Source organism: Chromobacterium sp. CV08, from assembly GCF_051129845.1.
Taxonomy (GTDB): domain Bacteria; phylum Pseudomonadota; class Gammaproteobacteria; order Burkholderiales; family Chromobacteriaceae; genus Chromobacterium.
On the sequence record NZ_CP150453.1, the window covers coordinates 2,698,515 to 3,621,260 of the forward strand.

A 922,746-nucleotide genomic window follows, 5' to 3' on the forward strand; every position below is an offset into this window, starting at 1 on the left:
CGCGCACCTGCGCCTGGTTGCCCATGCACAGCGAGCAGCCCGGCATTTCCATGCGGGCGCCGGCGCGGCCCAGCACGCCGTAATGGCCTTCCTCGGTCAGTTGCTTGGCATCCATCTTGGTCGGCGGCGCCACCCACAGCTTCACCGGGATGTCGGCCTTGCCTTCCAAGAGCTTGGACGCGGCGCGGAAGTGGCCGATATTGGTCATGCAGGAGCCGATGAACACTTCGTCGATCTTGGTGCCGGCCACTTCGGACATGAACTTCACGTCGTCCGGGTCGTTCGGGCAGGCGACGATCGGTTCCTTGACGTCGGCCAGGTCGATGTCGATCACGGCGGCGTATTCGGCGTCGGCGTCGGCCTTCAGCAACTGGCCGTTGGCGATCCAATCCTCCATCGACTTGATGCGGCGCTCCAGCGTGCGGGCGTCCTGGTAACCGTCGGCGATCATCGCCTTCATCAGAGTGATGTTGGAGCGCATGTACTCGACGATCGGCTCCTTGTTCAGGTGCACGGTGCAGCCGGCGGCGGAGCGCTCGGCCGAGGCGTCGGTCAGCTCGAACGCCTGCTCGACCTTCAGGTCCGGCAAGCCTTCGATTTCCAGGATGCGGCCGGAGAAGATGTTCTTCTTGCCGGCCTTGGCCACGGTCAGCAGGCCTTGCTTGATCGCGTACAAGGGGATGGCGTTGACCAGGTCGCGCAGCGTCACGCCCGGCTGCAGCTTGCCCTTGAAGCGCACCAGCACCGATTCGGGCATGTCCAGCGGCATCACGCCGGTGGCGGCGGCGAAAGCCACCAGGCCGGAGCCGGCCGGGAAGGAAATGCCGATCGGGAAGCGGGTGTGGCTGTCGCCGCCGGTGCCGACGGTGTCCGGCAGCAAGAGGCGGTTCAGCCAGCTGTGGATCACGCCGTCGCCCGGACGCAGCGAGACGCCGCCGCGGGTGGAGATGAAGGCCGGCAGTTCCTTGTGCATCTTGACGTCAACCGGCTTCGGATACGCGGCGGTGTGGCAGAACGACTGCATCACCAGGTCGGCGGAGAAGCCCAGGCAAGCCAGGTCCTTCAACTCGTCGCGGGTCATCGGGCCGGTGGTGTCCTGCGAGCCGACGGTGGTCATCTTCGGTTCGCAGTAAGTGCCCGGACGCACGCCCTTGCCTTCCGGCAGGCCACAGGCGCGGCCGACCATCTTCTGGCCCAGCGAGAAGCCCTTGCCGGAATCGACCGGCGCCTTCGGCAGGCGGAATTCGGTGGAGGCCGGCAGGCCCAGCGCTTCGCGCGCCTTGGCGGTCAGGCCGCGACCGATGATCAGGTTGATGCGGCCGCCGGCGCGCACTTCGTCCAGGATCACTTCGGACTTCAGCTTGAACTCGGCGACGACGGCGCCGTTCTTCTCGATCTTGCCGGCATACGGGTAGACGTCGATCACGTCGCCCATCTCCAGCTTGGACACGTCCACTTCGATCGGCAGCGAGCCGGAATCTTCCTGGGTGTTGAAGAAGATCGGCGCGATCTTGCCGCCCAGCGTGACGCCGCCGAAGCGCTTGTTCGGCACGAAGGGGATGTCCTGGCCGGTCGCCCACACCACCGAGTTGGTGGCGGATTTGCGCGAGGAGCCGGTGCCGACCACGTCGCCGACGTAGGCGACCAGATGGCCCTTCTTCTTCAGATCGTCGATGAACTGCATCGGGCCGCGCTTGCCGTCTTCTTCCGGCTTGAACGCCGCGTCGGCGCGGGTGTTCTTCAGCATCGCCAGGTAGTGCAGCGGGATGTCCGGACGGCTCCAGGCGTCGGGGGCCGGCGACAGGTCGTCGGTATTGGTCTCGCCCGGCACCTTGAACACGGTGACGGTGATCTTCTCGGCCACTTCGGGACGGCTGGTGAACCACTCGGCCTTGGCCCAGGACTCGACCACTTCCTTGGCGATGGCGTTGCCCTTGTCCATTTTTTCCTTCACGTCGTGGAAGGAATCGAACATCAGCAGCGTCTTTTTCAGGCCGGCGGCGGCGATCTTGGCGACGGCGGCGTCGTCCAGCAGGTCGACCAGCGGTTTGATGTTGTAGCCGCCCAGCATCGTGCCGAGCAGCTCGGTGGCCAGTTCGCGCGAAACCAGCGGCGACTTCACGCTGCCTTCGGCGACGGCGGCCAGGAAGGAGGCCTTGACCTTGGCGGCGTCGTCCACGCCGGGCGGCACGCGGTGGGTGATCAGCTCGACCAGCGTGGTTTCCTCGCCCTTCGGCGGGTTCTTCAGCAGTTCGACCAGTTCTTCGACCTGCTTCGCCGACAGCGGCAGGGGCGGAATGCCCAGCGCGGCGCGCTCGGCAACGTGCTGACGATAAGCTTCTAGCATGACTCGGGACCTTCTTGGCTTTGGTTGTCGGCAAGCCTGGCGGCGCGCGGGCGCCGGCAGTCTCCACTCGTTAAGTTTGCATCATTGCCGGGCGTTTGGCGCCGGAATATGCTCTTTGTAGTGATTGAAGGTTACGCTGTTAGGCGCTTGCATACAAACGAGTAATAGCAACATCGATTGTGAGTTAAAATCACAGCATGAGCACTTACCCTCCGCTGAACTCGCTGCGCATTTTCGAGGCCGCCGCCCGACTGGAAAGCTTTTCCGCCGCAGCCGGCGAATTATTCGTCACGCATGGCGCTGTGAGCAAACAGATTAAGCAATTGGAAGATTGGCTGGGCCTGCCGCTGTTCGAGCGCAGCGGCGGCAGGGTGCGGCTGACCGACGCCGGCTGGCGCTACCTGGTGCAGGTGCAGGACGGCCTGGACCTGATCGCCAACGCCACCGCCCAGCTGCTGCAGCCCAACAACCAGCGCCGCCTCAGCATCAACTCCACCCCCACCTTCGCCACTTATTGGCTGCTGCCGCGGCTGCCGGGCTTCCGCGCCCGCTTTCCGGAGCTGGAGCTGCATCTGGTCACCTCGGACCGCGACCTGTCGCGACTGGACGCGCCGTTCGACATCGCCATCCGCCGCGGCCCCGGCGACTGGCCCGGCCATATCGCCAAGCCCTTCCTGAAGGAATGGGAGCTGCCGCTGGCCAGTCCGGCGCTGCTGGCCAGGCTGCCGCTGGCCTGTCCGGCCGACCTGGTATCGCATACGCTGCTGCATGCCGACACCCGCCCCACCGCCTGGCCGCGCTGGCTGACGCTGGCCGGAGTGCCCGAGCTGAAGCCGGCCAGCAGCATGCATTTCGACAAGTTCTCCCTGGCCTTGCAGGCCGCCGCCGACGGCCTGGGCGTGGTACTGGGGCCGATGCCGATGGCGCAGGCGCTGATAGACGCCGGCAAGCTGGTATCGCCGTTGCCGGCGCCGGTGGTCACCGTGCGCGACTATTGCTGGGTGGCGCCGCGCATCGCCGCCGAGGATCCGACGGTGACGGCCTTCTGCCGCTGGCTGGAGAGCCAGGCCGCCGACACCGGCGCCTTCGGCCCGTGAGCGGACTCAATGCCCCGGCGGCACGCCTATCAGCCGCAGCTCCATCGGCGGCGTGTCGCGAGGCAGCCATTTGTTGTAGATGCGCTTGAAGCTGCCGTCCCTCTTCACGGCCGCGAAAGCGTCCTGCCAGCGGCGGATCTCGTCGCCCGGCGTGCCTCGCGAGAACGCCAGATACAGCTCCAGCGACTCCAGCACCCGCACGACTTCCACCGCGTCCGGCGGCTGATGGATGTCCTTGAGCACCGAGGCGACGACGAAACCGCCCTCCACCCACATATCGTAACGGCCATGCAGCAGTTTCTGGGCCGTCACCTGCGGCGTCGGCGCCAGGTCAACCTCGACGAAGCCGGCCGCCGAGGCCGCGTCGGCGAAGATGCTGCCGCGGTAGGCGCCGACCGGCCGCTGGTAGATGCCGGAACCGAGCGCCAGCAATTTCGCCGCCTCGCCCTTGCGCGCCAGCAATACCGTTTGCGACACCGCGATCGGTCCCAGCAGCGACATCTGCTTCTCGCGCGCCTCGCTGCGCCCGACGGTGAACAGCATCACGCCGGGACTGGTCAGCAGCTCCTTGTAGCCGCGCGCCCACGGCACGACTTCGACGGGACTGTTGTCGTGGAGGCGGGTCTGGATCTCTCGCACCACCTCCACCGCCATGCCGTCGGCGACGCCGTTGTGCTGATAGGTGATCGGCGGCCAATCCTCGGTGTAGAGGATCAGGGCCGCGGCCGGGGCCGACCAGGTGGCGCAGCCGAACAACAGCAGAAAGAGGATGCGGATCAGCATGGCCACTCCCAGAACGAAACACTCGTCTTCTTTTGATAGCCGCTTCCGCCCGCCTGCGCCGGCTTATTCGTTATAATGCCGCGTTGTGTCGGCACCCCGCCGGCATTATCATTCGCGCACCCACACCCCCATCCCGAGGAAAGTCATGAGCCGCATCACCCTCTCCCGCTTTTTGATCGAACAGCAGCGCAAGGCCGGCACGCTGCCGCCGGAACTGCGTCTGCTGATCGAGACCGTAGGCCGAGCCTGCAAGGCCATCAGCTACTCGGTGAACAAGGGCGCGCTGGCCGGCGTGCTCGGCGAGGCCGGCACCGGCAACGTGCAGGGCGAAGCGCAGAAGAAGCTGGACGTGATCGCCAACGACTTCCTGCTGGACGCCAACGAATGGGGCGGCAGCCTGGCGGCGATGGCGTCGGAAGAGATGGAACTGCCCTACCACATCCCCGGCGAATACCCGAAGGGCGAATACCTGCTGATGTTCGACCCGCTGGACGGCTCGTCCAATATCGACGTCAACATCTCGGTGGGCACCATCTTCTCCATACTGCGCAGCCCGCAGGGCGTGACGCAACCGTCGGAGCAGGACTTCCTGCAGCCGGGCACCCAGCAGGTCGCCGCCGGCTACACCGTTTACGGCCCGCAGACGATGCTGGTGCTGACTTTCGGCAGCGGCGTGCACGGCTTCACGCTGGACCGAGAGCACGGCTCCTTCGTGCTGACGCACCCGGACATGAAGGTGCCGGAACGCACTGCCGAGTTCGCCATCAATATGTCGAATATGCGCCACTGGGAAGCGCCGGTGCGCCGCTATGTCGAAGAATTGCTGGCCGGCAAGACCGGCCCGCGCGGCCGCGACTTCAATATGCGCTGGGTCGCGTCGATGGTGGCCGAAGTGCATCGCATCATCACCCGCGGCGGCATCTTCATGTATCCGAAGGATGCCCGAGACCCGTCCAAGGCAGGCAAGCTGCGCTTGATGTACGAAGGCAATCCGATGGCCTTCATCATCGAGCAGGCCGGCGGCGCCGCCACCAACGGCCACCAGCGCATCATGGACATCGTGCCCAGCAAGCTGCACGAGCGTGTGGCGGTATTCCTGGGCTCCAAGGAAGAAGTGGAACAGGTCACCCGCTACCACGCCGAACAGCAGTAATCCCGGCAGTCGGCGGCTTGCCGGGCGCGTCCATGCCCTCGGCAAGCGCCGGATCGCCGTCGCACAGCGCATCGACCGCACGCGCGGTCTTGTCCAGGGTTTCGGCCAGCGCCTGCCGCTGGGCGCCGCTCAGCCCCAAAGGCGTCAGTGACCGTTCGAGTTCCTCGCACATCGCGCCGAACAGCGCGCGGACCTCATGCCGATGGCGCTGCGCGACGGCATCCCGGCTGTCGAGCGCCAATGAATGCAAGCGTTCCGCCGCCCCTTCCGCCATCAGTGCCAGATAGTCCTTCAACTTGCCGTAGCGATCCGGATCGTCGACAGGCATGTTATTGATCAGGATCGATACCGGGCCGTAGTGGAAAGCGGTGCGGCTGCCGCTGGAAACGATGTGCCGGCGATCCGCCGACAAGTCCTCCAGCAGCAGCGACTCCATCGGATTGCTGCACCGCTCCGAGTTCAACGTCCTGGCTTCGCCGCCGACGCGCAGCTGAACCGCGCCGTTCAGACCGAATTCCCCGACGGCCTCCAGCGACGCCTCCATCAGCGCCTCGGGACCGGACACACTGAACAGACGGCGGAAATAGTGCAGACAGGCGCCCAGCGCGCTGCTGTCGGTCATCGCCGACATCGCCACCGACATCGCGCCCTGGGTCTGCTTGCGCAGCTCGTTGATTTCATTGCGGACGCGCAAGGCCTGCTCCACCTTGCGCGTCAACTCCTCCGCTTGCAGCGGCTTGCCGACGAAGTCCTCGCCGCCGGCGTTGTAGGCCGCCAGCCTGCGCACCGGATCGCCATCGGCGGAAACGAAGATCACATAGGGCTGGTTCTCCAGCTCCAGCAGCCTCATGCGCCGACAGGTCTCGTAGCCGTCCATGCCGTCCATCTGTATGTCCAGCAGCACGATGTCCGGGCCTTGCTCCGCCACCGCTCGCAGTCCCTCCTCGCCATCGCCGGCGCACGTGACGCAGAGTTTGTCGTCAAACAGCACCTGCACGATCCGGACCACGATGGGATCGTCGTCTATCACCAGTATCCGGTGCTTTTCCATTTCGTCGCCCCTCCCGACCTCCCAGGCTTTCGGGTATTACAGCTATAGCCCGTCGCCGACGGCAAAACCGGCCAAAATCACCAGCGTCCCGCCAGGGCCGCCATGCGATGACCGCGCGGCCAGGCGGGCGGAAGATAAGCAAGCGCACTGGCTTGAGTGCCGGCTATCTGGTGTAGAATGGAGGAATACCAATCATTAGCAGCCAGCGCGGGCTTGCGAATCGCGGGAGGATTGCCGGAACAAACGGAATCCAAGCAGGCTTGCGCTGGCAATCAACTGAATATAATAGGTTATTAGAATTACATGGCAATCCAACTGAAAGACGCGCAAGACATCGAAAAAATGCGCATCGCCGGCCGGCTGGCCTCCGAAGTCCTGGACTTCATCACGCCGCACATCAAGCCGGGCGTCACCACGGAAGCGATCGACAAGCTGTGCCACGACTATATGGTCAACGTCCAGGGCACGATACCGGCGCCGCTGAACTACGCGCCGGACGGCCACGTGCCCTATCCGAAGTCGGTCTGCACCTCGGTCAACCATGTGATCTGCCACGGCATTCCGAACGACAAGCCGCTGAAGAACGGGGACATCGTCAATCTCGACATCACCGTGATCAAGGACGGCTACCACGGCGATACCAGCCGCATGTTCTACGTCGGCGATGTCAATCCGCACGCGCGCCGCCTGTGCAAGATCACCTACGAGGCGATGTGGAAGGGCATAGAGAAGGTGAAGCCCGGCGCCAAGCTCGGCGACATCGGCTACGCGATCCAGAGTTTCGCCGAGGCGGCCGGCTACAGCGTGGTGCAGGAATTCTGCGGCCACGGCATAGGCAAGAAATTCCACGAGGAACCGCAGATCCTGCATTACGGCCGCCCCGGAACCGGGCTGGAAATCCAGGCCGGCATGATCTTCACCATCGAGCCGATGATCAACCAGGGCAAGCGCCATCTGCGCATGCTGGCCGACGGCTGGACCGTGGTCACCAAGGACCGCAGCCTGTCCGCTCAATGGGAACACACCGTGCTGGTCACCGAAACCGGCTACGAAATCCTGACCCAGTCCGCCGGCACGCCGGAAAAGCCCAGCTTCAAGTAAGCCGGCCACCCGATCGCCCCCAGCCCCGCCCGGCTTGCCGCGCGGGGCTTTTCACATCCGGCGGCGCAATCAATTGTTGCCAAATATTGCATGCTTTAAATAGCCCTTGTGCGCGCAAGCGTTTGTTTCTAAACTGAAACCGAGTTATTGCCCTCGTCGGGCGAAGCGTTCGCGGGAGAAACATCATGGCGCTGACCGTCAATAGCAATCTGGCTTCGCTGTCCGGCCAATACCAGCTGAACAAGACCCAGCAAGCCACCAAGCAGGTCCTGGCCCAACTGGCCTCCGGCTCCAAGCTGAACAGCGCGGCCGACAACGCCGCCAACCTGGCCATCGCCCAGCAGCTGCAGGCGCAGATCAACGGCAACAACCAGGCGATCAACAACGCCAGCGACGGCGCCTCGCTGGTGCAGACCGCCGACGGCGCGCTCAGCCAGCTGCAAAGCAATACCCAGCAGATCCAGACGCTGGCGATCCAGGCCGGCAACGGCGCGCTCAGCAGCAGCAACCGCCAGGCGCTGCAGCAGCAGGTTGACCAGCTGACCCAGGCCAACTCGCAGATCGTGCAGAGCACCCAGTTCAACGGCACGCCGCTGCTGACCGGCGGCAACGCCGCCACTTTCCAGGTCGGCCCCAACGGCACTTCGTCCAACCAGGTGACGGTGCCGGGCATCGATCTGTCCGGCGCGCCGGCATCCGGCGGGCTGAACAGCTACAACGCCAATCTGGGCGCGACCAAAACGATAGACATCACCACCCAGGCCAATGCGCTGACGGCGCAGCAAAGCACGCAGAGCGACCTCGGCACCATCAGTTCGCAGCGCGCGACGCTGGGCTCGGTCAGCAACAGCTTCGACGCGGTGATCAACAATCTGCAGTCGAGCAATATCAGCACCCAGGCCGCCAACAGCCGCATCAACGACACCGACTTCGCCGCCGCCAGCGCCCAGCTGGCGTCGCAGCAGATTCTCGGACGGTCGGCCGCGCTGACCCAGGCGCAGGCCAATATCGCGCCGCAGGCCGCGCTGTCGCTGCTTGGGTGAGCAATTTTATTTGAAAGTTCCAATAAGAATTAAAAAATAATTTCAATTACAGGCTTGTTTCAAGCGCAAGCCATCCCTTATGATCGGCATATGAATCGATTTGATCAACGGGCACCCGTCGCGGTGCCCTTTGTCCATCCGTAAGGAGTTTCCTATGCCCGCCACTCCGGCCATCACTCTTTCCTCGCTCGACTACGAACGCCTGACGGCCCTGCTGGAGACCTGCGCCCACGACCATCCGGTGGCGGGTCGGCTGGAAGCGGAGCTGGACCGCGCCGAGGTCGTCGAGCCGCAGGCGATGCCGGCCGGCGTGGTGACGATGAACAGCACCGCGCGCATCCTGCTGGACGGCGGAGAGAAACTGCTGACCCTGGTCTATCCGCGCGACGCCGACAGCGAACAAGGGCGGATATCGGTATTGGCCCCGATAGGCGCCGCGCTGCTGGGCCTGTCCGCCGGCCAGACCATTCAATGGCCGACGCCGTCAGGCAGCGCGCAGCTGACGGTGCTGGAAATCGCCTATCAGCCGGAAGCCGCCGGAGAATTCCACCGCTAGCCCTACTCGTCGGCGTAGCGCAGCGCGATCGCGTGGAACTCGTCGGCGATCCGTAGAAAGACCGCGACGATTTCCGGGTCGAAATGACAGCCGCTGCCGACCCGTATCATTTCGACCGCAGACTCGTGCGGCAGCGGCGGCTTGTAGACGCGGCGCGAAATCAGCGCGTCGTAGACGTCGGCCACCGCCATCAGCCGGGCCGACAGCGGAATCGCCTCGCCGGCCAGGCCTTCCGGATAGCCGCTGCCATCCCACTTCTCCTGGTGGCAATGCGCGATTTCGCGTGCCAGGCGCAAGAAATTGCTGGGCGCGTCCAGCATCCTTTCCGCCGCCGCGATGGTGTCGCGGCCGAGCACCGTGTGCGTCTTCATGATGTCGAACTCTTCCGGCGTCAGCGGACCGGGCTTCAGCAGGATGCAGTCCGGAATGCCGACCTTGCCGATGTCGTGCAGCGGCGCCGACTTGTACAGCAGCGCTATGGTCTCGTCGTCCAGCTGCTCCCGGTAGGCCGGGTTCTTACGCAACGCTATGGCCAGCGCGCGCACATAATTCTGCGTGCGGCGCAGATGATTGCCGGTCTCGTGATCCCGGGTCTCGGCCAGCGAGGCCAACATCATGATGGTCGCATCCTGTATCACCTGCACCTCCCGGGTACGGCGCTCCACCTCGCGCTGCAGGAACAGCGCCTTGTCTTCCAGGAAGTCCGATGACGCCTTCAGCCGAAGATGGGTTTGGACCCTGGCCTGCAGTATCGGCGGCGAGATCGGCTTGATGATGTAGTCGACGGCGCCGGCGTCGAAGCCGGCCTGCTCGTCCTCGTACTCCCCCATCGCGGTCAGGAAGATCACCGGAATGCCCGCGGTGCGCGGATCGTCCCGCAGCCGGCGGCACACTTCCAGCCCGCCGATGCCCGGCATCATCACATCCAGCAGCACCAGGTCGGGCAGCGTCTCGCCGGCGGCGATCTGCAGCGCCCGCTCGCCGCCGTTGGCGATCAAGGTCCGGTAGCGGTCCTTCAGCAATCCGTACAACTGGGTCAGATTCTCCGGGGTGTCGTCGACGATCAGGATGACCGGCTTGCTCGAATCGGACGCATCGTTCATTGTTCCTGCCCCGGAAAGCGCAGGCCGCCGGCGGCCATCGCCGCGCGCAGCTCGGTCAGCGCCGCAGCGAAGTCGAAACGCGCCAGCGCCTGCTCGAATGCTTCGCCGCCGCCGGGAAAGACGGCCCTCACTTCGGCAGCGTGCGCGAGAAAATAGCCCAGCGCCTCGCCGTCGCTGGCGGCCAGCAAGGCCGCCAGCCGCGACAACAAGGCGGCGCCCTGAGGCTCGCCGCTGTCGGCGGCCGGCGCCGTCCGCTCCAGCGCAGACTGCAGTCGCTCCACCATCGCCGCCAGATCGCGCTGCAGCGCCTGCAGCAGCGGCGCGCAGTCGGCGCGTCGCTTGATCGCCTGCTCCAGCCGCAACGCGGCCTCCTGCAGCTCGATCAGCCCCAGGCCGCCGGCGGCGCCTTTCAGCGAGTGGGCGATGCGGGCCGCAGTTTCGCGGTCGTCGGCCGCCAGCGCCGCCTCGGCCCGTCCGGCCGCGCCCGACTCGGTATCGATGAACTGTCGCAGCAGATACCGGTAGAGTTCGCGGTTGCCGGCCACCCGCCGCAAGCCGGCGATCTGGTCCAGCCCCTGGACCGCCGGCAGCACCAGCGAGTCCAAGGCCTGCCGCTCCGAGGCGACGCCGGCGGTCCGGGTCCAGCGCGCCAGCGTGTCGTACAGCATGCGCGGGTCCACCGGCTTGGCGATATGGTCGACCATGCCGGCCGCCAGACAGCGCTCGCGCTCCTCGGCCAGCGCATCCGCCGTCATCGCGATGATAGGCAGCTCGGCGAAGCGCGGGTCGGACTTCAGTTGCCGCGTCGCCTCCGTGCCGTCCAGCACCGGCATCTGCACATCCATCAGCACCGCGTCGAATCCCTTGGGCCCATAGGCGCGCAGCTTGTCCAGCGCGGCCTGGCCGTTGCCGACCACGGTGACGGTGGCGCCGGCGCCCTCCAGTAGCTCGACCGCGATCTGCTGATTGATCAGATTGTCCTCGACCAGCAGCAGGTGGATCCCGTCCAGGTCCACGCCGGCGCCGGGCGTCTCCGCCGCAGGCTCGCCGGGCGAAACCGGACCGAACACTTCCAGCACCACGTTCAACAGCGCGCTCTGGCTGACCGGCTTGACCAGAAAGGCGTCGCAACCGGCGGTCCTGGCCTCGGCCCGGACGTCCTCGCGGCCGAAGGCCGTCACCAGCACGATGCGCACGCTGCGGCTGATCTCCCGGATCCGTCGTATGGTCTCGATGCCGTTCATGCCCGGCATCATCCAGTCGACGAAGGCCGCGTCGAACGGCTGGACGAGATTGGCCTGCCGCACCAGCGGCACCGCCTCGCTGCCCAGGCCGCAGGCGGTCACCTCGAAGTCGAGCGCCCGTAGCTGCTCGGACAGCACGTCGCGCGCGGCATCGTTGTCGTCCACCACCAGGATGCGCAAGCCCTTGGCCTCCTTCGGCAAGGACTTTCGACGCGGATCGACGGCATCGGTGACGTCCAGCCAGCAGTTGAAGATGAAGGAACTGCCCCAGCCCGGCGCCGACTCCACCCGCATCGTTCCGCCCATCAGCTCGACCAGCCTGCGGGCGATGCTGAGGCCCAGCCCGGTGCCGCCGAATCGGCGCGTGGTGGAGCCGTCAGCCTGGCTGAAGGCCTGGAACAGCTTCGCGATCTGCTCCTCGCTCATGCCTATGCCGGTATCGTGCACGCAGAAGCGCAGCTGGGCCTTGCCGCCTATGCGGTCGTCGACCCCGATGATGATGGCGACCTGGCCCTTGTCGGTGAACTTGATCGCGTTGCTCACCAGATTGGTCAATACCTGGCTCAGCCTCAGCGCATCGCCGACCAGGCCCTGGGGCACGTCGCGCTCCATCTCGAACAGCAGTTCCAGCCCCTTGGCGGCGGCGTCCTGCGCCACCAGCGCCGATACGCCGTCCAGCACATCGTCCAGCCAGAACGGCCTGGCCTCCAGTTCCAGCCTGCCCGCCTCCACCTTGGAAAAATCGAGGATGTCGTTGATGATGCCCAACAGCGAGGTGCCGGCATTGTGGATCTTGCCGATGTAATTGCGCTGCTGGTCGCTCAGATCGGTCTTCAGCGCCAGATAGGACATGCCGATGATGGCGTTCATCGGCGTGCGGATCTCGTGGCTCATATTGGCCAGAAACATCGACTTGGCCTGGGTGGCGCTTTCCGCCGCCACCTTGGCGGCGTGCAGCTCGCCGGAGGCGACCGCCAGCTGCGCGTACAGCTTGCCGTTCTCCAGCAGCAGCACCGCCAGCACCACGCTGGCCGCCAGCAGGCCGTAGACGCGGCCGGCGTAGAAACCCAGGTCGAAGCGGCCGGCATTGAAGACGACGGACAGCGCGATGTCGAGTATCCAGCTGCTCATCACCACCATCAGCCACAGATCCAGCAGGCTGCGCGGCTGACGCAGCCCGACCGCGGCCAAGGCCAGCATGCACAGGCCCCAGACGCAGGAGACGACACCCCACATCAGCGGCGAGTAGCGGCTGCCTTGCATGATGACCGGCAGCAGTTCGTGGCCGCGGGTGGCCAGCACGCCCAGCGCGACGACCGCCAGCGCAGACGACAGCACAGACAGCGCGATCGCGCGGCCGGTGCGGGCGCCGGAGACCTTGCCGCCCATCTGGCTGTAGACGATGACCAGCAAGGGGAAGCCCCCGTGCCACAGCATGTACAGCCAGGCAGTGGTCTGCGGGCCGGAACCGAACATGCCGTGCTCGGCGAACAGGCCGGGAAAGCTCAGCGCGTGCAGCATCGCCATCAAGGCGGTGAACAGATAGGCCGTCGCCAGCACCTGCAGCGCGCGCCGCCGCAATATGGCGAACTGGCCGAACAACAGCACGGCGGTGACCAGGTCGTTGACCGCCATCGCCGACTGGTACACCGGGATGAAGGCCCATACCTTGGCCAGCTGCAATTTGGCGAAGGGCAAGATCGCCAGGAAGACCAGCACCGAGACGGCGACGACGCCGAACGCGAGCCGGCTTTGCCCCCGGGTGGGCGGCAAGGTCGACAGGAAGGCGGAACTCGGGCGGGTTTCGGGACCGGATGGCTGCATCGGCGTCGCTCTTTGCTGGGGTGGAAAGTTCGCGCTAACACCTTCCTATACAGCATAGCCATCAGCCCCCCCGGCCGCACCACCGATCGGCGCGCGCCGGAACGAAAACGGACGCCTGCCGGCGTCCGTGTCGGATGTCCGCCTCGACGCCGCCGGCTAGGCCAGCCAGCCCCGCGACCTGGCGTCCAGCAGCCGGCCTTCCAGATACGCCCACAGCGCCGGACAGCCGCTCCGGATCGGCGGACCGATGCGGTCCAGCACCTGCTGGTGGCGGATGCCGTTCTCGCGCCAGCTCTGGCCGTTGTTGGCGAGGTTAAGCAGCACCGGCATCGCGCGGTCGGCGGCATTGGCGAAGCGCGCGTCGGCGGTTTCGCCGGCCTCGAACTCCTTCCACAGCGCGAGGAAGCGCGGCCCCTGCTCCGGCAGCATGCCGAAGAGGCGGGTGACGCAGGCCAGCTCCTGCGCCTTGCGCTCCTCCCAGCCTCCCTCGGCGTAGACTATGGTGTCGCCTGTCTCGATTTCGCCGATGTCGTGCACCAGCAGCATCGCCACCACGCGGTCGATGTCGACCGGCTCGACGGCGTAAGCCTGCAGCGACGCCGCCAGCAGCGCGATCTGCCAACTATGCTCGGCGGAGTTCTCGTAACGGTCGCTGTTCAGCACGCGGGTCTTGCGCGTCACCTGCTTCAGCTTGTCGATTTCCAGCACGAAATCCACGATGTTCTGCATATTGCTTTCTTTCCGTCGATACAGCAGACCGGAGTCCGCTTGCGCCGGCGCCTACCAGCACCGTTGAATCATCTGCGCCAGCTGCACCAGCCGGCCGTGGAAGAAGTGGCCGGCGCCCGGAAACACCAACACCGGCAGGTTCTGCGGCCGCGCCCAGTCCATCACCGCGGCCAGCGGGATCACCTCGTCCTCTTCGCCGTGTATCACCAGCGTGTCGGCCGGCACCTCCGGCGTCGGGATCGGATACTTGCCGACCGCGACGCCCATCAGCAGCAGCTTGTCCGCTTCGATGCGGGCGCGGGCGCGGGCGGCGACGAAGCCGCCGAAGGAGAAGCCGGCCAGCGCCAGCGGCAGGCCCGGATGCTGAGATTTCGCGTATTCGACCACCGCGATCGCGTCATCCACCTCGCCGTTGCCGTAGTCGTGCTCGCCCTCGCTGTCGCCGACGCCGCGCAGGTTCGGGCAGTAGCAGGCGTAACCCAGCTGCGACAAGGCCTTGGCGGCGGTCTGCACCACCTTGTTGGTGTGGGTACCGCCCTGCAGCGGATTCGGATGGCAGATGACGGCGACGCCGGCGGCCTCGCCCTGGGCGGGCACGTAGATGGTGTCCAGCATGCCGACCGGGCCGGCGACTCCGACTTTGTTCATCGCCTTCAGCATCAGATCTTCAGCCTTTCCACGACCCGGCCGTGCACCATGTGTTCGTTGACGATCTCGTCGATGTCGTCCTTGTCGACGAAGGTGTACCAGGTCTCCTGCGGATAGACCACCATCACCGGACCGTCGTCGCAACGGCCCAGGCAGCCGGCCTTGTTGACCCGGATCCTGCCCTCGCCGGCCAGGCCCAGGGCCTTGACCTTGTCCTTCATATAGCCGAGCAGCTCGCTGGAGCCGAAGTTGTTGCAGCAGCTCTCGCCGGCGGCGCGCTGGTTGCAGCAGATGAATACGTGCTTGTCGAAAAAGCTCATGGAATGTCTCGCTTAGCTGTCGCTGTCCGCCCAGCCGGCCGCGCCGACGGAGGCGGCGTTGTCGAACTTGGCGTAATGGCCGATGAAGGCCAGCCGCACCGCGCCGGTCGGACCGTTACGGTGCTTGCCTATGATGGCCTCGGCCAGGCCCTTGTCCGGGGAGTCCGGGTTGTAGTAGTCGTCGCGGTACATGAAGATGATCAAGTCGGCGTCCTGCTCGATGGCGCCCGATTCGCGAAGGTCGGACATCATCGGCCGCTTGTTCGGACGCTGCTCCACCGCCCGCGACAGCTGCGACAGCGCGATCACCGGCACCTGCAACTCCTTGGCCAGGCCCTTCAGGCCGCGGGAGATTTCGCCGAGCTCGGCGGTACGGTTGTCGCCGCGGCCGGAACCCGACATCAGCTGCAGGTAGTCGATGACGATCAGGCCGAGCTTGCCGCCGTGCTGGCGGGCCAGGCGTCGGGCGCGGGCGCGCAGTTCCAGCGCGGTCAGCGCCGGCGTCTCGTCGATATACATCGGCGCGTCGGACAGCTTGCCGATCGCGTAGGTCAGTTTCTGCCAATCGTCGTCGCCCAGCTTGCCGGTGCGCAACACGTGCTGGTCCAGCCGGCCGACCGAGCCCAGCATACGCATCACCAGTTGCGCGCCGCCCATTTCCATCGAGAACACCGCCACCGGCAGATGGGTTTCCACCGCCACGTGCTCGGCGATGTTCATCGAGAAGGCGGTCTTGCCCATCGACGGACGGCCGGCGACGATGATCAGGTCGCCCGGCTGCAGGCCGGAGGTCTTGGCATCCAGGTCGATGAAGCCGGTCGGCACGCCGGTCACCTCGTCCGGATTGTCGCGGCTGTACAGCATGTCGATGCGCTCGACCACCTCTTTCAGCAGACCCGGCATTTCCAGGAAGCCCTGCTTGGACTTGGCGGTCGATTCGGCGATGTGGAAGACCTTGCCCTCGGCCTCGTCCAGCAACTGGGCCGCGTCCCGGCCCATCGGGGCGTAGGCTGCCTCGGCGATTTCGGTACCGACCTGGGCCAGCTGGCGCATCACCGAGCGCTCGCGGACGATTTCGGCGTAGCGGCGGATATTGGCCGCGGACGGCGTGTTCTGCGCCAGCGTCGCCAGATAGGCCAGGCCGCCGATCTCGGCCAGCTCGGCGTTCTTGTCCAGCGCCTCGGACACCGTCACCACGTCGGCCGGACGCGCCATCTCCACCAGCTTGGCGATATGCTTGTACACCAGTCTGTGGTCGTGGCGGTAGAAGTCTGCCTCGGACACCACGTCGGCGATCTTGTCCCAGGCGCTGTTGTCCAGCAGCAGGCCGCCCAGCACCGATTGCTCGGCCTCGACCGAATGCGGCGGCGTGCGGATGGCGACCATCTCGCTGTCGAAATTATCGTACTGTTCTGTCATGTAGACCCGGAATGCGCGCGCGGAATGGCGCGCGTAAGGCAAAACGCAATTCTAACCGAAACGCCGCCGCTTTGGCGCGGCGGCCCAAGCGCCTGCTCACGATCTTTTGCGGGAGCCTCGGGGACGCAGCCGCAAAAAGGCCATAAACAGGCTCTAGCAGTTCAGCCCCGCGACATAGCCCGACGACCACGCCCACTGGAAGTTATAGCCGCCCAGCCAGCCGGTGACGTCGACGACTTCGCCGATGAAGAACAGGCCGGGCACGTCGGCCGCCATCAGGGTCTTCGACGACAGCGCCTTGGTGGAGACGCCGCCCAGCGTCACCTCGGCCTTCTTGTAGCCCTGGGTGCCGTTGGGCTTCACGCACCAGCGGTGCAATTGCTCGGCCAGCTGGCGCCGCTGCTTGGGCCCCAGGTCCTTGACGCGCTTGTTCAAGCCTATGCGGTCCAGCCAGGCGTCGGCGAAACGGCGCGACCAGCCGAGCTCGCTCAAGGCGTTGGCGATCAGCTGTTCGCTGTCACCCTTCTCCGCCAGCCAGGCCTCGGCGTCGCCGCCCGGCATCAGGTCCAGCAGCAGCTCCATTCCCGGCTGCCAATACGAGGACACCTGCAGGATGGCCGGGCCGGACACGCCCTTGTGGGTGAACAGCACGTTTTCGCGGAAACGTCCCTTGCCCGCCCTCGCCTCCACGTCCACAGACACGCCGGCCAGCGGCGCGAAAGTCTCGGCGTCGTCGACGTGGAAGGTCAGCGGCACCAGGGCCGGACTCAGCTCGGTCACCGGCAGGCCGAACTGCTCGGCCAGCCGGTAGCCGAACGGCGTCGCGCCGATCTGCGGTATCGACAGGCCGCCGCTGGCGACGACCAGCGACTGCGACAGGAAGCGGCCGCCGGAGGTCTCGACGGCGAAGCCGCCGTCGTCGGCGCGGGACACCGACTGGATGCTCGTCTCCATCCTGCGGTCGACGCCGCCGGCGCGGCACTCCTCGTCCAGCATCGCGATGATGCGCTCGCTGCCGTCGTCGCAGAACAGCTGGCCCAGTTTTTTCTCGTGATAGCCGATGCCGTGGCGCTCCACCATGGCGATGAAGTCCTGCGGCGTGTATTGCGCCAGCGCCGAGCGGCAGAAGTTCGGATTGGCCGACAGATAGCAGTCGAAGCGGGCATTGACGTTGGTGAAGTTGCAGCGCCCGCCGCCGGAGATGCGGATCTTCTCCGCCAGCTTGGCCGCGTGGTCCAGCAGCAGCACGCTGCGGCCGCGCTGGCCGGCCGTCGCCGCACACATCAGACCGGCCGCGCCGGCTCCGATGACGATTACATCGAATTGCAAAAACTTATCCTTATCATTTTAGTCAACTATTGGCCACGCAGAACATATTCCAGTAAACTGCGGTTAACGCCACCGCTTATGCGGATTACTCTACTCAACAAGGAGAGCATAATGGAACACAAACTGCCCGAACTGCCGTACGCGCTGGACGCCCTGGCCCCGCACATCTCCAAGGAAACCCTGGAATTCCACTACGGCAAGCACCATCAGACCTATATCACCAATCTGAACAACCTGATCAAGGGCACCGAGTTCGAGAACGCCTCCCTGGAAGAAATCGTCAAGAAATCGTCCGGCGGCATCTTCAACAACGCCGCCCAGGTCTGGAACCACACCTTCTACTGGTTCGGCCTGGCCCCGAACGCCGGCGGCGAGCCGACCGGCGCGCTGGCCGACGCGATCAAGGCCAAGTGGGGCTCGTTCGACGAGTTCAAGAAGGCCTTCACCCAGACCGCCATCGGCACCTTCGGCTCCGGCTGGGCCTGGCTGGTCAAGAACAGCGACGGCAGCCTGGACCTGGTGTCCACCAGCAACGCCGCCACCCCGCTGACCACCGATAAGAAGCCGCTGCTGACCTGTGATGTGTGGGAACACGCGTATTATATCGACTACCGCAACAGCCGCCCGAACTATCTGGAACACTTCTGGGCGCTGGTGAACTGGAACTTCGTGGCGAAGAACTTCGCCTGATTCCCGTCGCACGCGAACAAGGGGCCTTGCGGCCCCTTTTTTCATGCCTTCGACAGCGGCGCCCCTCGAATCCCGGCGATCAGCCTGTCGCCGTTTTTCGCCTCCTCCCCCCGACACAGGCCGTTCAGCCAGTCCGCGAACGAGGCGGTGAATTTTTCCGGCATGTGCGGCACCACGGCGACGCCGGGACAGGTGGCGGGCAGCTTAAATTCAGGGCGGAACCCCCGCAAGCAGGCGGGCGTAGCTGCCGTCCAGCCTCATCGACGCCAGCGCGGCGTCGAAGCGGTCGCGCAGCCCGGCCAGCTCGGGCTTGCGCGCGAAGGCGATATAGCTGGGAATCTGCTCGATGGGCGGCTGCAACTCGCGCACCCGCCCCTCGGCGTGCTGCCGCCGGATGATGACCCAGGCGCCGAGGCGGTTGCTGACCAGGATGTCGAAACGACGCGCCAGCAATTTGTCCATATTCTGCTCGCCGCTGGCGGCGGTCTCGGCGATGCGTATGCCGCCCCGCCTGACCGCCTCGTCGAAAACCGCGCCGTAGTTGACGGATCTGACCACGCCGAAACGGTAGCCGGCCAACTGCTCGAGCCGCCCGTCGAAACGAATCGCGGCATCCTTGAGCACGAACAGCGACACCGCCTGCGGCACCAGTACCTGGCGGGAATAATCCAGCCTGGCCTCGCGCTCCGGCGTCCTGTACAAGGTGAAAATGGCGTCCGCCTGCCCGGCCTCCACCATCGCCAGCGAACGCCCCCACGGATAGATGGAGACGTGAATGGGCCGCCCCACCCTGCGGAAGGCCTCGCGCACGATGCCGACCGCGACGCCGCCGACCTCGCCGCCGTCCTGGTACTGGTACGGCGGATATTGCAGCGTGACCAACTGCAAGGGCTGCTCGCCGGCGCGGGCAAGCGCCGGCAACAACAGCGACAGCAGGACGAGCAGCCTGGTCAAGATTCGCGCGCTCCAAAGGCAACGGGGCGTCCCGCTGCCGGAACGCCCCCGTTGGCGCCTGGGCTGCCGGAACTTCTTAACGATAGTTCAGGCCGCCGGGCGGATCAGATCAGATTCTGCTCGGCCACGTTCAGATTCAGATCGATCATGTGCTCGCTGCCGCCGTCGCCGCTCTTCAGGTCCAGTCGCGCGCACTCGATGGCGTCCAGATAGGCCTCGGTGATGTCGCCGGTGATGTACTCGCCGTCGAAGCAGGAGCTTTCGAAGGCGTGCAGTTCGCGGTTGACGCTGCGCACCGCGTCCTGCAGCGCGCCCAGGTCCTGGTAGATCACCGCGTCGGCGCCGATCTCGCGCGCGATCTCGGCCTCGTCGCGGCCGGTGGCCAGCAATTCCGCGCGGGTCGGCATGTCGATGCCGTAGACATTGGGGAAGCGCACCGCCGGGGCCGCGGAGGCGAAATAGACGTTCTTGGCGCCGGAGTCGCGCGCCATCTGCACGATTTCCTTGGACGTGGTGCCGCGGACGATGGAATCGTCGACCAGCAGCACATTGCGGCCGGCGAACTCCAGCGGCACCGGATTCAGCTTCTGACGCACCGACTTCTTGCGCACCGCCTGGCCCGGCATGATGAAGGTGCGGCCGATGTAGCGGTTCTTGATGAAGCCCTCGCGGTACGGCAGGCCCAGCGCGTTGGCCAGCTGCAACGCGCTCTGGCGGCTGGAGTCGGGAATCGGGATCACCACGTCGATGTCCAGGCCCGGCAGGTCGCGGCGGATCTTGTCGGCCAGCGCCTCGCCCATGTTCAGCCGCGACTGATAGACCGAAACGCCGTCTATCACCGAATCCGGCCGGGCGAAATAGACGTATTCGAACAGGCAGGGGGCCAGCCGGGTGTTCTCCGCGCAGATCTGGCTGTGCATGTCGCCGTCGAAGGTGACGTAGACGCATTCGCCCGGCTGCACGTCGCGCAGCAGCGTGAAGCCGGAGCAATCCAGCGCCACCGACTCGGACGCGAACATGTATTCGGTCTTGCCGCCGGAATCGGTGCAGCCCATCACCAGCGGCCGGATGCCGTTCGGATCGCGGAAGGCCACCAGGCCGAAGCCGGCTATCATCGCCACCACGGCATAGGCGCCGCGCACGCGGCGATGCACCGCTTCCACCGCGCCGAACACCGCGTCCACCGTCAGTTCGTGGCCCGTCACCCGCTGGGCCACTTCGTGGGCGAACACGTTCAGCAGCACCTCGGAGTCCGAGTTGGTGTTGATGTGCCTGAGGTCGTGGCGGAACATGCTCGCCTTCAGCTCATCGGTATTGGTCAGATTGCCGTTATGCGCCAGCACGATGCCGAACGGCGAATTGACGTAGAACGGCTGCGCCTCGGCCAGGCAGGATGCGGAGCCGGCGGTCGGATAACGCACGTGGGCGATGCCGGCATTGCCCAGCAGCGAGCGCATATTGCGGGTGCGGAACACGTCGCGCACCATGCCGCTGCCCTTGTGCATGTGAAAGGTCTTGCCATTGGCGGTAACGATGCCGGCCGCGTCCTGCCCGCGGTGCTGCAGCACCTGCAAGCCGTCGTACAGCAGCTGATTGACCGGCGACTGGCCGACCACGCCTAGAATTCCACACATCTTGAAAGCCCTCTATCCAACTACCTGAAAACGGAATGACAAAAGAAAAAGGCGGAATCTCGAAGTGAAGATATCAAGAGATTCCGCCTTTCTCACCTAACTGTCCGGCGCCTGGCCGGGAGAGTCGTAGTGCAAATTGTCCGCCAGTGTCGGCGGCAGCCATGGCCTTAATGACAAGGCCAGCGATTCGAACGGCGCCGCCAGCACGGCGTTCCTCCACATCGGTTTCTGCGGCAGGCTGCTCAAGCCGCCCAGCAGCACCAGCACGGTGACCAGCACCACGCCGCGCGCCAGGCCGAACACCGCGCCGAACAAGCGGTTGACCGCGCCCAGGCCTATGCTGTCCACCAGTCCGGTCAGCGTCACCCGCAACAGCGCAGTGGCCAGCCAGACCAGGAAAAAGACCAGCACGAAGCCGGCGACCGTGCGCACGCCCTCGCCCGGCAGGCTGGCCGGCAGGAATTCCGTGACCAGCGGCGAAAACTGCTTGGCGCACCAGAAGGCGATCAGCCACGAGCCCAGCGACAGCACTTCGGCGATCAGGCCGCGCATCAAGGCCATCAGCACCGAACCGGCGACGACGGCAATAGCGATATAGTCGAATGCGGTCATGACGGCTACTTATTGATGATGATGCCGCTGACGCCGGCGCGGGAAAGCTTCTGCAGCGCATGCTGCGCCTCGGCCTGGCTGGCGAACGGACCGACGCGGACGCGGGTGACCTCGCCCTTGCTGGTCTCGACCTTGGAGAAGTGCGCGGTCACGCCGATGCCGGCGAGCTTGGCGCGCAGCGCCTCCACCTTGGCCGGATCGGACAGCGCCGCCAGCTGGATGATGGACTTGCCATGGGCCTGCTCGCCGCCGGAGGCGTGGCTGTCCGGGTCGACGCGGCCTTCGAGTATCGCCGCCGGGTCGGCCTTGCGCGGCTTGGGCGCGGGCTTGGCCTCCTCGGTCTTGCGCCGCGGCTCGGGCTTGGCTTCCGGTTTGGGTTCCGGCTTCGGCCGCGCCTCGACGACGGCGGGCGCCGGGGCCGGCTTCTCGACCGGTTTGGCGGCTTCGCGCTCGGCCGGCGGCGGCGCGGTGATCGTGGACAGATTGGCCGGCAGGTCGGTGGCCGGCGCCTGCGGCGCCTCGGCCACGGCCTGCGAGGCGGCGCGCTTGGCGGCCGGTGCCGAGGCGGCGGGCGCCGAGGTCTCGCCCATGATCTCGATGGACTCGGGCTTCATCTGCTGCTCCGGCAGATGGCCGACGACGTTCCACAGGACGACGGTGGCAATCGAAACCAGCACAATCGCGCCGACCAGACGGCGGCGGGCGCGCTTTCTCAGCAATATCAGTTCATCGTGGCTGGACAGTGCCATGCATTCCTCAAACCGGGTGACGCCGGGCTTCCAGTACTTCGGCTACGGTGTGGAAAGACCCGAAAACGACGATTCTATCATTGTCGCCGGCCTGCGATAAGGCGGCCGACCATGCGTCGGCGACGCGATCGAAAGCCTGGACGTCGGCGATGCCCGCCGCGGCCAGCGCGGCGGCGATGGTTTCACCGCTCTGGCCGCGCGGCATCTCCAGGCCGGCGACCAGCCAGCGGTCGAATTCGCCGCGCGCCAATTCGACCACCGCCTCCATGTCCTTGTCGGCCAGCATGGAAAACACCGCGTAACGGGTCTCGGCATACGGCAGCTGCTTCAACGCCGCCGTCATCGCCTTCACCGCGTGCGGATTGTGGCCGACGTCCAGCACCACCGTCGGCCGGCCCGGCAGCACCTGGAAGCGGCCCGGCCACTCGACCTGCACCAGGCCCTGCTTGACGGCGCCAATGCCGACCGGCAGCTTGTCCTTGATCGCCTCCAGCGCCGCCAGCGCGCCGCAGGCGTTCATCATCTGGTAGCCGCCGCGCAGCGCCGGAATCGGCAGCGCGTGGCGCTGATGGTCGCCATAGCGGAACGACCACTGGTTGTCCATCCGGGAATAGCCGAAATCGCGTCCGTACAGCTTCAGATCGGCGCCGATGGCCAAGGCGTGATCCAGCAGCCTTTGCGGCGGCTCCGGATCGACGCAGATCGCCGGCTTGCCCGCGCGGTAGATGCCGGCCTTCTCGAAGCCGATGTCCTCGCGGTCGTTGCCGAGTATCGCCTGGTGGTCCAGATCGACGCTGACCACCACCGACACGTCGGGCTCGAAGATGTTGACGGCGTCCAGCCGGCCGCCCAGGCCCACTTCCAGCACGATGACGTCGACCTTCTCGGCGACGAAGCTGTGCACCGCGGCCAGCGTGCCGAACTCGAAATAGGTCAGCGAGATGTCGCCGCGGGCGGCGTCTATCGCCTCGAAGCTGGCGATGATGCGCGCATCGGACGCCGGCTTCAGATCGATGGCGATGCGCTCGTTGTAGCGCAGGATGTGCGGCGAGGTGTAGGTGCCGACCTTGAAGCCGGCGGCGTGCAGCATGCTGGACAGCATCGCGCAGGTGGAGCCCTTGCCGTTGGTGCCGGCCACCATGATGACCGGGCAATGCGGCCTCAGGCCCATCGCGTCGCGCACCCTGGCCACGCGCTCCAACCCCATGTCTATCGCGCTGACATGCAGCCCTTCCTGCCAGCGCAGCCAGTCGTCCAGTGTCTTTCTCAAGGTCATCGTGGGGTTTCCGTATCATCGGTGGGCTGCGGCGGATGGAACCACAGCAGATAGGCCCGCAGCAGCCGGCGCGATTCGGCGCCGGACGAGTCCGGCCACAGCATCACGCTGAGCCGCCGTCCGTCGGCGCTGGCGTTCAGCACGGTCAGCAGCGGCGTGACGAAACAGTCGTCCAGCGGTTCCGCCGCCTGCCGCTCACCGCCGCGGCACAGGAACAAACGGCCCTGCGGATCGACCTCCAGCCGGTCCGGCGCGTCGCGCCGCCACCAGCCATCGGCCCGCAGCGCGCGCCAGCCGAACCAGGCCGCCGCCGGCAGGCTGATCGCGTACGCCGGCGGCAGACAGGCCAGCAGCGCCGCCGCGTAGCCCGCATATGCGGCCAGAACCAGGGCCAGCCATGCCCGCGACGGCCTCAAGGGCACGGCGAACGGCTGCAGCAGGGCCCGGTCCCGGCTCATGTCCGCCTACAGCTCGGCGGCGGGCAGGTTGGAGATGTCGGCGTCGACGCTGTCGATCACCGTCGAATGGATTTCCACGTCGAACCATTCCCAGAACGCCTTCAGCGACAAATCCGCCGGCCACAGGCCTTCGTCCTCGTCCCAGGAGGCAAGTTCCATCTTGAACAGCTGCTCGCTGATTTCGTCGATGTGGGCGACGCCCTCCTCCGGTTCGACGAACTCGGGCAGCAGGATGGCGGTGCAGTCGCTGCGCAGGCTGTCCAGCGTCAGATCGACCATATCGGTGTCCGGCAGCTGGTTCAGCCAATCGAGGAACGGTTGTTTCGGCTTGATGACGGCGACGGCGCGGTCGACGAAATACATGGCGGGGCCTTTCGCAAAGGAAGATTCGGCGCGCATTGTAGCAGCCCGTCCGCGGCTAGGCGACCCGTCCGGCAGCAAGGCCTCCGTGGTAAACTGGCCGCCGTTTTCCTCATTTAGCAAGACACACAGAACATGGCCCTGATTACCGTCGAGAAAGCCTGCCTCGCCTTCGGACACCACGCCCTGCTGGACAACGTCGATTTCGCCCTGGAACCGGGCGAGGCGGTCGGACTGATAGGCCGCAACGGCGCAGGCAAATCGTCGCTGCTGAAGAGCATAGCCGGCGCGGTGCAGCTGGACGACGGCCGCATCAACGTCAAGGGCGACGTCAAGGTGGCCTATGTGCCGCAGGAGCCGGAATTCGATCCCGGCCACAGCGTGTTCGAAGCCGTGGCCGAAGGCCTGGGCGACTTGAAAGCGCTGCTGACCGACTATCACAAGGTCACCCAGCAGCTGACCCAGCCGGACGCCGACCACGAGCGGGCGCTGGCGCGGATGGAAGACATCCAGCACCAGTTGGAGGCGCGCGGCGGCTGGCAGTTCGACGCGCTGATCTCGTCGACGCTGAGCCACCTTGGCCTGGACGCCGAGGTGCTCGTCGGCGAACTGTCGGGCGGCTGGAAAAAACGGGTGGCGCTGGCGCGCGCGCTGGCGTCCAAGCCCGACGTGCTGCTGCTGGACGAGCCGACCAACCACCTCGACGTCGCCGCCATCGAATGGCTGGAAGGCCTGATCAAGAATTTCGCCGGCAGCGTGCTCCTGATCACCCACGACCGCCGCTTCCTGGACAATGTCGCCAGCCGCATCGTCGAGCTCGATCGCGGCGTACTGCGCAGCTATCCGGGTAGTTTCTCCGCCTACCAGGTCCGCAAGGCCGAGGAGTTGGCGATAGAGGAGGAGCAGAACCGCGTGTTCGACAAGTTCCACGCCCAGGAAGAGGTGTGGATACGCAAGGGCATAGAGGCGCGCCGCACCCGCAACGAGGGCCGCGTGCGCCGGCTGGAGGCGATACGCCGCGAACGCGCCTCCCGACGCGAGCGCGTCGGCCAGGTGAATTTCCAGCTGGATGCCGGCGAGCGCTCCGGCAAGCTGGTCGCGGAACTCGAGCACGTCGACAAGGGCTTCGACGGCAAGACGCTGATCCGCGACTTCACCACCCGCATCCTGCGCGGCGACAAGATAGGCCTGATCGGGCCCAACGGCGCCGGGAAGACCACGCTGCTGAAGCTGATCCTGGGCGAGCTGCAGCCGGACGCCGGCGCCGTCAAACAGGGCACCAAGCTGGAAATCGCCTATTTCGACCAGTTCCGCGAACAACTGGACGAGGAGACCAGCGTCGCCGACATCATCAGCCAGGGCAACGACTTCGTCGAGATCGGCGGCGTCAGAAAGCACGTGATGAGCTACCTGGAGGATTTCCTCTTCTCGCCGCAGCGCGCCCGCAGCCCGGTGCGCTCGCTGTCGGGCGGGGAACGCAACCGGCTGCTGCTGGCCCGGCTGTTCACCCGCCCGGCCAATGTGCTGGTGCTGGACGAGCCGACCAACGACCTCGACATCGACACGCTGGAACTATTGGAGGAAGTGATCGCCCAATACTCCGGCACCGTGTTCCTGGTCAGTCACGACCGGGCCTTCCTCGACAATGTGGTGACCCAGGTCATCGCCTTCGAGGGAGACGGCAGGCTGGAGGAATATCCGGGCGGCTACCAGGACTGGCAGGACACCCGGAAACGGATGGCCGCGCTGGGCGGCGCCGACAACAAGCCCAGGGAGGCGGCCCCGGTCCAGCCGGCAGCACGGCAGGATAAACCGAAGGCGGCCCGTAACAAGCTGTCCTACAATGAGGGGCGCGAGCTGGCCGCGCTGCCGGACCAGATCTCCGCCCTGGAAGCGGAGCAGGCCGAGCTGAACCAGCGCCTGCTCGATCCCAATTGCTACCGCGACGCGCCCAAGGAGGCCATCGCCTGGCAGCAGCGCATCGACCAGATCGACGAATTGCTGCTGGAGAAGCTGGCCCGCTGGGAAGAACTGGAGTCCAAGCAACAATGAGCGAAACCAAGCTGAGCGAAGGCGGCGCCGTCCGCCGCCAGCTGCTGCAAGGCGCGGCGATGGCCGGCCTCGCCGCCCTGCTGGCGGCCTGCGGCACCACGCCGGTGAAGACCAGCCAACGCCCCCGGCCCGGCAGGCCGTCCGGCGACACCTCGCTGTCGGGCATCAGCGCCGACGGCAACGGCCGCGAAATCCTGCTGTACACGATAGGCCTGCTGGACGGCGGCTATCAGTTCGGCGGCAGCAATCCGGAGGCCGGACTCGATTGCAGCGGCATGGTCAGCTACATCTACCAGAACGCGGTCGGCATCAAGCTGCCGCACAACGCCGCCCGCATCGCCGCGCTGGCCAGGCCGATTCCGGACAGCCAGATGCAGGTCGGCGACCTGGTCTTCTTCAACACGATGAACCGGCCGTTCTCGCACATGGGCCTGTTCATCGGCGACGGCAAATTCGTCCACGCGCCGCGCACCAACAGCACGATACGCGTCGCCCGGCTGGACAACGTCTACTTCGCGCCGCGCTACGAGGGCGCGCGCACCGTGCTGCGCGCCTGAGCGCGCGCGGGGCGCCCCGCTCCCCGCCCTGCCCGCCGGCCTTCGTCCGGCGGGCGGCCCCTCCCGCAAAAAATCTTCCCGCCTCGGGAATATTTCCCCTCGCCGCCTCGTATACCCTGGTGGGAGCGAGATTCGACATGCCGCTCCTTCTCCAGCCCGGTCAGCGGTCCCGCCCTGATCGACACCCCGAATCACCAGTGGAAGCGAATATGCAAAAAATCCTCTTATTGGCCGCCTCGCTATTGTGGACCGTCGCCCGGTCGGCTGCGGCCCAGCCCTTCGACGCCGACATCCACAACAATACGCTGGCGGTCAGCCCGGACGAGAGCGTCGCGATCGCCGGCAACAGCCGGACCGCCGAGCTAAAGGTATACGATCTGGTCAGCGGCAGGCTCACGGCCACGCTCCCCGGCTTCGTCACGCCGCGCAACATCGTGTTTTCGCCGGACGGGCAGCGCATTTACGTGACGGACAGCAGCAAGGGCGTGCTCGAGCGCTGGAATGCCGGCACGCTGAAGCTGGAAGCCAGCCTGGCGCTGGGACCGGGCGCGTTCGGCAGCGCCATCGACCGCGCGGGCGCCCGCCTGTACGTGAACAACCAGGCCGCCAACACCGTCAGCGTGGTGGATCTGGCCGAATGGCGGGTGCTCAAGGTGATCACCGGCTTCTCCGGCCCGCGCCAAGGCGTCAAACTGTCCCCCGACGGCGCCGATCTCTATGTCACCAACTTCCGCAGCGACAAACTGAGCGTGGTGGACACCGCGACGCTGACCCTGCGCCGGGAGATAGGCGGTTTCGACAAGATACGCGCGATATCGGTGTCCGCCGACGGCGGCACCCTGTACGCGGCCAACAGCGGCGCGGACACGCTGGCCCGGGTGGACACGAAAACGGGTCGCATCACGGCCACCGTTCCCGTCGGCCGCGAACCGTACGGCGCTGCGCTGCGACCCGACGGCAAGGCCTTGTACGCCGGCAATCTGAAAAGCGGATCCCTGACCGAGGTCACGCTGCCGGACTTCAGGCCCGCCGCCGAGATCGGCGGCCTGTCCGGCCCCCGCCAGGCCATCAGTTTCAGCCGCGACAGCCGAAAGGCCTGGGTGCTGAACGAGGATCTGAGCTTGGCGGAGCTGAATCTGGCCACGCGCGGCATCGTCCGGGAGATCAAGCCATCGGCCAACTGACCCCGGAGCGCCGGTTTCACCAACTGCTGCTGGACAATCTGGACCGGCTGCGCCGCTACGCGCGGGTCTTGGAGCGAAATCCGGCGGCCGCGGACGACCTGGTGCAGGACGCGCTGGAATCGGCCTGGCGCAACTGGCGGCAATGGCGGCCCGGATCGGACATCCGTCCCTGGTTGTTCAGCATCCTGCACAACCGGCATGTCGATCACGTCCGGCGCGCCAGGCCGCCGACCGAGCTGTCCGACGCGGAATGGGAAAGGCTGGCCGTGCCGCCCTGCCATGAGCGCGAATCGCGGATGCGCGATCTCGGCCGCGTCCTGAACCGGCTGCCGGACGAGCAAAGAGAAGTACTGCTGCTGGTGGTGGTCGAGGAAATGCGCTACCAGGACGTGGCCGGCATGCTCGGCGTGCCGGCGGGAACCGTGATGTCGCGCTTGCACCGCGGCCGGGAACGGCTGCGCCAATTGATGATGGAACAGGGAGGCATGGAGCCATGACCGAGCCGAACGCGGATAAGCTGCAAGCCTATCTGGATGGAGAGTTGAGCCCGAGCGAGGCCGAAGCGCTGGAAGCCTGGCTTGAGCGGCATCCGGACGCCGCGCGGCAACTGGAGCAATGGCGACGCCAGGACGAGGCGCTGCGCGAACTCTGGGCGTTGCCCGGACGCGAACCGGTGCCGGCTCGCCTGCTGGACGCGGCCAGGCCGCTCGCGCGCCGCGCCGCGCCGGCCTGGTGGGGCCAGGGCCTGGCAGCCGGCCTGGTGTTCGCGCTGGGCCTGGGAGGCGGCTGGTACGGGCGGCTGGCCTATCAGGCCGACCGCCCCGCCGTGGCGGCAAGCGCGCCGACGGACAGTCTCCCAAGGCAAGCCGCGATGGCGCACGTGGTCTACAGCCCGGATATCCAGCGCCCGGTCGAGATCGGCGCGGACCAGGAAGCGCAGATGGTGTCCTGGCTTTCGCAGCGCATGCGCAGCCAGATCAAGCCGCCGCGCCTGGCCGCGGCCGGCTACGAGCTGATAGGCGGGCGCCTGCTGCCAGGCGATCAGGGGCCCGTCGCGCAGTTCATGTACCACGACGCGTCCGGATTGCGCGTGACGCTGTACGTGGCGAACGGCGTCAGTCCGCGGGCGGAAAGGGGCTTTCATTTCGCCAGCCAGGGCCCGGTGAATGTTTACTACTGGTGGGACCAGGGCCAGGGGTACGCGCTATCCGCCGGTCTGCCGCGCGAGCGGCTGGCCGACCTGGCGCAGCTCGCCCAGCGCCAGCTGGCCGCCGGCTGAGCGGCGCGCCCGCTCCGCCGGCCCGCGGAGTGGGCGCGCTCCGGCAGATGTATCGCTCGAAAGGCTGTGCTAAGCTGCCCCATCCACAAAGCATCGCCACGCGACACCGATGAAACTGAAATTCAGCAAGATGCACGGTCTGGGCAACGACTTCATGGTCGTCGACGGCGTGCGCCAGACCGTATCCCTCAGCCAGGAACAGATACGGCTGCTCGGCAACCGCCAGTTGGGCATAGGCTTCGACCAGCTGCTGCTGGTGGAGCCCGCCCGCGAGGCCGGCCATGATTTCCGCTACCGCATCTTCAACAACGACGGCGGCGAGGTCGAGCAATGCGGCAACGGCGCGCGCTGCTTCGCCCGCTTCGTCCGGGACGAGGCGCTGACCGGCAAGGACCGCATCCTGGTGGAAACCGCCCGCGGCGTGATCGCGCCGGAATACCTCGGCGACGGCCAGGTCAGGGTCGACATGGGCGTGCCGCGCTTCGCGCCGGCCGACCTGCCCTTCCTGGCCGACGCCGAAGCCCTCAGCTACCCGCTGCCGCTGGGCGGACGCGCCGTCACGATCAGCATCGCCTCGATGGGCAATCCACACGCGGTGCAACTGGTCGACGACGTCGACGACGCGCCGGTCGCCGAGACCGGACCCGAGATCGAGAGCCATCCGGCCTTCCCGCAGCGGGTCAATGCCGGCTTCATGCAGATCGTCAACCGCGGCGAGATCCGACTGCGCGTCTACGAGCGCGGCGCCGGCGAAACGCTGGCCTGCGGCACCGGCGCCTGCGCGGCGGCGGTGTGCGGCATCCGCCTGGGCCTGCTGGACGCGCGCGTCACCGTGCACGCCCGCGGCGGCGACATCGTCATCGAGTGGGCCGGCGAAGGCAGTCCGGTGATCATGACCGGCCCGGCGGTCACCGTTTTCCGCGGCGAAATCGAACTTTAGGCCCGTCGGCGACACCAACGGGTTTCTGCATCACAATTGGAAAGGGCGCGGCACATGCACAGCGAACAGGTCCTGGCTTTTCTCGACGAACATCCCGAACTGCTGCAGCAGGTGGCGGCGCGCTACGGCCTGCAGCCCTCCCCGCAGAACGGCGAGCGCGTGGTGGTGTCCTTCGTCGAAAGGCAGATGCTGGAATTGAAGGACCAGAACCGTCAGCTCGAGGCGCAACTGCAACAGTGGGTGGAACGCGGCCAGGACAACGACCGCATCCTGGCCAAGCTGCACCGGCTGACGCTGGCACAGTTGGCCGCCCGCGGCCTGGAATCCCGCATCGCCGCGCTGCGGGGCAGCCTGCGCCAGGAATTCCAGCTGGAGCGCATGGCGCTGAGGCTGTGGCACCCGGCGGCCGACGGCGCCGGCGAGCACTACAACGCGCAAAGCGAGGTGCAGGGGCTGGCGCGCAATCTGGCGGCCCCGTATTGCGGCCCCTATGTCAACGACGAGGTGCTGAGCTGGTTCCCGCCGACACCGGTGCTCCAATCGTTCGCCCAGGTGGCGCTGCGCGGCTCCGACGGTCAGGCCTTCGGCATCCTGGTGCTGGCCAGCGACGACGCCCAGCGCTTCACCTTCGACATGCACACCCAGTATCTGAGCCAGATAGGCGAACTGGTCTCCGCCGCGCTGCTGTCCGCGCTGGAGGCGCAATGACGGCGACGCCGGGAGGCTTCCTGCTGCTGCTGATCATCGTCCTGTTTTTTCTGCACCTGTGCTGGCGGCTGGCGCACAGCCGCGACGGCAGCGCCATCGCCTGCTTCGCAGCCGCCTATCTGGTGCTGGCCCTGCTGCTGGACCGCCACCCTGAACCGGTCTCCATCGCGCCGCTGCTGCTCCCCTTCCTCTACCCCTATGCCTGGCTCGGCCTGGCCGCCTCGATGTGGGTGCCGGCCAATATGCGGGTGGAACGGCGCGCGCTGGCCTTTCCGGGCCGGGATCCGCGCCTGGCGGCGCTGTTCTGCAGCCAGCTGGCCCTGCACATCGGCGTAATCGGGCTGTCGCCGTGGCTGGAATGGCGGCCGCTGGCCGTCTATGTGCTGGCGCCGCCGCTGACCGCGGCGATAGGCTACGCGGCCTATCTTCTGCAGCTGCTGGCGATCCGCCGCGCGCAGGACTGCCGCGCGCCGTGGGCGAGCTGGGCCGCGCTGTGCCTGTTGCTGCCGCTGCTGCTGGCCGGCGTGGAGCGCTGGCTGATGCCGCTGCTGCTGGACTTCACCTGAAACGGAAAACGGGACCGGCAAGCCGGTCCCGTTTCTTTATCAGCCCCGCTCCACCGCCGGCGACGGCCGCGGAACGCTCTCCGCCGCGGGCCGCGCGCGCATCAGCGAGCTGAGCGCGATGCCGCCGAAAATCGCGGCCAGCCCGGCCGCGTGATACCAGCGCAGTTCCTCCCCCAGCAACAGGATCGATTGCAAGGCGCCGAAAGCCGGCATCAGGTACAGGAAGCCGGCCGCCTTGGCGGTGCCGACCGCCGCCACCGCGCGGTTGTACATCAGATAGGCCAGCACCGACGGCAGCAGGCCCAGATAGATCAGGCTGGCCCAGGCGCCGCCGCCCAGCGACGGCCACCCCGAGCGGCCGGCCTCCCAGGCGAACGGTCCCAGCAGCAGCAACTCTCCGACCAGCAGCAGCGTCGCCATCAAGACCAGCGGATCGATTCCGGGCTTCAGCTTGCGCAGGCCCAGCGTATACGCCGCCCAGCTCAGGCCGCCGGCCAGCACCAGGAGATCGCCGCCGCCGAAATGGAAACCGGCCAACGCGCGCGGATCGCCCTTGAGCACGATCAGCAGGGCCCCGCACAAGGCCAGTGCCATGCCTCCCCACTGCCGCCGGCTGAGACGCTGGCGGAAATACAGCGAGCCCAGCAGCAAGACCATCACCGGCGTGGCGCTGTTCAGGATGACGGCGTTGGTCGCGGTAGTGGTGCGCACCGCCCAGTACAGGAAGCTATTGGTCAGGCCTATGCCGAACAGGCCGAGCAGCACCAGCAGGCGCCATTGCCGACGCAGGCCAGGCCACTCGCGGCGCAGCCGCGGCAACGCGACCGGCAGCAGGCAGCACAGCGCGATGCCCCAGCGGGCGAAGGCCAGCGTGAACGGGCCTATCAGGCCGTGCAGCGCGCGGGCGATGACGAAATTGGTGGACCACATCAGCATGGTCAGCGTCAGCAGGATGTAGGCGTTTCGGTGGGATATTGCGGGCTTCATGGCGACTCTTGAAACAATTTGCGCCATTTTAGCGATTTACCGAAAAACAATTGTCCAAATATCGCCAATATTTGGCATATTAAATCCACAAAATACGGCAATTAAAGAACTAAATTTCAACTATCAAACATTTCCGGCAACGACCACCCCAATATCGTTTAAGGCGCGCGGCCAACAGCGCCGGCCAGCCAGCCGGCGATGAAGTCCGCCACCGCTTCCGGATCGTTCAGGTCCAGCACCGGCACGCCGGCCTGCAGCGGCGCGTCGCAGGCCACCGCGATCACATCGGGATCGACATCGTGGAGCGCCGGTTTGCCCAGCGCCGGCCGATAGACTTCCAGCTTGGCCAGCGGCAGCGTCTTCTGCCCTTCCAGCAGCACCAGATCGCAAGGCGCCAGCCGAGCCAGCTGCTCGTCCAGCGTCAACTCGCGCGCGGTTTCGGCAAACAGGCCGAAACGACGCGGCGACACCACCATCACCTCGCGGGCGCCGGCCTGTCGGTGGCGGAAGCTGTCCTTGCCCGGCGTGTCCAGTTCGATATCGTGATGGCTGTGCTTGATCACCGATACCGCGACGCCCCTCGCGGCCAACGCCGGCAACAGCGCCTCCAGCAAGGTGGTCTTGCCGCTGCCTGAGTAACCGCAGATGCCCAGAACTGTTGGCATTTTCTCTCCCGCCCATCGGTGGCCGCCGGACTCGCCGGCCACTATTTTGTGATTTTCATATTGTTAAAACTAGAATCAACTAAGGCCGCCCTCGCCTGCCGCATTGTGCCGCGTCCGCTCATCGCTGGCCATCCGTCGAAAGGATAAAGCATGCCGCCGTTCGAACCGTCCTCCAGCCCCGGCCGTTTCCACAGCCTGGCCGGCAAGCTGCTGGCCGTGTCCCTGCTGGCGCTGGCGACGGTTCTGGCCTTCACCGTCTACGCGCTGATACTGTCCTGGAGACTGGAGGGCGGCGCCGCGGCGATCAACGACGTCGGCAGCCTGCGCATGCGCAGCTACCGGCTCAGTTATCTGCAAACGGACCAGGCGGCCGCCCAGCAAGTGGAAAACGAGATCGACATCTTCGACCAGATCCTGCTGCGCCTGCGCCACGGCGATCCGGCGCGACCGCTGTTCCTGCCCGACAATCCGACCGTGCGCAACCAGGAAGGACTGATAGAGCGGCAATGGAGCCAACAGATTCGGCCATTGCTGCAACCCGGCTCCGACGGTCCTCAGCTGCGGCAAGTGCAGGCTTTCGTCGTGGAAATAGACCGGCTGGTCAGTCTGGTAGAGCGCGACAACCAAAACACCACCCGTCTGCTACGCCTATGCCTGACAAGCTTGATCGCGGCGGCGGTGGCCGGCACGGCGGCCATCGTCTATCTGCAACAGCGGCAAGTGATCGGTCCGCTGAAGCGGTTGAACCAGGCCGTCGGCCGGCTCGGCGACGGTCAGCTGGAAACGCGGGTGAAGCTCGACAAGCTCGACGAATTCGGCTCGCTGGCCGCCGGTGTCAATCTGATGGCCGGCCGGCTGCAGGACCTTTACCATGATCTGGAAACCCAGGTACGCGACAAGACCCGCGCGATGGAGGAAAAGAACCTGCACCTTCAAGCGCTTTACGACATGGTCCCCTTCCTGTACCAGCCGCGTCCGCCGGAGGAGACCGGCCAGGGCTTCATCCGCCACCTGATGGAAAAAACCGGCGCCGACGCCGCCAGCCTGCGGCTGCTCGACGCCAAGCGCGGCACGCTGGAAGCAATCGCCCAGTTCGGCCTGCCCGACCCGCCGGCCGAGCACGCGGCCGGCGACGAAAACTCGTCTCAGCGCCTTGTGCAGGACGACGAAGTCGAACGCGCGCACTGCCAGCGCGCCGGCCTCGCCTCCTTTGCGCGCTTCCCCATCGACGGCGGCCACGGCGACATCGGCGTCCTCGCCCTGTATTTCCGCCAACCGCGCACCCTGTCCGAAGCGGAGCAGACGCTGATACAGACCTTGAGCCACCATGTCGGCATGGCGATGGAAAGCCAGCGGCCGACAGCGCGGAGAGCCGGCCATCTGCAGGATTGAAGGCTGCGGCGAGCCGCCGCCGTCTCCGGAGAGGCATTGGAGCCTGCTCGAACACCGCTGGCCGGCATTCTCCTTTTGGCGGATTGTCTCGACCGTCGATAAAAGCTATGTTAAGACAGTCAATATCAAAATAGAAGTCGCGGCCGATACGCCGCGCCCCGCCGCCTCCGTCCGTCATTCCACCATGCCCATGCCCGACATCCGCTCCTCGCTTCCCCGCTTCCGGACCCTGGCCAGCAAGCTGCTGGTGCTGTCGCTGCTGGTCCTTTGCGTCGCGCTGGTTTCGATAGGCTACACGCTGGCGCTGTCCTGGCGGCTGGAAGGCGGCGCCGCGGCGATCAATGATGTCGGCAGCCTGCGGATGCGCACTTTCCGCGCCGCCTACCTGCTGTCCGTCGGGGCGCCGGAGGCGCGGCTGCGCGACGAGATAAGCGGTTTCGACCAGACGCTGGCCCGGCTGAGGCACGGCGATCCGGCACGACCGCTGTTCCTGCCTGACAACCGCGACATCCGCGAGCAGGAAAGACTGTTGGAGGCGCGATGGCGGAACGACATCCGCCCGCTGCTGCTGACGGCCGACACCCGGCCTTCGGCACAGCAGCTGCATGCCTTCGTCGCCGAGATAGACAGCCTGGTCGGCCTGTTGGAACACGACAACGAAAAGCACACCAATCTGCTGCGGATGTTCCAGATGGTGCTGATCGCGATGGCGCTGGCCGGCGCGGTGACCATGGCTTACATGCTGTTCCTGATGGTGATCAACCCTGTAAGCGCGCTGAGCGACGCGATACGCCGGCTGCGCGAAGGCGAGCTGGACACCCGGATCAAGGTGGACCGGCAGGACGAGTTCGGCATGCTGGCCGCGGGTTTCAACCAGATGGCCTGCCGCATGCAGGATCTGTACCAGAATCTGGAAAGCAAGGTCAGACAGAAGACATTCGAGGTCGAGGAGCAGAATCTTCGCCTGAAGACCTTGTACGACATGAGCTCCTTCCTGCACCAGCAGCGCGCGCTGGATGAAACCTGCCGCGGCTTCCTCGACAGGCTGATGCGGCTGACCGGCGCCGACGCGGCCAACGCCAGGCTGGTGGACCCGGAGCGCGGCAAGCTGGATCAGATCGTCCAGAAGGGGCTGCCCGAAGACATGGCGCAGAGCGAGGAGTGCATCCCCGACGACGCCTGCCACTGCGGCGAAGCGATGCAGCAGCCCTTCGCCGTGCTGCGCCACATCGGCGAACTGGAAGGCGAGGAAATCCGCCACTGCCGCAAGGCCGGATTCGCCTCCATCGCCGTGTTCCACATCCGCAACCAGCGAGAGGATGTCGGCATCTTCACGCTGTATTTCCGTCAGAAGCGCGTGCTGTCCATGGCCGAGCAGATGCTGATCGAGACCCTGGGCCAGCATCTCGGCGTCGCCATCGAAAACCAGCGGCTGGGCGCGGTGGAGCGGCAGTTCGCCGTATCGGAGGAGCGCAACCTGATGGCCCAGGGCCTGCACGACAGCATCGCCCAGTCGCTGTCCTTCCTCAACCTGCAGGCGCAAATGCTGGAAGAAGCGATGAATTCGCGCGAAGAGGAACTGGCGCGGGAGAACCTGGCCTTCATCCGCGCCGGCGTGCAGGAATGCTACGAGGACGTGCGCGAGCTGCTGCTCAACTTCCGCACCCGCATCAGCCAGCAGGAGTTTCCCGAAGCGGTGCGCACGCTGCTGCAGCGCTTCGAACAGCAGACCCGGGTGCCGGCGCGGCTCCAGATGCGCGGCGAAGGCAAGCCGCTGGACCCGCAACAGCAGTTGCAGGTGTTCTTCATCCTGCAGGAGGCGCTGTCCAATATCCGCAAGCATGCCGAAGCCAGCGAGGTGGAAGTGGAAATCGACAACACCGCCAGTTTCAGCATGCGCATCCGCGACAACGGCCGCGGCTTCGATTCCGGCCAGCTCGCCGCCAAGGCCCCGCGCCATGTCGGCGTGTCCATCATGCAAGAGCGGGCCAACCGCATACACAGTCGGATCCAGATCCGTTCGGCGCCGCAACAAGGCACCACGGTGGAACTGACCCTGCCCAAAGAGGAGCGCACCAGCGCATGACACAAGCGATACGCATTCTGTTGATCGACGACCACACGCTGTTCCGCAGCGGCCTGAAGGCGCTGCTGCAGCGGCAGGACGATTTTCTGGTGGTCGGCGAGGCCGCCGACGGGCTGGACGGCGTCAAGCAGGCCGAGCTGCTGAAACCCGACGTGGTGCTGCTGGACCTGGACATGCCGGTGATGAACGGCCGCGAAGCGCTGTTGCAGATATTGAGCGGCTGTCCCGATATCGCGGTGCTGATGCTGACCGTGTCCGAGGACGGCGACGATCTGGCCGAATGCATGCGCGGCGGCGCCCGCGGCTACCTGCTGAAGAACATCAACGCCGACTTCCTGCTGGACAGCGTGCGCCGCGCGGTCGACGGCGACAGCGTGCTGTCGCCGGAAATGACCGCCAAGCTGCTGGCCCGCCTGCGCCAGCCGCAAGCGGCCAAGGCCAGCGAGGCCGACGCGCTGACGCCGCGCGAGCGCGAAACGCTGGGCTGGCTGGCCCGAGGCGCCAGCAACAAGGAAATCGCCCGCGCGCTGGACCTGGCCGAGAGCACGGTCAAGGTCCACGTGCAGAACATCCTGCGCAAGCTGTCGCTGAGCAGCCGGGTGCAGGCGGCGGTTTATGCGGTCGAGCATGGGCTGGACAAGGTCTGAGGGTGCCTCGGGTGGGGTATTTGCTGCGATGGCGCGCCCCATTCCCATACCAGAGCATGCGCCGACCGCAGCAGAGCTGGCCAAAGGCCATGCCCGCGAGCAATGCAACAACAGACCTCAACGCAAAACCGACGACGAGTAGCAGGTATTGCCAGCCCCACCAAGCCCCGCTACTTGGCTACCCGCCGCACATGAGTTCGGCGTTGAATGGCCATGCCTGGCAGGTGGCATGTTTCTTCCAACGTTAGGCCCCACAAGAAACACACCATCATCATTCTGATTTAAATAAAATAATGTTGACAGCATATTTTTTATGCTTCAAGATTTTCCGATCCTCACTCGACATTTCGGGTGGATAATTACAAATTAGGTATCGAAAAAGCAGATACTCAGCATGGCAAACCCACAGATTCATCCGCATAAGGTAACCAAACCCATCCAGCTAGTCGCAGCTTGGCTAGCTGGCTTGGTAGTCGTCAATGGGATGTTTCTTGCCACAGCCGCGACCATCGGCGGCAATGGGTGGATACAAAATGCGCTCGTTACGGCGGCGATTGCGAATGTTCCTATCTTCCTACTTGCGATCTTTCTCCTGCAGACGCGTTTTCGAGCTGAGCTACAGGAGGACTCCTACTATTCGGAGTACCTCAGCAAGAGCAGCAGCCAGGTGATTAGAATCGACAAAAACACCGAACAAGATGCCCGAATTGAATCGATTAGCGCGAGTGTGCAGGAACTTCAGCGGTCATTCCAGGCTGGAGGGTTCAATGGGGAAAAACTCGTCCTACCGGTGACAAATATCCCTTCACCTTTGGACAATTGGCGTATAGCAGTAAACCGTCTGCATCCGCAGTTCAAGGAAATCGTGGCCGCTCTTAATTCAGCCGGAATTACTGTTGCAGAGACCTTCGCAGCGGAAAAGAACGCAGAAACCCCAAAACGCTGGGTCATTTCAATAAGTCACCATCTTCCGGTAACACTCCAAGTAAGACTGCTCGCACTACTGTGTACTTTTGAGTTCGAAGGCTTCCATCGTTGGGAACCACTATACGAAGCAGAGGAGTACGAGGATGTCTACATCGGCAGTTACGGCAATGAATCAATCGTTCCGTTCACAGAGAGGCTAAAGAGCATCCTTGCATCTCCGTCCGCCACCAGAGTGCTCAATGCCTACTATCGCAATCACAGTTACAACGATGATGCCTAACATGGCACTGCAATCGCCCCGTTACTCGCTTCTAAGGACCATATGATCCACGAATCCAGCTACTGGAAAGACGATCTTCTCAAGCTTGCAAATAGGCTTGAACTTAGACTTATACAAACGCGCTGGGGCGAAAAGAATCTTTACACCGTAGAGAAAGAAATATTCATTGGATTCTATTCAATCAGAAAATTAATTGAGTCAAAGAAAGTCTCCGACAGCATCTCTAGAAAAAAATACTCAGTTCATGAATTTCCTTATCGTGGAAACCCCATCTCTTTCGCAACTCACTTCAAAGATTCAGAGTACGACTTAAGAAAATCAAAAATCACTGAAATGCCAGTATCGGCACTGTGCAATCAGTTTATTCATAGCCATCACTTCCTTCCCTTCCTTCCGAACAGTAAAAATCTAATAGGTTTTTTCTTCTGCTCAGACCGCCAAAGAACTGCAGGACTTTACCTGATAACCCTATTTGACATAGTTGACATTTATCGCTCAGTAGGCAACAACCACCCACATACCATACAAATAAAGCGATTGCCTAATGGCAAACCCACCACAACCATCGAATAAGCACATAATAATGCGCTACAATTCCGGCAGCAGGTCACTCCCAACATTATAGCGCAATCCAATGGATTACCTGTCACTATTCAGAATGCCAACCCCGGTGAAAATCACGGGGCGTAGCTCAAGCATCACGAATGCTTTCATCAATTCGATAATTCCGGTCGTACCCCCCAGCGAAGAAGAAGTAAAGCAAGCGTTGGAGATACTCGGGATGACTCCTGACACTTTTCAATGCGCATACTGTGGCGGCGTTGCTTCGGAATGGGACCACCTCCGCCCGCTTGTCAAAGACAAGAAGCCAACAGGTTACATCTCGGAAATCCACAACCTTGTGCCATCTTGTGGAAAGTGCAATCAATCGAAGGGAAACAAAGAATGGAAAACTTGGATGCTCAGCACCGCGAAACTATCTCCAACAGCACGCGGTATCAAAGACATTCCTGAACGGGTCCAGCGGCTGGAGGCTTACGAAAACTCCAAGGCTCCGACAAGAATGGATTTTTCAGCCATCGTAGGGCAAGAGGTTTGGGCACGCCACCAAGACAATCTGGAACGGGTGCAGTCCCTCATGCGCGAGTCGCAAGAACTCGCATCAAAGATCAACGCTGAAGTTGCCAATGCATACAAAGCACTCTAACCCGGTGCTCAACCTCGCTCCCTCTTCGGTCGCTGTGCGATAAAGTCGCACAGCACCGGTTAGCTCCACGTTAGACCCTGGGCCAGCCGCAACCGAGTGCCAAAGAACCGCGGCATGGCCTGAATAAACCAAGCCGCGCTCCCTCTCCGGATGCGCGGCGTTTTCATGCCCAGGCGTTCAACCGCGCGGGCGTACCAGCTGCCAGGCGCGTCCCAGGTAGGTCACCGCGCCGAAGCCGCTCCACACATGTACCAGCCGGGTGAACGGGAAGATCACGAACAGGCTCATGCCCATGAACAGGTGCAGCTTGAACACCGGCGAGGCGGAGACGATGAAATCCGCCGCGTCGCCGCGAAAGGTGACGATGTGCTGCGCCCAGCTCATCAGCAGCACCATTTCGTGACCGTCCAGGTGCTGGGCCGACACGAAGATGGTGGACAGGCCCAGCAACAGCGTGGCCAGTATCCACAGCAACACCAGCTTGTCGCGCCAGGTGGTGTTGGCCGCCAGGCGGTCGCACAGGAAGCGGCGGTGCAGCAGCAGCGCGATGCCGATCAGGCACAGGCCGCCCATCAGGCCGCCGGCGCTCATCGCGAATAGCTGCTTGAAGCTGTGGGTCACGCCCAGCGCCTCCCACACCGCCAGCGGCGTCAACAGGCCAACCAGGTGGCCGAAGAACAGGCCGATGATGCCGAGGTGGAACAGAATATTGCCCAGACGCAGCTGGCCGCGGTACAAGAGTTGCGACGACTCGCTCTTCCAGCTGTACTGCTCACGCTCGAAGCGGATCAGGCTGCCCAGCAGGAAGATGGCCAGCGCGATATAGGGATAGATGCCGAATACGAATCTATGCAGGTAATCCATGTTTGTCTCCCGATGGCGGGCGTCAACGCCGCCCGCCGCCCCTCTCCCGCGCCGGGGAGAAGGGGTAAGGTTTCAGGCGCGCGCGCCGCGCGGATAGAAATTGACCGGGGCGATGGCCGGCATGGTCGGCTTCAGCAGCGGCTCCACGCCGTCCGCGCCGGGGCCGAAGGTTTCCAGCATTTCGTCCATGTCGCGGATAGGCGGCGCCTGCAGCGGCTCAGGCCGGACCGGCGACAGCGTCAGCAGCGCGTCGAACAGGCCAGCATAGGCCGACCCCGCCTCGTTCAGCCTGCCGGCGATATGGCCGATCACATGCACCGCGTCGCCCAGCAGCCGCTCGGACTCTTCCTTGCCGCACTGCCCCAGAAACTCAAGGAACAACGGCAGATAGTCCGGCAGCTCGCTGCACGTCGGCTCGAAACCGTGCCGGCGGTATTCCTCCAGCAGGTCCACCATGGCCTGGCCGCGGGCGCGGTCCTCGCCGTGGATGTGCTCGAACAGGTGCAGCGAGTGCGACGGGTTGCGGTCGAAGGTGAGCACGTAACGCTGCTGCAGCTCGATCAGGTCCTCGTTCTGCAGCGCCTGCAGCAGCGGTTCCAGCAGGCTGGCGGTCTGCAGGTGCTCGGCCGCCTCGGCGCGGATTTCGTCCACCGCGGCGACCAGCTCAGCCTCCGGGTAGCACAAGAGCGCGGACAGAATGGCGTGGATGCGCATATCGGTCTCCCTCAGTTGCCGGCATTGGACTTGCGGTCGCGCCGCATGTCGTGGAACACGATGGGCGTGGCCTTCTTCTTGCCGAACAGGCTGGCCTCGGACTCGCCGCCGGAGCAGCCGTTACCGAAGCTGAAGCCGCAGCTGGCCTTGTCCTCGAAGGCGTTCTCCACCATTTCCTTGTGGCTGGACGGAATCACGAAGCGGTCCTCGTAATTGGCGATGGCCATCACCTGGTACATTTCCTCCACCTGGGTCGCGCTCAGATGGGTGCCGGCCAGCGTGGCGGCGTCGCTGACCTTCTCCACGCTCTTCTTGCGCATGTAGCGGCGCATCGCCACCATGGTCTCCAGCGCCTTGAGCACCGGCTCTTCCTGGCCGGCTGTCAGCAGGTTGGCCAGGTAACGGATCGGTATCCGCAGGCTCTTCACGTCGGGGATGATGCCGCCCTCGCCTATCAGGCCGTTTTCCATCGCGCTCTGGATAGGCGACAGCGGGGGGATGTACCACACCATAGGCAGGGTCCGGTATTCCGGATGCAGCGGGAAAGCCACCTTCCACTCCATCGCCATCTTGTACACCGGAGAGCGCTTCGCGGCGTCCAGCCAGCTTTGCGGGATGCCCTGCTTCAGCGCCTCGGCCGCGATGGCCGGGTCGTTCGGATCCAGGAACAGGTCGAGCTGAGACTGGTACAGGTCCTGCGTATCCTCCACCGCCGCCGCCTGTTCGATCTGGTCGGCGTCATACAGCAGCACGCCCAGGTAGCGGATGCGACCGACACAGGTTTCCGAGCACACGGTGGGTTGGCCGGATTCGATGCGGGGGTAGCAGAAGATGCACTTCTCGGCCTTGCCTGACGTCCAGTTGTAATAGATCTTCTTGTACGGGCAGCCGGACACGCACATCCGCCAGCCGCGGCACTTGTCCTGGTCGATCAGCACGATGCCGTCGTCTTCGCGCTTGTAGATGGAGCCGGACGGACAGGACGCGACGCAGGCCGGGTTCAGACAGTGCTCGCACAGCCGCGGCAGATACATCATGAAGGTGTTCTCGAAGGCCGAGTACATCTCCTTCTGGATGCCTTCGAACAAGGCGTCCTTGGCGCGCTTGGAGAATTCGCCGCCCAGGTCGTCCTCCCAGTTCGGCCCCCACTCGATCTTGTCCATCTTCTTGCCGGTCAGCACCGACACCGGACGCGCGGTCGGCGGCGTCTGCATCTTCGGCGCGTTCTGCAGATGCTCGTAGTCGTAGGTGAACGGCTCGTAGTAGTCGTCGATGGCCGGCAGATTGGGATTGGCGAAGAGATTGGCCAGAATCTTCAACTTGCCACCCTGGCGCGGCTCCAGCTTGCCGTCGGCGCGGCGTTTCCAGCCGCCCTGCCACTTGTCCTGGTTTTCCCAGTCCTTGGGGTAGCCGATGCCGGGCTTGGTCTCCACATTGTTGAACCAGGCGTACTCGATGCCGTCGCGGCTGGTCCACACGTTCTTGCAGGTGACCGAACAGGTGTGGCAGCCGATGCACTTGTCCAGATTCAGCACCATGCCGATTTGCGCGCGTATCTTCATTGCTTCTCTCCCGCGGACTGAGCCGTCTCGTCCATCCAGTCGACTTTGTCCATCTTGCGCACCACGACGAACTCGTCGCGGTTGGCGCCCACCGTGCCGTAGTAGTTGAAGCCCCAGGACAGCTGGGCGTAGCCGCCTATCATGTGGGTGGGCTTGGTCACCGCGCGGGTCACCGAGTTGTGGATGCCGCCGCGCTTGCCGGACACCTCGGCGCCCGGCACGTTCACGATCTTCTCCTGGGCGTGGTACATCAGCGTCATGCCTTCCGGCACCCGCTGCGACACCACCGCGCGGGCGGTCAGCGTGCCGTTGACGTTGAACACCTCGATCCAGTCGTTGTCGGCGATGCCGGCCTTCTTGGCATCGGTCTCGGACAGCCAGACGTGGGGGCCGCCGCGGCTCAGCGTCAGCATGCGCAGATTGTCGGAATAAGTGCTGTGTATGCCCCATTTCTGGTGCGGGGTGATGAAGTTGAGCACCAGCTCGCGGTTGCCGTTGCCGTGCTTGCCCAGCACCGCCTGCGTGGTCTTCAGATCGACCGCCGGCTTATACACACATAATCCCTCGCCGAAGGCCCGCATCCACTGATGGTCCTGGTAGAACTGCTGGCGGCCGGTCAGCGTGCGCCACGGGATCAACTCGTGGACATTGGTGTAACCGGCGTTGTAGCTGACTTCCTCGCTCTCCAGGCCGGACCAGGTCGGCGAGGAAATGATCTTGCGCGGCTGCGCCTGCACGTCGCGGAAACGGATGCTGTCGTGCTCGCGCGGACGGGCAAGGTGTGTATGGTCGCGGCCGGTCACCTTGGACAGCGCGTCCCAGGCTTTCACCGCCACATGGCCGTTGGTTTCCGGCGCCAGCGTCAGAATCATCTCCGCGGCGTCGATGGCGGTCTCCAACTTGGGCTGGCCCTTGCCGGCGCCGGACTGGGCCACCTGGTTCAGGCCGCGCAGGATGTCCACCTCGTGCGCCGTCTTCCAGCCTATGCCCTTGCCGCCGTTGCCGGCTTTTTCCAGCAGCGGGCCGATGGTGGTGAACTTGTCGTAGATCGCGCCGTAGTCGCGCTCCACCACCGTCATCGCCGGCATGGTCTTGCCCGGCACCGGCTCGCACTCGCCCTTCTTCCAGTCCTTGGGATCGAAAGGCTGGCCCAGCTCCTGCGGGCTGTCGTGCATCAGCGGGGTCAGCACCAGGTCCTTTTGCACGCCCAGGTAGTCCTTGCCGATCTCGGACAGGCTCTTGGCGAAGCCCTTGTAGATTTCCCAGTCGCTCCTGGCCTGCCACAAGGGCTGCACCGCCTCGGACAAGGGGTGGATGAAGGGGTGCATGTCGGAGGTGTTGAGGTCGTCCTTCTCGTACCAGGTGGCGGTGGGCAACACGATGTCGCCGTACAGGCAGGTGGTGGACATGCGGAAGTCCAGCACCACCATCAGGTCCAGCTTGCCCTCCGCCGCCGGACGCACGGTGATCTCGGACGGCTTGATGCAGTCGTCTTCCGAACCCAGCACCGCGTTCTGGGTGCCCAGCAGATACTTGAGGAAGTACTCGTGGCCCTTGCCCGAGCTGCCCAGGATGTTGGAGCGCCAGACGAACATGTTTCGCGGGAAGTTCCGCGGGTTGTCCGGGTCGTTGCAGGCCATGTCCAGCCGGCCGCTCTTCAGGCCCTGCACGGTGTAGTCCACCGGGTCCTGCCCCGCCTCGGCGGCGGCGCGGACAACGTCCAGCGGATTGGCGGACAGCTGCGGCGCGGACGGCAGCCAGCCCATGCGCTCGGCCTTGGCGTTGTAATCGATCAGCGCCATGTCGCCCATCTTGCCGTCGGCGGTCGGGCACAGGATTTCGCCGACGCCCAGCTTTTCATGCCGCCACTGGCTGGTGTGGGCGTAGAAGAAGCTGGTGCCGTTCATCTGCCGCGACGTTGCCGCCGCCGAGGCCGCGGTCCAGGCCGTAGTTGGCGGCCATCAGGTCGAACACCGTGGCCACCAGCGCCTCGCCGCCGTCGGCGAGCTTGATCTTCTTCACCGGAACGTTGCGGGTCAGCAGCTCGTCGTGCTCGGCGCCGAAATACGGGAAGCCGACGCCGACCACCTCGTCGCGATCTTCGATCAGCGACAAGCGCCCCGACACCTCGCGCGCGCCCTCGGCCTTCTGCTCCAGATTCCACTTGCCGGTCTGGCCCTCGGCCTGGCCCCAGCGGAAGCCGATCGATCCATTGGGCGCGACGATGTCGCCGCTGGCCTCGTCGATCAGCAGGGTTTTCCAGTCCGGGTTGTTGTCTTCGCCGAGCTGGCCGTCGAGGTGCGAGGCGCGCAGGAAGTAGTCCGGCAGCCAGCGCTCGCCGTCGCGGCGCAGCGTCACCAGCATCGGCATGTCGGTGTAGCGGCGGATGTAGTCGGTGAAATAGGCGGACGGCTGGTCGAGATGGAATTCCTTGAAGATCACGTGACCCATCGCCATCGCCAGCGCGGCGTCGGTGCCCTGTTTGGGCGCCAGCCAGATATCGCCGAACTTGGCCATTTCGCCGAAGTCGGACGACACCGCCACCGTCTTGGTGCCCTTGTAGCGCACCTCGGTGTAGAAGTGGGCGTCCGGAGTGCGGGTCATCGGCACGTTGGAGCCCCACACCATCAGGTAGCTGGAGTTGTACCAATCGGCGGATTCGGCCACGTCGGTCTGCTCGCCCCAAGTCTGCGGGCTGGCCGGCGGCAGGTCGCAATACCAGTCGTAGAACGACAGCGGCACGCCGCCGATCAGGCTGAGGTAGCGGCTGCCGGCGGCGTAGGACACCATGGACATCGCCGGAATCGGCGAGAAGCCGACCACGCGGTCCGGGCCGAATTTCTTGATGGTGAAGGCGTTGGCGGCCGCGACGATCTCGTTGGCCTCGTCCCAGCTGGCGCGGACGAAACCGCCCTGGCCCCGCGCGGACTTGTATTGCCTGGCGAGCTCCGGCGTCTGGCTGATCTTCTCCCAGGCCTCGACCGGACCCAGGCTCTTGCGGGCGTCGCGCCACAGCCTGGCCAGCTCGCCGCGCAGCATCGGGTATTTGACGCGCTGGGCGGAGTACACATACCAGCTGTATGACGCGCCGCGCGGACAGCCGCGCGGCTCGTGGTTGGGCAGATCGGGCCGGGTGCGGGGGTAGTCGGTCTGCTGGGTTTCCCAGGTGATCAGGCCGTTCTTCACATACACCTTCCAGCTGCAGGAGCCGGTGCAGTTCACGCCGTGGGTGGAGCGGACGATCTTGTCGTGCTGCCAGCGCTGGCGGTATGCGTCCTCCCAGCCGCGGTCCTCGTTCACCACCGCGCCGTGGCCGTCGGCGAAGGTGCTCTTCACCTTGCCCAGGAAATTCAGTCTGTCGAGAAAATGGCTCATCTTGCCTCCATGCACGCCGGGAACCCAGCCCCGCGTCGCCGCCGTCCGGCAACCGATACTGGTTGCGATAATCCTTAGCCTACAGTCCGCCCCCTCGCTGCCCAATCGGCCAGTAGGGGTGAGCGGCACAGGCATAGGAAGGGGTCCGGCTAAGCCTTAAGGAGTAGTCCGGGATAGAACGAAAGCCGGACAGGAAAAAAGCGCCCGCGGGCGCTTTTCATTCCGTCCAACCGTAGGGTGCAATACCCAGCTAGCACGCTCTGCCGGGCATTGCGCCGGCCAATCAGCAACGCACTTCCGCCTTCTTGCGGGCGTAGTACCAGCCGTTGATCGCCAGACAACTCAGGTAGAAGGCGATGAACACGTACAGCGCCGCCTCCACGCCGCCGGTCATCGCAATCGAGGTGCCGTAGCTCTTCGGGATGAAGAAACCGCCGTAGGCGCCGATCGCGCTGGTGAAGCCCAGCACCGCCGCCGCCTCGCGGGTGGCGTCCTGCGTCGCCTGCCGCTGCGCCGCCTCGCCCGGAGCCGCCATGCGCTGGTGCAGCGTCAGGAAGATGGCCGGCACCTGCATGAAGGTGGAACCGTTGCCGATGCCGGTCAGCGCGAACAGGCACAGGAACATAGCGAAGAAGCCGGCGAAGCTGCCGCCGTGCCCGCCGTGCGGCAGGAAGAAGATCACGCCGAGCACGCCCAGCACCATCAGCGAGAATGCTGCCTGCGTCACCTTGGCGCCGCCCATCCTGTCAGCCAGCCAGCCGCCCAGCGGGCGTGTCAGCGCGCCGACCAAGGGGCCGACGAAGGCATAGCGGGTGGGGTCGATTTCCGGGAACTGGCCTTTCACCAGCAGCGGAAAGCCGGCGGAGAAACCGATGAAAGAGCCGAAAGTCCCGACGTAGAGCCAGCACATCAGCCAGTTATGCTTGCGGGTGAAGATCACCGCCTGCTCGGAGAACGAGGACTTGGCCGAGGCCAGGTCGTTCATGCCGAACCAGGCCGCCAGCGTGGACAGGATGATGAACGGCACCCAGACGAAACCGGCGTTCTGCAGCCACATCTGTTTGGCTGCCGCGCCCTTCACCCAGTGCTGCGGATCGCCGCCCAACTGGCCGAACAGGCCCATGGTGATGACGATGGGAACGACGAACTGAACGATGGACACGCCCAGATTGCCGAGACCGGCGTTCAGGCCCAGCGCCGTGCCCTTCTCCGCCTTCGGGAAGAAGAAGCTGATATTGGCCATGCTGGAGCTGAAATTGCCGCCGCCGAAGCCGCACAGCAGCGCCAGCACCACCATGGTCACATAGCTGGTGTCCGGATTCTGCACCGCGAAACCGATGCCGACGGCCGGAATCAGCAGACTGGCGGTGGAGATCGCCGTCCACTTGCGGCCGCCGAACACCGGCACCATGAAGGAGTAGAAGATGCGCAGCGTCGCGCCGGACAAGGCCGGCAGCGCCGCCAGCCAGAACAACTGGTTCTGGCTGTAGCCGAAGCCGATATTCGGCATATTGAGCACGGCCACGCTCCACACCTGCCAGATCGCGAAGGCCAGCGTCAGCGCCGGGATCGAGATCCACAGATTGCGCCGCGCCACCGAGCGGCCCTGCTGCCGCCAGAACGGAGCCGATTCCGGCTCCCAGTGTTTGATCAGATAAGTCATCGATGTCTCCCGCGCCGCGTTCAGCCGCGCGCCTTGGTCAAGGGGATGGAATCGGCGGATCCTGCCGCCGGCTTGAAGGAAAAGTGCATCCACACCAGGCTGACGCACACGGTGCCGTACAGCAGCATGAAGGCGCTGGAACGTATGCCGGTCAGGTCCAGCAGCACGCCGAACAGCACGGGCAGCAGGAAGCCACCCAGGCCGCCGGACAGGCCCACCACGCCGGACACCGCGCCGATGGAATCGGGGAATTCGTCGGCGACGAACTTGAACACCGAGGCCTTGCCTATCGCCATCGCCACGCCGACGACGAACAAGAGGCCGGTGAACAGATAGACGTTCAGACCGATATGCAGGCTCATCGGCCCGTTCGCGGTGGCGACGCGCATCTCGGTCTGCGGATAGGACAACAGGAAGAAGGCCACCCAGCACACCCACATCACCGCCCAGGTGACCGCGCGGGGACCGAAGCGGTCGGACAGATAGCCTCCGGCCGCGCGCAACACCCCGCCCGGCAAGGAGAAGCAGGCCGCCAGCAGCGCCGCGTGCTTCAAATCCAGCCCGTATTCGCCGACGTAGTACTTGGTCATCCACAGCGCCAGCGCCACATAGCCGCCGAACACCACCGAGTAGTACTGGCAGTAGCGCAGCACCGCCGGGTGCTTCATCAGCGCCAGCTGCTGGCGCAGCGTCACCGTGGACGGCGCCTTGTGCGCCGGATCGCTGAACGAGAACAGCCAGAACAGGACGGCGGCGGCCAGCATGATCAGCGCATAGGCGGTGGGCACGCTCTGCCAGCCCCAGGCGACGATCAGGGCCGGAGCCACCAGCTTGGTCAGCGCCGATCCGGCGTTGCCGGCGCCGAAAATGCCCATGGCCAGCCCCTGCTGTTCCTGGCGGAACCAGCGCGCCACATAGGGCGTGCCGACCGAGAACGAGCCGCCGGCCAGGCCGACGAAAAGCCCGGCCAGCAGGAACTGCCAGTAGGCGTCGGCGAACTGCATCAGGAAGATGGGGATCACGCAGCCGAGCATCAGCGCGAACATCACCGGCCGGCCGCCGTAGCGGTCGGTCCAGATGCCCAGCGGCACGCGGATCAGCGAACCGGTCAGCACCGGCGTCGCCGCCAGGATGCCGAACTCGGTTTCGTTGAGGCCCAGCTGCTGCTTGATCGGGATGCCCAGCACCGCGAACATCATCCAGACCATGAAGCAGACGGTGAAGGCCAGCGTGCTGCTCGCGAGCACGCTATAGCGTTGGAATGCGGGAGAACTCATGGCGCCATACCGATAAAGTGGTCATGGCTGCCACGATAAGCGGCTGCGGCGCGCGCCGGAATTGATCCGTCGCAGGACTATCCGCCGGCAGAATGACGAGCCCGTCTAGCTCTTACGGCCGGGACCGGCTACTTCCAATGGCGGAGGCTCAGCCGGCGCGCCACCATTCCGGATGCTGGATCAGCGGCGCGGCGATGTCGGCGGCCAGGCCGTCGAGCAGCGTCTGCAAGCCGGCCACCAGCGCGCCGGGCTCGCTGGACGCCACCGGCTGGCTTCGGCTGAACGCGCCGCGGGCCAGTATCCTGCCGTCGACCGCGCTCTGCAGCTGCCACGCCGCCTCCAGCGCCGCGCCCTGTCCCGGCCGCAGGCTGAGGCTGCGCACATCGACGGCGACGCGCAGCTCTCCGCCGTCCATGCCCGGCTGCGGGTAGGCGTAGACGCTGGCCACGCCGCTGGCGCGCGCGACGCCCAGGCTGAGCCGCTGCGCCATCAGCCGGTCCAGCGGCGCGCTCCAGCGATCAAACTCCTGCAGTTTCAACTGGCCGCCGCCGATGTCCAGCACCAGCTGCGGCCGCTCCAGCGCCGCCGGCAGGCTGATCGGCCCAAGCAGCACGCGCTTGCCGAACTGCGCCGGCGCCGGCGCTGCCGCCGTCGCATCCAGACCGTAGAAGCGGGACTGCGGCGACGCGCAGCCCGTCAGCGCGGCCGCCAGCGACACGGCCGCTATCAAGTGTCTGATCATCATGGCTGCGCCTCCTTGCCGCGCACCAGCGCCTCCGGGTGGCGGTCCAGATAATCGGCCAGCGCGCGGAAGCTGCGCGCGGTTTCCTTCACCTCCTGCGCGGCGGAACGCACATCCTGCTGCAGCGGCGAGTCGGCCCGCATCGTCTGCTGGGTGGTTTCCAGCGTCCGCTGCAGCTGCTCCAGCGTCTTCAGCATCTGCGGCAGCGCGTCGCCGTTCAGGCCGTCTGACAGTTTCTTCACGCTGTCCAGCGTCTGATGCAGCGACTTCAGCGAGGCGTCGGCCTCCTTGCCTATGCTGTCGAACGGCACCGCGTCCAGCTTCTTGGCGATCCGTTGCAGCACGCGCTGCAGCTCCTCCAGATCGCCCGGTATCGTCGGCAGCTCGGGCACGCCGCCCTTGACCACCAGCTTGGCCGGCGGCGCATCGCGGAAGAAGTCCAGCGCCACGTAGAGCTGGCCGGTGATCAGGTTGCCGGAACGCAGCTGGGCGCGCATGCCGTTGGCCACCAGCGTCTGCGGCGACAGCTTGCCTGAGATGCGGCCGCCCCGCGACAGGCTGTCCAGCCGGCTGGGATAGGTGCGGATGTCCACCGTCATGTCGAAATCCTTGCGTTCCGGCACGTATTCGACGCCGATGGCGCCGACCTCGCCGATGACGATGCCGCGGAAGTCCACCGGCGCGCCGACGGCCAGGCCGCGCAGCGACTGGCGGAAGCGCAGCCGGAATGCCTGCATCTCGCGGTCCGGATTCTGCAGCGCCTTGTCCCGGCTGTCGTGCAGGATGAAGTTTCGGTCCGACAGCGGGATGCCGGCATTGTCGGCCAGCGGCGTCTCGAAGGCGATGCCGCCCAGCGCGATCGCCGCCAGCGACTGCGTGCTGATGTTGAGTCCGCTGGCGCCCAGCGACACGTCTACGCCGCTGGCGTGCCAGAAGCGGCTGTTGGCGGACACGAAACGGTCGTAGGGCGCGTTGATGAAGATGCTGACGCGGACGAAGCCGCCTTTCGGGTCGAGCTCGTAGCCGACCACCTGCCCGACCGGCACCCGGCGGAAATACACCGGCGAACCGGTGTTCAGCGAACCCAGGTTATCGGCGCGCAGGAAGAAGGTCTGCCCCGGCAGGTCGGCGTTGATGATGGGCGGCGTCTCCAGGCCGACGAAATCGGTCTTGCGCGCCTCGCTCTTGCCTATGTCCATGCCGATGTAGGAGCCCGACAGCACCGTGCCCAGGCCGGACACGCCGCCGCCGGACACCCGCGGCCTGACCACCCAGAAGCGGCTGTCGGCGACCAGATAGTTGTCCGCCTCCTTGCTCAGCTGGGCCGTGGCGATGATGGCGTGCCGGTCCGGGCTGAGCTTGACCGAAGTCACCTCGCCGATTTCCACGTCCTTGTACTTGATCCGGGTCTTGCCGGCTTCTATGCCCTCGGCGTTCTGGAAGGAGATGGTGACGGTGGGCCCGCGCGACAACACGGCGTGCACCGCGAGCCAGCCGCCTATCAGCGCCGCCACCGCCGGAATCAGCCAGACCAGCGACGGCGCCCAGCGGTGGCGGCGCACCGGCACCGCCTGCGGCAGCTCGTCCTGTTCCGGCTTTTGTCGATTGTCACTACTCATCGTGTACCTCTACGGGGTCCCAGATCATCCTGGGATCGAAACTCATCGCGGCCAGCATCGTCAACACCACCACCGCGCCGAAAGCCACCGCCCCCGGTCCGGCCTTGATGCTGGCCAACGATTGCCATTGCACCAGCGCCACCATCAGCGCCACCACGAAAATGTCCAGCATAGACCACGGGCCGATCACCTCTATCATCCGGTACAGCCGCGTGCGCTGGCGCGGCGCCCAGCTCCAGCGCCACTGCACGCTGCATAGCAGCAAGAGCAGCGCCAGTATCTTCAACAGCGGCACCAGCACGCTGGCGGTGAACACCACCAGCGCCAGCGGCCAGGAATCGTTGTTCCACAAATAGACCACGCCGCTCATGATGGTGTCGCGCTGAACGCCTGTCAGCGCGGTGGTTTCCATGATGGGGAGCAGATTGGCCGGCAGGTAGCTGATCATCGCGGCCAGCAGCAGCGCCCAGCAGCGCTGCAGCGCCGCCGGCCGCCGCAGATGCAGCGGAGCGGCGCAACGCGGACAGACGCCTGCCTCGCGCGGCGACAGCCGCACCAGCAGCCCGCAGCCATGGCACAGGCAGAGATTGCGCGAGGCCGCGCTGTTCAAGGGGTAGCGCGGCATGCCTGATAACGCTCCCACAGTTCATGCGGCCGGAACCGGCTGGCGCTGGCCGCCATCAGCACGATCAGGCCGAAAAACGCCCACAGGCCGATGCCCGGTTCCACGCTGGCCAGATGGACCAGCTTGACCAGCGAAACCAGCACGCCCAACAGGAAGACCTCCACCATGCACCATGGCCGCGCCAGGCCGCGCACGCGCATCATCGCCGGGAAACCGGGCAGCGCGCGGCCCAGCAACAACGGCAGCTGCAGATACAGCATGCTGGCCAGCTCCAGCGCCGGCATCACGATGCCGGTGAACAGCACCAGCAAGGCCACTTCCGGCATGCCCTGCCCATAGAGCGCCAGCCCGGTCTGCCACAGCGTGGCGGAATTGCGGTTGCCGGCGATCTCCAGCGTCAGCACCGGATAGGCATTGGCGAGCGCGAACATCACCGCGCCGGCCGCCAGCAGCGCCACGCCGGCCTGCGGGCCGCTGTCCGAACACTCATACAGCTGGGCGCCGCAGCGCGGGCAGCTCACGCGCACGCGCCCGGCCTGCGCGCCGGGCAGGCGCAGCAACAGGTCGCAATCGTGGCAGGCCGTCAGCCCCCCTTGCCGGCTCACACCGTCCATTTGCGCTTGCGCTCCGCGGTGAAGCTCCACCAGCTTCGGGCCTCGCCTGTGTCTGCGTAATGGCAGACAGACATCAGCACGTCGAGCACGCAGGGATCGTGGCGCTCGCCGGTGGCGTCGCACAGCTGCAGATAGAGCTGGAGGGGATCGCGGCCGCGCAGATCGGCGGGACAGCTCAAGCCGAGCAGCCGCAAGTCGGCCGCGGCGCGGGGGCCGACATTGGGCAACTGCAGCAAATCGGTGGCGGCGTCCGGCGGCGGACAGCGGGATGGGTGCATGAAAGGCGGCCGTGGCGTAGTCATTCAGGCTATATGATAAAGGAGCGGCCGCCGCAGTTCAAAGCGGCCGCTCCCAGCCTGTCCGCTCAGCCTAGCAGGATGTCCCAGCCCAGCTTGCAGATCAGCACGCTGGTCAGCAGCAGGAACAGCACGCGGACGAAGCCGGCGCCCTTCTTCATCGCGACGCGGGTGCCGACCATGGCGCCGGCCATATTGGCGACCGCCATCGGCAAGGCATAGGCCAGCAGCACGTGACCGCCCAGCGAGAACGACAGCAGCGCGGCCACATTGGTGGTCAGATTGACCACCTTGGCCGCCGCCGACGCGTGCAGGAAGTCGAAGGCGAAGAAGCGGATGAACAGAAACATCAGGAAGCTGCCGGTGCCGGGACCGAACAGGCCGTCGTAGAAGCCGATCGCGCAGCCTATCGCCAGGCCGACGGCCATTTCGCGGCGTCCTATCTCCACCGGCTTGTGCAGCTTGCCGAAATCCTTCTTCCACAAGGTGTAGGCGGCCATGATCACCAGCAGCGCCAATACCGTCGGCCGGATCACGTCCTTCGGGATCAGCGACACCACCTGGGCGCCGACGAAGGAGAACACGAAGGCCGCCACCGCCGTCGGCAGCACCAGCCGCCACGGCAGGCGCACCCGGCGCAGATAGGAACGCGCGGCCGACAGCGTGCCGACGGCCGACGCCAGCTTGTTGGTACCGAAGACGGTGGCGGGCGCCACATTCGGCAAGGCGCTGAACAGGCCGGGGATCTGGATCAGGCCGCCGCCGCCGACGGCGGCGTCGACCAGGCCGGCAAAGAAAGCGATCACGCACAGGAAACTCAAACTCAACAACATCGTCATTTCTCCTTCCTGGCGCATTGTACGTTCTGGCTGGAACGATTGCTTGCAATGTAATATTGCATTATTTGCAATGCTGGAGTCGTCATGAAGCCGCTATGGGGGATACGGGTGTTCTGCGCGGTGGTGGAACAGAAAAGCTTCGTCGCCGCCGCCCGCCTGCTGGGCACCTCGCCGAGCAGCGCCACCCGCGCCTTGCAGGCGCTGGAGGAGGAGCTGGGGACGATGCTGCTGGCCCGTTCCAGCAAACAGGTGGAGCTGACGATGGCCGGCGAGGCCTATTATCCGGCCGCCCGTCAGATGCTGGACCTGCAGCGGCAGGCCGAGGAGGAGCTGAGCCAGCAGGCCGGCGCGCCGCGCGGCCTGCTGCGCTTCTCGGCGCCTGAAACGCTTGGCCGCCGCCTGTTGCCCGAGTTGCTGGCGCGGTTGGCCGACGACAATCCCGGCCTGCGCTTCGAAGTGCTGTACAGCGACTCGATACTGGAGCCGATACGCGAGAAACTGGATTTCGCGATACGCGGCGCCTTCCCGGCCTCCAGCGAGCTGATAGGCCTGCCGCTGTGGGACTACCGCCGCCACCTGTACGCCAGCCCGGCCTATGTCGCCCGCCACGGCGCGCCGGCCCACCCGCGCGAGCTGCCGCAGCACCGGGTGGTGATACATACGGCGCCTCGGGTACTGAAGGCGTGGAACTTCGTCGCAGGCGGCGAAACCGTCAGCCTGAACCTCGGCGCCTGGCACCGCAGCAACTCCGGCAACGGCGTGCTGGAAGCGATGCTGGCCGGCATGGGCGTGGGCCGGCTCGGCGACTGGCTGGCCGAGCCGCTAGTCGCACGGGGGGAGCTGGTGCGGCTTTGCCCGGACTACCGCATCGTCTCCAGCCACGGCGACGATCCGCAGATGCACGCGGTGTTCGCCGGCCGCGCGATACCGCGCAAGGCCAGGCTGCTGCTGGACGCGCTGCGCCAGGAAGCCGGCTCGCGCGGCTTCGGCCGCTATCCGTCGCGCTGAAAGCAAAAAGCCCCGCATGGCGGGGCTTGGCATCCGGACCGGCCGGATCAGTTGGCGTCGTTCAGCGACTGCTTGCCGGCGCTGACCGGGTACTTCTCTCGCAGCGCCTTCAGATAGCCGGTCAGCTGCGCGTTGGCGCTGATCTCGCCGAGCAGGCCGCCCAGCTGCGCGCGGTCGGCGTCGCTGACCGCCGGCGCCGGGATCACCTTGTTGACGCGATAGACCGCGTACTCGCCGGTATCGTGGCGCACGCCGGCGAAACCGGGCAGCTTGCCGGCGGGCACGGCGAACACGGCGCGCACATCGGCGGCCGGCATGCCGGCGGCGGCGCGGCGGGAAACGGTCGCGGAAGCGCCCCAATGCTGCGCGTCCACACCCTTGCCGGCCTTCAGCTCGGCCAACAGCGCCTGGCCCTTCTTCTCGGCCAGCTTCGCGCCTTCCCGGGCGATCAGCTCGCTCTTGATCTGCTCGCGCACCTCGGCGATGGCCTGCTGGTGCTCCGGCTGGTGCTCGGCGACGCGCGCCACCACCAGACGGCCGCCGCCGACGTCGACCGGCTCGCTATTGTGCTTCTTCTTCAGCACATCGTCGCCGAATGCCGCGGCCAGCAGCTTGGCATTGCCCAGCACCTCGTCCTGCGACGGCTGGTTGCGCTGGATCCAGCCGGAATGCTTGACCTCAAGCTTCAGCGCGTCGACAACGCCCTTCAGCGAATCGGCCTGCTGGTAGGACACCTCGTTCAGCTTGTCGGCCTGTTCGCGGAACAGCGCCGCGGACTTCTGCTTCTGCAGCTTGTCGACGATGGCGGACTTCAGTTCGGCGAAATCCTGCGCCTTGATCTCGTCCAGGCGGATGATGTGGAAGCCGTACTCGGTCTCGACCAGGTCGCTGATCTGGCCCGGCTTCATCTTGAACACCGCGTCGTCGAACGGCTTGACCATCACGCCGCGGGCGTTGAAGCCCAGGTCGCCGCCCTTCTCCGCCGAGCCCGGATCCTGAGACTTGGCCTTGGCCAGCTCGGCGAAGCTGGCCGGATTGGCACGGACGTCCTTCAGGATGGCCTCGGCCTCGGCCTTGATCTTGGCCTTCTGCTCCGGCTTGGCGCCCTTCGGCACCGTCAGCAGGATGTGGGAGGCGCGGCGCTGCTCGCCGGCCAGATCGCCCTTGTGCTGCTCGTAGTACTTCTGCGCGTCGGCATCGCTGATCTTGATGCCCTGGGCCAGCGCGTCCTGCGACAGCACCACGTAGTCCAGCTTGATCTGCTCCGGCGTGACGAAACGCTTGGCGTTGGCGTCGTAATAGGCCTTGACCGCGGCATCGTCGGTCTTGACCTCGGCGGCGAAGTCGGACGGCTTCAGCAGCAGCGTCTGCAGCTCGCGGCCCTCGCCCATCAGCGCGGCGACACGGCTGACCACGGTGTTGGAGACGAACTGGGTGCCGGCGACGCCGGTCAGCTGGCTCTGCACCAACAGGTCGCGGCTGACCTCGGCCTCGAAGGCCTCTGCAGACGGATAGCGGTTGTTCAGGAATTCGCGATACCGCTCCTGGCTGAACTTGCCGTCCTGCTGGAACAGCGGAATCGCGGAGATGAATTTGTGCAGCTGGGCCGGGCTGATCACGGCGCCGTGGGCGCGGGCGTCGGCCAGCAGCAGTTCGCGCCGGATCATGTTTTCCAGCATGGACTGGCGGGTGGCCGGATCGCTGGGCTGCCCTTCCAGCGCGCGATCGAGGTCGCGCTTGTAGATCTTGGAATCGCCCACCTTGACCAGATAGGGATCGTCGCTGGCGCTGGTATAGCTGCTGACGCCGAAGCCGACGAAGGTCAGGGCCACGGCGCCCAGGATCACTTGGATAACGGTTTTGTTGTTCTGGACAAACTCGAACATGACGATTGGCTAAAGCCACCCCTGTAAAAAAAAAGGTGAACGCGTTGAACCGGTTCACCTTCTCTCGTGTATTTGGCGGAGTGGACGGGGCTCGAACCCGCGACCCCCGGCGTGACAGGCCGGTATTCTGACCAACTGAACTACCACTCCGTACCGTGGTGGGCGTTGACGGAGTCGAACCGCCGACATTCTGCTTGTAAGGCAGACGCTCTACCAACTGAGCTAAACGCCCCTCTGCCTTGCCGGCCCGACCGAAATCAGGCTCCGACAAGGCCGCCGATTATAGCGCGTCTTTCAGTGCCTTGCCAGCACGGAACTTCGGAGAACGTGCCGCCGGGATCTTGATGGTGGCGCCGGTCTTCGGGTTGCGGCCGCTGCGCTCGGCGCGCTCGCCCACATAGAAGGTGCCGAAACCCACCAGAGTCACGGTATCGCCTTTTTTCAGGGCATCGGTAACGGCAGCAACCATGCCGTCCAGTGCCTTGGCGGCAGCAGCCTTGGAGATGTCGGCTTCAGCCGCGATGGCGTCAATCAGTTCAGACTTGTTCACGTAAGTCCCCTTTCGTCGTTCTCGGTCTACGTAATTCGGATAAAAACGCTTGCTTTATAGCAAGGCGGAAATCCTTGTGTCAAGCGGCTTCCACGGGTGTTTTGCTAATTTGCAAGCACGATTGGAAGCCGCGAAAACACAAGATATTCACAGCTTCGGTAAGGCCATGATTCTTAATGCTTCAAAACCGACACGCCACTGCCCGCGTCCTGCGACGGCGGAATATCGCCAGACTGTTCTTCTTGCGACAATTCCTCCGGTTGGCGCTCCAGCGCCAGCGCCAGCACCTCGTCAATCCACTTGACGGGGTGGATTTCAAGCTTCTGCTTGATGTTGGCCGGGATCTCCGTCAGGTCCTTTTCGTTCCCTTTGGGGATCAGCACATGGCGGATACCGCCCCGATGCGCAGCCAGCAATTTCTCTTTCAGCCCGCCGATCGGCAGCACCTCGCCGCGCAGCGTGATCTCGCCGGTCATCGCCACGTCGGCACGCACCGGGATGCCGGTCAGCACCGACACGATGGCCGTGGTCATCGCGATACCGGCGCTGGGGCCGTCCTTCGGCGTCGCGCCCTCCGGCACGTGGATGTGCATGTCGCTCTTCTCGTAGAAGTCCGGCTTGACGCCTAGGCTTCTCGCCCTGCTGCGAACCACGCTCATCGCCGCCGTGATCGATTCCTGCATCACTTCGCCGAGCTGGCCGGTGCGAACGATATTGCCCTTGCCCGGCAACGATACCGCCTCTATCGTCAGCAACTCGCCGCCGACCTCGGTCCACGCCAGACCGGTGACCTGGCCGATGCGGTTCTCTTCCTCGGCCAGGCCGTAGTCGAAGCGCCGCACGCCCAGATACTTGTCCAGATTCTTGGCCGATACCGTCACCTTGCCCGTCTTGGCCGGCTTTAGCAAGGCGCCGGTCACCACCTTGCGGCAGATCTTGGCCACTTCGCGGTCCAGGCTGCGCACGCCGGCCTCGCGGGTGTAGTAGCGGACGATGTCGCGTATCGCCGATTCCTGCACCACCAGCTCGCCGTCGCGGACGCCGTTGGCCTCCATCTGCTTCGGCAGCAGGTACTTCAGCGCGATATTGACCTTTTCGTCCTCGGTATAGCCGGAAAGACGAATGATTTCCATCCGGTCGAGCAAGGCCGGCGGAATATTCAGCGAATTGGCGGTCGCGACGAACATCACGTCGGACAGGTCGTACTCGACTTCGGCGTAATGGTCGATGAAGGCGTGGTTCTGCTCCGGATCCAGCACCTCCAGCAGCGCGGACGACGGGTCGCCGCGGAAATCGGCGCCCATCTTGTCGACCTCGTCCAGCAGGAACAGCGGATTCTTGACGCCGACCTTGGACATGTTCTGCAGCACCTTGCCCGGCATCGAGCCGATATAGGTGCGACGGTGGCCGCGGATCTCGGATTCGTCGCGCACGCCGCCCAGCGCCATCCGCACGAACTTGCGGTTGGTCGCGCGGGCCAGGGACTGGCCCAGCGAGGTCTTGCCGACGCCCGGAGGACCGACCAGGCACAGTATCGGCGCCTTCAGGCGATCGACGCGCTGCTGGACCGCCAGATACTCCAGAATGCGTTCCTTGACCTTCTCCAGGCCGAAGTGATCCTCGTCCAGCACGGCCTCGGCGGCGGCCACGTCCTTGCTGATCTTGGTCTTCTTCTTCCACGGCAGCTCGAGCAGGATGTCGATGTAGTTGCGCACGACGGTGGCCTCGGCCGACATCGGCGACATCATCCGCAGCTTCTTCAGCTCGGACTGCGCCTTCTCGCGCCCTTCCTTGCTCATGCCGGCGACCTTGATGCGGCGCTCCAGCTCGTCGAGATCGCTGGCCTCGTCCATCTCGCCCAGCTCTTTCTGGATGGCCTTGACCTGCTCGTTCAGGTAGTACTCGCGCTGGCTCTTCTCCATCTGGCGCTTGACGCGGCCGCGGATGCGCTTTTCCACCTGCAGGATGTCGATCTCGCCCTCCAGCTGAGACATCAGGTGCTCGAGACGGGTGGCCACGTCGAACATCTCCAGCACTTCCTGCTTCTGCTCGAGCTTCAGCGGCAGGTGGGCGATGATGCTGTCGGCCATGCGGCCGGCGCGGTCTATGCCGGCCAGCGAGTTCAGCACCTCGGGCGGGATCTTCTTGTTCAGCTTGACGTACTGCTCGAACTGGGCGAGCAGCGCGCGCCGCATCGCCTCGGTCTCGTTGGACTCCTCCAGCTCGCTGGACAGCGGCGCGAATTCGGCGACGAAGCAGCCGTCCTCCTCGCCGACCTCGTTGATGGTGGCGCGCTGGCGGCCCTCGACCAGCACCTTGACGGTGCCGTCGGGCAGCTTGAGCATCTGCAGCACCGTCGCGATGGTGCCGACGCCGTACAGATCCTCTGCGGACGGCTCGTCCTTGGAGGCCGAACGCTGCGCCACCAGCAGGATCTGCTTGCCTTCGTCCATCGCCAGTTCCAGCGCACGGATCGATTTGGCCCGCCCGACGAACAGCGGGATGACCATGTGCGGGAAGACCACCACATCGCGCAGCGGCAACAGCGGCAGCGTGGTCTCTTCTCTGATTTCTGCGGGTTGCGGCATATCACCTAACCTTAGCTTGGGGAAACAATGCTTGGAAAATGGGGTGCAAGGCCAGAATATCAACACCCCATACTAAAACAGATTACATCGGTGACAAATAAAAAACCGCCCTGCCGGGCGGTTCAGACATTCAGGCCAGGCCGTCAGGCGGATTGTGCCACACCGCCTTCTTCACGGTAGATGAAAAGCGGCTTGTCGCCCTTCTCGATCACTTTCTCGTCGACGACGACCTTTTCCACGTCCTGCATCGACGGCAGCTCGTACATGGTGTCGAGCAGCGCGCGCTCCAGGATGGACCGCAGGCCGCGGGCGCCGGTCTTGCGGGCCAGCGCCTGCTTGGCGATGACGCGCAGCGCCGACGGACGCACCTCCAGGTCCACCGACTCCAGCGAGAACAGCTTCTGGTACTGCTTGATCAGCGCGTTCTTCGGCTGGGTCAGGATGGAGACCAACGCCTCCTCGTCCAGCTCCTCCAGCGTCGCGACCACCGGCAGGCGGCCGATCAGCTCGGGGATCAGGCCGAAGCGGATGATGTCCTGCGGCTCCACTTCCTGGAACAGCTTGGTCAGGCTCTTGCCGTCGTCCTTCGAGGAGACTTCGGCGCCGAAGCCGATGCCGCCCTTCTCGGAACGCTGGCGGACGATCTTGTCCAGGCCGTCGAAGGCGCCGCCGCAAATGAACAGGATGTTGGTGGTGTCCACCTGGATGAATTCCTGGTTCGGATGCTTGCGACCGCCCTGCGGCGGCACCGAGGCGACCGTGCCCTCGATCAGCTTCAGCAGCGCCTGCTGCACGCCCTCGCCCGACACGTCGCGGGTGATGGACGGGTTTTCCGACTTGCGCGAGATCTTGTCGATCTCGTCGATGTAGACGATGCCGCGCTGGGCCTTGTCCACATCGTAGTCGCACTTCTGCAGCAGTTTCTGGATGATGTGCTCGACATCCTCGCCGACGTAGCCCGCCTCGGTCAGCGTGGTGGCGTCGGCGATGACGAAGGGCACATCCAGCAGGCGCGCCAGCGACTGGGCCAGCAAGGTCTTGCCGGAGCCGGTCGGGCCGATCAGGAGGATGTTGCTCTTGGCCAGCTCGACGTCGTCCTTGCCGCCCTTGTTGTACAAGCGCTTGTAGTGGTTGTACACCGCCACCGACAGGGTCTTCTTCGCGAAGTCCTGGCCGATGATGTACTGGTCCAGATCCGCCCGGATCTCCTGCGGCGTCGGCAGCGGATGCTCGGCGGACGCGCTGCCCACCACTTCACTGCCGCTGCCCTTTTCCAGCTCCTCGCGGATGATGTCGTTGCACAGCTCGACGCATTCATTGCAAATGAACACCTGCGGGCCGGCGATCAAGCGCTGCACCTCGTGCTGGCTCTTTCCGCAGAAAGAGCAATAGAGAAGCTTCTCGTTGCTGTTTTTGTCAGCCATTAGCCTGTTCCACTACTTAGGCCGTCACATCCCGGCGGGAAGACAGCACTTTGTCGATCATGCCGTACGCGCGAGCCTCTTCCGCCGACATGAAGTTGTCACGCTCGGTGTCGGACTGCACGCGCTCCAGCGTCTGGCCGGAGTGCTTGGCCAGCAGCTCGTTCATCTTGGCCTTCACCTTGACCAGCTCGCGGGCATGGATCTCGATGTCGGTCACCTGGCCGGACAGACCGCCGCCGTACAGCAGCGGCTGGTGAATCATCACCCGGCTGTTCTCCAGCGCGAAACGCTTGCCGTGGGTGCCCGCCGCCAGCAGGAAGGCGCCCATGCTGGCCGCCTGCCCGATGCACAGCGTGGAAACGTCCGGCTTGATGAAGTTCATCGTATCGTAGATCGACATGCCGGCGGTGATGGAACCGCCCGGCGAGTTGATATAGAAATGGATGTCCTTGTCCGGATTCTCCGACTCCAGGAACAGCATCTGCGCCACAACCAGGTTGGCCGATTCGTCGGTGACGGGGCCGACCAGGAAGACGATGCGCTCCTTCAGCAGGCGAGAGTAGATGTCATAGGCGCGCTCGCCCCGACCGCTCTGTTCCACCACCATGGGCACCAGGCCCAGTCCTTGCGGTTCCATCATAGATTTCATCGGCCACTCCGAAAGTTGTTATCAGGCTTGGCTGCCCATCAGTTCGTCGAAGGACAGCTCCTTGGCTACTACATTGGCCTGGGACAGCACAAATTCAACCACATTATCTTCCAGGACCATCGAGGTCGGGCCTTCCAGGCGGTCGGCGCTCTCGTAGTACCAGGCCAGCACGTCTTCCGGCTGCTCGTAGCTGTCGGCGAATTCGGCGATCATCGCGCGAACCTGCTCCGGCTTGGCTTCCAGCTTGTTGGCCTCGACGATCTCGGACAGGATCAGACCCAGCTTCACGCGGCGTTCGGCCTGGGCGGTGAACAGTTCCGGCGGGAAGGGCATGTCCTTGACGTTCATGCCGCGCTGTTGCATGTCGCGGCGGGCCTGCTCGACCAGACGGCCGACTTCCAGGCCGATCAGCGCCTTGGGCAGCTCCAGCTCGGTGGCGTCGATCAGCGCCTGCATCACGTTTTCCTTGATGCGGGCCTGCAGGCGGCGCTTCACTTCGCGCTCGACGTTCTTGCGGATTTCGCCGCGCATCTTTTCCACGTCGCCTTCGGCGATGCCCAGCATCTTCGCGAACTCTTCGTTCACTTCCGGCAGCGTCGCTTCGGCCACGTTCTTCACCAGGATCTCGAACACGGCCTTCTTGCCGGCTACGTCCTTGCCATGGTAGTCCTCGGGGAAGTTCACTTCCACGCTCTTGATGTCGCCTTCCTTGGCGCCGACGATGCCGGCTTCGAACTCGGCCAGCATCTGGCCCTGGCCCAGCACGAACGGGAAGTTCTCGGACGAGCCGCCGTCGAAGGCCACGCCGTCGATGGTGCCCTTGAAGTCGATGATCACGCGGTCGCCTTCGGCGGCTTCGCGCTCAACGCGGTTGTAGCGGGTGCGCTGCTTGCGCAGGATGTCGATGGTCTTCTCGATTTCGGCGTCGCCGACCGTGGTGTTCGGCTTTTCGATTTCCTTGCCGGCCAGCTCGCCGACCTTCACTTCCGGGTAGACTTCGAAAGTGGCGGCGAACTTGAAGTTTTCCTTGTCGTCGCCGGCGGCCACCGGCTCGAAGCTCGGGTAGCCCGCCACGCGCAGCTTCTGCTCGCTCACGGCCTTGTAGAAGCCTTGCTGAACCTGTTCACCCATCACTTCTTCACGCACCTGGGCGCCGTAGTTCATTTCCACGATCTTCAGCGGAGCCTTGCCCGGGCGGAAACCTTGGATCTTGGCGCCACGGGCCACGCGCTTCAGGCGCTCGGCGATTTGCGCGTCGATGCCGGCCATCGGCAGGGCGATATTGATGCGGCGCTCAAGATTGCTCAGAGTTTCCAGCTGTACTTGCATGTTAAATCCTTCGAATGTGACAGGTTGTAGTCATCTGGGACGGTACGACGCCTCGCTCGCCGGGACCCGGCACATGCCGAATCCCGCGCGCCAGGCGCTGCGCGGAGTTACACCGCGCACCCAACGAAACGCACAGTATATCACGCGGTCCGCGCTTGTCTGCACCTGGCGGCGACGGGCTGAGCGCCGCGCCAGGCCTGGCGCGCGGACCATTTCGGCTAGAACGGAATCATCCCGCCGGCCTTGCCGTTTGATATTGCTCAGGAATTTCGCCGCCCTCGCGCGGGCGCCGCCCGCCTCTGCTATCATGGCCTGTCATGCAATTTGCCATTTCCGCCCGGAAAAATATCCTTACAGAATGACGATGCCGCCCCAATTCGCCATGGTGAAGCCATGAAAACACCGTTCCGCCACAGCCTGTTTATCGCCGCGCTCGCCGTTCCGGCCGTCGCCTCCGCCGCCGGCGTCGTCACCTTCAGTCCGCAAGGCGAGGTCAAGGAAGTGCGCCAGGTGCGCGCCACCTTCTCCAGCAGCATGATCGCGCTGGGCAACAGCGCGGCGCCGGCGCCGTTCAGCTGGAGCTGCCGCCTGAAGGGCAAGAGCCATTGGGTGGACGACAAGACCTGGGCGCTGGACCTGCCCGACACGCCGTCGGCCAATACCGACTGCCGCTTCAGCCCCAGACCGGGCCTGAAGGACCTGCAGGGCGACGCCGTCGGCGCCGCGAGCTTCCGCTTCTTCACCGGCCAGCCCATCGTCGAGCGCAGCTGGCCGTCGGACGGCCGCATAGAGGAAGACCAGGCCTTCGTGCTGCGCTTCAACGCGACCGGCGTTTCGCCGTCGTCGCTGTACTGTCAGTCGTCCAGCCTGGCCGAGCGCATCCCGGTGCAGCCGCTGGTCGCCGCCGACCGCGCCGCGCTGCTCAAGCATCTGGATCTGCAGAAGGACGCCGCACGGGTGCTGACGGTGCGCTGCGCGCAGCGGCTGGCGCCGGACAGCAAGCTGGCCCTGGTCCATCTGCGCGGCGCCGGCCAGCCGGACAAGCAGGATTACCAGGTACGCCCGGCCTTCAGCGCCGCGATGAGCTGCCAGCGCGAGAACGCCAGGGGCGCCTGCATCCCGTTCAAGCCGATCACGTTGAACTTCAGCTCGCCGGTGCCGGAGAAACAGGCGCTGGCGATACGGCTGGCAGGCGGCGGGGCCGAACGCGCCCCCGAAGCCCCGCAGCACAGCAAGGGAGAACCGCTGGACAGCGTCAGCTTCGCGCCGCCGTTTCCGGCGCTGGCCGCGCTGACGCTTAAGCTGCCCGAGGAGCTGCGCGACGAGGTCGGCCGGCCGCTGAGCAATGCCGGCCGCTTCCCGCTGGCGATCAAGACCGCCGACTACCCGCCGCTGGCCAAATTCTCCGCCGCGCCGTTCGGCATCATAGAGGCCGGTCCGGACGCGGCGCTGCCTATCACGCTGCGCGGCGTCGAGGGCAATCTGAAGATCAAATCGGTGCAGTTGGGCGGCCAGGCGCTGCGCCTCAGCGGCGACGCCGACATCATGCAATGGCTGGCCAAAGTCCAGCGCTACCATGAGAGCAATCTGCCGGCCGGCAAGGACAAGACCGTCGAGAGCCGGCGCGTGTCGCTGCTGGCCAAGAACCGTGACGCCGTGCCGCTGAAGCTGCCGACGCAGCCGGACAAGAACGGCCAGTGGCCGTTCGAGGTCGTCGGCATCCCGCTGCCCAAACCCGGCCTCTACGTGGTGGAGGTGTCCTCGCGCCTGCTGGGCAAATCGCTGCTGGGCGCGGACAAGCCCATGTATGTGCGCACCGCCGCCCTGGTCACCAATATGGCGGTGCACCTGAAGCGCTCCGGCGAGAACGCCGCCGTCTGGGTCACCACGCTGGACAAGGGCAAACCGGTGCCCGGCGCCCGCGTCGCCGTCTACGACTGCAAGGGCCAGGCGCTGTGGAGCGGCAAGACCGGCGACAACGGCGTCGCGCCGATCAAGGCCCCGCTGTCCGCCGGAGGCGATTGCGGCGACGAGGAATTGTCCGGCTTGTTCGTCACCGCCCGCGCCAAGGACGCGCAGGGCAACGAGGACGTGTCCTTCGTCCGCTCCGGCTGGAACCGCGGCATCGAGTCGTGGCGCTTCCCCTTCCCCACCCAGGGATTGTCCGACGGTCCGTCCATCGTGGCCCACACGATACTGGACCGCGCGCTGTTCCGCGCCGGCGAGACGGTGTCGATGAAGCATCTGCTGCGCGTGCAATCCGGCAAGGGGCTGGCGCAGCTGAAGCCCGGCCAGCTGCCGCAGCAGCTGCGCCTCGTCCACGACGGCAGCGGCGACGAAGTCAGCCTGCCGCTGAGCTGGCGGGCCGGCCGCTACGCCGAAAGCAGCTACGCGCTGCCCAAGGAGGCCAAGCTAGGCGAATACACGCTGTATCTGGAGCGCAAGGGCACGCGCGGGCCGGCCGACCAGGGCAAGCCGTCCAGCCCGGAACTGGACGGCTATTCGCTGCGCAGCGGCGGCTTCCGCGTCGAGGAATTCCGCCTGCCGGTGATGACAGGCCGCATTTTCACCGCCAAGGGCGCCAATATCGGCGCCCAGACGATGCCGTTGAACGTGTCGATGTCCTGGGGCAACGGCGGCCCGGCCAAGGACTGGCCGGTCGAGGTCAGCGCGATGCTGGCCGACGCCTACACCCGCATCAAGGGCTATGACGACTTCAGCTTCTCGCCGCCGCAGCGCGGCCGCGAGAACAGCGAGGCCTCGCTGGACGGCAAGGTGCTGCTGGACAAGGCCGCGCTGAAACTGGACGCCAACGGCAACGGCAAGGCCGTCGTCGACAAGCTGCCTAAGCTGGACCGCCGCTACGACCTGGTGACCGAGGCCGCCTACCGGGACCCGAACGGCGAGACCCAGACCATCACCCGCCGCCTGCCTCTGTGGCCGGCCGCGCTGCAGGTCGGCGTCAGCGTCGACAGCTGGATCACCGCCGGCCGCGCGCTGCGGCTGAAGGCCGTGGTGCTGGACACCGCCGGCAAGCCGATCTCCGGCAAGGACGTCAAGGTCACGCTGCGCGAGCACCGCTACCTGTCCAGCCGCAAGCGGCTGGTCGGCGGCTTCTACGCCTGGGACCACAACGAGGAGACCGACGAGCGCGGCAAGGTGTGCAGCGGCACCACCGACGGCCGCGGCCTGGTGTTCTGCGACATCAATCTGAAGGACCCCGGCGATATGGAACTGATCGCCGAGGCCGCCGACGACAAGGGCAACGTCGCCCGTGCGGCGCAGTCGGTATGGGTCAGCCGCCAGGACGAGCTGTGGTTCGACGTCGACAACAACGACCGCATCGACGTGCTGCCGGAGAAAACCGGCTACCTGCCCGGCGAGACCGCGCGCTTCCAGGTGCGGATGCCGTTCCGCAAGGCCACCGCCTGGCTGGCGATAGAGCGCGAGGGCATTCTGGAAACCCGCGTCGTCGAACTGGAGGGCAAGAACCCGACGATAGAGCTGAAGGTCGGCCCCGACTGGACGCCCAATGTCTATGTGTCGGTGCTGGCCGTGCGCGGCCGGGTCCGCGACGTGCCGTGGTACTCCTTCTTCACCTGGGGCTGGAAGAGCCCGTCCGAATGGTGGGACGCCTATTGGAACGAGGGCGGCGACTACGCGCCGCCGACCGCGCTGGTCGACCTGTCTCGGCCGGCCTTCAAGTACGGCATCGCCGAGATCCAGGTCGGCGACGCCGCCAAGCGGCTGGACGTGACGGTGACGCCGGCGAAGAAGAGCTACGGCATACGCGAGACCGCCGACGTCGCCATCCAGGTGAAGCTGCCGGGCGGCAAGCCGGCGCCCGCCGGCACCGAAGTGGCCTTCGCCGCCGTCGACGAGGCGCTGTTGGAGCTGCAGCCCAATCACAGCTGGGAGCTGATGCAGGCGATGTACCAGCGCCACAGCTACGGCGTCGAGACCGCCACCGCCCAGCTTGAGGTCGTCGGCAAGCGCCACTACGGCCGCAAATCGCTGCCGCCGGGCGGCGGCGGCGGCAAGGCGCCGACGCGCGAACTGCTGGACACCCTGCTGGTCTGGCTGCCCCGCGTGACGCTGGACGCCAACGGCAGCGCCCGCGTCAAGGTGCCGATCAACGACGCGCTGACCCGCTTCCGACTGGTGGCGGTGGCCGATGTCGGCAATGACATGTTCGGCACAGGCGAGGCCGGCTTCAACGTGACGCAGGACCTGCAGCTGACGTCCGGCATTCCGCCGCTGGCGCGCGAGGGCGACCAGTTCCAGGCCGGCGTCACCGTGCGCAACGGCGCGGAGAAGCCGCTGAAGGTCAAGGTATCCGCCGCCGCGTCCGGCCTCACGGCGATGCCGGCCAGGGAAATCAGCCTGCCGGTCGGCGAGGCGCGGCTGGTCAGCTGGAACGTGACAGTGCCGGAAGGCCTGAAGGAGGTCCAATGGACCTTCGCCGCCCAGCAGGTGGACGGCAAGGCCGCCGACAAGCTGGCGGTCAAACAACAGATAGACCCGGCGGTGCCGGTGACGGTCGAGCAGGCCACGCTGCAGCGCGTGTCGCCCGAGCTGACCCTCCCCGTCGCGCCGCCGCCGGGCGCGCTGCCGGGCCGCGGCGGCATACGCGTCAGCCTGCAGGCCAGGCTGGGCAACAGCCTGCCCGGCGTGCGCCGCTGGTTCGAGGACTATCCGTACGCCTGCCTGGAACAGCGCAGCTCCATCGCCATCGGCCTGTCCGACGCCAAGCGCTGGAACCAGCTGATGGGCGAGCTGCCGCTGTATCTGGACGGCAACGGCCTGGCCGCCTACTTCCCGCTCGCCGAAGGCGCGCCGGACCGCGGCAGCGACGTGCTGACCAGCTATCTGCTGGCGGCCGCCAACGAGGCCGGCGTCGAGATCCCGGAGGGCCCGCGCGGCAAGATGCTGGACGGCCTGTCGGCCTTCGTCGAAGGCCGGCTTAAGCGCGAGCTGCCCACCGGCCGCCAGGACGCCGACGCGCGCCGCCTGGCCGCGATGGACGCGCTGTCGCGCTACGGCCGCTTCCGCCCGGCCATGCTGGACGTGCTGGAGCTGAATCCGAAGAAGATGGGCACCGCGATGCTGGTGGACTGGCTGTCGCTGCTGAACCGCGCGGCGGACATCCCGCAACGCGCCGGCCGCATCACCGAGGCCTCCAATCTGCTGCGCGCCCGCCTGAGCTACCAGGGCACGAAGATGGGCTTCAGCACCGAGGCCGACGACTACGCCTGGTGGCTGATGGGATCGGCCGACGTCAACGCCGCCAAGCTGCTCCTGGCCGTGCGCAAGCTGCCGGACTGGCAGGCCGACATGCCGCGGCTGCTGAGCGGCCTCTTGGCCCGCCAGCAAAAGGGACACTGGGGCACGACCACCGCCAATCTGTGGGGATCGCTGGCGACGGCGCAGTTCTCGCGCCAGTTCGAGACCGTGCCGGTGACGGGCCGGACCGGCGCCATTCTCGGCAAATCCAGCCTGAGCCTGTCCTGGCCGCAGGAAGGCGTCAAGCTGCTGGGCCTGCTGCCGTGGCCGGCCGGCGCCGGCAGCCTGCAGTTGAAGCACGCCGGCGCCGGCTCGCCGTGGGCCACCATCCAGGCCGAGGCCGCCATCCCGCTAAAGGCGGCGCGCTACGCAGGCTACAGCGTCAAGAAGACGCTGACGCCGGTCAGCCAGAAGGTGGACGGCCGATACCAGCCCGGCGACGTGGTCAAAGTGACGCTGAGCATCCAGGCCCAGAGCGATATGAGCTGGGTGGTGGTGGACGACCCGATCCCGGCCGGCGCGACGATACAGGGCGGCGGCCTGGGCCGCGACTCGGCGATAGACGCCAAGTCCGGCAGCGGCGGCGACTACGCCGATTACATCGAACGCCGCTTCGCCGGCTACCGCGCCTACTACAGCTACGTGCCGCGCGGCGAGCTGAAGGTCGAGTACACGATGCGGCTGAACAACCCCGGCACCTTCAAGCTGCCGCCGACCCGCGTCGAGGCGATGTACGCGCCGGACGTGTTCGGCATGCTGCCGAACGCGGCGTTCAAGGTGACGGACGGCAAGTGAGCACGCGGCCTCTTCCGGGAGGCCGCTTTTTATCGAAACGGGAGCGAAAGATGGCGTGTCTGGGGTGCCGGCTGGCGAACGGCGGCGAAGCGGTGCACATGGTCTACGAAGACGAGCATGTGGCGTGCTTCCTCGATCACGAGCCCTTCGAGGAAGGACATACCTTGATCGTCCCCAAGCGGCACGTCGTCGAGCTGGAGGAGCTGGACGAAGAGCAGACGGCGGCCGTCATGGCCGCGGCCAGGCTGGTCTCGCTGGCCATCAAGCGGCTGTACCGCCCGGACGGCATCACCGTCTGCCAGAACGGCGGCGTCTTCAACGAGCTCGCCCATTTCCACCTGCACGTCGTGCCCAGGCGCGCGGACCGTCCGTTCGCGGAATTCTACTCGGAGGCGCCCGCCGAGCCGCGGAATCACGGGCTGGACGGCACGGCAAGGGCGTTGAGAGCAGCGATGGGGTCAAAAAACCTTAGTCTTAAGAGCCGCTAACAAAACCGCGCAGCGTACCTGAGCCAAGGCGCGCCGACGCAGGCAGTACAAGTAGTGCGACAAGGAGGCGCAACGCAGGATCAGGGGCTTTGTTAGCGGGTCTAAGTCGCCGGCTGTTCGACGCCGCGCGACCTTGGCGCGCGACTAGTTCCGGCGACGCCCTGCCCGGCGCTGTCGGGGTTTCGCGGGCCGAGGGGCGGCCCGGGGCTGCAAGCGTGCGAATCGTTGATTCGCTCAGCGTAGGGGCTGGCCGTACAGCCCCTGTCTGCCCGCCGGGCGGAACCGGCACCTAGATATTTGGCCGCGAAGCGGACTCCATAAAGCCTTAAACTACGGCCTACGCCCAAGGCAGCAACCATTAGCATCAGACCAGACCGCCCCTCACCCACAATGAAAAAGCAAAAGCCGTGATCCAAGCCAGCACCGTCATCGTCGTCCTCGCCGCCCTGTCCGCCCCCGCCTGGAGCCAGCCCAGCTTCCAGGAAGTGAAAGCCGGCTGGAGGCCGTCGGACGCGGTGCTGCTGGACCGGCACGACCAGGTTTTGCAGCGCATCCGCGTCGACAGGCAGGCGCGGCGGATGGACTGGGTGGCGCTGACCGACACCTCGCCGGCCTTTCGCCATGCGCTGGTGCTGTCCGAGGACAGACGCTTCTACCAGCACAGCGGCGTCGACTGGTCCGGCGTCGCGGCGGCGGCCTGGGGCAATCTGTGGAACAGCCGCACCCGCGGCGCGTCGACGCTGACGATGCAGCTGGCCGGCCTCCTGGACGACGATCTGAAGGCGGCCAAGGGCGGGCGCAGCCTGTGGCAGAAGATGGGCCAGAGCTGGTCCGCCGGCTGGCTGGAGAAACACTGGACCAAGGCGCAGATACTGGAGGCCTATCTGAACCTGGTCGGTTTCCGCGGCGAGCTGGTCGGCCTGTCGGCGCTGTCGGCCACGCTGTTCGGCAAGCTGCCGGCCGGCTTGAACCTGGAGGAATCGGCGATCGCGGTGGCCTTGGTGCGCGCGCCCAACGCCTCGCCGGACCGGGTGGCCGCCCGCGCCTGCCGCATCCTGCAGGACATGGGCCGCAAGCCCGACTGCGGCGTGGTCGGCGTCCATACCGCCCAGGCGCTGGCCCGCAGCCGCGCCGCCAACCCGCTGGCCGAGCAGGACGCGCCTCACTTCGCGCAGAAGCTGCTGCAGAGCCGCCGCCTGGCGGCCGGCGACAGGATACGCACCACGCTGGACCTGCCGCTGCAGCGCTTCGCCGCCGCCGCGCTGCGCCGCCATCTGGCGGCCTTGTCGCAGCGCAATGTGCAGGACGGCGCGCTGGTGGTGCTGGACAACCAGAGCGGCGACATCCTGGCCTGGGTAGGCTCCAGCGGCCGCGGCCTGTCCAACGCCGCCCAGGTCGACGGCGTCACCGCGCTGCGCCAGGCCGGCTCGACGCTGAAGCCGTTCCTGTACCAGCTGGCGCTGGAGAAGCGCTATCTGACCGCGGCCTCGCTGCTGGACGACAGTCCGCTGGACCTGCAGACCGGCGCCGGCCTGTACGCGCCGCAGAATTACTCGAAGGACTTCAAGGGCCTGGTGCCGGCGCGCACCGCGCTGGCCTCGTCGCTGAACATCCCGGCGGTGCGGACGATAGAGATGGTCGGCCCCAACGCGCTGCGCGACCGTCTGGTCAAGCTGGGCTTTTCCAGCCTGACCGAGGACGGCGACTACTACGGCTACAGCCTGGCGCTGGGCGCCGCCGACATCCGTCTGCTGGACCTGGCCAACGCCTACCGCACGCTGGCCAATCAGGGCCTGTCCACGCCGCCCCGCTGGACGCTGGCCGACGCCAAGCCGAAAGCGGCGCGGCTGCTGGACGCCGCCAGCAGCTTCATCATCGCCGACATCCTGTCCGACCGCACCGCCCGCGCGCTGACCTTCGGCCTCGAAAGCGCCCTGTCCACCCGCTACTGGAGCGCGGTCAAGACCGGCACCAGCAAGGATATGCGCGACAACTGGGCGGTGGGCTTCTCGCGCCGCTTCACGGTGGCGAGCTGGGTCGGCAACGCCGGCGGCGAGCCGATGTGGGACGTGTCCGGCATGCACGGCGCGGCACCGGTATGGCAGACGGTGCTGGACCGCGCCCAACAGTCGGCGCCGGCCTCGGCGCCGCCGGCGCCTCCGCCCGGCCTGGTTCATCGGCCGGTGCGCTATCAGGGCGAGGTGGCCGCCCCGCGGACCGAATGGTTCCTGGCCGGCACCGAGCGCACACTGATCGTGCCGCAGAAGGGCGGCGCCGCCGGCCTGGCGCCGGGCATCGCCGCGCCGGTGGACGGCAGCGTGTTCGCGCTCGATCCGGACATTCCGCCGGCCAATCAGCGCCTGGTGCTGCGCGCGCGCGGCGTCGCCAGGCCGCAATGGTGGCTGGACGGGAAAAAGCTGGGAAGCGGCGTCGCGCTGGCGTGGTTTCCGTGGCCGGGCCGGCACAGGCTGGAACTGCGCGGCGGCGACGGCAAGGTGGTGGAGGCGGTGAAGTTCGAGGTGCGCGGCGCCTCCTTGCGGCCGAAGCCGCGCCAAGGCGCCGCGCGATGAGCGCTAGCGGGGCTTGCGCTGCTGCAGGGTTTTCCAGAGCTGATCGGCGCGCTGGGCGGCGGCGGCCTTCTGCTGATCGCCCATCGCCTGGTAGTCCTTGGTCTTCAGGAACCAGTCGGCGCTGAGCGTATCGCCGGCGCGGCGCGCCACCAGATTCCAGGCGGCGGCTTCGTCCACCTGCTTGTCCAGCAGATAGCTTTCCGAGATCATCGCCGCCGCGTGCGCATTGCCTTGCGCGTACGCCTGCTGCAAGGCCTCGCGCGCCTCGTCCCGGTAGCGGAAGCCCGGCTCGTAGTCGGGCTCGCGCGGATGGCCGTCCAGCTGGAACAGATAGCGCTCAGCCAGATGCGTCAGCGCCTGCGGATTGCCGAGCCGGGCCTGCTCGCGCAGCTCGGCCAGCGACATCCGGTAGTAGCGCGCCTCGATCTGGTAGCCGAGCTTGCGCATCTGCTGCTTGCGCGCCTTCTCGGCCGCCGTCTCCGGCGGAGGCGCCGCCGCGCCCTGGCCGAGCTGGCCCGGATCGCCGCCGACGGCGAAGCTGAGGCCGTCGGCGCCGCGTCCGGCCGCGGCGGTCTTGCCGGCCGCCGCCGCATCGGCTACGGCCACCGGCGCGCGGGCCGAGGCGGCGGCCGCGCCGGACCGCCCCGGCTGCCACAAGCAGGCCGCCGCGACCGCCGTCCCGACGGCCGCGACGATCAACCACGGTGCCCCCTTCATGGTCAGATCCGGTTCATGCAGGAGGAGAAGCCGTTGGCGTAGCCGTAGCGGGAGTAGTAGTCGCGCTGGGACGGCGTGCCGTGCTCGCCGTAATCGGCGGCGTCGCGCGCCGAGGCGACGGCGTTCTCGATGAAGCTCGGATAGCGCAGACTGGTCTCGGCGTACTTGGCGAAGGTGCCGCCGACGCAATCGGCCTGCAGCTCCTGCATCGGCGGCTGGCGGTTGATGCCGCGGGTGAACTGGATGGTGTGGCCCCATTCATGCGCCAGGATGAACTTGGCCACATAGTTGCCGTAGCTGTTCTCCTGCTGCTGCAGGAAGCCGGTGCCGACGCTGATGGTGTAAGGACCGCAGGCCATCGCGCTCAGTTGCGGCTCGCCGCAGGCGTACTGGTCCAGGTAGACCGTCGGTCGCGAGTAGCCGCCGAGGAAGCCTCGGATTTCGCCGGCGCTGGCCTGGACATAGCTGTTGTTGACCGGCATCGCCAAGGCGGCCTGGCCCGCCAAGGCCGCGCCGAGAACCAGCAAGCTGATGATTTTCCTTGTCATGATCTCTTTCTCCTTTGAGTTTTAACGTCACGGAGATTTAGTTATGCGATATGGATATTGAAATTTGAAAGAACTATTTTTGCTAAAAGATAAACTCAATATGCATATTTCATGATTTGATTTTGACGGAAAAATCCTCGAATCATGCCGGCGAAAAGCAGGCGTCCTCGCGGACGCCCGCTATTTCAGGCGCCCTGACCGGTCGCCGCCAGCACGATCTCGCGTATGCAGACCCGCTGCGGCTGCCGGTAGGCGTAGGCTATGGCCTCGGCCACATCGTCCGCCTCCAGCACGCCGCCCATCTGCCGCTTCCAGTCCTGGTAGCCGGCCTTGATCGCCTCGTCGGTGGTGTGGCCCAACAGCTCGGTCTCCACCGCGCCCGGCGCGATGGTGATCACCCTGACGCCGCTGCCGGCCACTTCCTCCCTCAGGTTTTCCGAGATCGCGTGCACGGCGAACTTGGTGCCGCAGTAGACCGCGTGGCTGGGGAAGGTCTTGCGCCCGGCGACGGAACTGACGTTGATGATGGTGCCGCGCCCCCGCGCCACCATGCCCGGCAGCACCGCGTGTATGCCGTTCAGCAGCCCCTTGACGTTGACGTCCAGCATCCGCTGCCACTCGTCGGGATCCTGCTTCGCCATCGCGCCCAGCAGCATCACGCCGGCATTGTTGACGATGGCGTCGGCCGGGCCGAAGCGGGTCTCGGCCTCCTCCACCGCGGCCAGCATCGCGGCGCGGTCGACGACGTCGACCCGGCGGGACAGCGTGTCGGGCAGTTGCAGCGCCTCCAGACGCTCCAGACGCCGCCCCAGCAGCAACAAGGGGTGTCCGGCCCGCGAAAACAGCTGGGCGGTGGCGGCGCCTATGCCGGAGCCGGCGCCGGTGATCACGATCAAGGGTTTACTCATACCATCATCCTTCCATAAAATTTATCGATGAGAGAAGATGCCAACGAGTATATTGGCCGCACAAACTGCTGAAAAATGATAAAAATCTCTAACTGACATAGGCTGGATCTATGGATATTCGACAATTGAAGGCCTTTGTCGCCGTTTTCGAAGAACGCAGCATCACGCTGGCCGCGCAGCGGCTGTTCGTCACCCAGCCGACGCTGTCGGTGACGATACGCCAGTTGGAGGAGACACTGGGCGCCACCCTGTTCGAACGGCTGCCGCGCGGCGTGGCGGTCAGCGAAGACGCGCGGCTGCTGTATCCGCAGGCCCGCCGCCTGCTGACGCAGGCCGAGGCGCTGTCGCGGATGTTCCGCCAGCGGCGCGACTGTCCGCCGCTGACGCTGGGCGTCGACGCCGACATAGGCAGAAGCCAGCTGGAAGCGCTGCTGACGCGGGCCGGGCGGGCGAGCCCCGCCATCCTGCTGGACGTGCGCGAGGGGTGCTGCGGCGACGCCAGACTGGCCGCCGAGGATCTGCGTTGCGAGGACGAGCTGTTCCTGCCGCTATGGGAAGAGGATTTCGTGCTGGCGGTGCCGGCGGGCCACCGGCTGGCCTCGCTCGAACGGGCGGACCCGGCCTTGCTGGACGAGACGGACTGGATCGTCTGCCAGGACCATCCCAGCCATCAGCGGCTGCTGGACCTGCACGGCGCGGCCGCGCCGGCGCTGGCGGTGGCCGCGCGGGCCGGCAGCCTGCGGCTGGCCGCCCATATGGCGGCCGCCGGCCTCGGGGTGGCGCTGCTGCCGGCCTCGCTGGCCGGCGACCACCCGGGCCTGAGAGTCGTCCTGCTGGCCGGCGCGACGCCCAGCCGACGGGTCGGACTGTGCCACGCGGCCCAGGCGCTGGAGTTGCCGGCCCTGCAGGCGCTGAAGGAAGCGCTGGGAGACTACAGCGGCAGTGGCGCCGACAGGCCGTAGTTGTAGATCAGCATGGACGCGGTGAACAGCATGACGAAGCCTATCAGGCAGTCCAGCACCCGCCAGCTGGACGGCTTGGTGAACAACGGCGCCAGCTTGCCGGCGAACAGGCCGATGGCGCCGAACCACAGCACCGAGGCGCTGAGGCTGCCGATCAGGAAGGACGGCGCGCCATGCTCGCCGTACACCGAGGACACGCTGCCTATCAGCACCACGGTGTCCAGCCAGACATAGGGATTGAGCAGCGTCACCACCAGGATGGTGCGGATGGCGCTGTTCCGGTCGCGCTCGACGCCGCCGTCAAGCGCCATGCCGCCGGCGCGGAAGGCGGAACGGAACGATTTGAAGCCCAGCCACAGGATGAAGGCGGCGCCGGCCCAGGTGACCACGCCGACGAAGCCGGGGATGCCGGCTACCAGCTTGCCGACGCCGAGCACGCCGGCGGCGATCAGCAGGATGTCGGCGACGATGCAGATGGCGACGATGGGCAGCACGTGGCTGCGCCCTATGCCCTGCCGCAGCACATAGGCGTTCTGCGGGCCGATGCCGACGATCTGGCTGAAGGAAATCCCCAGCGCCGAAAGAAATACACTGAAATTGAACACTGCCTGCTCCTGAAAAGTCTGCAGGCAGATTAGCCGCGTCAATGTATTAAGTAAAACTAATAAAAATTATGGCGCATAAGAAGAATTAATAATGTCGGCATCCTCGCCGGCCCTGCTCCATTCGTGCACCCATTCCGGCAGCTCGTGCGCCGCCAGCGGCGGCGAAATGCCGTAGCCCTGGCCGTCGTGGCAGCCGATTTCCAGCAGGCGCTGCCAGATCGCCCGGCTTTCCACGCCCTCCACCACCAGCTTGCGGCCGGTGTAGTGGGCGAAGGCCAGCATGCTGCGGATGATGGCCTCGTTGCCGGGCATTTCCAGCAGCAGGCGCACGAAGCGCTGGTCGATCTTGATGGTGTCGAACGGCAGTTGCTGCAGATGCACCAGCGACGAGGCCCCGGTGCCGAAATCGTCGAGCGCGATGGACAGGCCCAGGTCGCGACAGCGCTCCAGCCTGGGCGTGATCTGCTCGGCCTCCTGCTGGGTGACGCTCTCCAGCACCTCCAGCTCGAGAAAGCCGGCCGGCAGCGGATGGGCCTCCAGCAGCGCCTCCAGCGTCAGCAGGAAATCCTCGTGCTTCAGCGTGGCGGCGGACAGGTTGACGCTGACCGGAATGGCCTGCCCGCGCCGTCTCCACTCCCCGGTCTGACGCACCGCCTCCCGAAGCACCCACCAATCCAGCTCGCGGATCAGCCCGCTGTGCTCGATCGCCGGGAAGAACTCTCCCGGCGCGATATTCCGTCCGTCGCGCACCCAGCGCACCAGTGCCTCGGCGCCCTCGACCCGCCGGGTCTGCAAATTGATCTTGGGCTGATAGTACAGCGCCAGCTCGCCGCGCGGAATCGCCAGCGCGAACGCGCCGCGCAGCGCGTGCAGCTTGCGGATTTCCTCGTCCATCGCCGCGTCGTAATGGCGGTAGTGGCCGCCGCCCTGCTCCTTGGCTCGGCTCAGCGCCAGGTCGGCGCGGCGCAACAGGCTGGCGGCATCGCCCGGCCCGGACGAACTGACCGCGACGCCGACGCTGCAACGCAGCTCCACTGTCGTCCCCATCGCCTCCGCCGGCAGCGGCAACTGCCTCAGCAGGCGCTCCACCAGGCCCGCCAACTGGTCCATCCGCTCCGAGCAGGCGATGAAGCGCGACGCGCCGACCCGGCCGACGTAGCCGAACGGATAGATGGCCTCGCGCAGGCGGCGCGCCGTCTCGCACAGCACCAGGTCGCCGCCGTCGTAGCCCAGACGGGCGTTGACTTCGTGAAAGCCCTCGACCGCGATCGCCAGCACCGCCACCTGGCCGCCGCCGAAACGCGCCGCCAGCAGGCGGTCTATCAGCTGCTGCATCTGGCCGCGGTTCGGCAGGCCGGTCAGCGCGTCGTGCTGGGCCAGGAAGGCGAGCTCGGTCTCGGCGCGGTGGCTGCGCTCCAGCGCCTCCTGCCGCTCCAGCGCGCGGCCGGTCTCGCGGACCATCGCGTCGAACAACGCCAGCCGGGTCTGATCGAAGAAACCGGCCTCGGCGGCGTGCAGCGCCAGCACGCCGACCACCTGCTGGCGGACCTGCAGCGGCGCCACCAGCAGGCTGCCGTCGCCGGCGATGCCCAGGGCCTCGTTCCACGGCCTCAACGCCGGCTCCGACCGCAGATCGTTGATCACCTGGGTGCTGCGGCTGCGCATCGCGCGCGCGGCCGGATTGCCGCCCTGCTCGCCGCCGCCGCGGATCAGCGCGTCCATCGGCCCGCCGACCGCGTCGTGGCTGTGCGCCAGTGCGGCCAGCCGCAGACCGTCGTCGTCCGGCAGCGCGGCCCAGGCGGCGGCGCAGCCGGCTTCGCGCGCGCAGATCTCGCACACGGCCTGCAGCAAGGCGCGCCTGTCGGCGCCGTCGGCCAGCGCCAGGCTGAGGCCGCTGAGCGCGGCGTACAGGCCGGACATCGAGTGCAGGCGATTCTGGCGCGCGGCGGCCTCGCTGCGCAGATTGCCCTGATAGCCGTCCAGGGTCAGCATCTGCTCCAGCAACACGCGCTTGCGCAACAAACGGGAGAATTCATGTTCGGACTCGACTGGCAGGCCGGCCTCGGCCAGGCTGCCGGCCAGATTGGCCAGCCCGCGTTCATACAGGCCAGACAGCCAGTCGACGCCTATGCCGAGGCGGCAATAGCGTTCGCCCTGACGCTGCAGCCGCCGCGCGGCCGCGGCGTCCAACGGCTCGAACAGCAGGCGCCGCCACTCCCGCAACAGCCGGTCGGCCACCGCCTCCAGGCCGGCGGCGTGATGGCGCTGCAACAGCTCCGCCTCGCGCGGGCTTTTCAGCAGATACCAATACAATTCCTTGGCCAGCAATTCGCGCCGCGCGAAACAGGCGTCGGCGCATAAGGCCAGCCGCGCCAGCTGCTCGGCGCGGATTCCGGTAAAGCGGCGCATCCCCGCCAGGAGCGCCATATCGTCCGTCTGCATCTTAGTCTTCTGCGCCTGTCGTGGCCGGGGCGCCGCCGGCGCCCCTACAATCGAGCCCACCTGCCCAGGAGCAGGTATTTCTTGTATCTTGTGGTCTGTCGGCGGCGGCGGCGAAGCCCCCTGCCAGGGCCTGCCGCGCCGCAGCCTGCAACATGCCACGGCGCCGGCTTTTAAGCAAGCCGAACGGCATTATTAATCGAACAATTGTTTCACCAGCTGCGGCGACCTCAAACGTGATCGATCCCCGACAATTGCAAACGCTGGCCGCCGTGGCCGAAACCGGCGGTTTCGACAAGGCGGCGAAGAAGCTGTTCCTGACCCAGTCCGCCGTTTCCCAACGGATACGCCAGCTGGAGGAGCAGCTGGGCCAGCCGGTGCTGACCCGCACCTCCCCGGCGGAGGCCACCGAGGCCGGCCGCCAGCTGCTGCAGCACTACCAGCAGCTGCTGCTGATGGAAAATCAGCTGCTGCAACAGCTGAGCCCCGGCGCACGGCCGCGCGAATTCACCACGCTGGCGGTGGGCGTCAACGCCGACAGCCTGGCCACCTGGTATCTGGACGCGGTGGCCCCGGCGCTGGCGGAACACAATCTGCTGCTGGACATCGTCGTCGACGACCAGGACCACACCCACGAGCTGATGCGCACCGGTCATGTGATAGGCTGCGTCGGCACCCGGCCGGCGCCGATACAGGGCGGCATCCAGCATTATCTCGGTGCGATGCGCTATCTGTGCCTGGCCACGCCGGACTTCGCCGCCCGCCACTTCGGCGGCGGCGTCGACCACGCCGCGCTGGCGCGCGCGCCCAGCATCATCTTCAGCCGCAAGGACGCGGTGCACGGCCAGTTCCTGCGCCAGGCGGCCGCTTACGACGGTGGCTTCCCCGGCTTCACCGTGCCGTCGGCCCAGGGCTTCGTCGAGCTGACCCGCCAGGGGCTGGCCTACAGCCTGCTGCCGGAGCTGATGCTGGACGACGATCTGAGCAGCGGCAGGCTGGTCGACCTGTTCCCCGGCCGCTACATAGACATCCCGCTGTACTGGCACCACTGGCGCGTGGAATCGCGGCTGTCCCAGGCGCTGACCGAGTCCATGCTGGCCTATTGCCGCCGCCGTTTGCGCCAGGACAAGGACGCAGGCGCGGCCGTGGCCGGACAATAGCGCCGGACCGCATTGACAAGGTCCCGCACCCTGACGCATCATCCGTCGCCGACCTGGTTTTATGGAGAAAGCATGACCAGTCATCAACACGAACCCAGCAACGAGCAATGGGCCGAACTGGAAATGGCCGCCCAACTGGCCGCGCGCCAGGCCTACGCGCCCTATAGCAAGTTCTCCGTCGGCGCCGCCATCCTGGACGGCAGCGGCAAGATCCACATCGGCTGCAACGTCGAAAACGCCTCGTACAGCCTGGGCAACTGCGCCGAGCGCACCGCCGTCTACGCCGCGCGCGCCAACCACGGCATGCAGGAGGTCCTGGCCGTCTGCATCTACACCCCCACCGCCTCCGCCACCCCGCCCTGCGGCGCCTGCCGCCAGGTGCTGAACGAGTTCGGCCCCGGCATGCGGGTGCGCGCGATCTGCGACAGCGACGAGGTGATAGACACGACGCTGGACGCGCTGTTGCCCGGCGCCTTCGGCCCGAAGAATCTGCAGGACGCCGCCGGCTGAGACCGCCGCGCGCCGGACAAGAAAAAACGGGAACCGGAAGGTTCCCGTTTTCATTCGCGCAGGCGCGCCCCGTCAGCGGCCGGCGACGATGGCCTGGGCCACCGCCTCCGCAATCTTGATGCCGTCGACGCCGGCGGACAGGATGCCTCCGGCGTAGCCGGCGCCCTCTCCGGCCGGGAACAGGCCCTTGATGTTCAGGCTCTGGCCGTCGTCGCCGCGGGTGATGCGCAGCGGCGAGCTGGTGCGGGTTTCCAGACCGGTCAATACCGCATCGTGCAGGTCGTAGCCGCGGATCTGGCGGGCGAAATGCGGAATCGCCTCGCGCATGGCCTCGACGCAGAAGTCCGGCAGGATGCGCGCGAGATCGGTCATCGTCACGCCCGGCTTGTACGACGGCTCCACGTCGCCGAGCCTGGTCGACGCCTTGCCTGCCATGAAATCGCCCAATAGCTGCGCCGGCGCGAAATAGTCGCCGCCGCCCAGCTCGTAGGCCTTGCTTTCCAGCTCGCGCTGAAAATCGAGACCGGCCAGCGGGCCGCCCGGATAATCGACCTCGGGCGAGATGCTGACCACGAAACCGGAATTGGCGTTGCGCTCATTGCGCGAATACTGGCTCATGCCGTTGGTGACGACGCGCTTCTCCTCCGAAGTCGCCGCGACCACGGTGCCGCCCGGGCACATGCAGAAACTGTATACCGCGCGGCCGTTGCCGGCGTGGTGAACCAGCTTGTAGTCGGCCGCGCCCAACAGCGGATGGCCGGCGTACTTGCCCCAGCGCGCCTGGTCGATCAGCGATTGCGGATGCTCGATGCGCACGCCGATCGAGAACGGCTTCGCCTCCATGTACACGCCGCGCCGCTCCAGCATCTGGAAGGTGTCGCGCGCGCTGTGGCCCAGCGCCAGCACCACGTGGTCGCTCAGCACCTCGCCGCCGTCGGCCAGCCTGACGCCGCGGATGCGGTCGCCGTCGAGGATCAGGTCGTCGACGCGTTGCTCGAAGCGGATCTCGCCGCCCAGCGCGATGATTTCGGCGCGCATGTTCTCCACCATGCTGACCAGGCGGAAAGTGCCGATGTGCGGGCGGGCGAGGTAGAGGATCTCCTCCGGCGCCCCGGCCTTGACGAACTCGACCAGCACTTTGCGGCCCAGGTGGCGCGGATCCTTGATCTGGCTGTACAGCTTGCCGTCGGAGAAGGTGCCGGCGCCGCCCTCGCCGTATTGCACATTGGACTCGGTGTTCAGCTGGCTCTTGCGCCACAGGCCCCAGGTGTCCTTGGTCCGCTGGCGCACTTCCTTGCCGCGCTCCAGCACGATGGGCTTGAAGCCCATCTGCGCCAGGATCAGCGCGGCGAAGATGCCGCAGGGGCCGAAACCGACCACCACCGGGCGCTGCTTCAGATCGGCCGGCGCCTGCGCGACCGGATAATAATTGGTGTCCGGCGTCGGCATCACCCGACGGTCGCCGCCAAAGCGGGCGAGCAGCCTGTCCTCGTCGGCCACGTCGACATCGACGATGTAGACCAGGCTCATCACGCCCTTGCGCGCGTCGTAGCTGCGCTTGAACACGGTGAAGCCGCGAACGTCGCCCGCCGCCACTTTCAGGAAGCCGGCGACCGCCTCGGCCAGCGCCTCCTCGCTATGGTCCAGCGGCAGTTTCAGTTCGGAAATACGCAACATAACAATCCAGTCCAGGTTGGTGTCTATTCAACGAGGCGCCATTGTAGCGGCAATCGGCGCCGCCGGCACGCCCGGCCGCGCCGATTGCATTCGTCCGGCAGCTCGGCTATAGCGTACTGTGGCTCTCGTCGCGGTCGGCCCCTCGGGTCCGTTCCTGTCCACCACCTCCAGGATGACGAGACATGCCGCCCTGCCGCCCGTTCCAGACTGTCCGGCAAGGAACTAAAAGCTGCAAGTTATCGGGACCGTTTCTGAAGCACCGCTTCCGCTTGCCACGACAAGGCGGCCATCGCCGCACGCGTCCGCAATCGGAGCGGTGTCAGGAGACGAAAGGCATTTGCATCAAGGAGAACCATCATGAATCTGGAAATGCTTACCCAGCCGGTGGTGCGGCTGGCGATCGAGGCCTTGCAACAAGGCGACCATGCCGGCTGGATTTCCCTGTTCAGTACCGACGCCACCCTCACAGACGACGGCCTGCCGGCCAACTTCCGCAAATTCAGCGAACATGCGATGGGCCACGAGCGCTTCACCCGGATAGACCGGGTGGAAAACCAGGGCCTGGACATCTACGGCGGCTTCCACAGCGATCGCTGGGGCGAATTCGATACCTATTTCAAATTCCACCTGGACGCCAGCGGCAAGATCAGCCAACTGGACATCGGCCAGGCCGGCTGAGCCCAGCGGCGCCCGGGTCCCGCTCGGGCCCGTCCTTACACTCCGAAACGCCCGGCTATAATGCAAGACATGCCAGCCGTGCGATAGGAGTGCCCATGCAGCAAATCCTGGTCGTGGACGATGACGCCGTCACCCGGCAGTTCCTGGTGATGGTGTTGCTGCGCCTGGGTTACGACAATGTCGCGATCGCTTGCGACGGCATGGACGCGCTGATGCAGCTTGACGCCGGCGACCGCCACTTCGACGCCATTTTCTGCGACCTCGACATGCCCCGGATGGACGGCGTCGAATTCGTCCGCCACCTGGGCGAGCGCGGCTATCCGGGCAAGGTGCTGATTTCCAGCGGCTTCGACGAAAGGGTGCTGGACTCCGTCGCCGAACTGGCCAGACTATACGATTTGTGGCTGGGCGGCGTGCTCCCCAAGCCGGTCCAGCACGCGACGCTGCAGGCGCTGCTCGATCAGCCGCAGCCGGCGCGGCGCCGCGCCTCCCACCCGACCAACGCGCCCAGCGCCGAGGAATTGCGGGTCGGCCTGGCCCGCGGCGAGTTGGAACCGTTCTTCCAGCCCCAGGTGGACATGCGCTCCGGCAAGGTGTTGTCGGTGGAGGTGCTGGCCCGCTGGCAACATCCGCGCTTCGGACTCACCGGCCCGCTGCAATTCATCGAACTGGCGGAAGACAGCGGTCAGATCACCGAATTGAGCCGCGTGCTGCTGCGCGACGCCGCCCGCATCGTCGCCCGCCTCCCCGGTCCGCCGCTGGACATGTCCATCAATCTGTCCATGTCCTCGCTGAACCAGACCGGACTGGTCGCCGAGTTCGCCGCCATACTGGAAAACGCCGGCCTGGCCATGAACCGCCTGACGGTCGAAGTCACCGAGAGCGGACTGATGGCGGATCCGACCCGCGCGCTGGAGGTCCTGTCCCGGCTGCGGCTGAAAGGGGCGAAGCTGGCGATAGACGATTTCGGCACCGGCTTCGCCAGCATGGACAGGCTGTCCCGCATCCCGTTCACCGAGCTGAAAATCGACAAGAGCTTCGTCATCAACGCCGCGTGCAACCCGACCAATCTGTCGATTCTGCGCGCCAGCGCCGAACTCGGCCGCCAGCTCGGCATGACGGTGGTGGCGGAAGGCGTCGCGACGCTGACGGAGTGGCGGCTATGCCGCCGTCTGGGCATAGAAAAGGCCCAGGGCTCGTATATCTCCCCGCCGATAGACGTCGAGAGCTTCCAGCATTGGCTGCTGAAATACCAAGACGGCTTCCCATTGCCGGCAGACGAGGACGATGCCGCCCCCTCCGAAAGCCAAGGAGTGTCCCCATGCTGAAAACCGCCCGCCTCCTGTGGCTGCCGTTGCTGCTGCTGGCGCCGCCGCCCGGCCGCGCCGAACCGGCGCTGGAAATGCCCGTCGGCAAGGTCGTGCTGGTGATATCGGGACAGATCAGCAACAAGAACCGCGACAACGAGGCGGTCTTCGACATGGCGATGCTGAGCAAGCTGCCGCAGCACACCATCGTCACCCACACGCCGTGGATGCCGGGCGTCAGTCGCTTCAGCGGTCCCTACCTGCGCGACGTGCTGAACCTGGTCGGGGCCAAGGGGCAGACGCTGAAAGCGGTGGCGCTGAACGACTACAAGACCGACATCCCGATCGACGACGCCGCGCGCTTCGGCCTGGTGCTGGCGCGGTTGCTGAACGACAAGCCGATGTCGGTCCGCGACAAGGGCCCGCTGTTCATCATCTACCCCTTCGACAGCCAGCCGGAACTGAGGGCCGAAATCTACTACAACCGCTCCGCCTGGCAGCTGAAATCGCTGCAAGTGGAGTGACGCGGATGGTCGACGCCAAGCGACAACACCCATCGTGGCTGATGTTGATCATGATAGGCGTCACGCTGACGGCGGCATTCGCCGGCGTCGCCTATCTGCAGTTCCGTCAATCGCAAATACTGAGCGGCGCGCTGCAATACCAGGACGACAATATCGCCTGGTCCTACTTCCAGCTGGAAACGGAGCAGATGCGGCTGCAGTCCGCCCTGCACGACGCCCAGCACGGCTTGCAGACACCGGATCAGCTTCAGCAGCGTTACGACATCTTCGTCAGCCGCATCGGCATCATACGCGGCGGCCTGTACCGCAGCCTGCTGCAGGCGCTGCCGGAATACCAGCGCTTGCAGGCGCCGCTGGACGCCTTCATCCGCCAGGGCGACGCCAGCCTCGAAAACCGCGACACCCTGCCGGACAAGGCCACGCTTGCCCGGCTGGAGCGCCAGCTTGGGCAGTTGAACGACGGCCTGCACGACCTCTCGCTGCAAGCCAACCGGGCCGTCGCCGAGCGGGTGGACAGCCGCAATCGCACGATGCTGCAGCAAATCGCCATCGGCAATTGGCTGATGGGCTTCGAATGGGTGCTGATCCTGGGCTTCGGCTTCACCGTCATCCGCCAGCTGCGCCAGCTCGAAGGACGGCGGCTGGCGCTGGAGTCGCTGACCGTCAGCCTCGAGGAGGCGCGCAGCCAGGCCGAGGCCGGCAGCCAGGCGAAGAGCGCCTTCCTCGCCAATATGAGCCACGAAATCCGCACGCCGCTGAACGGCGTGCTGGGCATGCTTTCGCTGCTGGCCGACGACGCGCCCCGCCCCAGCCAGGCCAGCTACATCGCCACCGCCGACGCCTCGGCCCGCCACCTGCTGCTGCTGCTGAACGATGTGCTGGACGCCAGCAAGCTGGAATCGGGCAAGCTGGAGCTGGCGCCGGTCACCTGCAACCTCGGCTACCTGCTGCGGCAGATCGTCAGCCTGATGACGGCGCAGGCGCAGGCCAAGCAATTGATGCTGAATCTGGAGCTGGCGTCGGAAATTCCGGAATGGGTGGAGCTGGACCCGACGCGGTTGCGCCAGATCCTGCTCAATCTGCTGAGCAACGCCATCAAGTTCACCGAACGCGGCGGCGTCACCGTCAGCGCCTCCAGCTCGCCCGGCGCCGTCGACGGCGAAGCCACGCTGCTGCTGATGATAGCCGACACCGGCATAGGCATGGACCCGGCGACGATGGCCCGGCTGTTCAAACGCTTCTCGCAGGGCGACGGCTCCATCGCCCGCCACTTCGGCGGCAGCGGCCTGGGCCTGGAAATCTCCCAGAGCCTGGCGCTGCTGATGGGAGGCCGCATCACCGCCACCAGCGTGCAAGGCCAGGGCAGCTGCTTCCAGCTGGCGCTGCCGCTGAAGCTGATCGACGCGCCCGAAATGCCGGCGGCGGGCCAGACCCCGACGCTATTCCCCGATCTGTGCCAGCCGCTGCGCATCCTGGTGGTCGACGACAACGCGGTCAATCGCAAATACATGCAGGCGCTGCTGGAAAGAATGAACCAGATGCCGGTGCTGGCCGAAGACGGGCCGCAGGCGCTGGAGGCCGCCGCCGCCCAGCCGTTCGATCTGGTGCTGATGGACCTTCACATGCCCGGCATGGACGGCCTGGAGGCCGCGCGGCAGTTGCGGCGGCGGAGCAAGACGGGCCAGCTGCGCATCATCGCGCTGACCGCCGACGCTTTCCCGGAGACCCGCCAAAAAGTGCTGGACAACGGACTGGACGATTTTCTCGCCAAGCCGCTGAGCCGCGAACAGCTGCTGGCGACGCTGCAGCGCCATTTCCCGCCGCGGCCGGATTCCCCGCCGCTGCCGCTGGAACCGCCGCTGCTGGACGCCCAGGCCATCGCCGACTTCATCTCCCTGCTGTCCGAAGGCACGTATCGAGAATTGGCAGAGCAGTATTTCTCCGATCACGAAGCCACGATACGGAGGCTGAGCGGCGAGCTTCCGTCGGAGCCGGAAGCGCTGTTCCACCTTGCCCACAGCCTGAAGGGCGGCGCGGTGACGCTGGGCTTCACCACGCTGGCCCAGCGCTGCCTGCGGCTGGAACAGGAGGCGATCCGCTCAGACGGCCCGCCGCTGCAGGCCGCCGCAGAGACGGTGGCGGCGTTCAAGCAGACGCGCGCGGCCTGCGTGGGCCAGGGCTATCTGTTCCCGGCCACCAGCTAGGCCAGGCGGGAGACCGCCGGGCTCAGGCCACCCGCACCAGCCTGCCGCCGTCCTGCTCGGGCGTCTCGAAACGCTTCCAATCGACTATCATCACCTGGCTCAGCCCGCAATCCAGCGCCAGCCGGGATTCGATCTCCTCCAGGACTTCATGGCCATGGATCACGCCGTTGATGGACACTTCGGCGCGACGCATGACGCTATCGTCGACCGTGACAAACCAGATGCAGTAGCGGCTCATCGACAACCCTCCGGCTGGGTGATGGGCGAGACGGATGCTCAGAACTGTAAATATCGTCCGAATCGGCGTCGGACTGCAAGTTTTCGCGACGCGATCAGCGCCTGTCGGCGGCGGCGAGCGCGTCGCCGAGCGACGACCAGACCCGCTGCTTGTCCGCCAGGGCCAGCGTGTGCGCGGGGCTGGACGAAGGCAGATCGATCAATTGCAGCCTGTCGGCGACGGCCTTCAACTGGCGCCTGCCTATCCGCGCGGCGGTGCCGCCATTGAAGGCCACCGCGCGCAGCGCGGGCAGCGAGGCCGCCAGCTCCGCCAGCGCGTTGCCGGTCTGATTGCGTATCGCCGCGTCGAGGCTGCCCTTGCGCTCGGCCTCGGCGATCACGTCCCACAGGCCGACGCCGCGCGCGAGCAAGGCCTCCAGCCGTCGCGGATAGTCGAGCGCGCGCAATTCGACGCCTATGGCCTGGCCCAGCAGCTCCCAGAAGCGGTTGCGCGGATGGGCGTAATACTGGCCGGCGGCCAGCGAGGCGTCCCCGGGCAGCGAGCCGAGGATCAGCAAGCGGGTCCGCTCGTCCGCCACCGGCAAAAAGCAGCGCTTGCTGACTGCGATGTCGGCCGCCATCTAGAACAACATGCCCTGCTGGCGCGCCAGCCAGGACTTGACCGGGCCGAAGCTCTTGCGATGCGCGTCCAGCACGCCGTGGGCCTCTATCGCGGCCAGGTGCTCGGCGGTCGGATAGCCCTTGTGGCGGGCGAAACCGTATTGCGGATGCAGGGCGTCCAGCGCCACCAGTTCGGCGTCGCGCGCCGTCTTGGCCAGGATGGACGCGGCGGAGATCGCCGCCACCTTGGCGTCGCCCTTGACGATGGCCTCGCCGGGCACCGACAACTGCCTGGGCACGCGGTTGCCGTCTATCTGGACCAGGCCCGGACGCACCGACAGTCCGTCGACCGCCCGGCTCATCGCCAGCATCGTCGCATGCAGGATGTTGAGCCTGTCTATCTCGTCGACGCTGGCGCTGGCGATGCACCAGGCCAGCGCGTCGCGCCGGATCAGCGCGGCCAGTTCCTCGCGCCGCGCCTCGCTCAGGACTTTGGAATCGGCCAGACCGGCGATCGGCTTGTCCGGATCCAGGATGACGGCGGCGGCGAACACCGCGCCGGCCAGCGGTCCGCGGCCGGCCTCGTCGACGCCGGCCGTCAGCGCGCTCAATGGCATCGCGCCACCTCCAGCACCGCCCGCGCGGCGCGGGTCGCGGTGTCCTGGCGCAGCGCCAGATGCAACTCGGTGAAGGTCTTCACCATGTCGGCCCTCGCCGCGGTGTCGGTGTACAGCCGCTGCATCTCCTCGGCCAGCTTTTGCGGCGTGGCCTGTTTCTGCAGCAGCTCCGGCACCACGAAGCGCCCGCACAGGATGTTGGGCAGGCCGACGTAGGGCAGCTTGATCTTGCGCTTGACCAGCCGGTAGGTGAAGGCGGACAGCTTGTAGCTGATCACCATCGGCCGCTTGGTCAGCGCCACCTCCAGCGTGGCGGTGCCGCTGGTGACCAGCACCACGTCGCTGGCGATGGTCGCCATCTGCGCGTGGCCGAACAGCTTGCGTATCGGCAGATCCCGCGCCTTGTAGCGGTACAGCATCTGCTCGAACAGATCCATCGTCGCGCGGGTGGCCAGCGGCACCAGGAACTGCGCGTCCGGATACTGGCGCAGCAGCAGGCGCGCCGTGTCCAGATAGATGGGGACCATGAACTCCAGCTCGCTCTTGCGGCTGCCCGGCATCAAGGTGAACACCGGCACGTTCTGCGGCAGGCCCAGCTGCTCCCGCATCGCCTCCATGTCCGGCTCCAGCGGGATCTCGCTGGCCAGCGGATGGCCGACATAGGTGACCGGCACGCCGGCCTGGCGGTACAGCGGCGGTTCCATCGGGAACAGGCACAGCACGTGGTTGACGGCGCGGCCTATCTTCTGCACCCGCTCCGGCCGCCACGCCCACACCGACGGACTGACGTAATGGACGGTGGGGACGCCGGCCTTCTTCAGGCCGGCCTCCAGGCCCAGATTGAAGTCCGGCGCGTCGACGCCGATGAAGACGTCCGGCCGTTCCGCCAGCAGCCGCTCCCGCAGCCGGCGGCGGATCTTCAGCAGTTCCGGCAGGCTTTTCAGCACCTCGGAATAGCCGCGCACCGCCAGCTTCTCCTGCGGCACCATGCTGTGGAAGCCCCTGGCCTCCATCCGCGGGCCGCCGATGCCCGCGAACTCGATGTCGCTGCGGTGCGCCCGCAACGCATCCATCAGATGGGCGGCCAGCAGGTCGCCGGAAGCCTCGCCGGCCACCATCGCAACCTTCAGCGCGCCCTTGCGCTTGAACAGGTGGTCGCTCATAGTCTCAGCGGATGATCCCCCGCGCCGACGCCTCGAAGAATCGCACGAACGGCTCCAGTTCGCCGTGGCCTTCGGCGGCTTCGGCCAGGATCGCCGCCTTGGCCTCGTCGTAGCCCAGTCCCTGACGGTACAAGGTCTTGTAGGCGTTGCGGATGCGACGGATCTGCTCCGGCGTGAAGCCGCGGCGCTTCAGGCCCTCGGCGTTGATGCCGGACGGCACCGCGCGGTTGCCGTGGGCCATCACGAACGGCGGCACATCCTGCGCCACCGCGCTGGCGAAGGCCGTCATCGCGTGCTCGCCGACGATGGCGAACTGATGCACGCTGGTGAAGCCGCCGAGGATCACCCAGTCGCCGATGTGGACATGGCCGGCCAGCGTCGCGTTGTTGGCGAAGATGGTATGGTCGCCCACCTGGCAGTCGTGCGCGATGTGGACATAGGCCATCACCCAGTTGTCGTTGCCGATGCGGGTGACGCCGACGTCCTGGGCGGTGCCGGTGTTGAAGGTGCAGAACTCGCGTATCGTGTTGTTGTCGCCGATCTCCAGACGGGTCGGCTCGCCGGCGTATTTCTTGTCCTGCGGCTGAGCGCCCAGCGAGCAGAACTGGAACACGCGGTTGTTCCTGCCTATCGAGGTGTGGCCGTCTATCACCACGTGCGGGCCTATCCAGCTGCCGGCGCCTATGCTGACGTTCGGTCCGATGATGGAATAGGCGCCGATTTCGACGTCGTCGGCGATCTGCGCCTTCGGATCCACGATTGCGGTCGGATGGATGGCCATGCTCACACCTCGCGACGCGCGCACATGATCTCGGCCTCGCAGGCCACCTGGCCGTCCACCAGCGCGCGCGCGGCGTACTTGCCTATGCCGCGCTTCAGCGTCAGTTCGCTCACTTCGAAGACCAGCTGGTCGCCCGGCACCACCTGGCGCTTGAAGCGGGCGTTGTCGATGCCGACGAAGAAGTAGAGCTCGTTCTCCTTGCGCTCGCCGGCGCTCTTGATCGCGAGGATGCCGGCCGCCTGGGCCAGCGCCTCGATGATCAACACGCCCGGCATCACCGGGTATTGCTCGAAGTGCCCGACGAAGAACGGCTCGTTGATCGTCACGTTCTTCAGCGCCTTGATGCGCGCGTGGGGCTCGAACTCGGTGACGCGATCGACCAGCAGGAACGGGTAGCGGTGCGGCAGGCAGCGCATGATCTCGCGGACGTCGATCGATACGGCATGTTCACTCATGAGGTTCTTCCTTCGATTTTTTCAATGTTTCCAGTTCCCGCTCAAGCTGCTTGACGCGCTTGGCGAAATCATCGAGATGGCGCACGTGGACGGCGTTGGACAGCCAGTCCTTCATGCTTTGCAACGGGTAGGAGGACGCGTAGGTGCCCGCCTCCCGGATAGTCTTGGACACCAGGGTGCCGCCGCCGATATGGGTGCGGTCGGCCACCTCGATATGACCGACGAACATCGCCGCGCCGCCGACGGTGCAGCGCGCGCCTATCTTGGTGCTGCCGGCGATGCCGACACAGCCGGCGATGGCGGTATGCTCGCCGATTTCGACGTTGTGGGCAATCTGCACCAGGTTGTCGATCTTGGCGCCCTTGCGGATCACGGTGTCGACCAGCGCGCCGCGATCCACTGTGGTGTTCGCGCCGATTTCGACGTCGTCCTCCAGCACCACGCGGCCGGTCTGAGGAATCTTGAACCAGTGGTCCTTGTCCCAGGCCAAGCCGAAGCCGTCGGCGCCGATCACGCTGCCGGAGTGCACGCCGACGCGATTGCCGATCACGCAGCCATGGTAGACGGTGACATTGGGGTAAAGCGTGACGTCGTCGCCGATCACGCAGCCGTCGCCGACGACGACGCCCGGCATCAGCCGGCAACGCTCGCCTATCCGCACATTATCGCCCAGCGTGACGTTGGCGGCGATCTCGCTGCCCTCGCCCACCAGGCAGCCGTCGCCGAGCACCGCGCGCGGATGGATGCCGGCGCGCGGCGCCCTGGGCGGATGGAACAACGTGGCCAGCCGCGCGAAATACAGATAGGGATCGGCGGCGACGATCAGCGGGCGCCCCGGCAGCTCGGCCGCCAGCGCCTCGGTGACGATCAGCGCGCCTGCCGCGCTGTCCAGCATCTGGCGGCGGAACTTGGCGCTGGCGACGAAGGCGATCTCGTCGGCGCCGGCGCTCTCCAGCGGCGCCAGCCGCGTCACGGCCGGATTGCCGCCCCGCCTCTCGCCGCCCAGCTGCTCAACGATATATTCGAGTGTGTAGGACATCAAAAACAAAGCCGACTCGGGGTCGGCTTCTCCGGTAACGGGTTGAACGGCTACTTGTCCAGCTCTTTCAGCACCTGGGGCGTCAGATCGAACTTGGGATTGATGTATACCGCTTCCTGCAGGATCAGATCGTACTGCTCGCGCTGGGCGATATCCTTGACCACGCGGTTGGCCCGCTCGGTGACGCTGGCGAATTCCTCGTTGCGGCGCTGATTGTAGTCCTCGGCCAGCTCGCGCGATTTCGCGCGATAGTCGCGGTCCAGGCCGGCGAACTCGCGCTCGTAGCGCTTGCGGTCGTCGGCCGACAGGCTGCTCTTGCCCAACATGGACTCCAGCTCCTTCGCGCGCGATTCCATCTTCTTCAACTCGTCGCGGCGGCCGGCGAACTCCTTGTCCAGCTTTTTATAGATGGCGACGGAGGCGCCGGCCTCCCGATAAACGCGTTCGATATTGATGAAGCCCAGCTTGAAGTCGGCAGCATGAACCGGCAGGGCCGCAACGCTGAGTACCGCAAGCCACCATTTCAATGCTTTCATGATTCCATCCTGAATATCGGTTTAGAACGACGCGCCCATCTGGAACTGGAAGCGCTGGATCTTGTCATTCGGCTCTTTCTTCAGCGGATTGGCGATACTGAACTTCATCGGCCCCATCGGCGACAACCAGGTCAGCGCCAGGCCGGCGGAGTAACGGAAGCCGTCGCTGGCCGAGCTGACGATGCCGCTGGCGTTCTGCTGAGCCGTCAGATTGGTGTTCCACAGCGTGCCGGCGTCGAAGAACACGCTGGCCCGCAGCGATTTATTATCCTTCATGCCCGGGAAGGGGAACAGGATTTCCGCATTGGCCACCGCCTTGCGGTTACCGCCCAGATAGGAGTTGGACGCCGCGTCGTACGGGCCAATGCTGCTGGTATCGTAGCCGCGCACCGAGCCCAGGCCGCCCATGTAGAAGTTCTGGAAGAACGGCAGCACGCGGGTCTTGCCGTAGCCGTCGGCGTAGCCCAGCTCGCCGTTCAGCATCAAGGTGAAGTCCTTGGACAGCGGGAAGTACCAGGTCTGCTGGTGCGTCAGGCGGTAGTACTGCAGCGAGCCGCCCGGCAGGCCGGCGTCGGCGTTCACCTTGATCGAGGCGCCGCGGGTCGGCCACAGCGCGCTGTCGCGGGTGTCGCGGCCCCAGCCGACGGTGCCGAGCACGGTGTAGTTGCTGCTGCCGTACTTGTTGACGAAATCTATGTACTGCTGAGGGCTGTTCGCATAGGTGGTGATGTCGGTCTTTTCCGCGCCCAAGGTGAAGTTGATGCGGTCGTACTCGGTGATCGGCACCCCGAAGCGCACGTCGGCGCCTATGGTGCTGGTCTTGTACGCGGAAATCGACGTGGCGTCCGGGTTGTAGACGCGGTCGTACAGGTCGTAGCCCAGGCTGACGCCGTCCGGCGTGAAATACGGGTCGGTGAACGACAGCGCGTAGTTCTTGTTGACCTGGCCGGTCGACATGCTCAGCGACATATACTTGCCGGAGCCGAAGATATTGCTCTGCGAGATGCTGGCGCCCAGCACCAGGCCCTCGCCCTGGACATAGCCCAGGCTGCCCGAGATGCTGCCGGTCGAGCGCTCCTTCAGGCTGATGTTCATGTCGACCTGGTCCGGCGCGTCGGCGACGGCCGGCGTCTCGACGTTGACGTCCTCGAAATAGCCGAGCAGCTCCAGGCGCTCCTTGCTTCGCTTGACGTCGGCGGCGTTGTACGGCGCGCCCTCCATCTGGCGCAGCTCGCGGCGGATAACCTCGTCGCGGGTCTTGCTGTTGCCGGCGACATTGACGCGGCGGACATAGGTCTTGCGGCCCGGATCGACGAAGAAGGTGAACGAGGCGGTCTGCTTGTCGTGGTCGATGTCCGGCAGCACGTTGACGTTGGCGAAGGCGTAGCCGGCGACGCCCAGCCTGTCGCTGATCGCCTTGACCGACTCGGTCACCCGTTCGTTATTGAAGGTGTCGCCGTTCTTGATCAGGATCAGCTTGCGCAGTTCCGGCTCCGGCACCTTCAGGTCGCCGGCCAGGCGCACGTCGGACACGGTGAACTTCTTGCCCTCGTGCACGTTGATGACCAGATACATGCTTTCCTTGTCCGGACTGATCGACACTTGCGACGAATCGATGCCGAACTCCATATAGCCCTGGTTCTGGTAGAAGGCCTTCAGCTTCTCCAGGTCGCCGGTCAGCTTCTGCTTCGAGTACTGGTCGTCCTTGGTCATCCAGGACAGCCAGCCGCCGGTGGTCAGGCTGAACTCGTCGAGCAGCTTGGACTGGGCGAAGGCGTTGGCACCGACGATGCGGATTTCCTTGATGCGTGCGGTCACGCCCTCGTTGATGTCCAGCGTCACCGCCACGCGGTTGCGTTCCAGCTTGGTGACGGTCGGCGTGATCTCCACCGAATACTTGCCGCGGCTGTAGTACTGCCGCTTCAGCTCCTGCACCGCGCTGTCCAGCAGCGCCTGGTCGAAGATCAGCGATTCGGAGAAGCCGTTGTCCTTCAGCGCCTTCTTCAGCTGGTCCTTGCTGAACTCCTTGGCGCCGTTGATGTTGAGCTGGGTGATCACCGGCCGTTCGGCGACGGTGACGATCAGCGTGGCGCCGCGGCTCTCGACGCGCACGTCGTTGAAAAATCCGGTATTGAACAGCGCCTTGATCGATTCCTGCGCCTTGGCGTCGGTAAAGGTGTCCCCGACCTTCACCGGCAGGTAGTTGAAGACCGTGCCCGGCTCGGTACGCTGCAGGCCCTCAACGCGGATATCCTTGATCACAAACGGGTCGGCAGCCATGGCGACGGCGGCCATCGACAGGCCGGCTACGGCCGCTGCGAGTAGCTTCAATTTCATAGGTTTGTTTTAACCCCCAAATAGGCGGCTGAAATCATTCAGCATGGCAAACGCCATCAAAGACGCCAGCAATATGAAACCAATTCTTTGTCCGAGCACTTGCGCCCGTTCGCTGACGGGCTTTCCTCTAACCAGCTCCGCGACATAATACATTAAGTGGCCGCCATCCAGAACTGGTATGGGCAGCAGATTGAGCACGCCTATGCTGATGCTGATCAGCGCCAGGAATTCCAGATAGGCCGTCAAACCCTCGCGGGCGGTCTGCCCGGCGACGCTGGCAATGGTCAGCGGCCCCGAGAGATTGTCCAGCGAGGCGCGGCCTATCAGCATATTCCCGAGGAATTTCAAGCTCATCCAGGCGGTGTCGCCGGTCTTGCGCCAGGCGGCGCCCAGCGCGCCGACGGCATCGTAGTGCCGGGTGAAGCCCAGACTGTCGTTCCAGGCGCGGTCCGGCATCGGGCCGACGCCTATCCGGCCCACCACCTCGTCGTCCTGCGTCACCGCCTGCGGACGCAGGCGGATTTCCATCGTTTTGCCGTCGCGGCCTATGCTCAGCGACAGATCCTTGCCCGGACTGTTGCGGACCACCTGCACCCACTGCTCCCAGCTCGCGACCGGCCGGCCGCCCACGGCGAGCAGCTTGTCGCCGGTCTTGAGCCCGGCGCGCGCGGCCACGCCGCCCTCTTCCAGCGCGCCCAACACCGGCAGGAAGCGGCCCGGGGACAGGCCGGGATCGCCCTGCTGCAGCGCCAGCACCGCCTTGGCGCCGAAATGGCCGGCGTCGATGCGGCGTTCGCGCTCCGCGCCCGAGGCTTCCCTGACCCTGACCGTCACCGCGTCGCCGGCCATCGCCGCGTCGACCAGGGCCAGCCGGACATCCTGCCAGCTGGAGACCGGCGCGCCGGCGACGGCCAGCACCCGGTCGCCCTCCTTGAAGCCGGCCGCCGCCGCCGGCGTCTGCGCGATCACGGTGCCGACCAGCGGCCTCAGCTGCGGCACGCCCTGGGCGGTCACGCCCCAGTACAGGAACAGCGCCAGCAGCAGATTGGCGAACGGGCCGGCCACCACGATGGCCATGCGCTTCAGCACGTGCTGATTATTGAACGCCCGGCCGCGCTCGGCCGGCTCGACGAAGCCTTCGCGCTCGTCCAGCATCTTGACGTAGCCGCCGAGCGGAATCGGGCAGACCACCCACTCGGTCTCCCGCGGGCGGAAACGGAACAGCGGCGAACCGAAGCCGATGGAGAAGCGCAGCACTCTCACGCCGCAGAGCTTGGCCACCCAGTAGTGGCCCAGCTCGTGAAAAGTCACCAGCAGGCCGATCGCCGCCAGGAAGGCCAGCAGCGTCAGCATGCCGCCACCTCGGCCTCGGCGAAGCGGCGCGCCTCACGATCGCGGGCCAGCAGCCCGTCCAGGCTGTCGCTGGCGGTGCAGGACACGCCCGACAGCGTGGCGGCCACCACGCGCGGAATGTCGACGAAACGCAGTCCGCCGGCCAGGAAGGCCGCCACCGCCACCTCGTTGGCGGCGTTCAACACCGCCGGGGCATCGCCGCCGGCCGCCAGCGCGTCGAAGGCCAGCCGCAGACAGGGGAAGCGCTGCAGGTCCGGCTTTTCAAACGTCAGATCGGACAAGGAGAAGAAATCCAGCGACTCGACGCCGGCCTCGATGCGCTCGGGCCAGGCCAGCGCGCAGGCGATGGGCGTGCGCATGTCCGGCGAGCCAAGCTGGGCCATCACCGAACCATCGCGGTACTGCACCATCGAATGGATCACGCTCTGCGGATGGACCACCACCTCGATCCGCTGCGGCGCCACGCCGAACAGCCAGTGCGCCTCTATCACTTCCAGGCCCTTGTTCATCAGCGTGGCGGAATCGACGGAGATCTTGCGCCCCATGCTCCAGTTCGGATGGCGGCAGGCATCGTCCGGACCGACGCCGGCCAGCTCGGCCATCGTCTTGTTGCGGAACGGGCCGCCGGAAGCGGTCAGGATGATCTTGCGGATGCCGGAGGCTTCCGGGTCGCCGGCGTAATCGGCCGGCAAGGACTGGAAGATGGCGCTGTGCTCGCTGTCCACCGGCAGCAGGCTGGCGCCGCTGGCGCGCACCGCGTCGATGAACAGGCGGCCGGCCACCACCAGTGACTCCTTGTTGGCGAGCAGGATGCGCTTGCCGGCACGCGCGGCGGCCAGCGCCGACGGCAGGCCGGCCGCGCCGACGATGGCGGCCATCACCGCGTCCACCTCGGGCAGCGACGCGACCTGCTCCAGCGCGCCGGCGCCATGCAGCACCTCGCCGGACACGCCGGCATCGGCCAGTCGCTCGCGCAGGCTGGCCGCGGCATCGGCGTCGGCCACCACCAGGTAATCGGGACGGAAGCGGCAGGCCTGCTCGAACAGCTTGTCGAGCTGGCGGTGGGCGGTCAGCGCCACCACGCGGTAGCGCTCGGGGTGACGGGCGACCACGTCCAGCGTGTTGCAGCCGACGCTGCCGGTCGCCCCCAGTACGGCAATACCCTGAGGTTTGGTCATATTGATTCCAGAATTACATGCCGCCCAATACGCGCAGGGCGTTGCCGACCGCCAGCACGGCGATCAGGCTGTCGATGCGGTCGTAGACGCCGCCATGGCCCGGCAGCAGGCGGCTGCTGTCCTTGATGCCGGCCGAGCGCTTGAACCAGGATTCCAGCAAGTCGCCGCAGACACTGACGGCGGTCAGCGGCAACGCCAGCAGCAGCAGGCCCCACAAGGGCAGCTTGATGTCCAGCCAGCCGAAATGGTCGACCAGCGCCACATACAGCGCCACGCACACCACGGCGCCGTAGACGCCCTCCCAGCTCTTGCCCGGGCTGATGGCCGGAGCCAGCTTGCGGCGGCCGAAGGCCTTGCCGGAAAAATAGGCGGCCACGTCGGCCACCCATACCAGGCCCATCACCGCCAGCAGCGCCAGCGCGTCATGCGCCGTCGGGTGCGGACGCCATTCGACGAAGGCGAACCAGGCCGGCAGCATCAGCGCCCAGCCCAGCCCCCAGGCCAGCGGGCCGCTCGGGATGCGCCAGCGCTTGAACAGCCAGGCCGGCACCAGCAGCAGCCACAAGGCCAGCACCGCGCCGTGCGCGGCCGCGCCCATATGCCAGTGCCCCTGCCAGGCCGCGGCGGCGAACAGCGTGGACAGCGCGAGATAGCCCACCTGCTGCGGCAGGCGCATGCCGACCATGCGGGAATATTCCCACAGGGCCAGCACGACGATCAGCCAGGAAAAACCGGTCCAGGCGTCGGCGGGAAACAGGAACAGCGCCGCCAGCATCAGCGGCAGCAGCACCAGCGCGGTCAGAATTCGCGTTATCAGCATCGATCAGGGCTTGTCGCGGCGCAGATGTTCCGGCAATTGCTCGCTGGTGCGACCAAAGCGGCGTTCACGTTGCCAGTATGAGGAAACGGCCTGCTCCAGCGCGGCGCGGTCGAAATCGGGCCACAGCAGGTCGGTGAAATACAGTTCGGAATAGGCCAGCTGCCACAGCAGGAAGTTGCTGATGCGCTGCTCGCCGCCGGTGCGGATGAAGAGATCGGGCTCGGGCGCCCACGACATGGCCAGCTTCTCGGTCAGCTCGGCCTCGCTGACCCGCTGCTTGCCTTCCGCGATCAGCTCGTTGACCGCGTTGACGATGTCCCAGCGGCCGCCGTAATCGGCGGCGATGGTCAGCACCAGGCCGTCGTTGCCGGCGGTCTTGGCCTCGGCGCGGGCGATACGGTCCGACAGCTCCTCGCTGAAGCGCTCGCGCGACCCCAGCACCTGCAGGCGGATATTATTGCTGTGCAGCTTGCTGACCTCGTGCTCCAACGCGCGCAGGAACAAGTCCATCAGGAAGCTCACTTCCTCCTGCGGGCGCCGCCAGTTCTCGGTTGAAAAGGCGAACAGCGTCAGATAGCCGACGCCCATTTCCTTGCACGCGCTCACCACTTCGCGCACCGCGTCCAGGCCGCGCTTGTGGCCGGCGACCCGGGGCAGGAAGCGTTTCTTGGCCCAGCGGCCGTTGCCATCCATGATGATGGCGATATGCCGGGGAGGCTCGCGCCCCTCCGGCGTCTGCGTGATAGAACCAGCAAACAAGATGCGCGCCCCTTGATTACACTGCGAGCAGGTCGGCTTCTTTGGCTGCCAGCGTCTTGTCGATTTCCGCGGTGTACTTGTCGGTCAGCTTCTGGATGTCGTCCTGGCCGCGGCGCTCGTCGTCCTCGGTGATGGCCTTGTCCTTCAGCAGGTTCTTGAATTCGGTATTGGAGTCGCGGCGGATGTTGCGCACGGCCACGCGAGCGCCTTCGGCCTCGCTGCGCACCACCTTGATCAGGTCGCGGCGACGCTCTTCGGTCAGCATCGGCATCGGCACGCGGATGATTTCGCCCATCGAAGCCGGATTCAGGCCCAGATCGGAATCGCGGATGGCTTTTTCGATCTTCGCCAGCATCGGCTTTTCCCACGGCTGCACGCCTATGGTGCGGGCGTCGATCAGGGTCACGTTGGCAACCTGGTTGACCGGCACGTCGCTGCCGTAATAGTCAACCATGACATGATCCAGAATACCGGTGTGGGCGCGACCGGTACGGACCTTGGCCAGGTCGTTCTTGAACGCTTCCAGCGATTTCTGCATTTTTTGTTCGGCCGATTTCTTGACGTCGTTAATCATGTCGCACTCCCAAAGCGAAACTTCAAATGACAAGGCGAAAACGGCGATTGCCGTTTTCGCCTTCAGCAATTTTCAAACTCAGCAGTGTACCAGCGTGCCTTCGTCTTCGCCAAGCACGACGCGGCGCAGCGCGCCGTTCTTGAAGATGCTGAACACCTTGATATTCAGGTGCTGGTCGCGGCACAGCGCGAAGGCGGTGGCGTCCATCACCTTCAGGTTGCGCGAGATGGCCTCGTCGAAGGTGACGCTTTGGTAGCGCACCGCGTCCGGGTTCTTTTTCGGATCATCGGTATACACGCCGTCCACCTTGGTGGCCTTCAGCATGATGTCGACATTCATTTCCATGCCGCGCAGCGCGGCGGCGGTGTCGGTGGTGAAGAAGGGGTTGCCGGTGCCGGCGGCGAAGATCACCACCTTGCCCTCTTCCAGGTACTGCATCGCCTTGCCGCGCACATAGGGCTCGGCGATCTGCTGCATCGTCAGCGCCGACTGCACGCGGGCGATCAGACCGACCTTGGTCATCGCGTCCTTCAAGGCCAGCGCGTTCATCACCGTCGCCATCATGCCCATATAGTCCGCGGTGGCCCGGTCCATGCCCGCCGCCGCCGGGGCCACGCCGCGGAAGATATTGCCGCCGCCGATCACGATACCGACCTCCACACCCAGCTCGACCACTTCCTTGATCTGGCCGACGATCTGTTCGATGGTGGTGCGGTTGATGCCATAGCTGTCATCCCCCATCAGGGCTTCGCCGGAAAGTTTCAACAGAATGCGTTTGTAGGCGGGAACTTGGCTCATGATGTCCTCGGATTGGCTGTGGTGTTTTCAGTTTGCAAAACGGCACCCTGCAGGCAGGGTGCCGTCGATAAAGCGGTAAGGTCCGGCCTTACAGCTTGGCAGCAGCGGCGACTTCGGCTGCGTAATCTACTACCTTCTTCTCGATGCCTTCGCCGACCACGAACATGGCGAACGCCTTGACGGAAGCCTTTTGCTCGGCGAGCAGCTTCTCGACGGTCACATCCGGGTTCTTGACGAAGGGCTGGCCCAGCAGGGTCACTTCGGCCAGGTACTTGCTCACGCGGCCTTCAACCATCTTGGCGACGATGTCGGCCGGCTTGCCGGATTCGGCTGCCTGGGCGGAGTAGATCTTGCGTTCCTGCTCCAGCGTCTCGGCCGGAACCTGGTCCTTGGACACGCAGATCGGCTTGGAGGCGGCGATGTGCATGGCCACGTCCTTGCCCACGCTCTCGGCGCCGGCGTAGTCGACGATCACGCCGATCTTCGCGCCGTGCAGATAGGTGGCGATCGCGCCTTCGGTCTGGTAGCGCACGAAGCGGCGAATGGTCATGTTCTCGCCCAGCTTGGCGATAGCGGCCTTGCGGATGTCTTCAACGGTCTGGCCGTCGACTTCAACCGCGGACAGCGCTTCGACGTCGGCCGGATTGGCGATCGCGGCGGCCTTGGCGGCGGCGTTGGCCAGCGCGATGAAGGTCGGATCCTTGGCGACGAAGTCGGTTTCGCAGTTCACTTCCACCAGGGCGCCGACACCGGCTTCCACGTGGGAGCCGATGATGCCTTCGGCGGCCAGACGGCCGGCCATCTTGGACGCCTTGTTGCCGGACTTGATGCGCAGGATTTCCTCGGCCTTGGCCGCGTCGCCGTCGGCTTCGACCAGGGCCTTCTTGCATTCCATCATGCCCAGGCCGGTGGCCACGCGCAGATCCGAAACCATTTTTGCGGTGATTTCCGCCATGCTTCACTCCTAAAAATATGGGATTACGTAATCGATCGGGTCCAAAAAAAGGGGCTTGCGCCCCCTTTCGTCTGCTTACTCGGCCTGGGCCGTTTCAGCAGCTGCGACGATCTCTTGCAGCGAGTGCGCGCGGCCTTCCAGCACCGCGTCGGCGATGCCGCGGGCGTACAGGCGGATCGCGCGGGAGGAGTCGTCGTTACCCGGCACTACGTAATCGATGCCGTCCGGGGAGTTGTTGGTATCAACAACGCCGATAACCGGAATGCCCAGCTTCTTGGCTTCGACGACGGTACCCTTCTGGTAGCCGGTGTCGATAACGAAGATAGCGTCCGGCAGGCCCTTCATATCCTTGATGCCGCCCAGCGAGCGCTCGAGCTTCTCGACTTCGCGCTGCAGGTCCAGCAGTTCCTTCTTGTTGTAACCGGTGTCGCCGGCGGATTCCAGGATGGCGCGCTTCTCTTCAAGACGCTTGATCGACTGCTTCACGGTCTTGTAGTTGGTCAGCATGCCGCCCAGCCAGCGGTGGTCGACAAACGGCATGCCGCAACGGGCAGCTTCTTCACGGACGATCTCACGCGCCTGGCGCTTGGTGCCCACGAACATCACGGAACCCTTGTTGGCGGCCAGACGACGCACATACTCCTGGGCCTCTACGAACAGCGGCAGGGTCTTTTCCAGGTTGATGATGTGGATCTTGTTGCGGCTGCCGAAGATGTACTTGGCCATCTTCGGGTTCCAGAAGCGGGTTTGGTGGCCGAAGTGAACGCCGGCCTCAAGCATTTGACGCATGGTAACGTTGGTGGACATGCAAAAACTCCTAAAAGGGTTAAGCCTCCATCCGCGCAGACAACCCGACCGGAAACAAGTTTCGTCGCGGGCACCCTTTGGCGCGGATGTGCGTAGTTTGGTTGATATCCCCCACCGGAATGGCAGGGAACACGAGATTGTAGCACCCGAAAGCCCTGCCGCTCAAGCCTGGCCGCCGTTTTCCCGTTCGGCGCGGCGGCGGCGCAGCCGATTGCGTGCCGCCCACGCGACAAACCAGGTCGGCAGCACGCCCAACAGCAGAAAAACGACGGCGCCCGCCGCCACGCTGCGCTGCCCGACGGCGAACATCAATACCGTGTACAGCCAGCCCATCAGCACAATGATGCGGATCATATTAAAACATTCGTTTGAATTTCAGGACGAATACATCAACAATAGAAGGTCATTGTAACCCGCCCGCGCCCGCCCCATGCATACCGCCCTCACCCGCCTGTTCGGCATAGAACGCCCGCTGCTCTGCCCCGGCATGAGCTATATCGCCACGCCGGAACTGGTGGCCGCCGTCGGCAACGCCGGCGGACTCGGCATCCTAGCGACCGGCCCGCTGAGCGCCGACGCCACCCGCGCCGCCATCCGCCGCATACGCGAGCTCAGCGACAAGCCGTTCGGCGTCGGCTGCACGCTGATGATGCCCGGCGCCGCCGACAACGCCAGGGTGGCGCTGGAGGAAAAGGTACCGGTGATCAACTACTCGCTGGGCAAGGGCGACTGGATCGCCGAGGCGGCGCACCGCTACGGCGGCAAGGTGCTGGCCACGGTGACGACGGAGAAACACGCGATATCGGCCGAGAAGTGCGGCGCCGACGCGCTGCTGGTGACCGGCCACGAGGCGGCCGCCCACGGCGGCAGCGTCACCTCGCTGGTGCTGATTCCGGCGATACGCAAGGCCTCGACGCTGCCCATCGTCGCCGCCGGAGGCTTCGCCGACGGCGACGGCCTGGTCGCGGCGCTGGCGCTGGGCGCCGACGCCGTGGCGATGGGCACGCGGCTGGCGATGACGCGGGAAAGCCCGGTGCACGCCGCCACCAAGGACATGGTGCTGCAGCGCGGCGTCGCCGACACGCTGTACTCGAAGAATTTCGACGGCTTGTGGTGCCGGATGATGGACACCCCGACGGCGCGACGCGCCTGCCGCAAGCCGCTGGGCCTGATCCCGGCCGCCTTCCGCGCCAGCCGCATGGCCAGCAGAATGGGCATGCCGGTGATCAAGGTCGCCCTGGGCGGCATGATCAGCCAGCCGCAGGCGTTGCGGCAGCTGGCGCTGTTCGGCGCCGCCACCGAATCGATACGGCTGGCGATACAGGAAGGCGACCACCAAAGAGGCGTGCAGCTGATCGGCCAGGCCCAGGGCCTGATCGACGACGTGCCGACGGTGGCGGCGCTGTTCGAGCGCGTCATCGCCGAGGCCGAGCGCTGCCGCGCCAGGCTGGCCGGCTGCTGACGGGCGGCGCTCAGCGCGGCGCCGGCTCCACCACCTCCATCGACTCGCCGCGGCGCTCGACGCTGAAGCGGATCAGCACCGCGATGGCGACGGCGACGATGCCGGCCACGATGGCCATCGCCATGCCGTAGTCGCCGCCATTGCCCTTGGCGATGTGCGCCTGCAACGGACTGTTGACCGAGGCCAGCAGATTGCCCAGCTGGTAGATCAGGCCCGGAAAGGTCGCGCGCACCGCCATCGGCGAGATCTCGTTCAGATGGACCGGAATCACGCCCCAGGCGCCCTGTACGGCGATCTGCATCAGGAAGGCGCCGGCGGCCAGCATCAGCGGCGTTTCGGAGAAGGCCCACAGCGGCAGCACCGGCAGCGCGATCAGCGCCGCCAGCGTGATGGCGTTGCGGCGGCCTATTCTCTCCGACAGGGCCCCGACGGTGAGGCCGCCGACGATGGCGCCGACATTCAGGCAGATGCCTATCATCTGCACCGTGTGCGGATCGAACTTGTGCTGGACGCGCAGGAAGGTCGGATACATGTCCTGGGTGCCGTGCGAGAAGAAGTTGAAGCAGGTCATCAGCACGATGGCGTACAGCGACAGCCGCCACTGCGCGCCTATGGCCTGCAGCAGCCCCGGCTTGTCGCGATGGCGGGCCGCCTCCCAGGTCGGACTCTCGGGCACGTTGCGGCGGATGTACAGCGTCAGCAGCGCCGGCAGCAGGCTCAGCATGAACATGCCGCGCCAGCCTATATGCTCGAACAACTGGCCGAAGGCCAGCGTCGCCAGCAGATAGCCGCTGGGATAGCCGGCCTGCAGCAGGCCGGAGACGAAGCCGCGCGACGCCTTCGGAATGGTCTCCATCGTCAGCGAGGAGCCGACGCCCCACTCGCCGCCCATCGCCACGCCGAACAGCGTGCGCAGCACCAGCAGCACGATCAGATTGGGCGCGAAGGCCGACGAGAAGCCCAGCAGCGAATACAGCACGATATTGGCCATCAGCACCGGGCGCCGTCCGAAGCGGTCGGCCAGACGGCCGAAAATCAGCGCGCCGACCGGCCGCGCCGCCAACGTCAGCATCGTGGCCCAGCTGACCGCCTCGATGTCAGTGCCGAAATCGCGCGCGATGTCTTTCAGCACGAAGACCATCAGGAAAAAATCGAACGCGTCCAGCGTCCAGCCCAGATAACAGGCCAGCACCGTCTGTTTCTGCTCCTTCGTCCAAGCCATGGCCTTCTCCTCGGCATCATTGTTTTTACGTCTCATTTGATGATAAGCAAGTTTATGAAAGGCGGGACCGGAATACAGAATTCGCAACAACTTTCCCGTCGTCAGGGCGCCGGCACCCCGTCGTAGCCGCCGGACAGGAAATCCCGCTCCATCCGGCGGTACTCGCCACTGGCGCGCAGCCGCGCCAAGCCCAGGTTGAAACGGGCCAGCAGCGCATCGGCGTCGGGCTGGCGACGGCTGATCATCAGGCAGTAGTCGAAACGGGAAAAGGCATGGGGCTCGGCGACGATGGCGGCCCGCTCGGCGGCGGTGAAATGCCGGCGCAGTTCGCTCAGGCCGACGGCGCGGACCACGGGAAAGAAGTCTATCCGTCCCAGCAACAGCTGGTGCATGCCGGACTGCACATCCTTGGTGACGTAATGATGGATGCGGCCGGCATCCACCGCCCGCCGCCAGGCGCCCAGCCTCGAACCGTTGGGCGTAGCCATGTCCAGGCCGTAGAAATCTTCCACCCGCCTCGCCCGCATCGGCCGCGACGCCAGATGGAACACCACCTCCTCGTCCGACACCACCGGATCGCTGAACAGCGCGAACTGCCGCCGCTCCGGCGTGACCGACCACACCACCGAGCCGGCGATCTCGCCGCCGCGCACCATGGCCTCGGCCCGGCTCCACGGATAAAAACGGTAGACGACGCGGATGCCGGCCAGCCGAAACGCCTCGCTGACGATATGCGAGGCGAAGCCGCGCTGCGGCAGGCTCTCGGACAGATACGGCGCCCACTCGCCATTGGCCAGTTCGAGCTGGCCGGGCGTCAGCGCCCCGGCCGCGCCGACGCGCCAGGCCAAGCCCAGACAAAGCATACCCAGCCAGAAACCGCGCATCCCTCTCTCCGCCATCCGCCGCCTATCCAGCCTAGCTCGCGGCGGCGCGCCCCGCCAGCGCGGCGAACTCAGCGGCGCAGACGGATCAGCCGCTGATTGTCGGAGCCGCGCCAGGGCTTGCTGGTCGGCAGGTCCCGGCGGTAGCGACCGTCCACCAATACGTCGACGAAGCGCAGGACCTCGAGATCGGCCACCTCCTCATGCCGATAGCCGGTCCACAGCCAGATGTCCTTGTCCGGATAGCGCACCCTGAACTGCCGGCACAGCTCCTCCACCGCCTTCCGGTTGGCCGGATGCAGCGGATCGCCGCCGGACAGGCTCAGGCCGTCGTGCGTGGCGCACAGCTCCAGCAACCGCTCGCGCACCTCGGCCGTGAACGGCCGGCCGGCCTTGCGGTCCCAGGTCGACGGATTGTGGCAGCCCGGGCAGGCGTGCGGGCAGCCGGTCACGAACAGCGTCACCCTCACCCCCTCGCCGTTCAACAGATCGCAAACATAATAGCGCTCGTAGTTCATCGCCGGTTCAATCCCCGCCGCCGTAATGCTTGACCCGGCGCATCACTTCCTTCTGCTTGCCGGCGTTGAACGGCCGCGCATTGGGGCTGCCGAGATAGCCGCACACCCGCCGCGTCACCGACAGCGAGGCGCTGTCGCGGTTGCCACATTGCGGACAATGGAAACCGTCGGCGTCGGCCGTCGCCTCGCCCATGAAGCCGCAGGCGCCGCAGGAATCCACCGGCGTATTGCTGCCGAAGTAAGGCACCCGCTGCAGCGCATAATCCCAGATCGCCTCCAGCGCCTTCAGGTTGTGCCGCATATTGGGTAGCTCGACATAGCTGATGTGGCCGCCGCTGGCCAGCTCGGCGTAACCGGCCTCGAAATCGATCTTCTCGAACGGATTGACCTTGCGGAACACGTCCAGATGGAAGGAATTGGTGTAATACCCCTTGTCGGTGACCTCGGCGATGACGCCGAAGCGCTCGCGGTCCAGCTTGCAGAAGCGGTGACACAGCGACTCGCTCGGCGTCGAGTACAGCGAGAAGCCCAGGCCGGTCTCCCGCCGCCAGCCGGCCGCAGCCTCCGCCATCCGCGCCACCACCCGGCGCAGAAAATCCTGCGTCGTCGCGCTGTCGGCCGGATGGCCGCCGAACAGCAGCACGCCGACCTCGTGCAGGCCGATATAGCCGACGGAGATCGAGGCGCGGCCGCCTTCGAACAGCCTCATGATGTCGTCGTCCGGATCCAGCCTCGCGCCGAAGGCGCCCTCGGTGTACAGAATCGGCGCGACATTGGCCTTGACGCCGCGCAGCCGCTCCACCCTCAGCATCAGCGCGCGGAAGCACAGGTCCAGGCGTGTCTCGAGCAGGCGCCAGAACGCCTGCTCGTCGCCCTCGGCCTCGATGGCGATGCGCGGCAGATTCAGGCTGACCACGCCCAGATTGTTGCGGCCGTCCAGCACCTCCCGTCCGTCCGCGTCGCGCCACACCGGCAGGAAGCTGCGGCAGCCCATAGGCGACACCGGCACCGAGGAGCCGGTGATGCGGCGATTGAGCCCGGCCGAGATGATATCCGGATACATGCGCTTGGACGCGCACTCCAGCGCCAGCCGCTTGATGTCGTAATTGGGGTCGCCCGGCTTCAGATTGACGCCGTCGTCGATGAACATCACCAGCTTGGGGAACACCGGCGTGATGCCGTCCTTGCCCAGACCCTTGATCCTCACCTGCAGGATGGCCTGCTGGATGATGCGCGCCTCCCAGGCCGTGCCCATGCCGAAGGAAAAGGTGACGAAGGGCTGCTGGCCGTTGGAGCTGAACAGCGTGTTGATCTCGTATTCGCAGGCCTGGATGCCGTCGTAGCACTCCTTCTCCGTCCGTTCGCGCGCATAGCGCTCCGGCTCGCCTATGCCGTAGCGCGCCGCCAGTTCCAGATTCTTGCGGTAGCTTTTCATCACATACGGCGCCAGCGCCTGGTCGATATTGGGTATCGTCGTGCCGCCGTACTGGTGGCTGGCCACCTGGGCGATGATCTGCGCGGTGACGGCGCAGGCGACGCCTATCGATTTCGGGCTCTCTATCCTGGCGTTGCCGAGACGGAAGCCCTGCTCCAGCATGCCCCTCAGATCGACCAGGCAGCAGTTGGTGAACGGCAGGAACGGCGAGTAGTCCAGATCGTGGAAATGGATGTCGCCGCCGTCGTGCGCGGCCAGGATGTCCTTGGGCAGGAAATTGCCGGCGAATTGCCGGGACACGATGCCGGCCATCAGGTCGCGCATCACAGGAAAGACATTGGCGTCCTTGTTGGCGTTCTCGGTGGCGGCCTCCCTGTCGGTCTTGTGCACCAGGCCCATCAGCTTGGCGTGCAGCTCGGATCCGCGGGCGCGCACCGTGTCCCGGTCGTGGCGGTATTCGATGTAGGCGCGCGCCACCTCCGGGTAGCGGCGCATCAGCGCGTCCTCCACCCGGTTCTGGATGGCCGGGATATCCAGCCGGCCGTCGCGGGCCAGTCCGCGGCACTCGCGCTCCACCTCGGCGGCGATTTCCAATGCCAGCCTGGCCGGCTCCGCATGCCCGACCGCCATGGCCGCCCGCTGGCAGGCGTTGGCAATCTTGCCGATATCGAATCCCACTACCGCGCCATCGCGCTTGCTCACTTGCAGCATCGCCTGTCTCTCTCCCGACTCCCGGCCGTTTTCGACCACCTGAAACACGCCTGCACCAGGCAGGCCCGAACCGTCGATACTGTAGGCGATTTGTCCGCACTGCGGGCGGGCTTTTCTTCAAAATATGGATGCCAAGCTTGAGTACGATCAAGATATTGTGTTCATCGTCTAAAAATGAGGCAACGAAGGCCAGGGTTGCAATCGTCATTGAATTGCGATCCAATGTCATGTCATTAGATTTTGGGAAACCGCCAATGGGACGCCTGCTCCGCCGAAGCAAAGCCGCCGACACCGAACACATTCAAGGCCAGGGCGGCCGCATCCTGCGCTATAGCTCCACCCAGATGCGGGTGAAGCCATCGGACGACGAATTGAGCAATTATCTGCAGGCGCGGGACGCGCGGCTGGAGGACGCCAGCGCGCCGATGGCGCTGCAGGCCGGCCGCGAGGCGCTGGAGCGGCTGGGATACAAGCAGGTCGACGTCGACGCCGACTATGGCGTCATCCGCGCGGAAAAAGACGAGGTGCTGATCAGCGGGACGCGCCAGATGCTGCGCGGGCTGCTGAGGTGGAAGCTTCCGCTGCCGGGCAAGCCGGATCACCAGACCACCGAGGTGCTGCTGACGCTGAAGCCCGGCGGCCAGCCCCGGCAGGTGCTGCTGCGCGCCAACGTCCGCCAGATCGTCTGGGACAGCAACGGCAACTCGCGCACGCTGCTGTGCAGCGACCCGGCCGTCTATCGCCAGCTGTTCGACACGCTGAACGACGCCCTCTCCCGGCCGGCCTAGCGCGCAAAAACAAAAAGCCCCGCTTTCGCGGGGCTTCGTTGATGCCGGACCGGGTCCGATCAGAGGCTTTCGACCTTGGCCATCTTGCGGCGCTCGTGCTCCTGCAGGTAGCGCTTGCGGATGCGGATCGATTTCGGCGTGATTTCCACCAGCTCGTCGTCGTCGATGAACTCGACGGCCGATTCCAGCGTCAGCTTGATCGGCGTGGTCAGGCGCACCGCCTCGTCGGTGCCGGAGGCGCGGACGTTGGTCAGCTGCTTGCCCTTGACCGGGTTCACCACCAGGTCGTTGTCGCGGCTGTGGATGCCGATGATCATGCCTTCATACAGCTTGTCGCCCGGCGACACGAACATGCGGCCGCGGTCTTCCAGCTTCCACAGCGCATAGGCGACGGCTTCGCCGTTTTCCTGCGAAATCAGCACGCCGTTGTGACGACCCGGCAGATCCGGCTTCACCGGCGCGTAGTCGTCGAACACGTGGCTCATCAGGCCGGTGCCGCGGGTCATCGTCATGAAGTCGGACTGGAAGCCGATCAGGCCGCGCGCCGGAATGTGGTATTCCAGGCGGGTCCGGCCCATGCCGTCCGATTCCATATTGGTCAGCTCGCCGCGACGGCGGCCGATTTCTTCCATCACGCCGCCCTGGTGGTCGTCTTCCAGGTCGATGGTCAGGTTCTCGTACGGCTCGCACTTCTGGCCGTTGATTTCCTTGAACACGACGCGCGGCTTGGCCACGGCCATTTCGAAGCCTTCACGACGCATGCTTTCCAGCAGGATGGTCAGGTGCAGCTCGCCGCGGCCCGACACGCGGAACACGTCGGCGTCATTGGTGTCCTCGACGCGCAGCGCCACGTTGGTCAGCAGTTCCTTGTTCAGGCGGTCGCGGATCTGGCGGCTGGTGACGAACTTGCCCTCGGTGCCGGCCAGCGGCGAGGTGTTCACCATGAAGTCCATCGTCAGCGTCGGCTCGTCCACCGACAGCACCGGCAGACCGACCGGCTGCTCCTTGTCGCAGATGGTCACGCCGATGCCGATATCCTCGATGCCGGAGATGATCACGATGTCGCCGGCTTCGGCTTCCGGCACTTCCACGCGCTCCAGGCCCTTGAAGCCCAGCACCTGGTTGATGCGGCCGGTGGCCACCTGGTCTTCATGGTTCATCACCACGACCTGCTGACCGGACTTGATGCGGCCGTTCAGGATGCGGCCCAGGCCCAGGCGGCCGGTGTAGGTCGAGTAGTCCAGCGCGGAAATCTGCAGCTGCAGCGGCGCGTTCGCGTCGCCGGCCGGCGTCGGCACGTGCTTCAGCACGGTCTCGAACAGCGGACGCATGTCCTTGGATTCCTCTTCCAGCTCATGCTTGGCGAAACCGGACAGGCCGGATGCGTAGATGATGGGGAAGTCCAGTTGCTCGTCGGTGGCGCCCAGCTTGTCGAACAGGTCGAAAGTCTGGTCGACCACCCAGTCCGGACGCGAGCCCGGACGGTCGATCTTGTTGATCACCACGATGGGACGCAGGCCCAGGGCCAGCGCCTTCTTGGTGACGAAACGGGTCTGCGGCATCGGGCCTTCGACCGCGTCGACCAGCAGCACCACGCCGTCCACCATGCCCAGCACGCGCTCCACTTCGCCGCCGAAGTCGGCGTGGCCCGGGGTGTCGACGATGTTGATGTGCACGCCTTCGTAGTTGATGGCGGTGTTCTTGGCGAGAATGGTGATGCCGCGCTCTTTTTCAAGATCGTTGCTGTCCATTACGCGTTCGTCGACCTGCTGGTTTTCGCGGAAGGTGCCGCTTTGCTTCAGCAGTTGGTCGACCAGGGTGGTCTTGCCATGGTCGACGTGGGCGATGATGGCGATGTTGCGGATTTGTCGGGTCATGTTTAGCGTGTTTCGGCTGGGAATTCTGAAAACAGAAAAATCGAAAGATTATAGCATGCTAAGCGACCCTCGAGAAAATTTCGCTAAAAACGGATGACAGTCCCATAGTTTTTCCGTGAACGCGCGCCGGATTCGTCTCCGTCGGCGTTTGGCGCTACACTGCCGGCCATCCGGCAACACGAGGACATGGAATATGTATGACTGGAACGCCCTGTGGCACCAGCGAGAAGCCTGCCGCGCCGGCTTCGACGCCGGCCACCACGACGCCAACGAGCTGGCCGACGCGCTGCAGGCCCGGCTGATCCACCCGGCCGCCTCCATTGGCGACGTCGCGGTATACGAGGACGCCGAACGCTACCTGCTGGCCGGCCACTCCGACGGCCTGCAGCTGCTGGAAGTGATGAAGCACGGCCTGTTCGACATCACGCTGCGCTTCGTCAGCGAGGACGAGGGCCAGGACCTGCCGCTGCCCTATGTCGAAATCCACGTCGACAATCTGGCCACCGAGGAGCAGGCGGTATGGCGCGGCGAGGCGCGGCTGGACGACGACGGCCATATCTGGATAGGCAAACGCACGCTGGACGAGGATGTCCTGCCGGCGCTGCCGTTCGACGAGCTGTCGTTCACCGACAACGCCGAATTCCGCGAGGCCCTGGCGCGGGTCTGGCACGAGGATCTGCCGCAATTGCGGCCGTTGATCGAAGCCTGGTTCCGTCACGGCGACGCCGGCATCGCCGACGAAGAGCCGGCCGCCCACTACGGCGACGCCGCGCGCGTGCAACAGATCTGCGACCGCTACGCCGAAATCGTTCGCCGCGAGCAGGCCGTCCTGTCGCGACTGTTCAGCGACGACGAGCTCAGGCTGATCGCCGGCGTCATCGGCAGCGTGGAGTTCGACAGCGCCGCCTCCTGCCGCGGCGTGTGGCTGGCCGTGGAGGCCCGCATCATCGAGGACGAGCTGGACCAACACCACCAGGTCGACGGCGAGGCGCTGCTGGCCAGGATGAAGACGCTGAGCTACGCGCAGGAAGTCGCGCTGATCGAGGCGCTGTCGCCGCTGCCTGAGTAAGCGCCGACGGCCGGCCCCGCCGCGGGCGGGCCCGACTAGCCCGCCTGCGGCGCGAACATCGTCAACGCCACCTTGCCCAGGTTGCGGTTCTCCGCCACGTACTGGTGGGCGTCCTGCACCTGGGTCCACGGAAAACTGCAGTCGACGGGCGCGCTCAGCCGGCCGGCCTCGATGGCCGGCACGATGCGCTCGCGCAACGCCGCCGCCAGCCCGGCCTTGACCGTCAGCGGCTGCGGCCTCAGCGTCGAGCCCATCAGGCTGATCCGCTTCATCAGCAGACGGCCGAAATCCAGTTCGGCACGATTGCCGCCCAGCAGGCCGATATTGACCAGCCGCCCGTCCGGATTCAAGGCCTGCAGATTCTCCGCCAGATACGCTGCGCCGACAGGATCCAGCACCACGTCGGCGCCGCCCCAGTCTTTCACCAGCGCGCCGAAGGCCGGCGCCTCGCGGTAATTGAATACCCGTTCCGCGCCCAGCTCGCGGCAGAAGGCCAGCTTTTCCTCGCCCCCGGCGCTGGCGAAGGCCCGCGCGCCCATGAGGCCCGCCAGCTGGATCGCCGCCGCGCCGACGCCGCTGGCGCCGGCATGGACCAGCACCGCCTCGCCGCCCTTGATCCCGGCCTTTTCCACCAGATTGAACCAGGCCGTCATCCAGGCCTCAGGCAGGCTGGCCGCCATCAGCCACGACCATTCGTCCGGCTTGGCGATGGCCAGCGCCTCGTCCAGCAGCGCGTACTCTGCGTAGCCGCCGCCGTCCACCAGGCCGAACACCGCGTCGCCGGGCCGGAACGCCGACTCGCCGACCACCTCCTCCACCCAGCCGGCCACCTCCAGCCCCAGCAGCGGGCTGGCGCCCGGCGGCGGCGGATAGCGTCCCTCGCGCTGCATCAGGTCGGCGCGGTTGACGCCGGCCGCCATTACCCGCACCAGCAGCTTGCCCGGCGCCGCGCGCGGCTTCTCCCACTCGCCGATCTCCATCGTCTCGACGCCGCCCGGCGTCCGCTGCACGACCGCCAGCATCTTTTCCATCATTCCTCCTCGTCGACTGAGAGCCTGTCCATGATCTTTTTCCTAGCGTCTCGGGGCCGTTCATGCCGCTGCCGGAACAAGATCGCGAACAGGCTCTGATATCCGGCAAATGCGGACGGATGCCCGGGCCGCAAGCCCCGCACCGAAATAATCCTCATTGAAAAACGCCGCCATGAGCTGGATCAAGCAAGGCGCGCGCGCTTTGATTACAATCCTCCGTCATGAGCGAGAACTGTTTCCATTGCGGCTTGCCGGTCCCGCCCGGCGTCCGCTTCCCCATCCATTATCGCCAGCGCGAAGAGGCGGCCTGCTGCGCCGGCTGCCAGGCGGTGGCGACCACCATCATCGACGCCGGCCTGTCCGACTACTACCAGCACCGCACCGAGGGCGCCGCCCGCGCCGAAGCCTTGCCTCAGGCGCTGCTGGAACAGATCCGCCTGTACGATTCCGACGAATTGCAGCAAAGCTTCGTCCACCATGCCGACGGCCAGACGCGCGAAGCCGCGCTGATGCTGGAGGGCATCAGCTGCGCCGCCTGCATCTGGCTCAACGAGCAGCAGTTGCGCCGACTGCCCGGCGTGCTCGCCGTCGACATCAATTACAGCACCCAGCGCGCGCGGGTGCGCTGGGACAACGATCGCATCCGCCTGTCCGCCATCCTGGAGGCCGTCGCCGCCATCGGCTACCGCGCCCATCCGTACGACGCCGAGCGCCAGGAGAGACTGCTGCAGAAGGAGCGCAAGCAGGCGCTGACCCGGCTGTGGGTGGCCGGCCTGTCGATGATGCAGGTGATGATGTACGCGGTGCCGGTCTATCTGGCGCCCGACGGCGACATCGCGCCGGACATGCTGTGGCTGCTGCACTGGGCCGGCCTGATCCTGACCTTGCCGGTGCTGCTGTACTCGGCCTTGCCGTTCTACCGCAATACCTGGCGCGACCTGAAGACCGGCCGCGTCGGCATGGACACGCCGGTCGCCATCGGCATCGTCACCGCCTTCGGCGCCAGTTTCTGGGCGCTGATCAATCAATACCAGCACGGAATCTACTTCGACTCGGTGTCGATGTTCGTCTTCCTGCTGCTGGGCGGCCGCTACCTGGAGGGCGTGGCCCGCCGCAAGGCCGGCGCCGCCAGCGAGAGCCTGGTCAAGCTGGTGCCGGCCTTCGCCCACAAGCTGGACGGCTGGCCGGACAGCCGCGACAGCCGCGAAGCCACCGTCGCCAGCCTGCGCGCCGGCGACGTGATCCTGCTGAAGCCCGGCGAAACCGTTCCCGCCGACGGCGTCGTGCTGGACGGCGCCAGCGCCGGCGACGAATCGCTGCTGACCGGCGAGAGCCGCCCGGTGCCGAAACGCGCCGGCGACGCGCTGATCGCCGGCAGCGTCAACACCGCCAGCCCGCTGGTGATGCGGGTGGAGCGCGTCGGTCAGGCGACGCGGCTGGCCGGCATCATCCGGCTGCTGGACCAGGCGCTGGCGGAAAAACCGAGGCTGGCCCGGCTGGCCGACCGCTTCGCCAGCTGGTTCGTCGCGCTGCTGCTGGCCGCCGCCGCCGCCAGCTACCTGGCCTGGCACTTCATGGATCCGGACCGCGCCTTGTGGATCATGGTGGCGGTGCTGGTCATCTCCTGCCCCTGCGCGCTGTCGCTGGCGACGCCGGCGGCGCTGACCGCCGCCTCGGGCCGCCTGGCCTCGCTGGGCATGCTGACCGCCCGCGGCCACGCGCTGGAAACGCTGGCACGCGCGACCGACGCGGTCTTCGACAAGACCGGCACGCTGACCGACGGCCGGATGCGGATCCTGGACGTCCGCGGCGAGCTGGGGCGCGAAGCGGCGCTGGCGATCGCCGCCGCGCTGGAAAGGGGCTCGGAACACCCGCTGGCGCGGGCCATCTCCGCCGCCGCGGCCGGCCTGGCGCTGCCGCCGACCGAGGCCCCGATCAACCAGCCCGGTCACGGCGTCGCCGCCCGCATAAACGGCCGCGAATGGCGGCTCGGCTCGGCGCCGTTCATTTCGGCCTGGCTGGGCAGTCCGCAACAGGACGACGCCGACTGGCATCCGGGCGGCACCCAGGTGCTGCTGGCCGACGCCGGCGGCGTGAGGGCGCGATTCGCCATCGGCGACGCCGGACGCGACGACGCGGCCGAGCTGGTCGGCCGGCTGCGCGCCCAGGGGCTGACGGTGCGCCTGCTCAGCGGCGACGGCGAGCAGGCCGTCTCCGCGCTGGCAGGCCGGCTGGGCATCGAACACTGGCGCGCCCGCGCGACGCCGGAAGACAAGCTGGACTTCGTCCGCGCGCTGCAGGCCGACGGCCGGCGCGTGCTGATGGTGGGCGACGGCGTCAACGACGCGCCGGTGCTGGCGCGGGCCGACGTGTCGATCGCGATGGGCGGCGGCACCGATCTGGCCCGCGCCAACGGCGACATGGTGCTGATAGGCGAAAGGCTGGGTCCGATCGGCGACGCCGTCGACGTCAGCCGCCTCGCGCTGACCGTCATTCGCCAGAATCTGTCGTGGGCGGCGGGATATAATGTAGTGGCGCTGCCGCTGGCGATAAGCGGCCACGTCACGCCCTGGCTGGCCAGCCTGGGCATGGCGCTCAGCTCGCTGCTGGTGGTGGGCAATGCGCTGCGTCTGACCAAACGGGACCGTTGATGGAAAGCCTCTACCTGCTCATTCCGCTCAGCCTGGCGCTGGCCTTCGTCATCGGCGCCATATTCTGGTGGGCCACCCGCTCCGGCCAGTTCGACGATATGGAGGGCCCGGCCCACCGCATCCTGATGGACGACGACACGCCGGGGCGGGAGGCGTCGGGCAAGGCGCCCCTGGACTAGCCGGAAGCGAGGCCGGCAGAGGCCGGCAACAGGACCCTGGACATCTTGCAGCGGAAAAATCCTTCATCCTATAACTAAGCCACCTGTCACTCACCCGGCGATCGGCGATGCACCTGCGCACCCTCCTGCTCACCCTACCGCTATGCCTGCTGCTGCCGCTGGCCTTCGCCGCCGCCCAGGCCTCGTCCACGCTGGTTTTCCTCAGCGGCTGCGTCAGCAGCGTGCTGGCGGTGCTGCTGCACCAATGGCTGCGCCAGCGCTTTCTGCTCGGCCCGATGCTGGAGATGGAGGGCCTGCTGGACGAATTGCTGAAAGAACCCATCCATCTGGGCAAACCGCTGTCGCCGCTGCAGGCCGACCACCCGCTGCACGGCGTCGTCGCCAAGATCAACCGGCTGCTGGACCGCGCCGACATCTCCTTCCGCGACGTCGCCAGCACCACGGCGCGGCTGATGCCGATGGCGCAGGAACTGACCGACACCTACAGCACCATGCTGCAGAAAAGCCTGTTGCAGGCGAATCACGGCAAGGTGCTGCTGGAGGCGATAGATACGATGATGGAACAGGCGCAGCGGCTGCGCGCCAGCCTGGAAGAGATCACCCGAGCCACCGGCGACGCCGACTCCGACATGCAGCAAAGCCGCCTGACCACGCTGGAGGTGATAGACGGCGTCACCGAGGTGGCGCAGCTGCTGGAGAAATCGGCGCAGGAAGTCGGCGCGCTGCAGCAGGCTTCGGGCCAGGTCGGCAGCATTCTGGGGACGATACAGGACATCGCCGACCAGACCAATCTGCTGGCCTTGAACGCGGCGATAGAGGCGGCTCGGGCCGGCGAGATGGGACGCGGCTTCGCCGTCGTCGCCGACGAGGTCCGCAAACTGGCCCACCACACCCAGGAGGCCACCCGCCACATCCAGACCATCATGCAGCAGGTGCAGCAAGGCACCGCCAAGGTCGCCGAGGTGATGCAGGCCTCGCACCGCCGCGCCGACGCCGCCGCCGCGCACGCCGGCAATTCCCGCGAACAGCTGGACAAGATCACCGCCTCCATCGCCAATATCGCCCAGGCCTCGCAGGCGATAGGCCAGGCGGTGATGGAGCAGAACAGCTCGGTCCAGGCCTCCAAATCGTCCGGAGACATCCTGATCCAGTTGAACCAGGACGCGCTGGACTCCAGCCGCATCCTGTCGGTGTCGCCGGACGACCTGCGCAAGCTGGCCAAGAAGCTCAGCCAGGGCCTGGAGGCGTTCGACACCGGCGACGCGATGCAGAACGACCGCCGCCGCGGCACCGCCCGCAGCCAGGAGTTGGCGCTGAACGCGGCCAAGGGCGGCGACGCCGGCGGCGTCGAATTATTTTGATGCGGAAGCGCTTGTCGACAAACGACAAATTGACAAATTACCGTCCGCTTATATAATCGCCCTCTTTTTCTCCGACGGCGGCCCGTCAGCGCGCCATCCGCCTTGCCCGCCGTCGCATACTAAGGGCGTCCGTGAATACCATCCAAGCACTCGCCGGCATGCTGCTGCTGGTCGGCGTGGCCTATCTCTGCTCCACCAACCGCCGCGCCATCAACTGGCGCACCGCGCTGACCGGTCTGGCCATCCAGAGCGGCTTGTTCCTGCTGATCAATTTCGTGCCCGCCATCCACCACGGCGTCGACGCCTTCGGCGCCGGCTTCGCCAAGGTGCTGAGCTTCGCCGGCGACGGCGCGCGCTTCATCTTCGGCGACCTGGCCAATCCCGGCGGCAAGCTCGGCTTCCTGTTCGCCTTCACCGTCTTGCCGGTGATCATCTTCTTCTCCGCCTTCAGCGCCCTGCTCTACCATTTCGGCGTCCTGCAGCGAGTGGTGGCCGGCCTGGCGTGGGCGATGCGCCGCAGCATGCGCATCTCCGGCCCGGAGAGCGTGGTCGCGGCGGCCAATATCTTCCTCGGCCAGACCGAGGCGCCGCTGCTGGCCCGCCCATATATCCGCCACATGACGCGATCCGAGCTCGCCTGCATCATGATCGCCGGCATGTCCACGCTGTCCGGCGGCGTGCTGGCCGCCTACGTCGCCTTCCTCGGCGGCAACGACATGGCCGAGCAGGCCCGTTTCGCCACCTATCTGCTGACGGCCTCCTGCATGAACGCCGCCGGCGCGGTGGTGTTCTGCAAGATCGTGTTTCCGGAAACCGAGCCGCACGCGATGTCGTGCAGCAAGCTGGCCGCCGGCGCCGAAAAGAGCGAGGGCAATTTCGTCAGCGCGGTGGTGACCGGCGCGCTGGACGGCATGAAGATGGCGGCCGCCGTCGCCACCATCCTGCTCGCCATCGTCGCGCTGATCGCGCTGGCCAACTATCTGCTCCGGGACGGCCTCGGCGGCCTGCTGGGCGTCAACGGCGCCATCCGCGCCGCCACCGGCGGCCTGTTCGACGGCCTGACGCTGCAGTACCTGACCGGCCAGGCCTTCCGCGTGTTCGCCTTCCTGATGGGCGTGGGCTGGCAGGAAACGCTGAGCGTAGGCAGCCTGCTCGGACAGAAGATCGTGCTGAACGAGTTCATCGCCTACCTCGACCTCGCCAAGATGAAGGCCGCCGGCGCGCTGTCGGCGCCGACGGTGATGATCGCCACTTTCGCGCTGGCCAGCTTCTCCAACCTGTCGTCGGTGGGCATCTGCGTCGCCGGCATCGGCGCGCTGGCGCCGGAGCGGCGCGACGAGCTGGCGGCCATCGGCATGCGCGCGCTGCTGGCCTCGGTGCTGACCGGCTTCATGACCGCCTCCTGCGCCGGGCTGTGGATGTCGCTGTTCTGAGAGCCTGACAGAGGGACGTGAATCCGCTAGCATGCGGTCCACGTCCCTTTTGATGACCCGCCAACGTGAAATCCGACTTTTCCTTCTTCGCCAGCCGGCGCTTCCTGCCGCTGTTCGGCACCCAGTTCCTCGGCGCCTTCAACGACAATATGCTGAAGACCGCCATCGTGGTGCTGATCAGCTTCCACGGGCTGTCCGCCGCCGGCCTGCCGCCGCAGCAGCTGGTCAATCTTGCCGCCGGCATCTTCATCCTGCCGTTCTTCCTGTTTTCCGCCAGCGCCGGCAAGCTGTCCGAGCGCTACGACAAGGCGCGCGTGGCCCGGCTGATCAAGCTGGCCGAAATCGCCATCATGCTGCTGGCCGGCGCCGGCTTCCTGACGCACTCCGCCGCGCTGCTGCTGGCCGCGCTGTTCCTGATGGGCACCCACTCGGCCTTCTTCGGCCCGATGAAGTACTCGGTGCTGCCGCAGTACCTGAAGCCCCACGAGCTGGTCGGCGGCACCGGCCTGATCGAGATGGGCACCTTTCTCGCCATCCTGCTGGGCCAGCTGCTAGGCAGCGTGCTGACCCACAGCGGCGCGGCGCTGATCGTCGGCGCGCTGCTGCTCACCGCCGTGCTGGGCCTGTTCAGCAGCATGGCCATGCCGTCGGTGCCGCCGGGCGCGCCGCATCTGAAGCTGTCGTGGAACTTCCTCGGCGACTCGGTGCGGCTGATCCGCGAGGCCTGGCGCATCGACGACGTCCGCTGCGCCATCATCGGCATTTCCTGGTTCTGGCTGATGGGCGCGATCTACACCACCCAGCTGCCCACCTTCACCCGTCTGCACCTGGGCGGCGACGCCGACGTCTACACGCTGCTGCTGGCGCTGTTCTCGATAGGCATAGGCGCCGGCTCCATGGCCTGCGCCAAATTGTCGCGCGGCCGGCTGCAACTGGGCATCGTACTGGTCGGCAGCGCCGGCATGACGCTGTTCGGCGGCGATCTGGCGCTGAGCGCTATGGCGTCCTACCACGGCCCGCTGGCCACGCTGGCCGAATACCTGGCCCGCCCCGGCAGCTGGCGCGCCATCGTCGACGTGACCCTCTTGGGCTTCTTCGGCGGCTTCTTCACCGTGCCGCTGTACACCTGGCTGCAGACCGGCAGCCCGGACGAATTCCGCTCGCAGGCGGTCGCCGCCAACAACATCATCAACGGCTTCTACATGGTGGCGGCCGCCATCGGCAGCGCGCTGATGCTGAAATGGTACGACAGCATCGCCATGCTGCTGCTGGCCGCGGCGCTGCTGAACGTACTGGCCACCGCCCACCTCGCCTGGTGCGCGCCGGCGATCTGGCGCCAGCGCTTCGACTGGCTGCGGGCGCTGCGCAACGGATAGGCGTCGCCGCCAGCCGCCGAAAAAAAACCGTCCCGGACCGGGACGGTTTTTTCTTGCGGCCGGCTTCCCCGCGCTAGGCGAGCAAGGCGTCCAGATCGTCCCGGTGCGATTCGGACAACAGGTTCCGGTCGGCCCCGTGCTTGATCAGCGCCGCCACCATTTCCCGACTGTCGTATTTGACCGCATTGTCCAGCATCGTCTCGCCGCGGTTCACATGCTCGAACGGCGCGTTCACCGCCGCCCAGCCGCGGGACAGGAACTGGTCCAGGATATACAGGCTGGCGCCGCCCTTGCTCAGCGCGTAGTTAAGCTCATAGTAAAAACCGGGCGGCGCGCTGGAAAAATCTTTGGCCTCGAACTGCCAGTTGTCCAGCAGATGGGCCGCCACCTCGTCCTTGCCCTTGTCGATGGCGTGCCACATCGCGGTCACCGCGTCGCCCTTGTTCGAGACCAGGCCGGACAAGACCGGCAGATTGACCGAATCCACCGCCTCCTTCAGCAGCATCGGCCGCAGCGGGTGCTTGGCGTAGTCCGTCGTCGCCATCAGCCGCGGGATGTGGAACTCGGCCTGGAAGACGCTGTTCAGCACCCGGTCCAGCGCCGGACCGGATTGCATGGCCTGATCGAACACATAGGCCTTGAAAGCCTCGTCCTGGCTGCTGCGCAGAAATTCGATCAGATGCAGCGCCACCGCGGCCTTCATGTCGCCGTAGCTGAATACCGGGGCGTTCTGGCGGTATTTGCCCTCGTGAATCCAGCGGCCCGACTCCCGCCCCATCTGCGGAAAGCGTTTGATGAAGTCCTGATGCTCGGCCTCGTGCCCGCCGGGCACCAGGTTGAAAAAATGATCGGTCAGGGTCAGGTAGCCGTTGCGGCACACGGGCAGCGTGTCGGAAACGACGTAGGCGTTCGCGCCGAAATCCATCGTGCTGTGCTTGTGGTTCAACGGTTTGTCGCTGCGGTCCCGCCCGGAGAACTCGACGCCGAAAAACACGAAATCATGATTGCTCAACCGCTCCTTGTCGGCAGCGAAGGTATTGCTGCCCGAAGACCGCGATTGCCGGGACAGCAAGTGATTGGACGCGATCGTCGCCTTCTCGCCGTCGTCCAGCGCCGCATTGGACTGGTGGCGGAAATGCCAGGCGCCGGCCATGATGCGCTCCTTCAGGCCGAGCTCGGCGGCATCCAGCGCACCCAGCCTGGCCTCTACCGCGTCCAGATTGCGCCGGGACAGGCCGTCCAATCGCTTCAAGGCGCTGAAGCCGTATTGCTCGCGCTTTTCCAGCGCATCGCCGGTCGCCTCGAACAGCTTGCCGTTCGCGAACATCAGGCCATAGGACTGCGCCGCCACCGCCTTGCGCAGGAACGCGCCGATCTTGCCGACGGCAACGGCCTCCCCGTCCCGGCCGGCCGCCGCATGCTGCAACGGCGCCCGGCTGACACCGCACAGGCTCCTTCCGATCGCGGTCGGATCGCCGACGCTGGCCTCCGGCGGATTCAGCTTCGCTAAAGACGGGGAATGGTTTTCTACTCGCATCTGGCCTCGGCTCCAATATCATTGAGCGTGCATTTTTATCAAATGCCCGGGCAGTCGCTTGCAAAAACCAGCCACTGGGGCGCCGGCGGCCAAAGCTTCGCGGCTTGCGCAGTGAGAGCCGCTAACAAAACCGCGCAGCGTACCTGAGCCAAGGCGCGCCGACGCAGGCAGTACAAGTAGTACGACAAGGAGGCGCAACGCAGGATCAGGGGTTTTGTTAGCGGGTCGAAAAGCCCGCGATGGCAAAACCATCGCGGGCCGGAGACTTCCATTGAAGAGGCGGACGCCCGGCTCAGTCCCGGGCCAGCTTCGCCGCTGCATCGCGCAAGGCGGTGCGCAGGCCTTCCTCTATCACCGGATGGTAGAACGGCATGTCCAGCATCTGCTCGACGGTCAGCCGCTGCTGATGGCTCCAGGCCAGCAGATGGGCCAGGTTCTCGGCCCTCGGCCCTATCATCTCGGCGCCGAGGAAGCGGCCGTCGGCCTTGTCCGCGTAGACATGCAACAGGCCGGTATTGACACCCATCACCCGGCTGCGCCCCTGGTCCTCGAAGCTGACCGCGCCGATGACGAACTCGCCGTCGGCGAGATCGGCGAAGCGGCTGCCGACCATCATCATCTGCGGATCGGAAAACACCACGGCGATGCCGGAGCGGCGCAGACCGGCGCCGACGTCCGGGTAGGCGGCGGCGTTGGCCCCGGCTGTCTTGCCCTCGTCGGCCGCCTCGTGCAGCAGCGGCAGGATGTTGTTGGCGTCGCCGGCGATGAAGACCGGGGAGTCGCCGCACTGCATCGTCTTGGCGTTGAACAAGGGCACGCCGCGGGCGTCCAGCTTCAGACTGGTGTTCTCCAGCCCCAGGCCGCGGACGTTGGGCGTGCGGCCGGTGGCGGCCAGCACGTAGTCGAAGCTCTCCGCCGTCTCCTCGCCGTCCAGCGCGACGAAGCGTATCGCGGCCCGGCCGTCGACGACGCCCATCTCCAGCACCTTGGCTTCCGGATCCAGATAGAACTGCGCGGACAGCGCCTCGCGGGCATAGGCCTTCACCGCCGGATCGCTCAGCGGACCGACGCCGCCGCCGACGCCGAACACGCGCACCCTGACGCCGAGGCGCGACAACGCCTGACCCAGCTCCAGGCCGATCACGCCGGGACCGAAGACCGCTACGCTTTCCGGCAGCGTCTCCCAGTCGAACACGTCGTCGTTGACGATCAGGCGGTCGCCGAAGGCGGTGAACGGCGCCGGCAGCGACGGCGACGAACCGGTGGCGATCACGACGCGGCGGGCCTGGACGATGGTGTGGTTGTCCACCTGCAGCGTGGTGTTGTCGACGAAACGGGCGTAGCCGGCCAGCTTGTCCTCGGCCGGGATGCCGTCGACGCCGCGGACGACGAAGCCGACGAAGCGGTCGCGCTCGCCCCGGACCCTGGCCATCACCTCGCGGCCGTCGACGCGAATGTCGCCGTCGACATGGACGCCGAACATATCGGTGTGGCCGGCATGGTGGGCGGCCTCGGCGGCGGCGATCAACAGCTTGGACGGCATGCAGCCGACGCGGGCGCAGGTGGTGCCGTACGGACCGCCCTCTATGATCAGCGCGGAGGCGCCGCCGGCCTTGGCGGCGCGGTAGGCGGCGAGACCGGCGGTGCCGGCGCCGATGACGGCTACGTCGATATGAACGGTTTTCATCGTTATTGTCCTCTATCTGGCGGGGATGCGGCACGGCACGCGGCCGATGATGGACATGTCGTCCCGCATCCCGGCTGGAAAAAACGGCCGGCAGGAGTACCGGCCCAAAGATTGCCGATGGCGTCAGGGCCCGAAGCCATCGGCACGAACGTCTTACTTGGCGAAGCGCTTTTCCACTTCGTCGGCCGAGCCGATCAGCTCGCCGTTGATGAACACCTGCGGCGCGGTCATCTTGCCGGACACGGCGCCCAGCACCTTGCCGCGCACCTTGTTGTCCAGCGGCACCTCGACGAATTCATAGCCGTTTTCGCTCAGCACGGCCTTGGCGCGCGCGCAGTGCGGGCAACCGACCTTGGTGAACACCACGACCTGGTCGGGCTTCTTCGCGCTCGGGTTGATGTAGTCCAGCATCGTGTCGGCGTCGGACACCTTGAACGGATCGCCCGGCTCCTGCGGTTCGATGAACATCTTTTCCACCACGCCGTCCTTGACCAGCATCGAATAGCGCCAGCTGCGCTTGCCGAAGCCCAGGTCGGCCTTGTCGACCAGCATGCCCATGCCTTCGGTGAACTCGCCGTTGCCGTCCGGGATCATCACGATGTTGGCGGCTTCCTGGTCGCTGGCCCATTCGTTCATCACGAAGGTGTCATTGACCGACACGCACAGGATGGCGTCGACGCCGTTGGCGCGGAATGCCGGCGCCAGTTCGTTGTAGCGCGGCAGGTGGGTGGACGAGCAGGTCGGCGTGAACGCGCCCGGCAGCGAGAACAAGGCGATGGTCTTGCCGGCGAACAGCTCGGCGGTGCTGACGTTCTTCCACTCGTTGTTTTCGCGGATGCGGAAAGTGACGTTCGGTACGCGTTGGCCTTCACGGTTTTGCAGCATGCTTATCTCCTGGGTTGACTTCGGTTAAATTCAATCGATGGGTGGATTCTGATAGCCAAGGGCAAATTCGTCTAATTGATTGTCCAAAGAGACTTGATTGTCTTTATCAATAGGCACCGCCGCGACTGGGCAGCCCGCCCGCCGCGACGCTAAAATGGCGGCATCCGGCAACACCCAGCCTCAACAGCCATGCATATCACCGGCCTGCACCATATCGCCATCATCGCCTCCGACTACGCCCGCTCGCGCGACTTCTACCACCGCGTCCTCGGCCTGGAGGTGATCGCCGAGAACTGGCGCGAGGAAAAACAGTCCTGGAAACTGGACCTGGCCCTGCCCGGAGGCGGCCGGATAGAGCTGTTCAGCTTCCCCGCCCCGCCGCCGAGGCCGACCCGGCCGGAAGCCTGCGGCCTGCGCCACCTGGCGCTGGCCTGCGACGACGCGGCGGCGATGCGCGAGCGATTGCGGGCCGACGGCGTCGCCGTCGAGCCATTGCGGATAGACGAATACACCGGCGCGCGTTTTTTCTTCTGCGCCGACCCCGACCAGCTGCCGATCGAGTTCTACCAGGCCGAGGCCGGAAATTGAGCGGCGGCGGACCGGCGCGAAAGCCAGCGCGACGCGCCGCCGCCTGTCATAGTGAAAAATATCGATGCGCGCGGACGGCCTCCGTCCGCAGCGGCCGCGACGCGGCCACCACCCACCACACGGAATGCACATGAAAGTCCTGACCTCCACCTTCCGCCTGGCCGCCATGGGCCTGGCCCTCGGTGCCGCGCTGCCGGCCCTCGCCGGCCCCGACGACACGCTGCTCGCCGCCCGCGACGCCTACCGCGCCAACGACCTTGCGCGGCTGGCCCAGCTCGGCGACAGCCTGCCGGCCTCCTACCCGCTGAAGGACTATCCGGCCTACTGGCTCGCCTGGAAGGCGCTGGACCGCAACGACGACGTCGAGGTGATGCGCTTCCTGGCGCGGGCCCCGGGCGGCCTGATGGCCGAACGCATACGCAATGAATGGGTGAAGAAACTGGGCCAGCGCGAAAACTGGACGAGCTTCGCCGAGGAGTGGAAGAAGCTGCCGGAGGAAGGCCGCGACGAGGAGTCCGGCTGCTACGGCCAACTGATGCTGCTGCGCCAGGGCCAGAAGCCGGACAATCTGGACCGCTTCCTCGAAGGCAAGTCGGCGCCGGACGGCTGCAACCGGCTGATAGAGGGCGCCTATGCCCGCAGCCTGATCGACCAGGACTGGCTGTGGCGCCGCACCCGGCTGCTCTTGGCCGGCAACTTCGTCAGCCAGGCGCGTCAACTCGCCGCCGACACCCAGCTGCCGCTGGACAACGCCGCGCTGAACAAGCCGGCCTATGCCAACCTGGCGACGCCGGGCGGCCAGGAAGCCGTGCTGTACGACATCGTCCGCAAGGGCAAGACCGACCTGGACGGCGCCGCCTCCGCGCTGCTGCGCGCCGCGCCGGAGATGACGCCGGACCGCCGCGGCTTCGGCTGGGGCCAGCTGGCGCTGTTGTCGGCGCGCAAGCAACTGGCCGGCCAGGCCCTGCAATGGTTCGACAAGGCCGATCCGCGCCAGCTGACCACCGAACAATGGGAATGGTGGGCGCGATCGGCGCTGCGGCTCGAGCAATGGACGCAGCTGGACGGCATCATCCGCCGCATGCCGCAGGCGGTATCGTCCCGCCCGGCCTGGCGCTACTGGCTGGCCCGCTCGCTGAAGCAGCAGGGACGGCCGGTCGAGGCGGCGCCGCTGTTCAGCCTGGCCAGCGTCGGCCACAGCTATTACGCGCTGTTGTCGCTGGAGGAATTGGGCAACAGCCTGTCCGCCTCCGCCAGCAAGGGCACGCCGGGCCCGGACGAGGTAAGCCAGATGCGGGCGGACCCGGCGATACGCCGCTCGCTGGCGCTGCTGGCCGTCGCCGAGGTCTACACCAAGCCCGAATTCCGCACCGACGCGCAGCGCGAGTGGCGCTGGGCGATGCGCGGCCGCGACGACATGGAATTGCTGGCCGCCGCCGAGATCGCGCGCAAGGAAGGCTTTTACGACATGGCCATCTACAGCGCGGAGCGCACCAAGGAAGAGCACGATTTCTCGCTGCGCTACCTGACGCCGTATCGCGAGATCACGCGTAAATACGCCGGCCAGCTCGACATCGACGACGCCTGGGTCTATGGCCTGATCCGCCAGGAAAGCCGCTTCATCACGATGGCGCGCTCCGGCGTCGGCGCCTCCGGCCTGATGCAGCTGATGCCTGCCACCGCCAAATGGGCGGCCAAGAAGATAGGGCTGACCCATTTCGCCGTCAACGACATCGACACCAACGTCCAGCTCGGCACCTGGTATCTGCGCTACGTGCTGGACAATCTGTCCGGCAATATGGTGATGGCCACCGCCGCCTACAACGCCGGCCCGGGCCGCGCCCGCAACTGGCAGGCCGACCGGCCGCTGGACGGCACCATCTACGCCGAAACCATCCCGTTCAGCGAGACCCGCGACTACGTGCAGAAAGTGATGGCCAACGCCGCCTACTACTCCAGCACCTTCGGCCACGCCAATATCTCGCTGAAGAACCGCATGGGCGTGGTGCCGGCCCGCTGAGGAAAATCGAATGAGCACGCAAAAGATTTGCCTGATAGGCGGCAGCGGCTTCATCGGCCGCCACCTGGCCGCCCGGCTGGCCGGCCTCGGCCACCGGCTGACCGTCGCCAGCCGCCGGACCGACCTGCCCGGCTTTCGCGTACTGCCGTCGGCCGAGCTGGTTCGCGCCGACATCCACGACCCGGCGGAACTCGCGCGGCTGGTCGCCGGCCACGACGCCGTGATCAGCATGGTCGGCATCCTGCACGGCAGCCGGGCCCAGTTCGAAAAGGCGCACGCCGAACTGCCGGAGAAGATCGCCGCCGCCTGCCGCCGGCAGGGCGTGCGCCGGCTGCTGCACATCAGCGCGCTGGGCGCGGCCCAGGACGCGCCCAGCGACTACCAGCAGACCAAGGCGCTCGGCGAGCTGGCCGTCGAGTCCAGCGGCCTGGACTGGACCATACTGCGCCCGTCGGTGGTCTTCGGACAGGACGACGCCTTCCTCAATATGTTCGCCGATTTGCAAAGACTGCTGCCAGTGCTGCCGCTGGCCGGCGCCGGCTGCAGAATGGCGCCGGTCTGGGTCGACGACGTCGCCCGCGCCGCCTGCGAAAGCCTGGCACGCGGCGAAACCGTCGGCCGCAAGCTCGACCTGGCCGGCCCGGAAATCTACACGCTGGCGGCGCTGGCCCGGCTGGCCGGACGCGCCAGCGGCCACCCGCGGCCGGTGCTGGGCCTGCCCGACGGCCTGGCGATGCTGCAGGCCGCGCTGATGGAATGGCTGCCGGGCCCGACGCTGATGAGCCGCGACAATGTGCGCTCGCTGCGCCGGGACAACGTCAGCGACCGGCCCTTCCCTTCCGAACTGCTGGGCTTCGAGCCCGCCGCGCTGTCGGCGCTGGCCCCGGACTGGCTGGCCGGCCGCGACCGCAACGACACCATGTCCGGCTACCGGACGAAGGCGGCGCGCTGAGATGGAGATTTACATCGTCGGCGGCGCCGTGCGCGACCGCCTGCTGAATCTGCCGGTCAAGGACAGGGACTGGGTCGTCGTCGGCGCCAGCCCGGACGAGATGCTCGCGCGCGGTTACCGCCCGGTCGGCAAGGATTTTCCGGTCTTCCTGCACCCTGAGACGCATGAGGAATACGCGCTGGCCCGCACCGAGCGCAAGATCGGCAGAGGCTACCACGGCTTCACTTTCCACACCTCGCCCGACGTGACGCTGGAGGAGGACCTGGCCCGGCGCGACCTGACCATCAACGCGATCGCCGAAGCGGCCGACGGCAGCCTGACCGACCCGTACGGCGGACAGGAGGACCTGAAGGCGCGCCTGCTGCGCCACGTCAGCCCGGCCTTCGCCGAAGACCCGGTGCGCATCCTGCGGCTGGCGCGCTTCGCCGCCCGCTTCGACTTCGCGGTGGCGCCGGAGACGATGGCGCTGATGCGGCGCATGGTCGACGACGGCGAGGTGGACGCGCTGGTGGCCGAACGGGTATGGCAGGAACTGGCCAAGGGCCTGATGGAGGACAAGCCGTCCCGGATGCTGCTGACGCTGCGCGAATGCGGCGCGCTGGCGCGCGTGCTCCCGGAGGTGGACGCGCTGTTCGGCGTGCCGCAGCGCGCCGACTACCATCCGGAAATCGACTGCGGCGACCACACGATGCGGGTGCTGGACTATGCCGCCGCCGCCGGCTACCCGCTGGCGGTCCGCTTCGCCGCGCTGGGCCACGACCTCGGCAAGGCGCTGACGCCGGACGAGGTGCTGCCGCGCCATATCGGCCACGAGGAACGCGGCATCGCGCCGCTGTCCGAGCTGTGCCGCCGGCTGCGCGTGCCCAGCGACTGCCGCGACCTGGCCCACATCACCCTGGTCCACCACACCAAGGTACACCAGGCCCTGCAACTGCGGCCCGCCACCGTGCTGCGGCTGTTCAAGGACTGCGACGCGCTGCGGCGCCCCGAGCGTTTCCTGCTGATGCTGGACGCCTGCCTGGCCGATGCGCGCGGCCGGCTGCATTTCGAAAACGCCCCGTATCCGCAGAAAGACTATCTCGCCGAGCTGCTGGCTGCTACGCTGAAAATTGATGCCGGCGCCATAGCCGCCGCCTGCGTCGACAAGGCCGCGATTCCCGCCACGCTGGACGCGGCCCGGACCGAAGTCATCGCCAACTGCAAGGAGCAATGGGAGAGACGCTGATGGACAACGTCTACCGCCTGCCCGCCATGCTGATGCGAGGCGGCACCAGCAAGGGATTGTTCATTCGCGCCGACGCGCTGCCCGACGACACCGAATGCTGGGAGCCGATGCTGCTGCGCGCGCTCGGCAGCCCCGACCCGCACGGGCTGCAGCTCGACGGACTGGGGGCTGGCCTGTCCAGCACCAGCAAGGTGGTCGTCCTGAGCCCGTCGCGCCGCGACGATTGCGACGTCGACTGCCTGTTCGGCCACGTCGCCCTGCGCGAGGCGCGGATAGACTGGTCCGGCAATTGCGGCAATCTGGCGTCGGCGGTGCCGCTGTTCGCTGTGATGGAGGGGCTGGCGCGGCCGGGAGACGGCGTCGCCACCCTGTCGATCTGGCAGGCCAATGTCGGCAAGCGCATCCTGGCCGAACTGGAGATCTTCCACGGCCAGCCGGTATGGCAGGGCGACTTCCGCATAGACGGCATCGCCACGCCGGGCGCGCCGATCCGGCTGCGCTTCCTGGACCCGGTGGGCGGCTGCTCCGGCGAACTCTTTCCGACCGGCAGGCTGATAGACGAGCTCAAGCTGCCGGACGGCAGTCATGTAGAAGCGACGCTGGTCGATGCCGGCAACCCGACCCTGTTCGTCCGCGCGCGCGATTTCGGCCTGCAAGGCCACGAGCGCAACGGCGAGATCGAACTGGCCGCGCTGCGCCGGCTGGAGTTGGCGCGGGCGACCGCGTCGGTGGCGATGGGCCTGGCCTCCGATATTTTCGAGGCCGAGCGCGAACGGCCCGGCACGCCCCGGATCAGCTTCCTGGCGCCCAGCCGAGAACCGGATCGCCAGATCGAGGCCCGCGTGCTGTCGGGCCGGCGGCTGCACCACGCCTACTCCGGCACCGGCGCCATCGCGCTGGCCTGCGCCTGCGCCGTCGAAGGCACGCTGGCGGCGGAACTGGCCGGCGGCGCGGTGCGCGGCATGCCGCTGACCTTCGGCCACGCCAGCGGCCAGCAGACGCTGGAGGCGGTCCTGGGGCTGGGAGAGCTGGGCTGGACCATAGACGAGGTGGTGATGACCCGCACCGCGCGGCCGCTGATGCGCGGCGAAGCCTTCATTCCGATGGAATAACACCCTCCAACTCCGCCACGCCCTCGCGTCCACAGGACGCGAGATGAGACACCGTGGGCGCGAAATCGTTCCTGGATTTCATTTTTTTTATTTATAAATGTAAAATCGCAGACCATTTGTTTGCGTACCGATATTACAAGTTTTTGCAATTCCATTTAGAAGCATGAAGCCACGATGTCATCCAGTCTGCATTTCTCCATCGACAAGCTGATCAGCTGGCCCAGCCACGCCGAGGTCGATAGTCAGACAAGCCAGCCGCCCCTGCCCCAAGTGCCCCCTATGCAGCGCCGCCGCATGAGTCCCTTGTGCAAGGCTTCGCTGCATGCCGCATTCGGTCTGCAGGAGCACGGCGACGCGCCGCTGGTTTACGCATCGCGCTATGGCGACATCGCCCGCTCCATCGAGCTGCTGACCCAGCTCAGCGAAGGCGAAGGCCTCTCGCCGACCCAGTTCAGCCTGTCGGTGCACAATGCGATCGCGGCGCTGCACGGCATCCTCACGAATCACCGCGGCCAGTACACCGCGATCGCGGCCGGCCCGGAAACCGTCGAGGCGGCCTTCTGCGAAGCGCTGGGCATGCTGGCCGACGGCGCCGAGTCCGTGCGCCTGATCGCTTGCGACGCCCCGCTGCCGGAGCCTTACGCCGGCTACGAAGCAGACGCCCCGTCATTGCAGGCCTGGGGCTGCGTGGTCCGGCTCTCCGACCAAGGCCCCCGCATCAGCCTGGACATCGCCCCAAATGAACAACAAGACCAGGGCCATCCCTGGCCTTTTCTGCGCGGCGACGCCGCCTCCCACTATCATCAATGCGGCAAGCACGCCTGGCTCTGGCAACGACATGGCTGAGCGCTGCAACTACTTATGGCGCCTGCTCGCCACGGCCATCGCCTTTTCCGTGTTCGGGCTGGGCGGCGCGCTGTTTTCGCTGAGCGTCTTTCCGCTGCTCTTCCTGCTGGTCCGCGACGCCGGGAAACGCGCCCGGCTGTCCCGCCGCGTCGTGCAAGTCAGTTTCGCGACTTTCGTTCGCCTGATGCGCGCGCTGGGCCTGCTCAGCTACCGCATCGTCGGCGCGGAAAAGCTGGACCGCTCCGGCCTGCTGATACTGGCCAACCATCCGACGCTGATCGACGTGGTCTTCCTGATTTCCCTGCTGCCCAACGCCGATTGCGTGGTGAAATCCTCGCTGGCGCGAAACCCGTTCACCCGGGGCCCCGTCCGCGCGTCCGGCTATATTTGCAACGACTCCAGCGAAGGGCTGATCCAGGATTGCATACACTCGCTGCGGGCCGGCAACAATCTGGTGATCTTCCCAGAGGGAACCCGCACGCCGCTCGACGGCTCTATCAGACTGCAGCGCGGAGCGGCCAATATCGCCGTTCGCGGCCAGCGCAGCATCACGCCGGTCACGATACACTGCGAACCCCGCGGACTCGCCAAGGGGCAGCCGTGGTGGCGCATTCCCGCGAGGCCGATACGCTTCACGATAGAAGTCAGGGACGATCTGCCGATCGAGCCCTTCACCCGGGACTGCGGCGAGGCGATCGCCGCCCGCAGCCTGACCCATTATTTGCACGATTTTTTCCTGAGCCAATCAAAACCGCATGCAAAACCTGGAACTTGAGATCAAGACGCTATTGATCGACGCGCTGAACCTCGAAGACATCACCGTCGACGATATCGCAAGCGATGCACCGCTATTCGGAGAAGGCCTCGGGCTGGACTCCATCGACGCGCTGGAACTCGGCCTGGCCCTGCAGAAACGCTACGGCGTGACGCTGTCCCCGGACGCCGAGGAAACCCGCCGCCACTTCGCCAGCATCGCCGCGCTGGCGAGCTTCGTCGCCGGCGCCCGCAAACTGTAACAAGCCACTCACCCCGGAGACTGCCATGACCAAAGACGAACTCTTCGAGCGCCTGAGCAAGGTGTTGCAGGAAACTTTCGAGATAGAGGCCGACGCCATCCGTCCCGACGCGCGCTTGCGCGAGGACCTGGACATCGACAGCATCGATGCGGTCGATCTGATCGTGCAATTCCGCCCGCTGATCGGCAAGCGCCTGCAGCCGGACGTGTTCAAGTCGGTGCGCACGCTGCAGGACGTTGTCGACGCGCTGCACGGCCTGATGCAGGAAAACGGCTGAACGATGTCGACTGCGCTGGCCGGCCTGCTGACCCTCTGCTACCCGTTCCTGATCTATTTCGGCCAGGGACGCGTCGATCCGCGCCTGCTCGCCGGCGCGCTGGTCTGCATCGCCTTGCTGCGCGCGCTGAGCACGCGGCAACGGGCATGGTACTGGGCCTGCGCCGCTACGCTGCTGCTGGCCGCGTTCAGCATGCTGGGCAACGGCCTGCTGCCATTGAAACTCTATCCATTGCTGGTCAACGCCGTCCTGTTCTCCGTCTTCGCCGCCAGCCTGCGCTTCGGCCCTCCGGTGGTCGAACGGCTGGCCCGCCTGACCGAACCGGAACTGGATGCCGCCGGCGTCCGTTACACCCGCACCGTCACCCAAATATGGTGCGGCTTCTTCATCGTCAACGGCAGCCTGTCGCTGGCTACCGCGCTATGGGCGGACAATGCCGCATGGGCCGCCTACAACGGCTGCGTGTCCTATCTGCTAATGGGCGCGCTGTTCGCCGGCGAGTGGCTGGTGCGCCGACGCATCCGATCCCGCAATACTCTTCATGGCTGATTTCCTCCCCTTGCAGCGGCTGCTGAGCGCAGGCCGCGCCGACGCCCATCCCGTTGCCTATTCCGGACAGCGGAGCCACGCCTTCGCCGATTTGCGGCGCCTGGCCGCCCGCTGGCGCGCCGCGCTGGCCCGTCTGCCGGAAACCGCCGTTTCCCTCCACATGGAAGACGGCTTCGAATTCGCCGCCGCGCTGCTGGGCGCCTGGCATGCAGGCAAGACCGTCTGCCTGCCTGCCGACGACCTGCCGGCCACGCGCGAACGCATCGCCCGGCTGGGCATGCCCAGACTGGACCAGCTGCGGCCGGCTGCGGACGGCGACGAAGCCTTCGCCCCGCTTGCCGACGACTGCGGCCTGCTATTGTTCACCTCCGGCTCCACCGGCGAACCTCAGACCATAGCCAAGACCTTGCGCCAGCTGGCCGCCGAAACGCTCACGCTGTCGCAGCGCTGGGACGGTTCTCTTCCGGCGGGCTGTCGGATCGAAGCCACCGTTTCGCACCAGCACATCTACGGCCTGCTGTTCCGAGTGCTGTGGCCGCTGGCCGCCGGCAGACCGTTCGCCTGCGGCCGCCACGCCTTTCCGGAAAGCCTGCTCGCGGCGCTTGGCGGACAGCCCTGCATGCTGATCGCCAGCCCGGCCCATCTGAAGCGTCTCCCCCGCCATCTAGACTGGCTGGCGGCCAGGCCGGCGGCGGTCTTCTCGTCGGGCGGCCCTCTGGACGAGGCCGGGCTGCAAAACTGCCGGGAAACGCTGGGCCAGGCGCCTTACGAGGTATTCGGCAGCACCGAAACCGGCGGCATCGCCTGGCGACGCCGCGAGCCGGGCGCCGTCGACGCCTGGCAAGCGCTGCCAGGCATTGAGATCAGGATAGCCGGCGAGAGTCTGGCCCTGCGCTCCCCGCATCTGGCCGATGACGGCTGGCACGCGACCAGCGACCGGGTGCGAGGCCAGGACGGCGGTTTCGCGCTGCTGGGCCGGGCCGACCGCATCGTCAAGCTGGAAGAGAAGCGCGTGTCGCTGGACGCGGTGGAAGACGCCCTGCTTGCCGGCGGCCTGTTCGAGGCGCTGCGCGCGTTGCCGCTGCCCGGCGCGCGCGATCTGCTCGGCGTCGCCGCGGTGCCCAACGCCGCCGGCTGGGCCGAACTGGCGCGCGTCGGCCGCCGCGCCTTCGCCGCCGCGCTGCTGGACCGCATCAAGGACAGCGTGATCGCCGAGGCCCTGCCGCGCCATTGGCGCTACGGTTTCCGCCTGCCGGTCAACGCCCAGGGCAAGATCACCCAGGCGACGCTGCTGTCGTGGTTCGAACCGAGCCGCCCGCACGCCACGCTGCTGGAGCGCTCCGCCGAGCACGCGGTGCTGCTGGTGGAGGCCGCGGCCTCGCTGCCGGACTTCGCCGGCCACTTCCCCGGCTTCCCGCTGTTGCCCGGCGTGACCCAGCTGGACTGGAGCGTGCGTTTCGCCCGCGAACTGTTCGAGCTGCCGCCGGCCTTCTGCGGCGTAGACAATCTGAAATTCCAGCGCATCATCGATCCGGGCGCCGTCGTGCGACTGGAGCTGCGCCACGACCGCGAGCGCGGCTGCGTCAGCTTCGGCTACGCCAGCGACGGGCATGCGCACGCCAGCGGCAAATTGCGTTTCTCGGAGCCGGCATGCTGATCTGCGCGGTCGTCCCCGTCTACAACCATGGCGATGCGGTCGGCCGCGTCGTTGCCGCGCTGCGCGCCCAGGACCTTTCCTGCGTGCTGGTAGACGACGGCAGCGACGCCTATTGCGCCGGCGTGCTGGACGCGCTGGCCGCCGGCGACGAGCGCGTCCATCTGGTCCGCCTTCCGCTCAACAGCGGCAAGGGCGGCGCGATGATAGCCGGGCTGCGCGCGGCGCAGGCACTCGGTTTCAGCCACGCGCTGCAGATCGACGCCGACGGCCAGCACGACAGCGCCGACGTCCCGCGCTTCCTCGACCTGGCCCGGCGCCATCCGGAGGCGTTGATCTGCGGTTGCCCGCTATACGATGCCGACGCGCCGAAGAGCCGCCGCTACGGCCGCTACGCCACCCATGTCTGGGTCTGGATCAACACGCTGTCGCTGGACATCGCCGATGCGATGTGCGGCTTCCGCGTCTACCCGCTGGCCGCCACCGTGCCGCTGTTCGATCAGGCCAGGCTGGGCCTGCGCATGGATTTCGACGTCGAAGTGCTGGTGCGCCTGAGCTGGCGCGGCATGCGCTTCGTCAACCAGCCCACCCGCGTCAGCTACCCGCTGGACGGCGTGTCCCACTTTCAATTGTGGCGCGACAATCTGCGCATCGGCCGCATGCACGCCAAGCTGTTCTTCGGCATGCTGCCGCGCATGCCGATGCTGCTGGCCCGCAAGGTGGGGCGATGAAGCGGCCCCGTCACTGGGCCGGCATAGGCGAAAACACCTTCGTCGCCGGCATCGCACTGCTGTACTGGATCCACCGCCTGCTGGGACGGCGGCTGTTCCGCGCCTGCCTGCTTCCGGTCGTCGCCTGCTACTGGCTGGCCTGCGCCCCTGCCCGGGCAGCCTCGCTGCAATATCTGCAAAGGCTGCAGGCATACAGCGGCGCGCTGGGCCGGGCGCCGGGCAGGCTGGACACCTTCCGCCACCTGATGCGCTTCGCCGACACCATGCTGGACAAGCTCTTGTCCACCGCCGGCCATTATCCGATGGACAAGGTGGCGATAGACGGCGCGGATGAGATCATCGCCGGCCTGCGGCAACGGCGCGGCGCGCTGATCGTCACCGCCCACATCGGCTGCCTGGAGCTGTGCCGCGCGCTGGCCGATCGCTCGCCCGAGGTGACGGTGAACGTGCTGGTGCACACCCGCCACGCCCGCCGCTTCAACGATCTGCTGGACAGGCTCAATCCGCAGCAGTCGGTACGGCTGATCGAGGTCACCGACGTCAATGCCGCCACCGCGGTGCTGCTACAGGAGAAGATCGCCGCCGGCGAGATCGTGGCCATCGCCGGCGACCGCGTGCCGGTCCGGGGGGACCGCACCGTCAGCGCGCCCTTTCTCGGCGTCGATGCGCCCTTTCCCTGCGGCCCCTATCTGCTGGCCCACTTGCTGCGCTGTCCGCTGTATCTGATGGCCTGCGTGCGCGGCGGACCGGGCTACAGGCTGAGCTTCCTGCCGCTGGCCGGGGAAGTCCGCCTGCCGCGCCTCGGCCGCGAGACCGAGATGGCCCGCCACGCCGCCCGCTACGCCGACGAGCTGGGCCGGCTGCTGGCCGCCTCGCCTTACGACTGGTTCAACTTTTTCCCGTTCTGGGACCAGAAATCGACATCATGAGCAATACGCAAACCGACGCAGTCGTCTTCGACGGCTCCTGGCTCGGCCTGGCCGACATCGACGCCATCGCCCGCGGCGACAAGCGCGCCCGCCTGTCCGCCGACGAGGCCTTCCGCCAGCGCATAGACAGCGGCAGCCGATTCATCGACCGCCTGCTGGCCGAGGACGGCGTGGTCTACGGCGTCACCACCGGCTACGGCGACTCCTGCACCGTGGAGATTCCGGCCGAGCTGGTGGGCGAACTGCCCCATCATCTGTACACCTACCACGGCTGCGGCGCCGGCCGCTTCCTCGACGCCGAGGAGACCCGCGCGGTGCTGGCCGTGCGGCTGGCCTCGCTGTGCCGCGGCGTATCCGGCGTCAGCTACGCGCTGCTGGCCCAGCTGGCGGCGCTGCTGGAACACGATATCCTGCCGCTGATCCCGGCCGAGGGCTCGGTCGGCGCCAGCGGCGACCTGACCCCGCTGTCCTACGTCGCCGCCGCGCTGTGCGGCGAGCGCGAGGTGATGTTCGGCGGCCAGCGCCGCCCGGCCGCCGACGCGCTCCGAGCCGTCGGCCTGGCGCCGCTCAGGCTGCGTCCGAAGGAGGGCCTGGCCATCATGAACGGCACCGCGGTGATGACCGCGCTGGCCTGCCTGGCCTGGCAGCGGGCCGACTACGCCTCGCGGCTCGCCGCCCGGCTGACCGCGATGAACGTGGTGGCCTCGGCCGGCAACGCCCATCACTTCGACGAGGCGCTGTTCGCGGTCAAGCCGCATCCGGGCCAGCAGCGCGCCGCCGCCCGCATCCGCGCCGACCTGGACGCCCCCCGCCCCAGCCGCAACGACAGCCGGCTGCAGGACCGTTATTCGCTGCGCTGCGCGCCGCACGTGATCGGCGTGCTGGAAGACGCGCTGCCCTTCATGCGCGGGCTGATCGAAAACGAGCTGAACAGCGCCAACGACAATCCCATCATCGACGCCGACGAAGAGCGTGTGCTGCATGGCGGCCATTTCTACGGCGGCCATATCGCCTTCGCGATGGACGGCCTGAAAAACGCCGTGGCCAATCTGGCCGACCTGATGGATCGCCAGATGGCGCTGCTGGTCGACACCCGCTACAACCACGGCCTGCCGAGCAACCTCAGCGGCGCGCCGGCCGGCCGCGCGCCGATCAACCACGGCCTGAAAGCGTTGCAGATCAGCGTGTCGGCCTGGACCGCCGAGGCCTTGAAACAGACCATGCCGGCCTCGGTGTTCTCCCGCTCGACCGAATGCCACAACCAGGACAAGGTCAGCATGGGCACCATCGCCGCCCGCGACGCGCTGCGGGTGCTGGAACTGAGCGAACAGGTGCTGGCGGCACTGCTGATCACCGCCCGCCAGGGCGTGGAGCTGCGCGGCGAGATCGCCGAACTGTCGCTGAGCCCGGCGCTGGTCCGGATGCAACAGGATCTGGCCGACCGTATCCCGCGCATCGCCGAGGACCGCGCGCTGGACAAGGAACTGGTCGCGCTGATCGCGGCCATCCGCGCCCGCGCCTGGAGCCTGTATGACTGAACTGTCGCACTCGATAGAGCTGGAGCCGGCCTTCCACGACCTGGACCCGATGGACGTGGTCTGGCACGGCAATTACGTCAAATACCTGGAAATCGCCCGTTGCGCGCTGCTGGAACGCTTCGATTACAACTATCCGCAGATGCGCGACTCCGGCTACGCCTGGCCCGTCGTCGACATGCGGCTGAAGTATGTGCAGCCGATCCGCTTCGGCCAGAAAGTGACGATCGAGGCGACCATAGTCGAGTGGGAAAACCGGCTGAAGATAGCGTATCTGATCCGCGACGCCGCCACCGGCCGCAAGATCAATACCGCCTACACCATCCAGGTGGCCGTCGACATCGCCAGCCAGGAGATGCTCTACGTCTGCCCGCCTGTATTGTGGGAAAAGCTGGGAGTGCCTGCGCCGTGAAAAAACTGATCGTATCCGCCTGCCTCGCGCTGCTGCCGCCGGCCGCCGGCGCCGCCGACCTCGCCTCGTCCATAGGCAAGACGCTGGCCCGTCCCGCGGTGTTGCGCGGCGCATTCGAACAGAGCAAGCAGGTGAACGGCTTCGCCAAGCCGCTGCGCTCGCGCGGCGTCTTCCTGGTCTCCCGCGACAAGGGCGTGCTGTGGGACACCCAGAAGCCGTTCGCCAGCAAACTCCGGCTCACCCACGGCGAAATCGTCGCGACCCAGAACGGCGCCGTGTCCTTCCAGCTGTCCGCCGCCAAGGAGCCCACCGTGCGGGTCATCAACGAACTGATGTTCTCGCTGCTGGGCGGCAATCTGCAAACGCTGGACAACTACTTCGCCATCGCCGGCGGACAGGACGGCAAGTCTTGGCGGCTGACGCTGACGCCGAAACAGGCCGCGCTGGGCAAGGTCATGAAACGGATCGAGCTGTCCGGCGACCAGTATGTCCGCTCCATCGCCATCGATGAAAGCAACGGCGACTCCACCCGCATCGCATTCAGCGGCCAGAGCGCCGTTCCCGCGGCGCTGAGCCGCGACGAAGAGGCCCGCTTTGACTGAGTCCGGCGGCCCGTCCCGCGCCCACCGTTGGCTGGCCGCCGCCTGGCTGGCCCTGCTGCTCGTCGTCGCCGGCCACAACGGCTGGCTGTGGCTGGGCGGCGGCGCCCGGCTGGAAACCGACATCCTGGCGATGCTGCCGCAAAACCGCCAGGACGCGGCGGCGCAGGACGCCACGCGCCAGCTGGCCGACGCCGGCGCGCGCCGCGTGGTGGCGCTGCTGGGCGCGTCCGACTGGAGCGACGCGCGATGCGCCGCCGACGCCTACGCCGCGGCCATACGCGCCTCCGGCCTGCCGCTGGCGCTGCGCTACCGGATAGGCGCGCGCGAAAGCGGCGACTGGCTGGGCTTCTATGCCGGCTACCGCGCCCAGCTGCTCGGCGACGACGCGCGGCGCCGGCTGGAAGACACGCCGGTCCCGATGCTAGCCGAGCAGGCCGCGGCCGCGCTGTTCCAGCCTGTGGGCATGCCCAGACAGGGCCGCTGGCAGGACGATCCGCTGAATCTGTACGGGCAATGGCTGGGCGAGCGGGCGTCGCAGAGCAAGGTGCGCGTCCGCGACGACCGGCTGTCGCTGTCCGACGGCGACGATCACTATGCATTGGTGATGCTGGAACAACAGGGACCGGCGTTTTCGGTGTCGGCCCAGCAAGCGATGCTGCCGGCGCTGGCCAAAGCCCGCCGGGCGGCGCTTGCCGCCGCGCCGAAAGCGCGGGTGATCGAAGCCGGCGTGCCGCTGTTCGCCGCCGCGGCCTCGACTCAGGCCGAGCGGGAAGTCCACACGATAGGCGCGGGCTCCCTGCTGGGCATCCTGCTGCTGACGGTGCTGGCCTTCAGCGGCGTGCGGCCGCGCATCCTGGTGACGCTGTCCATCGCCGCCGGCCTCGCTTGCGCCATATCGCTGACCATGCTGCTGTTCGGCAAGCTGCATCTGATCACCCTGGTGTTCGGCGCCAGCCTGATAGGCGTGGCCGAGAACTACGGCAACAATTACTACGCCTATCGCCTGGGCCGGCCCGCGCACGACCGCTGGGCCATGTTGCGCGGTCAGCGTTCGACAATGTGGCTGGCCTTCGCCACCACCTCGATCGGCTACGGGCTGCTGGCGCTGGCGCCGTTCCCCGGCCTGAGGCAGATGGCGGTATTTTCCGTGACCGGCCTGTTCGCGGCCTTTGTCACCGTGCTGTGCTGCCTGCCGTTCGCCGATCGCGGCGAGATGCCGTTCAATCGTTTTTCCCGGACCGTCGGCAACTGGCGACACGCCTGGCCGCGCTGGGGCCGCAACCGCTTCACCGCGCTATCCGCCCTCGTTGCCGCCGCCCTCTGCCTGGCCGGCCTGGCCAGGCTGCACGCCAACGACGACGTGCGCGCGCTGCAGAACGCGCCGCGGCAGCTGCTGGAAGACCAGCGCAGAGTCGGCGAACTGATGCAGATGGCCGGACCCGGACAGTTCTTCGTGGTCAGCGGCGCCAGTCCGGAGCAGGTTCTTCAGCGCGAAGAGGCGCTGAAGGCGCGCCTGGCGCCGCTGATCGCGGCGGGGAAGCTCGCCGGCGTGCAGGCGATATCCGACTGGGTGCCGTCCGCATCGCGCCAGTCCGCCGACCGGGCGCTGCTTCAACGCGTGGTCTTTGCTTCCGGCGGCGTGCTGGAGAGGGCCGCCGGCCTGCTCGGGCAGGCGACGCCCGAGGCGTCCCTGCCGCCGTTGCGGCCGCTGACCATCGATGCCTGGCTGGCCGCGCCAGTGTCCGAGCCGCTGCGTCCGCAATGGCTGGGCCGCTTCGGAACGGGCTACGCCAGCGTCGTGATGCTGCGCGGCCTGGCCGGCCCGGCCGCCTTGCCGGCGCTGGCCGCCGCCGCGTCGGCCTCGGCCGGCGTGCGCTTCATCGACAAGGTCGGGGAAATCTCCGGCCTGATGCGGCACTACCGCCAGCTGATGACGTGGGTGATCGCCGCCAGCTATCTGCTGGTGCTGGCCATGCTGTGGCGCCGTTTCGGCCGCCGCGCCTGGCGCGCGCTGCTGCCGACCTTGCTGGCCAGCGTCTTGACGGTGGCGCTGCTGGCGCTGCTCGGCCAGCCGCTGCAGCTGTTCACCATTCTCGCGCTGCTGCTGATCCTCGGCATGGGCGTCGATTACGGCGTATTCCTGCTCGCCGACGCCGATTCGCGCGCCTTCCTGTCGGTCACGCTGGCCGCGGCCGGCACGCTGCTCGCCTTCGGCCTCTTGGCCTTGTCGTCGACGCCGGCGCTGGCCGCCTTCGGCCTGACCATGCTGCTGGGCATCAGCCTGTGCTGGCTGCTCAACCCCCTGTTCATCCCCAGAATCTAAAACAAGAAACGAAGAAACAATGGAAACCGGCTCTCAAACCTTGCAAGACAAACGTTTCGCCCCGGCGCGCCAATCGGTGATGGACGCGCGTTTCGACGCGCAGAAAATCGCCTTCGGCCCCGTGGTCTTCCAGTGCGTGCGCCTCGCATGGAAGCGCGGCATCCTGCAAAACCTGGCCGAAGCCGGCGAGCGCGGCCGGAGCGTGGAGGAGCTGGCCGCCGACGGCAAGCTCAGCCGTTATGCGCTGAACCTGCTGCTGGAAACCTGTCTGTCGGCAGGCGTCGTCGAATTGCGTGCAGGCCGTTACGCGCTGGACAAGACCGGCTATTGCCTGCTGTCCGACCCCATCACCCAGATCAACCTCGATTTCATACACGATGTCTGCTATCAGGGCCTGTTCGAACTGGAGCGGTCGCTGGACGAGGAAAAACCGCACGGCCTGGCCGCGCTGGGCTCATGGGACACGCTGTACCAGGGACTGGCGACGATGCCCGAGCCGGCCCGCAGCAGCTGGCTGCGTTTCGACCACCATTATTCCGACACCTCGTTTCCGGAAATCCTGCCCGACGTCTTCGCGCGGCGCCCGCGCAAGCTGATGGACATCGGCGCCAATACCGGCAAGTTCACGCTGGCCGCGCTGGCATACGATCCCGAGGTGGAAATGCATCTGCTGGACCTGCCCGGCCAGCTGGCGGTGATAGAAAAGACGCTGGAAGAAAACGGTCTGTCGCAGCGTGCCAGTCTGCACCCCACCGACATGCTGGATTCCACACAGGACTTCCCGTCCGGCATGGACGTGGTATGGATGAGCCAGTTTCTGTCCTGCTTCAGCGAAGAAGTCATCGGCGGCATCCTGCGCCGGGCGGCCGCCGCGCTGGCCGCCGGCGGCCGGGTGATGATTCTGGACACGCTGTGGGACAGGCAGAAATACGATATCGCCGCCTACTGCCTGATCAACACCTCGCCGTACTTCACGGCGATGGCCAGCGGCAACAGCAAGGTATACCGCGCCGACGACTACATCCGCCTGTGCCGACAGGCCGGCCTGCGCCTGGTCGCGGAGCGCGACGGCATCGGCTACTGCCACACGCTGCTGCAGTTCGAACGGGCCGACTGACATGCGCCGCCTGCCGCTGCTCGTCCTCGCCCTGCTGCTGGTCGCCTGCCAGAGCGCGCCGCCGCGCCCGGCCATGCCGGCGCTCGCGCTCTCACCGGCCAGTCTCGGCGCCGAGCTGAGTCTGGCCCAGCGGCTGCGCGCCGGCCCGCTGAACCCGCGCGACGGCCAGGCGTCGCCGTCGCTGGACGTGCAGCTGGAAATCGACGCCGCGCAGCTGAGGCTGGCCGGCCTGGCGCTGGGGCAGCGGATACTGACGCTGAGCTGGGACGGCAAGGCGCTGCATAGCCAGCGCAGCCCGCTGTTGCCCGCCAGCGTCGACGAGGCCCGCATCGTCCGCGACGTCCAGCTGGCCTACTGGCCGCTGCCGGCCCTGCGCGCCGCCCTGCCCGCCGGCTGGACGCTGGGCGAGGAAAACGGCGCGCGCGTGCTGCGGCAAGACGGCGAAGAGGCCCTGCGCATCGAGAGCCAGGCATCGCCGGCCTGGCTGGGGCATAGCGAATTGACCAACCGGCGCGAAGGCTACCACCTGAGCATAGACTCCGCGCCATTGCAGTGAAAACACCATGACGACCGACGTCTACCTGAACCATCTCGGCGTGCTGTGCAGCGCCGGCCGCGGCCACCGGGCGCTGCGCGAGGCGCTGTTCGCCCCGCCAAGCGACGCCGCCCGCCCCCGCCTCGCGCTGCCGGACGGCCGCGACTGGCCGTCGGCGCCGTTCGACGGCCCGCTACCGCCGACCGGCCATTTGCCGCTGCCGCTGCGCAGCCGCAACAACGCGCTGCTGCTGGCCGCGCTGGAAGACATCCGTCCGCAAATCGACGAAGCCGTCGCCCGCTTCGGCGCGAACCGCGTCGGCATCGTTCTGGGCACCAGCACATCCGGCGTCGGGGAAAGCGAGAATGCCTTCCTCGCCCGCCGCGCAAACGGAACGCTGCCGGCAGACTTCCACCCCGGCCAGCAGGAGCTCGGTTCCCCGGCGATGCTGTTGCGCGAGGTTCTGGGCGCCGGCGGCCCGGCGCTGGTGATCTCGACCGCCTGCTCATCCAGCGCCAAGGCGCTGGCCAGCGCCGCGCGGCTGCTGAAAAGCGGCCAGTGCGACGCGGTGATAGCCGGCGGCGCCGATTCGCTGTGCAGATTCACCGTGGCCGGCTTCGCCGCCTTGGACTCCGTCGGCGCAAACGGCTGCAATCCTATGAGCCGGAACCGCGACGGCATCCATATAGGCGAGGCCGCGGCCTTGTTCCTGATGAGCCGGGAGCCAGGCCCGATCCGACTGGCCGGCTGGGGGGAAACCGCCGACGCCCACCACATTTCCGCGCCGGACCCGAGCGGCGGCGGCGCGCTGTCGGCGATGCGGGAAGCGCTGGAAAGAGCGGCGCTCGCGCCTTCCGACATCGACTACATCAATCTGCACGGCACCGCCACCCGACAGAACGACGCGATGGAAAGCCTGGCCGTCAGCCAGCTGTTCGGCGCCGACGTGCCGGCCAGCTCCACCAAGGGATTGACCGGCCACACGCTGGGCGCGGCCGGCGCGCTGGAGGCCGCCATCTGCTGGCTGACGCTGCGGGACAACGCCGAAGGCCTGCTGCCGGTCCATCAATGGGACGGCGAGGCCGATCCCGAGCTCCCGCCCTTGCGTTTGGTGCGGCCCGGCCAAAGCCTGTCGCGCCAGCCGCGGCGCGCGCTGAGCAACTCTTTCGCTTTCGGCGGCAGCAATGCCTGCCTGATTCTGGAGGCCGCCCCATGAGCGACGCGATTCCCGCCATCGAACACCTGGTGCCCCACTCCGGCGACATGTCCCTGCTGGATCGGGTGCTCTTTGCCGACGACAGCAGCCTGGTCGCCGAAGTGACGCCGAAGCCGGGTCAGCTCTTCTGCCGAGACGGCGAGATAGGAAGCTGGGTCGGCATCGAATACATGGCCCAGGCCATCGCCGCCTGGGCCGGCCTGCAGGCCAGGGCCCGCGGCGAGGCGCCCAAGGTGGGCTTCCTGCTGGGCTGCCGCCGCTATCAGGCCCTGGTGCCGGCTTTCGCATTCGATGCGCCGCTGCGAGTTCGCATCGAACTGCAATTCCTGGCCGACAACGGCCTAGGGCAGTTCGAATGCGGCATAGACAGCGCCGGCCAGCGGCTCGCCACCGCGCAGCTGAAGGTTTTCGAGCCTTCGGACACAGAACAATTCATCAAGGAATCGATGCAATGAACGACCAAACCGTACTGGTAACCGGCTCCAGCCGGGGCATAGGACGTGCAATCGCCCTGCGACTGGCCCGCGACGGCTACGACGTGGTGGTGCATTGCCGCAGCCGCCGCGACGAAGCCGATGCCGTCGCCGCCGAAATCGCCGCGATGGGCCGCCAGGCCCGGGTGCTGCAGTTCGACGTCACCGACCGCGAGGCGGCCTCGGCGGCCCTGCTCGCCGACATCGCAAGCCACGGCTGCTATTACGGCGTGGTTTGCAATGCCGGCCTGGCGCGAGACAACGCCTTCCCGGCGATGCCCCCCGAGGATTGGGACCTGGTGGTCAATACCGATCTGGGCAGCTTCTACAATGTGCTGCAGCCGCTGACCATGCCGCTGGTTCGCCGCCGCAAACCGGGCCGCATCGTCACGCTGGCATCGGTGTCCGGCCTGATAGGCAACCGCGGCCAGGTCAACTACAGCGCCGCCAAGGCCGGCGTGATCGGCGCCACCAAGGCGCTGGCGGTCGAGCTTGCCAGCCGGGCCATCACCGTAAACTGCGTGGCGCCCGGCCTGATAGACACCGAAATGATGGAAGCGCACGTGCTCGAAGAGGCGATGAAGATGATTCCGAGCCGCCGCGTCGGCAAACCGGAAGAAGTCGCCGCCGCCGTAAGCTTTCTGATCAGCGAGGATGCCGCCTATATCACGCGCCAGGTGATTTCGGTCAATGGAGGGATGATAGGATGAAGCGCGTCGTGATTACCGGCGTCGGCGCCATCAGCCCTCTGGGCCATGACTGGGCATCGGTGAAATCGTGGCTGCAGTCCGGCCGCAACGCCGTGCGGACCATGGCGCCCTGGGCCGAATACGATGGCCTGGGCACCCAGGTCGGCGCGCCGGCCGCACCATTCGAATTGCCCGCGCACTACAACCGCAAGACCACGCGCAGCATGGGCCGCGTCGCGCTGATGGCCACCCGCGCGACGGAAATGGCGCTGGAACAGTCCGGCCTCTTGAACGATCCGCTGCTGCGAAGCGGCAAGATGGGCGTCTCCTACGGCTCATCGTCCGGCTGTCCGGCCAATATCGGCGATTTCGGCCGCATGCTGATGTGCAAGAGCACCGAGGGCATCAACGCCAACACCTATATCCGCATGATGTCGCACACCGCGCCGGTGAACATAGGCGTATTCTTCGGCGTGACCGGCCGGGTGATCACGACCTCCAGCGCCTGCACCTCGGGCAGCCAGGGCATAGGCTACGCCTTCGAGGCCATACAGAGCGGCCGCCAGGTGGCGATGATAGCCGGCGGCGCGGAGGAGCTGGATCCGACCCAGGCGGCCGTGTTCGACACCCTGTTCGCCACCAGCACCGAACACAACGACACGCCCGCGCTGACCCCGCGCCCGTTCGACGCCAAGCGGGACGGTCTGGTGCTGGGCGAAGGCGCCTGCACGCTGATTCTGGAAGAGCTGGAGCATGCCCGCGCCCGCGGCGCCGACATCCTGGCCGAGATTCTCGCCTTCGGCACCAATAGCGACGGCCAGCACGTCACCCATCCGCAGGCGGAGACGATGGCCGGCGCGATACGGCTGGCGCTGGACGGCGCTGGCCTGGCCCCGTCGGACATCCCCTACGTCAACGCCCACGGCACCGCCACCGATCAGGGCGACGTGGCCGAATCCCAGGCGACCCACAGCGTCTTCGGCGAAAAGGTCGCCATCTCCTCGCTGAAAAGCTATATGGGCCACACGCTGGGCGCCTGCGGCGCGCTGGAAGCCTGGATGACGATAGAGATGATGCGCGACGGCTGGTTCGCTCCGACGCTGAACCTGACCGAAGTCGACCCGCGCTGCGCGCCGCTGGACTACCTCGCGGCGGAGGGCCGCCGCCTCGAAACCGAACTGGCGATGAGCAACAACTTCGCCTTCGGCGGCATCAACACTTCGTTGATCTTCCGTCGCTGGCGCGACTGATTTTTCACCGTGCCGGCCCTGGCCGGCACCGACCGTCAATCAAGGAGACATAAACATGCGTTTCGTCATTCCCCTGCTGGCCCTGTGCCTGGCCTCCGGCCACGCGATGGCCCGCGACACCGTGGTCAAGGTCCCGCTGTCCGACGTGCTGGCCATGCCGGAAGCCAAGGAAAAGCTCGACGGTTCCGTCCGTTTCTTCCTCGCGGGCCAGCACACGCCGGCCCTACACCAGAAGCTGGGCAGCGACGTGTCCAACCAGAAGACCAACGCCTTCAACAAGACCGATGTGGAGGCCTGCCGCTGGGCCATCCTGTCGACGCTGATCTCGTTCCAGAACTCCGCCAAGCGGCGTGACGCCAATGCCGTGGTCGACATCGTCAGCTACTACAAGAAAGACGAGGTCCGCGACAGCCAGACCATCGAATGCCATGCCGGGGCGGTGATAGCCGGCGCGGCGATCAAGGGCGAATACGCCAAGATAGGCAAGTGACGATGTGGGTCGACAGCTGCCGGCTGAGCGCACTGTGCCAGCGCGACTGGGACGATGCAGAAGCCTGGCTGGGGCAGGCCGAGCGTCTGCGGCTGTCGACCATGGGCCGGCCGTCGCGGCGGCTGCAATTCCTGGCCAGCCGCTGGCTGCTGCGCAAGCTGGCCGGCGACCAGCTGGGCACGGCGCCCGAACGACTGGCCCTTGGCGCCACCGAAGCCGGCGCTCCGTGCTTTCCGGACCACCCCGACTGGTTTCCCGCGATCAGCCACAGCGGTGAAAACGTCGCCTGCGCGCTGGCGCGCCGGCCCGTCGGCCTGGATCTGGAAACGCCCAGCCCCAGGCGCTCCATCGAGCAAATCGCCGACTGGCTTTTCTCTCCGGACGAACGGCGCGCCCTCCGCCTGGACGCGGCGAAGGCGCCCGAGCTGTTTCTGCAAATGTGGACCCTGCGCGAAGCCTGGCTGAAACAGCGCGGCCTGGGCCTGGACGGCGACGCGATGCGCGCCTTGCGCTGGCTGCGCGCGCCGCCGGGCGACGCCGACGCGCTGACGGTCGCGCTGAGCGATGGCGCCATGCTGGCCCTCAGCGGCGCAAGCGGCCAGTTCGCCTGCCCGGCGCTTCCCGCCGATACCGTCGGCGAGCCCCTTCACTGGCGGTCGCAAACCGTCTGATCACCCCTCCAGCTGCCGCACCCGCTCGAACAGGCACACCGTGGCCGCCATCGCCACGTTCAGCGACTCGGCGTGGCCCGGCATCGGGATGCGGATGCGGGCGTCGGCCAGCGCCAGCAGCGCGTCGCCGACCCCGGCGCCCTCGTTGCCGAACACGAAGGCCACCGCGCCGGACAGGTCGTGGCCGTACAAGGAGCTGGAGCCCTCCAGATGCGTGACCAGCTTGCGGCCGGCGAAACCGCGCAACTCGGCCTCCAGATCGGCGTGCTCGTGTATGCGCAACGCGAAGTGGGCGCCCATGCCGGCGCGCAGCACCTTGGGCGAGAACACGTCGACGCAGCCCTTGGACAGGAAGACGTCCCAGACGCCGGCCGCCGCCGCGCAACGCAAGATCGTGCCCAGATTGCCGGGGTCCTGGATGTCCTCCAGCAGCACCCGCGCCGCCGCCGCGTCCGGTGCCCGCGGCCTGGGCCGCGGCGACAGCGCCAGCAGCTCGCCGGCGCTGGCCAGCGCGGTCGCCTTGGCCATCACGGCCTCCGGCAGCGTCACCACGACGCTGTCGGCCGGCAGCCTGGCCAGCAGCGCCCGGACTTCGGGCTTGCCGGCCGCCGCCTCGTTCAGATACAGCCGCGGCAGCGCGCCGCCGGCCTGCAGGCAGGACTCGGCCAGATGTATGCCTTCCAGCACCATCACGCCCTCCTTGCGGCGGTCGCGGCTGTGCTGGACCAGTCGGGCCAGCGCCTTGACTTCGTCGTTGTGCGGTGAGGTGATGGTCTTGGCGATGTAATGCATGATGGATTCCGCTGAAAGCCGGACAGAAGGGGCTAGAGTGTACCCGCCCCCGCGCCTTCTTGCATTACTGCGGCAACAGCGTCAGCCGGGTGACCAGATCCTTGAAGCGATGATAGGTGCCGTCGTCTATCGCCCTGCCGCTGCGGGCGTTGTCGACGTAGAACACACCGCTGAGCTTGTGGCCGCCGAACAGCGTCATCAGCGCGAACTCGCCGTCGCCGACATGCTGGAAGAAGGCGTCGTCGTAGCGTCTGGCCAGTTGCTGGCGCACCGCCGCCGGCGCGTGGAAGCTCTGCGGCTTGCTGGCGAACACGCCGAAGAAGCTGCCCGGTTCCAGCTCCAGCTGCAATTTGCGCAGCGGGCTGTCGGCCGCCACGCCGACCTGGTAGCGCAGTTTCAACGCGTGCTGCTCGTGCTCGTAGTGGTAGTAAAGCACCCGCTCGAACTTCAGATCGTTGGCCAGGAAGCGTATCGACTCGCGTATCGCGTTCTCCAGCTGGCCGCCGTCGGCCAGCGCCTCCGCCTTCTTCATCTCGGCCTTCGGCGCGTCGCTGGGCAGCATCAACAGCGCGCGCGCCGGAAAGGTGTAGCCTATCTCGTGCGGCCGCCGCGCCACGCTGAGCACCGAGTGCACCACCGCCATATAGGCCTGCTCCGGGTGGCCGTTGATCATCTTGGCGGCCGCGTCGACGCCGACCAGCCAGGTGCTGCGCTCGACGCCGTGCTCCAGCGAATTGGCGGTGGCGATGGCCAGCTTCAGCAACTGGCGCCGCTTGTTCGGCTTGCCCGGACCGATCAATCCGTTGAAGCCTGCCGGCAGCGGCATGTGCTTGATGAAGGCCTCCAGTATCTTGGCGTAATCGGTGTCGAAGGCCTCCGACATCTCCTGCAGCAGCGGCTTGTCCGGCAGCCGGTTGCGCTGGATCATGTAGAGGCAGCCTGGCAGGTTGTACAGCAAGGCGGCGACGAAGCAGTCCTCGACCTTCAGGTCGCCCATGATGGACAGCCATTCCTTGACCAGCAGCGCCGCCACCCGGCTGCGCCCCATCCAGTCGCCGACCGCCTCGTAGACCTCGGGGTCCAGCCGGCCCGGCGCAGGCTCCATGCCCTCGACCCGGTTGAAGCGGCCGACCACCGCCTCAAGCCCCATCAGCATCAGCGTCTGCTCGACCGACGGAATGCTCTCGTTGCGCTGCAAGGCGCGCGAATTGCCGACGACCCGCAACAGATCCAGCAGCAGGAAGGGATCGGACAGGCAGAGATTTGACAGGTCAGAGAAATTGACCAGATCGCTGTGGCGGGCGCAGGCGTCGCGCAGTTCGGCCAGCGTGTCCGGCAGTATCGGCCAGCGCTTTTCCGCGACGGCCTTGCTCCAGTTATTCAGATCCATGTGGGTGACGCCAGATCAATAGTTCTTTTTGCAAGGGGCCGCCCAAGGGCAGCCGTTCATCGGGTTCGACATCGGGCACGACGAAAGTGTTGCTGATCAGCAGGCTGCCCGGCGCGCCTTCGGCGACGAATTTGCGCCACACCCGCGGCATCGGCTCCGGCGACAGAAACACATAGATCGCGTCGTACGCCCCCCAGTCCTCCCCCCAGAAGCTGCGGCAGCCTATCGCCAGCCGCGCCGGCCTGCCGGCCCCGAGCCAGCGCAAGCGGGCCAACAGCCAGCTGCCCGGCGCGTTTTCCAACGCCGACAGGTTCAGATCGGGTCGCAGCCGGCACAGTTGCAGCGCCAGGCGGCCGTCGCCGCAACCGGCCTCGAGCACGCGCCAGCCGCTCCCCAGCCTCTCGCCCAGCCGCTCGGCCACCCGCCGCGCCGAACGGTACAACGGCACCCGTTCGACCAGGGCGTTCCGCCCCAGCGCCAGCGTCGCCAGCAAGGCCAGCAGATAACACCACGGCGGGATGCCCGCCTGCCTGAGCAATACCGCCGCCGGCACGAACAGGCCGTGCGCCGCCCGCTGCCAGCCGGGCAGACGCGACAGCGTCGCCAGCAGCGCCGCCATCCCGCCCTGCAGCGCCGCCCAGACGGCCGGATCCTGCCCCGGCGCGACGAATACCCAGGCACCGACGCAGGCCAGCAATTGCAGCAGCGGATGGCGCAGGCGGCCCATCGCTACGGCGAGCCGGCCGCCGGCGCTTCGCCGCTATTGGCCGGCCCGCCTATCACTTCCTGGTTCATCTGCGGCTTGAAGCCGTCGTTCAGGATGGACGACTCGGCGTCCTTGTTCAGCACCACGATGGTGATGCGGCGGTTTTCCGGACTGAACACGTCGCTCTTGATCAGCGGATTGGCCGAGGACAGGCCGACCACGCGCAGAACCTTGCTCTCGCTGAGGCCGCCGGCGATCAGCTCGCGCCGCGCGGTGTTGGCGCGGTCGGCCGACAATTCCCAGTTGCTGTAGCCGCCCTGCCCGCCGGCGAACGGCTTGGCGTCGGTATGGCCGGAGATGCTGATCTTGTTCGACATCTGGTTCAGGTCCTGCGCCAGCTGCTGCAGCAGCACCCGGGTATGCGGCAGCATGCGCGAGCTGCCGGAATCGAACATCGGCCGGTTCTGCTCGTCGACGATCTGGATTTTCAGCCCTTCCGGCGTCATTTCCAGCTTCAGCTGGTTCTTGTACTCCTTCAAGAGCTCGCTGTGCTCGATGTTCTGCTGGATCTTCTGCTGCAGCTGGTTCAGGCTGGCCTGTTCCTTCTGCTTCTGCATGATTTCTTCCTGCTTGGCGCCCGCCTTGTTGACCTGGCCGGCCTGCTTGGTCAGGTCGTTGCCGCCCCCCTTGACCACCGAGGTGGCGTCGCCGGCGCCGGCACCGCCGGACAGCGCCACCTTGAGCGGCGTCTTGAAATATTCGGCGATGCCGTTCAGCGTGCCCTGCGAGGCCGAGCCCAGCAGCCACATCAGCAGGAAGAAGGCCATCATCGCCGTCACGAAGTCGGCATAGGCGATCTTCCAGGCGCCGCCGTGATGGCCGTGCCCGCCCTTCTTGATCTTCTTGACTATGATTGGCCGTTGCGATTCGTCTGCCATATCGGTGCCGCTCCCGCTTATTTCTTCTGCTTGACGTGATCTTCCAGTTCCTTGAAGGACGGACGATCAATCGAAGTCAGGGCCTTGCGGCCGAACTCCACCGCCACCTGCGGCGCATAGCCGTTCAGGCTGGCCAGCAGCGTCACCTTGATGGTCTGGTAGACGCGGGTGCCGTCGCCGAGCTTGTGCTCCAGAATGGTCGCCAACGGGCCGACGAAGCCGTAGGCCAGCAGAATACCGAGGAAGGTGCCGACCAGCGCGTGGGCGATCAGCATGCCCAGCTCGGACGGCGGCGCGCCCACCGACGCCATCGTGTGCACCACGCCCATCACCGCGGCGACGATACCGAAGGCCGGCATGCCGTCGGCCAGGCCCTTGACCGCGTTGACCGGCACCTCGCCCTCGTGGTGGTGGGTCTCGATCTCGACGTCCATCAGGTTCTCGATCTCGAAGGCGTTCAGATTGCCGCCGACCATCAAACGCAGATAGTCGCAGATGAACTCGACCACGTGATGGTCATGCATGACCGTGGGGTACTTGGAGAATACAGGACTGGCCTCGGGATTCTCGACGTCGGCCTCGATGGACATCAGGCCCTCCTTGCGCACCTTGGTCAGTATCTCGAACAGCAGGGAGAACAGATCCATATAGAAGGCCTTGCTGTAGGGACTGCCCTTGAATACCGTGGGCATGGCCTTGATGGTGGCCTTCAGCGGCGCGCCGCCGTTGGCGACGACAAAGGCGCCGATGGCGGCGCCTGCGATCATCACCACCTCCAGCGGCTGCATCAGCGCGGCCAGTTCCCCCCCTGCCGCGACAAAGCCCCCAAGCACCGATGCGAGGATAAGGATGTACCCGATTGCGACGAACATGCGTCAAGTCCTGTTGTGTGCGTTACTCGTGCCGGCGTCCGTATTACCGCCAACCTGTTTGCAATTCATTATAGAAATAATAGAAAAAGCGGGTGGAATTGTACCAACCCGCCTCATCCGCTGCAAAACCGGGGCGGGAACAAAATTACCGTTCCCACACCAGCATAGTCGCCGTCACACCAGTCCGCGCTCCTTCAGCGTCCGTTCGAACTCCTCCAGGCAGCGCGCCGCCACCGCCAGCATTTCGTCGACTTCGGCCCGCGTCATCACCAGAGGCGGCGCCGACACGATATGGTCGCCGCAGGCGCGCATGATCAGATTGTTGCGGAAGAAGATGTCGCGGCACAGCGTGCCGGCATCGCCGAAATCGTCGAACAGCTCGCGCGTCGCCTTGTTCTTGACCAGCGTGAAGGCCTGCACCATGCCGACGCCGCGGACGTCGTCGACATGCTCGAAGCGGCTGAAGGTCTCGCGCCAGCGCTGCTGCATGTACGGACCGATGTCGTCCTTGACGCGCTGGACGATGCCCTCGTCGCGCAGCGCCACCACATTGGCGTGCGCGACGGCGGCGCAGACCGGGTGGCCGGAATAGGTGAAGCCGTGGTTGAAGTCGCCGCCGGCGGCCAGACCTTCGGCCACGCGCTTGCCGACGAAGACCGCGCCTATCGGCAGGTAGCCGGAGGACAGGCCCTTGGCCGCGGTGAACAGGTCCGGCTGGAAGCCGAAATGCTGGTGGCCGAACCACTCGCCGGTGCGTCCGAAACCGCATATCACTTCGTCGGCCACCAGCAGCACGTCGTACTTGCGGCAGATGCGCGCTATCTCCGGCCAGTAGGTGGCCGGCGGCACGATGACGCCGCCGGCGCCCTGTATCGGCTCGCCGACGAAGGCGGCCACCTTGTCGGCGCCGATCTCCAGTATCTTCTCCTCCAGCCAGCGCGCGGCCACGACGCCGAACTCGTCCTGCGTCATGTCCTTGCCGTGCTTGTACCACCACGGCTGCTCGATGTGGGCCATGCCGGGGATGGGCAGGTCGCCCTGCTCGTGCATGTATTTCATGCCGCCGAGGCTGGCGCCGCCTATCGTCGAGCCGTGATAGCCGTTCCAGCGGCCGATCAGCGTCTTCTTCTGCGGCTTGCCCTGCACGTCCCAGTAGCGGCGCACCATCCGTATCATCGTGTCCACAGACTCGGAGCCGGAGTTGGTGTAGAACACATGGTCGAAGCCGGCCGGCGTCACCTCGGCCAGCAGACTGGACAGCTCGACCACCGCCGGGTGGGTGGTCTTGAAAAAGGTGTTGTAGAACGGCAGCTCGTCCATCTGGCGGCGCGCCGCCTCGGCGAAGTCCTTGCGGCCGTAGCCGACATTGACACACCACAGGCCGGCCATGCCGTCTATGATCTTGTTCCCCTCTGAATCCCACAGATAGACGCCGTCTCCGTGCGTCATCACTCGGGCGCCCTGCTGGTTCAGCGATGCGGTATCGGTGAACGGATGCAGGTGGTGGGCGGCGTCCAGTTCGCGCCATTGGCTGGTGGTACGTTGCTTCTGCATAACAATCCTTCCAGTTTTCTCCGACGGGGCGGACAGATGTCCGCCCCTGCTGCGCCTGCGGCGTCGTTCTATTTCGTTGTCCTGTCTGTTCGGTGATTCTAACCGCGAGACTATGATGCGCGCATCAAACGTGCAGCAGCAGGAACTTGCGCTCCCACGGGCTGATCACGCGGAAATACTCGGCGAACTCCTTTTCCTTCATCGCCACATACATGCTGACGAAGCGCGGCCCCAGCACCTCGGCGATCTCGTGGCAGCCGGCCAGCCGCTGCAACGACTCCTCCGAGCTGTTCGGAAACTGGTAGGGCAGCTCGTAGGCGTCGGTCTGCCTGGGCTCGGACGGCTGCAGCTTGTTCACCATGCCCAGGTAGCCGCAGGCCAGCGTGGCGGCGATCGCGATATAGGGATTGACGTCGACGCCGGGCACCCGGTTCTCGATCCGGCGCGCCGCCGGCGAAGAATGCGGCACGCGCAGGCCGACGGTACGGTTGTCGTAACCCCATTCGACATTGGTCGGCGCCGCGGTGTAGCGAGACAAACGACGGAATGAGTTCACGTAGGGGGCGAACAGCGGCATGGTCTGCGGAATGTACTTCTGCAGACCGGCGATGAAGTGGAAGAAGATGTCGGACGGACTGCCGTCCTCGTTGGTGAACACGTTGCGGCCGGTGTTCTTGTCGACCAGGCTCTGATGGATGTGCATCGCGCTGCCCGGCTCGTTCTCCATCGGCTTGGCCATGAAGGTGGCGTACATATTGTGGCGGAACGCGGCCTCGCGCACGGTGCGCTTGAACAGGAAGACCTGGTCGGCCAGCTCCAGCGGATTGCCGTGCAGGAAATTGATCTCCATCTGCGCGGTGCCGATCTCGTGGATCAGCGTGTCCACCTCCAGGTTCTGCGCGTGGCAATAGTCGTAGATGTCCTCGAACAGCGGGTCGAACTCGTTGACCGCGTCTATCGAGTACGAGCGGCGGCCGAACTCCGCCCTGCCGGTGCGCCCTATCGGCGCCGCCAGCGGGATGTCCGGATCCGGATTCGGCGACAGCAGGTAGAACTCCATCTCCGGCGCCAGCACCGGCTCCAGCCCCATCTCGTCGAACAGGCCCAGCACCCGCTTCAACACATTGCGCGGCGCCACGTCCACCGGGCTGCCGTCGGCTCGGCAGCAGTCGTAGATCAGCTGCGCCGTCGGATCGACCGCCCACGGCACATAGCGCAGCGTGTTCGGATCGGGCTCCAGCACCATGTCCGGATCGGTCAGGTCGAGCAGGCTGTCGTCCGGATAGTCGCCGGTGACCGTCTGGATCAGCACCGCCTCCGGCAGGCGCATTTCCGGGTCGGACACGAACTTGTCCTTCGGCACGATCTTCCCGCGCGCCACGCCGGTCATGTCCGGCACGATGCATTCGACCTCGGTGATTCGGTGCTCTCGCAGCCATTCGTTGATCTGGTGATTCATAACGCTTCCTCTGTTGACTCCCCGGCCGCTGGCTGCGGCTCTGGATCGGGAGGTGTGTAGAGCCTGTCCGCGACGTCCCTGACTGCGCCGCCGAGACGACCGCGGCAAGAAAATCGCGGACGGGCTCTCTATTGAGTCATCGCAATGCGCGCCGGGTTCACCGGCCGGCGCGCAGACACCGATCTAGCCGACCCGCTCCGCGTGGCGGGCGCGGCAGGCGTCGCCGAAAGCCTGGAAGATCGCCTGCGACACCGGATTGTCCCAATAGCACCATTCCGGATGCCACTGCACGGCGAAGCCGAAGCGCTTGGCGTCGCGGACGCGATAGGCCTCGATCAGGCCGTCCTCGGCGTAGGCCTCGGCGTCCAGTCCCGGCGCCAGCCGCTTGATGCCCTGCTGGTGCAGCGAGTTGACCATGTCCTCGCCGCGGCCCGACCATCGCGCCAGCAAGCCGCCGTCGACGAAGCTGACCCGGTGCGCCGGCGCGTACATCGCGCCGATGTCCTCACCCTCGATCTCGCGGTGGTCGCGCAGGCCCGGCTGCTCCTGCACATGCTGATGCAACTCGCCGCCGAGCGCGACATTGATCTCCTGGAAACCCCGGCAGATGCCGAGCAAGGGCACGCCGGCCTCCAGCACCATGCGGATCAGCGGCAGCGTCGTGGCGTCGCGGCGCGGATCGTGCAGCGTGCCCTGGCGGCTGGACACGCCGCCGTAATGGTAGGGCTCGACATTGGACGGCGAACCCGGCAGCAGCAGGCCGTCCAGCGTCGCCAGCGTCGCCCGCAGGATGTCGGTGTCGCCCAGCGCGGGGATCAGCAGCGGCAGGCCGCCGGCGCCGCCTGCCGCCGCCGCGATGTATTTGTCGCCCACCGCGTGGAACGGCAGCAGGCCTATCATTTTCATGTCACACGGAATGCCGATGATTGCTTGCGACATAGAATGCAAAGCTCCTCTTTCAGCTGGCGGCCTTGATGGCCTCGATGGGGTCGACGTAGGGATGGCCCAGATCGTCAGCGACGGCGCGATAGGTGACGCGGCCGCGGCAGATGTTCAGGCCGTTGCGCAGATGGGCGTTGTCCAGCAGCGCCTGGCGCCAGCCCTTGTTGGCCAGCTCCAGCGTATACGGAAGCGTGGCGTTGGTCAGCGCCTGCGTGGACGTGCGCGCGACGCCGCCCGGCATATTGGCCACGCAGTAGTGGACGATGCCGTCGACGGTGTAGATCGGGTCCTGGTGGGTGGTGGCGCGGCTGGTCTCGAAACAGCCGCCCTGGTCTATCGCCACGTCGACCAGCACCGCGCCCGGCTTCATCGTCTTCAACATCGCCCGCGTCACCAGTTTCGGCGCCGCGGCGCCGGGGATCAGCACCGCGCCTATCACCAGGTCGGCGTCGCGGATGCTGTCGTCGATATTGGCGCTGTTCGACATCAGCGTCTTGATGCGGCCGCCGAACACCATGTCGATTTCCTTCAGGCGCGACAGCGACTTGTCCAGTATCGTGACGTCGGCGCCGGCGCCCATCGCCATGCGGGCGGCGTTCAGGCCGACGACGCCGCCGCCGATGACGACGACCCTGGCCGGCGCCACGCCGGGCACGCCGCCCAGCAGCACGCCGCGGCCGCCCTGCGCCTTCTCCAGCGCATGGGCGCCGGCCTGTATCGCCATCCGGCCGGCCACCTCCGACATCGGCGCCAACAGCGGCAGGCCGCCGCGCTCGTCGGTGACGGTTTCGTAGGCGATGGCGATCGCGTCGGATTCGGCCAGCAGCTTCGCCTGCTCCGGATCCGGCGCCAGGTGCAGATAGGTGAACAGCACCTGGCCCGGCCGCAGCAGCCGGCATTCCACCGGCTGCGGCTCCTTGACCTTGACTATCATGTCGGCGCGCTCGAACACCTCCTCGGCATTCGACGCGATGGACGCGCCGGCCTGGATGTACTGCTCGTCGGTAAAACCAATGGCCAGTCCTGCGTGGGTCTGCACCAGCACCTTGTGTCCGTTCGCCACCAGCTCGCGGACGCCGGACGGGGTCAGACCCACCCGGTACTCATGGTTTTTGATTTCCTTCGGAACGCCGATCAGCATAGTCGTCTCCAAACTGGTTCTGTCCATGGGCAGGCAAACAACAGCCGTTTAAGAAAATTCACATTGCGCTTGCCCGTTCAAGCTGATTCTGACTATAAACCCTCATCCATGCAAAGATATTCGTTTTTGCGACGCAGCAAGCACATCGCCGCCGGCACGAGGTACAATACCGCATTTGTCTAAAATTATTAACATATTGATGGAGCAGCAAGAATGGACGTCGGCGCACGGTTGAGAATGGTCAGGACACGCTTCGGCCTGTCGCAGCGGGAGCTCGCCAAACGGGCCGGCGTCACCAACGGCACCATCTCGCTGATCGAGCAGAACCGGGTCAGCCCGTCGGTCAGCTCGCTGAAGAAGGTGCTGGAAGGCCTGCCGATCACGCTGGCGGAGTTCTTCACCTTCGACGCCGCGCCGGAACAGCCGCGCGTGTTCTACCAGGCCGACGAGCTGCCCAATCTCGGCAACGAGGACATCAAGCTGATGCTGGTCGGCACCGCCCACGACAAACGCGACATCGCCATCCTGCGCGAGCACTACCAGCCGGGCGCCGACACCGGGCCCGACATGCTGGTGCACGACGGCCAGGAAGGCGGCGTCATCATACGCGGCAGCATAGAAGTGACGGTGGGCAACGACAGCCGGGTGCTGGGTCCGGGCGATGCCTATTACTTCGACAGCAAGCTGCCTCACCGCTTCCGCAATGTCGGCGACGATATCTGCGAGGTGGTCAGCGCCAGCTCGCCGCCCACTTTCTGACAGGGGGGAAACATCTTGAAGCTGGCCTACACCATTATCTATGTGCCGGACGTCCCGGCTTCGCTGCGCTTCTTCGAGGCCGCCTTCGGCTTCCAGCGGAAATTCCTGCACGAATCCGAAACCTACGGCGAACTGGACACCGGCGAAACCACGCTGTCCTTCGCCCAGCACGAACTGGCCGCCGGCAGCCTGCCCGACGGCCATGTCCGCGCCGACCAGTCCGCCAGGCCGCTGGGCATGGAGATAGGCCTCGTCACCGACGATGTGGAAGCCGCCCACGCGAAGGCGCTGGCGCACGGCGCGGCCGAGCTGTCGGCGCCGAAGCGAAAACCCTGGGGGCAGACCGTGTCCTATGTGCGCGCGCCCGACGGCGCGCTGATCGAACTTTGCAGTCCCATACCCGCTTGAAAGCCTGATTCCGCCAAACAACACCATATGACGAGGAGAGCCGCATGTCCCGCAGTCACGCCGAATGGAAACAATTTGCCGCAGAACTGAAGATTGAAGGCCGCGCCTTCATCGACGGCGCCTACCGCGCCGCCGCCGACGGCCGACGCTTCGATTGCGTCAACCCGGCCGACGGCGCCAAGCTGGCCGACATCGCCCATTGCGGCGAGGCCGAAGTGGAAGCGGCGGTCAAGGCTGCCCGGCGCGCCTTCGACTCCGGCGCCTGGTCCGGCCTGGCGCCGCGCCAGCGCGCCGACATCCTGAAACGCTTCGCCGCGCTGATCCGCGAGCACGGCGACGAACTGGCCTTGCTGGAAACGCTGGACGCCGGCAAGCCCATCGGCGACACCACCTCGGTCGACGTGCCGGCCGCCGCCTATTGCGTGGACTGGTACGCCGAGGCGATAGACAAGGTCGGCGGCGAAGTGGTGCCGGTCGATCCGAAGCTGGTCGGCCTGGTCACGCGCGAGCCGGTCGGCGTCGTCGCGGCCGTGGTGCCGTGGAACTTCCCGATACTGATGGCCAGCTGGAAATTCGGCCCGGCGCTGGCCGCCGGCAACGCCGTCATCGTCAAGCCGTCCGAGAAATCGCCGCTGACCGCCATCCGCGTCGCCGCGCTGGCCAAAGAGGCCGGCATCCCCGACGGCATCTTCCAGGTGCTGCCCGGCGCCGGCGACGTCGGGCGCCTGCTGGCGCTGCACATCGACGTCGACTGCGTCGCCTTCACCGGCTCCACCGCCGTCGGCAAGCTGATCGCCGGCTACGCCGCCCAGTCCAATCTGAAGCGGGCCTGGCTGGAGCTCGGCGGCAAGTCGCCCAACATCATCCTGCCGGACTGCCCGGACCTGGCCCGCGCCGCGCGCGCCGCAGCCAGCGGCATCTTCTACAATATGGGCGAGGTCTGCACCGCCGGTTCCCGCGTGCTGGTGCACAAGGACATCAAGGAGCGCTTCATCGAGGAGTTCAAGAAGGCCGCCTCCGGCTTCTTCCCCGGCGACCCGCTCGATCCGGCCACCGGCATGGGCGCCATCGTCGACGAAATCCAGTACCGCAAGGTGCTGAACTACATCGACAAGGGCCTGAGCGAGGGCGCCACGCTGCTGTTTGGCGGCAAGGCCGCGCATACCGACAAGGGCCTGTTCATCGAGCCGACCGCCTTCGATTGCCCCAGCGACGATCTGACCATCTGCCGCGAGGAGATCTTCGGCCCGGTGCTGTCGGTGATCACCTTCAGCGAGCTGGACGACGCCATCCGCATCGCCAACGACACCGCCTACGGCCTGGCGGCAGCCGTGTGGACCTCCAACGTCAGCACCGCCCACCAGGTATCGCGCCGCCTGCGCGCCGGCACCGTGTGGGTCAACTGCTACGACGAGGGCGGCGACATGAACTTCCCCTTCGGCGGCTACAAGCAGTCAGGCAACGGCCGCGACAAGTCGCTGCACGCGCTGGACAAGTACAGCGAGCTGAAGAGCACGCTGATCAAGCTGTAATCGTCCACGCCGGCCAGGCCCGTCCGGGCCGGCGTCTTCCCGCCTCCCGCTCCCGGCATCCGCCCGCCCCCCCCAAACCCCGCCGTCGCGTCGCTGCCTCCCCCGGGGCGAATGGCTCGTCCACAAGCGGGGTAGCAGCCGCCGACAGCGCAGCTATGATTGAAATCAAAGACTTCCGGGGTGGCGCGCCAGCATGCAGCAAATCTACAGACTCACCGTTGTCGGCTTCTTATGGCCAAGCCCCTTCGTCCACGCAGCAGAAAACCATCGCGCCTGCCCTTACGGACCACTGAAAGTGGGCTTTTACGAATATGGCCTGGCCTATCGAGGGTGACAGACGAAATGCGGCGACACATCCGGCTCTTGCTTGCCCTGCTTCTCTCCTCGGCCTGCCAGGCCGCGCCCGGCCCTGCCTGTCCGCAGGGGGCGCTCAAGATCGGCTTCTACAAGATAGGAGCCGCCTATCGAGACAAGCATGGCTATGACGTGGATCTGGTCCGCGAGCTGGCGCAACGGCTGCGCTGTCCGATCGCCAGCGAAACGGAGCTGCCGCGCCTGCGGACGCTGAAGATGCTGGAAACCGGACAACTGGATATCGGCACCTCCACCATCCCTACGCCCGAGCGGCTGGCCTATGCCTGGATTTATCCCTACAACCACAGCAAGAACATGGTGTTGCTGCATCCGAGCGTCAAGGCCCGCTCGCTGGCGGAACTGCTGCAGGACCCGAAACTGCGCTGGGGCGCCGTCCGCGGCTATCACCATGGACCGGAACAGGACAAGCTGCTGGCCGAGCTCGCCGCGCGGCGCCAATTGCTGATGGCCGAGGACGAGGACGATCTGTACAAGATGCTGGCCAACGGCATCGTCACCGCCGCCTTCGCCCAGCCGTTCAGCTATGGCCGCTGGCTGCGGGACCCGCTGATGGCCCGGCAGGTCGTCATTCTGGATCTGTATCCGCAGACCGACAGGGTCGCCAGCGGCCTGGTGCTGAGCAAGGCGCGCTTCAGCCAGGGCGCGGCCGAGCGCTGGCATCGAGAACTGGTGAAAATGTATAAGGACGGCACCCTATACGACATTCTGCGCCGCCATTTGAACGATGGCGCCGCCAAGCAGATGCTGCAGGTACCGATAGAATGACGCCGGCACAGCCGGTACCGCGGGAGAAAACGATGAGATGGCTGGCAATCTGCGCCTTGCTGTTGTTCCTGCCCCTGGCCCGGGCCGCGCCGAACCCGGCCTGCCCAAACAGTCCGCTGGTGGTCGCCTATTACGACTTCGGCGTCGCCTACCACCAGGGCAAGGGCTATGACCCCGACATCATCCGCGAGCTCGCGCGGCGGCTGGGCTGCCCGATACAAAGCGAGGCCGACTTCCCGAGGCCCCGGGTATTGAAGCTGCTGGAAATCGGCCAGGCAGACATCGGCGCGTCCACCACCATCACGCCGGAGCGCCAGCGCTATCTGTGGCTGCTGCCCTACCACCACAGCAAGAACCTGGTGCTGCTGCACCGCGGCGTGCAGGCGAACACGCTGCAGGACTTGCTGAAGCTGCCGCAGTTGCGCTGGGGCGTGATCCGCGGCTATCGCCACAGTCCGGCCGAGGACAAGCTGCTGGACGAGCTGACCCAGCAGCGGAAGATCGTGGTCGCGTCCAACGAGGACGATCTGTACCACATGGTGTGCACCGGGGTGGTCACGGCGGTATTCGGCCATCCGATCAGCTTCGACCCGTGGCTGCAAAGCCACCAGGCGAGCCAGCAAGTGACGGTGCGGGACTTCTTCCCGGACAGCGAGATCATCGCCGCCGGCATCGCGCTGAGCAAAGCCCGCTTCAGCCAGGAAAGCGCCGCGCTGTGGAACGCCGAGCTGCAGCGGATGTACCGCGACGGCAGCCTGCGCGCGATCATGCGCCGCTACCTTAGCGAGCCCAGCGTCGAACAATCGTTGAAACAGCCGCTGGATTGAACGACAAAGGCCCGGCGATGCCGGGCCTTCTTGCGGATTACAGCGCCAGCTTGGCGATGGCCTCCTTGGCCAGGTGGATGGACGTGGCGCGCTTGTCCGGGCCCATGCCTATGGCCTCGGCGCGGATGATCTCCACATCGGTCACGCCGAGGAAGCCCAGCACCTTGACCAGGAAGTCCTCCTGGAAATCCATCAGGCTGCCCTGCTCGGTGCTGTGCACGCCGCCTCGGCCGGACACCACCACCACCTTCTTGTTCGGCACCAGGCCCACCGGGCCGTTCTCGGTGTACTTGAACGTGCGCCCGGCGGCGGCCACGCGGTCTATCCAGCTCTTCAACTGCGTCGGGATGGAGAAGTTGTACATCGGCGCGCCGATCACCAGCACGTCGGCCGCGAAGAATTCCGCTATCAGCTGGTCGCTCAGCGCCGCCTCGCTGCGCTGCGTCGGGGTCCAGTCGGACTCCGGCGAGAAACGGGCGCCGACGATCTCGCCGGACAGGTGGGCGATCGGGTTGGCGGCCAGATCGCGGTAAACGGTTTCCACATTGGCGTGGCGCTGGCGCAGCGTATCGGCGACGACGGCGGACAGTTCGCGGGTGACGGAGTTGTCGGCCAGGATGCTGGAGTCCAGATGCAGCAGTTTCATATCAGTTCCTTCCATTGTTCGGCTGTGATGGAGCAATGATAGGCATGCGCGACAATCCGGACTAGACTGCTAAAATTGGAAACATTGTTCCATCAGCGAGACAATCATGCAGGACCTGAACGATCTGTTGTACTTCGCCAAGGTCGTCGAACACGGCGGCTTCATGGCCGCCGGCCGGGTGCTCGGCATCCCGAAGTCGCGGCTGTCCCGGCGCGTGGCCGAACTGGAGGCCCGCCTGGGGGTGCGCCTGCTGCAACGGACCACGCGCCGGCTGGCGCTGACCGAGATCGGCGGCCAGTACTACCGGCACTGCCAGGCGATGCTGGCCGAAGCCGACGCCGCCGACGAGGCCATTCTGCAAAGTAGCGCAGAACCGCGCGGACTGATACGGGTCAGCTGCCCGGAACTGTTGTCCAAGACCATGCTCAGCGCGCTGCTGCCGCGCTTCCTGGCCCGGCACCCCCAGGTGCGCGTCGCGCTGGACTCCACCAACCGCCGGGTGGACCTGATAGAGGAAGGCGTCGACGTCGCGCTCAGGGTCCGCAACGTGATAGAGGACAGCGCCAGCCTGGTGGTGCGCCGGCTCGGCAAAAGCCGGGTGATCCTGGTGGCCAGCCCGGCCTTTCTGGACAGCCGCGGCGAGCCGCAGACCCCGGAGAGGCTGGCGGCGCTGCCTGCGCTGACGATGAGTCGGCCCGACGGCCGCGGCCAGTGGCTGCTGCTGGACAACGTCGGCCAGAGCTACACCATCCACCTGGACGCCCCGCGCCTGATGACCGACGACATGATCGTGCTGCTGGAGGCGGCGATCGCCGGCGTCGGCATCGCCGCGCTGCCCGCCAACGTCTGCCACCAGGCCCTGGCCGACGGCCGCCTGCGCCGCATCCTGCCCGAGTACGACTTCCCCTGGGGCATACTGCACGCCGCCTTTCCGACCCGGCGCGGCCTGTCTCCGGCGGTGCGCGCCTTCCTGGACTTCGTCGCCGAGGAGTTGATCAGCGAGGAAATGGCCGGCGACTGGCAGCGCGCCGACATCCGCCCGGCATGACATCGGCCTTCCCCCGCCGACAGGCCTGAGCCGGCGTGGAGATGGTCAAGGAACTGCAAACGGCCGCCGCGACTCGAAGCCCGGCAGGCGCCGGGACCGGTTGATGGCTTCGCGCCACACATCGTCGCCGGACCGTCGGCATTTATTGCGTTGCAGCAAATAACGAGTACAGTGACGGCCATGGCCTGTCGTCGGCCGCGGCCCGTTCACGGTCCCTTTTCGGCGGCGTTCGTTTTCCGAGGGTCGTCAACAGGCTGCACGCGTCTTTTCCTACCGTTCAAGAACAAGGGGTTGCAATGTGGTCGACTGCTGCGGTTCAAGGCGGGAAGTTCCCGTTCCCTCAAGCGCTGTTTGATTACTGGCTGGACGCCTGCCAGCGCGGCATCCTGTACTGGGACACGCAGTACCGTCGCGGCGCCACCTATCTGGAGCACTGCGAAAGCGGCAAGCCGCCGGTGCTGGTCTTCGAGTACCGGATCATCGTCGACGGCCGCGAGCTGCCGGATCCGGCCAACTACGCGCTGGCCGCGATCAAGCCTCCCGCCGGCTGCCCGGCCACCGATCCGGCCAAACGCCCCTTCGTCGTCATCGATCCGCGCGCCGGCCACGGCCCCGGCATCGGCGGCTTCAAGATGGACAGCGAGATCGGCGTCGCGCTGCAGCAGGGCCATCCCTGCTATTTCGTGATGTTCTTCCCGCAACCGGTCGACGGCCAGACCATAGAAAGCGTGACCAAGGCCGAAGGGCACTTCCTCGCGCGCGTCAACGAGCTGCATCCGGACAGCGACGGCAAGCCCTTCGTGATCGGCAACTGCCAGGGCGGCTGGGCGCTGGCGATGCTGGCGGCGGTGGCGCCGGATCTGGTCGGCCCGATACTGCTGGCCGGATCGCCGCTGTCGTACTGGGCCGGCGTGCGCGGCAAGAATCCGATGCGCTACGCCGGCGGCCTCGCCGGCGGCACCTGGACCGCCTCGCTGGCCGGCGACCTGGGCAACGGCCATTTCGACGGCGCCCATCTGGTCGAGAATTTCGAGAAGCTGGACCCGGCGAACACGCTGTGGAAGAAGTCCTACAATCTGTACGCCAAGATCGACACCGAGCCGCAGCGCTACCTGGATTTCGAGCGCTGGTGGGGCGGCCACTACCTGCTGAACAAGGTGGAAATGGAGTGGATCACCCAGAAGCTGTTCGTCGGCAACGAGCTGGTGCACGGCAGGATAGCCAGCCACGACGGCAAGGTCCGGGTGGACATGCGCAACATCCGCTCCCCCATCATCGTGTTCGCCTCCTGGGGCGACAACATCACGCCGCCGCAGCAGGCGCTTAACTGGATCGCCGATCTGTACGACAGCGTCGACGACATCCGCGACAACGAGCAGACCATCGTCTACTGTCTGCACAACAAGGTCGGCCACCTCGGCATCTTCGTATCTGCCGGCGTCGCCAACAAGGAACACAGCGAATTCGCCAGCGCGCTGGACCTGATAGACGTGCTGGCGCCGGGCCTGTACGAGGCCGTCATCGACGACATCGCCCCGGACGCGCCGGGCCTGGAATACATCGAGGGGCGCTACATCATCCGTTTCGAGGCGCGCGACGTGCAGGACATCCTGGCGCTGGACGACGGCCGCGACGACGAACGCGCCTTCGAAGTCGTCAAGCGGGTGTCCGAGATCAACCAGGGCGTGTACGACCGTTACCTGTCTCCGGCGGTGCGCGCGCTCAGCAACGAGACCAGCGCCCGCCTGCTGCGCGAGCTGCATCCGGCCCGGCTGGAGCGGACGCTGATCTCGCCGAAGAACCCGTGGCTGTGGTGGCTGCCGGACCTGGCCGCCAAGGTGCGCGAACAACGCCGGCCGGTGGCAGAAGACAATCCGCTGTGGCGCTGGCAGCAGCAGCTGTCCGACTTCGTCGTCCGATCGCTGGACCACTACCGCGATCTGCGCGACGCCGCCCAGGAGCAACTGTTCCGCGCCGTCTACGAATCGCCGCAGCTGGCGACCCTGGTCGGCGTCACGCCCGCCAGCGAGCCGCGCAGCCGGGCGCTGGCCTGGGAAAGCCGCGAGCTGGCCCGGCTGAAGCGCGAGGCCCTGGACCCGGGTTTCGAGCAGGGCACGCTGGCCGACGGTTTCGTGCGGCTGCTGCTCTATGTCAGCAACGGCAGCGGCGTCGTCGACGAACGGCCGTTCAACGCGATCCGCCGCGTGATGCGCGACGTCCGCCACGAGTATCCGCTGACGCTGATGCAATTGAAGGACATCGTGCGGCGCCAGGTGGCGCTGGTGCGGCTGGACGCGCCGCGCGCGCTGCGCGGCCTCGCCCTGCTGCTGCCCGACGCACACCGCCGCCATCAGGCCTGGCTGCTGGCCCGCGACCTGCTGGCGCTGCGCGGCGCCATCGAGCCCGTCCATCAGGCGCGACTGGACGAAGTCGCCGCGGCGCTGGCGTTGCAGGTCCCCCCGCAGACGGCCGCCGCCGAAGCGACGCCGGCCGCCTCGGGCAAGCCGCCGGCCAGGGCCGCCAAGCCGGCCGCCGCCGCAGCCAAACCTGCGGGCGGGCGCAAGACCGCGCCCAAGACGGGCGCGGCCAAGACGACCACAGCCAAGACCGCCGCATCCGGCAAGGCGCCGACGGCAACCGTCGGACCCGCGGCCAAGGCCGTCAAGCCGGCAATCGGGCGCAAGGAGGCGGGGAAGACTGCCGGCGGCGCCGAGCCGAAAACGGCGGCGCCCCGGAAGGGGCCGGCCAAGGCCAATGGCCGCACGCCCGGCGGCGCGGCCCAGCCCGTCTCCGGCGAGCCCGACAAGCACTGAGAGCCTGTTTACGATCTTTTGCGGCATCGGCCATCTCTGTCGGGGCAGAAACGGCCCCGAAGGGCCGCCGGGCCGGGGCGCATCGTCGCGCCGGCCCGGCATTGACGACTTCAATAGCGAAAGCTAATATAGCCGGCTAACTGCGGGAGAGAGGGGCATGGCCCCCGCCGAAGACGCAAGCTCCCATAATCGCTCAGGCAAGCCGTACCGCAGTGTTTCATTGAATCAAGCCGATTGGAGAGAGGCTGCCCCGAGCAGCCCACCGAAGGGGCAAGTGGCCGCCGGCCATGCAACTCTCAGGTAAAAGGACAAGGGGAGAGGCTGTTCCGTAGCCCGGAATCCACCCAGGAGTCTGCCTTGTCCCGCGCACCCGCCCCGCGGCGCGCCCGGCTTTTGCCCGCGCCCTGCCCTCACCCGATGTCCCGCTCCGCCAAGCCGGCGGCGCCGGCAACCGCCATCCGCAAGGACGCCACGCCATGCTGACCCTGATCTATCTGATCGCCATCACCGCCGAAGCGATGACCGGCGCGCTGGCGGCCGGCCGCCGCCACATGGACATCTTCGGCGTCACCGTCATCGCCTTCCTGACCGCGCTGGGCGGCGGCACCGTGCGCGACATCGTGCTGGGCCGCTACCCGATAGGCTGGACCCAGCACCCGGAATATGTGCTGCTGGTGGTGGCCGGCGGCATCGCCGCCGTGCTGATCTCGCGCTATATGCGCCATCTGAACCGGCTGTTCCTGATCCTGGACGCGCTCGGCCTGGTCGCGTTCACCATCATAGGCTGCGATGTCGCGCTCGGCATGCACTACCACCCGGTCATCGTCGTGATGGCCGGCATGATCACCGGCATCGCCGGCGGCATCCTGCGCGACGTGCTGTGCAACCGCGTGCCCATCGTGTTCCGGCGCGAACTGTACGCCAGCGTGTCCTTGCTGGTGGCCGGGCTGTATCTGGGCCTGAACTGGCTGGGCGCCCAGCACGAATGGAACGTCGTCGCCAGCTTCGCCTTCGGCCTGGCCTTGCGGATGACCGCGCTGTGGCGCGAATGGCGGCTGCCGGTGTTCGCCTACCGCCACGACAGCCACTGAGCCCGTCTTGCCGACGCGCGCACGGCGCTGCGGGCGCCGTTCGGCCAGCCGCTGTTCCGGCATCTCGGCCGCTGACTCCCACCGTCCCGTGACACCCCACCGACACAAATAATGCTAATATCATACAAAAGAAAGCGATAACAATCCGCCCGCATGGCGGCCCATCCCAAAACAGGAGTCGCCATGAACAAGCCGCTGGTCGCCCCCGTCCCCTCGTCCGCCGCCCGCCCGGCCTCGCCGCGCCGCACCCTGATCGCCATCGCGCTGGGCAACTGGCTGGAATTGTACGACTTCACCGTGTTCAGCTTCTTCGCCGTATTGATAGGCAAGCTGTACTTTCCGTCCGACAGCGAATACGGCTCGCTGCTGATGGCGCTGGCCACTTTCGGCATCGGTTTCGTGATGCGCCCGCTGGGCGGCCTGGCGATAGGCCGCATCGCCGATCGCTCTGGACGCAAGCCGGCGCTGACGCTGACCATCTGGCTGATGGCCGCCGGCACCGCCTTGATCGGCTTGGCCCCCACCCATGCCGACATCGGCACGGCGGCGCCGCTGCTGATCGTCGCAGGGCGCCTGCTGCAGGGCTTCGCCGCCGGCGGCGAAATCGGCGCGTCGACCAGCTATCTGATGGAGTTCGGTCCGGCCAAGCGCCGCGGCTTCATGGTCAGCTGGCAGACCGCCACCCAAGGCGCCGCGGTGCTGGTCGGCGCCGCCAGCGGCGCCTTGCTGACCGCGCTGCTGCCCGTCGACGCGCTGGAAAGCTGGGGCTGGCGGTTGCCCTTCCTGTTCGGCCTGCTGATCGGTCCGCTCGGGCTGTACATCCGCGGCCAGCTTGGCGAGACCCACCATCCGGAAACGCGGCGGCCTGTCGGCCTGCTGCGGCTGGCCGGTGAACACCGGCGCACGCTGCTGCTGGGCAGCATGCTGGTGATGGGCATGTCCGCCAATACCTATGTGGTGGCCAACTACATGCCGTCCTATCTGAACAAGGTGCTGCACCTGCCGGCATCCTCCGCCCTGCTCAGCGGCTGCGCCGCCGGCCTGATGATGATGCTGGCGTCGCCGCCCGCCGGCTGGCTGGCCGACCGCCTGAACCGCCGCAAACCGCTGCTGCTGGCCGTCAACTCGCTGTTGATGCTGCTGACGCTGCCCTGTTTCGCCCTGCTTCTGGGCGAACCGAGCCTGGGCAACGCCCTGGTGCTGGCTACGCTGCTGACCACCGTCCTCGCGCTGGGCTGTCCGGCCGGCTTCCTGCTGGTGATGGAGGCCCTGCCCCGCGACGGCCGGGCCACAGGCCTGGCCGTGGTCTACGCCTGCGGCGTCACCCTGTTCGGCGGCTTCGCCCAATTCATCGTCACCTGGCTGATCAGCGTCAGCGGCGATCCGCTGGCTCCGGCCTGGTACGCGATGAGCTGCACCGGCCTCAGCCTGCTGGCCTTGATGCTGTTCCGCGAACGCCCCGCCGCCGAAGCCGATTGAATCCGGCCGAAGCCAAACGGCCGCCGACGGAGAGCGGCCGTCTGGTCAACCGCGCGCGTCATTTCGGCAGCTGGCTCCACGGCACGGTGACGTTCTGCCCGGCCTGGCCGTAGAAGGTCACCGTCTGCGCGACGTCGTCGACGGTGACGTTCCACAGATAGCGGCCGCCCTTCAACTCCTTCTCGACGTATTTGCCGGTCGTCCCCTCGTAGCCGACCAGGCCGAAGGAATAGCGGTTGTCGATATAGGAGTAGGCCCAGTAGCTCAGGCCGTTGTAGCGGACGATTTTGCAGGTGCTGCTCTCCCCGTCCGGCGTCGGCGAGTTGGGCCCGGTCATGAAGGCCACCTTCAGGCCGGACGGAATCGGCGGATGGGAGCTGACCTGCACCGTCTCGACCACCGGGGCCGACTGCCCGACCGTGATCGGAATGCCGGCGCCGGATCCGGCGCCCTCGGTATACCAGACCACGCCGTTGCCGGCGCTTCCGCTGCCGGCATGCTGGGCGCCGCCATTGACGTTGAACGCGAAGCTCCACGGCCCGCCCCAGTTGATGCCGACGGCCATCACCTCGTAGTCGCCGGCCGGCAGATTGACCGTATAGCTGCTGTTCAGCGGCCCGTTGACGCCGTTCTGCACCGGCGGCTCGGTGTAGCTGCCGGTGCCGATGTTGACATTGACGCTGACCGCATTGCTGTTGCCGCTCTGGATATGGGCCAGCTGGTAGCTGGCGCCCCACTGGTAGGCGACGATATACAGTTCATTGTCGCTGGCTGTGATGCGCAGGGTATTCGAAGACATGAGTTTCTCCGATGCCGGGACCGGCCTCAGCCGGATCCGGGCAAATCAAGTGAAAGTCGGAACGAGACTGCCGGGGACGGAAAGCCGCTGCGGCGCGCCAACGCCGGGCGGCTCCGCTCGGGGAAGTATTCGGGCATGCGTGCATGCCAAGCTGTTTTATATGCCGCCGGCGCGGAAAATCATTCCGAACAAATACCTAGAGCGGACAATATGCATGAAAATCGACAAAAGGTTCCCTCGCGCAACTCCCTCTTAAGACCAGCTGAAATCCCTCCCCGCTCCCGATATGGTCCCAATGCCGGTCGCAGTCCGGCCAAGACGAAAACCAGAAAGGAGTCCGTGATGATCAAAGTCCCGATGCATTCGCTGTGCGTCGCGCTGCTCGCCTTCGGCGCCTCCGCGGCCCAGGCCGCCGTCGAAACACAGGACCCGGCGCTGCGCCGGGCCGCCGCGGCCGCGCTCGCGCCGCTGGCGCCGCTGGCCAAGGGCGTTCAGCCGGCCCCGCTGGTCGAGACGAATCGGGAAAGCCGGGACGGCCAGTGGGTATTGGGCTCGGCGACGCAGCCGCTGCCGGCGCTGGCCGGCGCCGAAGACCGCGTGCCGCTGTCGCGGCTGTTCCTGGCACGCAGGAGCGCCGACGGCTGGCGGCTGGCGCTGGAGGACGACGCCGGCTTCGCCGAACTGCTGGCCGCCGCGCCGGCGGACTGGCTCAGCGCCGACGAGCGCCGTGCCTGGCTCAGCCAGGCGCGGAAACAGAAGCGGCTGGCGCCGGAGGCCACCGGCCTCGGGCTGCCGTGGCAGGAGGGCGCGGCCTGGAGCCTGACCGGCGGCGCGCACGGCTACAGCGGAGAAAGCCAGCCCTACGACTCGATAGACTTCGCCGGCGGCGACGGCCGCGTGCTGGCACCGCGCGACGGCGTGATCTACAAGAGCTGCATGCGCGGGGGCAGCGCGCTGGTGAAGCTGGTGCACGACAACGGCTATTCGTCCACCTATTACCACATGATCAAGCTGAACACGGTGGCCGACGGCCAGCGCGTCGCCAAAGGCGCCTATCTCGGCACCATAGGCAACGGCCTGCCCTGCGGCGGCAGCACCACCGGTCCGCACGTGCACTTCTCCCTGGTCCACCAGGGCCAGGCCGAGCCGGTGAACCGCAAATGGCTGGGCGGCTGGCAGTTCTTTGCCGGCAGCCGGGCCTACCAGGGCTACGCGGCGCGCAACGGCAGCCGCGTCAATGTCGGCGGCAGGCTGGTCAACTACGGCGGCGGCGACTCCGCCCCGGGGCCGGGCGGCGCCAGCGGCACCGCGACGCCGGGCGGCGGCGACAATCGCGTCAATCTGCGCAGCGCCCCCAGCCTGTCCGCCGCCATCGCCGGCAGCGTGTCCCGAGGCGAACAGGTGGCCTTGCAATGCCATGTCCGCGGCGAGGCGGTGAACGGCGTCTGGGGCCGCACCGACATCTGGAACCGCACCGACAGCGGACAATGGATCAGCGACGGCTTCCTGGACACCGGCAGCAACGCGCCGGTCGTGCCCTTGTGCGCATCGGCCGGCAGGCTGTGGTGAGCTAGCCGGAATGGCGCGCGGCGGCCATCCGCCCCGCGCCGGCGCGCCGGCGGAGCAGCCAGTACAGCGCCGCCGGCGCCAGCCAGCCGACCAGCCAGGACAGGTCGACGCCCAGCAGCCGCGCCGCCGGTCCGGTGAAGAAGGCGCAATCGATGAAGGGCAGTTGCAGCAGCACGCCGGCCAGATAGGCGGCCAGGCCTGGCCAGGCGTAAGCGGGGCAATCGCCGCCGCCGGCCAGCGTCGCCGCGTCCGCCTTGCCGCCGGACAGCAGGTAGAAATCGACCAGGTTCACCGCGCTCCACGGCGTGAAGAAGGCCAGCAGCAACAGCAGGAACGATTTGAACAGCGGCAGGAAGCTGTGCTGGGCCCAGACGGCGAGCGCCACCGAGGCCAGCACCATCGCCGCCACCGTCAGCCAGCGCCGCAACGGACCTATCGCGGCGGGCCGGCCGCCGAAGGAGGCCGCGATGGTGCTGACGCACATGAAGCCGCCGTACGCGTTCAACGTCGAAATGGTGATCTTGCCGAAGGCGACGCAGAAGAACAGCGCCGCCGCGACGGCCCCGGCGGCGCCCAGGCCGACGAAGTAGGCGACCTCGTGCCCGCGGAAGGCCGCGCCGCCGACGGCGGCCACCAGCACGCCGAGCGACATCGCGATCTGCGCGCCCAGCGCCGACCCCAGCCCTATCGCCAGCGCCACCCGGGCCGGCGGCGTCGCAGACGGCAGATAGCGCGAGTAGTCCGACACATACGGCGCGAAAGCGATCTGCCACGAGGCGGACAGCGAAACCGCGGTGCAGAAGGCCGCCGCATCGAAATGCTGCCTGGCCAGCGCCAATTGCAGCAGGTCCGCCCTGCCGGCCAGGCGGACGAACAGGTAGAGGAAGGCCAGCAAGCCGAGCGCGCTGGCCACCCGTCCCAGCCGGTGTATCGCGCGGTAGCCGAGCGCGGCGGCGGCCATCACCGCCAGCGCGAACAAGACAATGCCGGCGCGGTCGTCGACGCCCAGCAGCTGCCCCAGCGCCTGGCCGGACAGGATCATGCCGGTGGCGTTGAAACCCAGGTACATCGCGCAGGCCAGCGCCAGCGGCAGCACCGCGCCCCGGACGCCGAACTGCGCCCGGCTGGCCAGCATCTGCGGCAGTCCCAGCCTCGGCCCCTGCGCGCCGTGCAGCGCCATCACCAGGCCGCCGACGGCCTGTCCCAGGCCCAGGCCGACGATGGACCACAGCACATCGCCGCCCAGCACCACCGCCAGCGCGCCGGTGACGACGGCGGTGATCTGCAGATTGGCCGCCAGCCACAATGTGAACTGGCTGAAGACGCGCCCATGGCGCTCGGTCTCGGGAATGAAATCTATCGAGCGGCGCTCGGTCAGCGCCGGACGGGACGATGCTTGCGTTTGCATGACGGTTTCTCCTTGCGCGGCCGGGCGCAGCGGTCTCAGCGCGTCCGCAGGCTGCGCCGGACAATCTATACCGTCAGCATGACGGCGGGCAAATCAAAGTCATGCGGCATTGCGGCATTCAAGCGGCGGCGCGGTTTATTCCCGCCCAGGCAGAGGCCGGATGATATTTGTCCTAATATTTCGTATGAGAATCTTATAGCCGGCTCGCGGAATGGAATGCAGTGCATAGACTCACCCTGTTCCTAACGGAATTCAAACGCCGCTTGCTGCACGAGCGATATCGATTGCTGACCGCTGCGGCCGGACTGTTTCTGATGCTGCTCGGCGCCGGCGTCATCGGCGGCTGGCTCTCCCGCTCCCCCGCCCTGGTCCCGCAAAACATCCACATGGTGATCTCCACGGCGTTCTGCCTAGCGCTGTACGGCCTCGCGCTGACGCTGGCGCTGTGGCGGCCCCGGTGGCGGGCGCACCGTCCGCTGGCCGCGGCCGTGCTGGCGCTGGCGACGCTGGCGCTGCTGGAGCTCGCCAGCGGCCAGACCTGGTGGCTGGACCTGCCCCAGCTGCACGCCTGGCGCCACGACATGGTGCCCCATCCGGGCCGGATGGCGCCGCCGACCGCCGTGGCGCTGGTCGCGCTCGCTTGCGGCCTGCTGCTGCAGCCCGGCTCGACGCCGGGCCGGCACCGGGCGGTCAAGGCCTGCCTGCTGTCGCCGCTGCTGCTCGGCGTACTGGGCATGGTGGCCAGTCTGGTCGACCTGGAATTGCTGTACAACTGGGGCGCCTCGGTACGGATGGCGCTACCGACCGCGCTCGGCATCATCATCGCCAGTCTGGGCCTGTATGCGCTGACGCGGATGACGCCGCGCCCCTATCCGCGTTCCCAGGACATGGCCGATTCGATTTCGGTGACCGCCACCGTACTGCTGGTCTCCATCGCGCTGACCACCGGCCTGCTGATCTACCGCGTCTCAAGCGAAGCGCACGAGAACAGCCTGCGGACCGTGATGTCCGGCAATGTGCGGCAGCGCGCCGCGCTGCTGACGGCCCAGTTCGCCATCGGCGACAGCATCGCCCACCGCATCTACCAGCGCCCGGCGGTGCAGAAGCTGCTGGAGGATGCCAGCCGCGGCAAGCTGGACGCCAGCGCCGCCGCCGCCGAGCTGGCGGCCCGCAACCACATGACCGTGAACGGCATCGCCATCGAGGACGGCAAAGGCCGCACCCTGGTCCAGGTCGGCTATTTCGAGACCCGCCCGCGCCAGGCGCAGGCGCTGCGCTCGCCCATCGGCGCCCGGCTGCTGTGGAAAGGCCACTACCTGTACCGCACCGTCGACGTCTACCATACCTCGGCCGGCGCATCGCGGCTGCTGATCGAGCAGCGGCTGGACATGTTCGACCGCATCGTCATGGACACCGCTCCGCGCGACAGCCTGAGCGGTCTTTATTCGCTGTGCGGCCACGATGAGCACGATCTGCGCTGCTTCTCGCAATCGCCGCAGGATGCCGGCACCACGATACCGATAGCCGGCAACCTCCACCATTTCACCATGTGGCCGGCCTTCTCCGGCAAAAGCGGCTCGCTGCACACCGTGGACTTCTCCGGCCGCAACGTGATCGCCGCCTATGCGCCGGTCGGCAACAGCGGACTCGCCTTCAGCTACAAGATCCGGGTGGCGGACCTGCTGGCGCCGATCCGCCGCGGCCTGGAAATCGACGTGCTGATCATGCTGGCCATGGTCACCATAGGCACGCTGATCCTGCGCTGGCGAACCTCGCCGCTGCTGCGCGAAGTGCTGAGCTCGAATCTGATGGCGGAACTGGCGGCCGAGCGTTTCCGCAACGCCGCCGAGGCCAATATGGACGCCTTCATCATCATGGAGGCGCTGCGCGACGCCTCCGGCGCGGTGACGGACTTCCGCGTCGTCTACATCAACTCCGAGGCCGAGCGGATGTGGCATCTGCGCCGCGACGAGGCGATAGGCCGCAAGCTCAAATCGCTGACCGAGCAGCATCACATACTCAATCATTTCGACAGCTACCGCAGCGTGATCGAAACCGGCCGCGCCATTTCGGAGGAAATGCCCAAGGCTTACGACGCCACCCACCCGACCTGGATACACCACGAGATCGTCCGCGCCGGCGACGGCGTCAGCGTCAGCGTCCGCGACATCACGCAAAGAAAGCTGGCCGAGCTGGATCTGGTCTTGCGCGAGGCCCTGCTGAAGACCGTCACCGACTCGATCCCGGCACTGGTGGCCTTCATAGACAACGAGCAACGCTACCGCTATTGCAACAAGGCCTATATGAGGCTGTTCGGCATCTCGCCCGGGCAGATCATCGGTTCGCGGATGCGCGACTTCCTCGGCGACGAGGCCTACGACACGGTGCGGCCCTATGTCGAGCAGGCGCTGGCGGGCCAGGCCGTATCGTTCGAGCGGGAAATGATGGTGCGCGGCGAGAGCCGCTATGTCGAAGGCCGCTACATTCCGCAGCAACACGCCGACGGCGCGATATCGGGCTTCTACGTGATGATCTGGGACATCACCCAGGCCCGCGCCCGCGAAATCGAGCTGCGCAGCAAGGTGACCCAGGACGCGATGACCGGCTTGCTGAATCGGACCGCCTTCATGGAACTGCTGCAAGACGAGATCAAGCACCACTACATCAAGCGCCTGGCGCTGGCCTTGCTGTTCCTGGACATCGACCGCTTCAAACAGGTCAACGACACGCTGGGCCACGCCGCCGGCGACGAGCTGATCCGCGAATTCGCGCGCCGGCTGCGCGGCAATGTGCGCGCCACCGATCACGTGGCGCGGCTGGGCGGCGACGAGTTCGTCATCCTGCTGATAGGACTGGATTCCGAGCAGACCGCCGTCGCCGTCGTCGAGAAGCTGCTGACGGTGGCGCGGGAGGATATCGAGCTGCACGGCCTAAGGCGCCGGATGACCACCAGCATAGGCGTCGCCTACGCCTCCCGGCCCGACGTCACGCCGGAGAGGCTGCTGGAGATCGCCGACGAAAGCCTGTACCGGGCCAAGGAGGCAGGTCGCGACACCTTCCGGCTGCAATGGGTGGGCTGAAGCCGCGCGGCCGGCTATGCTGTATGCAGGATCGGACGCATCGCGATCCGGTCTGACGCAACGCGCATCGCTCCCTCCCAAGCCACGAGGAGTCGCCGTGCAACAGCTGCAAAGGATTCTGCTGATCGCCGTGCTGTTTCTCGCTGTCGCCGCCGTTTCGAAGTCTCTGGCCAGCGCGGCGACCGAAACGATACCGGTCTGGCTCGGCAGCGGCGTCACCTTCTCCGCCCTGCTGATCTCCGCCCGCTGGTGGTGGCCGGCCACGCTGGCCGGCGCCGCGCTGGCGGCCGCCGCCTGGGGCGTCGCGGCCCACGGCCTCGGTCCGCTGGGCGCCGTCGCCTTCGCCGGCGTCGAGGTGAGCAGCGTGGCCGTCGGTGCCTGGATCGCCACGTTGGGCGGCCGCGATCCCGACAGCCCGGCCGGCGCCGCGCTGTTCATCATAGGCGCGCTGGCCGGCTCCGTCCTCGGCGGCGCGCTGGCCGTTGCCTTGTGGCAATGGCAGCGTCCCGACCTCAATCTCTTGCTGGAGGGCGGCACCTGGACCCTGTCCACCGCCGTCGGCACCCTGTTGCTGACACCGGTGGTGACGGCCTTCCGCGGCTTCCGCCTGCGCCGTTCCGGCGGCATGCCGATGAACCAGTTTCTCGGCGGCGCCGCCGCCTTCGCCGTCTTCCTGGTCGCGGTGGCGCTGGTCTTCATCGACCACGGCCAACAACGCTACGGCCATGTCGCCGCCACGCTGGCCTATCTGCCCATGCCCTTTCTGCTGATCACCGCCGCGCTGTGGGGACCGCGCGGCGGCGCGCTGGCGCTGCTGGCGGGCGGGCTGCTGATCATAGGCCGCACCGCCGCCGGCGGCGGGCCGTTCGCCGTAGACGAGGGCTTCCACGGCGAGGCGGTGATCGAGGTCCAGGGCTTCGTCACCATCTGGGCCGCGGTGATGATAGCGGTGCGCGCGCTGTCCGGCGAACGGCGCCAGGCGCGGGACGACGCCCAGGCCTGGCGGCTGCGCTACGAACGCATCATGCAGGCGGTCGGCGTGGCCAGCGTCGAATACGACGCCGTCACCGGCCACGCCACCTGGAGCGAGGGCGCCGACCGCGTGCTGGGCGCCGACGCCGCCGCCATCGCCAGCCTCGACGAGTGGCTGGAGCGGATAGACCCGGCCGAGCGCGATCTGGTCCAGGCCACCTGGCTGCAGGTGGCCCAGGGCGGCGCGCGCGCCAGCGAACAGAGCTACACGCTGCGGCTGGAGGGCGGCCGCAGCGTGCGCGTGCGCGAGAGGCTGGCCGGCATACGCGGCGCCGACGACGCCGTCGAGCAGGTCGTCGGCCTGCTGCGGCTGGACAACGGCGATGGCTGAGCCCGGCATCCTGCTGATCCACGGCCTGGGCGGCACCCAGTACGATCTGGGCTCGATGCACAAGCGGCTGAAAAACGCCGGCTTCGCCACCCACGCGCTGACCTTGCCGGGCCACGGCGGCCGTCCCGAGGACTTGAACGGCGTACGCATGGAGGACTGGCTGGAAGCGGTGCGGGCCAAATACCGGGAAGTGGCCGCCCGGCATGAGACGCTGCACCTGATGGGCATGTGCATGGGCGCGCTGCTGGCGGTGGAAACCGCCAAAAGGGAACGGCACGACAAGGGCCGTCTGGTGGTCTTGGCGCCGCCGGTCTACATCGACGGGTGGGCCACGCCGTGGTACCGCGGCCTGCGCCCGTTGCTGTACCGGGTGCCCGGCCTGCCGGAACGGATGAAGGTGGCCGAAGAGGAACCCTACGGCATCAAGAACGAGCAGCTGCGCGCCATCGTCAAGGCCAAGTTCGAGCGCGGCGAGAATTTCCATTACGGCTGGGTTCCGCTGGCCTGCATACGCGAGGTGGACCGGCTGCGCGCCGCGGTGATGCGCGGCCTGGACCGCATCGCCTGCCCGACCCTGGTCGTCCACGCCCGCGAGGACGAACTGACCAGCCTGCGCTCCGCCCACTACCTGGTCGAGCGCATCGGCGGCGGCAAGCGCGCCGGCCAGGCCCGGATGGTGGTGCTGGAAGACAGCTACCACATGGTCTGCGTCGACAACGACCGGGAGATCGTCGGCAAGAACGTGCTGGAATTCCTAGAGGCCAGCGCCGCCGGCTCGCTGGGCATGGCCGCGACCGATCCGCGGATGACCTCGGCCGAGATCGCCGAACTGCTGGCGGCCGCGCGCGCCGAGCTGGAACGCGGCGACTTCGCCGCGCTGTACCGGCTGGGCATCCCCGATTTCGCCTGGCTGCAACCGGGCGCCAACCGCAGCAGCGGCGCCTTCTCCGGCCGCAAGGGCCTGCAGCGGCTGCTCGCCTGGGCCGGCGACGGCGCGGCCTTCACCGCCTTCGGCGCCGCCGTGGTCAACGCCGGCATGGTGGTCTTGCCGGCCACGCTGCGCCACGGCGAGCTGGCCTCGTCCGGCGTGCTGGCGCTGCAGATGCGGCAACGGCGGCTGCTGGAGGTGCGCTGGTTCCCCGACGACGTCGCGGCCGAGGATCGCCATTTCGGCGGCCGGCCGCTGCCGGACGGACCCAGCGAGGCGGAACAGGCTTTCGAGGCGGCCGCCGCGCAGTCGCGCACGCTGCGCAAGGCGCCGGACAAGGACACGCTGCTGGCGCTGTACTCGCTGTACAAGCAGGGCTCGGCGGGCGACGTCGCCGGCGAGCGGCCCAGCATCATGGACATGGTCGGCCGGGCCAAATACGACGCCTGGGCCGCAAGACGCGGCCAGGCGCGCGAACAGGCGATGGCCGACTACGTGGCGCTGGTCAAGCGGCTGAAGGCCGCCGACGCCGAAAGCGCCTGAACCGTCCCTCAATCGAACAGCGAACCCTGCGGCGACGGCGGCGGCATCTCGGCCTCCGCCGTCAGGCCATCCCCGGACCAGGCAGCCAGCAGGGCCCGCGCGCGCTCCGGCTCGCGGCAATCGAGCCAGGCCTCGTACAAGGCCGGCGGCACGACGACCAGCGCGCGCTTTTCGTCGCCCGGCTTGTGCATGCGCCGCATCAGCGGATGATGGTCGGCGTTGACGGTGATCTGCGCGAAGGCCGCGCTGATCGAACCGTCGGCCTCGCGCCACTCCCGCCACAGGCCGGCCACCGCGAACGGCGCGCCGTCGGCCAGGCCTATCCGGGTGCGCACCGCCCTGCCGCTTTCGTAGCACGGCTCGTAGAAGGCCCGCATCGGCACCAGGCACAGCTGGCAACGGCGCCAGGCGTCGCGGAAGCTGCGCAGCTGGCCTATCGTCTCCGCGCGGGCGTTCATCGTCGACAGCCGCAGGCCGGTCGGTTGGTGGCGTTTCGGCACGAAGCCGTACGAGGCCAGCCGCGGACCGTCCCGCGTCAGGATCGGCGCCGGGTAGTCCTGCCAGGCTTCGTCCGGCCACTGCCAGTCCGCGGCGGCCTCGATGCCGAAATGCCGCAGCAACTGGCCGGCCGACGGCGGAATGAAATTGACACACATCGCGCCATTATCGCCCAGCCGGACCGCCTGTCGCCAGGGCCCCTCTTTTGAAAACGCGCGGCCGCCCCCATGTCATCGTCTCCATCACCGACAGCAGGAAGGCCATCATGATCGACCTGTATTACTGGACCACGCCCAACGGCCACAAGATCACCCTGTTTCTAGAGGAAGCCGGGCTTCCCTACCGCATCGTCCCGGTCAATATCGGCCAGGGCGAGCAATTCCGGCCCGATTTCCTGCGCATCGCGCCCAACAACCGCATCCCGGCCATCGTAGACACGGCGCCGGCCGACGGCGGCCAGCCCGTCAGCCTGTTCGAATCCGGCGCCATCCTGCTGTATCTGGCGGACAAGACCGGGCGCTTCCTGCCCAAGGACCTGCGCGGCCGCAACGAGGCTCTGCAATGGCTGTTCTGGCAGATGGGCGGGCTGGGGCCGATGGCCGGACAGAACCACCATTTCACCCAGTACGCGCCGGAGCCGATTCCCTACGCGGTCGACCGCTACGTCCGCGAGACCGCGCGCCTGTACCGGGTGCTGGACACCCTGCTGTCCGACGGACGCGACTACATCGCCGGCGAATACTCGATCGCCGACATGGCCTGCTACCCGTGGATCGTTCCGCACGAGAAGCAGCGGCAGGACCTGAGCGACTTCCCGGCGCTGCAACGCTGGTTCGAGCGCATCCGGGCGCGGCCGGCGACGCGGCGCGCCTACGATCTCGCCGCCGGAATCAACACAGCGCCGACCGTGGACGAGAAATCGCGCGCGATACTGTTCGGCCAGGACGGCCGCCCTCACGGCTGAGCGGCGCGCATAAAAAAACCCCGGCCAGGAGGTCGGGGCAGATTCAACCGACCGCCCTGAGGCCGATTGAAACTCTCGTTAATTCAGCATAGTCCGTCGCCGGGACGCTGCATGCCTTTCTCAAGGCCAGCCCGCCATCAGCCGTCGCCGAACTGGCGGCGCAGCTCGGCGATGTCGTCGCGGCGGACGCGCACCGGCAGCAGCGCGCGGCGGACCGTCGGCTCCCGCCCCAGCGCCACCTCCTTCAAGCCGAGTTCGGCGACGCCTTCGCCGCCCGGCTCCGACTTGATCCCCATGCGGTTCAGATGCAGCGTGACGGTCTGCAGGCTGAAATGATCGGCCGGCCGCTCCAGCATGCGCCTGACCACGCGCAAGGTTCCTTCCAGGCCGGCGTCGTCGCGCAAGGCCTCCAGCCGCGTCTCCAGCTCGGCCAGGCGGGCGTCGACGCCGGACAGCGTGTCCGGCAGATCGTCGCCGTCGGCGTCGCCGTCGGCGCCGCAGTCTATCACCGTGCAATCGTCGGCCCGCAATGCGCGCCGGCGCAGCTGCAGCCGGGTCTGCTCGGCCTCCGCCTGCAGGCGCGCGCGCTCCAGCTCGCCCAGCTGCCGGGCGATCACCGCGCACAGCACATCGAGCGCGTAGGCGCCGGATTGCCGCAACAAGGCCTCGCGGCTGGCGCTCGGCATCATCAGCCGGTGGCCGTCGAAGCTGACCACCACCTGCGCCACGTCGCTACGCAGCTCGCCGCCCTCCAGCGCGGCGCCGAAACGGCGGGTCTCGCTGCGCTGCATGCTCAGCAGCGCCCAGGCCTCGTCGCCGTTGGAGGCGGACAGGAAGAATTCGCGCAGTTCGCCGCTGCCGTCCAGCAGTTGCAGCAGGCTGGCGGGGCCGGAAAACAGCAGCCCCAGCCGCGGATCGCGCGAAAACGGCAGCGACAGCTCCAACAGCGGCGGCAGCTGCTCCAGCAGGCCGGACAGATAATCCTGGGAAACGCGCAGGCCCGGCGCCAGCGCCCGCTGGTAGTCCGGCAGCAGCCGCAGCCGGCGGTCGCAGCCGTCGATCAGCTGTTCGACCTGAGCGGCCAGCGCCTTCGCCCGTCGCCGGCTGCCGGCGTCCAGGCCCAGCTTGCGCAGCACGGTCTCGAACATCGTCCTCCCCTCGCGCTCAGAACCGGCGCGGAATCAGAATTGCTCGTCGTCGCGCAGATAGCGCCATTGTCCGGTCGGCAGATTGCCCAGCTTGACCTTGCCGATGGCGATGCGCTTCAGCCCCACCACCCGCAGGCCCACCAGCTCGCACATCCGGCGGATCTGCCGCTTCTTGCCTTCCTGCAGCACGAAACGCAGCTGATCGTCGTTCTGCCAGCCGACCTTGGCCGGCCGCAGCGGCTTGCCGTCCAGCGACAGGCCGTGGTTCAGCAGGGCCAGGCCGCCCGGAATCATCTCGCCCTCGACCCGCACCAGGTATTCTTTCTCGACCGACGAGTTCTCGCCTATCAGATGCTTGGCGACGCGGCCGTCCTGCGTCAGCACCAGCAGGCCGACCGAGTCGATGTCCAGCCGGCCGGCCGGCGCCAGTCCGCGCAGGTGCGAAGGCTGGAAGCGCTTGCGGCTGCCGTCCTCGGCCCAGTGGTTTTCCGACTTGATCAGCACGACCGCCGGCTCATAGCCGTCCTCGGCCTGGCCGGACACATAGCCGACCGGCTTGTTCAGCAGGATGGTGACGCGGGCGGATTGGGCGTCCTGCGCCTTGCGGTCCACCTCGATCAGGTTGTGCGGCAGCACTTTCTGGCCCAGCACCGCGACTTCGCCGTCCACCTTGACCCAGCCTTGCTCGATATAGCTGTCAGCCTCCCGGCGCGAGCACAAGCCCAGTTCGGCCATGCGTTTTGACAGGCGTACAGGTTCCATTTGGTCTTTCCGTAATGAAAAAGCGGACTCCGGTCACACGGAGGCCGCCATTGAATCGATCGATATTGTAGGGGATTGCGCCCCGGCTGACCATGGCGGCCGGCGCGGCGAAAAGAAAAGGGCCGCCTCGGCGGCCCCTGCCCACGACAGGCTAGACCGTCAAGGCCGGCGGCGCGCCGCCCGGATTGACCGGCTGCGGCGGCGCCACGGACGGCGCGGCGGCCGGCGCGGCGACCCCGCCGCCCTCGCGCGACTTGATGCCGACGTAGAGCGCGCTGCTGACGCCGAGGACGCCCAGCCACATCGGATCGATCTCGTAGAAGCGGTCCAGCGCTATCGACTTGTAGATGAAGACCAGGCCCAGGCCCAGATTGGCCAGCACGGCCTGGTAGCGGTGGACGGAGACGCCCTGGCCGTCGTCCAGGACATCCTGCAGCCAGCCGCGGGAGGCACCCAGCGGCGCCGGCGCGCCGTCCTGCCGGTCCACCAGGCCGGCCACGCCGGAGGTGACGGCGCTGATGCCGAGCAAGAGCAGCACCTGCGGCGTCGGCGACAGCAGATTGCCGGTCAGGATCAGCTGCCATCCGGCCACCAGGGCGATCGCCAGCGTCCACCACAGCAGCTGGCTGCGCGCCAGGCTGAAAGTCTGCGCGCCGGCCGCGACGCCGGGCGCCAGCGGACCGCGGTCGCGCAGTATCGCGGTTTTCCAGGCCACCGCGGCAAACAGCAGCAGGACCAGCACCACATAGAGTACGGCGTATCCTTGCACAGTCATTGTCGGCTCCTTGAACGAGTGGAACTCATTCAGCATAGCCGGCCGGCGACGGCGCTCAAGCCGTCCAGGCAGTCGGGACAGGTGGCCTAGGTCCGCGGCTCCAGCAAGGCTTCCAGCCAGGCCCGGCGCGCCTCGGGCTCGGCCGGCGCCTCGGTCGAGGCCAGCGCGGCTTCGACGCGCTCCAGCCAATGCTCCCGCTGCAGGCGCTGCCGCTCCTGCAACCGCGCCAGTTCGGCCGCCTGCTCCAGCACCCGCGCCGCGGCCGCCTCGCCGGCGCCGCGCTGCCGGTCCAGCTCCTCGCGCGCCGCGTCCGCCTGCTGCTGCTGCAACTCCAGCCGCGCCAGCAGCCCGCCGTTGTCGCGCTCGCGCTCCAGCATGCGCTCGCGCCACAGGGCCTCCACCTTGGCGGCGTCCTGCCGCGCCTGCTGCAAGGCGGTTTCCAGCTTCTGCAGCTGTCCCTTCATGTCCTTGCGCTCGTCCTCCACCTGCTGGTACAGGCGGACGCGCAGGCCCTCAAGACGCTCGTAGGCCAGCGCCTCCTTGCGTTCGGACTCCGCCCTCGCCTCGCGCAGCGCCTGCTCGTGCCGCTGCTCCTGCTCCGCCTGGCGCGCGTCGGACGCCTGGCGCGCCTCTGCCAGCTCGCCGCGCAGCGCTTCCGCCGCCGCCGACAGCGCCTCGCGTTCCCGCTGCAGCGCCTCCGTCTGCAGCCGTTCGCGCCGCAGCGCGTCGTCCAGCTCGACCTGGCGGGCGGCGCTCAACTCCAGCTGATGCCGCAGCGACTGCGCCTCGGCCTCGGCGCGCTGCCCGGCCGCCGCCAGTTCCGCCGACTCGGCGCGCAGGCCGGCGGCCTCGGCCTCCATTTCCTGCCTTAGCGATTCCAGCTGCCGCTCCGACTCGTCGCAGGCCTTCTGCCACACCTGCTCGAAGGCCTCGACCAGGCTGGGCGGCCAGTCCGGCCGCCGCGACGAGACCGCCACGCGCGCCAGGAACTCCTGGCGCCACGCCTTCAGCGTGTTGTTGATCGTGGTGTTGGAGCCGCTGCCCAGGCGGGCGCGCACCTCGACCACCGTCGGCCACACGCCCTCGCCGACCAGTTCGAACGCCGTCTGCCGGATGCGCGCGTAGATGTCAGCCGCCATCGTCTTCCCCGTCAATGATTGTTGCCGGCAGTGTAGCAAAAGCCTTGAAATAAATATATTACGTATAACGTTATTTATTTATCTTTTTCCGATAAATTTTCCGATAATTATACTTATCGGAAGTTTATCAATGAAAAAGCCCGCCTTCCCCGGCCCGCGCGGTGCCTTCCCCGGCGCCAGGCACGCCCCCCGCTCCGCAGCCCGGCCTCCGGCGCAGGCCCAAGAAGCTGTCCCCCTTTCCGACGGCGCTTCCCGGCACGGGCGCCCCGCCGCCAGCACGCTGCCGCCGGCCGCTTGCCGCGCTCGGCATCCGCGAGAACCTCGTCTATGCCGTAAAAAGACCTTGAGCAGGCTGGAAGCACCTGCTCAAGGTCCGAATGGCGGCCGGCCCCTGCGGACCGCCCGCCTCGCGCGCCGCTCCCCTTCGGGCTCAATAGCTGTAGAAGCCCCTGCCGGCCTTGCGGCCCAGATGGCCGGCGTCGACCATGCTGCGCATCAGCGGACACACCCGGTATTTCGAGTCCTGAAATACCTGGTAGAGCACATCGAGGGAATTGACCACGGTATCGACGCCGATCAGGTCGGCCGTTTCCAGCGGTCCCATCTTATGGCCAAAACACTCCTTGAAAATGGCGTCCACGTCTTCGGGCCTGGCGATGCCGTCCTGGATCGCGAACGCCGCCTCGTTCATGAACAGGTGGGAGATCCGGTTGGACACGAAACCCGGGCCGTCCTTCACCACCACCGCCTTCTTGCCCAGCGTCGCCAGCATTTCCAGGCAGCGCGCCCGGGTCTGCTCCGAGGTGTTCAGGCCGACGATGACCTCGACGGTATGCTTCATGTAGACCGGATTCATGAAGTGCACCCCTATCACCTGGGACGGCGTCTTGTGGAAGGAGCCCAGCTTGGTGATCGGGATGCAGGAGGTATTGGCCGCCAGCACCGCGTCGGGCGCGATGTACTCGGCCATCCGCGCATACAGGGCCTGCTTCAGCTCGATGTTCTCCGGGATGTTCTCCACGACCAGGCCGCAATCGGACACCGACTGCAATTCCGTCGACCAGACGACCTTGCCCAGTATGTCCCCGGCCTTTTTCCCCCTGGCCAGCGGGCTGAACAGCGGCGCGTAGGCCGCGGTCTCCAGCATCCTCTCCCGGCTCTGCTCGCAGGACGGCTCGTCCTTTTCCACCACCACCACGCTCTGCCCGCGCAGCGCGCAATCGAAAGCCAGGCTGGAACCGATATTGCCCCCGCCGACCACTGCCACTTTGAGTTCCGACATCACGATTTCTTCCTTGTCTTAGAGTCTGCCGCCGTTCACTCGGCGGAATCGGGCGAGATCACTTCCCATTTGCCGAACCATGTCAGGCCGGCGGCCCTGGCCAGCGCCGCCGAGGCCAGGTTGTCGAACTGGCAACGGTATTGCGGCTCGTGGCCCTGTTCGCAGGCATGCCCGCTCAGCGCGCGCACCACCCTGGCGGCGTGCCCCCGGCCGCGGAACGGCGGCAGCGTCAGCACGCCCATGTCGGCGATGGCCGCGTCGCCCCAGCGATACATGCTGGCGGCGCTGACCAGACGCTCGCCGTCCAGCGCGCCGAACACCGCCCAGTGGTCCAGCTCCACATAGGCGTCGTCGAGGTCCTGCTCGGACGCGGACGCCTGAAACTCGGCGAAGATCGCCTGATCCCGCTCCGTCAGCAGGCGCGGCTCGCCCGCCCCCCCCTGCCTCGGCAAGGCGCGCTGCTCGGTTTCCGTGAAATAGAAGACATGGTCTGCGCCGTGCAGCGCCACGCCGCCGTCGCCCAGCCTCTGCCGCAGCGCCGGCTCGGACAGGTCCCGCTGCCCGTAGAGGCCCAGCCTGTCGGCCAGCGCCGGCGTCAGCGTCGCCATGAGCCGCCCGTCGGCGGTCTGCAGCAGCATCGCGCGGCGATCCTCGCTCAGTCCCGGATTCGCCGACAGCGTCAGCTTGTCGTTGCGGAACAGGATCTCGCCGCCGAGGAAGGTTTCCTGCCAAAAATCGGTAATCGTTTGTGAAAACATGTCTTTACTCAGTCAGGTGAAAGTCACGCTCAAGCGAGCGCCTCGCTCAAACGCTCGGAAACAGGATGGACCTGCGCGGCCAGCGCCGCGGCCCTCTCCTCTATCCAGGGAATCAGCCGCGGCTCGGAAAACAGGTAGAAGTGCCCGCCGGCGAAGATCCGCGGCGCCGCCGGAACCGACAAGGCCCGTCCCCAGCGCGCCAGGCCGGCGGGCGGAACGCGGTGGTCCAGATCGCCGCCGACGACGTCGGCGCGGACGTCCAGCGCCGGCTTGGGCAGGCCGCACAACGATTGCAGCAGGCGCAGGTCGTTGCGCATCGCGTCTATCACATGCCGCCTGAGCTCGGGCTGCGCCAGCACCTCCGGCGGCGTGCCCCCGTACTGCTCCAGCAGCCGCAGGATCTCCGCGTCCGACATCGTCGCGTCCGGCCCTTCCGCCGATTCGCCCGGCTCGACGAAACCGCGCCCGGAGAGGATCAGGCCCAGGCGCATCGCCGGCGACTCCCGCCGCAGACGGCGGGCGAGCTGGTAGGCCAGCTCCGCGCCCAAGCTGTGCCCGAACAGCAGCAGCGGCTTCGCCCGGCCCAGGCCCCGTCGCCGGATCGCCGCCAGTATCTCGGCCAGCGTCGCCTCGGCGTCTTCCTGGAACGGTTCGAGGAAGCGCGAACCTCTGCCGGCCAGATCGAGGCAGAACGGTTCGATCGCCGCGGACAGGCCATGGGCCAGTTGCATATAGGCAAAGCTGGAACCGCCGGCGTGGTGCAGGAACAGCATCTGCACCGCCGCGTCCGGCCGGTTCTTCATCGCGGACAAGACGGAATCAGGCAAGGCGCAGCTCCTTGTCGGCGGGACCGCGGACCGGCTCGCCGCGGCAGCGGTCGGCGAAGGCCGGCGCCGCGGCGATGGGCGCGTCGGCGATCCAGCCGGCGCCGCGCTCGGTCTTGAAACGGAAATAATCCCGGCTCTCCGGATTGGTGACGAAGTTGTAGGTCAGCGAGATGCTCGGGGACAGCGTGTGGACCTCGTGGGCCAGCCCCTTCGGGATCAGCATGATTTCACCGGGCGCCAGATCGAAGCGCCAGATCCTGTCGGCCTCGCCGTCCGGACGGACGACGCCGGTTCCGACGGATCCGCGCCCCTCGGCGACGCGCCGGGCGGCGTCCTCCAGCGAGGCGGAGAAAATCCAGCCCGCCTTCGTGCCCGCCACCTGGCACAAGACCGCATTGCTGCGCATGCCGTCCACGTGCAGCCGGGTGCAGGCGCCCGGCGCGGAAAAGTAGAGCCCCCAGTCCTGGCACATCCGCTCATTCGGATGCAGCTCGCCCAGCTGCACCCACGGGATGCGGTAGCCGCCCGCCGGCAGGAAATAAGGACGCCGCCAATGCTCCCGCAGCCGCTGGAAGGCCAGGAAGCTGAACGAGCGGGTCTTTACCCGGTGGCCAAAGCCCCAGGTGAACAGCAGGTGCTTGAAGAAGGAGTCGTAGGTGTAGCGCAGATAATCGAGATCGGCGCCGATCTGCCCCAGCTCCACCGGCGGCAGCGAGGCGATACGGCGCAGATAGGCGCCCAGTTCGACGCTGTCGCGCGGCTTGAAGCCGGCGTCCTGCAGCCGCACCGTCATGTCGCCGAATTCGCGGCGAAAATAATCGAAGCTCCAGATCTGCCGCGCCTGCCAGTCCCGCATCCCGTCGGCGACGATGACCGGCTCGCTGCGCATCAGATAGCGTTCGCCGAATTCGGCGACCGAGATGCCGCTGACGCGCTCGACCGTGCGGTAGTCGGCCGCCCGCAGCCGCGCCGCCGCGTCGCCGTCGTCGCCCGGCGCCGTCCGCGCGCCGCGCCTGCGCCGATAGATGCTCATTTCCTCGTATGCCCACAGCCCGACATCGCCGAGCGCGTTCCATGCATTGCCAACAAAGCTCATCGTTTGCCCCGTGCTAGAAATCGAATTCCAAATCGGCGTCCTGATCGGCCGCCGGCGAAGAAGCCGGCGGCTGCGGCCGGAAGTTCAGGCCGGGCAGCAGGCTGCCCAGATCGGCGCCGGGGTCGGCGAGCACTTCGTCTATCAGGGCGAAGTAGTAGCCGAACAGCGCCTCGATCGCGGCGGCGCCGAACATGCTCTCGCGGTACTGCATCGTGCAGTCGAAACCGTCACCGGTCTCGGACACCTCCATCACCAGGTCGAACTTGGCGGTGTCGGCCGCCAGCTCCAGCCGGGAGAAGCCGCCGTCCGGCTGCCGCGTCCCGGCGCCGTTCAGGCTCAACGGCAGATAGCCGAACACCACGTCGAACAGCGGATGCCGGCCCTGCCGCCCCTGGCAATGCGGCTCGGCGCTCAGGTCCTCCAGCAGCGCGCTCATCGGATAGCCCTGGTAGGGCACGCTTTCCAGCCATTGCGCGTTCAGGTCCAGCAGATAGTCGGCCGCCGGGAAGTCGGCGTCCGGCTCCAGCCTCAGCGCCAGCATATTGACCAGATAGCCGACCAGGGCCAGTTCCTCGGGCTGGGTGCGGCCGGTGACCGGCACGCCGAGCAGCAGCGAATCGGCGCGCGCCACCCGGCCGATCAGCACGCCGAAGAGGCCGAGGAAGAAGGTGAAGGCGGGCAGGCCCAGTTCGCCGCACAGCCGTTGCACCGCCGCGCCGGTTTCCGGGGCGAGGCGCTCGACCCGCGTCGCGCCGCGGTGTCCGCCCCTCCCTTCGCCGCCGTCCGCGGCCGGCAGCGCCAGCGGCGCCGGCAGCGGCAGCAGGTTGGCCAGCCAGTAGGCCCTGTCCTTGCGCGCCTGTTCCGCGCTCTGGGACGCCTGCCGGTGGCGGCGGTAGGCGGCGAAGCTGTATTCGGCCGGCGGCAGCGCCCCGCCGCCCAGCGCGCGCTGGAAATCGCCGCCCAGTATGCCCAGCGACACCGCGTCGCAGACGATGTGGTGGACCACGATCAGGACCCGCTGCGGCTGGCCCGCGGCCGCAGCCTTGATCATCATCGCCCGTATCGGCAGCTCGCGGTGCAGATCGAAGGGCTGGCCGGCGAAACGCTCCAGCCGGGCCAGGTCGTCGGCCGGTTCCGCCGAGGCCTCGCACACCGTCAGGCCGACCTCGGCATCCAGCCGCGGCAGCATCATCAGCTCGGCGCCCTGCCTCTCGAACACGCATTTCAGCACCGGGTGCCGGTTCGCGGTCCGCTCGATGGCGGCGGCGATCGCCGCCTCGTCGAAGTCGCCGGGACACTGGAACGCCACCGGCATGTTGTAGCTGGCGTCGCCGAAGGCGGTCTGGTGTATGTACAGCAATTCCTGGTCGGCGCTGGCCGCGATGGGCTCGGCCGGATCGACCTCGGGCGGCGCCGCGGCGGCGTCCCGGTCCAGCAGGCACTGGCGCTCGATCTCGCGTATGGTCGGCAGCGCGAAGAACTCCGGTATCGCGATGCGCTTGCCCAGCGTCTTGTACACTTTCTCCGCCATCACGATGGTCTTCAGGCTGTCGCCGCCCAGCTCGGTGAAGCGGTCGTCGACGCCGATGCCGTCGACGCCGACGATCCCGCTCCAGATCGCGGCGATCTGCCGCTGCAGCGCGTTGTCCGGCGCCCGGTAGACGGCGCCCAGCGTCGCCGGCCTCGGTTTCAATCGGACGCCGGCGGCGGACGGCTGCGCGGCGGCGCCGGCGCCGGCGACGGCGCGCCTGCCGCCCCAGGCGTACAGGCGGTCGACGAACTGGCCGGCCGAGAATATCTTCTGATTCTCGCGGTCGTGCTCTCGCAGGCTGCGCTCGAACAGCGCCGGGAACGCCGCGCCGGACAGCGCCACCTCCCCGCTGCCCCAGGCATGCGGCTCGCCATGGCGCTCCGCGTCGAAATGAACGGTCTCCCAGTTCACCACCACCCAGCGCGTCGCGCCCGGCCGACGGTTCTGCAGCCGGCCCCAGCCGTCGAGGAAGAGATTGGCGGCGGCGTACGGCGCATGCGCGATGCCGCCGAAGAAGGCCGACATCGACGAGGTCGCGAAGCAGTATTCGACCGGAACGCTGTCGAATACCCGCGCCAGCACCTCGGACGCGCGCGCCTTAGGCGCCAGCTGCGCCAGATAGCGCTCGGCGTCGAGCCGGGCCAGCGGGGCGAAGGAGTCGCCGTCGGTGACGCCGGCGGCGTGGATGACGACGCAGATCTCGCCCAGGCGGCCGCGTATCGCTTCGAACAGCGCCAGCGCCTCGGACTCCGATTCCAGCGCGTACGGGAACACTTCCACCGCCGCCGCGCCGGCCGCCTCCAGCTCGCGCCCGAGGTCCCGCATCGCCGGGGCGTCCGCGGCCTGCCGGCTGATCAAGGCCAGCCGCGCGCCGAAGCGCCGCGCGGCGGTCAGCGCCATCGCCCTGGCCATGCGGCCGCCGGCGCCGGTGATGACAAAGGTCTTGCCGGCGAAGCGCGCCTCGTCGAGCACCTCGTTTTCCTCGGCGTCCGGGCAGCGGAAGTCCTCGACGAACAGGCCCTCGTCGCTCAGCTTCAGCGGGCCGTGCATCGCCGTTCCCAGCAAGCCGGCCAGCGCCGCCGGCGCCGATTCGCCGTCCGGATCGGCCATGCCGACGAAGGCGCAGCCGATGCCGGGAATTTCCTGGGGCGCGACCAGCGCCAGCGCCTTCAGCGCGGCCACCGTCAGCACGTCCCCGGCCGCGCGCTCGCCGCCGGCCGCGACCAGGTAGACATGCGTCGCGGCGAAGCCGGAGAAGTCGGCTTCCGCCAGCGTCCGCCCCAGCTCGGCCAGGACCCGGAGGTCGTCGGCGGCCAGCGAGAAGCTGTCCGCCGGAAAGGCCAGCGCCAGCGTCAGCGACTGCTGGCGGTCCGCGCCGGCCGCCAGCTCGGCCAGCGCGGCGCGGAAGCTCGACGGGCACAGCATGTCCAGGCCGGCGGTCTCTATCCCGAAGCGCTCGACCCCGCCGCGCAGCGCGTCCAGCGACGCGTCCGCCAACAGCACCGCCCGATTGTCCGCCCTTGCCGCCGGCGCCGGCGTGCGCAGCGGCCGCCAGAACGGCGTCAGCAGCCCGGCCGCGTTTTTCGACGCGTCGCCGTCCGCGCCGGCGACGATGCCGGCGATGCGCGCCCAGGTCTTGTCGCCGATATGCGCGATGCCGTGCTCGTCGCGGGCGAAGGCATAGCCGGGCACGTCCAGCAGCGGCCGACCGCCGAATCCTGCGACCGGCAGCGCGCCGGCGGCGCCGGACAGCCAGGCGGCGATCGCGTCCAGCCGTTCCGCCGGCATCGCCGGCGAGCGGCCCTCCAGCGCGCGGCGCAGGCGCGCGGCCTCGTCGGCGTCGTCCTCCAGCGACAGATGGCGCTCGATTTCCCGCATCAGTTCGAGCTTGCTGTCGGCCGCAAACAGCGCGCGGCAGCCGAAGGCGCGGCGCCGGCACAGCGTGTCGGACAGCGCGGCCAGGTCGGGGCCCGCCTGCGACGCCAGCCAGCGGGACACCGATTCCAGCTGCCGCGCCAGCGCCTCCCGGCTGACGGCGGAGAACGGAAACAGCCGCAGCGCCGCGTCCCCGCCTTCGGCCCCCTCCTGCGCGGCCTCGGCCACGGGCAGGTATTGCTGCAGCACCATATGCGCATTGGTGCCGCCTATGCCGAAACTGCTGACGCCGCCGGTGCGCGGACGGCCCGCCGTCTGCGGCCACGGCTCGGCGCCGCCGTTGATGTAGAACGGGCTGCTCTCGAATTCCAGCTGCGGATTGGGCCGCTGGAAATGCAGCGTCGGCGGGATCACCCCGTGCTTCAGCGCCATCACCGTCTTGATGAAGCCGGCGACGCCGGCGGCGGAATCCAGGTGGCCGATATTGCCCTTCACCGCGCCCAGCGCGCAGCGGTTCGGCGTCGTGCCGGCGCCGAAGACGTCACGCAGCGCCATGAACTCTATGCTGTCGCCGAGCGCGGTCGCGGTGCCGTGACACTCGATGAAGTCCAGATCGGCGGCGTCGACCTCGGCCAGTTCCAGCGCCGCGCGTATCGCCTCCGCCTGCCCCTTGACGCTGGGCGCGGTGTAGCCGACCTTGCGCGCGCCGTCGTTATTGATCGCCGAGCCTTTCAGGATGGCCCAGATCGGATCGTTGTCGGCGATGGCGTCCCCTGCCCGCCGCAGCACCACCGCGCCGAGGCCGCTGCCGAAGACGCTGCCGCTGGCCTCGGCGTCGAAGGCGCGGGTCTTGCCGTCCCGTGAGAACAGCATGCCGTCCTGGTAGGTATGCCCGTTCTGCTGCGGTAGCAACAGGCTGACGCCGCCGGCGACGGCGAAGTCGCATTCGCCGCTCAGCAGGCTCTGCGCCGCCTGGTGGATGCTGACCAGGCTGGTGGAGCAGGCGGTCTGCAGCGTGAAGCTGGGGCCTTCCAGGCCGAGCTTCCAGGAGATCAGCGTGCTCATCGCGTCCTTGTTGGCCAGCTGGGACGCGAGGAAGCCGCCGACATTCTCCACCTGCTCGGACAACATCGCCTGCATCGTCCACTGCACGCTGCTGCGCGCGCCGAGGAACAGGCCGATATTCCGGCCCCGCCTGTCGGGGTCGACGCCGGCGTTCTCCAGCGCGTGCCAAACGCACTCCAGCATCAGCCGCGTCTGCGGGTCCAGCAGGGCCGCCTCGGCCTGGCTGTAGCCGAAGAATTCGGCGTCGAAGCACTGCGCGCCCGCCAGCACGCCGTTGACCGGCACGAAGTCCTTGTTGCGTATCTTGGCCGCGTCATGGCCCGCCGCCAGCAGCTCTTCCTCGCTGAAGCGGGAAGTCCCGTCCACGCCCATCAGCAGGTTGCGCCAGAACTGGCCGCAATCGTCCGCTCCCGGAAAGCGGCCCGCCAGGCCGATGACGGCGATATCCAGGTCTTCTCTTATTTCCACGCTCATATTTCCGTACCTTGCTCAAGTTTCCAGGCTATCGTTCTCTGAAATTCCCGCCCGACGCCGGCCTCAGGCCGGCTCGGACAATCTTGCCGACGGCGTCCGCGCCGGCCCGGCCAGCTCGTCGATGCCGAGCCGCTTGACGAATTCGGCATGGCCGCCCGGCATCCGCCGGACCGCGCCGCGCCCTTGCAGCGCCAGGGCCAGCGCCGCGACGCCCGCCTCGTCGGCGTCGTCTGAAAACAGCAGCGTGGCCGCCACGCCGTCCAACGGCAGCGCCCGCTCGGCGAAGGTCCGCCGTTGCAGGAAGCCATGCTGCAGCCGGTAATGGCACCATTCCCGATGCAGCGCCGGGAAGGTGTCGCGCAGCGCCTCCTCGTCGAGGTCGGCGAGCGCGTCTCCGGCGCCGGCCAGGCGGTCCAGGTCGCCGAAGAAGTCGAGGAACTCGGCGTACAGCGCCGGACCGTCGAAGACGCCGGTGCGCAGATTGGGGTCGAGGAAGACCAGCCGGTCTACGCCCTGCAGCGCTTCCGGCCGCCTCTCCAGCAGCGCCGCCAGCATCTCCGCTCCCAGCGAATAGCCGCCCAGCCACAGCGGACGGGTCCGATCGCCGGCATGCGGCCGCAGCGCGTCCAGCAGCGCCCGTTCCAGGTCAAGCGGCGACAGATGCCTGGCGGCGTCCTGCTCCAGCGTCAGCGCAGACACCGCCACCAGCCCGTCCAGCCGCTCGGCCAGCGCCTGCAGCTCGACCAGTCCGCCCAGGACAGGCGGCAACATCAGCAAGCGGGGCGTGCCCGGCACGTCGGCGTTCAGGCGGCGTTCCCGTATCGCGTCGGCGGTCGCGGCGACGCCGCCGCGGCGCGCCTCGATCAAGTCCCGCTGCGCGCCGACGGTGGCGTTGCGGAACACGTCGGCCGGGCTGAAATCGACGCCGAACTCCGCCTCCAGCCGGCTGGCCAGCCTGACCGCGCTCAGCGAGGAGCCCGACACCAGGAAGAAGTCGGAATCCGGCGCCAGCGCGCCCTGGTAGCCGAGGCACTGGCGCCAGCAGGCGATCAGCCGCCGCAGCGCCGGCTCCAGCGCCTCCTCCCCGTCGCCGCCGGCCGGCTGGGCATGCGCGCGCCACGCCAGGAAACGCGCCACGATGCCGGCCCGGTCCAGCTTGCCGGTGTCGGTGCGCGGCAGGCTGTCCACCGGGAAGATCGCCGACGGCAGGTGCGAGCGGGTGTAATGGCGCGCCAGATGCTGCTGCAGGCCGGCCAGCGTCCGAGGCGAGCCCTCGACCGCCAGCACCAGGCAGGCCTCAGGCGTGCCGGCGAAGGCCACCGCCGCGCCGGCCGCGGCCACGCCCGGATACTGGCCGGCCTTGCCTTCCAGCTCGCCCAGCCCGATCAGGTTGCCGCGCACCTTGCAGCTGTCGTCCATCCGCCCCTTCAGGTGGAACAGGCCGTCGCGGTCCGCCATCGCGAGATCGCCGGTGCGGAAAAAGGTCCCGGCCTCGTCGCGGCCGAACCTGGCCGCGGTCTGCGCCTCGTCGTTCAAATAGCCGTGCCGCTCGAAATCCCCGTAGATCGCCAGCTCGCCCCACTGGCCGGGCCGCAGCCGGCGGCCCGCCGGATCGAGCACCGCGAAGGCGACGTGGGCGAACGGCGCGCCTATGGTCAGCGTCGGCCCGGACGCCGCCGCGCAATCGGCCATCGAGGCGGCGATGCAGGTTTCCGTCGGGCCGTAGCTGTTCCAGATCCGCATGCGCTCGAGCAGGCGGTTGATGTCGCCGGGCGCGAGAAAGTCGCCGCCGCTGATGCCGACGCCGGGCAGCGCTTGCAGCTCCGGCATCCGGTTCCAGGCGGAGAACAGGGCCGGGGCGGCCGAAATCACGTCGGGGCGGCGGCTGGACAGGAAGGCCTGCGCCCGGCGCGGGTCCAGCAGGCTGTAGCGGTCGGCCACCACGCTGACGCCTTGCAGCGCCCAGGCCAGCAACACCTCTTCGAGATAGCCGTCGAAGCTGGGCGAGAATTGCTGGACCACCCGCAGGCCCTGCCCCAGCCCCAGCGTCCTGACCAGAGAATCGACATACTGGGCCGCCGTCTGCGCGGCGACGCAAATGCCCTTGGGCCGGCCGGTGGTGCCGGAGCTGTACAATATCCAGGCGATAGGATTGTCGGCGCGGGACTTGACGCTGTCGAAGGCGCGCCAGTCCATCGCGGCCGGCTCCGCCTCCTCCTCGTCGGCCCGGATCACCAGATCGGGCTCGGCGTGCCGCAGCACCTCGTCGACGCGCGCCTCCGGCGTGCCGCTCTCCAGCGCCAGATAGGTGGTGCGCGTCAGGAAGCAGGCCGCCAGAAAGGCCTGCAGCCGGCGACCGGTCCGCCCCAGGATCAGCGCGCGCCGGACGGCGCCGTGGTTCAGCCGCCGCGCATAGTGGGCGGTCAGCGCGGCGAAGGCCTCCCAGTCGAGCTCGCCGTCGTCGTCGATCACCGCGGCCTGGCTGCCCAGCGTCAGGAAACCGTTCCTCAGCATGTCGTCGATCTGCCGATACTCGGCCAGCCGCTGCGGCGGACGGAAAGCGGCGGCGCCGGACGGCCGCAGCAGCGCCGCCAGCGGCAGTTCGGCGGACGCGGCCGACAAGACCTGCCGCAGGATGTCGCGGCAGGTGTCGGCGATCGCCGCGATCCGCTCCGGCGCGAAGACCGTCTGCTGGTACTCCAGCGCCAGGCTGCAGCCGGACGCGGCGTCGACGACGGCGAGATTCAGCGGCCCGTGTGCCTCCGTCTCGCCGCCCACGGCCTCCTCCCGTCCGTCGCCGCCGTCGATATAGGAATAGGCGACGTTGAGCAGCGGATTGCTGCCGAAGCGTCGGGGGTCGTTCGTCAGCAGCGGGAACACTTCCTCCACCGGGAAGAAGCGCTGCTCGGCCTGCCGCCACTGCGCGTCGGCCAGCGCCCGGACGTAGTCGGCGAGACTGCCGTCGGCCTCGCCGAAGCGGAAGGCGCACGGCAGCAGCGTCACGAACATGCCGACCGTCTCCTGCGCCTGCCGCGGACGCAGCGCGTTCGCCACCGAGACGGAAAACGCGTCGCAGCCGGACTCCCGCGCGACGGCGAGGCCCCACAGCGCCAGAAAGCATGCGGCCGGCGTCACCGCCAGCTCCGCGCACAGGCGCCGCACGCCGTCCCTCTGCTGCGCCGACAGCCGCCAGGCCACGGTCCGCGCCGGCGCGCCGGCGTCGGCCGCGCCATGGCCGAAGGGGTCGAATTCCAGTCCCTGCAACTGGCTTTGCCAGAACGCCCGCGCCGATTCCCACAGCGGGCCGCCGCGCGCTTCGGCCAGCGCCGCCGCGTAGCGCCGGTAGGCCGGCGCGGCCGGCGGCGGGGTTTCGCCGCGCAGCAGCGAGCCGAACTCCCGGTCGAGCACCTCCAGCGCCGGCTTGTCCACCAGGATGTGGTGAAGCTGCAGCCTCAGGCGGGCGGCGCCGCCGCCCGCGTCCATCAGGCAGCCGCGCAAAGGCGGTGCCTGCTCCAGCGCGAACGGCCGCCCGCTCGCCTCCGCCCAGTCGCGCTCGTCCAGCAACACCCGTTCCGCTTCCAGCGACGGCAGTATCTCGGCGAAGGGCGTCCCGTCGGCGGCGGCGCGATAGCGGGTGCGCAGGATGTCGTGGCGATCGATCAGGGCCTGCAAGGCCCGCCTCGCCTCGGCCTCGGCCGTCCGCTCCGGCAACTCGATGTCCAGCGTCAGCACATAGGCCGTCGAGTCCGGATACAGCCGGTACTGCGCATACAGGCGGGCCTCCTGCGCCGACAGCGGCCCGCCGTCCCGCCCGGCAGCGTCGTCGCTCGCGTCCAGCAGGCTGGAGAAGGCGTCGTCGGCCGCGCCGCCGCGACTGTCGTCGACCAGCCGCGCCAAGGCGGCGATGGTGTCGTTGCGGAAGAAGGCCGGCAACGACACGTCGCATCCCAGCGCCTGGCGCAGTTCCGCCAGCATTCTCGCCGCGCGCAGCGAATGGCCGCCCAACGAGAAAAAGCTCCGGTCCGTCGACAAGGCCTCGGGCGCCAGCTCCAGATGGCGCGCCCAGCATGCGGCCAGCCATTGCTCGGTCTCGCCGCGCGGGCGGACCACGGCCCCGCCGGCGGTCGCCTGGTCCAGCGCCTGCTTCAGCGCGCGCCGGTCCAGCTTGCCGTTGCGGGTCAGCGGCAGCGCGGCAGACAGGATGATCTGGCCGGGCACCATATAGGCCGGCACCCGGCCGGCCAGCCCGGCGCGTATCTGCTGCTCGTCGACGCCGTCGTCGGCGACGACGAAGGCGCCCAGCCGGGCGTGGCCCAGCTTGTCGGCCACGCCTATCACCACGGCCTCGGCGACGCCCGGCAGCGCCAGCAACTTCTGCTCTATCGCGTCCAGCTCGACGCGGAAGCCGTTCACCTTCAGCTGGCGGTCGCGCCGGCCCAGCACCTCGATTTCGCCGCGGACGTCCCAGCAGCCGAGATCGCCGGTGCGGTAATAGCGGCCGCTAGGCAGACCGGCGTCCAGTTGCAGGAAGGCCCGCTCCGTCAGGTCCGGACGGTTCAGATAACCGGTGCCGACGCCGGCGCCGCCTATCAGCAGCTCGCCGGCGACGCCTATCGGGCAAGGCTCCAGCGTGCCCGGGAAGACCACCACGCACTGGCAGCCGCCGACCGGCTTGCCGACCGTGATCTTCCCATGGTCGCGGCCTATCGCCGCGTAGCTGGCGAAGACGCCGGTCTCGCTGGGACCGTACACATTGAACAGCTCGTAGTTGTTCTTGTGGTAGCTGCGCAGGCTTTCGCCGCCGAAATACAGTTGCGACAGCCCCGGAACGTCGCCGAGCGCCATGATGTCCTCGGCCAGCACCGTCGTCGCGAACAGCATGTCGATGCGCTGCCGGCGCAGGAATTCGACGCACTTCCCGGCGTCGACGCGGGCCTCGTCCGGCACCATCACGATCACCATGTCCTGGCTCAGCGCCTCCACGCACTCCAGCACGAAGTAGTCGAACATGTGGTTGGCCGTCGACGCCGCCCGCGGCCGGGCGACGCGATACAGCGCGCGCTTCTCCTGGCTCAGGTTCAGCAAGGCCCGGTGCGTGTTGACGCTGCCCTTGGGCTGGCCCTCGCTGCCCGAGGTCATCAGCACGCACAGCGCGTCGTCGGCCTCCGCCGCCTCGCCCAAGCGCAGCCATTCGGCCAGGAACGGCGCCGGCGCCGGGCTTGCCGCGCCATGCCGCGGCAAGTCGATCACCCGGCAGCCGCGTTCGGCGAAGAAGGCCGCCAGCCCGCCATGGTCCTCGCAGTCCCGGTCCAGCAGCACCACCCTGGTGCGCTGCAGCGCGACGATGTCGGACAGCTGCTGCCGCGGAACGCCGTCCGACTGCAGGCAGAACGGCTTGCCGATGCGGATGCAGACCATGGCGGCCAGCGTGGTTTCGACGCCCTTGGGCCCGACGATCAGCACGCAGTCGCCGACGGATTCGCGCTCCGGCCAGCCCGGCTCGCCCAACAGCAGCTCGGTGTAGCGCGCCAGCTGGGCGAAATCGACGCTACGCCCGTCGCATTCGAGAAAGATCGCCTCCGGCCGGTCCCGCAGCGAGGCCGCGATGGCATGCGCGACATTGCGGTGCGCCAGCGGCCGCGACGGGGCCGGCGCCGACAGCGCGTCGACGCGCTCGCGCTCCGCCTGCGGCATCCAGGGCATCGCGCCGAGCTCGCCTCCCGGCTCGAACGCCATCGCGTGCAGCAGCAGGGCCAGCCGCGCCATCAGCAGCGACGCCAGCTCCGCCTCAACCTGTCCGCCGTCGAAGCGCATGTGCAGCCGCGTTCCGGCCGGCGCGGCCTGAATCCAGATCGCCAGCGCGTATGCCGACGCGTCGACGCCGTCGAAGGGCTCTCCGGCCTCCGAATAGCCCGCCAGCACCTGCGGCGCCGGCGCCAGCGCCGCCGTTTCCGGCGGCAGGCCGGCCCCCAGCGCGTCCACCTGCCGCCACTGCGCCAGCTCGGCGCCTATCAGCCGCTTCGCCGGCTGGGCCAACGCCTCGGCCGTCAGCCGCCACGCGGCGGGAACGAGGTGGACGCCGCCGTCTGCCGGCATCGCCCAGGCCAGCACGCCCTCCTCTTCGCGGCAATGCCGGTAGGCCAGCAGCTTGAGGCAGGCCGAGAACAAGGACTGCCGGTGCAGCGGGGACGCCGACGCCATCGCGAAAATGCGGGCGTTGAGCGCGTCCTCCAGCGCGAACGAGGCCGTCGCCGCCGCGCCGGCGTCCGCGGCCGGCCGGGCCGTCGCGAAGAACGGACACTCGCGGTACTCCGCGGCCGCGTGTTGGCGAATGTAATCTTTGAACGCCTGTTTTCTCGCGTTCAGGACAATCGGATCAGTCATCTGCGTTCCCGCCGTTTTCCACTTCGCTTTCCCCGCGCCGCGCATCCAGCGCGCGCTCCACCACCGCCTCGAACCGCTCAGCCCAATCGCCGTCCCCGTCGGAGACCGGATGCGCCAAGGCTTCCAGCCGCACATCGAAACCGGCGTCGTGCTCGGCGATTTCGCAAACCAGGCTCCAGTGCGGCTGGCCGCCGGCGATGCCGGACGCTTCCAGCTGCCGGCAGTCGACGCCGGCGATGCGACCGGCGAAGCCACGCCGCTCGAAATAGCCGAAGAAGGCGTCGGGGAACAGCGCCTGCCGGGGCAGCCCGGCTTGCCGCTGCGCCAGCGTCTCCGCGTCGAACAGATAATGGCTGCAGGCCTCTCGCACCGCTGCGCTGACGCCGCGCAGCGCCTCCCCCGACAGGCCGGCCTCGGCCCTGACCGGCAACACCGTCATCAGCGGCGCGACGACGGCCTGCTGCTCCAGCCGGTCCCGCCCGTGGAAGATCATCGAGGCCAGCTGCTCGGGCCGCCGCTCCAGCTCCGCCTTGAAGCCGAGGAAGGCCGCCATGAAGAACTCCGGGACGCTGATCCGCAGATGCGCCGCCAGCGCCTCGATCCGCGCCTTGCGCGCCGCATCCAGCCGCAGCAGCCAGACGCCGGTGCGCGGCCGGGCGCCGTCCGGCTGCGGGGCCGGGCGCCAGTCCCGCAGCCGCTCGAGCCAGAAGTCGGCGTGCGCCTGCCGCATGGCGGCGAAATCGGCGCCGTGGAAGCGCTCCGCGTACTCGGCCAGGCTGGAGCCGGCCGGGGCCTGCGCGCCGTCGTCGGCCAGTTCGTCCAGTATCTGCCGCAGGCCTGAGCCGTCGATGCAGGCGTGGGAAAAGTCCAGCAGCAGCCAGCGCCGGTCCGCCACCCAGCGGCCGCGCGCGTTGACGCCGTCCTCCAGCGAGAACGGCCGGACGAAGTCGCCGAGGTCCTCTTCCAGCGACCCCAGGCTCTGGCGCTTTTCGAGCCGGAACAGGAAATGGCCGGCCGGCCGCAGCGTCAGCTCGCCGTCGTCCAGCACGAACTTCGCGCCCATGCCCTGGTGCCGGCCCAGCACCGTCTGCAGCAATGCGCGCAGCCGCTTCAGGTCCGGTTCCGCGTCGAAGGCCAGCGCGACGAAGCTGTTGTTGCCCAGGTCCGCCGGATCGAGCTTGACCGCCTTGTAGATGGCTTTCTGCGCCGGCAGCGCGCGTATGGCCCCGGCGGCGGCCGGCCGCGGCGATTCGGCGGGCCGGGCCGCGCCCCGTTCCAGTTCGGCGTCGATCAGCGCCGCCTGCCGCGCCAGTTCCAGATGCGCGACGATGGCGCTCAGCGGCAGCGACAGGCCGAAAACCTCGCGTATCCGCGCCATCAGCGACACCGCCAGCAGCGAATGGCCGCCGGCCGCGAAAAAGTGGCTTTGCCGGCCTATCGCGCCGACATTGAGCAGGTCGCACCACAGCCGCGCCAGCCTGGCCTCGGTGCCGTCGCGCGGCGGCTCGTCCGCCTGGCCGGCCGGCGCGCCCGACGGCGCCGGCAGCGCCTTGCGGTCCAGCTTGCCGTTGCCGGTCAGCGGCAAGGCGTCCAGCATCACGATATGGGACGGAATCATGAAGGCCGGCAGCCGCGTCTGCAGATGCCGGCGCAGCGCCGCGTCCAGCGCCGGACCTGCGTCGGCGTCGGCCGGCATGACATAGGCCACCAGCCGGGCGTCGCCGGCGACGTCCTCGCGCACCAGCGCCACGCACTCCTTGACGCCGTCGTGCGACTGCAGCGCCGCCTCCACCTCGCCGAGCTCGATGCGGAAACCGCGCAGCTTGACCTGGAAGTCGTTGCGGCCCAGGTATTCGATGTCGCCGCCGGGCAGATGGCGCGCCAGATCGCCGGTGCGGTACATCCGGCCGTCGGGGCGGAACGGATCGTCGACGAATTTCTGCGCGCTCAGCTCCGGCTGGTTCAGATAGCCGCGCGCCACGCCGACTCCGGCGATGTGCAGCTCGCCGGCGACGCCGGCCGGGCACGGCAGGCCGTAGGCGTCGAGGATATAGAGCCGGATATTGTCTATCGGCCGGCCGATCGGAATCACGCCGTCGTCGCCGGCCTGGCGGCAGTCCCAGGCGCTGACGTCTATCGCCGCCTCGGTCGGGCCGTACAGATTGTGCAACTCCACCTCGGGGAAACGTTCGAGGAAACGGCGGACGCTGTGCGCCGGCAGCGCCTCGCCGCTGCAGAACACCCGCCGCAGGCCGGCGCCGGCGCCGTCGTCGGCCTGGTCGAGGAAGACCGACAGCATAGACGGCACGAAATGCAGCGTGGTGACCCCGCTCGTCCGGATCAGCTCGCCCAGATAGGCCGGGTCCTTGTGCCCGTCGGGCTTCGCCACCACCAGGCGGGCGCCCTGCATCAGCGGCCAGAAGAACTCCCAGACCGACACATCGAAGCTGTACGGCGTTTTCTGCAGCACCGCGTCGCTCGCGTCCAGCCGGTAGGCCTTCTGCATCCACAGCAGGCGGTTGACGACGCCGCGGTGCTCGTTCATCACGCCTTTCGGCCGTCCGGTCGAGCCGGAGGTGTAGATGACATAGGCCAGATTGGCGGCGCCCAGCCCGATGCCGGCCGGCGGCAGATCGGCGTCGGCCTCTCCGGCCCAGCCTGCCGCGTCGCGGTCCACGTCTATCAGCGCGGCGCCGGCGTCGCAGGCGTAGCCGGCCAGCAGCGCGCGCGCGCCGGCCGGAATCGCCGCGTGCGTCAGCACCGCCGCCGGCGCCGCGTCGCGCAGCATATAGTCCAGCCTGTCGGCCGGATAGCCCGGATCCAGCGGCGCGTAGGCGCCGCCGGCCTTCAGCGTCGCCAGCAGCGCCACCACCATTTCCAGGCTGCGCTCCATGCACACGCCGACCAGCGCGTCCGGCCCGACGCCCAGCGCCGTTCTCAGGTGGCGGGCCAGGCGGTTCGCGTCTCCGTTCAATTGCGCATAGCTCAGCGTCCGCCCGTCGAATTCCACGGCGACGGCGTCCGGCGTCCGTCGCGCCTGCGCCTCTATCAGCTCGTGCAGGCAGGCCTCGTCGGCGAAGTCGGCGTCGGTCAGGTTCCATTGCCGCACGACCAGGTCCCGCTCCGGCTCGGGCAGGACGCCGATGCGGCCTATCCGTTTTTCCGGCGTACGCTCCAGCGCCTCGGCCAGCGCGCCCAGCGCCGTCTCGAAATGGTCGCAGACCCGTTCCGGGTCCAGCGCCTGTCCGACCTGGGCGTTGACGACAAAGTCGTCGCCGAAATCGTCGACATTGACCGCCACCGGATAGCTGGTGCGTTCCATGATGCCGGAATAGCCCACGCCGGCCACCGCCGAACGGTTGACGGCGCCGAACGGATCAGCCGACGGCACATTGCGCACCTCGCTGTGGCGGTAGTTCAACAAGGTGGTGAACAGCGGCGCCGCGCCCGGCGCCGACTGCTGCGCCTCGGCCAGCGAGGCCTGCTCGTGCCGGAGCAGGCCGGTCAGCGCGTCCTGCGCCCCCTGCAGGCACTCGGCCACCGGCGCATTGTCCAGCCGCAGCCGGATCGGCAGCGTATTGATGAACTGCCCCATCGCGTCGTCGGCGCCGTCGCTCATCCGCCCCAGCAGCACCGTGCCGAAAGCCACGTCGGCGCGGCCGGACAGACTGCCGACCGTCCTGGCCCAGGCCAGATGGAAGACGGCGGCGACGCTGACGCCGTGGTCCCTGGCCTGCCGGCGTATCTGCCGGCACAGCGGCGGGGGCAGCGTCCGCCAGGCCTCGATGACGACGGCGTCGCCGGCCAGCGGCTCGGCCGCGCCGAACGGCGCCGGACCCGGCTCGAAATCCCGCAGCATCTCGTCGAAGAAGGCCTTGCGCCCGGCCGCGTCGGCGGCGGCGAACAGGCCGGCCCTGGCCCGCTCGAAGGAGACCGGCGACAGCGGCGCCAGCGGCTCGCCGAGCAGCCTCGCCTCGATTTCGCGCTGCATCGCCTCCACCGTTGCGTGGTCCACCGCCAGGTGGTGCAGCAGATGCAGCAGCACCCATTGCCCCCGCCGTTCATCGCGGCAATAGAAGCAGCGCTGCATCGGCGCCCTGGCGATATCGAAACGCTGCGCCGCCGGATCGCAATGCCGCCGCAGCGCGGCCAGGGCGTCCTCGCCGTCGCTTCCCGGCCCCACCTCCTCGACGCTCAGCTCGACCTTGCGCCAGACGACCTGCAACGGTTGCGACAGGCCCTGGTACAGCACGCCGGCGCGCAAGGCGTCGTGGCGGTCTATCGTGCGGCGCAAGGCGTCCAGATAGGCCCGCAGCTTGTCCTCGTCGTCGAAGCGGACGACTTGCCACAGCACATAGGGGTCGCCGGAAACGCTGGCCAGCGCGTGGTAGAGCATGCCCTGCTGGAGCGGCCCCAGCGGGCAGACCGCCTGGACATTGTCGGCGCCTCCGGGCACGGCGGCGGCGACGATGTCCCGCTCCTCCGGACTCAGCCGCGTCCAGCAGGACGTCTCCTCGCCGGCCGGCCCCGGCGTCCTCAGCAGCGGCGCCAGTTCGGACAGCGCCGGATGCTGGTACACCTCGTGCGCGTCGACGGCGAAGCCGCGGCGGCGCAAGGCCAGCATCATCTTCACCACCGACAGCGAGTGGCCGCCCAGATTGAAGAAATGGGCGTTCCTGCCGATGTCGGGCACGCCCAGCAGCTCGCTCCACACCTCGGCCAGCGCCTGCTCCCGCGGGTTGCGCGGCGGCGCGAACTCGCCCGCCGCCAGCGGCTGGACGGCGACGACCGGAAAGGCCTTGCGGTCTATCTTGCCGCTGGCGGACAACGGAAAGCGGTCGACGATGGCCACGGCGGCCGGCCGCATGTATTCGGGCGCGGCGTCCCGCATATGGCGCTGCACGCTCTCGCGCACGCCGTCCTCGCCCTGGCGCGCCAGCGCCCGCTCCGCGGCGATGACGAAGGCCGCCAGCCGCTTGTCGTCGCCGCCCTGCGCCACGACGACGGCGTCTCTGACCGCCGGATGCCGCATCAACAGCGCCTCGACCTCGCCCGGTTCCACCCGGTGTCCGCGTATCTTGACCTGGAAATCCATGCGCCCGAGGATTTCCAGCTGACCGTCGGCACGCCGCCGCGCCAGATCGCCGGTCCGGTACCAGCGCCGGACGCCGCCGCCGTCTACGTCGATATCGACGAAACGGGACGCGTTCTCCTGCGGACGCCGGTGGTAGCCATAGGCCAGCTGGACCCCGGCGATGCAGAGCTCGGCCGGCTCGCCGTCGGCCGCCTCCCGCATGTCGCCGTCCAGCAGACGGATCTCGACATTGTCTATCGCCGCGCCGACAGGCGGCAGCTCCGGCCATTGCCCGGCCGGCCCCGACAGCGTGCAGGCGGTCACCACATGGCTTTCCGACGGGCCGTAGTGATTGTGCAGCCGGCAGCCGGGCAGGCTCTTGAAGAATTGCCGGATGGCGGCGGTGACGACCAGCTGTTCCCCGGCCGTCACCACGTCGATCAGGCTGCTCGGATACCGGTCGCCGGCCGCCGCGGCCGCCGCCAGACTGTTCAAGGCCACATAGGGCAGGAAGATGCGCTCGACGCGGCGCTCGTCGATGAAGGACAGCAGCGCCAGCGGATCCAGCCGCAGGCGGTTCGATATCAACACCAGCTCGCCGCCGCCGGCCAGCGTGGCGAAGATTTCCTGGAAGGACACGTCGAAGCTCAGCGGCGAGAACTGCAGCGTCCTCCGGCCGGCTTGCTCGCCCTGCTCGCGCAGCTGCCAGGCCAGCAGGTTCGCCAGCGCCCGGTGCGGCATGCACACGCCCTTGGGCATGCCGGTCGAGCCGGAGGTGTAGATCAGATAGGCCAGGTCCTCCGGCGTGCACGAGGCCGGCAGATTCCCCGACTCGCCGAGGCCGTCGTCGGAGAAGTCGTGCCGCGCCATGTCGATGACGGCGCAGCCCTCGGGCAGCGGGTCGGCGAGCCCGCCGCTGACGATGAGCACCGAGACTTCTGCGTCGTTCAGGATGTAGGACCGGCGCTCGGCGGGATAGCCGAGATCGATCGGAGCGTAGGCCGCCCCGGCCTTCAGCGCGCCGATGACGGCGACGATGGCGTCTATGCCCCGGTCCAGGCAGATGCCGACGACGGCGGTCTCGCCAAATCCGCGGATATGGCGGGCCAGGCGGTTCGCCCGGCGGTTAAGCTGGGCGTACGACAGCGATTCCTCGTCGAAGCTGACCGCGACGGCGTCGGGCGTCCGCGCCGCCTGCCGCTCGAACAATTCGTGAACGCCGCGCGGCGCCGCCGGCGCGACCTGGTCCGGACTGCGTCCCGGCAATGATTTAGCAAGCATGGCTGTCTTCTTTTGATTCGACCAGTCGGCCGTTTTTCATGGCGATCAAGGCGTCGGCCTCGGCGAAATACTCGTCGTCGTGGGTCACGACGAACACGATGCGGCCCTGGGCCTTCAGCAGCGGCAGCCACTCCTGGTAGAAGCGCGCCTTCGACCGGGGGTCCTGGTCGGCCGCCCATTCATCCAGCACCACCAGCGGGCTGGGGTCGGCCAGCAGCATGGCCAGCGACAGCCGCTTGCGCTGGCCGGTCGACAGCCTGATGTTGTCGAAGGCCCCGTCGTCCTGCAGCGTGGCCTTGCCGGCCAGGCCCAGCTGCGCGATGCGCTGGTTGACCGCCTGCGGCGACTGCGCCAGGGCCGGGTCGTAGACCCGCTTGAACAGCCAGTTGTCGCTGAAGATGGCCCGCGTCAGCTCCGGCAGCTGGCCCGGCGCGGCCTCGACGCCGTCGATCAGCAGCGCGCCCTGGGCCGGCGCGTACAGGCCGGCCAGTATCATCGCCAGCGTGCTCTTGCCCGAACCGTTGCCGCCGGTCAGGAAATAGGTCTTGCCGCTTTCGGCCCGCAGCGAGATCGGCCCGATGCCGAAGCGCTCGCCTTCGGCCCCGGCCGCCGGGTACTGGAAGCGGACCCCGCGCAGCTCCAGCGTCCGCACCCGCTGTTGCGGCGCTTCGGCGCCCGGCGCGCCGGCCGGAATCGACTGGCCGAAGGCCGCCATATTGCGCATCAGGCTGCGCAGCCGGGTCAGTTCCGGCATCGCCGACATCACCGCGTTCAGCGGGCCGATCAGGTAGAGCAGGATGATCAGGTATTCCTTGGACGTGTCGCCGCCGAAGTGCGGGATCAGCACCGGGAACAGCAGCGCCACCGCCACCAGCAGCACGGTCAGCAGCGACTCGCCGACGAAGAAGGCGCTCAGGAATCCCCGGTCGTACTGGATCCTCAGGGCCTTGAAGCGGTCGGACACCGCCTGCGCGTGGCGCAGGAAGCTGCGCCGCACCGCCTCGCGCCGCAAGCCCTTGTAGCCCTTCTGCAGATCCTCCACCACGTCCATGAACTCGCTGCGGGTGCTCAGCGCCTGCGGCATGATGCGGTTGGCGCGCTCGGACACGTAGTAGAACAGGCCTATCATCGGCAGCGCGCAGGCCAGCAGCGCCGAGGTGGCCAGCGCCGACTGGAAGGCCATCAGGTAGGCGAACAGGAAGACGATGGTCAGCAGATTGGCGAAGAAGGGCACGAAGGCCAGCACGCTCTTCGCCAGCTCCTGGGAGTCCTCCCCGACCACCGACTGTATCTTGCCAGGCGACAGCTGCTCTATGCTGCGGTAGTCCGACGCCAGCAGCTTGCGGATGATCTCCATCCGCCAGCCCTGCACGAAGGCGTGGCCGAAGCGCATGATCTGCTGCTCGGCCGCCTTGCGGGACGAGATGTAGAAGTAGATGCAGTTGAACAGCAGCACCGCGCTGTGCCACCACGTCCCGGACGGGCTGTCGACGGCCTTGACGATGCACAGGACCAGGGCCGAGTTGAGCAGCCCGGAAATCACCGTCAGGCCGACGACCTTGGCGACCATCAGCCGGGAAAACGCCTGGCTGGAAAACTCGTCGCCTCGACGCGCCGCGACGAAGAAGAACAGGCTGACGGCGTTGGCGAAGAACATCAGTCCCAGCGCCGCCGCCGGCAGGCTGAGCGGCCCCCATACCAGCAGATTGGGCCAGCCCATGCCCAGCAGCAGCGCCGGCGCGACGGCCAGCGCCGACGCCAGCGCCGCGTTCATCACCAGGAGCCGCGCGCCGAATGCCGCCCAGCCGGTCTTCTCGGCCGACTGCGCGAAGCTCTGCTGCGCGATCTCGGCCTCGACGCCGCCGGCGCCGTCCGGCTCGCCCCGCCGCCGCTTCCTTCGCACCCACGCCAGCCAGGGCAGGATGCCGCCGAGCCAGGCCAGCGCCGCCACGGCCATCGCGCCCCGGTCGCCGCCGTCGGCGGCGAAGCGCGCCGGCAGCGGCTGCGGATCGACGCCGCGCAAATGCGCGAAGATCGCCTTGCCCAGCTGCATCACCTGCGGACTGTTGCTGTTGCCCAGCAGCGAAACGCCGACGCCGCTCTCCGGATCGAAGGCGACATAGGACGCCGCGTCGGGGTTCTGGCCCGGATGGCTCCAGCTGGTGGTGGCGCCGGCCTCGACATCCCAGCCGTAGGCATAGCCCGAGGCGCCGTCGCCGCCGTAAGGACGCTTGGCCAGCGTCAGCGCCGCGTTCAGCGTGGCCAGGCCAGGCCCGCCGTCGCGCGGCGGCCGCTGCAGCAGGAAACGCAGCCAGGCCGCCATATCATCCGGCGTGCTGAGCACATAGCCGGCCGGCGCGTTCTGCAGATAGCGCGGCGCCTGATCCGGCCGGGCGGCGGCGAAGCTGATCCGATAGCCCGGCACCCTCGTGGCGGCCGCGGCGGCCGGATCGCCGTCGACGAAGGTGTGCCGCATGCCCAGCGGCAGAAACACCTTTTCGCGCAACAGGGTCGCGAACGGCTTGCCGGCGGCCCTTTCGGCCACCAGGCCGAGCAGGCTGTAATTCAGCGTCGCATACTCCTCCTTCGTCCCGACCGGATAAGCCAGCGGCACGTCGCCCAGCAGCGCCGGCAGCCGTTCCAGCGCGCCGGGGCCGCCGTCCGGCCTCAGCAGGTCCAGCGTGTCCTCGGACAGGCCGCTGGTGTGGAACAGCAGGTTCTTCAGGCGGACGGCGGCATAGCCGGCCTGCCGGTTCTTAGCCAGTTCCGGCACCCATTTGGTCAGCGCGTCCTCCCGGCTCAGCGCGCCCTCGCGCTCCAGCACGGCGATCAGCATCCCGGTGAAGGCCTTGGAGCAGGAGGCCAGCTCGAAAGCGCCGGCCTCCGCCTTGCCCAGGCGCAGCGTGCGCACCCGGTCGCCGACGACGATGCTCAGACTGCCGCTGGGCACCTGGTCCGCCTCCCAACGCCGGCTCAATTCGGCGACCACCTTGTCCAGATCGTCGCCCGCCCTCGCGCGGACCGCGTCGGCACCGGCGCTGCCGGCCAGCGCCAGGCAAAGGCCCAGCGACAGCAGGGCGCAGCCGAGTCTCCATCCCGCTTTAACCATTGACTTCGTCCTCCTGCCGCGAGGCGCCGCCGCGCAATTTCCGGCGGGCCTGCAATGCGCGCCGCTTGTCGTCCACCGCCGCCTGCGGCGCCGTCTCCACGATCGCCGCGGCCGGCTCCGGCGCCAGTTCCCTGCTCAGCTCGCGCAGCGAGGCGGCCTTGAACAGCAGCGCCACCGGCACGTCCCGCTCCAGCCGCTGCCCCAGCCGCTTGGCGAACTGGATCAGGTCCAGCGAGGTGGCGCCCAGCGCGAAGAAACTGGCGTCGACGTCCAGCCTGTCCAATCCCAGAAAGCCCTCCAGCATCTCGCGCATCGCCGGCAACAGCGTCTCCGCGTCCGCCCCGGCCAGCGAATCGCCGGCGCCGCCGGCCTCGGCGGCAGGCCCGGCGCCGGCGGCGCCGAACAGCATCTGCTGCGTGCCGGCCTGCTTCTCCAGCACCGCGCCTATCGGCAGCTTGGAAACCGCGACATAGGGCAGCCGGACCTGGCGGACCAGCGCCGCCATCGCCATCGCGATCCGCTGGCCCTCGTCGTTCGACAGGCCTTCTTCGCGCAGCTTGGCGACGAAGCCGCCGTCCCGGGCGGGCGCGTCCTCCATCGCGATGACGATCTTGCCGATATGGCGGCCCTGGGCCATGAAGCGGAAGGCGTCGCCGAGCTCGCCGGCCGGATAGGCCTTGGTCGGCAGCGGCTTCAGCGCCTCGCTGCCCAGCAGCGCCGCGACTTCGGCCCAGGCTTCCCGGTAGGCCGGATGCTCGGCCCCGGCCTGCACCGCGTGGAAGCTGCCGCCGTCGGCGAACAGGGACAGGCCCAGCCTCCAGTTCTGCAGGATGTCGCGCAAGCCCAGTTCCAGGAAACGCCCCTGCGGCGCCAGCAGCGACAGACTCTCCTCCAGCAGCTCGCCGGCCAGGGCGTTCAGGATCACGTCGAATGGCCGATCGCCGAGCTCGCTGCGGAAAACGTCGCCGAATTCGCGCGTCCGGGAATGGGCCGCCCCGCGGGCGCCCATGCGCATCAGCAACGCGCGCTTCTCCTCGCTGCCGGCGGTGACCCAGACCTCGGCGCCCAGATGCAGCGCGATCTGCAACGCCGCCATGCCGACGCCGCCGGCCGCCGAGTGGATCAGTATCCGTTCGCCCGGCCGCAGATTGGCGGCGTGCCGCAAGGCGATCCAGGCGGTGGTGAAGGCGACCGGCACGCCGGCGGCCTGCTGGAAGCCGAGCGTGCGCGGAATCGGCGCGACCACGCGCTGCGGCATCAGGACATGCTCGGCCAGGCAGCTGTGCCCGGCGCACATCACGCGGTCGCCGACGCGGATGTCGACGACGTCGCGGCCGACCCGGGTGACGACGCCGGCCGCCTCCTGGCCGAAGGTCATGCTCGGATCCGTCGGGGCCGGCAGCACGCCCAGCGCGATCAGCACGTCCTTGAAGTTCAGACCGGCCGCCCTGACGCGGATTTCCACTTCCTGCGGACCCGGCGCCCTGCGCGGCTCCTGCCGCGTGACGAAGACGAAGTCCGCCGCGTCGGCGCCGCCGTCCAGCCGCATCACGCCGTGGCGTGCGGCGCCGCCGTCACGCAAGGCCGACGAGGCGTCGGCCAGCAGCAGATCGTCTATCTCGACCAGCGGCTCGCCCCGCTCCGAATCTATCCTCACCTGCAGCAGCTTGCCGGCCGCCAGGTCCCGGACGCGGACATGGCTGCGCACGGCGTCCTGCATCGGCGCGAACTGGGCGAAGCGGCCTATCGACACCGGGGCGAACTGCCCGCCCTCGGCCTCGGGCGACGCGATCAGCGTCGCGGTGTCCAGCAGCGCGACATGCAGGCCGCAGGCCTCGGCCTCGCCGCGATAGGCGTCGGCCAGCCGCAGCCGGTTGACGACGGCGTCGTCGCCGACGCGGTCGACGGCGACGACATTGCGCCAGCGCGGGCCGAAGGCCAGCGCCCCGCTGGGACTGACCCCGGCGCCGTCCGCCGCGCGGAACAGCGGCTCGCCGGCCATGTCGGCGGACGCGGCCGGCGCGTCGCCGCGCGGGGCTATCGTGCCGCCGGCGTGCCGCGCCCAATCCAGGCGGGAGAATTCGCCGCGGCCGGAAAAGATCTCGAAGGCGCCGAAATCGGCGGAGAACGCCACGGCGACCTCCAGGCCGTCGCCGTCGGCCACCACCAGCGGCCGCTCGATCGCGATGCCGGCCAGGGAGAACGGCTCGCCGGCCGGCCGGCTTTCCGACAGCGCGCGATGCACCAGGGCCACCATGCCCATCGCCGGCATCACCGAGGTCGCCGCGTCGATGCGATGCTCGTCCAGCCACCAGTCCCGCCCGGCGTCCAGCGGGCGCCGCCAGACGGCGGCGTCCGCCGCGCCCGGCCTGAGCGCCTCGTCCAGCTGCCGCGCCGAACGCGTCGCCATGCCGGACTCCGCCCAATCGTCCCAGGCGATGGCCAGCGCCTTGCCGCCGTCGGCGCGCACTTGCTCCGCATAGGCTTCGAGGCAGGCATTGGCGGCGACATAGGCGACCTGGCCCACTTTTTCCTTCGGCAGCAGATTGCCCAGGCTGGAGAACAGCAGCAGCGCCGGATTGCCCAGCCGCCGCAGATTGGCGCAGAGGAAGCGCGTGCCGGTCACCTTGGGCGCCAGCGTGGCGATGGACTCCGCCTCGGAGCGCATCTGCATCATCGCCCCCTCGCCGCGGCCGGCGGTATGGAAGACGAAATCGATGCCGTCGCCCTGCTCGGCCAGCCGGAATACCGGCGCGAACGCCGTCGCCAGCGCCGCCTCGTCCCCCAGGTCCGCCTGCAGCAGCTCCACCCGGCCGCCGGCCGCCTCCAGGCCCTGCACCCAGCGCAGAAACTCGGCATCCGGTCCCTGCCTGGCTATCTCCGCCGCCCAGTCGCGCCGCCGCGGCAGCGATTTGCGCACCAGCAGCAGCAGGTGGCAGTGATAGACCCGCGCCAGATGGCCGGCGATCGCCGCGCCCATGCCGCCGTTGGCGCCGGTGATCAGCACGCGGCTGTTGCGGCCGATCTCCGGCAGCGCGTTGCCCAGCGGCAGCTGCTGCACCCGCGAGCTGACGCGCCGCCCCCAGTAGGCGCCGCGGCGGAAGCAGTGGAATCGGCCGCCGTCCCAGCGCAGCGCCAGCCACGGCTTCAGCCCGCGGGCGATGTTTTCCGGCCCGGCGTCGTCCAGGTCCAGGCACAGCGCCGAGACGTCCGGATACTCTTCCGGCGCGATCAGCAACGGCCCCAGCAGCTGGCTCTTTTCGGCGTCCGGCCCCGGACCGCCGTCCCAGGCCGCCATCCGCGTCGCCGGGAAGAGCAGCCGCAGCTTCGGCGCCGGCGCCTGCGCCGCGCTCCAGCGCGCCAGCGCCAACGGCAGCCAGAACGCCCAGAACTGCGTCTGGCGCGCGTCCAGCTCGTCCAGCAGCCCGGTCACGACGATGTCCATCGCCGCCGATGCCCGCAGGCCCTGCCGCGACAGCCAGTCATGCAGCTCGGTCTGGATGGCCGCGAAATCGCCGTCCCAGGACGGACACTCGATGAAGGCGCAGCGGCCGTCGCCCCAGCCCAGGGCCTCGGCCAGGCCGCGTTCCCGTTCTCCGGCGCGGCGGCACAGCATCCAGGCGGCCGGCTCGACGTCGCCGCCGTCGCCGTCGGCCTGCGGCTCGCCGACCTCCTCCCACTCCATGCCGTGATAGCGGCTGCCGAAGAACAGCGAGGACACGGTCCCGCCCTGCCCGCGCGCCGGCGGCGCGCAGACGCGGCGCTCGAAGGCGTGGCCCGGCAGATGCGCGCGCGGCGCCTCGCCGTCGCCGTCCGGACGCAGCCGCGCCCAGTCCATGTCGCCGCCATGCCGCCAGCTCGTGGCGACGAAGCGCAGCGCGGCGTCCGCCTCGCCGTCGGCGCCGTCGGCGCCCAGCGTGGGCGCCAGCCGGCCGGCCGCCAGGCCCAGCCATTTTCGGGCGTGCAGCAGCAGGTCGGTTCCCGGACCGATCTGCGCGTACAGCGCCGCCGGATGCGCCCGCTCCGCCTGCTGCAGGGCGGCGCCCAGCTTGACCGGCTCCAGCATCTGCTCGACCCAGTATTGCGGATCGCGCATCTCGTCGGCCGCGATCGCCCGGCCCAGCGCGGTCGAATAGATCGTGCATTGCGCCGCTTGCAGCGCGTGGCCCCGCAACAGCTCGCCGAAGGCGCGCGCCGCCGGTTCGACCAACGGGGTGTGGAAGGCGTGCGATACCGCCACGCGCTTGAAGGCGAAGCCGTTCCGCGTCAGCCAGTCCTCTGCGTCGGCCGCCAGCGCGTCCGGCGTCGCCAGCGTCCAGGTGCCGGGGCTGAGCTCCGACACCCGCCACAGCGTCGCCGGCAACTCGCCGTCGAAACCTTTCTTGCGGCTGGCGGCGAACACGGCGCCCCTGGGCATCGCGTCCATCAGCCGCGCGCGGGCGACCACCAGCTCCATGCCCAGCTCGGCGCTGAACACGCCGGCGACCGCCGCCGCCGCGAACTCGCCCAGGCTGAAGCCGAGCAACGCCGCCGGTTGGCAGCCGACATCGCGCAGCCACAGGCCCAGCGCCGCCTGCAGCGCGTACAGCGTAGGCTGCAGATGCAGCGTGGACAGCCGTTCCGGCCGCTCCAGGCCGTCTATCAGCACGGCGCGCTCGACGCCCAGCAGCGCCGCCGCCGAATCCAGCAGTCCCAGATAGCGGGCGCCGAACGCCGGCTGGCTCTCGGCCAGGCGCAAGCCCATCCGCGGCGATTGCGCCCCTTGTCCCGGAAACAGCCAGACCTGCCGGTCCATGGCCGGGCCGGCGCCGTCCATCAGCGTCCAGTCGTCCAGCTGCCGCTTCCAGTCGGCGGCGTCGGCGGCGACGAAGGCGGCGCGGCAGCGGTATGCCGTCCGCCCGTCCTGCAGCTGGCGCGCGATGCCCGCCAGATCGGCCGCCGCGCCCCGCTCGACGTCGAGATGGGTCGCGTAGGCTTGCGCCAGCCGCGCCAGCGCCTGCGGGGAGCCGGCCGACAGCGGCAGCAGCTGCGAACGGGCCGGGCCCGCGGCGCCGGGCCGGCCGGCGGCGGACGACGGCGCCTCTTCCAGCAATACGTGCACATTGGTGCCGCCTATGCCGAAGGAACTGACGCCGGCGCGCCGCACCGGCTGCTGCGCCGGCCAATCCGTCGCCTGCGTCGGCACCCAGAACGGCGTCTTGTCGAGCTCCAGGTGCGGATTGGGCCGGCTGAAATGCAGCGATGGCGGAATCCTGCCGAAGCGGACGCTCAGCGCCGCCTTGATCAGCCCGGCGATGCCGGCCGCGGCGTCCAGATGGCCCATATTGGATTTGACGCTGCCGATCGCGCAGCGGAAGCCATCCCTTTCCTCCGGCGCCAGCGATTCGGCGGCGACCCGGTTCAACGCCTGGATCTCGATCGGATCGCCGAGCACGGTGGCGGTGCCGTGGGCCTCTATCATGCCCAGGCTGGAAAACGGAACGTCGGCCATCCGGTACACGCGGGAGATCACTTCGGCCTGGCCCTGCACGCTGGGCGCCTCGAAGCTGACCTTCCTGTCGCCGTCGTTGTTGATGCCGGACTCGACGATGACGGCGTGGATGGGATCGCCGTCCGCCAGCGCGTCCTCCAGCAGCTTCAACAACACCACCGCCGCGCCGTTGCCGTTGACGGTGCCCTGGCCTTCGTCGGAGAAGGTCCGGCAATGGCCGTCCGGCGACAGGATCATGCCGCTCTGGTGCTGATAGCCGCCGACGGCCGGATCGGTGATGCACGCGCCGCCGGCCAGCGCCGTGTCGCACTCGCCGGCCAGCAACGCGCGGCAGGCGAGGTGGACGGCCGACAAGGAGGTCGAGCAGGCGGTCTGCACATGCACCGCCGGCCCGCTCAGCTTCATCCGGTAGGCGATCTGCGTGGCGAACGAGGCCGGATCGTTGTAATTGCCGACATCGAACATCTCGGAGATGTCCCGGCTGGCGCCGGCGAACTGCTCCAGCCGCTCCAGGTTCAGCGTGGAGCCGATGAAGACGCCGGTGTTGCGCTCCGCCTCGCCCGGAACGAGTCCGGCGTCGACGAAGGCGTTGTAGCCTAGCTCGTGCAGCACCCGCAGTTGCGGGTCCATTTTTTGCGCTTCGCGCTGCGTATAGCCGAAGAAGCCGTAATCGAAGCATTCGGCGTCCTCCAGCACGGCCTTGGCCGGGACGTAGCCGGGCTGGTCCATCGCCTCCTCCGGCACGCCGGCGGCCAGCAGCTCGTCGCGGGAAAAGAAGGACACCAGCTCGCGTCCCTCGAGCAGATTGCGCCAGAAGCTCTGCCAGTCTGGACTCTGGGGAAATCTGCAGGCGATGCCGATGATGGCGACTTCGTTGCCGGTATATTCACGTTTCATGACGCTGAACTTCCTTTTGCTTTGCGCCGCCGTTCCGCCAGCCTGTTCTTGCCGGACAGCGCCGCTGTGTGTTCTTGCGATGCCGGCGCCCCGGCGCCGGCGGTCCTCGCGGCCGGTGCGTCGCCGCGCCGTATCCAGTCCGCGAAGGAGAGAATGGTCGGATGCTCGAACAGGACCGCGACGCCGACATCCCGGTCGAAGGCCTGCTGCATCCGCGACTGCAGCGCGATGATCTTGATGGAGTCGCCGCCGGCGTCGAAGAAGTTGACATCGGTGGCCGCGACCGGGCTTTGCAGCACCTCGCTCCAGACCGCCTGCACCTTCGCCTCGACGGCGTCGGCCGCCGGCATCGACTCGACCGCCGCCTGCGGCTGCCGCGCCGCGTCCTCCTGCAGGCGCTTGCGGTCTATCTTGCCGGTGATGGTGCGGGCGAAGCCGTCCACCGCGACGATGCGCGCCGGCATCCAAGACTCCGGCAGATCCCGCCGCATGCGCGCCCTGAGCAGCGGCTCCAGCCTGTCCTGCGGCACGGCGCTGTCGACGAAGAGCCGCCATTGCCGCCTGCCGCCCGGTTCGGTCGCCGGCAGCAGGCAGCAGGCCCTGACCTCGTCCAGCGATTCGACGACCCGTTCCAGCTCCCTGGGCTCGATGCGCACGCCGTTGACCTTGGCCTGGTCGTCCAGCCGGCCCAGATAATGGAAGCCGCTGGCCGGATCAAACACGACCGCGTCCCCGGTGCGGTAGAAAACCTGCTCCCCGTGCCGGACGAAGGATCGGGCCGATTCGAGCGGACTGGTGGCGTAGCCGCGCGCGACCGGCCGCCCGCCCACCCGCAATTCGCCGCGCACGCCGGCCGGCAGCGGCTGGCCGAAGACGTCGGCGCAATAGGCGACGGCGTTCTGGATCGGCCAGCCTATCGCGACGCCGCTGCCCGGCGACTGCCTGGCGCTGAGGCAATCGACCGTGGTTTCGCTCGGACCGTAGTGGTTGCTGACGGCGTAGCCCTGCGCCAGCAGCGCGTCGCGCAGCCTCGGCGGCAGCGCTTCGCCGCCGAATATCCACAAGCGCATCGCCGGCAGCCTGGGCGCGCCCTCCAGCAGCTGCGCGATGGCGCCGGGTATGAAGTTGACGATGGATACCGCCTCGTCCCGCATCCGCTCGATGAAGGTCTGCCGCTGCAGCAGGACCTCGGGCTCCGGATAGATCAGCGTGGCGCCGGCGACGAGGCTGCCGAACAGGTCCTCGACGCTGGGGTCGAAATTCAGGTCGGTCAGCCCCAGCACCCTGTCGTCGCCGGCCAAGCCGGTCTCGCGGACGAACCAGTCCAGCAGGTTCGCCACCGACTCGCTGCGTATGGAAATGCCCTTGGGCGTGCCTGTCGTGCCCGAGGTGAAGATGAAATAGAACTCGTCTTCCGGCCGTCGGCCGCGCGGCGGCTCCGCCTCGCCGGCGTCGGCCGGCGCCGCGCCGACGTCCAGCAGCAGGCCGGCGCCGGCGCCCAGCTCGGCCTCGTCTCCGGCGCCGCACAGCACGATGCCGCAGCCGGCCAGCGCCAGCAGCGTCCGCTTGCGCTGCGGCGGGTCCTTGGGGTTGACATAGAAGTAGCTGCCGCCGCTGAACGCTATCGCCAGTATCGCCTGCGCCGACAACCGCCCCTTGGGCAGATGGACGGCCACGCGGTCGCCGGCGACGAAGCCGGATCGCCGCAGCATGCGCTGCACCGCGCCTATGCCGCGCGACAGCTCGAGATTGCTGACGCGCCTGCCGCCGTCGACCAGGCGCTCCGCCTGCGGCGAGGCCGCCAGGCCCTGCCACATGCGCAGCAGCAGCGCGTCGATGTCCGGCACCTCGGCGTTCTCCTCGCCGCGGACCAGCGAAGTCGTCCCGGCGCCGTCCCGGCCCAGCCTCAGCGGCAGTCCGGAAACCGGCGCCCCCGGCGCGGCGTCGACCAGGTCGGCGGCCAGCGCCTCGAAGGCGGCGAACGCCGCCTCCACCGCGGCCGGATCGCCGTCGTAGCCGGCACCGGCGCTGAGTCCGACCCGCCATTGCTCGATGCCGGAAACGGTCAGCGTCAGGCCGAAGTGCGTGGACTCCTCGCTGTGCAGCGCCGCCAGATGCGCGCCCTGCGCCGCGTCCTGCAGATCGGCGTCGATCGGATAATTGTCGAAGACGACCAGCGTGTCGTACAGTTCGCCGCGTACGCCGGCGGCCTCCCTGACCATCAGCGGCGGCGTCTTTTCGTGCGCCTGGGTCCGCTGCAACACGCGGAAGACGGCCTGCAGCGCCTGCTCGACGGTCCAGCCGCCGTCCAGCGTCAAGACCAGCGGCACCGTATTGGTGAACAGGCCCAGCGGCTGGCGATCGGCGCTCTGCGCCAGCGCGGCCTCCCGCCCGGAGAAGGCGCAGCCGAAGGCGACGCTTCGCTGAAAGGTCAGCTTGGCGAGGACCAGCGCCCAGCACAGGTAGACGAAGCTGGCCGGCGTGACGCCGGCGCGTCGGCAGAGCGCCTCGATCGCCGACTTGCGCGCCGCGTCCCACAGGCCGTCGGCCGCGGCGGCGCCGGCAGGACCGCTTCCGGCGCGGAACAGCGGCTCCGCCAGCAAATGCGTCGCGGCGGCCGCCTCGGGCTCGGGCAGTTCCTGGAAAACGGCATCCCAGTGCTCGCGGCTGAGCCGCAGCGCCTCCCGGTCCAGCCCCTTCCAGAGCTGGCGCGCGTACAGCCCGGCGTCCAGCGACGCGATCATCCGGCCGCGCAGGCCCTGCAGCCAGGCGGAGATCAGCAGCGAACTGCTCCAGCCGTCCATCAGGATATGGTGGAAGGAGAAGGCGATATTCAGCACGCCGGCGCCCACGTCGTGGAAGCAGGCGATGCGGAACACTTCGGCGTCCAGTTCGAACGGCCGCTGCTTAGACCGCGCCAGCCACTCCAGGCTGCACTCGGCGATCGCGTCCCCCGGCAGCTCGGCGCCGGCGTATTCCAGCGCGATGCGCGGCTCGGCGTGGATCAGCTGGTGCGGCACGCGTATGCCCCGCCAGGCGAAGACCGAGCGCAGCGCCGGCTGCGCCTGCTGGATGCGGCGCCAGACCTCGCGGACCGCCTCCTCGCCGGCGCGGGTCCGCACGCTGAAGGCGACGCCGATGTGGTAGGCGCTGTTGCCGTCCTTCAGCGCGTGGAACAACAGCCCGTTCGCCTGCGGCGTCAGCTGCAGCAATTCCTCGATATGGTTTGCCGGTTTCATCGTCAACGCCCCGCCGCTTCGTACATGCGCTGCAGTTTCAGCCTTTCCATCGCCAGCGACGCCTCGCCGCCGTCCTCGGCGATGTCCAGCCACTGCCGGACGCGCTGCAGCAGGAAATCGCACTCGGCCATCGTCGGCGGCGCGCCCGTCGCGCGCGGCCTGAGTTCCTCCCGGATCCGACGCAGCTGCTGCGCCGCGGCCGCGTCGACGGCCGGCAACCTGAGGCCGTACAAACGGGAATGGCAGTGCCGGACGAAGCGTTCGCGTCGGCGCGCCGGATCGCTGGCCTGCTCGACGAAGCCGAACAGCTGCTGCGGCTCGCACAGCGGACGCATCGGCAGTCCGGCGCGCTGGGTCAGGTAGTCCAGCACCGACTTCGGCGAGATCTCCAGATAGCGGGTGACGCCCTGGTCCGCCACGTACTGCAGGCTGCGCAGCCATTGCACCGGCGAGGTCAGGTGCCGGAGTATCGACGACTTCAGCTCCGCCGCCGGCAGCTCGGCGGCGCTGACGTTGCAGACCAGCCGCGACAGCAGCGGCCGCGGCTGGTCCGCCGGCGGCAGGAAGTCCAGCGCCTGCTCGAGCTGCGCCCGCGCCCCGGCCATCAGCGGGGAGTGGAAGGGACCGCCTATCTTCAACGGATACAGCAGGCCGCCCAGCGCTTCGATGCGCGGGGCGAAGCGCCGGATCTCGGCCATTTCGCCGGACACCGTCGCCTGATCGAAGGCGTCGACGGCCGAGACGTGGATGGCCGCGCCGTCGTCGGCACGGGCCCGCTCGACCTCCTGCGCCACCACCTCGGCCGGCACGTGCAGCACCCAGCACATCTCGCCGCGCTCGAACCGGCCGGCGCAGGCTTCGGCCGCCTCGGCGCGCAGGCTGACCACCCTGGCCAGCGTGCCCAGGTCCAGATAGCCGGCGGCGCACAGCGCCGGGTATTGCCCCAGGCTGTGCCCCATCATGAAATCGGGCACCAGGCCGCAGCGCTCGCGCAGGATCGCGGCGATGGCGACCGTGGTCGCGGTCAGCGCCAGCTGGGCGACGCGCACCTGTTTCAGCGCATCGCGGCGCTCGCCGTGTATCGCCTGGTGCAAATCGATTCCGGACTGTTCGGACACTTCGTCCAGGCAGGCCCGGTACTCGGGATAGGTCCGGAATTCGGCGAACATGTCCGGCTGCTGCGCGCCGACGCCGGGGAACAGGAATACGGTTTTGGCCGAATCGATGGCGGCTGTCATGCTGCGACTCCATTGACGATGAGATCCAGCTCCGCCTGGGAGAGCTGGCCAAGTGGGAAATCCGAGGGAATCAGCGCCGCCTGCGTCGGCCGGGCCAGCAGCGACGCCAGTTCGGCGTCCAGCCGCATCAGGCGGTCGCGGGCGCCGTCGGTGTCGCCGCCGCTCAAGCGCAGCTCGACCAGCACGGCGCCGGAGTCGCGGCAGTCGCGGATCAGCAGATCGAAATCGGCGGTACCGGCCTCGTCCGGATGGCGGAAGCCGCCGGACAACGACGGGATCAGCTCGAAACGGCCCCAGTTGCCGCCGTCCAGGCCGAAGCCGATATCGTTGACGCTCAGCAGCGGCCGCTCGCGGCCCCCGCCCAGGCCCAGCCGGCCGCGCCAGTCGGCCACGCGCTCGTGGGTTTGCGCCTTCATGTCGCGCAGCCAGGCCTCGAAGCCGTCGGCGGACGGCTCCAGCCGCAGGCGCTTGAAGCCGGTGAACCAGCCGACGGCGCCGGCCAGTTCGGCGCTCCAGCCGTCCGGCGCGCCGGCCTCGGCGAAGACCCGTCCGTCGTTTTCGAACAGCACCACGGGCTGCGGCGGCAGCAGGCCGTCCCGCCTCAGCAGCGCCAGCAGCGCGGCGGCGATCAGCTGTCCGCGCTCCGCCTTCAGACGCCGCGCCATCCGTCCGAGCTCGGCGCCGGACGCCGTCAGCGCCACGGTTGCGGCGGCGCCCGCCGCCGGAGCAGGCTCGCCGTCCGTCGCCGGCATCGCCGCCTCCTCGTCGTCGCCCAGCCACCGCCCCCACAGGAAGGCCCCGCGCTCGGCCTCGCCGGCCGGCGGCGCGGCGCCCTCCAGCGCCTGGTCCAGCTCGTCGAGCAGGAAAATCCAGGAATGCACGTCGCAAAGCAGGTGGTGGCACAGCCAGATCAGATGGAGCCGGCCCGAGGCGGCGTCGCGGACGATCTGGTGGACGCTGGGCCGCTCGGCCAGGCTGACCTCTTGCTGCAGCGCGAGCAGCCTGTCCTCCAGGCGCTCGCCCGCCGCCAGCTCCCGCACGCCGCCGCGCCGGGGCGCGCCGGCATCGAAGCGGCCGGCGCCGAGGCCGGCGTCGGTTCGCAGCGCGAATATCGCGTGCCTGGCCTGGACCGCCGCCACCGCGGCGTCGATTCGCTCGGGATCCAGTTCCGGCGCCATCCGCAGCACGACGCCCTGCTGCAGCCGGTCGCCGTGCCGGAAACGCTGCTCGCGGAACCAGCGGGCGCTGGGCAGGCGCGCGATCCAGCCGGCCTCGACCGGTTCAGGCGCCGCCCGATCGGAGGCGGCATCCGGCGCCGCGGCGGCGCACGCCTTCTCCAGCGCGGCGCCCAGCGAGCCCGAAGCCAGCAGCTCGGCCGCGCCGACGGCGACGCCCCGCTTGGCCAGCAGTGCCGCCAGGCGGATCGCCTTGATCGAGTCGCCGCCCAGCTCCAGGAAGGACAGGGCCAGATCGACCGGCTGCGGCCAGATCGGCTGCAGGAAGGACGCGTCCAGCCAGTCGGGCAAGACATGCGACGGCGCCGTCCGCCCGAGCGCTTCCCCGCCGGTCCGGAGCGGAGCGGCGTCCGCCTCCAGCCGGCTCCTGGCGGCGGCGGCCAGCGCCGCCATGTCCACCTTGCCGTTGGCGTTGACCGGCCAGGGATTGACGGTGCAGTACAGCGCCGGCAGCCAGGCCTCGGGCAGCCGCTCCCCCAGCAGGCGGCGGAATGCCGCGTCGCCGCCGGGCACGGCCTCGCTGCTGCACAGCGCGACGATTTCGCGCGGTGCCGACGGATCGGTCCCGACCGCCAGCTTCAGCGCCTTCAGCTCCCAGCGCTGGCTGCCGCTGCCGAGCGCCGCCAGCACGCCGGCCACCGCGCTCTCGATTTCGGCCGGATGGATGCGGTGGCCGCGCACCTTGAACTCGTCGTCGATGCGCCCCAGGCAATGCCACACGCCGCGCGCGTCCACCATGCCGAGGTCGCCGGTGCGATACCAGCGGCCGCCGCCGTCGGCGACGAATTTCGCCGCGGTCTGCTCGGGCCTGTTGACATAGCCGTCCGCCAGCACCGGCCCGCCTATCCAGATCTCGCCGTTGAATCCCTGCGGCATCGCCTGGCCCCAGCCGTCGCGGACCGACATCCTGGCGGCGCCCAACGGCGCGCCTATCGGTGTGATTCCGTCGGCCGTCCCGCCCGCGTCGGCGCCGCCGACCGAATGGACGCAGCACCCGACCGTCGCCTCGGTCGGGCCGTATTCGTTGACCACCCGGCTGCCCGGCGGGAAGCAGGCCAGCGCCCTGCCGACCAGCGCGGCGGACAGGTTCTCGCCGCCGACGACGAAGGTCAGCGGATTCCGCCTCGGCGGACTGTGCTCCATCAGCAGCGACAGATGAGACGGCGTGCATTTGACCCCGCTCAGCGCCTCGTCGGCGAGCAGGGTCCGCAGCAGCGCCGGATCGTCGCGCAGATCCTGCTCCCAGGTTTCGATGAAGCCGCCGGACAGCACCGGAACCAGGATGCTGGTCTGCGTCAGGTCGAAGCCGAAGGACGTGAACAGCGGCGCGCTGAACGGCCTGTCGGCGGCGTAGTCCGCGGCGGCGGCCAGCGCGTAGTGCGCCAGCGCCGTCGGCGAGATCGCCACGCCCTTCGGTTCCCCGGTCGAACCGGAGGTGTACAGGATGTAGGCCGGCCGGCCATGGTCGACCGCCGGCCTCGCGGCCTGCCGCCCCGCCGCCGGCAAGCGCGGCGACACCGGCAGCAAGGGCAGGCCCAGCGTTTGCGCCAGCGTTTCGTCGGCGTCCGCGTGGACGCACAAGGCGGCGCCGGAGTCGCGCACTATCGTCGCCAGCCTGGCCGCCGGCGTCGTCGGGCAGACCGGGACCACCGTCACGTTCGCCATCAGGCAGGCCAGGTAGGCCAGCGTCGTTTCCGGCGCGCGCCGGCCCAGGATCAGCACCGGTCCCGCGTCCGGGCCCAGCCGGGCATCCAGTTGCGCGCCGAAGGCGTCCATCCACGCCAGACCCTGGTCGTAGCCGAGCTCGGCCCCGTCCCGCCCGGTCTTGAACAGGCGCTTGCCGGCATGGCGCTCGAACGCTTGCCGCAGATGGACGCCGATAGGCGCGACCGCGGCCTCCTCCGTCTCGCCGTCGGCGCCGCGCGCCTCTCCCAGTTCCTCGGCGGCGGCCTCCATCGCATAGCCGACCACCGCCCGCAGGAACGAGGCGCACTGCCCGTCCGACCACTGTCTGCGGAAGTCCGCCTCCAGCTTGAATTGCCCGCCGTCGAAGCGGTCGTGGATGTGGATGGTGGCGAACAGGGCCTCGACCGCCTGCAGATGGTCGATTTCGACGCCGGCGCCGGAGACGGTCCGCTGGAACTGGCCGGTCTGATAGGAGACGCCGAAGGCCGGCACCGCTCGCTTCCACTCCGGCGACGCGAACTCGCCCCATCTGGCGCCGGGCGCGTAGCGCGAATGCGCCACCGCCTTCTGCAGCGGCCGCTTCAACGCCCGGTAGCAATCGGCCACGGTCTCGCCGGCCGAGCGCGACACCGCGACCAGCACCGGCGCCACCGCCATCGCGACCGCGCGCTTGTCGTCTTCGCTCCAGCGGTTCAGCATCGGCGCCTGCAGCAAGACGCCGTCGCCGTCCTCGACCACCATCTGCGCGTAGGCGACGGCGGCGAAGAACAGCCGGAACACCGAACCGCCGCCGTCCCTGAAGCGGTTCAGCCGCGCGTTGTCCTCGTCGTCCAGCGCGACCCTGACCCGCCGGGACCGCGCCTCGGCGCCGCGATAATCGCCTATCGGCGCGCGGCAGGCCAGGCCAGGCGCGCCGCCGAAGGCCTGGCGCCAATGCGCCGCGTCGCGTTCCATGCGCCGGGAGCCTTCGTATTCCCGCTCGCCGTCGGCGATGGCGGAGAAAGGCACGGATTCCGTCCGGGCCGCCGGACCGCCGTCCGCCTCCAGCGCGGCGGCCAGATGCTCCATCAGCAGCGCCATCGCCGCGCCGTCGGCCGCCGCGTGATGCGCCTTGACGAACCATCCGGACTGTTCGCCGGCAAAACGCACGGCGAATATCCGTATCGGCGCCAGCGCCAGGTCCTCGTCCAGCAGCAGCTGCCGTTCCGCCCAGCCGGAAAACGCCTGCGCCGGATCCGGGTGCCGGCTGAAATCGACCGATTCCACGACGCTGTGCGGCCGCTCGTGGCGGATGCCGCGCCACCGGTCGCCGGCCTCGTCGGCGACGAAGCCGATGCGGAAGGCGTCCTGCGCGTCGCGCACCGCCGCGGCGGCCCGCGCCAGCGCGTCCAGCGAGACCGATCCGTTCAAGCGGGCGACGCCGCCGAGGTAGAAGCGGCGGCCGGCCAGCTGGAAGGCTTCCATCGTGAAAACGGCCTGTTGCGACCGGGACAATTCGAAAGTCGGCTTATTCATCGCTCAGGCCACCGTGTCTGCGAAAAACCGTTCCCGGACCGCGCCGGCGATCGCCGCCCGGTCCAGCTTGCCGGAGCCGGTGCGCGGCAGCGTGCCGGTCTGCCAATACCGGGCCGGCAGCATATAGGCCGGCACCTGCTCGGCGAGAAAACGGCGCAGCGCCTGCGGATCGATCTCGTCGGCGCCGGCGACGACGGCGGCGACCAGCCATTGTTCGCCGTTGCCGTCGGTCACCACGCAGGCCGCGGCCTCGATGACGGCCTCGTGATTGAGCAGGTGGTGTTCGATCTCCCCCAGCTCGATGCGCAGCCCGCGCAGCTTCACCTGGGTGTCCTTGCGGCCCTGGCAGAAAAAGAGCTCCCCGTCCTCGCGCCAGCCCAGGTCGCCGCTCAGATAGACGCGCTCGCCCAGGTCCGGATGGAAGACGAAGGCCTTGTCCGTCAGGTCGCGGCGATTGTAGTAGCCGTCGGCCAGGCAGATGCCGCTGATGGCGATCTCGCCGACCTCCGAGTCGGCCTTCAGCGCCAGCGTGTCCGGATCGACGATATGCAGCCGGCAGCCGCTGAGCGCCCGGCCTATCGGCACCGCGGCCGGCGCCGCCTCGTCGCAGTCGTAGAAGCTGACGTCGATGGCCGCCTCGGTCGGACCGTACAGATTGGTCAACAGGCAGCGCGAGCCGAACTGCCGCCGGAAGCGGTCCACCAGGCTGGCCGGCAGCGGCTCGCCGCTGACATAGACCTGGCGCAAGGCCGGCAGCGACAGGCCGCTGTCCTGCAATTCCTGCAATACCGGTTTCAGCAGGCTGGGGACGAAATGCACCACCGTGACCCCCTCCGCGTCCAGCGCCGCCGTCACGCCCCTGGCGAACGACTCCAGGCCCGGCTGCAACAGGTAGTGGCTGGCGCCGTTCAGCGCCGGCAGGAACAGCTCCCACAACGAAACATCGAAAGTCAGCGCAGTCCGCTGCAGGATGATGTCGGCGGCCGTCATCCGGCTATGCAGCTGATGCCACTGCAGCCGGTTGATCAAGGCGCCGTGATTGACCAGCACGCCCTTGGGCGCGCCGGTGCTGCCGGAGGTGAAGATCAGGTAGGCGGGATCGTCGGCCCGCAGGCGGGGCGCGTCGTAACCGGCATCGCCGCCGGCGCGGCAGATCGTATCCAGCTGTTCGCGCGGGATCAGGGCCAGCCCGGCGGCCGCCTCGGCGAAGCGGCCGGCCTGCGCCTCGGCGCAGAACGCGAGACGGCACTGCGCGGTCTCCAGCATGGCCGCCATCCGGGCGGCCGGGGTCTTGGCGTCCAACGGAAAATACACGCCGCCGGCAAGCAGCACCGCATAGGCCGCGACCAGAAAATCGGGACTGCGCTCCAGGCCGATGGCGACGCAGTCGCCGCGCCGCAGGCCGCGCTCGACGGCCAGATGGCGGGCCAGCCGCCGCGCCCTCGCGTACAGCTCGAGCCAGGACAGGGTCATGCCCTTGCCCCACCGTATTGCCGGGTCCGGGTTGTCCCGCGCCGTGTCGGCGAAATAATCGGTAATCAGTCGATTGGTTTGCATGACGCCGAAATCCTCCTGCTTGCTGACGGTGTCGCCGTGGCGAGCCACGGCGCTGGACGCGCGCCGCCCCATCCGCGCGCGTCAGCGCCCGGGGCGGAACGGATGCGCGCGGCGGCGCCGCCCGGCGGCGGCTGGGCGTGCGCATCCTTGTCGATTCGGGAAAGTTTTAGTCGCGGGCCGCGCTCATCCGGGCAGCTCCGCCGCGAGATAGCGGTTGCACACCGCCTTGCCGATCAGCATTTTCTGCAGCTCGTTGCTGCCTTCGACAACCTGCAGAATCTTGGCGTCGCGATAGAGCCGGCTGACGCCGTTGCCCTCGTCGCAGCCGTGGCCGCCGTGTATCTGCACGGCCTTTGCCGCCGCGGCGCCGGCCTCGTGCGACGCGAACAGCTTGGCCTGGAGGATTTGCTCGAGCGCGTCTTCGTCCCTGGCATCCTTGGCCCTGGCCGCCGACAGACACAGCAGCTGCGAGGCGAGCAGGCTGCCCGACATTTCCGCCAGATAGCCGCGGATGATGCCCTGATCGGCCAGCAGGGAGCCGAATGTGGAGCGAGTGCCGGCCCTGCGGGCGGATGCCGCCAGCGCCGCCTGCTGGATGCCGAGCGCGGCCCAGGCCACGCTGATGCGGCCGTAGTCCAGCGCGCCGCTGGAGATCAGGCTTTGCCCGAAACCCGGCTTGCCGACGATGTTCGCCTTCGGAATCCGGCAATCGGCGAAATCCAGCACCGCCAGGTGGGCGCTCTTGAAGCCCAGCATATTGCGCTTGGCGCTCACCGTCAGGCCCGGCGTGTCGCCGGGCACCAGGACGGCGGTGTCCAGGCCCTGGAATTTCCCGAACACCAGGAACAGGCCGGCGGTCTGGGCGAAGGTGATCCAGGTCTTCTGTCCGTTGACGATCAGATCGTCGCCTGCGTCCTCGAAGCGGGTCGACAGATTCCCGGAGTCGCCGCCGGCGGCCACCTCGGTCTGCGCGAACGCGCCTATGACCTCCCCGCTGACCAGCGGCGCCAGGAAGCGCCGCTTCTGCTCCGGCGTTCCCCAGCTCTCTATGGTCTTCAACACCATGGAGTGGACGTTCAGCAGGCCGGTCAGCGAGCCGCTTCCGGCCCCGATCGCCATGTTCAGCAAGCCGAAGGTGACGGCGTCGAAGCCCAGCCCGCCGTTCTCCGGCTTCGCCAGGCCGCCCAGCCAGCCGTTGCGCGCCAGCTTTTGCACCACCGCCGGCGGCGTCGCTTCCCGCAGATCCCATTCGTCAGCGTGCGGCGCGACCTCCTCCGCCGAAAACTGCTCGAACGCCTGCAGCCACTCGTTCTGCTCGGGCGACAGGAAGCGCTTAAACATTTGCCTCGGCCTTTCCTGCCAGGAAACCGCAGATCGCCTGGATGCTGGAGAAGTTGGCCAGATCCAGATCGTCTATCTCGACCTTGATCCTGAAGTTCTTTTCGAGGAAGGAAATCAGCTGGATAACGGCCAGGGAGTTCACCAGGCCGGTTTCGAAGATGTTGACCGACTCATCCAGATCCTGCTGTCCCGCCAATTTGCACAGGTATTCAGATACAAGCTTCTTGCGCGCGGATACGTCCATTGCGATTCACCACTTCCTTTGCAAACTCGAATTCGACGGGTCCCCGGCCGTTTCAACAGCGCTCGGGGGCACAAAAGCGATTAAGCACTTCAATGTCAAAAATTCATGACATTTGGAAATTATACTACCTCGACATAACTTCATAAGCAATACATGACGAGTAGATATCAGCCTGAATCACTAGTTCCCCGCGGCGGTAATAATCACGATGCCGGCAGCGCTTCCGCCGTCGGGAAAATCCGCGTCCGCCCGTCCCGCGCGCCGATGCGAAAAGCCCCTGGCGGAAACTTCCTCCAGGGGCTTTTCTCAAGGCCAGCTCACGATATTCTCCGGGCAACGCGACCCGGACGGCCCGCCTGGCAAGACGGCGGCCGCGGGTCCGACGGCGCAGGAACCGCCAAACCATTTCCATGGCATTTTAAGTAATAAACATTATTGCCATTCGCTTGTCGGATTGCGTACAACACAATGGCCCCAGAGTCTGTTCAAAGTCTTTCTGCGAGCAGCCCGGCCGGCAGACCACAGCTTTCCACATGACGACTCGACGATTGGAGCAGCTATGAAAACCCGTCTTTATCCGGCGTTGGCCATCCTCTCGGCCATGGCCGCGTCCCCGCTGGCCCATGCCGACGCGATCGGCGACCAGTTGGCCGATTCGGTCTGCCTGTCGCTGAGCTCGCCGGCGCTGCCGCCCACCTATGTGGCCGGCAACGACGTCGACGTCAGCAGGCCCGGCCTGGCCGACACCGGGCTGATTTTCGAAGAACACGGCAGGAAATGGTATCGCTGGACCAAGCTTGCGGAAACCGGCGCGACCGAGGCGAGAAACCACTTCTACGCCCAATGCCAGGTATACGCCCAGACGGAGCGGCCGTCTCCGGCCACGCCCCCGTCCATCGCCTTCGTGCTCCGGGCCGACAAGGCCGTCGGACCGGGCACGGCGCACTGGTTCGCCTACCACAAGAACCCGTGACCGCGCGGGCCCGGCGCCGGACTCAGTCGTCGGCCCCGCCGCCCAGCGCGCGGTACAGCGCCACCATATTGCCGGCCTCGGCCAGGCGCGCGGCGATAGACAGCTGGCGCGCCGCCTGCGCCGCGCGCTGCGCCTCCAGCAGGCTCAGATAACCGTCCAGGCCCAGCCGGTAACGCGACTGGGCCAGGCTCAGGGCGGACTCGGCGCTGGAGAGCGCGGCCTGCCGCGCCTGCCGCTCGTCGGCGATGGCGACGCGCCTCTCCAGCGCCTCGGCCGTTTCGCGGAATCCCGTCTGCAACGCTTTTTCATAGGCCGCCAGCGCCGCCAGCCGCTGCGCGTCGGCCGCATCGACGCCGGCCCGGGCGGCGCCGCCGTCCAGCCAGGGCATGCCGACGTTCAGCGCCGCCGCGAAGGTCCGCGCCGGCGTCGCCAGCAGCCCGCCCAGCGTCAGACCGCCGAGACCGCCGCTGGCATCCAGGCCGAACCGCGGCAGCAAGGCCGCGCGCGCCGCGGCGACATCGGCGTCGGCGGCGCGCAGCAGGCGCTCGGCCTGACGCACGTCGGGCCGCCGCAGCAAGACGCCGGCCGGCGTGTCCAGCGGCGGCACCGTCAGCGTATAGTCGCCCTCGTCCAGACCGGCCGGCAGCCTCGCCTCGTCCAGCGCGTCGCCGACCAAGAGCTGCAAGGCCAGCCGGTCCGCCTCCGCCTGTCCCTGGTAGCGGGCGACATCGGCCCGCGCCTGATGGCGCAGCGCCTCCATCGCGTTCAGATCCAGCCGCGACGAGGCCCCCAGCCGCAGCCGCTCGCGCGTCAGCGCCAGCGATCGCTCGGCGCTGTCCAGCGTGGCCCTGGCCGCCGCCAGCTGGCTGCGGTCTGCGGCCAGCGTCAGATAGGCGTCGGCGGTTTCGGCGATCAGGCTGACCCGCGCCGCCTGCGCGCCGGCCTCGCTGGCCAGGTAGCGTTGCCACTGCGCTTCGCCCAGCTTCCGCACGCGGCCGAACAGGTCCAGCTCGAAGGCGCTGACGCCGAGGCCGGCGCCGACGCTGCGGCTGTCGGCATCGAGCGCCGCCGCGCCGCCGCGCGTCAGCTGCCGATTGGCGTTGCCCTGCAGTTGCACGGCCGGCAACCGCGCCGCGTCCTGTATCCGGTACTGCGCCCGCGCCGCCAGCACATTGGCCGCGGCCGCGCGCAGATCGCGGTTGTTGGCCAACGCGGCCGCTATCGTCTCGCGCAGGCCGGCGTCGATGAAGAAACGCCGCCATGCCGCCGGCGCCTGCGCGGCCCCCGCCTCCACCGCCGGCCAGCTGTCCGGCACCGGCGCGGCCGGCGGCCGATAGGCCGGCTCCAGCGTCGCGCAGCCGGCCAGCGCCAGCGCCCAGCACCATGCCGCCGGCCTCATGGCCGCGCCTCCGCGACGACCGGCCTGCGCCCGGCGACCCGCCGCGCCAGGCCGCGTATCGACAGATGCGCCAGCGGCACGAAGAACAGCGTCAACAGCGTCGCCGACAACACGCCGCCGAGCACCGCGGCGCCTATCGCGTTCTGGCTGCCGGCCCCCGGCCCGCCGGCCCAGACCAGCGGCGCGACGCCGACGCCGAAGGCCAGCGAGGTCATCAGTATCGGCCGCAGCCGTTGCCGGGCGGCGGCCAACGCCGCGCTCAAGGCACCGTCGCCGCGCCGCATCGCCGCCTCGGCGAATTCTATGATCAGGATGGCGTTCTTCGCCGACAGGCCCATCGTCGTCAGCAGGCCCACCTGGAAATAGATGTCGTTGGCGAGACCGCGCGCCATCACCGCCAGCACCGCGCCCAGCACGCCGAGCGGAATCGCCGTCATCGCGGCGCAGGGCACCAGCCAGCTTTCGTACAGCGCCGCCAGACACAGGAAGACGAACAAGATCGACACCGCGTACAGCAGCGGCGTCTGGCCGCTGGACAGCCGGTCCTGGTAGGACAGGCCGCTCCACTCGTACTGGGTGCCCGGCAGCTTGCCGGCGATGGCCTCCACCGCCCGCATCGCCTCGCCGGAACTGACGCCGGCGGCGGCCGAGCCGGACAGCGGCAGCGCCGGCAGGCCGTTGTAGCGATTCAGCTGCGCCGGGCCGTATTCCCAGCGCGCGCGCGCGAAGGCGGAGAACGGCGTCATCGTGCCGTCGGCGCCGCGGACGAACCACAGGCCCAGGTCCTCCGGCTTGGCGCGGTACGGCGCGTCGGCCTGCATCATCACCTTCTTCACCCGGCCGCGGTCGACGAAGTCGTTGACGTAGCGCCCGCCCCAGGCCGCGCCCAGCGTGTCGGCGACATTCGCCGGGTCCAGCCCCAGCGCGGCGGCCTTGCCCTGGTCGACGTCCAGCCTCAGCTGCGGCTTGTCGTCGGCGGCGCCGGAGCGCACCGCGCTCAGTCTGTCGTCGCCCTGGGCGGCCTTCAGCAGCCGGTCGCGCGCCTTGGCCAGGCCCTCGCGCCCGATGCCTGACGCGTCCTGCAGCCAGAATTCGAAGCCGTTGGTCTGCCCCAGGCCGCCGATGGGCGGCAGCACCATGCCGAAGACCTCGGCGTCGCGCTGAGAGGCCAGCGCAGCGGTGGCGCGGTCGGCGATCGCCTGCGCGCTGTTCTCCGCCCCCCGCCGCTGCGACCAGTCCTTCAGCGCGACGAAGGCCATGCCGGCATTCTGGCCGGAGCCGCCGAAGCTGAAGCCGGACAGCATGTAGACCGACTCGACATTGGCCTTCTCGGTCTCCAGGAAATGCTTCTCCACCGCGCGCGCCACCTTGTCGGCCCGCTCGTGGGTGGCGCCGGTCGGCAGCGTGAACTGCACCATCACCGTGCCCTGGTCCTCGTCCGGGATGAAGGCCGTCGGCAGCCGCGGATACAGCGCCGCCAGACCGGCCACCAGCGCCAGGTAGACCAGGCCGCCGCACAGCGGGCGATCAAGCCAGGCCGGCAGCCAGTGGCCGGCATAGGCCGACTGCAGGCGCAGGAAGCGACGCTCGAACGCCGCCAACGGACCGCTGTCCGATGGTTTTTCCGGCCGCAGCAGCGTCGCGCACAGCGCAGGCGTCAAGGTCAGCGCCGTCAGCACCGACAGCGCCATCGCCGCGACGATGGTGATGGAGAACTGGCGATAGATGACGCCGACCGAGCCGCCGAAGAAAGCCATGGGCAGGAACACCGCGCCCAGCACCAGGCCGATGCCGACCAGCGCGCCGCCTATCTCGCCCATCGAGCGGACGGTGGCCGCGCGCGCGTCCACCCCCTCCTCGCTCATCACCCGCTCGACGTTCTCGACGACGACGATGGCGTCGTCCACCAGCAGGCCGATGGCCAGCACCATGCCGAACAAGGTCAGCGTGTTGATGCCGAAGCCGGCGACCGACAGCACGCCGAAAGTGCCCAGCAGCACCACCGGCACCGTCAGCGCCGGAATCAGCGTCGCGCGCCAGTTGCGCAGGAAGACGTACATCACCAGCACCACCAGGGCCACCGCCTCCAGCAAGGTCTCCATCACCGCGCGTATCGACAGCCTGACGAAATGGGTGGTGTCCTCCGGATAGGCGACGCGGATGCCGGGCGGGAAATTGCGCTCCAGCTCGGAGACGCGGGCCTTCACCGCCTCGGCCGTGGCCAGCGCGTTGGCGCCCGGCGCCAGCATCACCGCCAGGCCCGAGGCCGGATGGCCGTTCAGCCGCGAACTGCTGCCGTAGTCCTCCTGCCCCAGCTCCACCCGCGCCACGTCGCCCAGCCGCACCGCGCCGCCGTCCGGCAGCGCCTTGACGACGATGTCGCGGAACTGCTCCGGCGTCGACAGGCGCGACCAGGCGGTGACCATCGCGTTCAGCTGCTGGCCCGGCGGCGACGGCAAGGCGCCCAGCTCGCCGACCGAGACCTCGGTGTTCTGCTTGGAGATGGCGGCGCCGACGTCGGACGGGATCAGCCCGTAGCTGTTCAACTTGTGCGGGTCCAGCCACACCCGCATCGCGTACGGCGCGCCGAAGGCCCGCACCGAGCCGACGCCGTCGACCCGGCTCAGCGGGTCCTGCACATGGCTGGCCAGCCAGTCGGCGATGTCGGTGTCGCCGCGCTGGCCGCTGACGTCGTAGAAGGAGGCGATCAGCAGGAAGTCGCCCTGCATCTTCTGCACCGACAGGCCGTTCTGCTGCACCTGCTGCGGCAGCCGCGCCAGCATCTGGCTGACCTTGTTCTGCACCTGGACCTGGGCGGTGTCGGGATTCGCGCCCTGGCGGAAGGTCAGCATGATCTCGGCCTGGCCGGACGAGGAGCTGGTCGAGCTGAAATACATCAGATTGTCCAGGCCCTTCAACTCCTGCTCCAGCACCTGGATCACGCTGGTCTCCACCACCTGGGCCGAGGCGCCGGGGTAGCTGGCGCTGACCATCACCGTCGGCGGCGCGATGTCCGGGTATTGCGACACCGGCAGCGCGCGCAGCGCGAACAGGCCGGCCAGCATGATGACGATGGCCAGCACCCAGGCGAAGACCGGGCGGTCTATGAAGAAACGCGCCAGCATCGTCTAGCCCCTCCCCGCCTGGACCGGAAGCGCCGCCTCGCCCGGACGGGCGCGCTGCAGGCCGTCGACGATCAGGCGGTCGCCCGCCTTCAGTCCCTTCGTCACCAGCCAATAGGCGCCGTGGGTGCCCTCGGTCGTCAGCAGGCGCTGCTCGACCTTGTCGCCGGCGGCCAGCACCAGCGCGGTGGCGCGGCCCTTGTCGTCGCGCGCCACGCCCTGCTGCGGCGCCAGCACCGCCTGTCGGCGCACGCCCTGCTCCAGCTCGGCGCGCACATACATGCCGGGCAGCAGCAGGCCTTCGGGATTGGGGAATTCGGCGCGCAGCGTCACCGCGCCGGAGACGCGGTCCACGTTCAATTCGGCGAAGCGCAGCTTGCCGGCATGCCGGTACGGCGCGCCGTCCTCCAGCTTCAGCCTGGCGGCCGCGCCACCAGGCGCCAGCTCGCCGTCGGCCTGGCGGCGCTTGAAGGCCAGCAGGTCCTGGCTGGACTGGACGATGTCGACATACATCGGGTCCAGCTGCTGGATGGTGGCCAGCGGCGCGCTCTGGCCCGAAGTCACCAGCGCGCCCTCGCTGACGGCTGAGCGGCCGATGCGGCCGGAAATCGGCGCCAGCACGCGGGTGCGCGACAGATCCACCATGGCCGCCGCCACCGCCGCCTCGCCGGCCCTCACCGCGGCCAGCCCCTTGCGGTAGTCGGCGTCGGCCTCCTCGCGCTCCTGACGACTGACGCCGTCTATCGCGGCCAGTTCGGCATAGCGCTCGGCGCGCCCCTTCAAACTGCCCAGCGCCGCGTGGGCCGAGGCCAGCGTCGCCTCCGCCTGCCGCAGGGCCGCTCGATAGCCGGCCGGGTCTATCTGATAAAGAAGCTCGCCGGCCTTGACCGGGCCGCCCTCGATGAAATGCCGTTTCAGCACGATGCCGTTCACCTGCGGCCTGACTTCTGCGCTGCGATAGGCCACGGTGCGGCCGGCCAATTCGGTCCTGACCGTCACGTCCTTCGCCTCCAGCCTCACCACGCCGACCTCGGGCGGCTTGCCCGCCTCCGGCGCTTGTTCCTTCCCCCCGCAGCCGGCCAGGCCCGCCGCCATCGCAACAACCGTCAATATCCGCATCATTCCGTGCATTCCGGCCCGACGCACTGCGCGGGCGCATTCCGTATCCAGAGTCAAAGCCGCGGGCAGCCGCCGTCCCAGCCGGCGCGCCGAAGACGCCGCGCTTGGCCTGGGCGGAAATGTTAATGATAATACTTATCAATTGCAATAAAATAGCATGACAACACTGTAGAACAACGAGGACTATCAATGCCTGATGCTCACGCAAGCCGCCGCGACGCCCTGCGGCTGACTCTCGCCGCCGGCCTGACCCTGCTGCTGGCCGCCTGTGACGCGCCGGCCCCGCAACAGGCCGACGCCGCGCCCCAGACCGGTTGGCCGCGCACGCTGGACACGCCGAAAGGCAAGCTGACCTTGCAAGGCGTGCCGCAGCGCATCGTCTCCACCAGCGTGACGCTGACCGGCACGCTGCTCGCCATCAACGCGCCGGTCGTCGCCAGCGGCGGCAGCGCCGCCCATTCCAAGGCCACCGACGACCAGGGCTTCTTCACCCAGTGGGGCGAGGTCGCCAGGCAGCGCGGCGTGACGCCGCTATACCAGGGCGAGCCGAACGCCGAGGCCATCATCGCCGCCCAGCCGGACCTGATCGTGATGGCCGGCACCGGCGGCGACTCAGCGCTGAAGCTGTACGAGCAATTGAGCCAGATGGCCCCGACCCTGGTGATCAACTACGACGACAAGAGCTGGCAGGAACTGGCGACGCTGCTGGGCCGGGCCACCGGCCACGAGGCCGACGCCCGCGCCGCCATCGCCGGCTTCGACGCCGAGGCCGCCCGGGTGAAGGCGGCGCTGAAACTGCCGCCGCAGCCGACGGCGGCGCTGGTCTATTACGAAGACGGCGCCGGCGCCAATCTGTGGACGCCGCAGTCGGCGCAGGGCAAGCTGCTGCAGTCGCTGGGCTTTCAATTGGCCACCGCGCCGGACAGCGTCAAAGGCAATACCAGCATGGGCGTGCGCCACGACATCATCCAGCTGTCCGGCGAGAAGTTCGCCGACGGCCTGCGCGGCCAATCGATGATCCTGTTCAACGCCGACCAGTCCCAGGTGCCGAGCGTGCTGGCCAACCCCTTCCTGGCCGGCAACGCCGCGGTGAGGAACAAGCAGGTCTACGCCGCCGGCCTGGACACCTTCCGTCTCGACTACTACAGCGCCCGCAATCTGCTGGAGCGGCTGCGCAAGCAGTTCGGCTGAGTCCCTCCCGAACAGCGGAAATGAAAAAAGCGGACCGAAGTCCGCTTTTTTCATTTCCAACGCATCAAGCTCAAGACCCGGCAGCCTGCTCGGCCGGCTCGCCCGCCGCCTCGTCTTGCCCATGCCCGCCGGCCAAGCGGCGCAGCGAACCGAAGCCGGCGCTCATCAGCAGGCCGGCCGCCGCCGCCGCCATGCCGAAGCAGCCGACCGCCGTCAGCGGCGCCAAGGCCCGCGCCAGCGCGCCCAGGCCCAATGCGCCCAGACTGTCGCCGACGACGTCCTGCGCGTTCCACAGACTGTTGACGCGGCCCAGCAGGTGGTCCGGCGTCTGCCCCTGCACCAGCGTGAACTGCAGCAGCGAGGCGATGGACCCGAGATAGCCGAGCACCGCCAGCGCCGCCAGGCCGTAGGCCAAGTGGGTGAAGGCGCCCAGCGACGCAATGACCAGCGAGGAGACGGTCACGCAGGCCAGCATCATCGCGCCGGGACGAGCGAGGCCGCCGACCCAGCCGCTGGTGAAGGCACCCAGCATCGCCCCCAGCGGCACCGCCGAATACATCAGGCCGACCTCGAAGGCGCCTCCGCCGTAGCCGTCCTCGGCCAGCGACGGGTAGAGCACCCGCACCGCGCTCAGCAATGTCTGCAGCGTGCCCACCGCCACCACCGCGCCGACCACCTTGTTCTGCCACAGGAACTCGAAGCCCTCCAGCAGCGAGCGCAGCGGGTGCGACGGCTCGACGTCCTGCGGCTTCAGCGAAGGCAGCCGGGTCAGCGGGATCAGCGTCGCCAGCGTGCCGATGCCGGCCAGCAGGTAGTTCCAGTTGACGCCGGCGGCGGTGATGATCAGGCCGCCCAGCAGCGGCGACAGCACGGCGCCGAAGCGCACCGTCAGCATGCTCAGTGCGCCGGCGGCCGGCAGGTTCTCGCGGCCGACGATGACCGGGATGGACGCCATCAGCGAGGTGATGCCTATGCCGGTGAAGAAGCCGTCCCAGGCCGACACCGCGTACAGCGCCGTCACCGACGGATGGGTCATGAAGCCGTTCAGCGCCAGCGCCAGGAAGCCCAGGCCGCAAGAGCTGCGGCCGAGCAGGATCAGCCGGCGGCGGTCCATGCGGTCGGCCAGCACGCCGCCGCACATCAGGCCGGCGAACATGCCTATGCCGTCCAGCGCCATCGCCATGCCGACCTGCAGCGTGGAGCCGGTGAGCTGGTGGATCTGCACCGGCACCGCCACCATCAGGAGGCCGAAGGCGAACACCGAGATCATCCGGGCGATGAAGATGGAACGGAAATGCGGATTCAGCCTTAGCAGGCTGAAATCGACGAAGATAGGCGATTTTTTCATATTATCAGCGCAGTGATTCGACAATGGTGGCGGGCGCGCCGCACGGACGGCGCAACGACGGGAATGACAGGCCGTTTCGCGGGCCTGTCCCTGCATGTGACAGGCATGGTAACATTGGCAATTGTTATTAGGAATCATTTTCATTATGCCGACAAGCCCCGCCTCCTCGCCCGGACGCCGCGCCGCCCTGCTGCTGGCCTGCCTGGCGCTGCTGGCCGTCGTCGCCGCGCTGAGCCTGGCGCTGGGCGCCAAGCCGATACCGCTGTCCATCGTCCGCGACAGCCTGCTGGGCCGCGCCATCGGGCCGGACAGCGTGATCGTGCTGCAGGGGCGGCTGCCGCGCACGCTGCTGGGCCTGTTGGCCGGCGCGGCGCTGGGGCTGTCCGGCGCGCTGATCCAGGCGCTGAGCCGCAACCCGCTTGCCGATCCCGGCATACTCGGCGTCAACGCCGGCGCCAGCTTCGCGATGGTACTGGGCGTCGCCGTCTTCGCCGTCGACAGCCCGCTCGGCTATATGGGCTGCGCGGCCGCCGGCGCGCTCTGCGCCACGCTGCTGGTCTACACCGTCGGCGCGCGGGGCCGCCGCGCCGATCCGCTACGCATCGTGCTGGCCGGCGTCGCCGTCGGCGCGGTGCTGATGGGCCTGTCGGCCGCGATCACCCTGCTCGATCCGGTCGCCTTCAACCGCCTGCGCTACTGGAACGCCGGCACGCTGGACGTGCGCGACCTGGCCGTCGTCGGCATGGCCGCGCCGGTCATCGTCGCCGGCGGCCTGCTCTCGCTGCTGCTGGCGCGGCCGCTTAACGCGATGAGCCTCGGCAACGATCTGGCGCTCAGCCTGGGCAGCCGCCCGCTGCTGACCCAGGCCGGCACCGTCGCCGCCGTCACGCTGCTGTGCGGGGCCAGCACCGCCGCCGCCGGACCGATAGGCTTCGTCGGCCTGATGATCCCGCACGTCGCGCGGCGCCTCGGCGGCGTCGACCTGCGCTGGAGCCTGCCGTTCACCGCGTTGCTGGCGCCGATACTGCTGCTGGCCTCCGACATCGTCGGCCGGCTGCTGACGCCGGGGGAGTTGCGCGTGTCCATCGTCACCGCCTTCATCGGCGCGCCGGCGCTGATCTGGCTGGCGCGCGCCCACGGCGGCGCGGGGGGCAAGGCATGAAGACGGCCGAACTCAGGCTCGGCCATCCGGACGGCCGATTCAATCTGCGCATCCGTCCGGGCCGGCTGTGGCCGGCGCTGCTGCTGATGGCCGCCTGCGCCGCGCTGGCGCTGCTCAGCCTGCGCGCAGGCGCCCTGCACCTGAGCGTCGAACAGGTCTGGGCGGCCTTGCAGGGCCGCGGAAGCCGGCTGGAAGTGGCCGTGGTCCAGCAATGGCGGCTGCCCCGCGTGGCGATGGCGCTGGTCATAGGCGCGGCGCTGGGCGTCAGCGGCGCGATCTTCCAGTCCCTGCTGCGCAATCCGCTGGGCAGCCCGGACGTCGTCGGCTTCAACACCGGCGCCTACACCGGCGCGCTGCTGGTGATCACGACGATGGGCGGCAGCCACTTCGAAGTCGCCGGCGGCGCGCTGGCCGGCGGCCTGGCATCCGCCGCGCTGGTCTATCTGCTGGCCTGGCGGCGCGGCGTGCACGGTCTCAGGCTGATCATCGTCGGCATCGCCGTCAGCGCGATGCTGAGCGCGCTGAACAGCTGGTTGATGATCAACGCCAGCCTGGAATCGGCGATGAGCGCCGCGATCTGGGGCGCAGGCACGCTGAACGGCATGACCTGGGACAAGGGCCTGCCGTCGGCGTTGTTCTGCCTGCTGGCGATGCTGGCGGCGCTGGCCTTGAAGCCGCGGATGCGGTTGCTGGAAATGGGCGACGACTGCGCCAGCGCGCTGGGCGTGCCGGCCGAGCGCACGCGGCTGTGGCTGATGGCCATAGGCGTCGCGCTGATCGCCTCCGCCACCGCGGCGGCCGGGCCGATCGCCTTCATCGCGCTGGCCGCGCCGCAGATCGCCCAGCGGCTGCAGCGCGCGCGCGCCACCAGCCCGATGACCGCCGCCTGGACCGGCGCGCTCTTGCTGCTGGCGGCCGATTACGCCGCCCAGCATCTGTTCTATCCGCGCCAGCTGCCGGTTGGCGTCGTCACCATCTGCATCGGCGGCCTCTACCTGCTGTGGCTGCTGCTGCGCCAAACCGGAGGCGCGAAATCGTGACCACCCTGTCCCTGAAGCTGAACCCCGCCGCGGCCGCCGACGCCGCCACTCCGGCCGCCGGCCTGCCGCGACTGTCCGGCGACGGCCTGAGGCTGGGCTACCGCCAGCGGACGATCTGCGAACGGCTGGACCTGCGGATTCCCGACGGCGCCTTCACCGTCGTCATCGGCCCCAACGGCTGCGGCAAATCGACGCTGCTACGCAGCCTCAGCCGCCTGTTGAAGCCGCTGCACGGCCAGGTGAGGCTGGACGGACGCGACATCCACAGCCAGCCGGCCAAGGCGGTGGCGCGCCAGCTGGGCCTGCTGCCGCAAAGCGCCGTCGCGCCGGACGGCATCACCGTCGCCGACCTGGTCGCCCGCGGCCGCTACCCGCACCAGGGCCTGCTGCGGCAATGGAGCCGCGACGACGAGGACGCGGTCAACGAGGCCCTGGCGGCCACCGGCACCGCCGAGCTGGCCGACCGGCTGGTCGACGAATTGTCCGGCGGCCAGCGCCAGCGCGCCTGGGTGGCGATGGCGCTGGCCCAGCAGACGCCGCTGCTCTTGCTGGACGAGCCGACCACCTATCTGGACATCGCCCACCAGATCGAGCTGTTGGAGCTGTTCCGCCGGCTGAACCGGGACGGCGGCCGCACGCTGGTGGCGGTATTGCACGACATCAACCACGCCTGCCGCTACGCCACCCACCTGATCGCGATGAAGGACGGCCGCATCGTCGCCGAGGGCCCGCCGTCCCGCATCGTCAGCGCCGAGCTGATCGAGCAGGTGTTCGGCCTGCCCTGCCTGATCATCGAAGACCCGGTCAGCCGTACGCCGATGGTGATTCCGCGCTGATCTCGTTTTCGTCCCCCCATGAAAATGGCCCCTTTCGGGGCCATTTCCATTTGCCGTGAGCGATCACCCCAGGCTGTCCACCTCCTTCAGCATGCTGTCAAGCAACGGCCCCAGCGTCTCCAAGGACTGCGGCGATACGATGTCCTCGTGCGCGCAGTCCAGCTCATGGACAGTCAGCCCGGCCAGGTGCGGCCGCCACGTCGCGCGCACGTCCATGCCATCGGGCAAGGTGCGGCGGGCGACGAACAGCGTGGCCTCGCCGTCGTAGCGCGGCGTGCGGGCCTGCGACAGCAGACGCACCGCGTCCTGGTAGTTGGCGACGATATGGCCGAACATCTCGGTCTTCTCGCGCAGCATGAAGGCGTCGGCGGCGTCCTCGGTGGCGGACATGAACTGCTCCTGCTCGCGCGCCACCTCGGCCTTGGCCTCCTCCTCGGTCGGGCCGTTCCAGTCCTGGCCCTCCGGCGGGTAGGTGTCGAGCAGGCCCAGGAAGGCCACCTCCTCGCCCAGCCGCCGCAGTCTGGCCGCCAGCGCCTGCGCCACCGTGCCGCCCAGCGAATAGCCGATCAGGTGGTACGGGCCTTGCGGCTGGATGCGGCGCAGATTGGCCAGATGGCGTTCGCACACCTCGTCCATGTCGGCGCAACGGGCGATGGCGCCGTCCGGGCGCGGCGACTGCAGGCCCACCAGCGCGAGGCCCGGCCGCAGATAACGCGACAGGCCGCTGTACTGCCAGGCGAAGCCGGAGGCCGGGTGGATGCAGAACAGCGGCCGTCCCTTGCCGGCGCGCAGCGGCAGCACCTCGCCGAAGCCGGCCAGCGCCGGGTCGGACGCCAGACCGGCGTCGGACAGCACCGCCGCCAGCTTGGCCACCGTCGGCGAGCTCATGATCTGGCCGACCGAGACCGGCAGCTTCAGTTCGCGGCGCAGCGTCGCCGCCAGCCGCATCGCCAGCAGCGAGTGGCCGCCCAGCGCGAAGAAGTCGTCGTCGGCGCGCACCGCGTCGCATTCCAGTATCTCGGCGAATTGCGCGGCGATCCGGCTTTCCAGGCCCGGCCGCGGCTCTCGGCCCTCGGCCGCCGCCGTAGCCGACGGCTCCGGCAGCGCCTTGCGGTCCAGCTTGCCGTTGGCGCTGAGCGGGAAGTCGGCCAGGCGCATCACCGCCACCGGCACCATGTGCGCCGGCAAAACCTTGGCCAGCGCCGCGCGCAGCGCGTCGGCCTCGGGCGGGTTGTCCGGATCGGAGGCGATCACATAACCGACCAGCTGGCGGTTGTCGGCGCCGGCGGCATGGGCCGCCTGGCCGCCCAGCGCGCGGGCGTGGACCACGGCGCGGGCGACGCCCGGCTGCGAGAGCAGCGCCGCCTCGATCTCGCCCAGCTCGACGCGCTGGCCGCGTATCTTCAGCTGGTCGTCGCTGCGGCCCAGGTACTCGACGGCGCCGTCCGGCAGCCAGCGCGCGATGTCGCCGGTACGGTACATCCGTTCGCCGTCGGCGTACGGGTCGGCGACGAAGCGGGCGGCGGTCAGGTCCGGCCGGCCCAGATAGCCGTGGGCCAGTTGCACGCCGCACAGATAGAGCTCGCCCGGCGCACCGACCGGCACCGGCCGCAACGCGGCGTCCAGAATGCGCAGCGCGGTGTTCCACACCGGCAGGCCGATCGGCACGCTGGCCGACTCCGGGGCCGGCTTGGCCGCCGGCTGGTAGCTGACGTCGACCGCCGCCTCGGTCGGGCCGTACAGATTGTGCAGCGGCGCGTCTATCAGGCCGGCGTAGCCGTCGGCCAACTCGCGCGACAAGGCCTCGCCGCTGCAGAACACCCGACGCAGACCGGCCGCCTGGGCCGAACGCGCCGCCGGGTCGCCCCGCATGTGGGCCAGCAGCGCCGCCAGCATCGACGGGACGAAGTGCAAGGTGGTGACGCCGCGCGCGGCGATCAGTTCCAGCAGCGCCTCCGGGTCGCGGTGGGCGTCCGGCGGCGCCATGAACAGCTTGGCGCCGACGATCAACGGCCAGAAGAACTCCCACACCGACACGTCGAAGCTGCAAGGCGTCTTCTGCAGCACCACGTCGTCGGCGCCCAGGCCGTACTCGTGCTGCATCCACAGCAGGCGGTTGACGATGGCCCGGTGCGAGACCAGCACGCCCTTGGGCCGGCCGGTGGAGCCGGAGGTGTACAGCAGATACGCTGCGTGGTCCGGCGTCAGCGCCGGCGCGTCGAAGGCCTGCGGCTCGGCCGCCAGCTCGTCCTGCAGCAGCAGCGTGCCCATCGCGGCGAAGCGCGGCGCCAGCTCGGCGCAGGTGACGATCAGCGCCGGCTTGGCATCGGCCACCATATAGGCCAGCCGCTCGTCCGGGTAGCCGGTGTCCAGCGGCAGATAGGCGGCGCCGGCCTCTTGCGCCGCCATCAAGGCCAGACTCAGATGCACCGAGCGCGGCAAGGCCACGGCGACGATGTCGCCCGGCTTCACGCCGGCGTGCGCCAAGCGGCCGGCCAGATGGGCCACCTGGGCGCGGGTCTCGGCGTAGCCTAGCGCGTGCGCCTCGTCCAGCAGCGCCGGCGCGTCCGGCGTCTTGGCGGCCTGAGCCGCCAGCAGCGACGGCAGCGTGGTTTCGGGAATGACGGCGGCGGTGGCGTTGACCTGCTCGATCAGCTCGCGCTCGGCGCCAGTCAGCGGGTCGAAGGCCGACCACGGCAGCGCCGGCCGATAAGCCAGATGCTCGAGCAGCGCCAGCATCCGTTCGGCCAGCTGTTCCGGATCTTTGACCAGATCGCGGTACTCGATCAGCAGGCGCAGCCGATCACCCGGCAGCGCCAGCACCGTCAGCGGATAGTGGGTATGGCCGCGGTTGCGCAGTGCGGCGATGCGCGCGCCGTGGTAGTCGCGCGACTGCATGTCCTGGTCCGGGTAGTTCTCCACCACCAGCAGCGTGTCGAACAGCGTCGTCGCGCCGGCCAGGCGCTGGATTTCGGCCAGGCCCAGTCCGTCATGCTCCAGCAAGCGGATCTGCCGCGCCTGCAAATCGGCCAGTTGCTCCCACAGCGGCGCGTCCGGCCGCAGGACCACCCGCACCGGAATGGTGTTGCTGAACAGACCGATATGCTCGTCGATGCCGTCCACCGGGCTGAAGCGGCCCGACACCGGCGAGCCGAACACCACGTCGCTCCTGCCGGTCAGCACCGACAGCAGCGCGCCCCACATGCCCTGCATCGCGGTGTTCAGCGTCAGGCCGCGTTCGCGACAGCGCTCGGTCAGCGCGTCTTCCAGCGCGCGCGGCAGGACCAGTTCGAATTCCCGCACTTCCGGCGCGGCCGTCTGCTGGCCGAACAACAACGTCGGCTTGACGCCGTCCAGCGTCCGCAGCCACAACTGGCGCGCCGGCGTCAGATCGCGCGCCGCCAGGGCGCGGACCACGCTGGAGTAGTCGACGCCGATGACCGGCAGCGTGTCCGGCCCGTCGCCGTAGGCGGCGAGCAGATCGCGCAGCATGATGGGCGTGGACCAGCCATCGACAATCAAATGATGCGCGGTCAGGAACAGCGTGGACTGACTCCCGTGGCGCGCCAGCGTCGCCTGCAGCAGCGGGCCGTCGCCCGGACCGCCGACCGCAAAGTCGCGGTCCAGTTCCTCGCGCTCCAGCGCCTGCAGCGCCTCGGCCTCGTCGGCCGACGCGGCCAGTTGCAGCTCGCGCCACGGCCATTGCGGCAGAACAAGCGGCAGCAGTTGCAGCGGCTCGGCCTGGGCCTCGCTGTCGAAGCCGGCGGCCAGCTGCGGGTGGCGGCGCAATACCGCCGCCAGCGCCGCGCGCAGCCTGTCGGCATCCAGCGGTCCTTCGAAGGTGACGCGGGTGATCGAGTTGTACTTGCCGGACGCCTCGCCCAGCTGGGCGTGGAACAGCAGGCCCTGCTGCAACGGCAGCACCGGCAACGCGGCGGCCAGACTGCCGTGCCGGGCCCTGAGCGCCTCCAGCTCGTCGTCGGACAACGGCGCGCCGCCGACGCCCAGCGTCTCGGCGGCCACCAGCGTATCGGCGGCGGCCAGCGGGTCGCGCTCGGCCAGACGGGCCAGCGCGGCGATGGCGCTGTCCATCCGCTGCCCCAGCCTTTCGATGGCGTCGGCGCCGAACAAGGCGTCGGCCCAGGTCCAGTTGACCGCCACACGCGGCGCGGCGCCGGACTCGTCGACGAAGACATTGGCCTCCAGCCCGTATTGCAGCGGCAAGGCCGGATCGATGTCGACGGCGAAGGCGTCGGCGAAGCGGCCGCCGGCGGCCAGCGGCGTCCATTCGCCGTCGCCGGCCTGGAAGCGGCCCAGGTAGTTGAACAGCAGCGCCGGACGGTTCTGCGCTTCCAGCGCGCCCAGCGCCGGACCGTGCTCGCCGTCCAGCTGGCGCAGCACGCCGTAGCCGAGGCCGTGGTCCGGTATCGCCCGCATCACGCGCTTGACCGCGCGCAGCGCCGCCAGCGCGGCGGCGTCGCCGACCACCTGGGTCGACAGGTCGAACAATGCCGGATATTCGGCGGTCAGCCAGCCTACGGTGCGGGCAAGATCGATGCCGTCGTCCGACGCATGGCGGCCGTGCGACTCCAGGCCGACGCGCAGACGCGGCGCGTCGAATTCGCCGCGGCAGGCCATCAGCAGCGCCGCCAGCAGGATTTCCTCGGTGGTCGCACGGCAGGCGTTCGGCAAGCGTTGCAGCAGCGCCGCGCTGGCCGCCTCGCCGAGCAGCGCGCGGCTGTGACGGGCCGTCTCGTGGCGGTCGCGGGAAACATCGAGCGCCTTGGCGCTCAACGGGTCGGCCTGTCCGGCCAGCATGCCGCGCCACATCGCCAGCTCGCCGCGGCGGGCCGGCACCTGGGCCGCCAGCGTTTTCGCCCATTCGCGCAGGCCGAACTCCTCGCGCGGCAACTGGACGGCCTGGCCGGCCATCGCCGCCTCGCAGGCGGACTGCAGCGCCGGCAGCAGCACGCGCCAAGACACGCCGTCGACCGCCAGGTGATGGATGGCCAGCAGCACATGCTTGCCGTCGGCGCCGTTACGCAGCGCGGCCTGCAGCATCCGTCCGTTTTCCGGGTCCAGGCGCGCGCAGGCGGTTTCGAACAGACTGTCCGGCGTCGCGTCCGCCGCCGCCTCGATCAGAATCCGCGCGTCCAGCGCGGCCGGGGCGGCGTCCAGGCTCAGCTGGCCGTCGACGGCGCGGCTGCGCAATGCCGGGTGGGCGCGCTGCAAGGCCAAGAGGCCGGCGGCCAGGTGCTCGGCGTTCAGCGCCGCCGGCGCCTTCAGCCACACGCCCTGCACGAAGCGGCTGGCCATGCCGTATTGCTCGGCGAACCAGGCGACGATGGGCAGCCTGCCCACCGGCCCCGCCTTGTCGTCGGCGGCCGGGTTGGCGGCGCTCAAGGGCTGCAGCGCCGCGGCCATGCCGGCCGGCGTGCGCTTGGCGAACACGTCGCGCGGACGCAGCAGGAAGCCGGCGCGGCGCAGCTCGGTGCCCAGGCTCATCGCCGAGATGCTGTCGCCGCCCAGCTGGAAGAAGTCGTCGTCGGGGCCGGCCTGCTCCAGATTCAAGACTTTGGCCACCGCCGCGCACAGCAGGCGCTCGGCCTCGTTGGCCGGCTCGCGTCCGGCGACGGCGTTCTGCGGCCGGATCGCCGGCAGCGCCTTGCGGTCTATCTTGCCGTTGATGTTGACCGGCCATTCCGGCAGCACCGCCAGCGCCGACGGCACCATGTAGTCGGGCAGCGTCTCGGCCACTTGCGCCAGCAGAGCGGCGGACAGGCCGGCCTCCTCGTGGCGGCCGGCCTCGGCCATCGTGCAATAGGCGATCAGGCGGTGGCTGCCGCCCACCGCCTCGGCCAGCACCACGGCGGCGTTGACGCCGGGCAGGCTGGCCAGCGCGTGTTCGACCTCGCCCATCTCGATGCGGAAGCCGCGCACCTTGATCTGGTGGTCGACGCGGCCGATGAAGTCCATCTGGCCACGGGCGTTCCAGCGCACCAGGTCACCGGTGCGGTACATCAGCTCGCCGTCGCCGAAGGGGCTGGCGACGAAGCGGGCCGCCGTCAGCGACGGGCGGTTCAGATAGCCCAGGCCCAGGCCGGCGCCGGCCAGGTAGAGCTCGCCGGCCACGCCTATCGGCGCCGGCCGCAGCGCGGCGTCCAGCACCAGCGCGCGGGTATTGGCCACCGGCCGCCCCACCACCGGCTCCTCGGCTATCGTCCCCGGCGCGCCCAGCGCCGAGATCGTGTATTCGGTCGGCCCGTAGAAATTATGGAAGTGCAGCTGCTTGTAGCCGCGCATCTCCTTCCACAGCGCCGGCGGCACCGCCTCGCCGCCGACCATCACCATGCCGGGCTGCCAATGGCCGTCGTCCATCAGGCCGCAGTCCAGCATCTGCCGCAGCAGCGACGGCGGCACGTCCATCTCGTCTATGCGCTCGCGGCGCACCAGTTCGACCAGTTGCTGCGCGTCGCGGCGCAGCTCCTCGTCGCACAGATGCACTTCCTGGCCCATGAAGAGCCAGAACAGTTGCTCCAGCGCGCCGTCGAAGGACAGCGAGGCGGTCTGCATCGTCCGCACGCGGCGGCCGCGGGAACGGACGAAGTCGCCGAACAGTCCGCTCTGCTGGCTCAGCAGCAGATTGAGGAAGCTGGCGTGGGCGATCATCACGCCCTTCGGTTTCCCGGTGGAGCCGGAGGTGTAGATCATGTAGGCCAGCCGGTCGCCGTCCAGCGGCCGCAGCCGTTCCGCGTCGCCCAGCGTATCGGCGGCATGGGCCGCCAGGCGCGCGCGAGTTTCGGCGTCGTCCAGGCACAGCGCCGGCAGGTCCGGCAGCCGCTCGCGCACGTCGGAGCGGGTCAGCAGCAAGGCCGGCGCCGCGTCCTCGCACATCAGCGCCAGCCGTTCGGGCGGATAGTCGAGGTCCAGCGGCAGGAAGGCGGCGCCGGCCGCCAGCGTGCCCAGGATCGACACCACGGTGTCGACGCTGCGCGGCACGGCGACGCCGACGACGCTGCCGTCGCCGATGCCGCGCGAGAGCAGCCCGCGCGCCAGCTGCGCGACGCGGACCGACAGCTGGCCGTAGCTCAAGCGCTCGCTCCCGCACGCCAGCGCGGTTTCTTTTTCGTATTGCGCGGCGCTGGCGAGGAACACGTCCAGCGACGTGCGCACGCCGGCCGGCGCGTTGACGCGCGGGCCCTGCGACCATTCGTCCAGCGCCGCCTTCTCGGCGGCGCTCAGCAGCGGCGCCTCGTCCACCGTCGCGCCGCCGGCCAGCGCGGCGATGAAGCCGCGCAGCCGCCAGGCGTGCCATTCCAGCTCCGCCTCGTCGTAGCGCGCCGGATTGGCGCTCAGTTCGACCATCAGCGCCTCGCCCTGCTGCCAGATGCCGAATTCGATGTCCTCTATCGGCCCGACCGCCAGCGGCAGCGTGACGCCGTCCACCTCGTCCAGCCGCAGCGACTGATCGTAGATCTTCAGATTCAGCGTCGCGCCGTACAGCGCGCGGCGCGAGCCGACCATGCCGCTGTCGCGCTGGATCTGCTCGGCGTCGTAGCGCTCATGGCGGCGCACCCACTTCAACTCGTCGGCCAGCCGACGCGCCAGCGCCGGCAGATCGTCGCCGCCGGCCACGTCCAGCGCCACCGGCAGCACATTGACCACCGGCCCGGTCGCATGCAGCGCCGCCGACCCCATCCGCCGCATGAAGGGCAGGCCCATCGCCACCCTGCCCTTGCCGCTGATCCGCGACAGATAGGCGAAAGCGGCCGCCATCGCCCGCTGCGGCGCCGCCGCGCCGCCCAGCGCGCGCGTGGCCTCGCCGCGCAGCTCGAAACGCCGACGCAGCACATCGATGTTGGCCGCCTCGTCGCCGGCCAGCGCGTCGCGCGACGACAAGGTCGACGGCGCCGGCAGCGCCGCCGCGTAGTCCAGCCAGAACGCGCGGTCTTCGGCGCAGCGCGGGCTGGCCAGGTAGGCCTCGCGCTCGGCCGCCACTTCGGCGTAGCAGACGAACGGCGACGGCGGCGGCGTCTCGCCGCGCCCCAGCGCCCGGTAGATGTCGGCGATGCGCCGACTCAGCGCGGCGAAGCTGTAGCCGTCGACGCAGACATGATGGTAGCGCTGGTACCAGAACCAGCGCTCGCCGGCGCCGCCCGCCAGCTTGAACAGGGTATGCAGATACAGCGGGCGCTCGCCGTCGGCGGCCAGATCGGCGGCCAGGTCGGCGCGCATCCAGTCGCGCGCCAGCGCTTCCGGATCGGCCTCGGCGCTGAGATCCCGGCAGTCGGGCAAGGCGGCGGCGCCGCCGGCCCGCAGCACCGGCCCCGTCGGCGTCTCGGCATAGGCGGCGACGACGGTGTCGGCCTCGGCCAGCCCCTGCCGTATCGCCCGCCGCAGCCGCTCGGCGTCAATCGCGCCGTTCAATTCGACGCAGTGGGCGACGGTATAGGTATTCCTCTGCTCGGCGATCTGGTCGGCGAGCCAGATGCCCAGCTGCGAGCCGAACAGCGGCAGTTCCCGCTCGATGGCGGATGGTCTTGTTTCAATGCTCAACACGATGTTTTCCTGAATGCGGATGATTCGGAACGGCGGCGACGCCGCGGCCTAGGCGCCGCGCAGCGCCCGCGGCCGGATGTCGGTCCATTGGCGGTCGAGATAGTCGACGCAGGCGGCGCGGCCGTCCGGCCCGAAGACCGTCCGCCAGCCGGACGGCACCGACAGCTGCGACGGCCACAGGCTGTGCTGCTCCTGGCTGTTGACCAGTACCAGAAAGCTCAGGCTCTCATCATCGAAAGGATTGGTTTGTTCGGTGCTCATCGCGAATGCTCCGGCAAGCGAGCCGTCCCTCCGGCGGGACGATTCAATGTTGTTCTCAAGGCGCAGCCAACGGCTGCCACAAACAGCCCAGGCCCTGCAGCAGGCCGCCGCGCCAGCACAGCCAGTCATGCCCGCCCTCGAACACCTGGTAATGCACCCGGTGGCCGGCGCGCAGCAGCGCCGCATGCAGGCTGTCGTTGACGTCGACCATCACGTCCTCGCGGCTGCCGACCTCCTGGAAGACCCGCAGCCGTCCGGCCGGCATCCCGCCGGCCTCCAGCTTCTCGGTCAGCAGGCCCTTGCTGCCGGGCAGCCGCCCTCCCGGCGCGGCCCGCGCCTGCTGATGCAGTTCGACATAGGGCCACCAGAACGAGCCGGACTGGCTGAGCACGCAGCCGAAACGCTCCGGCCAGTTGAGGCCGGCGAACATCGCCGCCAGGCCGCCATAGCTTTGTCCGGCCACCACGGTGCGCTCGGCCAGCCCGCTGAACGGCGCGACCAGCGCCGCCTGCGGCAGCAGCTCCCGCTGCAAGGCCAGCCAGAACTCGGCGTTGCACGGCAGGTCTTCTTCGCGGTGCCTGCCGTCTATGCTGTCGATCAGCAGGTAGACAGCCGGCGGCAGCCGACCGCGGGCGGTATCCTCGTCCAGCGCGGCGAACACCGGCAGCCGCTCGGCCCAGCTCTGGCCGTCCAACAGCACGGCCAGCGGCCGCTCGGCCCAGCGCTCGCGCGGCGCGTCGCCGGTCTGGTAGATCCAGACCCGGCGCGCCTTGCCCAGCCGCGGGCTGTCCCAACGGATCTCGCTCAGCCGGCGCGGATCGGCGCCGCGGCGCTCGCTGTCCCACGCCTGCCAGGCGGACTGGTCCGGCGCCTCGCACAAGTGCAGCGCCGACAGCGGCGCGCCCCAGCCGCTGCGGTAGCCGGCGTCGCGGTTCAAGGGGTCGGCCACCGAGCGGCCGATGACGTCCACCCACCATTCGCGATGGCGCTGGCGGTTCCGCTCCTCGTCGGCGCCCCGCTCCGGCGGCGTCCGACCGGCGTCGACCGGAATGTAGGCGTAGCTGCCGCGCCAGTCGGCCGGCAGCACCGCCTGCCACCACCAGACGTCGGTGTCGCCGAGCCGGGCCAGCGTCTGCGGCTGCGGACTGTGATGGTCGGTGACGGAGTTGACGTCGGCGTAGACCCGGACCGTCGAAGAGGTTTCGCCCCCCCCGGCCGGATCGCGCCACAGAAAGGTGACGCAGACCGATCCGTCGGCCAGCCGCTCGCAGAGCGGAGCGCCCTCCGCCGCCAGCCGCGCCCACCAGCCGGACGATCCCGCCTCCGGGTGTTGCAGCCAGGCGGCACTGCGCGCAGCCATTTGATTCAACTCCATTTTTCCCTCCAAACCGACATGCCAGAAGATTATTTAAAGCGTTGTTTCCCGCACGAAACGACTTGTTTGTTGCATATTGTTAATGATAAATATTATCATTCGCATCAACTGATCGCAATCACCACGCGGATCGGTACCGGTCCTGACAGTTTCCACCCGCCGCAGCAGCCAACGATTCCTCGCCAGCCAGACGACGCCATAGAACTGCCATGGGCCGGGCTGAAACACTTTCCAATAATGGGGAACATGAAACGATGGGAACAATCCCGCGCCGCAAACTCTCGCACCTCGCCCAGGCCACCCGGCTGGCCCTCGCCTGCCTCGGCAGCGTGGGCGCCGTCCAGTCGGCATGGGCCGACGCCGCCCGACAGGATGATCAGACCGCCCTGCCCACCGTCACCGTCACCGGCGAGAAGGTCAATCGTTCGCTGAAGGACACCACCACCGCCGTTTCGGTGCTGCGCGACGTCGACACCGGCGACAGCAAATCCGTCTACGACTCGGCGGCGGCCACGCCCAACGCCACGCTGAACGGCGCCGGCATCGTCAACATCCGCGGCATCGAGGGCACCGGCCCCGGCACCGGCTACAACACGCTGGTCTCCGGCTCCCGCCCGCGCGTCAGCACCACGGTGGACGGCATGGCGGAAAGCTGGACCGGCCAGCGCTACGTCGACGCCAGCCCGTGGGACGTCGAACAGATCGAAGTGCTGCGCGGCCCGCAATCGACGACCCAGGGCCGCAACACGATGGCCGGCGCCATCGTCGTCAACACCAAGGACCCGACATTCGACTGGGAAGGCGCGCTGCGCGCCGGCTACGAGAACCAGGGCGGCCGCGCCACGCTGGCCGGCATGGTCTCCGGCCCGATCACCGACGAACTGGCCTTCCGCCTGACCGCCGAGGGCCTGAACGGGCACGGCTACATCGACTATCCCGGCCAGTTGCCGTGGGACGCGTCCCAGATCAATCACAGCAGCTATCGCGGCAAGCTGCTGTGGAAGCCCGGCGCGCTGCCCGGCTTCAGCGCCAAGCTGACGGTGTCGCACCGCAAGGACAAGGGCGAGTACCTGAACTACGTCGACGGCAACTACTTCGACTACCAGTACCGCCGGCTGTCGACCCAGGCCCGCTACCAGGACTCGTTCAACAATACCGTCAGCACCGATCTGCAATACCAGTTCAACGACGCCTGGAGCGCCCACCTGCTGCTGGGCCACGCCGACAACGTCAGCGCGTTCAAGGACACCGACACGCCGCCGTTCAATATGCGGCTGGACGAGAAGAGCAACACCGTCGAAGCCCGGCTGGCCTACGCGCCGCAGAACGGCTGGTTGAGCGGCATGATCGGCGTCTACTACTACGACCGCGACCAGGATCTGCGGACCATGCTGTATCCCAATCTCGCGGCGAAGGACCGCCTGAAGACCGAGGCCTTCTACGGCGAGGCCACGCTGGCGCTCAACGACAAGTGGAGCCTGAACCTGGGCGGACGCGCGGAACGCGAAATGCAACGCCGCAACACCACCTTCAATCCGGCGACCAGCAAGGAAAGCCAGGCCAGCTACAACGTAGGCGAAACCCTGTTCCTGCCGAAGGCAGGCCTCAGCTACCGCTACAGCCCGGACACCACGCTGGGCCTGACAGCGCGCAAGGGCTACAACGCCGGCGGCTCCGGCCTGGACAACGACTACGTCTACTACACCTACAACAAGGAACAGGTCACCGCCTACGAACTGAGCAGCCGCTCGACCTTCATGAACAACCGGGTCAGCCTGAACGCCAACGCCTTCTTCAACCAGTACACCGGCTACCAGGCGATCCTGAACTCGCGCTTCACCAATATCCCGAAAGGGGAAAGCTACGGCCTGGAAGTGGAGACCCAGGCCAGGGTGACGCCGACGCTGACCGTCAGCGCCGGCATCGGCCTGCTGAACACCAAGGTGACCGGCACCGACGCCGCCAACCCCGGCATCGAGGGCAATCAGTTCAACTACGCGCCGCACACGACGGTCAACCTGGGCTTCAAGCAACGGCTGCCGCGCAACTTCTACGTCGGCGGCAGCCTGAACCGGGTCGGCTCCTACTATTCCGACATCGTCAACAATCCCAATCTCAAGGCCGGCGACTACACCGTGGTCAATCTGAACACCGGCTACGAGGACGCCCGCTGGGGGGTTCGCGCCTACGTCAACAACCTGACCAACCGGGGCGTGCTGTATTCGCAGATCTCATCCCGCAGCAACAATCTGGGCGTGGTCGGCGCGCCGCGCACCGTGGGCCTGACCGTGGACTACCGCTTCTTCTGACAGCCGCCTCCCCGGTCCGACCGGGGCGGAACGCCATCCCGCCGAATGCCGGCCAACAACTGTTGGCCGGCATTTTTCTTGCCGCCGCGGAGCATGACAAAGACAGGCATGGGACACTTTCTTGCAGCTGGGTGCATAATTCACAATGGAACGACAGGGCGGCGCCCCGCCCTGCAGCCATTGCGGAAACCGAAAACATGCCTGATAGCCAAGCAGTTCCCCGTCCGGTGCACGTCGCGCTGCTGGACGACCATCTGATGATTCTGCACGGACTGGCCAGCCACCTCGCCGGAGAGAACGGGCTGCGGATCTGCGGCAGCTTCAGCGCCAGCGCCGATCTGATGCGCGCGCTGAACGACGGGCTGGACGAGACCGCCGACGTGCTGGTGCTCGACTATTCGCTGCGCCCCGACGACATCGACGGGCTGAACCTGATCCGGGCATTGCGGATACGCCATCCGCAGCTGCGCATCCTGGTGATGTCGGCGCTATACACGCCGGCCACGGTGGCGCTGGCCTTGCGCGGCGGCGCCCACGGCTTCATCGGCAAGGAACAGGGGCTGGACGAGCTCACCGCCGCCATCCGCCGGCTGGCCGCAGGCCAGGGCTATCTGAGCGAACAGATGGAACTGGCGCTCAGCCAGCGCAGCACCGAACCGGCAGCCGAGTCCGCCCCGCCGCCGACGCTGCTGGACCATCCGGAGTTGTCGCCACGCGAGCGCGAGGTGCTGCGCTGCTGCCTGCTCGGCCTGTCGGTCAGCGACATCGCCGGCAAGTTCTCTCGCAGCATCAAGACCATCAGCAATCAGAAGCAGTCGGCGCTGAAGAAGCTTGGGCTACGCGGAGACCACGAATTGTTTCAGCTGCAGCAGCGGCTGGAGGACAAATGACGCCCCGATGGCGGCCGGCCGCGCTGCTGGCGCTGTGCCTGCTGCTGGGACAGGGCCGCAGCTGGGCCGCCGGTCCGTACAATGCGGCCGAGCGCGCCTGGCTGGCCCATCACCCGGTGGTCCGCTACGCGATAGACCCGCACGGCTGGCCGATCGAATACCTGGAGGACGGCCAGCACAAGGGACTGACCCAGGAGTATCTGCAGCGCATCGGCGACATCAGCGGCATCCGCTTCCAGCTGGTGCCGGTCGAAAACCGCCAGCAGGCGATGACCATGATGCTGGCCGGGCGGCTGGACCTGCTGACCGCCACCTCGCCGAAGCTGATTCCGGCGCCGTTCAACCGCCAGCTGCTGTTCAGCGACCCCTATTTTTCCGGCAGCACGCTGCTGGTGACGCGGCCGGACAAGCCGATAGTCTTCGATCCGGCCAAGCTCGCCGGCAAGACGGTGGCGGTCGAACAGGGCGACCCGTACGAGTACTTCCTCCGCCAGTACTATCCGGAAATCCGCGTCGTGCCCGTCGCCACGCCGCTGGCTGCGCTGGACGCGGTGGCCGACGGCAGCGCCTACGCCGCCGTCGGACTGGACGCGATACTGCAGGCGGTGATCCAGCGGCGCTATTACGGCGCGCTGCACATCGCCGGCAGCGTCAGCGAAATGCCGCGGCTGGTATCGATGGCGGTCAATCAGAACCAGCCGATGCTGCGCGACATCATAGACAAGTCGCTGGCCCAGCTGACGGCCGAAGACACCGACACCATACTCTACAACTGGCTGCACACCACCGACTACGGCATGCCGTCCTGGGGCTCCATCGCCCGCTACTACGCCTTCGAGCTGTCGGCGCTGGGGCTGGGCCTGCTCTTGCTGCTGCTGTTCGCCCGCAACGCCCATCTGGCGCAACGCGCCGCCCAGCGCAGCGAGGCGGAGAAGTCCTTGTTCCTGGCGATGATGAGCCACGAGATACGCACGCCGATGAACGCCATCCTTGCCTCGGTCGAACTGCTGCGCCGCGCCGCGCTGCCGCCGCGCGAACAGGAGCTGGCGGCGCTGGCCAACGCCTCGGCCGTCAATCTGCTGGAGCTGCTCGACAATGTGCTGGACATCTCCAAGCTGGACGCCCGCAAGCTGGCGCTGGAACCGGTGGCCACCGACATGGCCGCGCTGGCCAGCGGCGTGGCCGCGATCTACCGGCCCTGCGCCGAGAAGAAGGGGCTGACGCTGACCGTGCAGCTGGCCGGACTGTGCGCCCAGCGCCTGCAGATAGACCCGGTGCGGATGCGGCAGATACTCAGCAATCTGCTGAGCAATGCGGTGAAGTTCACCCACCAGGGCGAGATCCTGCTGAGAGTGGAATTGCAGCCGGGCGACGCCGGACGCGGTCTGCTGCTGCTGACGGTGAAAGACACCGGCATCGGCATCGCGCCCGAGCAGCAGGGCAAGCTGTTCGACGCCTTCAGCCAGGCCGAGGATACCGCGCGCCGCTATGGCGGCTCCGGCCTGGGCCTCACCATCTGCCGCCAACTGGTGGACATGATGGGTGGCGGCATAGAGCTGGCCAGCCTCCAGGGCGAGGGCACCACGATGACGCTGAGGCTGCCGGTGGCCTGCGAGGCTGCGCCGATGCTGGAGCCGACGCACGACGCGCCGGCCGCCGCCATCGCGCAACGGCCGCATGATCCGATACTGGTCGTCGAAGACCAGCCGGCGAACCGCTTCGTCATCGAACAGCAATTGCGGGAGCTGGGCTACCGTACCGAGATGGCGGAGGACGGCGACGCCGCGCTGGCGCTGCTGGACCAGGGCCGCCGCTTCGCCATGGTGCTGCTGGACTGCAATCTGCCCGGCGCCAGCGGCTATGAGCTGGCGCTCAGGATGCGCCAGCATCCGGCGCTGAAATGGCAGCCCTACCTGCCCATCGTCGCGATCTCGGCCACCACCGGCATCGAGCACCAGCAACGCTGCCTGGAAAGCGGCATGGACAGCTGCCTCTCCAAACCGCTGCGGCTGGAACAGCTGGAGCAGATGCTGGCACTGTGGCTGGACCATCGGCCGCGCACCGGGCCGGCGGCCTCCTCCGCCTCAAGCGGCGCCCAGGAGGACCTCTACCTCAGCAGCTGCGCCGACGACGCCGACCGGCTGCGCCGGGCAATGGACGACCGGGACTGGCCACTGGCCGCCCATCATGCCCACCGCCTGCGCGGCGCGGCGCTCAGCGTCGGCCACGGGGAACTCGCCGATATCGCGGCGTCGATGCAGCAGGGGCTGCAGCAGCCGCAGCCGGACCAGCGGCGGCTGCTTGGCCACCTTGACGCGGCGCGCGACGCGCTGGCCCGCCGCCGGGCGGCACCGTGACGCCGGCCTCTCAACGCGGCGGAAACCACCATTGGTCGCGGAAGGCGTCGCGGATGCGGGATCGGCTCAGATCGCCGGTCTCCATCTGCCGGGCGATCAGCGCGTAGCGCAGGGCCAGCACCACGCCGATGGCCGAAGCCATCATCAGATTGTAGGCCAGCAGATACGGCAGGCCGTAGCACAGCGCCAGCGCCGCCAGCAGCGGCCCCGCGGCCGTGCAGTACCAGATCAGCCGCGAGGTTTTCGCCGCCACGGCGCGAATCGCCTGATGATTGTCTGGCCGAAGCCAATCCTGGCCGCCCCCGCCCATCGGCCGGCGCTGCAACAGGCGCCTCAGCGTCGTGAAGGCCCGGAACGGCGCCAGCAGCGGCGCCAGGAAAAATCCAAAGAAACGCATATCGATTCCCGCTGTAGTCGAACGATAGCCTCAGTCGGCCGCCTCGCCCTCGGATATGAACAAATGATTGCCGCTGACGCCGAACAGGCCGGCGATCTCCTCCGGCGCGAACTGGCCGTCCCGGACGCCGGCCCGGAACGCGGCCTGCGGAATATGGCCGGAGGCGCCGCCGGCGGCGTGCGCCGCATGGTTCAGCGAACGGAAAAACTGCCTCAGATCGCTCTGGCTCAATTCGTCCACCACCACCTCGCCGGCCGCCGGGCGCCGGGCGGAACCGCCGCCCGCCCGCGCGCGCAGACGAAAGCTCGCGTAAGCCCGCATCGCCGAGCGCTTGCGCAGCACGCGCAACTGCGAATGGGCGCGCTCCTCGCGCTCGAACAGCCATCGCGCCCTGCCCTCGTCCCGGATTTCGGTCCGGCGCCGCGCGTCGTCGACGAAGGACTGCCAGGCGCAATAAGCGGCCCCCAGCGCCGCCAGCGCGCATGGAATGGCGAAAGGGACGGACAGCACGGCCAGCATCGCGGCGAAACCGAGCGCCCCGCCGGCCAGCAGCGCTGTCTGCAGCGGTCGCTCGGGCCCGCCCGCCGGCTGCGGCGGCATCGCTTCGGATGCCGGCTCCCCCAGCGCGGACTGCAATTCGGCCAAACGGCTGCTCGCCCGTCCCGGGCGCATCGTCTCGATCGCGCTTTCCATTACGGTACCTAAATTAATTTACTAAGATTGGTATTTTAATAAACTTTTTCTAGCCTTGCCAATAACGAAGCCGCCCCGTGTCGATATGAACGAAGCCTTTGCCCGGATAGTAGCCGACCCCGCCGGCGCGCAGCGCGGCGGACATCTGCCACAGCTGCGCCGTCGTCAAGCCGCGCACCCGCATATCGACAGCCTTGCCGTAGGTGTGCATGGAATTCCTGGCCGCGCCCTCTATGCCGCGGTTGCGCACCGGATTGCGATAGCCCGAGGTGACCACCAGCGGTTCGTAAACGCCGTTGGCCAGATACCAGCTCTGTATCGCGTACAACATATTGAGCAGTCCGAGATCGATCTGCCTGACCTCTCCGGCGACTACGTCGCGCAGCATACGGCAAGCCTCGACATAGCCGTCGCGCAGCCAGCCTTCGCGCGGGTCCCACAACAACAGACGGCGGCGCTCGCCGGTCGCCTGCCTGTGGATCACCACCTCGCGCGGCCGCTGCCAGATCGCGGCGAAGGGATTGCCGGCCTGGGAGGCGGCGGCCAACTCCTCCGCGGCGGAACGCTCGGCCAGCGCCGGCAGTCCCGCCAGCGCCAGGAAGGCGCCGCCGGCCTGCCTCAGAAAAACACGCCGGGACAGATCGCCCGGCACCTCGACAGGACCAGCCACGCTACATCGCCAACGAAGAGGGAGCGGGCTTGGGATTGCGCGCGTCCTTCATCACGTCGGCCGGGGACTCGCCGTTCAACAGGCGCTTCACCAGCGCCTGCTCGGTCTCGCCCAGCGCGCCCATCCGCCGCTCCACCCGCTCGGCCAGGCCCTTGGCGCCGTGCGCCTCCTCCAGCGCCACATTGATCATCAGATCCTTGCGGTACTTCGCATTGCCGCGCATCTGGAAGAAATCCAGCAGATTGCGGTCGACATTGACGCCTTCCGGCTTGGCCTGGGCCGCCTGCTGCATCGCGGCCATCTTCTGCACTTCCCGCGGCGCCAGCGGCGTGACGTCGGTCGGCCGGATCGCCTGATCCACCAACTCCCGCGTCAGATTGGCATGGCCGGAAACCGCGGCGCGGCGCACGGCGGAGGCGTCCAGCGCCGTGATCGGCGCGCTGCTCATCGGAAACAGCGCCGACAGGGGCATGTCGCCCAAGGCGTTCTGCCGGCTCAGCGCCTCGGAGCGCAGGAAAAACTTGGCGACATTGCTGTCGGTCATCGACGCCGGCGGCGCGCCGTCCAGGAAGGCTTCCCGTTTCCACTCGTCGAAACGCTCGCGCAAGGCTTCCGGCACCTCGCCCTTGAAATAGCTCGACCTCAACTCTTCCGGCAGAACGGCGGCAAGCTGACGCTCATACACAGGTATGTTCACCGTAGACATCCATCACACCCTTTTGCGTTAGACCCGGTCATTACCGAATGATACCTTGCTCTTTCAGGGCCGGCGTTTCGCCGGCGGCCACCCGCTCCATCCCAGCCTGCAATCCCAGCAGCTTTGCCAGGCTCACCACGCCGGATACCGACAGGCTGGCCATCGCGCTTTGCTGCAGCATCGACGCCTCGGCCTCGCTCTTGGCCGCCACGAAGTTGACCACCGGATCGCGATCCGGCGAATGATTCTTGGAAAAGCCCACCACCACGAAAATCTGCTCGTCGGGCAGCCTGCCGTCCGGACGGCGCTTGACGCCGTCCTGCATCAGGCAGATTTCATCGCCGGATGCGATACGCTGCATATAAGCCACATACCGGCGCACCTCGGCCAGACTCATCACGCCGGCCGGCTGAAACTGGGGCATGCAGCGCTTGGCCAGGCTGGAAGCGACGGTCGCCGTATCCGCGATGACATACACCGAGGCGGCGGCGAAAGCTTTCTTGAGCTTGGCCCAATAGCCCGCCACCATGAAAATGCGTCCGTCATCGTACATATTGATTCCCTTCACTCAGTCGCCGCGAGCGAACAAGACTCTTGGCGCCAAGACCAGGAGATTTAGCGTTTCTTTTAGTTCCATTACTACTAGAGTGTACCACAAGGTCACAAAAAATCATTTCCCAGGAGTGCAAGCAGTTATTAAGCCAAATGAAGCGTTATTCGCGAGAGTTTGCGCCCGCCACGACAAAATACCGCCGCGCCCGCACGGCGAACAGGCAAAAAATGCCGCCATGCGGCCACCGGCCCGCAACGGCGCCCAAGCAGCCGCAGCCCCGCGGCCATGATAGACAGGATAACTTCCGGATTGTTTCATCCGCGACGAAAATCGCCGCGCAAGACGGATTCCGGGACGCCGGTCTCACGCCACCTCTTCACCGCTCAGGGCATGCCTGAGCTTGGCCGCCGTGCCATCGACCCACAGCAGGAAATCGCGGATGCTGACCACCAGCTCCTGGAACTCCTCGGCCAGGGCCGGATCGTTGAGATCCTTGGCTGTCCAGTACGCCATCGTCTCCAGGCTGTTGGCCAAGTGCCCCCGGATGCTGACGCCGTGGGCCAGCTCGTTCGCCTGTTCCTGAGTCAGCACGCCCGCCTTCACCGCCTCGTCGATCAGGCTGGCCAGCGACAGGGTCTTCTGCGCAATCTCCTTGAGCACCGCTTGGATTTTTTTCATATGCAACCTTTCAAGCCCTTCCCGCCTCGTCAAGAGTCGTCGACAAAACCTCGCAGCGCATCCAGACCGGGGCGCCGGCGCAAACGCACGCCCAAGCGGCACAAGGCAGGACGACCCGGCCGACAAGCCCGCGTCCGCGCCGTCCGCACCATCCTCCGATGCAAGCGAAGTGGGGCGAGAATATCACAGAAAAGAAAAATGTTATAGTAAGATATATACTTTAATACAACTGAAAATGAACAAGCAGCGACTCGCCAAGCAGACGGCCGGCATCCAGAGCAAGAATTCGCATTCGATATCATCGACATGCCTGCCGCCCCGCCCGCCCGTGACGCCGCATCACATGACCTCGACGACAGCGTCGGCGCAACAGGGCCTTATTGCCAGCGTCAAAAGATAAAGATATAGTATGATTAGTATCTTGATTAACATTTTTAAAGCACATCCAGGCCGCGCAAGCGCCTCCTCGCAAGGAGAGCAGGATGCCCAAGCAAGACCATGCCGGCGACGCTTCCGTCGCCCCGAAAGAAGTGGAAGTGGAACTGAGCCAGGAAGACCGCAACAACTTTCTGCGCATCGCCGAAGCCGCGCAAAGGCGGCAGGCGGCCGAACTGCGGACGGACCGGCCTAGCGCGCCCTCCCCGCAGACCAAGGCCCCGATGTAAGGCTGATCGCCACGAGGCCGACATGCTTTCCCACAACGTACTTGAGAACTACCGATTGCAATGCCTCGCGGTGCGCATGCTGGAACAGGCCGCGCTGGATCTGGCTTCCCAGGCGCGCAGCCCGGCGGAGGCCGGCCTGAGCAAGCAGGAGCGCTACATCAGGAATCAGGCCGCCGCCAATCGCCGCGAGGCCGAGCGCTGGCTCAGCGACGACGACGAAGCCAGGCGCGGCTTCAATTTCCGGCTGTGCTCCGCCGTCATCGGCGACCATCTGCGGCTGGACCACGTCCCGACAGAGGAAATCGCCTCCCATCTGCGCAAGGCGGTCATGCGGGCCCCGGCGGAAATGGCCCTGATCCTGAGCAATCTGCGCAGAAACATGATGAACGAAGCTTCGCCGACGGCGGAGCCCGCCCCCAGAGCAAGCCCATGAACGTCAAAAAGCTGAATATTTTCGACTACAACCCGTTTCTGCTCGACGAGGACCGGCGCAACCACGCCGATCCGCTGCGGGCGGCGAAACCGATCCTGGCCGGCGGCGCCGTGCTGTCGCACGGCTCCTTCGTGCTGATCGCGCGGCTGGGCGGCTTCGCCCAGCTCGGTCGGCTGGTGGTTCGCGCCTTTCTGCGTCAGGACGGACGGCGGCTCACCGCCCGCGCGCTGGTCAGCGAACACCATGAGCACCAGGACGAAAAATGGCATAACGGCATCATCGAGCAGCAGGATGTGCTGCAGGACTTCGGCTGCTACTCCAGCTACATCGCCCGGCCGGAAAACATCCAGTGGCATGAGACGGTGCTGCGGCACCAGTCCCGCTGGCACGGCTCGCTGGACATGATACGGCTGGTCGAATTCCTCAAGGCCGGCAATCCGGCCATGCACGCCGGCGCCGTCCAGGAAGCGGAGCGCGATCTGCGCGACTGGTACCGGCATGCCGCCGGCGCCTCGCGGCCGGAAACAGACGACAAGCGCCTGCTGCATGTCTGAGCCCCGGCGCGAAACCCTGGCGTTCGAACTCGCCAGGCCCTTCCTGAGGTCCACGTCGGCGCGCGTCGTCGTCGAACTGCTTGCCCCGGCGAATGCCCGCGGCACCGTGAATCTGACGATGGAGCGCTTCGACGCCCGCGGCGTCTTCCTGTCCGCGACCGAATGCCGCATCGCCTTCGACGGGCTCGACGCCGCCTTCATGATCGACCACGGCAGCAACGAGGATCTGCACATCCTGCTGCAGCAATGCCGCCGGCAACTGCGCCGCGCACTCCGGGACGACGCGGCCGCCGACTGCCCCGACCGGGCCGAGCTGGGCCGCATCCTGTCGCTGCCCTGGACCCTGGCCGTCTGAGCCGGAAACAAAAAAACCCTCCGCGTCGCCGCGGAGGGTTTTTCATTGCCTGGGCCGCGTCAGTCGCGGTTGCCGGCGAAGGCCAGCAGCAGCTGCAGCAGGCTGGTGAACAGATTGTAGATGCTGATGTAGATAGACAGCGCGGCCGAGATATAGCTGTTCTCACCGCCATCCACCACCATCTTCACCTGCCACAGGATCATCAGCGAGCTGAACAGCGCGAAAGCCGCGGAAATCATCAGCTGGAAAGCCGGCATGCGCAGGAACAGATTGGCCACCACCGCCACCATCAGCACGATGGCGCCGACGGTCAGGAAGTTGCCGAGACCGGACAGGTCGCGCTTGGTGGTGCTGGCAATGCCGGCCATCACGAAGAACACCGCCGAAGTGGCCGCGCCGGCGGTCATGATCAGCTGGCCGCCGTTGGAGAACTTCAGCGCGAACTGCAGCAACGGTCCGAGCAGCACGCCCATCATGAAGGTGAAGCCCAGCATCAGGAACACGCCCAGCGAGCTGTAGCGGTTCTTCTCGATGGCGAAGACCAGGCCGTAGAACACCGCCATGATCAGCAGCATGCCGATGATGGGGCTGCCCGCCAGAAAGGCGAAACTCATATGGGTGCCCACGATGGCGCCCATCACGGTCGGTATCATCGACAGGCCCAGCAGGCCGTAGGTGTTGCGCAATACCTTGTTGCGCGCATCGGCCATCGGGGTCGATTGATAGGCCGTCTGAAAATCCGGGTGCATGTGACGCTCTCCTGAGTTGTGTTGTGCCGGAATCGCTTGGAATTGTAAGCAACAGACCATGATAAAGGGAATAAGTTTCCGTTTCCCGCCCAGACTTGTCATCCGGCATCGCCTGCGCTATGATTCCGCCTCTTCCGCGCTTTAAGGCAGATGCGGCCATCAGGCCGTTTTTGCAAGCGCCGGGATTGCGAGAGTGGCGGAATTGGTAGACGCACTGGATTTAGGTTCCAGCGCCGCAAGGCGTGAGAGTTCGAGTCTCTCCTTTCGCACCATCTAGGTTTTTGCATCCCTCCTCAAAAACCCATAACACCCCTCAAAGCCACGTCATTAAAGGGTTTAGCCCTTTCTCGCCCTCCACCATCCACCACCAAAATACCCCAAATTTCCGATATAGTTGTCCCATATGTGTCCCACTGAGTGTCCCATGTATGGCAACGATAGAACCGCGCGGCGACAAGTGGCGGGCCAAGGTCCGCAAAGGAAAAATCTACCGCTCCCAGACGTTCAAGCGGAAGGCCGACGCCCTCGCCTGGGCGACAAAGCTTGAGGCAGACATAGACGCGGGACGCGTAGGCAGTGTCCCAGACAAATCTTTTGGTGAGCTGCTGAAGCGCTACGGCCAGGAAGTCAGCGTAAACAAGCGAGGTGCACGCTGGGAACAGCTCCGCATAGAACTATTCATTCGCGAGTACCCGTCCCTATGCGAAACGCGCTTGCCCGATATCGGGCCGGAGACATTCTCCGCCTGGCGCGATGAACGCCTGAAGGCGGTTAGCCAGCTAACCGTTCGCCGCGAATGGGCCATTCTGATGCATGCCTGCAATATCGCGATCAAGGAATGGCGCTGGCTCACAACGAATCCGATCAGCACCGTAAAAAAACCAGACACGGCCAGGGCGAGATCCCGGCGCCCGGAGGATGAGGAGACAGAGGCCATCTTGCTGGCCTGCGGATACAGGCATGACGACCCGCCGTCGATGCAGATGAATCGCGTTGGTGCTGCGTGGCTTTTTGCTATTGAAACCGCTATGCGTGCTGGGGAGATTTGCCGGGTGCGGCCGGAGGAAGTGAGTTTCGATAAGAGACTGCTGCACATCCCTACCAGCAAGAACGGCCACTCCCGCGATGTTCCATTATCGCGGGAGGCCGTGAGATTGCTAAAGCAGGTCATGCTGGCTACAGAGGGGAAGGAGACGGTATTCGAATTGACGGCGGCCAACCTTGATGCGCTGTTCAGGCGTGCCAAGGAAAAGGCGCTGATTGAAGACTTGCATTTCCACGACTCGCGCCGGGAGGCGCTGACGAGAATGGCAAGGAAGCTGGACGTGATGACGCTGGCCAAAGTGAGCGGCCACCGGGACTTGCGGATACTTCAAAACACCTACTACGCGCCCAATATGGAGGGCGTCGCCAGCCTCCTCGACTAAGCGACGCGGCGCACTCGCTGGCGCTCCACCCAGGCAATTATGTCCTTTGCCCGATATCGGGCGACAAGGTTCCGTTCCCCGGCCGATATGTTGAACGGCTCGGGGAATCCAGGCTTGAGCGCCAGGCGTTCAGCAAAGTGGCGCTCAGACACACCCAGGTATTGGGCGCACGTCGCCGGGCTCCATATCGCCTTATCAACCGGCACATGCGCGCCAAGGGACTCTATCTTTTTCGATAGCTCCGAAAGTACCTCAATCAGCTTTTCGTCCATACATCCTCCAAATAATCAGGGCCACCCTCTGGCAGCCCTCAAAACACAATCTCCGGTTCGGCCCACTGGCCGCCCCACTCTCCCGACCCGCTCAGCCACTCCATGCGGGTGCAGCTGCTGCCGGGTTCCGGCTCCGGCGGCTCCGGGCCGACGTAGACGACAGCGCCGCGGCGGCGCAGTGTGTAGCGGTAGACCGGCGCCGCCGGCAACGCGGCGGTCACGCTACCTCCGGCGGATGTCGTGGGCACGGCCAGCGGAGGGAACCGTCACCAGACGGGCAAGTGCAGACGGTGTTCCCGATGGCGCCGATCATCTCCGGGTCGAGCTCGTTGTAAATCTCGACCAGTTTCGCGCGCGGCTTGCGCAGCAGGACAGAGGCGGCGCCGCCGAATGGCTCGGTGTAGACCCGGTGCTCGGGAAAGTGCCGGCAGATCCACGGCGCCAGCATCCATTTGCCGCCGTGGTATCGCAGTGCGGGGCGGATGACTTTCATGATCGCGCCTCCACTCGCTTGAACTCGATTACCCACACCCACGGGTTGGCATTCCACCCGTCGTCGCCCCAGCCGTAGATTTTCGTCCAGAGCATTGAGTACAGTTCTTCTGGCGCATAGTAGTAGCCGTCGGTCTCGAGCTCGTCCTCGCACGACTTCACGCCCTCGGCCAGGGCGTCCGCTTCTCTGATTTCCTGCAGCTGCTCGATGCGGACGTTGGTGATCTCCAGCAGGATACGGCTGGCCCAGCGTGGCATGGTATTGGCGGGGCGAGGTTGGCCGTTGGCGTTGCCATGGAATGCGCCGCAGGCGTGTGCTTTGCCGTCAGCCAGGTAGCGGACAGGCCATTTGGCAAACGACGCAGGGTCTTTGCCGTCCTGGGTGCAGTCAGTAGACCAGTCCTCTTGAACCCACAGCCGGTCGCCGGGTTCGCCATAATGGCATTGGGCGTCGATGAATCCGTGTTGCCACGCCCCGTCGACTTGCTGGCTCAGCGTAAATCCATCGATCCATGCGTCCAGCTCGCGCAACTGCGCCTCTTTTACCGTCGGTTGCGGCTTCACGATGCGCCGCGTCTGCGTTTTGGTGCCGGCCAGCAGCGCTCGGACCATTTCGCCGCTGAACAGGATTGGCCTCTCTTTGATGGTGGACATGCCTACTCCTCGCTCATGTCGATGATCCTGGCCACGTGGGCCGCGTTGACTGCGGCAATCGCCGCGCCGGTGTCGGGGGTGTCGTGCAGGTGCGTCGGATTCATGCGGCGGCCCTCCCGCGCTGTTTCAGCTCGGCGCCGCTCCAGGCCATCATGTCCGCGCAGTTGGCGCGCACCAGGGCTTCCGCCAGGGGCGGGCAGACGCTGTTGCCAGCCATCCGTACCTGCGCGTGTTTCGGCAGGCGCCGGCCGTTGATGACGGGGTCAATGACGTAGGACTTCGGGAAGCCCTGCGCGGCGTAGAGTTCGCGCGGCTCCAGCATCCGCATGCCGATGTCGGCGATCTGGTAATCCACGCCGGAGACGGTCACCAGGCCAATGCGGTCCTTGGTAGTCACGGTGTGCAGCGAGTCGCGCAGGCTCTGTCCCTGCGTGGCATCCCCGTAGTACTTCACCAGGAAGGCGCGCACCTCGGCGATGTGGTTGCCGCCGGCGGTCACCGTGGGCATCGGCTGGCTGGCGGCCTGTCCGTCCTGGCTGGTGCCGTACAGCTTCAGCAGGTTGGCGGCCACCAGCTGGGTCTTGCCTCCGCCTCCAGCGGTGACGGTCCCGACTGGCGCGTCAGCCGGCGCTGCGTCGCTGTTGCCGAATTGGCGGACCAGATGGGCGGCGACCACGCCCATTGCATGCGGCGCACCGGCGGGGTTTTCTTTGGGGCCAGCCGTTACCGTGTGCAGAGGTTCGTCGGCTCCAAATCCGGTCGATCCAGAGCGGAACTTGGTGATGTGGGCGGCGACCAGCGCGTGATGATCTACAGTGGTGGCAGTATGCATCGGGCCGGACAGGTCCACGCCGGCGCCCTTGTAGTTGCCGCCGTAGTGCTTGATCAGGGTAGCGGCCGCCACGGCATGATGCGATTCTGTCGTGAGGGTGGCCATTGGCTGGTCCGCGCCCCGCGGCTTGCCTTGGTATGTAGGGCCGCCTGCACCGACAAGCGTGGCACCGATCAATGCGTGATGGCCGCCCTTTACCTCCGCGCAGACCGTGCGCAGCGGCTCATCGGCCGGCATGCAGCGCTGGCTGCTGGCATTGGCGCATTCGGTCATCACCGGCGCCACCAAGCCATAGCCATGTGTGGCGGTAACGGTCTGCATGGGATCATCGATCGCCTGGCCGCGGAAATAGTCGTACCCGTGGTTCACCTTCACGATGAACGGCTTCGCCGTGTTCAGGACATAGCGGTTGATGCCGCGGGCAATGCGGCGCAGCGTGTTCTCAGCCAGCGGCCTCGTGCGCTCGAAAATGCTCGGGCATGGGATGCTCCAGTCGATCACGTCATTGCCCGCCGTAGGCCACGGCTTGAGCTTGCCCGCTTTGACATCCGCGCTTTCCGGGTCTCCATGGGTCGGTGCCGGCCAGACGATAGCCTGACCATCGCTGCGGGCGATGAGGAACAGGCGCTTACGGATGGTCGGCGCGCCGTAATCCATGCCGCGCAGTTCCCGGTGCTCGACCGTGTAGCCGTGGCGAGCAAGGGCGTTCAGAAAGCTATTGAAGGTGCGGCCCTTTTTCTTCGGGCACGGCTTTCCATCGGTCAGCAGCGGCCCCCACGTGCGGAACTCCTCCACGTTTTCAAGGAAGATCACGCGGGGCTTGCTGGGATACGGCAGCGACGCCCAGCGCAGCGTCACCCAAGCCAGGCCGCGGATGCGCTTGTTCCGCGGCTTTCCGCCTTTAGCCTTGCTGAAGTGCTTGCAGTCCGGGCTGAACCAGATCAGACCGATCGGACGCCCTTTCGTCACCTCACGCGGGTCCACATCCCAAACACTTTCGCAGTAGTGCTCGGTCTGTGGGTGGTTGATGCTGTGGAGCGCCACGGCTTCCGGGTCGTGGTTGATCGCGATGTCGACGTGCCGCCCCAGCGCCAGTTCGATGCCGGTGGATGCGCCGCCGCCGCCGGCGAAGTTGTCGATGATGAGCTCGCGGTTTAGATCGAGCGTGAATTGGTCGCGGATCATCGCGCCTCCTCAAAAAGAAAGAGGCCCGCGCGGGGCCTCGTGTTTTGGTGCTGGCGGTAATCACGCTGCGCGCAATTCCCGGCGCCGGTCATCGGCCACCGCCTCGCGATCGACAGCAGCCTCAGCAGCAAACAGCCGCTGCGTCGGCACGGTCTCGACCCAGCTCTGCAGGTCTGCCACAGTGCGTCGCAGCACCGCCCACTCGTCGCCGGTGACGCCATAGTGCCCATGCTCCCGGCGGCGCCGCTTCACCTCGCTCAGCACGGCCACCAGCTCATTCCCGGCGGCCAGGCGCGCCGGCGTGCTGTACTGCGGCCAGCGGCGCAGCAACTCGCTGCAGGTGTTGGCCAGGTAGATCAGCTCGTTGACGTCGTGAGCGGTCCACTCCGTAGCCGGCCGCGCCGCGGTGAGCAGCCGCTTGATGGATTTGGACTGACAGCGCTCCGCTATCGGGCTGAATGCGGCGCCGGCCGGCAGGCCGGGAATGCCCTGCGGCAGCTGCCAGTGGCGCCGCGGAGTGCGCTTTTTCATAGCTCGCCCCCGTCGCTCTCGACGCCGTCGTCGGGATAGCGCGGCGCGGTGTCCTGGCCGGCGGGCGCCGGCGGCGGTTCATGGCGCGGCGTGACGTGGAAATCCTCGCCGTATTCCCGGTAGGTCACGCTGCCTCCCGGTGCCGCAGGATGCCGAAATACACCGCGCGGCAGCCGGCCACGTCGACCATCGCGTTGTGCGCGCCCTCCAGCCGCTGGCCGGTAAAGAACTCGTAAGCCTCGGCCAAGGTCGGCGGCTTGGCGTTCTTCTTGCCGGCGGCGAGCATCTTCTCGGTCGGCGGCAGGTTGACCAGCTTGGTGCTGTTCGAGCAAGTGCAGAACGACGCCCCCGCCTTCCATTCGTCGGCGCGCTCGTCGCCATACAGCCGCATCAGCTCGATGCGGATCATGCGCGCGTCGAACGTTTCGTTATGCCCGACGCGCCGCTCCACCTGCGCCCACAGCTTCAGGAACGCTTCCATCGCCTGCGCCAGCGGCACGCCGAATTCTGCGGCGCGCTCGGTGGTGATGCCGGTCAGCTCGGCCACGTCGTCGGGGATCGTCCAGCCATCCGGCTGGATCAGCATGTCCATGCTGTCCAGCACTTCGCCGCTGTCCTCGTCGACCAGTTCGGCGGCCAGCTGGGTGACATGCGGCTGCGACGGGTCGTCAGAGGGTGCGCTCCAGTTCGGCAGGCCGGTGGTTTCGGTGTCGTAAAACAAAATGGGTTTCATGGGTTGGTCCTTGGGATATGAGGGGATGGTCAGGCGGCTTGCGGCAGGTCTTCGGTTGCGACTTCGCCGGCTTCGATCCAGCAGACTTGCATGATCTCGTCGCTGGCCGGGCGGTCTTTCAAGGTGCCGAATACCAACGCGCTGTCCAGCTCGTCGTCGAGCGCTTCCAGCATTGCCAACAACTCGCCCCGCCCGCGTTTGCTCAGCACATCAAACCGGTCCAGCAGCACCAACCGCAGGCCGCTCATGAGCGACAGTGCCAGGGCGATGACGCAGTCCACGCGCCATTTCTCGGACTCGGACAGCAGGCCGTAGGCGCGGCTGTCGGCGCTGATCGCCATATCGTTGGCGATGATCGGCCGCGCCCAGCCGGCCAGGCGCGCCAGCTCGAACAGGCGATCATTCACCGGGCGCAGCGCGTCGGCCAGGATCTCCCCGGGGATACCGTCCGGCGCCATGGCGTCGGCGATCAGCGTCCAGGCCTGCACGTCGGCGTGGTGCTGGGCGGCCAGCTGGGTGCGCTGGACGGCGCCGACCGCCTCGCGGTGCTGGTCCTGCAGGGCGGCCAGGTCGGCGACCAGCTGCTTATGGCTGGCCTGCAGCGTGTTGATGCGCTCGATCAGCGCAGCCGCTTCCGCCTCCGAAACCGGCGCCGGCGGCTCGCTACCCTGCAACGCCTGCAGCTGGGCGGCGGCGTCCGCGGCGATCTTCAGGTCGCGTTCACCGTTGGCGACCGTGCGGCTCATCATGTCCAGCGAGTGCTGGAGCTGCGGCAGGCGCGCCAGATCCTCGGCGCTCGGCGGCACGCCGTCGTCTGCCAGGCTGCCATGCTCGGCGGCGTACTGGTCCAGCGCCGCGCCGGCTGCCTTCAGGTGCTGGCGCTGCTCCGCGCTCATATTCCCGAACGGGATGGCCATCGTCAGCGACAGATTCAGCGCGCGCGCCAGGTCGTGGACGAGCCCGACGCGCAGCGCCGGGCCGGCCGTGATCGCCTCCACTTCATCGCGAACGCGAGCCAGTTCCACTTGATCCACATTCAGGCGCGTCTGGATGCGTTCCAGCGGGGCGGCAATCTCGGTCAGCTTGACCACTTGGCGCTGCCGGTCATCCTGCTGTTGCCGGCGCGCGCGCAGCTCGCCCAGCTGCTGCTGGCATTGGGCGATCTCGTCCTGCACCGCCTGCGCGTCCTGCTGGGCCTGCTGGATGGCGCCGTCCTGCACCGCCTGCGCGTCCACGCTCCAGTCCACGGCCTTCTTGTCGCCGTATACCTCGCCGGTGATGCCCTTCCACGCGCCGCGCGCCTCGGCGGCGCGGGCCTGGGCGTCCTTCAGCGCCGCCGGGAAACCGCTAAGCACCAGCGGCAGGATGGCGTCGATGTGGACCTGATCCGCGCCGCGCTTCTTCAGCCGCTTTTCTACCTCGTCGGTGTTGGCGTTGCAGCCCGTCAGCGCGAACAGCAGCGCGCGCCGCGCATCCGCTGGCGCAGCAGCAAACAGCGCCGGGTCCAGCACATAGGGCAGCGTGGCCAGCGCTGTGTCGTTGTCGATGGACACGCCGGCCAGCTTGCCGTCGGGCAGTGACACCGCAGCGTGGCGGCCGTCCTCGAAATCAACCCTGACGCCGCTGTTTTTGGCGCCCTCGCTCACGAGCTGGCCGTAGTCCTTCTTGCGCTCCACGCGGGTGGCCGTGCCGGTCAGCGCCATGGCGATGGCGTCGCGCAGGCTGCTCTTGCCGGCGCCGTTGTCGCCGGCGATCAGCGCGATGCGGCTGGAAAAGGAAAGGGCCGCGTTACGCAGCCCCTGGAAATTCTTGATGGTGATGGATGAGATTTTCATGCTGCAGTCTCCCGAAGCAGTTGGATAACGTTGTTGCGGGACTCCGGCGGCAGACGCGCGACGCCCAAGGCGTGGCGCAGCTCCTCGCATTCGCGGTCGCGCGCCTCCAGCTGGTCCTGCAGCTGCTCGGCCTGCTCCGCCTCGGCGCGCAGCGCGGTGATGGTCTGGCCCTGATCCGCCAACTGCTGGCGCAGCATGCGGACCTCAATTTCCAGCCCCTGGCGCTGCTGGTAGTGGAACTCCACTGCGCAGCGCTCTCTGCGCAGCTGCTGCTCCAGCGCGCTGTTGCGCGCCTTCAGGTCAGCTTGCACCTTGCGCAGGCGCTCGTGATAGCCGGCGTCCTGGCCGGCGGCAGGGGTAACGATGGCGATGATGGTCATGGTGTGGTCCTCGGCGGGCGGCCACGGCCGCCCTGGTGATGTTGGTTATGCGGCATCGGGCTCGTCGTTGACGGCCAACTCCTCCAGCGTGCCGCCGGCGTCCAGCCACGCCTGCACCCATGCCGGCCGGCGGCCGCGACCGGTCCAGGTCAGCATTTCGCTGGTCGGGTGGCGGTAGCGGATAGCCGAGACTGCCGGTGTGGCCGGCCTCTCCACCTCGGCCTCAGCCTCGGGCTGCTCCCCGAACAGTTCCGGTTCTGCGGTGGGGCCGCCGGCTGCGTCGTCCGCTTCGTCCTTGGCAGCTTTCCACCCCTTCACCCACTCGATGCAGAGCTCGCCGCGCATCACCGGGCACGCGCTCTCCGGCTCGCCGGCCTCGTAGGCGTCATAGCCGGCGTCGAACGCCGCATCGAGCTCCGCCTCCGTCGGCGTGGTATCGCCCGGCGCCGGCAACTGCGGCACCTCCTCGAACTCGGCATCGACCACGTCACCACCCTGGATGTCGTCCATGCCGCCGCCGTCGTTGTCGTGGTACTCATGGCCCAGGTCCATCGCGCGCTGGTCCGGCTCGCCCTGGATGTCGTCCATGCCGGCCAGGTTCTCGCCGGCGTCCGCGATAATGATCAGGCACGCCTTGCGCTCGCTGTCGAACAGCTCGTGCCGGCCTTCGGCGTTGCTGTTGATTTTGAACACCGCTTTGATGCCGTCCTTGCGGACCACCTGATCCAGTTCGCCGACCACCGTCGTGCGGCCTTGGCTGGCCAGCACATGCACCGCCATGCGGATATTGGTTTCTACCCGGTTGCGCAGCCGGTCGATCACATCATCCTGCTTGTCCTTCGGCAGCTTCTGCCAGACGTCCGGCAGCAGCTTGAACTCTTGCAACAGCGCGCCCAGCAGGTCTTTACCAATGCTGTCGGCGGTCATATTGCGGAAATCGATCGGTGCATTCATGGTCTGTCCTTTTCAGAAATTTGAAGCGATGCGCTCCAGGTGATGGCGTTGCAACGTGCTGATGTGCATGCCCATGCCGTACTGCTGCAGCCGGGCCTGCATGGTGTCGATGAAATCGCGGTCCCAATCGCTGCTAGCGTTGTTCTCCGCGTCTTTGAGTAGTTCGCGCAGCCGGTCGGGCGTGTAGAGCGAGCTGGCCGGCCGCGTGGCGATGACGCGGCCCATGGACTATTCCAAATCGCGCTGGCGGCGCGGTCGGCTGGTAGCCGCGTCCCGCTGCTGGTTGGAGATCGTCTGCTCGACGATGGCCTGGTCTTTCTCGGACAGGCTGCGCGCCATGTCGCGGGCGTCGTCCAGGTTTCCGGCGCGCACGGCGGCCAACGCGTCCTGCAGGCCAAACATCTGCGCGGCCTCGGCCGTCTCATCGCCTCCGGCGTCCTGCGGCATCTCGACAGGCTGGCGCCGCTCGCGTATCACGGTGCGTAGCGGCTGGCCGCCGCGGATCTCGCCGGTGTCGGTGTCGACGTTCTCGGGCGCGGACAAGGCGGCCGGCGGTGCCTCGTCGTCCTGGCCGGCATCTACCAGCGGCGCCCCATCATCAACCACGCTGTATTCGCCCTGCAGCACGTTGTCCAGCCCCTGGCTGGTCCCATCGCTGGCGCGCCCATCCAGCGCCGCGGCGGTGGCCAGCTCGATGGAGACCGGCAAGTAGTTGAACAGCCGGCGCAGCACCGTTTTGCGGCCCATCTGGACGAAATGCTGGCCCCACACGCTGTCACCTTCCTTGTTCTTGCGCTTGGCCGACTGCCAGCCCTGCGAGGCGTTGCGGATCTCCTCGATCTGCTCGCGGCTCATCACCTCGAAGGCATGGCCGCCTCCGACCAGCTTGGCGACCGCGTAGAAGGCGATCACCTCACCGCGGTTGCTCATCGCCGGCCGGTGCACCAGCTTTTCGTCGAGGCCGTAGCTGTACTCGAAGAAATCGCTCTGGCAAACCTCATGCGCGGAAATGCTGATGATCTGGCCGGAGCGCCGCGCCAGGTCGATCAGCCCCTTGTAACCGAAAACGATCTGCACCTCGGTCTTCTCCACCACCCACTGGCCGTCCACCTTCTTGTTCTTGTCGAACGGGATCAGGTAGGCGTGGCCCAGGGGGGTATTCGGCTCCAGGCCCAACTGCGAACACTGCACCACGGCGCCCATCAGGCTTTCCACGGTGGCGTTCATCAGCTTGGGCGTGGTGCGCAGCGCGCCCAGGGCGATCTTCAGCATCCGATCGGCGTTGACGTGCTTGGGCAGCACCGCGACCAGCGTGGCTTTCTGGCTCTCGAAAAAGGTTTTGACGCTGCCGATGCCGGCCTGCGCGGCCTGCATTTTCGAAACCCGCTTCAGCTCGGCGAGGTTGGTGTTTGCTGCTGTAGTCATGGCTGGTCGTCCTTGAATTTGCACACGCGCCACCGCGCGCAATAGCGCGGGTTGCACAGGTGGCTGGTTGGGTTGGGGGGAAACAGGCCGCTACGGAACATGTCCGCCGCGTAGTCCATCAGGCCGGGTTCATCGTCCGTGCCGATCAGCTGCTCGCGGGCGTTGTGGATCTGGCCGACGGCCACCGCCGGCACGCCGCTGGTTTTGAGGCCGATGATGTCGGCCGGCTCGGTTACGGGCGTCCCGGTGGTGGCCTCGTACAGCAGCTCATAGGTGCCGATCTGCGGCGCGTGGCCCTTGGTCTTGGCGCGGCCATCGATCACCGCGTTGACGCCGCTTTTCAGGTCGCAGATACCGACGCCGGCGGCGTCCTGGCGCGCTCGGCTCCGGTCAAGCGTGCCGCGGATCTCGATCACCGTCCCGCCGCCGCAATCGATCTGCCACGGCCGCACCTCCAGCTCGACGGCGACATACTGGTAGCGCGGCGCGATCTCCAGGCAGTACCGCGTCACCAGCTGCAGGCCGATGCGCTCGGCGTCGCGCCTGGTCAGCTCGTCGGCGTGCCAGTCGACATCGCGCTCGGGGTTCCGCAGCTCGTCGACCAGCACCGGCGAGACGTCGACGGGCCGCAGCGTCTGGCCGGCCAGCGCCGCCTGATCAAATGCCGCCGTGGCGGCGTGGATGGCGGTGCCCAGTTGGGCGCGCGGGCTGCTGGGCATGTGCATGCCGAGAATGTGCGTCCCCTCCCAGCGGTGGGCGCAGTCGAACAGGCTGGCCCAGCTGCTGGCGCGCACGCGGAAGGCGTCACCCATGACGACTCTCCTCCACTGCGGCAACGGCGGCGCGGGCCTGCCTTGCGGCGGCGACCTTCTCGGGCTCCTGGTGATATTCGAAGACCTCCATAACTGCGCTTAGCGCCGCCAGCAGCTGGTTGCGCTGATGCACCACCGTAGAATGCTGACTGGCGGGCACGAGTCCGTGCGACACCACGGCGTCGGACAGGCCGGCGCAGGCGTTCACGCAGGCCACGATGCGGCGGGCGTTGGCCAAAGGCATATGCTTCGAGCGATCGCTATATCCGAGCGTCTGGAACAGGTCTCGGCCGGTAGCATCAATCACCACTACGCACGCTCCGCCATGCGACGTCAGATACTTCCACGGCTCTTTCGTGTGCTGGTCCATCACGCGGCCTCCCTCTGCTCGCCAACCCGCTCATCCAGGACGGCGGCCGCCGAAGCATCGACGAACGTGCGCGCGGCGCGCGCCAGCTGCGCATAGCTCGGCCCCATCGGATTGCCGTCGTAGACCCGGCGCAGCAGCTGCTGGCCAACGTAGAGATGCAGCTCGGCCATCAGGTCGGCCGGCGCGCCGGAGATCAGCAGGTCGACGAACGACTCGCCCATGGCGCGGGCACAATCGATGTCGGCCAGCATCAGGTCGGCCTCGTGTTCGACTGCGAGCGCCAGGCGCTCATCGCGGTCGCCGGCGGCGACGTTGCGGTCCAGGTCATTCAGGACCGCGCAGGACAGGTTATGCAGGCTCATTTCATCTGCTCCAAAGCTTGGGCCGCCGCGACGACGGCAAAATAAAGGGCCACCACCAGCAGGCCGCCCAGCGTGTTCTTGATGGAGGGTCTCATCGGCTCCTTCCCCACCCCGACAGGATGTAGCCCGGCAGCAGGGCATCAGCGCGATCCAGGGCCTCGCCCATGCTGCGGGCCAGGACGATCAGGCCGGCGCGCTGCCGCGTCCGCGGCTGCTGGAAGTTGACCCGAAATCCCGCCAAAGACCGGGTGGCGTAGCTGGCCGAGTTGGCGGCCTGCATGCCGTTGCAGTTGATGGCGATCTGGGCAGCGGCCGGCGCCGCGGTAGCGTGGGCAATCATGGGGGCCTCCTGGTGCTGGGCAAAAAAGAAGCCCGGCGCGTGGCCGGGCAAGGGGGGTAGAACAGTCGCACTCCACAGCAGTCTGAAAACAAACCGCTCGGGGATGGGGCTGCCAAAAAAAGGCCCGACGCGAGCCGGGCCAAAACAATCAGAGAAGAGTGGTATGTCGCTACCACGTGCGCAGAATGAGCCTAGCGGAGCCTGGCATCAACGCCGCCCCGAAAACAATCAGAACAATCCGATTTCGTCTCATTCCTCAGCAGCCGGTGGCCAGCTGCTCAGGGATGCCGCCGGCAGGCGCCGGCGAGTAGATCAGGCCGCGTGTCGCAGCTGGCTGGCTCGAACGAAGGTGAGCGTTTTCTTGCCCTCCTCGCGAACTCCGAAGAAATCGCCTTTGGCGCTCGGCCGGATTTCCTCGATGTGGCCCTTGCCGGATCGACCGGCACCACGGCCGCCGCTGGTGGTGAAGGCGACGTGGTGCTTGACCTCGAATTTCTTCGCTTCCTGTTTGCTCATCTCGATTCCTTGTGGGGTTGTGGGGTGGCCGCTTACGACCGGCCAGTCGTCTCAGCGATTGGATCAGGCCCGCCGCTTGCCTGTTTGTTGCTGCGGTCTCTCCCGCCGTCACGAATCTTTCGCCCATCGTCGCGCCGCTATCGGCAGTGCGGTATGCCGTTCAGGTAAAATGGAGATTCCACTCGCCATCAACCTGAAAGGAATTTCATGAAGGACGCCTACATTTCTGCCGCAGCTCATATTGTTCCCCTGGTAATAGACCTCCCCACCTTCCTGGGTCGCAATCAGACCGACATGAGCGCCCTGGCAGACGAAGTCGTTAATTTCGCCACCTTGCTGGAAGAAAAGTTCGAGGCTGCTGCCAAGGAGAAGGCTGCTTCCGCAAAGGCCGAGCAGGACACACGTTTTATGGAGACTATGGAGAAGCTAGCCCCGTAGGGGTTTTCTTCCAGTCTCGCAGCCGTTGATAGGCTTGTAGCAGACTGCCCATTAGCTCATGCGGCGGCAGTGTGGTGTTTCCCCCTGCCGCCTGCATCACGGTTGAGAATGCCCGCTCTCGAGCACTCACCAACTCCTGAAACTCCAGTACCCTGATCACGTCCTCCGCGGACATGGTGACTCGCAGTACAACTTCGCTTTTCACTGTCCCCGTCTGGCCAACCGTCAATTCGCTCATCTCTCAGTTCTTTCCATTCACATTTCCCCGGCGCCGCTCCAGCGCCCGATCTACCCAGGCGAAGAACTTTTCGCCGAGCCAAAAGCTACCCATCAGCAAAACGAATACGCAGTAGTGGACTGCACAGATGAATATTGCGGAGTGGCCCTTGTAAAAGGCCATCCCGTAATCGGCCAGAAGACCAAGACACAAAAACCCAAGAGGCGCCGTAACAAACAGCGCAGACCTTGCAAGCGGCGACATGCTCACCTCCTTCGTTGATCACCCAAACTCTCTGTCACAGGTCTTGGGTGATGGCCCTCTTGCGAAGGCTCACTCTCCATGTTTCGCACATGGCAGCGGCTTACTGTGTAAGCCAGCCCGTTAACGATGCTCCCCGCAGTCTCCCTTAGGGCTACACCGACCGGTTATGGCTCTCGCCACCATCCTCCTGGGATGCGTCCCTAGTTCCCCGGCTTGTCTCAGCTGGGTCAGCTACAGATTTCGTGTCCGTCGTGCTGGTTCTCTAGTTTTACGAGTTGGTTGCCTAGTCCTCGGCCGGGGCCGCTTCGCTTCCTCGCGCCCCGTAAGCCGGGCGGTTTCTGGTTGTTAAGGATCGTTGCAGTTGTGGCTGCTGTTGATCCAAGTATCACAAACGTGTTATCAGCAGTCAACACAATTGTGTTTTTTGTGTTGAGGACTCCCGCCAGGAGTGTTGCGCGCAACGCACACATTTGTGTTGGGAGTGAATGACATGTAGATGCGGCAAGGCTTTCAGCGGGGTAAAATGCCAATGTCACACTCCTGTCGGAAGCACCTTCCCCGCGTACGCGGGGATGAACCGTGGCGGTCTTGGCGGCGGCAATGGCGCTGGTCACGTTCCCCACGAGCGTGGGGATGAACCGACCTGCCGGTATGTCTCTATCTGGTACGTGTCGATATCCAACCTCTGCTCCACCACCTGAGTGGTGATAAACCGGCCGAGGCCTGACGCAGTTGCTCGTTCCCCGCATGGTGGGGATGGACCGTCCATGATGAACACGTCGTCCGGTTGCGGCATGTGTTCCCCACGGACGTGGGGCTGAACCTCGGCAGATACAGGGCCGATTCCTGTCGGAAGTACGTTCCCCACATGCGTGGGGATGAACCGCATGGGCATTGCCGCTGCTATGCAGAGGTGGTGATCCTGAGATGACCGCCGCCAACAACCCACTCTGCAACGTCGGCGCCGTCGCGGCGCTGGACCCGGCCGGGTGCCGGCTGGTGACGATGCTGGTGGTGCTGGTGGTGCTGGTGGTGCTGGGCGAGTGGGTGCTTTGGTGAGTGGGTGCTTTGGTGAGTGGGATGCTGACAAAAAAGCGAACCAATGAAGTCCTACGTTCTCGCTACCACAGGCGGAAAAGTGAAATAGCACGTCTACAAGCGGGGCAAATCGGAGGCCGGCTACGCGCTTGCCGACGAGCTGTATCTTAGCAGTACGCCGTGCTGGTTCCTGAGCATGTATATCGCATTCACAATGATTGTCGCTGTGGTTGGCTGGTCGATCTAAGTTGGGGTGTGGTGGCTATGGAGCTCGATTTAGTAGAAATACCTCTACGAGCTTATCGGCAGTGGCGCATATAAACAACTAATGAACAATCTAACTGGTGGGGCTATGGCTCAAAAAGAATATAAAGTTCGCTTCTATGCTGCATCCTTTCTTCAAGACAACATCCCGACATCCCTAATTGACTACTTTACACAATTGCATGCGACATACGGAGAAACGCTAAGAGCGATTACCATTGGTGAAAATCAATATCAAATAAAAAATCTCACTCCCTCTGCCGATGGAAGATACATTTCAGGAGCATTTGCCAAGTACAGAAAAGATTCACCCCTAATTGGCTCCCCAACGGGTGATGAAGAGGTTTTCAAACTAACCGATGGCAAAAGCTTTTTAGAAAAAAATAATTTCATCCTACACAGAGAGCAAAACGACTGCGAATCATTGATCTATCAAATGAGCTTGGAGGGAGGGCATCCAGCTTCATTTTCCAGGTACATAAACTTAACCAATCCAGATAGGCTATGTTCATTTGACGACATATTAACTTCAAAGTCACTGGAAGAGTTATTTCGCGGACGGCTTATTCGCGCCGTGGCATTTAGAATTGCCAAACCACAAAACAAAACTTATCAACCGGACCCAGAAGACACCTGGACAAAAGATGCTCTAGAGTTCCTAGATTCAACAGGAGGAACATTCATTACAAGCAAAGTTAGCATCAAAGCTCCCCACAAGGGTCTAAAAGATGGAATCATAGAAAAAATCAAAAACTTGCTAAATTCAAGCCAAACTAGAGCATTGCGTATAAAAGTTGAAGATGCGGATGAGCCGATTGACTTGATGGCAGAAAGAGTAATGGACAAAATTAGAATTGAGTTGAATGATAATGGCCACCCAGCTATAATCGACATTATAGCAGCTCTCATCACGTCCAGAGCAAGACAGCTACACCATCTGGATCATCTATTTGGCGGATAGTATGAAATACTGGTTTTCTTTAACCTTAGTATTCGCGGTGACAATCACTTTCTTTGCGTACCATTGCCGAGGATTTATTGATCTCGAGGTTTCTGAGATTAGGAGTTCCAATGGTATTGCTGCGCAAATTGGAGGCACGATGCTAGGGTTTATGATTGCAGCCTTATCTATTCTGGCATCAATTTCAGGCGCTAGAATTATAAAGAAAATGCATACGCACGGACACTATGCAGTTCTTTTAAAGCGACTGTACACCAATTCAATATTTTACGGACTAACACTAATATTTGGATGCATAGGCGTTATTGCTCCGAAAGCATACTGCCCAGAGGTATCTCTAGTTGTATTGTTCGTATTTATTGCAGCCAATCTACTACTTATTGATGTAGGTTATCGATTCTGGTTAGTATTAATGTTTATTGCGAACAATCCTTAAGGAAACTCTCGCTGGGCTTGGTCGTCAAACTGGGGCTCGGTTTTATACCTGAAATGTCTTGCCCCAGCCCTACGCCCTTCCAGGCTAAACAAGCAGCTATGACTAACCCTCCACAGTTCGGATAAAAACCTGGCGCCCGCAGATCAGCCCGCCCCCCGCGGGCTTTTTTGCATCAGAAATATCCGATTTCAGGTATCCAATACCATCTTTGTGTTTGAGTGGTGCGGCACCATGCCGCGATGGATAGCTTCTCCGATCGACTACGGAATGCCCGCGAGAAGCGCGGCATGTCTCAAGAGGCGCTGGCCACCCGTGCGGGTGTGTCCCAGAGCACAATCTCGGCCCTCGAGCTTGATCCGACCAGAAAGCCACGGGACTTACTGAAACTCGCCAAGGTACTCATGGTCTCGCCAGACTGGTTGCAAAGCGGGAAAGGGCCGCGAGAGCCCGCCGTTCGGGGCGAAAAGCTCTACGTCGCAGCCGAATCTCTGGATGAGCTGGCTGAAAGGCTGCTGGATCTCGGCCCTGAAGAGGTCGGCCGGCTGATGGCTCTCCTCCTGCGGAAGCAGGCTGAGCGCCGATAATGCTGTCAACTGGCATACCGAACACTGTCTCATCCATGCCAATCGGTTCTGTTGCATTTTGCAACATCATGGCGCGGAGCAGCTGCTATTGTGGATAATACGTATAAATGCGTAATATCCGCACGTGTCAGAAAATTCGTTCCACACCCGCCTGCGGGCCCTCTTGAAGGCCCGTGGCATCAAACAAGACGCCGTCGCAAACACACTTGATGTCAGCCGGTATACCGTAGGACGCTGGTGCAAATCCAAAATGCCAGACCGCAATCAATTGGCAACCCTCGCAGCATACCTGGATGTCTCTGTCCCCTACCTCGTACACGGCACTCCCGTGGACTCTGACCATGCCGCGCGCTGCAGGCATCTGCACGATCTCGCAACTGCCCTTCATGCCAGTGATGTCGAGGCCATGATCCAGCTGGCGAGCTCGATTCTTGCAACAAAAATGTTGCAAAAGTAGACAGATGAAATTCTGTGCATCTACCCGCCCCGAGATCTCTGGCGTACGCTCCTCCCTCAGCCCGACGAGGGCGAATGAGATAACAGAGAAAACGGAATGGAGTAGGAAATGGCTTGCACCAGCAGCACAGCAGAACCCTGCATACACTCGGGAAATTGCCACCACTATCGGCCGGCCAGTGCCTACGAATGCCGGGAGCAGCCGCCCATTGGGCAATTGCTGATCAGCCTATTGCAAAGCGGGGAGTTTGTGGTTGAAAAGAAGGGTGACGTGGAGTCGATACTGCAGATGTTTGGTAGGTAGGTGAAAAAGGCGTCTGCTCAGGACGCCTTTTTGTTTGCTGCATACTCCAAGGCCTTCGCAATGAAGGCATGCAGCTGGTCGGTATCCATGCCGCCGACCGCCTGGGCGAGCTCGTCCAGGTTCTTGGCAATGGTGGTATCAACGGTGCCAATCGACGGAGCCAACTGCAAAGGCGGCTCTTTCTCACCCTCGCCCGTCTCCAGCCACTCGTAATTCACGCGCAGGGCCCTCGACAGCTCCAGCGTGTATCTGGAAGAGCCGTTTCTATTCTCAATGTTGCCGATGGTCGATTGATTCTTCGCGCCGATCAGCTTTGCCAGCTCACCCTGGCTCATGCCGAGCTCGACCCTGCGGGCCCGGACACGCTCACCGTATGTGTTCATATACAACATCGTAGCCACTTCACCGAACACGATGGTGTTCACTTGCCTTGCCGATGTGTTGAATCCATAAACACATTTGTGTTGTAATGCCTGCATGGACTGGACATTCATTATCTCATCCCTCGTGGAGTCTGGCGTTGACCGCGAGACGATCGCTAAAGAAGTGGGGTGCTCTCGCTCTCTCGTGAACGCCCTTGCCCAGGGGAAGAGAGGGAAGCGCATCTCCTTCGAAATTGGTAACAAGCTGCTCACCCTGCAGAGGCGGACCGTCGCATCTGCTACTGAGCGGTTGAGTGAAGTATGACAAGCCCCTCAAGCCGGGCAAACGTGAAACTCCGACAAAAGTGATCATTATGACAACGTCATTGAATGTTGCCTTAATCCAAACAGTGCGCCGCGCTGGCGGCGAAGACGTCGTCGCTAAGTGGCTCGGCAAATCTGCCGGCCACGTCCGCGCCTGCTGCAATCGGGACGGCGACCGCTCGTTCACCCTGCGAGACCTCCAGCTGATTTTTGACAACTCGGGGGACCTCGAAATCATTCGGCAGCTGGCCGCGCTCTACGGGATCAACATCCCCGGCGAGTCGGATGCGCGCCTGCCTACGGACACGCTCCTGCTGAAGAAGCTGCTCGGCGACAAGATGACGACGCGCGTGAAGGCCTCGGACGAGCGCCGGATGCTGCTGGACGTGGAGGACCACGATTCCGCTATCGATCAGCTCGTCGAGCTGGTTGCCTCGATAACCGACTGGATCAAGGTGCTGAATGAACAACGCTCGCGCGCACTTCAGTACCGGTGATGACGAGTGGCCGACGCCGCAGCTGCTGTTCGATGAGCTGCATGCCGAGTTCACGTTCACCGTCGACGTGTGCGCCACGCCCGGCAACGCCAAGTGCCGGCGCTACTACACGCGCGCTGACAATGGCCTGGCCCAGTCCTGGGCCGGCGAAACGGTGTGGATGAATCCGCCGTTCGGTCACGGCATCAAGTTCTGGATGGAAAAGGCGCTGAAGAGCGCGCGCGCCGGCGCCACGGTGGTCTGTCTGGTCCCGGCCAGGACGGATACCCGCTGGTGGCACCGCTACGCAATGTGGGCGGCGGAGATCCGCTGTCTCGACAAGCGGCTGCAGTTCGACGGTGGTAGCGCCAAGGCGCCATTCCCGGCAGTTGTGGTCGTGTTCCGCCCGGACCATCTGGGCGCGGCCCGCCTGGTGGCTCTGAAAGTGCCGGGCGCGCAGAAGGTGCGGGAAGCAAGCGTAGAAACGATGGCCGGCCAACGCCGGCTGAAACAGGGACAGTAGCCGCCCGCAGCGTCGCGGGCAAAACAAAACCCCCGGTCATCGCCGTTGGCGCGGCTCGCGGGGGTTGTTCGGAGGACTGCGAGGACCAGTATGCACAAGCACAGCGAACAGATCAACAAAAACATCAGGGCATAGCAATGAACATCCGCCCTCTTACCCCGCCTGATTGCGACCTGCGCGATTTTGCGTTCATCCCCCTGGATGTCGTGCGTCTGCGTGATAGCGACTTTGCGGCAGTCACCAGCGGCGAGGAGTTCCGCGCCGGCCTCCTCCTGTGGTGCACCAGCTGGCACCAAGTGCCGGCCGCCAGCCTGCCCGACGACGACGTCGTACTGGCGCGCCTAGCCGGCTATGGCCGCGTCGTCAGCGAGTGGCAGAAGGTCCGCGGCGGCGCCCTGCATGGCTGGCTCAAGTGCAGCGATGGCCGCCTGTACCACCCCGTCGTTGCCGAGAAGGCGAACGAGGCCTGGCGCGCCAAGCTGACGCAGCGCTGGAAGACCGAATGCGCGCGCATCAAAAAGCAAAACCAGCGGCAAAGGACGAATCTGCAGCCCCCAGAACTGGACGATTTCCTTGACGCGCATTGTCCCCAGGGACAGGCCCTCGTTGTCCCCAGGGACAACCAGGGGCAGAAAAATGGCCAGCCGACTGAAAACCGGGTACAGGCTAGCGAAATCGCAGGCTCAACCGAAGATTTTCAGTGTCCCCAGGGACAGACGGGGGATGTCCCCGAGGACACTGGCAGTTTGTCCCCTTCAATTTGCGATTTGTCCCATGAATTACCCATCTCGTCCCCGGTTTGTCCCTCGGGAAATGGCATCCAAGGGACAGGGATAGGGACAGAGACAGGGATAAATAAAAGCAGCAGCAGTAGCAACGTCTCTACTCACTCGCGAGGCCAAGGTACATCCAACCCGCTGCCGCCGCTGCCTGAACCGTCAGGCACGGTGGAACGGATCGGCCTCGTCTGCCGCTTGCTGCGCGACAAGGGCGTCCAGTGCAGTCCCTCGCAGTTCGCTGCCGGCGGCAAGTTCGCGGGTCTGGAGCAGCACAGCGACGACGACTTCCACCTGGCGGTGCAGACGCTGCAGATCCGCGGGGAGACGCGGATCGGGATCGGCCTGCTGGCCGCGGTGCTGGGGGACATGGCCGGCGCCAGGAACAGTAAGACGGGGGGGCAGCAATCGAGAGCTCCCCGTGCCAAGCCCTGGTTCCTGTCGTCCTCCGGGATCGAGAGCAAGGCCGAGGAGCTCGGCTACACCCCGCCGGCTGACGCCCCTCTCGGGGAATGGAAGTACGAGCTGTTCAAACTGGCTGGCGTGACTCAGCAGGATTACAGGGCCGCCACGGCCGACTTCGCATGAAAACTTCGAAAACCAACCCCATGGAGGACGCGGCGTGAACCCGATCCGCTTCACAGTCCCCGGCGCCCCCGTCGGCAAAGGCCGGCCCAAGGTTTCCACCCGCGGCGGCAAGTTCGCTCGCATGTACACGCCGGAGAAGACCGCCAGCTACGAGAACCTGATCGCCCTCGCCGCCCAGGCCGCCATGGCCGGCCGCGAGCCGTTGACCGGGCCCGCAGACGTCACCATCCACATGCTGCTGCCGATCCCCACCAGTTGGAGCAAACGCAAGCAGGCAGCAGCCCTTGCCGGCCAGGTCTACCCGACCAAGAAACCCGACGGTGACAACGTGCTGAAGGCCATCTTCGACGGGATGAACGGCGTCGTATGGGTTGACGACGTTCAGGCCTGCGACTTCGCGGTGCGCAAACGCTACGGTGCCACGCCAGGGGTGATGGTGGTGGTCCAGGAAATCCAGGGCGCGCTGTTCGCGGCCTGAGCAGCAGATTCAACGAAACAAGGGGGTGGTATGCAGTTTTCGACGATTGGCGCGCTTGTCGGCTGGGCTTTCCAGATCGAGACCGTCAGCATGGTCAAGGTGCAGAAGTTCGGCGAGGCCTTGGCGCCGGCGTTCGAAGGCCTGTCACCTCACGACCTCAAGGCCCAGTCGGCGATGATCATGGCCAAGATCAACCGGTTGCCGTTCGAGCAACGCGCGGTACTGTGGGCGCTGCACGTCCAGCGCGACACCGAGATGGTCTACCTGACCACGCACACGCCCTGCAAATACGGGTTCAAGACCGACCTGGACATCATCCGCAAGTGGGCTACAGGCAAGGGGCCGGGTTGCCGCGACCTGGGTGACCGGCACAACGTCCACCACACCACCGCCCACCGCTACGAGAAGGCTGTGATCCGCCAGCTCGAGCGGATGATGCATCAGGCCTACGCTGCACTGGAGGTGCCGATGGCTGAGGTGTTGGACCGGATGAGCTATGCGGCCGCGGCGTGATGAGATTACCCCTCAGGCTGTGGCTTCACCTTGAAGGTCGGATAACTGACGGTTCGGCCATTGATAACATACGACCTCGGTATCTGTATTTCAACAAGACCACGCTCTTGCATGTCCGCCAAGTTAGCATCAAAAAAATCTTGACCAACCCTCTCAATTTCGGCCCTAGAGTCCAACACAGAGCCAATAGATTCAAGATCTTTCATTCGAATAATCAATTCGCGCTGGTATGTTTGACTGAGCAGCATGTATCAACCTTTCTGTGAAATTTGACCCCGTCTCTTGACAGCCAAGTGCAACAAAACTACGATAATTGCAGCAGCCCGAACTACGTCCAGAGTTCGGGCTTTCTTCATTTCAGGTGTTCAACATCTCCGTAGTCAGTAGCTCGAAACGACTGCCGTGTCGATGGAGCACCGTTTCGATTGCAGGCTTGAATTCCTCCCAGTGCCTGTGTAACGCCCCTGCGGGTGACAGCTCCCCCACTTGTCGCCCATCCAGTTGTCGCCTCTCCATGAAATCAAAAACCGCCTCATGCGACATGATGAAGTGGAAATTGTGCTGGCCGTTGATCTGCACGGATACCTGAGCATCGCCACCTGCATTAACTGCATTTACGAACGTGATCATGTGTAACTCCAATTTGTCACTGGAGATTACATTTCCCGACAGACCGACCCAGTAGTCAATAGCGCAGCTCTCGAACTGAGGTATCACCATGCACATGGAACACGCCCGCGCCGTTCTCGACGCCTGCCACCTGCGCGAAGGCCAGCACGTGCTGATGGCCACCGGACGCGCCGCCCAGGTGCACAACCTGAAGCAGACCACCATCGTGTTCAGGTACTTCGGGCTCGGCCCGGACGACTACGTCGAGATCCCCCGCCACCGCGTTCCGGAGATGGTGCGCGTCTGATGGCTACCCCATTCATCTCGGTTAGCTCTAATGTGCAGCAGCTGCGTCGTAAGCTGACAATGGTTCAACGCGATCAGCTGCCATTCGCTGTAGCGCAAGCCCTGACGGCAGTGGGCAAGCTCGTCCAGCGTGGCGAAACGGAGCAAATCGGCAACAAGTTCAAGAATCCGACACCGTTCACCCGAAACAGTGTGGGAATGCGTGCGGCTCGCAAGAGCAGCCAGGAGGCAATGGTCTTCATAAAAACCCAGGCAGCGCGTTATCTGGCGCCGTATGAGTCTGGCGGCGAGCACGTGCTGAATGGCAAGGCGTTGCTCAATCCGAAGGACATCAGGAAAAACGCCTACGGGCAGCTATCCCGCGGCACGCTGGCCCGGCTCAAGGCGCGGCCGGACGTGTTTATCGGCAAAGTGCGCTTCAAAGACGGTCGCGAAGTGAATGGCGTCTGGCAGCGGCCGCCTCATGGCGAGCGCAGGCGCGGCCGGAACGGGTCCAGGGGTAATACCTGGAACAAGGTGGATGGCAAGCGGACGGGCGGTTTGAAGCTACTGATCCGTTTTGGTGATGCGCTGCCGGTGGACATCCATCTGGGCTATCACGACCTGGCCGGTCGGCTGGTTCATCGGAACTTCAACCGCGAGATGGGGCGCGCGCTGGCGAAGGCACTGGTGACATCCCGGTAGCCATCGGGCGGGTCCTTCCGTAGGGGTGGAGTTCCACGGGCATTGCGCGCCGCGATCCCTCCCCAGCTATAGGTCCTGAAAGGTGTTCGCACCCATGTCTGAACTGATCTCGCTCAGAGAATTTGCGCGCCGCGAAAATTGCTCCGACACACTGGTACGCCGCGCCGTAAAACAAGGCCGGCTGGTGCTTTCGGACGGTGGGAAGCTTGATTCAAGATTGGTCGGCACGGCATGGCGCGAGGCCAATGCAAAGGGTGCGAACACTGCGAACACAAGTGCGAACAGTTCGCAGGGTGTTCGCAGTTCGCAGTTCGCACCGGATGACGACGCGAACCGATCTCTAGAGGACACCGCGCGCAGCATGATAGCCAGTGGCGCGGTGCCAGATCGCGACTATGCCGAGGCATTGCGCATCAAGGAAAACTATCTCGCCCTGCTCCGCCAGTTGGAATACGAACAGAAGTCTGGACAGTTGATTGAACTGGGTCTGGCCAAAGGGGTGCTTTTTGAATGCGCCAGGGCGGCGCGCGACGCCTGGCTTAACTGGCCGGCCCGCGTCGGGCCTCTTGTTGCCGCCGACCTCGGACTGGAGGCCGACCGCGTAACAGAGGTATTGACCGAGCATGTCCACAAGCACATTCAACAGCTCGGCGAACCCGAGGGGGACTTCAGCGCAGAAAGCTGACGCACTGCGTGTGTCCTTTCTGCATGGCTGGACCCCTCCTCCGCGGATCAGCGTTCCTGAGTGGGCGGACAGATACCGCAAACTGGCAAAAGAAGCCGGCAGCACATCAGGTAACTGGGAAACCGCGACTGTAGAGGTCGCCCGCGGCCCCATGCTGGCGGTCACAGAACCAGGCGTCCACGTCATCACAACGATGTGCTGCACGCAGTTGATGAAAACGGCGCTAATCGAGAACGTGTTTGGCTACTTCGCCCACCTCGATCCCTGCCCTATTTTGCTGCTGCAGCCGAAGGAGGATGCTGCTGAGCAGTTCTCCAAGGAACGCATCAGTCCGATGATCCGTGTCACACCGGTACTACGCGATTTGATCGGCTCCAGCAAAACCAGAAATGCGGACGAGACCCTGCTGTATAAGTCGTTCCCTGGCGGATTCTTGGCCCTGGCCGGCGCCGGCAGTCCCGACAACCTGGCTCGACGTCCCATTCGCGTTCTGCTGTCCGACGAAGTGGACAAATACCCGGTCACACGCGAAGGCGATCCAATCACGCTTGCCGAAGAGCGGACAGCAACGTTCGGCGTCAATTGGCTTTCAGTTCGAGCCTGCTCCCCCACTCTGGAGGATGAAAGCCGGATCGCCGACAGCTATAGCGAATCCGACCAACGGCGGGCATCTGTTGAGTGCCCGCACTGCGGCGAGCGCGTTTTTCTCGACTTCTTCAAGCACGTCAACTGGGACAAGCCTGACGGCCGGCACGAGCCAAAGACTGCGCGAATCTACTGCGACTGCTGCGGATCCGGCTGGTCTGAAGGCGAGCGTCTACGCGCGCTACGCACCACTCGCTGGCATCAAACACGGCCCTTTGACTGCTGCGGGCATCGGCACGCCCCTCTGGACTTGTACGAGCAGGCCAAGCAGACCGGCGGAGACTCGGTCTCAGCAGTCTGGGACTGGTGGGATGGTGACCGGCACGCGGTATACCGCGCCAAATGTCCGGACTGCGGTGAATGGAGAGTGGACAACTCCCATGCGGGATACCAGGCCAGCAAGCTTTTCAGCCCCTGGCAAAAGGATAAGCCGTCCGATATCGCCAGGAAATTCTTGGCAGCCAAAGGCGATGCCGACAAAGAGCAGGCATGGTGGAACACCCAAATGGGGTTGCCGCATCGACCACACTCGGGCAAGGAACTGCGTCTAGAGTCGCTGGTAGCGCGCTGCGAAGTTTGGCCAGGCGAGGTACCAGAGGGAGTGGCTGTCCTCACGGTTGGCATTGACGTTCAGGACTATCGATTGGAGATGGAAGTCGTGGGTTGGGGGCGAAATGAAGAGTCCTGGTCCATCGACTACCACGTGATCGACGGGGAAATGAGCGAGCCCGAAACCCAGAAACAACTGGACGAGTACCTGAAGCGGATATGGAGGCGAAACGATGGCCGTGGCTTTAGCGCAATGGCCGCGTGTATCGACTCGGGTGGCCACCACACCCAGGCGGTATACGAGTTCGCCAAGGCACGCCTCGGTCGGAAGGTTTGGGCCATCAAGGGCGAGTCGGCAAGAAGTGGACAACGAAACCCCGTTTGGCCAACCAAGCGCCCACGATCGAGGACCAAGGCCACCTTCCGCCCCATTATCTTGGGGGTCAATGCTGCCAAGGACACTGTCAGAAATCGGCTGCATTTGGAGACGCCAGGCCCTGGCTACATGCATTTCCCCATCGATCGCGACATCAACTATTTCGCTCAGATAACAGCTGAGCGAATTGTGGTGAAAGAAGCCGGCGGAGTTCGCTACCGGGTCTGGGAGCAACCATCAGGCAAGGCCAATGAGGCGAGCGATTGCCGCATCTATGCCTATGGAGCTCTGTGTGGATTGCTGCACTTCGGATTGAAACTAAACCAACTTTCGATATCGACCGCGGCGAGAGCCGAACAGGCCGCCCAGCCCAGTGCTTTGCTGGACGAAGCAAAGCCCCAAGCCAAATCTCGTTCACTCGTCCGCCGCATGGCATAGGAGCTCATGTGTTCACGCCACAAACCAGCAACTTCACGGGTATCCCCCAGGCCACGCTGCAGCAATGGCTGGTCGAGGCTCAGTCGGCTCTCCACCGCCTGAGCACCGGCGGTCTGGGGGAGTCGTACTCGTACACCCAAGGCGACGGCACCAAATCTGTAACCTACACCCGCGCCAACCTGGCCCAGCTGCAGCAGCACATCAACGATCTGATGTATGCGCTGGGGATGCGGAGGCGCAGGCCTATCCGACCGGTGTTCTGATGGCAAACGAAATCTCGCTGCTGGGCGCCGATGGGCGCCCGTTGCCGCCGGCGCGCGCCTCGTTCGGCGATTCGACCGTCAGGACCGAGGGGCTGCCGCTGGCGGGCTCGTCGGTTTTCCCGTACGAGGCCTCCAGCTGGTCGACACAGGAGATGGGCGGCTGGCTGCCCTGGATCCGCTCGCCGGATGCGGAAATCAACCAGTTTCGCGATCGGATGGTGGCACGGAGCCGCGATCTGGTCCGCAACGATGGCCTGGCCCAGGGCGCGGTCACCCGGATTCTGGACAACACCGTCGGCGTGTCGATGCGCCTGTCGGCCATGCCGGATTACCGCGCGCTGGCCACGATTACCGGGATGGATGCGTTTGATGCAGTCTGGGCTGACGAATTTCAACAAGCCGCAGAGGCACTGTGGCGGGGCTTCGCCGACGACATCGGCCGCTACAACGACCTGTCGCGCCAACTGACGGTATCGCAGCAGCTTCGCCTGGGGCTGCGCCACAAGTTGGTGGACGGCGACAGCCTGATCGTCAACTACTGGAAGCCGGATCGGGTTTACCCCGGCGGTGCACGCTATGCCACTTGCTATCTGGTCGTGGACCCAGATCGGCTATCAAACCCCTGGCAGATGGTAGATACCAAGTACTTGCGCAACGGGGTGGAGATAGACGACGACGGCGTGCCCATCGCCTACCACATCCGGAAAGCTCACCAGAACGACTGGTACAACGCCATCGAATCCAACGAATGGGAGCGGGTCGAGCGCGAGGATGGCGACGGCTGGATGCGCGTCATCCACGATTTCGAGCGTGATCGCGCCGGGCAGAACCGTGGCATCGGCATTTTCACGTCGGTTCTCAGCCGGTTCAAGATGCTGGCTCGCTATTACGGCGTGGAGTTGCAGGCGGCCACCATCGCCTCGTCGTTCGGCACCTACATCACCAGCCCATTTGACGCGGCTCAGGTGGAGGAAGCAATCAACGGCACTGATGAGCTTTCCGCTTACCAAAACCTGCGCGCCGATTTTCATGAAGCACGGCCGGTCATGCTCAACGGCGCACGTATCCCAACGCTGGCACCGGGTGAGTCCATCGAAACAGTTGCTGCCGCACACCCGCACAGCGGATTCGGCGAGTTCGTCAGAGCCATGCAGCTGACGTTTGCAGCCGCCTCCGGCGTGTCGGCGGAGCAGATCACGCAAGACTGGTCGCGCACCAACTACTCGTCGGCGCGCGCCGCGCTGTTGGAGAGCTGGAAAACGTTGGAGCGCCGCCGCACCGAATTCAAGATCGGTACCGCCTCGCCCATGTACGCCACCTGGCTGCATGAAGCGATTGATAACGGCGATCTGCCGCTGCCGCGCAACGCGCCGGATTTTCTGGAGTTCCGCACGCAGTATGCGCGGTGCGATTGGCTCAGCGTCGGCCGCGGCTGGGTAGACCCCGTCAAAGAGCCGCAGGGCTCAGTCCTGAAAATGGACGCAGCCCTGTCCTCGCTGAAGCGTGAGTGCGCGGAGCAGGGCCTCGACTATGAGGAGGTCATCGCTCAGCGCGCTCTGGAAGCCCAGAAGTTCAAGGCCGCCGGGCTGCCGCCGCCTGTCTGGTACGGCGCTGGCGCGACGGATGCTGCAACCCCTCAAGAAAGCCCAACCCCGCAATGATCAACTACCCACATCTGGCGCAGCGGCTGTTCAACGTGCCGCTGGCCATCACCCCGCAAAAAGCGGAGGTGGTGATGGCGGCGCTGGCCGATCGCTTTGGCCTGGCCCGGCTGTTCCACGCGGATGGCCGCGTGGTGGCGCTGGACAGCTGGGATGGCGACGTTGGCGCGCCAGCCGAGACCAAACCCTACCAGGTGGTGGCCGGCGTGGCCGTCATCCCGGTCAGCGGCACGCTGGTGCAGAAGCTGGGCACCATGCAGCCGTACTCAGGCATGACGGGGTACGACGGCATCCGCGCCAACCTCAGCCTGGCGCTGGCCGATGATTCGGTGCATGGCATCGTGTTCGACATCGATTCGCCGGGCGGCGAGGTGGCTGGCTGTTTTGACCTGGCCGACGCCGTCTACGCCGCCCGCGGCGAAAAGCCCATCTGGTCCATTCTCACCGAAAACGCCTACAGCGCCGCCTACGCGCTGGCCAGCGCCACCGACCGCATCATCGTGCCGCGCACGGGCGGAACCGGCAGCGTGGGCGTGATTTGCATGCACGTCGATATGTCCAAGGCGCTCGGCGCCGCGGGCGTCAACGTCACCATCATCCACTACGGCGACAAGAAAGCGAACGGCAGCGATGTGCGGCCGCTCTCCTCCGAGGCGCTGGCCGATTTTCAGGCCGATGTGGATGAGATGGGCGAGCTGTTCGTCGACACTGTCGCCCGCAACCGGGGCCTCTCTGCCCGCGCAGTTCGCAGCACTCAGGCCGGCACCTTCATGGGGGCCGCTGGCGTCAAAAACGGCTTTGCTGACGCCGTGATGGCGCCAGATGCCGCATTCCGTGCCCTGCTGGCCAAGCTGGGCTAATTCCCTGGAGATATCTATGTCTTTGATTTCCCGCCTGACGGGCAGCCTTTCCTTTGCTCATCTCTCCGGCGTGTCCGCAGCCCGAGGGCGGCGTGCCGAGGACGACGACAGCGACTGCGATGATCGCAAGAGCAGTCGTCGCGCCGAGGACGACGATCGCGACGATGATGATGACGATCGCAAAGAAAGCCGCCGCGCTGAAGGCGACGACCCGGACGACGAGGATGACCGCGACAGCGGCAAAGGCAAGCGCGGCAAAAAGGCCAAGCGCGCCGAAGAGCCCGACGCGGACGACGATGACGACAGCGACCCGGATGCAGAGGATGACGAGGACGAGATGCGGGGCAAGAGCGCCGCTGCTCGTGCCCGGCGCCGCGAGCGCGCGCGCTGCGCTGCCATCTTCGGTAGCAAAGCGGCTGCCCGCAACCCGGTGCTCGCCGCCAACCTGGCGTTCAACAGTTCGATGACTCGCCATGAGGCGCTGGCAGTGCTGCGCGATACCCCGGCGGCAGCGCCGGCCGGAAATTCCAGCCGCGCCGCGCGCAATCCGTCGCTGGGTGCATCCGATGGCGCGCCGCCGAGCCGCAAGGCCTCGCTCGCCTCTTCGTGGGATCGTGCGTTCAAGAAAGCCAGCCGCTAACCCCAGCCTAGAAAGGACTTTCCATGGGTAACCCTACTGTCGCACCGCTGCAGGAGTGGTGGCATAACGGCGGATTCCTGGTTTCGGAAGCCCCCGGCCACCAATCCCGCGATCAAATCCTGCTCACCGGCGGCCAGCTCGTGCTGGCCGGCACGGTGCTGGGCCAGATCACCACCAGCAATGCCGCTCCCGTTGCCACCTCTGCCGCCAGCGCGGCCAACGTAGGCAATGGCACGCTCGCCATTGGCACGCCGCCGCAGGCTGGTTTCACGCCGGCGGGCGTGTTCACCATCACGCTGACGGCGCCGACGGTGTATAGCATCAGCGGCCCCAACAATTTCAACGAAGTGGATCTGCCCGTTGGCGCGGCCTTTGACGCCGATGGCATGGTGTTCACGGTGTCCGCGGGCAGCACGCCGTTTTCCGCCGGCGACACGTTCGCTATTACCGTCACGTCGCCGGGTACCGCCGGCCAGTGGAGGCCGTTGAATCCGGCAGCCACGGATGGCTCGCAAGTGGCCGCCGGCGTGCTGTTCGCCACCAAGGACGTGACCAGTGGTCCGAAACCGGCGCTGGGCATCACTCGCCTGGCGGAGGTGAATGGTTCCGAACTGCTGTGGCCGACCGGCATCACGCCGACCCAACAGGCTGCTGCCGTTTCCCAACTGGCTCAGGCCCACATCCTCGTCCGCTGACTCTCCAGCACACATCCAGAAAAGCCGCCCTCCGGGGCGGTTTTTTTATTCCCGAAAGGCTGAACCATGTCCGGCAATATCCTCGATGTCTTTCACCAGGATGCGTTCTCGGCGATCACGCTGACCGAAGCCGTCCAACGCAACCCCTTCCAGCCCTCCGGTCTGGGTGAACTCGACATCTTCACTCCCGATCCGATCCGCACCAAGGCGCTGGCCGTCGAAGAGCGGCAAGGCAAACTGACGCTGATTCCGTTCTCCGAGCGCGGCGCCGAGGGCACTCAGCGCACCACCGAGAAGCGCAAAATGCGCTATTTCGAAGTGCCGCGACTGATGCACGACGACACGATTTACGCCGAGGAGCTGCAGGGCATTCGCGAATTCGGCGAGGAATCGGTCTTGATGCAGGTGGAAACCGAGGTGGCTCGCCGGCTGCGCGGTCCCACCGGCCTGTTGGCCAACGTCGACTACACCAAGGAATTCCTCCGGCTGGGCGCAGTGCAAGGGCTGTGTCTGAATCCCGGCGACGGCAGCGTGCTGTACAACTGGTTCGACGAGTTCGGCATCAAGCAGGCACCTGAAGTAGCGTTCAACCTCGCCGCCGGCACCGCCAATACCTTGCGCCCAATCTGCAATGCCATCACCCGCGCGATGGCGCGCGCCGCGCAAGGCTCGTTCACCTCCAACACGCGCGTCCATGCGCTGTGCGGCGACAGTTTCTACGACCAGTTCTCCAACCACCCGGACGTGATCCGGACCTTCCTGAACTGGAGCGATGCGGCCGAGCTGCGTAATAACGGCCAGGGCGGTGCCTTTGACTCGTTCGAGTTCGGCGGCATCCGCTGGTGGAACTACCGCGGCTCGGACGACAACGCCACGATCAAGATCCCGGACGACAAGGTCAAGTTTTTCCCGGTGGGCGCCCCCGGCATCTTCCGCGAGGCCAATGCGCCGGGCGAGACCGTGGACTGGGTGAACACCCCGGGCAAACCGGTGTACGTGCTGCCCATCTTCGACCTGCAGCGCCGCATGTGGTGGAAGATGGAGACCTACTCCTACCCGCTGTTCATCTGCACGCGCCCTGAGGTGCTCATGTCCGGCCGCGCCGAGGGCTGACCGTGATCAACTGGGACGAAGCAGTTCTCGCGCCGCTGCAGGAGGTGTTCGGCGAGCCGGTGACGTACACCACGACCACCGGTCAGTCGATCGCCATTTCCGGCGTGTTCGATGAGGCATACCACCCGGTCGATGGGTTGGGCGGGTCGACTTACACCTCCACCGCCCAGCCGGTGCTGGGCATTCGTGCGGCCGCGCTGCCGTTTCCGCCGCTGGCGGGCGATGTCGTCGCCATCCAGCGGACGGGCATCGTCTACTCGGTGGCGGATGTTCACCCTGACGGCCACGGCGCCATCAAGTTGATGCTCAACTACGTGTCCGGAGGCTGACATGCTGTACCGCACCCAACTCCGAAACGCGGTGGTGGCGGCGCTGCAGGCGGCCAACACGTTGGCCGGCCAGAAAGTCTATGCACCGCGCGACCTCCCCGTAACGCCGCCCGGCATGCCGCTGATCCTGGTGCAGACCCCGCTGGAGCGCAAACAGGGCCGCGGCCCGCTGGGCGCTCCCCAGTTCTTGACCACGGCTACGGTGGCAATCAATGCCAGGGTGTCCGGCTCCAGCGCTGGTCAGGTCGAGTCGCTGCTGGACACCATCTGCGATCAGATCGAAAGCGCCGTACTCACCGACTACACCGTGCTGCGCATGGTGCAGCAGGTGCTGGCGGTGGAGACCGAGATCGAAGTGACTGGCCAGCAGCGTGAGCACCTGGGCGAGGCCTGGCTGCGCTTTGACTTCGAATACCCCGAGGTTTTCGAGCCTCCCATCAACCAGCAGCTCATCGATGTCCACGGTGCGGTGTCGGTTACCGTCGGCACGGCAACTGCCCAGCCGGTCGAGTTCGATATCCCCATCCCTCAGGAGTGATCCATGTACGTCAAACCCAAGGCCGGGTTCGCTATCCGCGACCCCGACCTGCTCGACCTATTGCCCGCCGCTGGCCGCGAGGTGCCCGACACCGAGTACTGGCTGCGCCGGCTGCGCGATGGCGATGTTGAGCAGGTGGCGCAGGTGGTGGTCGTGGATGCCACCGACACGGCCAAGAAAGGCGGTGATAAATGACCATCCCCTTCAAAACCATTCCGCAGGCGCTGCGTGTCGGGCTGTTCTACGCCGAGATGGACAACAGCCGCGCCAACACCGCGCAGGCCAGCCAGCGCGCGCTGATCATCGGCCAGGCCACCTCTGCCGCCATCGTAATGGGAACGGTGCCGAATGTTCCCGTCATCAGCCAGGGCGTCGCGGATGCTCAGACCGTGGGCGGCCCCAACTCCATGCTGGCGCTGCTGACCGCGTGGTATCGCAAAAACGACCAGTTCGGCGAGGTGTGGTATCTGCCGTTGGCTGATGACCCGGCCGCCACCGCGGCCGCCGGCAGCATCACCATATCCAGCGCGCCGACGGCGGCAGGGACGTTCTATCTATACGTGGCTGGCATCCGCTATGCCATCCCAGTGCTGCCGACGCAGCAGCCGGCGCAGATCGCCGCGTTCATCGCCGGTGTTCTGGCTGCCGATTCCGGCTGCCCGGTGATCGCTACCAATGCGGCGAACAGCCAGACGGTGACGCTGACGGCGGTCAACAAAGGGCCCTGCGGCAACGACATCGACCTGAAGCTGAACTATCTGGGTCCGACTGGCGGGGAAACTATGCCGGCTGGCCTGGGCGTGCAGATTGCGGCCATGTCCGGCGGCGCTACGGCGCCCAGCCTGGCGGCGGCGCTGGCGAACCTGGGAGATCAGCCGTTCGACTTCATCGTCTGCCCGTTCAACGACACCACCAGCCTCAACGCGCTGCAGCAGTTCATGAACGACCAGACCGGCCGCTGGAGCTACGCCAAGCAGTTATATGGCCACGTGTTCACCGCGCTGCGCGGCACGCTTGGTGCCCTGACCACCTTCGGCGTCACGCGCAACAACCAGCACGAAACGGTGATGGGGTTCTACGACAGCCCGACGCCGGCTTGGCTGTGGGCTGCGGCGACTGCCGGCGCCACGGCCGTCAGCGTGCGCGCCGACCCGGCCCAGCCGCTGCAGACCGTGCCGCTGATCGGCGTGCTAGCGCCTCCGGTGCAGAGCCGTTTCCAGCTGACCGATCGCAACACCCTGCTGTACGACGGCATCAGCACGTTCACCGTGGCGCAGGATGGCACGGTGGCGATCGAGAACCTGATCACCACCTACCAGAAAAACGCGTTCGGCAACGCTGACAACAGCTACCTGGAGGTGGAGACGATGTTCACCCTGGCCTATGTGATGCGGTTCCTGCGCACCCGGGTCACCAGCAAGTTCGCGCGCGTGAAGCTGGCCGCCGACGGCACCAAGTTCGCTCCAGGCTCCAACATCGTCACCCCCTCGACAATCCGCGGAGAGTTGGTGGCGGCGTATGGCGAGCTGGAGCATGCCGGCATCGTGCAGAAAAGCGCCGCATTCAAAGCGGCGCTGATCGTCGAACTGGATGCCAATAACCCCGGCCGCGTCAATGTGCTGTTCGCGCCGACGCTGGTCAATCAGCTCCGCATTTTCGCGCTGCTCAACCAATTCCGGCTGATGTAAGCCATCACCCACAGAAACGCCGCCTTCGGGCGGCGTTTTGCATTTCTGGGAGCCAACATGGCAGTAGACAACACTTACCTGCTCGCCGGCACCTGCCAGCTGAGCGTCAATGGCACCTCGTACATGGTGGCGGGCGATTTCGGTTACAGCCCGGCCAAAGTGAAGCGCGAGACCAAGGCCGGCCGCGACGGCGTGCACGGCTATTCGGAGACGCCGATCCCCGGGTTCATCAAGGCCAAGCTGCGCGACAGCGGCAACCTGACCGTGGCCGAGCTGAACACGATGACCAACGTTACCGTCACGCTGCAACTGGCCAATGGCAAAACCGTGGTCGGCCGCAACATGTGGACGGTGGAATCCCCGGAAGTTGACTCGGTCGAGGCCGAGATCGACGTCCGCTGGGAGGGCATGAGCGTGGAGGAGGCATGATGAGCGAAACCCAAAAAACGGAAGTCGCCGATGAGCTTACCCTGGCGCTGCGCAAGCCAATTGCGTTGGGCGATGAGAAGTACCACGTTCTTGAATTGCGGGAGCCGCTGGTGGACGAGTTGGAAAAATTCCACGAGCAGCTGGAGAAGAAGACGCCGATCTTCGCCACGAAATTCCTGATTTCCCTGGTCAGCGACGTGCCAGTTGCGGCGATCGGCCGCCTGGGCGCCCGCGACTTCAAGGCCGCTGAGGCATACCTGGCCAATTTTTTCTGACCCAGCCAGCCGGCCAGCTGCCGGCCGACTGGCAGGACATCGTGGCAGACGTGACCAAGTTTTACAGCTGGGGGCCTCATGACGCCGGCAGCCTGACCTGGGCACGGCTGGCGCGATGGCACCGGCAAATGCTGAGGATGTGCAATGGCGGCAGCTGACAATCAATTCCGGATCCGGATCACGGCGCAAGACCAGGCCGGCCCAATCGTCCAGAAGCTGGAGGCGCGGCTGGGCAAGTTCGCCACCCGGCTGGCGCTGGGCAAGAAAGTCGACGACCTTTCCAAGTCGCAATTGGAGCAGCGCGTCACCCAGCGTTTCGACGGGCTGGCCAAGAAAATCCAGGGCATCGGCAGCGCGCTGGGCAGTACCGCCAGCAACCTGTCCGCCCCGGTGTCCGCCATTGCTGGCGGCGCCATCATCGCCGGCATCACCGCTTCCGCCACCAGTTGGGCCAGCTATGGCAATTCCGTGCTGCGCACGGCGCAGATGACGGGCGTAGGCACCGACGAGTTGCAGAAGCTGCGGGGCGCCGCGAAGCTGGCGGGCGTCGAGGCGGAACAACTCGATGGCGGCATCAGCGCGCTGGGCAGCACCCTCAACGATGCCGCGAACGGCCGCAACATGGCGGCGCTGGCCATGCTCAACCGGCTGGGCATCAGCATCCACCGCACCAAGGACGGCGCAGTGGACACGTCTGCAGCGCTGAAGGACCTGGCGCAGGTGATGGCCAGCCCGAAGATGTCGGCGCAGACCAAGTCCATGATCGCCGGCCAGTTTGGCGTTCAGGGCTTGATGCCCATGCTGATGGATGGCCGCAAGAAGCTGGAAGACGACATGGCCAAAACCAAGGCCATGGGCGCCGTGCAAACCCCGGCGCAGTTGAAAGAGGCCGACCAGGCCAAGCGGCATGAGCGTGAAGCCGGACTGGGCCACCAGCGCGCCAGCAACTGGCTGGGGGACTTCGTCGGCCCGATCTACAGCAAGCTGATGGAAGGCGCCGCCAAGATGCTATCCGAGCATCCCGGCGCGACGCTGGCCGGCGGCGCGGCTGTCGGCTTGGGCGGTTCGTGGCTGCTGCGGAAGGGGTTGTCCTCGATCGGCAATCGGATGATTGAGTCCGTGGTCAAGCAGGTCAGCCAGGAATTGGCAGGCGGCGCGGCGAAGGTCGCCGGGCAGGCGGCATCCGAGGCAGCGGCCGCCGCCAGCGCCGGCGTCAAGCAGATCAGCCGCGTCACGTTGCCATTTTTTGGCGAGTTGGCCAGCCGCCTGTCGCTGGGGCTGGGCCTGCTGCTGGAGTCGCCGGAACTGAACCGCGGTGAAAACGAGTTCGTTCGCGCGCAGCAGCAGCGAAACGGAACCGCATCGAGCCGCTGGCATGGCCTGGACATGAACGGCAAGGCGTTCGCGGACCTGAAGAACAGGGCCAAGTCGGCTTACCAGCCCTGGTACGAGTTCGGCGACGAGAACGCTCTGCAGTACATGAGCCGCTATATCAAGGAAAATCCGCAGGCCAAGCCGGCCGGCTGGACCGATGCGGCGCAGGCCGCGCCGGCGCCTGGCCAGCGGCTGGCCCAGGCGGCTCAGTCGGAGTTGCCGCAAAAGGCGCAGTCTGCCAAGGCGCTGCCCCGCGGCGTCCGGAACAACAACCCGGGCAATCTGCAGTTCGTGGGCCAAGCCGGCGCGGTGAAAGAGGCTGGCGCCGGCGGGCGGTTCGCCGTTTTCGAGACGCCGGAAGCGGGGCTGAATGCCATGGCCAAGCAGCTCGTGCGGTATGGCAACTCAGGCCTGACATCGGTTCAGTCCATCATACGCAAATGGGCACCCAGCTCGGAGAACAACACCGCCGCGTATGCGGCGGCTGTGGCCAAACGCATGGGGGTGGGTGCCAACCAGTCGCTAGACATGGGGCGGCCGGAGGTGATCCGGTCGCTGATGGACGCGATGATTGTGCGCGAGAACGGCTACAACCCATATGCCCGTCAGATGCTCGATGCGTCAGCTGCGGCTGGGGTCAGCCCCAAGGGCGCAGCTAGGTCGGTGGTGGGGGCTGCGGTGGCGTTGACTGCGGGTAACCCGGCTGTCACATCGCCGGCGGCGGCGGTGACGGATCCGGCTCAGAAAATGCTGATTGACCAACTGCGCTCCCTGCAAGATGCGGTGGCCAAACTGGCGGATGCGAAGATCCAGATAGCAGTGAGTGGCTTGCCTGCCGGGGCGCGCGCTACTGCCACAGGAGGCCCGGCGGCCATGAGCAGCGCATCAAAGTACAACTACTCAATGCCGGAGATAATCTCGCCATGAGCTTTCAGGACGTATTGAACACGGCCACCCGCGCCGCGGGCGCGCTGGATGGCGTGGCTTCCGCTGCCGGCCAGCTGACCAATACGCTGGGGCTGGGTGGCCCTACCTTCTGGGACCAGTTGCGGCCGGCGAGCTACCGCGGCATTCCATTTGCGGTGCTGGCATCAGATGGTGAGTTCGGCCGGCGACTGGCTGAACACGAGTACCCGAACCGGGATGTGCTGTGGGTGGAGGATATGGGCCGGCGTGGACGCCGCATCAATATGATCGGCTTCCTGGTTGGCGACGTCGTCATCAGCCAGATGCAGCAGATGATCGCCGCGGCGGAGCAAGAGGGGCGCGGCGAACTGGTGCACCCGACGCTGGGCACGCTCTACGTCAGCCTGGGGCCGATGCGCGTGTCCGAGCGCTGGGACCAGGGGCGCTATGTCGAGCTGTCCATGCAGTTTGTGGAGTCCGGCGACCGCGAGTTCCCGGACGAGCAGCAAGACACTGCCAGCTGGTTGTCCAATCTGGCAGACGAAGCAGGACTTTCCGTTGAGGCGGATTTTGTCGCCGACCTGATCGGCCAGGTGAAGCACGGCGCGGCGGTGGTGCAATCCGTCGTCAACACGGCCGCCCAATGGGCCGGTCGCATCAACCTGGTGATCAATGCCGCCAAGGGGATTTACAACTCGGTGGCCGGTATCGCTGGCCAGTTGCAGGCGTTGGACAGTTTTGCCAATCGCTATGGCGACCCGCGCGGCGTGGCTGCGCCCAGCACTCCTACGCCGTCGCCCACGCGCCGCGCCGTCGCCGCCAGCGCCGTTCAGCGCCAGGCGGTGACGGCATTGGCGGCGGCGGTGCCGACGGCTGCAGGTCAGCTAGGCGCCCAAGCGGCAGCCATTCAGCCACTGCCAGCGGCGGTGACGCAATCGGTGGCGGCGCTGGTTGCGGCCTGCGCCAGCCCTATGGACGCCATCAACGCGTTGACGGCGCTCAGCCAGCTGCCCATGCCTCACGGCGTGGACACCTCGCCCATGGGCGTAGCCATGACCACGGCGCAGCAGCTGACGGTAATGATGATGCGGCGCGCAGCGGTGATCGGCGTGTGCCGCTCGGTGTCGTCGTACCAGCCTGCCAGCTATGACGACGCCGCGTCATTGCGCAGCCGGGTGTCGCAGTTGGTCGAAAGGGAGGCAGTTGCGGCAGCGGATGCTGGGAATATGGCGAGCTATCAGGCGCTGCGCGACCTGCGCACCGCGGCGGTGGCGGACCTGACAGCCCGAGGCGGGTCGCTGGCGCGCATGATGCCAGTTTCCATTCCGCAACCGATGCCGTCCATGGTGCTGGCGCAGCGGCTCTATCGCGATCCGTCGCGTGCTGGCGAGTTGGCGCAGCAGGCCGGCGCCATCCACCCGCTATTCATGCCGACGCAGTTCAAGGCGCTGTCTCAGTAGCCGGCGCTTGTGAGGCGGCTGGTTCGGTCGAGTCCGAATAGGGGTTCACCGGCATCTGGTACTGGATGTTCTTGTACTTCTCGGCTTGCTGTTTGGCCCACTTCTCTCGCATTTGCGGGGTGATGCCCGCCTCGCTCCATTGCTGGTTTTTCGGCACGACTTTCCGTTGGCAGTAGAACGTGGATGGGTGCCCGATGTTGTTGTTTCGGATGACCCACCGCGGGCCGGCCTGCTGGCACTCCGTCTCTGTTTTGTAGATGGCCTGCGGCACCACGCCGCCTTGCCAGCCATCCGACATCACCATCACAAGCAAAAAACCAATCATTGCCCACCCCTCATGACATTGAGCTGACATTATGGATGACCTTACCCTTCTCACCAACAGCCAGCGCATATCGGGGTGGACCACGATCAATATCGTGCGTGGCATCGAACGATTCCCATCCGGCTTCCAGATCGGCATGACAGAGCTTTTCCCTGGCCAGTTCGGCGACATACTGCTTCATCCCGGCGACCCGGTGCAGGTGCTGCTGGGCAGCGATATTGTGGTGACTGGCTACGTGGATGACTTCTCCTCCACTCTCACCGCAACCACGCATGCGATCACCGTGAGCGGCCGCGGCAAATGCCAGGACCTGGTCGACTGCAGCCACTTTTTCAACGGCTGCCAGATGACCAACATCACTCCGCTGGCCATGGCCATCCAGCTGGCCACGCCATATGGCATTGATGTGGTGTCGGATGTTGGCGCTGGCGAGGTGGTGCCGGTATGGCAGTTGCCATGGGGGGAGACCCCTTACAACATCCTGGAGCCGGTAGCGCGTAACAGCCAGATGCTGGTCTACGAAAACCCGGATGGATCATTGAGGCTGTCGCAGGCGATGCGGGCTTCTGCCGGCGTTCGCTACCCGGTGGTGGCGGAGGGGGTCAACATCGAGTCCATCACCATGCGCTGGTCCATGGCACAGCGCTTCAGCCAGTACATTGGCCGCAGTCTGCCGATGGACATTATGAGCGACATGGGCGTCGGCCCAGACGTAGTGGCGGTGGTGAACGATCCTGGCGTGCCGCGACTGCGCGTGCGCAGCATCATCGCCGAGACCGGAGATACGTCTGATTTCCAGATCACCAAGGCGCGCGCCAACTGGGAGGCGGTGCGGCGCGCCGGCCGCAGCATGCAGGCCACGGTAACGGTGGATAGCTGGCGAGATGAGGCTGGCAACCTGTGGCGGCCCAACACGCTGGTGACACTGGTGGCGCCGACGGTACATGTACCGCGCGTCAACTGGCTGATTTCTGAAGTGGCCTACCGGCGCGACGAAACCGGCACGCATGCGGACCTGACGCTGATGCCCCCAGAAGCGTTCGCCGTGCAACCCGTCAACCTGTTTCCGACCATGCGCGACGTTGTCGCCGGCGCCGCCAAGGGAGGCAACGGATGATTCAACAAATAGAGCGACTGGCACGCCGGGTCTGGATGCTGCTGGGCCGGGGCCGGATTACGGCGCCGGCTAGCGATGGCGGCCCGGTGCAGGTACTGCAGGTCCAGCTGGGCCGAGATGAAACCCGCGACCGGCTGCGCCGCCTTGCGGAGTACGGGTTCACCAGTCATCCGCCGGTGGGCGCCGACGCCGTCGTGCTGTTCCCGTTGGGCGACCGCAATAACGGCGTGGTGATCGCCACCAACCACCAGGGCAGCCGGATGACCGGGCTGGCGCCCGGCGAAGTAGCGATTTTCGATAACCGCGGCCAGTCGGTGTATCTCACCGCCGCCGGCATCATCATCAATGGCGCGGGCTTGCCGCTCACGGTCAACAACACGCCCACGGTAACGATCAACGCCAGCGCCAGCGTGAAGCTCAATACGCCGGAGTTGGACGTGACCGGCTTGATCAAGGCCGGCGGCGACATCATCGACAATGCCGGCAGCAATGCCCACTCCATGGCGCAAATGCGCGCCATCTACAACGGCCATGACCACGCGGTGCACGGCATCCAGAGCGGCAATGCCACCGTTACCACGCAGCACCCCAACCAACAGGAATAGCGAATGGACATCTCCACCGTTTGGGTGGCCGGCACGCACGGCGACTGGGTGCAGGCGGGCTCAACGCTGTTGTCCGGCAATGACCTGCAATCTGCCATTCTGCTCAGCCTGGGTACTGACCGCGTGGCCGGCCCGGATGACGTCATCCTTGACGGCAGCGGCGACCCGCGCGGCTGGTGCCTGGATGATCCGGTGCGGCCTATCGGTAGTCGGTTGTGGCTGCTGGTGCGCGCCAAGCAGACTCGGGAAACCGCCAACCGCGCGCGCGACTACATCGCGGAGGCACTGCAGTGGCTGATCGATGATGGCGTGGTGGCCAAATTCGACATCACGACGCAGTGGGTGGCGCCCTCCACGCTGGGTGCGCAGGTTGTGTCATACAGCACGGCCGGCGCACGCAGTGCCGTGCAATTCAAGTGGGCCTGGAACGGAGTCAACTGATGCCCTATGCAACACCAACCCTCTCCGCGCTACGCCAGCAGGTGGCACAGGATATCGCGGCCAACTTGCCAGGCGGCGACGGTATGCTGCGATTCAGCAACCTCGGCGTCATGGCCGCTGCTCAGGCCGCGATGGCTTATGGCCATTACGACTACATCAGTTTCGTCGCGCGGCAGGCTACGCCATACACAGCCACGGGTGAGTTCCTACAGGGATGGGGCGCGCTCAAGGGCGTGTTCATCAAACCGGCGACGGCGGCCAGCGGCAGCGCCACGTTTCCAGGGCAAATCGGCCAGCCATTGCCGGCTGGTACCCTGGTCAATCGCGGCGATGGTCAGCAATATACGGTCACCGGCGGTGGCGTGGTCAGCTTGGCCGGTACGGTCACCGTGCCGATTACCGCTATCGCGGATCCGGCAGGACTGGTCGGCGCGGCGGGGAACTCCCCGGCCGGCACGCTCCTTTCGCTGGCCCAGTCTGTGCCAGGGATTCAAGCGGCTGGCAGTGCCGCCACGGCCCTGACGGGCGGCGCCGATCTGGAAGGCGACGAGCCCTACCGCGCGCGAGTGCTATCCGCATTTCAGTCCACGCCGCAGGGTGGCGCGCAGAACGACTACATCACCTGGGCCACAGCGGTGCCCGGCGTCTCCCGTGCTTGGTGCGCGCCCAGCGGATTCGGCCCAGGGACGGTGGTGGTGTATGTGATGCTGGATGGCGCCGAGTCTGCCAATGGCGGCTTCCCTGTCGGTAGTAATGGCGTGTCCCAGTTCGATCTGGGTCCGGGCGGCGTGCCTCGCGGAGTAGTGGCGACGGGGGACCAACTGATCGTTGCCAACGCCATCGCCCCCCTGCAGCCGGTAACGGCGCTGGTCTACGTGGTCGCCCCCATCAGCAATTCCGTGCCATTCACCATCAAGGGCGTGCCGGTGGCCAGCCAGGCTGCGGTCTCCCTGGCCATTGCCGGTGTGTTTTTCCAGTATGGCCAGCCGGGTGGCAGTATTCCCTTGCAGCTGATCTGGTCTGCCATCGCTACGGTCTCCGGCGTGAGCGACTTCATCGTGGTTTCCCCATCGGGTGCCGACATTACCAGCCCCACCGGCTATCTGCCGGTGCTGGGCCCTATCACCTGGCAGTGAGGTTCTATGCCGCTCCCCAACTACACCGCCCTGGACTACCAGGGCGCGTTGCAGCGCTTGCTGCCGCGCGGACGTGTGTGGCCGCGCGAGCCTGACGCCGTCCAGTCCCAGGTAGCGCTGGCGCTGGCGCAGGTTTATAGCCGCACGCATGCCCGGGCCAACAACTTGCTGGTGGACGCATTTCCGCCAACTGCATATGAGCTACTGCCCGAGTGGGAGGCCACGCTGGGTTTGCCTGACCCGGTGTTGGGGCCGGCAACGACGTTGCAGGGTCGGCGCGGTCAGGTCGTCGCGCAGTTGACCGCGGTTGGCGGCCAATCTGCCGCGTATTTTGTGCAGGTGGCTGCCAACCTCGGTTACACCATCAGCATCACAAATTTTGCTCCGTTCCGGATGGGGCAATCTGGAATGGGAAGCGCGCTTGGCGGCCCAGAGTGGGCGCACACCTGGGCGGTACACGCCCCGCTGAACACAGTGATCTCGTTCCGAATGGGGCAGTCTGCCATGGGAGAGCCGCTTAACAGCTGGGGAAATGCTGCGCTCCAGGAGCTGCTTCGCCGACTTGCGCCGGCGCACGCCATCCTTCAGTTCCATTACACCTGAGGTTTTCATGTACCAATACGATGATCCGTCTGCCGTCTCGCAGATGCCGGTACCCGGCGGTGCCGGCAAGGCCGGTTACTTCACCGATGGAAACCCGGCGACGGGTACGCCCGCGACGATGCTTCGAGCCGACTTCATGAACGCCATCATGATGGAATTGCTGAACGCCATCCAGGCTGGCGGCTTGGTGCCAACGAAGGGCGCAAACAATCAACTCGCCCAGGTGCTGCGGGGGTTCGCCCCTGTTGGCGTCAATGTTCAGTTCGTGCAGAAGAGTGGCGCGATCAGCCTCCCGGCCCATGGCATCGTCGAATTCAACGGCACCGTTGATGGCACGATTACCCTGCCGGATCCCACCCAGAGCACTCCAGTGTTCACCTACTTCTGGAACGGCTCCAGCGCCAACCAATTGACGCTGTCGACGGCGACCGGCGCCTTCTTCGGGCCTGGAGTGCCTGCGAATGGCGCCACATTCAGCATTGCGCCCGGCTACGGCGCTCTGATCGGCAGTGACAGCCGAAACTACATCGTGCTGCTCAGCGGCTACACCAAGTCGCCGGCGCCCGGCGACAGCTCAGGACTCATCGCCAATACCGCCTGGACACAGGCAGCGATCACTGCCGCAATCAATGCCGCAGTCGCACCACTCGACGCGCGCTATGGCCTCAACACCGGCGGCGCGAGTGGTGCCAACCTGCTGGCCAACGGCAGTGCCGAGTTGGGGACCAGCGGCTGGCCGACAGTCTGCGCGACGCCGATTAGCAACACGGGTTACCTGGAGGGCTCGTTCTGGCAAATGCCCATTACCACGACACCGAGCAATAACGTCCAGTGGTCGGCTCAGATCGCTGTCCGGCCGGGCCAGGTGGTCTGGCTGCAGGCAGAGATGGCCGCCGTCGGCGTCACTGCCGGGCAGTTCTGCTGCGACATCGTTTTCTACGACTCTACCAATAACGTCATCAGCCAGAACAATGCCAAACTCGTCGCAGCAAACGGCCAGCCGTGGACCTGGTTCAACAACAGCGCGACGGCGCCGGCGGCGGCGGTGGCGATGGCTGTCCGCTTCTACTACTTCAACGCGATCAGCGGCAGCGCGGCGATTCGCAGAATCAAGTTGAGCCAGGCGCTGACCCCGTATTCCCAGGAGGCCTCGATCGCGCGACCGTTGACAGTCGTGCGCCGGGTGATCAGCTCCAGCGGCGCGTACACGCCGAGCCCGGGAATGGTGTACTGCGACGTCGAGGTGCTCGGTGCCGGCGGTGGTGGTGGTGGTGGCCTGGGCGGCCAATCGTCCGCTAGCGTCGGTGGTGGCGGCGGTGCCGGCGGCTACGTGCGCGGGATTCTCACGGCCGCCCAGGTCGGGGCCAGCCAGACGATCACGATCGGCGGCGCGGGTGCCGGTGGCGCCGGTGCGAATGCTGGCGCTGCGGGTGGCTCTACGTCATTCGGTTCGCTGCTGACCGCCGGTGGTGGTGGCGGCGGGGTGGCCAGCATTGCCCAGCCTCAGGGCGCCAACGGCGGCGGCGGGGGCGGCGCGGCATCGGGCAGCGTGCCCGCCACTCCCGGCACGGTCGGCGGAATGGGATGGTGGGCGAACTACAGCATCGGCACGGCTGGTGCGGGGGCCGGAACACCCTACGGCGCCGGGGGCGCGCCGGCCGTGATAGCCGTCACGACGGCGGCCAACGGCGGGAGCGCCAGCGGATTCGGCGCCGGCGGCGGTGGCGCGGCGGCGAGCGGGATGAACTGCGTGGGTACTGGCGGCAGCGGAACGGCCGGTGTTGTTGTGATAACGGAATACGTGAGGTAGCAATATGGAAACGTCGAACTGGGCACTGGTCAACACGAAAACCGGGATCGTCGACAACGTGATCGTCGCGGACAGCAACTTTGCGGCGCCGGCCGGCTATCAGCTTGTCGCCGCTGCTGGCGCAGCTGTTGGAGTCGGGTGGGCATATAGCAATGGGGCGTTCTCGCCACCGGCCGCACCGGCCGACACTACGCCGATAGTCACCCTGCGCGCGCTGCGCACCGCAGCGCTCACGGACGCGATCGCCGCGCTTGAAGCTGAGCAACACCGCGCGACGCGCGAGGCGCTGGTGGCGCTGATGGCGGGCACTGCGCCGACCGATATCGCGAAGACGGCAGCCGGCCAGCGGCTGGCAGCCGTGGACAGTCAGGCCGCAACCCTGCGCGCGCTGCTGCCGAAAATCGCCGCCGCGGCGACAGCTGCGGATCTGGCCGCCATCACCTGGAGCTGATCCACCGCCACCTGCTGCACCTGAACGACAACAACAACCCGCCGAGAGCGGGCATTTTTTTGCCCAAGGGAGGGCACATGCCGGATGAAAAAGAAGTGCTGCAGCAGGAACGCACGCTGACCGATGCCGACGTCGACGCGGTCATCGACCGCATGTTCCAGCGGCTGCGCCTGAATGTCGGCGATGGCGTGCTGAGTCTGGCCTGGAAGGCGCTGCTGCTGGGCATTGTCGGACTCGCGTACTACGGACTGAAAAAGGGCTGACCGCCCTGCGCCACCCTCACCCACTGACACCCGCCACCCGGCGGGTGTTTTCGTTTCTGGAGACAATATGACTGACCCGAAACACCTGACCGCCGTCGGCGCCGCCGCGCCGGCGCGCGAGCACGCCCACCACGACACCCTGGCCGAGGACGTGTTTTACCCCGATCACCCGCCGCGCACCGAGTCGGCCACGTTCCGCCACACCAAAGCCGCCGGCCACGCCGCCCGGCTGCCTTGCGCCATCAGCGGCCACACCGAGGGCACCGAGTACCACCACCTTTTTTGCGAGTGGGCATTCAGCGGCGCCGTCGACTGGCGCGTCGTGCGCGGCGTGGCGCTGGGCGAGATCACCCTGCTGCCGGTGCTGGACCTGCAGACCGACTTGCCGATCGCTGGCCAGTTCTTCCCAGCCGAGCACTCGCTGCTGTGGGCGCTGTGCAAGCTGGCCGAGGCCAAGGGATTCGACTGGCGCGCCTTCGATCCGGACAGGCCCGAGCTGTTCGTCGACAGCATGGCCAACATGCTGGTCCTGCACAGCAAATTCCACCGCCACCGGGACCACGGTATCCACGAGATGAGTCTGCCCGAGTGGATTTTCCAGGCGTTCCCGCGCGTGCCCGGCTTCGTTTTCACCCCCGACGAGGTGCCCGCGCCGCCGGCGTTTCCCTACGACCTCAAGGCTGCATAAGGACCACGCATGACCACGCCGCTGAATGCCCTGCTCGCCCCGGCGCGAGCACTCTGCAAGATCGCCAAAGACTGCACGACCGACGAGTACGGGGTCGACTACGACACCGTTTGCACGATTGCCGTGCTGATGGTGCTGGTCGGCCTGGCGCTGGAAGTTGCCAGCTTCGTAACTGGCAAACCGTTCGACATGGTGGTCTACGCCACTGGCTGCAGCGGCCTGCTGGCCGTCATCACCGGTGCGCTGCGCTGGAAGCCCGCAGCAGTCCCCCCGACCGACCAGAAAGGAACCACCCCATGAAAACCAGCCCCAAGGGCATTGCCCTGATCCAGCAATTCGAGGGCCTGCGCCTCGCCGCCTACCAGGACGTCGTCGGCGTCTGGACCATCGGCTACGGCCACACCGGTGCCGACGTACGCCCCGGCCTGGCGATCACCCAAGCCCAGGCCGTCCAGCTGCTGGCGGCCGACCTGGCCCGGTTCGAGGCCGGCGTCGGCCGGCTGGTGACCGTGGCCGTCAACCAGAACCAGTTCGATGCACTGGTCAGCTTCAGTTACAACCTGGGATTGGGCAGTCTGCAGCAGTCGACATTGCTGCGGCTGCTGAACCAGGGCGATTACGCCGGCGCCGCCGGCCAGTTCCCGCGCTGGGACAAAGCTGGCGGCCAGGCGCTGCCGGGCCTGCTCAAACGCCGGCAGGCCGAACAGGCGTTGTTCCTGGAGCGCGCGTAATGCTGGCCCTGCTGAAGTACTGGCGAGAAGTGCTGATCGCGCTGACGGCCGCGGCGCTGATCACGCTGGGCTGGGAGATGCGGGCGGTGGTTGCCCAGCGCGACACCGCGGTGGCGCGAGCCAGCCAGGCCCAGCAGCAGGCAGCAGCCACCCAGGCCGCCCGGGTACGCGAGCGCCAGGCGACAGCAGATGACGCGGCCACCGCCGCGGCCTACGAGAAGGAATTGGAAGATGGGAAATTGGAACTTCAGGCGGCCCTTGCTCGCCATGCTGCTGCTCTCCGGCTGCGCCAGCAGCAACCCGCCGCCCAGCGCGTCGATCTGCCCGCAGTTGCCGCCGGTTCCGACCCGAGGATGGCCTGGCCTGGCGTCGGACTTCTCTCAAACCAGTTGACTTGAATTCCACTGATTATATGCGAGGAATATTTTTGGCTTTTACCTGATGGAAGAGAGCCATGAAGATCTTTGCCAAACCCGTCATCTGCATTGCCATGGTGATGGGGATTTCCGCTGTCCACGCCGCTGCAATTTGCGACGGCAAGTGGGCCTTCATCATGACATATACCTGCGATGCTCCCCCAACTGACGGGGAAACCAAATGCCTCCTGATCGGGCGCGACAAGAATCAGGATGGGAAGTGGGACGAGGGAGACGAGTTCAAGATCAAATTCGAGGACGAGGCCTGGAAGGACGTCAGCTACGAACAGGCCTGCACGGGCGGCAATGCCCATCATTTTTACAAAACCGAGATGGCCCAGTGCATCAAGTGATGCACTCCATATCGGCGAGATTCTTTCACCTGGAGCCCTCATCATAATGAAGAAAATGCTGTTATTTCCCACGATTCTGGCTATGTTGCCGGCTGGCGCAGCGGAAAACACCCCTTCTCCGCCCCCGTCTATCACCGTGCAATTCGGCAAACCAACCATCGAGCAGAAAGTGTTCTATGAAAAGATGTACGAGAAAAAGCCTTATCCCGACGCGACTTTGTATTACTACGATAACGGCGTCTACAAGATCATTTCGCCAGGCGAAGAGCATTACGGCGTCTATGTCGTGCGCGGCCACCTGACAGACGACGAATACGCGGTCCACTATATTTCGCTGCCGTCATCGGACTGGGGTGGAAAAACGGCCCACCATTATCTGAAATTCAACCGGAAAACCAGCACGTTCACGCAGCAGGCCACGTGGGAAGACGATCCAAACATCGCGCCTCAGCACGGACGCTTTTCTCAACGCGACAACACGATTGCCAATCCGCGCTCGATCACGTGGCAGACACACGCAGACCCAGAGCAGAAAAGCCGGTGAGCCAGTGTTGCAGATAATGTGAGTGACGTGGCCTTGTTTCGGGCAGGTAACAGCGTCGCCGATCAACGCGACCGATTGTTGGTCATCACCGGGTTAAGATTCCGTCGAGACTCCCCGACACATTCTCAAGTGATCGTTGCAGCTCCGGATCCAGAAACGGAATATCACCCAGTCGCGCGTCCAGAGGCATGCCCTGGGCGTGTGCTCGATCAAAAGCGCGGTCGAGCTCCTGGATCACGGCCAACTTGGCCGCGACGTCTTGCGCAAAGCCGGTGTCGTTGGGGAATAGATCGGAGACGATGAAGGCATCGCGGAACTGCTCGGTCAGCTGCTGAGCTTCCTGTAGCGTTGGCTGGCCGCGCTTGATCGCACGAAGGACGATGCCCAACTCGTCGGCCAGGATGTCGAGGGTGTAGGGTTTCATGATTGGTCCGCCATTTGAATTTGTACAAATTCAAAATACAGCCAGGGGCGCGCCGCCGGCAAGCGGCATCTGACGAGTGGTGAAAATATGCCACAATAGCGATAGACGCTCGCATTGGCCTGCGACTGGTGAGCGGTCGGCACATGTGTATGAAAAATCGCCGTCCCAAAGATGTCCCAAACACCGTCAATAGCCAGTATTAACAGCCTTGTTCGAGTCTCTCCTTTCGCACCATCTGGGCTTTTCTTCCTTAGCCCCATCTTCTGCAAAAACCACGCTAGAACACCATCGGCAAAGGCTTCCGGTCTTGCCGACAAAGCCGGCGACGCGCTAGTCCGCATTCGCGTCCAGCCAGGCGCGCGCGGCGTCCAGCACCCGCTGCAACTCCCGTTCCGCGCCATCGAGCTGGGCCGCCAATTCCCGGCTCCGGCCATGCCTGGCCGCATCCTCCAGTTCCCGCAGCCTCTCGACCAGGGCCTGCGCGCCGAAGGAGCCGACGCTGCCGCGCATCGTATGCAAACGGCGCGCGCCGTCGACCAGCTCGCCCGCCTCCAAGGCCTCCCGTATCTGGCCCAGCTGCCGCCCGCCGGTGTCGATCAGCAGCTGCATCAAGGCGCGAACCCGTCCGCGCGCGGCATCGCTGCCGCCGGCCAGGCGCATCAGTTCGGCCGAGAAGATCGGCGGCGGTCCCGCCGGCGGCGCCGGCTCCGCTACGCCCAAGTGCCTGGCCAGCACCGCGAACAATTGCCCGGCCTGCATCGGCTTGGCGACGAAATCGTTCATGCCGGCGTCCCGGCATTGCAATTGCTCCGACGGCGACACGGCCGCGCTCATCGCGATGATGGGCAGCGTCAGGCCGAGCTCCCGACGGATCAGCCCGGCGGCGGCGTCGCCGTCCATCTCCGGCATCTGCCTGTCCATCAACACCAGCGCATAATCCCGGCCGTTCTTGCGCAGCATGTCCACCGCCTGACGGCCGTTCTCCGCCACATCCACCCGCAAGCCGGCCAATTCCAGCATGCCGCAGGCGACCTCCCGGTTGATCTCGTTGTCCTCGGCCAGCAGGATGCGGGCGCCCCCGAAGTCCGGCGGCGCCAGCGCGTCCGCCCCGGCCGGGCTCCCGCGCCGCAAACCGGCCAGCCGCAACGACTCGGCCAGCGCGCCGGTGGTGGCCGGCTTGGCCAGCACGCCATCGGCCAGCGCGATGTCGACCGCGTGCTCCAGGCCGTTCCTGTCGTCAGCGCCCACCATCACCACCAGGCGCAGCTCGCTGCCGGGCCAGCGCCGCCGTATGGCCTGGCACAAGGCCAGTCCGTCCTGCTCCGGCATGCGCCAATCGACCAGCACGGCGTCCCACGCCTCCACGCCCTCGGCCTCCAGCAAGGCCAGCGCTTCGGCGGCGCCGGCCGCCTCGCTCGCCTGGCAATCCAGCCGTCGCGCATGGTTCAACAGGGCCCGGCGGCTGTCGGCATTGTCGTCCACCACCAGCAACTTGCGCACCTCGCCGCAATCCGGCCGCAAGCCCTGCGGCTCCGCCGGCCGCAACGGCAGGCTGAACCAGAAGCGGCTGCCCTGTCCCGGCCGGCTCTCCGCCTCCAGCCGGCCGCCCATCAAGCGCACCAGGTCGCGCGAGATCGCCAGACCCAGTCCGGCGCCGCCGAAACGCCGCGTCGTCGACGAGTCCGCCTGGGCGAAGGCGGTGAAAGCCCGTTCCAGCTGCGCCTCGCTCATGCCGATGCCGGTATCCCGCACCGAGCAGCGCAATCGCGCTCCGTCCGCGTCATCCTCGCGCTCCAGCGCCACCGCCACCTCGCCGCGCTCGGTGAACTTGATCGCGTTGCCGGCCAGATTCACCAGCACCTGCTGCAGACGCAAGCCGTCGCCGTCCAACAGCGCCGGCACGTCCGGACTCACGTCCAGCACCAGCTCCAGCGGCTTGCGCGCCGCGTTCATCGACATGATGGCCGCCAGCGTGCCCAGCACCTCGTCCAATTCATAGCGGGCGTTGCCGACATCCAGCCGTCCGGCCTCGATCTTGGAGAAATCCAGGACATCGCTCAGAACGGACATCAACGCGCGGCAGGATGCCTGTATCATGTCCAGATATTTGCGCTGGGTGATATTGAGCGAAGTGCTGGACAACAGTTGCAGCATGCCCATCATCCCGTTCATCGGCGTGCGGATCTCGTGACTCATATTGGCGACGAAGCCGCTCTTGGCGCGGCTGCTGCTCTCAGCCTGCTCCTTGGCCAGCTCCAGCATGCGCTTGGCCTCGCGTTCGACGCCGATGTCGCGGGCGATGCCGACAAAGCCGGACAGCCAGCCGTCCTGCCAGATGCCGGCGAACACCAGGCTGACCGGCACGCCGCTGCCGTCCTTGCGGCGATAAGTCCACTCGCGGGAGAAACTGCCGCCGGAACGGGTCTTCTCGACGAAGATGTCGAAGTCCTCGACCGGCCTGCCCAGCTCTTCGGACAAGGCCTGGCCGTACGCGTCCGTCTCTTCCCGCATATGCAGCGTCATCTGCGTGGACAGTCCCAGCAGCTCGTCCGCCCGGTAGCCCAGCATCTGCTCGGCGCCGGCGTTGAACACCGTGATCACGCCGCGCAGATCGGTGGCGACGATGGCGAACTCCACGGCGGAATCGATGATGCCGCGCAGTCTCGCCTGCATGGCCTCCCGCTCCCGCTCCGCCTGTTTCAACGGCGTGATGTCGGTGACGAACAGATAGAAGCCGTCCACCCGGTCGCCATCGCCATGCGGCACATACTGGGCCAGCAGATGGTGCTCGCGACCGTTCAAGTCTATGATGCAGCGCTCGGCCAGACTGGCCTGCCCCAGCAGTGCCCCCTGGATATAGGGCTGATTCAGACGGAAGCGCTCCTCCCCGGTCACCTGTCTCAGATGCTTGCCCCGCACATCTTCTTCGCTCAGCCCCATCCAGTCCAGATAGGCGCGGTTGGCGAACACATTGCGCAGCCCCTTGTCCCAGTAGCTGACCATGGCAGGCATCGAGTCCAGCACTCGCGGCAGTTCCGACTCGATATCGCCGCCGCCGTCCCAACCCGGCTCCGGGCTGCCGACGTCCCAGCACAGGCCGACCACCCGCGCCGGCCGCCCGCCCGCGTCCGGCTTGATTTCCGCCATCAGGCGCAAGCGGCGCTCGCCGCCGGCGCCGTCCACGACGCGGCAGTCCCAGCCCGGCGCCACCGCGGCCCGAAAATCCCCACCGGACAACAAGGCCCAGCGCGCCATCTCGTCCGGATGCAGGCAGGCCCGCCAGCGCTCCGGCGACACCGCCTCCGACGCGCCGACGCCGTGCAATTCGCGCATCCGGCCATCCCACGACAGCTTGCGGCCGGCGATCTCCCATTCCCACGTGCCCAGGCCGACGGCGGCCGCGGCCAGTTCCAGCCTCTCCTCCAGCGCCGCCGCGCGTTCCCGCTGTCGCCGGAACTCATCCGCCTCCTCGACCAGCAGCGAAAATGCGCCGTCATCCAGCCTGGCAAGACGCAGGCGACGCCATTGCGGTTCGCCGCCCCTGGGCAGCAGCCGCGCCTCCAAGCGGCATTCGGCCGACTCTCCGCGCCTCAGCCCCGCCAGCGCCTCGCCGGCGGCCTTCCAGTCGCCGGCGTCGCACAGCAGGCCGAACGGCCGCCCCAGCAGTTCCCGGCGCGAATACCCCAGCCATTGGCACAGCCGCTCGTTGGCCTCGATCAACCGCCACCTGCCGTCCAGCGCGCCGAGACCGACGGCCGCCTGCCCCAGCATGGCGCTCAGGCGCCGGCATTGCCGCGAGCCGCGCCATCGCGCCAGCCAGACGATCAACAAGGCCGCCAGCGCGAATCCCCATGGCCAGCCGGAGGCCACGCCCGGAACGCCGCCGGCACTGGCGAAGGCCGGCTCGGCGGCCAATGCCGCGGCCGCCGTCCACAACGACGGCGAAGGAACACAAGGACGCGGCGACAAATGATCGGGCACGACTACGTCTCCAGAAAGACGTCGGCGGCGCCGACGGGGACCACTCACAACAACAGGAATTCCGCTTCCACCTCGTTGCCGTGGCCGCGATACACCAGCCGCGAGCACAGCGCGCTCACCAATCCCACACCTCGCCGATGCCGGCTCTCGCCGGCGCGCTGGCCGAGCCGCTCCATCAGGGAATGATGATCGAAACCGTCGCCGCTGTCGCGCAGCCGGATGCGGATGCAATCCCCCGCCTCCTCGCGGCATCGCTCCAGTTGCAATTCGATCCCGGCCTCCTCCAGCGCCGCGAGTTTCTCGCGTCGCAACGTGAAATAACGCTCGTAGCCGTCCGGCTGTTCCTTGAGGCAGGAGTCGAGCCGAAGCACGCCGTGGTCCAAGGCGTTATTGAACAGCTCGGACACCACCAACAGCACTTGCTTGAACTGCCGGCCGCGCAGACCCAGCTGGTTCAACCAGCCTATCAGCAAGGGGATGGCCTGATCCCGCCGCAATTCGGCCGCATTGAATTCCAGCCGCACCAGCCAGTTGCACAGCTGGCCTCCATCCTCCCGGCCCGGATGATCGGCCGCCTGCTCCCGCGCCGCCTTGTCCCCGGCCTCCAGGCTCACCACGCCAAGCGAGATGTCGTCGCGGTTGGCGGCGCCCGCCAAATGCGCCATCACCGCCAATCGTATCGCATCCAGCGGCGATGGCCGCCCGCCGCCGGCCACCGCCTGCAGAATGCCCGAATTGCCGAACTGCTCTCCGGCGACGTTTTCCGCCTCGGTCAGGCCGTCGGAGCATACGACCAGCCGGCCGTTGACATTCCAGAAATACGATTCGCCGTCCCCGCGGAATTCACCGGCATCGAGAATGCCGAGCGGCGGATACCGCGACCGCCATTCCTTCAACAGTCCGCCCCGCTCCGACACGAACATCACGCAGGGAATGCCCCCGTTCCAGACCTCGATGCAGCCGATCTCCCAATCGATGGTGATCAGCGCCGCCGCGACGAAACGACCGACCGGCAGCAGCCGATTGAGCTTGGCGTTGATCTCGCGCGCCATCGCCGACAGCGGGAAGCCGCGTCGCGCCATCGCGTAGAAGATGTCCACCGCCGGCAGGCAGGCCAGCGCCGCCGACAGGCCGTGGCCGGTGCTGTCGGCCAGCATCAGGCACAGCTGGCCGGTCGGCGACAACGCCCGCGCCAGCACGTCGCCGCTGAACTGCTCGGCCGACAGCTGCCAGCTGGATACCTCCGACAGGTCCTGCTCCTCGCTGCCGACGATGCTGTCCATTACATGCTTGGCGAACAGCTGCTCCCGCTCGTTGCTGTTGAAATAGCTGAGCAGTTTCTGCGAGTCGGCGGAGATCCGGTTCTGCATTTCGCTGATGCGCTGCATCACGCGGATCTTGGCCGCCAGCACGGTCAGATTGATGGGCTTGTGCAGATAATCGTCGGCGCCGATGTCCAGACTGCGGATATAGGCCTCCTCGTCGCCGCTGGCGCTGAGGAAGATGATGGGCAGCCAGCGGCTGCCGCAGAGCTGGCGTATCTGCCGCGTGGCCTCGTGGCCGTCCATCACCGGCATCATCATGTCCATCAGGATCAGGTCGGGCAGCTGCAGGCGGCACCGCTCCACCGCCTGCAAACCGTTCTCGGCATATACGACGGCATGGCCCATCTCCTCGATCACCAGGCCCATCAACAGCCGCGTCGGTTCGGCGTCCTCCGCCACCAGCACGGTAAACCTATGCTCCATCGCCGCTCCCGCTCAAACGGTGTCCCGCCCCGTCCGCCGCCACGTCCGAACGCATTTTCCGCCCCCGGCAGCCCGGCGGCGGACTTGAAAAATGAATCCCCGCCGCGGCCGCAAAAATACATGCGATTGCTAATGCGATATGGCGCATAAGGCCGGCGCTGTCAAACCGGGGGACGACGGCAAGACCGCGGCCCAAGCCGGATGCCTCATTGTCGGAACGCTCCGACTTTTAAACGACAAAGGGAACGGGGGCGCCCGATCGGAATAGTTTTATCGGGCGGCGCGTCATTCTCAATGCGCTTATCTTGAAAATAGTTCCATTTATGATGATATCCACAATTACAAATTTAAAATTCTTGCGACATACCCCGTCCAGTCGATCCCATACGAAAATGTGCATGTTTTCCCTGGTATTGAGCCTTGCCGCCGCAGAGGGGGACGGGGCGCGACCAGCAAGATCAATAGCATGGTGGATAAAGATGAAGCTGCGGCGCCCGCAATTGGCCGATTTCGATTCGGACCGGCAATACACACCGTTCAGCGAAAATGCAGCGATCCGGGGAGGCCCGTCGGCCTGCGAACGACACGCCGCCCGGATTTCAGCCTGGCCGACTCATGGGATCATGCTTCGTTTCATTTCATTCGATTGCAGTACTACCCCACCTGATTTTGAACATGCACTCGGCCGCGGAAATAGACGATGACGAAGGCGCTCGACTGGAAAAGAGGGTCACAGACAATCATGTCGCCGCTTTTTTACGGCCACACCCATATCGTCGACGACAGGAACGGCACGCCGGGGAAAACGGAAACGATAGCGCGCACGATTTCTTTCCACTGAGCCCCGGACCGCATCCCGGGGTGGACAATCACGGTTCAGGAGAAGAGATGGACGACAGCGTGCTCGGATGGAACGGGGAGCGTCGCGACCCGGTCAGCGGCGCAAGCCACCTCGGCAACGGCTACCGGGCTTACAGCCCGGCGCTGATGCGCTTTCACTGTCCGGACAGCCTGAGTCCGTTCGGCGCCGGCGGCGTCAACCCGTATGCCTACTGCGCCGGCGATCCAGTCGATCGCGCCGATCCGTCCGGCCACCTGAGCTGGCAGGCCTGGACCATGATGGGCCTGGGCGTCGCCGGCCTGGGTTTGGCGGCCATCACCAAGGGAATTTCCATTGTCGCCTCCGGCGGAATCATCGCCGCGCTGGAAAGCGCTTCGGCCGCATCGCTGGCGATAGGCGGGGCCGCCGTGGTGGCTGACGCGGCGGCGATAGCCAGCGGAATCACCGAACGGAGCGATCCGAAGGCGTCGGCGGTGCTGGGCTGGGTATCGCTCTCGGCGGGCATCCTATCGCTGGGCGCCGGGCTGGCTTCCTCGGGATACCGGCTGCTGGCCCAGGCAAGGAGGGCCGGCGACACGATGACGATGAGTCTGGATGACGAGTTCCTGTTCATAGCCGCCCTCGGTCGCACGACGCGCAGAGGCGCCCTCCCCGATGCGATCATGTCGGTGGTATTTGAAGACCGGTTTGCAGATGCCTCGGAAACAGTCTATCGGAGGCTGAATATCTGGGCACACGGGCGACGCCCGGACCGCATCTTCATCAACGGAAGGGCATTGACCGTCGACCAGCTGCTTGACCAGTTGATCGCTTCCGGCATTGACGTGACGGATTATGGCGTCGTCAGGTTCCTCACCTGCGACTCGGTCAATCTAGCGCGGGCATTCACAAGAGCGACATCCCTGACGGCAACCGGCTTCCGCGGAGAGGTGACCGTGCAAGGCCATACCGTCACGGCATTGAGGCAGATATCCCGGGAGATATGGGAGCGTCCGGTCGATATCGGCACGGCACGCGTGCGCTTTGCGCAAGCCGCGCATCAATACCCTGACAACGCAAGGCTTTCCGGTGTCAATATTTTCGAAGACCATGAGTTCTTCCGTGTGGCCAGAGGGCATCCCGTCTCCTTCAGAAGCTTGCCGGAACAAGAAGAGCTCATAGAGCAAACGGAAGGATATCCGTTGCCTGGATGGTCCATAGACACCTGAGTCCGCCATGGCTACCCCGTCTTTTCGGCACTCGCCTCATGCCAACGACAAGCCCCGGACCATGCGGGGAACAAACCGTCCCGAAGACCGTAGCCGACAGCCGGCAAGCATGACGGAACCCCATCCACGACAAAGAAAGCTGCATGCCGGTTTCGGGGGAACTCCCGGTACCGGATGTGATCGGGTATAGTAAGTCGGATGACTACAGGCGCAGCTGGCAGCAAAATAAAAACCGGGTATAAAACCGGGTATGAAATAGCACGAATGCCAATACTGCCCAGCAAATACAAGGACTTGCGCTCAATATGCTATTGATGATCGACAACTACGACTCCTTCACCTACAACCTGGTCCAGTACTTCGGCGAACTGGGCCAGCAGGTGAAGGTGTTCCGCAACGACGAAATCACGCTGCAGCAGATAGAAGAGCTGCAGCCGAAATACCTGGTGGTCTCCCCTGGCCCGTGCACGCCGAACGAGGCCGGCGTGTCGGTGCCCGCCATCCTGCACTTCGCCGGCAAGCTGCCCATCATGGGCGTCTGCCTGGGCCACCAGGGCATAGGCCAGGCTTTCGGCGGCAAGGTCGTGCACGCCAAGCAGCTGATGCACGGCAAGGTGTCGCCGGTCAGCCACAACGACGTCGGCATGTTTCGCGGCCTGCCGAACCCGGTCACCTGCACCCGCTACCACTCGCTGGTGATCGAGCGCGAGACGCTGCCGGACTGCCTGGAGGTCACCGCCTGGACCGACGACGGCGAAATCATGGGCGTGCGCCACAAGACGCTGCCGATAGAAGGCGTGCAATTCCACCCGGAATCCATCCTGACCGAGCACGGCCACCGCATGCTGGACAACTTCCTGAAGGAATTCGCCTGATGCGGCCGCCGGCGATGTTGCTGGCCGCGCTGCTGGCCGCGCCGGCCTGGGCAGGCGCGCTCGACGATTGCACGCAGAAGCAGGCCGACACGCCGGCCGTCGCTGCCTGCCTGAAACAGCGCCACGACGACGCGCACCGGCAGCTGGCCGCCCAGGAAGACAAGGCGATGGCCGCGATGCGCCAGCTGGACGCCACCACCGACAACCGCTACCACGCGGCGCGCGCGCTCCGACGCGCCCAGCAGGCCTACGAGTCCTATCGCCGCCAGCAGTGCGACTGGGTGGAAGCCGGCTACGCCAGCGGCAACGGCGCCGCGCGCGCCCGCCTGGCCTGCGAAATCGACCTGGATACGCAAAGGCTGGCCGAGCTCGGCCGGCAAAGCTCATAGGAATACCGCACGATGATCAGTCCGCAAGCGGCACTGAACCGTCTGATCGACGGCAATGAACTGTTTTACGACGAGATGCTGGCGCTGATGCGCCAGATCATGCGCGGCGAGCTGACGCCGGCGCAGACGGCGGCCATCCTGATCGGCCTCCGGGTCAAGGTGGAATCGGTGTCCGAAATCGCCGCCGCCGCCACCGTGATGCGCGAATTCGCCACCCATGTGCCGGTGGCTGACCGCGGCCACCTGGTGGACACCTGCGGCACCGGCGGCGACAAGTCGCACACCTTCAACATCTCCACCACCGCGGCCTTCGTCGCGGCGGCGGCCGGCGCCCGCGTCGCCAAGCACGGCGGCCGCTCGGTGTCGTCCAGCTCGGGCAGCGCCGACGTACTGGAGCTGCTGGGCGTCAATCTGCAACTGACGCCGGACCAGGTCGGCCGCTGCATCGACGAGATCGGCCTCGGCTTCATGTTCGCGCCCAATCACCACAGCGCGATGAAACATGTGGCGCCGATCCGCAAGGAGTTGGGCGCGCGCACCATCTTCAACATCCTGGGACCGCTGACCAATCCCGCCGACGCCGACAATCAGCTGATGGGCGTCTTCCATCCCGACCTGGTCGGCATCCAGTCTCGCGTGCTGAAGCAGCTCGGCAGCCGCCACGTGATGATCGTCCACGGCTGCGACGGCCTGGACGAACTTACGCTGTCCGGACCGAGCCGGGTCGCGGAATTGAAGGACGGCGAAATCCTGGAATACCAGCTGGAACCGGGCGAGTTCGGCCTGGCGACATGCGAGCTCAAGGCCTTGCGCGCCGAGACCGCCGAGCAGTCGCGCGACCGCCTGCTGTCGGTGCTGGACGGCGAATCCGGCCCGGCGCGCGACATCGTGCTGTTCAATGCCGGCGCCGCGATTTATACCGCCGATATCGCCCCAAGCCTGGCCGACGGTGTTACCATGGCGCGCGAAGCGCTGGACAGCGGCCATGCCCGCCGGAAGCTGGATCAGCTGGTTGCCCTGAGCCACAAGCTCGCCCGCTGAATTCAAGACAAGGACAGCGGCGCGCCATACGCCGCCGCTCTTCTCCAACCGCATCGAAACCGTGCTGAAACCATCATGACCAAAATATCCAAAGACATCTTCAAGGCCTACGACATCCGCGGCATCGTCGGCAAGACGCTGACCGCCGCCGTCGCCCGCCAGATCGGCCAGGCTGTGGGCTCGGAAGCCCGCGCCCGCAAGGTGCAGGCTATCGTGGTCGGCCGCGACGGCCGCTTGTCCGGCCCGGAATTGTGCGAAGCGCTGGCCGACGGCATCCGCGCCGCCGGCGTCGACGTCATCGACATCGGCCGCGTGGCGACGCCGGTGCTGTATTTCGCCGCCCACCAGCTGGGCACGCTGTCCGGCGTGATGGTCACCGGCAGCCACAACCCGCCCGACTACAACGGCTTCAAGATGATGCTGGCCGGCGACACGCTGGCCGGCGACGACATCCAGCGGCTGTACCAGCGCATCGTCGACGCCGAGCTCGACGACGGCGAAGGCGGCTACAGCACCGCCGACGTGGCCGAGGACTATTTCGAGCGCATCACCTCCGACATCAAGCTGGAGCGCCCGCTGAACATCGTCGTGGACAGCGGCAACGGCGTGGCCGGCGCCTTCGGCCCGCTGCTGTACCGCCGCCTGGGCTGCAAGGTGCGCGAGCTGTTCTGCGACGTCGACGGCACCTTCCCCAACCACCACCCGGACCCGGCCAAGCCGGAAAACCTGAAGGATCTGATCGAGGCGCTGCAGAAGACCGACGCCGAGATCGGTCTGGCCTTCGACGGCGACGGCGACCGCCTGGGCGTGGTCACCAAGGAAGGCAACATCATCTGGCCGGACCGCCAGCTGATGCTGTACGCCGCCGACGTGCTGGAACGCAATCCGAAGGCCAAGGTGATCTTCGACGTCAAGTCCACCCGCCTGCTGAAGCCGTGGATCAAGCAGAACGGCGGCGTGCCGGTGATGGCGCGCACCGGCCACAGCTTCATCAAGGCCAAGATCAAGGAAACCGGCGCGCTCTTGGCCGGCGAGATGAGCGGCCACGTGTTCTTCAAGGAGCGCTGGTACGGCTTCGACGACGGCATCTATACCGGCGCCCGGCTGCTGGAAGTGCTGTCGCGCGTAGAGGACCCGAGCGAGCTGCTGAACGCGCTGCCCAACGCCGTCTCGACGCCGGAATTGAACCTGAAGATGGCCAAGGAAGGCGAGAACCACGCGCTGATCGCCAAACTGCAGGAATCGGCCAAGTTCGACGGCGCCGAGGAAGTCAACACGCTGGACGGCCTGCGCGTCGAATACAAGGACGGCTTCGGCCTGGCGCGGGCCTCCAACACCACACCGGTGATCGTGCTGCGCTTCGAAGCCGACGACGAGGCGGCGCTGGAGCGCATCAAGGGCGATTTCCGCCGCGTGCTGGCCACCGCCACCGACGCCAAACTGCCGTTCTGACGCCGTCGCGGCCCGCGCGGCCGCCGAGACATATTGCCAGGGGACATGGTCCAGCCATGTCCCCGTTGTATTGAAAGGAATCCCATGTACCAATTGGCCGCCAGCCACTTCACCACCGCGCGCGACCTGCTGCGCTTCGCCGTGTCGCGCTTCAACGAAGCCGAACTGACCTATGGCCACGGCACCCACAACGCCCACGACGAGGCGGCATATCTGATCTTGTCGGCGCTGCAATTGCCGATAGACACGCTGGACCCTTACCTGGACGCCAGACTGCTGCCGGAGGAGGTGGAGCGCGTGATCGAACTGATCCGCCGCCGCGCCGAGGAAAAGGTGCCGGTCGCCTATCTGACCAACGAAGCCTGGCAGGGCGAGTTCAACTTCTACGTCGACGAGCGCGTGCTGGTGCCGCGCTCCTTCATCTACGAGCTGCTGGGCGAACCGCTGGAGCCGTGGATAGAGCACCCGGAGCTGGTCCACCGCGCGCTGGACCTGTGCACCGGCTCCGGCTGCCTGGCCATTCAAATGGCCCACCACTATCCGGACGCCGAGATCGACGCCGTCGACATCTCGCTGGACGCGCTGGAGGTGGCGGCGGTCAACGTCGAGCACTACGGCCTGCAGGACCGGATCAATCTGATCCACACCGATATGTTCGAGGGGATAGAGGAAAAGTACGATCTGATCATCTCCAACCCGCCCTACGTCGACGCCGAGTCGGTGGAGGAGCTGCCGGAAGAGTATCTGCACGAACCGGAAATCGCGCTCGGCTCCGGCGAGGACGGCCTGGACGCGACCCGCGAGATCCTGCGCCGCGCGCCGGAATTCCTGAACGAACGCGGCGTGCTGCTGGTGGAGATCGGCCACAACCGCGACATGCTGGAAGAATGCTTCCCCTCCCTGCCCTTCATGTGGATGGAGACGCAGAGCGGCGACGGCTTCGTCTTCCTGCTGACCCGCGAAGACATCGTCAACGCCGGCATCTGATCGGAGCGCAAAGCCGCCAAGCCAACGGACTGGCGGCTTTTACCCCCTCCCCGCCGCCCGGCGGAGATTACCAGGCGCTTTTCCCTCCCGCGCCTGGCCGGTACGGCTCGAAATGCTTGTCCAGATGATTGACGAAGGCGCTCACTTTCGCCGACAGATGGCTCTTCATCGGATAGACCGCGTGAATGTCGGCGGGCGGAAACCGCCAGTCGCCGAGGACTTCGCGCAATCTGCCCGAACGAAGATAGGGCGCGACATTCCATTCCGAGCGCAGCAATATCCCCAAACCCCGCAGCGCCCAGCCGAGCGCCGCCTCGCCGTCGTTGGTCGATACCGCCCCGCGAACCTTCACATTGGCTTGCGCGGTCCCGGAATGAAGATGCCAGGCGCCATAGGTCTCATCGCTTTCCCGGATCACGATGCAGCGGTGGCGCTGCAGATCCATCGGGGAGGCGGGGAGGCCGAAACGCTCCAGATAGGCCGGCGACGCGCACAAGAGACGGCGGTTGCCGGCGATCCTCCTGGAGACGATGCGGGCATCGGGCAGTTCGCCGAAGCGGATGCAGACATCGAAGCCCTCCTCGATCAGATTGACCGGCCGGTCGGACAGATATAGCTGAACTTCGACCTCGGGATGCCGTTCGGCGAAATCGGCGATGGCGGGAGCGATGAACTGCCGGCCGAAGCCGAAAGTCGCATTGACGCGCAGCAGTCCCTTCGGAACGGCCTGGGCGCTGGCCAGCCTTTGCTCCAGTTCCTCCAGCTCGCCGAGGATCTTCTTCCCCTCCGCCAGATACAGCTCGCCTTCATAGGTCACGGCGGCCCGTCTCGTCGTGCGGTTCAGCAGCCGGATGCCGAGCCGCGCCTCGAGATTGGCCAGGCGCCGGCTGACGGCGGCTGTCGATACGCCAAGCTCCTGCGCCGCGCCGGACAGCGTGCCCGCCTTGACCACTTCCATGAAAAAAGCCACATCGGATACCGAGCTCATTTTTGCATTCAAGTTAAAAACAGTTTGATATTTCCATTATTGTACAAAAATCTGCAATCCAATAACTTGCCTCCCAAGGAAGCCCCCGCGCTTTCAGGCTCATCGGGAGACAGGAATGACCGCATTGCAAACCGCGCCCAGAACGCTTTACCGGAAACTGGTCGAAACCCATACGGTGGCGCGTCTGGATTCGCAGAACGTGCTGCTCTACGCCGACCTGCACATCATGAACGAGTACACCAGCCCGCAAGCCTTCGCCGCGCTGGCCAAGGCCGGCCGCGGCGTGATGCGGCCCGGCCAGAACGTGGCCGTGGTCGACCACATCATCCCCACCCACCCGGCGGCGATCCGCATCATCGAAGAAGCGGACTCGGCTTTGCAGGCTTCGAATCTGCGGAAGAATTGCGACTTCCACGGCATCCCGCTGCTCGATGCCAACGACCGTTTTCAAGGCATAGAGCATGTCATCGCGCCGGAGCTGGGCATGATACGCCCCGGCATGGTCGTCCTCTGCGGCGACAGCCACACGACGACCCATGGCGCGCTGGGCGCCCTGGGTTTCGGCATCGGCACCTCTGAAGTCGAGCATGTATTGGCGACCCAGACCCTGGTGTATCGCCTGGCGCGGACGATGCGCATCCACGTTGCCGGCCAGCTGCCGCCCGGCACCACCGCCAAGGACCTGATCCTGCTGATCATCAAGCGGATAGGCGCGCACGGCGCGCGCGGCTACGTGGTCGAGTTCTGCGGCGAAGCCATTGAATCGCTGACCATCGAGGCGCGGATGACGCTGTGCAATATGGCGGTCGAGGCCGGCGCGCGCGGCGCGCTCATCGAGCCCGATGCGCTGACGCTGGAATACGTCGCGCGTCATTGCCCGGATCTGGCCGGCGCGATGCTGGATGCCGCGAAGGCGGACTGGCGCGCCCTGCGCAGCGATGACGGCGCCCGCTTCGACCTGGAGCTGGAATTCCAGGCCGGCGACGTCGAGCCCTATGTGACCTGGGGCACCAGCCCGGAACAATCGATTCCGATCAGCGGCCGCGTCCCGGTCCTGGCGTCCGTGCCGGAAGGCACCGAGCGACTGACGATGGCGCGGGCGCTGCGCTATACCGGCCTGGCCGAGGGCGCCAGCCTGGAAGGTTTGCCCGTTCAGCGGGTCTTCATCGGCTCCTGCACCAATGCCCGCATCGAAGACTTGCGCGCCGTCGCGCAAGTCGTGCGGGGGCGGCGCGTCGCGCCTGCGGTGCGCGCCATGATCGTGCCGGGCTCCGGCGAGGTGCGCCGCCAGGCCGAAAAAGAGGGCCTGGCCCAGCTCTTCGTCGACGCCGGCTTTGAATGGCGCCAGCCCGGCTGCTCGATGTGCCTGGCCATGAACGACGACGTCCTCGCCCCCGGCGAGCGCTGCGCCTCCACCACCAATCGCAATTTCGAAGGCCGGCAGGGCCGGGATGCGATCACCCACCTGATGAGCCCGGCGATGGCCGCCGCGGCCGCCGTTGCCGGCCATATCACCGACGTTCGCAAACTGGGAGTGCAAGCATGACGGCTCAAACCCGCATCGAAGGCATGGCCGCGCCGTTGCCGGTCGGCAATCTGGACACCGATCAGATCATGCCCAAGCAATTCTTGCGGCGCATCGACAAGGCGGGCCTGGCCGAAGGCCTGCTGTACGATATGCGCTTCGACCCGGATGGAAAGCCCCGTTCCGATTTCGTCCTCAACCGGCCGGAATACGCGGCGGCCGAGATCCTGGTCGCCGGTCCCAACTTCGGTTGCGGCTCCAGCCGCGAGCATGCGGTCTGGGGCCTGATGCAATACGGCATCCGAGCGGTGATCGCGCCAAGCTTCGGCGAAATTTTCTATTCGAACGCGATGAACAACGGCCTGATGCTGGCTGCGCTGGCCGAGGCCGATGTCGAAATCATCCTGGCCGATGTCTCCAAGCCGGAACACAGCCGGCTGGTGATCGATGTCGCGTCGATGAGCGTGCGCAGCAGGAGCCTGACGGCGCCATTCTCCCTGTCCGAGCGCCATCGCCGGATGTTCGTCGAAGGCCTGGACATGGTAGGCGCGACCTTGGCCATGCGGGACCGGATCGACGCCTTCGCCGCCGGGCACTGGCGGCAGCGGCCCTGGCTGAAAGACATCGCCTCGATGACGAAGAAACGATTGGCGTAAAGGTCTTTTTGTGGCGGCGGCCGTTTTCTACCGGGTGCCGGGCGCGAAAAGCGGCCCGGCGCCGCCATCACACCCTATCCGACGAAACGAAAATGCAGGCCGGTCGAAGATGTGAAAACCGCGGCGGATGGCCGGGTGCTCGCCGCCGTTCGGCCGTCCGGCTCAGGACTCGACGGCCGCCGCCTATCCCGCGGCCTCGGCCAACAACAGCGCCAGAAACTCGCCGGCGTGCTCGCTGGCCAGCAAGCTGCCGGCCTCTGCGTCCATCTCGTCCTCGCCGCCGTCCGTCATGACTCCGGCCAGGCACTCGGCGACCAGATCGGCGACACGCGCCATCGCTTCCAAGGACTCCGCCTCCGCCACCAGTTCGTCGCAGGCTTCCCGCAGCGGATGCGGCTCGCCGCTCCCCTCTTCCGATCCGGTCTCGGGCTCGGCGCCGAAGAAGCCAGCCAGGTCGGCCAGGCCCCATTCGCCGTCATCCTCCTCCAGCTCACTCGCCTCCGCTTCGCCCGGATGCTCCAGCGACCTCCCCTCCTCGGTGGTCGCCTGGAAAAAGGCGGCGGCGGAAAATCCGGTCAACGGCAAGGCGTCGTCCGAAGCCTCGGCCTCCGCTTCGACCGCCCCACCGGCCCCGCTCTCCAGCAGCGCCTGCTCCAGCAGGCTGCCGGCGTAGTCGGCCAGTTCCGCCGCCGACATCCGCGCGCCCAGCGCCGCCTCGTCGCGCGCCGCCATCCTGTCGGCCATCGCCACGTCGGCGCCGACCTCGGAAACCAGTTGCGCCACCAGCGCCGCGCGCGACAGCTGGCGGTGCTCTGCCTGCAGCAGCGAGATCTGGCCGAAGGGATCGTCGACGGCCTCCGCCGGCGGCGCGTCCGCCTCGCCTCCGACGGGAATCTCCCGCAGCTCGGCCAGCCGCAGCCAGGCCTCGACATCGTCGAAGACGCGGCGCTGGAAGCGCATCACGCCATCGGACGCCGCGGGCTCGGCGCCCATCACCTGCTGCATGATCTTGCTGGCGGCCAGCTCCCGCGACAGGTCGGTACCCAGCGGGAACAACGTGTTGTGCTTGGCCTCCTTGGTGACCGCGCCGTCCAGCTGCACATAGAAGGTGTTCATCTTGATCAGGTGGTTGCGGTTCATGAACCAGGCCTGGCCCTCGGCCAGGTCCACCAGATCGAGATAGGTCAGCCGGTTTTCCTCGCGATAGCTGGCGTCGCCGGTATCGACCAACCGGTCCGAGCCCTCGGACAGGCGTTTGCCCCCGGCCCAGGCGTACACCCCCTGGCCGGCGCGCTTGATCGCGATGTCGGCGGTTTCCTGATCCTCTGTCTTCAGGAAGATCTTCATGCCGGTGTTGGCCAGGATGCGCGAGGCCTCGATTTCCGAACCCTTCTTGAACGAGGGATAGTCCTGGCCGGCGAAGATGACGCTAACGCCGAGCGAGCGCGCCTGCGCCGCCACGTCGCCGAAGCCCTCGACCGCGTAGGAGCCGTATTCGTCCATGATGGCCAGCAAGGCGGTGTCGGAATTGGTCGGGCGGGAATCGACGATGTCCTGCTTGCTGCCGGTCAGTTGCGCCTTCAGCGACACCGACAGCGCGTTCTTGATGCCGGCCACCGTCAGCCGGCCCAGATTGGCCAGCGACGACGGCGCCTTCTCCAGTGCCGGCAGCATCACGTACAGGATGCGGCGGTTGTACACCACGTCCTGAAAATCGACGTCACCCCATTCGACGTTGCAGATATGGCCATAGGTACCCGACAGCAGGCCCAACAGCTCGGTGAACTGCATCGTCAGGAAGCCGTGCTGCTTGCTGGCCTGTTCCCAGTAAGTGTCGAAGGCCGACGGGTCGTCCTGCTTGGCCTTCATCGCCTCGCGGAAGCCCGGCAGCTCGTCCAGATAGCCGGTCAGCTGCTCGCGGGCGTAAGCCGGGATGCTGTCGTCGCCCTCCAGCTCGCCCAGCTTGTCCAGCCGCATGTAGTCGCGCAGCACCTGCACCGACAAAGTCACCTTGCCGGCGTCGCGCAGCGCCACCAGGCCGCGCATCAGCGAACGTATCATCGCCTCGGCGCGGCCGCGCCACATCGCGCCGTCGCCGCCGCCGTCCGGCCGCATCAGGCCGGTCACCAGCTCGGTCAGCGTGTCGGCCGAGCCGTAGGTGAAGGGATTGAAGGTGTTGGAGTGGATCTGGCCCAGCAGATCCATCTTGCCGCGCGCGCCGTCGGCGTCGTCCTCGTCCAGCACCGCCAGCTTCTCGTAGCCGGTCGACGAAATGAAGTTCAGCACCAGCAGATCGTCCTCGCGGCCGTACATCTTGGCCATGGTGACGATGTCGAACCAGGTTTTCGGGTCGGACTTGCCATCCACCATGATGACGCCGGAACCGTGGCCTATGGCCTGGCAGATCAATCCCTCCAGCGCCACGGTCTTGCCGCCGCCTGTGGTGCCGAACAGCGTGGCGTGCACCCGCATGGTATCGTCGCTGACCCAGATCTCCTCCTTGGTGTCCATCGCGTTGCCCATGCACCACACGCCCTTGCCGCCCTTGTCCGGCGGTCCCTCCATCCGCGTCCACGCCAGCTTCTTGTCGCCGCCGGCCACCGGCCGCCAGAACGGCCCCTTCGGATGGTCGACCACCTTGTTGCGCGCCATCAGCAAGGCCGCGCCGACCGCGGCTGCGGTGGCCAGCGGAAAGATAGGGCACAGCAGGTAGGCGATGCCGGCGGCGGCCAGGAAGCCGGGCTCGTTGCGGCGTATCCAGCCGAAAATCTTGTGCGAAAGCGGAACGACGTCGCGTTCCACCTGACTTCTGCGCATTGCTGTCGCCATCAATCCCTCTTGTCCGAAAACGTTTCCCGCGCCGGCCTCAGCGCTCGGCCGCGGCCTCCCTGGCCGCGCCTTCCATGCGCTGGCGCAGTCCCGCCTCCGCCGACTGGTACAGGCGGTCGAAGGCGCCGGCCTTCAAGGCGTTGTCGCGCGCCTGCTGCTGCCACTGCCTGACCTTGCCCTCCTGCGCGTACCAGGCGGCGGCGCCGACCGGCAGCACCACCAGCGCCGCCAGGATGGCGGCGCACATGCCGAACTGCGGCAGGAAGCGCCGCACCGTCATGTCGCTGGCGGCGAGCTTGCGCTGATGTTGCTCGCTCAGATTGATCAAGCGCGCCAGCGAGTCCTCCACCGCCATGAAGCGGTCGTCCACCATCGCGATCAGATCGCTTTCCAGTTTTTTGAATTCTTCTTCCATCGCTGCATCCCCCTGGCTTCCCGTCCAGCCTAGAACTCCATCGCCGGCGCGGCCGGCGTCGGTCCCGCCTCGCGGGCCGGCGCCGCGGCCGCCGGCCGGCCGACGAAATCGCCCTCTATCACCGATTCGATGAAGTCGTAAAAACGGCCGCTGCTCAAGGCGCGCTGCTTGTTGCCGTCGTCGAAGCTGACCACCCAGCCGCCGCTGCCGGACTTGGAGCTGATGCTGGCCACGCCCTCCACCAGCTTCAGGCGGTCGCCGACCTTGGGCATATAGCCGACCAAGGGCGCGAAATAGCTGGCATAGCTGCGGATCTGCGAATCGCGCGACTCCACATACTGCAGGAAGCTGACCTTCCAGCCGGCGGCGTCCACCGCGTCCATCAGCCTTTGCGCGTCGCAACGCGGCGCCTTTTCGTCGAAGGCCAGGTAGACGGCGCTGGGCGTCATCCGCGAATCCTCGTCCGCGACCTGGTCCACCAGCCCCAGCTCGATGATGTCCTGGTGCCCCACCTTCAACCAGCCGCCCTTGTCGTCGCGGAACGGCTGGATGGCGATCAGTCGTTCGGCCGAGCCCGCCGATGCCGGCAAGGCCTCGGCAACCGGCTCGATGGCGCCATCCATCCGTTGTCGGCGCTGCTGCGCCTCGTCCCGCCGCAGCAGTTCGCCCACATCGGCCTCCCTCTGCTCGAGGAAATGGCCGAACAAAGCCCGCGCATCGGCGGGCAGGGCATCGAAGCGGCCGGTCTCGATCTCGGCGCGCGCCCAGCGCTGGAAACGCTCGTGGATGGCCGAATCGGTTTCCGGCAGCACCTCACCGACGCCGAAACGGCCGGCCAGCAGATGCGCCAGCTCCGGCGCGGCCAGCAGCGCCACCTCGGTCAGCAGCGCGTGGCGGCCGGCCTCGCGCCTCTGCGCCTCCCGCTCGTCGGCTGCCGGTTCCGCGACGGCCTGCGACGGCGCCGGCTGCTCGCCGACCGGGAGCAGATTGTCACGGATGAACTGCGTCTCTTCCCGCTGCAAGGCGGCCAGCGTCGGCGACAGCTGCCCCAGCCAGGTCAACGCCAACTCCACCCGCTGCGCGCCCAGCAACAATTCGGTGAAGTCGGCGGCCCGCAGCCGCTGCAGCATCGGCACGGCCAGGCCGGACGGCCGGAACGGCGCCGACAAGTCGGCGCCCACGCCCAGCAAGCCCATCAGCAAGGAGGCCGTCAGCTGCGACCACAAGTCCTCCAACGGATCGTCCGGCGCGTGGCGGCGCGGCCGGCGCAAGGCGCGCGGCCGGTCTTCCCGCTGCTCCGCCCACTGCGCGGCCAGCCGCAGCCGCGCGGCGACCAGTTCCCGCAGACTGCGGAAATAGCCGGCCTGCGGCACGCGTATGCACTGGGCAACCGGATCGAACAGCGGCGTTGCGCCCTCCTCCTCGCGCACGCCCAGTTCGGCCAGAATGGCGTTGCCAAGCCGCTTGAGCCCGTCCTCGCCGGGAGCCTGCCGCGGCGGCCGCAGCGGCGCCAGCCCCCGCAACTGGGCGCCATTGAAGACCGAGCAGCCCTTGAGCGCGCCCATCGGCCCCGGAAACAGCAGCAGGCCCGCCTGCGCCCCCGGCTGCAGGCTCAGCGCCGTATGCCCTCGCTGCAACTGCTGGACCTGCTTATAGGTGAACCAGCGCGGATCGGACGAGCCGGCGGGCAACGCCGCCTGCAGCAGCAGGTGGTTGATGCCCCGATACACCGTGCCGCTGACCGGATTGAAATGGCGCGCGCCCCCCAGCGGCAGCCGCAAGACCGTCTCCGGATCCGACGCCGCCAGCGCGTCGTGCAGACGACGCGCCGCCTCCGCCGCGTAATGCCGACCTCCGGCCGGATTCGCCTGCATCATTGCTCCCTCCCCAGGTAGAGACCCGCCACCGAGCCATGCCATTCCTCTTCGGCGCGGCCGCTCATCGAAGCCAGTGTCGCCAACGCCGCCAGATAATCGTCGGCGGCCCGGACGAATACCGGATCGCCCTCGAAGCCCGCATGCCGGCGCAGCGCCGGCAAGGCGCCGGCCCCCAGCTCCGTCGCGCGGTCCTCGGCCAACAAGGTCATCACGCACATGCGCTCGACCGCCAGTTGCAGAAACGGCAGATAGGACCAGCGCGCGTCCTCCTCCTCGTCCAGCGCCTCCGGCGGCCACTCGCCGGCCAAGCCGCGCTCCGCCAGCGCAACCTCGAACGCCGCGTCCAGCGGCTCCGGCTGAACGTCGAAGCCGGTCGCCATCATGTCTCGCCCATTCATAATAGTTATATTTTAGTTACTATTTTAATATAATAATTAAAAATTCAGCCAAATCAGGACAGCCAAATCAGGACAGCCACTATCAGGCACTGGCGGCCAGCACGCGCACGCCCGCCGGACGGCTCTCGCTCTCCATGTTCAGGCCCTTGTAGAGATTCTCGATCTCGGCCGTCTCCTGCGCGTGGGCCAGCGGCACCGCGCGCACCACCGCGGACGGTATGGCCTCGGGCTCCACCGGCAGCACCGGAATGGCGTCCTCGTCGGCGCTCCGCCCCGGCAGCGCCCCCCTGGCGACCTCGGCCGGCAGCGGGGGCTGATCCAGCAAGGCGATGCGCTCGACGCGCCGCACCATGCCGGACAAGGCGGAACCGATGTCCTGCCGCAGCGTATGGCGGTAGTTGACAGTGCCGTTGACCCTGGCCGTCGGCATCAGCAGCACGTGGTCGGCATGGATGTCGCCGGACAGCGTGCCCGCCACCACCACCACCCGGGCGTGCAGATCGCCGCTGACGTCGCCGCCCTGGCTGATGATGACGATGGGGTCGCAGTCCGCCACCGATCCGTTGGGGATCAGGCTGCCCAGCACCTTGCCGGATACTTTGACGCCGCGGCCGATGAAGATGTCGCCATGGATTTCCATGTCTATCTCGATCAGCGAGCGAATCTGCTCGCGGGTAATGGTCGGCGTGCTGGGCTTGGGCGCCTCGGCCGCGTCGGCCCCGGCCAGCTTCTTTCCGGCCTCCTGCTCCAGCGCCTCCGCCTGGCGGATGGACTGCAGCTTGCTGACGGTGTCGCTGCCCAGCAGCATCTTCGCGAAAAACTTGCGCATATCGATAATCCTTTGCCTTGTCGACTCAGAAGCTGACCTTGTAGCGGCCGCGATCGGTTTCCACCACCTGGGCCTGCTGATCGATGCTCTGAATCACCTCGCCGTTCTTGAAATGATCGCCGACCCGCAATTCCGCGGCGCTGCCGTTGGCCTTGCGCACCCATACCGAAGTGGCCGACATGCCCAGCACCTTGCTGGCGCCGTCGCCGCCGCGCGTCTTTTGCTGCGCGCGCTCGGCATGGCCGGAACGGGAGGATTTGGCGGCGCTCAGCTGGCGGTTGCGCGCGGTCAGCGTCTTCACCTCCTTCTCCAGCCGGGCCACCTTGGCCTCCATCGTCTCTTCCGGCGCGGCGGCCTTGGGCTGCGAAGCGTCGCCATCGGCCGCACGTTCGGCCGCAACGGCCTTGCCGCCCAATGCGGACTTGCCGGCGGACGGCGCCAGCAGCGCCGGCTCCTTCTCCGGCGCGGAAGCCTCGGCGGCCAGCGGCGATGCCGCCGCCGGCGTCGTCGCCGGGCTCAGGGTCACCGGCGCCGCCTGCGGCGGCGGCTGGACGACGGCCGGTGCGGCGACCGCCGGCTGGAGTTGCTGCTGCGCGGACGGCAAGGGCCTGGCCGCTTCCATCGACTGCATCGGCGCGGCCTGTCCGGTATCGGGGATCGGCTGCGGCATGAAGAATTTCTGCACGATGGGCTTGCCCAGCATCACCAGCACCACGCCGCCGATCAGCACCAGCAGCGCGATGCGCTGGGCATTGCGCTTAGGTGCCTCCGCCGCGGGCGGCTCGTCGGACTCGTCCTCGAACTTGAGTTCCTGGTGGGAAGCGGCGGCCGCCGGCTTCGCGGCGCTGCGCGCCACAGGCGGCTCGTCCTCGAAGCCCAGCCTATCATCGTCCAGCGCCAGGCTTTCCGCATCGCCAAAATCGTGCACTCCGTTCATTCTGACACCTCGTCGAAGATTTAGATTAATCCGTTCGCTGAAAACTATGTTATATTGAAGTACATATTAAATCAAACTTTTTGGAGAACGCGATGCCCGCTTTGGACATGCCGACGCTGCCCGCTGCCGATCCGCTGACCATTCCCTACCGCAGCCCGGCGCCTCGCGACTACGCCCAGGCGCGCGACATCCTGGTTAAAGCGGGCCTGCGCGCGGCGGACATCGCCAAAAACCGGCTGAATCACCCGCCCGGCGACAAATCGCTCACCACGCGGCGCAGCAATTTCATCGTCAACCAAGGCCGGCTGCAAGCGGCTCTGGGCTTCGTCAAACTTGCCCTGCTGGCCGATGGCGGACCGCACGCGCCGATAAGCCTGTACTGGAAGATAGGCGAGCAGGCAGTCTTCCAGGCCAAGGCCGCGCCCAGCGCCGATGTCTGCGACGGCGTGCGCCGCATCTGGATGTCGGCCATCTGGCAGGACGTATGGGACAAGGGCGTCTCCAAGCAGCAGATCGATCTCAGCAAACTGCCCGCCGCGATGTTCCGCAGCGGATCCGAGTTGTTCCGCGACCCCGCCCTCGGCAGCGCGCGCTATAGCGCGCAGACGAGCGCGACGCTGGCCAGCGGCGGCGAGATCCTGGTCAATGGCAAACCGACCCGGCCATTTCGCAGCTTCAGCCTGGACGGCACGCTGTCACGGACCTGCCTGAACGGAGCGATGAGCTACACCGGCAACGGCGCCGCCCTGCCCTTGTACCAGGCGCCCTACCCCGGCCTGTTCCGCCCCTGAGCCTCGCCATGCCCGATAAAAAAGACCTGCTGATCATAGGCGGCCTCGCCTCGCTGCTGACCGCCGGCTTCGGCTGGCTGGGCGTCGCCGCCGCCGAACCGGCCCGAGCCGCCGCGAGCCTGATGGCGATAGGCCTGCTGCTCGGAAGCTTCCTGAATGTCCTGGTATACCGGCTTCCCCGGATGCTGCAGGCGGATTGGGAGCGGGAGTGCGCGGAATACGCCGGCCTGCCCCCGCCGCCGGCAGGGATCGGCCTCGCGCGGCCGCACTCGCACTGCCCGGGCTGCGGCAACACCTTGCGCCCCTGGCAGCTGGTGCCGCTGCTCGGCTATGCGCTGCTGCGCGGGCGCTGCGGCTTCTGCGGCGAAGCGATAAGCATGCGCTACCCGCTGGTCGAGCTGCTGACCGGCTGCGCTTTCGCGGCCATAGGCTGGCGCCTGGGCTTCCAGCCGGCCGCCGCCGCCCAGCTGGCGCTGTGTTATCTGCTGCTGGCGCTGGCCTTGATCGACTTCGACAGCCGGCTGTTGCCGGACTGCCTGACCCAGGCGTTGCTGTGGCTGGGCTTGCTGGCCAATCTGTTCCACCTGGTGACGCCGCTGCCGGACGCGGTGGCCGGCGCGATGGCCGGCTATCTGTCGATGTGGGGCATCGCCGCCCTTTTCCGCTCGATCACCGGCAAGGACGGACTGGGACAAGGGGACTTCAAGCTGGTGGCGGCGCTCGGCGCCTGGCTGGGCTGGTCCGCCGTGCCGCTGATCATCGGACTCGGCGCGACGATGAGCGCGCTGTCCGGTCTGCTGCTGCTCCGCCTCGGCCGCATCGACGCGGACCAGGCCCAGCCGTTCGGCCCCTGCTTGATAGCGGCCGGCGTCGTCGCATGGCTGTGGGGCGGCGAAATCACCGCCTGGTATCTCGCAACTGCAGGCTGGTGATGCGGCGACAGGACAAAACAAATGCTTAAAAAAACAAATAGCAAATGCCAATAAAATTTTTAGGCATTTTAAGTATATCTACGCATACAAGCTTGTTTAAAATATCAGTATCATCTGTTAGGTTCAAATAGTAAATTCAGAACAAAAACAAATGACCTGGCATATTGAAGACGATGTGGGCGTAATCATCAAAGGTTCCGAGGCGAGTTGCGCCCACTGGATGCGTCAGACGCGCCAGAAGCGCATGCAAGGCCATCCTTCCTCCACGCGCGGCACGCTGCGCATGGTCGACCATCGCGGTCTGGTTGTCGCCTGCCTGCTCGATTTCTCCGCGGCCAGGCCAGACAACGCGATCCATCCGTCGATACGCGCCGAGGCCGACGAGCCCCGCGCCTGGCTCGATCAGGACAGCGGCTGACGCGCCGGCGCCGCCGGCACCCCGCCGTCGGTCAGCATATCCCTCAGCGCCTGCTCCGACACCGCGGGCGAATACAGATATCCCTGCCAGTAGTCGGCGCCCATCTCGCGGATGGCATCGAGCTGTTCCAGCGTCTCCACCCCCTCGCACACCGTCTGCATGCCCAGGTCGCGCACCATGCGGATCAGGTTTCGCATGATGATGTGGTCGCGCTCGACCTGGAGCATCCTCCGGGTGAAGCTGCAATCGATCTTGATCGTCGTGGCCGGCAGGTGGCGCAAGTGCTCCAGCACCGAGAAACCGGTGCCGAAATCGTCGATCGCCACCCTGACGCCGATGGCGCGCAACTCCCGCACCACGCCGACCATGGTCGGCAGATCGTGGAACAGATAGGACTCGGTGATCTCGAGCTCCAGCGCCGACGGATCGACGTCGGCTCGCCTCAGCAGGCGCTCCGTCTTGCCCGGCAGAGAATCGGTGATCTGCCGCCCCGACAGATTGACGGCGACGGTGAAGCCGGACCGCCGCCACGATGCCAGCGCGCGCACTGCGCTCTCCATTCCCCAATCGCCCAACTCCACGATGAAGCCGCTCTCCTCCGCCTGCGGAATGAAGCCGGCCGGCCCCTCCAGGCCCGGATGTCCGGGTCGCGCCCATCGCATCAGCGCCTCCGCGCCGGCTATTCTCGACGTTCGGCAGCAAAGCTGAGGCTGGTAGTGCATCCGGAATTCGCGGTTGCGCAAAGCCGCGGCCAGGTTTTCCCGGCTTGGCGTCTCAAACGAATGATCATGCATCGTCACACTCTTCCGAAATCTTCATTTGCCCAAATCGCCGCCGATGGCCGACGAGCGGAACCCGCCCGCCGGCGCCGGCCTATTTGCCGACGCGCTTGTGGCCCCACACGGCGTTGCCGACCGTGGACGCGCCGCCGGACATATCGGTCAGCCGCGGCGTATTGACCACGCCCAGCTGGTTCTTGCCGTCCTGCAGCGAATCGGACTGCGGGTTGATATTCAGCCAGTTGGCGATCCGGTGCGGCAGCGAAACCATCAGGCCCATCGTCATGAAGGTGACGCCTATCACCACCGCGGCCATCAGCATCGGCTTGACCAGGAAATCCAGCGCGGCGCCGATGGCGGTCGAACCGGTCACCGACATCATCATTTCAAAGGCGAACGGCACCGCCACGTTGAATAGCGTCATCGACGCGCAGAAGCCCAGCACCACCAGCAAGGGGAATAGCGTGACGTAGGCCAGCAGCCCCCAGCCGGTCTCGGCGCGGCTGTGCACCAGCGAATCGCCGTCCGGCAGCATGTGGAAGATCATCCACAGCGGCGAGGCCAGCACCGCCACCACCAGCCAGATCACCCACTCCAGCGTCATCAGTACGAAGTAGATGGTCGGCAGCGACGGCAGCAGCATCGTCAGCACCATGCTGGCCATGATCGCGGACTTGGCCATCATCGTCGCCACATCGGCCATGCCGGCGCCGGAGATCGACTTCACGGCGTCCGAGATCATCGCGTTGTCGCCGGACGACTTCGCGGCCTCGCACTTGGCCGGCGCGCCGGCAGGACCGGCCACGGTGTCGCGGCTGTCGCAGACCAGCATGTCCAGCGTGGTGGTGCCGAACATGTTCAGCAGGCCGCCCAGCCGCTGCACCGCGTCGAAGGCGCCGACGTCGTAGGCGCTGTTGCCGAAGCCGAACAGCAGATTGCGCAGCACCCGGTTCTCCACCTGTATCTGCAGCTCGGTCAGCACCGACACCGCGCTGGCGTTGGCCGCCGAGGCCAGGTTGCCGAAGAAGCCGCCCAGAATGCCCTGCACCGAGAAGTTGACCGTCTTGAACGCGTTCTTGAACGCCATCCTGGCCTGGTCGTTCAGCGCCATGCCGGCGCGGGTCTCGTCGCCGATATCCTTGAACGTGAAGCTGGGCTCTCCGGAATAGTAGATGTAGTTGTCGATTTCGCCGCTGAACGACGAGTACTTCTGGTAGAAGTTGCCCAGTCCCGGCCAGCCCAGCTTCTGCACCGCCTTGACGTTCTCCTTGATCACATCGCTCATGTCCATGTCTATGGCGCTGTTCATCTGCGTCAAGTAGGAGCCCGCCAGCAGCGACAACGAATTCTCGTCCAGCACGCCGCCGGTCTTGCGCAGCAAATTCTCCACGGCCTGCCGCAGCCAGGCCGCCGCGCGCTGGATGGCGCCGCACTGACTGGACAAGGGCGCCCGCGAACAATCGACCTTGCTGCTGTCGTAGTTGGCCGGCGTGCCGGCCGCCGCCGTGCCCTGTCCGGACGAGGCCGGCGTACTGGCGCCGCTGCAGATGTCCGACACCGACTGGGTGATGGCCTGGGTCGAACCCGATATCGCACCCCACAGCGTCGTTGCGCTGCTCGCGCCGCCGCTGGCATCGCGCTTGCCGCCGCCGGACGCGCCCGGCGTCGAACCGGCCAGCCCCAGGTTCTTCGCCGAATCGACGCACACCACGCTGGCCGTGATCGCAGCGAAGGCGGTCGCCGCCATCGCGGTGTTGTTGAACAAGGAAACCGGCCGGTTGTGGACGTAGCCGTTGCCGGGCAGAAACACGCGGGACGCCAGCACATTGGCGGCCTCGTTGCCTATGTAATTGCCCAGCAGCGCCAGGCCCACCACCATCACCTGGATCGCGGACAGCCCGCCCGGCACCACAGGCGCCGAGAACATCAGGCCGCCGACGCCGCGCAGCGGCACGATCACCGCCGACCAGCGCTTGCCCAGCACCACCCCCTCCTGTGACGAATAGATCAGGCCCATCGCCATGATGTAAAACGTGATCAGCGGCGTGAACCACAAGGCCACATCGGCCGCCAGCGCCATGCCGGTTGTCATCGGCGCCGAATTCACCCCGGTGGCGTGGATGCCGTAATAGGACAAGGCGTCGCTGCCCAGCACCCGCTCCAGAAAAACGAAGCCAATGCCCTTGGCCCCTTCGCTCAATACGCTCATACCTTCCCCCTATCGCCCATTGATCGCGCCCGCCGGCGCGCCCTGGCCCAATCCGGCCAGCTGTCGCTCGCGCTCGGCATTGCCCTGCATGCCGGACGAGGCGGCGAACAGCCGCTCGAAGCGCAACTGCGATTGCGCGGTTTGCAACTGGATCTCCGTCGACAACTGCTTCAGCATCACCTTGCAGCCATTGGCCTGCCCGACGCTCAGCTGGTCTATCACCTTGGGCGTGAACATCTGCACCGTGCTCATCAGCTGGTTGATGCGATCCTGCGCCATCCAGCCCTCCAGATAGCTGTCGTAACTCTGGCTGAACACCGAGGCCTGCTGCGCCCGGATCGCCAACTCCTCCTGGTACGCCGGCGAACCCGGCGGACTGGTGAACGGCAGCGTCGGCTCCAATCCCAGCGTCAGCCAGGCATTGCGGCGCACCAGTTCCCTGTCGGCCGCGCCGGCCGGCTGCAGCCGGCCATCGGCGCCCAGCCTCGGCCCTATCGCATACGGCCGCATCACCGCCGCGCGGCGCTCGGCCGGGTAATTGCCCACCCAGGCGTAGAACGACACAGGCTGGTCGCCGGCCTGCAGCCAGCCGGCCAGCTCGCCGCGCTCCTGCCGCGCATGGCGCTCGATCACCTGCTGGTTGGCGCGCACGCCGCCCGAGGTGCCGAAGTCGGACGCGCCGTCGGCGTTCGGATAGGACGGCAGTTTCTGCTTGCCCCAGGTGGCATCTTGCTGCTGGCGGCCGATATTGCTTTCGAAACCCAGTTTTTTCAGATACAGCTCGAATTCCTTGCGCATCTCCTCGATGCGGTGTTTCCAGTTGTCCAGCTTCTGCTTCTGCGTCAGGTACCAACTGATGAACGGGCCGATATAAGGCACGTTCCTGATGGTTTCCGCCGAGATCCTGGTGGTGATGTTGTCGCGTATCACCTGCTTGATCCAGGCCTTGAAATAGTCCTCGACCTGTTGCTTGACATAGTCGGCCGCGGCATTGACCAGCGACTGCACGATCTGGTCGCCGTTCAGGCTTCCAAGGTACTGCACCGTCGGATTGCGCGACGCCCACACCACCGCGTCGGCGACCTGGCCGGCCAGGCCGGGCAAGGCCTTGGCCATATCCTGGGCGATCGCCTGGTTGCTCATATTGGCCAGCACCTGCGGCGGATACTTGCCCTGGACATACTGGATCAGCGCCGCCTGCATCTTGGCCACCAGCTCGTTTGCCAGCGCGTCGGGCATGCCGTAGTAGTCCAGGCTGGAAGCTTCCAGCAACTGCGGCCGCAGCCAGCCGTAGTCGCCGACCGCATCGCGGTAGGTCTGGCTGCCACCGCCGGCCGGCATCGCCTGGGCATCCTGGCGCAGCTTGGCCAGCTGCCGCTCGACATAGGCCTGCTGCAACGGCGGATAGCCGCTCAGCGTCTGGCTCTGCGCCAGCGCCTGCAGCCGCTGAGCCAGTTCCGCGCCGCCCCGGCCGGCCCCGTAGCCGGCCGCCGCCGCTTCCGCCCGCGCGGTGGCGATGGTGCCGGTCAGGCCGGGAACCATCTGCATGCCCAGCAGGCAGGCCAAGACCATCCCCGACACGCCCTGGACCCAGCGCTTGCCTGCCGCGGCCTTCAGGCGTCCCTTATTTGGCATAGCTCTGCACGGTCTGGCTTTGCCGGAGCTTGCGCAGGCGGTCGCCCATCGCCAGCCTGGCGTTGTTGGCCGCCATCACCGCCAACAGACGCTCCTGCCGCAGCGACGACTGGTACTGGCTGAGCAGCAGGCCGGACTGCACCGCCAGCAACTGCACCTGCGCCTTCATCGCGGTGCCGGGATTCATGTTCTCTATCGTCTGCTGCGACATCGACAGCAGCACGTCGGACACCGTCTTCACCTCCTCGGCCGACAGGTCGTACTGACGGTAACTGTCATAGGCTACCAGCTGCGCCGAGTTGTAGCCGATGCGGCGCGCCTCGTACTCCTGGGCCGCAGGATTGTCCTTGATCAGACCGGAGGCCGCCGGCGGCACCGGTTCCAGGCCTATGGTCAGTTTGGCGTTGTAGTCGGCCAGCTTGCGCTCATCGGCGCTGGGCACATCGCCCGGCGCGAACGACAACGGTTGCTGCACCTGCTGCTTCTGCTGCGGCGTGGCGCTCTGGAACCAGTTGGCCAGCGCGCCGTAATAACCCTGGATGGCCGTGCTCTGATCCATATTGCCGGCCATATTGCCGGTGACCGCCTGCAGCTGGGCGGTCATGCCGCGGCGCGCCGTCATCGCCGCGCCGGGCGAACCGGTGTTGTTGGCGTCCTCCGGCACCGAGCCCGGCTTCGGCAATGCGTTGCCGCACCAGATATCGCATTGCTGCTGGCGGGTCTTGTCGCCCTCCTGCCCCATCTTGTCGCGCATCGCCTCGGCCTGCTGGCGCAACTCCAGCATCTGCTGCACCTGCTGCGCCAGCTGCTGTATCTGCTGCTGGAGAATCTGCACCACCTGGCCCAGGATCTTGTTGAGGATATCGGTGGGCCAGTCGGCCAGCGCCGCCGTCGGCGCCAGCGCCAGGCCGCCGCCCAAGGCCAGGATCAGCACCCGCCGCTTCAGCGGCAGCAAACGGAATTTCGTCTTGATATGCATTGCATCAAACCTTTACTCAATACGGATTGGACGAACGGCCCGGCTCGTCCAGGCGCCAGCCCTGACTGGCGACCGGCGGCGGCTGGATAGGGCAGGCATCCCAGACCGGATCGGGCGCGTCGCTGTCCTTCGGCCATTCGACCGTGTTGTCCGGCTCGCCGGTCTCCTTGGCCTCGCCCTGGCCCTTGTCCGGCACCGATGCCTTGCCGTCGCACAACATCGTGGTCGGGCCCTTGGGCGGAAACGGGTTCTTGTAGACCTGCTCATGCGCCTCCCAATGCAGATTGGGACCGGTGTTGTTGCCGCCGCTGATGCCGGAATAGCCGAGCAGATCGCCGCTACGGACGCGCTGGCCGCTTTTCACCGCGATGCTGCCCAGATGCAGATAGCGGGTCAGATAGCCGTTGGGATGCTTCAGATTGATGAAATTGCCGGCGTTGCTGACGTTGTAGGCCACCCGCTCCACCACCCCGTCGGCCGGCGCGTAGATCGGCGTGTTCGACGGCAGGCCGATATCGTCGCCGTAATGCGGCCTAGTCTTACCCAGCACCGGGTTTCTGCGCGCAGCCGAAGCCGGACTGGTGACGCGCACCGACCCCTGGAACGGCATGGCGAAACAGAAACCGCCGTTGCCGCCGCCGACGACCGCCGAGTCCGCGCCGGCGCGGCCGGAAGTCAGCAATACGCCGGCGCTGCCGGCGGCGATTGCCGCCAGCGTGGCGGCGAAACAGGCCAGGAAAGTCTTCATTTGTCGAGCTCGTCCATTTTCAGCCAGACCGCGCGCGCGGCCGCGATCGCCCGGCGATGCCCGGCGTAGTAGGCATCGTCGCCGCCATCGTGCCGAAGACGGGAAAACAGGCTGCGGCTCAGATTGTCGGCCAGGATGGCGCAAGCCGCGTTGTCCGGCCGCTGCATCGCCGGGTCGTACAGGTCCAGCGCCGGCGAGGTGACGGCCGCGACGTAGTCGTAGCGATTGAAGCGGATGGTGGAAAGGTAGGCATTGCGGCCGGCGCGGGCGATCTCGGCCTGGCGCGCCAACTTGTCCAGGCGGGCCTGACGCGCCTGCGGCAGCGTCGCCGGCCGCTTGCAGCGCGGGGGACCCGGCTCGTCGCCGGTCAGCTCGACGCACCATGCCGACGCCGGTCCGGACAAGCGGTCGAAACGGGCGCGCGCGCTGCCGGGCTCGGCATCGCCGAGCGCCGAGAACTGATAGTTGTAGCGGAAATAATCGCCGGCCATCTTCCGGCATCCGGCTTCGAACAGCACCCCCGCCAGCGCCAGCGTCGCCTTGTCGCGACGGTCGCGGATGGCCGTCATCATCCCATCGGCGCCATTTTCGGCCAGGAAGGCGCTGAATGCCTTGTGCGGCCGGACGCGCGCCAGCCCGTCGATGGCCGCGGCCTCGACCGCCCGCGTGACCACGGCATCGGCGCGCACGGCGGAAACCGCCTCGGCAGCCGCGGTCTGCGCCAGCGTCAACAATAGCATCACAACGGGGATATCCCTCATTTCCTCACCAAAATGTTTATTAAAATGTATACTAAATCAAACTTTATCAGAAGCCGGGCAAAAAAAACACTGTTTTGTGACACCGCCGCACCATCCGTCATCGGACATGTACTTTATGCCAGGGGAACGGAACGCGTCCGCCCCACCCGGCGCGGCCGCTCACTCGTCGGCGACAGTCTGCTTTTTCTGCCTCACGCCCTTCCGGCGCGGCGGCGGCGCCGGAATCAGCGACGAATTCAGCGCGGCGATGTCCATGAACTCGTGCAGCATGTCCAAGCTGCGCGTCGTCGCCTCTTGCTTGACCACGATGTTCTTCTCCTCCATCAGCAGCGTCTCGCGGATGGCTGCGACGATTTCCGCCTTGCCGCGCAGCTCCTTGTCCGCCTCGATGTCGTCCAGCTTGGCCAACAGCCTCTGCAGCACCACCCGGGCGCCGTCGCGCTCCTGCTCGGCCTGATGTTCGTACGACTTCAGCAGATCGTCCATCTCGCGCGCGATGATCTGCACCTGCGGCTCCGGCTTCACCTGCTTGCGCTCCCAATGGGAGACCGCCACCTTGCGCCGGCCGAACAACTGGGCGAAGGAATCCTGGTTGATCGACAAGCGCAGTCGCAGCGTCGGCATGTCCACCTGCCCGAACGGAAAGCGCTCCGGATGCGCGGCGTACCAGCGCACCAGATTGGCGATCGCGCCGTCCACCGGCGTATCGGCGTTCTTCTTGACGATGGTGGACCAGCGGCCGTGGGTCTGGATACCGAGCGCCGCCAAGGCCTGAGCGACCGTGGCGCCGAAATACTCCTTGAACGCGTCCAGATCCCGCCCGACGATGGGCCTGTCCTCCGGAAACGCCAGCACCGCAGGCCGTCTGGCCGAGACGTCCATGACATCCTCTTTGCCTCCGCCGGGAAGCAGGGATTGTTGTTGGTTCATTCTGTACCCCAATACATTATGCAAAACATACACGCGGAATCGATGCAGTATACCTTACACCTTCCGCCACCACCGTCGGCCGATGGCGCGCCCATTGCCGTCCGGGCCGCGCTCCTCCGCCATCCGGCTCATCCCCAACCGGGATATTCCTGGCGCAGCGTGGCCCAGATCTTCAGCACATGCGCGGCATACGACCGCGCCCGCGCCGGATTCGGACTGTGATAGGCGCCGATGCCGGCCTCCCAACTGCCTCGCCTGCCGACTTCCGTCGACAACAGCCAGGCAGCGACATGCGCATTGACGCAAGGATCGTACAGACGCGCCCGGTCTATGCCGTAGCGCGCCAGCTTGGGCAGCCAGTAGTCGTTGATCTGCCAGTAGCTGATATCGACGCTGCCGTTGCGATTGCGTCCGGTGACATACGGATTGTCGAACTGCACGCCGGACTCCTTCACTTTCAAGGCCATCAACAGCAGATACGGCACGCCGAAGCGGCTGGACGCATCCAGCGCGCAGTTGGCCGTGCGGCGGACATCGAAGTGCTCCGGCGGGGCCGCGGCGAGCGCCGGCAAGGCAAGCACCGGCATCATGACAAGCATCCCCGCAATGAAAAGTTTTTTCATAATTACTATTATATTGAACTTTTATCTAAAAAAAAGCGACTCAGGATCCAGAATATCTCCGATCACGCCACAACAATTCTCTCGATGCGGGATGCCGCTCGGCCTTCCGGACAGCCTCCGCACGGTCCTCCGCACAGGCCAAAAACAAAATACAGACAATTCCCATTATAATTAGAACAACTGGCAGTCCGATACGACACTGCGCCCCGAACTCGATGCCGGAGCCTTCCTCGGCAATTCCCCCGACTGCGCCGCAAGCGTTTTGCGCGTCTACTGGGCCAAAATCGCAACGGCCAGACCCGCGCGCGGCAGCGGCCGTTCCGCGTAAAACAGGACGAGAATTACCCCCGGCATGCTCGCCCCAAGCAGAAAGCCGTTTATCGGCCCTCGACGCGCCGACTCAAGTGAAGACAATCGAAGCACATGGACCCGAATCAAAAACTCAAAGAAACGCTGGGCATCTACCGTGACAGAATCTCCATCCTGAAAAAGGGATACGCCCAAGAACGCTACCGCATAGAACAGATCAGCCGCTCGTTTCTGGGCGACCTGACCACCCGGGAGATCACCAGCGTCGATATCGCCAGCTACCGCGACCAAAGGCTGGCGCAAAACAATCCCAAAACCGGCAAACCGCTGTCCACCGCCACGGTACGTCTGGAAATGTCGCTGCTCAGCAACTGCTTCGACATCGCCCGCATCGAATGGGGCCTATGCGACAGCAATCCGGTTTCCAACGTCAGAAAACCCAAGATCCCGCCAGGCCGGGACCGTCGCATCACTCCGCGGGAAGAACGGCTGATCTTGCGCTACGCTCACGCGCACTCGAACCCCCAGCTCTACTCCATCGTCGTCATTGCGCTGCAAACCGCCATGCGCCAGGGCGAGATCCTCAATATGCGCTGGGAATACATCAACCTGAAAACCCGCGTCGTGCATCTGCCGGAGACCAAGAACGGGACCAAGCGCGACGTGCCGCTGAGCCTGAAGGCGCGGGATGCGCTGATCAGGCTGGGCGTGCAAACCAAGGGCCGGGTCTTCGGCTATAGCTCCGCCGGCTTCAAATCCACCTGGCGCGTGATGATGCAGGCCCTGGACATCCAGGACCTGCACTTCCACGATGCTCGCCACGAAGCCATCTCGCGGCTGTTCGAACTCAACAGCCTGGACATGATGGAGATCTCGGCCATCTCCGGCCACAAATCGCTGAGCATGCTCAAACGCTACACCCACCTGAAAGCGCACAAGCTGGTAAGAAAGCTGGAGGGAAACAAGAGCAAGGGTAAGCAAGTGGTATTGGATCACATGATCCCCTACCCGGCCGTCGTCATGCATCGGCAAAACACCGTCACCGTCCGTCTGCTGGATTTCGACGATCTGCAGGAAAGCGCGGCCGACGAGTTGCTGGCCATCCGCTTGGCGAGGGACGCCTTGCTGCGCCGCCTGATGACCAATATGCGGGACGCCATTCCAATTCCGCCGGCAGACCATTATCTGGATCGGGTCGATGAGCACAAAGTCATCATGATCGACCCATTGGCGGCCCATCATGTGGCATGAGACAAATTTTTCGAGAAAGTATCAATGAAAATACAGAAAAATCATAATTAAAACATAATGATACAAATCACATGATGTGTCAGAGACGGGAGATGCTCTTGCCAATCCGGTCGGTGGGATCGATACAAATCTTTCACATCGATTAACACTACAGTTTCAGCCGTGAATCAAGCATGTACAATTTTTGGCGACCCCAACCCTCCAAAATACAATGCACTCCAGTATCAGCTTACATGCGGATCTCGATATTGTTCTATCATGCTTGGTTACGGATTTGGAATGATTAATGAGAATGGCCCCGGCTATGATAACGAGAAGCCATTTTATTCCGATAAAGACGCTAGTGTGTCAATCGCATGTGCGAAATAGCTTTTTGCCAATCCGGTCGGTGGAAAAAACAACTGTCACCATCCGGTGGGCAGTATCAATTGAGAAGGTTTTACCACGGAGGTGGAATTATCTCTTCCGTAGGAAATCCCATGAATGATTGGTTAACAGCTTGCCCTGCTGGGTATTCAGACATTACATATTGGACAGGACAAAGCTATCAATACTCAGAATGGGATGCCTATTATGAAATGCATTTTTGCACTCCATCTAGCTAACATGCCTTGAGCATCTTGCCAATCCGGTCGGTGGACAAAGCAACTATCAAGCAAACCATATGTAACATACAGTCCCGTCATTGGGTCTGGACAAGTCTATCTTGGAATTCAAGACTATTGCAGCTTATCTATATACGCTCAGGACTATAGCAACTGGCGGCAATGTCAGGTTTCTTCTAACGGGCCAGGTTGGTATCTGACAGCAACTTCAAATTCCTCCTGGGTCCAATGCCAAGCCGTTTGTATTACTTATAAATAAAAAATAATTCAAGCTAATCAATCAAAAATCGACAGTTGCAAATTGGATTACATTGCCAATCCGGTCGCTGGCATTCCACATCTCAATCCCTATATGTTGCATGTGGAGCAATTGGAAGAAGTAGCTCTTTTTCAAACAGATACGGGGGGTCAACTTTCGCCACATGTGCTGCTGATGGAAACTGGCACACATTTGCAACCTGCGGAGGCGATAATCACTGTGGTGGCATTGGGGATTATATTGGAATTTGGCAGTAGCACTCTAACTTATGAGACCAACTAGTTACTGAAAACAATCGATTGACTGGTTACTTGCAAATAAATCTCTGTTCGTTATATATTTTATTAATTAAAGTATGCACAAGTAGCTCGCCTTGGCGGGCTATTTTATTTTAATTTTTCCCAAGTAAGATTGAAGAATTTTATTTTCTATCGAATGCATGAAGCTGGTCACTAACCCACAAAATGCAAAAGGCATAAAATTTATCATCCCGTAATTTACCTGCATATTTTAAAGTGGATTAAAATAAAATAAAAGGCCGAAGTGCCGGCCTTTTCATGTATCCGATAGCCTTCTAGGCTATGCTGCGCATATTGCCCATACTTTTGCGGTTTCCCCACCACTGCTGAGTGCTATCACAATTAAATTACCAAGCATTTCAACTGGCACAGAAAAGCAATCCAAAAAAACCACCATCCGTATCACATGCACCGCCACCGGAAATGACTTTCTCATTAGAATTGCATTGGATATTTTCAGACGGCCATTTTCATGCCCTTCCGGTTCCGACCACAATGCATACTGTGTGGTAGAGGTAGTCCTTTCCCACCAAATGGGTGGCAGGCTACTCAAAAAAACGAAAGAACTGGTTTCTAAATACGTTTCAGCGTCAATGACAACAATAAGCGTTTGTCCCGCAAGCGCCACCTGAACAACTGTAGTGAGTCACTACCCCCGTCATGGTCCACCCTGCAGGGCAAAATCCCGTTCTTCCCCAGTAGCCATCAGATGCCTGGCCAAACTCTGAGCAGGAGCTGAAGCTATTATCTTTTGACGCACTTTTCCAGCGACCGGATTGGCAAGAAAGTATTAACCCATTGGCATCTCTTGCAATCGTTCCGTCAGGACTACAACCATTCCCCTCCACGACCTGCTGCATCGGATACAGATACTGCCCCTTCACGAACCCATTATTCGAAATGACATCGCCGTTTGCCGTCATGCCGCCTCCAGCCGTCACACTCCCCCCAGCGGCCACGCTGCCTCCTGCGCTAACATTCCCATTCGCAGCTTTGATATCACCGTTGTTACTGGTAATCCCCCCGTTGCTCGTGATACTGCCCCCACTGGTGATGCTGCCGCCAGACGTCATCGTCCCGCCCATCGCCAGATTTCCTCCACCGGTGATGTTGGCCGCCGCCGCGATATCCTTCCCCCCCATATTGAGCGTGCCCAGCATCTGCTTGCTGCCATCCAGCCTCAAGAACACATTCATGTCCGAGCGGTTGTAGCCGCCGCGCACCGCGACGATGCCGCCGGGCGTGCCGCTCACCGGGTTGGCGATAGGCAGTGTGGTGTTGTTTCCGGTCTGGAAAGTGAATTGCGCGGTATTAGGCGGCATCGACGCTCCGCCGTCGGTGCCGATCTGCTGCACCGCCGCCCCTGCCGCCACATAGTCGACGGCGTTGGCCGCGCCCGGGAACGGCGTGCGCAGCGGCGTATCGACATAGGTCAGCGAGATGACGTTGCAGGTGCCGGGCGTGCTGGCACTGCATTGCCGACCGGCTTGGCTGGGATCGTCGCCGCTGATCACGATGCGGTAGCTGGCGCCGGCCAGCGGCGGGACAGTGCCCAGCCCGCGCATGCCGGTCACGGCGGCGATCTCGGCCGCGCTGGGACTCAATGGATTGGCGACGTTGGCGATGGTGCCGCCCTGGCCGACGATGATGCTGACCAGTTTGTCGTGGTTCTGCACCACATAGCTCTGCACGCCTTTGCCCAGGTCGGACAGCGCATTGCCCAGTATCTGCCCGCGGCTCACCCGCCATTCGTTGACCTGCCGGATGCCCAGATAGGCCAGCCCCATGCCTATCATGGCCACCGCGATGGCCAGGCCGATCAACATTTCGCCCGCTTGCTTCCTGCGCATCACGCCCCCCTGCCTTGTATGTTCTTGCGTCGCTGAATGTCGATCTCCCCCTCCAGCCGGGCGTACTCCCCCTTGTTGAGGAATTGGGACAGATCCTTGCGGTCGCGCAGGTCCAGCGAGGTGACCTGCGGAATGCCGTTGTCTAAGCGCTGGTGGAACACCATGCGCAGCGAGTCGGCGATGAATTCGTCCGCCTGCGCCTCGCCGCCGGCGCGAGCCAGCGAGGCCAGCCGGCGCAGCGCGGACGGGATGTCGCGCGAGTGGATGGTGGACAGTACCAGGTGCCCGTCCACCGCGATGCGCAGCAGTTCGGCGGCGCTGTGAGCATCACGCACCTCGCCTATCATCAGCATCGAGCGGTCGCGCGCCGGGAAGGAGCGCAGCGCGGTGGTGATGGCCTCGGCGTAGCGGCGGTCGAAATTGAATTCCTGCCCCGACGGCGAGTCGGCCACGTCTATCTGCGTGCAATAGCCGTCGCCGTGCCAGCCCTCGATGACGATTTCGACCGGATCCTCCACCGTTTGCGCGAAACCGCCGAACTTCTCCAGTCGCGACACCACCATCGCGTTCATCGTGGTGGTCTTGCCGGATCCGGTCAGTCCGGAGAACAGCACCAGGCCGCCGCTTTTCTTCAATTCGTCGGACAGCATCATCGAAGTGTGGAAGTCCAGCAGGCGCAGATCGCCGAGCCGAGGCGCCTTGTTCATCACCAGACGGCAGGCATAGCGGTACTGCTGCATGCGCTGCACCCGCCAACGCAAGCCGCCTATGGTGATGGTGAAGCCGGTACGGCGGCCCACTTCCTGCTGCTCGGTGAGCACAACCTCGGTCAGCTTCATCAGGAAATTCTTGTACTCCTCGCCGGGTTTGACCTGCCCGGGGAAAAGCACGCTGGATTTCCAGTCGCGCACATGCAGCTGGACATCGGTAATGATCTGTTGCGCCATGGACTTTCCACTGCTCCCTTGCATGCCCGTCAAAGCCTTGCCCTGCTTAACGGGCGAAGGTGAATTCCAATGTGGCCGGTGTTGTCGCGGTGGCCGTCGCGCAGTTCGTCGCCAACAGACCCATATTGATGTTGGTGCCGGCAGGAAGATCTTTCACTGCCACCGTCCCGACTCGAATGCGTCCAAACAGGGCCTGCACGTTCGGCACCAACTTGGCGCAGGCTTCAGCCGTGTAACCGCTGGAAGTGATCACGATGCCGTCGTTATTGCCAAACAGCGTGCCTGCCGTCCAATTCACCTGCCCGCCGAAGCGGTTCAGAATGGTGGTGCCATTGACTCGATCCGGCGGCGACAGCCGCAAATTGATTGCGGTCGCGGTATTCAATCCGGTCGAGTCCATGCCGGTGCCGAACACGCGCAAGGCGTTGGAAACCGATTGCTGGACATCCGAAGTCTCGGAGTTGACCTTGATATTGGTCATCACCGTCGGCACCACCAGGAAGCCCACCGACAGGATGAAGGCGATGATGCCGACCGCCACCGACAGCTGAATCAGGTCAATACCCGCCTGGCGCTTCAGCGAGCTGCTTCTGCCAGTAGCTACGCGCCGTTTCAAAGCATGCATGGAATCTCCAATGTGCTCATTAGTTGTTAAATAGAATACATACTATATCAAACTTTAAAAAAGCATGGCAAACGATAAATCAGATCCCGCCGCCGGTCATCTGCTGGATTTGGTTGCCGGCCTCCAGCGCCGTCATCATCATGCCGGCTATCGTCAGCAGGATGAACAGGCCCACCACCACGATCAGGATGTTCCGCATCACCGCCGACCTCTCGCCGATCTTCTCCGAGATCTCCTCAATCGTCGTCAGACCGATCTTGCGGATGCCGCTCTCGAAGTTGCTGCGCTCGGCGTATTCGGATATCCGGTCGAAAATCTCCTCCGAGAACAGGCCGGTATCGATCGCGTTCAGGATGCTGCGGTTGCTGGTCAGCGCCAGCCGGATGCGTGCCAGATGCCAGCGCATCCATGGCGTCGCGCCCTGCTCCAACAGCACCACCGCGTCATAGATGGCGGTATTGGCCTGCGACAGCGCGGCCAGCGACACCAGGAACTCGCTGGCCTTCAGGTCGCGGTACACCGAATACGGCAGATGCCGGTCCAGCCGACTGCGCAGGGGACTGGCCCAGCGCGGCAAGGACCAGAAGTACAGAACGGCCAGCAAGATGGGAACACCGTAGATCAAGTACCAGAAGTGGCGTATCGCCTGCGACAGGTAGTACAGCACCTTGCCGATCAGCGGAAACTTATCGGCCGGCATGATCTGCTCCATGATGGGCATCATGCCCAGCGCGACGCCCAGTTGCACGCCGGTCATCAGCAACAACAGGAAGATCGGCAGCGCGATGGCCATCTTGATCGCCTTGGCGTTGCCCTCGCGTATCTTCACCACCTTGGCCAGGAAGCGCAGCGCCTCCGGCAGATCGCCGCGTTCACCGGAGCCGATCACCATCAGGTCGTCGGCCGGAACCGTCCCTTCCCAGGCGCCGCGCAGATTCATCGACGCCGCGCGGTCGCGCCAGTAGGCGAACAGCGGAGCCATCGGATTGCCGCGCTCGCGCGCCAGCATGTATTTGTGCGAGAACAGCTCGTACGGGTTGGCGCCGTCCTCGATCGAGTCGGCCAGGTCGCCGTAGAATTTGGTGCGCAACGCCAGAAACTTGCGTCGCGCGCGCGGCAGACCGGCGTATTTCTGCTGCCCGGCCGGCCCCAGACCGAAAAAGCGCTTGAGCCAATCCAGCATCACGCGCCCTCCACACTGCGGTAATCAACCCGGCCGGCCTGGATCTCCTGCAGCAAGCGGGCGCTGATGCGCTGGTCCGGCCGCAGGCCCTTGTCCACCAGGTCGGCCGGCATGACCGCGCCGAAGTCGCGCTGGCACAGCTTGCCGTCCCACACCTCGCTGAGCCAGATCTCGCCGGCATAGCCGCTGCCGCAGCACGGCTGGCGGACATTGCGGGTCCGGATATGGCCGAAGTCGACGTTGCGGAAGTTGCTGACCACCTCGGTCAGTTCGCGGGCCGCCTGATCGGCGTCCACCGGTTCGGCGCACGAGGGACACAAGCCCGGCACCCGCATCGTGTTGACGCCCATCGTCACCCGCCCCCTGGCCCAGCCCGGCTGGTCTCCCAGCATGGCCAACAGGGCCGACTGTGCCGAGGCGTGACGCCCCGGATACACCGCCAGCACCGGCGCCAGGCTGTTTTGCAGCTGACGCGCATCGGGCTCGAGCAGGCGTTGCGGCAAGCCGGCGGCCCCCCCGCCCAGCGCCAGGCCCTGGCTCCAGGCCTCGGCCGCCAGCGCGGCGGCCAGCGGTTCGGCCATTTCGCCTGCGACGAAGACGATGGCGCCGGGGCGCGACAATTCCTTTACCAGCCTGTTGATCGCCATGCGGTCGTCCAGCCCGAAGGCGGCCAGACCGGCCGGCTTGCCATGACCGCCAAGGCTTAGCGCGGCGCTCCAGATGCCGTCGTCGTCCGACGCATCCGGCCTCGCCAGCCATTGGGCGGCGACATCGGACGGCAGCGGCGCCACCGCCTCCATGCCGAAGGCGGTCTCAAGCAGCAGCAGGCGCTTGCCGTCCGGCAGCGGCGCCGCGTGCGCGCGGCTGGCGCCGGCCACGTCCAGCGCCCTCCCGACATCGCCGCCGGCGACGATTTCGGCCCACAAAAAACGCCGCAGCGCCCAGCGGTAGGCGTAGGCGGGCAACAGCGCCACCCTGCAAGACTGGCCGCGACTTTCCAGCTCGCGATGGCAGGCGGCGACGTCGTCCACCGCACGCGGGTCTCCGCCGTCGACGACGATCAGCGCGCGCGCACCCACACTGTCGCCCTTCAGGTAGAAATAGCCGTTGCGGCCCAGATCGTCGCGTTCGCGCGTGGCCGGCGGCAGATCGGCGCGCGCGGCGACCGGCACCCGCGCCAGTTCGTCGAAAGCCATGGCCGCGGCCGCCACCGGCCAATGCGCGGCGATCTGCGCCACATAGCGCTCGTCATTGACCAGGCCCAGCGCGTCCAGGCTGGCCAGCACCTGCTCGGCGCTATGCCCCAGCATGCCCTGCTCGGCGGCGACCCTGGCCCAGGCCGGCACCGGCAGCGCGTCGTCGACTTCGCGCTCGTGCACCTCGATCGCCGGCTGGCGCACCGACTCAACCAGCGGCGCGTGGTAACCCATGTCGAAATCGTCGGCACCGTGCGCGCTCTCGCCGCGCGCCTCCTGCGCCAGGCGCTGCAACAGCGCCAACCGCTCCTCGCTGAGTCCTTCTCCCCGCCGCGCCGGCGGCGGGCTGGGCGGCAGCGGCGCCAGGATTTCCTCGACGGACGGCTGCGCGAAAAAATCGCGCGGTCCGGCGGCCGCCTCCGGCGCCGGGTCCTCGGACTCGACCGCCTTCGCTTCGGCCGGTCCGGCCACCGCCTGCAGCGGCAGACCGAAACCGCCGTCGCGGAACACCGGTTCCGGATGCTCCGGGAGCAGGTCGGGATCCACCGCCAGCGGCAGCACTTCTTCATCGTCCTCCGCCGGCATCGCGGCGGCGGCCCTGTCTCCGCCATGCTTGCCATAGCCGAATCTGCCCAGCAGACTCTTGAAGGCGTCGTCGCCATTGGCCATCTGTTTTCCTCGCATCAATCAATTGGCCAGGTTCAAAGGCCGGTATTTCTTCAGTTTGCGGAACGCCGATTCCACATCGCGCGGATCGAGCAAGCCCAGCGACATCTTGTAGATCGCATGCTCCATCGCGGTCTTGCCCAGCATGCGCGGATCGTGCAGCCTGCCGTTGCTCTTGGCGCGCCAGTATTTCTCCGCTTCCCAGAAACGGCCGTCGCGTATCATCGGCAGCATTTCCTCGGTCACCTCGCACACCTCGGCCACCACGGTCTGTCCCTTGGTGCCCAGGTGGCGGCATTGCGGGCAGCCGGGCCCCTCCACCTTGATCGCGCCGACGTCCAGGCCCAGCGAGGCGATGGTCATCAGGTAGTCGTCGTCCAGCACTTCCGCCGCCGGCAGGCAGCAGGCCGGGCACAGCACCGGCACCAGCTTCTGGTAGACCAGCGCGGTGAGGAAGTCCGGCGCCGCCAACGAATCGATGGGGATGCCGATCTCCTCGTCCGACAGACGCGGGATGATGCCGAAGCCGCTGGACGCGTGAACGGTGGACAGCACCTGGTGGCCGGTCTGGGTCATCGCCTTGGCGAAGGAGCCGGTTTCGGCGTCGCGGATTTCGCCGCCCATCACCTTGTCCGGATCGCCGCGAAGCAGCACCTTGGCCGCCGCGCCGAACGGCGTCTCGCCGCCGTCCTTTTCCTCCTCCTTTGCGCTGGATCGGAATCTGGGTGACGTGCGGCTGGATGTATTCGACCGGATCCTCGATCGAATAGAATTTCTTGCCGGAGTCCCGCTCGTAGGTCATCAGCGTGCGCAAGGTGGTGGTCTTGCCGGAGCCGGTTTCGCCGGCGATGATGGTCAGACCCGGCGAGCGGTAGACCGCATCCTCCAGCACCTCCACCTGGTCGTCGGAATAGCCCAGCTGCGCCAGCGTCAGGATGTCCTTTTCCACCGCCTCGTTCAGCAACACCCGCAGCACGATGTCCACGCCGCGGTTCTCCTTGACGCTCTGGAAGCGCAGCTGATAGCTGCGGCCGCGTATGCTCAGGTTGATCGAGCAGCTCTGGTGCTTGTTCTCGTCGAAGTGGTTGTGGCTGCGGCTGCTGGAGTCGGCGCGCGAGTTGTAGGCGGTGGATACCGCGTCCATCATCGCGTTGAAGTCGCGCAGCAGGCGGTCTTTCGGATCGCTGTCCCGCAACTTGCCGTGGATGCGGTAGCGCACCAGCACCTGGCTGCCGTCGCGGAACTCGAAGTGGATATCGGTGGCCTTCAGGTCCACCGCCTTCTCCACCACCAGATCGAAGTTTCGCTGGCCGCCGGTCTTGGCGTCGCCGTCTCGCTGGGCCGATTCGGCGCCGTGCTGCTGCAGCTGCGAGTGCACCAGCAGGATTTCCTCCATGGTGCCGACATAGATGCCGAAGCAGCTCCATTTGGTGCGCGAGCGCACGCCGACGTCGAAACGCTGCAGCAGGTCGGTGCCGTGCAGCTGTCGATAGGCGACGTCCTCAAGCAGCAGGATGTACTGCCTGGCCTTGGCCGATCCCAGCAGCAAGGCGCTGTTTTCATAGCCGGGCAGCGCGAGGTCGCCCTCCTGGCGCCAGCCGTGGTGGCGTATGGTTTCGGACTTCAGCCCGCCTATCCGGCGAACCGGGAGGCCCTGCGCCGCGAGCGCGCGCGCGCGTCGGGCCGGGCGGCCGCCTGAGCGCCGCCCTTGGCGTCGCCGCGTCCCATCACCTCAGAAAGCCAATTCCGCATGGCTCAACCTGCCTCTCGACTTCGCCTTCAACGCGGTTCCGGAACCGAGGGAACACCGGCATCCATCAACAGCCGCTTGCGCTTGCCGCCGTGGGCGATGTCGACATAATCGTCGCCGATCGCCACCACCTTCCACGACTGCACGGTGTCGCCGTCGCGCACCATCTTGCCGTATTTGTTGTCCACCACCAGATAGGCCTTGCGCAGCTTGCCGTTGCTCTGGATGAACACCACGTCGAACAGCTGCGACGAGCCGTCCTTGCCGCTATCGGCGTGCCGCTTTGCAAGACCGGCGGCGTAGCCGCCTGCGACGGCAGCGGCGGCAGGCCGCCCGCCGGCACCACCGGCGCCGGCGTCAGCGCGTTCTTGGCGAAGCTGTCTATGTTTTCCGCCGAGGCGCACAAAGGCAGCAGCAGCAACAGCGCGATCCATTTATTGGACATAGAAATTACCCTTCGCGGTGAATTCAGGTTTTTTGTCATTGATCGTCACCGCCATTTCGTCGATCGTCATATTACCCACCCGCCTCATCAGTCCCGGCACCGAGTCGATGAAGGCCAGGTGCCCCTGCATCGCCCAACTGCCCTTGATGATCTGCCGCGCCGCGGCGGACCGGTTTTTCAATGCCGGCGGCAGCGGCGCCAGCGGCTCCATCTTGCCCAGCGCCACCGCCATCAGCTTCTCCGCCTTGTCCCCGAGCTGCACCGTGCCCAGGTCTTCCAGTTCCTGCATCCGCACGCCGGCGGCCAGGTAGAAGTCACGCGACGGAATCGGCTTTACTTCTCGCGATGGCTTGCCTGCCAGAAAGGACACCCTCTCGATGGCGCTGCCCATGTCCTGGAATTCGATGCGCGGCCGCGCTTCCATCAAGGACTTGAAAGTGCCGCCGTCGTGCCGTTTCCAGTACAGTTCGCAGACGCCGTCCTTGCACATCGCCTTGTCCAACTGCCAGCTGCCCGCCTCGCGCGGCAACTGCGCTATCGTCTGTTGCATCGCCTGCGCATAGGCCGCGCCATGATCCAGCGGAGCGCTCTGCATCGCTTGCTCCTGCCGGCCGCGGAATTCCTGCAGCGGATCCGGCTGTGCCGCCGCCATCTGCGCCATCTCCCGAGCCTGCCGCTCCTGATCGGCCATCCACCACCAGGCGCCGCCGCCTGTCGCGCCCATGATCGCCAGCAACACCACCAGGCCCAGCAACTGCTTGCCCGGCAGCGGCAGCACGCGGCAGCCCGCCTTCTCCTCGTCGGTCAGCGAGGTGACGATGTCTTCCAGATTGACGTGGCGGGTCACCGCCAACAGGTCGTCGTCGATGTCGCCGAGAATGGTGACCCCGGTGCCGACCTCCTGGATGAACTGGCGCGCCGCGTCCAGCGCCGCCTCGCGGGCGATCACGCGGTCCTGCGCCGGCTTGCCGTCGTGTATCGCGATGAACAGCACGCGGCCGGGGTCTTCCGGGTCGCTGTGCAGGAACAGCAGATTGGGATCGTCCGACACCACCCGCAGCAGGCCGGCCAAGGCGAATACCTGGCTCTTGCGCACATTGGCGTTCAGGCTGGCCAGGCCGGCCACCCTGATGCCCAGCGAGTTCTGCAGCACCAGATACTGCTTGGCGCCGCGCCTGCCCGCCAGCTCGCGAACCTCGTCGGCCTCCTTGCTCAGTCCCAGCAGCGGTTCCCACTGCAGTTCCACCGCCAGGTTGCCGAACAGCAATCTGGCCATGTCACACTCCCTCGGTCAGTTGCGGCGAGATCACCACGATGACTTCCTCGTCGTCCTGCATCGACGACTTGGTGCCGCCCTCGTAAGCCACCACCCCCTTGCGCGCGGTATTGCTCTTGGCGCGGCGGAAGCCGCTCAGAATCAGCGTTTGCCCGGACTTCAGCGAGGCGCGCTGCATGGTCTGCACCGACGAGGTGTTCGGCGTCTGGATGGTGTTGTCGCCGGAAGTGACCTTGGTGATGTCTATCAGCTCGGACAGATCGATCTGCACCTGCAGCATCACGCTGCGGTTGTCCAGCAGCGTCGGCATCAGATTCATCACGAAGCCGGTGGTGATCAGGCCCGGCGTCAGGCCGGTGCTCGGCGCCGAGCCGTTGGTGCCGGCCGTCGACGTGATGCTGGCCAGATAACCCTGGTTATTGGTCACCGCCACCGGTGCCGGCTGATTGTTCAGCGTCACCACATTGGTGTTCACCACGGTGCTGACGCGCCCCTGCTGGCTCAAGGCCTGCAACAATATCTTGCTGCCGTTGAACTGGCCGGAGTTCATCGTGATGCCGAACACGCCGGCGCCGTCGGTCGCGCCGGCCGGCATCGCGAAGGTGCTGCCCCAGCCGCTGGAGGCCGAACGATAGACCAGGTTCCAGTCGACGCCGGAAGCGCTGTTCTCGTTCAGCTTGATCGAGAACACCTGCACAGACAGGTTGACCTGGCGGCCCAGCACGGCGTTTTCGCCGTCGATGTAGCGCCGCACCCGGTCCACCACGTCGGCGGAGTCGGTCACGGTGATCGAGCTGGTCATTTCCGACGGCATCGCCTTGCCCAGCGGCGACAGCATGCTGTTGACGGTATCGGCCAGCTTGTCCCAGTAGCGCAGCTCCGAGGTCATGCTGACCGAGGAATCGGAACCGAAGCTGAGCGTGGCGCCGCCGGTCGAGCCACCGCCGCCGCCGCTGCCACCGCCGCTGCCGCCCGAGGTGCTCTGCGAGCTCTTGCCCACCTTGGCCGTGTAACTGGACACGCCCGGCATGGTCTTGATCTGGAAGGTGCGCGTCATCAGCCGCGAAAACTCCACCACGCCGTTGCGATAGCTCCAATTGGTCCCGGTACGGTTGGCCACCGCGTCGAGCAGGCCCCGCAGCGTGCCGGAGTAGTTGATCTGGGTACGCGGCTCGGCGTCCATCGCCACCGAGGCCAGCGGCGAGTTCATGCCCGGCATCCCGCCGCCCATGCCTCCCGGCAGCGGCGGCATGCCGGTCGGCGGCATCGGCATGCCGCCCGGACCGGCGTTGTTGCCGCCGGCGCCCTGCTGCTTGGACTGGCTGATGCCGAAGATATCGCGCGCCAGCCGTATGGTGACGCCCTGCTCCTTGGAAATCTGCTCGGCGATCATCGACAGCGGCAGGGCGCGGCCCGAGGAGAAGCCTGCGGACTGCGAGAATCGCGCCGGCAGCGCGTCGATCTCGTCCATCACCACCGAACGCTGGGCGAACCAGGCGCCGCTGTCGTGCTCCATCAGTTGCGGCTGACGATAGGACAGATTCTCCTGCGCGCTGCGCAGCACGGTTTGCGCCGCCGTCACCCTGTCGTCGGTCTTCTGCAGCATGCCGGGCGTGCCGCAAGCGGACAGCACCGAGACGCCGCACACCGCGGCTACGATCTTCTTCATGCGTCTTTCCTTAGCGCGTCGCGTTGATCACGCGAATGACCTTGTTGGCGTCGTACACCTTGATGCGGATCGGGGTGTCGGAGTTCTGCAGCGATTTGGCCACCTGCTCCATCACCTCCAGAAAGGTGCCGTTGAACGTCGCCGGATAATCGATGGGGAAATCCCGTTCCAGCTCCCAGGCCAGCTCCCAGCCATTGGCCTTGGCATAGTCGCGCAGGGCGGCGGAGATCCTCCCCTGCCCGGGCGTCAGCCGCAGCGGCACGCGCGACTGGCCGAATTCGATCTGCCGGCCGTCGGCGCCACCGCCGCCCGCTCCGCCCGCCGCGGCGTCCTGCGCCGCCGGATTGTCCAGGTAGAGGAAACCGGCTTGGGCGTGCGCCGCGCACGCCAGCAGCAATGCCGCAATCAATGTCTTCTGCTTCATGGCCGAACCTTATAGATTCACTTCAATAGGTATGATATCAAACTTTATTACACAAGGGTCAAATAAAACCGCCGCGTCCGCCATCGGGTAGCGGCATGCCTTTCTGCTGCATGATCTGCTGAATGGTCAGATTCAGATAGCGACGCATGATCACCAGGCAACCGTAGAGCCGGATGTCGCGCAGCGGCTTGCGCTCGGCCAGTTCCATATAGTAGTGGGCCATCACGCCGGCCCCCTCCATGAACACCGTCTTGCGGCCGACGCTGGCCAGCGCCGCCCACAGCTCGGGGTGGCCGTGGCGGAACAGGATGGGCCGCGCCCAGTCGCAGCGCACCACGCCGTTCTTCTCGCGGTGATGGTGCAGGAGCCTGACCATCGCGGTGGAGCGGTAGGCATGCTTGTCGCAGGCCAGCCTGACCAGCTTGGCGCTGACGCCCAGCTTGCGGGCGAAGCCGACCAGCAGCGGATCGTCCGGATTGGACGGCACGCCGACCTGCTTCTCCAGCCGGGTCAGGAATTTCTCGTCGAAATCGGCCGCCTCGTGGTCCAGGCCGTTCAGCGTCATCCACTCCGACACCTGGTACAGCTGCCTCTCCTTCGGCTCCAGCCCGCGCGCCCGTATCACCCGATCGAACATCTTGCGGTTGGCCGGCCGGTTCGACCACACCCGGCGCACCGCGCGCTCCCTGCGGATGTGCCGCAGCAGCAAGGGCGCCGCCGGCAGGGCCGCCAGCCAGCCCAGCGCGTAATCGAGCGCGATGGTCCTGGCCATCGTCGGCTGCTCTCGCAGCCACTCGGCCCCATGCGCGAACGGCACGCCCAGCAGCGGAATCTTCGCCAGCAGCAGGTAGCGGCCGTAAGTGCTCTGCATCCATTTCAGCCACAGATGCGGCGCGAAATACACCGCGGCCGCCGCCAGGGCCAGCACGCCGATGACCAGGAACAGTCTGTCGTCGCCGCCGCCGCTGCCGCCCCCTCCGTTGCGCGCCGCCATCAGACCGGCCTCCTATAGCGCGGCCTCGCATGATAGAAGCGGCCGGACAGCTTGGCCCTGCCGTAGCGGAAGGCCTGTTCTATCGGCACGCCCTTGTATTCGAACAGGATCAGCACGCCGAAGATCAGCAGCATCGCCAGCACCGTATACCATTTGAACTTGAGGATCAGCACCGGCAGGATGTAGAAGGCCCGCGAATCCAGCCAGGGCGTGAAGCGCGGCGACTGCGCGGCGAATACCCACAATTGTCCGTCCATGCCTCACCTCACCACAGCGAATCTTTGTTGACGACATAGCGCGGGCGGCCGCGCTCGTCCTTGCCCTTGTACACCACGGCGGCGTCGCCGCCGGCGGCCGCCGGCGCGGCGCATGACGCCGGCGCCGAAGCGGTGCCGGAACCGACCGTGACGCCGGCCAGGAAAATCAGTATGCCCAGGCCGGCCAACAGCGCCTCGTACGGCAGGCGCTCGAAGGCCGTCCGCAGCAGCGCCGCCGGACCCGCCGCCTTGTTGTCTCGTTTGCTCATCGTCGCCTCATCCGGTCATCAGATAGGTAATCACGTCTTCCTGCCGCACCCGCCCCTGCTCGATCAGCTCCAGCGCGCTCTGCCGCATCGGTCGCCCGTACAGGTTCACCTTCTCCCGCATCAGCTGAAACACCCGCTCCGAGTTGGCGGCGATTTCCTGCGCCACCGAGCCGGCGCTGCCCAGACGGGTGAAGTCCAGGCACTCGCGCACGGCGACGCGCTTGCCGTCCACCGTCGGCACCAGATGCTGACACACCACGTATTTCAGCGTGGTGGCGAGGTTGTAGATCATGACGGCCCGCATCGCCTGCGGGAAAAACTTGGACCAGTAGTCGAACAGCTCCGGAATGGTGTTCGGGTGCATGGTGGCGTACACCAGGTGGCCGGATTGCGCCGCCCAGATCGCCGCCTGCGCCGTTTCCGCGTCGCGGACCTCGCCGACCAGCATATGGGTCGGCGCCATCCGCAGGTGGGCGCGGATGCCGTCGGAGAAGCTCTCGACCGAGCTGCCGACCTGCATCTGGTCGATGACCGCGGTCGGCGCCGCCACCCTGCCGTAGACGAACTCGACCGGGTCCTCGATGGTGCGCAGGATGCACGACGAATCCGGCCGCTCGACATGGTCGCGCAGCAGCGAGGACAAGGTGGCCGACTTGCCGGAACCGGTCGGCCCGGTCACCAGGATCAGGCCGGAACGCTGGGTGCGGCTGACATAGACCAGGTCCTCCGGCGCGTCGGCCTCGGCCAGCGTCCACGGCTCCGGCTTGATGCGGCGGAAGGTGGCCGACGGCCCGGCGGTCTCGCTCTGCATGTCCCGCGCCACCGCGACGCGGAAGCGCTGGCCGTCCAGGCCCTCGTAGACGAAGTCCAGCGAACGGGCCTTGCCCATCACCATGTCGTAGCCGTTGACGTTGTCCTTGTACGCCGCGGTCAGCAACTGGCGCATCTCGTTCTGCTGCAGCCGTCGGTTCATCACCAGCCGGTTGCGGCCGAAGACCTTGGCCACCGGATAGGTGTCCTGCTTCAGAAATATGTCGCTGGCGTCCGGAAAGCGGTTCAAAAGGCTTTCCAGATCGCCGCGGCTGACCTTGGAGCCGGCGTCGAAATCGTCGTCACGCGCGGACATCATTTGCCTCCATCGAAAAACTCGGCGGCGCCCAATTCGTCTATCGCCTTCCAGCGTGGCAGATCCTTGACGAAGACCACCGGCTGCGACACCACCTTGCGCACCACCTTGACGTCTATGCCGCCGTCGGCGTCCACCACCCGCTGCTCCTGCCTCACCACCTTGGGCGGATCCACCATCTTCTTCAGCCACAACATCTTGTAGAGCAGCATGCCGTTGAAGCTTTCCTTCAACTGCGCCAGCTTGCTGCCGTAGGCGACCTTGGCCGCCTGCACGCCGGCGGCCCAGCCCTGGCGCACGCCGTCGTCCCAGGCCGCCTTTTCCTCAGGCGTCAGCGGTTTCAGCGCGGCGTCCGGCTCGCGCACCTCGGGCACCGGCTGCTGCATGTAATCCCACCAGCTGGGCGGCGTGGTGACGAAGCGCGCGTCCTCGCGCACCCGGTACGAGGCCTCGACCGACACCATGCTGGTCGGGCTTTCCAGCCTGACCGTGTTCTTGGACGAGCTGAGCACCGGCGGCAGCAGCGAATCCGGCAGCAGCAGCCGCGAGAAGTCGAACACCTGGGACAAGGTGGCGTCCTGGGCCTGCAGCATCGCGTTCAGCCGCTCGCATTCGCGCGCCTGGCCGAGCTGGGCGCCGTAGGACAGGCCGGCGTTGAACACCGCCTTGACCTTCAGCGCCGCCTGTTCGGACAGATAGCTCTTAGGCTGCCAGTTCAGGGCGTCCCGCAGCGCGGCGCCGTCCTCCCCCGGAATCGGCGCCGCCGCCGCGCCGCCGGCCAGCCCGAACGACAACACCCACCACCACAAGCGCCTCATCTATGCCTCACTCCACCCGCTGGTGCAGTCCCAGCGTCTCGCGCACCCGGCGTTCGCCGGCGCCGTCGTCGACGAAGGGGCCGACCTCGATCTGGAACTTGCGCCCGACCGGCCGGATCTGGGACTCGAAGCCCTTGCTCTTGTAATCGCCGGCCACCCGGACCGCCAGCTTGCGGTCGGCGAAGATGCCGCCGTTCATCGCGTACTTCTGGATCAGCGGCTTGGACGCCGATGCCTGGAAGGCGGTCTTGGGATCGCGCGCGTCGTTGATCGAGCGCGTGTAGTCCAGCACGATGGTCCGCGACTTCTCGTCCACTGCCAGCACATAGGGGAACTGGTCGCCGATCGAGCGCAGCACCGCGATCGCCGGCTGCGACACGCTCTTGATCCGCACGATGCTGTCGACGTCGGCCGAACCGCGCTCTTCGAAGCGCCAGCCTATGGCGTCGGCGATGTTCTTGACGATGCCGTGCGGGACGCCGACGTATTCGGTGGAATACAGCCGATTCAGGTCGTTGCTGGGCGTGGCGGCCAGGCTGGCCTTCAGCTCCTGCATCGCCTTGTCGCCGCTGTTGACCACCGTCATCCGCGCCAGCAGCTGCTGGCTGCGGGCGGCGTCCTCGGCGGCCTTGGCCAGCATCGCCAACTCGGGACTGGCCGCCGGCTCCCTGGCGGCCGGCGCGGCGCAGCCGGCCAGCGCCAGCACGGCTCCGGCCATCACTAATGGCATTGCGGATCTCATCGCTCGATGCTCCATTTGTATATTTTGATAGTAATCATATCAAACTTTTTATTGCGCAGTTGAATTATTTCCGCTGCGCCGGCGGCAAGAGTTGCTCGGCCAGTTCCTCATCGCCCAGCTCCTCGGCCAGCGCCGCGCGGCGGCGGTCGAAATCGGCCTGCCAGCGCGCCACGCCCTGCGGCAGCCGCTCCAGCTTGCGGAACAGCATGCTGCGCGGATTGCGCCGCGCCCATTCGCACAAGGCCAGCAGGCCGCCATGCGGCATCGCCGCCAGCCGCTCCATCAGCACCGGCGACGGCAGCAGGCCGTGCAAGCGATACCAGATGCCGTCCTCGGCATCGTCCGGCGGCGCGGCGTAGCCTATCTCGTCGCCATGGGTCAGCGCCCACTCCTCCGGCGCCGACACGTCGCCCTCCTCGTCGGCAAACCAGCGCGCCATCGCGGCGCGGTCCATTCCGTCTTCCATCAACGCCCTCCCGCGATTTCCGCCACGATTTCCTTGATGATGTCCGCCTCGCGCTTGGCGCCGCCCCAGGCATCGATGCGCTTGTCGACCTCGGACACCGCGTCCCCGCCCGGAAAACGGCGCGCCAGCCGGCTCAGCGCCTCGCGATAGCCGACGAATTTCGCCACCTGGCCGCGGATCTCAACATTGGCCGGCGTGGTGGCGTAGGCCCACAGCTCGACGCCGCCCGGCTTGAAATACAGCACCCGCTCGACGATGGCGCCCTTGATCTTGCTGTACAGCAGCATCGGCGCGCCCAGCGGCGTCAAGCCCTGGATGCGGTTGGCCAGGGCCTCTTCGGCGTATTCGCTCAAATCCATGCTCTTCTTCAAATCCTCGCGCACCTCCTTGGAGTCGGCGCGCAGCACCCAGATATTGGTGGCCAGGTTCATGATGGATTTCGGGAAGTCGGTGTGCTCCTGCGATGCCAGCGCGATGTGCACCTTGTACTTCCGCCCCACCCGCACCAGGGTCTCGATCAGGCCGAGCACCATGGGCGAGCTGATGTTGTGCAGCTCGTCGTAGACGATGCGCTTGACCTCGTTGCGGTTCTTGCGCAGCTCGCGGCGGTGGTACTCCATGTACTGGCCGGGGCAATCCATCGTCGGCACCACGTCGTCGTCCATGTAGTAGCCGCGCGCCAGGAAGGCGCTGGTGGCCAGATACATCACCTCGCCCTGCTTCTGCGAGGCCGCGCCCTGACCGCCGGTGACGTCGGCCAGGTCCACCGCGACGATCTTGGCGTTGGCGAAGTCCAGCGCGGTCTCGTAGGCCAGCAGCGGGAAGCGGCTGCTGATCGAACCCAGCATCCGGTTGCAGAAATCCAGCATGGACGAGCCGCCGGGAATCACCGCGTCGGTATAGTTGTCCTTGATGCTGGGCGTGGCCTGCATCACCTGGCTGAGATCCGGGATGATGGGCACGGCGTAGCGCTGCGCCACGGTGGCGCAGCGGATCTCGCCACGCTCGAACAGCATGTCGACGACGCTCCACCAGGTCGCGCCCTCGTCCGGATGCAGGTTGTTGCGCTGCAACGCCTCGTCGACCTCCTGATTGCGGCGCGGCTGGTATTTCTTCGGCTTCTCTATCGAGAAGTAGCGGTAGGCCGCGGCGACCAGCGTGTCCACCAGCTCGGCGATCTCGGGCACCGGCCTGTCCTGGCCGACCGGCGTCAGCAGCAAGGTGACGAAATCGACCAGGAAGGCCTTCTCGTCCGGCACCGCCGAGCGGCAGCCCAGCATGGTGTCGAACGGATTCATCGCATTGCGCTTGTCTATGGACAGCCGGTAGTGCTGGGCCAGGTATTCCCGGTCCGGCGGCAGCGAGGCCTTGACGGTGTCGATCAGGCCCTTGGACGAGTAGCCGACGTCCAGGATGGCCATGCGCGGAATGTCGTCCTTGCCCGGCTGCAGGATGGAGCCCAGGTTCAAGGCCTGCAGCAGCACCGACTTGCCCGAGCCCATCGTGGCGAACATCACGTCGACCCAGGCCTGCTGCAGCTGCGAGCCCACCTGGTAGACGAAGAGCTTGCCGTCCTCGGTCAGCATCATCATATTGCCGTAGTTCCACGGCGAGGCCGGCCGCTCGATGGGCAGGATGGCCGCCAGCATCTGCGCCGGCAGGATCAGTTCCGGCGCCAGGTTGCGGAAGCCCGGCAGCGTGCCCATCGCCATCTCGCAGGGATTGCCGAATTCCTGTATCACCTGGCCGCCGCCCCAGCCGTTCAGCGCCGCCGCCAGCTCGGTGAAGCGGTCGGTGGCCTCCTGCTTGCTGGCGCCCCAGGTCGCCACCGATATCCGCACGCCGACGAAGGTGGTCGCGCCGCTCTTCTCCAGCTCCTTCACCTCGTTGATCGCGTCGACGATCTTGGAGTTCTGCCCCCCGAAAGTGGAGAACTTCAGGAACTGCGCCACCGACTTCTTGGTGGAGAAGCGGCCGGACGCGCTGCCGGACAGCAGCTGGAACGCCATCCGGAACGGGATTTCCGCATGGATGCGGGCCGTCGGCAGAATGCGCAGCAGATTGTTGAAGGCCTCCGGCTGCGAGATCGGAAACTCGAAATAGCCGCTCGAGTAGTAACGGTTGCCTGTCCGGGCGACGCCCTCTTCCGGGATGTTTTCCGCCTGGCGGCGGAAGATCTGCAAGCCGGGCAGCGGCGGCACGATATCGTCGCGCTGGCCGGCGATGAGCGGCTCGGCGCGCGCCGGCGGCGCGCCGTTCTGCTTGACCGAGTCCGGCGTGATCGGCTGCAGGCCTTCGCCGCCGCCGTCCCACAGATTGGCGTCCATCACGATGGCCTCTTCCAGCGTCAGCGCGCGCGCCTTCAGGCTGAAGATATTGACCAGGCCCTCAACGTATTCCTTGCACACCCCCTGGTGGCGGTTGCGCATCGCCGGGATGAAGGTTTCGCTCTGCGCCATCTCGCCGCCGGACCAGTTGGCGGCGACCTTGCGCATCTCCTTCGGCAGGATGGACGGCGAAGTGGTGACCACGATCAGCGCGATCTCCGACGCCACGGTGCGCGACAGGATGTCCTCGCGCTCGTCCAGGATGAAGTTGACGTCCATGCCGATGCGCGCGGTGGCCGAGCGTATGCTGTTGGCCTGCTTCTTCACCTCCTTGCGCGAGGTCTCCTTGTCGCGCTGGAAAACGATGTCCACCACGATGCCGTTGCGACGCGGCAGGCTGGCCAACATCGCGGCCAGCTTGGCCAGCCGCTCCTGGTAGGCCTCGCCGTCGAACGATTGCAGCGCGCCGTCCAGCTTGTAGACCGTCATCAGGCTGCCGCCGCGCAGCGTGATCACCGGCCCGGAACCGGTGGTCCAGGCGCACTTGTCCCACAGCGCCGCCCCGCGGATCTTGGGCAAGCGCTTCATGAAGTTGTCAAACGCGTCAAATATCGTCGTCACTGCGCATCTCCAAACGCTTCACATCGCCGCCTGGCGTCGTCATTGTTCCGCCCTCGCCCTGTCGTGGCGGCGCAACTCGTCTATGCCGAGCGGCCGGTACGACGGCGGGAAGATCAGCCGCAGGCCGTTACGGGTCAGCAGCTTGACGGTGTCCTCGTACGAGTCCTCCCGGCTCTTCGCCAGCACCCTCAGGAAGGTGGCCAGGTTGTCCACCGTGCCGCGGCCGCCCATATAGCTCTCCATCAGGCGCGCCGACTGCTCGAAATGCTGCTCGAGGTGGCAATCCGGCCCGCCCGAGCCCAGCCAGGGCCAGGCGCGGCACAGCCGGTTCAGGGCCTCTTGCGAGCGCCCCTTCTCCACGCCCCAGAACGCGCCGGCGCGCAGCGCGGCCCCGACATGCTGGGTGGCGCGGCAGTAGTGGCACAACACCAGCCAGTTGTCCGGCGCCTCGTTACCATAGTCGTCGTCGAGCGGCTCGGCCTCCATGAACTCGCGGCTCCGGTAGCCGCAGAACTTGCAGCAATGGCGGTTGTACTCGAACAGCGAGCTGAGGAAGCCATGTGGCGGATGGCGGCTGACGGCATGCACTCCGTCCACGCCGCCCGGATAGTCGCGGTTGCGGTAGATCTGAGGCTGTAGCATTTAAATGTTTTATAAAATATATACTATAACAAACATTATACACGGAAGAACGGCAGTGAAAACATAAAAAAACCCGCCGATGGCGGGTTGCTTCCGTGCCGATGGACTCACATCAGCGTCTTGCCGCCCATGCCGATCCAGTCCGGCGCGAAGTAGGCGATCACGCCGCCCAGACCCGCAAACAGCGCGGTCTTCATATGGCCGCGGTCCTCGCGTCCCGGCTTGCCGGACACATAGATGTTCCAGCCGGAGAAGCCCATGCACATCACGCCGACCAGTTGCAGGCCCATCGCCACCACATCCTTGAACGTGGTGATCAGGTCCTTGGCCTGATTGGCGGTATCGGTCAGACTCTTGCCCGAGCTGTTGATGGCGGCGGTCGCCGAGCCGCCGGTGCCGCTGGCGGCCAGCGCCGCCTCCGCGGCGAACAGCGCCAGCATGCCCACCATCAGCATCATTCCGCGATTCTTGCTTTTGAACATCGTTCCACTCCCTGATTTTTTTAAAGACAGACAGATTCAGGACATGCCCGGAAAGGTATTCCTGACCAGATCCCAGACATCTTCCATGTAGTAAAGAAATATCCCCGACAGAAACAGCACGAAGATCTTCCAGCCGTCGCCGGCCTGGGTGAAGCGGGCGTCGCCGCTCTTGTACATCGTCCAGCCCGCCCGTCCCATCGCCGCCAGGCCGAGCAACTGGCTGAGCGCGTACACCACCTGCCGTATCGCATTGCCGGCGGTCATCGCATCGCCCGACAACAAGGTCTGATCAAACATCACGACCCTCCCGCAAACGCATCGTCCAGAAACAGCACGCCCACCAGTTCGCTCCTGTTCAGAATCACCTCCGATTTGTTGAACCGCGCGGCGCCGGCCGCCGCCACCTGGGAAACCGCCTCCACCGTCTTGCCCAGCGCGAACTTGGCCGGCTGGTCTATCTTGGGCACCGTGGTGACGGCGCCGCCGTTCACCACCGTGGTCTCGCCGCCACTGGTCAGCGCGGTGGCGTAGCTGCCGAGAAAGGCACCGGCCGCGATCATGCCGAAGCGGTCCAGATAATGGCCCTTGACCGCGCTGGCCACCGCCTGGGAATTGGTGTCCTTGTCCACCAGCACCGCGTCGACCGGCACCACCCTGCCGTCCGCCAGCCGCATCTTGCTCAGCTTCACCACCAGGGCGTCGTAGCCCTCGCTATAGGTGCCGAACAACTGGGCGTCGCGCTTGCCGCCGTCCTCGACGATGCGGACCATCACCGTCGTGCCCTGCTGATAGGACGAAGTTTCGTTCAAGGTCACCGCGGCGACCCGCTCGCCCATGAAGGCGACCTTGCCGCCCTTGTACTGGCCGCGACCGCCGTCGCCTCCGCCGTCGGTCGCGCGCAGGGCGACCGGCTGAGCCGCGCCGGCGCCGTACCAGTTGATCAGCTTTCTATCCTGCGCCGGTGCGTCGCCGCGGCCGGCCATGCGCTGGAACTTCTGCAGCCAGGCGCCCTGCTTCTGCACCGAGGCGGCGTCCAATGCCGAGGCCAGCGCGCCGCCCTGCGGCACCGGGGGCAGACCGCCGCCCTGACCCTGCGGCTGCGACGCCGGATCGGGACTGCGCTCGTTCAGCGCCCCGACCTCGGCGACATAGGCGCCGCCGCTGGCGATGGCGTTCTTCTCGCGCCCTGCCTGCTGGGTGTTCAGCAGCGCGTCGGCGGTGCCGTACAGCGCCGGCTGGTTGTGATTGTCCGCCTGGGCCAGCGTGCCGGCGTCCACCGAACCGGTGTCCTTCATCTTCTCCGGCGTGCTGGCCAGCGCCATCTGGTCCTGCGGCGCCTCCTTAGGCGCGGTGACTTTCTTGTAGATCAGCATCGCCGCGAAAAAGGCGATGGCCGCGACGCCGAAAACCGCAAGGCGCTTCTTGCTGGCGTCGACGCCGGCGCCCTTGGGCTGTTTGCCGAAATCGACCATATCGGGTTTATTGCTCATAGTTTCCCCACCGGATCACGATCGCGCGGGCGCCGCCGCCCATGCCCGCCACCATAGACGACGGACGGTAGTCGAACTCATACGCCGAGCCGCCGTCGTCGTCCCGGGTGCTGGTCCGGAAATTGCGCGGCGACAGCAAGGTCACGCCGGGCCGCACCTTGACGAAGACCCGGCTGTCCGACAGCCGGCGCCACACCTTGATCGCGTCGCCGCCGTTGTGCGGCACCGTCTGCATCTCCTCGCCGACGGTCTCCTTCAGCACCGCCATCAACGGACCGGACAACGGGGACTGGTACTCGTCGCCGCGGTTCAGCGCGTCGCCGCCCATCCAGGTCAGCCGCAGGTCGGCGGCGAAGTCGGCCTTCTCGCCGCCCTTCGGATAGATGGACTTCACCCGCACCACGATGGGGCGGAAGGAACCGGCGGCGAACACCGTCAGCGACGTGGTGCCGGAGCCGGAGGAGTCGATGACGATCGCGTCCTTCGCCTCTCCGCCCGAAGGCGCCGTCGCGGCCGGCGCGCCAACTCCGGCCAGTGCGGCCGCCTGGGACGCGCCGCCGCCGCCGCCGCCTCCGTCGCCTGGAATCGGATGCACGGTCAGGAAGGACATGCCGGGCACGCTGCCCGATATCTTCAATGGCTGGCCGGCGACGTCGGTCAGACGCACGGTCAGCGGATAGCCGACCGCCACCGTCAGATCGACGGTGCGGCCCGGCCGCACCGGTATCGTCCGTTGTTCGCCGGACACCGGCGGCGAATCCTTCAGCCGCTCCACCTTGTCCACCTGGCGGCGATACATGCGGATCTGGCCCGGATCGAACGGCACCGCCTCCTTCATCACCGAGCCGAACACCGGATCGGCCTCCATGGCCCGCTGCAACGGGTCGCGGGCGGGCGCCCGAGAGGCTGCCTGCGGCGCGGCCGACTGCATCGCCAGCCTCGGATCGCCGGCGCTGCCGGTATAGAACTGCCCGTCGGCGGCCTGCCCGGCCGCCGCCGCCGTGACCCATGCGCCGGCCAGCAGCAGGCCGGCCGCCATGCCTGTCTTCATCGCGCTCACACCCTATCCTTCGACATGTAAAGGGCCAGGATGCGGAAATCCCGGGTTCCGCCCACCTGCACCAGGCCCACGACGACGCGGAACTTCATCTGATTGTCCGAGCGCTGCGTGCGGTTCAGATAGCTCAGCGTGCCCTTGGCCTCGAACTCCCACGCGTCGACGCCGGCCTGCTGGCCCTTGTGGACCAGGATCGGAGAGCTGGTCAGCTTCATATTGCTGATCAGCTCGTTGTTCTGCACCGACTGGAAGGTCCCGGCCTCGTTCAGCTCGTTCTTGAAATTGAGCCAGGAGTCCTCGGTGAAATACTTGCTGGCGGCGTCGGCGAAGTGCGGATCGAGCTCGGTCCAGTTGTAATTCAGGATCTGCGACAGCGCGTAGCTGAGCCACTGCCCTGCCTGCTGCTCGTTCATCACCGGCGTGCCGCTCGATATCAGCTGGTACTGCCGGCCGTCCGGCGTCACCGCGAAGAAATGCGGCGGCGGCGCCTCCTTGCGCGCCAGCGCCGCCAAGGCCACCGCTTCCAGCAGGCAGGCCGCCGCCAGGCCGAGAATGATCAGCGTCTTGCGGCGCGAGTCGTAGCGCAGATTGCCCGACTCGCCCATGGTGTCGCGCAGCGCGCGGTCCACCTCGTGATCGTTCAACTTCATCAGTGACATTGGCGGATCTCAGATTTAATTAGTTCGATAAAATATACATCTTATCAAACATTTTAACCATGATCTCGCCGACTTGCCAACAAAAAAAACAGCCGCCCCCTCGGGGACGGCCTCGAATGCGACAGGCGCCGCTCAGTGCCGTTCGTCCGCCAGCGCCGCGTTCGCTTCGGCGGCGCGGGCCGCAGCGTCCCTCTGCAGCCTTTGCCTCAGGCCGGCCAGGTAGTCGGCGCGATGCCGGCGCAGGATGTAGTCGCGATAATTGCGCTGCCTCAAATCGTCCCAGGCCTGCGCGCGCGCGCGTTCCGAACGCTTTTCGGCCTGCTCCGCCAGCTCGTCGCCCAACGGCAGCCGGGCCGGCGTCAACAGCGTGTAGCCATAGCGCTGCATATAGTCGCGGCAGGCGGTCTCGATGATCTCGATCTCGCGCAGCGACAGCTGCTGCTTGAATTTGTCGGCATTGGCGACGATGGGCGGGAAATGGTTGGACGACCACAACGCCGACAGCTGCGAAATCTGCGCCGCCTCGGGCGAGTTGCGGATGTCCAGCATCTGCGGCAGGAAATCTATGCCGAAGAAATCGCAGATCTGCCGCAACACGGTCTGTTGATCGGCCAGGAAATCCTCGTAGCGTATCGTCAGCACCTTGTCCGGATGCTTGGCCAGCAGACGGTCGGCGGCCTGGTAGGCGGCCAGCCAGGTGCGGACGTTGAGCACGGTGTCGAAGTCGTGGATGATGGCGCGGTTGATCGACGACACCTGGGCCCGCGGATCGCGCACCACATTGAGGAAGCGCATACGCGGCAGCAGGCCCAGCAGCTCTTCGGCGTAGTGGACACAGTCCAGCGACTTGTCCATCGCCACCGCGGCGCCCTGCCGCTCGGCGCCGCGCAGCAGCATCTCCCACACCACCCGGTGCGGGCTGCGCGGCTGGTCGGCCAGCGCCTCGAACAACTCCACCGGATCGAAGGCGAGGTCCGGCCACTTCACCATGCTGGCCGCCTGCAGGCCCACCAGGTCCACCACCAACTGGAAGTAGTTGCGATCGTCGGCCAGATCGCCGTACAAGGGTAGCAGCGGCATGAAGTCGACGATGTGCAGCGGGTACGGCGAATAGAACTGCCGGCTGAAGTTCAGCCTCAGCCTCAGCGCGTGGCTGCCGCAGCGGCGCAGCGGAATCATCAGCACCGGCAGCGGCCGGTCGGCGTCAGATCTGATACTCATAGTCGTCCCTTTCCGCTGTCGCCGCGGGGCTGCAACAGTGCAGCACCATGTGGAACAGCCTGTCGACGGATTCGTCCAGCCGCAGCGCGCCGGTATCCAGCGCCAGCGCCGGGTGCGACGGCGCCTCGTACGGCGCGGAGACGCCGGTGAAATGATTGATCTCGCCGGCCCTGGCCTTGGCGTACAGTCCCTTGCAGTCGCGCTGCTCGCACACCGCAAGCGAGGTGCTGACGTAGACTTCGGCGAAACGGCGTTCGCCGACTATGGTCCGCGCCATCTCGCGGTCGCTGCGAAGCGGCGAGATGCAGGCGCAGACGACGATCAGGCCGGCGTCGTTCATCAGCCGCGCCACTTCGGCCACGCGGCGGATGTTCTCCTGACGCTCGGCGGCGGAAAAGCCGAGGTTGCGGTTCAGGCCGTGGCGCAGATTGTCGCCGTCCAGCACCACGGCGGAGAAGCCGCCGCCGACCAGCCTGGACTCCAGCTCGTAGGCGATGGTGGACTTGCCGGCGCCGCTCAGGCCGGTCAGCCAGATGGTCAGCGCGCCATGACCGAACAGCCGCTCGCGGTCTATCAGCCGTATCCGGCCGCCGGTCTTGAAGATATTGGCGGGAAGGCCCGCCTGGCCTGGCCTGCTGTCCATTGCCGCGCTCCTCCGGTGATTGGATGCCGCCGGCCGGAAGCGACAAGCGATTTGCAGCAATCACGCACTAGATATCTTGGTAATAGTGCGGAATATCCGGTCGATAATTGCTAAATGCCCACGCTAGTATTTGTACTGAGCCTTCGCCCGGAACGGCAACGCCATGCCATCGGCCTGTCTCGCCGCTGCGTCAGAACTTCATCCCGGCGCTGATCATCGCCAGGCTGCGGTCGGCCAGCGTGTTGTAGGCGCCGCCGCGGGTGTCCAGGTACAGCAGCTCGAACACATAGCGCTTGCGGTACTCGCCCTGCAGCCGCCACAGCAGGCTGCGCCTCCCCTCCATGAACTGACCGTCGTGGGAATAGCCGCTGATGTCGTAGCCGAAGGCCAGCGACGGCATCAGGTCCAGACCCGGCTGCGCCGCCGCGTAACGCACCTCCAGCTTGGTCCGCGCGCCCCAGGACAAGGGCGTGATGAAACCGTCCAGCGCGCAGCTCGGCCCGGTGCTGCTACAGGACGGCGTGGCCTGGCTGGGCGCCGGTCCGTAGCCGACCCGGCCGTAGCGCATCCGGTACGGGTCCGGCAAGCCGGCCAGATACTTGGCGCCGACCTCGCCCGACAATTTGGCGTCGCCGCCGAACATCCGCCCCAGCGGCCGGGCGGCGCCCAGCGTCAGCTGGCTGCTACGGAAGGTGTCGTAGCCGCTCGCCAGATAGCCTGTCGGCGTATGCGCCAGATAGCCCAGCGGCCCGGTGCCGGTCAGCACGCCGTACAGGAAGTCGGCGCCGTTCCAGGCCACCGGCTGATCGGGCCGGTAGCTGAATTCGCTGTAGATGCCGGTACCGCCCGGCAGCCTGGTCCGGAAATTGACGCCGAACATATGGATATGGTCCGGATAACTGCGCCGGAACTGGCCGGCGACGCCGGTCGGCTGCGCCAGCCCCAGATTGGCGGCGGCCGGCAGCAACACGCCGGGACCGGTGCGCAGCATCTGATTGAAGCTCAGCTGGCTGGTCTGATTGGAATAGAACAAGCCGAACTGGCCGATGCCGTCGAACAGATAGCTGGCGCTGAAACCGAATTCGCCGCCGTAGGGTTTGTCGTCCGGCGCACGCCGGATAAAGTCGAGCGGGTTGGCGATGGACTGCCCATCGCCGGTGACGATGTTGCGGCGGCCCAGGATGCTCAGCAGGCTGCCGTTCAGCGTCAGCTTGTCGCAGCCGGGCTGGGCGTAGTCGCTGCCGGAATAGAAGGTGCCGCAGGACGGATAGGCGTTGGGCTCGAACTGGAACTGGTAATAGCCGTCCAGCGTCAGCTTAGCCGTGGCCTCCAGCCTGGCGTAGAAGGCCGGCGCCGGCACGCTGGCCATGTCCGGTATCGCGCCGGCGCGGCCCAGCACGTTGAAGTCCATCGCGTTGACCTGCTGGATGCCGCCGAGAATGGTGGTCGGCGTCACCCACGGTATCACCTGCTGCCCCAGTCTCAGCAGCAAGGACGACTGCCCCAGGCGATAGCGGCCGTACAGATAGGCGTCGTCCACCACCGCGCCGCTGAAGCGGTCCAGCCGGGTGAAGCGCGCGTCGTTCAGCGGCGCGCCCGGCGCGTAGCCGTTCGGAGAATGGCCATGCTCCACCGAGCCGTGGATCAGGCCGTAGTCGTACCAGGCCTTGGCGCTGACGAACACGCCGGCGTCGCGGTAGCGGAAATCGCCCTGCAGATAGCCCTGCCACGCCTCCGACACCAGCGCGCCGCGCCGGTAATTCAGATCGCCGTCGTTCAAGGTGTCCATCTGATTGGCGTGACCGGTCAGCGCCGGATCGGGACTGCCGGTCCGGTAGACGCCGCCGATCGCCATCGCCCCCTTGGCCTCCAGCCGCACCGCGCCCAAATCGAACTGGCTGCCCTCGCCCAGACCGGACGGCAGCGTGCCGACCGTGATCTCGCTGGCCTGCCCGTTGCCGGCCAGCAATAGCAGCAGCAGCGGCCCACACGACGGTATCCGCTTCATCGGCATGTCTCTCCATTGTTCATTGTTCTGGTCGCGGCGCCGCCAACCGCCGCCATGCGCGCCGCGAGCGGGCGGCTATTTCAGATAGGCTTCGGCCAGCCTCGCCCAGTAACTGGCGCCGACGCTCAGGATCTCGTCGTTGAAGTCGTAAGCGGGGTTGTGGATCATGCAGCCGCCCCGGCTGCCGACGCCGTTGCCCAGCACCACGTAGCAGCCCGGCACCTTCTCCAGCATCCAGGAGAAGTCGTCCCCGCCCATCGCGCCGGCCGGCAACGACACGATGCCCTGCGGCCCGACCATGGCCTCGGCCACCTCGCGCGCGATCCTCGTCTCCTCCGGCGTGTTCACCAGCACCCGCGACACCGGCTGCCAGTCGATCTCGGCCGTCACGCCGTAGCTTTGCGCCTGCAGACCGACCAGCTCGCGCAGCCGGCCCTCTATCTGCCGCTGCACCGCCGGGCTGTAGGCGCGTACCGTCAGCTCCAGCCGCGCGCGGTCCGGAATCACATTGCAGGCCTCGCCGGCATGCGCCGCCCCCACCGTCACCACCGCAGGCTGGTCCGGCGAAAGATTGCGCGAGACTATGGTCTGCAGGGCCATGATGATGGACGCCATCGCCACCACCGGATCGACGCAGGTATGCGGCATGCCGCCGTGGCCGCCCTTGCCGGTCAGCGTGATGGAAACGACGTCGACCGAGGCCGCCAGCACGCCCGGCTGCACGACGAAGCTGCCGGCCGGCAGCGTCGGGCCGTTGTGCAGCGCGAACACCGCGTCGCACGGAAAGCGTTCGAACAAGCCGTCGGCCATCATCCCCGCGGCGCCGCCCTGCCCCTCCTCGGCCGGCTGGAAAATCAGGTTCAGCGTGCCGTCGAAGCGACGGGTCTCGGCCAGATGGCGCGCGGCCGCCAGCAGGATGGCGGTATGGCCGTCATGGCCGCAAGCGTGCATCTTGCCCGGCAGCTTGCTGGCGTAAGGCAGACCGGTCTCCTCCTGTATCGGCAACGCGTCCATGTCGGCGCGTATGCCCAGTCGGCGCGCGCCGCTGCCGCAACGCAGCTGTCCGACCACGCCGGTGCCGCCCAGGCCGGTGGCGACCTGATAGCCCCAGCCGCTGAGCGATTCGGCGACCAGCCGGCTGGTGGCCTCCTCCTCGAAGCCCAGTTCGGGATGGCTGTGGATGGCGTGGCGGATCGCGATGAACTCCGCCTCGTGCCTTTCGATAGCGGGAATGATGCCTGGCAGCTGGGCCATGTCTGGTCTCCGTTTCCATAGGGTGTGATGGGCGTCGGGATTGGGCCGACGGAGTCGACCCCGCCCTGATCCCAGTCTAGGAACGGACAGTCGCTGCGCAGAGGGGGGAGGACGGCCATTCGGCGGGCCGTTTTCGCCAATGGAAATCCGCTGCCGGCCAGACGGAGGTCAAGACAGCCGAATCAATATTGTCATGATATTGAAATACATAAAATGCCATTGAACTTGCATTTGTCGGCCGGTTTCGCCAAGGTTAAAGCGGATATCGCCAAGGCAGACCCCTGATGAACGCCTGCATAGACCTGCTTTACCTGCCCGATTGCCTCGGCGGCACGCTGTTTTCGGCCATAGACGTGCTGCGCGCCGCCAACAAACTGTGGCATCTGCGCCACCCCCGGCAGAAAACGCCGCTGTTCGGCTGGCGCCTGCTTGGCGCCGACGGCGCCCCGCTGCCTCAGCCGCCGTGGCTGCCGCCGTCCGACGGCCGCGACATGCCGGCCGGCCGCTCGGCGCTGCTGGTCCCCGGCCTGGACATGCACAGCGTGCCCCACTTGAAGCAGCAGTTGGACCGCCATGCCCAGGCGCAGCGGCTGATTGCCCGCCGCCATGAAGCCGGCGACCTGATCGCCACCAATTACAACGGCGCCGCGCTCTTGGCGCGCGCCGGCGTGCTGGACGGCCGCAACGCCACCATCACCTGGCTGATCGCCGGCTGGTTCTCGCAGAACCATCCGAAGACGCGGCTGCTGATGGACAGGCCGGTGACGGTGGACGGCAATGTGTTCTGCAGCGGCGCGCCGGCCTCGGCCGCCGAGCTGACGCTGGAACTGGTGCGCCATTTCGCCGGGGACGAACTGGCCGACAGCTGCACCAGCGGCCTGCTGTATCGGCCGGCGCGCTTCGAGCAATCGGCCCAGACGCTGGAACTGCTGAGCACGCCGACCCGCGACAGCGCGGTGTTCAAGGCACGCCGCTGGCTGGAAGGGCATGTGACCGAGCCGTACAGTCTGGAAAAAGTGGCCGAGGCCGCCGCGGTCAGCACCCGCACGCTGCTGCGCCATTTCCGCGAGGTGGCGGACATGACGCCGCTGGACTACCTGCACCGCTTGCGCATCGAGCGCGCCAAGCTGTTGCTGGAGATCACCACGATGGACCTGCCCGCCATCGTCGAGCAATGCGGCTACGAGGATGCCGGATCGTTCCGTCGGCTGTTCCGCCGCCAGACAGGCCTGACGCCGACCGCCTATCGGCGCGCCTATACGCTGCGCGCCTCCCGGCGCTGGTGGCGGGCCGAAGACGATATCGCGCCCGGCGGCGCGCCGCCGGGCGGCTGAGCGCGACGCCGCTCAGGGCGTCACATGCATATACGGCGTGGTGGTCAGATTGGCCGAGATCGAGCAGCCCCCGGCCAGCGGCGCGCCGGCCAGGCCGATGACGGTGGCGTCGACGCCGTTGTCGCTGATCTGTCCCGCCACCTGACTGGGCCCGCACTGACCGCCGAGGATGGGCGTGTTGACGTTGACCGTCACGCCGGTTATCGCCAATTGATTGAGCGCGGTCACGCGTCCGACCCACGGCGCCGCCACGGTGGCGCTGGCCTTGATCATACGGCACACCGGTATGCCCTTGAACGAGGCGCTGGTGATCAGGATGTTGCCGGCGCCGTCGACGGTGCCGCTGAACACCGCGTTGCAGTCTACGTCGACGCCGCCCTTGCTGACGGTGGCCGGCCCCACCGCCGAAAACGGGATGGGCGCGCCGCCGGCGCCCGGCGGCGTGATCGTGGCCGCGCCGGCAAACGAGGTCCAGGCCAATGCCAGCACGCTGGCGACGCGGATTTTGCTGATCTTGTTCATTTTCCAATTCCAGTCTGTTGTTTTGATGTGCACAGCTCCGGTCCGCCTGCTGCCGGACCGCGGATCAAAGTAAAATGACATGATCATTGCGGAATTGATCAGGATCAGATTCTGCGGGGCCCTGCCCGCCCCGCCTGGCTTTAAGAACAGCCCGTGCCGCCTTCTTCCGCGTCGCGCGCGGCTGGGCTGCCAACGATCGCGGACGGCGCGGCGCGGGCCAGGCTGCTATCTGGGCGGAGGGGGATTCGAGATGCGCGTCCCGGAACCGGGCGCGCAGAAAGCGCCGGCGGCGGCGCCTACCGCGGGGCGCCGGCTTCGGCATGGGCATGGCGCGGGAGGCGCAGCGCATCCGGCGATGGCGGCATGAAAAAGGCCGGGCGCATGCCCGGCCTTGTTGGACGAATGATCAGGCGCCGGTGCCGCCGACGGTCAGGCCGCCGTCTATCCGCAGCGTCGGCTGGCCGACGCCCACCGGCACGCTCTGCCCTTCCTTGCCGCAGACGCCGACGCCCTGGTCCAGCGCCAGGTCGTTGCCGACCATGGACACGTAGTTCAGCACTTCCGGGCCGCTGCCTATCAGCGTGGCGCCCTTGACCGGATAGCTGAGCTTGCCGTTTTCGATCCGCCAGGCCTCGGAGGCCGAGAACACGAACTTGCCGCTGGTGATGTCGACCTGGCCGCCGCCGAAATTGACCGCGTACAGGCCGTCCTTGACCGAGGCGATGATTTCCTGCGGATCGCGCTCGCCGGCCAGCATATAGGTGTTGGTCATCCGCGGCATCGGGATGCTGGCGTACGATTCGCGCCGGCCGTTGCCGGTGGACTCGACGCCCATCAGCCTCGAATTCATCGCGTCCTGCATATAGCCCTTGAGAATGCCGTCCTCGATCAGCACCGTGCGCTGCGTCGGATTGCCCTCGTCGTCTATCGCCAGCGCGCCGCGGCGGCCGCCCATCACGCCGTCGTCGACGACGGTGACGCCACTGGCCGCCACCCGCTCGCCGACGCGGCCGGAGAAGGCCGAGGTGCCCTTGCGGTTGAAATCGCCCTCCAGGCCGTGGCCTATCGCCTCGTGCAGCAGCACGCCGGGCCAGCCCGGCGCCAGCACCACCGTCATCTGGCCGGCCGGCGCCGGACGCGATTCCAGATTCACCAGCGCCTGCTTCACCGCCTCGCGCACATAACGCTCCACCACCGCCTCGTCGAAATAGGCGAGGTCGAAGCGGCCGCCGCCGCCGGACGAGCCCTGCTCGCGCCGGCCGTTCTGCTCGGCGATCACCATCACCGACATCCGCACCAGCGGCCGCACGTCGGCGGCGCGCACGCCGTCATGGCGCGCCACGTAGACCACGTCGTATTCCGAGGCGAGGCCGGCCATCACCTGGATCACGCGCGGATCCATCGCCTTGGCCAGCTTTTCCACCTTTTCCAGCAGCGCCACCTTGGCGGCCGCCTCCAGGCTGTGGCACGGGTCTATCGACGGATACAAGGATTTCGCCTTGCGCCGCTCGACCGCGCCGACCGAGCCGTCGCCGCCGGCCCGGCCTATCGCGCGCACCGCCTCGGCGGCGCGGGTCAGCGCCTCGGCGTTGATCGCGTCGGAGTAGGCGAAGGCGGTCTTCTCGCCCGAGACGGCGCGCACGCCGACGCCCTGGTCGATGCTGAAGCTGCCGGACTTGACGATGCCCTCTTCCAGATGCCAGCCCTCGTTGCGGGTGTACTGGAAATACAGATCGGCATAGTCGACGGCGTGGCTGCGCATGTGCGCCAGCGTGCGCTCCAGCGCGGCCTCGTCGAGTCCGTAGGGCTTGAGCAACAAATCCTGCGCGGTGGTGAAGGCATCTTGCATCGTGGTTCTTTCAGCGTATGACCCGGTGCGCCAGCGCCGGCAGGCGGTCGCGTACCGAGTGTATCAATTCGTGGTCGATCTCGGCGGTGATCACGCCCTCGCCTTCCGGCAGCTCGGCGAGGATGCGCCCCCAAGGATCGATGATCATCGAGTGGCCGTGGGTGCGGCGGCCGTTCTCGTGCGTGCCGCCCTGGGCCGGCGCGATCAGATAGCACTGGTTTTCTATCGCCCTGGCCCTCAGCAACGTTTCCCAGTGCGCCTGCCCCGTGGTGGCGGTGAACGCCGCCGGTAGCACCAGCAGGTCGAACGGCGCCATCAGCCGGAACAGCTCCGGGAAACGCAGGTCGTAGCAGATGCCGAAGGCGATGTCGGCCAGCGGCGTCTCGGCCTTCACCGGCGCCTGTCCGGGACGGATGGTGTTGGACTCGCAATAACTCTCGCCCTGGCCGGTGAAGCCGAACAGGTGGATCTTGTCGTAGCGCGCCGCCACCTCTCCCTGCGGATTGTAGAGCAGGCTGGTGTTCAACACCTTCTCGGCGTCGCCGCAGGCCAGCGGCACCGTGCCGCCGAGGAGCCACAGGCCGTGGCGGCGCGCCATGTCGGACAAGGCTTGCTGGATGGGGCCGGCGCCGAAGGCCTCCCGCAGCGCCACCTTGTCGGTCTCGTGCCTGCCCATCAGGCAGAAATACTCCGGCAGCGCGGCGAATTGCGCGCCGCGCGCCGCGGCCTCGCCCAGCAGCCTATCGGCGCGCGCCAGGTTGGATTCCCAATCGCAGCCGGACACCATCTGCACCGCTGCGGCAACAAACTTCTGTTTCATGGCTGTTTCCTCTTGAGCTTGACCGGATCGCCGACATTGACCCGCACCACCTGCGGATCCTTCAGCGAGCCGCTTACCGTGTAATCGAGAGATAGTATTTTACCTACGGGATCCTGCAACACTTTTTGCGCCGCCAGCGTGGCGATGCCGACCACCGGATTCAGCAGCGCCGCGCCGGCGGCCAGCGCCACGCTTTCCGCCACGTGCGGCACCACGTGCACCTTCAGCGCCTGGGTTTCGCGCGGCAGGTCGACGCTGCCGGAAATGCCCACCTCGGCGGCCGGGCTCTTCATCTCCACCCTGTCGGAATGGAACACGCCGTTGCGCACGCTGGCGTCCCCGCTCAGCGAATCGAAGGCGAAGCCCTCGCTGAACACGTCGGTGAAATCTAGACGGATGCGGCGCGGCAGCGACTGCAGGCTGAGCACGCCCAGCAGCCTGGCCACGCCCGGGTCCACCTTGGCGAAGCGGCCGTTCTTGAAATCGAGGGCAATGCTGCCGGACAGGCGGGCGGCTTCCAGATCGGACAGCCCGCCCGGCCAGCTCAACTCGCCGGACAGCCGGCCCTCGCCGTTGCGGAACACGTCGCCCTGACCGAAGCGTGCCAACAGCTTGCCGGCGTTGGACACGTCCAGCGTGAAACGGCTGTTGACGCTGCCCACCCCCTCGTCGTCCACCTTCATGCTGCCGGTCAGCACGCCGTCCGGCGTCGCCAGCCGCAGCGGCTCCATCTGCCAGACGCCGCCGGCGCGCCGCGCCGTCATGTCGAGCTGGCCGAGACTGCGCCCCTGCAGCGACAGCTCGCCGATATGCACTTTCATCGCCGGCAGCTGCCGCTTCAGCGCCGACGGCTGGGCCCCGGCCGAATCGGCGCGCAGCGGCCAGTTCAACGCCAGCCGCTGCAGATTGGCCTGCAGCAGCGGCCCGCCGTCCGCCTGCTGGTAGGCGAGCTCGCCGACCGCCTCGCGCGAGCGCAACTGGGCCGACCACAAGCCGGACTGGCCGCGCTTGGACAGCCTGGCGTTGACCTGGTGCAAGGCGAAGCCGGCGGCGGCCAACTCAGGCGTATCCAGCTCCAGCGTCAACGGCGGCGCGGCGGCCGACGCGCCGGCGTCGAGCCGGGACAGCTGCGGCCACCAATCGTCCAGATTGACGCGGGGCTGCTGCGCCCGCAGCGCGAGGCCGCCGGGAGGCCATTCGCCGGCATTGCGGCCCAGGCCGATCGCGCCGGCCTGCAACTCGCCGCCGTCGCCCAGCCTCAGTTTGCCGTTCAGCGCGTCGCCCAGCTCGAACTCCAGCCTCATCGCCTGACCGAAACGCGGCGGCGCCGGCTGCAATTGCAGTTGCAGCGGCATCGCCGCGCCGGCGGCCTTGCCCAACGGCGCCGGCGCGTCCAGCGCGACGCCCTGCAGGCTGGAATCGAGTTTCAGGCTCTCCAGGCCGTCATGGACGGTGAACTGGCCGTCGAAACGGCTGCGTCCGGACACCAGCGGCGCCAGCGCCGGCAGATACTGCCGGACCACGGCCTGGCCATCGGCCTCGCCGCCGATCTCGAAACGCATGCGTTTGTCTGCGCCGGTATGGGCCGCCAGACGAAACGGTCCGCCGAAGGCCTGCAGCGCGATGCCTCGGCTGTCCACGCCGCGCTCGGTAAAGGTCAGACGCCCCTGCACCGCGTCCAGCCGGGGCAGCGGCAAAGCGCCCAGCGTCAGCGCGTTGCGCTTGAAATCGAGGTCGCCGCGCACCCGGGTGGCGGCGTCGCCGGCCAGCGGCACCTCCAGGTGCAGCTTCAACGCGGCCGGCCCGACGGCCCGTATCCGGCCGGTGAAGCCGCCCAGCCAGCCGTCGACCGGGCTCTTGGTGGTGAAGGCCAGCATCCGGTCCAGCCTGTCGTCGACGTCGCCGTCTATCTTCAGCCACGGCTTCTCGGCCCCCAGCTGGTCTATCGCCGCCCGGACATTGCGCAGCGGCACGCCCACGGTGCCGGCGCGCCGGGCCTCGACCAGCATCGCCTCGTTGCGGAAACTCAGCCTGGCGTCGATATCGTCTATCGTCGGCCAGCCCGGCTGGTACAACAGCTTCGCCTTTTCCACATCGGCCTGCACCAGGAACTCGCCGCCCTGCCCGCCGGCGAAGGGGAAACGGTCCAGATCGCCCTTCAGCCACAGCGTCACATTGCGCAGCATGCCGTCCAGCAGCGATTTGCGCAGCCAGGCGGCGGTATGCTCGCCGACCTGGTGCGGCAGATAGGCGGCGACCCGCGCCGCCTTCACCTGATCGATCGCGCCGGTCAGCTCGATGTTGCCGGCGCCGGTCCCGGCGTAATGGTAGCTGCCGTTCAGCCGGCCGTTCAGATCGGCGTTGGCGAAAGCCAGCTGCTTGAAATCGATGTCCAGCAGCCTGCCCCGCTGCCGCCACGACACGTCGGCGGCGAGCCGGTCGAACGGCAGGCTCAGGGCGAACAGCGCCGGATAGCTGACCTCCGCCTTGCCGGTGTCCAGTTGCAGCCGGCCTCCGGTCTCGTCGAACTCGATGCGGCCGGTCACGCCGGACACGCCGGGCAGATCGGCGAAGGGCTGCCAGCCCAGCGCCAGGAAGCGGGTCTTGACCTTGAAGCTGCGCGGCGCCTCCACCGGCCCCTTCCAGCCGACGGTCAGATCGCGCAGCGCGCCGCTGGGCGAGAAACGGGCGAACAACGGATTGGCGTCGACGCCGAAGGCGTGGATGAAGGGCTCCAGATTGCCGACGTCGACATTGTCCAGCGTCAGCTCGCCGCCGCCCTGATCGCCGGGCCGCCATTCGCCCTTGATCGACGACTTGTCGAAGGCCAGGCCGTTGACGCTGGCCAGGGTCAGATCGCTGGCCAGTATCCGGTAGCTGCCGTCGGACTGGCGGTCCAGCTGCAGCTTGCCCTGCAGTTGCGGCAACACCAGTTCGCGCGCGCTCGGCGGCGTATAGGCCGCGTTCCGCACGCGCACGTCGGCGCGCAGGCTGCCGACGCTGCCGTCGGAAAACGACAGGTCCAGCGTGCCGTCGCCCTCGCCGCTGCGCAGCACGCCCAGTTCGCGCATATAGCGCGACCAGACGTCGGCGCGCGCGCCGTTCAGCGCCACCCGCACCGAGCCGGACCATTGCTGCCAATGGCCGATGTCGTCTCCGCGCCAGCCGGCGTTCAACTCGAAACCCTTGCCCAGCGTGGCGGCCGGCAGGCCGGACAACTGCAGCCTGTGGCCGAGCAGGCTTTGCTCCAGCAGCAGCCGGCCCTGCTTCAGATCCAGCCTCGGCAGCCCCAGCCGCTCGTCCTGCCAGCTGAGGCGGGCGTCGCGGATGTCCAGCGACGGCTGGCGCAGCAGCCAGTTGCCCAGCGCGTTGTCGGCGCCCGGACCGCCGGTCAGATCGAAGCCGTTCAGATAGATGGCGCCGTCGGCGGCGCGGCGCAGTTCCACCGCCGGCCCGCTGACCTGCACCGCGAGGCGCGGCTCCCAGGCCAGCAGCGAGGTCCAGGACGGCTGCACCGTCACCACGCTCAGCGTCAGCGCCTGGCCGGACACCGGATTGGCGATGGAGACGCCGTTGAGTTCGAACTGCGGCGCCAGCCCCAGCCAGCGGCCGGACAGCCGGGCGATGGTGGCGTGGTGGCCGAGCGCGGCCGACAGGCTGCTCTCCAGCCTCGGACGGTATTGATCGAGATTGGGCAGGATCCAGAAGGTGAAGGCCGCGAACGCGGCCGCCACCAGCGCGCACGACAGCAGCAGCGATGCGGCCAGCACCAGCAGGCTGCGCTTCAGCGTGCGCAGCACGCGGATATGGGAAAGCGGCGACGAGGGGTTTTTCAACTATGGCAAACCGTTACAATGGCGTTGTAGAAAAGCGCGGCGCGAAACCGGCCGCATCCGTCCCCAGCGCGGCGCCTGATAAGCCTGTTCAATTCCATTGCGCAGGCTCCAAACCGTCCGGAGTCATTATGCCAGCAAACACGAGCGCTGCCATTGCCCGCAGTTGCGAGTTTTCCCATTATCTGAGCCGGCTGCTGGCCGCGCGCCCCGAGGAGAGGCAGCGGCTGGAGGCCAGGCTGGATTCGCCGTTCGGCCCGGAGGAGATGCGGGACTTCGCCGACTGGCCCGCCCTGGCCGAGCCCGAACGACTGGCGCCGGCGCTGCGCCGGCTGCGCCAGGCGACGATGGCCAGGCTGATCTGTCGCGATCTCGCCGGCCTGGCGACGCTGGACGAGGTGGTGTCGACGATCAGCGCGCTGGCCGAATTCGCCGTGCGCCAGGCGCTGGCTTCCGCCTCCGCCTCGCTGCCGCAATACGGCCGGCCGATAGGCGAGGACAGCGGCGAGGCCCAGCAGCTGATCGTCATCGGCATGGGCAAGCTGGGCGGCGGCGAGCTGAACGTCAGCTCCGACATCGACCTGATCTTCATCTATCCGGAAGGCGGCGAAACCGACGGCGCGCGCAAGATCAGCAACCACGAGTACTTCACCCAGGTCGGCAAGCGGCTGATCGCGCTGCTGAACGACATCACCGCCGACGGCCAGGTCTTCCGCGTCGACATGCGGCTGCGCCCGTACGGCGACGCCGGCCCGCTGGTGATGAGCTTCGCCGCGCTGGAGAACTACCTGCTGTCGCAGGGCCGCGAATGGGAGCGCTACGCCTGGATCAAGGCCAAGGCCATCACCGGCGACGCCGATGGCCTGGAACAGCTGGTCCGCCCCTTCGTCTATCGCAAATACCTGGACTACAACGCCTATGGCGCGATGCGCGAACTGCACGCGCAGATCCGCCGCGAGGTGGCGCGGCGCGACATGGCCGACAACATCAAGCTCGGCCCGGGCGGCATACGCGAGGCCGAATTCATCGCCCAGGTCTTCCAGCTGATACGCGGCGGCCGCGACCGCACGCTGCAGCTGCGAGGCACCCGCGCCACGCTGGACAGGCTGGCGGCGCTGCGGCTGCTGGAACCGGACGCGGTGCGCGAACTGCAGGACGGCTACGCCTTCCTGCGCAATCTCGAACACCGGCTGCAATACCAGGACGACCAGCAGACCCAGACGCTGCCGACCTCGCCCGAGGCCCGCGGCCAGATCGCCGCCAGCATGGGCTTCGCCGACTGGCCGGCCTTCGACGAGGCGCTGTCGGCGGTGCGGGCCAGGATCAGCCGCCACTTCGAGCAGGTCTTCCTGCTGCCCAGCGAGGACGGCCCCGGCCACCCGCTGGCCGAGCTGTGGCGCGACGTCGCCGAGCAGAGCCCCGAGGCGAAGCTGGCCGAGCTCGGCTATGCCGATCCGGCGGCGACGGCGCGCCAGCTGAAGGGCCTGGCGCAAGGCCAGCGCTATCTGCAGATGCCGCTGGCCGGCCGAAAGAAGCTGGACGCGCTGATGCCGGCGCTGATCGAGGTGGCCGCCCGCTTCCCCAACGCCGACGACACGCTGTCCCGCATCATAGGACTGATGGAGGCGATCAGCCGCCGCGCCGCCTACCTGGCGCTGCTGACCGAATATCCGCAGACACTGCAGCGGCTGGCCTCGCTGTACTCGTCCAGCGCCTGGGTGTCGGCCTATCTGAGCCGCCATCCGATACTGCTGGACGAGCTGCTGGACGCGCGCGTGCTGTACGCCGCCCCGGACTGGCCGCAACTGGCCGCCCAGCTGGAAAGCCAGCTGCAGCAGGCCGGCGGCGACGTCGAGGCCCAGATGGACGCGCTGCGCCACTTCCAGCACGCCCAGACCTTCCGCCTGGTCGCCCAGGACCTGGCCGGCATGTGGACGCTGGAGGCGCTATCCGACGAACTTTCCCGGCTCGCCGACCTGGTGCTGGACGCGGCGGTGCGCCACGCCTGGCTAGACATCCCGGCCCGCCACCTCGACGTGCCGCGCTTCGCCGTCGTCGGCTACGGCAAGCTCGGCGGCAAGGAGCTCGGCTACGCCTCCGACCTCGACATCATCTTCCTTTACGACGACGACCATCCGGACGCGCCGGAGCTGTACTCGCGGCTGGCGCGCAAGCTGTCGACCTGGCTGACCAGCGCCACCGCCGCCGGCGTGCTGTACGACATCGACCTCAGGCTGAGGCCGAACGGCGCCAGCGGCCTCCTGGTCAGCTCGATCGCCGCCTTCCGCCAATACCAGGAGAAACAGGCCTGGGCCTGGGAGCACCAGGCGCTGACGCGCGCCCGCTTCGTCGCCGGCGACGAGGCCGTCGGCGCCCTGTTCGAGGCCGAGCGCCGCGACATCCTGACGCTGGCGCGCGACCCGGCCGCGTTGCGCGGCGAAGTGCTGGCGATGCGGCAGCGGATGCTGGACAGCCACCCGGCCCGCGACGACGACGTCAAGAACGCGCGCGGCGGCATCATAGACATCGAGTTCATCGTCCAGTACCTGATCCTGGCCCACGCCAGGACCCTGCCCGCGCTGACCGGCAACACCGGCAACATCGCGCTGCTGGCGGTGGCCGCCGACGCCGGCCTGATAGACCGCCAGCTGGCCGACGACGCCCGCGCCGCCTACCGGCAATACCGCCGGCTGCAACACGCCGCCCGCCTGAACGAGCGGCCGGCGGTCGAGGTCGACGCGGCGCTGCTGGCGGCCTACCGCTGCGGGCGGAGGCTCTGGCAACAGGTTTTCGAGCAAGCGCTCGATTTTTCCTGATCCCGGGTTCACAAGCCGGCGCGCGGCGGTATACACTGGTCCATCCACAGCGGCGGCGGCAGCGTCGCCGCCAGCAACGGGCGCCGGCCCGGACAAGGCAAATAAAACAGGAGAAGACCGAGATGTCGATGGCTGATCGTGACGGATATATCTGGTTTGACGGCAAGCTGGTGGAATGGCGCGACGCCACCACCCACGTCCTCACCCACACCCTGCACTACGGCATGGGCGTGTTCGAGGGCGTGCGTGCCTACGAAACCGCGCGGGGCCCGGCCATTTTCCGCCTGCAGGACCATACCGAGCGCCTGTTCCGCTCCGCCAAGATCCTGGGCATGACGCTGCCGTTCACCCCGGAACAGATCAACCAGGCCCACCTCGACGTGGTCAAGGCCAACGGCCTGAAGTCCTGCTATTTCCGCCCGATGGCCTTCTACGGCTCCGGCAAGCTGGGCGTCGCGCCGAAGAAGGACGACGTGCAGGTCATCGTCGCCGCCTGGCCCTGGGGCGCCTATCTCGGCGAAGACGGCCTGGAGAAGGGCATACGCGTCAAGACCAGCTCCTTCACCCGCCACCACGTCAACATCACGATGTGCAAGGCGAAGGCCAACGGCAACTACATGAACTCCATCCTGGCCAATAACGAGGCCACCGCCGACGGCTACGACGAGGCGCTGCTCTTGGACGTCGACGGCTTCGTCGCCGAGGGTTCCGGCGAAAACATCTTCATCGTTCGCAAGGGCAAGCTATATACTCCGGACCTGACCAGCGCGCTGGAAGGCATCACCCGCGACTCCGTGGTGCAGATCGCCAAGGAAATGGGGCTGGAGCTGATCGAGAAACGCATCACCCGCGACGAGGTGTACAGCGCCGACGAGGCCTTCTTCACCGGCACCGCGGCCGAAGTGACCCCGATCCGCGAACTGGACCGCCGCCCGATAGGCGCCGGCGGTCGCGGCCCCATCACCGCCGAGATCCAGAAGCGTTATTTCAGCATCGTCAAAGGCCAGGACGCCGAACACCAGCACTGGCTCACTTACGTAAAATAAGCGGTAGAATCCGCGACTCGCGCGCCAGCAGCGAACGGCCCACCGCCGTCCTGCTGGCGGCGTCTTGTCGGAGACCCGCTTGCCGCAACAAGGAACGACCATGGCAGAACTGAAAGAAAACACCGAACGCTATATCGAAGTCACCCAGCACGACCTGCCGCTGCACTGCCCGATGCCGGACATGAAGGCGTGGAATTCGCACCCGCGCGTCTTCCTGCCGGTGCACAAGACCGGCGAGGCCCTCTGTCCGTACTGCGGCACCAAGTACAAGCTGGTCGGCCCGGTCGGTCATCATCACTGAGCCTTTCGGTCCGCGCCGTCGGCAAAGGGTGTGGCGCGAGCCGCACCTTTTTTGCTTGCCGCCGCCAAGCGCAAGCCGGTTGCCGCAGCCGGCTTGCGCTTGACACCGGAAGCACCCGAATGAAGAAGAAGATCCTGGTCATCGGCCCGTCCTGGGTCGGTGACAGCGTAATGGCCCAGCCGCTGTACCGCCGCCTGCACCAGCTCCACCCCGAACTGGAGCTGCACGTGTTCGCGCCGGCCTGGACCCTGCCGCTACTGGCGCGGATGCCGGAAGTGGCCCGCTCCCATCTGAATCCGTTCGGCCACGGCGCGCTGCGCCTGGTCGAACGCTGGAAAGTGGCGCGCCAACTGGCGAAGGAAGGTTTCGACCAGGTGGTCGTGCTGCCGAATTCGCTGAAATCGGCGCTGATCCCGCTGTTCGCCGGCATCCCGCTGCGCACCGGCTTCCTCGGCGAATCCCGCTACGGCCTGCTGAACGACGCCCGCGAGCTGGACGAGCAGGAACTGCCGATGATGGTGGAGCGCTTCTGCGCGCTGGCCGAACCGCGCAAGAAGCCGCTGCCGCGCCCGATACCCTACCCGCGCCTCAGCGCCGACCCCGCCGCCCAGCGCCAGACCGCAACCCGGCTGGGCCTGGACCTGTCGCGGCCGGTCGTCGCCTTCTGTCCCGGCGCCGAATACGGCCCGGCCAAGCGCTGGCCGGCCCGCCACTTCGCCGAGCTGGCGCGCCGCTTCGACGCCGCCGGCTACGCGGTCTGGCTGTTCGGCTCCGGCAAGGACAAGGAGATCGGCGACGAGATCGCCCGGCTGGCCGACGGCAGCGCCGTCAATCTGTGCGGCGCCACCGGCCTGGACGAGGCGATAGACCTGATCGGCCTGTGCGCGCTGGCGGTATGCAACGACTCCGGCCTGATGCACGTGGCCGCCGCGCTGGACAAGCCGCTGGTGGCGCTGTACGGCTCGTCCAGCCCGGACTTCACGCCGCCGCTGTCCGAGCGCGCGGCCATCGTGTCGCTGAACCTGGACTGCAGTCCCTGTTTCGAGCGCCGCTGCCCGTACGGCCACACCGACTGCCTGGAAAAGCTGCAGCCGGACATGGCATGGCAGGCGGCGCAAAACCTGCTTCCCCCGACACCCGACCTCAGCCAGGACTGAAATGAGCGCAGCGGAAACCACCAGGCCCCCCGAAGAGAACAGCCGCCGCATGGAGCTGGTGCGCGCCGCCGCCGTGCTGTTCCGCGATCAGGGCTACGAACGCACGACGGTGCGCGATCTGGGCAGCGCCGTCGGCATGCAGTCGGGCAGCCTGTTCTACCATTTCCGCACCAAGGAGGAGATCCTGGTGGCGGTGATGGCGCTGGGCATCTCCAGCACCACCGAGCAGCTGGCCGCCGCGCTGGCCGCCGCCGACAACCTGGCCGACAAGCTGGCCGCGCTGTTCCGCGTCCACCTGCATTCGCTGCTCGGCGACAACCAGGCGGCGCTGGAAGTGATGCTGTACGAATGGCGCAGCGTATCGGAAGGCGCCAAGCCCGGACTGGTGGTGCTGCGCGACCGCTACGAGGCGCTGTGGCAGCAGGTGCTGGACGAGGCCGCCGCCGCCGGGCTGGTCAAGCGCGACACCAGGCTGCTGCGCCGCACGCTGCTGGGCAGCCTGCACTGGACCGTGCAATGGTACCGCCGCGACGGCGAACTGGATGTCGATGCGCTGGCGCAACACATGTTGCAGCTGGTCCTGCTCGAACAGCCGGGAAAAACTTGGACAGAAAATGAAAAAATGTTCTAATATCAGCGATATAGGAACATTGGGACTGTAGCAATGGCAAACATCGCCAGCGTAGGCAGCGCTACGACGCAACCGCTCTATGCCGCATTGAACACGCGGCAGGTGCAGTCGTCGCTGGACAACGCCCAGCCCGCCGTCCAGCAAGCCACCTCACAACCGCAAACGCAGGCCGCCGTCCGGCAGAATCCGGACTCCGCCCGCGTCGAGCAGCAGCTGCAGCAGCAACTGACCAGCAGCCAGAGCCAGCAGGCCCAGCAGCAGGCCGTCGCCGCCCAGCAGCAGCAAACGCAACAGACGCAGGCGGCCGCGCAACAGCAGGCGCCGGCCATCGTCAACAATTCCGCCGCCGTGCTGGCCACCGGCCCGCAGCCGGCGGCAGCCGCGGCCGTGGCGCCTGCCGTCAACGGCAACGCCGCGCCGGCCCAAAGCGGCAATGCAGGCAACGCCGCCAACAATGTGACGGCCCAGGCGGCGAACGCGCCGCAAGCGTCGCAGACGGCGTCCAAGCAGGCATCGCAATCGACGAACAATGGCGGCCAGCAACAGCTGAACGCGCCGTCCCAGCCGGCCACGCCGGCTCAGAGCGCCACCGCGCCGGCCACGCAGGCGACGCAGGGCGTCGAACAGGCGCAGCGCCGCAACCGCGGCGGCCAGCTGGCGGTATCGCAATACCAGGCCAACCAGTCGCTGCTGCAACCGAGCGTGTCCAGCACCAGCCTGTCGACGACGGCCTGAGCCCTCGCTCCGCCGTCATCGAACCCCGCCCGAGGCGGGGTTTCGCTTTTTGAGCGCCCGCCTCGCGGCCGATGGGCCGGTCAGCGCCGCCGGCTAGCCGACGGCTTGCCCCGCCCGCCCCTGTCCGGTCGCCCCCTGCGCTTCTGCGCGTTCTGCACCTGCAGCAGCCCGTCTATGCGCTCCGATGTCGACAGCATCAGCATCTGGGCCATTTCGCCGTCGGGGAAGGTTTCCGGCATCCGGTAGCCCAGCCAGGCGTAGGCGGCGTACAGCTTGCAGCTGTCCTCCAGGTATTGCAGCTCGTTGCGACCGCCTGTGCCCATCATCCTGAGCAGCGGCGCGGTCTTGCCGCGGGCGCGCTGCTCGGCCCAATCGTGCAGCGCGTTGTCCAGCATGGCGATCTTGGTCGACACCGGGCACAGGCTGAAAGTGAAGCGGTCCGCCAGGCTCAGCTGCAGGCCGTCCAGCCATTCGGCCTTCTCCATCTGATCGGACAGATTGGCCGGCAGGAAGAATTCGTCGTGCACATTGATATGCTTGGCGAACAGGCCCAGCAGCGGCTTCAGCTTGCCCTCGCCTGTGGCCTCGGCGATGGCTTCCAGATACTTCAGGCTGGGCGCGACGAAGAAGCCGTTGTTCGGCAGCGGCTCCGGCTTCTGCCTGAGCAGCGCGCCTATGGTCTTGTGGGTGAGACCGTCGAAACCGGCGACATAGCCGGTCTCGTGCTTGCCGAAACGGCCGGCGCGGCCGGCGATCTGCTTGGCCAGCGGCGCGGCGATGATGCCCTCGGCGTAGCCGTCCCATTTGCTGGCGGTGGTGAAGATGATGCGCCGCGCCGGCGTGTTCAAGCCCATGCCTATCGCGTCGGTGGCCACCACCACCTGGGTCTCGCCGGCGACGAAGCGCTCGGCCTGGGCCTGCCTCACCTCCGGCGACAGATTGCCGTAGATCGCCGAAACGGTCAGACCCTGTTCTATCGCCTTGTCGCGCCAGTTCAGCACCTCGCGCCGCGAGAAGGCGATCAACACGTCGCCCGGCCGCAGATTCTTCAGCGACAGCAGCGGCGCCTTGTCCATCTGCAGTGCGGTCTTGCGTTCCAGCGTGCGCACCTCCAGCGTGCCGCCGACGCGCGCCACCAGCGACTCTATCGCTTCGCGCGCCTCCGGCGCGCCGACCAGGTAGATGGTCTGCGCCGGCACGCCGCAGACGGCGGCGGTCCAGGCCGCGCCGCGGTCCGGATCGTCCAGCAGCTGGATCTCGTCTATCACCGCCACTTCGACCTGCCGCTCCGGATTCAGCATCTCGACAGTGCTGGCGACGTGGGTGGCATCCGGGTGCAGCTTGCGCTGCTCGCCGGTGATCAGGCTGACGGCGACGCCGGCCTGCTGCAACCGGGTGTAGTTCTCCAGCGCCAGCAGGCGCAGCGGCGCCAGGTAGACGCCGCTCTTCGCCTGCTGCAGATGTTCCATCGCCGCGTGGGTCTTGCCGGAGTTGGTCGGTCCCAGCACCGCGATGAAGTGGCGCTGCATCGCGTAGGCGGTGGCGAACGATTCCGGATAGCGCGACAGATTGACCGCGTCGCGGGTCTTGGCGGCTGCCTTGTCGGCGCTCTGTCGGCTGCGCGCGGCGGCCACCCGGTCCAGCGCGATATTGCAGCGCACCTTGGCGCGTTCGTACTTGGCCATGAAGGCGCTGAGCGCGCGCAGCGGATCGATGCCGCCGACGGCGAACACTTCGCGCGCGCAGGCGGCGAGCTGGCTTTCCAGCTTTTGCCGCGCGGCCTCGTTCCAGCGCTCCCTGACCAGCGCCAGCTTGGCCTCTGCGTCCAGCTTGCGCCACTTGCCGCTCTTGCCGAGAAAGCCCTCGTCCGGCACCAGGTGATACGGTATCCGGTGGCCGTCCAGCTCCAGCTCGCCGTGCACCGACACCGCATGACTGCCCTCGGTGGTGACGATGGTGGCGTTGTGTTCGGCCAGGTAATCGTCCATCTGGATTTCGGGCGGCAATGCGTCAATGGCGTCGGTCATGGCGGCTTTCGTTACGGTGCTAAAGGCGGGCGATGATAAAGCAGCGGGCGGCTATGCGCCAGCGCCGCGCGACTCTATCAAAATCCGCCATCGCCGCCGACAAGGCAAGCGACAAAAACAAACAGGCCGCCGGATATGCCGGCGGCCTGCGATGCGGAAGGACGCGACTAGATCAGTTCGACCGCCAGCGCGGTGGCCTCGCCGCCGCCTATGCAGAGGCTGGCCACGCCGCGCTTGCCGCCGCGCTGCTTCAGCGCCGACAGCAGCGAAATCACGATGCGGGCCCCGGACGCGCCTATCGGGTGGCCCAGCGCGCAGGCGCCGCCATGGACGTTGACCTTGTCGTGCGGCAGCTTCAGGTCGTGCATCGCCGCCATCGTCACGACGGCGAAGGCCTCGTTGATCTCATAGAGGTCGACGTCCTCGGCCTTCCAGCCGGTCTTGGACAGCAGCTTTTGCATCGCGCCGACCGGCGCCGTCGTGAACCAGCCCGGCTCGTGGGCGTGGCTGCTGTGGCCGACGATGCGAGCGATCGGCGTCAGGCCGCGCTTGGCGGCCTCGGCCGCCGTCATCAGCACCAGCGCGGCGCCGCCGTCGGAGATCGAGCTGGAGTTGGCCGGCGTGACGGTGCCGTCCTTCTTGAACGCCGGCTTCAAGGTCGGGATCTTGTCGAGATTGGCCTTCAGCGGCTGCTCGTCGGTGTCGACCACGGTGTCGCCGCCGCGGCCCGGCACCGTCACCGCCGCGATCTCGTCCTTGAACTGGCCGCCGTTGATCGCCCGCTGCGCGCGGGTCAGCGAGGCGATGGCGAATTCGTCCTGGTCCTGGCGGCTGAAGCCGTACTTCTCGGCGCACTGCTCGGCGAACACGCCCATCAGCGTGCCTTTCTGGTAGGCGTCCTCCAGGCCGTCCAGGAACATGTGGTCCTTGATCTCGCCATGGCCCAGGCGCAGGCCGCCGCGCGCCTTGGGCATCAGATACGGCGCATTGCTCATGCTCTCCATGCCGCCGGCCACCACCACGTCGCCGTTGCCGGCCAAGAGCTGGTCGTGCGCCATCATCAGCGCCTTCATGCCGGAGCCGCACATCTTGTTGATGGTGGTGCACGGCGTCGCCAGCGGCAGGCCACCGCCCAAGGCCGCCTGGCGCGCCGGCGCCTGGCCCTGGCCGGCCGGCAGCACGCAGCCCATGATCACCTCGTCGACGTCGCCGGCGGCGACGCCGGCCCGTTCCACCGCGGCGCGGATCGCCGCCGCGCCCAGCTGGCCGGCGGTCAGCCCGGACAGCGCGCCCTGGAAGCCGCCCATGGCGGTGCGCGCCATGCCCACGATCACGATTTCCTGTTGTTGCATCACAGCTCCTTTGCTTGGTTGTGGCCGTTGGCGCGCCGGTCCAGCGATTTCTCGCACTGAACGCGCAACTGGCCGATTTCGGTCAGCACCACCTTGATGTCCTCCATCTGCGCCAGAAGCTGCTGCTCCTTGCGCGCCAGGATGCGTATGAATTCCTGCAACTGCGGCGCGTCGTCGTGCGTCGCATCGTACAGCGCGAACAGCTCGCGTATCTCCTGCAAGGACAGGCCGATGCGCTTGCCGCGCAGAATCAGCATCAGCCGCACCCGGTCTCGCCGGCTGTAGATGCGCCGCTGCCCCGCCCGCTCCGGCTCCAGCAAACCCTGGTCCTCGTAGAAGCGGATCGCCCGGGTGGTGATGTCGAACTCCTGCGCGAGTTCGGTGATATTGAAAACCTGCTCGCCCATGCGTTTGTCCCTTTATCTTCCGACAGCGGCCACGCGCGCCACAGTCGGGTGCTTTTGTGATCATTGTCTGTTGACGTTGACGTAAACGTCAAGTTATCGTGGCCGCAATAGAGCAAATAATCCAGGAGAAAAGAAATGGGCCAGAAAATCGGTGTGGTCGGCGCGGGCACGATGGGCAACGGCATCGCCCAGGCATTCGCGATGAAGGGCTTCGAAGTGTTGCTGGCCGACGTCAGCGACGCGGCGCTGGTCAAGGGCATGGCCAATATCCAGACCAGCCTGCAGCGGATGGCCAAGAAGGAGCTGATCGCCGAGGGCAATATAGACGGCATCGTCGCCCACATCCGCACGACGACCGCGCTGTCCGAACTGGCCGGCTGCGACGTGGTGGTGGAAGCCGCCACCGAGAACGCCGAGATCAAGGAGAAGATCTTCCGCGAGCTGGACGCCGTCGTCGGCGAAACCTGCGTGCTGGCGTCCAACACCTCGTCGATCTCGCTGACCCGCATCGCCAGCTGGGTCAGCCATCCGGAACGCGTCGTCGGCATGCACTTCATGAACCCGGTGCCGGTGATGCAGCTGGTGGAGATCATCCGCGCGCTGCAGACCGGCGACGAGGCCTACAACACCGTGTTCCACCTGTCCGAGGCGCTGGGCAAGACGCCGGTGACCGTCAAGGACGGCGCCGGCTTCGTGTCCAACCGCGTGCTGATGCCGATGATCAACGAGGCGGCCTTCGCGCTGTACGAGAACCTCGCCACCGCCGAGGACATCGACACCGTGATGAAGCTGGGCATGAACCACCCGATAGGACCGCTGGCGCTGGCCGATCTGATAGGCCTGGACACCTGCCTGTCCGTCATGGACATCCTGTACCGCGAATTCCGCGACAGCAAATACCGCGCCTGCCCGCTGCTGGTCCAGCTGGTAGAGGCCGGCCGCCTGGGCCGCAAGAGCGGCCACGGCTTCTACAGCTACAACTGAGCAGCGCCATCAGCCCGCAGACAAATAGAGGAGGCAGTGCCATGAGCCAGTCGGTACCGAACATCAAGCTGTTGATAGGCGGCGAATTCGTCGAATCCAAGACCGCCGAATGGCGCGACATCGTCAATCCGGCCACCGGCGAAGTGCTGGCGCGCGTGCCGCTGGCCACCGCCGACGAGGTCGACGCCGCCGTCGCCGCCGCCAAGGAAGCGTTCAAGACCTGGAAGAAGACGCCGATCGGCGCCCGCGCCCGCGTCTTCCTGAAATACCAGCAGCTGATCCGCGAAAACATGAAGGAATTGGCCGCCATCCTGACCGCCGAACAGGGCAAGACCCTGGCCGACGCCGAGGGCGACATCTTCCGCGGCCTCGAGGTCGTCGAGCACGCCGCCAACATCGGCACGCTGCAGATGGGCGAATACGCCGAGAACGTCGCCGGCGGCGTCGACACCTACACCGTGCAGCAGCCGCTGGGCGTGTGCGCCGGCATCACCCCGTTCAACTTCCCGGCGATGATCCCGCTGTGGATGTTCCCGATGGCCATCGCCACCGGCAACACCTTCGTGCTGAAGCCGTCCGAGCAGGACCCGATGGTGACGATGCGCCTGGTGGAGCTGGCGCTGCAGGCCGGCCTGCCCAAAGGCGTGCTGAACGTCGTGCACGGCGCCGCCGACGTGGTCAACGCGATCTGCGACCACGCCGACATCAAGGCGGTGTCCTTCGTCGGCTCCACCCGCGTCGGCACCCACGTCTACCAGCGCGCCACGCTGAGCGGCAAGCGCGCCCAGTGCATGATGGGCGCGAAGAACCACGCCATCGTGCTGGCGGACGCCAACAAGGAGCAGGCGCTGAACCAGCTGACCGGCGCGGCCTTCGGCGCCGCCGGCCAGCGCTGCATGGCGCTGTCGGTCGCCGTGCTGGTCGGCGAGGCGCAGCAATGGATTCCGGACCTGGTGGCCAAGGCTCGCGGCCTGACCGTCGGCGCCGGCAAGGACAATCCGGACCTCGGTCCGCTGATCTCCTGCGCCGCCCGCGAGCGGGTCGAGGGTCTGATCGCCTCCGGCGTCGAGCAAGGCGCGAAGCTGGAGCTGGACGGCCGCGGCGTCAAGGTGGCGGGCCACGAGGCCGGCCATTTCGTCGGCCCGACGATCTTCTCAGGCGTCCAGCCGTCGATGGCGATCTACCAGCAGGAAGTGTTCGGGCCGGTGCTGTGCCTGATGGCCGCCGATACGCTGGACGAAGCCATCGCCATCATCAACGCCAACCCCAACGGCAACGGCACCGCGGTGTTCACCCAGAGCGGCGCGGCGGCGCGCAAGTTCCAGGAGGAGATCGACGTCGGCCAGGTCGGCATCAATGTGCCGATCCCGGTGCCGGTGCCGCTGTTCAGCTTCACCGGCAGCCGCGCGTCCAAGCTCGGCGACCTCGGCCCGTACGGCAAGCAGGTGGTGGCCTTCTACACGCAGACCAAGACCGTCACCAGCCGCTGGTTCGACGACGAGGCCAGCAGCGGCAAGGTGCACACCACCATCTCGCTGCGCTGATTCTCCTCGGGCGGGCAACCCGCTGCCCGCCCGGACACCGATTGGGAATGGAATATGAATTTCGAACTGACCGAAGACCAGATCGCCTTCCAACAGAGCGCCCGCGACTTCGCCGAGCACGAGCTGGCGCCGCGCGCCGCCGAATGGGACGCCGAGTCCGTCTTTCCGCTGGACGTGATCCGCAAGAGCGGCGACATGGGCTTCCTCGGCCTGTACACGCCGGAAGCCTACGGCGGCCTGGGCCTGTCGCGGCTGGACTCCGCCATCGTCTTTGAAGAGCTGGCCGCCGGCTGCACCTCCACCGCCGCCTATCTGACCATACACAATATGGTCAGCTGGATGATAGCCAGCTTCGGCAGCCGGGAGCTGGCCGAGCGGTGGGTGCCGAAAATGGTCAGCGGCGAAGTGCTGGGCAGCTACTGCCTGACCGAGCCGGGCGCCGGCTCCGACGCCGCCTCGCTGAAGACCCGCGCCGAGAAAAAGGGCGAGGTCTACGTGCTGAACGGCGGCAAGATGTTCATCTCCGGCGCCGGCAGCACCGAGGTGCTGGTGGTGATGGCCCGCACCGGCGGTCCGGGCCCCAAGGGCATCTCCGCCTTCGTCGTGCCGGCCGACGCGCCGGGGATAGGCTACGGCAAGAAGGAAAGGAAGATGGGCTGGAACAGCCAGCCCACCCGCGCGATCACCTTCGACAACGTCGAGATCCCGGTGGAAAACCGCCTCGGGGACGAAGGCCAGGGCTTCGCCTTCGCGATGAAGGGCCTGGACGGCGGCCGCATCAACATCGCCACCTGCGCCGTCGGCACCGCGCAGGCCGCGCTGAACGCCGCGCAGCGCTACGTGCAGGAACGCCAGCAGTTCGGCCAGCCGCTGGCCGAACTGCAGACCGTGCAATTCCGTCTGGCCGACATGCTGACCGAGCTGGTCGCCGCGCGCCAGATGGTGCGCCTGGCCGCCTGGAAGCTGGACCAGGCCAGCCCCGACGCCTCCGCTTATTGCGCGATGGCAAAGCGCCTGGCCACCGATCTGAGTTTCAATATCGCCAACAACGCGCTGCAGCTGTTCGGCGGCTACGGCTATCTGCAGGACTTCCCGCTGGAACGCCATGTGCGCGACCTGCGCGTGCACCAGATACTGGAAGGCACCAACGAGGTGATGCGGATGATCGTCGCCCGCAAGATGCTGCAGGACGGCGCGCTGGAAACGCTGCGCTAGGCAAGGCCGGCAAAATCCCTGATGCTGCGTTGCGCCGGCTGGCCGTACTCATATGTACTGTCTGCGCCGGCGCGCCTTGCCTCAGCCGCTGCGCTGGATTTTTCCAGCCTTGCCAGTTCAAAACAGAATTCATAAAGGTATGAATATGAATAGCTACGCCCACCTGAACGTGGAAAAACGCGGCCACACCGCCGTGGTGACGATAGACAATCCGCCGGCCAACACCTGGAACCGCGACAGTCTCGCCGCGCTGAGGCAGCTGGTGGCCGACCTCAACGCCGACCGCGACATCTACGCGCTGGTGATCACCGGCCAGGGCGGCAAGTTCTTCTCCGCCGGCGCCGACCTGAACATGTTCGCCGATGGCGACAAGAAGGTGGCCACCGAGATGAGCATGCTGTTCGGCGAGGCCTTCGAGGCGCTGTCGGCTTTTCGCGGCGTCAGCATCGCCGCCATCAACGGCTACGCGATGGGCGGCGGCCTGGAGTGCGCGCTGGCCTGCGACATCCGCATCGCCGAGGAACAGGCGCAGATGGCGCTGCCGGAGGCCGGCGTCGGCCTCCTGCCCTGCGCCGGCGGCACCCAGAACCTGCCGTGGCTGGTCGGCGAAGGCTGGGCCAAGCGGATGATCCTGTGCGGCGAGCGCGTCAACGCCGCCACCGCCGAACGCATCGGCCTGGTCGAACAGGTCGTGGCCACCGGCCAGGCGCTGGACGCCGCGCTGAAGCTGGCCGACGGCGTCGCCAAGCAGTCGCCGTCGTCGGTCGGCGTATGCAAGCAGCTGGTCCAGGCCGCCCGCCTGCAGCCGCCTGCCTGGAATCTGATCAAGGAACGCGAGGCCTTCATCAAGCTGTTCGACACCCAGGACCAGGCCGAAGGCACCCGCGCCTTCCTGGAAAAGCGCGCGCCGAACTGGAAAAACGCCTGATCCCGACCACTCCGGCCGGACCGCGTCCGGCCATCGCCCGCCAGAGGTCCGCCATGCAAGACGTGGTACTGTTTGACGAACTGCCCACCGGCGACGGCCGCCGCATCGCCATCGCCACCCTGAACGCCGAAAAATCGCTGAACGCGCTGACGCTGGACATGATACGGCGGCTGGACGCCCGCCTGACCATCTGGGAACGCGACGCCGGCATCGTCGCCGTGGTGCTGCGCGGCGCCGGCGAGCGCGCCTTCTGCGCCGGCGGCGACGTGCGCAGCCTGCGCGAGCAACTGATCGCCGAACCGCACTACCCGCATCCGCACGCGGTGGCCTTCTTCGCCGAGGAATACACGCTGGACTACCGGATACACCGTTATCCGAAGCCGCTGATCGTCTGGGGCGGCGGCATCGTCATGGGCGGCGGCCTGGGCCTGATGGCCGGCGCCGGCCACCGCGTGGTGACGCCGGCCACCCGCATCGCGATGCCGGAAATCACCATAGGCCTGTATCCGGATGTCGGCGGCAGCTGGTTCCTGCAGCGGATGCCGGCCCATCTTGGCCTGTTCCTGGCGCTGACCGGCGCGCCGCTGAACGCCCACGACGCGCTGATCGCCAATCTGGCCGACCACGTGCTGGCCGCCGATGCCTACCCGGCGCTGCTGGAGACGCTGCAAAAGGCGGACTGGAGCGGCGACGCGCACCGGCATCCGGCCCAGGTCAGCGCCCTGCTGAACCAGCTGGAAGGCCAGCTCGGCGACGCTCTGCCGGCGTCCAACGTCGAGCGCAATCTGCTGGCGGTGCACCGGCTGATGAACCGCGGCGACCTCGCCGCCGTCGCCGCCGCGCTGAACGAGACCGCCTTCGAGGACCCGTGGCTGGCCGACGCCGCCAGAAACTTCCGCCACGGCTGCCCGACCTCGGCCGCCGTCAGCTGGGAAATCCTGCGCCGATCCAAGCATATGTCGCTGGCCGAGGCGCTGCGGATGGAGCTGATCCTGTCGGTCAACTTCTGCGCCCGCTCCGACTTCCCGGAAGGCGTGCGCGCGCTCTTGGTCGACAAGGACCGCAATCCGCGCTGGAGCCGGCAGCTGGCCGACATCGACCAGGCCTGGGTGGACGGCCATTTCGATTCGCCGTGGCGCGGCGGCGACCATCCGCTGGCCGGATTGAAATAACGACAACAAGACACAGAGGAGAACAGCATGGAAAACATCGCCTTCATCGGCCTGGGCAATATGGGCGGACCGATGGCCGTCAATCTGCTGAACAAGGGCTTCAAGGTCAGCGCCTTCGACCTGTCGGCCGACGCGCTGGCCAAGGTGGCGGCCGCCGGCGGCCGCGCCGCCTCCAGCGCCGTAGACGCGGCCGACGGCGCAAGCGTGGTGATCTCGATGCTGCCGGCCGGCAAGCACGTGGCCGGCCTCTACCTCGGCGACGACGGCCTGTTCGCCAAGCTGCCCAAGGGCGCGCTGATCATAGACTGCAGCACGATAGACGCCGGCACCGCCCGCCAAGTCGCCGAAGGCGCGCAGGCAAAGGGCCTGTCCATGCTGGACGCGCCGGTCTCCGGCGGCACCGCCGGCGCCGCCGCCGGCACGCTGACCTTCATCGTCGGCGGCGCGAAGGAAGACCTGGCCCGCGCCCGCCCGGTGCTGGAGGCGATGGGCAAGAACATCTTCCATGCCGGCGGTCCCGGCGCCGGCCAGACCGCCAAGATCTGCAATAACATGCTGCTGGGCATCCTGATGGCCGGCACCGCCGAGGCGCTGGCGCTGGGCGTCAAGAACGGCCTGGACCCGAAAGTGCTGTCCGAGATCATCGCCAAGAGCTCCGGCCGCAACTGGGCGACCGAGCTGTACAACCCCTGGCCCGGCGTGATGGACAACGCGCCGGCCAGCCGCGGCTACGCCGGCGGCTTCATGTCCGAACTGATGCTGAAGGACCTGGGTCTGGCCGAGGAGACCGCGCTGCAGAGCCACGCCGCGAATCCGCTGGGCGCGCTGGCGCGCAATCTGTACGAGGAACACGTGCACCAGGGCAACGGCAAGCTGGACTTCTCCAGCATCGTCAAGCACTTCCACCGGCTGGACTGAATCGGCGTCGGCCTGGCCGACACAGCCGATATGACATGTGCTACATTAATTGTCCATGTCATTGACTCTTCGCGTCAAACCAACGGGAGCCGGCATACGCCGGCTCCCGTTGCGCATGAGATGAACACCGGGCTCCGCCCGGAAGAAAAACAGAACAGGAACACCATGTCTACATCCCGCATTCTGGCCGGCCACGTGCTGGCCGCGCTGGCAGCCTGCACGCTGCCGACGTCGCAGGCGCTGGCCGCCGGCTATCAGCAGCCGCCGGCCAATATACTGAAGGCGATGCGCGCGCCGGCGCTGCCCGGCCCCAGCGTCAGCCCGAGCAAGGACAAGATGCTGCTGGTGGCTTGGCAGGAATACCCGGCCATCGCGCGCGTGGCCGCGCCCTTCCTTCGCCTGGCCGGCACCCGCGTCGAGCCGGCCAACCGCAGCAAACACGATACGCCGGGCGGCTACGGCATCGCGCCATGCGCCGAGAGCTTCAAGCTGGTCGGCATTCCCGACGGCCGGGAAACGCCGATCGCGCTGCCGGCCGGCGCCTGCCCGGATGCGCCGATCTGGTCGGCGGACGGCAAACGCTTCGCCTTCGCCAACACCACCGGCGACGCGGTGGAGCTGTGGGTCGGCGACGCCGCCAGCGGCAAGATACGCAAAGTGCCCGGCATACGGCTGAACCCGATGCTGAACGACGAGCTGCAATGGATGCCGGACCAGAAGACGCTGCTGGTCAAGGCGGTGCCGGCCAAGCTCGGTCCGCCGCCGGCCAGGCAAGGCGGCCCGGACGGCCCTAACGTGCAGGAGGCCGACGGCGAGAAAGGCCAGAGCAGCACCTATGAAACCCGCGACACGCTGTCCAGCCCGCACGACGAGGCGCTGTTCGACTACTACGCGGCCTCGCAGCTGACGCAGGTGGACGCTGCCAGCGGCAAGGCGACGACGCTGGGCCGGCCGGCGCTGTACGACGGCGTCGGTCCGGCGCCGGACGGCAAGCACATCCTGGTTTCCAGCGTGCGCAGGCCCTATTCCTACGTCACCACCTACGAGCGCTTCCCGCACCAGGTCGAAGTATGGGACATCTCGCGTCCGACCCGCATCGGCGTCCACACCGTCGCCTCGCTGCCGCTGGCCGACCGCGTGCCGGTGCATGGCGAGCCGCTGGGCCCGCGCGACTTCTTCTGGCGCGCCACCGAGCCGGCCACGCTGCTCTGGGCCGAGGCGCTGGACGGCGGCGACTGGCAGAACACCGTGCAGGCGCGCGACAAGGTGATGATGCAGAAGGCGCCGTTCACCGCGGCGCCGGTCGAAGTCCTGCGCACCGCGCAGCGCTTCGCCGGCCTGGACTGGAGCGAGCGCGCCGATACCGCGCTGCTCAGCGAAGTCGACCTGAACAAGCACTGGCGCCAGACCCGCATCGTCAACATCGACGACGCCAGGCAGCCGGCCAAGCTGCTGTGGGATCTGTCCTTCGACAATAAATACGCCGATCCGGGCAGCCCGGTGCACCGCACGCTGGCCAACGGCGAGCGGGTGATCCAGCTGGACGGCGACGCCATCTACCTGGCCGGCGGCGGCGCCTCGCCCCAGGGCAACCGCCCCTTCCTCGACAAGCTGGACCTGAAGACGCGACAAAGCCAGCGCCTGTTCCGCAGCGACAAGTCGGCCTACGAACGCTTCATCGGACTGGCCGGCGGCAACGGCGGCTTCCTGACCTGGCGCCAGACGCCGACCGAGGCGCCGAACGCCTTCCTGCGCACGCTGGGGCAGCCGATCGCCGCCGCCCCGGGCGAGGCGTCCTTCTCGTCGACGCCGACCGCCGTCACCCGCATCGTCGATCCGACGCCGGAACTGCGGCAGATCAAGAAGCGGCTGGTCAAGTACAAACGCGCCGACGGCCTGGACCTGTCGTTCACACTGTACACGCCGCCGGGCTATAAGGAAGGCACCCGCGTGCCGGCCATCCTGAACGCCTATCCGCTGGACTACGCCGACGCCGCCAGCGCCGGCCAGGTCAGCGGCTCGCAGCAGACCTTCACCCGGCTCTACCAGTACAAATACCTGCTGCTGGCCGGCTACGCCATCATCGACCAGGCCTCGTTCCCGGTGGTCGGCGACCCCAAGGCCGCCTACGACAGCTATCTGGACCAGCTGAAGATGGACGCCGAGGCCGCGGTCGGCGAGGCGGTGAAGCTCGGCGTCGTCGATCCGGACCGCGTCGCCGTCACCGGCCACAGCCACGGCGCGCTGATGACGGCCAATCTGCTGGCCCACACCGACCTGTTCCGCGCCGGCGCGGCCACCAGCGGCTCGTACAACAAGACGCTGACGCCGTTCGGCTTCCAGAGCGAGCGCCGCTCGGTGTGGGAGGCGCCCGACGTCTACCGCAAGGTCTCCACCTTCTTCTACGCCGACAAGCTGAAGACGCCGATCCTGATCGTCCACGGCAGCGACGACGCCAATCCCGGCACCACGCCGCTGCAGGCCAGCAAGTTCTACGAGGCGATACGCGGCAACGGCGGCACCGCCCGCCTGGTGATGCTGCCGCATGAGCCGCACTGGTACGCCGCGCGCGAATCGAACGAGCAGCTGGTCTACGAAATGCTGAACTGGTTCGACAAATACGTGAAGAACGCGCCGCCGCGCGCGGTGAAGACCGCGCAAAGCCAGCCGACGCCGGCCCAGCCCTGACCGCCGGCCCCGCCTGATCGAACGCCCCGCCCCGCGGGGCGTTTTTGTTGAGCCTAGGCCGGCACGCTGATGCCGCGCCTGACATGCTGCAGATGGGCGACGATGGTGAAGCTCATCAGCGCCAGCAACGACCAGGAGCTCCATTTGCCGACATGCACGACCGACCAGGCGCCCAGCTGGTTCGGATAGCGCCACACGCCGTAGAAGGTGCTGACGTTCTCCGCCAGCCAGATGAAGAAACCGATCAGCACGAAGCCCAGCAGCAGCGGCATCCGGCGCTCGCGGTCCAGCGGCTGGAAGATCACGGTAGCGCGCGCGTAAAGGCCCAGCGCGCAGGCGGCGAGATACCAGCGGTAGTCGCCGATGTAATGGTGGGTGAAGAAGTTGGCGTAGATCAGCGCGGCCATCGCCGCCGCCATCCAGTAAGGCGGGTGGTGCTCGACCCGCAGCCTCAGCAGCCGCCAGGCCTGGACGATATAGCTGCCGACCGCCGCATACATGAAGCCGGAAAACAGCGGCACGCCGAACAGCTTGCTGTAGGCGAAGTCAGGATAGGACCAGGACTGGATGCCGCCGGAGGTCTTGAACGCCTCCAGCGCGAATCCGAGCAGATGGAACAAGGTGATCGCCTTCAATTCGTCCCGGCTCTCCAGCCCGGTCCACAGCATCCAGCCCTGGATGGCCAGCGCGATCAGCAGCAGCAGGTCGTAGCGCGGCACGCCGAACAAGCCGGCGCGCGGCGTCAGGAACACCGCGGCGAAGAACAGGCCGGCGAACAGGCAGGCGCGCGCCTCCTTCAAGCCGAAGAACCAGAACTCGCGGACGAAGCGCCGCCAGCCGCCCGGCCCGCCGCCCCTCGACATCAAATACGCGTCCAGCTCACGCAGATGGCGGCGCTCCGCCTTTCCGACAAACATGGCACTCCGTTCTCATTGGACGTTTCGGAACCGAAGCCGTCATTCTAACGCGACCTGGCCGCCTTGTTTCGCGCCTTCCATTCGCGCCGCTGCTGCTGCCGCTGCAGCGGGGTGCGCTCGTGGCGCTCCATTTCGCGCCGCAGCTTGTGGTAGTTGCGCAGCCGGTCTTCATCGACGCCGGCCCTGACCGCGCAGCCCGGCTCCTCGCGATGGCCGCAGTCGCGGAACTGGCAATGGCCTGCCAGCGCCTCGATGTCGGCGAAGCTGCCGGCCAGCGCGCCGGCGTCCGGCGGCGCCTGCAGCGTGCGCACGCCCGGCGTGTCTATGATGCAGCCGCCGTCCGGACAAGTCAGCAGCGTGCGCGCCGTCGTGGTGTGGCGGCCCCGGCTGTCGTCGGCCCTGACCCCGCCCGTCGCCTGCGCGTCCTCGCCCAGCAGCGTGTTGCTGAGCGTGGACTTGCCGGCGCCGGACGAGCCCAGCAGCACCAGCGTCTGCCCCGCGCCCAGCCAGGGCCGCAAGACGTCGCGGCAGGCCGGGTCGGTGCCGTTCAACAACAGTATCGGCGGCAGCGGACGCAGCCGCCCCTCCAGTTCGGCCAGCCTGGCCTCGGCATCCGCGCACAGGTCGGCCTTGCTCAGCACCACCACCGGCGCCACGCCGGCCGCCGCCGCCAGACCCAGATAGCGCTCCAGCCGCCGCGGATTGTAATCGCCGTCCAGCCCCATCACCAGCAAGGCGGTGTCGACATTGCTGGCGTAGGTCTGGCGCACACCCTCGTCGTTGACGCGGACCAGCTGGTTGAACGGTTCCAGACGCTCGAGCAGACGCCAAGGCTCATGCGCCCGCGGCTGGCACAGCACCCAGTCGCCGACCGCCAGCTCGGCGTGGACGCCGGGCAAGGCGTGAGCCAGGCGCTCTCCGTCGCCGTCGTGCACCGACGCGCAGTCGCGCTGCACGCGGCACACGCGCGCCAGTTGCAGATCGTCTTCGCCGGCCAGCGCCAGCGCCTGTTGCAACAATACCGGCGTCAGGCCTATGGCGGCCAGACGCGGAAAATCGAAATTCAGCATTGAAACTCCCGCGAACGCTCGCAAGCCGACGCCGCCGGGCGTAGCCGGACGCTATCGAGCATTCGGAAATGAATAGGGGAAACGCGCCTGTCGGGCAGGCTGATCACCGCGCGGATGCGGTGGAGGGAATGCCGGGGAACGGTCGCCGAACGGCGCCGCTTACAACGGGAAAACTTTCAGGAAATGAAACGACCGGGGCAACGGTTCAGCCGGCACGCCCTGCGAATGAAATATCTCGGCTCATTGGCTTCTCCTTTGCGCTGACTGAAAGATTTTCAGATTATGCTGATTGAAAATCGCGCGCGCAAGCGGAATCATCTCGATGTGCCATCCGGGCTTGGGAAAAAAATCCGTCGGTTCTATAGATAGAAAACACGCTCGGAGAAGCGCGCATGCCGGCACCCCGCCGTCCACCTGGAGAGTGAAACGATGAAACCCCTGCCGCTATTGATCGCCGCCGCCATCGGCGCCGCCGCCCTGACCGCCTGCGCCAGCCCCGAGGAGATCCGCGCGATGGATCAACGGACCTGCACCGGCTACGGCTTCCAGCCGGGCACCGACAACTACGCCAACTGCATGATGAAGCAGTCCGACAAGCGGGACCAGGAGAGCCGCGATGCGCGCGCGCGGATGGCGCAACCGGCTCAAGCCGCGCCGAACGCGCCGTCCACCACCGTCATCGTCATTCCCACCGACGGCAAGCCCAAGCTGCCGGACTGCCGGATGCAGGACCCCGGCGTGACGCTTAACATGGACGGGATGTGGGCCGGGCCGAACTGTACGCCGGCGCGCTGACGCCTTCCCGCCCGATCTTTCGACAGGCCGGCGCAACGCCGGCCCGTGTCGTTCAAGCTAGGGCAGCAACTTGCCGGCCGGCTGCGCCCAGAAGGCCGCGTCCAGCGCGTAGTCCCGCTCCCGCAACGGCTGGCCCGGATTGGCCAGCAGCAGATGCAGCCTGGGCGCCGCCCCCGCCGGCAGCGCCATCTGCCAGCCGGCCAGCGTGTGCTCGCGGCCGTCGCGCCACAGACTGTCGTCGGGACCGTCGTGGCGGTCCCGGCTCAGCGTCTCGAACTCGGAAAGGGTGTGCGCCGGATGCCGGGCCAGCAGCGCGCCGATGCGGGCGAGCCGCGCCCGGCTGCTCGGGCCGATTTTCTGCTCGCCGTCGAGCAGCGACGTGTCGGCGTAATGATTGGTGTGCGCCAGCACGCCGTTTTGCTGGCGCGTCAGCCGGTAGCGCCCGTGCTGGCCGACTTCCACCTGCATCAGGCCGCCGGCGTCGGCCAGCAGCAGAAACACCGGGCGCGCCCGCGGGAACAGCTGGTCCGCGGCGGCTGCCACCTGATCCAGCGAACCGTAATCGCGCAACAGACGCGTCATGACGCCGCGGCTATCGCCGTCGCCCTGCCGCAATTCGCGCGACAGGCTGCTGGCCTCGGCGCCGACCACGGCCAGGCCTTTTTCATTGACGCCGGCCTTGATGCCCGGCTCGCGGCCGTTGTCGGCGTACAGGCCCAGATAGGCGTAGCCGTGGGCCGGATGGCGCAGGCTCAGCGACTGGACGTGGTCGGGTTTCCAGTCGCGGTTCTTGGCCAGCAGCGTGCCGTCGGCGCTGGCCGCGCCGGCCGCGCCCCACAGCGTGCAGGCATGAGCCGGCAGCAAAGCCAGCATGCCGGCGACGCCGGCCACGACCAAGCATGAATGACGCATCGCCTTCTCCTGCGCATCGAGAGAGGAGCCGATTTTCACATGGCGCGGAAAGCGGCGAGCGCCTGGCTTGCAAACAAATGTTGGAATGAGCCCGAAGCCGCGTCAGACAGGCTCCGATGAAAACCGGTATTCCAGCACCTCGTCGCCATACGCATCGACTTCGCCGGTGGATTTCCAGCCCAGATGGCGATAGAAGCCGTACGAACGCACGGCCGGATCGCTGTTGCAACCAAGAAACAGACGCTCGTGGCCCAGCCCTCGCAGGATATCGATCACCCACGCCAGCAGCGCCTTGCCCACGCCCAATCGTTCGAACGCCGGCAGCAGGGCCAATACGACGATCTCCCCGCTGTCTGCGTCGCCGAAACCATAGCCGACGATGCAGCCGTCGGACTCCGCCACCACGCCGGGCAGCTCGCCGTCGGCGACGCCCTGCGCCCAGTTTTCCCGCGTGATGCCCAATTCGTTCAGGCGGGTCTCCGAAATGGCGTTCTCGCGGGTCTGGCCGCGGATGACGATGCAGGCCGCCACGTCGTCGGGACGGGCGCTTCGATAGCTGACGCTGCTCATTGGCTTTTCTCTTTAAAGAACGATGGACGTCCCCCTCAGACCCGGCCGCGGCGGAAATGGTTCGCGAGCCGGCGTCGACAACCGCCGGCTATCGACTTCCGCCCGCGCTACTTCGCGGCCCGCGTGCCCTGCCTCACCTCATAACCCAGCTGCTGCAACGCTTTCACCCACTCGGCGATGGCGATCTCGACCAGGGCCGGCTGGCCGCTGAAGCCGAACTCGATGTGCATCTCCGGAATCGCCTCGTTGCCGAAATTGGGCAGGCTGGACAGTTTCAAGGCCGGGTAGCGTGCGGTGAAATCCTGCATCAGGCCGATCAGATCGCCTTCGCGGGCCTGGATCGCGACGCAGGATTGCTCGATGTCCGCCTGCGCCTGGAACAGCTGCCGGTAATGGCTGTCCAGCACCCACTCCGCCATCGGCCAGGCCATGCTGGGAAAGCCCGGCAGGAAATGAACGTCGCCGTGGGAAAAGCCGGCGATCTGGTTGACCGGATTCGGAATGATGGCGGCGCCTTGCGGGAAATGGCCCATCTGGATCCGGTGCGGATAAGCCTCGGCGCCGAAACGTCCCTCGATCAGCGCCCGGGCCTCCGGATGCAGTTCCAGCGGCACGCCCAGCGCGCGGGCCGCGCAGCCGCGGGTATGGTCGTCCGGCGTCGCGCCGATGCCGCCGAAGCTGAACACCAGATCGCCGCCGGCGAAGGCGCGGCGCAAGGCCGCCTCGATGCGGGCCGGATCGTCGCCCAGATACTCGGCCCAGGCCAGCTTCATGCCGCGCGCGGCCAGCATGCGGATCAAGGCCTGCATATGCTTGTCCTGACGTTTGCCGGACAACAACTCGTCGCCGATGATCAGCGCACCTACCTGCATGGTTCTACTCCTTGCCCTCTTCCAGCATGCGCCGGCAGACGGCGTAGCAATCGTCGATATGGCTGTTGCCGATGTGGCGCATCGCCGCGAAGCCTATCGCCGCGTTCGCGGCCCAGCCCAGCACCGGCACCAGCTTCAGCGCCTGCCTGCCCGCCCAGCGCCCGGCGACCCGCCTGAGCAGCGCGCTCAGCAGCGTGCGGGTGATTTCCATCCCCAGCAGCGCGCTGCCGGCACGGCGGATCAGCTGGTACAGCATCTGCTTGCGCGCCGCGTCGTAGCCGTCCATCTGTTCCGGCGCCACGCCGAAGCGCTGGTTGATCGCCGGGATCAGCTGCAGCAGGATGGCCACGTCGGCGGCGACGTCGACGCCGGGCGCCGGCAAGACCGACGCGCCGGCCGACAGCGCCGCCCTGCCGTTGACCATCGCCCGGCACGCATCGCGGACCGCGTCCAGTTCGGCCAGGCTGGCCGGCAGCATCTCAGTGCGCCTCGCCGACCTGCGGGCCGGCCAGCGCGTCCTTCGGCATCGCCAGCTGCCGCACCACCGCCTGGGCGGCGGCGAAATCCGGCGTCGCGATCAGCCGCTGCCAATCGTCGGCGCCGCTCTTGGCCGCCATCCGCTGCAGCCGTTCGGCCAGCCTGGGCTGCGGCGGCGGAACCAGCGCCGCCAGCATCGTGTCGGCCTCTTCCGGCTGATTGCAGACCAGCACCATGTCGCAGCCGGCCGCCAGCGCCGCGTCGGCGCGCTGCACATAGGTGCCCGCTCCGGCCGCCCCGGCCATGTCCAGCGCGTCGGAGAAGATCACGCCGTCGAAGCCCAGCTTGCCGCGCAGGATGTCGGTCAGCCAAACCTTGGAGAAACCTGCCGGCTGGCCGTCCACCGCCGGGTACAGCACGTGGGCCGGCATCACCGCGCCCATGCCGGCGTCGGCCAGGCGGGCGAACGGCACCAGGTCGTCGCGCTCGATCTGGGCCAGGCTGCGCTCGTCCCGCGGCATCAGATGGTGGCTGTCGCCCTCGACATAGCCGTGGCCGGGATAGTGCTTGCCGCAGCTCATCATGCCGCCGCGGCCCAGGCCCTGCTGCAGCGCCTCGGCCAGCGCCGACACCGCTTCCGGATCGCGGTGGAAGGCGCGGTTGCCGATGACGGCGCAACGCTCCCAATCCAGGTCCAGCACCGGGGTGAAAGACAGGTCGATGCCGCAGGCGGACAGCTCGGCCGCCAGCACATAGCCGACGGTCTCGGCCAGCTTCAGCGCCTGCTCGCGGTCGGCGTCCCAGGCCTCGCCCAGCACGTTCATCGGCGGCAGCCGGGTGAAGCCGTCGAGGAAGCGCTGCACGCGGCCGCCCTCGTGATCGACGGCGATCAACAGATGCGGCGAACGCAAGGCGCGGATTTCGGCGGTCAGCGCCCGCAGCTGTTCGATGTCCCGGAAGTTGCGGCGAAACAGGATGACGCCGCCGACCAGCGGATGGGACAGGCGGGCGCGCTCCTGCTCGCTGAGCGTCAGGCCGGCGATGTCGACCATCACCGGGCCGCGCGGGAGGTTCAAAGTCGTTTGAGTCATGGTTTCATCCTCGACCATGGCGGGACGCGCGTATAGCCGACCCGGATATTGCACAGACAATGGCGGAGCGCCGACCGTTCCCGCGCCCGTCGCGCGGACGGCCTCGACCCGCCCTACGATTCAAGCACGACGAAGGCCAGGGCGTGGCCGCGTTCGTCGCTGATGGACAGATGCATGCGCGTGACGCCGCGCGCGGCGGCGAAGGCGGCCAGCTCGTCGGACAGGACCAGCAAGGGCTTGCCGAGCGCATCATGGCTGACGCCTATCGCCGTCAGCAGCGCCGGCGCCACCACGCCGGTGCCCAGCGCCTTGGCGAAGGCTTCCTTGACCGCGAAGCGCTTGGCGAGGAAGCGGGCCGGCTCGCCATGGGCCTCGAACTCGGTCAGCTCCGACGGCGTCAGGATGCGGCGGCCGGCCTTGGCGCCCCAGCGGCGGACCAGCTCGTCCATCCTGGCGATCTCGACCAGATCGGTGCCTATGCCGTGGATCATGTCCCCCTCCTCAGCCACCATCCCCTGCCCAGCCATAATGCGGCGCAGGGCAGCCAGACGTAGAGAAACTCGGTATCTACCACGCGCAGGCCCTTGGGACCGAACCAGCGTTTCAGGCCGATAGGCGCGCCCTCTATCGGCTTCCAATCGCTCAGATAGCGGTGATCCGACCACGGCATGAACAAAGCCGGACCGAAGCTGGCGTCGCAGATCATGTCCAGCGCAGCGTGGGAGACCACCGACAGCAACAGCAGCGCGGTCGCCGCCGCGGCGCTCAGGCCGACTCTGGCCCAGACCGGACGGCAGAGCCAGGCCAGCAGCGCCGCGAACAGGCCGGCGGCGGCCAGCGAATGGGAAAAGCCCCGGTGCCCCCATGGGCTGGCGTAAGGAATGCCCAGCTTGAAGGTGACCACGTCCAGGTCCGGCACCATCGCGGCCGCGCCGCACAGCGCCAGCCACGGCAGCACGCCGGGCTCGGACAACGGCTTGCGGCAGGCCAGGCCGACCAGCGTCGCGCCGGCCAGCGCGTGGGTGACGACGGTAGGCATCAGCGGGCGCGCGCGCTTTCCATCAAGGCCTTCATCTCGCGCACCGCCTGCGGGAAGCCGACGAACAGCGCGTGGGCGACGATGGCATGGCCGATGTTCAGTTCGGCGATCTGCGGGATCGCGGCGATCGGCTTGACGTTATGGTAGTTCAGACCGTGGCCGGCGTTGACCACCATGCCGAGGCCGGCGCCGAACTCGGCGGCCTCGCGGATGCGGGCCAGCTCGGCGTCGCGCTCCTTCGCGTGCGGCGCGTCGGCGTAGGCGCCGGTATGCAGCTCGATCACGCGCGCGCCGGCGTCGAAAGCCTTCTGGATCTGCTCGCGGTCCGGATCGATGAAGATGGACACGCGGATGCCGGCATCGGCCAGCTTGCCGGTGTAGTGCCTGACGTCGGCGTAGTGGCCTCGCACGTCCAGGCCGCCCTCGGTGGTGACCTCCTCGCGCTTCTCCGGCACCAGGCAGACGTCTTCCGGAGCCACTTCCAGCGCGTGCGCCAGCATTTCCGGCGTCATCGCCATTTCCAGATTCATCCGGGTCTTCAACACCGGACGCATCGCCTTGACGTCGGCGTCCTGGATGTGACGGCGGTCTTCGCGCAGATGCAGCGTGATCAGGTCGGCGCCGCTGCTCTCGGCCACCAGCGCGGCCTCGACCGGGCTCGGATAGCGGGTGCCGCGCGCCTGGCGCAACGTGGCGACGTGATCGATGTTTACGCCCAACAGAATCATTCGTTTCTCCTCAGCTTTTATGCCATCTAGTCCGACAGGGACTGGATGACCTGCAACAGTTCGCGCGAAGCCAGCGGCGTGTCGCCCAGCAAGGCGGCCAGCCACACCCGGCTCAGCTGGCGGGCCTGGCCGCGCACCGCCGGATCGCCGTAGTCGTCGGCGTCCAGCGCCAGCAGCGCCGCGCCCGACAGGCGCGCCGCGCCGCCGGACAGCGCCAGGTCCGGATAGTCGTCCGGCTCCGGCAGCGCCGCATTGCGGCACAGATAATGCCGGTCGGCGACGATGGCGTCGCCGCGGCTGTCGCGCGCCAGCGAAGGCGCGTAGCCCAGCACCTGCGCCAGCCGGATCTCGTAGCGGCGCAGCACCGGGGCCAGCGGCGGCCGCCCGGCCAGGTCGCGCACCGCCGCGTCGTAAACGGCGAAAGCCCGCGGTTCGGGGTCGTCCCTCGCCGTGAGCTTCAGCATCAATTCATTCAGATAAAAGCCGCATACCAGCGGCAGGCCGGACAAGGGCCGGACCCCGCCCTCCCAGTCGGCGCCGTGCAGCGTCCGCAACTCGTTCTTGCCGAACCACGACAGCGTCAGCGGCTGGAACGGCAACAGCACGCCGCGCAGATCGGAACGCGGCCGCCGCGCGCCTCGCGCCACCAGGCTGAAACGGCCGTGGTCGCGGGTCAGCACCTCCAGCAGCAGGCTGGTCTCGCGGTATGGCTGGGTATGCAGGATATACGCCGGCTGCTTGTCCACCCGTCCCGGCTGGCTCATGCGCCTGCGCCTTTCGGCAGGCTGCGGCTGACCTCGAAGCCGAACTCGCCGCTTCCCCGCCCCAGCCGCTGCTGTACCAGTTGCTCGACGCGGCCGCGCCAGGCGGCAATCGCGTCGACGCTGTCCCAATAGGTCAGCTGCGCCACCGCGTCGCCGCCCAGACAGCCCGGCTGCGCGGTGGCCAGGCGCAACGCGCAGATCGCCAGGCCGTTCAAGGCCGGCGTGTCGGCCGATAGCCGCACCGCCCAGCATGGCTGGGCCGGCGCCGTCTCCAGCGGCCTCATCAATCCAGACCGAACTCGCGCAGGAAGCGGACGTCGTCGGCCCAGCCGGACTTCACCTTCACCCATACCTGGAGGAAGACCTTGCCGTCGAACAGCTTTTCCATGTCCAGCCGCGCCTCGGTGGAGATCTTCTTCAGCTTCTCGCCTGCCCTGCCGATGACAATGGGCTTCTGGTGTTCCTTGTCCACCAGCACCGCGATGTGGATGCGGCGCAGCGCGCCGTCCATCTCGAACATTTCCACTTCGACGTTCATCTCGTACGGCAGCTCTTCGCCGAGGTAGCGGAACAGCTTCTCGCGGACGATCTCGGCGGCCAGGAAGCGCTCGTTCTTGTCGGTGATCATGTCCTCGGGGTACAAGGGCATCGACTCCGGCAGATGCGGACGGACCTGGTCCAAGAGCTCGGCCAGCCGCTGGCCGTGCTTGGCGCTGACGACCTCGACGCCGGCGAACTCGAACTCGGCCGTCACCTCGTCGATGAAGGCCTGCAAGGTCAGCTTGTCCTTGGCCTTGTCCAGCTTGTTCACCACCAGGATGACCGGGGTCTTCTTCGGCAGCAGCGCCATCACCTCGCGGTCGGCGGCGGTGAAGCGCATCGCCTCCAGCAGGAAGAGCACGCAATCGACGCTGCCCAGCGAGTCCTTGACGCTCTTGTTCAGCGCCTCGTTCAGCGCGCCCTTGTGATAGGTCTGGAAGCCCGGGGTGTCGACGAAGACGAACTGCGCCGCGTCCTCGGTGTGGATGCCGGTGACGCGGTGGCGCGTGGTCTGCGATTTCTTCGAGGTGATGCTGATCTTCTGGCCGATCAGGTGGTTCATCAACGTGGACTTGCCTACGTTGGGACGGCCGACGATGGCGACGAAGCCGCAGTGGAATGGGGTATCGGTCATGATTTTTTCTTGATTGCTGCGAGTTTCTGTTCCAGCAGGACGATGGCCGCTTCGGCGGCCTGCTGTTCGGCGGCGCGGCGGCTGCCGCCGTCGCCGGTCGCGATCAGGGCCATCTCGCCCAGGTCGCACTCCACCTTGAACCATTGTTCGTGCGCCTCGCCGCTCTGCGACAGGATGCGGTACTTCGGCAGCGCCAGCTTGCGCGCCTGCAGCGCCTCCTGCAAGCGGGTCTTGGCGTCCTTGGCCTGCCGGGTCGTGTCTATCGTCGCCACGCGCTGGCCGTACAGCTTGCGCACCACCTGCTCGGCGGCGGCGAAGTCGGCGTCGAAGCTGACGGCGGCGAACGTCGCCTCCAGCGCGTCGGCCAGGATGGACGGCCGGTTGAAGCCGCCGCTCTTCAGTTCGCCCTCGCCCAGGTACAGATAGTCGCCCAGCTTCAGCTCATGGGCGATCTCGGCCAATGTGTTCTGATTGACCAGGTTGGCGCGCAGCCGGGACAGTTCGCCCTCGGTCAGCTGCGGAAAGCGGTCGAACAGCATCCGCGCGACCGTGTAGTTGAGAATGCTGTCGCCGACGAATTCGAAGCGCTCGTTGTTGACGCTGCTGTAGCTGCGGTGCGTCAGCGCCTGCCGCAGCAGTTCCGGCTTCTGAAATGCATAATCCAGCGCCTGGGACAGGCGCCGGAATCGGTTGTCGATTTGAGTCACGATGTGATTATTGGGCGGGCGGCTGGCCCGCCTGGGTGTCGAAATGGAAAAGCAGGCCCACGTTGCCGAACAACGGCACTTCCCGCTGGTACTGCGCGCGCAGGTAATTGCTGCTGTTGCCGGCCACCACCGTCAGCTGGCCGCCCTTGATGGAAACGATGCCTGCCACCGACGCCTTCTGGTCGAACTCCTGCCGCAGCGTCTGCTCGCCGACATTGGTTTCGCCGGCCAGCGTGCCCAGCGCGGTCTTGACGTCGCCGTATTCGGTGTACACAGGCACCACCTTGAATACCAGCAGCAGGGCGGCCCCGGCCAGCAGCAACACCACCAAAACCGCAATTACCGACATGCCTCTTTGCTGTTTCATGCGCTTCTCCCGGTCATGGCCGCCCGTGGCCTGAGGATGGTTATTGCACCTTGGTGCCGATGCGCGACAAGTCGCCGAAGTTCATCCAGATCATGAAGGCCTTGCCGACCATCAGATCGTCTTTGACGAAGCCCCAGTAGCGGCCGTCGGAGCTGTTGTCGCGATTGTCGCCCATCATGAAGTAATGGCCTTGCGGCACCTTGCACACGAAGCCGTCGTCGTCATAGCGGCAGTTGTCGCGGTACTGGAAATCCTGCACCTGGCTCAGCGCCACCACCGGCGTGCCCGGGTTGTTCAGCACCTTGTAATTCTTGCCGCCCTGGCTCTCGCGGAACTGGTTGGCGCTGATCTGCTGCAGGCCCAGCTCTTTTTCCAGGTAGTCGTAGCTGCCGTCGGCGGCATCCGGCAATGGCTTGCCATTCACCGTCAGCCGCTTGTTGCGGTACTCGACCGTATCGCCGGGCAGGCCGATCACCCGCTTGATGTAGTTGATCTTGGGATTCGGCGGGTAGTTGAAGACCACCACGTCGCCGTGCTGCACCTGACCGACCGGGATCAATACATTATTGAGCACAGGCACGCGAATACCATAGGCGAACTTGTTGACCAGGATGAAGTCGCCGACCACCAGGCCCGGCCGCATCGAACTGGACGGGATCTGGAACGGCTCGACCAGGAAGGAACGCAGCAGGAAGACGACGAAGATCACCGGGAAGAAGCCGCGCGAATAATCGACGAAATGGCCGGCCTCGGCGCCGGCCGCGGCGCGCTTCCGCGCCAGCAGCCACTTGTCCAGCAGCCACACCGCGCCGGTGATCAGCACGAAGACCAGCATCACCGCGGTGAAGCTCATGTAGTTGGACAGGAAGCCGAAGCCGCCTATCACCACCGCCAGATAGCCCCATTGCACCGACTGAGGCCAATCGCTGGCGCCCTCCTTCTTGGCGCCGCCCAGCAGGATCAGCAGCACGCCGACGACGGCGAGCGCCACGAACACCCAGTACAAGTTTGCACCCACTTATTTGTCCCCTACTTGAAGAATGGCGAGGAAAGCCTCTTGCGGGATTTCCACGTTGCCGACCTGCTTCATCCGCTTCTTGCCGGCCTTTTGCTTTTCCAGCAGCTTCTTCTTACGGGTGATGTCGCCGCCGTAGCACTTGGCCAGCACGTTCTTGCGCAGCGCCTTCACCGTCTCGCGGGCGATGATGTGGCCGCCGATGGCGGCCTGCACCGCGATGTCGAACATCTGGCGCGGAATCAGTTCGCGCATCTTGGACACCAGCTCACGGCCGCGGTACACGCTGGAGGCGCGGTGCACGATCAGGCTCAAGGCGTCGACCTTCTCGCCGTTGACCAGCACGTCCAGCTTGACCAGGTCGGCGCTCTGGAATTCCTTGAATTCGTAGTCCAGCGAGGCGTAGCCGCGGCTGGTGGACTTCAGCTTGTCGAAGAAATCCATCACCACTTCGTTCATCGGCAGATCGTAGGTCAGCATCACCTGCCGGCCCATATACTGCATATTGCGCTGCACGCCGCGCTTCTGGTTGCACAGCGTCATCACCGCGCCGACATAGTCCTGCGGCACCAGGATGGTGGAGGTGATGATGGGTTCGCGCAAGTCGTCGTACTTGCCGGCGTCCGGCATCCGCGACGGATTGGACACCACCTCGACCGTGCCGTCCCGCATCACCACTTCGTAATTCACCGTCGGCGCGGTGGTGATCAGGTCCATGTCGAACTCGCGCTCCAGCCGCTCCTGGACGATCTCCAGGTGCAAGAGGCCGAGGAAGCCGCAACGGAAGCCGAAGCCCAGCGCCTGCGACACTTCGGGCTCGTACTTCAGCGAGGCGTCGTTCAGCTGCAGCTTCTCCAGCGCGTCGCGCAGCGCTTCGTAATCGTGGCTTTCCACCGGATACAGGCCGGCGAACACCTGGGACTGCACGTCCTTGAAGCCCGGCAGCGCCTCGGCGGCCGGCTTGGACATCAGCGTGATGGTGTCGCCGACCTTGGCCGATTTCAATTCCTTGATGCCGGCGATGACGAAACCCACCTCGCCGGCATTCAGGCTTGGACGCTGGACCGACTTCGGCGTGAACACGCCGACCTGCTCGCACAGGTGCTCGGCGCCGGTGGCCATGAACTTGATCTTGTCCTTGGGCTTCAAGGAACCGTCGATCACGCGCACCAGCATCACCACGCCGACATAGTTGTCGAACCAGGAGTCGACGATCAGAGCCTTCAGCGGGCCATCGGGATTCCCCTTCGGCGCCGGGATCTTGTTGACCACCTCTTCCAGGATGTCTTCGATGCCGATGCCGGACTTGGCAGACGCGCGCACCGCCTCGACGGCCTCGATGCCGATGATGTCCTCGATTTCCTGCGAAATGCGCTCCGGATCGGCGGCCGGCAGGTCGATCTTGTTCAGCACCGGCACCACTTCGACGCCCAGCTCGATCGCGGTGTAGCAGTTGGCCACGGTCTGGGCTTCCACGCCCTGCGACGCGTCGACGACCAGCAGCGCGCCCTCGCAGGCGGACAGCGAGCGCGACACCTCATAGCTGAAGTCCACGTGTCCCGGCGTGTCGATCAGGTTCAGGTGGTATACCTGGCCGTCGCGGGCCTTGTACTGCAAGGCGGCGGTCTGCGCCTTGATGGTGATGCCGCGCTCCTTCTCGATATCCATCGAGTCGAGCACCTGGGCGCTCATTTCGCGTAATTCCAGACCCCCGCAGAACTGAATGAAGCGGTCGGCCAGGGTGGATTTGCCATGGTCGATATGGGCAATGATCGAAAAATTTCGGATGTTCTTCATCGGTTTCCAGCAAAAGATAAGGGCACGCTAGCGTGCCCGGGGCTGCTGACGGATGGCCCTGCCGGGCCCATCGGGGTCCGGCGGCTGCCGGAAGCCGGTCAGCAAGCGGGGGCGCGGTCTGCGCGCCCCCGGTTTGACTCACACTGGCGCGGATTTTAGCCGATTTCGCCCAAGTGTGCAGCCAATCTCGCGGCATCCAGATGCCAGTGGCAGATTTCCGCCTCGCCATCCATCAGCACCGGCACCAGTTCATTGAAGCGCGCCTCAAGCAGAGGATCGGCGTCGACGTCGACGACCTCGAGCTCGAAGCCGTGGCGCTGGCGCCAGGGCTGCAGCTCGGCCAGCATCTGATGGCACAGGCTGCAGTACTCGCGGAAATACAGCGTCAGCTTCATTGCGCGTCGCCGACGGTCAGCGGCACGAACTGCACCTGCCCCTGGCGCATCACCTGCAACGCCACCGTTCCGCCCTTCTTCACCTGGTCAAGCGCCTTCTTCAGCTGGGCGAAGCTCTGCAGCGGATCGCCGCCTATGCCGACGATGATGTCGCCCGGCTGGATGCCGGCCCGCATCGCCACGCCGTTGGCCGCGCGCACCAAGAGGCCGTAGCCTATGCCGGCGCGCTGCAATTGCGCCGGGCCCAGCTCCTGCAGGCGCAGGCCGATCTGGGCCAGGCTCTGCTCGTTCTCGCTCCCCGGCTTGCGGTATTCGCGCTTCGCGACGCGGGCGTCCTCTTCCACCAGCTCTTCAGGCACCACGCGGATGCCGGTCTGGGCGCGGCTGCGCCAGACGTCCAGCGTGATCGCCTTGCCCGGCAGCATCTCGCTGATCAGGCGCTGCATATCGCCGCCGTTCTCCACCGGCTGGCCGTTGATGCGCAGCACGATGTCGCCCGCCTTCAAGCCGGCCTTCTGCGCCGGCCCCTTAGGATCGAGGGCGTTGATCAGCACGCCGCTGGGCTTGGCCAGACCGAACGAAGCCGCCAGCTCCTTGCTCAGCTCCTGAACCACGACGCCGATGCGGCTGCGGGTCACCTTGCCCTTGGTCTTCAGCTGGTCGGCCACATTCATCGCGGTATCGATCGGGATCGCGAAGGAGATGCCCATGAAACCGCCGGAACGGCTGTAGATCTGCGAATTGATGCCGACCACCTCGCCCTTCAGATTGAACAGCGGACCGCCGGAGTTGCCGGGATTGACCGCCGCGTCGGTCTGGATGAACTGCACGGCGCTTTCGTCGGGCAGCATGCGGTTCTTGCCGGACACGATGCCGGAAGTGGCGGTGTTCTCGAAGCCGAACGGCGAGCCTATCGCCAGCACCCACTGCCCCACCTTCAGGTTTTTCGGGTCGCCCATCCGCACCGTAGGCAGGCCCTGGGCGTCGATCTTCAGCAGCGCGACGTCGGAGCGGGCGTCGGACCCGATCACACGCGCCTGGAATTCCCGCTTGTCGTTCAGCTTGACGGTGATCTTGTCCGCGCGGGCCACCACGTGGGCATTGGTCAGCACATAGCCGTCCTGAGAAATGATGAATCCCGAACCCAGCGAACTTTCCTGGTGCTCGCGCTGCTGCGGCGGCGCGAAGCGGCGGAAGAATTCGAAGAACGGATCCCCCTCCATGCCCTCGGGCAGGCCGGAAGTCGACTCCTTGACCGTGGAAGTGGTGCTGACGTTGACCACCGCCTTGCCCTCGGCCTCGACGATCTGGGCGAAGTCAGGCAGATCCGCCGCCATGGCGGCGGGAAGCTCCGCCGCGAACACGGATGCCGCCAGCATTGCGGAAACGATCAGTTTTTTGACCGACATGTGCGCTCCATCTTTGAAATATTGTGGATTAATGCCCCGGAGATCACCGGTGATTGTCATTGCGGAATGGCGCGCCGACAGGCGCCCCCTCCATCTCCCCAGGCGCGCCCGACGGCGCGCCATGCGAAACTGGCCGTCTTCCGACGGAAAACGGCCAGTCCTGACACTGCAGGCGGGAGCGCCGCCGCACGGCGGCCGCTCCCGCGCCGACATCGCTGGCTCAATCGCCCTTGCCGTTGACGTGCATCGCCTTCAGCAGGGCCATCATCGCGGTCTGCGGCATATCGCCGACCGCCGTCAGCTGCATATCGTTCTGATAGCTGGTGGCCATATTGATCGCGCCGTGCAGATTGCCTATCCGTTCCAGCCTGGCGTTTTCCGGCGGCGGCGGCTCGACGAAGACCGACAGCATCACCAGCCCGTCCGACAAGACCAGATGACGCACCGGCTTGCCGCCCTGACCGGGCAGGACCCGCTGAACCGAGCGCAGCAGGCGGAAGCCCTGCGGCAGGCCGCTGACCTCGTTCTGCGACACCGACGGATCGGCGCCTGTCGGCGCCTTCGCCGGCCGCAGCAGGAACTTCTGCGGCAGCTTCGGCCGGTAGGCCTTCTTGTCCCGGGCGCCGGCCAACTCCACGTCGGTGAAGGTGAACTGCTCGACGCTGTCGCCGCGCGGCGACAACGTGATCATCTTCAACGGCAGATAGGTGGTCGGATCGACGCACATCCGCATCGAGTAGCGTTGCGGGTCGCGCGGCTGCAGATCCAGCCACTGGCAATCGCGCTTGGCCACCCGGTCGAAGCCGGTGCGCTTCAGCACATAGGAACGGGTGATGTCTTCCAGATCGTCCGGCAACAAGGCCGGAAACAGCCGCATCGCACTGATCTTGCACGCCATCAGCGCGCGCTTGTCCGACGCGTAGCAGGTCAGTTCGCCGCCGTTGCGCACGACTTCCCGCGACGGGCCGTCGAGCGAGCTGCGCTTCTCGCGCACCCCGTCTCCCTGGCCCTGGCGGACGATACGGAAGGTTTCCAGCATGCCGTTCATCTGATGCAGATAGGTGCCATCCAGCGCCTGCTGCCTGCCGGCGTTGCCGACATTCCGCAACAGCTGCATGTCATCTTCCGCGTGGGCCGCACAGGCGGCCCCGAACATCAAAACACCAATCAGTGGAACGACACGCATCAGTGGCGAGCTCCGTTCCCGTAGGAAACCCGCATCACGCCCTGATCCGCCGTCACCTCCTGGTGCGCCAGCACATAGGGATCGTCCTGCTCGGCCGCGGCCGGCTGGGCGATCTGGACCGGCACACCGCGGTCGGCGATCACCGACGGCGCGGACGCGCGATGGCCCAGCTGTTGCCAGCCCACCACCGCCGCGAAGCTAACGCTGGCGGCCAGCGCCACTGCACTGGCGGCGCGGGCGCGGCGCGGGCGCATCCAGCGGCGCGGCGCCAGCACCGTAGGCTCCTCCGCCAGCCGCTCGGCCACCCTGGCGCGTACGTCCAGCCCGGCCATGCGGCCGGAACGCATCGCGTCCCCGATCAGGTGATATTGTTCCCAGGCCGCATCCAGGTCCTGATCACCGGCGATGGCGGAGATGGCCTTGTCGGCCGCCGCTCCGTCCAGTTCGCCATCCACCAACGCGGATATCGTTTCTTTCATAACTTACCACCTTCTGTTCTTGGCCGTGTCCAGCAGAGGCCTGAGCTCAGCAGCAATCGCCTCGCGAGCGCGGAATATCCGCGAACGCACCGTACCTATTGGACAATCCATCACCCTGGCAATTTCATCGTAGGACAGGCCCTCCATCTCCCTGAGGGATATGGCGGTGCGCAATTCCTCCGGCAAAGCTTCCACGGCGGCATTGACCGTCGCAAGAATCTCCTTGTTCATCAGCTCGGTTTCGGGCGTATTCATGTCCGGGATCTGCGACGCCATGTCGAAGCTCTCCCCGTCCTCGTCCTCTATCTCGCTGTTGACCACCGGACGACGTCCGCTGGCGCTGAGGAAATTCTTGGCCGTGTTGATGCCTATCCTGTACAGCCATGTGTAAAACGCGCTCTCGCCCCGAAAGGACGGCAAGGCACGATACGCTTTGATAAACGCCTCCTGCGTCACATCTTCGATGTCCGAACCGTCGCGTATGAAACGCGACAACAACCTAGCGAGACGTCGCTGATACTTGGCAACAAGCAGATCGAAAGCTCTTTTTTCACCTCGCTGGGCACGTTCCACCAACTGTTGATCGATATCCCGATCACTCATGTCGTTGTTATGCTCCCTGGTTTGCCCACTGTTTTATGTGGTCGTTACGTGGACTGTGATCTAGACCACAGCCTTTGCCTTGAGTTCCCACTGGCGAGGACGATGCGAAACATATCATTCCCACGGCAAAACTTGAACATCCTAATGACAACTATTGCCAGCATTTTGTAGAGCCTTTACACTCCGACCAAGCACTTGCTTGAATGACAGGCAACTAACCCAACCTACCATCAGGAGCACCAGATGAGCACTCCCGGGCAACGCTTCCGCCAGGCCGTGGCCGCCGAAAAACCGTTGCAAGTGGTAGGGGCGATCAACGCCTATGCTGCACGTTTGGCCGAACATTCGGGTTTCAAGGCCCTTTATCTGTCCGGCGGCGGCGTCGCCGCCTCATCCTGCGGCATCCCCGACCTCGGCATCACCACGCTGGAAGACGTGCTGATCGACGCCCGCCGCATCACCGACGTCACCGATCTGCCGCTGCTGGTCGACATCGACACCGGCTGGGGCGGCGCCTTCAACATCGCCCGCGCGGTGCGCAGCCTGGAAAAGGCCGGCGTCGCCGCCGTTCACATCGAGGACCAGGTACAGCAGAAGCGCTGCGGCCACCGGCCGAACAAGGCCATCGTCCCCCAGGATGAAATGGTGGACCGGATCAAGTCCGCCGTCGACGCCCGCCGCGACGACAGCTTCGTCATCATGGCGCGCACCGACGCGCTGGCGGTGGAAGGCCTGGACGCCGCCATCGCGCGCGCCGTCGCCTGCGTCGAAGCCGGCGCCGACATGATCTTCCCCGAAGCGATGACCGATCTCGCGATGTACCAGCGCTTCGCCGACGCGGTGAAGGTGCCGGTGCTGGCCAATATTACAGAGTTCGGCGCCACGCCGCTGTACAGCGCGGAACAATTGGGCGCGCACGGCGTCGGCCTGGTGCTGTACCCGCTGTCCGCCTTCCGCGCGATGAGCAAGGCCGCGCTGGAAGTATACGGCGCGATCCGCCGCGACGGCGGCCAGCAGGCGGTGCTGGACAAGATGCAGACCCGGATGGAGCTGTACGAGCACCTGGACTACCACGCCTACGAACAGAAGCTGGACGCGCTGTTTCAGCAGACGCGCTGACATGCCGGACAATCTGTTCGACGGCATCCCGGCCGACCTGCCGCAGGAGTGGCTGCAGACGCTGTTCAGCGGCGACCGCGGCTTCCGCGTCGAACGCATCGTGTCGCGCGGCCATGTCTCGCCGGAAGGCTTCTGGTACCAGCAGGACGAAGAGGAGTGGGTCTTGCTGCTGTCCGGCTCGGCCGAGCTGGAATACCAGTCGCCGCCCCGCCGCGTCGCGCTTCGGCCCGGCGACGCCGTCGCCATCCCGTCCGGCTGCCGCCACCGCGTGTCGTGGACGGCGCCGGACCGCGACAGCGTGTGGCTGGCCGTTTTCTACAAGAAATAACCAGGTCCGCAGGACTGCAATCAGGAGAAAGCAATGAGCGAAACCGTATTGACGAGCAAGCCCAAGAAATCCGTGGCGCTGTCCGGCGTGGCCGCCGGCAACACCGCGCTGTGCACCGTCGGCCGCAGCGGCAACGACCTGCACTACCGCGGCTACGACATCCTGGACCTGGCCGACAAGGCGGAATTCGAGGAGGTGGCCTATCTGCTGGTGCACGGCAAGCTGCCGAACCAGGCGGAACTGGCCGGCTACAAGAAAAAACTGAAATCGCTGCGCGGCCTGCCGGCCCCGGTCAAGACGGTGCTGGAGGCGCTGCCCGCCGGCGCCCATCCGATGGATGTGATGCGCAGCGGCGCCTCGGCGCTCGGCTGCGCGCTGCCGGAGAAGGACGACCACAACCTGGCCGGCGCCCGCGACATCGCCGACCGGCTGATGGCCTCCTTCGGCTCGATGCTGCTCTACTGGTACCACTACAGCCATAACGGCAAGCGCATCGACGTCGAAACCGACGACGACAGCATAGGCGGCCACTTCCTGCACCTGCTGCACGGGACCAAGCCGCCGGCCGAATGGGTGCGCGCGATGCACACCTCGCTGAACCTGTACGCCGAGCACGAGTTCAACGCCTCCACCTTCACCGCGCGCGTCATCGCCGGCACCGGCTCCGACATGCACAGCGCCATCACCGGCGCCATCGGCGCCTTGCGCGGCCCCAAGCACGGCGGCGCCAACGAAGTCGCCTTCGAGATCCAGCAACGCTACGAGAGCCCGGACGAGGCCGAGGCAGACATCCGCGCCCGCGTCGAGCGCAAGGAGGTGGTGATAGGCTTCGGCCACCCGGTGTACACCCTCTCCGACCCGCGCAACAAGGTGATCAAGGAAGTGGCGCGCGAACTGTCGAAGAGCAACAGGGACATGAAGATGTTCGACATCGCCGAGCGGCTGGAATCGGTGATGTGGGACGTCAAGAAGATGTTCCCCAACCTCGACTGGTTCTCCGCCGTCAGCTACCACGCGATGGGCGTGCCGACCGCGATGTTCACGCCGCTGTTCGTGATCTCGCGCACCAGCGGCTGGAGCGCGCATGTGATCGAGCAGCGCCAGGACGGCAAGATCATCCGCCCGTCGGCCAACTACATCGGACCGGAAGACCAGGCCTACGTGCCGCTGGAAAAACGCTGAGCGAGCAGCAAGCGGCGCGGCCGTCCGGCCGCGTCGGCAATACTGGAGCAGTAGATGAAACAAGCCTTGTTCTGGCAGCGCCTGGACAGCCCGGGGCTGGAGCAGGTGGAAATCGAAACCGGTACCGGCCTCGCCCTCTCCGCCAGCGGCAGCCTGCTGCACGCCGACTGCGGCGCCAGCCTGCGCTACCGGATGCAGTTGGACCATCACGGCCGGCTCAGCCACGCCCATATCGACGTTTCCGCGCCCGAGCCGCGCCAACTGACGCTGCAACACACCGAAAGCGGCCGCTGGCTGCTCAACGGCCAGGCGGACCCGGCCTGGGACGACTGCCGGGAGCTGGACCTGCAGGCGTGTGGTTTGACCAATGCCTTCCCCATCCGCCGCTTGAAACTGGGCATAGGCGACAGCGTCGAGCTGGCCATGCTGTTCGTGCGCTTGCCGGCATTGACGCCGACCCGCTGCCCGCAGCGCTACACCCGGCTGCCGGACCGCGACGGCCTGCCCTGCTACCGCTACGAATCCCCGGGCTTCGCCGCCGACATCGTAGTCGACGAGCAAGGCTTCACCCTGCATTACAGCGACTTTCTGCAACGGCTGCCCGACGGCGGCCGCGACTGAGCGAAAGACAGACATGAACCGCCAATACCGCACCGCCCTGCCCGGCACCGGGCTCGACTACTACGACGCCCGCGCCGCCGTCGAGGCGATACAGCCCGGCGCCTGGGACAGGCTGCCCTACACCGCCCGCGTCCACGCCGAAAACCTGGTCCGCCGCTGCGAGCCGGCCGTTCTGGCCGAATGCCTGGAGCAGATCGTATACCGCAAACGGGAACGCGACTTCCCGTGGTTCCCGGCGCGCGTGGTCTGCCACGACATCCTGGGCCAGACCGCGCTGGTGGACCTGGCCGGCCTGCGCGACGCCATCGCCGACCAGGGCGGCGACCCCGCCCAGGTCAATCCGGTGGTGCCGGTGCAACTGATCGTCGACCATTCGCTGGCGGTCGAGTGCGGCGGCTTCGACCCGCAGGCCTTCGAGAAGAACCGCGCAATCGAGGACAGGCGCAACGAGGACCGCTTCCACTTCATCGAGTGGACCAAGACCGCCTTCGACAATGTCGACGTGATTCCGGCCGGCAACGGCATCATGCACCAGATCAATCTGGAGCGGATGAGCCCGGTGATCCATGCCGACGGCGGCGTCGCCTACCCCGACACCTGCGTCGGCACCGACAGCCATACGCCGCACGTCGACGCGCTGGGCGTGATCGCCGTCGGCGTCGGCGGCCTGGAGGCCGAGAACGTGATGCTGGGCCGCGCCTCGTGGATGCGGCTGCCGGACATCGTCGGCGTCGAGCTGTCAGGCAGGCCGGCGGCCGGCATCACCGCCACCGACGTGGTGCTGGCGCTGACCGAGTTCCTGCGCCAGCAAAAGGTCGTCGGCGCCTACCTGGAGTTTTATGGCGAAGGCGCCGCGGCGCTGACGCTGGGCGACCGCGCCACCATCTCCAATATGGCGCCGGAATACGGCGCGACCGCCGCGCTGTTCTTCATCGACGCGCAGACCCTCTCGTACCTGAGGCTGACCGGCCGCAGCGACGAGCAGGTCAAGCTGGTGGAGACTTACGCGAAGACCGCCGGCCTGTGGGCGGACAGCCTGAAGACGGCCGAGTACGAGCGGGTGCTGCGTTTCGATCTGGCCACCGTCACCCGCAACCTCGCCGGCCCGTCCAATCCGCACAAGCGGCTGCCGGTGTCCCTGCTTGCCGAACGCGGCATCGCGGCCAATCTGGCCCAGGCGCGCGAACAGGAAGCCCAAGGCCTGATGCCGGACGGCGCCGTCATCATCGCCGCCATCACCAGCTGCACCAACACCTCGAATCCGCGCAACGTCATCGCCGCCGGCCTGTTGGCGCGCAACGCCAACCGGCTGGGCCTCGTTCGCAAGCCGTGGGTGAAATCGTCGCTGGCGCCGGGCTCCAAGGCCGTCGAGCTGTATCTGAAGGAAGCCGGCCTGCTGTCCGAGCTGGAACGGCTGGGCTTCGGCATCGTCGCCTTCGCCTGCACCACCTGCAACGGCATGTCCGGCGCGCTGGACCCGAAAATCCAGCAAGAAATCGTCGACCGCGACTTGTACGCGACGGCCGTGCTGTCCGGCAACCGCAACTTCGACGGCCGCATCCATCCGTACGCCAAGCAGGCCTTCCTCGCCTCGCCGCCGCTGGTGATCGCCTATGCGATAGCCGGCACGATGCGCTTCGACATCGAAAAGGACGTGCTGGCCGTGGTCGACGGCAAGGAAATCCGCTTGCAGGACATCTGGCCGTCCGACGAGGAAATAGACGCGGTGCTGAAGCAGGCCGTGAAGCCCGAGCATTTCCGCCGCGTCTACGAGCCGATGTTCGCGATCCGCCAGAGCAGCGGCGAGAAAGCCAACCCGCTGTACGCCTGGCGGCCGCGGTCGACCTATATCCGCCGCCCCCCTTACTGGGAAGGCGCGCTGGCCGGCGAACGCACGCTCAAGGGCATGCGCCCGCTCGCCATCCTGCCGGACAACATCACCACCGACCACCTGTCGCCGTCCAACGCCATCCTGCCGGACTCCGCCGCCGGCGAATACCTGGCCAGGATGGGCCTGCCCGAGGAGGACTTCAACTCCTACGCCACCCACCGCGGCGACCACCTGACCGCGCAGCGCGCGACCTTCGCCAACCCCAAGCTGTTCAACGAGATGGTGCTGAACGATGACGGCTCGGTGAGACAGGGTTCGCTGGCCCGCGTCGAACCGGAAGGCACGACGATGCGGATGTGGGAGGCCATCGAGACCTATATGGACCGCAAGCAGCCGCTGATCATCGTCGCCGGCGCCGACTACGGCCAGGGCAGCTCGCGCGACTGGGCGGCCAAGGGCGTGCGTCTGGCCGGCGTCGAGGCCATCGTCGCCGAGGGCTTCGAGCGCATCCACCGGACCAATTTGATCGGCATGGGCGTGCTGCCGCTGGAATTCAAGCCCGGCGTCAACCGCAAGACGCTGCGGCTGGACGGCACAGAGACCTACGACGTGATCGGCGAACGCCGGCCGCGCGCCGAGCTGACGCTGGTGATACACCGCCGCGACGGCGAAACGGTGCGCGTGCCGGTGACCTGTAGGCTGGACACCGCCGAGGAAGTGTCGATCTACGAGGCCGGCGGCGTATTGCAGCGCTTCGCGCAGGACTTCCTGGCAGCGGCGCAAGCCTGATCACGCAACGCGGCCGGCAGCAGCCGGCCGTTCAACAAAGAAACAGGACGGACCGCATGACTCACCCAGCCCAGATCCGCATCCCCGCCGCTTATATGCGCGGCGGCACCAGCAAGGGCGTGTTCTTCCGGCTGCAGGACCTGCCGGAGTCCGCGCGGCAGCCCGGCGCGGCGCGCGACGCGCTGCTGCTGCGCGTCATCGGCAGCCCGGACCCGTACGGCAAGCAGATAGACGGCATGGGCGGCGCGACGTCCAGCACCAGCAAGACCGTCATCGTATCGAAATCATCGCAGCCGGATCATGACGTCGACTACCTGTTCGGCCAGGTCGCCATAGACAAGGCCTTCGTCGACTGGAGCGGCAACTGCGGCAACCTGTCCGCCGCCGTCGGCCCGTTCGCCATCGCCGGCGGACTGATAGACGCGGCGCGCATTCCGGACAACGGCGTCTGCACCGTGCGCATCTGGCAGGCCAATATCGCCAAGACCATCATCGCCCATGTGCCGATCCGCGACGGCCAGGTGCAGGAGACCGGCGACTTCGAGCTGGATGGCGTCACCTTCCCCGCCGCCGAGGTGCAGCTGGAATTCCTGGACCCGGCCGACGACGGCGAAGGCGACGGCGGCGCGATGTTCCCGACCGGCAATCTGGTCGACACGCTGGAGGTGCCCGGCGTCGGCGCCTTCCCCGCCACGCTGATCAATGCCGGCATCCCCACCATCTTCGTCAACGCCGCCGACATCGGCTACACCGGCGCCGAGCTGCAGGACGCGATCAACGGCGACCCGGCTGCGCTGGCGCGCTTCGAGACGATACGCGCCCACGGCGCGCTGAGGATGGGGCTGATCAACAGTCTGGACGAGATCGCCAGCCGCCAGCACACGCCGAAGATCGCCTTCGTCGCGCCGCCGGCCGACTACCTCGCCTCCAGCGGCAAGCCGGTGCACGCCGCCGACATCGACCTGCTGGCGCGGGCGATGTCGATGGGCAAGCTTCATCACGCGATGATGGGCACGGCGGCAGTGGCGATCGGCACCGCCGCCGCGGTGCCCGGCACGCTGGTCAATCTGGCGGCCGGCGGCGAGGCGCGCCAGGCGGTGCGTTTCGGCCATCCGTCCGGCACGCTGCGCGTCGGCGCCGAGGCGCGGCTCATCGATGGCGAGTGGACGGTGGCCAAGGCCATCATGAGCCGCAGCGCCCGCGTGCTGATGGAAGGCTGGGTGCGGGTGCCCGGCGACGCGTTCTGACATTCCGCCTTGCGATGAAAAAGGATGCCGCGGCATCCTTTTTTTTCATTGCCCCTCCCCTTTTTCGCCTCCGCGCCGGCCACTTCGACACCGGCTGTGGGATAATGACGGCAGGCATTCACGCAGGCCGCGCGCATCCCGGAATCATCCGGCCCCGCGCCGCGTCATGCCGACCGTCCATCCCCGGAAAGCCCAAGCCATGAACAGCCCCGCCCCGATACTGACCGCCTCCGACGACTGGCACTGGAGCCCGACGCCCTACCCCGGCGTGGACTTCACCTGGTTGCGCCGCAACCCGGACGGCGGCGGCTCGGCGCTGCTGAAGCTGGCCAAGGGCGCGAAGCTGCCGCTGCATCGCCATCCCGGCTCCGAACAGGTCTTCGTCACCGCCGGCCGGCTGAGGATAGGCGAGCACGTGCTGGGCAAGGGCGACCACCTGTTCATCGACGCCGAAGTGCCGCACGCGGTCGAGGCGCTGCAGTCCGCCGTCTACCTGACGCTGTCGGAAAGCGGCGGCGTGGAGCTGCTGGAGCCGGATCAGGCAGGCTGAACCGGCCGCGCATCGAGCGCTCAGAACGGCTTGACGGCCACCTTCAGCACGCCGTCTCGCTGGTGCGAAAACAGATCGTAGGCTTCGACGATGCGGCCCAGCGGATAGCTGTGGGTCACCAGCGGCGCCAGGTCCAGCCGTTCGCTCTCCAGCACGTTCATCAGCCGCCGCATCCTCTCCTTGCCGCCCGGGCACAGCGAGGACACGATCTTCTTGTCGCCGAGGCCGGCGTTGAACGCGTCCAGCGGAATTCTCAGATCGCTGGAATACACGCCCAGGCTGGACAAGGTGCCGCCGGGCTTCAGTATCCGCAGCGCGGATTCGAAGGTGCCCTGGGTGCCCAGCGCCTCGATCGCGGAATCGACGCCGCGGCCGCCGGTCAGCTTCAGGATTTCCGAGACGACGTCCACCTGGCGGAAATTCAGCGTCACGTCAGCGCCCAGCCGCCGCGAGATGTCCAGACGCTCGTTCAGGCCGTCGACCGCGATGATGCAGGACGCGCCGCGCAACCTGGCGCCGGCCACCGCGCACAGGCCTATCGGCCCCTGGGCGAACACCGCCACCACGTCGCCTATCTTGATATTGGCCGCCTCGGCGCCGGAAAAGCCGGTCGACATGATGTCGGGGCACATCAGCACCTGCTCGTCGCTGAGTCCGTCAGGAATCGGCGCCAGATTGGCCTGGGCATCCGGCACCAGCAGGTATTCGGCCTGGGCGCCGTCTATGGTGTTGCCGAAGCGCCAGCCGCCCATCGGCTTGTAGCCGTGGCACTCGCAGCCGCCGTCCTGCGACGGATAGCCGTCCTGGCAGCCATAGGAGGTGAAGCTGGGGCAGATCGCGCCGGCGATCACCCGCTGGCCCTCGCGGTATCCGCGGACCCCGGCGCCCAGCTTCTCGATCACCCCGACCGGCTCGTGGCCTATCGTCAGGCCGGAGGCCACCGGATACTCGCCTTTCAAGATGTGCACGTCGGTGCCGCAGATGGTCGTCGTGGTGACGCGCAGCAGCGCGTCGCCGGGTCCGACCGCCGGAATCGGCTTTTCCCTGAGTTCTATCCTGCCGGGCGCGACGAATACCGCCGCCTGCATGCTGTTCATGGCTGCCTCCTGTCGTGACGGAACCCGCCCGGCCATGGCCGGCGGCCGGCTCCGGGATGAAAACCAGACCCGTCTCCCACTAGGCCGCAATATCGCGGCGCCGGCAACTGCCCGGTCGGTCGATGGCGGCCGCGCATGACCTGGATCAAATGATGTGTGGCCGGACGGCCATGCGCGCCCCGCCGCGGACCGTCGAAACCGCGCCGTTGATGTAACAACTGGTTTACAATCATCGGCCTCACGTAAAATATCTTCATATAGAACAAAAGAGAGACATCGATGAATCCAGCGATGCTTTACGCGCTCGCCGCGATCGCCATGTGGGCATCCGTCGCCACCCTCAGCGCCCTCACCCACACGCTGCCGCCGTTCTTCGTCGCCGGCGTCGGCCTGATCCTGGGCAGCCTGCCGACGCTGCGCCGCATACGCGAATGGAAGGTCCCGCCCAAGGTCTTCGCCAACGGGGTCTACGGCATCTTCGGCTTCTACTTCTTCCTGTTCAACGCCTACCGCCTGGCGCCGGTGATGGAAGCCACCGTGCTCAGCTATGTCTGGCCGCTGTTGATGGTGCTGCTGTCGCCGCTGCTGCTGCCGGGCACCCGGCTCGGCGCCAACCACATCGTCGGCAGCCTGCTCGGCTTCGCCGGCGCCGCGCTGATCGTCACTGGCGGCCAGCTGTCGCTGTCGCTGTCGCTGTCGGCCCTGCCCGGCTACCTGATGGCGCTCGGCGCCGCCGTGGTCTGGGCCAGCTACAGCCTGTTCACCCGCCGCCTGCCGGCCTGCCCGGACAACGCCGTTGGCGGCTTCTGCCTGGCATCCGGCATGCTGGCGATGGCGCTGCACTTCGCCGCCGAGCCGGCGGCCCACCCGTCCGCCCCGCAATGGCTGATCATCGCCGTGCTCGGCCTGCTGCCGATGGGCGCGGCCTTCCTGTGCTGGAACCGGGCGGTGACGCTGGGCGATCCGCGCCGGATCGGCGCGCTGGGCAACGCCACTCCGCTGCTGTCGACGCTGATGCTGGCGGCCTCCGGCCAGGCCAGCCTGAACGGCGCGGCGGCGCTGGCCATCGCGATGATAGTCGGCGGCGCCGCGCTCGGCAGCGTCCCGCCGGAGCGACTGCGCTTGCTGCTTCGCCCCTTGCGCCGCGCCTGAGCGGAACGACGGCGCCGGGTTATAATCGCCGCATCCCCAACCGGAGATCACGCGATGAAGACCCGCTTTGCCGTTCTGCTGGCGCTGCTTGCGGCCAGCCATGCCGCGCAGGCCGAAGACGACCCCTGCAAGGACGCGAAAAACACCCAGGAAACCAATGAGTGCATGCAGCGGCAGTTCGACGGCCAGGACAAGTTGCTGAACCAGCGTTACCGATTGCTGCTGCAGAAACTGCGCGACAGCGAGGAGGCCGCCTCCGGCAAGGACAAGCCGTCGACGATGCTGATCCAGGCGCAGCGCAAATGGATCGCCTACCGCGACGCGGACTGCGACACCAAGTACCGCATCTACCAGGACGGGACGATACGCAACGCCGTCTACCTCGGCTGCAAGATCGAGCGCACCGAACAGCGCATCAAGGAACTGGACCCGCAGAACTGGTGAGCGGATCGGTTCCCCCTCCCCGGCGCCGGGGAGTATCATGGCCCCCTAATCTTTAAATAGAACTAAAAAAGGGGCCGACATGGCAAAACACTGGGGCAAGGTGCTGACCGCGATGGTCACGCCGTTCGACGGCGACGGCCGGCTGAATCTGGACATGGCCTGCTCGCTGGCGCGCCGCCTGGCGGACGACGGCAGCGACGGCCTGGTGCTGGCCGCCACCACCGGCGAGGCGCCGGCCCTGGCCGACGACGAGCGCTTCGAGCTGATACGCGCCGTCAGCGAGGCCGTCACCATTCCGGTGCTGGCCGGCACCGGCAGCAACGACACCCGCCACGCGCTGGCGATGACGGCCAGGGCCGAGGCGGCCGGCGCCGCCGGCGTCCTGCTGGTCTCCCCGTATTACAACCGTCCGCCGCAGGCCGGCATCGAGGCCCACTTCCGCGCGCTGGCCGCCGCCACCCGGCTGCCGGTGATGCTGTACGACGTGCCCGGCCGCACCGGCCGCCGCGTCGCCCACGACGTATTGCTGCGGCTGTTCCGCGAGGTGGACAATATCGTCGCCTTCAAGGACGCCACCGGCGACGTCGCCGCCGCCGCCCGGCTGGTGGCCGAGGCCGGCGCGCATTTCGAGCTCTATTCCGGCGACGACGCGCTGACGCTGCCGTTGCTGGCCGTCGGCGCCGTCGGCGTCGTCGGCACCTCCACGCACTGGACCGGCCCGGAGTTCGCCGCGATGATCGCCGCCTTCGAAACCGGCGACGTCGCCCGCGCCCGCGCGATCAACGCCGCGCTGCAAGCGTCCTTCGCCTTCTCCAACACCGACGAATCGGTGTATTCGATGTCGGTGAAGGCGATGCTGCGCAGCCAGGGACTGGCCGTCGGCGAGTGCCGGCTGCCTCTGCCGACGGCGCCGGCCGGCGTCGAAACCCGGGCCGCCGAGACATGGCGCGCGCTGCTGGCCTGGCGCACCGGTCGGCGCTGAGCGGCCGCAGGCGATGAAAAAAGGAGACCCGGGGTCTCCTTTTTCATGACCGCGGCGCCTCGCGGCGGGCGTCAGTCGCGGAAGTTGTTGAACTGCAGCGGCGCGCCGTTTTCCAGATCGTTGGCGATATCCTTCTTCAGCAGCGCGATCGCCTCCTGCAGCACGTCGCGCTTGGCGCCGGACACCCGTACCGCCTCGCCCTGTATGCTGGCCTGTACCTTCATCTTGGAGTCCTTCAGCAGCTTGACGATTTTCTTCGCCAGATCGCCGTCCAGGCCCTCCTTGATCTTCAGCACCTTCTTCACCTTGTTGCCGGACACTTTTTCCAGCTTGCCGTAATCCATGCTGCGCACGTCGACGCTGCGCTTGGACAGCTTGTTCACCAGGATGTCGTTGACCTGGTCCAGCTGGAATTCGGTGTCGGCGAACAGCGTCACTTCCTTGTCGTTGAATTCGATCCGGGCGTCGCTGCCCTTGAAATCGTAGCGGGTGGAGACCTCCTTGTTGGCCTGATCCAGCGCATTGCGCACTTCCACTTTATTCACTTCGGAAACGACATCAAAAGACGGCATAAAACTATCCTCGAAAATAAACAGCCGAATTCTAGTTGCGCCCTCGCCGCTTGTCACCCGGCAAGCCATTGCCAAAACCGCCGCGGCTATGGTGTGATCGAGGACAATCGCATCCCAAGGACCCGTGCAATGCTCGTCACCCTGCCCCAAATGGCCGCCTTCCTCGCCGCCGCCATGCTGATCACGCTGTCCCCCGGACCGGACAATCTGATGGTGTTGAGCCAGGGCATCTCGCGCGGCCGGCGCCAGGGCATGGCCTTCGGCCTGGGTTGCGCGCTGGGTTGCCTGAATCACACGCTGCTGGCGGCGCTGGGCGTCAGCGCGCTGATCGCCGCCTCGCCGCCGGCCTTCGCCGCGTTGAAGCTGGCCGGCGGCGCCTACCTGGTCTACCTGGGCTGGGGCGCGATCCGCAGTCCGGGCGCCAGTTTCCAGGCCGACGGCGCCGCCGGCCACCAAGGCTCGCTGGCGGCCACCTTCCGCCGCGGCCTGATCGCCAACGCGATCAATCCCAAGGTGGTGCTGTTCTTCCTGGCCTTCCTGCCGCAATTCGTCAATCCGGCCCAGGGCCCGGTCGGCCTGCAGACCGCCGTCCTGGGCACGCTGTTCACGCTGCAGGGCGCGGCCATCTTCGGCGCGCTCGGCTATTTCTCCGGCCACGTCGGCCAATGGCTGGCCAGAAGCCGCAAGGCCAGCCAGTGGCTGGACCGCGCCGCCGGGGCCATCTTCATCTCGCTGGGCCTGCGGCTGATCCTGGCGCGCTGAGCGGATGACAGTGCCGGCAATCGGCGCTATAAGTGACGATACCACTCAAATCGAACGACAGGAGCCATCGATGAGCGCCACCCTCTATCCGATGTCGTTGCCGGTGCTGGAGCGCGGCCTGAACAATCTGGCCGCCATACTGCGCAAGGCCGAGACCGACGCCGAGGCGCGAAAGATCGCGCCGGAAGTCCTGCTGAACGCCAGGCTGGCGCCGGACATGTTCCCGCTGCTGCGCCAGGTGCAGATCGTCAGCGACACCGCCAAGGGCTGCGCCGCCCGCCTGGCCGGCGTCGAGGTGCCGAGCTTCGCCGACGACGAGCAAAGCTTCGGCGAGCTGCTGCAACGGATTGCCAAGACGCTCGATTTCATCGGCGCGATACGGCCGGAGCAATTGGCCGACGCGGCGGACCGCGAGGTGGTGCTGAAGCTGCGCGGCGAGGAAGTCCGCTTCGACGGCCAGAGTTATCTTAGCCTGTTCGTGCTGCCCAATTTCTATTTCCACCTGACCGCAGCCTACGGCATTCTGCGCCACAACGGCGTGCCGCTGGGCAAGACCGACTACCTGGGCGGCCTGCCTGCGAAGCGCTGACAAGGCCGACGATCCGGCGTTGCGCCTCCTTGTCCGGCGATTCGGCCAGCGTTTCCCGAGCGCCAAAGACCAAGCCCCGCATCCGCGGGGCTTTTGACGATCGCGCCGGTTATTTGCGCAGCAGGAACTCGGCCAGGATGTTCTTGAACACAAAGCCGCTGACGCCGAAACCCAGCACCAGGAACAACACGATCATGCCGGTCTTGCCGGCCTTGGACTTCTTGCCCAGATCCCAGATGATGAAACCCATGAACAGGATCAGGCCGGTCAGACAGACCACCAGCGAAACATCGGTGAATTGCTCTTCGGACACGCTATCAACCCCCGCCTGCCCCGCTCCCGGCGCGAGGCTTGTTTGATCAACGGGAGCGGCCGCCGCGCAATACCAGGGCGACGCCCGCCGCAGCCAGTACGATACCCCCCATCGCCAGCGGGCTCAAGCGCTCGTCGAACAGCCACCAGGCCTGCAGCGCGGTCAGGCCCGGCACCAGATACAGATAGGCCGCCACCCGCCCTACCTCGCCGTCGCGCAGCATGCGCAGCAACAACAGGATGGCCAGCACCGACAGCATCAGCACGCTCCAGCCCAGCGCGAAGACGAAGCGTCCGCTCCACTCCACCGCCTGATGCCGCTCGAAGACCAGCGCCAGCGCGCCGGTGATGACAAAAGCCGACAGGTATTGATGGAAGGCGCCGGTCAGCGGATGCCCGCCCTGGCCGCGGCGCTTCTGATACAGCGTGCCCGCGGTGATCAGCAGCAGCGCGGCCACGACGAAGGCGACGCCAGCGCCGCCGGCCAGCGCCAGGCCCTTGCCGCCGGCGATCACCAGCGTGGTGCCGGCCAGCCCCAGCAGCAAGCCCAGCCATTGCGGCGGCGCGAAGCGCTGCTCGCCCATCCGCCACGCCAGCAAGGCGGTCAACAACGGCTGCAGGCCGACGATCAGCGCCGCCAGGCCGGCCGGCACGCCCAGCTTGATCGCGGCGAACAGGCCGCCCAGATAGCCGGCGTGCAGCATGCCGCCGCTCGCCCACTGCCGCCGCGCCTGCGCCAGCGTCGGCCAGCCGGGCCGCAGCACGGCGATCAGCCCGGCGAAGCACAGCAGCGTCAGCGCCATGCGGATGGCGAGGAAGGTGAACGGCCCGCAATACGGCAGGCCCAGCTTGGCGCCGATGAAACCGGTGCTCCATAGCAGCACAAACACCCAGGGAATCAACAGACTGACGCGCACACCGCCCTCCCAAACAATGAAAAATGGCGGCCAGCGGCCGCCATCTCGGCTCAAGATCGATCGCGTCAGCCGCGCTTGGCCCGCGCGTTCGCGGCGATGCGCATCCGCAGCGCGTTCAGGCGGATGAAGCCGGCCGCGTCGGCGTGGTTGTAGGCGCCGCCGTCCTCGTCGAAAGTGGCGATGGTCGGGTCGAACAGCGAGTCGGTCTTCGACTCGCGGCCGACAACGATCACATTGCCCTTGTACAGCTTCAGCCGCACCCAGCCGTTCACCGTCTGCTGCGACGCGTCTATCGTCTGCTGCAGCAGCTTGCGCTCCGGGCTCCACCAGTAGCCGGTATAGATCAGCTGCGCGTATTTCGGCATCAGCTCGTCCTTCAGGTGGGCGACCTCGCGGTCCAGCGTGATCGATTCGATCGCGCGGTGCGCCTTCAGCATGATGGTGCCGCCCGGCGTCTCGTAGCAGCCGCGCGACTTCATGCCCACATAGCGGTTCTCTACGATGTCCAGCCGGCCGATGCCGTGCTTGTTGCCCAGGCGGTTCAGCTCGGTCAGCACGCCGGCCGGACTCAGGGCCTGGCCGTTGACGGCGATGATGTCGCCGTTGCGGTATTCCAGCTCGACGTATTCGGCCTGGTCCGGCGCGTTCTCCGGGCTGACGCTCCACAGCCACATGTCCTCTTCCGGCTCCCGCGCCGGATCTTCCAGCACCGTACCCTCGTAGGAGATGTGCAGCAGATTGGCGTCCATCGAGTACGGGCTGCCGCCGTTCTTCTTCTTGCTGATATCGATGCCGTGGGCCTCGGCGTAGGCCAGCAGCTTCTCGCGGGACAGCAGGTCCCACTCGCGCCACGGCGCGATCACCTTGACGTCGGGCTTCAACGCGTAATAGCCGAGCTCGAAACGCACCTGGTCGTTGCCCTTGCCGGTCGCGCCGTGCGATACGGCATCGGCGCCGACCTGCTTGGCGATCTCGATCTGGCGCTTGGCGATCAGCGGGCGCGCGATCGAGGTGCCCAGCAGGTATTCGCCTTCATAGATGGTGTTGGCGCGGAACATCGGGAACACGTAATCGCGAACGAACTCCTCGCGCAGGTCTTCGATGAAGATGTTCTCCGGCTTGATGCCGAGCGACACCGCCTTCTGGCGCGCCGGCTCGACCTCCTCGCCCTGGCCGATGTCGGCGGTGAAGGTCACCACCTCGCAACGGTACTCGTCCTGCAGCCACTTCAGGATCACCGAGGTGTCCAGCCCGCCGGAATACGCCAAAACCACTTTTTTGATGTCAGACATTGCTTCTCTTCCCACTGAATTAGTTTGCCAATCGCCTGCCGGGCCGGACCTCAGTCCTCGCGGTGTCCCAGCAGCAGATATTCGATCAGGGCCTTCTGCACGTGCATGCGGTTTTCGGCCTCGTCCCAGACCACGCTCTGCGGGCCGTCCATCACCTCGGCCGAGACCTCCTCGCCGCGGTGCGCCGGCAGACAGTGCATGAACAGCGCTTCCGGCTTGGCGTGGCGCATCAGCTCGGCCGTCACCTGGTAGCCGTCGAAGGCTTCCAGCCGCGCCTTCTGCTCGGCCTCGTAACCCATGCTGGTGAAGACGTCGGTGACGATGATGTCGGCGCCGTGCGCCGCCCGCGCCGGATCCTGGGTCAGCTCCAACACATCCGAACCATAATGGTGGCCATCCAGCGCCTTGAGCTCATAGCCTATCGGCGAGGCCACCCTCAGCTTGAAGCCGAGCACGGCTGCCGCCTGCAGCCAGGTCCGGCACACATTGTTGCCGTCGCCTATCCAGGCCACGGTCCTGCCCTTGATCGAACCGTGCCGCTCGACATAGGTGAAGATGTCGGCCAGCACCTGGCACGGGTGGTATTCGTTGGTCAGGCCATTGATCACCGGCACCCGCGAATGCGCGGCAAGCCGCTCGACCTGGCGCTGTTCGAAGGTGCGGATCATGATGATGTCGCTCATCCGGGACAGCACGCGCGCGGTGTCCTCTATCGGCTCGCCACGGCCGATCTGCGAGCTCTTGGTGTCCAGGAACATCGCGTGGCCGCCCAGTTGCGCCATACCGGCCTCGAAGGAGGCCCGGGTGCGGGTGGAGTTCTTTTCGAACACCATGGACATCACCTTGCCGACCAGCGGCCGGTGCAGCTCTCCGGCGCCTTGTCGTCGCTTCAGGACCCGGCTTCGCTCGAAGAGATGGTGGTACTCGTCGGGAGTGAGGTCGCTGAACTGCAGGTAATGCCTAACGGACGTCATGATGCTCCAATCAAAAAAAGAAGCCGTTGCGCGTGTAACACCGGAAGGTGGTTTCATGCGCAACGGCACATTACTACACGCTGGTCTCAAGTCACTTTACAGATGTCGCAGCTCGTAAAAGACATGGGCATGATTTACAGAAATGCGACATTTGTTATATTTATCGGAAATCGCCGGCGCTGACAAGCACTCAATTGCATAAAGCGCGACCGGGCAGTTCCGCCAGTTCCTGCGGCCTCAGCACGCGCAGGAAGAATTCGCCGCCGTCCTCGGCCAGACCATGCATTTCTATCGTCTTCTGCGTCTTCTGCAGCCGGGCGAGATAGGCCAGGATGGTGTCGTCGACCACCTGTCCCGGCACCAGCACCGGGATGCCGGGCGGATACGGCACGATCTGGTCGCAGCTGATGCGTCCGGCCAGCGCGGCGTTCGGACGGCCGTCGTCGTCCAGCAGCGGCAGTCGTTCGCCGGCCTCGTAGAAGGCGTCGCGCGGCAGGCAGGCCAGCCGGCTGAAATGCGGAATCTCCGGCATCCGGCCCAACGGCCGCGCCGGCCTCCCCTCCTTGGCCAGCCTCAGCATCGCGTCGTGCAACCTCGACAGCTTGCTGCGGGTCGTGCCTATCGTCAGCAGCAGCGTGATGGTGTTGAACGTCGATTTCTCCACCTGGATGTTGTAGCGCTCGAACAGCGCCTGCTGCAATTCGTCGGCGGTGAAGCCCGAGCCGCTGAAGTCGACGGTCAGCTTGGTCGGGTCGAGCCGGATGCCGTCCTCCCGGACCTCCTCCGGCAGCAGATCCTCCAGTTCCAGCACGCGGAAGGCGCCGGTGGAGTTGATCTTGTCGCGCAACTCCTGCGCCAGCTTCAAGGTGCGGTCCAGCAGGCGGTAGCCCTCGGTCACCGCCTGCTTGCGCGCCACGTCCAGGCTGGCGATCAGGCTGTACTGCGGGCTGGTCGACGCGTGCATATTGAAGTTTTCGCGGAACAGGTGCTCGTCGAAGCGCGGGTCGTTGACGTGGATCATGCTGGCCTGCGAGAACGCCGACAGCACCTTGTGCGTGCTTTGCGTCACGTAGTCGGCGCCGGACTCCAGCGCCGTCGGCCGGAAGGCCGGATGAAAACGGGCGAAGCCGTACCAGGCCTCGTCGACGATCACCTTGATGCCCTTCGCCCGCGCCGCCTCGACGATGGGCTTCAGATCGTAGCGCAGGCCGTCGTAGGTACATGAAGTCAGGATCAGCACCCTGGCGTCGGGGTTGGCCTCGATCGCGTCGAAGATGGTGGTCTTGGGCACCGGGCCGAAGATGCCGTAGCGGCGGTTGACCGACGAATCCAGATATACCGGCAACGCGCCGGACAGGATGACGCCGTGATGGACCGATTTATGGCAGTTGCGGTCCAGCAGCAGCTTGTCGCCGGGCGCCAGCAGCGTCTGGAAGATCACCTTGTTCGACGTCGACGTGCCGTTGGTGGCGAAATAGGTCTTGCGCGCGCCGAAGGCCTTGGCCGCCAGCATCTGCGCCTCGGCGATGACGCCGGTCGGATGCAGCAGCGAGTCCAGCATCGGCACCGACACCGACAGATCGGCGCGCAACAGGTGCTCGCCGACGAAGTCGTGGAAGTCGCCGACCCACGGGCTGCCCTTCAGCGAGTCGCCGCCGGAATGGCCCGGCGTATGCCAGGAATCCTTGGCCATCCGCACATACTGCTTCAACCTGTCGTAGAACGGCGTCGCCGACTTTTCCGCCAGTTCCGCCACCAGGATGCGGAACCAGCCGTTGAAATCGGCCTCGTCGCGGTAGAAATAGCCGTCGACCGCGTGGCTGGCCAACTGCTCGACCAAGGCCCGCTCGTCGTCGTCCCGCAGGAAGACGTAGAGCGAAATTTCCGGGCGGAAATCGCTGATGCGGTTCGCCAGCTGGCCGGCGGCCTCGCCGCTGGCGGTGCCCTTCAGTTGCCTGTCGACCAGGACCACCTGCACTTCGCCGTCTCGGGCGATCAGGTCCATCGTTTCCGCCGTGGCGCCGGCCGGAACGAAAGTCAGGCCAAACGGATTCTCCAGCCGCACCGCGGCGGCTCCCAGGCCGGCCAGCACTTCGGCCTGCCATGTCACATCGTCGCTGACCACGACAACGCGGCTAACGGGTTTCATGACGGTTTCTCCTCTTGCTGTTTGCGGCGCACTTGTTTTTAGCGTCTGTCCGGACGTACGCGCTGTTTCTTGTTTGACGCCTATCCTATCCACATCTGGTGGGCGCCGTCATTATGCAGGCGCACATCGGTCGCATACGGTACAATCGCGGCCATGCTGACCGATGCCGAAAAAGACGCCATTCGCGACCATTACCGCGCCATTTCCGACCGACTGCCGGGCTTCCGCCCGCGCGCCGCGCAGCGGCGCATGCTGGCCGAAATCGCCAACGCGCTGTCGCGCGCCCAGGAAAAGGTCGGCGACGACTGGCCCGAGCGTCACGGCGAAAGCATCGTCGTCATCGAGGGACCGACCGGCGTCGGCAAGAGCCTGGCCTATCTGCTGGCCGGCGGCGTGATGGCGCGCGCGCGCGGCAAGAAGCTGGTGGTCACCAGCGCCACCGTCGCGCTGCAGGAACAGCTGGTCAACCGCGACCTGCCCTTCGTCGTCGAGAACAGCGGCCTGCCGCTGAGCTTCGCGCTGGCCAAAGGCCGCGGCCGCTATCTGTGCCCTTACCGCCTGTACGGCCTGACCGCCCAGCATGCGCAGCAAAGCCTGCTGCAGCCGGACCCGATGATGGCGCTGTGGGACCACAAGCCGGAACAGGCGGAGCTGGACGCGCTGAACGCGATGGCCGACGCCTTCCACCAGCGCAAGTGGAACGGCGACCGCGACAGCTGGGACGTCGTGCTCGAGGACGGCCTGTGGTCGCGCGTCACCAACGACAGGCACGGCTGCCTGAAGACCGCCTGTCCGAACCGCGTCGAATGCCCGTTCTACCTGGCTCGCGACACGCTGGAAAATGTCGACGTGGTGGTGGCCAACCACGACCTGATGCTGGCCGACGTCTCCATGGGCGGCGGCGTCATCCTGCCGTCGCCCGAGGAAAGCTTCTACTGCATAGACGAGGCGCACCACCTGGCGAAGAAGGCGATCAACCAGTTCGCCGCCGAGCATTCGCTGGCCCAGGCGCTGGGCTGGCTGGACAAGGTCGGCGCGGTGGTCGTCCACGCCGAGGCGCATACCGGCAAGGCCGAGCTGGCCAGCAATGCGATAGACTCGGCCGCCGCCTGCGTCGAAACGCTGACCGAATGGCAATGGCTGCTCGGCAGCGAGGACGCGCTGGCCGCCAGCAGCGACAACCTGGAACCGTCCTGGCTGATAGAGGACGGCGTGCTGCCGGAACGGCTGAAGGCCTCGGCCGCCAATATGGCCATCTCCGCCCGCGCGCTGTCGAAGCAGCTCGACGATATGGGCAATGCGCTGTCCGAGGCCCGCAAGGACAAGAGCGACGGCGACCTGGACAAGACCGCCACCGAACTGGGCTTCCTGATCGGCCGAGCCGAGCAACTGAGCGCGGTCTGGGATTTGTTCGATACCGAAACCCCTGAAAACGCGCCGCCTATCGCCAAATGGATCACCCGCCGCGCCGAGGGCAAGGGCGACTACCTGTTCTCGGCCTCGCCGGTCAGCGCCGCCGCCAGCCTGGCCGCGACGCTGTGGCGCCGCGCCGCCGGCGCCATCCTGACTTCGGCCACGCTGCGCTCGCTCGGCGACTTCGAACTCTTGCTGTCGCAGACCGGCTTGAAGTGGCTGCCCCAGGTCAACTGCCTGGCGCTGGATTCGCCGTTCAATTTCGACGAGCAGGGCGAACTCTACCTGCCGCCGCTGCTGGCCAGTCCGAAGGACCCCGGCGGCCATACCCGCGAGATCATAGAATGGCTGCCCAAGCTGATCGACCTGTCCGAGCCCGTCGGCACCCTGGTGCTGTTCTCGTCTCGCAAGCAGATGCAGGAAGTGGCGGCCGGCCTGCCGGCGACGCTGAGGGAAAGGCTGCTGATCCAGGGCGAAATCCCGAAACGGACGCTGCTGGACAGCCACCACCAACGATTGAAGGAGCAGCAGGCCAGCGTGATTTTCGGCCTCGATTCGTTTTCGGAAGGGCTGGACCTGCCCGGCGAGAGCTGCGTCCACGTCATCATCGCCAAGCTGCCGTTCGCGATGCCCGACGACCCGGTCGGCAAGACGCTGTCGCGCTGGATAGAGAAACGCGGCGGCAACCCCTTCATCGAACTGACGGTGCCGGAGGCGTCGATCAAGCTGGTCCAGGCCGTCGGCCGGCTGATCCGCACCGAGCGCGACTACGGCCGCGTCACCATACTGGACAACCGCCTGACCCGGCAGAGTTACGGCAAAAAGCTGCTGGCTTCGCTGCCGCCATTCAAGCGCATATGATTTTCAGGTATGATCACAAAACTTTCGCATTAGCAAAAAACGCCGGCCCACAAAAAACGCCTTAGCAGCGACTACAAAACAGGCTACACCAAAAGCAAACACACTGGTTCCACCGCCATGATCTGCAATCCGTACGAAATCGTGATCCAGGGACTCACCTCCGAGGGTCGCACCTTCCGCCCCAGCGACTGGGCAGAACGCCTGGCCGGCATTCTGGCCTCCTTCGACACCAATCAACGCCTGTCCTACCACGCCTTCGTCCGTCCGATGCTGCTGGAAGGCGTGCGTTGCGTCGCCGTAGACAAGAAGCTGGAAAAGATTCACCCGCAGATCTTCCAGTTCCTGATGGCCTTCGCCAAGGACAATGACTTGCGCGTTGTCGATTGTCGGACACTAATAGACGAAATCTACCCGAACAAGTTTTCGGCATAATTGCAACAGGCGTCGCATTATTGCCACGCCCAACGGCCAGTTTGGAAACACTCCCGTCATATTCTGTGGTTAAACTAAGACAAGTTGTGAAGCAGCCGTGCGTAAGTCGTTAAGTTGACACGGAACTTCACTGCTTCGCCACAGAACCTCGACTTGACTGGAGTTCCATCATGCAAAAGAAGAATCTGGCAGCCATCGTTGCATCGCTGTTCATCGTCCCGGTCGCGGCCCACGCCGACGTCACCATCTACGGCTTCATCAGCGGCGGCATCGAGTCCGCCAAGGCCACCGGCTCCACCACCAGCCAATACAGCTCCCGCACCCGCGTGGTCGATGAGAACTCCCGCATCGGCTTCAAGGGCTGGGAAAGCCTGGGCGGCGGTACCAAGGCGATCTGGCAGGTTGAAAGCAGCCTGCGCAACTTCGAGCAGGGCGGCACCAACGACAAAGCCCAAAGCGCCACCTTCGCGACCCGCAACACCTTCGTCGGCATCGACAACACCGATGTCGGCCGCTTTCTGATCGGCCAGAACGACTCCGCCTACAAAGTATTCACCGGCAGCAGCAACTCCGCGCTGGGCACCGACGTCTTCGTCAACACCACCGCCGACAACTTCAGCTCCAGCTCGGTCAACAGCCGCGGCGAAGCGCGTCTGGCCAACTCCATCCACTGGTTCTCGCCGAACTGGGCCGGCTTCACGCTGGGCGGCTCCTGGGGCGTCGACGAAGCTCGCGTATCCGGCAATGACTCCAAGCGCATCTCGCTGGGTCTGGGCTACAACTGGGGCGGCCTGAATGTTGCGACCGCCTGGGATCGTCAATACGACTTGGCAGTCAAAGCCAACACCAACAGCTACAACACGTCCAGCACCAATGACCCGGCCGTACTCAGCCTGAACTCCGGCAAGAATGTCAGCTTCTACAGCATCGCCGCCAGCTACAAGTTCGACTTCGGCACCTTCATCGGCGGCAACTACGAATGGGGCACCTTCGACCAGGTCGGCGGCGGCCAGGTCAAGCAGGATGACTGGCTGATCGCGCTGGGCCAGGACTTCGGTCCCGCCTCGGTCAAGCTGTCCTACGGCCAGCTGGGCGCGCTGAAGAACGTCGGCGCCGGTGTCAACGGCGACGACTACAAGGCCAAGCAATGGGCGCTGGGCGGCTACTACAATCTGTCCAAGTCCACCCAGCTGCTGGCCTACTACACGAAGATCACCAACAACCGTCTGGCCAAGGCGAACTTCGCCAACAACCCGATCTACGATACCGGCCTGGGCACCAAAGATGCCAGCCTGACCGCCGGCAACAGCCCGCAAGCCTTCGGCGTCGGCATGAAGGTCTCCTTCTAAGCCAGCCCTTGGCTCAAGCAAAACGCCACGGCATGCCGTGGCGTTTTTTTCATCCGGCGCAAGCTCAGCCGCAGAGCTGCCCCAACGCCTCCGGCCGCGACACCAGGAAATTCCCCTCCCCCTGCCACTGCACGATGCGCCGGTCGCGCTGGCGCTCCCATTCGTCGACCGGATATTGCCGTGCCCATGCGCACATCAGCTTGCGGTCCTGCTCGCTGATGCGCAGACCGTAGCGCTGGTGCATGTACAGCGTGATCCTCGCCGCGGCGCCGCGGACTTCCTCGCGCGGCTGGAAACGTTTCCGCTGGAAATCGACCAGTGAACGGCACTGGCCGTAAATCGGACGCGGATGGGCCGTCCAGGCGCCATAGGAGAAATTGGCGCGATCGCCGTTGACTTCGCCGACCGCCGGCACCAGATTGTTCAGATCGCCCTCCGCCATCCGGAACAGCGCGTCGCGGTCCCCGCAGGCCTTGCGGCCGCCCTGTTGCCAGCACTGCCGCTGATGGCCGAGCACCCAGGCCGGCACCACGTGCTCCCACTCGATCCGGCTGGCACGAGTCTCCGACTTTCGCGGACGGTATCCGCAGGACCGCCAGTCCACCGCCTTGTCCCGATAAGTGCAGCCGCAATAGAAGTCGACTTCCATGCCGGAATAGATGCGCGGCAGGATGCGCTTGGCCGCGGCGAAATCGCGATGGCCGACCTCCTTGGCGCCTTTGACCAGGACCGCGGGCCGGATGGCCTCCGCCTCGGTCGATGGCTGCCGCCCGCCGCCCGCCCCGGACAGCACCGCCTCGCCCCACTCCGCCAGACGCCGCACTTCTGCGGACTTCACCAAAGTCTCGGCCTGCCTGGAATCGCAAGCCGACAACACCATTATGCTAACAAGGGAAAATATCAATCTACGCATTGATCGGAGTCTAAAGAATTCACCCCGATACGGCAATATTGTTGCCCGACAAGCGAAAAGCCCGCGCCGGAAACCGGCGCGGGCTTTAGCGCAAGGCCTCGCCGCTTACCAGATGCGGATGCGTTGCGCCTCGGGCTTGTACATCTTGTCGCCCGACTTGACGCCGAAAGCCTGCTGGAAGGCATCGCTGTTGGACGCGGCGCCGATCGCGCGGAAAGCCTCCGGCGAATGCGGATCCGATACCAGCCGCGCCAGCAGGGCCTCGTCTCTGGCCTTGCCGCGCCAGATTTGAGCGAAACCGTAGAAGAAGCGCTGATCGCCGCTCATGCCGTCGATCACCGGGGCCGGCTTGCCGCCCAGCGACAGCTGGTAAGCCTTGTAGGCGATCTGCAAGCCGGCGTTGTCGGCGATGTTCTCGCCCAGCGTCAGCTGGCCGTTCACATGCTTGCCCGGCAAGGGCTCGTAAGCGTCGTACTGCGCAACCAGCTTGCTGGTCAGCTCGTGGAAGCGCGCCTTGTCCTCGGCGGTCCACCAGTCGCGCAGATTGCCGTCGGCATCGAACTGGCTGCCCTGGTCGTCGAATCCATGACTGATTTCATGGCCGATCACCGCGCCGATGCCGCCGTAGTTGGCGGCGTCGTCGGCCTCGACGCTGAAGAACGGCGGCTGCAGGATGGCGGCCGGAAAGACGATTTCGTTCTGGCTCGGGTTGTAATAGGCATTGACGGTCTGCGGCGTCATGCCCCATTCGGTCCTGTCCACCGGCTTGCCCAGATGCGACAGCTGCCACTGGTATTCGAAGCGGCCGGAGCGCCTGACGTTGCCGACGAGATCGTCGGCCTTCAGCTCCAGACCGGAGTAGTCGCGCCAGCGGTCCGGATAGCCGATCTTCAGCATGTATTTGGACAGCTTGTGCTGGGCCGCCTGCTTGGTGGCCGGCCCCATCCAGGACAGGCCGTCTATGCTCTGGTGGTAGGCCGTCATCAGATTGGCCACCAGCTGCTGCATCTTCTGCTTGTTCTCCGGCGGGAAATACTTGGCGACGTAAAGCTGCCCCAGCGCCTCGCCCAGCGAACCTTCGACCAATTGCACGCCGCGCTTCCAGCGCGGGCGTTGCTCCTTCGCCCCGGACAAGGCCTTGCCGTAGAAGTCGAAGCGGGCATCTCCCAGCGCCTTGTCCAGATACGGCGCGTAGCCGTCCAGCGTGTGCGCGATCAGATAATCCTGCCATACGAGCAGCGGCTCCTTCTGCAACAGCCCGGCCAGGCCTTTGACATATTCGGGCTGATCGACGTTGAACAGGCCCGGATCGGCGATGCCGGCCGCGGCGAAGAAGCCATGCCAGTCCAGCTTAGGCGCCAGCTTGCCCAGCTGGGCCAGCGTCATCTTGTTGTAGCGCTTCTGCGGATCCCGGTTCTCCACCCGGCTGCGCTGCAGCTGGGCCAGCTTGGTTTCCAGCGCCATCACCCGCTTGGCGCGCTTTTCCGGCTGGGCATAGCCGGCCAGGCGGAACAGCCGTTCGAGATAGCCCTGATAGGCGGCTCTGGCCTTGGCGAAACGCGCGTCCTTGCCCAGATAGTAGTCGCGGTCCGGCATCGCCAGGCCGCTCTGCGACAGCTCCGGCAGATAGGCGGTGGCATCCTTGGCGTCTATGCCCACCTCCAGCGCCAGCGGCAGCCTGACATTGGCCGACTGCCAGCCGCCGAGCAGACGCAGCAGTTCGCCGCGGCCGGACAGCATGGTCACCGCCTGCAATTCCGGCTCCAACGGCTGCAGACCCTTCTTGTCCGCCGCCGCCTCATCCATGAAGCTCGCATACAGGGCGGCGATACGCTGCTCGTTGCCGCCGGCCTGGATCGAGGCCGCCTCGATCAGGCCGCGGCTGCGCGCCTCGCTCAGATCGCGCAACTCCTTGAACGCACCTTCCCACGACTCGGTCGGCGGAATCTCGTGGGTATCCAGCCACTTGCCGTTGACCGCCAGATAGATATCGTCCTGCGGACGGATGCTGCGGTTGAAGTTGCCCGTATCGATGCCGGACAGCCCGTGGCCCCAAGCCTGGCCGGCCAGCAGCAGGGCCAGCGCCAACGCCTTTATTTTCATCTGTTGTTTCTCCATGACATGCGGTGAAAAGAAAGGCAGCCAGTGGCTGCCTTTCCGGTCGGGTCGAAAACCGCGTTACTGCACGAACTGCTCCGATCCGACGATGCCCAGCTTCGTCAGGCCCAGCCGCTGCGACTCCGCCAGCACCATCGCCACCGGCGCGTAACTCGCATCCTTGTTCGGCTTGATGTGCAATTCCGGCTGCGGATCAGACTTCCCCGCCGCCGACAGCTTCGACTCCAGCGCCTCACGACTCGACAGACGCTCGCCGTTCCACAACACCGCATTGTCCGGCGCAATGTCTATCTGCACCACCACCGGCTTCACCAGCGGCTTCGACGGCGTGTTCTGCGGCATGTCCAGCTTCACCGCGTGCGTCTGGATCGGTATCGTGATGATCAACATGATCAGCATCACCAACATCACGTCGATCAGCGGCGTGGTGTTGATCTCCATCATCAGATCGTCTTCACCGGACGACCCCACGTTCATCGCCATGATCCCTCTCCTACTCGCTCGCGCCGCCCGGACTCGGCGGCTCCGTGATAAACGCGATCTTCACGATCCCCGCCTGCTGCACCGCCAGCACGATGCGACCTATCGGCGCGTACTTCGCCGTCGCGTCCCCACGGATGTGCACCTCCGGCTGCGGATCCTTCTTCGCTTCCTTCACCAGACGCGTCAGCAACTCCGCCTGATCCTTCACCGGCGTCATGTTCCAGTAAATCCGGCTGTCCGGCCCCACGCCCAGCACCACATTCTCCGGCTTCGTCTGCGTCGGAATGTTCTGCTCTTTCGGCAGCGTCATCTTCACCGTCTGCGTCACCACCGGCACCGTGATCAGGAAGATGATCAGCAGCACCAGCATCACGTCCACCAGCGGCGTGGTGTTGATCGCCGACAGCACCTGGTCCTCTTCCACCCGGCCGTGCCCTATTCGCTTGTATCGGGCCATCGCTGATTACCGCGTCGGGTTGTTCAGCAGGCTGGCGTGCAGACGGCCTGACACCACTCGCACATTGTCCAGCACCAGCTTGTTGCGGCGCACCAGCCAGTTGTAACCCAGCACCGCCGGCACCGCCACCGCCAGACCGATCGCCGTCATGATCAGCGCCTCGCCCACCGGACCCGCCACCTTGTCGATCGACGCCTGACCCGACGTGCCGATCTTCACCAGCGCGTGGTAAATGCCCCAGACCGTACCGAACAGACCGACGAACGGCGCCGTCGAACCCACCGTCGCGATCACCGACAGACCGTTCTGCATGTGGTGGCTCGCCGAATCCACCGCGTCCGAAATCGCCATCGCCACCCAGGTGTTCAGATCCACCCGGTTCGCCAGCTCGCCCTTGTGCTCGCCCGCCGCCTCGATGCCGGCCTGCGCCACCGCGCTATACATCCCTTCATCCGCCAGTTCGCTGGCGGCCTTTTGCAGCTCCACCCCGTGGTGGGCCAGCAATTCATGCCCCTGCTTGATCAGGCGGCGTTGTTCCAGCAGCTTGACGATGCCCACATACCACGTCGAAGCGGACATGATCAGCAGAATGATCAGCGTGCCCCGCGCCACGAAGTCGCCTTGCGACCACAGCGCGTCTATGCCGTACGGATTCGAAGTGCTCACGGTCTCCGCCGCCAGCGCCGGCAGCGCCGCGCCGATCAGCGCAGCCGCGCTCAATGCTTTGCCCAGAATGGATAGTGTGGTCTTGCTCATGGTATTGCTCCTTTGTGTCTTGAGATGCTCTGGTCTCAGGCGCCAGAGTCGAGTTTGAAGCCGAATTCCTGTTTCAGCTGGGTATTGGCCTGGCAGCTATAGCCTTGCAAGGCGGTTGCGATCGCCGACTTGAACGCGCTGCGGTAGCGCGGCGGGATGTCGCCGCTGAAGCTGTAGCTGGCGTTGCCGGCGAACTTGCCGTCCGCGCCGACGCTGAACACCACGTTCACCACGCCCTGCACTTCGTCTTCCTGCGCCTTGCTCGGATATTCCGGCGCTTCCAGGTGGCTGCAGTTGGCCTTGGCCGAAACCGGCCCCTTCGGCGCTTCCACCACCGGTGCCGGCGTCGGCGCCGGTTGCGGCTTCGGATCGGACGTCACCGACTGGATCGCGTTCGCCGATTGCGTGACCGGCGGCGGATTCACCACCGGCGGCACATAGGCCTGCGGCTTCGGCGTCGCCGGCTGCTGCACCACCTTCTCGATTTTCGGCGGCGGCGGCGGAGGCGGCGGCGGCGGTTCGCTGATCACCGAGACTTCCACCTTCTGCTGGATCACCTTCACCACGCCCTGCGCCAATCCCGTCACCAACGCGTAGATCAGCACGGCGTGGAAGATGATCACGCCGGCCAGACCGGCGAATCGTCGCCGGGGCGGAGGCCCTCCCACTCCCTTGGCTGTGATACTAGTCATATGGGTTACCCACTCTATTCAAAACCGGCAAGCCGGGCTTGTCTGCCTTGTGGGCCGAAAGCCCGGACCCGCCAACGGATTACAACACCGGAGGGGCGCGAAGCTCCACGCCCCTCCGGTACCTACTGCTCGGGTTCACGACCCATGACAGAATGCTATAGCTGTGGACTAAATACAATAGCCAGGCACTACAGTTTGTATGACGCTTTCAAGAAGTAGGCGCGGCCGACCGGGTCGGCCAGAATCGGATCGAATCCTTTTTGGAAGAACTTGTTCTGGTTGCTGAACGGCGGCTCCTGGTCGAACAGGTTCTTCACCCCGGCGGTCACGCTCAGCTTCTTCTGCCACAGATAGGTGGACGACAAGTTCCAGTTCGAGTACGGCTTGACGTTGCTGGTCCCCTTGTAGTCGGTGTAACCGGACACATAGTTCTGCGCCAGCAAGGCGCTCCAGTTGCCCATGGACCAGTTGAAGCCCAGGCTGTGCTTCCAGCGCACAATGGGCTGCAAACCATTGTTCCATTGGCTCAGGCGCGAATAATAGCGGCCGCCCGCCTCAACCTGCTGGGTGAACTTGGAGGTGTAGGTGCCGTCCAGATTGATGGCGAAATTCCCGAAACGGCTCTTGGGCAGGCGCCAGGCGAACGAGGCGTCCAGGCCGGCGGCGCTCAGGTTGCCGAGGTTCTCGGTCGGGGTCGAGACATAGTCCAGCTTCGAGTACGGATTGCCCGGATCCACGCGGACGAATCGATCGGCATACTTGACCGGATCCTGGAAAATCAGGTCGTTATCCAGCACGCCTATCACCTTGTGGATGGTGGTCCACCAGAAATCCACGCTGGCCGTGATCTCCTTCACCGGCTCGATCACCACGCCGAAGGTCAGGGAGCTGGCGCGTTCCGGCTCCAGATTGCGATTCCCGCCCTGCTTGGCGAAGAAGGTGGTGCCGCAATCGGTCTTGTCGCCGCCGTTTGCCGGCGTGCCGTTCGGGCAGCGCACCGGATCGTTCAGATCGTTGCCGTTGGTGTAGGTCTTGGCGTCCGGCTGAAAGACATCGAACAGCGACGGCGCGCGGAACCCCCGGCTGGCAGAGCCGCGGAACAGGATCTGCGCCGTCGGCTGATACTTGAACGCCACCTTGGGATTGAAGGCCTTGCCGAAGTCGCTGTACTTGTCGTAGCGGGCGGCCAGCTGCAAGTCCAGTCCCTTGATGACCGGCACTTCCGCCTCCAGGTAGAGCGCCGAGATATTGCGGCTGCCCTTGGTCGATTTGGAGTCCGCGATGCCCGAACCGATCGCGTACTGCGCCAGATCCTGGATCTGGCTGTCTAGCTTCTCGTGCCGCAACTCCCCGCCTATCGCCGCCGCGACATTGCCGGCCGGCAAGGCGAAAATCTCCTTGCTGGCCTTGAAGTCGGCCAGGGCGGTCTCGTATTTCGACACCCAGCCGTCCCCCTTGAGCTCGACGCTGTCCCACGCGCCGGCCGAGGAGTCCCCGAACGGATTGATCTGGTCCGACAACAGCGCCTGCTCTATCTTCTCGCTGTTCACATAACCGCTCTTGTAGTTGATCGTGGTCTTGTTGGAGGAGTAGGCGGCGCCGGTCCGGTAGTCCCAGCCGCCGAGCAAACCTTCCAGATTCAACGCCAGGCGCTGCGTGTCGGACGTGCTCTTGGTGCTTCTGGGGCCCAGCGGATCGCTGCGCAGGTTCAGCACCGCCGTGGCGCCCGGCGTGACCGGCGTGCCGTCGGGCAAGACGGTCGGGAAGTATTTGTTGACGCCCGCGGTCAGCGTGGCGACCGACTGCATCGGCGTCGGACCGATACGGGTGATGCTGATGTTTCGCGAACCGAGGTACTGCGCCGTCAGCAGATGGTCGCCGAACTGCTTGCTCAACTTGCCATTGGCGGTGAATTGCTCCACCTCCGGCGTCAAGTCCATGAACAGCCAGGTTTTTTCGCCACAGATAGTCGCATCCTTCGGTGTCGAATACGGCGGGCGGCAGCCCGGCATCGAGGCGTTGTAAACATTGCCGTCGCCGGGATTGCCCTTGGACTGGTACAGGAAGTTCGCGGGATAGGTGATGGGGCTCAGCGACTGGTTCTTGGTGGCGAAAGCGCGGTCCACCGTCTTGATCGCCTGGCTTTTCTGGTAGGCCAGCACCCCGTATGCGTTCCAGCCGTCCTTGGCGAGATCGCCGACGCCGCCCAGCACGCTGACATTCGCCGAGTCGCCGCCCTTGTGCGCGGTGGCCAGCGCCTCGCCGGAAATGGTCATGCCCTGATAGCTTTTCTTGGTGATGAAGTTCATCACCCCGCCGATCGCGTCGCTGCCATACAGCGCCGAAGCGCCGTCCCGCAGCACCTCGATCCGCTCTATCGCCGACAGCGGAATCGCGTTCAGATCGGTCGCGATGCCGGAAATGGCCTGGTTGGCGACGCGGCGGCCATCGAGCAGCACCAACGTGTATTGCGGGTCGAAACCGCGCAGACCGGCGTACGAGGCGCCGCCGCTGACCGACTGCACCGACGAGGCGCCGACCAGATTCGACTGGTTGCTGGCCAGGGAATTGACCACCTGCTCCACCGTCGTGAAGCCCTGCTTGCTCATGTCCTCGGTGCGGATGATGCTGACCGGCAGGGCTTTTTCCTGCTTGATGCTGCGCTTGATGTTGGAGCCGGTGACTTCCACCCGGTCCAGTTCGGAGGCCTGGTCGGCCCAGGCCTGCGGCGCCTGCGCGCCGATGCCGATGACAGCCAGCGCCAGCGCCAGCTTGGTTCTTTTCATCACGGAACTCTCCTTCACTCTATTTCTCTGTTCCCGCCTGCCGGTTCTGTGCCGGCATCGCGGAGGCTTACAACCGGGTCCATGCGTCTGGCCGGTTATGTTTCGAGTGTGTTAAGAGCAAGTCCAAGATGTCAATATTTGTAAATTTCAGTCACAATCGGTCATCAACGGGATCTGCGCTGCCAACGATATGATTTTCTTCATACTCACCCTGAATATATATACCATCAGCATTTAAGCCGAATAAGGCGCGCCGACCGTTCGCCATTACCGGTAGCCAGGTCGTCCATCCCGCTCCGACCCGAACGTCGCATCGCAAACTTCCTGCGTCGCATTTCCTCAATAAATGTTGTTTTTTTACAAAACAATGCTTGCCCTTGATACCGGCGCAAATTCAACATCGGCTAATTAAATGCATAATACTCATGGGTGACATGTAAAACCGCGCACCATTCCAATGGTGTCGCCTGCCCGATTCCCACGCCGGGCACGCCTCTCTCTCCCGCCTCCCGGACCCGATTGATGAAAAAACCGGCCTAGCGGCCGGCTCCCGTCGATCGCCGCGTCCCGCGGCCGAACTTCCCTGTCACAGCCACCGGCGATCGCGCCCGCCACCTGCCCCCTGTGCCAGGTTTCGCCATTGACGACGGAGTCGGTCTGAACGGCGCGCCGGCATCGCTCGAACCCGGTCCCCGGACGGCCACCGCCATCGGCGCGGCGGAGGGAGCCGGCCGCCGGCATCGATCCGGCCCCGGCGCCGTCGGCTTCAGCGCCATGTAACTCAATTCCTGTCATTTGTAACAGGTGTATTTACAATCGACTGGTGGCATAAGGTGGAAAGTCAACTTGGCTACCTTCGCGTTCGATCCGACTCGTCGCCCCGCCTCGATGCCCACGCGCAGCCAGCCGACACGCAACCTTCCCGTTTTTACTAGCGCAGTCTTTTCCAAAAGCGAGACGTATAGTGAATATCGTCGGTTTGTCGTTTGATTTTCATGATGGCAGCGCAGCCCTGGTGTCCGATGGCGAACTGCTGGGCGTCGCCGCCGAAGAGCGGTTCACATTGCAAAAGCACGATAGCAATTATCCTGCCCAAGCCTTGTCCGCCCTGATGCAGCAGCATGGACTCGATCAATCCCAGATTGACCAGGTCGTCTATTACGAGCGCCCGTCGACCAAGTATTCCCGCATTCTTTCGACCAGCCTGTCTCAATTCCCAAGCGGCATACGCAATTTCATTTCGGCGAATAAGAGCTGGCTGAAGGAGAAGCTGTGGGTGCGCTCCAGCCTGAGCGCCCGCTTCAACCTACCGCTGTCCAAGATTCACTTGATGGAGCACCATCATTCCCATATCGCCCAGGCATTCTTCGCCTCGCCGTTCGACTCGGCCGCCGTATTGATCGTCGACGGCATAGGGGAATGGGACTGCACCACACTGGCTGTGGCCAGGCGCGACGGGTCGGAAAAATACAAGGTAATAGAGCAGTTTCAATATCCGCACTCGATAGGCCTGGTTTATGCGGCGTTCACCGCCTACCTGGGATTCAAGCCCAACTCGGCGGAGGCCAGCACGATGGCGCTGGCGGCCTTCGGCAGGCCGATCTACACCGAGCGCATCAAAGGGATACTGAATCCGCATCAGGACGGCGGGTATCACGTCGATGCCAGCTACTTCAACTTCGAAGGCGATGCCAACGAGATATTCACCAGCCGGCTGGTCGAGATGTTCGGCCCGCCGCGCGACATCCGCACGCCTTATCCGTTCGACTCGCTAGCCGAACGGCAAGAAAACGTCTCCGCCGATGATCAGCGCTGCGCCGATATCGCCGCCAGCCTGCAGGAAGTGCTGGCCGAGGTGCTGCTCGGCCTGGCCCGCCTGCTCAGGGTCCGGACCGGACAGCAAAACCTGTGCTTCGCCGGCGGGGTCGCGCTCAATTGCCTGGCCAATTCCCGCCTCGCCAGGGAAAGCGGCTTCGACGGGCTGTTCATCCCGCCGGACCCGGGCGACGGCGGCGCGGCATATGGAACCGCCTTCCTGTACGCCGCCGAACACGGGCCGGTCAGGCCGATCGCCCACCCGTATCTCGGCTGTTCATGGAGCAGCGACACCGTGCGTCCGTTGCTGGCCGCCGACGATGCGATGGATTTCCTCGTCGGCAGGCAGAACCCGGGCGTGCGCGCAGCGGAATCGATACGACGCAGCGAGTACCACGACGAAGACGCCCTGGTCGCCGACATTGCCGACATATTGTGTGCCGGCGCCATCGTCGCCTGGGTGCAGGGCCGCTTCGAACTCGGTCCCCGCGCGCTGGGCAACCGCTCGCTGCTGGTGGACCCGTCCAATCTGGCCGCCGTGCGCCGGATGAGCCACCAGGTCAAAAGCCATGTCCACTTCCGTCCGTATGCGCTGTCGCTGGCCGCCGAGGACGCCGACAAGATATTCCAGCTGCCAGGCAATTCCGTACTGCCTATCAAATGGATGCAAACGATATGGGAAGTCAATCAGCAGTGCTATGACGCGTTGCGCGGCGCCATCCATGTGGACGGCACCACGCGCCCGCAGATTTGCACCCGCGAAGACAATCCCCGCTATTGGAAGTTGCTGACGGCCATCGGCAAGCACAGCGGCCTGGCCGCGATCTTGAACACATCGCTGAACGAACGCTCATTTCCGATGGTCGGCCACCCGCATCTGGCCTTGGCGATGTTCGCGCGGACCGGCATCGATGTTCTCGTTCTGGACAATATGGTATTCCGCAAGGCATACCCGGGAGACGGACAATGAAATATCTGTGGATCATCCAGGGTGTATTCAGCTCCATCATCGAGATATTCAAGGATCTGAATAAAGGCGGCAGAAGAATGCTGCTGTTCATGCTCCCGACCCTGCTCGTCATCGCGCTGCTGCTGGCCGTCATCTCGTCGTCCGGCATCCTGGCGCCTTTCCTCTACCCGCTGTTCTAAGCCGCGGAGTCATCTAAATGACCGCATCGATGGCGCAATCCCGGCTGAACGGGCTGCCGCGCCGGATGAAAGACTACGGCGTCAACCTGATCGCCATGGTGCTGATCTTGTCGGCGATGGCGCTGGCGCTGGAAGGCCTGAGCAGGCTGTTCCATCTCGGCAAGCGGCCGATGGTGCCCTTCATCACCGACCAGGTCGGCAATCCCCGTATGCCCCCGCGCTTTCAGGCGACCGTCGTTTTCGCCAACGGCGCGCCGTTCCGCATCTGCACCGACGGCGACGGGCTTCGCATCGCCCAATGCGACGGCGACGCCGGGCCGCCGCAGATTCTGACCATCGGGGACTCCCAGGCTTTCGGCTGGGGCATGCCGTTTTCCGCGACCTTCACCTCGCGCCTGGCAAGCCGCCTGCCGGGCACGCCCGCCGCCGGCTTGATGGCGGTCGCGGGCACCGAGCCGGAATCGCTCAACAGCTGGGCCGCCGACTATCGCGCCAAGCATCCCGGCATGAGGCTGAAGCTGAAGATCATCTGCCTGAATCTCGGCAACGACCTCGACGAGATGTTCTTCACGCCGGCCAACATCACCTTGCCGCGTTTCAAGGCGATTCGGGAATGGCTGTCGGTGCACAGCGTCTTCATGCTGGACTTCACCATATTGAAATCCATCGTGGCGGGAAACGAGATGGGCTATCTGCCGCCCGGCGCCAATCCCGTCCTGTTCACGCTGGACCAGGACGAGCGCCGCGTCCTGGCCGAAGCCAGCGTCGCCGCGATAAAACGATTGAACGCATCGGCGCCGGCCGCCGAAAAAACCGTGGTGCTGATCCTGCCGAACGATTACCAGGTGGCGCCGTCGGAATTCCTGAAATACCGCCGCTTCTACCCGTCCGCCGAGCAGTTCGACTCATGGGAGAAACGCATCCCCGAATCCCGGCGCCGGCTCGATCGGATGCAGCAATCGATCGCGGCCGCATTGACAAAGAGTGGCTTCATCGTCGCGATGCCCGAATCCGACCTGGCGCGATTCGATCCCAAGACCATCCTGGACCGGGCCAGCCATCATTACAATGCGCTGGGCAACCAGGTCATCGCCGATTCGATACTGAAAGCGATCAGCCATGCCCAACAGTGAAAATCTGACTGCCCAGGCGGCAAAAGCCCAGTCGAATGCCGAAGATATCGTCAAGGGCAGGCGATTCTGGTCCTGGAAGAAAATCGCTCTCGCCATCGCGCTGCTGGCCCTGTCGGCCGAGGGCCTGATGCGACTCGCCCTCGGCAATATCGACTTTTCGCCGCCCGTTTTCCGCATCAATGGCGACAGTTACGGGCTATTGGCGGATCAGAAGGCGAAAGTGCGGCAGTTCGGCAGGACGCTGAGCATCAGCACCGACGGAGACGGCCGCCGGATCACGCCGGGCGCGCCGGCGGCAGGCGCGCCGGTCCTGCACTTGGTGGGCGACTCCCAGGTATTCGGCTGGGGGCTGTCCGACCAGGAAACCATCGCCGCGCAAATGCAGAAGATGCTGGGGGGCCGCGTCCGCGTCGTCAACGACGGCGTGCCGGGCTATGGCCCGCTCGACTATATAAAGACCCTGCGATCGATCCCGCAGCAGGACCGGGTTGTCGTGCTGCATACCGAGGAAAACGACGCTTGGGACGCCTATGGCCTGTTCCGGCACGTCAACGTCGCCTGCGGCTATCTGATCAGCTCCGGCATGGAGGGCGACGCGCTGCGCTGCGCGCTGATGAAATCCCTGGTCCTGCAGGCCTCGCTCGAAGCCTGGGACGACTTCGTGCATTACGATCGCCCGACGCCGTTGGGTTTCGATCAGCGCTCCGTCGTCGCGGCCACGGTGCTGAACGCCCGGATCGCGAATCTGTATCGAGAACAGCGGGAAAAGCGCGGCTCCCGCCTGGCGTTCACCATCATTCCATGGAAGGCGCGCTTTTCCCCGTCCTGGCTGCAACGCTACAGCCCGCCGCCGTTCACCGACGCCGCCGCCCAGCCGTCGCCATTCGAGGACGATCTGGACATGCTGAGCTATTTTCGCGGCACCCAGCAGCCGCTGTATCTCGAAACCGACGCCCACCTCGCACCGGCGGGCGCCCGCCGCGTCGCCGAGAAACTGGCGCAGTGGGCTTCGGACATAAAATGACCGTCGGGAAACCATCATGAACGATATCGTGGACTCCAGCCTGAAAACGGCGTCGTATCTGGCGGAATTGCTCAGTCCCGTCAGCCTGGACGACTTCTTTTCCGAATACTGGGACCGGAAACCGCTCTATATCGCCGACGGCAGTGCGCGCTTTGCCGGATTGGCCGATGCGGGCCGATTGCGGGAGATCGTCGAGAGCGGCTCGCCGTGGCAATATCGCCGCCTGCCGGAACTGTACCTGGACAGCGGCTTCATCCCCCACGACCAATTGATAGTCGAATATACCGACATGGACGGCAGGCGCGCGGTATCGGTCCGTCAAAAGCGGGTGAAGATGCTGCTGGAGGCCGGCGCGACGGCGAATTGCTTTGGTCAGGAGGCCCACTTCCCCGAGCTGATGCGCTTGAAGAAACGCTTCGCCGAATATTTCTCCGCCGAGGTGGAGACCAGCCTGTTCTACTCGCAACAGGACCATCCGGGCCTGGCGCCGCATTACGATTGCGTCGAGATCTTCGTGCTGCAGATCAGCGGCCACAAGCGCTGGTATGTGTCCAGCCAGCGCCAGACCAATCCGCTGGTCGGATACGGCCAGCCGGTCGCCTACGACAACGACGCGCCCCACGCCGTCATCGACCTGGAGCCCGGCGATCTGCTGTATCTGCCGCGCGGCCTGTTCCACCACGCCTGCGCCTTGTCCGGCGAGTCGCTGCACACCACGGTCGCGGTGAAGATGCCCAGCTACTTCGATCTGTTCAAGGCGCTGGCCGAGGTCGCGGTCGGCAGCGACGACATGCGCGGCTACCTGCCGCCCGGCGGCCCCGCCGCCTGGGCGGCGGCCGGCCCGGCCCTGCTGGACCGTCTGTCCGCGCTGCTGGAGCAGCCGGCGTATGCCGCCGAAGTGCAGGAGCTGCTGGGCAATCGCAACGGCAGCCATTTCCAGGCCTGAGCACGATTCGGAGACGCCGAGATGCTCGATGAACTGAAACAGATCGTGGGCCGGCTGCTCGACGAAGCGGTCGACATGGCGCCGTTGCGGCAGCGATTCGGTCCGGGGCGGGAGCCGGCCTCGCCGGCCCAAGTCGCCGAGTTCGCCGCCCTGTATTGCGCGCAGGCCCTCGCCCAGGCGCCCGCCGATGTCGGCGCCGACACCGCGGCCGAGGAAGGCGGATGGTCGCTGCTGCATTTCATTGCCGAGCTGCCGGCGCCCATCGCCGACGAGATCGGCCGGATAACCGACTTCCGCGAGACCGTCGAGCGCGCATGGCTGGAGCCGCAGGCCGACGCCTATGTCGGGCTATGCAATGCCACTCACGACGTATGGGCGCATCTGCTCGGGCAGGAAAGCGCCGACGACGCGCGGATACTCGCCGCGCTGGATCGCCGGGCAGGCATCGCCACGCTGGACTTCGGCGCCGGCTGCGGACACTTCGCGACGCAACTGGCGATGGGCGGCGCCCGCGTCGACGTCGTCGAAGTCGACCCGGTGAAGCTGGCCTTCCTGCAATTTCGCAGCCGGCGGCTGGGACTGGACATCCATTGCGGAATGCGGGACGCGCCGTACCAGCAGATACTCGCCATCAATGTGCTCGACCACCTGCGCGATCCCGACGCCGCGCTGCAGCAGCTGACCGAAGGCCTGCAGGCCGGCGGGCTGCTGCATCTGCTGGCCGAGTTTCCGGCCGACGGCTGGCACCAGGCCGATCCGGCCAAGGTCCAGGCCTGCGCCGCGCTGCTGAACCGGCACTATGTCCGGCAGGCGCCGTCCGACGTTCCCTGGCTGGACAGCTACACCCGCGCCGCCGCGCCGCAAGCGGTCTTCGGCGGCAGGCCGGCCCTGCACCCGCGCGCCTCGCTGATCCCCCAGCAGGGCAAGCCGGAAATCATATTGTCCAGCACGGCCTTCTATGCCCGCCCCTGCGCGCTCGATCATCAAACGGCGATGCTGTGCGGCGAGCTGGATGGCAGCCGCACGCTGCAGACGCTGTCGACCGACCTGGATCTGGAGCTGGACGAACTGGCCGCCTTCTGCGATTTCCTGCAGCAGCACGGCCAGCTGACCTGGTTTCCCGAACGCCAGCCTCATTGACCCGAACAGACGACGGAAGGATGCTCATGACCATCTTGCTAAGAAAACTGATCACCGCCGTTGCCTTGCCTATCCGATGGAGGCGGGATAGGCAGCACGCCGCGGAAACGCTGAAGGCGTTCTCGGAAATCGAATTCGACAGCGCATGGCAATACCTGAATGCGATCCGCTACGTGGACCAGCCGGAAATCCAACTGATGCTGTTCGGCAACTGCCTGGAGGAAATGGAGCATTCGGACAAGTTTCTCAATGCCGCCCACAAGCTGGCGTCCGCCCGCATGGGCGGCCATAGCCTGGCGCGCAAGGAACTGGTCAGGAAACCGAACGACGTGCCGTACTTTCTCGCCTTCGCCCATGACAGCGAACGCTCGATCGCGACCCAGTTCAAGGGCTATGCCAGGGCCTGCGGCAAATTCAGCGACGCCGCCGCGGTGTTCAACGACATCGCGATAGACGAAGAGAAGCACGAACGCGAAGCCCGTTCCTCACTGGTCAGCGCGGTAGGCTCGGAGCGCACCGCCCGCTGGCTGATCTTCAAGGTAAAGCTGAGCAAAGCCTACAGCGGCTGGATGCGGGTCAGCAAAAAACTGGGCGATATGATTTTCGCAGCATGGTTGGGGGTGATTTTCCTGCTTTTCGGCTCATTGCTGAGAAATTACTGCCGACGCACCTTACTCAATCCATCACGACAAACACCTCAACTGGGAGGCACAAAAAATGAATGTTATTGATCGCTTGATGGCAGACCACGACAAGGATCCGGCCGCCGCCGCGCGCGAATTGCGCGAGCTGGACCCGTCGAGCCTGAGTCTGGACAGCACGCCGCGTTACAGCTGGTTGCTGAACCATGTGCTGGGGGAACTGGCCGGCACCTGGACCGACGCCTGCCAGCGCCAGCGGCAGATCGCATCGCTGCCGGACGCCTCGCCGACGATACACCGCAACCATGCGATCGCCGCGCTCTACGCCGGTCAGCCGCTGGAGGCCTGGCACGCCCAGGCCCGTTTCATGGCGGCCAGCGGCGCCAGCGAGGCCGAAGCCCAGGCGGTGATCCGCCTGGGCGTGCTGCAGCACAGCCCCGATCGCGCGTCGGCCGGCGACAGCTTCCTGTCGGTGCTGCGCGGCGCCCTGGAGCAGATCAGGCAATGGAACGGTCCGAACGCCGTGGCGGCGATGCTGGGGGCGGCGCTGAACAATATCGTCTCGGGCTGGATGAACCATGCGGCCGAACCGTCGGCGCCGATCAACGACGTCATGCAGGAGGCCGCCGTCCGCTGCCAGGAAATGTGGCAGGCCGGCGGCACCTGGGTCAACGTCGAGCGGGCCTGCTATCTGCGCGCGCTGGTCGCCAACCATCTCGGCCGCTGGGCGCAGGCCCGGGATGCCGCCGCCGAAGGCTTGAAGTTGATAGACACGCATGGCGAGGAGGACGTGGATCGCGCCTTCCTCTTGCTGGAACTGGCCCGCGCCCACGGCGGCCTGTCCCAGGCCACGCAACAGCAGCAGGCGCGGGAGACCGCCGTCACGCTGGCCCGCGAGTTCTCGGAGCCTGGCCTGCGCGAATGGTTTGACAGCAAATTGGTCGGGGCCTGACAAGACACGCCCGCTTGCCGCATGGCTGCGCGCCGGCGCCGGCCGACCCAGAACCTCGCGGGCGATGGCTTGCCATCGCCTGCCTGGTATGTCCGCTTAGCCTATCGTTAGCGGCCATCTTGTTACTTCGCAACTTAAACAAAGGAGCAAGTCATGAGTGAAGTGCAAAACGATCAACGCAATGCGCGTCGCTTGAAGAAACTGGTGTACACCAGCATCGCCACCGGCCTGATCGGCGTCACCAGCCTCAGCGCGGCAGCCCACGGCAATGCCTCTTCTCACGCCTTCAGCACCATCGACTGGAAAGCGGACTCCTTCTCGGTACAGACCAAGGACACCGCCAAAGTCGAGCATGCCCAGGACGTGACCGACGTTAAGCGTTAAGTCGCGTGCAGTACGGCGGCCGGCGCCTCGGCGTCGGCCGCCGCCCGTTTGATGGCGGCTGCCAATGACAAGCAAGCGATATCATGCCGACAAGCCCTCAGAATGCCGAGCAGGACCCGATCCGCTATTGGAGCGAGCTGGGCCAGCGCCACGCGCTGGCATCGCGTTACGACGAAGCCATCGCCGACTTCGAGAATGTCTTGCGGCTGGCCGCCGACCATGTGCTGGCCCGAGCCTGGCTGGCCGCGCTGCAACACGCCAGCGGCAATCCCGCGGCCGGCTATCGCCCCGCGGAGATGATAGTCGAGAGCCGGCCCGCCGACGCCGCCTTGCTGCAGCGATTGTCCGCCTGGGTCGTCGAGCGCGCCGACCTGGTGCAGGACCCCGCAGACAAGACCACGCACGGCGGCAGACAGAGCGGCGAATTGCGCGCCGGCGACGGTCCGCTGGCTGCAGAATTGCAGGAACTGCTGGCCGCCGAAGTCTGCGAAATACTCGAACTGCCCGAGCCCGGCGTCGCCAGCCTGGCCGCCCAGGGCCTGCGCATCAGCGCCTGGACCGTGATCCTGGACAGCGGCGGCTACCAGGACATCCACATCCACCAGGCCGGCGTGCTCAGCGGCGTCTTCTATCTGAAGATCCCGCCGATGTCCGGCTCCGAGCACGCCGGCTGCCTGCTGTTTCCGCACACCGTGCCGTGGCTGCCGCCCAGGGCCGGCGTCCGGCCGCCGCCGCCATGGCCGGTCAGGCCGGAATCGGGCCTGCTGCTGCTGTTTCCATCGTATCTGTGGCACCGCACCGAGCCGTTCCGCAGCGACGAGCCGCGCATCTGCATCGCCTTCGACGTCCTGCCTGGAGCGCCAGCCCGCCATGCCGATCAATGAGAACTTTCTTGCCGCCGCCGCCCGCGCCTTCGACCCCGGGATGGGAACCGAACATGTCGGGCCATTGTTGTACGCCTTGCTGCGCATGCATCGTCCGCGCCGCGCGCTGGCGATAGGGCTCGGTTATTCGACGCTGTTCCTGCTGCAGGCGCTGGCCGACAACGAGGTCGAGGCCCGCCGCGACGCGGCGGTCGCCGCCGGGACCGAGGCCGATCCGCTGCGCCGGGAAGTGCTGCATCCGCAATATCCGCATGCCGGACATCGCGGCCGCCTGCACGGCATCGACGACTTCTCCGACGATCCCGGACGGCTGGACCAGTTCCTCGGCTGCGTCGAGCATTTAGGGCTGCAAGCTTATTTCACGCTGGAACGCTGCCGCTACCAGGACGCCGCCCGGCCCCTGGACGGATTCGACTTCATGTGGATGGACTGCGGCCACCAACTGGACTATGCGCCGATGCTTAACCGCTTCTGGCCGCTGCTCGACGACGACGGCGGGCTGCTGGCGATGCACTACACCTATGTCGATATCGACACCGAGGACGAGCACGGCCGAAAGCACAAGCTGATGATGCCCGGACCGTTCATCAACGCGGTCCGCCAGCAACTGCTGCAAGCCGGCCTGCAAGCCAATTTCGAGACCTTGTCGCTGATCGAGCCGCACAAATGCCGCCAAGGCAGCGTCAGCCTGTTGCGCAAGCTCGACGACGGCGAATGCTGCCGCCCGTCTTCTCTGACCGGCGAACAGAGCCTGCTGTACGGCGAGCCGGGCCAGCCGCTGGCGCCGCTGACGGAACGCGCCGGGGAAATGGATTGAGGCGGCGCTAAAAAAAAACCGGCCCCGCGGGGCCGGTCCTCGTCAAGCGGGCTAGGCCGGCGCCAGCGCCGCGCTCCAGCCCTGCGGGATCGCCCCCAGCAGCTTCTTCGTGTAGCCGTCCTGCGGCTCACGGTAGATCACGTCCGCGTCCGCCTGCTCCACCACCCTGCCCTGGTTCATCACCAGCACCTGGTCCGAGATGTGCTTCACCACCGCCAGATCGTGCGAAATGAACAGGTAGGACAGCTTGTACTCGTCCTGCAGGTCCTGCAGCAGGTTCAGCACCTGCGCCTGCACCGACACGTCCAGCGCCGACACCGACTCGTCGCAGATCAGCACCTCCGGCTTCAAGGTCAGGCAACGCGCGATCGCGATGCGCTGACGCTGGCCGCCCGAAAACTCGTGCGGATACTTCGCCAAGGCTCCCGCCGGCAGACCCACCTTGTCCAGCAGGTCCTGCGCCAGCTTGCGGCGCTGCCCCCCGTCCTGGCCGATGCCGTGCAGCAGCATCGGCTCGGTCAGGATCTGCTCCACCGTGAAGCGCGGGTTCAGCGACGCGTACGGGTTCTGGAAGATGATCTGGATACGCTTCTTGTACGCGTGGAACGCCTTGGCGCTCATCCCTATCAGGTCCTGGCCGTGGAACAGCGCCTTGCCCGCCGTCGCCTGGTGCAGCCGCACCAGCGTCAGCCCCACCGTCGTCTTGCCCGAGCCGGACTCCCCGACGATGCCCAAGGTCTTGCCCCGCGCCAGCTTGAACGACACGTCCTGCACCGCGTGGAACTGGCGCTTGCCGAACAGGCCCTCGCGGATGTCGAAGCTCTTGCTGAGGCCCTGCACGTCCAGCACGATCTCGTCGCCGGCCGCGTAGCCGCGCTTGCGCTCCGCCGGCTCCGCATAGCCGCCCGGCTTCAGGAAGTCGTCTATCACCGCCAGCCGCTCCGGACGACGGTCCAGGTGCGGACGGCACGACAGCAGCGCCTTCGTGTACGCGTCCTGCGGATGCTCGAAGATCTGCTCCACCGTGCCCTGCTCGCGGATCACCCCGTGACGCATCACCACCACCTCGTCGGCGAACTCGCCGACCACCCCCAGGTCGTGGGTGATGAACAGCACCGACATGCCGTGCTTCTTCTGCAGATCGGCGATCAGCTGCAGGATCTGCTTCTGGATCGTCACGTCCAGCGCGGTGGTCGGCTCGTCGGCGATCAAGAGCTTGGGCTCGCAGGCGATCGCGATCGCGATCATCACCCGCTGCTGCTGGCCGCCGGACAGCTCGTGCGGGTAGCGCTTCACCCGCTTCTCCGGCTCCGGCAGCCCCACTTCGCGCAGCAGCTCCACCGCCCGCTTCCACGCCGCGCTCCGGCTCAGGCCGGCGTGCAGCGTCAGCGTCTCGACGATCTGCTCGCCGACGGTGAACACCGGATTCAGCGAGCTCATCGGCTCCTGGAAGATCATCGCGATGTCCTTGCCGCGCAGCCGGCGCAGCTCGGCCGGGCTCTGCTTCAGCAGGTCGCGGCCCTGGAACAACAGCTGGCTGCCGGCGTCGATCTCGCAGCCCTGTTGCGGCAGCAGCTGCATGATGGCCATCGACGTCACCGATTTGCCCGAGCCCGATTCGCCGACCAGCGCCACCGTCCGGTTGGCCGGAATGTCGAAGCTGACGCCCTTCAGCGCCTCGAAGCGGCCGCCGTCCTCCTGGCGGAAGCGCACCCTGAGGTCGCGGACCGACAGCAAGGTTTGATTGTCGTTCTTCATCTTGTGTCTCCCCCATCCGCCCTATTTGGCGACCGCGCGCGGATCGAGCGCGTCGCGCAGCGCGTCCACCAGCAGGCTGAAAGCCGTCACCAGCACCGACATCGCTATCGTCACCGCCAGCATCTGCCACCAATAGCCCTGGATCAGCTCGGTCGGCGCCTCCTCCAGCATCGAGCCCCAGCTGACCTGGCGCACGTCGACGCCGAAGCCGAGGAAGGACAGGATGGCCTCGTACTTGATCAGCGCCACCGTCAGCAGGGAAAACTGCACCAGCAGCAGGTGGGAGATATTGGGCAGGATGTGGATGAACATCTTGCGCATGTCGCCGGCCCCTATCGCATTAGCCGCCTGCACATACTCGCGGCCTTTCAGCTTCAGGTACTCGGCGCGCACCAGCCGGTAGGTGCCGGTCCAGCTGGTCAGCGCCATCACCGCGATGATGGTGCCGATGCCGCGGCCGGAGACGGCGGCGAAGGACAACAGCAGCAGCATGTCCGGCACCGAGGTGAACACGCTGTAGAACCAGTTGAGGAAGTCGTCGGTCCTGCCGCCGAAATAGCCGGACACCGCGCCGAGCGCGCAGCCTATCAGCAAGGAACACACCGCGCCGAACACGCCGACGAAGATCGAGGTCGACGTGCCCTTCAGCGTTTTCTGGATCACGTCGCGGCCCTGCAGGTCGGCGCCGAACGGCAGCGTCTCCAGCCTGGTCTGGGCCTTGCCGGCATAGTCGGCCACATGCTGGCGCGCGGCGGCGAGCTCCCTGCCTATCGGGTCTTCCGCAGCCGTCATCCCGATCACCGGCGCGGCCGCCGCCGGTCTGGCCGCGGCCGGCTCCGGCGGCAGCACGTCGTCGGCGGACGGCGCGACCCAGCTCGGCGGCGCGTACGGCACGCCGACCTCGTCGGCCCAGTCGCCGCCGATCAGATTGCACCAGCCGCCGATGGCGACCAGCAAGTAGGCCAGCACGATCCACAGCGAGACGAAACCCACCTTGTTGCGCTTCAGGCGCTGCCATCCGAGCGCCCACAGGCTGCGGGACGGCATCGCCGGCATGCCGCCGGCGGTATTCTGCAATGTCGTCATTATCGTTCTCCCCCGCTCACTTCAGCTGCACGCGCGGATCGATCCACTTGTAGACCAGATCGCCGAGCAGATTGAACGCCATCGTCGCGATGGCGATATAGATGGTGATCGCCTTGATCACCGGGAAGTCGCTCTTGTTGACCGCCTGGATCACCTCGTTGCCCATGCCGGGGATGCCGAAGAAGTTCTCCAGCACCAGCGCGCCTATCAGCAGATAGGGCAGCGACATCATCACGCTGGTGACCACCGGGATCAGCGCGTTGCGCAGCACGTGCTTCAGCATGATGCCGCGCTCGGACAGGCCCTTGGCGCGCGCGGTGCGGACATAGTCCTGGCCCAGTTCCTCGACGAAGAAGCTGCGGTAGAAACGGATGTCCGGCCCCAGCGACACCATCAGCCCCATCAGCAGCGGCAGCGGCACGTAGAGGAAGAGATTGGTCCAGAACGAGTCGCCCCAGCCGCGCACCGGGAACCAGCCGAACTTGAACGCCAGGAAGTACTGGCCGGCGATGATGTAGATCAGCGCGCTGATCGACATCGCCACCGTGCAGACGATGGTGATCAGGTGGTCGGTCAGGCCGCCGCGGAAATAGGCGACCAGCGCCGCCAGCGGGATCGCGATCAGCAGATCGACCACCAGCATCGCGACGGTCAGCGTCAGCGACGGGCCGACCCGGCTGCCTATGATGTCGGCCACCGGCTGCTGGGTGGACCAGGAGGTGCCGAAGTTCAGCGTCAGCACCTGGTGGACGAACAGCCAGAACTGCTCCGGCAGGCTCTTGTCCAGGCCGAGCTGGCTGCGTATCTGCGCCAACACTTCCGGCGTCAGATGCTTGCCGGCCAGCACCAGCGACGGATCGCCGCCGACGACGCTGAACAAGGTGAAAACCAGCAGCATGACGCCGAGCAGGGTCGGGATCATTTGCAGCAGCCGGCGGATGATGAATGCGGACATGATGTTCTCCTCGCTCGCCGCTTATTTCTGCACGTCCAGGAAGCGCCAGATGGCGTTGAAATTGGGGTGCACCTTGAAGCCCCTGACCCAGGGCTGGGCGACGCCGTTGACGTAGCGGACGTCTCCGTAGACCCAGGGCGTGTCGCCGGCGACGATCTTGTTCATCTGGTCGTACAGGCGGTCGCGCACCGGTCCGTCCGGCATCGCCCGCGACTGCTCGTACAGGCTGTCGTAGCGGGCCGAGCGGTAGCAGGCGTAATTGCTGCCGCCGGTATTCGGCCCGTACAGCAGCTGCATGAAGTTCTCGCCGTCGGGATAGTCGGCGCCCCAGGCGGCGCCGGCCATGCCGTATTTGCACTCCTGCAGCGCCTTGGCCTGCTCGTTCCATTGCACCACGCGGAAATCGACGCGCACCTTGATGCGGTCGAAGGCCTTCTGCCAGTACTCGTTCCACTGCTTGTCAATGGCGGTCGGGCCGGTGACGAAGTCCACCGTGAACGGCTTGCCGTCCGGCTGGCCGCGGTAGCCGTCGGCGCCGATCTTGTAGCCGACCTGATCCAGCAGCGCGTTGGCCAGCGCCGGATTGAACGGATAGGCGGCGCGGAAATCGGGATTGTGGCCGGCGACGTTGGGCGGGATGATGTATTGCACCGGCACCGCCTGGTTGCGGCGGATATTGCGTATCGTCTCGCCATTGTCGAAAGCCATCGCGATGGCGCGGCGCAGCGCGATCCTGTCCTTGCCGAAGCCGCCGACCACCGGGTCCTTCATATTGAAGGCGTAGAAGGTGATGCCCTCCTCCAGGCTGCGGTTGAGCTGGATGCCGCGCTCGCGGTATTCCGCCTTCAGCTCGGCCCGGGCCGGATTGTGGGCGTCCAGCCGCAGCACCTGGCGGATCAGCGGCTGCGGAATGCTGGGATTGCCGCTCAGGATGTCCAAGGCGCCGCTCTTGAACGCCAGCCAGGTCGGCTGCTCCTCCTGGATCACCGAGACCTCGATCCGGTCTATCTGCGGATAGCGCTTGCCGTTCATCTGCGCGGCGATCCGCCTGTCCAGCGGACTGGCGCCGGCATCGTAATGGAAGGTCTCGCGGCGGAAGTTGGGATTGCGCACCAGCGTGATGCTGTTGCCGGGCTTCCAGTCCTTCAGCATATAGGGGCCGGTGCCGACCGGATGGGCGTTGGTATTGCCGTCATAGGCCTCGACGACCTCGCGGGCCTGCGCCTCCACCCAGCTGCCGGCCAGCAGATAGGGCAGCGACGGGAACGGCTGCTTGAACTTCAGCTGCAGCGTGTAGCGGTCCGGCGTCTGTATGCCTTCGACCGGCGCGTCGTAATCGAGCTTGCCCTTGGCGGCCTTCTTGACCAGCGCGTCCAGCCCCACCAGCTTGCCGGTGAAGGTGTCGCTCAGCGGCGACGCGACCGACGGATCGGACAGTCGCTTGATCGTGTAGGCGTAATCGGCGGCGGTCAGTTCGCGCTTCCTGCCCTTGAAGGCGGGATCGGGCGCGAAGTAGATGCCCTTCTTCAGGTGGAAGGTGTAGCTCAGGCCGTCGGCGCTGACGGTCGGCATCGCCGTGACGACGTTGGGGATCACCTTCACCGGTCTCGCCAGATAATCGAAGGTCAGCAGCGGATCGTAGATGTGCTCGATCACCGCCGCCGAATAGACATCCGCCACCTTGGCCGGATCGAAACCGGTCTCCTGGGCGTTGAACACCGCGTGCAGGACCTTCTCCGCCGCCGCGTGCAGCGGCAGCATTCCCCCCCAGACCATCAGTGCCGCCGCGATCGGCTTTCTCAGGCACATAGTCGTTTCTCCTCCGTTTTATTATTCGCGCGGTCGCGCCCGCGGCCTGTCGGTCTGTCGCCGTCATCGCCCGCCGTCGCGCCGCCTGTTGCACAAGCTTGTTAACAGAAACCCGCCATTGCCCAAACCTTAACGATTGACACGATCGCGGGCTGACAGCATCGTAAAATTAATCACGGCGACGATGACCCCGCCATGCGCCGCGGCCTCGCCCGGCGCCGCGCCGACAATCAAGGAGAGCGACATGAAACCCCTGTTCACCGCCGCCGCGCTGCTGGCGGCCGGCCTGCTGGCCGGCTGCGCCACCCAGCTCGGCTACGCGCAAAAGGTCAACGGCTGGCAAGGCCGGGACGCCAACGAACTGCTGGCGACCTGGGGCACGCCCACCGGCCAGATGACGATGCCGAACGGCAATCTGCTGTATACCTATCGCAGCGCCTACAGCCAGGACATGCCGATACAGGCCAACGGCTTCTACCATCCATGGATCAATGGCGGCGGCTCGGTCTATTACAGCTGCACCACGAACTTCGTCGTCGACCCTAAGAGCCACCTGGTGCAGTCGGTCAGCTTCGACGGCAACGACTGCGTCGCGCCGCCGCGCAAATAAGCGCCTCGTGAGACGGGAGCCGGCGATCGCCGGCTCCCCGGCTATTTACCGACCGCCTCGTTCAGCCGCAAGGCGCGGCGGCCGCCGAGCAGACGGCGGATGCGGCTGCGCAGGCCGTCCAGATAGGTGTACACCACCGGCACCACCAGCAGCGTCAGCAAGGTCGACGTCAACAGGCCGCCTATGATGGCCTGCGCCATCGGCCGGTTGCTCTCCGAACCGTCGCCGGTGCCCAGCGCCAGCGGCAGCATGCCGAAGATCATCGCCAGGCTGGTCATCATGATCGGGCGCAGGCGGACCCGCCCGGCCTCGGCGATCGCGTCCTCGCGCGCCATGCCGTCGGCGCGCGCGCGGTTGACGAAGTCCACCAGCAGAATGCCGTTCTTCGCCACCAGGCCCATCAGCATGATGATGCCGATGATGGAGAACATGTTCAGCGTCGAGCCCCACAGGAACAGCGCGACGAACACGCCGCCGAAAGCCAGCGGCAGCGACACCATGATGGTCACCGGCATCGTGAAGCTGCGGAACTGCGCCGCCAGGATCAGGTAGATGAAGATCACGCCCAGGCCCAACGCGCGCAGCGCGTTGCTCACCGTCTCCTCCATGTCCTTCTGCTGGCCGCGGTGCATGCGCTGCACGCCCTGCGGCAGCGGGGTGCCGTCCAGCAGCTTGTCGATGTCGGCCATGGCCGAGCCGACGTCGCGGCCCTCGACGTTGGCCATGATGCTGATCTCGCGCATCATATTGGTGCGCTTGATCTGGCGCGGGCTGACGCCCTGCCGGGTCTCGATCAGCGTCGACAGCGGCACCATCTGCGCCGCGCCGTTGTCGTCGCGGTTGCCGGCCACCTTCAACTGGTCCAGCAGCTCCTGACGGCGCGCGTCCTTAGGCACCCGGATCCGGACGTCGTAGTTCTCGCCGTCCGGCGCTTCCCAGGTGGTCACCACATTGCCGGCCAGCAGCATGGACAGCAGATTGCCGACGCGGTTGAGATCGACGCCCAGGCTCAGCGCCGCGTCGCGCCTCAGCGTCAGGCTCAGCGACGGGTCGCCCTCGGTCAGATTGGATTCGATGTCCTTGACGCCCTTGACCTTGGCGATGCGGGCCATGATGTCGCGCGACACCGCGTCCAGTTCGACCAGATTGGAGCCGCGCAGGCCGATGAAGATGGGCTTGCCCTGCTGCTCGTCGTTGGCCACCGCCTTGATCAGCACGCCGGCCACCGGCTGCACCCGCTTTCGGGCGTCGGCGATCACCTGGTCCAGGCTGCGCTGGCGCGAACGCTTGTCGCCGATGTCCACCGTCAGCGAGCCGTCGTTCTTGCCTGCGCCGAAATTGCCGGCGCCGACGTCCAGCGATACCGTCCGTATCTCCTTGATGCCGGACAGCGCGTCGGCCAGCTCCCTGCCCTTCTGCGCCGTGTACTCCAGCGACGAGCCCGGCGCGGTCTGGTAGACCACATTGATCTTGCCGCTGTCGCGCACCGGTATGAACTCGCCGCCTATCATGGGCACCAGCGCGAAGCTGGCCGCGGTCAGGCCCAGCGCCAGCGCCAGCACGGTCTTGCGATGGCCCAGCACCCAGCGTATCGCCGAGGCGTAGCGCTCGGACAAGCGGTCCAGCGAGGTCTCGAACCAGTCCAGCATCCTGCCCAGCGGACCGCGGTGGTGGTCGCCGTGGTGGTGGGGGTCGTGCCAGATCGACGACAGCATCGGATCCAGCGAGAAGCTGACGAACATCGAGATCAGCACCGCCACCGCGACGGTCAGGCCGAACTGGTGGAAGAAGCGGCCGATGATGCCGCCCATGAAACCCACCGGCAGGAAGACCGCCACCACCGTCAGCGTGGTCGCCAGCACCGCCAGACCGATCTCGTTGGTGCCGTCCAGCGCCGCCTGGTAATGACTCTTGCCGAGCGCCGCGTGACGGACGATGTTTTCGCGCACGACGATGGCGTCGTCTATCAGCAGGCCGATGGACAAGGACAACGCCAGCAGCGTCAGCACGTTCAGCGTGAAGCCCATCAGCTGCATCGCGAACAGCGTGCCGACCAGCGCCACCGGCAGCGTCAGCCCGGTGATCACCGTGCTGCGCCAGCTGCCCAGGAACAGGAAGACGATCAATATCGTCAGGCCCGCGCCCTCCATCAGCATCGATTCGACGCTGTCCAGCGCCTTCTTGATGTCTTCGGCGGAATCGTAGGTGTAGCGCAGCACGGTGCCGGCCGGCATCTGCGGCTTCAATTCGTCGACCAGCTTCTTGACGCCGGCGGCCACCGCCACCTCGTTGGCGCCGCGCGCCGCCTTGATGTCGACGCCGAGGCCGGGCTGGCCGTTGACCAGCGAGACGCTTTCCCGCTCGGCCTCGGTGTCGGCCACCACGGCGATGTCGTCCAGCCGGATCGGCGTGCCGTTGCGGTAGCCGACCGCCAGCGCGGCGAAATCGTCGGCCGACTTCAGCTTGCCGGACACCCGTATCGCCCACTCCTTGCGCGAGGTGGACACGTCTCCGGCCGGAAAGTCCTGGTTGGCCGCCTTGATCGCGTCGGCCACGTCGGTCAGCGCCAGGCCGGAAGCCTCCAGCCGCACCGGGTCGATGTCGATGCGGATCTCGCGCCGCACCGCGCCGATCAGGCTGACGTCGCCGACGCCCTCGACCATCTGCAGCCGCTTCTTCAGCACGTTCTCGACCCAGCTGCTCAATTCGCGCGGGCGGGTCTGGCTGGAGGTCAGCGACAACGACATCATGGGCTTGTCGTTCGGGTCCACCTGGGACACCGACGGCGTGCCGATCTCGCGGCGGAACTGGCCCTGTACCGACGCCACCTTGTCGCGCACGTTCTGCACCGCGACGATGGGATCGACCGACAGCTCGAACTCGGCCACGACGAAGGAATTGCCTTCGGAAGAATAGGAACGGATTTCCTTGATGCCGTTGACGGTGTTCAGCGCCTCTTCCAACGGTTTGCTGATCTCGCTCTCCACCACCTCGGGCGAGGCGCCGGAATACGGGGTCGACACCACCGCCATCGGCAAGCGGACGTCGGGCATCTCCTCGACGGCCAGCTTCTGCCAGGAGAACAGTCCCAGCACCATCAGCGTCATCATCAATACGGCGGCGAAATACGGATTGCGCACGCTAACGCGGGTCAGCCACATCGCGCTCTCCTCAGGCCCGGCCAGCCGGCAGGCTGATCGCGTCGCCGACCTTGCTGCCCAGCAGTTCGCCTATCACCACGTTCTCGCCCGGCGCGACGCCGGCTATCGCCGCCAGGCGCTCGCTCTCGGCGCGCAACGCCACCGTCACCGGCCGCTTGGCCAGCCTGCCCTTCTCCGCCACCATCACCCAAGGCTTGCCGTCGATGTCTCGCACGGCGGACAGCGGCACCACCACCTTGTCCTTGACCTCGCTCAGCACCACGCCGCCCTTGGCGAACTGCCCCACCTTCAGGTGGCGGTCCGGGTTGGCCACCCGCACGAACAGCGTGAAGCTGCGGGTACCGGGAATCGCCACCGGATTGATGCGCACCACCTTGCCGCCCTCCAGAGCGTCGCGGCCGTCTACGCTGAAACCGGCGGCCATGCCGACCTTGATCGCGCCTATCAGCCGCGACGGCACGGTGGCGGCGATCTCCAGCACGGACAGATCGGCCACCGAGAACAGCTTCATATTGCGGCTGGCCACTTCGCCGGGATTGATCTTGCGCTCGTACACCACGCCGTCTATCGGCGACTTGACCCGGGTATCGGCCAGCGAGCGCTGGGCGCGGGCCAGTTGCGCCGCCTGGGCGCGCAACTCGCCCTCCCTCACCCGGTAGTCGCTTTCCAGCTCGTCGTAGGCCACCTGCGAAATAAAACCCTTGCCCAGCAGCTCGCGCTGTTTGTCCAGCTTGACCTTGGCCAGCTTCAGCCTGGCCTTGGAGTTGTCCAGTTGGGCGTTCTGCTCCGCCACCGATTGTCCCAGGGCCTCGGCGTCCAGCACCGCCAGTATCTGGCCGCGCCGCACCGCCTCGCCTTCCCGCACCCGCACCTCGCGGACATTGGCGTCGACCTCGGACGCCACCGCGCTGCTGGACAAGGCGTTCAAGGAACCGGTGAACGGAACGGTGGCCGCCAGCGGGCGCACCTCGGCCCGCATCACATCGGCATTGGACAAGCGGCGCGCCACCGGCGCGGAGGCCGCCTTGCCCTCTTTCCCGGAGGCGTCGCTATGGTTACAGGCGGCAAGCGGCAGCAGGCAGAGGGCTAACAGGCAAAGACGTGTGTTCATCATCTATATTTCCGACATGGATATCGCGTCCACATCCGGTTTATTGGCATCGGTTGGTCGACAAGCCGGAAGCATATCATCATATCCGGGACGAAACAGGCGGCCCGACTACGGCCGCCCGCCAGATGATGCCACAAGCATCAATCCATGTGAACGTCATTGGACGAACTGTTCCGATCCGACGATGCCCAGCTTCGTCAGGCCCAGCCGCTGCGACTCCGCCAGCACCATCGCCACCGGCGCGTAACTCGCATCCTTGTTCGGCTTGATGTGCAATTCCGGCTGCGGATCAGACTTCCCCGCCGCCGACAGCTTCGACTCCAGCGCCTCACGACTCGACAGACGCTCGCCGTTCCACAACACCGCATTGTCCGGCGCAATGTCTATCTGCACCACCACCGGCTTCACCAGCGGCTTCGACGGCGTGTTCTGCGGCATGTCCAGCTTCACCGCGTGCGTCTGGATCGGTATCGTGATGATCAACATGATCAGCATCACCAACATCACGTCGATCAGCGGCGTGGTGTTGATCTCCATCATCAGATCGTCTTCACCGGACGACCCCACGTTCATCGCCATGATCCCTCTCCTACTCGCTCGCGCCGCCCGGACTCGGCGGCTCCGTGATAAACGCGATCTTCACGATCCCCGCCTGCTGCACCGCCAGCACGATGCGACCTATCGGCGCGTACTTCGCCGTCGCGTCCCCACGGATGTGCACCTCCGGCTGCGGATCCTTCTTCGCTTCCTTCACCAGACGCGTCAGCAACTCCGCCTGATCCTTCACCGGCGTCATGTTCCAGTAAATCCGGCTGTCCGGCCCCACGCCCAGCACCACATTCTCCGGCTTCGTCTGCGTCGGAATGTTCTGCTCTTTCGGCAGCGTCATCTTCACCGTCTGCGTCACCACCGGCACCGTGATCAGGAAGATGATCAGCAGCACCAGCATCACGTCCACCAGCGGCGTGGTGTTGATCGCCGACAGCACCTGGTCCTCTTCCACCCGGCCGTGCCCTATTCGCTTGTATCGGGCCATCGCTGATTACCGCGTCGGGTTGTTCAGCAGGCTGGCGTGCAGACGGCCTGACACCACTCGCACATTGTCCAGCACCAGCTTGTTGCGGCGCACCAGCCAGTTGTAACCCAGCACCGCCGGCACCGCCACCGCCAGACCGATCGCCGTCATGATCAGCGCCTCGCCCACCGGACCCGCCACCTTGTCGATCGACGCCTGACCCGACGTGCCGATCTTCACCAGCGCGTGGTAAATGCCCCAGACCGTACCGAACAGACCGACGAACGGCGCCGTCGAACCCACCGTCGCGATCACCGACAGACCGTTCTGCATGTGGTGGCTCGCCGAATCCACCGCGTCCGAAATCGCCATCGCCACCCAGGTGTTCAGATCCACCCGGTTCGCCAGCTCGCCCTTGTGCTCGCCCGCCGCCTCGATGCCGGCCTGCGCCACCGCGCTATACATCCCTTCATCCGCCAGTTCGCTGGCGGCCTTTTGCAGCTCCACCCCGTGGTGGGCCAGCAATTCATGCCCCTGCTTGATCAGGCGGCGTTGTTCCAGCAGCTTGACGATGCCCACATACCACGTCGAAGCGGACATGATCAGCAGAATGATCAGCGTGCCCCGCGCCACGAAGTCGCCTTGCGACCACAGCGCGTCTATGCCGTACGGATTCGAAGTGCTCACGGTCTCCGCCGCCAGCGCCGGCAGCGCCGCGCCGATCAGCGCAGCCGCGCTCAATGCTTTGCCCAGAATGGATAGTGTGGTCTTGCTCATGGTATTGCTCCTTCTGTGTCTTCAGGTGCCCGGGTCTCGGCGCGCGGCACGGTCCGGCCGGGAGCCGGATGCGGGCGCGGGTCCGGGTCTTGGTGATTCCGGGGTCCAGCCCGGCGGCGGCGCCTGGCGGACCGGAAAAGATCGCGCGCAGGTCTTCAGGAACTGGTATCGAGTCTGAAACCGAATTCCTGTTTCAGCTGGGAACTGGCCTGGCAGGTATAGCCTTGCAAGGCGGTTGCGATCGCCGACTTGAACGCGCTGCGGTAGCGCGGCGGGATGTCGCCGCTGAAGCTGTAGCTGGCGTTGCCGGCGAACTTGCCGTCCGCGCCGACGCTGAACACCACGTTCACCACGCCCTGCACTTCGTCTTCCTGCGCCTTGCTCGGATATTCCGGCGCTTCCAGGTGGCTGCAGTTGGCCTTGGCCGAAACCGGCCCCTTCGGCGCTTCCACCACCGGTGCCGGCGTCGGCGCCGGTTGCGGCTTCGGATCGGACGTCACCGACTGGATCGCGTTCGCCGATTGCGTGACCGGCGGCGGATTCACCACCGGCGGCACATAGGCCTGCGGCTTCGGCGTCGCCGGCTGCTGCACCACCTTCTCGATTTTCGGCGGCGGCGGCGGAGGCGGCGGCGGCGGTTCGCTGATCACCGAGACTTCCACCTTCTGCTGGATCACCTTCACCACGCCCTGCGCCAATCCGGTCACCAGCCCGTAGATCAGCAAGGCATGGAACACGATGACCCCCACCAGGCCGGCCGAGCGCCGGCTGAGCATTCCGCTGCTGCGTTTGACTGAAGCACTTCTCATCGCCATCACCTTCCCTGCGTGCATGCACTTGCGGACCAGGATCGGCCTCTCGCCGGTCCCCGACAACACAAGTGAACTCCTGTAACGGATTGACCGCAATCCGTAATTGCCCCCGGACGCCGGCCGGCGTCCGGGGGCCGCATGCCCCGCAGCTTACATCTTGTAGTTGAACTTCATGAAGTAAGCCCGGCCCACTTGATCGGCGAAGCGCGCATCATAGTTGCCTTGGAACAGGTATTGCTGGTTGCTCCACGGCGGCAACTGGTCGAACAGGTTGCGCACGCCGGCCGTCAGGGTCAGTTTCTTGGTTACATCGACGCTGCCGGACATATTCCAGGTCGAATACGGCTTGACCATGTGGTTGGTCGAAGCGAACGCGCCGGAGTTCTGGTCGGTATAACCGGACTTGTAGTTCTGGGACAGCAGCGCGCTCCACGGACCGCGGCTCCAGTTCAGGGTCAGATTATGCTGCCAGCGGAAGGTCGGCTCGTTCTGCGTCGCGACATACTGGCCGAGGTTGCTGTAATAAGCGCCGTTCTCCTCGATCTGGTATTCGTACTTGGCAAGATAGGTGCCGGCCAGCTCGATGGAGAAGTTGCCCGCCGAGGTCTTGGGCAGCGCCCAGCGGAAATTCAGGTCGACGCCCGAAGCGCTGGTATTGCCCATGTTCTGGGTCGTCGCGATGCCGGTCAGGTTGCCGCCGTTGCCCGCATCGTAGAACAGCAGGCTGTTGTGGTTGCCGTCGAACAGCGTCGCTTCGGACATCGTGCTGATCTGATGCTGGATCGTGACCCACCACAGGTCGGCGCTGGCCGTGATGCTCTTGATCGGCTCGATCACGATGCCGGCGGACAGCGACGAGGACTTCTCCGGTTGCAGCTTGGTGTTGCCGCCGACCTTCAGGTAGCGCTGCAGGCTCGGGCAGCTGGACGACAGGCTCGGGCAGCTCAGCGGGTCGGCGTAGAAATTGCCGGTCAGCTGGCTCTGGTTCGGCTGGTACATATCGTACAGCGACGGCGCGCGGAAACCGGTGCTGGCGGACGTGCGCAGCAGCACCTGCGGCGACAGCTCGTAGCGCAGCGAAACGCCCGGGCTGACCGAATTGCCGACATCGTTGTAATGGTCGTAGCGAACGGCGACCTTGCCGTCGAGGTGCTTGATGATGGGCACGTCGGCCTCGGCGAACAGGGCCGATGCCGTCCGGCTTCCCTTGGTGTTCAGCGACTGGTTCATGCCAGGGCCGATGGCGTCCTTGGAAATCGGATAGTTGAAGTTATGCTCCAGCGTGTCGTGGCGGGTTTCCGCGCCGAATGCGACGGCGAGCGGGCCGGCCGGCAGCTGCATCACTTCCTTGCTCAGGCTGAAATCGGCGCTGGCGACGGTGTATTTGCCATCATCGAGGTGTCCCTTGATGCCGATCTGGTTCCAAACGTTCGGGTCGGTCGCCAGGCCGGACACCAGACTGATCTGGTTGTTTGTATAGGCACTGGCCACTTCCTTGTCGCCGGTGAAGCCGCTGACCAGTTCCTCGCTCGCATAGCTCTGGGCGTAGCCCACGCCGCTCTTGTAGTCCCAGCCGGCCATTTGGCCTTCCAGATTGAGCTGCAGCTTCTGCTGGACGTTCACGGCTTCGGTCACGCGATTGCCCAGCGGCATCGTGCGCAGGAACGGCGAGATCGACGCGCTGCCGTCGGCGGTGACGATGCCCTGGGTGCCGCTAGGCAGGAAGACTTCGAGGCCGGTCGGCGCCGGCGCCGAGATCGTGGTGTTCTTGTTGCGGGTGATATTGTAGGTCACCGACAACTCATGATTGTCGCCGATGCGGATCGTGCCCTTGGTCAGCGCCGACCATTGCTCGGTTTCCGGCTGGATGCCCACCATGGTGCCCGGATACATCTTGCAGACCCCGCCCTTGGCCGTGGCGGCGCCACAGTTCGGATAGCCGCTCGGCCCGATCAGGCTGTTGCCGCCGTCTATCGTGTAGTTGGCCGGATAGCTGTTGGAGCTGGCCTTCATCGCCGGCGTCAGCGCCGATGCGAAATCGCGCTGGCTGGCCATGATGGGATCGGTCTTGTGATAGGAGGCGGTGGCGAAGACATTGAAGCCGTCCTTCGCCAGATTGCCATAGCCATAGGAGCCGTTGACGTTCTTTTCATTGCCGCCGGAGCGCTGCGGCTTCATGAAGTCGCCGCCTATGCTCAGGCCTTCGGAGGTCTTCTTGGTGATGAAGTTGATCACGCCGCCGATGGCGTCGCTGCCGTAGATGGCGGCGGCGCCGTCAGGCAACACATCGACGCGCTCGATCGCGGACAAGGGAATGGCGTTCAAGTCGGCGGCGGTGCCGTCGAACGGGTGATACGGCACGCGGCGGCCATCGAGCAGCACCAGCGTGTATTGCTGGCCCAGGCCGCGCAAGTTGGCGAAGGCGGCGCCGCCGGTCGATTGGCCGACGCTGGAGTTCGCGCCGATATTGGACTGGTTCGAGGCCAGGGCGTTGACCACTTGCTCAACGGTATTCAGCCCTTGCTTGGTCAGATCGCTGACCTTGATCGTGGTGACCTCGTTGGCTTGCTCGCTTTTCAGGCGCTTGATGTGGGAACCGATCACATCGACGCGTTGCAGCGAGGAGCCGTCTGAATCGTCTGCGTAGGCAGCAGCGGTGGTCATGGTTCCTATCAGCGACAGCGCAACCACCAGTGTTTTTCTCTTGTAGTTCATGATTTCTCCAAATCCCTTGTAGATGTGTCGTCCGATCGCCTCGTTGGGCGCTGGATCTATTTATTCGTCGTAACCGAGGAAGGCGTTTTGAGTGTGAAAGTTTGTAATGACTAACGTCAACAGCCATTTATTTTCATCAGCGCAATGTAAATCCGAGCAGTCCTTGCGGCCGGGGTCGGTAACAAACCGTCACACTTCTTAAACACGGAATAGCCTTTAAATTCATCGCTTCGCACCCACCAGCCGTCACGTTTCGTCACAAAGACAAATAAAAACATATTCCGGCCAAAGATTGTTTCGCCTCGAATTTGTTGCTTTTTTGCATTTCCTTTCTCCTTTGTGTTGTGTTTTTCACAAATCCGTCTCGGTACGACAGGCAAAACCCATTACCTATCAGCATGCGTGCCATGAGTAATTCGTAAAACGGATTCTCATTCAAAAAAGAACAAAAGCTCTATTTCGTCATTTGATCGAATTCTTAAACTCCCAAACTGGATAATTCTTGTCCATTTCATTAATTAAGCGCGCCAATTATGAATTTGTGTTAAATGCATTTGGCATTTTCCGTCCAGTTAATATATTGCGAAATAGTCGTATGAAATTACGACATGCCTCCGGCTGCCGGAGGCCGTTTCAAGGGAGAACCGGGCGGACACAATTCGCAACACAAACCCCGCCCACATCAGGGAAAGGCATACCGCCCTCCCCTGCTTTCAACTGCAATGAGGAGAAACTTGCATGTTTGCAAAACAGCACGCTATTGCACTGATCGTTGCCGGCCTGTTCGGCGCCGGCGCCCAAGCAGCAGAAGCCTGGGTCAACACCGCGACCCAGGCCCACCCGCTGGTCTCCACCCTGACCAGTTCCGTCGCCGCCAAGAGCACGGGTGAACTCGCTGCCGGCCAATCGGTACACGTAGCCGTGACGCTGAAGCTGCGCAATAAGGCCCAGCTGGACGCGCTGACCAGCGGCCTGCTGGCCGGCACCAGCCACAAGACCCTGAGCCACGCTGAATTCATGGCCCAGTACGCTCCGACCCAGGCCCAGGTGCAGAAAGTCGTGGCCCACCTGCAGAAGAGCGGCTTCCGCAACATCAAGGTGGCCCCGAACCGCATGCTGATCACCGCCGACGGCAGCGCAGCCACCGCCAAGACCGCGTTCAACGCCACGCTGCACCGCTTCAGCGTCAATGGACGCACGGCCTTCGCCAACGTGAGCGCCGCCCAGGTTCCGCAGTCGCTGGGCGATACCGTGCTGGCCGTTCACGGCCTGCAGAACGTCCACACCTTCCACACCACCCTGCACAAGGCCGGTGGCGTCAAGACCCTGGCTTCGGCCAAGACCAACAGCGTCGTCGGCCACAACCCGACCGATTTCCCGCTGATCTACAACGCCAGCAGCCTGCCGGCCGCCAGCAATACCACGGTCGGCATCATCTCCGAAGGCGACCTGACTCAAACGCTGCAAGACCTGCAGCAGTTTGAAGACTCCGCCGGCTACAGCTATGTGCAGACCAATGTGATCAACGCCGGCGACGCCTCGTCCGACACCGACGGCACCGACGAATGGAACCTGGACAGCCAGGACATCCTGGCGGCCGCCGGCGGCGCGCTGCAGCAGATGAACTTCTACGTCGCCACCTCGATGACCAACGCCGACATCACCGCCGCCTACAACTCGGCCGTCAGCGACGGCTCGGCCAAGGTGATCAACGTATCGCTGGGCGAGTGCGAAAGGGACGCGCAAAGCGACGGCACCGTCGCCTCCGACGACCAGATCTTCCAGACCGCGGTCGCCCAGGGCCAGACCTTCTCGGTGTCCACCGGCGACTCCGGCTCCGCCGAATGCGGCAGCAGCTCCGGTCAGAGCTATCCGGCGACTTCGCCGTACGTGATCGCCATCGGCGGCACCACGGTGAATACCAGCGGCACCACCAAGTACTCGTCGGAAAGCGTGTGGAACGGCGGCGGCGGCGGCCCGAGCGTCGTCGAAGCGGCTCCGTCTTGGCAAACCAAGGCCGGCGTGCTGACCACGTCCAAGACCAAGCGCGGCGTGCCGGACGTGTCCTTCGACGCCGATCCGAACAGCGGCGCCCAAGTCATCGTCAACGGCAGCAGCTCGCAGATCGGCGGCACCAGCCTGGCCGCTCCGCTGTTCACCGGCTTCTGGGCACGCATCCAGTCCGCCCACGGCAACAGCCTGGTATCGCCGAACCCGGCCATCTACCAGTACTTCAAGGCCAACCCGTCGCTGTACCACGACGTGACCACCGGCAACAACGGCGGCTACAAAGCCACCGCCAGCTGGGACTACGCCACCGGTTGGGGCAGCCTGAACGTGGCGAACCTGAACACCTTCATCAACAGCCACTCCGGCTTCTGATACCGCCCCAAACGGTATCAAGCGGCATAGAAAGCCCCGGGCGACCGGGGCTTTTTCCATTTTCCCGGTGGCGTCGCCCATTCATTTTTACAATAAATATTTAATAAAGAAACAAGTAAACAGTTTACAAAACAGTCGGGAACCTCCTTATCATGAGGAGCGCGCGCTGCGCCCATAAGGCGCGACACGCGCGCATCCCAAGGAAAAGGAGAAATCGCATGCGAACCAAGCAATCTATCCTGCTACTGCTCTGCGGCCTGTCCAGCGTCTCTGTCGAGGCCGCCGGCTGGGTAGCCACCAAGACGCAGGCTCATCCGATCCGGCAGTCGATGTCCGCCGCCCGAGACGCCGGCGAGATGGCCGGCGGCGAACTGGTGCATATCGCGGTCAGCCTGGCCGTGCGCAACAAGGAGGCGCTGGACGAGCTGACCGACGGCATCCTCTCCGGCCGGCGACAGCCTATCGACGATGCCCGGTTCATGGCCAGATACGCCCCCACCTCCGCCCAGGTGCGGCAAGTGGTCGGGCATCTGCGGCGGAGCGGTTTCCATAACATCGTCGTTTCACCCAACAATCTGCTGGTCACGGCCGACGGCAGCACCTCCACTGTCTACGGCGCCTTCCGGACCAAGCTGCACAGCATCCATGTCGACGGCCGGCAAGCGATGGCCAATATGCAGAGCGCCCAGGTGCCGGCCAGCCTGGCCGGCATCGTGCTGGCGGTTCACGGCCTGCAGACCGTCGACCGCTTCCATACCACCTACCGCGCCCAGGACGTGCGCCTGGCGGCGGCGGCCGGCGCCGTCGCCCATGAGCCGACCGATTTCGCCGCAATCTACAACGCCGCCAGCCTGCCGCCCGCCAGCGACACCGTGGCCGGCATCATCGCCGCCGGCGATCTGAGCCAGACGGTGGCCGACCTGAACCGCTACGCCAGCGGCGCGGGCTTCGCCGCGCCCAATGTCTCGGTCATCACGGTCGGCGCGCCAGGCACCGACACCTCGGGCACCATAGAGTGGAATCTGGACAGCCAGACCATGCTCGCGGCCAGCGGCGGCGCGCTGAAGCAACTGCAGTTCTACGCCGCGCCGTCGCTGAGCAATGCCGACATCATCGCGGCCTTCAATGCGGCGGTGTCGGCCAACAGCGCCAAGGTGGTCAATGTGTCGCTGGGCGAATGCGAGCTGGGCGCGCTCTTTTCCGGCATGACGGCCAGCCTCGACCAGACGCTGCAGGCAGCGGTGGCCCACGGCCAGACCTTCTCGGTCTCCAGCGGCGACTCCGGCTCCTACGAATGCGGGGGCAGCCTTCCCTACCAAAGCTATCCGGCGGCGTCGCCGTACGTGATCGCCGTCGGCGGCACCACGCTGAGCACCAGCGGAAACACCGCTTACGCAGGAGAGACGAGCTGGAGCGGCGGCGGCGGCGGCCCCAGCGCCACCGAGGCCGCGCCCTCCTGGCAGACTGCCGCCGGCGTGCTGACCCAGTCCAGAACCCGGCGCGGCGTGCCCGACATCGCCTTCGATGCCGACCCGGCCAGCGGCGCCCTGGTGCGGATGGCCGACAAGACCTATCAGGTCGGCGGCACCAGCCTGGCGGCGCCGCTGTTCACCGCCTTCTGGAGCCGCATCCAGTCGGCCAACGGCAACAGGCTGGGCATGCCGGCCCGCGGCATCTATCGATACTTCAAGGCCAACCGTTCGCTGTACCGCGACGTCGTCAGCGGCAGCAACGGCGCCTACAAGGCGACTCCCGGCTGGGACTACACGACGGGCTGGGGTAGCCTGGACGTGGCCAATTTCAACGCCTTCATCGGCAAGACCGGCGGTTTCTGAGTCGCTCCAGCCGCAACGCCCCGCTGCTGCGGGGCGTTTTGTGTTTAGAATGATGGCATCGTCCCGGCTCCGTCCCGCCATGAAACCCGATCTCGCCGTCAGCCTGCTGCACCGATGCCGCCACGCCACGCTGGCCACCCAGTCGCGCCAATATCCCGGCTACCCGTACGCCAGCGCCGTCCAGTTCTTCTGCGACGAGCGCCACCGGCCGGTATTCGTCGTCAGCGCGCTGGCCGAACACTGCAAGAACCTGCTGGCCGACGCCCGCGTCAGCCTGTCGCTGCTGGCGCCCGGCGAAGACGGCGCCCAATCCGCGCCGCGGCTGACCATGCTGGGCGACGCCGAGCGCTTCGACGCCTCCGACGCGCTGCGCCGCCGGCTACTGCGCTACCTGCCGGAGGCGGAGGAATGGCTGGCGCTGGATTTCATGTTTTTCAGGCTGATTCCGAAACGACAACGGCTGATCGCCGGCCTGGGCAGCATGGCTTGGATAGAGGACGGCGCCTGGACGGCGCTCCCGGTGCTGGACCCGGACACGGAGTCGGCGCTGCTCGACGAGGTGCAGGCGGCGCTGCCGGCCTCGATCCGGCTGCTGGGCTGCGATTGCTTCGGCGCCGACCTGCTGGACCGCGGCCGCTACCGGCGCGCGGACTGGGAGGGGGTCAGCAGCGACCCCGCCCAAATCCGCGAGCGGCTGCTGCGGCTCGCTTGAAGACCGCTTCAGCCGCCCAATTGCAGCCGCGACGCGCCGAAAGGCACTTTCGAACCGTCCGGATAGCGCTGAGGCCAGATCAGCGGCGGCGTGGTCCAGGTGAAGTCCTGACCCTCGAATTCGATGAAGTAGGCCTGCCAGCCCGGCAGCGCCGCGTCCGGCGTAAACTCGAAACGGCACTCGCCGTTCCGGCACTGCCCCGCCAGCGGCTTGTCCTGATAGCGGATGCCCGAGCGGAAACGGAAATCGCGGCTGTCCGGATTGCGCGCCAACCAGAGCCTTGCGCGGCTCACCGGCTCCCGGGTGCTGACACTGACCCTGCCGCTGCGCTCGTCCCCCTCCACGCGGGCCTCGGGCATGGTCTTGCCCGCCAGCCAGCGGCCCATGAACTGGCGCAACGCCTCGGCCACCTGCCGGCTGCCCACGTAATGCGACTGATTGGGCAGGTAACGCAACTGCATCGGGCCGGTCAGCGCCGGCAGATAGCTCCAGGCGGAATCCGGCACCGCGAAATCGTCGCCGGACGCGGAGACGAGATACTTCTTCAGTCCAACCATCGCTTGCGGGTAGTTGACCACATCCTCGAAACGCAGCAAGGCGTCGAAACCGGGGCTGCCTTCAAGCACATCGTCGGTGATGCGGTTGTTCTCGTAATCGCGCAAGGCCACCGGCCATTGCTTGCCATAGCTGTTGTATACATGCGTGAAATTGGCGCGGACGTTCCAGAAATCGGCGACCACCGGCACGATGGCCTGGACCCGGCTGTCGTTGAGGCCGGCCAGCCAGCTGGTCCAGCCGCGCTTGGAGCCGCCGGACAGGACGAAGGCGCTCGCATCGGGCAGGCTGGCCTGGATCGCGTCCATCGCCGCCGTCGCCGCCTGGGTCATCGGCAGATGCAGCGAACTGAAGCGGTCGGCCTCCGGCTGATCCACGCTCTTGCGCCAGCTATAGGCGACCAGCGCGTCCTCGCGGCCGGCCGGCTGTCCGTCCAGCTTCAGGTTCTGGTTGGGCGCGTAATACAGCTCGGCCACCGCGATGCCCAGCCCGCGCGCCAGCTCGGCCAGCGGCAGCGGGTCGCGCGGCGGCTGCGCGCCCTTCTCCGCGTGATTGATGCCGCCGCTGATGTACAGCAATACCGGCGAACCCGGCTTGCGTCCCGGCGGCAACGCCAGCTTCAACTCGTGCTCCCATAGCGGCGCGTCGCTGAGCAGCGTGCTGCCTTCGCCCGGCCAACGCTGCGACACGAAGCCGTAGCTGCTCACCTTGACGCCGCCCTCCTCGCTTTCGCCGAGCAGCTTGGCCGGCCGCTGGCTGGCCTTGGCCTGTTTCAGGTATTGCGGCACGGTTTGCGGATCGGTCTGCGCCGGCGCGGCCGCGGGCAGCAACAGGCAGAGCGCGATGCCGGCGCGGCGCGCGGCGGTGGATAGGAAAGTATTCATCAGGATGGCGTTCATAGTATTTGGCGGATTGATTTTCGATCATGCGCGGGCAGGGAGAAACGCCGCCCGCCCACGATGGACTCCGCGCCAGGCCATCCGTTCCGGAACACCTTGCCGCCCCCTCGGCATGCGCCTGCCGATGAAAAAGCCCCGCCGGAACAGGCGGGGCTTTTCGTGCCGAAAACAGGCGCAGAGGCTTACATCGACTCCAGCACCTTGATGCCGAGCAGATCCAGGCCGGCGCGCAGCGTCCTGGCGGTCAGCGCGGCCAGCTGCAGGCGGCTGGCGCGGACCTCGCCCTCGCTCTTCAGGATCGGGCAGGCTTCGTAGAAGCGCGAGAACAGCGTGGCGATGTGGTACAGGTATTGCGACAGATAGTGCGGGTAGCAGCCGTCCACCACCGAGTTCAGCGTGTCTTCGAACTGCGCCAGCGCGGCGGCCAGCTGCTTCTCGGCCGGCTCGGTGATGACGATCTTCGCGCCGGCGTCGTAATCGTCGGCCTTGCGGAACACGCTCTGCACGCGGGTGTAGGCGTATTGCAGGTAGGGCGCGGTATTGCCCTCGAAAGCCAGCATCGTGTCCCAGTTGAAGATGTAGTCGCTCATCCGGTTCTTCGACAGATCGGCGTATTTGACCGCGCCGATGCCGACCGCGTTGGCGATCTCGCGCTTCTGCGCCTCGGACAGGTCCGGGCTCTTCTCCGACACCAGCGCGTAGGCGCGCTCCTCGGCCTCGTGCAGCAGTTCGATCAGCTTGACGGTGCCGCCGGAGCGGGTCTTGAACGGCTTGCCGTCGTCGCCCATCATCACGCCGAAACCGACATGCTCCAGCTTCATCTCCTCCGGCGCGAAACCGGCCTTGCGGCAGATGGTGAACATCTGGGCGAAGTGCTGGCTCTGGCGCGCGTCGACCACGTAGATCACGCGGTCCAGCTTCAGCTCGCGGTGGCGGTAGCGCACGGCGCCGATGTCGGTGGTCGTGTAGATGAAGCCGCCGTCCTTCTTCTGGACGATGACGCCCATAGGCTTGTCTTCCTGGGTGCGGAACTCTTCCAGGAACACCACCTGGGCCCCGTCGTCCTCGGTCAAGAGGCCCGTCTCACGCAACTCCTGCACGATGACAGGCAGGTCGTCGTTATACGACGATTCGCCGCGCACGTGCTCGCGCTTCAGGCCGACATTCAGCGTCTCGTACACTTCCTCGCAATGCTTCAGCGACACGTCGACGAACTGGCGCCACAGCTTCAGCACCTCCTCGTCGCCGCCCTGCAGCTTGACCACGTAGTCGCGCGCGGTGTTGGCGAAGTCCTCGCTCTCGTCGAAGCGGACCTTGGCGTTGCGGTAGAAGGTTTCCAGATCGGACAGCTGCAGATCGGCGTCGCCGGCGTGGCGGGTTTCCACCAGGTAGGCGACCAGCATGCCGAACTGGGTGCCCCAGTCGCCGACGTGATTGGCGCGGATCACATCGTGGCCGACATATTCCATCACGCGGGCCAGCGCGTCGCCGATGATGGACGAGCGCAGATGGCCGACGTGCATTTCCTTGGCCAGGTTCGGCGACGAGTATTCGACCATCACGCGTTGCGGCGCAACCGGCGCGATGCCCAGCTTGTCGTCTTTCAGGGCGGCTTCGCTTCGTCGGGCAAGATATTCGGGGGCTAGGTGAATATTGATGAAACCCGGACCGGCGATTTCCACCTTGTCGGCGATGCCGGCAAGATCGAGCGCGGCGACGACCTTTTCGGCCAGCGCGCGCGGGTTGGTCTTCAGCGCCTTGGCGGCGCCCATCACGCCGTTGGCCTGGTAGTCGCCGAATTCCGGCTTGGACGCCGGCTGCACCACGGCGGGCGCGTCCGGCGCGCCGGCTGCCGCCAGCGCTGCCTGCACCCGCTCATTGATTAGTTGATGAATCGTCATTGATAGCCCCGCGAAATGCCGCGAAAACGAAAAAATGTCTTCGCTTCTGAAAAATATCGGTTTGATTGTATGCGCCCGCGCCGATGCGGGCAATGCTTGATCCGGCGATGCCGGCCGCCAATCGGCGTTCGCTTGATCCACTGCAGACGAATCACGCGTCCAGCCAGAAGGTCTCGCCTATCGCCGGCACGCCGAAATCGGCCGGATCGACGCCGCTGCGCGCCAGCGCCTCGGCCAGATCCAGCGGCGGCTGGTGCAGCGGCTCGTCGGTCAGCACGAAGCTGCCCCAGTGCACCGCCAGCGCCCGCCGCGGCTGGACGATGCGGAAAATCTCCACCGCCTCGGCCGGATCGATGTGCTGGGCGGCCAGGAACCAGCGCGGCTGGTAGGCGCCTATCGGCAACAGCGCCAGATCGACCTTGCCCAGATGCTCGGCGATGCGCGCGAAAAGCTCCGGATGATACCCGGTATCGCCCGGATACCAAAGCTGGACGCCGCCGCCCGCCGCCGCGAAACCGCCCCACAGCGCGCGGTTGCGGTCGCCCCAGGCCCAGCGCTTGCTCCAGTGCTGCGCCGGCGTCAGCGTCAGATCCACCTCCCCGTGGCGGTGGCGCTCCCACCAGTCCAGCTCGACGACGCGATCTGCCGGCGCCCCCGCCCGCCGCAGCGTCGCGCCGACGCCCAGCGGCGCGACGAACAGCGGCGCGCCGCCGGGCTGCGCCGCCAACCGGCTCAAGGTGGCGAAATCGAGATGGTCGTAGTGATTGTGCGTCACCATCACCACGTCGATATGCGGCAGCGCGCCCAGCGGCAAGGCCGGCGGCAGCAGCCGCTTCGGCCCGGCCCATTGCAGCGGCGACGCGCGCTCGGACCAGACCGGGTCCAGCAGCAGATTGACGCCGGCCAGCTGGATCAAGCCGCTGGCGTGGCCTATCCAGGTGTAGGACGGGCGATCGCGGTTGGCCGCCAGCGCGGCGGCGTCCGGCACGACGCAGCGGATGTCCTGCAGCCGGTGCGCCGCGCGCAAGCGGCGCCGCTGCCATCTCCAGCGCGCCAGATCGGCGAAACGCGGCTGCTTGAACGGATACAGATTGCGATAGCCGGCCGGACCGTGATGGGCGCGGGCGGGATCGGGACGATAGCGCGGCAGAGGCCAGCGCAGCAGATCGAGAAGCATGATCGGAGGAAGCGGCTTCGCGCGAAATGAAATGATAAAGGCATTTTGCCGCAAGGCGGGCAAATAAAAAAGCGGCGGGCCGGGCCCGCCGCCTCCCCGGCCGCGATCAGAAGCTGTAGACCGCCTGGGCGCCCAGCATGTCGTTGCTTCGCTTCAGACTGCCGTCGTTGCGCTGGAACACCGCCTGGCTGGCCCAGTCGTGCCGGTATTCCAGCTTCAGCGTCAGTTGGTCGGTCGGGAAGAACAGCAGGTCGGCGGTCAGCGCCTGGCGGTTCGCGCCCTTGCAGTCGGTGGCGCCGCTGGCCAGGCAGGCCGGATCGACGCCGAAGCCGTTGACGCCGTCATAGCCGCCGCTGCCCAGCGCCACGCCGCCTCCTCCGCCGCCGTTCTTGCTGTTGTTCAGATAGTCGTAGCGCAGCGTGGCGCCCATCTTGCCGAGCGTCTCCGTCATCCACTTGCGGTGGCCCAGCAGCGACACGCCGTACCACTGCGCCTGCCCGCCGTTCCAGGCCGCCTTCTGCTGCTGGCCGTAGTCCAGCTCGGCGTTGTAGATCACGTCGCCCAGCGTGTAGCTGGCGTCGGCCTCGACGAAGAAGTAGTTGGAATACGGATCGGTCGCCCCGCACTGGTAGCCGAAGCCGCTGCTGCAGCCACTGCCGGTCAGCAGCGTCTGCCGCCCGGCGTTGAACGAGCCGCCCAGGTCCAGCGCGCTGCTCCAGGTGTAGTCGACGCGGGCGGTGACAGTCGGCGTGTTGTTGCTCTTGACCTGGGGATTGCCGTTGGCGGCGTTGGTGCCGGTATTGGCCAGATTGGCGTGGGTGCGGTACTGCTCGTTGGCCAGCAGGAATTTCCACGCCCAGACGTCGTGGCTCCAGGCGAAGCCGGCGCCGACATAGCTGCCCGGATCGCTGAAGTCGTACAGCAGACCGTGCGACAGCGTCACCATCTGGTTGGACTGTTGCACCTCGTAGCCGCCGAAACTGTTCTGCAGGCCGGCGTTGACGCTCCAGGTGTCGGACAGCGGGAAGTTGACCACCGCCGTGTTGATGATGTTGTTGCCGCTGCCGCCGTCCAGCAGCGTGTTGCCCGAGCCGCGGTTGGGCATGATGGTGATTTCGGCGCTGGGGGCGGTCGGCCCGACGCCGAAGGTCTTCTTGATGTCCAGATAGACGTCGCCGAAGGTGCTGTTGCTGTAGGCGTAGGTGTTCTGGTGGTTCAGGAACTGGAAGCCGGCGCTGTTCTGCGCCCGGTTGTAGACATAGGTCGGGTCGACATAGCCGGTGATGCTCAGGCCGGCCAGCGGGCCGTCGGTGGCGGCGGTATTGAGCTTGTCCACCTTCAGCTCCATATTCGCCACCCTCTCCTTCAGCTCGGTATTGGCGTCGTCGGCCGCAGCCGCGGCCGGCGCAGGCTTGCTCGCCGCCGCGGCGTCCACCGCCTTCTGCAAGGCCTCCATCTGCTGCTGCAGCTTCTGCATCTGGGCTCTGAGCCTGGCGATCTCGTCCGCCTTCGCGTCGGCCAGCGCCGCGCCGGGCAGCGCCGCGATCAGGGCGCTGATCAATATCCTCTTCATCGTCATTTCTCCTTGTTCCGCACCGTCGTTGTCGTTTTCCTGCCGCCTTCAACCATTGGCGAAGGCCAGGCGCATCTCCCTGTCCCGCTTGCGCGCCAGCGCCCCCATATAGACATTGGCCGCCACCACGCCCAGCGAAACCAGCACGATGAACAAGGTGGCCAGCGCGTTCATTTCCGGATTCAGGCCCAGCCGCACGCGGGAGAAGATCACCATCGGCAGCGTGGTGGAGCCGGGACCGGACAGGAAGGCGGTCAGCACCAGATCGTCCAGCGACAGCGTGAACGACAGCAGCCAGCCCGACACCAGCGCCTGCGAGATCAGCGGCAGCGTGATGACGAAGAACACCTTCAGCGGCCGCGCGCCCAGGTCCATCGCCGCCTCCTCGAGCGACAGGTTCAGCTCCCTCACCCGCGACTGCACGACGATGGTGACGTAGGACACGCACAGCATCACGTGGCCTATCCAGATGGTGAACACCCCCCGCCCCTCCGGCCAGCCGAAGCTCTGCTCCATCGCGACGAACAGCAGCAGCAGCGAGATGCCCTGTATCACCTCGGGAATCACCAAGGGCGCGTTGATCATGCCGGTGAACAGCGTGAACAGCCGGAAACGGCCGAAACGGCCCAGCACGAAGCCGGCCCAGGTGCCCATCACCACCGACGCCGTCGCCGTCATCAGCGCGATCTTCAGGCTCAGCCAGGCGGCGCCGATCAACTCGTCGTCGTCCAGCAGCGCGGCGTACCACTTGGTGGAAAAGCCCGACCACACCGTCACCAGCTTCGATTCGTTGAACGAGTACAGCACCAGCAGCGCGATGGGGAGGTAGAGGAAGGTGTAGCCCAGTCCCAGCACCAGAAAGGACAACGGTTTGCTCGGCTTGATCATCGCGCTTCCTCCATGGTCTTGACCTGGTAGTGCTGGAACAGCGCCATCGGCACCAGCAGCAACAGCACCATGCAGCAGGTGACGGTGGCCGCCATCGGCCAATCCAGATTGTTGAAGAACTCCTCCCACATCACCCGGCCTATCATCAGCGTATCCGAGCCGCCCAGCAGTTCCGGAATCACGTACTCGCCGACCGCCGGGATGAAGACCAGCAGGCTGCCGGCGATGATGCCGTTCTTGGACAGCGGCAGCGTCACCTGCCAGAACGCGCGCCACGGCTTGGCGCCCAGGTCGTAGGCCGCCTCCAGCAGCGTCAGGTCCATCTTCACCAGATGGGCGTACAAGGGCATGATCATGAAGGGCAGATAGGAGAAGACCATGCCGATGTAGACGCCCCAATTGGTGTGGTACAGGTGCAGCGGACTGTCTATCACGCCCAGCCACAGCAGGAACTGGTTCAGGAAACCGTCGTTCTTCAATATGCCTATCCAGGCGTAGACGCGGATCAGGTAGGAGGTCCAGAACGGCAGCATCACCATCATCATCAGCGTGTTGCGCGTCGTCCCCTCTGCCCGGGCGATGTAATAGGCCATCGGGTAGCCGAGCAACAGGCACAGCACGGTGGAGAAGAAGGCCATCTTGACCGAGCTGATATAAGTGGCGAAATACAGGTCGTCGCCCAGCATGAACTTGTAGTGGCCGATATTGAGCGCGATGGTGTAGACATCGTTCTCAAACCGGGTCAACGGCGTGTACGGCGGGATGCCGAGCTGCTGCTGCGAAAAGCTGATGCCCACCACCAGCAGGAAGGGCAGCAGGAAGAACACGAACAGGAACAGGAAGGGCACGCCGATCACGGCGCCCCTGCCCGACGGCAAGAAGCGTTTCAGAACGGTTTGTTTCATGGTGGCACCACGGTTTCGACATTGCGTCCCGCCGGCGGGTCCCGCCCGCCGGCACCATCCGCCCCGCCGCGCGCGGCGGGCGATGTTCCACGGTTGTCCGGCCGTCCCGGCCAGGCCGGGCGGCGGACTGATTGTTATGCGGTCTTGCCTGAACGGCTCAGCGGCCGGTCTTCAGCTGCGTCCACAGCCGGTTCTGCAGCCGCATGATGTCGGCCGGCAGCGGCTTCAGCAGGAACAGCGTCTTCATCACCGACTCGGGCGGATAGATGGTCGGATCGTTGGCGATCTCCGGCTTGACGAATTTGCGCGCCGCCGCGTTGACGGTCGGGTAGAACACCTCGTCGGTGATCGCCGCGTTGACTTCCGGCGTCTCGATGTAGTTGATCCACCTGAGCGCGGCCTCCGGATGCGGCGCGTCCTTCGGAACCACCATCACGTCGAACCAGATCGGCGCGCCGGACTTCGGAATCACGTAGCCCAGCTGGTAGGCGCGCTTCGCCTCGGCGGCGCGGTGCTTGGCGATGTTGATGTCGCCGGACCAGCCCAGCGCCAGGCAGATGTCGCCGTTGGCCAGGTCGTTGATGTAGCCGGACGAGTTGAACTGGGTGATGTAGGGGCGGATCTTCTTCAATGCCTCGAAGGCGGCCTGGTAGTCGGCCGGGTTCTTGCTGTTCGGGTCCTTGCCCAGATGATGCAGCGTGACGGCGAACACGTCGTTGGCCTGGTCCAGCACCGATACGCCGCAGCCCTTCAGCTTGGACACGTATTTCGGATCGAACAGGATGTCCCAGCTGTCCAGCGGCGCGCCATTGCCCAGCAAGGCCTTGACCTTGGTGTAGTTGTAGCCGAGGCCGTCGGTGCCGTAGGCCCACGGCACGCCGTGGGCGTTGCCCGGATCGGCGTCGACGATCTTGGCCATCAGCGCCTTGTCCAGATTGGCCAGATTGGGAATCTTGGATTTGTCGAGCTTCTGGTAGATGCCGGCCTCGATCTGCTTGGCCATGAAGTTGGAAGTGGGCACGACGATGTCGTAGCCGGCGCGGCCGGTCAGCATCTTGGCCTGCAGCGTGTCGTCGCTGTCGTAGACGTCGTACTTGACCTTGATGCCGCTCTGCTTCTCGAAGCCGGGTATCGTGGACTTGGCGATGTAGTCGGACCAGTTGTAGACGTTGAGCACCTTGTCCTCCGCCAGCGCGCCCGAGGCCGGCAACAACAGCAACAGCGAGTACAGCACTTTGCGAACCAGTTTCTTGCTCATGACAGGCTTCCTAAGTAGCACGACCATAAAGGCTCCCGGTCCGGGCCGGGAGAGCCGGAGAACGCAATCTTCAATCGCAGGACCGCTGCTGCTGCCACACTGCCAACATACACCGTGGGCAGGCGCGCGCAATATGTCCGTGCGTTACGGCATGTAAAACGGAATTCCGTATGGAATCAGCGGGATGTGCAGAGGAAGGCGGGAGGGCCGGGGCGCGGGAAAGGAAGGGGCAGGACCGATGCGGACGACAAATGGACGGATGCGCGACAGTCGGGTCGGAAGCAGGCGATTTGCATCATGGTTTCCTCTCTCACTCTCCATGCGCGGCGTTGGTGTTTAATAAATTCCACGCCGCTTGCTTTATGTCACTACTTTTTAATCACAATTACTTACGCTGGCAATAGCGCCCGGCTTGTCCGACACGAAAAAAACGGCGCCGGCGCGGCGGCGCGGTCCGGACCGTTTATGATCATCAACATCGGCGCGCTATTGGCTGCGGCCGCGCCAGCCATGCCGGTCGGCCAATCAAGACATTGTCATAATCGGAATTCACCCACCGCCCCGCGACGCCGCCGGCCTCGTCCCTCAGTGGAAATCCCGCAACACCGCGGTACCGGCCATGCAAACAAAAAGGCCGCCAACGGCGGCCTTTACGAAAGACGGCGACAGCCGCGGCTTACAGCAGGCGGGTGATCAGCGCCCTGCCGTCGTAACCGGCCATGCCGGGGATGCGCACCTGCATGCCGTTGCCCGGCGCGACCTGAACCGCCTCGCCGTTGCGGGTCATCTCGGCCAGCTCGATCACGCGGTTGCCGGACGGGTGGATCACCTCCAGCTTGTCGCCGACGGCGAAGCGGTTCTTCACCTCGATCAGCGCCCAGCCGTCGGCGTCCACCTCGATCACGTCGCCGACATACTGGCTCTGCTTGGCCTTGGAGTGGCCGGTCAGATAGTTCTGGTATTCCTGGGTCTGATGGCGCTCCAGGAAGCCCGGCGTGTAGCCGCGGTTGGCCAGGCCGTCCAGATCGGCCAGCAGGCCCAGGTCGAACGGGCGGCCGGCGACGGCGTCGTCGATGGCCTTGCGGTAGACCTGGGCGGCGCGCGCGACGTAGTACAGGCTCTTGGTGCGGCCTTCGATCTTCAGCGAATCGACGCCTATCCTGACCAGCTTCTCCACCTGCTCGACGGCGCGCAGGTCCTTGGAGTTCATGATATAGGTGCCATGCTCGTCCTCGATGATAGGCATCAACTCGCCCGGACGGCTGCCTTCCTCGATCAGATAGGTCTTGTCGGCCAGCGGATGGCGCTGTTGGCTGCCGCAGGACGAGAAGCTCTGGTTGGCCTCTTCCATCGCCTTGTTGAAGTCGAACTGGATCACCTGGACGTCGCCGGCGGCGTCGCCCTCGGTGTCGTGCACCTTGTAGTCCCAGCGGCAGGCGTTGGTACAGGTGCCCTGGTTCGGATCGCGGTGGTTGAAGTAGCCGGACAGCAGGCAACGGCCGGAATAGGCGATGCACAAGGCGCCGTGCACGAACACTTCCAGCTCCATGTCCGGGCATTCCTGGCGGATCTCGGCGATCTCGTCCAGGCTGAGCTCGCGCGACAGGATGATGCGAGACACGCCCAGCTTCTGCCAGAACTTGACGCCCATGTAGTTGACGGTGTTCGCCTGAACCGACAGATGGATCGGCACTTCCGGCCACTTCTCGCGCACCATCATGATCAGGCCGGGATCGGCCATGATCAGCGCGTCGGGCTTCATCGCGATCACCGGCTCCATATCGGCCATATAGGTCTTGATCTTGCTGTTGTGCGGCAGGATGTTGCTGGCGACGAAGAACTGTTTGCCTCGGGCGTGGGCCTCGTCTATGCCCTGCTTCAGCTCTTCCAGCTTGAAATCGTTGTTGCGGGCGCGCAGGCTGTAGCGCGGCTGGCCGGCGTAGACGGCGTCGGCGCCGAAGTCGTAGGCGGCGCGCATCTTGTCCAGCGTGCCGGCGGGCAGCAAGAGTTCTGGTGCTTTGATCATTGCGTGGGGAATTCTCGGTGTATCAGTTGAGCAGGCAGGACACCGGCAGCGGCTGCTTGTCCGGCTTGACGAAGGCCTTGCGCGCGGAGTCGGCGGCGAGGCGCTCCGCCGAGTAATACTGTTCCAGCACGGCGCGGGCGTCCTGCGCCAGGTCGGCGCAGCTGTCCAGAAAGGCCTGCCAGTCCTGCGTCAAGGCCGGGCAGGACTCGACGCGGCTGTAGGCGATGGCCAGCAGCGCCATCGTCAGCGTGTGGTTGTACTTGGTCGCCGCGCCGTTGGCCATCGCGTAACGCGACAGCGCGTGCGCGCAGCGTGCCGCCGCCTCCGGCGCCGGGTACTCCCGGCGATAGCCCCAGGCCGCGTACAGATGGGCTGTGTGGTTGAAATCCGATGCAGGCAGCGAATGGGTTTCCAGCTGACGCAGGAATACCTGATGCTCCATGGTGCAGACACTCCGCAAGTGCAAAAAACGACAGGCTCGCCCAGCAGGGGAGCCTGTTGACTAAATATCCGGCGCGATTATGCGCGGCCCGGATGGCATCGTCAAGCCCGCGTGACGCGTTGCCGCAACTTTAAGCCGCTGTTTTTAAAAGCCGTTTCATTTTCGTGGTTTTTGTAAAAGCACGCACAGCGAGGCCAGCTGCATGCCCAGCGCCGGCAGCATCAGCACCGGACACAGCAGGCGCAGCAAGGCGCTGTCCGCCTGCCCTCCCTGCCACAGGCCGGACAGGGCCGCGAACAACAAGGTGGACAGGGCCAGCATCGCCAGCGACAGCTTGCGGCTGCGCTGCATGCGCTTGATCAGGTTCATCATCGGGTACCGCCTGTTTTTTCGGATGGGAAATCGGTCGCCGCGGCCGCCTCGCCGAGGCGGGCCAGCTCGGCCAGCTCGTCGGCGAAGAAGCCTGCGGCCGCGCGAGCGCTCAGATTGTAGTCGCCGGGATGGAGGCGCACGCCGTGCTCGTCCAGCAGCCGCAGAAAAGTGGGCTGCGGCGCCAGGCCGCGCTGGCGGCACAGTTCGCCGAACCAGCGGTTGCCTATCGCGACATGGCCGACCTCGTCGCGCAGGATGATGTCCAGCACCGCGACGCTGTCGTCGTCGCCTATGCCGGCCAGCTTCCGCTGTATCCCCGGCGTGACGTCCAGCCCGCGGGCCTCGAGCACCCTGGGCACCAGCGCCATCCGCGCCAGCGCGTCGTGGTCGGTCTTGCGGCACATCGCCCACAGGCCGTCGTGCGCCGGAAAATCGCCATATACGAAGCCCAGCGCCGCCAGCCTGCCTTGCAGCAGGCGGAAATGGCCGGCCTCCTCGGCCGCGACCCGCAGCCAGTCGCCGACGAAGGCGTCCGGCATGTCGCGGAAGCGCCAGGCGGCGTCCAGCGCCAGATTGACGGCATTGAATTCGATGTGGGCGATCGCGTGCAGCAGGGCGCCATGGCCCTGCCGGGTGGACAGGCCCCGGCGCGGCACCCGCGCCGGATGCACCAGCTCGGGCCGTTCCGGCCGGCCCGCCTGCGGCAGCGGATACGGCGGCGCGGCGTCCGAGCGCGCCAGCCGCCCGGCGTCCCAGTCCCGCCTGACGCGCTCGGCCAGCGCCAGCTTGTCCTCCACCACCGGACACAACAGCGCCGTTTCCAGCAAGGAATACAACGATTGCTCTCGGTTCATGGGCGGATTCTAAAACGCCGCGCCGCGACAGGCAAAGCCGGGCGTCAGCCTATGGTCTCGGTCTGCTTCCCCAGCCAGTCCTCGAACACGGCCAGCCTGGCCTCGAAAGTCTCCATCGCCTGGTGCGCCAGTTCCAGGTTCCGTCCCTTGCCGGCCTTTTCCACCGCCTCGGCGGCATCGCCCATCGCATTGGCGCCGACCATGCGGCTGGCGCCCTTGATCCGGTGCGCGGAGAAGCCGACCCGCTCGGCGTCGTCGGCCGCCAGCGCCGCGCGCAGCTCGGCGACGTCCTCGTTGTTGCCGGTCTGGAATTCGCGCAGGATTTCCAATTCCACGCTCAGTTCACCGTTGCTGTACACCTCGAGCACGCTGCGGTCGACCGGCGGCGGCGCCCCGGCGGGCTCGGCCGCCGGCGCCGCCTCGGCCCGCGCGTCCTCCGCCGCGGCCGGCGTTTCCGTCCCGCCGCCGCCCTGCCCCATCCATTTGCTCAGCACCGCCTCCAGCGAGTAGATGGACAGCGGCTTGGTCAGGAAATCGTCCATGCCGGCCTCCCGGGTCTTGTCCATTTCCTCCTTGGCGGCGTTGGCGGTGCAGGCGACGATGGGAATGCGGCCGCGCTCCGGATGCGACTCCTCGTGCGCGCGCACCAGCCTCGCCAGCTGGTAGCCGTCTATGCCCGGCATATGGCAGTCGGTCAGGATCAGCGAATAGCGGCCGGCCAGCCATTTACTGAAGGCGCGGTCGCCGTCCTCGGCCCAATCGGCCGGATAGCCCAGTTTCTCCAGCTGCTTCAGCGTCAACTTGCGGTTGGTCGGATTGTCCTCGGCGAACAGTATCGGGAACAGGCTCTGTCCGGACGCGCCGGCGTCGGCTCTGCCCGCCGGCTCCAGCGGCATCGGCTGCTCCGGCAGCACCACCGGCTCGACCTGCTCGGCCAGCCACTCCAGCTCCAGCAGCAACCTCGCGCAGCTGCCCTTGCCCTGCTCGCTCTCCATTTCGACATGGCCGCCCATCAGCCCGGCCAGCCGCCGGCAGATCGCGAGGCCTAGACCGGTGCCGCCGAAACGGCGGGTGGTTTCCGAGTCGGCCTGGGTGAACGGCTGGAACAGCTTGTTCAGTTGCTCCAGCGACATGCCGATGCCGGTATCGACGACCTCGAAGCTCAGCACCTGGTAGTTGGCGATGGTGTCCATCACCTTGACCAGGATGTCGACGCGGCCGCTGGAGGTGAACTTGATGGCGTTGCTGATGAAGTTCTGCAGGATCTGCCGGACCCGCAGCGGGTCCATCACCAGCGTCGGCGCCAGCTTCTCGTCCAGCGTCAGCGTCAACTCCAGGCCCTTCTTGTTGGCGTTCTCCTGGTACAGGCTGCGCACGCTGTCCATGAACGGCCGCACCGCCGTGCGGGCCGGCACGATCTCCAGCCGGTCGGCCTCGATCTTGGAGAAGTCGAGGATGTCGTCTATCAGCCGCAACAGCGTGTTGGCGGAGTCCTGTATCGTCGACACGGTGTCGCGCTGCTCGCCGTCCAGCCGGGTCATCGCCAGCAGCTCCAGCATGCCCAGCACGCCGTTCATCGGCGTGCGTATCTCGTGGCTCATCGTCGCGAGGAAGGCGCTCTTGGCGCGGTTGGCGGCATTGGCCTGGTCGCGCGCCATCCGCAGCTCGAACTCCGCCATCTTGCGCTCGGTGATGTCGAGGCAGGCCAGGATGATCACCGACTCCGCGGCGTCGGGAAACAGCAGCTGGCCCTCGAACAGCACCCAGATCGGCCTGCCGGTGCCGGTCAGGCATTCGAGCTCGCAATGGATGCGGGCGTTGTCCTGCTGCATCTTGGACATCTGTTCGGCCAGCTCGTACCAGCCGTGTTCGGACGCCAGCAGCTCCATCAGATGCATGCCGGACAGGCCGTATTCGTCGCCGACATCGAAAATGCCCTCGGCGGTCAGGTTGGCCCGGGTGATCTGGAAATGCTCGTTCAGCCGCAACAGGCCGACCGGCGACGCCGAATAGACCGCCTCCTCCTCCTGCAGCACCGCGCGCAGCTGCGCCTCCGAAAGCTTGCGGCGGTCCTCCTCGGCGTAAAAGCCCAGGATGTTGGCGTAGGCGCCCATCAAGGGCAGGATGCTGATGCCCAGCAACGACAGCGTCGGCCTCAGCAGGCAGACGCCGGCGGCGGCCTCGCCGCCCAGCATCACCGGCAGCGACACCCAGGACGGCTGCGCCGACAGGCTGCGGAACAAACCGGCCAGCGGCGCCGCCGCCTGCGACAGCTGCTGTATCGTCGGCAGGAAGTCGGGCCAGTCGCCGGCCTGCAGATGCAGCATCTCGTCGTCGCCGTCGCGCGCCGACCATGCGACCAGGATGCAGCGCTCGGAGCTGGTGAAGTCGACGAAGGTATCGTGCAGCCGCTGGAACACCTGGCCGCGCTCGGCGCGCGACAACAGCATCGATTCGACCTCGGAGATCACCGACAACAACGCCACGCTGCGTTCCAGCGACGTTTCCGCCAGTCGGCGCTTGTGCTCGTCGCGGACGATCAGGATATTCAACGGCGGGTCGGTGTCCTCGAGAAAGCGGCTGACGGTCAGCATCGCGTGGAAGCGCTCGCCGCCGCTGCCCATGCCCTCTACCGGCAGCGTACGTCCCACCTGCACCTCCAGCCCCGCCATCACCGCGTGCAACTCGTCGTCCATCACGAACAGCTGCCGCACCGGCATGCCGATCAGCGTGTCCATTTCATAACCGAACATCCGGCCGGCGCCCTCGTTGGCCATGTCTATCACGCCGTCCGGATTGACCACCAGCATCGAATCGCCGGACACGTCCAGCATGCGCTGCAGGAAATCCAGCGGCTTCAGCACCTTGCGCACCATCACAAAGAGCAGGAAGGCCAGCAGCGCGAGCACCGCCACGCCGAACAGGCCCTCGCGCAGCAGAATGCGCCGGTAGTAGCGGCGGTTCTCCTGCGCCACTTGATCCGCCCGGGTAGAGACGATGCGTTGCGAACGCTGCAACACATCGGTCAGCTGGCGCAGATTCAGCACGTAGTCGTTGGCCTGGCGGAATTGCAGCTTGCCGTCCAGCTGCTCCAGCTGCAGCTGCACCAACAGCTGCTGCTTGTTCGCCATCTGCGACAGCTGGGAGAACTGCTCGGACAGCTGCGGATCGTTCAGGCTGCCTATGCGCAGCTGCAGCTTGGACAGCGTCAGCATCGCCGCGCTCAGACGTCGCGCCAGATCCTCCTCCACCCGGCGGTCCAGCCTGTGCTCCAGCTCCTCGCGCAGCACCAGCGACTGCGCGTTGGAGCGCAGCCAGAAATCCAGCGTGCGCACATCCTGGGTCAGCCACGCCAGATTGTTGATCCGCGCGTCGCCGCTGGCCGCCATCTGCACCACGTTCTCGTCCAGCAGGTGCTGGATCCGTTCCTGCACCTCGCGCGACTGCTCGAACAGGGTGGTGGTCAAGGCCTCACGCTCGTCGACTGCGGCCGACAATGCCGCGCGCGCCTGGGAACGCATCTGCTGGAATTGGTGGAATGATTGCCGCAGCTGGGCCATGCGGTCGGCGACGCGCGCCTGGTCGCGGCCGTGCAGCGAAGTGATCAGCGTCAGGAAGCGCTCGTCCACCTGGCGCGCCAAGCGGTCGAGCTGGGCCATCTCGACCGCGGTGGGCGGCTGCCGTCGCAGCAGCAGCATGCGCATCTGGCCGCTTTCCTGATGCTGCAGGCCGGCAAACTGGAACAGCAGCGCCGAATCCTGGTTCTGCTCGACCAGCTGGCCGGCCTCCTCGTATTCATCCCAGGCCTGCCATTGCAATTGCAGCATCACGCTGGCCTGCAGCAGGCCCAGCAGCAGCACGATGGCCAGCACGCTGCGCCCGATCGCCATCGCCTGTCTGTGCCGCGGCCTGGCCTCCGTCATGTCCTAATGCCCCACTGTCGGATTGGCCGCCGCGTCGTTGACTTCCATCACATAGAGCTGCGACACGCCGTAGCGGTCGCGGTGATTCTTCAGCACCGCCAGCTGGTTGGCGGAAATGGTCGCCCCGCGCGGCAGCAGCAGGTGGCCGGCCTTGTTGCGCAGATCTCGCGTCAGCATCGCCCCCGGCTTGACATCGTCCAGCAGCAGGCAGTGCTCCTCCGGCTCCTCCTGGTAGACCAGGCCGCGGACTTCGAACAGGCGGCCGAACACCTTCTTGTCGTAATCGGTGCCGGTGGCCACATGGTAATAGGCGAAAGGATCGATTTCCGGCCGCGGCCGCTGCAACGCCGCCTGGATCGCCTTCTCGACATCGGCCGGTTTCGGCGGTTTCACGACGAAGCCGTCGGCGTGCAGCTGGCTGGCCAGCACCACATTGGCGCGGTCGGCGTGGCCGGACAGGAAGACGAAGGGCAGATTGGAAGCATTGGCGGTATGGCCGCAGCGCAGCTCCTTCAACAGGTCCATGCCGTTCATCGGCAGCATCTGCACGTCGCACAGCACGATGTCGACCATGCGGATGTCCAGCATCCGCATCGCGATGGTGCCGTCCGCCGCCTGGAAAATCGATTCCTGCTTGACGCCCATATGGTGCAGGGCCTGCGCGATCAGCGTGCGGACCAGGGTCTGGTCGTCGACGATCAGCATGCGCAGGCGGGCGAAGTCGGTCGGAGCCATCGCATCCTCCCTCATTCGACGGCCGCTTCGGCGCCGGACTTGCCGCCCAGGCTGTCCGCGGTCATCGCGACCAGATCCTGCTCCGGCACCGTCGGCGCCAGATGTCTGCCGACGCCGTGCGGGCAGCCCAGCGCCGTCGCCAGCGCCACGCTCTCCTCGTCGTCCAGACCGGTCGCGCAGACGGCGGCCTGTGGCAGGCCGAAATAACGCAACAGCCGGAACGCGCCGGCATCCTCCCCCAGCAGCGTCCGCAGCCAGCTCAGCGTCTGAGCCGGCACATTGACCTGGTCGAACGGAAACTTCAGCAGATTGCTGATCGTCAGCGAGCCGGCGCCGAAACCGTCGGCGAGCAGCCGGAAGCCCAGGTATTTGATCTTGGCGACGTTCTCGAAGCACAGGGCCCCCGAACGCCGGCTCAAGCCGTCGGCCAGCTCGAAACCGATCCGGTGCGCCGCGACGCCGTATTGCTGCAACAGCGCGAAGCAGTGGTCGAAGACGTTGTCGGCGCCGAGGCAGGCCTCGTCGATGCGGATATTCATCGGACACTCGTCCAGCGCGGTATGCTCGCCGATCTGAAGCAGCAGCCGCGCCATCCGCTCGACCACCGTCTCCAGCGCCACCGCTGAAGCCATGCGCCTCCCGGCCAGCAAGGTCAGCAGATGGTCGAAGTCGTAGCGGCCGCCGGCCACGCTCAGCGCGCTCAGCGAAAAGCCCTGCAGCCGCCGGTCGGCCAGCGAGAACACCGGGGCGAACTCCAGCCGGTAGTTGTCCTTGCAGACCTCGTCCAGCAGCGCCTCGATGTCTACGCCCGGCGGCGGGCCGTTCCGCTCCATCGCGTTGAAGATACTGTTCAGCGTGGCGACGAAGGCTTCGGCGGAATACGGCTTGGACAGGAAACGGGTGCAGGCGATGCCCAGATTGGCCGACATGTCGGCTATCGTCTGCAGCGTCTTGCCGTCGTACCCGGAGATGATCAGCAGCGCGCCCTGATAGCCGAGCCGGGCGACATTCTTGATGAAATCGATGCCGTTCATGCCCGGCATGCCGATGTCGGTGATCACCAGATGGTAGCCGCCCTCGGCGATGCTGCGCATCGCCTCCGCCGGATCGCTGAATTCGTCGATGTCGACGGCGAAGCGGTTGAAGAAGCTCGCCTGTCGCGAAATCAGCTTGCGCAGCACCAGCTGATCGTCGAGGATCAGGAACCGCTTCGGTTTCAGCTCCATGCCAGACCGCCCCTTTCCTGACGGAACCGGACCCGGCCACAAGCGCCGGGCGCAGACGCGCCGCCTTGACTTGCCGATTATGATGAGTGAGCGCTGTGTGAAAAACCGCGGCGCGCCGCGGGCGCTTCCCGCTCCGGCGCTAAGACATTCGCGTAACATCACGTAACGCAATACCATGTATAGGCTGACAACTTTATCAGCACAAGCGGGCATGCCCTCACGCCCGCCGCAACCGCCCACGCCTGAGGAGAATCCCGTGCGCTTCGATTCCAACCAATTGGGCAGCGTCGAAGTCGACGAAGCCACCGTCATCACTTTCCCGCAGGGCATTCCCGCGCTGGAAAACTGCACCCGCTTCAAACTGTTCCACGACATCACCCACCCGCTGCCGCAAGTCTATTGGCTGCAGTCGCTGGACGACCCCGGCGTGACGTTCAGCCTGGCCCTGCCGGACCGCTTGGGCGTGCGCCTGCAGATCGAGCTGACCGACGAGGAGGTGGCCGAGCTTCAGCTGTCCGGACCGCAGGATGCCGCCGTCCTGCTGATGCTGTACCGACCGTTGGACGCGCAGCGCGAATCCCATCCGGCGCTCGGCGCGCTGCAGGCCAATCTGTGCAATCCGCTGGTGATCAGCCTGGCGTCGCGGCGCGGCATCCAGAAAACCGGCCTGCTGATCGACGTCCTGCTGCATACGCCATGAAGGAAACGCCACGCTGCCCCTGGTGCGGCGACGATCCGCTGTACGTCGCCTACCATGACGAGGAATGGGGCCGTCCCGAGCGCGACGACCGCAAACTGTTCGAGATGCTGGTGCTGGAAGGCGCGCAGGCCGGGCTGTCCTGGATCACCATACTGAGAAAGCGCGAAGGCTATCGCGCCGCCTTCCACGGCTTCGAGCCGGAAAAGGTGGCCGCGATGAGCGACGACGACGTCGAGCGGCTGATGCTGGACGCCGGCATCGTCCGCAACCGGCTGAAGATCAACAGCGCCATCCGCAACGCCAAGGTCTTCCTGCGGATGCAGCGGGAGCACGGCAGCTTCGCCGACTGGCTGTGGGCGCATGTCGACGGCAAACCGATCTTGCGGCGCCTCGACGACGAGCGGGTGCCGGCCAGCACCGAGCTGTCCGATCACATCAGCAAATCGCTGAAGAAGGCCGGCATGAACTTCGTCGGCAGCACGGTGATCTACGCCTATCTGCAGGCCTGCGGCGTCGTCAACGACCACCTGCCCGGCTGCTTCCTGCATCCGGAGCGGCCCGGACGATGAAAAACGGCCGCTCGCGCGGCCGTTTTTTCCTTCCGCAACGCGGACGGACTCAGTCGAAGACCAGCCGGCCGTCGCGCGCCTCCACCATCACCGTCGCCTTCGGCGGGTACTTGCCGGCCAGTATCGCCTTGGCCAGCGGATTCTCCAGCTCGGCCTGTATCGCCCGCTTCAGCGGCCGCGCGCCGTAGACCGGGTCGAAGCCGGTCTCGGACAACAGCGCCAGCGCCCCGTCGCTGATCTGCAGATTCAGCTCCAGCTTGGCCAGCCGCGCCTCCAGACCCTTCAGCTGGATGCGGGCGATGGCCTGGATGTGCTTCTCGTCCAGGCCGTGGAACACCACCACCTCGTCGATGCGGTTGATGAACTCCGGCCGGAACTGGGTCTTGACCTCGGCCATCACGGCCAGCTTGATCACCTGGTAGTCGTCGGTGGCCATCGCCTGGATCTGCTGGCTGCCGATATTCGACGTCATCACGATCACCGTGTTCTTGAAATCGACGGTGCGGCCCTGACCGTCGGTCAGCCTGCCGTCGTCCAGCACCTGCAGCAGCACGTTGAACACGTCCGGATGCGCCTTCTCCACCTCGTCCAGCAGGATGACGCTGTACGGCTTGCGGCGCACCTGCTCGGTCAGATAGCCGCCCTCCTCGTAGCCGACGTAGCCGGGCGGCGCGCCGATCAGCCGGGCCACCGAATGCTTCTCCATGTATTCCGACATGTCGATGCGGATCAGATGGTCCTCGCTGTCGAACAGGAAGCCGGCCAGCGTCTTGCACAGCTCGGTCTTGCCGACCCCGGTCGGCCCGAGGAAGAGGAAGGAGCCGTAGGGCTTGTTCGGATCGGCCAGACCGGCGCGCGAACGGCGGATCGCGTCGGCCACCGCCGTCACCGCCTCGTCCTGGCCGACCACGCGCCGATGCAGCACGTCCTCCATCTTCAACAGCTTCTCGCGCTCGCCTGTCAGCATCTTGGACACCGGGATGCCGGTGGCGCGGCTGACCACCTCGGCGATCTCCTCGGCGCCGACCTGGGTGCGCAGCAGGCGGTTGGGCTTGGCTTCGCCTTGGTCTCCGGCGGCCTCGGCCTCCTTCAGCCGCGCCTCCAGCTGCGGCAGCTTGCCGTACTGCAGCTCGGCCAGCTTCTGCCAGTCGCCCCGGCGCTTCAGCTCGTCCATGTCCACCTTCAGGCGGTCGATTTCCTCGCGTATGGTCTGCGTGCCCTGCTGGGCGGCCTTCTCGGCCTTCCAGATCTCCTCAAGATCGGCGTATTCGCGCGACAGCGCGGCGATCTCGTCCTCGATCAGCTTCAGCCGCTTCTGGCTGGCCTCGTCGCTTTCCTTGTTCACCGCCTCGCGTTCTATCTTCAGCTGGATCAGCCGGCGGTCCAGCCTGTCCATCGCCTCCGGCTTCGAGTCCAGTTCCATCTTGATGCGGCTGGCGGCCTCGTCTATCAGGTCGATGGCCTTGTCCGGCAGGAAGCGGTCGGTGATGTAGCGCTGCGACAGTTCCGCCGCGGCGACGATGGCCGGGTCGGTGATGTCGACGCCGTGGTGGATCTCGTACTTTTCCTGCAGGCCGCGCAGGATGGCGATGGTGTCCTCGACCGACGGCTCGCCGACCAGCACCTTCTGGAAGCGACGCTCCAGCGCGGCGTCCTTCTCGATGTACTTGCGATACTCGTCCAGCGTGGTCGCGCCTATGCAGTGCAGCTCGCCGCGCGCCAGCGCCGGCTTCAGCATATTGCCGGCGTCCATCGCGCCGTCGGCCTTGCCGGCGCCGACCAGCGTGTGGATCTCGTCGATGAAGATCAGCGTCTGGCCGTCGTCCCTGGCCAGATCGTTCAGCACCGCCTTCAGCCTCTCCTCGAACTCGCCGCGATATTTGGCGCCGGCGATCAGGGCCGCCAGGTCCAGCACCAAGAGGCGCTTGTTCTTCAGGCTTTCCGGCACCTCGCCGTTGACGATGCGCTGCGCCAGGCCCTCGACGATGGCGGTCTTGCCGACGCCGGGCTCGCCTATCAGCACCGGATTGTTCTTGGTGCGGCGCTGCAGCACCTGGATCGCGCGGCGGATCTCGTCGTCGCGGCCTATCACCGGATCGAGCTTGCCCTGGCGGGCGCGCTCGGTCAGGTCCAGCGTGAACTTCTTCAGCGCCTCGCGCTGGCCCTCGGCATCGGCGCTGGCGACGCTCTCGCCGCCGCGCACCGCGTCGATGGCCGCCTGGATGGACGCATGGTTGCCGCCGTGCTCTTTCAGCAGGCGGCCGGTCTCGCCCTTGTCCTGGGACAGCGCCGACAGGAACAGCTCGCTGGCGATGAAGTCGTCGCCGAGCTTCATCGCGATCTTGTCGGCGACGTTCAGCAGATTGGCCAGATCGCGCGACACGGTGATCTCGCCGCCGGCGCCCTGCACCCGCGGCAGGCGCTCGACGGCCTGCTTCAGGCCGCCCTTCAGCGCCGGCACATTGACGCCGGCGCGGGCCAGCAGGCCGCCGACGCCGGCCTCGGCGTCGTCCAGCATGGCCAGCAGCAGGTGCTGCGGCTCGATATAGGCGTTGTCGTTCGCCACGGCCAGGCTCTGGGCATCGCCCAGCGCCTGCTGGAATTTGGTGGTCAGTTTGTCGAATCGCATCGTTGCGGCTCCCTGGAAGGACTGTCGATGACTGTCATTTTGGGGAGGTCCTTAACCATTTCAAGAGTGCCGGCATTCTCCTCGCCGCGGTGGAATCGTCGCATCGGCCGTGCGACAATTCCCGCTGACCGAAACAGCCGGTCCGCGCCGCAGCGGCCGCGGGCCTTTGTGCATACCATGACTAGCAAGAACGTCCCCGGCATCGCCCCGCATGCCGAACTGGCCTGGCAGGACGGCCAGCCGCAATCCGTCGCCTTCGGCGACGTGTACTTTTCCCGCGATTCCGGCCTGGAGGAAACCCGCCACGTCTTCCTGCGCCACAATCAGCTGGAGGAGCGCTTCGCCGCGCTGCGGCCGGCCTCCCAGTTCGTCATCGCCGAGACCGGCTTCGGCACCGGCCTGAATTTCCTCTGCGCCTGGCAGTGCTTCGCGGCGCAGGCGCCCGCCGACGCGCGGCTGCATTTCGTCAGCGCCGAGAAATACCCGCTGACGCCGGCCGACCTCGCCCGTGCGCTGGCGCTGTGGCCGCAGCTGGCCGCGCTATCGACGGAACTGCTGGAGCAATACGACGCGCTGACGCCCGGCTGGCACCGCTTCGTGCTGGCCGAAGGCCGGGTGATGCTGACGCTGATGATCGGCGATGTGCTGGACGTGCTGCCGCGGCTGGACGCCCGCGTCGATGCCTGGTTCCTCGACGGCTTCGCGCCGTCCAGGAACCCCGATATGTGGCAGCAGGCGCTGTTCGACCAGATGGCGCGGCTGTCCGCCCCCGGCGCCAGCTTCGCCACCTTCACCAGCGCCGGCGAAGTCAGGCGCGGACTGGCCGCCGCCGGATTCGACGTGCGCAAGGCGCCGGGACACGGCCGCAAGCGCCACATCTGTCACGGCTGGATCGCCGAGCCGCCCAGCCCCGGCTGGCAACCGCCGTGGTATGCGCGGCCGCCGCAGCGCTGGCGCGAACGCAGCGCCATCGTGGTCGGCGGCGGCATTTCCGGCGCGGCCACCGCCCGCAGCCTGGCCGGCCGCGGCTGGCAGGTGACGCTGATAGAACGTCTGCCTCACCTCGCCGGCGCCGCCTCCGGCAATCCGCAGGGCGTGCTCTACGCCAAGCTGTCGCCCCACCTGACGCCGCTGTCGCGGCTGGTGCTGGCCGGCTACGGCTACAGCCTGAGGACGCTGCGCCGCCTGCTGCCGCAAGGCGCCGACTGGCAGGCCTGCGGCGTGCTGCAGCTGGCCCACGACGAACAGGAGGCCGCCAAGCAGCAGGCACTGGCGCGGCTGGGCCTGCCGCCGGCCGTCGTCCGGCCGCTGGACCGGGACGAGGCCAGCGAAATGGCCGGCGTGGCCTTGCCGCAGGGCGGCCTGTTCTTCCCGCAAGGCGGCTGGGCGCATCCGCCGGCGCTGGTCCGCCGACTGGCCGAGCACCCCAATATCGCGCTGCGTGCCGGCCGCACCGCGCTGGAACTGAGCTACGATCCGGCCCAGCGCAGTTGGACGGCCAGCGACGAAAGCGGCGCGCTGGCGGTGGCTTCGGTCGTGGTGCTGGCCGGCGCGGCGGAAACCGCCCAGTTCGACCCGGCCAGCCACCTGCCGCTGAAAAAGATACGCGGCCAGATCACCAGCATCGCCGCCACCGAGCAAAGCGCCCGGCTGCGAACCGTGCTGTGCGGCGAAGGCTATGTCTCGCCGGCGCGGCAGGGACGCCACTGCCTGGGCGCCACCTTCAAGTTCGACGACGACGATCTGGCCTTGCGCGACGGCGAGCACCGGGAGAACCTGGCGATGCTGGCCGAACTGTCCCCGGCCCTGCGCGCCAGCCTCGCCGACGACGCGCCGGAGCAGTTGGAGGGCCGCGCCTCCTACCGCTGCACCAGTCCCGACTATCTGCCGCTGATCGGCCCGCTGGCGGCGGCTCGCGACTTCGTCGACCGCTACCGCGACCTGGCGCGGGACGCCACGCTGAAACCGGAACAGGCCTGCCCGTGGCTGGAAGGGCTTTACGTCAATACCGCCCATGGCTCGCGCGGCCTGATCACCGCGCCGCTGTCCGGCGAGATCCTGGCTGCGCTGCTGGAAGGCGAGCCGGCGCCGCTGCCGACGGAACTGATGCAGGCGGTGCACCCGAGCCGCTTCCTGCTGCGCGACCTGATACGCCGCAAGCTGGCCGCGGACGCGTCCTGATCAGGCCGCCGGCAAGGCGGCCGTGATCGCCGCGCGGATGGCGTCGGGAATCGGCACCGACTTTTCCGCCCGGTAGTCGACCCAGACCAGCGTCACCTCGGCGCTGGCGTAAACCGTGTCCGGGTCGCCCTGCCGGTAGAAGCGGTGGCGCAGCTTCAGGCTGCTGCCGCCGAGCTTTTCCAGTTCGATGGTGATTTCCACCGTCGCCGGGTACACCAGCGCCTTGCGGTAGCTGCAGCGGGTGTCGGCCAGCACCGGACCGACCCCGCTCGGCTCGATGCCGAAGCCTATGCTCTCCAGCCACTCGATGCGGATCTGCTCCAGATAGCGGAAATAATAGGTATTGTTCAGATGCCCCACCGCATCCATATCGCCCCAGCGCATCGCGATCGCGCGGCGGTCGATGACGGGAAACTGCGTAGTCAAGACGGTTCCTTTCGCTGTAGTCCGGTTGGCAATCATACGGCAAAACACCTGACCGGTAGCCGAGGCAGGCATGCCAAGCCCATTGTTTTGCGAAAGTGTTAACCCTGCCGGAATTTCATTACACCCCGTCACATAAGCCATCAACAATCACGCTACTGCCGGCTCGGCGCCGGTCGGATAATTACCTCGTCAGTTCACGGGATTCCTTCGGAGCCCGCGAGCCGGACGCGATCGGATTGCCTACCGCAGTTCGATCACCTGAGCGAAGGTGCAATTCAGAGCCCCCCTGGGGCTCTTTTTTTTATCCTTTCGTCCCCTAGGCGAAAGCCTCCTCGCCATGCAGAATGGCATTCCCGCCACCGATATCGCCAGACCATGTGGAAATCGATACTCGCCGTCTCCGGCGGCGCCGCGCTGGGCGCCCTGCTGCGCTGGTTGCTGGGCCTGCGGCTGAACAGCCTGTTCCCGGCGCTGCCGCCCGGCACGCTGGCGGCCAATCTGATAGGCGGCTACATCATAGGCGTGGCCGTCGCCTGCTTCGCCGACCTGCCCAATCTGTCGCCGATGTGGCGGCTGCTGATCATCACCGGTTTCTGCGGCGGCCTGACCACCTTCTCCACCTTTTCGGCCGAAGTCGTCGACCTGCTGCGCCAGGGCCAGTTGCTGCCGGCGCTGACCTCCATCGCCATCCATGTCAGCGGTTCGCTGCTGATGACCGCAGCCGGCATCGCCAGCTGGCAGCTGCTGCGGCGCTGAGCGGCCCTTTTCCCCGCCAAGCCCGGACCGGAGGAAACTTTCGCGAACGGCGCAAGGTCATTCCCATTGACTCGTATGCACTAGAACCAGATTCGCAGCGGAATGTCACCGTCTGCACGCCTGTCCACCTGCCCTGAGGGAAAGAAATGAATCGCCATTCGCGCCGCGCCGTCCTATCGCTGGGTTTCGCCTGCTTGCTGCTTGCGCCGCTGTCACAGGCCGCGCCGGCCCCGGGACCGGAAAAGCGGGAGATCACGATAGCGGTCGGCGGCGTCGGCGTGATGTATTACCTGCCCTTCGCGATCGCCAAGCAGCGGGGCTATTTCCGCGACGCGGGGCTGAACGTCGAAGTCGTCGATTTTCCGGGCGGCGCGAAGGCCTTGCAGGCGCTGATCGGCGGCAGCGCCGACCTGGTTTCGGGTTCGTTCGAACACGTGCTGCAGATGCAGGCCAAGGGACAGGACATCCAGTCCATCGTCACGCAGGGCGATATGCCGGGCTTGGCGCTGATGCTGCGCAAGGACAAGGCTGCGTCCTGGCGCTCGCCGGCCAGCCTGAAAGGACTGAAGGTCGGGATCAGCGCGCCGGGCTCCAGCACCCAGCTGTTCCTGAACGCGCTGCTGGCCAAGGCCGGGCTGAAGCCGGACGCCGTGTCGGTGATAGGCGTCGGCACCGGCGCCACGGCGGTCGCCGCGCTGGAGAGCGGCCAGATCGACGCGCTGGTCGGCGTCGACCCCAGCGTCAGCGTGCTGGAGAAGCACGGCAGCGCCGTCGCCGTCGTCGATACCCGCAAACCGGGCGACAGCAAGGCGGTATACGGCGGCAGCTATGCCGCCGGGGCCATCTACGCCAAGACCGGCTTCATACGCGACCATCCGAGGACCGCCCAGGCGGTGGCCGACGCGATGGCGCGCTCGCTGGCCTGGCTGAAACAGGCGACGCCGCAGCAGATCGTCGCGGCCGTCCCTCCCGCCTTCTACGGCAAGAACCAGGCCGTCTACCAGCAGGCGCTGGCCAAGAACCTCCCCTCATACACCGCCGGCGGCGTGATGACGGCCGAAGCGGCGCGCAACGTCTACCAATCGCTGCTGCCGGGCAATCCGGCGCTGAGGCGGATCAAGCTGGAATCCTGTTACGACAACCGTTTCGTCCTGCAGGCCGGCAAGCGGACGGCGACGCCGTGACGCCGTCGGCGCTCGCCTTCGAAAACGTCACGGCCGGCTATGCGCCCGGCCGGCCCGTCGTCGAGCGATTCGACCTGCAATTGATGCCGGGCGAGTTTCTGGCGCTGGTCGGCCCGTCCGGCTGCGGCAAATCGACGCTGCTGAATCTCGCCGCCGGCCTGCAGGCGCCCGACGCGGGACGGGTGACGGTCGACGGCCGCCCGCTGACCGGACTGAACCGCCGCGCCGCTTACATGCAACAGGCCGACACGTTGCTGCCGTGGAAATCCGTGCTGGACAATGTGGCGCTGGGCCCGATCTTGCGCGGCATGGACAAGGCGGAGGCCCGACGGCTCGCGCGGCAATGGCTGCGGACCGTCGGCCTGGATGCCGATGCCGAGCGCTATCCGGCGCAACTGTCCGGCGGCATGAAAAAACGGGTGGCGCTGGCGCAGATGCTGATCACCGACGCGTCCATCCTGTTGCTGGACGAGCCGTTCTCGGCGCTGGACGCGCAGCTGAGGCAGCAGATGGGCACCGAACTGCTGCGCCTGATGCGCGCGGGACGCCGGTCGGCGCTGCTGATCACCCATGACCTGCAGGAAGCCATCGCGCTGGCCGATCGGGTGGTGGTGCTGTCGGCGGGTCCCCGCTGCAAGGTGGTGGAAAGCCTGGCCATCGAACTGCCCCGCCCCCGCGTCGTCGAGGACATGCTGCAAGAGTCCCGCTTCATGGACTATCACGCGGCGCTGTGGGGCGTGCTGAGGCGGCAGGTCCGACCGGACGGATCGGAGGCGGCATGCTGACGGCGCGACCGATGACCCTGGCGGGCCTGCGGCTGGGGCTGTTGCTGGCCATGTTCGGCGCCTGGTGGGCGTTGACCGCCAGCGAAATCCTGCCGCCCTTCTTCTTCGGCGAGCCGGCCAAGGTCGGCCGGCAGCTGCTGGACTGGTTCGTCGACGGAGCCGTGTTCACCCACCTGGGCGTGACGCTGCTGGAAACGCTGCTGGCCCTGCTGATCGGCTCGCTCGCCGGCGCCGGCATCGGCCTGTGGCTGGCGCTGTCGCCATTGGCCGCGGCGTTGCTGGACCCCTACATCAAGGCGGCCAACGCGATGCCCAGGGTGGTGCTGGCGCCCATCTTCGCGGTCTGGTTCGGCTTGGGCGTCGCGTCCAAGGTCGCGCTGGGATTCACCCTGGTGTTCTTCGTGGTGTTCTTCAACGTCTACCAGGGCGTGCGGGAGGTCGATCCGCGGCTGCTGGCCAACGCCCGCATGCTCGGCGCCGGACGGCGCCAGCTGATGCGGCATGTCTACCTGCCGTCGGCCGCCGGCTGGCTGTTCTCCAGCATGCACAACGCCGTCGGCATGGCCTTCGTCGGCGCCGTCGTCGGCGAGTATCTCGGCTCGGCGCGGGGCATGGGCTATCTGATCCTGCAGGCGGAGGGCATGTTCGACATCAATGCCGTCATCGCCGGCATCGTCGTGCTGACCGGCTGCGCGCTGGGGCTGGACGCGCTGGTCAGCTGGGCCGAGCGGCGCGCCCTGCACTGGCGTCCGACGGCCAGGACCGAGGCCGGGGGATAGCAACGGCAGGAAACGGCCCCGGAGGGCCGCCCGGCCAGCAGGCCGGGCGGCGATGCTCACAAAAAGACCTTGAACAGGCTCTAAGTATTTCCCACATTGGCAAACGGACGGTCCGAATCCTATGTTCAAGCTCTGCATTCGGCATTCATCCGGAGCTTGCCATGGCCAATCCGCTCACCCTGCTGCTGCCGATCCGCGCCGACGCCGATGCCGCTTCGCTGGCCGCGGCCATCCGGGACAAGCAGCCCCGGCTGCGCCAGGCGCTCGCCGCCATCGGCACCGTGCATTACGCCCGCCTGATGCTGCTGGACCGCGCCGCGCCCAATCTGCAACCGGGTCCGGAGCCCAGCGACCGCCAGGTGCTGGCAGTGATAGGCGAATACGACGGGCCGCTGGAACGCTGCGCGCTGGACCTCGCCCGCGAGGCCGGCGCGGTGTTCGACCCGTTGCTGCGCTTCGTCGACGGCGCCGACGCGCTGCTGCCGGTGGCCAAGCACCCGCAGGACTTCGCCGCCTTCGTCCGCGCCAACGACGCGACGCCGCGGGACGCCGGCCAGTACCAGGCCTATGTCGCCACCGCGCGCGAGATCATGGCCGCCCTGCCGTAGACGACCGCCGCAAAAGAAAACGCCCCGCGTCGCGGGGCGTCTGCATTGTCGACAGCCGGACGGACTCAGCCGCGGATGCGGCGCAGCACCTCTTCCTTGCCGATCAGCGCCAGCACCGCGTCGACCGACGGCGTCTGCGTGGTGCCGCACACCAGCACGCGCAGCGGCATGCCCAGCTGGCCCATCTTGATGCCTTCGTCGGCGCAGAACGGCTTGAACAGCTCGTGTATGGACTCGGCGGTCCAGGTGTCCAGCGCGGCCAGGCGGTCGGCGAAGCGGCCCATGCGTTCGACGGCGTCGCCGGCCAGATGCTTCTCGACGTCGGCGGCGGCCGGTTCGCGCTTCTTGTAGAAGTAGTCGACCTCCAGCGCCAGCGCGTTCAGGTCCTGCACGCGCTCCTTGACCAGGGCCAGCACCTCGCCGATGGCCGGGCCGCCGGTCAGGTCGACGCCGGCCTTGTCCAGCCGCGGCGCGATCAGTTCGGCCAGGCGGCCGTTGTCGGCGGCCTTGATATGCTGCGCGTTCAGCCACATGAACTTCTCGTGGTTGAAGCGGCTGGCCGACGGGCTGACCGCCTCCAGGCTGAACCACTCGACGAACTGCTCCATGCTGAAGAACTCGTCGTCGCCGTGGCCCCAGCCCAGGCGCGCCAGGTAGTTCAGCAGCGCCTCCGGCAGGATGCCCTTGTCGGCGTAATCCACCACGCTGACCGCGTCGCGGCGCTTCGACATCTTCTGGCCGTCCTCGTTCAGGATCATAGGCAGGTGGCCGTACACCGGCAGCGGCGCGTTCAGCGCCTGCAGGATGTTGATCTGCCGCGGGGTGTTGTTGACGTGGTCGTCGCCGCGGATCACGTGGGTGATCTGCATGTCCCAGTCGTCGACCACCACGCAGAAGTTGTAGGTCGGGCTGCCGTCGGGACGGGCGATGATCAGGTCGTCCAGTTCCTCGTTCGAAATCTCGATGCGGCCCTTGACCGCGTCGTCCCAGGCCACGACGCCGGACAGCGGGGTCTTGAAGCGCACCACCGGCTGCACGCCCTCAGGGATGGCCGGCAGCGTCTTGCCGGCCTCCGGACGCCAGCGGCGGTCGTAGCGCGGCTTGTCGCCGCGGGCTTCCTGCTCGGCGCGCATCGCCTCCAGCTCTTCCTTGCTGCAATAGCAGTGGTAGGCGTGGCCCGAGGCCAGCAGCTGCTGGATCACTTCCTTGTAGCGGTCGAAGCGCTGGGTCTGGTAGAACGGGCCCTCGTCGTAGTCCAGGCCCACCCAGTGCATGCCGTCCAGGATCGCCTTCACCGACTCCGGCGTGGAGCGCTCCAGGTCGGTGTCTTCGATGCGCAGCACGAACACGCCTTCGTTCTTGCGGGCGTAGGCCCAGGAGAACAGCGCGGTGCGCACGCCGCCGATGTGCAGGTAACCGGTGGGGCTGGGGGCGAAACGGGTACGGATCATGATCGCTTGGACTCTGAGAAAAACACAAAGGCGCTATTGTACGCCGCCAACAAAAAAGCCCGCAAACGCGGGCTGCAAAGATTATTCGTCTAGGCCGTCAGCGCCGACAGCGAATCGGCCGGCATCATCTGCGCCAACAGCCACACGGCGGTCAGCGCCAGCAGCGCCGCCATCGTCCAGTTGAACGCGCGCAGCCGCGGCGGCGAGTCGAGGAAGCGGCGGATCGCGACGCCGGAGCCGGCCCACACCGCGATGCAAGGCAGGCTGGTGAAGAAGGTGATCAGCACGAACAGCGCGGCGGCATGCCACGGATTCATGTGCGCCGGTAGGAAGACCATCACCAGATTGAAGCCCATCAGCCAAACCTTGGGATTCAGCCAGTTGAACAGGATGCCGCCCCAGAAACCCATCGGCCGGACGCCCGCCTCTCCCCCCTTGGCCTTGCCGGCCCGCGCCATGCTCCAGGCCAGCCACAGCAGATAGCCGCAACCGGCGACGGCCAGGTAGAGTTGCAGCGACGCCATCAGCGACATCAACGAACCGAGACCCACCGTCAGCAACCCTATTTGCAGCGACAGACCCAACGTCATGCCCAGCAGCGACGGCAGCGTGCGCGAGAAGCCAAAATTGACGCCGGACGAGGCCAGCACCAGATTGTTGGGGCCGGGGGTGATGGACATCACCAGCAGATAAGTGACCAGCGCAAGCAGATTCATGACGACTCCCGAGACCGCGACCGGCCAGACGCCGGACCATGCGGGGCAGATCCCCGACCCAAGGCCGTCATATTAGTCCCTACTGCTGGACAATTACAGATTCAAAAAAATAGAATTGAGACCATAACAGTTTTGAATTACCCAAACTGTTATGGTCGGTTTCCTGCCAAACTGTACCGCCAGCCAGACATCCTGTACCCACGATTAGCCGAGGAGCCCGCATGAGCGGCGAAACGCTGTACCAGCAACTGGTCAATGAATGGACGACGCTGATCCAGAACGGCACCGTGCGCCCCGGCGAGCGCCTGCCGTCGGTGCGCAAGGCCTGCGCGATGCACAAGGTCAGCCCGTCCACCATCCTGCAGACCTACCGCACGCTGGAGGACCGGGGACTGATAGAGGCGCGGCCGCAATCCGGCTTCTACGTCAAATCGGCCGCCAGCCTGCCCTTGCCGCGGATGCGCCGGCAGAGCGCCGCCCACCACACCGGCGAGGTCGTCGACCAGATCGAGGCGGTGATGGGCGTGCAGAACCAGGCCGACTTCATCGACCTGTCTCTGGCCAGCCCGCGCGGCAGCGACTTCTACCCGACCAACCGCTTCAAGCACATCATGGGCCGGCTGCTGCGCCAGCAGCCGGAACTGACCACCGACTACCCGTTCCCGCCCGGCTCCGAGCGGCTGCGGCGCCAGATCGCCCAGCGCGCGGTCAGCTGGGGCTGCGTGCTGGCCGCCGACGAGCTGGTGATCAGCAATGGCTGCACCGAGGCGCTGCAACTGGCGCTGAGGGCCGTGTGCAAGCCCGGCGACACCGTCGGCGTCGAATCGCCGACCTATTTCGCGCTGCTGCCGATGCTGAAGGACCTGGGGCTGTCGGTGATCGAGATTCCCACCCACCCGACCAGCGGCCTGGCGCTGGACGCGCTGGAGCTGCTGCTGTCCGAGAAACGGTTGAACGCCGTCGTCGCGATGCCCACCGTGCACAATCCGCTGGGCAGCACGATGCCGCCGGAGGCCAAGCAGCGGCTGGCCCAGCTGGTCAACGACTATCAGGTGCCGCTGATCGAGGACGCGCCGCACGCCGAGCTGTTCTACGGCGCGGCGACGCCTGACGCGGTCAAGGCCTATGACCGCGACGGCTGGGTGCTATTGTGCTCCAGCTACAGCAAGACGCTGGCGCCGGGCTTCCGCATAGGCTGGATCGCCCCCGGCCGCTTTCTCAGCGAGGTCAGGCGGCTGAAATTCTCCAGCAGCCTGGGCCAGCCGGCGCTATTGGAGGAGACGCTGGCCGAATACCTGGAAAGCGGCGGCTACGACCACCACCTGCGGCTGATCCGCCGCCATTTCATCAGCCAGATGGAAAAGCTGCGCGGCGCGGTGGCCCAGCACTTCCCCGCCGGCACCCGCGCGACGCTGCCGTCCGGCGGCTGCCTGCTGTGGGTGGAGCTGCCCAGCCACGCCGACACCATGCAGCTGTTCCGCTCGGCGCTGGCCGAACGCATCACCGTGGTGCCGGGCGCGATGTACTCGGCCAAGGGGCGCTACCGCAACTGCCTGCGGCTGTCTTGCTGCTATCCGTGGAACGAGGCCTACCAACGGGCGCTGGTCCGCGTCGGCGAGCTGGCCGGCAGCTGACATAGAACCGATGATTCTATCCAGTATGTTTTTTATGTTCTTGTGATCGATCGCGGGCGGCGTTAAGGTAGGGAATCATGACAAACGCCTGATCAGGAGCCGCCCCGATGAAACTGGAAACCCTGGCCGTCCACGCCGGCTACAGCCCGGACCCGACCACCAAGGCGGTCGCGGTGCCGCTGTACCAGACCACCAGCTACGCCTTCGACAGCACCCAGCACGGCGCCGACCTGTTCGATCTGAAGGTGCAGGGCAATATCTACACCCGCATCATGAACCCGACCACCGACGTGCTGGAAAAGCGGCTGGCGGCGCTGGAGGGCGGCATAGGCGCGCTGGCGACGGCGTCCGGCATGGCGGCCATCGCCTACGCGATCCAGACCATAGCCGAAACCGGCGACAACATCATCGCCACCCGCACGCTGTACGGCGGCACCTACAATCTGTTCGCCCACACCTTCCCGCAGCTCGGCATAGCCGTCCGCTTCGTCGATTACCGCGACCCGGCGGCGATAGCCGGCCTGGTCGACGAGCGCACCAAGGCGGTGTTCTGCGAATCGATAGGCAATCCGCTCGGCAATGTCGTCGACTTCGCCGCCTTCGCCGACGAGGCCCACCGCCACGGCCTGCCGCTGATCGTCGACAACACCGTGCCGTCGCCGTACCTGTGCCGGCCGTTCGAGCACGGCGCCGACATCGTCGTCCACAGCCTGACCAAATACCTGGGCGGCCACGGCAACAGCATAGGCGGCGCCATCGTCGACTCCGGCAAGTTTCCGTGGGGGGAGCACAAGGCGCGCTTCAAGCGGCTGAACGAGCCGGACGTCAGCTATCACGGCGTCAACTACGTCGAGGCGCTGGGCGAGGCCGCCTACATCGCCCGCGCCCGCGTGGTGCCGCTGCGCAATATGGGCGCGGCGCTGTCGCCGTTCAACGCCTTCCTGATCCTGCAGGGCATAGAAACGCTGGCATTGCGGATGGACCGAATCTGCGACAACGCGCTGAAGGCGGCGCAGTTCCTGAAGCGCAGCCCGGCGGTGGAATGGGTCGAATACGCCGGCCTGGACGAGCACCCGAGCCGACCGCTGGCCGACCGCTACCTCGGCGGCCGCGCCTCCGGCATCCTGTCCTTCGGCATCAAGGGCGGCGCGGCGGCCGGCGGCCGCTTCATCGACGCGCTGCAACTGGTGACGCGGCTGGTCAATATCGGCGACGCCAAATCGCTGGCCTGCCACCCGGCCACCACCACCCACCGCCAGCTGTCGCCGGAGGAGCAGTTGCAGGCCGGCGTGCGGCCTGAGCTGGTGCGGCTGTCTATAGGCATAGAGCACATCGACGACATCCTGGCCGACATCGGCCAGGCGCTGACCGCCGCCGCCGGCTGAGTCCGGAACGGACAGGGGCCGCGTCAGCGGCCCCTGGGGAACGATCAACCGGCTTTTCTGGCGGCGCCGGCCCGCGCGCGCTGGCCGGAAGGCGGTCCCGGCTCGCGCTCCTGCTGTGGCTGCGGCTGGCTGGCCGCCGGCGCGGCAGGCGCGGCGGCAGGCGTCGCCGGCGCCAGCCGGGACAGCCAGGGCATCGCGTTCAGGCCACCGCTGATCGCGGCTTTGGCGCTCTTGCAGCTCAGGCAGACCGGCGTGCCGTCGCGCCGCTTCAACGCGTCGTCGACCCGCTGGCCGAACAAGGCCTGCTGATGCTGGCGCTGCCAGTCCAGCAGCGTCTGCGCCAGATACGGCAGCGACGGATCTTCCTGCTTGTAGCGGTTGCGGTAGGCGGTCAGCCACAGCTGGCCGGCCTCGTCCTCGCTCAACACGATGGTCTGGTAGGCGACGGTGACGGCGTCGCCGCGGCTGACCGTCTTGGCCAGCTCCAGCGCGTCGTCGTTGCGCAGCCGGACGCAGCCGTGGCTGCGGAAGCCCGGCACCGAGGCGGGCGCGTTGGTGCCGTGGAAGCCCAGGCCCAGGCTGCTCTCGCCGAAACGGACGAAGACCGGCCCCAGCGGATTGTTCGGCCCCGGCGGCACCACGGTCTGCACCTCCTTGCCGCTGCGGCGCATCTCCTCCTGTATCGACTTCGGCACGTGCCAGCTCGGCGCGCGGTAGATGCCGGTGATGTCGAAGCTGCCCACCGGCGTCTGCGTCAGCATCTTGCCGACGGCCACCGGGAAGATCCGCGCCAGCTTGCCGTCCTGATACAGGAACAGCCGCGCCTGCGGCAGGTTCAACACCAGATGCCGGCCGACGGGATTGACCTGGATGTCCGGAGCCGGCGTCACCGCCGCCATGGCCGGAACCGCCAGCGAACAAGCCAGCGCCAGCACCGAGAAGCACTTCAACATACCGTACCTTGAATCACATGAATCATGGTCTGAATTGTAACAGAAAGCCCCGTCGGACCGAGATTGTGCGAATTAACACCTTCCTGCGGATGATGGCTCCGCGCAGGATTCGGTGGAGTCGCCCGGCGCGCGCGCCCGCTTCCCGATGTCCGACAGCGGCGGCGGCGCAAAAAAACCAGCAGGAATCGCCGGTTTTTGAGAAAATCCGCGTTTACCGTTTGATTTTGCAAGCAAGACGATGACGCACCCACAGACTATTGCCCTGGTCGAATCGCTGGATCACGAAGGCCGGGGGGTCGCCCACGTTGACGGCAAGACCATCTTCATCGATGGCGCGCTGCCGTACGAGAAGGTTGTCTACAGCAGCTACCGCAAGAAGCCCAGCTACGAGAACGCCAACACCTCCAAGGTGCTGAAGGAAAGCTTCATGCGCGCCAATCCGCGCTGCCCGCACTTCGGCGTCTGCGGCGGCTGTTCGATGCAGCACGTGGAGTTCAGCGCCCAGGTGGCGATCAAGCAGCGCGTGCTGGAGGATAATCTGAAGCGCATCGGCAAGGTCAAGGCCGAGCGCGTGCTCACCCCCATCGCCGGACCGGCCTGGCACTACCGTCATCGCGCCCGCCTGTCCGCCCGCATGGTGGCGAAGAAGGGCGGCGTGCTGGTCGGCTTCCACGAGAAGAGCTCCAGCTACATCGCCGAGATGAGCGAATGCCACATCCTGCCCAAGCACATCTCCGACCTGATCATGCCGCTGCGCGCGATGATCGCCACGCTGTCGATCAGCCAGCGGATGCCGCAGGTGGAAGTGGCCGTCGGCGACAAGCTCGACATCCTGGTGTTCCGCAATATGGACGAGATCACCGATGCCGACTTCGCGGTGCTGAAGGCCTTCTCCGACACCCACGGCAGCGCCGAGCGCCCGCTGCAGATCTGGCTGCAGCCGAAGGGTCCGGACACCTGCTATCCGATCTACCCGCTGGACGCGCCCAAGCTGACCTACAGCATGCCGGAATTCGCGGTGGAGATGCCCTATTACCCGACCGAGTTCACCCAGGTGAACCCGCAGATCAACGCGGTGATGGTGGGCCGCGCGCTGAAATTCCTCGACGCGCAGCCGGGCGAGCGCATCGCCGACATGTTCTGCGGCATCGGCAACTTCACGCTGCCGATCGCGCGTTCGGGCGCCGTGGTGCACGGCATGGAAGGCAGCCAGGCCCTGGTCAAGCGCGCGGTGGAGAACGCCACCCACAACGGCCTGCAGGACCGCGTCAGCTACGAGATGGCCAATCTGTTCGAAGTGACCGAAGAGTCGTTCGCGGCGCTGGGCCGCTTCGACAAGATGCTGGTGGACCCGCCGCGCGACGGCGCGGTGCAGCTGTTGAAGGCCATCACCGAGGAGACCGCGCCGCAACGCATCGTCTACGTGTCCTGTAATCCGGCCACGCTGGCGCGCGACGCCGGCATCCTGGTCAACACCAAGGGCTACACGCTGAAAACGGCCGGCATCATCAATATGTTCCCGCACACCGCGCACGTCGAGTCGGTGGCCTGGTTCGAGAAGACCGGCCCGTGCAAGACGCGCAAGGAGGTCGAGGAAATCGAGGCGATAGAGGCCGCCGAACGCGAGGCCGCCAAGGCCGCGCGCCTAGCCGAGGAAAACGCCGAGAAGGAAAAGAAGGCCGCCGAACTCGCCGAGAAGGCCGCCGCCAAGGAGGCCCGCCGCGCGCACTACTTCGCGGAGAAGGCCCGCCGCGAGACCGAAGAAGCGGCGGACGGTCAGCAGTGAGCGAAACGGCTCGCGCCGGCATTCCGCCGGCATGGGCCGTTTTTCTTTATATCAAGACAGATTGTTTGATCTAAAGACAAGTATTATTCTTCGCTTCAGCGCATTGTTCTGACGCCGACGGCATGCACCCAGGCCCAGGCACGGCGTTGACCGCATTTCATAAAAACCGGCACACGGCCCGCCGCATTCAGGCGGGACCGCAGCCTTGCTCGATACCTGCTCCGGCAGGAGGAACCCTAAAGCGACATTCCAACCATGCATATCGTCCAATTCCTGATCGGCCTAGTCGTGGTACTGGCCCTGACCCAGCTGGTCTCCCGCGACCGGAAGAACATCAAGATCCGCTCGGTCGTCCAACTGCTGATCGTCGAGATCGCGCTGGCCTTCTTCCTGTTGAACACCACCTACGGCCTCGCCATCGTCGGCAGCATCTCCAGCGTCTTCACCAAGCTGATGGAGTTCGCCGGCGAGGGCACCAAGTTCGCCTTCGGCGGCATCCAGAACAAGGATGAGTTCAGCTTCTTCCTGAACGTGCTGATGCCCATCGTGTTCATCTCGGTGCTGATCGGCATCCTGCAGCACATCCGCGTGCTGCCGGTGGTGATCCGCGCGGTCGGCTTCGTGCTGTCCAAGGTCAGCGGCATGGGCAAGATCGAGTCGTTCAACGCGATCAGCTCGATGATGGTCGGCCAGTCCGAGAACTTCATCGCCTACAAGAACATCATCCACACCTTCGACGAGAAGCGCATGTACACGCTGGCCGCCACGGCGATGTCCACCGTGTCGATGTCCATCGTCGGCTCCTACATGCAGATGATAGAGCCGCGTTTCGTCGTGACCGCGCTGGTGCTGAACCTGTTCAGCACCTTCGTCGTGCTGTCGCTGATCAACCCGTACGACAGCGCGCTGGGAGAGGACGAGCTGATCAGCAACGAAGGCCACCGCGTGTCCTTCTTCGAGATGCTGGGCGAATACATCCTGACCGGTTTCAAGATCGCCGTGATCGTCGCCGCGATGCTGGTCGGCTTCATCGCGCTGATCGCCTGCGTCAACTTCATCTTCACCGCCATCTTCGGCATCAACTTCCAGACCATCCTCGGCTATGTGTTCTGGCCGTTCGCCTGGTTGATGGGCGTGCCCAGCCACGAGGCGCTGACCGCCAGCAGCATCATGGCCACCAAGCTGGTGACCAACGAGTTCGTCGCGATGCTGGAACTGAAGAACCAGGCCGCCCACCTGTCGGCCTACACCCGCGGCGTACTGTCCATCTTCCTGGTGTCCTTCGCCAACTTCAGCTCGATCGGCATCATCGCCGGCGCGGTGAAGGGCCTGGACGAGGAGCGCGGCAATATGGTGTCCCGCTTCGGCCTGAAGCTGGTCTACGGCTCCTCGCTGGTCAGCATCCTGTCGGCGCTGATCGCCGGCCTGGTCCTGGCCTCCTGAGCAGGCCTCGCCGCCCCGCCCGAACCGCCCGCCTTCGCGGGCGGTTTTGTTTTACCCTCCCCTGCCGCATAATGGCCGCCTGACCCACTCGAGAAACCCGCCATGCCGCACCAGCCGCTCAGCGAGCAAGACTATCAACGCCTGTCCTCCACCCTGGCCCGCTTCGCCGGCCAGGACTGCATGAATCTGGAGCAGCTGGACGGCTTCTTCGCCGCGCTTCTGGCCGGCCCCGACGCCATCCCGCCGTCCGAATGCCTGCCTATCATCCTCGGCGGCGCCTTCGACGACGAGGCCGCCTTTCCCAGCGAAAAGGCGCTGGAACAGTTCGTCTCGCTGCTGCGCGGCCACTGGCAGGACATCGCCGACGCGCTGAAAAGCGGGGAATTCCAGCCGTGGCTGGAGGCGGACGCCTCAGGCCTGGTCCGCGGCAACGACTGGTGCGAAGGCTTCGTCGCCGGCATGGAGCTGCTGAACGACGACTGGGGCCTCTTGTTCGAGTCGCCGGAAAACGCCCCGCTGCTGGAGGCCATCATGGCGCTGGGCTTCGAGCGCCATCCGGACGCCGAGATGCGCCCCTTCGTCGAAGGCCTGTCAGCCGAGCAGCGCGCCGAGCTGCTGGCCGCCATCTCGCCGTCGGTGCATGGCATACACGATTTCTTCGCGGCGATACGCCGCCAGCTGGAGCAGGAAGAGCGGGAACTGGAAAAGAATCCCGACCGCCGCGCGCACTAGGCGCCGGTCGGCGATCGTTTTGTTTGAGCGGATGGGCCGATAGCCGGTAAACCGGCGCCGGCCCGCGGCGTTAAGCAGGCACGCGCGGAAAACAGCGCGGCTCGTCATCTTTCAAGACAGGGGTCAGCCATGAACGCAATCGAAGCCTTGCTGTTTGCCGTGATCCAGGGCATCAGCGAATTATTCCCGATCAGCAGCCTGGGCCACGGCGTGCTGATTCCCGACTGGCTGCACTGGTCGATCAACCGCAACAGCCCCGACTTCCTGCCTTTCATGGTAATGCTGCACCTGGGCACCGCCGTCGCGCTGCTGATCTATTTCCGCCGCGACTGGATGGCGTTGATAGGCGGCTGGCTGAAAGCCGGCGGCCGCGCCGGCAATCCCGAGGCGCGGCTGATGTGGCTGGTGATCGCCGGCACGATACCGGCCGGCCTGCTCGGCCTGTTGCTGGAGAAGCAGCTGCGCCAGCTGTTCACCAGCACCACCGCGGTGCTGGTCTTCCTGGCGCTGAACGGCCTGCTGCTGCTGCTGGGCGACCGCCTGAAGAAGCGGACCGCCTCGCACCCGCTGTCCGAGCTCAGCTTCGCAGGCGCGGTCAAGATAGGCGCCGGCCAGGCGCTGGCGCTGCTGCCGGGCTTCTCCCGCTCCGGCGCCACGCTGGTCGCCGGCCTGGCACACGGCCTGGACTACGCGTCGTCGGCCCGCTTTTCCTTCCTGCTGGCCACGCCCATCATCGCCGCCGCCGGCGTGCTGGAGATTCCCAAACTGGCGCACCACGGCCACGGTTCGGCGCAGTGGGGACTGCTGCTGGCCTGCGGAGCGGTGGCCGGCCTGTGCGCCTACGCCAGCACCTGGTTTCTGATGCGCTACTTCAAGAAGACCGAGATAGAATCGCTGCGTCCGTTCGGCTGCTACTGCCTGCTGGTCGGCGTCGTCGGCCTGCTGGTCAAATTCGTGTAAATGGGCTGGACTTGTCCGGACAGTATTATAAAATTGCATCCATAACAGTAATTCTACTTATTGAATTGCCGATCACGGTTTACTAAGAACCGCCGACAAGACCCGACGGCGCCCCCGGGCGCCGGCGGTCCATCCGGCACAGGGGCGACAGACCCCGATCATAAAAACTTTTTTGGAAGAATGAGCGTTTTGGAAGACCGCAAGACTGAACGCCTGCCCAATGATCTGGCCAGGCGCGCCACCGCCATCATAGAAATGCCGGACGGCGTGCTGGTCACCGCCAGCCGCGGCGGCCGCTACAACCTCCCAGGCGGCAAGGCCAACCGCGGCGAGCTGCGCTCGCAGGCGCTGATCCGCGAAGTGCGCGAGGAAACCGGACTGCGCATCAACTCGATGCTCTATCTGTTCGATCACATCACCCCGTTCAATGCCCACAAGGTCTATCTGTGCATCGCCCAGGGCCAACCGAAGCCGCAGAACGAGATCGAGCGGATCGCCCTGGTGTCGTCGCCCGATACCGATATGGACCTGTTCGTCGAAGGCCGCGCCATCCTGCGCCGCTACGCCCGCCTGCGCGGCGAGGAGACCGCCAAGGGCGAGGCGCTGCGCGCGCTGCTGGGCTTGGCGCGCTACATCGCCAAGGTGGACTGAAGCCCGCTCCCGCAATGAAAAAGGACATGCCCAGGCATGTCCTTTTTTCCATCCCGGCCGGCGCCGCTATTTCTTGGCCGCGGCGCCGCCCTGCTGCTGCATCATCGCCACCATGTCGGCCGGCAGATCGACCCAGCCGGCCTGCTTGGCCGCCGACAGCGTCATCGCCAACAAGAGCAAGGCCAGCGGCGCGAACAGCACCACGCCGGCCAGCACCCTGGGCACCGACACGCCGGACACCTTGGCCAGCGCGTTCACCAGCACCACCAGGCCGATTATCGACAGCAGCACGTCGACGACCTGGGCCGCGTCGCCCGGCAACCAGCTGCTCAGCGGCTCGACGAACTGCAGGCCGCTGGCCACCACCACCAGGCCGAACAGCGAACCGCTCAGCTCCCCCTTCCCCAGCTTCAGCCAGAAGGTCATGAAGCGGGTGAACAGCAGCGTTTCCAGCCAGGTGAACAACACCATGAAGCCGATGCGGCCGGCGATGTTGCCGCCGAGCTCGGCGGTGTCGCCGCTGGCGATCAGGCCCAGCGCGGTCAGCAGCAGCGCCGGCTGCCACAGCGGGTACTGGTAGGCGGCCAGCGGCTTGACCCGCAGCCGCAGCAAATCGAGTACGTCGTCGATCAACAAGCGCATGGCGGGCTCAGTCGAAGACCACGGTCTTGTTGCTGTACGACAGCACGCGGTTGTCCAGATGCCAGCGGACCGCGCGAGACAGCACGACCTTCTCCAGGTCGCGGCCCTTCTGTATCAGGTCCTCCACCGCGTCGCGGTGCGAGATGCGGGTCACTTCCTGCTCGATGATCGGGCCCTCGTCCAGATCCTCGGTCACATAGTGGCTGGTGGCGCCGATCAGCTTGACGCCGCGGGCGAAGGCCCGGTGATAGGGCTTGGCGCCGTCGAAGGCCGGCAGGAAGCTATGGTGGATGTTGATGACCCGGTCCGGATAGCGCTCGACGAACTCGCCGGACAGGATCTGCATATAGCGGGCCAGCACGATGAAGTCGACGCCGGCCTCTTCCAGCAGGCGGAACTGCTCGGCCTCGGCCTCGGCCTTGTTGTCCTTGCCGACCTTGATCACGTGGAAGGGGATGCCGTTGAACTCCGCCAGCCGGCGGCAGGTTTCATGATTGGAGATCACCAGCGGGATGTCGCACTCCAGCTCGCCGATGCGCCAGCGGTGCAAGAGGTCGGCCAGGCAGTGCTCGTACTGCGACACGAAGATCGCCATCCGCGGCTTGCGGGCCGACAGCGACACTTTCCAGTTCATGCCGTGCTCGTCGGCTATCGGCTGGAAGGCGGCGGCGAAGCTGTCCATAGGCAGCGTGAAACCGTTCAGGTCCCATTGCACCCGCATCAGGAACAGGTTCTCGCTGGTGTCCTGATGCTGGTCCGCGTGCATGATGTTGGCGTTGTAGGTCATCAGGAAGTTGGCGATGGCCGCTACCAGGCCCTTCTTGTCCGGCGCGCTGATCAGCAGCGTCGCCGAGTGTTTCTCGTGAGTCATTTAGCAAATCCGCATTTAGTTTTACGTGATACTAACAGCAGCCGCGCGCCGCTGTCTGCCATGGCGTCCGCTCGAGGCACCGGGCATGACGGCGGCAAGGCCCGGCCGCCGAAAATGAAATCGCCACAGCCCGGCGCGGCGGCCGCTGTGGCGAGCGTGCTTGCGGCCGCCGCGGGCGCGGCGTCCGGCTCAGGCGTTCAGATTGGCGGAATCCAGCGTGTTCTGCAACAGCGTCGCCACCGTCATCGGACCGACGCCACCCGGCACCGGCGTGATGAAGCCGGCGCGCTCGCGCGCGATGTCGAACTCCACGTCGCCGCACAGCTTGCCGTTGTCCAGCCGGTTGATGCCGACGTCGATGACCACCGCGCCCGGCTTGATCCACTCGCCCTTGACGAAATTGGGGATGCCGACGCCGACCACGACGATGTCGGCGGCGGCCACCTCTTCCGCCAGATTCCGCGTCGCGCTGTGGCAGACGGTGACGGTGGCGCGCGCCAGCAGCATTTCCAGCGCCTGCGGGCGACCGACGATATTGGACGCGCCGACGATCACGGCCTTCTTGCCTTTCGGGTCGATGCCGTATTCTTCCAGCAGCGTCATCACGCCGCGCGGCGTGCACGGCCGCATCAGCGGCATCTTGATCGCCAGCCGGCCGACATTATAGGGATGGAAGCCGTCGACGTCCTTTTTCGGGTCGATGCGCTCGATCACCGCCTGCGGGTCGATCTGCTCGGGCAGCGGCAATTGCACCAGGATGCCGTCTATGCCGTCGTCGGCGTTCAGGCCGTCTATGATCTCCAGCAACTGCTGCTGGCTGGCGGTGGCCGGCAGATCGTAGGCCACCGAACGGATGCCGGCCTTCTCGCAGGCCTTCTTCTTGCTGCCGACGTAAACCGCGGAAGCCGGGTTGTCGCCGACCAGCACCACCGCCAGCGCAGGCGCGCGCTTGCCCTGCAGCAGCCGTTCGCCCACGCCCTCGCTGACCTTGGTCACCAGCTTCTCCGCCACCGCCTTGCCGTCGATCAATTGTGCCGCCATGCCTCAGTCCCATCTTGATGCAATAAATGATGGCCGTCATTTTCTCATTTTTTCCACATGGCGGTAAGCCGAGCGGAAAAGAATATTTTTCTTAAGATCAAGAGAAATAAAGGAAAACCAAAAACAGCGACATTACGCATTGAAAACTCTTGCCCGAACGGCGTGAAATATTTGCTCGCAAACGTTGACAGGGCAAGGCGGCGTCCGTATAGTTGCGCTCTCTGTTCGGGGCGTAGCGCAGCCTGGTAGCGCACCTGATTTGGGATCAGGGGGTCGCGAGTTCGAATCCCGCCGCCCCGACCAGACAACATGCCCGATAGAGCGCCCGTAGCTCAACCGGATAGAGCACCGGCCTTCTAAGCCGGGGGTTACAGGTTCGATTCCTGTCGGGCGCGCCAGAATCTCTGGCAATGGCAACAAACAGTGGTGGATATAGCTCAGTTGGTAGAGTCCCGGATTGTGATTCCGGTTGTCGTGGGTTCGAGTCCCATTATCCACCCCAAAAATTCGATGCGGTCACGGTCCTGCCGTGACGGCGAACCGCTTGCGGCGGTGGATATAGCTCAGTTGGTAGAGTCCCGGATTGTGATTCCGGTTGTCGTGGGTTCGAGTCCCATTATCCACCCCAACAATTTAGATGCGGTCATGGCACTGCCGTGACGGCGAACCGCTTACGGCGGTGGATATAGCTCAGTTGGTAGAGTCCCGGATTGTGATTCCGGTTGTCGTGGGTTCGAGTCCCATTATCCACCCCAGCATCCCGAAAGCCCGACCTCGCGTCGGGCTTTTCCACATCCGGCCGACGACTTACAGATTCGCGACCAGAATGTTCATATTCCGTGCTTGCCTGAACAGTGAAGCTCCGTATAATCGAATACATTTGCATGTATCCGATTGACTGACAGATAACGATACCCACCATGACCACCCTGCAGCCGATCAAGCGCCAGACGCTTACCAGTGCCGTCACCGAATCATTGCGCCGGCGCATCCTGTCCGGCGAATTCGCCGACGGCCAACAATTGCGCCAGGAGGCGCTGTCCAACGAATACGGCGTCAGCCGGGTGCCGGTGCGCGAGGCGCTGCGCCAGCTGGAGGCGGAGGGGCTGATCCAGATCATCGACCACAAGGGCGCGCTGGTCTCCAAACTGTCGCTGGAGGACATCCTAGAATTGCTGGAAGTGCGCGCGCTGCTGGAAGGCTCGCTGCTGAAGGCCGCCATCCCCTGTCAGAGCGCGGCCGACCACGAGGCCGCCGCGCAGACGCTGCGCGAATTCGAGACCGCGCTGCACAACAACGACGTGCGTCACTGGGGCGAGATCAATTCCCGCTTCCACCTGGCCCTGTACCGCGCCGCGCGCCGCCCGAACACGCTGGCGCTGATCGAGCAACTGCACAACAAGACCGACCGCTACACCCGGATGCAGATCCTGTTCACGCGGACGATGGAACGCGCCCACGAGGAACACACCCGCTTGCTGGAGCTGTGCCGCCAGGGCCGCGCCGAGGAAGCGGCCGAATTCCTGCGCTTCCACATCCTGTCGGCCGGCCATGCGCTGGAAAGCTATCTGAAGGGCCAGCAGGCCAATCACTGAGCGCCGCCGCCCCGCCGCCAATCGGCCGCCGCGCGTCGCAAGGCCTCGGCCAGATACAGACAGGCCGGACCGGCCGAGGCCGGCTCCGCCAGTACCAGGTGCAAGGAAGCCCTGCGCACCGATCCGCTCTTCAATGGCAGCGGCTTCAGGCTGCCGTCGGCCAACTGGCGGCCTATACGGTGCCGCGCCAGCCAGCCGAAGGCCAGGCCCGCCTCCACCATCGCGATGCCGGTTTCCGGCTGCGACACCGTCCAGCGCTGATGCGCGCCCAGCCAGCCCTCGTCGCGCGGCTGCCGGCTGCCGGAATCGCGCAGCACCACCTGCACCTCGCCGCGCAGCTGCTCGCCGTCCAGCTCCGCCCCCAGGCCGTGCAGGCGATGGTGCGGAGCCGCGCAGGCGACGAATTCGGCGTCGAGCAGCCAGTCGCCGAGAAAGCCCTGCGGCACCCGCCCCGCCACCGCCAGCGCGGCGTCGCCGCGGTATAGCGCGTCGTCGGCGCCCGACATCACCACCTCGTGCAGCTGCAGCCGCGTCTCGCGGCAATGGCCGGCGAAATCGCCGCAGGCCGCCAGCATCACCTCGGCCGGCAGCAGGCTGTCCAGCGCCACCGTCAGCTCCGGCTCCCAGCCGCGCCCCAGGCTGCCGGCGCGGCGCTCCAGCTGCTCGGCGTGGCGCAGCAGCTCGCCGGCCTCGCGCAGCAGGACCTCGCCCTCCTCGGTCAGACGCATCCGCCGCCCGTCCGGCCGCAGCAACTCCACACCCAGCTGCTCGCGCAGCCTCGCCACCGCGTAGCTGACGGCGGACTGGCTGCGATGCAGCCGCTCGGCCGCCCGGGCGAAACCGCCCTCCTCCACGATGGCCTGCAATACCTGCCACTGCTCCAGCGTCGTCCTCGGCATATTCGTATCTGATTTTTCGATCAATAACAGCTGAATTTTGCGCTTTTTTATCTGATTTTTCACTGCGAAAATTCAGGCGTAGACATACCAGGAGAAGCGAAATGAGCAAGATCAGCCGAAAAGTGGAACAAGTGGTAGGCGGACGCGAGGTATCGGACGGCGCCGGCGTGCGCCTGCTGCGGGTGCTGAACCAGCCTCAGCAGCGCCGGCTCGACCCCTTCCTGATGCTGGACGAATTCCGCTCCGACAATCCGGACGACTATATCGCCGGCTTCCCCAGCCATCCGCACCGCGGCTTCGAGACGGTGACCTATATGCTGGACGGCCGGATGCGCCATCGCGACAATGCCGGCAACGAGGGCCTGCTCGGGCCCGGCGGCCTGCAATGGATGACCGCCGGCCGCGGCATCGTCCACTCCGAGATTCCGGAGCAGCAGGACGGACTGATGCATGGTTTCCAGCTGTGGATCAACCTGCCCGCAGCCGACAAGATGACGGCGCCCGGCTACCGCGACATCCCGGCGGACGACATTCCGCAATGGCGCGACGAGGCCGGCAACGCGATCAAGCTGCTGGCCGGCCGCTTCGACGGCAGGGTCGGTCCGGTGGAGCGGCCTCGCACCGAACCGCTGTACCTGGACCTGGCGCTGCCGGCCGGCAATGCCGTCTGGCTGCCGCTGCCGGCCGGCCACCACGCCTTCGTCTATCTGTACCAGGGCCGGCTGGAAGCGGCCGGCAGCCCGGTGGCGGCGCGGCAGATGGCGGTGCTTGGCGATGACGGGGACGGCGTGGCGCTGCTCAACGGCGACGCGGAAAGCCGGCTGCTGCTGCTGGCGGCGAAACCGCTTGACGAGCCCATCGTGCAATGGGGGCCGTTCGTGATGAACAGCCGGGAACAGATAGAGGAGGCGATGGCGGACTACAGCGAAGGCAGGTTCTGACCGCCGCTCAGGCAGGCGTCTATCATCTGCCTGAGTTCTTCCAGACGGAAGGGCTTGATCAACATGCCGTCCATGCCGGCGTCCCGGCAGCGCTGCCTATCCTCGGTGAAGGCGCTGGCCGTCATCGCGACGATGCGCGGCTGCCAGGCCAGATCGCTGGCCCGGATCAGCCGCGTCGCCTCCAAGCCGTTCATCACCGGCATTTGCACATCCATCAGGATCAGCCGATAAGCGCCGACGCGCGCCATCTCCACCGCCTGCAGCCCGTCCTCGGCCTGGTCGGCGGCCAGTGCCAGCCACTCCAGCATCTGTTCCAGCAGCGCCCGGTTCAACGGATTGTCTTCGACCAGCAATATGCTGGCTGTCTCGTCCGACGCCATGCCTCCCCCGATATGAAACAGCGGCGGCGCATTCCCGCCGCCGCCGCCGTCTTTCAGCATAGCTCAAGCGGACGACAGGCCAAGCCTGCCGTCCTTTTCCGCGCTCAGCCTCCCGACTTCACCGCGCCCGCCACCGTCTGGTCCTGGCCGTTGCGCTCGACATGGATCAGCGGCATCTTGCCGGCCCCGATGTCCTGCGCCGCCTGCTGCACGATGGCCGCCGGCGAGCCGTCCAGCTTGACGCCGCCGCTGTCGGACTGGGTATGGGTCCGGATGTCGCTGGCGTCCACCTTGGCATCGCCCAGATTCACCTTGCCGCCGCCGGAAGCGATCTGGCCGCCGACCAGCTGCACCTTGCCGCCCACGGACAGATTGACGCCGCCGTCGCCGTTGATGGCGCTGGCGCTGCCGACGCTGTCATCCTTCTTGACGGCCACGTCGATGACGCCGGACAGCTGGGTGCCCTTGTCCTGCGGATTCAGCAGCTTGTCCTTCAGCGTGGCGCCGGCCTGCTGCCGCGCGCCGTCGATCAGCCCAGGCTTGGCGTCGCCGGCCGCTTGGGCGCCCTGCAGCTTGTCGGCCGCGGCGTTGACCGCCTCGGTCGCCTTGTCCTTCGCCGCGCCGGCCAGCGGACCGGCCAGGCCGGCGGCCTGATCGACGACGCTGGGGTTCTTGGCGTCGGAACGGCTGACGTTCAGGCCCACGTCGACATGGCTGCCGTTGTTGCGGTCCTGCTGGCTCTGCACGACGACATTGCCGCCGACGCTGCCGTCCACCTTGCCGCCGTTGATGTCGGCGCCGGCCAGCGTCAGCTGGCCGTCGGCCTTGACCTTGACCTGGTCGGCCTTGACCGTGGCGTTGGCATTGGCGAGCTTGTCCTGCTGATCGACCTTGACGTCGAAGCCGCCGCCCACCTGATAGGTCTTGCCGGCGCCGTCGGCCTTGGCCTGGCCGCTCGCGTCCTTGGCCGCGCTGCTGTTGGCGCCGCCGCCCAGATTGACGCCGGCGCTCCAGTCATTGCGCTGGCTGCCGTTCTGAGCCGATTGTAGGCTGATGCCGCCGTTGTCGGCCGTCAGCTCCACCGTCTTGCCGGACAGCTGGCCGCCCTGTACGGACACGGCGTTGTTGCCGGTGGCGCCGGCGCCGACGCTCAGCGTGCCGCCCGCCGTCGCCTGCGTGCCGGCTTGGGTGGCGCTGGACTCGTTCTGGCTGGACAGCTGGACACCGCCGCCGACATTGAAGCCCTGGCCCGACGCGTCCTTGCCCTTGCTGTTGCTGCCGCCGGCGTTGACGCTGAAGCCCCAGCCGTTGCCGGTCTTGCTGTCGCTGCCGGTCGCGGCCTGCAGGCTGACCTTGCCGTCGGACTGCAGCTTGACGTCGCCGCCGCCGGAGAGGCTGCCGCCCTGCACGGTCAGGCCGTTGCCGGACGTCAGCGCGATGCCGCCGGCCGCCTGCACCGAACCGGCCGCGGCCTGGCTGGAGGCGGTCTGGCTCTGCTGGCTGTTCACCGCCAGATTGCCGCTGCCGCCGAGCTTGCTGCCGCCGTCTATCGGACTGGTGCTGACGCCGATGCCGACCGATACGCCGACGCTGCGCTGCTGGCTGCTGGCGGTGTTGTCGGCCTGGCTCAGGCTCAGCTTGCCGCCGGCCTGCACATTGGCCTGGCCGCTGCCGCCGTTGATGTTCGCGCCCTGGTAGGACGCGTCGTTGTTGACCTGCACGTTGACGCCGCCGGCCGACACGATGGAGCCGGTCACCGCCGTGCTGGACGCGCTCTGGCTGCTGCTATAGCTGCCCTGGCCGCTGCCCTTGACGTTGACGTCCTCGCCGGTGGTCGTATAGACGCGCACGGTGGCGCCGCCTTCGCTCGCCTGGCTGCTCTGGCTCCGGGTATTGGCCACCGCCGTCATCTGCTGGCTGTCGGCGCTGATGCTCACCTGGCCTTGGCTTGCCTGGTACTGGGTCGCCTGGTCCTTCAGCGCGCCGCCGGCGGCCACATTGACCGAGGCGCCCCCGATGCTGGTGACCTGCGCCGTGCTGCTCTGGCTCTGCGACTTCGAGCTGCCGCCGGTGACGGCGACGTCCACGCCCAGATTGGCCGCGCCCAGGTTCGCCGCCTGTCCGGCCGCGCCGGACACGTCGCCCTTGGCCACGCTGGCGCCGGCGTTGACGACCGGACGGGTCAGGCCGCTGTAGTCGACATTGGCGCCGACGTCGACGCCCCAATGGCTGCCGCTTTGCTGGGTGGACTGCTGGCTGAGCGCCGCCTGGTTGCTGACGTCGCCGGCGGCGATGCTCACCGCGCCGCCCGCCTGGATCTGGCTGCCCTGGTTCTGCACGCTGCCCATGCCGTTGCCGGCGGTGATGTCCAGCTTGCCGCCGGCCTTGACCGCGCTCACCTGGGCGACGCTGCCGTCGACGACGGTGCGGCTGCCGGTCTGGCCGAATTCGACGCCGGCGCCGGTCTTGTCCAGGCCGCCGGTCAGATAGAGGCCGCCGCCGCTGACGGTGCTGTCCTTGTCGCTGTGGCTGGTGGCCTGCGCCGCGTTCAGGCTGACGTTCTGGCCGGACAGGCTGGCGTCGCCGCCGCTTTCCAGCTTGGAGCCGCTCAGCGTCAGATCGTTGCCTGCCGCCAGCTTGACGCTGCCGCCGGCCAGCTGCGAGCCGGTCTGGGCGGTCTGGTCCAGCTGTTGATCGGTGCTGTCATGTTCCAGCCGCACGCCGCCGCGGTACTGCTTGTCGCCGGTTTCGGCGCCGACGCCGCGCAGCGCCAGCTGGGTGTCGCTGGACTGGCTGTGCGTCTCGGCCGCCTGGCTGGCCACCTTGATGTCGCCGACCGCCTGGATGTTCAGCGCCTGCGCCGCCTTGAGCAGGCTGCCGGTCACCGCCACGTCGCCGGCGGAGATCAGCTGCAGCTCGGCGTCGGACTTCAGCGCCGAGCCGACCGCGGTCTCTTGGCTGCTGCTGCCCTTGCTGGAACTGCTGGTGATGTTGAAGGCGGTGCCGGTGCGCTGGTCGGTGCGGGTCTGGGTCAGATCCAGCGCGCTGTCGATGACGACGCCGCCGGACCGGGTCTTGGCGTACGCGCCCTGCGCGCCCTTGGCCTGGCTGCCGTTGATGGCGATGCCGGCGTCGCCGTTGATGAACAGCTTGCCGCCGGCATTGACGGCGCTGCCGGTGTTGACGGTGGCGCTGCTGCTGTTGTTCTGCTTGCCGCCGCCGCCTATGCCGCCCCAGTAGGTCTTGCCGTTCTGCGTGCTGCTGCTGTTGGCGCTGGTCTGCGCGGCCAGCGTGGTCTTGCCCTGCGACGACAGGATGGCGTCGCCGCCGGCTTGCAGCACGCCCGCCTGGGCGTCGATGTCGCCGCTGGCGCTGACCCCCAGCGCATTGCCGGCGCGCAGCTGCGCCTGCACCAGACGCTGCTGGCTGCTGCTGTTGTTCCAGCTGCCGGTTTCCAGCGCCGCGCCGTCGTTCTTGCGGTTGCCGACGTCGCTGCTGGTGTCGGTCTCGCTCAGCGCCGACAGCCGGACGCCGCCGGTCGCGCCCAGCTTCAGATTGTTGCCGGCCTGCACGCTGGCGCCGGCGACGGCGATGTCGCCGCCGGTGGCGACGACGGTCGCGTCGCGGCCGGCCTTGATCCGTGCCACCGACTGCTGCTGGGTCGTGCTGTTCTGTTCCTGGTTGTACGCCCAGGCGTTCTTCCAGGCGTGGTCGCTGCTGCTGCTGCCGCTTTGCGCCAGCTGGCCGTCCAGATTGACGCTGGCGCCGGACAGCTGCACGTCCTGGCCCTGGATGTCGGCGGCGCCGACATGGGCGTTGCCGCCGGCGCTGACCGTTACGCTGTCGCCCTGCAGCGAGGCGCGCTTGACGCTGGCATCGGTCTTGCTGGACGTGCTGTTGCTCTCGCCGGTCTTCCAGATGAACCAGCTTTCGTCGTGCTTGCCGTCCTTGCCGGTTTCGCTGTCGACGCGGCCGGAGATGTCGACGCTGGCGCCGCTCAGCGCCAGCTGTTTGCCCTTAAGCTGGGCGGCCTGAACCGAAAGCGCGCCGGCCGAGCCGATGGTCAGTTCGTCGCCGCCGGCCAGGTTGCCGCCGACATTGACGCCGGCGCCCGCGGCGGTGCTGACGATATTGATGCGGCCGGCCTGCATGGCGCCGAGGAAATAGCTGTCCAGCTTGCCGACGCCATCCGGCGTCCGGGCGGTGGCCGTCACCTGGCCGCCGGCGTAGTCTACGGTGTTGAAGCCGGCGCGGACGCGGATGGCGTCGGCGGCGGAGACATTGGCGCGGACGTCCAGCCGCGGGGCGATCAGGTCCAGCACATTGACGCCGGAGGCGCCGCCGCCGGAAATGCTCAGCGCGTTGCCGTTATTGGCGGCCTGCAGCGAGGCGATGGCGCCGTCCTGCAGATTGGCCGTGCCCACCAGCAGCGAGGCGCGGGGAATGTTGATGAAGCCGCAGCCGTCGCAGGCGATGCCGTTCGGGTTGGCCAGCACGTAGTCTGCGGCCTTGCCGAACACTTCCTGCTTGCCCAGGAGCAGCGAGGGATTGCGGCTGACCACTTCGTTCAGGATCACGCTGGCCTGATTGCCGCCGAGCTGGGCATTGGCGCCGAGCTGGCCCGCCAGCTGGGACTGGCCGGCCTGCAGCGCGTTGTTGAACACCGCGCCGGGTTTGCCGACGTTGAAATCCTGGTACTGGTTGACCGACACGCCGGCCGCCGTCGGCGCGACGATGTTGATCACCTGGGCGCCGTTGCCGGCGGTGGATATCTGCGGCTGCGCGCCGCTGCCGCCTGCGGCCGCGATGCCGCCGGCCGAGGCCGCCTCGGCCACCACGAAAGCCAGCGTCAGCGCCGCCGCCACCCTGCCCGTCGTCGACAGGCCGAACCTTGTTTTTTTCATCATCATTGCCCTCGAATCCAACATCGTGTGCCGCGTTATCGGTCGCGGCCTATTCAAACAATTGTTTGATTTGGAATCTAAGGCTTTTTTTAAATCAATTCAATTGAAATGCATTTTTACAATGATGTGAATTTTATTTTCGTTTCATTTACAACACAGCGCTCACCACTGCCAGTTCAAGCGGGCGAACAGGATGCGGCCCTCCGGCACCCAGCCCGAGGGCCGGCGCAACGGCCGGCTGTAGTCGAGGTCCAGCGTCAGGCCGCCGCGCGCCAGCGCGACGCCGACGTCGGCGCCGGCGATGTCCTGCCAGGTCTCGCCGCCGCCGCGCATCAGCGCGCGGCCGCCGTCCAGCCCCAAGCGCGGCGTCACGCTGAAGCCGCCGTACTGCAGACGTTTCGACAGCGTGTTGCGCCAGTACCAGCCGGTTTCCGCCGCCAGCGAGTTGTTGCGGAAGCCGCGCACCGCGCCGGCGTCGGCGACGTCCAGCTGTTCGACGCCCGGCAGCGGGTCGCGGCTGGCCTGCCCTGCCAGCGAGCTCTGCAGCTGGTACGGTCCGCCCGGCAGGCGCAGCGCGCCATACCAGCTGACGGCCAGCTTCAGTTTGAGGAATTGCGGATTCGGCAGGCCGGGAAAACGGCCGTCCTGAGCGTCGGCGCCCAGCCAGCGGGTACCGCGCTGCAGATTGCCGTCCAGTTGCAGCAGCCCGCCGGGCAGGATCAGCATCTGCGACAGCCCGCCTTCCAGCACCGTCAGGCTGGGGCTGCTGATCGCCAGTTGGGCGTCCTGGAAATAGTTGCGCACCCGTTTCTGCGTCAGTTGCAGCTCGGCGCTCAGGATATGGCCCTGGTCGCGCGCCAGCACCCTGTCCAGCCGGACGCCGCCTTGGGCGGTGTTGCCGGACAGCTCGATCGTGCCGAACTGCAGCCGCTGCGGATTCAGATAGTCGGCGCGGCTGGCGAAGGCGCTGAAGGTCCAGTAGCCGTAAGGCAGCGAGTAGAACAGCGATTCGCTGCGGCTGTGCCGCAGCGACGGCTTGTCGGTGGTGGTCTGCGCCGACAGGCTGAGAAAGTCGGACCAGCCGGCGGCGTTGTCCCAGTTCAGGCTGGCGCCTGCCTGGGTCCGGCCGGTGCCTGCGCGTCCGGCATTGTCCAGCGACAGCGCGCCGGAAAAGCGAGGATCCGGCTGATTGTGCAGTTGCAGGATGGAGTCGCCGGCCGCGTCCCCGGGCAGCACGTCCACCGTGACGTGGTTGGAGCGCAGCCGATTGGCCTGATCCAGGCCCTGGTCCAGATCGCGGACGCTCAGCGGCGCGCCGGCCATGCCGGGGAATAGATTGCCGGGACGCGGCGCGGCGTCGTCGGCGCGGATCGCCGCCACCCTGCCCTCGGCCACCTGCAGCGTCAGCACGCCGCGCGCGTCCGGCCCGCGGGCCAGCACCCGCGCCGCGATATAGCCGCGGCTCAGATACAGCGCGGTCAGCGCGCGGCTGAAGCGGTTCAGTTCGGCCACGTCCAGGCAATCGCCGCGCGGCAGGCCCAGCGCCGCCACCTCGGCGCGGCTCAGCAGCGTGATGCCGGCCAGCCGCAAGCCCGTCACCGGCAGGCAGGCCGCGCCGGACAGCGGCGGCGGCGCCTCGGCGGGCGCGACGCTCGGCCCGCTCTCGATCTGGCGCAGCTTCTGCTGGCGGATCAGTTCGTCGAAGCGCCGGTCGCTGTCCTGCAACTGGCGGCGGGCGTCGCCGCCGCCGAGCAGCTCAGGCGGCGGCGGTTCGGCCCGGCCGCACGGCGCCAGCGCCAAGGCAGCCAATGCCGCAATGGAAAGATGTTTCATCGTGGTTCTATCGCGCGGCGCGTCGGCCGGCCATCGGCGGATTGAGTCAATAAGCGCGGCAGATTAAAGCACATTTGGATAGACCGGCCCAAGTCCCGTGGCCATGGGCAAAACAAAGGCCCGGCGATGCCGGGCCTGTCGTCCGCCGCGCGAGTCCGCGCTCAGCGGTAGTCGAAACGCGCGCGCTTGACGTTGCACAACGGCTCGTAGCCTATCGTGCCGGCATGGGCCGCCACCTCGTTGACCGATATCGCGTCGCCCCACAGCTCCACCTCGCTGCCGATGCCGGCCTCGGGCAGATCGCTCAGATCCACCGTCAACATGTCCATCGACACCCGGCCGATCAAGCGCGTGCGACGGCCGTCCACCAGCACCGGGCTGCCGGTGGACGCCCGGCGCGGATAACCGTCGGCATAGCCGCAGGCCACCAGGCCGACACGGGTCGGCCGCTCGGTGACATAGTTGTCGCCGTAGCCTATCGGCTCGCCGGCGGCCAGCTCGCGCACGCCGAACACCTTGCTGGAAAACCGCATCACCGGACGCAGCGCGTCGCCCTGTCCGAAACCGGCCGGCAGCGGCGTCACGCCGTACAGCGCGATGCCGACGCGGCCCCAGTTGCGCTGGGCGCGCGGGTGGCACAGGATGCCGGCCGAGTTGGCGACCGACTCGTCGCCGGCCGGCAGGCCCTTCACCGCGGCGTCGAAAGCCTCCAGCTGGGCGAAAGTCATCGGGATTTCAGGCTCGTCGGCGCGGGCGAAGTGCGTCATCTTGGTGATGCTGCCCGCCTTGCCGCTGGCTGCCAGCCTGTGCCAGGCCGCATGGTAGTCTCCCGGCAGGAAGCCCTCGCGGTGCATGCCGGAATCCAGCATCAGCCAGACATCGAACGGGCGGGACGGACTCGATTGTTCGATCATGCGCAGCTGCTCCTCGCCGGTGACGGCCAGCCACAGGCCGTGCTCGTCCACCGCCTGCAGTTCCTCGGCTTCGAACACCCCCTCAAGCAGCAGGATCGGTTGGGCGATGCCGGCGGCGCGCAGCTCCAGCGCCTCCTCCAGGCAGGCGACGGCGAAACCGTCGGCGAGATCGGCCAGCGCGCGCGCGCAGCGCACGGCGCCGTGGCCGTAGGCGTTGGCCTTCAGCACCGCCAGCGTCTTGTCGCCGTGGGCGGCGCGCGCCAGCAGGTAATTGTGGCGCAGATGGTCCAGCCGTATCGTCGCGATCAACGGACGCATGCCTCAGGCCCCTTGCACCGCCGGACGGATCACCGGCACCACCAGGGTCTCGCCTTGCTTGGCGTAACGCTGCATCGACAGGCCGTCGACGCTGATTTCCGGCTTGGCGCCGGTGATCAGGTCGGCCAGCACCTTGCCGGAGCCGGCGCACATGGTCCAGCCCAGCGTGCCGTGGCCGGTGTTCAGCGACAGGTTGGCGTAGCGGGTGCCGCCGACGATGGGCGTGCCGTCCGGCGTCATCGGACGCAGGCCGGTCCAGAACGAGGCCGCCTTGATGTCGCCGCCGTTCGGATACAGATCGCCGACCACCATTTCCAGCGTTTCGCGGCGGCGCGGGTTCAGTCCCAGATTGTAGCCGGACAGCTCGGCCATGCCGCCGACGCGGATGCGGTTGTCGAAACGGGTGATCGCCACCTTGTAGGTCTCGTCCAGTATCGTCGAAGTCGGCGCGCCGGCCGGATTGGTGATCGGCACCGTCAGCGAGTAGCCCTTGACCGGGTAGACCGGGATGTCTATGCCCAGCGCCTTGACCAGATCGCGCGAGTAACTGCCCATCGCCACCACGTAGTGGTCGGCGCGCAGCGTCTCTTCGCCGACGCGGACGCCGGTGATGCGCTTGCCGTCGCTCTCGATCGCGTCGACGGTGACGCCGAAGCGGAACGCCACGCCCTTCTCGCGCGCCAGTTCGGCCAGACGGCTGGTGAACAGATTGCAATCGCCGGTTTCGTCATTGGGCAGCTGCAGGCCGCCGGCCAGCTTGTGCTTGACCGCCGCCAGCGCCGGCTCGACGCGGGCGCAGCCGTCCGGGTCCAGCACATTGAAATCGACGCCGCATTCGCGCAGCACGGCGATGTCCTTGGCCATGCCGTCTACCTGGGCCTGACTGCGCAACAGTTGCAGCGTACCGCCCTGGCGCCCTTCGTACTGCAGGCCGGTCTCGGCGCGCAATTCCTTGATCTTGTCGCGGCTGTATTCGGCCAGCCGCATCATGCGGCCCTTGTTGACGGCGTAGGCCTTCTCGTTGCAGTTGGCCAGCATTTTGGCGATCCACTGCAGCTGGTACAGGCTGCCGTCCGGCGTGATGGCCAGCGGCGCGTGGCGCTGGAACATCCACTTCAGGCCCTTCAACGGAATGCCGGGCGCGGCCCACGGCGCCGAGTAGCCCGGCGAGATCTGGCCGGCGTTGCCGAAGCTGGTCTCCAGCGCCACGCCGTCCTGACGTTCCAGCACCGTCACCTGGCAGCCCGCCTTGGCCAGATACCACGCGGTGGACACGCCCAGAACGCCGCCACCCAGCACGATTACCTTCATGATTCCGTCTCCGTTTGTAGCCCAGTCGCTACGCCTAGTGAATTTCGCCAGTATATTCATTGACCTCTGGTTTTTTTCACTGAAATTGACGAGAATCAAAAGATTGATATGGTATTTTTATGATCAAGACAGTGAAAACATGAAGACAATCACCACCACCGGCAAGGCGCTGGACAAGATGGACCGCAAAATACTGCGCATCCTGCAGAAGAACGGCCGCATCGCGATGACCGAGCTGGCCGAGAAAGTCGGCCTGTCCACCACCCCGTGCACGGAACGGGTCCGCCGGATGGAGCGCGACGGCATCATCGAGGGCTATTACGCCCGCCTGAATCCGCAGGCGCTCGGCGGCGCGCTGCTGGTCTTCGTCGAGATCAAGCTGGAAGCCAAGTCCGGCAACATCTTCGACGCCTTCCGCCGCGAGATCATGAGCATCCCGGAAATCCTGGAATGCCATCTGGTGTCCGGCGATTTCGACTACCTGATCAAGGCCCGCATCGCCGACATGTCGATGTACCGCAAGCTGCTCGGCGACATCCTGTTGCAGCTGCCGTCGGCCAAGGAATCGAAAAGCTATGTGGTGATGGAGGAGGTCAAGGAGACCCTGCAACTGCCGCTGAAAGAATAAAAATCGATTCATTTCGCTCCCCGGTCCTCAAAGGGCTTGCATTCCCGGCACGCATCAGCCAAACCACAAACAGCAGGAATCCAGTAGAAGCACGTAGTCGGGAGATGGGAATGTTTGGTTTCGGAAAGACGGCGGACAAGGCCGAGGAGGCGGCGCGCCGGGTGCGCCAGCTGGAAAGCGTGCTCGATCATGCGGACAATCTGATCATGTTGTGCGACACCAGCCGCGACAACGTGATCTTCTACATGAACAAGACGGCGCACGAGGCCTTGCGGCACCACCGCGAGATGATGAACCAGAAATTCCGTCCCGGCGTCGACGTCGACCAGGCGGACGGCCGCAGCATCCACCAGTTCCACCGCGATCCGGAACACAATCGCCGCATCCTGGCCGATCTTGCCAGCCGCAAGATCGAACAGCACACGGCGATGATCCCGGTCGGCGAGGTGATGTTCAAGACCAAGGTCTTCCCGATCTGGGACTCCGCCCATCCCGACCAGCTGCTGTGCTTCATGGCCAGCTTCCAGGACGTGTCCGCCGAAATCCGCGCCCAGGAACTGCAGGATGAAGGCAACCAGCGCCGCGAATTCCTCGAGGCCCGCATCAACGAATTGTCGGAAAACATGCAGGCGATGAGCGCCACGATACAGAACGTGGCGGTGCAGACCACGTCGGCGTCGGAGTCGGCGAAGCTGATGCTGGACGAAGGCCGCAAGGGCGCGACCATCGTCAGCGAAACCAGCGGCAGCATGAAGAACGTCGGCGGCATGGTGCGCGGCACCGCCGACAGCCTGGAGTCGCTGGGCCGGCGCTCGGAGACCATAGGCCAGATCGTCGGCGTGATCAAGGACATCGCCGACCAGACCAATCTGCTGGCGCTGAACGCCGCCATCGAGGCCGCCCGCGCCGGCGAGATGGGCCGCGGTTTCGCCGTGGTGGCCGACGAGGTGCGCAAGCTGGCCGAGCGCACCACCAAGGCCACCCAGGAAATAGGCGACATGATCCGCGACATCCAGAACGAGGTGAAGCAGAATGTCGAGGCCATCGAACAGGGCCGCCAGCAGGTCGACGCCACCGAGAGCGACTTCCTGCGCGCCGAGCAGGCGCTGGCGACCATAGTCGGCGAGATCAACAATATGCGCGACTTCGTCGTGCAGATCGCCAACGCAGCGGAGGAACAGGCCGCCACCTCGCAGGACATCGCCGACAAACTGACCGAGATCGTCCGCCAGCCCTGAGAGCCTGTTGCGGCATCGGCCATCTCTGCCGGATGCAGGGCGCCCAAAGCGGCCGGCGCAGACCTTGCGCCGGGGCGTTTTTCCCGCGCCCGCCGAATCTGGCGCCATGGCTTCTGATCGGCAATAATGGACCGACCATCATTCCCGACGAGAACCGCCGATGAGCCTGGAATCGGTCAAAGCCTTCTTCGCCGCCCGCCAAGCGGACATCGCCATCATCGAGCTGGACGTCAGCACCGCCACCGTCGCGGAAGCCGCGGCCGCCCATGGCGTCGAGCCGGGACGCATCGCCAAGACGCTGGCCTTCCGCCTCGCCGACGGCCGCGACGTGATCCTGGTGGCGCGCGGCGACGCCCGCATCGACAACCGCAAGTTCAAGGACGCTTTCGGCAAGGGCAAGATGCTGCCGCCCGAGGAGGTGGAAGCCATCACCGGCCATCCGGTCGGCGGCGTCTGCCCCTTCGGTCTCGCGCGCGAGCTGCCGGTCTATCTGGACCAGTCCATCCGGGCTTTCGACGAGGTATTGCCGGCCGCCGGCGCGGTGCACAGCGCGGTGCGCATCAGTCCGGCGCAGCTTGGGGAAGTCACCGGCGGCGAATGGGTGGATGTCTGCCAGGCTTTTGCCTGAGACGCCGCCGTCTCAGCGGCTGCTGGGCACGAAGCGGACGTAATCGCCCTCGCGCACCGGCTGCCGATTGCTCTGCACGACGGCGATCGAGAAGTTGGGCTGCACCTGGACCAGCGAGATGTCGCCGTTCAGGCTCTCCGGCACCCCGAGATCCAGGCTGGTGATCAGGTCCCGCACCGGCTGACCCGACGAACGCTTGTACAGCAGCAGCTTGTCGCCGACCGCCATGCCGTCGAGCAGACCGGCGTTGATGTAGACGCGCTTGCCCTCCAGCCTCACCACGCGGGCCGAGAACGGGATGCAGGAAATGATGTCGTCGACGCGCTGGGCGGCCTGGTCCATCAAGCGGTTCACCAGCTTGCCGTAATCGGTTTCCCAGAACGCTGTCGACGCGAACGGCTTCGGCAGCTTGGGCACCACCTCGCCCTTGGCCTCGCCGCTGACGCGCTCGTTCGCCAGCAGCGAGCCGGTCAGGCCGTCGTAGATCCACAATTCCATGTCGAACTGGCGCTCGGTCGGCGCGTACTTGACGCCGCCGCCGAACATGCCGGAGAACGGCCCGTTGTAGATCGCGCTCTGCTGGCTGGTGTTGTTCGACTCGTAGATCGACGGGCGGGTGTTCTTGTCGGTGACCGAGGTGGACAGCACCCGGCCCGCCACGACGAATTGCACGCCCTCGCGCAGGCCCAGCTGGCTGGCGATGTCGCGGCCGGCGGACGGCTCGGCGATGCGGCTGTCGGCCAGCACCGAGATGGTGTTGGCGTCGCGCACCAGCAGCATGGGATTGCGCGACAGCCGGCGCGACAGCTCGGTCGGCAGCCCGGTCGCCAGGCTGCTCAGATCGGAGGCCTCGGCCGGGCGGTCGACGTTGAAGTAGGTGGTGACCAGCCGGCGCCGCAGCGAGCGGCCCGGCGGCATCGCGCAGGCCGGATCGCGGCTGCGGGCCGGGGCGGCGGCCGGATTGCCGGTATCGACCGAGATCTGCACATGGTAGAGATTGCCTTGCCGATACTCTTTCAGCACCTTGACCGCGCCCTGCACCGGACCGGACGCGGTCAGCGTGCCGGATTCGCCGGCGCCGCCGTTCTCCAGCACCTGGGCCGACTCGATCCGGGCGCCCTTGCGTATCGCCAGCAGCTTCAAGGCGTCACGGATCGCCATGTCCCGCGCCGCGACCGCGCCGTTGTCCAGCGGCGCCACGCCCTCGGCGTTCAGTATCTCGGCGGCGGCCGGACCGCTGAAAAACAATGCCGCCGCAACCGCGGCGGCAATCGCTGAGAAACGCCCCATTTACTGGTTCACGTAGAAATTGCTGCTGTAACGCGACGACGGCGCGGCCGTCGGCATCATCGCCGGCGCCGTCGACGGCACCACGCGGGTGGCGCCGCAATTGCCTTCCGGACACAGCGCGCCGGCGGTGCCCACGTCCTTGGAGGCCTGCATCACGCTGCCGGTCTTGTCCAGCGTATTGCGGAACTGGCGGTAGAACTCCTGGTCCAGCGTGATCTCCGCCACCGCCTCGCTGGTGCCGTCCGGCTTCATGCTGGTGGAGACGATGGTGACGCCGCGCAGATAGGCGTCCACATAGGTGCGGAAGCTATCGTTGTTGGCGATCATGTTCGATACCGAGCTGTTGCCGACCAGCTTCATGCCCTGCACCTGTTCGGCGATCGCGCGGAAGGCGTCCAGCCGCGCCGCCCGCATCGCCAGCAGCTTGCGCTGCGACGGGGTCAGGCTATTGGTGTACGGCGCGGCACCGGTGCCGGTGACGCGGACGATGATGGGCTGGAACGGACTGACCTCCTTGACCACCACCCTGACCTCCTGGCCTTCGCCGACGCTGCCGTCCTCGCCGGAACCGACATAGCCGACGCCCGACGGCGTCATGCCCGCATCCTTCGCCGACATCGGCGCCATCGCCGGCTTAGGCGGCGCGGCGGTGGTGCAGGCCGACAGGGCGGCCATCAGGACCAGGGAAAAAAGACGGGGCAGGCAGCGGGCTGTTTTCATGGCGATTACCGATAGATATTGATCGAATGGTATGAACCATTCAGCGGGCTCGTCAACCCGAACATCGGCCTGTCGCGATGAAACTTGAGAAAAGCCCGGCATCCGACTGCCCGTCAGTCATGCAGGCAGGCGGCGCGGTCCATCTGGCGCGCCGAGGAAAAGCCGGCCGCCAGCGCCGCCTTTTCCTTGCCCAGACCGCCGGCGCGCCATTGCCGGGCCAGCGCCAGTCGCAGCGCGCGGTGGTAGTCGTGCGCTGAAACGCCTGCGTGGTCGCGGAATAGCCGCGACAGGTGGCGGGCGCTGACGTGCACCTTGCCGGCCAGCTCCTCCAGCGGCCAGTCGCGCACCGGATCGGCGCAGATCAGGTCCTGGGCGCGGTGCAGCGCCGGATGCAGGTGGTTGCGCCAGGCCAGCCACGGCGACAGCTCCGGGTCCTGCGACGAGCGCCGGAAATACACCACCATCTCGCGCGCCACCTCGCGGGCGACGGCGGAATCGGCCAGCACGCCTATCAGGTGCAGCGCCAGGTCGACGCCGGCGGTGATGCCGGCGCTGCTGCTGCACGGCCCGTCGTCGACGAAGACGCGGTTCTCCAGCACCCGCGCCGCCGGCGCCAGCGCGCGCAGGCGGTCCAGCAGGCTGTGGTGGCTGGTGCAGCTCCGGCCGTCGAACAGGCCGGCCTCGGCCAGCAGCAGGCTGCCGGAGCAGATGCCGGCCCAGCGCACGCCGGCCTGGGCGCGGCGCGCCGCCAGCCAGGCGACGATGCGCCTCGCCTCCGGCCGGGCATGGGCCTCGGCCGACGGCGTCGAGCCGGGCACCACCACCAGCGCGCCGTCCGGCAATGCGTCCGGCAACGGCCCTACGCCGCCCAGCGGCAGGCCCAGCGAGGTGTCCACCTCGGCCGCCGCGCCGACGTAATGCAGCCGGAAACCGGCGCCCTGCTCCCCGGCCAGGCGGAACGCGTCGGCCGGGCCGGCCAGATCCAGCAGCAACAGGCCGGGCGGCAAGACGAAATAGATGTCACGCACGGCGCGCCCCGCCGTCCGCGACGGCCGCCAGCAGCCGGCCGCCGAACACCGTGACCACCAGGCCCGCCATCAGCAGGCCGCTGCCGGCCAGCTGCGCCGGCGTCAGGCTCTCGCCGAGCAGCCAGTGGGAAGCCAGCAGGCCGACCACCGGCACCAGCAGCGAAAACGGCGCCACCCTCGCCGCGGCGTGCCGCGCAAGCAGCCGGCTCCACAGGCCGTAGCCCAGCATCGTGGCCGCGAAGGCCAGATAGGCGACGGCGAACAGCGACTGCCCGTCGAAGCCGCGCAAGGCCCCGGCGATACGTTCGCCGCCCTCCAGCCACATGGACAACAGCAGGAAGGGCAGCGGCGGCACCAGGCTGGACCACACCACCAGGCCCAGCGGCTCCACCTTGAAACCCGCTCGGCCTATCGCTCGCACGACGATGTTGGACGCCGCCCAGCTGGTGGCCGCGGCTATGGTCAGGCCGAAGCCCAGCGCCGTCATGTCGCCGCCTTTGCCGATGCCGATCAGCGCCAGTCCGCCCAGCGCCAGCGTCAGGCCGGCCAATTGGCTGCGGCGCCAGGGCTCGCCCAGCACCAGCCGCGCCAGCAGCAAGGTGAAAAAGGCCTGCGATTGCAGCACCACCGAGGCCAGGCCGGCCGGCATGCCCAGCTTGATCGCCGAGAACAGGCAGCCGAACTGCCCGACGCCGACCGTCAGCCCGTACAAGGCCAGATAGCGCCATGGCAACGCCGGCCGCCTGACGAGGAACACCGCCGGCAGCGCCACCAGCGCGAAGCGCAAGGCGCCCAGCAACAGCGGCGGCACGCCGGCCACGCCCCATTTGATCACCACGAAGTTCACGCCCCAGACCAGCACGATGGCCAGCGCCTGCGCCACGTCAATCGGCGGCACCGTTCGCTCCCGCCCACAACACGGCCTGCGCGACGATCACGCGCTCGCCGTTGAACGTGGCCGCCGGCGAGCCGTGCAGCCGGTAGCCTAGCGCCAGCGCCTCGCTGACCCGCTTGCAGAAGGCCGAATCGACCGGCCCGGTCAGCAGCCGGTAGGCCGGCAAGCCGTCGGGCGGCGCGCTTGATGCATGTTGCGACATGCCTGCTCCTCATCTGGACAAACCGAATGGCGACACCTTATGACATGCGGGCGCCCGACGGCAAGCGCCCGCACCGGGCGAAAAAACGGCGACAGGCTCAGTCCCCCATCCGCCGCAAGGCCTCCTCCACCGTGACGATGGTGGCGAAGCGCCCGGCCAGCACCAGTTCGGTGCGGGCGCGGATGTCCGCGGCGCTGTAAACCACGCCGCTGCCGGCGTGCGTCATCGGGAAGGTCAGCGTCGCCTCGGTGACGAAGTCCACCTCGTAGCCCAGGTCCGAGGCCACGCGGGTGGTGGTTTCGCAGCACTGCTCGGTGCGGATGCCGGAAATAACCAGCTTCCGGATGCCATGCCTGATCAGCCAGTCCTGCAGGCCGGAATCGGTCAGCGCGTTGTGGACGTGCTTGACGAAAGACGCCGCCGGCCTGTGCGTCAGCCAGGACTGCGGCTTGACCAGCCCGGACTCGATCCTGAATGCCTCGTCGTCGTCCGTATGGAAGATGTTGACGACCGGCACGCCGCGCGCCTCGGCCCCGGCGATCAGCCCGAGTTGAGCTTCTTGATAGGCAGGCAAGTCGCGCTCGTCCCAGTACGGGCGGTGAAGAAAGGAATCCTGAACATCAATCACCAACAATGCGGTCTTTTTCATTTCGCCTCTCCCGGCGGTGTGGATATGGACAGCATCGTAAGGCGGATACAGCCAGCAAATAAGGCCTCCTTCGGACAAGTACCTGCCAAAAACGGACATCATGCCGCCAGGGCAAGCGCCGGCGCCAGTTCGTCGTACAGCAGCCACAAGGCAGTGAAGGCCATCAGCGCGCCCATCGTCAGGTTGTAGGCCAGTAAGGCGCGCGGCCGGGCCAGCCAGCGCCTCAGCTTTTCGCCGCCCCAGGCCCAGACGCTGATGCAAGGCAGATTGACCACGGCGAAGGCCAGCGCCAGCAGCGAGGCGGCGACCAGCTGGCCGCCGCCGGCCGGCATGAACAGCACGGACGCGTTCAGCACCATCACCCAGGCCTTGGGATTCAGCCACTGGAACAGCGCCGCGCCGACAAAGCCCAGCGGACGCGCCTGCTCGCGCGCCTCGGGCCGCCCGGCGCGGGCGATCCGCCACGACAGCCACAGCAGGTAGACGCAGCCGGCCACCGCCAGCGGCGGCCTCCAGGCGCTGAGCCAGCCCAGCATCTGCGCCAGCAGCATCGCGACGATGAAGACCTGCAGCGCGCAGCCGAGACTGATGCCCAGCAGGTGCGGCACGGTGCGGCGGAAACCGAAATTGACGCCGGACGAGGCCAGCATCAGGTTGTTGGGCCCCGGCGTGATCGACATCAGGGCGATATAGGACAGCAAGGCGAATTCTGGCATCGCGGATCTCCTGCGAAAACGGCAAGCGGCGACAGGCCCTTGCCCACCGGAAAATCTTATTCGCGCGGCGCCGATGGATACAGAATCAAAAATCAACTATTGATCTGGTTACAGATTGAGCTTTCCGCAGACTGTCACCATCCGCTATGATCACAGCTGTGCCCCTCACCCGTCCGCAAGACATGCAGAACAGCCCACCCACCCTCTACCAGCAGCTGGCCGACGACCTGTCGCTGGCGATCAGCCGCGGCACGCTGCCGCCCGGCTCGCGGCTGCCGTCGGTGCGCCGCGCCGCGCACAGCCGCCAGCTCAGCCTGAACACCGTGGTCAGCGCCTACCGCGTGCTGGAGGACCGCGGCCTGATCGAGGCCCGGCCGCAGTCGGGCTATTACGTGCGCTCGCGCCTGCCGTCGCCGGCGCGGCCGGCCGGCACCGAGAGCGGACCGGCCGCGCCGACCCCGCACGCGGTGCTGGACCTGATAGGCACGGTGCTGCAGGCGCAGCAGAGCGAGGGCTTCATCGACCTCGCGCTGGCCTGCCCGCGCGGCGGCGACTTCTATCCCGGCAACAAGCTGGCGCGGCTGATGGGACAGATCCTGCGCCGCCAGCCCGGCATGGTCAGCACCTACGCGCTGCCGCCCGGCTCGGAGCGGCTGCGCACCCAGATCGCCCGCCGCGGCATGGACCTGGGCATGACGCTGCAGCCGGACAACATCATCCTGACCCACGGCTGCATGGAGGCGCTGCAGCTGGCGCTGCGCGCCGTCACCCGCCACGGCGACGCGGTGGGACTGGAATCGCCAACCTACTTCAATCTGTTGCCGCTGCTGGCCAGCCTGGGGCTGAAAGCGGTGGAAATCCCCACCGACCCGCAGGCCGGCCTGTCGATAGACGCGGTGGAGGTGCTGCTGGCCGAGCGCCGCATCCAGGCCTTGGTGGCGATGCCCAACGTCCACAATCCGCTGGGCTGCTGCATGCCGCTGGAAGCCAAGAAACGGCTGGCCCGGCTGGTCAAGCAGCATCAGGTGCCGCTGATAGAGGACGCGCTGTACGCCGAACTGCAGTTTTCAGACACGCTGGCGCCCGCGGTGAAGGCCTTCGACAGCGACGGCTGGGTCATCGTCTGCGCCAGCTACACCAAGACGCTGGCGCCGGACTTCCGCATCGGCTGGATGGAGGGCGGCCGCTTCACCGCCTCGCTGCGCAAATTGAAGTTCGCCTCGTCGGTGGCGCAGCCGGCGGTGCTGGCCGAAACGCTGGGCGCCTTCCTGGAATCGGGCGGTTACGACCACCACCTGCGCACGCTGAAGCGCCGCTACGCCGCCCACGTCGAGAAGGTGCGCGGCCTGATCGCCCGCCACTTCCCGGCCGGCACCCGCGCGACGCTGCCGCAGGGCGGCTTCCTGATCTGGCTGGAGCTGCCCGAGGGCTGCGACAGCGTCGCGCTGTTCCACGCCGCGATGGCCGAGAAGATCAGCCTGATCCCCGGGCCGCTCAGTTCGCCCGGCGGCCGCTACCGCAACGCGCTGCGCCTGTCCTGCTGCTACCCGCTGGACGAACGCTATCTGGCGGCGCTGGTCCGGGTCGGCCAACTGGCCTGCGCGCAACAGGAAAGCCCGTCCGCGTGAGCGCCGTCGCCGCCTCGCAAACAAATCAGCTGACCGCGCCGGCGGTTGGCGCTACAATGACGGGTGCCTCTACTTCCGACGCCCGGCCGCCGGCCCGGCGTCTCGCCTTGCCTTTGGAATGCCCCGCGTTCCAGCCTGCTTGGTCACCGAATTGAAGCTCTATCGCACCGCCCGGCTGTCACCCGCGACCGCCCGGCCGCATTGCATTGTCCGTATTGAGAAAGGAAATCCATGTCCAAGGAAGACATGATCGAACTGGAAGGCGTCGTCGTCGAAATGCTGCCGGAGTCGCGCTTTCGCGTGAAGCTGGACAACAATATCGAAATCCTCGCCTACGGTTCCGGCAAGATGAAGATGCACCGCATCCGCGTACTGGTCGGCGACCGCGTCACCGTGGAAATGTCGCCGTACGATCTGACCAAGGGTCGCATCAACTTCCGCCACCCGACCGCCAACCCCGGCGGCGGCGGCGCCCCGCGCCCGTTCCGCAAGCGTTGAGCGGCTGCCGGGCCATGCGCCCGGAGCAGACCAATCGAATACATTTGCATTTGACATATTTCGTATTGGTTCCATAGTGGTATTACGTGCCGTTCGGCATGCCCCACTTCGAGGAATCCAATATGAAACTGTCCGCTTCACTCGCCCTATTGCTGCTGGCCGGCCCGGCGCTGGCCGCGCCGTGGAATGTCGGCGCCGGCTACCAAAAGGGCCAGGTCGTGCAATGGCAGGGCCGCGACTGGCAGGCCAAATGGCCCACCCGCGGCGAAACGCCCGGCGCCAACCCCCGCGGCTCGTGGATCGCCCACGTCGGCGCCGGCGCGCGCCGGCTGGATGACGCTGCGCCGCCGATCCCGACATTGCAGCAGGCCTTGCAGCACGAGGCCGACCTGACGAACAACGATTTCTTCCGCAAGGTCAAGGCGTCGATCCGCACGCTGCCCAGCGATCAGGTGGAGCAAGTGGCGCCAGGCCGCGCCGCCAATCCGCTCAATGTGCGCCGCGTCGAGCGGCTGCTGCCTTCGGCCAAGTGGGAATACTATTTCTCGCGCCGCGATCCGAGCTACACCTATACCCGCTTCCTGCAGGCGGTAGCCAAATTCCCCGGCGTCTGCGACGACTACGGCGACGGCCGCGACGCCGACGCCATCTGTCGCCACAGCCTGGCGACGATGTTCGCCCACTTCGCCCAGGAAACCGGCAACCACGACGCCAGCGACACCGTGCCGCAATGGCGCCAGGGCCTGGCCTATCTGCGCGAGATGGGATGCACCGACAGCGGCAGCGCCTGCGGCTACAACACCGAATGCAACGACCCGGTGTTCAACAAGGTGTGGACCTGCGGCAAGAACCCCGACGGCAGCTGGAAGAAATACTACGGCCGCGGCGCCAAGCAGTTGTCGTACAACTACAACTACGGCCCGTTCTCGCAGGCGATGAACAACGGCGACCAGTCGGTGCTGCTGCAGAACCCGGACCTGGTGGCCAGCACCTGGCTCAACCTCGCCTCGGCCACCTTCTTCTTCGTCTATCCGCAACCGCCGAAGCCGTCGATGCTGCACGTGCTGGACGGCACCTGGGTGCCCAATGCCGCCGACAAGGCCGCCGGCGCCGGCAACAACTTCGCCACCACCATCCAGATCATCAACGGCGAATGCGGCGGCGGCACCGAAAGGCAGGCGGCGCAGAACCGCATCGACTACTACAAGCAGTTCGCCCACGACCTGGGCTGGGACTACGGCGGCGAGCAGCTGTCCTGCGCCAATATGCAGCGTTTCACTTCGGCCAGCTCCGCCGCCTACAACATCTACTGGGAAAAGGACTGGCAGTGGCAGCACGACTACCAGTGCCAGCTGGTCAGCTACCAGACGCCATACAGCGCGCTGCAGGCCGGCAACTACCAGCATTGCGTCGAGGACAACTGGGGAATCAAGCTGAAATAGGCGCGACGGCCGGCAGCCCCCCGCGGCTTCCGGCCGGCCTGCGCGCTCACTCCCCGGCCGGCAGCGCCTCCAGATCGGCCAGGCCTTGCGGCCGCACCGCGCGGCCGACCTCGACGCCGTCGCGCAAGAGGATGAAGCTGGGCCACAGCTTGACGCCGTACAAGCGCCCCAAACGCCTGCCCTTGCCGTCCTCGACGACCAGGTGGCGCAGCCTCGGCCGACTCGCCAGGAATGGCGCCAGCAGCGGCTGCGCGCCCTGGCAGTGCGGGCACCAGTCGACGCCGAACTCCAGCAGCGTCAGCCCCGGCAGCGCCGCCATTTCGTCCGGCGAGGGATTGTCAGTCAGATAATGCGTCATGAACCCGCTCCCATGAAAAAACACCCGCTCGCGGCGGGTGTCCTGAACGACTCGGATCAGACGGCTAACTGGCCGCCCAGCTTCAGCTTGCCGACCAGCCAGGTGTGGTCGTAGCTGACGATCTCGTACGGATTGCCGAACGGATCGACGAAGGACAGCGCGCAGAAGAAACGATGGTCGTGCACCGAATCGCGGGCGATGGTCTGTCCTTCGCGATTGGTGACGCGCTCGCCGGCCAGCCGGTCTATCCACTCGACGAATTCCTGACCGCTGACCACGAAGGCGACCGCCCCCTGGGAATCGGACGGCGCGGCGTCGGCGTCTTCGCTAATCGCCAGGCGCACGCTGCCGCTGGCATTGGCCAGCATCGCCGTATTGTGCTCGCCGTCGGTCTTGTAGCGCGCGTCGGGAGCCATGCCCAGCACCCGCTGATACCATTTCAGCGCCAGCGCGGCATCCTTGACGCGAATGTGGATGTGATCGATCTTGCCTAAGCTCAGCATGCCTACCTCTTGATGTGCTGTGGTTTGTCGCCGGACGGGCCGGCGCCTTGGTTTTATTTCTTGTCCCGCTCGAGCAGCGGCGCCAGATAGCGTCCGGTATGGCTGACCGGATTGGCCGCCACTTGTTCCGGCGTGCCGCTGGCGATGATCTGGCCGCCGCCGGCGCCGCCCTCCGGCCCCAGGTCGATCAGCCAGTCCGCGGTCTTGATCACGTCCAGATTGTGCTCGATCACCACCACGGTGTTGCCGCTCTCGCGCAGGCGGTGCAGCACCTGCAGCAAGAGGTCGATATCGTGGAAGTGCAGACCGGTGGTCGGCTCGTCCAGGATGTACAGCGTACGGCCGGTGTCGCGCTTGGAGAGTTCCAGGCCCAGCTTGACCCGCTGCGCCTCGCCGCCGGACAGCGTGGTGGCGCTCTGGCCCAGGCGGATATAGCCGAGACCGACGTCCATCAGCGTTTTGAGCTTCCTGGCCACCGGCGGCACCACGGCGAAGAACTCCAGCGCCTGCTCCACCGTCATCTCCAGTACTTCCTGGATGCTCTTGCCCTTGTACTGCACTTCCAGCGTCTCGCGGTTGTAGCGCTTGCCGTGGCAGACGTCGCAAGGCACGTAGATGTCCGGCAGGAAGTGCATTTCCACCTTGATCACGCCGTCGCCCTGGCAGGCCTCGCAGCGGCCGCCCTTGACGTTGAAGGAGAAGCGCCCCGGGCCGTAGCCGCGCTCGCGCGCCAGCGGCACGCCGGAGAACAGCTCGCGTATCGGCGTGAACAGGCCGGTGTAGGTGGCCGGGTTCGAACGCGGCGTGCGGCCGATCGGGCTCTGATCGACGTTGATCACCTTGTCCAGCTGGTCCAGGCCCTTGATCTCGCGGTACGGCGACGGCTCCTCGCCGGCGCCGTTCAGGTCGCGAGCGGCGATCTTGTACAGCGTGTCGTTGATCAGCGTGGACTTGCCTGAGCCGGACACGCCGGTGATGCAGACCAGGCCGCCCAACGGCAGGTCCAAGGTCACGTCTTTCAGATTGTTGCCGGTGGCGCCGATCAGCTGCAGCATCCGCGCCTCGGAAAGTTCGCGGCGACCGCCCGGCAGCGCGATCTTGCGGCGGCCGGACAGGAAGGCGCCGGTGACCGAATTCTCGCTGGCCGCCACATCGGCCGGCGTGCCGGCCACCAGCACCTCGCCGCCGTGCTCGCCGGCGCCGGGGCCCATGTCCACCAGGTAATCCGCCTCGCGGATCGCGTCCTCGTCGTGCTCGACGACGATCACGCTGTTGCCGAGGTCGCGCAGCCGCTTCAGCGTGCCCAGCAGCCTGTCGTTGTCGCGCTGGTGCAGGCCGATCGACGGCTCGTCCAGCACGTACATCACGCCGGTCAGGCCGGAACCGATCTGGCTGGCCAGCCGGATGCGCTGCGCCTCGCCGCCGGACAGGGTGTCGGCGGAGCGGGACAGGTTCAGGTAATCGAGGCCGACGTTGTTCAGGAAGGACACCCGCTCGCGGATTTCCTTGACGATCTTCTCCGCCACCGCCTGTTTCTGGCCGGTGAATTCCAGCTTGTCGAAGAAGTCGGCCGTCTCCTTCAGCGGCAGCTGGTTGATCTCGTGCAGCGTGCGCGTGCCGATGAAGACGTGGCGCGCCTCCAGCCGCAGCCGCGAACCGCTGCAATGCGGGCAGGCCTGGTTGTTCTGGTACTTGGCCAGCTCCTCGCGCACCGCCATCGAATCGGTCTCGCGGTAGCGGCGCTCCAGGTTCGGGATGATGCCCTCGAACGGATGGGCGCGGGTGAACTTGGTGCCCTTCTCCGACATGTAGCTGAACTCGATGCTGTCGCGGCCGGAGCCGTGCAGCACCACGTGCTTGACCTTCTCCGGCAGGTCGTCGAAAGCCAGGTCGGCGACCGAGAAGCCGTAATGCTCGCCCAGCGCCAGCAGCATCTGGAAGTAGAACTGGTTGCGCTTGTCCCAGCCCTTGATCGCGCCGGAAGCCAGGCTCAGTTCCGGATGCGCGACCACGCGCTTCGGATCGAAGAAGGTGATCTCGCCCAGGCCGTCGCACTTCGGGCAGGCGCCCATAGGGTTGTTGAACGAGAACAACCGCGGCTCCAGCTCCGGCAGACTGTAGCTGCACACCGGGCAGGCGAACTTGGCGGAGAACCAGTGCTCCTTCGCGCTATCCATCTCCACGGCGATGGCGCGGCCCTCGGCGTGGCGCAGCGCGGTCTCGAAGCTCTCGGCCAGCCGCTGCTGCATGTCGGCGCGCACCTTGAGACGGTCTATCACCACCTCGATGGTGTGCTTCTTGTTCTTGTCGAGCTTGGGCACCGCGTCCAGCTCGTATACCTCGCCGTCCACCCGCACTCGGACGAAACCCTGCGCGCGCAGGTCGTCGAACAGGTCCAGGTTCTCGCCCTTGCGGCCGACGATGACCGGCGCCAGGATCATCACCCGCGTCTCTTCCGGCAGCGCCAGCACGTGGTCCACCATCTGGCTGACGGTCTGGCTGGACAGCGGCACATTGTGGTCCGGGCAGTGCGGATCGCCGACGCGGGCGAACAAGAGGCGCAGGTAGTCGTGGATCTCGGTGACGGTGCCGACGGTGGAACGCGGGTTGTGGCTGGTGGCCTTCTGCTCGATCGAGATCGCCGGGCTCAGGCCCTCGATCAGGTCCACGTCCGGCTTCTCCATCAGCTGCAGGAACTGGCGCGCGTAGGCCGACAGGCTCTCCACGTAGCGGCGCTGGCCTTCGGCGTACAGCGTGTCGAAGGCGAGCGAGGACTTGCCGGAGCCGGACAGGCCGGTAATCACGATCAACTGGTTGCGCGGCAGGTCCAGGTTGACGTTTTTCAAGTTGTGGGTGCGGGCGCCACGGATGCGGATGCTGTCCATAAGAAGCTGTTACTCACCGTCGTCAGGGAACCTGTTAATATACCCGACTTGGCCGGGCCGACTCCACTCGTCCGTGCAGCGGCGGCACCGAATCCGCCGTTTCGCCGTCATCCGTTTGCCCGGCGCGGTCGTTAAAACCAAGATACCCAAGAACGAAACACACCGCATGAATGCCACCGAATTGCGGGCCAGCCTGGGGCTGGCCGGTATCTACGCCCTGCGCATGCTGGGCATGTTCCTGATCCTGCCCGTCTTCGCCATCTACGCCAAAACCCTGCAGGGCGCCGACAACCACACGCTGATCGGCATCGCGCTAGGCAGTTACGGCCTGACCCAGGCCATACTGCAACTGCCGCTGGGCATGCTGTCCGACCGCATCGGCCGCAAGAAGGTGATCTACGGCGGCCTGCTCCTGTTCGCCATCGGCAGCTTCGTCGCCGCCGGCGCCCACGACATCGCCACGCTGACCGTCGGCCGCGTGATCCAGGGCGCCGGCGCCATCTCAGCAGCCATCACCGCGCTGCTGGCCGACCTGACCCGCGAGGAGAACCGCACCAAGGCGATGGCGATGATAGGCATGTCGATAGGCACCACCTTCGCCGCCAGCCTGGTGCTGGGTCCGCTGCTGGCCAAATACATAGGCGTCGGCGGCATCTTCGCGCTGACCGGCTTCCTGTCCCTGGCGGCGCTGCTAGGCGTGTGGCTGGTCATTCCGGACCCGGTGCAGTCGCGCTTCCACTCCGACACCGAGGCCAACGCCAAGCGGCTGCCGGCGGTGCTGCGGAACAGCCAGCTGCTGCGGCTGAACTACGGCATCTTCGCGCTGCACGCCGCGCAGATGGCGATGTTCGTCACCGTGCCGTTCGCGCTGATCAAGACCGCCCACCTGGACAAGTCCCAGCACTGGCAGGTCTATCTGCCGGTGACGGTGATAGGCTTCATCCTGATGGTGCCGGCCATCATCTACGGCGAAAAGAAGGCCAGGCTGAAGCCGGTCTTCATCGGCGCCATCGCGCTGATGACGGCCGCCCAGCTAGGCATGGCGCTGGCGCTGGACAGCTTCTGGCAGATCGCCAGCTGGCTGTCGCTGTACTTCATCGCCTTCAACATCCTGGAGGCGACGCTGCCGTCGCTGATCTCCAAGATCGCGCCGGCCGACGCCAAGGGCACGGCCATCGGCGTCTACAACACCTCGCAGTCGTTCGGCCTCTTCCTGGGCGCAGCCGCCGGCGGCTGGCTGTACACCCATTTCGGCTCCAGCGGCGTGTTCGGCTTCACCACGCTGCTGATGCTGTCGTGGCTGGTCTGGTCGCTGGGCATGCAGGCGCCCAAGGCGGTGCGCTCGGTGATGCTCCACATCGGCGACGCCTGGCAGGGCGACGCCGAGGCCTTGTCGCGCGAACTGGCCTCGGTGGCCGGCGTGGACGAGGCGGTGGTGGTTCTGGCCGACCGCGTCGCCTATCTGAAGGTGTCGCAGCAGCAGTGGGACGAGACCGAGGTCCGGCGGCTGGTAGACGCCACCTTCTAAGAGCCTGTTCAAAGTCTTTTTGCGGCATCGGCCGTTTTCCGAAAAGATCGCGAGCAGGTTCCAAGCCTCCCGGAACACGGCCAAGGGCGAGCTGAAAAGCGGCTAACAAAACTCCCGATCCTGCGTCGCGCCTCCTTGCCACACTGCTTGCGCCGTCTGCGCCGGCGCGTTTGGATCATGCCGGATTTTGTTAGCAACCCTTAACAATTCGGCTCGCCAGATTCACATCGGCTTTCAATTCCGTCACAAAATTCCGCCATATTCGCCGAATGGCATCCAATACAATGATTCGCATCCAATCAGCGAAGGACAGCAAGAGACGCCATGCCTGAGGCCTAGCGCCGCGCCGCGGACGACCAGACTCAGCCATGCCGTTTCCCCCGATACGCCGAGGGGGCGCCCCCGCGCCCGTTCGACCTCATTCCCCCCCACTCGACGCCCCTACGGAGGCGCAATCCACCTGAACCTGGCAAGGAGACTCCCATGAAGTCGGCGATTCGGACGATCCCCTCTCCCCCACACACCGGTGTTTACGCATTGAAGACGGCATCCGGACGCGAAATCGGCCATCCACTGCGCGGCAAGCATTGAACGAGAGCCTGATCATGAGAAAAACGCTATTGGCGGCATGGCTCCTCCTTCCCGGCGCGGCATATGCGGACAACAACATCGACTTTTACAATGTAAAAGAACAAAAGCTGATTGAAATATTCCGGCAAAACGAAAAATCGCCGCCCGGCCGGAAAATAAAAATCTTTTCAAGCCTTTTCCTGGGAAACGCCTACTTCCCCAGCAGGCTGATAGGTTCGAACGATATCGACGAAAAACTGGTGGTGGACTTCGGCAGGCTGGACTGCTTCACCTACCTGGACTATGTCGAGTCGTTGCGGCGCTCCTCCAGCATCCATAATTTTGTCGAAAATGTGATGCGCACCCGCTACGTCAAAGGGAAAGTCAGCTATCTCTCCAGAAAGCACTTCTTCTCCGACTGGGCCAACGTCGAGCCGCGCTATGTGACAGATGTGACGCAGTCCATCAGCAGCCGCGCCGTAACCGAAATCAAACAACTCAATCAAAAGGAGGACGGCAGCCTTTACATTGCCGGACTGAAAACAAAGCGCCGAAGCATCAGCTACATACCGGGCAGAGCCATAGACGGCGATGCGCTGAGTAGACTAAAGGACGGGGACTACATCGGGATTTACACCCCGGCCGCAGGGCTGGATGTCACGCATACCGGCATTTTCATCCGCCAGCCCGACGGCCCCGTGTTCAGAAACGCCTCATCGCTATCCCGCAATATGAAGGTTGTAGACTCGCCCTTTCTCAACTACGTCAGAAAACGGCCCGGAATCATCGTCTATCGGGCCATCGATGCGCAGCCCTCGCAAGCGCCCGCCCCCAGGCGGCAAACCGCCGGACGCGAAGCCGCAAGCACTACGCAGCAGGCGCTCTGACCCGCCGTTCACGGCAGCCATCCCGCCTCGGCCGCACAAGTTCAAGGCACGCCATGAACTTGTCGAAACCCGATGACGCAGCGCGTCCGACATGTCCGCCGCCCGCGGACGGCGGACAAGACACGGAGACGGTTCACAGAATCTTCAATTGAGAATGCGACGGAGGCGGCGTCCCGCCATCGCGAAACGCCGCCTCCGCTGTCCATGCCTCCAAGCGATTATTTCTGCTGCTGCGCCGGCTCGGCCACATAGATCTCGACGCGGCGGTTCATCGCGCGGCCGGACACGGTGCCGTTGTCGGCCACCGGCTCGCGCGAGCCGCGGCCGTCGACGCCTATGCGGTTGATGTCGACGCCGCGCGAAGCCAGATAGCTCTGCGTCGCCTTGGCGCGGTTGACCGACAAGGGGTTGTTGATCGCGTCGGTGCCGGTGTTGTCGGTATGGCCGATGATGTTGACCGAGGTCACCGGATTCTGCTGCAGCGTCGTGGCCAGCTTGTTCAGCACCGGTTTCAGGCTGGGCTTCAACGCGTAGCTGCCGGTATCGAAGGAGGCGTCGCTGGGGATGTTGATCTTCAGCCGGTTGTCGGCGGTCTGGCTGACGCCGATGCCGGTGCCCTTGGTCGCCTGCTCCATCGCCTCCTTCTGCTTCTGCATGTGCTGTGACCACAGATAGCCGCCGCCGGCGCCCAAGAGGCCGCCGATCGCCGCGCCGGTGGCCGCGCTGCGCCCGGTATGGCCGCCCGCGGTCAAGGCGCCGATCGCCGCGCCGACGCCGGCGCCGATCGCCGCGCCGCCGCCGACGCCCTTCTGCGTGTCGCTCATATTGGCGCAGCCGCCGAGGCCGATCACGCTCACCGCCAACATCGACACCACCGCGTTTTTCATCATCATGCTTGCATTCTCCTCAAAAAGGTCCAGGAAAGACCGCGCCCGACCAAGCCGGTTCACACAGCGGCGGTCGGCGCAAAAACCGGCGCCTGCCGGATCGACGTCGGATGCTATAGCCTACGCCGAAACCTTTGCCCCCGCACCCTCCGGTTTTCACGCGAGCCGGCCGCGATTGCCGTGTATAATGTCGCCCAATCGTTCGGCCCGCGCCCGGCCGCTCGGGTTCCGCCGCCCCGGCCTTTTCGCCAGGGAGGCGGACCGACGCGGCGCGCCGACTTGGACACCACGGGCAAATCCGACGGCGCCGGCTGCCGGCGCCCGACCGGGCCGCCGCCGCGGCGCAGGCCAAGCAGTATGAACTTATCCGGAGAATCGAATGAACAGCATCACCTTTGACGGCCGTCTGGCCGCCGACGCCGAACTGCGTTACACCCCGAGCGGCGAGCCCGTCCTGTCGTTCCGCGTGGCCAGCGACATCGGCTTCGGCGAGCGCAAGACCACCAACTGGTTCAGCTGCCAGGTATGGGGCAAGCGCGGTGAATCGCTGAAGAACTACCTGGCCAAGGGCCAGCAGGTGACGGTCTACGGCCAGCTGACGCTGCGCGAATGGCAGGACAAGGACGGCAACAAGCGCGTGTCGCCGGACGTGCGCGTCAACGAACTGAGCCTGCAGGGAGGCCGCAACGAGATGGGCGGCGGCGCCTCCGGCGGCATGGGCGGCGGCATGGACGACGGCTACGGCTACAACGCCCCGGCCCCGCGCCAGGAAGCCCCGGCCGCGCCGCGCCGCCAGGAGCCGAAACCGGCCCCCCGCATGGACGACATGGACGACGACATTCCGTTCTAAACGTCGCGCCCATGCGCTGAAACGGACCAGGGGAGCCGCCCAGCGCGGTTCCCCTGTTTCTTTGCATCGTCCCTCCGCCGCTCGTTCGACGGCGCGGATAGGAAATATCCGACAGATCCCTCCTCATCGCCGCGTCCCGACCGCGACCGGCGACAATGCCGGCCCGTCTCCCGCCATCCCACAGGACAGATCAATGAGAACACTCGTCGCCACCATTCTGACAGCCATCGCCCTGCCCGCCGCCGCATGCGGCGTCCCCGAGCAGCTGGACGGCAAGACCCTGGTCAACGTCGCCGATCCGGCCTATTCGCCCGGCAATCCGAACGCCGGGACCATCATGAAGCTGCGCTTCGGCAAAGACGGCTACGAAAACAAGATACTGAGCAAGGGCCTGGTCGTCCATGGACAGTACCGCTACCGCAAACTGCACGATACCGTCGGCCTGATGGAGGCCAGCGAGCTGTACGACGGGCGCGCCACCCGCTACAGCCTGGTGCTGACCTGCCTGAACGACTACTCCGGCACCGCGGTGTTTACCCAGATCCAGGGGGCCATCGCGCCCGACACGCGCCAGAACACGGTGCGCTACACGATAGACCGATGACGGGCGGATGATCCCGTCCGCCGGAGCGGGGCGGGCTTGCCCGCCATCGCGGATGCCGTCGGCCATACCCGTCGGAAGCACGTGGCGCGGAAAGCTTCAGATCGCCCCCCATTACCCCGATATCGGTAAAAACACATCTTCGTCCCCGTCTACGCGATAAAACGCGGCGCCGGCCCGCCTCTCCCGCATTGCCCAATACGCATAATGGTCATAGCGCTGCCTGAACGCCTTATTGATATCTGCTAGCGCCCCTTCGGGATGGTTCGCTGAAAGATCCCTGATCGCGACATGCGCAAAATCGCTGGCCCGCCCGGTAATGGCAACGGGCCCGCGGTAGCCTATCGTCACCTTTCCGGTCAACTCGGCAAAATGGCGGGCGATATCGCTGGAATAACAAGAGATGATCCTGATTTGGTGGAACTTGTTCAAATCGATGCCGGACTTTTCCAGGAATTCCGGCAGCGCATCAGCCGGATACAGCTTGCTTCCTATTTGCAGGCGGCCTGGATGTTCGCTGCCGGCCAGCTCGACTCGATGCGCGACGATGTTCAATCTGCGATCGCCGTTCTGAGCAGTATCTCTGAATCGATAGGCCAGGTCCGCAGGCAAACCCTCATTTCTCGCCAGCCTGTAGCGCCGCGCCCATTCCCCCATCACATTTCCCCAAGTGATGCCCATGATGGCAGGGCTGCGAAACTCCTCGTCCACGCCTAGCGCGATATGGAAAATATCGGACCGTTCCAGCATGCCGGCGACGCGCCTGCCCAGGGCGTAAGCGCCTCGGACCACGCCCGCCGCGCCGGCGCCCAGCGACACCCAGCCCAGGATGGCCGAGGCCTGCGGATCGGCCTCTTCCGTCGCGCCGCAGGCTATCGCCGTCACATCGACGACCACGCCCAGCGCGCCCGCCGTCAGCGCGATCGCCGAGGTCGATTCGATGGCGGCGATCACGCCTCCGGCCGCCACGATGGCGCTTGCGGCGGAGATCGCCGCCAGCGCCAGGCCGGCCACGCCCAGGCCTATGCCGGTCCAGGCCTGCCAGCCCAGATGGCCGGACGGGTCGGCCCGGTTCACCGGGTCCCCGGCGCAATAGCCGTAGGCATTGACGCCGCCGGCGCCGAACGGACTGAGGCTGTCCGGACAATGGAAACGCATCAGCGCCGGACTGTAGGTCCGGTAGCCGTTGCCCAGATGCGCGGCGCCGCCGACCGGATCGCGGCGCTCGCCATTGAAGCCCAGCACGCAGTGGCTCATATTCGTTCCATTAGACGGTAGTCGCTTGAAACCGCCGGGGCAGGATGCCCCGATGGGTCAGGCCGCCCCATTGTCTCGGTCTCGGCCAAACACGACCTCATCGCCTTCCACGCGATAAAAAGCGATACCGGTATCCCGTTCATTGGCGAAAGCCTTCGCATAATCGTCATATCGCTGCCTGAACTCGACATTCATCCTTCCCAGATCGCCGTCGGGACTATTGCGAAAGATGTCATCCATCGCGGCATGCGCAAAATCGCTGGCCCGGCCATATATGCTGACCAAATCCCGATAGCCAACCGTGACCATTCCTGTCTTACGGGCAAACCATTCGGCCATGCCCGCCGAGTGGCAACTGATAAACCTGACGACTGAATAATCGGTCAAATCAATCCCGCGGTACTTAAAAAAGCTTGGCATGATATCGACCGGATACTGCCCCGTCCCTATTTGCAGACGGCCGAGGGGCTCGGGCGGGTTCATATCGACATGATGCGCGACGATGTTCAACCTCCTCTTCCCATCCGCCGTGGTATCCCTGAACTTGTAAGCCACGTTCTTGGGCATGCCCTTGTTTCTTGTCACCCTATACGGCAATGGCCGCGCCCTCACCTCGGTTTTCTGTCCCATCCCCAGAATCGCCGGGGTTTCGAACTCATCGTCCAGGCCCAGTGTCATGCGGAAGCGATCGCGCCCCCCCAACAGGCCGGCGACGCGCCTGCCCAGCCGGAAGACGCCGTACCCGACACCCGCCGCGCCGGCGCCCAGCGACACCCAGCCCAGGATGGCCGAGGCCTGTGGATGGCTCTCTTCGATCGCCCCGCAGGCTATCGCCGTCACATCGGCGACCACGCCCAGCGCGATCGCCGAGGCCGACTCGATGGCGGCGATCACGCCTCCGGCCGCCACGATGGCGCTTGCGGCGGAGATCGCCGCCAGCACCAGGCCGGCCACGCCCAGGCCTATGCCGGTCCAGGCCTGCCAGCTCAGATGGCCGGACGGGTCGGCCCGGTTCACCGGGTCCCCGGCGCAATAGCCGTAGGCATTGATGCCGCCGGCGCCGAACGGACTCAGGCTGTCCGGGCAATGGAAGCGCATCAGCGCCGGACTGTAGGCCCGGTAGCCGTTGCCCAGATGCGCGGCGCCGCCGAGCGGATCGCGGCGCTCCCCATTGCAGCTCAATACGCACTCGTTCATCACTCACCTCCGGCTCGCCGCCGGCCAGCGGGAGCCAATCGACTGCGGCATCAGCCAGACGATCGATCGCCGTAGGGGGTATAGGAATAGCGCTTGGTCTGTCCGTCCTCCTGCTGTGAAACGATGCTGCCCTTGCCGTCCGCGCCGGTCAGCGATGTCGTCGAATGTTTGCCGTCTCCGTTGACCTGGGCCGCGCAGCCTCCGACTCCGTATACCAGCCGCACGCGGCTGTCGTCATCCTTCGGCTTCTGTCCGGACCGGGTCATCCACTCATTGACCAGCCTGTCCGCCTGATAGTAGAGGCGATGTTCCATTCCGGACGCCTCCACCGACTGGCAAACCAGGCGGTCGTGCGCGTCGTAGCCGTAGCCGGCGTTGCCGACGGTCCCTTCCACCCGCGACAACCTCCCCAGCGCGTCGTAGCGCAATGTCCGGCCGGCCTCGTCGCGCACCAGTCGGCCGGCCTTGTCGTATTTCAACTCTATCGTGGCCGGATACCCGCTGGCGGTATGCGTCACCTTGCTAAGCTGGCACGGATCGGCCTGGTTCTCGAACAGATATTCCGCCGCGTCCTCGCCCCCTCCGTCCAATAGCGTCGTGCACTTGCGGATATTGCCGAAGGCGTCGAATTCGAAGCGCTGCCCCCGCATCGCCTTGCCATAAGCGTCCCGCGGCAGCTGCGAGCCCGACACCGCATAGGTTTTCAGCCGATTGCGGGCATCGTAGGCAAAGGTCTCGTCGCAAAGCAGCTTGCTTCCGCCTAGGCGCTGCCGCTGATGCAGCTGGCCGTTCGGATACCAGACCTGCAGCAGCGTATCGGGGTCCCCGGACTTGGCGGCCAAGGTCCTCTTGACTTCGCGGCCCAGGCTGTCCCGCTCCACTGTCGTGGTCAGCGCGTGCCCCTGCTTGTCCTTCGCCGTCCAGGCGGAAAGCTGCTGCAAGCCGTTGTACTCCAGCGTCACCGTGACCGCCTCGTCGGCGATCTCTATCAGCTTGCCGATATGCGCCGCCGCGGTCTGGTAAGTGCGCGCCTGCGCTGCGCCGTCTATGCCGACGCCGCTCAGCAGACTGCCGCCCAGCGAGTAGCGGTAACTGGCCTTCTTTTGTCCGCCGGAACGGATATCGTGCCCCTCTTCGCGCAAACGCCCCGAAGGCCATCTATTCCATGTCGACTGGGCGCCCCCGGCCTCTTCCGCCGTCCGCAGCTGTCCCAGCGGCAGCTGATAGGAATAGGACTGCTTGATGGCCGGCACCGCGGGCTGCTGGTCCGGGCAGGTAGCGGTGACCGACTTCAGCGCCTCGTTCAGCTTGTCGTCGACGGCGTGGATCCGGACGCGGCCGTCCGCCTCCGTCACCGTATGCGGCAGCGACGCGGCGTCGTTTGCATATTCGAACCGGGTCGGCCGTCCGCCGCTGACGGTCTCCTTCAAACGCCCCAGACCGTCGAAGCGCTGCGTTCCGGCCACGGTCTCCACGCCGCGTTCGACGACGCCGATCCGCGTCGGCAGCGGCGTCTGGCTGAACGGGGCGTATTGCTTGCGCAGCGCCGAACCGTCCGGCAGCGCGGTTTCCACCGTCCGCCCCCAGGCGTCGTAGCGGTATTCGGTGCGATTCCCCATCTCATCGGTGCCGCGGCGCAGCCTGTGCGCGCCGTCCCAGACCGATTCGGTGGCGCTGTACGGCTTGTCGTCGGCGTCCCATGATCGGCTTTCCCGGTGGTAGGCCAAGACGATGCGGCGCGTCGGATCGTGGCTGGCCTTGCTGTAGAACTGCTTGCTCTTCGCGCTGCAGCGATCCGTCCCGGCCAGCCACGACGTGACGGTCAGGCCGATAGGGTCGGCCTCCTGATGCCATTCCAGGCCGGTCTCCAGCACCCGCTCGACGCGGAGCTGGCCCCAGTGGTCCCAGCTCCGCTCCATCGTCTTGCGCAGCGTGACCGGCTTGTTCGCGCGGTCGAGCACGACGTCGGCCATCGTGATGCGCGCCGCCCGGCCGGCCTCGTCGTATCGATGAATCGCCACCGTCTGCCAGCCAAGGCCATTGTCCCTGTCGCACACCTCCTCCCGGACCACCCGGCCCAGTCCGTCGTGGCTGCTGCGGCTCTGGTTGCCCAACGCGTCGGTGTGGGTCAGTTGCGCCGGCGTGTCGGCTGCGGGCCATCGATAGTCCCAGCGCTCGGCGCTGCGATAATCCGCCTGATCCGGATGGATGGTCCGGGTCAGCAGCCTGCCCAGCCGGTCGTAACGGTACGACACCGTATTGCCCAAAGCGCTGGTTTCGGACAGCAGGCGTCCGGTCAATGCCGACTGGACCTGGACCGACGACACGGTCAGCGACTTGCCGGCCTGCTTGTCCAGCGGATTTTCCTTGACCGTCAGGCTGACGGTCTGCTTCAGCGCGATATCGTGGTCGCCGCTGCGTATCGGCTCGAAGGTGAAGCGCTGCACCGCATCGTAAGGCGTTTGATCGGGGCCGTAAGTCGTGACGGTCCGGGTATGGATGCGCCCGTGCTCGATCTTCTCGGGCGCATCCAGGTAATCGTAACGCTCCTGCGCCATCCGCTGCGGCTGGTAGGCCGTCCACGTCGGCGCTCCCCGCTGCATCGCCTCGCGCGCCTTCGGTCCGGGCATCCCGACATAATGGGTCGCCGTCTTCTGCAATACGGCCTCGGCATGCAGGCTGCCGGCGCGCGTCTTGATCGCCTGGAAGACATATTCGGTGCGGCTGGCCGCTTCATCGCCGAACTCGGCGCTTATCGGCGGGAAAACCGTCTTGCTCTTGATGTAGCGGCCGAATCCTTCCGGCGCCGCCGGACACCGCCCCGGCTCGCCGCCGCGCGGGTAGTAGTCGATGATGGTGATAGCACCGTCCGCGGCAGTCTGCTTGGTCAGTTGTCCGGCATCGTCGTACTCGAACGAAACCGACTCCGATCTGCTCAGCCCCGCCGCCTCCCAGCTCGTCGTCTGCCGGATCGGCAACTGGAATGTCGCCGGCTGGGCCTGGTAAGACTGCCCCTCCAGCGCAGGATAGCGGGTCTCCTGCCGGAAAACGCAATTGCCCTCGCGGACCTCTTCCGAGATCAGCAAGTGGAAATTATTGTACTTTCTGGTCGTGGTCCGGATCGGATTGGACGGATTCAGCGACGAGTCGAGCAATTTCTCGTCGGACTGGTAGTGGTATTGAACCTGAATATCGAACAATTCGTCCGCGCCGCCCTGCGAGCCGTTGAAGCGGGCGCCATGCCCCAGATAATTGGCGGCGGAGTACTCATAGCAGGTATGGATCGCCGGCTGTTCCGCGCCGGGAATCAGGGTATGCATGACCACAGCAGGCAGGCCGGTGTCGTCGCCGGCGTCCTGCAGCTTCATCCGCAACGCCTCGTACTTGACCCGCTGTACCAGCCCGGTCGGCGCGCTCAGCTCGTTCAGCAGCAGGCCGCCCACCGCCCCGACGATCTTCTCGTCCGTTTCATATCCCAGAGTCCAGGCGATGTCGTCGCCGTCCAGGCTTTTATTGATGATCTGCCGCAGATACCCGTTTTCGAAATTCAGCGCCAGCACGACTTGCTCGTCGGCCGAATCCGGCCATTGCCTTATCGTGACGCTCTGGCCGTCGGCCGGCGGATAGTCGATTCGCAGCAGCGCGCGCTTCTCGTCGTCGAACACTTCCTTCAAGCGCAGATGCCCGGCGCCGGGGGACTCCCAGCGAAGATGAAGCGCATGTCCCAGCGGCGATTCGATTTTCTCGGGCACGTAGACGTCCGGCCCCCATGGCGCGACCAGGTGATGGGTCTCGCCGCTCTTCAACGCGATGCTGTATTTTCTGACGCCATCGGCAACCGTTCGATGCACCCTGACGGTGTCCAGCTTCAGTTGGCAAATGGTCGCCGGCATCGTGTCTTCGTCGATCAGACGATAACGCTCTCCCGACGCCAGAACCAGCATGCGCCGCCGCCGGTCGTATTTGACAAATCCGTTCAGCGAGAAGCCCTTGCCCAAGCCATCCGTCGCCTCCCCGGCACCCAGCGGAAAATAGCTCAAACGCAAAGGCAGTGCCGGGGTCAGTCCATGATTGCCTGACAGAATGCCGAAATCGAAACCAAAGGAAAAAAGACCTGTTCGCGGATCCACACCGCCATTGACAGCGCTCTCGAAATTAAATGCCTGGGAATACACCTCGGTATGATCAGCCATCATCCAATATCCTTGTCCTTGATCCCGGCGATCGTCGCGCCGGGAGTGTCCGCAAACAGGCCAACAATGCCACGGCCATGCCAGATGCTAAGCCAGCAGGCCTTTTATCAGACCAGGCTCAAAACTCAGCACGCCGCGATTGCCGAACACATCGGCGATCTCCAGCTTCACGTGATCGACGTAGTGATCGCCCCAGCCCTCCGGCTTGGTGTCGTCCATATCGAAATTCAGGTTCCAGACATAGATGGGGAAACCGTCAGGCTGTTGAGCATCGGTATGCTGGATATTCTGATTTCGCAGCTGGATGCGGTAGATATGGTTGAATGCCTCCAATGGCACAACCTGGGTCGCGGCCGATGAAAACCCGACCGGACGGCCGTTGGGCGCGACGAAAATGGCGTACACATCGGACTTGGCGCCGCCGGAGAAATAGAACGAAATGGCCTTGGACTCCAGTCTGATATCCCCGGCCGCATACTTGACGCTGGTGTCGACCGGAATCAGATCGATGCCGTTCGTCAGATTGTTCACGCTCTCCAGCGCAAAGCGGGAATTTCGCTGGAAAGGGACGCTCTTGATGTAGAACTTGGCGGAGCGTGATTTGGCTTCATAGGAGTTGTCATGAATATCCCCCACCCAGCCCTTCTGCTTGGACTTGATCTCGACCATGCCCTTGTCGTCCCAGCGCATGTCGGCCGCGCTGCTTGGAAATTGCCAGTTGGAACGCACGCTGTAGTCGATCGGCGGAATCGCCTCTATCGTCAACGTGCTTTTCAATGCGGCATTCGCTTTGCCGGAACTATCGAAAATCGTGCCGTTATGCGCGGAGTCGGGCTGCCACACCGCATAGATCTCTCGATTCCCCAACCCCCCATCGATATTTTTCGCCTGGAAATAGATATTCATCCAGAAAATGCCGGTGGCGGAATCATTACCCCATTCGAGATCGTCGGCGTAATAGCTTCCCTGCAGGTTGACGCCATCGGCGACAGCCGTCGGCTCGATGCCTGGCTCCACGGACTCGGCGGACTCGCCGCTCTCCTCCTGATAGAAAGTCCCGGCCGGCAGATCCCGACAGTATTTCGTCTTGCTCCGGTGCTGCACCAATGCGCTCTTGTAATCGACTCCCGGCTCCTTGTCATAGCCGAAGAAGGGGATGCGCATGCCCGTGCTCATATAGGCGAAAGTCAGGCCGCCAATCGACTCCGGGCGGAAATTGGTGATGGTCTTGCCGTTCCCGTCTAGCCCGCGCAATCGGACCGTGACGCAAAGCTGATGCCTATCGTTGGCAAAGATTGCCTTCTTGCTGGTGCTGGAATCGTCTTTGAACTTGATCTCCAGAAGATTCGCCGTCGTAGCCATTTCAACCTCCACTAGGTTTGCGGTTAAAAAACACAAAACCAATCCACTACGTGGCGAATTAAAATCCCCTGCCCATATATCTTCCCTAATCAAGACGCAATTAAGACTTGTCCGACCAATAAAATCGATGTAGTAAAATCAAGACAAGAACAATATGCCGCCAATCGATTCCACGCTTCTGGAATCCCCGGCGATACCTGGCCGAAACGGACAATGCCGACGTCTGCGGCAACCGATGCCTGATGTCTGACGGCCTGGCCGGCCAGGCCATGTCCCGACCGTCCTCCTCCCACGCCCCCTCCGCCGATCCCCCCGGTCGGACAACTCTGATTTGCGCCGAGCGGCGCCGCGTCCGGCGCGGCGCCGCGGCTAGCATGGCGCCCAGCTCAGAGGCTGCAAGCGGTACCCCCTTCTATCGTTTCTCAGCGCGAAACAGGCCGTCGACCATGACGACACTGACGCAAGGCCGTGCCGCTTGCCGAGCGCCGCGTCTGGCAAGCGCCATGCGCCGAACACCGGCCGGCGCCGACTCAACCGCCACGCAGATGGCATTTCACTTCGGCAAGCACCGAGGAAGGACACATCATGGCTTTCATCACGCCCAACAATGTACAAGTCGCCACCTGGGTGGTCATAGGCGGGTTTTCAGCCTGGGGCGGCCTCGTCCGCTACATCATCGAGGTGCAGGGAAAGAACAAGGCCTGGGACATCATCGGCCTGTTCAGCCAGATCGTCGTATCGGGCTTCACCGGGCTGCTGGGCGGGCTGCTCAGCTTCGAAAACGGCGGCAGCCACTATTTCACCCTCGCCATCGCCGGCCTGTTCGGCACCATGGGCAGCGCCGCCCTCGCCTATCTGTGGAACCGCTTCTTTTACACCAGGGAGGAAAAATGATGAAGGCATTTTCTTTCAGCGAACGCAGCCTGCGGCTGATGGATGGCGTGCACCCGGACTTGCTCAAGGTGGTGCGCCGGGCGATGGAAACGACATCCGGCGACTTCGTCGTCCTCGAAGGCGTGCGCAGCCCGGATCGACAGCGGCAGTTGTTCGAGAACGGCGCCAGCCGGACCTTGAACAGCCGGCATCTGACCGGCCATGCGATCGATCTGGCCCCGTGGGTTGATCAGCAGATCCCATGGCAGGACTGGTCGGCCTTCGCCGCGCTGGCGCAAACGATGAAGCACGCGGCGCGCGAGCTGGACGTTCCGCTCACCTGGGGCGGCGACTGGAAAAACCTGAAGGACGGCCCCCATTTCGAACTGCCGCGCGAATCCTATCCATGAGCTGGCTGCTGATACTGAAGAAGCTGTTCTGGCCTGCCGGTGTCGGGCTGGCGCTGCTGGCGGTCTGGTGGCTGCAGCACATGCAGGCCATGCAGGACGCCTTGCAAAAGGAGAATACGATGCTGGGCCAGCAGGTCCGGCAATACCAGGATCAATTGGAGAAACAACAGGCGCAATTCGCCAAGCTGTCGCAAACGCTCAACCGGAACGAAGTCGCCAAACGCATCGCCGAAGGAGAAAGCCATGCCATCGAAAAAAAACTGCGCTCGCTGCAGACTATGGACCACTGCGCTCGTCAGCCTGTCCCTGCTGCCATTATCAGCCTGCAGCGAGATGCGATTCGAAAAGGCGCCGCCGATTGAGGCCGTGCCGACGGCGCTGCTGCAACCGTCGGCCGCGCCGCCGTTCAATGTGTTGCACTGGGGCGACTATCCGATTTACGTCGAACAGTTGCATTTGGCGCTGAAGCGCTGCAATGCGGACAAGGCCGCCATCGCCGCCCTGCTCAATATCAAGACCAGGATGGGCCTCGGCGGCCAATAAAGCGCCGGGCGCCGGCGCCGCATCGTGGCACCGGCCGCCTTCAGACCGGCCCATCCGCTCCATCAGGCAAGGCCGCCCCGATGGACGACCTTGATGCCCCGGCCGGCGCCTACCTCACTTCGATCAACATCGATGCCGGCTCGGCATTGGCGACATGGATGGTGACCCGCGCGCGACCGGGACGGCTGACCGGACCCAGCATGACGCTCCCGATGCCGGCGCCCCACAGTCCGACCTCGGGCTCGAGCAGACGGATACCGGTCGGTCCGCCGTCCAGTTCCAGCGTCGCCCGCATGCCGGTCATTTCGCCGCCGAGCGGCTCGACGATGAAAAACAATGGTGGAATGCGCTCGCCGGCCGCGACCACCGTCGCCTCGGTGCTGCCTGGCCGTATCGACAGCCGGCGCGGCAAAACCGCCAGCGCGATCGACACCGACACCCTGCCTCCTCCCGGCAGCGATGCCTGGGCCATCAGGCGGGCCTGCCCGGCACCGTGCGCCGGGCCGGAAAACTCGACCACGGCGACGCCATCGCGGCCGGTGCTCACCCGCGGCCGGCTCAAGGTCAGCAAGGTCGCATCGTTCTCCTTCAAGGCCAGTTCGATGTCGACGCCGCCAAGGGCCGTGCCGAAGCGGAACAACTCCAGCGTGATCGTCCGCGGCGCATCGCCCTCGACCAGGCCTTCATTGGGATTGGCGCGCACCCGCAACACTGCCGGCTGGATCAGACCGTAGACTATGGTCCCTACGCTGGGCTGCTCGGAAGACGAAACCTTGACCACCAGCTCCCCTGCGATATTGCCGGCATGGACAGGCAGACTGGCCCGCCCGGCAAAGTCGGTCACCCCGCGCGACGCGGCCAGCCGGGTATCGTCCGGCGCGCTGATCAGCGCGAATTCCAGCCCGAAACGGGGCACTCTGCCGTAGAAATCCGTCACGAGCAGCTCCAGCTCGCCGTACAGGCCGGCGCCGAGCACGCCCTTCAGCCTGTCCACGTCGAAATCGACCGCTGCCGACGCCGGATCGATGGCGATCCGCGCCGGGTCGGGAATCACGCCGACCGCGTGATCCTGTTCGACGATGAAGTTCAACGGCCGGGAGGCGGAACCAGTCAGATGGCCATCCACCACCCAGGCATAGGTGGCGCGAGGCGGCACCTCCGGGCCGGGATGCCATACGACGGACACTTCGGAACCCGGCGTGAAAGACGGACCGGCCGGACTGGACGCGATGAGGCCGTCGGGTCGCTCCACCCCGACGCCCTTCAGAACCAGACCCCGCTCGGCGCCGGACACGAAAGACGCCGTCAGCGCGCGCGGCCGGTCCATCGTCAACGAGATCGCCCTCTCCCTCGGTCCCTCCTTGCCGTCCATGATCCAGCGCTCGAAGACGAAACCGGCCCGCGGCTGGCCGATGACGGAGACCACGGCGCCGCGCGGATACGGGCCAAGTCCACTGACGGCGACGCTGCCGCCGATTTCGGGCTGGCACGCCGTCATCAGCGCCACCGGCTCCCAGCGCGGAGCCTGGCTGCCCCGATAGCCGGCCACCACCCGGGTGCTGAGCCGGAACAGCCCCGCCGCGTCCGAGGCCCCCGGCTGTCCGAGCGGGACGCCGAGCGGATGTCCGTTCCAGGTTTTATCGGCGCAGGAAAAAGCCGGCACGCGCAGATGCCCCTGCTGTTCGTAGCCCATCACCGTCACGAACGGCGGATCGTCGGACACATAGCCGTGGGCGTAATCGTACGCAGGGCTCAGACCGCCCCGCTGCGGACTGGTCCGCCTGTCGTGCTTGCCGCCGAGCAGATGTCCCAGTTCATGGGCGAACACATAGCCATGGGTCGGATACATGCTGAACACCGCCACCTCGAGGTCGGACGAATCGTAGCGCGCCGGCTCCGGGATGCAGCTGGCCTGGCCGCTCACCTTGGCGAATGGATTGCCGCCGACCTCGGACTCGGCGGCCGCCAGCAGCACCACCAGATCGGCCGCGGCCTCGTCGCGCGCCGCCCGTACCGCCTCCCAGGCCGGCCCGCGCGTGAAACGCCATTGGTGCGTGGCCGAGTCCAGGCTGGACTCCACCACTTCGAACAACAGGCCGGTGACATCCTCCTTGCTCAGGCTCGCGCACTCCCGGACATCGACGATGTCGATCCGCGCGGCGATGCCGCTGTTGCGGAATATATCGTTGGTGGCCGCCTGCTCCTGGGCGATGAAGGCGCGCGCGGCGCCGGCATCGCCATTGAAACGGCGCTTGACGGTAGCGGGAGGATACAGCACCAGCACATCGATGACGGCGACCTCCCCGGCAGGCTGTTCCTGATCGTAAAAGCCCCCCGTCGCCGGCGTAGCCGGATGCAGGTCGTAGCGATCGGAATTGCCGCAGCCCGCCTGCCGATGAACGGCCTCCACCCGCACGCGGTTCCTGCCGGCCGGCTGCAGGCTGTATTGCCGGCCGTTGACCGACAGCAGGCCGGACAGCGCCACGCCCTGCGGGTCGCCCAGCCCGGTCACGCCCAGATAGGCGCGCACATCGGCCAGTGCCGCGCAGCTGCCGCGCCATGTCGCGCCGTCTCCGCCGAACGGTTCGACGTAATCGGTGCGAAGCATAGGCGCCACGCCCTGGCAAAGATTGAAAACCAGCGCCGGCGCCGCCGCGCTCTCGGCCCGCAAGGCGGCCTGCAACACTTCGACGTCGATGGTATGGATCCTGCCTCCGGGCGGCAGGGCCATCGCGTCCTCGCCATTGTCGGCGACAAATAATCGGAAACGGGTCATTGCGGATCTCCTCGATGGTCGCGGCCGGGAACAGCCGTCCCCGGTCCCGCATGACGGGCGACGGAACGGCCGCTGGCGCCCGGATGCCTGCGCCGGCATGCCATTCCGTCGAATAAGCGGGGAAATCGTAGTGGTCATCGCCGCCCGGCCCCGCCCGGACCGATCGCATTTCGGAGGTCTCCTAGCCGCCGGCCCGCCGCGCAAAAAAATCCGGCAGCATGCTGCCGGACCAAGGGAGCTCCACCAGAAGGAGCAGCTAGAGCCTGTGCGAAGGCTGTGCGCGGGCAAAACGGCCAGCCTCCCGATTGTCGGCCAGGGCCGTGAACCGGGTTCCTACCACTGATAACGCAGACCCGCGTCTATCATGAACGGCTGCTCCAGGCTGGGGCCGGTCGCATAGGAATAATCGAGATGCGCGCTCAAACTCTTTCCCAGCTGGCCGGACACGCCGGCGCCTATCTCCAGCCGCGAAGCGTTCAAGTCGGCGTCGAACCGACGCCCGTTGAGCAGGACATCGTTGTTCCTGACGAACTCGTGGCTCACCGCCAGACGCATATAAGGCTCAAGCGCGCCGCCTCCCGCCGTATGCAGCGTCTTGCCCAGGCTGGCGCCCAGGCTGCCCTGGATGGAGGCGACATGATTGGCCTCGGCGCGCAGGCCGTTGTCCAGCGCGACGGTGGCCCCGTTCATCCTGACGCCGGCCAGTTGCGCGTATGGCTGGATGAACCAGTCCCGCTGCAGGGCGATGCGCCGTCCCGCCTCCAGCGAGGCGCCGATGCCGTTCTGGTGGTAAGTTCCCGACGCGCGTACGCCGTTGCTCATCACCGCCTGGCCTTGGTCGTGGAACTGGTTCAGGCTGGCAAGGCCGTGCAGATAGAAGCCGCTTGGGGCCAACCAGACGCCGTACATGCCCACCGAGTAGGCGTCGACGCCGCCGCTGGCGCCGGCGCCGTTGTCCAGCGTGGCGCTGCTGTAATTGAACACGCCGCCGAGATAGGCCTTGCCGCCGCCGAGGGCGAAGCCCTTGTCCGCCCCCAGCGCGACGCCGTTCTGCTTCTGCGTGACCGTGCCGCCGGTCACGCCCTTGATGCGGAAATCGCTGGCATACGGCCTGGCCCAGACGCCGCCCAGGTCCCGCTCGAAGCGCAACTCGCCCAGGCGGGACTGCAGGGTGCGGACCTGTCCGTACCAGATGGTCGGCGTGGTGGAGACCAGGTTCAGCACCGAGGTAGCAGATGCGCTGTAATAGCCGCTCTGCAACGGCACCAGGTCCCAGTTGGCGCCGTTGCGCTGCAGATGGTAGCGATAGGCCCCAAGGTCGACCGCGCCGTTGGCCAGCGTGAAGCCTGCATTGCCCCCCTCCGTTTTCACCACTTGCAGGCGTTGCGGGTCGGCGGCCGACTCGCCGGTATCGGCCACCGTCAGCGTGTGGCTGCCGCTCGCCAGCCCGTTCACCACCACCTTGTCGCCGACATGGCCGGCCAGATGGGTGCTCAACAGGAAATTGCCATGGCCGGTCAGCGCCCGCGCGGTCAAGACATGGGGATGGCGGCCGCCGTTCAGACCGACCGTGCCGCCGTTCAGGGTCAACCGTTCGACATCGGAGGAATCGTCCATCGTCCATCGCCCGCCGTCATTGACGGTGATGCTGGACATGCCGTGCATGTCGCCGCGCCAGGCGCCATTGGCGCCCAAGGTGATATCGGCCCAGCCGCCGTTGTTCAGCGCCCGCCCGTTGATCGCGGTGTTCTCGACCGTGATCGAGGCGCGGCTGCCCGGCGCCGTCTGCAGCGCCACGCCGTTTCCGGCGCTGACCGTGGCGCCCTGGCGCAAGACGATGTCGGCCTGGACGTCCCGGTCGACGCGGATGGCCGCGCCGTGGTCGCCGATGATTTGCGTGCCGGCGAAGTCCAGATTGGCCGGCTGCGCCGGATCTTCAAGATAGCTCGGGTGCCGATTGACGACGAGGCCGTCGCGTTCCCCCCGGATGACGGAATCGCGCACCGACGCCGTAAGCGGCGCCTTGATGGCCTCGACCAGCATGCCGGCGCTGCGGGCGCCCCGGGCCTGTATCTGCGCATGCTTGGATACGTCGACCACCAGCGGCGCGCCGCCACTGGCATCGGCCACCACATACAGACCGGCGCTATCGACATCGCCATGCGAATCGGCGTGGATCCCCAGCGAGGTGATCTGTCCGCCGGACACCATCACCAGGCTGTTTCGCGACGCGGTCAAGCCCCGGCCGCCGCCGACCAGCGTGGCCCCGTTCAGCGACAGATACGACGTTCCGGCCGTCTCCGCCCCGCCCAGATAACCTTCCAGATAGGAGCCGTCGACAACGGCGGAGGCATGGTCGAGCAGAACCATGCCGTCCCCCCACGGCTCGACGGACTTGACGCGCGTGTTGGCGGTCGTCGTCACCGAGGCGTTGTCCTGCAGATGCAGCGCCTCGGCCCCCTCCCTCTTCGTGCTGTGTATCCAGATATTGTCCAGCCCCGCCACCGCATTCTGTCCCATCGCCAGACGATAGCTTTGCGCCTGCGGCCCGGGACCGTAGCCGAAGCGGCCGGCGGCGCTCTCCCTCATCTCGATCCCGCCCTGCAGCTGCGCGCCGCTGGCGACCGTGGAGAAACCGTCTCTCTGTCGCAAGGAGATGCCCAGCTCATCGGTCCCCAGCACGGTTCCGGGCACGATCGTCGCCGTTCCCCCGTCGATCTCCACGCCGCCTTGCGAGTGGTCTCCGCTGATAAGTCCATGCTGTCCGGCCCGCAACGGGAGCACGGTGTAGGGAAAGGTGGCGCCGACGGCGCCGGCGCTGCACAGTCCGGCCGCGAGGCCGCCCCACAAGGCCGACACCAGCACGCTGCTCAGCTTGGGCCGGAACGACCCGGTCATGGTAAAAATAGACATTAGAATACTTCCTCCACTATTACAGACGCGAAATGTCGGCCCAATTGCCGCAGCCACGTCCCAAATCCGCGCATGCCGCAATCGGCCGGCGCCCGCTTCCGCTGTCGGAAGCTTGGAATCCGGCGCGCCCTTCCCTCGTCACAGCTCATAGCTGATGCGGCCATGCGCAAAATCGACAGCCACGGCGGACACCTCCTTGCCCGCCAGCGCTTTGTATTGCTCGACATACCCCTGCGCCAGTTTTTTGGCCCCGTCGTCGCCCAGCAAATAGAAGAAGGCCTCGATTTCCGGCACCGCGGCGGCGGCGCCCCACGGTTTCAGCATCAACTCGTTCCAGTCCATCCGGCCGAACATCGAATGGTTGTATGCGGTCGCGATGATCGCCGCATAAAACTGGGTCGGATCCTGGATGCTGAACGAGCACTGGGCGGCGACGTCGCTGCCGTATCTGGCGTGAAAGCGGTCCGCCATCTCATGGCTGGATAATTTGGGAGCGGCGATGCCGGCCGCGTGGCACGAACTGTAATCGCCATGCTGGGAGCGGTATGGCGCGAGGCTGGGAATGTCGCAGTAGTAATGTTCGGCGACGCGGCCGTGCGAACTGACGCTGTCGGCATCCATCGGGTACAGGCAGGCCATTTTTTCGGCCAGCGCCGGCAGCGGCTTCAATATGATGCCCTGGCGCTTGAACAGGTTCTGGCTGCCGGCGTCCTTGCGCAGATAGGAAAACGACGCGACCGGATTGCCGGCCGGCACCGTGAACGGGAAATTGGCGGTCGCGCGCATGATCAGACCGGAACACTGCCAGGCCGCCGCCCCTCCCGGACAATGGGCCGAAACATCGTCGAAGCGGCGCTGCAAGCGGGCGGCAAGCCGCTCTCCCCGCGAACCGCTGCGATTGCCTTCGGGGTTGTCCTGCGCATGGAAGACGAAGGCCTCCGACGGCGGCGCGCTCCTGTCGAACTCCAGCACCGGCAGCAAACGCCCGGTTTCGGCCGCGAAGTCGTCTCGATCGTCGATGGCCGGCGCCTTGCCCGCCGCGCCGGAATAAACAAAGGCCTCCGCCGGCAGTTTGGCCGCCGCCGGCCAGCCGCGGAACCACAGCTGGGGCGCGCGCTGCTCGGCGCCGTGACGGTTGATGTCAAGCGCGTCGCGGAAACGGCCGGCCACCAGCGCGCTCATCGAGCACGGTTGCTGTTGAGGATCCTCGTCCTTGTAGCACGTCAGCCATTGTTCGCGGTCATGCACGCCCAGCGCGTTGCAGGAACTGGAATCGGTGCCGGCGCTTTGCGTCGGCATCGCGGCCAGCGCGCCGCAGCCGTAATCGTTGCGCGCCTTGTCCACGTCTACCGCGTAAGGCCAGACGCAGGCGCTGAACAGGCCCGACTCTTCGCCGGCCCCCCTCTGGCTGGACAAGACCACGCCGTAGGAAACACCGGACAGATGCAGATCGCGGCGCAGATACAGCACGCCGACGCCGCGCATCCGCGACTCCTGCGCGCCGGCCCGCCAGCTTGGCAGGCCGGCGGCGGCCGGCTTGAACAGCACGCCGGCGCAGCCGGCCGCGGCATACTCGCCGCCGTCGCAGCTGTCGGCCGCATGGTCGTAGCGCCGGTTCAACTCCATGGCGGCTTTCGGCCCGATGTCGCGCAACAGCGGCGCGGCGGTGGCGGGCAACGCGCCCAGACCGACGATGGCGATCAACGCGCCGCGGCGCAGCTTAGCAAATGGCCTCATGACATCGCTCCAGATCACACGGTGGACGAGGTCCGGCCGGCGGCGGCCTCCGCCGCCGGCCGCCTCGCTAGTTCGTGACGGTAAAGGATTGGTTCGCCCGGACCTCGTCGGTGAAATTACCCCTCAGGTCCACCGCCGCCTGGAACTCCAGCGTGATGGACCCCAGCCCCTTGGGAATCACCATCTCCTCCGGCGCCAGATGCGCCTCGCCGTGCTCGTCGGTCGTAAGCCGCCTCTCCCGCGTACCGTTTGGCCGGCTGTTGTCCGGGAAGTGAACGCCGTGTTTGAACGACTCATCCGCGATCAGCACCCGGATCGGCCACTTGGGAACCGTCACCGAGTTGGAATCCGGCTTGTCGAGCTCCTTGAATCCGCGAACGGTGAAGGAAATGGCGCTCAGCTGCGATGCCAGATGCACGTTATGGAGGCTGCCGCTGAAATTGCAGCGTATAGACTTGGGCACCGCCACCACCTCGATATTCAGCGTGCCCTCGGCGTCGTCGCTCTTGACCTTGAGCGTGAACATGCCTGCGGTCTTGCCGGCGGTGATATCGGGCAAATGCGCGCCGCTGTTCACCGGACGCGTCGTCTCGGGGTGCTCGGCGGTGCCGAAGTAGGCTCCCGCGTCTATCGTGGCGTGGACCTGCCGGCCATCGTCCGGATCGGTCCTCACCGTGACGTTCTCGGATGAGCCGATGGAATCGCCCTGCAGCACCCGCAGCGGTCCGGCCGGCTCGAACTTGATGCTGGCGGTGGGCACGTGGATGCTGCCGGTGAACACCACCTTGTCCTCCAGGCCGCGACCGCCTGCGATCAGTTGCAGCGGGACGGATTTCGTGCCGGCGGTCAGATCGGTCAGCATATAACCGCCGATCGGAATGGCGGCGGCGCGGTGCAGGCCGTCGCCGCCCAGATGTCCGCCGGAATCGGCCGGCTCCACCCGCAGCTGGACGCCGGCCGCGACCGGCGCATTGCCCTCTTGCGTCGACTTGGCCTGCAACTTGATGCCGCCCGGCGAGGCGAATACGCCTTCCGGCTTGGTCGTGCCGGTCTCCGGCGTCGCGGAAATGGTGTAGTGGGCCTTGCCGTCCGGCCCGATGGGGCCGAGCGGCCCGCCGTCCATCGCCACCTGCATCACCCGGCCGTTGTCTCCGATATCGGCCACCAGAATCGTGTCGTCCCGCGCATTCCAGACCAGCGCCCCCGGGCACGGTTCGGCGGCCCCCTTGCTCAGGCTGAAGGCGGCGGCGATATCGCCCCTCGGCGTCAGCGCGTACAGCAGGCCCTGGTCCTGGCTGTTGCCGGCCCACAGATATCCGCCGCCGTCGACGGCCAGGTGCAGGATGGACATGGACTGCCCCACGGTGGCAAACGGCTGCGGCATGCGCGCGGGCGCCGTGATGTCCACCACGCGGACCGTACCGCGCATGTCCCCGGCATACAGGGTCTTGCCCCGCATCGCCAGCGACTGCGCATACGGAAACGCCGTCGACACGCAGTCCCCCTGCTTCACACCGATCTTCGCCGGCACGCTGATCAGCCGGGTCGCCGCGCCGGTCGGCATGCCGATCGGCGCCTGATAATCGATCAACAGCAACCACAGCACCGGATTGGCGCCCTGCTGCAGTACCGGCGCGGTCAACGCGACCACCTTGTCCTGATTCAGCTGAAGCTGGACCAGCGGCGCGGCGTTCCGCTCCGCCGCGGCGTCGAAGGCGTACAGCGTGCCCCGGTTATGGTCGGTGACCCAGATCAGGTCCTTGTCGCCGGTGGCGGCCGACTTTGCTTGGAACGCCAAGCCCCCGAACTGGATAGGGGAACCGCCCTGTACATGGCCGTTGGCGCTCTGGTAGAAGATCTCGGCCTGCCCCTTGCCCTCGGCCAGCTTGCCGGGATCGATGCGGTAGACGATGCCGTAATAGCTTTCGGCGACCCAGAGCTTGCCGCCGGCGTCGGCGCAGATGGCCTGCGGCCATGGCGCCGGATTGTTGTTGCCCGGCTCGGGGACATAAGACGGGTAGGGCAGCAGCACCGTGTTCTTGGTGCCGCTGGCCTCCACCTGGTATACCTCGCCGGGCAAGCCCTGCTTTTGCCCCTCCCGGCCGACCCAGACCGAACCGTCCGGCATCGAACATAGCGAGGCCAGCGAGGCCGTGGCGACAGGCAGCTTCCAATCGGTCTGTTTGGCGGGAACAGGTACAATGGCCATGATGAATCCTTTGCAGATGAATCAAGGGGGAAAACGCCCGATGTCTCCAGCAGCCCCCTCCGCTAGTTGGCGACAACGACCAGATGCACGGTGGCGACCAGCGGGACGCCGCCCAGCTCCACCTGGAATTCGATGCTGCAAGCGCCGAGCTCGGCGTCACGGCTGGCCCGGACCTGCGTCACCGGCTGCAAAATCCCGGCCGTGTCGCTGAACCGTTCCGGTTCGGGCGGCGACAAGGACAGACAGGCCCCTTTCGCCCGCGCCTGGCCGCTTGCAAACGCCCAGCCCTGCATGCTGTTCCGGGTCCGCAACTGGGCATAGCAGGTCGCCGTGCCGCCGCGGACGATGCTGGCCGTCTGCGGCCACGCCACCAGTTCCAGGCTGGCCGGCGGAGGCGCCAGTTCCAGCTCGAAGACCACCGCCGCGGCCAGCCCGCACACCGCCGTCACCGAGACATGCCCCGGCGTCCTGCCCGCCAGCAAAGGGGCCACGACCAGACCGTCGCCGTTCGCCGGCGACACGGCGCCCAGCGTGGTGCCGGTGCCGGGGGACACCGAGAACCGCACCCTCGCGCCGGGCACCGGACGGCCGCCGCTGTCCAGCGCCTTCACCTGCAAGGCGTCGAAGGCGCCGCCGCCCGTCGTCAGCAGTTGCCGGTCGCCTTTCACCTTGAGCAGCCGGACCACCCGCCGCGCCAGCTCGCCGTCCTTCGGCTGCAAGGGCAGCGAAATCAGTTCGTTGCCGTTGCGGCCGCCGTCGATGACGATGTTCAGGCGGACCGGATCCCGGCTGCTGCCCGCCACGATCCGCACCGCGGCATAGCCGTAATCGTCGGTATCCACCCCTTGCGTCGGTCCCGCGCCGTCGACGGGACCGTCGGCGCGGGCCAGGCTGGGCGACACGCCCCTCTGATAACCCGGGATGTAAAACCCGACCCGGTGCCGGGGCACGCCCGCCCCCGTCGTCAGATTCGATACCCTGACCTGCAGCAGAGAAGGGGCGTCGGCGTCGAACTCGTAGATGTCCCCGCCGCCAACCACGGAAAGACTGTTGGCCATGTCTCGCCTCTTTACTTCGATTCAGGAAACAGCGATGGTGTAGGTCTTGCTCTCGGTGACCACCGGCGCGCCGTGCGTCACCACGGAGGCCTTGACGGTGAAGCTGCCGATGTTCGCGCCGAGGAGAATCTCCGGCAGCAAGGCTCGTCCATGCACATCGATGGCCGCCTTGGCCTTCAGCGACGTCGACGAGCCGTCGCCTGAGGAAAAGACGCTGCCGGTATTGGTATCCTGCAGCTCGAACTCCACCGTCCCCCCATGCAGCTGCTGGCGCTGATGCTGATCGGAATAGACGGTGACGTAATCGATCTTGAAGGCCTGGCCGGGCGGCAGATGCTGGTACCGGTCGATGCTGAATGCCAGCGCTTGCGCCGGCAGCGGCTGCTCGACGCGGAAGTAGAAGCTGCCGACTATGCCTTTCCTGCCGGCCAGAATGACATCGACCCGGAAAGAGCCGACCTTGTCGCCGGTCCGGATGTCGGGCAGCAAGGCCTGGCCTGTCGTGCCCCGGGTTCTGACATTGCGGCGGCTCTGCTCCGTGGCACCGCCGGCCGCGTCGAAATCGGCCACCCCTTCCACATCCCGGATCAGATGGAACTCCACCAGGGTCCCCGGTCGCGCGCCCTCCACCTTCACATAGCAGCCGCTCTGCGAGACCAATGCGTTCCAGTCGACGATCAGCGGCGCGTTCTTGCTGGTTCCGCCGATCGATATCAGCTTGGCCGATGCCGCGCTGCCGACGATCTTGACGTTCAACAAGCAGGGCTGGGCGCCGTCGGCGCTGAACTGGATGTGCAGCACCGCGTCCGGCGCCTCGTCGCCCACCTGCAGCGCCTGAAGCACGGCCTCGCCTTTGCTGTCCACGTTCAAATGGCCGCTCAGCAACTGCAGGTCGCCCTGCCGGACCCGCAGCGTGCTGCCCTTCTCCTGCACCGAGAAGGCGATGGTCTTCGGCCTGTCAGCCGGCTGAGGATCGAAGAACACATTGACCGGCTGCCTGTCCTCCAGGCTGTCGGGCAGCAACTCCACCGTATCCGGCGAGAGGCTGAGCCGCGTCTCGCTGGCGCCGGCCTGCGCGGTCAGGGCGACCGTCAACGGCGCGGCGAGCGTCGCGGGGTCGGTTTCGAACACCAAGCTGGAAGTGCCGATGGCCTTCGGCGTCACCAGAAATTCCGCCACGCCGCCGCTGGCCGACGCCACCTTGTCGCCAAGCTCGACTTTGGCGATATCGTGGTTTGGATCCACCCGGGCCGTCATTTTCACCACAGCGGTGGCCAACTCCTTGCTCGCGGCATCCCGCACGCGAATCTGCACCACGTCCTGCCGGTTCAGCACCAGCTTCCCGTTGCCGGGCCTCTGCAACTCCAGCAGGTATCGGCGGCTGACAACCGCCCTCACCTCGACATGCAGCGGAAGGCTCGCGCCCGAATCGGCATGGCTGACGGTAATCGTCGCCGTGCCCGTCCGCGCCGCGACCAGCGACAAGGACGCCAGCCCGTCGTCCCCGGTATGGACCTCGGACGGCACTTGCTGGAACGGCGCGGGATTGTCGGCCCTCACCTGCAGGGCCTGGCGGCCGGAAGCCTGCCCCTTGTATTGCAGCGACAGCGTGAATCGAACCGTGCGGCCGACTTCGACCACCTCGCGGGACTTGCCCTCCGATCCCGCCGACAGCGTCAACTTCCAGTCGCCGCTCGCGCTGCCGCCGCTGATCGTGATCGGAAACACTTTGGAGAAGGTCCCGACCCGCACCCGAAGCGAATGCTCGCCGCCCCTGCCGCGCAGCACCACCGTCTCGGACGGCAGCACCACCTGCCCGTCCTTGATGACGGCGCGCCAGGACTCCCCCGTCCTCTCCCCAGCGAAATGGATCTCGTCGCCGATCAACTCGAAGACCGCCGTCTGCCCTTCCAGCGCGCCCCCACCGGCATGCAGGACGCGGAACACCCAGTCGACGGAAGACATCGACAGCTTGGTCTGGCTGTCGTATACGAGCTGCAGTGGTTTGGTCTGCTGCAGGATATCAGTCGCCGACAAGGCTATCGGCACCTCCGCCGAAACCGCCGAAATGATCGCCCCGCGCTTTATCGTCGAAGACTCCCCGACGAAGGAGACATAATATTCCCCCGCCGTGCCCGGAGTCAGGCTTAAGGTATTTTTCTTCCAGCCCGCGCTGCTCGTGAATCTTTTTTCCACGCCGTCAGCGGACAGCGCGCCTTCAAACTTGGTATCGATACGAACGGAGTAAGATTCCGCGGTGGTATTGTTATTATAATGATCCAGTATGTCATACCAGGTGACCACGCATTCCTGGCCAACGCTCAACGTCCCCAAAGAATGATAAATCTGCCCCGGAATCGTTTCGACGCATAACCTGACACCGCCTCGCACGGCGGTCCCATCGGGGAAGGTCTTGCCTTCGCTCGCGAATCCCGGATTCTGGTTATTGCAGACAAAAACTCCATTCCCAATCCGGCCAACCGTCCAACCGTCGACGACATCGTTTGGATGAACCTGGGACTGGAATTTATTCTCCGCGGTAAAAGAAAAAACATTATTGGTAAAACCATTCAAACTGGCATTGGCCAGTATATTTCGCTTCGCCATCTCATCCCCTATCCGCGGCAATTCGCCACAGCGACAAACCCATCTCGAACTTTGCCCATCCGACGCGTCGATATCGAACATTCCGCGCGTTTTCATGCAGGCCGGGCCGCGCCACTCCATTCGGCAAACCGCTGCAAGATGGGAAGAGTTTCACACCGGAGGGGAGACCTGGCCGTTTGGGCGATTTAAAATAAGAGCAATCCGAGAATGAATCGATCGCAAACGACTTAGGGTGGCTAACAAAAATCAGTTTCACGGCTGAGGCAAGGCGCGCTGGCGCAGGCAGCACTTGAGTACGACAAATCGGCGCAACGCCGCATCAGGAATTTTTTAGCCGCTCTTAATGCGATGGCGATGACCTAAATGGGCATCGATGATATGGAAACGGCTGCCAGGAAATTACTGCGGCATTTGCCAGCCGATCGAAACGCCGACAATGGCAAAACCCGACGCCAGCCCGGCGCGGCATGGGCACCGCCCGGCTCGCTTGACGACGTCGGCAGCCGCCAGCTCATGCCTGTCGGTCAACAGACGCTCCGGCCCGGACGGCGTCGGAAAACGGCGATGGCCGGACTCGCTCCGGCTCAGCGGCGGCGCGCGATGCGCGCTGCCGCCTTGGAGATGAAACGGCCTGGGCCTCCGCCGAGGCGGATTCCGGCAAACCGGCCGTCCACGCAGACCGTCAACTGGCCGCCGCAGGCATCCGCCTGGCCGATGTCGCGCCGCCGGCGATCTTGACGTTCAGCACGCAAGCCCGCGCGCCTTCGGCGCTGAACTGGATGCGCAATATCGTACCCGGCGTCTCCGCTCCCACCTGCAGGCCACGCAGCACCGTCTCGCCATCGGCGCCCACGTTCAAATGGCCGCTCAGCAACTGCAGCTCCCCCTGCCGCACCCGCAGCGTGCTGACCTTGTCCAGCACCGTGAAGGCGATGGTCTTCGGCCTGTCCGCCGGCGGTGGATCGAAAAACACATGGATAGGCTGCTTGTCCTCCAGGCTGTCTGGCGGCAAGGTCACCTCCTCCGGCGAAATGCGTAGCTGAGTCTGACGGGTACCGGTCTGCGCGGTCAGGGCAACCGTCAACGGCGCCGCCAGCGTCGCAGGATCCGTCTCGAACACCACGCTGGAAGTGCCGACCGCTTTCGGCATTGCCAGGAATTCCGCCACGCCGTCGCGGGTCTCGGCCGTCTTGGCGTCGAACTCGATTCTGGCGGTGTCGCGTTCCGCATCGATCCGTGCCATCACCTTGACCGCCACGGTAGCCGGCGTCCGGCCCGCGGCATCCTGCACGCCGATCCGTATCGCGTCCTGCCGATTCAGAATCAGTTTTCCGTCGGCGGGCTTCTGCAACTCCAGCCGGTACTTTCGGCTGTCGGCCGCCAATACCTCGATATGCAATGGGAAGCTCGCGCCTGAACCGACATGCGTGACGATGATCGTCGCCTTGCCCGGCGCAACCGCGACCAACGGCAGCTGGGCCAAGCCGTTGCTCAGCACTTCGATCTCGGCCGGCACTTTTTCGAACGGCACGGCATTGTCGGCCTTCACCTGCAGCATCTGCCGGCGGGAAGCCTGTCCCTTGTATGCCAGCGAGAAAACGAACAGGAATGAGCCGCCAACCTCCATCACCATGCCATCCCGGCCATGCGACAACATCAACTTCCAGTCGTCGCTCGCCAATGCGCCGCTTATCGCAAATTGATTGAAATCATCCAGACCGGCTCCAGCCAGCAAGTTGCGTCCATTCATTCCACTCTCCCCTTCCTGCGATTTCCCATAGCGCCCCGTCCATCCCACACATCGCACACGCCACGCGCCTACCACGCCATGCCATCTGCTCGCCGTCGCCTGATTGACAAACCGTGTGAGATGGGCAGAATTTTTCATCGCCGCCATCGCCCAACTATTCTGGAAATTTTAAAATAAGAGCAGTCTGAATCGAACATAATCGCCAAGCATCAAAAACCACAATGCAAGCAGGACAACAATACAGAAGCCGGGGCCCGGCATCGCAAGCAGAGACACCTTCCCGCCATTGATCGAAAACCCGACATTAAGACCCGCTAACAAAACCCCTGATCCTGCGTTGCGCCTCCTTGTCGTACTACTTGTACTGCCTGCGTCGGTGCGCCTTGGCTCAGGTACGCTACGCGGTTTTGTTAGCGGCTCTAAATATCAGCCAGACAATTAGGACTGGTCCGAATATTCCCAATCAAAACCCATCACAACCTCGATCTGCCTAATCTTGCGCACGGGATACCCATGCCCGAAATCAATCAATCTTAAATTTAAAATCAAAAGGAATTGAAGATATGAAAAAAATCTTCTATGCCACCGCCTTCCTCGTCGCATGCAGTCAATATGCTGCAGCGCAGAACGAAGACAAATCCAAACTATTGCTGGATCAGTGCTATTACACTTACAGCGATGGCAAAATCGTTGAATCCAAGTGCACGACAGAGCCTCTCGCTGTCGAAGCCGTCAATCAAGTAAAATCTTCCTTGTCATACAACGCCGCCGCAGGCTCGCCCATGACAACATCCAATCCGCAAGCCATTTCCTTGGAGGTCATGCGCTGGACGCTTTCCGGGCAGCCGCATTGCCACGTGCTGAACACAGCGATCAATCGGCAGGCTTTGTTGAGATTCATCAGGAGTTCGACGTCGTTGGCGTCGGTAGCAAAGACTGTCGGCGACAGCAGTATACGTTTAAACGCTCAAGGAGACACTTGCGATATGGTTTTTCTAAACTATAAACCAAGCTAAAAAGCGCCCATTTCAGTAGGACCGGATAAGGAACCGTCAATACCCGACATTTTAGCCCGTGCGTGCAAAATCGCTGGCAAGCTCTTACGAATCCGATACGATGTCTTATTGACGGTTTTTCTCAAACCCTAAAAGCGGCTAACAAAAATCAGTTTCACGGCTGAGGCAAGGCGCGCCGACGCAGGCAGTACGGAGAGTAGGACAAGGAGGCGCAACGCAGGATCAGGGGTTTTGTTAGCAGGTCCAAGCAGGAAGCAACTCGACTCTCATCGTCACCATGCCGTGCACCGTCGCCGACACGCCAAGGCCCGCGGCGGCACCGATCACGGCGCTGGCGATAGCCGCCAGTCGCGATGACATCGAACCATTGCCCGCACTCCGGCATCGCCTGCATGGCGCTTGATTTGCGCCAGAGCGGCACGACAAGCCGCTTCAAGACCCGGCACGACAGCCGTTTCACGCCTCTGCTACGATGTTGCAGGACGCACCGGTCAAACAGGACGACCTCACTCCTCCCCCTCTATCTCAGCACCCAATAGATCGGCCAGCTTCTCCGCAGTGCAAGGCTTTTGCACAAACCCCGCAAATCCTTCCTCAAGATACCGCTCGCGTTCGTTCATTTCCGAGCAGGCCGACAATATCCAGAACGGGCTGGGATGACGCATCCAGTTATCGACGCCTTTGATCTGCTGCGCCAATTGATAGCCGCTCATATCCGTCAGCCTCAAGTCCATCAAGGTCAGATCAAAATGCTCGGCTCGCCAGGCGGAAACCGCGGCCCTGCCGTTAGCGACCGCCACGACGGTGAATCCAATCAAGACCAATTGCTCCCGGATGATTTCGCGGCAAATATCATCATCATCAACCAGTAGCAGCGTTCTTCCCGCCCCAGCCTGCTTGAACGCCTCAGGTCTGCTGGGCGTCGGTTTTTTATCAAGCATGCCGATACTGCATGCGATTGCCTCGATCAGCCTGGTGCAACTGAACTCGGATTTCGGAATCAGCGTAGTCCGCTTCCCCATGATCACGATATCGGACACATCGCTTACCGCAACATCCGCCGGAGGCGACATCACGATTTCCGCCTGAAAATGGCACAGCCATTTTTTTATGTAATCCCGCAAGACTTGATGCTGGATATCCAGCCATACTCGCCTGCCGGTCATAGACAGGAAGGGCTTTTCAATACAATCATCATGCGATGCCGCCGATGGCAGCTGCAACTCGACGCAGAATTGTGTTCCCATCCCCGGCTGGCTGCTGACCTCTATGCTTCCGCCCATTTTACTGACCAGCTTTTTGGTAATGGCCAAACCCAGCCCCAACCCACTCCCCACCTCCGGATTTTCCTGGCTGTAAAAAGTAAACAATCGAGATTGAAATGACTCGGCCATCCCCTTTCCGGTGTCGGTCACAACTATTTTGAAATGTCCTGGCGCAAGCATCGATGTGATAACCACCACCTCCCCTTCTGCGGTAAACTTGACCGCATTACTGACCAGGTTCGAAACCATTTGCATGATGCAGGCTTCATCCCCATAGCAAAAATAGTTCTTTGCCGGCTCACTGAGAGAAAACAGGCTCAATTGTTTTTTCTTGGCCTCGGCGCAAAACAAGGCAACGGCCCTATCGACAACTCGTGCCAAATTGATCAATCCGACGTTCAATACGACTGTCCCTGATTCCAGTTTTGAAAAATCAAGCAGCTCGTTTAACTTATCCTGTAATAGCTCGGTAGAACGGGTGGCGATATCCAACTGTCTATCTTGCTCAGATGTCAATACAGAATGTTTGAGTAGATTCAACGCACCCAGCACGCCGGTCATCGGCGTTCTCACCTCGTGCCCGATAGTCGCCAAGAAATCCGTCTTGTTTCTACTTTCCAACTCGGCAAGTGTATATTGGCGCATTGCTTGAACAGCATCCTGCTTGGCCTTATCTCGAAATCCTGCGACACGGTAATTTACCCATAACAAAATCAGAACGACAATGGCAGTCAGAAAAGCTGGCCCAGACAGATACAGCAAAATATCGCTCAACTCATAGCCTTGCCTTACATATATCATATGCTGATATTTATGTAATCTATCCATAAAGTCCGGAGGTTGAGATGAGATATAATGATTTAATGCACTTGCTAAAACCTTGGCATTCGGCGAAATGATCAGCACCAGCTTCTCCTCCCCTTTCACATGCCTATCCAGGTATAACTTACCCGCATATGTCGATAGCAGGTCATTCGATACCGCTTCGACACTGACGGCAGCCGCATCCGCTTTTCCGGACACAACCGCTTGTAAGCTTTGCTCTATCGTATCCATAGCCACAATTTTCTTGGCCGCTGGGAAATTATGATAACGGACGGCTTTGAAGTGATTCAGCGGAGCGGTAGCAATCTTGTCGTTTGCATTTCGTGTAGACCTGACCAATCCCCAAGAAATGGTATCGTAAGGAATATTTATGATTCCCCCATCAAAAACCTGGGGTTGATAAGGCGTCGCCACCACAACATCCAAATCCGATGCATACATCGCATGGACGGAGTCAACATTGGGAGGAAGCAAAATTATTTCATAAGGAATCTTCAAACTTTCAAAAAACGGCTTCAGTAGAGAAGCGCCCACCCCGACCCATTTTCCTTGACTGTCAATCCTGTCATACGGCAATGGCTCGCTTTTTAGGCCCACCCGAATCGGGCCATGCTGCAGCAGCCATTGCCTATCGAGATTGGACAAGCCCCCGCTCTTTTTATCCTCTGTCAACCATCTGGATTGTATTTCAGTGAGCCTCGCGGCTGAAATCATATCCAAACCGTGTTGCACAGCATTTTGCAATCGTTTGCATTTAGGTGCGACTGCAAAACGAATGGGTATCGAATAGCGCTCGCCGAGCAAATCAGGCACAAGCAAGGAATGAATATATAGTTCGCCATGCCTGGACAATAAATCGTCACGAGCGCTCTGCGCCATACTCTCGAAAGTGATCAACGCAACCATTTTTCCAGAAGCGACCGCCTGCACTCCCTGCAAGACACTCTCAAAGTATTTAAATTTCGCTTTAGGGAAAAATTTTGTGAAATAATCCATCAGGAACGGCGAACCGGAGACACCTATTTCACTACCACTTTTGACAAAATCGATCAAACTCTTATACTTATCTTTCGATACCAGATCAATTCGCTGATAGGCATAAGGCGATGAAAGCCAAGCCTTGGTTGAGGCCATATGGGATGCAACATGCGTAATGACATTTATTTCCCCGGAAGTGAATGCGGCTCTCAACTCACGCAAAGTGGGATAGATTCTGAACTGAATCGAGACACCACTGCCAAGCAATGCCTCATTCAATACGTCCATATCCAGCCCTACCGGAATACCATTACTACCTATTGTACAAAATGGGCGGTTGCAGCTTTTCAATATACCCGCCACAGCCTGATAGCAAGGGGCCACTTCGGCATGTGCCACGAAAGACGATACCATTAATGCCGTCATGCAAAAAAACAGCATGATTTTTTTTATACTTCGCATACATCACACTCACATTTGACGACCACAATCGATTGCAAACCGAAGTCACCGGGACTCTTTCTTTATCTTGGTGACTCCCTCCAACTCCAAATAACTCATCAAACCAAAATCGTTTTTTATGCCCAGCTTTCTCATGACAGACCGTTTTTGCGTACTGATCGTTTTTATGCTGCGCTGCTTTTTCCCTGCGATTTCACTAACACTCATCCCCTCCGCCAACCACAATAATACTTCCCACTCTTTCTTGGTCAGCTTTTTCGAATCCCTATCCCAGCTGGCGACATCAGCAGTACAGCACCCCTCAATATCGGCAGCATTCCTGATCGCCTCCAGCAATACCTGCTGCGAATCGCCTTTGTAAACAATCTCACTGACACCGACATTCTTGCCATGACAAATCTTTGTCAAATACAGCTGACTGGTAAATAAAATAATCTTGGCTTCTCTTGCTGTTTCTTGTGCCACGCGCAGCCAGGCAAAGCCGTCTTTTGCTTCATCCGGCATTGAAAAATCTATTACCAACACATCGCATGGCGCTGCTTCCTTTACGTTAAGCAGATACTCTTGAATCGTGGTCGCAGTAAAAACCAACTCAATATCCATCTGCTGAGACAGGAACTGTTCCAGCCCCAGTAAAATAATAGGATGATCATCAACCAGCCCCACTCTGATACGCCGGCCGTTTTTGAAGATTAGCGATTTACTTGTTCTCATACCTGGTCTCAACTATCAACTCACTGGGCATGTCGCCACCGTTAAAGTGCAACCAGCTCATGTTTCGTTGCATGCTGCACCACTCATACCACTCATCTAGATACGCCTTGCCTCGGAGCCTTCGCCACTCTTAAGACCCGCTGACAAAACCTCTGATCCTGCGGTGCGCCTCCTTGCCTTGCTACCCGTACCGTCTGCGTCGGCTCGCCTTGGCTCGGGTGCTTTGCGAGGTTTTGTCTGCCGCGTGGAATCCGGCAATCACACAGGCAGCAAACCATATTGAGATGGTGCCGCGGCAATGCGACTCCCCACTCCGGATGCCTCCGGCAGCTTTCCAGCACTGCAGACATGCGATCGAAAAGCCCCCGGTCCCTGCCTCGCCTTCGCTCCAATAGACCGGCAGGATCAAGCGGCGTGGCCCCTGGCATCGGTCCACGCCATGTAATGAACCATCGCCCCACCGCCATATACATGGGTAGCGGCATCGCCTCGAAAAATGTCTGCGTGCGCGGTTTAGCAAAACAGCGGAAGTTCCAAAACCATCATTCCATTCGCTGAATCTGCCATTCGCCCGCTCTCCATGCGCTGGCCGAGACCCGTACCGATATGGGTCGGCTCAAGGCCTGGCCGAGACTTTTACTCCACGCTGGTAAGGCAAACCTCAGCTTGCCCGAGTTCTATCGACAAGCAATATAAATCGATTGATAGCGGGATAATTCTTAAAAACAGCACGTAAATTTTAAATAACTCATTAAGTTTGAAATAAAGCATTGAAACAACAAGCAATGGAGGCACTTTACGCTCCCCATAAAAGACATATGGCATACATCATTTGGGTTAAAAACCTGTATGGCCTATTCGAATACGCTTTGACTTCTCTTTGTCCATCCTACGTTAACGCATTGAAGATGCCTTGTAGCAATCGACAATGCTTTTCAGATTAATCTGAAATTGATCAAAACAGTTGGCAATCGACCCAAGGGAAGGTTATATCGATTGATTCAGACAATTCTTAAAATATTCCCATCTCAAATCAATTACAAATGACTGCCTTTAATTTGAACATCGTCATATCGACGTGATTATCTTTAGTTCAAAGTCGAGGTAAACATGATTTCTAGGCTTATATCGGCAACCATTATCGCCATAGCCTGCCTGGTACAAACCAACAGCGCGCATTCGGAAAACACGCAAGCCGCCTCCACCGAAGTTCTAGTACAGAACAGTAAATCATGGGATGGCAATTCGTATCGTGCCTATCCGCTCGGCATTCCCGAACTTGCAGTCATGAAAATATATATTCCGCCAAGGACCAAACTACCTTGGCACTTTCATCCAGCACCGAGTGCCGCTTATTTATTATCTGGGAAATTGACTGTAGAAAAACAAAACCGAGAAACCGTCACGATATACCCAGGACAAGCTTTTCTTGAAACCGTCAAAACTTGGCATAGAGGGGTAACTTACGACAAGCCGGCAGTATTAATCGCATTCTATGCCGGCTCATTTGGGATGCCTTTATCTGAAGGCTATGTAAATGCTCATTTGGAAAGTGGGAAATAACCACTAACTGGTATCGACCATGACAAAAGTATCATTGCTGTTTTTTATCTCTCTCACCTTGATCAGCGCACTTTTTTTTGATCATTGGCAACGAATGAAAATATTCAGCCCATCACACCAGTTACTTCCCACGCCGGAAGAGAGAGGTATTCCATTCAAGAATGTATGGATTACTGTCAGAAATCAACAAAATGAGGACAAAGGCATTTTGCATGCATGGTGGCTACCAAACAAAGAAGCCAGCATATTGTACTTGCATGGGAATGACAGCTCCATTTCAACCGATATCGATAAAATCCTCCAAATATGGAATGCAGGATATTCGGTACTCGCAGTTGATTATCGAGGATTTGGACAAAGCACCAAGATATTGCCAAGCGAAAGTAGTGTGACTGAAGATGCCATGGCTGCCTGGCAATATTTAAAGTGGATATCCTCCGGGAAAAATGGCATTCGTGCCGTTTACGGCCATTCACTGGGCAGCGCGATCGCAATCAACCTTGGGCAACAACATCCGGAAGTTGATTATTTGATATTGGAAGGTAGTTTCACATCGATCGCCGACATATTGAAAGAAACCGGAAAATATCAATGGCTTCCATCTTTTTTACTGACTCAAAAATTTGAATCCTTCAAAAAAATAAAAACAATAGCAATACCAAAGTTATTTATTCATTGCGACAAAGACTCGGTTATTCCTTTATCGTTGGCGGAAAAACTTTATGAAAACTCCTCCACGCCCAAAAACAAACTCATTATCAATGGCGATGACCATCAAGCATGCAGCTATGCCGCCCAATCCGATTGGAAAAATCATATGCAGCAAATATTAAAAATAAAAAACACCTCTTCAAAATAAGCTGTATCCAGGACAAGCACAATGAAATCCCGCATGCTTATTACAGGAGCAACAGGCTTCCTTGGTGGCGAACTGGCTGCCCAACTTATCAAGACACCACAATGGGATGAAGCATTATTTCTAGTTAGAGCTTGCAGTCCCGCTCATGGACGACTCCGCTTGGCGGATACGCTGTTGAAACATGGAGTGGAATTCAATCTGATTCCCAGATTACGCCTCGATCAAATTATTTGCGGTGACTTGAATACTGCTTTCGAGTGGGGTAAAGACATAAACCGACAGGCGGATCAATTGGACGTTATTAATCTGGCCGCGGTGACATCTTTGAATCATCAGCCGTCTTTATGGACTAGCAACGTCACAGCCGTAGTCAATATGGCGGGATTGCTACAAGGCTTGTGTACAATACGGCGCTTTATCCAGATTGGCATCGCGACATCCTGCGGCCAACAAGCAATTTCTCCAGTCCTGGAAAGTTATGATGCAAAAGAACATACTCAGCATTTTTTAAAATATACCGCTAGCAAATATGCCGCCGAATCTCAATTACGGAAAAAATTTCCAACACTTCCATTAATTTCCGTACGGCCCTCGACCATTATTGGCCATACCCTACATGGCTGCACGATATCCGGAAGCATGTATTGGCCATTCCGAATTGCCCGTGCCTTGGGCTGCTTTCCTTTCAAACCACATCAGGCCATGGATATCGTACCAGTAGATTATTGTGCTCAAGCTTTGCTCTTTTTGCTCAATAAGCATCGTCTTACTGATCGGATATATCATATTTCTTCCGGCCTGATAGACTCATGCACTTTCGCTGAAATCAATGACAGCATTGCTAAAAGCATAGGGAATGCTTCAATGCAAAGCTATCAATACAAATCAACTGCCGAAATCTCCAAGCTGCAGAGCCAGTTCCCTGAACTACTGGGGGCCTGCGACACCAAGCTGGTCATGCGCGCCATCAGGACGTATGCCCTGTTTTCTCTGTCTGGCCTGATTTTCAGCAATCAGCGCCTATTAGATGAAGGCATGCCGCCGCCACCACCGTTTTCAAGCTATGCAGGCCTATGTGAGATTACCAGCCAGACCAGTTCAATTATCGAACAAATGAAGCACGATTATTCATAATCGTGATCAACCTTTCTCTGACTGTTTTACCCAAGGGATTGACTATGCGTGGGAAATGGCCTCTACTTCGACCAAATAAAAATATAAGGGAAGATGTCTGGCTTTACCCAGGCTGGGAAGATACTGCACTCATTCGCTTAAAGGCTTTTTTATTACTGCAAGGGTTTAATTCGATCCTGTTATCCACGCCATGCCTGACGGATGCCTTACAAGCTTGGTGCAGGAATTTCCGCATCGTCCCGCAACCGCGAATCATGCTGAAACATGATAAGACGGCATTCCATCCCGCACCAGCCTTCGCCAAAAGACAATTAAGATTAACCAACGGTGAAGTGTTGCATCACTGCAGGATAGCCGTTACTTGCGCAAATCTGACACTGGCAAGTGTGGACCATTGGTATTCACCCGAGCGGATCTCCAACCATCAGATCGGAATCGAATCCTCACTGACCGCAACCTTGCAAACCAGCTTGCACAGAGAGCTACTGGAATCCAAAATTCTTTGGAGTATGCTGCCCAGCCACCTTGACCCCATCAAAAAAAATCACTGCCCTAGGCGATTAAGAATTCCAAGAAGAATTTTGCAACATTATTCAGTTTCATATGGCGCCGATAACCAACCTTATAGCTTGGCCCTCGAAACCTATATGAATGGGATTTTTGCATTCCCTCTCAACAGCTTTTCATGAATTGGGCTTTACCTCGCCCTGAGCATCCAACTCCAGGGCGAGGCGCTTGCTAACCTTTCGATTCCGTATTGGCAATTCTGTTATCCATTTTACTAATCGAACTTTTCACTACCCCTCTAAGCTTTTCCATCTCCACCTTCATCTTTTCAATATCCTTTTGCAAAGAAACCGACTCGATCACAGAGCAACATGCAGCCAAATCATTCAAATCGAGATATAGAGACAACCCTGCCAATGAGTGGGACACACCGACCATTTCATCATAGCTTCCCGATTCAAATAATAAAACCAGCCGTAAGAAATCCGCCTGAATTCTTTCCCTTGCCATGCACAAAACAGACCGGCTTACAATATTCTTACCACTCTCATACTCAGTCATCACCTTACTCCTCCATAAGCAAGCATCACTAAGCATGTGACTAGTACGCCTCAATCACAATAAATATGCCCCTTCTCTATTATTTTAGGACAACTCTGAAATTCATTCCAAACACCCCTCCGGGTTAGGATGCAAACTACCATTCGATAAGAAAATAGCACAAGGAACTATTTAGATGGAAAAGAAAATTGAAATAACAGCAAGTCATGTCGCCAACCGAATTTTAATAGCCATTCATATCGACCGCGTCAGAAGCTTCCTATTGGATCTTGACGTCCAGCTACGAAAACAAGACATATGCCAAGCTGCATATCGCGCAGAAAGAGCACGCTTGATTCCTTGTCACAGTTCAAAAGAAGAAATCGACAAAATCATCCAGAATAAAATCATAGGCGCACTGCAAGAAATCGTTTTTCTAGCACGGAGCGTCAACTTGCCCGTAGTCTCTCAGGAAAGTGAAAAAGCAATGCTTGCCTGTCAGGAAAACAATCCCAAAATGATCAGACAAGCGTTGCTGGATTTGATTAAAGCCCTTGAGAAAGAAATTTCTTGAATTCAAGCCGGGAAACCATTCCAGAATCGCACCGACAGCGATTTTCCGCTATCGCAACATGACATCCACCCCACGCAGGTGGATCGCCATCGATATTCCCGTCATAGCCGCATGTTCCGTCACCGTCGAAAGCCGAGCGCTTGCATGCGAGGCCCGCGGATGCGGCATCAGCAACGCGATATGCTCTCGGGCTCCGCCAGTCGCGGCCACGCCGCGATCGGGCCGCCCTCGTCGGCCAGCGTCGGCAGCGCCGCGGCATAGCGTTTGAACATTTCAAACTTGGAGCGGATGCGGTGCCGCTCGCCATGACGCGGTCGCCATGTCGTCGTCGCCGCCACCGTTCCATCCATGGCCTCGAGAAAATCGTTTGGGCAGCGGACCCATCCCAACTCTACCGCCGCCAGCGCCGCCAGCCCGCGCAGAGGAAGCATCTGGGCATCGGGCTTGACCAGCAATTCGAGCTCGAGGGTATCGGCGATGGCCTGCAGCCAGGCTTCGCTTCTGACACCGCCGCCCACCACCGTCAGCGGGGCGGCAGACTGCATGCCCAGCAGTTCCGCACACCACCGCAGCGACAAGGCGGTGCCCTGCAATACCGCCTGCAGAATCTGGCTGCGGGTGGTCGAAGCCGTGATGCCCAGCAGCGCGCCGTTCGGCGCCGGCAAGGCGATAGGACACCGCTCCGCGTGCAGATAGGGGATGAACAACAAGCCATCGGGCACCTCGGCGCCGTCAAGCTCGGCGGCGAACAGGCGGAAGGAATCGGCGACGCTGTCCCCGGGCCGATGCCCGACCAGGGTGAGCGCCCAGCGCAGGATGTTGCCGGCGTTCAGCACCGGCGCCGCCCGCAACGACAGACCGGCGGCAACGCCGGCAAGCGTGAACACCGGCCGGTCGGCCGCGGCCGCGCCGGGGGGCGCAAGATGCGCAAGCCAGGCCGTCGTGCCCAGGTACAGATACGCCTCGCCCGCCCGCCCCACCCCGGCCCCCAGCGTCGCGGCGCCGGCGTCGCCCAAGCCGCATAACACCGGCGTGCCGGTCGCGAAGCCTGTCTGACCGGCGGCAAGCGCGGTGACGGCGCCGACCTGCTCCCCCGCCTGGCGCAACTCGGGCATCGACGCCAAGGGAACGCCATAGTCGGCGAGCAAGCCGGCATGCCAGGCATCGGCCCCCGGCAGGTACAGTCCGGTGGTCGAGGCATTGGTGCGATCGGTGATATGGCTATCCGTGAGGCGCAGCACGATATAATCCTTGGCGCCCAGCACGATGTGCCGCAGTCGTTGGAAATCTGGACCGGACTCGCTGCGCCAGCGCAGCAGCTTGGGAAGAATCGACGCCGCCGTCAATGGATTGTCGAGTTCGCGCGCCAAGGTGTCGGCGCCATAGCGCGCATTGATTTCCCGCGCCTCAGGCTGCGCCCGCTGGTCGGCATAGAGCACGGCCCGGCGCAACGGCGCCTGATTGCGGCCCAACGGCAGGAAATTCTGCATTTGTCCGCTGACGGCTATCACCGCGATCCGGTTCGGCGCGACGCCGGATCGCCACCAGCCGGCGGCGATGCGCTGCACGGCGTGGAACCAGTCGTTCGCTTCCTGCTCGAACGCGCCGTTGTCATCGCCGAAAGTGGTCAACGCGATCGAATGTTCCAGGCTCGACCGGCCATGCCGGTCGAGCAGCGCGGCCTTCACCTCGGAAGTGCCGATATCGAAGCTTGCGATATAAGACTGCACCCGTCGCCCCCGTCTGTTGCCATGCCACGCCGCGTCGGCATGGCGTCTTCCGTCTGAATCTAGAATATTTGGCGGACAGACTGATCGGTCGCGCATAATTTAGGAGTTGTCTTAAAAATGGCGGCGCGGCCTCCGGTCGACCGCGCTTTGGCACGGCGACCGGAACGGCGGACAGGCTCGGACGACGGGCAGAAAAAAAGCCGCATGGCGCGGCTGCAAAGGGGTAGATGGATTGAACTCGAGCAATATTGTTCAATCTCGGACCAATTTAACACAGATAAGCTGCGCGTCAAAATTCATTTGGCAAGCGTTAATAGCCAAAATTGGCACATATGAGAAAACAGAATAGCGCAAGCGGAACCGGCCCGCCGCCGAAAGACCGTCTGCAGGCGTAATGCTATACGGCGGCGCCATCGGCACGCCGCGCCTGCCCGCCAGGCAGCGACGCCGCCGCCGCCACGCCCAGCAAGGCGCACGCCATGCCGGCCAGGAATACCGAGCTGTAGCCGAAGCGGTCGGCGAACAGCCCCGCGATCGGCCCTGTCAGGCCGTAGGCCAGGTCCTGGCAGGCGGCGAAACCGCCCAGTGCCGATCCGCGCAGATGGGCCGGCACCCGCCGCACCACTTCCACGCCCATCGCAGGAAACACCATAGAGCAGCCGATGCCGGTCAACAGCGCCCCCGCCAGCGCGCCGGCCGGGTGCGGCGACAGCCAGATCAGCCCTTGCCCGCAAGCCTCTACCGCCAGCGACAGCATCGCCACCCGCGCGCCGCCGACGCGATCTGGCAGATGGCCGAAACCTAGCCGCACCAGTACGAAACCGATGCCGAAACCGGTCAGCCCAAGGCCGCCCCAGGCCCAGCCACGGCTGGAAAAATACAGCGCGAAAAACGCGCCGAGCCCGGCGAAACCGACCCCTTGCAGGAATACCGCCGCGCCGGGGCGGCCGATGCGGCCGACGATGCGCAGGAAGGACTCGCGTTTGCCTATCGGCGGCGCGACCGGCGCAAAGCGATGCACCAGCGCCAGCCCCGCCAGCGGCAGCAGGATGCAAACCAGCATCAGCGCCTCGAAGCCGGCATGGCGGTACAGCAGCAGGCCCAGCGGGCCGCCGGCGGCGAAAGCGCCGTACATGCCGATGCCGACCAGCGACATCACCCGGCCGGAATGGGCAGGCCCCATCAGGCCTATGCTCCACGCCGCCATGCCGACGATGGCCAGGCTCTCGCCCACGCCCAACAGCAGACGGCCGGCCAGCAGGACGGCCAGGCCAAGGCCGGGCTGCGCCGTCAGCCGCGTCGACGCCAGGCAGACCAGGCCGGCCAGCGCATACCACAACAGCCCGCGCTGCATGCAGGCCTTGCCGCCTCGCGAATCGGACAGGCGGCCGGCATAGCCCCGACTCAATATCGTGGACAGAAAAGCGATGCCGACCGCCAGACCGCCGGCGGCATTGCCGAAATGCAGCGAGTCGATGACATGGATGGAGGTCGCCGGCAGCGACATCGCCACGGCGAGATAGGACAGGAACAAGGCGGCGGTCTTCGCCAGCAGGCGGCGATAGGCGGCGGGGAAAGCGACAACTTCGGACATGAAACGATCTCCGCACCGCAGGCGGGGGCAGCAAACGTCCCGACGCGGACGCGACGCACCCAGCCACCCCGCGGTGGACAAAAGCGCGTTGATTGACGTAAGGCTGCAAGCAGCCCCCCGCAGCGCATGGCGGGCCAAGATAGCAGCAAGCCGCCGGGCCGGCAAGCGCCGGCCTGGCCTAGCCTTCGTCGCGACGGCCGGAGATCAGCGCGTCCTTCTCTCGGCGCGGCAGCGCCTCCATCGACGGCGGCTTCAGCAGCTGGCACATGCCGTCCAGGCTGGGCACCAGGCATAGCGGCGTGCCGCTCTGCACGCCCACGTCGGGCGTGCCTTCGGCCACGCTGTCGGCGCCATGGCTGGTCTCGCGGGCGCTCAGGTCCAGCCTGGGCATCAGCGTCGGCGCCAGCACTTTCAGCACCTGCACCGGCAGGGCGCTGGTGAATTTGTAGTCGGCCGCCTTCGGTCCGGCCACGTAGGCGACGATGGTGCCGAAATAATGGTCGCCGATGTAGAACACGAAGGCGCCGGAACGGCTGACCACGCGGGCCGAGGTCAGGCCGCCGCCGCGCGAGAAGGTCTTGAAGCGGTTGTCGCCGGTGCCGGTCTTGCCGCCTATCAGCGTGTGCTCGCCCTTCTTGCGGTCGAAGGCACCCGAAACGCGGTGGGCGGTGCCCTTGTCGACCACTTCGGACAGCACCTGGCGCACCAGTTGCGGAATTTCCGGCGGCAACACCCGCACGCCGCGCGTCGGCGCCTCGGCCAGCGTGGTGTCGTAAGGCGTGTCGGAGGCGAAATGCAGCTTGTCGATGTACACCGTCGGCAGGCGCACGCCGTCATTGGACAGAATGCCCATCAGCTCGGCCAGCGCCGCCGGCCTGTCGGCGGAGGCGCCCAGCGCGGTGGCGTACGACGGCACCAGCGAGTCGAACGGATAGCCCATGCGCTTCCACGCCGCGTGGATCTGGCGGAAGGCGTCTATCTCCTGGATCTGGCGGATGCGGCTGTCCTGCCCGCCCTTGTGCTTGCTGTTGAACAGCCACTGGTACACTTCCTGGCGTTGGGCGGCGCTGGCGTCCACCATCTCGCTCCAGCCGGCCTGCGGATGCGCGTGCAGATAGGCCACCATCCACAATTCCAGCGGATGGATGCCGGCCAGATAGCCGCGGTCGGCCAGGTTGAAGCGGTCCGGCCCCAGTTCGTCGTACAGTTTGCCGATCGCGGCCGAGTCGAGCTTGGTCGGCGTCGTCAGATATTTGGCGATGAAGGCCGCCATCTCGGACTGGCCGGCCTGCGGATGGACGCTGCGGAAGATCACCGCCAGCCGCTTGGCGCTGCGGCGCGCCTTCTCGACCAGGATGGCGTCGATCTCGCCCGGATTCTTGCCGTGGTATTTGCGGTAGAAGCCGGCCATGAAGGTCCGCCCCTCTCGGTCGGCGAAACGCTGCAGATAGGCGCGCCGGCGCGGATCCTCCTTGTCGTTCATCACCACGCGGTCGTAGCCCGGCGGATACATGTAGTAGCGGGCGATGTCGCGCATCAGCCGGATGTACACCAGATTGACCGAGTGCTGGGTCGCTTCGCGCAGCGTCATGATGCGGCCGTTGTCGCTCTTCTCGAAGTTTTCAAAGGTATGGCGTCCGCCGCCGGTGAAGAAGCTCTCGCCGGGGTTGGCGCTGTACTGGCGCTCCATCGCCGCCGCCAGCATCGTCGACAGGCTGCGGTCGTCGTTCTGGCGCAGATAGTCTATCGCCCAGCGCCGCAGCACCGACTCGTGCTCGGTCGGCCGGATCTTGGCCAGCTCGTCGCGGCCGACGGCGGCATACTGCCTGTGCAGGTCGGCGATCACTTCCAGATAGGTCACCAGCGTGCGCAGCTTGGCGGTGGAGCCCAGATCCAGCTTGGTGCCCTCGTTGATGTCGAAGGGCTGGTCGAAGTTGTCGGCCTGCACCCTGACCTTGTTGCCGTTCGGCGTGCGCTCGATCAAGGTGAAGCTGTAGGTGACGCCGCCGGGCGAACCCTGTTGCAGCAGGAATTTGTCGCCGAGTCCGACCGACTTGGCGTAGTCCGGGTCGCGCAGCTTCAGCAGCTGGTCGGTGACGCTCTGCTGCAGCCCCGAATCCAGCGTGCTGTTGACGGTCAGGTCGAGATGGTCCAGATCGTACATCCGCGGCACGCCGAGCATGCCGGCGAGCTTGACCCGTACCGCGTTGGCCCCCTTGCGTTCGACCAGCGACTTGGCCGTCAGGTTGGCGCGCTCCCGCTGCTGGCGCAGCGAAACCTGCAGCGCGGCGTCGCGCAGCTCCGGCGTGATCACCTTGTCCCGCGCCATCAGCCTCAGATAGGAGTTGGTCAACTCCTCCAGCACCTTCATGTCGCCGTTCAGATAGAACGACGGACTGCGTTGCGAAATCATCAGACTGAAGGCTTCCTTGAACACCGTGGCCTGCTCCTGCACCGACTGCGGCTGCGTGCTGGCCAGCGTGTCGTTGACCTCCTTGAACGAGCGGCCGTACCACGCCCACATGCCGTCGCCTATGCCGGAGATTTCGCCGAAGCCGGCGCGCGCCGCCAGCGGCACGGTGTTCAGATAGGCGACCACCAGTTGCCGCCGCGAGCCGGTGGTGTCCTCGCCGTTCTGGTAGGCGCGCACCGAGGCGGACAGCATCTGGCGCAGCTTTTCCTTCGGCGAGCCGGTGCGGCCGCCCGGCGAATGACGGAATTTCTCGATCTGCGTCGCCAGCGTGCTGGCGCCGGCGGAATGGTAGCCGGGCCGGAACAGGTGCAGGCCCTCGTCGACCAGGGCCTTGCCGAAGCGCGACCATTCGACCGCCGGATTCAGCTGAGGATTGCTTTCATCGAGCAGGGTGTGGTTTTCGATGTACAAGAGCCCGGACACCAGCAGGCGCGGCAACGAGTCGAAATCGGGATAGATGCGCTGCGGATACGGCGCCTGGTAGATCGCGCGGCCGTAGCCGTCGTAAAGCCGCAAGCCGCCCTGGTCCTTCTCCCGGTAGGGCAGGAACAGCCCCAGCGGCAGCAGCGGTCCGGTGACGCCGCTGTCGGCCAGCTTGATCAGTTCCGGCGACTGCCTCGCCTGCTCCGTCACCACGAAGCCGCGCTGCTGCAGCCGCGCCAGGTAGTTGGGCATGCCGGTGTAGCCCAGCCGCTGGTCGTAGGGGCCGCCGCCGGCGGGAAAGCGCATGTCGCGGCTCTTGCCCGGCTCCACCTTGAACGTCGCGTGGCGGCTGGCATGGCTGAAGAACAGCGCCTGGAAGCGCGAGGTGTGGACTTCGTTGAGGAATAGCGATACGGCCAGCCCGCACAGCGCGAGGAACAAGCCGGCCAGCGCCCACCACGTGGCGGACGAGGACGGCTTGCCTTTGCCCAATCCGAGTTTGGCTTCCGGAGTATCTATCATGATCTGTCGGCCCCGGAGGGGCGCCCCCCTGCTGCATGAACTGGAGAAAACCGCTTGCTGCACCGGATTGCACTGCCAGGCCGTCAGAATCGCCTGAGGCTCTCCTCAATATCGGACAGCCGGCACGCTTTAGAAAGGTGGGAAAAGCTTGTTAAACATTGTTCGATGTTTTCACCCGTCCTCCGACCCTCAAGCCAGCAAAGCGGCGGCCTGGCCGGAGGCCTGAGTGGCCAGTTTCAGCGCCTTGGCGACGAACTCGATCGAGTTGGCGGTCTTGGCCAGTTGCCGCTCGGCGTCGTCGGCGGCCGAACAGGCGGCCTGCAGCGTCGCCACGACGTCGGCGTACTGGCTGGTGGTCTGATCCAGGCTGCGGGCGATCGCCGCCATCGCCTGCCCGCTCAACGCGTTCTGCAAATCGCTGAAACTGCGGCTTTCGTCGCCGGTGGTCGCCACCATCAGGTCGTTCATCCGCGAAGCGAGGCCGGTCAGCTGCTCGGCCAGAGCGTGGTTGTCCATTCGGTTCTCCTATTGGCCGGGCAACGCGCGGTAGAAGCCGCGCAGGCGCCGCGCCTCGGCGATGAAGTCGCGCAGCCGCTCCAGCCGCTCGCCCGGATCGTCCAGACTGCGACGAAGTTGGCGGTGCGTGTCGGGAAACGCCTGCAATGCCAGGTCGGCGGACCCCAGCGCCTGGTCCAGCCTGACGTATTGCGCCAACTGCCCGGCCGCGCCGAGGTCGAACTGGTAGCGCGCCCAGCTGCCGTATCGCGGCCGCACGCCGTCGGCGTCGACGAAGCTCAGGTAGCGCAGCTTGATGTTCAGCAGATAGAGCCGCAGTTCCGGCAGCGCCTGCCGCATTTCCTCGGCCAGCCTGTCCAGCCCCGGCTGGGCCAGGTCCATGGTCCGGCGCAGGCCGTCCTTCCTCGCTCTGGCCAGCAGCGCCTGGCCGTAGGCGTCGACGGCGGTGGACAGGCCGTTGGCGGTGACGGCGCTGACGCCGCTGCCCTGCAGCGACCGCAGGCTGGCGGCCAGATCCTGGGCCGAGCGGTCGACATCGGCTGCGCTGCCGGCGCCGGCCAGCTTGGCCAGCGCGTCGGCGTAGCGACACAGCATGTCGAGCGAGGCGCGCAGCCGGCTCAGCGGCGTCGCCAGATCGTAGGACTGTCCCTGGGCATTCAGCAGCGGGAAGCCGTCGCGGCCTATCTTGCGGTCGGGCGCCGTCAGCACCGCGCTGTCTCGGGCGTCCCGCTCCAGCGCGTCGAAACTGGCGTCGGCGCCGGACTCGACCTGCCTCGCCGCCTCGCTCCAGGCCGAGAACTTGCCGGCGTCGACGCTGCCGCAGCCGGCCGGCAGCAGGCAGGCGGCCGACAGCGCGATGCGGACATAAATAGATGACTGGCGATGCATGCGGCCTCCCCGGCGGCGCCTCCGCCCAAAATCGATCCCTCATGCTTTACAGATATAGGCCGCCGTCATGACAATTCAACTGGATTGCAGACCGCGGCGTTTCGAGCCTGTTTACGATCTTTTGCGGCATCGGCGGTTTCTGCCCGATGCCGGGCGCGGAAAGCGGCCCGTCGCAGCGCCGTTCTCCGCGACGGGCGTTTGACAAAGCCATGCGCCGGCAGACAAGGGAACGCCGCCGATCCGGTTCCGTGAATCGGCGGCGGGCGCGGCCGGGGTGCTCCGCGTCAGCGTCTGGCGTCGACGCCGTGCCGCCAGCGCTGATGGCGCCGCGCCAGCAGCCGCTCCAGCCCCAGCGCCAGCAGCCAGGCGGCGCCGGAGGTCAGCGTGATCAGCGTCGCCATCGCCGCCGCCGCCGCGGTGTCGCCGGCATCGTCCATCGTGACGATGGCCACCGCCGCCAAGCCCTTGCCCGGGCTGATGATGAAGATCAGCGCCGACAGCGTGGTCATCGCCGACACGAAGAAAAAGCGCGCCACGTCCAGTAGCGCAGGCAGGCAGACCGGCAGCGTCACCCGGCTCAGCGTGGTCCAGAACGGCACTTTCAGCGAGGCGGCCACCGCCTCGAACTCACCGTCCAGCTGGCCCAGCGACGCGGCGACGGTCAGATGCGCCGTGGTGTAGAAGTGGGCGACGGTGCACGCCACCATCAGCGCCATGCCGCCATACAGCGCGTTCAGCGGATTGGCCGGATGGTTGAAGAAGAATACATAGCCCAGGCCCAGCACCAGCCCCGGCACCGCCATCGGCAGCATCGCGAAGAAGCGCAGCAGCGCGCGCCCCAGCGGCGCCGCCTTCAGCTTGTCGCAGGCGTAGGCGCCGAGAAAGACCAGCGCGCTGCCGACCACGGCGGTCGATGCCGCCATCAGCAGGCTGTTGCCATAGGAGTCCCAGCCGCCGCCGTCTACATCGTCGAAGCGGTAATGGGCCAGCGTGAACGACAGATCGTACGGCCAGTAGCGGATGAAGGAGGCGGCCACGCCCATGCCCAGCATCGCCAGCAACGGCAGCGAAATCAGCGCCAGCAGCGCGGTGGCCGCCGCGTCGCGCCGCCAGTCCGGCGCCGGCGCGTACAGCACCGCCCTGGCCGTCAGCGCCGCCTGCTGGCGCCGCGCCATCGCGCGTTCGATGAAGAAGGACAGCACGGCCGGCAACAGCAGCATCAGGCCGATCACCGCGCCGCGCGGGAAGTTCTGCTGCCCCACCACCTGCTTGTAGGCCTCCACCGCCAGCACATTGCAATCGCCGCCGACCACCTTGGGCACGCCGAAATCGGTGAGCACGACGGTGAACACCACCAGCGCCGACGACACCAGGCCGTAGCGCGCGCCCGGCAGCGTGACGGTCAGGAACTGGCGCAGCGGACCGGCGCCCAGCGTCCTGGCCGCCTCGTACAGCCTGGCGTCGGCGGCAGACAGCGCCACCGACAATATCATCAGCGCATACGGAAAGGTGTAGAAGGCCTCGCCCAGCGCCACGCCCCAGAAGCCGTAGACGCTGCCGCCGTGCAGCCAGTCCCTGAGCAGGCCCTGGTTGCCGAACAGATAGACCAGCGAGATCGCCGGCATCAGCGACGGCGCCAGCAGCGGCGCCAGCGCGATCTGACGGAACAGGCCGCGGCCCCAGGCGCGGCTTCGGCGCAGCGCCCAGGCGAAGGCGAAGGCCAGCGGCACCACCAGCGCCGACACCGTCGTCGCCAGCAGCAGGCTGTTGCCGGCGGCGCGCATCAGCCCCGGCGAGGCCAGCACGTCGACGAAGTTGGCCGGACCGGCGAAATCGCCGTCGCCGTTCAGCACCGACTTGAACAATATGAACAGCAGCGGCAGGCCCAGCACCAGCGACAGCGCGGCCACCAGCGTCCACACCAGCGCGGCCGCCGCCCATTTTTCCCGGTCCGCGGGCCGGGCGGGCCGCATCATTCTCCACGCCAGGCTCAGCATGCGGCCTCCGCCGGGTAGGCGCGCAGCAAGGCGGCCGGCAGCTCCACCGGCACGATCTCTCCCGGCAACAACGGTTGCCGGTTCAGCATCGACGGGCAGACTTCGGCGCGCAGCGTGACGCCGGGCATGCCCTCTGGCTGCAGGCGGACATCGGTCATCGCGCCGCCGAAGGCGACGTCGGCGACGCGGGCCAGCAGGGTGTTGGGCGCCGGCTCCCAGCGCGGCTTGACGATGATGTCCTCCGGCCTCAGGAACAGCGTCAACGCGTCGCCGTCGGGCAGATCCTGCTCCAGGCCCAGCACGCAGCCCCCTATCGCCGCCTCGCGCGCGCCGCGGCGCGTCGCCGGCAGCCAGTTGGCGTCGCCGACGAATTCGGCGACGAAGCGGCTGGCCGGGCGGCGGTAGATTTCGGCCGGCGTGCCGACCTGCTCGATCCGGCCGGCGTTCATCACCACCACCCGGTCGGCGATGGCCAGCGCCTCCTCCTGGTCGTGCGTCACCATCAGCGTCGTCACGCCGAGGCGCCGCTGCAGACCCTTCAACTCCTCGCGCAGCTTGTCGCGCACCCTAGCATCCAGCGCCGACAGCGGCTCGTCCAGCAGCAACAGGCCCGGCGAGGTGGCCAGCGCGCGCGCCAGCGCCACCCGCTGCTGCTGGCCGCCGGACAGCTGCGACGGATATTTGCCTTCCGAACCCGGCAGGCCGACGATGTCCAGCAGCTCGCGCACGCGGCGGGCATGGCCGTCCCGGTCGCCGCGCGGCTTCAGGCCGTAGCCGATATTGTCGGCCACCGTCAGATTGGGAAACAGCGCATAGCTCTGGAACACGATGCCGTAGTCGCGGCTCGCCGGCGCCGCCCGGGTGATGTCGCGGCCCGACAGATGGATGCTGCCGCCGTCAGGCAGGTCCAGCCCGGCGATCAGCCGCAGCAGCGTGGTCTTGCCGCAGCCGGACGGCCCGAGCAGGCAGACGAACTCGCCCTTGCGGATGGAAAGGGACACCGCGTCCAGCGCGGTGAAGGCGCCGAAGCGACGGGTCAGCGCGCGGGCGGACAAATGCTCGGACAAGGCGGACAGGCTATCGACCGGTTTCATCGGGTACTCCAGTGCCTGGGACAGAATGCATCGATAAGCCGCCCCCGCGCGGGGGCGGCCGGCGCGGCAAGCGCTTACTCCTTCGGCGCGGCCTTGCTTTCATAACGGCGCGACCATTCCTTCAGGATGGCGTCGCGGTTCTTCGCGGCCCAGTCGAAGTTGTTGCCGGACAGCCGCTGCGTATAGTCGACCGGGATGAACGGGTTGCGCGTGGCCACGCCCGGCATCGCCAGCACCGCATAGTTCCGGTCGTACAGCTTCATCGCCGGCAGGCTGACCGAGAAATCGGACAAGCGCTTCGCGGCCTCCAGGTTCTTGCCGCCCTTGATGATGGCGGTGGCCTCCAGCTCCCAGCCCAGGCCTTCCTTCGGATAGACCAGGTCGATAGGCGCGCCCTGGCGCTTCAGCTCGGCGCCGCGGTACTCGAAGGAGATGCCGATCGGATACTCGCCGGCGGCGGCCATCTTGCACGGTTTGGAGCCCGAATGGACGTACTGCGCCATATTGGCGTGCAGCTTGTCCATATATTCCCAGCCCTTCTTCTCGCCCATCATCTGCAGCCAGGCCGAGACGTCGAGATAGCCGGTGCCCGACGAGGCCGGATGCGGCATCACGATCTGGCCCTGGTAGACCGGACGGGTCAGGTCGGCCCAGCTCTGCGGCTTCGGCAGATGCTTCTTCGCCGCCTCGACGGTGTTGAAGCAGATGGTGGCGGCCCAGACATTCATGCCGGTCCATTTCGGCGGCCTGGCCTTGTCGACGAATTGCGGGCTCAGCTTCTCCACGCCCTTGGGCGCATAGGCCTGCAGCATGCCCTGCTGGTCCAGGATCATCAGGCTGGTGGCGGCCAGGCCCCACACCACGTCGGCCTGCGGATGGTTCTTCTCCGACAGCAGCTTGGCGGTGATGATGCCGGTGGAGTCGCGCACCCAGCGGATTTCGATGTCCGGATTGGCCTGCTCGAACGCGCGCTGGTAGTCCTTGACCTGGTCGGCCTCCAGCGCGGTGTACACCGTCAACGTGGTTTTGGCGTAAGCCAGCGGGGACAAGAGTCCGGACACGGCCAGACCGACTGCGACTGCCATCTGCTTCTTCATCGACGATGCTCCTCGGTTTAGACGTATAGACAAATATATCCATACGCCGCCTGCTGAAAATTCCAGCCGCCACGATAAGGGGGAGCGATGACCGGCCGGTGAAGACCCGATGAAATTTGTCTTGCGACGCTAGACGTCCGCGTACCGGCACAAAACAAGCGCATCAACTACTATGACAGAGTGGATATAGACTGAGGAAAACATGACCTTGCGCCGCGTCTTTGACAGCATAGTCACCCGCCTGCTGGTGCTGGCGCTGCTCATCGTCGCCGTCGGCTCCGTATCCCGCTACTACGCGCTGACCAATTTCCTGCATGAAGATCTGAGCAAGGTCGTCGAAGCCCAGCAACTGGCGCTGGCCAACTATGTCGCGCGCGACATCAACGACAAGGTGGCGCAACGCGAGGATCTGGTGATCCACCTGGCCGCCGTGCTGCCCCCGGATCTGCTGCGGCAACCGTCCCGGCTGCAGGACTGGCTGCAGGAGCATTATCAGTACCAGCCGCTGTTTTCCGTCGGCCTGTTCGTCGTCGGGCCCGACGGCCGTTCCATCGCCGACTATCCGCCCAAGGCCCCGCGACGACAGGTGCAATACGGCGACCGCGATTACGTCCGCATGGCCTTTCAAGGCCATGCCTATATCGGCCGCGCCGCGATCGGCCGCGTCACCCGGGTGCCGGTGCTGCCGATCAGCGCGCCGGTGCGCGGCGCCGACGGCAAGGTCGCCGCCGTGCTGGTCGGCGTCACCGCGCTGGCGGCGCCGAACTTCCTCGATCTGATGCAGCACACCCGCATCGGCGACTACCGGGACAGCTTCCTGCTGGTCTCCCCGCGCGACCGGCAATTCGTCTCCTCGTCGCAGCCGGACATGATTCTGCAGCCGCTGCCGCCGGCCGGCGTGAATCGGCTGCACGACAGGGCGATGGCCGGTTTCCGCGGCGCCGGCATCACCGTCAACGCCAAGGGCGTGGAAGAAGTCAGCGCCATCGCCTCGGTGCCGCGCGCCGGCTGGTTCGTCGTGGCGCGCCTGCCCAGCAGCGAGGCCTTCGCCACCGTCGAGCGGGTCAAGCGCTTCACCCTGCGCAATACGCTGACCGCGCTGGTGGTGTTCACGCTGTTCTCCACCGTTGGGCTCTACATCGTGCTGCGGCCGCTGTTCCAGGCCGCCCGCCACGCCGACAAGATGACGCGCGGCGAACTGCCGCTGGAACCGATGCCGATACGCCGCAACGACGAGGTCGGCCACCTGATCGCCGCCTTCAACCGGCTGCTGCACAAGCTGAACGACAAGCAGGAGGAATTGGCGCGGATGGCGCACCACGACTCGCTGACCGGCCTGCCCAACCGCTCGCTGCTGTCCGACCGCCTGCACATGGCGCTGGCGCAGGCGCAGCGAAAAGATGCCAAGCTGGCGCTGCTGTTCATGGATCTGGACGGCTTCAAGACCATCAACGACAACCTCGGCCACCGGGCCGGCGACAAGGTGCTGTGGCAGGTGGCGCAGCGGCTGGCCGGCATCGTCCGCCAGACCGACACGCTGGCGCGCATCGGCGGCGACGAGTTCGTGCTGCTGCTCAGCGATCTGGACGACAATGCCCCCGAGATCGCCCAGACCGTGGCCGAAAAATGCCTGGAAGCCTTCGACACGCCTTTCCTGGTCGCCGGCAGCACCTGTAAGCTGGGCATTTCGATCGGCATCGCGCTCGGCGACGGCATGAGCACCTCGGACAGCCTGCTGCAGGCGGCCGACCAGGCGATGTACCGGGTCAAGAAGACCGGCAACAGCGGCAGCGCGACCATCTGTCTTTGATGGCCGCGCCTGGGCCGCCCCCTCTGCGCGCGCCGAGCGTGCCAAGAGGCTCGCCGGCGATGCCGACATATAATCAACGCTGCTCCGACCAACGGTTTTCCGCATCGAGAGGCGCATCTCATGAGCTTGTTGCAATCGATCAAAGTCGGCCCGCGCCTGACCGCATCCTTTGCGGCGCTGCTGGCCATCCTGCTCGCCATCTCGGCCAGCGTCTGGAGCGGCCTCGCCCACATCGAGCGCTCCGCGCAGGCTATCGTCAACGACGATGCCAGCAAGCAGCAGGCGGCGGCCGAGCTGGATAGGCATTCGCAAAACGCGGCCTTGCTGCTGCTGCAAATCATCGCCACGCCGGAGCGGCAGCAGCGCGAACCGCTGTATGCTGCGATGGACGACGCCAACCACCGCGCCGGCGACGTCATGCAGCGTCTGAAGGTCCTGCCCTGGAACGCCGAACAGGCCGGCTCGCTGAAACGCTTGGCGGAACTTCGCGCCTCGTACGCCAAAGCCTTCGCCGACACGGTCGATCTGATTGAAGCCGGCGATCCCGCGGCGCTGGCCAAACAATACGGCAGCCAGACCCGGCCGGCGCTGCAGGCGCTGCTGGCCGCCACCGCCGAACTGTCCGCCGCCCAGCAGCAGCACATGAATGCGGAAATGGCCGACGTGCTGGCGCTGATGGGCGCCACACGCAGCCTGCTGCTCGCCTGCAGCGCCGCCGCGGTATTGACCGGCCTGTTGCTGGCATGGCGCGTCACCCGCAGCATCACCCGGCCGCTGGAACACGGCGTGGCGGTGCTGGACGCGATGGCCCGGGGCGATCTGCGCAGCCGCGTCCAGGCCGACGGCAAGGACGAGACTGCGCAGATGCTGCGCAGGATGAACGCGATGCAGACCGAGCTGGCCGCCCTGGTGCGCGAAATGCGCGTCAGCGGCGACATGGTGGCCTCCGCCGCGGCCTCGATGGACGGCAGCGCGTCGGAGGTGGCCGGCGGCGTGGAAAGCCAGCAGGCGGAAATCCACCAGATCAACGGGCTAGTGGGCGCCTTCTCGACCAAGCTGGATCGCGCGGCCGCCACCGCCAGCCAAGCCCAGCGACAGGCCAGAAATGCGGCGGAACTGGCCGACAACGGCCAGCGGCTGATCGAGACCGCCTCGCGCGAGATCGGCCTGATCGCCGGCCAGATCCGCGGCAGCGCCGAATCGGTGGACGCGCTGCGCCAGCGCGCCAACTCGATGCACGCCATGATAGAGGCTGTCACCGACATCGCCGAGCAGACCAATATGCTGGCGCTCAACGCGGCGATTGAAGCCGCCCGCGCCGGCGAGATGGGGCGCGGCTTCGCCGTGGTGGCGGACGAAGTGCGCAACCTGGCCGCCCGCACCGCCCGGGCGACCCGGGAAATCAACGACGTGATCAGCGCCATGGATGCGCAGACCTCGGACGCGATGGGCCGGATCGAACAGGGGCAGAGCGAAATGGCCCGCGGCGTGGCGCTGATAGGTGAGATCGTGGAGCCTCTGACCGAGTTGAAGCGCGGCGCCACCGCCACGGTGGGCGAATTGGACCGGCTGGCGGCGGACATCGCCGAACAGGTGAGGGAAAGCCAATCGATCGCCGACAGCGTATCGACCATCGCCGACTCCGCCGACGAAAGCCTCAAGGCCAGCCAGGACGCCAGCCGCAACAGCGGCAAGCTGCGAGAGGTGAGCGCCGCGCTGCAGGCGCAGATGCGGCGTTTCTCGGTGGACGGCTGATCAGGCGGGCCGGCGCGTCAACAAGTCCAGCAGCCGCTCCCCGGCCTTCTCCAGCTCGCCGTCGTTCCACAGCACCTCGCAGCCGTCCGGCGGCGAGAAGCCGCCGGCCTCGCGCAATCTGCGCGCGATTTCGTCCGCCGACTCCCGCCCTCGACCGGCCAGCCGGGCGGCCAGCGTCTCGGGACTGGCGGTGATCCACAACGGACGCAGCGTGGGGAAGCGCGCCATCGCCAGCGGCAGGCTGGAACGCGAACCGTTGACCACGACATCCATGCCCTGTCCAAGCCACCATTCCGCCTCCACCCCCAGCCCGTAAGCCAGGCCGTGCCGCCGCCAGGCCAGCGCGAAACAGCCGCCCGCCTCGCGCGCGTCGAACTCCTCCGTCCTCAAGGCCACATGGTTTTCGCCGCCGGCGTCGGCCGGCCGGGTGATATAGCGGTGGGCGAACATCACGCCGCCGGGCAGCCGCTGCCGCGCATACGCCAACAGGCTGTCCTTGCCGGCGCCGGACGGCCCCATCACATACCACAGCGTGCCGGATTTATCGGCCATGGCGCGTCGCCTCGCCGTCGAAACCGCAGTAAGCCAGGCAACGGAACGGCCCGCCCTCGTCGCGCTCGACAAACAGCGCGACGCCGGCGACCGACACCTGGTCCAGCAGCCCGGCGAAATGGCGGCGCGCGCCCCGCTCGATCAGGACCGCGGCCTCCGATCCCCGGACCAGACGATCCGAAAGCGTCAAATGGAAGCGGAACTGCTCGAACACATAGGGATAGCCCCAGCGGCGATACAGCGCTTGCTGCCGCGGATCCAGCCCGTCTCTCGGCTTCAACGGCGCGCGTCTATCGGCCAGTCCCTCCAGCGACACCGCGCAGGCGGCGGCCAGCTCGTCCAGCTCCGCGGACGGCCCGGCCGGCCGCAAAGCCAGGAAATCGCCCAGCCAGCCCACTTGCAGGCTCAAGGCGAACGGCTGAAACGTCCGCGCCAGCGCCATCGTTTGATGAAGCAAGTCGTCCTCGCCGACCGCGGGCTTCAGGACGAACGGCGCCTTCAGCGTGGCATGCCAGCCGTAGCGGGCGGCTTCTCGGGTAAGGGCTGCCAGGGTCTCCGCCGCCACCCCCTCCACGGCGGCCTGCGCCACGCGCCCGCCGCGCACCGCATCCATGCCCAGCCATTCGCAGCCGGCGCGCCAGAGTCCGGAATCCGGCTTGGGCGCGTAATACGCGGCATAGCGCATCATTCCTGCTCCATCACCAGTTGCACCAGGTCGCCGTTGAAGCTGGTGACGCCGTACTGGACCGGCCGGCCTTCGGCGTCGACGTTCAAGGACTTCACCCTCAGCACCGGACGGTTCTTCGGGATGCCCAGATAATCGACCGTCTCGGCGTCCGGCAGCCGCGCGGTGACGCGGGTGGAACGGCGGGTGTAGTCCGGCACGCCGCAATCCTGCAGCGCCCGCGTCACCGAACGGTGGCGGCGGTAGGCGTCCGGCAGGCCCGGCAACCTCGCCGCCGGGAAGAACATCGTCGCATAGTCGACGACCCGGCCTTCGGCCTTGCTCAAGACCTGGATGCGGAACAGCGCGTCGCCGACCGCCACCTGCAGCAGCTCGGCCAGTTCGGCGTTGGCCGGCACCGTGTCGCTGTTCAGAATGTCGACGTCGGCGCTGAGATTCTGCCTCGCCATATTCTGCGAAAAACGCGTGCGCTTGCTGATCGCATAGTCGATCGCATTGTCCTGCACAAAGGTGCCTCGCCCCTGCTCCACCCGCAGCAGGCCGCGCTCGACCAGCGTCGCCACCGCGCGCCGTATCGTGTGGCGGTTGACGGAGAACCGCGCCGCCAGCTGCAACTCGGTCGGCAGCTGCTGTCCCGCCTGCAGCACGCCGCCGGCGATGTCGGCCGCCAGGCTCTCCTCTATCTGCCGCCACACGGCGACGCCGGAACCTCTTTCTATCATCACGCTTCTCCGTTGCGGCCAAGAGCCTGTTGGGGGCGTTTTAAGATCTGTGCCCGCCTTGAAAACGTCACAAAAACTTCATCGCCGCATGCTGTTTGTCGGTACCTGGTCGCCATTATCATGGATACGTCTATACGTTTATATGAATTTTTCTTGAACCATGAGGCACACGATGGACACCTCCACCCGACAGCGCTGCTTATCGGTGCTGGCCAACAGCCCGGTCGAGCGGCTGCTGGAACTGCTGCCGCCCGCCCTGCCCGCCGCGCCGCGCTGGCTGCGCCGCGCCGAAACCGGCCTGATGATGCTGCAGGGCCGCAGCGGCGGAAGCGGCGCACGCTTCAACCTCGGCGAAATCAGCGTCAGCCGCGCCAGCTGCGAGATCGCCGGCCATGTCGGCCACGGCTGGGTGCGCGGCGGCGACGGCCGCCACGCCGAGCTGATCGCCCAGGCCGACGCGCTGCTTCAGGATCCGGCCCGCCGCGGCGAACTGATGGAGGCCTGGATCGCGCCGCTGGAAGCCGAGCTGGCCGCACGCCGCGCCGTCCGCTCGCGCGAGGCCGCCGCCAGCAAGGTCGAATTCTTCACCATGGTGAGGGGGGAATGAATATGTTCACCGCTTTTGCCCGACCGGTCGATGACGCCCAGCGGACTTTCCGCGCGGTCTTGGCCGCGATGGCGGAACCGCTGCTGCCGCGCGCGCTGCCGGCGCTGCCGCCGGCCCTGCCCGGCCTGAAGGCCGCCACCGCCGCGCTGCTTTACACGCTGGCCGACCAGGACGTCGGCGTCTGGCTGCCGGCGCTGCCGGACGAGACCGTCGCCAGCCTGCGCTTCCACACCGGCCTGCGGCTGGCCGGACGGCCGGAAGACGCCGACTTCATCGTGGTCGCCGAGAACATGCCTTTGCCCGAGCTGCCGAGCCTGAAGGCCGGCAGCGCCGAATACCCGGACCGCTCGGCCACCTTGCTGATCGAGACGGACGGCTTCGGCGAGGACCAGGTCGAGGGCAGCGGCCCCGGCTTCGCCGCGCCGCGCCGCTTCGGCGCCGCCGGCCTGCCGGCCGGCTTCTGGACCGAGTGGCGGCGCAACCACGCCCGCTTCCCGCTGGGCGTGGACGCCATGCTGATCAGCGACACCCATATCGCCGGCCTGCCGCGCAGCGTCCGCATCCGGGAGGGTTGAAATGTATGTAGCCGTCAAAGGCGGGGAAACCGCCATCGCCCGCTCCTGGGACCTGCTGGCCGCCGCGCGCCGCGGCGACGAGGCGACGCCGGAGCTGAGCATAGCTCAAATCCGCCGGCAACTGCGCCTGGCCGTGGCCCGCGTGATGCAGGAGGGTTCGCTGTACGACGAGGAGCTGGCCGCGCTGGCGCTGAAGCAGGCCAGCGGCGACAGCATCGAGGCCGTCTTCCTGCTGCGCGCCTTCCGCACCACCTTGCCGCGCTTCGGCCAGACGCTGCCGCTCGACACCGCCGCGATGCGGGTGCGCCGCCGCGTGTCCGGCACCTTCAAGGACGTGCCGGGCGGCCAGATACTGGGCCCGACCGCCGACTACACCCAGCGTCTGCTGGACTTCGGCCTGATGGAGCCCGCCGGGAAAATCGAACTGGAACAAGCCGCCGCCCCGCTGCCGGACGCGCTGCCCGGCGTGCTGCAGCTGCTGGACCGCGAGGGCCTGATCGAAGCCGAGCTGCCGCCCGACGGCGATCCGGAACCGGCGGACCTGACCCGCGAACCGCTGATGTTCCCGGCCGGCCGGCCGGCGCGGCTGCAGAACCTGGCCCGCGGCGACGAGGGCTGGCTCTTGGGCCTCGCCTACTCCACCCAGCGCGGTTACGCCGAAAGCCACCCGTTCGCCGGCGAGATCCGCATCGGCGAAGTCGGCGTGATGATCCGCCCCGAGGAGCTGGGCTTCGAGATCGACATCGGCGAGATCACCTTGACCGAGTGCCAGATGATCAACCAGTTCGGCGGCAGCAAGACCGCGCCGCCGCAATTCACCCGCGGCTACGGCCTGAGCTTCGGCGAGGCCGAGCGCAAGGCGATGGCGATGGCGCTGGTGGACCGCAGCCTGCGTGCCGAAGAGCTGGGCGAGACCGCCCACGCGCCGGCCCAGCAGCCCGAATTCGTGCTGTATCACAGCGACAATGTCGAAGCCTCCGGCTTCGTCCAGCACCTGAAGCTGCCGCATTACGTGGACTTCCAGGCCGAGCTGGCGCTGATACGCCAGCTGCGCGCTGCCGCCGACCAGGAGACCCTCCATGACTGACGCGCGTTACAACTTCGGTTTTCTCGACGAGAACACCAAGCGCATGCTGCGCCGCGGCTTGCTCAAGGCCGTGGCGATTCCCGGCTACCAGGTGCCGTTCGGCAGCCGCGAAATGCCCTTGCCCTACGGTTGGGGCACCGGCGGCATCCAGGTGACGGCCAGCGTCATCGGCCGCGACGACGTGCTGAAAGTCATCGACCAGGGCGCCGACGACACCACCAACGCCGTCAACATCCGCCGCTTCTTCGGCCGGGTGGCCGGCGTCGCCACGACGACGGCCACCGGGCAAGCCACGCTGATCCAGACCCGCCACCGCATTCCTGAAACGCCGCTGAAACCCGGCCAGATCATGATCTTCCAGGTACCGGAACCGGAACCGCTGCGGACGCTGGAAGCCAGCGAAGTGGAAACGCGCAAGCTGCACGCGCACCAGGAATACGGCCTGATGCACGTCAAGCTGTACGAGGACATCGCCCGCTTCGGCCATATCGCCACCAGCTACGACTACCCGGTGATGGTGAACGACCGGTATCTGGCCTCGCCGTCGCCGATTCCGAAATTCGACAACCCCAAATTGGACATGAACCCGGCGCTGCTGCTGTTCGGCGCCGGCCGCGAGAAGCGGCTGTACGCGATTCCGCCGTATACCAGGGTGGAAAGCCTGGCCTTCGACGACCACCCGTTCGAGGCGCAGAGCTGGCAGCAGGGCTGCGCGATCTGCGGCTCGCATGACAGCTATCTCGACGAGATCGTCACCGACGACGCCGGCGGCCGGCTGTTCGTCTGCTCAGATACCGACTACTGCCAGCGGGAGAGACAAGCATGATGGCGCCCATCCTCAGCGTAAACGGGCTTTGCAAGGACTACGGCAACGGCCAGGGCTGCTTCGACGTCGGCTTCGAGCTGTATCCGGGCGAGGTGCTTTGCATCGTCGGCGAGTCCGGCTCCGGCAAATCGACGCTGCTGTCCACGCTGGCCGGCCGCCTGGCCGCCGACGCCGGCAGCGTGCGCTTCGCCGACCGCGACGGCGCCGCGCACGAACTGACCCGGCTGCCGGAGGCCGAACGACGCCGGCTGGCGCGCAGCGAATGGGGCTTCGTCACCCAGCACGCCCGCGACGGCCTGCGCATGGACGTCTCCGCCGGCGCCAACGTCAGCGAGCGGCTGATGGCGCTGGGCCAGCGCCATTACGGCCGGCTGCGTCAGACCGCCGGCGACTGGCTGGAGAAGGTCGAGATAGACCGCGCGCGCCTCGACGACAAGCCGTCCGCCTTCTCCGGCGGCATGCAGCAACGGCTGCAGATCGCCCGCAACCTGGTGACGCAGCCGCGGCTGGTCTTCATGGACGAGCCCACCGGCGGTCTGGACGTGTCGGTGCAGGCGCGCTTCCTCGATCTGACCCGCCGCCTGGTCCGCGACGCCGGCATCGCCGTCATCATGGTGACGCACGATCTGGGCGTGGCGCGGCTGCTGGCGCAGCGCACGCTGGTGATGCAGAAGGGCCGCGTGGTAGAGGCCGGCCTGACCGACCAGATACTCGACGACCCGCAACACCCGTACAGCCAGTTGCTGGTGTCCTCCATCCTTCAGGCCTGACATCATGAATCTACTGATCAACGCGGAAAACCTCAGCAAGACCTTCACCCTGCACCAGCAGGGCGGCTTGCGGCTGCCGGTGCTGACCCAGGTCTCGCTGCAGGCGGCCGCCGGCGAGTGCGTGGCGCTGGCCGGCCCGTCCGGCGCCGGCAAGAGCACGCTGTTGAAGGCGCTGTACGCCAACTACCTGGTCGACGGCGGCCGCATCGGCGTCCTTCACCAGGGCGCGTGGCTGGACATGGCCCGCGCGCAGCCGCACGAGATCGCCGCCGTCCGCCGTCACACGCTGGGCTATGTCAGCCAGTTCCTGCGGGTGATCCCGCGGGTGTCGGCGCTGGACATCGTCGCCGAGCCGCTGCGCGAATGGGGCGCGACCGACGCCGAAGCGCGGCTGGCGGCCGGCGCATGGCTGGCGCGGCTGAACATCGCCGAGCGGCTGTGGAGCCTGCCGCCGGCCACCTTCTCCGGCGGCGAACAGCAGCGCGTCAACATCGCGCGCGGCATGATCGCGCCGCGGCCGATACTGCTGCTGGACGAGCCGACCGCCTCGCTGGACGCGGCCAACCGCGACGTGGTGGTCCAGCTGATGCGCGAGGCGCTGGCCCGCGGCGCGGCGCTGATCGGCATCTTCCACGACGCGCCCACATGCGACGCCATCGCCACCCGCGTCTTCCGGGTCCCGCTGGCGCAACACACGGAAACCGCAGCATGAAACAGACTCTGAACCGCGCCCGCATCGTGCTGGCAGACCGCGTCATCGACAACGGCGCGCTGGAGATCGACGATGGCCTGATCGCCGCGATACACGAACGGCCGCTGCCCGAAGGCGAGGACCTGGGCGGCGCGCTGCTGCTGCCCGGCCTGGTCGAGATCCACACCGACAATCTGGAGAAACACCTGATGCCGCGCAACGGCGTGCTGTGGCCGACCTTGCCGGCGGTGATCACCCACGACGCCCAGTGCGTGGCCGCCGGCATCACCACGGTGCTGGACGCGCTGGCCGTCGGCGATCTCGAAGGCGACAGCGTGCGGCTGGACACGCTGCACAGCGCCTTCGACGCGATAGACCGGGGCATGCGCGAGGACGCGCTGCGGGCCGACCACTTCTTCCACCTGCGCTGCGAGCTGGCCTATCCGGGCCTGCTGGACGAACTGGCGCCGCTGATCGCCCATCCGGCGGTCAAACTGCTGTCGGTGATGGACCACACGCCGGGCCAGCGCCAGTACCGCGACCTCGAGCAGTACAAGAAGTACTACGGCAAGAAGAAGGTGGGCTGGAACGAGGAGACCTTCCTCGCCGCCGTCGAGGAACGCAAGGCCAGGCAGGCCGAGTTCGCCGGCCGCCACAAGCAGGCGGCGGTGGAGATGGCCCGCGCCCGCGGCATCGCGCTGGCCAGCCACGACGACACCGACGAAGCGCACATAGACGAAGCGCTGCGCGACGGCGTGGCGATCTCGGAGTTTCCGACGACGCGGGAGGCGGCGGCGGCGGCGAAACGTCACGGCCTCGCCACCGTGATGGGCGCGCCCAATGTGGTGCGCGGCGGCTCGCACTCCGGCAATGTGGCGGCGCTGGAACTGGCGCGGCACGGCCTCTTGGACATCCTGTCGTCCGACTACGTGCCGGCCAGCCTGCTGCACGGCGCCTGGCTGCTGCATACGCAGGCCGGCTGGAGCCTGCCCCGCGCCGTCGCCGCCGTCAGCCTGAACCCGGCGCGCGCGGTGGGCCTCGCCGACCGCGGCGACATCGCCGTCGGCCGGCGCGCCGACCTGGTGGCGATGACGGCGCTCGGCGACGTGCCGCTGGTTCGAAACGTCTGGAACAAGGGCAGGAGGGTATTCTGATGCGACAAGCGATCGCCACGCTGCAACAACTGTACCGCGAGCACGGCGCGCGCCATTACGGCGAGGCCGTCAGCCAGTTCGACCACGCGATCCAGGCCGCCACGCTGGCGCGCGACACCGGCCACGACGACGAGCTGACGCTGGCCGCCTTCCTGCACGACGTCGGCCACCTGCTGGAGCACGACGGTGCCGAAGCGATGGGCGACTACGGCGTGATGGCCCACGACAGGCTGGCGCGCGACTACCTGCTGCAGCTGGGCTTCTCGCCGCGGCTGGCGCGGCTGGTCGGCATGCATGTCGAGGCCAAGCGCTATCTGTGCGCGGTCGACCCGGCCTATCTGGCGGCGCTGTCGCCGGCCAGCGCCGCCACGCTGGGCTACCAGGGCGGACCGATGCGCGCGGACGAGGCCGACGCGTTCTCGCGGCTGCCGGACCTGGCCGACATCCTGGCGCTGAGGAGGCTGGACGAGGCGGCCAAGGACGGCGGCTGGAGCCTGGACGCGGCCGATTGGGTGTGGCCGCTGATGGCCGCTCATCTGGCCGGGTCCGGCGGCTGATGTCGCGGTTCAGCGCTTGAACAGCGCCATGCCTTCCGAGCGCGGCGCGGTCGGCTCGAAGCCGAACTGGGCATACAGATGCTTGGCGTCGCCGTCGGCGATCAGGCTGACGTAGGCGCTGATCGGCAATTCGCGGTCGATGTGGCCGCGTATCGCCGCCATGATGCGCTTGCCCAGCCCGCGCCCCTGGTGCGCCGGCAGCACGGCGATGTCCACCACCTGGTAGAAGCCCCCGCCGTCGCCTATCAGCCGACCCATGCCGACGGTTTCGCCGCCGTGGCGCAGCAGCACCGAGAACAGCGTGCCGGCCAGGCCGCGGCGGGCGGCCTCCTCGGTCTTCGGGCTGAGGCCGGATTCGGCCCGCAGGCGGCGGTAGGTGTCGACATCCGGCGTCGCCTCGACCAGGGCGTAATCGTCGTCGCCCGGCACGCGGGCCGGCGCCGCGGCCGGCATTGAGAAGGACAGCGGACGCTGCATCAGCACCTCGTCCAGACAGCGGCCGTCCAGCATCACCGCGCCGGGGATCAGGCCGACGCGCCGGAAGCCGAAAGACTGGTACAAAGCCTTGGCCGGCGCGTTCTCGGCATGCACGGCCAGCTCCAGCGACGCCAGGCCCGGCAGCGTGGCGGCCTGGTCCAGCACCGCCTGCATCAGGCCGCGCGCCACGCCCCGGCCGCGGCATTCCGGCCGCGTGAACACGCCCTGCACCGTCGCGCGGTGGCGGATTCTGGCGCGAAGATCGCGCCGCAAGGCGGCCACGCCGACCAGCTCGCCGGCGATGAAGGCGCCCAACACCCGCTGCGCGTCGCCGGGGGCTATCTGGCGCTCGACGGCCTCCCGATCCAGCGCGGCGACTGCGTCGGCGTCGGCGTGGATGGACGCCGGGTCATGGGTGGCCGCCGCCACGCGGATAGCCTGATAGGCGTCGGCGTCGTCGGCGTTCAGCAGGCGGATGAGCAGTCCGCCGTTCTCGTCGAAAGTCGTCATATTACTTCGCCGCCGTCGCGTCGGCGGTCGTGCAGCTGAAGCTGCCGTAGCCGACCGACTTCACCTTGCCCTCGCCGCAGGTCTTCACCGCCTGCTCGGCCATCCTCTGCAATTGGGCCGCGTCGCGGTAGCCGTCGGTATTGCCTATCACGCAGGCGGACAAGCCCAACGCGCACCCCATCGCCAATGCCAGCTGTTTCATTTCGCCTCTTCACGGAAATGCATTCGACCGCATGGTCAAAAATGCAAATATCCTAACAGGCGATTCTCGACAAATCCAGTTCGCGCGCCGCCCGCTGCCGCTTCAGCCGCTCCGACAACAGCGGCCCCGAACAGTATTCGGCCCCCATGCGCAGCGCCAGCTCCAGCATGTTGTCGCAGACGATGTCCTCGACCGCCAGCGCGAAGCCCTGCTCCACCAGCTGCGGCACCAGCGTCAGCAGCTGCTCGCGCACCCGCGGGTACATGATGGCGCGGCCCATGAAGCTGGGCGCCAGCGCCAGCCCGTCCGGCTCCAGCCGCCACAGCCGCAGCAGGTCCTGGCTGCCGGCGCCGAAATCGCCCAGCCCGACCTTGTGCCCGTTCTGGCGGTAGCGGCGCAGCAGCGACAGGCCGAGCTCGCCGGTGCGCGCATCCAGCAACAGCAGCATAGGCGCCTGGCTGGCCGGAAACTCCAGCGTCTCCAGCAGGCGGGCGGTGAAGTCGACGATGCGGTCGCTGTAGGCGTGGCAGATGCGCGGATCGACGTCTATCCGCAACGGCAGATGGCGGCCGTTTCGGCCCAGGTGGTTGATCACGTGCAGCACGCGGATCAGCTTCAGCAGCGCCACCGCCTTCGCCTCGCCGTAATTCATCGCGAACAGCCAGTTGGCCGGCAGCGTCTGGCCGAACTGGCCATAGATGCGCAGCCGCGCCGCGTATTGCAAGAGCTGGCACTGGTCGTCGCGGACGCGGGCCTGGGCGATGAAGCCGCTGCTCAACCACCAGCCGTCGAAGCTGGCGAACACCTCCTGCTCGTTCCATTGCAGCCGCGCGGCCACGCCCTCCCGCTGCAGGAACTGTTGGCAGGCGGCCAGCATCGCGGGGGGGAAACCGGCGGGCAACGCCTTGGCGGGCTTGAATCGTTTCATGACCGGAACCGGAAAAGTGGAATTGGCGCCAATATAGTCCCGGACGTGACACTGGAATATATTATTTCCCGATAAGGCTATCTGTTTTCCGGCAATGCCGTCTTTTGCACGATTTTGCATTTGCATTGCAGATTTTCTTGCTTCCCGCGCCGGCGCCCCCGCCCCTACAGTGCGGCAATCATCCGAAAAGACAGGAAGCACCATGCGCCCGCTGCACCGCCTCGCCATCGCCCTGCTGTTCGCCGGCAGCGCCTCGGCCTTCGCCGACGTCACGCTGCTGAACGTGTCCTACGACCCGACGCGCGAACTCTACCAGGACTACAACGCCGCCTTCGCCAAATACTGGAAGGCCAGGACCGGCGAGGCCGTCACCATCCGGCAGTCGCACGGCGGCTCCGGCAAGCAGGCGCGTTCGGTGATAGACGGCCTGGACGCCGACGTCGTGACGCTGGCGCTGGCCTACGACATCGACGAGATCTCCAGCCGGGCCAAGTCCATCGCGCCGAACTGGCAGCAGCGGCTGCCGAACAACTCATCGCCGTACTCGTCCACCATCGTCTTCCTGGTGCGCAAGGGCAACCCCAAGCACATCCGGGACTGGAATGATCTGGTCAAATCCGGGGTGGAAGTGGTGACGCCGAATCCGAAGACCGGCGGCGGCGCGCGCTGGAACTACCTGGCGGCCTGGGGCTACGCGCTGAAGCAGCCCGGCGGCGGCGACGCCAAGGCCCGCGATTTCGTCAAGAAGCTGTACGGCAACGTCAAGGTGCTCGATTCCGGCGCCCGCGGCTCGCTGATCACCTTCACCCAGCGCGGCATAGGCGACGTGCTGCTGTCGTGGGAGAACGAGGCCTTCCTCGCCACCAAGGAGCTGGGGCCGGACAAGTTCGACATCGTCACGCCGTCCGTCTCCATCCTGGCCGAGCCGCCGGTCAGCGTCGTCGACAAGGTCGCCGACAAGCGCGGCACCCGCAAGGTGGCCGAGGCCTACCTGAAATACCTGTACAGCCCGGAAGGCCAGGCCCTGGCGGCCAAGCACTACTACCGCCCGCGCGATCCGCAGGTGGCGGCCAAGTACGCCGGCCAGTTCAGCAAGGTCAAGCTGTTCACCATAGACCAGACCTTCGGCGGCTGGCAGAAGGCGCAGAAGGTCCATTTCGCCGACGGCGGCGTGTTCGATCAGATTGTGGCGCGCTGAAACTCCGCGCTATTCAAAACCGCCCGGACGCAACGCCGGGCGGTTTGTTTTGGTTATCCCTGTCGCTTGTACATAAGCGAGCGAATGTGTCCGCTGCGCGGACAATGTTTTAGATGGCGGTTCCGCCCGCCGAACGGGTAAGAGGGCTGTGCGGCCAGCCCTCTATCGCTGAGCGAATCAAAGATTCGCACGCAGACAACTCCAGGCCGCCCCTACAGGCCGCGATCTCCCGCCCCAAAAGCCGAGGGCAAGGCGCTGGCTAACTCGGCGCGCGCCAACGTCCCGCGCCTCAAACAAAAGCCAGCTTAAAACCTTGCCCTCGACTTTTCGGACGGCGCGCCCTGAAAGGGGAATTGGGGTGCCTCGCAATCATCGAAACTTCGCCAATCCACACTTCTCCGCTTACGTAAACAAGATCCCCCCATACCCAGCACCCACCGCCCGCTTTGCATAATATCGAATAAGCATTGAAGAAATACTTATTTTCAGAATAAGAACCACGCAGATATCGTTTATTCGGTTATATGAATTGGAATCCACGATGTCCGCGACACTCGCCCCGCCACCCCGCCCTCCCCGCGTCCTGCCCGGCTTCGGCCTGTCGCTGGGCTTCACCATCAGCTACCTGTCGCTGCTGGTGCTGATTCCGCTGGCCGCGGTGGCGCTGCGCGCCGCCGGCCAGCCGCTGGAAAGCTTCTGGCAGGCCGCCGCCTCGCCGCGCGTGCTGGCGTCCTACCGGCTCAGTTTCGGCGTCGCGCTGGCCGCCGCGGCGGTCAACACCGTGTTCGGCCTGCTGTTGGCCTGGTCGCTGGCGCGTTACCGCTTTCCCGGCAAGCGGCTGGTCGACGCGCTGGTGGACCTGCCGTTCGCGCTGCCGACAGCGGTGGCCGGCATCGCGCTGACCGCGCTGTACGCCGGCAACGGCTGGCTGGGGCGCTATCTGGAGCCCTTGGGCCTCAAGGTGGCCTTCGGCCCGCTGGGCGTGCTGGTCGCGCTGATCTTCATCGGCCTGCCCTTCGTCGTGCGCACCGTGCAGCCGGTGCTGGAGGACCTGGAAACCGAGCTGGAGGAAGCGGCCGCCAGCCTCGGCGCCCGCCGCTGGCAGACCTTCCGCCACGTGATCCTGCCGGCGCTGCAGCCGGCGCTGCTGACCGGCTTCGCGCTGGCCTTCGCCCGCGCCGTCGGCGAGTACGGCTCGGTGATCTTCATCGCCGGCAATGTGCCGATGGTGTCGGAGATCACGCCGCTGATGATCATCAGCAAGCTGGAGCAGTTCGACTACGCCGGCGCCACCGCCATCGCCTCGGTGATGCTGGGCGCGTCCTTCCTGCTGCTGTTGGCCATCAACGGCCTGCAGTTCTGGAGCGCGCGTCGCCACGGCCGCGCCGGGAGGGCACGATGAGCGCCGCCGCCGTCCGCCTGCCCGCCTCCGGCGACAAGGCCGCGCTGCTGGAGGGCCGCGCCGCCACCCGCGAATCGCGCGCCGTCAAATGGACGATACTGGCGCTGTCGCTGGGCTTCTTCGCCCTCTTCCTGTTGTTGCCGCTGATCGCCGTGTTCGCCGAGGCGCTGGCCAAGGGCTGGGACACCTATCTGACGGCGCTGGTCGAGCCGGACGCGCTGGCCGCCGCCAGGCTGACGCTGCTGGCCGCCGCGGTGTCGGTGCCGCTGAACCTGGCCTTCGGCGTCGCCGCCGCCTGGGCCGTCACCCGCTTCGACTTCCGCGGCAAGGGCCTGCTGGTCACGCTGATAGACCTGCCGTTCTCGGTATCGCCGGTGGTCGCCGGCCTGATCTTCGTGCTGGTCTTCGGCAGCCACGGCTGGTTCGGCCCGTGGCTGGCCGAGTACGGCCTGAAAGTGATCTTCTCGGTGCCCGGCATCGTGCTGGCCACGCTGTTCATCACCGTGCCCTTCGTCGCCCGCGAGCTGATTCCGCTGTTGGAGGCCCAGGGGCGCGAGGAGGAGGAGGCCGCCGTGGTGCTGGGCGCGCGCGGCTGGCAGGTGCTGTGGCACGTGACGCTGCCCAATGTGCGCTGGGCGCTGCTGTACGGCGTGATACTCAGCAACGCGCGGGCGATGGGCGAATTCGGCGCGGTGTCGGTGGTGTCCGGCCACATCCGCGGCGAGACCAACACGCTGCCCTTGCACGTGGAAATCCTCTACAACGAGTACAATTTCGCCGCGGCCTTCGCCGTGGCGTCGCTGCTGGCGATGCTGGCGCTGCTGACGCTGGCGCTGAAGAGCTGGGTGGAATGGCGCGGCATCAAGGAAAACCGATCATGAGCATACAAGTAGCAAACATCCGCAAGGCCTTCGGCGGCTTCGTCGCGCTGGACGACGTCAGCCTCAACTTCCCCGGCGGCGAGCTGGTGGCGCTGCTGGGTCCGTCCGGCTGCGGCAAGACCACGCTGCTGCGCATCATCGCCGGCCTGGAGCAGGCCGACGCCGGCCGCGTGCTGCTGGACGGCGCCGACGCCTCCTCCACCGATGTGCGCGAGCGCCAGGTCGGCTTCGTCTTCCAGCATTACGCGCTGTTCCGCCACATGAGCGTGTTCGACAACGTCGCCTTCGGCCTCAGGATGAAGCCGCGCCGCCAACGCCCGTCGGAGGCCGAGATCGCCCGCAAGGTCCACGAATTGCTGGACCTGGTGCAACTGGACTGGCTGGCCGACCGCTTCCCGGCCCAGCTGTCCGGCGGCCAGCGCCAGCGCATCGCGCTGGCCCGCGCGCTGGCGGTGGAGCCGCGCGTGCTGCTGCTGGACGAGCCGTTCGGCGCGCTGGACGCCAAGGTGCGCAAGGAGTTGCGCCGCTGGCTGCGCAAGCTGCACGACGAGCTGCACATCACCTCCATCTTCGTCACCCACGATCAGGAAGAGGCGCTGGAAGTGGCCGACCGGGTGGTGCTGATGAACCACGGCCGCGTCGAGCAGATAGGCGCGCCGGACGAGGTCTACCGCTCGCCTGCCAGCGCCTTCGTCTACGGCTTCCTCGGCAGCGCCAACCGCATCCGCGGCCTCAGCGCCGCCGGCGCCGTCGCCGTCGGCGGCCAGACGCTGGCCGCCGATCACCAGCTGCCGCACGGCCAGGCGGTCGAGGCCTTCGTCCGGCCGCACGAGCTGGCCATCGCGCCCGCCCACGGCGCCGGCCTGCCGGCGCGGGTGCAGCGGGTGCTGACGCTGGGCGGCCTGTCCCGCATCGAACTGGAGGGCGTGGACGAATTGGCCGGCCAACTGTTCGACGCCGAGCTGCCGGCCGGCGATCCGCTGCTGGCCTCGCTGTCGGCCGGCCAGACGGTACGGCTGCAGGCGCGCGCCGCGCGCGTGTTCGCCGCCGACGCGCAAGGAGGCGACGCATGAACTTCCAGCAGCTGCGCATCATCCGCGAAACCGTCCGCCAGGGCTTCAACCTGACCGAGGTCGCCAATGCGCTGTTCACGTCGCAATCGGGCGTCAGCAAGCACATCAAGGATTTGGAGGACGAGCTCGGCGTCGAGCTTTTCGTCCGCAAGGGCAAGCGCTTCCTCGGCCTGACCGATCCGGGCAAGGAACTGCTGACCATAGTCGAGCGGATGCTGCTGGACGCCGGCAACATCAAGCGGCTGGCCGAACAGTTCAGTCTGCGCGACGAGGGCCAGCTGACGATAGCCACCACCCACACCCAGGCGCGCTACGCGCTGCCGCCGGTGGTGACGGCGTTCAAGCGCGCCTTTCCACGCGTGCACCTGGTGCTGCACCAGGCCAGCCCCGACGAGCTGGCGCGGCTGCTGCTGGCCGGCGAGGCCGACATCGGCATCGCCACCGAGGCGGTGACCGAGGTGCCGGAACTGGTCTCCTTCCCGTACTACAGCTGGCACCACTGCGTGATCGCGCCGCCGGCGCACCCGCTGCACGATCAGCCGCTGTCGCTGGAGGCGCTGGCCGGGCACCCGATCGTCACCTACCACCGCGGCTTCACCGGCCGGGCCAGGATAGACAACACCTTCGCCGAGGCCGGCCTCGCGCCCGACATCGTGATGGCGGCGCTGGACGCCGACGTGATCAAGACCTATGTCGAACTGGAGCTCGGCGTCGGCATCGTCGCCTCGATGGCGGTGGACCCGCGGCGCGACACCGGCGTCAAGGTGGTGGCGGGGCCGCCGCTGTTCGGCCAGCAGACCAGCCGCATCGCGATACGCCGCGGCCACTACCTGCGCAGCTACGCCTACCGCTTCATCGAATTGTGCGCGCCGGCGCTGGACGAGGCCAGCGTGCGCCAGGCGCTGAGCCCGGCGACGCAGGAATAGCCGCCTATCGATGCCGCCGCAGCAGGCGCTCGTTGCCGGCCCGCGTCTGCATAAGCGCCAGTTCGGCCCGGCGGCGCATGTCGGCCTCGTAGCGGGCGACGGCCGAATCGACGTCGCCGTCGGCCAGGCAGGCCGCCAGCATCGCGGCGTCGGCCAGCGCCGTGTTGGCGCCGACGCCGCCGGCCGGACTCATCGCGTGTATCGCGTCCCCCAGCAACGTCAGCCGCCCGGACGGCCACGCCGGCACGCCGCCGGCCATCCTTACCGGCCTCCCCTTGATCGCGTCCGCCCCGGTCTCCATCAGCAGGGCCGCCAGGCTGGGATGCAGGCCGCGCGACGCGTCGGCGACGCGCCGGCGCAAGCGATCGGCCGGCTCGTCTCCGGACAGCGGACCGCCGAGGCAGGCCTCGCGGCCGAACAGCGCCCAGTAGACGTAATCCTCCACCGGGCCCAGCCCGCAATCCGGCGCGTACCGGGCCGCCAACTCGGCCATGGCCGCGGGGAAGCGCATCGGCTCGACCACCAGCGTGAAGCCGTCTGCGAAGACGACCGTCGGCCCGTCCAGCAAGGCCGGATCGACACCGGCCGGCGACGCCTTGCCGTACAGGTTCAGCGCGCCCGTCGCCTCCGGCTCGGCCCGCGGCAGCCATTGTCGGCGCAGCGTCGAGTTCAGGCCGTCGGCGGCGATCAGCAGATCCGCCCGGTGCGCATGGCCATCGGCGCCATGCAGCACCATCCGGTCGCCGTCGCGTTCGAATCCCCTCGCCTGCCGTCCCCAGCGTATGCGCGCCCCCAGGCCGTGGCTGAGGATGTCCCGCAGCGCCTGCCTATCCGCGCTCAGGTCGCCGTCGGCCTGGCCGGCGCCGGCATTCTCCCGCCAGTTCTCCGGCCGGCGGCCCGGCAACGGATCCAGGCGCGGATCGACGAAGCGCGCCGGCCCGCTGGTCGCGCAGCTGGCGCGGAACAAGTCGAACAGCGCCGGCGGCAGGCACTGACGCAGCGCCCGCTGCCCCGCCGCGTCTATCCGCAGCCGATAACCCTGGTCCCGTATCCGCGGCCCGGCGTCCGCCTCCCATACCTCGAAGCCGATGCCGGCCCGTGCCAGTCCCTGCGCCAGGCACAGGCCGCCTATGCCGGCGCCGACAATGATCACTCCGTTCATGATGACTCTCCGTTTCAGATGAATGCGGCGGCCGGTCACGGCTGGCCGCGCCCATCATTGTCGGCCGAGCCGGAGCCACCCATATAACGGCATCCGGACATGAAATAGTGAATAATGGCCATCATGGAATCGATACCGTCTCCCGCCGACTTCAGCGAATGGCTGGAGGGCCCGGACCTGATCGCGCTGGCCGGCGGCGACGAGGACGGCCGCGAATACCGGCTGGGCACCCGCGAATACGACTGGCACCGGCATGCGCGCGCCCAGCTGCTCTGCGTCGGCAACGGGCTGATCCACGTCCAGACGCCGCACGGCGCCTGGCTGCTGCCGCCGCACCGCGCCGGCTACCTGCCTCCGGACACGCCGCACCGGGTGCGCGTCAGCGGCGCGCTCGACGGCTGGAGCGTCTTTCTGCGGCCGACCCGCTGCGATAGGCTGCCGGCGCAGCCCTGCGTGCTGGCCATCACGCCCCTCATGCAGGCGCTGGTCCGGCGGGCGGCCTCGTGGCGGCCCGAGGCGCCGCATCTGCCGGAACAAGAACGCATCGTCGCCGTCATCGTCGACGAAATCCGCCTGGCGCCGCGCGAGGCCCTGCACCTGCCGATGCCGGCGGATCCACGGCTGAGGCGCATCGCAGACGCGATGCTGGCCGATCCGGCGGCGGACCGCCCGGCCGACGAATGGGCGGCGCTGGGCGCGCTGTCGGGCCGCAATCTGCGCCGGCTGATCCAGGCCGACACCGGCATGAGCTTCTCGCGCTGGCGACAGCAGGCGCAGTTGGTCTGGGCGATGGAACGGCTGGCCTCCGGCCTCGGCGTCGCCGAGGTATCGGACGCGCTGGGCTACGCCTCGCCCAGCAATTTCATCGCGATGTTCCGGCGCGCGCTGGGCGCGCCGCCGGCGCAATACCTGAGCGCGCGCGGCGGCCAGCCGTAAAAAAGCCCGGCGTCGCCGGGCTTTCGCGATGATGGCGCGCCGCGCTCAGCGCTTGTCCATCATGATCTGCAGTATCTGCGTGTCGGTCTGCGCCATGCCCTGGGTGGCCAGCTTGCCCAGATTGGCGATGGACACGTCGACATCGTGGGCGACGATGCCCTCGTTGCCGGTGACGCGGGTGCCGTCCAGCGCCATCAACACCGCCTTGTAGCCGGAGCCTGCCGACGTCGACACCTTCATCGCGCAGCTGTTGGACGCGCCGTCGCAGATCATGCCGGCCAGGTCGCCTATCATGCTGGAGATCGCCATGCTGACCGCCGGATAGCCGCCGTTCAACAGCTGCGCCATGCCGGCCGCCGCGCCCATAGACGCGGTGGTCACCGCGCACAGCGCCGACAGCTTGGGCAGCCGGGTATGGATGTATACGGCGATCAGGTGGGACAGCGCCAGCGCGCGGATCAGCGTCTCCCGGTCCGCCTTGACGTGTTCGGCCACCACCACCACCGGCATCGTCGCGGCGATGCCCTGGTTGCCGGAGCCGGAATTGCTCATCGCCGGCAGCGTGGCGCCGCCCATGCGCGCGTCGGACGCCGCGGTGGTGCGGGTCAGGATATTGGACAGCAGGCCTTCGGACAGCAGCCCGGCCTCGATCTGCCGCTGCAGCGTCGCGCCGATGTGCAGGCCGTACTTGCCGCTCATGCCCTCGTCGGCCAGCGCGCCGTTCAGCACCGCCGCGTCGTGGATGAAGGCGATGCTGTCCAGCGGCGCCCGCATCGCGAACTCGTAGACGTCGCGCGCGGTGGCGTCGCCCAGATCGTAGCTCTCCGCCGGCTTGGCGTCGGCGGCCTCGCGCTTCAGCTTCACCTCGCCGTTGAGCTCGATCTTGATCACATTGGTGTGGGCGTCGGCGATGGCGACCCGCGCGCACTCGTCGCCGTGCCAGACGCAGGCCTCGGCGTACAGTATGTTGGGCACGGCGGCCACGGAGAGCTTGACCTTGCCGTCGGCCAGCATCCGCTTGCCGGCGGCGACCTGTTCGACGGTCAGATTCTTCAGCACTTCCAGCCTGGCGTCCGGGTCGCCGCCCAGCGCGCCGACGGCGGCCGCGATCGGCAGGCCGACGGTGCCGGTGCCCGGCACGGTCACGCCCATGCCGTTCTTCATCAGATTGGCCGACACCCAGGCGTCGATGCGCTCCGGCGTCTTGCCCAGCTCGCGCGTCGCCAGCGCCGCCGCCAACGCCAGCGAAATCGGCTCGGTACAGCCCAGCGCCGGCACCACTTCCTGTTTCAGAGCCTTGACGAACTCCGGCCACAAGCAAACTTCACGTTCAGACATGCTCACTCCGCCAACACATAACAAATAAATATAAGCAAATAACTTTTATACACTTTACCATCATCCGGCCGCCGCGCGCTTAAAAAACAGGCAATCAAGTCATAATAAAGACAGTATCGATCACAAATGCCTCTTCCACCGCAGACACAGGCTCAACAACAGCGCTGCCGCCGCGAACAGGGCGCCGCCATGGAAGGTCGCGGCCGCGCCCCAGCGCTGCCACAGCGCGCCGGCGGCCACGCTGGCCAGCAAGGTCGCCGCGCCGCAGATCAGATTGAACAGGCCGAAGGCCGAACCGCTCAATCCCGGCGGCGCCCGCTCGGCCACCCAGGCCGACAACAGGCCCTGGCTGCACCCGAGATGCAGGCCCCATAGCAGCGCCCCGGCCAGCAGCAGCGGCGCGCCGCTCGCCCAGCCCAGCGCCAGATCGGCCGCGATCAGCAATAACAGCGAGCACTGCAACAGCCGCGCGCGGCCGACGCGGTCGGACAAGCGGCCCAAGGGATAGGCGCTCAGCGCGTAGCTGGCCGACATCGCCGCCATCGTCAGCGGCGCCCAGGCCGGCGACGGCCCCAGTTGCGCGCCGCGCAGCACCAGGAAGGCCTCGCTGAAGCGCGCCAGCGTGAACAAGGCGCCCAGCGCGGCCACCGCCCAGAAACCGACGGAGAAGCGGGAAAGGACGTCCCGGCCGAACCAGGCCGCGCGCGGCTCGCGCTCCGCACGTCCGGCCGGCTCCCTCACCCATAGCCAGAGCGCCGCCACCGCCAGCAGCGCCGGCGGCAGCGACCACCACAGCGCGCCGCGGATATCGTCGCGGTAGACCAGCATCAGCGCCATGGCCAGCAGCGGCCCCAGCACCGCGCCGACGGTGTCCATGCTCTGGCGCAGGCCGAAGGCGGCGCCGCGGATCTCGGCCGGCGCGATGTCGGCGATCAAGGCGTCGCGCGGCGCCCCGCGCACGCCCTTGCCGACGCGGTCGACAAAGCGCGCCAGCAGGACGGTGGAGGCGGAATGGGCGAGCGGAAACAATGGCTTTGACGCCGCGGCCAGGCCGTAGCCCAGCAAGAGCAGCGGCTTGCGCCGGCCCAGCCAGTCGCTGAGCGGGCCGGAGAACACCTTGCAGATCAGCGCGGTGGCCTCGGCCACGCCCTCGATCAGGCCGATCACCAGCGCCGGCGCGCCCAGCGTGCCGGCGAGAAACAGCGGCAGCAGGCTGTGCGCCAGTTCGGACGAGACGTCCATCAGCAGGCTGACGACGCCGAGCGCCCAGACGCCGCGCGGCATGGCCGGGCGGCCGGGGGAAGAGGAAAACGGTGCGGACGGTTGCGGCATCATGGCTCCCGGCGGGGCAAGGCGCCGGCCGGGAGCCCTGCAAGCTCAGTGCCTGATGAGTCCGGCGGCGATCGGTTTGGCCAGCAGGCGGCGATACAGCGACTCCAGGCCGACGGTCAGCGCCGTCCCCTGCCGCGCCCACAACGGCGACAGGCTAGCGTACCAGAAGACGGACACCAGCAAGGCGCCCAGCATGTCCAGCGGGAAATGCACGCCGAGGAAGACCCGCGCCCAGGCGACGGCCAGGCCGGCGACCGCCAGCAGCCAGCCCCAGCCGCGCGCCGGGCTGAAACACCAGCACAGCGCCATCACCGCGAAGATGGTGCCGTGGTTGCTGGGAAACGACGGCGTCGCGTCGTGCAGCAGAAAAGTGTGGCCCAGCGGGATCGCGAACGGTCGCGGATGCGGCCAGGCGAGGCCGATGGCCCAGTTCCCCAGCAAGGCGACGCCGGTCAGCAGCGCCGACTTCAGCACCGTGTCGCGCAGGACCGGCCGCCCCCACAGCCATAGCGAGGCCAGCAGCAGCGGCAGCAGCAACAGCACGTCCTTGGCGACGAAGGTGGCCAGCTTGATGGAGAACGGGGAGGTTTCGGCGGTGGCGTTGATCAGCAGGAACAGCGTTTGATTCAGGGATTCGAGTGCTTGCATCGTTGTTGCGCCGCGCGCGGCGCGGACGGGCCGGCGCGCGGAAAAATCCGTGTGTCGAAAGGATGCAATCTTAGGGCGGTTTGCGGCGGCGTGGCGCTTTTTTCACAAAAAATACCAATGGCATTGCAATTCCCTTATAAGCGGCCGCCCATCGCCGCACCTGTCATAAAGTACAGCACCGCCAATTTGCATGGCATTAAGCGCCATTCCTATGCTGGCTAAGGCCCCTCGCGCAATGAATGCCACACGCCCTCCGGAGAGACAGGCATGAGCTATCTCGACACGCCCCGCATCAACTTCACCGGCGTTTTCCAGGCCGACCCCTCCACCGTCAACAACGATGTCCGCTATTACGACAACGCCGCCTTCCAGCCCGAATACCAGCGCCAGCACTATCCCGACGGCGGCCCCGAAGGCGCCGAGGGCTACTGGAATCCGGAAGGCACCGGCATCTTCCGTTTCATCGAGTGCAAGATCACCGGCGGCCAGCTCGGCGACCAGACCCTGGACTCGCCGCAACAAGACCCGGTGGTCGGACTGCGGCTGGAAAACGCCGACCGGCGGCCGCCGGGCAAGATCGTCGATCTCGATCCGCAGATGCAGTACGTGTCGCAACTGTGGGGCGTGCAGCTGCGGCTGGCCGCCCCCGGACACAGCGCGCTGTTCTGCGGCGACCTGCTGCCGGTGGCGCTGATGAATCTGTGGCGGCGCCAGATCAACGCGCTGCCCTGGGAACAGCCGATGGCCGCCAGCTACCAGTCGATACTGCACGACGTCAGCTGGCACGGCGGCATAGACTCGCCGCTGCTGGACGCCTTGCGTCAGGCCACCGCCGACGGCCTGCTGTCGGTCAACTTCAATCTGTACGGCTATACCCGCAACAACCAGAGCCGCCGCTTCACGATGGGCCTGGTCAGCGGCAGCATAGGTCCCTATCATGCCCGCGAGCCGAAGCACTTCGTGCTGGGCCGCCACCTGACGACGCCGCTGCAGCCGACGGGCCCCAACGGCGCGCCCTTCCCCACCCAGCCGCTGGGAGGCGTCTACGGCTTCCAGTGCCTGAACCGGCCCAGGCAGCAGACGCTGTACGCCGACTTCGGCCTGGCGCTGCCGATCACCGACTCCACCGGCGTGCTGCACAATATCGGCACGCTGACGCTGGCCCTGCTGAAGGACAGCGTCGACCTGATACCGGCCAGCGTCAATGCCGACCAGTTCGCCGCGCTCGGCACCGTCGACTACCAGCAGGAAGGCTGGTACGCCAGGACCGCCGGCATCCAGGGCTTCCGCTACGCCGTCGGCGACGCCGAGCTGCCGGCCGACGGCGACAGCCCGGAGTTGAGACAGCGCAAGCTGAAGACGCGCGAACACAAGGACTTCGTCGCCACCCACCTGGAACAGCGACCGCTGCTGCTGCTGGGGCCGCAGAAGATGGACGGCAGCTATCCGGTGCTGAACTACGAGGCCGCCGACGGACGCTACGTCCGCGCCGACGGCCATGTTTTCCGGCTCAATCCGGACAAGCCGCAGCCGGTGGACTTCTACGCCAGCCACTTCGGTCTGCCGCTGTCGACCCGGCTCTACGCCTGGCAGCTGCCGCCCGGCAATCCCAACAGCAATCCCATGGGCGGCACCGGCATGGGCGACAATGCACTGACGCCGCCGGTGCCGACGCCCGAGGTCGGCTTTCCCGAGGCCAACCTGGGCCTGCCGCCCTGTCTGGACACCAACGCCGACGGCAAGGGGACGCTGGCCGTCACCGCCCATCCTCCGCTCGGCGACGCGCCGCGCGGCTATATCGACGGCCAGCTGTACGCGCTCAGCTACGGCTTCCAGCCGCCGGCCGACACCCGCGCCGGCCGGATGGCCACCGCGCCCGGCGGGCCGTATTGCGAATACTGGAACTTCGTCAGCCTGCTCGCCTTCAACCGCGTCGCCGTCCCGTTGCAGCCGACCTGGGAGCGCGACATCCAACCGATACTGAAGCAATACGGCAATCTGTATCCGATCATGAGCCGCCACCTGGTCGACCTCGGCGATTACGCCTCGGTCAGCGCGCATCGCCGCGCGCTGCGGCTGGCCTTTTCGCTGCCGCCCGGCGATCCGAACTACATGCCCGTGTCGCGCGACCTGTCCGACGCCAAGCGCGAAATGCTGCTGCAGTGGCTGGACGCGCTGCCGCCGGACAATCAGCCGCAAGCCCAGCCGGCGGAACCGGAAATCGTCGAGATCGAGCTCAGCCCGGACGAGGCCCTGCGCAAGCAGCCCGCCCGCGTCGCCAAGCCGTCGCGCCAGCAAACGATCAAGTAAGGAGCCGCCATGCTCAAGATCGATCCGAAATTCGTCCGCGAACTGCTCGCCGCCACCACGCCGGAACAGCTGCATTTCTTCCTGCAGAAGGCGGTGGAGCTGGAACACAGCACCATCCCGCCGTATCTGACGGCGCAGCTGTCGCTGAAGCCGGGCCAGAACCGCGAAATCGCCGCGCTGATACACGGCATCGTGATGGAAGAGATGCTGCACATGACCATCGCCGCCAACATCCTGATCGCGATAGGCGGCCATCCGCGCATCAACACGCCGGACTTCATTCCGCGCTATCCCGGACCGCTGCCGATGGGCATAGGCGGCGATCTGACCGTAGGCATAGAGGCATTCAACCTGGAATTGACGCGCGACGTCTTCATGGCGATAGAGGAACCGGCCGAGCCGATACCGATACACCAGCTCAGGCAGCTGTACGCCACCAATCAGCCGACCCCGGCCTTCCACACCATCGGCGAGTTCTACGACAGCATCAAGCTGAAGCTGACCGAGCTGGCCGACCAGATACGCTTCGGCCACCGGGACAAGCAGGTGCTGCACTATTTCCCCGAGGCGGTGCTGTTTCCCATCGTCGACCTCGACAGCGCCCTTGCGGCGATCGACGTCATCATCACCCAGGGCGAGGGCACCCACAACTCGCCCTACCAGGATCCGAAGGCGCCGGAAAAACTGCAGGACCTCGCCCACTACTACAAATTCGAATCGATCTACCACCAGCGCGAGATCACCCCCAGCCCGGACGGCGACGGCTATTGCTTCGGCGGCCGTCCGATACCGTTCGACCCGCAGGGGGTATGGCCGATGCCGCCGACGCCCAAACCCGAGGACTATCCGCAGAACACCCAGGAGCGGACGCTGATCGAACGCTTCGCCTACAGCTACAGCAGCCTGTTGAACGCGCTGCACCGCGCCTTCAACGGCGAGCCGGCACAGATGGACACCGCCATAGGCCTGATGTTCGACCTCAAGGTGCTGGCCGCCAGCCTGATGGACCCGGCCATGCTGCTCGGCTACGAGGAGAGCCCGGCCAGGCTGCCGATAGGCCTGAGCTTCGTCTACCGCGATGTGCAGAACGGCATGAGCTACGACTGACGCGCCCCCAATGGAGACCGCCATGTCCGAATCCGATCACATGCCGCCTTTCGAGGCGGTCCTGCAACGCTTCAGCGTGTCCTTCGAATATCCGGTGCTGTTCACCCGGGCCCTGCTGCAGGCGGACAACGCCACGCTGCGCTACGCCATCGCCCGCGACGGCACCGGCGTCCGCCACCGCTTCGTCGCCGTGATAGACCAGGGCGTGGCCCAGCACAGGCCCGGCCTGGCCGCCCAGCTTGAGCGCTACGCCGAGCACCACGGCGACGCCTTGCTGCTGGCCGCCGCGCCGCGGCTGCTGCCCGGCGGCGAGGCGGTGAAGAACGATCCGTCCATGCTGGAGGCGCTGCAGCAATGGCTGCACGAACAGCATATCGACCGGCACAGCGCCGTCGTCGTCATCGGCGGCGGCGCGCTGCTGGACATGGCCGGCTTCGCCGCCGCCACCGTCCACCGCGGCGTGCGCGTCGTCCGCGTGCCGACGACGGTGCTGGCGCAGAACGATTCCGGCGTCGGCGTGAAGACCGCCGTCAACGCCTTCGGCAGCAAGAATCTGCTCGGCAGCTTCGCCCCGCCGTACGCGGTGGTCAACGACTACGACTTCATCGCCACGCTGCCGACCCGCGCCCGCATCGCCGGCATGGCCGAGGCGGTCAAGGTGGCCGCGATACGCGACCTCGATTTCTTCTGCTGGCTGGAGGAGCACGCCGCGCAGCTGAGCCGCGGCGACGACGAGGCCTGCCGCTACCTGATCCGGCGCTGCGCCGAACTGCATCTGCGCCACATCGGCACCGCCGGCGACCCGTTCGAGTTCGGCAGCGCCCGCCCGCTGGACTTCGGCCACTGGGCGGCGCACAAGCTGGAGGCGATGAGCGGCTATCAGCTCAGCCACGGCGAGGCGGTGGCGATAGGCATGGCGCTGGACACCTGTTACGCGGTGCTCAGCGGCCTCTTGCACGTCGACGCCGCCAGCCGGCTGTGCCGGCTGCTGGAAAGGCTCGGCTTCACGCTGTGGACGCCGCTGCTGGAATGGCGCGACGGCAGCGGCCGGCACCAGGTGCTGGCCGGCCTGGACGAATTCCGCGAACACCTGGGCGGCGAGCTGACCGTCACGCTGCTGCAGGCGCTGGGGCAAGGCGTCGAAGTCCACAAGATGGACCGGGCCATGCTGGAGGACAGCATAGGCTGGCTGCGCCACGGCATACCCGAGGCCTGCTCGTGAGGCTGGACGGCGGCGATGCCGCCCTCGGCCATCTATGCTATTGCAGCAACATCCACCCCGGCGAAAGCTGGGACCAGACCCGCGCGGCGCTCGGGCGCTATCTGCCGGCGGTCAAGGCCAGGGTCTCGCCGGACGCGCCCCTCGGCGTCGGCCTGCGGCTGTCGGCGCTGGCCGCCCAGCAGCTGGAGCGGCAGGCCGATCTGCTGCTCGAGTTCCGCCAGTTCCTGACCCGCCACGGCCTGTATGTGTTCACCGTCAACGGCTTCCCCTACGGCCGCTTCCACGGCGCCGGCGTCAAGCAGCAGGTCTACCAGCCCGACTGGCGCCGGACCGAGCGGCTGGAATACAGCAACCGGCTGGCCGTCCTGCTGGCCCGGCTGATGCCGCCGGAGCTGCCCTGGGGCAGCGTCAGCACCGTGCCGGGCGCCTTCGCCGCCGACGCCCGCGCCGACCCCGACTCCACGCGGGCAATACTCGACAATCTGCTGCATCACGTCGCCTTCCTGCAGCGGCTGCACATGGAAAGCGGACGCTGCATCCGCCTGGCGCTGGAGCCGGAACCGGCCTGCCTGCTGGAAACCTGCGCCGACGCCGTCGCCTTTTTCGAAGACCGCCTGCTGTCGCCGCTGGCGATGGAACAACTGGCGCGGCTATGCCGCTGCCCGCCGCGCCACGCCGAAACGCTGCTGCGCCGCCACCTCGGCCTGTGCCTGGATTGCTGCCACGCCGCCGTGGAGTTCGAAGACCCCGACGACAGCCTGGACCGGCTCGAAGCCGCCGGCCTGGACGTCGTCAAGCTGCAGCTGAGCGCCGGCCTCAGGCTGCCGGCCGTCGGCCCCGAACACCGCGCGCAATTGCAGGACTTCGCCGAAGACAGCTATCTGCACCAGGTGGTGCAGCGCGGCGCCGACGGCCTGCGCCGCTTCGACGACCTGCCGGCGGCGCTGGACCGGCTGGACGAGGCGGCCGGCGCCGAATGGCGCATCCATTTCCACGTGCCGCTGTGGACCAGGGAGCTCGGCGCGATGGCCGGCACCGGCGATTTCGTCGCCGCCGTGCTGGCGCGGCATCGCCGCCGGCCGGTCAGCGATCACCTGGAAGTCGAAACCTATAGCTGGCACGTGCTGCCGGAGGCCTACCGCGACGCCGAGCTCGCCGATGCGATAGCCCGCGAACTGAACTGGGTCAAGGAGCGACTGCGATGATGAACTGGCGCGCCGCGCTGCAACTGGGACGGGTGTCCAATCTGCCTACGGTATGGAGCAATGTGGCCGCCGGCGCCGCCTTGTCAGGCCAGCTGCCCGGCCTGCCGGTGCTGGCCAGGCTGCTGTTGGCGCTGTCGCTGATCTATATCGCCGGCATGTTCCTGAACGACGCCCACGACCGCCGCATCGACGCCGTCGAGCGGCCGGAGCGGCCGATCCCGTCCGGCCGCGCCGGCGTCGTCGAAGTCTTCGTCTGCGGCTACGCGATGCTCGGCGGCGGCGTGCTGCTGCTGGCCGGCCTCGGCGTCCCCGCGCTGCTGGCCGGCCTGCTGCTGGCCGGCTGCGTCGTCGGCTACGACCTGTACCACAAGCGTAACCGCTTCAGTCCGCTGATCATGGGCCTGTGCCGCGCGCTGGTCTACATCACGTCGGCGCTGGCCGTCACCGGCGGCCGGCTGCCGCCGCCGGTCTGGCTCGGCGCGATGCTGCTGCTGGCCTATCTGATCGGCCTCAGCTACGCCGCCCGGCACGAGAACCAGGGCCGCATCGCCAAGCTGCTGCCCTTGTGCGGACTGGCCGCGCCGCTGCTCTACCTGTTCACCCAGCCGCCGGACTGGCTCGCCGCGCTGTGCCTGGCGCTGTTCGCGGCCTGGGTGGCGCGCTGCGTCTGGCTGGCCTTCCGCCGCCAGCCGGACATCCGCGCCGCCGTCGGCGGGCTGATCGCCGGCATCTCGCTGAACGACGCCTTCCTGATGGCGATGCACGGCCTGCCGCTGTGGGCGCTGGGCGGCGCGCTGGCCTTCGTCCTGACCCACCGTTTCCAACAACGCATCGCGGGGACCTGAACATGCTGGCCACCCTGTTGCAGACAGAAATCGGCCAGGCCGCCCTGCCCCACCCCGACGCCCGGGCCTGGCTGCGGCAACTGCCGGACGCCGTCGCCGCGCTGCCCGATGCCGAAGCGCTGCAGAAACACTACGGCACCGCCGCCCGCAAGCTGAAAGCGCTGCCGCCGCCGACGCCGGCGCTGCTTGACGCCTTGCGCGACGCCGGCGCAGTCGCGCCGGCCGACTGGTCGCCCGGCGACATCGGTCGCCTGCTGCTGCTGTTGCTGGCGCTGCCGGCGGCAGGCGGAACGCAGGCGGAAACGCTGCCGTGGCGGCTGTTCCGCGGCGGCGACGCCGGCGAGCAGCAAAGCCTGCTGCGCGCCCTGCCGCTGCTGCCGCGGCCGGAAGCCTGGCTGGAACTGGCCGTCGACGCCTGCCGCAGCCACATCCAGGGCAATTTCGAGGCGATCGCCTGCGAAAACAGCTATCCGGCGCGCTTCTTCCCGGAAGCCAACTTCAACCAGCTGGTGCTGAAGGCGCTGTTCACCGGCGCCTCGCTGCTGCGCGTAGACGGCCTGCGGCGGCGGCTGACGCCCGAGCTGCTCCGCATGGTCGCCGATCTGGCCAGCGAGCGGCGCGCCGCCGACCGCGCCGTTCCGGCCGACATCCACCTCGTTCTGAAAGGAAGCCGCTATGAAAATGTTTGACCCCCATATCCACATGAGCTCGCGCACCACCGACGACTACCAGGCGATGTACCGCGGAGGAATACGGGCCGTCGTCGAACCGGCTTTCTGGATGGGCCAGCCGCGCACCCACGTCGGCACCTTCGAGGACTACTTCCTGTCGCTGCTGGGCTGGGAACGCTTTCGCGCCGGCCAGTTCGGCATCCGCCATTTCTGCACGCTGGGGCTGAACCCGAAGGAAACCAACAATCCGGTCGTCGCCGACGGGGTGATCGCGCTGCTGGACCGCTATCTGGACAAGGACGGCGTCGTAGCCGTCGGCGAGATAGGCTTCGACGACGAGACGGCGGCCGAGGAGCGCTATTTCCAGCTGCAGCTGGAACTGGCGATCAAGCACGAGCTGCCGGTGCTGGTGCACACCCCTCACCGCGACAAGAAGGCCGGCACGATACGCAGCCTGGCCCTGGTCCGCGACAGCGGCATAGACGAATGCATGGTGCTGATAGACCACAACACGGAAGAGACGCTGCCGCTGGTGCTGGACAGCGGCTGCTGGGCAGGCCACTCGATCTATCCGCACACCAAGATGAGCGAACCGAGGATGGTGGCGCTGGTGCAGCAGTACGGCAGCGAGCGCATCATCGTCAACAGCGCCGCCGACTGGGGCATCAGCGATCCGCTGAAGGTGCCGAAGACCGCCCTCGCCTTCCGCGAGGCGGGCATCCCCGAACAGCAGATCGAGACCATAGTCTGGACCAACCCGATACGCTTCTTCGCCCAGAGCGGCAGACTGGACATCGCCGAGGCCGAGACCGCGCTCGGCGTCGACCAGCGCCGGCAATGGCAGGGCAACTCGGTGCTGCGCGGCCAGCAGCCGCAAGTCGACGCGCTGGACGGCTGAATCATGCCCCGCCTGCTGGTTCTGAACGTCGTCGGCCTGACGCCGCGGCTGCTGCGGCACGCGCCGGCGCTGAGGCGCCTGGCCGAGCAAGGCAGCATGCGGCCGCTGGCCGCGGTGACGCCGGCGCTGACCTGCCCGGCCCAGGCCACCTATCTGACCGGCCAGCCGCCGGCGCGCCACGGCTGCGTCGGCAACGGCTGGTACTCGCGCGAACTGGCCGAACCGTTGTTCTGGAAGCAGAACAACGGCCTGATCGACGGCGAGAAGCTGTGGCACGAGGCGCGGCGCCGGCACGCCGACTTCAGCTGCGCCCAGCTGTTCTGGTGGTACAACATGTACGCCGATGTCGAATGGAGCGTGACCCCGCGTCCGATCTACAAAGCCGACGGCCGCAAGATACCGGACTTCTACAGCGCGCCGGCCGAACTGCACGACGAGCTGCGGCAAAAGCTCGGCGATTTTCCGCTGTTCCAGTTCTGGGGCCCGGCCAGCGGCATCGCCTCCAGCCGCTGGATAGCCGACTGCGCGCTGCACCTGTACCGCAGCCGCCGGCCGATGCTGAGCCTGGTCTACCTGCCCCATCTCGACTACTGCCTGCAGAAGCTCGGTCCCGAGCACCCGTCCATCGCCGCAGAGGTGGCGGCGGTGGACGCCTTGTGCGAGGAATTGATCGCAGAGGCCGGGGCCGACGGCGCCCGCGTGCTGGCGCTGTCCGAATACGGCGTCACCGCCGTCGGCGGCGACGTGGCGATCAACCGGGCGCTGCGGCGCGCCGGCCTGCTTAGGGTGCGGCAGGAACAGGGGGAGGACAAGCTGGACTGCGGCGCCTCGGACGCCTTCGCGCTGGCCGACCACCAGGTGGCCCACGTCTACGTCAGGCAGCCGGAGCGGACGGCCGAGGTGAAAGCCTTGCTGGAAGCGCTGGACGGCGTCGAGACGGTGCTGGACCGCGACGGCAAGCGGCTGTACGGCCTCGACCATCCGCGCGCCGGCGAGCTGGTGGCGATCAGCCGGCCGGACCGATGGTTCAGCTACTACTACTGGCTGGACGACGCGCGGGCGCCGGACTTCGCCCGCACCGTCGACATCCACCGCAAGCCCGGCTACGACCCGGTCGAGCTGTTCCTGGATCCGCGACTGCCGCTGCCCCGCTTGAAGATCGCCTGGACGCTGCTGAAGCGCAAGCTGGGCCAGCGCAGCCTGCTGGACGTGATACCGCTGGACGCCTCGCTGGTCAAAGGCTCGCACGGCCGGCCGACCGACGACGCGGACGCCGGGCCGCTGCTGATCAGTTCGGAGCCGGACAGCCTGATAGGGGACAGCGTGCCGGCCACCGCGGTCCGGGACATCATTCTGGCCCATCTGCAGGCCAATCCTCTGCATATGCGGCACAGCAGCGTCGCCGCGGCGGCCACCGGCTGAGCGCCAGGGCCGGAAACGGAAAAAGCCCGCACGATTTCGTGCGGGCTTTCTGAATGCTGGCTCCCCGAGCAGGGCTCGAACCTGCGACCTGCGGATTAACAGTCCGTCGCTCTACCAACTGAGCTATCAGGGAACGTTTAGAGAAAGCGATCTTAAGCTAATCGCAACCTCCTGTCAACACTTCCGGCGATGGAAAGGGCCAGCGGCCCTCTCCGTCCTGCGCGCGGTCAGTTGTTGCGGGTTTCCACCTGCACCAGCTGGACCGGCTGCTGCGCGTCGGCGTCGGCCGCGACGGCCACGTCGCGGCGGCGCGGGCCTTGCGGCAGCTCCGGCTCGACCGCCGCCTCGGCTTGCACCGGCTTGGTCGATACCATCACCAGACCGCCCAGATCCAGCGGCTTGGCCTCGGCCTTCGGCGCCTCGACCAGCGGCTCCGCCTTGGGCGCGGCGACGGCTTCCGCCACCGGCAGCGCTTCGGCTTCAAGCTTGGCTTCGGCGAGCGGCTCGACCGGCTCGACGACGGCCGGTGCGGCTTCCGCCGCTTCGACCGCCGGCTCGGCCTCGACCGCTTCCGCCTGCTGCGGAGCCTCGAGCTTCACGGCCTGAACCTCGGCGACCTCGACCGCAACCGGCGTCACCACCACGACCTCGGGCTCGGACTCCAGCACGACCACCGGCGCCACGGCCGCCGGCGCTTCCGCGACGGCTTCCACCGGTGCGGAGGACTCGGCCTCGGCAAGCGGCTCGGCGGCGGCGACCGCCGGTGCCGGAGCGGCTTGCGCCGTCTCGGCGGCCGGGGCCGGCGTTTCGGCCGGCTTGGCTTCGGCGGCTTCGGCCACAGCCTCGGCGGCCACAGCCGTCACGGCGATGGCGATGCCGGCGGTCTCGGCCAGCGACGCGTCGCCGGTCTCGGCGGCGACGCCTTCAAGCTGAGCGTCCGGGGTGTCGCGGCGACGGTCGCGGCGACGGCGGCGGCGGCGTTCGCCGCGCTCCTGCTCGGCCTGCTCGCCTTCTGCATCCAGGTGCAGCTCTTCCTGCACCGGCTTCTCGACGGCCTCGGCCGGCGCGGCGGCCGGCGCCTGACGGCGACGCGGCTCCTGCTGCGGCTTGTCCTGCTTCTCGGCCTTCTCGGCTACGCGCTCCTCGCGCGGCGCCTGCTCGCGCACTTCCTTCGCTTCCTTCGCCTCGCGCGGCTCGCGGCCTTCGCGTTCGCGGCGGCGGTTGCCGCGCGGCTCGCGCGGCTGCTCGTTGCGCTCTTCGCGTTCGCGGCCCGGCGCCTCCTTGCGTTCGGCTCGCTCTGCGCGCTCGGCGCGCTCGCCGTCCTTGCGCTCGGCCCGATCGTCGGCCTGGCGGCGCGGCGGCTTGCTCTCGTCCTGATGGCGGCGCTGCTCGTGCTCGCGGCGGGCCTGGCCGCCGGTGCGGCGTTCCTGCTGGCGCGCGCGGTTGCCGCGCTGCTCGTTGCGGGCGGCGGCCGGCTTCTTGCGGGCTTCCGGTTCCGGCGCCTTCTCCGGCTCGGCGAACAGGCCCTTGAACCAGGCGGCGATGCCTGCCAGCAGGCCGACGGATTCGACCGGCTTGGCGGCGGCCGGCGCGACGGTCGGCGCCGGCTGCTGCGGCGTGATGCCCTTGACGGCGGCTTCCTGACGCTCGACCTTCGGCTTTTCCTGGCCGAAGTTGGTGATCACATCCTCTTCCTGCACCTCGACGCGGCTGTAGCTCGGCGCCTCGCCCAGTTCGGCCAGGTCGTCGTGGCGCACGCGCACGATCTTGTAATGCGGGGTTTCCAGATGGATGTTCGGGATCAGCACCACGTCCACGTCGAGGCGCTCCTCGATCGAGTGGATCTCGGCGCGCTTCTCGTTCAGCAGGAAGGTGGCCACGTCGACCGGCACCTGCGCGTGCACCGCGCCGGTGTTTTCCTTCATCGCCTCTTCCTGGATGATGCGCAGGATGTGCAGCGCCGACGATTCGGTGCCGCGGATGAAGCCGATGCCGTGGCAGCGCGGACATGGCTCGTGGCTGGTCTCGCCCAGGGACGGCTGCAGACGCTGACGGGACAGCTCCAACAGGCCGAAGCGGGACAGCTTGCCCATCTGCACGCGGGCGCGATCATGCTTCAGAACGTCGCGCAGGCGGTTTTCGACGTCGCGCTGGTTCTTCGGGTTTTCCATGTCGATGAAGTCGATCACCACCAGGCCGCCCAGGTCGCGCAGGCGCAGTTGGCGGGCGATTTCCTCAGCCGCCTCCAGATTGGTCTTGACCGCGGTTTCCTCGATGTCGGCGCCCTTGGTGGCGCGGGCCGAGTTGACGTCGATCGATACCAGCGCCTCGGTGTGGTCGATGACGATGGCGCCGCCGGACGGCAGCTGCACGCTGCGCGAGAACGCGGTTTCGATCTGGTGTTCGATCTGGAAACGGGAGAACAGCGGCACATGGTCCTTGTACAGCTTCACACGCGACAGCATGTTCGGCATCACATGGCTCATGAACTGACGGGCCTGGTCGTGGATTTCCTCGGTGTCGATCAGCACTTCGCCGATATCCGGATGGAAATAGTCGCGGATCGCGCGGATCACCAGGCTGCCTTCCTGCAGGATCAGGAACGGCGCGGACTGGGCGCCGGCGGCGCCTTCGATGGCGCGCCACAGCTGCATCAGGTAACCGAGGTCCCACTGCAGCTCTTCGAGATTCCGGCCGATGCCGGCGGTGCGGGCGATCAGGCTCATGCCGTGCGGCACTTCCAGCTGCGACAGCAGGTCCTTCAGCTCCTGGCGCTCCTCGCCCTCGATGCGACGGGACACGCCGCCGCCGCGCGGGTTGTTCGGCATCAGAACCAGGTAGCGGCCGGCCAGGCTGATATAGGTGGTCAGAGCGGCGCCCTTGTTGCCGCGCTCGTCCTTCTCCACCTGCACCACCACTTCCATGCCTTCGCGCAGCACGTCCTGAATGCGCGGACGGCCGCCGTCATAGCCCTGGAAATAGGAGCGGGACACTTCCTTGAACGGCAGGAAGCCGTGGCGTTCGGTGCCGTAATCGACGAAGCAGGCTTCCAGCGAAGGCTCGATCCGGGTGATCACACCCTTGTAGATATTGCCTTTGCGCTGTTCCTTGCCTACGGTCTCGATATCGAGATCGACGAGCTTCTGCCCATCGACAATCGCGACGCGAAGCTCTTCGGCTTGCGTCGCATTGAACAACATACGTTTCATTTACATTCCTTGCGCAGCACTCACGCAAGGATGCAGCCAGTATTTGACGGCCCAATGACTATCGATGGGCGCTTTCCGAAAGAAGTGTCGATGTAAAGATCGAGAAAAACAGGTTTGATATCAAGCCGACTTCCTGATTGGGTCACATGCGGTCCCGCAATTCTGTGCGCAAGCGGCGCATCGGCGGTATCGCCGATCCTGCCCCCTGGGCAGGACAAACATTGACGGAACGGCGGCATGCCGGGTCAAACTTCGCTGCAAAATCTCCTGACTGGCTTTGCATCAGGAAATGGAATACTCGTGAGTGCGTTATGCGTATAAATGCATTACCATCGCTACTTTTCGGTGAGCGAGTTAACCTTGGCTGCGGTGTATGTCAGACGGCGTCGGGTCAGGGTCTCCACCCTGCCGGCCACCTCGGATTTCCGCAGCAGCATCACGCGAAACAGGCCGTGACCTTGGTTTTCCGTCGGAGCCGTCCGCGACAGGTGCCTCGCACCAGCAGACAGCGCCACAAGTATAAGCAATATGACAGACATTCGCAAAGATTCCGTAACCTTCCTTGAAGTGGCCGCAGAAGATGCCGGACAACGGCTGGACAACTACCTGCAGCGCCTGCTGAAGGGGGTGCCCAAGAGCCACGTCTACCGCATCCTGCGCTCCGGCGAGGTCCGGGTGAACAAGGGCCGCAGCGACGCCAGCTACCGCGTGGCCGCCGGCGACGTGCTGCGCATCCCGCCGATCCGCATCGCCGAGCGCGCCGAGAAAACGGTGCCGGCCGCCACCTTCCCGGTGGTCTACGAGGACGACGCGCTGCTGGTGATAGACAAGCCGGCCGGCGTCGCGGTGCACGGCGGCAGCGGCGTATCGTTCGGCGTCATCGAGCAGCTGCGCCGCGCCCATCCCGACTGGCGCTACCTGGAGCTGGTGCACCGGCTGGACCGCGAGACCTCGGGGCTGCTGATGCTGGCCAAGAAGCGCTCGGCGCTGGTCAAGCTGCACGACATGATGCGCGACAATGTGCCGGACAAGCGCTACCTGGCGCTGGGAACCGGCCAGTGGCCGGAAAACGTCCGCCAGGTGAAGCTGCCGCTGTACAAGTTCCACACGCCGGACGGCGAGCGCCGCGTCAAGGTGGCCGAAGGCGACGACGGCCAGTACGCCCACACCAACTTCGCCGTCCAGCAGCGCTACACTGAATTCACGCTGGTGGAAGCCCACCTGCGCACCGGCCGCACCCACCAGATCCGCGTCCATATGCAGGCCAACGGCTGCGCGATCGCAGGCGACGAGAAATACGGCGACTTCGCCTTGAACAAGGAGCTGGCCCGGCGCGGCCTGAAACGGATGTTCCTGCACGCCAGGAGCCTGTCGCTGCCGCATCCGCTGACCGGCGCGCCGCTGAAGCTGGAGGCGCCGCTGCCGCCGGAGCTGCAGAAATTCCTGAAAACACTGGAGCCGCGCTGATGCGAGAATTCGATCTGGTAGTGTTCGACTGGGACGGCACGCTGATGGATTCCACCGGCCACATCGTCCACGCGATACAGCAGGCCTGCCGCGAGCTGGCGCTGCCGGTGCCGGCCCGCGAGGCCGCCAGCCACGTGATCGGCCTCAGGCTGGCCGAGGCGATGCAGCAGTTCTGCCCGCCGGACCGGGCGGCGCAGCTGCCGGAGCTGGTCGACGCCTTCCGCCGCCACTACCAGATCAATCTCGAACGCGTCATGCTGTTCGACGCCGCCCGCGAAACGCTGCAGGCGATACGCGACGCCGGCGCCTTCGTCGCCATCGCCACCGGCAGCAGCCGCGCCGGCCTCGATCGGGCGCTGGCGGCCTCCGGCATCGCCGGACTGTTCGACGCCACCCGCACCGTCGACGAATGCCATTCGAAGCCGCACCCCGACATGCTGCTGCAGTTGAGCGACCATTTCGGCGTGACGCTCGATCGCACCGTGATGATAGGCGACACCAGCCACGACCTGCTGATGGCGAGGAACGCCGGCGGCCACGGCGTCGGCATCAGCCACGGCGCCCACGACAACGCCGAGCTCGTCCGCTGCGAACCGCGCGCCATCGTCCATTCCCTGCCCGAACTGTCGGCATGGCTGCTGCCCCGCCTGTGCTGATCTGCGCCTCGGCCGAACTGCAAGACGGCGGCGACGCCCGCCGCTTCGAAATCGAGTGCGCCGACGGCAGCCGCCAGGCCGCCTTCGTCGTCCGCTACCAGGGCCGGGTACACGGCTATCTGAACCGCTGCTGCCACATACCGGTCGAACTCGACCTGCAGGACGGCAAGCTGTTCGACCTCACCGGCCACTACCTGATCTGCGGCATGCACGGCGCCCGCTACCGCCCCGACACCGGCTACTGCACCTGGGGACCGTGCCGCGGCCAATCGCTGGCGGCGCTGGACGTCGCCGAGCGGGACGACGGGGTCTGGCTGAATGCCATGCCCGATGAATTTTGTTAGACTCTGTGGACCATCCTTGAGCGAATCCGACATGAACAACGACCCGAACTGGGAACGGCAATTGCTGGAAAAACTGGCCGGCGCCGCGCTGATAGAGCAGCGCCGCAGCCGGCAATGGAAAATCTTCTTCCGCCTCGCCTGGCTGGCCGTGGTCGCCTTCATCGCCGTCAGCCTGTTCATGCGCAGCGAGGACAAGGCCGGCGCCGGCCTGACCGGCGGCGGCCACAGCGCGGTGATCGAGCTGGACGGCGCGATCAGCAGCGAGAACGACAGCGGCAAGAAAATGATAGAGGCGCTGGATTCGGCCTTCCGCGACCGCGGCACCCGCGGCGTGATCATAGACGCCAACAGCCCCGGCGGCAGCCCGGTGCTGTCCGGCATGGTCTACGATGAAATCCGGCGGCTGAAGCAGCGCCACGCCGACATCCCGGTCTATGTCGTCGTCGGCGAGGTCTGCGCGTCCGGCTGCTACTACATCGCCTCCGCCGCCGACAAGATCTTCGTCGACAAGGCCAGCATCGTCGGCTCGATAGGCGTGCTGTCCGACGGCTTCGGCTTCACCGGCGCGATGGAGAAGCTCGGCATCGAGCGCCGGCTGAAGACCGCCGGCGAGAACAAGGCGATGGGCGATCCGTTCTCGCCGCAGAACCCGAAACACGAGGCGATACGCCAGCAATTGCTGGACGACATCCACCAGCAGTTCATAGCGGCGGTGCGCGCCGGCCGCGGCAAGCGGCTGAAGGACGACCCGCAGCTGTTCAGCGGCATGGTGTGGCTAGGCGAAAAGGCCATCCCGCTGGGTCTGGCCGACGGCTACGGCACCGTCGCCTCGGTGGCCCGCGACGTGGTCAAGGCGGACAAGACCGTGGACTTCACCCGCCAGGACGATTTCTCCAGCCGCGTCGCGCGCCGCATCGGCGTCGAGTTCGCCGGCGGGGTCAAATCGCTGTTCAACACCGAATTGTTCTGAACCGACGACGGAGGCTGACATGGCGTCGCGACGCAAACGGCAGGAGGAAGAGCACGAGAACCACGAGCGCTGGCTGGTCTCCTACGCCGACTTCATCACGCTGCTGTTCGCCTTCTTCGTCGTGATGTACGCGATCTCGTCGCTGAACGAGGGCAAATACCGGGTGATGTCGTCGGCCATCATGGACGCCTTCCGCAGCGGCTCGCTGGTCTCCGTGCAGACGACGCCGCCGACCGGCGGCGCCAACACCATGATAGAGATTCCGCAGACCAAGCCGATCTCCAAGGCGGTCAAGTCCGACCACCACATCGAGGAGACGGCCAAGCTCGGCGAATTGACGCAGAACCTGGCCAAGGTGCTTAGCCCGCTGGTGCAGAGCGGCGAGGTCACCATCACCCAGAGCGACCAGGGCATCAATATCGACATCCGCGACAGCGCGCTGTTTCCGATAGGCCAGGCCGAACCGAACCAGCAATCGATGCCGCTGATGTCCAATATGGCCAAGCTGCTGGCCGGCGTGGACAACCCCATCAAGGTGGAAGGTTTCACCGACGACGCGCCGATACGCACGCCGGCCTTCCCGTCCAACTGGGAACTGTCGGCGGCGCGCGCCGGCGGCGTGGTCAGGCTGTTTCAGGAGAACGGCATCGCGGCCCAGCGGATGATGGCGGTCGGCCACGGCGCCAATCTGCCGGTCGCCGACAACGCCACCGCCGAAGGCCGGGCCCGCAACCGCCGCGTCACCATTTCGGTGCAGGCCGACGACACCGTCGCCGCGCCGGCAACACCCCCCTCCCCAATCGAGGTAAAACCATGAGCACCCCCGTTTCTCATGCCACGCTGGAACAGCTGTTCCTCAATGCCCGAACCCACAGCCACTGGCAGCCGCGCCCGGTTGGCGACGAGGTGCTGCACCAGCTGTACGATCTGCTGAAACAGGCGCCGACCAGCGCCAACTGCTCGCCGGCCCGCTTCGTCTTCGTCAAGAGCGACGAGGCCAAGGCCAAGCTGAAGCCCTGCCTGGCCGCCGGCAACGTCGACAAGACGATGGCGGCGCCGGTATGCGTCATCGTCGCCCACGACACCCGCTTCTACGAACACCTGCCGCAGCTGTTTCCGCACGCCGACGCCAAGAGCTGGTTCGAGGGCAATCAGCCGCTGATAGACATCTCCGCCTTCCGCAACGGCACGCTGCAGGGCGCCTACCTGATCCTGGCCGCCCGTTCGCTGGGTCTCGATTGCGGCCCGATGTCCGGCTTCGACAACGCCGCGCTGGACGCCGCCTTCTTCCCGGACGGCCGCTTCAAGTCCAATTTCCTGATCAATCTGGGCTACGGCGAGGCCGACAAGCTGTTCCCGCGCTCGCCGCGCTTCGATTTCGGCGAAGCCTGCAGCATCCTGTAAGCGGGATGCCAGACGAAGGCGCGCGAGCCGTCTCGCGCGCCTCCATCCCCCGCTCCGCGCCCGGAAAAACCGGGCCCAGCCTGCGTCGGCGCCGCGACCGAAAGCGCGGGCCTCGCTCCCCGGCCCTCCCCATGCCTCGGCACGGACAAGGCGGCCGCCGTCTCGATAACCTCGCCTGCCGCTGCCCCGATCCAAAAATCGGCCATCGCGCAATAAGATGCGCGAAAACAGCGGAAACCAGCCACAAAATCATTTTGTTCGATGAAATACTGTCGTCATGTAAACAGAATCTCATCTATAATCACGCCAGCCTTAAAGCAGAGCACATTACCGCCACCGTTATGAATGATTTCCCATCGACGCTCGATAAACACGATATTAAATTACTGGCTATTTTGCAGCGCGACGCTCGACAAACCCAATATGATCTGGCCAAAACCGTGGCGCTCTCTCCCTCCTCCTGCTACAGGAGAGTTCAGCGCCTGCGGGAAATCGGCGCCATCCAGGCCGAAGTCGCCTTGGTCAATCCGGCGGCATTGGGCCAGAGCTTGAAAATGATCATTCATGTCACGCTGGAAAAAGAACAGCAACACCTGAAAGACGCGTTCCGCAACCGAATCTGCGAAGCCGACGAAGTACTGGAGTGCTACAACATCACCGGCGACAGCGATTTCCTGATGATCGTCTCCGTCGCCAGCATGGCCGCATTCAACGCCTTTACCAAACAATATCTGCTATCCGATGCCAATCTGAAGGAATTCAAAACCATGGTGGTATTGGATACTTTCAAATACACCACCGCCCTCCCCGTCCCGCACACCGCGCAAGACAGCTGAACCCGCGGCCGGACGCCCGATCTCCGCTCGCAAGCGCGCAAGACGACGGGCCGGCCTGCGCCGGCATCGCGCAGGCCCTCCCGCTCGCCGGAGCAATCCGCCGCCGGCCTCGCGAGCTCATTCGAAACAGTCGCCCATCTCCCTGACGGTTTCGATATCGCGCCACAGCTGATCGCGCGACTCCGCCTGCAGCTCCAGGACGAAGCAGGAGTAAAAACCTTCCCTGGCCGGCCCGATAGCCTCGCCATCCCGCACCCTGAACTGATGCGTCTTGTAACTGGGCAAGCTTTTCAGCGCCTCAAGGTTTTTCAGGCCCGAGAATTTCTTCTTCGTCCTGGGGAATGGCGTCAGGATGGCGAAATGCCGATCCGACTTCATCGCGCAATCGATTGCCTGCCGTTTCTGCAGATTGTAATACTGGACGTTGAGAGAGATCCCGTGCGTGACTTCAAGCAGATGATTGCGATGGGCGCCCGGCCTGGCCGCGATTTCCAGCAGCTTCGGGCCCTTCTCCGTATAGATGAACTCGACGTGCGCCACGCAAGACCTCAGCCTGAGCGCCATCACGCCGGCCTTGGCCAAGGCATTCGCCTGCTCGCGCTCCTCGCTGCCCAGCCTGGAGGGGCAGCCGCGGTAGAAGTGGTGGAAATCGTTCAGGCCCAGATCCTTGCCCGTTATCACATCGACAATCGGAGTCGAGTGAATCCCGCCCTTTTCGTCGACGATCAAATCCTGGGAATGCAGCGAGCCGCTCAAGAACTCCTCCAGCTGGATTTCCGGGGCTGCGGCGTCATCTTTCCCCAACTTCTCGTAATGCTTCGTCAATGAATCCAGCATCGCGGGAAAGCTGGCATTCAGCTGATCCCAATCCTCGCACTTCTGGACAAACAGACTGGCGGCAAGATTGGTCGGCTTCAGAATCAAGGGAAAGCCGATCTTTTCAACGACCGCCGGCACTTCCTGCAAGGACTTGGCGCGGGCGAACATCGCGGTCGAGTGCTCGCCTATGCAATCGACGAAGGCCTTGTGCATGGCCGTTTTGTTGGTGACATACTGCAATGCCTCTTCGCCGATGCTAGGCAAGCCGAGCGATTTCGTCACCGCCTGGTGATGGGCGACATAGGCCTCTCGCGTATTCAAGACCGCCTCGATGCTCCAATCGCCGGCAATCCTTTCAATCAAGGCAAGCAGATCGGAAGGCGCCTGATGAAAGTCGAATGTTTCCACCAATGCGAATGGATAATGCTCCGGCAGCGCCCCCGCCGAATTCGAATCGGCAATCAGGCCAATCGTCACCCCCTGCGAGAAAAGCGTTTCAAACTCGCCGCCGCGCGCCCCGCCCAACACCAGACATATTTTATTTTGTTGCATGCATCCCACCGTTGAAGCAATGAAAAGAGAAAGTCCGCCACTCGAAAGGCGGCGCAGCCGGCCGCGCCATCGCGGTCCGCGATGACCGGCCCGCTCGCTTACACAATGGAAGGCTTGAGCAAGCCGATCGCATGCTCGACCCGCGACAAGGCTTCGTCAGCGCGATCGCCCTGCGCGATCACCGCGGCCAAGCGGAACTCCCCGTACTTCTTCGGCGGCAAGGTGACGGATGCGCCTTCGCCCCGCTCGATGAACAGTTCCCGAACGCCAGGCGCCGCCAAAGCCTCCTCACGGCCGGACCACGTCTCCAGCACCCCCTCGGTTTCGGCGATCAGGAATTTGACGGAAGCATGCTTGTCGAAGCGCTTGCCCAGATCGACCTGATCACCGATGGCGGCCCGGAAAGCATGGGCGCTGATATCGATGCCCAGCCCCAGCGGCACCAGATGGGTCGTAATGAAATCGCCTCCCAGACGGCCGTTGATCTCGACGATCTTCGGCCCTTCCGCCGTATTCATCAGCTCGACGTGAAAAGCGCCCTGCCTGAACCCTATCGCCTCCAGCGCCCGCGTGGACACGTCGAGCATCGCCGCGCGCGACGCTTCGCTCAGACGCGCCGGGAATAAATGCTGCGTCTCGGTGAAGTTGTCCGTCGTCGTCCACTTCTCGGTAATGCCCGCGATATGGAGCCGGCCAAAGCTGGCGACGCCCTCGACGCTGAATTCATGGCCCTGCATATACTCCTCAGCCAGGAATTCACCTGCGTAGAACTGGAACATCTTGTCATTGGGATCGCTGCTGACCGCCACCATCTGCTCATAGACCGAAGCCAGGTCCTGCTCGCGCTCGACCTTGAAAATGCCCCGGCTGGAACACGCGCCCACCGGCTTGAATATGAACGGGTATTTAACATGCTCCGCCGCCTGGATCAGGTCGGCCAAGGTTTTGACCATTCGAAAACGCGGCTGCGGCACCTGCTTTTCGTCCAGAGCCAGCCGCGTCAAGAACTTGCTGCGAGTCTTCGCAGCGGTGGCTGGCGTGTTTCCCGGCAAGCCGAGGCGTTCCGCGATCAAGGCGCAAGGTTCGACATACCGATCCCACAGCGTGATGACGCCATCGAACTTCTGCTGCCGGTGCTCCCGCTCCAGGACCGCCAGCAGGGCATCGGTATCTTCGGGGTCCACCTCGATGAAACGGTCGACATAGTCGGCGATCTCATCCGACAGCGACTTGGCGGCCAGGGCGATGGACAGACCCATTTCCCTTGCCGTCAGCAAGGTGTTCTTTCTTTTCGGCGTGACGAAATCGATAACCAGGATTTGCTTCTTCACAACGTTGACCTCTTGGAATGTAAATAGCGTAATGACTGAAATTCAGCGATTGACAATAAAATCCGGCCGCAAGCCATCCAGCACGCGTTTGACATTAAGCGCCGCCGCCTGCCTCATTTCTACAGCGGACTCGCTGGAAAAATAGGATTTATGGGGATTTATCAAAATCCGCCCCTTCAGCCAATCCGGCGGCATACGCCAGATATCAATGAAGTCGCAGGGACGCGGAGGCTCCTCGGGCAAGACGTCCAGCATCAAGTGATTCAAATGATTGCTTTGCAGAAATTCCAGAAAAACATCGGGATGCGCCATCGTCGAGCCGCGCGAGGTGTTCACGAGCGAGGCGCCCGGCTTCATCTTCTTCAAGAAGTCCGCGTTGACCAGCTCCATCGTCTCGGGAGTCGCGGGAACATGCAGACTGATGATGTCCGCGTCGCGAACCAGCTCATCCAGGCTATCGCGCCGACCGGCTCCAATCTGCTCCAGCCTGGCCACCTGCTCCGCGCTCAGGAACGGATCGTAATACTCGACCCGATAACCAAGCGCTCTCGCATAGCCGCATACTCGGGAACCGATGCGGCCCGCGCCGATGATGCCGACCGTCGTGCATGAAACCCGCTTGGCGGGCGGCGTGACCGCTTGCTGCCATTTCTCGATATTGCTCTTGGCAAAAAAATCCAAATAAGTGATCCGCCTGGAACAATTCAAAATAAAGGTGATAGCAGTCTGCGCGACTTCCTCCGTGCAATATGCCGGATTATTAGAAACATCTATTCCCTTTGCTTTCGCATACGACAAATCCAGCCTATCATAGCCAACGCCATAACGCTGAACGGCTTTCAAATTGGGGAATTGGTCGATAAAATCCTGATCCACCAATTGGCGCCAAACCATCAATACTTCAGCATTCTTGTCGAACTCCAAACTCACATCATCGCCAAGAATACTGCGCTCGATGTCGGGATTGGTAATTCTGTCTGTTATATATACTCTTGCCATGACGTTAGACACTTTGTTGAATGGTGGTAGAGGCAGCGAGCTGTTCGCCATACAGAGCCACCACTGCCGAGGCAATGGCAGTCATCGAAATAAAAACAAAGAGGGGAACCGGGCCGTAATGCGTCAGCACATATCCGCCGGCGACAGGGCCGATCGCCAGGCCAAGATTACGGAATGTGGAAGCGCCGAAGTACGAACCGCGCAATGAATCAGGCGCCAGGCGCTCAATCAACTCGGTCGCCACCGGAAATACGAACGCTTCGCCGATGCTGATCAGAAAAATGGCCGCGAAGAGGAAAAAAACAGACCATGTCTGCAAAGTCATCAGCATCATGCCCAAGGCAAAAATCACGCTGCCGGCAAGCAAGCTCATATTGAGCCCGATTTTTCGGCCAATTGCGTAAACCGGCGCATGAAACACGATGACGGTCAATCCATTCGCGGTCAGCATGTAGGAAAAGTATTTGACGCCATCGGCGAACTGGCTGACCAATACTTGCGAGATCGTGCTTTCCAGCTGGCTATAGCAAAGATTGAACAAAAGCCCGCTCAGTATCAGGTATTGCAAACGCCTGTCGCCGGCCAACACCCGGCAAGACTCCTTAAAGCTGCTTCTTTTCACGGCAACCGTCGATTCGGTCCGGCTTTGCCGTATGAAAACAGCCGTCAGGATCAATGCGTAGCAAAGATAAAAATAACTGGTATGCAGAAAATTCGTCCGCGAGGCATTGGCGCCCAACCACCCCCCGATCACGGGCCCCAGTGCCGCGCCGACATTGATGGAAAAATACCTGAGCTGATAGATTTTCCCTTTCAATCCTGCGGGACTCAAATCACCCATCAATGCCGCACTGACCGGGTGAAACAAACTGGAAAACAAGCCGCAGCAAGCATTCAGCAAGGAAAAAAGCATCAATCTCACGCTGATGTCCGCCTGCCCTGCTGCCAAGTAGAAGCCAAAGAATATCAATGACAACATGAAAAGGGATGAGAAAAGCATTGCTTTCCGACCGATGATATCCGACAGCTGCCCTCCAAAAAAACCGCCCAATAAGGAGGCCAACGGGGACAGGGCGACTATCATGCCGACCTGCAATGAATTCAACTGGCTATTCTTCACCAAAAACACGGCGATAAAGGGAATAGTCATGAAATTGGCGGCCTTGATTGCAGCAGCGCCAAACAGCAATACCCAGATTTCTTTTCTGATTTTTTCGGCGGAACCCGTCACAGTCATAAAGTTCACTCGCTTAAGGTGTGGCTCTCAAAACGCATTGCTCAAGATTCGTCGCCACAAGCTTTATCAAACGGTCTCAGTCCGATCACTTTTCCCGGATTGAACAGACCCTCAGGGTCAAGGCTGTTTTTGACGGCGGACATCAGATTCAGCTCAACGGCTGAACGATAGCGCGCCAGATCCCCTACCTTGGTCTGCCCGATACCATGTTCCGCGCTGAAACTGCCGTGCCTGGCCGCCACTTCCTCATATATCAGCCGCTCGATCTCCGGCTGCCAGGCTTGCAGCTTCTCAGCGGTGACGCCGGGGGCGGCATTCAGGTTGTAATGCAGATTCCCATCGCCCATATGGCCGAAATTGACGATTCGCAAGCCCGGGAATTTAGAATGCAACGCGGCATCCATCTGATCGACGAATTCCGGAATGGCGGCAATCGGCAATGAAATATCATGCTTGAGATGCGGCCCGGCCCGCAGTTGCGCCTCGGTGATCGACTCGCGCCAGAACCACAGGGCCGCGGCCTGCGCATCCGATTTGGCGACCACCGCGTCCGCCACTCCGCAATCGTCCCAGACGCGCGCCAGGCATTGCTCAAACGCATCCGAGCGATGATGTCCGGTCCAGCCGGCCTCGATGAGCACATAAGCCGGATGGTCCGATGCCAGCGGAAACGACCGGTCCGGAAATTGCTCGCAGACTAGTCGGACGCTTTGCTCGCCGATCAGCTCGAACGCCGTCAGCGGCAAATCCTCCCGCGTCTGCAAGGCCTTGAGCAGATTCAGCGCCGCTGCGCAGGAAGGCAGGGCCAACAATGCCGTGTCCACTTGGCGCAACGGCGGAAACAGCTTCAGCGCCGCGGCGGTGACGATGCCCAGCGTGCCTTCCGAGCCGATGAACAGCTGCTTCAGGTCGTAGCCGGTATTGTCCTTGCGCAATGAGCGCAAGCCGTGCCAGATTTCCCCGGACGGCAAGACGACCTCCAGTCCTAGCACCAGGTCGCGCATATTGCCGTAGCGCAACACGGCGTTGCCGCCGGCATTCGTCGCGATATTCCCGCCTATCGTGCACGACCCCTCCGCCCCCAGGCTGAGCGGAAACAGCCTGCCGGCGCCGTCGGCCGCATGCTGGACCTCCTGCAGCAAGGCGCCCGCCTCGGCGATCAGCGAGTCCGTCAGCGGGTCTATCCGGCGAATTCGGTTCATGCGGCGCAGCGACAGGATCAATTGCCTGCCGCCGCCGTCGCGGATCGGCACCGCGCCGGCGCACAAACCGGTATTGCCGCCCTGGGCGACAATGGCGATGCGATGCTCGGCGCAATATGCGACCAGACGGCTGACCTCCTCCACCGTCGCCGGAAGCGCCACGCCCAATGCGTGGCCGAAACGGCGGCCGCGCCAGTCGGTCTCATAGCCCCGCCGGTCTTCGGCCCGGTCCAGGCAATGGCAGATGGCCCGCACGCCCTCGAGCAGCATTGCGTCTGTTTGCGGCTGCGCCATCAAGCGTCTCCCCCCGTTCCACCCGCCACCACGAACTCCGCCTGCAGCTTGTCCTCCAGGCGGAGAGACAGGCGGTCGCCCGGATGCAGCCTGCCGACGCCTTCCGGCGTGCCGGTGAAAATCAGATCGCCGGGGCTCAGGGTGAACTTCTCGCTCAGGTAGGCGATCAATTCGCCCAGATCGAACAGCATCAACTCGGTCCGGCCCGATTGGCGAAGCTGTCCATTGATGCTGAGGCTGAAGCGGCAACGATTCGGCTCGGGCAGTTCCGCCGCGGCGATGAAGCGGGACAGGCAAGCCGACTGATCGAAACCCTTGCTCAAGGTCCAGGGCAGCCCGCGCGCCTTGGCCTCGTTCTGGCGGTCCCGCGCGGTCAGGTCCAGGCCCAAGCCGTAGCCGGCCACATGATCCAGCGCCTTCTCCTTGGCGATGCGCTTCCCTCCCCGGCCGATCAACACAAGCAATTCGGCCTCGTAATGCACATCGTCCGTCCATTCCGGCAACTGGATGGGTCGCCCCTCCGGGCTCAGCGCGGAACGGGGCTTCAGAAACACGACGGGCTCGAGCTCCTCCCGATTGCCAAGCTCCCTGACATGGGCGGCGTAGTTCCGCCCTATGCAGAAAATGTTTGCCACGCCCATCGCCGTGCCGTCCAACATTTGAATCTCATTCATCCCGCTTCCTTGCAGCACAGGCTATTCGTCCAAGCGATTCGCGAATCAATCGTTGAGGAAGTTGTAATCGATCACCAGGAGATCCCGATAGGCGGGCTTGTCCGGATCGATGGCATGGATGGGCGTCACCCCGTGCTTCAGCAGGTAGTCGGCGACGAACAGGCTGTCCAGCGGCTGCTCCAGCGTCAGTTCCGCCAGCTTCTCGCCGTCGTCGGCATAAACGCTGGACACGCCGCCGCCGATGTTTTCCCGGCCGACCAGATGCATGCTGATGAATTGGTGGCCGTCCCGATGTATGCCCTCCGGCGTGGGGAGACCCACGGCGTCGCCGCTGGCGCTGATGCGGAATTGATGCAGGGTGATGTCCCAACGATCGCTGCGCACCCCGAAAGCGGCGCAGAAATGCTCCAGGGAGTTGGCGATGATGTAGTGCAGCAGCTTGTTGTGATAGGTCAGATCGTGCAGCGGCGCGAAAACGCGCTCAAAACCGCCGGCATAGCCGTTGATGCTCTTGCTTTGGAAAAACTGCGTGCTGCTCGTCGGATCGATATGGCCGTTGATGTCCCGGTAGACGAAACGGCCGATGCGCCGCTGACGGAAGGTCGCGCCATCCTTCAGGTAGGGATCCAGGGGCAAGTCGCTCCAACTGCGCGCGAACGCCCCCCAGCAGCGGGCGATAGACGCCGGCACCGGCCAGTCGCTTCCCGGCAGAAACTGGTAACCCTTTTCCCCGAGCTCTTGGACATCCAGCCCTAAGTTGAATATTTTTGACTTTAATGTGGAGTGGCTCATCACTAAGTTTCTATGAGGTCGGACTATCAAGGACAGACTATGCTAGTACATAGGCATAATTTTTTCATGCAACCAACTAAGACCATTTGCATATTTAATGCAAATGGAGCCAAACCCGGCCCATCCGCCGCGCGGTCCCGGTGAATCCGCCCGCCGCCGTCCATGCAAGGCCCGCCGACACGGGGCCGATCCCCGGCTATAATCGCGGACGGTTCGTCGTCTGGAGTTTGTCCATGTTCTACCCCTTGTTGCGCCCGCTGCTGTTCAAGTTCGCCGCGGAAACCGCCCACGAACACACATTGAAGATGCTGGATCGCGCGCACCGGCTGCGCCTGACTCCGCTGGCGGCCGGCCGCGCCGTCCGCCATCCGCTGCAGGTGATGGGCCTGAACTTCCCCAATCCGGTCGGCCTGGCCGCCGGCCTGGACAAGAACGGCGCCCACATCGACGCGCTGGCCGCGCTGGGCTTCGGCTTCATCGAGATCGGCACCGTCACGCCGCTGCCGCAGGACGGCAATCCGAAGCCGCGGCTGTTCCGCCTGCCCGAGCACGAGGCCATCATCAACCGGATGGGCTTCAACAACGACGGCGTGCAAGCGCTGCTGGCAAACGTCGGCCGCAGCCGCTTCGACGGCGTGCTGGGCATCAATATCGGCAAGAACGCCATCACGCCGCTGGACCGGGCCGTCGACGACTATCTGGCCTGCCTGGACCAGGTCTACGCCGCCGCCAGCTACGTCGCCGTCAACATCTCCTCGCCCAACACCAAGAATCTGCGCCAGTTGCAGCAGGGCGACGAGCTGGGCCGCCTGCTGGCGGCGCTGAAGCAGCGCCAGCAGGCGCTGGCCGACCTGCACGGCCGCTACGTGCCGCTGGCGGTGAAGATCGCGCCCGACCTCGACGACGAGCAGATCGCCGAAATCGCCAGGCTGCTGACCGAGCACGCCATCGACGGCGTCATCGCCACCAACACCACGCTGTCCCGCCACGAGATCGCCGGCCATCCGCTGGCCGACGAGGCCGGCGGCCTGTCCGGCGCCCCGGTGCGCAGCCGCTCCACCGCGCTGATAGGCAAGCTGGCCAAGGAACTTGACGGGGCGCTCCCTGTCATAGGGGTTGGCGGCATCCTGTCCGGCCAAGACGCCATCGAAAAACTGGATGCCGGCGCCAGCCTGGTGCAGCTGTACAGCGGCCTGATCTATCGCGGGCCGGAACTGGTCGGCGAATGCGCCCGGGCTGTGGCACAACACTTAAAAGCTCGCAACTAAGTCATGAATGGAGCAGGAAAAATGATTTCTCCCATCAGCCGCATCGCCGCAATCGGCCTGCTGAGCGTCGGCGTGCTCGCCGGTTGCTCGACCTCGGACTCCGCCGCCGTCTACTCCAAGGGACAGATGCGCCAGGCGCAGACCGTGAATCTCGGCACCGTGCTGTCGGTACAGAACGTGAAAATGGAAGGCCAGAACAATGAACTGCTGACGCTGGGCGGCGCCGCGCTGGGCGGCCTGGCCGGCAGCAATATCGGCGGCGGCAAGGGACAGATCGCCGGCGGCATCGTCGGCGCGCTGGCCGGCGGCTTCGGCGCCCAGGCCGCGCAGCGCGCGATGAGCAAGAACGCGCTGGAAATCACCGTCAAGCTCGACAGCGGCCGCACCGTCTCCGTCGTGCAGGAAGCCGATATCCCCTTCGTCGTCAACCAGCGCGTCAAGCTGCTGAGCGGCGGCGGCAACGACCGCGTCGTGCCGTACTAAAGAGCCCGCCGATGATCTGCGGCCTGCCCCGGCCGGCCTTCCGAAGATCGTGAATCGGCTCTGAATCCCTTCCGGGCGCGCCGCTCCTCCGCGGCGCCGCCTCCGCCGAACGGGAGAAAAACTTGCCAAGCCATCCGCTTCCCGCCTCCAGCGACAGTTTCTGCCTGCGACTGCAACGCGCCGCCCGCCTATGGCGCCAGGTGGCCGACGAGGAATTGAAGAAATACGGCCTGTCCGAAGCCACCACCACGCCGCTGTGGCTGATCGGCCGTCTGGGGGAAGGATTGCGCCAGTGCGCGCTGGCGGAGCACCTCGGCATCGAGGGACAGTCGCTGGTCAGGCTGATCGACCATCTGGAACACTCCGGGCTGGTGGTTCGCCGCGACGACCCGACCGACCGGCGCGCCAAGATGCTGATGCTGACCGAGTCCGGCAAGACGATGGCGACCCGTGTCGACCAGGTGGTGCGCGAGATACGCGACCGGCTGCTGCAGGACGTCAGCGCCGAGGAATTGCGCGTCACCGACATGACGCTGGACGCGATCGCCCGCGCCGCCGGCAAGATCCGGGAATGAGACGCCGCGCCGGCCGTCAGCCCGGACCGTCGGGCAGCGTCTGCCAGCGGCCGCCATGCAGCATCTGCAGCGGCCGGTAGCCGGACTTGTACGCCATCTTGCGGCAATCGGCTATCCAATAGCCCAGATAGACGTAGCCCAGACCCATGCTACGCGCCTGCTCCACCTGCCACAGCACGTTGTACACCCCCAGGCTCATCTGCGCGTCCGCCGGATCGTAGAAGGTGTAGACCGCCGACAGGCCGTCCGCCAGCCGGTCCACCAGGCTGACCATCTTCAATTCGCCGTCCAGGCGGAATTCGGCCAGATGGCTGTCGACGCCGCTTTTCAGGATGAACTCGGAATACTGCTGCGCGTCGTCGTCGGACATGCCGCCGCCGGCGTGCCGCGTCTGCTGGTAGAGGCGGTACAGCGCGTAATGCTCGGCGTCGAAGGCCAGCGGCAGCCAGCGCGCCTCCAGCGCCTCGCCCCGCCGCCACACCTTGCGCTGCGTGCGGCTGGGCCGGAACTGCTCCACCGGCAGCCGCACCGGAATGCAGGCCTGGCAGGCGTCGCAATACGGACGATAGGTATACAGGCCGCTGCGGCGGAAACCCAGCCTCACCAGCTGGCTGTACACGCCGCTGTCTATCGCCTCGGCCGGGATGGCCACCTGGGAGCGCGCCTGCCGGCCCGTCAGATAGCTGCAAGGATACGGCGCCGTGGCGTAGAAATGGATCGCGGCCGTCTGGCCGGCTTCACGGTGACTCATGGCGGTAATGATAATCCCACATCTGGCTGGGCTGCGGTTGCCGGATATTTTTCTTCAGAGTAGCAAGAAAAAGCTCGCGCGGCACCAGGCGGGCGCCGAGGCTGGCCAGATGCGAGGTGTGCATCTGGCAATCGATCATTTCGACGCCCTGCTCCGCCAGATGGCGCACCATGTGGACGAAGGCCAGCTTGGAGGCGTCGCGGCGCAGCGAGAACATCGACTCGCCGTAGAACATCCGGCCGATGGACACGCCGTACAGGCCGCCGACCAGTTCGCCGTCGATCCAGGTCTCGAAACTGTGCGCGTGGCCCTGAACGTGCAACCGGCAATAGGCCGCCACCATCTCAGGCACGATCCAGGTGCCGTCCTGGCCCGGCCGCGGTTCGGAACAGGCGCGCATCACGTCGGGGAAGGCGCTGTCGACACGGATCTGGTAATCGAGATTGCGCAGCGTCTTGGCCAGCGAGCGGCTGACCTTCAGCTCGGGGGGAAACAGCACCATCCGCGGCGCCGGCGACCACCACAATATCGGCTCGCCGGCGGAAAACCACGGGAAGATGCCTTCCGAATAGGCGGCGAGGATGCGCCGCGGCGACAGATCGCCGCCTGCGGCCAGCAGGCCGTTGGGATGACTCAGCGCCTGCGCCACCGGGGGGAAGACAGGCTCGGGACCGAGCCAGGGGATCATCCGCGTCGGCCGCTCTTGCCCAGGCAGTCGGAGCACTCGCCGTACATGTACAGCGCGTGCTCGGTGATGCGGAAGCCGTGCTGTTCGGCGATGCGGTCCTGCAGCGCCTCGATTTCGGCGTCGAAGAACTCCACCACCTTGCCGCAGCTGACGCACACCATGTGGTCGTGGTGGCCGCCCTGGTTCAGCTCGTACACCGCCTTGCCGGTCTCGAAATGGTGGCGCACCAGGATGCCGGCCTGCTCGAACTGGGTCAGCACGCGGTAAATGGTGGCGAGTCCGATATCGATGTTCTCCGCAAGCAGCTTGCGGTAAACGTCTTCCGCCGACATGTGGCCGGAGTCGGCCTCCTCGAACAGATCGAGGATTTTCAGGCGGGGACCGGTGGCTTTCAGGCCGATATCTTTGAGGTGACTGGCTTTGCTCATCGTGATATAAAGTGTGTCGATTTTCGAATCATGATAAAGCCTTTTGACGGCTTTGCCTAATTACAGCCTCATAAACACTGAGTCAATCGGAGTATCATGCGCGCCCTGATTTTCGCCGCCGTCATCGCCGTCTCCGGCTGCAGTTCCTACAACCCGCTGGACTGGAGCCACAAGGTGGAAGTCCAGCAGGGCAATTACGTCACCCAGGACGCCGTCGCCAAGCTGAAACCGGGCATGACCCGCGCCCAGGTGCGCTTCCTGCTGGGCACGCCGCTGTTGACCGACGCCTTCCACGCCGACCGCTGGGACTACAAGTATAGCGATATCAAGCAAGGAAAGTCCGACCCGTCCAGCAACAAGCTGCTGACCGTCTATTTCAACGGCGACGCGCTGGACCGCGTCGAAGGCAACGCCCAGCCGGCGCCGGCGCCGAAGCAGCTGGACGCCTCCGCCCCGGCCCAGGACGCGAAGAAGCCATGAAACCGCAGAATATCGTCATCGTAGGCGCCTCCGGCCGCATGGGCCGCGTGCTGATCGAGTCGGTGCTGAATGCGCCGGGCGCCCGCCTGCATGCCGCAATAGACCGCGCCGACTCCGGCTTCATCGGCCAGGACGCCGGCCTCTTCTGCGGCCGCAGCAGCGGCGTCGCCATCGCCTCCGACTTCATCGCGGCGCTGGACGGCGCCGACGTCGTCATCGACTTCACCCGCCCCGAAGGCACGCTGGAGCATATGCTGGCCTGCGTCGAGCGCAAGGTGAAGATGGTGATCGGCACCACCGGTTTCGACGACGCCGGCAAGTCGGCCATCGCCGCCGCCGCCGGACAGATCGGCATCGTGTTCGCGTCCAACTTCAGCGTAGGCGTCAACCTGACCTTCAAACTGCTGGACATGGCCGCCCGCGTGCTGAACGACGGCTACGACATCGAGATCGTCGAGACCCACCACCGCTTCAAGGTCGACGCGCCGTCCGGCACCGCGCTGCGCATGGGCGAAGTGATCGCCGACGCGCTCGGCCGCGATCTGAAGCAATGCGCGGTCTACGGCCGCGAAGGCGTCACCGGCGAACGCGCTCCGGACACCATAGGCTTCGCCACCGTGCGCGGCGGCGACGTCGTCGGCGACCACACCGCGCTGTTCGCCGCGCTCGGCGAGCGGGTGGAAATCAGCCACAAGGCCTCCAGCCGCGCCACCTTCGCCAACGGCGCGGTGCGCGCCGCGCGCTGGCTGTCCGACAAACCGCACGGCCTGTTCGACATGCAGGACGTGCTCGGCCTGCACTGATCCCGCCGGAGGGGCCGTCCGGCTCCTCCGCCGCCGCCATGCGCGCGCTCACGCTGATTCCCGTCCTGTTGTCGCTGCTCGGCGCCACCGCCGTCGCCTCGCTGTCGCATCACAGCGGTCTGCACATCGCCAGCCTGCTGCGCCTCGATCCGCAACCTCCGCTGGAATGGCAGTTGCTGCTGCAGCTTCGGCTGCCCCGGCTGCTGGCCGCCGCCTGCGCCGGCGCGCTGCTGTCCAGCGCCGGCGCCGCGGTGCAGGCGCGCTTTCGCAATGCGCTGGCCGAGCCGGGCCTGATCGGCATCAACAGCGGCGCGGCGCTGGCCGCCGCGTTGGCGCTGAGCCTGGGCGCCGGCCTGTACGGCGTGGCGGCCGCGGGCTTCTGCGGCGGCCTGGCCGCCTTGCTGCTGGTCCGGCTGCTGGGCAGCGACGCCGACGGCAACCGGCTGATTCTCAGCGGCCTCGCGGTCAGCACCCTGCTCGGCAGCCTGCTGACGCTATTGATCACCACGCTGCCCGACGGCTCCTTGCGGGTGGTGACCTTCTGGCTGATGGGCAGTTTCGCCAGCGTCGAGTGGCCGCAGGCGCTGATCCTGCTGCTGGCCTGCCCGCTGATCTGGCTGGCGCTGTTCCGCCAGTGGCGCTTCCTCAACGCGCTGCAGCTCGGCGAGAGCGCCGCCTTCCACCTCGGTTTCGAAGTGCGCCGCCGCGAATGGCTGATCGTGCTGCTGGCGGCGTTGGCCGCCGGCCTGGTGGTGTCCGGCTGCGGCATGATCGGTTTCGTCGGCCTGATGGCGCCGCATCTGGCGCGCCAGCTGGTCGGCAGCGACTCGCGCCGCTTGCTGGCCGTCGCGCCGCTGCTCGGCGCCTGGCTGACCGTGGTCGCCGACTGGCTGGCCGGCGGCCTGCTGTCGCCGGCCGAGTTGCCGGTCGGCGTGATCACCAGCCTGCTCGGCGCGCCGTTCTTCCTGTGGCTGCTGCGCCGCCAGGGGAGCAGACATGCTTGAGGCCCGCGGACTCGGCTTCAGCCGCGGCGGTCGCCGCCTGCTGGACGGCATAGACCTGACGCTGCGGACCGGCGAGCTTCTGGCGGTGCTCGGCCCCAACGGCGCAGGCAAGAGCAGTCTGCTGCATCTGCTGTCCGGCCTGTGGCGGCCCGACCGCGGCGAAATCCTGCTGGCCGGCGCGCCGCTGGCCGGCATGGGCAGCCGGGAGCTGGCCGGATGGCGCGCGGTGGTGGAACAGCAGCCGGTCGCGCCCGCCGGCTGGACCGGCGAGGAGCTGGTCGCGGCGGGCGCCTATCTGCACGCGTCCGCCGGCCCCGAACGGATACGCCCGGCCGTCCGCCTCGCGCTGGAACGCGCCGGCGCCGCCGGGCTGGAGCGGCGGCGGCTGACCGAGCTGTCCGGCGGCGAGCGGCAGCGGCTGCAACTGGCGCGCGCGCTCTGCCAGCTGTTGCTGTCGGAGCGACCCGAGCGCTATCTGCTGCTGGACGAGCCGACGGCGGCGCAGGACTTCGCGATGGCCGACGCGCTGATGGCCGGAGCCCGGACGCTGGCACGCGAACTGGACATCGGCGTGCTGGCGGTCGTGCACGACCTGAATCTGGCGGTTCGCCACGCCGACCGCGTGCTGCTGATGAACGATGGCCGCTCGGCCGGTTGCGGCGGCAATGCGGAAATGATGCGGCGCGAACGGCTGGAGGCGGTGTACGGCGTGCGGCTGGCCGAGCTCGGCCATCCCGAGCAACCGTGGCGCGCCTTCATCCCGCTGCCGGACGATCCGCCGCCAAGCCCCTGATCCGTATTGCATTCCACCGGCAAACCTGCCATTCTGACCTCCTCGTCCCTGTGACCGGAAGCTCGAATATGCCGCTGCTTGCCGCCCTGCAATCCCTCCCCAGCCAGTTCTGTGGCGAGGGCATCAACCACGAGGATCAGACCTTCACCGGCTGCCTGCACTGGCAGGCCCTGCCCGGCCAGCGCGCGCTGATGCTGCATTACACCGCCAGCGGCACCGACGGCGAGATCCTGCACCGGGAAGCGACGCTGCTGGGCTATCTGCCGGACGGCACGCTGTGCCTGTGGCCGGTGATGGACGAACTGCCCTTCGTGCTGGCGCACCCGGCGGTGCGGCAGGCCGAAGGCGGCCACGGCGTGCTGGAAGTCGTGTTCGCCAGCGCCCCTCGCAGCCTCAGCGAGCAGTTCCGCCAGGAAATCACGATACGGCTGGAGGCCAATGGCCAGCTGCTGTATTCGCACGGCTGGGGCATGCCGGACAGCGCCTTCGAGGAACGCTCGCGCTGCACGCTGGCGCCGGTGGCCGGCACCGCCTGAGCATCGCCAAGACATAAAAAAACAGGCGTTTCCGCCTGTTTTTTTTCCCGCAAGCACCGCCGCCTCAGGCCGTTTCCGTGTCGCGCGCCGCCTGCGTCTCGTACAGCTGCTTGACCTCGCCGTCGCTGTCGACGCTCTCCAGCCTGACATCGAAGCCCCACAGCCGGCACACATGCTTCAACACCTCCTGCGCGCTCTGATCCTCCAGCGGCCGGCGGTTGTGCATCGTGTGGCGCAGCGTCAGGCTGCGGTCGCCGCGCATATTGACCGACCAGACCTGGATGTTCGGCTCCCTGGAACCGAGGTTGTACTGCTCGGCCAGCTTGGCGCGGATGTCGCGATAGCCTTCCTCGTCGTGGATGCAGGAGACTTCCAGCTTGTCGTCCCTATCGTCGTCGCGGATCGCGAAGAAGCGGAAATCGCGTATCAGCTTCGGCGACAGGTACTGGGAGATGAAGCTCTCGTCCTTGAAGTTGCGCATCGCGAACTCCAGCGATTCGCGCCAGTCGCCGCCGGCCAGGTCCGGGAACCAGGCGCGATCCTCGTCCGTCGGCTCCTGGCAGATGCGCTTGATGTCCTGGTACATCGCGAAACCCAGCGCGTACGGATTGATGCCGTTGTACCAGCGCGCCGTCACCGGCGGCTGCGTCACCACATTGGTGTGGCTCTGCAGGAATTCCAGCATATAGCCGTCGGTGATCAGGCCCTTGTCGTACAGGCGGTTCATGATGGTGTAGTGCCAGAACGTCGCCCAGCCCTCGTTCATCACCTGGGTCTGGCGCTGCGGATAGAAGTACTGCGCCACCTTGCGCACGATGCGGACGATCTCGCGCTGCCACGGCTCCAGCAGCGGCGCCGACTTCTCGATGAAGTACAGCAGGTTTTCCTGCGGCTCGGCCGGGAAGCGCGGCGCGGCCTTGCCGGCATCGTCCTTGTCGCGCTTCGGTATCGTCCGCCACAGGTCGTTGACCTGCATCTGCAGGTATTGCTCGCGCTCCTCCTGGCGGGCCTGCTCCTTGGCCAGCGACAGCTTCTGCGGCCGCTTGTAGCGGTCGACGCCGTAGTTCATCAAGGCGTGGCAGGAATCCAGCAGCTCCTCGACCTCGTCTATGCCGTAGCGCTCCTCGCACTTCATGATGTAGCTCTTGGCGAACACCAGGTAGTCGATGATGGCCGAGGCGTCGGTCCACGAGCGGAACAGGTAGTTGCCCTTGAAGAAGCTGTTGTGGCCGTAGGCGGCGTGGGCGATCACCAGCGCCTGCATCATCATCGAGTTCTCTTCCATCAGATAGGCGATGCAGGGATTGGAATTGATGACGATCTCGTAGGCCAGCCCCATCTGGCCGCGCTTGTAGCTCTTCTCGGTGGAGACGAAGTGCTTGCCGTAGCTCCAGTGATGGTAGTTGACCGGCATGCCCACCGAGGCGTAGGCGTCCATCATCTGCTCGGCGGTGATGATCTCCAGCTGATTGGGATAGACGTCGAGCTTGAACTCGTCCACCGCGATCGCGCGGATGGCCCTGTCGTACTCGTCGACCAGATCGAAGGTCCATTCGGACCCGGTGGAAATCGGCGCCGCGGCCTCCCCCTTGCGTGTCCGTTTCATGCCGTCACCCTGCTGTTGGCCGGCTGCCGCTTGAACAACTCGCGGAACACCGGATAGATGTCGGAAGCCGAGCGTATCTTCTGCATCGCGAACTGCGGGCACTGGGCCTTGACCTTCAGGTACTCGTACCAAAGGTTCTGCGGCTCGCCCTCGGTGATCTCGATGTAGGCGAAGTACTGGCAGTACGGCAGCAGATTGTCCTCGAGGATGCGGCCGCAGTTGGCCGAATCGCTGTCCCAGTTGTCGCCGTCGGACGCCTGGGCCGCGTAGATGTTCCATTCGCTGCTGGCGTAGCGCTTCTTGATGACGTCGCTCATCAGGTTCAGCGCCGACGACACCACGGTGCCGCCGCTCTCGCGGGAGTGGAAGAAGTCCTGCTCGTTGACCTCCACCGCGCTGGTATGGTGGCGGATGAACACGACTTCGATCTTCTCGTAATTGCGCTGCAGGAACATGTACAGCAGGATGAAGAAGCGCTTGGCCATGTCCTTCTTCTGCTCGTCCATCGAGCCGGACACGTCCATGATGCAGAACATCACCGCCTGGCTGGTCGGCTTCGGCTGCTTGACGCGGTTGTTGTAGCGCAGGTCGAACGGATCGATCCACGGAATGCTGGCGATGCGCTCGCGCAGGCCGTGTATGCGCTGCCGCTTCTCGCGGATTTCCAGCGCATTGTCCTCGTCCGACTCCATCAGCGAGTCGAGTTCCTCCTCGGCGTCGTCCAGCGTCGCCATCGTCGGCGCCGCCATCGCCACCCGGCGCGCCAGCGCGCCGCGCAGCGAGCGCACGATGTTGATGTTGGCCGGCGTGCCGTCGTTGGTGTAGCCGGCCCGGACCGTCTTCAACTCCTCGATGCCCATCAGCTGGGTCTTGATCAGATTCGGCAGCGCCAGGTCGTCGAAGAACACGTTCATGAATTCCTCGCGCGACAGCTGGAACACGAAATCGTCCTCGCCCTCGCCGTCCTGGCTGGCCTTGCTGCCGCCGCCGCCGGCGCCGCCCTGCGGCCGCGGCATCCTGTCGCCCTTGACGAACTCCTCGTTGCCCGGATGGATGTTCTCCCACACCCCGCCCTTGCCGTGATGGAAGGAGGGCTCGGAAATGTCCTTTACCGGAATCGATACCTTTTCCCCGCTTTCGATATCGGTAATGCTCCGCCCCTTGATCGCCTTGGAGACGGCTTCCTTGATTTGCGCCTTGAAACGGCGAAGAAAGCGCTCGCGATTGACCGCCGACTTGTTCTTGCCGTTGAGGCGTCTGTCTATGATGTGGGACATAGCCACCTCTCTGGCGCGCCGACCCGCCCGCCCCGCGAGGCGGTGCCGGGTCTTGCGCGCGGTTGTGTCTCCTGTCGCCCGGCCGCGGCGGCCCGGCGCCTCCTGCCGGCCCGGCGGCGCCGGACCGGCGGCCGGCTATTATGAGGACTTGCGCACCCGCAGATACCATTCGCACAGCAGGCGGACCTGCTTGGCGGTATAGCCCTTCTCCACCATGCGGTTGACGAAGTCCTCGTGCTTCTTGGCGTCCTCGGCGCTGGCCTTGGCGTTGAAGGAGATCACCGGCAGCAGCTCCTCGGTGTTGGAGAACATCTTCTTCTCTATCACCGTGCGCAGCTTCTCGTAACTGGTCCAGGTCGGATTCTTGCCGCCGTTGTTGGCGCGGGCCCGCAGCACGAAGTTGACGATCTCGTTGCGGAAATCCTTGGGATTGGAAATCCCGGCCGGTTTCTCTATCTTTTCCAGTTCGGCGTTCAACGACGTGCGGTCGAAGATTTCCCCGGTGTCCTGGTCGCGATATTCCTGATCCTGTATCCAGTAATCGGCGAAAGTGACGTAGCGGTCGAAAATGTTCTGGCCGTATTCGGAATAACTTTCCAGATAGGCGGTCTGAATTTCCTTGCCGATGAATTCAACGTATTTCGGCGCCAGATATTCCTTCAGGAAAGTCAGGTATTTCTGTTCCGTCTCGGCCGGGAATTGTTCGCGTTCGACCTGCTGCTCGATCACATACAGCAGATGCACCGGATTGGCCGCCACCTCGCTGTGGTCGAAGTTGAACACCTTGGACAGGATCTTGTAGGCGAAGCGCGTCGACAGGCCGCTCATGCCCTCGTCCACGCCGGCGTAGTCGCGGTATTCCTGCAGCGACTTGGCCTTCGGATCGGTGTCCTTCAGGTTCTCGCCGTCGTAGACCTGCATCTTGCTGTACAGGCTGGAGTTTTCCGGCTCCTTCAGCCGCGACAGCACCGCGAACTGCGCCATCATCTTCAGCGTGCCCGGCGCGCACGGCGCCTTGCCCAGCGAGGAGTTGCGGATCAGCTTGTCGTAGATCTTGATTTCCTCGTTGACGCGCAGGCAGTACGGCACCTTGACGATGTAGATCCGGTCGAGGAAGGCCTCGTTGTTCTTGTTGTTGCGGAACTGCTTCCACTCGCTCTCGTTCGAGTGGGCCAGGATGATGCCCTCGAACGGTATCGCGCCGAAGCCCTCGGTGCCCTTGAAGTTGCCTTCCTGGGTCGCCGTCAGCAGCGGGTGCAGCACCTTGATCGGGGCCTTGAACATTTCGACGAATTCGAGCAGGCCCTGGTTCGCCAGGCACAGGCCGCCGGAGTAGCTGTACGCGTCCGGATCGTCCTGCGCGTACTTCTCCAGCTTGCGGATGTCCACCTTGCCGACCAGCGAGCTGATGTCCTGGTTGTTCTCGTCGCCCGGCTCGGTCTTGGCCACCGCCACCTGGCGCAGCACCGAAGGATGGCGCTTGACGACGCGGAACTGGCCGATGTCGCCGTTGAATTCATGGAGCCGCTTCACCGCCCAGGGGCTGGGGATGCCTTTCAGGTAGCGGCGCGGTATCCCGTACTGCTCCTCCAGGATCGGGCCGTCCTCGTCGTAGTTGAACAGCGACAGCGGCGACTCGTTGACCGGGCTGCCCTTCAGGCAGTAGAACGGCACCAGCTCCATCAACTCCTTCAGTTTCTCGGCGATCGACGACTTGCCGCCGCCGACAGGTCCCAGCAGATAGAGGATCTGCTTCTTCTCCTCCAGGCCCTGGGCGGCGTGGCGGAAATAGGCGACCACCTGCTCGATCACCTCCTCGGTGCCGTAGAAGTCGCGGAAGGCCGGATAGACCTTGATGACCTTGTTGGAGAAGATGCGCGACAGGCGCGAGTCATGGCGGGTGTCCACCAACTCCGGCTCGCCGATGGCCGCCAGCATCCGTTCGGCCGCGGTGGCGTAGGCGCCCGCATCCTTCTTGCACAGCTCCAGATACTCCTGGATCGTGTACTCTTCCTCGCGGGTCTTGTCGTACCGCACTGCGTAGTGACTGAAGATATCCGGGTGCATGACTCTCTCCTGGCTGGTAGCAGGGGCTTCGACGCAACGCACGGCGCATTTGCCGCGCCCCTCGCTGAATTAGAGTACTGACTTTGTCTCCGGTTCTTTTTCTGGGTATAGCATAGCAGCGTGAAATGGCCGGATAAAACCCGGCCCAACCGGAATCTGCCAGCACGACAAGCGACGAATCGGAAAAGTTGTTGAATCAACAGGGATTTTTAAATACAGATTTTTGTAACAATCGATGAAGCTTAGTAAATTCTTGTAATTCCGACAGAAATGATTGGAAATGAATTCTGAAAATACAAAGTCTTATCAGCTTTTCCGCAGCACAATGCGGACGCCGATTTCATAAAGGTGTCCGCGCTGCACTTCGTTGCAGCGCTTGACCTCCACTTCGGCCTCGAAGGGCTTGCCCTGGGCGCTGCCCACGCCGGGCACCAGCACGATGACATTGAGCTTCTCGCCGTACTGCGGCACGAAGGCCGAACGCAGCGCCATGCCGTCCACCGACAGATCGACGCATTCGCCATAGAAGGTCTGCCCGCTCAACAGGGACTTGATCCGGGCCTTGCACCCCATGCTGACGCGCCGGCCACGCCGGCGGTCGTAATACGCGTCAAATCGGGACACCTCGCATCCTCCCGCCCAGGTGAGCCGCCAGCCAGTGCAGGCCGACTATCGATTTGCTGTCGCAGATCTCTCCGGTCAGCGCCATGTCCATCGCCCGCTCCAGCGGCACGGTCAACACTTCCAGGAATTCCCCGTCATCCAGCTTTCTCTCATTAAGGATAAGGTCCTGTGCCAGATAGTAGCTGATTTTTTCGTTGGAGTAGCCGATGCAGGGATGGGCGGTGCCCAGATAGGTCCAGTTGTCGGAACGGTAGCCGGTCTCCTCGAAAAGCTCGCGCCGGGCCGTCGCCTCCGGCGCCTCGCCCGGATCGATCTTGCCGGCCGGGATTTCGACGAACTCGCGCCCGGCCGGATAGCGGTACTGGCGCTCCAGCACCAGGGCGCCGTCCGCCGTCAGCGCCAGTATCGCGACCGCGCCCGGATGCAGGATGTACTCGCGCTGAGCCTCGCCGCCGTCCGGCAGCGCCACCTTGTCCTTGCGCACTTGCAGAAAGCCGCCCTGGTAGACCAGGTCCGACGACAGCTGTTTTTCACGCAGATCCACACTTTGCCTTTCTGTTGTTCCAGGCGCTGACCACGGCCCAGCGCCACAATAGCCGCGTGGCCAGATAGCCGGCCAGGCCCAGCGTCGCGCCCAACGCCGGCATGCCGACCAGCAACGGCCAGCCCAGATCGATCAGCCACCGCAGCGTCTGCGCCAGCCAGGCCGACGGCCCCATGACGAACAGGCTGGGCGGCGCGGTCATCGCAACCGAGGCGCCGCCGCCGAGCAACCACTGTCCGTAACGATAAGCCAGGTAGTACAGCGGCAGCACCGTCAACGGATTGCTGTACAGCGACACCACCATCGCCGCCGGCAGATTGACGCGCAGCAGCAGGGCCAGCGCCAGCGCGGTGGCCTTCTGCGTGAAGCCGGGCATCACGCCGGAATACAGGCCGACGGCGACGCCCATCGCCACCTTGCGGCGGTTGAACGACCAGCAGGCCGGCTTGTCCAGCCATGGCGCCAGCCAGCGCATGCCAGGCTGGGCGAACCAGTGCTGCCGCCGCTCGGCGAACCGCCGCATTTTCCTCTTGAACCAGCTCATTCGATATTTATATGCCGTCGCGTTGCCGTTAAGCCACACCGGGACCGTCGCGGCGGCGCGATTTAGTTGTCAAAACCTCGGGAATAATTTAAACAAGCGTTTGAATTAACGCCCCGCCCGAACAGCGGTCATCATAAAACGTATCGACCTGGCACGCACCAGGCGGCACCCAACCGAACGGAGAAACCGAATGCCTGCCTATCAAGCCCCGCTGCGCGATTTTGATTTCGTTCTCAACGAATTGATCAAGATACAGGACATCATCCCGATGTTGCCGGGTTATGAAGAAGCCACCCCGGACATCTTCCGCGCCTACCTGGAACAGGCGGCGCAATTCTGCGAGTCGGAACTGGCGCCGCTGAACCGCCAGGGCGACGAGGAAGGCTGTCAGTACGACAGCGCCACCAAGGCGGTCACGACGCCGACCGGCTTCAAGGAGGCCTACAGGCAGTATTGCGAGCTGGGCTTCCCGGCGCTGGACTGCGACCCGGCCTACGGCGGCCAGGGCCTGCCGAAGAGCCTGGCCTTCCCCATCATGGAAATGCAGTGCGCCGCCAACGTCGCCTGGTCGATGTATCCGGGATTGTCGCACGGCGCCTACTCCGCCATCCACGCCCACGGCACCGACGAGCAGAAGGCGGCCTATCTGCCCAAGCTAGTCGACGGCAGCTGGACCGGCACCATGTGTTTGACCGAGCCGCATTGCGGCACCGACCTCGGCCTGCTGAAGACCCGCGCCGAGCCGAACGGCGACGGCAGCTACCGCATCACCGGCACCAAGATCTTCATCTCGGCCGGCGAACACGACCTGTCGTCCAATATCGTCCACCTGGTGCTGGCCCGGCTGCCGGACGCGCCGAAGGACGTCAAGGGCATCTCGCTGTTCATCGTGCCCAAATTCCTGGACGGCGGCGCGCGCAACGCCGTGTCCTGCGGCAGCCTGGAACACAAGATGGGCATCAAGGCCAACGCCACCGCCGTCATCAATCTGGACGGCGCGCAGGGCTGGCTGATAGGCGAGCCGAACAAGGGCCTGGCCTGCATGTTCACGATGATGAACGCCGCCCGGCTCGGCTGCGGCATGCAGGGCCTCGGGCTGGGCGAAGCCTCGTTCCAGGGCGCGCTGGGCTATGCCCGCGAGCGCCTGCAGATGCGTTCGCTGAACGGCGCCAAGCGCCCGGAACAGCCGGCCGACCCCATCATCGTCCATCCGGACGTGCGCCGCATGCTGCTGACGCAGAAGGCCTATACCGAGGCCGGCCGCGCGCTGGCGGCGCTGCTGGCGCTGCAACTGGACATCGAGGACAAGCACGAGGACGCCGCCGTCCGCGCCGACGCCGCCGACCTGGTGGCGCTGCTGACCCCGGTCGCCAAGGCCTTCCTGACCGACAACGGCTACACCGCCGCCAATCTGGGCATGCAGGTGTTCGGCGGCCACGGCTACATCCGCGAATGGGGGATGGAGCAGCTGGTGCGCGACGCCCGCATCTCTCAGATCTACGAAGGCACCAACGGCATCCAGGCGATAGACCTGCTGGGCCGCAAGGTGCTGCTGGACCAGGGCGCCAAGCTGCGCAAGTTCACCAAGCTGATCCACACCTTCTGCCAGCAGCACGAGGGCCATGCCCAGCTGGGCGAATTCGTCGCCCCGCTGTCCAGGCTGCTGAAGGATGTCGGCGAGATCACCATGGGCGTCGGCATGGCCAGCCTGCAGGACAAGGACGAGGCCGGCGCCGCCGCCAGCGACTACCTGCGCCTCTTGGGCCACCTGACCTACGCCTGGCTCTGGGCGCGGATGGCCGCGGTGGCCCACGACAGCCTGGGCCGGGGCGAGGACGCGTTCTATCAGGCCAAGATCGCCACCGCGCGCTTCTACTACGCCAAGCTGCTGCCGGAGGCCGAGGCGCTGAAGGCCAGCATCAAGTCCGGCGCCAAGCCGCTGATGGCGCTGGACGACGAGCACTTCGCCTTCTGATCCTGCTAAAGAACGGTTGCACGCGGGCCGCATTCCGGCATGGAATGCGGCCTGTTGCGTTTTGCTCAGCAAAACTACCTAGCTTTTGCAATCGGTCCGCAAGTTTTCCGTGACGCTGCCGAAATCAAGTCATACTGACGGTAGTTCCCTCAACCCGATACAGTGCGCCAGACGGCAGCGACGCACCGACAGGAGTCCGTGATGTCGATTTCCTCCGTGAACAGCAACCAGGCCGGCCAGACGGGGCAGACCGGCGCCTCGTCCCAGACCCAGACCGGCGCCTACAACGCCCAGACCGCCCGCAACCAGCTGAACGCCACGCTGGTGGAGTCGCTGAGCGTGTCGATCAGCAGCGGCAAGCAGTCGCAGTCGCTGTTGTTCCAGGCCTCGATCACCCACATCAACCAGATCCTGAACGCCGACTTCTCGAACCAGAACGGCTCGCAGCAGGGCCAGGGCGGCGCCACGATCCAGATCAGCAGCACCCAGCTGAGCATCACCGTGCAGCAGGACGGCCAGAGCGACGACGACACCTCGCCGCAGGCGACCTCGCAGCGCATCCTGCAGGGCGCGCTGGGCATGTTCGGCCTGTATCAGCAGCAGCACCCCGAGCAAAGCGCCTCCGACCAGGCGCAGAACTTCATCAAGCTGATCCGCCAGGGCTTCGAGCAGGGCTATCAGGAGGCGACCGACGTGCTGAAGAAGCTGAACGTGTTCAACGGCGACGTCTCCGACGGCGTGCAGCAGACGCACGACCTGGTCGAGAAAGGCCTGGACGCCTTCCTGCAGCAATACCAGGGCGGCAGCGCCCAGCAAGCCGCCTCCGGCGCCGCCCAGGACAGCGGCAGCTAGGCACTGAAGCGGCGGAGCACGCGACATGGCCGCCATAGACGACATCATCATCCACCCGATAGGCGCGACGCTGCCGCGCCAGGGGGGCGACGGCGGCCTGCGCGAGCTAGGCCACCCCGCCGGCCACGCCGGCCAGCCGCCGCTGCCGGACGACGACGCCGACATCCAGCTTAGCCACGGGCACCGGGCAGCCGAGCTGCTTTACAGCGCGACGATGGACCAGGTGTCCCGGCTGGCCGGGCTGGAGCTGGACGCTGCGCTGCTGCAGGAAGGCGCGCTGCCGATGATCAGCCACAGCCAGCATCTGCTGCTGGGCGTCTCCGCGCTGTTCGAGCGCTATTGCGCCGCGCATCCGCAAGCGGCGCCGGCCGAGGCCCAACGGGCCTTCGCGCCGCTGGCCCAGGCCGGCCTGGAGCGCGGCTATCGCGAAACCTGCCAGGTGCTGCGCCAGCTGAAAGCCTACTCGCCGGCCACGGCGGCCCAGCTGCTGGGCCTGTTCATGCTGAGCGCGCGGCTGCTGCGCGAGCGGCTGTCGGCGGCGGGCTGACGCCGCTGGTCGCGGAACAGCCGCCACGCCAGCTCGGCCGATTCCGCATCCCCGTTCTGCCGCCCCAACAGGCGGATGTACAGCGCGCCGACGCGATGGGCGACGCTGGGCTCGACATGGCCGCCGCCGCTGACGGTCAACAGCTGCACCCGCCTCGCCGCCCCGTCCTCCCCCCACTGCGTCAGCGTCGCCCGGGTCGGATCGGCCGGGTCCAGGTGCGGCAATTGCTCGACGGCGCGCGGAATGTCGGACAGGCCGTCGAGCCTGCGCCAGAAGGCCGCGGAATCGGCGACCGGGATCACCTCGCCGCGCCCCTTGCCGCCGAACAGGCTGACTTCGCCGCCGCCGTACGGCACCACCGGATCGGCGGTGCCGGCGATGATCAGCGCCGGCAGCGGATGCGTCGCCGCCGCACAGCCATTGTGCCGCGCCATCGACGCGCCGACGGTAGCGAAGCCGGCCAGCCGCTCGCCCATTTCGGCCGCCAGCCGGAACGCCATCATCCCGCCATTGGACATGCCCATCACGTAGACGCGCTCGGGATCGGCCCGGTCGTCGGCGATCTCGCGCGCGATGATGGCCGCGATGAAGCCGGTGTCGTCGGTCTGCGGGCTGGAGGCGGCGTCGGCGCGGCAGTCATGCCAGCCCTGCTTGCCGTCGCCGCCGCGCGCGCCGTCCGGCGCCGCCAACAGCAGGCCCTCGCGGTCGGCGATCGCCAGCCACTGCGACAGCGGCGCCGCGCCGGCGCCCAGGCCCAGCAGCTGCCGCGCGGAGCCGCCATGGCCGTGCAGCAGGATAATCAGCGGCCGCCTGCCCGCCTGCGGCGTCTGCGGCGCGACCCTCAGGTATTCGCGTTCGCCGTCCGGTCGCTGCAGCCGCTGCGGCTGGATATCGGCGCCGACGGCCAAGCCGGCCGTGCAGGCCAGCGCAGCCACCGCCGCGTAGCGCGCTATCATTGCGAACATCGCATCCCCCGCTCGAGTGGAATCGTTCTCTTGCCGACTATGCTTCGTTCTACCATCGCTCCGCCAGGAATGCCACGGGCATTCCACGGACCAGGCGCTTCCATCATGAAAAAAGCGGACCGAAGTCCGCTTTCTCATGGCAGGCGTGCCGGCGCTCAGTTGGCGCCGCAGCAGGCCTTGTACTTCTTGCCGCTGCCGCACGGGCACTGGTCGTTGCGCCCCACCTTGTCGCCGTCGCGGCGCATCGTCACCGGCGCCTGCTCCTTGGCGCGCCAGTAGTTGTACACCGCGGCCAGCGCGTCGCTCAACTCTTCCTTGTAGCCGTCGATTTCCTCGTCGGTGAAGGTCAGCAGGTCTTCGCCGCCGTCCTCGTCCTCGAAGGCGCCGCCGAGCACCAGCATCGGCATCATCAGGCTTTCGAAGCCCTCGTCCTCCTCGGCGACTTCGAACCAGTCGGTGTCGACCAGGTCGAGCGCGTACAGATAGGCGTTGGCCCACGGCCAGTAGTCCGGCTCGCCCTCTTCGCCGCTGTCTTCCTCCGCGTACAGGATCAGATCCAGCTCTTCGCCGGCGGCCAGCGCGGCGCGGATGCTGTCGTACAGCTTCTGCAGCAGCGCGGCCAGCTCGGCCTCGTCCTCGGGATTCTCGAAGGCCGGCGCGTCGCCCAGGACTTCCGGCAGCCAGAAATCGGCGTCCACCTGGTCCGGGCCGCTGGACAGCGCGGCGAAGAAGCCCTGCACTTCGTCCGGACGCATGGTGCTGCCGCTGGCCGACAACGGCGTCAGCAGCGTTTCGAGACGGGTCAGGTCTGCATCGTTGAAAGCGGTCACGGTCATGGTGTCATTCCTCTGGATCAATCGGTCTGGCGGCATTGTAAGCCAAAAGCGCCGCCGCGAGCGGGCATTTCACGCGCGGATTTGTCATGGCGCCTGTGCGGAATCCCTATTGCGGCGTCGGCCCGCCGACCGGGCCGTCCTGCCCGCAAAAAACCTGGAACAGGCTCGTGCTCAGGCGGTCTCCTCGTCGGCGAGTCCCAGTTTCTGCAGCATCGTCCGCCGCATCTGGTATTTCTGGATCTTGCCGGTGACCGTCATCGGGAAGCCGTCTACGAACTCGATGTAACGCGGAATCTTGTAATGCGCGATATTGCCCCGGCAGAAATCGCGGATCTCGTCGGCGCCGGCGGCCTCGCCGTCGCGCAGGCGGATCCAGGCGCACAACTCCTCGCCGTAACGCGCGTCGGGCACGCCTATCACCTGCACCTCCAGTATCTTCGGATGGCGGTAGAGGAATTCCTCGATCTCGCGCGGGTAGATGTTCTCGCCGCCGCGTATCACCATGTCCTTGACCCTGCCGACGATGTTGACCGCGCCGTTGTCGCGCATCGTCGCCAGGTCGCCGCTGTGCATCCAGCCGGCCTCGTCGATGGCGGCGGCGCTCATCTCCTCGTCGCCCCAATAGCCCAGCATCACCGAATAACCGCGCACGCACAGCTCGCCGCTCCGGCCGCGCGGCACGATGCGGCCGTCGGCGTCGACGATCTTCACCTCCACGTGCGGGTGGACGAAGCCGACGCTGCCGACCCTGAGCTCCAGCGGCGTGTCGACGGCGCTCTGCAGGCTGACCGGGCTGGTCTCGGTCATGCCGTAGCAGATGGTCAGCTCGGCCATGTGCATGCGCGCGACCACCTTGCGCATCACCTCCATCGGACACGGGCTGCCGGCCATGATGCCGGTGCGCAGGCTGGACAGGTCGAAACCGGCGAAGTCCGGGTGGTCCAGCATCGCGATGAACATCGTCGGCACGCCGTGCAGCGCGGTGCAGCGCTCCTCGGCCACCGCCTCCAGCACCGCCAGCGCGTCGAAGCCCTCGGCCGGGAACACCATCGCCGCGCCGTGGCACAGGCAGCACAAGGAGCCCATCACCATGCCGAAGCAATGGTAGAGCGGCACCGGGATGCACAGCCTGTCGTCGGGCCCCAGCCGCATCGCGTCGCCGACGAAGAAGGCGTTGTTCAGGATATTGTGGTGCGACAGCGTCGCCCCCTTCGGATGGCCGGTGGTCCCGGAGGTGAACTGGATATTGACCGGCAGATCGAATTGCAGCGTCTCGCCCAGCGCCTGCAGCGCGGCCAGCTCGCCCGGCTCCGCCTCCGCTTCCAGCGCCGAAAACGGCAGCATGCCCGACGCCGCCGGCTCGCCCATCGCCACCACCCAGCGCAGGCCGGGCAGCCTGGCCGCGGCCAGCTCGCCCGGACGGCAGCCGTCCAGCTCCGGCGCCAGCTCGCGCACCATGCCGACGTAGTCGCTGCTCTTGAAGCCCGGCGCCAGCACCAGCGCGCGGCAGTCCACCTTGTTCAGCGCGTATTCCAGCTCGGCGCGGCGGTAGGCCGGATTGATGTTGACCAGCACCAGACCGGCCTTGGCCGCGGCGAACTGCATCAGCACCCACTCGACGCGGTTCTGCGACCAGATGCCGACCCGCTCGCCGGGATTCAGGCCCAGCCGCAGCAGGCCGCAGGCGACGCGGTCCACCCGGTGCCTCAGCTCGGCGTAGCTCCAGCTCACATCCTGATGGCGCACCCGCAGCGCCTGCCGTCCGGCGTGGCGTTCGCAGGCCTGGTCGAAAAAACGTCCTATGGTCTGGCCGATCAGCGGCTGGCTGCCGGCGCCGCTGGCATAGCTGGGCTCGGACATCGGGCGGCTCCCTGGTTGTTTGCGACGATATCAGGTTGACGATTACGTAAACGTAAATCAAGCTTTCATCAGTTGGCGTGGGAAAAACGCTACAATCGCCGCCTGCAAGAGCCTGCTCAAAGTCTTTTTGCGGCAGCGGCCGTTTTCTGCCGGATGCAGGGCGCCCAAAGCGGCCCGCCGCCATGTCGCTCGCGGCCAACGGACATTTGCAAGACCATGCGACAACAGAAAACGGCCCCGGAGGGCAGCCCGGCCGGCAGGCCGGGCTGCGCTGTTCACAAAAAGACTTTGAACAGACGCTAAGGAAAACATCATGAATGCAGCCGAATTTTTCACCATCTCCGACCTGGCGCGCGAATTCGACGTCACCCTGCGCACGATACGCTTCTACGAGGAACAGGGCCTGATCGAACCGACCCGCGACGGCCGGCAGCGCCTGTTCACCCGACGCGACCGCGCGCGGCTGAGGCTGATCCTGCGCGGCAAGCGCATCGGCCTGTCGCTGGCCGAAATCCGCGAAATCATAGACCTGTACCAGCTGGCCCACGACGAGGCCAGCCAGTCGCAGATGCTGCTGGACCTGCTGCAGGCCCGCCGCCGCCAGCTGGAGGCGCAGCGTCAGGACATCGACGCCGTGCTGGACGAAATCGGCACGCTGGAGGCGCATTGCCGCACGGTGATCGCCGCCGCCTGACGGCGACATTATTGCATTGTCATTATCGGCTTGGCAAAATGGCGCCCCGATCCGTGGAGCCGCCGCCATGCCCAGTCCCTACACCGCCTCGCTGACCCTGCAGCCGCTGACCGCCGATCGTGCCGCCGACTTCTGGCGCGTGACGGACAGCGTCGCCAGGGAGCGCCGCTATCTGGCCTTTCTGGAAATCCCGCAGGCGGCTTCGGCCGAATACGTGCGCAGCCAACTCGCCAGCCAAGCCCCCCACCTGTTGTTGCTGGACGGCAATCAGGTCGTCGGCTGGTGCGATGTCACCCCGCATCGCCTCCCCATTTATCAGCACGGTGGCACGCTGGGCATCGGGCTGTTGCCCAGCCATCGCGGCATGGGCCTGGGCGGATGGTTGCTGGAAAGCACATTGCAGCTGGCGGAACAGCGCGGCTTCGACCGATTGGAGCTGACCGTGCACGAAGACAATCTCAACGCGATCAAGCTCTACGAAAGACACGGCTTCCTGCCGGAAGGCCGCAAGCGCAACGCCGTGCGCATCGACGGCCGCTCCCTGGATGTCCTGATGATGGCGCGGCTGGCGCCGCACCCATCGTCCAGGCCATGACTTACTTCATCATGCTCCGCTGCACGGCCAGCACGCTGGCCAGCACCACCGCCATGCCCGACAGCGATTGCGCCGACAAGGTCTGCCCCAGCAGCGCCCATCCCAGGATCACCGCCGTCAGCGGGCTGAGCAGGCCCAGCGACGACACCGCCACCGGCGACAGCCGCGCGATGCCGCGGAACCACAGCAGATAGGCCAGCAGCGCGCCGAACAACGCCAGATAGCCGTAGCCGGCGATCTGCGTCCAGCCCAGCCGGGGCAGCGGCGGATCGACGGCCAGCGCCAGCGGCAGCAGCATCAGGCCGCCCAGCGCCAACTGCCAGCCGGTCAGCGCGGTCACCGGGGCCGACAGCCGCCAGCGCCGGGTCAGATAGGTGCCGCAGGCCATCGACACCGCGCCGCCGAAAGCGGCCAGCATGCCCAGGCCGTCCCAGCGCGAACCCGGAGACAGCAGCAGCGCCGCCATGCCGGCCACGCCGGCCAGGCTGGCCCACAAGGCCATGGCCGCCGGCCGTCGGCTGTCCAGCCGCCAGGCCAGCGCCATCACCAGCAGAGGCTGGCAGGCGCCGACCACCGCGGCCAGGCCGCCCGGCAGCCGGTAGGCGGCGACGAAGAGCAGCGCCTGGAAGGCCCCGATATTGAGCGCGGACAGGATCAGCAAGCGGCCCCACTCCGCCGCGCGAGGGCGCCAGCCACCCAGCCACAGCAGCAACAGGCCGGCCGGCAACACCCGCAGCAAGGCGGCGGTGAACGGCCTGTCCGGCGGCAGCAGCTCGGTGGTGACGATATAGGTGGAACCCCAGATCACCGGGGTCAGCGCGGTCAGCAGCACATCGCGCCAGTGGCCGGCTTCGGTTTTCACAGACATGGGCAATCCTCACGCTTCAGCTTATAATCGGATCAATTAACTTGAATTCAAGATAACATTTACCTTGAATTCAAGGCAAATAAATCTTGAATTCAAGACAAGGAGCCATCATGGGCGATGCGGTGGACCGCATACTCGAACAATGGGCGCGCGAACGCCCGGACCTCGACGTCGGCCCGATGGGCGTGATCGGACGGCTGAGCCGCTGCGCCGCGCTCTTGTCGCAGCGACTGGACGAGGTATTCGCCGGATACGGCCTCAGCGGCTGGGAATTCGACGTGCTGGCCACGCTGCGCCGCGCCGGCGCGCCTTACCAGCTGGCGCCGACCGAGCTGTTCTCGTCGCTGATGGTCACCTCGGGCACGATGACCCACAGGCTGAAGGTCTTGGAGGGCAAGGGCTGGATCGTCCGCGAGGCCTGCAGCCAGGACGCCCGCAGCACGCTGGTGCGGCTCAGCGGCGAAGGCTTCGCGCTGGTGGAGCGCGCGCTGGAAGGCCATGTCGCGAACGAGCACGCGATACTGTCGGCGCTGCCGGCCCGCAGCGTCGACGCGCTGGAAAAGCGGCTGGCGGAATTGCTGGCCGCGCTGGAGCCGCCGCCAGCCGGCTGACCGCCGCCCCGCGCCGCGGCTGTTTATGTTTTTGACATTTCCAGGCAAAGTATCGGCGCCGCCATTCTTCCAAGGAGAAACGCATGAACCGTCCCGCCATCAAGCTGTATGACTTCGTCCTGTCCGGCCACAGCCACCGCGCGCGCCTGATGCTGGCGCTGCTGGGCCTGGAATACGAGGTCGTCCCGGTCAATCTGGCCGCCGGCGAGCACAAGCAGCCGGCCTTCCTCGAACTCAACCGCTTCGGCCAGATTCCGGTGCTGGTCGACGGCGACGAGGTGATCGCCGACTCCAACGCCATCCTGGTCTATCTGGCGCGCCGCTACGGCCACGGCGACTGGCTGCCGTCCGACCCGGTCCGCGAAGCCAGGGTGCAGCGCTGGCTGTCCGCCGCCGCCGGCCCGCTGGCCTTCGGTCCCGCCCAGGCCCGGCTGCATAAATGGCGCGGCGTGCCGCTGGACTACGAACTGGCCGTCAGCCGCGCCAAGGCGCTGTTCCAGGTGATGGACCAGGAGCTGGCCGAGCGCCCCTTCCTGGCCGGCGACGCCGCCACCATCGCCGACGTCGCGCTGTACACCTATACCGCGCACGCGCCGGAAGGCGAGATTTCCCTGGACCCGTATCCGCATGTCCGCGCCTGGCTGGCCCGCGTCGAGGCGCTGCCGGGCTTCCTGCCCATGCCAGCCGTCAACGCGTAGACGACAGGAACGACTGATGTCCGATACCCGCCCCATCCCGTCACCCTGGCATCCCGGCGAAGAGGAAATGCAGCGCCGCGCCGGCAGCCGGGAGAAGATGGCCGCCACCGGTCCGCGCGTGATCCGCGACCACATGCCGGAGCAGCACCGCGACTTTTTCCGCCAGCTGCCCTTCATCGTGATGGCGGCGGTGGACGAGGCCGGCAGGCCGTGGGCGGGCATCGTCGAAGGCCGGCCCGGCTTCGTCGACTCGCCCGATCCGCGGCATCTGGGCGTCGCCGCGCTGCCCAGCGCCGCCGACCCGCTGCGCGACTGTCTGCGCCCCGGCGCGGCGGTGGGCCTGCTGGGCATAGAACTGCACACCCGCCGCCGCAACCGGATGAACGGCGAGCTGACGACGCTGGACGACGGCGGCTTCGCCGTCGCCGTGGCCCAGTCCTTCGGCAACTGCCCGAAATACATCCAGCTGCGGGACTTCGAATTCTCCCGCGAGCCGGGGCCGCGCATCCTGGGTTCGGTCGAATGGATGAACGAGCTGGACGACGACGCCCGCGCCGCCATCGCCGCCGCCGACACCTTCTTCGTCGCCAGCGCCTGCCTGGACGGCGACGGCCGCTGGCAGGCCGACGCCTCGCACCGCGGCGGCAAGCCCGGCTTTGTCAAAGTGGACGGCGACACGCTGACCATTCCCGACTTCGCCGGCAACGGCTATTTCAACACCCTGGGCAATCTGCGGCTCCAGCCGCGCGCCTGCCTGCTCTTCGTCGACTTCGCCAGCGGCGACACGCTGCAGCTGGCCGGCCGCGCCGAGGTGCCGGATGACGCCCCGCCGCCGTTCGACGGCGCCGAACGGCCGTGGATCTTCCGTGTCGAGCGCGTGGTGCGCCGACGCAACGCGCTGGCGCTGCGCTGGACCTTGCGCGAGTACTCGCCGTCGGCGCTGGCCACCGGCGCCTGGCCCGGACAGGCGCCGGAGCGGCGATGGCTGCCGCTGCGGGTGGCCCGCGTCGAAGACGAAAGCGACTCGGTCCGATCCATACACCTGGAGCCGGCCGACGGCTCGGCGCCGCCGCCGTTCGCCGCCGGCCAGCACCTGAGCCTGAAAGTCGTCGGCGTCGACGGCGTGCGGCTGCGCAACTACACGCTGTCGCAAACCGGCGGCTATCGGATCAGCGTCAAGCGCCAGGGCAAGGCGTCCGACCGGCTGCACCAGCTGGCGCCCGGCGACATCGTCGAGGCGCTGCCGCCGCGCGGCGACTTCACTCTGGCGCGCGCCGACCGCCCGCTGACGCTGCTGGCCGGCGGCATAGGCATCACGCCGCTGCTGGCGATGCTGCATCAACTGACCGGGAACCCGGCCGCGATGCCGGCCACCTTGCTGGTCTACGCCACCGGCACCGTCGCCGAGCGCGCCTTCGACGCGGAACTGGAGGCGCTGCGGGCCACGGCCGCCGGCCGGCTGCGCATCGTGACGGCCGCGAGCCGGCCGGAAACCGGCCGCCGCCAGGGCAGCGACTACCAGCACGCCGGCCGCGTCGACATCGAGCTGCTGCTGCGGTCCGGCGCCGACCTCGCCGGCGACTTCTATCTGTGCGGCCCGGCCGGCTTCATGCAGGCGCTGTACGAGCAACTGACCGCCGCCGGCGTCCCCGACGAGAACATCCACGCCGAAGCCTTCGGCCCCGCCGGTCTGCTGCGCGCCGGCCAGACGGCGCCGGCGCTGCCGCCGCCGGCCGGACACGCGGTGCCGGTCCGCTTCTCGACGTCGGCCGTCGACGCCGAATGGCAACCGGGCCAGAGCCTGCTGGAACTGGCCGAGTCGCACGGTCTGAATCCGGACTTCAGCTGCCGGGCCGGCACTTGCGGCAGCTGCCGCGCCGCGCTGCTTGCCGGCCAGGCCACCTATCTGCAGCCGCCCGCATACCGGCCCCGGGACGGCGAGATTCTGCTGTGCTGCGCCTATCCGGCCGACGGCGCTGAGAAGCTGGACATCCAGCTGTGAATCCGGCCGCCGGCCCATGCCGGCGGTCTTTTCTGTCGCCGCGGGCTGGCCCGGCCGCCGCCATGGCTTAAAATACCGACCATCCCCGTTTCCAGCGTACCGCCGCCCGCGCGCGGCGGTCTTTCGATGACCGACAACCCCAATATGCTGCTGCTCGCGGTGTTCGAGCGCGCCGCGCTGATGCTGATGGCGCTGTTCTTCCTGACCCGGCTGCGGCCGTTCCAGTCGCTGCTGCGCCAGCAGGCCCACCGCCCGGCCGAGCTGGCCGCCGTCTCGCTGCTGTTCTGCCTGTTCGCCGTGTTCAGCACCTATACCGGCATCCCGGTCGACGGCTCGCTGGTCAATGTCCGCACCATCGCCATCCTGGCCGGCGGCATCCTGTTCGGCCCCTGGGTCGGCATACCGGCCGGCGTCGTCTCCGGCCTGCACCGCTACCTGATCGACATCCACGGCTACACCTCGCTGCCCTGCCTGATCTCCAGCATCTGCGCCGGCCTCTTGTCCGCCGTCATACATTTCCGCGCCGGCCGCCGCCGGCTGTGGCTGTACGGCGTCGCCGCCGGCATCGCCTGCGAGAGCCTGACCATGGCGCTGATCCTGTGCTTCACCGAGCCGGCCGTCGGCCAGGCCATCGTCGGCCATATCGCCTACCCGATGATCACCGGCACCGTCTGCATCGGCCTGATCATCAAGCTGGTGCAGGACCTGGACGACGAGAAGGAATTGCTGGCGGCGCGCCAGGCCAAGCTGGCGCTGACCATCGCCAACCGCACCCTGCCCTATTTCCAGAACGTGGACCGAGACGCGCTGGTGGAAGTCTGCACGGTGATACGCAACCATATCGGCGCCGACGCGGTGGCCATCACCGACACCCGCGACGTGCTGGCCTACGTCGGGCTGGGCAAGGACTACTACGAGCCGGCCGACCACTCGGCGATAGGCGAGATCACCCGCCGCGCGGTGCGGGAAGACCAGATCATCATCGAGAACGACCTGCGCCAGTACCGGGTGGCGGACTTCCACTCGGTCATCATCATCCCGCTGCGCGAGAACGGCCGCGTCACCGGCACGCTGAAGATCTTCTTCCGCAAGAGCGGCGGCATCACCGGCTCGCTGCGCGAGCTGGCCGTCGGCCTGTCCCAGCTGATCTCCACCCAGATGGAGGCGTCTCGGATCAAGCAATTGCAGGAGATGGCGCGCAAGGCCGAGTTCGCCGCGCTGCAGAGCAAGATCAATCCGCACTTCCTGTTCAACGCGCTGAACGCCATCTCGTCGCTGATCCGCATCCGCCCGGCCGACGCGCGGCAGCTGATCGCCCAACTGGCCGACTACCTGCGCTACAACCTGTCGCTGGGCGACACGCTGATCGATATCCAGGAAGAGCTGAAGCAGGTGCGCGACTACGTCGCCATCGAGCAGGCCCGCTTCGGCGACAAGCTGTCCGTCGTCTTCGACGTCGACGAGGTCCACGCGCGCGTGCCCAGCCTGCTGCTGCAACCCTTGGTGGAAAACGCGATACTGCACGGCATCCAGCCGCGCAAGGAGCCGGGCGAGGTGCGCATCGCAGTGAAGAGGCTGGCCGACCGCATCCGCGTGTCGGTGCGCGACACCGGCTACGGCATCAGCCGGGACGTGATGGACGGCATCGCCGAAGGCAAGGTGGAGAGCCGCAGCATAGGCCTGTCCAACGTCAACGAACGGATAAAGCTTTTGTACGGCGAGGGCCTGAGGCTGGCCCGGCTGGAGCCGGGCACCGAGGTCAGTTTCGAATTGCCGCTGGAGGACGCCGCATGCTGAAGGCGCTGATCGTCGAGGACGAATACCTGGCACGCGAGGAGCTGGCCTATCTGATCCGGGAACACAGCAGGATCGAAATCGCCGCCAGCGTCGAGGACGGGCTGGAGGCGTTCAAATTCCTGCAGGAGCATGACGTCGACGTGGTCTTCCTCGACATCAACATCCCGTCGATAGACGGCCTGCTGCTGGCCAAGAACCTGCACAAGACCGCGCGGCCGCCGCGCATCGTCTTCGTCACCGCCTACAAGGAATTCGCCGTCGACGCCTTCGAGGTCGAGGCCTTCGACTACATCCTGAAGCCGTACAACGAGACCCGCATCATCGGCCTGCTGCGCAAGCTGGAGGCGCTGGAGGCCCCGGCCCCCGCCCCGGCCGCGCCATCCACCGCCGACAGCGCGCCCCGCACCGTCAACCTGGCCAAGGGCGACAGCATCATCGTCACGCCCTGCGACGACATCTACTACGTCGAGGCCGACGAGAAGGTCACCCTGGTCTACACCGCGCACGACCGCTACGTGATGGCGATGAGCATCAGCGAATTCGTGTCTCGGCTGCCGGCCGACAGCTTCTTCCGCTGCCACCGCTCGTTCTGCGTCAACATCCACAAGATCCGCGAGATCGCGCCGTGGCAGAACAGCACCTACATCATCAAGCTGTACGACCTGAAGGCGGAAATCCCGGTCAGCCGCAGCAATATCAAGGCGTTCAGGCAGCTGATGCACCTCTGATTGCAGCTCGTTCCGCGCAACCTGCATTTCATTCCCGGACCGCGCCGACTCCATAAGTACAAGCTTATAGTCTTACTAACAGTAATGACTTTATAAGCGAGCAGCGCCATGAAGGCCCCAAGCAACGCCATCCGCTACCGTACCCTGGCCGGTACCGTCCTCACCCAGTTCGCGCTGGGTTCCGTCTACACCTGGAGCCTGTTCAACGCCCAGCTGTCGCACAAGCTGGGAGAGCCGGTCAGCCAGGTGGCCTTCGCCTTCGGCCTGCTCAGCCTGGCGCTGGCCGTCGCCTCTTCGATGGCCGGCAAGCTGCAGGAGCGCTTCGGCGTGCGCAAGGTGGCCATCGCCTCCGGCCTGATGCTGGGCCTGGGCTTCTACCTGACCTCGCAGGCCGGCAACCTGATCATGCTCTATCTGTGCGCCGGCCTGCTGGTCGGCTTCGCCGACGGCGCCGGCTACCTGATGTCGCTGTCCAACTGCGTCAAGTGGTTCCCGGAACGCAAGGGCCTGATCTCCGCCTGCGCCATCGGCGCCTACGGCCTGGGCAGCCTGGGCTTCAAATTCATCAATCTGGCGCTGCTGTCTCGCTTCGGCCTGGAAGCCACCTTCCAGCTGTGGGGCCTGATCGCGATGGCCATGGTGGTGGCCGGCGCCTTGCTGATGACCGACGCGCCGCAGCAGCCGGCCGCGGCGCAGGCAGGCGGCAGCCGCGACTACACGCTGGCCGAGGCGATGCGCCAGCCGCAGTACTGGATGCTGGCGCTGATGTTCCTGACCGTATGCATGAGCGGCCTGTACGTGATCGGCGTGGCCAAGGACATAGGCGAAAGCTTCGTCCACCTGTCGGCCGCCACCGCCGCCAATGCCGTGGCCGTGATCGCCGTCGCCAATCTGTCCGGCCGCCTGGTGCTGGGCGTGCTGTCCGACAGAATGCCGCGCATCCGCGTCATCACCATCGCCCAGGTCGCCGCGCTGGCCGGCATGCTGACGCTGCTGTTCGCGCCGCTGAACGCCGGCCTGTTCTTCGCCGCCATCGCCTGCGTCGCCTTCAGCTTCGGCGGCACCATCACCGTCTACCCGTCGCTGGTCAGCGACTTCTTCGGCCTGAACAACCTGAGCAAGAACTACGGCGTGATCTACCTGGGCTTCGGCATAGGCAGCATCGTCGGCTCCATCGTCGCCTCGCTGTTCGGCGGCTTCCTCGCCACCTTCCACCTGATCCTGGCGCTGCTGATCGTCGCGCTGATGTTCTCGCTGACGATACGCCGGCCGGACGCGGACCGGGCCGACAAGCAGGACTTCGACGCCGAGCCGCATCTGGGCAAGGCCTGAGCCTCTCCCCTTCCAGCATGACAAAGCCCCCGGATTCGGGGGCTTTTCTCATGCGATGTGATAGTGACAGCTTATTGGCTTTTCCAATTCAGGCACATGATCGTCCATGCGACCATATCCCCTTCAGCACGCGCCGGTAAAAAAGCGCCTGGCCAGGTTTTAAGACGCCGACTTGTTCGACGCCGCGCGACGGTAGCGCGCGGCTAGTTTCGGCGGCTCCTGGCCAGGCGCTTTTTTACCGGGGTTTCACGGGCTGCAGGGGCGGCCTGGGGGTGTCGGGGGGCTGGCCGCGCAGCCCCCTGACCCGCCTACCAGGCGGAATTAGTGCCAGGACATCATCACCCTGCGGCCATGGCTTAAGGGAACGCCCGGCCTGAGCCGGACTTCCGCCCTACCGCCGCGCCAGCCAGATATCCAGCTGGCGGGCAAACGCCTGCCGGTCCGCCTGGCTCAAGGGCGGCGGTCCCTCGGTCTGCACGCCGCTGGCGCGCAGATTGTCCATGAAATCGCGCATCGTCAGCTGGGCGGCGATGGTCTCCTTCGAGAAGGCGTCGCCGCGCCAGTTCAGCGCCTGCGCGCCCTTGCTTAACACTTCGGCCGCCAGCGGGATGTCGCCGGTGATCAGCAGATCGTCCGGCGCGATGCGGCGGGCGATCTCGTTGTCGGCCACGTCGAAGCCCTTGGGCACCTGCATGGCGCGGATATTGGGCGCCTTCGGCACCGTCAGCAGCTGGTTGGCGACGAACACCAGCTCCGCGCCGGTACGCTGCGCCGCGCGGCACAGCACTTCCCGTATCACCTTCGGACAGGCGTCGGCGTCTACCCAGATCGTCATCGCAATCCTTCCCTTCCTGATGCAAACGGCCATGATACCCGCCAACGCGGCAAACAGTGTCGATGGCGCGGCTTGTGCGAGCGCCGCTCAGCCCGGCCTCCATCGCCCCGACATATTGACGTTTACGTAAACGTAAGTGATGATACGATCATCAGGCGCCGCCAGCCGCGCCGCACGCCCAACGAGGAGAACCCCATGTACAGCAGCCTGCGCTTCGCCTTCGGCGAGACTTACGACCTCCTGCGCGAATCGGTGCGCGACTTCGCCGAACGCGAGATCGCCCCGCGCGCCGCCGCCATCGACCAGGACAATCTGTTCCCGGCCGACCTGTGGCGCAAGTTCGGCGAGCTGGGCTTGCTCGGCATCACCGTCAGCGAGCAGTACGGCGGCGTGGACATGGGCTACCTCGCCCACATGATCGCGATGGAGGAGATCAGCCGCGCCAGCGCCTCGGTGGGCCTGTCCTACGGCGCGCACTCCAATCTCTGCGTCAACCAGATCTACAAGAACGGCAACGACGCGCAGCGCGCGAAATATCTGCCCAAGCTGATCTCCGGCGAACACGTGGGCGCCTTGGCGATGTCCGAGCCCAACGCCGGCTCCGACGTGGTCAGCATGAAGCTCAAGGCCGACAAGACCGACGGCGGCTACCTGCTCAACGGCAGCAAGATGTGGATCACCAACGGCGGCGACGCCGACACGCTGGTGGTCTACGCCAAGACCGACGTCAACGCCGGCCCCAAGGGCATCACCGCCTTCATCATCGAAAAGAGCTTTGCCGGCTTCAGCCACGGCAGCAAGCTGGACAAGCTGGGCATGCGCGGCTCCAACACCTACCCGATCTTCTTCGACAACTGTTTCGTGCCGGAAGAGAACGTGCTGGGCGGCGAAGGCAACGGCGTGAAAGTGCTGATGAGCGGCCTGGACTACGAGCGCTCGGTGCTGGCCGCAGGCCCCCTGGGCATCATGCAGGCCAGCCTGGACATCGTCGTGCCCTACCTGAACGACCGCAAGCAGTTCGGCCAGCCGATAGGCGACTTCCAGCTGATGCAGGGCAAGCTGGCCGACATGTACGTCAAGCTGTCCGCCAGCCGCGCCTACGTCTATGCCGTCGGCCAGGCGCTGGACCGCGGCGAGACCGGCCGCCAGACCCGCAAGGACGCCGCCGGCGCCATCCTGTACGCCGCCGAGAACGCCACCCAGCTGGCGCTGGACGCCATCCAGTGCCTGGGCGGCAACGGCTACATCAACGAATACGCGACCGGCCGCCTGCTGCGCGACGCCAAGCTGTACGAGATCGGCGCCGGCACCAGCGAGATCCGCCGCTGGCTCATCGGCCGCGAACTGATGGCCGAAACCCGGTAGTCGCGGCGGACAAAGGGGCCGATGCCGCGTTGCGCCGCCTGGCCGTACGATTTGTACTGTCTGCGGCGGCGCGCCTTGCCTCAGCCCCTTTCTCCACCACGAGCCGGCCTATCTCAGCAACGCTGGAAGAAACCAGAACATGAACGCCGCCGAACGCATCGTCCAGACGCAGCTTGACGCCTACAACGCCCGAGACCTGGACGCTTTCGCCGCCTGCTACGCCGACAACGTCAAGGTCTACCGGCTGCCCTCCATGGCGCTGAGCCTGGACGGACGCGCCGCGCTGGCCGAGCACTACGCCGCCAAGCGCTTCAACCTGCCAAAGCTGCACGCCGCGCTGCTGCACCGCATCGTCCACGGCAGCCGCGTCATCGACCATGAGGACGTGACGCTGGACGGCGAAAGCCGTTTTCGCGCCGTCGCCATCTACGACGTCAACGCCGACGGCCTGATCGCCGCCGTCTGGTTCGTCGACGCCGAATGACAAGGTAAACCACATGCCCATCCTCGAATCCAAGCTGTCGCCGCGCGCCGCGGACTTCGTCGCCAACGCCGACAAGATGCGCGCGCTGGTCGACGATCTGAAAGACAAGGTCGCCCAGGCCGCGCAGGGCGGCGGCGAAAAAGCCCGCGCCAAACACACCGCGCGCGGCAAGCTGTTGCCGCGCGAGCGCATCGACCTGCTGCTCGATCCCGGCGCGCCTTTCCTGGAGCTGTCCCAGCTGGCCGCCTACGGCATGTACGGCGGCGACGCGCCCGGCGCCGGCATGATAGCCGGCATCGGCCGCATCAGCGGCGTCGACTGCCTGATCATCGCCAACGACGCCACCGTCAAGGGCGGCACCTATTACCCGATGACGGTGAAAAAGCATTTGCGCGCGCAGGAGATCGCCCGCGACAACCGTATTCCTTGCATCTATCTTGTTGACTCTGGCGGCGCCTTCCTGCCGCTGCAGGACGAGGTGTTCCCGGACAAGGAGCACTTCGGCCGCATCTTCTACAACCAGGCCAATCTGTCGGCCGCCGGCATTCCGCAGATCGCCGTGGTGATGGGCAGCTGCACCGCCGGCGGCGCCTATGTGCCGGCGATGAGCGACGAAACCGTCATCGTCAAGGAACAGGGCACCATCTTCCTCGGCGGCCCGCCGTTGGTGAAGGCGGCCACCGGCGAGGTGGTCAGCGCCGAGGAATTGGGCGGCGGCGATGTACACACAAAAATATCCGGCGTGGCCGACCACCTGGCCCAAACCGACGCCCACGCGCTGGCCATCGCCCGCCGCATCGTGTCGGACCTGAACTGGAAGAAACAGGGCGAGCTGGACCGCGCCGAGCCCAGGCCGCCGCGCTACGCCGCAGAGGAAATCTACGGCGTGATCCCGGCCGATCCGAAAAAGCCGTTCGACGTGCGCGAGATCATCGCCCGCCTGGTCGACGATTCGGACTTCGACGAATTCAAGCAAAACTACGGAAATACTCTAGTAACGGGCTACGCCCGTTTAAATGGGTACCGCGTCGGCATCCTGGCCAACAACGGCATCCTGTTCAGCGAATCGGCGCTGAAGGGCGCCCACTTCGTCGAGCTGTGCTGCCAGCGCGGCATCCCGCTGATCTTCCTGCAGAACATCACCGGCTTCATGGTGGGCAAGAAATACGAGAACGGCGGCATCGCCAAGGACGGCGCCAAGCTGGTGACGGCGGTGGCCTGCGCCAAGGTGCCCAAGTTCACCGTGCTGATAGGCGGCAGCTTCGGCGCCGGCAACTACGGCATGTGCGGCCGCGCCTACTCGCCGCGCTTCCTGTGGATGTGGCCGAACAGCCGCATCTCGGTGATGGGCGGCGAACAGGCCGCCGGCGTGCTGGCCCAGGTGAAGAAGGAACAGCTGGGCGACGCCTTCACGCCAGAGCAGGAAGAGGCGCTGAAAGCCCCGGTGCGCCAGCAGTACGAGGAACAGGGCCATCCGTACTACGCCAGCGCCCGGCTGTGGGACGACGGCGTGATCGATCCGGCCCAGACCCGCGACGTGCTGGCGCTGGCGCTGGACGCCGCGCTGTCGGCGCCGATCGAGCAGACGCGCTTCGGCGTGTTCCGGATGTGAGGAGCCGATGATGAGCTACACCACGCTGCAGATCGAACAACAGGGCAAGGTGGCCACCGTCTGGCTGAACCGGCCGGAGCTGCACAACGCGCTGAACGAGGTGCTGATCGCCGAATTGACCGAGGCGATGCGCCAGCTGAACCGCAAGCCGGACGTGCGCGTCATCGTGCTGGCCGGCCGCGGCAAGAGCTTCTGCGCCGGCGCGGACCTGGACTGGATGCGCCGCGCCGCCGGCTACAGCGAGGCGGAAAACCTGGCCGACGCGCAAAAGCTGGCGGCGATGCTGAAGGGCATCTACCGTAGCGCCAAGCCTGTGATCGCCCGCATCCACGGCGCGGCGATGGCCGGCGGCACCGGCCTGGCGGCCGTCTGCGACGTTGCCATCGCCACCGACGCCGCCAAGTTCGCGCTGACCGAGGTGCGGCTGGGCCTGATCCCGGCCACCATCGGTCCCTACGTCGCCGACGCGATAGGCTGGCGCCAGGCCCGGCGCTACTTCCTGTCGGCCGAGCGCATCACCGCCGGCACCGCGCTGAAGCTGGGCCTGATCCACGAGCTGGTCAGCGAGGAAATGCTGGACGCGCGGGTAGCCGAAGTCGCCGAGGAGCTGGCCAAGGGCGCGCCCGGCGCCTTGCGCGAAGCCAAGCTGCTGCTGGCCGAGCTGCGCGAAGGCTCGCCGTGGGACGACCAATTGCTGGAACGCACCGCCGGCCGCATCGCGGCCATACGCGCCGGCGACGAGGCGCGCGAAGGACTGGCGTCATTCTTCGAAAAACGCGCGCCCAAGTGGCAGGAATAACAAGGATAAGGCCATGTTCAACAAGATTCTGATCGCCAACAGGGGTGAGATAGCCTGCCGCGTCATCAAGACCGCCAAGGCCCTGGGCATCGCCACCGTCGCCGTCTACTCCGACGCCGACGCCGGCGCCCGCTTCGTCAAGCTGGCCGACGAGGCCTACCGCCTCGGCCCGGCGCCGGCCGCCGAATCCTATCTGCGCGCCGACCTGATCCTGGCCATCGCCAAACAGAGCGGCGCCCAGGCGGTACACCCCGGCTACGGCTTCCTGTCCGAGAACGAGGACTTCGCCGCCGCCTGCGAGGCCGCCGGCGTCGCCTTCATCGGCCCGCCGGCCTCGGCCATCGCCGCGATGGGCAGCAAGTCCGCCGCCAAGGCGCTGATGGAGAAGGCCGGCGTGCCGCTGGTGCCCGGCTACCACGGCGACGAACAGGATCCGGCGCTGCTGCAACAGCAGGCCGACGCCATCGGCTACCCGGTACTGATCAAGGCCAGCGCCGGCGGCGGCGGCAAGGGCATGCGCATCGTCGAGGCGGCGGGCGACTTCGCCGCCGCCCTCGCCTCCTGCCAGCGCGAGGCGCGCGCCAGCTTCGGCGACGACAAGGTGCTGGTCGAGAAATACCTGACCCGCCCGCGCCACGTGGAGATCCAGGTCTTCGCCGATACACTGGGCGGCTGCGTCTACCTGTTCGAGCGCGACTGCTCGGTGCAGCGCCGTCACCAGAAAGTGCTGGAAGAAGCCCCGGCCCCGCACCTGCCGCCATCCACGCGGGAAGCGATGGGCCAGGCCGCCGTGGCCGCCGCCCGCGCCGTCGGCTATGTCGGCGCCGGCACCGTCGAGTTCATCATGGATGTCGACTCCGGCCGCTTCTACTTCATGGAAATGAACACCCGGCTGCAGGTCGAACACCCGGTGACCGAGATGATCACCGGCCAGGACCTGGTCGCCTGGCAGCTGGCCGTCGCCGCCGGCGGCGCGCTGCCGCTGGCTCAGGAACAGTTGGCGATACGCGGCCACGCGATAGAGGCGCGCATCTACGCCGAAGACCCGGACAAGGGCTTTCTGCCGTCCACCGGCACGCTGGTCCACCTGGCGACGCCGGACGAATCCGAACACGTGCGCATCGACACCGGCGTCGAGCAGGGCGACGCCATCTCGCCGTTCTACGACCCGATGATCGCCAAGCTGATCGTCTGGGGCGAGACCCGCGAAGCGGCGCTCAGGCGGATGGACGCCGCGCTGGCCCAGTACCGGGTGGTGGGCCTGTCCAGCAATGTCTCCTTCCTGCGCCGCATCGTCGGCCATCCGTCCTTCGCCGGCGGCCATGTCGACACCGGCCTGATCGCCCGCCACCACGACGAACTGCTGCCGCCGCCCGCCGCGCCGACGGCCAGGCAGCTGGCCTTGCTGGCGCTGGCCGAGGCCCTGGCCGGCCAGGCGCCCTACCCGGCCCCGGCCGGCTGGCGGCTGAACGGGCAGTTGACGCGCCGCTTCGCCTTCCGGCGCGACGAGGAGGACTACGGCGTCGAGCTGTGCCATCAGGACAACGGCTACCTCGTCCGCGTCGGCGCGGCCTGCTTCGCCGCCGACGCCCGCCTCGCCGACGGGCAGCTGGACGCCGTGCTGGACGGCGTGAAGATCAAGGCCGTCGTCGTCCGCCACGGCGCGCAGCGCGCGCTGTTCGAAAACGGCGGGCGCCTGGCCGTCGATTTCGTCGACCCCTACGCCTACACCGAGGCGGGCGCGCACGGCGAAACCCACCTGAAGGCGCCGATGCCGGGCCGGGTGGTGGCGCTGCTGGCGGAGATAGGCAAGAAGGTGGCCAAGGGCTCGCCGCTGCTGATCCTGGAGGCGATGAAGATGGAACACACCATCACCGCGCCCGGCGACGGCGTGGTGCAGGACTTCTACTTCGCCGCCGGCGAACAGGTCAACGATGGTGACGAGCTGGTCGACTTTGCCGCAGAATGACGAAGTCATTCATAACGGCAAAAAAGGACTAACCATGCATATCGCTCTGGAAAACATCCAGCAACTGCGCCAACGCGGCGAGCACGAGACCGCGCGCCAGCAGACGCTGGAACTGCTGCGCCACCAGCCGCAGCACGCCGATCTGCATTACCTCGCCGCCTGCATCCACGACAGCCTGGGCCTGGAGGCGGACGCCATCCCCCACTACCAGCAGGCGCTGGAGCTGGGCCTGAGCGGCGAGACCGCCGCCGAGGCCTGGCTGGGGCTGGGCAGCAGCCACCGGGCGCTGGGCCGTTTCGACGAGGCGGAGACCGCGCTGCAGGAAGGTCTGCGGCAATTCCCGGAACACCACGCGCTGCGCGCCTTCCTGGCGATGGCGCAATACAATCTGGGCCGGCACAAGGAAGCCACGCAGGGCCTGCTGGCGCTGCTGGCCGACGGCAGCGCCGACCACGGCATACGCGCCTACCGGCGCGCCATCCACTTCTACGCGCAAGATCTTGACCGCACCTGGTAACGAGACCGACATGGACCCCGTCATCATCAACCATCCCGGCCTGTCGTTGGCAGGCTACAGCATCGCCACCAGCAAGGAGAACGGCGACAATCTGCGCCGGATCCCGGCCTTCTGGAACGACTACGCCGAGCGGCTGCGCCAGCCGCTGCTGGACGCGCTGGGCAAACCGGACGCGCCGGAATACGGCGTGGTCTGCGACTTCGATCCGGAGACCAGCGCCTTCCGCTACCTGATCGCGATGGAATGCCCGGCCGACGGCACGCCGCCGCCGGACAGCGAGCGCCACAACGTCGCGCCGGCCAAATACGCGGTGTTCACCACGCCGCCGGTATCGGAACCGGCCCGCTTCGGCCAGGCCATCACCGAAACCTGGCAGCACATCTACCAGTGCTGGCTGCCGGCGTCGACCCGCTGGGAGCACGCCGCCGGCGAGACCTTCGAGCGCTACGACGAACGCTGCGTCCCCGGCCGGCCCACCTTGCAGATGGACATCTACATCCCCGTCCAGCCCAAGCGCTGAAGGAAAGCCATGCAAAGCGTCAAGATAGTGGAAGTGGGTCCGCGCGACGGGCTGCAGAACGAAAAGCAGTCGCTGGACGCCGCCGTCAAACTGGAACTGATACGCCGGCTGGCCGCCAGCGGCCTTTCCACGATAGAGGCCGGCGCCTTCGTCTCGCCGAAATGGGTGCCGCAGATGGCCAACAGCGCGGCCGTGCTGACCGGGCTGGACCTGGCCGGCCCGCTGTCCTATCCGGTGCTGGTGCCCAACGACCAGGGCCTGGACGCCGCGCTGGCCGCCGGCGTGCGCGAAATCGCCGTGTTCGGCGCGGCCAGCGAAAGCTTCAGCCGCAAGAACATCAACGCCGGCATCGCCGAAAGCCTGCGGCGCTTCGAAAGCGTGTGCCGCCGCGCGCTGGATGCCGGCCTGAAGGTGCGCGGCTACGTGTCCTGCGTCGTAGGCTGCCCGTACGAGGGGCGGATCGCGCCGCAGAAGGTGGCGGAGGTCGCGCGGGCGCTGGCCGATCTGGGCTGCTATGAGATCTCGCTGGGCGACACCATAGGCGTCGGCACCCCGGCCTCCGTGCGCGAAATGCTGGACGCGGTGCTGGACGCGCTGCCGGCCGAGCGGCTGGCCGGCCACTTCCACGACACCTACGGCATGGCCGTCGCCAATATCCGCGCCGCGCTGGACGTCGGTCTGAGGGTATTCGACGCCTCGGTGGCCGGACTGGGCGGCTGCCCGTACGCGCGCGGGGCCTCCGGCAACGTCGCCACCGAGGACGTGGCCTATCTGCTGGCCGGCGAGGGCTACCACACCGGCATCGATCTCACTACACTGGTGGATGCCGCCTGGTTCATCGCCGACGCGCTGGGGAAAGCCCCCGCCTCCAAGCTGGCACACGCGCTCGGCCGCCAGGGCTAAACCATACCGGCGGGTCCGCCCATCCAAGCAAACAAAAGCAATATCGCGGGCCGCCACAGGAGAAACCATGCAAGCAAGCAATACCCCTATCTGGACGCCGTCGGCCGGCCGCGTGGCCGGCAGCCATCTGACCGCCTTCGCCCGCCTGGCCGAAACCGCCTGCAACCAGCCGCTGCCGGACTACCGCAGCCTGTGGCAGGCCAGCGTGGACGACCCCGGCCGCTTCTGGTCGCTGGTCTGGGACTACTGCGGCGTCATCGGCGACAAGGGGTCGGTCGCGCTGGAGAACGGCGACAATATGCTGGCCGCCCGCTTCTTCCCGGAAGCGCGGCTCAACTACGCGGAAAACCTGCTGCGCCGCGACGACGACACGCTGGCCGTGGTCTTCCGCGGCGAGGACAAGATCGAACAGAAGCTGTCCTGGCGCGAATTGAACCAGCTGGTCTCCCGGCTGCAGCAGGCGATGCGCGCCGGCGGCGTCGCCGCCGGCGACCGCGTCGCCGGCTTCATGCCCAATATGCCGGCCACGCTGGCCGCGATGCTGGCCGCCGCCAGCCTGGGCGCCGTGTGGACCAGCGGCTCGCCCGATTTCGGCACCGACGGCGCGCTGGACCGCTTCGGCCAGACCGAGCCCAAGCTGCTGTTCTGTCCGGACGGCTACTGGTACAACGGCAAGGCGGTGGACATCCGCGCCAAGATGATACACTTGGCGGAAAAGCTGCCCAGCGTCGCACGCATCGTCGTCGTGCCCTACCTCAGCGCCGACGGCGCCGACTTCGCCGCCGCCGTGCCGCGCGCGCAGACGCTGGACCGCTTCCTCGCCGGCTTCGACGCCCGCCCGGTGGAATACGTCCGCCTGCCGTTCAACCATCCGCTGTACATCCTGTATTCCAGCGGCACCACCGGCAAGCCCAAGTGCATCGTCCACGGCGCCGGCGGCACGCTGCTGCAGCATCTGAAGGAACACCAGCTGCACGCCGACGTCCACCAGGGCGACCACCTGTTCTACTTCACTACCTGCGGCTGGATGATGTGGAACTGGCTGGTCAGCGGCCTGGCCTCCGGTGCGGCGCTGATGCTGTACGACGGCTCGCCGTTCGCCGATGACGGCCGCGTGCTGTGGGACTACGCCGCCGAACACGGCTTCACCCATTTCGGCACCTCGGCCAAATACATAGACAGCCTCAGGAAGACCGAGATCGTGCCGGCGCGCGACTGGCATCTTTCCAAGCTGCGCAGCCTGTTCTCCACCGGCTCGCCGCTGGTGGCGGAAAGCTACGACTGGGTGTACGACAACATCAAGGCCGACCTGAACCTGGCCTCGATCTCAGGCGGCACCGACATCGTCTCCTGCTTCGCGCTGGGCGCGGCCACGCTGCCGGTCTACCGCGGCGAGCTGCAATGCCGCGGCCTGGGCATGGCGGTGGACATCTATGACGAACAGGGCCGCGCCGTCGTGCAGGAAAAAGGCGAGCTGGTCTGCGTCAAACCGTTCCCGTCGATGCCGATAGGCTTCTGGAACGACAAGAACGGCGAGAAATACCGCCAGGCCTACTTCGGCCGCTTCGCCGGCATCTGGTGCCACGGCGACTACGCCGAGCTGACCGCCCACGACGGCGTGATCATCTACGGCCGCTCCGACGCGGTGCTGAACCCCGGCGGCGTCCGCATCGGCACCGCCGAGATCTACCGCCAGGTGGAAGTCTTCCCGGAAATCCTGGAAAGCCTGGCCGTCGGCCAGACCTGGCAGGACGACGAGCGGGTGGTGCTCTTCGTCAAGCTGCGCGACGGCGTTCAGCTTGACGAGGAGCTGACCGGCCGGATCAAGGCCCAGATCAAGAGCGGCGCCAGCCCGCGCCACGTCCCGGCCCGCATCGTCGCCGTCGCCGACATTCCCAAGACCGTCAGCGGCAAGATCGTCGAATTGGCGGTGAAGAACGTCATCCACGGCCGCCCGGTCAACAACGTCAGCGCGCTGGCCAATCCGGAAGCGCTGAAGCTGTTCGAAAACCTCAGCGAGCTCGGCGAATAAACCGCCATCGGCCCGATCGGAAAACGAGGACCGCGGTCCTCGTTTTTCTTTTGACGCCGCCAAGAAAACTTCTGATCCTGCGTCGCGCCTCCTTGTCGTACTACTTGTACTGCCTGCGTCGGCGCGCCTTGGCTCAGATACGCTGCGCGGTTTTGTTAGCGGCTCTTAATATCCCGGCGGCGCTTATTCGCCAAATATTTTGCAAGCGCCGAATGCGGCAAGCTGAATTATCATGAATTAATGGGGCAGATCGATTTCGGGTCGCAAATGCGGGCATAATCTTCAGGAGAACAACAACGCGGGGCGCGACGATTTTCGGAGCGGACAGACATGTTGAATCGGCAACAGCGCAGTTGGAGCGTAGAGCAGTGGGCGGCCTATCTGAAAGACAGGGAGATTCCCGTTCTATCGGCGACGCGGGATATTTTCCAGTCTCTGAAATCGCAAGGCCAGGACGCCCCCGAGTTTTCGCCGAGAGAACTGGTGGAAATGGTTCACGACGATCCCTATCTGGCCGTCAAACTGCTGATAGAGGCCGAACGGCACCGTTCCCGGCGCCTGGGCAACGAGACCACCACGCAGCTGGCGACGATATTGCAGATAGGCAGCAACGAATTGTATTCGATGATAGCCAGAAGCCCCGTCGTCGACGTCGATCATCCCGGCTGGCGGGCGGCGGTCGCCACCGCCGTCATGGCCTCCGGCATTGCGCGCGCCTGGTCGAATTTCCGCTCCGACACCTCGCCGGAGGAAATCTCGCTCGCCACGCTGCTTTCCGAAACCGGGGAATTGCTGCTGTGGCATTTCGCGCCGGAATTGCCGACCGAGGCCATCGCCGAATTCGAAGCCGGCCGCGCCAACCGCACCGGCCTGGCCCAATTGAATACCGCCGGCTTCACCTTCCGCCAATTGACGCTGGTCCTGTCCGACGTCTGGCAATTGCCGCAGATGATCAGCCAGCTGATCCGCGGCGTGGACCGGCCCCGCACCCATATCGCCCAGACCGCCATAGACTGCGCCCGCCACCTGACGCAAAACCCGGACAACCCGGCGCTGCCGTCCGACATCGGCCATATCGCCCAATATATTCCGGGCGTGCCCAAGGAAAAGCTGATCTCGGCCCTGCCCCTGTCCGACGAGCAAAAGGCCTGCCTGCTGGCGGCGCTGCCGCAGGAGGCGGAATGAGGAAGCGGCCGCCCGGCCCCGCGCCGGCGGCCTAGCCGCGCCGTTTCCGGGCCAGCTTCACCGCGTACATCTCCTGGTCCGCCAGCTTGACCGCCGCCGCGCTGTGCATGCCGAACGGCGCCAGCGCCACCACGCCGACGCTGGCGCCGGCATACGACAGCTTCTGCCCGTCCAGCATGTAGTCGCCTATGCTGGCCTGCGCCAGCCGCTGCTGCAGCTCGCGCGCGGCGACCGCCGGCTCGCCGTCGCCGATCCGCTCCCCCGGCACGCCGGCGTGGATCCATTCCGGTCCCCGCCCGATGACGACGAACTCGTCGCCGCCGACGCGGCCCAGCATGTCGCCGCCGCGCAGCGCGGCCTGCAGCCGGCCGGACACCGCCTGAAGGAAGTCGTCGCCGGCCTGGTGGCCGAAGCGGTCGTTGATCTGCTTGAAGCCGTCCAGGTCTATTCCGCCGACCAGGACGCTGCCGCTGGAGCGTTCCGCCTGCGCCAGCATCCGCTCCAGCTCGTCGAACAGCGCGCGCCGGTTCGGCAGACCGGTCAGCGCGTCGGCCAACGCATAGGCGGCCAGCTGGGCGTTGGCCGCCTGCAGGTTCTGCACCAGCATCTCCCGCTCGATGAAGTTGGCCACGATATTGGCGAACAGCTGCAACAGGGCCTCGGTTTCCTCCGGCACAGGCAGCCGACGGGCGCTGGCTGCGCACAGCGTGCCCAGCAGGCCGCCGTCGGCGTCGCGCACCGGGGCGCTCAGATAGGTCTTGATGCCCAGCTGGCGCGCCGCCTCCGAATCGCCCCACAGCGTTTCCACCTCATTGGTCGCCGTCAGTCCCATGTCCAGCGAGCGCTTGCACAGCGTGTCGTCCCAGGGCACGCTCAGGCCCTCGGGAATCTGCATCTTGCCGATATTGCGCGCGTAGCGCACATGCTGCAGGCACAAGCCCAGCTCGATGCTGGTCAGATAGGTGGACTCCATGCCGGTGATATTGCCCAGCATCTCCAGCAAGGGCCGGATCAATTGATCGACCGTCTTGGCGGTGCTGAGGGAGAGGGAGAGTTGAGAGAGAACCGCGTCCATGCCTGCTTTCATCCTGACGTCATAATGACTGGGCACTGTAGAGCAACTGCGGCAAACCGCCTAGTGCCTTGTCACGACCCATCCCCGCCGGCAAGCCGGCGGCCAAGCCCGCGCCCTCCTTCGGGCGCGGATCATCCGCCCGTTTCGACACCGGCGGTTTGACCCATTCATTGTAGAAGGCCCGGCACCGGGCTCAAAGCATCGCGGAGCGTAGACAGGCCAGGCATCCGCCGCGAGGCCGGATCGCTCACCGGCCGCGGCTCTCGCCGCGCCTTTCAAGCGACAACGGCCGTCGATCCAGCGCCTGGCCGTCCGTCGCCTGCCCCCCCTCCCGAAACGCCTTTCGGTACGCGGCCGGACTCATGGACTTCATCGCGCGGAAACGGCGATTGAAGTTAGCGATGCTTGCAAACCCCACGTGTCCGGCAATGGCGGACACCGGCTGCGCGGTGTCCGCCAGCAGACGGCAGGCATGGCCGATGCGGACGCGGGCCAGGTACTGGCCGACGCTCTCCCCCAGATGCTGCCGGAAATAGCGGTTAAGGGAGCGGACGGACAGATTGCCCGCGGCGGCCAACCGGCCCGGCGTCAGCCGCTCGGCAAAGCACGCGTCTATGGTGGCCAGCACCCGGTTGATGCGTTCCGGCTGATGGCCGGACGGCCTGCCCGGCGACGGCGGTTGAAACGCGCCGGGCGAAGCCAGCGCCTGCGCGTCCGCATCGGCCAGCAGACACAAGAGCTCAAGCGCCGCCGACAGCCGCTGCCTGGGCTGCGGCGACAGCAGCTTGCCGCGCAGCGCGCAGGCCCGGGCCGCGGCGTCCGCCGCAAACGCCAGGCCGCATCCGGCCCGCCGCAATAGCGTCAACAGCGGCGCGAACTCCGGGCAGCAACTCGCCAGCCGGCGCGCCCACTCGCCGCCGAACCACAGCACGATCGCCTGCTGCGGCCGGTGCTCCACGATGGCCCGCTTCGACGACCAGGTGTGCGGCAGATCCGGCGGCACCAGCACCAGATCGTTGTCCGCATAGTGGCACACGCTGTCGCCGACATACCGCGTGCCCTGGCTGTTCAAGGTCAGCGTCAGCTCGTATTCCGGATGGTGATGCAGCTCGAACGGAATCCGCTGCAACTGGCGGTGATAGACGCGTATCGAGCAGCCGTCGGCGATATCGATATATTCAAAGGCGGTTCTCATGGCCAAATCCGCAAACTATCTGGCCGAATAGTATCACCGGCCGCCAGCGGGCGGACTTATGCTGTCCCCTGCACCGACAAAGGAGACACACCGATGGGAACACTGCGCATCGATGACCTGCCCGCGGCCGTCCGGGCGATAAAACGCCAGTTGCGCAGCCGCCTGCCCAACTATCGCGAGGTCTTTCTCGAGGTGGAGGCCGATATCGAAAGACAGGCGGCCGTCATCGTCGCCGAGCGCGAGGCCGGCATCGCCGTCATCCCGGAAATCGACTTCGCCGACATCGCCGCCGGCACAGTCGACCCCGCCGCGCCGCAAGCGATCAGGACACGCGGCGCCTGCGTCATTCGCGGCGTGTTCAGCCCGGAGCGGGCGTCGGCCTGGAATAAGGAGATAGGCCGCTACCTGGCCCGAAACGGCATCGAGGACAGGCTGGCGCATCGCGCCGAGGACCGCTACTTCGGCGAGCTGGCATCCAACCAGCCGCAGATCCTCGGCGTGTACTGGTCCCGCCCGCAGGCGGAGGCCCGCCAGTCCGAGGAACTGACCCGCGCGCGCGTCTTCCTCAACCGCCTGTGGCGCAAGGGACGGGCGCAGCTTGATCCGGACCGGGTGCCCGCCTATGCCGACCGGCTGCGTCGCCGGCCGCCGGGCTCGGCGTCGCTGGGGCTGTCCGCCCACTGCGACGGCGGCTCGGTGGAGCGCTGGCTGGACGAAAACTTCCGCAAGGTGTACCGCCATGTCTTCGACGGCGACTGGCTGCGCTACGATCCTTTCGACGCCAGCTGGCGCACCGAAGTGCGCGAACTGCCGTCGCCGGCGGTATGCTCGATGTTCCGGACCTTTCAGGGCTGGACCGCCCTGACCGAGCAGGGGCCGGGGGACGGCACGCTGCAATTGATCCCCATCGCCAATGCGATGGCCTATCTGCTGCTGCGCGCGCTGCAGGACGACGTGCCGGACGACGATCTATGCGGCGCCCTGCCCGGCCGGGCCCTGTCCATCACCCCGGAATGGCACCAGCCGCTGCTGACGGCGCTGTCGTCCATTCCGCCGATGCGGCCGGGCGATGCGGTTTTCTGGCACTGCGACGTGATCCACGCGGTGGAAGACCAGCATCGCGGACCAGGCTGGAGCAATGTGATGTACATCGCCGCCGCGCCCGGCTGCGCCAAAAACGACGCCTACCTCACCCGCCAGCTGTCGGCCTTTCTGAACGGCAACAGCCCGCCCGACTTTCCGCCGGACCATTTTGAGACGGCCTTCCCCGACCGGGCCCGGCTGCGGGACCTGAGCCCGACCGGCCGTCGGCAGCTGGGCATCCGCGAACAATCGACGCCGGACGCTTAGCGCCGCCAACAAAACCGCTGATCCTGCGTTGCGCCTCCTTGTCATACGCTCTGTACTGCCTGCGTCGGCGCGCCACGGCTCAGATACGCTGCGAGGTTTTGTTCGCCGCTCTTAGAGCCTGTTCAAGGCCTTAACGCGTCCCGCTTGTCTGGAGTGAAACGACAATGGACCACTGCATCCTGGGATTCAACGGCGCGCGCATCGACCCCGTCAGCGGCGCCGCGCATCTGGGCAACGGCTACCGGGCTTACCACCCGGCGCTGATGCGGTTCCACAGCCCGGACAGCCTGAGTCCGTTCGGCGCCGGCGGCATCAATCCCTATGCCTATTGCGCCGGGGATCCGGTCAACCGGGCCGACCCCTCCGGCCACCTGAGCTGGCAGGCCTGGACCGGGATAGGCCTGGCCGTGACCGGCCTGGCATTGGCGGCCGTTACCGCCGGCAGCTCCATCGTCGCCTCCGGCGGCGTGATCGCCGCGCTGGAAAGCGCCTCGGCCGCCTCGCTGGTGATAGGCGGGGCGACAATGGTGGCCGATGCGGCGGCGATAGCCAGCAGCGCGACCGAGGAAAGTGATCCGGAAGCCTCGTCGGTGCTGGGTTGGATGTCGCTGGCGACGGGGATGCTGGCGCTGGGAGCCGGACTGGCCCCGAAGCTGGGCCGGTTCGCCGGCCAGGCGATGGCCGGCGCGCGCTTGCTTGGCAAGATCGAACGGGGAGAACGGGGTGGCTTCGGCATCCCCTTATCCGGTCGGGGCGCCGCCAGTTTCGCTCCCAACAATGAACGCTATTTCCTGGGCATTTCCGGAGACATGGCGGCCTTTGCCTATGGCGAAATGCTGGAGGGCCAGCCGGTATTAAGCGTTTACGGGCACAGCATCGTCATGCCGGATGAACGCTATGGCTACCTGCTGTTCAAGCCCATCGGCGTCAACGAGCTCCATCAGCAACTGACGCGCTTCGTCCTGGGTTACCACCGCTATCCGGTCATCCGGCTGGATTTCTGCAACTCCACTCAAATGGCGAGAGAACTATCGACGCTGCTGCCGGGCAGGATAGTCGGAGGCTTCAGCGGCGGCCCGCGGCTGGGCTTCAATCCGGAGGCTTCCAGAGTGATTTCCGGCGCGCTGGCGGCTTTTAGAAGTGCCGAGGGTGACCTGCGGAGCAAATTCTTGCGCGCGAGACAGTATTTTCTTCGATCGCTGCCGCCGGATCATCCGTTCAATATGGAAATTGACGATCAGCAGGGTACCTATTTCATCTGGTATCGCGACGGCATACCCACCGGCCGGGCAGACATGAACGGGGCGCGCACCTCCGGCAGGCTGGAGGATTAAGAGCCGCTAACAAAACCGCGCAGCGTACCTGAGCCAAGGCGCGCCGACGCAGGCAGTACAAGTAGTACGACAAGGAGGCGCAACGCAGGATCAGGGGTTTTGTTAGCGGGTCTAAGCGCCGCTAACAAAACCGCGCAGCGTACCTGGGCCAAGGCGCGCCGACGCAGGCAGTACAAGTAGTACGACAAGGAGGCGCAACGCAGGATCAGGGGTTTTGTTAGCGGGTCTAAGCGCGGCCAGCCGCGGCATCCCGCACCGGGAGGCCATCGACACCGCGGCGGGCGTCCGGCAAAACAAAGCCCTCCCGGATTGGGAGGGCTTGGCGGGTACGGCCGGGCTGTCAGTGCTGGTGCCCGTGCTCGCCGTGCACATGCTGGTGGGCGATTTCCTCGGCCGTCGCCTCGCGCACGGAGACCACCGTCAGCGCGAAGCGCAGGGCCTTGCCGCACAGCGGGTGGTTGCCGTCCAGCAATACCGTCGGGCCCTTGATCTTGGTGACGAAATAGTAGCGCGGCTGGCCATCCGGGCCGGTGCGACGGATCTGTCCGCCCACCTTGACGCCGGGCGGGAACTCGGCCTTGGGCATCGTGGTGACCAGCGCTTCGTCGCGCTCGCCGAAGGTGTCTTCGGTAGCCAGCTGCAGCGTGGTTTGAAAGCCGGCTTCCTGGCCTTCCAGCGCCGCTTCCAGCTTGGGGAAGAGGTTGTCGTAGCCGCCGTGCAGGTAGGCGACCGGGTTCTTGCCATCGTCGTAAACCAGGCCCTGGCTGTCGGTGACTTTCATGCGCAGGGTGACGGCGGTATTGGCGGTGATTTTCATGGCGGGCAATGGCGGATAAATTGAAGCCGGAAGGTTCGCAGCTCAGCCGGTGGGTGTCAACTGCCAAACCCCTCGTTTGCTGGATGCGGAGGCTGCGACTTCCCAGCCGAAAGCCGCCGCCTTTCATCCGGCATGCGAAGAACCGCCTTGGCCAATGACCGGTCACCTGGCGAATGGCGGCAGTTCAATGGTAGCGTCTCGGCCATACCAGTCAGTGGCTCGGTATCCAGGGAATGGCGACTTCCGACCCAAAGCGGCATTCCATCTGTTCGGATTCAATGCCAGAAAGCCGCTGTTCATACATGTCGAATTCACAATCGATATTGGGGACTGAAATGCAGCGCTTGGCGTGTGTCAGTGCCTCGTCATACAACTACGCTTAGCTCTGCCCAGATGGGTTGCCTATCTAAGAAATGGGAAACTTGCTCCAAGAGCTTTCCCAGAGTACGCCTCGCGGGTTCCATAGTGCACGATCAACTGATTCATCAACGTGATGAAGGGCGCAGAATTCTTGACGTCCTGTTTTTTAACGAGACCATTAGAGTCTGTGGTGGGCGTGCCTGTCGCGAGAAGGAGCAGCCGACTTGTCAAGGCACAGACCACCAAACATTTGGGGCTCTCCATAGAGGTCGGCTCCATTGTCTCGTGATCTACGCAGAACAGGGGCGTATCCGTGGTGCAGAGTGGTCCGGCTGCTGTATTGCTGGGAAAGTAACGAAAACCCCAATGTAGACAATCAAGAGCCGAGACGATGTCATTCAAGTGTGCGCTCTGGGCCTTCAAAAATGGTTCACGGTCGGCGATGCCTGCGAGCGTTGCGGCCATGTTGCTCGGCGTGCTCGCAACTATGGAGTAAAAAACGTCCCGACCGGACTGAGTGTTTAAAGGAGGAATCACTGCTTGGCCTTGCGCGACTTTTGCCACCCCAACCATCCGCGGGTTCCGCAAATGAAGACTAGCAAGGAACCGACAAACGGTCGTGCGCGCATCCTTTCCAGGCGAAAAGTCGATTTGACTCGGATCGTCGCGCATCCCCTTCCACACGTTCCCTGACGCAGTCTCAATCTCTTGCAACGCTTGGTCAACGCTGGGGTCCCACCCCGGGCTATCCTCGTTTGCCTGCTTGGGTACGAACGTCATGTCCGGCAGGGCCGAGGAGTAGAGGTGGTCCATGCAGGCCACCTTATCCAGCGCCTTCGTCTCGTCAGTAGGATTACCCGCGTACGCAGCCTTGATATCAGTGACCACGATACGTTCGCTTCCGGGCGACGTCGTAAAGCCGCGAAGGTAGAACTTGGGAACCCAGTGCTGATTGATAGCCAAAACCATGTTATCTCTCCCCCCTTCCTATTGCACAGATGCGTACAGTCTTCAGGGCGCCAAGGCATAGGGCCGTCTCGCTGCATGAAAGAAACGTCAAATTGCCAGATAGCCATGAGCGGTGAGCGTGACGGGGAATGTTGAAGGTAGCCTACCCGAAAGCGACCATTCGCGACCAACTGCTTCTAGCCGACAACAGCCATGCTATCACATTGGCATGATGAACAGGGACAGCCTTGACGGTTGCAATCCCGCACCTTGCCCCCCTTTTCGCAGGCCTGCCCTTCCCCAGATCAACTTGCCGTGCGGCCAGCGCTGCTGGTTGCCGCGCTCGCAATCCGACAAACAGGTCGATGCGGTCTGCAGGAGTTTTCTTATATCCAAGCCTGCCCGGAACCGCACGAGGAAGCCGCATGCTGAAATCTGGCCTGCCATGCGCGGAAGAAAACAATGAACCACGGCGTTCTGGGGTTTAATGGGGAGCGTCTCGATCCCGTCAGCGGTGCCACTCATCTGGGCAATGGCTACAGGGCGTATAGACCGGCGCTGATGCGCTTTCCTTGCCCGGACAGCCTGAGCCCGTTCGGCGCCGGCGGCATCAATTCCTATGCCTACTGCGCCGGGGATCCTGTGAACCGCACGGATCCAAGTGGACATCTGAGTTGGATGGCCTGGACCTCGATAGGTCTGGGCGCAGCGGGCCTGGCGCTGGCGGCCGTAAGCAAAGGGACTTCGATCATCGTTTCCGGAGGGCTGATCTCCGCACTGCAAAGCGCTTCGGCGGTATCGATAGCGATAGGCACACTGGCCGCCGTTTCCGACGTGGCGGCGATAGCCTGCGGTGCGACGGAAGAGAGCCATCCCCAGGCATCGGCCATTCTGGGATGGCTGTCGTTGGCAACGGGAGCGGCGTCGATCGGGACCGGCCTTGGCAGGGCCGCCGCTACCCGCGGCTCCGTCGGCATGGCGGAAACCGTGTCGGGGATTTCGGCAAAACGCTGGCGAGAGGACGGCTATGTCGCGCTGGGACAGGACATCCGGAATCTGAAAACCATAGGCTCGCATGGTATTCCGATGGAGGATGACACTATCCACTTCGCCTATCTGTTTGACGATGTCTACAAGGACGCCGCCCGGCTGAACATCATTGCGCACGGACGCAACGATGTCAGCCGCTTGTCGATTCCTCTGCTTGATCACGCCACCGGTCAGCCCGAGGCTTACGGCCCGGAAGCTTTTGCGCTCCAGATCAAGCAAAGAACGGGAATCGCCTATGAGGACTATCGATACGCCAGGCTGATCATTTGCCGCTCGGCGGACTCCATCGGAGGCAGCATCTTCGCCCAGCATTTTGCAGACTTTACCGGCTTGACGGTCAAAGCCTATTCCGGCCAGGTCAAGATTGCACGGGATGTCCTGGGCACGATTGCGGCATCGGCGGGAACAAGCAACTTTTTCAGTGCCGCCGCCGTTGATGCCGGCGCCGTCGATGCGCGTTTCATGCGGCTCAAACCCTGGTTTGGCGGGGATAAGGAGTTTTTCAGGCTGCATCCGGACCGGACATCCCGGATATTTACGCCTTCTCCAACAGAATTGTTCGATCCGCCGATCTGACCGTCCCGGAAGCGCCGTCGTTCCTCGCTCCAAGAACCAAGAGAATATGGCCTGGTCCGCTACCGCGGCATATCCGATCAACCATAGCTGACGGGAATAGATGACAGGCCGCCGCCAGCTTGACCCAATCGCTGTTGTTGACCACTACCGCCGGTCATGTTTTTCCGGAAAACCGTTTGCTACGGACAAAAATAGCCGGCCTGTCCTGCTTGGCTATCTTATTCTCCGCGCGGTTTGATCGGCGCAACGGCCACCTGCCCTGCGTTTCTTTACACATCGCCTTGCAGCGTCCACCGCACAGCAAGCTCCTGCCGATCCGGCTTGCCGCGCAAGCGGTCCAGCCAACTCAGCGCTTGCGGCACCGGAACGGCCGGGAAACGTTCCCCTTCAATGAAATGCCGGCTCACACTGGCCAGGCCGTGAGCCGACAGGTCCGCGCACCATACGCCGCTCTGTGGGCACGCCTCATGGCTTGCGGCCGCGTATCCCAGCTTGATCTTCGGCGGGGTTTCCGGCTTGGGCAACTCGGTCTTGGGCAGGCCGGTCGCCGGGTCCAGGTTCTTGGCCTTGGCCAGTTTCACCACCAGTTTTTCGTCGGGCTTGGCCGGCTCGGCATTGGCCTTCCAGTCTTTTTCCCACTCGAAAGTCCCATCCCACGGCGGCAGCTTGGCCGGCGGCAACGGTACGATCTTGTCGATGTCCGGCACCTTGGGATTGCGGCCATCGTAGCGTTTCAACAAGGTCCAGATCGCTTCGTAGCGTTTCACGCGCTCAGGGTCGGGTTTAACGGCCAAGTCATACAACTGATTCTTGCCTTTTTCTGCATCAAACGCTTCTTGCACACGTAGGGCACTACCAGAATGTCCAGCTTTGACGGCCTGCTGGTAGGCATACAATGCATCGGGGTAATGCTTGTCCACTTGCAAATCCACCCCCAAGCTATTTGCCGCATCGGCATGACCTTGCTCCGCGGCGCAGCGCCACATCTGCCGCGCGATATCGGGCGCCAGTTCCGGTTCAATCAGCAGGTCACCAATATAGGCTTGGGCGTCCGCGCTACCCAGGTCCGCCGCCTTGCGGAAATACATCAGCGCCTTCTCGTTGTCCTGATCGTAGCCATAGCCGATTTGCAGGTAGTGGCCGGTCAGGTAATAGCCATTGGGGATGTTGTCCGCCACCAGCTGTTCGGCCAGATCCAGCACTTCGTTGACGGCATCGGGCGACGCCACCTCGCCCTTGCCCACCATCCGTTGCAGATTGTTGTTGGCCTTGTAGTGGCCATGGGCGGCGGCGATGCGGTACAGCCGACCGGCTTCGGGCAGCAGTTTCGGCTGGTATTGCAGTTGCAGCCAACGGGCGTATTGGAACAGCTGGTCCGCTTCAGAACTAAGTTGCGGCAAATTCTTTTTTTCATAGACACAGGCAAAAGCCAGATTGACTTCCACCTCATCCAATGTGGGTAAACGCTTTTCCGGCTTGCCGCAGGCGGAAAGCAGAATAAGCAGCACCGTTATTGCAAACCCTTTACGAATGGTCAGCACCGACAGGCCTACCAGTTTTTGGGTCTAGATTCTTGGCTTTGGCTAGTTTGGCAATCAATTCTTCACTAGGTTTGGGAGGGGCCACATTAGCCTCATGATTCTTCTGCCATTGAATCTTGCCGTCCCATGGCGGGAGTTTCGCTGGGGGCAACGGTACGATTTCATCCAATTCAGGAACAGTCGGATGAAGATAAGAATAGCGACCGAGGACATCTGCAATTTTCTTGTAACGATCGGCTCGCTCAACATCTTTCAGAAGCCCAAGATAATTAAATGTATCCGACGCATCAGGCCCAGAAAATGCGGCCTCCAACTCGGCTGCCGAAGTTTCATTTCCATTCTTAACACCAGTATGAAAAATTTTTACTGCTTCTGGATATGCTTTATCACCTTTGTAGTCCCTTCCTAAACTGTCCGCTGCACTTCCACTACCCTGATCAGCTGCGCAATGTCGCATTTGACGGGCAACTTCTGGTGCATGATCCAATGGTGCTAGTTTTTCAGCGACCCAAGACTGTCCATCAGGGCTACCTAAATCAGCGGATTTTCGATAGTAGCGCAAAGCCAGCTCCGGGTCTTGTTTCACCCCGTAACCTGCCTCAATATACCGAGCCATGTCGTAGTAGCCCCCCGGCACGCCTTGACGGATCAACTCTTCGGTCAAGTCCAATGTTTCCTTTACCGGATCAGCAGACCATGCATGACCTTTTCCAATCATTTGGCGCAGCTCTAGATTGGCCTTATAATGATTATGGGCAGTCGCAATGCGAAACAAGCGTTCCAGCTCCGGATAAACGCTAATATCTTCTTTCAGCAAATTATTCTTTTGCACATATCGGGCATAACGATATAGTTGATCCGCTTCAGGACTGAGCTGCGGCAAATTCTTTTTTTCATAGACACAGGCAAAAGCCCGATTGACTTTCACCTCGTCCAATGTGGGCAATCGCTTTTCCGGCTTGCCGCAGGCGGAAAGCAGAATAAGCAGCACCGTTATTTCAAACCCTTTACGAATGGTCAGCACCGACAGGCCTACCAGTTTTTGGGTCTAGATTCTTGGCTTTGGCTAGTTTGGCAATCAACTCTTCACTAGGTTTGGGAGGGGCCACATTAGCCTCATGATTCTTCTGCCATTGAATCTTGCCGTCCCATGGCGGAAGTTTCGCTGGGGGCAACGGTACGATTTCATCCAATTCAGGAACAGTCGGATGAAGATAAGAATAGCGACCGAGGACATCTGCAATTTTCTTATAGCGGCTTGCACGTTCAATGTCCTTTTCCAGTCCTAAATAGTTAAATGTGTCAGTTTTATCAGGACCTAAAAATCCTTGCTGCAAGTCAACTGCAGATGTTGAATACCCTCCCTTGACTGCAAGTTGAAATGCCTCAACCGCTTCTTTGTAAACCCCATCACCCTGATAGTCTCTAGCTAAGCTATCTGCTGCGTGGCCATGCCCTTGCTCCGCTGCACATTTCCTCATCTCACGTGCAATTTTTGGCGCACGATCTAGCGGGGCTAATTTTTCAGCTACCCAATATTGTCCATCTGGGCTACCTAAATCAGCAGATTTTCGATAGTAGCGCAAGGCCAACTCCGGGTCTTGTTTCACCCCGTAACCCGCTTCAATATACCGAGCCATGTCGTAGTAGCCCCCCGGCACGCCTTGACGGATCAACTCTTCGGCCAAGTCCAATGTTTCCTTTACCGGATCAGCAGACCATGCATGACCTTTTCCAATCATTTGGCGCAGCTCTAGATTGGCCTTATAATGATTATGGGCAGTCGCAATGCGAAACAAGCGTTCCAGCTCCGGATAAACGCCAATATCTTCTTTCAGCAAATTATTCTTTTGCACATATCGGGCATAACGATATAGTTGATCCGCTTCAGGACTGAGCTGCGGCAAATTCTTTTTTTCATAGACACAGGTAAACGCTAAGTTAGCCTGCATATCATCCAAAGTCGGCACAGTTCGCTCCTTGCTACCACATGCGGCCAGGCATACAAATAGAATTAAAGGAAAAATTCGTGACGTCATTTCAGTCTTTATCCGTCCGCACCGGACTAATGCGAGAAAATTCAATTAAAGATGCCACTGGTTTTTTGTACTTCCCTTGTGCTTCTTTGTTTTTATTAATGACACGTTGCCACGACTCAAATGCCTCTGCAGGCTTATCTTGAGCACCTTTCCCGTCAGTATGTAAATTCCAAAGATGCCGTCTTAATGGAACGGTAATCTCGGGCCGGTGATGCGCGATATTCATTTCACTATCCACCTGCATACTGCGGGTATTGATGTTGGCGCTGCCCAGCGTCATGAAGGTATCGTTGACGATCATCAGTTTCGCGTGAATGTAAACCGGCGTCCACACCCGACCGGGCGTTGTGTAAGACTCCGCGCTCATCGGATACTTCAACCGCACCTTTTTGACATCCGGGGTGGTGGGTTCGGAGTCCGGCGCGACCAGGGTGCAAACATGAACTTTCAGTCCAGGACGAGACTCTGGCAGGACGGGCACATCGGGCTTACGCGCGGCCTCAACCTGCTGCTGCAAGGTATCCCGCTTCGCCTGCAGGGCGGCCTGTTTCTGTTCCAGTTCTTTGCGCTTGGCTTGGTAGGCTTGAATCTTGGCAGGGCCTGCGGCGCGGCTGGGCGGTAGCAATTGGCTTTGGTCAAGCAAATTCATGCGACGTTCTACTTCTGCGCGGTTCAGGCGCGTTTGCAGATCATCCGCACGTTCCAGGCGGGCTAAGCTGGGGATCGTATCCGCACGCCCCAGGCTCTCCATCATCTGATAAGTCTTGACGGTGCCGTCTCCCATCCCTTCATCGCTGGAGTTGGTGACCACGAACAAGTAGAGCGAGTCGTGTTGACCGGGATCGCGTCCGCATCCTGTCTGGGTAGCCGCTACCTGTTTGATCTTCTCCGCCAGAGGCGGCCAACGGAAATACTGGTTCTCGATGTAGATCATCGACGTGGCATTGTTCACCGCCTGGAAGTAGAGCTTCTCGATATCGCGCACATTGTACTGCGCTTGAGTACGCAGGATTTGCCCTTGAATCTTCTCGTTCTTGCTATCCAATCGCACCGGATAGTTGTCGAATTTCGGCTTGGGCAGCGATTCACCCGTTTCCTTCTTCCAGGCTTGCCAGAAGTTCAAGAACAAGTCGCCCACAATGGGGCCGGTAACGCGGCTGGAGATATCCTGACGAGGACCGTGACCATTACTGCCCTGATTGGGCGCATAGCGCTTGTAGCTGTGCGCGTCCTTATCCCAATACTCATCAAGCATGTTATGGCCCATCACAAAGCCTGTCGCTCGTTGTGGGTCTTCATAGTCCACCACGACCATCTTCTGGTGGTGGGTGACGGTAGCGGTGTGGGCCGCCTTGGTTTGCCAGCCTAAGCCCTTGTCCTTTGCCTCGAAACGGGAACGGTACAAGATTTCAGTCCGCTCATTCCAGTCAAAACCCCGTCCAACAAAGCGAGGGTTGCCCGTTGGGGACTTGGCTCGGGTATACCACGCGACATCGAAACGATGCTGGTCCTTGGTCTCTGTCGGAGAGTGACTAAACAACGCGCTATAGCCCGGGGTGTTATTTTCCGGGCCTAACTGCGCCACATTGCCGGCGCCCATGGTCCACCCCAAGATACGGACCTTCACGCCTTGTCTTGCCTTCTGGTCAAGCAGCTCGCCAATACAGGGCGACGCACCATCGCGAATGAAAAACATCGACGGTTGGAAACCCCAACAGATGATGCAAACCGATTTCGTCGCTGCGGCTATCGCCTCATGGACGGCCCGGAAGGCGCGTTCGCCATTGACCAGCACTTGAAAGCTCGCGTTCAGCACATTGTATTCAGAGCCATCGACAAACCAGGGCGGCGTGATCGTGCATTGCATGGTCTGGTTCAGCGCCGCCGGAGTGGTGATTTTCTTGTTCGCCACATCACCCATTGTGCGGCCCCTTCCCTTGTAACATGCCTAAAAAGTCCTCTCGAACCGAGTCGATCCATCCTGTACGTCCGGCTTCGTCTGCTTTGCCCGCTTGATGGCCGTGGAAACCCAGATTGGCTGGTTCACCCTGTGTTGGGTTGCTGTAATCGTTAGGAACCGGGATATCGTATTGCACCCCATTTGCCATCTTGATCCGATATTTCTGCGTGGGGGCCATGTGGTCAATGTGTAGCTTGCCGCTTTCGTCCAACACGCCCTTCTTGAGTTCCGCGCCATCGGCGTAGAGGGTGAACGGCATACCTGCCCAGCTGCTTCTCACCCCCTGCGCAGCTTGGTCTACCTGGACCGTGAATGGCATCTTGGGCAGACTCTGTGGGAAAGCGGGGTGTGCAATATTCATCCTATCGGGACCGCTCAGATCGTGGCTGGCCCCCTTGATGCTGACCGTGCCCGGACAATGCACTTCGATATTGCCGCCCTTGAGCCGAATGTACCCGCCGCCGCTGGTGAGCAGGATTTCGTCCTTGGCCGCGACCGTGATGCGCGCCTTGCCGGAAGTGATGGTGACGTCCTTATCTGCGGTCAGCTCCATCGCATCGCTTTGCGCCTGGATCTGCACCTTGCCCTTGGCCGCGATCAGCTTCATCGCCACTTTATCGGCGACGCCGCTCACGAACAGGCTGATGCTCTTGCCAACGTTGTGAATCCAGCGCCGTCCGGTGACGTGGTTGGCGTCGCGCTGGGCAAGCAGATTCAGATTGGCGCCGGCTGCCAGCGTCTGGCTCTGTTCGCTCAGACTGGCGATGCCGGCAGGGGCAGACAAGACCAGCTGAGGCTGCCGCCCCGCTTGCTCCTTGCCGGCGCTGCCGTCCTTATCGGTATTGGTGCCCGCCTCCCAGGCGGCCAGGGCATCCAGCTGGTGCTGCAGATGGCCTTTGGTCTTCTTGCCGCTTTTGGCGTTGTCGTCACCGATACCGTCCGGGCCGGTCTCCATGGTGTCGGCCAACTGCGCGGTAGCGGTTTCAGCCAGCGCCTGGCTCAGCGCAACGGCGGATTGCAGCTGGCTTTGCGCCTGTTCACGGGCGAGTTGTTTCCCGCCGGCGCCGCTTTGCGCCTCGGTGGACAGCAATAGGCCGTGCGCGGCGCGAATGGCGCCATGGTTGTCGGTGCGCAGTTCGAAGCCTTCGCCGCGCGGCTGGACCTTGCCGTTGCTCCTGGGATGGGTCAGGAAGCCCTGGTTCAGCTGCGTCTTGCCCGGCTCGCTGGAAAGCTTGGCGCGGACTTCGCCTGGGGTATCGTCAAACAGCAGTTCGTTGTAGCCGCCGCCCTGATGCTCTTTCGACTTGATGCCGGACAGGGTCTTGTTGGCCGGCAGGCTGCCGACGCCGCTGAAGTCCGGCGGTGGATGGCCGCCGTTGTACAGCACGCCGGTAATCAAGGGCCGGTCGATGTCGCCCTCGATGAAGTTGACCAGCACTTCCTGGCCGATGCGCGGGATGAACTGGTGGCCCCACGCCGCGCCGGCCGAGGGCATGGCCACGCGCAGCCAGCAGGAAGACTTGTCGTCCATGCCCGCGCCTATGGTCGGGTGTTCCTCTGGCCGCTGCCAGTGGAATTGCACTTTGACACGACCGTGTTCGTCGGTATGCACTTCTTCGCCGGCGGGCCCCACCACGGTCGCGGTTTGGCTGCCCAGGCTGCGGGGCTTGGCGTGCGGGGTGTCGGCATAGGCCGGCGTCAGCGGGATGCCGCGCCGTTGGGCCTGAAACTCAGTCTGGTAGGGTGCATCCGCCTTGTCGGCGGCCAGGCCCAAGCCGGGGGCCATCGTTTGCAAGGACTGGGTCAGATCGCCTGGCAGGTTGTTGCGGGCCTGGATGCGTTGTCCGATGACGACGAATTCGCGCTGCTCGGCGCTGTCGTCCTGGTGCGCCGGGTGGTCGTCCAAGCGGAACCATGCGCCGGCCAGCAGGCCGCGCACCGCACCGGAGCCGGTAAAGGTCTTGGCCTGCAGGTCGTTCGCCTGTTGGCGCAGCTGGGCATAGCGGCTGAATTGGTCGGCGTCGCTGGCGTAGTAAAGACCGGGCGCATCGTAGTGGGTCAGGCTGCTTTGCAGCGCCTGGCCGGCCTGCCCCTGATCCACCTGGCTGGTATCGACGCTGTGACTGGTGCTGGTGGACTGATAATCGTAGCTGGCCAGCGCCACGCCGCCGGGGACGATCTGGCGCGCCGCTTGCCAATCGGTCAGGCCGTCTTGCTCCTCCGTTGCGTCGGCGCGGTGGAAACGCACGCTTTGCGCGCTGCCGGCAGGCAGGCTGAAGGCATCGTCGAATACCACCAGCCGGACTTGCGGGCCGTCGTCATCGATATGCTCAAAACGCCAGGCAAAGCCTTCCTCATGCATCAGCCTCGCGATGAAATCGAAGTCGCTCTCCCTATATTGCAGGCAATAGCTGCGCGCGGGCTGCTTGGCATCCACCTTGATCTCCAGCGTTTGCACGCGGGCGAAGGCGGGATTGGCGGCCTGATGCTCGTTGATGATCTGCTTGATGATGTCCGGGACTGTCATGTCCTGGAACACGCGCGAGGTCCTGCGATGGCGCAGCAGCGCGAAGGGGGGCTCCACAGTGATGCGATAGCGGGAGAAGCCGCCATCGCTGCCCAGCAAGCGCGCCTGGCTGATCACGCCGCAACGCACGTCCTCGCCTCCTTCGGCATTCATCAGGCCGATCCGGGCCGGGTGGCCTAGCAGGGATTTCAGCTCGATCCGGCCATCCGGCGACAGGCAGTCCAACTGGAAACGGTAGGAACGGGACAGGCCTTCCTCGCCATCCAATGCCTGCGGCAGCAACTGCTCCGGAGCTGCGGTATCGCTGGCGATGACAACGGTGATATGGCGGTTATCCTGGGAAAAGGCTGAAGCGAAGGATGCGAGCAGAGCGGTGATATCCATGGTTCTTCCATGCGTACGCCGCAGGCTTCGGCGATTATGCAGCTGCAACAAAATGGGAAGCGGGCAGGATAACCTTTTAGGGGAGAGGGATGTGGGATCGGCAGCTGTACTTTAGTGTAGGCTTAAGCTAATGACATGGTATATTTTCATTGAAATGGTTTAGGCATGCCATGGCAAAGCCAATGCCCTTGCTGCCATGGCCGGCGGGGGCGTCACGCTACCGCCTCCATGCCAGCCCCAACCAGGGCCATGGCGGCGCCTGCCGGTCTTCCGAGGACATCCACACGGACCACAAGCCGGCTTGGGCCTGCCTTCGTAAGATATCGCGGGGCGGCGACAAGCCAGCCCAGCCTCAAGGCAGCACCAAAAGCGCAAGGAGGGACGCCAGTCATCGCCCCTCCCCCACAGCAGCTACGCAAGCACAGCGGCGATTAGAGCGGCGAACGAAATGCCTGATGCGGCGTTGCACCGACTTGTCGTACTCAAGTACTGCCTACGTCGGCGCGCCTTGCCTCAGTCGTGAAACTGACTTTTGTTCGCCACTCTTGATGCTGCATGCCGGCCTGCCAATCAACCGGCGATCCGGCCCATCCGCTCCGCCAGCCGCAAATGGCAGGCGGCCGCCAGCTTGACCAGGTCGGTGTTGTTGACCGGCATCCTGCCCGGCTCGGCAATCAGCTCCGCCAGCCCTTCCAGCGTGGAAACCGAGCTGGACAGGCCTATCAGCTTGCCGTGCGGCCAGCGCTGCCGGTTGCGGCGCTCGTAATCCAGCGCCACCACCCAGCGCGAATGCTGCCATGGGCCGGGGCCGCGCAGTACCGCCTCCATCACCGCCCTCCCCACCTGCTGCGCCGCCTCGGCCGCCAGCGCCAAGGCCAGATGCAGGCTCTCCGCCGTGGTGGCCTGCCCGCCCTCATGCAGCAAAACCGGCCGCGTCTCCTCCCGCCACCAGCGCCGCAGCCGCCGCGCGCCCGGCTTCTTCACCCGCCGCACCAGCTCGTCCAGCTCGCCTTCGGACAAGCACAGCACCGGCTCGGCCTCGCCGGCCAACAGCAGCAGCCGTCCGGCAGGCGCCTCCAGCATCGGCAGCAGTGCGTCTACATCCAGTTGCAGCGCGGCGGCGATCTCGGCGGCGACAAACCAGAAGCCCTCCTGCCGACGGACCACGCGCAGCGGCAGGTCTTTGGCGTAATCGAGGCGTAGCGGCGCGTTGACGTCCAGGTCGATATGATGGTTCATCGCCGGCGCTCCCGGCATAGCTTGGTGGCTTGCCTGGATGGAGCATCGCAATGCCAGGGAGTGGACTGCAGCGTTGGGGAGACCGAGAAATGACTGAAGGCGCGACGTCCCTCAGCAGTGGAAGTGATCATGGCCATGATGGCCTCCTCAAAGTCACATGGGTACCCGGCCGGGTACAGATACCCACCGCCTTTGATCACAATGGTGCGAAAGTACACCTCGTGACAATGAAGGCGTAAATCTGCCGCCTAAACTGGGCGGATTCTGCTTATGCTTTGAGAGAAGCTTCAAGGTATACTTCTCGATACACAATGTCAACTGACTAACTTCCAAGCAAAATCAATAGAAAAGCTGACAATATGTACCGTGTTAGAGCGGACTAATAGCGATCTACCAATCGCTCGCCTAGGTGCTGAGATTCTGCACTACACCACGTATATCAAGCTGGCTGCGACTCAGCTTCCCTGCAGATAAAGATCGCATAGCTCTGAATCCGATGCCACGTCTCGATACCATACCCGTCGATTGCAAATCTGGAGACAGAAACATCATTCATTGCCCTGATCAACAGGGCCGACTCGCAAACCGACCCGCAAGCGCATTGGCTGGTTAAACTTTCTAAGCAAAACTCAGGAAGTCTGCTTTCAACGAGTAAGCACCCTTATCTTTCTGTCTGCAGAAAGAAAGGCCAACCTATCCTTTCCAACGACTCAGACAGTTCCTATCTGCGTTGTCCACATGAGCCCGCAGAGGCATCATGCAGTGAAACAAGCACCTCAGTACGCAATGCTTTCAAGAAATTATTGTCTAATGGTCCAAGCGTCGAGCTAAGCGGGGACGATCTCTACTCCGTTGTCAAGATCAATATGGCCAAGTTACCCGACCACAACAGCAATCTTGTACAAATCCACGATCAACTTGAGAAGTGGCTGCGCAGCTAGGATCTAATCAAAGTTTGCCAGAGAGGCCGGCAGTCATGCGAGAGGAGCAAGGTGGACAAACTTTCGCCAGAGCAACGAAGTACCTTGATGTCTAGGATAAAAGGAAGCAACACCTCACCTGAACGGAAGTTGCGGAGTGCTATGTGGCAGATGGGTCTCCGGTTCCGGCTAGGGCAACGCATAGGCCGAACCCGACCTGACATCGTCTTCAAAGGCGCGCGACTCGCAATTTTTGTGGACGGGTGCTTCTGGCACTCGTGCCCTGTCCACAAGTCAAGACCACAGTCCAATCAGTATTTCTGGGATGAGAAGCTAGCGCGAAATGTGGCTCGAGACAATAAAACGACTACCGACCTAGAAAGCTCTGGATGGACTGTGATGCGTTTTTGGGAGCATGAAGTAAAAGGAGACGCTATGGCGTGCGCCCTCAAGATTGCGGATGCATTGAAGAAAAACCGCACAAATGAACATCGCAAGTAAGGTAAGCAACACAAGCTACCTGACAACTACCGAACGCGAGGCCAGAGGCGACCTCTTCTGTATGGTAACCGGAGAGAAAGGTTATACTCGACAGGGAAGAATTTTGCCTAGTTCATACAGCATGAAAAAAACATTAATCAAGCAACACGCGCCGACAGCCATAGACCTGTTCTCCGGCTGTGGCGGCCTGTCTCTGGGCCTCAAGCAAGCAGGATTCCAAGTAGCCTGCGCGGTCGAGATCGACCCCAAAGCGCAGGAAACTTACCGTTTAAACCATGAAGACGTCCGGTTGCTCCCTTCCGACATTCGAAAGGTCCGAGTTCGGACGTTGATGCGTGAGCTAGGCATAAAAGCCGGTCAACTCGACCTGTTGGCTGGGTGCCCTCCCTGCCAAGGCTTCTCCAGGATCAGGACCAGAAACAAGAGCAGCTCAGATGCTGATGCGCGAAATGACCTGATCTTCGAGTTCCTGAGATTTGTGCGCGGCTTCCGTCCCAAGACCGTCATGCTGGAGAACGTGCCGGCGCTGAAAGACGACCCTCGCTTCGAAATCTTCTGGGGGGAAATGCAGCGCCTCGGGTACCATGGCCAGCCGGAGATACAGGATGCAGCAAAATTCGGAGTTCCACAGCGCAGGAAACGCCTCATCTACTTGGCTGTCCGTGGCAGATACCCGCTGCCTGAACTCGATACTACCGCCGAGCTAAAGACCGTCCAGGATACGATCGGTACCCTCGGCCCAGCTGGTACATCCGGAGATCCTATACACGACATCCCCGAAAACCGCGAACCGAAGACGCTAGCACTGATCAGGGCTATTCCGCACGACGGAGGCAGCCGCATGGACCTGCCCGAACAGTTTCGGCTTGCCTGCCATGAGACGACCGATGGGTTTAGAGATGTGTATGGCCGGATGAGTTGGGGGGAGCCGGCTCCAACTATCACTGGCGGCTGCCATAACCCTTCAAAGGGCAGGTTTCTCCACCCAGTCCATGATCGCGCGATTACGCTTCGTGAGGCCGCGCTCCTACAAGGATTCCCAGAGTCATATAGATTCAATGCGGAACATGGCAAAGAAGCGATTGCACTGATGATCGGCAACGCCTTACCCCCGCCGTTCATCAGCGCACATGCGACGGCGCTCATCAAATCGATTCGCAAACACAAGTAAAGCAAACGGCAGAAGGGGTTTCCATGGGCAAGATGGAGGTGTTGATCCGGAGCACACTAACTCCGGATCAGGCTGATGCTGCGCTAGACGCAAGCAGGGAAGTGCTGTGTTTGGCCTGCGCTGGGTCAGGCAAGTCACAGACCTTGGCGTTCCGAGTCGCTCGTCTCATATCCGAAGGCGTACCGCCAGCCTCGATCGTGGCTTTTACGTTCACGGAGAAGGCTGCCGAATCTATCAAACGACGTATTGCACAGACGCTTGCACTAGCAGGACTCAGCACAAACTTGATCGGACAGATGTATATCGGAACGATCCATTCCTTCTGTCAAAACGTGTTAGGGAAGGCCGACGCAAAGTATCGCCAATACGATGTTTTGGACGATAATCGGCTTACACTCTTTCTCATGTCCCGTTATCCTGCCTTGCAGATCAAGCCGCTTAGGACACGGTTCGGAGACCGCTATTTCGAGACGATCAAAGAGGTGGCGGCTGCTTGGAAGCTCTGTCAAGATGAAGGCTTGAGCGTTACGAGCGTGGCGGCGCATGACCCGGAAGTCGGGACTGTCCTTCAGCTCCTCAAAGACCTACTCGACAGAGACCAGTACATCGACTTCGGTTCAATGATCCGACTGGTCGTCGAGCATTCTATTACTGGCAATACTGCTGTCAATCGCGCACTTTCGGAGATATCCCACCTCCTTGTCGATGAGTATCAGGACGTTTCCCCTTCCCAAGAGGCACTGATCCAGGCCATCCATGCGCAAGGAGCGTCACTCTTCGTCGTCGGCGATGATGACCAGGCCATCTACTCCTGGCGCGGTGCTGATGTGAGCAACATCCTGACGTTCCGTGATCGCTATCATATCCAAACAATACATACTCTTGATACGAACTTCCGAAGCACCCGTGCCATTGTAGACGTCTCCGCCGACTTCATCGCACAGGAGCTGGGTGCCGCAAGATTGCCGAAAAAACCGAGCAATCATCGGGACATTGCGCCACGTGAGTTAGCCAACTATCTATTCGATGATCGGAGTGAAGAAGCTGATTGGGTCGCCGACCGGATCGAACAACTACTTGGTACTCAGTTCACGGAAAAGAACGGTAAGGTGCGCGGACTCACTGCTGGTGACATTGCCATTCTGATGAGATCGACTCGAGGAAGCGAACAGAGCGGAGAAGCGCGTCATAATCCCTTCACATCCCGATTGGCAGCCAAGGGTATCCCATTTTCCTTGGAGGCAGGGGGAAATCCGTTCGACCGTCCGCAGGTAGCAGCCCTGCGGGATGTCTTCCGCTTGCTGGCAAATGGCAACCCCGATAGAGCAGAAGCAAAAGAAGTCTTTGACCAGGTCATCCTCCCCGCTTATCCGAAGGCGGACTTTGCACGATTTACTCGTGCCCTGTCCGATTGGGGGAGGCGGATTCACGCGCCGACAGGAGGTGCTCGCCAGCGCTTGCTTCCCCAAAACCTTGTATTCGATCTGCTTTCCGCTTTGCAGGTTTCAACATACCCTCCGGCGCCCGAGGTGATGAGGGAGATCGGGCTTTTCAGCCGGATGATCCAGGACGTCGAAGGCGTCTACCTAAGCGTCGATTCTTCAGATCGATTCCGTCAGGTATCCCACTTCCTTGAGTTCGTCGCCGAAGGTGGGTACAACGTCAGCACTGATGATGTAACACAACGACCCGATGCCGTCTCGGTTACAACAGTCCATAGCGCAAAAGGACTTGAGTTTCCTGTCGTATTCGTTGTGGACTGCCAAGCCGGCAGATTTCCTGGCAAGAATTCCAGCTATCGTGGCCTTATCCCGGAACAACTCGTACGGGCTGCCATCCAGAGAGGTGCCTATATCGGCACACGTGAGGCAGAGGCAAGGCTTTTCTATACCGCGCTGACCCGTGCGGAGGCATTTCTATACGTTACCGGGGCTGCCAACCTGCCCGGTGGAAAGCGTGCGAACAAAGCATCGCCGTTCTCGCTGCGGATGACCGACACCGAACTGATACCTGCTACCGGTGTAGCCACCAATTTGCCTACAGAACCTAGTCAGCCTCGAGTCGACCAAGCGATCCTTCCGACCAGCTTCAGCGATATCAGGTACTACCTGCACTGTCCGATGGACTACAGATTCCGGCGCGAGTGGGGATTTAGTCCAGCTGTACCGGAGCTGTTCGGGTATGGACGCGCCGTTCATGTTGCAATCGAGAAATTGCATGAGCTTCACCCGGAACGCCCACCTACGTCTGATGAAGCGGCTGCAGTGACGACGGAGTCGTTCCATCTGAAGCACATCGCCCCCAGCGGCGACCCGGTAAACAGGCCTGGGGCATATGAACGCGCCAAGAACAAGGCAGTCGAAATTGCCCAACTATACGTCTCAGAGTTTGCAGAGGACTTCACCAGTCGCCGGCAAGTGGAGGCTAGGTTCGAAATCCCTGCAGCCGACTGCCTGATTACAGGCTCCATTGACCTGCTCGTCAACGAAAGCCAGGACGGCACGATTCGTGATGCCGAAGTTATAGACTTCAAGGCCATGGAAGCAGGCAGCGATCCGTTCGCAGACCCAGACCTAGATTGGTTGGCGCTGTCGCTACAGGTTCAACTGTATGCGAAGGCCGCGCGCGAAGTGTTGCAGGAGAATGCAGTGGCAGGGGCGGTCCACTTACTCAAGGATAATCGCCGAATCCCAGTGCCAGTCGATTCGAATGCAGTACAAGCAGCCGTATCAAATGTCGAGTGGGCGGTTCAAGGGATTCTAGCCCGACACTTCCCCATGCGCCCAAACCCTACAAAGTGCGGGAAATGCGATTTCCAAGAACTTTGCAGTAAGCAGCCCCAAGAGTTCAACAAGGCGCTAGGCATACCACCTCCTATCCATACTCCCGATGGCCTGTTTCAAGCGAAAGCTTTTAATACCATTGATTGAGTTGTGCGCTGGCGGTAAGGCCTCATAGCAATCCTTTATCGCCAGCATCAAACCCATCCGGATACTTCGATCGAGCCAGTTCCCATCAAAAGCATTGGCCGTTTGGCTGCGTATATCGGACTGAATTTACTTTGTCCCGCAAAGATAACTCTGTCCAGTGAATTGCCACCTCAACCTCCCCCCCAACACCACAAGCTCACCACCACCAACCACCCCACAAAAAAAGCCACCCCGGAAACACCGGGGTGGCTTTGACGATTGCGGTCCTGCGCCCTACTCGGCCGGCTTCGCCGGCGGCAGCCTCTGCAACAGCGCGAAGGTCATGTTCTGTTCGCGCGGGCGGTGGCCGGTCCATAGCACTTGCCAGCCCGGTTCGGCGACGCCCTCCTCGCTGTTGCGCACCACCAGCCAGTAGTCGCACGGCGCGGTTTCGCCGGCCGGGAACGGCAGCAGCTCGATGCCGGCGTAGTAGCGCCAGCTGATCAGCGCCAGCTTGTTGCGGCTTTCGGTGGCGATGCAGCTGGCCTCGGCCGGCAGTTTGCGCTGCATGTTCACCACCACCGGACGGTAGCTCTTGGCGGCGTCGAACCACGGCAGCCACAGCGTCAGGCCCAGGCCCCACAGCAGCGTCAGGCCGGCGGCCCAGTTGGTGACCGCCTGGCGGCCGCGCAGATTGCGCCGGCTCAGCGCCCACAGCCAGGCCAGCGTCGCCACCAGCGCGCCGGACGCCTGCCACCACGACACATGTGGCTGGTAGAACGGGCTGAAGTACTGGGCGCGGCCGGCCAGGCCCTGCGGCCAGCCGTAGTTCATCGCCGCCCAGCCCAGCCACACCAGCAGGCCGAACAGGCCGAAGGTCATCAGCGCGAACCAGTTGAGGAAGGCGGCGGCGCCGCGGCGCAGATTGTCCAGCTCCACCGCCGCCAGGATGGACAGCGGCAGCAGCAGCGGCATCGCGTCGGTGATGCTGGCGCGGTCGGACAGCGTCAGGAACAGCGCGATCATCAGCGAGAACACCAGCGGCAGTTGCAGCTTGGGCGTTTGCAGTTCGCGGTTGCGGTATAGCGTCCACAGCGCCAGCGGCCAGGCCGGGAAGGCGAACCACAGGGCGTTCAGGCTGTAGTAGCCGAAGTCGTGGAACAGCCGCAGCCGGTGGAAGCCGCTGGTCTGGCCCAGCGCGTAGTTGGCCCACCAGTCGGCGTAGACGGCCGGGTAGTCGCGCGCCAGCAGCATCGGCCACACCAGTATCGCCGGCACCGCCACCAGCAGCGCCAGCAGCAGCGTCAGCGCGTAGTTCTTGCTGCGCCAGCCGCTGAAGGCCGGCAGCATCAGCGCCGCCAGCCAGATCAGCAGCAGGTCCATCAGGCTGCCGCCGAGGAAGGTGGCGACGCTGGCCGCGCCCAGCAGCGCGCCGGCCAGGCCGGGCGAACGCAGCGTCAGCGTCAGCGCGTAGAAGGCGGCGGCGAAGCCGGCGAAGCTGGCCACCGTCGGCGTCAGCTGGTGGCCGGCCTCGACCAGGCCGATGCAGCCTATCAGTATCATCACCACGCTGCGGCCGTGGCGGCGGCCTATCAGCTCGCGGCCGGCCATGCCGGCCAGCAGCAGCGACAGCGCCATCAGCATAGGCGTGGCCATCCGCGCGGCGTCGTGCGCCGGCAGCAGCCACGGCGAGAACAGCTTGATGCAGCCGGCGGCCAGCCAGTAGTACAGCGGGGGATTGTCGAGGTAGGGGGCGCCCTGCAGTGTGGGCAGCAGCCAGTTGCCGCTGTGCAGCATGCTCTGGGCCACCGCCAGCACGAACGGCTCGTCCGGCTTCCACGGGTCGTGTCCCAGTATGCCGGGCCACAGCCAGATGAAGCACAGCAGCAGCAGCACCCAGGGTTTTTCGGTAGGCTTGGCCAGCTGGCTGGCCTGGGAGGAATAAGTCAGCATCCTGCCACCTTAGTCGTTGCTAAGAGCCTGTTCACGATATTTTTGCCAGCGCCGTCCGGCGCCGCTGTTGAAAAAAGATCGTAGACAGGTTCTACGGGTTCAACTCGTCATCCGATGCCGCGACGGCATGAAAAAAGGCAGCCAGCGGCTGCCCTTTTCGGATTCCAGATATGCGGCAACGCGCTTAGCGCTTGAAGAAGCTGCCGAATTTCTGGTTGAACTTGTCCACGCGACCAGCGGTGTCCACGATCTTCTGCTTGCCGGTGTAGAACGGGTGGCAGTTGGAGCAGACTTCGATGCCGAAGCTGTCCTTGGACATGGTGGACTTGGTCACGAACTGGCTGCCGCAGGAGCAGGTAACGGACAGGTCTTTGTAAGTCGGGTGAATATCGGTTTTCATTTCTTACCTTTCTATATCGGGTACAGGGGTTTTGCCTGTACTGCTTGAGAAGCATAGCATTATCCGCCGTTTGCCGGCCGTTGACAAGCACCGTCAGGCAAATACGCTCAGGCGCGGCGCCAGATGGTGCCGCCTGCGCCGTCTTCCAGCACGATGCCCTTGGCGGTCAGCTCGTCGCGGATGCGGTCCGATTCGGCCCAGTTCTTCGCGGCGCGGGCGTCCTTGCGCGCCTGGATCAGCGCTTCCACCTGCTCGGCCGACAACACGCCCTCGCCGGCGCCGCCTTGCAGGAAGGCCTCCGGATCGCGGGTCAGGAAGCCCAGCACGCCGGCCAGGTCCTTCAGCAGACGGGCCTGCTGCGGGTCGCGGCTCTTGTTGACTTCGCCGGCCAGCTCGAACAGCACGGCCATCGCCTCCGGCGTGCCGAAGTCGTCGTCCATCGCCGCCTTGAAGCGGGCGGCGTGCGGCTGGGTCCAGTCGATGCCGCCGGAGGCCGGCAGCTCCAGGCCGCGCAGCGCGGTGTACAGCCGGGTCAGCGCGTGCTTGGCGTCCTGCAGCAGTTCTTCCGAGTAGTTGATCGGGCTGCGGTAGTGGGCGCGCACCATCAGCATGCGCACCGCCTCGCCGTCGAAGTGCTTCAGCACGTCGCGGATGGTGAAGAAGTTGCCCAGGCTCTTGGACATCTTTTCGCCGCCGAACTGCAGGAAGCCGTTGTGCATCCAGTAGTTGACGTAGGTGTGGCCGTGGGCGCCCTCGCTCTGGGCGATTTCGTTTTCGTGGTGCGGGAACTGCAGGTCCTCGCCGCCGCCGTGGATGTCGAAGTGCTCGCCCAGGTGGTGGCAGCTCATCACCGAGCACTCGATGTGCCAGCCCGGACGGCCGGGGCCCCACGGGCTGTCCCAGGACGGCTCGCCCGGCTTGGCGGCCTTCCACAGCACGAAGTCCAGCGGGTCGCGCTTGTTCGGGTCCACTTCGACGCGCTCGCCGGCGCGCAGCTTGTCCAGCGTGCGGCCGGACAGCTTGCCGTAGCCTTCGAATTCGCGCACCGCGTAGTAGACGTCGCCGTTGGCGGCCGGATAGGCCTTGCCGTTGGCGATCAGGGTCTCGATCATTTCCACCATGCCGCCGACGTGGTGGGTGGCGCGCGGTTCCAGCGTCGGCGGCACCAGGTACAGCTGCGCCAGGTCGGCGTGCATGTCGGCGATGGTCTGCTCCACCAGCTGTTCCGGCGTGATGCCGCGCTCCAGCGCGCGCTTGATGATCTTGTCTTCGATGTCGGTGATGTTGCGGACATAGGTGACGGCGTAGCCGGAGGCGTCGAGCCAGCGGTAGATGATGTCCCAGGCCGCCAGCATGCGCGCGTGGCCGATGTGACAGAGGTCGTAGACGGTCATGCCACAGACGTACATGCTCACTTTGCCGGCTTCGATGGGTTTGAAGACTTCCTTCTTGCGGGTCAGTGTGTTGTACAGGCTCAGCATGATCAAAAAAACCTATGTGACAGTCAAAAGAGGAAGATTGTAGCAGAGCGCGCAGCAGTCCTGTAACAACCGTTTGCATGAAAAAACCGCCGGCGGGCGGCGGTTTTGGCATATCGGGCCGGCCGGGGCCGGTTCACGGCCGTCGGCGGGCGCTACACCTTGGGCCAGGCGATAGGCCGGTAATCGGGCAGGCCGTCCTTGAACGGCGGAATCCGCTCGCCTTCCATCAGCGGCTTGACGTAATCGAGGAAGGCCTGGGTGACGCTGAAACCGTCGGCGCCGATGAATTCCGGCGGCAGCCGCTTTTCCTTGTCGCCTACGGCGGACAGCGGCACCTCGGCCACGTCCCAGCAGTACGGATGGTCGTTCAGACGCCTGATGCCGGCCATCAGCCCGGTCTTGCCGGCCAACAGCCATTCCACCGCCTTCTCGCCCATCACATAGGCCTGGCGGACGTCGGTGGCGGAGGCCAGGTGGCCGCCGGCGCGCTGCAGATAGTCCACCTGGGCCACGTGGGCGGAGATGCCGCGTTCGCGCAGGATCAGCTGCGCCAGCCAGTGGCCGGCGCCGCCCAGCTGTTCGTGGCCGTAGGTTTCCGATTTCTTGGCCTCGGCGACGAAGCGGCCGTCCTCGCCGGTGATGCCCTCGGCCACCGCGATCGCGCATTGGCCGTATTTGGCCAGGCTGGCGTCCAGCGCCGCCAGGAAGCGCTGCCGGTCGAACGGCACCTCGGGCAGCAGCAGCAGGTGCGGCGCCTCCTGCGGGCTGCGCGAGGACGCGGCGCAGGCGGCGGCCAGCCAGCCGGTGTGGCGGCCCATCGTTTCCATGATGAACACCCTGCCCCAGCCCATGCTGGTCATGTCCAGGCCCACCTCGCGCATCGCGCTGGCCAGGAATTTGGCCGACGAGCCGTAACCGGGGCTGTTGTCGGTGCCCACCAGGTCGTTGTCTATGGTTTTGGGGATGCCGATCACGCCCAGCTTGTAGCCGGTGTGCTTCTCGAAATCGGCCAGCCGCTCGGCGCAGCCCAGCGAGCCGTTGCCGCCATTGATCAGCAGGTAGCGGATGTCGTGCTTGGCCAGCACGTCGCGCAGCCGCAGCCAGTCGTCCGCCGCCTCGTCGAAGCTGCCTATCATCCGGCGGCTGACGCCGAAGCTGCCGCCCGGCATGAAGGCCAGCTGGGCGATGGCGGTGTCCGACACGCCGTCGGTGTCGCACAGCCTGTCGTCCAGCAGGCCGGCCAGGCCGTCGTAGGCGGCGTACAGCGAAAGGCCGAGGCGGCGCGCGGTTTCGATCGCGCCCTGGGCGGAGGCGTTCAGCACGGCGGTGGGACCGCCGGATTGCAGGTATACGGCTCGTGGTTTGGTCATGGTCGCAGTCTGGGGCAAGGGTCGTAAAGGAGCCCGGCAAGCACGAAGCTCCAGCTGACCACCACCATACCACTTGCAGGAAAACCGCCTCAAGACCGGCCGCGCGACACGCGCCGCTTTATTGACCGGAGACAAGTCCGGCCGCCCGCGCGGCCGCCGGCACAAGGGCCAGTAGGTTTTCACAAGCGGCGTCGCGAACATCAAACTGCGCGCGCCCCGCGCGCCGACACTCCATCCCCCGCACAGGAGACAACGATGCCCACACGCCACACCGCCATACTGCTCGCCCTGCTGGCCGCCGGCCTAGCCGGCGCAGTCGTCGCCGCCGACAAATGGACCAACCCGCAGGACGCGATAGGCCAGCTCTGGTCGGCCCGCATGCCGCTGGGCGCGCGCTGGACGCCGCAACAGTGCGGCAACTACGCCGCGCTGCCGGCGGACGTCCGCGCCGTGGTCAGCCATACCGGCTCCGGCCTGGTGGTGCCGCAGGTCAAAAAGGACCGGGCGGTGCTGACCAATGGGCTGAAGCAAATGGCCAGCTCGCTGCTGCAATACCATCCGGCCACGGTCGCCGCCGGCCAGTTCTACCCGCAGGAGGTGGATGGGCCGTTCGTCATGGACGCCGCCTACTGGGCCGATCATGCCCGCTCGCCGCACGGCAACGCGCGCCATCACCTGCCGGCGGTCAACACCGCCGGCCTGGACCTGAACCAGTGCCCCAATCTGGCCGGCCTGGGGCCGCGGGCGGCGATGGACGCGCTGAACGGCGAGGCCAACATCAGCAACAGCCTGCGCTGGCATTGCTACGCCAACCGCTTCCGCGTGGTAGGCGGCGAGGAGGTGCCGCTGGTCGGCTATATGGAGTTCACCCAGCCGGAATACCCGGCCGACGACCAGTACGCCTACGCCGCCGCCGACGGCCGCGTCGTCCACGACTACGTCAACAACCGCGTCTACTACACGCCGGCGCATTACAAGCAGTGGAAGAAGGCCGACTTCGCGCCGGACCAGACCGGCGCCTACGGCTGCACGCCGGCCGGCAGTTGCTGCGACCCGTTCTTTGAAATCGTCCGCTGAGCCGTCAAAACGCGACGGGCCGCCCCGAAAGCGGAGCGGCCTGTCGCCTGTGGCTTAGAGCGGCTGACAAGAATCAGTTTTACGGCTGAGGCAAGGCGCGCTGCGCGGTTTTGTTAGCGGCTCTTGGTACGACAAGTCGGCGCAACGCAGCATCAGGAATTTTGTTAGCCGCTATGCGCGCCCTACTCGCGCGTCACCTCACCAGCCGGCGCGTAGCGCTGCGCCTTCAGCGGCGAGTGGGCGGCCAGGTACTGCTTCAGCACATCGGCGTCCACCAGGCCGGTGTCGACGTAGCCGGGCCGGCCGATCAGCCTGGGATAGCCGTCGCCGCCGGCGGCGATGAAGCTGTTGACCGCCATCCGGTAGGTCTTGGCCGGGTCCACCGGCTTGCCGCCTATCGCGGCGTCCTGCAGCTCGCCGCCGACGATGCGCAGCCGCACGCCGGCGAACTGGGCGAAGGCGCCGGCGCCCGGCGTCATCCGCGCCGCGGCCCGCAGATAGTCCAGCGCCTCGCGGCCGGACAGCTCGACATAGGCCAGTCGGCTGCCGAACGGGAACACCTTCAGCACGTCGCGGTAGCGGATGGCGCCGGCCGGCAGCGAATCGCGGATGCCGCCGGAGTTGATCACGGCGAAATCGGCGCGGGCCTTGTCCATCATCGCGGCAGCCACCAGCGCGCCCAGCGCCGTCGGCCGGCTGCGCGACGCGTCGCGGCCGCCTTCCAACTCGGCGTCGGACTCTGCCACCGGGACCGACAGCGCGGCCTGGCCCTTGTCCTGGTAGTTCTGCAGGAAGCGGCGCAGCCTGTCGTCGTCGGCGACGGCCTCGGTGTACGGTACTTTCCGCGTCTTGCCGTCGGCGCCCGTCACCGTCTTTTTCAGATTGACCGGAATCAGCTGGTATCTGACCAGCTTCAGCCTGCCGTTGTGGAATTCGAAATCGGCGCGACCGACGTATTTGCCCCATTCGTGCGCCTGCACGATCCAGGCGCCGTTCTGCCGGTCCGGCGCGCACGGCGCGCCCGGCACGTAGGCGTCGTCGCGGACGTTCTCGGCCTTCATGCACACCGGGTTCTGGCTGTGGCCGCCTACGATCAGGTCCAGGCCCTTGACCGCGCGCGCCATCTCGACGTCGCCGGGCGCGTTGACGCCGTGATTGCCGTCGGTGTAATGGCCCATGTGGGTGGCGGCGATGACGATGTCGGCCTTGTCGCGCAGTTCCGGCACCAGCTTGGCGGCCTCGGCGATCGGACTCCTGAATTCGATGCCCTTGATCTGCTCCGGATTGACCAGCTTGGCGGTGTCGTCGGTGGTCAGGCCCAGCACCGCCACCTTGACGCCGCCCAGATTGAACATCGCGTACGGGTCGAACAGGCGCTTGCCGTCCTGGTAGATGTTGGCCGACAGCATCGGGAAGTGTATCCACTTGCGCTGCTGCATCAGCACCGGCAGCGGCTTGTCGAACTCGTGATTGCCGACGGCCATCGCGTCGTAGCCGATGCGGTCCATGCCGCGGAAGTCCGGCTCGGCGTTCTGCAGATCGGATTCCGGCACGCCGGTGTTGATGTCGCCGCCGGACAGCAGCAGCGTGTAGCCGCCGTCGGCCTTGACCTCGGCGCGCACCTTGTCCACCACCGTCTTCTGCGCGGCCAGGCCGTATTCGCCGTCGCTGTTCGGCCAGAAGCGGCCGTGGTGGTCGTTGGTGTGCAGGATGGTGATCTTGTAGGTCTTGCCGCTGTCGTAATTGCCCTTGCCCGGCTGCGAGGCGCAGGCGGCCAGCAGGCCGGCGGCGGCCAGCGCCAGCACGGCGCGGCGTAGCGAAACGCGCATGGTTTTCTCCTTGCGGACGGCCGGGCGCCTGCCCGGCCGCGTCAAACGGTTGCGGATGCAAAAATGGCGAGCGCGCGGGCTCGCCATTCGTCGACGGATCAGCCGCTTACTTCCAGCTGTCCTTCAGGCCGACGGTGCGGTTGAACACCGCCTTCTCGCCCTTGCGGTGTTCGTAGCGGTCGGTGACGAAGTAGCCCAGGCGCTCGAACTGGAAGCGCGATTCCGGCTCGGCCTGCAGCACCGAGGCCTCGACGAAGGCCGGCACCAGCTTCAGCGACTCCGGGCTGATGAACTGGCGGAAATCGACGTATTCGCCGTCCTCGCCGCGCACGGCGTCCGGGCGCTGCTCGGTGAACAGGCGCTCGTACCAGCGCACGTCGGCCTGGATCGCGTGTTCGGCCGACACCCAGTGGATCACGCCCTTGACCTTGCGGCCTTCCGGGTTCTTGCCCAGCGTGTCGTGGTCGATCGAGCACTTCAGCTCGACGATCTCGCCGGCGGCGTCCTTCACCACCTCGTCGCACTTGATCACGTAGGAGTAGCGCAGGCGCACTTCGCCGCCGGCGGTCAGGCGCTGCCACTTCGGCGGCGGCGTTTCGGCGAAGTCGTCGCGCTCGATCCAGATCTCGCGGGCGATCGGCACTTCGCGCTCGCCGAATTCCGGATGGTGCGGGTGGAACGGCGCGCTGCGGCTGGCGGTGACGGCGGCGTCGTAGTTCGTCAGCGTCACTTTCAGCGGATTGACCACGGCCATCACGCGCGGCGAGTCGTTTTCCAGCGTCTCGCGCACCGCGCCTTCCAGGATGGACATGTCGATGATGTTCTCGCTCTTCGACACGCCGATGCGCTGGGCGAACAGCTTGATGCCGGCCGGGCTGTAGCCGCGACGACGCATGCCGGCGATGGTGGGCATGCGCGGGTCGTCCCAGCCGGTCACCACGCCGTCGTTGACCAGGGCCTGCAGCTTGCGCTTGGAGGTCAGCGCGTACAGCAGTTCCAGCCGCGAGAATTCGATCTGCTGCGGATGGTGGCCGATGCTGATGTTGTCCAGCACCCAGTCGTACAGCGGACGGTGGTCTTCGAACTCCAGCGAGCACAGCGAGTGGGTGATGCCCTCGATCGCGTCGGAGATGCAGTGGGTGTAGTCGTACATCGGGTAGATGCACCACTTGTCGCCGGTGCGATGGTGATGCACGCGGCGGATGCGGTAGATGGCCGGATCGCGCAGATTGATGTTGCCGGAGGCCATGTCTATCTTCAGGCGCAGCGTCTTGCTGCCGTCGGCGAATTCGCCGGCGCGCATCCGGGTGAACAGGTCCAGGTTCTCTTCCGGGCTGCGGTCGCGGTACGGGCTGTTCTTGCCCGGCTCGGTCAGGTTGCCTCGGTACTGGCGCATTTCCTCGGCGGACAGGTCGTCCACATAGGCCTTGCCGGCCTGGATCAGCTCGACGGCGTAGTCGTACAGGCGCTCGAAGTAGTCGGACGCGTAGCGCACCTCGCCGTTCCACTTGAAGCCCAGCCAGCTGATGTCCTGCTTGAACGCCTCGACGAACTCGTCCGATTCCTTCTCCGGATTGGTGTCGTCCATGCGCAGATTGCACTGGCCCTGGTAGTCCTCGGCCAGGCCGAAGTTGATGCAGATGGCCTTGGCGTGGCCGATGTGGGCGAAGCCGTTCGGCTCCGGCGGGAAGCGGGTCACCACCGAGCTGCGACGGCCCGTGGCCAGATCCTCGTCGATGATGCTGCGAATGAAGTTGTTGACAACCGGCGCGCTGTTTTCCGTGCTCATGTTCTGGCTGTTGGTAAGGATAGCGAATCGGCCATTGTAACCGAAATCGCCGGCGCTTGTTCGCCGCGGCGAGACGGCGGCCGCTGGTCGGGAGCGGGCCGCCCCCCGCATGGCAGTCCAGCCGGCAGGGGCTGGACTGCCATGCTCGGAAAAAGTTAGACCAGCGCCCGCCCGGTCAGCCGCTCCAGCTGACGCAGCGGCGACTTGGCCGGATCGTCCATTTTCTCCAGCGGCAGCCACAGCGTCTGCTCCAGCATGAACTGGCCGGACATCACCGCGTGCGAAGCGTGGTCGGAGAAGCAGATCCAGGCGCCGCCGGGCGCGAACGGCACCGTCTGCTGCGGGCAGGTCTTCTGGTATTCCAGGTCGGCCTTCATCGCGTCGTGCAGGTGCAGCATGATGTGGTCGTAGCCGCTGCGCTTGCGCTTGGTGATCTTCAGCGCCGCCAGCAGCGCGGCCGAGCCGGGCCACTGGGCCGGCACCCGCGGCAGCATCTTCTTCGCCATGTCCTCGAACGGCTCGCCTACGCGCCACACGCGCGGCTCGCCGGCCGGATTGATGTTGCAGAACACGCGCAGGATGCGCTCGCCGTAGGTCGGGCGCGACGGGAAGGCGTCGACGTGCAGCCGGCTGTCGTCCTTGCGCCACGAGGTCTTGCGGTCCTCCACCCTGACCAGGCGCAGGCTGGTCGGCGCGGCGCGCGTCCGGCCCTGGTATTCCGGCAGCACGCGGGCCAGCAGCTCGGCCGCCGAGCGCTGGTAGCGCGAGATCAGCGCGCGCACCGCCTGCTGGGTGTCGTCGCCGCCGAGCACGCCGTGCAGCGCGCCGTTGTCCGGCTCCAGGCTGATGTTCTTGCGCTTGGGATCGGCGATGGCCGGGGTCAGCAGCGCCTGCTCGGCGGCGTCGAGGACAAAGCCGAAATCGGGCACGTGCAGCACGGCGCCCGCCTCCAATTCCTTCACCAGCCCCTGCTCTCCGCCCTTCACGCCGACGATACGCTCACCCATGATGTTTAGCCTTTTCCGATTCCGAATCCGTTGATGCCCGAAAATATCGCGGCGCGGCCGCTCGCGCGCCCCGCCGCCCAGGCCGCAAGGGTACACCAAAGCCGCGCGCCGGGCATCCGCCCCGCCGGCGCGATGCGGCAGCGCCTTGATTTGCATCAGAAAACCCGCTCGCGCCGCCGCCCGATCAAGCCCCTGCCGCGACGAGGGAGATTGAGCCCAATAAACAATTGTTTATGCTGACTTTTTTCTGGCGATCCGGCATAATAGCCGGCTGCCTGAATTCGACGTGAACGCATGACTACTCCGCAAGCCGCCGCCAAGCCAATCGATTCCTACCGCAAGTACTGGGCCAGCCGTTTCGGCACCGCCCCGTTCCTGCCGATGACCCGCGCCGAGATGGACCAGCTGGGCTGGGACTCCTGCGACATCATCCTGGTCACCGGGGATTGCTATATCGACCATCCGAGCTTCGGCATGGCCCTGGTCGGCCGCTTGCTGGAGGCGCAGGGCTTCCGCGTCGGCATCATCGCCCAGCCGGACTGGCACAGCGCGGACGCCTTCCGCGAACTGGGCCGCCCGAATCTGTTCTTCGGCGTCACCGCCGGCAATATGGATTCGATGATCAACCGCTACACCGCCGACCGCCGCGCGCGCTCCGACGACGCCTACACGCCGAACGCCGAGCCGAACAAGCGCCCGGACCGCGCCGTCACCGTCTACGCCCAGCGCTGCCGCGAGGCCTATCCCGGCGTCGGGGTGATGATAGGCTCGATCGAGGCGTCGCTGCGCCGCATCGCCCACTTCGACTACTGGAGCGACAAGGTGCGCCCGTCGGTGCTGGTCAACTCCAAGGCCGACATCCTGCTGTACGGCAACGCCGAACGCGCGCTGGTGGAGATCGCCCACCGCGCCGCCAAGGGCGAGAAGCTGTCCGAGATGCGCGACATCCGCGGCACCGCCTTCATCGTGCCGCACGGCTGGCGCCCGGACGAGGAATGGCAGGAGATGGACTCCAGCGTGGTGGACACGCCGGGCCGCATCGATCCGCACCTGAACCCCTACCAGGAAATCCCGGAGCAGGCGGCCGAGGCCACCAAGGACATCGATCCGACCAAGCCGCAGGTGATCCGCATCGAATCGCGCGAGGAACGACTGGCCAAGCGCCGCGCCGAGCGCGCGAAGACCGTGATCCGCATCCCGGCTTACGAGGCCGTCGCCCACGACCCGGTGCTGTACGCCCACGCCAGCCGCACGCTGCACCTGGAATCCAATCCGGGCAACGCCCGCGCGCTGGTGCAGATGCACGGCGAGCGCGACGTGTGGCTGACGCCGCCGCCTATCCCGCTCACCACCGAGGAAATGGACTTCGTCTACGGCCTGCCCTACGCCCGCAACCCGCACCCGGCCTACGGCAACGCCCACATCCCGGCCTGGGAGATGATCAAGTACTCGGTCAACATCATGCGCGGCTGTTTCGGCGGCTGCACCTTCTGCTCGATCACCGAGCACGAGGGCCGCATCATCCAGAGCCGCTCGGAAGAGTCCATCCTGCACGAGATCGAGGAAATCCGCGACAAGACGCCGGGCTTCACCGGCCACATCTCCGACCTGGGCGGCCCGACGGCGAACATGTACCGCCTCAGCTGCAAGGACCCGAAGATCGAGCGTTCCTGTAGAAAGCTGTCCTGCGTGTTCCCGGACATCTGCGAGAACCTGAACACCGATCACAGCCATTTGATCCAGCTGTACCGCAAGGCGCGCGCGCTGCCGGGCGTGAAGAAGATCAACATCCAGTCCGGCCTGCGCTACGACCTGGCCGTGCGTTCGCCCGAATACATCAAGGAACTGGTGCAGCACCACGTCGGCGGCTATCTGAAGATCGCGCCGGAACACACCGAGGACGGCCCGCTGTCCAAGATGATGAAGCCGGGCATGGGCGCCTACGACAAGTTCAAGGAGCTGTTCGAGCGCTTCAGCCGCCAGGCCGGCAAGGAACAGTACCTGATCCCCTACTTCATCGCCGCCCATCCGGGCACCAGCGACGAGGACATGATGAATCTGGCGCTGTGGCTGAAGAAGAACAACTTCCGCCTGGACCAGGTGCAGACCTTCACGCCGACGCCGATGGCGATGGCCACGACGATGTGGCATACCCGCCGCAATCCGCTGAAGCGCCTGAGCCGCAGCTCGGAAAAGGTGGACGTGGTGCGCGACGGCTACCGCCGCAAGCTGCACAAGGCCTTCCTGCGCTACCACCATCCGGACAACTGGCAGATCATCCACGACGCGCTGATCCAGATGGGCCGCAGCGACCTGATCGGCCACAGCAAGCACTGCCTGATCCCGCCGACGCCGCCGGGCGACAAGGCCGCCGCGGTGCGCCACAAGATGGGCGCGACCATGAGCCGCAGCAAGCCCACCGGCGCCCGCCAGGCCCCGCAGGGCCAGCGCGGCAAGCCGGCGGCCGTCGGCGCGCGCGGCCAGGGCGGCAAGGCCCCGGCCGGCCGCGGCCCGGCCAAGCCGGGCAACAAGAGCGGCCGCAGCCGCTGAGTCTGCAAGGACGCCGCCCGCGAGGCGGCGTTTTTTTCGCCGACATCGAATCATGCCATCGGACTAGCCCTTGCGCCGGCCAACGGACACAATACAGTCAGCGACAACCGCCAAACACGAGACCCGTCATCATGCGCATCGCCTTCGATCATAGCTACGCCCGCGAACTGCCCGGCGCCTGGGAGCCGACCCGGCCGGACACGCCGCCGGCCCCGGAGATGCTGTACTGGAACGCCGAACTGGCCGACGAGCTGGGCCTGGACGCCGACAAAGCCGACGCGGCCGAACTGGCGCGGCTATTCTCCGGCGCCGAACTCCCGGCCGGCGCGCAGCCCATCGCCCAGGCCTATGCCGGCCACCAGTTCGGCGGACTGTCGCCGTCGCTGGGCGACGGCCGCGCGCTGCTCTTGGGCGAGGTGACGGATCGCGGCGGCGCGCGCCGCGACATCGCCTTCAAGGGCAGCGGCCCGACGCCGTTCTCGCGCCGCGGCGACGGCAAGGCGGCCGTCGGCCCTATGCTGCGCGAGCTGATCCTAGGCGAGGCGATGCAGGCGCTGGGCATCCCGACCACCCGCGCGCTGGCGGTGGTCGCCACCGGCGAGCCGGTCTACCGCGAGCGGCCGCAGCGCGGCGCGGTGCTGACCCGCGTCGCCGCCAGCCATCTGCGCGTCGGCACCTTCCAGTACTTCGCCATCCGCGGCGAGGCCGAGATGCTGCGAAAACTGGCCGACTACACGATAGCCCGCCACTATCCGGAACTGGCCGGCCGCGACGACCGCCATCTGGCGCTGCTGCAGGCGGCGGCGGAACGCCAGGCGGCGCTGATCGCCCGCTGGATGCACGCCGGCTTCATCCACGGCGTGATGAACACCGACAATATGGCGCTGTCCGGCGAGACGATAGACTACGGCCCCTGCGCCTTCATGGACGCCCACCACCCGGACACCGTGTTCAGCTCGATAGACCACCAGGGCCGCTACGCCTACGGCAACCAGCCGGCCATCGCCCAGTGGAACCTGGCCCGCTTCGCCGAGACGCTGCTGCCGCTGATCGCGCCGGACGACCCGGCCTCGGCGGTGCCGGCCGCCACCGCCGTCATCGAAGGCTTCGCCGACCGCTACCGCGAACACTGGCTGGCCCAGGCCCGCGTCAAGCTGGGCCTGGACGACGCGCGAGGCGGCGACGACGCGCTGCTCAACGACTGGCTGACGCTGCTGGCGGCCCAGGGCGTCGATCACACGCTGGCCTGGCGCTATCTGGCCGACGAGGCGGAAGGCAAATCCGGACGGCTGGCCGCCCTGTTCCCGGCGCCGGACGCGCTGGAGCCGTGGCTGAAGCAATGGCATGCCCGCCATGTGCCGCGCACCCGCCGTCCGACCGACATCGCCGCGGCGATGCGCCGCGCCAACCCGCTGTACATCCCGCGCAACCACCTGGTGGAAGAGGCGCTGGCCGCCGCCGCCGAGCGCGGCGACATGGCGCCGACGCTGGCGCTGCTGGAAGTGCTGCGCCGGCCGTTCGACGAGCGCGACGGGCTGGATCGCTACGCGCAGCCGGCGGCGGCGGAGCTGGCGGAGGGCTACAGGACGTTTTGCGGAACCTGACATGAAGCAGCCTACCCTGACATTGCGCCAGGCCACATTAGACGACGAGCCGCTGGCGTTCAATATCTTCGAAGCCTCGATGAAGCATTATGTGGAGCTGGCCTGGGGCTGGAATCTGGAGAGCCAGCGGTGCAGCCATCGCGAACACTTCAACCCCGATGACCATCAGTTAGCGATATCGGACGGGCAGATCTTCGGTTTGATTTGCGTGGAAATCCATCCAACGCACCTGCAGCTGGTCAAACTCTACCTACTGCCGGCATTCAGAAACCAAGGCCTTGGTTCTCTGCTATTGCAATCACTGATCAGACAAGGACAAACCGAAAACAAGCCCATCCGCCTTCGCGTACTGCGAGTGAACGAGCTTGCCCAAGCATTTTATTCCAGACATGGCTTCAAAATCATCAGCGAATCTCCTGAACGGTTCTACATGGAATACTCACCCTGAGCTTCGGAATTGGGCGAATACGCTCAAACATCAAGCCAGCGCCTTTTCCATCACATAATCGTCCATCACGAAGCCGTTGCCGATATCGGCCACCACCTCCTCCCGGACGGTAAAACCGCGCTTGCGATACACGGCGATGGCGCCGGCGTTGTGGCGGTTGACGGTCAGCATCAGCGTGTCGCAGCCGGCGGCACGGGCGGCGGCCTCCACCTCGTCCATCATCCGGCCGCCCAGTCCCTGGCCGCGGCAGTCCTCGGCCAGATACAGCTGCTCCAGCTTCATCTCGCCCGGCCGCCCGCTCAGCGCGTAGCTGCAATAGCCGCGCAGCACGCCGTCCACCCGCAGCAGCCGGAACCAGCGATCCGGCGCCTCCAGGTAGCGGCCCAGCTTTTCCGGCGTGTAGCGGCCGGCCAGCATGTAGGCGATCTGCTCGCGCGAGATCATGCCGATGAAATGCCGGTGCCAGATCGCGCCGGCCAGTTCGGCCACGGCGGCGAAGTCGTCCGGACCCAGGCTGTCGAAACGTATCGCTGAAGTCATCATCGCGCTCCCCTATCGTTTGGCGGGCAGGAACAACGGTAATAGACGGAAACCGCGGCCCCCGCCGTCCGACCGGGCGGGATTGCAAAACCACGGCCACCGGCGCATAAAGACAAGATATTCCAAAGCAAGACCATCGTCCCAGCCGCCCCGGAGCGTCCATGGCCGCCACCCTGCAACTGTCGCAGTTGATCAGCGCACTCAGCTATGCGCTGGACATCACCGAGGGCCAGCCGGAGGGGCATTGCGTGCGCAGCTGCTGGATAGGCATGCGCATCGGCCGCGCCCTCGGACTGGAAGCGCAGGCGCTGTGGGATCTTTACTACACCATACTGCTGAAGGACCTCGGCTGCAGCAGCAACGCGGCCCGCATCAGCGAGCTGTATCTGGCCGACGACCGCCGCTTCAAGCAGGACTTCAAGCTGGTCGGTCCCGGCCTGCCGCAGGTGCTGGGCTTCGTGCTCACCAGCACCGGCACCCACGCCGGCGGCTGGCGACGGCGCGCCGAGTCCATCCTGAACGTGCTGCGCAACGGCAAGGAAATGGCCGACGAGCTGATCCAGACCCGCTGCCACCGCGGCGCCGACATCGCCCGCCAGCTGCGCTTCAATGAAAACGTCGCCAGCGGCATCCAGAGCCTGGACGAGCACTGGGACGGCTCGGGCCGGCCGCTGGGCCTGGCCGGCGACGCCATTCCGCTGAACGCCCGCATCGCGCTGCTGGCCCAGGTGATGGACGTGTTCCACGCCACCCACGGCCGCCACGCCGCGCGCGAGCAGGCGCGCCGCCGCGCCGGCGGCTGGTTCGACCCGGCGCTGACGCAGGCCTTTCTCGACGCGGCCGACGACCAGGCCTTCTGGCGCCAGCTGGAAGCCGACGACATCGAGCAGGCGGTGCTGGCGCTGGAGCCGGCCCAGTGCGCGGTGCCGCTGGACGAGGACTATATGGACCGGATCGCCGAGGGATTCGGCCTGGTCGTCGACTCGAAGAGCCCGTTCACCGCCGGCCACAGCCAGCGCGTCGGCGACTACACCGAGCGCATCGCCATGCGGATGGGCATCGATCCGGCGCGCCGCCGCTGGCTGCGCCGCGCCGCGCTGCTGCACGATGTCGGCAAGCTGGGCGTCAGCAACACCATACTGGACAAGCCCGGCCCGCTGGACGCCCGCGAATGGGAGGCGGTGAAGCTGCACGCCAGCTACACCGAGGCGATACTGGGCCGGATCTCCTCGTTCGCCGAGCTGGCCTGCGTCGCCGGCGCCCACCACGAGCGGCTGGACGGCCAGGGCTATCCGCGCGGCCTGACGGCCGACGCCATCACGCTGGAAACCCGCATCATCACCACCGCCGACATTTTCGACGCCATCCACGCCGAACGCCCCTACCATCCTCCGACGCCGGTCCCGCAGACGCTGGAGCTGATGCGCCGCAGCCTGGGCTGGGCGATAGACCCGGCCTGCCTCGCGGCGCTGGAGCAGGTGCTGGACCAGGAAGGCACCGTGGAGTGACGCGGCCTCAGGCGAAATCGTTGATGCGCGCGGTCGGCGCCAGTTGCAGCGCCGGCTGCGCGTCCGGATGGCTGCCGCGCCAGGCCTGGTAGTCTTTCCAGGCCTGCTCCAGCCGCTGGCTGGTCCTGGCGCCGCCGTCCACCGGCGTCAGCTCCACGCCCATGCGCCGCAAGATGCGGAAAATCCCGTCCACGTCCTGCCGGCCGCGGAAGCCCGGCTGCGCGTCGTCGCTGTTGCGCGCGCCCTTACGCTCGACCTGGGCCCAGGCATCGAAAGCCGCCAGATCGGCGGCCTGCTGCAAGCCGTTGCCGGCCACCTCCCTGACGCCATCGTCGTCCTGCAAGGCCTGGTGCAGGCCGGCCAGCCGATCCAGCACCGCCTGGGCCTGCTTGTCGTTGCGGGCGCGCCCCGGGACATTCGCCAGATCGAACACGCCCTGCGGCGTCCGGGCCTGCGGCGTCAGACCATGCCGCAGGGTGTCGGCGAGCGACTCCAGATCGCGGCGGTAGTAGTTCATCGGATCCACCATGCCATGCTCGGTCAAGGGCAGCAAGGAATCGACGTCGTCCTGCGACAGCGCGCCATTGGCCTGCAGCAGCTTGCCCAATTGCTTCAACTGGTCCATCGAGGCATTGGCGACATCGAAACCCTTCAATACTTGCAGCATCGGCAGGCTCATGCCGTACTGCGCCTCCAACTGGAAACGCTGGCTCAGCGCGTCGGCCTGCCGTCGAGGGCTGAGCGGCGGCGCCGTCTGCGCAGCCGGCTCGGCGCTCGCCTGCGGATCGCTCGGCGGCGCCGCCGGCTTTTCCTGCGGCGCCTGCAAGTCTATCTTCGCCTGCTCGCCGGGATGCTGCGTCTGCCAGGCCTGATAGCTTTTCCAGGCCTGCGCCATGCGATCCGCCGCGCCGGCCTGGTCCGATTGCGGCGGCAGGCTTATGCCCAGCCGCTGCAGTGTATTCATCACCGCATCCTCCGTGTCCCGGTCGAACGACGGCGCCGGCCCGCCCTGCGGCTGCCGCTCCTGCAGCCGCGCCCAATCGTTGAAGCGCTTGATGTCGGCCGCCTGGCTCATGCCGCCGTCGGCGGCCGCCTGCACGCTGTCGTCCTCCTGCAGGGCGTCGTGCAGGCCGGCCAGGCGATTCAGCATCTCCTGCACCCGCGCATTGCCTTGCAGCATGAAGTCGTAGGATTTCAGCGTGACCTCGCCGGCCTTGATCTCGGCCATCGCCTGGTCGCGGCGCTTGGCGAAGATTTCCAGCGCATTGCTGCCGCCGGCGGTTTTCCAGCCCTTGGCTTCGATGTCGCCGCGTATCGCCGCGGCGACGTCCCCATCCATTTCGCCCCGCGCCATCATCAGGTCGCTGAGCGCGTCCAGGTCCTTGCCAGACATGTCGCGCACATCGTACTGCTTCAACAACTGCAGCGTTTGCATGCTCATGCCGTAACGCGACTCGGGGGAGCCGACCTCCCGCCCCTTGTTGTCCAGCAGCGGCGCCGCGCCGCTGGGACCGGCCGGCGCGGGCACCGCCACCCGGACCGTCGCGGCGGCCGGCTGCCACGCCGCTTGCGGCCGGTAGGCGATCGGGAATCCGTCGTTCACGGCCATACTATGCTCCCTGTATACTATTCACCTATTCGATATCGGCTCATGCCATGAAATATTTAGCCAAAATATGCCAATAAAAAGAATGACGATCGGCAAAGCCGGCCGCATCGAGCAATGTTCCTCCCTGATTCCGCCCACCACGCTTTAAGCCATACTACGCATATGCACTTCATCTTCGACATCGACGGCACGATCTGCTTCAACGGCCACAGCATCAGCCCGGCCATCCAGGACGCGCTGTCCGGCCTGGAAGACCGCGGCCACCAGATAGGCTTCGCCTCCGCCCGCCCGTACCGCGACATGCTGCACCTGTTGGACGAGCGCTTCCACGACCGCCTGTTCGTCGGCTCCAACGGCGCGATGATCTGGCACCGGGGCGCGCTGACCGACATCGTTCCGCTGCCCGACGACACGCTGGCCCAGCTGTTCGAGTTGACCGAGCGCCACGGCGCCTCCTGTCTGGTGGACCTGGACTGGCACTACCATTACAGCGGCGACCCGGCCCATCCGTTCATGCAGCTGGTGGACCCGCAGCGCCGCGCCCGCCATGTCGGCCGCGACGAGATCCGCCGGCCGGTCAAGCTGCTGGTCACCGAGTGCGCCGACGGCGAGGCGCTGAAACAGGACCTGGGCCGGCGCGCCGACATCAACATCCACCACCATTCCGATCAGCAGATCGTCGACATCACCGCCGCCGGCGTCGACAAGATGAGCGCGCTGGTCCGCCACGGCATCGCCGGCGAGGAACTGGTCTGCTTCGGCAACGACAGTAACGATCTGTCGATGTTCGCCGCCGCACATCACGCGGTGCAGATCGGCGTCCATCCGCAGTTGCAGACCCACGCGACGGAACGCATCGCACGCGACGACGGCACCGAACAGGCGCTGATCGCGGCGCTGGAACGGCTGGGCCGGCGCTTCGCCGCCTAGCCTTCGCGCAGCGCCCCCAGGCAGGCCGCCGTCGCCAGCGACATCCCGGCCAGTTGCAGCGGCGCCGGGGTCTGGCCCAGCAAGCAGGCGCCGGCCAGCACGGCGATGGCCGGCTCCAGGCTCATCAGGACGCCGAAGGAAAAGGCCGGCATCCTTCTCAAGGCCTCGAGCTCCAGCAGGTAAGGCAGGGCCGGCATCAGCAGGGACAGGCCGGCCAGGCGCAGCAGCGCCTCCGCCGATGGCCACGCGCCGCCGTCCAGCCAGGCCCAGGGCGCCGCCGCCAGCGCGGCCACCGGCAGGGCCAGCGCCACGCCGTCGCCTCCCCCGCATGTCCGTCCCGCCCGCCTGAGCAGGACGATGTACGCGGCCCAGCACGCGGCTGACAACGCCGCCCAGGCCAGGCCGGCCGCATCGGCGACCCAGCGCTCCCCATGGCGGGACAACGCCAGGATGCCGACCAGCGCCAGCAGCGGCCACCGCCAGCGCCGCCCATCCTCCCGCCAGGCCAACAGCAACGGTCCCAGCAGATTGACCGCCACCGTCAGGCCCTGCGGCAGCGTGCGCAGGGCCGCGAAGAAGCCCAGCAACATGCCGGCCATGGCCAGGCCCAACAGCATCAGCGCCGGTTCCCGCCTCAAGGCCGAAAACAGCCGAGGCCGCCGCCACAGCAACAGGATCAGCGCGGCGAAGGCCAGCCGCAGCGCGGTGGCCCGGAACACGCCTATGCCCTGCGCGACCGGCATGGACAGCGACGCGCCGAACTGGACGCAGCACATCGACGACAGGGCCAGTCCGGCCCCGGTAAGCGTCCCGCCCGCTCCGCCCTTCCCGCCGGCGGCGTCAGTAGGTGACGAACTCACCGCGCAGCTTCCGCTTCATCCGCCGGTGCGCGTCGGCCAGCGCCTCCGACACGCCCTCCCTGCCGCGATGGACCAGGGCCGCGCCGCGCAGCTCCGCCTGCGCCCGGCCGATCACCGCGTCGATGTCTCGACCGTCCCGTTCGATCAAGCGCAACAGCACCGGCACATGGCGCATATCGTCGCTGACCAGGCCGATGGCCGCGGCCCGCGCCGCATCGGGCCCGTTGACGCCTATCGACCAGCGCGCGCGGCGCAGCATCGCCGCGTCGTTGGCGCCGTCTCCCATCGTCACCAGCCTGTCCAGGCCGCCGGCGCGGCGCGCCAGGCCCAGCGCCAACGCCGCCTTGGCGCGGTCTCCGACCATCGAGCAGGCCTCGACGATGCGGCCCAGCAGGGTGGCGGCGGCGCGGCCCGCCCGCTCGCGGCGGCAATAGGATATCCCCAGCTCCTCCCGGTAGAAGCGCTGAAAACGCCGCCGCAGCAGCTCTCTGCCGGCGCCGGACAAGTGCCGCTGCCGTATCCCGCCGTCCAGCCACAGCTCCGAGTGCTGGTCTATCAGCCGGCAGGCGTCGTCCAGATAGGTCCTCACCAGATCGATTTCCACCTCCCAGCGCCCGTGCCGGCGCAGCATGGCCTCGGCCTCCATCAGCGGAAACGGCGATCCCAGCACCCTGCCCGTCTCCAGCCAGCCGCCGACCGAAACCCGCGCCCGATACGGCTGCTGAGGCGCCGTGGTGATGCCGGCCAGTTGCCAGCCCATTGCAGCCAGTTGTTCGGCCATCTCCGGCGCGCCCGGCGTCGGCGGGGAGCGCAGCGCCAAGCGCTCCAGATAGCGGTAGTCGGCGCCGGCCGCCAGCAGCAAAGGCAGGGCGAAGATGGTATCGCTGCCCTCCTGCGCCAGCGTGTAGCCGCCCTCCGGCGGCGGCGCCCCGCCGCCGGGCCGCCGCAACGGGCCGGTATCGGCGCTGAAGGCGGCGTAGCCTTCGGCGTACAGGATCTGGCCGTAGGACGGCACGGCGTCCGTCGCGCCGACGGCCGGCTTCAGGCACGCCGACAAGGCCTCGGCGATGAAGTCCCCGAGGAACAGCGGCCCTTCGATATCGCTGGCCAGCAGCCAGCCTCCGGGCCGCATGCCGGCCTGGTCCAGCCGCTCGCGCAGATTGCCGCCGCTCGGCAGCTCCGCCATATCGTCTCTCATGATTCCGCCTCCCCGTGGCCATGACGGCCAGATCTTGCGCGCGATCGCCGATTGCGGCCGCAGCCGCGCCGCGCGAAACGGAAATCGCGAAAATGCTTTAGGGTATAGGGATGATCGCCGCCGATGGCAACGGGATGCGGTTTGCCCTTAGCGCCTGTTCGGACAACGCCTGTTCAAGGCGATTTCAGGCGCCCAAGCGCGCGCCGATGTATACTAACGGCATAAGTCCAAATAGCGACCGCCGCCATGATCCTCGTACACACCCCGAATCCCAAGGAAGTTTCGGCCTATCTCGAGCTGTTCCGCGCCGCGCTGCCGGAACGGCATTTCACCGGCCTGGAAGAGGCCGAGCTGGCCGAAGTCCGCCACCTGGTCGCCTGGGGCCTGCCCGACGGCCTGCTAGCCCGCATGCCGCGGCTGGAGTCGCTGTTCGCGCTGGGCGCCGGCGTCGACAAGCTGCTGAGCCGCGCCGACCTGCCGCCCGGCCTGCCGGTCTACCGGCTGCTGGACGGCGGCATGGCGGCCCAGATGACCGAGTACATCCGCTACGGCGTGCTGGGCTACCAGCGCAATATGGACATCTACCGCCGCCAGCAGGCCGCCGGCCAGTGGCGGATGCTGGCGCCGAAGCTGCCGGCCGACGTCAGTGTCGGCATACTGGGCCTGGGCGAGATAGGCGCGGCGGCGGCCAGGGCGCTGGCCCACGACGGCTACCGCGTCAGCGGCTGGAGCCGCAGTCCCAAGCATCTGCACCATGTGCACAGCCTGCATGGCGAGTCCGGCCTGGAGAAGCTGCTGGAAACCAGCGACGTGGTGGCCTGCGTGCTGCCGTCGACGCCGCAGACCCGCGGCCTGCTGGACGGCGAGAAGCTGTCGCTGATGCGGCCGGGATCGATGCTGATCAACGCCGGCCGCGGCGACCTGCTCGACCAGGACGCGCTGCTGGCGCTACTGGGCAACGGCCACATCCGCTGCGCGCAGCTGGACGTGTTCGCCGAGGAACCGCTGCCGCCCGGCCATCCGCTGTGGCGCCATCCGTCGGTGGCCGTCACGCCGCACATCGCCGCGATCACGCTCAGGCAGCAGGCGGTGGAACAGATCGCCGCCGGCCTGCGCCGCCTGGCCGAAGGCGGAGAGGCCGAAGGCCGCGTCGAGCGCGCCCAGGGCTATTGAGGCGGCCGCGCCCATGCCAATGGCCAGTTGGCGGTCGAGACGAATCATACGTTTGTTTCATAAGCATATGAATTTAAAGGCCGCCCCGGACGCCGAAAAAACCGGCCCGAGTCCCGGCCGGAAAGGACAGTAGCCGCGCCGGACGCCGCCTTACTAACATCGCAGCCATTTTATTCCACCTCATCGGGAGGCGATGAAATGGCCGATGCCGTGCATTCCGTACGCGTGATTCCCGCCCGGCTGCAAGCGCCGCAGAGAGAGCAGCTGGCGCGGGAACTGTTCGCCGTCCACGACGCCATCTTCGCCGGCATAGACCTCGCCGGCTTCAAGGCGCTGATCCTGTCCCCGCCGTCCGAGCACAGCAGCCTGCTGCTGCACCGCGACGAGACCGGCCGCCTGGTCGGCTATTGCGCGGTGCACCGGTTTCGCCGGCAGCTCGGCTCCCGCGCCTGCAGCGTGTTGCGCATACAGTCCGGCCTCTTGAAGGCGTATCGGGGACGAAACAGCAATTTCGGCTTCCTGGTCCGCCAGGTGATGTACCACTGGCTGTCCCACCCGCTGCGGCCGTTGTACCTGCTCGGCGTGATGGTGCATCCGTCCAGCTACGCCGTGCTGCACAAATTCGCCCGCCGGCTGTGGCCGGCGCCGGGCCAGGACCTGCGCCATCCGCTGGCGGCCAAGGCCGCGGCGCTGTTTTCCAGCTTCCAGCTGACGCCGGTGTCGCCGGAGCGGCCCTTCGTCGCCAAGCTAGGCATCCTCACCCGGGACAGCCGGGACGACGAGCGGTTCTGGCAGTGCTCGACCAGGCCGTCCGACCGCTTCTTCCTCAGCGTCAATCCCGGCTACCGCGACGGCGAAGGCCTGCTGACGCTGACGCCGCTGTCGCCGCTGGCGGTGCTCCATGCGCTGTACCGCTGCCTGAAGCTGCGCAAGAGGCCGCGCGCGGCCCTGCCGGCCTGACGGCATCGGGCAGAAAACGGTCCGACCTCGAACAGGCGCCGAGAACCGGGCGACGCCGGGCCAAGATTCCTGACCTTTTGAACAGAGCCGGCCTTTGGCCGGCCCCGCCGGCTTGCCGGCCAAAACGCCGTTGACATAATATGGCAGGCAGCCCGTCCGGGCCGCCAGGCGTCGGACGTCCATACCACACGCAACCGCCTCGACCCGCTCCATGGATCTTCACCGCCGCCCCTACGCCGCCGATCGCTGGCGCTGGCTGCCGCTGCTGCTGTTGCCGCTGTCCTCCGCGCAGGCGCTGCCGTGCGCCGACCAGCCGGCGACGCTGACGATAGTCGGCCGCATCTCCCGCTTCACCGACCCGGCGCACAAGGTCTACGTGCTGAACCGGGCGTCGCTGGACCGGCTGCCCCAGCGCGACATCACCACCGCGACCGACTGGACGCCGCCGGGGACCTTCCGCGGCCCGCTGCTGCGCGACCTGCTGACCCTGGTCGGCGCCCACGGCAGCCAGGTGAAGTTCTACGGCGAGGACGACTACAACATCACGATTCCGCTGTCCGACTTCTCCCGCTACGACGCGATACTGGCCAGCGGCTGGAACGGCCGGCCGCTGCGACTGGAGGACTACGGCCCGTTCTGGGTGATGTACCCGTTGCCGCGGATGTCGGCCGCCGAGACCGGCGGCACGTTTCCGTCCAAGCTGATCTGGCAGGTGACCAGGATGGAGATCAGATGAGCCGGCCAGGCCGCCTGGCCCCACGCAATCTGGGCGCGCCGGAGCGCGCCTTCCTTGCGCTGTCGCTGGTGGCCACGCTGCTGATTTCCTGGACCCTGTACGCCGCGGTGATCAAGCGCCCGATCCCGGACAAGGCATCCGATCTGTACTGGATGGTCGCGCAGACCCAGCTGGCGCTGAACCGGGTGGAGCTGGACGCCTGGCGCTATCGCGCCGGCCAGATTCCGCGGCGGGAGGTGGACAAGAGCTACGCGATCGCGGTCAGCCGCTACCGGATGTACTCGCGGCCGTCTTACGCCAACGCGACGCTGGCGCAGATAGACGGCTTCGCCGCGCTTCGGACGGCGCTGGCCCGCTTCTTCGAGGCCCCGCCGCGCGCCTGGAGCCAGCAGGACGCGCAGCAGGCCTCGCGCGACATCGCCGCGCTGCGGCCGCTGCTGGCCGATTTCGGCGTCAAGGCGCGCCAACGCGAAAACAGCGACATGGTGCAGCAGATGAGGATGGTGGAAAAGCACCAGACCATGTATCTGCTGGGCCTGATGTGCTGGCTGGCCTTCCTGTGCATCTTCTGGTTCGTGCTGCACCGCTTCGGCGAGGTCAGGCGCCAGGCCACGCAACAGCAGCAGATACTGGAGCGCGAGCAGGCCGCCCGCGCCGCGCTGGTGCAGACCGAGCTGGCGCGCGACACCTTCCTCGCCACCATCAGCCACGAGATCCGCTCGCCGCTGCAAAGCATACAGACCTGCGTCGAGCTGCTGGAATACAACGTGCCGCCGGACTCCCCCGGTTCCGGCTACCTGGCGCGGCTGAAGCACAGCACCGAGCATCTGCTGGAACAGGTGCGCGACATCATGGACATTTCGGCGCTGAAGAACCACCAGCTGGCGCTGGACCCCGGCGCCACCGACGTCAACGCGCTGATACAGGCGATAGAACTGGCCCACCGCGGCAACGCCGAGGCCAAGGGCCTGACGCTGACGATAGACTGTCCGGAACTGCCGGTGCTGTGGCTGGACGGCCACCGCCTGCGGCAGATCGTCTGGAACCTGCTGTCCAACGCGATACGCTACACCGACGCTGGCGGGATCGCGCTGAGGCTGCGCTACCGCGAACGGCAGCTGGTCGTCGAGGTCAGCGACACCGGGGTCGGCATCGCCGACGAGATCAAGGCCCAGCTGTTCCGCCCGTTCGCGCGCGGCAAGACCCGGCGCCCCGGCAGCAGCGGCCTGGGGCTCGCCATCGTCCACGAACTGGTGACGCTGTTCGGCGGCTACATCCAGGTGGAAAGCGAGGAAGGCGTCGGCAGCCGTTTCACCCTGCGGCTGCCGGCGCAGCAGGCCGCCGCCCACGAGCGCGACGAGGCCGGGCAGCCCGGACGCATCCTGCTGCTGGACGACGACGAGCATATACGCGAATCCTACCGCGCCCTGCTGGAGGCCAAGGGCTACCGGGTGGAAACGCTGGCGACGGTGCCGGCCGCGATCGCCAAGGTCCGCGCCGAAAACTACGATCTGCTGCTGCTGGACCTGCAGCTCGGCAGCGCCAGCGGCTACGAGGTGGCCGAGGCGGCCAGCCGCGCCGACGCCAACCGCAAGACGCCGGTGATAGGCATGACGGCGTTCAAGCACGAATTCAACGATCCCCGCCAGACCCTGCTGGCCGGCAAACTGGAGAAGCCTTTCAGCTTCGATCAGCTGCAGCGGCTGCTCGAGCGCAGCCTGCCGGCGGCCAGCCGGCGCCACCGCACGGCCTGATCTTCGGCCCGGTTCAAGCCCATCGGCGCGACGCGGGCATTGCAGGCAAAATCAAGATAACGGTATATTCGAATCGGATAAGTGGTTTTACCTAGTCCGATCGGCGCCACACCCGAATAACCGCAGCCCGCAGGGATCCGTCATGAATCACTCGCAACCGAAATGGGGACGCCTGAGTACCCGCATCATCGTGGTGGCCGCCATCGCCATCACCGTCGCCTTCGCCGTCATGATCGCCCTGATCGCCCGCCTCAACTACAACTCGGCGCGCGACACCGGCTACCAGCTGGCGTCGGAACAGGCTGACAGCTACGCCAAGGACGCCGAGGGCGCGCTGTCGCAGGGCTTCCAGCTGCCGCGCCACCTGGCCGACGTCGTCGAGGGCGTGCGCCGCGGCGGCCGGCCCGACCGCAAGCAGACCGACAACATCATCCTGCAATTGCTGGACCACTCGCCGCAGTCGATAGGACTGTGGATGCTGTGGGAGCCGGACGCTTTCGACGGCGACGACAACGCCTTCCGCCTGGACTGGCCACGCCACGACCCGACCGGCCGCTACGCGCCCTACATCACGCGCAACGCCCAGGGCAAGGCGCAGATGGACGTGATGATGTCGGCCGACCGCATCAAGGACTTTCCGAAGTACAAGGACCATCCGCAGAGCTACCAGCCAGACTACGAGAAGCCGGGCTGGGGCGATTTCTACTACGTGCCCAAGCAACGCGGCCGCGACACCATCACCGAGCCGTATCCGTACGAGGTCCAGGGCAAGAAGGTGCTGGAGAGTTCGCTGGCCGTGGTGATGAAGGACGGCGCCGGCAAGTTGCTGGGCGTATCCGCCACCGACATCGCGCTGGACCAGCTGCAGCAGCGCTTCGGCCAGGTCCGGCCGGGCGGCTCGGGCTTCATCCGCATCGTCTCCGAGGGCGGGCTCTATGTGGTCAGCCCGAAGGCCGAGCAGCTGGGCAAGCCGGTGGCCAAGGAGGACGCGCTGTCCTCCCATCTGGCCGACGTCAGGAAGGGCGAGGACTTCGTCTACGAGGACGGCGACTTCACCCATTTCTTCCACCCGATCCGCATCGGCGAGACCGGGCAGTTCTGGGCGCTGGGCGTCAGCGTGCCCACCGCCGCGCTGACCGCCGACGCCCGCCGCGAGATGTTCAGCGCGATCGCCATCGGCGTGGTGGCGCTGGTGCTGATCCTGCTGCTGCTGGCGGCGGTGACGCGGGCGCTGACCCGGCCGCTGAACCGGCTGGCCGACACGATGGAGCAGCTGGCCGCCGGCGGCGGCGACCTGACCGTCCGCATCGCCATCGCCAACCGCGACGAGATCGGCCGCACCGCCCACGCCTTCAACCGGCTGCTGGACAGCCTGCGCGACATGTTCGTCAACGTCCGCGACCAGAGCCGCCAGGTGTCGGAGGCGGCCGCCCGGCTCAGCCACTCGGCCGAGCGGGTCCGCGATGCCTCGGCCCAGCAGTCCGACGCCGCGACCGCCAGCGCCGCCAGCGTGCAGCAGGTCACCGTCGGCGCCCAGCACATCGCCGACACCGCGCAGCAGGCCGGCGCCATCGCTCGCGACACCGGCGCGATGACCGAGCAGAGCGTGGCCAAGGTGGAGCGCGTCACCGCCGAGATCCAGCGGATGACCGACAGCATGCACGCGCTGGCCGAGCGGATGAACGGCCTGGGCGAGCGCTCGGGCGAGGTGACCACCATCGTCGGCGTGATCAAGGACATCGCCGACCAGACCAATCTGCTGGCGCTGAACGCGGCGATAGAGGCGGCGCGCGCCGGCGAGCTGGGCCGCGGCTTCGCCGTGGTGGCCGACGAGGTCCGCAATCTGGCCGGCCGCACCGCCGAGGCGACGGTGCAGATCACCCGCATCGTCGAGGCGATAGGCAGCGAGACCGATATGGCGGTCAGCGACGTGCGCGACAGCAGCGCCCAGGTCGATCTGAGCGTCGGCATCGCCGCCGAGGCCAACCAGGCGATGCGCGAGGTGCAGGACTACAACCGCCAGCTGGCGACCAGCATCGTCGACATCGCCGCCGCCACCCGCGAGCAGTCCAGCGCCAGCCAGGAGATCGCGCAGAACGTCGAGCGCATCAGCGGCATGGCGCAGGGCAACGACCAGACGGTGCGCGAGGTCAGCGAGGCGGTGGGCCGGCTGCGCGAGCTGGCCGGCGAGCTGGAGCGGCTGGTCGGCCACTTCAAGCTCTAAGAGCCTGTTCAAGGTCTTTTTCCGGCAGCGGCCACCTCTGCCGGATGCAGGGCGCCCAAAGCGGCCCGCCGCAATGTCATTCACTGCAAGGGACGTTTGACAAAGCCATGCGCCGGCAGAAAACGGCCCCGAAGGGCAGCCCGGCCACGCCGGGCTTTTTCACGCCCCGCCCGCCGCGCGCAGGGCCAGCGCGGCGGCGAAACCCAGCAGCAGCAGGCCGCAGCCGGCATCCAGCCCGCGCCGGCCCCGCTCGCCCAGCCGGGACAGCAAGGCGCCGCCGCCGTGGGCCAGCGCCAGCCACCACGCCGCGGAGCCGCAGAACACCCCGGCGACGATGGCCAGCTGTTGCGCGCCGCTGGCCGGCAGGCCGCCGGACAGGCCCGCCGCCACCGCGGCGAAGGACAGGATGGTCATCGGATTGCTCAAGGTCAGCAAGAGCGTGCCGGCATAGGCCTGCCACAGTCCGTCTCCGCCGTCCTCCGGGCGCGCCGCCGCCGCCGGACGCCGCAGCGTGGCAAAACCCATGGCCGCCAGCAGCAGGCAGCCGGCCCAGCCCAGCGGCCTCGCCAGCTGGCCGGCCAGATGCAGCACCGCATTGCCGCCGGCCACGCCCGCCAGCGCGAACAAGGCGTCGGCGCTGGCCGCGCCCAGCCCGGTGGCCAGGCCCAGCCTCGGGCCGCCGCGCAGCGTGCGGCTGATGCACAACAAGCCTATCGGCCCGACCGGGGCCGCGATCGCCAAGCCTATCAAGGCCGCTTGCCAGAACATGGTTTCTCCTCCGCCGACGATGGCCATAGTGTGCCGCCGCGCCGGGCCGGCGCCCATGCGTTTTTTTCGGCCAGACGTTATGCTGACCTTGAAAACCGAGGTCAAACGGCAAGAGGAGCTTACGAATGGAAGTCGACGCCAAATCCTGGGCCATCCTGGCCGCGCTGCAGGCCAATGCCCGGCAGTCGCTGACCGAGCTGGCCCAGGCCGTCGGCCTGTCGGTGCCGGCGGTTTCGGAGCGGGTGCGGCGGCTGGAGGAGGCCGGCGTGATCCAGGGCTACCACGCGCGCGTGGCGCCGCTGCGCGCCGGCTACGCGCTGTCGGCGCTGGTCGGCATCACCGTGCCGCAACCGGACAAGAAGACGCTGCTGGCACGGCTGGAGGCGATGCCGGAGGTGATGGAATGCCACCACGTCACCGGCGTCGACTCCTATGTGTTCCGGCTGCTGGCGCGCGACGTCTCGCACCTGGAGCTGCTGGTGGCGCAGCTGAACGATCTGGGCGAGACGCGCACGTCCATCATCCTGTCGACGCCGATCCAGGGGCGGCCGGTGCGGCCGCCCCGCTGAGCCGCCTCACAAATCGAGCGTCACCTGGTGGTGCAGCAGCCATTCGTTCAGGCCCAGCGCCATCTCCAGGCCGGCGCGCTCCGGCGAGGTGCTGGTCTTGCCGAACGGCTTGTCCAGCAGCTTCCAGGCCGCGGCCTTGTCCAGCAGCGGCAGCCCCGGCGACGAGGCGTCGTCCAGCACGCGGCCGAGGCCGGCGCGCAGCGCCTGTTCGTAGGCCGGGTCCTGGGTGGCCGGATACGGGCTCTTGACGCGCTGGACGATGGAGTCCGGCAGCACGTCGCGGCCGGCGGCGCGCAGCAGGCTCTTCTCGCGGCCGTCGAAGGTCTTCATGCTCCACGGCGCGTTGAACACGTATTCGACCAGCCGGTGGTCGCAGAACGGCACCCTGACCTCCAGCCCCACCGCCATGCTCATCCTGTCCTTGCGGTCCAGCAGGGCCTGGACGAAGCGGGTCAGGTGCATGTGGCTGATCTCGCGCATCCGCCGCTCGGTCGGGCTGTCCGACGCCAGCCTCGGCACCTCGGACAGCGCCTGCTCGTAGCTGTCGCGCCGGAAGCCCTGCATGTCCAGCTCGCCCAGCAGCTGCGGCGCGATCAGCGACTGGCCGTCGAAGAAGGCGCCGCTCTGCCCGGCCAGCCACGGGAAGGTGTCGGCCGCCACCGCGGCGGCGTCGTGGAACCAGCGGTAGCCGCCGAAGACCTCGTCGGCCGACTCGCCGGACAGCGCCACCGTCGATTGCGCGCGTATCGCCTCGAACAGCTTGTACAGCGAAGGCAGCATGTCGCCCCAGTAGGCCGGCGGCAGGTCCTGCGCGCCCAGCACGGCGGCGCGCAGCGCCGGATCGGCCAGCTCGCGGCTTTCCAGCACGATCTCGCGGTGGTCGGTGCCGGCGAAGGCCGCCAGGTCGCGGACGAAGGGCGCGTCCGGCGAAGCGCGCAGGTAGTCGGCCTCGAATTCGATGCCGTGCTTGACGAAGTCCACCGAGAACGAGCGCACCGTCCCCTTGCCCTGCCGCCGCATGCTCCGCGCGGCCAGCGCGGTGATCACCGACGAGTCCAGGCCGCCGGACAGCAGCGTGCACAGCGGCACGTCGGCGACGATCTGGCGCTCGACGATATCGTCCAGCAGCTCGCGCACCGTGCGTATCGTCGTCTGCAGATCGTCGGCGTGCTCGCGGGCCTCCAGCTGCCAGTAGCGGTGCTTGCGCAGGCCGGCGCGGTCGACGGTGACGGTCTGGCCCGGACGCACTTCGCGCATGCCGGCGAAGACCGCCGCTTCCGGCGTCTTCACCAGGTCCAGCATCTCGCGCAGGCCGTCTACCGACACCCGGCGTTGCGCCTCCGGATGCGCCAGTATCGCCTTCGGCTCGGAACCGAACAGCACGCCGTCGGCGGTCTGGTAGTAGTACAGCGGCTTGACGCCCATGCGGTCGCGCACCAGCAGCAGCCGCTCGGCGCGCGCGTCCCACACGGCGAAGGCGTACATGCCGTTGAGCCGGGCGGTCAGCGCCTCGCCCCATTGCAGATAGGCGCGCAGCACCACCTCGGTGTCGCTGCGGGTGCGGAAGACGTGGCCCAGACCTTCCAGCTCATGGCGCAGTTCCTGGAAGTTGTAGACCTCGCCGGTGTAGACCAGGCAGGCCAGCGTGCGGCCGTCCTCCTCGGCCAGCATAGGCTGCCGGCCTCCCTCGAGATCGATGATGGACAGCCGGCGGTGGCCCATCGCCGCGCGGCGGTCCAGCCACAGGCCTTCGGCGTCCGGTCCGCGCTTCTCCATCGTGCGCGTCATCCGCTCCGCCACTTCGCGGTAACGGCTCAGGTCGCGCTCGAAACTCACCCATCCTGCGATTCCACACATCGTCGGCTCTCCTCTGTTGGATTCGTCCGCCGGCGGCCGTCGCGCCGCCCGCGTCTGCCGGCATTATCGGCGCGCGCGACAATATACAGAATGCATAGTCCGTGTTAGTCGGCGCGCGGCGCCGCAACAACTGGTAATAAGAACGGGATATTGACGTATTCCCGCGGCGGGAACGCCGCGGGCGGGCTCAGCCGGCGCGGGCGCAGCTCTTGTCCGGCGCCTGGTAACGGCCGTCCGGCGCGATGGGCCGGGCCAGCGGCGAGTCCCAGGTCTGCCGATGCAGCTCGGCGATGCGCCGCGCCATCGCCTCGTTGCGCAGCACCACCTCCAAATTGCGCGACTTGTCCAGATAGCCGCCGCTCCAGTTGCTGGTGCCGACCCAGGCGATCTTGCCGTCTATCGCCATCGTCTTGCTGTGTATGACCCGCGCGAACGGGATGCAGGCGCCGTCGCGCGGGATGGTCACCACCCGCACCTCGACGCCGGGCAGCGCCGCCAGGCTCTTCAGGTAATCGACGCCGGGCGCTTCGAGGTTCCAGTCGGACACCATCAGCTTGACCCTGACGCCGCGCGCCTCGGCCGCGCGTATCGCGTCGTCGAACAAGGGATAGTAGTTTCGCGGCTTGCCGAAGCTCAGCGGCGCGTAGTCCAGCAGCTGGATGCGCACCTCGTCGCGGGCCTCGGCCATCAGCCTGGGCAGGGCGGTCTCGGAGTCGCCGACGCCGTCCGGATTGTAGGCGTTCGGGCTGGCCAAGAGCACCGCCGGCCGGCTCAGGTCGGCCGGCTGGACGGCGCTGCGCAGCGGCGCCGGCGGCAGGCCGGCCGCCACCCTGGCCTGCTCGGCCCAGTCTTGCTCGAAGATGGCCTGCATGCGGCCGGCCATCGCCGCGTCGTCTATCTTCAAACCGGTTTCGTGTATGTGCTGCAGCGAGCGCCAGTCGAAGTTCTGGCTGCCGACATAGCCGGTCTTGCCGTCGACGACGATGAATTTGGCGTGGATGATGCCGTTGCCGGTCAGCTTGCTGTAGTCCAGCTGGCGGTATTCCAGATTGGGTATGCCCTTCAGCCGGTCTATCGTCTGCTGCCGGCTGGCGAACATGCCCTTCTTCTCCATCAGGAAGCGTATCCTGACGCCCCGCCGCCCGGCCGCCTCCAGCCTGGCGATGACCGGTTCCAGCCGGCTGCCCGGCTCGTCGGCGGCGTAGAACTGCTCCAGCACGATCTCGCGCTTGGCCGAATCGAACAACTGGCTCCAGACGGTGGCCGGATCGCGCAGGTCCGGGGTGTCCAGACCGGCGTGCTGCGGCGCGGTATGCACCAGCTCGAAACCGGGAATGGCGAAGTCGGCTCGGGCCAGCGAGGCGGTCATCGTCAGGGCCAGCGGCCACCAGCGTTTCGGCATTGCGGCATCCTTTGCAAAAGGCGCGATGATGACAGATTCATGTTAAGCAAGTATGTAGCCGGCATGAAAAAGGCCGCCCGATGGGCGGCCCGGATCGACCTCTCGCCTGCCGTCAGCGCAGCGACAACAGGGCCACGACCCGATAGCGGCTGATGCCCAGCAGCGCCGGCACCAGCTGCTGCAGATGGCCGAAATCGGCGCTCTGGTTCAACCTGGCGTTGAAATCGCCGACGAAGGCGCTGGCCCAGCTCTGCTCGTCGCTGCGCGACAACTGGGAGATGGACTGCCTGGCCTCGGCGATGGCGCTGTCTATCGAGGCGCGCGTCTGCTGCAGCCTCGCGATCGCGCGCAACACATCCTGCAGCGCCAGGCGCACCTGGGCGTGGTCGTCGACCTGCCAGCGCGCGGCGTCCAGCGCCGGCGCCTCCGCCTCCAGCGCCAGCGGCTGCGGCACGCCGCCGGGGAAGCGCACGCCGCCGCCGCGCACCGTCAGGCCGCCCTGCAGTTGCGCCCAGTCCCCCTCGCCGCTGCTGAAGCCGAGCCGGCCGTGATCGTCCAGCTCGCAACGCGCGCCGACCGGGCCCAGCGCCTGGTTCAGCCCGCGCAGGATCTGCTCCCGCGTCACGCCGTCGCCGACCCGCAGCGCGGTGGCGACGCCGCCGGCGCTGAAGCTCAGCGTTTCCGCCGGGCCGGACGTCAGGCTGTCCAGATCCAGGCCGCGCGCGGTGAAGTTCTGCCGCGCCGGCGCGCCCAGCGTCAGCCTCAGCTGGCTGTCCAGGCTGCCGGCGCTGTCGGCGCGGCGGTTCTGCCAGGCCTGGCGCAGCGCGTCGCGCTGCGCGGCCAGGCCGGCGCCGTCTAGCCGGCGCTGGGTCAGCTGCCGGCTCAGATTGTCCTTGAAGTCCTGCAACTGGCGCAGCATGCCGTCGACGAAGCCCTGAGCGCACTGGGCGGCGCTGAGCTGCTCGTTCAGCTGCGTGCTGTAGCGCCAGCCGGATGGACCGGCCTGCGACGGCTGCGCGCCGGCCAGCGCGGCGCGGCCCCCCGAGGAGGCGAAGGCGGCCGCCGGGGCGACGGCGGCGCCGTCCTTGCGCCAGCGGGACTCGCCGCCGGCCGGATTGATGGAGCTGAACGTGGTCGGCATCGGCCCCTCAGATCACATCGAACAGGGTCAGCTGGCTGACCTTGCCGTAGGCCTGCTGACTGGTCTTCAGCGCCATCGTCAGATTGTTCATATTGATGTAGGCGGTGCCGTAGTCCAGGCTGCCCAGTTCCAGGATGCTCTTCTGGTTGGCCAGGCTGAGGCTGTCGTGGTTGGCGTCCAGCGTCTGCAGCACGTTCTGGGCGCCGCCCAGCTCGGAAATGGTGCCGCCGACGCTGGACAGCGCGCTGTCGACGCCGTCCATCACGCCGCGCACGGCGGCGCCCAGGGCCGGATCCTTGTTGTCCAGCGTCGGGCTTTGCAGCGTCGCGACGATCTTGTCCAGCTGGTTCAGCAGATCGGCCATGGGCTGCAGCGTGACGTTGGACGACTCGGTGACGCCCTCGCCCACCGTCACCAGCTGGCGGTCGGTGTTGCCGTTGAAGCGGTAGCGGCTGCCCGGCGGCTGGCTGGGATCGGCGACGATGGTCGCGTTATTGGTGGCGCTGCCGGAAAACATGTAGCGCCCCTCGCTGTCCTTGGTGTTGGCGGCGAACAGTATGCTGTCGCGCAGGCTGGCCAGCGGCGACGCCATCGCCTTCAGATCCTCGGCCGGCGGCTGGTTGGCCGCCGCCACCAGGATGTCGCGCGCGTCGCGCAGATTGGCGCTGATGCCGTTCAGCAAGGCCTCGTTCTTCGACAGCTGCGACTTCAGCGCGCCGATATTGTCGCGGTACTGCGACAGCGAGGCCTCCTCGCGCTGCAGGCGCAGCAGCCGCACGCTGGCGATCGGGTTTTCCGAGGCCGCCAGCATGCTCTTGCCGCTGGACATCTTCTGCAGCAGGTCGGCCATCGCGGAACTGCTGTCCTGCATGGCCAGCATCACGACGGACTGGTACTGGTTGCTGGAGATACGCATGCTCGCTCGTCCTTACAGAATGGCCAGGGTGCTCTCGAACAGCTGGTTCGCCACCGAGATCACCTTCATATTGGCCTGGTACATCTTCTGGTATTCGATCAGGTTGACCGCCTCTTCGTCGCGGTTGACGCCGGACGCGGACTGCCAGTTCTTCTCGGCCTCGGCCCGGATCACGTTGGCGGTGGACAGGCCGGCCTTGTTCTGCTGGCTGGCGATGGCCAGGTGGCCGATCATCTGCGAATAGGCGTCGCCCAGCGTCACCTGGCCGACGCCGGCCAGCGGGAAGCTCTGCTGCTTGATCGCCAGGATCTGCCGCAGGTTGTCGTTGTTGCCGGGCTTGGCCGGATCGGCCGAGAAACCGAGGTCGGCGGCGGCGATGCCGGTGGTCTGCAACAGGCCGTGGGCGGCGCCCGGATCGTACTGGAACAGCGGCTTGCCCGGCTGGCCGTTCAGGTCGTAGCCCAGCGCCAGCTGCGCATTGACGCGGTTGGCCAGCTCGCCGGCCAGCGCGCGCACCTGCTCCCGCACCGGCCGCAGATTGTCGGTCTCGAACTGGTTCAGGCCGCCCAGCTGGCCGCCCAGGTCGCCGCCCGGCATCGCGTATTTTTCGGTGCCGAAGGCCAGCTTCAGCTGCTGGCTGCCGTCCGGCTGGGTCTCGCTGGACAGCGTCGCGGCGCTGTCGCCGGCCACCAGCGGCAGACCGTTCTTCAGCGACACCGACTTGCTGCCGTCCGGCTGCGCCACCACCCGGACCTCGACCAGCGACGACAGCGCGTCGATCTGGCGGTCGCGCTCGTCCTCGAGCCCGGAGGTATTGATGCCCTGGGCCTTGGCCGACATCAGTTTCTCGTTCAGCGCCGCCAGATTGGCGGTGGCGCTGTTGATCTGGGTCAGCGTGGCGCCGCGCTGCTCGGCGATGGCCGCCAGTTGCGACGTCAGCACGCCGTCCAGATTGTTGAAGCGCTGCGACAGCGCGCCGGCCTCCCGCACGACCTGGTCGCGCATGGTGTTGGAGTCCAGGCTGGCGGCGTTCAGCGCGGCGAAGAATTTGTCGAAGCCGGCCGACAGGCTGCTGCCGTCGTTGCCCATCACCTGCTCCAGCTGGCTGAAGTAGGGCTGGGCCGCCGACATCGCGCCGACATTGGAGCCGGCCTGCCACTGCAGCAGATTGCGGTAGTCGTCGCTGAAGCGGCGCACGCTGGCGACGCTGACCCCGTAGCCGGCGCTCAACGGGTCGCCGGCGCCCGGCGCCTGCGTCGCCAGCACCACGCCCTGGCGCGAATAGCCTACCGTCTTCTGGTTGGCGATGTTCTGGCTGGCGGTATTGAGCGCGACCTGCGCGGCCTGCGCCCCGGTCAGCGCGTTGTCTATCATGCGCATTTGGCTGTCATCGCTTGGAAAGAGGGAACATCGGCGTGGCGAAGGCCGCCAGCCCCTGGCCGTCGCGGCGGCTCTTCTCCAGACTGGCGACCGCGCCGGCCGCGTCCTTAACGGTAATATTCCCGTCGGCCGGCAGCAGCTGGGTCAGTATCGCGTCGGCGATGCCGAACACATGCCGTCCGGCCAGCTGGTCGGCCAGCGCGCCGTCGGCGATCTCCAGCATGTCGGCGTTGATGGAGTTGGCGAAGATGCTGTCCTCGCCGGCCACCTCGCGCGTGGTCTTGCGCATCTGCTTGAACATCTCGCGCGCGAACTGGGCCTCGAACAGCTCGGCCGCCTTCTGCGCCTGCTTGCGGTATTCCGGATTGGCCGGCGCCACCGCGCCGTCGCCGCCGGCGTCCGGCGCCGGGTTCTGCAAATCGTTGTTCAGCATCAGATCACCACCAGTTCGCCGTCTATCGCGCCGGCCTGATCCAGCGCCTGCAGTATCGCCATCACGTCGTCCGGCGTCGCGCCGGTGCGGTTGACGGTGTCTATGATGGCGCGCAGGCTGGCGCCGGCCGGCCACTTGAACATCCGCCCCCTGCCCTGCTCCACCTGGACGTTGGACTCCGGCACCACCTTGGTGTCGCCGTTGCTGAACGGGCCGGGCTGGCTGACCTGGGACGACTCGGAGATGATCACCCTGAGGCTGCCGTGCGACACCGCCGCCGGCCGCACGGTGACGCCCTCGCTGATCACCACGGTGCCGGTGCGCGAATTGAACACCACGCGCGGGATCTCGGCGCCGACATTGACGTTCAGCCGCTCCAGCCGCGCGACGAAGGCCACGCGCTCGGTCGGGTCCGACGGCGCCCTGACCTCGATGGCGGTGGCGTTGCGGGTGGTGGCGATCTTGCCGTAGCTCTGGTTGATCGCGCGGACGATATTGGTGGCGGTCTCGAAATTGGGCCGGCGCAGGCTGAGCCGCACCGAATCGCCCTGCTCGAAGTCGCTGGGAATCTCTCGCTCTATGCTGGCGCCGTTCGGGATGCGGCCGGCCGTCGGCGTGTTGACGGTGACGCTGGAGCCGCTCTTGCCCTGCGCCGCCAGGCCGCCTATCACCACGCTGCCCTGGGCCAGCGCGTAGATCTCGCCGTTGGCCGCCTTCAGCTGGGTCAGCAGCAGCGTGCCGCCGCGCAGGCTCTTGGCGTCGCCCAGGGACGACACCGTCACGTCTATCGTCTGGCCGCGGCTGTAGCCGGGCGGCAGGCTGGCGCTGACCATCACCGCCGCGACGTTCTTGACGCGGGTGTCGGTCTTCTCCGGCATCTTCAGGCCGAACTGCTTCAGCATATTGGCGACGGACTGGCCGGAGAACTTCACCTGCGAGTTGTCGCCGGTGCCGTCCAGGCCGACGACGATGCCGTAGCCTATCAGCTGGTTGTCTCGTATGCCCTCGACGTTGACCAGCTGCCGCAGCGGCTGGGCGGCCGCCGCCAGCGAAAAGACCGCCAGGCAGCCGGCGGTCAGGACTTGCAGGAATCTGAATCTCATGGGGGCCCTAGAACGGCATCAGCGGGCTGGCGAAGAACTTCATCAGCCAGCCGGGATTGTTGGCGTCGGCCAGCGCGCCGCTGCCGGAATAGCCTATGCGGGCGTTGGCGATGCGCAGCGAGGACACGCGGTTGTCGGTGTCGATGTCCTCGACGCGCACATAGCCGGCGAGCCGCAGCGTCTCCTCGCCCTGGTTCAGCGCCAGCTGCTTCTCGCCCCGCACCTGCAGCAGGCCGTTGGCCAGCACCTTGTGCACCACCACCGTCAGCGAGCCGGCCAGCGCGTTCTGCTGCGTGGAGCTGGACGAGCCGTTGAAGTCGCGGTTGGCGTCTATGCCCAGCTGGGCATTGAAGGTGGTGTTGCCTATCAGCGACGGGCCTATCTTGGCGCCGGACTTCTTGCCGAAGCTGGTGCCGGCCTGCTTGCTGGCCTGGGTGGTCTCTTCCAGCACCACGGTCAGCACGTCGCCGGGGCGGAAGGCGCGGTTGTCCGAAGTCAGCGACAGCGCCCCGCCGGCGGTGAACACGCCGCCGCCGCGCGGCGCCTCGACCTGCTGCCGCATCAGTTCGGGCAGCGGGTCCGGCGCCGGCGGCGCCGGCTGGAACTGGGCGCAGCCGGCCAGGAGCAAGGCCGGCAGCAGCAGTCGGCAAATGCTCATCGTACCGACTGGCCCAGCTGCTGAAGCATATTGTCGGCGGCCGACAGCACCTTGGTGTTCATCTCGTAGGTGCGCTGGGCGGCGATCATGTCGACCATCTCCTCGACCACCTGGACGTTGGAGCCCTCCAGGCTGCCCTGCTTCAGCTTGCCCAGCGCGTCGCTGCCGGGGTTGCCGGTGGCCGGGTTGCCGCTGGCGGCGGTCTCCTGGAACAGGTTGTCGCCGAGCGCCAGCAGGCCGGTCGGGTTGACGAAGTTGGCCAGCGTGATCTGGCCGACGTCGGTCGGCGCGCTCGAGCCGCCCTCGGTCACCGACACCACGCCGGTCTCGCTGATCGAGATCTTGGTGGCGGTGGCCGGAATCTTCACCTCCGGCTCCAGCGGCAGGCCCTGGGCGTTGACCAGCAGGCCGTCGGCGTTCAGCTGCAGCTGACCGGCGCGGGTGTAGCCGGTGTCGCCGTTGCTCATCTTCACCTGCAGAAAGCCCTGGCCGACGATGGCCAGGTCCAGCGACTGGTTGGTCGTGGAGATATTGCCTTCGGTGAACACCTTCTGGCTGCCGACCAGGCGGGTGCCGTTGCCCAGCTGCACGCCGGACGGCGACACATTGTTGTCGTCGACCTTGCTGCCGGGCTGCTTCTCCACCTGGTAGAACAGGTCTTCGAACACCATGCGGTCGCGCTTGAAGCCTGTGGTGTTGACGTTGGCCAGGTTGTTGGCGATGGCGGTCAGGCGCGCGTCTTGCGCCTGTATGCCGGTCTTGCTGATCCACAGTGCCGGATTCATCGAATTCTCCTAATCGCGTTCAGCCGCGCACCAGGCGGTTGCCCGCCTCGTTCATGTCGCTGGCGGCGTTGAACAGCTTCATCTGCATTTCGAAATTGCGGTTGAGCGTCATCGTGGCGACCATCTCCTCCACCGCCGACACATTGCTGCGCTCCAAGTGGCCGCTCTGCACCTTGACGCTGTCGTCGGCCGGCAGCGGACCGCCCTGGCGCGGCACGATCAGGCCGTCGGCGCTCTTGCCGATCTCCCGCGGGTCCGGCTTGACCAGCTTCAGCTTGTCCACCGGCTGCATCTCGGTATTGCCCGGAGTGAGCACCGACACGGTGCCGTCGGCGGCGACCGCCGCCTTCAGATAGCCTTCCGGCAGGCGGATGGCGCCGCCGTCGCCCAGCACCGGGTGGCCGTTGATGCTCAGCGTGCCGTCGGCGCCCGTCGTCATCGCGCCGGCGCGGGTGTAGGCCTCGCCGCCGTCCGGCGCGGCGATGGCGATGAAGCCGTCGCCCTGCAGCGCGACGTCGAGGTCGCGGCCGGTCTCCACCACGGTGCCGGCGCGGACGTCGAGCGCGGTGTCGGCGTTCTTGCTCAGCAGCCGCGCGTCGTAGCCGTAGCCGGGCACCGCCTGGCTGATCGCCGTGTCGATGTCGGCGCGGAAGCCGCCGGTCTCGGCGTTGGCCAGGTTGTTGGCGTGGATCTGCTGCGCCTTCAGCATCCGGTCGGCGCCGCTCATCGCGGTGTAGATCAGCGCGTCCATCGCCTTACACCGCCTGCATCAGCGCCTGCATCACCTGGTTCTCGGTCGAGATCACCTTGGTGTTGGCCTGGTAATTGCGTTGCGCGGTCATCAGCGTCACCAGTTCGGAGGTGACGTCGACATTGGACTGCTCCAGCGAGCTGGTGGCCAGCTTGCCGGCCATATTGCTGCCGGCCACCGACAGCAGCGCCGCGCCGGAACCGGTCGACTCCTGCCAGCTGGTCTGCGAGGCGGCGCTCAGCGCGCTCTCGTTGGCGAAGTTGGCGATGGCCAGCTGGGCGATCACCTGCTTCTGGTCGTTGCTGTAGCTGACGACGACCTCGCCGTTCTCGCCCAGGCTGACGCCGGTGCGCGCGCCCGGCGCGTAGCCGTTGCTGGCGTTGCGGCTGGTGCTGGGTTCGCCGGCGAACTGGGTGGTGCCGCTGTAGTCCAGCGCCAGCTTCAGCGGCGAGGCGCCGGCCGGCGTGCCCAGATCCAGCGCGACCGTCGTCGTCGGCGCGGTCAGCTTGCCGTTGGTGTCGAACTTCAGATCGGTGGTGGCGGGCAGCATCTGGCCGTCCAGCGCATAGTGCGCGGTGACGGTGCTGTCGGCGCTCTTGCAGAAGTACTGCGTCAGATTGTGCTTGTTGCCCAGCGAGTCGAACACCGTCGACACATTGGAGTGGTTGAAGCTCTGGGTGTTGTTCTTGTCGAACGGTATCGTCTGCACCGCCCAGCCGGCCGACATATTGCCGGTGTACTGCAGCGAGTCGCTGGGCTTGGCCGGGATGTTGCCGGTCGGAATCTGGATGTCGCCCAGCGCGCCCAGCGCGCCGGTGTCGGCCTTGGCGTAGCCCTGGATGCGGCCGCCGTAGCCGTCGACCAGATAGCCGTCCTTGTCGGTGTTGAAGATGCCGACGCGGCTGTAGGTCATCGCGCCGGCGACGCTCTTGGACACGAAGAAGCCGCGGCCGTCGATGGCGGCGTCCAGCGCCCGGCCGGTGTTGACCAGGCCGCCGTTGCGACCGATGTTCTGGCTGTTGCCGTTGGCGTTGACGCCCATCGCCTGGCTGCCGGCGTAGGCGGAGGCGAAAGTCACCCGGCCCGACTTGAAGCCGTAGGTGGCGGAGTTGGCGATGTTGTCGCTGATGCTGCCCAACTGATTGTTGACGGCATTGATGCCGGACAGCGCAATTTCGAAACTCATGGGAATCTCCGATACGGGGGCTTATGCGGTGGCGGCGGACTTGGCCAGCAGCGCGGACACGGAAGAAGCGGGAAAATCGCCGATGCCGGCCAGCGTCAGCACCGGCTCGCCGCCGTTGACCGGCAGGCGCACGCCGTTGACCTCGGCCTTCATCTCCAGCAGGCCGCTCTTGCCGGAGGCGGTGGCCAGCTCGAGCTGGTAGTCGCCGGCGTTCAGGCCATAGTCGGCCAGCTTGATGTTGAAATCGCTGGCGCCGGCGGCGCGCTTGCCCAGATCGATGCGGGTGCGCTTGCCGGCGGCGTCGGTCACGATCAGCGTCGCGGCGTCTTCGGCGCCGGACAGCGTCACGCGGCCGGACAGCGCCGCCTGGCCGTCGCTGCGGATGCGGTCGGTCTGCACCAGCACCGGCTTGCCGACCTGGGCGCCGAGCGCCACGCCCTGCAGCTCGCGCATCATCGCGCCCTGGCTTTGCAGCTGCTTGACCATGTCCTGGGCGCTCTGCACCTGGCTCATCTGCGCCAGCTGGCTGACGAACTGCGACGGATCGGCCGGGTCGAGCGGGCTCTGGTTGCGTATCTGCGCCAGCAACAGCGTCATGAACATATCGTTGCCGCTGCCGCCGGCCGCCGGCGCCACGGCCGACGAGCCCGACGGCTGGCCGCCGGAGGAAAGCTGGCGCGACTGCGCCTGGTCCACGCTCATGCGTTGTCTCCGAGTTTCAGCAGGTCCTGCTGCATGGTCTTGACCCGCGCCATCACTTCGACGTTGGTCTGGAAGGCGCGGCTGGCCGACAGCATGTCGGTCATCTCCTCCACCGCGTTGACGTTGCTGTAGTAGACGTTGCCGTCGGCGTCGGCCAGCGGATTGCCCGGCTCGTGCGCCTTGCGCACCGGCTCCTGGTTCTGCACCACGTCCAGCACCTGGACACCCATGCCCTCGCCCTGGATCTGGGCGCGGAATACCGGCTTGCGGCCGCGGTAGGCGGCCTGATCGGCGCCGGCCGCGGTGTCGGCATTGGCCAGATTGCTGGCCACGGTGTTCAGGCGCACCGTCTGCGCGTTCATCGCCGATCCGGCGATGCGAGAGATATCGCGGAATGACATCGCTTATTGCCCCGCAATGACTTTGGCCAGCCCGTGCAGCTTCATATTGATGAAGGTGAGGCTGGTCTGGAATTCGGAAACGTTCTGGGAAAACTCGGCCTGCTCGACGCCCAGCTCGACGGTATTGCCGTCCCGCGACGGGTGGTTGGGCAGGCGGTATTGCAGATCGCCGCCGCCGTCGTCGAACGCCAACGGCGAATCGGCGGTCGCCGATGCCAGCGCCGCCTTGAAATCGATGTCACGCGCCTGATAACCCGGGGTGTTCTCGTTGGCGATATTGGACGCCAGCACCCGGGTTCGCTCCGCCCGCAGCTTCAATGCCTCGGGATGGATGCTCAGGGCCTTGTCCAGATGCATGCCCATTGCCTTGACCCTATCAGTTCACTACCATGCACGAGCTATTTGTTGGGAATAGCCCATTTATTGAAAAGCGATACTAATAAGCGCACCCGACACCGTATAGGCAACAATTACCACGCGATCCCCAATGGCAAAATTCACGATTCTCCCGCCGGCCGCGACCCTGGCGGCCCTGCTGGCCGCCGGCGCCTGCGCCGCCCCCGCCCAGACGGCCGACTCGGCGGTCAGCCGCGCCGCCGAGCAGCTGATACGGCAGCGGCTGGACGAGGCCGGCCTGGCCCGGGCCGACATCAAGCTGCAGTTGCTGCCGCCGCGCGGCCTGCCGGCCTGCGCCGCGCCGTGGCGGGCCGACGCCGTCGACAGCCGGGCCTTCAGCCGGATGCGCTTCGACGTTTCCTGCCCCGCCGACGGCTGGCGCGGCAGCTTCATCGTCCGCGCCGCCGTGACGGCGCAGGCGGCGGTGGCCGCGCGCAATCTGCGCGCCGGCGAAGTGCTGCGGCAAGAGGACATAGGCTGGGAGTCGCGGCCGGTGGCCGAAGCGGCCGATCTGTTCGGCCAGGCCTCGCCGCCGCTGGGCCTGGCGCCCCGCACCGCTATCGCCGCCGGCCAGCCGCTGCGCCGCCGCCAGTTGCAGGCGCCGGCGCTGGTCAAGCGAGGCGCCGAGGTGCGCATCGTCGCCCGCCAGGACGGCATCGAGGTCAGCACCGCCGGCGAGGCGCTGGCCGACGGCCGACAGGGAGAAACGATACGGGTGCGCAACCTGGCCAGCGGCAAGACGATACGCGGCCGCGTCGGCGCCGACGGCGCGATCGACCCGCAGGACTGATCGAACGCCCATCTCCCCGCCCGAGGCGATGGTGTATACCTCCAGCAGGCATTCCGCCCGAAGGAGAACGCGATGAGGAAGACGCTGATCGCCGCGCTGGCGCTGCTGCCGGCGTTGGCACAGGCGGCGCCCGCCGCCTCGGCGCCGCACGGCCGCGAGCCGGCCCGCTTCAACGAGATCAAGGTCAGGCAGCTGCAGTTGCTGGCGCAGCACATCCAGATACTGCAGACCGCCCAGGGCTGCGTGCAGGCGGCGCAGAATCCGCAGGCGCTGAAGCGCTGCCGCGAGACCCAGCGCCAGCAGATGGAGGAGCTGCGGCCGGAGCACTAGCCCTGGGACGGGTTCCAAGCTTCATGGTTTGAATCCGCTACGCGGATGATGATTTTGATCGCCGGGGCTGCCCGGCAGGCAGGCTAGAAGGGACCTGGGCGCATCGAATATGTGGTTCCTACTTGCAAATCCAGCAAGAGTATTCATACCGCCGCGCAATATCCCGCCGCTGGAATTAGCTAAGCGGAAACTTTCATTTCACATATCCGTTTCGCATCGATACATTCTTCACACCGAATTATGTATTTTGTATCCAGAAACGATGCTCACCGCTTCCCTCCTCCTCCGCTGTCGCCGCCCGTCCGGCTGACCGCACGGTCCGCCCGACGGGCGCACCCGCATTCCATAAACCAATAGAAAGCTTTTCCATGATGAAACACACCCTGCTGCTGGCCGGGCTGGGCGCCGCTTTGCCTTTTTCCGCCCTGGCCGCCGACGCGCCTTCCGCCGACTCCACGCTGGAGCGCGTCACCGTCACCGGCTCCAATCTGCGCGCCAGCTCCAAGGCCAAGGCCAATCCGGTGCAGGTGATCAGCGCCGCCGACATCGAACGCAGCGGCAAGACCAGCCTGCCGGACGTGCTGCGCTCGCTGGCCGTCAACAGCGGCAACAGCTTCAACGAGCAGTACACCGGCAGCTTCTCGGCCGGCACCGCCGGCGTCTCGCTGCGCGGCCTGGGCCAGCGCAACACCCTGGTGCTGGTCAACGGCAAGCGCGTCGCCAACTACGCCACCGCCCAGGAATTGCAGGAAACCTTCGTCGACCTGAACTCACTGCCGCTGAAGGCGGTCAAGCGCATCGAGATCCTGAAGGACGGCGCCTCGGCCATCTACGGCTCCGACGCCATCGCCGGCGTCGTCAACATCATCCTCTACCCGTCCTACCAGGGCCTGGAGCTCGGCGCCGACGTCGGCCGCGACACCAGCACCGGCCAGGACGAGCGCCGCGTCAACCTGCTGGCCGGCAAAGGCGACCTGGACAAGGACGGCTACAACGTCTGGTTCTCCTTCGACGCGCAAAAGCGCGACCGCCTGATCCAGAGCGACGTGGACTGGCTGCGCGACAACGATTTCCGCGGCCAGCCCGGCGGCACGCTGGTGCGCACGCCGACCAACTACTACAACGGCAAGCCGACCGACCGCTTCCCGAACGCTGCCGGACCGCTGGTCGACACCGACTACTCGACGCTGAACCCGGCCAAGAGCGGCCGCGTCTGGGCCTACAATCCGGCGCGGTACACGACGCTGATGCCCGGCATCGAGCGCTACCACGCGGCGCTGCACGGCAGCTACCGGCTGAACGCCGGCGCCGAGGCCTACGCCGAATTCCTGTACGGCGCCAGCCACAGCAGCCAGATCTTCGGCCCGCCGCTGTCGGTGTCCGGCTCGCTGCGCGCCTGGAACGCCGCCAACCAGTCGCTGACGCCGATCAGCAATGTGCTGCCGGTCGGCAACCCGGGCAATCCCTACCCGACGCCGACGCCGGTCACCGCCACGCTGTTCGACGTCGGCGAGCGCGACAAGACCGACAGCTCCTCGTTCCGCCGCCTGCTGGCCGGCGTCAAGGGCAGCGGCGACAAGTGGGACTGGGACGTGTCCGGCCTGTATTCCGACACCCGGCTGCGCGAATACGCGTACAACTTCGTCAACCGCTACGCCTACCAGAACCTGCTGGCCAGCGGCGGCTACAATGTCGCCGATCCGTCGCAGAACAGCGCCGCCGCGCTGGCCGCGCTGCGCATCGACACGCTGCGCCCGGCCTGGTACCGCACCGCCAGCCTGGACGCCACCGCCAGCACCGAGCTGGCTCAGCTGCCGGCCGGCCCGCTGGGCTTCGCCGCCGGCTACCAGCTGCGGCGCGAGATGATGAACGCCGGCACCTCGCCCGAGGTGGCCAGCGGCACCGAGCTGCGGCCGGCGCTGGACCTGATAGACGGCGCCCGCAATGTGCAGGCCGCCTACGCCGAGCTGAACGCGCCGCTGACGTCGACGCTGAGCCTGAACGCCGCCGCGCGCGCCGACCATTACAGCGATTTCGGCAGCGCCTTCTCGCCCAAGCTGGGCCTGCGCTACCAGCCGCTGCAGAGCCTGACGCTGCGCGGCACGCTGTCGCGCGGTTTCCGCGCGCCGTCTCTGCCCGAGATCACCAGCAGCACCGCGGTCAGCTACGGCTCGGTGCAGGACCCGTACGATCCGGTGACGCCGGGCCAGTCGCTGGGCTTCACCCACCTGGTGGTGGCCAATCCGGCGATCAAGCCCGAGCACTCGACCAACGCCAATCTGGGCCTGGTGTTCGCGCCCAGCGCCGACAGCAGCGTCTCCATCGACTACTATCGCATCCGCCAGGACGACGTGATCGGCCTGGAAGACGTGGACAGCATCGTGCGCAATCCGGCCGCCTACCCCGGCGCCGTGGTCCGCGACGCCCAGGGCCGGCTGCTGACCATCACCCAGCAATTCATCAATCTGGGCCGCCGCGAGACCTCGGGCTTCGACCTGGATCTGCGCCGCAGCTGGAAACTGCCCGCCGGCCGGCTGACGCTGGCCGCGCAGTGGAGCCGGCTGCTGTCCTTCCGCCAGCCGCTGCAGAAGGACGGCCCGCCGGCCGAAGGCGCCGGCAGCAATCTGCTGGGCGCGCTGCCGCGCTGGAAGGGCCAGACCTCGGCCAGCTGGGACGCCGGCGACTGGTCGGCGACCGCCACCTGGTTCCACACCGACGGCTACACCCAGGCCTTCAGCAGCGGCGCCGGCGACCAGAGCCGCGTCGACGGCTCCGACACCGTCAATCTCAGCGCCAGCTACCGCGGCATCAAGCGCGTCACCTTGACGGCGGCGGTGCAGAACCTCGGCAACCGTCGTCCGCCGTGGGACTCGCACGCCGGCATCTACTACGACGCCAGCCAGTACGACCCGGGCGGCCGCGCCGTCTCGCTGGGCGTGCAATACAAGCTGGACTGAGCGCCCAGGCTTTCCCCTCGCATGAACGGCGTCCATTTCCTTGGGCGCCGTTTTTTTTTTGCCATCCGGTATCAAAGATCAGTAAATCTACCTATTCTGTATTAACCTTCACTGGACAGTACCCATAAGATCGTTCCTCGCGGACGGCTGAAGCACACGACTCGCCCTAGTTTTGATTTGTAAGGAATTGCAGGCATGGCCTTTTTCAATCGCACCCTCACCCGCCAGCTCGAAGCCGCCCAGCGCGATCTGGAGCGGGCCAACAATCGCCTGGCCGCCATCGATCGCTCGATGGCCGTTATCGAATTTTCCGCCAATGGCGAAGTCATCCAGGCCAATGAAAACTTCTTGAACGCAATGGGATATCGCGCCGACGAGATCGTAGGCCGTCATCACAGCATCTTCTGTCAGCCCAGCCATACCAACAGCGCCGCCTATCGGGAGTTCTGGCAGAAGCTCGCCCGCGGCGAATACCAGTCCGGCCATTTTCTGCGACTGCGCAAGGACGGCAGCGAAATCTGGCTGGAAGCCAGCTATTCGCCCATCGTCGACGGCAGCGGCAAAGTGACCGGCGTGATCAAGGTCGCCACCGACATCACCGCCCAGATCCAGGCCGAGCAGGACAGCAAGGCGCTGCGACAGGCGATAGACCATTCGATGGCCCGGATCGAGTTCGACCTGGACGGCAACATCCTGGACGCCAACGACAATTTCCTGAAAGTGTTCGGCTACCAGCGGGCCGCCGTCATCGGCAAGCACCATCGGATGCTGTGCGAGGCCAGCTATGCCCAGGGCCCGGAATACGGCCAGCTGTGGCAACAGCTGAGACAGGGCCGCTTCCTCGAGGGACAGTTCCGCCGCGTCAACCACGACGGCGAGGCGATCTGGCTGCAGGCCACCTACAATCCGGTGCTGGACCCGAACGGCAGGCCGGTCCGGGTGGTGAAGTTCGCCAGCGACATCAGCGAGCAGATGCAGCGGCTGAGGCAACAGGCCGACAACGCGCAATCGGCGGTGCACGCGTCGGAAAACACCGAGCAGCTGTCGATACAGGGCAGCAGCGTGCTGGAGCAGGCGACCACCGAGATCAACCGCGTCGCCGGCAGCGTCGAGACCTCGTCGGGCATCCTGTCCAAGCTCGGCGACAGCTCGACCCAGATCGGCAGCATCGTCAGCACCATCAGCGACATCGCCGACCAGACCAATCTGTTGGCGCTGAACGCGGCGATCGAGGCGGCTCGCGCCGGCGAGATGGGCCGCGGCTTCGCGGTGGTGGCCGACGAGGTGCGCAAGCTGGCCGAGCGCACCAGCCAATCCACCGGCGAGATCTCCGGCATCGTCAAGAGCATACAGGACGACTCGCGCTCGGCGATAGACGCGATGCGGCAGATGCAGGAACTGGCCGGCAACAGCCTGCAGCTGGCCGACCAGGCCCGCGGCGCGATACAGGAAATCCGCAGCGGCGCCCGCGACGTCGTGCAGGTGGTGCGCGAAGTATCGGAGCTGCTGCAGCAGAGCTGAGGCGTTCAGCCATGAAAAAAGCGGGCCGCATGGCCCGCTTTTTCATTCTGTCCGCCTGCCGGACGGCCTCAATAGCCCAGCCCCAGCGCGGCGCGCACATCGCCCATCGTCTCGCGCGCCACCTTCTCGGCGCGGGCGTTGCCGTCGGCGAGGATTTCGGTGACCAGCTTAGGATTGCTCAGGTATTTCTCGGCGCGCTCGAACATCGGCTGCTGCTCGCGCACCACCGCGTCTATCACCGGCTGCTTGCAGTCCAGACAGCCGATGCCGGCGGTGGTACAGCCGGCCTTGACCCATTCCTTGGTCTCGCCGTCGCTGTAGACCTCGTGCAGCTGCCACACCGGGCACTTCGCCGGCGTGCCCGGATCGGTGCGGCGCACGCGGGCCGGATCGGTCGGCATGCCGCGTATCTTCTTGCTGACCGTCTCCGGCGCCTCGCGCATCGTGATGGTGTTGCCGTAGGACTTCGACATCTTCTGGCCGTCCAGGCCCGGCATCTTGGACGCGGCGGTCAGCTTGGCCTCGCACTCCGGCAGAATGATCTTGCCCTTGTTCTCCAGCCAGCCGTACAGCCGCTCGCGGTCGGCCGCGCCCAGGTTCTGGCTGGCGGCCAGGATCTCGCGCGCCTTCAGCAGGGACTCGGCGTCGCCGTCCTGCAGATAGGCGGTGCGCAGCCGGTCGAAATCCTTGCCGGCCTTGCCTATCTTCTTCACCGCAGCTTTCGCCAGTTCCTCGAAGTTCGGCTCGCGGCCGAACATGTGGTTGAAGCGGCGCGCCACTTCGCGGGTCAGCTCGATATGCGGCACCTGGTCCTCGCCGACCGGCACCAGCCCGGCCTTGTACACCAGGATGTCGGCCGCCTGCAGCAAGGGGTAGCCGAGGAAGCCGTAGGTGGTCAGGTCCTTGTGGCTGAGCTTCTCCATCTGGTCCTTGTAGGTCGGCACCCGCTCCAGCCAGCCGAGCGGCGTCACCATCGACAAAGCCAGGTGCAGCTCGGCGTGCTGCGGCACCTTGGACTGCACGAACACGGTGGATTTTTCCGGATTGACGCCGGAGGCCAGCCAATCTATCACCATCTCGTTGATCGACTTGCCGATGATGGACACGTCGTCGAAGTTGGTGGTCAGCGCATGCCAGTCGGCCACCATGAAGAAGCATTCGTGACTGTGCTGCAGCTCCACCCAGTTCTTGATCACCCCGTGATAGTGGCCCAGGTGCAGGCTGCCGGTCGGGCGCATGCCGGAGAGGATGCGGTTGGCGGACATATTGTTGTGCTCTCGATAGGGACGCGGGAAAGGAAAAGCCGCCGGCACCATCCGGCGGCCACGCCCGCTCAGGTTTCTAGAAAAACAGTCGCAGCAGATGATACATCAATACGTAAAACGGCTGCAGGATCTTGCCCAGCAAGCCGGTGGCGATCAGCAGCAGCAGAATCCACATGCCGTAGCGCTCGGTCCGGCCATAGCGCCAGGCCAGGCCCGGCGGCAGCAGGCTCTGCACGATGCGGCCGCCGTCCAGCGGCAGTATCGGCAGCAGGTTCAGCAGCATCAGCGACAGATTGATGGCGATGCCGGCCTGGCTCATCAGCCGCAGCGGCTCGCCGTAGGCGCGGGCGCCGGACAGCGCCAGCTTCAGCAACAGCGTCCAGCCCAGCAGCATCGCGAAATTGGCGGCCGGCCCGGCCGCCGCCACCCAGCGGCTATGCTCGCGCGGCTTGCGCAGCGCGCCGAAGTTGACCGGCACCGGCTTGGCCCAGCCGAAGATGAAGCCGCCGGCCCATAAGGTCATCAACGGCAGCAGCACGGTGCCGACAGGGTCGATGTGCCGGATCGGATTCAAGGTCATCCGTCCCAGCAGATAGGCGGTATCGTCGCCGAAACGGCGCGCGGCGTAGGCGTGGGCCGCCTCGTGCAAGGTGATCGCCAGCAGCACCGGCAAGGCGTAGATGGCGACTTGTCGCACCAGAACGTCGAAATCCACCGCTCCCTCCTTCGATCAGGCGGCCGGGCCGCTAGGCCAGCACCGCGCCGACGATCAACACCACGATGGCCTGCACCAGCGGCAGCAGCAACTTGCCGAGTATGCCGCTGAACATCAGCAGCAGCAGGATCCAGAAACTGTAGCGCTCCACCTTGGAAAACTGCCAGGCGGCGCGCGCCGGTAGCAGCGCCTGCACGATGACGCCGCCCGGCAGCGGCGGCAGCGGGATCAGCGTGAAGATCATCAGCGCGACGTTGACCTTGATGCCGATCAGCGCCATCAGTTGCAGCGGCTCGCCGAAGTAGTCCGACAGATGGCCGGACGCCACCACCACGCCGGCCCACAGCAAGGCCATCGCCAGATTGGCCAGCGGCGTCACCACCGCCACCTTGGCCAGCGCGGTGCGCGGATTGCGCATCGCGCCGGGATTCAGCTGCAGCGACTTCGGCCAGCCTATGATGAAGCCGCCCATCGCCACGCCTATCAGCGGCAGCACGATGGAGCCTATCGGGTCGATGTGGGCCAGCGGGCTGAAGGTGCGGCGGCCGGTCATGTAGGCGGTGCGGTCCCCGAGCCGGTCGGCCATGAAGGCCTGCGCCCCGGCGGGAATGGTGATGGCGAACAGTATCGGCAGTATCGAGACCGCCAGCTGCTGGATCAGGGAGAGTTGCTGCATGATTTCCTAGGTAAGAATGTCGAATTGAATCACAGGCCGAACGGCGCCAGCGGGCCTTTGCCCGCCCGCACCAGCTCGACGCCGTCGGTCATGTCTATGACGGTGGTCGGCTCGACGCCGCACCAGCCTCCGTCCAGCACCGCCTCCACCGCGTGCTCCAGCCGTTCGCGGATGTCCTGCGGGTCCGACAGCGGCTCGGCGTCGCCCGGCAGCATCAGCGTACAGGACAATATGGGTTCGCCCAGCTCTTCCAGCAAGGCCTGGGCCACCTTGTGCTCCGGCACGCGCAGCCCTATGGTGGCGCGCTTGGGATGCAGCGTGCGGCGCGGCACCTCGCGGCTGGCCTGCAGGATGAAGGTATAGCTGCCCGGCGTCGCGCTCTTCAGCAACCGGAACTGGCGGTTGTCGACGCGGGCGTAATTGGCCAGCTCGGACAGATCGTGGCACACCAGCGTCATCATCCGCTGCTTCAGGTCCAGCCCGCGGATGGCAAGCAGACGCTCCAGCGCGTCCTTGTCGCCCAGCATGCAGCCCAGCGCGTAGCAGGAGTCGGTCGGATAGACGATCACCCCGCCGTCGCGCAATATCCTCACCGCCTCGCGTATCAGGCGGGCCTGCGGATTGTCGGGGTGGATCACGAAGTATTGCGCCATAAGTCTTGTCCTTGTGCGCTCAGCGCAGGATGCGCGCGTCCAGCTCGCGCCAGATAGGCCGGCAGATCGGCGGCAGGTCCTCGGTGTGGCCGACGTCCCGGCCGCCCTCGCCCGGCGCGTGGAAATCGCTGCCGCAGCTGGAGAACAGCTGGTGGCGCTCGGCGTGCAGCGCGAACTTGTGCATATCGTCGAGACTGTGGCTGCCGCAAGCCACCTCTATGCCCTGGCCGCCGGCCGCCTTGAAGTCCAGGATCAGCCGCTCTATCAGCGTCTTGCCCATGTCGTAGCGGCCCGGATGGGCGATCGCCGCCATGCCGCCGGCGCCGACTATCCAGCCCACCGCGTCCTCCAGGCTGGCCCAGTCGTGCGCGACATAGCCGGGCTTGCCCGGCGTCAGGTATTTGCGGAACACCGTGCGCAAGTCCTTGACCGCGCCGCTGGCCACCAGGTGGCGGGCGAAGTGGGTGCGCCCCACCATCTCCGGGTTGTCGCACCAGGCCATCGCCCCGTCGAAGGCGCCCTGTATGCCGGCGTTGGCCAGCGCCGCGCCCATACGCCGGGCGCGCTCGACACGGCCGTCGCGTATCCGCTTCAGGCCGGCGGCCAGCCGCGGCTCGTCCGGATCGATGCCGAGGCCGACGATGTGCACCGTGTGCCGCCCCCAGGTGACCGACACCTCGACGCCGTTCAGAAAACCTATGCCGTGCCGTGAGGCGGCGGCGGCGGCCTCGGCCAGCCCGCCGGTGCAGTCGTGGTCGGTCAGCGCCAGCAGCGTCGGCGAGCGCGCCGCGGCGCGGTCGACGACCTCGGTCGGCGTCAGCGCGCCGTCCGAGGTGCGGGAATGGAAATGCAGATCAATGCCGGCCATCGTCACCTCTCCTTGCCGGCCGTTCGGCCTGGCGCCGCTCCCAGGCGGCGAGCCGCTCGCGATAGGCGCGCAGCTCCTGCTGGTACAAATCCAGTATGCACGGTTCGCAGCCGCTGCCGCAGCACATGTCGTCGCTCACCTCGAACGGCGGCTCCGGCATGATGTCGGCGGGATCGTCCATCTCACTCGGCCTCGACCGCGATCAGGAAGCCGTCGCCGCTGACCTGCTGGCCAGCGCGGATCTTGCAGGTCTTGCGCAGTTCCTGCCGGCCGTCCACCGCCACATTGCCCTCGGCGATGAAATACTTGGCGGCGCCGCCGGAATGGCAGACGTTGCAGGCCTTGAGCAGATCGCACAAGGCGATGTATTCGCCGGACAGGCGGAAAGTCTGTTTCATGTTTTGCACACTCGTTCTGGACAGGCTTGTGAGCGGTCTGTGGACAAGACCGCCAAGCCCTTAATCTGTCTGATGTTTTCGTCGTCGCCCATTTTTTGGGCAGCTTCGCCCGGCTATCCACGCCGCCGGCGGACAATATTGTGGAGCCGCTGTGGACAAGATCGGCAAGGCCATGTTTTTGCAGGCCATTTTCCGGATGATTATTTTTTAGTCAGCCAATAGCGGCAAAAGTGCCTGCTGCGCGCGCGCCAGCCGCGCCTCGCGCGATCCTGCCACCTCGACCGCTTCGATCCCGCAGCGGTCCAGCTCCCGCCGGTACAGCTCAAGCAGCCAGTCGCGCTGCTCGGGGTGGCTGCGCAACGGGTCCGGCTCCCACGGGATGTCCGGGCGGGCCAGCACCGTCAGCGCGTAGTCGCGCGGCCGGTACAGCGCCAGCAGCGCGTCCGACGCCTTCTGGTGCGCCACCTCGGCCCAGATCTTGCAGGTCAGCACCGTGGTGTCGCACAGCAGGATCTCGGCGCCCTCCTCCGCCCGTCGCTCGGCGGCCAGCTGGCCGGCGGCGATCGCCTCGATGTCGGCCATCGTGGAAAGATAGGGCCGGTCGGCGTAATAGGCCCGCGCATACTCGGGCACCGACACCGCGCGCCTGCCGCCGGCGCGAAGCCGCCGCGCCCACTCCTCGGCCAGCGTGCTCTTGCCGCTGGACTCCGGGCCGACTATCGCCACCCGGATAGGCCCGTCGGCCTGCTGTTGCGTCATCGTTCCGTCTTCCCGGCCCCGCCGGCGACGCGCCGGCCTCTCAGGCCAAGCGGACCATTATACCGCTACGGGCCGCGCTTTCCCGGATTTTCCGTGATTTCGCCGGCAACCGCGCCGCATGGCGCACCGACCGGCCTCTTCCGCCACAAGGCGTCCCGGCCATCGAAATTCCACGCGCCTGCCCGGCCGCCGCCGGTCCGGCTTGCCGCCGGTTTCGAATTGGCCAACACAAGACGGGGACAGGCCTGTGAGCTGGCTGTGGAAAAACCGGGCAAACCCTTGATGGCGCGCACGTTTCCGCCAGGAGATTATTTTTTAGGCAAGCCGGAACTTTTTCCCCACCGCCGGTGCAGAGCCATGTGGGCGCATTGTGGATAAACGGCGCAAGACCATGATAAGGAAGACAAAAGCCGGGCTGCTCATTTTTTAGGCAAAAACGGCGGCGCTCCGGCGGCCTTCATCCCCGGCGCCGGTACACAATCCTGTGCGCTTCATGTGGACAAGCGGCGCAAGTGGCTGATTTTCCGTAATGCCGGAGCATCTGACTATTTTTTAGGCAAAAAAGGCGCCGACGGCGGCCCCGGGACCTTTCGCGCTTGCCCACACCAGCGGTGCAAAGCCATGTGGAAGCGTTGTGGACAATGGCGGCAAGTGCTTGAATCCTCGGCATGAAAAAGGGCTGCCCAAAAAATGGGCAGCCCCGGCGCGGAATCGCCTACGCCTATGCCGTCATCTCGCCGCGCAACGGTCGGACCAGCTGTTCGCGCAACGCCGCGCCACCGACGCCGGCCGACAGCAGCACCTGCAATTTGGCCAGCGCCGCCTCCGGCGTCATGTCGGCGCCCGGCAGCGCCCCCGCCTTGGCCAGCGGCTGGCTGGCGGCGTAGGCGCCGACCTCGACCGCGCCCTTCACCGACTGGGTCAGCGTCAGCACCGGACAGCCGCGCGCCGTCATCGCCGCGATGCCGTCCAACAACTCCGGATCGGCCGGCGCGTTGCCGCTGCCGTAGCTGAGCACGGCGGCGCCGTCCAGCCCGCCGTCGCGCAAGGCCCGCCCGGCGAGCGCGCTGCCGTGGCCCGGCGTCAGCATCAGGACGGCGAGCTTCAGGCCCTCGTCTATCCGCTGCGGCCGCCACGGCCCGCCGTCGGCCGGCAGCCAGCCGTCGCGCCGCCAATGGGCGTGGATGGCGAATTCGGCCAGCGGCTCGGCGTTCGGACAGCCGAAGCCTGCGAAGCGCTCGACGTCCAGCTTGCGGACGCGGCTGCCCCGCAGCAGCAGCCGGTCGAAGGCGACGACGACCTCGTGCAGATCCGGCTGGCAGGCCGCCTCGAAAGCGTCGGCCAGATTGCTCCAGCCGTCCGAGCGCGGATGCACCAGCGGCAGCTGGGCACCGGTCAGCACCACCGGCTTGGCCAGGCCGCGCAGGGCGAAGGCCAGCACGCCGGCGCTATAGGCCATGGTGTCGGTACCGTGGATGACGACGAAACCGTCGTAGTCGTGATAGCGGGAATCCAGCGCGTCTATGATCTGGTTCCATTGGCGGGGCTCGAGGGAGGCGGAGTCGATCAGCTGTTCGAACTCGACGACATCGAATTCCAGGCCCGGGCGGGCGAGGCGCGGCAACAGCCGCGGCAGCAGGCCCGGCACCGGGGCCAGGCCTTCGGGGGTGTGGTCCATGCCTATGGTACCACCGGTGTAGAGCACCAGAATTCGGCTCATTGCATACTCCATCGGGCGTGTTTCAACGCCCGATGGTAGCGCAAGCCCCGGCCGGCGTCACACGCCGGTGGCATGAACGGAATCAGCGCAGGGCGTCGGATACCGCCATATCGATGGCGCGGCGCGCCTCGTCGATATGATGGACGATGTCGCGCTGCAAGGAGCGCAGATAGGGATCGTCCTCGCGATGGGTGGCGTCCTGCCGGGCCTTGTCCAGCAACTCCCGCGCCTGGTGGAAACGGTCTTCCGGGCGCCAGCGCGCGTCGGGCCGCGTCCGCTCGTAGACGTCCTTGCCGTCGTCGATGGCGGCGTCGCGCATCTTGCGCAGCGCCTTGTTGATCTCGTCCACCGCGAGGCGCTCGTCGTCCATCACCTGCGGATAGTCCGGGCGGGCCAGCAGATCGCGCGCGGCGCGCAGATCGGTCATCGCGTGCAGATAGTACGGGTGCTGCTCGGGATGCCATTGATGCTGCTGCCAGGTCCACGCATCGCCGTCGCGCCAGTCGTCTGCCATCACCTGGCTGCTCAGCGCCGCGTTGCCGGCGGCGGCCAACGTCAACATCATCAGAATGCCGGATAGTTTCATGATTGTCTCCTTCCTATACGATAGAAATCGGCCCGGCGCTCAGCGCAGGGCGTCGCTGATGGCCTGTTGCACCGCGCGGTGGGCGGCGTCGACATGATGCAGGATGCGGTGCTGCAGATCGCGCACCCACGGATCGTCCTCCTGGTGGCCGGCGTCGCGGCGGGCGGCGTCCAGCAGCTCCAGCGCGCGGTGGAAGCGGTCGGTCGGACTCAGCCGCGCGTCGGGCTGCTCGTAGCGCCATGGCTGCTTGCCGTCCTCGATCGCGGCCCGCTGCATCTCGCCCAGCGCGGCGTCGATCTCGGCCACCGCGCGGCGCTCGTCGTCGGCGATCTGCGGATAATCGGGCCGCGCGAGATAGGCGCGCGCCTGGCGCAGGTCGCTCATAGCGTGCAGATAGTAGGGATGCTCGGCCGGGCGCCATTCGCGCGGCATTTCCAGCCTCACCGTCGTCGCGTAGACCGGCTGGGCGCGCGGCGGCGCCACCACGCAGCCGCCGAGGCCGGCCGCCGCCAGCGGCAGCATCCACAGAACGGCCCGCTTCTTCATGATTTCCACATTGCTCTCCTCGGCGATCGGTCCGGCCCGCTCCGGCATTGGACGCGGACATATGCCAACAGTCTGTCATTTGCGCCGGACTGCGTGTCCGGCCTGTTTCGAATAGTCGCACCCCGCCACCGGATGTTCAGCAGCGATTAGGTTTCCGCGTGTAAGCGTTTGTAGCGGCCGCGGCATCAAGCCATATCCGCTTTAATTAAGATTTTCCAAATGAGTCGTTTTGATGAATTTCCATTAAGCGCGCCGCGCCGATCGGCCATGTGCACAGTCGGCAAAAAAGTGACAGACAGTTCGACTGACTGTCCTCTTTTCCCACGCCAACATTCAGAAATTGACTTTTGTTAAGCAAACGACCCGATGGAAATGATAAATATTGGTCAAACACGAACAAAAAAGTACTTTGTCATCGACAATGCCGACCCGCAGCGCCGACACCTCCGGGGCGGAAACGGCGACGCGCGGCCCCACACGGGCCGACGCCGTCGGCCTTTCATCAACAAGCAAGAAGGTGCGCCATGACCTTACACCGCAGTCACGACATCCAGGCCCTGCAAGGCCAGACGATGACCATCCACATCAATGACCAGCCGGTCGCCGCCGCCAGCGGCGAGACCGTGCTCAGCGTGCTCAGCGCAGTCGGCCTGCGTCAGCTCAGCCGCAACGACAATCAGCAGGTCGCCGGCTCCTATTGCGGAATGGGCGTCTGCCATTGCTGCCTGGTCAAGATAAACGGCCGGCACAAGCGCCGCGCCTGCCAGACCGTGGTCAGCCCCGGAATGAAAGTGGAAACGGCCCATAACCGTCTGAACTCGGAGGGCCTGAGATGAGCGCCAAACCGGTGATCGTCGGCGGCGGCCCGGCCGGCATGTCGGCCGCGATGGAACTGGCCCGCCACGGCGTCGCTTGCACGCTGCTGGACGAAGCCTCCCGCGTCGGCGGCGTGGTCTACCGCGGCCCGCTGCGCGAAGGCGTGGTGCTGGACTATCTAGGCGAGCGCTATCGCGAGAACATGCAGGCCCTGCACCGCGAGTTCGAACAATTCCGCGGCCATATCGACGTCCGGCTGGACACCCGCATCGTCGGCGGCAGCGACAGCGAGCTGTTCGCGCTGACGCCGGACGAGCAGGTCGAAGCCGTGCCCTATTCCCATCTGCTGCTGGCGGCCGGCTGCCACGAGCGCAGCGTGCCCTTCCCCGGCTGGACCCTGCCCGGCGTGATCATGCTGGGCGGCCTGCAGTTGCAGATCAAGAGCGGCGTGGTCAAGCCGCTGGGCCGCACCGTGCTGGTGGGCACCGGTCCGCTGCTGCCGCTGGTCGCCTGCCAGTTGCACCGCGCCGGCGTCGAAGTGGCAGGCGTCTACGAGGCCAGCGCCTTCGGCCGGCTGGCCAAGGAGGCGATCGCGCTGCTGAACCAGCCGCAGCTGTTCCTGGACGGCCTGAGCATGGTGGCCTACCTGAAGCGCCACGGCGTCCCGCTGCACTACGGCTGGGGCGTGGTCGAGGCCCACGGCGACGCCGAGCTCGGCGAAGTGACCGTCGCCCCGTACGACGCCGAATGGAACGCCGACCTGACGCGCAGCCGCCGCCTGCCGGCGCGGACGCTGGCCGTCGGCTACGGCTTCATCCCCCGCACCCAGCTGACCCAGCAGATGGGTCTGGAGCACCGCTACGCCGACGACGGCTACCTGAAGCCGGTCAACGACGACTGGCAGCGCAGCAGCCGCGACAACGTCCATCTGGCCGGCGACATCGGCGGCCTGCGCGGCGGCGACGCCGCGATGATCACCGGCCGCATCGCCGCGCTGTCGATGCTGCTGCAGCTGGGCAGGCTGGACGAGGCGCAGGCGCTGAGCCGACGCCGGGCCTGCCTGGACGAGCTGGCCGCCGTCCTACGCTTCCGCAAGGGCATAGACAGCTTCACCCGACGCGGCCATGGCCAGCTGGCGCTGCCGACCAGCGACACCGTGATCTGCCGCTGCGAGCACGCCACGCGCCGGGACATCGACACCGCGCTGGAACAGGGCGTCAACGACCTGATCAGCCTGAAGATGCGCACCCGCGTCAGCATGGGCGACTGCCAGGGCAAGATGTGCGTCGGCTATTGCAGCGACCGCCTGCGCGAACACACCGGCAAGCGCGACGTAGGCTGGATACGCCCGCGCTTCCCGCTCGACCCGCTGCCGTTCTCGGCTTTCGCCGGCACCCAACAGACTGAAGAGATTTGACATGAGCAAGCAATACGACATCGTGATCGCCGGAGGCGGCGTGATCGGCGCCTCCTGCGCCTACCAGCTGTCCAAGCGCCGCGACCTGAAGATCGCGCTGATAGACAGCAAACGCCCCGGCAACGCGTCGCGCGCGTCGGCCGGCGGCCTGTGGGCGATAGGCGAATCGGTGGGCCTGGGCTGCGGCGTGATCTTCTTCCGCATGACCTCGGCCAAACGCAAGCGCGAGGCGGCCGGCGCCGCGGTGGCCGTCGACGCCACCACGCCGCACATCCTGCCGCAGAGCTTCTTCGACTTCGCGCTGGCGTCCAACGCGCTGTACCCGGACCTGCACCGGGAACTGATGGAAAACCACGGCATGGACTTCAAGTTCGAGCGCACCGGCCTCAAGTACATCATCTACGACGAGGAAGACCAGCTGTACGCCGAGCACATCGCCGCGCAGATTCCGCACCTGGCCAGCGAGGTGCGCTGGCTGGACCGCGCCCAGCTGCGCGAGGACGAGCCCTATGTCAGCGACAAGGCCCAGGGCGCGCTGGAATTCCTGTGCGACCACCAGGTCAGTCCGTTCCGCCTGACGGACGCCTACACCGAGGCGGCGCGCCAGAACGGCGTCGACGTCTTCTTCAACGTCAACGTCACCGGCGTCGTCCGCGAAGGCAGCCGCGTCACCGGCGTGCGCACTGCCGAGGCCGGCGACTTCAGCTGCCACACGCTGATCAACGCCGGCGGCTCCTGGGCGGCCGAGCTGTCGCGCTGGGCCACCGGCCGCACCATTCCGGTCAAGCCGGTCAAGGGCCAGATCGTGCTGTCGGAGAAGATGCCCAAGCTCTTGCGCGGCTGCATCACCACCAGCGACTGCTACATCGCGCAGAAGGACAACGGCGAGATCCTGATCGGCAGCACCACCGAGGACAAGGGCTACGACACCACCATCACCTATCCGGAAATCAACGGACTGGTGCAGGGCGCGATACGCTGCGTGCCGGAGCTCGCCAACGTCAACATCAAGCGCTGCTGGGCCGGCCTGCGCCCCGGCACGCCGGACGAGCTGCCGATACTGGGGCCGGAGGACGGCGTCGACGGCTATCTGAACGCCTGCGGCCACTTCCGCACCGGCATCCTGACCTCGGCCATCACCGGCGTGATGCTGAACGGACTGGTGCGCGGCGAGCCGCTGCCGCTGGACGTGACGCCGTTCCTGGCCGGCCGCTTCCCCAACCGCACCGAAGAACAGATGGATTTCGCGCTGCACGCCTGAACCGTTTCCTCTCGACGCCGCCACGACCGCATGGTCTGGCGGTTTTTTTTCGCCCCCCCGTCCCATGGTCCAGCATTGAAACTTTTTTGTCATATTAATGACGTCGTTTTGTCATCAATCCCTCATACCATCGCATCAGTTTTTCGATAGATAGGCCACCGGCCGCACAAGGGGAGCAATGATGAAGCACAAACTGGGTTACATCGCCGTCGCCGGCGCCCTGGGGATGATCGCCAACGCCGCGCTGGCCGACAATCTGTCCGCGCTGGTGCAGGCAGCGAAGAAGGAAGGCGAGCTGACCGTGATCGCGCTGCCGCACGACTGGTGCGGCTACGGCAATGTGATCGCCGGCTTCAAGGCCAAGTACGGCATCAAGGTCAACGAACTGAATCCGGACGCCGGCTCCGCCGACGAGCTGGAGGCCATCAAGGCCAACAAGAACAACAAGGGTCCGCAGGCGCCGGACGTCATCGACGTCGGCCTGTCCTTCGGTCCGCAGGCCAAGGCCCAGGGCCTGCTGCAGCCGTACAAGGTGTCCACCTGGAAGACCATCCCCGACAACGCCAAGGACAAGGACGGCTACTGGTACGGCGACTACTACGGCGTGCTGACCTTCCAGGTCAACCGCGACCTGGTCAGCAAGGCGCCGGCCGACTGGTCCGACCTCTTGAAGCCGGAATACAAGAACGCCGTGGCGCTGGCCGGCGACCCGCGCGCCGCCAACCAGGCCATCCAGGGCGTGTTCGCCGCCGGCCTGTCCCACGCCAAGGGCGATGTGGGCAAGGCCGCCGACGCCGGCCTGAAATTCTTCTCGCAGCTGAACAAGAACGGCAACTTCGTGCCGGTGATCGGCAAGGCCGCCTCGCTGGCCCAGGGCACTACCCCCATCATCGTGCGCTGGGACTACAACGCGCTGGCCGACCGCGACACGCTGAAGGGCAATCCGAAAGTGGACGTGATCGTGCCGAAGAGCGGCGTCGTCGCCGGCGTCTACGCCCAGGGCATCAGCGCCTACGCGCCGCACCCGAACGCCGCCAAGCTGTGGATGGAATACCTGTTCTCCGACGAGGGCCAGGTGGCCTGGCTGAAGGGCTACTGCCACCCGATCCGCTTCAACGACCTGACCGCCAGGAAGAAGATTCCGTCCGAGCTGATCGGCAAGCTGCCGGACGCCGCCGCCTACAAGAAAGCGGTGTTCCCGACCATAGAGCAGCAGGAAGCCTACAAGGCCGGCATCACCAAGCAGTGGGACAGCGTGGTCGGCAGCAACGTGAAGTAAAACGATCTCCCCGTCTCACCTCGGGGCCGCCTTCGGCGGCCCTCAGATTAAGGGCGGGGGGATCGGGATTCGACGTTCAGGCTCGGACTCAAGCACTGATGTGGCCAGGCCCGGCTTTGCCGGGTCCTGCAGAGCCTGAGCGAATCACGTTGCCAACAGCCTGAAGCCGCCGCTGGCGGCCCGTTCACCTAGAGAAACACCGATGTCCGCATCCTCAGAATCCATGCCGACGCCCTCCTCCCGCACAGCCAGTTTGCCCAGCGCCGCCCGCGCCCCGCTGCTGTCGTGGCTGGGCGTCGCGCCCTTCCTGATCTTCGCGCTGCTGTTCCTGATCCTGCCGACCGTGTTGCTGATGGCCGGCGCCTTCCAGGACGCCCAGGGCCACTTCACGCTGAACAATATCGTCCGCCTGTTCGACGACAACATCGTCGGCGCCTACAAGATCAGCCTGGAAATCAGCGCCGCCTCGGCCGTCCTCGGCACGCTGCTGGGCCTGCTGCTGGCGCTGGCGGCGATACGCGGCGGCCTGCCCGCCTGGATACGTCCGACGCTGACCACCTTCTCCGGCGTCGCCTCCAACTTCGCCGGCATCCCGCTGGCCTTCGCCTTCCTGGCCACGCTGGGGCGGATGGGCCTGGTGACGATGCTGCTGCGCCGGTACCTGGACGTCGACCTGTACGCCAGCGGCTTCTCCATCCTCAGCTTCGCCGGCCTGACGCTGACCTATCTGTACTTCCAGATCCCGCTGATGGTGCTGATCATCGCCCCCGCCGTGGAAGGGCTGAAGGACGAATGGCGCGAGGCCTGCGAGAGCCTGGGCGGCTCCGCCTTCGCCTACTGGCGGCACATCGCGCTGCCGGTGCTGTGGCCCAGCATGGCCGGCGCCGCGCTGCTCCTGTTCGCCAACGCCTTCGGCGCCGTCGCCACCGCCTATGCGCTGACCGGCAGCTCGCTGAACATCGTCACCATCCTGTTGTACGCGCAGATCCACGGCGACGTGCTGCACGACCAGAACCTGGGCTACGCGCTGGCGCTGGGTATGGTCCTGATCACCGGCAGCGCGAACGCCGGTTATATCTGGCTGCGCAAGCGCAGCCAAAGGGAGGCCGCATGAAACCCACCGCCACCTCGCGCCTGGGCGCCTGGATCGCCATCGTTCTCGGCAGCGGCTACTTCCTGCTGCCCCTGATCGCCACCTTCGAATTCAGCCTGAAGATGAAGCGCGAGGGCTACAGCTTCGAAGCCTACAAAGTCGTGCTGACCGATCCCGGCTTCCAGGCGAGCTTCGCCTACTCGGCGCTGCTGGCGCTGCTGACCATACTGTTCGGCATCTTGCTGGTGGTGCCGACCGCGTTCTGGGTGCAGCTGAAGCTGCCCAGACTGCGGCCGCTGATCGAATTCATCACGCTGCTGCCGCTTGTCATCCCCGCCATCGTGCTGGTGTTCGGCTATCTGCGGCTGTACGGCAGCGGCGGCTGGCTGCCGCTGACCGGCAACGAGCGCGGCACCGATCTCTTGCTGGTGTTCGGCTATGTGACGCTGGCCCTGCCCTATCTGTACCGCGCCGTGGACACCGGCCTGTCGTCGATAGACGTGCGCTCGCTGACCGAGGCGGCACAGAGCCTGGGCAGCGGCTGGTTCGACATCCTCAGGCTGGTGATCTTCCCCAATCTGAAGACCGCCATCCTGTCCGGCGCCTTCCTGACCTTCGCCATCGTCATCGGCGAGTTCACGCTGGCCAGCCTCTTGGCCCGGCCGGCCTTCGGCCCTTACTTGCAACTGATAGGCGCCAACCGCGCCTACGAACCGGCCGCGCTGGCCGTCATCGCCTTCCTGGTCACCTGGGCCGCGATGGGGCTGATGCAGGTGGTCAGCCGCAACCGCGCCGCGCTCGGCGCCGACGAACATTGAAACGGAAACCATCATGGCATTTCTGCAAATCGACCATCTGAACAAGCGCTTCGGCCAGCAGGCCGTGGTCCACGATTTCAACATGCAGGTGGAGGCCGGCGAGTTCATCACCTTCCTCGGCCCGTCCGGCTGCGGCAAAACCACGGTGCTCAGGATGATCGCCGGCTTCGAGACGCCCAGCGGCGGCAGCATCCGCCTGTCCGGCGACGACATCACCCGCCAGTCGCCGCAGAAGCGCGGCATCGGCATGGTGTTCCAGAGCTACGCGCTGTTCCCGAACATGAACGTGGCCGACAATATCGCCTTCGGCCTGAAGATGCAGAAGCGCAGCGCCGACGAAATCCGCCGCAAGGTCGGCGAGGTGATCGCGCTGGTGGAATTGAACGGCCGCGAGCGCCATTTCCCGCACCAGCTGTCAGGCGGCCAGCGCCAGCGGGTGGCGCTGGCGCGCGCGCTGGTGGTGGAGCCGCGGATGCTGCTGCTGGACGAGCCGCTGTCGGCGCTGGACGCCCGCATCCGCAAGAACCTGCGCGAACAGATCCGCGACATCCAGCGCCGACTGGGCCTGACCACCATCTTCGTCACCCACGACCAGGAAGAGGCGCTGACGATGTCGGACCGCATCTTCGTGATGAACCAGGGCAAGGTGGAGCAGGAAGGCGCGGCCGAAACCATCTACACCCAGCCGGCCACCGAGTTCGTCGCCCGCTTCATGGGCAACTACAATCTGCTGAGCGCCGAGCAGAGCCGCGCGCTGCTGGGACTGGAAATCAGCGGCCACCTGGCGATACGTCCGGAATCGATACAGTTGCTGGATCAGGGCGACGCCGGCGACGGCGCGCTGCCGGCGGTGGTGCGCCAGCACCAGCTCCTGGGCAACATCATCCGCTACCAGGTCGAGGCGAACGGCGCCACGCTGCAGGTGGACAGGCTGAACCGCAGCGCCGCCGACCTGCTGCCGGGCGGCACGCCGGTGCGGCTGCGCGTCGACCGCGCCGATCTGCGCGAGGTGCGCTAGGCCGGCGGCGGCCGCTGCCCCCCCTGCTGGAAGTAATGCATCTGCCGGCGCAGGCTGTCGGCGCGCATCGCGACCTCCTGCGCCGCCGCCGACAGCTGTTCGCTGGCGGCGGCGTTGTCCTGCGACAGCAGGTTCACGCGCCGCATCGCCTGGTTGATGTCGCCGACCCGCTGCGCCTGGGTCGTCGCCGCGCGGGAAATACCCATGACGAGCTCCAGCGTCTGGCGGCTGGACTCGACGATGTCGCTCAGCTGCTGGCCGGCGCTTTCGGCCAGATCGACGCTGCCTATCGCCACCTGGCCGATCTCTTTGGCCGCCGACTGGCAGCGCATCGCCAGCTTGCGCACCTCGTCCGCCACCACGGCGAAGCCGCGGCCGTGCTCGCCGGCCCGCGCCGCCTCTATCGCCGCGTTCAAGGCCAGCAGATTGGTCTGGTAGGCGATGTCGTCGATGATGTCGGTGCGGCGGGCGATCTCGTGCATCGCCGCTATCGTACGCTGCACCACCTGCTTGCCGTCGGCCGCCTGGCCGCTGGCGGTATCGGCCATTTGTCCGGCATGGTTGGCGTCGCCGGCCATCTCGAACATGCAGCGCGCGATGTCGTCTATCGCGCTGCTGCTCTCCTCGACGTCGGCCGAGGTGCGGGCCGCGCCCTGCGACAAGCCCTGGGACGCCGAATTGAGCTGGATCGACGCATTGGCCACCGCGTCGGCGTCCTCCTTGACCTGCAGGATCACCCCGGACAGCCGCTCGCCCATCTGGCGGATGTGGGCGGCCAGGCTGTGGCTGTCGCCGCTCCTGAGCGGCAGGAAGAAATCCAGCCGCCCGGCCGACAGCTCGCGCATGCCCTGCGCCACCTCGTCCGGCTCGGCGCCCAGCGTGTGGACGATATTGCGCCCGACCAGCACCGCGAAGACGATGGGCAGCAGCAGCAACAGCAGGCCGGCCAGCACCAGGTAGCCGTACAGCCTGGCGCTGGCGGCCTGGTCGTCCACCTGCTGCCGTATCTGCGCCAGCAGCGCCTGCTGCACCTGGTACAGCGCGTCGATGCGGCTGCTGCTCACCTGGAACCAGGTTTCCGGCCGCTCGCTCTGCAGCGCGCCGACGCCGCGCGCCAGCACCGCGTCGCGCAGGCGCTCGAACTGGCTGCTGCGGTCCATCGCCGCCTGCAGCAAGACCTCGTCGCCGCCGTACTGGCGGTACTGGGCCCGGCACAGTTCCTCCTGCGACACCACGCCGCTGACTTGGCGGAAATTGGTGATGGTGAAGCTGCCCTGGGTCAGCACGCCGGTGACCAGGCCGCGGGTGCGGCCGGTGTATTCCTTCTGGCAATTGACCGCCGACCATTGCAGCACCAGCTCCTGCACCAGCTGGCTGTGGGCGTGGAACAGCGCGACGATGCGCGACAGCCGTTCTATCTGGTCGGAATAGCGCCGGAACGCCGGATCGGGGGAGATATGACGGGCGTCGATCTCGCGCCTGAGCTGGTCTATCGCTTGCTGGCGCGGCAAGCTGTCGTCGAGATAAGCCTGCAGGCCGGGCGCCAGGCCGCCGTGCGGCTGGTCGCGCAGCCTGGCCAGCGCCGCGTCGGCGGCCTGGCGGGCCTGGAGCAGCTCCGGCGGCAGCGACCGGTGCATCGCCAGATAGCCGTAGCTGCGGCCGCGCTCCGCCTGCAGTTTCTGGATCAGTTCGCCGACCAGGCCGATGTTCTCGGTCAGCACCTGATCGCGGTTCAATTCCTGCAGCAACTGCCGCTGGTTCCAGGCATAGCCGATGGCGACGAAAAACAACGCCAGCACCAACGGAGCGATCAGCAACACCAGCTTGTGAGCGACCGTGAGGCGCATCCGCATCGCCTTCCCCTCTAGCGCGAAAACAATTCACTATAGGTTAAGCGCCTGTTCAAAGTCTTTGTCCGCGACTCAAGCCAGCCGCAGCAGGTCATCCGGCGTGTCGACGTCGAGCAGCACGCCGGGATCGTCCAGCTCCAGCCTCAGCGCCCGCCCCCAGTCGACGACCTCGCGCGCGCCGACGTCGCCGTCGAGGTCCAGCAAGCGCGGCAGGCAGGACGCCGGCAGGCCGCGCGGATGGCCGGGACGGCCCTGGTGGCACGGCAGCACCGGCCGGCCGTGCCGCAACGCCGACGCCAGCTGGCTGATGGTATGCGGCCGCACCAGCGGCATGTCGGCCAGACCCAGCACCAGTCCCTCGCAGTCCGGCAGCGCCAGCGCCCAGGCGGCGCCGCAGGCCAGCGAATGGCCGATGCCGGCGCGGTTCAGCCTGCAGGCCAAGGGCCGCACGCCCAGCCTGGCGCACAGCGCCAGGCCGAAATCGTCGTCGTCGCCGAGCACCGCCGCCAGCTGCGGCAGCCGCCCGGCGAAGGCCTGCAGGCTGGCTTCCAGCAGACTGCGGCCATCGGCCAGCCGCGCCTGGCGCTTGTCCGCGCCGAAGCGCCGGCCCTGCCCCGCCGCCAACACCACGCCGGCTATCATGCGCAGGCCTGGCGCATCGCGGCGGCGCCGGCCCGGCTGACGCTGCGGCAGGCGATCAGGTCGGCGGCGATGGACACCGCGATCTCGGCCGGCGTCCGCGAGCCTATCGCCAGTCCCACCGGGCCGTGCAGCCTGTCGAGCTGCGCCGGCGTCAGGCCGAAGTGCTCGGCCAGCCTCGCCTTGCGCTTCAGCGTCGTCGTGACCGAACCGAGCGCGCCGACGTAGTGGCAGGGCAGCCTGAGCGCCTCCATCAGCGCCAGGTCGTCCAGCTTGGGGTCGTGCGTGACCGCCACCACCGCGGTGCGTTCGTCGCAGCCGAAGGCCAGCACCAGGTCGTCCGGCATCTCGGCCGACAGCGGCGCGCCGGCCAGGCGCCAGTCCTGCCGGTACTCCTCGCGCGGCTCGCACACCGTCACCGCGTAGTCCAGCGTCAGCGCGATCTGCGCCAGATAGCGACCGAGTTCCGCCGCGCCTATGATCAGCAAGCGCCAGTGCGGGCCGTGCAGCACGCTGAAGCCGTCGGCGTCCTCGGCGAAGACGCCTTCCGGGCCGTCGACCGTCAGCCTGGCCGCGCCGTCGGCAAAGGCGACGCGGCGCCATAGGCAGCGCTGCGCGCCCACCGCCTCCAGCAGCTGTGCCAGCTGGGCCGGGTCCGGCGCCGTCTCCACCGCCACCCTGAGGCTGTTGCCGCACGGCAGCCGGTAGCGCTGCCTCTCCTCGACGCTGACGCCGAAGCTGCGCACCCAGGCCGCCGGGCCGGCGCCGAACACGCCTCCGTCGGCGATCTCCCGCCGCAGATCGTCCTCGACGCAGCCGCCGGACACCGAGCCGCAGATCATGCCGTCGTCTCGTATCGCCGCCAGCGCGCCCGGCGGCCTGGGACTGGCGCCATAGGTCCCCAGCACCGTCAGCAAGGCGACGCGGCGGCCCTGCCGCAGCCAGTCCAGCGTCTGCGCCAGCACGGTCTCGTCGTTGCCGCGCATCGCCGCGCTCATTTCGGACAGTAGGCGCCGGTGTCGGCCCAGCGCCGCACCGCGTCGTGGAAGTCGTTCTGCGACAACGGCGGCAGCGTGCGCCGGCCGCCGGGATGCCAGGCCCACTGCACCAGCGGGTCGGCCGTCATGTGGGCGACCAGCGCGGCGATGTCGCGATTGCCGTTGCGCTTCTTGTCCACCAGCCGGCGGCACATCTGGCCGTCGCTCAGTCCTTCCCAGCCCATGCTCAGCGGCGCCAGACGCCAGTTGGGTGCGCCCGGCACCGCGCCGTCGGCCGAATTGGCCGTCTGGTGGCAGGCCAGGCACATCAGCGACGGATGGCCCATGTCCGCCGGTCCGCGCTTGATCATCTGCTGGTGCGGATGGCGGTCGTCGCCCTGGCGCGGAAAGTCGGTGACGGTGTGGCAGTTCAGGCAGCGCGGCGATTGCAGCACCCTGGCCACGTCGCCGAATGTCCGCCGCGACGCGGCCGGATCGTCCGCCGCCAGGGCGGCCGGCAGCCAGGCGGCCAGCGCCCAGCACAAGATTGTCGAGATTTTCATATCCGTCTTCCTCACACCATCTGGTAGCCGTGCCGGCTCAGCGGCAGCTCGCGCCGCCTCTGGCCGGAAGCCGCGTGGATGGCGTTGGCCAGCGCCGGCGCGACCACAGGCACCGCCGGCTCGCCGGTGCCGCCCGGCGCCTCCTCGCTGGCGACGATGGAAACGTCGACCTTGGGCGCCTGGAACATCCTGACGATCTGGTAGCCGTCGAAATTCTTCTGCTCGACCTCGCCGTCCTTGAAGGTGATCTCGCCGAACAGCGCCGCCGACAGGCCGAACAGGATGCCGCCCTCCATCTGCGCCGCCACCTGGTCCGGATTGACCACCACGCCGCAATCGACGGCGCACCAGACATGTTCGACCTTCAACTCCTTGCCCTTGACCGACACTTCCACCACCTGGGCGACATGGGAACCGAAGGACGTATGCACCGCCGCGCCCAGGCCATGGCCTTTCGGCAGCTTGCGGCCCCAGCCGGCCATCCGCGCCGCCTCTCGCAGCACCGCCTGCTCCCGCGGCGCCTTGCCCAGCAGCGCCAGCCGGTAGGCCACCGGGTCCTGACGCGCCAGCCGCGCCAATTCGTCGATATAGCTTTCCTTGGTGAAGGCGCTGTGCGAATGGCCGACCGAGCGCCACCACAGCACCGGCAGCGGGATCTCCGGCGTGTGCAGGTCCAGCGAGACCGCCGGCAGCGCGTAGGGCATGTCGTCGGTGCCTTCCACCGACACCGCGTCGATGCCGTTCTTGACCATCATCGGCGCGAACGGCGTGCCGGCGATGATGGACTGGCCGACGCCGGTCTGCAGCCAGGCGGCCGGCTTGCCATCCGCGGCTATGCCGCCGCGCACGCGGTCCAGCCACATCGGCCGGTAGTAGGCGCCGGCCAGATCGTCGTCGCGGGTCCACATCAGCCGGATCGGCACGCCCTGGCCGTGATGCTTGGCCACCTCCATCGCCTCCTTCAGCCAGTCGGAGCCGACCGGCACCGCCCGCCGGCCGAAGCCGCCGCCGAGCAAGGTGGTGTGCAGCGTGACCTGTTCCGGCTTCAGCCCCGCCATCGAGGCCGCCATGCCGACGTCCAGCGTCTGGGACTGGGTGCCGCTCCAGATCTCGCAGCTGCCCGGCTTCAGCCAGACCACGCAGTTCAGCGGCTCCATCGGCGAGTGGGACAGGTAGGGCAGCTCGTACCAGGCTTCCAGTTTCTTGGCCGCGCCGGCCAGCGCCGCCTCGGCATCGCCCTCGCGGCGATAGGTTTGCCCGGGCTTGGCCGCGCGCGCGCGGTAGTCGGCGCGCAGCCTGGCCGAATCCAGCTCGGCATTGGCGCCGCGCTCCCATTCCACTTCCAAGAGGTCGCGCGCCTTCTTGGCCGGCCAGAAACCGTCGGCCAGCACGACGACGCCGTTGCTGATCGCGAACACGTCCTTGACGCCAGGGACCGCCCTGGCCGCGTCGGCCTTGAAGCTCCCGGGCTTGCCGCCGTAGCTGGGACAGCGCTTGAGCAGCGCCGTCAGCATGCCGGGCAGGCGGACGTCCATCGCGAACTGCGCGCGGCCGTCCAGCTTCTCGTCGCCGTCCACCCGGTGCACGCGGGTGCCCAGCAGCTTCCAGCGGTGGCGCGGCTTCAGCTCCACCGTGTCCGGCACCGGCAGCTTGCCGGCGGCCTCGGTCAGCTCGCCGTAGCCCAGGCTGGCGCCATTGGCGTTGTTGAACACCCGGCTGTTTTCGGCGCGGCATTGCGAGGCCGGCACGCCCCAGCGCCGCGCGGCGGCCGATATCAGCATGTCGCGCGCGGCGGCGCCTATCTTGCGGTACTGGTCATAGCTGGACAGCGTGCTGGTGCTGCCGCCGGTGATCTGGATATGGAAGGCGGTATGGACGTAGACCGGGGCGGCCGGCGCCGACACCACCTTGATCCGGTTCCAGTCGCATTCCAGCTCCTCGGCGATCAGCATCGCCAGCGAGGTGTAGATGCCCTGCCCCATCTCGGACTTGTTGCTGACGATGGTGACGCCGCCGTCCTTCTCGATGCGGACGAAGGCGTTCGGAGAGGGGATGGGATTCTTGGCCTCGGCCGCCTCGGCCCTGCGCCCGCCCTCGCTGAGGACGAAGCCCAGGCAAAGCGCGCCGCCGACCGCGCCGCTCATTTTGAGGAAACCGCGGCGGGACACTCCAATGGTCGTCATCCGGGCCTCCTAAAGCAGCTTGGCGGCGGCGTGGATGGCCGCGCGTATCCGGGGATAGGTGCCGCAGCGGCACAGATTGCCGCTCATCGCCACATCGATGTCCTGGTCGGACGGATGCGGGTTGGCGCTGAGCAAGGCGGTGGCGGCCAGCACCTGGCCGCTCTGACAGAAGCCGCACTGCACCACGTCCAACTGATGCCAGGCCTGCTTGACCGCCTGCGCCACCTTGTCGGCGTTGCCTTCCACCGTGGTGATGCTGTCGTCGGCAGCCAGCGTGGAAATCGGGGTTACGCAGGAACGGATCGGCAGGCCGTTCTTCAGCACCGTACAGGCGCCGCACAAGGCCGCGCCGCAGCCGAACTTGGTGCCGGTCAGGCCCAGCTCGTCGCGCAATGCCCACAGGATGGGCGTGTCCGGAGAGGAGTTAAGCTCCACCTCCTTGCCGTTGATGGAAACCTTCATGCCTTGCCTCCCGAGCCGAGAAACAGAAGACGACGGCCATGCAATGGCCGCCGTCCGGATGCGAATCGGCGCCGCGCGGAATCCCGCCGCGGCGCCGCTGCAATCACTATAGGCGCTATCGGTTCAGACTCAAGCGGGCGGGCCGCTCAGCCTCCCCGTTGCAGGCAGCGCTGGTAGCGGCCATCGACGCGGCGCGCGAACCATTCGGTGGTCAGCCTGTGGGTGAACTTCGGGCTGACCAGCACGATCTGCGGGATGATCTCGCGCGGCGCCTTCGGTCCGGCCAGCGCGAATACCCGTTGATACAGCGGGCTCTGGCCGAAGCCGGACAGCTTCTCCAGCCGCAGGTCGCGCATCATGTCGGCGTCGGTCATGCCCAACCGGCCGGCGATGGACTGCAGCGCGCGCTGGGTGTCGCTGGTTTCGCCGGACAGCACGCGGTTCATCTTGTCGCTGTACAGCATGATGTCGCCGTCCAAGGCCAGCCTGCGGCCCGACAGCCGCGACACCGCCAGCTGGAAGGCGGCATTGCGGCTGGCGTAGCGGCCGGCGTTGTAGTCGGCGAAGCGGTAGACCATCTCGTGGTACGGCGCCGGGTACTGCAGCAGGATGGCGGTGCCGAAATAGACGCTGCCGCGGCGGGTGAACACCTCGTCGCGCAGGCTGGAATAACCATACGGATACGGCCAGGCGCGGACGTGGGTCTCGGCGAAGGCGACGCTGACCTGCATCGGCCCGCCGTCGCGGATCGGGTTCTTGTGCTCGAAGATGGTCTGGCCGAACGGCAGCTCGCGCACCATGTCCTCGTACAAGGCGTTCATCTCGCGCTTGGTGCGCAAGGCGTCGACGCGCTGCTTGAAGCTGCGGCCGTCCGGCGACTTCTTGCTCATCGCCGCGTCGACGACGAACTGCGGAATCAGGTATTTCTGCCGGCGCTGCTCGATTTCGCCCCAGACGATCTTGGACAGGCCGGGCACCACCGGGTCCGGGCTGAAGCCCGACTCCTGCTCCGCCACCGCCAGCACCGCGCAGAAGAACGGCGGCGTGTACGGAATCTTCAGATGGCTGAAGGCGCCGATCACGTCGTTGCTCCAGCCCTTGCGATCGGGAATCCCCGGCGGCAGCAGGCGGTCCAGCAAGGCCCGGCCCTGGCTTTCGGAAATGGCGGCGGGCGGCTGGACCGGCCGCGCCACCGGGCGCGGCGGCGCGATGGGCGCGGCCACGGGCGCCGAGGCCGGCTGCTCCGGCGGCGGCACGTCGACGGCGGGAGCCGAGGCCGGCGTCTCGGGCGCGGCGATCGGAGCGGGATTCGGCGGCGTGGCGCAGGCGGCGACGAAGAGGCTGGCTGCCAGCAGGGTCAGACGGGCTTTCACGGTGTCTCGCAAACGGGCAAAGACCAGAGTTTAGCCCAGAGGGCCGCGCTTGGCATGCGCCGCTTCAGCGCAGGTCGAAGCGATTGATGCTGCCATCCTGATGCATCGCGGCGATCGCGCGGTCTATCCGCGCCAGCACGGCGTCGTCCAGCCTGCGGTTGCAGGCGAAGGCCACCTCCAGCGTGTCCAGCGCCAGCGCCACCCGCGGCGGCGGCATGCCCAGCCGCCGCGTCAGCGACGACACGCCGACGTCCAGCATCGCCCACAGGTCCAGCCGGCCCAGCTGCAGCTTCTCCCGCCCGCTGACGTAGTCGACGCTTTCCTCCGGCACCAGGCCGCGCGCTCTCAGACGCTGCGCCACGACGGTGCCGCGCGTCGCCCCCACCCTCAAGCCGCGCGCCGCGTCCAGATCGCGCAGTCGGCGGGCGTCGTCGCCGCGCGCCAGCAACACCAGCCGCATCTGCACCAGCGTCGCGCTCCATTTATAACTGCCGTCCAGCTCCGGCAGGTGCGCCAGCGGCGAGCAGGCATCGGGCTGCTGCGCCACCAGCAGCCGAGCGCGCGCCTGCGGATAAGCGGCGAAATGGAAATCGACGCCGGCCCGGCGCCCCACCTCGCGCATCAGCGCGATGCCGCCGCCCTGCAACGTCGTCCCGTCCGCCGCCAACTCCGCCACGCCGGGAATCTGGGTCATCGGGACACTCAGCGTCTCCGACCGCGCCTCGCCGGCCGACAGGCCGCAAGCCAGAACCGCCGCCATCCATCGCATTCCGCCGCTCCGACTTGCACACAATCGGAACCATAGCAAAACGGGGAGCCATCGCTCCCCGTCTCTTCATGCCGCCATCAGCGGAAGCTGGCCACCATGATCCAGCCTATCAGCAACGGCGCCAGCGCCATGCAGAAACCGCGCATGCACTGCATCGCACGCGGAGAGCTGTCGGACGACAGCTCCTTCCTGACCACCGGCCAGGCCTTCCAGCCGACGAAGAGCGCCAGCAACAGCTCGCCGGCCGGCATCAGCAGCTTGGAGGTGACGAAGTCCAGCAGATCGAAGAAATTCATGCCGAACAACTGATGGTCGCTCCACACGCCCAGCGACAGCGAGGCCGGCACGCCCAGCAGAAAGGTGCCGGCGGCCATCAGGATGGCGGCGACGCGGCGCGACAGCCGCAGCTCGTCGATGGCGAAGCTGGTCACCACCTCCAGCAGCGAAACGGAGGACGTCAGCGCCGCCAGCAGCAGCAGGCAGAAGAACATCACCGCGAACAGCTGGCCCAGCGGCAGATGGGCGAACACCGCCGGCATCGTGATGAAGGTCAGGCCGGGACCGGCCGACGGGTCGAAGCCGAAGGCGAACACCGCCGGCAGCACCATCAGGCCGGCCAGGAAGCAGGTGGCCACCGTCAGCGCGATCACCCACAGCGCCGAGCCCACCAGCTTGGATTCGCGGCCGACATAGGAGCCGTAGGTGATCATGATGCCCAGGCCCAGCGACAGCGAGAAGAAGGCCAGGCCCAACGCGTCGACCAGCATCGCCGCGCTGACCTTGGAAAAGTCCGGCGCGACGAAGTAGCCCACGCCGTCGAGCGCGCCCGGCAAGGTCAGCCCGCGCGCGATCAGCACCAGCATCAGCGCGAACAGCGCCGGCATCAGGAATTTGGACAGCGCCTCTATGCCCTTCTGCACGCCGCCGACCACCACGGCCAGCGTCAGCAACGCGAAACCGCCGTGATACAGCACCGGCTGCACCGGATCGCTGATGAAGCCGTTGAAGATGGCGCCCAGCGCCTTCGGATCGGAGGTCATGATGCTGCCCTGCAGCGACTTGCCGATGTAGGCGACGGTCCAGCCGCCGACCACGCTGTAGAACGACAGGATCAGGAAGCACACCAGCACGCCCATATAGCCGATCACCGGCCAGAAACCGCCGGCAAGCCGGCGGAAGGCGCCGACGGCGCCGGCATTGGCGGCGCGTCCCAGCGCCATCTCCGACACCATCAACACCAGACCCAGTGTCAGGCAGATGCCGAGGTAGATGAACAGAAACGCTCCGCCGCCATTGGTGGCGGCGACGTAGGGAAACTTCCAGATGGCGCCCAGCCCGATGGCCGAGCCGGCTGCCGCGAGAATGAAACCGAGGCGCGAGCCCCATTGAGATCTAGCCATGTTCTATCGTCTTTGTCGTATTTTTGGATGTCGTGAAGCGCGGTGCGCGCCGGCTGGCGGCGCGGACGTCGGCGGGCCGCAATCGCGGCGCCGGCGGACGGCGGAGGCATCGGGACAGGCATCCGTCCGGTGGGACGGCGGCTACCGGGGCGTCGGGGGTGGGGACGCCGGCCGGTCCTGGTCGGATAGTGCTGCTTCGCTTTTCAATTTAACATGATTGCGGGTGCTAGCTAACTAAAAACGCCGCCGCGCCATTCATCGGCCGAAAACCGCCGTATAGCCATCCGGGGAGATTGCACCGTGAAATTTGCCGAACTTAGGAATAAACTAAGTAAAACAACGTAGTGCGCGCGTCGTCCATCCGAGGAGCAGCCGGCAGCGACATGTTGTATTGCTTGTCTCGGGAGGACAGCCATGGCCACTTTGCAAACGCTTCAACCGCTGATCGATACCGTGCAGGGCTGTTTGATCCTGTCCGATCCTGTCGACGGCCGCATCCGCGGCGCCAACCAACTGGCCAGCATCCTGCTCGTCTGCCCTCACGACGAGCTGATGGGCCGCTCGATCTACGATTTCGTGACCGATCGCACCCAGGCCGTCGACATCGACGAGCAGCTGGCCCGCGGCAATATGATCTACAACCGCGGCATGCAGCTGTCCACCGCCGACGACCGCAGTTTCGACGTCCAGCTGTCGGCGCGCCACGTCGACATCGGCGCCGGGCCGATGCTGGCGTTCAGCTTCGCCGACCGCACCGAGGTCAAGGTGATGGGCCAGCTGCTGGATTTCGAGCGCCAGTTGGTCGAACGTTCGCTGAACATCGTCAAGACGCTGAAGGAGGAAGGCTGCCAGGGCGACGACGAGGACAAGCTGACCGGCGTCGCCGGCATGCACAGGCTGATGGCGGCGGCCCATGCCGAAACCAATCGATCGCGCCGCTACGGCGGACCGTTGTCGGCGCTGGCGCTGGAACTGGTGAACCTGCCCGAGATGGTGCCCAGCGGCGACGACGGCTCGGCCGGCAACCAGCTGATCCGGCTGGCCAGCAGCCTGTGCCTGCAAAACACCCGCGACAGCGACCTGGTGGCGCGCCGCGGCGACAACACCTTCATCATCCTGTTGCCGAGCACGCAGCTGCCCGGCGCCAGCGAGACCGGACGCCGGCTGATCAAGGCGCTGCGCCAGCTGACCTTCCTGCACCGCGGCGAGGAGCACCAGGCGCTGGCCTGCGTCGGCGCCAGTTCGCTGCGCACCGACGAGACCAGTCCGACGCCGATGCTGGAACGGCTGGACATCGCCCTGCGCAAGGCGCGCGAAGGCGGCGCCAACTACATCATCAAACTGCCCTGAGCAGGCTCAGGCCAGCTTGTCCAGCAGCTTCTGGTGGATGCCGCCGAAGCCGCCGTTGCTCATCACCAGCACATGGTCGCCGGGTACGGCTTCGGCGGCGACGGCGTTCACCAGCTCGTCGAAATCGGTGAAGGTCCTCGCCTTGTCGCCGATGGCCTCCAGCGCTTCGGCCGGGTTCCAGCCCAGGCCGGCCGCCGAGCAGAACACCTTGTCGGCCAGCGCCAGCGAGCCGGGCAGCGCCGCCTTCATCGTGCCCAGCTTCATCGTGTTGGAGCGCGGCTCCAGCACCGCCAGGATGCGCTGCGTCCCGACCTTGCGGCGCAAGCCTTCCAGCGTGGTGGCGATCGCCGTCGGATGGTGGGCGAAATCGTCGTAGACGGTCACGCCGTTCGACACGCCCTTCACCTCCATCCTTCGTTTGACGTTGGCGAAGCGGGACAGCGCGGCGATGGCGTCCTTCACCGCGACGCCGGCGTGGCGGGCGGCCGCGATCGCGGCCAGCGCGTTCATCCGGTTGTGCTCGCCCATCAGCGCCCAGCGCACCGTGCCCTGCGTTTCCCCGTCCAGCAGCACGTCGAAACCGCCGTCCTCGTGCAGCGCGCCCAGCTGCCAGCCGGCGTCGGCGCCGAAGCGCTCCACCGGCGTCCAGCAGCCGCGTTCCAGCACGCGGTCCAGATTGGACTCGCGGCCGTTGCTGACGATGCGGCCGTTGCCCGGAATGGTGCGCACCAGATGGTGGAATTGGGTCTCGATCGCGGCCAGGTCGGCGAAGATGTCGGCGTGGTCGAACTCCAGATTGTTCAAGACGGCGGTGCGCGGCCGGTAGTGGACGAACTTGGAGCGCTTGTCGAAGAAGGCGGTGTCGTACTCGTCGGCCTCGATCACGAAGAAGGGGCTTTCGCTCGCCGGATCCAGCGCCGGACGGCCCGGCAGCCGCGCCGACACGCCGAAGTTTTCGGGGATGCCGCCGATCAGGAAGCCCGGCGCCAGGCCGGCGTCCTCCAGTATCCAGGCCAGCATCGAGCTGGTGGTGGTCTTGCCGTGGGTGCCGGCCACCGCCAGCACCCACTTGTCCCGCAGCACGTTCTCGGCCAGCCATTGCGGACCGGAAACGTAGGGCAGGCCGCGATTGAGGATTTCCTCCATCAAGGGCTTGCCGCGCGTCACGACGTTGCCGATCACGTACACGTCCGGCTTCAGCTCAACCTGCTCCGCGCCGAAGCCCTGCGTCAGCGCGATGCCCATCGCTTCCAACTGCGTGCTCATCGGCGGATAGACGTTGGCGTCGCAGCCGGTCACCTTATGGCCGGCCTGTTTGGCGATGGCGGCGATGCCGCCCATGAAGGTACCGCAGATACCCAGGATGTGGATGTGCATATTTCAGTTCAGCGTCGAGAAAACGGCAAACCGCAAGAATACCTGAAACCGATCGATACCACGAAACCGGGCGGTCGAATCCCGACGCGGCCGGCGCCGGGAAGCCCGGTCAATCGAGACGGCGAGACGGCGCCGGGAAAGCCGGACTCAGGACGAAGCCCCTCCGTCCAACCATTTGGCGAAGCGCGGCGCGGCACTCGGCACCGCCATTAAAGTTTTCATGAAAAATATACTAATCAGCCAAATAAACCTTTTTTCAAAACTCATTTAACAAAACACCCAGTCAAGCAAGAAAATGTTTTCCCCGGCGAATCCCCACCGCTGATCGCTTAGAGCATTTCCGCCACACACACACTGTCCAAAAGCCCAGTCAATTCGACTTGAAAATTTAACATTACCGTCTTCCACGCCCGTTCCCATTCAATCGACGCCGATTCCGACACGCCGGAAAAATCCGCATATCTCCTTCCTTATCAACGATATGTATGTCCGTTCATAGACATTCACGCCTCACCCCGTAACGCAAACATCATAAAAACAGGAAAACATAGATGTCATGCAAGACTGTTTTAGCATGCTGTATTGTTTACACATTATCGATGAGGCATTGATGCCAAAATCAAAAAATATAACAAAGACATTTTCGCTCCGGGACTACGTTAGCAACAACTGAATTATTGAAAACATCCAAAAAGTCCACTTTCAAATCATTTGAATGAAAAAAATATTACAAGAAACAAATAAACCATACCTTTGACTATGCCGCAAGAAATTCGGCTCAAATAATGGCGCAACTCCTATGAATCATCCGCAACCGTCCCAATCGACCAACGCTTCGGAAAATCGCCTCGTCCAGTCGAGCCAACCGGAACGCGTCGCCATCATCGGCGCAGCCTGCCGCTTTCCCGGCGCCAACAACCTCCAGTCTCTCAAACGCCTGCTGCTGGAAGAACGCGAAGCCGTGGACCAGATCGCCATAGACCGCGGCGCCATTGCAGCGGACGGCGTGGGCCGGGCCGGTCTGATCGACCCGCCGGATGGTTTCGACCCGCCTTTCTTCGGCATCGCCCAGCGCGAAGCCAACCAGATGGACCCGCAGCAGCGCCTGGTGATGGAACTGGCGGTGGAGGCGCTGGAGTCGGCCGGCATTCCGCGCGCCAGCCTCGCCGGGAGCCGCACCGGCGTCTACATCGGCATCTCCACTTTCGACTACAGCCGGCTGCAGATGAACGAAGGCCAGGATCTCGACCTGTACGCCGGAACCGGCAACGCTTTCAGCATCGTCGCCAACCGGCTGTCGTATTTCCTGAACCTGTCCGGCCCGAGCCTGGCGGTGGACACCGCCTGCTCCTCGTCGCTGACCGCCACCCACCTCGCCATCCGCGCGCTGCGCGCCGGCGAGATCGACCTCGCCATCGCCGGCGGGGTCAACCTGCTGCTGGCCCCGGACCTGATGAAGGTCTTCGCCGGCGCCAAGATGCTGTCCCCCGATGGCCGCTGCAAGACTTTCGACGCCGCCGCCGACGGCTATGTTCGCGGCGAAGGCGCCGGCATCGTCATCCTGAAGCGCGCCAGCCAGCTGCAGCCGGACCGCGAGCGCGCGCTGGCGCTGATCGCCGGCAGCGCGGTCAACCAGGACGGCCGCACCAACGGCCTGACCGCGCCGAGCGGCCCGGCCCAGGTCGGCGTCATCCGCGACGCCCTGGCCGACGCCGGCCTGCTCCCGGCCGATATCGACGCGGTGGAACTGCACGGCACCGGCACCCCGCTCGGCGACCCGATCGAGGCCCAGGCGCTGGGCGAGGTCTTCGCCGCGGACCGCGAGCAGCCGCTGGCGGTCGGCTCGATCAAGACCAATATCGGCCACCTGGAAGCCGCCGCCGGCATCGCCGGCCTGCTGAAGGGCGTGATCGCGCTGCGCGAGGAGACGTTGCCCAGCACGCTCAACTTCCAGCAGGCGAATCCGGACATCGACCTGGAGCGGCTGAAGCTGACCGTCGCCAACGCGCCCGTCCCGCTGCCGTCCGCGCGCCGCCCGGCGCGCATAGGCGTCAGCAGCTTCGGCTTCGGCGGCACCAACGCCCACCTGATACTGGAGGCCGCTCCGGCGCAGGCGCCGCGGGCCGCCGGCGCCGACGACGGCGCCGCCTGGCTGCTGCCGCTGAGCGCCGCCTCCGCCGAGGCGCTGCGCGCGCAAGCCGCCCAGTACGCGGCGCTGCTGGAACAGGCCGGCGGCGCGCCGCTGGCCGACATCGTCCACACCGCCGCGCGCCACCGCGACCACATGGACCACCGGCTCGCGGCCTACGGCGACCGCGGCCAACTGGCCGCCGCGCTGCGCGCCGCGGCCTCCGGCCGGACGCATCCCGGACTGTCGATCGGCCGCCGGCCGGCGGCCGGCCCCCGCAAGCTGGCCCTCGATGGCGGCTCGCCGGAGCTTCGCGCCGCGCTCGCCGCCGCCGGCATCGCGGCGGACGCCGAGTTGGACGGCTCGCCGGCCGAGGCATGGCCGGAACGGCTCCAGGGCCGCTGGGACATCCTGGTCGCCGGCCATGACGGCACGGCCGCGCTGCCGGAAAGGCTGCGTCCGCTGGCCGCCCCGGCTGAGGCGATGACCGCGCTCGGCCTGCTCTACGCCTACGGCCACGAATTGGACTGGCAGCGCATCCAGCCGGCCGGCGCCCTGGCCGAGCTGCCGGCTTATCCGTGGCAGCGCCGCCGCTGCTGGTATGGCGACCAGGGCCTGGCCGCGCGGATCACCGACCGGCCGCGCCACCTGCTCGCGCTGGCCGCGCCCAGCGCCTCGGCGCTGGCGGCCCAGGCCGAACAGGCGCTGAGGGACAGCGCCCAGCTGCCACCCGACGCGCTGGCCGACTTCTGCCACGCCGCCAACGCCGGCCTGGCCAGGCAGCCCTGGCGCGCCAGCGTCGGCGCCGCCGATCCCGACGAATTGCGCCGCGGCCTGCAACAGCTGGCCGCCAGGCCCCAGCCGTCCCCGGCGCCGGCCGACGCGCCCGGCGTGGTCTTCCTGCTGACCGGCCAGGGCAGCGCGCTGGCCGGCGCCGGCGCCGAGCTCTACGCCAGCCAGCCCAGGTTCCGCGACGCCATCGAACACTGTTCCGCGCTGCTCAGGCCGGCGCTGGACGTTTCCCTGTCCCGCTTGCTGTTCGACCGCGCCCGCGGCGACGCGCTGCTGCGCAACACCCGCTACGCCCAACCCGCCTGGGTGGCGCTGAGCTGGTCGCTGGCCCAGCTGTGGGAAGACTGGGGCGTGCGTCCGGCGGCGCTCCTGGGGCACAGCCTCGGCGAATACACCGCCGCGGCCTTGTCCGGCATGGCCCCCATCGAACAGGTCCTGCCGCTGGCGGCGGCGCGCGGCGCGCTGATGCAGGAAACCGCCGGCGCGGCCGGCATGGCCGCGGTCAAGGCCTCGGCGGAACAACTGCGCGAACTGGTCGACGCCCATGCCGGCAGCCTGGCGCTGGCGGCCGACAACGGCCCCGCCAGCTGCGTGCTGTCCGGCGCGTCGGACGCGCTGGACCAGGCGCTGAAGACACTGGACGCCCAGGGCATACGCTGGCGGATGCTGGACGTCTCCACCGCCTTCCATTCGCCGCTGCTGGACCCGGTGCTGGCGCGCATGGCCGCGCTGGCCGCGCCGATAGACTGGCAGGCCGGCTCGGTGCCGGTGATCTCCAACCTCAGCGGACTGCCGCACGCGGCGGCGCCCGACGGCGCCTACTGGGCCGCCCACGCCCGCGGCACCGTCCAGTTCCGCCAGGGCGTGCAAACGCTGCTGGCGCAAGGCCACAAGCTGTTCCTGGAACTGGGTCCGCGGCCGACGCTGAGCGCGCTGGGCCGCGGCGCCGGCGCCGAGCTGGACGTCCGCTGGCTCAGCTCGCTCGACGGCGCCGGCAACGACTGGCAGGCCATGCTCGACAGCGCGGGCGCCCTCCACGACGCCGGCGTCGACATCGACTGGACCCGCTTCGACCAGCCCTACCGCCGGCGCGCCCTGTCCGCGCCCGCCGCCCGACTCCCCATTTCATCTTCGCTGGAGCCATCCATGCAACAAGTCAACAGCACCCTGGATCTCCCCTCCACTCCGCAGGCAGCCAACGACGAACGCGTGCGGCAAGTCCGCGCCGACCTGGTGCGGCAAATCGCCAAGGCGCTGGGGGAGGCGGAGTCCGATCTGCAAACCGACCGCGTCTTCATCGAGATGGGCGCCGACTCGGTGATGCTGGCCGAGGCGATGCGCGGCATCCAGGCCAGCTACGGCGTGAAGATCAGCGCGCGCCAGCTGCTGAACGAACTGAACACCATAGACCGCCTCAGCGTGCACCTGGCGGAGCAGACGGCGCCTCAGCCGGCGCAGGCTACGCTCGCCGCCGCGCCGGCGCCGACGCCGGCCATCGCCGTGTCGGCCCACGCGATGGCGAACGACATGAACGCGCTGTTCCAGCAACAGCTGAACCTGGTGCAACAGGTGATAAGCGGCCAGCTGGCCGCGCTCGGCGGCACGCCTCAGGCCGTAGCGGCGCCGGTCCGCCCGGTGGCCGCGGCCATCGCCGCGCTGCCCGCCGCCACCGTCGCCGGCCCCGCGCCGTCCGCCAAGGCCGCACCGGCCCGCGCCGCCGGCTCCTCGGCGCAGCAAGCCGCGCATTTCGCCGCCTTCTCCCAGGCCTATATCGCCCGCACCGCCACTTCCAAGCGGCTGGCCGACGAGCGCCGGCAGAGGCTGGCCGACGTACGCGCGTCCGCCGGCTTCCGCCCGACGCTGAAGGAAATCGTCTATCCGCTGACCGGCAACCGCGCCGACGGCGCCCGGATATGGGACGTGGACGGCAACGAATACATCGACATCTCGATGGATTTCGGCGTCAACATCTTCGGCCACGGCGCGCCTTTCCTGAAGGCCGCCCTGCACGAGCAGGCAGAGAACAGCCTGGCGCTCGGCACTCGCTCCACGCTGGCCGGCGAAGTGTCCACGATGCTGTGCGAAATGACCGGCATGGACCGCGTGCTGTTCTGCCAGTCGGGCAGCGAATCGCTGATGACCGCGCTGCGCCTGGCCCGCCTGCTGCGCGACCGCTCGCGCGTGGCGGTGTTCCGCAAGTCCTACCACGGCCACTTCGACGGTCTCCTGGGCGACCGCTCCGCCGTCGGCGACGCCACCGAGCCGGTGGCGCCCGGCATCCTGCCGAACTTCGTCTCCGACCTGCTGATGCTGGACTATTGCGACGACTCCGCGCTGCAGGCGATAGAAGCCAACGCCGACCAGCTGGCCGCCGTGCTGGTGGAGCCCATGCAAAGCCGCGTGCTGGACGCCCAGCCGCGCGAATTCCTGCACAAGCTGCGCGAGGTGACCCGCCGCCACGGCATCCTGCTGATCTTCGACGAAATGATCACCGGCTTCCGCTGCGCCCCCGGCGGCGCGCAGGAGGTGTTCGGCGTCGAAGCCGACCTGGTCACCTACGGCAAGACCATAGGCGGCGGCGTGCCGATGGCGGCGCTGGCCGCGCGCGGCTCGCTGCTGGACGGCATAGACGGCGGCGTCTGGCGCTTCGGCGACGACTCCGCCCCGGACGCGTCCACCACCTTCTTCGCCGGCACCTTCAACAACCACCCGCTGGGCCTGGCGATGGCGCACGCGGTGCTGAAGGAGCTGAAACGGCGCGGCCCGGCCTTCCAGCAATCGCTGACCGAGCGCACCCGGCAGCTGACCGAGCGCCTGAACCAGTACTTCCGGGACGAGAAGCTGCCGCTGTCGATGATCCACTTCGGCTCGGTGTTCCGCTTCAAGCACGCCGGCAATCTGGACCTGTTCTATTATCACCTGCTGCACCGCGGCCTCTTCGTCTGGGAAGGCCGCAACTGCTTCCTGTGCGATGCGCACGGCCAGCAGGAGATAGACTTCATCGTCGACAGCGTGATCGACTCCGTCGAGGCGCTGCGCGCCGGCGGCTACCTGCCGGCGCGTCCGGCCGGCGCCGGTCTCGCCGCCGGCGAGGCGCCGCTGTCCGACACCCAGCGCCAGATCTGGCTGGCCTCGCAGCTCGACGCCTCCGGCGCCGCCGCCTACTGCGAAACCGTCGCGCTGGAACTGGGCGGCCGCATCGAAGCCGCATCGCTGCAGCGCGCGCTGGCCGAGCTGTCCGCGCGGCACGAGGCGCTGCGCACCACCGTGCACGGCGACAAGGGCATACAGCGCGTCCACAAGGCGCTGGACCTATCGCCGGCGCTCGCCGAGGGCGAAGACGCCGCCGCTTGGCTGCGCGACTTCGCCTCCGCGCCGTTCCCGCTGGAAAGCGGCGGCCCGCTGCAGGCCGGCCTGTTCCAGCCGACGGACGGCAAGCCGGTGCTGGCGCTGCGCGCCCACCACATCCTGATCGACGGCTGGTCGCTGGCGCTGGTTCTGGAGGAACTGGGCGCGTTGCTGGATCCGGCGGGCCGCGCGGCGCTGGAGGAGGCGCAGCCGTTCCGCCGCCAGCTGGAATGGCTGCTGTCGGCGCATGACGATCAGGCCGAGGCCTTCTGGAGCGAAAGGCTGGCCGACGCGCCCGAAGCGCTGCCGCTGCCGCGCGCGTCCGCCGGCGACGACGGCCAGCAGGCCCGCTGGCAGGGCAGCCGGTTGCGGCTGCCGGTGCCGGCCGACATCGCCGACGCGCTGACCGGGCTGGCCGTCCGGCAGAAGGCCACGCTGTTCACCACCACGCTGAGCCTGACGCTGGCGCTGTTCCATAGCCTGTTCGACCGCGACGACATCCTGCTGGGCGTGCCGACCCACGGCCGCCTGGACGGTCTGGAGCGCATGGTGGGCCAGGCGGCCCAGATCATGCCGCTGCGCTCCCGCCTCGCGCCCGGCGCGCGCTTCGATCAGCTGCTGGAAGCGGTGGACATCGAACTGGAAGCGATGTCCGAACACCAGGCCTATCCGCTGGCGCGCCTGCTGGAGCCGGTGCTGGCCGGCGGCGAGCGTCCCGGCTCGCTGACCGTCACCTTCAACCTGGACCGCGTGCGCCAGAGCGAATTCGCCGGTCTGCCGGTGACCCTGCTCGACGCGCCGGTGTCCGGCGTCAAGTTCGACCTGGCGATCAACCTGATGCAGACGCCCAAGGGCTGGCTGCTGGACATGGACTACCAGAGCCGCCGCTACCGCCGGGAGGATATCGAGCGGCTGGCCGGGCGCTGGCTGGACTGGGCCGCGCGCGTCGCCGCCGACCCGGGCGTCGAGCTCGAGCGCGCCAACCCGCTGCCGGCCGCCGAGCTGCAGCAGGTGCTGCACGGCTTCAACGCCACCGCCAACGGCAAGACCGCGCTGCCTGTGCCGCAACGCATCGCCCGCCAGGCCGCGCTGACGCCCGACGCCATCGCCGTCACCGCCGACGGCCGCCATATCGACTACCGCACGCTGGACCTGGCGGCGCGCACCATCGCCAGCGAGCTGGTCAACCACGGCGCCGGCCCGGAGAAGATCGTCGCGGTGATGCTGCCGCGCTCGGCCGAACTGGTGGCCTCGCTGCTGGGCATCTTCTACACCGGCGCCGCCTACATGCCTATCGATCCGGACGAGCCGGCGCTGCGCCGCGACGAGATCTTCGCCGAGACCCAGCCGATCGCGCTGGTGACCGACGCCTCCATCGCCTCGCGCCTGGCGGTGGACTGCCCGGCCATCATCGTGGAATCGCCGGAAGAGCTGGCCGCCGGCTGGCCCAGCACCGCCGACGCCTGGGTCAACCCGGCGCCGGTCGAGGCCGGCGACCTGGCCTACGTGATCTACACCTCCGGCTCGACCAACAAGCCCAAGGGCGTGCTGTGCACCCACGGCGGCCTGGCCAATCTGATGGAGTGGACCACCGAGCGCTTCCCGCTGGACGCCTCGGACGCGGTGCTGCAAAAAGCGCCGTACACCTTCGACATCTCGCTGTGGGAGCTGTGCTGGCCGCTGCTGACCGGCGCCCGCCTGGTGGTGGCGCCGCCGGAAACCCATCGCGATCCGGACTACCTGGCCCGGCTGATCGCCGCCGAGCAGGTCACCGCCGCGCAATTCGTCCCGGCGATGCTGGAAGCCTTCGCCGCCACGCCGGCGGCCCGCGAATGCCGCTCGCTGCGCCATCTGTTCGCCGGCGGCGAGGCGCTGCTGCCGTCGCAGTGCGCCGCGGTGCGCGAACTGGGGCTGCCGGCCCTCGAGCTGCACAATCTGTACGGCCCCACCGAGGCCACCATCCTGGTCACCCACTACCCGCTGAGCGCCGATAGCCGCGGCGCGGTGCCGATCGGCTATCCGGTCGCCAACACCGCCATCCGCATCGTCGACCGCCGCGGCCGCCCGGTCGGCATCGGCGTAGAAGGCGACCTGCTGATAGGCGGCGCCCAGCTGGCGCGCGGCTATCTGAACCGTCCGGAGCAGAACGCCGCCGCCTTCGTCGAAACCGTGGACGCCGACGGCGCGACGCAGCGGCTGTACCGCTCCGGCGACCGCGCCCGCTGGCTCGACGACGGCGCCATCGAATACCTGGGCCGCGTCGACAACCAGATCAAGCTGCGCGGCCTGCGCATCGAGATCGGCGAGATCGAGCACGCGCTGCGCGCCCATCCGGCCATCCAGGAAGCGGTGGTCGATCTGCGCGGCGACAGCGCGGCCGATCAGCGTCTGCTGGCCTGGATCGTGCCGCGCCAGCAGGCGGAAGCGCTGCCGGCCGGCGACTGGCAGCAGGCGCTGCGCGAATACCTGGCGCAAAGACTGCCGATCTACATGATCCCGGCGCAGTTCGCCGCGCTGGCGGCCCTGCCGCTGAGCCGCCACGGCAAGATAGACCGCGGCGCGCTGATCGAGCCGCGCCCCGACGCCGGCGCCGCCCAGGCGCCGCGCACCCCGGTGGAAGCCGAGCTGCTCGACTACGCGCGTCAGAGCCTCGCGCTCGACATGGCCGGCGTGGAGGACAACTTCTTCGTCGCCGGCGGGCAGTCGCTGGCGGCCGCGCAGCTGGTCACCTGGGCGCAGCAACGCTTCTCCGTGCGCCTGACGCTGAAGGACTTCCTGCTGAAGCCGACGCTGGCGCAACTGGCGCAGTTGATAGGCGAGGCCGCGCCGGCCGCGGCTGACGACGAAGGCGGCCTGCGCAGCCGCGAGCGCCGCCGCGTGCGCCGCGATCAGATCGAAAACGAAACCCTGGGCGGCTCCGACAAATGAGCGCTCATCAAGACACGACAGGCAAGGCAACGGATATGCAAGACAACAGCATGGAAAACGAAGTTTTCCTGTGCGACGCATCGGCGGCGCAACAACGCTTGTGGCTGGTCTGCGGCTTGGAAGGCGAACGCAGCAACTACACCATCGCCGGCGCGCTGCGCCTGTCCGGCGCGATGCGGCCGGAGGCGCTGCAACAGGCGCTGGACGACTGCCTGGCCCGGCACGAGACCCTGCGCACCGGCTTCATCGACGTGGACGGCGTGCCGATGCAGGCGATAGAACCGGCCGCCGTCCTGCCGCTGGCGCGCTTCGACCTGGGCGCGCTGCCGCAAGACGAGGCGCTGCGCCAGGCGCTGGACGGCGCCGCCGACCTGGCGCGCCGGCCGTTCGCGCTGGACCGCCCGCCGCTGCTGCGCGCCGCGCTGTTCCGCCTGGCCGACGACGACTGGCTGCTGGCGCTGGCCATCCATCACATCGTCTGCGATGGCCCGTCGCTGGGCCTGTTGATGCAGGACCTGGCGCGCGCCTACGCCCACCGCCTCGACCCGGCCCGGCCGGCGTTGGCCGAGCTGCCGCTGCAGTTCGCCGACTTCGCCGAATGGCAGCAGGAACAGCTGGCCAGCCCGAAGAGCGAGGCGCTGCTGGCGGCCTGGGAAGAGCGGCTGGCCGGCGTGCCCGACCTGCAGCCGCCTACCGACTTTCCCCGTCCGGCGCTGCGCGAGGCCAAGGGCGCGCGCCATACGCTCGGCCTGTCCGCCGATGTCCGCGCCGCGTCCGCCGCGCTGGCCCGCGAACTGGGGACCACGCCGTTCGCCGTGCTGCTGGCCGCCTGGGGCATGACGCTGGCCGGCTGGTGCGGCCAGGACGACTTCGCGATCGGCAGCCCGGTCAGCACGCGCAATGATCCGGCGCTGGCCGAAGTGGTGGGCATGTTCGCCGAGACCTCGGCGCTGCGCTTCCAGCTGGACGGCGACCCCAGCGTCGAGCAGGTCCTGCTCGCGATGCGCGACGTCTGGCGCGACTCGCTGGCCTTCTCCGGCGCGCCTTTCGACCGCCTGGTTCAGCGCCTGCGCCGGCCGCAGGACCGCAGCCGCACGCCGCTGGTCCAGACCATGTTCTCGCTGAACCCGCCGGCGCTGCCGCTGGACATGGCCGGCCTGCGGGCCGAAACCCTTACGCTGCCGGACGGCGACGCCAAGGCCGACCTGTCGCTGGAAGTCGATGAAACCGACGACGGCTACGCGCTGACGCTGGACTACGACAGCGCGCTGTTCCGCGCCGAAACCATCGCCTGGCTGGCCGAGCGCTACGCGGCGCTGCTGACCCGGCTGCCGACCGCCCGCGCGCAGCCGCTGCGCGCCCTGCTCGCCGCCGCGCCGACCCAGCGGCTGGCCAGCGCCGCCGAACGCGAACAGCTGGACCGCTTCAACGACACCGCGCTCGCGCTGCCCGACACCCCGCTGATCCATAATCAACTGGCCCGCCGGGCCGCGCTCGCGCCCGATGCGCCGGCGCTGTGGCATGACGGCCGCCAGATGGACTTCGCCTCGCTGAACCGCCAGGCCAATCGGCTGGCCCACCATCTGCGCGCGCTGGGCGTCGCGCCCGACAGCCGCGTGGCCCTGCATTTCGAACGCGGCTTCGACCAGCTGATCGCGCTGTGGGCGGTGCTGAAGGCCGGCGGCGCCTATGTGCCGCTGGACCCGGTCTACCCGCAGGAACGGCTGGAATTCATGCTCGCAGACAGCGGCGCGCAGATCCTGCTGACCGAGAGCGAACTGGCGCCGCGCCTGGCCGGCGCGGCCGCGCGCGTGCTGGCGCTGGATTCCGCCGAACTCGCCGACGCGCTGGCCGGCTTGCCGGACGGCGACCCGGACGACGCCGACATCGGCCTGACCCCCGACCACCTCGCCTACGTGTTGTACACCTCGGGCTCCACCGGCCGCCCCAAGGGCGTGATGGTGGAACACCGCTCGCTGCTCAATCTGCAGGCCGCGCTGAAGCCGCTGCTGGCCGCGCTGCCGCCGGGCAGCCGCCACAGCCTGAACGCCCCGATATCGTTCGACGCGTCGCTGGAGCCGCTGCTGCAAATGCTGGACGGCCACTGCCTGTACATCATTCCCACCGAGCTGCGCGCCGACGCGCCGGCCCTGCTGGCCTTCCTCGACGAACACAAGCTCGACGCGCTGGACTGCACGCCGGCGATCATGGAGCCGCTGCTGGCCGCCGGCTTCGGCGAGTCCGGCCATGTGCCCCGCTGCGTGCTGATCGGCGGCGAAGCCATTTCCGAGCACACCTGGAAGCGGCTGCGCGCCATCGACGACTGTCTGATCTACAACACCTACGGCCCGACCGAGTGCACGGTGGACTCCACCTACTGCGAATTGCACGAGGCCGGCGAGATGCCGCACATCGGCCGCCCTATGGCCAACACCCGGGTCTATTTGATGGACGAGGCCGGCCGCCTGCTGGCCCCGGGCGAAGTCGGCGAGCTCTACATCGCCGGCGATTGCGTGACCCGCGGCTACCTGAACCGGCCCGAGCTGAACGCCGAGCGCTTCCTGGCCGACCCGTTCCGCCCCGGCGAGCGCATGTACCGCAGCGGCGACCTGGGCCGCTGGCTGCCGGACGGCTCGCTGCAATACCTGGGCCGCAACGACCTGCAGGTGAAGATACGCGGCCAGCGGCTCGAACTGGGCGAGATCGAAGCCCAGCTGTGCCGCTGCGACGGCGTCCGCGACGCGGTGGTCATCGTCCGCGAGGACGCGCCGGGCGACAAGCGGCTGGTGGCCTATCTGGTGCCCGCGGCCGGCGCCGCGCCCACCGCCGCGCAGTTGCGCGAGGAGCTGGCGCGCACGCTGGCCGAGGTCATGCTGCCCAGCGCCTTCGTGACGCTGGACGCGCTGCCGATGACGCCGAACGGCAAGGTGGACCGGCGCGCGCTGCCCGCGGTCGGCCAGCAGGATCTGGCGCTGCAGGCCTACGAGGCGCCGCAGGGCGAGATCGAGACCGCCATCGCCGAGCTGTGGCAGGAACTGTTCGAAATCGACCGGGTCGGCCGCCACGACGACTTCTTCGCGCTCGGCGGCCATTCGCTGCTGGCCACCCGCGTCACGTCGCGGCTGGGCAAGCGCTTCGGCATCCGCCTGCCGATGACCACGCTGTTCGACTCGCCGGCGCTGCGCGCGCTGGCCGCCCGCATCGAAGCGGCGCTGGCCTCGACGCGCGGCCAGGCCGAAACGCCGGCAGTCGCGATCGCCGGCGACGACGCCGCGCCGCTGTCCGCCTCGCAGACCGGCATGTGGTTCATCCACCAGCTCTCGCCGGCCAGCACCGCCTACGTGCTGTCCGGCGCGATCCGCATCGACGGCCCGCTGAGGCCGGAGCTGTTGCAGCGCACGCTGGACACCCTGCTGCAGCGCCATGAGATCCTGCGCAGCCGCTTCGACCTGATCGACGGCGAACCGCGCCAGTTCGCCGAGGCCGCCGAGCCGCTGGCGCTGCCGGTCGAGGACCTGAGCCGGCTGGACGAAGAGGCCCGGCAGCAGGCGCTGCGGGACCGGCTGGAGACCGAGGCCCTCACGCCGTTCGACCTGACGCGGGCGCCGCTGCTGCGCGCCCGGCTGTTCGCGCTGGCGCCGCAAAGCCACGCGCTCAGCCTGTCGCTGCACCACATCGTCGCCGACGGCTGGTCCATAGGCATCCTGTGGCGCGAGCTGGCGCAGATCTACGCCGCACTGGCCGCCGGCCGGGAGGCCGACCTGCCCGCCGCCCCGCGCTACGCCGACTACGCCCGCGCCGAGTCCGCCCGCCTGCACGACGAGCAAAGCCAGGCCGACCTGGCCTACTGGCGCCAGGCGCTGGCCGACGTGCCCGCGCTGGAACTGCCGCTGGACCACGCCCGCCCGGCGCAAACCGACAACGCCGCCGCCGAATACCGCTTCACCGTGCCGGCGGCGCTGTGCGCCCGGATGGACCAGCTGGCGCAGCAGGCCGGCGCCAGCCGCTTCATGGTGATGCTGGCGGCGTTCCAGATGCTGCTGGCGCGCTGGAGCGGCCAGCGCGACTTCGCCGTCGGCGTGCCGGTGTCCGGCCGAGACGGCCTGGACGTGCACGACACCGTGGGCTGCTTCGTCAACACGCTGGCGCTGCGCGCCGACCTGTCCGGCGACTGCGACTTCCTGTCGCTGCTGGCGCGCACCAAGACCCGCAGCCTGGAAGCGTTCGCCCACCAGGGCCTGCCGTTCAAGCGCCTGGTCGACGAACTGCGCCCGGCGCACGACGCCGACCGCACGCCGCTGTTCCAGGTGCTGTTCAACTACCAGCACACCGACGATCGCCGCCACACCGTGGACGGCCTGACGATGGCGCCGCTGCCGGTGGACGCCGGCGCCGCCCAGTTCGAGCTGGGCCTGTACGTGGAGGACGACGGCGCCGAAATCGCCGCCAGCCTGGTCTACCGCACCGACCTGTTCGCGCCGCGGCACATCGCCCGCATGGGCGCGGCGCTGCAGATGCTGCTGGAAGCCGGCGCCGAGCCGGACCGCTCGCTGTGGCTGGCGCCCATCGTCAACGCAGAGGACCGCGAACAGGTCGCGGCCTGGAACCGCACCGACGTCGACTTCGGCCCGGCCGTCCACATCGACACGCTGATCGCCGAACAGGCACGGCGCACGCCTGATGCCTGCGCGGTCGAGGCCGAGGACGGCTCGCTGGACTACGCCGCGCTGATGGCGCGCGCCGACGCGCTGGCTGCCCGCCTGCGCCGGCTGGGCGCCGGCCCCGGCAAGCTGGTGGCGGTCCACCTGCCGCGCGGCCTGGATCTGCCGATGGCGCTGGTCGCCGTCCTGCGCAGCGGCGCCGGCTATCTGCCGCTGGCCCCCGAGCTGCCGCACGAACGGCTGTCCTACATCGTCGAGGACGCCGCGCCGGTCGCCATCGTCGCCTATCCGGGCAGCACCGGCTGGCTGAGCGCCCCGCTGCCGGAAATCGCGCCGGTCGACGAGGCCGGGGCCGGGGCGCTGCCGGAAATCGAGCGCAGCGTCGACGACCTCGCCTACGTGATCTACACCTCCGGCTCCACCGGCAAGCCCAAGGGCGTGCTGGTGCCGCATGTCGGCGTGGTCAACCGCCTGCTCTGGGGCCAGTCGGCCTTCGGCCTGGCCGCCGGCGACAAGGTGCTGCAGAAGACCAGCGCCAGCTTCGACGTGTCGGTCTGGGAATTCTTCTGGCCGCTGGCCAACGGCGCCACGCTGGTGATGGCCCGCCAGGGCGGCCAGCGCGACCACGAATACCTGAGCGAGCTGATCGAGACGAGCGGCATCACCCACATGCACTTCGTGCCGTCGATGCTGGCCGTCTTCCTGGCCGAGGTCGACGCCGCGCGCTGCGCCTCGCTGCGCCAGGTGTTCACCAGCGGCGAAACGCTGCCCCCGCAGCTGCGCGACCGCTTCCACGACTGGATAGGCCACGCCCGGCTGTTCAATATGTACGGCCCGACCGAAACCTGCATCGAGATGACGATGTGGCCGTGCGATCCGAGCGAGCGCGGCCAGCCGCTGCCCATCGGCCGCCCGATCGCCAACAGCCGCGTCCACATCCTCGACGAAAACGGCATGGAGATGCCGGTCGGCGTGCCCGGCGAGATCTGCATCGCCGGCGTCCAGGTGGCGCACGGCTATCTGAACCGGCCGGAATTGAGCGCCGAGCGCTTCCTGCCCGACACGCTGGACCAGCGTCCGGGCGGCCTGCTCTATCGCAGCGGCGACATCGGCCGCTGGTGCGACGGCGGCTGGATAGAATACGTCGGCCGCCGCGACAACCAGATCAAGCTGCGCGGCTTCCGCATCGAGCTGGGCGAAATCGAATCGGTGCTGCGCCAGTACCCGGGCGTCGGCGACGCCACCGTGCTGGTGACCGGCCACGACGCCGAATCGCAGCGCCTGGTCGCCTTCCTGCTGGCGCCGGGCGGCGGCATCGACGTGGCCGCGCTGCGCCGCGAGATCGCCGCCCGCCTGCCCGAGATCATGATTCCGTCGGTCATCATGCCGCTGCCGGCCTTCCCGCTGACCAGCAGCGGCAAGACCGACCGCCGGGCGCTGCTGGCCCTGCTGGCGCAGCCGGCCGCCGCGGCCGCCGGCCATGGTCCGGCCGGCGAGGTGGAGCGCCAGCTGTCGGCGATCTGGTGCGAAGTGCTGGGCCTCGCGTCCATAGACACGCGCGCCAACTTCTTCGAAGCCGGCGGCAACTCGCTGCTGATGATCAAGGTCCATTCGCGGCTGAAGGCGCTGTTCGACCCGGCACCGACGCTGGTGGACCTGTTGCGCCATCCGACCATCGCCGCCCTCGCCGCCCATCTGGCGCCCGACGGCCGTGACCAGGCCGCGCCCCGGGCCGCCGCCGCGCGCCACGCCGGCGGCGACGACGCCATCGCCATCATAGGCATGGCCGGCCGCTTCCCCGGCGCCGACAGCGTCGAGGCCTTGTGGGACAACCTCTTGGCCGGCCGCAGCGGCGTGCGCGAAATCAGCCGCGAGGAAGCGCTGGCCGACGGCGCCGATCCGGCGCTGCTCGACCACCCCGGCTACGTGCCGTTCGCCGGCGTGCTGGAAGGCATAGACCAGTTCGACGAGAAGCTGTTCGGCTACAGCCCGGCCGACGCCGCGCTGATCGACCCGCAGGGCCGGCTGTTGCTGGAAACCGCCTGGGAGGCGCTGGAAAGCGCCGGCCTGGACCCGGCGCGCGCCGGCGGCCGCATCGGCGTGTTCGCCGGCGGCTCGGTCAGCACCTACGCGCTGGGCGTGCTGAAGAACCACACGCTGGCCGACAGCGAGCTGTTTCGCGCGCTGTTCTCCAACGACAAGGACTACCTGGCCAGCCGCGCCGCCTACAAGCTGGGCCTGACCGGCCCGGCCATCGGCGTGCAGACCGCCTGCTCCACGTCGCTGGTGGCGGTGTCGCTGGCGATACGCTCGGTGCTGTCCGGCGAATGCGACGCCGCGCTGGCCGGCGGCATCTCGGTGGCCGTGCCGCAACGTGTCGGCTATCTGTACGAGGAAGGCTCCATCCTGTCGCCTGACGGCCGCTGCCGCGCCTTCGACAACGCCGCCGCCGGCACCGTGCCCGGCAACGGCGCCGGCCTGGTGGTGCTGAAGCGCCTGTCGCGCGCGCTGGCCGACGGCGACCCGATCCGCGCGGTGATACGCGGCATCGCCATCAACAACGACGGCGACGACAAGGTGGGCTTCTCCGCGCCGTCCGTTGCCGGCCAGGAAAACGTGCTGCGCGCCGCGCTGCAGAACGCCGGCCTCCGCGGCGAGGACATCGGCTACGTCGAAACCCACGGCACCGGCACCCGCCTGGGCGACCAGGTGGAGCTGAGCGCGCTGAACGCCGCGCTGGGCAAGGACGGCGGCGCCTGCCTGATAGGTTCGCTGAAATCCGGCATCGGCCACCTAGACGCCGCCGCCGGCGTCGCCGGCCTGATCAAAGCCGCGCTGACCGTCGAGCGCGGCGTCATCCCGGCCAGCCTGCACGTCGAACAAGCGAACACCTTGCTGGAAGAAACCGGCAGCCGTCTCCAGGTGGCCACCGCCGCCCAGGCCTGGGAGCCGGGCGAGCGTCCGCGCCGCGCCGGCGTCAGTTCCTTCGGCATAGGCGGCACCAACGCCCACTGCATCGTCGAGCAGCCGCCGCGCGCCGACGCGGCGACCGGCCCGGCCGGCGCCCAGCTGCTCGTCCTGTCCGCCAACGACGGCGACAGCCTGGCGCGGCTGAGCGAGCGGCTGCAGTCCGCGCTGGCCCAGCCCGGCGCCGACCTGGCCGCCACCGCCTGGACGCTGCAGACCGGCCGCCGCGAACTGCCGTGGCGCCTGGCCGTGGCCGCCGACGACGCCGCCTCCGCCGTCGAGGCGCTGGCCGGCGCGACGCCGCCGCGCGAGGCCGCCGCCGCGCCGGAGCTGTGGTTCGCCTTCCCCGGCCAGGGCAGCCAGCGCGCGGCGATGGGCGCGGGCCTGTTCGCCGAAGAGCCGCTGTTCCGCCAGACGGTGGAAACCTGCCTCTCGCTGCTGGACAAGGACCTGGCCGCCACGCTGCGCGCCGCGGTCTTCTCGCCTGAGCCGCCGGCCGACGCCGACGCGCTGCTGGCCCGCACCGACATCGCCCAGCCGGCGCTGTTCATCATGGAATACGCGCTGGCCACGCTGCTGCAGGCCTGGGGCCTGCGCCCCGCCGCCCTGGTCGGCCACAGCCTCGGCGAGATCACCGCCGCCGCGCTGGCCGGCCTGCTGCAACTGGGCGACGCGCTGCGGCTGGTGGCGCTGCGCGGCCGGCTGATGCACGAGAGCCCGGCCGGCGGCATGCTGCAGGCGGCGCTGCCGGCCGACGCGCTGCGGGCGATGCTGCCGGCGGAGCTGGCCATCGCCGCCTGCAACGCGCCGGAACTGACCGTGGTCGCCGGCCCGGCGGACGCGATCGACCGCTTCGCCGCCGCCCTGGGCGAGCAAGGCGTAGACCATCAGCGCCTGGACACCGGCTACGCCTTCCACTCGCCGCTGATGGACGAGGCCGCGGCGGCATTCGCGCGCCAGCTGGACGGCCTGAAAACCGCGGCCCCCGGCCTGCCCATCCTGACCAATCTGAGCGGCGGCTGGCTGAGCGCCGAGGACGCGCTGGACGCCGGCCGCTGGGCGCGGCAGATCCGCCAGCCGGTGCTGTTCGCCCAGGCGCTGGAACAGGCGCGCCAGCGCGGCGCGCTGGTGCTGGAGGTCGGCCCCGGCCGCACGCTGGCCGGCTTCGCCCGCCAGGCCGGCGTCGCCGCCGTCGCCGCGCTGCCGCGCGCCGGCGCCGAGAACGGCCGCCGCGCGCTGCTGGCCGCCGTCGGCCAGCTGTGGCAGGCCGGCTGCGCGCCGGACTGGCGCGCGCTGCAACAGGCCGAGCCGCCGCGCCGCGTGCCGCTGCCGACCTATCCGTTCAACCGCAAGCGCCACTGGCTGGCGCAAAACGCCGCCGCCCCGGCCCAGGACCGGGCCGGCGCCCACCTGGCGCTGCTGGACTGGCGCTATGCCGAGGCGCCGGAAATGCGGCCGCTGCAACGCGCCGCCATCGTCGGCGGCGACGCGGCGCTGGCCGACGCGCTGGCCGGCAAGCTGCGCGCACGCGGCGTCGAAACCCATTGCTGGCGCGAATTGCCGGCGCAGAGCGACATCGAGCTCCTGGTGGCGCTGACGCCCGACTTCGACGCGCTGGCGCGGCTGGCCGGCCAGCTGGCGGGCCAGCCGGCCCGGCTGCTGGTGGTCACCCGCAACGCGCAGCTGGACGACGAGAACGCCGACGCCGACGCCGCGATGACCGCCGCCGCCGCGCTGGCCATCGGCCAGGAGCTGCCGGAACTGGCGCTGCGCCAGATCGACCTGGCCGGCGGCGACCCGGCCCGGCGTCCGCGCCAGCTGACCGCGCTGGCCGACGAATGCCTGGCCTCGGGACCGGCGGTGCTGGTGCTCAGCGACGGCCGCCGCCGCGCGCCCAGCCTCAGCCCGCTGGACGTGCCGGCCGCCCCGGCGCCGAAAGCCGGCGCGGCGACGCTGATCACCGGCGGCTTCGGCAATGTCGGCATGGCCTTCGCCCGCCGGCTGGCCGCCGCCGGCGACGCCAAGCTCGCGCTGCTGGGACGCCGCGTCCCGGCCGACGACGATCCGCGCCTGCTGGAATTGCGCGCGCTGGGCGCCGAGGTGCTGCCGCTGGCCGGCGACATCGCCGAGCCCGGCGTCGCCCGCCGGGCCGTGGAGGCCGCGCGGGCGCGCTTCGGCCGGCTGGACGCGGTGATCCACGCCGCCGGCATCGCCGGCGACGCCGCCCACCGTCCCATCCTGGAGACCGGGGCCGACGAAAGCGCCGCCATCTGGGCCGCCAAACGCGACGGCAGCCTCCATCTGGCCGAGGCGCTGCAAGGCCTGCCGCTGGACCATGTGCTGCTGTGCTCGTCGCTGTCCACCGTGCTGGGCGGCCTCGGCTTCGCCGCCTACGCCGCCGGCAACCGCTGGCTGGAAGTGTTCGCCGAGCGGCAAAGCCGAGACGGCGACACCCGCTGGCTGGCGCTGGCCTTCGACGGCTGGCGCTTCGACGAGCCGGCCGGCAACGATCCGGCGCTGAGCGAGGAACAGGGCGTGGCGCTGGCCGAACAGGCGATCGCCGCGGGCCTGAGCGGACGGGTGCTGGCCAGCGCCGGCCGGCTGCAGGACAGGCTGGACCGCTGGACCGCGCGCGGCGGCGAGACCGAAGCCGCGCCGGCCTCGCCGGTGGACGTCGCCGGCTACGCCAACCCCATCGAAGCCCTCGTCGCGCAGGCCCTGGCCGAAACCCTGGCCCTGCCCGGCATCGGCCCCGACGACAATTTCTTTGAACTGGGCGGAGACAGCCTGGTCGCCACCCGCGTCATCGCCAAGCTGCGCGGCGCAACCGGACTGCCGCTGTCGGTGGGCCTGGTGCTGCAGGCGCCGACCGTGCGGCTGCTGGCCGCCGCCATCGCCGCGCTGCAGGGCGCCGCCGCGGCCGTCGCCGACGACGCGGAAGAATACGAGGAGGGAGCACTATGAGCGCCGAAGCGATACGCCTGCTGGCCGAACTGAACAGCCTGGGCATCAGCGTCTGGGCGGAACAAGGCCAATTGCGCTTCCGCGCCCCGAAGGGCCGGCTGACCGAGCCGCTGAAGGCCGAACTGGCGGCGCGCCGCGAAACCCTGCTGACGCTGCTGGACAAGGACGCGGCGGCGGAGACCGCCATCGTCCGGCGCGAGCTGCCCGCCGGCCAGCCGGTGCCGCTGTCGCCGCAGCAGCACGCGGTGTGGATGGCCGAGCAGAACGGCGGCGGCCACGCCTTCCTGATCCCCGGCGCCCTCAGCCTGAAGGGCCCGCTGGACGCCGGCGCGCTGCGCGCCGCGCTGCAGGCGCTGGTCGACCGCCACGAGGCCTTGCGCTGCGCGATCCGGCTGGTCGACGACGTCCCGATGCAGCTGGCGCTGCCGGCGGTGAGCTTCGAGCTGCCGCTGACCGACCTGTCGGCGCAGGACGAGGCCGAGCGCGAAGCCGGCGTCGCCGCCTTGCTGGCCGCCGAGGCCGAGCAGGCCTTCGACCTGGCCGCCCCGCCGCTGCTGCGCGCCAGGCTGTTGCGGCTGGCGCCGGACGAACATGTGCTGATCCTGACGCCGCACCACATCATGTCCGATGGCTGGAGCATAGACATCATGGTGCGGGAGCTGAGCCGTCTCTACCGGCCGGGCGCCGTCTCCGCCCCCGCGGACCTGGGCCCCGCCCCGCTCGGCTATCCGGATTTCGCGCAATGGCAGGACGCGCGCCGCCGCGAGGGCGGCGACCGCGCCGACCTGGACTACTGGCGACGCGCGCTGGCCAATCTGCCGGCGCCGCTCGAGCTGCCCAGCGACCGCGCGGCCGCGCCGGACATCGATTTCGCCGGCGCCGAGCTGCACGCCGAGCTGGACGCCGCCACCGCCGGCGGCCTGCGCCGGCTGGCCAGGCAGGCCGGCACCACGCTGTTCAGCGCGCTGGCCGCCGCCTTCGCCGCGCTGCTGCACCGCTACACCGGCGAGACCGATCTGGTGCTGGGCACCGCCATCGCCGGCCGCAGCCGCGCCGAGCTGCAGGACGTGATCGGCCTGTTCGCCGGCCGCCTGCCGCTGCGACTGGACCTGGACGGCAATCCTTCGTTCGCGCAGCTGCTGCGGCGCGTGGCCGACACCGCCGCCGAAGCCTTCTCCCACGCCGAGGTGCCGGCCGAACGCATCCTGGCCGAGGCCGTGGCGCCCGACGACCGTCCGGCGCTGTTCCAGGTGATGATCGCGCTGCAGAACGCCGTGCAAAACCGGCTGGACTTCGCCGGCCTGGAAGTCCGGCCGCTGCCGATCGCCGGCCATACCGCCAAGTTCGAACTGTTCCTGGCGGTGGACGAGGCGGACGATCGCCTGGCGCTGGCGCTGGAATACAGCACCGCCCGCTTCGACGAGCCCGCCATGCGGCGCCTGCTCGGGCATCTGGTGCGCCTCGCCGCCGCCGCGGTGGCGTCGCCGGAGCGGCCGCTGTCCGAACTGGCCATGCTGGACGCCGACGAGCGCCGGGCGCTGCTGAGCCCCAGGCGCAGCCCGAAAGCCCTGGACGGCGCCGGCGACCTCTGGCGGCGCTTCCTCCAGGCGGCCGATGCCCATCCCGAGCGCCCCGCCCTGACCCTGCCCGCGCAATGGCAACACGCCGGACCCGACGCCGAACTGGGCTACGGCGAGCTGCGTGACCGCGCCCGCGCGCTGGCGGGCAGCCTGCTCCGCTCCGGCCTGCGCCCGGGCGAAATCGTCGCGCTGTCGGGCGAACGCTCCGGCGACTTCATCGTCGGCATGCTGGCCATCCTGGCCGCCGGCGGCGGCTATATGCCGCTGGCGCCCGACCTGCCGCCGTCCCGCGTGGAGGAGATGCTGGAGGACTCCGGCGCCGCCCGCCTGGTGTTCAGCGACGACGCCGGCGCCGCGCTGGCCCGCCATTTCGCGGAAGCCTTCGACGCCCGCGCCGCCGCCGCCGGCGGCGAGGTCGAGCTGCCCGCCGTCGACGCCGCCTCGCCCGCCTACGTGATGTTCACGTCCGGCTCCACCGGCCGGCCCAAGGGCGTGGTGGTCTGCCACGGCAACGTGCTGCACTTCGTCGCCGACATGCCGACCACCCCGGGCAGCGGCCGCGAAGTCTTCCTGCAGTTCGCGCCGTCCGGCTTCGACGCCTCGGTGATCGAGATCTGGAGCGCGCTGCTGACCGGCGCACGGCTGGTGATCGCCCCGCCCGGCCTGCCCAGCCTGGACGCGCTGGCCGAACTGATAGAGAGCCGGCGCGTCAACGTCTGCTGGCTGACCGCCGGCCTGTTCCACCAGATGTGCGAAGCGCACCCGGCGACGCTGTCGCGGCTGGACCATCTGCTCAGCGGCGGCGACCGGCTGTCTGTGTCCGCCGCGCGCGCGGTGCTGGCGGAGAACGGCCCGGCTCGGGTGTACAACGCCTACGGTCCGACCGAAACCACGGTCTTCGCCACCCTGCACCGCATCCTGCCGGCCGATGTCGGCCCCGACGCCCGCTCGGTGCCGCTCGGCGACGCCCACGGCGACGCCCGGCTCTACATCCTGGACAAGCGGCGCGAGCCGGTGCCGGCCGGCGCCGTCGGCGAGCTGTACATCGGCGGTGCCGGGGTCTCCGCCGGCTACATCAGACGCCCGGACCTCAGCGCCGAGCGCTTCCTGCCCGATCCGTTCAACGACGCGCCCGGCGCCCGCATGTATCGCAGCGGCGACCTGATGCGCCGGCGAGCCGACGGCCTGCTGGAGTTCATGGGCCGGGCCGACCGCCAGGTGAAGATACGCGGCTTCCGCATCGAGCCGGCCGAAGTCGAGGCGCGGCTGCAGGAACACCCGGCCATCTCCCAGGCCGCGGTGGAGCCGCAGAAGCAAGGCGGCATCCAGCGCCTGGTGGCCTATGTGGTGGCGTCCGAGCCGCTGAGCCTTGACGAGGTCCGCGACTTCCTGGCCGCGCGCCTGCCCGAGCACATGATCCCCGGCGCGCTGGTGGCGCTGGACGCGCTGCCGCTGACCCGCAACGGCAAGCTGGACCGCCGCGCGCTGCCGCAGCCCGCCGTCGAAAGCTCGGCCGGACGGGACCAGGAGCCGGCCAGCGCCGAGGAGCGCCTGCTGGCCGCGATCTGGCGCGACGTGCTGCAAGCGGAACGGGTCGGCCTGGACGACAACTTCTACGAACTGGGCGGCGACTCCATCATGGCGATGCAGGTGGCGATGCGGCTGACCCGCCAGGACTGGGAACTGCGGCCGCAGGACATGCTGCGCCACCCGACCCTGCGCGCGCAAAGCCGCCTGCTGCGCCGCAAGGCGAAAACCCTGGCCCGCCGCGAATTCTCGCAGCCACTGCCGCTGACGCCGATCCAGGACTGGTTCTTCCAACTGCCGCTGGCCAACCGCAACCACTGGAACCAGGCGCTGCGCCTGGCGCTGGAACCGGCCGCGGCCGAGCGCCTGGAAGCCGCGCTGGCCGAGCTGGAAGAGACCCACGACGCGCTGCGCCTACGCTTCAGCCGCGACGGCGCCGCCTGGCGGCAGTTGCCGGCAGCCGCGGCCAGCCCGCGGCTGCGCCGCGAGCGGGTGGCCGACGAGGAGCAGGCCGGCCGGCTGATCGCCGACGCCCAGCGCGGCCTGGACATCGAACACGGCCCGGTGTGGGCCGCCCTGCTGCTGGAAGGTCTGGACGACTGGCCGCAACTGGTGCTGATCGCCCACCACCTGGTGGTCGACGGCGTCTCCTGGCGCATCCTGCTGGAAGACCTGGCCCTGGCGCTGCAAGGCCGCCCGCTGACGCCGCCGGCGCTGGGCCTGTGCGACTGGGCCGCCCACCTGGCGGAACAGCCGGAGACCGCGCCCGCCGCCGCCGAAGCCGCGCCGGCGCTGCCGCCGCTGGACCATCCGCAAGGCGGCAACCTGGAATCCCAGACCGCCATCGCCAGCCTGCTGCTGCCGCCGGACACCGCCGCCCTGCTGCTGGGGCCGGCCAACGCGCCGTACCGCACCGAGCCGACCGAACTGCTGCTGGCCGCCATCATGCTGGGGCTGCGCGACGCCTTCGGCCGCGACGCGCTGACGGTGGCGCTGGAACGGCACGGCCGCGAAGCCGACGGCATAGACCTGTCCGGCACCGTCGGCTGGTTCACCGCCATCGCCGCGGTGCGGCTGGACCTCGCCGCGGCGCAGACGCCGGGCCAGGCCCTGCTGGCGGTCAAGCAGAGCGTGCGCACCGCCCCGCGCCGGATGCGCAACGGCGACGGCCGCTCGCCGGCGGTGGCCTTCAACTATCTGGGCCGTTTCGACAACACCCTGCCGCCGGGCGGCCCGTTCCGGCCGCTGGACGCCGACAGCGGCGTCTGCACCGACCCCGCCGGCACGCGCCCGTACGCGGTGGAGATCGTCGCCAGCGTCGATGCCGACGGCCTGCGCGTCGATTTCCGCCACAGCGCGGAACAGCTCGAGTCCGCCACCGCGGCCGCCTGGGTGGACGCCACCCGCGCCAATCTGCTGGCGATGGCCGCGCTGGCCGACGCCGACACGGACGCCATCGGCGGCCGCGCGCCCTGCGACTTCCCGCTGTCCGGCATAGACAGCCAGCGCGAGCTGGACGCGCTGCTGGCCGAGCACGCGCTGACGGCGCAGGCGCTGGACGACCTGCTGCCGGTCAGCGCCCAGCAGCGCGGCATGCTGCTGGAAAGCCTGGCCCATCCGGGCCGCGGCATGCATGTGGAGCAATTCGTCGCCACCTTCGCCGGCCCGCTGGATCCGGCGGCGCTGGAGTCGGCCTGGCGCGGCCTGATCGCCCGCCATGAGACGCTGCGCAGCGGCTTCATCTGGCGCCACGACGGCGAACCGCTGTGCGTGGTGCACCGCCAGGCCGTCGCCGGCTGGCGACATCTGGACTGGCGCGCGGACGGCGCCGAAGACGAGGAGGGCCGGATCGGCGACTGGCTGGCGGTCGACGCCGCCGCCGGCTTCGCCGGCAGCGCCGCGCCGCTGCGTTTCGCCACCATGCGCCTGGACGACGAGCGCTGGCTGTTCGTCTGGACCTACCACCACGCGCTGCTGGACGGCTGGAGCGTGGCGCGCCTGCTGGCCGAGGTGATGGAGCCGGCCGGCGGCAAGGCCGTCCCGACCAGCGCGCGCGACCACGCCCGCTGGCTGGCCGGCCGCGACCGCGAAGCGGCGGCGGCCTTCTGGCGGCGCTATCTGGCCGACGCCGCGACGCCCAGCCTGCCGGGCCGCCGCGACCCCGAGCTGGCGCCCGGCCACGGCTATGCCGACCTGCGCCAGACCCTGGACGCCGCCCGCGCCGAAAAGCTGGAAAACCTGGCGCGCCGCCGCCGCATCACCCCGGCCATGCTGGCCCAGGGCGCCTGGGCGCTGACGCTGGCCTGGGCCTCCGGCCAGGACGACGTGGTGCTCGCCTCCACCGTGTCCGGCCGCCCCACCGAGATAGAAGGCAGCGAGGCCTGGGTGGGCCTGTTCATCAACAGCCTGCCGCTGCGGCTGGCGGTGCCGGCCGCCGGCGACGCCTGGCGCTGGCTGGAACAGCTGGGCGAAGGCGCCGCCGAGCGCTCGCAATACGAATGGTGCGCCGGCGGCGACATCCACGCCTGGTCGGGACTGCCGCCGGGCCGCAGCCTGAGCGACACCCTGATCATTTTCGAAAACTATCCCAACACCCCGCAGCAGCCGGTTTCCGGCGACGCCGCACGCCTGGTGTCGGTGGCCGGCCGCGGCGCCCGCACCCACTTCCCGGTCACGCTGCTCATCATGCCGGGCGACGGCTGGCGCTGCGAATTCGTCTGCGACCAGCGGTACATCCCGGCCGAAGAGGCGGCCGGCCTGCTGGACGCCTTCATCCGACTGTTGTCGGCGCTGGCGGACGAGGACGCCTCGCTGGACGGCGTCCGCGCCGCCCTGCCGCAGCGGCCGCCGCGGCTGTGCCGCCAGCCTGAGCGCGTGGTCCAGCCGCCGCGCACCGCGATGGAGCGGGAGATCGCCCAGCTGTGGGAGGAGCTGTTCGCGCTCAGTCCGATAGGCGTCGACGACAACTTCTTCCTGCTCGGCGGCCACTCGCTGCTGGCGCTGGACCTGATGGCGCGGCTGCGCGCCCGCTTCGGCCGGCGCGTGCCGTTCACCGCCTTCCTGTCCGAGCCGACCGTGGCCGGCCTGGCCCGGCTGCTGGCCGACGAGACGCTGCAAGGCGGCGTCAGCCTGCTGCCGCTGGCCGACCGGGGCCGCCCGCTGTTCCTGATGCCGGGCGCCAGCGGCAATCCTCTGGCCTACCTGGAACTGGCGCAGGCGCTGGAGGGACGCTACGCGCTGGTCGGCGCGCAGCCGGACATGGTGGACCGCGGCGCGGCGCTGACGATAGAGGCGGTGGCCGCCGATCTGGCGCAGGCGATCGCGCGCCATCAGCCGCAGGGCCCGGTGCTGCTGGCCGGCCACTCCTTCGGCTCCGCCGTCGCCTTCGAAACCGCGCGCCTGCTCGGCCGCCAGGGGCGGACCGTCGGCGCGCTGGTGCTGATCGACACCCCGGTGCCGGACGGCGGCGCCGAGTTCGCCGGCTTCGACGAAATCGACTGGATCGTTTCCATCGCCGACGCCGCCGGCAGCTATTTCGGCCGGCCGATAGACCTGGCCCCGGAAGCGCTGGCGACGCTGTCGTCCGATGCCCGCCGCGACTTGATGCTGGCGCGCTTCCAGGCCGCCGGCGCCTTGCCGGCCGACGCGTCGCGGCAGGTGATAGACGATTTGCTGGCGACTTACCAGAACAGCATCGCGGCCTTCTCCGCCTACCGGCCGAGCTATTGGGACGGCGCGCTCAGCGTGATCCGCAGCGAACAGGATCACGGCATCGACGACCCCACGCTGGGCTGGGGAGGATTGTGCCGCGAAGTCGGCATGACGGCGGCGGCGCCGGGCGATCACATCTCGATGGTGGCGGCCGCCCACGCGGCGGAGCTGGCCAAGCGGATCGTCCTGTGCGTGGACAGCGCGCTGACGGCAGGACAGGCGCGAGACAAGGAGGCGGCGGCGACAAGGTGAATACCCGATCCAGGCAGCACCCAGACTAAAAAACGGCACTTTCCCAATTACACAAGAGAAATGGACATGTCTAGCAATCCTCCGCCCCGCAACCACCATGCCGCCCCGATAGCGGTGATAGGCCTGGCCGCCCTGATGCCCAAGTCCAACAGCCTGAGCGACTACTGGACCAACATCCTCAACGAAACCGACTGCCTGGAGCGGGTTCCGTCGAGCCGCTGGCCGCTGGCGGAATATTTCGACGCCGATCCCGCCGCGCCGGACCGCACCTACTCCGACCGCGGCGGCTTCGTGCCCGACCTGGCGTTCGACCCGCTGCTGTTCGGCCTGCCGCCCAACACCCTCAGCTCCACCGACGCCGCCCAGCTGTACGCGCTGGCGGTGGGACGGCAGGCGCTGCTCGACGCCGGCTACAATCCGGACCCGAACGGCCCCGGCCGCAAGCTGCCCAACAGTCGCTCCGGCATCGTGCTCGGCGTGTCCGGCACCACGATGAAGCTGACGCTGGAAATGGCCAAGCGCAGCGAAATCCCCAAATGGATAGACACGCTGCGTCAGGCCGGCGTCGACGACGGCCTGATAGACAGCGTGGCGCGCGCGATGCGCAGCCACTACCCCAGCTGGACCGAGGACACCTTCCCCGGCTTCCTGGCCAATGTCGTCGCCGGCCGCGTCGCCAACCGCTTCGGCCTGGGCGCCGCCAGCCACACCGTCGACGCCGCCTGCGCCAGCTCGCTGGCCGCGGTCAGGCTGGCCTGCCAGGAACTGCGCAGCGGCGCCGCCGACATCATGGTCACCGGCGGGGTCGACACCGACAACTCCAACGTCGCCTTTCTCAGCTTCAGCAAGACGCCGGCCCTGTCCAAGACCGGCAAGGTGCGTTCCTTCGACGCCGGCGCCGACGGCACGATGATTTCCGAAGGCGTAGGCATGCTGGTGCTGAAGCGGCTGGAGGACGCCGAGGCGGACGGCGACCGCATCTACGGCGTGATCCGCGGCCTCGGCGCGTCCACCGACGCCGCCGGCGGCGCCATCTACGCGCCGCGCAGCGAAGGCCAGGTACGCGCGCTGCACGCCGCCTACGCCGACGCCGGCTTCGACCCTCGCTCGGTCGGCCTGATCGAAGCGCACGCCACCGGCACCGTCGTCGGCGACGCGGTCGAGATAGAATCGCTGGAAGCGGTGCTGGGCGACGCCCCGGCGCCGATCGCGCTGGGCAGCGTCAAGGCCCAGATCGGCCACACCAAGGCGGCGGCCGGCGCGGCCAGCCTGATCAAGGTCATGCTGGCGCTGTACCACAAGGTGATTCCGGCCACGCTGAACGTGCAGGCGCCGAACGCCCGGCTGAAACAGGACGGCGCCTTCTACCTGCCGCGCCGCGCCAAGCCGTGGCCGGCCCCGGCCGACGGTCCGCGCCGCGCCGGCGTCAGCGTGTTCGGCTTCGGCGGCGCCAACCTGCACGTCGCGGTCGAGGAACACCGGGCCGCCCACCCGGCCCCCAGCCACAACGCGTCCGCGCCCATCCTGCTCTACGCCGGCACTCCGGCCGAGCTGGCGCAGCGCTGCCGCGAACTGGCCGGCCGCCTGCTGGCCGGCGACCACGGCGCGCCGCTGTGGCCCGACGCGCCGCCGCCGGCCGGCGCCGCCCGCGTCGGCCTGCTGCCGCGCTCGCTGGACGCCGCGCCCGACTTGCTGAACAGCGCCGCCGACATGCTGGACAAACGGCCCGATCAGGACGCCTGGTCGCTGCCCGCCGGCGTCCACTACCGCCGCCGGGCGGTGGAAGGCGAGGTGGTCGCGGTGTTCAGCGGCCAGGGCTCGCAGACGGTGGGCATGGGCGCGCGCCTGCTGATAGACCAGCCGCAGGTCCGCCAATACTTCGAAGCCTTCGACGAGGCCGGCCGCGCGCGCGGCTTCACCCCGGTGTCGCAGCTGATCTTCGCGCCCGACACCTTCAGCGCCGAACGCGCCGAAGCCCAGCGCGCCGCGCTGACCCACACCCTGTATGCGCAGACCGCGATCGGCGCCTACAGCATGGCCGCCTATTCTGTGCTGCGCGACGCCGGCTTCCAGCCGCGGATGGCCCTGGGCCACAGCTTCGGCGAATTGAGCGCGTTGTGGGCGGCCGGCGTGTTCGACGACGCCGGCTACCGCGCAGCGGTGCTCTCCCGCGGCGACGCGCTGACCCCGCCGGCCGGCGCCGACGCCGGCGGCATGATCGCCATCCAGGCGTCGGCCGAACGGCTGCAGGCGCTGGCCGCTGAGCTGCCCGGCCTCCAGCTGGCCAATCACAACAGCCCGAAGCAGACCGTCGCCGGCGGCGACGCCGCCGCGCTGGAGCATGCGATCGCCGAACTGGCCCGCCACGGCATCCAGGCGACCCGCATCGCCGTGGCCGCCGCCTTCCACACCAGCCACGTCGGCTACGCCTCCGCGCCGTGGCAGGCGGCGCTGCGCGACATCCGGCTGCAGGCGCCCTCGATGCCGGTGCTGGCCAATCTGAACGCCCAGCCCTACCCGGCGGACGGCGAAGGCATACGCTCGCTGCTGGCGCAGCAGCCGTTCAAGGCGGTGCGCTTCCAGCAGCAGATCGAGGCCGCCTACCAGGCCGGCGGACGGATCTTCGTCGAGATCGGCCCGCGCGCCATCCTCACCCGCATGGTCGGCGACATCCTCGGCGACAGGGCCCACATCGCCCTGCCGGTGGCGCACGACCCGGCCGGCGACGACGGCCGGCAAATCCAGGAAGCGATCCTGCGGCTCGCCGTGCTGGGACAGGCGATGCGCCTGGCCTCGCCGGTCCCGCGCAAACCGGCGGCCAGCCCGCTGTCGATACAAGTAGGAGCCCATATCATCCGCACCGCCAATCAACCGGCCTGGCCGGTAGTCGACAAAACCGCCGCCCCGGCCGCCGCTCAGCCGGCCGCGGTTTCCGAACCCGCGTCCGACGGCGCCCAGTTGCTGGCCCAGGTGCACCAGGGCTTCCTGCAGCAGCAGGCCGAGCTGGCTCGCCTGCTGGCCGAGCGCCAGCCGGCGCCGGAGGTGCTGGCCGAAATCCGCCGCGCCCAGGACAAGGTGCTCGCGCTGCACCAGGCCTTCCTCGACAGCCAGCGCCCGGCGGCCGCGAACCCGGCACCGCAGCCCGCTCCCGCCCAGCCGGCGCCCGCCGCCGTCGCTCCGGCGCCGGCGGTCGCCCCGGTTCCCGCTCCCGCTCCGGCCGCGCCGTCGGCCGGGATCAGCCGGCTGCTGCTGGCCACCGTCGCCGACAAGACCGGCTACCCGGTCGACATGCTGTCGCTGGACATGCGTCTCGAGGCCGACCTCGGCGTCGACTCGATCAAGCGCGTCGAAATCCTCTCCAGCGTCCGCGACGCGCTCGGCGTCGCCTCGGCCTCCGCCAGCGACGAGCTGCGCAGCGCCGCCACGCTGGCCGAAATCGCCGCGCTGCTCGGCGGCTACGCCGAACCGGCCCCGGCCCCGGCCCACGCGGCCGCTCCGGCCCAGCCGGTCCAGGCTCCCTCGGTCCAGGCGCCGGCCGCCGCGCCGTCGGCCGACATCAGCCGGCTGCTGCTGGCCACCGTCGCCGACAAGACCGGCTACCCGGTCGACATGCTGTCGCTGGACATGCGTCTCGAGGCCGACCTCGGCGTCGACTCGATCAAGCGCGTCGAAATCCTCTCCAGCGTCCGCGACGCCCTGGGCGTCGCCTCGGCCTCCGCCAGCGACGAGCTGCGCAGCGCCGCCACGTTGGCCGAAATCGCCGCGCTGCTCGGCGGCTACGCCGAACCGGCCCCGGCCCAAGCGGCCGCTCCGGCCCAGCCGGTCCAGGCTACCGCGGCCCAGGCGCCGGCCGCCGCGCCGTCGGCCGGGATCAGCCGGCTGCTGCTGGCCACCGTCGCCGACAAGACCGGCTACCCGGTCGACATGCTGTCGCTGGACATGCGTCTCGAGGCCGACCTCGGCGTCGACTCGATCAAGCGCGTCGAAATCCTCTCCAGCGTCCGCGACGCGCTCGGCGTCGCCTCGGCCTCCGCCAGCGACGAGCTGCGCAGCGCCGCCACGCTGGCCGAGATCGCCTCGCTGCTCGGCGGCTACGCCGAACCGGCCCCGGCGCCGGCCCAAGCGGCCGCTCCGGCCCAGCCTGTCCAGGCTCCCGCGGCCCAGGCACCGGCCGCCGCGCCGTCGGCCGACATCAGCCGGCTGCTGCTGGCCACCGTCGCCGACAAGACCGGCTACCCGGTCGACATGCTGTCGCTGGACATGCGTCTCGAGGCCGACCTCGGCGTCGACTCGATCAAGCGCGTCGAAATCCTCTCCAGCGTCCGCGACGCGCTCGGCGTCGCCTCGGCCTCCGCCAGCGACGAGCTGCGCAGCGCCGCCACGCTGGCCGAGATCGCCGCGCTGCTCGGCGGCTACGCCGAACCGGCGCCGGCCCACGCGGCCGCTCCGGCCCAGCCGGTCCAGCCTCCCGCGGTCCAGGCCCCGCCCGCCGCCGCGCCGTCGGCCGACATCAGCCGGCTGCTGCTGGCCACCGTCGCCGACAAGACCGGCTACCCGGTCGACATGCTGTCGCTGGACATGCGCCTCGAGGCCGACCTCGGCGTCGACTCGATCAAGCGCGTCGAAATCCTCTCCAGCGTCCGCGACGCGCTCGGCGTCGCCTCGGCCTCCGCCAGCGACGAGCTGCGCAGCGCCGCCACGCTGGCCGAGATCGCCGCGCTGCTCGGCGGCTACGCCGAACAGGCCCCGGCCCCGGTACCGGCGCAGGCGCCGGCCTCGCCGTGGCAGGCTCTGCCGGTGGTCGCGGTACCGCTGGCCCCGCCGCAGCCGCATGGCGACAGCCATGCCGGCAAGGTCGTGCTGGTGATAGGCGACGGCAGCGAACTGGCGGCCGAAACGGTGGACCAGCTGGCGCGCGCCGGCTACCGCCCGGTCGCCCTGCACTGGAACGGCTGGATGCGCGCAGGCGCCCCGGTCCGCCCCGCCGGCCAGACGCCGGTGGTCGAAGCCGGCCCGGAACAGCTGGCCGACGCGCTGGAAGCGATTGAAACCGCCAACGGCACGCCGGCCGCCGTCGTGCTGCTGCAAGCGCAGGACCAGCGCCGGGCCAGCCGCCAACGCCTGGGCCAGGCGCTGCTCGCCGCCCGCCAGCTGCTGCCGTGGCTGAACCGCCGCAGCGCGCTGCTGGCGGTCGCCCGCCTGGACGGCCGGCTGGGCACGGCGGGCGCCGCCGACGGCGACCCGGTGGCCGGCGGCCTCGCCGGCCTGGTCAAGACGCTGCGCCACGAAGTGCCGGGCGTGGCCGCCCGCTTCGTCGACCTGGCGCCGCAGCTGCCCGCGGCCCTGGCCGCAGAGCGCCTGCTGCAGGAACTGGCCGACGCCGCGTCCGACGCGGCGGAAACCGGCTGGGACGAACAAGGCCGCTGGACGCTGGACTGCGCGGCCCCCGGCGCAGAAGCCGTCGGCGCCGAGCTGCCGCCGCTGCGCGCCGGCGAACTGGTGCTGGTCACCGGCGGCGCCCGCGGCGTCACCTCGCACTGCGTGCGGGCGCTGGCGCGCCAGGTGCCGGCCCATTTCGTGCTGATCGGCCGCACCGCTCTGCTGGAAAGCGATCCGGCCTGGGCCGTCGGCGTCGACGACAGCGCCGCGCTGAAGAGCAAGGCGCTGCAGCATCTGCGCGCCGCCGGGCAGAGCCCGACGCCGCGCCAGCTGGAAGACAGCTGCCGCGCGGTGCAGGCCGCCCGTGAAGTCCGTGCCACGCTGCGCGCGCTGGCCGATTCCGGCGCGCGGGCCACCTATCTGCCGCTGGACCTCGGCGACGTCGAGGCCACCCGCGCCGCCATCGGCGAGCTGACCGCCCGCCACGGCCGCGTGGCCGCGCTGGTGCACGGCGCCGGCGCCCTGGCCGATCGCCGCATCGCCGACAAGACCGCCGCCGACATCGAAACCGTGTTCCGGCCGAAGCTGGACGGCTTCCTGACGCTGCTGGAGGCGTTGCGCGACGCGCCGCCGGCCCGCATCGCGCTGTTCTCGTCCACCGCCGGCTACTCCGGCAACTTCGGCCAGTCCGATTACGCGATGGCCAACGAGGCGCTCAGCAAGCTGGCCTTCCACCTGCCGCGCCAGACCGGCGGCCGCGTGGTGTCGCTGGCCTGGGGTCCGTGGGAAGGCGGCATGGTAACCCCGGCGCTGCGCCAGATGTTCGCCGAGCGCGGCGTCGGCCTGCTGCCGATCGCCGACGGCGCCGCGGTGTTCAGTGCGGCGCTGAGCGGCAGGCAAGCGGGCGGCTTCCAGTTCGTGGTCGGCGACGTGATGCCGGCCGACAACTCGACAACAGACCAACAGGCCGACCACGGCCGCCGCGCCCCGGCCTACCAGGCTTGAACGGACGCAAACAGGGAGTAATGCATATGATGTTTCCACTGGATATCACAGGCGTCGCCTGCCTGGTGCCGGACGCCGACAGCGTCGATGGATTCTGGCAAAACCTGCTGGCCGGCAAGCGCTCGATCCGCAATGCCGACGAAGCCGACTGGGGCGTGGACCCCACCCGCTTCCTCGGCCCCGGCCGCGGCGTGGCCGACCAGAGCTCCAGCATCGAACTGGCCAAGCCGCGCGGCTATGCCTTCGACGCCAGCGGCTTCCTGCTGCCGGCCGATCTGTTGGCCGCGCAGGATATCTGCATCCAATGGCCGCTGCAGGTAGGCCGCAACGCGCTGCGCGACGCCGGCCTGTGGGGTGAAGACCTCGGGCGAGTGGGCATGGTTCTGGGCAGCTACGCCTGGGCCGCCAGTTCCGCCAGCGACGCCATCACCCGCCCGCTGTACGACGAAGCGCTGGCCAGCGCCTTCGCCGAGGCGGCGCCCGGCCACCCGCTGCGGCTGACCGCCGGCCGCACGCTGAGCGGCACCCACCCCGAATCGGCGCGCGTGTCGGGCGGCATCACCACGCTGACCGCCCGCGCGCTGGGCCTCGGCGGCCCGCGCTACGCGATAGACGCCGCCTGCGCCACCTCGCTGTACGCGATCCACCTGGCCGCGATGCACATCGCCTCCGGCGAGGCGGACGCGATGCTGGTGGTGGCGGCCAACGGCTTCGACACCCTGTTCGCCAACTTCGGCTTCGCCGCCACCCAGGCGCTGCCCGACGGCACGTCCAACCGCCCGTTCGACGCCGACTCCGACGGCGTCGCCCCGGCGGACGGCGCGATGGCGCTGGTGCTGCGCCGTCCGGACACCCACCGCTCGACGGTATACGGCACGATACGCGGCATGGGCCTGTCCAGCGACGGCCGCGGCCAGACCCTGACCGCGCCGAACCCCAAGGGCCAGAAACTGGCCTGCGACCGCGCCTACGAACAGACCGGCATCTCGCCGGACACCGTCGCCTACGTCGAATGCCACGCCACCGGCACCAAGCTCGGCGACCGGGTGGAGCTGGAAACCGTGGCGCGGGTGTTCGGCGAAAACCAGCCGGTGGGCTCGGTCAAGTCCAATGTCGGCCACCTGCTGACGGCCGCCGGCATCGCCGGCCTGGTCAAGACGCTGCTGGCGATGCGCCACGGCGTGATCCCGGCCACCGTCGGCATCGAGAAGCCGCTGTCGCGCGACATCGCCGGCACGCCGGACATCGTGACCCAGGCCGTCCCGTGGCCGGGCGCGCACAAGCGCGCCGCGATCAACGCCTTCGGCTTCGGCGGTGTCAACGCCCATCTGATCGTCGACGGCCCCGGCCAGGCCGCGCCGGAAACGGCGCCGTCGCGCCGCCGCGGCGACGCCGCGCTGCTCACCGGCCTGGGCGCGGCGATAGGCGACTGCCCCGACCTCGACGCGGTGGCGCGCGCGCTGGCCGCCGGCCAGCCGCGGCTGCGGCCGCTGCCGGAAGGCCGCCACGCCGGCATGCCGTTCCCGGCGCCGCAAGGGGCCTACCTCGACCGCGTCGCCATCGACGCGCTGAAGCTGCGGGTGCCGCCGAACGACATCTCGCGCATGTATCCGCAGCAGTTGCTGATGCTGTCGGTCGGCGACGCCGCGCTGCGCGACGCCGGCATCGCGCCGGGCAGCCGCACCGCCGTCATCGTCGCCAGCGCGATGGACCACAGCGGCCACCGGCTGATGGCGCGCTGGGAATCCAGCTGGCGGCTGGAGGACAGCCTGGACGCCGCCGGCTTCCAGCTCAGCGACGAAGAGCGCCGCGGTCTGACCCAGGCGGTGCGCGAATCGCTGCACAATCCGGTGGACGCGGTGGTGATGCTCAGCTACGTCGGCAGCCTGCTGGCCAGCCGCATCGCCGCCACCTGGGACTTCTCCGGCCCCGCCTTCATGCTGACCGGCGACGAAACCGGCGCGCTGCGCGCGATGGAGCTGGGCCGGCGCCTGCTGGCCGAAGGCGAGGCCGACGCGGTGCTGGTCGGCGCCATCGACCTGGCCGGCGCGATTGAAAACCTGATGGTCCGTCAGGCCTGCGGCGCCGACATCTCCGCCCCGGTCGGCGAAGGCGCGTGCGCGCTGGTGCTGGAACCGGCCGACACGGTGCGCGCGCAAGGCCGCGCCGCCTACGCCGAATGGCGCGGCGCCGGCTTCGGCGAATCGGCGCAGGCCGCCGCCGCGGCCATACGCGCCGGCATAGGCCAGGACGCCGCCTGCGCCGGCCTGGTGGAAAGCGCCGGCGAACTGCCGTCCGCCGACCTGCTCGCCGGCCGCCCGGCGCTGTCCAGCGCCGCCGCCGTGTTCGGCCACACCCGGATGACCGCCCCGCTGCTGGGCGTGCTGCACGCCGCGCTGAGCCTGAGCGGGCGCAGCCTGCCGGCCTGGGCCGGCTGGAACGGCGCCCGGATCCCGGCCGGCCTGGAAGAGCGGCACGCCTATGTGCCGACCGACGCCCGCCCCTGGTTCCGCCCGGCCGACGGCCGACGCCTCGCCGCGGTCCTGGCGCGCGACGACGACGGCAGCTCGGCCCAGGCGCTGTTGGCGGAAACGCCGGCGGACATCGCCAACAAGGCGGTGGAACCGGCCCTGCCGCTGCTGCTGCCGCTGGCCGCGGCCGACCGCGACGCGCTGCTGGCGCAACTGGCCGCCCGGATCGCCGAGCTGGAAAAACCGGGCGCCGACGCCGCCGCGCTGTGCCGCGCCGCCGTGCTGGCCCACGATGCGCAGGCGCCGCTGGCGCTGGCGCTGGTGGCAGACAACGCCGCCGGCCTGCTGGAGGAGGCCCGCGCCGCGCTGGCGCAGCTGCCCAAGGCGCAGGCCGACTGGCAATCGCCTCGCGGCAGCCGCTTCTGCCCCGCGCCTTTGGGCCGGGACGGCAAGGTGGCCTTCGTCTATTCGGCGCTGAACACCGCCTTCACCGGCCTCGCCGCCCGCGTCGCCCAGCTGGAGCCGCTGGCCGGCGAGCGCCTGTCCGCCGCCCACCGCGACGCCGCCGCCACCATGCGCAGCGAACAACTGTACCCGCGCCGGCTGGCGCCGCTGGACGCCGAAGGCCGGATGCAGGCCGAGGAGGCGCTGCTGCAGGACAACCCCGCGCTGATCAACGCCGGCATCCTGTCAGGCTGGCTGTACACCACCTTGCTGACCGAGCGCGTCGGCCTGAAGCCGGCGTTCAGTTTCGGCCACAGCCTGGGACAGGCCACGATGATGTTCGCCAGCGGCGCCTGGACGCCGGGCGACGCCTGGCTGGAGCGCCTGCAGGAGCTGGACGGCTCGCTGACCCGCCTGTCCGGCGACAAGCAGGCGGTGCGCGAGGCCTGGCAGCTGGCCGACGACCAGCCGGTGGACTGGGTCAACTACCTGGTACTGGCCCCCGCGGCCGACGTGGTCGAGGCCGCCAGACAGGAGACCCGCGCCTACGTCAGCCTGATCAACTCGCCGGATGAAGTGACCCTGGTCGGCGAACGCGCCGCCTGCGACCGCATCCTGCAGCGCCTGGGCGCGGAAGCGGTGCCGGCGCCGGACAGCCTGGCCATGCATTGCGCGCCGGCCGAGCGCGAGCGCGCCGTCATCGCCGGGCGTTTCACCGCCCAGCTGGGCGCCCGCCCGGAAGGCCTGCTGTTCGCCGGCGGCGCCCCCGCCGCCTGGACGCCGGACGCGGTGGCCGAACGCGTCGCCGACGATCTGGTTTCGCCGCTGGACTTCCCGGCGCTGGTGGACCGGGCCTACGCGCAAGGCGCGCGGCTGTTCCTCGAGCTGGGCCCCGGCGGCAACTGCAGCCGCTGGATAGGCAAGACGCTGCGCGACCGCCCGCACGCCGCCTTCGCGCTGGCCCGTCGCGACCAGGACGACGCCGCGATGCTGGCCAAGCTGCTGGCGCTGCTGGTGGCCCAGCGCGTGCCGCTGGACCTGGCCGCCGCGCTGCGCGTCAAGCCCGAAGAGAAAAAGCCGGCCCTGCTCAAGGACCTGACGTTCTGCCGCCCGCCGATCGCCGCCACGCTGGCGGAGGCGCTGCGCAAGCAGGGCCTGGACCAGGCGCTGGCCCGTCCGTCGAAAACGCCAACCCTCGAACCCGCAAGCGATATGACCACCATCCCGACCCAGACCGCCCAGCCGGCCGACGCCGCGCTGCGACAACTGACAGAGCAAGCCGAACGGCACCGCGCCGAACTGGCCGCCAGCCACGCCTCGCTCGCCAACCTGCTGGCCGGCAAGCCCGCCGCCGACCCGGCCGCCGCGCCGAAACGCCCGCCGCTGTTCAACGAAGGCGACATCATGGAATTCGCCGAAGGGCGCGTCGCCAACGTGCTGGGACCGAAGTTCGCCGAAATCGACCGGCTGCCGCGCCGCGTGCGGGTGCCCGGTGCGCCGTTCATGGCCGTCAGCCGCGTCACCGCGCTGTCCGGCACCTACGGCAAGCTGGAGGACAGCCGCATCCGCACCGAGTACGACATCCCGAAGCCGGCCTGGAACGCCGTGGACGGCCAGGTCTCCTATCTGTCGCTGGACGCCCAGGGCGTGCTGTTCCTGGTCGGCTGGCTGGGCATAGACTTTGAAAACCGCGGCAACCGCGCCTACCGCTGGCTGGACGCGCAGCTGACCTATCTGGATGCGATGCCGCAGGCCGGCCAGTGCGTCGAGTACGACATCCACATCACCCAGTCCTTCCGCAACGGCGAAGCCACCTTGTTCAAGACCGACTTCCTGGCAAGCGTGGACGGCCGCCCGGCGCTGAAGATAGACCATTGCACCGCCGGCTTCTTCACCTACGAGGAACTGAGCAAGGGCGCCGGCATCACCGACCAGCACCGCACCCCGCGCAAGGTGACGCAAACCGCCTTCACGCCGCCGCTGGCGCCGCCGCGCCGCTCGCTGGACGGCGCCGACCTGCTGGCGATCTCGCGCGGCGAGATCGCCCAGGTGCTGTCGCCGGCACACGCCAGCGGCGGCCGCAACCCGTCGCTGCGCCTGCCGCCGGCGGCCATCCAGTTCATCGACCGCGTCACCAGCATCGAACCGGCCGGCGGCGCCCACGGCCTGGGCGGCTGCGAGGCCGAATTCCAGGTGAACCCGCAACACTGGGCGATACGCGCCCACTTCAAGGACGATCCCATCTTCCCCGGCCCGTGCATGATGGAGGGCGCCTTCCAGCTGCTGCAGATCTACGCGCTGTCGCTGGGCCTGCAGACCGCCGTCACCGGCGCGCGCTTCCAGCCGCTGCCGCACCGCCCGTCGCTGGTGCGCTTCCGCGCCCAGGTGCTGCCGCAGAACCAGACCTTCACCTACCGCGCCGACATCGTCGAAATCGGCATGACGCCGGAACCCTACCTGATCGCCGACATCGACCTGGTGGACAACGGCCGCGTGATGGGCCGGGTCGAAGGACTGGGCATACGGCTGACCGGCCAGCCGGCGTTGCCGCAAGCCGCGGCCGTCGCGGCGCAAACCCAGGGAGCGGCACTATGAACCAGGCCTCCTCCCCCATCGCCCGCGGCGCCGAGCAACTGGGCAGCGCCGCCTTCCGCCAGCGCCACGGACTGCGCCTGGCCTATATGGCCGGCGCGATGGCCAACGGCATCGCCGGCGAAGAACTGGTGATCGCGCTGAGCCGCGCCGGCTGCCTGGCCAGCTTCGGCGCCGCCGGCCTCAGCCTGGAACGGGTCGGCGACGCCATCGCCCGTCTGCGCGCCGAGCTGCCCGGCAAGCCGCTGTGCTTCAACCTGATCCACACCCCGGACGATCCGGCGCTGGAGCGCGCGCTGGTCGACCTCTACCTGCGCCACGGCGTGGAGACCATCGAGGCCTCGGCCTTCATGGCACTGAGCCCGGCCATCGTGCTGTATCGCGCCAAGGGCGCCCGCCTCGACGACGCGGGCAATGCGGTGGCGCGCCAGCGCGTGATCGCCAAGGTGTCGCGCCGCGAGGTCGCCGAGCCCTTCTTCCGCCCGGCGCCGGACGCCATCCTGGACGCGCTGCAGGCGGCGGGCGAGCTGAGCGCGCAGGAAGCGGCGGCCGCCCGGCTGCTGCCGGTGGCCGACGACGTCACCGTCGAGGCCGACTCCGGCGGCCACACCGACCGCCAGTCGCTGGTCTGCGCGCTGCCGGCGCTGGCGCTGCTGCGCCGCCGCGTGGCCGAGGTCTTCCCCGCCGCGGCGCGGGTCGGCCTCGGCGCGGCCGGCGGCATCAGCACCCCGGCGGCCATCGCCGCCGCCTTCGCGATGGGCGCCGACTACGTCGTCACCGGCTCGGTCAACCAGGCCTGCGTCGAATCCGCCACCTCGCCGGCGGTGCGCAAGCTGCTGGCCGACGCCGACCTGGCCGACGTGACCATGGCCCCGGCCGCCGACATGTTCGAACTGGGCGTGCAGGTGCAGGTGCTCAAGCGCGGCACGCTGTTCGCCGTGCGCGGCGCGCAGCTGGCCGAGCTGTACCGCGCCCACCCGTCGCTGCAGGCGATCCCGCCGGCCGACCTGGCGCGGCTGGAACAGCAGCTGTTCCGCCAGCCGCTCGCCGCGGTGGAGGCCGAGACGCTGGCTTTCTGGCAGCAGCGCAATCCGGCGCTCGCCGAGCAGGCCAGCCGCGAACCGAAAGTGCTGATGGGCCTGGTGTTCCGCTGGTATTTAGGCCAGTCGTCGCGCTGGGCGATACAGGGCGCGCCGGAGCGGACGCTGGACTACCAGGTCTGGTGCGGACCGGCGATGGGCGCCTTCAACGCCTGGGCGGCCGGCACGCCGTTCGCCGACCCGGCCGCGCGCCGGGCGGCCGCGGTGGCCGACGCGCTGATGCAGGCGGCGGCGCAAACGCTGTCGCGGCCGGCGCCGGCCGCGCCCGCCGCCCCTGCCGTGCAAGCCCCGCCGCCGCAGGCTTTGCGGCCGGAGCCGGCCCCGGCGGCCGCGCCGCCGGCCTCATTCTCGGCCGAGGACATCCAGGAGTGGCTGATGGAGCAGATCGCCTCCCAGCTGGATCTTTCGCCGGACGACATCGATCCGCGCCGCACCTTCGAAAGCTACACGCTGGACTCCACCCGCGCGCTGCTGATCCTCACCCGGCTGGAGAAGCGGCTGGCGTTGAAGCTGTCGCCGACGCTGATCTGGAACTACCCGACGATAGAGACACTGGCGACACAATTATGCAAAATGGTATCAGCCAAGAAAGTTGACATGCCATCGGCACAGTAAGGCAGCCGCCCCGGCCGGACTTCGCGCCGCGCCGGGGCGGCCCCGCACAGATTCAGACCGAACCAGGAATCCGCATCATGATCTCGTCCCATCAGACCGCGTCATCGCTACCGCCAGCCTTGCACGACACCGGCAACTGGCTGATCTTCCGCAAGCCGCGCCCCAAGGCCGAACTGCGGCTGCTCTGCTTCCACCACGCAGGCGGCGCGGCGCTGGCCTATCGCAGCTGGACCGATCGCATGCCGGACTTCATCGACGTCTGCCCGGTGCAGTTGCCGGGACGCGGCACGCGCTACGGCGAGAACGCCTATACCCGCGTGGAACGCCTGGTTCCGTCGCTGCTGCGGGCGATACGCCCGCTGCTGGACCGCCCGGTGGCGCTGTTCGGCCACAGCATGGGCGCCGCGCTGGCATTCGCCACCGCCCAGGCGCTGGAGCGCAGCCAGGCGCAGGTGCTGCACCTGTTCGCCTCCGGCCGCCGCCCGCCGCTGCCGGAATACCGCACCCAGCTGCACCGGATGGGCGACGCCGAGCTGACCGCCTATCTGCGCCAGCTGGGCGGCACGCCGGAAATCGTGTTCCAGGAGGAGGAACTGAAGCAGGCGGTGTTCTCGCTGCTTCGCGCCGACCTGGAAATGAACGACCACTTCCAGGCCTCGTCGCCGCTGCTGAACGTACCGATCACCGCGCTGGGCGGCGACAGCGACGAACACGTGCCGGTCGAGGCGCTGGAGGACTGGCGGCGCCTGACCCACTCCGGCTTCAGCCGCCAGTTGTTCAACGGCGGGCACTTCTTCGTCCGCGACATGGAAACCGCCGTGATCCAGCACGTGAGCTCCACGCTGTCGGCCAGCGCGGCCTGCCCGTCGTGAGCGCGCTGCGGCAGGCGCTGGCCGCCTCCGACGCGGCGATAGACGTGATCGCCGTCCCGCTGGACGGACCGCATTGCCCGGACGCGCTGTCGCCGGACGAGCGCCGGCACGCCGGACGCTTCGTCCGCCCGCGCGACGGCGCCCGCTACGCAGCCGCCCGCAACGCGCTGCGCCACCTGCTGGCCGCCGCGCTGGACGCCGACCCCGCCGCGCTGGAATTCGCCTCCGAAGGCGGCGGCAAGCCCTGGCTGCCGGCCCACCCGGAGCTGGGCTTCAACCTCAGCCATTCCGGCGACGCCGCCCTGGTGGCGCTGGCGCGCGGGCTGCGGCTGGGCGTGGACCTGGAACAGCGCCGGCGCGACGGCCGCGAGCTGGAGTGGCGGGGCATCGCCGAATCGTACTTCAGCGCGCGCGAACGGCTGGCGCTGGCCGGCGGGGACGCCACGCGGCGCTTCCTGCGGATGTGGACCGCCAAGGAGGCGGTGCTGAAGGCGATAGGCAGCGGCCTGTCCGGGCTGGCCGACGTGGAAATCGCGCTGGACGAGGCCGACCGGCCTCGGCTGCTGTCGGCCCACTGCGGCGAATGGCGGCTGCAGGCGCTGGAGACGGAAGACGGCCACGCCGCCGCGCTGGCCCACGACGGCCCGCCCCGCCCGCTGCGCCGATGGCGCGCGCAAGACTTCACCCTATCCTTCCCCACTTGAGAGGACTCGACTCATGTCCAAGCTGCTTGAAGCGTTTCTGGCGTCCAACGCCTCCTATCCGGTCCTGTACAGCCAACTGACCGGGCTGATAGGCGAAGCCGCCCACCTGCCGCCGCCGGCCCGCGAGGCCGGCAGCCCGCTGCGGCTGCTGTTCGCCGGCTATGCCGGCGGCGGCAACACCGGCTCCGACGTGCGGGTGGCCGAAATGATACGCCAGGTGCGCGCCATCCTCGGCCGCGACCGGGTCCAGATCGGCCTGGTCGGCACCGGCGTGGAACTGCCGGAAGACCTGCAGGACGACGTCAAGCTCGAACTGGTGCAGGACTACTTCCCGGAATTCCTGATCCGCACCATACGCGAGTACGACGGCGTGATCGCCTGCGACGGCTCCATGTTCAAATCCAATCTGTGCTGCATGCTGTCGGCGATGCTGGGCGGCGCGCTGGGCATGGCGGTCGCCAGCGGCCGGCTGGCGGTGGGCTACGGCGCCGAAGCCGGCAAGATGGAGCCGGAGCTGTCGGCCTTCATCGCCAGCCTCGGCAGCGGCCCGCTGATCCTGTGCCGCAACGAGGAATCCAAGGCCGTGCTGGAGCCGCTGGGCCTGCGCGCCACCGGCGGCGCCGATACCGCCTGGACCTATAGGGCGGAGCCGGCCGACGCGGTCCACGAACGGCTGGTACGGCTGGGCCTGGCCGACTTCCCGCTCTTGGCCGTGTGCCCGATGAACCCGTTCTGGTGGCCGGTGAAACCCGACCTGGTCAAGGCCCAGGAAATGGCCGAGACCGGCGCGCACAGCGAGCTCTTCTTCGGCAGCATCCTGTTCCACCCCGACAATGAATCGATACGCAGCCGCTACAACGCCTATCTGGACGCGCTGGCCCATGCCGCGCGCCAATGGCAGCGCGACACCGGCGGCGGCGTGCTGATCATAGGCATGGACAAGGTGGACCGCGCCGCCTGCAAGGACCTGGCCTCGCGCTTCGAACAGGCGCCGCCCATCGTCGCCAGCGGCGACATGCCGCCGCGCGCCATCGTCGGCCTGCTGCGCGCCGCCGACCTGCTGCTCAGCTCGCGCTTCCACGCCATCGTCACCAGCATGGAGGCCGGCGTGCCGGCGGTGGGCGTCAGCATGGACGAGCGCATCGCCAATCTCTTGGGCAAGGACGAGATCGGCCGCCGCCTGCTGAAGGTGGACGCGCCGGACCTGGCGGACAAGCTGGTGGCCTCGCTGCGCTACGCCGAAACCCACCGCCTGGACATTTCGCGCCAGACCCGCCGGTCGGTGGCCGGCCACCTGCGCGAGATGGCCGAGATGGGACGCCGCTTCGCCGACGAAGTGCGTCGCTTCCACCCCGACATCGAGACGCCGGCCGACGACGCGCACTGGACCGCCTTCCTGCCGGAAATCAGCCCGGAGCTGCATAATCTGATCGCCCAGCACAGCTAGCGCGGCAAACCGCCGGGCCCTGTTCGAATTGACAGGGGGGCGGCACCCAGGCGCGTCCGGACAATCAACATATTGCCACCGGCGCGCAAGCGCCCCCCGTCAACCCCACCCCACCGCCTCCCGGCAGGCGATGGAGCCGTTTTCATCCGGAGATTTCCATGGCGAACCCCAGTCCCATATCCGCCATTCGCGCGCCGCGCCGCAGCCGTCTCGCCTTGCCGACGCTGTTGATCGTCGCCGGCCTGGCCGCCTGTTCGACGCCCAAGCCCAACGAAAGGGTGACCGGCGACGGCGGCAGCCGCTTGCTCAAACTCAGCTCCAAGCAAGTCACCGTCGATCTCACCCCCGCCGAGGAGCAGACGCTGTCCCAGATCCAGGACAAGACCTACCCGCGCGTGCGGGGCCCGTCCGCCGTCAACGCCAGCAGCTCCGCGCTGCAGGCGATGGGCTTCAAGCCGGTCACGGCCGACAAGGAGACCATGCTGGTGGAGGGCGAACTCAACCGCGTCGTCGGCGTGCGCTGGCGCGAGGCCATACGCGCCATCTTCAAGGCCAAGGGCATCCCGCTGCAGGCCAAGCCCGACCATGAAAGCGTCAACGCGCTGGTGACGGTGCGTCCCGCCCAGAACGGCGAGACGCTGGTGCGCGCCCGCTTCAGGGTCACCATCTGGGACACCAACGGCGACTCCAAGACCTCCACCGTGACCGACCCGAAGATGTACGACCGCTTCTTCTCGCTGTTGCAGGACTCCCTGTCCGGCAAGCTGTCCTGACGCCGGCAACGGCATAGGCCCGCGCCGTTTCCGTCCCCGCCCCGTTGCCGGCTGTCCGCCGCGGCGCAAGGATTCGACTGCCCCCCGGCGTCAAAAACGACACGCCCCGCGCCTGGACGGCGCGGGGCGTGCTTTATCGAAACGCGGCCGGCTTAGAAGAACACCAGCGTCAGCAGCAGGAAGCAAGGCAGCAGCACGGCGCCGGACCACAGCATATAGCCGAAGAAACCCGGCATCTTGACGTGGCGGTGTTCGGCGATGGCCTTGACCATGAAGTTGGGCGCATTGCCGATATAGGTCATCGCGCCCATGAAGACCGCGCCCATCGAGATCGCCAGCAGCGTGCCGGCCATCGGCCCCATCATCGTCGCCGCGTCGCCGGAAGCCAGATTGAAGAACACCAGATAGGTCGGCGCGTTGTCGAGGAAACTGGACAGGATGCCGGTCATCCAGAAATACATGATGTCCAGCGGCTGGCTGTCCGGTCCCGACACCGTCTGCACCAGGCCGGCCAGCGCGCCGTGCTCGCCGGCGCGCAGGATGGCGATCACCGGCGCGATGGTGATGAAGATGCCGGCGAACAGCTTGCCCACCTCCAGTATCGGCAGCCAGTTGAACTCGTTGCCTGCCCGGACCTGCTTAGGCGTGATCCACAGCGAGACCAGCGCCAGCAGCAGCAGGATGGCGTCGCGCAGCAGGTTCTGCCATTCCAGGTGGACGCCGGGCAGATCGACGGCGACGCCGGGCTTCCACAGCCCCGACATCAGCACCGCGGCCACCACGCCGGCCAACAGCCAGAAATTGCGCTTGCCGTGCAGCTTCAACGGCTTGTCGCGGCTGGTATCGACAGGCTTCAGTGTCCCCTCCGCCGCCTCCCTGGCGAACAGATGGCGATCCAGGAAGTAGAAGATCGTCAGCAACAGCACCGACAGCGACAGCACCGGCGCCAGCATGTGCAGGAAGGTCCAGCCGAAGGTCACGCCCTTCAGGAAGCCGAGAAACAGCGGCGGATCGCCGAGCGGCGTCAGGCCGCCGCCGATATTGGCCACCAGGAAGATGAAGAACACCACCACGTGCACATTGCGCTTGCGGCCCTCGTTGGCGCGCAGCAGCGGACGGATCAGCAGCATCGCCGCGCCGGTGGTGCCCATCACCGACGCCAGCGCGGTGCCTATCGCCAGCAGCGCGGTGTTCAGCCTGGGCGAGCCGTGCAGCGACCCCCATACCAGGATGCCGCCGGACACCGTGTACAGCGCGAACAGCAGGGCGATGAAGGGGATGTATTCGGTGAACAGCGCGTGCAGCAGCAGCGCGCCGGTCTGGCCGAGACCGAAGGAGACGGCGAAAGGCAGCAGGAACAGCGCGGTCCAGACCGCGGTGATCTTGCCGAAATGATGGTGCCAGATGCCGGGGGCCAGCATCGGAAACAAGGCGATGGACAACAGGATGCCGGCGAACGGCGCGGCCCAGCCCAGGCTGAGGGCGGCGCCGTCCAGGTCGGCGGCTCGAGCGAGGGCGGGCAGCAGCAAGCCGCCCGCCAGTGCGATCAGTTTTTTATTCATCAGTCCTTCCCGAACGGGCAACTGCCCGTGATGCCAAAACGCAGCCGCGGCTGCCGGAACATTCCCGGTTGTTGTTGGAAGCCGGCGCGCCGGCTTCCGGGTGCCGGCGCGCCCGGGCGGCCCCTCCCGCCCGTGGCCGGCCGCGTCGACGCGGCCGGCGGATTCGGCGAATGCTTCGCCGGCAGCGCTTAGCGGCTGCCCTTCTGGATGAACTCGATCTTGTAGCCGTCCGGATCCTCGATGAAGGCGATCACCGTGGTGCCGTGCTTCATCGGGCCGGCCTCGCGCGTCACCTTGCCGCCCTTGGCGCGCGCCATGTCACAGGCGGCGTAGGCGTCGTCGACCTCGATGGCAATGTGGCCGTAGCCGCCGCCCAGATCGTAGGACTCGGTATCCCAGTTGTGGGTCAGTTCCAGCACCGTGTGCTCGGCCTCGTCGCCGTAGCCGACGAAGGCCAGCGTGAAACGGCCTTCCGGAAAGTCGTTGCGGCGCAGCAGCTTCATGCCCAGCACTTCCTGGTAGAAGGCGATCGAGCGTTCCAGATTGCCGACGCGCAGCATCGTATGCAGCATTCTCATGGCGTTTTCCTTTCAGAGATCAATCGAAGACAAACAAGGCGCCGCCGTGCTGGCGCAGCCAGCGGCGGGCGTCGCGCCAGCCGGGGCAGAGACGCTCGGTCTCGGCCCAGAACGCCGGCGAGTGGTTCATGTGTTCGAGGTGGGCCAGCTCGTGGGCGATCACGTAGTCGACCACGGCCAGCGGCGCCTGCATCAGCCGCCAGTTCAGGCGGATGCGGCCGTCGGCGCTGCAACTGCCCCAGCGCGTGCGCGCCGACGACAGCTGCAGCGAACCGGGCTTGCGGCGGCAATGCGCCGCCAGCAGCGCCAGGCGGCCGGGAAACAGCGTCGCCGCCTCGCGTTTCAGGAATTTGCCCAGCACGGCCCTGATCGCGTCGCGGTCGCCGTCGGCGACGCCGGACACCAGCAGCTCGCCGCCTTCCCGACGCGCCGTCTTCCGCGCGCCGCCGGTCAGCCGCAGCGCCAGCGGCTCGCCCAGCAGCGTCAGCCGGCTCAGGTCCTCTCCGGCTTCCAGATGGCCGCGCTGGCGCAGCACATGGCCGACTATCCAGTCGTAACGCTGCTGCAGGACCTGATGCAGCCGTTGTTGACTGACTCCGGGCGCGGCGATCAGTTCCACCACGCCCCCCTGCACCTTGATGCCTATGCTGCGGCGCGCGCGGCGCGTCAGCAGCACGGGCACCTCGCCGTCAGGCAGAGGCAGGCGATGCCAGACGCTGGCGTTTTTCATCGGGATCGGCAAACGGACCGACGCCGCCGATCTCGCGCTGACGCGCCTCGATCCAGGCTTCGGCCTCGGCCATCATCGCCTCGGGGCCGGCGTCTTCGCTCGGGTGGATGGCCGGACCGACCACGACGGTGATCTCGCCCGGATGCTTCAGGAAGGCGTTGCGCGGCCAGAACTCGCCGGCGTTGTGCGCCACCGGCACCAGCGGCATGTCGAACTGCTTGGACATCCTGGCGGCGCCCAGCTTGTATTTGCCGACCAGGCCCGGCCGGGTGCGCGTGCCTTCGGGGAAGACCGTGATCCAGAAGCCGTGGCGCTTGCGCTCCAGGCCCTGCGCCAGCAGGCGCTGATTGGCGCCGGCGCGGTCAGAACGGTTGATCATGATGGGATTCATCAACACCAGGCCCCAGCCGAAGAACGGTATCCAGGCCAGCTCGCGCTTGGCGACATAGACCTGGAACGGGAAGATCTTCTGCAGCGCCAGCGTCTCCCAGCCGGACTGGTGCTTGGACGCGATCACCGACGGCACCGTCGGGATGTTCTCCGCGCCGATCACCTTGTATTTCAGGCCGATCACGTGCTCTAGCATCCAGAACAGCGTCATCGCCCAGCCGACGCCGAACACGTGCCGCTTGCGGCGCGGCAACGGCGCCGCCAGCAGCAGCAGCGTGAAGAACAGCGGCGTGACGACGATCAGCGCCAGCCAGTACAAGAGATTGCGTATCCACAGACTGATCATGCTTGCAGCTTCTGCCTCAATGTTGGTTGATCAGGTGCTCGGCGGCGTCGTACAGGTCGTCGAACACCAGCGTGTTTTCCGGCAGGCCGCCCTTGGCCAGCGTCTTGCCGCCCTTGCCGGTCTTCACCAGCATGGGCTGGCCGCCGACGGCGGCGACGGCCTCCAGGTCTCGCAGGCTGTCGCCTATCAACGGCAGGCCCTCCAGCTTGACATTGAAGCGCTCGGCGATCTCCAGCACCATGCCCGGCAGCGGCTTGCGGCATTCGCAGCCGTGGTCCGGACCGTGCGGACAGAACACCACCGCGTCGATGCGGCCGCCGGCCTGGCCGACCAGCCTGTGCATCTTCTCGTGCATCGCGTTCAGCGCGTGCACGTCGAACAGGCCGCGGGCGATGCCGGACTGGTTGGTGGCCACCACGACGCGCCAGCCCGATTGCGTCAGATTGGCGATCGCCTCCAGGCTGTGCTCGATCGGCACCCACTCGACGCTGTTCTTGACGAAATCGTCGCGATCCTCGTTGATCACGCCGTCGCGATCCAGAATGACTAGTTTCAAGGTTTTCCCCATCGGTCGGAGGCCCGCGGCGCGGGCGCTCCGCCTTTCGTCTTTCTCAGTCGGCCAGCAGCGAGATGTCGGCGACGCGGTTGAACAGCGCGGCCAGCCCGGCCAGCAGCGCGATGCGGTTGGCCCGGACCCTGGCGTCGTCCGCCATCACCATCACGCCGTCGAAGAAGGCGTCGACCGGCGCCTTCAGGCTGGCCAGCTGCGCCAGCGCCCCGGCGAAGTCGTGGGCGGCGAACTTGGCCTCGACGGCCGGCGCCAGCTCGCGCACCGCGGCGAACAACGCCTGTTCGGCGGCTTCCTGCAGCAGGGCTTCGTCGACCGCGGCGATCTCGCCTTCGGCCTTTTTCAGGATATTGTTGACCCGCTTGTTGGCGGCGGCCAGCGCGGCGGCCTCCGGCAGCGACTTGAAGCCGGCCACGGCGGCCAGCACCGCGCGCACCTCGCTGATGCGGCTCGGGGCCAGCGCCAGCACCGCGTCGATCTCGTCGCCCTTGTAGTCGGCGGCCAGGAAGTTCTTCAGTCTGTCCATCATGAAGCCGAACACTTCGTCGGCGACCGTGGCGGACAGCTTGCCGGCCGGGAAGGCGGCGGCGACGATGGCCAGCAGCTGCTTCAGGTCCAGATCGGCCTCCAGCGCCATCCGCACGACGCCGAGCGCGGCGCGGCGCAGCGCGAACGGGTCCTTGTCGCCGGTCGGAATCAGGCCTATGCCCCAGATGCCGACTATGGTCTCCAGCTTGTCGGCCAGCGCCACCGCGGTGGCTATCGGACCTTCCGGCAGCGTGTCGCCGGCGAAGCGCGGATGGTAGTGGCCCTCGATGGCGGCCGCCACCTCGGCGTGCTCGCCGTCGTGCTGGGCGTAGTACATGCCCATGACGCCCTGCAGCTCGGGGAATTCGCCGACCATGTCGCTCACCAGGTCGGCCTTGGCCAGGTAGGCGGCGCGGGCCGCCAGCGCCGCGTCGGCGCCCAGCTCGGCGGCGATGGCGCCGGCGATGCTCTGCAGACGCTCGACGCGCTCCAGCTGCGAGCCTATCTTGTTGTGGTAGACCACATTGGCCAGCCGCGACAGACGGCTGTCCAACCGATGCTTCTGATCCTGCTCGAAGAAGAACTTGGCGTCGGACAGGCGGGCGCGCAACACGCGCTCGTTGCCGCCGATGACGAAGGACGGATCCTGCGGCTCGATATTGGACACCAGCAGGAAGCGGTTCATCAGCTTGCCGCTCTTGTCCAGCAGCGGGAAGTACTTCTGATTCTGCTGCATCGTCAGGATCAGGCACTCCTGCGGCACCTGCAGGAATTCGGCCTCGAAGCCGGCCTCGAGCACCACCGGCCACTCGACCAGACCGGTCACTTCGTCGAACAGCGCGTCCGGCGCGGCGATGGTGGCGCCGAGCCGGGCGGCGGCCTCGGCCAGCTTGTGGCGGATCAGCTCGCGGCGCGCGTCGAAGCTGGCGATCACCTTGCCCTCTTCGTGCATCGCGCGGGCGTAGCCGTCTGCGCCGGCGATCACCACCTCGCCCTGCGACAGGAAGCGGTGGCCGCGGGTGACATTGCCGCTCGAGAGGCCCAGCACCTCGCCGGCGACGACCTGGCCGCCGTGCAGCATGACCAGGCCGTGCACCGGGCGGACGAACTGCATGTCGGAATCGCCCCAGCGCATCAGCTTCGGCGCCGGCAGCTTCTTCAGCGCCAGCGCCACCACCTCGGCCAGCACCGCGGACAGCGCCTCGCCTGCCTTGGTGCTGGAATAGGCGTAGACGTCCTGCTTGCCGTTGTTGACGATGGACAGCTCGGACACCTCGACGCCGCAGGAGCGGGCGAAGCCGGCCAGCGCCGGCGTCGGCTGGCCGTCCTTCAGGCCGGCGGCGGCGGCCGGGCCCTGGCGGGTGATGCGCTGCTCCGGCTGCACGGCGAGCACGCCGGGCAGCTGCACCGCCAGGCGGCGCGGCGACGCGTACACCACCGCCTCGGCGTCGGCGGCGGCGAACTGCATCCGTTTCAGTTCTTCGGTGATGGTCTGGGCGAAACTGGCGGCCAGACGCGGCAGCGCCTTCGGCGGCAGCTCCTCGGTCAGGAGTTCGATCAGCAGGGTTGCGTTCATTCTATTTCGGTTTCAATTATCGTGATGCGGCTCCGGCGGCCTCGCAGATCACCTTCATCATGGCGTGGGCGACCGACTCCTCGTTGACCGGCTGCCACTTCCAGGCATAGCGCGGCACCGGAAACATGGTGGAAAACAGGTGCTTGTTGTTCTGGTCGAAATACTCGGAACCGACAAACACGTACTGGTACTGCTTGCAATCGGCGTAGCCGGTGGTGCGGCGGATGTAGAAGTGCAGCTTGTAGGACTGTTCGTAACGCTGCTTGACGAAGCGCTCCTGATTGATGAAGTGAACCAGTCCGTCCTTGCCCATCCACAACGAATTGCCGTCTATCGCCAACTGCAGCTGGCCGCCGTCCTGGTAGACCACCCAATCGGCAGCCGGCGCCGCCCAGGCGGGCAGGCCGGCCAGCAGGCACATCGCCAAACAGACTCTCATCGTCGCTCCCATCGGTCGAGCCGGCCGATGCCGGCCCTAACAGCATAGGCGAACGCCATCAGCCCTTGCGGCACATCGGGAAGCCCAGGGCCTCCCGCGCGTCGTAATAGGCCTGCGCCACGCCGCGCGACAGATTGCGGATGCGGCCGATATAGGCGGCGCGCTCGGTCACCGAGATCGAACCCCGGGCGTCCAGCAGATTGAAGGTGTGGCCGGCCTTCAGGATCATCTCGTAGGCCGGCAGCGGCAAGCTGGCCTCCAGCAAGGTCTTGGCCTCAGCCTCGTAGTCGTTGAACTGGCGGAACAGCAGCTCGACATTGCTGTGCTCGAAGGCGTAGCGGGACTGCTCGACCTCGTTCTGGTAGAACACATTGCCGTAGCTCACCGGCTGGCCGTCCGGCAGATGGGTCCACACCAGGTCGTAGACGTTCTCCACGCCCTGCAGATACATCGCCAGCCGCTCCAGGCCGTAGGTGATCTCGCCCAGCACCGGCTTGCAGTCCAGACCGCCCACCTGCTGGAAATAGGTGAACTGGGTCACCTCCATGCCGTTCAACCACACTTCCCAGCCGAGGCCCCATGCGCCCAGCGTCGGGTTCTCCCAGTCGTCCTCGACGAAACGGATGTCCTGTTCCGTCGGATCCAGGCCCAGCTCCTTCAAGGAGCCCAGGTACAGTTCCTGGATATTGGACGGGGCCGGCTTAAGCACCACCTGGAACTGGTGGTGCTGGAACAGGCGGTTCGGGTTCTCGCCGTAGCGGCCGTCCTTCGGCCGGCGGCTGGGCTGCACATAGGCGGCGTTCCACGGCTCCGGCCCCAGGGCGCGCAGGAAGGTGGCGGTATGCGAGGTGCCGGCGCCCACTTCGGTGTCGTAAGGCTGCAAGAGCGCGCAGCCCTGGCGGTTCCAGTAGTGCTGCAGCGTGAGGATGATTTCCTGGAAGGTAAGCATAAACGGGGCGATAGTGGACAAATAAACGTCGATTCTACCGCCTGACGCCCCCGACGCAAAGCCGGACCCCGCGACGGGCCGGCGCGGCGGCTATAACCGGATAGATGATTGCCGGCGGGAAACCACCCTATGCCTTCCACGATAAGCATGAAGTCCAGACTGGCGCTGCTGGCGCTGATCAATCTGGTCGCGCTCCTGGTGCTGGCCGGCGCCGGCGCCGCGCAGCTGGCCGGCATGGACCGCGACGTCGAACGACGACTGGACGTCGCGCTGCGGCAAAGCGGGATCAACCGCGACCTGCAATTGGCCAATCTGCACTTCAAGATCCAGGTGCAGGACTGGAAGGACGTGCTGCTGCGCGGCAACGACGCCGCCGACTACGCCGCCTACCTCGCCGCCTTCGAGGACGAAAGCCGCGAGGTCGACCAGCGGCTGGACCAGACGGCGGCGGCGCTGCGCGACGGCGGCCAGTCCAGCGCGGCCGTCGATGCCATCCGCGCCGAACACGGTCGGCTGAACGCCCGCTACCGCGCGGCGCTGGCCGACTTCCGCGTCGACGACAGGCTGTCCGGCCAGCGGCTGGACCGCCAGGTGCGCGGCATGGACCGCGACATGACGGCGCGGCTGTTGCGGGAAGCCGCGGCAGTGCAAGACGGCTTCGAGCAGCTGATGCGGCAGCAGATCGCCGACACAGGCGCCAGCTACCGCCGGACGCTGCGATGGTTCGGCGCCATCGCCGCCGTCAGCCTGCTGGCGCTGGCCGGCGCCATCGCCTACATCGGCGTCGGCCTGTTCCGCCAGGTGGGCGGCGAGCCGGCCGTCGTCGCCGATATCGCCAAGCGGGTGGCCGACGGCGACCTGTCGCTGGACGTCAGGCTGCGGCCCGGCGACGACAGCAGCGTGCTGGCGGCGATGCGGCGCATGGTGGCGCAGCTGACCGGCGTGATGGACGAATTGCGGCTGAACGCCGAACAGCTGGGCGTCAGCTCCGACCAGGTGTCGGCGACGGCCCAGGCGCTGAGCCAGAGCGCCTCGCAGCAGGCAGCCAGCCTGGAGGAGACCAGCGCCTCGGTCGAGCAGATTTCCGCCACCATCGCCCAGAACTCGGAAAACGCCCACATCACCGACGACATGGCCGGCCACGCCGCGGCCAGCGCCGGCGACGGCAGCCGGGCGGTGGAGCGCGCGGTGCGGGCGATGCGCGACATCGCCGGCCGGATAGACGCGATAGACGACATCGCCTACCAGACCAATCTGCTGGCCCTGAACGCGGCCATCGAGGCCGCCCACGCCGGCAGCCACGGCAAGGGCTTCACCGTCGTGGCGGCCCAGGTGCGCAAGCTGGCCGAGCACAGCCAGGGCGCGGCGCGCGAGATCGGCCAGCTGGCCGGCGACGGCGTGGCGATGGCCGAACAGGCCGGCGCCGCGCTGTCGGCACTGTTGCCGTCCATCCGCAAGACCGCCGGCCTGGTGCAGGAAATCGCCCACGCCTCGCGGGAGCAGAGCGAGGGCCTGCAGCAGATCAATGTCGCCGTCAGCCAGCTGTCGCACGCGACCCAGCTGGACGCGTCGACGTCCGAGCAGCTGTCGGCCACCGCCGAACAACTGAACGAGCAGGCGACGCGGCTGCGGAATATGCTCGCCTACTTCCGCACCGTGCCCTCCCGGCTGCTGGCATGAAAAAAGCGGCCCGTTACGGGGCCGCTTCGCATGCTGACGGACGCGGGACTCAGCGCCAGTCCAGGATCACCTTGCCGCTCTGGCCGGACAGCATCGCCGCGAAGCCCTGCTCGAACTCGTCGACCTTGAAGTGGTGGGTGATGATGGGGCTGATGTCGAGGCCGGACTGGATCAACGCGACCATCTTGTACCAGGTCTCGAACATCTCGCGGCCGTAGATGCCCTTGATCTCCAGGCCCTTGAAGATCACCTGGTTCCAGTCGATCGCGGTATTGGACGGCGGAATGCCGAGCAGGGCCACCTTGCCGCCGTGGTTCATCGTCTCCAGCATCTGGCGGAAGGCCTGCGGATTGCCGGACATTTCCAGGCCGACGTCGAAGCCCTCGGTCATCTGCAGTTCCTGCATCACCGCCTTCAGATCCTCGCGGGCGACGTTGACGGCGCGGGTGGCGCCCATCTTCCTGGCCAGCTCCAGCCGGTAGTCGTTGACGTCGGTGATCACCACGTGGCGCGCGCCGACATGCCTGGCGATGGCCACCGCCATGATGCCTATCGGGCCGGCGCCGGTGATCAGCACGTCCTCGCCGACCAGATTGAACGACAGCGCGGTGTGCACGGCGTTGCCGAACGGGTCGAAGATGGAGGCCAGATCGTCGGAGATGTCGTCCGGGATCGGGAAGGCGTTGAAGGCCGGGATCACCAGGTATTCGGCGAAGGCGCCTTCGCGGTTGACGCCGACGCCGGTGGTGTTGCGGCACAGGTGGCGGCGGCCGGCGCGACAGTTGCGGCAATAGCCGCAGGTGATGTGGCCTTCGCCGGACACGCGCTGGCCTATCTTGAAGCCCTGCACCTCCGAACCCATGCCGGCGACGACGCCGACGTACTCGTGGCCGACGTGCATCGGCACCGGAATGGTCTTCTGCGACCACTCGTCCCAGTTCCAGATATGGATGTCGGTGCCGCAGATCGCGGTCTTGACGATCTTGATCAACAGATCGTTGTGGCCGACTTCCGGCAGCGGAACGTCGGTCATTTCCAGGCCGGGAGCGGCCTTCAGCTTGGCAAGCGCCTTCATTTTTCAATCCAATCTATCGCCATGCAAGGAAGCTTGGCCGGGTAGCGGCGCAAGCCGCCGTACGACGCGGCGGCTTGCGGACCGTACCCCGATTCATCCTGCTTGGTTAAAATCACGCTTAGGCTATCGGCGGCTTACGGGCCATGCCCTTAAGCCACCCTACATGACTCAAATCACGCCCAGCTCGCGGCCGACCTTGATGAAGGCGGCCACGGCCGTCCTCACCTGCTCCTCGCTGTGCGCGGCCGACATCTGCGTGCGGATGCGCGCCTTGCCCTTCGGCACCACCGGGTAGGAGAAGCCTATCACGTACACGCCCTCGGCCAGCAGCCTGGCGGCCATCTCGCCGGCCAGGCGGGCGTCGCCCAGCATCACCGGCACGATCGGATGCTCGCCCGGCACCAGCGTGAAGCCGGCGGCGGACATCTCGCGGCGGAACAGCTCGGCGTTTCGGCGCACCTTGGCGCGCAGCTCGGCGCCCTCGCCGCTCTTCAGGATGTTCAGCACCGCTATGCTCGCGGCGGCGATGGCCGGCGCCAGCGTGTTGGAGAACAGATACGGACGCGAGCGTTGGCGCAGCAGGTCGACGATGGGCTGGCGCGCGGCGACGTAGCCGCCGGACGCGCCGCCGAGCGCCTTGCCCAGCGTGCCGGTGTAGATGTCGACGCGGTCGGCGACGCCGCACAGCTCGGGCGTGCCGGCGCCGCTTTCGCCGATGAAGCCCACCGCGTGCGAATCGTCGACCATCACGATGGCGCCGTGGCGGTCGGCCACTTCGCACAGGCCCTTCAGATTGGCGATGATGCCGTCCATCGAGAACACGCCGTCGGTGACGATCAGCTTGAAGCGGGCGCCGGCCTGTTCGGCGGCCTGCAGCTGCGCCTCCAGATCGGCCATGTCGTTGTTCTTGTAGCGGAAGCGCTTGGCCTTGGACAGGCGCACGCCGTCGATGATGGACGCGTGGTTCAGCTCGTCCGAGATCACCGCGTCCTCCTCCGTCAGCAGCGTTTCGAACACGCCGCCGTTGGCGTCGAAGCAGCTGGAATACAGGATGGTGTCGTCGGTGCCGAGGAAATCGGAAACGGCTTTTTCCAATTGCTTGTGGACCGATTGGGTGCCGCAGATGAAACGCACCGACGCGCAGCCGTAGCCGTATTCGTCCATGCCGGCCTTGGCCGCCAGCACCAGCCGCTTGTCGTCGGCCAGGCCCAGATAGTTGTTGGCGCAGAAATTCAGCACCTGCTCGCCGCCGGCCAGCGCGATGCCGGCACTTTGCGGCGTGGCGATCACGCGCTCCGGCTTCTCGAAGCCGTCGGCCCGGATCTGCGCCAGCGTGGCCTGCAGATGGGCAAGATAAGTGTGGTTCATGACCATTCCTTGGATTGGCCGGACGCGCGGCGCGTCCGGACTGCGTCGCGCCCCGCCCCAGGCGGCGCGCACCGGAAAACTGTAGCCATTCTAGCCCAGCCTTCCTCCGACCAGCAGTGACAGTTGTCAGCGTTTTGGCGGCGCTTTGTCACCGTCATGCGATGTTCCGGAAACCGCTTCGTCCTCGTCGTCCCAGGCCAGCGGCTTGACGCCGGGCGGCAGGTCGGGCGGCGGCTCGCGCCTGGCCAGCCTGGCCAGGATGCCGGCCACGGTGGCGACCGGCGCGGCGATCACCGCGCCCCAGAACCAGGTGGAATGCAATACATCCATGACATCGTTCCCCCAAAAACAAAGCCCCCTGCCGCATGCGGGCAGAGGGCGCGGCTCATCGCTTCCTATTATCGATCAACGGCGGCGCAGCAGGCGGGCGGCGTCCATCGCGAAATAGCTCAGGATGCCGTCGGCGCCGGCGCGCTTGAACGCCAGCAGGCTTTCCATCATGCATTTCTCCTCGTTCAGCCAGCCGTTCTGGAAGGCCGCCTTCAGCATTGCGTACTCGCCGGACACCTGGTAGGCGAAGGTCGGCACATGGAAGGTGTCCTTGACGCGGCGGATCACGTCCAGATAAGGCATGCCGGGCTTGATCATCACCATGTCGGCGCCCTCTTCCAGGTCCTGCGCCACTTCCTGGATCGCCTCGTCGATATTCGCCGGGTCCATCTGGTAGTTGTTCTTGTCGGCCTTGCCGAGATTGGCCGACGAGCCCAGCGCGTCGCGGAACGGACCGTAGAAGCCGGACGAATACTTGGCGGAGTACGCCAGGATCTTGGTATGGATGAAGCCTTCTTCCTCGAAGGCCTCGCGGATCGCGCCGATGCGGCCGTCCATCATGTCGGACGGGCCGAACACGTCTACGCCGGCCTCGGCGTGGCACAGACCCTGCTTGATCAGGATCTCGGTGGTCTCGTCGTTCAGCACATAGCCGTTGGCGTCCACCACGCCGTCCTGGCCGTGTATCGTATACGGGTCGAGCGCGCCGTCGGTCATCACGCCCAGTTCCGGGAAGCGCTTCTTCAGTTCACGCACCACGCGCGGCACCAGGCCGTCCGGGTTGTAGGCCTCGCGCGCCTCGTTGTCCTTGCCCTCGGTGATCACCGGAAACAGCGACAGCATCGGGATGCCCAGCTCCAGCGCCTCTTCCGCCACATGCAGCAGCTTGTCCAGCGTCAGGCGCGGCGCCCCCGGCATCGACGGCACGTCCACCACCTGGCCGCTGCCCTCCATGACGAAGACCGGATAGATCAGGTCATTGGCGGTGACGACATTTTCGCGCATCAGCCGGCGGCTGAACTCGTCTTTGCGCATCCGGCGCATGCGGGTGACCGGGAAATAGCGATTGGCAAAAATCATGACGACTGGCCTCTGATAAAGACAATGTCAATTGTACGCCCATTATCGGCGCCATGGCAGACACGGCGGACCGGGGTCTGACATTTACTCATGGCTACCATGCCGGCGCGATGGCCGGGATTGCGCTTTACGCACACTGTCCGATCATTGACATTTGCAAAAACACAACACCCGATCGTCATTAAATCCCCATTTACAACTTGCTCAATAAGCAAATCGATCGAGGCTTGTCGGACCCCTCCGAAAAAGGCCCATCAAGTCATTGATTTGAAAAAATTTGCCTTAACAATATGGTTTTCTCGGAGAAAATACTAACGTCATTAATATACTGCTTTTCAAACTGTTAAGAAATGTTTCTTGACGACAAACTTATGGCCAAGACACACTGCCGGACCTGGTGACAAGGACGCAAAACCGCTTGCGCCAGTGCCCTAGAGGCAGATTCAAAAAACAAAGGATAGAGGAGAGATAGAGATGAAAAAAATCATCATTGCCGCCGCCGTCGCGGCCGCCGTGCCCGCGCTTGCCCACGCAGACGTGACCCTTTACGGTTCGCTGCGCGCCGGCATTTCCAGCACCAAGAACAGCACCAACAACTATACGTCCACCTTCGGCGTCGACGACTTCGGCAGCCGCATCGGCTTCAAAGGCAACGAAGACCTGGGCAACGGCCTGAAGACCATCTGGCAGGTGGAAACCGGCCTGTCACTGGACGGCACCTCCGGCTTCGCCAGCACCGACTCCGGCAAACTGGCCAGCCGCGAGAGCTTCGTCGGCGTCGAAGGCGGCTTCGGCAAGCTGCGCGTCGGCTACCTGACCGACGTGCTCGGCGACAGCGAGTCCACCGACAACCTGTACGGCCCGTTCCGCGACAATATGGGCACCGGCTTCCCGCTGTACGAAGCCACCGACGTGTTCGGCGCCTACGGCGACTCCCGCTTCAAGAACGGCATCCGCTACGACAGCCCGGACCTGTCCGGCTTCAACGTCACCGCCCACTACGGCGCCGGCGAAAGCCAGACCGCCGGCCAGATGAAGCAGGGCGACAAGATCGGCCTGCGCCTCGCCTACCAGAACAGCGGCTTCTTCGGCGCCTGGGCCTATGCCGGCGCGCTGAACACCAAGGGCGGCAGCAACAGCTCGACCAACCGTATCGAAGGCGGCTACAACGCCAACAACCTGTACCTGGCCGCCACCTATCAATGGGTGACGCTGTACGGCAACGCCCAGGCGCTGCCGGGCATCGCCAATCTGAGCCCGACCATCGCCGCCGGCGGCAACAAGCTGGAAAACCAGACCTGGGCGGTCAACCTCGCCTACTCCATCGGCAACTTCAAACCGTCCGTCGTCTACTCCAAGCGCGGCGACGCCAAGGTCGACGGCGTGCGCTACAGCCTGGGCGCCACCCAGTGGGCCGCCGCGCTCGACTACACCGTCAGCAAGCGCACGCTGCTGCAGGCCGGCTACGGCCAGATCAAGGAAAACCGCGACGCGCAGCTCGCCAACAACCACGCCAAGGACACCTCGTCCACCGTCTGGGCGATGATGAAGCACAACTTCTAAGCGCCACGGCCAAGTCATGGAATGTGCGGACAGCCGCCCCTCGGGGCGGCTGTCTCGCTTTCGACGCCGATAAAAAAGCCGGCCCTCACGGGCCGGCTGATTGCCGCGGCCATCGGACAGCCGCTTACTCGAAGAAGTCGCGCAGCTTGTCCATGAACGACTTCGAGCGGGGATTGTGCGTGGCGACATCGCCCTGGCTGATCGCCTCGAACTCGCGCAGCAGCTCCTTCTGGCGCTCGGTCAGCTTGACCGGGGTCTCGACGATCACATGGCAGTGCAGATCGCCGAACTCGCTGCCGCGCACCGCCTTGACGCCCTTGCCGCGCAGACGATAGACGCGGCCGCTCTGGGTCTCCCCGGCGATCTTGACCTTGGCCATGCCGTCCAGCGTCGGAATCTCCACTTCGCCGCCCAGCGCCGCGGTCGCGAACGAGATCGGCATCTCGCAATGCAGGTCCATGCCGTCCCGCTGGAACACCGCGTGCGGCTTGATGTGGGTGACCACGTACAGATCGCCGGCCGGACCGCCGTTCTGGCCCGGCTCGCCCTCGCCGCCGAGACGGATGCGGTCGCCCTCGTCGACGCCGGCCGGAATCTTCACGTTCAGCGTCTTGGTGGTCTTCTTCTGGCCGGCGCCATGGCAGCTGGTGCACGGGTCGGAGATCTGCTTGCCGCTGCCGTGGCAGGTCGGGCAGGTCTGCTGGATGGAGAAGAAGCCCTGGCTCATGCGCACCTGGCCGTGACCGCCGCAGGTCGAGCAGGTCTTGGGCTGCGTGCCCGGCTTGGCGCCGCTGCCGTTGCAGGTGGAGCAGGCCTCGTGCGACGGAATGCGGATCTGCTTCTCGCAGCCCCGCGCCGCCTCTTCCAGCGAGATTTCCATGTTGTAGCGCAGATCGGCGCCGCGGTAGACATTGGAGCGCCCGCCGCCGCCGCCGGCGCCGCGGCCGCCGCCGAAGATGTCGCTGAAGATGTCGGCGAAATCGCCGAAACCGCCGAAGCCCTGGCCGCCGCCGCCGGCCTGCGGATCGACGCCGGCATGGCCGAACTGGTCGTAGGCGCTGCGCTTCTGGCCGTCCGACAGGATCTCGTAGGCTTCCTTCACCTCCTTGAACTTGTCCTCGGCTTCCTTGCTGTCCGGATTGCGGTCCGGATGGTATTTCATCGCCAGCTTGCGGTAGGCTTTCTTGATGTCGTCTTCCGACGCATCGCGATTGACGCCCAGCACATCGTAATAGTCTTTTTTCGACATTGTCTTTCACTCTCTGGTCGGCCCGGCCCAGCCCGGCGCAACCGTGTCGCTCGATACGGCAAAGGCACAGAGGCCGGTGGAGACGCCTCCGCCATTCCCTGTGCCTCTATCAGTGAGACCAGACGCTTACTTCTTGTCTTTCACTTCTTCGAACTCGGCGTCCACCACGTTGCCGTCGTCCTTCTTGCCGGCTTCCGGCTGCGCGCCGCCTTCGGCGCCGGCCTCGGCCTGAGCCTGGGCGTACATGATCTCGCCCAGTTTCTGGCTGGCCTTGGCCAGTTCCTCGGCCTTGGCTTCGATCGCTTCCTTGTCGTCGCCCTTGACCACTTCCTCGGCCTCCTTCAGCGCCGCCTCGATCTTGGCCTTCTCGTCGGCGCCGATCTTGTCGCCGTGCTCGGACAGCGACTTCTTGATGCTGTGGATCAGGCCTTCGGCGTGGTTGCGCGCGGTCACCAGCTCGTGCAGCTTCTTGTCTTCCTCGGCGTTGGCCTCGGCGTCCTTCACCATGCGCTCGATCTCGGCCTCGGACAGGCCGGACGATGCCTGGATGGTGATGTTGGCCTGCTTGCCGGTGGCCTTGTCCTTGGCCGACACGTGCAGGATGCCGTTGGCGTCGATGTTGAACTCGACCTCGATCTGCGGGATGCCGCGCGGCGCCGGCGGGATGTCGCCCAGATTGAACTGGCCCAGCGACTTGTTGGCCGCGGCCTTCTCGCGTTCGCCCTGCAGCACGTGGATGGTCACCGCGGTCTGGTTGTCGTCGGCGGTCGAGAAGGTTTGCGACGCCTTGGTCGGGATCGTCGTGTTCTTCTGGATCAACTTGGTCATCACGCCGCCCAGCGTCTCAATGCCCAGCGACAGCGGGGTCACGTCCAGCAGCAGCACGTCCTTGCGGTCGCCGGACAGCACCGAACCCTGGATCGCGGCGCCGACGGCCACGGCCTCGTCCGGGTTCACGTCCTTGCGCGGTTCCTTGCCGAAGAATTCCTTGACCGCGTCCTGCACCTTGGGCATGCGGGTCTGACCGCCGACCAGGATCACATCGGTGATGTCGGACAGCGACACGCCGGCATCCTTCAACGCCACGCGGCACGGCTCGATCGAGCGGGCGATCAGGTCGTCGACCAGGCTTTCGAACTTGGCGCGGGTGATCTTCATCGCCAGGTGCTTCGGACCGGTCGCGTCCATCGTGATGTACGGCAGGTTCACTTCGGTCTGGGTCGCGCTGGACAGCTCGATCTTGGCCTTCTCGGCGGCTTCCTTCAGACGTTGCAGCGCCATCACGTCCTGCTTCAGGTCGACGCCCTGCTCCTTCTTGAATTCGGTGACGATGTAGTCGATCAGGCGCTGGTCGAAGTCCTCGCCGCCGAGGAAGGTGTCGCCGTTGGTCGACAGCACTTCGAACTGGTGCTCGCCGTCCACGTCGGCGATTTCAATGATGGACACGTCGAAGGTGCCGCCGCCCAGATCGTACACCGCGATCTTGCGATCGCCTTCCTGCTTGGCCAGGCCGAAGGCCAGCGCGGCCGCGGTCGGCTCGTTGATGATGCGCTTCACTTCCAGACCGGCGATGCGGCCCGCGTCCTTGGTCGCCTGGCGCTGGCTGTCGTTGAAGTAGGCCGGCACGGTGATCACCGCCTCGGTCACTTCCTCGCCCAGGTAGTCTTCGGCGGCCTTCTTCATCTTGCGCAGCACTTCGGCGGAGATCTGCGGCGGCGCCAGTTCCTGGTCGCGGACCTTGACCCAGGCGTCGCCGTTCTTGGCCTTCAGGATCTCGAACGGCATCAGGTCGATGTCCTTCTGCACTTCCTTGTCCTCGAAGCGGCGGCCGATCAGGCGCTTGGCGGCGTAGATGGTGTTCTTCGGGTTGGTCACGGCCTGGCGCTTGGCCGGCGCGCCCACCAGGATCTCGCCGTCTTCGACGTAGGCGATGATGGACGGCGTGGTGCGGTTGCCTTCGGCGTTTTCGATGACCTTCGGGTTGCCGCCCTCTACGACTGCCACGCAGGAGTTGGTGGTGCCCAGGTCGATGCCGATGATTTTACCCATGATTCAATTCCTTTCTTCCGATTCGTTTCCGTCCGGCGCGGTTCTTGTCGATAGCCGGAGCCTGTTGTCTCAATAAATATTGGCTATGCCCTGCTTTTCAAGAGGCCGGCATGCGCCTTTTTTCATTCCTTGGCCTTGGCCACCACCACCATCGCCGGACGTAGCACGCGGTCGGCCAGCAGATAGCCCTTCTGCATCACGCGCACGACGGTGTTGGGCTCGGCGTCGGACTCTTCCGCGCTCATCGCCTGGTGCTGGTGCGGGTCCAGCTTGTCGCCAGCCTTGGGCGCGATGTCCTTGATCTGCGCCTTCTCGAAGGCGGAGACCAGCTGCTTCAGCGTCATGTCGACGCCCATCTTCAGCGTGTCGATCTGGCCGCTCTGGTCCAGCAGCGCCATTTCCAGATAGTCCTTGACCGTCACCAGCTCGGTAGCGAATTTGCCTATGGCATATTTATGCGCGGCGGCCACTTCGTCCTGGGCGCGACGGCGCTGGTTCTCCAGCTCGGCGCGGGCGCGCAGCAGGGTGTCGTTCAGTTCGGCGATTTCGGCTTCCAGCCCGGCGATGTGCTGCTCGGGAGTCTGCTCCAGCTCGGTATGCGCCACATCGGTCGCTTCATCGGCTACGGCTTCGGCCGCCGGATTCAGATTTTCTTGCATGACGTTTCCTTTGAATTGCACCGGCTAAATCGATGTCCAGACCCAAGGTAGGGACTTTTGCGGCGATTTCAAGCCCTGTTCCGCTTATCTCCGGCCGAAGACGGCGCCGCGCGATGCGCGTATTTCAACTGTCATTTTTTCGCATTGAAATCATTTCCGCGCAATCGTCGATTCGTTTAAAACCGCGTTTTGTTAGCTTATGAAAACACAGTGTTTTTTCTGTGTTGCACTGCACACAACGCGTTTTTTTTGTGCTTATAATGGGCCCACGCCACGCAGCAAACCGCCGCGGCGCCGCAACGGCGCGCTGCCGGCGGCCGAGATAAATCGGGCCGATCCCGCCCGGTTTCGACAAAAATCCGGAAAACCGGATGCGCTTTACCGCTATGAGGACGCCGGCCCCGGCCGGCGAGCACAGAAACGTTTCGAGAAGGGTTCCAAACATGACGACTCGCGAACAACGCATTGCAGCCATCCAGAAGGACTGGGACGAGAATCCGCGCTGGAAAGGCATCAAGCGCGGTTACAGCGCCGCCGACGTCGAGCGCCTGCGCGGCTCGCTGCAGATCGAACACACGCTGGCCCGCCGCGGCGCCGAAAAACTGTGGCAGCTGGTCAACCACGAGCCGTACATCAACTGTCTTGGCGCGCTGACCGGCGGCCAGGCGATGCAGCAGGTCAAGGCCGGCGTCAAGGCGATCTACCTGTCCGGCTGGCAGGTCGCCGCCGACAACAACGAATACTCGGCGATGTATCCGGACCAGTCGCTGTACCCGGTGGACTCGGTGCCCAAGGTCGTCGAGCGCATCAACAACACCTTCACCCGCGCCGACGAGATCCAGCACGCCAAAGGCCTCGAAAAGGGCGATAGCGGCTACGTCGACTACTTCGCCCCCATCGTCGCCGACGCCGAAGCCGGCTTCGGCGGCGTGCTGAACGCCTACGAGCTGATGAAGTCGATGATACGCGCCGGCGCCGCCGGCGTGCACTTCGAGGACCAGCTGGCCTCGGTGAAGAAATGCGGCCACATGGGCGGCAAGGTGCTGGTGCCGACGCAGGAGGCGATCCAGAAACTGATCGCCGCGCGCCTGGCGGCCGACGTCTACGGCGTGCCGACGCTGGTGATCGCCCGCACCGACGCCGAGGCGGCCGACCTCCTGACCAGCGACGTCGACCCGAACGACGAGCCGTTCCTGACCGGCGAGCGCACCGCCGAAGGCTTCTACAAGACCAAGAAGGGCCTGGAGCAGGCGATCAGCCGCGCCGTCGCCTACGCCGACTACGCCGATCTGGTGTGGTGCGAGACCGGCACGCCGGACCTGGAGTTCGCCCGTCAGTTCGCCGAAGCCGTCCACGCCAAGCATCCGGGCAAGCTGCTGGCCTACAACTGCTCGCCGTCGTTCAACTGGAGAAAGAACCTGGACGACGCCACCATCGCCCGCTTCCAGCGCGAACTGGGCGCGATGGGCTACAAATACCAGTTCATCACGCTGGCCGGCATCCACAGCATGTGGTTCAACATGTACGACCTGGCGCAGGACTACGTCGCGCGCGGCATGTCCGCCTATGTCGAGAAGGTGCAGGAGCCGGAGTTCGCCGCCCGCGACCGCGGCTACAGCTTCGTGTCGCACCAGCAGGAGGTGGGCACCGGTTATTTCGACGACGTCACCACCGTGATCCAGGGCGGCGCCTCCAGCGTCACCGCGCTGACCGGCTCGACCGAGGAAGAGCAGTTCCACTAAAAGTGGTCGGCCGACAGCGCGCTCAGCATCGGCGCCTTGCCGGCCGCATTGCCGCCACAAGCGGCCACTGATCGGCCCGCGTACCCCGCGGGCGGTGCCGCCCCGCCTCACGGCCGGGCGGCATTTCCATATGGAGGAAACACGATATGAGCCTGGCCACCACCGATCTGTGCGACGCCTTCGGCGCGGAAATCCAGGTGCTGGAACCCATCTTCCAGTCATTCGGCGGCAAGGTCCGCTTCCACGGCCCCATCGCCACGCTGAAGCTGTTCGAGGACAACAGCCTGGTGCGCACGATGCTGGACGAGGCCGGACACGGCCGGGTGCTGGTGGTCGACGGCGGCGGCTCGCGCCGCTGCGCGCTGCTGGGCGATCAACTGGGGGAACTGGCGGTGACGAACGGCTGGGCCGGGCTGGTGCTGGACGGCTGCGTCCGCGACAGCGCGGCGCTGGGCAGGCTGCCTCTCGGCGTCAAGGCGCTGGCGGCGCACCCGCGCAAGTCGGTCAAGCTCGGCGCTGGCCAGCGGGCGTTGCCGCTGCGCGTCGCCGGCTGCGACATCCTGCCGGGCCACTGGCTGTACGCAGACGAGGACGGCGTCATCATCAGCCCCCGCGAACTGGTCCCTGAGGGGGCTTAGACGATCTTTTCGAGCGTCTCGGGGCCGCGCAAAGACCTTGAACAGGCTCTCAGTAGCCGCCGCTGCGCGGGTGCACCGGCAACACGCCCTGCGCGTTGGCGGTGCCCCACTCCAGCCGCTGCTCCCACCAGGTGTGGTGTTCCGGCACCAGGATTTCCGGCGTGTCCAGCGAGGCGGCCGTGATGTCTATCTCTTCCGGATCGGATTCGTGGAAATAGGTCAGCGTGGAGCCGCAGTGCGGACAGAAGCCCCGCGACACCGCGGCCGAGGAATGGTATTGCGTCGGCTTCTCTCCGCGCCACTCCAGCTCGTGCACCCGCATCGTGAACCAGGTGACGAAGGCGGCGCCGCTGGCGCGCCGGCAACTGCGGCAGTGGCAATGGGTGATATGGAACGGCGTGCCGCGCAAGCGGTAGCGCACCGCGCCGCACAGACAGCCCCCGGTCAGGCCTATGCTCATCGACGCTCTCCCAGGATAGGCATGCGGCATTAGCCGCATCTCCATTTCACTATGCCTCAGCCATGCTGCAAGTGCAAAAAAACCCTAAGCCACCGGACAGGCGGCGCCGATATCCGCCACATACAATGAGATATCGTCGTTGGAGACCGCCATGCGCCGCCTGCTTCTCGCCCTTTGCCATTGCCTGGCCATCGCTGCCGCGTCGGCCCAGCCGCCCGCCCCGTCGGTGGTTCACATCTGCGACGACGGCGAAGAATGGCCGCCGTTCACCTACTACCGCCGCGTCGACGGCAAGCCCACGACGGAAATCACCGGCTACTCGGTCGAAGTGATAGGCGCCATCCTCGGCAAGCACGGCATTCCGTTCACGATCACGCTGCCGCCGTGGAAACGCTGCCTGGCGTCGATAGAGGCCGGAGAGAACTACGTGATGGCGCTCAGCGCCAGCAAGAATCCGGAACGGGAGCAGCGCTTCCTGTTTTCCGCGCCCTACTATCAAACCCACTACTACGTGTTCTACGCCAAGGATCGTTTTCCCCAGGGACTGAAGCTGGACAGCCAGGCGGATCTCAATCAATACCGGCTGGGCGGCATCAAAGGCTATGCCTACTCGAATCTGGCTACGGTAGACAAGGACAGGATGGTGCGAGCAGCCAGCTATCCCGAGTTGGTCAAAATGATGAAAGCCGGCAGGCTGGACGTGTTCGCTGAAGACTACGAAGTCATGGCGGGCCTTTCCAGCATAGGCGCCCTGGATATCATCGGGGACCCGTCCATCGGCCGCGCGCCGCTGCCGGGCGCCAACGCCAATCCGTTTCACATGATATTCAGCCGCAAGAATCCCAGCGGCGAGCAGCTAAGGCAGCTGGTGGACCAGGAACTGGAAGCGATGCGCCGCTCCGGACAGCTGGCCCGGCTGCTGGCCAAATACGTGAAGCGCTAGGCGGCGTCCAGAAGCGAATCGCCGCGGACAGCCTCCCGACTGCCCCGCGGCGATGGTGAAAACGCAGGCTATCAGGCCGGCTGGGTCGGCGTGGCGCCCTTCACCTCGGTCAGGCGGTTGTCGCCGTCGACGAAGACCAGCTTCGGCGAGTGGCCCTTCAGCTCGGCGTCCTCGTACTGCGCGAACGAGGCGATGATCAAGAGGTCGCCCGGCGCGGCGCGGCGCGCGGCCGAGCCGTTGACCGAGATCACGCCGGAGCCCCGCTCTGCCTTGATCGCGTACGTGGCGAAGCGTTCTCCGTTGGTGACGTTCCAGATCTGCACTTCTTCATACTCGAGAATGTCGGCCGCTTCCAGCAGGTTCTCGTCTATCGCGCAGGATCCGATGTAATGCAGCTCGGCGTGCGTGGTGGTCACGCGGTGGAGCTTGGATTTCAGCATATTGCGTTGCATGATGGTCTTCCTTGTCGCTCCGTTTCAGCGGAACACTTCGATATTGTCGATCAGACGGGTCTTGCCCAGCCGCGCGGCGGCCAGCACCACCAGCCGCTTCTCGCCGGCATGGGCGATTTCCAGCGTGTCGGCCTGGCGAACCTCGACGTAATCGACCGTCCAGCCGGCGGCCGTCAGATCGGCGCGCGCCGCTCCCTCCAGCGCCGCGTAATCCTGGCTGCCGGCCAGCAGGCCATCGCGGATCGCCGACAGATTCCGGTACAGCCGCGGCGCCTCGGCACGCTCCTCGGCCGACAGGTAGCCGTTGCGCGACGACAGCGCCAGGCCGTCGTCGGCGCGGCCGGTGTCCACCGGCACGATTTCGATCGGCGAGTTCAGATCGTCTATCATCGCCTGGATCACGTGCAACTGCTGGTAGTCCTTCTTGCCGAAACAGGCCAGGTCCGGCTGCACGATATTGAACAGCTTGGTCACCACGGTGGCGACGCCGCGGAAGTGGCCGGGGCGGAAGGCGCCGCACAGCTCGTTCTGGATGTGCGGCGGCTCGACGTTGAAGTCCTGCCTGACGCGCGGGTACAGCTCGCGCTCGGTCGGGAAGAACAGCGCGTCGACGCCGGCGGCGGCCAGCTTGTCGCAATCGGCCTCGAAGGTGCGCGGATAGGCGTCGAAGTCCTCGCCCTGGCCGAACTGCAAGCGGTTGACGAAGATGCTGACGACGACCTTGTCCGCCTGTTCGCGCGCGGCGGCCACCAGCTTCAGATGCCCCTCGTGCAGATTGCCCATCGTGGGCACGAAAGCCAGCCTGCCCGCCTGCTTGCGCCAGGCGCGCATCTCGGCCACGGTACGGATGATTTCCATCTCTCGTTCTCTTCCGGGCTTAGTAAGTGTGCTCTTCGGACGGGAAGGTCTTGTCCTTCACCGCCTTGATATAGGCTTCGACCGCGCCCTGGATGCTGCCGGCCTCGTCCATGAAGTTCTTGACGAACTTGGCCTTCTTGCCCGGATACACGCCCAGCATGTCGTGCAGCACCAGCACCTGGCCGGAGACGTCGACGCCGGCGCCTATGCCTATCGTCGGCACCTTGACGGTTTCGGTGATCTCTTTGGCCAGCGCCGCCGGCACGCACTCCATCAACACCAGGCTGGCGCCGGCCTCGGCCAGCGCCCTGGCGTCGGCGACGATGCGCTGAGCGTCGTCGCCGCGGCCCTGCACGCGGTAGCCGCCGAAGGCGTTGACGAACTGCGGGGTCAGGCCGATGTGCGAGCACACCGGGATGCCGCGCTCCACCAGGAAGCGGGTGGTCTCGGCCATATAGGCGCCCCCCTCCAGCTTGACCATGTGGGCGCCGGCCTGCAGCAGGCGCGCGGCGTGGGCAAAGGCCTGCTGCGGGCTTTGCTGGTAGGCGCCGAACGTCATGTCGCCGAGGATCAGCGCGTTCTTCGCGCCGCGGGCCACGCAGCGGATGTGGTAGAGCATGTCCTCTTCGCTGACTGGCAGCGTGGAGTCCACGCCCTGCACCACCGGCCCCAGCGAGTCGCCGACCAGCAGGATCTCGACGCCGGCCTCGTCCAGCAGGCTGGCGAAGCTGGCGTCGTAGCAGGTCAGCATCGTGATTTTCCGGCCTTCCTCGGCCAGCTTGTGCAAGGTGTTGACGGTTATTTTCATCTCTCGACTTCCTCGTGTTCCATCTGCGGCGCCGCGCGGGGATGCCCCGGTCAGACGCTCTTGTTGAAATAGCTGCGCTGGCCGCGCATTTCGGCAATGCAGCGGATCAATAACTCGAAGTCCTCGTCGCCGTCCACCAGATTCAGGTGGTCGGTGTTGACGATCAGCAACGGCGCCGATTCGTACTGGTGGAAGAATTCGCTGTAGCCGGCATGCACGCGCTTCAGATAGCCCTCGGGGAAGTTCACCTCGTAGTCGACCGCGCGCGCGGCCACCCGCTGCAGCAGGATGTCCTCCGACGCCTGCAGATAGATCACCAGGTCGGGCACCGGGTATTCCGGCAGCGCCTGCGGCGCCAGCCGCTGGTACAGCGCCAGTTCGTGCTCGTCCAGATTGAGCCGGGCGAACAGCTGGTCCTTGTCGAACAGGAAATCCGACACCAGCGGCGCGGCCTGCAGATCCCCCGCCAGCATCTCGCGCGCGATGTCGGCCCGCTGCAGCAGGAAGCTCAGCTGGGTGGACAGCGCGTGCGCCGGCATATTGCGGTAGAAGCGGGGCAGGAACGGATTGGCGGCCGGATCCTCGGCCTTCAGCTGCACGCCCCAGTACTCGGACAGCCGGCGGGCCAGCGACGACTTGCCGGCGCCTATCGGTCCCTCGACCACCACGTAACGCAATTGACTCATACGATTCCCGTCTTGTCGGTTTCAGTCGGCCGCATCCAGCCGCTCTATGCCGTCGGCGCCGAGGGCGGCGGCCAGCGCCGACACGTCGCCGACGCCGGGCAGCGTCGTCCCGGCGGCGATCTCGGCCAACGGCGCCATCACGAAGGCGCGCTGATGCATGCGCGGATGGGGCAGGGTCAGCCTGGGGCCTTCCAGAAAGATGCCTTCGTAATACAACAGATCCAGATCCAGCACCCTGGGCGCGTTGCGGAAGCTGCGCTCGCGGCCGAAGCGCTGTTCCAGCGCCAGCAGCTCGTCCAGCAACGCGTCGGGCGGGAGCGCGGTGTCGAGCAGCGCCACCGCGTTGATGAAATCGGGCTGGTCGGCGTAACCGACCGGCGCGGTGCGGTATAGCGAGGAATGGCGCAGCAGCGCGGTGCCGGCCAAACGGCCAAGGGCCGCGAGCGCGGCCCTCACCTGCCGGTCCGGCTGCTCCAGGTTGCTACCCAGAGCGACGTAGGCCAGCGTCACTCGACGCTCTCCAGTCCGCCCCCGTCCTTGCGGCGGCCGCCGCTGCGCCGGCGACGGCGCTTCTTGGCCGGCTCGTCGCCTCCGGCGTCCTTGACCTCGGCAATCAGCCGCTCGCACTCGTCGGCGTCGGCGCGCTGGAAGCGCTCCCACCACTCGACCAGCGAGGCGGGCACTTCGCCGGCCTCGCTGCGCAGGGCCAGGAAATCGTAGGCGGCGCGGAAGCGCGGCTGCTCGAGGAAGCGGTACGGGCGGGCCCCGCTGCGGCTGTCGAAACGGGCCTGCAGCGTCCAGATTTCGCGCATGGTCACGCTGAAGCGGCGCGGGATGGCGAAATCGTTGTCCTGCTCGGACTCGACGTCGGAGATGGCCGCCAGCAGCGCCGGCAGGCTCTTCTCGCCGGCGGCGAGCCGGCGCTGCCAGCCCTGGTTGACCTGGCGCCACAGCAGCGTGGCCAGCAGGAAGCCGACCGATATCGGCTTGTCGGCGCGCAGGCGGGCGTCGGTGCTGTCCAGGCCCAGCCGCAGGAAGGCGTCGTCGCTGCCCTTGTCGTCCATCACCGCGTCCAGCAGCGGGAACACGCCGCGGGCCAGGCCCTCCTCGCGCAGCTTCTTCAGGCAGGCGTAGGCGTGGCCGGACAGCAGCAGCTTCAGCAGCTCGTCGAACAAACGCGCCGGCGGCTCCTTCTTCAACAGATGGGCGTGGGCGCGGATCGGTTTCTTGGTGTCGGCGTCGATCTCGAAGCCGAGCTTGGCCGCCAGCCGCACCGCGCGCAGCATGCGCACCGGATCCTCCTGATAGCGGCGCGCCGGCTGGCCTATCATCACCAGCTTCTTGGCGTGCAGATCCCTGACGCCGTTGTGGTAGTCGATGACGGTCTCGTCGGACGGATCGTAGAACAGCGCGTTGACGGTGAAGTCGCGGCGATGCGCGTCCTCCTCCTGGCTGCCGAAACTGTTGTCGGCCATGATGCGGCCGGTTTCGTTGGTGTCGTCGACGCTGCCGCCGCGGAAGGTGGTCACCTCTATCGTTTCCGGGCCCATCATCACGTGGACGATGCGGAAGCGGCGGCCGATGATGCGGGAGCGGCGGAACAGATGGTGGACCTGCTCCGGCGTGGCGTTGGTGGCCACGTCGAAATCCTTGGGCGACACGCTCAGCATCAGGTCGCGCACCGCGCCGCCGACCACGTAGGCGGCGTAGCCGGCTTCCTGCAGGCGGGAGGTGACGCGCAGCGCCGCCTGGCTCAGTTGGTCGCGGCGTATGCCGTGTTGCGGCAGCGGATAGACGCGCGGCTTGCCGCGGCGCTTGCCCATCGGCAGTTCCAGGACTTTACGGATTAGCTTGCGGATCATGTGGAAGATTGTGACTTGGAATGCTGGATTCGCAAGATTAGGGATTCGAGGCCGCGATTATAGCCCGAATCTTTGCGGAAAATACACATCGCTTCCCTCCTGTGTCGGCAAGGACTTGCCATCGATTACGGTTCGGCCAGATACGCATCCAGCCGCTCCTGCAAATGCGCGCGCAGCGCCGTCACCGCCGGCGACAGCATCAGTCGGTGCGGCGTCACCAGGCACAGCGGCGTCGCCTCGGTGCGGTAGTCCGGCAACAGCTCGACCAGCCGGCCGGCGCGCAGATCGGCCAGCACGTCCAGCCTGGACTTGTAGGCGATGCCCATTCCGTCCAGCGCCCAGCGCCGCACGATCTCGCCGTCGTCGCCCTGCCAGCGGCCGCCGACCGCCACCGTCTGGCTTTCGCCGCCGCGCTCGAAGCTCCAGCGCTCGTGCAGCGCCGTCCCCAGCACCAGCCTCAGGCATTGGTGGCCGCGCAAGGCCTGCGGCGTCGCCGGGGCGCCGTGGCGGGCCAGATAGTCCGGCGACGCGCACAAAACCCGGCGGTTGTCCGGCGCCAGCGGCAAGGCCACCAGGCTGGAATCCTCCGGCACGCCGTAGCGCAGCGCCACGTCGACCGGCTGTCGGTAGAGGTCGGCGACCCTGTCGCTGATCCGCAACTGCAGATTGAGCCCGGAATGCTCTTCCATGAACGCGTCCAGCCAGGGCCGCAGCAGATTGCGCCCCAGGTCGGACGGCATGGACAGCGACAGGCCGCCCAGCAAGGCCAGCCGCTCCGCCTCCAGCGCCAGGCTGCCGGCCCGCACCGCGTCCAGCGCCGCGCGCGCATGCTCCAGGTAGCGCTCGCCTGCCAGCGTCAGCCTCAGGCTGCGGGTAGACCGGGCCAGCAATTGCACGCCCAAGGTCTGTTCCAGCCGCTTCAGCGCCGCGCTGGCCACCGCCGGACTCAGGTCCAGCTGCCGCGCCGCCGCCGACAGGCCGCCCAGCTCGGCCGCGCCGATGAAAACCTGCAAATCGTCCAGCCTGACCATTTTTATCAAAGGAAGATTGAAACTGATTCTAATTCTAACCGGATTTCAACAGAAAGAAATAGCAATACGATGCAGCCATCGAAAACGCGCCCCGTCGCGAAACCTGAAAGGAAAGCCATGAAAGCCGTCGCCTACTACCAGAATCTGCCGATAGACCACCCGGAAGCGCTGCGTGACGTCACGCTGCCCGAGCCGACCCTCGGCCCACGCGATCTCCTGGTCGAAGTAAGAGCCGTCTCGGTCAACCCGGTCGACGTCAAGGTGCGCGCCAATATGGCGCCGGAAGCCGGCCAGGCCCGCGTGCTGGGCTGGGACGCCGCCGGCGTGGTGCGCGCCGTCGGCAGCGAGGCCGGCCTGTTCCGCCCCGGCGACCGCGTCTGGTACGCCGGCGCGCTGCAACGGCCGGGCGCCAACAGCGAGCTGCACGCCGTCGACGAACGCCTGGTCGGCAAGATGCCGGACAGCCTGGACTTCGAGGCCGCCGCCGCGCTGCCGCTGACCGCGATCACCGCCTGGGAGCTGTTGTTCGACCGGCTCCAGGTCCTCGCCAACGGCCGGCCGTCCGGCAAGAAGCTGCTGATCGTCGGCGCCGCCGGCGGCGTCGGCTCCATCATGATCCAGCTGGCCCGCCGGCTGACCGGCCTGACCGTGATCGCCACCGCCTCGCGGCCGGAGACCCGGGCCTGGGTGAGCGATCTGGGCGCCCACCACGTGGTGGACCACAGCCAGCCCTTGAGCAGGGAACTGAAGCGCATCGGCATCGGGCACGTAGACTACGTGGCCAGCCTGAACCAGACCGACACCCATTTCTCCGAGATCGTCGAAGCGCTGGCGCCGCAGGGCAAACTGGCGCTGATCGACGATCCGGCCTCGCTTGACATCCGCCTGCTGAAGCCGAAAAGCCTGTCGCTGCACTGGGAGTTCATGTACACCCGCTCGATGTTCGCCACCGACGACCAGATCGAACAGCACAAGCTGCTGAGCGAACTGGCCCGGCTGGTCGATGCCGGCATCGTCAGGAGCACCGTCGCCGAACGCTTCGGCGCGATCAACGCCGCCAATCTGAAGCGCGCCCACGCGCTGCTGGAAAGCAACACCGCGCGCGGCAAGATCGTGCTGTCCGGTTTCTGATCCGATAACAAGCGGCCGCCCTCGGGCGGCCTCCAAGGAGACGCGATGACCCCGCCCCGCCTGACGCTGATCACGATAGATCTGTCCTTCCACGCCGCCAGCGCCGCCGTCGTGGCCGCCGCGCTGGAAAAGCACGGCGTCGTCGTCGACGAACGGCGCGCGCCGCACGAACGCGCCTTCGAGCTGCTCGCCGCCGGCGACGGCGATCTGCTGTGCAGCGCCTGGCTGCCCGGCAGCCACGGCGCCTATCTGGCGGCGATGGCCGACGAAGTCGAGAAGCTGGCCGTGCTGTACACGCCGTACGCGCTGTGGGGCGTGCCGGACTACGTGCCGGAAACCGAGGTCGCCACGCTGGCCGACCTGGCGAAGCCGGAAGTCGCGGCGCGAATGGTGAAGAAGATACAAGGCATCAACCCCGGCGCCGGCATCAGCCGCTTTTCGCGCGAGATCGTCGAACGCTACCGGCTGGACGAGGCCGGCTACCGTTTCGACAACGGCAGCCTGGAGGACTGCGTCGACGCCTTCGAGCAGGCCGTCGCGCGCCGCGACTGGGCGGTGGTGCCGCTGTGGCAGCCGCAGTATCTGCACTGGCGCCACCGCATCCGCGAACTGGCCGATCCCGACGGCCTGCTGCGCGGCCGCGACGAGGCGACGCTGCTGATCCGCAAGGACGCGCTGGCCAGGCTGCCGGCGGCGGCCGCGGCCGAGTTGCGCGCCTTGCGCCTGGGCAACCGGGCGCTAACCTTGCTGGACCATCTGATCTCGCGCCAGGGCCTGGACCCGCGCGCAGCCGCCGGCCAGCTGTCCGGGGCGGCGTCTGGAATCGGCGACGGCAATATTCAACAAAACGACATTTCCATGACCGTCACATCAACCCAGTAGACATACAGCAAAAATCCATAGAGCATAGCGACTTCATCCCCTGGCCCGCCCCGCGTCCCGTCCAGGGGAAGATATTCAGAAAAGCCGACGCCGGGCCCGCCCGGAACCGTTGGCTTTTCCCACATCCAGGAGCATGCCGTGCATTCCAAACCGCATCCACGCCGCATCCGTCCGCCGCTGCGACAGGCCGCCTCCGGGCTGGCCATCGCGCTGGTCCTGGCCGGCTGCGCAGTCGGTCCCGACTTCAAGACACCCGCGCTGCCCAAGGCCGCCGACGGCCCCTATACCGAAACGCCGCTGCCCGCCCGCACCGCTTCCGCGCAGGGCGAGCGCGTCGGCGCCGCCGGCGCCGGCCAGACGCTGGAAGACGGCCGCGACCTGCCCGCAGAATGGTGGAAGCTGTTCCATTCCGAGCCGCTGGACAGGCTGATACGGGCGGCGCTGGATCGCAATCCGTCGCTGGACGCCGCCCAGGCGGCGCTGCGCCAGGCGCGGGAAAACTACAACGCCGCCGCCGGCACCACCTATTTCCCCAGCGTCAACCTCCAGCTGGGAGGCGGCCGCCAGCGCGCCATCCTCACCGGCGAGACGCCCAGCGAATTCAATGTCTACAGCGCCACCGTCGGCGTCTCCTACACGCTGGACCTGTTCGGCGGCGAACGCCGCCAGCTGGAAAGCCTGATGGCGGCGGCGGACTACCAGCGCTTCCAGACCGAGGCCGCCTACCAGACGCTGATCGGCAATGTCGTCACCGCCGCGGTGCAGGAAGCCTCGCTGCGCGGCCAGCTCGAGGCGACGCGCGAGCTGCTGAGCGCCCAGGAGGCCCAGCTGGCCATCGTCGACAAGCAGGTCGCACTCGGCGCGCTGCCGCGCTCGGCTGCGCTGAGCCAGGGCACGCTGCTGGCGCAGACGCGCGCGCAAGTGCCGCCGCTGGAAAAGGCGCTGGCCCAGACCCGCCACCAGCTGGCGGTGCTGGCCGGCCGCTTCCCCGGGGAGGGCGGCCTGCCCGAATTCCATCTCGACTCGCTGCGACTGCCGGCCGAGCTGCCGGTGTCGCTGCCGTCGGCGCTGGCGCGCCAGCGCCCCGACATCCGCGCCAGCGAGGCACTGCTGCACCAGGCCAGCGCCAACGTCGGCGTCGCCACCGCCAACCAGTACCCGCAGATCACCATCAACGGCAGCTACGGCACCCAGCACACGGTGCTGCCGGGCATGGACGTCGGCAACACCTTGTGGGGCATCACCGCCGGGCTGACCCAGCCCTTGTTCAACGGCGGCGCCCTCAGCGCCAAGCGCCGCGGCGCCGAAGCCGCCTACCAGCAGGCCGAGGCGCAATACCGCGCCACCGTGCTGAAGGCCTTCCAGAACGTCGCCGACAGCCTGCGCGCGATCGACGCCGACGCGCTGGCGCTGAAGGCGCAGGCGGACGCGGAAAGCAAGGCGCGCGAGTCGCTGGACGTCAACACCCGGCAATACAAGCTCGGCGGCATCAGCTATCTGGCGCTGCTGGACGCGCAACGCAGCTACCAGCAGGCGCGCATCGGCCTGATCCAGGCGCAGGCGACGCGTTACAGCGACACCGCCGCGCTGTTCGTGGCGCTGGGCGGCGGCTGGTGGAACCACCCCGCGGCCGAAAACTGACAGCAGTACTAGGCCCGCGCCGCCGCGGCGCGGGAACACCGAATCCGAATCGCCATTGAAAGAAGAAGACAAATCATGACCAAGCGAATGTTGATCATGCTGGGCGGCGTGCTGGCGCTGATTGTGGTGCTGGGCGTGGGCTTTTTCCTGCACATACAGAAACTGATCGCCAGCGCGCCCAAGCCGGGGCCGCAGACGGTGTCCACCGCCGTCGCCAAGCAAGAGGAATGGCAGCCGCAGCTGAACTCGGTCGGCACGCTCAGCGCGGTGCACGGCGTCGACGTCAGCAGCGAGGTGGCAGGCCAGGTGCGCAACGTCGCCTTCAAGTCCGGCCAGGACGTCAGGGCCGGCGAGGTGCTGGTGCAGCTGAACGCCGATTCCGACCTGGCCCAGCTGCGCGCGCTGCAGGCCGCCGCCGAGCTGGCCGCCACCACGCTGAAGCGCGACCGCGCCCAGCTGGCGGCGCAAGGCGTCAGCCAGGCCCAGGTGGACGCCGACGCCGCCGACCTGAAGAGCAAGACCGCGCAAGTGGCTCAGCAGGCGGCGCTGGTGGCCAAGAAGACGATACGCGCGCCGTTCTCCGGCCGCGTCGGCATCACCAGCGTCAACCCGGGCCAGTATCTGAATCCCGGCGACAAGATCGTCACGCTGCAGACGATAGATCCGATCTATGTGGACTTCAGCCTGCCGCAACGCCAGATCGGCCAGGTGCGGATGGGCCAGGCGGTGTCGCTGAAAAGCGACGCCTTCGGCGCCGAGGTGTTCCGCGGCCGCATCAACGCGATCAGCCCGAAGATAGACCCGGCCACCCGCAATGTGCAGGTCGAGGCCACCATCGCCAATCCCAAGCGCAAGCTGCTGCCCGGCATGTTCGCCAACACCACCATCGACGTCGGCAGCAAGCAGCGCCACCTGACGCTGCCGCAGACCGCCATCACCTACAACCCGTACGGCTCGACGGTGTTCATCGTCAAGCAGGGCAAGAACGGCCTTGAAGCGCAGCAGTCCTTCGTCACCACCGGCGACACCCGCGGCGACCAGGTGGCGATACTCAGCGGCATCAAGGAAGGCCAGGAAGTCGTGACCAGCGGCCAGCTGAAGCTAAAGACCGGCACGCCGGTGACGGTCAACAATTCGGTGCAGCCGGCCAACAGCCCGAACCCGACGCCGCAAGAACACTGAGGCCGCGCCATGAACTTTACCGACATCTTCATCAAGCGGCCGGTGCTGGCCACCACGGTCAGCCTGCTGATCGTGGTGCTGGGCCTGCGCTCGCTGTTCGGCCTGCCGATCAACCAGTATCCGCGCACGCAGAACGCGGTGGTGACCATCTCCACCTCCTACTACGGCGCCGACGCCAAGACCGTGGCCGGCTTCATCACCCAGCCGCTGGAATCGGCGATCGCGCAGGCGCAGGGCATAGACTATCTGTCGTCCACCAGTTCCAGCGGCGTGTCCACCATCACCGCCACGCTGCGGCTGAACTACGACGCCAACCGCGCGCTGACCGAGATCAACACCCAGGTCAATTCGGTGAAGAACCAGCTGCCGGCGCAGGCCCAGCAGCCGGTGCTGACGGTGCAGACCGGCCAGACCACCGACGCGATGTATATGGGCTTCTACAGCAACACGCTGCCGACCAACAATGTCACCGACTACCTGGTGCGGGTGGTCAAGCCCAAGCTGGACTCGGTGCCCGGCGTGCAGACCGCCGAAATCCTCGGCGCGCGCCAGTTCGCGCTGCGCGCCTGGCTGGATTCGGCCAAGATGGCGGCGCACGGCGTCACCGCCGCCGACGTCAGCGCCTCGCTGGCCAGCAACAACACGCTGGCCGCGCTGGGCGCGAGCAAGGGGCAGATGGTCACGATACCGCTGACCGCCGCCACCGACCTGCACTCGGTCGACGAGTTCAAGCAACTGGCGATCAAGCGCAACGGCGACGCCATCGTGCGGCTGGAGGACGTGGCCACGGTGACGCTGGGTTCGGAGAACTACGACTTCAACGTCGCGTTCAGCGGCGTGCGCTCGGTGTTCATCGGCATCAAGGTGGCGCCGGAGGCCAATATACTCGACGTGGCCGACCGGGTGCGCACGGTGTTCCCGTCGATACGGCAGCAGTTGCCGACCGGCCTGACCGGGCAGATCGTCTACGACTCCACCGACTTCATCAACACCTCGATCCACGAGGTGGTGAAGACGCTGGTCGAGGCGCTGCTGATCGTGACGGTGGTGATCTTCCTCTTCCTCGGCAGCTTCCGCGCGGTGCTGGTGCCGGTGATCGCGATGCCCTTGTCGCTGATCGGCACCTTCTTCATCATGCTGATGCTGGGCTACTCGATCAATCTGCTGACGCTGCTGGCGCTGGTGCTGGCGATAGGCCTGGTCGTCGACGACGCCATCATCGTGGTGGAGAACGTCGACCGCCACATGCGCGACGGCATGTCGCCGCTGGAGGCCGCCATCGTCGCCGCGCGCGAGCTCGGCGGCCCCATCCTGGCGATGACGGTGGTGCTGGTGGCGGTCTACGTGCCGATCGGCTTCCAGGGCGGCCTGACCGGCGCGCTGTTCACCGAATTCGCCTTCACGCTGGCCGCGTCGGTGACGGTGTCCGGCGTCGTGGCGCTGACGCTGTCGCCGATGATGTGCTCGCGCTTCTTCCGCCCGGACCAGGACAGCGGCCGCTTCGTGCAGGCGATAGACGAGACCTTCGAACGGGTGCGCCACCGCTACCAGCGCATCCTGCACAGCCTGCTGGAAACCTGGCCGGTGCTGATCGTGATGGGCGTGATCCTGATCGCGCTCCTGGGCCTGATGTTCAAGATGTCCAAGTCCGAGCTGGCGCCGGAGGAGGACCAGGGCATCGTGCTGTCTCAGGTGGTCGGTCCGCCGACCGCCACCGCCGACCAGATGCAGACCTACGCCGACCAGGCCTTCAAGGTCGGCAAGAGCATGCCCGAGTACCAGCAGATGTTCCAGATCACCGGCGTGCCGACGACCAACGCCGGCATCGGCGGCGTGCTGTTCAAACCCTGGGACCAGCGCTCGCGCAGCGCCCACGAGATCCAGATGGATCTGCAGGCGCGCTGGAACAAGATCGCCGGCGCCCGCGTCGCGGCCTTCCAGTTCCCTCCGCTGCCGGGCGCGTCCGGCCTGCCGGTGCAGTTCGTCATCAATACCACCGAACCGTTCGAGAACCTGAACCAGGTGGCGCAGCAGGTGCTGGACAAGGCGCGCGCCTCCGGCAAGTTCTACTTCGTCGACGCCGACCTGAAGATAGACAAGCCGCAGGCGACGATGCAGGTGGACCGCGACAAGATCACCGCGCTGGGCCTGACCCAGCAGGACGTCAGCAATGCGCTGACGGCGGCGCTGGGCGGCGGCTACGTCAACTACTTCTCGATAGACGGCCGCTCGTACAAGGTGATCCCGCAGGTGCTGCAGACCGACCGGCTGAACCCGTCGCAGCTGCTGGACTACTACATCAAGACGCCGAAGGACGGCGTGATCCCGGTCGGCACCGTGGCCAAGCTGACGTATGACGTGCAGCCGGAATCGATCAACCGCTTCCAGCAATTGAATTCGGTGACCATCTCCGGCGTCGCCGGGGTGTCGCAGGGCGAAGTGCTGCAATTCATGCGCGACACCGTGCAGCAGGTCGCGCCCAGCGGCTACTCCGTCGACTACTCCGGCCAGTCCCGCCAGTTCATGCAGGAGTCCGGCGGCTTCCTGGTGACGATGCTGTTCGCGGTGATCATCGTGTTCCTGGCGCTGTCGGCGCTGTTCGAGAGCTTCCGCGACCCGGTGGTGATCCTGGTGTCGGTGCCGCTGGCGCTGTTCGGCGCGATGATCTTCATCTTCCTCGGCTTCTCCTCGCTGAACATCTACACCGAGGTGGGCCTGGTGACGCTGATGGGTCTGATCAGCAAGCACGGCATCCTGATCGTCGAGGTCGCCAACGAGCTGCGCAAGACCGGCCTGTCGAAACGCGAGGCGATCGAGCAGGCCGCGTCGATACGGCTGCGCCCCATCCTGATGACGACGGCGGCGATGGTCTTCGGCGTGATCCCGCTGGTGATCGCCTCCGGCGCCGGCGCCGCCGGCCGCTACGCGATGGGCCTGGTGATCTTCACCGGCCTGTCCATCGGCACGCTGTTCACGCTGTTCGTGGTGCCGGCGATGTATATGTTCATCGCCTCCAAACGCGAAACCGCCGCGGAAGGCGCTGGCGACGCCACGCTGGAAAACCAGCCGCACTAAGCCAGCCGCGCGATGCGCGCCGGGCGGCTCCTTCGGGGGCCGCCCTTTTTCTTTGCCCCCTCCTGCCCGCCCCGTCTTGTGTGGACAAAATGTCCACGCACAAAACTTATTAACAATTGATCAGTACTGTGCAATTGCCGACCAAATAATATCCATACGGCATTGTTATAATATATTAAAAATACCGATAGTATAATAACAGCGGAAAGCCCTCATTCTGCACCTGCTCACCCATCAATCTCTCAAACCGCTTCGGCAGAATGACATGGACAAATTTTTCGCCTTGCTTAACAGCAGCGATGCCAATGCCTGGCAACGCAATCTGGACGCGCTAGGCCAGGAATTAGGTTATCCAACCTTCTTGTTCGCGCTCAAACCCAACAAAAACGCCACGCTGTCCTCATCGATCATCTTCAGCAACCATCCATCAGCCTGGAGAGAGCATTACCAGCGCTCGCTGCTGCATGAAATCGATCCGGTCATACAACACAGCCTGCGCAGCGCCATCCCCCAGAGCTGGGACGGCAGCGCCTTTCTGTCACCCGCCCAGCAGGCAATGCACGAAGAGGCGCGACGATACGGCATGACCTCAGGCGTGTGCCTGCCCATCCACGGCATCAACGGCGAATTTGGCCTGCTGAATTTTTCCACGCCCTCGCCGCTTCCCGCCCCCGCCATCGCCCACGACATCGTCTCGGCCATGACGCTGGTCCGCGATTACGCCCAAGAGTCTTTCCTCCGCCTGCACCCCTGGCGGCCCGAGTCTGAAAAAGCCCCGCGCCTGACTCCGCGCGAACTCGAATGCCTGAAATGGATCATGGCCGGCAAGACATCGTGGGAAATGTCGCGGATCTTTTCCTGCGCGGAGGTCACCGTCAATTTCCACGTCAAAAATCTGATGAAGAAGTTCGATGTCCAATCGCGCCAGCATGCCGTGCTCAGAGGCATACAGCACGGCCTGATCTCGCCGCTCTGACCCCGCCCCGCGGCCCGCTTGCCAGGAACCCCTAGCGCATTTCGAGACATCAAATATGACTTCATTCATCAAAGTGGCGCAGCAGTCCGACTTCAAACCCTATGAGCTGGCGGAGATGTACCGTCTGCGCACGCGGATTTTCCGCGATCGCATGCAATGGGACGTGCGCATCGTCGACGGCATGGAGATAGACGAATACGACCATGCGGCCACCTACTATCTGCAGGCCAGAGACCAGCAAGGCGCTTTGTGCGGATGCTGGCGCCTGTTGCAGACCCATGGGCAGTACATGCTGCGAAACACCTTTCCCAGCCTGCTGCACGGCTCTCCGCCGCCGACCTCGCCCCGGATCTGGGAACTGAGCCGCTTTGCCTTCCAGGCGGGAAAACACGATGGCCAATTCGGCTTTTCCGATCCGGCCAAGCAATTCATCAGCGCCATCCTGGAATACGGCGCCGCCAACAGCATCGATCATTACGTCACGGTCACCACCACCGCGATCGAACGGATGCTGCGGCGGCTCGGGGTGGTGACCCGCCGCTTCGGCCCGCCGCAGCGGATCGGTCCCAGCCAGGCCGTCGCACTCTGGATCGACATAGCCCGTTCCGCCCAGGTGCTGTCCGCCGATCCCGTCCCGGCCCCCTGAACGCCGCGCGCATGCGAAACGGGCCTGCAATGCAGGCCCGTTTCGCGCATCTGGCGGCCAGGCTCAATCCAGGCAGAACTTGCGCACCAGCGCGACCAGCTCATCCGGCTTTTCCAGGAACGCCGCATGCCCGCTGTCGATTTCGACATACTCGCTGCCGGCGATCAGCTGCTGCAGCTGGCGCGTCTGGTACGAGGCGACCAGCGTGTCCTGCCGGCATTGCACGACCAGGGTCGGGGCCGTGATGGCTTTCAGCCGCTCGCGGATGTCTATCTTCAAGCCCAGATCGACGCGGCGGGCGGTATCGGGCGGCGACGACTGCCGCAGCAGCGCCTGGATGGTGTCCGCGCCGAAAGCCGTCAGGAATGCCGGGCTCACCGCCAGGGAGAAGGCGAAGCGGTTGCAAAGCTCGGTATCCGTGTCCAGCAAGCGCCTCCAGGTGCTGAAAACCATCTGGTGCCGCGCGTCGCCGCTATCGGCCCAGCCCGCCACCAGCACCAGCCGGCGCACCAGCTCCGGATAACGCGCCGCGGTCGCCGCGGCCACCACCGCGCCGAGGGAGTCGCCGAGCAGATCCGCCGGGCCGTCGGCCGCATCGCGGATCGTGGCCGCCACCTGTTCCACCAGCGTATCGAGCTGCAACTCGCCATCCGGAATGGTCGATCCCCCGCAACCGCCGTAATTCGGCAGCACCACCTTGCGACAGTCGGCGAAGCGCTCGGCGACATGGCCGAAATTACCCTGCGCGTCGATGCTGGTGCCGTGCACCAGCACCAGCGCGCTGCCCTGCCCCACGGTCGTATAGTTGACCGAAGTATCGGCCACCGAAATCTTGATACTCATCAAACCCACCTTTCTCGGATCAAACGGCTCCGGCCACGCCGCGTTCGGCGGGCCGATGCCCGGCGAAACCATTATCCCATAAAGCATAGAAATTCTAATTTAATGATTTCTTTGTCATGTAATGAAAATTGCGCAATCAGCCCGCCGGCCAGCAGGACCCTGCCCCATCATCCCGCCAACGGGCTGGCGGTCATCACGCGGCCATCCTGCCAGAGCAGCGGGGCGATCGGCTCCGCCAACATGATGCTCTCCACCCGCCCGATGATGATCTGGTGGCTGCCATAAGCCAATTGCGCGTCTACCCGGCAAAACAACGTCGTCTGGCTGTCGCGCAGAAACGGCAGCGCGTGCGCCTCGCCCCACTCGCCATGCGCAAACCGGTCCTCCCCCGGACGTTGTCCGGCAAAGGCCGGAATCAATGGCTGATGGCGCTCCATCAGCACATTGACGGTGAACTGCTGCCGCCGCATCAGCGGCGCGAAAATGCTGCCGTTGCGGTTGATGCAAACCAGGATGGCCGGCGGCTCGGCGCTCACCGATGTCACCGCCGTCGCCACCATGCCGAAACGGGCCCCGTCATCCTGCGTGGCGATGATGGAGACCGCAGCCGCCAGCCTGCGCATCGCCTGTTTGAAGTCCATCGCCACGATGTCCGGATTGCCGCTCCACTCCAGCGCCCGTCCCCCCCGCGCCGCCGCGCCGGCCACCGGCAGCAAAGAGGCCGGCATGCCGCCCCGGTCCTTGACAAGTGCCTTGCCGTTCCAATCGCGCTCCATCGCTTCCCCCTGAAAATATCCAAACACCATTCAAGCATGATCCGGTGCCGGCAGCGTCCCGGGCGTGCCCCAGCCTCCGCCCAGCGCCCGGATCAGGCCCACCAGAGCCTCGGATCGGCCCCCTTCCAGCCGCGCCTGCATTCTTTCCGCCTCCAGAGCCGTCCGCTCCGCCTCGATGACTTCCAGATAGGACACCAGGCCCTCCTGGTATTGCCGCCTGGACAAGCTGGCCGCGCGCTGCGCCGCCGCCATCGCGGCATCCTGCTCGGCCAGTTGCCGCGTCGCGCTGCGCACATCCGCCAGGCCATCCTCCACCTCGCGGAATGCGTTCAATACCTGTTGCCGGTAATGGGCCGCCTGCTCCCGGTATTGCGCCTGCGCGGCCGTCAGCTCGCCGCGGCGGCCACCGCCGTCCAGCAAGGGCAGGGTCAATGCCGTCCCCACCAGCGGGCCAAGGACAAAAGTGCGGCTAGACCACTTCATCAGTTCGCCCAGCCCGCCGGATTCGAAGCCGCCGGCGCCGGTCAAGGACAATGAGGGGAAGAAAGCCGCGCGCGCCACGCCCACCCGGGCATTGGCGGCCGCCATCGCCTGCTCGGCGGCGGCGATGTCCGGACGGCGCTCCAGCAGGTCGGAAGGCAAGCCGGCCGGGATTTCCGGCGCCGCGGGCCGCGCCGAATGCGCTTGCAGCGCAAACGACTCGGGACTCTGCCCCACCAGCACAGCCAGCTTATGCTCGTCGGCCGCGCGCGCCGCTTCCAGCGCCAGCCGCTCTTGGCGGGCCAGGCTCAGCTCGGTCCGCGATCTGGCTTCGTCCAGCTCGGAAACCTCCCCGGCCGCGCGGCGTTTCTGCGCCAGCCGCCAGGCTTGCTCGCGCAATTGCTCCGCCTGGCTCACTTTCCGCCACTCCTCGTCCTGCGCCCGGCAATGGAAATAGGTTTGCGCCACATCGGCCTGCAAGGCCAGCTGCACCGAGTGCAACAGCGCCTCGCTGCGCCGCTCGTCGGCTTGCGCCGACTTCCTCCGCGCCTCGAGCCGGCCAAACAGATCGACCTCATACGACGCCGACAGCCCCGCGCGCCACAGCGTCTGGGTCGGTCCCTGGCTGCCGGCCGGCAAGCGCTGCGAATCGGGCGAGCTCTTCTGCCGGGTCGCGCCGAAACCGGCATCCAGCCTCGGCCCGGCCTCTCCCTCCGCCGCCTGCAGCCAACCCCGGGCTTCCTCCACACGCGCCGCCGCGACTTGCAGATCCTGGTTGGCAAGCAAAGCCTGGCTCTCCAGCCGGTTCAGCTCCGCGTCGCCGAACACTTTCCACCACTCGCCGCGCGCGTCGGCTTCCGCCGGCTGCGCCGGCTTCCACCCCGCGTCCGTTTCCTTGTAGGCTGTCGGCGCCGCCAGATCGATTGGCGTCGCCGCCGGCATTTGCGAGCATGCCGCAAGCGACGCCGCCAGCGCCGCCGGCCACCAGCGCCCATCCAAGATATTTTTCATCTCCCGTCTCCTAAATCGCCTGGCGGGCAGGCTCGCCGTCGGGAATGGACATCGCGGCGGGCGCCTCGCTGCCGCCGCGCAGCACCACATAAAACACCGGCGTCAGCATCAGGCCGAACAGGGTGACGCCCAGCATGCCGAAAAACACCGCCACGCCCATCGCATGGCGCATTTCCGCGCCTGCGCCGTCGGACAGCACCAGCGGCAGGGCGCCGACGATAAAGGCGATCGACGTCATCAAGATCGGGCGCAGCCGCAGCCGGCATGCCTCTATCGCCGCTTCCCGCGCCGTGCGGCCGCGGGATTCCAGCTCACGGGCGAACTCCACGATCAAGATGGCGTTCTTGGCTGACAAGCCGACCAGCACCATCAGGCCTATCTGGGTGAAGATATTGTTGTCGGAGCCGATCATCCAGACGCCGGCCAGCGCCGACAGCATGCTCATCGGCACGATCAGGATCACCGCCAGCGGCAGCGTCAGGCTTTCGTACAAGGCCGCCAGCACCAGGTACACCAGCAGCACGCTGAGCGGGAACACCCATAGCGCGGCGTCGCCGGCCAGGATTTGCTGATAGGCCAGGTCGGTCCACTCGTACTTGATGCCGCGCGGCAGCACCTCGGCCGCGATGCGCTCGGCCGCAGCCTGCGCCTGCCCGGAGGAGTAGCCGGGCGCCGGGCCGCCATTGATGTCCGCGGCGAGGTAGCCGTTGTAGCGCACCACCATTTCCGGGCCATGCGATGGCGCGACATTCAGCATCGAGGACAAGGGCACCATCTCGCCGCGCGCGTTGCGCGTCTGCAGGCGGCCGATATCTTCCGCGCCGGCCCGGAATGGCGCGTCGGCCTGGAGCCGCACCTGGTAGACGCGGCCGAAACGGTTGAAATCGTTGACATACAGCGACCCCAGATAAACCTGCATGGTGTTGAACACATCGGTCACGGATACGCCCTGCTGCCGGGCCTTCACCCGGTCGAGATCGACGCTCAGCTGCGGCACGTTGATCTGGTAGCTGGAAAAGGAGGGACCGAGCTCCGGCGCCTGGGCCGCCCGCTTCAAGAACGCCTGCACGGCCGCGTTCAGCTGCTCATATCCCAGCGCGCCGCGGTCCTCCAGCTGCATCTTGAAACCGCCCAGCGTCCCCAGCCCCAGCACCGGCGGCGGCGGAAACACCGCGACGAAAGACTCGCGGATGCCGGAAAAGCGCTGCCCGAGCGCCGCGGCGATCGCATTGGCGGTCAGCGCCTCCCCCCTGCGTTCGGCCGCGGGCTTCAAGGTGATGAACAGCACGCCGGCGCTGGATGAGTTGGTGAAGCCGTTGACGGACAAGCCGGGGAACTCGACCGCGCTGGCGACGCCGGGCTGGCTCAAGGCGATGCCGGTCATTTTCCGCATCACTTTTTCCGTCCGGTCCAACGAGGCGCCATCCGGCAGCTGGGCGAAGCTGATCAAAAATTCCTTGTCCTGCACCGGCACGAAACCGCCCGGCACCAGCTTGCCCAGCAGCGCCGTGCATGCCAGCAGGACGGCGTACAGCGCCATCATCCTGCCCTTGCGGCCGATGACGCCGGCCACCCCCGCGCCGTAGCCGGCCGCGCCGCGATGGAAGCAGGCGTCGAAACGGCGGAACACGCCGCCAAAGACGCGCTGCATCGCGATGCTCAGCCTGTCGAGCGGCTGGTCATGCGCTTTGAGCAACAGCGCGGACAAGGCCGGCGACAGGGTCAGGGAATTGAAGGCCGAGATCGCGGTGGAAATGGCGATGGTCATCGCGAATTGCCGATAGAACTGGCCGCTCAGCCCCGGCATGAAGGCGAGCGGAACAAACACCGCCACCAAGGTCAGCGCGATGGCGATGATGGGGCCGCTGACTTCCCGCATCGCCTGCAGCGTGGCCGCCCTCGGCGCCAGTCCGGCGGCGATGTTGCGCTCCACGTTTTCCACCACCACGATCGCGTCGTCGACCACGATGCCTATCGCCAGCACCATGCCGAACAAGGACAAGGCGTTGATCGAAAATCCGAACAGCAGCAGCAAAGAAAAGGTGCCGACAATGGAGACCGGCACCGCCAGCAGCGGAATGATGGACGCGCGCCAGGTCTGCAGAAACAGTATCACCACCAGCACCACCAGCGCGGTGGCTTCCAGCAGCGTATGGATCACCGCGCTCATGCTGGAGCGCACGAAGCGGGTGGTATCGTAGACGATGCGGTAATCGACGCCGGGCGGCATGTCCCGCTTGGCCTCCGCCATCGCCAGCCGCACTTGCTCGGCGATTTCCAGCGCATTGCCGCCCGGCGCCTGGTTGACCGCGATGCCGACCGCGTCCCGATTGTCCAGCAGCGCGCGCAAGCCATACTCCGCCGAAGCCAGCTCGATGCGGGCGACGTCGCGCAAGCGGGTCACGGCGCCATCCGGCCCGGCCTTGAGCACAATCTCGCCGAATTCCTTTTCCGAGCGCAGGCGGCCGCGCGCATTGACATTGAGCTGCAAAGCGACATCCGGACGCGACGGCGCCGCGCCGATGACGCCGGCCGCCACCTGCACATTCTGTTCCCGCACCGCATTGACCACATCGCTGGCGGTCAGCTCCAGCTGCGCGGCCTTCTGCGGATCCAGCCAGATCCGCATCGCGTAGTCGCCGGCTCCGAACAACTGCACATCGCCGACCCCGCGTATCCGCGCCAGCTTGTCCTTGACGTTGAGCACCGCGTAATTGCGCAGGTAGGTCGTGTCGTAACGCTTGTCCGGCGAAATCAGGTGGATGAACAGGATATTGCTCGGCGACGCCTTCACCGTCGTCACGCCCAGCCGCTGCACATCTTCCGGCAGACGCTGGAGGGCCTGGGCGACGCGGTTCTGTACCTGCTGTTGCGCCTTGTCCGGATCGGTGCCGAGCTTGAAGGTGGCCGTCAGGGTGAGGTTGCCGTCGCTATTGGCCTGCGACTGCATGTACAGCATATCCTCCACGCCGTTGATCTGCTGCTCCAGCGGCGACGCCACCGTTTCGGCGATCACCTTGGGGTTGGCCCCGGGGTATTGCGCATGCACGATCACCGAAGGCGGAATCACCTCCGGATACTCGGCCACCGGCAAGCGGAACAGCGAGATGGTGCCCGCCAGCAGTATCAGCGCGGACAGCACGCCGGCGAATATCGGCCGGTCGACGAAAAATTTCGAGAAGTTCATGATGGATTCAGATCCGGGCTAAAGCCGTTCGTCGGAGCGCGATGGCCGCTATTGGCCGTCGCCAGCCGCAGCCACGGCCATGCTCATGTTTTCGGGCACCACGATTTCCCCCGGCCTCACCCGCTGCAAGCCATCGATCACGATGCGCTCGCCCGGCTTCAGGCCCGAGCTGACCTCGCGCAGCCCCTGCTGCATCGCGCCCAAGCCGACCTCGCGGTATTGAACGCGGTTGCCGGCGTCGACGACCAGCACATACCGCTTGTCCTGATCGGTGCCCACCGCCTCGTCCGGCACCAACAGCGCGGCGTGCGGCGCGCCGCCGCCCAGGCGGATCCGCGCGAACAGCCCCGGCAGCAGCGAGCCGTCGGGATTATCGAAACGCGCGCGGACGCGGATGGTGCCGGAGCCGGCGTCCAGGCGGTTGTCGATCGACGCCACCTGGCCGCGGCGCGTCTGGCCGCCCTCATCGGCCAGCCCCATCAGGACCGGCACCGGCTTTTCGCGCGCGCCGCGCAGATAGCGCAAGTAAGCCTGCTCATCGACATTGAACGCGGCATACATCGGCGACACCGACACCAGGCGGGTCAGCGCCGGCGCGCCCGGCCCCGCCGCCACCACGTTGCCCACCGTCAGCTCTGCCCGTGACACCCTTCCGGCGATCGGCGCCGCGATGCGGGTATGCTCCAGGTCCAGCCTGGCCGCCGACAACGCCGCCCGCGCGGCCTGCAAACCGGCTTCGGCCTCGCGCGCGGCATTCTCGCGGGCATCGAAGTCGCGCTTGGCTATCGCGTTGTCCGCCAGCAGCTTGCGCGCTCGCTCCTGCTCCGCGGCGGCATAGACGCTGCGCGCCCGCGCGGCGGCCATTTCGGCCGCCAGCCGCTCCACCGCCGCCTGGTACGGGCGAGGATCGATGGTGAACAGCGCCGCGCCTTTCTTCACCAGCTCGCCGTCGCGGAAATGGACTTCGGCGATCGCCCCGCTCACCTGGGGGCGCACGTCCACCTGGGCCACCGGCTCCAGGCGGCCCGAATAACTCTGCCAATCCGTGACAGTGCGCTGCGCCACCTGCGCCACGCCCACCCGCGTCGCCGCCGGCTGCGCGGCCGCCGCGGCCCGCACCGTCGCGAAGCGCCCCGCCGCCGCCAACGCCAGCGCCGCGGCGCACGCCGCGCCCAATAGATATCTGCGTTTTAAAACCATGCCGTCTGCCTCAGCCAAAACCATTCAAACTGCACCGTCCGGCCCCTTCCCGGGACCGGACGGCGCGCGCGCTCAAGATTGCCGCGCGGCGGCTTCCCGCGGGCACGCCAGCCCCGCCGCCTCTCCCGCCCTTGACGCCAGGCTCTCGGCCAGGTCGCTGAGCACCGGATGCGCGAACAGCAGGCTGAGCGCGACATTGCCGGACAACAGCGCCCTCAGCCGCGATACGCACTGCACCGCCAGCAGCGAATTGCCGCCCAGCTCGAAGAAGCTGTCGCCGCGCCCCACCGCGTCCAGGTGCAGCAGATCCGCCCACACCTCGGCGATCAGGCTCTCCAGCTCGCCTTGTGGCGCCTCGTAGTCGCGCACGACCAGCGCGTCGACATCCGGGGCCGGCAGCGCCTTGCGGTCAAGCTTGCCGTTGGGGGTCAACGGCATCGCATCCAGCTGCACGTATGCGGACGGCACCATGTACTCCGGCAACTCCTCGCGGCAATGGCGCTTCAACGCCAAGGCGTCCGGCGGCGCCAGCTCGACCAAATCGCGCAGCGCGCGCAAGTCCTCCAGCCCGCTCAGGGCGTCGCTCGGCGCCATCCAATCGATCAGGCAGGCGATCTCGTCGATGTCCGCTTCCTGCAGGCGCTTGAGCAGCGGCAGGCAAGACTGCGGCGTGCCGATCAGGGCGGCGCTGCGCGAATAGCGCTCGAACGCATACTCGACGATGTTCTCCAGGTCCTGCGGCGTCAGGCTTTCGATCGACACGTTCATGCTCTTGAGCATCGGCGCCAACAAGCCCAGGTGCGCCCGCATGTAGTTCATGAACGGCTGCTTGGAGCGGCGGAAAGACTCATCCTCGTCGCTGCTGACAAAGGTGTGGATCATCATCGTCACCTTGCCCGCCGCCGGATCATGGCCATGCTCTTCCAGCGTCTTGCGATAGACGGCGATGTTCTGCGCGGCCTGCTCCACCGTTTGCCCCAGCAGGTGCGTCAAGACATTGGCGCCCATCTTGCCGGCCAGGATGAAGGTCTCCTCGCTGCCCGCCGCCGTCATCCACAACGGCAGCTGTTTCTGCCGCGGCCGCGGGAACGTGCGGATTTCCGCCGGCGCGCCGTTGCCGTCCAGCAACTGCACGCTGTCTCCCGCCCACAAGCGCTTCAGCTTGGCGATGCCTTCCTGCATCACCTGCTTGCGGCCGGCGAAATTGTCGCGCGCCAGCACGAAATCCCGCGCATGCCAGCCGCTGGCGATCGCCAGGCCCACTCGGCCGCCGGACAGGTTGTCGACCACCGACCACTCCTCGGCCACCCGGACCGGATCATGCAAGGGCAGCACCACGCTGCCGGCGCGCAATTGCACTCTTTGCGTCACCGCCGCCAACGCCGCGCTGAGAATCGCCGGGTTGGGATAGAGGCTGCCGACATGGTGGAAGTGTCTCTCCGGCGTCCACACCGCCTCGAAGCCATGCTGATCGGCAAACTTCGCCGACTCCAGGTACAGCCGGTATTTGTCGTCGTCGGAATAGGTGTCGGCGCCGAAGAAATACACACTGAACCCCGGCCCCGCCTGTCCGGATGCCGCCGTTGCCGGCTCGGCCGCGCTTTGCGGCACCACGTACGCCACCAGCCGCGTATCGCCCGGCACGTCCTCACGGGCCAGCACCACCGCCTCGCGCACGCCCGGGTGCGACGCCAGGCGCGCCTCGATCTCGCCCAGTTCGATGCGGTGGCCGCGCAGCTTGACCTGGAAGTCGTTGCGTCCCAGGTATTCGATGCCACCGTCCTCCTGCCAGCGCGCCAGGTCGCCGGTTCGATACATCCGGCCCGCGCCCGCAAACGGATCGGGCAAGAATCGCTCCGCGGTCAATTCGGCGCGGTTCAGATAACCGCGCGCCACACCGTCGCCGCCGATATACAGCTCGCCCGCCACCCCGGCCGGCACCGGCCGGCCTTGCGGGTCCAGCAGATAGACGCTGGTATTGGCGATCGGGCGGCCGATGGATTCGCTGACCGGCCTGCCGGCGGCTCCCGCCGGCGCCACTTGCCGCGCCGTCGACCAAATCGTGGTCTCGGTCGGGCCATACACATTCCATACCCGCGACACGCGCTCCAGCAGCCGGGCCGCCAGCTCGCCGGTCAGCGCTTCGCCGCCGCACAGCGCCGTCAAACCGGCCGCGCCGCGCCAGCCGCCATCGACCAGCATCCGCCAGGTGGACGGCGTGGCCTGCAGCATCGTCGCGCCGAACCTGAGCACGGCCTCGCCCAGCAACAGCGGATCATGCGCCGCGGAGCGATCGAGCAGGATTGTGCGCGCGCCGCAGATCAGCGGCAGGTAAAACTCCAGCGCGGCGATGTCGAAGGCGAACGTGGTCACCGACAGCATCCGGTCATCGGCCTTGACGCCGATGATGTCCCGCATCGAAATCAGCAGGTTGACGACGCCGCGGTGCTCCACCATGACGCCTTTGGGCAGGCCGGTGGAACCGGAGGTATAGATCAGGTAAGCCAGGCTGGACGCCGAGAGGCCGGCCGGCGCGGGCTCGAGGTTGCCGTCAGGCTGGCCGACCCAGGCCGGATGCTCCGCCGCCAGGTCCAGCACCGGCGTGTCCGGCGCCGCGCCGCGCAGCGCCTCGGTCCAGACGCCGTCCACCCCGCCCTTGGTCAGCACCGCCAGCGGCTGGCTGTCCTTCACCATATGGACCAGGCGATCGGTCGGGTACGCGGGGTCGAGCGGCACATAGGCGCCGCCGGCCTTCAACACGCCAAGCAGGCCGACCAGCATGTCCAGGCCCCGCTCTATGCATACCGCCACCCTATCGTCGGCGCGCACGCCCAGGCCGCGCAGATAGTGCGCCAGCCGGTTGGCCCTGGCGTTCAGCTCCGCATAGCTCAGATGCTGGTCGCCCTGCACCGCGGCCACGGCGTCCGGCGTCTTGCCGGCCTGGATCTCGAACAACTGGTGGACGCACAGCTCGCGCGGATACTCGGCGGCCGTCGCGTTCCAATCCCGCAGCATGCGCGCGCGCTCCGCCTCCGGCAGCACGTCGATGGCGCGCGCCGCGACATGCGGATGGCTCTCCAGCGCGTCCGCCAGCCCCTCCAGCGCCGTCTGCATGAAATCGCAGATGCGCCGCGCGTCGATCGGCTGCTGGCTTTGCGCCTTCAGCTTGAAGCCTTCGCCCAGGTCATCGATCGCCACCAGCAGCGGGTAGTTGTTGCGCTCTTCGCCGTAGAGCTGGTGAATGCCCTGCCAGGCTTGCTTGTCGCGTTCCGACACCGTCTTGCCATGGCTTAGGTCGTGGCGGTAATTGAACAGAGCGGTGAACAGCGGCGTCTGCGCCGGCAGCGCGCTGCAGCTTTGCGCCAGCGCCAGCGAGGCGTGCTCGTGGCGCAACAGATCGGCCAGCAGTTGCTGGGTGCGGCTGACGCTGGTGGCGGCGTCGTCCATCCCGACCCGGATGCGGACCGGCAGGGTATTCATGAACAGGCCCATCACGCGGTCTATCCCTTCCGCGCCCTGCATGCGGCCGAACAGCGCCGTGCCGAAGACCACGTCCTCGCGGCCGGTCAGCCGCGCCAGCACCAGCGCGAAGGCCAGGTGGCCCAGGCTGGCGGCGCTGACGCCATGCCGGCGGGCGCCGTCGCGCAGCCGCCCGGCCAGAACCGGGTCCAGCATCTGCACCGACTCTTCGATGCCGTTGCCGTCGCCGCGCACCTCCAGCAGTCCGAACGGCGCGGTAGGCTCGTCGATATCGCCCAGCATCTGGCGGAAGAAGGACTCGTGCTGCGCCTCGCCCACCTCGCCCAGGCGCGCCTCGCCGACGAAGTTGCGGAACGGCAGCGGCGCCGGCAGCTGATCCTCCTCACCCAGCAGATAGGCCTGGATCTCCGACCGCATCACCCCCAGGGTCGCGTCGTCGCACATCATGTGGTGGAACACCATCAGCAACAGCCAACGATCCTGCGCGCTGTCATGGGCGATGGTGGCCCGCATCAGCGGCGCGGTCCGCATGTCCAGTCTGGCATGACGCGGATCGACCAGCCGGTACATCTGCTCGACGCCGTCTTCCAGCGCCGGGTCCAGGACCACTTCGGCCACCGGCAGCGCCGCCTTGCGCCACACCACTTGCACCGGCGCGGCCAGGCCTTCCCAGGCGATCGCCGTGCGCAGGATGTCGTGGCGGTCCATTACTGCCTGCAGCGCGGCCAGATAACGGTCCAGCTTGGCGCGGCTGTCGAACCCTGTCAGCCTCGACAGCATGTAGGGGTCGGCCTCATCGCTCATCAGGTGGTGGAACAAGATGCCTTCCTGCAAAGGCACCAGCGGGTAGATGTCCTGGATGTTGGCGGCACCGCCCGGCACCGTGGCGGCGATGCGGTCGATATCCCGCTGCTCCAGCCGCACCAGCGGCAGCATCTGCGGCGTGATGGCGTCGCAGCCCGGCGGAATCAGATTCTCCGGCAGCGCGGCGGTGACGGTCCCGCCGCTTGCGCCGGCAGCCAGCGCCTGCAGCGTCGGCGACGAGAACATGGTGCGGACATCCACCTTCAAGCCGCTGCCGCGCATTCTCTCCATCAGCGTGACCGCCAGCAGCGAATTGCCGCCCATCCGGAAGAAGTGGTCATTGCGGCCCACCCGCTCCACCTGCAGCAGGCCGGCCCAGATTTCCGCGATGCGCGTCTCGATCTCGCCTTGCGGCGCCTCGTATTCGCCGCTGGCGAACGCCTCGGCGGACGGCTCGGGCAGCGCCTTGCGGTCCAGCTTGCCATTCGGCGTCAGCGGCAGCGCATCCAGGCAGACGAAGGCGGACGGCACCATGTGTTCGGGCAGATGGGCGGCAAGGTAGGCGCGCAAGCCGGATGCGTCGCACGCCGCCGGATCGGCCGCCACCACATAGGCCACCAGCCGCTTGTCGCCGGCGCCTTCGCCGCGCGCGGCCACCACCGCGTCCCGCACCGCCGGATGCGCGGCCAGCCGCGACTCGATCTCTCCCAGCTCGATGCGGAAGCCGCGGACCTTGACCTGGAAGTCGCTGCGGCCCAGGTATTCGATCGTCCCGTCCGCCAGCCAGCGACCCAGGTCGCCGCTCTTGTACATCCGGCCCTCGCCTGCGACGAAGGGGTCGCGGACAAAGCGCTCCGCGCTCAACTCCGGCCGTCCCAGATAGCCGCGCGCGACGCCGTCGCCGCCGATGTGCAACTCGCCGACCGCGCCGACCGGCACCGGCTCTCCGCGCGGGTCGAGAATATAGATGCGCGCATTCGCCACCGGCCGGCCGATCGGCGGCTTGCCGGCGCGCTGGCTATCGCACGCGTGCTGGCTGGCCCATACCGTGGCCTCGGTCGGGCCGTAGGCGTTGATCAGATGGCGCCCCGCTCCCCAGCGCTGGACCAGCGCGGGAGACAGCGCGTCGCCGCCCGCGAGCAGCACCCGCACCGACGGCAACTCCACCTGCTCGGACAAGCCGGCCAGCACCGCCGGCGGCAACAGGGTATGGCTGATGCCGTAGTCGCGGATGGTCTGCACCAGGGTGTCGCCGACCAGGATCGCGCCCGGCGCGGCGCAATAGAGCGCGGCGCCATGGCAATGCGCCATCACCACTTCAAAAACGCAGGCGTCGAAACTGAAGGAAGCGAACTGCAGCACCCTGTCGTCGGGCACGATGGCGAATGCCGCCCGTTGCGACGCCGCCATGCTGACCACGCCGCGATGCTCGATCATCACGCCCTTCGGCTGCCCGGTGGAGCCCGAGGTATAGATCACGTAAGCCAGGCTGGACGGCGTCAAGCCGACGGCCGCCGGGTCGGGATTCTGTCCCGGCATGTCGGCCCAGGCCGGCGCGGCCGCGGTCAGATCCAGCAATGGACGGTCGCCGAGCGCGCGCTTCAGCTCGCCATCCCATAGATGGCCGACCGAGCCTTGCGTCAATACCGCCGCCGCCGAGCAGTCGCCCAGCATATAAGCCAGCCGGTCCTCCGGATAGGCCGGGTCCAGCGGCACGTAAGCGCCGCCGGCCTTCAACACCGCCCAGATGCCCACCAGCATTTCCGGGCCCCGGTCCAGGCACAAAGCCACCCGGTCGTCCGCGCCGATGCCCAGGCTGCGCAGATAGTGCGCCAGGCGATTGGCCTGCTCGTTCAATTGCGCGTAAGTCAAGCGCCGCCCGCCCTGCGCGACCGCCAGGGCATCCGGACGGTTTGCCGCCTGCGCCTCGAACAATTGATGGATGCAGCGGTCGGCCGCATACGACTGTTGCGTGCGGTTCCAATCTTGCAGCACCAGCTGCCTTTCCGCGTCGGACAGCCACGGCAGGGTCTCCAGCGCTTGCCCGGCGTCGCGGGACATGCCGTCGAGCAATACCAGCCAGTTTTCCAGCGCGCGTTGCGCCGATTCGCTGCCGAACAGCGACGAGGCGTAATCCAGCCGGCAGAGCACGCCCTCGTCTTCCTCGCGGAAGAACAGGGCCAGATCCACTTGCGCCGAGCGCGGCGCTTCCCAATCCATCGCCTCGCATGCCAGCCCCGGCAGCGCCAGCGCAGGCGACGCCGGCATCTCGCCGAACATCACCTGGAACAGCGGGCTGTGCGCGGAGCTGCGCGGCGGCTTCACCAGCTCCAGCACTTTCTCGAAAGGCATGGCGTGCGCGCGCGCCGCCGCCCGTTGCGCGGCGGCCTGGCGCAGCACGTCGACAGCCTGGCTCGTGCCGGCGCAATCCAGCCTCAGAACCTGGACATCCTCAAAGCAGCCGACCGCGGCGGCCTCGCCGCGCAGGCTGACGGGCAGGCCGATGACGACGTCGGCCTGCCCCGACAGCCGGGCAAGCAAGATGCTCCAAGCCGCCAGCAAAGCCGTGGACAGGGATTCGCCATGGCTGGCGGCCAGCGCGCGCAGCCTTGCCGTCAAGCCGGCATCCAGCCGGCGCTCAACGCTGCCGGCGGCGAAGTCCCGCCGGGCGGGGCGCTCGCCGTCGATAGGCAGCTCCAGCAGAACCGGGGCGTCGGCCAGCGTCTGCCGCCAGTAGGATTCATGCTCGCGATGCGCGTCGGCGCTGCGCTGCCACAGCGCATACTCGCCGTAGCCGGCGCCTGCGGCTTGCTGGCGGCCGGCTTCGCCGTCGGCCGCGCCGTACCATTGCGCCAGCTCCGCGAGCAAGGCTTGCAAGGACTCGGCGTCCGCCACCATTTTGTGCACGCGCAGCGCCAACGCGTATTGCGTCGCCTTTTCGCGGATCAGCAAGCCGCGCACCAGCGGCCCCTGCTCCAGGCTCATCGGCAAGGCGGCATCGGCGGCGATCAGCCGCCGGCTCTCCCGTTCCGGGTCGGCATGGCCGCGCACGTCGTGCTCCGCCAGATGGAAGCCCGCGCCGGCGGGCTGCGCCCGTTGTTCCGGCACGCCGTTCAATACCGAGACCGTGCTGCGGAGAATCTCATGGCGGCGCGACAGCGCCTCCAGCGCGCGGCGCAGCGCCAGCGCATCCAGCGCGCCGCGCAAGCGCCAGCCGACCAGCCACTGTCCGGCTCCATTCACGTTTCCCAGCTGCTCGCTGAACCAGAAGCGCTGCTGGGACAGCGACAGCGGGTAGGACTGCGCCAAAGCGGCGCCTTGATCCGCGGCATTGTCGATCTTGGCCGCGAAGGCAGGGGAATGCTTGTTTTCCTGATTCATCATCATCACTCGAATGTCCGTCGTTAATGGACGGCAGGCTATTCCGGTGCCGGCCTGCCTTATGTTTGCCGCCGCTCAGGCGCTTGCCTTGGCCTCAAGGGCCGGCGCGCCCTGCGCAGGCGCGTCGCCGTGAACCGGCTCCCTGCCGGCATGGATCAGCCGCTCGGAAAGGCTTCGCCCCTTGGCCAGCATCGGCTGCTCGATCAGCCGGTACACCAGCTCGGTCGCCGCCAACGACAGCCCCACAGCCAACGCCAGGTACTGGGGCCACAACTGGGAGCCGATGGCTTCATGCAGGGCTTTTTCGTGGCGGAACATGATTTCCTGCGCGACCGTCAGCATCGGCATATGGATCAGATAAAGGCTGTAGGAGCGCGTGCCCAGGTAGTCCAGCACCGCCTCTATCGGCTTTGCGAACGAAATGAAGCCCGACTCGCAAGACGCGATCAGCACCAGCAGGGAGGAAAGCAGGCAGGCGACCGGGATCGCCAGGCTGGCGGAAAAACCGATGCCGGGAAGGCCGGCCAGCACCGCCACCATCACCAGCGTCAGCGCGCCCGTCACCGTACGGTTGCCCGCGGCGCGCAGACGGATGGCCTGGAACCACGGCTGTTCGGTCAGGAAATACAGCAGGCAGCCATACAGCAGGCCATCGCCGCGGTTGTGAATGAAGAAAGTCAGCTCATCCTGATGCAAGACCGGCCGCACGATGAAGGTCATCGCCAGCAACAGGCCGGCCAGCACCGCCACCCGGCGTTTGGTCGAGCGCACCAGCAGCAGGAAGAATGGCATCACCAGATAGAATTGCTCTTCCAGCGACAAGCTCCAGTAAGGCGCCAACGGGCAGGCATGGCTGGTGCAGGAGCCGAATGCGAAATAATTGTAGGTGTAGGTAAAAATGGAAATCCCGGCTTCCAGATTGCTGGTCAGGCTGCCGAAATAACCTATTTCATTGAAAAAGACGCTCAAGACCACCACCAGAATAAACACTGTCCACGCCACAGGATAAATTCTGAAAATCCGCCTGATATAAAACGCCTTCACCAAAACCGCCTGCATGCTGGAGGCGCCTTTGAAAAAATCCAGCTGCCTGACTATGGTTTTGGAAATGATGTAGCCGGAAATCACCAAAAACAAATCCACCCCGGTCCAGGAGTTATTGATGATGTTATCCACCGTCCCGTCGGTTCGGTATGGCTGGAACATGTTCCAGGGAAAGAAAGCCCTCATGAGATGTATGTTCAGCGTCATGAGAACAGCAAAGGCTCTAAGCCGATCCAACTCCAAATTCCGCGACTTCATGTTTCACCCGTTCAAATAATTGACAAAACACTCTCAAGCATTTCGCACCTATCGCCGTTGCAAAAAATGAAGCAGGGCCTGTTTGCTGGCCGATTGATAAAACCCTATTCGCATCGACGAAATGGCTTTCCGCCTGAAACCACTCTTTTCCATGCCGCGTCGCAAGCCGATCACAGTTTATGACCAGGACATTTTGGGTTGGGATGGTATATAGTGGCGATCGTGGGAACAACCTATAAAGCCTGATAGGTAGCCGGCGCGAAAACGGCGAAAATCGCCGGCGCCGGAAACAAAACGCGACGGCGACGGCAGGCGAAAAACCTGTCGGCGCCGTCTTTTGCGGCCATGGATCGCGCCATGACCCAGGCTTGGGAAAAGGAAGGAATAGGAATGACAGCGATGGCGCCCGGACAAGCCGACGGCATGTGCGCGTTGCTGCTGGCCGGCGGCCAGGGCATGCGGATGGGGAGGAAGGACAAGGGCTGGCTGGAGCTGGCCGGCGCGCCGCTGGTCGAACTGACGCTGGCGCGGCTGCGACCGCAATTGGGAAAGGGGGAGTTGCTGATCAGCGCCAACCGCAATCTGGAACGCTATGCCGCGCTGGCCCGCACGCTGCCGGATGCACCGGAGTTCTCCGGCTGCGGACCGCTGGCCGGCCTGGAAGCCGGCCTGGCTGCCTGTTCGGCGCCCTGGCTGGTAGCGGTTCCCTGCGACCTGCCCTTCCTGCCCGCCGATCTGGCTTCGCGGCTGCTGGCGCCGCTGCTGCGCGGCGAGGCCAGGCTGAGCGCGGCCAGCTGCGCCGGCCGGCAGCACCCGGTCTGCATGGCTTTATCGGTGGAACTGCTGGAGGACCTGCGCGCCTATCTGCGCGCCGGCGGCCGCAGGGTCAGGGAATGGCAGGCCCGCGCCGGCGCGCTGCAGATAGCTTTCGACGACGCGCCCGAGGCCTTTCGCAACCTCAACACCCCGGAGGAGTTGGCGGCGGCGGAACGCTACGCCAGCCAGCGGGCGAAGTCGTAGTAGTCGACGAGGTCGCCATCGGCGACCTCTAGGCCGGCCGGCAGACGGGCCAGGCCGGAGGCCCAGGGCAGCGAGGAGATCATCGCCGCGCCCTGACTGGCGAACGGGACCAGCACGGCGCCGCCGGCGCCGTCCCGTTCGAGCCGCACGCGCAGAAAGTCCTCGCGGCCGATGTCGCGCCGCGCCGCGCCGGACTGCAGCGCCGCGCGCGCCGGCGGCGGCATCGTCTCCGCCCTGCCCTGCATCCGGCGGATCAGCGGCGTCGCCAGCAAGGCGAACACCACGAAGGCCGACACAGGGTTGCCCGGCAGGCACAGCACCGGCGTCTCCCCCAGCCTGGCCAGCGCCACCGGCTTGCCCGGCTTCATCTTGACCCGCCACATGTCCAGCTCGGCGCCCAGTGCCGCCAGCGCCGGCTTGACCAGGTCGCGCTCGCCGACCGAGGCGCCGCCGACGCTGAACACCAGGTCGCAACGCGCGCCCAGTTCGGCGAAATCGCGCCGCAGCGCCGCCTCGTCGTCCGGCGCGTGGCGGCAATCGGCCACCTCGACGCCGATGCCGGCCAATAGCGCAGCCAGCATCGCCGCATTGCTGTTGTAGATCTGCCTCGGCCCCAACGGCGCGCCGACCGGCGTCAGCTCGTCGCCGTTGGTCAGGATGCCGGCGCGCAGTCGGCGCGAGACCGGCACGCCGGCCATGCCCTGCGCGGCCAGCAGCGCGATGTGCGCCGGCCCCAGCAGCGAGCCGGCCGGAAGCAGCGCCTGCCCGGCGGCGACATCCTCGCCGCGGCGGCGGACATGCTGGCCCGGCCGCGGCTCGCGGCCGATATACACCCGTCCGTCGCGCTCGTCGGCGTCCTCCTGCATCGCCACCGCGTCGGCGCCGGCCGGCAGCTGGCTGCCGGTGAACAACCGGATCGCCGCGCCCGGCGGCAGCGGCGGCGGCGCCTCGCCGGCGAAACAGCGGCCGGCCAGGGCCAGGCCTTCGCCGGCGCGCCAGTCGGCCCGCCGCAAGGCGTAACCGTCCATCGCGCTGTTGTCGGACGGCGGCAGGTCCAGTACCGCCGTCACGGCCTCGGCCAGCACCCGGCCCGGCGCGGCGGCCAGCGGCACGGTCTCCCGCCCCGCCACCGGCTCGGCATAGGCCGCCAGCAGCCGCTGCGCATCGTCGAAACTCAGCATATCCCCTCCTCGCGCGCCGCGGCGTCCGCGGCGCGTTCAATCGCAAACCTCACGTCGTGTACTCGACGAAACCGTTCTCTCGGCAGAAGCTGGCCAGCGTCATGCCGGCCTGGCGCGCGATGTCCACCGCCAGCGCCGTCGGCGCCGAAATGGTGGCCAGCAGCGGAATGCCCATCCGCGCCGCCTTGCGCGCCAACTCGTAGCTGGCGCGGCTGGACAGGAAGACGAAGCCGCCGGCGAAGTCGGCGCCGTCCAGCGCCAGCCGGCCGATCAGCTTGTCCAGCGCGTTGTGGCGGCCGACGTCCTCGAACGCCGCCAGCACCGCGCCGTCCGGCGCGCACCAGGCCGCCGCGTGCGCGCCGCCGGTGGCCCGCATCAGCGCCTGGTGCCGCGGCAGCTCGCCGGCCGCGCGGGCGATCGCCGCCGCGTCGGCCGGCCGCGGCGACGCAATCCGTTCCGGCCGCAAATCGAGCAGCGCCAGGCTTTCCAGTCCGCAGACGCCGCAGCCGGTGCGACCGGCCAGACTGCGGCGGCGGTCTTTCAGCGCCAGAAAGGCCGGCTCGGCGATCTCCAGCCTGACCTCGGCGCCGCCGCCGACGAATTCGGCCTCGACATCGAAAATCTCGCCGCGCCGCCCGACGATGCCCTCGGTCAGCGCGAAGCCCACGGCCAGCGGCTCCAGGTCCATCGGCGTCGCCATCATCACCGCGTGCGAGATGCCGTTGAACACCAGCGCCACCGGCGTCTCCTCGGCCACCCGGTCGCGGTCTGCGCCGCTCGCGCCGTCGCGGTGGCGTACCACATCCAGTTCGACAAAGCCCGCGCGCTCGCCGCCGTCTCGCATCCTTCACTCTCCGCAAAAAAACGGTCCCGGGGGACCGCGACATTTCCGCCGCGCCGCAATCGGCTTAAACTGGCGCACCGACGCCGAAGCCGAAACCGACCATGCCCGAATCCCCCGCCCCCGAAGCCGACCGGCTCGATCCCGCGATCGCCGCGCTGCTCGCCCAATTGTGGCGCGCGGCCCAGGACGGACGGCCGTGGTCGCTGCCCCGGCTGTGCAAGCAGTCCGGCCTGCGGATGAGCACGCTGCGGCGCTGCCTGACGATGCTGACCGAGCTGGAGCTGGCCGATATCGAACTGGACGAGGACGGCCGCGGCCGCGCCTGGCTCAGCGCCGAGGGTCTGGCCCTGTGCCGCTGCCTGTTCGCGCCCGCAGACTGACATTATCGCCCCCGGCCCGGCCGCCGCGCCAGCCGGCTCGATAAACTTGCCACGGAAACGGCGGCTTGATTTATCCTTGCGGGTTCGGCGCCGTGAGCCGCCGGCCTCCACCGGCCGCGGCCTTCCCCCACGCCCGAAACCGCCTCTCCAACCCGCCGCCCGGAGTCATTCCCCATGGACCGCTCAAAGACCAAGCCTCGCATCGAACCCTATACGCCGCCCGCCGGCGGCCTGGGATCGCTGAAAAGCACGACGCTGACGCTGGTCCGGGAAAAAGTGCCGGGCAGCCGCTACAAGACGCTGTTCCACCAGAACCAGCCGGACGGCTTCGACTGCCCCGGCTGCGCCTGGCCCGACCGCGAGCACACGTCCACCTTCGAATTCTGCGAGAACGGCGTCAAGGCCGTCGCCGCCGAGGCCACCGCCAGACGCGTCGGCGCCGACTTCTTCGCCCGCCACACGGTGGCCGAGCTGCTGGAGCAGTCGGACCACGAACTGGAGCAGCACGGCCGGCTGACCGAGCCCATGGTCTACGACGCCGCCAGCGACCGCTACCTGCCCATAGGCTGGGACGAGGCCTTCGCGCGCATCGCCGGGCACCTGCGGGCGCTGCCCGATCCCGATGGGGCCGCCTTCTACGTTTCCGGCCGCACCAGCAACGAAACCGCCTTCCTGTTCCAGCTGTTCGTGCGCATGTACGGCACCAACAACTTCCCGGACTGCTCGAATCTGTGCCACGAGTCGTCCAGCCGCGCGCTGCCGCAGACGGTGGGCGTCGGCAAGGCCACCGTCGTCCTCGACGATTTCGAGCACGCGGACACCATCATGGTCTTCGGCCAGAATCCGGCCACCAACCATCCGCGGATGCTGAACGAGCTGCGCGAATGCGCGAAGCGCGGCGCCGCCATCGTCTCGATCAATCCGCTGAAGGAGCGCGGGCTGGAGCGCTTTTCCAGTCCGCAGCACCCGATGGACCTGGTCGGCGGCGGCGTCGCCATCAGCTCGCTGTTCATCCGGCCGACGCTGGGCGGCGACTTCGCGCTGATCAAGGGCGTGGCCAAGCGGGTGCTGGAGCTGGACGACGAGGCCGTCGCCGCCGGCGGCGAACGGGTGCTGGACGTCGAATTCCTCGCCGAGCACTGCAGCGGCTTCGACGCCTTCGCCGCCGACCTCAGGGCAGAGAGCTGGCCGGACCTCGTCGCCGCCTCCGGCGTGCCCTTTGAAGATATCGAGGCGCTGAGCCGGGTCTATGTCAATGGCAAGGCGGTGATCGCCACCTGGGGCATGGGTCTGACCCAGCACCGCGATTCGGTGGCGGCGATACAGATGCTGTCCAATCTGATGATGATGCGCGGCAATATCGGCCGCCGCGGCGCCGGCCTGTGCCCGGTGCGCGGCCATTCCAATGTGCAGGGCGACCGCACGATGGGCATAGAGGACAAGCCGACCCAGGCCTTCCTGGACCGGCTGCGCGACGTCTACGGCTTCGAGCCGCCGCGCGAGCACGGCCTGGACGCGGTCGACACCATCAAGGCGATGCTGGACGGCCGGGTCCGGGTCTTCGTCGGCCTCGGCGGCAACTTCGCGATGGCGACGCCGGACACGCCGCGCACTTTCGAGGCCTTGCGAAACTGCGCGCTGACGGTGCAGATCTCGACCAAGCTTAACCGCAGCCACCTGATACACGGCCACGACGCGCTGATCCTGCCGACGCTGGGCCGCACCGAGATCGATCTGCAGAAGTCCGGCCCGCAGGGCGTGACGGTGGAGGACTCGATGTGCATGGTGCACCTGTCCTACGGCATCAATCCGCCGGCGGCCGGCCAGCTGCGCTCCGAAACCGACATCGTCGCGCGGATGGCGCACGCGACGCTCGGCAGCGGCAAGGTGGACTGGCTGTCCTATGTCGACGACTATTCGAGGATACGCGACGACATCGCCAAGGTGCTGGACGCCTTCCGCGACTTCAACGCCCGCGTCGCCAAGCCCGGCGGCTTCCACCTGACCCCGGCCTCGCGCGAGCGCCGCTGGCTGACGCCCAGCGGCAAGGCGCAGTTCGTCGTCAACGCGCTGGAGAAGGACACGCCTATCGCCCGCGCCCGCGCGCTGCACGGCGACAGGCTGATGGTGCTGATGACGGCCCGCTCGCACGACCAGTACAACACCACGATCTACGCGATGGACGACCGCTACCGCGGCGTCTACGGCCAGCGCCGGGTGTTGTTCATCCACCGCGACGACCTGGCGCTGCTGGGTCTGTCCGCCGGCGAGCGCGTCGACATCTTCACCGTCTGGCACGACGGCATCGAGCGCCGCGCCGACGGCTTCCTGCTGGTCGAATACGACATCCCGCGCGGCTGCCTCGGTGCCTATTTCCCCGAGACCAATCCGCTGATTCCGCTGGACAGCGTCGCCGACGTCTCCAACACCCCGACCTCGAAATCGGTGCCGGTGCTGCTCAGGCGATCGCAGGCCAGCTAATCCCCGGCAGGCGGGCGCGCTATCCGCCCGCCGCTCAGCAGCGGCTCGATCTGCTCCAGCGGCATCGGCCTGCCGTACAGATAACCCTGCATGATGCTGCAACCCATGTTCACCAGCGCCGCCTCCTGCTGCGGCGTCTCGACGCCCTCGGCCACCAGACGCAGTCCCAGGCCTTGCGCCATGTTGATGATGGCGGCGACGATGGCGAAATTGCTGCGATTGTCCAGCATGTCGTGGACAAAGCTCCGGTCTATCTTCAGCACGTCGATCGGAAACTGCTTCAGATAGGCCAGGCTGGAATAGCCGGTGCCGAAGTCGTCAATCGAGATCAGCACGCCCAGGCTTTTCAGCTCGGACAGCACCTGCATCGTCTGCTCGATGTTCTGCGCCAGCACGCCCTCGGTGATCTCCAGCTCCAGCCATTCCGGGTCCAGTCCGGTTTCGGACAGGACGCCGCGCACGGTGTCGCTGAAGCCGCCTTCGGTGATCTGCACCGCCGACACATTGACGGCGATGCGCAGCGGCCGGCCGGCGTCGTGCCAGGCCTTGGCGTCGAGGCAGGCCTGGCGCAGGATGAAGCGCCCCAGCGGCAGGATCAGCCCGGTCTCCTCGGCCAGCGGGATGAAGTCGACCGGCGACACGATCTGCTCGCCCTGGTTGCGCCAGCGCATCAGCGCCTCGACGCCGATTATCGTGCCGTCCAACGCGTCCACCTTGGGCTGGTAGTAGACCAGGAAGCCGCCCTCCTCGGCGCCCATGCGGATATGGCGCTCCAGCGCCTGCCGCGTCATCAGCGCCTCCTCGATCTCGGCCGAGAAGAAGCGGTAGCGGTTGCGCCCCTCGGCCTTCGCGCGGTACATCGCGGCGTCGGCGTGGCGGTACAGCTCCTCCTTGTCGGCGCTGTCGTCCGGATACAGGCTGACGCCTATGCTGACCGACAGGTCGAAACGCTGCTCGCCTATCCAGTAAGGCTCGGACGCCGTCTTCAGCATCCGGCTGGCTAAGGAGCCCAGCTGTTCGATGCTGGCCGGATCCGGCACCAGCACGATGAACTCGTCGCCGCCCTGGCGGCTGATGGTGTCGCCGCGGCGCGCCATGCCCTGCAATCGGCGGGCCAGCTGCTGCAGCAGCTGGTCGCCGACGGAATGGCCCAGCGAGTCGTTGATCACCTTGAAATGGTCGACGTCCAGGATGAACAGGCCCAGCCGCTCGCTGTTCTGCTCGGCCTGCTGCAAGGCCTGCTCGGTACGGTCCTGCAGCAGCATGCGGTTGGGCAGATTGGTCAGCGCGTCGTGCTGGGCCAGGTGCATCATCTTCAGCGCCAGCGCGCGCGCCTCGCTGACGTCATGGAACACGATGATGGCGCCGGTCAGCTGGCCGGCGTGGTCGACGATGGGCGCCGCCGAATCCTCGATCTCCACCAGGCCGCCGTCGCGGCGCAGCAGCGCGCAGTCCAGCGACATGCCCACCGTGCGCTGCTCGCTCAACACCAGGCGCACCGGATTGCCGACAGGCTGCCCCGATTCACTCGCCCTCAGCGGCATCACATGCTCGATGGTCTGACCCAGCGCCTCTTCCGCCAGCCAGCCGGTCATCTCCTCGGCGATCGGATTGACGAAAGTCACGCGGCCGTGCGCATTGGTGGCGATCACCGCGTCGCCTATCGAGTTCAGCGTGATCCGTATGCGCTCCTTCTCGTCGTACAGCGCCATCTCGGCGCGCTTGCGATCGGTGACGTCGGTGATCAGCATCAGGCAGCCGGGCCGACCGTCGTCCTGCGCCCTGTGCACCAGCGCCACCTGGCCGTGCAGCAAGGGTCCCCCGCGCCGCTGCAGCGGCAGGTCGAACGACGGGCTGCCGCCGTCCAGCGCGCGCTGCAGATGGTCGGCCATCGCCTGGAAATTGGCCTCGCCCAGCGCCTTGTGCAGCGGCATGCCGCGCATCGCCGCCGCCGCCACGCCGAACCAGTCGCCGGCATCGTCGTTGCAGAACTCGTTGCGCAGCTCGGCGTCCCAGCAGGCGACGAAGGCCGGCAGGTGCCTCAGCACTTCGGCCAGGTCCCGCTGCGCGCGCGCCAGCTGCCGGGTCTTGCGCTGCAGCGCCAGATGGGTCTGGATGCGCGCGCGCGCCACCGGCACGTTCAGCGGCTTGTGCAGAAAGTCGACGCCGCCCATGCTCAGCGCCTGCAGCTCGTGCACTTCCTGGTCATGCGAGGTGACGAAGATCACCGGGATGTCCTGCAGTTGCGGCGTGGTCTTGATCGCCCGGCATACCTCGTAACCGTCCATGCCCGGCATTTCGATGTCGAGCAGGATCACGTCCGGCACCGCGCGTCGCGCCATCTCCAACGCCGCCTGCCCGCTGGTGGCGAAACGCACCTCGCCCAGATCCTGCACCGCCTCGCGTATCACATGGATATTGCTCGCCATGTCGTCGACGATGAGGATGCGCGCCTGCTCCTGTGGTGAATCGTTCAACATCAGGCTTCCTTGGCCGTGGCCGGCCGCGGGCTCGCGCCGGCAGTCCGGTATTTTAACGGTGGCTATTGTTTAAGGGATAGCCTTCCGCCGGGACGGCGACAAGGCGGCGCGATTCGAAACGGGTAACGAGCACGGCGGACTAATGGTAATTACTTAGCCCTGCTCAAGGCCTTTTTGCGGCATCGACGGTTTTCCGCCGGATGCGGGGCGCGGAAAACGGCCGAGTCAGTGGGCGCCGTCGGCGGCGGCGGCGGGTGCCGTCGCGGCCGACGGCCGCCGGATCAGCAGCAGCAGCGGCAGCACCGCCAGCGACAACCACATCATGATCTTGAAATCGTCGATATAGGCGACCAGCGCCGCCTGCCGGGTCAGCTCCAGGTTCAGCAGCGCCCTGCCCTGATCGCTGAACGGGTTCAGCGCCGCCGGCAGCCCCTGAGGCCGAACAGGTCCAGCCTGCCGTCGCCGGCCTGGCTCTCCGGCAGGTAGCGGGCGATGCCGTAAAAGGCCAGCACACCGACCGGCAGATTGATGTAGAACACCCAGCGCCAGCTGGCGTTGTCGGTCAACCAGCCGCCCAACAGCGGCCCGAGTATCGGCCCGACCATGATGCCGGCGCCCCAGATCGCCATCGCCTGTCCGACTTTTTCCTTGGTGTTGATGTCCAGCAGCACCGCCTGCGACAGCGGCACCAGCGCGGCGCCGAACACGCCCTGCAGCAGCCGCGCCGCGACGATCTGCCACAAGGAGTCGGCCAGGCCGCACAGCGCCGAGGCCACGGTGAAGCCGACCACCGACACCAGGAAGACCTTGCGCCGCCCCCACTGGCCGCACAGCCAACCGGTCAGCAGCGTGGCGATGGCGGCGGCGACGATATAGGAGGTCAGCACCCAGCTGATCTGGTCCTGCGAACTCTGCAGGCTGCCCTGCATATGCGGCAGGGCCACATTGGCGATGGTGGTGTCCAGCGCCTGCATGATGGTTGCCAGCATGATGGAACGGTTATCATGCCGCGGTGCGGCACCTCGGCGACGGCGGCGCTCATTTCGGCAGCAGGCCGCCCAGATTGGCGTGCACCTTGCGCAGCAGCGCTTGCAGCTGCTCGGCCTCGGCGTCGTCCAGGCCTTGCTGCGCCTGGCGCTGCAATTCGTCGCCCAGCGCCATCGCCGACTTCAGCGCGTCGTAGGCCGGCGGCAGCAGTTCTATCTTGTTGACGCGACGGTCGTTCGGACAAGGCATTCGCCGCAGCCAGCCCGCGGCCTGCATGCGGTCGCACAAGGTGGCCACGCCCATAGGCGTCAGGTCCAGCCGGTCGGCCAGCTCGACCTGGGACAGGCCGGTATCGCCGTCATGCGCGGCCAGCGCGCCCAACAGCCGGCACTGCGCCAGCGACAGGCCCAGTTGTTGCCGCGCGCGTTGATCGAAAACGCGGCCGTACAGGCGGCCGGTGTCGCTGACCAGGAAGCCGAAGCGTTCGGTGAGTTTCAGTTTCATGATATCCGAAATAGTAAACTGATTTACTATTTATACCGCAAGCGCCCCCGCCGCGCCAGTCCGGTGCGAACGCATTCGCGCCGGCGGCGAAGACGGGCCGCCCGGCAAAAAAACAACCCCGCCGAAGCGGGGTTGTCGATAGCGAAGGGGCCGCCTCAGGCGACGCGGAACGCGCCGCGCCCGTCCTCCAGCAGGCGCTCCACCAGGCCGCCGAACAAGATGCCCAGTCCGGTCCACAGCACCGCCTGGATGCCGAACGAAGCCACGCGGAAACGCCACAACAGCACCGCCGGCAGCTGATCCGGCACTTCGTTGATCTCCGGCAACAGCCATTGCGCCAGCGACACCAGCGCCAGAAACGCCGCGCCGGCGGCGAAGGCGGCGTTCCAGGCGCCGAGACGCGCGGCCAGCCTGCGGGCCATCAGCAAGGCCAGCACCAGGGCCGCCAGCGACAGCGCCATCATCGCGAAGAACATGGCGGTGCGCCAGCCTATGGTGCCGGGATCGCCGACCGACGGCGGATTGGGCGGATATTTCAGGAAAGGCACCAGGGCGAAGGCGACGAAGCCGAACAGCGCCATCAGCGCCGAAACGGCCCGGGCGCGCAACGCGCCGACCCGGCCGTAGACAAAGGCGAACACCAGCGCGAACAGGCCGCCGACCGCCGTGCCGAAGGCGCCGACGCCGACGAACAAGCCGATGCCGGACTGCACCTCCCGGCCGACCAGCTCCGGCGTCTCGTCGTGATGCCCGCTGGCCTTCTCCATCTGTTCCTCGAAGGCGATCGCGCGCTCGATCTGGGACTCGCCGACCGCCTTGGCGAAGCCGAATGCCAGCAGGCTGGCCAGGAAACCCGCGACCATGCCGCGGATCAGCAGACTTCTCACCATGGACATCCCCGGTCAGTGGCAGGGAAAGCCGAGCAGATGCCGGCCGTCATGGACGAATTCGTGCACGTACATGCTGTTGAAGACGGCCATGGCCCCCTCCTCGACGCCGACGAAGTAAATGGCCAGCAGCATCAGCAGGCTGCCGAAAACCGCCCAGGGCAACAGTTCGCCGATGGGAATGGATGCCGGCTCCGGCGCCGGCGCGATGGTGGGGCTTGCGTGCATGATCGATCTCCTTGAGGATGACGCGTCCGAATAGGAATAGCAGCTTGCCCGCCGTCTCGACTCCGGCCAGGAGGCGGATCGCGGACAGCCGCCGAGGACTTTCGATGCGAAGGTCTGACTCGCCGCCCCCATCATAGGGCGGACACACAGTGGCGCGACCGCGCTGGATTCCCACCAGCTTCCCCGCATCGAAGTTCTGTGCATTCTAGAGCGGCTCGCCGCCATGTCAAACAAATCGACGAAGCGATCGCAAACCCAAGGTCCCGACATGAGTACACGCCTGATCCTGCTGTGCCAGCCCGCCACCGCCGCGCTGCGCGCCGGCCGCTTTCCCGACGACGAAGCCCCCGACCCGGAACAGCAGCTAGCCGTCTCCGGACTGGCCGCCGCGCTGGAACGGCCCGAGCGGACGCTGTGCGGCCCGGCGCGCTGCGCCCGGCGCACGGCCGAGTGGCTGCAATGGCCGGCGGACGACGAAGCCGCGCTGCGGGAGGTCGACTACGGCCGCTGGGCCGGGCAATCGCTGAAGCGCATCGCCGCCGACGAGCCGTCCGCGATCGCCGCCTGGCTGTCCGATCCGGAATGGAACGGCCACGGCGGCGAATCGCTCGGCGCGGCGGCTCAGCGCGTCGGAGCCTGGCTGGAACATCACCGTCCCGATGCCCGGCTGACGCTGGCCATCGCACCGGCCAGCGTGATCAAGGCGGCGGTCCTGCACGTGCTGCGGGCGCCGGTCGCCGCGTATTGGCAGCTGGATATCGCGCCGCTGACGCAGACCGCGCTGTCGCGGCATCAGGGCAAATGGCGGCTGCAGGCCTGCGGCGCGCCGGCGGCGCGCGCCGCCGGCCGGACCGAAACGGAATAGCGGGCCGTTCGCCGGAAAATGCCGCCAGGACATGCAATTGCCATATCAATTGCTAATATAGCGCTGCTAAACCGTAATCACTGTCCTATCGGTCAGCCAATATCGGGCCGGTAAGGTTTGTGCTCGGCGTCAACACTGAATATGATTCAGCCAGGGCAGCCGCCCGCAACTAGATAGGATAGAAAACGCAATGGCAACCGGTACCGTGAAGTGGTTCAACGATGCAAAAGGTTTTGGCTTTATCACTCCGGATGAAGGCGGTGAGGATTTGTTCGCTCACTTCTCCGCAATCAACTCCAGCGGTTTCAAATCGCTGAAGGACGGCCAGCGGGTAAGCTTTGACGTGGTCACCGGCCCGAAGGGCAAACAGGCCTCCAATATCCTGCCCCAGTAACACCCGAAGGCAGTGAAAAAACCGGCGCTTGCCGGTTTTTTGTTTTTCAGGCCCGGCTTTCGATAATACCGGTGCCGAAATCCCGGCAGCCATTCGATTCAAGCAATCGCCGTCATCGGGATCGAAACCCGTTCGCGATCTTTCTCCGGCGGCCATCCCCCGGCAATACCGGCGGCGACATTTCCTTCCCCCCATCCCGGCCGGTCGCGCGGCGCGCGCCGCCGCCGTCGGCAGTCGTCTTCATCCTCGTCAAATTAGTTAGTTTGCTAAGTAATTAAATAGGGTCTACAATCCGTTCATCCCCACTCCCGAGCCGGCCCCGCCGGCCAAGCAAGATGGAAGACATCGATCAATTGCGCCTGAGGCTGACCAGCAGTCTGCGCCCGCTGGGCGTGCTGTGGCGGCATATCGCTCAGGAAGTATTGCAGCAACACGGCGTTTCGGTATCCGGCGGCGCGGCCCTGCTGTTCATCCACCGCCTAGGCGAAGGCGTCAGCCACCGCCGGCTGGCCGAAGAGCTCGGCATGGAGGCGGCCTCGCTGGTGCGCATCGTGGACAAGCTGAGCCAGGCCGGGCTGGTGCGGCGCGAGCAGGGCGAGCAGGACCGCCGCGTCAAGACCCTGTGGCTCACCGATGCCGGACGGACGCAGACCGCCATGCTGGAAACCGAGCTGGTGACGCTGCGCGCGCGCGTGCTGGCGCCGCTGGACCGCTCGGACCTGGAGGCCGCGCTGCGGGTATTCCAGACACTGGAGGCCGCGGCCCAGGCCCAGCCTGCACCGCTGCCGGACTGACGCCATGCTGTCGACACCCACCCGACAGGACTGGCTGTTCTCCGTCCGCACCTTCGCCGCCGCGATGCTGGCGCTGTACATCGCGCTGGCGCTGGACCTGCCCCGCCCCAGCTGGGCGATGGGCACGGTCTACATCGTCTCCCATCCGCTGATAGGCGCCACGCGCTCCAAGGCGGTCTACCGCGTGTTCGGCACCCTGCTCGGCGCCGCGGCGGCGGTCGCCGCCGTGCCGCCGCTGGCGGACGCGCCGGCGCTGTTGAGCCTGGTCGTGGCGCTGTGGTCCGGGACCTTGCTCTACCTGTCCATGCTGGACCCGACGCCGCGCCACTACCTGTTCCTGCTGCCGGCCTACACGATGCCGCTGATCGCGCTGCCGGCGGTGTTCGCGCCGCAGGGCGTGTTCGACACCGCGCTGGCGCGCAGCGAGGAGATCATCCTCGGCATCGTCTGCGCCAGCGTGGTCGCCGCGCTGGCATGGCCGACGCGGGTGGCCGCGGCCCTGGGCCCGCGGATGGACGCCTGGCTGCGCGACGCCGCCGCCTGGGCCGCCGAATCGCTGGCGCCGTCCGCCGAGCCCCGGCCGGCGTCCAGCCGCCACAAGCTGGCCGCCGACCTGCGCGCCTTCGACCAGCTGATCACCCACCTGTCCTACGACGCCGCGCGCCACGACGCCGACGCCGCGGCGCGCGAACTGCGGGCCCGGATGAGCATGCTGCCGCCGCTGCTGTCCTCGCTGACCGACCTGAGGGCCGCGCTGCGCCGCCAGCCGGCCGGTCTGCCGCCCCGGCTGGAGGTGCTGATGGCCGACATCGCCGAATGGCAGGCGACGCCGCTGGACGACCCCCACTTCGCCGGACGCGGCCGCCAGTTGCTGCAGCGGCTGGAGCAGGCCCCGCCTGCCGGCGACTGGAGCGGACTGCTGGAAGGCACGCTGCGCGCCCGGCTGCGTTCGCTGGTCAGGTTGTGGCAGGACTGCCTGTCGCTGCGCCAGCTGGTGATGCATAAGCAGCCGCTGCGCGGCTGGAAGCCGGCCTACACCCGCTGGGAAGTCGCCGACCGCTCCCGTCACCATGATTTCGGCCTGACGCTGTTCACCGCCGGCAGCGTCGCGCTCGGCGTGTTTCTCGGCTGCCTGGGCTGGATAGGCTCGGGCTGGACCGACGGCGGCAACGCGGTGATCCTGGGCACCGTCGCCTGCTGCCTGTTCGCCTCGCTGGACGAGCCGGCGCCGCAGATGCGCACGCTGTTCGTCGTCAACCTGGCCTGCACGCTGCTGGCCGGCGTCCTGCTATTCGCGGTGCTGCCGGCCGTGCACGAGTTCGAGACGCTGGCGCTGTGCCTGGCCGCGCCCTTCCTGCTCGCCGGCCTGCTGTTCGGCCAGCCGCGCTTCGGCATGGCGGCGACGCTGCTGGTGGTGTTCACTTCGAATCTGATCGGCCTGCAGCAGACCTATAGCGCCGACTTCGAATCCTTCCTGAACAGCAATCTGGCCGGCGCTGCCGGCATCCTGCTGGCGCTGATGTGGACGCTGGCCACCCGGCCGTTCGGCAAGGAGCTGGCGCTGCGCCGGCTGACGCGCGCCAACTGGAACGATCTGGCGCGCAACGCCGCCGGCCATCAGCTCGGCGACTACGCGCGGCTGACCGCCAAGATGCTGGACCGGCTGGCGTTGCTGGCGCCGCGGCTGGCCGCCGCCGGACAGCCCGGCGACCCGTTCCGCGAGCTGCGCGTCGGCTTCAGCGCGCTCGATCTGCAGCGCGACGAGCACCGGCTGCACGGCGAGGCGCGGCAGACGGTGGACGCGGCGCTGCAGGCGGTCAGCGGCCACTACCGGGCCTGCGCCGCCGCCGGCGCCAGCCAGGCCACCCCGGCCCCGCTGATGGACGCGCTGGACGCCGCCATCGCCGGCACCGCCCGCGCCGCCGGCCTGGCCGCGCAGGAGGCCCGCCACGCGCTGGTGGAATTGCGGGTGGCGCTGTTTCCCGACGCCGACGGCCGCGCGCCGGCGGCCGCAGACGCAGGAGCCCGATCATGATAGGCGAAATCGATTTCTATGGCGTCTACATCCCCAGCCTGCTGCTGCTGATGCTGATCGCCTTCGCCGTCTTCGGCGCATTGCGCCACGCGCTGGTCCGGCTGGGCCTGTACCGGGTGGTATGGCACCGCTCTCTGTTCAATTTCGCGCTTTACGTGATCGTGCTCGGATGCATGATCGCGCTGACTCACAGGTAAGACCATGAACACGCTTATTCGCAAAGCCGGGCCGGTCGCGCTGACCCTGGTCCTGGTTGCCGTCGCCGCGCTGGTCGCGCGCCACATCTGGGACTATTACACCAACGCGCCGTGGACCCGCGACGGCCATATCGGCGCCGATGTCGTCCAGGTGGCGCCGGACGTGTCCGGCCTGATCACCGAGGTCAAGGTCGGCGACAATCAGCTGGTGAAGAAGGGCCAGTTGCTCTTCGTCGTCGACCGCGCCCACTTCGCGCTGGCGCTGCGCCAGGCCGAAGCCGCCGCCGCCGCGCAACGCGCCACGCTGGACCAGGCGCGACGCGAGGCAGCCCGCAATCACGCGCTGACCGATCTGGTGGCCCGCGAGGCGCAGGAAGAAGGCGACGCCAAGGTCAGGCTGGCCGAGGCCTCGCTGGCCGCGGCCGAGGCCGCCGTCGGCATCGCCCGGCTCAATCTGGAACGCACCGCCGTCGTCAGCCCGGTGGACGGCTATCTGAACGACCGCACGCCGCGCGCCGGAGACTACGCCGCCGCCGGACGTCCGGTGCTGTCGGTGGTGGACGCCCGCTCCTTCCACGTCGACGGCTATTTCGAGGAGACCAAGCTCGGCGGCCTGGCGCCGAACGCGCCGGTGGACATCCAGATCATGGGCGAGTCCCGCCCGCTGCGCGGCCACGTGCAGAGCATCGCCGCCGGCATCGAGAACCGCGACCGCAGCAACGGCGCCTCGCTGCTGCCCAACGTGAACCCCACCTTCAACTGGGTGAGGCTGGCGCAGCGCATTCCGGTGCGCATCGCGCTGGACGAGGTGCCGGCCAATTTCCGGCTGATCGCCGGCCGCACCGCGACGGTGTCGGTACGACCGGAGCGGCACTCGTGAGCCGCCTGTCGCTGACGGCGCTGACGCTGGCCGGCGCGCTGGCCGGCTGCGCGGCGGTCGGACCGGACTACCGCCTGCCCGGACAGGCGGCGCTGAACCGCCCCGCCGCCGCCGCGCCGTTCCAGTCCGCCGGGAACGCCGCCGTGTCGGCCGAGCCGTTGCCGGCCGGCTGGTGGCGGCTGTACCGCGACGACAGGCTGAACGGCCTGGTCGAGCAGGCGCTGGCCGCCAACGCCGGCATCCGCGTCGCCGCCGCCAATCTGCGCAAGGCGCTGGCCGTCGAAACCGGCGTCGACGCCGAGCGCGGTCCGCACGCGGCGGTATCGGCCGCCATCCAGCGCTCGCAGGAGTCCGGCGAGGCCTTCCTGCTGGAACAGAAGCTGCCGGTGGTCAACGCCGGCGACGTCGGCCTCAGCATAGGCTATCAGATCGACCTGTTCGGCAAGTTGCAGCGCGCCGAGGAAGCGGCGCGCGCCGGCGCCGAGGCCAACGCCGCCGCGGCCGATCTGGCGCGGGTGACGGTGGCGGCCGAAACGGTGCGCGCCTATGTGCAGGGCTGCTCGGCCGGCCATCAGCTGGCGGTGGCGCGGCACGAACTGGAATTGCAGAACCGCGGCGTCGACGTCGCGCGCCGGCTGCTGGCCGCCGGACGCGGCCGCACCACCGACCTGACGCGGGCCCAGGCCCAGGCCGACGCACTGCGCGCCAACCTGCCGCGCTTCCTGGCCGAGCAGGACGCCGCCCGCTTCCGGCTGGCCGCGCTGCTGGGCAAGGCCCCGGCCGAACTGCCGCCGGCCGCGGTCGCCTGCGCGGCCGAGCCGGTGCTGGCGCAGCCGCTGCCGGTCGGCGACGGCGCGGCGCTGTTGAAGCGGCGTCCCGACGTGCGCGAGGCCGAACGCCGGCTGGCCGCGGCCACCGCGCGCATCGGCGTCGCCACCGCCGAGCTCTACCCCAGCGTCACGCTGGGCGCGTCGGCCGGCTACACCGGCCTCTTGGAGCACGTCGGCGAGGCACGCGCCGAGCACTGGGGTCTGGGGCCGCTGATCAGCTGGACCATACCGGACGGCGGCGCCCGCGCCCGGGTCAAGGCGGCGCGCGCCGACGCCGACGCCGAGCTGGCGCGTTTCGACGGCGTGGTACTGAACGCGCTGCGCGAAACCGAGACGGCGCTGAGCCTCTACGCCAACGATCTGCAACGCAACGCCGACCTGCGCGCGGCGCGCGACAAGGCCCGCTCGGCCGCCGGGGACAACCGCCGGCTGTACGCCGCCGGCCGCGCGCCCTATCTGTCCAGCCTGGACGCCGACCGCGTCCTGGCCGGCAGCGAAGCGGCGCTGGCGGCGTCGGACGCCCAACTGGCGCAGGACCGGGTCAATCTGTTCCTGGCGCTCGGAGGCGGCTGGGAGCGCTGAGAGCCTGTTTAAGATCGTTTTACGAGCGCCGCAGTCCAGCCGGCCGGCCAGATGCGCGGCGGAGGGCGTAGGCCTGGGTCATTCCGGGGCCTAGCCTGACAACGCCGCAGATGGCCGCGCCCGGCCTCATTGACCCCACAGCTCCACGCTGTCGATCGCCGCCCCGCCGCCCGCCTCCGGCGGCCCGGCCGGCTGCAGCGACAGATGGACGGCGCAGCGTCCGTTCCGGATCGGCGGCGGCGTCCAGGCAAGCTCGAAGCTGACGTCCCTTGCGATGCCGGGGCCGATGCCGTAGAAATTGATCGTGCCGACCGGCGTGCCCGCGCCGTCGCCGCCGTCCGGCATCAGCAGCACCCGGTAGCCGCCGCTCGAGCCGCCGTCGGCGTGCAGCCCCCGCAGATACAGGGTGACGCGCCCGCCGCCGGCGCAATCCCGCCCGTCCAGCGCAATGGCGATGCGGACCGGCTCCGCACCGAGGCTGACGCCCCGTCCGCCCGCATCGTATCTGGCCAGCAGATGCATCGCCGCGCCTCCCTGCGATGAGCAGGACAGGCACAGCGCAAGCGCCGCGCACGCCAGCGCCCTTCCCGCGTCCATCGTCATGCGTCCTCCCGGCCGGTCCGGCGATGGCGCGGCCGAACGCCGGCCGC

776 protein-coding genes, 9 tRNA genes, 4 pseudogenes and 3 riboswitches (1 of these 792 cut by a window edge) are annotated in these 922,746 nt (G+C 66.5%); of the genes and pseudogenes, 358 read left to right on the top strand and 431 right to left on the bottom strand.

What is annotated here, in order from left to right; translation table 11 throughout:
• On the bottom strand, positions 1-2,347 hold the 5' portion of the coding sequence (gene acnB, locus WNM05_RS12650; protein WP_434627108.1) for a bifunctional aconitate hydratase 2/2-methylisocitrate dehydratase. The gene continues 242 nt to the left of window position 1, outside the view; the window shows 2,347 of its 2,589 coding nt (coding positions 1-2,347); it begins with the start codon at positions 2,345-2,347; its stop codon lies off the left edge, out of view.
• A gap of 197 nt (positions 2,348-2,544) precedes the next feature.
• Between acnB and gcvA the strand changes: the two genes are divergently transcribed.
• On the top strand, positions 2,545-3,444 hold the full coding sequence (gene gcvA / locus WNM05_RS12655) for a transcriptional regulator GcvA (RefSeq protein WP_434627110.1): 900 nt from the start codon (positions 2,545-2,547) through the stop codon (positions 3,442-3,444).
• A 6-nt stretch (positions 3,445-3,450) separates the two neighbouring features.
• Here the strand turns inward: gcvA and WNM05_RS12660 are convergent, their stop codons facing one another.
• On the bottom strand, positions 3,451-4,227 hold the full coding sequence (locus WNM05_RS12660) for a substrate-binding periplasmic protein (RefSeq protein WP_434627112.1): 777 nt from the start codon (positions 4,225-4,227) through the stop codon (positions 3,451-3,453).
• A 145-nt stretch (positions 4,228-4,372) separates the two neighbouring features.
• On the opposite strand from WNM05_RS12660, the gene WNM05_RS12665 reads away from it, so the two are divergent.
• Positions 4,373-5,380 (top strand): class 1 fructose-bisphosphatase, encoded by a 1,008-nt coding sequence (locus WNM05_RS12665; protein ID WP_434627114.1) that lies wholly within the window; start codon positions 4,373-4,375, stop codon positions 5,378-5,380.
• On the opposite strand, the gene WNM05_RS12670 is transcribed toward WNM05_RS12665, so the two are convergent.
• Entirely contained in the window at positions 5,352-6,431 is a 1,080-nt protein-coding gene (locus WNM05_RS12670; RefSeq protein ID WP_434627116.1) for a response regulator, read from the bottom strand. The genes WNM05_RS12665 and WNM05_RS12670 overlap by 29 nt on opposite strands.
• Before the next feature lie 303 nt (positions 6,432-6,734).
• Here WNM05_RS12670 and map point away from each other — a divergent pair, with 303 nt between their 5' ends.
• The 3 genes from map (at position 6,735) to rnk (ending at position 9,131) form a co-directional block, all read left to right on the top strand.
• Positions 6,735-7,532: a type I methionyl aminopeptidase gene (gene map / locus WNM05_RS12675; protein WP_434627118.1), complete on the top strand. Its 798-nt coding sequence runs from the start codon at positions 6,735-6,737 to the stop codon at positions 7,530-7,532.
• 185 nt (positions 7,533-7,717) lie between these two features.
• Entirely contained in the window at positions 7,718-8,575 is an 858-nt protein-coding gene (locus WNM05_RS12680; protein ID WP_434627120.1) for a flagellin, read from the top strand.
• A 154-nt stretch (positions 8,576-8,729) separates the two neighbouring features.
• Entirely contained in the window at positions 8,730-9,131 is a 402-nt protein-coding gene (rnk, locus tag WNM05_RS12685; protein ID WP_434627122.1) for a nucleoside diphosphate kinase regulator, read from the top strand.
• Between the two features lie 2 nt (positions 9,132-9,133).
• Here rnk and WNM05_RS12690 read toward each other — a convergent pair whose 3' ends face one another.
• The 7 genes from WNM05_RS12690 to WNM05_RS12720 form a co-directional block, all read right to left on the bottom strand.
• Complete coding sequence (locus tag WNM05_RS12690; protein WP_434627124.1) at positions 9,134-10,234, bottom strand: HD-GYP domain-containing protein; 1,101 nt, start codon at positions 10,232-10,234, stop codon at positions 9,134-9,136.
• Positions 10,231-13,302: a response regulator gene (locus WNM05_RS12695; RefSeq protein WP_434627126.1), complete on the bottom strand. Its 3,072-nt coding sequence runs from the start codon at positions 13,300-13,302 to the stop codon at positions 10,231-10,233. The genes WNM05_RS12690 and WNM05_RS12695 overlap by 4 nt, the downstream gene beginning before the upstream one ends.
• Before the next feature lie 156 nt (positions 13,303-13,458).
• Entirely contained in the window at positions 13,459-14,031 is a 573-nt protein-coding gene (locus WNM05_RS12700; protein WP_434627127.1) for an HD domain-containing protein, read from the bottom strand.
• Positions 14,032-14,082: 51 nt separating this feature from the next.
• Positions 14,083-14,691 carry an alpha/beta hydrolase gene (locus WNM05_RS12705; protein WP_434627129.1) on the bottom strand — a complete coding sequence of 203 codons (609 nt, stop codon included), beginning with the start codon at positions 14,689-14,691 and terminating at the stop codon, positions 14,083-14,085.
• Positions 14,691-14,999, bottom strand: coding sequence for a (2Fe-2S) ferredoxin domain-containing protein (locus WNM05_RS12710; RefSeq protein WP_434627131.1), 309 nt, complete (start codon positions 14,997-14,999; stop codon positions 14,691-14,693). Before WNM05_RS12710 ends, WNM05_RS12705 begins: the two co-directional genes overlap by 1 nt.
• Before the next feature lie 12 nt (positions 15,000-15,011).
• Entirely contained in the window at positions 15,012-16,418 is a 1,407-nt protein-coding gene (gene dnaB, locus WNM05_RS12715; protein ID WP_434627133.1) for a replicative DNA helicase, read from the bottom strand.
• Positions 16,419-16,571: 153 nt separating this feature from the next.
• Positions 16,572-17,747 (bottom strand): NAD(P)/FAD-dependent oxidoreductase, encoded by a 1,176-nt coding sequence (locus tag WNM05_RS12720; RefSeq protein ID WP_434627135.1) that lies wholly within the window; start codon positions 17,745-17,747, stop codon positions 16,572-16,574.
• A gap of 111 nt (positions 17,748-17,858) precedes the next feature.
• Here WNM05_RS12720 and sodB point away from each other — a divergent pair, with 111 nt between their 5' ends.
• Positions 17,859-18,437, top strand: coding sequence for a superoxide dismutase [Fe] (sodB, locus tag WNM05_RS12725; RefSeq protein WP_101708222.1), 579 nt, complete (start codon positions 17,859-17,861; stop codon positions 18,435-18,437).
• Between the two features lie 41 nt (positions 18,438-18,478).
• Here sodB and WNM05_RS12730 read toward each other — a convergent pair whose 3' ends face one another.
• From WNM05_RS12730 to WNM05_RS12765, 8 genes are all read right to left on the bottom strand, one after another.
• Positions 18,479-18,667, bottom strand: a complete 189-nt coding sequence (locus tag WNM05_RS12730) for a chemotaxis protein CheB (protein WP_434627137.1) — start codon at positions 18,665-18,667, stop codon at positions 18,479-18,481.
• Complete coding sequence (locus WNM05_RS12735) at positions 18,648-19,391, bottom strand: substrate-binding periplasmic protein (RefSeq protein WP_434627139.1); 744 nt, start codon at positions 19,389-19,391, stop codon at positions 18,648-18,650. The genes WNM05_RS12730 and WNM05_RS12735 overlap by 20 nt, the downstream gene beginning before the upstream one ends.
• Positions 19,392-19,495: 104 nt before the next feature.
• The gene (gene purF / locus WNM05_RS12740) at positions 19,496-21,025 is read right to left on the bottom strand and encodes an amidophosphoribosyltransferase (RefSeq protein WP_434627141.1); all 1,530 of its coding nucleotides are present in this window, start codon (positions 21,023-21,025) and stop codon (positions 19,496-19,498) included.
• 96 nt (positions 21,026-21,121) lie between these two features.
• Positions 21,122-21,637, bottom strand: coding sequence for a CvpA family protein (locus WNM05_RS12745; protein WP_434627143.1), 516 nt, complete (start codon positions 21,635-21,637; stop codon positions 21,122-21,124).
• 5 nt (positions 21,638-21,642) lie between these two features.
• Positions 21,643-22,386 carry an SPOR domain-containing protein gene (locus tag WNM05_RS12750; protein WP_434627145.1) on the bottom strand — a complete coding sequence of 248 codons (744 nt, stop codon included), beginning with the start codon at positions 22,384-22,386 and terminating at the stop codon, positions 21,643-21,645.
• Between the two features lie 7 nt (positions 22,387-22,393).
• The gene (gene folC, locus WNM05_RS12755) at positions 22,394-23,662 is read right to left on the bottom strand and encodes a bifunctional tetrahydrofolate synthase/dihydrofolate synthase (protein WP_434627147.1); all 1,269 of its coding nucleotides are present in this window, start codon (positions 23,660-23,662) and stop codon (positions 22,394-22,396) included.
• Entirely contained in the window at positions 23,659-24,120 is a 462-nt protein-coding gene (locus tag WNM05_RS12760) for a protein YgfX (RefSeq protein WP_434627148.1), read from the bottom strand. Before WNM05_RS12760 ends, folC begins: the two co-directional genes overlap by 4 nt.
• Before the next feature lie 6 nt (positions 24,121-24,126).
• On the bottom strand, positions 24,127-24,483 hold the full coding sequence (locus WNM05_RS12765; protein ID WP_434627149.1) for a hypothetical protein: 357 nt from the start codon (positions 24,481-24,483) through the stop codon (positions 24,127-24,129).
• 132 nt (positions 24,484-24,615) lie between these two features.
• Here WNM05_RS12765 and WNM05_RS12770 point away from each other — a divergent pair, with 132 nt between their 5' ends.
• From WNM05_RS12770 to WNM05_RS12805, 8 genes are all read left to right on the top strand, one after another.
• A complete protein-coding gene (locus tag WNM05_RS12770; RefSeq protein ID WP_434627151.1) occupies positions 24,616-26,532 on the top strand; it encodes an ATP-binding cassette domain-containing protein in 1,917 nt (638 codons plus the stop codon).
• Entirely contained in the window at positions 26,529-27,089 is a 561-nt protein-coding gene (locus WNM05_RS12775) for a C40 family peptidase (RefSeq protein ID WP_434627153.1), read from the top strand. Before WNM05_RS12770 ends, WNM05_RS12775 begins: the two co-directional genes overlap by 4 nt.
• Positions 27,090-27,298: 209 nt before the next feature.
• Positions 27,299-28,273, top strand: a complete 975-nt coding sequence (locus WNM05_RS12780) for a YncE family protein (RefSeq protein ID WP_434627155.1) — start codon at positions 27,299-27,301, stop codon at positions 28,271-28,273.
• A 26-nt stretch (positions 28,274-28,299) separates the two neighbouring features.
• On the top strand, positions 28,300-28,770 hold the full coding sequence (locus tag WNM05_RS12785; protein ID WP_434635150.1) for a sigma-70 family RNA polymerase sigma factor: 471 nt from the start codon (positions 28,300-28,302) through the stop codon (positions 28,768-28,770).
• Positions 28,767-29,552 carry an anti-sigma factor family protein gene (locus WNM05_RS12790; RefSeq protein WP_434627156.1) on the top strand — a complete coding sequence of 262 codons (786 nt, stop codon included), beginning with the start codon at positions 28,767-28,769 and terminating at the stop codon, positions 29,550-29,552. The genes WNM05_RS12785 and WNM05_RS12790 overlap by 4 nt, the downstream gene beginning before the upstream one ends.
• Before the next feature lie 109 nt (positions 29,553-29,661).
• On the top strand, positions 29,662-30,492 hold the full coding sequence (gene dapF / locus WNM05_RS12795; RefSeq protein ID WP_434627158.1) for a diaminopimelate epimerase: 831 nt from the start codon (positions 29,662-29,664) through the stop codon (positions 30,490-30,492).
• Between the two features lie 54 nt (positions 30,493-30,546).
• Entirely contained in the window at positions 30,547-31,200 is a 654-nt protein-coding gene (locus WNM05_RS12800; RefSeq protein ID WP_434627160.1) for a DUF484 family protein, read from the top strand.
• Complete coding sequence (locus WNM05_RS12805) at positions 31,197-31,766, top strand: hypothetical protein (RefSeq protein ID WP_434627162.1); 570 nt, start codon at positions 31,197-31,199, stop codon at positions 31,764-31,766. The genes WNM05_RS12800 and WNM05_RS12805 overlap by 4 nt, the downstream gene beginning before the upstream one ends.
• 39 nt (positions 31,767-31,805) lie before the next feature.
• Here WNM05_RS12805 and WNM05_RS12810 read toward each other — a convergent pair whose 3' ends face one another.
• Both WNM05_RS12810 and mobB read right to left on the bottom strand, forming a co-directional pair.
• Positions 31,806-32,753: a DMT family transporter gene (locus tag WNM05_RS12810; protein ID WP_434627164.1), complete on the bottom strand. Its 948-nt coding sequence runs from the start codon at positions 32,751-32,753 to the stop codon at positions 31,806-31,808.
• A 158-nt stretch (positions 32,754-32,911) separates the two neighbouring features.
• On the bottom strand, positions 32,912-33,418 hold the full coding sequence (gene mobB, locus WNM05_RS12815; protein ID WP_434627166.1) for a molybdopterin-guanine dinucleotide biosynthesis protein B: 507 nt from the start codon (positions 33,416-33,418) through the stop codon (positions 32,912-32,914).
• A 150-nt stretch (positions 33,419-33,568) separates the two neighbouring features.
• Between mobB and WNM05_RS12820 the strand changes: the two genes are divergently transcribed.
• The 6 genes from WNM05_RS12820 to WNM05_RS12845 all read left to right on the top strand — a co-directional run bounded on the left by WNM05_RS12820 (position 33,569) and on the right by WNM05_RS12845 (position 39,957).
• The gene (locus WNM05_RS12820) at positions 33,569-34,810 is read left to right on the top strand and encodes a type IV pili methyl-accepting chemotaxis transducer N-terminal domain-containing protein (protein WP_434627168.1); all 1,242 of its coding nucleotides are present in this window, start codon (positions 33,569-33,571) and stop codon (positions 34,808-34,810) included.
• A gap of 184 nt (positions 34,811-34,994) precedes the next feature.
• On the top strand, positions 34,995-36,896 hold the full coding sequence (locus tag WNM05_RS12825; protein WP_434627169.1) for a type IV pili methyl-accepting chemotaxis transducer N-terminal domain-containing protein: 1,902 nt from the start codon (positions 34,995-34,997) through the stop codon (positions 36,894-36,896).
• Positions 36,893-37,543 (top strand): response regulator, encoded by a 651-nt coding sequence (locus tag WNM05_RS12830; protein ID WP_434627171.1) that lies wholly within the window; start codon positions 36,893-36,895, stop codon positions 37,541-37,543. The genes WNM05_RS12825 and WNM05_RS12830 overlap by 4 nt, the downstream gene beginning before the upstream one ends.
• Before the next feature lie 394 nt (positions 37,544-37,937).
• Positions 37,938-38,750 (top strand): hypothetical protein, encoded by an 813-nt coding sequence (locus WNM05_RS12835; protein ID WP_434627173.1) that lies wholly within the window; start codon positions 37,938-37,940, stop codon positions 38,748-38,750.
• A 42-nt stretch (positions 38,751-38,792) separates the two neighbouring features.
• Positions 38,793-39,323, top strand: coding sequence for a hypothetical protein (locus WNM05_RS12840; RefSeq protein ID WP_434627175.1), 531 nt, complete (start codon positions 38,793-38,795; stop codon positions 39,321-39,323).
• Between the two features lie 61 nt (positions 39,324-39,384).
• The gene (locus WNM05_RS12845) at positions 39,385-39,957 is read left to right on the top strand and encodes an HNH endonuclease (protein WP_434627177.1); all 573 of its coding nucleotides are present in this window, start codon (positions 39,385-39,387) and stop codon (positions 39,955-39,957) included.
• A 177-nt stretch (positions 39,958-40,134) separates the two neighbouring features.
• Here WNM05_RS12845 and narI read toward each other — a convergent pair whose 3' ends face one another.
• From narI to WNM05_RS12905, 12 genes and pseudogenes are all read right to left on the bottom strand, one after another.
• Positions 40,135-40,821, bottom strand: a complete 687-nt coding sequence (gene narI, locus WNM05_RS12850) for a respiratory nitrate reductase subunit gamma (RefSeq protein ID WP_434627179.1) — start codon at positions 40,819-40,821, stop codon at positions 40,135-40,137.
• Positions 40,822-40,893: 72 nt separating this feature from the next.
• A complete protein-coding gene (gene narJ, locus WNM05_RS12855; protein ID WP_434627181.1) occupies positions 40,894-41,535 on the bottom strand; it encodes a nitrate reductase molybdenum cofactor assembly chaperone in 642 nt (213 codons plus the stop codon).
• Between the two features lie 11 nt (positions 41,536-41,546).
• A complete protein-coding gene (narH, locus tag WNM05_RS12860; RefSeq protein WP_434627183.1) occupies positions 41,547-43,097 on the bottom strand; it encodes a nitrate reductase subunit beta in 1,551 nt (516 codons plus the stop codon).
• A pseudogene (locus WNM05_RS12865) lies at positions 43,094-46,472 on the bottom strand (nitrate reductase subunit alpha). Before WNM05_RS12865 ends, narH begins: the two are co-directional and overlap by 4 nt.
• Positions 46,473-46,755: 283 nt before the next feature.
• Positions 46,756-48,135 carry a NarK family nitrate/nitrite MFS transporter gene (locus tag WNM05_RS12870; protein WP_434627184.1) on the bottom strand — a complete coding sequence of 460 codons (1,380 nt, stop codon included), beginning with the start codon at positions 48,133-48,135 and terminating at the stop codon, positions 46,756-46,758.
• A gap of 20 nt (positions 48,136-48,155) precedes the next feature.
• Positions 48,156-49,412 (bottom strand): MFS transporter, encoded by a 1,257-nt coding sequence (locus tag WNM05_RS12875; RefSeq protein ID WP_434627186.1) that lies wholly within the window; start codon positions 49,410-49,412, stop codon positions 48,156-48,158.
• Positions 49,413-49,560: 148 nt separating this feature from the next.
• Positions 49,561-50,157: a PqiC family protein gene (locus WNM05_RS12880; protein ID WP_434627187.1), complete on the bottom strand. Its 597-nt coding sequence runs from the start codon at positions 50,155-50,157 to the stop codon at positions 49,561-49,563.
• Positions 50,154-51,773, bottom strand: coding sequence for an intermembrane transport protein PqiB (locus WNM05_RS12885; protein ID WP_434627188.1), 1,620 nt, complete (start codon positions 51,771-51,773; stop codon positions 50,154-50,156). Before WNM05_RS12885 ends, WNM05_RS12880 begins: the two co-directional genes overlap by 4 nt.
• Positions 51,766-52,398, bottom strand: a complete 633-nt coding sequence (locus tag WNM05_RS12890; RefSeq protein ID WP_434627190.1) for a paraquat-inducible protein A — start codon at positions 52,396-52,398, stop codon at positions 51,766-51,768. The genes WNM05_RS12885 and WNM05_RS12890 overlap by 8 nt, the downstream gene beginning before the upstream one ends.
• Complete coding sequence (locus WNM05_RS12895) at positions 52,380-53,012, bottom strand: paraquat-inducible protein A (RefSeq protein ID WP_434627192.1); 633 nt, start codon at positions 53,010-53,012, stop codon at positions 52,380-52,382. The genes WNM05_RS12890 and WNM05_RS12895 overlap by 19 nt, the downstream gene beginning before the upstream one ends.
• Entirely contained in the window at positions 53,000-53,290 is a 291-nt protein-coding gene (locus tag WNM05_RS12900; RefSeq protein WP_434627194.1) for a helix-hairpin-helix domain-containing protein, read from the bottom strand. The genes WNM05_RS12895 and WNM05_RS12900 overlap by 13 nt, the downstream gene beginning before the upstream one ends.
• Positions 53,291-53,376: 86 nt before the next feature.
• Positions 53,377-54,141 (bottom strand): sulfite exporter TauE/SafE family protein, encoded by a 765-nt coding sequence (locus WNM05_RS12905; RefSeq protein WP_434627195.1) that lies wholly within the window; start codon positions 54,139-54,141, stop codon positions 53,377-53,379.
• A 90-nt stretch (positions 54,142-54,231) separates the two neighbouring features.
• Between WNM05_RS12905 and WNM05_RS12910 the strand changes: the two genes are divergently transcribed.
• Positions 54,232-55,155 (top strand): LysR substrate-binding domain-containing protein, encoded by a 924-nt coding sequence (locus WNM05_RS12910; protein WP_434627197.1) that lies wholly within the window; start codon positions 54,232-54,234, stop codon positions 55,153-55,155.
• Between the two features lie 47 nt (positions 55,156-55,202).
• Here WNM05_RS12910 and WNM05_RS12915 read toward each other — a convergent pair whose 3' ends face one another.
• The 8 genes from WNM05_RS12915 to tig form a co-directional block, all read right to left on the bottom strand.
• Entirely contained in the window at positions 55,203-57,041 is a 1,839-nt protein-coding gene (locus WNM05_RS12915) for a SurA N-terminal domain-containing protein (RefSeq protein WP_434627198.1), read from the bottom strand.
• A 73-nt stretch (positions 57,042-57,114) separates the two neighbouring features.
• Positions 57,115-57,191, bottom strand: a tRNA-Asp gene (locus tag WNM05_RS12920).
• A 6-nt stretch (positions 57,192-57,197) separates the two neighbouring features.
• Positions 57,198-57,273, bottom strand: a tRNA-Val gene (locus WNM05_RS12925).
• Between the two features lie 48 nt (positions 57,274-57,321).
• Positions 57,322-57,591 (bottom strand): HU family DNA-binding protein, encoded by a 270-nt coding sequence (locus tag WNM05_RS12930; protein ID WP_019101406.1) that lies wholly within the window; start codon positions 57,589-57,591, stop codon positions 57,322-57,324.
• A 173-nt stretch (positions 57,592-57,764) separates the two neighbouring features.
• A complete protein-coding gene (lon, locus tag WNM05_RS12935; RefSeq protein ID WP_434627200.1) occupies positions 57,765-60,179 on the bottom strand; it encodes an endopeptidase La in 2,415 nt (804 codons plus the stop codon).
• Between the two features lie 143 nt (positions 60,180-60,322).
• Positions 60,323-61,603, bottom strand: a complete 1,281-nt coding sequence (gene clpX, locus WNM05_RS12940; protein ID WP_434627202.1) for an ATP-dependent Clp protease ATP-binding subunit ClpX — start codon at positions 61,601-61,603, stop codon at positions 60,323-60,325.
• Positions 61,604-61,619: 16 nt separating this feature from the next.
• Positions 61,620-62,252, bottom strand: a complete 633-nt coding sequence (clpP, locus tag WNM05_RS12945; RefSeq protein ID WP_011136105.1) for an ATP-dependent Clp endopeptidase proteolytic subunit ClpP — start codon at positions 62,250-62,252, stop codon at positions 61,620-61,622.
• A 21-nt stretch (positions 62,253-62,273) separates the two neighbouring features.
• The gene (gene tig / locus WNM05_RS12950; RefSeq protein ID WP_434627204.1) at positions 62,274-63,581 is read right to left on the bottom strand and encodes a trigger factor; all 1,308 of its coding nucleotides are present in this window, start codon (positions 63,579-63,581) and stop codon (positions 62,274-62,276) included.
• Between the two features lie 393 nt (positions 63,582-63,974).
• Between tig and WNM05_RS12955 the strand changes: the two genes are divergently transcribed.
• The 3 genes from WNM05_RS12955 to pbpC all read left to right on the top strand — a co-directional run bounded on the left by WNM05_RS12955 (position 63,975) and on the right by pbpC (position 72,717).
• On the top strand, positions 63,975-69,659 hold the full coding sequence (locus WNM05_RS12955; RefSeq protein ID WP_434627206.1) for an alpha-2-macroglobulin family protein: 5,685 nt from the start codon (positions 63,975-63,977) through the stop codon (positions 69,657-69,659).
• 50 nt (positions 69,660-69,709) lie between these two features.
• Positions 69,710-70,147, top strand: a complete 438-nt coding sequence (locus WNM05_RS12960) for an HIT family protein (RefSeq protein WP_434627208.1) — start codon at positions 69,710-69,712, stop codon at positions 70,145-70,147.
• 407 nt (positions 70,148-70,554) lie between these two features.
• Positions 70,555-72,717 (top strand): penicillin-binding protein 1C, encoded by a 2,163-nt coding sequence (gene pbpC / locus WNM05_RS12965; protein WP_434627210.1) that lies wholly within the window; start codon positions 70,555-70,557, stop codon positions 72,715-72,717.
• A gap of 3 nt (positions 72,718-72,720) precedes the next feature.
• On the opposite strand, the gene WNM05_RS12970 is transcribed toward pbpC, so the two are convergent.
• The 3 genes from WNM05_RS12970 to WNM05_RS12980 form a co-directional block, all read right to left on the bottom strand.
• On the bottom strand, positions 72,721-73,434 hold the full coding sequence (locus WNM05_RS12970) for a hypothetical protein (protein ID WP_434627212.1): 714 nt from the start codon (positions 73,432-73,434) through the stop codon (positions 72,721-72,723).
• Positions 73,435-73,436: 2 nt separating this feature from the next.
• Entirely contained in the window at positions 73,437-73,982 is a 546-nt protein-coding gene (locus WNM05_RS12975; protein WP_434627213.1) for a hypothetical protein, read from the bottom strand.
• A gap of 185 nt (positions 73,983-74,167) precedes the next feature.
• Positions 74,168-74,890: an SDR family oxidoreductase gene (locus WNM05_RS12980; RefSeq protein ID WP_434627215.1), complete on the bottom strand. Its 723-nt coding sequence runs from the start codon at positions 74,888-74,890 to the stop codon at positions 74,168-74,170.
• A gap of 110 nt (positions 74,891-75,000) precedes the next feature.
• Here WNM05_RS12980 and WNM05_RS12985 point away from each other — a divergent pair, with 110 nt between their 5' ends.
• Positions 75,001-75,852: a LysR family transcriptional regulator gene (locus WNM05_RS12985; RefSeq protein ID WP_434627217.1), complete on the top strand. Its 852-nt coding sequence runs from the start codon at positions 75,001-75,003 to the stop codon at positions 75,850-75,852.
• Here WNM05_RS12985 and WNM05_RS12990 read toward each other — a convergent pair.
• Entirely contained in the window at positions 75,822-76,457 is a 636-nt protein-coding gene (locus tag WNM05_RS12990) for a LysE/ArgO family amino acid transporter (protein ID WP_434627219.1), read from the bottom strand. The genes WNM05_RS12985 and WNM05_RS12990 overlap by 31 nt on opposite strands.
• A gap of 66 nt (positions 76,458-76,523) precedes the next feature.
• A complete protein-coding gene (locus WNM05_RS12995) occupies positions 76,524-78,899 on the bottom strand; it encodes an EAL domain-containing protein (RefSeq protein ID WP_434627221.1) in 2,376 nt (791 codons plus the stop codon).
• A 233-nt stretch (positions 78,900-79,132) separates the two neighbouring features.
• On the opposite strand from WNM05_RS12995, the gene WNM05_RS13000 reads away from it, so the two are divergent.
• Both WNM05_RS13000 and WNM05_RS13005 read left to right on the top strand, forming a co-directional pair.
• On the top strand, positions 79,133-80,056 hold the full coding sequence (locus tag WNM05_RS13000) for an ArgP/LysG family DNA-binding transcriptional regulator (protein ID WP_434627223.1): 924 nt from the start codon (positions 79,133-79,135) through the stop codon (positions 80,054-80,056).
• Between the two features lie 72 nt (positions 80,057-80,128).
• Complete coding sequence (locus WNM05_RS13005; RefSeq protein WP_434627225.1) at positions 80,129-80,566, top strand: cytidine deaminase; 438 nt, start codon at positions 80,129-80,131, stop codon at positions 80,564-80,566.
• Positions 80,567-80,638: 72 nt separating this feature from the next.
• On the opposite strand, the gene WNM05_RS13010 is transcribed toward WNM05_RS13005, so the two are convergent.
• Positions 80,639-82,243 carry an NAD(P)/FAD-dependent oxidoreductase gene (locus WNM05_RS13010; protein ID WP_434627226.1) on the bottom strand — a complete coding sequence of 535 codons (1,605 nt, stop codon included), beginning with the start codon at positions 82,241-82,243 and terminating at the stop codon, positions 80,639-80,641.
• Positions 82,244-82,600: 357 nt separating this feature from the next.
• Between WNM05_RS13010 and WNM05_RS13015 the strand changes: the two genes are divergently transcribed.
• From WNM05_RS13015 to WNM05_RS13030, 4 genes are all read left to right on the top strand, one after another.
• Positions 82,601-82,921: a hypothetical protein gene (locus WNM05_RS13015; protein ID WP_434627228.1), complete on the top strand. Its 321-nt coding sequence runs from the start codon at positions 82,601-82,603 to the stop codon at positions 82,919-82,921.
• A 95-nt stretch (positions 82,922-83,016) separates the two neighbouring features.
• The gene (locus WNM05_RS13020) at positions 83,017-84,249 is read left to right on the top strand and encodes an EAL domain-containing response regulator (RefSeq protein ID WP_434627230.1); all 1,233 of its coding nucleotides are present in this window, start codon (positions 83,017-83,019) and stop codon (positions 84,247-84,249) included.
• A complete protein-coding gene (locus WNM05_RS13025) occupies positions 84,243-84,752 on the top strand; it encodes a molybdopterin-dependent oxidoreductase (protein WP_434627232.1) in 510 nt (169 codons plus the stop codon). The genes WNM05_RS13020 and WNM05_RS13025 overlap by 7 nt, the downstream gene beginning before the upstream one ends.
• A 5-nt stretch (positions 84,753-84,757) precedes the next feature.
• Entirely contained in the window at positions 84,758-86,956 is a 2,199-nt protein-coding gene (locus tag WNM05_RS13030) for a response regulator (RefSeq protein WP_434627233.1), read from the top strand.
• 22 nt (positions 86,957-86,978) lie between these two features.
• On the opposite strand, the gene WNM05_RS13035 is transcribed toward WNM05_RS13030, so the two are convergent.
• From WNM05_RS13035 to WNM05_RS13120, 18 genes are all read right to left on the bottom strand, one after another.
• A complete protein-coding gene (locus WNM05_RS13035) occupies positions 86,979-87,194 on the bottom strand; it encodes a hypothetical protein (protein ID WP_101708087.1) in 216 nt (71 codons plus the stop codon).
• A gap of 94 nt (positions 87,195-87,288) precedes the next feature.
• Positions 87,289-87,813, bottom strand: a complete 525-nt coding sequence (locus tag WNM05_RS13040) for a DNA-deoxyinosine glycosylase (protein ID WP_434627235.1) — start codon at positions 87,811-87,813, stop codon at positions 87,289-87,291.
• A complete protein-coding gene (rnhB, locus tag WNM05_RS13045; protein WP_434627237.1) occupies positions 87,814-88,410 on the bottom strand; it encodes a ribonuclease HII in 597 nt (198 codons plus the stop codon). It lies immediately after the preceding gene.
• Positions 88,401-89,573, bottom strand: a complete 1,173-nt coding sequence (lpxB, locus tag WNM05_RS13050; protein WP_434627239.1) for a lipid-A-disaccharide synthase — start codon at positions 89,571-89,573, stop codon at positions 88,401-88,403. Before lpxB ends, rnhB begins: the two co-directional genes overlap by 10 nt.
• A 4-nt stretch (positions 89,574-89,577) precedes the next feature.
• Positions 89,578-90,354 carry an acyl-ACP--UDP-N-acetylglucosamine O-acyltransferase gene (lpxA, locus tag WNM05_RS13055; protein WP_434627241.1) on the bottom strand — a complete coding sequence of 259 codons (777 nt, stop codon included), beginning with the start codon at positions 90,352-90,354 and terminating at the stop codon, positions 89,578-89,580.
• A 2-nt stretch (positions 90,355-90,356) separates the two neighbouring features.
• Positions 90,357-90,809: a 3-hydroxyacyl-ACP dehydratase FabZ gene (gene fabZ / locus WNM05_RS13060; RefSeq protein ID WP_434627243.1), complete on the bottom strand. Its 453-nt coding sequence runs from the start codon at positions 90,807-90,809 to the stop codon at positions 90,357-90,359.
• Complete coding sequence (gene lpxD, locus WNM05_RS13065; RefSeq protein ID WP_434627245.1) at positions 90,802-91,848, bottom strand: UDP-3-O-(3-hydroxymyristoyl)glucosamine N-acyltransferase; 1,047 nt, start codon at positions 91,846-91,848, stop codon at positions 90,802-90,804. Before lpxD ends, fabZ begins: the two co-directional genes overlap by 8 nt.
• A 50-nt stretch (positions 91,849-91,898) precedes the next feature.
• Entirely contained in the window at positions 91,899-92,384 is a 486-nt protein-coding gene (locus WNM05_RS13070; RefSeq protein ID WP_434627246.1) for an OmpH family outer membrane protein, read from the bottom strand.
• Positions 92,385-92,405: 21 nt separating this feature from the next.
• On the bottom strand, positions 92,406-94,721 hold the full coding sequence (gene bamA / locus WNM05_RS13075) for an outer membrane protein assembly factor BamA (RefSeq protein WP_434627248.1): 2,316 nt from the start codon (positions 94,719-94,721) through the stop codon (positions 92,406-92,408).
• 9 nt (positions 94,722-94,730) lie between these two features.
• Positions 94,731-96,074, bottom strand: a complete 1,344-nt coding sequence (gene rseP, locus WNM05_RS13080) for an RIP metalloprotease RseP (protein ID WP_434627250.1) — start codon at positions 96,072-96,074, stop codon at positions 94,731-94,733.
• Positions 96,068-97,252 carry a 1-deoxy-D-xylulose-5-phosphate reductoisomerase gene (ispC, locus tag WNM05_RS13085; protein ID WP_434627252.1) on the bottom strand — a complete coding sequence of 395 codons (1,185 nt, stop codon included), beginning with the start codon at positions 97,250-97,252 and terminating at the stop codon, positions 96,068-96,070. Before ispC ends, rseP begins: the two co-directional genes overlap by 7 nt.
• Positions 97,253-97,265: 13 nt before the next feature.
• Entirely contained in the window at positions 97,266-98,072 is an 807-nt protein-coding gene (locus WNM05_RS13090) for a phosphatidate cytidylyltransferase (RefSeq protein WP_434627253.1), read from the bottom strand.
• A gap of 3 nt (positions 98,073-98,075) precedes the next feature.
• Positions 98,076-98,816 carry an isoprenyl transferase gene (locus tag WNM05_RS13095; RefSeq protein ID WP_434635151.1) on the bottom strand — a complete coding sequence of 247 codons (741 nt, stop codon included), beginning with the start codon at positions 98,814-98,816 and terminating at the stop codon, positions 98,076-98,078.
• A gap of 31 nt (positions 98,817-98,847) precedes the next feature.
• Positions 98,848-99,405, bottom strand: a complete 558-nt coding sequence (gene frr, locus WNM05_RS13100; protein WP_434627255.1) for a ribosome recycling factor — start codon at positions 99,403-99,405, stop codon at positions 98,848-98,850.
• Between the two features lie 78 nt (positions 99,406-99,483).
• Entirely contained in the window at positions 99,484-100,203 is a 720-nt protein-coding gene (gene pyrH, locus WNM05_RS13105; RefSeq protein WP_434627257.1) for a UMP kinase, read from the bottom strand.
• An 88-nt stretch (positions 100,204-100,291) separates the two neighbouring features.
• A complete protein-coding gene (gene tsf / locus WNM05_RS13110) occupies positions 100,292-101,158 on the bottom strand; it encodes a translation elongation factor Ts (protein WP_434627259.1) in 867 nt (288 codons plus the stop codon).
• 75 nt (positions 101,159-101,233) lie between these two features.
• A complete protein-coding gene (gene rpsB, locus WNM05_RS13115; RefSeq protein WP_434627261.1) occupies positions 101,234-101,965 on the bottom strand; it encodes a 30S ribosomal protein S2 in 732 nt (243 codons plus the stop codon).
• Positions 101,966-102,127: 162 nt separating this feature from the next.
• A complete protein-coding gene (locus WNM05_RS13120; protein ID WP_434627263.1) occupies positions 102,128-102,319 on the bottom strand; it encodes a hypothetical protein in 192 nt (63 codons plus the stop codon).
• A gap of 76 nt (positions 102,320-102,395) precedes the next feature.
• On the opposite strand from WNM05_RS13120, the gene WNM05_RS13125 reads away from it, so the two are divergent.
• Positions 102,396-103,427, top strand: coding sequence for an NAD(P)H-dependent flavin oxidoreductase (locus WNM05_RS13125; RefSeq protein WP_434627265.1), 1,032 nt, complete (start codon positions 102,396-102,398; stop codon positions 103,425-103,427).
• A gap of 10 nt (positions 103,428-103,437) precedes the next feature.
• On the opposite strand, the gene WNM05_RS13130 is transcribed toward WNM05_RS13125, so the two are convergent.
• The 4 genes from WNM05_RS13130 to nrdD form a co-directional block, all read right to left on the bottom strand.
• Entirely contained in the window at positions 103,438-104,649 is a 1,212-nt protein-coding gene (locus WNM05_RS13130; RefSeq protein WP_434627267.1) for an MFS transporter, read from the bottom strand.
• Positions 104,650-104,750: 101 nt separating this feature from the next.
• Positions 104,751-105,533 (bottom strand): substrate-binding periplasmic protein, encoded by a 783-nt coding sequence (locus WNM05_RS13135; protein ID WP_434627269.1) that lies wholly within the window; start codon positions 105,531-105,533, stop codon positions 104,751-104,753.
• A 68-nt stretch (positions 105,534-105,601) separates the two neighbouring features.
• The gene (gene nrdG, locus WNM05_RS13140; RefSeq protein ID WP_434627271.1) at positions 105,602-106,048 is read right to left on the bottom strand and encodes an anaerobic ribonucleoside-triphosphate reductase activating protein; all 447 of its coding nucleotides are present in this window, start codon (positions 106,046-106,048) and stop codon (positions 105,602-105,604) included.
• A gap of 7 nt (positions 106,049-106,055) precedes the next feature.
• Positions 106,056-108,194: an anaerobic ribonucleoside-triphosphate reductase gene (nrdD, locus tag WNM05_RS13145; protein ID WP_434627272.1), complete on the bottom strand. Its 2,139-nt coding sequence runs from the start codon at positions 108,192-108,194 to the stop codon at positions 106,056-106,058.
• Positions 108,195-108,448: 254 nt separating this feature from the next.
• Between nrdD and WNM05_RS13150 the strand changes: the two genes are divergently transcribed.
• Positions 108,449-108,982 (top strand): hypothetical protein, encoded by a 534-nt coding sequence (locus tag WNM05_RS13150; RefSeq protein WP_434627274.1) that lies wholly within the window; start codon positions 108,449-108,451, stop codon positions 108,980-108,982.
• 59 nt (positions 108,983-109,041) lie between these two features.
• Here the strand turns inward: WNM05_RS13150 and typA are convergent, their stop codons facing one another.
• A complete protein-coding gene (typA, locus tag WNM05_RS13155) occupies positions 109,042-110,859 on the bottom strand; it encodes a translational GTPase TypA (RefSeq protein ID WP_434627276.1) in 1,818 nt (605 codons plus the stop codon).
• A 193-nt stretch (positions 110,860-111,052) separates the two neighbouring features.
• On the opposite strand from typA, the gene WNM05_RS13160 reads away from it, so the two are divergent.
• Positions 111,053-111,928 (top strand): hypothetical protein, encoded by an 876-nt coding sequence (locus WNM05_RS13160; protein WP_434627278.1) that lies wholly within the window; start codon positions 111,053-111,055, stop codon positions 111,926-111,928.
• Positions 111,929-111,963: 35 nt separating this feature from the next.
• On the opposite strand, the gene WNM05_RS13165 is transcribed toward WNM05_RS13160, so the two are convergent.
• Positions 111,964-112,959: an NAD(P)H-quinone oxidoreductase gene (locus WNM05_RS13165; protein WP_434627280.1), complete on the bottom strand. Its 996-nt coding sequence runs from the start codon at positions 112,957-112,959 to the stop codon at positions 111,964-111,966.
• Positions 112,960-113,180: 221 nt separating this feature from the next.
• Here WNM05_RS13165 and WNM05_RS13170 point away from each other — a divergent pair, with 221 nt between their 5' ends.
• The 5 genes from WNM05_RS13170 (at position 113,181) to WNM05_RS13190 (ending at position 119,959) form a co-directional block, all read left to right on the top strand.
• Positions 113,181-115,610: a heavy metal translocating P-type ATPase gene (locus WNM05_RS13170; RefSeq protein ID WP_434627282.1), complete on the top strand. Its 2,430-nt coding sequence runs from the start codon at positions 113,181-113,183 to the stop codon at positions 115,608-115,610.
• Complete coding sequence (ccoS, locus tag WNM05_RS13175; RefSeq protein ID WP_434627284.1) at positions 115,610-115,789, top strand: cbb3-type cytochrome oxidase assembly protein CcoS; 180 nt, start codon at positions 115,610-115,612, stop codon at positions 115,787-115,789. The genes WNM05_RS13170 and ccoS overlap by 1 nt, the downstream gene beginning before the upstream one ends.
• Before the next feature lie 107 nt (positions 115,790-115,896).
• Positions 115,897-117,150, top strand: a complete 1,254-nt coding sequence (locus WNM05_RS13180) for a methyl-accepting chemotaxis protein (RefSeq protein ID WP_434627285.1) — start codon at positions 115,897-115,899, stop codon at positions 117,148-117,150.
• Between the two features lie 131 nt (positions 117,151-117,281).
• Complete coding sequence (locus tag WNM05_RS13185; RefSeq protein ID WP_434627287.1) at positions 117,282-118,583, top strand: NupC/NupG family nucleoside CNT transporter; 1,302 nt, start codon at positions 117,282-117,284, stop codon at positions 118,581-118,583.
• Between the two features lie 65 nt (positions 118,584-118,648).
• The gene (locus WNM05_RS13190; RefSeq protein WP_434627289.1) at positions 118,649-119,959 is read left to right on the top strand and encodes an MFS transporter; all 1,311 of its coding nucleotides are present in this window, start codon (positions 118,649-118,651) and stop codon (positions 119,957-119,959) included.
• Positions 119,960-120,032: 73 nt separating this feature from the next.
• On the opposite strand, the gene WNM05_RS13195 is transcribed toward WNM05_RS13190, so the two are convergent.
• The 3 genes from WNM05_RS13195 to WNM05_RS13205 all read right to left on the bottom strand — a co-directional run bounded on the left by WNM05_RS13195 (position 120,033) and on the right by WNM05_RS13205 (position 124,068).
• Entirely contained in the window at positions 120,033-121,496 is a 1,464-nt protein-coding gene (locus tag WNM05_RS13195) for a T3SS effector OspC family protein (protein WP_434627291.1), read from the bottom strand.
• A gap of 292 nt (positions 121,497-121,788) precedes the next feature.
• On the bottom strand, positions 121,789-123,183 hold the full coding sequence (locus WNM05_RS13200) for a dihydrolipoyl dehydrogenase (protein ID WP_434627293.1): 1,395 nt from the start codon (positions 123,181-123,183) through the stop codon (positions 121,789-121,791).
• Positions 123,184-123,336: 153 nt separating this feature from the next.
• Entirely contained in the window at positions 123,337-124,068 is a 732-nt protein-coding gene (locus WNM05_RS13205; protein ID WP_434627294.1) for a redoxin family protein, read from the bottom strand.
• Between the two features lie 189 nt (positions 124,069-124,257).
• Here WNM05_RS13205 and gloA2 point away from each other — a divergent pair, with 189 nt between their 5' ends.
• From gloA2 to WNM05_RS13330, 25 genes are all read left to right on the top strand, one after another.
• Positions 124,258-124,656: an SMU1112c/YaeR family gloxylase I-like metalloprotein gene (gloA2, locus tag WNM05_RS13210; RefSeq protein WP_434627296.1), complete on the top strand. Its 399-nt coding sequence runs from the start codon at positions 124,258-124,260 to the stop codon at positions 124,654-124,656.
• Between the two features lie 130 nt (positions 124,657-124,786).
• Positions 124,787-126,676: a transglycosylase SLT domain-containing protein gene (locus WNM05_RS13215; protein WP_434627298.1), complete on the top strand. Its 1,890-nt coding sequence runs from the start codon at positions 124,787-124,789 to the stop codon at positions 126,674-126,676.
• 10 nt (positions 126,677-126,686) lie between these two features.
• Entirely contained in the window at positions 126,687-127,628 is a 942-nt protein-coding gene (locus WNM05_RS13220) for a complex I NDUFA9 subunit family protein (RefSeq protein WP_434627300.1), read from the top strand.
• A gap of 1 nt (position 127,629) precedes the next feature.
• The gene (locus WNM05_RS13225; RefSeq protein WP_434627302.1) at positions 127,630-128,853 is read left to right on the top strand and encodes a multifunctional CCA addition/repair protein; all 1,224 of its coding nucleotides are present in this window, start codon (positions 127,630-127,632) and stop codon (positions 128,851-128,853) included.
• Positions 128,838-129,965 (top strand): 2-methylaconitate cis-trans isomerase PrpF family protein, encoded by a 1,128-nt coding sequence (locus tag WNM05_RS13230; RefSeq protein WP_434627304.1) that lies wholly within the window; start codon positions 128,838-128,840, stop codon positions 129,963-129,965. Before WNM05_RS13225 ends, WNM05_RS13230 begins: the two co-directional genes overlap by 16 nt.
• 174 nt (positions 129,966-130,139) lie before the next feature.
• The gene (locus tag WNM05_RS13235) at positions 130,140-130,811 is read left to right on the top strand and encodes a beta-ketoacyl synthase chain length factor (RefSeq protein WP_434627306.1); all 672 of its coding nucleotides are present in this window, start codon (positions 130,140-130,142) and stop codon (positions 130,809-130,811) included.
• Positions 130,804-131,586, top strand: coding sequence for a lysophospholipid acyltransferase family protein (locus WNM05_RS13240; RefSeq protein WP_434627308.1), 783 nt, complete (start codon positions 130,804-130,806; stop codon positions 131,584-131,586). Before WNM05_RS13235 ends, WNM05_RS13240 begins: the two co-directional genes overlap by 8 nt.
• On the top strand, positions 131,567-131,827 hold the full coding sequence (locus WNM05_RS13245; RefSeq protein WP_434627310.1) for a phosphopantetheine-binding protein: 261 nt from the start codon (positions 131,567-131,569) through the stop codon (positions 131,825-131,827). Before WNM05_RS13240 ends, WNM05_RS13245 begins: the two co-directional genes overlap by 20 nt.
• Positions 131,828-131,852: 25 nt before the next feature.
• On the top strand, positions 131,853-132,104 hold the full coding sequence (locus tag WNM05_RS13250) for an acyl carrier protein (RefSeq protein WP_101708047.1): 252 nt from the start codon (positions 131,853-131,855) through the stop codon (positions 132,102-132,104).
• Between the two features lie 3 nt (positions 132,105-132,107).
• Positions 132,108-132,653 (top strand): hypothetical protein, encoded by a 546-nt coding sequence (locus WNM05_RS13255; RefSeq protein ID WP_434627312.1) that lies wholly within the window; start codon positions 132,108-132,110, stop codon positions 132,651-132,653.
• Positions 132,646-134,310 (top strand): AMP-binding protein, encoded by a 1,665-nt coding sequence (locus tag WNM05_RS13260; protein ID WP_434627314.1) that lies wholly within the window; start codon positions 132,646-132,648, stop codon positions 134,308-134,310. The genes WNM05_RS13255 and WNM05_RS13260 overlap by 8 nt, the downstream gene beginning before the upstream one ends.
• Positions 134,304-135,038 carry a glycosyltransferase family 2 protein gene (locus WNM05_RS13265; RefSeq protein WP_434627316.1) on the top strand — a complete coding sequence of 245 codons (735 nt, stop codon included), beginning with the start codon at positions 134,304-134,306 and terminating at the stop codon, positions 135,036-135,038. The genes WNM05_RS13260 and WNM05_RS13265 overlap by 7 nt, the downstream gene beginning before the upstream one ends.
• Entirely contained in the window at positions 135,035-135,967 is a 933-nt protein-coding gene (locus WNM05_RS13270) for an acyltransferase (protein ID WP_434627318.1), read from the top strand. The genes WNM05_RS13265 and WNM05_RS13270 overlap by 4 nt, the downstream gene beginning before the upstream one ends.
• Positions 135,964-137,505 carry an HAL/PAL/TAL family ammonia-lyase gene (locus WNM05_RS13275; RefSeq protein WP_434627320.1) on the top strand — a complete coding sequence of 514 codons (1,542 nt, stop codon included), beginning with the start codon at positions 135,964-135,966 and terminating at the stop codon, positions 137,503-137,505. Before WNM05_RS13270 ends, WNM05_RS13275 begins: the two co-directional genes overlap by 4 nt.
• The gene (locus WNM05_RS13280; RefSeq protein ID WP_434627322.1) at positions 137,498-137,914 is read left to right on the top strand and encodes an acyl-CoA thioesterase; all 417 of its coding nucleotides are present in this window, start codon (positions 137,498-137,500) and stop codon (positions 137,912-137,914) included. Before WNM05_RS13275 ends, WNM05_RS13280 begins: the two co-directional genes overlap by 8 nt.
• The gene (locus WNM05_RS13285; RefSeq protein ID WP_434627324.1) at positions 137,911-138,516 is read left to right on the top strand and encodes an outer membrane lipoprotein carrier protein LolA; all 606 of its coding nucleotides are present in this window, start codon (positions 137,911-137,913) and stop codon (positions 138,514-138,516) included. Before WNM05_RS13280 ends, WNM05_RS13285 begins: the two co-directional genes overlap by 4 nt.
• Positions 138,509-140,839 (top strand): MMPL family transporter, encoded by a 2,331-nt coding sequence (locus tag WNM05_RS13290; RefSeq protein ID WP_434627326.1) that lies wholly within the window; start codon positions 138,509-138,511, stop codon positions 140,837-140,839. Before WNM05_RS13285 ends, WNM05_RS13290 begins: the two co-directional genes overlap by 8 nt.
• Positions 140,840-140,858: 19 nt before the next feature.
• Positions 140,859-141,956: a class I SAM-dependent methyltransferase gene (locus tag WNM05_RS13295; protein WP_434627328.1), complete on the top strand. Its 1,098-nt coding sequence runs from the start codon at positions 140,859-140,861 to the stop codon at positions 141,954-141,956.
• A 1-nt stretch (position 141,957) separates the two neighbouring features.
• A complete protein-coding gene (locus WNM05_RS13300) occupies positions 141,958-142,512 on the top strand; it encodes a DUF3261 domain-containing protein (protein ID WP_434627330.1) in 555 nt (184 codons plus the stop codon).
• Positions 142,513-142,519: 7 nt separating this feature from the next.
• A complete protein-coding gene (locus WNM05_RS13305; RefSeq protein ID WP_434627332.1) occupies positions 142,520-143,707 on the top strand; it encodes a beta-ketoacyl-ACP synthase in 1,188 nt (395 codons plus the stop codon).
• Positions 143,704-144,162 carry an ApeP family dehydratase gene (locus WNM05_RS13310; protein WP_434627334.1) on the top strand — a complete coding sequence of 153 codons (459 nt, stop codon included), beginning with the start codon at positions 143,704-143,706 and terminating at the stop codon, positions 144,160-144,162. Before WNM05_RS13305 ends, WNM05_RS13310 begins: the two co-directional genes overlap by 4 nt.
• A complete protein-coding gene (fabG, locus tag WNM05_RS13315) occupies positions 144,159-144,890 on the top strand; it encodes a 3-oxoacyl-ACP reductase FabG (RefSeq protein WP_434627336.1) in 732 nt (243 codons plus the stop codon). Before WNM05_RS13310 ends, fabG begins: the two co-directional genes overlap by 4 nt.
• Positions 144,887-146,119: a beta-ketoacyl-ACP synthase gene (locus WNM05_RS13320; protein WP_434627338.1), complete on the top strand. Its 1,233-nt coding sequence runs from the start codon at positions 144,887-144,889 to the stop codon at positions 146,117-146,119. The genes fabG and WNM05_RS13320 overlap by 4 nt, the downstream gene beginning before the upstream one ends.
• A 55-nt stretch (positions 146,120-146,174) precedes the next feature.
• Entirely contained in the window at positions 146,175-146,609 is a 435-nt protein-coding gene (locus WNM05_RS13325; RefSeq protein WP_434627339.1) for a hypothetical protein, read from the top strand.
• A gap of 2 nt (positions 146,610-146,611) precedes the next feature.
• Positions 146,612-147,280, top strand: coding sequence for a 4'-phosphopantetheinyl transferase family protein (locus WNM05_RS13330; RefSeq protein WP_434627341.1), 669 nt, complete (start codon positions 146,612-146,614; stop codon positions 147,278-147,280).
• On the opposite strand, the gene WNM05_RS13335 is transcribed toward WNM05_RS13330, so the two are convergent.
• From WNM05_RS13335 to ald, 9 genes are all read right to left on the bottom strand, one after another.
• Entirely contained in the window at positions 147,281-148,072 is a 792-nt protein-coding gene (locus tag WNM05_RS13335; protein WP_434627343.1) for a TrmH family RNA methyltransferase, read from the bottom strand. It lies immediately after the preceding gene.
• A 64-nt stretch (positions 148,073-148,136) separates the two neighbouring features.
• A complete protein-coding gene (locus WNM05_RS13340) occupies positions 148,137-149,462 on the bottom strand; it encodes an HDOD domain-containing protein (RefSeq protein WP_434627345.1) in 1,326 nt (441 codons plus the stop codon).
• On the bottom strand, positions 149,449-150,189 hold the full coding sequence (locus WNM05_RS13345; protein WP_434627347.1) for an SAM-dependent methyltransferase: 741 nt from the start codon (positions 150,187-150,189) through the stop codon (positions 149,449-149,451). The genes WNM05_RS13340 and WNM05_RS13345 overlap by 14 nt, the downstream gene beginning before the upstream one ends.
• A 2-nt stretch (positions 150,190-150,191) precedes the next feature.
• Positions 150,192-151,106 carry a flagellar motor protein MotB gene (gene motB / locus WNM05_RS13350; RefSeq protein ID WP_434627349.1) on the bottom strand — a complete coding sequence of 305 codons (915 nt, stop codon included), beginning with the start codon at positions 151,104-151,106 and terminating at the stop codon, positions 150,192-150,194.
• Between the two features lie 17 nt (positions 151,107-151,123).
• Positions 151,124-151,978, bottom strand: a complete 855-nt coding sequence (motA, locus tag WNM05_RS13355; protein WP_434627351.1) for a flagellar motor stator protein MotA — start codon at positions 151,976-151,978, stop codon at positions 151,124-151,126.
• A gap of 174 nt (positions 151,979-152,152) precedes the next feature.
• Positions 152,153-153,532: an aspartate aminotransferase family protein gene (locus WNM05_RS13360; protein WP_434627353.1), complete on the bottom strand. Its 1,380-nt coding sequence runs from the start codon at positions 153,530-153,532 to the stop codon at positions 152,153-152,155.
• A gap of 124 nt (positions 153,533-153,656) precedes the next feature.
• Positions 153,657-154,991 carry a glutamine synthetase family protein gene (locus WNM05_RS13365; protein WP_434627355.1) on the bottom strand — a complete coding sequence of 445 codons (1,335 nt, stop codon included), beginning with the start codon at positions 154,989-154,991 and terminating at the stop codon, positions 153,657-153,659.
• Positions 154,992-155,174: 183 nt separating this feature from the next.
• Positions 155,175-155,930, bottom strand: coding sequence for a gamma-glutamyl-gamma-aminobutyrate hydrolase family protein (locus WNM05_RS13370; protein WP_434627356.1), 756 nt, complete (start codon positions 155,928-155,930; stop codon positions 155,175-155,177).
• Between the two features lie 19 nt (positions 155,931-155,949).
• On the bottom strand, positions 155,950-157,074 hold the full coding sequence (gene ald / locus WNM05_RS13375) for an alanine dehydrogenase (protein WP_434627358.1): 1,125 nt from the start codon (positions 157,072-157,074) through the stop codon (positions 155,950-155,952).
• A 213-nt stretch (positions 157,075-157,287) separates the two neighbouring features.
• Here ald and WNM05_RS13380 point away from each other — a divergent pair, with 213 nt between their 5' ends.
• The 5 genes from WNM05_RS13380 to WNM05_RS13400 all read left to right on the top strand — a co-directional run bounded on the left by WNM05_RS13380 (position 157,288) and on the right by WNM05_RS13400 (position 161,740).
• A complete protein-coding gene (locus WNM05_RS13380) occupies positions 157,288-157,833 on the top strand; it encodes a cupin domain-containing protein (protein WP_434627360.1) in 546 nt (181 codons plus the stop codon).
• Between the two features lie 15 nt (positions 157,834-157,848).
• Positions 157,849-158,241 (top strand): VOC family protein, encoded by a 393-nt coding sequence (locus WNM05_RS13385; RefSeq protein WP_434627362.1) that lies wholly within the window; start codon positions 157,849-157,851, stop codon positions 158,239-158,241.
• A 44-nt stretch (positions 158,242-158,285) separates the two neighbouring features.
• Positions 158,286-159,773 (top strand): aldehyde dehydrogenase, encoded by a 1,488-nt coding sequence (locus WNM05_RS13390; protein ID WP_434627363.1) that lies wholly within the window; start codon positions 158,286-158,288, stop codon positions 159,771-159,773.
• Positions 159,774-160,115: 342 nt separating this feature from the next.
• The gene (locus WNM05_RS13395) at positions 160,116-160,913 is read left to right on the top strand and encodes a substrate-binding periplasmic protein (RefSeq protein ID WP_434627365.1); all 798 of its coding nucleotides are present in this window, start codon (positions 160,116-160,118) and stop codon (positions 160,911-160,913) included.
• Positions 160,914-160,945: 32 nt separating this feature from the next.
• The gene (locus WNM05_RS13400; RefSeq protein WP_434627367.1) at positions 160,946-161,740 is read left to right on the top strand and encodes a substrate-binding periplasmic protein; all 795 of its coding nucleotides are present in this window, start codon (positions 160,946-160,948) and stop codon (positions 161,738-161,740) included.
• Between the two features lie 37 nt (positions 161,741-161,777).
• Here the strand turns inward: WNM05_RS13400 and WNM05_RS13405 are convergent, their stop codons facing one another.
• A complete protein-coding gene (locus WNM05_RS13405; RefSeq protein WP_434627369.1) occupies positions 161,778-162,386 on the bottom strand; it encodes an FMN-dependent NADH-azoreductase in 609 nt (202 codons plus the stop codon).
• Between the two features lie 106 nt (positions 162,387-162,492).
• Here WNM05_RS13405 and WNM05_RS13410 point away from each other — a divergent pair, with 106 nt between their 5' ends.
• The 4 genes from WNM05_RS13410 (at position 162,493) to WNM05_RS13425 (ending at position 168,817) form a co-directional block, all read left to right on the top strand.
• On the top strand, positions 162,493-163,434 hold the full coding sequence (locus tag WNM05_RS13410) for a LysR substrate-binding domain-containing protein (protein WP_434627371.1): 942 nt from the start codon (positions 162,493-162,495) through the stop codon (positions 163,432-163,434).
• A gap of 296 nt (positions 163,435-163,730) precedes the next feature.
• On the top strand, positions 163,731-166,247 hold the full coding sequence (locus WNM05_RS13415) for a DUF3141 domain-containing protein (protein WP_434627372.1): 2,517 nt from the start codon (positions 163,731-163,733) through the stop codon (positions 166,245-166,247).
• A gap of 133 nt (positions 166,248-166,380) precedes the next feature.
• A riboswitch (glycine riboswitch) is annotated at positions 166,381-166,467 on the top strand.
• Positions 166,468-166,471: 4 nt separating this feature from the next.
• Positions 166,472-166,569, top strand: a riboswitch (glycine riboswitch).
• A gap of 154 nt (positions 166,570-166,723) precedes the next feature.
• Positions 166,724-167,338 carry a trimeric intracellular cation channel family protein gene (locus tag WNM05_RS13420; RefSeq protein WP_434627374.1) on the top strand — a complete coding sequence of 205 codons (615 nt, stop codon included), beginning with the start codon at positions 166,724-166,726 and terminating at the stop codon, positions 167,336-167,338.
• A gap of 183 nt (positions 167,339-167,521) precedes the next feature.
• The gene (locus WNM05_RS13425; protein WP_434627375.1) at positions 167,522-168,817 is read left to right on the top strand and encodes an MFS transporter; all 1,296 of its coding nucleotides are present in this window, start codon (positions 167,522-167,524) and stop codon (positions 168,815-168,817) included.
• A 58-nt stretch (positions 168,818-168,875) separates the two neighbouring features.
• On the opposite strand, the gene WNM05_RS13430 is transcribed toward WNM05_RS13425, so the two are convergent.
• A complete protein-coding gene (locus tag WNM05_RS13430; RefSeq protein WP_434627377.1) occupies positions 168,876-169,616 on the bottom strand; it encodes a hypothetical protein in 741 nt (246 codons plus the stop codon).
• Between the two features lie 342 nt (positions 169,617-169,958).
• Between WNM05_RS13430 and WNM05_RS13435 the strand changes: the two genes are divergently transcribed.
• Positions 169,959-171,185 carry a peptidoglycan DD-metalloendopeptidase family protein gene (locus WNM05_RS13435; RefSeq protein WP_434627378.1) on the top strand — a complete coding sequence of 409 codons (1,227 nt, stop codon included), beginning with the start codon at positions 169,959-169,961 and terminating at the stop codon, positions 171,183-171,185.
• 1 nt (position 171,186) lies between these two features.
• Here WNM05_RS13435 and WNM05_RS13440 read toward each other — a convergent pair whose 3' ends face one another.
• Positions 171,187-172,593, bottom strand: coding sequence for a purine-cytosine permease family protein (locus tag WNM05_RS13440; protein ID WP_434627380.1), 1,407 nt, complete (start codon positions 172,591-172,593; stop codon positions 171,187-171,189).
• Between the two features lie 221 nt (positions 172,594-172,814).
• On the opposite strand from WNM05_RS13440, the gene WNM05_RS13445 reads away from it, so the two are divergent.
• From WNM05_RS13445 to WNM05_RS13455, 3 genes are all read left to right on the top strand, one after another.
• Positions 172,815-175,673: a diguanylate cyclase domain-containing protein gene (locus tag WNM05_RS13445; protein WP_434627382.1), complete on the top strand. Its 2,859-nt coding sequence runs from the start codon at positions 172,815-172,817 to the stop codon at positions 175,671-175,673.
• Positions 175,674-175,770: 97 nt separating this feature from the next.
• On the top strand, positions 175,771-177,036 hold the full coding sequence (locus WNM05_RS13450) for an MASE1 domain-containing protein (RefSeq protein ID WP_434627384.1): 1,266 nt from the start codon (positions 175,771-175,773) through the stop codon (positions 177,034-177,036).
• Positions 177,029-178,507: an acyl-CoA-binding protein gene (locus tag WNM05_RS13455; protein ID WP_434627386.1), complete on the top strand. Its 1,479-nt coding sequence runs from the start codon at positions 177,029-177,031 to the stop codon at positions 178,505-178,507. Before WNM05_RS13450 ends, WNM05_RS13455 begins: the two co-directional genes overlap by 8 nt.
• 8 nt (positions 178,508-178,515) lie before the next feature.
• Here the strand turns inward: WNM05_RS13455 and WNM05_RS13460 are convergent, their stop codons facing one another.
• Positions 178,516-179,163 carry an SOS response-associated peptidase gene (locus WNM05_RS13460; protein ID WP_434627387.1) on the bottom strand — a complete coding sequence of 216 codons (648 nt, stop codon included), beginning with the start codon at positions 179,161-179,163 and terminating at the stop codon, positions 178,516-178,518.
• A 107-nt stretch (positions 179,164-179,270) separates the two neighbouring features.
• Between WNM05_RS13460 and WNM05_RS13465 the strand changes: the two genes are divergently transcribed.
• Positions 179,271-179,969: a glutathione binding-like protein gene (locus WNM05_RS13465; protein ID WP_434627389.1), complete on the top strand. Its 699-nt coding sequence runs from the start codon at positions 179,271-179,273 to the stop codon at positions 179,967-179,969.
• A gap of 137 nt (positions 179,970-180,106) precedes the next feature.
• Here the strand turns inward: WNM05_RS13465 and WNM05_RS13470 are convergent, their stop codons facing one another.
• From WNM05_RS13470 to WNM05_RS13560, 19 genes are all read right to left on the bottom strand, one after another.
• Positions 180,107-181,117 (bottom strand): hypothetical protein, encoded by a 1,011-nt coding sequence (locus tag WNM05_RS13470; protein ID WP_434627391.1) that lies wholly within the window; start codon positions 181,115-181,117, stop codon positions 180,107-180,109.
• A 33-nt stretch (positions 181,118-181,150) separates the two neighbouring features.
• Complete coding sequence (locus WNM05_RS13475; protein ID WP_434627393.1) at positions 181,151-181,879, bottom strand: pseudouridine synthase; 729 nt, start codon at positions 181,877-181,879, stop codon at positions 181,151-181,153.
• Between the two features lie 151 nt (positions 181,880-182,030).
• The gene (locus WNM05_RS13480) at positions 182,031-182,654 is read right to left on the bottom strand and encodes a hypothetical protein (RefSeq protein ID WP_434627396.1); all 624 of its coding nucleotides are present in this window, start codon (positions 182,652-182,654) and stop codon (positions 182,031-182,033) included.
• An 86-nt stretch (positions 182,655-182,740) separates the two neighbouring features.
• Positions 182,741-183,793, bottom strand: coding sequence for a DNA-binding protein (locus tag WNM05_RS13485; RefSeq protein WP_434627399.1), 1,053 nt, complete (start codon positions 183,791-183,793; stop codon positions 182,741-182,743).
• A 430-nt stretch (positions 183,794-184,223) separates the two neighbouring features.
• Complete coding sequence (locus WNM05_RS13490) at positions 184,224-185,075, bottom strand: 3-hydroxyacyl-CoA dehydrogenase family protein (RefSeq protein WP_434627402.1); 852 nt, start codon at positions 185,073-185,075, stop codon at positions 184,224-184,226.
• Positions 185,076-185,110: 35 nt separating this feature from the next.
• Positions 185,111-185,833: a GNAT family N-acetyltransferase gene (locus WNM05_RS13495; protein WP_434627405.1), complete on the bottom strand. Its 723-nt coding sequence runs from the start codon at positions 185,831-185,833 to the stop codon at positions 185,111-185,113.
• Between the two features lie 29 nt (positions 185,834-185,862).
• Complete coding sequence (locus tag WNM05_RS13500) at positions 185,863-186,660, bottom strand: thioesterase II family protein (protein ID WP_434627408.1); 798 nt, start codon at positions 186,658-186,660, stop codon at positions 185,863-185,865.
• Positions 186,653-187,756, bottom strand: coding sequence for a hypothetical protein (locus WNM05_RS13505; protein ID WP_434627411.1), 1,104 nt, complete (start codon positions 187,754-187,756; stop codon positions 186,653-186,655). The genes WNM05_RS13500 and WNM05_RS13505 overlap by 8 nt, the downstream gene beginning before the upstream one ends.
• 13 nt (positions 187,757-187,769) lie before the next feature.
• Positions 187,770-192,695, bottom strand: a complete 4,926-nt coding sequence (locus tag WNM05_RS13510; protein ID WP_434627414.1) for an SDR family NAD(P)-dependent oxidoreductase — start codon at positions 192,693-192,695, stop codon at positions 187,770-187,772.
• A gap of 69 nt (positions 192,696-192,764) precedes the next feature.
• Positions 192,765-199,085 (bottom strand): AMP-binding protein, encoded by a 6,321-nt coding sequence (locus WNM05_RS13515; protein ID WP_434627417.1) that lies wholly within the window; start codon positions 199,083-199,085, stop codon positions 192,765-192,767.
• On the bottom strand, positions 199,078-205,440 hold the full coding sequence (locus WNM05_RS13520) for an amino acid adenylation domain-containing protein (protein WP_434627420.1): 6,363 nt from the start codon (positions 205,438-205,440) through the stop codon (positions 199,078-199,080). The genes WNM05_RS13515 and WNM05_RS13520 overlap by 8 nt, the downstream gene beginning before the upstream one ends.
• Positions 205,430-208,549, bottom strand: coding sequence for a serine hydrolase (locus WNM05_RS13525; protein ID WP_434627423.1), 3,120 nt, complete (start codon positions 208,547-208,549; stop codon positions 205,430-205,432). The genes WNM05_RS13520 and WNM05_RS13525 overlap by 11 nt, the downstream gene beginning before the upstream one ends.
• Positions 208,542-214,937: a beta-ketoacyl synthase N-terminal-like domain-containing protein gene (locus tag WNM05_RS13530; protein WP_434627426.1), complete on the bottom strand. Its 6,396-nt coding sequence runs from the start codon at positions 214,935-214,937 to the stop codon at positions 208,542-208,544. Before WNM05_RS13530 ends, WNM05_RS13525 begins: the two co-directional genes overlap by 8 nt.
• Positions 214,934-218,176, bottom strand: coding sequence for an AMP-binding protein (locus WNM05_RS13535; RefSeq protein WP_434627429.1), 3,243 nt, complete (start codon positions 218,174-218,176; stop codon positions 214,934-214,936). Before WNM05_RS13535 ends, WNM05_RS13530 begins: the two co-directional genes overlap by 4 nt.
• Before the next feature lie 2 nt (positions 218,177-218,178).
• Positions 218,179-219,414, bottom strand: a complete 1,236-nt coding sequence (locus WNM05_RS13540; protein ID WP_434627432.1) for an ACP S-malonyltransferase — start codon at positions 219,412-219,414, stop codon at positions 218,179-218,181.
• Positions 219,411-223,850: an AMP-binding protein gene (locus WNM05_RS13545; RefSeq protein ID WP_434627435.1), complete on the bottom strand. Its 4,440-nt coding sequence runs from the start codon at positions 223,848-223,850 to the stop codon at positions 219,411-219,413. Before WNM05_RS13545 ends, WNM05_RS13540 begins: the two co-directional genes overlap by 4 nt.
• 3 nt (positions 223,851-223,853) lie before the next feature.
• Positions 223,854-225,407 carry an amino acid adenylation domain-containing protein gene (locus tag WNM05_RS13550; RefSeq protein WP_434627438.1) on the bottom strand — a complete coding sequence of 518 codons (1,554 nt, stop codon included), beginning with the start codon at positions 225,405-225,407 and terminating at the stop codon, positions 223,854-223,856.
• Between the two features lie 183 nt (positions 225,408-225,590).
• On the bottom strand, positions 225,591-226,748 hold the full coding sequence (locus tag WNM05_RS13555; protein ID WP_434627441.1) for an acyl-CoA dehydrogenase family protein: 1,158 nt from the start codon (positions 226,746-226,748) through the stop codon (positions 225,591-225,593).
• Positions 226,741-226,992, bottom strand: a complete 252-nt coding sequence (locus WNM05_RS13560) for an acyl carrier protein (RefSeq protein ID WP_434627444.1) — start codon at positions 226,990-226,992, stop codon at positions 226,741-226,743. Before WNM05_RS13560 ends, WNM05_RS13555 begins: the two co-directional genes overlap by 8 nt.
• 559 nt (positions 226,993-227,551) lie before the next feature.
• Here WNM05_RS13560 and WNM05_RS13565 point away from each other — a divergent pair.
• Positions 227,552-227,965, top strand: a complete 414-nt coding sequence (locus WNM05_RS13565) for a hypothetical protein (RefSeq protein WP_434627447.1) — start codon at positions 227,552-227,554, stop codon at positions 227,963-227,965.
• 22 nt (positions 227,966-227,987) lie between these two features.
• Here WNM05_RS13565 and WNM05_RS13570 read toward each other — a convergent pair whose 3' ends face one another.
• The 3 genes from WNM05_RS13570 to WNM05_RS13580 are packed head-to-tail and all read right to left on the bottom strand — an operon-like array spanning position 227,988 to position 233,608.
• Positions 227,988-229,364, bottom strand: a complete 1,377-nt coding sequence (locus tag WNM05_RS13570; protein ID WP_434627450.1) for an efflux transporter outer membrane subunit — start codon at positions 229,362-229,364, stop codon at positions 227,988-227,990.
• Positions 229,361-232,489 carry an efflux RND transporter permease subunit gene (locus tag WNM05_RS13575; RefSeq protein WP_434627453.1) on the bottom strand — a complete coding sequence of 1,043 codons (3,129 nt, stop codon included), beginning with the start codon at positions 232,487-232,489 and terminating at the stop codon, positions 229,361-229,363. The genes WNM05_RS13570 and WNM05_RS13575 overlap by 4 nt, the downstream gene beginning before the upstream one ends.
• Before the next feature lie 3 nt (positions 232,490-232,492).
• Positions 232,493-233,608, bottom strand: coding sequence for an efflux RND transporter periplasmic adaptor subunit (locus WNM05_RS13580; protein WP_434627456.1), 1,116 nt, complete (start codon positions 233,606-233,608; stop codon positions 232,493-232,495).
• Positions 233,609-233,794: 186 nt separating this feature from the next.
• On the opposite strand from WNM05_RS13580, the gene fepB reads away from it, so the two are divergent.
• Positions 233,795-234,796 (top strand): Fe2+-enterobactin ABC transporter substrate-binding protein, encoded by a 1,002-nt coding sequence (gene fepB, locus WNM05_RS13585; RefSeq protein WP_434627459.1) that lies wholly within the window; start codon positions 233,795-233,797, stop codon positions 234,794-234,796.
• A gap of 70 nt (positions 234,797-234,866) precedes the next feature.
• On the opposite strand, the gene entS is transcribed toward fepB, so the two are convergent.
• Positions 234,867-236,144: an enterobactin transporter EntS gene (entS, locus tag WNM05_RS13590; RefSeq protein ID WP_434627462.1), complete on the bottom strand. Its 1,278-nt coding sequence runs from the start codon at positions 236,142-236,144 to the stop codon at positions 234,867-234,869.
• Positions 236,145-236,289: 145 nt separating this feature from the next.
• On the opposite strand from entS, the gene fepD reads away from it, so the two are divergent.
• The 3 genes from fepD to WNM05_RS13605 are packed head-to-tail and all read left to right on the top strand — an operon-like array spanning position 236,290 to position 239,182.
• Complete coding sequence (fepD, locus tag WNM05_RS13595) at positions 236,290-237,306, top strand: Fe(3+)-siderophore ABC transporter permease (RefSeq protein ID WP_434627465.1); 1,017 nt, start codon at positions 236,290-236,292, stop codon at positions 237,304-237,306.
• Positions 237,303-238,346 (top strand): iron-enterobactin ABC transporter permease, encoded by a 1,044-nt coding sequence (gene fepG / locus WNM05_RS13600; RefSeq protein WP_434627467.1) that lies wholly within the window; start codon positions 237,303-237,305, stop codon positions 238,344-238,346. Before fepD ends, fepG begins: the two co-directional genes overlap by 4 nt.
• On the top strand, positions 238,343-239,182 hold the full coding sequence (locus WNM05_RS13605; protein ID WP_434627470.1) for an ABC transporter ATP-binding protein: 840 nt from the start codon (positions 238,343-238,345) through the stop codon (positions 239,180-239,182). The genes fepG and WNM05_RS13605 overlap by 4 nt, the downstream gene beginning before the upstream one ends.
• A 63-nt stretch (positions 239,183-239,245) precedes the next feature.
• Here WNM05_RS13605 and WNM05_RS13610 read toward each other — a convergent pair whose 3' ends face one another.
• The 3 genes from WNM05_RS13610 to fes are packed head-to-tail and all read right to left on the bottom strand — an operon-like array spanning position 239,246 to position 249,377.
• Complete coding sequence (locus WNM05_RS13610) at positions 239,246-247,741, bottom strand: amino acid adenylation domain-containing protein (RefSeq protein WP_434627473.1); 8,496 nt, start codon at positions 247,739-247,741, stop codon at positions 239,246-239,248.
• Positions 247,742-247,789: 48 nt separating this feature from the next.
• Complete coding sequence (locus tag WNM05_RS13615; protein WP_434627476.1) at positions 247,790-248,002, bottom strand: MbtH family protein; 213 nt, start codon at positions 248,000-248,002, stop codon at positions 247,790-247,792.
• 55 nt (positions 248,003-248,057) lie between these two features.
• Positions 248,058-249,377 carry an enterochelin esterase gene (gene fes / locus WNM05_RS13620; protein WP_434627479.1) on the bottom strand — a complete coding sequence of 440 codons (1,320 nt, stop codon included), beginning with the start codon at positions 249,375-249,377 and terminating at the stop codon, positions 248,058-248,060.
• Positions 249,378-249,631: 254 nt separating this feature from the next.
• On the opposite strand from fes, the gene WNM05_RS13625 reads away from it, so the two are divergent.
• The 3 genes from WNM05_RS13625 to WNM05_RS13635 all read left to right on the top strand — a co-directional run bounded on the left by WNM05_RS13625 (position 249,632) and on the right by WNM05_RS13635 (position 254,933).
• On the top strand, positions 249,632-251,686 hold the full coding sequence (locus WNM05_RS13625; protein ID WP_434627481.1) for a TonB-dependent receptor: 2,055 nt from the start codon (positions 249,632-249,634) through the stop codon (positions 251,684-251,686).
• A 197-nt stretch (positions 251,687-251,883) separates the two neighbouring features.
• Positions 251,884-252,576, top strand: coding sequence for a response regulator (locus WNM05_RS13630; RefSeq protein ID WP_434627484.1), 693 nt, complete (start codon positions 251,884-251,886; stop codon positions 252,574-252,576).
• Positions 252,573-254,933 carry an ATP-binding protein gene (locus tag WNM05_RS13635; protein WP_434627487.1) on the top strand — a complete coding sequence of 787 codons (2,361 nt, stop codon included), beginning with the start codon at positions 252,573-252,575 and terminating at the stop codon, positions 254,931-254,933. The genes WNM05_RS13630 and WNM05_RS13635 overlap by 4 nt, the downstream gene beginning before the upstream one ends.
• A 10-nt stretch (positions 254,934-254,943) precedes the next feature.
• Here WNM05_RS13635 and WNM05_RS13640 read toward each other — a convergent pair whose 3' ends face one another.
• The 6 genes from WNM05_RS13640 to WNM05_RS13665 all read right to left on the bottom strand — a co-directional run bounded on the left by WNM05_RS13640 (position 254,944) and on the right by WNM05_RS13665 (position 258,621).
• Positions 254,944-255,330: a hypothetical protein gene (locus WNM05_RS13640; protein WP_434627489.1), complete on the bottom strand. Its 387-nt coding sequence runs from the start codon at positions 255,328-255,330 to the stop codon at positions 254,944-254,946.
• A gap of 30 nt (positions 255,331-255,360) precedes the next feature.
• Complete coding sequence (locus WNM05_RS13645) at positions 255,361-256,023, bottom strand: hypothetical protein (protein WP_434627492.1); 663 nt, start codon at positions 256,021-256,023, stop codon at positions 255,361-255,363.
• A 49-nt stretch (positions 256,024-256,072) separates the two neighbouring features.
• Positions 256,073-256,693 carry a YcbK family protein gene (locus WNM05_RS13650; RefSeq protein WP_434627495.1) on the bottom strand — a complete coding sequence of 207 codons (621 nt, stop codon included), beginning with the start codon at positions 256,691-256,693 and terminating at the stop codon, positions 256,073-256,075.
• 1 nt (position 256,694) lies between these two features.
• Positions 256,695-257,390 carry a hypothetical protein gene (locus tag WNM05_RS13655; protein WP_434627498.1) on the bottom strand — a complete coding sequence of 232 codons (696 nt, stop codon included), beginning with the start codon at positions 257,388-257,390 and terminating at the stop codon, positions 256,695-256,697.
• Between the two features lie 40 nt (positions 257,391-257,430).
• Positions 257,431-257,943: a hypothetical protein gene (locus WNM05_RS13660; protein WP_101708567.1), complete on the bottom strand. Its 513-nt coding sequence runs from the start codon at positions 257,941-257,943 to the stop codon at positions 257,431-257,433.
• 363 nt (positions 257,944-258,306) lie between these two features.
• Entirely contained in the window at positions 258,307-258,621 is a 315-nt protein-coding gene (locus WNM05_RS13665; RefSeq protein WP_434627501.1) for a hypothetical protein, read from the bottom strand.
• A gap of 482 nt (positions 258,622-259,103) precedes the next feature.
• Between WNM05_RS13665 and WNM05_RS13670 the strand changes: the two genes are divergently transcribed.
• From WNM05_RS13670 to WNM05_RS13685, 4 genes are read left to right on the top strand one after another with little or no spacing between them, the layout of a single operon-like run.
• Entirely contained in the window at positions 259,104-259,286 is a 183-nt protein-coding gene (locus tag WNM05_RS13670; protein WP_434627504.1) for a hypothetical protein, read from the top strand.
• A gap of 22 nt (positions 259,287-259,308) precedes the next feature.
• Positions 259,309-259,719, top strand: a complete 411-nt coding sequence (locus WNM05_RS13675) for a hypothetical protein (RefSeq protein WP_434627507.1) — start codon at positions 259,309-259,311, stop codon at positions 259,717-259,719.
• Positions 259,716-260,273 (top strand): hypothetical protein, encoded by a 558-nt coding sequence (locus WNM05_RS13680; RefSeq protein ID WP_434627509.1) that lies wholly within the window; start codon positions 259,716-259,718, stop codon positions 260,271-260,273. The genes WNM05_RS13675 and WNM05_RS13680 overlap by 4 nt, the downstream gene beginning before the upstream one ends.
• Positions 260,266-260,628, top strand: a complete 363-nt coding sequence (locus WNM05_RS13685; protein ID WP_434627512.1) for a hypothetical protein — start codon at positions 260,266-260,268, stop codon at positions 260,626-260,628. Before WNM05_RS13680 ends, WNM05_RS13685 begins: the two co-directional genes overlap by 8 nt.
• Before the next feature lie 59 nt (positions 260,629-260,687).
• On the opposite strand, the gene WNM05_RS13690 is transcribed toward WNM05_RS13685, so the two are convergent.
• On the bottom strand, positions 260,688-261,377 hold the full coding sequence (locus WNM05_RS13690) for a Bax inhibitor-1/YccA family protein (protein ID WP_434627514.1): 690 nt from the start codon (positions 261,375-261,377) through the stop codon (positions 260,688-260,690).
• A gap of 187 nt (positions 261,378-261,564) precedes the next feature.
• On the opposite strand from WNM05_RS13690, the gene WNM05_RS13695 reads away from it, so the two are divergent.
• Positions 261,565-261,649, top strand: a tRNA-Leu gene (locus WNM05_RS13695).
• A 156-nt stretch (positions 261,650-261,805) separates the two neighbouring features.
• Entirely contained in the window at positions 261,806-262,804 is a 999-nt protein-coding gene (locus WNM05_RS13700; RefSeq protein WP_434627517.1) for a tyrosine-type recombinase/integrase, read from the top strand.
• Here the strand turns inward: WNM05_RS13700 and WNM05_RS13705 are convergent.
• The 18 genes from WNM05_RS13705 to WNM05_RS13790 all read right to left on the bottom strand — a co-directional run bounded on the left by WNM05_RS13705 (position 262,801) and on the right by WNM05_RS13790 (position 274,497).
• Entirely contained in the window at positions 262,801-263,076 is a 276-nt protein-coding gene (locus tag WNM05_RS13705; protein ID WP_434627520.1) for a helix-turn-helix transcriptional regulator, read from the bottom strand. The two genes, WNM05_RS13700 and WNM05_RS13705, sit on opposite strands and share 4 nt — an antisense overlap.
• Before the next feature lie 38 nt (positions 263,077-263,114).
• Positions 263,115-263,297 (bottom strand): hypothetical protein, encoded by a 183-nt coding sequence (locus WNM05_RS13710; RefSeq protein ID WP_434627523.1) that lies wholly within the window; start codon positions 263,295-263,297, stop codon positions 263,115-263,117.
• Entirely contained in the window at positions 263,294-263,569 is a 276-nt protein-coding gene (locus tag WNM05_RS13715; protein WP_434627526.1) for a DNA adenine methylase, read from the bottom strand. The genes WNM05_RS13710 and WNM05_RS13715 overlap by 4 nt, the downstream gene beginning before the upstream one ends.
• Entirely contained in the window at positions 263,566-264,222 is a 657-nt protein-coding gene (locus WNM05_RS13720; RefSeq protein WP_434627529.1) for a hypothetical protein, read from the bottom strand. The genes WNM05_RS13715 and WNM05_RS13720 overlap by 4 nt, the downstream gene beginning before the upstream one ends.
• 100 nt (positions 264,223-264,322) lie before the next feature.
• Positions 264,323-266,239 carry a DNA cytosine methyltransferase gene (locus WNM05_RS13725; RefSeq protein WP_434627532.1) on the bottom strand — a complete coding sequence of 639 codons (1,917 nt, stop codon included), beginning with the start codon at positions 266,237-266,239 and terminating at the stop codon, positions 264,323-264,325.
• A gap of 60 nt (positions 266,240-266,299) precedes the next feature.
• Complete coding sequence (locus WNM05_RS13730) at positions 266,300-266,770, bottom strand: hypothetical protein (protein ID WP_434627535.1); 471 nt, start codon at positions 266,768-266,770, stop codon at positions 266,300-266,302.
• Positions 266,767-266,898, bottom strand: coding sequence for a hypothetical protein (locus WNM05_RS13735; protein ID WP_434627538.1), 132 nt, complete (start codon positions 266,896-266,898; stop codon positions 266,767-266,769). Before WNM05_RS13735 ends, WNM05_RS13730 begins: the two co-directional genes overlap by 4 nt.
• Positions 266,895-267,503 carry a 3'-5' exonuclease gene (locus tag WNM05_RS13740; RefSeq protein WP_434627541.1) on the bottom strand — a complete coding sequence of 203 codons (609 nt, stop codon included), beginning with the start codon at positions 267,501-267,503 and terminating at the stop codon, positions 266,895-266,897. Before WNM05_RS13740 ends, WNM05_RS13735 begins: the two co-directional genes overlap by 4 nt.
• A gap of 29 nt (positions 267,504-267,532) precedes the next feature.
• A complete protein-coding gene (locus WNM05_RS13745; protein ID WP_434627544.1) occupies positions 267,533-269,338 on the bottom strand; it encodes an AAA family ATPase in 1,806 nt (601 codons plus the stop codon).
• Positions 269,335-269,718, bottom strand: a complete 384-nt coding sequence (locus WNM05_RS13750; RefSeq protein WP_434627547.1) for a hypothetical protein — start codon at positions 269,716-269,718, stop codon at positions 269,335-269,337. The genes WNM05_RS13745 and WNM05_RS13750 overlap by 4 nt, the downstream gene beginning before the upstream one ends.
• 45 nt (positions 269,719-269,763) lie before the next feature.
• Positions 269,764-270,672: an Rmf/CrpP family protein gene (locus WNM05_RS13755; protein WP_434627550.1), complete on the bottom strand. Its 909-nt coding sequence runs from the start codon at positions 270,670-270,672 to the stop codon at positions 269,764-269,766.
• Between the two features lie 12 nt (positions 270,673-270,684).
• Entirely contained in the window at positions 270,685-270,897 is a 213-nt protein-coding gene (locus WNM05_RS13760; protein WP_434627553.1) for a hypothetical protein, read from the bottom strand.
• A 3-nt stretch (positions 270,898-270,900) separates the two neighbouring features.
• Positions 270,901-272,097, bottom strand: a complete 1,197-nt coding sequence (recT, locus tag WNM05_RS13765; RefSeq protein ID WP_434627556.1) for a recombination protein RecT — start codon at positions 272,095-272,097, stop codon at positions 270,901-270,903.
• Complete coding sequence (locus WNM05_RS13770) at positions 272,094-272,909, bottom strand: PD-(D/E)XK nuclease family protein (protein ID WP_434627559.1); 816 nt, start codon at positions 272,907-272,909, stop codon at positions 272,094-272,096. The genes recT and WNM05_RS13770 overlap by 4 nt, the downstream gene beginning before the upstream one ends.
• A complete protein-coding gene (locus WNM05_RS13775; RefSeq protein ID WP_434627561.1) occupies positions 272,902-273,279 on the bottom strand; it encodes a hypothetical protein in 378 nt (125 codons plus the stop codon). The genes WNM05_RS13770 and WNM05_RS13775 overlap by 8 nt, the downstream gene beginning before the upstream one ends.
• Positions 273,279-273,641, bottom strand: coding sequence for a hypothetical protein (locus WNM05_RS13780; protein WP_434627564.1), 363 nt, complete (start codon positions 273,639-273,641; stop codon positions 273,279-273,281). Before WNM05_RS13780 ends, WNM05_RS13775 begins: the two co-directional genes overlap by 1 nt.
• A 91-nt stretch (positions 273,642-273,732) precedes the next feature.
• Positions 273,733-273,981 (bottom strand): hypothetical protein, encoded by a 249-nt coding sequence (locus WNM05_RS13785; RefSeq protein WP_434627567.1) that lies wholly within the window; start codon positions 273,979-273,981, stop codon positions 273,733-273,735.
• A 312-nt stretch (positions 273,982-274,293) separates the two neighbouring features.
• The gene (locus WNM05_RS13790; RefSeq protein WP_434627570.1) at positions 274,294-274,497 is read right to left on the bottom strand and encodes a hypothetical protein; all 204 of its coding nucleotides are present in this window, start codon (positions 274,495-274,497) and stop codon (positions 274,294-274,296) included.
• A 207-nt stretch (positions 274,498-274,704) separates the two neighbouring features.
• Here WNM05_RS13790 and WNM05_RS13795 point away from each other — a divergent pair, with 207 nt between their 5' ends.
• On the top strand, positions 274,705-274,935 hold the full coding sequence (locus tag WNM05_RS13795; protein WP_434627573.1) for a hypothetical protein: 231 nt from the start codon (positions 274,705-274,707) through the stop codon (positions 274,933-274,935).
• A 241-nt stretch (positions 274,936-275,176) separates the two neighbouring features.
• Here WNM05_RS13795 and WNM05_RS13800 read toward each other — a convergent pair whose 3' ends face one another.
• The gene (locus tag WNM05_RS13800) at positions 275,177-275,416 is read right to left on the bottom strand and encodes a hypothetical protein (protein WP_434627575.1); all 240 of its coding nucleotides are present in this window, start codon (positions 275,414-275,416) and stop codon (positions 275,177-275,179) included.
• An 894-nt stretch (positions 275,417-276,310) separates the two neighbouring features.
• On the opposite strand from WNM05_RS13800, the gene WNM05_RS13805 reads away from it, so the two are divergent.
• From WNM05_RS13805 to WNM05_RS13820, 4 genes are all read left to right on the top strand, one after another.
• Complete coding sequence (locus tag WNM05_RS13805; protein WP_434627578.1) at positions 276,311-276,475, top strand: hypothetical protein; 165 nt, start codon at positions 276,311-276,313, stop codon at positions 276,473-276,475.
• 307 nt (positions 276,476-276,782) lie between these two features.
• Positions 276,783-277,679: a DUF6731 family protein gene (locus WNM05_RS13810; protein WP_434627581.1), complete on the top strand. Its 897-nt coding sequence runs from the start codon at positions 276,783-276,785 to the stop codon at positions 277,677-277,679.
• Between the two features lie 675 nt (positions 277,680-278,354).
• The gene (locus WNM05_RS13815; protein ID WP_434627584.1) at positions 278,355-278,699 is read left to right on the top strand and encodes a helix-turn-helix domain-containing protein; all 345 of its coding nucleotides are present in this window, start codon (positions 278,355-278,357) and stop codon (positions 278,697-278,699) included.
• A 124-nt stretch (positions 278,700-278,823) separates the two neighbouring features.
• Positions 278,824-279,156: a helix-turn-helix domain-containing protein gene (locus WNM05_RS13820; protein ID WP_434627587.1), complete on the top strand. Its 333-nt coding sequence runs from the start codon at positions 278,824-278,826 to the stop codon at positions 279,154-279,156.
• A gap of 320 nt (positions 279,157-279,476) precedes the next feature.
• Here WNM05_RS13820 and WNM05_RS13825 read toward each other — a convergent pair whose 3' ends face one another.
• Positions 279,477-279,953: a helix-turn-helix domain-containing protein gene (locus WNM05_RS13825; RefSeq protein ID WP_434627590.1), complete on the bottom strand. Its 477-nt coding sequence runs from the start codon at positions 279,951-279,953 to the stop codon at positions 279,477-279,479.
• Positions 279,954-280,135: 182 nt separating this feature from the next.
• Between WNM05_RS13825 and WNM05_RS13830 the strand changes: the two genes are divergently transcribed.
• The 5 genes from WNM05_RS13830 to WNM05_RS13850 all read left to right on the top strand — a co-directional run bounded on the left by WNM05_RS13830 (position 280,136) and on the right by WNM05_RS13850 (position 283,499).
• A complete protein-coding gene (locus WNM05_RS13830) occupies positions 280,136-280,642 on the top strand; it encodes a hypothetical protein (RefSeq protein WP_434627593.1) in 507 nt (168 codons plus the stop codon).
• Positions 280,608-281,144: a DNA N-6-adenine-methyltransferase gene (locus WNM05_RS13835; protein ID WP_434627596.1), complete on the top strand. Its 537-nt coding sequence runs from the start codon at positions 280,608-280,610 to the stop codon at positions 281,142-281,144. Before WNM05_RS13830 ends, WNM05_RS13835 begins: the two co-directional genes overlap by 35 nt.
• 137 nt (positions 281,145-281,281) lie before the next feature.
• On the top strand, positions 281,282-282,508 hold the full coding sequence (locus WNM05_RS13840; RefSeq protein ID WP_434627598.1) for a DUF1376 domain-containing protein: 1,227 nt from the start codon (positions 281,282-281,284) through the stop codon (positions 282,506-282,508).
• A gap of 34 nt (positions 282,509-282,542) precedes the next feature.
• Positions 282,543-282,986 carry a RusA family crossover junction endodeoxyribonuclease gene (locus WNM05_RS13845; protein WP_434627601.1) on the top strand — a complete coding sequence of 148 codons (444 nt, stop codon included), beginning with the start codon at positions 282,543-282,545 and terminating at the stop codon, positions 282,984-282,986.
• 30 nt (positions 282,987-283,016) lie between these two features.
• On the top strand, positions 283,017-283,499 hold the full coding sequence (locus WNM05_RS13850) for a hypothetical protein (protein ID WP_434627604.1): 483 nt from the start codon (positions 283,017-283,019) through the stop codon (positions 283,497-283,499).
• A 357-nt stretch (positions 283,500-283,856) separates the two neighbouring features.
• Here WNM05_RS13850 and WNM05_RS13855 read toward each other — a convergent pair whose 3' ends face one another.
• Entirely contained in the window at positions 283,857-284,129 is a 273-nt protein-coding gene (locus WNM05_RS13855) for a hypothetical protein (RefSeq protein ID WP_434627607.1), read from the bottom strand.
• Between the two features lie 88 nt (positions 284,130-284,217).
• Between WNM05_RS13855 and WNM05_RS13860 the strand changes: the two genes are divergently transcribed.
• The 18 genes from WNM05_RS13860 to WNM05_RS13945 all read left to right on the top strand — a co-directional run bounded on the left by WNM05_RS13860 (position 284,218) and on the right by WNM05_RS13945 (position 300,022).
• Positions 284,218-284,415: a hypothetical protein gene (locus WNM05_RS13860; protein WP_434627610.1), complete on the top strand. Its 198-nt coding sequence runs from the start codon at positions 284,218-284,220 to the stop codon at positions 284,413-284,415.
• A complete protein-coding gene (locus tag WNM05_RS13865; protein WP_434627613.1) occupies positions 284,415-285,098 on the top strand; it encodes a hypothetical protein in 684 nt (227 codons plus the stop codon). Before WNM05_RS13860 ends, WNM05_RS13865 begins: the two co-directional genes overlap by 1 nt.
• A 94-nt stretch (positions 285,099-285,192) precedes the next feature.
• Positions 285,193-285,783: a hypothetical protein gene (locus WNM05_RS13870; RefSeq protein ID WP_434627616.1), complete on the top strand. Its 591-nt coding sequence runs from the start codon at positions 285,193-285,195 to the stop codon at positions 285,781-285,783.
• Between the two features lie 10 nt (positions 285,784-285,793).
• Positions 285,794-287,791, top strand: coding sequence for a phage terminase large subunit family protein (locus WNM05_RS13875; RefSeq protein ID WP_434627619.1), 1,998 nt, complete (start codon positions 285,794-285,796; stop codon positions 287,789-287,791).
• Positions 287,792-287,799: 8 nt separating this feature from the next.
• A complete protein-coding gene (gpW, locus tag WNM05_RS13880) occupies positions 287,800-288,054 on the top strand; it encodes a gpW family head-tail joining protein (protein WP_434627621.1) in 255 nt (84 codons plus the stop codon).
• Positions 288,054-289,715 carry a phage portal protein gene (locus WNM05_RS13885; RefSeq protein WP_434627624.1) on the top strand — a complete coding sequence of 554 codons (1,662 nt, stop codon included), beginning with the start codon at positions 288,054-288,056 and terminating at the stop codon, positions 289,713-289,715. The genes gpW and WNM05_RS13885 overlap by 1 nt, the downstream gene beginning before the upstream one ends.
• Positions 289,712-290,575 (top strand): S49 family peptidase, encoded by an 864-nt coding sequence (locus tag WNM05_RS13890; RefSeq protein WP_434627628.1) that lies wholly within the window; start codon positions 289,712-289,714, stop codon positions 290,573-290,575. Before WNM05_RS13885 ends, WNM05_RS13890 begins: the two co-directional genes overlap by 4 nt.
• 16 nt (positions 290,576-290,591) lie before the next feature.
• Complete coding sequence (locus WNM05_RS13895) at positions 290,592-291,215, top strand: hypothetical protein (protein ID WP_434627631.1); 624 nt, start codon at positions 290,592-290,594, stop codon at positions 291,213-291,215.
• Between the two features lie 23 nt (positions 291,216-291,238).
• Positions 291,239-291,910, top strand: coding sequence for a head decoration protein (locus WNM05_RS13900; protein WP_434627634.1), 672 nt, complete (start codon positions 291,239-291,241; stop codon positions 291,908-291,910).
• 66 nt (positions 291,911-291,976) lie between these two features.
• A complete protein-coding gene (locus WNM05_RS13905) occupies positions 291,977-293,023 on the top strand; it encodes a major capsid protein (protein ID WP_434627637.1) in 1,047 nt (348 codons plus the stop codon).
• 2 nt (positions 293,024-293,025) lie between these two features.
• Positions 293,026-293,352: a head-tail joining protein gene (locus tag WNM05_RS13910; protein WP_434627640.1), complete on the top strand. Its 327-nt coding sequence runs from the start codon at positions 293,026-293,028 to the stop codon at positions 293,350-293,352.
• 1 nt (position 293,353) lies between these two features.
• Positions 293,354-293,890: a hypothetical protein gene (locus WNM05_RS13915; protein ID WP_434627643.1), complete on the top strand. Its 537-nt coding sequence runs from the start codon at positions 293,354-293,356 to the stop codon at positions 293,888-293,890.
• 3 nt (positions 293,891-293,893) lie between these two features.
• Entirely contained in the window at positions 293,894-294,085 is a 192-nt protein-coding gene (locus WNM05_RS13920) for a DUF2635 domain-containing protein (RefSeq protein ID WP_434627646.1), read from the top strand.
• A complete protein-coding gene (locus WNM05_RS13925; protein WP_434627648.1) occupies positions 294,082-295,578 on the top strand; it encodes a phage tail sheath subtilisin-like domain-containing protein in 1,497 nt (498 codons plus the stop codon). The genes WNM05_RS13920 and WNM05_RS13925 overlap by 4 nt, the downstream gene beginning before the upstream one ends.
• Before the next feature lie 57 nt (positions 295,579-295,635).
• Positions 295,636-296,007 carry a phage tail tube protein gene (locus WNM05_RS13930; protein WP_434627650.1) on the top strand — a complete coding sequence of 124 codons (372 nt, stop codon included), beginning with the start codon at positions 295,636-295,638 and terminating at the stop codon, positions 296,005-296,007.
• Entirely contained in the window at positions 296,004-296,282 is a 279-nt protein-coding gene (locus tag WNM05_RS13935; protein ID WP_434627653.1) for a phage tail assembly protein, read from the top strand. Before WNM05_RS13930 ends, WNM05_RS13935 begins: the two co-directional genes overlap by 4 nt.
• 144 nt (positions 296,283-296,426) lie before the next feature.
• Positions 296,427-298,583 (top strand): hypothetical protein, encoded by a 2,157-nt coding sequence (locus tag WNM05_RS13940; protein ID WP_434627655.1) that lies wholly within the window; start codon positions 296,427-296,429, stop codon positions 298,581-298,583.
• Positions 298,580-300,022: a DNA circularization protein gene (locus WNM05_RS13945; RefSeq protein ID WP_434627658.1), complete on the top strand. Its 1,443-nt coding sequence runs from the start codon at positions 298,580-298,582 to the stop codon at positions 300,020-300,022. Before WNM05_RS13940 ends, WNM05_RS13945 begins: the two co-directional genes overlap by 4 nt.
• Here the strand turns inward: WNM05_RS13945 and WNM05_RS13950 are convergent.
• Positions 300,003-300,347 carry a hypothetical protein gene (locus tag WNM05_RS13950; RefSeq protein WP_434627661.1) on the bottom strand — a complete coding sequence of 115 codons (345 nt, stop codon included), beginning with the start codon at positions 300,345-300,347 and terminating at the stop codon, positions 300,003-300,005. The genes WNM05_RS13945 and WNM05_RS13950 overlap by 20 nt on opposite strands.
• A gap of 31 nt (positions 300,348-300,378) precedes the next feature.
• Between WNM05_RS13950 and WNM05_RS13955 the strand changes: the two genes are divergently transcribed.
• The 14 genes from WNM05_RS13955 (at position 300,379) to WNM05_RS14020 (ending at position 309,505) form a co-directional block, all read left to right on the top strand.
• Complete coding sequence (locus WNM05_RS13955; RefSeq protein ID WP_434627662.1) at positions 300,379-301,464, top strand: phage baseplate assembly protein; 1,086 nt, start codon at positions 300,379-300,381, stop codon at positions 301,462-301,464.
• Complete coding sequence (locus WNM05_RS13960) at positions 301,461-302,069, top strand: phage baseplate assembly protein V (protein ID WP_434627665.1); 609 nt, start codon at positions 301,461-301,463, stop codon at positions 302,067-302,069. Before WNM05_RS13955 ends, WNM05_RS13960 begins: the two co-directional genes overlap by 4 nt.
• Positions 302,070-302,072: 3 nt before the next feature.
• Positions 302,073-302,510, top strand: coding sequence for a phage GP46 family protein (locus tag WNM05_RS13965; RefSeq protein WP_434627668.1), 438 nt, complete (start codon positions 302,073-302,075; stop codon positions 302,508-302,510).
• Positions 302,510-303,646 (top strand): baseplate J/gp47 family protein, encoded by a 1,137-nt coding sequence (locus WNM05_RS13970; protein WP_434627671.1) that lies wholly within the window; start codon positions 302,510-302,512, stop codon positions 303,644-303,646. Before WNM05_RS13965 ends, WNM05_RS13970 begins: the two co-directional genes overlap by 1 nt.
• Positions 303,647-303,652: 6 nt before the next feature.
• Positions 303,653-304,249, top strand: coding sequence for a YmfQ family protein (locus tag WNM05_RS13975; RefSeq protein ID WP_434627674.1), 597 nt, complete (start codon positions 303,653-303,655; stop codon positions 304,247-304,249).
• Positions 304,250-304,256: 7 nt separating this feature from the next.
• On the top strand, positions 304,257-306,059 hold the full coding sequence (locus tag WNM05_RS13980) for a hypothetical protein (RefSeq protein ID WP_434627677.1): 1,803 nt from the start codon (positions 304,257-304,259) through the stop codon (positions 306,057-306,059).
• Positions 306,060-306,063: 4 nt separating this feature from the next.
• Positions 306,064-306,510 carry a hypothetical protein gene (locus tag WNM05_RS13985; RefSeq protein WP_434627679.1) on the top strand — a complete coding sequence of 149 codons (447 nt, stop codon included), beginning with the start codon at positions 306,064-306,066 and terminating at the stop codon, positions 306,508-306,510.
• Between the two features lie 77 nt (positions 306,511-306,587).
• Entirely contained in the window at positions 306,588-306,773 is a 186-nt protein-coding gene (locus WNM05_RS13990) for a hypothetical protein (RefSeq protein WP_434627681.1), read from the top strand.
• A 67-nt stretch (positions 306,774-306,840) separates the two neighbouring features.
• Complete coding sequence (locus WNM05_RS13995; RefSeq protein WP_434627684.1) at positions 306,841-307,461, top strand: hypothetical protein; 621 nt, start codon at positions 306,841-306,843, stop codon at positions 307,459-307,461.
• Between the two features lie 9 nt (positions 307,462-307,470).
• The gene (locus tag WNM05_RS14000) at positions 307,471-307,761 is read left to right on the top strand and encodes a hypothetical protein (RefSeq protein ID WP_434627686.1); all 291 of its coding nucleotides are present in this window, start codon (positions 307,471-307,473) and stop codon (positions 307,759-307,761) included.
• Complete coding sequence (locus WNM05_RS14005; RefSeq protein WP_434627689.1) at positions 307,758-308,192, top strand: lysozyme; 435 nt, start codon at positions 307,758-307,760, stop codon at positions 308,190-308,192. Before WNM05_RS14000 ends, WNM05_RS14005 begins: the two co-directional genes overlap by 4 nt.
• Positions 308,192-308,590, top strand: coding sequence for a hypothetical protein (locus tag WNM05_RS14010; protein ID WP_434627691.1), 399 nt, complete (start codon positions 308,192-308,194; stop codon positions 308,588-308,590). The genes WNM05_RS14005 and WNM05_RS14010 overlap by 1 nt, the downstream gene beginning before the upstream one ends.
• A 56-nt stretch (positions 308,591-308,646) precedes the next feature.
• A complete protein-coding gene (locus tag WNM05_RS14015; RefSeq protein WP_434627693.1) occupies positions 308,647-308,961 on the top strand; it encodes a hypothetical protein in 315 nt (104 codons plus the stop codon).
• A 46-nt stretch (positions 308,962-309,007) separates the two neighbouring features.
• Positions 309,008-309,505: a hypothetical protein gene (locus tag WNM05_RS14020; RefSeq protein WP_434627695.1), complete on the top strand. Its 498-nt coding sequence runs from the start codon at positions 309,008-309,010 to the stop codon at positions 309,503-309,505.
• Between the two features lie 85 nt (positions 309,506-309,590).
• Here WNM05_RS14020 and WNM05_RS14025 read toward each other — a convergent pair whose 3' ends face one another.
• From WNM05_RS14025 to WNM05_RS14035, 3 genes are all read right to left on the bottom strand, one after another.
• Positions 309,591-309,929, bottom strand: coding sequence for a hypothetical protein (locus tag WNM05_RS14025; protein WP_434627698.1), 339 nt, complete (start codon positions 309,927-309,929; stop codon positions 309,591-309,593).
• 330 nt (positions 309,930-310,259) lie between these two features.
• On the bottom strand, positions 310,260-313,910 hold the full coding sequence (locus tag WNM05_RS14030) for a response regulator (RefSeq protein WP_434627700.1): 3,651 nt from the start codon (positions 313,908-313,910) through the stop codon (positions 310,260-310,262).
• 44 nt (positions 313,911-313,954) lie between these two features.
• Positions 313,955-315,658 carry a SpoIIE family protein phosphatase gene (locus WNM05_RS14035; RefSeq protein WP_434627703.1) on the bottom strand — a complete coding sequence of 568 codons (1,704 nt, stop codon included), beginning with the start codon at positions 315,656-315,658 and terminating at the stop codon, positions 313,955-313,957.
• 700 nt (positions 315,659-316,358) lie between these two features.
• Between WNM05_RS14035 and WNM05_RS14040 the strand changes: the two genes are divergently transcribed.
• The 7 genes from WNM05_RS14040 (at position 316,359) to prmB (ending at position 322,451) form a co-directional block, all read left to right on the top strand.
• Positions 316,359-316,499: a hypothetical protein gene (locus tag WNM05_RS14040; RefSeq protein ID WP_434627705.1), complete on the top strand. Its 141-nt coding sequence runs from the start codon at positions 316,359-316,361 to the stop codon at positions 316,497-316,499.
• 47 nt (positions 316,500-316,546) lie between these two features.
• A complete protein-coding gene (locus WNM05_RS14045; RefSeq protein ID WP_434627707.1) occupies positions 316,547-317,707 on the top strand; it encodes an RHS repeat-associated core domain-containing protein in 1,161 nt (386 codons plus the stop codon).
• A 305-nt stretch (positions 317,708-318,012) separates the two neighbouring features.
• Positions 318,013-318,582: an aminodeoxychorismate/anthranilate synthase component II gene (locus WNM05_RS14050; protein ID WP_434627710.1), complete on the top strand. Its 570-nt coding sequence runs from the start codon at positions 318,013-318,015 to the stop codon at positions 318,580-318,582.
• Positions 318,582-318,971, top strand: coding sequence for a lysozyme inhibitor LprI family protein (locus WNM05_RS14055; protein WP_434627713.1), 390 nt, complete (start codon positions 318,582-318,584; stop codon positions 318,969-318,971). Before WNM05_RS14050 ends, WNM05_RS14055 begins: the two co-directional genes overlap by 1 nt.
• A 12-nt stretch (positions 318,972-318,983) precedes the next feature.
• Positions 318,984-320,012: an anthranilate phosphoribosyltransferase gene (trpD, locus tag WNM05_RS14060; RefSeq protein ID WP_434627716.1), complete on the top strand. Its 1,029-nt coding sequence runs from the start codon at positions 318,984-318,986 to the stop codon at positions 320,010-320,012.
• A 75-nt stretch (positions 320,013-320,087) separates the two neighbouring features.
• Positions 320,088-321,464 carry a phosphomannomutase/phosphoglucomutase gene (locus tag WNM05_RS14065; protein ID WP_434627719.1) on the top strand — a complete coding sequence of 459 codons (1,377 nt, stop codon included), beginning with the start codon at positions 320,088-320,090 and terminating at the stop codon, positions 321,462-321,464.
• An 84-nt stretch (positions 321,465-321,548) separates the two neighbouring features.
• Positions 321,549-322,451 carry a 50S ribosomal protein L3 N(5)-glutamine methyltransferase gene (prmB, locus tag WNM05_RS14070; RefSeq protein ID WP_434627721.1) on the top strand — a complete coding sequence of 301 codons (903 nt, stop codon included), beginning with the start codon at positions 321,549-321,551 and terminating at the stop codon, positions 322,449-322,451.
• A 67-nt stretch (positions 322,452-322,518) separates the two neighbouring features.
• Here prmB and WNM05_RS14075 read toward each other — a convergent pair whose 3' ends face one another.
• Positions 322,519-323,439, bottom strand: coding sequence for a LysR family transcriptional regulator (locus WNM05_RS14075; protein WP_434627723.1), 921 nt, complete (start codon positions 323,437-323,439; stop codon positions 322,519-322,521).
• A gap of 115 nt (positions 323,440-323,554) precedes the next feature.
• Between WNM05_RS14075 and leuC the strand changes: the two genes are divergently transcribed.
• Positions 323,555-324,985: a 3-isopropylmalate dehydratase large subunit gene (gene leuC / locus WNM05_RS14080; protein ID WP_434627725.1), complete on the top strand. Its 1,431-nt coding sequence runs from the start codon at positions 323,555-323,557 to the stop codon at positions 324,983-324,985.
• Complete coding sequence (gene leuD / locus WNM05_RS14085; RefSeq protein ID WP_434627727.1) at positions 324,982-325,620, top strand: 3-isopropylmalate dehydratase small subunit; 639 nt, start codon at positions 324,982-324,984, stop codon at positions 325,618-325,620. Before leuC ends, leuD begins: the two co-directional genes overlap by 4 nt.
• Before the next feature lie 183 nt (positions 325,621-325,803).
• Here leuD and WNM05_RS14090 read toward each other — a convergent pair whose 3' ends face one another.
• The 6 genes from WNM05_RS14090 to WNM05_RS14115 form a co-directional block, all read right to left on the bottom strand.
• Entirely contained in the window at positions 325,804-328,437 is a 2,634-nt protein-coding gene (locus tag WNM05_RS14090) for a TraM recognition domain-containing protein (protein ID WP_434627730.1), read from the bottom strand.
• A gap of 49 nt (positions 328,438-328,486) precedes the next feature.
• Positions 328,487-328,864 carry a hypothetical protein gene (locus WNM05_RS14095; RefSeq protein ID WP_434627732.1) on the bottom strand — a complete coding sequence of 126 codons (378 nt, stop codon included), beginning with the start codon at positions 328,862-328,864 and terminating at the stop codon, positions 328,487-328,489.
• Positions 328,865-328,893: 29 nt separating this feature from the next.
• Positions 328,894-330,741 carry an ArdC-like ssDNA-binding domain-containing protein gene (locus tag WNM05_RS14100; RefSeq protein WP_434627735.1) on the bottom strand — a complete coding sequence of 616 codons (1,848 nt, stop codon included), beginning with the start codon at positions 330,739-330,741 and terminating at the stop codon, positions 328,894-328,896.
• Positions 330,738-331,124 (bottom strand): hypothetical protein, encoded by a 387-nt coding sequence (locus WNM05_RS14105; RefSeq protein WP_434627738.1) that lies wholly within the window; start codon positions 331,122-331,124, stop codon positions 330,738-330,740. The genes WNM05_RS14100 and WNM05_RS14105 overlap by 4 nt, the downstream gene beginning before the upstream one ends.
• A 97-nt stretch (positions 331,125-331,221) precedes the next feature.
• Positions 331,222-331,968, bottom strand: a complete 747-nt coding sequence (locus WNM05_RS14110) for a bactofilin family protein (RefSeq protein ID WP_434627741.1) — start codon at positions 331,966-331,968, stop codon at positions 331,222-331,224.
• Between the two features lie 25 nt (positions 331,969-331,993).
• Positions 331,994-332,905 (bottom strand): hypothetical protein, encoded by a 912-nt coding sequence (locus WNM05_RS14115; RefSeq protein ID WP_434627744.1) that lies wholly within the window; start codon positions 332,903-332,905, stop codon positions 331,994-331,996.
• 92 nt (positions 332,906-332,997) lie between these two features.
• On the opposite strand from WNM05_RS14115, the gene WNM05_RS14120 reads away from it, so the two are divergent.
• The 3 genes from WNM05_RS14120 to WNM05_RS14130 all read left to right on the top strand — a co-directional run bounded on the left by WNM05_RS14120 (position 332,998) and on the right by WNM05_RS14130 (position 335,046).
• Positions 332,998-333,696: a hypothetical protein gene (locus tag WNM05_RS14120; protein ID WP_434627747.1), complete on the top strand. Its 699-nt coding sequence runs from the start codon at positions 332,998-333,000 to the stop codon at positions 333,694-333,696.
• Positions 333,697-333,704: 8 nt separating this feature from the next.
• Positions 333,705-334,628, top strand: a complete 924-nt coding sequence (locus tag WNM05_RS14125) for a prepilin peptidase (protein WP_434627750.1) — start codon at positions 333,705-333,707, stop codon at positions 334,626-334,628.
• Positions 334,629-334,779: 151 nt separating this feature from the next.
• Positions 334,780-335,046, top strand: coding sequence for a hypothetical protein (locus tag WNM05_RS14130; RefSeq protein WP_434627752.1), 267 nt, complete (start codon positions 334,780-334,782; stop codon positions 335,044-335,046).
• Here the strand turns inward: WNM05_RS14130 and WNM05_RS14135 are convergent.
• The 8 genes from WNM05_RS14135 to WNM05_RS14170 form a co-directional block, all read right to left on the bottom strand.
• A complete protein-coding gene (locus tag WNM05_RS14135) occupies positions 335,031-335,840 on the bottom strand; it encodes an EAL domain-containing protein (protein WP_434627754.1) in 810 nt (269 codons plus the stop codon). The genes WNM05_RS14130 and WNM05_RS14135 overlap by 16 nt on opposite strands.
• A 79-nt stretch (positions 335,841-335,919) precedes the next feature.
• Positions 335,920-338,034, bottom strand: a complete 2,115-nt coding sequence (locus WNM05_RS14140) for a DotA/TraY family protein (protein WP_434627757.1) — start codon at positions 338,032-338,034, stop codon at positions 335,920-335,922.
• A gap of 9 nt (positions 338,035-338,043) precedes the next feature.
• On the bottom strand, positions 338,044-339,669 hold the full coding sequence (locus WNM05_RS14145; protein ID WP_434627759.1) for a hypothetical protein: 1,626 nt from the start codon (positions 339,667-339,669) through the stop codon (positions 338,044-338,046).
• Positions 339,659-340,648 (bottom strand): hypothetical protein, encoded by a 990-nt coding sequence (locus tag WNM05_RS14150; protein ID WP_434627761.1) that lies wholly within the window; start codon positions 340,646-340,648, stop codon positions 339,659-339,661. Before WNM05_RS14150 ends, WNM05_RS14145 begins: the two co-directional genes overlap by 11 nt.
• A 16-nt stretch (positions 340,649-340,664) precedes the next feature.
• Complete coding sequence (locus WNM05_RS14155; protein ID WP_434627764.1) at positions 340,665-341,396, bottom strand: M23 family metallopeptidase; 732 nt, start codon at positions 341,394-341,396, stop codon at positions 340,665-340,667.
• Positions 341,393-342,157, bottom strand: a complete 765-nt coding sequence (locus WNM05_RS14160) for a hypothetical protein (protein WP_434627767.1) — start codon at positions 342,155-342,157, stop codon at positions 341,393-341,395. The genes WNM05_RS14155 and WNM05_RS14160 overlap by 4 nt, the downstream gene beginning before the upstream one ends.
• A gap of 159 nt (positions 342,158-342,316) precedes the next feature.
• Positions 342,317-343,087 carry a hypothetical protein gene (locus tag WNM05_RS14165; RefSeq protein WP_434627770.1) on the bottom strand — a complete coding sequence of 257 codons (771 nt, stop codon included), beginning with the start codon at positions 343,085-343,087 and terminating at the stop codon, positions 342,317-342,319.
• Positions 343,088-343,215: 128 nt separating this feature from the next.
• The gene (locus WNM05_RS14170) at positions 343,216-343,677 is read right to left on the bottom strand and encodes a lytic transglycosylase domain-containing protein (RefSeq protein WP_434627773.1); all 462 of its coding nucleotides are present in this window, start codon (positions 343,675-343,677) and stop codon (positions 343,216-343,218) included.
• A 456-nt stretch (positions 343,678-344,133) separates the two neighbouring features.
• On the opposite strand from WNM05_RS14170, the gene WNM05_RS14175 reads away from it, so the two are divergent.
• Complete coding sequence (locus WNM05_RS14175) at positions 344,134-345,270, top strand: site-specific integrase (RefSeq protein ID WP_434627775.1); 1,137 nt, start codon at positions 344,134-344,136, stop codon at positions 345,268-345,270.
• Positions 345,271-346,176: 906 nt separating this feature from the next.
• Positions 346,177-346,416 carry a hypothetical protein gene (locus WNM05_RS14180; protein ID WP_434627778.1) on the top strand — a complete coding sequence of 80 codons (240 nt, stop codon included), beginning with the start codon at positions 346,177-346,179 and terminating at the stop codon, positions 346,414-346,416.
• Between the two features lie 607 nt (positions 346,417-347,023).
• Here the strand turns inward: WNM05_RS14180 and WNM05_RS14185 are convergent.
• From WNM05_RS14185 to WNM05_RS14325, 29 genes and pseudogenes are all read right to left on the bottom strand, one after another.
• Positions 347,024-348,283, bottom strand: a complete 1,260-nt coding sequence (locus tag WNM05_RS14185; protein WP_434627780.1) for a hypothetical protein — start codon at positions 348,281-348,283, stop codon at positions 347,024-347,026.
• The gene (locus tag WNM05_RS14190) at positions 348,283-349,230 is read right to left on the bottom strand and encodes an ATPase, T2SS/T4P/T4SS family (RefSeq protein WP_158300805.1); all 948 of its coding nucleotides are present in this window, start codon (positions 349,228-349,230) and stop codon (positions 348,283-348,285) included. The genes WNM05_RS14185 and WNM05_RS14190 overlap by 1 nt, the downstream gene beginning before the upstream one ends.
• A 46-nt stretch (positions 349,231-349,276) precedes the next feature.
• Positions 349,277-349,855, bottom strand: coding sequence for a type 4 pilus major pilin (locus WNM05_RS14195; protein WP_434627783.1), 579 nt, complete (start codon positions 349,853-349,855; stop codon positions 349,277-349,279).
• A 79-nt stretch (positions 349,856-349,934) separates the two neighbouring features.
• Positions 349,935-351,038, bottom strand: coding sequence for a hypothetical protein (locus WNM05_RS14200; RefSeq protein WP_434627785.1), 1,104 nt, complete (start codon positions 351,036-351,038; stop codon positions 349,935-349,937).
• Positions 351,038-352,903 (bottom strand): hypothetical protein, encoded by a 1,866-nt coding sequence (locus tag WNM05_RS14205; protein ID WP_434627787.1) that lies wholly within the window; start codon positions 352,901-352,903, stop codon positions 351,038-351,040. Before WNM05_RS14205 ends, WNM05_RS14200 begins: the two co-directional genes overlap by 1 nt.
• 18 nt (positions 352,904-352,921) lie before the next feature.
• Positions 352,922-353,554 (bottom strand): ATPase, T2SS/T4P/T4SS family, encoded by a 633-nt coding sequence (locus WNM05_RS14210; protein WP_434627790.1) that lies wholly within the window; start codon positions 353,552-353,554, stop codon positions 352,922-352,924.
• A gap of 103 nt (positions 353,555-353,657) precedes the next feature.
• Positions 353,658-354,296: pseudogene (locus WNM05_RS14215) on the bottom strand (ATPase, T2SS/T4P/T4SS family); the annotation flags it as partial.
• 383 nt (positions 354,297-354,679) lie between these two features.
• Positions 354,680-355,084, bottom strand: coding sequence for a hypothetical protein (locus tag WNM05_RS14220; protein WP_434627793.1), 405 nt, complete (start codon positions 355,082-355,084; stop codon positions 354,680-354,682).
• Positions 355,085-356,371 (bottom strand): type 4b pilus protein PilO2, encoded by a 1,287-nt coding sequence (gene pilO2, locus WNM05_RS14225; protein WP_434627796.1) that lies wholly within the window; start codon positions 356,369-356,371, stop codon positions 355,085-355,087.
• 1 nt (position 356,372) lies between these two features.
• On the bottom strand, positions 356,373-358,040 hold the full coding sequence (locus tag WNM05_RS14230) for a PilN family type IVB pilus formation outer membrane protein (RefSeq protein ID WP_434627799.1): 1,668 nt from the start codon (positions 358,038-358,040) through the stop codon (positions 356,373-356,375).
• Between the two features lie 10 nt (positions 358,041-358,050).
• Positions 358,051-358,464, bottom strand: a complete 414-nt coding sequence (locus tag WNM05_RS14235) for a toxin co-regulated pilus biosynthesis Q family protein (protein ID WP_434627802.1) — start codon at positions 358,462-358,464, stop codon at positions 358,051-358,053.
• Between the two features lie 58 nt (positions 358,465-358,522).
• Positions 358,523-359,458 carry a secretion/conjugation apparatus DotM-related subunit gene (locus WNM05_RS14240; RefSeq protein WP_434627805.1) on the bottom strand — a complete coding sequence of 312 codons (936 nt, stop codon included), beginning with the start codon at positions 359,456-359,458 and terminating at the stop codon, positions 358,523-358,525.
• Complete coding sequence (locus tag WNM05_RS14245; RefSeq protein ID WP_101708613.1) at positions 359,458-359,715, bottom strand: hypothetical protein; 258 nt, start codon at positions 359,713-359,715, stop codon at positions 359,458-359,460. Before WNM05_RS14245 ends, WNM05_RS14240 begins: the two co-directional genes overlap by 1 nt.
• A gap of 8 nt (positions 359,716-359,723) precedes the next feature.
• Positions 359,724-359,984 carry a hypothetical protein gene (locus WNM05_RS14250; RefSeq protein ID WP_434627809.1) on the bottom strand — a complete coding sequence of 87 codons (261 nt, stop codon included), beginning with the start codon at positions 359,982-359,984 and terminating at the stop codon, positions 359,724-359,726.
• Between the two features lie 7 nt (positions 359,985-359,991).
• Positions 359,992-361,110, bottom strand: a complete 1,119-nt coding sequence (locus WNM05_RS14255) for a type IV pilus twitching motility protein PilT (protein WP_434627812.1) — start codon at positions 361,108-361,110, stop codon at positions 359,992-359,994.
• Positions 361,110-361,928 carry a type IV secretory system conjugative DNA transfer family protein gene (locus tag WNM05_RS14260; protein ID WP_434627815.1) on the bottom strand — a complete coding sequence of 273 codons (819 nt, stop codon included), beginning with the start codon at positions 361,926-361,928 and terminating at the stop codon, positions 361,110-361,112. Before WNM05_RS14260 ends, WNM05_RS14255 begins: the two co-directional genes overlap by 1 nt.
• 7 nt (positions 361,929-361,935) lie before the next feature.
• Positions 361,936-362,658 (bottom strand): DotD/TraH family lipoprotein, encoded by a 723-nt coding sequence (locus WNM05_RS14265; RefSeq protein WP_434627818.1) that lies wholly within the window; start codon positions 362,656-362,658, stop codon positions 361,936-361,938.
• 76 nt (positions 362,659-362,734) lie between these two features.
• The gene (locus tag WNM05_RS14270) at positions 362,735-363,136 is read right to left on the bottom strand and encodes a hypothetical protein (protein ID WP_434627820.1); all 402 of its coding nucleotides are present in this window, start codon (positions 363,134-363,136) and stop codon (positions 362,735-362,737) included.
• Positions 363,136-366,084: a hypothetical protein gene (locus WNM05_RS14275; protein WP_434627823.1), complete on the bottom strand. Its 2,949-nt coding sequence runs from the start codon at positions 366,082-366,084 to the stop codon at positions 363,136-363,138. Before WNM05_RS14275 ends, WNM05_RS14270 begins: the two co-directional genes overlap by 1 nt.
• A 39-nt stretch (positions 366,085-366,123) precedes the next feature.
• A complete protein-coding gene (locus WNM05_RS14280) occupies positions 366,124-366,726 on the bottom strand; it encodes a hypothetical protein (RefSeq protein ID WP_434627826.1) in 603 nt (200 codons plus the stop codon).
• A 107-nt stretch (positions 366,727-366,833) separates the two neighbouring features.
• On the bottom strand, positions 366,834-367,208 hold the full coding sequence (locus WNM05_RS14285; protein WP_434627828.1) for a hypothetical protein: 375 nt from the start codon (positions 367,206-367,208) through the stop codon (positions 366,834-366,836).
• A 36-nt stretch (positions 367,209-367,244) separates the two neighbouring features.
• Complete coding sequence (locus WNM05_RS14290; RefSeq protein ID WP_434627831.1) at positions 367,245-367,505, bottom strand: hypothetical protein; 261 nt, start codon at positions 367,503-367,505, stop codon at positions 367,245-367,247.
• Positions 367,505-368,698 (bottom strand): hypothetical protein, encoded by a 1,194-nt coding sequence (locus WNM05_RS14295; RefSeq protein WP_434627834.1) that lies wholly within the window; start codon positions 368,696-368,698, stop codon positions 367,505-367,507. Before WNM05_RS14295 ends, WNM05_RS14290 begins: the two co-directional genes overlap by 1 nt.
• Complete coding sequence (locus WNM05_RS14300; RefSeq protein ID WP_434635152.1) at positions 368,688-369,749, bottom strand: DotH/IcmK family type IV secretion protein; 1,062 nt, start codon at positions 369,747-369,749, stop codon at positions 368,688-368,690. Before WNM05_RS14300 ends, WNM05_RS14295 begins: the two co-directional genes overlap by 11 nt.
• A 5-nt stretch (positions 369,750-369,754) precedes the next feature.
• Positions 369,755-370,414 (bottom strand): DotI/IcmL family type IV secretion protein, encoded by a 660-nt coding sequence (locus tag WNM05_RS14305; RefSeq protein ID WP_434627837.1) that lies wholly within the window; start codon positions 370,412-370,414, stop codon positions 369,755-369,757.
• Between the two features lie 132 nt (positions 370,415-370,546).
• A complete protein-coding gene (locus WNM05_RS14310; RefSeq protein ID WP_434627840.1) occupies positions 370,547-371,635 on the bottom strand; it encodes a sulfotransferase family protein in 1,089 nt (362 codons plus the stop codon).
• A complete protein-coding gene (cysC, locus tag WNM05_RS14315) occupies positions 371,619-372,278 on the bottom strand; it encodes an adenylyl-sulfate kinase (protein ID WP_434627843.1) in 660 nt (219 codons plus the stop codon). The genes WNM05_RS14310 and cysC overlap by 17 nt, the downstream gene beginning before the upstream one ends.
• A 190-nt stretch (positions 372,279-372,468) precedes the next feature.
• Positions 372,469-374,286: a DUF1302 domain-containing protein gene (locus WNM05_RS14320; protein WP_434627846.1), complete on the bottom strand. Its 1,818-nt coding sequence runs from the start codon at positions 374,284-374,286 to the stop codon at positions 372,469-372,471.
• 75 nt (positions 374,287-374,361) lie between these two features.
• Positions 374,362-375,540, bottom strand: coding sequence for a M20 aminoacylase family protein (locus WNM05_RS14325; protein WP_434627848.1), 1,179 nt, complete (start codon positions 375,538-375,540; stop codon positions 374,362-374,364).
• A gap of 284 nt (positions 375,541-375,824) precedes the next feature.
• On the opposite strand from WNM05_RS14325, the gene WNM05_RS14330 reads away from it, so the two are divergent.
• A complete protein-coding gene (locus tag WNM05_RS14330; RefSeq protein WP_434627850.1) occupies positions 375,825-376,874 on the top strand; it encodes a GlxA family transcriptional regulator in 1,050 nt (349 codons plus the stop codon).
• 12 nt (positions 376,875-376,886) lie between these two features.
• Here the strand turns inward: WNM05_RS14330 and WNM05_RS14335 are convergent, their stop codons facing one another.
• From WNM05_RS14335 to WNM05_RS14350, 4 genes are all read right to left on the bottom strand, one after another.
• Positions 376,887-377,396, bottom strand: coding sequence for a hypothetical protein (locus tag WNM05_RS14335; RefSeq protein ID WP_434627852.1), 510 nt, complete (start codon positions 377,394-377,396; stop codon positions 376,887-376,889).
• 406 nt (positions 377,397-377,802) lie between these two features.
• Positions 377,803-379,245 carry a metalloprotease TldD gene (gene tldD / locus WNM05_RS14340; protein WP_434627855.1) on the bottom strand — a complete coding sequence of 481 codons (1,443 nt, stop codon included), beginning with the start codon at positions 379,243-379,245 and terminating at the stop codon, positions 377,803-377,805.
• Positions 379,246-379,255: 10 nt separating this feature from the next.
• The gene (locus tag WNM05_RS14345; protein ID WP_434627858.1) at positions 379,256-380,065 is read right to left on the bottom strand and encodes a carbon-nitrogen hydrolase family protein; all 810 of its coding nucleotides are present in this window, start codon (positions 380,063-380,065) and stop codon (positions 379,256-379,258) included.
• Complete coding sequence (locus tag WNM05_RS14350; RefSeq protein ID WP_434627861.1) at positions 380,062-383,901, bottom strand: YhdP family protein; 3,840 nt, start codon at positions 383,899-383,901, stop codon at positions 380,062-380,064. Before WNM05_RS14350 ends, WNM05_RS14345 begins: the two co-directional genes overlap by 4 nt.
• Positions 383,902-384,029: 128 nt before the next feature.
• Here WNM05_RS14350 and glnE point away from each other — a divergent pair, with 128 nt between their 5' ends.
• The 6 genes from glnE to WNM05_RS14380 all read left to right on the top strand — a co-directional run bounded on the left by glnE (position 384,030) and on the right by WNM05_RS14380 (position 390,584).
• Entirely contained in the window at positions 384,030-386,714 is a 2,685-nt protein-coding gene (gene glnE / locus WNM05_RS14355) for a bifunctional [glutamate--ammonia ligase]-adenylyl-L-tyrosine phosphorylase/[glutamate--ammonia-ligase] adenylyltransferase (protein WP_434627864.1), read from the top strand.
• 122 nt (positions 386,715-386,836) lie between these two features.
• The gene (locus tag WNM05_RS14360; protein ID WP_434627867.1) at positions 386,837-387,760 is read left to right on the top strand and encodes a branched-chain amino acid transaminase; all 924 of its coding nucleotides are present in this window, start codon (positions 386,837-386,839) and stop codon (positions 387,758-387,760) included.
• Between the two features lie 100 nt (positions 387,761-387,860).
• Entirely contained in the window at positions 387,861-388,061 is a 201-nt protein-coding gene (locus WNM05_RS14365; RefSeq protein ID WP_434627870.1) for a zinc-finger domain-containing protein, read from the top strand.
• Between the two features lie 119 nt (positions 388,062-388,180).
• Positions 388,181-389,218: a lipopolysaccharide heptosyltransferase II gene (gene waaF, locus WNM05_RS14370; protein WP_434627873.1), complete on the top strand. Its 1,038-nt coding sequence runs from the start codon at positions 388,181-388,183 to the stop codon at positions 389,216-389,218.
• A gap of 1 nt (position 389,219) precedes the next feature.
• Positions 389,220-389,849 (top strand): TetR/AcrR family transcriptional regulator, encoded by a 630-nt coding sequence (locus WNM05_RS14375; RefSeq protein WP_434627875.1) that lies wholly within the window; start codon positions 389,220-389,222, stop codon positions 389,847-389,849.
• 33 nt (positions 389,850-389,882) lie between these two features.
• Positions 389,883-390,584 carry a hypothetical protein gene (locus WNM05_RS14380; RefSeq protein ID WP_434627878.1) on the top strand — a complete coding sequence of 234 codons (702 nt, stop codon included), beginning with the start codon at positions 389,883-389,885 and terminating at the stop codon, positions 390,582-390,584.
• An 80-nt stretch (positions 390,585-390,664) separates the two neighbouring features.
• Here WNM05_RS14380 and WNM05_RS14385 read toward each other — a convergent pair whose 3' ends face one another.
• The 3 genes from WNM05_RS14385 to WNM05_RS14395 form a co-directional block, all read right to left on the bottom strand.
• Positions 390,665-392,611, bottom strand: coding sequence for a helicase-related protein (locus tag WNM05_RS14385; protein ID WP_434627880.1), 1,947 nt, complete (start codon positions 392,609-392,611; stop codon positions 390,665-390,667).
• A gap of 167 nt (positions 392,612-392,778) precedes the next feature.
• Positions 392,779-393,963 (bottom strand): acetyl-CoA C-acyltransferase, encoded by a 1,185-nt coding sequence (locus tag WNM05_RS14390; RefSeq protein WP_434627883.1) that lies wholly within the window; start codon positions 393,961-393,963, stop codon positions 392,779-392,781.
• Entirely contained in the window at positions 393,963-394,370 is a 408-nt protein-coding gene (locus WNM05_RS14395; protein WP_434627886.1) for a MerR family transcriptional regulator, read from the bottom strand. Before WNM05_RS14395 ends, WNM05_RS14390 begins: the two co-directional genes overlap by 1 nt.
• A 135-nt stretch (positions 394,371-394,505) precedes the next feature.
• On the opposite strand from WNM05_RS14395, the gene WNM05_RS14400 reads away from it, so the two are divergent.
• The 7 genes from WNM05_RS14400 (at position 394,506) to WNM05_RS14430 (ending at position 403,819) form a co-directional block, all read left to right on the top strand.
• A complete protein-coding gene (locus WNM05_RS14400; protein ID WP_434627887.1) occupies positions 394,506-395,354 on the top strand; it encodes a 3-hydroxybutyryl-CoA dehydrogenase in 849 nt (282 codons plus the stop codon).
• 41 nt (positions 395,355-395,395) lie between these two features.
• Positions 395,396-396,898 carry a CoA-acylating methylmalonate-semialdehyde dehydrogenase gene (locus WNM05_RS14405; protein WP_434627890.1) on the top strand — a complete coding sequence of 501 codons (1,503 nt, stop codon included), beginning with the start codon at positions 395,396-395,398 and terminating at the stop codon, positions 396,896-396,898.
• A gap of 54 nt (positions 396,899-396,952) precedes the next feature.
• Entirely contained in the window at positions 396,953-398,113 is a 1,161-nt protein-coding gene (locus WNM05_RS14410) for an acyl-CoA dehydrogenase family protein (protein ID WP_434627893.1), read from the top strand.
• Between the two features lie 145 nt (positions 398,114-398,258).
• Positions 398,259-399,041, top strand: a complete 783-nt coding sequence (locus WNM05_RS14415) for an enoyl-CoA hydratase (protein ID WP_434627896.1) — start codon at positions 398,259-398,261, stop codon at positions 399,039-399,041.
• A 53-nt stretch (positions 399,042-399,094) separates the two neighbouring features.
• Complete coding sequence (locus tag WNM05_RS14420; RefSeq protein WP_434627898.1) at positions 399,095-400,213, top strand: enoyl-CoA hydratase/isomerase family protein; 1,119 nt, start codon at positions 399,095-399,097, stop codon at positions 400,211-400,213.
• A gap of 27 nt (positions 400,214-400,240) precedes the next feature.
• On the top strand, positions 400,241-401,131 hold the full coding sequence (mmsB, locus tag WNM05_RS14425) for a 3-hydroxyisobutyrate dehydrogenase (RefSeq protein WP_434627900.1): 891 nt from the start codon (positions 400,241-400,243) through the stop codon (positions 401,129-401,131).
• A gap of 165 nt (positions 401,132-401,296) precedes the next feature.
• Complete coding sequence (locus tag WNM05_RS14430) at positions 401,297-403,819, top strand: prolyl oligopeptidase family serine peptidase (RefSeq protein ID WP_434627902.1); 2,523 nt, start codon at positions 401,297-401,299, stop codon at positions 403,817-403,819.
• 53 nt (positions 403,820-403,872) lie between these two features.
• Here the strand turns inward: WNM05_RS14430 and WNM05_RS14435 are convergent, their stop codons facing one another.
• Both WNM05_RS14435 and rsgA read right to left on the bottom strand, forming a co-directional pair.
• A complete protein-coding gene (locus WNM05_RS14435) occupies positions 403,873-404,736 on the bottom strand; it encodes a DUF817 domain-containing protein (protein WP_434627905.1) in 864 nt (287 codons plus the stop codon).
• 44 nt (positions 404,737-404,780) lie between these two features.
• Positions 404,781-405,806: a ribosome small subunit-dependent GTPase A gene (gene rsgA, locus WNM05_RS14440; RefSeq protein WP_434627908.1), complete on the bottom strand. Its 1,026-nt coding sequence runs from the start codon at positions 405,804-405,806 to the stop codon at positions 404,781-404,783.
• A 429-nt stretch (positions 405,807-406,235) separates the two neighbouring features.
• Here rsgA and WNM05_RS14445 point away from each other — a divergent pair, with 429 nt between their 5' ends.
• On the top strand, positions 406,236-406,601 hold the full coding sequence (locus WNM05_RS14445) for a hypothetical protein (protein WP_434627911.1): 366 nt from the start codon (positions 406,236-406,238) through the stop codon (positions 406,599-406,601).
• Positions 406,602-406,658: 57 nt separating this feature from the next.
• Here the strand turns inward: WNM05_RS14445 and WNM05_RS14450 are convergent, their stop codons facing one another.
• The 20 genes from WNM05_RS14450 to rpoE all read right to left on the bottom strand — a co-directional run bounded on the left by WNM05_RS14450 (position 406,659) and on the right by rpoE (position 422,186).
• Positions 406,659-407,513, bottom strand: coding sequence for a carcinine hydrolase/isopenicillin-N N-acyltransferase family protein (locus tag WNM05_RS14450; RefSeq protein WP_434627914.1), 855 nt, complete (start codon positions 407,511-407,513; stop codon positions 406,659-406,661).
• 102 nt (positions 407,514-407,615) lie between these two features.
• Positions 407,616-408,083 (bottom strand): GNAT family N-acetyltransferase, encoded by a 468-nt coding sequence (locus tag WNM05_RS14455; RefSeq protein ID WP_434627918.1) that lies wholly within the window; start codon positions 408,081-408,083, stop codon positions 407,616-407,618.
• Positions 408,084-408,190: 107 nt separating this feature from the next.
• The gene (locus tag WNM05_RS14460; RefSeq protein ID WP_434627920.1) at positions 408,191-408,955 is read right to left on the bottom strand and encodes a competence/damage-inducible protein A; all 765 of its coding nucleotides are present in this window, start codon (positions 408,953-408,955) and stop codon (positions 408,191-408,193) included.
• A 4-nt stretch (positions 408,956-408,959) separates the two neighbouring features.
• Positions 408,960-409,433 carry a hypothetical protein gene (locus WNM05_RS14465; RefSeq protein ID WP_434627923.1) on the bottom strand — a complete coding sequence of 158 codons (474 nt, stop codon included), beginning with the start codon at positions 409,431-409,433 and terminating at the stop codon, positions 408,960-408,962.
• 1 nt (position 409,434) lies between these two features.
• Positions 409,435-410,523 carry a beta-N-acetylhexosaminidase gene (gene nagZ / locus WNM05_RS14470; protein ID WP_434627926.1) on the bottom strand — a complete coding sequence of 363 codons (1,089 nt, stop codon included), beginning with the start codon at positions 410,521-410,523 and terminating at the stop codon, positions 409,435-409,437.
• 113 nt (positions 410,524-410,636) lie between these two features.
• Entirely contained in the window at positions 410,637-411,014 is a 378-nt protein-coding gene (gene acpS, locus WNM05_RS14475) for a holo-ACP synthase (protein ID WP_434627929.1), read from the bottom strand.
• Positions 411,011-411,562 carry a metal-dependent hydrolase gene (locus WNM05_RS14480; RefSeq protein WP_434627931.1) on the bottom strand — a complete coding sequence of 184 codons (552 nt, stop codon included), beginning with the start codon at positions 411,560-411,562 and terminating at the stop codon, positions 411,011-411,013. The genes acpS and WNM05_RS14480 overlap by 4 nt, the downstream gene beginning before the upstream one ends.
• Positions 411,562-412,290, bottom strand: a complete 729-nt coding sequence (gene pdxJ / locus WNM05_RS14485; protein WP_434627934.1) for a pyridoxine 5'-phosphate synthase — start codon at positions 412,288-412,290, stop codon at positions 411,562-411,564. The genes WNM05_RS14480 and pdxJ overlap by 1 nt, the downstream gene beginning before the upstream one ends.
• 26 nt (positions 412,291-412,316) lie before the next feature.
• On the bottom strand, positions 412,317-413,054 hold the full coding sequence (gene recO / locus WNM05_RS14490; protein ID WP_434627936.1) for a DNA repair protein RecO: 738 nt from the start codon (positions 413,052-413,054) through the stop codon (positions 412,317-412,319).
• A complete protein-coding gene (locus WNM05_RS14495) occupies positions 413,051-413,338 on the bottom strand; it encodes a hypothetical protein (RefSeq protein WP_434627939.1) in 288 nt (95 codons plus the stop codon). Before WNM05_RS14495 ends, recO begins: the two co-directional genes overlap by 4 nt.
• Positions 413,338-414,228 carry a GTPase Era gene (era, locus tag WNM05_RS14500; protein ID WP_434627942.1) on the bottom strand — a complete coding sequence of 297 codons (891 nt, stop codon included), beginning with the start codon at positions 414,226-414,228 and terminating at the stop codon, positions 413,338-413,340. Before era ends, WNM05_RS14495 begins: the two co-directional genes overlap by 1 nt.
• Positions 414,225-414,935, bottom strand: a complete 711-nt coding sequence (gene rnc / locus WNM05_RS14505; RefSeq protein WP_434627945.1) for a ribonuclease III — start codon at positions 414,933-414,935, stop codon at positions 414,225-414,227. Before rnc ends, era begins: the two co-directional genes overlap by 4 nt.
• A 7-nt stretch (positions 414,936-414,942) precedes the next feature.
• A complete protein-coding gene (locus tag WNM05_RS14510) occupies positions 414,943-415,302 on the bottom strand; it encodes a DUF4845 domain-containing protein (protein WP_434627947.1) in 360 nt (119 codons plus the stop codon).
• A 40-nt stretch (positions 415,303-415,342) separates the two neighbouring features.
• Positions 415,343-416,320, bottom strand: coding sequence for a signal peptidase I (lepB, locus tag WNM05_RS14515; protein WP_434627949.1), 978 nt, complete (start codon positions 416,318-416,320; stop codon positions 415,343-415,345).
• Positions 416,321-418,114 (bottom strand): translation elongation factor 4, encoded by a 1,794-nt coding sequence (lepA, locus tag WNM05_RS14520; RefSeq protein ID WP_434627952.1) that lies wholly within the window; start codon positions 418,112-418,114, stop codon positions 416,321-416,323.
• 155 nt (positions 418,115-418,269) lie between these two features.
• On the bottom strand, positions 418,270-418,509 hold the full coding sequence (locus tag WNM05_RS14525) for a glutaredoxin family protein (RefSeq protein ID WP_434627955.1): 240 nt from the start codon (positions 418,507-418,509) through the stop codon (positions 418,270-418,272).
• Complete coding sequence (locus tag WNM05_RS14530; RefSeq protein WP_434627957.1) at positions 418,506-419,918, bottom strand: DegQ family serine endoprotease; 1,413 nt, start codon at positions 419,916-419,918, stop codon at positions 418,506-418,508. Before WNM05_RS14530 ends, WNM05_RS14525 begins: the two co-directional genes overlap by 4 nt.
• Before the next feature lie 220 nt (positions 419,919-420,138).
• Positions 420,139-421,035: a MucB/RseB C-terminal domain-containing protein gene (locus tag WNM05_RS14535; RefSeq protein ID WP_434627959.1), complete on the bottom strand. Its 897-nt coding sequence runs from the start codon at positions 421,033-421,035 to the stop codon at positions 420,139-420,141.
• A 68-nt stretch (positions 421,036-421,103) separates the two neighbouring features.
• A complete protein-coding gene (locus WNM05_RS14540) occupies positions 421,104-421,583 on the bottom strand; it encodes a sigma-E factor negative regulatory protein (protein WP_434627962.1) in 480 nt (159 codons plus the stop codon).
• Between the two features lie 3 nt (positions 421,584-421,586).
• Positions 421,587-422,186, bottom strand: coding sequence for an RNA polymerase sigma factor RpoE (gene rpoE, locus WNM05_RS14545; RefSeq protein WP_043580038.1), 600 nt, complete (start codon positions 422,184-422,186; stop codon positions 421,587-421,589).
• A 243-nt stretch (positions 422,187-422,429) separates the two neighbouring features.
• On the opposite strand from rpoE, the gene prpB reads away from it, so the two are divergent.
• The 7 genes from prpB to WNM05_RS14580 all read left to right on the top strand — a co-directional run bounded on the left by prpB (position 422,430) and on the right by WNM05_RS14580 (position 429,853).
• The gene (gene prpB / locus WNM05_RS14550) at positions 422,430-423,305 is read left to right on the top strand and encodes a methylisocitrate lyase (protein ID WP_434627965.1); all 876 of its coding nucleotides are present in this window, start codon (positions 422,430-422,432) and stop codon (positions 423,303-423,305) included.
• 1 nt (position 423,306) lies between these two features.
• Complete coding sequence (locus WNM05_RS14555; protein ID WP_434627968.1) at positions 423,307-423,633, top strand: cupin domain-containing protein; 327 nt, start codon at positions 423,307-423,309, stop codon at positions 423,631-423,633.
• Positions 423,634-423,666: 33 nt separating this feature from the next.
• Positions 423,667-424,815, top strand: a complete 1,149-nt coding sequence (gene prpC, locus WNM05_RS14560) for a bifunctional 2-methylcitrate synthase/citrate synthase (RefSeq protein WP_434627971.1) — start codon at positions 423,667-423,669, stop codon at positions 424,813-424,815.
• 54 nt (positions 424,816-424,869) lie between these two features.
• Positions 424,870-425,436, top strand: a complete 567-nt coding sequence (locus tag WNM05_RS14565; protein WP_434627974.1) for a putative glycolipid-binding domain-containing protein — start codon at positions 424,870-424,872, stop codon at positions 425,434-425,436.
• 13 nt (positions 425,437-425,449) lie between these two features.
• A complete protein-coding gene (gene acnD, locus WNM05_RS14570; RefSeq protein ID WP_434627977.1) occupies positions 425,450-428,056 on the top strand; it encodes a Fe/S-dependent 2-methylisocitrate dehydratase AcnD in 2,607 nt (868 codons plus the stop codon).
• 56 nt (positions 428,057-428,112) lie between these two features.
• A complete protein-coding gene (gene prpF, locus WNM05_RS14575) occupies positions 428,113-429,303 on the top strand; it encodes a 2-methylaconitate cis-trans isomerase PrpF (RefSeq protein ID WP_434627980.1) in 1,191 nt (396 codons plus the stop codon).
• Positions 429,304-429,502: 199 nt separating this feature from the next.
• On the top strand, positions 429,503-429,853 hold the full coding sequence (locus WNM05_RS14580) for a cupin domain-containing protein (RefSeq protein WP_434627983.1): 351 nt from the start codon (positions 429,503-429,505) through the stop codon (positions 429,851-429,853).
• A gap of 20 nt (positions 429,854-429,873) precedes the next feature.
• Here the strand turns inward: WNM05_RS14580 and WNM05_RS14585 are convergent, their stop codons facing one another.
• Positions 429,874-430,950: an NAD(P)-dependent alcohol dehydrogenase gene (locus WNM05_RS14585; protein ID WP_434627986.1), complete on the bottom strand. Its 1,077-nt coding sequence runs from the start codon at positions 430,948-430,950 to the stop codon at positions 429,874-429,876.
• A gap of 279 nt (positions 430,951-431,229) precedes the next feature.
• Between WNM05_RS14585 and WNM05_RS14590 the strand changes: the two genes are divergently transcribed.
• The 3 genes from WNM05_RS14590 to dapA all read left to right on the top strand — a co-directional run bounded on the left by WNM05_RS14590 (position 431,230) and on the right by dapA (position 433,528).
• Complete coding sequence (locus WNM05_RS14590; RefSeq protein ID WP_434627988.1) at positions 431,230-432,102, top strand: DMT family transporter; 873 nt, start codon at positions 431,230-431,232, stop codon at positions 432,100-432,102.
• 54 nt (positions 432,103-432,156) lie between these two features.
• Positions 432,157-432,546 carry a lysozyme inhibitor LprI family protein gene (locus WNM05_RS14595; protein WP_434627990.1) on the top strand — a complete coding sequence of 130 codons (390 nt, stop codon included), beginning with the start codon at positions 432,157-432,159 and terminating at the stop codon, positions 432,544-432,546.
• Positions 432,547-432,625: 79 nt separating this feature from the next.
• Positions 432,626-433,528, top strand: a complete 903-nt coding sequence (dapA, locus tag WNM05_RS14600; protein ID WP_434627993.1) for a 4-hydroxy-tetrahydrodipicolinate synthase — start codon at positions 432,626-432,628, stop codon at positions 433,526-433,528.
• A 71-nt stretch (positions 433,529-433,599) separates the two neighbouring features.
• On the opposite strand, the gene WNM05_RS14605 is transcribed toward dapA, so the two are convergent.
• The gene (locus WNM05_RS14605) at positions 433,600-434,100 is read right to left on the bottom strand and encodes a YajQ family cyclic di-GMP-binding protein (RefSeq protein WP_434627996.1); all 501 of its coding nucleotides are present in this window, start codon (positions 434,098-434,100) and stop codon (positions 433,600-433,602) included.
• A 129-nt stretch (positions 434,101-434,229) separates the two neighbouring features.
• Between WNM05_RS14605 and WNM05_RS14610 the strand changes: the two genes are divergently transcribed.
• Positions 434,230-434,862, top strand: coding sequence for a LysE family translocator (locus WNM05_RS14610; RefSeq protein ID WP_434627999.1), 633 nt, complete (start codon positions 434,230-434,232; stop codon positions 434,860-434,862).
• Between the two features lie 70 nt (positions 434,863-434,932).
• A complete protein-coding gene (locus WNM05_RS14615; protein WP_434628001.1) occupies positions 434,933-435,451 on the top strand; it encodes a DUF1993 domain-containing protein in 519 nt (172 codons plus the stop codon).
• Between the two features lie 109 nt (positions 435,452-435,560).
• Here the strand turns inward: WNM05_RS14615 and WNM05_RS14620 are convergent, their stop codons facing one another.
• The 5 genes from WNM05_RS14620 to WNM05_RS14640 form a co-directional block, all read right to left on the bottom strand.
• On the bottom strand, positions 435,561-435,764 hold the full coding sequence (locus WNM05_RS14620) for a DUF2788 domain-containing protein (RefSeq protein WP_101708684.1): 204 nt from the start codon (positions 435,762-435,764) through the stop codon (positions 435,561-435,563).
• A gap of 46 nt (positions 435,765-435,810) precedes the next feature.
• Entirely contained in the window at positions 435,811-436,680 is an 870-nt protein-coding gene (locus tag WNM05_RS14625; RefSeq protein WP_434628004.1) for a DMT family transporter, read from the bottom strand.
• Positions 436,681-436,745: 65 nt separating this feature from the next.
• Positions 436,746-437,972: an argininosuccinate synthase gene (locus tag WNM05_RS14630; protein WP_434628007.1), complete on the bottom strand. Its 1,227-nt coding sequence runs from the start codon at positions 437,970-437,972 to the stop codon at positions 436,746-436,748.
• 50 nt (positions 437,973-438,022) lie between these two features.
• On the bottom strand, positions 438,023-438,946 hold the full coding sequence (gene argF / locus WNM05_RS14635) for an ornithine carbamoyltransferase (RefSeq protein WP_434628010.1): 924 nt from the start codon (positions 438,944-438,946) through the stop codon (positions 438,023-438,025).
• Between the two features lie 190 nt (positions 438,947-439,136).
• The gene (locus WNM05_RS14640) at positions 439,137-441,095 is read right to left on the bottom strand and encodes an aminotransferase class I/II-fold pyridoxal phosphate-dependent enzyme (protein ID WP_434628013.1); all 1,959 of its coding nucleotides are present in this window, start codon (positions 441,093-441,095) and stop codon (positions 439,137-439,139) included.
• A 153-nt stretch (positions 441,096-441,248) separates the two neighbouring features.
• Here WNM05_RS14640 and dinG point away from each other — a divergent pair, with 153 nt between their 5' ends.
• The 3 genes and pseudogenes from dinG to WNM05_RS14655 all read left to right on the top strand — a co-directional run bounded on the left by dinG (position 441,249) and on the right by WNM05_RS14655 (position 445,150).
• On the top strand, positions 441,249-443,369 hold the full coding sequence (gene dinG, locus WNM05_RS14645; protein ID WP_434628016.1) for an ATP-dependent DNA helicase DinG: 2,121 nt from the start codon (positions 441,249-441,251) through the stop codon (positions 443,367-443,369).
• A gap of 117 nt (positions 443,370-443,486) precedes the next feature.
• Positions 443,487-443,774, top strand: a pseudogene (locus WNM05_RS14650) (DUF3579 domain-containing protein); the annotation flags it as partial.
• Positions 443,775-443,971: 197 nt separating this feature from the next.
• Positions 443,972-445,150 (top strand): porin, encoded by a 1,179-nt coding sequence (locus WNM05_RS14655; protein ID WP_434628019.1) that lies wholly within the window; start codon positions 443,972-443,974, stop codon positions 445,148-445,150.
• Positions 445,151-445,214: 64 nt separating this feature from the next.
• Here WNM05_RS14655 and WNM05_RS14660 read toward each other — a convergent pair whose 3' ends face one another.
• From WNM05_RS14660 to WNM05_RS14690, 7 genes are all read right to left on the bottom strand, one after another.
• Entirely contained in the window at positions 445,215-445,988 is a 774-nt protein-coding gene (locus WNM05_RS14660) for an endonuclease (protein ID WP_434628022.1), read from the bottom strand.
• A gap of 180 nt (positions 445,989-446,168) precedes the next feature.
• Positions 446,169-448,166, bottom strand: coding sequence for a M13 family metallopeptidase (locus WNM05_RS14665; protein WP_434628025.1), 1,998 nt, complete (start codon positions 448,164-448,166; stop codon positions 446,169-446,171).
• 75 nt (positions 448,167-448,241) lie between these two features.
• Entirely contained in the window at positions 448,242-448,664 is a 423-nt protein-coding gene (locus WNM05_RS14670) for an ExbD/TolR family protein (protein ID WP_434628028.1), read from the bottom strand.
• 10 nt (positions 448,665-448,674) lie between these two features.
• Positions 448,675-449,121: an ExbD/TolR family protein gene (locus WNM05_RS14675; RefSeq protein WP_434628030.1), complete on the bottom strand. Its 447-nt coding sequence runs from the start codon at positions 449,119-449,121 to the stop codon at positions 448,675-448,677.
• 6 nt (positions 449,122-449,127) lie between these two features.
• Positions 449,128-449,877: a MotA/TolQ/ExbB proton channel family protein gene (locus tag WNM05_RS14680; RefSeq protein WP_434628033.1), complete on the bottom strand. Its 750-nt coding sequence runs from the start codon at positions 449,875-449,877 to the stop codon at positions 449,128-449,130.
• Between the two features lie 35 nt (positions 449,878-449,912).
• Positions 449,913-450,569 carry a hypothetical protein gene (locus WNM05_RS14685; protein WP_434628035.1) on the bottom strand — a complete coding sequence of 219 codons (657 nt, stop codon included), beginning with the start codon at positions 450,567-450,569 and terminating at the stop codon, positions 449,913-449,915.
• 188 nt (positions 450,570-450,757) lie between these two features.
• Positions 450,758-453,355: a TonB-dependent receptor plug domain-containing protein gene (locus WNM05_RS14690; protein WP_434628038.1), complete on the bottom strand. Its 2,598-nt coding sequence runs from the start codon at positions 453,353-453,355 to the stop codon at positions 450,758-450,760.
• A gap of 964 nt (positions 453,356-454,319) precedes the next feature.
• Between WNM05_RS14690 and WNM05_RS14695 the strand changes: the two genes are divergently transcribed.
• From WNM05_RS14695 to WNM05_RS14745, 11 genes are all read left to right on the top strand, one after another.
• Complete coding sequence (locus tag WNM05_RS14695) at positions 454,320-456,140, top strand: carbamoyltransferase family protein (RefSeq protein WP_434628041.1); 1,821 nt, start codon at positions 454,320-454,322, stop codon at positions 456,138-456,140.
• Complete coding sequence (locus WNM05_RS14700) at positions 456,137-456,319, top strand: hypothetical protein (RefSeq protein WP_434628044.1); 183 nt, start codon at positions 456,137-456,139, stop codon at positions 456,317-456,319. Before WNM05_RS14695 ends, WNM05_RS14700 begins: the two co-directional genes overlap by 4 nt.
• Positions 456,320-456,336: 17 nt before the next feature.
• Positions 456,337-457,452, top strand: a complete 1,116-nt coding sequence (locus tag WNM05_RS14705) for a hypothetical protein (RefSeq protein ID WP_434628047.1) — start codon at positions 456,337-456,339, stop codon at positions 457,450-457,452.
• Entirely contained in the window at positions 457,439-458,476 is a 1,038-nt protein-coding gene (locus WNM05_RS14710) for an alginate O-acetyltransferase AlgX-related protein (RefSeq protein WP_434628050.1), read from the top strand. Before WNM05_RS14705 ends, WNM05_RS14710 begins: the two co-directional genes overlap by 14 nt.
• A 16-nt stretch (positions 458,477-458,492) precedes the next feature.
• Positions 458,493-459,422 (top strand): JmjC domain-containing protein, encoded by a 930-nt coding sequence (locus WNM05_RS14715; protein ID WP_434628053.1) that lies wholly within the window; start codon positions 458,493-458,495, stop codon positions 459,420-459,422.
• A 21-nt stretch (positions 459,423-459,443) separates the two neighbouring features.
• Positions 459,444-460,562, top strand: a complete 1,119-nt coding sequence (locus tag WNM05_RS14720) for a class I SAM-dependent methyltransferase (RefSeq protein ID WP_434628056.1) — start codon at positions 459,444-459,446, stop codon at positions 460,560-460,562.
• A gap of 26 nt (positions 460,563-460,588) precedes the next feature.
• Positions 460,589-461,293, top strand: coding sequence for a hypothetical protein (locus WNM05_RS14725; RefSeq protein WP_434628059.1), 705 nt, complete (start codon positions 460,589-460,591; stop codon positions 461,291-461,293).
• 7 nt (positions 461,294-461,300) lie between these two features.
• The gene (locus WNM05_RS14730) at positions 461,301-462,155 is read left to right on the top strand and encodes a hypothetical protein (RefSeq protein ID WP_434628062.1); all 855 of its coding nucleotides are present in this window, start codon (positions 461,301-461,303) and stop codon (positions 462,153-462,155) included.
• Positions 462,156-462,308: 153 nt separating this feature from the next.
• Positions 462,309-462,539, top strand: a complete 231-nt coding sequence (locus WNM05_RS14735) for a hypothetical protein (protein ID WP_158300813.1) — start codon at positions 462,309-462,311, stop codon at positions 462,537-462,539.
• Positions 462,540-462,622: 83 nt separating this feature from the next.
• Positions 462,623-463,423, top strand: a complete 801-nt coding sequence (locus WNM05_RS14740; RefSeq protein WP_434628065.1) for a putative 2OG-Fe(II) oxygenase — start codon at positions 462,623-462,625, stop codon at positions 463,421-463,423.
• A gap of 40 nt (positions 463,424-463,463) precedes the next feature.
• A complete protein-coding gene (locus WNM05_RS14745; protein ID WP_434628068.1) occupies positions 463,464-464,240 on the top strand; it encodes a class I SAM-dependent methyltransferase in 777 nt (258 codons plus the stop codon).
• Between the two features lie 51 nt (positions 464,241-464,291).
• Here WNM05_RS14745 and WNM05_RS14750 read toward each other — a convergent pair whose 3' ends face one another.
• From WNM05_RS14750 to WNM05_RS14765, 4 genes are read right to left on the bottom strand one after another with little or no spacing between them, the layout of a single operon-like run.
• Positions 464,292-465,998, bottom strand: a complete 1,707-nt coding sequence (locus WNM05_RS14750; RefSeq protein ID WP_434628071.1) for an ABC transporter ATP-binding protein — start codon at positions 465,996-465,998, stop codon at positions 464,292-464,294.
• Positions 465,999-466,019: 21 nt separating this feature from the next.
• Complete coding sequence (locus tag WNM05_RS14755; RefSeq protein WP_434628073.1) at positions 466,020-467,084, bottom strand: ABC transporter permease; 1,065 nt, start codon at positions 467,082-467,084, stop codon at positions 466,020-466,022.
• 16 nt (positions 467,085-467,100) lie between these two features.
• Positions 467,101-468,039, bottom strand: a complete 939-nt coding sequence (locus WNM05_RS14760) for an ABC transporter permease (RefSeq protein ID WP_434628076.1) — start codon at positions 468,037-468,039, stop codon at positions 467,101-467,103.
• Between the two features lie 21 nt (positions 468,040-468,060).
• Positions 468,061-469,848, bottom strand: coding sequence for an ABC transporter substrate-binding protein (locus tag WNM05_RS14765; protein ID WP_434628079.1), 1,788 nt, complete (start codon positions 469,846-469,848; stop codon positions 468,061-468,063).
• Between the two features lie 244 nt (positions 469,849-470,092).
• On the opposite strand from WNM05_RS14765, the gene WNM05_RS14770 reads away from it, so the two are divergent.
• A complete protein-coding gene (locus tag WNM05_RS14770) occupies positions 470,093-470,458 on the top strand; it encodes a hypothetical protein (protein ID WP_101710700.1) in 366 nt (121 codons plus the stop codon).
• 41 nt (positions 470,459-470,499) lie between these two features.
• Here the strand turns inward: WNM05_RS14770 and WNM05_RS14775 are convergent, their stop codons facing one another.
• From WNM05_RS14775 to WNM05_RS14805, 7 genes are all read right to left on the bottom strand, one after another.
• Positions 470,500-473,619 (bottom strand): efflux RND transporter permease subunit, encoded by a 3,120-nt coding sequence (locus WNM05_RS14775; RefSeq protein WP_434628083.1) that lies wholly within the window; start codon positions 473,617-473,619, stop codon positions 470,500-470,502.
• Positions 473,620-473,629: 10 nt separating this feature from the next.
• Positions 473,630-474,733, bottom strand: a complete 1,104-nt coding sequence (locus WNM05_RS14780) for an efflux RND transporter periplasmic adaptor subunit (protein WP_434628086.1) — start codon at positions 474,731-474,733, stop codon at positions 473,630-473,632.
• 153 nt (positions 474,734-474,886) lie between these two features.
• Positions 474,887-475,309, bottom strand: a complete 423-nt coding sequence (locus WNM05_RS14785; RefSeq protein ID WP_434628028.1) for an ExbD/TolR family protein — start codon at positions 475,307-475,309, stop codon at positions 474,887-474,889.
• 10 nt (positions 475,310-475,319) lie between these two features.
• On the bottom strand, positions 475,320-475,766 hold the full coding sequence (locus WNM05_RS14790; protein ID WP_434628030.1) for an ExbD/TolR family protein: 447 nt from the start codon (positions 475,764-475,766) through the stop codon (positions 475,320-475,322).
• Between the two features lie 6 nt (positions 475,767-475,772).
• The gene (locus WNM05_RS14795; RefSeq protein WP_434628033.1) at positions 475,773-476,522 is read right to left on the bottom strand and encodes a MotA/TolQ/ExbB proton channel family protein; all 750 of its coding nucleotides are present in this window, start codon (positions 476,520-476,522) and stop codon (positions 475,773-475,775) included.
• 155 nt (positions 476,523-476,677) lie between these two features.
• Positions 476,678-477,331 carry a hypothetical protein gene (locus WNM05_RS14800; protein ID WP_434628089.1) on the bottom strand — a complete coding sequence of 218 codons (654 nt, stop codon included), beginning with the start codon at positions 477,329-477,331 and terminating at the stop codon, positions 476,678-476,680.
• A 153-nt stretch (positions 477,332-477,484) separates the two neighbouring features.
• The gene (locus WNM05_RS14805; protein WP_434628091.1) at positions 477,485-480,049 is read right to left on the bottom strand and encodes a TonB-dependent receptor; all 2,565 of its coding nucleotides are present in this window, start codon (positions 480,047-480,049) and stop codon (positions 477,485-477,487) included.
• Positions 480,050-480,787: 738 nt separating this feature from the next.
• On the opposite strand from WNM05_RS14805, the gene WNM05_RS14810 reads away from it, so the two are divergent.
• The 3 genes from WNM05_RS14810 (at position 480,788) to WNM05_RS14820 (ending at position 484,978) form a co-directional block, all read left to right on the top strand.
• Positions 480,788-482,431: a S53 family peptidase gene (locus WNM05_RS14810; RefSeq protein ID WP_434628094.1), complete on the top strand. Its 1,644-nt coding sequence runs from the start codon at positions 480,788-480,790 to the stop codon at positions 482,429-482,431.
• Positions 482,432-482,649: 218 nt separating this feature from the next.
• Entirely contained in the window at positions 482,650-484,266 is a 1,617-nt protein-coding gene (locus WNM05_RS14815; RefSeq protein ID WP_434628097.1) for a S53 family peptidase, read from the top strand.
• A gap of 79 nt (positions 484,267-484,345) precedes the next feature.
• Positions 484,346-484,978: a HugZ family protein gene (locus WNM05_RS14820; RefSeq protein ID WP_434628100.1), complete on the top strand. Its 633-nt coding sequence runs from the start codon at positions 484,346-484,348 to the stop codon at positions 484,976-484,978.
• Positions 484,979-484,986: 8 nt separating this feature from the next.
• On the opposite strand, the gene WNM05_RS14825 is transcribed toward WNM05_RS14820, so the two are convergent.
• From WNM05_RS14825 to WNM05_RS14890, 14 genes are all read right to left on the bottom strand, one after another.
• On the bottom strand, positions 484,987-486,417 hold the full coding sequence (locus WNM05_RS14825; RefSeq protein ID WP_434628103.1) for a PhoPQ-activated protein PqaA family protein: 1,431 nt from the start codon (positions 486,415-486,417) through the stop codon (positions 484,987-484,989).
• 197 nt (positions 486,418-486,614) lie between these two features.
• The gene (argS, locus tag WNM05_RS14830; protein WP_434628106.1) at positions 486,615-488,333 is read right to left on the bottom strand and encodes an arginine--tRNA ligase; all 1,719 of its coding nucleotides are present in this window, start codon (positions 488,331-488,333) and stop codon (positions 486,615-486,617) included.
• A gap of 151 nt (positions 488,334-488,484) precedes the next feature.
• Positions 488,485-489,510 carry an MBL fold metallo-hydrolase gene (locus WNM05_RS14835; protein ID WP_434628109.1) on the bottom strand — a complete coding sequence of 342 codons (1,026 nt, stop codon included), beginning with the start codon at positions 489,508-489,510 and terminating at the stop codon, positions 488,485-488,487.
• Between the two features lie 106 nt (positions 489,511-489,616).
• Entirely contained in the window at positions 489,617-491,083 is a 1,467-nt protein-coding gene (locus tag WNM05_RS14840) for a DUF3138 family protein (protein ID WP_434628112.1), read from the bottom strand.
• Positions 491,084-491,131: 48 nt separating this feature from the next.
• Positions 491,132-491,971, bottom strand: a complete 840-nt coding sequence (locus WNM05_RS14845; protein ID WP_434628114.1) for an ABC transporter permease subunit — start codon at positions 491,969-491,971, stop codon at positions 491,132-491,134.
• Positions 491,968-492,876, bottom strand: a complete 909-nt coding sequence (locus WNM05_RS14850) for an ABC transporter permease subunit (protein ID WP_434628117.1) — start codon at positions 492,874-492,876, stop codon at positions 491,968-491,970. The genes WNM05_RS14845 and WNM05_RS14850 overlap by 4 nt, the downstream gene beginning before the upstream one ends.
• Before the next feature lie 157 nt (positions 492,877-493,033).
• Entirely contained in the window at positions 493,034-494,134 is a 1,101-nt protein-coding gene (locus tag WNM05_RS14855) for a polyamine ABC transporter substrate-binding protein (RefSeq protein WP_434628120.1), read from the bottom strand.
• Between the two features lie 676 nt (positions 494,135-494,810).
• Positions 494,811-496,157, bottom strand: coding sequence for a tRNA 5-hydroxyuridine modification protein YegQ (yegQ, locus tag WNM05_RS14860; protein ID WP_434635154.1), 1,347 nt, complete (start codon positions 496,155-496,157; stop codon positions 494,811-494,813).
• Positions 496,158-496,182: 25 nt separating this feature from the next.
• The gene (locus WNM05_RS14865) at positions 496,183-496,602 is read right to left on the bottom strand and encodes a hypothetical protein (RefSeq protein WP_434628122.1); all 420 of its coding nucleotides are present in this window, start codon (positions 496,600-496,602) and stop codon (positions 496,183-496,185) included.
• A 156-nt stretch (positions 496,603-496,758) separates the two neighbouring features.
• Positions 496,759-496,974 carry a hypothetical protein gene (locus WNM05_RS14870; RefSeq protein ID WP_434628124.1) on the bottom strand — a complete coding sequence of 72 codons (216 nt, stop codon included), beginning with the start codon at positions 496,972-496,974 and terminating at the stop codon, positions 496,759-496,761.
• On the bottom strand, positions 496,971-497,828 hold the full coding sequence (locus WNM05_RS14875) for a ferritin-like domain-containing protein (RefSeq protein ID WP_434628127.1): 858 nt from the start codon (positions 497,826-497,828) through the stop codon (positions 496,971-496,973). Before WNM05_RS14875 ends, WNM05_RS14870 begins: the two co-directional genes overlap by 4 nt.
• 44 nt (positions 497,829-497,872) lie before the next feature.
• A complete protein-coding gene (locus WNM05_RS14880; RefSeq protein ID WP_434628130.1) occupies positions 497,873-501,718 on the bottom strand; it encodes an ATP-binding protein in 3,846 nt (1,281 codons plus the stop codon).
• Between the two features lie 36 nt (positions 501,719-501,754).
• Positions 501,755-502,486 (bottom strand): response regulator, encoded by a 732-nt coding sequence (locus WNM05_RS14885; protein WP_434628132.1) that lies wholly within the window; start codon positions 502,484-502,486, stop codon positions 501,755-501,757.
• A gap of 11 nt (positions 502,487-502,497) precedes the next feature.
• A complete protein-coding gene (locus tag WNM05_RS14890) occupies positions 502,498-503,712 on the bottom strand; it encodes an EAL domain-containing response regulator (protein ID WP_434628135.1) in 1,215 nt (404 codons plus the stop codon).
• A gap of 256 nt (positions 503,713-503,968) precedes the next feature.
• Between WNM05_RS14890 and fliW the strand changes: the two genes are divergently transcribed.
• The gene (gene fliW, locus WNM05_RS14895) at positions 503,969-504,412 is read left to right on the top strand and encodes a flagellar assembly protein FliW (RefSeq protein ID WP_434628138.1); all 444 of its coding nucleotides are present in this window, start codon (positions 503,969-503,971) and stop codon (positions 504,410-504,412) included.
• A complete protein-coding gene (locus WNM05_RS14900; RefSeq protein ID WP_434628141.1) occupies positions 504,409-504,981 on the top strand; it encodes a DNA-3-methyladenine glycosylase I in 573 nt (190 codons plus the stop codon). Before fliW ends, WNM05_RS14900 begins: the two co-directional genes overlap by 4 nt.
• A gap of 49 nt (positions 504,982-505,030) precedes the next feature.
• Here WNM05_RS14900 and clpB read toward each other — a convergent pair whose 3' ends face one another.
• On the bottom strand, positions 505,031-507,610 hold the full coding sequence (gene clpB, locus WNM05_RS14905) for an ATP-dependent chaperone ClpB (RefSeq protein ID WP_434628143.1): 2,580 nt from the start codon (positions 507,608-507,610) through the stop codon (positions 505,031-505,033).
• Between the two features lie 177 nt (positions 507,611-507,787).
• Between clpB and mnmC the strand changes: the two genes are divergently transcribed.
• Positions 507,788-509,791, top strand: a complete 2,004-nt coding sequence (gene mnmC / locus WNM05_RS14910) for a bifunctional tRNA (5-methylaminomethyl-2-thiouridine)(34)-methyltransferase MnmD/FAD-dependent 5-carboxymethylaminomethyl-2-thiouridine(34) oxidoreductase MnmC (RefSeq protein WP_434628145.1) — start codon at positions 507,788-507,790, stop codon at positions 509,789-509,791.
• On the opposite strand, the gene WNM05_RS14915 is transcribed toward mnmC, so the two are convergent.
• Positions 509,792-510,217 carry an acyl-CoA thioesterase gene (locus WNM05_RS14915; RefSeq protein ID WP_434628147.1) on the bottom strand — a complete coding sequence of 142 codons (426 nt, stop codon included), beginning with the start codon at positions 510,215-510,217 and terminating at the stop codon, positions 509,792-509,794. It abuts the gene before it with no gap.
• A gap of 375 nt (positions 510,218-510,592) precedes the next feature.
• Here WNM05_RS14915 and crcB point away from each other — a divergent pair, with 375 nt between their 5' ends.
• The 5 genes from crcB (at position 510,593) to WNM05_RS14940 (ending at position 514,329) form a co-directional block, all read left to right on the top strand.
• Complete coding sequence (gene crcB, locus WNM05_RS14920) at positions 510,593-510,973, top strand: fluoride efflux transporter CrcB (RefSeq protein WP_434628150.1); 381 nt, start codon at positions 510,593-510,595, stop codon at positions 510,971-510,973.
• Between the two features lie 146 nt (positions 510,974-511,119).
• On the top strand, positions 511,120-512,157 hold the full coding sequence (locus WNM05_RS14925; protein WP_434628152.1) for an ABC transporter substrate-binding protein: 1,038 nt from the start codon (positions 511,120-511,122) through the stop codon (positions 512,155-512,157).
• Positions 512,154-512,942 carry an ABC transporter ATP-binding protein gene (locus tag WNM05_RS14930; RefSeq protein WP_434628155.1) on the top strand — a complete coding sequence of 263 codons (789 nt, stop codon included), beginning with the start codon at positions 512,154-512,156 and terminating at the stop codon, positions 512,940-512,942. Before WNM05_RS14925 ends, WNM05_RS14930 begins: the two co-directional genes overlap by 4 nt.
• The gene (locus WNM05_RS14935) at positions 512,936-513,721 is read left to right on the top strand and encodes an ABC transporter permease (protein WP_434628158.1); all 786 of its coding nucleotides are present in this window, start codon (positions 512,936-512,938) and stop codon (positions 513,719-513,721) included. The genes WNM05_RS14930 and WNM05_RS14935 overlap by 7 nt, the downstream gene beginning before the upstream one ends.
• Before the next feature lie 161 nt (positions 513,722-513,882).
• Positions 513,883-514,329 (top strand): hypothetical protein, encoded by a 447-nt coding sequence (locus WNM05_RS14940; protein ID WP_434628160.1) that lies wholly within the window; start codon positions 513,883-513,885, stop codon positions 514,327-514,329.
• Between the two features lie 65 nt (positions 514,330-514,394).
• On the opposite strand, the gene gltX is transcribed toward WNM05_RS14940, so the two are convergent.
• Both gltX and WNM05_RS14950 read right to left on the bottom strand, forming a co-directional pair.
• Positions 514,395-515,783: a glutamate--tRNA ligase gene (gene gltX, locus WNM05_RS14945; protein ID WP_434635156.1), complete on the bottom strand. Its 1,389-nt coding sequence runs from the start codon at positions 515,781-515,783 to the stop codon at positions 514,395-514,397.
• An 86-nt stretch (positions 515,784-515,869) separates the two neighbouring features.
• The gene (locus WNM05_RS14950) at positions 515,870-516,496 is read right to left on the bottom strand and encodes a LysE family translocator (RefSeq protein ID WP_434628162.1); all 627 of its coding nucleotides are present in this window, start codon (positions 516,494-516,496) and stop codon (positions 515,870-515,872) included.
• A 221-nt stretch (positions 516,497-516,717) separates the two neighbouring features.
• Here WNM05_RS14950 and WNM05_RS14955 point away from each other — a divergent pair, with 221 nt between their 5' ends.
• Positions 516,718-518,130 carry a PLP-dependent aminotransferase family protein gene (locus tag WNM05_RS14955; protein WP_434628165.1) on the top strand — a complete coding sequence of 471 codons (1,413 nt, stop codon included), beginning with the start codon at positions 516,718-516,720 and terminating at the stop codon, positions 518,128-518,130.
• Positions 518,131-518,237: 107 nt separating this feature from the next.
• The gene (locus WNM05_RS14960) at positions 518,238-519,515 is read left to right on the top strand and encodes an O-acetylhomoserine aminocarboxypropyltransferase/cysteine synthase family protein (protein ID WP_434628168.1); all 1,278 of its coding nucleotides are present in this window, start codon (positions 518,238-518,240) and stop codon (positions 519,513-519,515) included.
• A gap of 44 nt (positions 519,516-519,559) precedes the next feature.
• On the opposite strand, the gene WNM05_RS14965 is transcribed toward WNM05_RS14960, so the two are convergent.
• Positions 519,560-520,468: a L,D-transpeptidase gene (locus WNM05_RS14965; protein ID WP_434628170.1), complete on the bottom strand. Its 909-nt coding sequence runs from the start codon at positions 520,466-520,468 to the stop codon at positions 519,560-519,562.
• 238 nt (positions 520,469-520,706) lie between these two features.
• On the opposite strand from WNM05_RS14965, the gene rlmD reads away from it, so the two are divergent.
• The 5 genes from rlmD to WNM05_RS14990 all read left to right on the top strand — a co-directional run bounded on the left by rlmD (position 520,707) and on the right by WNM05_RS14990 (position 526,040).
• The gene (rlmD, locus tag WNM05_RS14970) at positions 520,707-522,254 is read left to right on the top strand and encodes a 23S rRNA (uracil(1939)-C(5))-methyltransferase RlmD (protein ID WP_434628173.1); all 1,548 of its coding nucleotides are present in this window, start codon (positions 520,707-520,709) and stop codon (positions 522,252-522,254) included.
• A 255-nt stretch (positions 522,255-522,509) separates the two neighbouring features.
• A complete protein-coding gene (locus tag WNM05_RS14975; protein WP_434628176.1) occupies positions 522,510-523,697 on the top strand; it encodes a NupC/NupG family nucleoside CNT transporter in 1,188 nt (395 codons plus the stop codon).
• Positions 523,698-523,799: 102 nt separating this feature from the next.
• Positions 523,800-524,429, top strand: a complete 630-nt coding sequence (locus WNM05_RS14980; protein ID WP_434628179.1) for a YecA family protein — start codon at positions 523,800-523,802, stop codon at positions 524,427-524,429.
• Between the two features lie 129 nt (positions 524,430-524,558).
• Positions 524,559-525,389, top strand: coding sequence for an undecaprenyl-diphosphate phosphatase (locus WNM05_RS14985; RefSeq protein WP_434628182.1), 831 nt, complete (start codon positions 524,559-524,561; stop codon positions 525,387-525,389).
• A gap of 180 nt (positions 525,390-525,569) precedes the next feature.
• Complete coding sequence (locus WNM05_RS14990) at positions 525,570-526,040, top strand: NUDIX hydrolase (protein WP_434628183.1); 471 nt, start codon at positions 525,570-525,572, stop codon at positions 526,038-526,040.
• A gap of 66 nt (positions 526,041-526,106) precedes the next feature.
• Here the strand turns inward: WNM05_RS14990 and WNM05_RS14995 are convergent, their stop codons facing one another.
• From WNM05_RS14995 to folD, 3 genes are all read right to left on the bottom strand, one after another.
• On the bottom strand, positions 526,107-526,682 hold the full coding sequence (locus tag WNM05_RS14995; protein ID WP_434628186.1) for a hypothetical protein: 576 nt from the start codon (positions 526,680-526,682) through the stop codon (positions 526,107-526,109).
• 7 nt (positions 526,683-526,689) lie between these two features.
• On the bottom strand, positions 526,690-527,553 hold the full coding sequence (gene purU, locus WNM05_RS15000; protein ID WP_434628189.1) for a formyltetrahydrofolate deformylase: 864 nt from the start codon (positions 527,551-527,553) through the stop codon (positions 526,690-526,692).
• Between the two features lie 189 nt (positions 527,554-527,742).
• Positions 527,743-528,594, bottom strand: coding sequence for a bifunctional methylenetetrahydrofolate dehydrogenase/methenyltetrahydrofolate cyclohydrolase FolD (gene folD / locus WNM05_RS15005; RefSeq protein WP_434628191.1), 852 nt, complete (start codon positions 528,592-528,594; stop codon positions 527,743-527,745).
• Between the two features lie 226 nt (positions 528,595-528,820).
• On the opposite strand from folD, the gene WNM05_RS15010 reads away from it, so the two are divergent.
• The 6 genes from WNM05_RS15010 (at position 528,821) to WNM05_RS15035 (ending at position 530,189) form a co-directional block, all read left to right on the top strand.
• A tRNA-Pro gene (locus WNM05_RS15010) sits at positions 528,821-528,897 on the top strand.
• A gap of 18 nt (positions 528,898-528,915) precedes the next feature.
• Positions 528,916-528,992: transfer RNA gene (locus WNM05_RS15015), tRNA-Arg, on the top strand.
• 28 nt (positions 528,993-529,020) lie between these two features.
• Positions 529,021-529,096: transfer RNA gene (locus WNM05_RS15020), tRNA-His, on the top strand.
• 50 nt (positions 529,097-529,146) lie between these two features.
• Positions 529,147-529,222, top strand: a tRNA-His gene (locus WNM05_RS15025).
• A 51-nt stretch (positions 529,223-529,273) separates the two neighbouring features.
• Positions 529,274-529,349 (top strand) — tRNA-His (locus WNM05_RS15030).
• 165 nt (positions 529,350-529,514) lie between these two features.
• Positions 529,515-530,189 (top strand): GntR family transcriptional regulator, encoded by a 675-nt coding sequence (locus tag WNM05_RS15035; protein ID WP_434628194.1) that lies wholly within the window; start codon positions 529,515-529,517, stop codon positions 530,187-530,189.
• On the opposite strand, the gene WNM05_RS15040 is transcribed toward WNM05_RS15035, so the two are convergent.
• Positions 530,183-531,088: a LysR family transcriptional regulator gene (locus WNM05_RS15040; RefSeq protein ID WP_434628197.1), complete on the bottom strand. Its 906-nt coding sequence runs from the start codon at positions 531,086-531,088 to the stop codon at positions 530,183-530,185. The genes WNM05_RS15035 and WNM05_RS15040 overlap by 7 nt on opposite strands.
• A 101-nt stretch (positions 531,089-531,189) precedes the next feature.
• Here WNM05_RS15040 and WNM05_RS15045 point away from each other — a divergent pair, with 101 nt between their 5' ends.
• Positions 531,190-532,029 (top strand): pirin family protein, encoded by an 840-nt coding sequence (locus WNM05_RS15045; protein ID WP_434628200.1) that lies wholly within the window; start codon positions 531,190-531,192, stop codon positions 532,027-532,029.
• Here WNM05_RS15045 and WNM05_RS15050 read toward each other — a convergent pair.
• From WNM05_RS15050 to WNM05_RS15070, 5 genes are all read right to left on the bottom strand, one after another.
• Positions 532,008-532,469, bottom strand: a complete 462-nt coding sequence (locus WNM05_RS15050) for a response regulator (RefSeq protein ID WP_434628203.1) — start codon at positions 532,467-532,469, stop codon at positions 532,008-532,010. The genes WNM05_RS15045 and WNM05_RS15050 overlap by 22 nt on opposite strands.
• A gap of 44 nt (positions 532,470-532,513) precedes the next feature.
• Complete coding sequence (locus WNM05_RS15055; RefSeq protein ID WP_434628206.1) at positions 532,514-537,313, bottom strand: hemagglutinin repeat-containing protein; 4,800 nt, start codon at positions 537,311-537,313, stop codon at positions 532,514-532,516.
• Positions 537,314-537,475: 162 nt separating this feature from the next.
• On the bottom strand, positions 537,476-539,146 hold the full coding sequence (locus WNM05_RS15060; RefSeq protein WP_434628209.1) for a ShlB/FhaC/HecB family hemolysin secretion/activation protein: 1,671 nt from the start codon (positions 539,144-539,146) through the stop codon (positions 537,476-537,478).
• 161 nt (positions 539,147-539,307) lie between these two features.
• Positions 539,308-540,378: an alanine racemase gene (alr, locus tag WNM05_RS15065; RefSeq protein WP_434628212.1), complete on the bottom strand. Its 1,071-nt coding sequence runs from the start codon at positions 540,376-540,378 to the stop codon at positions 539,308-539,310.
• 3 nt (positions 540,379-540,381) lie between these two features.
• Complete coding sequence (locus WNM05_RS15070; RefSeq protein WP_434628215.1) at positions 540,382-541,689, bottom strand: D-amino acid dehydrogenase; 1,308 nt, start codon at positions 541,687-541,689, stop codon at positions 540,382-540,384.
• Between the two features lie 139 nt (positions 541,690-541,828).
• Between WNM05_RS15070 and WNM05_RS15075 the strand changes: the two genes are divergently transcribed.
• From WNM05_RS15075 to WNM05_RS15085, 3 genes are all read left to right on the top strand, one after another.
• Positions 541,829-542,317, top strand: coding sequence for a winged helix-turn-helix transcriptional regulator (locus tag WNM05_RS15075; RefSeq protein WP_434628218.1), 489 nt, complete (start codon positions 541,829-541,831; stop codon positions 542,315-542,317).
• A 110-nt stretch (positions 542,318-542,427) separates the two neighbouring features.
• Complete coding sequence (locus WNM05_RS15080; RefSeq protein ID WP_434628221.1) at positions 542,428-543,555, top strand: methyl-accepting chemotaxis protein; 1,128 nt, start codon at positions 542,428-542,430, stop codon at positions 543,553-543,555.
• A 160-nt stretch (positions 543,556-543,715) separates the two neighbouring features.
• Complete coding sequence (locus tag WNM05_RS15085; RefSeq protein WP_434628224.1) at positions 543,716-544,183, top strand: YbaK/EbsC family protein; 468 nt, start codon at positions 543,716-543,718, stop codon at positions 544,181-544,183.
• Between the two features lie 12 nt (positions 544,184-544,195).
• Here the strand turns inward: WNM05_RS15085 and WNM05_RS15090 are convergent, their stop codons facing one another.
• The 7 genes from WNM05_RS15090 to WNM05_RS15120 all read right to left on the bottom strand — a co-directional run bounded on the left by WNM05_RS15090 (position 544,196) and on the right by WNM05_RS15120 (position 549,683).
• Positions 544,196-545,431 (bottom strand): flagellar assembly protein T N-terminal domain-containing protein, encoded by a 1,236-nt coding sequence (locus tag WNM05_RS15090; protein WP_434628227.1) that lies wholly within the window; start codon positions 545,429-545,431, stop codon positions 544,196-544,198.
• 42 nt (positions 545,432-545,473) lie between these two features.
• A complete protein-coding gene (locus WNM05_RS15095; RefSeq protein WP_434628230.1) occupies positions 545,474-546,193 on the bottom strand; it encodes an LPP20 family lipoprotein in 720 nt (239 codons plus the stop codon).
• 113 nt (positions 546,194-546,306) lie between these two features.
• Positions 546,307-547,221: a GlxA family transcriptional regulator gene (locus WNM05_RS15100; RefSeq protein ID WP_434628233.1), complete on the bottom strand. Its 915-nt coding sequence runs from the start codon at positions 547,219-547,221 to the stop codon at positions 546,307-546,309.
• On the bottom strand, positions 547,214-548,119 hold the full coding sequence (locus WNM05_RS15105; protein WP_434628236.1) for an EamA family transporter: 906 nt from the start codon (positions 548,117-548,119) through the stop codon (positions 547,214-547,216). Before WNM05_RS15105 ends, WNM05_RS15100 begins: the two co-directional genes overlap by 8 nt.
• Positions 548,106-548,318 carry a DUF1737 domain-containing protein gene (locus tag WNM05_RS15110; protein WP_434628239.1) on the bottom strand — a complete coding sequence of 71 codons (213 nt, stop codon included), beginning with the start codon at positions 548,316-548,318 and terminating at the stop codon, positions 548,106-548,108. Before WNM05_RS15110 ends, WNM05_RS15105 begins: the two co-directional genes overlap by 14 nt.
• Positions 548,319-548,415: 97 nt before the next feature.
• Entirely contained in the window at positions 548,416-548,967 is a 552-nt protein-coding gene (locus tag WNM05_RS15115; protein WP_434628242.1) for an isochorismatase family protein, read from the bottom strand.
• 98 nt (positions 548,968-549,065) lie between these two features.
• Positions 549,066-549,683, bottom strand: a complete 618-nt coding sequence (locus WNM05_RS15120) for a LysE family translocator (RefSeq protein ID WP_434628245.1) — start codon at positions 549,681-549,683, stop codon at positions 549,066-549,068.
• A 158-nt stretch (positions 549,684-549,841) separates the two neighbouring features.
• Between WNM05_RS15120 and WNM05_RS15125 the strand changes: the two genes are divergently transcribed.
• The 3 genes from WNM05_RS15125 to WNM05_RS15135 all read left to right on the top strand — a co-directional run bounded on the left by WNM05_RS15125 (position 549,842) and on the right by WNM05_RS15135 (position 553,251).
• Positions 549,842-551,311 carry a PLP-dependent aminotransferase family protein gene (locus WNM05_RS15125; protein WP_434628248.1) on the top strand — a complete coding sequence of 490 codons (1,470 nt, stop codon included), beginning with the start codon at positions 549,842-549,844 and terminating at the stop codon, positions 551,309-551,311.
• A 231-nt stretch (positions 551,312-551,542) separates the two neighbouring features.
• Positions 551,543-551,809: a translation initiation factor IF-1 gene (infA, locus tag WNM05_RS15130; RefSeq protein WP_434628251.1), complete on the top strand. Its 267-nt coding sequence runs from the start codon at positions 551,543-551,545 to the stop codon at positions 551,807-551,809.
• Positions 551,810-551,931: 122 nt separating this feature from the next.
• Entirely contained in the window at positions 551,932-553,251 is a 1,320-nt protein-coding gene (locus WNM05_RS15135; protein WP_434628254.1) for a glycoside hydrolase family 19 protein, read from the top strand.
• Positions 553,252-553,297: 46 nt separating this feature from the next.
• Here WNM05_RS15135 and WNM05_RS15140 read toward each other — a convergent pair whose 3' ends face one another.
• Genes WNM05_RS15140 through uvrA form a run of 3 tightly spaced genes read right to left on the bottom strand, consistent with a single transcriptional unit; the run spans position 553,298 to position 556,997 of the window.
• Positions 553,298-553,609, bottom strand: a complete 312-nt coding sequence (locus WNM05_RS15140; RefSeq protein WP_434628257.1) for a thioredoxin family protein — start codon at positions 553,607-553,609, stop codon at positions 553,298-553,300.
• A 56-nt stretch (positions 553,610-553,665) separates the two neighbouring features.
• Positions 553,666-554,112, bottom strand: coding sequence for a VOC family protein (locus tag WNM05_RS15145; RefSeq protein ID WP_434628260.1), 447 nt, complete (start codon positions 554,110-554,112; stop codon positions 553,666-553,668).
• A gap of 53 nt (positions 554,113-554,165) precedes the next feature.
• Positions 554,166-556,997: an excinuclease ABC subunit UvrA gene (uvrA, locus tag WNM05_RS15150; RefSeq protein WP_434628263.1), complete on the bottom strand. Its 2,832-nt coding sequence runs from the start codon at positions 556,995-556,997 to the stop codon at positions 554,166-554,168.
• A gap of 166 nt (positions 556,998-557,163) precedes the next feature.
• Here uvrA and WNM05_RS15155 point away from each other — a divergent pair, with 166 nt between their 5' ends.
• Together WNM05_RS15155 and WNM05_RS15160 are read left to right on the top strand one after the other, a co-directional pair.
• On the top strand, positions 557,164-558,525 hold the full coding sequence (locus WNM05_RS15155; protein ID WP_434628266.1) for an MFS transporter: 1,362 nt from the start codon (positions 557,164-557,166) through the stop codon (positions 558,523-558,525).
• A gap of 605 nt (positions 558,526-559,130) precedes the next feature.
• Entirely contained in the window at positions 559,131-559,982 is an 852-nt protein-coding gene (locus tag WNM05_RS15160) for a DUF1460 domain-containing protein (RefSeq protein WP_434628269.1), read from the top strand.
• Positions 559,983-560,200: 218 nt separating this feature from the next.
• Here WNM05_RS15160 and WNM05_RS15165 read toward each other — a convergent pair whose 3' ends face one another.
• Positions 560,201-560,875 (bottom strand): OmpA family protein, encoded by a 675-nt coding sequence (locus tag WNM05_RS15165; protein WP_434628271.1) that lies wholly within the window; start codon positions 560,873-560,875, stop codon positions 560,201-560,203.
• A gap of 373 nt (positions 560,876-561,248) precedes the next feature.
• On the opposite strand from WNM05_RS15165, the gene WNM05_RS15170 reads away from it, so the two are divergent.
• The gene (locus WNM05_RS15170) at positions 561,249-561,719 is read left to right on the top strand and encodes a single-stranded DNA-binding protein (protein WP_434628274.1); all 471 of its coding nucleotides are present in this window, start codon (positions 561,249-561,251) and stop codon (positions 561,717-561,719) included.
• Positions 561,720-561,912: 193 nt separating this feature from the next.
• On the top strand, positions 561,913-562,323 hold the full coding sequence (locus WNM05_RS15175; RefSeq protein ID WP_434628276.1) for a hypothetical protein: 411 nt from the start codon (positions 561,913-561,915) through the stop codon (positions 562,321-562,323).
• 111 nt (positions 562,324-562,434) lie between these two features.
• Here the strand turns inward: WNM05_RS15175 and WNM05_RS15180 are convergent, their stop codons facing one another.
• From WNM05_RS15180 to WNM05_RS15195, 4 genes are all read right to left on the bottom strand, one after another.
• On the bottom strand, positions 562,435-563,577 hold the full coding sequence (locus WNM05_RS15180) for an RHS repeat-associated core domain-containing protein (RefSeq protein WP_434628279.1): 1,143 nt from the start codon (positions 563,575-563,577) through the stop codon (positions 562,435-562,437).
• Between the two features lie 57 nt (positions 563,578-563,634).
• On the bottom strand, positions 563,635-564,774 hold the full coding sequence (locus tag WNM05_RS15185; RefSeq protein ID WP_434628282.1) for an RHS repeat-associated core domain-containing protein: 1,140 nt from the start codon (positions 564,772-564,774) through the stop codon (positions 563,635-563,637).
• A 50-nt stretch (positions 564,775-564,824) separates the two neighbouring features.
• Complete coding sequence (locus tag WNM05_RS15190; protein WP_434628285.1) at positions 564,825-568,718, bottom strand: RHS repeat domain-containing protein; 3,894 nt, start codon at positions 568,716-568,718, stop codon at positions 564,825-564,827.
• A 336-nt stretch (positions 568,719-569,054) separates the two neighbouring features.
• Positions 569,055-570,329, bottom strand: coding sequence for a hypothetical protein (locus WNM05_RS15195; protein WP_434628288.1), 1,275 nt, complete (start codon positions 570,327-570,329; stop codon positions 569,055-569,057).
• Positions 570,330-570,914: 585 nt separating this feature from the next.
• Here WNM05_RS15195 and WNM05_RS15200 point away from each other — a divergent pair.
• From WNM05_RS15200 to lysC, 4 genes are read left to right on the top strand one after another with little or no spacing between them, the layout of a single operon-like run.
• The gene (locus tag WNM05_RS15200) at positions 570,915-571,223 is read left to right on the top strand and encodes a phage holin family protein (protein WP_434628290.1); all 309 of its coding nucleotides are present in this window, start codon (positions 570,915-570,917) and stop codon (positions 571,221-571,223) included.
• The gene (locus WNM05_RS15205) at positions 571,223-571,612 is read left to right on the top strand and encodes a M15 family metallopeptidase (RefSeq protein WP_434628293.1); all 390 of its coding nucleotides are present in this window, start codon (positions 571,223-571,225) and stop codon (positions 571,610-571,612) included. The genes WNM05_RS15200 and WNM05_RS15205 overlap by 1 nt, the downstream gene beginning before the upstream one ends.
• Positions 571,609-571,974, top strand: coding sequence for a hypothetical protein (locus WNM05_RS15210; protein ID WP_434628296.1), 366 nt, complete (start codon positions 571,609-571,611; stop codon positions 571,972-571,974). The genes WNM05_RS15205 and WNM05_RS15210 overlap by 4 nt, the downstream gene beginning before the upstream one ends.
• Positions 571,946-572,155: an Rz1-like lysis system protein LysC gene (lysC, locus tag WNM05_RS15215; protein ID WP_434628298.1), complete on the top strand. Its 210-nt coding sequence runs from the start codon at positions 571,946-571,948 to the stop codon at positions 572,153-572,155. The genes WNM05_RS15210 and lysC overlap by 29 nt, the downstream gene beginning before the upstream one ends.
• Positions 572,156-572,264: 109 nt before the next feature.
• On the opposite strand, the gene WNM05_RS15220 is transcribed toward lysC, so the two are convergent.
• The 7 genes from WNM05_RS15220 to WNM05_RS15250 form a co-directional block, all read right to left on the bottom strand.
• Positions 572,265-574,931 carry a M12 family metallo-peptidase gene (locus WNM05_RS15220; protein WP_434628301.1) on the bottom strand — a complete coding sequence of 889 codons (2,667 nt, stop codon included), beginning with the start codon at positions 574,929-574,931 and terminating at the stop codon, positions 572,265-572,267.
• Positions 574,932-575,264: 333 nt separating this feature from the next.
• Positions 575,265-577,844, bottom strand: a complete 2,580-nt coding sequence (locus tag WNM05_RS15225; RefSeq protein ID WP_434628303.1) for an autotransporter outer membrane beta-barrel domain-containing protein — start codon at positions 577,842-577,844, stop codon at positions 575,265-575,267.
• Between the two features lie 138 nt (positions 577,845-577,982).
• Entirely contained in the window at positions 577,983-579,581 is a 1,599-nt protein-coding gene (locus WNM05_RS15230; RefSeq protein ID WP_434628305.1) for a hypothetical protein, read from the bottom strand.
• A gap of 67 nt (positions 579,582-579,648) precedes the next feature.
• On the bottom strand, positions 579,649-581,790 hold the full coding sequence (locus WNM05_RS15235) for a hypothetical protein (RefSeq protein WP_434628308.1): 2,142 nt from the start codon (positions 581,788-581,790) through the stop codon (positions 579,649-579,651).
• 62 nt (positions 581,791-581,852) lie between these two features.
• The gene (locus WNM05_RS15240) at positions 581,853-582,848 is read right to left on the bottom strand and encodes an Ig-like domain-containing protein (protein ID WP_434628310.1); all 996 of its coding nucleotides are present in this window, start codon (positions 582,846-582,848) and stop codon (positions 581,853-581,855) included.
• Between the two features lie 21 nt (positions 582,849-582,869).
• Positions 582,870-585,455: a hypothetical protein gene (locus WNM05_RS15245; RefSeq protein ID WP_434628313.1), complete on the bottom strand. Its 2,586-nt coding sequence runs from the start codon at positions 585,453-585,455 to the stop codon at positions 582,870-582,872.
• Between the two features lie 682 nt (positions 585,456-586,137).
• Positions 586,138-587,205, bottom strand: coding sequence for a hypothetical protein (locus WNM05_RS15250; RefSeq protein WP_434628316.1), 1,068 nt, complete (start codon positions 587,203-587,205; stop codon positions 586,138-586,140).
• A gap of 563 nt (positions 587,206-587,768) precedes the next feature.
• Between WNM05_RS15250 and WNM05_RS15255 the strand changes: the two genes are divergently transcribed.
• Positions 587,769-588,221 carry a hypothetical protein gene (locus WNM05_RS15255; RefSeq protein ID WP_434628318.1) on the top strand — a complete coding sequence of 151 codons (453 nt, stop codon included), beginning with the start codon at positions 587,769-587,771 and terminating at the stop codon, positions 588,219-588,221.
• A 506-nt stretch (positions 588,222-588,727) separates the two neighbouring features.
• On the opposite strand, the gene WNM05_RS15260 is transcribed toward WNM05_RS15255, so the two are convergent.
• Positions 588,728-591,730 (bottom strand): ATP-binding protein, encoded by a 3,003-nt coding sequence (locus tag WNM05_RS15260; protein WP_434628321.1) that lies wholly within the window; start codon positions 591,728-591,730, stop codon positions 588,728-588,730.
• 66 nt (positions 591,731-591,796) lie between these two features.
• A complete protein-coding gene (locus WNM05_RS15265) occupies positions 591,797-592,465 on the bottom strand; it encodes a response regulator transcription factor (protein WP_434628324.1) in 669 nt (222 codons plus the stop codon).
• A gap of 1,110 nt (positions 592,466-593,575) precedes the next feature.
• Here WNM05_RS15265 and WNM05_RS15270 point away from each other — a divergent pair.
• The 4 genes from WNM05_RS15270 to WNM05_RS15285 are packed head-to-tail and all read left to right on the top strand — an operon-like array spanning position 593,576 to position 596,710.
• Positions 593,576-594,028 (top strand): cupin domain-containing protein, encoded by a 453-nt coding sequence (locus WNM05_RS15270; protein WP_434628327.1) that lies wholly within the window; start codon positions 593,576-593,578, stop codon positions 594,026-594,028.
• Between the two features lie 19 nt (positions 594,029-594,047).
• Positions 594,048-594,887 (top strand): alpha/beta hydrolase, encoded by an 840-nt coding sequence (locus WNM05_RS15275; protein WP_434628329.1) that lies wholly within the window; start codon positions 594,048-594,050, stop codon positions 594,885-594,887.
• 21 nt (positions 594,888-594,908) lie between these two features.
• A complete protein-coding gene (locus WNM05_RS15280) occupies positions 594,909-596,021 on the top strand; it encodes an SDR family oxidoreductase (RefSeq protein ID WP_434628332.1) in 1,113 nt (370 codons plus the stop codon).
• Between the two features lie 2 nt (positions 596,022-596,023).
• The gene (locus WNM05_RS15285; RefSeq protein WP_434628335.1) at positions 596,024-596,710 is read left to right on the top strand and encodes a hypothetical protein; all 687 of its coding nucleotides are present in this window, start codon (positions 596,024-596,026) and stop codon (positions 596,708-596,710) included.
• Positions 596,711-596,759: 49 nt separating this feature from the next.
• Here the strand turns inward: WNM05_RS15285 and WNM05_RS15290 are convergent, their stop codons facing one another.
• Positions 596,760-597,089, bottom strand: a complete 330-nt coding sequence (locus WNM05_RS15290) for a hypothetical protein (protein ID WP_434628337.1) — start codon at positions 597,087-597,089, stop codon at positions 596,760-596,762.
• A gap of 175 nt (positions 597,090-597,264) precedes the next feature.
• Here WNM05_RS15290 and WNM05_RS15295 point away from each other — a divergent pair, with 175 nt between their 5' ends.
• Complete coding sequence (locus WNM05_RS15295) at positions 597,265-597,642, top strand: hypothetical protein (RefSeq protein WP_434628340.1); 378 nt, start codon at positions 597,265-597,267, stop codon at positions 597,640-597,642.
• A 167-nt stretch (positions 597,643-597,809) separates the two neighbouring features.
• On the opposite strand, the gene WNM05_RS15300 is transcribed toward WNM05_RS15295, so the two are convergent.
• The 8 genes from WNM05_RS15300 to WNM05_RS15335 all read right to left on the bottom strand — a co-directional run bounded on the left by WNM05_RS15300 (position 597,810) and on the right by WNM05_RS15335 (position 609,964).
• Complete coding sequence (locus tag WNM05_RS15300) at positions 597,810-599,372, bottom strand: xylulokinase (RefSeq protein ID WP_434628343.1); 1,563 nt, start codon at positions 599,370-599,372, stop codon at positions 597,810-597,812.
• Positions 599,373-599,769: 397 nt separating this feature from the next.
• Positions 599,770-600,966 (bottom strand): MFS transporter, encoded by a 1,197-nt coding sequence (locus WNM05_RS15305; protein WP_434628346.1) that lies wholly within the window; start codon positions 600,964-600,966, stop codon positions 599,770-599,772.
• 178 nt (positions 600,967-601,144) lie between these two features.
• A complete protein-coding gene (locus WNM05_RS15310) occupies positions 601,145-604,384 on the bottom strand; it encodes a transglycosylase domain-containing protein (protein WP_434628349.1) in 3,240 nt (1,079 codons plus the stop codon).
• A 189-nt stretch (positions 604,385-604,573) separates the two neighbouring features.
• Positions 604,574-604,900 carry a hypothetical protein gene (locus tag WNM05_RS15315; protein ID WP_434628352.1) on the bottom strand — a complete coding sequence of 109 codons (327 nt, stop codon included), beginning with the start codon at positions 604,898-604,900 and terminating at the stop codon, positions 604,574-604,576.
• 9 nt (positions 604,901-604,909) lie between these two features.
• Positions 604,910-605,788, bottom strand: coding sequence for a hypothetical protein (locus WNM05_RS15320; RefSeq protein WP_434628355.1), 879 nt, complete (start codon positions 605,786-605,788; stop codon positions 604,910-604,912).
• Between the two features lie 284 nt (positions 605,789-606,072).
• Positions 606,073-607,785, bottom strand: a complete 1,713-nt coding sequence (locus tag WNM05_RS15325) for a putative 2-aminoethylphosphonate ABC transporter permease subunit (protein ID WP_434628358.1) — start codon at positions 607,783-607,785, stop codon at positions 606,073-606,075.
• Positions 607,779-608,879 carry a putative 2-aminoethylphosphonate ABC transporter ATP-binding protein gene (locus WNM05_RS15330; RefSeq protein ID WP_434628361.1) on the bottom strand — a complete coding sequence of 367 codons (1,101 nt, stop codon included), beginning with the start codon at positions 608,877-608,879 and terminating at the stop codon, positions 607,779-607,781. Before WNM05_RS15330 ends, WNM05_RS15325 begins: the two co-directional genes overlap by 7 nt.
• Positions 608,880-608,953: 74 nt before the next feature.
• The gene (locus tag WNM05_RS15335; RefSeq protein WP_434628364.1) at positions 608,954-609,964 is read right to left on the bottom strand and encodes a putative 2-aminoethylphosphonate ABC transporter substrate-binding protein; all 1,011 of its coding nucleotides are present in this window, start codon (positions 609,962-609,964) and stop codon (positions 608,954-608,956) included.
• Between the two features lie 214 nt (positions 609,965-610,178).
• Between WNM05_RS15335 and WNM05_RS15340 the strand changes: the two genes are divergently transcribed.
• A complete protein-coding gene (locus WNM05_RS15340) occupies positions 610,179-611,786 on the top strand; it encodes a diguanylate cyclase domain-containing protein (protein ID WP_434628367.1) in 1,608 nt (535 codons plus the stop codon).
• A gap of 120 nt (positions 611,787-611,906) precedes the next feature.
• The gene (locus tag WNM05_RS15345; RefSeq protein ID WP_434628370.1) at positions 611,907-613,541 is read left to right on the top strand and encodes a methyl-accepting chemotaxis protein; all 1,635 of its coding nucleotides are present in this window, start codon (positions 611,907-611,909) and stop codon (positions 613,539-613,541) included.
• Here WNM05_RS15345 and phnN read toward each other — a convergent pair whose 3' ends face one another.
• The 3 genes from phnN to phnF are packed head-to-tail and all read right to left on the bottom strand — an operon-like array spanning position 613,542 to position 615,500.
• Positions 613,542-614,093: a phosphonate metabolism protein/1,5-bisphosphokinase (PRPP-forming) PhnN gene (gene phnN, locus WNM05_RS15350; protein WP_434628373.1), complete on the bottom strand. Its 552-nt coding sequence runs from the start codon at positions 614,091-614,093 to the stop codon at positions 613,542-613,544.
• A complete protein-coding gene (locus WNM05_RS15355) occupies positions 614,083-614,781 on the bottom strand; it encodes a DUF1045 domain-containing protein (protein ID WP_434628375.1) in 699 nt (232 codons plus the stop codon). The genes phnN and WNM05_RS15355 overlap by 11 nt, the downstream gene beginning before the upstream one ends.
• Entirely contained in the window at positions 614,778-615,500 is a 723-nt protein-coding gene (phnF, locus tag WNM05_RS15360; RefSeq protein WP_434628378.1) for a phosphonate metabolism transcriptional regulator PhnF, read from the bottom strand. Before phnF ends, WNM05_RS15355 begins: the two co-directional genes overlap by 4 nt.
• A 172-nt stretch (positions 615,501-615,672) precedes the next feature.
• Here phnF and phnG point away from each other — a divergent pair, with 172 nt between their 5' ends.
• From phnG to WNM05_RS15400, 8 genes are read left to right on the top strand one after another with little or no spacing between them, the layout of a single operon-like run.
• Complete coding sequence (phnG, locus tag WNM05_RS15365; protein WP_434628381.1) at positions 615,673-616,107, top strand: phosphonate C-P lyase system protein PhnG; 435 nt, start codon at positions 615,673-615,675, stop codon at positions 616,105-616,107.
• A gap of 2 nt (positions 616,108-616,109) precedes the next feature.
• Positions 616,110-616,682 carry a phosphonate C-P lyase system protein PhnH gene (phnH, locus tag WNM05_RS15370; RefSeq protein ID WP_434628384.1) on the top strand — a complete coding sequence of 191 codons (573 nt, stop codon included), beginning with the start codon at positions 616,110-616,112 and terminating at the stop codon, positions 616,680-616,682.
• Position 616,683: 1 nt separating this feature from the next.
• Positions 616,684-617,769, top strand: a complete 1,086-nt coding sequence (locus WNM05_RS15375; protein WP_434628387.1) for a carbon-phosphorus lyase complex subunit PhnI — start codon at positions 616,684-616,686, stop codon at positions 617,767-617,769.
• Positions 617,762-618,595, top strand: a complete 834-nt coding sequence (locus WNM05_RS15380) for an alpha-D-ribose 1-methylphosphonate 5-phosphate C-P-lyase PhnJ (protein WP_434628389.1) — start codon at positions 617,762-617,764, stop codon at positions 618,593-618,595. Before WNM05_RS15375 ends, WNM05_RS15380 begins: the two co-directional genes overlap by 8 nt.
• Complete coding sequence (gene phnK, locus WNM05_RS15385; RefSeq protein WP_434628392.1) at positions 618,592-619,365, top strand: phosphonate C-P lyase system protein PhnK; 774 nt, start codon at positions 618,592-618,594, stop codon at positions 619,363-619,365. The genes WNM05_RS15380 and phnK overlap by 4 nt, the downstream gene beginning before the upstream one ends.
• Before the next feature lie 4 nt (positions 619,366-619,369).
• Positions 619,370-620,077: a phosphonate C-P lyase system protein PhnL gene (gene phnL / locus WNM05_RS15390; RefSeq protein WP_434628395.1), complete on the top strand. Its 708-nt coding sequence runs from the start codon at positions 619,370-619,372 to the stop codon at positions 620,075-620,077.
• On the top strand, positions 620,074-621,210 hold the full coding sequence (locus WNM05_RS15395) for an alpha-D-ribose 1-methylphosphonate 5-triphosphate diphosphatase (protein WP_434628398.1): 1,137 nt from the start codon (positions 620,074-620,076) through the stop codon (positions 621,208-621,210). The genes phnL and WNM05_RS15395 overlap by 4 nt, the downstream gene beginning before the upstream one ends.
• Positions 621,210-621,767 carry a phosphonate degradation HD-domain oxygenase gene (locus WNM05_RS15400; RefSeq protein WP_434628400.1) on the top strand — a complete coding sequence of 186 codons (558 nt, stop codon included), beginning with the start codon at positions 621,210-621,212 and terminating at the stop codon, positions 621,765-621,767. The genes WNM05_RS15395 and WNM05_RS15400 overlap by 1 nt, the downstream gene beginning before the upstream one ends.
• A 9-nt stretch (positions 621,768-621,776) precedes the next feature.
• Here WNM05_RS15400 and WNM05_RS15405 read toward each other — a convergent pair whose 3' ends face one another.
• The 3 genes from WNM05_RS15405 to WNM05_RS15415 are packed head-to-tail and all read right to left on the bottom strand — an operon-like array spanning position 621,777 to position 623,884.
• The gene (locus tag WNM05_RS15405) at positions 621,777-622,754 is read right to left on the bottom strand and encodes a GNAT family N-acetyltransferase (protein WP_434628403.1); all 978 of its coding nucleotides are present in this window, start codon (positions 622,752-622,754) and stop codon (positions 621,777-621,779) included.
• A 1-nt stretch (position 622,755) separates the two neighbouring features.
• A complete protein-coding gene (locus WNM05_RS15410; RefSeq protein WP_434628406.1) occupies positions 622,756-622,956 on the bottom strand; it encodes a hypothetical protein in 201 nt (66 codons plus the stop codon).
• Positions 622,957-623,008: 52 nt separating this feature from the next.
• Positions 623,009-623,884: an EAL domain-containing protein gene (locus WNM05_RS15415; RefSeq protein WP_434628409.1), complete on the bottom strand. Its 876-nt coding sequence runs from the start codon at positions 623,882-623,884 to the stop codon at positions 623,009-623,011.
• Positions 623,885-624,086: 202 nt separating this feature from the next.
• On the opposite strand from WNM05_RS15415, the gene WNM05_RS15420 reads away from it, so the two are divergent.
• From WNM05_RS15420 to WNM05_RS15440, 5 genes are all read left to right on the top strand, one after another.
• Entirely contained in the window at positions 624,087-625,082 is a 996-nt protein-coding gene (locus tag WNM05_RS15420; protein WP_434628412.1) for a sulfate ABC transporter substrate-binding protein, read from the top strand.
• A gap of 541 nt (positions 625,083-625,623) precedes the next feature.
• Positions 625,624-626,484: a sulfate ABC transporter permease subunit CysT gene (cysT, locus tag WNM05_RS15425; RefSeq protein WP_434628414.1), complete on the top strand. Its 861-nt coding sequence runs from the start codon at positions 625,624-625,626 to the stop codon at positions 626,482-626,484.
• Positions 626,481-627,365, top strand: a complete 885-nt coding sequence (cysW, locus tag WNM05_RS15430) for a sulfate ABC transporter permease subunit CysW (RefSeq protein WP_434628416.1) — start codon at positions 626,481-626,483, stop codon at positions 627,363-627,365. Before cysT ends, cysW begins: the two co-directional genes overlap by 4 nt.
• On the top strand, positions 627,362-628,438 hold the full coding sequence (locus WNM05_RS15435; RefSeq protein WP_434628419.1) for a sulfate/molybdate ABC transporter ATP-binding protein: 1,077 nt from the start codon (positions 627,362-627,364) through the stop codon (positions 628,436-628,438). Before cysW ends, WNM05_RS15435 begins: the two co-directional genes overlap by 4 nt.
• Positions 628,435-629,364: a CysB family HTH-type transcriptional regulator gene (locus WNM05_RS15440; RefSeq protein ID WP_434628421.1), complete on the top strand. Its 930-nt coding sequence runs from the start codon at positions 628,435-628,437 to the stop codon at positions 629,362-629,364. The genes WNM05_RS15435 and WNM05_RS15440 overlap by 4 nt, the downstream gene beginning before the upstream one ends.
• 4 nt (positions 629,365-629,368) lie before the next feature.
• On the opposite strand, the gene WNM05_RS15445 is transcribed toward WNM05_RS15440, so the two are convergent.
• On the bottom strand, positions 629,369-630,526 hold the full coding sequence (locus tag WNM05_RS15445; protein WP_434628424.1) for an FAD-dependent oxidoreductase: 1,158 nt from the start codon (positions 630,524-630,526) through the stop codon (positions 629,369-629,371).
• A gap of 114 nt (positions 630,527-630,640) precedes the next feature.
• Here WNM05_RS15445 and WNM05_RS15450 point away from each other — a divergent pair, with 114 nt between their 5' ends.
• Positions 630,641-631,462 carry an AraC family transcriptional regulator gene (locus WNM05_RS15450; protein ID WP_434628427.1) on the top strand — a complete coding sequence of 274 codons (822 nt, stop codon included), beginning with the start codon at positions 630,641-630,643 and terminating at the stop codon, positions 631,460-631,462.
• A 45-nt stretch (positions 631,463-631,507) separates the two neighbouring features.
• Here the strand turns inward: WNM05_RS15450 and WNM05_RS15455 are convergent, their stop codons facing one another.
• The 3 genes from WNM05_RS15455 to WNM05_RS15465 all read right to left on the bottom strand — a co-directional run bounded on the left by WNM05_RS15455 (position 631,508) and on the right by WNM05_RS15465 (position 634,780).
• The gene (locus WNM05_RS15455; RefSeq protein WP_434628429.1) at positions 631,508-632,800 is read right to left on the bottom strand and encodes a serine dehydratase subunit alpha family protein; all 1,293 of its coding nucleotides are present in this window, start codon (positions 632,798-632,800) and stop codon (positions 631,508-631,510) included.
• Positions 632,801-632,920: 120 nt separating this feature from the next.
• Entirely contained in the window at positions 632,921-634,132 is a 1,212-nt protein-coding gene (locus tag WNM05_RS15460) for an MFS transporter (RefSeq protein WP_434628432.1), read from the bottom strand.
• 45 nt (positions 634,133-634,177) lie between these two features.
• Positions 634,178-634,780, bottom strand: coding sequence for a phosphatase PAP2 family protein (locus WNM05_RS15465; protein WP_434628435.1), 603 nt, complete (start codon positions 634,778-634,780; stop codon positions 634,178-634,180).
• Between the two features lie 267 nt (positions 634,781-635,047).
• Between WNM05_RS15465 and WNM05_RS15470 the strand changes: the two genes are divergently transcribed.
• Genes WNM05_RS15470 through WNM05_RS15505 form a run of 8 tightly spaced genes read left to right on the top strand, consistent with a single transcriptional unit; the run spans position 635,048 to position 644,460 of the window.
• On the top strand, positions 635,048-637,090 hold the full coding sequence (locus tag WNM05_RS15470; protein WP_434628437.1) for a hypothetical protein: 2,043 nt from the start codon (positions 635,048-635,050) through the stop codon (positions 637,088-637,090).
• Positions 637,091-637,099: 9 nt separating this feature from the next.
• Entirely contained in the window at positions 637,100-638,197 is a 1,098-nt protein-coding gene (locus WNM05_RS15475) for a ferritin-like domain-containing protein (protein WP_434628440.1), read from the top strand.
• Positions 638,198-638,219: 22 nt separating this feature from the next.
• Positions 638,220-639,419, top strand: coding sequence for a 3-dehydroquinate synthase (locus WNM05_RS15480; protein WP_434628443.1), 1,200 nt, complete (start codon positions 638,220-638,222; stop codon positions 639,417-639,419).
• Entirely contained in the window at positions 639,416-640,624 is a 1,209-nt protein-coding gene (gene eboE / locus WNM05_RS15485) for a metabolite traffic protein EboE (protein WP_434628446.1), read from the top strand. Before WNM05_RS15480 ends, eboE begins: the two co-directional genes overlap by 4 nt.
• Positions 640,621-641,469, top strand: a complete 849-nt coding sequence (locus WNM05_RS15490; RefSeq protein ID WP_434628449.1) for a UbiA family prenyltransferase — start codon at positions 640,621-640,623, stop codon at positions 641,467-641,469. Before eboE ends, WNM05_RS15490 begins: the two co-directional genes overlap by 4 nt.
• A 2-nt stretch (positions 641,470-641,471) precedes the next feature.
• Positions 641,472-642,158, top strand: a complete 687-nt coding sequence (locus tag WNM05_RS15495) for an EboA domain-containing protein (RefSeq protein ID WP_434628452.1) — start codon at positions 641,472-641,474, stop codon at positions 642,156-642,158.
• Positions 642,145-643,038: a TatD family hydrolase gene (locus WNM05_RS15500; protein ID WP_434628455.1), complete on the top strand. Its 894-nt coding sequence runs from the start codon at positions 642,145-642,147 to the stop codon at positions 643,036-643,038. The genes WNM05_RS15495 and WNM05_RS15500 overlap by 14 nt, the downstream gene beginning before the upstream one ends.
• 3 nt (positions 643,039-643,041) lie before the next feature.
• Positions 643,042-644,460, top strand: coding sequence for an alkaline phosphatase family protein (locus WNM05_RS15505; protein WP_434628458.1), 1,419 nt, complete (start codon positions 643,042-643,044; stop codon positions 644,458-644,460).
• A gap of 57 nt (positions 644,461-644,517) precedes the next feature.
• Here the strand turns inward: WNM05_RS15505 and WNM05_RS15510 are convergent.
• Together WNM05_RS15510 and WNM05_RS15515 are read right to left on the bottom strand one after the other, a co-directional pair.
• A tRNA-Asn gene (locus WNM05_RS15510) sits at positions 644,518-644,593 on the bottom strand.
• Positions 644,594-644,687: 94 nt separating this feature from the next.
• Complete coding sequence (locus tag WNM05_RS15515) at positions 644,688-647,669, bottom strand: Rne/Rng family ribonuclease (RefSeq protein ID WP_434628461.1); 2,982 nt, start codon at positions 647,667-647,669, stop codon at positions 644,688-644,690.
• A 528-nt stretch (positions 647,670-648,197) separates the two neighbouring features.
• On the opposite strand from WNM05_RS15515, the gene WNM05_RS15520 reads away from it, so the two are divergent.
• The 7 genes from WNM05_RS15520 to WNM05_RS15550 are packed head-to-tail and all read left to right on the top strand — an operon-like array spanning position 648,198 to position 653,346.
• Positions 648,198-649,136, top strand: coding sequence for an RluA family pseudouridine synthase (locus tag WNM05_RS15520; protein WP_434628464.1), 939 nt, complete (start codon positions 648,198-648,200; stop codon positions 649,134-649,136).
• Positions 649,136-649,792 (top strand): HAD-IA family hydrolase, encoded by a 657-nt coding sequence (locus WNM05_RS15525; protein WP_434628466.1) that lies wholly within the window; start codon positions 649,136-649,138, stop codon positions 649,790-649,792. Before WNM05_RS15520 ends, WNM05_RS15525 begins: the two co-directional genes overlap by 1 nt.
• Positions 649,768-650,136: a Rieske (2Fe-2S) protein gene (locus WNM05_RS15530; RefSeq protein WP_434628469.1), complete on the top strand. Its 369-nt coding sequence runs from the start codon at positions 649,768-649,770 to the stop codon at positions 650,134-650,136. Before WNM05_RS15525 ends, WNM05_RS15530 begins: the two co-directional genes overlap by 25 nt.
• 31 nt (positions 650,137-650,167) lie before the next feature.
• Positions 650,168-651,106 carry a S49 family peptidase gene (locus tag WNM05_RS15535; protein WP_434635157.1) on the top strand — a complete coding sequence of 313 codons (939 nt, stop codon included), beginning with the start codon at positions 650,168-650,170 and terminating at the stop codon, positions 651,104-651,106.
• Between the two features lie 19 nt (positions 651,107-651,125).
• Positions 651,126-651,923 (top strand): flagellar motor protein MotD, encoded by a 798-nt coding sequence (gene motD / locus WNM05_RS15540; protein ID WP_434628472.1) that lies wholly within the window; start codon positions 651,126-651,128, stop codon positions 651,921-651,923.
• Positions 651,920-652,510, top strand: coding sequence for a malonic semialdehyde reductase (locus WNM05_RS15545; protein WP_434628475.1), 591 nt, complete (start codon positions 651,920-651,922; stop codon positions 652,508-652,510). The genes motD and WNM05_RS15545 overlap by 4 nt, the downstream gene beginning before the upstream one ends.
• Positions 652,511-652,515: 5 nt before the next feature.
• On the top strand, positions 652,516-653,346 hold the full coding sequence (locus tag WNM05_RS15550) for an Lrp/AsnC family transcriptional regulator (RefSeq protein WP_434628478.1): 831 nt from the start codon (positions 652,516-652,518) through the stop codon (positions 653,344-653,346).
• 117 nt (positions 653,347-653,463) lie between these two features.
• Here WNM05_RS15550 and WNM05_RS15555 read toward each other — a convergent pair whose 3' ends face one another.
• The 7 genes from WNM05_RS15555 to WNM05_RS15585 form a co-directional block, all read right to left on the bottom strand.
• Positions 653,464-654,717, bottom strand: coding sequence for an ATP-grasp domain-containing protein (locus tag WNM05_RS15555; protein WP_434628480.1), 1,254 nt, complete (start codon positions 654,715-654,717; stop codon positions 653,464-653,466).
• 98 nt (positions 654,718-654,815) lie between these two features.
• Positions 654,816-656,048 (bottom strand): ATP-grasp domain-containing protein, encoded by a 1,233-nt coding sequence (locus WNM05_RS15560; protein WP_434628483.1) that lies wholly within the window; start codon positions 656,046-656,048, stop codon positions 654,816-654,818.
• A 42-nt stretch (positions 656,049-656,090) separates the two neighbouring features.
• Positions 656,091-657,098 (bottom strand): C-terminal binding protein, encoded by a 1,008-nt coding sequence (locus tag WNM05_RS15565; RefSeq protein ID WP_434628486.1) that lies wholly within the window; start codon positions 657,096-657,098, stop codon positions 656,091-656,093.
• Positions 657,052-658,284 carry an MFS transporter gene (locus WNM05_RS15570; RefSeq protein WP_434628489.1) on the bottom strand — a complete coding sequence of 411 codons (1,233 nt, stop codon included), beginning with the start codon at positions 658,282-658,284 and terminating at the stop codon, positions 657,052-657,054. Before WNM05_RS15570 ends, WNM05_RS15565 begins: the two co-directional genes overlap by 47 nt.
• 41 nt (positions 658,285-658,325) lie before the next feature.
• Positions 658,326-659,780 (bottom strand): FAD-binding oxidoreductase, encoded by a 1,455-nt coding sequence (locus tag WNM05_RS15575; RefSeq protein ID WP_434628492.1) that lies wholly within the window; start codon positions 659,778-659,780, stop codon positions 658,326-658,328.
• A complete protein-coding gene (locus WNM05_RS15580; RefSeq protein WP_434628495.1) occupies positions 659,780-660,454 on the bottom strand; it encodes a fumarylacetoacetate hydrolase family protein in 675 nt (224 codons plus the stop codon). The genes WNM05_RS15575 and WNM05_RS15580 overlap by 1 nt, the downstream gene beginning before the upstream one ends.
• Before the next feature lie 45 nt (positions 660,455-660,499).
• Positions 660,500-661,246 carry a 2OG-Fe dioxygenase family protein gene (locus tag WNM05_RS15585; RefSeq protein WP_434628498.1) on the bottom strand — a complete coding sequence of 249 codons (747 nt, stop codon included), beginning with the start codon at positions 661,244-661,246 and terminating at the stop codon, positions 660,500-660,502.
• A 233-nt stretch (positions 661,247-661,479) separates the two neighbouring features.
• Here WNM05_RS15585 and WNM05_RS15590 point away from each other — a divergent pair, with 233 nt between their 5' ends.
• The 3 genes from WNM05_RS15590 to WNM05_RS15600 all read left to right on the top strand — a co-directional run bounded on the left by WNM05_RS15590 (position 661,480) and on the right by WNM05_RS15600 (position 663,572).
• Positions 661,480-662,514 (top strand): quinone-dependent dihydroorotate dehydrogenase, encoded by a 1,035-nt coding sequence (locus WNM05_RS15590; protein ID WP_434628501.1) that lies wholly within the window; start codon positions 661,480-661,482, stop codon positions 662,512-662,514.
• 21 nt (positions 662,515-662,535) lie between these two features.
• Positions 662,536-662,997 (top strand): glycine zipper 2TM domain-containing protein, encoded by a 462-nt coding sequence (locus tag WNM05_RS15595; RefSeq protein ID WP_434628504.1) that lies wholly within the window; start codon positions 662,536-662,538, stop codon positions 662,995-662,997.
• 122 nt (positions 662,998-663,119) lie between these two features.
• The gene (locus WNM05_RS15600) at positions 663,120-663,572 is read left to right on the top strand and encodes a MarR family winged helix-turn-helix transcriptional regulator (protein ID WP_434628507.1); all 453 of its coding nucleotides are present in this window, start codon (positions 663,120-663,122) and stop codon (positions 663,570-663,572) included.
• Positions 663,573-663,588: 16 nt separating this feature from the next.
• On the opposite strand, the gene WNM05_RS15605 is transcribed toward WNM05_RS15600, so the two are convergent.
• From WNM05_RS15605 to fur, 3 genes are read right to left on the bottom strand one after another with little or no spacing between them, the layout of a single operon-like run.
• A complete protein-coding gene (locus WNM05_RS15605) occupies positions 663,589-664,323 on the bottom strand; it encodes an arginyltransferase (protein WP_434628509.1) in 735 nt (244 codons plus the stop codon).
• Positions 664,310-665,011: a leucyl/phenylalanyl-tRNA--protein transferase gene (gene aat, locus WNM05_RS15610; protein WP_434628512.1), complete on the bottom strand. Its 702-nt coding sequence runs from the start codon at positions 665,009-665,011 to the stop codon at positions 664,310-664,312. Before aat ends, WNM05_RS15605 begins: the two co-directional genes overlap by 14 nt.
• Positions 665,008-665,439 carry a ferric iron uptake transcriptional regulator gene (gene fur / locus WNM05_RS15615; RefSeq protein WP_101708866.1) on the bottom strand — a complete coding sequence of 144 codons (432 nt, stop codon included), beginning with the start codon at positions 665,437-665,439 and terminating at the stop codon, positions 665,008-665,010. The genes aat and fur overlap by 4 nt, the downstream gene beginning before the upstream one ends.
• Before the next feature lie 96 nt (positions 665,440-665,535).
• On the opposite strand from fur, the gene WNM05_RS15620 reads away from it, so the two are divergent.
• From WNM05_RS15620 to WNM05_RS15640, 5 genes are all read left to right on the top strand, one after another.
• Entirely contained in the window at positions 665,536-665,919 is a 384-nt protein-coding gene (locus WNM05_RS15620) for an outer membrane protein assembly factor BamE (RefSeq protein WP_434628516.1), read from the top strand.
• Complete coding sequence (gene dapB, locus WNM05_RS15625) at positions 665,916-666,722, top strand: 4-hydroxy-tetrahydrodipicolinate reductase (protein ID WP_434628519.1); 807 nt, start codon at positions 665,916-665,918, stop codon at positions 666,720-666,722. Before WNM05_RS15620 ends, dapB begins: the two co-directional genes overlap by 4 nt.
• Before the next feature lie 38 nt (positions 666,723-666,760).
• Positions 666,761-667,726, top strand: a complete 966-nt coding sequence (locus WNM05_RS15630) for a FecCD family ABC transporter permease (protein WP_434628522.1) — start codon at positions 666,761-666,763, stop codon at positions 667,724-667,726.
• Entirely contained in the window at positions 667,719-668,519 is an 801-nt protein-coding gene (locus WNM05_RS15635; RefSeq protein ID WP_434628525.1) for an ATP-binding cassette domain-containing protein, read from the top strand. The genes WNM05_RS15630 and WNM05_RS15635 overlap by 8 nt, the downstream gene beginning before the upstream one ends.
• A 68-nt stretch (positions 668,520-668,587) precedes the next feature.
• Positions 668,588-669,055 (top strand): hypothetical protein, encoded by a 468-nt coding sequence (locus WNM05_RS15640; protein WP_434628528.1) that lies wholly within the window; start codon positions 668,588-668,590, stop codon positions 669,053-669,055.
• A 64-nt stretch (positions 669,056-669,119) separates the two neighbouring features.
• Here the strand turns inward: WNM05_RS15640 and WNM05_RS15645 are convergent, their stop codons facing one another.
• The 6 genes from WNM05_RS15645 to WNM05_RS15670 all read right to left on the bottom strand — a co-directional run bounded on the left by WNM05_RS15645 (position 669,120) and on the right by WNM05_RS15670 (position 675,717).
• Complete coding sequence (locus WNM05_RS15645) at positions 669,120-670,661, bottom strand: SpoVR family protein (RefSeq protein WP_434628531.1); 1,542 nt, start codon at positions 670,659-670,661, stop codon at positions 669,120-669,122.
• A complete protein-coding gene (locus tag WNM05_RS15650) occupies positions 670,658-671,938 on the bottom strand; it encodes a YeaH/YhbH family protein (protein ID WP_434628534.1) in 1,281 nt (426 codons plus the stop codon). Before WNM05_RS15650 ends, WNM05_RS15645 begins: the two co-directional genes overlap by 4 nt.
• A gap of 138 nt (positions 671,939-672,076) precedes the next feature.
• A complete protein-coding gene (locus WNM05_RS15655) occupies positions 672,077-674,005 on the bottom strand; it encodes a PrkA family serine protein kinase (protein WP_434628537.1) in 1,929 nt (642 codons plus the stop codon).
• Positions 674,006-674,311: 306 nt separating this feature from the next.
• Complete coding sequence (locus WNM05_RS15660) at positions 674,312-674,629, bottom strand: PilZ domain-containing protein (protein ID WP_434628539.1); 318 nt, start codon at positions 674,627-674,629, stop codon at positions 674,312-674,314.
• A complete protein-coding gene (locus WNM05_RS15665) occupies positions 674,616-675,173 on the bottom strand; it encodes an NUDIX domain-containing protein (RefSeq protein ID WP_434628542.1) in 558 nt (185 codons plus the stop codon). Before WNM05_RS15665 ends, WNM05_RS15660 begins: the two co-directional genes overlap by 14 nt.
• The gene (locus WNM05_RS15670; protein ID WP_434628544.1) at positions 675,160-675,717 is read right to left on the bottom strand and encodes a DUF2062 domain-containing protein; all 558 of its coding nucleotides are present in this window, start codon (positions 675,715-675,717) and stop codon (positions 675,160-675,162) included. The genes WNM05_RS15665 and WNM05_RS15670 overlap by 14 nt, the downstream gene beginning before the upstream one ends.
• 190 nt (positions 675,718-675,907) lie before the next feature.
• Here WNM05_RS15670 and WNM05_RS15675 point away from each other — a divergent pair, with 190 nt between their 5' ends.
• From WNM05_RS15675 to WNM05_RS15685, 3 genes are all read left to right on the top strand, one after another.
• Entirely contained in the window at positions 675,908-677,692 is a 1,785-nt protein-coding gene (locus WNM05_RS15675; protein WP_434628547.1) for an acyl-CoA dehydrogenase C-terminal domain-containing protein, read from the top strand.
• A gap of 201 nt (positions 677,693-677,893) precedes the next feature.
• On the top strand, positions 677,894-678,544 hold the full coding sequence (locus WNM05_RS15680; protein ID WP_434628550.1) for a DUF5610 domain-containing protein: 651 nt from the start codon (positions 677,894-677,896) through the stop codon (positions 678,542-678,544).
• 25 nt (positions 678,545-678,569) lie between these two features.
• The gene (locus WNM05_RS15685) at positions 678,570-679,091 is read left to right on the top strand and encodes a DUF5610 domain-containing protein (RefSeq protein WP_434628552.1); all 522 of its coding nucleotides are present in this window, start codon (positions 678,570-678,572) and stop codon (positions 679,089-679,091) included.
• Here WNM05_RS15685 and WNM05_RS15690 read toward each other — a convergent pair.
• The 3 genes from WNM05_RS15690 to WNM05_RS15700 form a co-directional block, all read right to left on the bottom strand.
• The gene (locus WNM05_RS15690) at positions 679,004-680,056 is read right to left on the bottom strand and encodes an alpha/beta hydrolase family esterase (RefSeq protein WP_434628555.1); all 1,053 of its coding nucleotides are present in this window, start codon (positions 680,054-680,056) and stop codon (positions 679,004-679,006) included. The two genes, WNM05_RS15685 and WNM05_RS15690, sit on opposite strands and share 88 nt — an antisense overlap.
• A gap of 155 nt (positions 680,057-680,211) precedes the next feature.
• The gene (locus WNM05_RS15695) at positions 680,212-680,892 is read right to left on the bottom strand and encodes a UPF0149 family protein (RefSeq protein ID WP_434628558.1); all 681 of its coding nucleotides are present in this window, start codon (positions 680,890-680,892) and stop codon (positions 680,212-680,214) included.
• 171 nt (positions 680,893-681,063) lie between these two features.
• Positions 681,064-682,752: an AMP-binding protein gene (locus tag WNM05_RS15700; RefSeq protein ID WP_434628561.1), complete on the bottom strand. Its 1,689-nt coding sequence runs from the start codon at positions 682,750-682,752 to the stop codon at positions 681,064-681,066.
• A gap of 313 nt (positions 682,753-683,065) precedes the next feature.
• Here WNM05_RS15700 and WNM05_RS15705 point away from each other — a divergent pair, with 313 nt between their 5' ends.
• Both WNM05_RS15705 and WNM05_RS15710 read left to right on the top strand, forming a co-directional pair.
• A complete protein-coding gene (locus tag WNM05_RS15705; protein WP_434628564.1) occupies positions 683,066-683,446 on the top strand; it encodes a MerR family transcriptional regulator in 381 nt (126 codons plus the stop codon).
• Positions 683,447-683,513: 67 nt separating this feature from the next.
• Positions 683,514-684,041, top strand: coding sequence for a GNAT family N-acetyltransferase (locus tag WNM05_RS15710; protein ID WP_434628567.1), 528 nt, complete (start codon positions 683,514-683,516; stop codon positions 684,039-684,041).
• Position 684,042: 1 nt separating this feature from the next.
• Here WNM05_RS15710 and WNM05_RS15715 read toward each other — a convergent pair whose 3' ends face one another.
• The gene (locus tag WNM05_RS15715; RefSeq protein WP_434628570.1) at positions 684,043-684,909 is read right to left on the bottom strand and encodes an EamA family transporter; all 867 of its coding nucleotides are present in this window, start codon (positions 684,907-684,909) and stop codon (positions 684,043-684,045) included.
• Between the two features lie 110 nt (positions 684,910-685,019).
• On the opposite strand from WNM05_RS15715, the gene WNM05_RS15720 reads away from it, so the two are divergent.
• The 6 genes from WNM05_RS15720 to WNM05_RS15745 all read left to right on the top strand — a co-directional run bounded on the left by WNM05_RS15720 (position 685,020) and on the right by WNM05_RS15745 (position 692,077).
• On the top strand, positions 685,020-685,520 hold the full coding sequence (locus WNM05_RS15720; RefSeq protein ID WP_434628573.1) for a MarR family winged helix-turn-helix transcriptional regulator: 501 nt from the start codon (positions 685,020-685,022) through the stop codon (positions 685,518-685,520).
• An 83-nt stretch (positions 685,521-685,603) separates the two neighbouring features.
• Positions 685,604-686,218 carry a glutathione S-transferase family protein gene (locus tag WNM05_RS15725; RefSeq protein ID WP_434628575.1) on the top strand — a complete coding sequence of 205 codons (615 nt, stop codon included), beginning with the start codon at positions 685,604-685,606 and terminating at the stop codon, positions 686,216-686,218.
• A gap of 16 nt (positions 686,219-686,234) precedes the next feature.
• Positions 686,235-688,220: a pyridoxamine 5'-phosphate oxidase family protein gene (locus tag WNM05_RS15730; RefSeq protein WP_434628578.1), complete on the top strand. Its 1,986-nt coding sequence runs from the start codon at positions 686,235-686,237 to the stop codon at positions 688,218-688,220.
• Positions 688,221-688,346: 126 nt separating this feature from the next.
• Complete coding sequence (locus WNM05_RS15735) at positions 688,347-690,017, top strand: LytS/YhcK type 5TM receptor domain-containing protein (protein WP_434628580.1); 1,671 nt, start codon at positions 688,347-688,349, stop codon at positions 690,015-690,017.
• Entirely contained in the window at positions 690,011-690,745 is a 735-nt protein-coding gene (locus WNM05_RS15740) for a LytR/AlgR family response regulator transcription factor (RefSeq protein WP_434628583.1), read from the top strand. Before WNM05_RS15735 ends, WNM05_RS15740 begins: the two co-directional genes overlap by 7 nt.
• A 108-nt stretch (positions 690,746-690,853) precedes the next feature.
• Entirely contained in the window at positions 690,854-692,077 is a 1,224-nt protein-coding gene (locus WNM05_RS15745) for an L-lactate MFS transporter (RefSeq protein ID WP_434628586.1), read from the top strand.
• Positions 692,078-692,468: 391 nt separating this feature from the next.
• Here WNM05_RS15745 and WNM05_RS15750 read toward each other — a convergent pair whose 3' ends face one another.
• Positions 692,469-692,912, bottom strand: coding sequence for a YaiI/YqxD family protein (locus WNM05_RS15750; protein ID WP_434628589.1), 444 nt, complete (start codon positions 692,910-692,912; stop codon positions 692,469-692,471).
• A gap of 195 nt (positions 692,913-693,107) precedes the next feature.
• Here WNM05_RS15750 and WNM05_RS15755 point away from each other — a divergent pair, with 195 nt between their 5' ends.
• From WNM05_RS15755 to WNM05_RS15800, 10 genes are all read left to right on the top strand, one after another.
• Positions 693,108-694,277 (top strand): isovaleryl-CoA dehydrogenase, encoded by a 1,170-nt coding sequence (locus WNM05_RS15755; RefSeq protein ID WP_434628592.1) that lies wholly within the window; start codon positions 693,108-693,110, stop codon positions 694,275-694,277.
• A 139-nt stretch (positions 694,278-694,416) separates the two neighbouring features.
• Positions 694,417-694,761 (top strand): nuclear transport factor 2 family protein, encoded by a 345-nt coding sequence (locus WNM05_RS15760; protein WP_434628595.1) that lies wholly within the window; start codon positions 694,417-694,419, stop codon positions 694,759-694,761.
• A 13-nt stretch (positions 694,762-694,774) separates the two neighbouring features.
• Positions 694,775-696,373, top strand: a complete 1,599-nt coding sequence (locus WNM05_RS15765; protein WP_434628597.1) for a carboxyl transferase domain-containing protein — start codon at positions 694,775-694,777, stop codon at positions 696,371-696,373.
• A 10-nt stretch (positions 696,374-696,383) separates the two neighbouring features.
• Positions 696,384-697,172: an enoyl-CoA hydratase/isomerase family protein gene (locus WNM05_RS15770; RefSeq protein WP_434628599.1), complete on the top strand. Its 789-nt coding sequence runs from the start codon at positions 696,384-696,386 to the stop codon at positions 697,170-697,172.
• A gap of 13 nt (positions 697,173-697,185) precedes the next feature.
• Entirely contained in the window at positions 697,186-699,141 is a 1,956-nt protein-coding gene (locus WNM05_RS15775) for an acetyl/propionyl/methylcrotonyl-CoA carboxylase subunit alpha (RefSeq protein WP_434628601.1), read from the top strand.
• 34 nt (positions 699,142-699,175) lie between these two features.
• Entirely contained in the window at positions 699,176-699,658 is a 483-nt protein-coding gene (locus WNM05_RS15780; RefSeq protein ID WP_434628604.1) for a tetratricopeptide repeat protein, read from the top strand.
• Between the two features lie 10 nt (positions 699,659-699,668).
• Entirely contained in the window at positions 699,669-700,178 is a 510-nt protein-coding gene (locus WNM05_RS15785) for a GyrI-like domain-containing protein (RefSeq protein ID WP_434628606.1), read from the top strand.
• A gap of 9 nt (positions 700,179-700,187) precedes the next feature.
• On the top strand, positions 700,188-701,081 hold the full coding sequence (locus WNM05_RS15790) for a hydroxymethylglutaryl-CoA lyase (RefSeq protein WP_434628608.1): 894 nt from the start codon (positions 700,188-700,190) through the stop codon (positions 701,079-701,081).
• 67 nt (positions 701,082-701,148) lie between these two features.
• Positions 701,149-703,113, top strand: coding sequence for an acetoacetate--CoA ligase (locus WNM05_RS15795; RefSeq protein WP_434628610.1), 1,965 nt, complete (start codon positions 701,149-701,151; stop codon positions 703,111-703,113).
• A gap of 330 nt (positions 703,114-703,443) precedes the next feature.
• Complete coding sequence (locus tag WNM05_RS15800) at positions 703,444-704,298, top strand: HDOD domain-containing protein (RefSeq protein ID WP_434628613.1); 855 nt, start codon at positions 703,444-703,446, stop codon at positions 704,296-704,298.
• Between the two features lie 31 nt (positions 704,299-704,329).
• On the opposite strand, the gene WNM05_RS15805 is transcribed toward WNM05_RS15800, so the two are convergent.
• Together WNM05_RS15805 and WNM05_RS15810 are read right to left on the bottom strand one after the other, a co-directional pair.
• Complete coding sequence (locus WNM05_RS15805; RefSeq protein ID WP_434628616.1) at positions 704,330-705,373, bottom strand: sensor domain-containing diguanylate cyclase; 1,044 nt, start codon at positions 705,371-705,373, stop codon at positions 704,330-704,332.
• A gap of 247 nt (positions 705,374-705,620) precedes the next feature.
• Positions 705,621-706,568: a helix-turn-helix domain-containing protein gene (locus tag WNM05_RS15810; protein ID WP_434628619.1), complete on the bottom strand. Its 948-nt coding sequence runs from the start codon at positions 706,566-706,568 to the stop codon at positions 705,621-705,623.
• Between the two features lie 93 nt (positions 706,569-706,661).
• On the opposite strand from WNM05_RS15810, the gene WNM05_RS15815 reads away from it, so the two are divergent.
• Together WNM05_RS15815 and WNM05_RS15820 are read left to right on the top strand one after the other, a co-directional pair.
• Positions 706,662-707,918: a DUF1479 domain-containing protein gene (locus WNM05_RS15815; RefSeq protein ID WP_434628621.1), complete on the top strand. Its 1,257-nt coding sequence runs from the start codon at positions 706,662-706,664 to the stop codon at positions 707,916-707,918.
• A gap of 164 nt (positions 707,919-708,082) precedes the next feature.
• Positions 708,083-709,252, top strand: coding sequence for an RHS repeat-associated core domain-containing protein (locus WNM05_RS15820; protein ID WP_434628623.1), 1,170 nt, complete (start codon positions 708,083-708,085; stop codon positions 709,250-709,252).
• 340 nt (positions 709,253-709,592) lie between these two features.
• Here WNM05_RS15820 and WNM05_RS15825 read toward each other — a convergent pair whose 3' ends face one another.
• Both WNM05_RS15825 and WNM05_RS15830 read right to left on the bottom strand, forming a co-directional pair.
• Positions 709,593-710,069 (bottom strand): FKBP-type peptidyl-prolyl cis-trans isomerase, encoded by a 477-nt coding sequence (locus tag WNM05_RS15825; protein ID WP_434628625.1) that lies wholly within the window; start codon positions 710,067-710,069, stop codon positions 709,593-709,595.
• 402 nt (positions 710,070-710,471) lie between these two features.
• Positions 710,472-711,398, bottom strand: a complete 927-nt coding sequence (locus WNM05_RS15830) for a DUF4238 domain-containing protein (protein ID WP_434628627.1) — start codon at positions 711,396-711,398, stop codon at positions 710,472-710,474.
• Between the two features lie 441 nt (positions 711,399-711,839).
• Between WNM05_RS15830 and WNM05_RS15835 the strand changes: the two genes are divergently transcribed.
• Positions 711,840-713,003 (top strand): RHS repeat-associated core domain-containing protein, encoded by a 1,164-nt coding sequence (locus tag WNM05_RS15835; protein WP_434628629.1) that lies wholly within the window; start codon positions 711,840-711,842, stop codon positions 713,001-713,003.
• A 269-nt stretch (positions 713,004-713,272) separates the two neighbouring features.
• On the opposite strand, the gene WNM05_RS15840 is transcribed toward WNM05_RS15835, so the two are convergent.
• From WNM05_RS15840 to WNM05_RS15865, 6 genes are all read right to left on the bottom strand, one after another.
• The gene (locus WNM05_RS15840) at positions 713,273-714,544 is read right to left on the bottom strand and encodes an SEL1-like repeat protein (protein WP_434628631.1); all 1,272 of its coding nucleotides are present in this window, start codon (positions 714,542-714,544) and stop codon (positions 713,273-713,275) included.
• Positions 714,528-715,568 (bottom strand): SEL1-like repeat protein, encoded by a 1,041-nt coding sequence (locus WNM05_RS15845; RefSeq protein WP_434628633.1) that lies wholly within the window; start codon positions 715,566-715,568, stop codon positions 714,528-714,530. The genes WNM05_RS15840 and WNM05_RS15845 overlap by 17 nt, the downstream gene beginning before the upstream one ends.
• Positions 715,552-716,514 carry an SEL1-like repeat protein gene (locus WNM05_RS15850; RefSeq protein WP_434628635.1) on the bottom strand — a complete coding sequence of 321 codons (963 nt, stop codon included), beginning with the start codon at positions 716,512-716,514 and terminating at the stop codon, positions 715,552-715,554. The genes WNM05_RS15845 and WNM05_RS15850 overlap by 17 nt, the downstream gene beginning before the upstream one ends.
• Positions 716,515-716,584: 70 nt before the next feature.
• On the bottom strand, positions 716,585-718,504 hold the full coding sequence (locus tag WNM05_RS15855; RefSeq protein WP_434628637.1) for a phospholipase D-like domain-containing protein: 1,920 nt from the start codon (positions 718,502-718,504) through the stop codon (positions 716,585-716,587).
• A complete protein-coding gene (locus WNM05_RS15860; protein WP_434628639.1) occupies positions 718,497-721,454 on the bottom strand; it encodes a type VI secretion system Vgr family protein in 2,958 nt (985 codons plus the stop codon). The genes WNM05_RS15855 and WNM05_RS15860 overlap by 8 nt, the downstream gene beginning before the upstream one ends.
• Positions 721,455-722,024: 570 nt before the next feature.
• A complete protein-coding gene (locus tag WNM05_RS15865; protein ID WP_434628641.1) occupies positions 722,025-722,693 on the bottom strand; it encodes a hypothetical protein in 669 nt (222 codons plus the stop codon).
• 992 nt (positions 722,694-723,685) lie between these two features.
• Between WNM05_RS15865 and WNM05_RS15870 the strand changes: the two genes are divergently transcribed.
• Genes WNM05_RS15870 through WNM05_RS15880 form a run of 3 tightly spaced genes read left to right on the top strand, consistent with a single transcriptional unit; the run spans position 723,686 to position 728,215 of the window.
• Positions 723,686-724,114, top strand: a complete 429-nt coding sequence (locus WNM05_RS15870) for a very short patch repair endonuclease (protein WP_434628642.1) — start codon at positions 723,686-723,688, stop codon at positions 724,112-724,114.
• On the top strand, positions 724,098-725,285 hold the full coding sequence (locus WNM05_RS15875; RefSeq protein ID WP_434628644.1) for a DNA cytosine methyltransferase: 1,188 nt from the start codon (positions 724,098-724,100) through the stop codon (positions 725,283-725,285). The genes WNM05_RS15870 and WNM05_RS15875 overlap by 17 nt, the downstream gene beginning before the upstream one ends.
• 32 nt (positions 725,286-725,317) lie before the next feature.
• On the top strand, positions 725,318-728,215 hold the full coding sequence (locus tag WNM05_RS15880; protein WP_434635158.1) for an ATP-dependent helicase: 2,898 nt from the start codon (positions 725,318-725,320) through the stop codon (positions 728,213-728,215).
• Between the two features lie 273 nt (positions 728,216-728,488).
• Here WNM05_RS15880 and WNM05_RS15885 read toward each other — a convergent pair whose 3' ends face one another.
• The 4 genes from WNM05_RS15885 to WNM05_RS15900 form a co-directional block, all read right to left on the bottom strand.
• Positions 728,489-730,147 carry an ArnT family glycosyltransferase gene (locus tag WNM05_RS15885; protein WP_434628646.1) on the bottom strand — a complete coding sequence of 553 codons (1,659 nt, stop codon included), beginning with the start codon at positions 730,145-730,147 and terminating at the stop codon, positions 728,489-728,491.
• 184 nt (positions 730,148-730,331) lie between these two features.
• On the bottom strand, positions 730,332-730,547 hold the full coding sequence (gene rpmE / locus WNM05_RS15890; protein ID WP_101708920.1) for a 50S ribosomal protein L31: 216 nt from the start codon (positions 730,545-730,547) through the stop codon (positions 730,332-730,334).
• 107 nt (positions 730,548-730,654) lie between these two features.
• Entirely contained in the window at positions 730,655-732,028 is a 1,374-nt protein-coding gene (gene cysS, locus WNM05_RS15895; RefSeq protein WP_434628648.1) for a cysteine--tRNA ligase, read from the bottom strand.
• A gap of 152 nt (positions 732,029-732,180) precedes the next feature.
• Positions 732,181-733,398, bottom strand: a complete 1,218-nt coding sequence (locus tag WNM05_RS15900; protein ID WP_434628650.1) for a 6-phosphofructokinase — start codon at positions 733,396-733,398, stop codon at positions 732,181-732,183.
• Between the two features lie 255 nt (positions 733,399-733,653).
• Here WNM05_RS15900 and WNM05_RS15905 point away from each other — a divergent pair, with 255 nt between their 5' ends.
• Positions 733,654-734,475, top strand: a complete 822-nt coding sequence (locus tag WNM05_RS15905) for a hypothetical protein (protein ID WP_434628652.1) — start codon at positions 733,654-733,656, stop codon at positions 734,473-734,475.
• A 182-nt stretch (positions 734,476-734,657) separates the two neighbouring features.
• Here WNM05_RS15905 and ushA read toward each other — a convergent pair whose 3' ends face one another.
• From ushA to WNM05_RS15920, 3 genes are all read right to left on the bottom strand, one after another.
• Positions 734,658-736,304 carry a bifunctional UDP-sugar hydrolase/5'-nucleotidase UshA gene (gene ushA, locus WNM05_RS15910; protein ID WP_434628654.1) on the bottom strand — a complete coding sequence of 549 codons (1,647 nt, stop codon included), beginning with the start codon at positions 736,302-736,304 and terminating at the stop codon, positions 734,658-734,660.
• 106 nt (positions 736,305-736,410) lie between these two features.
• A complete protein-coding gene (locus tag WNM05_RS15915) occupies positions 736,411-738,093 on the bottom strand; it encodes a glutamine--tRNA ligase/YqeY domain fusion protein (protein WP_434628656.1) in 1,683 nt (560 codons plus the stop codon).
• Between the two features lie 155 nt (positions 738,094-738,248).
• Positions 738,249-739,100: a Kdo hydroxylase family protein gene (locus WNM05_RS15920; protein ID WP_434628657.1), complete on the bottom strand. Its 852-nt coding sequence runs from the start codon at positions 739,098-739,100 to the stop codon at positions 738,249-738,251.
• Between the two features lie 294 nt (positions 739,101-739,394).
• On the opposite strand from WNM05_RS15920, the gene WNM05_RS15925 reads away from it, so the two are divergent.
• From WNM05_RS15925 to WNM05_RS15935, 3 genes are all read left to right on the top strand, one after another.
• Positions 739,395-741,650: a YgiQ family radical SAM protein gene (locus tag WNM05_RS15925; protein ID WP_434628659.1), complete on the top strand. Its 2,256-nt coding sequence runs from the start codon at positions 739,395-739,397 to the stop codon at positions 741,648-741,650.
• 131 nt (positions 741,651-741,781) lie between these two features.
• Complete coding sequence (locus WNM05_RS15930) at positions 741,782-743,254, top strand: protein adenylyltransferase SelO (protein WP_434628660.1); 1,473 nt, start codon at positions 741,782-741,784, stop codon at positions 743,252-743,254.
• A 1-nt stretch (position 743,255) separates the two neighbouring features.
• Positions 743,256-743,702, top strand: coding sequence for a GNAT family N-acetyltransferase (locus WNM05_RS15935; protein WP_434628662.1), 447 nt, complete (start codon positions 743,256-743,258; stop codon positions 743,700-743,702).
• Between the two features lie 30 nt (positions 743,703-743,732).
• On the opposite strand, the gene WNM05_RS15940 is transcribed toward WNM05_RS15935, so the two are convergent.
• On the bottom strand, positions 743,733-744,242 hold the full coding sequence (locus tag WNM05_RS15940) for a GNAT family N-acetyltransferase (RefSeq protein WP_434628664.1): 510 nt from the start codon (positions 744,240-744,242) through the stop codon (positions 743,733-743,735).
• A gap of 161 nt (positions 744,243-744,403) precedes the next feature.
• Between WNM05_RS15940 and WNM05_RS15945 the strand changes: the two genes are divergently transcribed.
• Entirely contained in the window at positions 744,404-745,750 is a 1,347-nt protein-coding gene (locus tag WNM05_RS15945) for an HD-GYP domain-containing protein (protein ID WP_434628666.1), read from the top strand.
• A 7-nt stretch (positions 745,751-745,757) separates the two neighbouring features.
• Here WNM05_RS15945 and WNM05_RS15950 read toward each other — a convergent pair whose 3' ends face one another.
• Positions 745,758-747,359: a hypothetical protein gene (locus WNM05_RS15950; protein WP_434628668.1), complete on the bottom strand. Its 1,602-nt coding sequence runs from the start codon at positions 747,357-747,359 to the stop codon at positions 745,758-745,760.
• Positions 747,360-747,521: 162 nt separating this feature from the next.
• Here WNM05_RS15950 and WNM05_RS15955 point away from each other — a divergent pair, with 162 nt between their 5' ends.
• Positions 747,522-748,289, top strand: a complete 768-nt coding sequence (locus WNM05_RS15955) for an HAD-IIB family hydrolase (protein WP_434628670.1) — start codon at positions 747,522-747,524, stop codon at positions 748,287-748,289.
• On the opposite strand, the gene WNM05_RS15960 is transcribed toward WNM05_RS15955, so the two are convergent.
• Positions 748,286-749,149 carry an EamA family transporter gene (locus WNM05_RS15960; protein ID WP_434628672.1) on the bottom strand — a complete coding sequence of 288 codons (864 nt, stop codon included), beginning with the start codon at positions 749,147-749,149 and terminating at the stop codon, positions 748,286-748,288. The two genes, WNM05_RS15955 and WNM05_RS15960, sit on opposite strands and share 4 nt — an antisense overlap.
• The gene (locus WNM05_RS15965; RefSeq protein WP_434628674.1) at positions 749,130-750,347 is read right to left on the bottom strand and encodes a hypothetical protein; all 1,218 of its coding nucleotides are present in this window, start codon (positions 750,345-750,347) and stop codon (positions 749,130-749,132) included. The genes WNM05_RS15960 and WNM05_RS15965 overlap by 20 nt, the downstream gene beginning before the upstream one ends.
• 246 nt (positions 750,348-750,593) lie before the next feature.
• Here WNM05_RS15965 and WNM05_RS15970 point away from each other — a divergent pair, with 246 nt between their 5' ends.
• The 5 genes from WNM05_RS15970 to WNM05_RS15990 all read left to right on the top strand — a co-directional run bounded on the left by WNM05_RS15970 (position 750,594) and on the right by WNM05_RS15990 (position 757,194).
• Complete coding sequence (locus tag WNM05_RS15970; RefSeq protein WP_434628676.1) at positions 750,594-751,520, top strand: 2-hydroxyacid dehydrogenase; 927 nt, start codon at positions 750,594-750,596, stop codon at positions 751,518-751,520.
• Between the two features lie 198 nt (positions 751,521-751,718).
• Positions 751,719-752,480 (top strand): hypothetical protein, encoded by a 762-nt coding sequence (locus tag WNM05_RS15975; RefSeq protein WP_434628678.1) that lies wholly within the window; start codon positions 751,719-751,721, stop codon positions 752,478-752,480.
• Between the two features lie 211 nt (positions 752,481-752,691).
• Positions 752,692-753,216, top strand: coding sequence for a molybdopterin-dependent oxidoreductase (locus WNM05_RS15980; RefSeq protein WP_434628680.1), 525 nt, complete (start codon positions 752,692-752,694; stop codon positions 753,214-753,216).
• Positions 753,213-754,970 carry a hybrid sensor histidine kinase/response regulator gene (locus WNM05_RS15985; RefSeq protein WP_434628681.1) on the top strand — a complete coding sequence of 586 codons (1,758 nt, stop codon included), beginning with the start codon at positions 753,213-753,215 and terminating at the stop codon, positions 754,968-754,970. The genes WNM05_RS15980 and WNM05_RS15985 overlap by 4 nt, the downstream gene beginning before the upstream one ends.
• A gap of 142 nt (positions 754,971-755,112) precedes the next feature.
• On the top strand, positions 755,113-757,194 hold the full coding sequence (locus WNM05_RS15990) for a methyl-accepting chemotaxis protein (RefSeq protein ID WP_434628683.1): 2,082 nt from the start codon (positions 755,113-755,115) through the stop codon (positions 757,192-757,194).
• A 159-nt stretch (positions 757,195-757,353) separates the two neighbouring features.
• Here the strand turns inward: WNM05_RS15990 and WNM05_RS15995 are convergent, their stop codons facing one another.
• Positions 757,354-757,962, bottom strand: coding sequence for a LysE family transporter (locus WNM05_RS15995; RefSeq protein ID WP_434628685.1), 609 nt, complete (start codon positions 757,960-757,962; stop codon positions 757,354-757,356).
• Positions 757,963-758,087: 125 nt separating this feature from the next.
• On the opposite strand from WNM05_RS15995, the gene WNM05_RS16000 reads away from it, so the two are divergent.
• On the top strand, positions 758,088-758,531 hold the full coding sequence (locus WNM05_RS16000; protein WP_434628687.1) for an Lrp/AsnC family transcriptional regulator: 444 nt from the start codon (positions 758,088-758,090) through the stop codon (positions 758,529-758,531).
• A 6-nt stretch (positions 758,532-758,537) separates the two neighbouring features.
• Here WNM05_RS16000 and asnB read toward each other — a convergent pair whose 3' ends face one another.
• The 14 genes from asnB to flgB form a co-directional block, all read right to left on the bottom strand.
• The gene (gene asnB / locus WNM05_RS16005; RefSeq protein ID WP_434628689.1) at positions 758,538-760,388 is read right to left on the bottom strand and encodes an asparagine synthase (glutamine-hydrolyzing); all 1,851 of its coding nucleotides are present in this window, start codon (positions 760,386-760,388) and stop codon (positions 758,538-758,540) included.
• 187 nt (positions 760,389-760,575) lie between these two features.
• Positions 760,576-761,790: a phospholipase D-like domain-containing protein gene (locus WNM05_RS16010; RefSeq protein ID WP_434628691.1), complete on the bottom strand. Its 1,215-nt coding sequence runs from the start codon at positions 761,788-761,790 to the stop codon at positions 760,576-760,578.
• A 112-nt stretch (positions 761,791-761,902) separates the two neighbouring features.
• Complete coding sequence (locus tag WNM05_RS16015; protein ID WP_434628693.1) at positions 761,903-762,931, bottom strand: hypothetical protein; 1,029 nt, start codon at positions 762,929-762,931, stop codon at positions 761,903-761,905.
• Positions 762,932-762,938: 7 nt separating this feature from the next.
• Positions 762,939-763,847 (bottom strand): flagellar hook-associated protein FlgL, encoded by a 909-nt coding sequence (locus WNM05_RS16020; protein ID WP_434628695.1) that lies wholly within the window; start codon positions 763,845-763,847, stop codon positions 762,939-762,941.
• 12 nt (positions 763,848-763,859) lie between these two features.
• Positions 763,860-765,227, bottom strand: a complete 1,368-nt coding sequence (flgK, locus tag WNM05_RS16025; RefSeq protein WP_434628697.1) for a flagellar hook-associated protein FlgK — start codon at positions 765,225-765,227, stop codon at positions 763,860-763,862.
• A gap of 7 nt (positions 765,228-765,234) precedes the next feature.
• Positions 765,235-765,660, bottom strand: coding sequence for a flagellar biosynthesis protein FlgJ (locus WNM05_RS16030; protein ID WP_434628699.1), 426 nt, complete (start codon positions 765,658-765,660; stop codon positions 765,235-765,237).
• Entirely contained in the window at positions 765,660-766,763 is a 1,104-nt protein-coding gene (locus tag WNM05_RS16035; protein ID WP_434628701.1) for a flagellar basal body P-ring protein FlgI, read from the bottom strand. The genes WNM05_RS16030 and WNM05_RS16035 overlap by 1 nt, the downstream gene beginning before the upstream one ends.
• A 7-nt stretch (positions 766,764-766,770) precedes the next feature.
• A complete protein-coding gene (gene flgH, locus WNM05_RS16040; RefSeq protein ID WP_434628702.1) occupies positions 766,771-767,421 on the bottom strand; it encodes a flagellar basal body L-ring protein FlgH in 651 nt (216 codons plus the stop codon).
• Positions 767,418-768,206 carry a flagellar basal-body rod protein FlgG gene (flgG, locus tag WNM05_RS16045; RefSeq protein ID WP_434628704.1) on the bottom strand — a complete coding sequence of 263 codons (789 nt, stop codon included), beginning with the start codon at positions 768,204-768,206 and terminating at the stop codon, positions 767,418-767,420. The genes flgH and flgG overlap by 4 nt, the downstream gene beginning before the upstream one ends.
• Before the next feature lie 19 nt (positions 768,207-768,225).
• Positions 768,226-768,957: a flagellar basal body rod protein FlgF gene (locus WNM05_RS16050; RefSeq protein ID WP_434628706.1), complete on the bottom strand. Its 732-nt coding sequence runs from the start codon at positions 768,955-768,957 to the stop codon at positions 768,226-768,228.
• A 4-nt stretch (positions 768,958-768,961) separates the two neighbouring features.
• On the bottom strand, positions 768,962-770,143 hold the full coding sequence (locus WNM05_RS16055) for a flagellar hook protein FlgE (RefSeq protein ID WP_434628708.1): 1,182 nt from the start codon (positions 770,141-770,143) through the stop codon (positions 768,962-768,964).
• Between the two features lie 21 nt (positions 770,144-770,164).
• Entirely contained in the window at positions 770,165-770,845 is a 681-nt protein-coding gene (locus WNM05_RS16060; RefSeq protein ID WP_434628709.1) for a flagellar hook capping FlgD N-terminal domain-containing protein, read from the bottom strand.
• On the bottom strand, positions 770,842-771,246 hold the full coding sequence (gene flgC, locus WNM05_RS16065; protein ID WP_434628711.1) for a flagellar basal body rod protein FlgC: 405 nt from the start codon (positions 771,244-771,246) through the stop codon (positions 770,842-770,844). Before flgC ends, WNM05_RS16060 begins: the two co-directional genes overlap by 4 nt.
• Before the next feature lie 3 nt (positions 771,247-771,249).
• Positions 771,250-771,603, bottom strand: a complete 354-nt coding sequence (flgB, locus tag WNM05_RS16070; protein WP_434628712.1) for a flagellar basal body rod protein FlgB — start codon at positions 771,601-771,603, stop codon at positions 771,250-771,252.
• Positions 771,604-771,733: 130 nt separating this feature from the next.
• On the opposite strand from flgB, the gene flgA reads away from it, so the two are divergent.
• The 5 genes and pseudogenes from flgA (at position 771,734) to WNM05_RS16095 (ending at position 777,240) form a co-directional block, all read left to right on the top strand.
• Entirely contained in the window at positions 771,734-772,432 is a 699-nt protein-coding gene (flgA, locus tag WNM05_RS16075) for a flagellar basal body P-ring formation chaperone FlgA (RefSeq protein WP_434628714.1), read from the top strand.
• Positions 772,433-772,504: 72 nt separating this feature from the next.
• Positions 772,505-772,762 carry a hypothetical protein gene (locus WNM05_RS16080; protein ID WP_434628715.1) on the top strand — a complete coding sequence of 86 codons (258 nt, stop codon included), beginning with the start codon at positions 772,505-772,507 and terminating at the stop codon, positions 772,760-772,762.
• Positions 772,763-773,130: 368 nt separating this feature from the next.
• Positions 773,131-775,719 (top strand): TonB-dependent receptor plug domain-containing protein, encoded by a 2,589-nt coding sequence (locus WNM05_RS16085; protein ID WP_434628717.1) that lies wholly within the window; start codon positions 773,131-773,133, stop codon positions 775,717-775,719.
• A 195-nt stretch (positions 775,720-775,914) separates the two neighbouring features.
• Positions 775,915-776,685, top strand: a pseudogene (locus WNM05_RS16090) (PAS domain-containing protein); the annotation flags it as partial.
• 6 nt (positions 776,686-776,691) lie between these two features.
• A complete protein-coding gene (locus WNM05_RS16095) occupies positions 776,692-777,240 on the top strand; it encodes a methyl-accepting chemotaxis protein (protein ID WP_434635159.1) in 549 nt (182 codons plus the stop codon).
• Between the two features lie 68 nt (positions 777,241-777,308).
• Here the strand turns inward: WNM05_RS16095 and WNM05_RS16100 are convergent, their stop codons facing one another.
• The 11 genes from WNM05_RS16100 to WNM05_RS16150 form a co-directional block, all read right to left on the bottom strand.
• Positions 777,309-778,505, bottom strand: a complete 1,197-nt coding sequence (locus tag WNM05_RS16100) for a tryptophan--tRNA ligase (RefSeq protein WP_434628718.1) — start codon at positions 778,503-778,505, stop codon at positions 777,309-777,311.
• Positions 778,506-778,581: 76 nt separating this feature from the next.
• Entirely contained in the window at positions 778,582-779,220 is a 639-nt protein-coding gene (locus WNM05_RS16105) for a site-2 protease family protein (protein ID WP_434628720.1), read from the bottom strand.
• 31 nt (positions 779,221-779,251) lie between these two features.
• On the bottom strand, positions 779,252-779,896 hold the full coding sequence (locus WNM05_RS16110) for a site-2 protease family protein (RefSeq protein WP_434628721.1): 645 nt from the start codon (positions 779,894-779,896) through the stop codon (positions 779,252-779,254).
• 29 nt (positions 779,897-779,925) lie between these two features.
• Positions 779,926-780,549 carry an L-threonylcarbamoyladenylate synthase gene (locus WNM05_RS16115; protein ID WP_434628723.1) on the bottom strand — a complete coding sequence of 208 codons (624 nt, stop codon included), beginning with the start codon at positions 780,547-780,549 and terminating at the stop codon, positions 779,926-779,928.
• Between the two features lie 19 nt (positions 780,550-780,568).
• Complete coding sequence (locus WNM05_RS16120) at positions 780,569-781,417, bottom strand: 3',5'-nucleoside bisphosphate phosphatase (protein WP_434628725.1); 849 nt, start codon at positions 781,415-781,417, stop codon at positions 780,569-780,571.
• Positions 781,404-781,598: an oxidoreductase-like domain-containing protein gene (locus WNM05_RS16125; RefSeq protein WP_434628727.1), complete on the bottom strand. Its 195-nt coding sequence runs from the start codon at positions 781,596-781,598 to the stop codon at positions 781,404-781,406. The genes WNM05_RS16120 and WNM05_RS16125 overlap by 14 nt, the downstream gene beginning before the upstream one ends.
• A 1-nt stretch (position 781,599) precedes the next feature.
• Entirely contained in the window at positions 781,600-781,815 is a 216-nt protein-coding gene (locus WNM05_RS16130) for an RNA-binding S4 domain-containing protein (protein ID WP_434628729.1), read from the bottom strand.
• A gap of 207 nt (positions 781,816-782,022) precedes the next feature.
• Positions 782,023-782,574 carry an AAA family ATPase gene (locus tag WNM05_RS16135; protein WP_434628731.1) on the bottom strand — a complete coding sequence of 184 codons (552 nt, stop codon included), beginning with the start codon at positions 782,572-782,574 and terminating at the stop codon, positions 782,023-782,025.
• Between the two features lie 721 nt (positions 782,575-783,295).
• Positions 783,296-784,294 (bottom strand): asparaginase, encoded by a 999-nt coding sequence (locus WNM05_RS16140; RefSeq protein WP_434628733.1) that lies wholly within the window; start codon positions 784,292-784,294, stop codon positions 783,296-783,298.
• 82 nt (positions 784,295-784,376) lie between these two features.
• On the bottom strand, positions 784,377-784,880 hold the full coding sequence (locus tag WNM05_RS16145; protein WP_434628735.1) for a hypothetical protein: 504 nt from the start codon (positions 784,878-784,880) through the stop codon (positions 784,377-784,379).
• Between the two features lie 39 nt (positions 784,881-784,919).
• The gene (locus WNM05_RS16150) at positions 784,920-785,435 is read right to left on the bottom strand and encodes a hypothetical protein (RefSeq protein ID WP_434628737.1); all 516 of its coding nucleotides are present in this window, start codon (positions 785,433-785,435) and stop codon (positions 784,920-784,922) included.
• Positions 785,436-785,950: 515 nt separating this feature from the next.
• Between WNM05_RS16150 and WNM05_RS16155 the strand changes: the two genes are divergently transcribed.
• From WNM05_RS16155 to WNM05_RS16185, 7 genes are all read left to right on the top strand, one after another.
• Positions 785,951-786,262 carry a (2Fe-2S)-binding protein gene (locus WNM05_RS16155; RefSeq protein ID WP_434628739.1) on the top strand — a complete coding sequence of 104 codons (312 nt, stop codon included), beginning with the start codon at positions 785,951-785,953 and terminating at the stop codon, positions 786,260-786,262.
• On the top strand, positions 786,259-787,659 hold the full coding sequence (locus WNM05_RS16160; RefSeq protein ID WP_434628741.1) for an FAD-dependent oxidoreductase: 1,401 nt from the start codon (positions 786,259-786,261) through the stop codon (positions 787,657-787,659). Before WNM05_RS16155 ends, WNM05_RS16160 begins: the two co-directional genes overlap by 4 nt.
• 1 nt (position 787,660) lies before the next feature.
• On the top strand, positions 787,661-788,920 hold the full coding sequence (gene hcnC, locus WNM05_RS16165) for a cyanide-forming glycine dehydrogenase subunit HcnC (protein ID WP_434628743.1): 1,260 nt from the start codon (positions 787,661-787,663) through the stop codon (positions 788,918-788,920).
• Between the two features lie 181 nt (positions 788,921-789,101).
• The gene (locus WNM05_RS16170; RefSeq protein ID WP_434628745.1) at positions 789,102-790,199 is read left to right on the top strand and encodes an ABC transporter substrate-binding protein; all 1,098 of its coding nucleotides are present in this window, start codon (positions 789,102-789,104) and stop codon (positions 790,197-790,199) included.
• 202 nt (positions 790,200-790,401) lie between these two features.
• Positions 790,402-791,313 (top strand): ABC transporter permease, encoded by a 912-nt coding sequence (locus tag WNM05_RS16175; RefSeq protein WP_434628747.1) that lies wholly within the window; start codon positions 790,402-790,404, stop codon positions 791,311-791,313.
• A complete protein-coding gene (locus WNM05_RS16180; RefSeq protein ID WP_434628749.1) occupies positions 791,310-792,110 on the top strand; it encodes an ABC transporter permease in 801 nt (266 codons plus the stop codon). The genes WNM05_RS16175 and WNM05_RS16180 overlap by 4 nt, the downstream gene beginning before the upstream one ends.
• A 13-nt stretch (positions 792,111-792,123) precedes the next feature.
• Positions 792,124-793,128 carry an ABC transporter ATP-binding protein gene (locus tag WNM05_RS16185; protein WP_434628751.1) on the top strand — a complete coding sequence of 335 codons (1,005 nt, stop codon included), beginning with the start codon at positions 792,124-792,126 and terminating at the stop codon, positions 793,126-793,128.
• Here the strand turns inward: WNM05_RS16185 and WNM05_RS16190 are convergent.
• The 9 genes from WNM05_RS16190 to WNM05_RS16230 form a co-directional block, all read right to left on the bottom strand.
• Entirely contained in the window at positions 793,125-794,975 is a 1,851-nt protein-coding gene (locus WNM05_RS16190) for a methyl-accepting chemotaxis protein (protein WP_434628753.1), read from the bottom strand. The genes WNM05_RS16185 and WNM05_RS16190 overlap by 4 nt on opposite strands.
• 75 nt (positions 794,976-795,050) lie before the next feature.
• Positions 795,051-795,620, bottom strand: coding sequence for a nucleotidyltransferase family protein (locus WNM05_RS16195; protein WP_434628755.1), 570 nt, complete (start codon positions 795,618-795,620; stop codon positions 795,051-795,053).
• Positions 795,617-796,603 (bottom strand): XdhC family protein, encoded by a 987-nt coding sequence (locus WNM05_RS16200; RefSeq protein WP_434628757.1) that lies wholly within the window; start codon positions 796,601-796,603, stop codon positions 795,617-795,619. The genes WNM05_RS16195 and WNM05_RS16200 overlap by 4 nt, the downstream gene beginning before the upstream one ends.
• 8 nt (positions 796,604-796,611) lie before the next feature.
• The gene (locus WNM05_RS16205) at positions 796,612-797,157 is read right to left on the bottom strand and encodes a hypothetical protein (protein WP_434628759.1); all 546 of its coding nucleotides are present in this window, start codon (positions 797,155-797,157) and stop codon (positions 796,612-796,614) included.
• Positions 797,158-797,168: 11 nt separating this feature from the next.
• Positions 797,169-799,340 carry a molybdopterin cofactor-binding domain-containing protein gene (locus WNM05_RS16210; RefSeq protein WP_434628761.1) on the bottom strand — a complete coding sequence of 724 codons (2,172 nt, stop codon included), beginning with the start codon at positions 799,338-799,340 and terminating at the stop codon, positions 797,169-797,171.
• A gap of 9 nt (positions 799,341-799,349) precedes the next feature.
• The gene (locus tag WNM05_RS16215; RefSeq protein WP_434628762.1) at positions 799,350-799,802 is read right to left on the bottom strand and encodes a (2Fe-2S)-binding protein; all 453 of its coding nucleotides are present in this window, start codon (positions 799,800-799,802) and stop codon (positions 799,350-799,352) included.
• A 146-nt stretch (positions 799,803-799,948) separates the two neighbouring features.
• Positions 799,949-801,175 (bottom strand): DUF1615 domain-containing protein, encoded by a 1,227-nt coding sequence (locus WNM05_RS16220; RefSeq protein WP_434628764.1) that lies wholly within the window; start codon positions 801,173-801,175, stop codon positions 799,949-799,951.
• Between the two features lie 64 nt (positions 801,176-801,239).
• Positions 801,240-801,935, bottom strand: a complete 696-nt coding sequence (locus WNM05_RS16225; RefSeq protein WP_434628766.1) for a substrate-binding periplasmic protein — start codon at positions 801,933-801,935, stop codon at positions 801,240-801,242.
• Between the two features lie 86 nt (positions 801,936-802,021).
• Complete coding sequence (locus tag WNM05_RS16230) at positions 802,022-803,344, bottom strand: sodium-dependent transporter (RefSeq protein WP_434628768.1); 1,323 nt, start codon at positions 803,342-803,344, stop codon at positions 802,022-802,024.
• 414 nt (positions 803,345-803,758) lie between these two features.
• Here WNM05_RS16230 and WNM05_RS16235 point away from each other — a divergent pair, with 414 nt between their 5' ends.
• Positions 803,759-804,694 carry a diguanylate cyclase domain-containing protein gene (locus tag WNM05_RS16235; RefSeq protein ID WP_434628770.1) on the top strand — a complete coding sequence of 312 codons (936 nt, stop codon included), beginning with the start codon at positions 803,759-803,761 and terminating at the stop codon, positions 804,692-804,694.
• A gap of 6 nt (positions 804,695-804,700) precedes the next feature.
• On the opposite strand, the gene mpl is transcribed toward WNM05_RS16235, so the two are convergent.
• Positions 804,701-806,071: a UDP-N-acetylmuramate:L-alanyl-gamma-D-glutamyl-meso-diaminopimelate ligase gene (gene mpl, locus WNM05_RS16240; RefSeq protein ID WP_434628771.1), complete on the bottom strand. Its 1,371-nt coding sequence runs from the start codon at positions 806,069-806,071 to the stop codon at positions 804,701-804,703.
• A 799-nt stretch (positions 806,072-806,870) separates the two neighbouring features.
• On the opposite strand from mpl, the gene WNM05_RS16245 reads away from it, so the two are divergent.
• The 10 genes from WNM05_RS16245 to WNM05_RS16290 all read left to right on the top strand — a co-directional run bounded on the left by WNM05_RS16245 (position 806,871) and on the right by WNM05_RS16290 (position 850,331).
• Entirely contained in the window at positions 806,871-815,267 is an 8,397-nt protein-coding gene (locus WNM05_RS16245; protein ID WP_434628773.1) for an amino acid adenylation domain-containing protein, read from the top strand.
• A gap of 50 nt (positions 815,268-815,317) precedes the next feature.
• The gene (locus WNM05_RS16250; protein ID WP_434628775.1) at positions 815,318-825,859 is read left to right on the top strand and encodes an amino acid adenylation domain-containing protein; all 10,542 of its coding nucleotides are present in this window, start codon (positions 815,318-815,320) and stop codon (positions 825,857-825,859) included.
• Complete coding sequence (locus WNM05_RS16255; RefSeq protein ID WP_434628777.1) at positions 825,856-832,929, top strand: amino acid adenylation domain-containing protein; 7,074 nt, start codon at positions 825,856-825,858, stop codon at positions 832,927-832,929. The genes WNM05_RS16250 and WNM05_RS16255 overlap by 4 nt, the downstream gene beginning before the upstream one ends.
• A 66-nt stretch (positions 832,930-832,995) precedes the next feature.
• Positions 832,996-839,313: an SDR family NAD(P)-dependent oxidoreductase gene (locus WNM05_RS16260; protein WP_434628779.1), complete on the top strand. Its 6,318-nt coding sequence runs from the start codon at positions 832,996-832,998 to the stop codon at positions 839,311-839,313.
• Between the two features lie 26 nt (positions 839,314-839,339).
• Positions 839,340-844,823, top strand: coding sequence for a beta-ketoacyl synthase N-terminal-like domain-containing protein (locus WNM05_RS16265; protein ID WP_434628781.1), 5,484 nt, complete (start codon positions 839,340-839,342; stop codon positions 844,821-844,823).
• Positions 844,820-846,535, top strand: coding sequence for a PfaD family polyunsaturated fatty acid/polyketide biosynthesis protein (locus WNM05_RS16270; RefSeq protein WP_434628783.1), 1,716 nt, complete (start codon positions 844,820-844,822; stop codon positions 846,533-846,535). The genes WNM05_RS16265 and WNM05_RS16270 overlap by 4 nt, the downstream gene beginning before the upstream one ends.
• 77 nt (positions 846,536-846,612) lie before the next feature.
• The gene (locus WNM05_RS16275; protein ID WP_434628785.1) at positions 846,613-847,407 is read left to right on the top strand and encodes a thioesterase II family protein; all 795 of its coding nucleotides are present in this window, start codon (positions 846,613-846,615) and stop codon (positions 847,405-847,407) included.
• The gene (locus WNM05_RS16280) at positions 847,404-848,111 is read left to right on the top strand and encodes a 4'-phosphopantetheinyl transferase family protein (RefSeq protein ID WP_434628787.1); all 708 of its coding nucleotides are present in this window, start codon (positions 847,404-847,406) and stop codon (positions 848,109-848,111) included. The genes WNM05_RS16275 and WNM05_RS16280 overlap by 4 nt, the downstream gene beginning before the upstream one ends.
• Before the next feature lie 13 nt (positions 848,112-848,124).
• The gene (locus tag WNM05_RS16285) at positions 848,125-849,558 is read left to right on the top strand and encodes a polysaccharide pyruvyl transferase family protein (protein WP_434628789.1); all 1,434 of its coding nucleotides are present in this window, start codon (positions 848,125-848,127) and stop codon (positions 849,556-849,558) included.
• Between the two features lie 158 nt (positions 849,559-849,716).
• Complete coding sequence (locus tag WNM05_RS16290; protein ID WP_434628791.1) at positions 849,717-850,331, top strand: hypothetical protein; 615 nt, start codon at positions 849,717-849,719, stop codon at positions 850,329-850,331.
• 152 nt (positions 850,332-850,483) lie between these two features.
• Here the strand turns inward: WNM05_RS16290 and WNM05_RS16295 are convergent, their stop codons facing one another.
• The 8 genes from WNM05_RS16295 to glyQ all read right to left on the bottom strand — a co-directional run bounded on the left by WNM05_RS16295 (position 850,484) and on the right by glyQ (position 857,997).
• Entirely contained in the window at positions 850,484-851,893 is a 1,410-nt protein-coding gene (locus WNM05_RS16295) for a sodium:proton antiporter (protein WP_434628793.1), read from the bottom strand.
• A gap of 188 nt (positions 851,894-852,081) precedes the next feature.
• Entirely contained in the window at positions 852,082-852,471 is a 390-nt protein-coding gene (gloA, locus tag WNM05_RS16300; RefSeq protein WP_434628794.1) for a lactoylglutathione lyase, read from the bottom strand.
• Between the two features lie 19 nt (positions 852,472-852,490).
• Positions 852,491-853,201: a M48 family metallopeptidase gene (locus WNM05_RS16305; RefSeq protein ID WP_434628796.1), complete on the bottom strand. Its 711-nt coding sequence runs from the start codon at positions 853,199-853,201 to the stop codon at positions 852,491-852,493.
• On the bottom strand, positions 853,161-853,937 hold the full coding sequence (locus WNM05_RS16310) for a lysophospholipid acyltransferase family protein (RefSeq protein ID WP_434628798.1): 777 nt from the start codon (positions 853,935-853,937) through the stop codon (positions 853,161-853,163). The genes WNM05_RS16305 and WNM05_RS16310 overlap by 41 nt, the downstream gene beginning before the upstream one ends.
• Before the next feature lie 16 nt (positions 853,938-853,953).
• Complete coding sequence (gmhB, locus tag WNM05_RS16315) at positions 853,954-854,493, bottom strand: D-glycero-beta-D-manno-heptose 1,7-bisphosphate 7-phosphatase (protein ID WP_101709004.1); 540 nt, start codon at positions 854,491-854,493, stop codon at positions 853,954-853,956.
• 55 nt (positions 854,494-854,548) lie between these two features.
• On the bottom strand, positions 854,549-856,609 hold the full coding sequence (gene glyS, locus WNM05_RS16320; protein WP_434628800.1) for a glycine--tRNA ligase subunit beta: 2,061 nt from the start codon (positions 856,607-856,609) through the stop codon (positions 854,549-854,551).
• Between the two features lie 16 nt (positions 856,610-856,625).
• On the bottom strand, positions 856,626-857,048 hold the full coding sequence (locus WNM05_RS16325; protein WP_434628802.1) for a surface-adhesin E family protein: 423 nt from the start codon (positions 857,046-857,048) through the stop codon (positions 856,626-856,628).
• A 58-nt stretch (positions 857,049-857,106) separates the two neighbouring features.
• Entirely contained in the window at positions 857,107-857,997 is an 891-nt protein-coding gene (glyQ, locus tag WNM05_RS16330) for a glycine--tRNA ligase subunit alpha (RefSeq protein WP_434628804.1), read from the bottom strand.
• Between the two features lie 129 nt (positions 857,998-858,126).
• Here glyQ and WNM05_RS16335 point away from each other — a divergent pair, with 129 nt between their 5' ends.
• Entirely contained in the window at positions 858,127-859,677 is a 1,551-nt protein-coding gene (locus WNM05_RS16335) for a methyl-accepting chemotaxis protein (RefSeq protein ID WP_434628806.1), read from the top strand.
• 49 nt (positions 859,678-859,726) lie between these two features.
• On the opposite strand, the gene tdh is transcribed toward WNM05_RS16335, so the two are convergent.
• The 4 genes from tdh to hemB form a co-directional block, all read right to left on the bottom strand.
• Positions 859,727-860,752 carry an L-threonine 3-dehydrogenase gene (tdh, locus tag WNM05_RS16340; RefSeq protein WP_434628808.1) on the bottom strand — a complete coding sequence of 342 codons (1,026 nt, stop codon included), beginning with the start codon at positions 860,750-860,752 and terminating at the stop codon, positions 859,727-859,729.
• Positions 860,753-860,920: 168 nt separating this feature from the next.
• Entirely contained in the window at positions 860,921-862,120 is a 1,200-nt protein-coding gene (locus WNM05_RS16345; protein WP_434628810.1) for a glycine C-acetyltransferase, read from the bottom strand.
• 126 nt (positions 862,121-862,246) lie between these two features.
• Complete coding sequence (locus tag WNM05_RS16350) at positions 862,247-862,450, bottom strand: hypothetical protein (RefSeq protein ID WP_434628811.1); 204 nt, start codon at positions 862,448-862,450, stop codon at positions 862,247-862,249.
• A gap of 75 nt (positions 862,451-862,525) precedes the next feature.
• On the bottom strand, positions 862,526-863,530 hold the full coding sequence (gene hemB, locus WNM05_RS16355) for a porphobilinogen synthase (protein ID WP_434628813.1): 1,005 nt from the start codon (positions 863,528-863,530) through the stop codon (positions 862,526-862,528).
• A gap of 474 nt (positions 863,531-864,004) precedes the next feature.
• On the opposite strand from hemB, the gene WNM05_RS16360 reads away from it, so the two are divergent.
• Complete coding sequence (locus tag WNM05_RS16360; protein WP_434628814.1) at positions 864,005-865,093, top strand: porin; 1,089 nt, start codon at positions 864,005-864,007, stop codon at positions 865,091-865,093.
• Positions 865,094-865,217: 124 nt separating this feature from the next.
• Here the strand turns inward: WNM05_RS16360 and dnaJ are convergent, their stop codons facing one another.
• From dnaJ to grpE, 3 genes are all read right to left on the bottom strand, one after another.
• The gene (gene dnaJ, locus WNM05_RS16365; protein WP_434628816.1) at positions 865,218-866,342 is read right to left on the bottom strand and encodes a molecular chaperone DnaJ; all 1,125 of its coding nucleotides are present in this window, start codon (positions 866,340-866,342) and stop codon (positions 865,218-865,220) included.
• Between the two features lie 126 nt (positions 866,343-866,468).
• Positions 866,469-868,391: a molecular chaperone DnaK gene (gene dnaK, locus WNM05_RS16370; RefSeq protein ID WP_434628818.1), complete on the bottom strand. Its 1,923-nt coding sequence runs from the start codon at positions 868,389-868,391 to the stop codon at positions 866,469-866,471.
• Between the two features lie 122 nt (positions 868,392-868,513).
• On the bottom strand, positions 868,514-869,050 hold the full coding sequence (grpE, locus tag WNM05_RS16375; protein ID WP_434628820.1) for a nucleotide exchange factor GrpE: 537 nt from the start codon (positions 869,048-869,050) through the stop codon (positions 868,514-868,516).
• Between the two features lie 443 nt (positions 869,051-869,493).
• Here grpE and aceA point away from each other — a divergent pair, with 443 nt between their 5' ends.
• Together aceA and rraA are read left to right on the top strand one after the other, a co-directional pair.
• Complete coding sequence (gene aceA, locus WNM05_RS16380) at positions 869,494-870,792, top strand: isocitrate lyase (RefSeq protein ID WP_434628822.1); 1,299 nt, start codon at positions 869,494-869,496, stop codon at positions 870,790-870,792.
• Between the two features lie 146 nt (positions 870,793-870,938).
• A complete protein-coding gene (gene rraA, locus WNM05_RS16385) occupies positions 870,939-871,430 on the top strand; it encodes a ribonuclease E activity regulator RraA (RefSeq protein WP_434628824.1) in 492 nt (163 codons plus the stop codon).
• 49 nt (positions 871,431-871,479) lie between these two features.
• Here the strand turns inward: rraA and WNM05_RS16390 are convergent, their stop codons facing one another.
• On the bottom strand, positions 871,480-871,890 hold the full coding sequence (locus WNM05_RS16390) for a GFA family protein (protein WP_434628825.1): 411 nt from the start codon (positions 871,888-871,890) through the stop codon (positions 871,480-871,482).
• A gap of 151 nt (positions 871,891-872,041) precedes the next feature.
• On the opposite strand from WNM05_RS16390, the gene WNM05_RS16395 reads away from it, so the two are divergent.
• Positions 872,042-872,833: a substrate-binding periplasmic protein gene (locus tag WNM05_RS16395; RefSeq protein WP_434628827.1), complete on the top strand. Its 792-nt coding sequence runs from the start codon at positions 872,042-872,044 to the stop codon at positions 872,831-872,833.
• A gap of 71 nt (positions 872,834-872,904) precedes the next feature.
• Here the strand turns inward: WNM05_RS16395 and panD are convergent, their stop codons facing one another.
• The 7 genes from panD to WNM05_RS16430 all read right to left on the bottom strand — a co-directional run bounded on the left by panD (position 872,905) and on the right by WNM05_RS16430 (position 878,512).
• Positions 872,905-873,285: an aspartate 1-decarboxylase gene (gene panD / locus WNM05_RS16400; protein WP_011135189.1), complete on the bottom strand. Its 381-nt coding sequence runs from the start codon at positions 873,283-873,285 to the stop codon at positions 872,905-872,907.
• Between the two features lie 24 nt (positions 873,286-873,309).
• Positions 873,310-874,143, bottom strand: coding sequence for a pantoate--beta-alanine ligase (panC, locus tag WNM05_RS16405; protein WP_434628830.1), 834 nt, complete (start codon positions 874,141-874,143; stop codon positions 873,310-873,312).
• 19 nt (positions 874,144-874,162) lie between these two features.
• Positions 874,163-874,951, bottom strand: a complete 789-nt coding sequence (panB, locus tag WNM05_RS16410; RefSeq protein WP_434628832.1) for a 3-methyl-2-oxobutanoate hydroxymethyltransferase — start codon at positions 874,949-874,951, stop codon at positions 874,163-874,165.
• A 50-nt stretch (positions 874,952-875,001) separates the two neighbouring features.
• Positions 875,002-875,637, bottom strand: a complete 636-nt coding sequence (locus tag WNM05_RS16415) for a deoxynucleoside kinase (protein WP_434628833.1) — start codon at positions 875,635-875,637, stop codon at positions 875,002-875,004.
• Positions 875,638-875,658: 21 nt separating this feature from the next.
• A complete protein-coding gene (folK, locus tag WNM05_RS16420) occupies positions 875,659-876,147 on the bottom strand; it encodes a 2-amino-4-hydroxy-6-hydroxymethyldihydropteridine diphosphokinase (RefSeq protein ID WP_434628835.1) in 489 nt (162 codons plus the stop codon).
• Positions 876,144-877,499 carry a polynucleotide adenylyltransferase PcnB gene (gene pcnB / locus WNM05_RS16425; RefSeq protein WP_434628837.1) on the bottom strand — a complete coding sequence of 452 codons (1,356 nt, stop codon included), beginning with the start codon at positions 877,497-877,499 and terminating at the stop codon, positions 876,144-876,146. Before pcnB ends, folK begins: the two co-directional genes overlap by 4 nt.
• A 125-nt stretch (positions 877,500-877,624) precedes the next feature.
• Positions 877,625-878,512 carry a LysR family transcriptional regulator gene (locus WNM05_RS16430; RefSeq protein WP_434628839.1) on the bottom strand — a complete coding sequence of 296 codons (888 nt, stop codon included), beginning with the start codon at positions 878,510-878,512 and terminating at the stop codon, positions 877,625-877,627.
• 135 nt (positions 878,513-878,647) lie between these two features.
• Here WNM05_RS16430 and WNM05_RS16435 point away from each other — a divergent pair, with 135 nt between their 5' ends.
• The 7 genes from WNM05_RS16435 to WNM05_RS16465 all read left to right on the top strand — a co-directional run bounded on the left by WNM05_RS16435 (position 878,648) and on the right by WNM05_RS16465 (position 888,063).
• On the top strand, positions 878,648-879,661 hold the full coding sequence (locus tag WNM05_RS16435) for a zinc-binding alcohol dehydrogenase family protein (RefSeq protein WP_434628840.1): 1,014 nt from the start codon (positions 878,648-878,650) through the stop codon (positions 879,659-879,661).
• A gap of 45 nt (positions 879,662-879,706) precedes the next feature.
• On the top strand, positions 879,707-880,543 hold the full coding sequence (locus WNM05_RS16440) for a glycine betaine ABC transporter substrate-binding protein (protein ID WP_434628842.1): 837 nt from the start codon (positions 879,707-879,709) through the stop codon (positions 880,541-880,543).
• A 138-nt stretch (positions 880,544-880,681) separates the two neighbouring features.
• The gene (locus WNM05_RS16445) at positions 880,682-882,184 is read left to right on the top strand and encodes an efflux transporter outer membrane subunit (RefSeq protein ID WP_434628844.1); all 1,503 of its coding nucleotides are present in this window, start codon (positions 880,682-880,684) and stop codon (positions 882,182-882,184) included.
• 75 nt (positions 882,185-882,259) lie between these two features.
• A complete protein-coding gene (locus WNM05_RS16450) occupies positions 882,260-883,366 on the top strand; it encodes an efflux RND transporter periplasmic adaptor subunit (protein WP_434628846.1) in 1,107 nt (368 codons plus the stop codon).
• Between the two features lie 9 nt (positions 883,367-883,375).
• On the top strand, positions 883,376-886,441 hold the full coding sequence (locus tag WNM05_RS16455; RefSeq protein WP_434628848.1) for an efflux RND transporter permease subunit: 3,066 nt from the start codon (positions 883,376-883,378) through the stop codon (positions 886,439-886,441).
• A 265-nt stretch (positions 886,442-886,706) separates the two neighbouring features.
• Positions 886,707-887,417 (top strand): helix-turn-helix transcriptional regulator, encoded by a 711-nt coding sequence (locus WNM05_RS16460; RefSeq protein ID WP_434628850.1) that lies wholly within the window; start codon positions 886,707-886,709, stop codon positions 887,415-887,417.
• A 55-nt stretch (positions 887,418-887,472) separates the two neighbouring features.
• On the top strand, positions 887,473-888,063 hold the full coding sequence (locus WNM05_RS16465) for an acyl-homoserine-lactone synthase (protein ID WP_434628852.1): 591 nt from the start codon (positions 887,473-887,475) through the stop codon (positions 888,061-888,063).
• A gap of 63 nt (positions 888,064-888,126) precedes the next feature.
• Here the strand turns inward: WNM05_RS16465 and WNM05_RS16470 are convergent, their stop codons facing one another.
• The 7 genes from WNM05_RS16470 to WNM05_RS16500 form a co-directional block, all read right to left on the bottom strand.
• Positions 888,127-888,906, bottom strand: a complete 780-nt coding sequence (locus WNM05_RS16470; protein WP_434628854.1) for an alpha/beta fold hydrolase — start codon at positions 888,904-888,906, stop codon at positions 888,127-888,129.
• Between the two features lie 167 nt (positions 888,907-889,073).
• Positions 889,074-889,634: a flavin reductase family protein gene (locus tag WNM05_RS16475; RefSeq protein WP_434628855.1), complete on the bottom strand. Its 561-nt coding sequence runs from the start codon at positions 889,632-889,634 to the stop codon at positions 889,074-889,076.
• 78 nt (positions 889,635-889,712) lie between these two features.
• On the bottom strand, positions 889,713-891,173 hold the full coding sequence (locus WNM05_RS16480) for an efflux transporter outer membrane subunit (protein ID WP_434628857.1): 1,461 nt from the start codon (positions 891,171-891,173) through the stop codon (positions 889,713-889,715).
• Between the two features lie 10 nt (positions 891,174-891,183).
• Positions 891,184-894,360, bottom strand: coding sequence for an efflux RND transporter permease subunit (locus WNM05_RS16485; protein WP_434628859.1), 3,177 nt, complete (start codon positions 894,358-894,360; stop codon positions 891,184-891,186).
• Positions 894,361-894,408: 48 nt separating this feature from the next.
• A complete protein-coding gene (locus WNM05_RS16490) occupies positions 894,409-895,560 on the bottom strand; it encodes an efflux RND transporter periplasmic adaptor subunit (protein WP_434628861.1) in 1,152 nt (383 codons plus the stop codon).
• Positions 895,561-895,632: 72 nt separating this feature from the next.
• Positions 895,633-903,231: an amino acid adenylation domain-containing protein gene (locus WNM05_RS16495; protein ID WP_434628863.1), complete on the bottom strand. Its 7,599-nt coding sequence runs from the start codon at positions 903,229-903,231 to the stop codon at positions 895,633-895,635.
• 69 nt (positions 903,232-903,300) lie between these two features.
• On the bottom strand, positions 903,301-904,527 hold the full coding sequence (locus WNM05_RS16500) for an acyltransferase family protein (RefSeq protein ID WP_434628865.1): 1,227 nt from the start codon (positions 904,525-904,527) through the stop codon (positions 903,301-903,303).
• A gap of 399 nt (positions 904,528-904,926) precedes the next feature.
• On the opposite strand from WNM05_RS16500, the gene mobA reads away from it, so the two are divergent.
• Positions 904,927-905,547: a molybdenum cofactor guanylyltransferase MobA gene (gene mobA, locus WNM05_RS16505; protein ID WP_434628866.1), complete on the top strand. Its 621-nt coding sequence runs from the start codon at positions 904,927-904,929 to the stop codon at positions 905,545-905,547.
• Here mobA and WNM05_RS16510 read toward each other — a convergent pair.
• The gene (locus WNM05_RS16510) at positions 905,520-906,728 is read right to left on the bottom strand and encodes a molybdopterin molybdotransferase MoeA (RefSeq protein WP_434628868.1); all 1,209 of its coding nucleotides are present in this window, start codon (positions 906,726-906,728) and stop codon (positions 905,520-905,522) included. The two genes, mobA and WNM05_RS16510, sit on opposite strands and share 28 nt — an antisense overlap.
• Positions 906,729-906,777: 49 nt before the next feature.
• Positions 906,778-907,572, bottom strand: coding sequence for a formate dehydrogenase accessory sulfurtransferase FdhD (gene fdhD / locus WNM05_RS16515; RefSeq protein WP_434628870.1), 795 nt, complete (start codon positions 907,570-907,572; stop codon positions 906,778-906,780).
• A gap of 101 nt (positions 907,573-907,673) precedes the next feature.
• Here fdhD and WNM05_RS16520 point away from each other — a divergent pair, with 101 nt between their 5' ends.
• Together WNM05_RS16520 and WNM05_RS16525 are read left to right on the top strand one after the other, a co-directional pair.
• The gene (locus WNM05_RS16520; RefSeq protein ID WP_434628872.1) at positions 907,674-907,952 is read left to right on the top strand and encodes a hypothetical protein; all 279 of its coding nucleotides are present in this window, start codon (positions 907,674-907,676) and stop codon (positions 907,950-907,952) included.
• 174 nt (positions 907,953-908,126) lie between these two features.
• Positions 908,127-910,433 (top strand): FdhF/YdeP family oxidoreductase, encoded by a 2,307-nt coding sequence (locus tag WNM05_RS16525; protein WP_434628874.1) that lies wholly within the window; start codon positions 908,127-908,129, stop codon positions 910,431-910,433.
• Here WNM05_RS16525 and WNM05_RS16530 read toward each other — a convergent pair.
• From WNM05_RS16530 to WNM05_RS16550, 5 genes are all read right to left on the bottom strand, one after another.
• Entirely contained in the window at positions 910,430-912,913 is a 2,484-nt protein-coding gene (locus WNM05_RS16530) for a two-component system response regulator (protein WP_434628876.1), read from the bottom strand. The two genes, WNM05_RS16525 and WNM05_RS16530, sit on opposite strands and share 4 nt — an antisense overlap.
• 413 nt (positions 912,914-913,326) lie before the next feature.
• Entirely contained in the window at positions 913,327-913,902 is a 576-nt protein-coding gene (locus WNM05_RS16535) for an MFS transporter (RefSeq protein ID WP_434628878.1), read from the bottom strand.
• A gap of 49 nt (positions 913,903-913,951) precedes the next feature.
• The gene (locus WNM05_RS16540; protein WP_434628880.1) at positions 913,952-914,404 is read right to left on the bottom strand and encodes a MarR family winged helix-turn-helix transcriptional regulator; all 453 of its coding nucleotides are present in this window, start codon (positions 914,402-914,404) and stop codon (positions 913,952-913,954) included.
• A 155-nt stretch (positions 914,405-914,559) separates the two neighbouring features.
• On the bottom strand, positions 914,560-915,294 hold the full coding sequence (locus tag WNM05_RS16545; protein ID WP_434628882.1) for a CbtA family protein: 735 nt from the start codon (positions 915,292-915,294) through the stop codon (positions 914,560-914,562).
• 12 nt (positions 915,295-915,306) lie between these two features.
• Positions 915,307-915,519: a CbtB domain-containing protein gene (locus WNM05_RS16550; protein ID WP_434628884.1), complete on the bottom strand. Its 213-nt coding sequence runs from the start codon at positions 915,517-915,519 to the stop codon at positions 915,307-915,309.
• Between the two features lie 35 nt (positions 915,520-915,554).
• Positions 915,555-915,729, bottom strand: a riboswitch (adenosylcobalamin (AdoCbl) riboswitch).
• A gap of 58 nt (positions 915,730-915,787) precedes the next feature.
• Between WNM05_RS16550 and WNM05_RS16555 the strand changes: the two genes are divergently transcribed.
• The 7 genes from WNM05_RS16555 to WNM05_RS16585 all read left to right on the top strand — a co-directional run bounded on the left by WNM05_RS16555 (position 915,788) and on the right by WNM05_RS16585 (position 922,096).
• Positions 915,788-916,384, top strand: coding sequence for a histidine phosphatase family protein (locus tag WNM05_RS16555; RefSeq protein ID WP_434628886.1), 597 nt, complete (start codon positions 915,788-915,790; stop codon positions 916,382-916,384).
• A gap of 190 nt (positions 916,385-916,574) precedes the next feature.
• Positions 916,575-916,778, top strand: coding sequence for a cold-shock protein (locus WNM05_RS16560; RefSeq protein WP_101709040.1), 204 nt, complete (start codon positions 916,575-916,577; stop codon positions 916,776-916,778).
• Between the two features lie 335 nt (positions 916,779-917,113).
• Entirely contained in the window at positions 917,114-917,572 is a 459-nt protein-coding gene (locus tag WNM05_RS16565) for a MarR family winged helix-turn-helix transcriptional regulator (RefSeq protein WP_434628889.1), read from the top strand.
• 4 nt (positions 917,573-917,576) lie between these two features.
• Positions 917,577-919,607 (top strand): FUSC family protein, encoded by a 2,031-nt coding sequence (locus tag WNM05_RS16570; RefSeq protein ID WP_434628891.1) that lies wholly within the window; start codon positions 917,577-917,579, stop codon positions 919,605-919,607.
• Positions 919,604-919,804, top strand: coding sequence for a DUF1656 domain-containing protein (locus WNM05_RS16575; RefSeq protein ID WP_434628893.1), 201 nt, complete (start codon positions 919,604-919,606; stop codon positions 919,802-919,804). The genes WNM05_RS16570 and WNM05_RS16575 overlap by 4 nt, the downstream gene beginning before the upstream one ends.
• A gap of 4 nt (positions 919,805-919,808) precedes the next feature.
• Entirely contained in the window at positions 919,809-920,684 is an 876-nt protein-coding gene (locus tag WNM05_RS16580) for an efflux RND transporter periplasmic adaptor subunit (protein ID WP_434628894.1), read from the top strand.
• The gene (locus tag WNM05_RS16585) at positions 920,681-922,096 is read left to right on the top strand and encodes an efflux transporter outer membrane subunit (protein ID WP_434628896.1); all 1,416 of its coding nucleotides are present in this window, start codon (positions 920,681-920,683) and stop codon (positions 922,094-922,096) included. Before WNM05_RS16580 ends, WNM05_RS16585 begins: the two co-directional genes overlap by 4 nt.
• Positions 922,097-922,222: 126 nt before the next feature.
• Here WNM05_RS16585 and WNM05_RS16590 read toward each other — a convergent pair whose 3' ends face one another.
• Positions 922,223-922,699 carry a hypothetical protein gene (locus WNM05_RS16590; RefSeq protein ID WP_434628898.1) on the bottom strand — a complete coding sequence of 159 codons (477 nt, stop codon included), beginning with the start codon at positions 922,697-922,699 and terminating at the stop codon, positions 922,223-922,225.
• Between the last annotated feature and the right edge of the window lie 47 nt (positions 922,700-922,746).

Excerpts from the sequence above, each read along its gene's own strand:
- gcvA (WP_434627110.1), top strand. The coding sequence starts at position 2,545 with ATGAGCACTTACCCTCCGCTGAACTCGCTGCGCATTTTCGAGGCCGCC.
- WNM05_RS12660 (WP_434627112.1), bottom strand. The coding sequence starts at position 4,227 with ATGCTGATCCGCATCCTCTTTCTGCTGTTGTTCGGCTGCGCCACCTGG.
- WNM05_RS12665 (WP_434627114.1), top strand. The coding sequence starts at position 4,373 with ATGAGCCGCATCACCCTCTCCCGCTTTTTGATCGAACAGCAGCGCAAG.
- WNM05_RS12670 (WP_434627116.1), bottom strand. The coding sequence starts at position 6,431 with ATGGAAAAGCACCGGATACTGGTGATAGACGACGATCCCATCGTGGTC.
- map (WP_434627118.1), top strand. The coding sequence starts at position 6,735 with ATGGCAATCCAACTGAAAGACGCGCAAGACATCGAAAAAATGCGCATC.
- WNM05_RS12680 (WP_434627120.1), top strand. The coding sequence starts at position 7,718 with ATGGCGCTGACCGTCAATAGCAATCTGGCTTCGCTGTCCGGCCAATAC.
- rnk (WP_434627122.1), top strand. The coding sequence starts at position 8,730 with ATGCCCGCCACTCCGGCCATCACTCTTTCCTCGCTCGACTACGAACGC.
- WNM05_RS12690 (WP_434627124.1), bottom strand. The coding sequence starts at position 10,234 with ATGAACGATGCGTCCGATTCGAGCAAGCCGGTCATCCTGATCGTCGAC.
- WNM05_RS12695 (WP_434627126.1), bottom strand. The coding sequence starts at position 13,302 with ATGCAGCCATCCGGTCCCGAAACCCGCCCGAGTTCCGCCTTCCTGTCG.
- WNM05_RS12700 (WP_434627127.1), bottom strand. The coding sequence starts at position 14,031 with ATGCAGAACATCGTGGATTTCGTGCTGGAAATCGACAAGCTGAAGCAG.
- WNM05_RS12705 (WP_434627129.1), bottom strand. The coding sequence starts at position 14,691 with ATGCTGAAGGCGATGAACAAAGTCGGAGTCGCCGGCCCGGTCGGCATG.
- WNM05_RS12710 (WP_434627131.1), bottom strand. The coding sequence starts at position 14,999 with ATGAGCTTTTTCGACAAGCACGTATTCATCTGCTGCAACCAGCGCGCC.
- dnaB (WP_434627133.1), bottom strand. The coding sequence starts at position 16,418 with ATGACAGAACAGTACGATAATTTCGACAGCGAGATGGTCGCCATCCGC.
- sodB (WP_101708222.1), top strand. The coding sequence starts at position 17,859 with ATGGAACACAAACTGCCCGAACTGCCGTACGCGCTGGACGCCCTGGCC.
- purF (WP_434627141.1), bottom strand. The coding sequence starts at position 21,025 with ATGTGTGGAATTCTAGGCGTGGTCGGCCAGTCGCCGGTCAATCAGCTG.
- WNM05_RS12745 (WP_434627143.1), bottom strand. The coding sequence starts at position 21,637 with ATGACCGCATTCGACTATATCGCTATTGCCGTCGTCGCCGGTTCGGTG.
- WNM05_RS12750 (WP_434627145.1), bottom strand. The coding sequence starts at position 22,386 with ATGGCACTGTCCAGCCACGATGAACTGATATTGCTGAGAAAGCGCGCC.
- folC (WP_434627147.1), bottom strand. The coding sequence starts at position 23,662 with ATGACCTTGAGAAAGACACTGGACGACTGGCTGCGCTGGCAGGAAGGG.
- WNM05_RS12760 (WP_434627148.1), bottom strand. The coding sequence starts at position 24,120 with ATGAGCCGGGACCGGGCCCTGCTGCAGCCGTTCGCCGTGCCCTTGAGG.
- WNM05_RS12765 (WP_434627149.1), bottom strand. The coding sequence starts at position 24,483 with ATGTATTTCGTCGACCGCGCCGTCGCCGTCATCAAGCCGAAACAACCG.
- WNM05_RS12770 (WP_434627151.1), top strand. The coding sequence starts at position 24,616 with ATGGCCCTGATTACCGTCGAGAAAGCCTGCCTCGCCTTCGGACACCAC.
- WNM05_RS12775 (WP_434627153.1), top strand. The coding sequence starts at position 26,529 with ATGAGCGAAACCAAGCTGAGCGAAGGCGGCGCCGTCCGCCGCCAGCTG.
- WNM05_RS12780 (WP_434627155.1), top strand. The coding sequence starts at position 27,299 with ATGCAAAAAATCCTCTTATTGGCCGCCTCGCTATTGTGGACCGTCGCC.
- WNM05_RS12790 (WP_434627156.1), top strand. The coding sequence starts at position 28,767 with ATGACCGAGCCGAACGCGGATAAGCTGCAAGCCTATCTGGATGGAGAG.
- dapF (WP_434627158.1), top strand. The coding sequence starts at position 29,662 with ATGAAACTGAAATTCAGCAAGATGCACGGTCTGGGCAACGACTTCATG.
- WNM05_RS12800 (WP_434627160.1), top strand. The coding sequence starts at position 30,547 with ATGCACAGCGAACAGGTCCTGGCTTTTCTCGACGAACATCCCGAACTG.
- WNM05_RS12805 (WP_434627162.1), top strand. The coding sequence starts at position 31,197 with ATGACGGCGACGCCGGGAGGCTTCCTGCTGCTGCTGATCATCGTCCTG.
- WNM05_RS12810 (WP_434627164.1), bottom strand. The coding sequence starts at position 32,753 with ATGAAGCCCGCAATATCCCACCGAAACGCCTACATCCTGCTGACGCTG.
- mobB (WP_434627166.1), bottom strand. The coding sequence starts at position 33,418 with ATGCCAACAGTTCTGGGCATCTGCGGTTACTCAGGCAGCGGCAAGACC.
- WNM05_RS12820 (WP_434627168.1), top strand. The coding sequence starts at position 33,569 with ATGCCGCCGTTCGAACCGTCCTCCAGCCCCGGCCGTTTCCACAGCCTG.
- WNM05_RS12825 (WP_434627169.1), top strand. The coding sequence starts at position 34,995 with ATGCCCATGCCCGACATCCGCTCCTCGCTTCCCCGCTTCCGGACCCTG.
- WNM05_RS12830 (WP_434627171.1), top strand. The coding sequence starts at position 36,893 with ATGACACAAGCGATACGCATTCTGTTGATCGACGACCACACGCTGTTC.
- WNM05_RS12835 (WP_434627173.1), top strand. The coding sequence starts at position 37,938 with ATGGCAAACCCACAGATTCATCCGCATAAGGTAACCAAACCCATCCAG.
- WNM05_RS12840 (WP_434627175.1), top strand. The coding sequence starts at position 38,793 with ATGATCCACGAATCCAGCTACTGGAAAGACGATCTTCTCAAGCTTGCA.
- WNM05_RS12845 (WP_434627177.1), top strand. The coding sequence starts at position 39,385 with ATGGATTACCTGTCACTATTCAGAATGCCAACCCCGGTGAAAATCACG.
- narI (WP_434627179.1), bottom strand. The coding sequence starts at position 40,821 with ATGGATTACCTGCATAGATTCGTATTCGGCATCTATCCCTATATCGCG.
- narJ (WP_434627181.1), bottom strand. The coding sequence starts at position 41,535 with ATGCGCATCCACGCCATTCTGTCCGCGCTCTTGTGCTACCCGGAGGCT.
- narH (WP_434627183.1), bottom strand. The coding sequence starts at position 43,097 with ATGAAGATACGCGCGCAAATCGGCATGGTGCTGAATCTGGACAAGTGC.
- WNM05_RS12870 (WP_434627184.1), bottom strand. The coding sequence starts at position 48,135 with ATGACTTATCTGATCAAACACTGGGAGCCGGAATCGGCTCCGTTCTGG.
- WNM05_RS12875 (WP_434627186.1), bottom strand. The coding sequence starts at position 49,412 with ATGAGTTCTCCCGCATTCCAACGCTATAGCGTGCTCGCGAGCAGCACG.
- WNM05_RS12880 (WP_434627187.1), bottom strand. The coding sequence starts at position 50,157 with ATGATGATCAGACACTTGATAGCGGCCGTGTCGCTGGCGGCCGCGCTG.
- WNM05_RS12885 (WP_434627188.1), bottom strand. The coding sequence starts at position 51,773 with ATGAGTAGTGACAATCGACAAAAGCCGGAACAGGACGAGCTGCCGCAG.
- WNM05_RS12890 (WP_434627190.1), bottom strand. The coding sequence starts at position 52,398 with ATGCCGCGCTACCCCTTGAACAGCGCGGCCTCGCGCAATCTCTGCCTG.
- WNM05_RS12895 (WP_434627192.1), bottom strand. The coding sequence starts at position 53,012 with ATGGACGGTGTGAGCCGGCAAGGGGGGCTGACGGCCTGCCACGATTGC.
- WNM05_RS12900 (WP_434627194.1), bottom strand. The coding sequence starts at position 53,290 with ATGCACCCATCCCGCTGTCCGCCGCCGGACGCCGCCACCGATTTGCTG.
- WNM05_RS12905 (WP_434627195.1), bottom strand. The coding sequence starts at position 54,141 with ATGTTGTTGAGTTTGAGTTTCCTGTGCGTGATCGCTTTCTTTGCCGGC.
- WNM05_RS12910 (WP_434627197.1), top strand. The coding sequence starts at position 54,232 with ATGAAGCCGCTATGGGGGATACGGGTGTTCTGCGCGGTGGTGGAACAG.
- WNM05_RS12915 (WP_434627198.1), bottom strand. The coding sequence starts at position 57,041 with ATGTTCGAGTTTGTCCAGAACAACAAAACCGTTATCCAAGTGATCCTG.
- lon (WP_434627200.1), bottom strand. The coding sequence starts at position 60,179 with ATGCCGCAACCCGCAGAAATCAGAGAAGAGACCACGCTGCCGCTGTTG.
- clpX (WP_434627202.1), bottom strand. The coding sequence starts at position 61,603 with ATGGCTGACAAAAACAGCAACGAGAAGCTTCTCTATTGCTCTTTCTGC.
- clpP (WP_011136105.1), bottom strand. The coding sequence starts at position 62,252 with ATGAAATCTATGATGGAACCGCAAGGACTGGGCCTGGTGCCCATGGTG.
- tig (WP_434627204.1), bottom strand. The coding sequence starts at position 63,581 with ATGCAAGTACAGCTGGAAACTCTGAGCAATCTTGAGCGCCGCATCAAT.
- WNM05_RS12955 (WP_434627206.1), top strand. The coding sequence starts at position 63,975 with ATGAAAACACCGTTCCGCCACAGCCTGTTTATCGCCGCGCTCGCCGTT.
- WNM05_RS12960 (WP_434627208.1), top strand. The coding sequence starts at position 69,710 with ATGGCGTGTCTGGGGTGCCGGCTGGCGAACGGCGGCGAAGCGGTGCAC.
- WNM05_RS12970 (WP_434627212.1), bottom strand. The coding sequence starts at position 73,434 with ATGAAGGGGGCACCGTGGTTGATCGTCGCGGCCGTCGGGACGGCGGTC.
- WNM05_RS12975 (WP_434627213.1), bottom strand. The coding sequence starts at position 73,982 with ATGACAAGGAAAATCATCAGCTTGCTGGTTCTCGGCGCGGCCTTGGCG.
- WNM05_RS12980 (WP_434627215.1), bottom strand. The coding sequence starts at position 74,890 with ATGAGTAAACCCTTGATCGTGATCACCGGCGCCGGCTCCGGCATAGGC.
- WNM05_RS12985 (WP_434627217.1), top strand. The coding sequence starts at position 75,001 with ATGGATATTCGACAATTGAAGGCCTTTGTCGCCGTTTTCGAAGAACGC.
- WNM05_RS12995 (WP_434627221.1), bottom strand. The coding sequence starts at position 78,899 with ATGCAGACGGACGATATGGCGCTCCTGGCGGGGATGCGCCGCTTTACC.
- WNM05_RS13005 (WP_434627225.1), top strand. The coding sequence starts at position 80,129 with ATGACCAGTCATCAACACGAACCCAGCAACGAGCAATGGGCCGAACTG.
- WNM05_RS13010 (WP_434627226.1), bottom strand. The coding sequence starts at position 82,243 with ATGTTGCGTATTTCCGAACTGAAACTGCCGCTGGACCATAGCGAGGAG.
- WNM05_RS13015 (WP_434627228.1), top strand. The coding sequence starts at position 82,601 with ATGAATCTGGAAATGCTTACCCAGCCGGTGGTGCGGCTGGCGATCGAG.
- WNM05_RS13020 (WP_434627230.1), top strand. The coding sequence starts at position 83,017 with ATGCAGCAAATCCTGGTCGTGGACGATGACGCCGTCACCCGGCAGTTC.
- WNM05_RS13025 (WP_434627232.1), top strand. The coding sequence starts at position 84,243 with ATGCTGAAAACCGCCCGCCTCCTGTGGCTGCCGTTGCTGCTGCTGGCG.
- WNM05_RS13030 (WP_434627233.1), top strand. The coding sequence starts at position 84,758 with ATGGTCGACGCCAAGCGACAACACCCATCGTGGCTGATGTTGATCATG.
- WNM05_RS13035 (WP_101708087.1), bottom strand. The coding sequence starts at position 87,194 with ATGAGCCGCTACTGCATCTGGTTTGTCACGGTCGACGATAGCGTCATG.
- WNM05_RS13040 (WP_434627235.1), bottom strand. The coding sequence starts at position 87,813 with ATGGCGGCCGACATCGCAGTCAGCAAGCGCTGCTTTTTGCCGGTGGCG.
- rnhB (WP_434627237.1), bottom strand. The coding sequence starts at position 88,410 with ATGCCATTGAGCGCGCTGACGGCCGGCGTCGACGAGGCCGGCCGCGGA.
- lpxB (WP_434627239.1), bottom strand. The coding sequence starts at position 89,573 with ATGAGCGACCACCTGTTCAAGCGCAAGGGCGCGCTGAAGGTTGCGATG.
- lpxA (WP_434627241.1), bottom strand. The coding sequence starts at position 90,354 with ATGGCCATCCATCCGACCGCAATCGTGGATCCGAAGGCGCAGATCGCC.
- fabZ (WP_434627243.1), bottom strand. The coding sequence starts at position 90,809 with ATGAGTGAACATGCCGTATCGATCGACGTCCGCGAGATCATGCGCTGC.
- lpxD (WP_434627245.1), bottom strand. The coding sequence starts at position 91,848 with ATGTCCTACACACTCGAATATATCGTTGAGCAGCTGGGCGGCGAGAGG.
- WNM05_RS13070 (WP_434627246.1), bottom strand. The coding sequence starts at position 92,384 with ATGAAAGCATTGAAATGGTGGCTTGCGGTACTCAGCGTTGCGGCCCTG.
- bamA (WP_434627248.1), bottom strand. The coding sequence starts at position 94,721 with ATGAAATTGAAGCTACTCGCAGCGGCCGTAGCCGGCCTGTCGATGGCC.
- rseP (WP_434627250.1), bottom strand. The coding sequence starts at position 96,074 with ATGCTGACGCTGCTGGCCTTCCTGGCGGCGATCGGCCTGCTGGTGACT.
- ispC (WP_434627252.1), bottom strand. The coding sequence starts at position 97,252 with ATGACCAAACCTCAGGGTATTGCCGTACTGGGGGCGACCGGCAGCGTC.
- WNM05_RS13090 (WP_434627253.1), bottom strand. The coding sequence starts at position 98,072 with ATGCTGATAACGCGAATTCTGACCGCGCTGGTGCTGCTGCCGCTGATG.
- frr (WP_434627255.1), bottom strand. The coding sequence starts at position 99,405 with ATGATTAACGACGTCAAGAAATCGGCCGAACAAAAAATGCAGAAATCG.
- pyrH (WP_434627257.1), bottom strand. The coding sequence starts at position 100,203 with ATGAGCCAAGTTCCCGCCTACAAACGCATTCTGTTGAAACTTTCCGGC.
- tsf (WP_434627259.1), bottom strand. The coding sequence starts at position 101,158 with ATGGCGGAAATCACCGCAAAAATGGTTTCGGATCTGCGCGTGGCCACC.
- rpsB (WP_434627261.1), bottom strand. The coding sequence starts at position 101,965 with ATGTCCACCAACGTTACCATGCGTCAAATGCTTGAGGCCGGCGTTCAC.
- WNM05_RS13120 (WP_434627263.1), bottom strand. The coding sequence starts at position 102,319 with ATGATCCGCATCATTGTGCTGATGGGCTGGCTGTACACGGTATTGATG.
- WNM05_RS13125 (WP_434627265.1), top strand. The coding sequence starts at position 102,396 with ATGCATACCGCCCTCACCCGCCTGTTCGGCATAGAACGCCCGCTGCTC.
- WNM05_RS13130 (WP_434627267.1), bottom strand. The coding sequence starts at position 104,649 with ATGGCTTGGACGAAGGAGCAGAAACAGACGGTGCTGGCCTGTTATCTG.
- WNM05_RS13135 (WP_434627269.1), bottom strand. The coding sequence starts at position 105,533 with ATGCGCGGTTTCTGGCTGGGTATGCTTTGTCTGGGCTTGGCCTGGCGC.
- nrdG (WP_434627271.1), bottom strand. The coding sequence starts at position 106,048 with ATGAACTACGAGCGCTATTATGTTTGCGATCTGTTGAACGGCGAGGGG.
- nrdD (WP_434627272.1), bottom strand. The coding sequence starts at position 108,194 with ATGCTGCAAGTGAGCAAGCGCGATGGCGCGGTAGTGGGATTCGATATC.
- WNM05_RS13150 (WP_434627274.1), top strand. The coding sequence starts at position 108,449 with ATGGGACGCCTGCTCCGCCGAAGCAAAGCCGCCGACACCGAACACATT.
- typA (WP_434627276.1), bottom strand. The coding sequence starts at position 110,859 with ATGACCCGACAAATCCGCAACATCGCCATCATCGCCCACGTCGACCAT.
- WNM05_RS13160 (WP_434627278.1), top strand. The coding sequence starts at position 111,053 with ATGTATGACTGGAACGCCCTGTGGCACCAGCGAGAAGCCTGCCGCGCC.
- WNM05_RS13165 (WP_434627280.1), bottom strand. The coding sequence starts at position 112,959 with ATGGAAAAGATGCTGGCGGTCGTGCAGCGGACGCCGGGCGGCGTCGAG.
- WNM05_RS13170 (WP_434627282.1), top strand. The coding sequence starts at position 113,181 with ATGAGCGAGAACTGTTTCCATTGCGGCTTGCCGGTCCCGCCCGGCGTC.
- ccoS (WP_434627284.1), top strand. The coding sequence starts at position 115,610 with ATGGAAAGCCTCTACCTGCTCATTCCGCTCAGCCTGGCGCTGGCCTTC.
- WNM05_RS13180 (WP_434627285.1), top strand. The coding sequence starts at position 115,897 with ATGCACCTGCGCACCCTCCTGCTCACCCTACCGCTATGCCTGCTGCTG.
- WNM05_RS13195 (WP_434627291.1), bottom strand. The coding sequence starts at position 121,496 with ATGCGAGTAGAAAACCATTCCCCGTCTTTAGCGAAGCTGAATCCGCCG.
- WNM05_RS13200 (WP_434627293.1), bottom strand. The coding sequence starts at position 123,183 with ATGAAAACCGTTCATATCGACGTAGCCGTCATCGGCGCCGGCACCGCC.
- WNM05_RS13205 (WP_434627294.1), bottom strand. The coding sequence starts at position 124,068 with ATGCTGCAAAACCGTGAAGGCCAACGCGTACCGAACGTCACTTTCCGC.
- gloA2 (WP_434627296.1), top strand. The coding sequence starts at position 124,258 with ATGCATATCACCGGCCTGCACCATATCGCCATCATCGCCTCCGACTAC.
- WNM05_RS13215 (WP_434627298.1), top strand. The coding sequence starts at position 124,787 with ATGAAAGTCCTGACCTCCACCTTCCGCCTGGCCGCCATGGGCCTGGCC.
- WNM05_RS13220 (WP_434627300.1), top strand. The coding sequence starts at position 126,687 with ATGAGCACGCAAAAGATTTGCCTGATAGGCGGCAGCGGCTTCATCGGC.
- WNM05_RS13225 (WP_434627302.1), top strand. The coding sequence starts at position 127,630 with ATGGAGATTTACATCGTCGGCGGCGCCGTGCGCGACCGCCTGCTGAAT.
- WNM05_RS13230 (WP_434627304.1), top strand. The coding sequence starts at position 128,838 with ATGGGAGAGACGCTGATGGACAACGTCTACCGCCTGCCCGCCATGCTG.
- WNM05_RS13235 (WP_434627306.1), top strand. The coding sequence starts at position 130,140 with ATGTCATCCAGTCTGCATTTCTCCATCGACAAGCTGATCAGCTGGCCC.
- WNM05_RS13240 (WP_434627308.1), top strand. The coding sequence starts at position 130,804 with ATGGCTGAGCGCTGCAACTACTTATGGCGCCTGCTCGCCACGGCCATC.
- WNM05_RS13245 (WP_434627310.1), top strand. The coding sequence starts at position 131,567 with ATGCAAAACCTGGAACTTGAGATCAAGACGCTATTGATCGACGCGCTG.
- WNM05_RS13250 (WP_101708047.1), top strand. The coding sequence starts at position 131,853 with ATGACCAAAGACGAACTCTTCGAGCGCCTGAGCAAGGTGTTGCAGGAA.
- WNM05_RS13255 (WP_434627312.1), top strand. The coding sequence starts at position 132,108 with ATGTCGACTGCGCTGGCCGGCCTGCTGACCCTCTGCTACCCGTTCCTG.
- WNM05_RS13260 (WP_434627314.1), top strand. The coding sequence starts at position 132,646 with ATGGCTGATTTCCTCCCCTTGCAGCGGCTGCTGAGCGCAGGCCGCGCC.
- WNM05_RS13265 (WP_434627316.1), top strand. The coding sequence starts at position 134,304 with ATGCTGATCTGCGCGGTCGTCCCCGTCTACAACCATGGCGATGCGGTC.
- WNM05_RS13270 (WP_434627318.1), top strand. The coding sequence starts at position 135,035 with ATGAAGCGGCCCCGTCACTGGGCCGGCATAGGCGAAAACACCTTCGTC.
- WNM05_RS13275 (WP_434627320.1), top strand. The coding sequence starts at position 135,964 with ATGAGCAATACGCAAACCGACGCAGTCGTCTTCGACGGCTCCTGGCTC.
- WNM05_RS13280 (WP_434627322.1), top strand. The coding sequence starts at position 137,498 with ATGACTGAACTGTCGCACTCGATAGAGCTGGAGCCGGCCTTCCACGAC.
- WNM05_RS13295 (WP_434627328.1), top strand. The coding sequence starts at position 140,859 with ATGGAAACCGGCTCTCAAACCTTGCAAGACAAACGTTTCGCCCCGGCG.
- WNM05_RS13300 (WP_434627330.1), top strand. The coding sequence starts at position 141,958 with ATGCGCCGCCTGCCGCTGCTCGTCCTCGCCCTGCTGCTGGTCGCCTGC.
- WNM05_RS13305 (WP_434627332.1), top strand. The coding sequence starts at position 142,520 with ATGACGACCGACGTCTACCTGAACCATCTCGGCGTGCTGTGCAGCGCC.
- WNM05_RS13310 (WP_434627334.1), top strand. The coding sequence starts at position 143,704 with ATGAGCGACGCGATTCCCGCCATCGAACACCTGGTGCCCCACTCCGGC.
- fabG (WP_434627336.1), top strand. The coding sequence starts at position 144,159 with ATGAACGACCAAACCGTACTGGTAACCGGCTCCAGCCGGGGCATAGGA.
- WNM05_RS13320 (WP_434627338.1), top strand. The coding sequence starts at position 144,887 with ATGAAGCGCGTCGTGATTACCGGCGTCGGCGCCATCAGCCCTCTGGGC.
- WNM05_RS13325 (WP_434627339.1), top strand. The coding sequence starts at position 146,175 with ATGCGTTTCGTCATTCCCCTGCTGGCCCTGTGCCTGGCCTCCGGCCAC.
- WNM05_RS13330 (WP_434627341.1), top strand. The coding sequence starts at position 146,612 with ATGTGGGTCGACAGCTGCCGGCTGAGCGCACTGTGCCAGCGCGACTGG.
- WNM05_RS13335 (WP_434627343.1), bottom strand. The coding sequence starts at position 148,072 with ATGCATTACATCGCCAAGACCATCACCTCACCGCACAACGACGAAGTC.
- WNM05_RS13340 (WP_434627345.1), bottom strand. The coding sequence starts at position 149,462 with ATGGATCTGAATAACTGGAGCAAGGCCGTCGCGGAAAAGCGCTGGCCG.
- WNM05_RS13345 (WP_434627347.1), bottom strand. The coding sequence starts at position 150,189 with ATGGGCCGCCTGCGCCATCCGCTGCTGCAATTGCTGGCCTGCGTCGGT.
- motB (WP_434627349.1), bottom strand. The coding sequence starts at position 151,106 with ATGGCAGACGAATCGCAACGGCCAATCATAGTCAAGAAGATCAAGAAG.
- motA (WP_434627351.1), bottom strand. The coding sequence starts at position 151,978 with ATGTTCGTCGCAATCGGGTACATCCTTATCCTCGCATCGGTGCTTGGG.
- WNM05_RS13360 (WP_434627353.1), bottom strand. The coding sequence starts at position 153,532 with ATGCAGAAGCAACGTACCACCAGCCAATGGCGCGAACTGGACGCCGCC.
- WNM05_RS13365 (WP_434627355.1), bottom strand. The coding sequence starts at position 154,991 with ATGAATCACCAGATCAACGAATGGCTGCGAGAGCACCGAATCACCGAG.
- WNM05_RS13370 (WP_434627356.1), bottom strand. The coding sequence starts at position 155,930 with ATGTCGCAAGCAATCATCGGCATTCCGTGTGACATGAAAATGATAGGC.
- ald (WP_434627358.1), bottom strand. The coding sequence starts at position 157,074 with ATGCTGATCGGCGTTCCGAAGGAAATCAAAAACCATGAGTACCGGGTG.
- WNM05_RS13380 (WP_434627360.1), top strand. The coding sequence starts at position 157,288 with ATGGACGTCGGCGCACGGTTGAGAATGGTCAGGACACGCTTCGGCCTG.
- WNM05_RS13390 (WP_434627363.1), top strand. The coding sequence starts at position 158,286 with ATGTCCCGCAGTCACGCCGAATGGAAACAATTTGCCGCAGAACTGAAG.
- WNM05_RS13395 (WP_434627365.1), top strand. The coding sequence starts at position 160,116 with ATGCGGCGACACATCCGGCTCTTGCTTGCCCTGCTTCTCTCCTCGGCC.
- WNM05_RS13400 (WP_434627367.1), top strand. The coding sequence starts at position 160,946 with ATGAGATGGCTGGCAATCTGCGCCTTGCTGTTGTTCCTGCCCCTGGCC.
- WNM05_RS13405 (WP_434627369.1), bottom strand. The coding sequence starts at position 162,386 with ATGAAACTGCTGCATCTGGACTCCAGCATCCTGGCCGACAACTCCGTC.
- WNM05_RS13410 (WP_434627371.1), top strand. The coding sequence starts at position 162,493 with ATGCAGGACCTGAACGATCTGTTGTACTTCGCCAAGGTCGTCGAACAC.
- WNM05_RS13415 (WP_434627372.1), top strand. The coding sequence starts at position 163,731 with ATGTGGTCGACTGCTGCGGTTCAAGGCGGGAAGTTCCCGTTCCCTCAA.
- WNM05_RS13420 (WP_434627374.1), top strand. The coding sequence starts at position 166,724 with ATGCTGACCCTGATCTATCTGATCGCCATCACCGCCGAAGCGATGACC.
- WNM05_RS13425 (WP_434627375.1), top strand. The coding sequence starts at position 167,522 with ATGAACAAGCCGCTGGTCGCCCCCGTCCCCTCGTCCGCCGCCCGCCCG.
- WNM05_RS13430 (WP_434627377.1), bottom strand. The coding sequence starts at position 169,616 with ATGTCTTCGAATACCCTGCGCATCACAGCCAGCGACAATGAACTGTAT.
- WNM05_RS13435 (WP_434627378.1), top strand. The coding sequence starts at position 169,959 with ATGATCAAAGTCCCGATGCATTCGCTGTGCGTCGCGCTGCTCGCCTTC.
- WNM05_RS13440 (WP_434627380.1), bottom strand. The coding sequence starts at position 172,593 with ATGCAAACGCAAGCATCGTCCCGTCCGGCGCTGACCGAGCGCCGCTCG.
- WNM05_RS13455 (WP_434627386.1), top strand. The coding sequence starts at position 177,029 with ATGGCTGAGCCCGGCATCCTGCTGATCCACGGCCTGGGCGGCACCCAG.
- WNM05_RS13460 (WP_434627387.1), bottom strand. The coding sequence starts at position 179,163 with ATGTGTGTCAATTTCATTCCGCCGTCGGCCGGCCAGTTGCTGCGGCAT.
- WNM05_RS13465 (WP_434627389.1), top strand. The coding sequence starts at position 179,271 with ATGATCGACCTGTATTACTGGACCACGCCCAACGGCCACAAGATCACC.
- WNM05_RS13470 (WP_434627391.1), bottom strand. The coding sequence starts at position 181,117 with ATGTTCGAGACCGTGCTGCGCAAGCTGGGCCTGGACGCCGGCAGCCGG.
- WNM05_RS13475 (WP_434627393.1), bottom strand. The coding sequence starts at position 181,879 with ATGGAACCTGTACGCCTGTCAAAACGCATGGCCGAACTGGGCTTGTGC.
- WNM05_RS13480 (WP_434627396.1), bottom strand. The coding sequence starts at position 182,654 with ATGACTGTGCAAGGATACGCCGTACTCTATGTGGTGCTGGTCCTGCTG.
- WNM05_RS13485 (WP_434627399.1), bottom strand. The coding sequence starts at position 183,793 with ATGGCGGCTGACATCTACGCGCGCATCCGGCAGACGGCGTTCGAACTG.
- WNM05_RS13490 (WP_434627402.1), bottom strand. The coding sequence starts at position 185,075 with ATGTCGGAACTCAAAGTGGCAGTGGTCGGCGGGGGCAATATCGGTTCC.
- WNM05_RS13495 (WP_434627405.1), bottom strand. The coding sequence starts at position 185,833 with ATGTTTTCACAAACGATTACCGATTTTTGGCAGGAAACCTTCCTCGGC.
- WNM05_RS13505 (WP_434627411.1), bottom strand. The coding sequence starts at position 187,756 with ATGAGCTTTGTTGGCAATGCATGGAACGCGCTCGGCGATGTCGGGCTG.
- WNM05_RS13515 (WP_434627417.1), bottom strand. The coding sequence starts at position 199,085 with ATGACTGATCCGATTGTCCTGAACGCGAGAAAACAGGCGTTCAAAGAT.
- WNM05_RS13520 (WP_434627420.1), bottom strand. The coding sequence starts at position 205,440 with ATGCTTGCTAAATCATTGCCGGGACGCAGTCCGGACCAGGTCGCGCCG.
- WNM05_RS13525 (WP_434627423.1), bottom strand. The coding sequence starts at position 208,549 with ATGGTTAAAGCGGGATGGAGACTCGGCTGCGCCCTGCTGTCGCTGGGC.
- WNM05_RS13530 (WP_434627426.1), bottom strand. The coding sequence starts at position 214,937 with ATGAAACGTGAATATACCGGCAACGAAGTCGCCATCATCGGCATCGCC.
- WNM05_RS13535 (WP_434627429.1), bottom strand. The coding sequence starts at position 218,176 with ATGAAACCGGCAAACCATATCGAGGAATTGCTGCAGCTGACGCCGCAG.
- WNM05_RS13540 (WP_434627432.1), bottom strand. The coding sequence starts at position 219,414 with ATGACAGCCGCCATCGATTCGGCCAAAACCGTATTCCTGTTCCCCGGC.
- WNM05_RS13545 (WP_434627435.1), bottom strand. The coding sequence starts at position 223,850 with ATGAATAAGCCGACTTTCGAATTGTCCCGGTCGCAACAGGCCGTTTTC.
- WNM05_RS13550 (WP_434627438.1), bottom strand. The coding sequence starts at position 225,407 with ATGCAAACCAATCGACTGATTACCGATTATTTCGCCGACACGGCGCGG.
- WNM05_RS13555 (WP_434627441.1), bottom strand. The coding sequence starts at position 226,748 with ATGTTTAAGCGCTTCCTGTCGCCCGAGCAGAACGAGTGGCTGCAGGCG.
- WNM05_RS13560 (WP_434627444.1), bottom strand. The coding sequence starts at position 226,992 with ATGGACGTATCCGCGCGCAAGAAGCTTGTATCTGAATACCTGTGCAAA.
- WNM05_RS13565 (WP_434627447.1), top strand. The coding sequence starts at position 227,552 with ATGAAAACCCGTCTTTATCCGGCGTTGGCCATCCTCTCGGCCATGGCC.
- WNM05_RS13570 (WP_434627450.1), bottom strand. The coding sequence starts at position 229,364 with ATGAGGCCGGCGGCATGGTGCTGGGCGCTGGCGCTGGCCGGCTGCGCG.
- WNM05_RS13575 (WP_434627453.1), bottom strand. The coding sequence starts at position 232,489 with ATGCTGGCGCGTTTCTTCATAGACCGCCCGGTCTTCGCCTGGGTGCTG.
- WNM05_RS13580 (WP_434627456.1), bottom strand. The coding sequence starts at position 233,608 with ATGATGCGGATATTGACGGTTGTTGCGATGGCGGCGGGCCTGGCCGGC.
- fepB (WP_434627459.1), top strand. The coding sequence starts at position 233,795 with ATGCCTGATGCTCACGCAAGCCGCCGCGACGCCCTGCGGCTGACTCTC.
- entS (WP_434627462.1), bottom strand. The coding sequence starts at position 236,144 with ATGAAAAAATCGCCTATCTTCGTCGATTTCAGCCTGCTAAGGCTGAAT.
- fepD (WP_434627465.1), top strand. The coding sequence starts at position 236,290 with ATGCCGACAAGCCCCGCCTCCTCGCCCGGACGCCGCGCCGCCCTGCTG.
- fepG (WP_434627467.1), top strand. The coding sequence starts at position 237,303 with ATGAAGACGGCCGAACTCAGGCTCGGCCATCCGGACGGCCGATTCAAT.
- WNM05_RS13615 (WP_434627476.1), bottom strand. The coding sequence starts at position 248,002 with ATGAGCACCGAACAAACCAATCCTTTCGATGATGAGAGCCTGAGCTTT.
- fes (WP_434627479.1), bottom strand. The coding sequence starts at position 249,377 with ATGGAGTTGAATCAAATGGCTGCGCGCAGTGCCGCCTGGCTGCAACAC.
- WNM05_RS13625 (WP_434627481.1), top strand. The coding sequence starts at position 249,632 with ATGGGAACAATCCCGCGCCGCAAACTCTCGCACCTCGCCCAGGCCACC.
- WNM05_RS13630 (WP_434627484.1), top strand. The coding sequence starts at position 251,884 with ATGCCTGATAGCCAAGCAGTTCCCCGTCCGGTGCACGTCGCGCTGCTG.
- WNM05_RS13635 (WP_434627487.1), top strand. The coding sequence starts at position 252,573 with ATGACGCCCCGATGGCGGCCGGCCGCGCTGCTGGCGCTGTGCCTGCTG.
- WNM05_RS13640 (WP_434627489.1), bottom strand. The coding sequence starts at position 255,330 with ATGCGTTTCTTTGGATTTTTCCTGGCGCCGCTGCTGGCGCCGTTCCGG.
- WNM05_RS13645 (WP_434627492.1), bottom strand. The coding sequence starts at position 256,023 with ATGGAAAGCGCGATCGAGACGATGCGCCCGGGACGGGCGAGCAGCCGT.
- WNM05_RS13660 (WP_101708567.1), bottom strand. The coding sequence starts at position 257,943 with ATGTACGATGACGGACGCATTTTCATGGTGGCGGGCTATTGGGCCAAG.
- WNM05_RS13665 (WP_434627501.1), bottom strand. The coding sequence starts at position 258,621 with ATGAAAAAAATCCAAGCGGTGCTCAAGGAGATTGCGCAGAAGACCCTG.
- WNM05_RS13670 (WP_434627504.1), top strand. The coding sequence starts at position 259,104 with ATGCCCAAGCAAGACCATGCCGGCGACGCTTCCGTCGCCCCGAAAGAA.
- WNM05_RS13675 (WP_434627507.1), top strand. The coding sequence starts at position 259,309 with ATGCTTTCCCACAACGTACTTGAGAACTACCGATTGCAATGCCTCGCG.
- WNM05_RS13680 (WP_434627509.1), top strand. The coding sequence starts at position 259,716 with ATGAACGTCAAAAAGCTGAATATTTTCGACTACAACCCGTTTCTGCTC.
- WNM05_RS13685 (WP_434627512.1), top strand. The coding sequence starts at position 260,266 with ATGTCTGAGCCCCGGCGCGAAACCCTGGCGTTCGAACTCGCCAGGCCC.
- WNM05_RS13690 (WP_434627514.1), bottom strand. The coding sequence starts at position 261,377 with ATGCACCCGGATTTTCAGACGGCCTATCAATCGACCCCGATGGCCGAT.
- WNM05_RS13700 (WP_434627517.1), top strand. The coding sequence starts at position 261,806 with ATGGCAACGATAGAACCGCGCGGCGACAAGTGGCGGGCCAAGGTCCGC.
- WNM05_RS13705 (WP_434627520.1), bottom strand. The coding sequence starts at position 263,076 with ATGGACGAAAAGCTGATTGAGGTACTTTCGGAGCTATCGAAAAAGATA.
- WNM05_RS13715 (WP_434627526.1), bottom strand. The coding sequence starts at position 263,569 with ATGAAAGTCATCCGCCCCGCACTGCGATACCACGGCGGCAAATGGATG.
- WNM05_RS13720 (WP_434627529.1), bottom strand. The coding sequence starts at position 264,222 with ATGTCCACCATCAAAGAGAGGCCAATCCTGTTCAGCGGCGAAATGGTC.
- WNM05_RS13725 (WP_434627532.1), bottom strand. The coding sequence starts at position 266,239 with ATGATCCGCGACCAATTCACGCTCGATCTAAACCGCGAGCTCATCATC.
- WNM05_RS13730 (WP_434627535.1), bottom strand. The coding sequence starts at position 266,770 with ATGAAAAAGCGCACTCCGCGGCGCCACTGGCAGCTGCCGCAGGGCATT.
- WNM05_RS13740 (WP_434627541.1), bottom strand. The coding sequence starts at position 267,503 with ATGAAACCCATTTTGTTTTACGACACCGAAACCACCGGCCTGCCGAAC.
- WNM05_RS13745 (WP_434627544.1), bottom strand. The coding sequence starts at position 269,338 with ATGAAAATCTCATCCATCACCATCAAGAATTTCCAGGGGCTGCGTAAC.
- WNM05_RS13750 (WP_434627547.1), bottom strand. The coding sequence starts at position 269,718 with ATGACCATCATCGCCATCGTTACCCCTGCCGCCGGCCAGGACGCCGGC.
- WNM05_RS13755 (WP_434627550.1), bottom strand. The coding sequence starts at position 270,672 with ATGAATGCACCGATCGATTTCCGCAATATGACCGCCGACAGCATTGGT.
- WNM05_RS13760 (WP_434627553.1), bottom strand. The coding sequence starts at position 270,897 with ATGGGCCGCGTCATCGCCACGCGGCCGGCCAGCTCGCTCTACACGCCC.
- recT (WP_434627556.1), bottom strand. The coding sequence starts at position 272,097 with ATGACTACAGCAGCAAACACCAACCTCGCCGAGCTGAAGCGGGTTTCG.
- WNM05_RS13770 (WP_434627559.1), bottom strand. The coding sequence starts at position 272,909 with ATGGGTGACGCCTTCCGCGTGCGCGCCAGCAGCTGGGCCAGCCTGTTC.
- WNM05_RS13775 (WP_434627561.1), bottom strand. The coding sequence starts at position 273,279 with ATGGACCAGCACACGAAAGAGCCGTGGAAGTATCTGACGTCGCATGGC.
- WNM05_RS13780 (WP_434627564.1), bottom strand. The coding sequence starts at position 273,641 with ATGAGCCTGCATAACCTGTCCTGCGCGGTCCTGAATGACCTGGACCGC.
- WNM05_RS13785 (WP_434627567.1), bottom strand. The coding sequence starts at position 273,981 with ATGATTGCCCACGCTACCGCGGCGCCGGCCGCTGCCCAGATCGCCATC.
- WNM05_RS13790 (WP_434627570.1), bottom strand. The coding sequence starts at position 274,497 with ATGAGCAAACAGGAAGCGAAGAAATTCGAGGTCAAGCACCACGTCGCC.
- WNM05_RS13795 (WP_434627573.1), top strand. The coding sequence starts at position 274,705 with ATGAAGGACGCCTACATTTCTGCCGCAGCTCATATTGTTCCCCTGGTA.
- WNM05_RS13800 (WP_434627575.1), bottom strand. The coding sequence starts at position 275,416 with ATGTCGCCGCTTGCAAGGTCTGCGCTGTTTGTTACGGCGCCTCTTGGG.
- WNM05_RS13810 (WP_434627581.1), top strand. The coding sequence starts at position 276,783 with ATGAACAATCTAACTGGTGGGGCTATGGCTCAAAAAGAATATAAAGTT.
- WNM05_RS13815 (WP_434627584.1), top strand. The coding sequence starts at position 278,355 with ATGGATAGCTTCTCCGATCGACTACGGAATGCCCGCGAGAAGCGCGGC.
- WNM05_RS13825 (WP_434627590.1), bottom strand. The coding sequence starts at position 279,953 with ATGAATGTCCAGTCCATGCAGGCATTACAACACAAATGTGTTTATGGA.
- WNM05_RS13835 (WP_434627596.1), top strand. The coding sequence starts at position 280,608 with ATGAACAACGCTCGCGCGCACTTCAGTACCGGTGATGACGAGTGGCCG.
- WNM05_RS13840 (WP_434627598.1), top strand. The coding sequence starts at position 281,282 with ATGAACATCCGCCCTCTTACCCCGCCTGATTGCGACCTGCGCGATTTT.
- WNM05_RS13850 (WP_434627604.1), top strand. The coding sequence starts at position 283,017 with ATGCAGTTTTCGACGATTGGCGCGCTTGTCGGCTGGGCTTTCCAGATC.
- WNM05_RS13855 (WP_434627607.1), bottom strand. The coding sequence starts at position 284,129 with ATGATCACGTTCGTAAATGCAGTTAATGCAGGTGGCGATGCTCAGGTA.
- WNM05_RS13860 (WP_434627610.1), top strand. The coding sequence starts at position 284,218 with ATGCACATGGAACACGCCCGCGCCGTTCTCGACGCCTGCCACCTGCGC.
- WNM05_RS13865 (WP_434627613.1), top strand. The coding sequence starts at position 284,415 with ATGGCTACCCCATTCATCTCGGTTAGCTCTAATGTGCAGCAGCTGCGT.
- WNM05_RS13870 (WP_434627616.1), top strand. The coding sequence starts at position 285,193 with ATGTCTGAACTGATCTCGCTCAGAGAATTTGCGCGCCGCGAAAATTGC.
- WNM05_RS13885 (WP_434627624.1), top strand. The coding sequence starts at position 288,054 with ATGGCAAACGAAATCTCGCTGCTGGGCGCCGATGGGCGCCCGTTGCCG.
- WNM05_RS13890 (WP_434627628.1), top strand. The coding sequence starts at position 289,712 with ATGATCAACTACCCACATCTGGCGCAGCGGCTGTTCAACGTGCCGCTG.
- WNM05_RS13895 (WP_434627631.1), top strand. The coding sequence starts at position 290,592 with ATGTCTTTGATTTCCCGCCTGACGGGCAGCCTTTCCTTTGCTCATCTC.
- WNM05_RS13900 (WP_434627634.1), top strand. The coding sequence starts at position 291,239 with ATGGGTAACCCTACTGTCGCACCGCTGCAGGAGTGGTGGCATAACGGC.
- WNM05_RS13905 (WP_434627637.1), top strand. The coding sequence starts at position 291,977 with ATGTCCGGCAATATCCTCGATGTCTTTCACCAGGATGCGTTCTCGGCG.
- WNM05_RS13915 (WP_434627643.1), top strand. The coding sequence starts at position 293,354 with ATGCTGTACCGCACCCAACTCCGAAACGCGGTGGTGGCGGCGCTGCAG.
- WNM05_RS13920 (WP_434627646.1), top strand. The coding sequence starts at position 293,894 with ATGTACGTCAAACCCAAGGCCGGGTTCGCTATCCGCGACCCCGACCTG.
- WNM05_RS13925 (WP_434627648.1), top strand. The coding sequence starts at position 294,082 with ATGACCATCCCCTTCAAAACCATTCCGCAGGCGCTGCGTGTCGGGCTG.
- WNM05_RS13930 (WP_434627650.1), top strand. The coding sequence starts at position 295,636 with ATGGCAGTAGACAACACTTACCTGCTCGCCGGCACCTGCCAGCTGAGC.
- WNM05_RS13935 (WP_434627653.1), top strand. The coding sequence starts at position 296,004 with ATGATGAGCGAAACCCAAAAAACGGAAGTCGCCGATGAGCTTACCCTG.
- WNM05_RS13940 (WP_434627655.1), top strand. The coding sequence starts at position 296,427 with ATGGCGGCAGCTGACAATCAATTCCGGATCCGGATCACGGCGCAAGAC.
- WNM05_RS13945 (WP_434627658.1), top strand. The coding sequence starts at position 298,580 with ATGAGCTTTCAGGACGTATTGAACACGGCCACCCGCGCCGCGGGCGCG.
- WNM05_RS13950 (WP_434627661.1), bottom strand. The coding sequence starts at position 300,347 with ATGATTGGTTTTTTGCTTGTGATGGTGATGTCGGATGGCTGGCAAGGC.
- WNM05_RS13955 (WP_434627662.1), top strand. The coding sequence starts at position 300,379 with ATGGATGACCTTACCCTTCTCACCAACAGCCAGCGCATATCGGGGTGG.
- WNM05_RS13960 (WP_434627665.1), top strand. The coding sequence starts at position 301,461 with ATGATTCAACAAATAGAGCGACTGGCACGCCGGGTCTGGATGCTGCTG.
- WNM05_RS13965 (WP_434627668.1), top strand. The coding sequence starts at position 302,073 with ATGGACATCTCCACCGTTTGGGTGGCCGGCACGCACGGCGACTGGGTG.
- WNM05_RS13970 (WP_434627671.1), top strand. The coding sequence starts at position 302,510 with ATGCCCTATGCAACACCAACCCTCTCCGCGCTACGCCAGCAGGTGGCA.
- WNM05_RS13975 (WP_434627674.1), top strand. The coding sequence starts at position 303,653 with ATGCCGCTCCCCAACTACACCGCCCTGGACTACCAGGGCGCGTTGCAG.
- WNM05_RS13980 (WP_434627677.1), top strand. The coding sequence starts at position 304,257 with ATGTACCAATACGATGATCCGTCTGCCGTCTCGCAGATGCCGGTACCC.
- WNM05_RS13985 (WP_434627679.1), top strand. The coding sequence starts at position 306,064 with ATGGAAACGTCGAACTGGGCACTGGTCAACACGAAAACCGGGATCGTC.
- WNM05_RS13990 (WP_434627681.1), top strand. The coding sequence starts at position 306,588 with ATGCCGGATGAAAAAGAAGTGCTGCAGCAGGAACGCACGCTGACCGAT.
- WNM05_RS13995 (WP_434627684.1), top strand. The coding sequence starts at position 306,841 with ATGACTGACCCGAAACACCTGACCGCCGTCGGCGCCGCCGCGCCGGCG.
- WNM05_RS14000 (WP_434627686.1), top strand. The coding sequence starts at position 307,471 with ATGACCACGCCGCTGAATGCCCTGCTCGCCCCGGCGCGAGCACTCTGC.
- WNM05_RS14005 (WP_434627689.1), top strand. The coding sequence starts at position 307,758 with ATGAAAACCAGCCCCAAGGGCATTGCCCTGATCCAGCAATTCGAGGGC.
- WNM05_RS14010 (WP_434627691.1), top strand. The coding sequence starts at position 308,192 with ATGCTGGCCCTGCTGAAGTACTGGCGAGAAGTGCTGATCGCGCTGACG.
- WNM05_RS14015 (WP_434627693.1), top strand. The coding sequence starts at position 308,647 with ATGAAGATCTTTGCCAAACCCGTCATCTGCATTGCCATGGTGATGGGG.
- WNM05_RS14020 (WP_434627695.1), top strand. The coding sequence starts at position 309,008 with ATGAAGAAAATGCTGTTATTTCCCACGATTCTGGCTATGTTGCCGGCT.
- WNM05_RS14025 (WP_434627698.1), bottom strand. The coding sequence starts at position 309,929 with ATGAAACCCTACACCCTCGACATCCTGGCCGACGAGTTGGGCATCGTC.
- WNM05_RS14035 (WP_434627703.1), bottom strand. The coding sequence starts at position 315,658 with ATGGAGCATAGGTTTACCGTGCTGGTGGCGGAGGACGCCGAACCGACG.
- WNM05_RS14040 (WP_434627705.1), top strand. The coding sequence starts at position 316,359 with ATGACGAAGGCGCTCGACTGGAAAAGAGGGTCACAGACAATCATGTCG.
- WNM05_RS14045 (WP_434627707.1), top strand. The coding sequence starts at position 316,547 with ATGGACGACAGCGTGCTCGGATGGAACGGGGAGCGTCGCGACCCGGTC.
- WNM05_RS14050 (WP_434627710.1), top strand. The coding sequence starts at position 318,013 with ATGCTATTGATGATCGACAACTACGACTCCTTCACCTACAACCTGGTC.
- WNM05_RS14055 (WP_434627713.1), top strand. The coding sequence starts at position 318,582 with ATGCGGCCGCCGGCGATGTTGCTGGCCGCGCTGCTGGCCGCGCCGGCC.
- trpD (WP_434627716.1), top strand. The coding sequence starts at position 318,984 with ATGATCAGTCCGCAAGCGGCACTGAACCGTCTGATCGACGGCAATGAA.
- WNM05_RS14065 (WP_434627719.1), top strand. The coding sequence starts at position 320,088 with ATGACCAAAATATCCAAAGACATCTTCAAGGCCTACGACATCCGCGGC.
- prmB (WP_434627721.1), top strand. The coding sequence starts at position 321,549 with ATGTACCAATTGGCCGCCAGCCACTTCACCACCGCGCGCGACCTGCTG.
- WNM05_RS14075 (WP_434627723.1), bottom strand. The coding sequence starts at position 323,439 with ATGAGCTCGGTATCCGATGTGGCTTTTTTCATGGAAGTGGTCAAGGCG.
- leuC (WP_434627725.1), top strand. The coding sequence starts at position 323,555 with ATGACCGCATTGCAAACCGCGCCCAGAACGCTTTACCGGAAACTGGTC.
- leuD (WP_434627727.1), top strand. The coding sequence starts at position 324,982 with ATGACGGCTCAAACCCGCATCGAAGGCATGGCCGCGCCGTTGCCGGTC.
- WNM05_RS14090 (WP_434627730.1), bottom strand. The coding sequence starts at position 328,437 with ATGCGCAGAAGTCAGGTGGAACGCGACGTCGTTCCGCTTTCGCACAAG.
- WNM05_RS14095 (WP_434627732.1), bottom strand. The coding sequence starts at position 328,864 with ATGGAAGAAGAATTCAAAAAACTGGAAAGCGATCTGATCGCGATGGTG.
- WNM05_RS14100 (WP_434627735.1), bottom strand. The coding sequence starts at position 330,741 with ATGATGCAGGCGAATCCGGCCGGAGGTCGGCATTACGCGGCGGAGGCG.
- WNM05_RS14105 (WP_434627738.1), bottom strand. The coding sequence starts at position 331,124 with ATGATGGCGACCGGCTTCGACGTTCAGCCGGAGCCGCTGGACGCGGCG.
- WNM05_RS14110 (WP_434627741.1), bottom strand. The coding sequence starts at position 331,968 with ATGCGCAAGTTTTTCGCGAAGATGCTGCTGGGCAGCGACACCGTCAGC.
- WNM05_RS14115 (WP_434627744.1), bottom strand. The coding sequence starts at position 332,905 with ATGAACGGAGTGCACGATTTTGGCGATGCGGAAAGCCTGGCGCTGGAC.
- WNM05_RS14120 (WP_434627747.1), top strand. The coding sequence starts at position 332,998 with ATGCCCGCTTTGGACATGCCGACGCTGCCCGCTGCCGATCCGCTGACC.
- WNM05_RS14125 (WP_434627750.1), top strand. The coding sequence starts at position 333,705 with ATGCCCGATAAAAAAGACCTGCTGATCATAGGCGGCCTCGCCTCGCTG.
- WNM05_RS14130 (WP_434627752.1), top strand. The coding sequence starts at position 334,780 with ATGACCTGGCATATTGAAGACGATGTGGGCGTAATCATCAAAGGTTCC.
- WNM05_RS14135 (WP_434627754.1), bottom strand. The coding sequence starts at position 335,840 with ATGCATGATCATTCGTTTGAGACGCCAAGCCGGGAAAACCTGGCCGCG.
- WNM05_RS14140 (WP_434627757.1), bottom strand. The coding sequence starts at position 338,034 with ATGAGCGTATTGAGCGAAGGGGCCAAGGGCATTGGCTTCGTTTTTCTG.
- WNM05_RS14145 (WP_434627759.1), bottom strand. The coding sequence starts at position 339,669 with ATGCCAAATAAGGGACGCCTGAAGGCCGCGGCAGGCAAGCGCTGGGTC.
- WNM05_RS14150 (WP_434627761.1), bottom strand. The coding sequence starts at position 340,648 with ATGCATATCAAGACGAAATTCCGTTTGCTGCCGCTGAAGCGGCGGGTG.
- WNM05_RS14155 (WP_434627764.1), bottom strand. The coding sequence starts at position 341,396 with ATGAAGACTTTCCTGGCCTGTTTCGCCGCCACGCTGGCGGCAATCGCC.
- WNM05_RS14160 (WP_434627767.1), bottom strand. The coding sequence starts at position 342,157 with ATGAGGGATATCCCCGTTGTGATGCTATTGTTGACGCTGGCGCAGACC.
- WNM05_RS14165 (WP_434627770.1), bottom strand. The coding sequence starts at position 343,087 with ATGAACCAACAACAATCCCTGCTTCCCGGCGGAGGCAAAGAGGATGTC.
- WNM05_RS14170 (WP_434627773.1), bottom strand. The coding sequence starts at position 343,677 with ATGATGCCGGTGCTTGCCTTGCCGGCGCTCGCCGCGGCCCCGCCGGAG.
- WNM05_RS14175 (WP_434627775.1), top strand. The coding sequence starts at position 344,134 with ATGGACCCGAATCAAAAACTCAAAGAAACGCTGGGCATCTACCGTGAC.
- WNM05_RS14185 (WP_434627780.1), bottom strand. The coding sequence starts at position 348,283 with ATGCGCAGGAAGCAAGCGGGCGAAATGTTGATCGGCCTGGCCATCGCG.
- WNM05_RS14190 (WP_158300805.1), bottom strand. The coding sequence starts at position 349,230 with ATGGCGCAACAGATCATTACCGATGTCCAGCTGCATGTGCGCGACTGG.
- WNM05_RS14195 (WP_434627783.1), bottom strand. The coding sequence starts at position 349,855 with ATGCATGCTTTGAAACGGCGCGTAGCTACTGGCAGAAGCAGCTCGCTG.
- WNM05_RS14200 (WP_434627785.1), bottom strand. The coding sequence starts at position 351,038 with ATGCTGGATTGGCTCAAGCGCTTTTTCGGTCTGGGGCCGGCCGGGCAG.
- WNM05_RS14205 (WP_434627787.1), bottom strand. The coding sequence starts at position 352,903 with ATGGCCAATGGCGACGACGCCTTCAAGAGTCTGCTGGGCAGATTCGGC.
- WNM05_RS14220 (WP_434627793.1), bottom strand. The coding sequence starts at position 355,084 with ATGGATCGCGCTGTTGCTGCTGCTGCCTTTGTGCGCCTCGGCGGAAAA.
- pilO2 (WP_434627796.1), bottom strand. The coding sequence starts at position 356,371 with ATGGCCAGATTGCTGTTCGGCAACCTGGCGGTGGAACTGCAGTGGGAA.
- WNM05_RS14230 (WP_434627799.1), bottom strand. The coding sequence starts at position 358,040 with ATGAAGAAGATCGTAGCCGCGGTGTGCGGCGTCTCGGTGCTGTCCGCT.
- WNM05_RS14235 (WP_434627802.1), bottom strand. The coding sequence starts at position 358,464 with ATGAAGCAGAAGACATTGATTGCGGCATTGCTGCTGGCGTGCGCGGCG.
- WNM05_RS14240 (WP_434627805.1), bottom strand. The coding sequence starts at position 359,458 with ATGGCGGCGCGCAACGGAGGGGGCGGCAGCGGCGGCGGCGACGACAGA.
- WNM05_RS14245 (WP_101708613.1), bottom strand. The coding sequence starts at position 359,715 with ATGGACGGACAATTGTGGGTATTCGCCGCGCAGTCGCCGCGCTTCACG.
- WNM05_RS14250 (WP_434627809.1), bottom strand. The coding sequence starts at position 359,984 with ATGAGCAAACGAGACAACAAGGCGGCGGGTCCGGCGGCGCTGCTGCGG.
- WNM05_RS14255 (WP_434627812.1), bottom strand. The coding sequence starts at position 361,110 with ATGTCCGCGCGTGACGACGATTTCGACGCCGGCTCCAAGGTCAGCCGC.
- WNM05_RS14260 (WP_434627815.1), bottom strand. The coding sequence starts at position 361,928 with ATGAGGCGCTTGTGGTGGTGGGTGTTGTCGTTCGGGCTGGCCGGCGGC.
- WNM05_RS14265 (WP_434627818.1), bottom strand. The coding sequence starts at position 362,658 with ATGCCATTAGTGATGGCCGGAGCCGTGCTGGCGCTGGCCGGCTGCGCC.
- WNM05_RS14270 (WP_434627820.1), bottom strand. The coding sequence starts at position 363,136 with ATGGAAGACGGAATGGACCGCGCCGCGATGGCGCGCTGGTTTGCCGAC.
- WNM05_RS14280 (WP_434627826.1), bottom strand. The coding sequence starts at position 366,726 with ATGCTACAGCCTCAGATCTACCGCAACCGCGACTATCCGGGCGGCGTG.
- WNM05_RS14285 (WP_434627828.1), bottom strand. The coding sequence starts at position 367,208 with ATGTTCAAAAGCAAGAATCGCGGAATGATGCTGATGGTGGGCATGCTG.
- WNM05_RS14290 (WP_434627831.1), bottom strand. The coding sequence starts at position 367,505 with ATGTTTGATCAGACCTTGTTGTCGGGCGATGCGATGACCGCCGGCAAT.
- WNM05_RS14295 (WP_434627834.1), bottom strand. The coding sequence starts at position 368,698 with ATGAGCAATAAACCCGATATGGTCGATTTCGGCAAACAGCCCAAGGGC.
- WNM05_RS14300 (WP_434635152.1), bottom strand. The coding sequence starts at position 369,749 with ATGAAGACAGGCATGGCGGCCGGCCTGCTGCTGGCCGGCGCATGGGTC.
- WNM05_RS14305 (WP_434627837.1), bottom strand. The coding sequence starts at position 370,414 with ATGTCACTGATGAAGTTGAACGATCACGAGGTGGACCGCGCGCTGCGC.
- WNM05_RS14310 (WP_434627840.1), bottom strand. The coding sequence starts at position 371,635 with ATGAGTATCAGATCTGACGCCGACCGGCCGCTGCCGGTGCTGATGATT.
- cysC (WP_434627843.1), bottom strand. The coding sequence starts at position 372,278 with ATGGACAGCAGGCCAGGCCAGGCGGGCCTTCCCGCCAATATCTTCAAG.
- WNM05_RS14320 (WP_434627846.1), bottom strand. The coding sequence starts at position 374,286 with ATGAAGCGGATACCGTCGTGTGGGCCGCTGCTGCTGCTATTGCTGGCC.
- WNM05_RS14325 (WP_434627848.1), bottom strand. The coding sequence starts at position 375,540 with ATGGCCCAGCTGCCAGGCATCATTCCCGCTATCGAAAGGCACGAGGCG.
- WNM05_RS14330 (WP_434627850.1), top strand. The coding sequence starts at position 375,825 with ATGAACGCCTGCATAGACCTGCTTTACCTGCCCGATTGCCTCGGCGGC.
- WNM05_RS14335 (WP_434627852.1), bottom strand. The coding sequence starts at position 377,396 with ATGAACAAGATCAGCAAAATCCGCGTCGCCAGCGTGCTGGCATTGGCC.
- tldD (WP_434627855.1), bottom strand. The coding sequence starts at position 379,245 with ATGCAAGATGCCTTCACCACCGCGCAGGATTTGTTGCTCAAGCCCTAC.
- WNM05_RS14345 (WP_434627858.1), bottom strand. The coding sequence starts at position 380,065 with ATGAAACAGAAGTTTGTTGCCGCAGCGGTGCAGATGGTGTCCGGCTGC.
- glnE (WP_434627864.1), top strand. The coding sequence starts at position 384,030 with ATGCCAGCAAACACGAGCGCTGCCATTGCCCGCAGTTGCGAGTTTTCC.
- WNM05_RS14360 (WP_434627867.1), top strand. The coding sequence starts at position 386,837 with ATGTCGATGGCTGATCGTGACGGATATATCTGGTTTGACGGCAAGCTG.
- WNM05_RS14365 (WP_434627870.1), top strand. The coding sequence starts at position 387,861 with ATGGCAGAACTGAAAGAAAACACCGAACGCTATATCGAAGTCACCCAG.
- waaF (WP_434627873.1), top strand. The coding sequence starts at position 388,181 with ATGAAGAAGAAGATCCTGGTCATCGGCCCGTCCTGGGTCGGTGACAGC.
- WNM05_RS14375 (WP_434627875.1), top strand. The coding sequence starts at position 389,220 with ATGAGCGCAGCGGAAACCACCAGGCCCCCCGAAGAGAACAGCCGCCGC.
- WNM05_RS14380 (WP_434627878.1), top strand. The coding sequence starts at position 389,883 with ATGGCAAACATCGCCAGCGTAGGCAGCGCTACGACGCAACCGCTCTAT.
- WNM05_RS14385 (WP_434627880.1), bottom strand. The coding sequence starts at position 392,611 with ATGACCGACGCCATTGACGCATTGCCGCCCGAAATCCAGATGGACGAT.
- WNM05_RS14390 (WP_434627883.1), bottom strand. The coding sequence starts at position 393,963 with ATGCAACAACAGGAAATCGTGATCGTGGGCATGGCGCGCACCGCCATG.
- WNM05_RS14395 (WP_434627886.1), bottom strand. The coding sequence starts at position 394,370 with ATGGGCGAGCAGGTTTTCAATATCACCGAACTCGCGCAGGAGTTCGAC.
- WNM05_RS14400 (WP_434627887.1), top strand. The coding sequence starts at position 394,506 with ATGGGCCAGAAAATCGGTGTGGTCGGCGCGGGCACGATGGGCAACGGC.
- WNM05_RS14405 (WP_434627890.1), top strand. The coding sequence starts at position 395,396 with ATGAGCCAGTCGGTACCGAACATCAAGCTGTTGATAGGCGGCGAATTC.
- WNM05_RS14410 (WP_434627893.1), top strand. The coding sequence starts at position 396,953 with ATGAATTTCGAACTGACCGAAGACCAGATCGCCTTCCAACAGAGCGCC.
- WNM05_RS14415 (WP_434627896.1), top strand. The coding sequence starts at position 398,259 with ATGAATAGCTACGCCCACCTGAACGTGGAAAAACGCGGCCACACCGCC.
- WNM05_RS14420 (WP_434627898.1), top strand. The coding sequence starts at position 399,095 with ATGCAAGACGTGGTACTGTTTGACGAACTGCCCACCGGCGACGGCCGC.
- mmsB (WP_434627900.1), top strand. The coding sequence starts at position 400,241 with ATGGAAAACATCGCCTTCATCGGCCTGGGCAATATGGGCGGACCGATG.
- WNM05_RS14430 (WP_434627902.1), top strand. The coding sequence starts at position 401,297 with ATGTCTACATCCCGCATTCTGGCCGGCCACGTGCTGGCCGCGCTGGCA.
- WNM05_RS14435 (WP_434627905.1), bottom strand. The coding sequence starts at position 404,736 with ATGTTTGTCGGAAAGGCGGAGCGCCGCCATCTGCGTGAGCTGGACGCG.
- rsgA (WP_434627908.1), bottom strand. The coding sequence starts at position 405,806 with ATGCTGAATTTCGATTTTCCGCGTCTGGCCGCCATAGGCCTGACGCCG.
- WNM05_RS14445 (WP_434627911.1), top strand. The coding sequence starts at position 406,236 with ATGAAACCCCTGCCGCTATTGATCGCCGCCGCCATCGGCGCCGCCGCC.
- WNM05_RS14450 (WP_434627914.1), bottom strand. The coding sequence starts at position 407,513 with ATGCGTCATTCATGCTTGGTCGTGGCCGGCGTCGCCGGCATGCTGGCT.
- WNM05_RS14455 (WP_434627918.1), bottom strand. The coding sequence starts at position 408,083 with ATGAGCAGCGTCAGCTATCGAAGCGCCCGTCCCGACGACGTGGCGGCC.
- WNM05_RS14460 (WP_434627920.1), bottom strand. The coding sequence starts at position 408,955 with ATGCAGGTAGGTGCGCTGATCATCGGCGACGAGTTGTTGTCCGGCAAA.
- WNM05_RS14465 (WP_434627923.1), bottom strand. The coding sequence starts at position 409,433 with ATGCTGCCGGCCAGCCTGGCCGAACTGGACGCGGTCCGCGATGCGTGC.
- nagZ (WP_434627926.1), bottom strand. The coding sequence starts at position 410,523 with ATGACTCAAACGACTTTGAACCTCCCGCGCGGCCCGGTGATGGTCGAC.
- acpS (WP_434627929.1), bottom strand. The coding sequence starts at position 411,014 with ATGATCCACGGCATAGGCACCGATCTGGTCGAGATCGCCAGGATGGAC.
- WNM05_RS14480 (WP_434627931.1), bottom strand. The coding sequence starts at position 411,562 with ATGCCTACCGTCGTCACCCACGCGCTGGCCGGCGCGACGCTGGTCGGC.
- pdxJ (WP_434627934.1), bottom strand. The coding sequence starts at position 412,290 with ATGATTCTGTTGGGCGTAAACATCGATCACGTCGCCACGTTGCGCCAG.
- recO (WP_434627936.1), bottom strand. The coding sequence starts at position 413,054 with ATGAGCCAGCCGGGACGGGTGGACAAGCAGCCGGCGTATATCCTGCAT.
- WNM05_RS14495 (WP_434627939.1), bottom strand. The coding sequence starts at position 413,338 with ATGAGGCCGCTGGAGACGGCGCCGGCCCAGCCATGCTGGGCGGTGCGG.
- era (WP_434627942.1), bottom strand. The coding sequence starts at position 414,228 with ATGACCGATACCCCATTCCACTGCGGCTTCGTCGCCATCGTCGGCCGT.
- WNM05_RS14510 (WP_434627947.1), bottom strand. The coding sequence starts at position 415,302 with ATGAAACAGCAAAGAGGCATGTCGGTAATTGCGGTTTTGGTGGTGTTG.
- lepA (WP_434627952.1), bottom strand. The coding sequence starts at position 418,114 with ATGAAGAACATCCGAAATTTTTCGATCATTGCCCATATCGACCATGGC.
- WNM05_RS14525 (WP_434627955.1), bottom strand. The coding sequence starts at position 418,509 with ATGAAGCTGACGCTGTATTTCCGCGAGTACTGCAGCCTGTGCCATCAG.
- WNM05_RS14530 (WP_434627957.1), bottom strand. The coding sequence starts at position 419,918 with ATGTCGGTCAAAAAACTGATCGTTTCCGCAATGCTGGCGGCATCCGTG.
- WNM05_RS14535 (WP_434627959.1), bottom strand. The coding sequence starts at position 421,035 with ATGCAGCTGTTGCGGAATGTCGGCAACGCCGGCAGGCAGCAGGCGCTG.
- WNM05_RS14540 (WP_434627962.1), bottom strand. The coding sequence starts at position 421,583 with ATGAAAGAAACGATATCCGCGTTGGTGGATGGCGAACTGGACGGAGCG.
- rpoE (WP_043580038.1), bottom strand. The coding sequence starts at position 422,186 with ATGAGTGATCGGGATATCGATCAACAGTTGGTGGAACGTGCCCAGCGA.
- prpB (WP_434627965.1), top strand. The coding sequence starts at position 422,430 with ATGAGCACTCCCGGGCAACGCTTCCGCCAGGCCGTGGCCGCCGAAAAA.
- WNM05_RS14555 (WP_434627968.1), top strand. The coding sequence starts at position 423,307 with ATGCCGGACAATCTGTTCGACGGCATCCCGGCCGACCTGCCGCAGGAG.
- prpC (WP_434627971.1), top strand. The coding sequence starts at position 423,667 with ATGAGCGAAACCGTATTGACGAGCAAGCCCAAGAAATCCGTGGCGCTG.
- WNM05_RS14565 (WP_434627974.1), top strand. The coding sequence starts at position 424,870 with ATGAAACAAGCCTTGTTCTGGCAGCGCCTGGACAGCCCGGGGCTGGAG.
- acnD (WP_434627977.1), top strand. The coding sequence starts at position 425,450 with ATGAACCGCCAATACCGCACCGCCCTGCCCGGCACCGGGCTCGACTAC.
- prpF (WP_434627980.1), top strand. The coding sequence starts at position 428,113 with ATGACTCACCCAGCCCAGATCCGCATCCCCGCCGCTTATATGCGCGGC.
- WNM05_RS14580 (WP_434627983.1), top strand. The coding sequence starts at position 429,503 with ATGAACAGCCCCGCCCCGATACTGACCGCCTCCGACGACTGGCACTGG.
- WNM05_RS14585 (WP_434627986.1), bottom strand. The coding sequence starts at position 430,950 with ATGAACAGCATGCAGGCGGCGGTATTCGTCGCGCCCGGCAGGATAGAA.
- WNM05_RS14590 (WP_434627988.1), top strand. The coding sequence starts at position 431,230 with ATGAATCCAGCGATGCTTTACGCGCTCGCCGCGATCGCCATGTGGGCA.
- WNM05_RS14595 (WP_434627990.1), top strand. The coding sequence starts at position 432,157 with ATGAAGACCCGCTTTGCCGTTCTGCTGGCGCTGCTTGCGGCCAGCCAT.
- dapA (WP_434627993.1), top strand. The coding sequence starts at position 432,626 with ATGGCAAAACACTGGGGCAAGGTGCTGACCGCGATGGTCACGCCGTTC.
- WNM05_RS14605 (WP_434627996.1), bottom strand. The coding sequence starts at position 434,100 with ATGCCGTCTTTTGATGTCGTTTCCGAAGTGAATAAAGTGGAAGTGCGC.
- WNM05_RS14610 (WP_434627999.1), top strand. The coding sequence starts at position 434,230 with ATGCTCGTCACCCTGCCCCAAATGGCCGCCTTCCTCGCCGCCGCCATG.
- WNM05_RS14615 (WP_434628001.1), top strand. The coding sequence starts at position 434,933 with ATGAGCGCCACCCTCTATCCGATGTCGTTGCCGGTGCTGGAGCGCGGC.
- WNM05_RS14630 (WP_434628007.1), bottom strand. The coding sequence starts at position 437,972 with ATGTCTGACATCAAAAAAGTGGTTTTGGCGTATTCCGGCGGGCTGGAC.
- argF (WP_434628010.1), bottom strand. The coding sequence starts at position 438,946 with ATGACGTCCGTTAGGCATTACCTGCAGTTCAGCGACCTCACTCCCGAC.
- WNM05_RS14640 (WP_434628013.1), bottom strand. The coding sequence starts at position 441,095 with ATGAAACCCGTTAGCCGCGTTGTCGTGGTCAGCGACGATGTGACATGG.
- dinG (WP_434628016.1), top strand. The coding sequence starts at position 441,249 with ATGCTGACCGATGCCGAAAAAGACGCCATTCGCGACCATTACCGCGCC.
- WNM05_RS14655 (WP_434628019.1), top strand. The coding sequence starts at position 443,972 with ATGCAAAAGAAGAATCTGGCAGCCATCGTTGCATCGCTGTTCATCGTC.
- WNM05_RS14665 (WP_434628025.1), bottom strand. The coding sequence starts at position 448,166 with ATGAAAATAAAGGCGTTGGCGCTGGCCCTGCTGCTGGCCGGCCAGGCT.
- WNM05_RS14670 (WP_434628028.1), bottom strand. The coding sequence starts at position 448,664 with ATGGCGATGAACGTGGGGTCGTCCGGTGAAGACGATCTGATGATGGAG.
- WNM05_RS14675 (WP_434628030.1), bottom strand. The coding sequence starts at position 449,121 with ATGGCCCGATACAAGCGAATAGGGCACGGCCGGGTGGAAGAGGACCAG.
- WNM05_RS14680 (WP_434628033.1), bottom strand. The coding sequence starts at position 449,877 with ATGAGCAAGACCACACTATCCATTCTGGGCAAAGCATTGAGCGCGGCT.
- WNM05_RS14685 (WP_434628035.1), bottom strand. The coding sequence starts at position 450,569 with ATGACTAGTATCACAGCCAAGGGAGTGGGAGGGCCTCCGCCCCGGCGA.
- WNM05_RS14690 (WP_434628038.1), bottom strand. The coding sequence starts at position 453,355 with ATGAAAAGAACCAAGCTGGCGCTGGCGCTGGCTGTCATCGGCATCGGC.
- WNM05_RS14700 (WP_434628044.1), top strand. The coding sequence starts at position 456,137 with ATGAAATATCTGTGGATCATCCAGGGTGTATTCAGCTCCATCATCGAG.
- WNM05_RS14705 (WP_434628047.1), top strand. The coding sequence starts at position 456,337 with ATGACCGCATCGATGGCGCAATCCCGGCTGAACGGGCTGCCGCGCCGG.
- WNM05_RS14710 (WP_434628050.1), top strand. The coding sequence starts at position 457,439 with ATGCCCAACAGTGAAAATCTGACTGCCCAGGCGGCAAAAGCCCAGTCG.
- WNM05_RS14715 (WP_434628053.1), top strand. The coding sequence starts at position 458,493 with ATGAACGATATCGTGGACTCCAGCCTGAAAACGGCGTCGTATCTGGCG.
- WNM05_RS14720 (WP_434628056.1), top strand. The coding sequence starts at position 459,444 with ATGCTCGATGAACTGAAACAGATCGTGGGCCGGCTGCTCGACGAAGCG.
- WNM05_RS14725 (WP_434628059.1), top strand. The coding sequence starts at position 460,589 with ATGACCATCTTGCTAAGAAAACTGATCACCGCCGTTGCCTTGCCTATC.
- WNM05_RS14730 (WP_434628062.1), top strand. The coding sequence starts at position 461,301 with ATGGCAGACCACGACAAGGATCCGGCCGCCGCCGCGCGCGAATTGCGC.
- WNM05_RS14735 (WP_158300813.1), top strand. The coding sequence starts at position 462,309 with ATGAGTGAAGTGCAAAACGATCAACGCAATGCGCGTCGCTTGAAGAAA.
- WNM05_RS14740 (WP_434628065.1), top strand. The coding sequence starts at position 462,623 with ATGCCGACAAGCCCTCAGAATGCCGAGCAGGACCCGATCCGCTATTGG.
- WNM05_RS14745 (WP_434628068.1), top strand. The coding sequence starts at position 463,464 with ATGGGAACCGAACATGTCGGGCCATTGTTGTACGCCTTGCTGCGCATG.
- WNM05_RS14750 (WP_434628071.1), bottom strand. The coding sequence starts at position 465,998 with ATGAAGAACGACAATCAAACCTTGCTGTCGGTCCGCGACCTCAGGGTG.
- WNM05_RS14755 (WP_434628073.1), bottom strand. The coding sequence starts at position 467,084 with ATGACGACATTGCAGAATACCGCCGGCGGCATGCCGGCGATGCCGTCC.
- WNM05_RS14760 (WP_434628076.1), bottom strand. The coding sequence starts at position 468,039 with ATGTCCGCATTCATCATCCGCCGGCTGCTGCAAATGATCCCGACCCTG.
- WNM05_RS14765 (WP_434628079.1), bottom strand. The coding sequence starts at position 469,848 with ATGTGCCTGAGAAAGCCGATCGCGGCGGCACTGATGGTCTGGGGGGGA.
- WNM05_RS14770 (WP_101710700.1), top strand. The coding sequence starts at position 470,093 with ATGAAACCCCTGTTCACCGCCGCCGCGCTGCTGGCGGCCGGCCTGCTG.
- WNM05_RS14775 (WP_434628083.1), bottom strand. The coding sequence starts at position 473,619 with ATGTGGCTGACCCGCGTTAGCGTGCGCAATCCGTATTTCGCCGCCGTA.
- WNM05_RS14780 (WP_434628086.1), bottom strand. The coding sequence starts at position 474,733 with ATGATGAACACACGTCTTTGCCTGTTAGCCCTCTGCCTGCTGCCGCTT.
- WNM05_RS14785 (WP_434628028.1), bottom strand. The coding sequence starts at position 475,309 with ATGGCGATGAACGTGGGGTCGTCCGGTGAAGACGATCTGATGATGGAG.
- WNM05_RS14790 (WP_434628030.1), bottom strand. The coding sequence starts at position 475,766 with ATGGCCCGATACAAGCGAATAGGGCACGGCCGGGTGGAAGAGGACCAG.
- WNM05_RS14795 (WP_434628033.1), bottom strand. The coding sequence starts at position 476,522 with ATGAGCAAGACCACACTATCCATTCTGGGCAAAGCATTGAGCGCGGCT.
- WNM05_RS14800 (WP_434628089.1), bottom strand. The coding sequence starts at position 477,331 with ATGAGAAGTGCTTCAGTCAAACGCAGCAGCGGAATGCTCAGCCGGCGC.
- WNM05_RS14805 (WP_434628091.1), bottom strand. The coding sequence starts at position 480,049 with ATGAACTACAAGAGAAAAACACTGGTGGTTGCGCTGTCGCTGATAGGA.
- WNM05_RS14810 (WP_434628094.1), top strand. The coding sequence starts at position 480,788 with ATGTTTGCAAAACAGCACGCTATTGCACTGATCGTTGCCGGCCTGTTC.
- WNM05_RS14815 (WP_434628097.1), top strand. The coding sequence starts at position 482,650 with ATGCGAACCAAGCAATCTATCCTGCTACTGCTCTGCGGCCTGTCCAGC.
- WNM05_RS14820 (WP_434628100.1), top strand. The coding sequence starts at position 484,346 with ATGAAACCCGATCTCGCCGTCAGCCTGCTGCACCGATGCCGCCACGCC.
- WNM05_RS14825 (WP_434628103.1), bottom strand. The coding sequence starts at position 486,417 with ATGAATACTTTCCTATCCACCGCCGCGCGCCGCGCCGGCATCGCGCTC.
- argS (WP_434628106.1), bottom strand. The coding sequence starts at position 488,333 with ATGACGATTCATCAACTAATCAATGAGCGGGTGCAGGCAGCGCTGGCG.
- WNM05_RS14835 (WP_434628109.1), bottom strand. The coding sequence starts at position 489,510 with ATGCTTCTCGATCTGCTGCGCTGGCCTCTGCCGCGCTATCGTCCCGAT.
- WNM05_RS14840 (WP_434628112.1), bottom strand. The coding sequence starts at position 491,083 with ATGAAGAGGATATTGATCAGCGCCCTGATCGCGGCGCTGCCCGGCGCG.
- WNM05_RS14845 (WP_434628114.1), bottom strand. The coding sequence starts at position 491,971 with ATGATCAAGCCGAGCAAACCGTTGTCCTTTCTGGTGCTGGGACTGGGC.
- WNM05_RS14850 (WP_434628117.1), bottom strand. The coding sequence starts at position 492,876 with ATGAAACAAACCGTTCTGAAACGCTTCTTGCCGTCGGGCAGGGGCGCC.
- WNM05_RS14855 (WP_434628120.1), bottom strand. The coding sequence starts at position 494,134 with ATGAGCAAGAAACTGGTTCGCAAAGTGCTGTACTCGCTGTTGCTGTTG.
- WNM05_RS14865 (WP_434628122.1), bottom strand. The coding sequence starts at position 496,602 with ATGGAGCATCAGGTATTCCTGCGTCAGCTGGAAACCCATTCGCTGCCT.
- WNM05_RS14870 (WP_434628124.1), bottom strand. The coding sequence starts at position 496,974 with ATGATGAACCTGATCAAGCGCATGCAGCGCAGCCGCAAGCTGTCGCTG.
- WNM05_RS14875 (WP_434628127.1), bottom strand. The coding sequence starts at position 497,828 with ATGAACCGAGAGCAATCGTTGTATTCCTTGCTGGAAACGGCGCTGTTG.
- WNM05_RS14880 (WP_434628130.1), bottom strand. The coding sequence starts at position 501,718 with ATGGCGATCGGGCGCAGCGTGCTGGCCATCGTGCTGCTGCTGGGCCTG.
- WNM05_RS14885 (WP_434628132.1), bottom strand. The coding sequence starts at position 502,486 with ATGGCTCCGACCGACTTCGCCCGCCTGCGCATGCTGATCGTCGACGAC.
- WNM05_RS14890 (WP_434628135.1), bottom strand. The coding sequence starts at position 503,712 with ATGGAGCTGAAACCGAAGCGGTTCCTGATCCTCGACGATCAGCTGGTG.
- WNM05_RS14900 (WP_434628141.1), top strand. The coding sequence starts at position 504,409 with ATGAAGGAAACGCCACGCTGCCCCTGGTGCGGCGACGATCCGCTGTAC.
- clpB (WP_434628143.1), bottom strand. The coding sequence starts at position 507,610 with ATGCGATTCGACAAACTGACCACCAAATTCCAGCAGGCGCTGGGCGAT.
- mnmC (WP_434628145.1), top strand. The coding sequence starts at position 507,788 with ATGACTAGCAAGAACGTCCCCGGCATCGCCCCGCATGCCGAACTGGCC.
- crcB (WP_434628150.1), top strand. The coding sequence starts at position 510,593 with ATGTGGAAATCGATACTCGCCGTCTCCGGCGGCGCCGCGCTGGGCGCC.
- WNM05_RS14925 (WP_434628152.1), top strand. The coding sequence starts at position 511,120 with ATGAATCGCCATTCGCGCCGCGCCGTCCTATCGCTGGGTTTCGCCTGC.
- WNM05_RS14935 (WP_434628158.1), top strand. The coding sequence starts at position 512,936 with ATGCTGACGGCGCGACCGATGACCCTGGCGGGCCTGCGGCTGGGGCTG.
- WNM05_RS14940 (WP_434628160.1), top strand. The coding sequence starts at position 513,883 with ATGGCCAATCCGCTCACCCTGCTGCTGCCGATCCGCGCCGACGCCGAT.
- WNM05_RS14950 (WP_434628162.1), bottom strand. The coding sequence starts at position 516,496 with ATGAATCTGCTTGCGCTGGTCACTTATCTGCTGGTGATGTCCATCACC.
- WNM05_RS14955 (WP_434628165.1), top strand. The coding sequence starts at position 516,718 with ATGAGCGGCGAAACGCTGTACCAGCAACTGGTCAATGAATGGACGACG.
- WNM05_RS14960 (WP_434628168.1), top strand. The coding sequence starts at position 518,238 with ATGAAACTGGAAACCCTGGCCGTCCACGCCGGCTACAGCCCGGACCCG.
- WNM05_RS14965 (WP_434628170.1), bottom strand. The coding sequence starts at position 520,468 with ATGTTGAAGTGCTTCTCGGTGCTGGCGCTGGCTTGTTCGCTGGCGGTT.
- rlmD (WP_434628173.1), top strand. The coding sequence starts at position 520,707 with ATGACGCACCCACAGACTATTGCCCTGGTCGAATCGCTGGATCACGAA.
- WNM05_RS14975 (WP_434628176.1), top strand. The coding sequence starts at position 522,510 with ATGCATATCGTCCAATTCCTGATCGGCCTAGTCGTGGTACTGGCCCTG.
- WNM05_RS14980 (WP_434628179.1), top strand. The coding sequence starts at position 523,800 with ATGCCGCACCAGCCGCTCAGCGAGCAAGACTATCAACGCCTGTCCTCC.
- WNM05_RS14985 (WP_434628182.1), top strand. The coding sequence starts at position 524,559 with ATGAACGCAATCGAAGCCTTGCTGTTTGCCGTGATCCAGGGCATCAGC.
- WNM05_RS14990 (WP_434628183.1), top strand. The coding sequence starts at position 525,570 with ATGAGCGTTTTGGAAGACCGCAAGACTGAACGCCTGCCCAATGATCTG.
- WNM05_RS14995 (WP_434628186.1), bottom strand. The coding sequence starts at position 526,682 with ATGCGCTTGTTGATCGACGACGTACTCGATTTGCTGCGGCTGCGGGTC.
- purU (WP_434628189.1), bottom strand. The coding sequence starts at position 527,553 with ATGACTCACGAGAAACACTCGGCGACGCTGCTGATCAGCGCGCCGGAC.
- folD (WP_434628191.1), bottom strand. The coding sequence starts at position 528,594 with ATGGCGGCACAATTGATCGACGGCAAGGCGGTGGCGGAGAAGCTGGTG.
- WNM05_RS15035 (WP_434628194.1), top strand. The coding sequence starts at position 529,515 with ATGACCACCCTGCAGCCGATCAAGCGCCAGACGCTTACCAGTGCCGTC.
- WNM05_RS15040 (WP_434628197.1), bottom strand. The coding sequence starts at position 531,088 with ATGCCGAGGACGACGCTGGAGCAGTGGCAGGTATTGCAGGCCATCGTG.
- WNM05_RS15045 (WP_434628200.1), top strand. The coding sequence starts at position 531,190 with ATGAGCAAGATCAGCCGAAAAGTGGAACAAGTGGTAGGCGGACGCGAG.
- WNM05_RS15050 (WP_434628203.1), bottom strand. The coding sequence starts at position 532,469 with ATGCTGAAAGACGGCGGCGGCGGCGGGAATGCGCCGCCGCTGTTTCAT.
- WNM05_RS15055 (WP_434628206.1), bottom strand. The coding sequence starts at position 537,313 with ATGAAAAAAACAAGGTTCGGCCTGTCGACGACGGGCAGGGTGGCGGCG.
- WNM05_RS15060 (WP_434628209.1), bottom strand. The coding sequence starts at position 539,146 with ATGAAACATCTTTCCATTGCGGCATTGGCTGCCTTGGCGCTGGCGCCG.
- alr (WP_434628212.1), bottom strand. The coding sequence starts at position 540,378 with ATGCGTCCGTTGATCGCGACGATACGGCTGGACCATCTGCGCCACAAT.
- WNM05_RS15070 (WP_434628215.1), bottom strand. The coding sequence starts at position 541,689 with ATGAAGGTAATCGTGCTGGGTGGCGGCGTTCTGGGCGTGTCCACCGCG.
- WNM05_RS15075 (WP_434628218.1), top strand. The coding sequence starts at position 541,829 with ATGAAGACAATCACCACCACCGGCAAGGCGCTGGACAAGATGGACCGC.
- WNM05_RS15080 (WP_434628221.1), top strand. The coding sequence starts at position 542,428 with ATGTTTGGTTTCGGAAAGACGGCGGACAAGGCCGAGGAGGCGGCGCGC.
- WNM05_RS15085 (WP_434628224.1), top strand. The coding sequence starts at position 543,716 with ATGAGCCTGGAATCGGTCAAAGCCTTCTTCGCCGCCCGCCAAGCGGAC.
- WNM05_RS15095 (WP_434628230.1), bottom strand. The coding sequence starts at position 546,193 with ATGAAAACAGCCCGCTGCCTGCCCCGTCTTTTTTCCCTGGTCCTGATG.
- WNM05_RS15110 (WP_434628239.1), bottom strand. The coding sequence starts at position 548,318 with ATGTCGCAACATGCATCAAGCGCGCCGCCCGACGGCTTGCCGGCCTAC.
- WNM05_RS15115 (WP_434628242.1), bottom strand. The coding sequence starts at position 548,967 with ATGAAAAAGACCGCATTGTTGGTGATTGATGTTCAGGATTCCTTTCTT.
- WNM05_RS15120 (WP_434628245.1), bottom strand. The coding sequence starts at position 549,683 with ATGCCAGAATTCGCCTTGCTGTCCTATATCGCCCTGATGTCGATCACG.
- infA (WP_434628251.1), top strand. The coding sequence starts at position 551,543 with ATGTCCAAGGAAGACATGATCGAACTGGAAGGCGTCGTCGTCGAAATG.
- WNM05_RS15135 (WP_434628254.1), top strand. The coding sequence starts at position 551,932 with ATGAAACTGTCCGCTTCACTCGCCCTATTGCTGCTGGCCGGCCCGGCG.
- WNM05_RS15140 (WP_434628257.1), bottom strand. The coding sequence starts at position 553,609 with ATGACGCATTATCTGACTGACAATCCCTCGCCGGACGAAATGGCGGCG.
- WNM05_RS15145 (WP_434628260.1), bottom strand. The coding sequence starts at position 554,112 with ATGCTGAGCTTAGGCAAGATCGATCACATCCACATTCGCGTCAAGGAT.
- uvrA (WP_434628263.1), bottom strand. The coding sequence starts at position 556,997 with ATGGACAGCATCCGCATCCGTGGCGCCCGCACCCACAACTTGAAAAAC.
- WNM05_RS15155 (WP_434628266.1), top strand. The coding sequence starts at position 557,164 with ATGAATGCCACCGAATTGCGGGCCAGCCTGGGGCTGGCCGGTATCTAC.
- WNM05_RS15160 (WP_434628269.1), top strand. The coding sequence starts at position 559,131 with ATGAGAAAAACGCTATTGGCGGCATGGCTCCTCCTTCCCGGCGCGGCA.
- WNM05_RS15165 (WP_434628271.1), bottom strand. The coding sequence starts at position 560,875 with ATGATGATGAAAAACGCGGTGGTGTCGATGTTGGCGGTGAGCGTGATC.
- WNM05_RS15170 (WP_434628274.1), top strand. The coding sequence starts at position 561,249 with ATGAACAGCATCACCTTTGACGGCCGTCTGGCCGCCGACGCCGAACTG.
- WNM05_RS15175 (WP_434628276.1), top strand. The coding sequence starts at position 561,913 with ATGAGAACACTCGTCGCCACCATTCTGACAGCCATCGCCCTGCCCGCC.
- WNM05_RS15180 (WP_434628279.1), bottom strand. The coding sequence starts at position 563,577 with ATGAGCCACTGCGTGCTGGGCTTCAATGGCGAGCGCCGCGATCCGGTC.
- WNM05_RS15185 (WP_434628282.1), bottom strand. The coding sequence starts at position 564,774 with ATGAACGAGTGCGTATTGAGCTGCAATGGGGAGCGCCGCGATCCGCTC.
- WNM05_RS15190 (WP_434628285.1), bottom strand. The coding sequence starts at position 568,718 with ATGCTGGTTCTGGCGTCGGGAGAGCGTTATCGTCTGATCGACGAAGAC.
- WNM05_RS15195 (WP_434628288.1), bottom strand. The coding sequence starts at position 570,329 with ATGGCTACGACGGCGAATCTTCTGGAGATCAAGTTCAAAGACGATTCC.
- WNM05_RS15200 (WP_434628290.1), top strand. The coding sequence starts at position 570,915 with ATGGCTTTCATCACGCCCAACAATGTACAAGTCGCCACCTGGGTGGTC.
- WNM05_RS15205 (WP_434628293.1), top strand. The coding sequence starts at position 571,223 with ATGAAGGCATTTTCTTTCAGCGAACGCAGCCTGCGGCTGATGGATGGC.
- WNM05_RS15210 (WP_434628296.1), top strand. The coding sequence starts at position 571,609 with ATGAGCTGGCTGCTGATACTGAAGAAGCTGTTCTGGCCTGCCGGTGTC.
- lysC (WP_434628298.1), top strand. The coding sequence starts at position 571,946 with ATGCGATTCGAAAAGGCGCCGCCGATTGAGGCCGTGCCGACGGCGCTG.
- WNM05_RS15220 (WP_434628301.1), bottom strand. The coding sequence starts at position 574,931 with ATGACCCGTTTCCGATTATTTGTCGCCGACAATGGCGAGGACGCGATG.
- WNM05_RS15225 (WP_434628303.1), bottom strand. The coding sequence starts at position 577,844 with ATGTCTATTTTTACCATGACCGGGTCGTTCCGGCCCAAGCTGAGCAGC.
- WNM05_RS15230 (WP_434628305.1), bottom strand. The coding sequence starts at position 579,581 with ATGAGGCCATTTGCTAAGCTGCGCCGCGGCGCGTTGATCGCCATCGTC.
- WNM05_RS15235 (WP_434628308.1), bottom strand. The coding sequence starts at position 581,790 with ATGGCCATTGTACCTGTTCCCGCCAAACAGACCGATTGGAAGCTGCCT.
- WNM05_RS15240 (WP_434628310.1), bottom strand. The coding sequence starts at position 582,848 with ATGGCCAACAGTCTTTCCGTGGTTGGCGGCGGGGACATCTACGAGTTC.
- WNM05_RS15245 (WP_434628313.1), bottom strand. The coding sequence starts at position 585,455 with ATGGCGAAGCGAAATATACTGGCCAATGCCAGTTTGAATGGTTTTACC.
- WNM05_RS15250 (WP_434628316.1), bottom strand. The coding sequence starts at position 587,205 with ATGAATGGACGCAACTTGCTGGCTGGAGCCGGTCTGGATGATTTCAAT.
- WNM05_RS15255 (WP_434628318.1), top strand. The coding sequence starts at position 587,769 with ATGAAAAAAATCTTCTATGCCACCGCCTTCCTCGTCGCATGCAGTCAA.
- WNM05_RS15260 (WP_434628321.1), bottom strand. The coding sequence starts at position 591,730 with ATGCTGTTTTTTTGCATGACGGCATTAATGGTATCGTCTTTCGTGGCA.
- WNM05_RS15265 (WP_434628324.1), bottom strand. The coding sequence starts at position 592,465 with ATGAGAACAAGTAAATCGCTAATCTTCAAAAACGGCCGGCGTATCAGA.
- WNM05_RS15270 (WP_434628327.1), top strand. The coding sequence starts at position 593,576 with ATGATTTCTAGGCTTATATCGGCAACCATTATCGCCATAGCCTGCCTG.
- WNM05_RS15275 (WP_434628329.1), top strand. The coding sequence starts at position 594,048 with ATGACAAAAGTATCATTGCTGTTTTTTATCTCTCTCACCTTGATCAGC.
- WNM05_RS15280 (WP_434628332.1), top strand. The coding sequence starts at position 594,909 with ATGAAATCCCGCATGCTTATTACAGGAGCAACAGGCTTCCTTGGTGGC.
- WNM05_RS15290 (WP_434628337.1), bottom strand. The coding sequence starts at position 597,089 with ATGACTGAGTATGAGAGTGGTAAGAATATTGTAAGCCGGTCTGTTTTG.
- WNM05_RS15295 (WP_434628340.1), top strand. The coding sequence starts at position 597,265 with ATGGAAAAGAAAATTGAAATAACAGCAAGTCATGTCGCCAACCGAATT.
- WNM05_RS15305 (WP_434628346.1), bottom strand. The coding sequence starts at position 600,966 with ATGTCCGAAGTTGTCGCTTTCCCCGCCGCCTATCGCCGCCTGCTGGCG.
- WNM05_RS15310 (WP_434628349.1), bottom strand. The coding sequence starts at position 604,384 with ATGATAGATACTCCGGAAGCCAAACTCGGATTGGGCAAAGGCAAGCCG.
- WNM05_RS15315 (WP_434628352.1), bottom strand. The coding sequence starts at position 604,900 with ATGGACAACCACGCTCTGGCCGAGCAGCTGACCGGCCTCGCTTCGCGG.
- WNM05_RS15320 (WP_434628355.1), bottom strand. The coding sequence starts at position 605,788 with ATGCATCGCCAGTCATCTATTTATGTCCGCATCGCGCTGTCGGCCGCC.
- WNM05_RS15325 (WP_434628358.1), bottom strand. The coding sequence starts at position 607,785 with ATGCTGAGCCTGGCGTGGAGAATGATGCGGCCCGCCCGGCCCGCGGAC.
- WNM05_RS15330 (WP_434628361.1), bottom strand. The coding sequence starts at position 608,879 with ATGAAACCGGTCGATAGCCTGTCCGCCTTGTCCGAGCATTTGTCCGCC.
- WNM05_RS15335 (WP_434628364.1), bottom strand. The coding sequence starts at position 609,964 with ATGGCAGTCGCAGTCGGTCTGGCCGTGTCCGGACTCTTGTCCCCGCTG.
- WNM05_RS15340 (WP_434628367.1), top strand. The coding sequence starts at position 610,179 with ATGACCTTGCGCCGCGTCTTTGACAGCATAGTCACCCGCCTGCTGGTG.
- WNM05_RS15345 (WP_434628370.1), top strand. The coding sequence starts at position 611,907 with ATGAGCTTGTTGCAATCGATCAAAGTCGGCCCGCGCCTGACCGCATCC.
- phnN (WP_434628373.1), bottom strand. The coding sequence starts at position 614,093 with ATGGCCGATAAATCCGGCACGCTGTGGTATGTGATGGGGCCGTCCGGC.
- WNM05_RS15355 (WP_434628375.1), bottom strand. The coding sequence starts at position 614,781 with ATGATGCGCTATGCCGCGTATTACGCGCCCAAGCCGGATTCCGGACTC.
- phnF (WP_434628378.1), bottom strand. The coding sequence starts at position 615,500 with ATGATAGAAAGAGGTTCCGGCGTCGCCGTGTGGCGGCAGATAGAGGAG.
- phnG (WP_434628381.1), top strand. The coding sequence starts at position 615,673 with ATGGACACCTCCACCCGACAGCGCTGCTTATCGGTGCTGGCCAACAGC.
- phnH (WP_434628384.1), top strand. The coding sequence starts at position 616,110 with ATGTTCACCGCTTTTGCCCGACCGGTCGATGACGCCCAGCGGACTTTC.
- WNM05_RS15375 (WP_434628387.1), top strand. The coding sequence starts at position 616,684 with ATGTATGTAGCCGTCAAAGGCGGGGAAACCGCCATCGCCCGCTCCTGG.
- WNM05_RS15380 (WP_434628389.1), top strand. The coding sequence starts at position 617,762 with ATGACTGACGCGCGTTACAACTTCGGTTTTCTCGACGAGAACACCAAG.
- phnK (WP_434628392.1), top strand. The coding sequence starts at position 618,592 with ATGATGGCGCCCATCCTCAGCGTAAACGGGCTTTGCAAGGACTACGGC.
- phnL (WP_434628395.1), top strand. The coding sequence starts at position 619,370 with ATGAATCTACTGATCAACGCGGAAAACCTCAGCAAGACCTTCACCCTG.
- WNM05_RS15395 (WP_434628398.1), top strand. The coding sequence starts at position 620,074 with ATGAAACAGACTCTGAACCGCGCCCGCATCGTGCTGGCAGACCGCGTC.
- WNM05_RS15400 (WP_434628400.1), top strand. The coding sequence starts at position 621,210 with ATGCGACAAGCGATCGCCACGCTGCAACAACTGTACCGCGAGCACGGC.
- WNM05_RS15405 (WP_434628403.1), bottom strand. The coding sequence starts at position 622,754 with ATGACGACTTTCGACGAGAACGGCGGACTGCTCATCCGCCTGCTGAAC.
- WNM05_RS15410 (WP_434628406.1), bottom strand. The coding sequence starts at position 622,956 with ATGAAACAGCTGGCATTGGCGATGGGGTGCGCGTTGGGCTTGTCCGCC.
- WNM05_RS15415 (WP_434628409.1), bottom strand. The coding sequence starts at position 623,884 with ATGAAACGATTCAAGCCCGCCAAGGCGTTGCCCGCCGGTTTCCCCCCC.
- WNM05_RS15420 (WP_434628412.1), top strand. The coding sequence starts at position 624,087 with ATGCGCCCGCTGCACCGCCTCGCCATCGCCCTGCTGTTCGCCGGCAGC.
- cysT (WP_434628414.1), top strand. The coding sequence starts at position 625,624 with ATGTCCGCGACACTCGCCCCGCCACCCCGCCCTCCCCGCGTCCTGCCC.
- cysW (WP_434628416.1), top strand. The coding sequence starts at position 626,481 with ATGAGCGCCGCCGCCGTCCGCCTGCCCGCCTCCGGCGACAAGGCCGCG.
- WNM05_RS15435 (WP_434628419.1), top strand. The coding sequence starts at position 627,362 with ATGAGCATACAAGTAGCAAACATCCGCAAGGCCTTCGGCGGCTTCGTC.
- WNM05_RS15440 (WP_434628421.1), top strand. The coding sequence starts at position 628,435 with ATGAACTTCCAGCAGCTGCGCATCATCCGCGAAACCGTCCGCCAGGGC.
- WNM05_RS15445 (WP_434628424.1), bottom strand. The coding sequence starts at position 630,526 with ATGAACGGAGTGATCATTGTCGGCGCCGGCATAGGCGGCCTGTGCCTG.
- WNM05_RS15450 (WP_434628427.1), top strand. The coding sequence starts at position 630,641 with ATGGCCATCATGGAATCGATACCGTCTCCCGCCGACTTCAGCGAATGG.
- WNM05_RS15455 (WP_434628429.1), bottom strand. The coding sequence starts at position 632,800 with ATGTCTGAACGTGAAGTTTGCTTGTGGCCGGAGTTCGTCAAGGCTCTG.
- WNM05_RS15460 (WP_434628432.1), bottom strand. The coding sequence starts at position 634,132 with ATGCCGCAACCGTCCGCACCGTTTTCCTCTTCCCCCGGCCGCCCGGCC.
- WNM05_RS15465 (WP_434628435.1), bottom strand. The coding sequence starts at position 634,780 with ATGCAAGCACTCGAATCCCTGAATCAAACGCTGTTCCTGCTGATCAAC.
- WNM05_RS15470 (WP_434628437.1), top strand. The coding sequence starts at position 635,048 with ATGAGCTATCTCGACACGCCCCGCATCAACTTCACCGGCGTTTTCCAG.
- WNM05_RS15475 (WP_434628440.1), top strand. The coding sequence starts at position 637,100 with ATGCTCAAGATCGATCCGAAATTCGTCCGCGAACTGCTCGCCGCCACC.
- WNM05_RS15480 (WP_434628443.1), top strand. The coding sequence starts at position 638,220 with ATGTCCGAATCCGATCACATGCCGCCTTTCGAGGCGGTCCTGCAACGC.
- WNM05_RS15490 (WP_434628449.1), top strand. The coding sequence starts at position 640,621 with ATGATGAACTGGCGCGCCGCGCTGCAACTGGGACGGGTGTCCAATCTG.
- WNM05_RS15495 (WP_434628452.1), top strand. The coding sequence starts at position 641,472 with ATGCTGGCCACCCTGTTGCAGACAGAAATCGGCCAGGCCGCCCTGCCC.
- WNM05_RS15500 (WP_434628455.1), top strand. The coding sequence starts at position 642,145 with ATGAAAATGTTTGACCCCCATATCCACATGAGCTCGCGCACCACCGAC.
- WNM05_RS15505 (WP_434628458.1), top strand. The coding sequence starts at position 643,042 with ATGCCCCGCCTGCTGGTTCTGAACGTCGTCGGCCTGACGCCGCGGCTG.
- WNM05_RS15515 (WP_434628461.1), bottom strand. The coding sequence starts at position 647,669 with ATGAAACGTATGTTGTTCAATGCGACGCAAGCCGAAGAGCTTCGCGTC.
- WNM05_RS15520 (WP_434628464.1), top strand. The coding sequence starts at position 648,198 with ATGACAGACATTCGCAAAGATTCCGTAACCTTCCTTGAAGTGGCCGCA.
- WNM05_RS15525 (WP_434628466.1), top strand. The coding sequence starts at position 649,136 with ATGCGAGAATTCGATCTGGTAGTGTTCGACTGGGACGGCACGCTGATG.
- WNM05_RS15530 (WP_434628469.1), top strand. The coding sequence starts at position 649,768 with ATGGCTGCTGCCCCGCCTGTGCTGATCTGCGCCTCGGCCGAACTGCAA.
- WNM05_RS15535 (WP_434635157.1), top strand. The coding sequence starts at position 650,168 with ATGAACAACGACCCGAACTGGGAACGGCAATTGCTGGAAAAACTGGCC.
- motD (WP_434628472.1), top strand. The coding sequence starts at position 651,126 with ATGGCGTCGCGACGCAAACGGCAGGAGGAAGAGCACGAGAACCACGAG.
- WNM05_RS15545 (WP_434628475.1), top strand. The coding sequence starts at position 651,920 with ATGAGCACCCCCGTTTCTCATGCCACGCTGGAACAGCTGTTCCTCAAT.
- WNM05_RS15550 (WP_434628478.1), top strand. The coding sequence starts at position 652,516 with ATGCCAGACGAAGGCGCGCGAGCCGTCTCGCGCGCCTCCATCCCCCGC.
- WNM05_RS15555 (WP_434628480.1), bottom strand. The coding sequence starts at position 654,717 with ATGCAACAAAATAAAATATGTCTGGTGTTGGGCGGGGCGCGCGGCGGC.
- WNM05_RS15565 (WP_434628486.1), bottom strand. The coding sequence starts at position 657,098 with ATGGCGAACAGCTCGCTGCCTCTACCACCATTCAACAAAGTGTCTAAC.
- WNM05_RS15570 (WP_434628489.1), bottom strand. The coding sequence starts at position 658,284 with ATGACTGTGACGGGTTCCGCCGAAAAAATCAGAAAAGAAATCTGGGTA.
- WNM05_RS15575 (WP_434628492.1), bottom strand. The coding sequence starts at position 659,780 with ATGGCGCAGCCGCAAACAGACGCAATGCTGCTCGAGGGCGTGCGGGCC.
- WNM05_RS15580 (WP_434628495.1), bottom strand. The coding sequence starts at position 660,454 with ATGAATGAGATTCAAATGTTGGACGGCACGGCGATGGGCGTGGCAAAC.
- WNM05_RS15585 (WP_434628498.1), bottom strand. The coding sequence starts at position 661,246 with ATGAGCCACTCCACATTAAAGTCAAAAATATTCAACTTAGGGCTGGAT.
- WNM05_RS15590 (WP_434628501.1), top strand. The coding sequence starts at position 661,480 with ATGTTCTACCCCTTGTTGCGCCCGCTGCTGTTCAAGTTCGCCGCGGAA.
- WNM05_RS15595 (WP_434628504.1), top strand. The coding sequence starts at position 662,536 with ATGATTTCTCCCATCAGCCGCATCGCCGCAATCGGCCTGCTGAGCGTC.
- WNM05_RS15605 (WP_434628509.1), bottom strand. The coding sequence starts at position 664,323 with ATGAGTCACCGTGAAGCCGGCCAGACGGCCGCGATCCATTTCTACGCC.
- aat (WP_434628512.1), bottom strand. The coding sequence starts at position 665,011 with ATGATCCCCTGGCTCGGTCCCGAGCCTGTCTTCCCCCCGGTGGCGCAG.
- fur (WP_101708866.1), bottom strand. The coding sequence starts at position 665,439 with ATGAGCAAAGCCAGTCACCTCAAAGATATCGGCCTGAAAGCCACCGGT.
- WNM05_RS15620 (WP_434628516.1), top strand. The coding sequence starts at position 665,536 with ATGCGCGCCCTGATTTTCGCCGCCGTCATCGCCGTCTCCGGCTGCAGT.
- dapB (WP_434628519.1), top strand. The coding sequence starts at position 665,916 with ATGAAACCGCAGAATATCGTCATCGTAGGCGCCTCCGGCCGCATGGGC.
- WNM05_RS15630 (WP_434628522.1), top strand. The coding sequence starts at position 666,761 with ATGCGCGCGCTCACGCTGATTCCCGTCCTGTTGTCGCTGCTCGGCGCC.
- WNM05_RS15635 (WP_434628525.1), top strand. The coding sequence starts at position 667,719 with ATGCTTGAGGCCCGCGGACTCGGCTTCAGCCGCGGCGGTCGCCGCCTG.
- WNM05_RS15640 (WP_434628528.1), top strand. The coding sequence starts at position 668,588 with ATGCCGCTGCTTGCCGCCCTGCAATCCCTCCCCAGCCAGTTCTGTGGC.
- WNM05_RS15645 (WP_434628531.1), bottom strand. The coding sequence starts at position 670,661 with ATGAAACGGACACGCAAGGGGGAGGCCGCGGCGCCGATTTCCACCGGG.
- WNM05_RS15650 (WP_434628534.1), bottom strand. The coding sequence starts at position 671,938 with ATGTCCCACATCATAGACAGACGCCTCAACGGCAAGAACAAGTCGGCG.
- WNM05_RS15655 (WP_434628537.1), bottom strand. The coding sequence starts at position 674,005 with ATGCACCCGGATATCTTCAGTCACTACGCAGTGCGGTACGACAAGACC.
- WNM05_RS15670 (WP_434628544.1), bottom strand. The coding sequence starts at position 675,717 with ATGAGCTGGTTCAAGAGGAAAATGCGGCGGTTCGCCGAGCGGCGGCAG.
- WNM05_RS15675 (WP_434628547.1), top strand. The coding sequence starts at position 675,908 with ATGCCTGCCTATCAAGCCCCGCTGCGCGATTTTGATTTCGTTCTCAAC.
- WNM05_RS15680 (WP_434628550.1), top strand. The coding sequence starts at position 677,894 with ATGTCGATTTCCTCCGTGAACAGCAACCAGGCCGGCCAGACGGGGCAG.
- WNM05_RS15685 (WP_434628552.1), top strand. The coding sequence starts at position 678,570 with ATGGCCGCCATAGACGACATCATCATCCACCCGATAGGCGCGACGCTG.
- WNM05_RS15690 (WP_434628555.1), bottom strand. The coding sequence starts at position 680,056 with ATGTTCGCAATGATAGCGCGCTACGCGGCGGTGGCTGCGCTGGCCTGC.
- WNM05_RS15695 (WP_434628558.1), bottom strand. The coding sequence starts at position 680,892 with ATGACCGTGACCGCTTTCAACGATGCAGACCTGACCCGTCTCGAAACG.
- WNM05_RS15700 (WP_434628561.1), bottom strand. The coding sequence starts at position 682,752 with ATGTCCGAGCCCAGCTATGCCAGCGGCGCCGGCAGCCAGCCGCTGATC.
- WNM05_RS15705 (WP_434628564.1), top strand. The coding sequence starts at position 683,066 with ATGAATGCAGCCGAATTTTTCACCATCTCCGACCTGGCGCGCGAATTC.
- WNM05_RS15710 (WP_434628567.1), top strand. The coding sequence starts at position 683,514 with ATGCCCAGTCCCTACACCGCCTCGCTGACCCTGCAGCCGCTGACCGCC.
- WNM05_RS15715 (WP_434628570.1), bottom strand. The coding sequence starts at position 684,909 with ATGTCTGTGAAAACCGAAGCCGGCCACTGGCGCGATGTGCTGCTGACC.
- WNM05_RS15720 (WP_434628573.1), top strand. The coding sequence starts at position 685,020 with ATGGGCGATGCGGTGGACCGCATACTCGAACAATGGGCGCGCGAACGC.
- WNM05_RS15725 (WP_434628575.1), top strand. The coding sequence starts at position 685,604 with ATGAACCGTCCCGCCATCAAGCTGTATGACTTCGTCCTGTCCGGCCAC.
- WNM05_RS15730 (WP_434628578.1), top strand. The coding sequence starts at position 686,235 with ATGTCCGATACCCGCCCCATCCCGTCACCCTGGCATCCCGGCGAAGAG.
- WNM05_RS15735 (WP_434628580.1), top strand. The coding sequence starts at position 688,347 with ATGACCGACAACCCCAATATGCTGCTGCTCGCGGTGTTCGAGCGCGCC.
- WNM05_RS15740 (WP_434628583.1), top strand. The coding sequence starts at position 690,011 with ATGCTGAAGGCGCTGATCGTCGAGGACGAATACCTGGCACGCGAGGAG.
- WNM05_RS15745 (WP_434628586.1), top strand. The coding sequence starts at position 690,854 with ATGAAGGCCCCAAGCAACGCCATCCGCTACCGTACCCTGGCCGGTACC.
- WNM05_RS15750 (WP_434628589.1), bottom strand. The coding sequence starts at position 692,912 with ATGACGATCTGGGTAGACGCCGACGCCTGTCCGAAGGTGATACGGGAA.
- WNM05_RS15755 (WP_434628592.1), top strand. The coding sequence starts at position 693,108 with ATGTACAGCAGCCTGCGCTTCGCCTTCGGCGAGACTTACGACCTCCTG.
- WNM05_RS15760 (WP_434628595.1), top strand. The coding sequence starts at position 694,417 with ATGAACGCCGCCGAACGCATCGTCCAGACGCAGCTTGACGCCTACAAC.
- WNM05_RS15765 (WP_434628597.1), top strand. The coding sequence starts at position 694,775 with ATGCCCATCCTCGAATCCAAGCTGTCGCCGCGCGCCGCGGACTTCGTC.
- WNM05_RS15770 (WP_434628599.1), top strand. The coding sequence starts at position 696,384 with ATGAGCTACACCACGCTGCAGATCGAACAACAGGGCAAGGTGGCCACC.
- WNM05_RS15775 (WP_434628601.1), top strand. The coding sequence starts at position 697,186 with ATGTTCAACAAGATTCTGATCGCCAACAGGGGTGAGATAGCCTGCCGC.
- WNM05_RS15780 (WP_434628604.1), top strand. The coding sequence starts at position 699,176 with ATGCATATCGCTCTGGAAAACATCCAGCAACTGCGCCAACGCGGCGAG.
- WNM05_RS15785 (WP_434628606.1), top strand. The coding sequence starts at position 699,669 with ATGGACCCCGTCATCATCAACCATCCCGGCCTGTCGTTGGCAGGCTAC.
- WNM05_RS15790 (WP_434628608.1), top strand. The coding sequence starts at position 700,188 with ATGCAAAGCGTCAAGATAGTGGAAGTGGGTCCGCGCGACGGGCTGCAG.
- WNM05_RS15795 (WP_434628610.1), top strand. The coding sequence starts at position 701,149 with ATGCAAGCAAGCAATACCCCTATCTGGACGCCGTCGGCCGGCCGCGTG.
- WNM05_RS15800 (WP_434628613.1), top strand. The coding sequence starts at position 703,444 with ATGTTGAATCGGCAACAGCGCAGTTGGAGCGTAGAGCAGTGGGCGGCC.
- WNM05_RS15805 (WP_434628616.1), bottom strand. The coding sequence starts at position 705,373 with ATGGACGCGGTTCTCTCTCAACTCTCCCTCTCCCTCAGCACCGCCAAG.
- WNM05_RS15810 (WP_434628619.1), bottom strand. The coding sequence starts at position 706,568 with ATGAGAACCGCCTTTGAATATATCGATATCGCCGACGGCTGCTCGATA.
- WNM05_RS15815 (WP_434628621.1), top strand. The coding sequence starts at position 706,662 with ATGGGAACACTGCGCATCGATGACCTGCCCGCGGCCGTCCGGGCGATA.
- WNM05_RS15820 (WP_434628623.1), top strand. The coding sequence starts at position 708,083 with ATGGACCACTGCATCCTGGGATTCAACGGCGCGCGCATCGACCCCGTC.
- WNM05_RS15825 (WP_434628625.1), bottom strand. The coding sequence starts at position 710,069 with ATGAAAATCACCGCCAATACCGCCGTCACCCTGCGCATGAAAGTCACC.
- WNM05_RS15830 (WP_434628627.1), bottom strand. The coding sequence starts at position 711,398 with ATGGTTTTGGCTATCAATCAGCACTGGGTTCCCAAGTTCTACCTTCGC.
- WNM05_RS15835 (WP_434628629.1), top strand. The coding sequence starts at position 711,840 with ATGAACCACGGCGTTCTGGGGTTTAATGGGGAGCGTCTCGATCCCGTC.
- WNM05_RS15855 (WP_434628637.1), bottom strand. The coding sequence starts at position 718,504 with ATGGGTGATGTGGCGAACAAGAAAATCACCACTCCGGCGGCGCTGAAC.
- WNM05_RS15860 (WP_434628639.1), bottom strand. The coding sequence starts at position 721,454 with ATGGATATCACCGCTCTGCTCGCATCCTTCGCTTCAGCCTTTTCCCAG.
- WNM05_RS15865 (WP_434628641.1), bottom strand. The coding sequence starts at position 722,693 with ATGAACCATCATATCGACCTGGACGTCAACGCGCCGCTACGCCTCGAT.
- WNM05_RS15875 (WP_434628644.1), top strand. The coding sequence starts at position 724,098 with ATGAACATCGCAAGTAAGGTAAGCAACACAAGCTACCTGACAACTACC.
- WNM05_RS15880 (WP_434635158.1), top strand. The coding sequence starts at position 725,318 with ATGGAGGTGTTGATCCGGAGCACACTAACTCCGGATCAGGCTGATGCT.
- WNM05_RS15885 (WP_434628646.1), bottom strand. The coding sequence starts at position 730,147 with ATGCTGACTTATTCCTCCCAGGCCAGCCAGCTGGCCAAGCCTACCGAA.
- rpmE (WP_101708920.1), bottom strand. The coding sequence starts at position 730,547 with ATGAAAACCGATATTCACCCGACTTACAAAGACCTGTCCGTTACCTGC.
- cysS (WP_434628648.1), bottom strand. The coding sequence starts at position 732,028 with ATGCTGAGCCTGTACAACACACTGACCCGCAAGAAGGAAGTCTTCAAA.
- WNM05_RS15900 (WP_434628650.1), bottom strand. The coding sequence starts at position 733,398 with ATGACCAAACCACGAGCCGTATACCTGCAATCCGGCGGTCCCACCGCC.
- WNM05_RS15905 (WP_434628652.1), top strand. The coding sequence starts at position 733,654 with ATGCCCACACGCCACACCGCCATACTGCTCGCCCTGCTGGCCGCCGGC.
- ushA (WP_434628654.1), bottom strand. The coding sequence starts at position 736,304 with ATGCGCGTTTCGCTACGCCGCGCCGTGCTGGCGCTGGCCGCCGCCGGC.
- WNM05_RS15915 (WP_434628656.1), bottom strand. The coding sequence starts at position 738,093 with ATGAGCACGGAAAACAGCGCGCCGGTTGTCAACAACTTCATTCGCAGC.
- WNM05_RS15920 (WP_434628657.1), bottom strand. The coding sequence starts at position 739,100 with ATGGGTGAGCGTATCGTCGGCGTGAAGGGCGGAGAGCAGGGGCTGGTG.
- WNM05_RS15925 (WP_434628659.1), top strand. The coding sequence starts at position 739,395 with ATGACTACTCCGCAAGCCGCCGCCAAGCCAATCGATTCCTACCGCAAG.
- WNM05_RS15930 (WP_434628660.1), top strand. The coding sequence starts at position 741,782 with ATGCGCATCGCCTTCGATCATAGCTACGCCCGCGAACTGCCCGGCGCC.
- WNM05_RS15935 (WP_434628662.1), top strand. The coding sequence starts at position 743,256 with ATGAAGCAGCCTACCCTGACATTGCGCCAGGCCACATTAGACGACGAG.
- WNM05_RS15940 (WP_434628664.1), bottom strand. The coding sequence starts at position 744,242 with ATGACTTCAGCGATACGTTTCGACAGCCTGGGTCCGGACGACTTCGCC.
- WNM05_RS15945 (WP_434628666.1), top strand. The coding sequence starts at position 744,404 with ATGGCCGCCACCCTGCAACTGTCGCAGTTGATCAGCGCACTCAGCTAT.
- WNM05_RS15950 (WP_434628668.1), bottom strand. The coding sequence starts at position 747,359 with ATGGCCGTGAACGACGGATTCCCGATCGCCTACCGGCCGCAAGCGGCG.
- WNM05_RS15955 (WP_434628670.1), top strand. The coding sequence starts at position 747,522 with ATGCACTTCATCTTCGACATCGACGGCACGATCTGCTTCAACGGCCAC.
- WNM05_RS15965 (WP_434628674.1), bottom strand. The coding sequence starts at position 750,347 with ATGAGAGACGATATGGCGGAGCTGCCGAGCGGCGGCAATCTGCGCGAG.
- WNM05_RS15970 (WP_434628676.1), top strand. The coding sequence starts at position 750,594 with ATGATCCTCGTACACACCCCGAATCCCAAGGAAGTTTCGGCCTATCTC.
- WNM05_RS15975 (WP_434628678.1), top strand. The coding sequence starts at position 751,719 with ATGGCCGATGCCGTGCATTCCGTACGCGTGATTCCCGCCCGGCTGCAA.
- WNM05_RS15980 (WP_434628680.1), top strand. The coding sequence starts at position 752,692 with ATGGATCTTCACCGCCGCCCCTACGCCGCCGATCGCTGGCGCTGGCTG.
- WNM05_RS15985 (WP_434628681.1), top strand. The coding sequence starts at position 753,213 with ATGAGCCGGCCAGGCCGCCTGGCCCCACGCAATCTGGGCGCGCCGGAG.
- WNM05_RS15990 (WP_434628683.1), top strand. The coding sequence starts at position 755,113 with ATGAATCACTCGCAACCGAAATGGGGACGCCTGAGTACCCGCATCATC.
- WNM05_RS15995 (WP_434628685.1), bottom strand. The coding sequence starts at position 757,962 with ATGTTCTGGCAAGCGGCCTTGATAGGCTTGGCGATCGCGGCCCCGGTC.
- WNM05_RS16000 (WP_434628687.1), top strand. The coding sequence starts at position 758,088 with ATGGAAGTCGACGCCAAATCCTGGGCCATCCTGGCCGCGCTGCAGGCC.
- asnB (WP_434628689.1), bottom strand. The coding sequence starts at position 760,388 with ATGTGTGGAATCGCAGGATGGGTGAGTTTCGAGCGCGACCTGAGCCGT.
- WNM05_RS16010 (WP_434628691.1), bottom strand. The coding sequence starts at position 761,790 with ATGCCGAAACGCTGGTGGCCGCTGGCCCTGACGATGACCGCCTCGCTG.
- WNM05_RS16015 (WP_434628693.1), bottom strand. The coding sequence starts at position 762,931 with ATGCCGACCACGTTCAGCTCCATCAATCCGGCCGGCGGCGAGTCCCGC.
- WNM05_RS16020 (WP_434628695.1), bottom strand. The coding sequence starts at position 763,847 with ATGCGTATCTCCAGCAACCAGTACCAGTCCGTCGTGATGCTGGCCATG.
- flgK (WP_434628697.1), bottom strand. The coding sequence starts at position 765,227 with ATGCGCATGATAGACAACGCGCTGACCGGGGCGCAGGCCGCGCAGGTC.
- WNM05_RS16030 (WP_434628699.1), bottom strand. The coding sequence starts at position 765,660 with ATGCTGAACAACGATTTGCAGAACCCGGCGCCGGACGCCGGCGGCGAC.
- WNM05_RS16035 (WP_434628701.1), bottom strand. The coding sequence starts at position 766,763 with ATGAGATTCAGATTCCTGCAAGTCCTGACCGCCGGCTGCCTGGCGGTC.
- flgH (WP_434628702.1), bottom strand. The coding sequence starts at position 767,421 with ATGAGCATTTGCCGACTGCTGCTGCCGGCCTTGCTCCTGGCCGGCTGC.
- flgG (WP_434628704.1), bottom strand. The coding sequence starts at position 768,206 with ATGAATCCGGCACTGTGGATCAGCAAGACCGGCATACAGGCGCAAGAC.
- WNM05_RS16050 (WP_434628706.1), bottom strand. The coding sequence starts at position 768,957 with ATGGACGCGCTGATCTACACCGCGATGAGCGGCGCCGACCGGATGCTG.
- WNM05_RS16055 (WP_434628708.1), bottom strand. The coding sequence starts at position 770,143 with ATGAGTTTCGAAATTGCGCTGTCCGGCATCAATGCCGTCAACAATCAG.
- WNM05_RS16060 (WP_434628709.1), bottom strand. The coding sequence starts at position 770,845 with ATGAGCGTGGACCAGGCGCAGTCGCGCCAGCTTTCCTCCGGCGGCCAG.
- flgC (WP_434628711.1), bottom strand. The coding sequence starts at position 771,246 with ATGTCATTCCGCGATATCTCTCGCATCGCCGGATCGGCGATGAACGCG.
- flgB (WP_434628712.1), bottom strand. The coding sequence starts at position 771,603 with ATGCATCTGGACAAGGCCCTGAGCATCCATCCCGAGGCATTGAAGCTG.
- flgA (WP_434628714.1), top strand. The coding sequence starts at position 771,734 with ATGGCAAAATTCACGATTCTCCCGCCGGCCGCGACCCTGGCGGCCCTG.
- WNM05_RS16080 (WP_434628715.1), top strand. The coding sequence starts at position 772,505 with ATGAGGAAGACGCTGATCGCCGCGCTGGCGCTGCTGCCGGCGTTGGCA.
- WNM05_RS16085 (WP_434628717.1), top strand. The coding sequence starts at position 773,131 with ATGATGAAACACACCCTGCTGCTGGCCGGGCTGGGCGCCGCTTTGCCT.
- WNM05_RS16095 (WP_434635159.1), top strand. The coding sequence starts at position 776,692 with ATGCAGCGGCTGAGGCAACAGGCCGACAACGCGCAATCGGCGGTGCAC.
- WNM05_RS16100 (WP_434628718.1), bottom strand. The coding sequence starts at position 778,505 with ATGTCCGCCAACCGCATCCTCTCCGGCATGCGCCCGACCGGCAGCCTG.
- WNM05_RS16110 (WP_434628721.1), bottom strand. The coding sequence starts at position 779,896 with ATGCAGCAACTCTCCCTGATCCAGCAGCTGGCGGTCTCGATACTGCCG.
- WNM05_RS16115 (WP_434628723.1), bottom strand. The coding sequence starts at position 780,549 with ATGGCGCAATACTTCGTGATCCACCCCGACAATCCGCAGGCCCGCCTG.
- WNM05_RS16120 (WP_434628725.1), bottom strand. The coding sequence starts at position 781,417 with ATGGCCGGCATTGATCTGCATTTCCATTCCCGCACCTCGGACGGCGCG.
- WNM05_RS16125 (WP_434628727.1), bottom strand. The coding sequence starts at position 781,598 with ATGGACGATCCCGCCGACATCATGCCGGAGCCGCCGTTCGAGGTGAGC.
- WNM05_RS16130 (WP_434628729.1), bottom strand. The coding sequence starts at position 781,815 with ATGAAACAGACTTTCCGCCTGTCCGGCGAATACATCGCCTTGTGCGAT.
- WNM05_RS16135 (WP_434628731.1), bottom strand. The coding sequence starts at position 782,574 with ATGACGCAACAGCAGGCCGACGGGCCTATCCGGGTGGCGATAGTCGGC.
- WNM05_RS16140 (WP_434628733.1), bottom strand. The coding sequence starts at position 784,294 with ATGAGCCGAATTCTGGTGCTCTACACCGGTGGTACCATAGGCATGGAC.
- WNM05_RS16145 (WP_434628735.1), bottom strand. The coding sequence starts at position 784,880 with ATGAAACTATCCGGCATTCTGATGATGTTGACGTTGGCCGCCGCCGGC.
- WNM05_RS16155 (WP_434628739.1), top strand. The coding sequence starts at position 785,951 with ATGACCTTACACCGCAGTCACGACATCCAGGCCCTGCAAGGCCAGACG.
- WNM05_RS16160 (WP_434628741.1), top strand. The coding sequence starts at position 786,259 with ATGAGCGCCAAACCGGTGATCGTCGGCGGCGGCCCGGCCGGCATGTCG.
- hcnC (WP_434628743.1), top strand. The coding sequence starts at position 787,661 with ATGAGCAAGCAATACGACATCGTGATCGCCGGAGGCGGCGTGATCGGC.
- WNM05_RS16170 (WP_434628745.1), top strand. The coding sequence starts at position 789,102 with ATGAAGCACAAACTGGGTTACATCGCCGTCGCCGGCGCCCTGGGGATG.
- WNM05_RS16175 (WP_434628747.1), top strand. The coding sequence starts at position 790,402 with ATGTCCGCATCCTCAGAATCCATGCCGACGCCCTCCTCCCGCACAGCC.
- WNM05_RS16180 (WP_434628749.1), top strand. The coding sequence starts at position 791,310 with ATGAAACCCACCGCCACCTCGCGCCTGGGCGCCTGGATCGCCATCGTT.
- WNM05_RS16185 (WP_434628751.1), top strand. The coding sequence starts at position 792,124 with ATGGCATTTCTGCAAATCGACCATCTGAACAAGCGCTTCGGCCAGCAG.
- WNM05_RS16190 (WP_434628753.1), bottom strand. The coding sequence starts at position 794,975 with ATGCGCCTCACGGTCGCTCACAAGCTGGTGTTGCTGATCGCTCCGTTG.
- WNM05_RS16195 (WP_434628755.1), bottom strand. The coding sequence starts at position 795,620 with ATGATAGCCGGCGTGGTGTTGGCGGCGGGGCAGGGCCGGCGCTTCGGC.
- WNM05_RS16200 (WP_434628757.1), bottom strand. The coding sequence starts at position 796,603 with ATGCGCGGCAACGACGAGACCGTGCTGGCGCAGACGCTGGACTGGCTG.
- WNM05_RS16205 (WP_434628759.1), bottom strand. The coding sequence starts at position 797,157 with ATGAAAATCTCGACAATCTTGTGCTGGGCGCTGGCCGCCTGGCTGCCG.
- WNM05_RS16210 (WP_434628761.1), bottom strand. The coding sequence starts at position 799,340 with ATGACGACCATTGGAGTGTCCCGCCGCGGTTTCCTCAAAATGAGCGGC.
- WNM05_RS16215 (WP_434628762.1), bottom strand. The coding sequence starts at position 799,802 with ATGAAGGTTTCCATCAACGGCAAGGAGGTGGAGCTTAACTCCTCTCCG.
- WNM05_RS16225 (WP_434628766.1), bottom strand. The coding sequence starts at position 801,935 with ATGGCGGCGGTTCTGGCTTGCGGCCTGTCGGCCGGCGAGGCGCGGTCG.
- WNM05_RS16230 (WP_434628768.1), bottom strand. The coding sequence starts at position 803,344 with ATGGCTAGATCTCAATGGGGCTCGCGCCTCGGTTTCATTCTCGCGGCA.
- WNM05_RS16235 (WP_434628770.1), top strand. The coding sequence starts at position 803,759 with ATGGCCACTTTGCAAACGCTTCAACCGCTGATCGATACCGTGCAGGGC.
- mpl (WP_434628771.1), bottom strand. The coding sequence starts at position 806,071 with ATGCACATCCACATCCTGGGTATCTGCGGTACCTTCATGGGCGGCATC.
- WNM05_RS16245 (WP_434628773.1), top strand. The coding sequence starts at position 806,871 with ATGAATCATCCGCAACCGTCCCAATCGACCAACGCTTCGGAAAATCGC.
- WNM05_RS16250 (WP_434628775.1), top strand. The coding sequence starts at position 815,318 with ATGGAAAACGAAGTTTTCCTGTGCGACGCATCGGCGGCGCAACAACGC.
- WNM05_RS16255 (WP_434628777.1), top strand. The coding sequence starts at position 825,856 with ATGAGCGCCGAAGCGATACGCCTGCTGGCCGAACTGAACAGCCTGGGC.
- WNM05_RS16260 (WP_434628779.1), top strand. The coding sequence starts at position 832,996 with ATGTCTAGCAATCCTCCGCCCCGCAACCACCATGCCGCCCCGATAGCG.
- WNM05_RS16265 (WP_434628781.1), top strand. The coding sequence starts at position 839,340 with ATGATGTTTCCACTGGATATCACAGGCGTCGCCTGCCTGGTGCCGGAC.
- WNM05_RS16270 (WP_434628783.1), top strand. The coding sequence starts at position 844,820 with ATGAACCAGGCCTCCTCCCCCATCGCCCGCGGCGCCGAGCAACTGGGC.
- WNM05_RS16275 (WP_434628785.1), top strand. The coding sequence starts at position 846,613 with ATGATCTCGTCCCATCAGACCGCGTCATCGCTACCGCCAGCCTTGCAC.
- WNM05_RS16285 (WP_434628789.1), top strand. The coding sequence starts at position 848,125 with ATGTCCAAGCTGCTTGAAGCGTTTCTGGCGTCCAACGCCTCCTATCCG.
- WNM05_RS16290 (WP_434628791.1), top strand. The coding sequence starts at position 849,717 with ATGGCGAACCCCAGTCCCATATCCGCCATTCGCGCGCCGCGCCGCAGC.
- WNM05_RS16295 (WP_434628793.1), bottom strand. The coding sequence starts at position 851,893 with ATGAATAAAAAACTGATCGCACTGGCGGGCGGCTTGCTGCTGCCCGCC.
- gloA (WP_434628794.1), bottom strand. The coding sequence starts at position 852,471 with ATGAGAATGCTGCATACGATGCTGCGCGTCGGCAATCTGGAACGCTCG.
- WNM05_RS16305 (WP_434628796.1), bottom strand. The coding sequence starts at position 853,201 with ATGAAAAACGCCAGCGTCTGGCATCGCCTGCCTCTGCCTGACGGCGAG.
- WNM05_RS16310 (WP_434628798.1), bottom strand. The coding sequence starts at position 853,937 with ATGATCAGTCTGTGGATACGCAATCTCTTGTACTGGCTGGCGCTGATC.
- glyS (WP_434628800.1), bottom strand. The coding sequence starts at position 856,609 with ATGAACGCAACCCTGCTGATCGAACTCCTGACCGAGGAGCTGCCGCCG.
- WNM05_RS16325 (WP_434628802.1), bottom strand. The coding sequence starts at position 857,048 with ATGAGAGTCTGTTTGGCGATGTGCCTGCTGGCCGGCCTGCCCGCCTGG.
- glyQ (WP_434628804.1), bottom strand. The coding sequence starts at position 857,997 with ATGCTTACCTTCCAGGAAATCATCCTCACGCTGCAGCACTACTGGAAC.
- WNM05_RS16335 (WP_434628806.1), top strand. The coding sequence starts at position 858,127 with ATGCCTTCCACGATAAGCATGAAGTCCAGACTGGCGCTGCTGGCGCTG.
- tdh (WP_434628808.1), bottom strand. The coding sequence starts at position 860,752 with ATGAAGGCGCTTGCCAAGCTGAAGGCCGCTCCCGGCCTGGAAATGACC.
- WNM05_RS16345 (WP_434628810.1), bottom strand. The coding sequence starts at position 862,120 with ATGAACCACACTTATCTTGCCCATCTGCAGGCCACGCTGGCGCAGATC.
- WNM05_RS16350 (WP_434628811.1), bottom strand. The coding sequence starts at position 862,450 with ATGGATGTATTGCATTCCACCTGGTTCTGGGGCGCGGTGATCGCCGCG.
- hemB (WP_434628813.1), bottom strand. The coding sequence starts at position 863,530 with ATGATTTTTGCCAATCGCTATTTCCCGGTCACCCGCATGCGCCGGATG.
- WNM05_RS16360 (WP_434628814.1), top strand. The coding sequence starts at position 864,005 with ATGAAAAAAATCATCATTGCCGCCGCCGTCGCGGCCGCCGTGCCCGCG.
- dnaJ (WP_434628816.1), bottom strand. The coding sequence starts at position 866,342 with ATGTCGAAAAAAGACTATTACGATGTGCTGGGCGTCAATCGCGATGCG.
- dnaK (WP_434628818.1), bottom strand. The coding sequence starts at position 868,391 with ATGGGTAAAATCATCGGCATCGACCTGGGCACCACCAACTCCTGCGTG.
- grpE (WP_434628820.1), bottom strand. The coding sequence starts at position 869,050 with ATGCAAGAAAATCTGAATCCGGCGGCCGAAGCCGTAGCCGATGAAGCG.
- aceA (WP_434628822.1), top strand. The coding sequence starts at position 869,494 with ATGACGACTCGCGAACAACGCATTGCAGCCATCCAGAAGGACTGGGAC.
- rraA (WP_434628824.1), top strand. The coding sequence starts at position 870,939 with ATGAGCCTGGCCACCACCGATCTGTGCGACGCCTTCGGCGCGGAAATC.
- WNM05_RS16390 (WP_434628825.1), bottom strand. The coding sequence starts at position 871,890 with ATGAGCATAGGCCTGACCGGGGGCTGTCTGTGCGGCGCGGTGCGCTAC.
- WNM05_RS16395 (WP_434628827.1), top strand. The coding sequence starts at position 872,042 with ATGCGCCGCCTGCTTCTCGCCCTTTGCCATTGCCTGGCCATCGCTGCC.
- panD (WP_011135189.1), bottom strand. The coding sequence starts at position 873,285 with ATGCAACGCAATATGCTGAAATCCAAGCTCCACCGCGTGACCACCACG.
- panC (WP_434628830.1), bottom strand. The coding sequence starts at position 874,143 with ATGGAAATCATCCGTACCGTGGCCGAGATGCGCGCCTGGCGCAAGCAG.
- panB (WP_434628832.1), bottom strand. The coding sequence starts at position 874,951 with ATGAAAATAACCGTCAACACCTTGCACAAGCTGGCCGAGGAAGGCCGG.
- WNM05_RS16415 (WP_434628833.1), bottom strand. The coding sequence starts at position 875,637 with ATGAGTCAATTGCGTTACGTGGTGGTCGAGGGACCGATAGGCGCCGGC.
- pcnB (WP_434628837.1), bottom strand. The coding sequence starts at position 877,499 with ATGATCCGCAAGCTAATCCGTAAAGTCCTGGAACTGCCGATGGGCAAG.
- WNM05_RS16435 (WP_434628840.1), top strand. The coding sequence starts at position 878,648 with ATGAAAGCCGTCGCCTACTACCAGAATCTGCCGATAGACCACCCGGAA.
- WNM05_RS16440 (WP_434628842.1), top strand. The coding sequence starts at position 879,707 with ATGACCCCGCCCCGCCTGACGCTGATCACGATAGATCTGTCCTTCCAC.
- WNM05_RS16450 (WP_434628846.1), top strand. The coding sequence starts at position 882,260 with ATGACCAAGCGAATGTTGATCATGCTGGGCGGCGTGCTGGCGCTGATT.
- WNM05_RS16455 (WP_434628848.1), top strand. The coding sequence starts at position 883,376 with ATGAACTTTACCGACATCTTCATCAAGCGGCCGGTGCTGGCCACCACG.
- WNM05_RS16460 (WP_434628850.1), top strand. The coding sequence starts at position 886,707 with ATGGACAAATTTTTCGCCTTGCTTAACAGCAGCGATGCCAATGCCTGG.
- WNM05_RS16465 (WP_434628852.1), top strand. The coding sequence starts at position 887,473 with ATGACTTCATTCATCAAAGTGGCGCAGCAGTCCGACTTCAAACCCTAT.
- WNM05_RS16470 (WP_434628854.1), bottom strand. The coding sequence starts at position 888,906 with ATGAGTATCAAGATTTCGGTGGCCGATACTTCGGTCAACTATACGACC.
- WNM05_RS16475 (WP_434628855.1), bottom strand. The coding sequence starts at position 889,634 with ATGCCGGCCTCTTTGCTGCCGGTGGCCGGCGCGGCGGCGCGGGGGGGA.
- WNM05_RS16480 (WP_434628857.1), bottom strand. The coding sequence starts at position 891,173 with ATGAAAAATATCTTGGATGGGCGCTGGTGGCCGGCGGCGCTGGCGGCG.
- WNM05_RS16485 (WP_434628859.1), bottom strand. The coding sequence starts at position 894,360 with ATGAACTTCTCGAAATTTTTCGTCGACCGGCCGATATTCGCCGGCGTG.
- WNM05_RS16490 (WP_434628861.1), bottom strand. The coding sequence starts at position 895,560 with ATGGTTTTAAAACGCAGATATCTATTGGGCGCGGCGTGCGCCGCGGCG.
- WNM05_RS16495 (WP_434628863.1), bottom strand. The coding sequence starts at position 903,231 with ATGATGATGAATCAGGAAAACAAGCATTCCCCTGCCTTCGCGGCCAAG.
- WNM05_RS16500 (WP_434628865.1), bottom strand. The coding sequence starts at position 904,527 with ATGAAGTCGCGGAATTTGGAGTTGGATCGGCTTAGAGCCTTTGCTGTT.
- mobA (WP_434628866.1), top strand. The coding sequence starts at position 904,927 with ATGGCGCCCGGACAAGCCGACGGCATGTGCGCGTTGCTGCTGGCCGGC.
- WNM05_RS16510 (WP_434628868.1), bottom strand. The coding sequence starts at position 906,728 with ATGCTGAGTTTCGACGATGCGCAGCGGCTGCTGGCGGCCTATGCCGAG.
- fdhD (WP_434628870.1), bottom strand. The coding sequence starts at position 907,572 with ATGCGAGACGGCGGCGAGCGCGCGGGCTTTGTCGAACTGGATGTGGTA.
- WNM05_RS16520 (WP_434628872.1), top strand. The coding sequence starts at position 907,674 with ATGCCCGAATCCCCCGCCCCCGAAGCCGACCGGCTCGATCCCGCGATC.
- WNM05_RS16525 (WP_434628874.1), top strand. The coding sequence starts at position 908,127 with ATGGACCGCTCAAAGACCAAGCCTCGCATCGAACCCTATACGCCGCCC.
- WNM05_RS16530 (WP_434628876.1), bottom strand. The coding sequence starts at position 912,913 with ATGTTGAACGATTCACCACAGGAGCAGGCGCGCATCCTCATCGTCGAC.
- WNM05_RS16535 (WP_434628878.1), bottom strand. The coding sequence starts at position 913,902 with ATGCTGGCAACCATCATGCAGGCGCTGGACACCACCATCGCCAATGTG.
- WNM05_RS16540 (WP_434628880.1), bottom strand. The coding sequence starts at position 914,404 with ATGAAACTGAAACTCACCGAACGCTTCGGCTTCCTGGTCAGCGACACC.
- WNM05_RS16545 (WP_434628882.1), bottom strand. The coding sequence starts at position 915,294 with ATGGTGAGAAGTCTGCTGATCCGCGGCATGGTCGCGGGTTTCCTGGCC.
- WNM05_RS16550 (WP_434628884.1), bottom strand. The coding sequence starts at position 915,519 with ATGCACGCAAGCCCCACCATCGCGCCGGCGCCGGAGCCGGCATCCATT.
- WNM05_RS16555 (WP_434628886.1), top strand. The coding sequence starts at position 915,788 with ATGAGTACACGCCTGATCCTGCTGTGCCAGCCCGCCACCGCCGCGCTG.
- WNM05_RS16560 (WP_101709040.1), top strand. The coding sequence starts at position 916,575 with ATGGCAACCGGTACCGTGAAGTGGTTCAACGATGCAAAAGGTTTTGGC.
- WNM05_RS16565 (WP_434628889.1), top strand. The coding sequence starts at position 917,114 with ATGGAAGACATCGATCAATTGCGCCTGAGGCTGACCAGCAGTCTGCGC.
- WNM05_RS16570 (WP_434628891.1), top strand. The coding sequence starts at position 917,577 with ATGCTGTCGACACCCACCCGACAGGACTGGCTGTTCTCCGTCCGCACC.
- WNM05_RS16575 (WP_434628893.1), top strand. The coding sequence starts at position 919,604 with ATGATAGGCGAAATCGATTTCTATGGCGTCTACATCCCCAGCCTGCTG.
- WNM05_RS16580 (WP_434628894.1), top strand. The coding sequence starts at position 919,809 with ATGAACACGCTTATTCGCAAAGCCGGGCCGGTCGCGCTGACCCTGGTC.
- WNM05_RS16590 (WP_434628898.1), bottom strand. The coding sequence starts at position 922,699 with ATGACGATGGACGCGGGAAGGGCGCTGGCGTGCGCGGCGCTTGCGCTG.